This window comes from Rhodanobacter sp. K2T2 (assembly GCF_013408815.1).
Lineage (GTDB): Bacteria > Pseudomonadota > Gammaproteobacteria > Xanthomonadales > Rhodanobacteraceae > Rhodanobacter.
Genome location: NZ_JACCCA010000001.1, coordinates 115,343 through 786,849, shown reverse-complemented (window position 1 = coordinate 786,849; position 671,507 = coordinate 115,343). Strand labels below are relative to the sequence as shown.

Genomic DNA, 671,507 nt, shown 5'->3' with positions numbered 1-671,507 from the left:
TTGCAGGGACACAAAAAAATCCGGCCTTCAACAGGTGAAGGCCGGATTCTTGGGACGCCTTGGCTACGATGCAATGCTTAAGTGAACAGCATTACCGGCATGCCGGGGCTTTTTTGTGGTTTCTACTCGGCGATGTTAGCCGCCGCGATACGGATCGGGATCCGGCGGCGGCAGTTTCTTCATGTCTTCGCCGTCTTTCGGACCGCTCTTGCCGGACTCGTGCTTGCCGTCCTTGCCGTCGCCATCGAGCTTTTCGCCCAGCAGACGACGCACGCTGACGTAGAACACCGGAATCAGCAGCAGGCCGAGGATGGTGGCGAACAGCATGCCGCCGATCACGCCGGTACCGATGGCGTGACGCGAATTGGCGCCCGCACCGGTGGAGATGAACAGCGGGAACACGCCCAGGATGAAGGCCAGCGAGGTCATCAGGATGGGGCGCAGACGCAGCTGGGCCGCTTCGATGACGCCCTCGCGCAGTGTCTTGCCTTCGGCCTGCTTCTCCACCGCGAACTCGATGATCAGAATGGCGTTCTTGGCTGCCAGACCCATCACCGTGATCAGACCGATCTTGAAGTAGATGTCGTTGGGCAGGCCGCGCAGCATTTCGAACACCACCACGCCGAGCATGCCCAGCGGCACCACCAGCAACACGGCCACCGGAATCGACCAGCTTTCATACAGCGCCGAAAGGCAGAGGAACACGATCACAACCGACAGCACCATCAGCAAGGTGGCGGAGTTGCCCGAGAGCAGCTCCTGATACGACTGACCTGTCCAGTCGTAGCCGTAATCCTTCGACAAGTGCTGGTCGACGATCTGCTCCATCGTGGTGATGGCCTGGCCGGTCGAATAGCCCGGCGCGGCGTCGCCCACGATTTCCACCGCGGAGTAGCCGTTGTAGCGGGTCAGTGCGGGCGATGCCATGCCCCACGTCGCCTTCACCACGCTGGCCAGCGGAATCATGTTGTACGGATTCGTGCTGCTGGTCGATGTGCTGCCGGAGCTGGTCGAACTCGAACTGGTCGAGCTCGACGTCGCCGACGTGCTGCTGGTGCTGCTCAGCGTGCTCGGGGTGAAAATGTGCTGAAACGCGTTCGGGTCCATGCGGTACTGCTGATCCGCTTCGACGTAGACGCGCTTGACGCGGCCGCCATAGGCAAAGTCGTTGATGTACACCGGCGCCAGAGTGAGCTGGATGGCGGTGTAGATATCGCTGACCGACAGACCCATCGACTGCGCCTGCACACGATCCACGGTGAGGTTCAGCTGCGGCGCATCCTCCAGCGTGTTGGGACGGATCCTGGTCAGCGTCTTGTCTTTGGAGGCCATGCCAAGCACGGTGTTGCGTGCCTTGGTCAGCTCGTCGCGCGACTGCCCTGCACGCGCCTGCAGGTACATGTCGATACCGCCGAACTGGCTCAGGCCTCGTATCGTCGGCAGGTTGACCACGAAGACCTGCGCATCGCGAATGCCGTGCAGCTTGCCGTTGGCCTGCTGGATGAATTCATCGGCGGTAGTACTTCGATCGGCCCAGTCGGTGAGCTTGATGAAGGCCATGCCGGTGTTTTCGCCGGAGCCCACGAAGCTGAAGCCGGAGATCTGGAACACGCCGGCCACGTTGGTCTTGTCCTTCAGCAGGGTGTCGCGAATCTGCTTCATCACACCCTCGGTGCGCTGCAGCGAGGCATTCGGCGGCAGCGATACGATCGCCAGTGCGAAGCCCTGGTCCTCGCTGGGTACGAAGCTGGTAGGCAGGCGTGAAAACAGCACGCCGGCCAGCACGCAGATGACCACGAACACGATCATCCAGCGCGGCGCATGTTTCACCGCGCTGCCGATGTGGCCGGTATAGGTCTTGTTGACGCGATCGAAACCCTTGTTGAATCCGCGGTAGATGAAGTTCTTCTTTTCCTCGTGCGTGGGCTTGAGGAACCTCGCGCACAGCGCTGGCGTAAACGACAGCGCCAGGAAGGCCGAGAAGCCCATCGACACGGCGATGGTCAGCGCGAACTGCTTGTAGATCACGCCCGAGGCGCCGGGCTGGAACGCCGACGGCACGAACACCGCCGCCAGCACCACGGTGATGGCCACGATAGCGCCGGTGATCTGGCCCATCGCCTTGCGCGTCGCGTCCTTCGGCGAAAGGCCTTCCTCGGTCATGATGCGTTCGACGTTCTCGATCACCACGATCGCGTCATCCACCACGATACCGATCGCGAGCACCATGCCGAACAAGGTCAATTGGTTGATCGTGAAGCCCAGCGGCAGCAGGCCGATGAAGGTGCCCAGCAGGGCGACCGGAATGACCAGGGTGGGGATGATCGTCGCGCGAAAATTCTGCAGGAAGATCAGCATCACCAGGAAGACCAGGATGATGGCCTCGACCAGCGTCTCGACCACTTCCTTGATCGAGATCTTGACGAACGGCGTGCTGTCGTACGGGATGATGTAGTGCACGCCCGGCGGGAACGACTTGGCCAGTTCGTCCATCTTCGAGCGCACGGCCGTCGCCACGTCCAGCGCGTTGCCGCCCGGCAGCAGCTGCACGCCGAAGGCGCCCGAGGGCTTGCCGTTATAGGTGGCGGCCAGACCGTAAGTCTGCGGGCCAAAGGTGATGCGCGCTACGTCGCTGAGCTTCACCACGGTGCCGTTGTTGTTGGCGCGCAAGATGATGTTGCCGAATTCCTCCGGCGAGGAGAAACGACCCTCGGCCGACACGGTGGCGCTGAAGCCCTGGCCGTTGGCGGCCGGATCGGAACCAAGCGAGCCGGCGGCGAACTGCACGTTCTGCGCGGAGATGGCACTCTGCACCGCCGATGCCGACAGGCCGTAACCCTGCAGCTTGTCCGGGTTCAGCCAGATGCGCATGGCGTACTCGGAACCGATCTGGCGGGTGTTGCCCACGCCGGAAATACGGCCGATCTGGTCGAGCACCTGCGACGACACGATATCGTTGAGGCGATCGCCGTCGATCGACGGGTTGTCCGAGATCAGCGCCAGGAACATCAGGAAGTCGGGATTGCTCTTCGCGACGATGACGCCCTGCTGGGTGACTTCCGTCGGCAGTCGCGGCGTGGCCAGCGAGACCTTGTTCTGGGCCTGCACCTGGGCGATGTCGGGATCGGTGCCGGTCTCGAACGTCAGCGTCACCGTGGCGGAGCCGTTGGAGCTGGAGGACGAGCTGAAGTACAGCAGGTGATCGATACCGGTCAGCTGCTGTTCGATCACTTGGGTCACGGTCTTCTCGACCGTGTCCGCGCTGGCGCCGGGGTAGGTGGCGGTGACAGTGACCTGAGGCGGCGCGATATTCGGGTACGACTCCACACCCATGTTCAGCACCGAGAGGGTGCCGACGAGGGTGATGAGGATCGCTACCACCCACGCAAAAATCGGGCGGTCAATGAAAAAACTCGGCATGATCGGGCTCCGTTACTGCTTGCTGGACGGGGCTTTGCCGCCCTGTGCTGCGGCTGGCTGGTTGCCGGGCTGACCCGGCGGATTTGCACCAGCATCCTGGCCCGGCTGCCACGGCTGCGCCTTGGCCGGTGCGCCTTCCTTCACGGTCTGCAGGCCGGAAACAATGACCTGATCGCCGGTCTTCAGGCCGCTGGTCACCACCCAGTTGCTGCCGGCGGCCTGGTCGGCCGAAACGTTCTTGCGAACGACCTTGCCGTCGTCGCCCACCACCATCACGTAAGCGCCGGTGGTGTCGCGCTGCAGTGCGGGCTGCGGCACCAGGAAAATATTGTGCTGCTCGCCGAGATCGGCCTTGATCGTCACGTACAGACCCGGCAGCAGGCTGTGCTGCGGATTGGGCACCTTCGCACGCAGGTTGATCGAGCCGGTGGTCGGATCGACCGTGGCCGAGGAGAAGTCCAGCGTACCCTGTTGCGCGTAGCGGCTGCCATCGGGCATCACGATCTGGACCGCGGCAGTGTTCGGATCGGCCAGAGTCACGCCGCCGCTGGTTTGGGCGGCGCGCATCTTCTCCAGTTCGCTAGCACTGAGGGTGAAGTTGACGTACAGCGGGTCGATCTGGTCGACCGTGGTCAGCAGCGTGGCGTCGCTCTGACCGACCAGCGCGCCCTCGGTGACCTGCTGCTGCTCGGCGCGACCGTCGATCGGCGAACGCACGCTGGCGTAGCCCAGGTTGATCCGTGCGGTCTGCACGTTGGCGCGTGCCTGCTGCACGGCAGCGGCAGCCGTACGCTCGTTCGCATCGGCGGTGTCCAGGTCCGATTTCGAGATGTAACCGCTGGGCGCCAGCGAATGAGCGCGCTCGGCGGCGACTTTGTTGTTGGTGTAGGTAGCCTGGGCCTGCGCCAGCGCGGCGAGGCTGGAATCGAGCGCGGCCTTCAGCGGTGCCGGATCGATCAGAAACAGTACCTGGCCTTGCTTGACGTCGGTGCCCTCATCGTAAACCCGGCGTAGCAGCACGCCGGCCACGCGAGCGCGCACGTCGGCCGAACGGTACGGCGACAGGCGACCTACGAGGTCGCGCGTCAGCGGCGAATTGGTGGGCTCTGCCTTCACGACACCCACTTCCGGCGGTGGCTGCTGTTGTTGCTGTTGCTGCTGCTGATCATTGCCTTTGCCGCAGGCGGCGATCGCCAGCAGGGCCAGGCACAACGCCGGTGTGCGCAGTAACGAGGACTTCATGTGAGCTCCAGAACTTGCTTGATCGAAATGGGAGGTTTAGGGAGATTTATTGCGGCGCAGCAGAGGAGGCGAAGGGTCGATTCATTGCGATTCTGCTGATTCAAATGTCGTGAAAGGCAAGGTCTGACGCCGTTGGAGACTCATCGCTCGCGGCAGCCTCACCGGCAACTACCCCGGCTCACTGAAGCGAATCCGAGGTACCCGAAACACTACTATACCGAACAGTTTACTTTTAACTGCCGTTCAACACCAGTCATTGAAAGAGATGGCCGGGAACTGAGCAATCTTGCGCACAGCCGCATGATCTGCGGCGTCGAGGCGACCCTGCTGAAGCTTCCGGCTTGGGATGGCCGGATCCATGGCGATTCCACCAACGTCGCATGGCGCTTTCGCTTTCCTCGGCATGCGCGAGCTAACGTGCATGTGCTCGGCAAGCTCGGCCAACCGCAGCGTGCCGGTGTTGCATGGGCCAAGGCAACAGCCAGCATGCCTGCACGATCGGGTATGAATCCATGCGCAATCGCATGGTGCAAACGTTGCAGTGCAGATGGATTCGGTCACATGCGGGGCGTATCCTTCCGAGGCTTTTTACCCCCTTTTCCTGTTTCCACTCATTAGTAGATGCCATGAATGCGATTCACGCGGTTAACGATCACTCCCTGTCGTCCGTGGTTTTTGAGGAACTGAAAAACGCCGGTCTGCCGCCGGAGCGTCTCGCGGAGGCGAAGGTGTTCTGTCAGGCCTTTTTTGCCCGCCTTGCCGGCAGCGACGCCGACATGCATACACAAGCCCAGTGGGCCGAGCTGGTTGCCAGCTTGCTGGTGTTCGCGCAGCAGCGGCCGCCCGGGCATGCCATCGTTCGCGTCGTGAACCCGGAGCAAGGTTCGGCGGGTCGCAGCCTGCTGCAGGTCGTCACCGACGACATGCCTTTTTTGATCGACACCACCAGCATGGTGCTTTCCGAGACGGTGCAGATCCACGCGGTCATCCATCCGGTGATGACGGTGGAGCGCGACGCATCGGGCAAGTTGCTGCAGCTTTGCGACGAATCGGACACCGCGCCGACGCGCCGGCCCGAGTCTGTGATGCATTTCGAGATCGACCGTGTGGCCGATGAGGCTGCCCAGGCGCAGCTGAAGGCTGCCGTCGAAGCGGCGCTGGACGACGTGCGTTCGGTCGTGGCCGACTGGGCCGCCATGCGCGATATGGCGCTGGCCATTGCTCACGACCTGCCGCAGCGCAACCTGCCGCTGGATGCGGCGTCGGTGCACGAGGCCAGCGAGTTTCTGCGCTGGATTGCCGATGACAACTTCACCTTTTTCGGCTATCGCGAATACGAGGTGGCCGAGGCTGACGGCGAGCAAGAGCTGCGCGCCATCGATGCCTCGGGTCTGGGCCTGCTGCACAAGCAGGAGCGCTCGATCGCGCCGCGCTCGCTGCGTTCGCTGACCGGCAGCGAGCTGCCGCAGTCCGGTGCCACCGACGCGATCATTCTGACCAAGACCAACGCACGTTCGCCGGTGCATCGCGCCGGCCACATGGATTACATCGGCGTGCTGAAGTTCGATGCCGACGGTCGCCCGGTCGCCGAGCAGCGCTTCCTGGGCTTGTTTTCAACCAACGCTTATATGGCGCGACCGCAGGACGTGCCGCTGGTGCGCCAGAACGTCGAAGCGGTGCTGGTGCGTTCGGGGCTGAAGCGCGATTCGTATTCGGGCAAGTCGCTGCGGCATGTGCTCGAGGCGCTGCCGCGTGAGGAACTGTTCCAGAGTACCGAAGACGAGCTGTTCGAAACCGCCATGGGCATTCTCGAACTGCGCCAGCGCGCGCGTACGCGGCTGTTCGTGCGCCGCGATCGTTACGGCCGTTTCTTTACCTGCCTGGTGTTCGTGCCGCGCGACCGTTTCAACACCACGGTGCGCGAGCGTATCGCGGCGCTGCTGGGTGCGGCCCTGCACGGCGAGCAGAGCGAGTCGGCCGTGCTGCTCGGTGAAGCGGCGCTGGCGCAGCTCACGATCGTGGTGCGGCCGAAGATCGGCGATGAGTTCTCCTACGATCTGGTCGAGCTAGAACAAAAGGTCGCTGCCATCGTGCGCAACTGGCACGACGAGGTGCGCGACGCGCTGGTGCGCGAGCGCGGCGATCATCAGGGCGTGGTGCTGGCCAATCGCTACACGCGGCTGCTGCCGGCCGGCTATGTCGAGGACGTGGCGCCCAAGGTCGCCGCGGAAGACATTCATCAGCTCTCGCTGCTGCAGGGCGACAACGTACTGCGCATGTCGTTCTATCACCCGCCGCAGGCGCCGGAAACGCTGCGTTTCAAGGTCTATCGCAGCGGTGGCGACATCGCGTTGTCCGAAGTGCTGCCGCAGCTGGAGAACCTCGGCCTGCGCGTGCTGACCGAGCATGTCTATGAAATTCCCAGCGATCCGACGCCGTTGTCGATCCAGGATTTCGAAGTGCAGCCGGCAGGCAAGCTGACCTTTACGGTCGAGCAGGTTGGCGCGCTGTTCGAGGATGCGTTCGAGCAAATCTGGCGCGGCAACGCCGAGAATGACGGCTTTAATCGTCTGGTGCTCGGCGCCAAGCTGAGCTGTCGGCAGATCGCCATGCTGCGCGGCTACTGCAAATACCTGCTGCAGGCCGGCGCGACCTTCTCGCAGACATACATGGAGGACACGCTCAACCAGTATCCGGCGATTGCCGGCCTGCTGGTCGAACTGTTTCTGGCCAAGTTCGATCCGCAGCGCGAGAGCCTGTCGGCCGATGCCTTGAAGGCGTCCAGCGACACGCTAGTGGTCGAGATGGCGGCGCTGATTCCGGCGTCCGTGCAGGACGCGCATCCGCATCTGATCACCGACCTGGCCAGCGCGCTGTCGCTGCCGCGCGCCGAGCAGGTGACGGTGCTCGAGGACGCCATCGGCGTGCTGCTGGAAAACGTCGCCAGCCTCGACGAAGACCGCATTCTGCGCAGCTTCGTGGCGGTGATCCGCGCGACCTTGCGCACCAGTTTCTTCCAGCGCTGGGACGGCGAGCATCGCGGCTACATCAGCTACAAGCTCGACTCGCACAAGGTGCCCGAGCTGCCCAAGCCGGTGCCGTATCGCGAGATCTGGGTCTGCGCACCGCGCGTCGAAGGCATTCATCTGCGCTTTGGCGCCGTCGCGCGCGGCGGCCTGCGCTGGTCCGATCGGCGCGAGGATTTCCGCACCGAGGTGCTGGGTCTGGTCAAGGCGCAGATGGTCAAGAATACGGTCATCGTGCCGGTCGGTTCCAAAGGCGGTTTCTTCGTCAAGAAGGCGCCGGTCGGCGGCGATCGCGATGCGCAGCTGGCCGAGGGCATTGCCTGCTATCGGTTGTTCATCAACGGCCTGCTCGACATTACCGATAACCTGATCGAAGGCAAGGTGGTGAACCCGCACGACGTGGTGCGCCACGACGCGGACGATCCGTACCTCGTCGTCGCCGCCGACAAGGGCACCGCGACGTTCTCCGACATCGCCAACGCGATTTCGATCGAACACAACTACTGGCTGGGCGATGCGTTTGCGTCGGGCGGCTCCAACGGCTACGACCACAAGGGCATGGGCATCACCGCCAAGGGCGCTTGGGAGTCGGTCAAGCGCCACTTCCGTTCGTTGGGGCGCGATTGCCAGACGCAGGACTTCACCTGTGTCGGCATCGGCGATATGTCGGGCGATGTGTTCGGCAACGGCATGCTGCTGTCGCGGCATATCAAGCTGGTGGTGGCGTTCGATCACCGCCATATCTTCTTCGACCCGAATCCGAACGTCGAAGCGTCCTTCGTCGAGCGCGAGCGCATGTTCAAGCTGCCGCGTTCGAGCTGGGACGACTACGACCGCTCGCTGATCTCCGCCGGCGGCGGCATCTATCCGCGCAGCGCCAAGTCGATTCCGCTGACGCCCGAAGTGCGCGCCGTGCTCGGCATCAAGGCGGACGTAGCGCAGATGGCGCCGACCGATCTGCTCAGCGCGATCCTCAAGGCGCCGGTCGACCTGCTGTGGAACGGCGGCATCGGCACCTACGTCAAGGCCAGCAGCGAGACGCACGCGGACGTCGGCGATCGCGCCAACAACGCGCTGCGCGTCAACGGCGCCGAACTGCGCTGCAAGGTGGTGGGTGAGGGCGGCAATCTGGGCATGACCCAGAAGGGTCGCATCGAAGCGGCGCAGCACGGCGTGCTGCTCAATACGGACTTCATCGACAACTCCGCCGGTGTGGACACCTCCGATCACGAGGTCAACATCAAGATCCTGCTCAACGACGCAGTCCAGCGCGGCGAGCTGAGCGAGGATGCGCGCAACAAGCAGCTCGCCGCGATGACCGACGAGGTCGGTCAGCTGGTGCTGTTCGACAACTACCGACAGAACCAGGCGATCACCTTGATGGAGCACCAGTCGGTACGCCGCATCGGCTCGCTGGCGCATTTCATTCGCACGCTGGAAGCCGAAGGCTTGCTCGATCGCCAGGTGGAAAACCTGCCCAGCGAGGCCGAGCTGACCGAGCGCAAGACGCGCGGCGTCGGCATGACCCGGCCCGAGCTGTCGGTGCTGCTGTCGTACGACAAGATCAAGCTGTATCAGCAGCTGCTCGATTCGGACGTCCCGGAAGATCCGTATCTGTCGAAGGAGCTGGTGCGCTACTTCCCCGAGCCGCTGCACCAGAAATACGCCGAGCACATGCAGCGCCATCGCCTGAAGCGCGAGATCATCGCCACGGCGGTAACGAACTCGACGATCAACCGCATGGGCGCCACCTTCATGATGCGCATGCAGGAGGACACCGGCCAGCGCCCGGCTGCGATTGCCAAGGCGTATACGGCGGCGCGCGAAATCCTCGACGCGCGTGAACTGTGGGCGCAGATCGAAGCGCTCGACAGCCAGGTCGCCGAGGACACGCAGATCGATGCGGTGATGCAGATCTGGTCGCTGCTGCGTCACCTCACACGCTGGCTGCTCAACCGCCCCGGCGGCACGCTGGATATCGCCGACAACGTCGAGCGTTATCAGGCCGGCGTGTCCGAGTTGCGTCAGGCGCTGCCCGACGTGCTGACGCCGACCGGCAAGGGCGACTTCTCTGGCAATCAGGAGAAGTGGGAAGGCTTGGGCCTGCCGGCCGAATTGGCGCTGCGTTTGGCGCGCATGCCGGTGCTGCGTGCGGCGCTGGATATGGTCGAAGTGGCTCAGCTCAGCGGTCGTCCGATCGCCAAGGTCGCGCAGGTTTTCTACGAGCTGGGTGAGGCGCTGGATCTGGAATGGCTGCGCGACCAGATCGAGGCCCTGCCGGTGGAGGGTCACTGGCATGCGCAGGCGCGCGGCTCGCTGCTAGACGAGCTGAACCACCAGCATCGCGCGCTGGCCTCGCAGGTGCTCGCCCTGGCCAGCGACCGCACGGACGTTTCGCCCGTGCAGGCGTGGCTGCAGCGCGACAACGCCACGTTGCAGTACACCCGCAGCATGCTGGCGGAGATCCTGACCCAGAACGCGGATTATCCGATCGCCTCGGTCGCGGTGCGTCGTCTGGCACAGCTGGCGCAGGTGCCGATCGGCTAACGGATCGTCAGCCATCGAACTGTCACCTCGGTGCAGCTCGGTCATGAAGGCGCAGGAGCCGGCATGGTCTTGCGCCTTCATGCTGTGTACTCTCCTCTCACTTGATTGCCGGGTAGATCCGCATGCGCTTTGCCTTCGTCGCCAGCGATACCAGCATCGCCCAGCAGGCGCGACGCAAACTGGTGGAGCGCTATGGCGACGTGCCGCCGGAACAGGCCGAGCTGATCGTGGCGCTCGGCGGCGACGGTTTCATGCTGCGTACGTTGCACGACTGGCACGCGCTTGATGTGCCGGTGTACGGCATGAAGCTGGGCCGCGTCGGGTTTTTGATGAACAAGCATGTGCTCGATGGGCTGCCCGAGCGGGTGGCGCGCGCGCACACCGCGTCGCTGTTTCCGCTGCAGATGGAAGTTACCGACGTCAGCGGCAAGGAGCATTCGGCACTGGCGTTCAACGAGGTGTCGCTGCTGCGCCAGACCAACCAGGCCACGCATCTGGAGGTCAAGCTCAACGGCATCGTGAAGCTCGATACGCTGGTCTGCGACGGCATTCTGGTGTCCACCCCGGCCGGCTCCACCGCCTACAACCTCTCCGCGCACGGGCCGATCCTGCCGCTGGATGCGAACGTGCTGGCGCTGACGCCGATCAGCCCGTTCCGCCCGCGCCGCTGGCGCGGCGCGATCCTGCCGCATCGCACCGAAGTGATCTTGCGTGTGCTCGATCCGGGCAAGCGACCGGTCAGCGCCACCGCCGACTTTCACGAGGTGCGCGACGTACTGACGGTGGCCATTCGCCAGTCGGGCGGCGAAGGCGTGCGCCTGCTGTTCGATCCCGAGCACAACCTCGAACAGCGCATTCTCGACGAGCAGTTTGCATCGGCGGAATAATCGTCAGCGCGAGGCTGGCCATCGTTGAATGCGAGAGGCTAAATCAACGGCGCTTACGAAATAACCCAGGCTGCATGCTAGATTGAAATCAACGATCCGCTACGGATCAAGCGATGCTGCCATCCGTGAACGAATCCATTGCACCAGACGATATGCCCGAGGCCGATCCTGCCATGGCGGGCGCACACGATGCGCGTGCGGCAAGCGACAAACGCCTGGTGGTGGCGATCTCTTCTCGCGCGCTGTTCGACCTCGGCGACAGTCACGCGCTGTTCGAGCGCGACGGGCTCGACGCGTATCGCAACTTCCAGATCGACCACGAGAACGAGATTCTTCAGCCCGGCGTAGCGTTTCCGCTAGTGCAGAAATTGCTCGGCCTCAACAAGCTGGCCGGCAACGTGCCGCCGGTGGAAGTGATCCTGCTGTCGCGCAATTCCGGCGATACCGGGCTGCGCATTTTCAATGCGATCCAGCATTACGGGCTGGAGATCAGCCGCGCCGCGTTCACCAGTGGCGCGCCGACGTCCGACTACATCGCGCCGTTCAAGGCCGATCTTTTCCTGTCCGCCAATGCCGAAGACGTCGGTCGCGCGCTCGCGGCCGGTGTGGCCGCGGCCACGATCCTGCCCAGCACTGCGCCGCCGCGTGCGTCGGAGCAGCTGCGCATAGCCTTCGACGGCGATGCGGTGATCTTTGGCGACGAGGGCGAGCGGGTATCGCGCGAAGAGGGGCTCGAAGCCTTCCATCGCAGCGAAACCGAGCACGCGGCCGAGCCGCTGTCGGTAGGGCCGTTCCAGGGCTTTCTCACCGCGCTGCATCGATTGCAGACCGCGTTTCCCGCCGAAGATTCGCCGATTCGCACGGCACTGGTCACAGCGCGTTCCGCTCCAGCGCACAAACGCGTGATTCTCACCCTGCGCAAGTGGGGCGTGCGCATCGACGAGGCGCTTTTCCTCGGTGGTCGAGACAAGGGGCCGTTTCTGGACGCCTTTGGCGCCGATATCTTTTTCGACGACTCGCCGGCCAATGTGGAGTCGGCACGCATGCATGTGGCTACCGGGCATGTGCCGCACGGGGTCAGCAACCGCGGCTGATCGTCGATCGTGGTTACCGCTGTTTTGCCACATCCGTTTGTTGTTTCGGCATAAATGAAACCGACACCGGATCGTCACGGCGGCGCGCCCACGATGAAAGTCCACTTCAACGCGGGAGCTCGCTCATGCAGATCACACGGAAACATGTCGGAACGCTCACGATGCTCGGCGCGCTGGTACTCAGCCCGCTGGCCATGGCCCAGGCCGCTGCCGACACTGCGCCCGCTGTATCGAAACAGGACACCGCCTTTGTCGCAAAAGCCTCGGCGGCCGGAATGACCGAAGTTCAGGCAAGCAAGCTGGCGGATTCCCGTGCGCAGTCGGCGGCGGTGAAAAGCTTTGCGGCGAGGATGGTGACCGATCACACCAAGGCAGGCGATGAGCTTTCCGCGGTGGCGCAGAAAGATGGATTTGCGCCGTCCACATCGCCGATGCCTGCGCAGCAAAAAGCGCTGGCCAAGCTTGAAACCCTCAATGGCGCAGCGTTCGACAAGGCCTATTCGTCGATGATGTTGAAAGATCACATTGAGGCCGTCGCGCTGTTCAAGAAAGAGTCGACGAGTGGAAAAAACGACGATCTCAAGTCGTTTGCCGCGCAGACGCTGCCCACGCTCGACGAGCATTTGGCGATGGCCAAAAAGCTCTGAGTCGGCAAGCCTTTAATCAGGCATCGGGCTGAAAAGCCTGGTGCTTGTGTATGTGCAGGATTCCGGAACTCGTTCGCCGGTATTGCCATGGAGGCAACGGCAATCGACGTTATCTGGACCCATACTTATACGGGGTTGGTGCAAGAGCGGCGGTCAAACGACCTTGGTACGTCGCCACCAGCGCGTGACCTTGTACTCCCGCACGAAGGTGAACAGTCCCGAGCCCAGAATGATCACGATGCCGATCAGCATTGGCCAGTCCAGCGGATCGTTGAATAGCAGGTAGCCGAACGCGACGGCCCACAGCATCTGGCTGTACTGGGTCGGTGCCACGTGGTTGGCCGGCGACTTCTGCGTGGCGAGCATCAGAAGTACCGCGCCCAGGGCGGCAAGCAGTCCATAGCCGAGCAGCAGCATCCACTGCCGCCATTGCGGCCAGCGAAAATCCCATAGCATCAGTATGCCGGTAAGTAGCAGCGGTCCGATTACGCCGGCACCGTAGAGCGTGACGCGCTTTTCCTGTGATCCGGTCATGCGCAACGCAATCATCGAGATGGCGCCGGAAAGACCGCAGATCAGCGCGGCAAGGTGGCCGACGCCCAGTGCGCGAAATCCAGGCCGAAGTACCACAAGTACGCCGACAAACCCTGCGATCACCGCCGACCAGCGGCGCCAGCCGACATGTTCCTTCAGAAAGATCACCGACAGTACGGTGACGAAGATCGGCATCAAAAAGATCAGCGCGAAGGCCTCGGCCATCGGCAGCGCGGTAAAGGCCATGACGGCGGACGTGCTGCCGATCGCGCCGAACACCGCGCGCACCAGCCAAAGGCTTGGCCGCTTGGCGATAATGACTTCGCGCCAGCGATCGCTCTTGCGCTTGATGAAAGGCAGGGCGGTCAGGCCCAGCAGCGCGCCGAAGAATACCGCCTCATACGACGGCAGCGAGCCGTGCAGCAGCTTCACGAACGCATCGCTCATGGCATAGGCCGCGAACGCCATGAAGCCGAGCAGCACACCTTTGTACATTTTTGCGGCTTTTCGAAACGGGGATGTTCACAGTATCCCCGTTTCCGGTGACCGCCGCATGCAGGTTGGGCCGATTTCGAATCGATTCGATACCGGCACGTCGGCAGCTGCCGACGTGCCGAACTGCCTCAGAGACAGTCGACCAGCCCGTCATAGATCGACTGGCTGCTGCCGGGAAGAATCGCGCGTATCGGGTTGCTTACATTCAACGCGGCGATCAGGTCCGCCACGTGGGTCTTTGGCGCCAGCGGGCTGCGGCAGCGCCAGTGCTGGTTGTCGACGGTGAAATTGCCGGTTTTCGCGTTCACTTCTTCATTGCTGGCGGCGAAAACCCAAACGCATCGCCCGATCACGCCGGTAGTGGTGTCGACCGAGCAGCGGTAGTCGAGCGACTGGATGTTGCTGTAATCGCCTTCACAGAAGGTATCGCCGCAGACGTCGTCGAAGTTTTTCCTGAGTTGGCTGGTGATGGTGTACCAGGCGTTGATGTCGGCATCGCTGGTCAGGTAGCTGTCGAGATCGACATATTGGGCGCTGCTTGCGGCCGCTGGGGCGGCCGGCGGCGCCGCAACGGCACCACGCGAGGTCAGGGCAAGTACGGCGAGCATCAGTCCGTAGAGGATGGGGCGCATGGAAAACTCCTTTTTCGATGATGGATGGAAGCTTTGTTTGCGCCGGCCGTGGCGTTTGGCGCCCGAGCGACCGGCCAGCTATTTTCAAAAGCTTCCAGTCCCTGATACAGCAGGCTTTCCCGACACCTGTCGTCAGTGTCGCTGCCGGTGACCCTCATCCCGGTCCCCGCTACACTAGGGGACTTGCCTGATCACTTTGGACCTTTGCCATGGCCACGCGCCTCGATCCGCTCGATCTTTACGACGTCCGTTCGCTGCTCACCGACGAGGAGCGCATGGTGCAGGACTCCGTCGGCCGCTTCGTCGACGAACGGGTGCTGCCGATCATCGGCGACTGCTTCGATCAGGCGCGGTTTCCGAAGGAGCTGATTCCCGAAATCGCCGGCCTGGGCCTGCTGGGCGCCACCATTCCCGAGGAATACGGCGGCGGCGGTATGAACAGCGTCAGCTACGGTCTGATCTGTCAGGAACTCGAGCGCGGCGATTCCGGCCTGCGCAGCTTTGCCTCGGTGCAGAGTTCGCTGTGCATGTATCCGATCTTCGCCTACGGCAGTGAGGCGCAGAAGCGCCAGTATCTGCCCGGTATGGCCGCCGGCGAGATCATCGGCTGCTTCGGCCTGACCGAACCGCACGGCGGCTCCGATCCGGCCAATATGAAGACGAATGCCAAAAGGGACGGCGGCGACTGGGTCATCAATGGCGCCAAGATGTGGATCACCAACGGTAACCTCGCGCATATCGCCATCGTCTGGGCGATGACCGAGGACGGCATCCAGGGCTTCGTGGTGCCGACCGACACGGCCGGCTTCAAGGCGCAGGAAATTCACAAAAAGATGAGCCTGCGCGCGTCGGTGACCTCGGCGCTGTTCTTCGACGGCGTGCGCGTGCCCGACAGCGCGCGCCTGCCCAACGTCAAAGGCCTGAAGGGGCCGCTGGGCTGCCTCACCCAGGCGCGCTTCGGCATCACCTGGGGGCCGATCGGCGCCGCCCAGGCCTGCCTGAAGGAAGTGCTCGACTACACCGCGGAACGCAAGCTGTTCGACCGACCGCTGTCGTCCAATCAGGCCGTGCAGCTGAAGCTGGCCGACATGGCCCGCCGCATCACTACGGCGCAGCTGCTGTCGCTGCAGCTCGGTCGTTTAAAGGATGCCGGCAAGATGCAGCCGACCCAGGTGTCGCTGGCGAAGTGGAACAACTGCCGCATGGCGATCGACATCGCGCGCCAGTGCCGCGACCTGCTCGGCGGCGCCGGCATCACCACCGAGCACGGCGCCATCCGCCACGCGCTGAACCTGGAGTCGGTGATCACCTATGAAGGTACGGAAACCGTGCACGAGCTAGTGGTGGGTCGGGAGCTGACCGGCATCAACGCGTTCTGAAGCGGAGCGCGTCGCTCATGCGTCGTGAAGCGGGATATGAAGCCATGGGTGCGAACAGTGGCAGCAGCGTCCTGCCCACGGCTGAGTGCAACAGGGGCAACTCGACGATGGAGTCCTTGCACGCAGCACTGGCGGCTGTGCTTCCGGACCTGCGCAGCCGCTGTCGCGATCCCTGGGGCGTGATCGGCAGCGCGGCCGCCTGCTTGGTCGGCGCCGACGTCAGCGTGGCGGATCTGGACCTGCTGACCAGCGTCCGGGATGCGGACGCGTTGCGCGACCGTTGGCAACGGCAGCACGATGCGGTGCACCGGCCGGATGGCGCGGAGCGCTTTCGATCGCGCTTCGCACGCTACCGTTTTGTGGGTCTGCCGGTGGAAGTGATGGGCGGCCTCGAGGTTTTTGGACCCGATGGCTGGATGCCGCTGCGGATAGACCGGATCGTGCACGTGAGCATCGCCGGACTGTCCGTTCCGGTGCCGGCGATCGCGGAGCAGATTCGTGTACTCGACGGCTTCGGGCGTCCCAAGGATCGTGCGCGCATGGCTGTGCTAAAAACTCTATGCGAGGTTGGCGAATGATTACGATTTACGGCAAGCGCTCGTCCGGCAACTGCTACAAGCTGCAATTGCTGCTCGATCAGCTAGGTCGAGACTATCGCTGGGTCGAGGTCGACAGTACACAAGGCGAAACCCGCACCGCGGAATATCTGGCCAAGAATCCCAACGGCAAGGTGCCGTTGCTGGAGCTCGACGACGGTCGCCGACTGGCCGAGTCCAATGCGATTCTGTGCTATCTCGCCGAGGGCACGCCCTTGTTGCCGAGCGACGCGTGGCTGCGTGCGCAGACGCTGCAGTGGCTTTTCTTCGAGCAGTACAGCCACGAGCCGTATATCGCGGTGGCGCGTTTTATCTCGCTTTATCTGCCGGCGGATCATTCCCGTCAGGTCGAACTGCCGAAGCTGCATGCGCAAGGCGCAAAAGCGTTGGCCGTGATGGAGGCTCATCTCGTATCGCACGCGTGGTTGGCGGGCGATCGTTACAGCATCGCCGACATCGCGCTCTACGCTTACACCCATTGTGCGGCCGACGGTGGTTTCGATCTGGCCGTCTATCCATCCGTATCGGCGTGGCTCGCGCATGTGAAAGCGCAGCCCGGGCATTCGCCGCTGCAACACTGATCCAACCGTCGTACCCCTTCTTTTTTCCGATATCGAGACCATGTCCATTCCGTTTGCCATTGCCGCGCGCCACAAGGGCTTCAACCGAGCCGAGATCGTCGACCAGAACTTTATCGAGTTCGTGCAGCTATGGCAGGGCGACGCGGGCAGGGCGCCAGAGGCCGATCAGCCGGTGCTGGCGGGCAGCGCGCTCGACGCGCGCGGCTTTCGCGAGCTGCTCGAATCGCAGCTGATCAGTCGGCATCTGGATCTGATGGCACGCGTGCTGCGCGTGCAGAACAAGGTGTTTTACACGATCGGATCGAGCGGCCACGAGGGCAATGCCATGGTGGCGCGGTTGACCCGGCATACCGACCCGGCGTTTCTGCACTATCGCTCCGGCGGGTTCATGGCCGAGCGCTTTCGCAAGCTGCCGGGCATGGATCCGGTGATGGATTCGGCGCTGAGCTTTGCCGCCAGCAAGGACGATCCGGCCTCCGGTGGTCGGCACAAAGTGTGGGGCAGCAAGCCGCTGTGGGTGCTGCCGCAGACCTCGACCATCGCCTCGCACCTGCCCAAGGCGCTGGGCACGGCCGTGGCGATCGAGCAGGCGCGGCGTATCGGCCACGCGCTGCCGATTCCCGACGACAGCATCGCCGTCTGCTCGTTCGGCGATGCGTCGAGCAATCACGCCACCGCGCAAACCGCGTTCAACGCTGCGGCATGGACGGCCTACCAGAAGCTCCCCGCGCCGGTGCTGTTCGTGTGCGAGGACAACGGCATCGGCATCTCGGTGAAGACGCCGACCGGATGGGTCGCCAGCAATTTCCAGCATCGTTCCAACCTCGACTATTTCTTTGCCGACGGGCTGGATCTGGCCGAAGGCTATGCGCAGGTACAGCGCGCCGTAGAACACTGCCGCCACACGCGCCGCCCGACCTTCCTGCACCTGAAGACCACGCGCGTGATGGGCCATGCGGGTACCGATTTCGAGATCGAGTGGCGCAGTATCGAGGAACTGGTCAGCGTCGAGTCGACCGATCCGCTGCTGCGGTCGGCCGCCATCGCGCTGGAATCCGGGCTATACAGCAAGGACGAATTGCTCAATCTCTACGAAGCCGCCCGCAAGCGCTGCTTTGCCGCCGCCGCCGATGCCGATGCGCGACCCCGTCTGACCTCGCTGGCGGACGTGATGAAACCGCTGGCGCCGTATACGCCGGAGGCTGTCGCCGCGGAAGCCACGCGTGCCGACTACGCCGACAAGCGCCTTGCGGTCTTCGGCAGCGAAGCGAAGCTGCCGGAGAACCAGCCGCCACGGCATCTGGCCATCCAGATCAATCAGGCATTGCACGACCTGCTGGCCAAATACCCGCAGGCGCTGCTGTTCGGCGAGGACGTGGCGCAGAAGGGCGGTGTCTACACGGTCACCAAGGGGCTCAACAAGGCGTTCAAGGGCAGCCGCGTGTTCAATACGCTGCTGGACGAAACGATGATCCTGGGCCTGGCGCAGGGCTACGCCAATATGGGCATGCTGCCGATGCCGGAGATTCAGTATCTGGCGTACTTCCACAACGCCTGCGACCAGATTCGCGGCGAGGCGGCCTCGCTGCAGTTTTTCTCCAACGACCAGTACCGCAATCCGATGGTGATGCGCGTGGCATCGCTCGGTTACCAGAAAGGTTTCGGCGGCCATTTCCACAACGACAACTCGATCACCGCGCTGCGCGATATTCCCGGGCTCGTGGTCGGCTGCTCCAGCCGCGGCGACGACGCGGCGATGATGCTGCGTACGATGATGGCGCTGGCCAAGGTCGATGGCCGGGTTTGTGCCTTCCTCGAACCCATTGCGCTGTACATGACCAAGGACTTGTACGAGGCCGGCGACGGCCAGTGGCAGTTTGCCTATCCTTCGCTGGATCAGGCCATGACGCTGGGCGAGGGGCGCGTGTACAACGAGCCGGCCGATGATCTGGTGATCTTCACCTTCGGCAACGGCGTACCGATGGCGCTGCGCGCGGCGAAGACGATCGAGGCAAACCACGGGTGGCAGATTCGCGTGGTCGATCTGCGCTGGCTGGCGCCGCTCAACAACGCGTTTATCGCCGAACAGGCGCGGACGGCCAAACGGATTCTCGTGCTGGACGAGGGGCGCCGCAGCGCGGGCGTGGGCGAAGGCGTGATCGCGGCCATCGTCGAAGGCGGCTGTGGCGCCACGCCGATGCATCGCGTCGTCGGCGCCGATACGTTTACGCCGCTGGCGGGTGCCGCGTTGCTGGTATTGCCGGGCGAGGACGAGGTAGTGGCAGCGGCAACGTTGCTGGCTACGCGGTAGCGAGTATCGCTGCGAAAAAACTCAGATATCTTTGCGGCGTTTTTCCACCACGTGCAGGTTCGAGTGTGTCGATGCCTTCGCGGGTTTGATGTGGCCGTAAAAGCAGACCTGGTTTCGTCCGCTGAGTTTGGCGCTGTACATGGCCTGGTCGGCGCGTTCGGCGAGCGATTCCACGTCGTCGCCTTCGCGCCGCATGGCCACGCCGATACTGGCGCTGAGCATGAACGTGTCGTTGACCGGAATTTCCAGCCGATGCACGCGCCGGCACAGGCGAGTGGCGACCAGCATCGCGTTTTCTTCGGTGGTGTCGTCGATCAATGCGACGAATTCTTCGCCGCCGTAGCGGCCCAGAATATCGGTGGGGCGCAGCTCCGCGCTCAGCGCGCGGGATACGGCGACCAGCGCGCGATCGCCGGCGTTGTGGCCCTGGCAGTCGTTGAGCAGCTTGAAATTATCCAGATCGAGAAACAGCAGCGCGATCGGACGCGGTTCGCCTGAATTTAGCATCGCATTGGCGCGTTCGCTCCAGGCCCGACGATTGAAGGTATTGGTCAGCGCATCGTGATCGGCGAGCACGCGCACCTTGTCGCGATCGTGGCGCAGCCGCAGCGCGCGATCGGCCAGGCCGAGCGACAGCACGATAGCCTCGAACGCTCCCCCGGCGAGGCTGGCGTCGTTGAGCCAGTCCAGGCTGGGCAGTGCGCCGTTGGCCTGGGCACTGGTCATCGCGGTAAGCAGCAGCAGCGGCGTCCATCCGATCAGAAAAAACCATGCCTGGCGCGAGCCGTGAAAGCCCGCGACAAGGGCGGAAATCAGCAGCAGCGCTGCGCCGAGCATCAGCATCGGGTTGAGCAGAATCTGTGCCGTTTCCATCAGCAGCGTCAGATGGCTCAAGCGCATCACCACCAGCAGACCCATGCCGACGGCGAGCGCAATCACCGGCACGCGCAGCAGCGGCGCGCGCTTGCGCAGCGCGCAGAAACGCATCATGAACAGCGAGGCGAAGGCAACGGATAGCGCAACCGCCACTGCGCCGCTTGTCATGCCCATGCCGGCCAACCACTGCCACTCCAGCGGGTGAAAAAGAAAGCCCGTCTGGATGCCCTGGATAAACGTGTAGCAGAGGATAAAACCGGCGTACCAGGCGAAGGTGATATCGCGCAGCATCAGCGCGAAGCACAGCGCCATCAGTACCATCGACAGCATCACCGCAAAGCTGGCGCTGGCGAACACCAGCCACTGCGCGTCCTGCCGCAGATAATCGTTCCACGGTTGTATCTCGAAACGCACCGGCGCACTGGCGATCGCGGACGGTTCGAACTTAAGCAGGATAGGGGCCGACGCTGCCTGGGTCAGTGGCACGCGCCAGGCCAGCCGACCATGGCCGTGGGTCGACGCTGAAAAATCGTCCAGCGCCAGCGCCGTGACCTGATCCTGCCCATACACCGTCACTTTACCCAGCGGCGGCGGGTAGATGCTCAGCATGCGTTCGCTGTTGTCCCAGGGAGGCTCGGCCGCGATCACCACCCAGCTGCCGAGCGCGTTCACCTGAAATCGCTGAAGAATGGACGGCTCAAAGCTTTTGAACTGGCCACCGCGATATTCCTGCATCACGCTTTGCGGCGTGTCGCCGAGCATGACGGGACGCCAGGCGCCGTTCAGCGGTGCGGACGCGAAGGCATGCGCCGATCCGATCAACGTCAGACAAATCCACAGTACAGCCAGCGCTCGCCGCAAGCGAGCCGGTGCCGTTAATGTGATCTGCCTCTCCATTTATATCGTTTTCCTTTGCAATAATTTCTGCGAAGCAGCAACAAAGCTTTGGACGGTCGAAATTCGCGTATCAGCACCGTTTGCGGCGCCCGCCGCAATTTTCACCGGTGCACAGATCCCTCCCGCCGATGCGCCACTGTATTTAGTGGTGACGCGCGCGCATTGACCAATCGTCCAGTCTAGGCGCTGGGCGCCAAGGCTCGGTGAAGGTCGGAGTTCGCTGGGTTCGGGCCGGTAAGCATAGGGACGCTACCCAATCCGATAATAGCCAAATGAGCTTGTGCAGCGCATGGCAGCACGATTTGTGCCAGCGCAGAGTGTCCGAGTACAAACGCGCATTGGCCGATCAAGCAGCAGCTAGGGCAGCGCTACGCTGCGCATCGGGTCTTAGAGCCTGTTCCTCATCTCCCCGTACCTCGCGTGTCATCGAGCGGTGGTCGGGTATAGGGCCCAGCGCCGGCTTGCCTGGCTGGCAAGCCAAGCACCGAAAAGGTGTAAATCGCGCGCTGCCGCCTGGCGGCCGCTCGGTGGCAACCCTGCGGGCCCGGGCTGTTTGCCCGCATCCCGGCGCCATCACTCGGTCGTGGACCCACGTCACTCCTCGCTCCTCAAAGCCGGCGCCATCCACGGCGCCTCCCCGCGTACCCTCGTTCTGCGCGCAAACCGCTCCCGGCGCGGGGAGGTCGTGAACAGGCTCTTAGAGGCGGGCCCGGAAAATCGCAAGTCGACGTGCAGTGTCACTAAATGCGCAAGATGACGCTTGCCGCACAGGCTCCTACAAATGCGCCGTCATCCACCCCACCCAGCGCTTGTAGACGTCCGTCGTTCGCACGATGTCGCTGGGAAAATGCGTGTCCGCCGGGTAGGCGTAAAACTCGACCGATACGCCGTTGTCGCGCAGCGCGTGATACCACTCGTAGCTGTTCAACAGGGGCACATTGGGATCACCGACGTCGCCCATGATGAGCGTGGGTGCAGTCACGTTCTGGGCATACGCGATCGGGGACTGATCGCGCCAGATATCGTGATATTTCGCCAGCCAGGGCGAGCCGCCGAAGACATAGGTGTCGCCCTGCTGGTAGTAGGCCAGGGTGTAGTCCATTACCCAGTCGGTCAGCGCGGCGCCTGAAACGGCTGCTTTCCATATGCCGTAATGACCGGTGAGCCAAGTCGTCATGTAGCCGCCGTAGGACCAGCCGCTGACGCCGATCCGGCTTTGATCGACGCTGCCGAGTTTTTCGACGGCCGCGAGCCCGGCCATCACGTCGTTGCCGGGACCCCTGCCGGTGTCGCGAAAAATGGCGTGCTGATAGGCGTCGCCCAGATTGGTGCTGCCGCGGTAGTTGGGCTGGAACACCAGAAAGCCGGCAGCCGACAGCAGCTGCGGCAGCGGCGAAAAATGCAGCGTGCTGGCGGACGCCGGGCCGCCGTGGATCACCAGCACCAGCGGATACTTCTGACCTTTGCGGTATCCGGTCGGGTAGGTCAGCACACCGTCTTCCTTGAAGCCGTCCGGCCCGGTCCATTCGATGGATTCACTGTGCCCCAGCATGAGACTGTCGGCGAAGGCGTTGAGGTTGGTCAGCCGCTTCGGCTTGCTGTGCGTGGAGGACATTGCGTAAAGCTCGCCCGGATGTGCCGGCGTGCTGCCGATGAAGGCGATCGCGCCCGCGTTCGACACGCTCAGCTCGGGGTTGGCCTGCACGTCGCCGAGGTCGAGCTTTTTCGCGGTGCCGGTCAGCGGCTGTTCCCATAGCGCCGCCTGCGTGCCGTCCTCGCCGGCGAGCAAGAGCGCGTTGCCTCGTGGCAGCCACGCGTAGTTGGAAAAGTTGCGCGCGGCGGCCTGCGTCACGTCGCGTCCATCGGCACCGTTGTCGACATAAACCGCGTTGCCGTTGTTCTGATCGCCGTTGCGCGGGCGCAGATAGGCGGCGGTGTCGCTGTCGAGCGCGTAGGTGAAGTCGCCCGCACCTTCGCCCGACACCACGGTGCGCGGCTCACCACCATTCGCATCCACGCTGGCGATCACCGATCGGAACGACGGCCCCCAGTACGGTCCGGGGAATCGGGTAAAGGCGATGCGCCGACCGTCGCGGCTCCATGCCGGCACCGGCGCCGAGTCCTGCTGATCGGTCTGCAGGCTGAAATTGCCCTGCGTGAGTCGCTTGGCCGAACCGCCCGCGCTCGGTATTACCCATAGGTGCCAGGGCGTCAGCGCGGCGCGCGCCAGGAAGTTGTTGTCGGTGACCTGGAAGGCATCGTCATGCGCCTTGATCGCTTTTTCGTTGGCGGGTTCATCGGCGGTCACAAAGGCGAGCTGTTTGCCGTCCGGGCTCCAGCTGAAGGATTCCACGCCGTACTTCGTTTCGGTGATGCGCGTTGCGTCGCCGCCGCGCATCGACAGCACGAAGATCTGCGCCTGCTTGGTTTCCTCGTCATGCGCGATAAAGGCCAGCCGGCCGCTGTCGGGCGACCAGCGCGGCGCGGCGATATCCGTGCGCTTCCAGGTGATGGCGCGTGTATCTCCGCTGGCGACGTCGACCAGATCGATGTCCTGCAGGTTTTTGTCGGTCGTCCAGTCCGGTCGGGAAACGATCACGGCGATCTGCTTGCCGTCGGGAGCGATCTGCGGATCGCTGAGGTTCACGAGCTTTTGCAGGTCATTCAGCTGGAAAACGGGCGTGCCTGCAGCGGCAGACAACGGACATGCCAAAGTGCAGCTGACGGCCAGGACGACCGGCCCAACGAATTTCATCAAGATATTCCCCTTTGCCGCTATTGAGGGCGGAGCCGCTGGTTTGCCGCGGCCTGTCGGTCAGCGCGTCGGCTGCCCGATTCTCGGCACAAACAGTGGCACGTTCGCCCCTTTTCCGAAAGAACCGGCCGCGGCGTTTCGTCAAAGGGAGGGGCGCGAGGAACATCACCGAATGGGCTCCTGCATTTCCGGCGTGTCGGCCATCCATGGCCATAAAAAAGCCCTGGAAACGGTGGGTTTCCAGGGCGGTGTTGCAAGAAATTGGTGGAGCCTGGGGGGATCGAACCCCCGACCTCGTCATTGCGAACGACGCGCTCTCCCAGCTGAGCTAAGGCCCCACGTGACCAGCAGATGTTAGCAGCGCAGGTCGTGGTTCGCCAAGGGTCGGCAAATGCAGCTGCACGTTGGTGTCGAAAGCTTCACGGCGGCGACCAGCCAGAAAGATCTAGCCGGGCAAAAGCGCGGTCAGACGATCGTGCAGCAACTCGTGACGCCAGCCGTCGAGAAATTCCGGCCATTCGGCGGTGACCACGTATTCCTCCAGCGCCTTGCGCGGGCACAGCAGGCCGGAGGGCAGATCGAGCTCGGTGGCGAGCGCGTCTACGCTTTCCTTCATGGCGCCGAGCGCCTTTTTGGCTTCGCCTTGCGGATGCCCGGGTATGCGCAGCGTGGCGTCGATTTCTTCCGCGCTCACGGCAGTTGCGAGCAGTGCGAACAGCTCGCTGCGCTGGGCCGAGCGCAGCGCACGCTGGCCGCGGCTGCGCTGATCGAGTTCGCCGAGGCTGCCCGGCGGCTGCTGTGCCAGGGTCAGCGCCAGGGTATCGTCCAGCAACCATGGCCGCGGTACGTCGAGCGTGCGTGCGCTGCGGTCGCGCCATAGCAGCAGCCGGCGCAGCATGGCCTGCTGCGGTATCGTCCAGTCGGCGGCACCGCGCATCGCGCGCTGCGGCTGCGGATCGCCGGCGCGCTGGCTGGCGCGACGCTTGAGTCGTTCACAGTCCTCCGCGTGCCAGGCGCTGCGGTCGCGCTGCTGCAGGCGTTCACCGAGCTGTTCATGGATGGTTTTCAGATACACCACGTCCAGCGCGGCGTAGCTGATCTGCGAGGCAGTCAGCGGTCGCTGCATCCAGTCCGAACGCGTCTCGCCCTTGTCCAGTTCCACCCCGGCGAGTTCGGCGACCAGGGCGCGATAGCTGATGCCCAGGCCCATGCCGACAAATGCGGCGGCGATCTGCGTATCGAACAGGGTCTTCGGGCCGCCCGGCAGCATCGGCGACAGCGTTTCCAGATCTTCGCTGGCGCTATGCATGATGGTCACCGCCGGGCCAGCGCCGAGCAGCGGCACCAGCGCATCGCCGATCGCGAAGGCCAGCGGATCGATCAGCGCGTAGCGACCTTGCCAGCCCAGCTGCAGCAGCGCCAGCTGCGGATAGAAGGTATTGCGGCGCATGAACTCGGTGTCGAGCCCGACCGCGGCGTCATCGGGCACGTCGGCCAGCCACGACTGCAGCGCATCGCGATTATCGATCCAGTCGGCGCTGGCGGACTCGGGCAGGGACATCGAACTTCCTTTGAAAGCGCCGGGCATGCATTGCCCTGTCGGCGGTTTGTACTTATGGTGGGCAGCGCACGATAACAGGCCACTCCCGGGACGCCCATCCATGCCGAGCAATGCAATTCTGCGCAATCAGCGCGCGCTCGGTGGAGCGGCGGGCATCATTGTGCTGGGGTTTGCGCTCACGTATCACTTTTTTCCGCGCCTGCTGCACGTCGATCCTACGCAGGCGCCGCGCCGATCCATGTCGATGGGCGAAGCCGTGCCGGGCCGGGATGTGCCGCAGGCAAGCACACCGGCCATGGCCGAGGTCAACGCCGGGCCGCCGTTGACGCTGGCATCCATCAGCGTGATTGTCGCGCACAGCAAGAAAAAGGCCGATCTGCCTGAGCAGCTCAGCGCCGATCCGCCGGCCGTGCAGGCGCTTTTGGCACGTGCTTCCAAAGCGCTGCAGGCCGGCCAGGTGGCAGGCGACAGGAACAGCGCGGGCGCGCTGTTCGCGCAGGCGCTGAAAGCCAAGCCGGACAGCCGCCGCGCTGCGCAGGGCCTGTTCGATGTGAAAGCGCGTCTGGTCGCGGACATCGAACAGGACATTGCGGTCGGCGACGCCGACGCGGCGAAAGACCAGCTCGATGCGCTGCGCACCTTGCCCAACGCGGCCGAGGATATCGCCCTGCTGTCCGCCAATCTGAAAACCCTGACCAGCGTGCGGCCGATGCTGGCCAAGGCCGCCTCGCTGCTGGCGCAGGGCAAGGCCGATCAGCCGGTCGACGGCAGCGCACTGGACATGTATCGCCAGGTGCAGCGGCTCGACCCGCAGAACGCGGTGGCCGAGCAGGGCATCATGCAGGTGCAGCGGGCGGTGCTCGATCGCGCGCTGGCCGCCCTGGCCCAGAGCAATTTCGCCGGAGCCGACGCCGCGCTCGCCGAGGCACAGGCCATTCGTCCCGGCTCTCAGCAAATGCAGGACGTCAGCAAGCGCCTTGATGACATGCGCCAGCAGCGCGCCACCGGTGTGCTCGCCCAGGCGCATTCGGCGCTGGACAGCGGCGATCTTGCACTGGCACGCAAGCTGGCCAGCCAAGCGCAGCAGATCGAGCCCAATCTCGCCGGGCTTTCCGAGTTGGAAACCCAGCTCACCAACGCCCGACTTTACGCCGGCCACAAGCCCGGCCAGATTTTCAGCGATGGCTATGTCGACATCCCCGGCAGGTCGCCGATGATGGTAGTCGTGCCGATCGGCAGCTTTCAGATGGGCGCACCGGACAATCAGGACGGCTACGCCAGCTATGAAAAGCCGCAGCATCCGGTGACCCTCGGCAAGGGTTTCGCGATGGCGCGCAGTGCCATTACGGTGGGGCAGTTCCGCGAGTTCGTGCGCAACAGCGGTTACGTGCCGGACTCGATACGGCTGGGCGGCGCCAGCGTCTACGACGAGCGCAGCGGCGCACTGCGCGACGACGCCAATGCGAACTGGCAGGACGATTACGCCGGCAGCAAGGCGGCCGACGATCTGCCCGTAGTCAACATCTCGTGGAACGATGCCAAGGCCTATGCGGACTGGCTCACCCAGCGCACGGGCAAGATCTATCGATTGCCGAACGAAGCCGAGTTCGAATACTCGCTGCGCGGCGGTACGAGCACACGTTACTGGTGGGGCGACGGCACACCGACCAAGCCGGTGGAAAACCTTACCGGCTCCGGCGACCGTTCGCGCAACGGCCGCCGCTGGAGCAACGCGTTCCGCGGTTATCGCGACGGCTACTGGGGCCCGGCGCCGGTGATGAGCTTTGCCGCCAATCCGTTCGGACTCTACGACATCGATGGCAACGTCTCGGAGTGGGTGCAGGACTGCTGGCACGAAAGCTACGTGCGCTCGCCCGGCGACGGCAGCGCATGGCTCAACCCCGGCTGCAGCACCCACGTGGTGCGCGGCGGCTCGTGGGGCAGCTCCCCCGACCAGGTCAACTCGGCCTATCGTCAGGGCACCGACGGCAGCGCGCGCAGCGGCCGCGTCGGGTTCCGCGTGGTGCGCGAGCTCTGAAGCGGAGCTTTCCGCGCCCATGAAAAACCCCGCGCATGGCGAAGCGGGTCGCGGTGGCTTTGTTAACTCGGGAATTTTCGGAGTTGAGAATTAATCGGTGGAAAAGAGCTGTGAAACCTCGTGGCGATCCGCTGTGAGAAGCGTCGTCGTCGCGAACAACCGTCAACTCGATAGCTTTTATTTCCTCGTTTTCGGGAGTCAAAAGTCTCGGCACTCCATTCTTCCAGCGTCTCGTTGCGCAGTAAGTTCGAGAGCTAATACGCCTCTTCTGCTCAACAATAGAGCCATGGCGATCATTCGGGCGACATCGTCCGTACGCGTCGCGACGTGCAACTATAAATGTTTACAGGTGACAGCCGTATTCGATGGCTGAAATAGTCTGTCCACGCCAAGCTGCGAGAGCAGCCAATGGGGAGCGCATCACACTTTCGTGCGAATCAGCTTTTTCCTACAGTACGGGAGCTACATGCCTACCACGTGTCTTGCTATATAGGCATGGTCTAAGGGGTGCTAGCGATATCCGCAAGCACATACGGCGATACATCGCACGACAACCGCCGCAAGGGCAATCAGAGAGATTCGTATGTCAGGGATGAGTATGGGAATGTGGCGCCGTATTGGTTTGTTTTTCTTGATGGCGTTCATGGTTGCGCCAGCCATGGCAGATGCACCGCCTTCCTGGACAATCTCGAATGGCAAATATCTCGGATTGACTGGTACCTATCCCAGCGCAGGGGCGGCGTGCACAGCTTGGTATCAATATTTTCTAGCTGCTTCTGCAACTGGGGGAGGAACCGTCACTTATGAGGCGCCTTTTGTAACTACTGATCCCAATGATCCGTATGCTACCGTCGAAGATTGCAGAACAGGTGTGACCGAATACGGTTCATCATATACGCAAGCAACCTATTTATTCCGCAATCCAAGCTGCCAAAGCAATGAGACATTTGACCCCGATAAGGATCAGTGCGTGGCCAGCGATACTGACACCGGCAAGAATGCCGGTGACGCGGGGGATTGCAACGGTGGTGTCGGCAGTGCCGTAGACAATGTGGTCACTTGTCCCGGCACCACGATGAAAGCCGATCCCATCAATACCGCTACGGGCAACAAATACCAGCAAGACACCGACTTTCATGGTTCCTCATGGCTGACGTTCCGGCGCTTTTACAACAGCTTGCCAACGACGTTGCTGGCTACCCTGGGACCTCAATGGCGCCACTCGTTCGATCGTTCCTTGTCCATCAAGTTGGCTGTTGCGGGCAGCGAAAATCCTTCCACTATTCGACTCTATCGGCCCGATGGCAGCAGCGAGCAGTTTCAGAAGAACAACGGCCTGTGGACCGCTGACGCCGATGTGGCCGATACCCTGACCGAACAGGACGATACGTCAGGCAATCCCACGGGCTACGCCGTCTTCATCGCGCCACTGCGACAGACCGAACAGTACTCGACCGCGGGCTTGCTGCAATCCATTACCGACGCCTCCGGTCAAGCCGTCATACTCACCTACAGCACGGCGAACACACCCAGCTCTATCGCACCTGCCGCCAACTTGCTGTTGACGGTCACCGATCCGACTGGCCGTCAGTTAGGTTTTACCTATAACACCAACCGGACCATTGCCACCGTTACGCAACCTGACGGCGGCACGCTCACCTATAGCTACGATCCGAGCACGCGCAACCTGACCTCCGTGCAATACCCGGATGGCAAAACGCTTCAATACGCCTACAACGAGTCATCGCTGAACTCCGGAACCAGCCAGCCCAGCGTACTCACAGGCGTCATCGACGAAGCCAATGCGCGGTACGCCAGCACCGGCTACAGCAGCACGGGCCAGGCGGTTTCCTCCACCTTTGCATTGGGCGCCAATGCCACCACATTAAGCTACAACAGCAATGGCTCAACCACGCTGACGCTGGCGTTGGGCAATTCCTACACTTTGACCCCCCAGAGCGATGGCTTCGGCACGCTCAAGGTGACGAGCGTTTCCGCTGCCTGCGGCACGCAGTGCGGTCAGCCGTGGCAAACGCAAACCTACGACGCCAACGGTTATCCGTCCTCACGTACCGACTTCAACAACAACGTCACGGCGACCACATACAACAGCGCTGGTTTGCTGACTCAGCAGATCGAGGCTCAGGGCACATCCAACCAGCGCACGACCACCACCACCTGGAACACCGCGTTACGCGTGCCGTTGACTCAGACCGTGCTCAACGCGTCCGGCACCGCCGTTGCCTCAACCGCCTGGGTCTACAACAGTACCGGCCAGACCCTGGCTCGTTGCGACATCGATCCGACCGTCTCTGCTGCCGCGTCCTACACCTGCGCCACTACCGGTACCGTCCCGGCGAGCGTACGCCGCACCACCTATACCTACTGCACTGCCGTGGATACCACCCAGTGCCCCCTTGTGGGCTTGCTGCTCACCGCCACCGGTCCGCGCACCGATCTGACCCAGGCCACCACCTACACTTACTACCTCACCGACAGCAGCACGTCGAAGCATGGCGACCTTCAGTCCGTCACCGATGCGCTGGGCCACACCACCACGTACCTGAGCTATGACGGTGCCGGTCGCGTGCTGAGTCAGCAGGATGCCAATGGTGTCGTTACAAGCTTCACCTACTATCCGCGTGGCTGGTTGAAAACCCGCAGCCTCGGCGGGTCAACCACCACGATCACCTACACGGCCTATGGTGCCGTGCAGACCATTACCGATCCCGACAACGTCACGGTGACCTATGGCTACGACACGGCACATCGGCTCACGACGATCACCGATGCTCAAGGCAACTACGTCCAGTACACCCTGGATGCTTCGGGTAACCGTACAGCGGAAAACACCTACACGGCCGGCAGCAGCACGGCGAGCCATACATTGACGCGCCAGTTCAACGCCCTCGGCCAGCTCACCGAGATTATCGACGGGTTGAACCACACGGTCTTCAACGCCAGTGTCAGCGGCAATTACGACGCCAACGGGAATCTGCTGCAGTCCGTCGATGCATTGAACATCCAGCGTAAGCTCGGTTATGACGCACTTAATCGTCTTACCAGTACCGTCGATGACTACAACGGCACCGATACCCTTGCGCCGAACACCACGATCAGCAAGGCCTATGACAGTCTGGATCGGCTGACGCAGGTGACTGATCCCAACAGCCTGAACACCATCTACGGTTACGACGGGTTGAGTAACAACACGTCGCTGCAAAGTCCGGACACGGGCACCAGCACGGATACCTACGATGCCGCGGGCAACCGGCTGGTGCACACCGATGCCAAAGGCGTGGTCAGCACGACCAGTTATGACGCGCTGAACCGCCCGATCAGCACCACCTTTGCCAATGCCACGCTCAACATCACCTACGCCTACGACGAGGCCAACAGCGTCACCGGTTGCACCCGTTCGGCCCCGATCGGTCGTCTGACCCGGATCGTCGAGAACGCCGTCACCACGGTCTATTGCTATGACCCACGTGGCAACGTGCTGCAGAAGCGGCAGATTACCGCCAGTACCACCGACACCACCAGCTACGCCTACACGGCCGGTGACCGGCTGAGCCAGTTGACCGCCCCCGACGGTACGGTGATCAGCGACAGCTACAACGCCCTTGGCCAACTCAGTGGCGTGCAGGTGACCCCGGTGGGCGGCAGCGCCAGCGCGGTGGTCAGCGGCATCACCTACCTGCCGTTCGGCCCGATCAGCGGCTACACCCTGGGCAACGGCCAGACGGTCACTCGCACCTTTGATGCGACCTACGCGCTGACCGATATCACCAGCCCGGCGCTGAACCTGCACTTCGCGCGCGATGCGCTGGGGCGCATCACCGCCGAGGGCAACACGCCCGGCGCCAGTCCGGCCAGCGAAACCTACCGCTACGATCCGCTGTCCCGGCTTGTCGAGGTGGACGACGCCAACGGCAACGCGCTCCAGTCCTACACCTACAACCCGACCGGCGACCGCCTGAGCAAGACCGGCAATGGCCTGGCGACTGGCAGCTACAGCTACACCACGGGCACGCATCAGCTCAGCGGCATCGGCAACGGTGCACGCACCAGCGATGCCAACGGCAACATGACCGGCAACAGCAGTGCCGGACAGACGTGGGGCTACGGCTACAACGGCCGCAACCGCCTGACTGTCGTACAAGCCAACGGCAACACGGTCGGTACCTACGGCTACAACGCACTGGGCCAGCGCATCAGCAAGGTGGCCACGCTGCCGACGGCGGTCAGCCAACGATTCGCATACGACGAGCAGGGCAACCTGATCGGCGAATACGGCACCACGAACCGCGATTACGTCTGGATGGGCGGTATCCCGGTCGCGATCATCGACACGGTCGGCAGTACCAGCATGGTCAACTACGTCACCGCCGACGCGTTGGGCACGCCGCGTGCGGTGAGCGACAGTACCGGCACCACGCTCTGGTCGTGGGCCTGGCTCAACAATCCGTTCGGCGAACAGGCGCCGACCTCCACCAACGGCTACACGCTCAATCTACGCTTTCCGGGGCAGTACTTCGATGCGGAAACCGGACTGATGTACAACGGCCATCGTTACTACGACCCGACTATGGGGCGCTTCCCTCAGCCTGATCCTGTCGGCTTCAATGGTGGTATCGGCCTGTATGTCTACGGACTGAACAATCCGATGATTTATATCGATCCCACAGGGCTATCGCCTCCCGGTGCGCCGCCGCCGATAGGGCCATTTACCCCTATAGATCAATGGGGATCAGACTTTACCAGAGTAGGCCCGCCCGTACCTTCTTCTATGACTATTCTAAATAGCTGGGATGATATTTCAGGCTTCAAAAACCCAGGCACGAATATCGTTGTTTATCAGCTAATGGATCAATGTCATTCGCCCATAAGAAACCCTGGCTATAAGTGGCAGGAGCATATGGATCGGCATGCCAAATATAGCGATGAGCAAGGTTGGGAGAATATGACTAGCGGCACGATTGTTGATACCCATGAACCACCAGACAATCCTCCACTGAATGGAACGATCACTACGAATCAAACATTTTCCATACAAGATGCTAATGGGAATATCTATAATTTGAGCACTGTAGCGCGTACCACGGCAACGTTCGCCAATGGGCAGGCGACTACCATCACGACCATAGTCAAGCCTTGAACGGGATGGAAACAGATATGAGGCGGATTGTTCTACTGATTGTTTTTACGGTGGGGAGCTTGGGACTGCAGAGCTTGAAAGCGGCGCCATTAGCTCAGGGGATGTCAGAGACGGAAAAAAAAATAAATGAGAATACTAGATTTGCCAATGAGGAAGCAGTTTTTAAATATCTCAAACCCATCCTCAAATCCACGAATAGCGCGGCCCGCATCTACTATCTTGGATCATGTGAAAAGGAAGGCGACTACTACACGGTTTCTTTTCCGCGTGTTCGCGTGCAATCGCCGCTTGGGAACGACACGGGACTTGCGGCGATCCGAGACGTTTTTCGGAATGACGCGAATGTCAAAGTTTCGAAAGGAACGGACGGGATTGTCCGCATTGTGATAGGGCAATTGCCTGCCAAAGTTGCCAATGTTCTTGATACAAGAATTTCTGTAGTTACCTTCGACCAAGATCAGCAGTACACCGAAAAACAGGCACTAACGCGTATTCAGAGCAGCAAAGAAGTAAGAGACGCTAGGCGAGTACTGGGGATTCAGCCAGACGGCATTCCTCTCTACATGTCAGCGGTAAAGCAACCTGTCGAAGGCGCGCCTCATCTCCCCGCTTCAATGGTCAATCTGACTTGGGATCAAGCACTCGATTACGTAGCGAAAATTTTTGGGGGAGTTGTTCTTTACGGGATATGCCCTAATAAATACCTTTACACAATTGACTACGTGCCAATCAGATCATGAGTAGAAGGGGTTTTCGCAAAATTTCTTTCTGAGGAAATTGAGCTTTGTCCGAGGGCAACGCTATCAACGCTCGCAAGGAAGGCGGCCTATCTCTCGATAAAATGGTATGCCTTAAAAACGGTGTATCTTTTCCCGAAGAATCCGAAAAGGCTCAAACGGAAGATGCAGTCTTTGATGGTGTTCTCCATCCTCGATAATGCATGAACGGCGCACCGAAAGAGGCCGGTGGTAGCTCTAGCGGTGCTGAGTTAGGAGAGTGGTGCATCGGAGACAGCCGACCGGGCGGCGAAAACAACAGATCAGGGCAGACGGGCAGCAAGCAGCGTGGCGAGGTCGCGACGCTGCTAATTCTCGGAATCCCGAGAATTAAATACCGGGAAGCCGGTACTAAATCCTGGGATTCCAGGATTTAGAACTCACGCGCTGCGCCACAGTGTGACCAAGTTGCTGCGGGCGCGTATACCATCTAAATAGTCCGCCCACGCCTGCATCATGCGGGTGCGTTCTTCCAGAAATTGTGCGGCATGGGTGTGCGCGGCTCGCACCTTGTTGGACTCTGCATGCGCCAGTTGTTGCTCGATGGCATCAGCGTTCCAGCCCATCTCATTCAATCGCGACGCGGGCATGCTGCGGAAGCCGTGGCCGGTCATTTCATCCTTGCCATAGCCAAGACGGCGCCGGGCCGCATTAATGGTGTTCTCACTCATGGGGCGGCTAGCAGTGCGAACGCTGGGGAACACATAAAGACCTCTGCTGGTCAGCGGGAACAGCTCACGCAACACGGCCACTGCCTGCGTGGATAGAGGCACGATGTGCGGGGCCTTCATCTTCATTCGTTCACCGGGGATGCGCCAGATAGCGCTATCCAAATCAAACTCCCGCCATTCCGTCTTGCGTAGCTCTCCGGGCCGCACAAAGACCAACGGGGCTAGCTTGAGCGCGCAGCAGGTGGAGAGCTGGCCTGTGAACGTATCGAAGGAGCGGAGCAGTTCGCCAATCTGCGCCGGCTCTGTCAGAGCAGCGCGGTGCGTGGGGGTCGGTGTCGTGAACAGGCCGCGCAGACTCCCGGTGATGTCGGTGTGCGTCTTTCCCTCCAGCACGGCCCATCGAAACACTTGGCCTGCGGTGATCTTCACCCGGCTGGCTGTCTCGTGTTTGCCGTCGTCTTTCGCCCTTTTCAAAACGTCCCGAAGCTCCAGCGGGGTTATCGCTGTGATGGGCCGCTGGCCGATGTGTGGGAATAGGTAGGACTCCAGCCGCCAGCCATCCTTATTCGCAGTGGTCTCTGCTGTCTCCCCCCTTGGCCGCGCGCCACGCCATCCACTCCCGCGCGATCTTCTCGAACGTGTCGGCGCAGGCGGTGGCCTCGGCGCTTAGCCTCCTTAGCCTCCTTCCGGATCGCGCTGGGATCGATACCGTTAGCCAGCAGCTTCCGGGCGTCCTCCCGACGCTGGCGGGCATCGGCAAGGGTCACGAGGGGATACACACCAAGCGCGAGCGTCTTCTGCTTGCCGCCGTGCCTGTAATTCATCCGCCAGTACTTACCGCCGTCCGGCTTCAGCAACAAGTACATGCCGCCCCCATCGGTCAGTTTAAGCGGGGAGGCCACGGGCTTGGCTTTGCGTATCGCGGTATCGGTCAGCATTGTCGGTACCTGTAAGTTCTTGCGACGGCATCCTGGCCGGATACCAACACAAATACCAACAGGTACCGTCAGATTCCCTACAATCTCTTGAGACCGCCCTAGACCCTTCAGACATGAAAAAGCCCGCTGTTATGCGGGCTTAGGGATGTTTCATGGGTCTCGCTGGTACTGCTTGAAACCCTGATCTGGTACCGGTGATAGGACTCGAACCTACACGACATCGCTGCCAGCGGATTTTGAGTCCGCCGCGTCTACCATTCCGCCACACCGGCAGATCAGCGTTGCATTATGCCGGGATCAGTGGACTTGGTCGAGCCCCAGCTGGCGTTCGTCGCGGTGGTACCAGCCGTCGTCGGGCAACGGCTGAAACACGGCGCAGCGCGTCATGCGGCCGGAGTAGATGTGCAGGCTCACCGCAATGTCGGCGTCGCTGGGATTGCGAATGGTGTGGTATTCGTGCGGCGGAATCAGGCTGCCGGCCGAACCCGGGCCGGCCTGGATCGAGCCGACCGGACGGAAGTGATAACGCGCTTCCTCGTTTTCCATGCGCTCGTACTGCACCACTTCGAGTGCGCCGTTCCACACGCCTTCGACGCACCACATGCCGTCGTGATCGTGGATCAGGGTGCCCTGGCCGGGACCCCACGTCATCGCCACCACGCAGTAGCCGTGGTCTTCGCTGCAGTAGAGTTCGCGTCGCGCGTAGTGCCCTTCGTTGGCCTCGAACACGCAGGCCGGAAGCTTGACCTCGTTGCTGCGGATCAGCTTGCACAGGCCGTTGCGCAGGCTGTCGGTAATGGCCGGCGTGGAATCCTTGCTCATCGCCTCATCAATGGTATCGATCAGCGTGCGGCTACCGGGGAAGTCGAGGGTGAGCATGGCGGGCTCCGTAAATCGGGTGATACGCAAGACGTAGCGTTGTTCCAATTATAAGTGATGAAGTCGTCAAAGGCCTGATCGACGTCAATATTCTGCATGGCCTTTGTGCGCGGCTTCAGCATGCGACGAGATTCGACTCAGAAATCCGCCGATCGCCCTGCTGTAGTTTTCGATATCGACCAGAAACGCATCGTGGCCCTGCGGCGAGTTCAGCGCCACAAATTCCACGTCGGCGCCGGCCGCCTCAAGACCTTCGGCGATCTGCTCCTGCTGCTGCAGCGGGAACAGGATGTCGGTGCTGACGCCGATCACCATCGCACGCTCGATCTGGATGCGCTTGAGCCCTTCGTGCACGCTGCCGTGGCCGTATTCGGCCATGTCGAACCAGTCGCTGGCGCGCGAGAGATAAAGATAACTGTTGGGGTCGAAAGTGCGCACGAAGCGCTGCGCATGGCCTTCGAGGTACGACTCGACCTGGAATTCGCGGCCGAAGGGATCGTCGTCGCGCTGTTCGGGGTCGAGCCGGATGCGCGCGAAGCGGCCGTTCCATTCCATCGCGGACCGATAGGTGATCACGCCAAGCTTGCGCGCGATGCTCATGCCGATGTCGGGATAGGTGCCGCCTTCCGCCACGTGAATATCGGCCGCTCCTGCGCATCCTGCGCCGGCTTTTTGGGTGCCCCCTTTTGGGGCGCTCGCGGCACTCATCCTTCCCTGGATATCGTAGTTGCCTTCCTTCCAGTTCGGATCGAGGCGGATCGCCTCGCGCTGCAGCGAGCGTATGGCTATCGCGAACGGCTGCGCTTGGGGGGCGGTGTCGACGCTGATATGGCTTCTGGCGCTGCCGGGATGCAGCAGCATGTACGCCAGTGCGCTCATGCCGCCCATCGAGCAGCCGATCAGGCAGGCCAGCTGCGCGATGCCGAGGCTGCTGACGGCGGCATGCGCCGCGTTGGCCACGTCTTCCAGCGAGAGGTCGGGAAACCTCAATCGATAGGCTTCGCCGGTGGCGGGATCGATCGATGCGGGGCAGGTGGAGCCCTTGTCGCTACCGAGCGAGTTCACGCAGATGACGAACCAGCGCGAGGTGTCGATGGCCTTGCCGTCGCCCAGCATCGCCTCCCACCAGCCGGGTGAATCGTCGTGGGCATTGGAGGCGGCGTGCGCGCTTGGCGACAGGCCGGTGAGAATCAGCACGGCGTTGTCGCGCGCTGCGTTGAGCGTCCCCCAGGTTTCAAAGGCGACGTGGGCGCCGTGCAGCTCGCCGCCGCGCTTCATGGCGAACGGCGAAGGCAGTGCGAAGTACTGGCGGGCGTCGCCCATCAGTGCACCTTGTCGATGGTGATATGTATCGGCCCCGTGGCATCGACCGCGACCACGCCGGCATCGCCTTCGAGATCGCCGGGATGGGCGAGTGCCTGACCGCTGTGGCTGATGCGCGCCCCGACAAAAACCTTGGATACCGACGAAAGCGAACGCTCCGGCGTCATCGCCATCGCGTCGGTCAGCGTGACGCTGACCGGCAGCGTGTCGGCATCCATCCGTGTAACGGCCAGCGGCATCGGCGGCCCATTGGGCGCGCGCGCGTAGATGAAGAGCGTGTCGCCACGGCCGACGCGCGCGCTCAGCGCCGGCGCTAGCTGGACTTTGACCCGCAACGCCGGACCGTGGGGCTTGTCAGTACTTGTCACTTGTGCGGCGGCATTCGGCGCCTGGGCCGACATGTCGCCACTGCGCGCATCGGCGGCTTTGATCTGATCGGCAACGGCGTTGGCCACCGCGCTGCCCGGCTGCAGCAGGGGCTGCAGTTGGCGCCAGGTGGCAGCGGCGTCGGCGAACTGGTTTTGTTGGAACTGGCCGATGCCCAGCAGCCACAGGCCGCGCTGATTGTCCGGCTGCTTGTCGACCGCCTGTTTCAGCAGCTGGCGCGCCCGCTCGTCGATCATGTGCGTCGGTTGCAGCATCGCATCGGCTTCGGCCCAGCCGACCATCGCGTCCGTATTTCCCGCATCGAGCTTCAGCACATGGTCGTAGGCGTCGCGACTGGCGGACGGCTGATGCATGGCCGTAGTGGTTTGCGCCAGCAGCAGCCAGCCTTGCAGATCGTCCGGCTGCTGCGCCAGATGCGCACGCAGATCGGCCAGCGCCTGGTCGATATTTATCGCCGGCGGCTGCTTGGCGACGCCATCGAGCGTGGCCGGTGTGCCGATTTTCAGGTACAGGCCGAGCGTGATCAGCGGTACCGCGACGATCACCAGCAAAGCCACCACAAACACGCTGCGCGGGCGCCCTTGCTGGCGGCCGCGGCGAAGCAGGGGTACCACCACCACGCCGATGGCGACGAGAACCATCAGCACAACGGTAACGACAAAAGCCAGTTTCACCAGTCGTCCCCTTCATCGAGCGCGGTATGGGTTGCCGTGGAAGTGGTCGGCGTCAGCGCGCGGCTGCGTTTGCGAATGGTGGCGATCACGGCGGCGGCACCGACCAGCAGAATCAGCAGCGGCCCGAACCACAGCAGCCAGGTATTGCGCGCGACCGGCGGGTCGTACAGCACGAACTCCGAATAGCGATCGACCAGGTACTGCTTGATCTGCGCATCGGTCTGGCCATGCTGCATCAGCTGGAAAATCTGGTTGCGCAGATCGCGCGCGATCGGGGCGTTGGAGTCGGCCAGCGTTTCGTTCTGGCACATCGGGCAGCGCAGCTGCGCAGTGAGATGCTGATAGCGCACTTCCTCGGCGTGATCCTTGAACGGCAGCGGTTCGATCGCCTGGGCGAGGGCGGCACCAGCGCACAGCAGCAGCGTCGCCAGAAGTAGGGGGCGTAGCGCACGCATCAGCGCGGCTCCTGCGGCAGCGCGGCGATCGCCGGCTTCAGCTCATTGTCCAGCACCTCAGGCGTGATCGGGCCGATATGCTTGTAGCGGATTACACCATGCGCATCGACCAGAAAACTCTCCGGCGCCGCGTAAACGCCGAAGTCGATCGCGGTCTGGCCGCTGGTGTCGGCCATCAGCAGCGAGTACGGATTGCCGTGCGTGGCCAGCCATGCCTTCGCATCGTCCGGCGCGTCCTTGTAGTTGTAGCCGACCAGTGCCACGCCCAGCGTCGGCGCCGCCGCCTGCAGCACCGGATGCTCGACGCCGCATTCGATACACCAGCTGGCGAACACGTTGAGCAGGTAGGGCTTGCCCAGCAGTGATTCCCGCGTCGCGGTCTGCGTCGGCTCGTACAGCAGCGGCAGCTTGAAATCGGGCGCCGGCTTGTTGATCAGCGGTGAGGGGATGGCGGTCTGGTCGTGCCCGGTATTCCACCAGATGCCGAAACCCAGCAGGCCAGCCAGCAGCAGAAAGCCGATAAAAGGAATCAGGCGACTCATGTGCGGTTTTCCGCCAGCACCGAGGCGTGCATCGGCTCGGCTACGTCGACGATGGCAGTACGTCGCACGCGGAAGCGCCGATCGCAGGCGCTGACGAAGCCGCCCAGCATCATCATCAGGCCGCCGAACCACAGCCAGCGGATGAACGGCTTGTAGTACAGGCGCAGCGCCCAGGCGCCGTCGATATGCTGTTTGTCCATCGGCTCGCCCAGCGCGACGTAAAGATCGCGGGTAACGCCGGGATCGATCGCCGATTCGGTCTGGATCTGCTCGCGCGTATAGGTGCGCTTCTGCGGCTGCATCACGGCTACAGGTTTGCCATTGCGGGTGACAGTGACCGTGCCCTGGTCGGCGCGCCAGTTCGGCCCCTGCGTTTCGCGCACGCCGTCAAAGCGGAAGTCATAGCCGCCGATCGTTTTGGTTTCGCCCGGCGCCATGCGCACGTCGCTGGTCGCGCTGAGCGATTCGGACAGCAGCACGCCGATCAGGAAAATCGCCACGCCCGCATGGGCGAACAGCATGCCGGCCATTTCAGCGGGATAACGCCGGCCGCGCGGCATCTCGCGCCAGCGCTTGACGATGTAAAGCAGTACGCCGACCGCAACCCACGCTGCCGCAGCGACGCCGGCGATCGCCTTGAGTTTGCCGTCGACAAAAAACGCCGCCACGATGGCGCAAGCCATAGCGGCAAGCAGCGCGCGCAGCATCACCCGTTTCAGAATCTGCGGTTCGCCTTTGCCCCAGCGCAGGTACGGACCGAACGGCAACAGCAGCACGATAGGCAGCATCAGCAGCGGAAACAGCAGGCCGAAGTAGGGCGGTCCTACCGAGATCTTGCCCAGGTTCAGCGCGTCGCCGATCAGCGGAAACAGCGTGCCCAGCAGCACCATGGCCGCCGCCACGGTAAACATGAGATTACCGACCAGGATCGCGCTTTCGCGCGACACCACGGCGAAGGGTTTGCCGCCGGCGACCTTGGGCGCGCGCAGCGCATACAGCAGCAGCGAGCCACCGACGACGAAGATCAGAAAGCACAGGATGAACAGGCCGCGGCGCGGATCGGACGCAAACGAATGCACCGAAGTCAGCACGCCCGAACGCACCAGAAACGTTCCCAGCAGCGACAGCGAAAACGCGAAGATCGATAGCAGGATGGTCCACGCACGCAGCGAGCCGCGCTTCTCGGTCACCGCCTGGGCGTGAATCAGTGCGGTGCCGACGAGCCATGGCATAAAGCTGGCGTTTTCCACCGGATCCCAGAACCACCAGCCGCCCCAGCCCAGTTCCGCATACGCCCACCAGCTGCCGGCAACGATGCCGCAGGTGAGAAACGCCCAGGCGATATTCGTCCACGGCCGCGCCCAGCGCACCCAGGCCTGTTCCAGCTCGCCACCCAGCAGCGCGGCGATGGAGAACGCGAAGGCGACCGAGAAACCCACATAGCCCATGTAAATCACGGGCGGATGAAATGTCATGCCCGGATCCTGCAGCACCGGATTCAGATCGCCGCCGTCGGGCGGCATCGGGATCAGCCGTCCAAACGGATCGGAGGTGAACAGGATAAAGGCGAGAAACCCGACCGAGATGATGCCGAGCACGCCGAGCACGCGCGCCGCAAAGGCCTCCGGCAGCTGACGGCTGAAGAACGCCAGCGCCAGCGTCCACACATTGAGGATGAAGATCCACAGCAGCATCGAACCCTCGTGCGCACCCCACACCGCGGTGATGCGGTAATACCAGGGCAGCGCCAGGTTGGAATTGTCGGCGACGTACTGCACCGAAAAATCGAAATGCAGAAACGCCCAGACCAGCAGCACAAACGCCATCACCACGAAAAAGCCCTGGCCGAAGGCGGCCGGACGCGCGACTGCCATCATCGCGCCGTTGTTTTTCCAGGCGCCGACGATCGGCAGAATGCTCTGCGCCAGCGCCAGCAGCAGCGCGAGGATCAGCGCGATCTGGCCCAGTTCCGGCGTCATGGTGAGCCGCCCGCGTCACTGCCTTCCTGCATCGGTTTGTCCTTGTGCGCCTTCGCCATGGCGTCTTTCAGCTCTTTCGGCATATAGGTTTCGTCGTGCTTGGCCAGCACTTCGGTCGCCACGAAGTGAGCGTTGTCCATGTGCCCGGTCGCAATCACCGACTGGTTGTCGCGGAAGAGGTCGGGCAGGATGCCGGTGTATTCCACCGGCATGGCGCCGTCGGCGTCGACCACGGTGAAGGTGGCTAGCAGCGAGGTCTTGCTGCGCTGAATCGAGCCGGCCTTGACCATGCCGCCGAGGCGGAACGTTTTATGGTTCGATGCGGCGCCGGACTGAACCTGGCTCGGGGTAAACAGGTAATTCATATTTTGCTGCAGGGCGAACACGCCCAGACCGACCGCGACGGTGGCTGCGGCAACGACGAGTAAAACCACGATAAGTCGGCGTTTGCGTGTGGGGTTCATGAAAACTCTTACAGCGTTCGTTGACGGGCCAGCATCACGCCGGTTCCGTCGGAGTGGGTGCCTGACGCGACTGACGTGCGGCCTTGCGTCCCAGCCGCGCGCGCAGTTCGCGCAGCAGCCGGCGGCGGCGCAGAAGCGGTGCGAAAAAGTCGGCTAACAGCACGATGAAAAACACCGCGTACGCCGGCCACAGATAGCCGGCGTAGCCGCCCATGGCGAAAAAATGCTGCAGCGAACCGCCATTCACTGGAGCGTGCTCCCGGTGGCAATGGTGCGCACCCAGTCCTTGCCGCTTTCCAGGTCGAGCAGGTCGGTGCGCACGCGGCCAAACAGGCTGGCGAGGTAATAGAATTTCGTCGCTAGCATCATCGTCAGCAGCGGCCACAGCATGCCCGGCGCGATGGTCGACGGGCCGAGCAGGCGGATCGTCGAACCCTGATGCAAGGTATTCCACCAGTTCACCGAGAAATGCACGATCGGCACGTTGATAATGCCGATCAGCGCGAGAAACGCCGCGGCGCGTGCGCCCTGCCGGCGATCCTCGAACGCGTGATACAGCCCGATCACGCCCAGATACAGAAACAGCAGCACCAGCTCCGACGTCAGCCGCGCATCCCAGGTCCACCACGTGCCCCACATCGGCTTGCCCCAGAGCGAGCCGGTGACCAGGGTGATGAAGGTAAAGGCCGCGCCGATCGGTGCCGATGTCATCGCTACCACTTCGGCCAGCTTGATCCGCCAGACTAGGGCGAGAAAGGCGGCAAAGCCCATCACGCCGTAGATGAACAGGCTCATCCAGGCGCTGGGAACGTGGATGAAGATGATCCGATACGCATCGCCCTGCTGGTAATCCGCCGGTGCCAGCACCAGGCCACCGTAAAGCGCGATCGCGCCGGTCAGTAACGCCAGCGCAAGCAGCCACGGCCGCAGTGCGCCCGCGAAGCGGTAGAACGTCGGCGGCGAACTCAGTTTATGCAGCCACAGTGGAATCCACTTGGACATCGTTTCAAGCGTCCAGAGCAATACGAAGAGCGGCCGCACAGGCGAGCGGCGCCAGCACCAGCAACAGCACCAGTGCCGCGCCCAGCCAGGCGATGGGTGCCAGCCATGGCAACCCTTGCTGGGATGCCGCCACGGCACCCGCGGCGAAGATCACGACCGGTACGCACAGCGGCAGCAACATAAGGGCCAGCAGCATACCAGACCGCCGCGTGCCGGCCGTCAGCGCGACCAGAATCGCGCCGAGCAGGCTCAGCATCGGCGTCGACAGCAGCAAGGCCAGCATCAGCACCGGCATCACCGACGTGGGCAGGTGCAGCATGCCGGCGAGCAGCGGCGAAATAACGATGAGCGGCAGCGCCGTCGTCAGCCAATGGGCAAGAATCTTCATCGCCAGCATGAGTGCCAGCGGCTGCGGCGCCAGCACCAGCTGTTCCAGCGAACCGTCCTCGATATCGCTGGAAAACATCGTGTCCAGCGCCAGCAGCATTGCCAGCAGGATGGTGACCAGCACGACGCCGCCGGCGATTCGTTCCAGCAGCGTGTCTTCCGGCCCCAGTGCAAACGGAAATAGCATCGTAACGATCAGCGCATACAGCACCGGCATCGCGATATCGCCGCGTCGGCGCCAGGCCAGCGTGAGGTCGCGCCGCAGCATGGCCGCGCAGGCGGTGGTCAGTCCCGGCCGGCTCATGTCCGGGTGCTCACGCGTGCATCCGGATGCGCTGCGGTTCGCCGCCGTGAAAACTCACCGTGCCGTGGCTGGTGACCAGCGCCGCGCCGTCGCGCGCGAGGTGCTCTTCCAGCAGCCGATTGACCAGCGCGATGCCGGTGCGATCGAGGTTGGCGTAGGGTTCATCCAGCAGCCACAGCTTCGCGGGAAGCAGCACCAGTCGCGCCAGAGCAGCGCGCTTTTTCTGGCCGGCGGAGAGCCGTCGTACCGGCTCGTCCTCGTAGCCGCTCAGGCCAACCTCGGCGAGCGCCGCGGAAAGGGTTGTCTGCGCCCGGTAGCCATGCAGGCCCACCGCCACCTGCAGATTTTCCGACGGGCTGAGGTCGGCCTTCAGCCCAAGCTGGTGGCCGAGAAAAAGCACCTCGCCCAGGCAGTGCTCGCGCTGCAGCGGCTGGCCACGCCAGTAGAGCTCGCCTTCATCGACGTGCAGCAAGCCGGCGAGGATACGCATCAGCGTGGTTTTGCCGCTGCCGTTATCGCCTTCGATCAGGCCGAGTTCGCCCGCGCGCAGCCGGAAATTCAACGAGGCGAATACCGGTTCGTCCTGCCGATAAAAGCCCAGCGCCCGCGTTTCGAGCAGGATCACGTGGTCGGGTACGGCAGTAAGGGCGGCGCTCATCCGCTCGATTGTGCGCAATGCGCGAGGCGCTTGTCCATGCGGTGCGCTGTCAGTTCGACAGGATGCGCAAACGGGCCGGTTCCGCACCCGTACCGTGAACATAGGCGTGCTGGCGGTAGCGGCGACCCAGTACGTCGAGGCTCGGTTGATCCGCTCCGATCACGAACAGGCTTGGCTCGTGCCAGCCGCCGCGGCCGATCCCGATGGCGGCAAACATCGATGCGTCAGGGATGATTTGAAGATCGGCGCGTAGCGCGCGCTGGGCGGCGAGGTTGTCCGCCAGCGCGCGCGCTTCGGAGAGCGGATTCCATGCCGTGATAAATCCCCACGCGCTGACGTCCACCATCCGTCGCAACGACGCAGGCAGAGCCTGGTCGACCCTGATGCACGCCCATTCGACGGTATCCAGGCACACCAGATATTCGGTGTCGCGGTAGGCTTGCAGCAACGTTTCATCCATGGCGCAGCGGCGGCAGCGGCGGCAGTCTGGCTTTCAGCAGGGCGACCGCCGCGTCGAGGTCGACGCTGGCGACATCGTTGGATTCGTGCAACAGGTCATCCAGCAGCGCGTCCTGCGCGCGCCCGCGTTCGAGCGCATAGGCGTAGGGCAGGTGGGTGAAGGTGACCATGCGATAGCGGGCCATGTAGTGCCCGGGCGCGCGCTCGGCCAGCAGCACGCCGAGTTCGCGCTTGGCCAGGTAGTGCGCATCGGCGACCGAGTCGCGCATCTCGACGTAATTTTCCAGCGCCATGGTGGCAATGGCGTTGGCATCGGGCTGGCGGATGCGCTGGAATTCGGCGAACACGTCGGCGCTGTCGTTCGGTGCTTCGGCCAGCAGATCGGTCAGCACCACGGTGTCCTCGAAACCGCAGTTCATGCCCTGGCCGTGAAACGGCACGATGGCATGGGCTGCGTCGCCGATCAGCAGGGCGCGGCCGTCGAGGTGCCAGCGATCCAGATAAAGCGTCGACAGCGTGCCGACCGGGTGGCCGTCGTAGTCTTCGACAAATTGGGGGATCAGCGGCAGCAGGCCGGGGAAATCTTCGCGGAAAAAGGCCGCGGCGGTGGCCGCGTCTGGCAATCCGGCAAAGCTGGGCGAGCTGCCGTCGTTGGGCAGGAACAGCGTCACGGTGAAGCTGCCTTCGGTATTCGGCAGCGCAATGCACATATAGCCCCCGCGCGGCCAGATATGCAGCGCATGCGGCTCGATCGCAAACTGACCGTAGGCGCCGCTGCCGCGTACGAGAGAGGCGGGCAGTTCGTCGACTGGCGGAATCTCCAGCTCCTTGTAGCCGTGCCCCAGCGATTCCACGCGTTCGCCCAGCGGCGCGTAGGCGTTCATCGCGGCGCGCACGCCCGAGCCGGCGCCATCGGCGCCGATCAGCATGCCGAACGGCACGCGGCGAGTGGTTCCGGCCGCATCGGTAACCAGCATCTGCTGCCGATCGAAGTCGATACCGTGCGGCGACTGGCCGAAATGAATGCGCGCGCCGGCGGCTTCGGCCGCATCCAGCAGCAGAGTGTTCAAGGTGCCGCGCGATACCGACCAGATCACTTCGCTGTCGTCGACGCCGTAGCGCTGCAAGCTGGTGCTGCCGTCGCGGCCGTGCACCATGCGCCCACGCATCATCACCGCATGACGCAATACATCGTCGGCAAGCCCCGCTGTGCGCAGCGCCTGCAGGCCGCGTTCTGCCAGGGCCAGGTTGATCGAGCGACCGCCGGAAAAACCGATAAGGCGCGGATCGGGATATTTCTCGTACACCTCGACCGCAAAGCCGCGCTGGGCGAGCTGCTGCGCCAGCAGCGCGCCGACCAGGCCGCCGCCAATGAGGGTGATGGGTTGCTTCGCCATGCGGCTTCCAGAGAGAGTAAAGCGACCCGTCGCGCTTGTCGGCGGACGGCCGAGCCGTGCGCTAAAGCATAGTCACGTCGGCCGATCGTGGCGCGGGCTGCGACACTAGAAGCTCATGAAATAGCCACCGTTGACCGGCAGGTTGGCGCCGGTGATATAGCCGTTGTCGTCGCTGTTGAAAAAGCTCACGGCGCGGGCGATGTCGCCGGGCGTGCCCAGTCGTCCCACCGGAATCCCGGCAATGATCTGCTCGCGAACCTCGGGGGCCACGGCAGCGACCATTCGTGTGTCGCAGTAGCCCGGCGACACGGTGTTCACCGTGATGCCCTTGCTCGCCGTCTCGCGCGCCAGCGCCATGCTGAAGCCGTGCACGCCGGCCTTGGCCGCGGAGTAGTTGGTCTGCCCGAATTGCCCGGTCTGGCCGTTCACCGAGCTGATATTGATGATGCGGCCGAACTCGCGCTCGATCATGCCTTCGATCACGTTGCGGCACATGTTGAATACGCCGTCGAGGTTCACCTGCATCAGCTGATGCCACTGCTCGGGCGTCATCTTGCGCAGGCTGGCGTCGCGCGTGATGCCGGCCGCGTTGACCAGCACGTCGACACCGCCGGTTTGCGATTCAATGCGCGAAATAAGCTGCTTACAGCTATCGAACTCGGTGACGTCGACCGACTCGAAACGGACGGCGTCACGGAAGTCGCCGACCTCTTGTTCAAATTGGCTCAGACGTTCTGCGGAGGCGGTGAGGTCAACCGCAATTACCTGACGCCCGGCCTGCGCCAGATGGCGGCAGATTTCCGTTCCCAGACCACCGATGCCACCAGTAACCACTGCTGTGCGCTTGCGAGCCGCCGATGCACCCATGCACTTCACCAACATAGTCAGGCTCATGCCGCTTAGCAGCACATGTTGTGCTGCAGCGGATGAAGAAAAAGGAAAAGGTCAAATGCAGCGTTAGGACGCCATTCGCCCGAGGCCGATGCCGATGCCTGGCTCAGCCCGTTTTTTTGCCACCGCGTCCGGCGGGTGGCTGAACAACCTGCGCGGCCGTATCCATAAAGCCTCGCTGCATCGCTTTCCACGCATCCATGTTGCGTTCGGTCAGGTCGTTCAGCATGGTCCAGGGCGTCTGACCCATAAGGCTGTTGAGCTGGCTGCGGAACTGGGTCTGCTGATCGAGAAACACCTGCAGGCTGCGCTCCAGATAAGGCCCCATAAAGCCCTGCAGTGAATCGCCATAAAAACGGATGATCTGGCTGAGCAGCTGCGGAGACAGCATCGGCTGGCCATCGCCCTCGTTCTCGGAGATGATCTGCAGCAGCACCGAGCGCGTGAGATCCTCACCGGACTTGGCGTCGCGTACTTCGAAGTCCTCGTTATCCAATACCAGCTGACGGACCTCTTCCAGCGTGATGTAGCTGGAGATCTCCGTGTCGTAAAGACGTCGGTTCGGATACTTCTTGATGATGCGTTTGGTTTGTGCCATGCCGCACAAGCTAGCAGAAGGTATTGCGCCGCACCAGTGATCGAATAGAAAAATTGCTGCAGGCGCTTCGTTGCAGCAATTGTAGGCGGCAAGCTCAATGCACTCCCTTGGCCGCGGCATTGCCGAACGGCGGCCGGGCCAGCCACAGCAACGGAATCAGCAGCACGAAGGTGATGCTGCAACCCCAGAAAACGTCGTTGACCGCCAGGGTCGCTGCTTCCTTGCTGAGCAGCTGTTCCACCACGCTCAGTCCCTGCTTGCCGGCCAGTCCCACACCTTGAAGCTGTTGCAGAAAGGCGCTGGCCGCCGGCGTTCCGGCGGTAACGTTTTCGGTCAGCGAGGCGTGGTGGAACTCGGTGCGGTGCTGCCACAGCGTGACGGTAATGGCGGTGGAGACGCTGGCGCCCAGCGTACGGAAAAAGTTGGCCAGACCCGAGGCGCTGGCCACCTGTTCCGGTGGCAGGCCGGAGAGATAGATCTGGTTCAGCGGAATGAAGAACAACGGAATGCCGATGCCCATGACCAGACGTGGCCACACCATGTTGATGTAGGACACGCTGCTGTCGAAAGTCGACAGCCAGTAAGAACAGCCGGCCAGAATCACAAAGGCTGTGGAGATCATCGCGCGCAGATCGAACTTGCCCAGCAGACTGCCTACCAGTGGGGAAAAAAGGAATGCCAGCACGCCGACCCAGGCGCTGGTCAGGCCCGACCAGCTGGCGGTATATCCCAGCGTGGTCTGCAGCCACAGCGGCGACACCACGTTGATGGCAAAGAACGCCAGCATGCCCAGCGACATCGCGATGACGCCGATGGTGAAATTGCGCTGCTTGAACAGCGACAGGTCGATCACCGGGTACTTGGCGTTGAGCTCCCACACGACCAGAAAAACCAGGCTCACCAGCGCGACCAGACCAAGCACCAGAATCAGCGGCGAGGAGAACCAGTCCTTGTCGTTGCCGTTGTCCAGCATGAACTGCAGGCAGCCGATGCCCAGCACCAGCAACACCAGCCCGATCATGTCGATCGGCGCGTAGACCATTTTCGATTCGCGCTTGCGCAGCAGGAACCAGGTCGACACGGCCGCCATGATGCCGACCGGTACATTGATGTAGAAAATCCACGGCCACGAATAATTGTCGGTGAGCCAGCCGCCGAGAATCGGCCCCAGCACCGGCGCGATCACCACGGTCATCGCCCACAGCGCCAGCGCCATGCCCTGCTTGCTCTTAGGGTAGTTGGCCAGCAGCAGCGACAGCGCCAGCGCCACCATCGGACCGGAACCGGCGCCCTGCAGCAGGCGGGCGACGACCAGCATCGGCATGCTGGTGACCAGGCCGCACATCATCGAAAACAGCACGAACAGGCCGACCGACACGACAAAGGTACGTACCTCGCCAAAGCGCTTGGCGATCCAGCCGGTCAGCGGCTGCATGATCGCGCTGGCCATCGAATACGAGCTGATCGCCCAGGTGCCCTCGTTCGGGCTCACGCCCAGGCTGCCGGCGATATGCGGTACGGCGACGTTGACGATCGTCGTATCCAGCACCTCCATAAAGGTGCTGAACGCAACGGCCACCGTCATCAGCGCCAGCATCGCGCCCTGCAAGGGCTTCAGCGGCGTGGCATCCGCGGGTGTCGCTTCGGAGGAAATGGCGGCCATGTGCTGGACTCGACGTCAGTTCGGGCGGTCGCTGCCGGCGTTGTCCGATGAACCGAGGTTGGCCTGGATCACCTTGTCGGCCGCGGCATCGGCCTTGCTGGCCATCTGTTCGTAGACGGTGGTTTCCGCCACCGGCTCGCGCTCGCCCTGCGGCGCCAGCACCGGACCCTTGTCGTCGGTGATATCGACGGTGACATCGCTGGACAGGCCGATGCGCAGCGGATGCTTGTCGAGTTCGTTATTGTCCAGCGCGATGCGTACCGGCACGCGTTGCACCACCTTGATCCAGTTGCCGGTGGCGTTCTGCGCCGGCAGCAGGGAGAACACGCTGCCCGTGCCGGCGCCCAGGCCGATCACCTTGCCGTGATACTCGACGCTGCTGCCGTAGATATCGGCCTCGACCTTGGCGGGCTGGCCGATGCGGATGTGGCGCAGCTGGCTTTCCTTGAAGTTGGCTTCGATCCACAGGTTGTGCAGCGGCAGCACGGTCATCAGCTGCTGGCCGGCCTGCACGCTGTTGCCCACTTGCACGCTGCGCTGGGCGACGTAGCCGGATACCGGCGCATAGATGGCGTTGCGCTGCGCAGCCACCCACGCCGCGCGGAAGTTGGCGCGCGCCTGCAGCACGGCCGGGTTGTTGGCGATATCGGTGCCGGAAATCGACGCGTGCTGCGCCGACGCCTGCGCCTGGGCGGTATTCAGCGCGGCACGGGCTTGGGCGATCGCATCGCGCAGATGCTGGATGGTCTCCGGCGCTTCGGCCTGCTGCGCGACCAGCGGCAGGCGGCGCTTGAGATCCGCCTCGGCTTTTTTCAGCTCCACCAGGCGTTCGGCCACCGCGGCGTCGCTGCCGTTGGCCGAATCGGTTTGCTGTCGCACCTGCCGCACCGCCGCCGCCAGCGACGCCTCGGCCTGAGCCAGGCGCACGCTGGCGTCCGTGTTGTCCAGCTTGACCAGAATCTGGCCGGCTTCGACGTGCTGGGTATCGTCGGCAAGAATCGCTACGACCGTACCGGGCACCTGCGCGGAAATGGCCACCTGATTGCCGCCGACGTAGGCATCGTCGGTGGTTTCGCGGGTGGAGAACACCAGCAGCCACAGCAGCAGCCAGATCACGCCGGCGGCGATAAAGATCAGCAGCACGATCAACAGCGTCTTGCGCCGCTTGGCCGGATTCTTGGCCGTCATGCCGCTGTCCTTGCTGTCGGCAGGCGCGGCGTTCTGGGGCTGGTCGGACTCAGTGGCGCTCATGGGCGTCGTCTCCGGACGAGGTCGAATGGGATGTCGTGGATGTTGTGGATGTTGTGGCAGAGGAGGTCGGATCGCCGGACGCGCGATAACCGCCGCCGAGCGACTTGATCAGGGCCAGGTCGGTGGATACGGCCTGCGCCTGCAGGCTGACTGCATCATCGCGTTGCTGCAGCAGCTGCGCGGCGGCACCGATGCTCTCGCGAGCATCGCGCACGCCCTGGTTCTGGCGCGCCTGGGCGGTAGCGACAAGGCGTTCGTTGGCGGCGATCTGGCCGGATTGCTCCTTGCGTCGCGCAGCGATCTGCTGTGCGGCAAGTGCCTGGTTGGCCACGTCACGCGCGGCGTCGATCACGGTGCTGTTGTACCCGGCCACCGCGCCGGCCAGCTGCGCCTTGCTGATGCCGTAGTTGGCCTGCAGCTGACCGCCTTCGAAGATCGGCAGGTGCAGCGCCGGCGTCAGCGAAAACGCGCGGCTGTCGGCACTCAGCAGCTTGCCCAGATCGAGGCTGGACAGGCCTGCCATGGCGCTGATGCTGAGGTCGGGAAAGAACTGCGCGCGCGCCACGTCGGTCTGCTTCAGGGCGGCCTCGACCTGCCAGCGACTCGCGGCGATATCCGGGCGCCGGGCGATCAGGTCGAGCCTTGCATCGGCGGGAACACGGCTGTCCACTTCCGGCAGCGGTTTGACCTGCAAGGGCGGCAGATCGGCCGGCGCGATGCCGAGCAGGGCGGCCAGCGCCACCTTGCGGATAGCGGCCGAACCGGCCAGCGCGACGTTCATTTCTCGTGCGGCGGCAAGGTCGGCCTTGGCCTGCTGTACGGTGTCTTCCAGATCGACGCCGCGCGCGACGCGCAGTTCGGCGATATGCAGGAACCGGTTCTGTGCGGCGACCAGCTGATTGGACAAATCCAGCCGCGCTTCGTCGCCTTGCCAGCCGAAATAGGTGTCGGCCACCGCGTTCTGGATGGTCAGTGCGGCGGCGCTGCGCTGGGCTTCGGCGGCGTGCGCCTGATCCAGCGCGGCCTCGATGCTGGCGCGCTTCTTGCCCCACCAGTCGAAGGTGTACTGCGCCTGCAGGCCGAGGTCGGCCTGGTTGTACCAGGGGTCGATGGTGAAGTTCGCCGGCAACAGGCTGACGATGCCGTTCTTGCTGATGCGCTGGCGCTCGAACTGTGCGCTGCCGTTGATATTGAGGCCGGCCTGCGCTGCGGCCAGTCGCACCGACTGCTGGGCGTTGAGCAGGCGACTGCGCGCCTGCTCGAGATCGGGTGAATTCTTTATGGCCAGGGCGATCAGCCGATCCAGCTGCGGATCGCCGTAGACGTGCCACCACTGCGCATCGGGCCAGCCGTCCTTCGTGGGCGCCTGCAGGCCGGCCAGCGGCACGTCGTCGCGCAGTACGGGATGGCTGAGCTTGGCCGGTGCGGCGCAGGCACCCAGCAGCAGCGCCAGCGACATCGCTGCCGCGCCATGGATAAGAGAGCGTTTCATCGTCGCAAGCCTTGCCAGAGCAGTGTTCATTTCGTCGCCTTCATGGTCCCGATATGCGTGTCGGAATCCCCGGTTGCCTGATCGAGGTTGTGTGCCAGCTTGCGCAGTAGTCGGCTGAGGTTTTTCTTGTCGGTGTCGCTGAAGCCCTGGAACATCGCATCGAGGCGAGGGAACAGCGGCGGCACGATTTTCAGCACCAGCCGTTTGCCGGTCGCCGTGATGCGAATGACCACCCGGCGCCGGTCGTCGTCGCTGCCGCCGCGGGTGACCAGGCCGCGCTTGACCAGCGTATTGCCGATGCGCGTCATGTTGGTCGCGCCCTGTTTGGTGAACTCGCACAGCTCGCCGGGGGTCGAGCTGCTGTCGGGGCGGCTATAGAGAAACATCAGTGTCAGAAACTCGCTGTGGTTGAGCTTGTACGGCTTGAGCTCGAATTCCAGCTCCTCGTTCAAACTGCCGCTGACCATCAGCATCAGTCGACTGAGTTTGGCTTCGACCGCCGGTAGCTGCGGAATGAGCCGAATCGTTCGCTCGATGCCTTCATCCATCATGCCGATACATTTGCTCAGGGATGCCATTTCACCAGCTTATATTTCATCGGTGAAGTAAAAGGTAACAATCCGGCGGCCGCTGCGCAAGCGTCTGGCCGCCGGTCGGTCGAGAATCTTCTGGAGCCTGTTCAACGTCTCCGCTTGGCCCGCGCCGGGGGCGGTTGGCGCGCGGGCCAAGGAAAAACGAGAGAATGGACGTCATTCCACGACCGGGTGATGGCGCCGAAAGAGGGGCAAACAGACCCGGCCCCGCGGGTTGCCTCGCCGTGGCCGCCAGACGGCAGCGCGCGGTTCAACTTGCCGGCCAGGCAAGCGCAATGCCACGCACGATCACTTGGCTGCCATGGACTTGGCTGCCATGGAGAGACAGCGCGAGCTAGGGGCTTTGAACAGGCTCTTAGCGCTTTGCGCGATCGAGGTCGAAAAGGCGGCGCGTGTTGTCGCAGGTGGCTGCGGCGATCACCGACTCGGCTTCGGTGCGCAGGGCGGCAACGCTTCGCAGTACCTCGACGATGCGCGCGGGTTCGTTGCGCTGGCCGCGGTGCGCGGCGTCCGGTTGATCGGGCGCATCGCTTTCCAGCAACAGGAATTCAAGCGGCATGGACGCCACGATACGGCGCAGGCGCTGCGCGCGGTCGTAAGTTATCGGCCCACCGATGCCGAGGTGAAAACCCATCTGCCACAGCTGTTGCGCCTGTTGCTCGCTGCCGGAAAAGCTGTGCACGACGCCGCGCAGTCCGGCACAGCGGCGCAGAGTCTGGATGATTTCCTCCAGCGCGGCGCGGGCATGCACGATCACGGGCAGGTCGAACTGCTGGGCCAGCTTCAGCTGGCGGGAAAAATAGTCGCGCTGCAGCTGGGGGTCGAGACCTTCCACATGAAAATCCAGTCCGATTTCTCCCACCGCCACCGTCTCGTCGTGGGCTAGCCAGTCGGCGAGCGCATCGAGGTGGGCAGGTCTGTGATTCGCCAGATACATCGGATGCAGGCCATAGGCCGGATAGATGTGATGGCTGGCCGCCGCCAAGGTTCTTATGCCGGGCCAACTGGCGGCATCGACGGCAGGCAGCACCATCGTGGCGACGCCTGCATCCAGGGCGCGAGCGACCACCGCATCGCGGTCATCGGCAAAGGCGTCGGCATCGAGGTGGACATGGCTGTCGGCAAGTTCGAGCATGATTTTTCGGCGACCTGAAAGGCAATGCAAAAAGCTACGCTTGCGTGAAAATTATGTAGTTAAACCGGTCTAGCCCCGATTCAGTTGTATAACCGTTCAATAGTGGCGCAAGTAATTGCTTCGGCGTTACCTGACTTCAGACCATTTACTCAAACAAACATGGGAGATAGCAATGAACAGGCTGATGATCAACACACTCAATATCGCCATCACCGCCGCGCTTGCGTTGGGGCTGTCGGCCTGCAATCGCAATGCGGCGGCCGATACCTCCAGTGATGCGGCGGCGATGTCCAACGGCAGCAACGTGGCCGCCGCGCCGGCACCCGACAACGGCCCGCAGTATGCGCAGGTGGTGAGTGTGGAGCCGGTGCGTCAGTCCATCAACGATCCGCAGCGCGTCTGCCATGACCGTGTGGTGACGCACACCGCACCGCCGCGCGACGAGCACCGCATCGCCGGTACCGCCATCGGTGCCGTGGCCGGTGGCCTGCTCGGTCACATGGTCGGTGGCGGTCGTGGCAACACGCTTGCCACGGTGGCCGGCGCAGTCGGCGGTGGCTATGCGGGCAACCGCATAGAGGCGGCCCATCAGCAGGGTCAGGTGACGCAGACCGTGCAGCGCCAGTGCGACACCGTCGATAACGCCAGCAGCAAGGTGGTGGCTTACGATGTTCACTATGTCTACAACGGTGTCACCCGCACCGTTCGCATGGATCACGATCCGGGCGATCGCGTCATGGTTCAGCAGGGCATTACCGCTGTTTCCGACGCTCGCTAATCCGACTCAACAACCGTGAAGACAACCATGAAAACGACTCCCACGAAATCACGCTCCTTCCAGCTTCCTCTGGCCCTGGTCATGGCGGCAGGTGCCGCGCTGGCCGGTTGCGCGACGCCCCAGTACGGCGGCTACCAGCAGCGTCCCGGATACACCACATACACCACGCGCTGCCAGAACTGCGGCGTCGTCCAGCAGGTGGATCAGGTTTACGTGCAGGGCGGTGGCAACAGCAACGGTGGCACGCTGGGCGCAGTGATCGGTGCGGTGGCCGGCGGCGTGCTGGGCAGTACGATCGGCAAGGGTGACGGCCGCACGGCGGCTACCGTCGTGGGCGCGGTCGGTGGCGGCGTTGTCGGCAACCAGATCGGCAAGAACAGCGATGGCGGCGGTGGCGGCACGGCCTGGCGCATCGTGGTACGCATGGATAACGGTCAGTACGCGACCGTGACCCAGCGCGAAGATCCGCGTGTTCCTACCGGTGCGTATGTTTCGATTCGCGACGGTCACGTCTATCCGCAATAAACATATTGATTGAATGGACGTCTAGACGTCCAAATAAAAAGCCCTCATTCGAGGGCTTTTTTATGGGTTGAATTTTGTCGATCAGTTCACGGCGTAAAAAGCGTGTTCGCCGATGGTGATCGTGTGACGATTGCGCGACCAGGCTGGATTGACTGCCACGGTGGCAAAGTGATCGGCTCGCGGTACCAGCATCTTTCGCTGCGCAACCGGCAGCTGCCAGTTCTGCATGGATTTTCCTGCGACCTGCCAGGCCTTGTGAAAAGCGTCGAGATTGGAAACGTCGAAAGAGCCGGGCGTCGTGGTGATGGCGAATTGGTGCGGTGCGCTGACAACCTGGCAAATAGTGCCGCCCCAACTGCCTCGATCGCGTCGTCGCATGGCGACTTCGGCAACGGCCAATTGTCCATTGACGGGTTCACTGCGCGCTTCCAAATACACGGTCGTGGCCAGGCAAGCCTGATCCGCAACCGGCTGTGGCATGAGAGATGTCAGCCACAACAGCATTGATAACTTCATGGGTCGTTCTGCCTCCAACGTGCTGTACGCGTCGAAGCGGACTGTCTGCTTCAACGCGCCATTGCGATGGACGGGCTGGCGGGCCGTTCCATCTGGATCAATCGCTTCAACCTGAACAAGCGGTTGAGCGCTTTGCCACGGGATTGTGGCGTCCGTTCGGCGTTTCGATGCCGACGGGGTGAATGTTGCCAACGGTGCGCCTGCGTTCTTCGCTGCGCTTCCTGCAACTTCTCTGCAATCGCTGATGCGATGCGTTATGCCATCCGACGGTTCAGTGTCGGGTCGCGCCGATTCGGATTCTTCCGGTTCGTCGCGTGATTTCGATGCCGCTATTTCTTGGCGTCGCTTTTCAAGAGTTGGCGGAGCGTAGTGGCGGATTTCTCCGATGGCAAGTGCCGGCAAAGGTGAAATCGATTTTCACGCGTTTTCGTTCACCTTGAATTTTGGATGTTCGCAAGACATCGCGGCATCGAAAAATGTTCAAGCGCTCCACGTTTCGAGAACACGAACGCGGGTTCGATCGTCAGAACACTCGATGGTTCCATCGACAGCTGCGGGAAGGACACCGTCGTTCATCACCGCGAGTGCTTCTACGCCTGCGTCGTGGTGAATCACATCGAGCAGCCAGATTTTTTCATTCGCACCGACAAGCAATATGTCGCCGGCGATGCATGCTGCAGAATGTTCCGGCGACGTGATCTCGATGCGATGAAGATGCTTTTTGTTGCCGCCGCGATAGTGCAGGCGAGCGACGATTTCCTGACCCGGGTAACAGCCCTTGTCGATTTCGACGGCATGCAGCCGATGCAGAGACAGCGCAGGCCCCACCAGTTCATTCAATAGCGACGGCGGCAACCACGGCCAACCGTTTCGCAGTTGTGCAAGACGCCATGCGTTGTCGCCGATGCTCTCGGTAGAGATTCGCAAACTGTGCGTATCGCAACCCAGCAGAAGATTTTCCCGATCGCTTTGCAAAGCCTCGTGCAGCGGCAGTGCGGAACCTGCCGAAAGACTTCGAGGCGCTAGCGCGGTCAGCGTGAGTTTCGAACGAAAGATGAAACGCTTCAGCGCCTCGACGAGTTCGGCGGCGTAACCGCCGCGCAACAGCAGCAGCAGCCCATCGTCGGATAGGCGAGCGAGATGGAAAAATGCCTTGACCCGTCCTTTTGGGTCGAGCCATGCGCTGAACTGCCAGCGCCCGACGGCGAGCGCGGTGACGTTGCTGCTGAACTGGGCTTGCGCAAACGCGATCGCGTCGGGGCCTTCGATCAGTACGATTTCTGCGAGGTAAAGTTTCGTCATGGTTGTACTCTGGATTGGGGCAGGCGCTCTTGCCTACAAGGGAGTGGCGCCAGGACGTAGCAATTGACGCAGGATGCGGCCCGTAGTTGTGCGGCAGTGCGGCAAGCATTAAGATTTGCGAGGTAACCCAATCATGTCCGACACCTTTACGCCAGCTGAGTCAAAGCCTGCCTCCGTCCCAGCGGAACAGCCTATCGTGACCAAAACACCGGTACCGGACGAAGCGCCGGTGACACGGCCAGCTCTTGACCCCACGCGCTACGGCGACTGGGAAAAGAACGGACGCTGCATCGACTTCTGATTGAACGTGAGGGCGCTGTTCTTGCGTAATCACGTAATCAGCAGTGACAAGGTCGGCATGGATCAGCGATTCCATTTTTAGGATAGCCGCCATGGCAGATACGCGACGCCCGCTCTCTCCGCATCTTCAGATCTACAAGTGGCAAGTGCAGATGGTCAGTTCCATCCTGCATCGCGCGACAGGCATCGCGCTGGCGGTGGGCACCGTGCTGGTGGTCGCAGGCCTGCTTCATCTGGCCGCCGGTCGCGAGAGCTTCGATCAATTCAAGAACATTATCGGCAATCCGGTCGGCGAGATCCTGCTGGTCGGCTGGACCTGGGCGCTTTTCTATCATCTGTGCAACGGCATCCGTCATCTGGTGCAGGACACCGGCGCGGGTTATGCGATTGCGCAGTTCGTTCGCTCGAGCTGGCTGTCGGTAGTGCTGAGCCTCGTACTTACGGCTGCGGTTTGGGCTTATGTGCTGACGGCAGGAGGTGCGGTATGACCGCCAAGGATTTACGCAATCCGTTGAAGGTCGCTCGCGGCCTCGGTTCGTCCCAGTCGGGCGTCGGTCACTGGTGGACGCAGCGCGTGACGGCGGCAGCGCTGGTCGTGCTGCTGATCTGGTTTGTCATCACGGTGCTCGGTCTGCTGCATGCGGACTACGCCACGGCGTTGGCCACGGTCGCCAAGCCGTGGAATGCGCTGCTGCTGATCTTGCTGCTGGTGACCATGTTCTGGCACGCCGTGTTGGGCCTGCAGGTCGTCATTGAAGATTATGTGCACACGCGCTGGAAGGAAGTTCTTTCGCTGGTGCTGATCAAGTTTCTCGCGGTCCTGGGCGCGCTTGCGAGCGTGCTGGCCGTGCTGCGCATTGCGCTGACCCACTGAGACGCGGGAGCCACGATTCGATGGAAAGCTACAAGATCCAGCAGCATGAGTATGACGTGATCGTCGTCGGCGCCGGCGGCGCCGGCCTGCGCGCCACGTTCGGCCTGGCCGAGAAAGGCCTGAAAGCGGCCTGCATCTCCAAGGTGTTTCCGACACGCTCGCACACGGTCGCGGCGCAGGGTGGCATCTCGGCCGCGCTCGGCAATATGGGTGAGGACGACTGGCGCTTCCACTTCTACGACACGATCAAGGGCTCCGACTGGCTCGGCGACCAGGACTCGATCGAGTACATGTGCCGCGAGGCGATTCCCGCGATCATCGAGCTGGAACACTACGGCGTTCCGTTCTCGCGTACCGAGGAGGGCAAGATCTACCAGCGCCCCTTCGGCGGCATGACCACGCATTACGGCAAGGGCACCGCGCAGCGCACCTGTGCCGCGGCCGACCGTACCGGTCACGCGATTCTGCACACGCTGTATCAGCAGGCGCTGGCGCACGACGCCACCTTTTTTATCGAATACTTCGCCATCGATCTCATTTTCGACGACGAGGGCGTCTGCCGCGGTGTGCTGGCACTCGACATGAATGAGGGCACGCTGCACTTCTTCCGCGGCCAGGCCGTGGTGATGGCGACCGGCGGCTACGGTCGCGCCTACTTCAGCGCCACCTCGGCGCATACCTGCACCGGTGACGGTGGCGGCATGGTGCTGCGCGCGGGTCTGCCGCTGCAGGACATGGAGTTCGTGCAGTTCCATCCCACCGGCATCTACGGCGCGGGCTGCCTGATTACCGAGGGCGTGCGCGGTGAGGGCGGTTATCTCACCAACTCCGAAGGCGAGCGCTTCATGGAGCGCTATGCGCCCAACGCCAAGGACCTGGCCTCGCGCGACGTGGTCAGCCGCGCCATGACGATCGAAATCCGCGAAGGCCGCGGCGTCGGCAAGGACAAGGATCATATCCATCTGAACCTGATGCATCTCGGACCGGAAGTGATCAACGAGCGTCTGCCGGGCATTTCGGAAAGCGCGCGCATCTTTGCCGGTGTCGACGTCACCAAGGAGCCGATCCCGGTGCTGCCGACCGTGCACTACAACATGGGCGGCATCCCGACCAACTATCACGGCGAAGTCGTGACCAAGAAGGGCGACGACAACGACGCCGTGGTGCCGGGCCTTTTCGCCATCGGCGAGGCGGCCTGCGTGTCGGTGCACGGCGCCAACCGTCTGGGCTCCAACTCGCTGCTCGATCTGGTCGTGTTCGGCCGCGCGGTCGCGCACAAGTGCGCCGAGATCATCAAGCCGGGCGCTGCCCACAAGGATCTGCCGGCCAGCGTGCTGGACAAGGCGCTCACCCGCTTCGACAACCTGCGCCATGCCAAGGGCAGCACGCCGACGGCAAAGATCCGCGCGGCCATGCAGGCGACCATGCAGAAAGACGCGGCGGTGTTCCGCACCGGCGAGACGCTCAGCGAAGGCAGCCAGAAGATCTCCGAAGTCTACGACTCTTTCAGCGATGTCGGCGTCAGCGACCGCTCGATGGTCTTCAACTCCGACCTGATCGAGACGCTGGAGCTGTCCAACCTGCTGGCGCAGTCGGTGGCCACCATGCATTCGGCCCTGCAGCGACCGGAAAGTCGCGGCGCGCATGCGCGCGAGGATTTCCCCGACCGCGACGATCACGAGTGGCAGAAGCACACGCTGGTCTGGGTGGACGACGCGGGCAAGACCCGCTTCGACTATCGCCCGGTGCACATGTACACAATGACCGACGAGGTCGAGGTCGTGCCACCGAAGAAGCGCGTGTATTGAAGCATTGAAGAGTGCGGCCAAGGATGGCCGCTTTTTGCTATTCGCGTTCAAGGACGAATGCAAAAATCATTGAACAGTGCGGCCAAGGACAGCCGCTTTTTGCTCTTCGCGTTCAAGGACGAACGCAAAAACCAAGTGAGGCAATCGTGGCCGAGTTCACGCTACCCAAAAATTCCAAGATCAAGCCCGGCAAGCATTTTCCGGCGAAGAACGCGAAAAAGCCGCGCACGTTCCGCGTCTATCGCTGGTCGCCGGACGACGGCGAAAATCCGCGCATCGACAGTTACGAAGTCGACATGGAATCGTGCGGCCCGATGGTTCTGGACGCGCTGCTGAAGATCAAGAACGAGATCGATCCCACGCTGACCCTGCGCCGTTCCTGCCGCGAAGGTATCTGCGGCTCGTGCGCGATGAACATCGACGGCACCAACACGCTGGCCTGCACCATGGCCTCGGCCGACTGCGCCGCCGGCGACGTCAAGATCTATCCGCTGCCGCATATGCCGGTGGTGAAGGATCTCGTGCCCGATCTGTCGCACTTCTACGCGCAGTTCGCCTCGATCAAGCCGTGGCTGCGCACGCAGAGCCCGGCGCCCGATCGCGAGCGGCTGCAGTCGCCGGAAGAGCGCAAGAAGATCGACGGCCTGTACGAGTGCATCCTGTGCGCCTGCTGCTCGACCAGCTGTCCGAGCTACTGGTGGAACGGCGACAAATACCTCGGCCCGGCGATCCTGCTGCAGGCCTACCGCTGGATCGTCGACAGCCGCGACGAAGTCACCGGCGAGCGTCTGGACGATCTGGAAGACCCGTTCAAGCTCTACCGCTGCCACACCATCATGAACTGCACGCGCACCTGCCCGAAGGGCCTGAACCCGGCCAAGGCGATCGCGGAAATCAAGAAGCTGATGGTCGAACGTCGCTCGGCCTGACGGCCAATCGCCTCACACGTTGTCGGAACAGGCCGCCTCGTGCGGCCTGTGCTGTTTGGCGAGGGCGGCGGCCGCTACACTGCCGCGATGGACGAAACCACCGCAATACCGCAGCAGGCCCGACTCAACCGGCTGCGCTGGCGCACCCGACGCGGCACGCGTGAACTCGATGCGCTGTTCGGCGGCTGGCTGGACGAGCGTTTCGCCACGGCCGACGCCGCCCAGCAGCAGGCCTTCGACGAACTGCTCGATGCGCAGGATCCCGATCTGTGGGACTGGGTGATGGGCCACGCGCGGCCGGAGCGCCAGGACTGGCAGGTCATCATCGATGACATCCGCACCCGCCATCGGCTTTGAATACCGGCCTTCGCCCGGGTATTGCGTCGTTCTGACCGGCGTTGCCGCGCTGGCCGTGCTCGCGCTGCTGCTCAGTGCGCTGACATGGTGGATGAAAATTCTTCTGTCGCCGGTGGTGCTGGTGGCCGCTGTGCGAACGATTCGACGGATTACGCAGTCGTCCGTATCGGCCGCTGGCTGGGGTGCCGACGACAGCTGGACGCTGCATATGACCTCGCATGACGATCTTCCGGCCACGCTGGGGTCTTTCCGCGTGCTTGGGGCGCTGGTGCTGCTGCGGCTGAAAACGGCGCAGCACGGTACGCATAGCCTGCTGCTGGCGCCGGACAATAGCGACCCCGACATTCGTCGCCGGTTGCGCATGCGGCTGGCGACCCTGCAGCCGGAGGCATCGTCGGCGCGCGCTTGACGTTCATGCCGGTGACCGACCGACTTGCCGGCCCCGACCGCTTCGGGCACTCTGCCGCGTCGGCGCGGTCTATGGGTTACCGTGATGCTGCTTCGATGGCCGGTTGATCGGCTTTACCCTCTCGGCTCCACAGATCAGGTTGCCATGTTCCGACCGCTCGAACTCTTTATCGGCCTGCGCTACACCCGCGCCAAGCGGCGCAACCAGTTCATTTCGTTTATCTCGACGGTGTCGATCGTCTGCATTGCGATCAGCGTGATTGCGCTGATTACCGTGATGTCGGTGATGAACGGCTTCGATTTCCAGATGCGCGACCGCATCCTGGGCGCGGTATCGCACGCGACCATTTCCGGCATCAACGAAAGCGTGCAGGACTGGCCGCGCGCGCTTAAAACGGCCGAGGCCAATCCGCACGTGCTGGGCGCGGCGCCGTATGTGGAAACCGAGGCCTATCTGAGCGCGCAGCATTCGAGCGGCGCCATTCTGCGCGGCATCGATCCGGCGCAGGAGTCCAAGGTGGTTGATATTGGCCAGCACATGGTGGAAGGCTCGCTTGCCGATCTGACCCCGGACAGCTGGAACATTGTCCTTGGCAAGGAATTGGCGCTATCGCTTGGGGTTACCGTGGGCGATCGCGTGACCGTCGTTGTGCAGGAGTTGCGGGCCACGCCAATGGGCGGCGTGCCGCGCATGCGCAGCTTCCACGTGGTCGGCGTGTTCGAGATGGGTATGGAGCAGTTCGACTCGGGCCTCGCGCTGGTCAATATCGGCGACGCCGAAAAATTGAACAGCCTCGACGGCCCCAGCGGCATTCGCCTCAAGCTCGACGACCTGTTCAACGCCGGCCCTGTCGCTCGCGAACTGGCCGACACCTTGGGACAGGTCTATCGCGTGCAGACCTGGAAAGACACCAACGCCAACCTTTTCGCCGCGCTGTCGATGGAAAAGATGGTGATGTTCGTGATCCTCTCGCTGATCATCCTGGTGGCGGTGATCAACCTGATCTCGATGCTGATGATGCTGGTCACCGACAAGCAGGCCGACATCGCGATCCTGCGCACGCTGGGCGCCACGCCGCGCAGCATCATGGGCATGTTCATGGTGCAGGGCGTGCTGGTCGGTGTGGTCGGTATCGCTTTCGGGGTGGGCCTGGGGTCGCTGCTGTCGTGGAAGCTGCCCGGCATCATCAAGTGGATCGAGCACACCTTCAACGTGACGTTTCTCTCGCCCGACGTTTACTACATCAGCGAGGTGCCCAGCCGGCTGGACTGGCACGATGTGATGTGGGTCACCTTGCTGACGTTTGCCTTTTCGCTGCTGGCCACGCTGTATCCGGCCTGGCGCGCCTCCCGCACGCAGCCGGCCCAGGCGCTGCGCTATGAATAAGACCGCCATGAACGCTTCATCGACCACCACGAACAGCGACTTTGTGCTGCGCGCCAGCCACGTCGCCAAGACCTATGACGAAGGCGGCCTGCGCACCGACGTGCTGAGCGACGTCAGCTTTACCCTGAAGCGTGGCGAGACGATGTCGATCGTCGGCGCCTCCGGGTCGGGCAAGAGCACCTTGCTGCACATCATCGGCGGCCTCGACACGCTGACCGCGGGCGAAGTGGAGGTGGACGGCCGCGTGCTGTCGAAACTCTCCGACGCCGAGCGCGGCCGGGTGCGCAATCGCTCGCTCGGTTTCATCTATCAGTTCCACCATCTGCTGCCGGAGTTCACTGCGCTGGAAAACGTCTGCATGCCGCTGCTGATTCGCGGCACGGCGATCGGCGAAGCGCAGAAACAGGCCTCCGCGCTGCTGGAGCGCGTCGGTCTGGGCGCACGCGCGCATCACAAACCGTCGGAGATGTCCGGCGGCGAGCGGCAGCGTTGTGCGGTCGCGCGCGCGCTGGTCACCCGCCCGGCGTGCGTGCTGGGCGACGAGCCGACCGGCAATCTCGACGAGACCAATGCCGCCCAGGTCTATGCGCTGATGCTCGAGCTCAATCGCGAGATCGGCACCAGCTTCGTGCTGGTCACGCACGACAGCCGCTTGGCCGCGCGGATGGACCGCACGCTGACCCTGCACAACGGCGTGCTGCAGGAAAACGTTCGCGCCTGACGCCATCGAGCCGAGCGAGTCGTCGTGAGCCCGCGCGGCCATCGCCTACACGCATTTCGTCCTCCGGCCGCGGCTTGCCGCGTTAGGCTCGTCGCCATCACGGACGATGCGGAGCAAGCCGCGTGGCGCGAAGCACGACAATGCCGACGGCGGTTATCGCAGCGTTGATGCTGCTAGGTGGCGTGCTGTTCGTTCAGTGGCTGCCGCGTCTGCCACCGAATGGATGGCTTGTGGCGCTGGTGTTCGCTGCCCTGCTGCTCGGTGGGCGATATCCACGCTGGCGCTGGCTGTCCTGTGTGCTGCTGGGTGTCGTCTGGGCCGCTTGGCGTGGTGCGGCCGGTATGGACGCGCGCTTGCCGCGCACGCTGGAGGGTCAGGACTTCTCTGTCGTCGGCCGCATCGCCGAGTTGCCGCAGGCACGCAGCGATGCGACGTCATTCGTTTTGCACGTCGAGCGCGCGACGCTGGATGGCAAGCCCATCGCATTGCATGGGCACCTCAACGTCTCCTGGTACAACGGCGCGCCGTCGATCGAGCCGTGTTCGCGCTGGCATCTGTTGCTACGGCTCAAGCGCCCGCGAGGTCTGCTCAATCCCGGCGGCGCCGATAGCGAACGCTCGTCGCTGGAGCGCGGCGTAGTGGCCACCGGCTATGTGCGGGACGATCCGCAGAACGCGCCGGTGGGCGACCCGTCGCTCTGCATCGACGGCGTGCGCAATGCGATTTCGCGCGGCATCGCCCAACGCGTCGGCGATCCGCACGACGCGGCCCTCCTACAGGCGTTTTCGGTCGGCGACACGCGCGGGCTGGCGCAACGCGACTGGGACGTCGCGCGTGCCAACGGCGTGTCGCATCTCATCGCCATTTCCGGTTTCCACGTCGGCGTGGCCGCGGTGTTTGGCGTGTGGCTGGCACTGCTGGCGTATGCGATCTGGCCGCGCCTCGGCTGCCTGTTGCCGGGACCGCAGGCGCAAGCCGGCGCGGCGCTGCTGGTGGCCGGCGTTTACAGCGCGCTGGCGGGTTTTGGTTTGCCTACGGTGCGCACCCTGCTGATGATTGCCGTCGTGGCACTGGCGCGCTGCAGCCGTCGCGGCGGCAGCGGTGCGCAGTCGCTGGCGCTGGCAATGATCGCGATGCTGCTGGTCGATCCGCTCTGCGTGCTGGCACCGGGATTCTGGCTGTCCTTCGTCGGCGTGTCGTTTCTGATGCTGTGCCTGCAGGCGCGCGGCCGGGGTCTGCATGCGTTTGCGCACGAGCTGTCGGCCGGGCAGATGGTGATGACGGTGTCGTTGCTGCCGCTCAGCCTGTGGTTTTTCGGCGAGGCGTCGCTGGTGGGCGCGTTGTCCAACCTGCTGGCGGTGCCGGTGATCAGCTTCGTCATCGTGCCGTGCGCACTGGTCGGCGTACTGGCGATGGCGATTTGTCCGCCGCTGGCCGCGCCCGTGCTGTGGCTTGCCGCGAAGCTGGCGCACGCACAGTGGTGGCTATTGGAAACGATGGCGAACTGGCCGGGCGCGCACTGGTATCTGCCGACCGTTCAACCGTGGGCGATGCTGCTGGCCTTGGTGGGCGCGCTGTGGCTGTTCCTGCCGCGTGGCGTGCCGATGCGCTGGCTTGGCGCGCTGCTGTTTCTGCCGCTCCTGCTGCCGCCACGTGAACTGCCGCGCGAAGGCGCGTTCCAGGCCTGGGTGCTCGACGTGGGGCAGGGCCTGTCGGTGGTGCTGCGCACGCGCGGGCACGTGCTGGTGTACGACACCGGCGCACGTTATCCGTCGGGGTTCGATCTGGGCGAGTCGACGGTGCTGCCATCGATGCACGCGCTGGGCATGAACCGGCTGGACATGCTGATGATCAGCCATGGCGACAACGATCACGCCGGCGGTGCGCAGTCCGTCGCCGACGCCTTTCCCGACGCGCCACGCTACGCCGGCGAGCCAGAGCGCATGACGCTGCCGATGCAGCAGTGTGTGGCCGGGCAGTCGTGGCAATGGGACGACGTGCGTTTTCGCGTGTTGAATCCAGCCTTCGACCAAGCTGGCACCAGCGCGGGCAACGCTAAAAAGTCGGCGAAGAACAACGATCGATCCTGCGTGCTGCTGGTCGAAGGCCGCGGCGGGCGGCTGCTGCTGACCGGCGACATCAGCGTCAAGGAAGAACCGCAGGTGCTTGCCGCGATGGATCCGGGCGTGCCGCCGGTGATGCTGGTGCCCCATCACGGCAGCAGCGGTTCGTCCAGCGAACGTTTCATCGCTGGCATGCAGCCGACCTTGGCGGTTGTTTCGGCGGGCTGGCGCAATCGCTTCGGCCATCCCCGGCCGAACACGCTGGCGCGCTATGCGGCGGCGAGCATACCGGTCTTCAATACGGCCGAGCAGGGTGCGATACCGCTGGATTTTCCGGCGAACGGCCCGGCGCAGCGGCGGCAGGGCTGGCGATTTCGCGAAAGGCGCTATTGGCGCGAATAGGCAGTGAGCCAAAGCCTGTCGAAACGTGCGGTCGAGCAGGGCGCGGTTCGCAGGATGCCGAGCACGCCGCAGTCGCTACGGGCGACACTGCTATCATGCGCGCTCATCAAATCGTTGCTGCGACGGGGTCGAGACGTGCTGGAAATCCTGATGGCTGGCGGCTGGGCGATGGTGCCCATCCTGATCTGTTCGGCGATTGCCCTGGCGATCGTGCTGGAGCGCTGCTGGACCCTGCGCCGCAGCGCGGTGCTGCCGGTCGGCCTCGGCGACGAGGTGCGCGAATGGGCGCGTTCGGGTCAGCTCGATCCGGCGCATATCGACGCGCTGGCCGCCGGTTCGCCGCTGGGCGAGCTGCTGGCCGGCGCCTTGGCGGTGCGCAATCGCCCGCGCGAACTGATCAAGGAGCGCATCGAGGACACCGGCCGGCACGTGGTGCATCGGATGGAGCGCTACCTCAACACGCTGGGCACCATCGCGCTGATCGGTCCGCTGCTGGGCCTGTTCGGCACGGTGATCGGCCTGATCCGCATGTTCATGGAAGTGATGGCCGGCGGCATCGGCGATCCGGCCAAGATGGCTGGTGGCATCGGCGAAGCGCTGATCTGCACGGCGTCGGGCCTCACCGTGGCGATTCCCGCCTATGTGTTGCATCGTTACTTCCGTTCGCGCGTGGCGGGTTACTGCGTGCAGATGGAAAAACAGGCCACCGCGCTGCTCGACGATCTGACGCTTACGGCCGCGCCAGCCCCTGCGCCGCGCGCGCGCCGCAGCCCGGCGCCCGCCGCGCCGAGCGCCGGCTGAGCGCGCACGCATGCGTATCGGTAACGACCGCCGCCAGGACGATTTCGAGATCAACGTGATTCCGTTGATCGACGTGCTGCTGACCCTGCTGATGTTCTTTGTGCTCACCAGCACCTTCGTGCAGCACACGCATCTGCAGGTGACGCTGCCCAAGGCCAGCTCGCAGGATCACGACACCAGCGCGCCCGCGCTCACCATCGTGGTCGATCGCGACGGCAAGTTCTATGTCGGCAGCGACGAAGTGATGGGCGAAGGCATCGAACCGCTGAAGCAGGCCATCGCGCGCATCGCCGGCACCGACCGCGATCGCCAGGTCACCATTCGCGCCGATGGCATGACGGCACATCAGAACGTGGTCACCGCGATGGATGCGCTGGGCCAGCTGGGTTTTACCCGACTGTCGATCGCTACGACGCCGACGCAACTGGACAACGCGCAGTGAGCCAACGCAAGGGCGGCATCTGGAACGCCCATAGTCGGCAGGTCTATCGACGACTGCTCGGATACTCCGCGCGCTACTGGCCCATCGCATTGGTGGCTATCGTCGGCATGCTGCTGGACGGCGGCGGGCTGGCGCTGTTCAACCAGTTGCTGAAAAACATGATCGACAAGCTGTTCGCGCAGAAAGATGCCTACTGGATCTTCTGGATGCCGATCTGGATCATCGCGATTTTTTACGTGCGCGCGCTCGGTACGTTCGCCAGCGACTATGGCGTGTCGTATATCGGCCGGCACGTGGTGCAGGCCATGCAGCGGGACGTATTTGCAGCTTATCTCCGACTGCCTGCGCCGTATTTCGGCAACGAACCCTCGGGCCAGCAGGTATCGCGCGTCACCTACACCAGCGAGCAGGTGGCGTCGGCATCCACCGATGCCGCCAAGGTGGCCATCACCGACGGTTTCACCGTCGCCGCGATGCTCTCCGTGATGCTTTACAACAGCGCGTATCTGACGCTGTCTCTGCTGATCATGGTGCCGGCGATCGCGCTCGTCGCCACGGTGGTCAGTCGCCGCTATCGACAGATCAGCCGCCGCATCCAGGGCAGCATGGGCTCGGTGACCGGTACGGTGGAGGAATCGGTTGGCGCGCATCGGGAAGTGCGCATCTACGGAGGTCAGGCGCGTGAGGCCAGCCGTTTCGAACAGGTCACCAGAAACACCCGACGGCTCAATCTGAAAATCACCGCGACGAATGCGGCATCCAGCTCGACCGTGCAGATCGTCGCGTCGACGGCGCTGGCGGTGCTGGTATTTCTCGGTACGCGTCCGCAGGTGATCAACCAGATCTCACCGGGTACGTTCTTTACCGTACTCACCGCCATGGGCGCCATGCTGGCATCCCTCAAGCGTCTGACCTCGGTGCAGTCGAATATTCAACGCGGTATTTCGGCCGCCGAAGATATTTTCGAAGTGATCGACCTGCCGCCGGAAATCGATCGTGGCACGATCGAACTTCAGCGGACGCGTGGCGATCTTCGTTTCGACAACGTGGGGCTGGTGTATCCGCGCAATGGCTGGCACGCGCTGCGCGGCGTTGATCTGCACTGTGCGGCAGGCACCGTAACGGCCCTGGTCGGCCGTTCGGGCAGCGGCAAGAGTAGCTTGGTCAGTCTGCTGCCGCGGTTCTATGAGCCGACGACGGGACGTATCGTGCTGGACGACGCGAATTACGAGAACTACACGCTCACATCGTTGCGTAAACAAATTGCATGGGTGGGTCAGAGCGTGATGCTGTTCGATGACACGATCGCGAACAACATCGCCTACGGCGAACTGGCCGGCGCCAGCGAGTTCGATATCGTTGCCGCGGCCGAGGCGGCCAACGCGATGGAATTCATTTCGCGCCTGCCGCAGGGCCTGCAGACGCAGATCGGGCAGAGCGGCAACATGCTCTCCGGCGGCCAGCGTCAGCGCATCGCGATCGCGCGCGCCATTCTCAAGAACGCGCCGATCCTGGTGCTGGACGAAGCGACCAGTGCGCTCGATACCGAATCCGAGCGGCTGATCCAGCAGGCGCTGCAGCGGCTGATGAAGGACCGCACCACCGTCGTGATCGCCCATCGCCTGTCGACCATCGAGCACGCCGATCAGATCGCGGTGATGGATCAGGGCCGCATCGTCGAGCGCGGTACCCACGCGGAGCTGATCGCCCTGGGTGGCCATTACGCGGCGTTGCATCGCATGCAGTTCCACGACCAGGCGACCGATTCGGCCGGTGAACCGGTCGGCCAGCCCTTGGGCATCTGAGGCTCGTTATGGCGCTGATCGATACGCTCGAATCAGCCTGGTACGGCAGCGGTCGCGCACCGTGGTGGACGGGCCCGCTGTCGATTTTCTATGGTGCCGTCATGCGCCTGCGCCATGCGCTCTATCGAGCCGGCGTGCTGCGCAGCATCGCCTTGCCGGTGCCGGTTATCGTGATCGGCAACCTCAGCATCGGCGGCACCGGCAAGACGCCGTTGACTATCGCCGTGGTGGACGAGCTGCGCAAGCAGGGCTTTCGGCCGGGCGTGGTCAGCCGCGGCTACGGCGGAACGCAGCGTGAGCCGATGTTGCTCGGCGAAGCGCCTGATCCGTCCTTGGTGGGCGACGAACCTTGCCTGATCCATGCCAGCGACGTACCGGTAGCGGTGGGCCGCGACCGCCCCGCAGCGGCGCAGCGGCTGCTCGATGCGGGGTGCGATCTCGTCGTCGCCGATGACGGCCTGCAGCACTATCGCCTGGCGCGCGACGTGGAAATCTGCGTCATCGACGGCGTGCGTCGTTTCGGCAATCGACGGCTGTTGCCGGCCGGTCCCTTGCGCGAACCGATGAGTCGACTGCAGCGCGTGGATCTTCGTGTCTGCAACGGCGGCAGCGCGGCCGACGGCGAATACCCGATGCGGCTCGAGGGTGGGCAGGTCGTGTCGCTGGCCGGCGATCGACGTGAATCGCTTCAAGCCTTCGCAGGGCAGCGCGTGCACGCGGTGGCCGCGATCGGCAACCCGCGGCGATTCTTCGACAGCTTGCTCAGCGCCGGCATCGACGTGATCGAGCATGCGTTTGCCGACCACCACCGTTTTGTCCCGGCGGATATGAACTTTGCGGACGATCTGCCGGTGCTGATGACCGACAAAGACGCCGTCAAATGCCGCGGCTTCGCCCAGCCGCACTGGTGGCGCGTGCCGGTGCGTGCCGACCTGCCGGAGACATTTTATGCGGCGCTGGTCGAGCGCATCGTTCGCGTACAGGGCGGTCGCCGCCGCTTGTCGTAGATTGAAGGGCGCGATGCTTATGCAAGCTTGCGCGGTAGTCAGTCGGCGGTAGACACGGCCTCACCGGCGAGCCATACCTGTCGTACCAGATCGCCGCCGATCCAGTAGCAGAGTTCGGCCGGCTGGCGAGCGTTCCACACGACGAGGTCGGCGCGCTGACCGACGGCCAGCGTGCCGCGATCGGCAAGGCCCAACGCGCGCGCCGCGTTGACGGTGACGCCGCGGAGCGCTTCTTCCGGCGTGAGGCGGAACAGCGTGCAGCCCATGCCGGCAGCCAGGCGCAGCGACAGCAGGGGCGAGGTGCCGGGGTTGCAGTCCGTGGCGATCGCCATCGGCACGCTGTGTTTACGCAGCAGCTCGATCGGCGGCAGCTTGGTTTCGCGCAGCGCATAGAACGCGCCGGGCAATAGCACGGCGACCGTGCCGGCCGCCGCCATCGCGCGGATGCCGGACTCGCTGAGATGTTCCAGATGATCGGCCGATAGGCCGCCGTATTCGGCGACCAGCGCGGCGCCATCCATATCGGACAGCTGTTCGGCATGCAGTTTCACCGGCAGGCCCAGTGCCTTGGCGCGCTCGAACAGCCGGCGCGTTTCCGCGTGGCTGAAGCCGATGGTCTCGCAGAAGGCGTCGACCGCATCGACCAGTTTTTCCGCCGCCAGCGCCGGCAGGATCTCCTCGCAGACGAGGGTGACATAGTCGTCGCGACGATGCGTGTACTCGGGCGGCAACGCATGCAGGCCGAGGAAACTGGTGCGCACGGTGATGCCGAGTTCGCGGCCGAGTCGGCGCGCCACGCGCAGCATGCGGCGCTCGCTTTCCAGATTCAGGCCGTAGCCCGATTTGATTTCCAGCGTGGTCACGCCGTCGGCGAGCAGCGCCTGTGCGCGCGGCAGCGATTGCGCATACAGCTGGTCTTCGGACGCGCTGCGCGTGGCGCCGACGCTGGAGACGATGCCGCCGCCGGCGCGGGCGATCTCCTCGTAGCTGGCGCCATTGAGGCGCAGGTCGAATTCATGGGCGCGGTCGCCGGCAAACACCAGATGCGTGTGGCAGTCGATCAACCCCGGCGTGATCAGGGCGCCATCGACCGATTCCACAATGGAGGCCAGCGCGTTCGGCGCATCCGGCAGTGCGTCGACGCGCCCGATCCAGGCGATGCGGCCGTGGTGGAGGGCGATAGCGCCGCGCTCGATCAGGCCATAGGGAACGTCGCCGGCAAAGCTTGCCAGCGAGGCATTCATCAGCAATCGATCCCAGCGCGGCGTGCTCATGCTTCGATGAATTCCATCATGACGTTAGTGGTTTTGGGGCGGTGAGCTTGACGGTTTTTCATCGAGGCCATGCTTTTCGGTCGGTGCCTCCGCATCGAGCTCGTCGAGTTCATCCGAATGGCCTTCATCCGCGTCGGTTTCAGCGACGACGGGTCCGGCCGGTTCGTCGAACGCCGTAGTGTTGCCGACATGCTGCATTGCCTCGGCCTCGAGACGGGCTTTTTCCGTGGTCTCGGCTTGAGCGGCCTGCTGCTTCTCGAAATCCTGCACCATGCGCTCGGCAAAATCCTTGTACACCGGCGTGGGGCAGAACAGCGAGGCGGCGGCGCGGGCGAGCAGGCACGAGGCCATGATTGGAATGACCATGTCCTGGTTGTCGGTCAGCTCCATCGCAATCACCGCCGAGGTCAGCGGTGCGCCGGTGACGCCGGACAGATACGCGCTCATGCCCAGCAACACGACCGACGCGGCGGGCACGCTAGGCAGGAATGTCGCAATGTTGTGGCCGATGCCGGCGCCCACGGCCAGCGCCGGTGAGAAGATGCCGCCGGGAATGCCGGCCCAGTACGACACCACGTTGGCCAGCAGCTTGGCGATGCCGAACGACTGGCCCGGCGTGACCGCGGCCTCCTGCACGAAGGCGCGCGCCTGGTCGTAGCCCGTGCCGTACACCGAGCTGTGCGTGAGCACGCCAAGCACGGCCAGCGCCAGCCCGCAGCCGCCGGCAAACAGCACCGGCCCGCGGGCGCGCAGCCGGCCGATATAAGCCAGTGGACCGTTGCGGCTGAGCAGAATCAGGCGGGCGAACAGGCCGCCGAGCAGGCCGCAGATCACGCCGCACCAGAGCACGGCCAGCCACGCGTGGCCTAGCGGCAGCAGCGTTTCCACCCGGCCGAAGTAGGCGTAGTTGCCCATGATGCCCAAGGACACGACGCCGCCGACGATCACGGCGGTCAGCAGCAGGCCGCTGAAACGATGCTCGAACGTGCCGGCCAGTTCCTCGATCGCAAACACCACGCCGGCCAGCGGCGTGTTGAAGGCGGCCGCAATGCCCGCCGCACCGCCGGCGAGAATGAAGCGCGAGGCGGCCTTGGGATCGTCGAAGCCGAAGCGCTTGCCCAGCGAATAGAAAATGCCCGCGCCCACATGCACCGTCGGGCCTTCGCGGCCGATCGACGCGCCGACAGCCAGGGCAAGCAGGGTGAGGATCATCTTGCCCGCCGCAATCGGCAGAGCAAGCATGCGCTGGCGAAAACCCTCGTCCTCGATATGCAGCGTGGCGATCACCTGCGGAATGCCGCTGCCGCGCGTGGCGCGCAGCTTGCCCTCGGTGACCCAGGCCAGCAGCGCGAAGACCGCCGGCGTGATGATCAGCGGAATCCAGATGCCGTGCGTGAGAATGCGCTGAAACAGGTGATACGACCAGTCGCTCGCCTTGGCGAACACGATCGCCGCCAACGCCACCAGCAGCGCGCCGGCCCACAGGGCGATGCGGCGTTTCCACTGCTGGGGCGCGAAAAACTCGTGTCCCAGCACGGCCTGCAGGCGCGGATTGGATGAGCGAGTGACCGGAGGCACCTGACCGGCTCCGTCCCGGTCAGCTGGATTGGAGCGGGGAGGGGTAGCGTCGGTCATCCGTTGATTATCGCAGACCTGGCGAGGGTAGGCCTGCGGTAGTCACACAAAAGCGGTATGGGTTCGTCATGCCGATGAGTTCGTCATCCCGGCGAAGGCCGGGATGACGGGTCCAGTCAGCAACGGGGGTCTGCCGCAAGGCGCGCGTCGCTTCAGCTTAGCGGTTTGGTGTGCCAGCGCATCTCATACAGATCGAAACGACGATCTTTCAGGTTCTGCACCGCACCGGCGTTGCGCGCGCGCGCCAGGCTTTCCAGCCGCAGGTCCGCGAACAGCACCGTCTCGATGTTCGGCGTGGAGTCGGCGGCGATGCCGTCGCGCGCGAACGGAAAATCGCTGGGTGTGAGGATGCAGCTCTGGCCGTACTGAATATCGAAGTTGTTCACGCCGGGCAGGTTGCCGACGTTGCCCGACAGCACCACGTAGCACTGGTTTTCGATCGCCCGCGCCTGCGAGCAGTAGCGCACGCGCAGGTAGCCCTCGCGCACGTCGGTGCAGAACGGCACGAACAGGATCAGCGCGCCCTGGTCGGTGAGGTGGCGCGCCACTTCCGGGAACTCCGAGTCGTAGCAGATCATCACGCCGATCGGGCCGCAGTCCGTCTGCACCGTCGCCGCCGTGTCGCCGCCGGTGATGCTCCAGACGGTGCGCTCGCTTGGGGTCGGATGCAGCTTCTCGCGCTCGTGGATCGAACCGTCGCGCAGGCAGACGTAGCAGACGTTGTGGATGTCGCCGTTGGCCTGTTCGGTGGGATGCGTGCCGGCGATGATGTTGATGTTGTAGTGGACGGCCAGACGGCCGAACAGCTCCTTGACCTGTGGCGTGTACTGGCTGAGCTTGCGGATCGATTCCACCGGCGACAGCTCGGTGTTTTCGATCGACAGCAGCTGCAGCGTGATCAGCTCGGGGAAGGTCACGAAATCGGCGTTGTAGTCCGCCGCGATGTCGGTGAAATATTCCACCTGGGTGGCGAACTCCTCGAACGAGGCGATCTTGCGCTGCTGGTACTGCACAGACGCCACGCGTACCGAGTCGGGCATGTGCTGGGTCGAGGGGATCGACGGCATGTCCGGATGATCGAGCAGCTGCGGATTGCGCCAGACCATGTGCACGGCGTAGCCGAGTGAGTCGTAGTCCGACGGCGCGTACGCGCGCAGCACGCCGATCGCCTCAAAGTCGTTGGACAGCTGAAAGCTCAGCGTCAGATCACGCCGCTTGCCTTCCACTACGGCCTGCACGTAGGCCTCGGCGCTGCCGTAGCGCGGCATGGCCTTGGCAAGGCCTGGGATGCGGCCGCCGAACACGATGCCGCGCAGTTTCAGATCCATGCACAGACGCTTGCGCGCCTGGTACAGCCGCTGGCCGATGCGCATGCCGCGAAAATCCGGATGCACCACCACTTCCATGCCGTACAGCCAGTTGCCGTCGGGCTTGTGGCGCGAGCCCATGCCGCCGCCGGTGATCTGCATCCAGGTATGCGGTGCCAGCGCGGTCGCTTCGTCGATACGAAACGTGGCGCAATAGCCGACCACGTTGCCCTCGTATTCCACGACGAACTGGCCTTCGGCAAAGTGGGTCTGCTGTGAGCGCAGCATTTCGGCCGAGTGGCCCCACTCGGCGGTGTAGATGCGCGCGGTGAGGTCAACGAGCTGTGGAACGTCTTGCGGCGTTGCCAGACGAAGCAGGAGTTTGGGGTTGAGTTCGCTAGTTTTCTTGGCCATTTGGCGATTATGCCGCAGCGAAAGTGAAGTGAAGGCGACCGCGCCGGTTACACTTTTGCCTCAACGGCTTGCATCGTCCGCATGGCCGATCGGCTTCGGCTCGGTTTTACATCGGGTTCTATCTATGGAGTAAACGCGGTGAGCGATCACGCACTTATGGGCAATGACAGCGCCGGCCACATCTGGGGCGTCGAGGGTTGGCAGAGCGATGCCAGCCTCGGCGTCGATGCCGACGGGTTGATCGCGGCTGCCGGCAGCACCAACGTGCAGCCGCTGGGTAAATGGGTGCTGCCCGGCATGCCCAACCTGCATTCGCACGCGTTTCAGCGCGCCATGGCCGGCCTGGCCGAGCGCCGCAGCCGCATCGACGACAGTTTCTGGTCGTGGCGCGAGGTGATGTACGGCTTCGCGGCGGCGATCAGCCCCGAATCGCTGCAGGCGATTGCCGCCCAGCTCTACGTGGAAATGCTCAAGGCCGGCTACACGCAGGTTTGCGAATTCCATTACCTGCATCATCAGAGCGACGGCACGCCCTACGCGCAGCCCGAGGCGATGTCGCTGGCGCTGATCGAGGCGGCACGCGACGCGGGCATCGCATTGACCTTGCTGCCGGTGCTGTACATGAGTGGCGGCTTTGACGGCCGCGCGCTGGCACCGCGGCAATGCCGCTTCGGCAACAGCGTCGACAGCTATCTGCGCCTGCTGCAATCGCTGCAGCCCTATGAAAACGAACGGCTGCGTGTCGGTATCGCGCTGCACTCGCTGCGCGCCGTGCCGGCCGAGGCGATGCATGAGGTGTTGGCGAATAAATTAGCTCGGCAGTGTCCGATCCATATTCATGTCGCCGAACAGATCGGCGAAGTGCAGGACTGCCTGGCCCTGCGCGGCGCGCGTCCGGTCGAGTGGCTGCTGGACAATGCGGCCGTCGACGAGCGCTGGTGCCTGGTCCACGCCACCCATCTGACCGACGCCGAAACGACGCGGCTGGCGGGCAGCGGCGCGGTGGCCGGCCTGTGTCCGACCACCGAGGCCAACCTCGGCGATGGCCTGTTTCCGCTGGCGGATTATCTCGACGCGGGCGGCCGGCTCGGTATCGGCTCGGATTCGCATATCTCGATCTCGCCGGTCGAAGAGCTGCGCTGGCTCGAATACGGCCAGCGGCTGGCCTCGCGCCATCGCAATATCGGCGCCCGCCGCCCAGGCGCCAGCGTGGGCGAAACGCTGTGGCGCGCGGCGCTGAGCGGCGGCGCGCAGGCGGCGGGGCTCCCCATCGGCGAACTGCGCGAAGGCGCGCGTGCCGATCTGCTGGTGCTGGACGAAAACTCGCCGCTGCTGGCGGCACGCGATACGCAGTCGGTGATCGACAGTTTCCTGTTCGCGGGCAATACGCCGCTGGTGCGCCATGTCATGTGTGGCGGCACATGGGTGGTGCGCGATTTCCGTCATCGCGACGAGGAGCGCATTGCGGCGCGCTACCGCGAAACCGTGGCGGGGCTGGCATCGAACGCGGCGTAGGTACGTGAGTTGTGCAGATGAACGGCAGATAGCGCGGCGTTCGCTGTCTTGTCATCGGTAAATCCGGCGCATGCGTTGGAGGCCTCACATCCTGCTACCGGAGTGCTGCCATGCGTCGATTCATGTCTACCGTACTGTTAGGTGCGGCGCTGCTGGGCGGCGCCATGTCGCTGGCGGGCTGCATCGTGGTGCCGCCGCCTCGCCCATATCATCAGCGCGTGTGGATCGGCGGTTACTGGGCGCCGCAGCATGTCTGGGTCGCCGGCCACTGGGGTTATCGCTGAGCTGTCGTTCGACGGTTGGCGGCGCCGGCTACATCGCTGGCGCCGCCGTGTTGCCCGCTAGCTTGAGCTTACTGCGCCGACGAGGTCGGGGCCGTGTTCGAGACCGGGTTGGCAGCCTTGAACTGCTCCCACTGCGCCTTGCGAGCCTGTTGCTGAGCCTTCAGGGTGGCGTACTGTGCCTTCTGCGCGCTGGTCAGAACGGCATAGACCTGGGCACGGATGGTGGCCTGCTGCTGCACACGCTGCTGAGTGGCGGCCGCTTCGGCGGTGGCGAGGCTGGCGGCGGCGGCCTGGTAGCCGACCTGATCCGGCGTCATCGCCTCAAAGGCTTCGCGCTGCTGATGCAGGGCCTGACGCTGCGTTTTGTTCTGCGCAAAGCTGGTCTGCATGATCTGCTTGATGCTGGCGCGCTGCGCGTCGGTGAGGTTGAGCTTGCTCAAGGCCATGAACTGGCTGTGGCCGTGACCGCCGTGCCAGCCGCCCTGCGGACCACCGGCCTGTGCGGAAACCGCAAGCGTGGTGCAGGACACGGCCGCCGTGAGAGCCAGGAGGAGTGAAGTGCTCTTGCGCATAGGTAATTCCTTCGAGTTGTGGGGGTGGTTTGTTGCGTATATTGGACGGCACCCCCGCGTATATGTTCTTTGCCGCGTGGTAAAGATGGGTAAAGCACGTGGTGCTGCGCACGCGCTGCCGCTTAGCTGTTGCCCTATCTTGTCGGCATTTCACACCACTAACCGTCACATCTTCGCTGCCATAAGCATCCGAGCACCATGTCCCGAATCCTGATTGTCGACGACGACCGCGCCCTCTGCAGCCTGCTGGCCGACTACCTGCAGCGCGAAGGTTTCGAGGTGGATGTCGCGCACGACGGCACCACCGCGCTGACGCATCTGCACAGCGGCGCGCAGCGCCCGGATCTGCTGATTCTCGACGTGATGATGCCGGGCCGCGACGGGCTGGAAACGCTGCGCGAATTGCGCCTGCAGTACCGCCTGCCGGTGATCATGCTGTCCGCGCGCGGCGAGCCGGTCGATCGCATCGTCGGTCTGGAGCTGGGCGCCGACGATTACCTGTCCAAGCCGTGCCTGCCGCGCGAACTGCTCGCCCGTGTGCGCGCGCAGCTGCGGCGCAATACGCCGGTCATGGCGGGCGTATTGCAGGTAGGCGTGCTGCGCCTGCTGCCGGGCGAGCGCCGCGCCTTTGCCGACGACAACGAAATCTCGCTCACCGGCGCCGAATACATGCTGCTGCAGGCGCTGGCGCAGCGCGCCGGCGAGCTGGTCGAAAAAGCGGTGCTGACGCGCTTCGCCCTGGGCCGCGAGCTGGAGCGCTTCGATCGCAGCGTCGATGTGCATGTGAGCCGTCTGCGCCACAAACTGGCCGAAGCCTCGCCGAAAGCGCCGCATATCGACTCCGTGCGCGGCGCCGGCTACGTGCTCGTGGTCAGCACGCCGTGAGCCCGTTCAAGAGCTCGCTCTATCGGCGGCTGCTGCTGTGGTTCGGCATCGGCAACCTGCTGGTGCTTTTTCTGGGCAGCCTGCTGACGCGCGGTTTCATCGACTACACCACGGCCAAGGAAATCGACTGGGTCGCGCTGGCTCAAAGCGCCGACGTGGCTTACGAAAGCGGCGGCGTCAACGCGCTGGCCGACTGGTCGATGCAGCAGCGAAACGATGGCATCGAGGCCACGCTGTACGAAAAAGGCCAGCCGTTGTCGCCGATCCGCCTGCATCCTTCGATCGAACGCTCGCTGTCGGGCTGGCTCGATGCCGACAAGGACGTGGTGCTGCACCCGTATCCGGGGCTTTACGTCGCCGTGCAGCAGGTTACCGGGGACGATGGCCGCGCGCGCCAGCTGGTGGCACTGAGCCGCTCGCATGCGCGTATCGCGCCGCAGACGCGGCAGCTGATTCTGTGGGGCGTGCAGCTGACCCTGCTGCTGGTTCTCATCGGCCTGCTGAGCTGGTGGGTCGCACGCAGCGTGGCGCGGCCGGTCGAGGCGTTGCGCGATGCCACCCGACGCATGGCTGCCGGGGAACTCTCGACGCGGGTAGGGCGCCGTCGTGGCGACAAGCACGACGAACTGGCGCAGCTGGCCTACGATTTCGACACGATGGCCGAACGCATCGAGGCGCTGGTCGCGCACGATCGCGGGGTATTGCAGGATCTGTCGCACGAGCTGCGCTCGCCGCTGGCTCGGCTGCACCTGATTCTGAATTTCGCTCAGCGCAGCCAAAGTCCGGACGAAGCCGAGCCGTATTTTCTGCAGGCCGAACAGGAGATCGACCGGCTCGATCGCATGACCGGCGAGATGCTGGCGTTGTCGCGTCTGGAAGGCGGCATCCCCGGCATGAACCGCGAGCGCCTGGATCTGGACGAACTGGTCCGCACCTGCGTGGCGCAGGCCGAGCTGGAAGCGGGCGTGCGCCAGGTGCTGCTGCAAATGCACGCCAGTGCGCCGTTGCTCATGACCGGCAGCCCTCTGCTGCTGGAGCGCGCCGTGGGCAACCTGATCGCCAATGCGATCAAGTTCAGCCCGGTAGGCGGCGTGGTGGAGCTGAGCGTGCAGGCGGTGCAGGGCAACGCCGAATTATCGATACGCGATCATGGCCCCGGCGTACCGGAGGCCGAGCTGGCCTCGCTGTTTCGGCCGTTCTATCGCGGCAGCAACGCCGTGCGCGCCGATGGCCACGGCGTGGGCCTGGCGATCGTGCAGCGTGTGGTGCAGGTGCACGGGGGCGAGATTCGCGCCGAGAACGTGCCCGGCGGTGGCCTGCGTGTGACTCTGCGGCTGCCGATGCTTGCTGCGGCAGAAAACGGCGGGCCGCTGCTCTAGGTTCCAATCTGCAGCCTTTCCCGGGGTCGATGGATTTTCAGAAAAATCATCTTTCGATGAAATGAATGGACGTTTAGACGTCTGTGATTTACCCCGTATAAACCGGCAATACGGCTGCCCAGGCTGATGCCGCATCGGTAAAGCGGACAGCGACTGGCCGACGCCTGCTATGGCACACTGATGCCTCGATCCGTTTCGGTCATGTCATGCGCTCGTCCTCGCTCAAAGCCGTCGGTCTGGCGCTATGTTCCGCGCTGTTCTTCACGCTCACCTATGTACTCAACCGCAGCTTGGTGGCAGGCGGTGGGCATTGGCAGTGGGCGGTGATTCTGCGTTATCTGTTCACGCTGCCGCTGTTGGCACTGGTGATTCCGTGGCAGGGCGGTTTGGGCGCGTTGCCGCAGGAGCTTCGGCGCTATCCGCGATCGTGGCTGCTGTGGAGCAGCGTGGGCTTTGTGTTGTTCGGCATTCCTTTGACCTGGGCGGCGAGCAGCGGGCCGTCCTGGCTGATTGCCGGCAGCTTCCAGATCACCGTGTTGGCCGGGCCGCTGCTGGCCCCGCTGCTGTACCGCGACGAGCGCCGCCGGCTGGCGTGGCGCAGCCTGGGCATCGGCGTACTCATTGTCGCCGGCGTATTCACCCTGCAATGGGGCCATGCGCAGGGCCGGCTGTCGGCGGGCGACTGGCTGGCCATCGCGGCGGTGGCGCTGGCGGCCTTCGCGTACCCATTGGGCAATCGCGGCCTTCTGCTGCACCTTGAGAAAACCAGCCCGAAGCAGGGGGCCAGCCATATCTCCGCCGTGCAGCGGGTATTCGGCATGACGCTGTGCAGCTGGCCGCTGTGGCTGCTGTTTGCGGCGATCGCCTGGTGCACGATCGGCCCGCCGAGCCCACGCGAAATGCTGCTGGCCGCCGGCGTGGCGCTGTCGTCGGGCACGATCGCCACCGTGCTGTTTTTTCGCGCGACGGATCTGGTCCGCAGCGAGCCGACCGCGCTGGCCGCAGTAGAGGCGATGCAGGCGGCCGAGCTGCTGTTCGCCACCTTGCTCGGCGTGCTGTTTCTCGGCGAGGCGTGGCCGCATGGCTTCGCCGCTTTCGGTGCGCTGGCGATCGTGATCGGCATCGGTCTTTTCAGCTGGGTCAGCGGCAAGGATTCGGCGGGAGACGATGACGCGCTGCGCGTCTTACGCAGCGATCGCGGCGCCTGATTCGCCGAAGGCATGTGGCGTCGGTTGGCTTGCGCGATCCAAAGGCAGCCGTTACACCTGTGCGCTGATCCGGGGCGGCGTCTGGAGACACGATGAGCAAGCGGCATGTGACGTGGTTGATGGCGTGTGCGATGCTCGGCGTGTCGGCCACGGCGGCTTGCGATGCCCAGACGCCTGCATCCATGCCGGCGCTGCGCTGGAACGCCTCGACCTTCGGCAATCATCGCTATCTGGTGCAGGTGGCCAAAGCGGCCGACGCAGTGCATGTGGTCATTCCATGGCGACGCCGCGATAAGTATCCAGATCGGGTAGCCATCATCGTTACCGCGCCGGACGGTAGCGTTGTCGACAACGTGCTGCGTGGCGCCATCGACCAGGCCTCCGGCGAGCTGGTGTTTACGGCGAAGCAGCCCGGCGTCTACGCCATCTACTACCAGCCCTATCTCAGCAACGGGCGCAGCAACTACCCGACGGTGACCTACGCAACGCCGAAAGACGGCGCGGATCCCAGGTGGGCAAAAAAGGTCGGCGGCGATGCGGCGGCCTGGAAGCATCTGTCGCAGGCGCAGGTGCTGCGCGACGAAGCGGTCGACGATTTCGACGGCTATACCGACATGGAGCGCACGGCCACGCCACAGGCGCTGCAGCGTCTGCTGGCGGCCAACACCGGGCTATCGCTGCTGCTGTTTCCCGAAACACGCGCGCATCCGGTACGCATGTTCGATCAGCTGCCCGAGCGCTGGGCCGTCCGCGGTGCGGGCGGGTCATTGACCGATACGGCGCAGCGCGGCGAATACCTGAGTTTTCAGGTCGGCTTGTGGGCGCCGCACGAGGCGGTCGGCGACGTGAAAGTAACGCTGGCCGATCTGCACGGCCCGGACGGCGCGATCCTTCCCGCCGCCGCGCTGACTTGTTTCAACCTGGGCGGTGTCGACTACGCCGGCCAACCGTTCACGGCGCGCGTGGATGTCGGCAAAGAACGGGTGCAGCCGCTGTGGATGGGGCTGGATATTCCCGCCGATGCCAAGCCGGGCGTGTATCGCGGCGAGCTGACCGTACGCGCCGACGGCGTGCCGCCGCAAACCGTGCCGCTGGCGATCACCGTAACGGCCGACAACGCGGCCGCGCACGGCGACGACGATCCCTCGAAGCTGACACGGCTGCGCTGGCTCGATTCGCGCACCGCGCAGGACGACTCGCTGGTCGAGCCGTTCACGGCGATTACCGTCAACGGTGGGCGGCTGGGGATACTTGGGCGTGAGATCCGATTGGCCGATAGCGGTTTGCCTGGGCAGATCACCAGCCACTTCAGTGAGCGCATGACGGGTTTGACGCAGAAGCCGAAGCCTTTTTTTGTTGCGCCCATCACTCTGACGCTGAAAGACGCGACAGGCGAGCATGATCTGTCTCCTGCAGAGATGGTCCATAGGCCGGCGTCGAAAAAGATGGCTCGCCAAGCTCTCGATGCACTGTTTGATCGGCTGTCGAACCCAGATGCGTTGATAGAAGATGCCTCCAAGTCCCCGCCATCCGTCGTGCGCGACGGCCCCGGCAAGGTTCACTGGACGGTTTCGGAAAAGCTTGGCTTACTGAAGGCTGATCTGCGCGGCACGCTGGAAGCGGACGGCACCTTGAGTTACGACATCGCCGTCACGGCCGTCGATGCGACGGCGATCCAAAACATCGCTCTGGAAATTCCGCTGCATCATGAGGTTGCGCAGTACGAACTTGGTCTGGGCCGGCAGGGTAGCGAAGCGCCGAGAGAGTTCGACTGGAAGTGGAACGTCCAAAACAATCAGGACGGCGCGTGGATCGGTGCCGTGAACGCCGGGCTGGAATTTCATCTGCGCGATGAAAATTACCGGCGGCCGCTCAATACCAACTTCTATCACCAACAGCCGCTGCAGATGCCGACCTCGTGGGGTAACGAGGGTCACGGAGGCATCCGGCTCGTGCGCTACCAAGAAAACTATCAAGTTTCGGCATTCAGCGGCCCCCGCAGCATGACCGCCGGCCAGACGCTGCACTTCAACCTCGTCATGCGCGTGACGCCATTCAAGACGATCGACCCCGCCGAGCATTTCGCCGAGCGCTATTTCCACAAGTACGACGACCTGGCTACGATCCAGGCCGACGGCGCGAACGTGGTGAATATCCATCACGCCACGCCGATCAATCCGTGGATCAACTATCCGTTTCTCGAAGCCGGCGCGATGCGTGCGTATGTCGACGCGGCGCATCGCCGCGGCATGGAAGTGAAGATCTACGACACCATCCGCGAGCTGTCCGATCGGGCGCCCGAGCTGCCGATGCTGCAGTCGCTCGGCCACGAAATCATCAGCGGATGATCGGCTGGTGGGTCCACGATGCGCCCGTAAAAACCGGCCGCGACGACGTGCTGGCGACCAGCTACGTGCGTCACGGTAAAACGCTGATCGCGATCGCCTCGTGGGCGCCGCAGAAAACCGACGTCACGCTGGCGATCGACTGGAAGGCGCTGGGTATCGATCCGCACAAGGCTACGTTGGCGGCGCCAGCGGTCGATGGCTTTCAGACGGCGGCGCAATTCAAGCCTGGCGATGCGATTCCGGTCGAACCGGGCAAGGGGTGGTTGCTGATACTGGAGTAGTTTTTTGAGTTACGGATGCCGCGAATAGAAAGAATTTCGTCGGCATGCTGTTGGGCATCGCTACGCTCTCCCCAACCGACCAAAGCCGCTCCGCTGCCTTTCAACGTGTCGGCGAGACTGTCTTGCGCGGCGCCGATCGACCGATCGTGATCGCTGCTGCGTTCAAGCGATCGAGATGCTAAAACGTCTGCACCGACCCACGCAAGGATTGCATCCATGCTCAGCACGCTGGCCATAGCCAACTATCGTTCGCTGCGATCGCTGACGCTGCCGCTCGGACGGCTGAACCTCGTCACCGGCGCCAACGGCAGCGGCAAGTCGAATCTGTATCGTGCCTTGCGCCTGCTGGCGGAGACCGCCAATGGCGGCGTGGTGAATGCGCTGGCCCGCGAAGGCGGTCTTTCCTCGACGCTGTGGGCAGGCCCGGAAAAGATCACGCGTCGCATGCAGACGGGCGAGGTGCCGATTCAAGGTACTAAGCGCACGGAGCCGATCGCGCTCAAGCTGGGCTTCGCTGGCGAAGACTTTGGCTATGCGATCGATCTCGGCATGCCGCCACCTATTCCGCCATCGGCGTTTTCGCTCGACCCCGAAATCAAGCGCGAAGCGATCTGGGCGGGTCCGTTTCTGCGTTCGTCGAACGTGCTGGTCGACCGCCGTGGGCCAATGGTGCGCGTGCGCGATGGCCGCAGCTGGCGTGTCGTCGCCGAGCATCTGAGTGCCTATGAAAGCATGTTTACCCAGATCGCCGACCCCGAGCGCGCGCCGGAGGTGATGGCGCTGCGCGAATCGATACGCGGCTGGAGGTTTTACGATCATTTTCGGTCCGACATGGACGCTCCGGCACGCTGGTCGCAACTGGGTACGCGTACGCCGGTGCTGAGTCACGATGGCCGCGATCTTGCCGCTGCCTGGCAGACCATTCGCGAAATCGGCGATGTGCAGGCGCTCGATGAAGCGGTCGACGATGCGTTTCCCGGCGCCTGCGTCAGCGTGACGACCAGCGACGACCGCTTCGGCCTGATGTTTCGTCAGCATGGTCTGCTGCGGCCGCTGTCCTCGGCCGAACTGTCCGATGGCACGCTGCGCTACCTGTTGTGGATTGCGGCCTTGCATACCCCTAGGCCACCGCCGTTGATGGTGTTGAACGAGCCGGAAACCAGCCTTCATCCCGATCTGCTGCCAGCGCTGGCGCGGCTGATCGTGAAGGCGTCGAAGCGCAGCCAGCTCTGGGTGGTCTCCCACGCGCCTCGCCTTATCGCGGCGCTTGAAAGCGTGCCTGACTGCAACACGGTGGCGCTTGAAAAAGACCTCAGCCAGACCCGCATCATCGGCCAAGGTCAGCTCGACGAGCCCGCGTGGTACTGGCCCGAGCGCTGAGGTGAAAGGCGGCACTTCGCGGGTGATGCCATGGTCTGTATCGATACGCCAAACCTCTCAAAGCGGACGTTTTGCCTGATCGATCGTCTGGATGCGATGGACTAATCTTGCGCCATCCCGGCCTATCGTCGCCGGATCGGAGCATCGCCATGGAACGTCTGCGGGAGATCGAAGCCACGATCGAGTCGGCGATCGAGCCGGACTGGATTCGGCACGGAACGCCGGCGTTTCGGCGCACCAACCTGGCGCTGTTCGCTGCCGGCTTCGCCACGTTCGGGCTGCTGTACTGCGTGCAGCCGCTGATGCCGGAATTCACTCGCGACTACCACGTGAACGCCGCCACCAGCGCCTTGTCGCTGTCGCTGACCACCGGCGTGCTGGCGGTGATGATGCTGTTTGCCGGCGCGGTGTCCGATGCCGTGGGCCGCAAATCGGTGATGGTGGTGTCGCTGCTGGTGTCGGCGGTGCTGGTGCTGATTTCGGCGTGGATGCCGAGCTGGACGGCGCTGCTGCTGGTTCGCACCTTGCTCGGCGTCACGCTCAGCGGGCTGCCCGCGGTGGCGATGACGTATCTCAGTGAAGAGATGCATCCCGAATCGATCGGCCTGGGCATGGGGCTGTATATCAGCGGCAGCGCGGTCGGCGGCATGGGCGGGCGGCTGATCACCGGCGTGCTGTCGGATTTCTTCGGCTGGCATATCGGCGTCAGCGTGGTCGGGGTGATCGGCCTGGTCTGCGGGCTGATCTTTTGGCGCGCGCTGCCGGCCACGCGCCACTTCGTGCCGCAGCCGCTGCGCGCACGCGCCTTGCTCGATCGGTTCGCGCGGATGTTTCGCGATCCCGGCCTGCCGTGGCTTTTTTTGGAAGGCTTTCTGCTGCTCGGCGCGTTTGTCACGGTCTACAACTACCTCGGCTATCGCCTGCTGGCGCCGCCGTTCAACCTCAGCCAGGCGGTGGTCGGGCTGATCTTCGGCATTTATCTGATCGGCACCTTCAGCTCGGCCTGGATGGGCAGCCTCGCCGGCCGACTGGGGCGGCGCAAAGTGCTGTGGACGGCCTTCGCCCTGATGCTGTCAGGTATCGGCCTGACTTTGCTGTCGTCGCTGTGGCTGATCATGCTCGGTATCGTGGCGATCACCTTCGGCTTTTTCGGCGGGCATTCCATCGTCAGCAGCTGGGTCGGGCGCCGCGCCGGCAACGCCAAGGCGCAGGCGTCGTCGATGTATCTCTTCAGTTATTACATGGGGTCGAGCATCGCCGGTGCCAGCGGCGGCCTGTTCTATGCCGCCGGCGGCTGGCCCAGCGTGGCGGCGTTCGTCGGTGCGCTGGTGCTGGCCGGCCTGCTGATCGCGTGGAAGCTGTATGGCCTGCCGCCGCTCGTCAACGTGGCCACGCCGCCCACACCCATGACCAAAGGAGCCATGCCATGAAGATCGACGCACTCGATCACCTCGTGCTTACCGTCGCCGATATCGATGCGACCTGCGCCTTTTACGAACGCGTGCTCGGCATGCGGACGATCACCTTCGGCGAAGGCCGCAAGGCGCTGGCCTTCGGGGTGCAGAAGCTCAACCTGCATCAGCGCGGGCACGAGTTCGAGCCCAAGGCGGAAACGCCCACGCCCGGTGCGATCGACGTGTGCTTTATCACGCAGGTGCCGGTGGCCGAGGTCATCGCGCATCTGCAACGTTGCCATGTGGCCGTGCTGGAAGGCCCGGTGCAGCGCACCGGCGCGCAGGGGCCGATTCTGTCGGTGTATTTCCGCGACCCCGATCGCAACCTGATCGAAGTCAGCAACTATCCGAGCTAACTCTCGCGCACGTGCGTCAGCAGCAGGCGTACGAAGCGTGCGACCAGCGGCGAGCGCTCGTCGCGCTGATGCACCACGTGAATCTCCGACATCGCCGCCGGATCGGCCAGCGGCACGTACGCCACGCCGGCCACGCCGATGTGTTCGCACGACGCCGGCAGAATCGATACGCCGAGCCCCGCGGACACCAGGCCGACGATCGTCGACGCTTCGTACGCGTCCTGCACCACGCGCGGGGTAAAGCCCGCGCTGCGGCACAGCGCGATCACGTGGTCGTGAATGCCGGCACCGGCGGATCGGGCGAACAGCACGAACGATTCCTGCGCCAGCCATTCGATACGCAGCCGGCGGCTTTTGCCGAGTCGGGCCATCGCCGGATGATCTTCGCGCAGCACGGCCACCAGCGGATCGCGAAACAGCCGCTTCGACACCAGCGTGTCCGGCAGCACGTTGCCGCGCACGATGCCGACCTGCAGCCGGCGGTCGAGCAGGGCGTCGATCTGGGTCAGCGAATTCATTTCCTGCAATTGCAGTTGTACCGACGGCGCGGCCTGGCGGAACGCGAAGATCGCGCGCGGGATATGCCCGGACAGCGGCGTGGAGCGGGTAAAGCCGATGCGCAGCTCGCCGACTTCACCGCGCTGCGCGCGCTGTGCCAGCGCGATCGCGTGATCGACGCGGGCCAGAATGTCCTGCGCCTCGACCAGAAAAAGCGTGCCGGCATCGGTCAGCGTGACGCGGCGGTTGGTGCGCGTGAACAGTCGCGCGCCAACCCGCTCCTCGAGCTGGCGTATCTGCTGGCTGAGCGGCGGCTGCGACATGCCCAATCGTTCCGCCGCGCGACCAAAGTGCAGCTCGTCGGCCACGGCGAGAAAATAGCGCAGATGGCGCAGCTCGATGCTCATGCCCGCTTCAACGGGCGTCCGGTTTCAGCATGCCTTTCACCGCATCGTAGTCACCGTCGTTCGGCGCGGCCGGAATTTGCAGCAGATGCGTCATCAGCGGATAGACGTCCACATTCGGGAACGCGGGCACTTTCACGCCACTGAGAAAGCCCGGGCCGTGCGCCACAAACACTGCCTGCATCCGCGGGTCGGCATTGTCGTAACCGTGTTCGCCGATGCTGATATGGCCGGCATGGCTGGCGGCGTAGTCGGTGGTGGTGATGCGCCAGCCGACGTCGGCCAGGCACAGCAGCTTCGGCACGCGCGGATTGCTGCCGTAGTCCAGCCGCTTCGGCACGCGCGTCTTGTCCCAGCAGCGCATGTGCTGCTGCGGCTGTTCCAGCGTGTGTTCGACCACGCCAAAATCGCGGCGCGCATCGGGCGTGGTCGATGTCGGATTGAAGCCGGCCAGAACGCCCATGCTCACCGTCTGCACCGTGTCGATCGGAATCAGCTTGTCGATCATCACGCTGTTCGCCAGCGGCACGCTGGCCATGCCGTGATCGGCCACGATGATGATATTCATCGTGTCGAACAGGCCATCCTGCTTCAGTCCTTGCACCAGCCGCGCGAGCGCCGCGTCGGTGGTACGCAGCGCATCGTCGACCTGCGGCGAGTCCGGGCCATAGGTGTGGCCGGCGTGATCCACCGCATCGAAATACAGCGTGACAAAGGTCGGCCGCCGGTCCGCCGGTTCGTTCAGCCAGGCCAGTACCTGATCGACGCGGGCATTCGCCGTCACGGCGCCATCGAACGGCTTCCACTCATCCGGATGACGGCCGTGGATAGTGGCTTCGGAGCCGGGCCAGAACATCGTGGCGGTGCGCAGGCCGTGCGCCTCGGCGGTTTCCCAGATCGGCGTGGCTTCGTTCCACCAGCGGCCGTCGCTCACCGCGTGGCGGTTGCTCAGCGAAAACTTGCCCAGCGTGGGATCGACCATCGTGTTGTTGACGATGCCGTGGTGATCCGGGCGCAGGCCGGTGACGAGGGTGTAGTGGTTGGGAAAGGTCAGCGACGGGAACGAGGGCTGCATCGCGTCGGCATGCACGCCGTCCTTGGCCAGCATCGCCAGCGTCGGGCTCAGCCCGCGGTCGATGTAATCGGCGCGATAGGCATCGATGGAAATGAGCAGCAGCGGCGCCGGCGAGTGAGCGGTGGCATCGGTGCGCGGCGGCGTGGCGCAACCGGTGCTGAATGCCACCAGTAAAATTAACAAAGGGCGCAACAGGATCTTCATGCAGAGGCTCTCAAGATGTTCTCACCATCCCCCATGATCGCGCACCGCCATGACGAATACATCTCAGATTCCCGCCGACGTGGTTGTCCACTCACCACACGCCTGCGCCGTTGCGCCTGCCGCAAGAAAACGCGCCGCGCGCTTGCGTGTTTTATCGGCGGCCTTATGGCTGGCGGTGACCACTGGTGCGGCCGCTGCGACCACGCCTGCGCCAGCAACGCCGCTGCCGGTGAAGCCTGCACCCGTGGCGGCACCTCGCGCGGTGATTGTGCAGCCGTCGGCCAACGCGCAGCTTCAGCAGAAAATGCAGCAGGCCCAGGTGCGCAGCCAACTGCAGCAGGCGCAGGTCGAGCAGCAGAATCATCAGGCGCTGGGCCAGAACGTGATGCGCCCGTACGCCAATAACCCGCAGACGCAGCAGCCGATGCAGCAGCAGATGAATCAGGCCAACGCTGCTCAGCAGCGCATCGATCGCGCGCGCCAGCAGAGCATTATCGACCGTTACAACGCTACGCCGCCGCCGTCGGGCCAAGTGGTTGTACCGGTGACGCCATCGCCCGCCAAGCCCGCCGGCGGCGGTCGATAGCTGTAGCTGTGTACAAGATGGCGTGGCGGCGACGAGCCGTCGCGCTACTTGGCAGAGGCGCTCGCGGTAAACAGATCGCGCCCGGCGATCCGCTGTTCCAATGCCAGTAGAAACTGCTTGGTCGGCAGGCCGCCACCGAAGCCGGTGAGGCTGCCGTTGCTGCCGATCACGCGATGGCAGGGCACGATGATCGGAATGGGGTTCTGCCCGTTCGCAGAGCCCACCGCGCGAACAGCGGCCGGATTGTCGATGCGTTTGGCGATATCGCCATAGCTGGCGGTGGCGGCATAGGGAATACGCGCCAGCTCGCGCCACACGCTCAGCTGAAACGGCGTGCCCAGCGGATGCAATGGCAGATCGAAGGCCACGCGTTCGCCGGCAAAATATTCCTCCAGCTGCACACGCGCAAACGCCAGCGGCTCGCTCGCCCGAACCCAATCGGCCGGCGTGGGACGCGGATGGCGCGGTTCGGCAAAACGCACCTCACGCAGGCCGTGCCTATCCGCCACCAGGCGCAGCACGCCGATCGGGCTTGGCATATCGTCGTAGTAAATCGTTTCGCTCGGCTTGCTCATCGCGTCGCCCTCGTCGGCTTGTCGGTGGTCTGTTTGGCAGACGTCTGTTTGAGATTGGGTACGTTGTCCGATGCGCCGCGCCACAGATGCATCACGGCATAGGCGCGCCACGGTCGCCACGCCTCGGCGCGTGCGTTCAACGCTTTCGTGGTCAACGGCACGTCGTCCATGGCCGCCTCGCGTCGCAAAATAAGATCCGCCGCGGGAAACGCATCCGGTTCGCTCAGTGCACGCATGGCGATGTAATGCGCCGTCCATTCGCCGATGCCGGGCAGCGCGATCCAGCGTTCGACAAAGGTCTCCAGCGTCTGCTCCGCACGAAAATCCACGCGGCCATCCAGCAACGCCTGCGCCACACCGCGAATCGTCGCCGCGCGCGCGGTGGTCACGCCGATCTCGCGCAGATCGGCCTCGGCGAGAGCGGCGGCGGTGGGAAACAAACGCTCGAGCCCCGGCACGCTGACGACCGGCAGCGGCTCGCCGTAGCGCTGCACGATGCGCGTGGCCAGCGTTCGCGCCGCGGCCACGCTGATCTGCTGGCCGAGAATCGCGCGCACCGCAATTTCGAAGCCGTCCCAGCCGCCGGGCAGGCGCAAGCCCGGTCGTTTGGCGATCAGCGGACCCAGCACCGCGTCATGATGAAACGTATCGGCGATCGCCTGCGGGTTCGCATCCAGGTCGAACATGCGCCGCAGCGTCGTCACCACGCCGAGCAGCTGCGATGGCTGCGGGCAGTGCAACTGCAGCCGCAGCGCGTGCTCGCCGTCCGGCCACGCGCTCAGCCGCAGCCAGCCCGGCGCGTCGCTGGGGCCGAACACGCGCGCATAGCTGTGCTCGTCGACCCGCTCCACGCCGGGCAGTGCGCGGCCGCGCAGAAACGCCAGCAAGGCTTCGAAGTCGTACGGCGGCCGATAGCCCAGCCGCAGTGCCAGCGCCGCGTCGCCGGTGGCGCGCGGATGACGCCGCAGCTCGCGCGGCGCGATCCGGTTCGCCTGGGCAAACGCGTCGTTGAACCGGCGCAGGCTGCGAAAGCCCGAAGCCAGCGCCACTTCCGTCACCGGCAGCGCCGTTTCGGTCAGCAGCTGCTTGGCGAACAGCAGGCGACGCGTCGTATGCACGCTGATCGGCGGCGCGCCCACGCGTTCGACAAACAGCCGCCGCAGCTGCCGTGCACCGATCGCCAGTCGCGCGGCGAGCTGCTCCAGCGACTGATCCTCCAGCGCGCCGCCCTCGATCAGCTTCAGCGCGCGCGCCACCACATGATCGCCGCGCTGCCAGAGCGCGTTGCCCGGCGCCAGCTCCGGCCGGCAGCGCAGGCACGGTCGATAGCCGGCCGCTTCCGCGCTGGCGGCGTTGGCGAAATAGCGGACGTTCTCGCGCTTCGGCACCGGCGCCGGGCATACCGGGCGGCAGTAAATACCGGTGCTGCTGACCGCAGTAAAAAACAGCCCGTCGAAGCGCGCGTCGCGGCTGAGCCGCGCGTTTTCGCAGATCTGGGTGTCGGGCACGGTGGCGGCGGGTTCGGACATGCGTGCAGGCTAGCACCGGCACAGCGGCCGAACTCGCCGTTTTCGGACATGGGTGTTCATGTGCCTTGGTTGCAGCTCACACTTCAATAGTTGAAATGCCGAGCCACGCCGCGGCCCGCACCCGTCATCCCGGCGAACGCCAGCACTCAGCGACCGTCATGTCGCCAAGTCACTGGGTTCCAGCTTGCGCTGGAATGACGAGCCGAAACAATAATCGTTGGATCGACGCCCCACGGGCAGCGTACCGATCACTACGGAGCGCGTTGCCCCGCCATGCTCAACAGCACGCCGTCGCGGCGAATCAACCCGTGATACAGCGCGGCGCCCACAGGCGCCGGAAACGTCAGCAGCGCAAAAAAGCCGTGCGCATGCCGCCGCAGTGCGAACGCATCCGCGCTTACCGGAAAAATCGGCGGCAGCCGCAGCGATTCGCTCAGCATCATCGGATACCCGCCGGCCCACAGCATCGCTCAGCCGCCTGTTGGCGGTGCGGAAGGTTCGTGCATGATCGGCTCCTGGCCCATGGCCTCGCGCGCAGGTTTATCATGCCGGCGGTTCCAGAAAATCCGATGTGCGGAACGGCAAAACCATCGCCCTCATTGAATAGCAAAGGAATGTCATGCGCAGGTGTTTATTGATCGTTGGCCTTTTCGCACTGGGCGCGGCAGCCGCTTTTGCACAACAGCAAGACAGGACATGGACGCCGATGGACCGCAGCCCGCTGTCGGCCTACCACGCCACAGGGCAGGGCGATCCGCTGAGTGCCGCCGGCGCCACGCTGCAGATCACCGCGGCGCGGGTCGATGATCATCCCTTCGGCAGTGTCTCGCAGAACATCGATGCCGCCGCGTTTCGAGGGCATCGAATCACCCTTTCCGCCACGTTGAGTGTGCGTGATGCCGTGCAGGGTGCGCAGCTCTGGTTGCGCGCCGACGGACCTGACCACACACGTGCCTCGCTCGCCTTCGGCAACTCGCTTCTCTTCACCAGTACGGTCAATGGGCAGGTCGGCCGTTCGTTTCGTCAGGCCACCATCGACGTGCCGAAAGAAGCCTCGCGCCTGGTGTTCGGCCTTATTCTCAAAGGCAAAGGCGATGTCACCGCCTCACAGGTACGACTGGTCACCGGCGAGCCCGTGGTCGAGGTGCCGCCGCAGAAGGTGCTCGATCAGGCGATCGCGCTGGTGCGTGCGCATGCCTTGCACAGCGCGGAACTGGACTGGACCGTGGTCGAGCCGCAGATTCGCGCTATGGCGTCGGATGCGGTAGTGGCACGCGACGTGTATCCGGCCATCCGCGAGCTGCTCAAGCGCTTGAACGATCACCACAGCTTTCTGATGGAGCCCGCACACGCGGCGAACGAAGCCAGCAGCGTGACATTGTCGACCGAGCCCGTCGTGGCACTTCACAGTGGCGGTATCGGCTATATCGACGTGCCGGGATACACGGGTTTCGACCCTCACGCGCACGATGCCTTCGTGACACGCATGGTCGACGCGATTACGGGTATCGCGCCCGAGGCGCGCTGCGGTTGGATCGTCGACCTGCGCCAGAACACCGGCGGCAGCATGGTGCCGATGCTGGGTGGCCTGCGTCCCTTGCTGGGCAACACGCTGGGTATCGGCTTTCGTGATGCTCACGGCAAAGTACAGCGGCCGTCGGTCGGCCAGGGCCTGGACGCGTCCGATCCGCACGGTCCCGATCTTTCACAAAAAGCGGTGGCCGTACTTACCGGCCCCAAAACGGCCAGCTCCGGCGAGGTCGTCGCGATCGCCTTTCGCGGGCGGCCGGCCACGCGCTCCTTCGGCAGTGCCACGTACGGCCTCAGTACCGGCAACGTCGTTTATCCGTTGGCTGATGGCAGCCTCTTGGTGCTGACACGGTCGGTTGATCTCGATCGCAACGGCAAAGCCTACGGCGGCAAACTCGAGCCCGATCAGGCGGTGGCGACGCTCCCCGATGCCGGCACCGACAGCGTGATGGATGCGGCCACGGCATGGCTGACCGGGTTGCCGAGCTGTCGTCACTAAGCGCCGTGGGCACTTTTCCGAAGAATCAGACTCACCCCGCCGCCAGCGGCAGCGCCATCACCACGCGCAGGCCGCCGTCCTTGCGGTTGCGCAGTTCCACCGTGCCGCCGTGATCGAAGACGATCGCGCGCACCGTGGCCAGGCCCAGGCCGATGCCACCGGTGCCGCGGTTGCGTGAGGCTTCCATGCGGAAAAACGGTTCGAACACCTGCCGCTGCAACGCATCGGGAATGCCCGGGCCATCGTCGTCGATCTCCAGCACGCATTCGTGCTCGACCGTGCGCGGATACATGCGCACGCGCTCGCCGTACTTCAGTCCATTCTCGACCAGGTTCACCACCGCGCGGCGCAGCGCCACCGGGTCGCCTTCCAGCGTAATCGCCGGCCCGGGCTGCACGATCACGTCGTGGCCGACATCGACCAGGTCGTCGGCTACGCTCTCCACCAGCAGGCGAAAATCCAGCCGCTGCTTGTGCAGGCCCAGCGAGCGATCGTGGATGAAATCCAGCGCTGCCGAGATCATGGTTTTCATTTCCTGGATATCGGCTTCGACCTTTTCACCGAGCGGGCTGGGCAGGCCGTCCAGCCGAAACGACAGTCGCGCCAGCGGCGTGCGCAGGTCGTGCGCGATCGCGCCGATCATGTGCGTGCGTTCCTGCATCATGCGATTGATGCGCGCCTGCATCGCGTTGAACGAGTCGACCGCGCGCAGCATTTCGCGCGGGCCGTTGCGCGGCACCGGCGGCGCATTGGTATCGCTGCCCAGCCGCTCGGCGGCGTCGGCGAATTGGCGGATCGGCGCGGCCAGCGTTCGCGCAAACAGCCATGCGATCGGCAGCAGCACCAGCAGCCCGAGGCCGAACAGCCACAGCAGCTCCTGTTGAAACACGCTGGGAAACGTTTCCGGCGCCTTGGACGCGATGCGCCACAGGCCGTCGGTTTGCCGTATGCCGATGACAAAGCCGCCCTTGATCGCCGCGTCCAGCGGGCTGCTGCCGGCCATCGTATCCATCGTCGTATCGACGATATAGACGCGCAGCGCATCGCTGGAGACATTCATCATCGACGACAGTCGCTTTGTCATCTTTGACGATGCCCGCGCGTCGTAGCCGCTGAATCCCTTCGGCGCCTGTGCGGAAACGCTGATATCCACATCGACGGGAGGCGGCATGAAACGCGGCATGCCCGGTTCGGGCCCCGAGTGGGGTTCCGGCCCCGAGCCCGGCGTGGGGCCGTTGCTTGGTGCCGGTCCCGTTCCCGGCGGGCCAAACGGCCCGATCGGCTGCTGGTCCAAGCGCAATGCCGACACCAGTTCGATCACGCGCACACCGCTATTTTGTCCCGGCGGCTGCAGCACCAGCACGGCAAAACCGATCGCCGCGGAAATCACCAAGGCGCAAAGCATCAAAAGAAACGTGCGCGCGAAGATGGAAAGCCGCGGCAGGCGGGTCACAGTCGAAAGACCTTGGGAACCAGCATGTAACCCTCGTTGCGAACGGTGCGAATCAGTTCGACCTGCGAGCGGTCATTTAGTTTGCGGCGCAGCCGACTTATCTGCGTATCGATGGCGCGATCGAATACCTCGGCGCGCCGTCCATGCACCAGATCGAGCAGCTGGTCGCGGCTGAGAATGCGCTGCGGATGCTCGACAAAGCTGCGCAGCAGCGCGAATTCGCCGTCGGACAGATTGATGAAGATGCCGGTCGGATCGCGCAGGTCGCGCCGCATCACGTCCAGCCGCCAGCCGTCGAACTGGTAGGGGCGGGCGTCTTCCGTCACCACCGGTTCGCTGCTGTGGGTTCGCCGCAGTACCGCGCGCACGCGCGCCAGCAGTTCGCGCGGGTTGCACGGTTTGGCCAGGTAATCGTCGGCGCCCATCTCCAGACCGATGATGCGGTCGGTATCGCCGCTGAGCGCGCTGAGCATGATCACCGGCGGGCCCTGTTCATGCGCGAGGCGCCGCGCGGCGCTCAGGCCGTCCTCGCCGGGCATCATCACGTCCAGCACCACCAGGTCCGGCCGTTCGCGTGCGATCGCCGCGTACATCTGCGTCGTATTGCCGGCACCCTCCGCGCGATAGCCGTGCTCGCGCAGAAAGCCGGTCATCAGGCCGCACAGTTCGGGGTCGTCGTCGACGACAAGAATCAGGGAAGGTTGGTCCATTACCAGGCAGTCGGCGTGTCGGCGCAGTGGGTCTTGAATACCAGATCAGTGTACGGGGCATATGTCGACCCGGCAAAACGCCGACACAAACCTGACACACGCGGACAACCGCACGGCAACTGCGCGTCGTAAGTTCACGCCAGAGGCCCTCGCCGCCAACCGGCGAGCGCGCCTCTGCCATTCCTGGCCTGGACGCCTCGACCCGCCGGATTGCTCACGCCGGTCCATCCACTGCCATGCAGGTTCTCCCATGAAAATACCCACGCTTATGCCGTCGATGTTTTTTGTCGCCATTCTGGGACTGGCGGCCGTCGTCTGCGCGCAAACGCCACCGCTGCCCGATGCGTGTCCGTGCGGGCGCAGCCGCAACCCCCTGTTCGATGCCGCGCTCAAGGCCTGCGAAAGCCAGCTCGGCGGCTCGCCGCAGCATCCGGTCGCTTTTGCGTTGATGGCCAAGTGCATGGACGCGAAAGGCTTCAAACGTCCACCCGGCCTGCCGCCGGGGCCGCCGCCGGGTCTCGACAATCCTCCGCCACCACCGCCGGCGTCCGGCTCGTGAGCGCGGCGATGAGTGCCGTGCTTCTGAATCACCACACGAACGCGAACGCCAATCGGCGCGCGGCCGAACATTTCTGGATGCAGCTGCGGCAGACGCGGCCGGCGGAAGGCAGCGCCAGCACGGTGCTCGACGGCTACGCCGGCGAGCGGCTGCGCATGGCCACCTTTCGGCACGCACCGCACGTGCTCACCGGCGACAGCATCGCGCTGCCGCACCGTCGTTCGACCCTGCTCAGCCTGCAGTTGGAAGGCCAGTCGTCGATCGAGCAGCTGGGGCGCCGCCATACCATCACCGCCGGCGATTTCTGCCTGCTGGACCTGTCGCGCTCGTTTCGACTGGAAACGGGCCGGTCCACGGTGCAGACCATCTATCTGCCGATCGCCGTGCTGCACGAGGTGCTGCCGCAGGTCGAGCGCAGCCCGGTCATCGTGCTGCAGGGCCGGGACAGTGCCGTGGGCTATTTGCGCGCGCTGTACGAAGAGATTTTTGCGCGCGCGGCGCAGCTCACCGAGCCGGTGGCCGGCTGCCTGCTCGATGCGATACCGCACATGCTGGCCGCGGCATTGCAAAGCAGTCAGTCGTGCGACAACGCCTCGCCCACGCAGTTGCGCAGCTACCACAAGCAGCTGGTGCGGCGCTTCGTGCTGGACAACCTGGGCGACCCCGCGCTGTGTGCCGATCACATCGGGCGGGGCGTGGGCCTTTCCACCGCGTATCTGTTCGAGCTGTTTGCCGAAGAGCAGGTCACCCTGATGCGCTGGGTGCGTAGCGAACGGCTGCTGCGCTGCGCACGCGAGCTCGAAGATCCCACATTGCGCCGCAAGAGCATCGCCCGCATCGCCTACGGCTGGGGCTTCAGCGACATGGCGCACTTCAGCCGCTGTTTTCGTCGGGCATTCGGCGCCTCGCCGCGCGAATATCGCCAAAGCGCGATATTCGGTCCGCCGCGGCACGAGGCCACGGACGTCTAGACGTCCAAGAAACGATCAAGTGTCGGCCTAGTTTTGGCCACTCTTTCACACCGATGTAACGTTAAATTGAAGTTGCGTCGATACCGCTAGCAGGCCGGGGAAGTGTCGCTTCTCCTTTGATAGATCGTCGCTGGGACACCTTTTTTCTCTTTTTCCCTCACTGCCCCAGGCAGGTCGCGGGAGCGCCGCATCGTCCGCGGCGCGGCGATGTACTGCTGCCCACCCACTATCGAGGAGTTCTTCGCTGTGCTTAAACATAGATTGCAAACGATGCATCTGAGCCGACTCAGTCTGGCGCTGGCCCTGGCCGTCGGCAGCACCGGCGCGCTGGCACAGTCCACCACCGGCAGCATTTTCGGCCAGGCCCCGGTCGCCGCGGGCGAGTCGGTGCAGGTCAAAGGCTCCACCGGTATCAGCCGCGACGTGCCGGTCGATGCGAACGGCCGTTACGCCATCGGTTCGCTGCCCCTGGGCAGCTATACGGTGTCACTGGTGAAAGACGGCGCCGTGATCGACTCGCGCACCGACGTGAGCCTGCAGGTCGGTGCGGGTACCGAAGTGTCGTTCGCCACCGTGGCGGCCAAGAGCCTGGGCACCGTCAGCGTGTCGGCCAATGCGCTGCCACCCATCGACGTCACCAGCGTGGACGCGCGCACCGTGATCACCGCGCAGGAGCTCGCCAAGCTGCCGCTGGCGCGCAGCGCCGAAGCCATCGCCTTGCTCGCGCCCGGCGTGGTGCCCGGCTACAGCGGTTTCACCGGCGCCACCACGGGCGGTTCGCTGGTCTCCTTCGCCGGCTCGTCGGTTACCGAGAACGCGTATTACCTCAACGGGTTCAACACCACCGATCCGCTCAGCGGCTTTTCCGGCATCAGCCTGCCGTACGGCGCCATCGATCAGGAAGAAATTCTCAGCGGCGGCTACGGCGCCGCGTTCGGTCGCTCCGACGGCGGCGTGATCAGCCAGAACGGCAAGCGCGGCACCAACGACTGGCACTTCGGTGCCCAGGTGCAGTGGACGCCGGCCTTCGCCAACGAAACCACGCCCGACACCTACTACGTCACCGGCTCCAAAGACGGCCAGATCTACCGCCGCAATTCGGACGACAAGTCGTGGCTGGCCACCGAGAGCGCGTACATCGGCGGCCCGCTGATCAAGGACAAGCTGTTCTTCTTCGCCGCGGTCGAAGGGCAGAAACAGTCGGGCAACAGCATCGGCAGCACCACCGCGTCGTACAACACGAATTACGAATACCACAACCCGAAGTGGTACACGAAAATCGACTGGAACATCAACGACAGCAATATCCTCGAGCTCACCGGCGCGTCGACCACGCACTCGTACCAGGGCAACGAGTACACCTACGACTACGCCACCGGCAAAACCGGTGCGCTGAACAGCTACGACACCTCGATCAAGAACAACGCCCAGGTCTACATCGCCAAGTACACCAGCTACATCACCGACGATCTGACGCTGACCGCGCTCTACGGCAAGCAGAAGATGACGTACTACAACGAAACGCCCGGGTCATCCAGCGACCTCACCTATATCGGCAGCTCGGAAAACGAAAACCCGGATATCACCGGCGGCAGCGCCATCACCAACGCGCAGACCGTCTCCTCGCAGGACAACCCCAACCACACCGCCACCACCAACAACCTGCGCCTCGATCTGGCGTACAAGTTGGGCAACCACACCATCACCGCGGGTATCGACAACCTCAACTCGCACGACATCGACGACGGCACCACCTCGACCCAGTGGATCTACGGCTACGGCGACCCCAACACCGCCATCAGCGAGAGCCCTTACGTTGCGGCACCGTCGACCGGCGCCGGTGGCGAGACGGGTTACTACGTGTCCAAGTACATCTACAACACGTCCGCCTCGGTGCGCGTCAAGCAGCGCGCGCAGTATGTGGAAGACAGCTGGCAGGTCGACGATCGCTGGCTGCTCAAGCTCGGCCTGCGCAACGACCAGTTCACCAACTACAACCCGAACGGCGAAGCGTTTCTGCGCGTGACCAAGCCACAGTGGGCGCCACGCCTGGGCTTCGCCTGGGACGTCAACGGCGACTCCTCGCTCAAGGTCTACGGCAACGCGGGCCGCTACTACCTGGCCATGCCGGCCTCGGTGGCGCTGCGCGCGGCGGCCGGTTCGCTGTACACCAACGAGTACTACACCTACACCGGCATCGACGCCAACGGCTACCCGACCGGCCTGACCCAGCTGGCCTCGTCCACCGGCGGCGCGGTATCGGCCAATAACGAATACGGCCAGTCGCCGGACGCCAAGACCGTGGCCTCGGCCAACATCAAGTCCGAGTATCAGGACGAATTTCTGCTCGGCTTTGCGCAGCAGATCGATCCGAACTACGTCTGGGGCATGAAGGCGCAGGTGCGCAAGTTGCGCAATATCCTCGACGACATCTGCGATACCGACACCATCCTCGCCAAGGCCGAGTCGCTGGGCTACAGCATCGACACCAGCGCCATGAACGGCTGCTATTTGTCCAACCCGGGCCGCAGCAATACCTACGTGCTGAAAAACACCGCCGGCGGCTACAACGACGTAACCGTGTCCGCCGCCGAGTTCGGCGATCCGCAGGCCAAGCGCAGCTACTACGGTCTGGAAACCTTCCTCGAGCATCCGTTCGACGGCAAGTGGCAGGCCAAGATCGACTACGTCTTTTCGCGCAGCTATGGCGACACCGAAGGCCAGGTGCGTTCGGATATCGGCCAGTCCGACGTGTCCGCCACGGTCGACTGGGATTACGGCCAGGTGATGGAAAACTCCAACGGCACGCTGTCCAACGATCGCAAGCACCAGCTGAAGCTCTACGGCTCCTACCAGATCGCGCCGGAGTGGATGATCTCGGGCAACGTCTTCATCGCCTCCGGCACGCCCAAGAGCTGCTTGGGCTATTACGGTGCGGATCAAACCAATCCCATCGGCTACGGCAGCTACTACCACTACTGCGCCGGCGTCGCGTCGCCGCCGGGCGCGGCAGGCCGGCAGCCGTGGCAGCACATCTACTCGCTGTCCGCCGAATACCGCCCGATGTGGGCTGGCCAAAAGCTCGGCTTCAACGTGATGGTCTACAACCTGCTCAACGAGTCCGTGCCCACCTCCACCTACGCCATCTACGGCAGCTCGACCGCCCTCAACACCAACTACGACCGGGTCCTGTACTGGAGCACGCCGCGCTACGTGCGCTTCGGGGTGAACTACGACTTCTGATCGCGGTGTGGTTGAAAGCGTCGCCTACTAACAATAAGCGCCTGAGCGTTCCCCTCCGCTCGTTTCAAGGTGCAACGTGTCGACCCGATGAGGTCACGGTTCCCCAAGCCGTGGCCTCTTTTTTTGCGCGCGCCGGGGCAGGGCGCGCGCCCATGCGCCGCCCCGGCCACCCGCCGCCACGCCCTCGCGGCTGACCTATACTCCGGTGATTCCTCCACCTGAGCCCGTGGCCATGACCGCACCGACCCGTATCGACACCACCCGCACCGTTCGCGCGCCGCGCGGCACCGAGCTGAGCTGCAAGAGCTGGCTCAGCGAGGCGCCGTTTCGCATGCTGCAGAACAACCTCGATCCCGAGGTGGCCGAGAACCCGGCCGAGCTGGTGGTGTACGGCGGCATCGGCCGGGCGGCGCGCAACTGGGAGTGCTTCGACGCCATCCTCAAAGCGCTGCGCGAGTTGAACGACGACGAGACCCTGCTGGTGCAGTCCGGCAAGCCGGTCGGCGTGTTTCGCACGCATAGCGATGCGCCGCGCGTGCTGATCGCCAACTCCAACCTGGTGCCGGCGTGGGCCAACTGGGAGCACTTCAACGAGCTCGATCGCAAAGGCCTGATGATGTACGGCCAGATGACCGCCGGCAGCTGGATCTACATCGGCTCGCAAGGCATCATCCAGGGCACCTACGAAACCTTCGTCGAAATGGGCCGCCAGCATTACGGCGGCAATTTGAAAGGGCGCTGGATACTCACCGCCGGCCTCGGCGGCATGGGCGCGGCGCAGCCGCTGGCCGCCTCGCTCGCCGGTGCGTGCAGCCTCAATATCGAATGCCAGCAGAGCCGCATCGATTTCCGCCTCAAGACGCGCTACGTCGACGAGCAGGCCAGCGATCTGGACGACGCGCTGGCGCGCATCAAAAAATATACCGAGGCGGGCGAAGCCAAATCCATCGCGCTGCTCGGCAACGCGGCCGACATCCTGCCCGAGCTGATCCGGCGCGGCGTGCGCCCCGATGCCGTCACCGACCAGACCAGCGCGCACGATCCGGTCAACGGCTACCTGCCGCAGGGCTGGACGGTGGGGCAGTGGCTGGAGCGCCGCAAGGCCGACCCCGAAGGCACGCGCGACGCGGCCAAGCAGTCCATGCGCACCCACGTCGAGGCCATGCTCGCCTTCCACGCGCAGGGCATCCCCACCTTCGACTACGGCAACAACATCCGCCAGATGGCCAAGGACGTCGGCTGCGACAACGCCTTCGCCTTCCCCGGTTTCGTGCCGGCCTACGTGCGCCCGCTGTTCTGCCGCGGCATCGGCCCGTTCCGCTGGGTCGCGCTCAGCGGCGACCCGGAAGACATCTACAAGACCGACGCCAAGGTCAAGGAACTCATCCCCGACGACAAGGCCCTGCACAACTGGCTGGACATGGCCAAGGAGCGCATCAGCTTCCAGGGACTGCCCGCACGCATCTGCTGGGTCGGCCTGGGCCTGCGCGACAAGCTCGGCCTCGCCTTCAACGAAATGGTGCGCAACGGCGAGCTGAAAGCGCCGGTGGTCATAGGCCGCGATCACCTCGACAGCGGCAGCGTTGCTTCACCGAATCGCGAGACGGAGGCGATGAAAGACGGCAGCGACGCCGTCAGCGACTGGCCATTGCTCAATGCCATGCTCAACGTCGCTGGTGGGGCGACGTGGGTGTCGTTGCATCATGGTGGTGGTGTGGGGATGGGGTATTCGCAGCATTCCGGCATCGTGATCGTGTGCGACGGCACCGAGGCAGCAGATAAGCGGATTGCGCGGGTGTTGTGGAACGATCCGGGGACTGGCGTGATGCGGCATGCGGATGCGGGGTATGAGGAGGCGATTGAGTGCGCGAAGGAGCAGGGGTTGAAGTTGCCGATGGTATGAGTTGAGTAGATTGTCGTTGGTAGTCATCCTGCTATCACAGTAATTGTTCATCGGCTCGGTCGGATTCGGGTTTTCGCCATAGCTACGGCAAATGTTCAGAGATCAAACAATGTCGTCTGATGATCGAAAGTATCAAGTCTTTGTTAGCTCGACTTATCAAGACTTGCAGCAAGAACGTCAGGAAATTATGCACGCGCTGTTAGAGCTCGACTGCATCCCGTCGGGCATGGAGCTGTTTCCAGCCGCAAATGAAGATCAGTGGTCACTTATAAAAGGAGTTATCGACGATTGTGACTATTACATCGTCGTCGTTGGCGGGCGGTACGGAAGTATTGGTCCAGATGGTCACAGCTTCACTGAAATGGAGTACCGGTACGCAATAAAGGTCGGAAAGCCGGTAATTGCCTTTCTGCACGGGGACCCCACAAAAATCCCTGTTTGCCTCTGTGAGGCAACAGATGAGGGCAAGGAGAAGCTCGCTGTTTTTCGCGAATTGGTACAAAAGAGGATGTGTAAGTCGTGGACGACTGCACATGAACTCGGTTCGGTTGTCAGCAGAAGTCTCGTCGCGCTAAAGAAGCAGCATCCTGGCGTCGGCTGGGTGCGTGGCGACAAAGTACCAACAACCGACGCAACAACGGAGATGTTGAAGCTACGCAGGCGTATTGAGGAGCTAGAGAGCGAGTTAAACAGGTCTCGGACAGAGCCTCCAAAAGGCGCGACCGGCTTAGCTCAGAATGATGAGGTATTTGGTGTAAATGTTGACTTTGAAACCCGAAAGTGGGACGGCGTACGCCACATCGAGTACTTATGGAGCGAAGCTGTCCATGTATCGTGGAACCATTTGTTCTTCACAGTAAGTCCTCTGCTACTCCACGAGGCGACCACCGACCAGATTCATGCTCGACTTGCAAGCGAAATAAAAGATCGGGTGCTGACAGCCTTCGACGATAGCGATGAATCCGCTCCATTGGATGAAGAACACGCTGGGCAAAAGATATCGAGTAGGAACGATATAAAAGTTTCGCGCACTGACCTAGAAACAATCGTTGTTCAGTTTTTAGCTTTGGGCTACATCACCCACAGCACGAAGAGCCGGAGTGTGAAGGATCGAGGGAGTTACTGGACGCTCACGCCATTCGGCACAACGGTTATGAATCAGCTTCGCGCCATACCTGCGCGTCCCGAGTAATTGGAAAGGAAAATCGTCCAGAACGGGAAAAAGGGGGAAAAAGGGGACGGAGGCAATTAATTTGGGTTAATTCCCTCCGTTTCTTTTTCTCATGCGGATGCAGCCAGGCGATCGAGTGTGCGAAAGAGCAGGGGTTGAAGTTGCCGATGGTCTGAGCCACGCTCGGCCATCGAAAGGACACGCGGTTGCGCTCCGGGGTGGAGCGTAACCACGGTGATATCGGAGTATCAAACACAGGGGAGAGCACATGAAAACGGTGGCGTGGCTTGCAGCGGGCATGCTGTGCATAGGGTCGTTGACGGTGGGTGGTTGGGTATCGGCGCAGTCATCGCCGTGGCGGCCCGCGTCGTCGGATCAACTGAATAAGTACGCTCAAACCCACGGTTCGCTGAAACAGATCGCGCCAATCTTCAGCCAGCTGGTGCTTATCAGCCCGCCGAGCAATTTTCGGCCGGTATTCGAACACCTCGACAACGGCGGCACGTCCTACATCCATGAGTCAGTGCCCGAGGGCGAAAGCACGGCGCAGTGGACGCAGATGATCACCGTCACCGGTGCCAAGGGTCTGGCCTCCCGGCTCAACATCACGCCGCAGTTTCTGGCGGCCGATCTGGCCAAGCGCTTCCACTCAGCCTGCCCTACATCCTTTAGCGACCTCAATCTAGGCGAGGTCCAGCTTGGCGGCGCCTACGGTTACGCCATGGTAGCCAGCTGCGGCGCCGTCACGGCCGATGGTTCCACCCACAGCGAGTCCACGCTGATTCTGGAAATCAGAGGCAGCAACGACGATTACAGCATTCAGTGGGCGGTACGCGGCCCGGCGTCGGCGCAGCCTATCGCGTTGGACGAGGCGACATGGCGAGCCCGATTCCAACACCTGCAGCCTATCAAGCTGTGTCCTGTGGTTCCTGGGGAGCAGATGCCTTATGCAAGTTGTGCTGACTAGGCGGGTGAGGCGGCCGGGGGTAGGCTGCATCACGGCGTTGTCGGTATGACGACGGACTGACAGAGTATTTTTTTGCGGAACAGGTTTTGGTATGGCCGAACTTGTGGGTAATTAAAATTTATCCGTTCGCCAGCTCTCGAGAACTCAATGTAAGTACCGTCGGGTGGAAAAGTGTGAAAAAGAATGATGAACTGATCAAGGCATACCAGCGATATGGATTTACCCTCCAACGTAGGACTGCCAACGACGAAGCTTTGGTCTTTACTCTGAAGACGGGCTATTTCGATAACGCAGAGATAATTAAGCTTAATCCAAATTTTCAGGCGGACGATCTTTTTGCGGAATTTTCTGCCAGCGGCTACGCGTGCACGATAAGGAATGCCACAACTCCAAAACAGGCAGAGGAAGAGCTCTTCAATGGCTTCTTCTCGGTCGAGTCCACGCGCGCACGGCTTATCGACGAATATACAAGGTTCACGGCGACGTTAGTTAAGCCATATGGCGATAAGGCTACGTACGAATATATCAAAGCACCTTACCAAATCGACGGACTGGCCGGGGAGAAGACGGCTCCTGAGGAGGTGTTATCCCGAATGGATACGGATCACCCCGTCCTATTTCTTATAGAAGCGGCTGCAGGCTTCGGAAAAACCTGCACTGCTCAAGAGATTTCTCAGCTTCTCACTTGTACTGCTAAACGCCTTCCCTTATACGCGGAACTTTCAAGAAATCGTCAAGCCCGAATTTTTCGCTATATTTTACTTGACGAAATCGATAGAACGTTTCCGCTTCTAAGCTCGAAATTGGTACAAACGGAAATAAAGAACGGAAGGATATCAGTAATCTTAGATGGCTTTGACGAGTTGCTCAGAAAAGGAGAGGATAGCGAAGATTTTGATAATAAAGAACCTATGCTAGAGACTGTAAGTGAGCTTCTTACAGGTAAGGCAAAAATAATCATAACAACACGTAGAACAGTCTTATTTGATGGTGACGAATTTCACCAGTGGCTCGAGCGCCACATAAATGACTTCTCGGTCGTAAGAATTAGGATTCAAGAGCCAAAGATAAATGATTGGCTTCCGTACGAAAGGGTAGAGTCGCTGAGGCAAGCTGGACTAGATATCGAGGCCATGGCAAACCCCGTACTACTTTCATATCTAAGATGCATCGATGAGGAATCATTTGCACAGGCTTCGAGTAATCCCGAGCGTATAGTTCAGAGTTATTTTGAATATATGCTCGATCGGGAGAGGGAGCGCCAAGATCTTAGAATGACGGTCGAAATGCAGGGGGGCGTTCTGCGTAGAATTTCTGAGGATATGGTCCGAAACGGCTACACTGCCGAAGAGCGTGATTACATTATTAAAGTAGTTCTCGAAAATTGCTCAAAGGAAATAGAGGCGTCGAGAAATCAATACTCAATTAGCGATAAGCCAACGAGGGAGGAAGTCGCCAATAAACTTGCGAGTCATGCGCTTCTGGATAGAAGTGTTGCGGATTCTACTAAAATTGGCTTTGTAAACGAGTTTGCTCTAGGCAACTATGTGGCTGAGAGCATTTTGGCCGATCCCGAGTGGCTAGGAGATGACCCGCGATTCATCGAGCCGGCGGTTAAGTCTTATGCCCCACGAGCCAATGCATCTAGGAAGTGCCTCTACGATGGACTACGGGCCTCCCTGCCGTTTCTGGATACTCTCGCAAAAATCGAGATTTCGACCGATTTGATCGGTCAAATGCCAAGCGACCTAATCAACGATTCCGTAGAAGGCTTGGAGCTGTTTTCCATTTCTATTGGCTCCGTAGGTCTCAAATCTTTTCAGTTTAGCGATTCGATATTTAAGAACTGCAATTTTATAGCCTCCGGTCTTGATCAGGTTACGTTCCTTAACTGTAAATTCTTTGACTGTGAAGTTGTCGGGAAAAGTTTTGGCGGGCCGGTTTATATTCTAGGGGGCGGAAGTTGGCCCGATATTAATTCTCGATTGGATAACTCGATCGTGCGGGATGAGGAGGTCATTGCACCTGATCGACATAAGGTTGCAGAAATTTCTATTCTTAAGAGATTCTGGCCAGCGGGTGATCCCATTGACCAGAAACCAACTAGACCAATTTACAAGCCCATGAAATATTTGTGCCAAAACTCTGATGAGTTTACATCTGTTGAGCTTTTCAGTGCTGTGGAAAGGTTGACTAAGGCAGGTATTCTGGCGGAGATGAGTAGGTCTCATTTATTTGCAGTCAATCTAGAGAACATTGACAAGGCGTATGAACTATTCCGGGAGTTGGCATGAATGAGGTTTCAGCATTCATACGTGTTGCTGACTACATCCGGAAAGAGATTGATCAAGAGCTCACGTCTATTGGTTTGCTTTGTCGCGTATTTGGTAGGGGAAAGTCGGCTGCCTCGCTAAGGTCGAAATTGGGTTCACTAGACAAATATTCTCCAACAGGAAAGCTTATTCAGGATGCAATAGGCATCAGGGTTGTTCTCTACTTTCAAGAGGATGTGGAGGTTGCGGACGCGGTGTTACGTCGTCGTTATCAATGCGATGATGCTTCGTCAACCATCGATAAGCCGGTTGACACCGTGTTTTCTGTTTCGCGGTACAACCTCGTCTTCCGGCTGGCAGAGGAATATTACCGAGATATTGGCTCACCGACGGTTGAATTTCCCATAGATCGAGCCTTTGAGGTGCAAATTCGCACCATTCTCTCCGAGGGTTGGCACGAGGTGGAGCATGATCTTCGCTACAAGCGCAAGGCCGATTGGATTAATTCGGATGACTTAAGTAGGGGTCTAAATGGAGTTCTGGCCACGCTCGAAACAGCTGAATGGAGCATGCGGAAGATATTTGACGATCTTGCTTATAAGCACTACAAATCAAGGAAGTGGGATGCGCTGATTCATTCCGTCCTTCGTATGAGAATAACAACTCCGTTAAGTAATAGTATTTGCGTTTTCTTGGAGTCAAACACAGACGCGGCTCGTAAGTTGATCAGGATCAATAGGTTTGATTTATTAAGCGCTCTTGCGAAAATGGCTCCGCGGATTCCGCTAACCGCTGACAATATGATATTTGTCTGGAACAGAGTTTCTTTGCGAAATACTGATTTAACGAATCTAACTCCTAGGATAATTGCGGAAACAATGGATAACTCAGAAATTTAAAGGCACGCCAGAATCAGGGTAGACTCACTTAACGGCTAGGGGCAAGGAAGATGACTATCGAGTCGATCGCCATAGAGAACGTACGGGGAATCAAGAGTCAGACCTTCTCGCGGAAACCTCAGGGTCAGAGTGTACTTTTAAGCGGGTGGAGGATTTGCGGGGTCGTCCGATCTTGATAAAAAGTCAGATTCGTTTTCTTTCTGGCGTGGTCGAGTGAAACAAGGGGTAAGAAGGGACATGTACTCTCAGGGAAAAGCGCAGATGGGCGATCATCTTCAAATCATGAGGCGCGTGGGCAAGGTCCTGATCGTTGTCGGCCTTATCGACATCTGCTTCATGGTGTACTGCATTGCCAACGGAAAGGGCTACTCGTCGAGTCTGAATATTTTTGCCTTGGCTGATGGAATTTTCCTATGGCGAGGCAGCATGTGAGCAGTCCGACTCGTAACGCGGTACTCGGCATTCGTTCTCGCCGCCGGCTTGGGGCTATGCGTGTTTCTGCTTCCTTTCATGCGCCCGCCGGCGTTGTGGTTAGCGCAAATGAGGCTGAGTCCCGTGGCCACTTTGGCGTCCGCAGTCATGATGGTAGTGATGTTGGGATTGCTGTTCTGGACTTATCGCCAGATGCGCTCGCCGGCAGTCGTTTCCGCGCTCGTTGCGGCAGGCGAAGATTCGGCCGTGCCTAAGAGTTACTTCGCCATCGGAGCGGCGATCCCTCTGCTCATCGCCGTAATTTTTCATTTTACGCTGCATGGCGATATCGGTGCGAATGCCATCGAATTAGCCAAGGCAAAGTACGGAGACAGCTACCAATACAACCCCACTTCATTCAGCGAGGCGGGTAGCCACGCTTCGGTGACGCTCGATGCCTACAACAACCACGAAATTAAATCAGTGACTGTCGGTTGGTAGCGACAAAGGCTCCGAGGTAGGTGGCATTTTTGGGGCGACTTCGGGTGTCGATTTTGACTGCAGTCTTGATACAAATTCGGCATGCCAGAGAGGATGGCGTATGAAAATTCTGTTGTATTTGGCGTTGTCCCTTGCGGCTCCAAACATTGCCGTGGCCGATCCCTGCCTCGACAACATTCCATCGAAGCTTCAGGCAGCGTTGCGCCAGCGCTTTGCCGATGAGCGCTTACCCGTCGCTACCGATTCAACCGAAGACAATCAGGTAGAAGCCAAGAAAGAAGGGAAATGCCGTCTAGAAGCCAGCATAGATTTGGATGGCGACGGACGAAAAGATTTTGTGCTGCTGATGCCCTCGGTGAAACAGCCCAAAGAGTATCGGCTTGTCGCAGCGCTTCCGCGGTCTAATGGCTGGCATTTGATGACAATAGAAAAAGATTCGAGCTACGAGTTCGCCACTCTTGCGATAGACCGAGCACCTCCCGGTCTCTATGTGCACACGGACGCATTCGATTTCGTTCCTGCGCCCGGCGAAGTCGAACGATTCCGTGCAAAACACAGTGGTTTTTATCTAGGCGCTGTAGAAGGTGCGGCGGACGCGTATTTTCTGAGCAATGGCCATTGGCTGCACGTCCATTCAATTGATTGATGGCGCTAGTTCGATTTCGAGAGCAAAACGTTTGTGCTCCTACTTCTCACGCTCTCACTCGCGCACGTCTTGACTCTCCCTCACCGCAGTAGCAGACTCGTTTGCAAGGAGCCTAGAAACTCCCCACACAGCGGTACCCACCTCCGACAAACCGGTGGGTTTTTTGTGCCTACGCTTTTTTGTGGGTGCAACCGACGCGATGCCTGCGTCGGGAGGGCGGCGAATACAACACCCGCAAGGGAAATAAGCCCGCCGGCTGTGTGCGGTTTCTAGCCTCCCGACTTCCCGTCCGTCGTTATGCCGTGGACGGGCACTTCGATGGAATCAGGAGGCGGCCATGTCAACGTTCGATACGGATGATCGGGACACGAGGGGTTATTTTCTGCCGGCGAACAGCCAGCGCCGGCTGCAGAAACTGCGCGACTACGCCGAGTTTCTCACGCATATCGCGCAGCCGCGCACGCCGGACGCCGAGCAGGAAGGGGCTCCCGCGATCAATGCGGAGCAGGTAGCCATCTGCCTGGAATTTCTGGTGGAGCAGATGGGCCTGGTGCTGAGCGACCTCTCGTTTCCGGCCCCCCGTGCCGAAAACGACGCGATACCTGCCGCCGACGAAACGCCTTATGCCACCGAGGCGGTGCCCGACGACGTCAGCGAGCGCTACCCCTTCGGCATCACCCTCGACCAGATCGACACCCTCAACCGGCTGATCGACATGATCACCGCCCACGGCGACGTCATCACCACCACCCCCGCCACCGAACTCGCCGACCACACGCTATCTTTGCTAGGCCACGCCATCTTCACCGACGCCAGCGCCGTACGCGACCTCATCGACCAGATCGAATCCCAACACCTCAACCCACCGCACCATCCGCCCACCGGCGTAGGCGAAGCGCAGGCCGTCTACCGTATCGAGCGAGAAAGCTCTCGGGTTCACTGAGTAAATAACGCAAGCACAATCCGCTTTCACTGGAGTAGCGAGAGACTGGGCATACGTCTTCAGAGACATTTTCCAGCGTTGAAAATGTCTCTGGGCTCGTTACTCGTGCAGAGCCCGTTTCCGCTTGGCCGCGAATAGTATCCGAGCACCGGAATAATGCGATGCGGTATGTGGATGCGGAGAATAAGTGGCTGTGGACTGTGCGACGGAGCAGGGGTTCAAGTGACCGCTGGCCTGATCGATCATCTTGCCAGGCATACGGCATTGCCGTATGGTTAGCTGGCGCAGAAAGGAGTCTGCCGTGTACGAATTCATCGAATCATCTGTGTTTGCAAAGTATGTGTACGACTACCTCACTGAGGAGGAGTACACCGCCATGCAGTGGTACCTGACGCAACATGTTGACGCGGGTGATCTGATTCCCGGCTCCGGCGGTTGTCGCAAGATGCGCTGGGGTGCAGCAGATAAGGGTAAGCGTGGCGGTGTGCGGGTGATCTACTACGAGGTCACTCAGGCTGGGCAGATATGGTTGCTGGCAATTTATGCCAAGAACAAACAGGACAACTTATCGGCGCGGGTCATACGGCTGATCAAGGACCACATGGTGAAGTCATGAAAAAGTTGAGCAAAGAAATTCTCGCCCGCGATGCCAAGCGCGATATCGGCGCCGAAGTGCTCGAAGCGATCGGCGAGATCAAGGCAGGTGGCGGGCGCAAGTTCGCCGTGCAGGTGAGTCAGGCGACACAAGCCCGGATCAAGCTCGGTCAGTCACAGGCTGATTTCGCCGAGATGCTTGGCGTGTCCGTTCGTACACTGCAGGACTGGGAGCAGGGGCGGCGCGAGCCGAGCGGTGCTGCCAAGGCGTTGCTGAAGGTTGCTGTCGCCGCGCCGAACACGGTGCGTAAAGTACTGGCGGCGGCTTGAGGCTGTACTCAAGGGGATGACGTCATAAAGAAAATGGTCATCGGCATCGCATCTCAGCAAGCCATTCGTGCCCGCGCGTTGGCCATTACGCGCGGTGACCATCAGCCGCGCCTCAACGAATCCAAGATATGGTTCACCTCCAGGCGCTAGCTGGCCGAAGCACTGTCCGACGACAACCGGCGCTGATTCGGTTGAATTGGGCTCATTAATGTTGTTCGACTGGAGTTTGACTAATGCAGGGACACAAGGCGGGTGTAGCGCGTGGAGTTTTTGCAGCGACGGTGGCGATCCTCGCGGCCTGTTCGAACAGGTCGGCGCCGAATCAGGCTCGCGTAGATCCGAATCCATCCGCGATCCAGGAGGCGGCGACTGACAGGCAGATACCTGCGGTGTGCTTAAAAGTCGTTGAAACGAAATTGGCGTGTCTTGAGAACAAGCAAGCCGTCGATCGCGTTGCTGGTAATACCGCCAATCTCCTTTCCGACCGTGCCAAAATCATGCAAGCGGAGCAGGAGCGCACCGTGACACTCCACAACGCGATTCTTCTGCGAGGGCCTTCCGCGACAGCGGTCGAATGCAAACGCCGGGCATCGTCAGAAATCACGGACCTCACCGGAACCCAGGTTCGCCAGATTCGTGCTGCAGGTGGTGACGCCACGCCTTGCGAGCGTGCTGTGGATATGCTTCGTGACAACGTGTTTCCAACTGTACGCCGGGCCGAGCCGGCGCCTATCGCTGCGGTGTCCGATAGGCTATCCCCAGCAGAATGCGACCGACTTGTGAGACGTTCGCTTTTCAATATGACGTTTCCGCCAAACGACCCGATGGAAGCGAATTTCGTGGCGACTTGCGTGGCTGGACGGGACCACTACACGCGGAGTCTCTTCAACTGCGTATTCGCTTCGAAATACACCGATGCAATGGACTGTGCGTATGTGGCCAGGGGAATCGATCGGTCAAAGAGCTCTCCCGAATTGGCCGCCCGCCAGATTGGCGACGACGGTTCGTTCCAATCTTCCGTTCCGATGATGGTCGCGGCCGTCTATAAAGACAAAGACCCGCATAGGGTGGTCGATCAAATAACGCGTGACCAATACCTGTCCAAGCGCGACAACATTTTGAAAAGTCTCGGCGAATCGCCGCCGTCCGACCGTCATCTGCCGTTTCATTCTTCCTACTCAACCGACGTAGCGAACGGACTGAACTACTGGATTGTTCGCGAAGACTTTATTGATCTGCAACTGGTGAAGGTTATCTCCGAAGACGCCAAGGGCTCAGACTCCGTGATCTGTGCACGCTACGGATCTACCGAAAAAATTGCCGTCAACACCGGGTTCTGTGCCGCCCTTATTAAGAAATATCTCCACACTGAACTTGCTGATAAGTAGTTCGGGAAAAGGCAACGAAGTGGGCCAAGGTTGGCCCGAATTCTGCGATTTCAGGGATTACGCGTTAGAACAGCGATGCGCCATGGATTCGCCATAAATGTCTGCCAGATTGCGTGTGGCTCCCAGACAATGGTCATTGCGCCATAGCTTTGAGAGCGACGCCTTGAAGAATCGACTTTGACCAAGGTTTCTGGGCGCTGGTTTTCACTTACATACGTTGAGGCCTGTACATGGAAGTAGCCGCATCATCGCTTTCCCCGCGCGGAATCGCGCGCATGCTCGCTGTGCTGGCGTTGTCTACGCTGTGGCTAGCCGCTTGTGCAGGCATGTCTACGGCAGCTTCTGGCTGTGGCACCGGGCAGGCGAAATGTGCCGCTCAGCTTACGGTCGTCGTCCATGCGGACGAGTGGAAGAACGCAGGCGATCCCCGTGGGCTGATGGTGCTGATCCAGTCGAACCTCGATCGCGTGTCGGCGGGCCAACCCGTTTGGCCGGCGCCGAAAGGCGTCTTGCCCGATGGCCGCCTGCAAATCGTCGATGCTTACGCCGATTTTCTGCACGGTGACTTCGACGGCATGGATGCCGCGATGGCGAAAGCTGAGCAAGCCGCCGACGTATTTCGCCCGCAGTTTCCAGGGCAGCAAGCTTTTGACTGGAAGGCCAAGAACGCCGAATTCCATGCAAGTTTCATGGCTGCCACGCATAGCTCGTCGCCACTGGTCCGTCTCTACGCCGCGCTGCGCGACGTGGATGGAAGCTTGTTCAGTGCGCTGGGCGATCCGCTCGATCGCACCGGCCCACAAAGGTACGTAACGGCCTCTCCATTGAACGGAACGTGGGTGCGCCTACCTTGCCGCACGGTGATCGGGCACGTGCCGCAATTCGTCAATGCGGCCGGTGAGCTCAAGTCGCTGGGCGGCCCTGTGGTCGACTGCCCCGTCGATGGTGCGGTCGATTACGCAAAAGACGAATCGGTCGCCCTTCATCCCGAACGTTTGAGCCCGCATGTCGCGCCGCCGCCAGCCGCTAGCGAAGTTGCGAGCTTGCCTGGCGCATCCACACCGCCTCCACCCGGCAGCCGCGATGCGGCACTTGCCGAAATGGATACGCATCCGCAACAAGCAGCCTCCATCCTCGAACACGGTTCCCACGTAGACGCCCGGGGTGAACTCGACTACGCACTGTTCCTGCATACTTTCGAGCCGCAGACGCCCACGCGCGATGCAACCATCCGCGCCCTGCAAAGTGACTTGTACACAAAGGCGATGGCATCGCCAGGCAAGGTTAACGACTTCCCCCTCACGCCTTACGATGGATCTGACGATTCGCTGTTGAACATTATTAAGTTGGCCTCTGAAGCCGGCATAACGAGTGGCTCGGATTACGATATTCCTTGTCCGTTCCTCATCGCACATCCCGCGCTTATCGCTGCAGCGCAGCCGTACTACGGCAGCACTCGCGACAATTTTATGCCGCGTTCTGACTGCAGCGATCGCTATTTCGTTCACTTGGGCTTCCCCGCGGAAGCCGTGTATGCCTTTGAGGCGGCTTCCACTCAGGCCGACGGAAACTTTATCGACACGTTCCAAGGCACGATGGTGTACGGATTTGAGGCTGGACAAAACGCCGTCAACACCCAAATGAGGCTCAATCCGCGGGGCTTTCTGTCTCCGACAAAGGAATACCCGTCCCTTAAGTTCGACTACCCGTATCAGGTCTGGGGTTACACCAGCCTCAACAATTACGTCGTCAGTCTGCGCATGCGCAAGCTTTACCTTGCCGCTCGTGATCCGCTCGCTACGTATTATCGGAAGCGCATGCAGCTCAATCTGGCTGACAGCGAGCAGGCGGCGAAGGTTGCCCTGTTTCAGGCGACGTTTGGAGGCGAGTGCGGTGGCGATGCTCCTGCGACATCGCTGCGAAGGATGTTGCTGGAGCATGCGCCGCTGCAGGACATCACGCAGCAGCTTGCAGCTGGTGACGACGCAGATACAGCGCAGTTAGCTGCCTGCTCCCGATACGCGGGGCTTGACCCGTTGCTGCTGGTTGCGGTTGGCGACCCTCCGGCATTTTCGCTGGTCATGCAGCACGAGCCAGACATCAACAAACGCAACGCCATCGGCAAGACGGCGCTGATGGAAGCCGCCCAGTTCGATCAGCCCGGCATTGTGGGTTTGCTGCTCGAGCACCATGCCTCGTTGAACGCAACGACTTGGGGTAACCAAGACGGGCCCGAGCCACCACTTGGCAATGACGCACGCACCGCCCTGATGTACGCGGCGGCCAACGGCTCGCTGAAACTGATCAAAGCATTGCTAGCTGCCGGCGCCGACCCGTACCAGGCCGACACCAAAGGCTACCGCGCCATCGATTACCTGCTTGGCTACGGCCCCACGCCGCCAAACCCGCATTTAAGCGAGCGCCAACGCAAACAAGCCGCGCAATGGCTTTTCTGATGCGCGCGCAAACAGGCGCACGATCAGCTGCTGTTTGAAGTTGCCGAGACTAGCGCCTGTGAGTGGTTCGCACGCCGAGAGAACAGGGCAGAGTGGGGTTCTTTGAGGGCGATAGGTGGGCGGTGCCGGATGGGCTACGGCGGGACGTGCGCGATCCTTTAGCGATGGATGTCCCAACGGAAATTCGTTAAACATTTTGCCCAGCCTTACGGGTAGTCGACTTGGTGCGCCGGAGGCGTGCTAGTTTTAAATTCGACACCCAAACAAGGAGTATTTTCGTGGTGAAATCGATATTCGCGCTCGCGCTTGCACTGACATTAGTGGTCGCATCCTTGACTAGCTTTGCAAGCGGAAGCGCAGTGGGCGTCACTGTTATCAGTAAGCAGTGCGGCGATGCGCAGATGAGCCTGAATTGTCCAGCGGCCGGACACGGCACAGCGAACTGCCTGCATCCTGCTCTTTACTTCAAATCAAAGAATGGTCAACAAAATAGGCTGGGTAATCCTAAGGGGCTTGAAAAACAACAGCCCATAGGACTCGCATATACTGCGTCAAAAAACGATAAGTCCCATTACTTTTACGTACTCTACGGATCGTTGCCAACAGGTTGCGACGTTTGCGAATGGCATCACTTGTATGACGCCAACGGAAAACTACTGACATCGAGTTTCCCCGCAACGGTTGATGTCCCCAATGCCCCGCCGGCTCAATCTATCGCTCCAAACAATCAATCGTTCGACGATCTAAGCAAAAAGCTCAACCTCGATGAATACAAGGCAGACAGCATCGTGTGCACAGGACCGCATGTCGATGCGAAGGGGAATTTACTTTGTCCTGTATCGGCGTTTGAAAGTCCATAATGCCGCGACGAGTGAACCGACCAGAGTTCGCTGTCCAAGTCAGCCTGTCTTTCATCGTCAGCCATGGCTTGGGGCTTGTTGGAGACTCCCTCCAGTTGCTGAAAGGCCACGCCTGACAGCACCTTCCTGCGCAAAAAAAGAGACTGCACAAGAGGGGGCGGAGGCAAACCATTTGAGTTAATTCCCTCCATCCCTTTTTGTACTGGCAGGTGGGCGATGCGGGATGGGCTGCGGCGGGATGCGTGCAATCCTTGAGCGATGGATGCCCAACGGAAATTCGTTAAACATTTTGCCCAGCCATACGGCTAGTTGACTTGGTGCGCCGGAAGCGTGCTAGCTTTAAATTCGACACCCAAACAAGGAGTATTTTCGTGGTGAAATCGATACTCGTGCTCGTACTCGCGCTTATGTTGGCCGCCCCCTTGACTAGCTTTGCAAGCGGGGAGCGCCCCGAAGTTGCCGTTATGACCAAACAATGCGGCGAAGTGGTGATGAGCATCACTTGCCCCTCAGATCGCCACGGCAAACTGAACTGCCTTAAGACATCCTTGACGCTCAAAACGAAGGATGGTCAAACCAAGCGCCTGACGAATCCAAAAGGCATGGAAGATTACACGGCGACGGGCTTAACCTGCTCAGCGTCAAAGGTCAACAAGGCAAGCTATTTTGTCGTCGGCTACGGCGAGCTCCCTAGGGGCTGTGAGTTTTGCGAGTGGTATCACCTTTATGACGCGAAGGGCAATTCACTGACCTCCAGCAATCCACCGTTACTCGAAAATCCTAACGCGCCGCCAGCACAAAATATGGCACCGAATAACAAGGAGTTTGATGAGCTAAATGGAAAACTTGGACTTGAAAAGTTCACCGTGAAGTACCTTACATGCGACGGTACAACATCGGATAGCAAGGGCAATGCGATCTGCTTCAAGGAGAGATAAACATGGCGCAGGATGAAATTTACGATGAAATGATACAAAAGAAGGGGCTCGCCTATTTAGATAACGAAGTAAAGCCGGATGGGCAGACCCATTACCGCGAGCCTATCGATCGTTCCCCAGGCAGGCTGGCGGGCAATTCCCACATCGCTGGGGACGCTAGTTCGGAAGTTCAGTCACGTTCGATTGACGCATTGATTCAAGCTGCGCAAAAGGGCGGCCTCAATCAGCATGAGACCGGATATGTTTTGGCGATCGCACGTCTAGAGTCCGGCTTCAATCTTGATGCTGCTGCGGGCACAACAACGGCATACGGGCTTGGGCAATTCACGGACGGAACCGGGCAGGGCGTCGGGATCAATAGCTCGAATCGCGGCGATGTTACAAAACAAGCAGAGTCACTTGTTGAGCTTTATAAGCAAAACGCACAAATCGCGAAAGATCGCGGTCAGGGTGAGGAGTACATCTATAAATATCACCATGACGGCCCTAGTAAAGATTACGGTGGCCTAGCGACGTCAAAAGAATATGTGATGCCGTATGTCGGGAAATACGAGGATTTCGTAAAGAAATATGAAACATCGCATGTTGTCTCGCCTCCCGATCCTGGCTTCGACGCACGCAACAAGTCTGACAATTCTCAGCCGACCAGAAGCCATCATCACACGCACCACGCTGAAGGCGTGCTCCAACACGGTGATCGTGGTGATGCCGTCGGTGTGCTACAGAGCCAACTTAGAGACCTTGGCTACAAAGACAGTAAGGGCAACCCGATAAACCCGGATAAATCGTTCGGTAATGACACAAAGGCAGCTCTACAAAAATTCCAGGCGAACAATGGCCTTGAGCCAGACGGCATCGCAGGCACCAAAACGCTGAAAGCGCTCAGAGACCAAGATCAAGCTTTGCTGAAGAATCCAGGGCCGTATGCTGATGCATTCAAGCAGCCCCGCTTAAACGACCCAGCGCATCCCGATCACCAGCTGTTTCAACAGGCATACGACGGCGTTAAGAAGATCGATGCGGAGCGTGGCCGCGTGTCGGATCACCATAGCGTGAACCTGGCCGGCGCCTTGGCGGTGGAGGGCAAAGCGCGGGGGTTGAAGCAGATCGACGTGGTGGCTCTGAGCGAAGACGGCTCCAACGCATTTGCCGCCCAGAAAGACGGCAGGATCGGCTTTCCGAGTGTGGCTCGTGTGGATACCGCTCAGGCTGTCAACACGCCTATCGAACACAGCACGCAGCAGATGGCCCAGGTCAATCAACAGCAGGCGCAAGTACAAGCCCAGGTTCAGGCTCAAATGCAGGTACAGAACCAAGCCTCGCAGGCGGCCCCGGGACCGCAGATGGGCGGTCCAGGCCGCTGATAGGGTTCATCGCCGAAAGACGGGAAAACGAAGTTAGGTTCGCGTTCTTCTGGTGAAAGCGGGGTAAGAGTGCACTTTTTCAGTCGGCCGGGGCTTCGCAGGGCCTCCCGATCTTGGACTATCGGCGTGGCCATCTGCTGAAACTAGCTGATATTTGGGACACAGCTACTCGATAACTTTGACAATCCATACCTAAGGATCAGGTCATGAATGGCACTCCAACATCGGATATGAGCCCCGCGTTTCGTCGCAGTAGAACCCGCATTCTTATGCCCCGATTGGTTGGCACCCACCCCATGGACGTTGTGCCTCGGTTTCTCCACTTCTCTTTGGTGCCTTTCTCGGTCAGCTTGGTATTGAGTCTGATCAGCGAATTCGTTCCAAAGTACTGGCAAGGAATTGCTGTAGCCGCTGTGTCAGGCCAGTTGGCGATGACGCTAATGAAGCTGTTTTGGTATGTTGCCATTTTCCTTCTTAGCCTTGCAGCAGCCATAAAAAGTATCCCGCGCGTTGGCAACATCGCTGCGTGTCCTTTCCGGTGGATGGGAAGTAAGGTGGCGGAAGTTGCTTTTGACTATACGAGCGGCGCATTGGGTGTGATCGCAGGCATCGGGCCGGCTGTTTTTCTAGAGCACCATCCTCTCGGACTTGGTCAGGTTGGTTTTATGCTCCTGACTATGTTGCTTGTTCTATTCTTGATGTGGTTTCTAACCAACCTGGCGGCATCACATTTCGATCAGTACGTCCCGAAGCAAATCGTCATCTGGCTTGTCGCGCTCGTGTTCTCTTGCATCGTCGCGTACTGCTTTTGCTACAAGGAGCCATGGACGGAAACATTAAATAAATGCGGGACTATCGCCGCTACGCCTGCAAGCGCTGTCCACAACCCTGGGCGCTAGATACTCTTTGGGTTAGGAAACACGGGTCAGTAGCTAAGTGGGGTAGAGACACTTACTCGACTTCTGCAAGAATCCTCTGAGACGTGCGAACGTGCTATGACCTAGTTGATTAAGCCTGCGCAAGCCATCCGCGCCCGCGCGCTGGCTATCGCGCTCGGCGACCATCAGCCGTGCCCCAACGAACCCAAGATCTGGTTCACCTCCATACGCTCGCTGGTCGACGTACTGTCCACGACAACCGAGCGCCCAAACCTTCGGTGATGGCGGGCTAGAGTTGTCCGACACTATAAAAAAACATAGAAGTGAGTTCTTCGTCATCACGTTATCTTCCAAAAAGGTGATGCGATGATCGTAAGCACTGAAGGCTCAGGCGATGTTGGCGGCTGACGCCTATAACACCCACACACTTGGTGCGGAGGTAACACTGGCCGGGATTCGCTACAAGTTGATAAACGAAGTCTACGATCGAGTGACTGGGTATCGAGGCACGACTGCAAAAGGAGGCGACTGCAAAAAAGCGACGGAGGCAATTCATTTGGGTTAATTTCCTCCGTTCCTTTGTCTTTTGGACATTGTCACCATCGGCCACGCCACCGAACTGGCCGGCCACACGCTGTCGCTGCTGGGCCACGCCATCTTCACCGACGCCCGAGCCGTAGGTGAAATCATCGACCCATTTGTAAATAAACCCGGTCCTCGGGAAAGGCAGTTTGCTGTATTTGGCGCTACACTCAAACCGAACGGAGCATGGAGCACCGCCGATGCATGACCGAAGCATGGCTAACACGTCGCAGAGCTGTGAACTATCCAGCTGTTTCCGGGCGCCCGCTGGTCGCACCCTTCACCAAGACTCTCCATCGAGGCAGGAATTCCATGCTTAGCCGCGTGACCGCCGTGCTGCTTTTTTCTCTGACCCTGATCACTTCCGGATGTGGCGCTTCGACCATGAAGACTCTCGATATCAAGCCCAACCCCAACGCCAAACAGCGCTACGAGATCACCATCACGGTTCATGGCGCGCCCAGGGGGTTCGATACAGCCGAGGGAACGATGATCTACGAGGTGCAAAACAGCAGCACCTGTGTGCGCCCCGATGCTTTCAGCGGGCATCAAAGCAACCTGGCGCAGTTCATCCCGTTCGAGCTCAAAAAGGTGGACGACCACACTTACAAGGGAACGGTGGTCACGGATTATTTTCTGGATGCCGATTATGACGGCATGGGCGTGTGCCACTGGATCATGTCGTCGGCTATGGCCTCTTTCAAGATCAAGGGCAACGGCACAACGTTTACTCCGAGTTACCGTCTGAGTGATTTGCAGAGTCAAAAGTCGGTGGATCTTTATTTGCCGATTAAAGCTCTTTCGAACGGCAGCGACCAAACTTACGGCGATGGCGGGCAGGAGTTGTCCGAGACAGTCAAAAAGTATCGAAGTGACTTCTTCGTCATCACACTTTCTGCCAAGGAAGTCAGTCAATGACCCTAAGCACTGAAGACCATGCGATGTTGGCGGCCGACGCCTACAACACTCACTCACTGGGTCAGGAGGTTACCCTGGCCGGGATTCGCTACAAGGTTTTAGACGAAGCTCACGATCGATTGACCGGGTATCAGGGCACGGCCTATGTCCGTGAGGACACCGGCGATGTCGTTATTGCGCACTGTGGAACCGATGCGGCCAGGATGAAGTACCAGGACATCGCGACCGATATCGGCATGGTCACTGCGGGTGTCAATGTGCAGACGGCCGACGCGATGGCGTTTACAAAAAAAGCTCTGGAACAAGGAAAGAACTACGACGAGCAGAATCACTTGCCCTTCCATGCCACCGTCACCGGTCACTCTCTCGGCGGCACGCTGGCCGAAATCACGGCATACAAATACAACCTGCATGGAGAAACCTTTAACGCGTATGGGGCGGCCGGTCTTTTCCAGGGCGTTCCCGAGGGCGGTCACCAAGTCATCAACTATGTGCGCGCTACCGACGTGGTCAGCGCCGCGAGCCAGCACTTTGGCGAGACGCGCATCTATGCGTCGCCGCAGGACATCGACCGGCTGCAAAAGGCCGGCTACCACGACACCAACGGCCCGCTGAGCCCGCGCCTTCCGATCGAGGGCGTGGACTTGGACGCGCACAGCGTGACCAATTTTCTTCCGGATAATCCTCGCCTCGGTCATTCGATCATTTCTAAGGAAAACGAGGCGCTATACGCATCCCATAAAGGGATGATCGACCAATACCGTCACGACGTTCTCGCCGCGCGGACGGTCGTGTCTCTTCCCTGGGAGGAGCAAAAGGCGGGCGTTGAGCTGGGAGCGGCTACAGCGCGTTTTGTCGGTGATAAGGCGACCGAAGGCCTGCATGCCACGGAACGAGCAGCGCAATATGTCGAACATGAAGCGGCCAAGGGTTACCACGCGACCGTCGATGCTGCGTCACGAGGCATCGACGCCACGGTGCATGCGGCGGACGAGGTTGCGAAGGAAGTCTCTCGCGGCACGCACGCCATAGGTGCAGCAGCCGGTGAAGCGTATTCTCAGAGACACCCCGCTGGCTGGTCGTCGCCACGGCTCAACGATCCCGCGCACCCCGATCACCGACTGTTTCAGCAAGCCTACGACGGCGTAAAGAAGATCGATGCCGAGCACGGCCGCGCGTCGGACCACCGTAGCGTGAACCTGGCCGGTGTCTTGGCGGTCGAGGGTAAGGCAGCTGGCCTGAAGCAGATCGATGTCGTGGCTTTGAGCCATGATGGCTCGAATGCATTTGCCGCTCAAAAAGAAGCCAGGCTTGGCTTTCCCAACGTGGTTCACGTCAATACAACACAGGCCGTCAACACGCCTATCGAACACAGCACGCAGCAGATGGCTCAGGTCAATCAGCAACAGGCACAAGTACACGCGCAGGTCCAAGCTCAAATGCAGGTACAGAACCAAGCCGCGCAAGCGGCCCCGGGACCGCAGATGGGCGGTCCCGGCCGCTGATGGTTCATCGCCGAAAAGACGCGAAACAAGAAAACAGGGGAGGCATGGGTCAGAGTTCACGTCTTTGATGCCGCCGCCTCAGAAGGCCGAGCCCGGCTTTCCACTTTGCCGACGGAGTTGAAACCATGTGGACAAGGATTGTGCGGATAAGCCTGCTGGTGCTGAGCATCGTAGCGATGGGGCAGGCTGCGCTTTTCGGGCTAGGCTTGTTCGTGATTGCCAATGTGTTTTGCGACAGCGGTCCGTTGCAGAAGTGCTTTCAGACAAGTCTGCTCTTCCTGGGTGCTGGCATGTTGATGGCCGCATGCGTGCTTCCTGCCATCATCGCCCTGATCTCGGTGCGCGGGCGGCTTTTCTGGTACTTGAACATCTACCCCATCTTGCTGATGGTCGCCGGTGGTCTGGCGATGTACTGGCATCAGGCGTTTTCCGTGCTGGGCACACGTGCAGCGCTCATGTGCGTGGTGATGGCGCTGCTGACATGCGCCCATCTGTTCCTTTCGAAACGTTCGGAAGGTCAGGGCTGACATGGGGAAGCCATGAGCAGAGTGGACGAAAAGGGGACGGAGGCCATGCATTTGGGTTCATTCCCTCCGTCCCTTTTTCGGCTTCAGGATGGTCAGCTATAAGCGCCATCGCGCGTGGAAGCTGTCCGGATGCTTGCCGGTCACTGCGATCCCTTCACCACGAAATGCGCATCCGGCTGCTGGCGAAGCGCCGCCAACTCGAAATGCTCTTTGATCGCATCGGCCCAGATCTGAGCGATCACTTTGTAGACCTCTTCCGTTGGATGCGCGCCGTCGCTGGTCGTGGTGCAGAACGCGGCCAATTGGTTCTTCGGCGGCGCGCCGTACCGGACTTCGATGCCTGTCGGTTGTTTTCCCTGGGTGAAGCCATAGGAATTCAGGTTGCGGCAGACGTGGTCCATCGGTGTGTACACGTCGACGATGGCGGCAGGGTTGTGCGTGAAGTGCGCGTTGATCTCCTTGGCCAGTTCATGGCCGAAATTGAGGGCGCCTTCCGAAAAACCTAGCACTTTATCCGTCGCTTCTTGGCCCATGTAGCGCACGGCCGTCTGCGGATTGGGCAGGTTGCCGAACAGGAAGGACGCGTTGGGATCGAGCGCGATGATCTGCTGGCAGATATTGCTCATCTGCAGTGCGACCGCTTGCATGTCCGTCGGATCGCGACCGTTCGTGACCAGGTCGTTCAAGCCAAACCAGATCAAATAAAGCCCGACGCCCGGCGCGGGGCCGTATGCCTTGAGATCCTCGCGATAGCGTGCGAATTGTTCCTGGAAGGTCCCCAGGCCAGCGCCCCAGCGATCGGATCCACCCATCGCGCCACCTTCGGCGTAATTGGCGTAATAGAGCGGGTCGGTAGGCAACGAGCCGTTGTTGCTGGCCTGGCTCCACTTCAAATGGAAAGCCGTGGCGGCTTCAGACGTCGATTTGTCGATGCGGATCAGCGGCTGGCCACCGGCCCATTCCCAGATAAAGTCGGTCCAGTTGCGGTTGTCGCTGAATCGATTGACCTGATTGGTGCGCATCAATCCGAACAGCGCGGCGAATTGCCCCGCAACGGTTTTGCGCTTGACGCCGACATCGGAAAGACTGTCTCCGAAAATGATGAGCCTTTTCACCCTGGTGGTCATGGCAGCGTATCCTTTGATTGATTCGTCGTAAGAGGCAAGGCGACGTAAGGCGCCTCGTAGGGGTGTCGATAGCGGCCCGCGTCCTTGGGCGATGGGTCTGTTCCTTGGCACGCACTATGTCCATCACGTGGCAACACGCCCATCGGGAAATATCTGATTCCCCTGCTGGCTTTTTCCTATCGGGCTGTTGCAAAACCGCTGTGCGAAAAAGTGGACGCAGGCAATTCATTGGGGTTGATTCCCTCCGTCCCTTTTTTCGTGCCCGCCCGAGCGAGCACTGGTCGCCACCCGCCATCCGCCACTGCTTTGGCTTGTTGAGTACGTCACCCTTCCGTGGCCGAAAGGCAACGCCTGACAACACCTTCTGCGCGAGTTGGTCATTGTCTTCGGCACATCGGGCGATGCGGCGCTGTTTGACATCGATGGCGGCAAAACAGTGACTGTGCTTGGCGGTGCGGTACCCACGCGAAGACGATTACTATGGACTCTGGAACGAGCAAGGTCAGCCCAGTTACGTTCCCTTTGTTCTTGTTCGACCGTTGTGTTCTAACGACATTCCAGGATTTTTATGGCCGCGATCATCGTGTTGGCGCTCCACCTCGCCATCATCGCGTTCAACCTCGCGGGTTGCGTGTTGATTCCGATGGGCGCATGGCGCGGCTGGCGTTGGGTGCGCGGGTTTGGGTGGCGGCTGGCGCACCTGCTCAGCCTCGCTGTCGTCGCGGTTCAAGCCATGCTGGGGCGCGCCTGTTTTCTGACCATCTGGCAGGACGAGCTTTCCGGTACCACGCATGTGCAGCCGTTGATCGAGCAATGGATGAACGGACTGATCTACTGGCCATTGCCGCTGTGGGTATTTGCCGCCGCGTACGTCGCGGTGTTTGTGTATGTGATCGCGTTGTGGCTATGGGTTCGGCCAAGAATCCAACCCCGTGCCGGAAAGGGTAAGCCAACGCGATGAGCGCGCCATCTTCCATCAGAACCATCGGTCTCTTCGCCTACGACGATATGCAGATACTGGACCTCGCCGGCCCGCTGGACGTGTTCGGCGGCGCGAACTCGTTGGCGCACGGCGCGCCGCCCTATGAGCTTTGCGTCATCGGCCTGCAGGCTGGTGCCGTGCGTACGGAGAACGGGTTGTCCGTCGTGCCTGCGCGCACGCTGACCGATGCGCCGCCGCTGGACACGTTGTTGATACCGGGCGGCGTCGCGGCGCGCCTGGTTCTCCCTGGCGATGCGCGCCTGCTCGACTGGTTGCGCGAACGCGCAAAGGGCACGCGGCGCATCGTTTCGGTATGCACCGGTGCGTACGTGCTGGCGGCAGCCGGCTTGCTCGATGGGCGCCGCGTTACGACGCACTGGCGTTTTGCCGACGACCTCGCGTGCCGCTACCCCGCCTTGCGTGTCGAGACGGATCGGCTGTTTCTGCGCGATGGTCGCTTCGCCACGTCCGGCGGGCTGACCGCGGGGATGGACCTGGCGCTGGCGCTGGTGGAGCAAGACCTCGGCGCGTCGGTTGCCCTCGACGTCGCGCGGCAGATGGTGATGTACATGAAGCGGCCCGGCAACCAGACGCAGTTTTCCATGCCGCTCGCCGCGCAGGTGCAGGGTAGCGGCCGCATGGGTGCCCTGGTGGAGTGGTTGCTGGCGCATCTGGACGAAAACATCGGCGTGGAGCGCATGGCCGAACAGGTGGCGATGAGTGCTCGGCATTTCCGCCGCGTGTTCGCCGAGACGTTTGGCATGACGCCCGCGCGTTTCGTCGAGAAGCTGCGGCTGGAGCAGGCGTGCCTACGATTGACGCAGGGCAGGGCACCGATCGGGCGCATCGCAGCGGGCGTGGGTTTCAACAGCGCGGATGCGTTTCGCCGTGCGTTCCGTGCCCGCTACGGCGTGACGCCGAACGAGTACCGTGAACGTTTTTCCGCCTGACGTGTGGCCGGATTCGTCGGCTTTCTGTCCGTCGCGGCGCGTATCGAAACCAGAGAATTCGCCATTCCCTTCCGCTTGAGAATACGCATGTTGTCGAAGTCGCTTTGCCTGGTGTTGCTGGTTTTTTCGTTCTCCGCCAGTGCGGTCGTCATTCGTGACGATGTGGATGATGCGAGGTATCGGGTACCGGATGCCGAACTGCTTGCGCTGGTCGATTTACCGATGGAAGGCCACGGCGTATTGATCGATCCCCGATGGGTCATCACTGCCGCCCATGCGGTGACCTGGCAATCCGGTGGCGTCAATGAGGTGACGATCAATCATGTTCCCCGGCATGTGGAACGTCTTGTGCTGTATCCGGGGTACCGGAAACTGCCACAGCCGCTTATCGACGAGGCACTGAAAACTCATGACGCCACGCAGATCATCGCGTTTCTCTCGGCATCGAACGACGTCGCTTTGTTGAAGTTGAGCGAGCCGGTCACCGATGTGGCCCCCATCGCCATCTACAGAAGCAACGACGAACTGGGAAAGATCGTCGAGATCGTGGGCAAGGGGGCGACCGGCACGGGCGTGCGCGGGCAGGATGCCAACGGTGCCCACCGCACGGTTCTGCGCCGCGCGTTCAACACGATCACCCGTGTTCAAGGTCCATGGCTCTGCTACACCTTCCATAAGCCACCGTCCGCGTTGCCGCTGGAAGGCATATCGGGCGATGGCGACAGCGGCGGCCCCGTGCTCATCCAGGTCAACGGCCAATGGCAAGTGGCGGGATTGGTTTCTTGGAAACGCGGGACAGACAACGCCATTCTTCTGCACCCGGGTTTTTACGGTCAAACCAACTACAACGTCCGCCTGAGCCACTACGCGCATTGGATCGATAACGTCATGCTTGCCGACAAAGCACGCCATGGTGTTGGCGCCGTGGATGGTAAGAGCTGACAAGGCAGGGCCGAAAAGAGCGAAAGGTGTCGAGGTGAGCTGGCCTTGCCGACACCTATCGCCAGCTCGACGAACGGTACGGCAGTGATCCCCCGGCTCGCAGAGACGGTGTCCACGATCCGTGCCGCGCTCTCGGGACAGAAACCCATGAGTGATGCGAAAACGGGTCAGGCTCACTTGCAGAAAGTTGGCAAGTGAACCCGACTCCGTTCGAGCTATGCCGCTCTAAAGCACCAACCCATACTCTCGAAATTCCATATCGCGCTGCCAGCCCAGCGACTCGTACAAGGCCTGCGCTGGCAGGTTGTCGTGGGCGGTGCTGAGCGAGAGGCTGGCGGCACCGAGGTGGCGAGCGTGATCGGCGGCGGCGATCAGCAGCGCCTGTCCTACGCCCTGGCGGCGTGCGCTGTTGGCGACGAACAGGTCATTGAGCAGGTAGATGCGTACGGCGCGTGCCGACGAGAACAATGGGTAAAGCTGGGTGAAGCCGAGGCTGCTGCCGGTGTCGTCGAGGGCGAGCAGGATTTCCGATTCGTGCCGGGCCATACGTTCGCTCAGGAAGTCGCGGGCAAGCGCTGGGTTGCTCGGCTGGCGGTAGAACTGACGATAGCCGTCGAACAGCGGCACCAGTAGATCGAGGTCGGCGAGCTGGGCAAGGCGAATCTGCAGCGACATGGCAATTGCGGTGGTCAATGGCAGCACGGGTGCGCGCCGATAGTGGGCACCATTTTGCCATCAGGCGCGGTGATACGGTTGCCCTGCCATGAGGTGGTGGCGCGATATAGAGCAAGAACGGGAGGGATTCACTTATTGAGGCTCCAAAGCGGCCCCCATTCGAGCGAGCTCAAGCGCAATCCCAGGAGCCGTGATCGACGCGACCGAGGACGAGTCGGTCGCTGTGCCGGTGCACAACCAACGATCGCCTATCGGGTGCCTGAGGGAAACGCATCAAAGCCATTTCGCCACACCACCATGATGCGAACATGTCCCTCGGTGGTTCTGGCTGAAGCTATAGCTGGCATCACGGCATTGGGCGGTAGCACCCGCCGGCACGGCTCCCGACACCGTGTGCGCTGGGCGATGCACCGCATGGCCCTCGCGATTGATATAGCTGCCTTGCTCGACGAGCGTGGTTGAGCCATGTGTGACGTTCTGCGCGCTCTGCTGCGGTTGCTGCTGCGCGTCGCTGGGTGTGATGAGCGCGCTGTTGAGCCCTAGAGCCAGCAGGCAAAAGGAGAGCGAGAGGTAGATGTGCTTCAGCATGACGATCCCCTTGATGTTTCAGTCTGAGGGGAGTGAAGCAAGAGATCGGCCAACACAGTCAATGCGTGCTTGCGGTTCCGGGTAGGGCTGTTAGTTTTAGGCATTCCCCCGAGATCCGCAGCGCCATGGCAACATGCGACCTCAGGGGCTAGGGCAAACGAATGGCAGGCCGCTCGATGATCGATTCGGGTTGATCGCTGCGCCTAGGGTTGTTCGCGGTCGATGACCACGAATGGATTAGGTGCACTAACGCATCAATGATGCGGTATGTCACGGAATTGAACGCGTTGGGGACTGTTCTTTGGGTTGTTTCTTTGTGCGGCGATGCACGCCACGTAGGGGATGGCGGATACTAGAAACAGCCGTACGAAAAATATCGCTGTCTGGCGCAGAGCGAGCCTGCGTCGTTTCAGGAGACGTCATGGCTGCCGTTTCTGGCCAGGCATGCTGTCAACATCCGGGATGTCGTTTGCGCTCTTCGTGACGCCTCCTATACCGCCGGTTGTGCGTTAATCCGGGGCCGGGGGCTGAGAGACACCCTCAGGGGATCGCTCGGCGGCGTTTGGGGCAGGCAACGCTGTTTGCTCGGAAAGAACCCACCGTAAGCAAGGTGGGCTTATTCTGCGTGCTTCTCGCTGGACTCCTGCGCGTCATTCATTGGAATAAGGCACCTACGCACATGCTCAGTTCACTTCGCCATCAGTTGCTGCTGGTGTGGATGTTGATGGTGGTGATCTGCTGTTCGTTGAGCGTGCTGCTCTATGAGCTGTACGGACAGACCGAGGGCGTGAAACGCGCGCAGTTTCAGCAGCAGGTTGAAAGCGCCTGCAGCCGGATTGCCCAGCGTTACCAGGGCGCCAGTGAAGCGGCACGTTCGTCGGGCAATGCCAGTGGACTGCGCGACGTGGTATTGCAGCTCGTCCTGGCGGATTTCAACGGCATCGAGGGCGGTATCTGGAGCCGCCAGCAGGGGCCGGTGGGCTACGCCTATCCCACCTATCAGGGCAGCGGCATCAAGTCGGATCTTCCGGCGGCGGAGCGCGGCAATATCGAGGTCACGGCACTTCGCGCGCTCGCCGAAGGCCGGGCCACGCTGTATATGCGATCGAGCAATCGAGAAGTGTTGTTTCTGGCGGCGTGTCCCCTGGATGCCGGCACGAGTGCGTGGACGATGACGCGCATGCCCACGGTCGGCGCCAGCTTTTACCATAGCCTGTTGGTGGGCATGACACTGTTGTTGGTCCTGGTGGTCATCTCGGCGGTGGGCGCGGGTTGGGCATTCCGACACTGGGATCGCAAGCTTTCTCAGGTGGAGGACGCGCTTGCCGCGGCCGACACTTCGACAATTCCCACGATTGTGCCGACCGGATCGAAGGAACTGGATCGCCTCGGTGCGGCCGTGACACGCTACGCGACGCGTCTGGCGGAATCCCGGCAGGCACAGGCACGGCTGACGACGGAACTGACTCGGCATGAGCGCCTGGTCACGCTGGGGCGCATGGTGGCGACCGTGGCACACGAAATCCGCAATCCGATTGCCACCATGCGACTGGCGGCAGAGAACGCGTTGGCCGAGGGCAGGGTAGACGATTCGGACCATTTGCAGCTTTTTCTCACCCAAGTCCAGCGGTTGGAGGGCGTGGTCGAAAGTTTGTTGACCATGGTGCAACCGATCCATCTCAAGACCCGAGCGGTCGCCATCGGGCCATGGTTACAAGAACTCATCGACACCATGAGCTATCGCGACATTGAGCTGCGTCCGCTGCACGATGCGAACGTGTCCTGGCGGCTGGATCCGGATCAGCTCGGGCGCGCGGTCGAAAACCTGCTTCGCAACGCGATACAGCACCGCACGCCCGATACGACCGTTTACCTGGAAGTAAATGTGTCGTCAGGCGTGATGACGATCGATGTCGTCAATCAGGGGGCGGACATTCCGCCGGCACTGAGCGGGCAGCTGTTCGAGCCTTTCGTCAGCGGACGCGTGGATGGCAACGGCCTCGGGCTGGCCCTGGTTCGTGAGATCGCTCACGCCCACCATGGCGTGGCGCGCTACAGCCACACGGACGGCATGACGCACTTCACGCTGGAGTTGCCATGGCGCGCATCCTGATTGTCGATGACGATATGGCGTTTCGCCAGACGCTGGCCAAGACCGTCGAAGGGCTGGGGCATGAGGTGCTGCTTGCCGCCACCGGTAGGGAAGGCCTGCAGGTGATGATCGGCGCGTCGCCGGACATGGCCATCGTCGATTACCGCATGCCCGACATGGATGGCTTGGCGCTCTTGCGCTCGCGCCATGACGATGCGAAGGCGATGAACGTACCGGTCGTGATGCTTACCGCGTATGCGTCCAGCCACAACACGATCGAAGCGATGAAGCTCGGTGCGTTCGACCACCTGACCAAGCCCATCGGTCGCCAGGACGTGGCGGATGTGATCGAGCGCGTGCTGGCCGCACACGACGAACCGCCGGCGCCAAGAAACGAGGATGCCGGCGATCGTCATGAGTCGCTCGTGGGTCAAAGCCAGGCGATGCGCGCGATGCAGAAGCGCATCGGTATGGCCGCCGCCAGCGATGTCCCTGTGCTGATCACCGGCGAAACGGGCACGGGTAAAGAGCTGGTGGCGCGCGCCCTGCATCAGGCGAGTGCGCGGGGCAGGCATTCGTTTATCGCCGTCAATTGCGCCGCGCTCCCGGCGGAGCTGATGGAGAGCGAGCTGTTCGGTCATCGCAAGGGCGCGTTCTCCGGCGCCACGTCCGATCGCAAGGGGCATATACGGGAAGCCGATGGCGGGTCGCTGTTTCTCGACGAAATCGGCGATATGCCGTTATCGATGCAGGCAAAACTGTTGCGCGTGCTGCAGGAGGGCGAGGTCACGCCGCTGGGCGCCAGCATCCCCGAGAAAGTGGATGTGCGCCTGATCGCGGCGACCCACCGCGATCTCGAGCGCATGGTCGAAGAGGGCGCCTTTCGGCGCGACCTGCTTTATCGCCTGAATGTGGTGCCGATTGCCCTGCTGCCGCTGCGCGAGCGTACGGCAGACATCATCCTTCTGGCGGAACATTTTCTGGCGGCGGCCAAGGGGCCGATCAAGCAGCTGTCGCCGGGAGCGGTGCGTCGGTTGCTGGCTTATGCCTGGCCGGGAAACGTCCGCGAGCTGAAGAATGCGATGGATCGCTGCCGTGTCCTTGTGCGCGGCGAAACGATTCAGGCGTCGGATCTCGACGGCCTGGTCGATGCCTCCGGTGCCGATGCCGGATCGGTCAACGACTGGCTCGACGGCGAACTGCCTGAGGCCATTGCACGCCTGGAAAAAGCCATGATCGAACGCGCGCTCCTTGCCGCGAACGGTAACCGCGCGGAGGCCGCACGTCGATTGGGTATCCACCGTCAGCTGCTCTATCGCAAGCTCGACGAGTTCGGTCTGAGCTAGGCCGGAGCGGTATCGGTGTCCTGATCGAAGACACCACACTGTCGGGAATGCGGACAGGTGCGGCGATTCGCGTGCGTTCGTTCCCATGTGCAACAACGACTTAGGCGTTGGCACGCCGCTTGCGATGTCTGTGTGGCGGTACTTCCACCGCGCACGGTCGGTCACGCATGATTCGTCGAACCTTACTCACGCTGCTGCTTACGGTGACGGCGCCTGCCTTTCCGCAGGCCACCGACGCGCCGCCGGCGCCGCTCGCCCCGGTCGTGATGGCGGATCAGACGGATGCCACGCAGATATCGGGCGTCATTGCGCATTTTCTGCTGAATCCTAACGGTGACGTCGACGGCCTGCTTCTGGCCGACCGAACCCAGGTGAACGTTCCGCCGACGGTGTCGCGGGCGTTGACGGCATCGTTCCATATCGGCGACATCATCCATGTCACGGGTGATCGGGTCGGCGCCACCGAGCTTCTGAATGCACAAAGGATCACGGACGCGTCGGGACGCACGTCGATATCCGAGGACACGCCGGCCAATCGCTTTGCGACCGCGCCACCGGCTCTTCAACCCATGCAGGCGATCGGACAGGTGAGCTGCGTGATCTTAGGACCGCGCGCAGACGTCGTCGGCGTCCTCCTCGACGACGGAACGTCGTTGCGCCTGCCGCCGCTCGCCGCCGGTCGAATCCCCCATTTGCTGGTCGACGGGCAACGCGTCAGCGCACAGGGCTTCGGTGTCGTCACACCGTGGGGCCGCGCGATTCAGGTGACGGCGATCGGGCCGGATCGCGCGTCCGAACAAACCCTTCTTTCTCCACCCGAACCTCGCGCGTCATCACCCGCCGACCCTCCGGATTGACCCAGACGCGTATGTCCTGGGCATCCGATTTTTCATCTTCCCTATGTTTCTGGAGCACATCTTATGCATTGGCTTGACCCCGATTTCCTGCCTGCGACCGAAGGCACGCTGGACCGCTTCCTCTTCAATACCCATGCCGATATCGACGGACTGCTGTTGACCGACGGCACGGAGATCCACACTCCGCCGCATTTGTCGGCTCAGTTGCTGGATGCGCTGGCCCCGGGCGAAAAGCTTTCCGTGCGCGGCGTGAAAACACGGCACGGCGGGGTGATCGTGGCTGTCGCCATCGATACCCGCAAAGGCGGACGTATTGCGGACGAAGGTCCAAAGCATAAAAAGCACCCCAAGCCGCATCCGCATGAAAAGCCCGGCGGTGCGGGCAAATATCACGGTCTCATCCACCAAGGCATTATCGAACGTCTTCTGCATGGTCCGAAGGGCGACGCCCACGGCGCGCTGTTGGATGACGGCACGATCGTGCGCTTTCCGCCACACGGTGCGACGACCTTCGCGGATGTGCTGAAAGTCGGCGCGTCGTTGAGCAGCCGCGGCGCCAGCATAACCACGCCCAGCGGCGCGGTCGTGGACGCCACTGCCTTGGGTGTCGACGCTTCGTCGCTGCTGGATGTGCCGAAAGACCTCAAGCACGGTCCGAAAAAGCCGCCGAAGAAGCCCGGCCCCAAAGAGCACGCCCATCACGCCTGAGCGCGTCATGCGTCGGCGCAGTGACATCGCACGGTGGCGGTCGGCCGCTGTGCGATGTCACCTCGATCCAACGCTTTGCCGCGTCTCGATGAAAACGACTGTTACGAAAGACAAAGGAGTTCACCATGTTGACCTGGCTGCATGTCGGCGATCTGCATGTATCGCACGAAGACCATTACCAGGGTATCGAACGTCTGCGCGAGATCGTCGCCGAGGCCAATCGGTTCTTTGCCGATACCGTCGATTTTGTTTTTCTGCCGGGCGACAACGCCAATAACGGAACGCCGCTGCAATACGACAAGATCAACGACACGCTGTCGGGCCTGACGTTGCCCGTCTTTGCGATTCCGGGCGATCACGATTTCGAGCCGGGATCCTTGGTCGACTTTTATACGATGCATGGCGCAACGCCGCTGCCGATGGCCATGATGATCGACGGGCGCCGGTGCCTGTTTCTGGATATCGTATCGGCCGGATCGGGCGGTCCCGATTTTCGGCTCGGCGCGGCGCAAAACCGATGGCTCGTCGATCAGCTGAAGGCAGCTCAGCAGGACGCGCAAAAGCCGGTCGTGTTTATGCACGGCTATCCGGGCGACCTGCGTCAGGATAGTCATGCCGTCGGGCGTCTCTTCGCCGATGCCGGTGTGGCCATGGTGGACACCGGTCACACGCATTACAACGAGCTGCTGAACGACGGTGCCGTGATCTATGCCTCCACGCGATCGACGGCCCAGGTCGAGGAAGACGCCGGTCAGGCCGGATATTCCATCGCCTGCCTGGATGGCGATGCCGTCAGCTGGCACTTCAAACCGCTCGGTTCGGCATGGCCGTTCGTGATGATCACCAGCCCGGCCGATCATCGGCTGGCGACGGAGAAGGGCTCTGCACGCCACACACCGGCGGAGCCGTTGCGGGTTCGCGCCAAGGTGTTCGGAGAGCATGTGCAGCGGGTCACGGCACGGATCGACGACGACCTGCCGGTAGCCATGTCGCCCGTCCACGGCGAACCGGGTGTCTGGTCGGCCATTCTGGTCGCCCCGGAAACGACGACGCCTTTTCGTATCCATGTGGATGCGCGAGATGCCGACGGAAACGCTGCGAAGGATCAGGTGACGGTCGATCCTCGGATGGCCGATCCGGATGGCAAAGACCGCTCCGACGCACAGCCGGGTACCGATGCGCATGCGGTCAGGCCGTGGCCCGAGCACGGCGTACTGGGCACGCAGCTGGGTCCGAACAAATACGGTAAAAAGTGGTGAACGCGCGCTCGACATCGACCAGGCCCGGGCTGCGCGCGCTGGAGGCCCTGAATTTTTTCATGGCCGACGTGCAGGCCGGGATCGGACCGTTTCTTGGCGTGTTTCTGCAAGCCAAGGGATGGGGTGCCGGTTCTATCGGGTCGGTCATGACCATCGGCGGCCTGGCGGGCATGGTGGTGACCGGACCGGCCGGCGCGCTGATCGACGCGTCGCGCAACAAGCGTGCGCTGGTCGTCATCGCCAGCATCTTTACGCTGCTGGCCTCGGCGCTGCTATGGGTGTCGCCATCGTTTGCCATGGTGGCGACATCGCAGATCGCCACGGCCATTGCCGGTGCCGCCTTGGGTCCGGCGCTGGCGGGCATCACGCTAGGCATGGTGCGCCAGGCGGGTTTCGATCGTCAGTTCGGTCGCAACCAGGTGGCGAACCACGCGGGCAACGTCATCGGCGCGGCGCTGTCGGGCGTGCTGGGCTGGAAATTCGGTTTTGCCGCCGTCTTCGTGCTTGCCGTGGTTTTTGGGGTGTTGTCGATCGTCAGCGTGCTGCTGATTCCTAAACAGGCGATCGACGATCGTGCCGCCCGTGGACTGGAGAGCGACGACGATGGTAAGGATGAAAAGACATCCGCCTTCCGGGTGTTGTTCACTTGCCGTCCGCTGCTGATCCTCGCCGGTGCGCTTGCGCTGTTCCATCTGGGCAACGCCGCCATGCTGCCGCTCTACGGACTCGCCGTCGTCGCGGCGCATCAGGGCAATCCGGCACTGTTTACGGCAACGACCATCGTGGTCGCGCAACTCGTCATGGTCGGCGCATCGCTGGTGGCGATGCGCTTGCTGCGCACACGCGGACACTGGTGGGTCATTCTGTTGACCTTTCTGGCGCTGCCGCTGCGCGGCCTGATCGCGGCGTTTGTGATCAAGCAATGGGGGGTGTGGCCCGTGCAAGCGCTCGATGGCGTTGGTGCGGGTCTGCAAAGCGTCGCCGTGCCCGCGCTGGTCGCACGACTGCTCAAGGGCACCGGTCACGTCAACGTAGGGCAGGGCGCCGTGATGACGGTACAAGGTCTCGGCGCGTCGCTCAGTCCCGCGCTCGGCGGCATGATCGCGCAGGCACTGGGTTACCGCACCGCGTTTCTGATGCTGGGCAGCATCGCCTTGGGCTCGCTCGTGCTCTGGCTCGGTTTTGCCAATCAATTGAAGCCGGCCTGCGGTAGCGCGAGCGATGCGCGCGCCGAGAGCCCCATGGCTTAGAGCGTGTTCACCATCTCTCCGTACCTCGCAACCCTCCGGGCCGGGGTTTGCCCGCATCCCGGCGTCATCACTGCGTCGTGGACCGACGTCCACTTTTTTGCTCTTCCTTGGTCTGCGCGCAAACCGCTCCCGGCGCGCGGCACGGGGAGAGCATAAACAAGCTCTCAGAAACAAGGATCACAACTTTTGGCAAGTCATAACCTCCTTGCATGGATCATCTGTGCCGTCACCACCGCCGCCGTCATCACTCGTCCTTTCAAGTGGCCCGAAGCGATTTGGGCGGTGAGTGGCGCCGTGCTGATCGTCGCGCTCGGCCTGTTGCCCGTCGGCGATGCGTTGCGGGCCATAGGCAAAGGCGCGGACGTCTATCTGTTTCTCATCGGCATGATGCTGCTGTCGGAAGTCGCTCGGCGTGAGGGGCTGTTCGATTGGGTGGCCGCCATGGCCGTCAATCACGCGCAGGCTTCGCCGAAGCGGCTGTTCCTGCTGATCTATGGGGCCGGCACGGTGGTGACGATTTTCTTGTCGAATGATGCGACGGCCGTCGTCCTCACGCCGGCGGTTTTTGCAGCGGCCCGAAAGGCCAAGGCGAATCCGCTGCCGTTCCTTTTTGTCTGCGCTTTCATCGCCAATGCGGCGAGCTTCGTCTTGCCGATTTCCAACCCGGCAAACCTGGTGCTGTACGGTAACCACATGCCTTCGCTCGGCGCCTGGCTGCAACGATTCCTGCTGCCATCGGCGCTATCGATTGTCGCTACCTATCTGGTATTGCGATGGACGCAGCGCCGTCCGCTGGAGGGCACGATCGCGGCGGATCTGGCGGTAGAGCCGTTGAGCATCAACGGCCGCGTGGCCATGGCCGGAATCGGACTCACGGCAGTGACACTGCTGGTGGTGTCGGCGTTAGATCAACCGCTGGGTTTGCCCACGGCTGTGCTCGGCGTGCTCACGGCGACCGTGCTTCAGCTTCGACGGCGTGCGTGGCCATGGCCGCTGCTGAAAGACATTTCCTGGGGCGTGCTGCCGCTGGTCGCCGGACTGTTTATTTTGGTGGAAACGCTGAATCGAACGGGCGTCATTCGCGCACTCGCGACGCTGCTCGAGCAGGGGGCGAGGAGCGCACCGGCGAGCACGGCCGGTGCGTCGGGCCTCACGATCGCTTTCGCCAGCAACCTCATCAACAACCTGCCCGCCGGATTGATCGCGAGTTCCACCGCCGCGGTTGCTCATGCGCCGCAAAGCGTCGTCGATGCGCTGCTTATCGGTGTCGACCTGGGGCCCAATTTGTCGATCACCGGTTCGCTCGCGACGATCCTCTGGCTCACGGCTATCCGGCGCGAGGGGGAAGAGGTGACTTTCATGGCTTTTTTCAAGGTGGGATGCGTCGTGATGCTGCCCGCGCTGCTTCTGGCGATCGGGGCAAGAATGTTGGCTGGCTGAAAAGCGCTGTTTGAAAACCTAGCTACCGGACCGACGTCCCCCGCATCGTTCGGCGGGGGAGCGTTCGGGATGACTTCAACGGTTTCGCATCGGCGGCGGGTGTCGATCCCACCCAGCGCTCACTTGGCCGTGGCGGGCAAAGGAAGGCTGATGGGGTTCGCTTTTAAAGTGCTGCTCAGCGCCGGAAAAGGATCGATACCCGATAAAGTCGTGATCGCATCGATCGAAACGACCATGCAGGTTTCGTTGTCGTCGTTAGTGCAGACATAGGCGGCTGCACCGATGCCCGGTTCGTACACGGCTTTCCATGTGTAGTCTGGCACCGCCACACCATCTTTTCCGATCGTCGGAATCGAGCTGTCGCTGAATGCCGGTCCGGTCACCACGTAGACCGAGCCGAGATTCGTTGCCAGTTGTCGAACCTGTTGTTCGATTTTTTCCCATTCACCCGTATTGAGCTTGTGTTCTTGCGGAACGACGTTGCCCATCGAGAACGATTCTTTCTCGCTGGCGATCGTCGATTCGTCGCCAGCCGGCGTCATGTGGCCGCGGTCATAGCCGCTGTTGGTGTAGTCGGAATCCTGGGAGCGATCGGCGGCAGGAATGCCCGTCTCCTGGTGGAACGATCCCGTACGGCTGATGGTTTCCGATCCGGCCACCTGAGCTGCGGTCAGATCTTGTGCCGAGTACAGCGGCCCCTTGGTCACACCGGAGTCCAAGATGACGTATTCGGTGTGGCACACCTCGGTTGTGCGGCTGGTCATCGATGCCTCGACAGTGGGAGGTGTGCCGGCCAGAAAGAAGTTGGAGCACGCCGTAGAGGCAAAGGACGATCCTGAAAGTAAAAACAGGCCCAGGATCAGGCCGCGTTGAATGAAAGACATACCGGTTCACCGCGAAAAGGAAGGTCCTTCGACCATAAGCATGCGGCATGTCAGTTCGATTAAATCTTGCGCTATTAAAGCGACGCAGGCGTAGGAATATTTCCAGGTTCGTATCTGCGCTCGCATGTCGCGGTAGCACGAGGTCTGCTGGGCAACGAACGAATTTAGGGGGATCATGCGCAACATCGCGTATCGCTGGATACGGCGAAAGCCGCATACGCCTTTTTTGCATACATCCCGACCGGTTTCGTGCCTAAAAATGGGATGGTTCACCCAGCACCGACAAGCAGAGGGAGCAGAAACATCGATCGAGCAGCGCCGCTTTAAACCATGCCGACGGCAATGTCATGGGAAACCATCACGGATAAAAGGGAACGACATGCAAAACAAAGCGGACAGCGGACAAGGGCGAAGCGGCCAGACGGGCGGCCAGAGTGGTGGCCATGGCGGTAAACCGGACAGTGAAAAACCGGTCGTGGCGGCCGCCCCCGTTGTGACAGTCAACGGTGTCGATCGCAAGCTCGCCCCGTCGGCGCGAGGGGCCAAGCGGCTCTCTCGTCCGGTGCTCGAAATCGTACCGCCTGGCAAAGCGCTGCCCCAGCCACCGTCGTCGGCGAGCTTGCGATCGAAGTGTCCACCGGTACTCGACCAGGATCCGATCCAGTCGTGTGCGGCCTTTGCGTTTACCGGCGCGCTGCGTTTTCTTCATCTGGCCGAGGGGCTGGATGAACCGTTGTCGCCGCTGTTCTGTTACTACGCGACGCGTGTCTTGGTCGAAGCCGAGCAAACCAGCGACGACTCGGGATGCAAGGCCGACGCGGTGGTCGAGGCACTGGAAAACTACGGCGTGTGCATCGAGAGCGCGTGGCCCTACGACCCCCAGAAATTTTCGATCGCGCCACCGACTACCGCTTTCGACGATGCGGCCAAGCGCAAGTTGACCAAGGCTTACCGGGTAACGACGCTGCGTGCGATCAAGCTATCGATAGCCGGTGGCTACCCGGTGCCGGTGGCCTTTCCCGTGGCGCAGTCCGTGGGCTACGGCAGCGATGCGGTGCCTTCCCCGACATGGCGCACGGGAATTTTTCCGGTACCGACGTCTGCCCCTGGTGACGTGCCAGCCGGTCGCGAAGGCAGCACAGCGGGTTCCACCGGCGGCTCCGCCGGTGCCTCGGGTGGCGCGGCCGGCTCCTCTGGCGGTACGGGCGGCTCTTCCGGTGGTACTGGCGGTTCCTCGGGTGGATCCGCCGGCTCGGGTGGTGGAGCGGTGGGCTCATCGGGTACTGGGGCCGGTTCCAGTGGCGGTTCAGCGGGCTCATCCGGTGCCGCGGCAGGCTTCGCAGGCGGCCCGGTGAACGACGCCAATCTCTTTCATCCACCTGCCGCGGACCCCGCCGACGGCTATCACTTTGTCCTGGCCGTGGGTTACGACGACGTAACCGGTCTGCTTGAAATCCAGAACTCCTGGGGACCCCACTTCGGCGATGGCGGATACGGCTATCTGCCCTATGCACTCTTCGGGCCCACGCAAGACACGCTCATTGCCGACCCGAGCGTTCTCGCCGAAGATCCGTGGACGCTACGACACCAATCCGACGATGCGCCTGTGGCGGTAAAGGCCGGATAACGCTCGACGTCGAAATCGATCGACTTGAGCGAAAAGGTGTCGGAGACATTTCTGGGACAGCCTCTGGAGTGTTCAAATAAGCCCTGACACCCGTCTTTTGACCACGCTAGCTACGCAAGGGGAAATTCATGAGCAAACAGTTGTTCATCAACCTTCCAGTCGCCGACCTGCCGAGGTCCATCGCGTTCTTCACGGCACTCGGCTTCACGCTCAATCCAGAGTTCACCAGCGATGCCGGCGCGGGCTTCGTCATCAGCGACGCGATCAGTCTCATGCTGACGACGCACGCCAAGTTTCGGGAGTTCACGCCCAAAGATATCTGCGACACCAGCAAGGCCGTCGAGGTATTGCTTTCCATCGGTTGCGAAAGCCGTGAAGAGGTCGACAGCCTTGTCGGCAAAGCCCTCGCTGCCGGTGGCACCACCTACGACGAGCCGGAAGATTTCGGCTTCATGTATACGCACAGCTTTGTCGACCCGGACGGGCACGGTTGGGGCGTGCTGCATATAAGTGCCACGCCGGCACAGTAGCAAGCCGTCGAACCGAAAGGTCCGTGTGCACATTTCTTGAGGCAGTTGCTTTCCATGGGCTGCTCTCACAAGACAGGGGCATATTCATTAGTCCTGTGGGCTCAAGGCTCAGTCGCGCGTACCCTGCGTCGCATCTTGCTGCCATACGCGCCTTATCCGCTCCGCCTCTGCTTGACCTTGCGTCAAACCGATTTCATACGCTGCCGGCACCAGGCTGTTGTCGAGCATGTCCTGGCCGCCGCGCGTGAGCGTCTGGAGTTCGATGCCCGGTTCGATCAGCGCGAGCGTGCCGCCTTTGTCGCGGATGCTCTGCAGCTCGGCGTGGAGCGCGGCGTTGAGCGTTTGCGCAACATCGCGCGGCCCGTCCTGCACTGTCGCCATGGTGAAACAGGAAACCACGACGACGCGGCTGTACCCCACGGCAAGGTCCGCGTTGAGCATACTTTTGACACCGCCGTCGATATAGCGCGCCGTACCGATGGTGATCGGCGGCCATACGCCGGGCAGTGCGCAACTGGAAGCGACGGCCAAATGCAGCGGCGCGCCGGATGCCGCGCTCCACACGTGGAATGCCCCGGTCGCTGCGTCCAGCGCCGTGGTGAAAAAGTTCGCAGGCCATGTCCTGTCGACAAGGCCAGTAAACGGCTCGCGGCTCAGCGACCGCGCTTCGCTCACCGTATCGGCCGCCAGCGCCATGGCACCGGCCTTGGCCCACTCGTGCTCGGGTGTCGTGGATGTCGACGCCCGAGCGACGGCTGCCATGAGTTCGGCCATTCCGTCCATGGTCGGTGGCGCCTGGGTCGGCTCGGGGCCGGGCATGACAGACGATGGTGCCGTCGAAAGATCCATGCCCAGGGCGATGCGCGCGCCCACGCTGGCACCCGCGGACGTACCGATGATTGCGTCGGCTGCGCGCAGGTCAATGCCCGCGCGGATCAACGATGCCGCCAGACCGGTCTGCCAGGCGCGCCCGACGGCGCCACCGCCGCCAAGAACGAGCGCTCTCGACATCGCCGCGTCCGGTGAATTCGGGGTCGTGTTCATCGAGCATTTCCTTGGACTAGAATGGATCAGTGGTAATTAGATTAGTGCTAATCTATTCATGGAGGCAAGATGTCCCTGCGCGATGTGTTCAGCGATCTGGTCCGTCTGGAAACGGACATGTGGAACGCGATCGATGCTCGACTGCGTAAGGAGGCCGGTGTGCCGCTGGGTACCTTCAGCGTGCTGCTGATCATCGACGCCGTTACCGATTGCTACGTCAAGGACATCGCCGAGAAGCTCCCCATGACCGTCGGCGGCGCCAGCCAGGCAGTCGACCGTATCATGGCCAAGGGCCTGTGCTCTCGAAAGGCCGAAGCTACCGACCGGCGCGTGTCCATTGTCGAGTTGACCGCGCTCGGAAAAAAAACCATCGCCATGGGTGGCCCCGTGTTCGACGACGAACTGCAGCGCTGGCTCGGCAACACCGACAGCAAACGCATCACCGAATTCGGCAAGACGCTGGCCAGGCTGCGCGCCTCGGCAGGCGGGCGCGACCCAGGCTAGGGCGGCGGCTCAGAGCGTGTGGGCTTGAAGGCTCGGCGCTGCAACGTCGCTCTTGGAATGGACGTGCCAGGTTCTCCTAAAGTCTTTTGCATGACGCAAGGCAGGGTAGAGCTTCACTTGTCCTATCGACCGCCGCTTGCCCAACTCGGCTATCGTGCCGATCTGATCACGAAGACATGCCATGACGAAAAACTACGAGCCGCCCCTGACCACCCATCCGCATGCGCCGTTGTATCGCGTCGATAAAGCGATCCGCGCGGCGCAACAGCGGCTGGATGCCGCCATCGATGCGAAGCGGCATCACACCAGCCAGAACCTGGCCTTCGAGGTGATCAAGGAAGCGCGAGAGGGTCTGAAAAAGTGCGAACAGCTGCGTGCGACCAAGATCAGGGAACTCGTGCGGCAGGCGGAGAAAAACGTATAGGTTTTGAAGGCGAACGATTCTGCTGTCATCGACGCAAGCGGAGTGTTGGGGGTCATCGAGATGACCGCATCAGGCACGTTTACGTTTTAGGCAAAACTCCTTCGCCCTATGAAACCCGGTAAAGAGGGTTCATGTGCCTTTCCGGTTTTGCCAAAGGCAGCGAGCGACGTGCTGCCAAGGCCTGGCGGGACGTCGGTGGAAGGCACCATCAACGGCCGTCCATGTTGAGCGACGCTCGAAACGGACGGAAAATTTAGGCGGCCGGCGCAACTATTGGCGATGTCGTGACAGTTGCCCTGTCGCCCATCGATCCCGAGCCGGAACCGTATTGCCCCATGATTTGCGGGACGCTTTCGCGGCTTCTCCAGCACGAGCACACCTGCCTGCATCCATCCGGTATCGACTGACGTCGGACGGTGGGCGCGGTTTTTCGCTTATCGATATGGCGGGTCAGCGAATTTACGAGTGCGCCTATCGGTATAGCGAGGCGTTTTCTATCGCAGCAAGACGTCGACCGTCACGATGTCACGGGTAATGCGAACTGACTGATCTCATCGTTCAACAGTGCGCCGGCATTTCTGCCGCGTGTTGTCGCGTGAGCAGTGTGTCCGCGGCGTCCGATGTCCGCGTGAAGTGTCCGCGGACGAATTTTCTCCTTCGATAAGCAACGAAAAACGGCATTGGAGCACGGTTTTCAGCGCGCCGAGGCATTGGCATGGTGCTTGCCATATACCTCTCGAAAGCTTCGTTTCCTCACTCTATGGAGAGCCACCATGAAATTCGAAATCGAAACCCTGCTGTTGCGCAGCCTGTTCGGCGCCTGCGTGCTGATCAGCGCGATGACCGTCGGCAACATGCTGCTGGTGTAGGCGGCAGCGCGCGAAGTCATGCTGGCGATACCGATGTTGACGGCGTCGTCCACTTGGTTTTACGCGCAGCAGCTAGCCGTTGGTGTGCCTGTTTTTCCTCACCCCACAAACTAAGGAAGTGACTTATGAACCCTGTTTTTTCGCCTCGTTTCACCGTGCGTCGCATCGCTCGTCGTCTGGCTCTAGCCGGTGTCATCGGCGCGTGCACCGTGGCCAGTATCTCCACGGCCAGTGCGCAGGACACGGCGGGTGCAGTGTTCGGCAAAGCGCCCCTGGGTTACAGCGTCGCTGTGCGCAGCGATGCGACCGGGGCGGGCCGAACGGTGAAGGTGGATGCCAGCGGTCGTTACTCGGCACACGCACTACCGACGGGTACCTACACGGTCACGCTGAAGCAGAGCGGCCAGGATGTCGCCAAGCATCTCAATGTGCCGGTGATCGCCGGTCGCGGCGTGGAAGTGGATTTCAATTGCAGCGAGATCAAGTGCGACGAGGTTGCAAAAATGCCGTGAGCCTTGGCGCACTGGTGTCCGCTTGGTGAAGACGGTGCGGCGCGGAGCCCGCCGCGTTTTTTACGGTCGGTGTGAGCGCAGTACATGCGGCTGTTTGCTTAAGACGCGCTGTTCTCGGCGAGCGCGAGCTTATGAGTAGTACGCCGCGAGGGAAGGGCTCTGTTGCGCTTGCACCGCCGTGCGCCGCCGCGCACCATGGCAGCTGTTTCGTCCACGGTAGGGAGTACCGATGAAACCCGCACGCATCCTGTGGCTTACCAGTCTGGCTCTGGTGAGCCTCGTCGCCTCGGCGCAAACGAATCTGCCGGCCATAAAGGTCACTTCGCCGGCGTACTCTTCGCAACACGGCGGCTATCTGATCTCCGGCGACTTCAGGGTCGACCCGCGCATGCCGTCGGTAGTATTCCCGGCGCAGGCGCTGATGAAGGACGACATTCTCAGCATCGAGCCGATCCATCTGCAGGACAACGAATATCTGGTGCTGCAGGAATGCGCATCCACCGACTGCCACGAGGCCTCCCTGGTGCGCTTCTGGAAATCGGACGATATCGGCGGTGACGATGCTCGACGCAATCGCGTCTGGATCACGCACGAGAACAAGTATTTCATCTGGCTCAAGCGCCTGCCCGAAGTCTCCGGTGCGAGCTGCGGCCAGGGCTGGCTGATGTTCGAGCCCAGAACGACCAAGTGCGGCAGCCATTTCACCAGCTTTCAGCAGATCAGCCCACCGCTGATGCTGATTCCCGACGGCGATCTGGCGGCATTTCACCAGGATGCCGTGCTGAAATCGATTCAGGCCGACCCGGTGCGCGTCGCGCAGCAGACGCATGAGGGCTCGACGTATGTCGTGACTTACGAGGGCGGCAGCACGGTACGCATTCGGCGCATGCATGCGGAGCATGAAAACTAGCAATGCTTGCCCGGATAGGGTTGGCTCTGCGCCGCTTGAAAGGCGAACCCGGCTCCGTTGGCCTCGCTAACGTCGCATACGGCAGAACACCGGTTCGTCACCGCGTTCGCCGGCTTCCAGCCATGCGATCTTGGCGCGCAGGTATTTCCTCATCGCGCGAATGCGTTCCGCCTTCAGGTCGACCGCTTCCAGCTGGTCACGCATGATGGCGAGTTTGCGCTCGCGATCCATAGCTCCAGCCTCGTACTCGCGATTGAACGTGACGATTTGTTTGAGAGTGAAACCCAGCTGCTGTGCGGTGCGAATCACGGCGGCGCGGTCCAGATCGGCCTCGTTGAACTGCTGGTAGCGATTGCTGGCGCTGTGCCCCACATGGGGAGCGAACAGGCCAAGCTTTACATACAGGCGCACGGCGTCACGCGTCAGCTCGGCGCGACGGCAGAATTCGGCGATCAGCATGCGGCGCCTCTTGACTTGGGTGTATAGCCCCTAGTTTAGACTGCCGGCTACCGAATCCCAAGGACATACGTCATGACGATAAACACTGCCCACGCCACGAAGAAAGTCGCGCTGATTACCGGTGCGTCCTCCGGTATCGGCGAAGCGACAGCGCAGCGCCTGCTGGCCGACGGCTACGTGGTTTATGCCGCTGCGCGACGGCTTGAACGTATGCAGCCACTGGGCGCGGCGGGTGCCCATCTGCTGTCGCTGGATCTGACCGACGATGCGTCGATCGTGGCTGCGGTGGATGCCATCAAGCGGTCGGAGGGACGTCTCGATGTGCTGGTCAACAACGCCGGCTACGGTTCCTACGGTGCCCTTGAGGACGTGCCGCTGGATGAGGGTCGTCGACAGTTCGAGGTCAACGTGTTCGGGCTGGCTCGGCTGATCCAGCTCAGTACGCCGATGATGCGCGCCCAAGGCGGTGGGCGCATCGTCAACATCACCTCGATCGGCGGCAAGATGCACGAACCGCTGGGTACCTGGTATCACGCGACCAAATTCGCGGTCGAAGGGCTGAGCGATTGTCTGCGGATGGAGCTGGCACCGTTCGGCATCGATGTGGTGATTATCGAGCCTGGCGCGATCCGCACCGAGTGGACGGGCATCGCGAGGGAAAGCCTGCTGCAGCGCTCGGGCCATACGGCCTACGCCGAGCAGGCCAGGGCACACGCGCGCCTGTTCGACTCCAGCGAAAAATCAACGATGGTTTCGGAACCGGATGTGGTCGCCGCCACGATTGCGCGTGCGCTGCGCACGCACCGTCCCCGCACGCGCTACGCCACCGGCGGCGGTGCGCGCGTCATCCTGTTTCTACGGCGAATACTCAGCGACCGCGCATTCGATTCGCTGATGCGGATGGCGGAGAAGGGCGCCGCGTGAGCGCGACAGCGAAATCGGCTGAGACGGTCGTGTTGAGGGCATGCGGCCTATCAATCGGGATGAAGCTGACGAGCCGCTGCGTCGGCCGTATCTTCGGGACGCGTATTGAAAGCGATGGCCGCACCGGGCGCCCCTTTGTGCACGATATTGACCACCGTCTCGAACATGGCGAGGCTTTTCGGTGGAATGCGCAGGCCGCCACCGATCACCACGCAGTCGTAGGTTGCGCTTTTCAGCTGTTTCTCGAGCATGGCGCTGCCGGCCGCATCGGGCGTGATCATGCAGGTATCCCCCTGCCAGCCGCGTTCCTCGATCTTGCTGACGGCGACGGCGATACCGGCATTGATCTTGGCGGCATCGAATCCCGGAGGAAGCGAAGGGTCGGAAAAATCGACGGTTTCCGGCTTCTGGCCGATAAACAGGATGCGTGTCATTCGGTTTTCTCCGTACAGAGACTCTTACCCTACACGGGAAACATCTCGGTGACGATGTGGAATGGCTAGCAGACGCTTTTGTCACCCTCCCTGGCCGACACTCACGCTCGGCGGAAGTGAAGCGAAAGACTTAGCCGCCAGAGCGATTGAGACTTCCATTTTCGTCACGAGCCGGGGAATACGCCACATGTCAGAAACCATTTTCGAAGCCTTGCGAGAGAGCCATAAGATCCAGCGCTCACTGATGCGCAGCCTGATGCTTTCCGATCCGGGCGAGCATCGCGTGCACATGTTTACCGAACTGCGCATCGAGCTGGCCGCGCATGAAGCGGCGGAAGAGCGGTATCTGTACGTGGATATTCTGATGGACGATCGCGGCCTCCATTCGGCACGTGACGCGCTGAGCGATCACCACAAAATGGATAAGCTGGTCGAGAAGCTGCAGACGACGGATCACAAGGGTAGAGGCTGGACAAGCACGTTGCAGAAGCTTTCCAAGGCTCTGCACGATCATTTGCGTGAAGAGGAAAAAATCTTCTTTCAGGTATCCGGCAAGATCCTCAGCGAGACGCAAAAGACCTCGCTGGCAAAAAAGTACCGGAAAAACTATCGGGAGATGCGTGCAAAGCTGATGGCTGCCTGAGAGCACGTTCAAAGTCTCCTCGTGGAAGAGAACGCGCTATCGCCTCATCACCGGCACGTACTGCCGATGATCGCCGTAATGCTTGCCCTTGGTGTCCACATTCGCACAGAGCTGGCCTTTTTCGCACAGGACCAGATCCGCGTTGTTGTAGGTTTTCATCAGATCGGCGTTGAGCTGGTTTTCCTCGATGACCTTGGTGTAATGCATCGATAGCCAGATGCCGCCGGCAAGCAACAGCAAAAAACATACTGCCGTGACGCCGATGACTTTCCAGATCAGCAGCCGCTGCAGGTTTTCGATGTGCTTGATCTGCTGCGCAAGTGCGTGAGAGGCCTGTCCGACGTCGTTGCCAGCCTTGTCTAGCCGCTGCTGGAAGTCGGTGACCGGGCGAGACAGGCCTAGTTGCACCTGGCTCGACACCTGACCGGGCACCGCTTGCATCGAGTCATTGGCCGATTGCTTCACGACGGCCGGCAGCTGTTGCGTCAGTTTTTGCAGCTCTTCCGACGATGTGAGCAGGCGATGGTCGATTTCATCGCAGCGCCGTTCGAATTGTTCCATCAAAGCGGCGGTCTTGCTGATCAGTACGCTCAATTCGTCTTCTTGCATTGCGCTGCGGTCCTTGCTCGATCACGGTTTGCCACAGGATATTCAGCGCTGCGGTCCACTGCCGACAGCGGGCGGCTGTTGCTGCGTCGGCTGCTGGGAAGGTTGCGATGGAGCCTGCTGTTGCGTCTGCGCCTGTCGGTTGATCGTCGCTGCCGCCTCGGTCTGCATGGCGCGTGCCGCGTCGGAATTGGCGAGCGCCTGGGTACCGGTACGAAACGCCGCGCGGTCGCCCGATTGCCCAGCCGCCAGCATGTTGTCGAGCCGCGAGGAGAGATCGTTCGCCGCAGCGGCCGGTGCCTGCTGCGGTGCCGGCAACGCACCGATTTTCACCTTCTGTCGTTCGAACTGATTGCTGAGCGCCTCGTTGCGCGGCTCTGCGTGATAGGCGTCGCCGACGCGCCCGATCTGGTTCTTGGGTACCAATAGATCGTTGTAGCCACCGGGGCCGGTTCGATCGATCTTCGGATAAAACTTGTAGAGCAGCATGCTCTGTTCGGAGCGATGTACCACGTTCAACCGGGGATCGGTCGGTTCGGCCTGCTTTTGCAGATACGGTTTGTCGCTCAAGCCGTTCAAGTAGTCGGTCATCAGGTTGTTGCTGCGGATGGCCAGACCGTCACGCAGATAGCTGCCGCCAACATCGGAATGCGCACCGGCTACGTTCACCGCTAGAAAACGACCGTCGGCCGTTTCACCGGGTTTGATAATTCGGTCGGATTTGAACAGTCCACGGCGCTCATCGTCGGCGTTGATTTGAAAGCCTGAAATCACCGAGGGTGGTAGACGACGGTCCTGATGCTTCATCGGGTTGCCAGTGCCTACCGGGTCGAATAGGCCCACGGCTTGGACAACTTCACCGGGTGGAACCATCGGCTTTTTGGTGTATTCGACATGGGTAATCATCCCGTCGGAGTCACGGGTATATTTGGCACCGGTCGGATCCTGGATTCCTCGCTCCTGTACGAGGCGGGAAAAACCAGCGGCCTGTTCGGCACCGCGACTGAAACCTATGTCGGCCACTCGAATTTGAGCTTGTGGATCATCCCTTTTCCATTTCCAGGATTGATCGATAAATTGTTTGTACATCTCTTCAGTGCGCTTGCTATAAGTAGCGCCACTCATTCCATCCAGAGTCTTTGCGATGGTGCCGCTCTGCGTACCGGGCCCTGCGACGTAACCGTTGTGAATCTGCTCGTTGCCCCCCATGCGCAGCGCGGTAACTTGGTCACTTATCTTCGCAACATTGGTTTTGTGCAGCGGATCCGCCACTGCATCGTTGCCTGTGCCATCCATGCAGGCAATGAAAAGTCGTTCGTGCGGATTGTTTGCATGGATAAGCACGGGCGCCTTAAATTCTGAAAGCGCCGTACTGGCATCTTTGTAGGTCTGCAATTTTTGTGCATCGGCAGGATAGAATGAGCCATCCTGCGGCGCGCCGTCCTTTCCTGGTTTGTGAGATTCTCCACCCATGGCGTCGCTCCTTGCTTAGTAGGTATGGCTCCACGCCAGGAAAATATCATCACGACCGTAGCTGTTCTTGTTCCCCGGAATTTGCTCGGTCTTCGTGGGAATCAAAGTTGTCATGTAAACGTTGATGGTCCGATCATTCACTTCAAGAAAGATGTCGGGCTCACCAGCCACTGGCCCGCTATGAAAATCGGCCATATCTGCTTTGGGCACGTCGTGCCAGATCAGCTCGTCTTTAAAAATATCGCCGATATCGATTGTGGCTTCGTGAGCAATGCCATCCTTGGATTTCCAGCGAACCTCGGCAGGCGGCGGGAAATTTTTTATGCTCACGTATGAAGCTGTTCCCCATGACTTTTTATAATCGGGAGAGCTTGGTGGTGGCGAGGGCTTGTCTTCGAAAAGTTTAGTGAAATCGTTGTTGGCGTAAATGACGCTGCAAGTAATCGTGTTGTAGCAAACAGCCTCAAAATTATGCTGTTTGAATTTAAGCGGCACGGCGTGCGTCTGCGTAGGGGGAGCGATTCTTGCGTTGGTCTGGGCTGACATGGCTGGATGGCATCCTGTCATCAATAAAACGGAAATAGCGATCGAGAACGTGACGCGGCGAACGTTGAACGGGCTGAGCATCTGGCTCTCCTGCCTTAAGCTACAACAAACCGAATGTACTTTGCTCGCGCACGATCGGCAATATGCGTGCGTCATGTGTTGACCATTTCATCGGCTATCAAATCAGCCGCGGCTGCGTACACCCGATAAACGGCCAAGCAGGATCGCATGATCAGAGGTACAAAGCGTGAGACCGCGTAAAAATCTCGAAAGTACAGTTGCGGACGCCATTGGAGGTTTCAACTTCTGTGCATCGGCGATGTGGAAAGATCGATCCTGCCGTACGCTGTCCTTCCCGGTTTCTGAGATCATCCATTCATGAGGTCGGTCCTTCGTTAGTAAGTGTGGCTCCAACTCAAAATGATATCTTTACGAAAATCACTGTCTTTGTTTCCGGGGATCTGTTCATTCTTGGTGGGAATGAACATGGCCATATACACATTGAGTGTGTGGTCATTCACTTCCAGAAAGATATCCGGGTCGTCAGCGACGGGGCCTTTATAGAAATCCGTCATTTCGGACTTGGGCACGTTGTGCCAGATCAACTCGTCTTTGAAGATGGCGCCGATGTCCACGGTGGCTTCATGCGACTGCCCGTCCCTCGACTTCCAACGTATTTCCGCGGGTGGTGGGAAATTCTTGATACCGAGATAGGATGCCGTTCCCCAATGCTTCTGATAGTCGTCCGCGCTTGGCGCTGGCGTAGGAGTGTTTAGATAGGGCCGGGCAAAATCGTTGTTGTCGTAGACAACGGTGCAACTCAACGTGTTGTAGCAATGAACTTCAAAGTTGTGTCGCTTGAACTTCAAAGGAACGGCACGCGTTTGCGCAGGAGGAGAGATTGTTGCGTAGGTTTGGGCCGAGATAGCTGTTTGACATCCTGTCATCAATAAAACGGAACCAGCGATCGAGAACGTGGCGCGGCGAACGTTGAAGGGGCTGAGCATCTGGCTCTCCTGCCGTGAGCTGCAACGCACCGAATGTACTTCGCCCATGCACGATCGGCAATATGCGTGCGTGACATCTCGACCATTTCATCGAACCCTCAAATAAGCCGCGTCTGCGTATACGCAATGAACGGTTAACTGCCATGGCGACGAAGTAGCCGACCAACCGCAGGGCGTACTCGCGATAAGTCCGATGTCGGTCCGCCAGTGTCCGACTGAGAACCGATCACCTGCTTCATCCCGGGCGAATGCTTCCTGATGCCGACGAACGAGTCCGCGTTGCTCAAGCGCGGCTGCGTCACGGTCGAACACAGTCCCATCGTCTGGCTGCCCGACACGGCATCGCGGTTAGAGGCGGTGCGACTCGCCGACGGTCGCATGCTTCCGCTGCATGCGCTGTTCACTGTTTCTGGCAAACACTCACTCGTTCTCTCGCTGTGCCACTCGGCGTCAGGGTGCAAGGCCCATCGGGTACTTACTTGTATGCAACTTTTGCTGTTCAGTACCGAAGTCGGTCGTCGCCAGCGCCTCGACGTTCTGTATTTGATCAAGTCATCGCCATTCCTCGATAGCCATGATGCGGCATGCGATGGAGGCCAAGGGTAGGCATTTTTCTGAGTGGGAATCAGGGTTTCACCGATGGGGCTTATGCATCGAATGGTCAAAAGTGGCGCTGCCTGGTTGTTCCTTGTGACGGGAACCGGCATCCATCCCTATCTCTTCAGAGGAAAAGCAAATGCATTCATTCATCCGATCCGCCGCGATCGTCGCCTTCACGCTCTCGGCAGCTCAGGCCATGGCGAAAGATCCTGGTGCGTGCGGCACGCTCCCCGACTATGTGCGCGAAGCGGCGCGTGATATGGCCTATTGCATCACCATGCCGAATCCCATTGTGGCATGCGGCCCTACGGCGGTTGATGTGCAGGTATTCGGCAACGCCGAGGGTCGACTGCCGCGGGCAGGTCGCGGTCAAACCTATTACGAGGGCAAAGCCCGACGCAATCCGGGCGGCCCGGCAGGCACGTATCGGCTTGTATACCTCGTCACCGACGGCACGACCAAGTCCGTCATCGAGAACCGTTATTACTCTGCGGATCACTACGAGTCGTTCTGCAGCATTCGCTGAAAACCGCAGGAAACAAACGGGGCCGTCTTGACTTGGCCCCGTTTTGTTCCTTGTGATTCGCGCAAACCGGTCCGCCAACTTTCGATGCCAGGTGTTCCTGGCGAACACCACGCCGAATCGTTCAATTGAGGATAGGCAAAGGCTCCGCATTCATGCATGCGGAGCCTTTACTTTCATTAGTTCCGGTGCTGCGTGTGCGCGGGAGTCGCGACGAATCCTGCCGAATGTCAGCCGCGTCGAAGTATTCGCCGGCGACCAAACGTCGTTCATCGTGACCGCAGCCAACGTGCGTGACATCACCATGCTCAGCGCGGTGTTGGAAGCCATCGCCGTGACCCGGCCGCAACCGCCGCATCGGCGCAGCAAGCACCTGTGCGCTGGCGCGGGATGCCGAAGCCGCATAGGGCAGGGGTCATCAAAGAACACGGCTACATCCCTCACGTCGTCGATTGCCGACAGGAGGCGAATCGCAGGCGTCGCGATCCAAAGAAGAAGCCTCGACGTTGTGTACATCGCTCGCGCACGATCGGCAATACGAAAACGTCACGTCCTGACGATTCCGTGCCAGGCGCCAGCCACGCCGCTTGCGCATAAGCGGCAGACAAGCGCGTGAGCTAGCTCGCTGAGCTGAAGCGCAAAGATGAGAAGTTGTGCGTCTTTCCGGCGATGTTGCCTGTGCGGGCGTCAACCTTCATACCGCGTGATTTAATGCGGTTCGCCACCATTCACGGATACGTCCCCAATCTTGCGGCATCTGCAGGGCGAGGCCCGGTAGTTTTCTTGGTCGTCATCGTGGAGCGTTGTATGCGCTGTAAGGCTTTCGTGGTTGTCACACTTCTACTGATATCGGTGGTTGCAGGCACCGCGTCGGCAAGGCATGGCGACCGAGCGGCGGCTGACGGACAGAGCGACGGCTCCGGAAACTGTTTCGATGCGTCGGACGCTACGGAAATTCGGCTCTGGCCGGGGGCTGCGCCCGGTGCAGCGGGTGACGACCCATGCCGCGACATTCCTTACCTGAAAATGTATGCACCCAACGGCGTACGCGACAAAAGCCGCCCGGCGATAGTGATCATTCCCGGCGGCGGCTACGACCGTCTCTCGGATGCGAAAGAGCAGGCACCGGTGGCGGAGTATTTTGCGAGCCATCTGCACGTCGTCGCGTTCGTGCTGTATTACCGCCTCGTGCAGCACGATGGGCTTTATCGTTATCCCGTGCCGATGTGGGATGGACGGCGCGCGCTGAATCTGATCGGCCGCAATGCGCGCGCACTCGGCGTGGATGGCAATCGTATCGGCCTGTTCGGTTTCTCCGCGGGCGGCCATCTGGCTAGCACGCTTGCGCTGCATCCGGACAGTGATTTCGATCTGCCCATCCACGATGCCGTCGACGCCGCACACGCGACGCCAGCGTTCCTTGGCCTGGGCTATCCGGTAATTTCGATGTTGCCTTCCGAATACGCCTCACCCAGTTCGCTGAAGCACCTGTTGTACGGCTACGACGGGGGCACCTTGCAACAGCTCGAATACAACCTGTCCGGCCAGCACCATGTCACTCGACATATGCCCCCGGTATTCCTCTTCGAGAGCGAGGACGATCAGCGCATCAGCCCCGAGAACAGCATCGTGTTCGCCACGGCGTTGGATGCGAACCGCGTGCCGGCCGAGGTGCACCTTTTCAAGCATGGTGTGCACGGTTCCGGCCTGTCCGAGGGGGTCCCCGACGAGGATCAGTGGCCGCGCCTGTTTCAGGCATGGCTCGAACGTATGGGCTTCATCGGTCAAGTTCCCGTGCGCGGATGACTGCTTATGGAAACGTGCCCTGAGGCCAAGGCGCGTGCGATGCGCATCGAAGCATTGCAACGCGTCGCTCCACTATCGGACCACACGTTCCACGTAGTTTTGACGACGCCCACGCCCGCATAGGAGCACGTCCGGTTTATCGGGCGTTCCCGGGTTATATTGGCGGGGTGTTTGTCGCCATGGCCGGCTTTGTACCATCAAGTCCGCCTGCCTTTCGGCTCTGCAAACCGGGGAAATCGCGATGAAGTTCATGGCTCGGCCGGCACGATGGTTGTCGCTCGTCATTCTCGTCGCGGGCGCGGCCGTGATGGCCGGCTGGGCGACACACACGGCATGGCTCACGACGATCATTCCCGGCCGGGTTCCGATGGTCTTCAATACCGGGCTGTGCTTTTTTCTTTTGGGGCTGGCTTTGATTCTGCTGTCTCTGGGTAGCGCGAACGCCCGGCGTTCGGTGGCTAGACTGTGCGCGCTCATGGTGCTGGTGCTGAGCGTGATCAACCTGTTGCAGGTTTTTGGCGACATGTCGCTGGGCATCAATCTGCCGACGTTACACGCATGGAACCCGATCAATAGCGTCAGGCCGGGGCAGATGTCGCTGGCCGCGACGCTGTGTTTTCTGTTCGCGGCGCTGGCGCTGCTGTTGCCGGTCGGGCGCCACCCTGGTCTGGCCGTGGTCGCCATGAGCTTCGGTGCGGTGCCCTTCGGCATCGGACTGACCGTGATCCTTGGTTACATGATGCATCTGGAGTCGCTGTACACGTGGTATCCGCTGAATCAGATGGCGCTTCCCACCGGCGTGGGCATGCTGATTTTGAGCGTGGCGCTCTGGCCCGTCTTGCTGCATATCAGCGCGCTGCACGTCTATTCGGAAGACCGCCAGATCATTGCAGTGGGTACGACCGCGCTGCTGGTGGTGGCGCTGGTGGCGGTATTCAGCGGCGTTTGGCTGCTGCGCACGCAAGGTGTGCCCGCCTTGCAGGCGAATCTTCAGCTAGCCCGCGAAGCCCGCGCGGATCTGCTGATGCTGGACCTGGAGAGCGCGACTGCGCATGCCATCGACGCCGCCGAGCAGGCGCCGCTTGCGCAGGCAATGATATCGGCCTTGCGCGCACCGGATAGCGGGGATGCACGACAGTCTCTGCAGGCTGCGGCCAGTGCCTTGCTGGCACGCGGCATGCGCGGCGTACAGGTGAATGGGGCTGGCGGGATCGTACTGGCAAAGGTTGGTGCGGCGATCGAACCGTCGATCGGTGCACTGCCGATCGGGGCAACAGCGGGCGCCAACCATGCGCTTGTCTGGCGCGATGGGCTGGTGCTGCGCACTCGAGTGAAGCTGGGTCATGCGGGCGCAGGCCAGGGTGAGCTGTTGATGGACCAGCCGTTGAATCTGATGCAGTCGAGGCTGCAGTCCGGTACCTACTTGAACGCAACGGTCACGACGCTGCTCTGCGACCGCATGAACGCGGCGAACATGTCGTGCATGCGCATCGGCAGCGGCGATACCGCACCGATAAGCGATCGACTCGGCGATCATTTTGCGGCGTTGGCGAACAGTGCGATCGCGGGTTCCAGCGGTGTCGCCCGCGCGCAGGCCAGCGAGGGCGTGCCCACCGACGTCGTTGCCTATGGTCCGGTAGGGTCGACCGGGCTTGCGCTGCTGGTGCAGCTCGATGCCACCAGTATCTATGCGCCGATTCGGCGCGGCATGCTGTGGGGAATGGGCATCGTCTTGATTGTGGTGGTGGTGTCGGCGACATGGTTGCGTGCGCGGATACGCGCGCTGGTCACGCGCCTGGTCACCACCGAAAGCCGCTATAAGGCCGTAGTCGAGTCCCTGCACGACGGCCTGCTGCTGCAGGATGCCGATACCAAAATCCTGGCGTCCAATTCCGCCGCAAGACGAATTCTGGGGCTGGAAGAAAGCGAATTGCGAGGCCGAAGCTCGCTCGATTCGGCGTGGAAAACCGTGCGCGAGGATGGCTCCGACTGGTCTGGCGTAGACCATCCCGCGCCACGCACGTTGCGCACCGGCCAGCCGGAGATGGGCGTGATCATGGGCGTGCAAAGGCCGAGGGGTGAGCTGCTTTGGGTCAGCATCAACACGGTATTGATCAGTGGCGACGGCGTGAACGATGCCCGTACCGTCGTCACCTCTTTTTCCGATATCACCGCGCGACGTTCTGCCGAACAGCAACTGGCGCAGTCCAATCAGCTGCGCCAGGCGATTCTGGATGCGGCGCCTTTTTCGATCATCGCCACGGATGAGCACGGACTGATCAAGGCAGTCAATCCAGGCACCGAGCGCATGCTCTGGTACAAAGCGGACGAGCTGATCGACAAGGTGACGCCGCTGGTCATTCACGATCCGCTGGAAGTGGGCGCGCGAGCGGAAGAGCTGTCCAGCATGCTAGACAAGCGCGTCGAAGCGGGTTTCGAGGTGTTCATGCACAAATCGCGATTCGGCGTAACCGACGAACGCGAATGGACTTACGTGCGCAAGGACGGCTCGCGTTTTCCGGTCAACCTGACGACCACCGCTCTGCGCGATGAGCGCCAGCAGATCACCGGTTTTCTCTGCATTGCCTACGACATCACCGAGCGCAAGCATCAGGAGGAATACGCGCGCCATGTGGCGCACCACGATTTTCTCACCGGCCTGCCGAATCGCATGCTGCTCAACGACCGGTTGTACATCGCGATCGAGCGCGCACGGCGCGACGGCTGTAAGGTGGCCGCGATGATGATCGATCTGGATCATTTCAAGCGCGTCAACGATTCGCTCGGCCACCATATCGGCGATGAACTTCTGAAGATCGTCGCCGCTCGGATCCTGGCTTGCGTGCGCCGATCGGATACGGTGGCGCGCATGGGTGGCGACGAGTTCGCCGTGCTGCTCAGCGATATCAAGAACGACCAGGATATCGAACTGATCGCCGAAAAGATCATCGACAGCGTTTCCCAGCCCGTGCAGGTGGGTGGGCATGAACTGCACGTCTCTCCCAGTATCGGCGTCAGTCAATACCCGGTTGATGGAGAGGATCTGCATGCCCTGCTGGTCGATGCCGATACCGCCATGTACGAGGCGAAGCTGGCGGGGCGGAAAACCTATCGGCTGTTCAGCCGCGAAATGGAGCTGGCGGCCAAGGCCAAGCTTGAATTGGAAAGCGAGCTTCAGCTTGCCCTCGCGCAAGGCGAATTCCAGCTGCACTATCAGCCGCAGGTCAGTCTGAAGAATGATCAGGTGCAGGCCATGGAAGCGCTGCTGCGCTGGTACAGCCCAAAGCGCGGGCTGGTCTCACCCAACGATTTCATTCTCATCGCCGAACAGAGTTCGCTCATCTTGGAGATCGGCGACTGGGTATTGCTCAACGCGTGTCGCGACATGGCGGCGCTCAACCAGCGCACGGGGCAGCGCCTGCGCGTGGCGGTGAACCTCTCGTCGCGGCAGTTTCTGAAAAACGATCTGGTGGAGCAGGTGCAGCGTGTGGTCGAGGAAACCGGCCTGATGCCGGGCTGTCTCGAGCTAGAGATCACCGAGGGCGTGCTGATGGATCACTCGGCCGAGACGATCGGCCGGCTTCAAAAACTCCGCGAGCTGGGCGTACTGATTGCCGTGGATGATTTCGGCGTCGGTTTTTCAAGCCTGTCGTACATCACCCAGTTTCCGATCAGCACGCTGAAGATCGATCGGGTCTTTGTCAACCGGTTGCCTGACAGTTCCAGCGATGCCGCGGTGGCGCTGGCGATCATCGCGTTGGCGCACAGCCTGGATATGACGGTGGTCGCCGAAGGCGTCGAAACGATCGAGCAGCTGGACTATCTGCGTCTGCACGGCTGCGATTTTGTGCAGGGTTATTTTCTGGGCAGGCCGCAGCCGATGGATGCTGTTCGAGTGGATGGCATCCGATGGTCTGTGTCTTTGCCTCCCGCGCCGTAGACGGAGCGCGCCCGGATTATTTGGCCAAGTCGTAAGCCGGGAAAGCTTCTGCTTTACTTCCACAGCGCCATAAAAAAAGCCGGTCGCAATGACCGGCCTCTAGCGCTCTCTCGACTTAGCGGTAACTACGCCACGCGACGCACCGGGTATTTGCGCAGGTGGTAAACGCGGTGGATGTGGCCGGCGCCGAGCCAGCCGCCAACGGCAGAGGCGAGCAGGGCGAGGAAGCCGCTGATAAACGCGATCCATAGCGTCAGCGACAGATAGTGCGCCGCCTTGTCCGCGGCCATCTTGGACTCCGAGCGAGCGGCATCGATTTGCGGCGTCAGCTTCTGCAGCGAGGCGGCAGCGGAATCCTGACTGGTACCGGTGTCGGCGGCCAGGAGTGCAGTGGCGATATCGTCCTGACCGGCGAGAATGGCGCCGACGATCGGTGCCGAACCGCCGCGCTCCCGCCCGGTCAAGGCATACGCAATATTGGCATCGAGCACCGACACGGCCGGCGTCATGGCGGATGCGCCACCGTGCATATCCGACCCGGGACCGCCCATGTGCTCGTTATGTCCCGACATCGCGTGACCGAGTCCCAGAGCCAACCAGAGTGCGGTGGTCGTCAATGAAAGACCCCACACGGTAACGCCGTGCAGCGCGCCGCTGGTGTCGTCGTTTCGTCCGTCGAACCAGGCGGCAAACATGCCGCCGATGAACAGCGCGGCGACCCAGGTGATAATCATCCAGACCGCGGTACCGATACCGACACCCTTGGCACTGCCTGCGGCATTCCATGCGTCGAAGCCGGCAAAACCCAAAGCCAGACCCGCGCAGTAGAGCAGGCCGGCCGTCGCGGTCGCGACCAGCCATCCGGCAATGATCGCACTGAAGCGCATGGTCGGATGGGCGAGGGCGAGTTCGTCCTGGATCAGGCCGTCGTTAGCAACATAAGACATGAGTTTCTCCTGCGAATAAGTAGGCGAGGGTTGAGTGCGATGTGGTCATTACGCACAACCTCGCAACAGCGCGAAGAGAAGCAGCAGGGGAATAGGCACACCCATCAGCCAGAGTAGGACGTAACCAATGCCGCCTTTTTCTTTGGAGGATGGCGGCGGTGACAATGGATTTGTTTCGTTCATGACTTCTCCCTCTCGTGTGGTTGGACCGCAGCGAGCCTTGCGGCCCCACCTTCGTTGCGGTGAGGCAGGGTGGCGTTTGGGAAGTCGAAAGAGCGTGATGTCGACAAGTCGATGGGTTCGGCGAAATAAGCCTGTGAAAAATGTCTAGGCCATTTTCACAAAAGCAGTCGCCCGAGTCCGGCCGTTGGATCGATCGGTGAAGCGCACAACCTCGTCACGTCCCTTGGCTAACTTGCCAACCGGTCGTAGCTGCGGCGTGCCGACTTGATTTCGGCGTGGGTGCTCTCGGCCCACAACACAAGGTGGGCGAGCGGGTCGAGCAGGGATTGCCCCAACGCTGTCAGGCGATATTGAACGCTGGGCGGTTTGGTGGGAAACACCTTGCGCGTCAGCATGCCGTCGCGCTCGAGGTCGCGCAGCGTTTGCGTCAGCATGCGTTTGGAAATGTCTGGGATGGCGCGCTGGATTTCGCTGAAGCGCTGCGGTTCGGCCGCCAGCACCATCACGATAAGCGTGGTCCATTTGTCGCCGATGGCGTTGAGCACATCCCGTACCGGGCAGTGTTCTGCATCAAGCGTTTGCACGCGCCATGCCTCGAACCGTCGACTCAATATCGATCGAGCCGCGGGCAGCGGGTTACTTTTGCGTAACCTGGTCACAGGAAACTGCCTCCTTTCGCTTTGTTAACCAGGTCTCTAATGTAGACCTACTTACCCCGGTCAACAAGGCAACTACCATGTCCCTATCGCAACCCCGCATTCTGGTTACCGGCGCCAACGGCCAATTGGGCCGGCTGGTCGTCGAGCGTTTGATCAAACGCATTCCTGCCTCGCAAGTGATCGCCGGCGTGCGCGACGTCGACACCGCCCGAGATCTAGCTGCTCTTGGCGTGGAGGTTCGCACCGCCGATTACGACGCTCCGGCATCGCTGAAAGCGGCGTTTGCGGGAGTCGATCGTCTCTTGTTGATTTCGTCGAACGCCATGGGCCGGCGCGTTTCGCAGCACGGCCATGTCATCGACGCCGCCAGGCAGGCGGGCGTATCGTTGATCGCCTATACCAGCGTGTTGCATGCGGATACCTCATCACTCGGTCTGGCCGCCGAGCATCTGGCCACCGAAAAATTGCTGCAGGCCTCCGGCGTGCCTTTCGCGCTGCTGCGCAACGGCTGGTATACCGAAAACTACACCGGCAGCGCGCATGCCGCGGTGGAGCATGGGGTGATTCTGGGCAGCGCCGGAGACGGCCGCATTGCCGCGGCCGCCCGTGCCGATTACGCCGATGCGGCCGTCGCGGTGCTGCTCTCGAACGATACCCCGGGCGACAACATCTACGAGCTGGCGGGCGATACGTCGTTTACGTTGGCCGAGCTGGCCGATGAGATCGCCAAACAGTCGCGCCGGCCGGTGACCTACAAGGACCTGCCCGAAGAGGGGTTCAAGGCCGCGCTGATCGGCATGGGTCTACCCGAAGGGCTGGCGAGCCTATTGGCCGATTCGTCGGTGCAGGCATCGCGCGGCGCGCTGTTCGATGACGGCCGTGCCTTGAGTGCGTTGATCGGTCGACCAACGACAACCCTGTCCGACGCCGTGGCAGCGGCTCTGGCGACGAAGGGATGAGTTGAAAACGCGCCGATCGCGATGCTGTTTTCCGCGGCGAACCGTCGTTCGATCGCATGGGCAGAAGATCAGAGGACGGTTGGAATCGGTGTGATCGGCGTCGGCGCAGCGAGTGGGGGTGTCGTGCCGCCGATATGGATGCGGTGGCGGCCGGCCTGTTTCGCTTCGTAGAGCGCTGCATCCGCCGCGTCGAGCGCGTTGGCCAGATCGGCGTGTGGATCGCACAACGCCACACCGGCGGAAAAGGTTTCTCCGCGAGGCGTGGCTGTCTGCATGCGTTCCAGCAAATGCAGCGCCTGCTGCGTAGTGGCACTGCTTGTCGAGCTGCGCGGCCTGTCGGCGCAGCTGCTGCAATAGGCCGTCCATGCGCACCAGCACCAGCACCGGCAGCAGCAGGCCGCCGCCGACCACGGCAATCCAGTACGGATAATTGGACGGAGCGAGCTGGGCCAGCAGCAGGGTCAGGGCAGGCATCAGCGAGCCCAGCGTCAGCGCGACCAGATGCAGGCGCGGCAGCGGCGTATCTGCCGTGCTGGTCTCGTATTCCCACAGTCGCCACACCGAGGGTGCACGATCACCGTGTTGCCCGACTACGAATGCGCCAACTCGTTGAAGTCACCCAGACCACGCTCTTGTCTCCGACCAACAGCGTGGGTGTTGTGAACGTCATGTTCGGATTCTACGAGCCACCGACCGGAAACGCCGGGGGGAAGCACCAGAAGATCGTAAAGACCCCACGCATAGGGCCCGTACAATTTTTCGGCCGTGGCAATCAGCTTTTCGGTGTCTTCGAATTCATGTGCTGCCTTAGGTAGCCAAATACGGCTCTTTCGATACGCGCACGCAGCACTAGCATGTCTGTCTCACCCCGATCGCCCGCCGCATCCGCCATGCCACGAATCATGGCGACGACATCTGCTGCCGCAAGATCGGCTCCGTAATCTTCGGATGCAGGAAAGCCAGCCGCACTCTCGACGCATGCCTGCCGGAGCCGATCGATCACATTGCGATTCTGTCCCTGGATAGGTAGGCGAGCTTCCTCCAAATCGAGGAGTCGGGCCAAAGCAGGTCGACGCATCTGATGGTGTACGCATGCATTGACTAAGCCGGACACCGCGGCGTACTTATCGTCCAGTGCCGACGCGGCTTCCACATCTTTCAGGAGAAGGCTAGTCTCCCTCTCGATGAGAACGATAGTGAGGGCGTCCTTGTTAGGGAAATACTGGTAGACCGAGCCCACACTCACACCGGCCCTATCGGCAACCGCGTTGGTGTTGTAACCCGCGAAGCCGTCCGACTCGAGAACCTCGGCGGCGGCTTCGAGAATCACTTCAAACGTATCTTTCGAACGACTCTGACGGGGCCGCTTTCGAACGACCTTGATTTTTTGCTTAGACATGACGGCTCCGATGGATACGCCGGAAGATGGGTCAAGAATCAATGCTAAGAGGTGTCAAACGGATAAGACCGATCACGCCGGCACGGACCGAGAGCACCTCAAGGTGGAAGCGACCAGCGTCGACACAATCGCCTGCCACCGGCAGACGCCTTAGCTGGTCAATGACAAGGCCACCCAACGTCTGGTAGTCAGACCTCGTTTCAGTGATGCCCATGAATTCGCGCAGGTCGTCGACGGGCTGACGCGCCTCGACCAGGAACGATCCGTCGCTCTGGGCAACCAGGTCGTCCGATTCGTTCTTCGATGGATGACCGCCGGCTCCCTGAATATCACCCGCCACCGCCGAGAGAATGTCGGCAAGGGTCGCTAAGCCCACGACAGATCCGAATTCATCGACGACGATGGCCACATGCAGCCTGACGCTTTTGAGGGTATCAAGAAGCTCCAACACGCTGGCATTGTCGGAGACGTAGACTGGGGCAGCCCACGTCCGTTCTGTCAGAACGGCATCGCGCGACTGCGATGCAAGAAGAATGTCGACGCGGGGAGCGATACCACGGACTTCATCCAGACCCATTGCACCGGTTACCACCATTCGCGACGACGTTGACGACTCGACGCGAGCATAAATCGTAGCGGTATCCCAAGTGATATCGACGAACTCGATTTCTCGCCGTGGCGTCATCACGGTACGCACCTGTCGTTTCGCCAGGTCCAGGATGCGATCCATCATGGAATGCTCTGCGGACGCGATGGCGCCGGTGCTCATGCCTTGCACAAGGATGAGACGAATCTCTTCCTGCGTCACATGCCGGCGAGCCTCGCTCTTCACGCCGAACGCCTTGAGAATCAGCTGGCTGGCACCTTCGAGAAGGTAGAGAAACGGGTGTGTCAGGAATATAAGAACGCTCAGCGGTCGCGCGGTTGCCATGGCGGCGCGTTCGGGCTGATTCAGCGCGATGCTTTTGGGGACCAGATCCGAAAACACGAGCGCGACAAACGATACGCCCGCAAAGACAACAATCGATGCAACAGTCTTAGCGTAGGAGCCCGCGATAGGCGTCATGGCCAAGGCATCGCTCACCAACTTGGTGAGCCAGGTAATGACGAAAGCGCCCATCAGCATGTCGGTGACAAGGTCGCCGGCGCGAATCGCGGCCAGGAACAAGCCTGGCCGCGCTTTGAGCCGGAGTACGCGCTCCATGGGCCCCTGACTGCCCATCGTCTGGAGCGTGGTATCGCGCGATGCGATGAAGGCCATCTCGGTGTAGTTAAAGAATGCCGTGAGGACTAGAAGCACGAAAAAAAACGAGATGTTACTGAACGCGTCCATCGTCCCTCCGCGTTGCGAGTGAAGTGCTATGGCCTCGAGAGGCTAGGCGTGGGAATAAGGATATGAGCAATCCCTCACGTCTTCTACTCGCGTCCGACTGGCTCATATCAAGACGAAACTATCTTTATTTTTCATAGTTTTAGCCTATTTCATCACGGAACAAAGGACGCCGTGCTCACCTTTGGGCGGTATTGTCCTCGGTCGCTGGGGCAGATGACCGGGCCTCAGACTGCTTCGGCGGAGCATCCATGCCGCCGGCAAAGGCGGTATACATATCGACGATCCGTAGCTCCAGGTCCGTCCTGGCGCCGACCGCCGATGAGCGGGCGATCCGGTCATCCTGCCCTGCTGACAGCAACGACCGGCGAGACGCTCGTCCAGCCTCGAACTCGGCTTTCCGCACCGCATAAACGTTACTCACTTCCTGCGACGACTGGCTGATGAGCTTGTCCCTGTGCGCGGCGGTCACATACTCGTTGATCGCGACATCAGCCTCCTCAAGCGCCACGGCCATGGTCTTGTCGTAATCGGCAAGCGCGGCGTCGGCGGCAGCGCCTGCGGCACGAATGCGCGCCCGCGTTGCGCCCCCGTTAAAAGGGGTCCACGACACGTCCACCCCTCCGCTCCACAGTCGCGACGCGTCGCTCCCAAGCCTGCGAGGCGCCAACGCGCCGAAGCCGAGCACGCCACCGATAGATAGATCCGGATAGAGATCGGCCGTCTGGATACCGATCCTTGCTGTTGCTGCGGCCACCTTTCGCTCGGCTGCGCGGACGTCAGGTCGGCGCTTGAGGAGATCCGATGGCGTGTCCACGGTGACGAACACCGGTACGCTCAGGGATTGCGGACGCGCCAGCTCCGCCATCAGGGGATCGTCGAGCTTTACGGCAACCAACGATGCCAGATGATCCAGCGCCGAACGCACACGCGCCTCCAGCGAGGGAATGTCCGCCTGTATCGACGCGACATTTGCACGAGCCAGCGCCACATCCTGTGCGCTCGCACGGCCAGCTGCGCCGTCCACCTCGGTTATGGTGCACAAGACCTGAGCGTCGCTAGCGCGCTCTCGCGCGAGTTGCAGTTCCTCCTGGTTCCCACGTAGTTCGGCGTAGGTGCGGACCACCTGGCCGACGATCAGGCGGCGCATGTCATCACGCGCCCGTTCCTGTGCAGACGCATCGGCATTGGCAAGCTCGACGCTGCGACGAATGCGCCCGAAAAGGTCGAGCTGCCAACTCAGACCCAATGATGCGGTCGTCGGCGTTGCCGTATCGGGAGTTCCCGTGGTGCTAGTCAGTTCCGACTGCCGAGACCTGCCAATGCTTTCGTCCGCCGATAGCGATGGAAAAAACTCGCCCTTGGTTGCGCGCACCTCGGCCAGGGCACTCTCCAAGTGTGCGCTGGCAGATCGCACGTCGAAGTTTGCACTCCATGCCCTGTCGACAAGATCGTTGAGGATCGCGTCGTTAAATCCTTCCCACCATCGTGATGGCTGCGAACTGACTCGAAGGTCCGCACTTGCTATCGACGGAAACGCCGTCGGCAAGGCTAGGCTGCTGTCTTTAGCCACATAATCAGGACCGACCGCGCACCCCGCCAAGGAAACGGACGTCAACATAGCGAGCGTCAACCACGCTTTACGCGTTGTGTTCATGAGAGTCACCCTCAATCATCTTAGGCGGCATCGCGCCTGCGCGCTTACCGAATACGAAGAAAAAGACCGGCGTGAAAATTAGTCCGAAGACCGTCACGCCAATCATTCCGAAGAAGACTGCCGTACCCATCGCCTGCCGCATTTCGGCACCCGCTCCCTTGGCCAGGACGAGCGGGATCACACCCAGGATGAAGGCGATGGAGGTCATCATGATCGGACGAAAGCGCACGTGCGCCGCGTGGATGGCGGCATCGACCGTGGACATGCCCTGACGCTTTGCCTGCATCGCAAACTCGATGATCAAGATCGCGTTCTTGGCGGCCAAACCGATCAGCACCACGAAAGCGACCTGAGTCAGCACGTTGACGTCGGAGCCACGGGCAGACACGCCGACCAGCGCGGCCAGCAGGCACATCGGCACAATAAGAATCACGCTCAAGGGCAGGAGCCAGCTCTCGTAAAGAGCCGCAAGCACCAGGAAGACGAACAGCACAGCCAGAACGCCAGAGACCCAACTCGACCCACCCGCGCTCTTCTCCTGCAGAGCCAGCTCGGTCCATTCAAAGTCGTAGCCCGGCTCCAGATCGCGGCCAAGAATGCTTTCCATCGCGGCGATGGCCTGGCCCGTCGAATACCCCGGCGCGGCCGCACCTTGAACTTCCGCGCCATTGAACAGGTTGTAGCGGGCGACGCGGAAGGGGCCCGTCGTCTGCTTCACTGTGGCGACACTACCCAAAGGAATCATGACACCGGCATTGGAGCGCACCCGGATCGACGTAATGTCCGAGGGGTCGCGCCGGAACGCCTGGTCGGCTTGGACATCGACTTGAAAAATGCGACCAAACAGGTTGAAGTCGTTGACGTAATACGACCCCAGGTAGGCGGTCAGCGCACTGTTGATGCGATCCAACGGCAGTCCGAGCATCTCCGCCTTTGCCGGGTCGATATCAGCAAAGACGCTGGGCGAATTGGCATTGAACGGTGAGAACACGTTGGCGACCGCCGGCTCATGCGCCGCATCCATGCCAATCTTCTGCACCATCCGCTGGAGAGCTGCCGCGCCGTGGCCTGCGCGGTCGCGGACAAACAGTTTGAAGCCACCGCCAGTGCCGATTCCTGCTACCGCAGGCGGCGGAATCACGAGAATCCGTGCACCAGCGATCGGAGCCAGCGCCTTCCTGAGATCGCCAAGCATCTGATCGCCATCGAGGCCTTTTTTAACCCGTTCTGAGAAGTCGTCGAATACGGCAAACACTACCGCGGCGTTTGGCGCATTGGTGAACGTCGCTCCATCCACTCCCGAGATCGACGAGGTGTGCGCTACACCCGCCAATTTGTTCAGGCGATGGGAAGCTTCCAAAGCGACGGCGGAGGTTCGCGCAAGGGTGGAACCCGGTGGCAACTGAATAGAGACAATGGCGTAACCGCGGTCCATCTGCGGCACGAATCCATGCGGTGTCACCACCACACGCCACACCGTAAGTCCTATGAGTACGACATACGCCAGAAGCACGAGGGTGCGGCGACCGATGAAAAACGCGGTGAAGCGACCGTATTGTGCAGACAGGCGGGCAAACTGATGGTCGAACGCCTCAAGCGCACGCCCGACGGGGCCGGTGCTCTTCCCGTGATCAGCCGAGAACAGTTTCGCGGCGAGCGCCGGAGAGAGCGTTAGCGATACAAAGGCCGAAATCGCCGTGGCTAGCGCAATAGTGACGGCGAATTGTTTGAAGAACATGCCCACAATGCCCTGCACCAGCGCCGCGGGAATGAATACCGCAATGAGCACGAGCGCGATGGCGATCACCGCGATGCCCACCTCGGCCATGCTCCTATGCGAGGCCTCAAGTGGTGACAGTCCTTCTGCAATGTGTCGTTCGACGTTCTCCACGACCACGATCGCATCATCGACCACAATGCCGATGGCGAGCACCATGCCGAAGAGCGAGAGGTTGTTCAGGGACACACCGAAGATTGGCATCAGTGCCATCGTGCCAAGCAACGAAATGGGAATGGCCAGAATCGGGATGATCGCCGCGCGCCAGGTTTTGAGGAACAGCATCACTGCCAGAGCCACCAGCACCGTCGCCTCAAGGAGCGTGTGAAACACGTTCTCAATCGATGTGCGCACGAACTCGGTGGGATTGTAGTAAGCGTGGTAGTCGAAGTCGGCAGGGAAATCTTTCTTCAGTTCCTTGAGCTTCCCAAGCACCCGATCGGCCGTCTCCAGGGCGTTGGACCCAGGTTTCTGGTTGATGCCGATATCAACCGTGGACGAACCATCGAGGAGGGTGTCGCTGTTGTAGTCCTGTGCAGCCAACTCGACACGCGCGATGTCACGCAAGCGAATGGTCGCACCCGTGGCGGCATTGCTGGACACGGCGATATTGGCGAAGTCTTTTACGTCCGTGAGACGGCCGCGTGTGAGCACCTGCAGCTGCCAAGCGCCATTGGCGCCCTTCCCGGGTGGCGAATTAAGGACGCCCGGCGAGACTTGGGCATTGGCGCGTTTGATAGCGTCGATCACCGCATCGGGAGATAGGGAAAGCTCGGATAGCTTTCCCGGATCCAGCCATACGCGCAGCGCATAGTCTCGCTGTCCGCGCAGGTAGATGTCGCCGACGCCTTCCAAGCGAGACAGCGCATCCTTGATGTTCAGCGTGGCGTAATTGGAGAGGTATTGCTGGTTCAGCGTTCCGTGAGGAGAGACCAAATACACCACCATCATGAGATCGGGCGAGGTCTTCCTGACCTTCAGGCCGGCCTGGCGAACCTGGTCAGGTAGTTTGGCCTCGGCCACAGAGACTCGACTCTGGACCAGGGGCGTCACTTCGTCGATGTCCGTACCCGTACGGAACACGACACTGATGGTTACATTGCCGTCGCCGGTCGACTGTGACGTCATGTAAAGCATGCCATCGACGCCGTTGATCTCCTGCTCAAGAGGCGTGGCGACCGTCTCCGCGATCACTTCCGCCGAGGCGCCGGGATAGGAGGCCTGCACAGTGACCGTCGGTGGAACGATCTCGGGGAATTCCGAGATGGGCAACCGCATGCCCAGGACGCCGCCAACCAGCAGCAGGATAAGCGAGCAGACCGACGCGAAAACCGGTCGCTCAATGAAGAAGCTAGCAAAACGCATGGTCAATCTCCGGTTTGTGCGGGCACGACTTCCACGCGGTCGCCCGGGCGAACACGAGCGAGCCCGTCCGCGATGACGCGGTCACCGGGAATCAGTCCGCTGAGGATGAATCGCCTGGCGCCATCACGGTCGCCAATCACGACCGGTCGGGGGCTTACCTTCGAGTCCTTGTCCACGACCATCAATAGGCGTCGATCCTGGTCGCTGAGAACCAGTGCGTCAGGTACGGTCAAGGCTTGGATGGGGCCAGCCAATGGCAGCTGGACGCGGGCGAAGAAGCCAGGCAAGAGCGCACCGTCGGCGTTGGGGAGGATGGCGCGCAGGCGAACGGTGCCAGAGGCACGGTCCTCTTCGACGCCAGCATAGTCGACCCGGGCCTGACGAGGTTGCTGGCTGTCGCCGACATATATCGAAAGGGTCCGTTGGGTATCGGAGCCGACCGCCGCGGCCGCGAACCGCTGATAATCCGGTTCGGATACGTCGAAGGACACGCGCACTGGATCGATCGACGTCACGGTCGCCAGGACAGTCCCATTGGATACTCCGCCGGTGACGAAGTTACCCGCATCGATCTTCTTCTCCGATATCCGACCATCTGCCGGTGCAACCACCGTCGCGTAGGAAAGATCAAGTGCGGATACACGCTCCTGCGCCATCGCGGAACCCAGCGCGCCATCCGCCGCCGCTTTTTCTGCGGTGCTCTTTTCGAGGTCTTCGTCGCTCACCGAGCCACTGGACTTCAGCTTCATATCGCGTTCAAACATTTTAGAGGCCAGTGCCTGCCGCGCTTTAGCCTCATTGACCTTCGCCACATCGCGATCATGCAATGCCTGGAACGGCGCCGGATCAATTTCCACGAGGCGCTGGCCAGCCTTCACGCGGTCGCCGTCACGAAAGTCGATCGACTTGAGCACACCGGATACCCGAGCCCGCAAGGCGACATACTGCATCGCCTCAAGGCGACCGGTATAAGGGACAGAAGTTGTCATTGCTGTCGCCACGGGGGTGACAATTGAGACTTTGGATGGCGGCATCTGTGCGTTCTGAGCACTGTTGCCGCAGCCGGCGGCGAGAATGCAGACTGCGAGAATGAGCGGGCTCCTCGCGGCGATGCGCCACGAAACGTGCGTTGTCATTTGCATGGGAAAAGAGTCCAGTGAGCGGTTTCAGGTGCGCGAGCTATTGCTCAGCATCAGACGAAGCGCGACGAAGAACGACAGAGCCACAGCCACGGCACTCATGAGGTAGACCGACGCGGCGCCAAAGCTGGCCGCTAAGGCGCCCATGGCGGGGCTGGTGATGCCAAGGGAAAGGTCGAGGAATGCGACATAGGCACCCATCGCAACGCCACGGTTATGGGGCGGAACATGGCGCACTGCCTCGACACCAAAGCTCGGGAATGCGAGTGAGTAGCCGAGGCCCGTAAGTACCGCGCCCGCATAGGCCATGATCGGTGTGCCGGAGCCCCAGATGAGGAGCTGACCCAACGCTTCGATGACGACGCAAACCAGTGCGACACGGGCGCCTCCGATCTTGTCCGGCAGATGGCCGAAGGAAAGGCGCGCGACGATAAAGGCGAGGCCGAAGGCCGTGATGGCGAGCCACGCGTTGTCCCAATGCCGAGCCGCGAACAGAATTGCGACGAAGCCGGTAATGCCGCCGAACCCGACACTGGACAAGGCAAGACCGAAACCCGGCATGAGTACGGTACGGATCACGCGGTAGAAGGGAATGCGGGGCGCGACAGGTGGTGCGACATGCGGCACCGCAATCATCACCAGCAGTGCGATGAGCGGAATGAGAACCATAGCCGCGGCGACGCCAACGAATCCAGCTTGAGAACTGATGGCAATCCCTGCGGGAGCACCGGCGGCATACGCCGCGTAGATGGCAATGCCGACCCAGACCATCGCCTTACCTGCATTCTTCGGTCCGACCAGTGCGACGCTCAGGGTGAGTGCCCCACTGACCACAAGGCTCTCGGCCGTGCCAAGCAACAAGCGACCTACAAGAAGAAGACCGACAGCGACATTCGGCATGCCCGAAAACGCGATCGAGATGCCATAGGTCAAACCGGACACGGATGCCACTGTAAGACCCAGGAGCATTGCCTTCTTCGCGCCACGCGTATCGGCAAGACCGCCAGCCCATGCGCGCGTCAGTACACCCGCGACAAACTGCACACCAATCACGATACCGACGACAAATGTGCTCATACCGAGCACTTCGTGGATGCGAACGGGTAATACTGGTAGCGGTAGTCCCATCGTCAGGAAGCCGACAAAGACGGCTACTACGATGGGAAATATTTTTGAGACAGCAACAACGTTCTGCCCCGGAGCCGAGCCCTGGGTGTTCGGATGGTTTTGCATGGCGGTTCTCTTTCTGAAGGAAAGGCGCTACGTCCTTTTTTCCAGAATATGAGCAATCCCTTACATGCGAAACTCGCGTTGCCGCGACGACCCCAAACCGTAAAAAATACATCTAAATCATAGGTTCTTCGTACTCCTAAGTGTTGCCTTGAGGGGGGACTACTTACGTTTTTGGGCCGGGCAAACAGCTCCTGATACGATCACGCCGCGAAAGTGACCAACAAGCTCGAAAAAGTATTTCAGCAGGGTTATCCGGCAATGCGGGCGCGGCGAGCCTGCGGAGGTTCCGAGACACGACAGCTTGGCCAGTCGTATGTGTGGCGACTTGGGGCACCCTGTCTAGAAGTCACTGCCGCGGGCTTGACCCGTTCGTTATACGCCGGGGTTAGCTGCCTTGGCTTGCTTAAGCCCAGCTCACGGAGAACTTCGTGTGTGTAGGCTTCCCATCGGAATCTTTGTGCTGACGGCGCGCGTAGGTCCGAATCTCGAGGCGCTCGAAAGGTTCGATCATCGATCGCCGCGACCTTCGTGCGCTTCGCGGCGATATGCCAGACGCGATCACGCTTCGTTCGTGCGTGTCGGAAGCGGCAGGCATGGAATCATCGGGGATAAACTATGTCTGACGGGCGTGGCCAAACCTTGACGGATGTCCATCAAGTTTGTCCCCGCTGGCACGCTTGGAAATCAGGCCTGCGCGTAGCCTGCAGCAGTTTCGAATCCCGCTCCGTCCGCCAGTTCTGCATATACTTCCTCTGAAGTATGAGGCTCTTTTGTTGCCTGCAATTTTTCGTCATTACGCGGTATTTCGCTTGCGAGCAGACGGCTACTGGTTACGACCAGCTTTCGGCGAGTGCGAAGCGCCGCCGGTTGCTCCGGGCAACCAAGTTCGCAGAGCTGCATGGAATCGTCAGGGACAAACTATGTCAGACCAGCGTGGCCAAACTATGGTGGATCGCGCATATACCGTCTCCCGGTAATAAAGCAGGTCGGCGATGGCGTTGCAGGTAAATCCGGCGAGCAGCCAGTACCAGGTAGCGGGAGGGCGATAGCGCAGGGTAAATACCCAGGTCAGCGCGATCGCCACGGCCGCAAGCACACAATAGAGTCCCCAGCGCTGGTTTCCGTTCAGAGGCCACCAGGCGTACGGCAGGGCGAAAGCCAGAATCAGGCCCACAAACAACCACGCCAGCCGACGGCTGCCGCCACGGCGGGGTGCGGTTGTGGAGCCACTGGGCGGACGTCCATCCATGGCTGCACTGTAGCCCAGCAGCGACGCCTCGGCGCCATCTTTACTTAGTCATGCGCTGCGCAACGGGCGGCGTTCGGGCCGCTGCCACGCCGCGTTCTACCGAACCCGCTTGTCGATGTTCGACAATGGCGTAACCCCGAACAGGCATGCAATCCAATTGACTGGCGCTTGGATAGCTTGCTTCAAAATCAAAGGTGATCGCGCACGACGCTGCCGAGCTCGGCCTCTACTCCAATGTGGCGCTGAATCAGTATGGCTTCGCGGTGAATGTGGCGTGCTCGCTCAACCGAGCATGCAGCAACGGCTAGGGTGTACCGGCACTGCGTAATGCCGCCCTTGCGCGGCAAATAACACCGATGCATTCGCCCGTATTGAAGTCATAGATAGTCGAGTGGCCGGGGTCGCCACTGGGGCGCGGTACACCCTTGGGAACAAAAAAGGTCGCTGCATGCGTGCCATAAAGTCCTTTTGGCAGGGTATAGGCTTTGAGGACCACGTAGCCGTTCATCACAAACAGACGGCGTTTTGGGCTGCCGTTGGCGTTGGGCGGCAAATCGTCGTCGTCCGAGGACGGATGTTTTGCGGCCAGCCACGCGTCGGCGTCGGCGTCGGAGGCTGGACGCAGATAGCCCGCCTGTGTCGCTTCGGCGAGAGCCGGTGGTCCGGCCCAATCCGACTTGGGGATCTGGAACGATGCCGGCTGTCTCGCCGAATCGTCGGTGACCAGCGACACATGGGCCGGCAGCGGTTCGCCAGCCACGACCTTGCCGTCTTTCACCGGGTAAAGCATGTCGACCGGCTGGCCGAACACCTGACGTGAAACCGGGTTGACGCCGTTTTCCCTGTCCAGCGGTGACAGGAAGCTGCTGCATGCGTCTTTGCCGGTCCCGCTGATGCTGCGTACGGCGACGTCTGGCGATAGACCGTTGAGAATCTGTTGGCCGTACCCGCCAGCGATCACGGCAATGACATGTGTTCCCCGCGTCCAGCCGATATTCCAGATGGTGGGCGCATGGTTGCCCAGTATCAGCACGACGGGAGTCGATGGTTCGTTGACCGCGACATCTGCCTGCGTCGCCATTTCGCCGCTTTGATCAATTTGGAAATCCTGTTTGATACCGCTTCCCTGCAGCGCAAAGATCTTTATACGTTTTGGAAGGTGCAGATTTATAAATCCACAACTTGCCGAAATGGAGGGCATCAGATCCGGCCGGCGGATGTCGCTACCAAAAGCAAACGGTTTGGTCGATCCGCCGTGCGACGCATGAGAAAAAAACGGCGGTGGCTGTGGCGGCGGCAAGGGTGGTGGCTGTGGCGGCGGAGCAGGTAGGGCTGTCGAGCCTGATGCTGGTGCCACTTGTGGAGAAGCTGTTTCCCCCGCCGCGTCATGGGCGCTCGACACATAGGTGGCGCCGATTGCGGCAAGCATCGCCCACTGGGCAGCACTGAAGAATGACTTTTTCATGTGCGGATTTCCTTGTCCCATGACCATTGAAAGCTGATGTTGCGCTGACAGTCTAACCAGCGCGGAACGATGGCGCATCGGAAAAATCGGTCAGGGCGCACGTTTTGCCTAAGAGCCGAATAGAGAATAATCTCGCGACAATGGCCTAAAGCCCCAAGGGCTTTGGACGGCTTGAGAAGGGGAAGTCATGCGCAAAGTAATGATCGCCGTCGTCTTGCTGGTGGCGGCGATGGCTGCCGGTTGCAATCAGTCGGACATGATGAAGGCGATGGTGCCGCCGGCCGATCAACAGACGGCTACGCACTATATCGATCTGTTGCGGCAGCATCAGTTTGATCCGATCGAGAAGGATATTGATCCATCGATCCGGCCGCCCAACATGCATGATGTACTGGTGCACATGGCCGCTGAAATGCCGCCGCAGAATCCGGTATCAGTGAAGGTCATCGGTTTCAACCGATCCATCGTCAATGGTGTCGGCAGCACCAACGTCACGTTCGAATATCAGTATCCGGATCGCTGGCTGATGGCCAATGTCGCGATCAAGAAAGCGAATGGCGTCAGCACGATTATCGGTTTGAACGTCAATCCGCTGCCACAGTCGCTGGAGGCATCCCATCAGTTCACGCTCGGCGGGAAAACGGCTGTCTATTACGGCGTGCTGGCGCTGGCTGCGCTGGCCGTTATCGTTACATTTTTTGCCCTGGTGCTTTGCGTACGAACACGCATCGCCAAGCGGAAGTGGCTGTGGATCATTTTTATCCTTGTCGGCTTCGGCAAGTTTTCGTTGAACTGGACCACCGGTCACTGGGTTTTCATGCTGCTATCGATACAGCTGTTCAGCGCTTCGGCGTTTTCCCAGATGTATGGGCCATGGATAGTCTCGGTGTCTTTTCCGCTGGGTGCGGTCTGTTTTTTGGTGCGTCGGAAACATCTCATCGCTCATTCAATTCCGCCGGCGTTGCAACAAGCCCGCCGATAGTTGTCGGGTGGAGTGGGCTAGGTAGACGTTGCGGGTGATTTTATTTAGATAGCCGGAGAACAGGATGGCAGCAGCGAGATTTCTAATCAGGGTCGTTTTTATATCGTTCGCAGCAGTGGTTTCCCTGCCGGTTTTTGCTGGCGAGGCGACGAGCGTGCAGACGGCCATGGGCTCTGATACCACCGCCATCAAGCAAGTGATGGCACAGCAGCAGGCAGCCTGGAATCGCGGCGACGTCGACGATTTCATGCAGGGTTACAAGGATGCCTCCGATACCACCTTTGTCGGTTCCAGCGTCCGCAAGGGCTATCGCGACATTCTCGCCAGCTACCGCCAGCACTATGCGACCAGGGCGCAGATGGGGCGCCTTACGTTTTCGGCTATCGACGTGCGGCTGTTGCCCGGCGCCGACGGCGTGGTGCGCTACGCCGCCGTCACCGGCCGTTTCCACCTCGATCGCAGCGCCCACGGCGAAGTGACCAAGGACGACGGCGTGTTCTCGCTGCTGTGGGAAAGGACGCCAGGCGGCTGGAAGATCATCCTCGATCACAGCAGTTGACTTGCAGTGAGCGGCTGTTCGCTGAGTTGCACGATGCCGGTCGTCAGATGGTCGATGAAAAATTTACCCGCGATGAGTTTTGTGGATACGGGCCGAGAATCGGAAAAAGCGCCAACGCTGCAATCGGCATTCAGCTTTGACGATCAGACAACCTACCGCCAAAGCTATTGGCTAGGCACGGCATCCTCGATCGTCCGCGATAGCGCCGTCAGTGCGATGAAACATAGGCCGATGGCGCGGCGGGGGGCGGCAGCGCGAAACGGCGTTTCATTCGCTCGACCTCATCCACCGGCGTGCGGCCGAAAAGGCGTTTGAATTCACGACTGAACTGCGAGCTGCTTTCGTAGCCGACCTTGGCACACGCGGCAGCCGCGGTCAGTCCGTTGCGCATCATCAGCAGGCGCGCCTGATGCAGGCGCGTGGATTTCAGGTACTGCATCGGCGAGGTGTTGGTAACGGCACGAAAGTGCGCGTGAAAGCTGGGCACGCTCATCGACGCCTCGCTGGCGAGATCTTCCACCGCCAGCCGTTTCGCATAGCTGCGGTGGATTTTCCGTATGGCTTTGGCGACCTTGCCGAACGGCCCCTGCATGGCGAGCGCGGCGCGCAGCGTTCCACCCTGTATGTGTCATATAACCGCGCACTCGATTTGCAAACCGCGACGACCGGTTACAGCTGCGGGTCCGTTAACGACGGTACCGATTGGAACAGTTGGTTGCACGGCGAGTGCGTGTGGCTGAAGGTGTGGGTCGAATTGGCTGGGCCAAAACAAGTGGCTGACTATCGCCAGTTTCTCACCGCATACGCTGCTCTGCAGCAGCACGAAGGGCGCTTTCAATGGACACCGAACGTGCGCTTGTACGATGTGAACGCATACCTCGATGTCAACCAGGTGGTGCCCCCGGAGGCCAGCGTCTCATTGCTGGTGGCAGTCAGCTTTTTCGTTATCTGCATCGTCAATACGATTGGCCTGCTTTTGGCAAAATTCATGCGACGTTCGGCTGAAATCGCGGTACGTCGTGCGCTAGGCGCCTCGCGTATCGCCATCTATTGTCAGTATCTGGTTGAAGCTGGCACGGTAGGTTTGGCGGGTGGCTTGCTGGGTCTGATCCTTACTTACGCAGGCATGTTCGGCCTCGGGCTGTTGTTCAAACCAGAGATTGCTCGGTTGGCGCACGTGGATTTCGCGCTGATCGGGTTAACCCTTGGGACCGCTGTCTTGGCAACTGTAGTGGCGGCCTTTTATCCAACCTGGCGGGCGTCCCGCGTGCAGCCGGCATGGCAGCTGAAGTCGAACTAAGCAGGGAATCGACGCGTGCAAATCAAACCCATACTTGTTGCACTCCGCAGGCATAAGGCCGGAACCGTGCTGATTGCCATGCAGATCGCGCTGACGCTGGCCATCGTATGCAATGGCCTTTTCATCATTCAGCAAAGGCTACAGCGCGTGCATCGCCCAAGTGGGATAGAAGAGACCAACCTTTTTGCAATTGAAAACCAATGGGTGGACAAATCGTCGACGCAGCGTACCGATGCGCAAATTCAGGCGGACCTGATCGCTTTGCGGCACTTACCGAGTGTGCAGGACGCGTCGCAGGTCAATAGCTACCCGCTCAGCGGAGAGGGCTGGACGAGTTCTTTTTCGCTGACGGCAGAACAGAGCCAGGGCAACGCCGATATCGCTCGCTACTTTGCGGATGACCACACGCTGGCAGCCCTTGGCGTCAAGCTGATCGCGGGACGGAACTTCCATCCTGACGAGATCACCGACATGACCAACAACGGAGCGATCGCGCCGGCTGAAGTCATCCTTTCCAGGGCGCTGGCAGAACAAGTTTTCCGGAATCAGTCTGCATTGGGCAAAAAGGTCTATGTGACGATGCATGGCGAGCCTGGTGTGGTTATTGGAGTAACCGATACGCTGCAAGGCCCTTTCGCGCAGAGCCCGGACAGCAGGGCATACAACGCGGTGCTGCTGCCTGCCAGACTGATTCAGGATCGCAGCATCTACCTGGTGCGCGCCAGGCCACGCGAGTTGGCCGACGCCATGCGTGAGGCACCCAAGGCGTTGTTCGCGCAAAGCCGATTGCGAATCATCGACCCCGAGCGCGGTGTGCGGAGCTTTGCGCAGGTTCGCGCAAAATCATATGAAGCAGATCGTGGCATGGCGGCTCTGATGGGCATCATTTGCGCCGTGTTGCTGGTCATTACTGCCGCCGGCATAGTCGGGTTGACGAGCTTCTGGGTCGCTCAACGGCGTAAGCAAATCGGCGTGCGCCGCGCGCTTGGAGCGAGAAAAGGCGACATTCTCTCGTATTTCCTTACTGAGAATTTCCTGATCAGCGCAGCCGGCGTGATGGTCGGTTCGGTGTTGGCCATGGGCATGAGTTGGTGGCTGGTGCGGCACTTCGAAATGAGACTGCTGCCCATCGATTTCGTGTTGGCTGGCGTGCTGATGCTTCTGCTGCTCGGCCAAGCAGCGACCCTGGCTCCGGCGCTGCGTGCTTCGCGTGTGCCTCCGGTAGAAGCGACGCGTTCGATATGACACTCAATCCGGCGACACGTGGCTATCGAGGCGATTTAAGCGTCAAGACATCCGGTTAATCTCTGCATGCGGCTTTGGCTCAATTCATGAGGGAAATATGGAACGGAGAAAGAGGCTGACTTTCTGGAGCGCGCATGAGGACGACGACAGTCTTCCCGTCAGCGTGATGGAAGGTCGCAAGACCGTGACTTCGGAAACGGTCGAAGAATATTACAAGCCTTACGGTGAACATGGCGACGGCAGCTACGAGCCCGGCGATCTCATTGAGGTCTACGATCCGAAGCGGGTCCTGCGCTGCATCATCCGGGCGACCAAGGTCTATCGGATAGAGTTCGGCAACGTTCCGGAAGAAGTGTGGCGTGGCGAGACGTTCTCGAGTGCCGAAGAGTTTCGGCAATGCCATATTCGTTGTATGCCCCATGTGGATTTGCACGATTGCTTCGAGTTGGTCACCTTGCATTTTGAGTTGGTCGAAATCATCGCCAGACACGCTTCTAGCTGACGACGTTTCATACCCTGACCGCGGCCGTTCGCCCCGCTCAGGTCCCGCTTGCCACATGGGCGACGTCGGTCGCCGCAGGTGCGGCTAAACTCGATCGCCATGAACGTGTCATCCCGCCAGCAGCCGGTAAGCGCCCACGCCGATGACGGCGCGGCGTTTCCGCTCAAGACCGTGTCCACGTTTTGGGCATTGTGGGCAGCGTTCTGGCTGCTCATGATCGGTGTCGCCATCGAGGATCAGCTCCGTAATCCGCTCACGCAGTGGTGGGAGCCGATCCTGACGGAAGGGAGTTCGGCGCTGGTCTCGACCGGATGGATGTGGCTTGCCGTCCGGTTTCGTGGGCGCCGTGCGCCGCCTCTGGACAAGCCCTTGATCTGGTTTGCCAGGTATCTGCGATGGTTGCCGCTGGTCTGCATCACCTGGATTATGGCGGTTTACGCGATACGGTATGGCGTCTACGCCGCCGTGGGTCGTACCTACGAACCCTCGGGCCGGTGGGGATTCATTGTCGTGTATGAGAGCCTCAAAGTGACGTACAACTCGGGCCTGTGGCTCGGGGTGCTGTTCGGTATCGATTCCTATGGACAGTGGCAATTTCAATGGCAACGTTTGCTACAAACGCAGAAAGCGCTGGCCGAGGCGCAGCTTGCACGGCTCCAGGGCCAGCTGCGGCCACATTTCCTGTTCAACGCGCTCAACACCGTCTCGGCGCTGATGCATACGGACGTGGCGCGAGCCGACCGTTTGGTGGCCGCTCTGGGAGATCTGCTGCGTATCAGTCTTCGGTCCAATGAGCATGAGATGACACCACTCGCCGAAGAACTGCGCACGCTCGAGCTGTATGCCGACATCATGCTCGAACGGTTCCGGGATCGCGTCACGGTGGACTGGCAGATCGATCAGGCTCTGCTTGACACACCCATTCCGGCACTGGTGTTGCAGCCCTTGCTTGAGAACGTATTTAAGCACGGCGTCGAGCCCACGGTGGCGCACGTGTCCATCATTGTCAGTGTCCGGCGCGAAAGCGACGCACTGGAAATCGTCATTAGCAACTCGGGCTCCATGCTGGTGCCGGAGCAACGTGACGGAGTGGGATTTCGCAACGGCCGGGAGCGACTCGGCATCATTTATGGCAGTAAGGCATCCCTGCTGGTCCGCAACGAGGGCGACGGCGTTGCCGCGCGCGTATTGATACCGCTGATGGACACCATTCAATGATCCGCGCCGTGATCGCCGATGACGAGGCGCCAGCCCGCGAGAAGCTCGAACGCTGGGTGGCCGAACAGCCGGGTATGACCGTGGCCGGATCGGCCGAAGACGGATTGTCCGCGGCGCAGTGCATCGAACAGCTCCGCCCGGACGTGGCCTTTCTCGATGTCCAGATGCCGACCTTGTCGGGACTCCAGGTCGCAGCGCAGCTTGAGCCGTCGAGTGCACCGCTCATCGTGTTCGTGACTGCATTCGACCAGCATGCGGTGAAGGCGTTCGAGCTCAATGCTGTCGACTATCTGCTCAAGCCTTATGACATGGATCGTTTTGCGCAAACCGTGCAGCGCGTCAGGGATCGGCTGAACGCCCATGAATCCGGCGCTCCAGCGGTAGCGATTGGGCGAGCACGGGCGCCTTCTTGCGAGCGCTTGCTCGTACCGGACGGCGAGCGCTTACAGCTGATCGATGCAGCATCCATCGAATGGCTTGAAGCCGACGACAACTACGTCCACGTGCACACGGCTGCGCGCAACTACCTGCTGCGCAGGACGCTGCAGGATCTGCTGTCCCAACTGGGGGAACAGCGCTTCGTACGGATCCACAAGTCGACAGCTGTGAACCTCGGTTCTGTCGCATCGCTCACCCCCCTCTTTAAGGGTGACTACGAAATGCACCTGCACAGTGGCCGCGTACTCCGACTCAGCCGACGGTATCGCGTAGCGATATTCGCCCGCATGGGGCAATAGTTCCCCCTCGCCACGCCGACGTCTCCATTCACCCCAAATCTGCTGCCAGCTGATTGGCGGCGGATCAAGCTCCTGCTTGTAAAAGCGGAAGTGAATGGAGGAGAGGAATGCTCGGCTATTACTTTGATCTCGCCTTGCGCAGTCTCAGACGCAACAAAGTTCTTACCGCGCTGATGGTGTTGGCGATTGCGCTGGGCATCGGCGCCAGCATGACTACGCTGACCGTACTGCATGTGCTGTCCGGTGATCCGTTGCCAGGTCGCAGCAGCACGTTGTATTACGCGCAGGTCGATCCGCGCGACATGAACGGCTATCTGCCTGGCAAGTCGCAACCGATGTATCAGGTGAGCTGGATCGACGGCATGAACCTGCTGCGTGCGAAACGCGCGGATCGTCAGGCGCTGATGACCGGCGGCCTGGTGGTTGTGCAGCGGCACAACACGATGCTCGATCCGTTCTACGAAGCGGCGCGTTACACCACCGGCGATTTCTTTCCGATGTTCGGCGTGCCGTTGGAATACGGACACGCATGGAGCGCGTCGGACGACGAAGCGCATGCACGCGTGGCGGTGATCAGCGCCACGCTCAACGGCAAGCTGTTCGGTGGCACGGACAGCACGGGCCAGACGCTGCGCCTGTCCGGTGCCGAGTTTCGCATCGTCGGCGTGCTCGGCAACTGGCATCCCAATCCACAGTTCTACGACCTCCTTCGCAAGAGTTATGACGAAAACGAAGGGGTCTACGTGCCGCTGTCCAGCTCGCAGGATGTGGGCATGCATCACGACGGCAGCGTCGACTGCTGGGGCAAGGGGGGTACCGGCATCAATCCGGATCATGCTTCGCGCTGCGCCTGGCTGCAGTTCTGGGTGCAACTGGATAAGCCAGCTGAGGCGGCCGCATACAAGACGTTCCTCATCCATTACTCGGAGCAGCAAAAAGCGCTCGGCCGTTTCCAGCGGCCGCCTAATGTCCAGCTGCGCGATGTCATGCAGTGGCTGGACTACAACCAGGTGGTACCGGATGACGTGCGCCTGCAGACCTGGCTGGCATTCGGCTTTTTGCTGGTGTGTCTGGTCAATACCGTGGGCTTGATGCTGGCCAAGTTCATGCGCCGTGCCGGCGAGCTGGGCGTGCGCCGCGCGCTGGGCGCATCGAAACGCTCGCTGTTCGCGCAGCTGCTGGTGGAGTCGGGTGTGGTTGGTCTTGCCGGAGGCATCGGTGGGCTGCTGCTGGCCTTGCTCGGACTGTGGCTGGTGCGTCGACAGCCAGCGGAGTACGCGCCGTTGGCGCATCTGGATCCGGCGATGCTGCTGGCCACCTTCCTGCTGGCGCTGGGCGCAAGCCTGTTGGCCGGTCTGCTGCCGGCCTGGCGTGCCTGCCAGATCGCGCCCGCCCTGCAACTGAAGAGTAATTGACATGGACATCCTGCCGATTCTTTCCACCCTGCGCCGGCACAAGCTCACCGCATGGCTGCTGGCTCTGGAGATCGCGCTGACCTGTGCCATCGTCTGCAACGCGGTATTCCTGATCGGCCAGCGGCTGCAGCGTATGGACGTGCCCAGCGGCATTGCCGAGCACGAGCTGGTGCAGATCCAGTTGGGATACATCGGCGATACCCCCGATGCCAAGGCGCAGACGCAGAACGACGTGGCGGCGCTGCAACAGATGCCTGGCGTCAAGCAGGTGGGGCTGGATCGCTACCTGCCGTTCTCACTCGATGGCTCGTCCAATACCGGCATCAAGCTAGATCCTCAGCAGCAACAGAACACGCTTGATGCAGGTCAGTATTTAGGCCAGAACCTGCTGCCTACACTGGGCGTGCGCTTGGTGGCCGGACGCAATTTCGAGCCCGGCGAATACGTCGATTTCGATACGGCGGTAGCCGCCTTGAACAATGGCGACATGAAGGGTCTGCCACAGACCATGATCATCACGCAGGCTATTGCCGAGCGGTTGTGGCCCGGACAGGAAGCGTTGGGCAAGACGCTCTACACGGAAAGCGGCATTCCATTTCGCGTGATCGGCGTCATAGCCGTTCTGGCGCGCCAGAACAACCTGCAGCAGGGTGCGCAGTACAGCACGTATTGGCCGATTCGCATGACCTCGGCCGATGGTGCGAGCTACTTCATCCGCTGCGCGCCGCAGCATAGAGAATCAGTGCTGAAAGCGGCGGTGGCCAAGCTCAAACAGCTCAATCCCAATCGTGTCGTATTGAAGGCGCGTACATACGATCATGCGCGCCGTGCGTTTTTCGCCAACGACCGCGCCATGGCCGGCATGCTGGTGGGTGTCATCGTGGCACTGCTCATCGTCACTGCGCTCGGCATCGTCGGCCTGGCGAGTTTCTGGGTGGCACAGCGGCGCCGCATGATCGGCGTGCGCCGCGCGCTGGGCGCCACCCGCGGCGACATCCTGCACTATTTCCAGACTGAGAACTTCCTCCTGGCCACGATCGGTATCGCGCTCGGCATGGTGCTGGCCTACGGCGTCAACCTTTTCCTGATGATGCACTACGAATTGCCGCGGCTGCCTGCGATCTATTTCCCGGTCGGCGCGATCGCGCTGTGGTCGATCGGCCAGCTCGCCGTGCTGGGACCGGCGCTGCGCGCCGCCGCCGTGCCGCCGGTTGTGGCGACGAGGAGCGTTTGACCTTCGTCCGCTATCTAGTTGGCAGTCGAGACGGCGACCGATCGCGCCTGGCGGATGTCTGCTTTTTGCGCTGGCAGTGTGCTTATCGGGAACAGGCTCTAAGCCAGCGCTTATGACCCCGGGTGATACACCCGCTCGATATGACCCTGCAGTTCTTCCGGCCAGAAATAGACGGTGCGCAGGTTGCCGGTGCTGTAGCGTTCGGCTTCGTCGTTGAAGTGCGGTGAGTCCGGGTGGCCGCTTTCGCCGCCGGCGGTGATGGCGCGGGCGTGCACCTTGGGGCCGAACTCCACCACGGCGACGAAGCTGTTTCCGCTGGTGCCGTAATAGCGCTTTGTGCCCGGCCAGAGGTGCGCGCCAAACGAGGCGAGGGAGCCCCAGCGCGAGGAGACGAACGGTACTGGAATACTCGGCTTGTTGTCATTGAATGGCTGCTCGATATCGCCGGTGAGGCGCTGGAAGCGGTTGATCTCGCCCCACGGCGTGCCCCAGCTGCCGAAATCTTTTTCCAGCCGGTCGGAGGCTTCGACCAGCGCCTGCAGGCGCGCTGCGGGTCCGGCTTTCTCGGCCATATAGTCGTAGATCGACAAGCCCTCGGCGGTATCGGCCTTGCTGACCGAATCCCACAGGGTGTCGCCCCAGAACACCGCCAGCGAGGTCGGTATCGAGGTGATGCCCCAGCGATAGTCCCAGTGGCGCAGCAGGGCGATCTGGCTGGCGAGTTTTGTTTTCAGCGGATCGCTGGCGGGCAGCGCGTCGTAGTCGGCCACGAGGATCGGTATCTGCCGAGCGAATGCCGGCAGGTACGAATCGAAGGCAGTGCCGATCAGCGACGCCAGGGTGAAGTCGCGCTGGCCGGTGAGCAGGGTGGTGGCGTGGATGCCTCGCGGGTTTTCGCCGACGCTGTCCATGTAGCGCGGGTAGTCGGCCTGCTTCGGGCTGTAAGGCCCCGCGGCGGAGTAGGGCCAGTCGTTGGTGTTGAAGATCCAGCCGTTCGGCGGATTGAGCAGGTGCGGCGCGGCGTCGAGTGGCAGCAGGCCTTTCCAGTCGGTATCGGGATCGCTGCCGTCGACCGGCTTGGTGTAATCGAAGCGGTTATCGCGCCGTGGGATGAACTGCGGATGCAGGTACGCGATCTCGCCCTTGTCGTCGGCGAAGATGGTGTTGTTGGACGAGTTGGCCTTCAGCTCCGCAACCTTCATATAGCTCACGTAATCGCTGGCCTTGGTACGCAACCAGCTTTGTTCGAGCGCCTCGATCGGCTTGTTCATCAGCGCGATGGCGATCCACTTGCCGTCGGCGGCCCGCACGATCGGGCCGTGATGCGTGGCGTAGACGGTGAAGCGGCGTTCGGCCATCGAGCCGTTCTTCGCCCGATACGGCACGGTGATGGTTTTGCTGGTCACTGGCCGCAGCTCGCTGCCGTAGCGATAGAACAGCTTGCCGTCCTCGTGCACGACGGTCTCGGCAAATTCGTCGACCACGTCGGCGCCAGTCGAGGTGTGCATCCAGCCGATGTGCGGATTGAAGCCCTGGTAGATGAAGAACTGGCCCCAGGTCACGGCGCCGTAGGCATCGAGCCCGGCATCGCTGCTCATCTGCAGTTCGGAGCGGAAGAAGAACGACGTGTGCGGGTTGATCAGCAGCAGCGCGTGCCCGTCGACGGTGAGCTTGGGCGCAATCGCAATGCCATTGGATCCGGTCGGTTCGCTCCAGCTCGAGGGCGGATCGACGCGCGCCAGCGCGGCCGGATTCCGGCCGTAAAACGCTTCCAGCGGGTTCAGCGCCGCGCGCTCGATATCGCCGCCGATGCTGCCTTCGCTGAAGCTCAGCGCCATCCACGGCTCGAAGTGTCGGATGACGCGCGGATGCACATCGGGATGCTCGGCCAGGTAATCGTTGAGGCCGTCCGCCCAACTGTTCATCAGCGCCTGCAGCCAGCGCGGGCTTTTTGCGTACATCGCCTTCAGCGCGACCGGGTCGATAAACAGCTTCATCCGCAGGTCCTGCCAGATCGCCGACTCGCCTTCGGCCTCGGCGAGCCGGCCCATCGCGTTGAGATAGTTGGTTTCGACGCGGTTGAAATCGTCCTCGGCCTGCGCATAGGCCATGCCGAAGACGGCGTCGGCATCGGTTTTGCCGTGCACGTGGGCAATGCCCCAGTCGTCGCGGGTGATGGTGACGTCGCGCGCCTCGCGCTGCCATCGCGCCGTCTCGTAAGTAACGTCGGTAGCGAATGCCTGCAATGACAGCGCTAAGGTCAACGCGGCAGCAAAAGGCAGCAGTCGCTGCCGATAGCGAACGTATTTCGATGGACTCACAGGCATCAGCTTTTCCGTCCCCTAAACCGGATCACAGCCTGCACTTTACCGAGGTTGCGCTGCCGTGGGGCAAAGCATCACGCGATGCCGGCCGGCTTGCCGCGTAACGAGATGGTGTGTGACCGAGGCGAAGTCGATCGCGAGACGTTGCCCACTAAATATCGATGCGAGTCGCGCGCTGATCACTCAAGCGAGGACGGATTATCCAGGCGTTGACGGAACACGACATGACGCAGGCGTTATTGACCTTATCTCTTCGTTCGCTGAATCGCCGACCCCGCTGCGACGGGCCATGATGAAACTATTGCCCGTGTTCCGCGTTCCATCACGGAGTCGTTCATCAGCGAAGAAGCCCCATGAGTTTTCTGGTCAACACGCCCCGCAAGTCCCAGCGTATCCGTCTGGATGAAAACATCTGTGTCCATATCTTCACCGCCTCCGCCGCCATGGTGGGCGTGTGTTTGACGGTGGTGGGCATCATTCGTGTAGTGATCTCCACGCACAAGTCCGACATGGTGGCCGAAGACCTGCTGGCAGTGAACGCGATGCTTTATCTAGCGTCCTGCTTGCTGTCCTACTGGGCCTTGCGCACCCGAAGCCTGACCCGCAACTATCGGCTCGAACGAATGGCCGACGTTATTTTTCTGATAGCTCTGACGCTTACTGCCGTCAATGCGGCTTACATCACCTGGGCGATGTCGCTGCATTGATTGAGCGAGCCGCCGCGTGCGCGAGTGACGTCGTGCACGCGGGTCGGTCTGCTTACCGTCAGGCGCGGCGCGGCAGCTTCCACTGCGGCCGGATGAAGTGGCAGGTGTAGCCGGTGGGATAGTGCTGCAGATAGTCCTGGTGCTCGGGCTCGGCTTCCCAGAAATCGCCGACCGGCGCCAGCTCGGTCACCGCCTTGCCCGGCCACAGGCCGGAAGCGTCGACGTCGGCGATGGTGTCCTCGGCGATGTCCTTCTGTTCCTCGTTGGCATAGAAGATCGCCGAGCGATAGCTCACGCCGCGATCGTTGCCCTGGCGGTTCGGCGTGCTGGGGTCGTGGATCTGGAAAAAGAATTCCAGCAGGGTGCGGTAGCTGATCACCTGCGGGTTGAAGATGATCTCGATCGCCTCGGCGTGCGTGCCGTGATTGCGATAGGTGGCGTTGGGCACATCGCCGCCGGAGTAGCCGACGCGGGTGGAGATCACGCCCGGCTGGCTGCGGATCAGCTCCTGCATGCCCCAGAAGCAGCCGCCGGCGAGAACGGCGCGTTCGGTTGTAGCGGTCATCGGTTGGCTCCTGTTTATGGTCGACATACGTTATGGCACAGATATGGGGGTGGGGTTCGATAGCCCAAGGGAGCGCGCACGCGTGGCTCCGTGATGGTGATGCGTTTTGCCCAATGGTGATCGCCTCAATCGAGGCTGCTATCGGAAATCGTTAGTCGCTGTTTCTGCGGGTCGTTGCTCCGAGCCTTTCATTTATGGCTCGACGGGCGAAAACTTGCGAGTCGATAACCTGGCGGCAAACACTCGCCAAACCCAAGTCCCATCGAAGCGGCAGTCGCAGCGCGCCCGGTGGCGCGGCAAGCTATTGCGGTGATCGGTGGGCTTTTGGCATGTATCGTTTTTAAACGTATAAACCTGCGTCGACGAACGGAAAGCCTAGCGTCACAAAAGAGGTCTTCAATAGCAGGCGGCTGTGGCGTCAGGCGTCTGCTGCAGGGGGAGCACTGGATTGTCCGGGCACCCGGGGTTCGCAGCGTGGGTAGTCAAGACCCATTACGCGGATCTCTTTCAACTTGCCAACCAAAAGGACTGACTTATGAAGAACCGTTGCGGATCGAACACCTCCATGAAAACCACCATTTGCGCCGCGCTCTTTTGTGCGGGCACCCTCGGCATGGCGAGCCAAAGCTTGGCCAGCACCACGGTGACGCAGACCTTGGTCACCGAGCCCGATCAGGGCCTCACGCCGATCTACAACCTGATCCAGTCGGCCAAGTCGAGCATCGACATGACCATGTACGAGCTGGTCGACACGCAGGCGCAAACGCTGCTCGATCAGGCCGCCGAGAACGGCATCAAGGTTCGCGTGATCCTCGATCAGAACCTGGAGAAGAGCAACAACACGGCGGCATATAACGACCTGACGTCGCACGGCGTGCAGGTGGTCTGGGCCTGGACCAAGTACGCCGCGACGCATCAGAAAACCATCACGGTCGATAACACGATCAGCGCGGTGATGACGCTCAACCTCACCAGCCGCTACTACAGCACCACGCGCGACTTCGCGGTGATCGAAAACGATCCGGCCGACGTCGCGGCGATCGAAAGCACGTTCAACGCCGACTTCGCTGCCCAGAGCATCACGCCACCCTTGGGCGACGACTTGGTGTGGAGCCCGACGGTATCGGCGACCGATCTGGTCAACATCATCAACGGCGCCAAGACCAGCCTGCTGGTCGAAAACGAAGAGATGAGCTACAGCGGCGTGGTGACCGCGCTGGAAAATGCGGCCAAGCGCGGCGTCGCGGTGACCGTCTGCATGACCAACGACGACAACGACTACGAGACGGAATTCGACGCCTTGACCAAGGCCGGGGTGAAAGTCAGCACCTATCCCGACAACGACACGGCGCTGTACATCCATGCCAAGGTCATCCTGGCCGACTACAACACCGCGAGCGCGAAGGCCTTCGTCGGTTCGGAGAATTTCTCGAGCGCGTCGTTGACCGAAAATCGCGAGCTGGGTTTGGTGACCACCAACGCAGCCATTCTGACCAAGCTCAACAGCACCATCACCAGCGATTATGCCGGCGGCACGCCCTGGACCAAGTCGTAAGCGATCGTCATGGCGTAGAGCACGGTGTACGAATACCGTGCTCTACGCGTTCGGCTAGGCTGAAAGTCCAGTCTTGGTCCGCATGACCGGTTGTTCAGTGCGCGTGCGATTTCCGATACTGCGCCGGGGAGATGCCGAACACTCGGCTGAAGGCTCGGCGAAAACTGTCCACGTCGGCAAAGCCGCATTGCGCGGCGACCTGCTTCGGCGCGCCGTGCTCACCTTCGAGCATTTCACGGGCGGCAGCCAGTCGTATGGTTTCCACCCAGACGCCGGGCGTCGTGCCCATTTCGTTGCGGAAAATGCGGGCGAAATGCCGCGGACTCATACGCAGCCGTGCAGCCAGAGCCGTCACGCAGTGGTCCTTCTCGGGGTTGGCGATGACCCATCGCTGCAGCTCTTGCAGTGAGGAACGGCCGGCCACTTCCAACTCGCCGCCGCGGCTGAATTGCGTTTGTCCACCCGGCCGGCGGAAAAACATCACCAGCTGCGAGGCGACCTGTTTCGCGACGGTGTGGCCCAGGTCTTCTTCCACCAGCGCCAATGCCAGGTCCATGCCGGCGGTGACGCCGGCGGAGGTGCGCAGGCGTCCGTCGCGCACGTGAATCGCATCGGCATCGACGATGACGTCCGGATAGGCGTGCGCCAGTTTCTCTGCCACCGCCCAATGCGTGGTGACCCGCTTGCGGTCGATCAGTCCGGCCGCCGCCAGCAGGAAGGCGCCGGTGCACACCGAGCCGAATCGCCGGGCATGCGGCGCATGGGCCTTGAGCCATCGCAGCGCAGCGTCGCCGAACGGCTTGTTGGCGGCGTGTGGCGACCCGGCGACAAGCAGCGTATGGATGGGCATTTTTTCTTTCCCACGGGCCACGCCGTCGGGAATCAGCCGCACGCCGGATGAACTGCGGATTTCACCGGGCTCGCTGGCGATGATGCGCAAGTCGTAAACCGGCCAGCCGGCCTGGACATTGGCTTCGGCAAAGACGTCCATCGGCCCGGACACATCCAGCAGCTGCACGCCGGGCATGGCCAGCAGAACGACTCGCTTTGGTTTCATCATCAGTGCCTCGCCGCCTGCGTGGCCGCCTCGAACCGATGATGGCAGAAATTGACGGCTTTGGTCGATTGAAGACAGATTGCTCCAAGCCTAGCCTGAAGCCTGGCCATCAAGGACAACGATCATGCAAACCACGATCAGCGGTATCCAGGTGCCGGACAGCGTTCTGGCGAGAGAAGTGACGGAGGTGGTTCGCGATACCGCTTCGGAGCTTATTTTCAATCATTCCAGCCGCGTTTATTATTTCGGGGCCATCGCGGCTCGACAGCGCGGCCTGTACGTCGATCCCGATCTGCTTTACGCGGGCGCCATGTTTCACGACATGGGCCTGACAGAAAAACACAGCAGCGTCCACGAGCGCTTCGAAGTGGACGGCGCCAACGCGGCGCGCGATTTTCTCCGGCGCCACGGTATCGCCGAGTCAGAGCTGGATATCGTCTGGACGGCTATCGCACTGCACACGACGCCAGGCATTGCGCAGCATATGCACCCGGTCGTGGCGCTGGTTACGGCGGGCGTCGAAATGGATGTGCTGGGACTGACTCACGCGCTTTATGCAGAAGAAGAGCGCCAAGCCGTGGTGGAGGCCTTTCCACGCAGCGAGCACTTCAAGGAGGACATCATTCAGGCGTTTTACGACGGCATCAAGCACAAGCCGGAAACAACCTTCGGCAACGTGAAAGCCGACGTGCTGGCCGATAAGGATCCGCACTTTGTGCGCGGAAATTTCTGCGACGTGATCCGCCAATCGCGCTGGGCGTCGTAGGCAACGTCTTGCGCTGAATCGGTATGCGCAGCGCAAGCATTACGGTGGCCCTTCAGTGATGGGCTCGTGCCGCCAACCAGCGCGATACTTCGTCGATCAGCGTAGCGATGGTCGCTTCCCCCGATACGGTCAACGCGTCTTCGTCGGGCGCCGGCTCCTCCAGCGTCTGCAGCTGGCTGTCGAGCAGGGAGGTGGGCATGAAATGATGGCGCTGGCGGGTGCGCCGCTCCAGTTCGCTGCGCGATACCTGGATATAGACAAAGCCCACGTCGGCGTCGGCCAGGCGCAGCCGATCGCGATAGCGGCGCTTGAGCGCAGAGCAGCTCACCACGCCCTGGCGATGATGTGCATGCTCGTCGCGTATCCATGCGGCGATACGATCCAGCCACGGCCAGCGGTCGTCGTCGTCCAAGGGGATGCCGGCGCTCATCTTGTCGATATTCGCCTGCGGATGCAGCACGTCGCCTTCCTGAAAATCCCAGCCGAACGCGTCGGCCAGCGATTGCCCAATGGTGGTCTTGCCGCAACCCGATACGCCCATGACGATGATGACCATGCCGCTCCTTTCGTTGATGACGCCGTGCTTGCAGCACGCCGACGCAAGTTTATCGCCTCGTTCGAGTCGATGACCTCAGCGCCTCTTCATGATCCTCTGACGCGAGGTATTGGGAGGTGGTGAACAGGCTCTTACGGCCGCGCGACGGGTAATGTTCGTGGCGTACAGTCGATCCGCCGTCGAGGTCGATGATATTGCCGTGCATGTCCGTCAGGCCTCGGCCATCTTCTGCAGCACCACGCCGATGGCCTCCGGGTTTTCGAGGCTGGTCAGATCGCCGGACGCCTCGCCGTCGACGACGAGATCGCGCAGCACGCGCCGCATGATTTTTCCACTGCGTGTGCGCGGCACGCTGGAGACCACGATGACACGCGCGGGACGGGCGATGGCGCCGACTGCATCGACGATGGACTGGCACAGTGCCGACTGCAGTTCGGCGCTGTCGACATAGCCTGCTCGCGGCACGACAAAAGCCACCGGCACCATGCCCTTGATCGCATCGGGCTGGGTGACCACGGCGGCCTCCGAGACGGCCGCGTGCTTGAGCAAGGCTGCCTCCATCTCCATCGTGCCGAGGCGATGGCCGGCGACATTGATCACGTCGTCCATCCTGCCGGTGACCCACAGCTGGCCATCGGCGTCGAACAGTGCAGCGTCGGAGGACAGGTAGTGGCCGGGGAAGGTGGTGAGATAGGTTTTGACGTAACGCGCGTGATCGCCCCAGACGGTGCGGGCCACGCAGGGAAACGGTGCGCTCAGCGTCAGCGCACCGACTTCGCCGGGCGCGGCTTGTGTGCCATCTTCGCGCAGCACGTGGGGCGCATAGCCCGGCAGCGCATGCCCGCAGCTGCCTGGACGCGTGGGCGTGAGGCCGACCATGCTGCTCGACCAGGCGGTGCCGGTTTCGGTTTGCCCGTAGGTGTTGTTGACGAAGATCGCGCCGCGGCCGAGCTTGTCCCGTGTCCAGAACCACGTATCGGGATCGAGCGGCTCGCCGACCAGGGACACCAGCGCCAGTTTGCTGGTGTCGTGCTGCTGCAGCAGCGCATCACCGGCGCGACGAAGCATGCGCAGCGCGGTCGGCGCGGTGAACAGTTTGTTGACCCCGTAATCCGCCATCACTTGGTAAGCGCGTCCGGGCGTCGGCGTATCGAGGCTGCCTTCGTAGATCACGTGCGTGGCGCCGTGGGCGAGGCCGCCCACCAGGGCGAAGATCGGAAACGTCAGCCAGCCGACATCGGCCGTGCACCAGTAGATATCGTCGGCGCCGAGGTTGAGCGACCACTTGACGTTGGCATAGGTGCCCACCAGAAAGCCGATGCCCGCGTGTACCAGGCCCTTCGGCTTCGACGTGGTGCCCGAGGTGTAGATGATGAAGCCGGGATCGTTGGCCTCGAGCGACATCGGCACCGCCCGCCGCGCGGTGCGTGCGAGCAGCTCGGCGAAATCGTGTTCGCCGTCGTGCAGCGGATAGGCGCGATCGACGCGGCGTGCGACGATGATCTGGGGCACCGGCAAGCCTTGCATCGCTTCGTCGAGGGTCGCCTTGATCGGTATTACGCGGCCGCGCCGCAGCGTGGCGTCGGTGCACACGATGACCTTGGGCTGCGCATCCACGATGCGATCGCGCACCGCCGATGCACTGAAGCCGGCGAAGATCACCGAATAGATCGCGCCGATGCGGTAACAGGCGTGGATGGCGATAAACGACTCGGGCACGTTGCTGGCGTAGACCGCCACGCGATCGCCCTTGCGAACGCCGAGGTCTTCGAGTGCGGCGGCAAAGCGAGCGACGGCGTCGGTGAGTTCGCCGAAGGTCCAGGTTTCCTTCAAGCCATCTTCGCGCTCGTAGTGCAGCGCGACGCGTTCGGCCGGCCAGCGATCGAGGCAGTTGACGCTGACGTTGCCCATCGCACCGGGGAAATAGCGAAAGTCGCCCAGCGTGCCGTCGAGCGCTTTTTCAGGCGGCTTGTCCCAGACAAAGGCCTGCGCGATCTCCAGCCAGTAGGCTTCGGGAGGAAGCGCGCGCCACCGTGCGGCCTCCTGTAGCGTAGTGGCCGGTTTCACCCGATCGGGCGCCATGATCAGCGGTTGTTCGAGCAGCGTTTTTTCCATCGGCGAACGATAACGGAGAACCGTCGCCGAGGGATCGTTGGTCAGTCGATCGTCTGCCGGAACGTGCGGCATGGCGAAGCATGGTTCGGCCGCTGCCATCGCATTGCCCTATTTTTTCCAGCCTGCAGTCGCGATCGGCGATCATCCTGGATGGATGTTTTGTCAGCGCCGCCGCCAGGGAGAATCATGAATCGTCGAAGCCTGCTCAAAAGCGCCTTGCTCGGTGTGTCCGCTTTGGTACTGCGTCCGTCATGGGCCATCGCCAGCGGTTCGGATGACGCAAATGAACGCCTTGCCGAGCTCGAGCGCCGGCACGGTGGGCGATTGGGCGTCGCCATTCTCGATACCGGCAACGGGCATCGCGCGACGCATCGGGGCGATGAGCGCTTTCTGATGTGCAGCACGTTCAAACTGCTGGCGGTCGCCGCGGTGTTGGCGCGTGTGGACAGAGGGGACGAACACCTCGATCGGCGCATCGTGTTCGGTCGGGAGGTCTTGCTGAGCTACGCGCCGATGACCAGCCAGCACGTGGGTTCACCGGGCATGAGCATCGCCGAGCTGTGCGCGGCGGCGATGACCGTCAGCGACAACACGGCGGCCAACCTGCTGCTGGCGAGCATGGGCGGGCCGGGCGCCGTGACGAGGTTCGCCAGAAGCCTAGGCGATACGGTGACGCGGCTCGATCGCATCGAGCCGGATCTCAATATCGCCAGTCCCGGCGATATCCGCGACACGACCACGCCGAACGCCGCGCTCGCTACGCTGCAAAACCTGTTGTTGGGCAACGCGCTTGCCGCGGCCCCGCGCGCACAATTGATCGAATGGCTGCGCGGCTGCACGACCGGTGCGGAAAAACTGCGTGCCGGCCTGCCGCCGGGCTGGACGATCGGCGACAAGACCGGCAGCGGCGCGCAGAACGAAACCAACGACGTCGGCATTCTCTACCCGCCGCAGCGCCAGCCGCTGCTGGTGACGGCGTACTACGCCGGTTCTGCAGCCGACGCGGCCACAAGAAATGCGGTGCTGGCCGATGTAGGGCGTATTGCCGCACAGCTGTAGTTTCGGCGCGATCTCCTCGCGTCTGGGGAGCCGGACGCCTGCGGGTCACGGCACGCATACGGCGCGTCCGCCATAGTGGGAAGTGAAGTATCGCCACCGGATCGTTTGGCTTAAGTGCATCGGTTTCTGCGGTCACAAACGAATCCGACCATTGATGGAGGAATGAAGCCATGAAACTCAGAGATCTCAAAGACAGCGTCGCCGTGATCACCGGCGCATCCAGCGGTATCGGCCAAGCGACCGCGAAGGCGCTGGTGGACGAAGGCGTCAAGGTCGTGCTGGTCGCACGCAGCAAGGACAAGCTGGATGCATTGGCCAAGGAGCTGGGTGACAGCGCCGTGGTGAAAGCCGCCGATGTGGCGGATGAAGCGGCGATCGCGAAAGTTTTTGCCGAGGTAAAAAAGGAATTTGGCGGCATCGATCTGCTTTTCAATAACGCCGGGGTGGGCTACAACAACCCATTCGAGAAGAGCACGCGGGAAGAATGGAAGTCGACGATCGACGCCAATCTCTACGGCGTACTCAACTGTACCCAGCTGGCGATTCCGCTGATGCGCGGCCGCAAGGGCGCGATGATCAGCACGGTTTCCAGCGTCGGCGGCCGTTACGGTATTGCCGGCTGGTCGGTTTACAACGCGACCAAGTTTGCGGTCGTCGGCTTTCACGACGCGCTGCGTAAGGAGCTCGGTGAGGAGGGCATTCGTGTCTCGCTGATCGAGCCGGGCGCCGTGCATACCAACTGGGGCTTCAATGTGCCGGCGGATAAAATGAAGGAGCGCCGCGACTCGATCGACGCGCTGCATGCCGAAGACATCGCCAACGCGCTGGTATTCGCCTTCGCCCAGCCGGCGCACGTCAATATGCAGGAGTCGCTGATCATGCCGACTCGTCAGATTTCTCCGTAATTTTTCGACGCTGAGAACGGCCGCTTTTCGAAAGTGGCCGCGCTGCTACGCGTTGCCCACACAGGAAAGCATGTCATGCGTTACAACAAACTCGGCCATACCGGCGTCTTCGTTTCCGAGCTTTGCCTCGGCACCATGACCTTCGGCGGCGAAGGTGAGATGTGGAGCAAGATCGGCGACCTGAAACAGGCCGATGCCGACAAACTGATCGGTCGCGCGCTCGAGGCCGGCATCAATTTCATCGATACCGCCGACGTCTATTCGCTCGGCCAGTCGGAGATCATGACCGGGCAGGCGCTGAAGAATCTGAAGGTGCCACGCGAAGATGTGATCGTGGCAACCAAGGTCTTCGGCGAGACCGGCACCAGGGGCGTCAACTCGCGCGGGCTCACGCGCCACCATATCCAGGATGGGCTCAAAGCCAGCCTGAAGCGACTGCAGCTCGATCACATCGATCTCTATCAGGTGCACGGTTTCGATGCCGCCACGCCGATCGAGGAGACCGTGCGCGCGCTGGACAACCTCGTGCAGCACGGTCACGTGCGGTACGTCGGTGTATCGAACTGGGCGGCCTGGCAGATCGTCAAGGCGCTGGGTATCTCAGAAAAACATGGGCTGTCGCGATTTCAGTCGCTGCAGGCGTATTACACGGTCGCCGGACGCGACCTCGAACGCGAGATCATTCCCGCGCTGACCAGCGAGCAGATGGGCTTGATGGTATGGAGCCCGCTGGCCGGCGGCCTGCTCAGCGGCAAGTACGGCCGCGACAAGGAGGGCGAGCAGGGCAGCCGTCGGGCCAGCTTCGACTTTCCGCCGGTGAACAAGGAGCGTGGTTACGACTGCATCGACGTGATGCGCGGCATCGCCGACAAGCGCAAGGTCTCGGTGGCGCAGATCGCCCTGGCGTGGTTGCTGCATCAGAAGCCCGTGACCAGCGTGATCATCGGCGCCAAGAAAATCGAGCAGCTCGATGACAATATCGGCGCCACCGAAGTGAAGCTCGACGCCGACGAACTGGCCGCGCTGGACAAGGTCAGCATGCTGCCGCCCGAATATCCCGGCTGGATGTTCGACATGCAGGGCCAGTACCGAAAGAAGCAGATCGCGGCTGCCGACGAGCGTTGATCCGCGGCCGAGACAGCGGGGTATGGAGTCTTTGATCGATGCTCCGCTGTTTTAGTGCTTGAGCAGGTTTCAATCCGGTGCAAGCGCACTATTGCAGTGCGTGAGACGCGGGCGCAAAGTGCGCGGGTTGGACTGGCGCTGGGCCAGTTCGTCCAGGGGAGTAAGTGTCATGCTAAGGCGACTCGTTGCGGAGTTTCTGGGCACGTTCTGGCTGGTACTGGGTGGATGCGGCAGTGCGGTTCTCGCGGCCAAGTTCGGCGGGCCGGGCAATCCGTTGGGCATCGGTCTGCTCGGCGTGTCGCTGGCCTTCGGCTTGACGGTGGTCAGCGGCGCGTACGCGTTCGGCCACATCTCCGGCGCGCATTTCAATCCGGCGGTGACGATCGGGCTCTGGGCCGGCGGCCGTTTTCCGATTCGGGATGTGGTGCCATACGTGGTGGTGCAGGTGATCGGTGGCGTTGTCGCCGGTGCGATACTCCTGCACATCGCCAGCGGTGCGCCCGGCTTCGCGATCGATCCCAACGCGGCGGGTACCTTCGCCAGCAACGGTTACGGCGCGATGTCGCCGGGTGGTTACGCACTGACCGCTGCGGCGCTTTGCGAGGTGGTGATGACGGCGATGTTTCTGATCGTGATCATGGGCGCCACGCACGGCCGCGCACCGGCGGGTTTTGCCCCATTGGCCATCGGTCTGGCACTGACCCTGATCCACCTGATCAGCATTCCGGTCACCAACACGTCGGTGAACCCGGCGCGCTCTACCGGTGTGGCGCTGTTCGCCGGTGCCACGGCAATCGGCCAGCTATGGCTGTTCTGGGTGGCGCCCATCGTAGGCGGCGTGATCGGCGGCGCCGTCTACCGCTGGCTCGGCGCTGACCGGCCCAACATCGTGGGTGACGTGCCGATCACCTGATGGGCAAGCCATCGAGCCTTGCCCATCGCCATCGCCATCGGGACAGGGGGTGATCACGCTTGCAATCGCAAGCGTGGTGAAGACATCCTGCATGCTCCAGCTGACGGGGAAGTCACCGATGAAAAGACGCTACGAGACGTTGGCGCTTGTCGCGTCGTTGTTTTGGGGTTCTACCGTCGTTGCACAGCAGCCGCTGGCGCCAGTCGAAGCACGCGTGCCGTTTGCACCGACCGCATTCACGGGCACGGACGGCCTGAATCATCTGGCCTACGAGCTGGATATCACCAATATCTACGGCGATACCGGCGCGCTGAAACCGCAGGGCCTCGACGTATACGGCGATGATGCCAGCGTGCCGCTGGCCAGCTTCAGCGCCGGCAAACTGGCCGGCATGACGCGCCCCGCGCCGGCAGAGCACGCGCCGGTGTCGATCGAGTCCGGTAAGCGTGCAGTGATCTACGTATGGATCACGCTGCCGAAAGGCAGTTTATCGCCGCATATGCTTCGGCACCGTATGGCGTTCGCCGCCGAAAAAGGTAAACCGGAGCTGCTCGATGGCGTGTCGGTGCCCGTGAATACGACAGCGCCTTTGACCCTCGGTGCGCCGCTGCGCGGTGGCCTGTGGCTGGCGCACGAGGGACCAGGCAATGCGCATTCGCATCACTGGGGCAGCCTTGTGGCGGTGAACGGCATGGTGACGATTCCGCAGCGCTACGCCTTCGATCTGGTGGGAATTGATCGCCAGGGTCATGCCATGCACGCTGGCGTGAAGGACATCGGCCACTCGCGCTATGTCGACTGGATCGGTTACGGCGCCGATGTGATCGCTGTCGCCGATGGCGTGATCAGCGATGCGCACGACGGCGAACAAGAGCATGCGCCGCTCAGTCCGCAGGGCGAACCCGATTCGCTGACGACGCGCGCGGTCTTCGGCAACTACGTGGTGCTGCAGGTGGCACCGAGCGTGTTTGCCAGCTATGCGCACTTGCAGCGCGGCAGCGTCAAAGTGCATGCCGGCGATCACGTGACGCGCGGTCAACTGCTTGGGCATCTCGGTCAGTCCGGCGGATCCAGCGCGCCGCATCTACATTTCCAACTGTCCAATGCAGCGACCTTCGAAGGCTCGGAAGGCCTGCCGTTCGTGTTCGATCGCTTCGATTTTTTCGGGCCGGAATCCGAAGCCCAGCTGTTCGGCCAGGGTGGCCCATGGACCGCACCACCGGCGCAGCATCGTCAGGCTCAGCTGCCGTTGAACGATGTGGTGATCGGATTTCCCTGAGTTCAAGTCGCGTCGATCGCCCAATTCGTCAGTTGTCATTCGGGCGTGACAAAATGCAGTGACGCGCTGCGGGCTGCTTGTCTAGACTGCGCGACTGCCTATCGCACTACATCCAGTACCAGGACACGGAAGAGTCCTGCGACGATCAGCACGGCGAGAAAACCCACGGCGTACAGCAGAAAAAACCATCCGAGCCGCTTGTGCAGTGGCGCCTGTTCGGGTTGGTCCATATCAGTGGTAGCCCGCATCGCCGTGGCGCACCTTGCCGCGGAACACCCAGTACGCCAGCCCCGTATACGCCAGGATGATCGGCAGAACGATCAGTACGCCGACCAGCGTGAACTTCTGGCTGGAGGGCGGCGAGGAGGCCGCCCAAATCGTCAGCGACGGCGGCACGATGTAGGGGAAAATGCTGATCAGCAGCCCGCTGTAGCCCAGAAACAAGATCGCCTGGGTCAGCACGAACGGCAGCTTGTCGTGCCCGCGCGTATTGAACCTGACGATGCCGGCGACGCAGGCCAGCACCAGGATCGGCACCGGTGCAAAAAAGACGAAGTTGTATCGGGCGAACCAGCGATCGGCAACGGCCTGCTGGCCCAGCACCGTCCACAGGCTGACTACGCCGATCACCAGCAGCAGGGTCAGCACCAGCGGCTTTACCATCACGCGCATGCGCCGCTGCAGCTCGCCGTCGGTTTTCATCACCAGCCAAGTGCAGCCCAGCGTCGCATAGGTGGTCAGCAGGCCCAGACCGCAGAACAGGCTGAAAGGCGACAGCCAGTCGAACGCCGTGCCGGCGAATCGTCCATCGACGATGGTGACGCCTTGCAGCAGGGTGCCCAAGATCACACCCTGGCAAAACGTGGCCATCGCCGAGCCCAGCATGAAGGCCAACTCCCAGAGATGCTGGGTGCGCCTGGCCTTGGCGCGTATCTCGAAGGCCACGCCGCGAAAGATCAGGCCGCACAGCATGGCGATCAGCGGCATATACACCGCCGGCAGCAGCGTGCCGTAAGCGACCGGGAACGCCGCGAACAGACAGGCGCCGCCGAGCACCATCCACGTCTCGTTGCCGTCCCAGACCGGGGCGACCGTGTTGAGCATCACCTCGCGGTCGCCTTCGCCATGGAAGAACGGAAAGAGCAGGCCGATGCCGAGGTCGAATCCGTCGAGCAGCACGTACAGAAAAACGCCCAGACCGATGATGGCAGCCCAAATCATGGGGAGATCGATGTGCATGGCGGCGCCTATTCGTCGATCGGATCGGTGGGACGGGACAGCGGGCGATGATCGAATCGTGGTGCGCCCCTGCCGGTGTCGTCGCCGTGCGTATCGGTGGCATCGCCGAGCGACGGGCCTTTGCCCATGAGCTTGAGCATGTAATAGATACCGGTGCCGAACACCAAGAAATACACGATGACGAAAATCATCAGCGACGTGCCCACCTGCTGGGCAGAAAGCGCCGACGATGCATCGGCCGTGCGCAGCACGCCGTAGACCACCCATGGCTGTCGCCCGGCTTCGGTGGTGACCCAGCCGGCCAGCAGCGCGATCAGACCGGATGGTCCCATCAGCACGGCAAACCGCTGCAGAAAGCGCGACTCGTAGAGCCGGCCGCCGCGCCGTAGCGCCAGGCTCAGCAGACCGAGAAAGAGCATCAGAAAGCCCATGCCGACCATGATCCGAAAGCTCCAGAACACGATGGTGGAATTGGGCCGATCGCGCGGTGCAAAGTCCTTCAAGCCCTGAATCTCGCCGTCCCAGCTGTGCGTGAGGATCAGGCTGCCGAGGTGCGGAATCTTCAGCGCGTAGCGGGTGACCTCGTCCTGCATGTCCGGCCAGCCCACCAGGTTGAGCGAGGTGCCGCCTTTCTCGGTTTCCCATAGGCCTTCGATCGCGGCGATCTTGGCTGGCTGATATTTGCGCGTATTGATGCCGTGCGCGTCGCCGACGGCAATCTGGATAGGCACGATGCACACGATCATCCACATCGCCATCGAGAACGATGTCTTGATCGCCTCGTCGCGACGCCCGCGCAGCAGATGCCACGCACCGCACGCGCCGACCAGCATGGCGGCCACGATGAAGGCGGCGATCGCCATATGCATCAGGCGGTAGGGAAACGACGGATTGAAAATAATCTCGAACCAATCCATCGGCACGATTTTGCCGTCGATCAGGGCGAAGCCCTGCGGCGTCTGCATCCAGCTGTTGGAGGCCAGAATCCAGAAGGTGGAGATCAATGTGCCGACGGCGACCATCACGGTGGCCAGGTAATGCAACCGCGGCCCGACGCGCGTCCAGCCGAACAGCATGATGCCGAGAAAACCCGCTTCGAGAAAAAATGCGGTCAGCACTTCATAGGCGAGCAGCGGCCCGGTTACCGCGCCGGCCACCTGCGAAAAGCCGGCCCAGTTGGCGCCGAACTCGTAGCTCATCACCACGCCCGAGACCACGCCCATGCCGAAGCCGACAGCGAAAATTTTCGACCAGAAGAAAAACAGCTCGCGATAAACAACTTTTCCGGTGCGCAGCCAAAGACCTTCGAGTACGGCCAGATAACTGGCCAGGCCGATGCTGATGGCGGGGAAAATAATGTGGAACGACACGGTAAACGCGAACTGGATTCGCGCCAAAAGCAGGGCGTCGCCGATGTGGTTCAAGACAGTCGCTCCATCAAAATAATCCGCTGCGTCGCCCGCGTTCCGGCTGACGAATCACACGCGTGAAGATTACGCCGATAGAGCAATAGATAGAGCAATATGATGCTGCGGTGCGACAATCTGGCGGCGGCGATGCGCGTATTGGAAGTTGAGGCCGGTGCGGGCTCGGCCGGTCATCGCGTATATCGGATGGATCGCGCAGGGTCGGCCGATGAGAGTTTCTTGCAACGATGTCAGCGCGATGGATGCGGCAGCAGCCGTCGAAAAAAATCCAGCGCTCGACTCGCCATGCGCGCGGTACGGCTTTTTTTGTCAGACCGCATGCGCTCTTGCCCCTTGCCGTGACGGCTGCAGTTGTTTCAAGCTCCGTGCGCGCGGTTTTAGCTTCCAGGCACCTTAACTTCCACGCTCCATCAAAAACTACGGAATCACTATGGACGCCGAGCGTGCGATTGCCAGACGCCTTACCTATGCGTATATCGCTGGACTGGCGCTGATCGCCATTCTGTCCGGCGCGGTGCATGTGCTGCTGAACAACGTGATCGTGGCGCAAGGCGATTCGGCCACGGTGATCAATGTGGCGGGGCGTCAGCGCATGCTTTCGCAGCGCATCGGATTGCTGGCGACGGATCTGCATGCCGGCGATGCGACCGCGCGGCAGCCGCTGCTCGATGCCGTCACCTTGATGGAGCGTTCGGAAAAAGCACTGATGCAGGGCGGTGATCTCGGTATCCGCCATGAGCTTTCTCCGTCAGCGCATCGTTTTTATCTGGAGGGCGCGACGCCGCTGGATTTCGCGGTGCGTCAATTTGTCCTCGACGCGCGTCGCTTTGCCCAACCCTTGCCCGGTGGCGACGTCGAGGCGGCCTATCGACGGCTGCAGGCAGCGGCTCGCACAACGTTGCTGCCGAACTTGAATCAGGCCGTGTCGATTTTCGAAGACGAAGCCAGTCGGCGCATCGAATGGCTGCGTACAGCGCAAAAGGTGGTGTTGATCACGCTGCTGATTACGCTGTCGCTGGAGGCGATTTTCATTTTTCGCCCGCTGGTTGATCGAGTGAGACGTTATGCGGCGAGTCTGTATGAGCTGGCCACGCGCGACAGCCTGACCGGGCTAGCCAATCGCCGGCATTTCATGGACGTGGGCAATCGCGAGCTGCTGCTGGCGAGCCGTTCGGGCCGGCCGTTGTCCGTTGCGATGCTCGATCTCGACCACTTCAAGAGCGTCAACGACACTTACGGACATGCCGTGGGCGATCTCGTGCTGAAGCGATTTGCCAGCCTTGCGCTGGCTACGCTGCGAAGTAGCGACATCGTCGGCCGGATCGGCGGCGAGGAGTTTGCGCTGATCCTGCGTGAAATGTCGCCGTTCGATGCCAGCGCCGTGGCGGAGAAACTGCGCGTCGCCGCCGCTGCCGATCGCAGCGAAGGCCTCCCCGTGTTTACGGTGAGCATCGGCATCAGCGTGGCCAATGCCAATGACAGGAGCCTGGACGATGTGCTGCGGCGTGCCGACAAGGCGCTTTATGCGGCCAAGGTGGAAGGGCGCAATCGCGTTGCCGTCGCGCTGGACGACTGATACGAACTTTGTGTTTGCTGCCTCAGCGGTGCTTACCGAATGCTGACCAATGCGCCATGCGCGTCGACCATAAAAAGCGGCGGAGTGGTCAGGTCAATGATAGATACGAGGCGCCTTGTGCCAACGCCGACCGGAAAATGACAGGGCTTCAAAAGCGATGAAAGGCTCGAAAGTGTCCGGCGGGCTCGTCATGCCGCGCCAAAGCTGATGGGTTTGCAAGCGCGACGCCAAGGAAATACAGCGTGTAATCGTCCCTTGCCAAGTTATCTTGCATAAGTCGAAAAGCGGCTCGCGGGCGAATATCGTAGGGCATGCGGGTTGATACGGCGGCAGACCAATCAAACGAGTCGGCTGTAAACGAGAAAGCCCGAGCGCTTGGCGACCTGGTCGTAGAGCCGCATCGCGGTGACGTTGGTTTCGTGGGTTTGCCAATAGACGCGCGGTGAACCGGCTTCTTTCGCGCGGTCATAGACGGCTTCGATCAACGCTCGGCCCACGCCTTTCCCGCGTGCCGCTTCGATGGTGAAAAGGTCCTGCAGATAGCAGTTCAGTCCAAGCTGGGTGGTGCTGCGATGGAACAGGTAGTGGGTAAGTCCAAGCAACCGACCGTCCTGTTCGGCAACGAGCGCATGTACCGGTTCCAGCGGATCGAAGAAGCGTTTCCAGGTGGTCTGGGTAATCTCATCGGCCAGTGCTGTTTCGTCCTTGCGACCGTAAAAGGCGTTGTAGCCGGACCACAGCGTGCGCCATCCAGGCAGGTCCGAGGTTGTTACGGAGCGAATGATGAGGGACGGTTTCATGGACACGACTATCGCGCTGATTCGTCGCATCGCGCAAGCGCGTGACGTGTCACTCGGTGGGGCCGGTTGCCGTGTCGTTGGCGCAGCTATTGAATGCGCCGACGGAAGGGCCTACTTTGCAGCGAGTCGTTTACCCAGGACCCGTTATGTCGAAGCTCTCCGACTTTCCCATTGCTACGCGCTGGCCCGCGCAGCATCCCGAGCGCATTCAGCTGTATTCGCTCAACACGCCCAACGGCGTCAAAGTCTCGATCATGCTGGAAGAAACCGGATTGGCGTACGAGCCGCATCTGGTCGACATCACCAAGAACGAGAGCCACACGCCGGAGTTTCTCTCGCTCAATCCCAACGGCAAGATTCCCGCGATCATCGATCCGGATGGTCCGGGCGGCAAGCCGATCGGCCTGTTCGAGTCGGGTGCGATTCTTCTGTATCTGGCCGACAAGTCGGGGCAGTTTATTTCGGCCGACGCGACGCAGCGCTGGGACACGATCCAGTGGCTGTTCTTTCAGATGGCGGCGATCGGTCCGATGTTCGGGCAGCTGGGCTTTTTCCACAAATTTGCCGGCAGGGAGATCGCCGACAAGCGCCCGCTGGAGCGTTACGCGACGGAATCCAAGCGACTGTTGAGCGTGCTCGATACGCGCCTGGCGGATCGCCCATGGATCATGGGCGAGGAGTACAGCATCGCCGATATCGCGACGATCGGCTGGGTGCGAAATATGATCACGTTCTACGAGGCGCGCGAGATCGTCGAGTACGACACGCTGAGCCACGTTCCCGGCTGGCTCGATCGCGCGCTGGCGAGGCCGGCGGTGCAGCGTGGCCTGAACATTCCGCGCCGCGGCTGAAGACGGTTGTTGGTCGATCAGTGACAGCTCGCCGTTGAGGAACGGTGTCCTGCCGTGGCCGACGCTGCCGTCTTCGGCAGATGGGTGGATGCAGCGCGATCGGACAGTGCGTTACATCTTTAACGGTTACATCTGGCCGGGTGGGAGGCCTGTCGGTCGCATCGGGTGTTTTGCATAAAGTGATGAGAGGAGGGGATATGCAGACGTACATTGCTCTGCTGCGCGCCGTGAACGTCGGTGGCACCGGCAAACTGCCGATGGCCGAACTGAAAGCGATGGGCGAGCAGGCCGGGTTTGCGAACGTTCGCACGTTTATAGCCAGCGGTAACCTGATGTTTGAAAGCAAGCAGACCGAAAAGCAGGTGACGGCGGCGCTGGCGTCACGACTGGCGGCATACGCGGGAAAGCAGGTGGGTGTGCTGGTGCGGACAGGAACGGAAATGGCTGCCGTGCTGGCGGCGAATCCTTTCGCTGGCGAGCCGCCCGATCGCGTGATGGCCATTTTTCTGGAAGGCGCGCCGCCAGCCGATACGCTCGATCACGTCACCGGCCGCAAGGACGAACGCATCGCCCTGGGCCGACGCGAGATCTACGTGCACTATGTCGACGGCATGGCCGATTCGCGGTTGAAGATAGCCGCGGCCTCTGCCGGCACCGCGCGCAATATGAATACCGTCGCCAAGCTGACCGCCATGGCGACGTCATCGTGAGGCGGTTAATAGAATTCAGTCGTCGCTCTTGGGTACGTTGACGCTGCCCTTGATATTGCTGTGCCGGATATCGCCGCTGCCGGTGGAGTGAACGGTGAAGTTTCCGCCGACGCCGTCGGCCGTCACATCGCCCGATCCAGTGCTGCCTACCTCGACATTGCGGCCAATGCCATCGAGCCGGATATCGCCGGAGCCGGTTCCCCCGATGCTGACATTGCCGGTGACGCGGTCAAAGCCGAGGTCGCCGGAGCCGGAATGGCCTGCATGGACGTCGCCCTGCACATCGCTGACGTGCACATCGCCCGATCCGCTGCCTCGCAGATCGACGCTGCCGACGTGTTGGGCCTTGACGTCGGCCGAGCCGACTTTCAGCGTCAGTGGGCCGGCGATACGGTCGGCGATAAGGTCGCCGGAGCCCGAATCGAAATTCAGCGAGGCAAGATCGGCGGCATTGACGTCGCCCGAGCCGCTGTCGACGGCAATGGCCAATGTCGCCGGCACGCGCACCACCAGCTTCATATACGCGTAGCTGGAACCGAACACGTTCATGTTGATATAGCCACGGTTGCTGCTGGTATCCACCGTGGCATGATCGCCACTGCGTCGGGCGTTGACCTGCAGGTCCTGCAGCTTCGAGGCGTCCGAGGCGCAGGCGGTGCCGCGCACTTCGACCTTGGTCAGGCCGGGAGCGCTTCGAATATCCAGGTCGGTCGACCCGAGTGTCAGCATCAGGTCTTTCAGGCCGGCCGCGTCGAGGTCGGCATTGCGCGCGGCGGTGAATTTGCATTCGTTGGCGCTCGCCGCCAGCGGCAGCGCGAGAAGCAGTAGGGCAGAAATAAGTGTGCGCATGTGTTCACTCCCGGTGGGTAACGGATCATGAGATGCGGCGCAGCGGCCAAAGGTTTACTGCCGCGATTTCCGCGAGCGGCGCGGGTTGACGCATGCCGCCTTCCAGGTGTCGGTAAACGCTCGCTGGAAATTGAGGCCGAGCACCTTGTCGACGATGCGCGGCGTGTAACCACGCTTGGTCAGACCTTGGGCAATGATGCGGTATCGATCGGGGCGATTGAGCCCGACCACGAAAGGCGGTGGCCCTTCGCCCGGGGCACCCACGCCACTGGCCTTGCGCGCGACGATGATCTTGTTCCACTCCACCATATTGGCCGGCGAGGTATCGAACGGCATCAGCATGGCGTCGCTGCCGATGCCGACGTGATCTTCTCCGCAGACGTTCAAGGCGTGGGTTATGTGGCGAAGATAGTCGTCCAGCGTCGGCTGCTTCGGCGCCCGCGCCAGAAACGACAGGTCGTAGATGCCGACCACGCCACCTTTGGCCGCCATCGCGCGCAATACGGCATCGCTTTTATTGCGCGGGTTGGCAAAGACAGCGGAGCAGCCGGCGTGGGTGATGAGTGCGGGCGTTTCCGATGCGGCCAGTGCGGCCAGCGTGGATAACTCGTCACAGTGGCTGAGGTCCAGCGATACGCCCAGCGCGTTCATTCGCTGCACGGCTTCGCGTCCGAGCGGCGTCAGTCCCTCCGATGGCTGCGGGCTCAATACGCCGGACGCGAACGGCGAGGGCTTGTTGTAGGAAAGCTGCATCACGCGCACGCCGCGCGCGCGAAAAAGGTCGATGCGCTCGATCTTGCCTTCCAGCATCTCCACGCCTTCGAACGAATAGATGATGCCGACCTTGCCGCTGCGCTTGGCCTGGAGAAAATCGGCCGGCTCGCTGACCCTCATATAGATATGCGGGTTGGCGCGAATGCCTTTGTCGTAGTCGTCCATTTCCGAACTGGTCTGGACAAAGTCGTTGCCGCTGCCGCCGATCGTCGCCTTCAGTGCGGTCAGGCCGGATGACAGCACCGCCTTGGCGGTGGCTTCGTCCAGCGCGCCACCCGCGTCATTGAACGGCGGGACCAGGTTGCCGTCGATGAGGGTGGCACTTCCGGGAAAAGCACCGACGGTCGATACCTTCGTCGAGGCCCGTGCTGTTCGCGCCAGAACCATGCCGGCCGCCAAGGCCGATGACAGTTTCAGGAATTCGCGCCGATCTATCGTCATGGTTGGGGTCTCGAGAAGTCAGTGTGGAGCGCCGGATTGCATGACGCATTGAGCTCCTGGCAGCTATCGTGCCAGCCGCGGCGTGGCGCGGGCACTCAATCCGGATCTCAGCATGGTGTCCGCGGACTATCGCAGGTGTCCGAGCGGACAGCGGTGTCGTCCTTCGAAAAGGCGCGGTCCGCTGGTTCACTGCCGATACCGCCGCTACGCCAGAGGCTGAACAAAGCCCGCATCTTCAGCTAGCGAAACAGGCACTTGCGCCACGATGTCTTGAAACCTGGCGCCGATGCGCCTAGCTTTGCCCCGAGATACCAATACGTGGAAGTGTCATGAGCCACTCGCCGACCATTGTCCGCCGCGATCTGCATTTCGATATGGCTGCCGATATCCCGCGTTTCTGGGTCGAAGGGGATGCGCACAAGACGCGCTTTTTCGACGCGATGTCGCTGATGTTTCCCGACGGCGAGCGTTTTTTCATCGACAGCGTGCGCGCGTTCCGTGCTCAGATCGCCGATGACCCGGTGCTCGACGCCGAAGTGAGCGGCTTTATCGGACAGGAGGCGATGCACAGTCGCGAGCATCTCGAATACAACGATCGTCTGGAGAAGCAGGGCATCGGCGCCAAAGAGCTGGTACAGGTGCTGAAGACGTTCCAGGAAAATCGCGCGAAGAAGCTTCCGCCGCTAGGTCAGCTTGCGGTGACGATCTGCCTGGAGCATTTCACCGCAATGCTGGCCGATCAGATACTGCGTCATCCCGGAACCATGCACAGATCGGATCCACGTATGGCGGCGATCTGGCAATGGCATGCGTTGGAGGAAACCGAACATAAGGGCGTGGCGTTCGACGTGTTTCGACGCGTCGGCGGTTCGCCGCTGAAACAGTACCTGCGCCGCACTCGCGCCATGCTGTTCGTCACCGGGCTGTTCACTTTTAGGGTGTGGCAGTTCATGTGGCGTATTTCAAAGGCCGAGGGCACGCAGAAAGACTGGCGCGGCTGGCTGCGCCTGCTGGGCTTTCTATTCGTGTCGCCCGGTCCGATCACCCGCATCGGCAGCCAGTGGCTGTCGTGGTTCGTGCCGGGGTATCACCCGTGGAAGCACGACAACCGCAAGCTCGTTGAAGCCACGCGCCGGCACTATGACGAGCTGGCGAAAGCGAAGCCTTTGCCGCAGGCGAAGGCATGGGCGGCTGCCGCCGGCTGATCCGGGTTCGCAAGTCTTAGGTAGCTGAGCTGGCGCCATATCGCCGAAGATGATTCGATCGGGGCATCCCTCAACCACCATGCCGCGGAGCCGTACGATGACCATCGAGATAAAAATGCTGGCCTGGTCCATCGCGCTGGGCCTGGCCTACGTGCTTGTCGCGGCCTGTCTGGCTACCGCGCAGCGCGGGATCCGATGGAACGCCGGCAACCGCGAGGGCGACGCCAAACCGCTGGTCGGCGTGGCCGCACGCGCCGAGCGCGCCAGCCGGAATTTTCTGGAAACCTTTCCGTTTTTCGCCGCCGCGGTGCTGGCCGTGGTGCTGACCCATCGCAACACAGATCACACGGCGCTTGGCGCGCAGGTTTATTTCTGGGCGCGCGCGGCGTACTGGCCGGTTTACGCAGCTGGCATTCCCTATGTGCGTACCGCAGTGTGGATCGTGGCGTTCTGGGGTTTTCTGCAGGTGATCGAAGCGCTGTATTAAGGGCTATGTCATCGCAGCGTAGTTTGGCGTCTGGTCGCTTAGAGCCTGTTTATGATCTCCACGTAGCCCGCGCCGGGAGATCGTAAACAGCCGCTTAGACCGGAATCCGTGCGGCGTGCAGCACCAGCACCACGACGCTGATGCCCGGCAGCGGCGCGGCAAAACCGATCAGGCTGGGCCGCACAGGGGTCGACATAGCGCGGTAGGGCCAAACGTCGGCGGTGCTGGCTGCAACTTCCACCTGGGCGTGCGGCACATGCGGCTTTCGGTTTGCATCCGGCAGTGGACTGAGAGAGGATCGAGCCATGTCGATGACGCCTCTGGGGCGATTTCGTCGATAGCGCTGTGAGCCCCGAGATTGGCTCCGTCTCGCCGTGCGCTGGCTGGCAGGGTTGGCACCGTGGGATTAGAAGCCAGCCGCTTGTGGTCAGGGCTGCTCTCGTGGATTGGAATTTATCGTGCGTGGTTAGCCGCAGTAAATCATGCGTATCGATGGTCCGTCAGCGCCCTGCGAAGCGCGCGTCGCGTCGATCAACGTGATGATTCGGCTCGCGTATGGCGCACGCGCGGCCGCATCGTGCGCCGCGTTCTTGCGACTGCATGCCTGGACGGCAGGTCCTGTACATGCTTGCCGAAAAAGCGCGCTGGCGCGCACGAACGGCTATCGCCATCTTCAAAACCACGTGCTTTTCTCATACCGCCGATTCGGCGGGGCCTTTCAAGGTTTCCGGTGATCTGTTCCGTCCGATGACCGGAGTCACAGCGGCGTGGACTGTCCCACGCCGTATTCACGCAGTCGTCGAGCAACGACGGCCGCTATTGCAAAGGAGTTTTACATGAACACGCATTTCGAACGTACCGGCCCCCTCACCGAAATCAGCAGTTATCCGCAGTGGGCACAGGACATGATCGCCGACTGCGCCAAGACCAAGGCACGCGTCATCGACCACGAAATCTGGAAGATGATGATGAATCTGGAGCTCGATCGCGAGTCGACCGCCAACTTCATGAAAGGCCTGTGGCCCTTCATCGAGCGCTTTCCCAGCTTTATGGCGCTCAACCTGCTGAAGACCCGTTATGGACGCAGCGCCGGTGACGACATGGCACGACGCTGGCTGGTGCGTAATATCCGCGTCGAGCAGAACCATGCCGAGTACTGGATCAACTGGGCCGAGGGGGCGGGTGTCTCGCGTGACGACCTTCTTCATACCGACGCGCCGCACGGCACGGATGGCCTGTTGCGCTGGTGCGAAGAAGTCAGCTCGCGCGGGACGCTGGCGGCAGGCATGATTGCCACCAACTATGCCATCGAGGGTGTCACTGGCGAGTGGTCAGCCATGATTTATCAGAGTACAAAGTACCGGGAGAGCTTCGATCCATCGATTCGTGCGGGCAGCTTGCGCTGGCTTCACCTGCACGCTGATTACGATGACACGCATCCGTGGGAGGCGTTGGAAATTGTCTGTACCATCATGGGTACGAACCCTTCGCCTGTTGAAGTCGCCCATCTGGCCGAGTGCATCAAACGTAGCTATGTGAGCATGATTCTTCTTGGGGATCGCTGTATCCAGCGTCAGTGGAGCTTCGGTAAGGTGAACGAGGCCGCAGCTTGATGTAGCTACTGGATGCATACTGCGAGAAGGATCGCCGAGGCTTAATCAAACCAAAAGGCAATCGATGCGTTTCATCGGTGCGAGTCTCAAGAGGCCTCTTTCAAAGCGGTTAATGCCGTTGGCCTACGCGCTTGCGGTTGTCATCGTGCTGATCATGGCGTTGACCTGGATTGTGTTGCAGGTCCAGATAACTCTCGCTGGTTTTCTCAACAGCGAGAGTCTTTGGTCCAAGGCGCAGAAGCAGGCCGTGATCGACCTGAGCAACTACGCTGTCAAAGGCGATGCGACGTCGCTTGCCAGTTTCAAGCACAACTTCGGGGTGCTTGAATCCGATCGTTTCGGTCGGGATGCCATCGCTTCGGGTCATTTCGACAAGGCGGTGATCGAGGACGTATTTCGCCGCGGCAGCATCATGCCGGCGGCGAGGCCGGGCATGACCTTTATGCTGGAGCACTTTTCCTCGGCGCCGCATATCAACGAGGCGTTGAATGCCTGGCGCTCCACCGACGATAAGATCGCCGAACTCAACGTGGTAGCCGGAGAGCTCGAACGCGGCTACGGCGCGGGGACCATGTCACAGACCGAGATCGAGCGTCAGCGCGAGCGTATCAATACGCTCAATACGTTCATCGAGCCGCGCACCCAGCTTTTCTCTGTCGAAGTGGTCAACGGTGCGATCTGGCTGGGCCGCGTGCTGTTCTGGGGCGTGCTCAGCGCGTTCCTGCTCGCGGCCGTCTTGTGGGTACGCATGGCGCGACGCATTCTGGACAGCATTCGTGGCAGCGAGGAGCGCTATCGCCTGGTATTCGACAGTGCGGCCGATGCCATCGTGATGGTGGACGAAGAAAGCGGCCGGATACTGGACGCCAACCAGGCGGCCAGCGCATGGACCGGGCGCCGCTGGGATGAACTGGTCGGCGACCGCTTCGTGCACCTGTTCACCCAGCAGATTTCTCGCAAGGAAGGTCGCCCGACCGTCAACGCGCTGCTCAATGCCGATGGCAGCAAGCGTCCGGTCGAAACGCAGAGCAGCCTGGTCGACTGGAGCGGGACGTCCGTGCGCCAGGCGATCATCCGTGACATCTCCGAGCGGGTGGCGATGGAGCAAGAGCGCCGCGTGGCGGCCGAGGCGCTGGCCAGCATCGTCGAGGGCGTGATCATCGCCGACGCCGACCGGCGGGTGGTGTCGACCAATATGGCGCACACCGGCATCACCGGTTTCACCACGCGCGAGCTGTTGGGCAAGCCCTTCGAAGATACCCGCACGCTGCCGGACGGCTCCCCGCTGCCGTTGTCGATCTGGAAAAACATCGCCGCGGGACACAATTGGCTCGGTGAAGTGCAGAGCACGCGGCGCGATGGCAGCACGTACCCCGAGCAGCTGAGTATCAGCGCCATCCGCGATGCGGAAAACAATGTGCAGTATTACGTGGCGGTGTTCACCAACATTTTTTCCAGCAAGGCCAACCAGCGTCGGCTGGAGCATCTGGCGCGGCACGACCCGCTCACCGGCATGGTCAACCGCTCGGAGTTCGAGCGCCACTGCAGCGAGGCGATTGCCGTGGCCGCGCGTGAGCGCATGGCCATCGCCGTGCTGTTCATCGACCTGGATGCGTTCAAGATCGTCAACGACTCCTACAGCCACGCGATCGGCGATCGCTTGCTGGTGAAGGTGGCCGAGCGGATCAGCCAGCAACTGGCCGAGGGCGATATGGCCGGGCGCATCGGCGGCGACGAATTTACCGTGCTGCTGCATCGACTGAGCCTGCGCGAGGACGCCCGGCCGATCGTCAACCGGCTGCTGGCGAGCCTGTCCGAACCGTTTGTGGTGGACGAGTACGAAATTTTTCTGAGCGCCAGCATCGGCGTGGCGGGTTTTCCGCTGGATGGCACCGACGCGTCGTCGCTGATCGCCAATGCCGACGCGGCGATGTACGCGGCGAAAACCCAGGAGCGCAATGCCTACCGCTTCTACTCGCCGATGATGCACGCCAATACGCGCAAGCGCCTGCAGCTGGCCAGCGAGCTGCGTCAGGCGCTGGCTCGCGACGAGTTCTATCTGGTGTACCAGCCCAGCGTGGAAATGCGCACCGGGCGCATCGTGGCAGTGGAGGCGCTGCTGCGCTGGCAGCATCCCGAGCGCGGCGAGATATTGCCCGGCGAGTTCATCCCCATGGCCGAAAGCCTGGGCATGATCCGACGCATCGACGAGTGGGTGCTGCAGGCGGCCTGCGCACAGATTCAGGCGTGGGATCTCGCTGGCGTGCCGGCAATCCGGGTGGCGGTGAATATTTCCGCGCGCTGGTTCGGTCAGCCGGCCTTTGTCGAAGGCATCCATCGCACGCTGCTGGCGCGCCACGTTCCGGCGCAGCGGCTGCTGTTGGAGATCACCGAGAGCGCCATGCTGCGCCTCGGTGAAGATACCGAGCGCACGATGCACATGCTGCACACGCTGGGCATCGACGTGGCGATCGATGATTTTGGCACCGGCTATTCCTCGATGTCCTATCTCAAGCTGCCGGCCGTGGCGTTTTTGAAGATCGATCGCTCCTTCGTCACCGGCTTACCGGATAACGCCGGTGACGTGGCGATTGCCGAGGCGATGCTGGCGATGTCGAAGGCTCTGGGCCTCACGACGATTGCCGAAGGCATCGAAACCGAGGCGCAGCACGAATTTCTGCTGCGCGCCGGCTGCATGGAAGGGCAGGGTTATCTGTATTCCTACCCCGTGAGCCCGAGCAAGATCGAACGGCTGCTGCGCCCAAGCGCCACGCCGGGGGTCACCAAGCTCAGGCTCGTACCGCCCAAGCGTACCTAGCCAGGCTTTACGCGGCGACCGCGGCGTCCCTGGATGCGACCTGCAGCGGCGCGCAGTGCCGATGGAGCCACTCCAGGTCTGCCTCTTCCAGCAGCGGGCTCAGTGCGGCACGCACCTTGGCGTGATAGTCGTCGAGCCAGGCGCGTTCCTCCGGATTGAGCAGTGAGATTTCCAGCGCGTTGCGATCGAACGGGCACAGTGTCAGCGTTTCGAACGCGTAGAACTCGCCGAATTCGGTCGTATCCGCTTCGATCACCACGGCCAGGTTTTCGTGGCGAATGCCGTGGCGGCCCGGTTTGTACAGGCCCGGTTCGATCGAGCTGATCATGCCCGGCTCCAGCGCCACCAGCGCGCTGCCGGACACCGGCGGACGGATGCCGTGCGGGCCTTCGTGCACGTTGAGGAAATAACCCACGCCGTGGCCGGTGCCGTGGCCATAATCCATGCCCGAGGCCCACAGCGGCGCCCGCGCCAGCGCATCGAGCTGCGGGCCGCTGGCACCCTTGGGAAAACGGGCGCGGCTCAGCGCGATCATGCCCTTCATCACCAGGGTGGCATCGCGGCGCTGCTCGTCGGTGGTCGGGCCCAGCGCCAGCACGCGGGTGATGTCGGTGGTGCCGCCGTGGTACTGGCCGCCGGAGTCGATCAGCAGCAGGCCTTTGGCCTGCAGGTGGCTGTGCTGCTCGGGCGTGGCGCGATAGTGCGGCAGGGCGCCGTTGGCCTGGTAACCGGCGATGGTGTCGAAACTCTTGCCGACGTAGCCGGGCTGGATCGAGCGCTCCTCATATAAAAGCGTGTCGACATCCAGCTCGGTCAGCGCCATGCCGGCGGCGAGACGCTGTTCCAGCCGGCGGAAGGCGCAAACCAGTGCGGCGCCGTCGCGGCGCATCACTTCGCGCACATGGTCGAGTTCGGCGGCGCTTTTGCGCGCTTTCATCGCGGTGCTGGGGTTGGCAGCCTCGATGCGCTTGACCGCCGCAGGAATGGCGGCGTCGATGGTGCTGACGATGCGGCCGCTGTCCAGCAAAAGACTATCTTGCGCGCCCAGATCGGCGAGCGCGGAGGTGATCGTGGCGTAATCGGCGACCGCGATGCCGTCGGCGGCCAGCGCGCCGACCAGCGCATCGCTGAGTTTGCTGCGCGCGACAAATAACGTGCCGTGGCCGCCGGCTTCGATCAGCAGGTGTGCCAGAAAGACCGGGTTGCATTCCACGTCGCTGCCGCGCAGGTTGGTCAGCCAGGCGATATCGTCGAGGCTGGAAATAAGGTGATGCGTGGCGCCGAGCTTGCGCATGCTGTCGCGCACGCGGGCGAGCTTTTCTGCGCGGGGAATCACCGCAAAGGCCGCATCGTGCGCCACCACCGGAGCGGTGGGCAGCGCCGGGCGATCGCTCCAGATGGCACCTGGCAGATCGAGGTCCGTGCGCAGGGTGGCGCCGCGGTCGCTCAACTTTTTCTCGATCTGTCGCTGCGTATTCACCGCCACGCTGTCGCCCGCGATTGCCAGCACGTCGCCCTCATGCAAATGCTTTTGCAGCCACGCCAGGTGTTCGGCCGCGTGCGGCACCTGCAGCTTCATCAGCGAAATGCCGGTACCGGCCAGCTGCTGCTCGGCCTGCGAAAAATAGCGCGAGTCGGTCCACAGCCCGGCATGGTCGGCCGTAACGATCAGCGTGCCCGCGGAACCGGTGAAACCGGACAGCCATGCGCGTGCCTGCCAGTGGTCGGGGAGGTACTCTGAAAGATGCGGGTCGGCGCTGGGCACAAGTACGGCGGCGACACGATGCTGCTGCATGGCGGCGCGCAAGGCGGCCAGACGGCCGGGAATCGGGGAGATGGCGGAAGAGGTCATGCGTTCATGCTAGCAGGCGATCCGGCGCCTTTTCACGCGCTGCGACAGCGCCGTGGATGAATTAAATCGGTCGAATATTAAATGCTCTCTCGCAGCGGGACGGTTCTGCCGCTAAAATGCCTATTTCCAGCACGGCTACTTTCCATGACCCCCCTGATTTTTGTCACCGGCGGTGTGGTGTCCTCGCTTGGCAAGGGCATTGCTGCGGCTTCACTGGCCTCGATTCTGGAAGCCCGCGGGCTTTCGGTCACCATGATGAAGCTCGACCCGTACATCAACGTGGACCCCGGCACCATGAGCCCGTTCCAGCACGGCGAGGTCTACGTGACCGACGACGGCGCGGAAACCGATCTCGATCTCGGCCACTACGAGCGTTTCGTCAACACCCGCCTTGCCGGCAAGAACTCCATCACCACCGGCAAGATTTATGAAAGCGTGATCCGCAAGGAGCGCCGCGGCGACTATCTCGGCGCCACCGTGCAGGTCATCCCGCATATCACCGACGAGATCAAGCACTGCATCCACGAGGCCACGCGCGGCTTCGATGTGGCGCTGGTCGAGATCGGCGGTACGGTCGGCGATATCGAGTCGCTGCCGTTCCTCGAAGCCATTCGTCAGCTGCGCATCGAACACGGCCCCGAAAAAGTGGTGTTCATGCACCTGACCCTGGTGCCGTATATCAAGGCCGCCGGCGAGATCAAGACCAAGCCGACCCAGCATTCGGTGAAGGAGCTGCGCTCGATCGGTATTCAGCCCGACATTCTGCTGTGCCGAAGCGAGCAGGCGCTGCCCGAGGGCGAGCGTCGCAAGATCGCCCTGTTCACCAACGTGCCGGAGCAGGCGGTGATCAGCGCGGTCGACGTCGACGTGATCTACAAGACGCCGCTGTGGCTGCACAGCCAGGGCCTGGACGACATCGTGGTGAAGCGCCTCGGCCTGGATGCCAAGCCGGCTGATCTTTCCGCCTGGCAGCGCACGGTCGACGCAGTGGTGAATCCGAAAGACGAGATCACCGTCGCCATCTGCGGCAAGTATGTCGAGCACAAGGATGCCTACAAGTCGCTTGGCGAAGCCCTGCGCCACGGCGGCATCAAGCAGCAGACGCGAGTCAATCTGAAATGGATCGATTCGGAGCAGATCGAGGCCGACGGTGCCGCGGCGGTGCTTTCCGATGTCGATGCCATTCTGGTGCCGGGCGGCTTCGGCAAGCGCGGCTTCGAGGGCAAGATTCTGGCCGCCCGCTATGCGCGTGAGCACGGCGTGCCGTACTTCGGCATCTGCTACGGCATGCACGCGGCGGTGATCGACTTTGCCCGCCATGTGGCGAATCTGCCTGAGGCCGATTCCAGTGAGAACGATCGCAATACGCCCGATCCGGTGATCGCGTTGATCACCGAATGGACCACCGCCACGGGCGAAGTCGAACAGCGCAGCGATCGCTCCGACCTCGGCGGCACCATGCGCCTGGGTTCGCAGGAGTGCCGCCTCAAGGCCGGCACGCTGGCACGCGAGCTTTACGGCCAGGATGTGATCGCCGAGCGCCATCGCCATCGCTACGAATTCAACAATCGCTACCGCCAGGCGTTCGAGGATCTAGGGCTGGTGATTTCCGGCAAGTCCATGGACGACCTGCTGGTGGAAATCGTCGAGCTGTCGCCGCAGGCGCACCCGTGGTTCCTCGGCTGCCAGGCGCATCCGGAATTCACCTCCACGCCGCGCGACGGCCACCCGCTGTTTATCGGGTTTGTCCACGCCGCGCGTGAGTACAAGGCCGTGCGCGACGGCCATCGTCTGGCCCAGCAGGAGTCCATGGCATGAAATTATGCGGTTTCGAAATCGGGCTGAACCAGCCGCTGTTCCTGATCGCCGGCCCGTGCGTGGTCGAGTCCGAGCAGCTGCAACTGGACGTCGCGGGCAAGCTGAAGGAGATCACCGGCAAGCTCGGTGTCAACTTCATCTTCAAGTCGAGTTTCGACAAGGCGAACCGTTCGTCCGGCGAAAGCTTTCGCGGCCCGGGGCTGGAAGAGGGCCTGCGCATTCTCGGCGAAGTGCGCCGCCAGATCGGTGTGCCGGTACTTACCGATGTGCACGAGTACACGCCGATGGACGAGGTCGCCTCGGTGGTCGACGTGCTGCAGACGCCGGCCTTTCTGTGCCGACAGACCGACTTCATCCAGAAGGTCGCGCGCGCCGGCAAGCCGGTGAATATCAAGAAGGGCCAGTTCCTTGCGCCCTGGGACATGAAGCACGTGGTGGCCAAGGCCAAGGCCGCGGGCAACGACGACATCATGGTGTGCGAGCGCGGCGCGAGCTTCGGCTACAACAACCTGGTGTCGGACATGCGTTCGCTCAGCGTGATGCGCGAAACCCAGTGCCCGGTGGTCTTCGACGCGACCCATTCGGTGCAGCTGCCGGGCGGCCAGGGCACCAGCTCCGGGGGTCAGCGCGAGTTCGTGCCGGTACTGGCGCGCGCCGCCGTGGCGGTCGGGATTGCCGGGCTGTTCGCGGAAACGCATCCCGATCCGAGCAAAGCACTTTCCGACGGCCCGAACGCGTGGCCGCTGGGCAAGATGGAAGCGCTGCTGGAAACGCTGATGGCGCTCGATGCGGTCACCAAGCGGCACGCCTTTCTCGAAGATTCGCTTTAAGCGCAGGCGCCGCTTTGGCGCGCGTAACTCCTTTCGTTAGCACCGTCCAGACAGGAACTCCATGACTACCGATATCACTCACATTCACGCCCGCGAAATCCTCGATTCACGCGGTAATCCCACGCTGGAAGCCGAAGTCACCCTGAGCGACGGCAGCTTTGGCCGCGCCGCGGTGCCGAGCGGCGCATCGACCGGATCGCGCGAGGCGGTCGAGCTGCGCGACGGCGACAAAGCCCGCTACGGCGGCAAGGGTGTGAAGAACGCGGTGGCCAACGTCAACACGACGATTGCCGATGCGCTGAAGGGTTTCGATGCGGTCGACCAGAAAGGTCTCGACGCCAAGCTGATCGCGCTCGACGGCACGCCGAACAAGGGCAAGCTCGGCGCCAACGCACTGCTCGGTGTGTCGATGGCAGCCGCGCACGCGGTGGCCGCGTCGCGCAAAGAGCCGCTGTGGAAGTATCTTTCAAACGGCAAGCCGGGTGCGCTGCCGGTGCCGATGATGAACATCATCAACGGCGGCGAGCATGCCGACAACAATATCGACGTGCAGGAGTTCATGGTGCTGCCGGTCGGCCTGCCGAACTTCGCCGAGGCACTGCGCGCCGGCGCGGAGATTTTCCATGCGCTGAAGAGCGTGCTGCACGGTCGCGGCCTGAGCACGGCGGTGGGTGACGAAGGCGGCTTCGCGCCGAACCTGCGTTCCAATATCGAGGCGCTCGACACCATCCTCGAAGCGATCGGTAAAACCGGGTACAAGGTCGGCAGCGAGATTCTGCTCGGGCTCGATGCCGCCAGCTCGGAGTTCTACAAGAACGGCAAATACGATCTGGCCGGCGAAGGCAAGCAGTACACCTCCGAACAGTTCGTCGACCTGCTGGCCGGCTGGGCCAAGCAGTACCCGATCGTCACCATCGAAGACGGCATGGCCGAAGGCGACTGGGATGGCTGGAAGCTGCTGACCGACGCCATCGGCGATCGCATCCAGGTGGTCGGCGACGATCTGTTCGTGACCAACCCGGCGATCTTCCGCGAAGGCATCGAAAAGCACATCGCCAATTCGATCCTGATCAAGGTCAACCAGATCGGTACGCTGTCCGAAACGCTGGAAGCCATCGAGATGGCTGACGCGGCCAGGTATTCGGCGGTGATCTCGCACCGCTCCGGCGAAACCGAAGACACCACGATCGCCGACATCGCCGTGGCCACCACGGCGACCCAGATCAAGACCGGTTCGCTCTGCCGCAGCGATCGCGTGGCGAAGTACAACCAGCTGCTGCGCATCGAAGAGCAGCTTGGCACCGCCGCGCGTTATGCCGGTCGCGGTGCGTTCCCCAATCTCAGCAAGCTGCCCGGCTGAGCGGGGCGTTTGACTGCCGATGCTGCGCTGGGTCGCCCTGGTTTTGCTCCTCATCCTGGTCGGACTGCAGCTGAAGCTGTGGTCCGGCGCGGGCAGCATGCGCGACGTCGACAGTCTGCGCGTCGCGGTGAAGAAACAGGGCGATGAAAACGATCGTCTGACTCAGCGCAATCAGGCGCTGGGCGCCGACGTGCAGGATCTCAAGCACGGCGACCAGGCCGTCGAAGCTCGCGCGCGTACCGAGCTGGGCCTGATCAAGCCGGGCGAAACCTTTTATCAGGTGGTCGAGGCGCCGGCTGCGGCTTCGTCAGTGCAGCCAGCAGCGGCATCGACGGCGGCGCAAGCCGGCCAGCCGTGAGTGTGCCGACACTTACAAGCGGCTCTTTCTGGTGCGTGGTGCCGGCGGCCGGACGCGGCACGCGGGTCGGCGGCGACTGCCCCAAGCAATATCTGCCGCTGGCCGGGCGCCCGCTGATTCTGCACACGCTCGAGCGCCTCGCGGCGCATCCGCGCATCGCCGGGCTGCTGGTGACGCTTGGTTCGTCGGATGTGCATTGGCCCGCAATCGACTCGCTGCACGGCAAGCCGGTGTTCACCGCCATCGGCGGTGCCGAGCGGAGCGATTCGGTGCTGGCCGGACTCGAGGCCTTACCCGCCAATGTGGGCGCCGATGATTTCATTCTGGTACACGACGCGGCAAGGCCCTGCGTGCGGCAGGCCGATATCAGCCGGTTGATCGATCTTTGCACGGTGGTGGACGGCGGCCTGCTCGGCGCGCCGCTGCGCGATACGCTCAAGCGCGCCAACGACGCCTCGCGCAGTATGGCCACCGAGCCGCGCGACGAGCGCTGGCGTGCGTTTACGCCACAGATGTTTCGTCGTGGCCAGTTGAGTGCAGCCTTGCACGATGTCGCCGCACGCGGCGTCAAGGTCAGCGACGAGGCGATGGCGATGGAGCAGGCCGGCTTCGCGCCGCTGCTGGTCGAAGGCGCCGAGGACAATATCAAGATCACGACGGCGGCGGATTTTGCGCTAGCCGAGTTTCTGCTCGCGAGGACGGGATGATGCGCATTGGTAACGGCTTTGACGTGCATGCGTTCGGCGAAGGCGATCACGTCACCCTTGGCGGTGTGCGCGTGCCGCACAGTCATGGCGTGATCGCGCATTCGGACGGCGACGTGGTCATCCACGCACTGTGCGACGCGATTTTCGGCGCGTTGGCGCTGGGCGATATCGGCGTGCATTTTCCGCCGAGCGACGAGCGCTGGCGCAACGCGGACAGTCGCCAGTTTCTTCGTCATGCGGCCATGCTGATGGCGCAACACGGCTATGCGCTGGGCAATGCCGATATCACGGTGATCGGCGAACGACCCAAAGTTTCCCCGCACGCGCAGGCGATGCGCGAATGCCTGGCGGCGGATCTCGATAGCGAAGTCAGCCGCATCAGCGTCAAGGCCACCACGACCGAGAAGCTCGGCTTCACCGGCCGCCGCGAAGGCATCGCCGCGCAGGCCACCGTTCTGCTCGAGCGCCGTTGAGCGCTCGTTGAATCATCAAAATGCCGGCGTTGCCGGTGGAGCGTCATGTCCGAATCCGAAGAGACTCCCGTTCAAGCGAGGTCACGCGAGCCCGCCGAGAGCACGTCGATCAACACGCCACTGCCGTGGGCTTATGGCGTGCCGCCGCTCAAAGCACAGTTGCGCAGCACGCCCGACGATTTCCGGGTCGAAGAAGTGCTCGGTTACGACGCCGACGGCCAGGGCGAACATGCGCTGCTGTGGGTGGAAAAACGCGGTGCCAACACCGACTGGGTAGCCAGAGAGCTGGCGAAATTCGCCGGCGTAGCGCAGGTAGCCGTCGGCTATGCCGGCATGAAGGATCGGCACGCGGTAACGCGGCAGACCTTTTCCGTTCAACTGGCGGGTAAGCCTGACCCGGACTGGTCGACTTTTCCGCATGCCGACGTGAAAGTGCTGGCGGCCACGCGGCATTCGCGCAAGCTCAAGCGCGGCGCGCTGCGTGGCAATCGTTTCGTGCTGGTGCTGAGGCAAGTGCAGGGCGACCGCGATGCTGCCGAGCACGTATTGCAGCAGATCGCCAGGCGCGGTGTGCCGAACTACTACGGTGAGCAGCGCTTCGGTCGCGAAGGCGGCAACGTGGCGCAGGCGCGCGCCATGTTCGCTGGGCGCCGCGTCGAGCGCGACAAGCGCTCGTTTCTGCTTTCGGCGGCGCGGTCGCAGATATTCAACAGCGTGCTGGCCGCGCGTGTCGAGAGGGACGCGTGGGACAGCCCGCTCGACGGCGACATCTGGGCCCTGGCCGGCTCGCGCTCGTGGTTCGGGCCGGAGCCTTTCAGCGAGGTGCTGGCCGAGCGGCTGGCGCGTTTGGACATTCATCCGTCCGGTCCGCTGTGGGGCCAGGGCGAGCTGCCCAGCAAGGGAATGGCTTGTGCGCTGGAGCAATCCATTGCTGAAAGTTACAGTGATCTGGCGGCGGGTCTGGTCGCCGCCCGCATGGACCAGGAGCGCCGGCCGCTGCGATTGGTGCCGACCGATCTGACATGGCGCTGGCTGGAGGAGGATGCGCTGGAACTGTCTTTCGAACTGCCGGCCGGCGCGTACGCTACGGTCGTGGTGCGCGAACTGGCGCAGAGCTGATCGGCGCAGGCGCTCAGCCTTTCAGCAATACGACGACAGCGCCGGTGCCGCCTTGCGCCGGACGCGCCGAGGCAAAGGCGATCACGTCGTCGCGCCGGCGCAGCATGCGATCGGTCAGACCTTTCAATACCGGCCCGGCGGCGCGCGAGCGCAGGCCCTTGCCGTGCACGATGCGCACGCAGCGCAATCCGTTTTGTTTGGCTTCGGCGAGAAACATGATGATGGTGGACTGCGCCGCCGCGGCGTTCATCTGGTGCAGGTCGATATCGTCCTGCACGCTGAACTGACCGCGCTTGAGCTGGCGCAGCAGTTTGGGCGAATAGCCGTCGCGCAGATAGCTCAGTTCCTCGCCCACTTCGAGCACGGCCGGATCGAACGCCATGTCGAGTAGCTCGCCGGGCACCGCGGCCTCGTCCGCTTCGAACATGTGCGGACGTGGTTCCGGTTTGGCCGCTGCAGGTGGCGGGACGACGGAATCGAGCTTGCGCACCTCGCCGATCGACTCGCGAAACAGCCGGCTGTCGTCGTCATTGATCGGTGCGGATGCGCGGCGCTTCATGGCCCCATGCTAACCAAAGCGTGCGTGATGGTGCGAATGCGCATGGCCGCAGTCGACGCGCGCAGTCTACGGCGTGTGAAACCGGGCACTCGCTCCGGTAGACTTCAACAGTTAAGACGTGTCGCGAAATCACCGCTGCGCGCAACCGTCAGCTTTCAACGGAGCAACATGCGAGTTCTGGTCAGTAACGATGATGGTGTGGATGCCCCCGGCATCCACGTGCTTGCCGAGCGCCTGCGCGAAGTCGGCGAAGTAACCGTGGTGGCGCCCGATCGCGATCGCTCCGGCGCCAGCAACTCGCTGACGCTGGATTCGCCGCTGCGCGTGCTGCCGATGGGCAACGGCTACTTCCGTGTGGCCGGCACGCCGACCGACTGCGTGCATCTGGCACTGGCCGGCCTGCTCGATGAAGAGCCCGATATCGTCGTGTCCGGCATCAACAATTCGGCCAACCTCGGTGACGACGTGATCTATTCCGGCACGGTGTCGGCGGCGATGGAAGGGCGCTTCCTCGGACTGCCGGCGATCGCGGTGTCGCTGGTGACCAAGGATCACAACGGCCAGCATTACGACTGCGCAGCGCAGGCCGTGCTGCTGTTGATGCAGCGCCTGCTGGTCGATCCGCTGCCGGCCGACACGATACTCAACGTCAACGTGCCCGATCGGCCCTGGTCGGAAATTAAGGGTTTCGAAGTGACCCGCCTTGGCCGTCGGCATCGTGCGGCGCCTTCGGTGGCGCAGATCGATCCTCGCGGTCGACCGATCTGGTGGATCGGCCCGGCGGGCGAGGTCGACGACGACAGTCCCGGTACCGATTTCAACGCGGTGCAGCGTGGCTTTATTTCCATCACACCGATTCACGTCGATCTCACTCGCTTTCAGGCGCTGGAAAAAGTCAGCAGCTGGATCGAGGAATTGAGCGACAGCGTGAAGCATGACCGCACCAACGCGCACGAGGTGGTCTGAGCGATGACCGTCTATCGATTGCCGGCGGCTGAGCTGAAAGGCGAGGGCATGACCTCGCAGCGCGCACGTGATCGCCTGGCCGTGAGCCTGAAAGAGAGCGGCATTCGCGACCCGCGGGTGATCGAGGTGATTCGCGACCTGCCACGTCATCACTTCATCGATCAGGCGCTGCATTCGCGCGCCTACGAAAACACCGCGTTGCCGATCGGCCACGGCCAGACCATTTCGCAGCCATGGGTGGTGGCGCGCATGACCGAAGTGCTGCTGGAGCACTTCGATGCCAAACAGGGCATGCCGAAGAAGGTACTGGAGATCGGCACCGGCTCGGGCTATCAGGCGGCCGTGCTCGCGGCCCTGGTGCCGGAGCTTTTCACGGTCGAGCGTATCGAGGAGCTGCTGCGACAGGCGCGGCGGCGCTTTCGCCAGCTCGGCATTACCAATCTGCGTTCGAAGCACGACGACGGCAAGCTCGGCTGGCCGGGCGAGGCGCCGTTCGACGCGATCATCCTCACCGCGGCGGGCGATACGATTCCTACCCGCATTCTGGACCAGCTCACGCCCACCGGCGTGCTGGTCGCACCCGTCGGTTCGGCCAGCAGCCAGACCCTGATCCGCATGCGCGGCGATGGCGAAGGCGATTTCATCCAGGAAGAGCTGGGCCCGGTGAGCTTCGTACCCTTGCTTGGCGGGATCGGCTGATGCGGCTGTTTGGAAAACTCTATGCCCAGGCGCTGTTCTGGGCGCGCAGCCCGAAAGCGATTTACTACCTTGCCGGATTGAGCTTCGTCGAAGCCTTCATCTTTCCGATTCCGCCGGAGGTGATGCTGGCGCCGATGATGTTGGGCAAACGGCACAAAGCCTTCCACTTCGCGAACCTGAGCCTGCTGTTTTCGCTGCTTGGTGCGCTGGTCGGATATGCGCTGGGGCATTGGGCGTTTCAGGCGTTGCGGCCGGCACTCGATTCGCTGCACCTGCTGGCGCCGATCGAGCAGGGTGTAACCGTGCTGCGGCAGCAGATGGCGCAGCATCGGTGGGGGCTGTTCGGCGTGCTGATCCTGGCAGCGCTGCAGCCGGTGGTACCGATGAAGTTCGTGACCTGGGCCTGCGGCATCATCGGCGTGCCGGTGCTGCCGTTCCTCGCCTGCATCGGGATCGGGCGTGGCAAGCGGGTATGGCTGCTTGCGCTGCTGATTCGCCTGTTCGGCGAGCGTGCCGAACGCATTCTGCATAAATATATCGAGTGGATCGGCTGGGCCGCGCTGGTGCTGCTCGGGCTGCTGCTGGTCTGGTGGGTTTGGCTGCGTTGAGCGCCGCTCGTGCAGTGGAGCGGTCTGGTATGAAAAAAGGATGGCGCCTCGGTATGCTGCCCCCCATGAATGGAACGACCTTGAATCGACTGGTTACACGCCGACCTTTGCCGTTGCTGGCGCTTGCGATCGCATCGACGATGCTGGCTGCGTGCGGCACCATGCACAGTTCGGTGGTCGTCGAACCGGCGGCTGGCGGCAACTACAGCAGCGGAAATGTCGTAACGCCGGCTGCGCAGACCTCGATTCCCGGCGGCAGCTATCAGGTGGTGAAGGGCGATACGCTGTATTCGATTGCCTTTCGCAACAAGGTGGACTTTCGCGATCTGGCGCAGTGGAACGGCGTTGCCGCGCCTTACACGATTCATCCTGGCCAGCGGCTGAAGCTGTCTCCGGCCACGACGCCAGCGGCCGTTGCCGGCACTCGCCCGACCGCTCCGATTGCGCCGCCATATTCGACAATCGCCCAGACTTCGGTGCCGGTGCATGCGGCGTCGGCTCCGCCGGCCGCATCGACGCCCATGTTCGAGCCGGTCACCGCGCCAGCGGCCGCATCGTCCGGTGCAAAACCGCCAAGCTCGGCAACCGTTGCGGCTGCGCCCGCCGTCGCGGCGCCGCCCAAACCGGCGATGCCGGCAACCGCCGCTACAACCAGCGTCGTTCCGGTGGCGGGCGTAAAGACGCCTTCGCCTGCCGTGCTGCCACCGCCAGCGCCCGCGCAGGCGGTTTCCACCGGCCCCGCGCGCGCGGTGAGCGGCGTCACCTGGCGCTGGCCGGCACAGGGCACCTTGATCAAGCGCTTCCAGCCTGGCGATGCGATCCCCGGTATCGAGATCGGCGGCAATGCCGGCGACGCGGTACGCGCGGCGGCCGATGGCGTGGTGGTTTACAGCGGCAACGGGCTAGTGGGTTATGGCGAGCTGGTCATCATCAAGCACAGCGACAGCTTCCTGTCGGCTTACGGCCACAACAGCAAGCGCCTGGTGAAGGAAGGTCAGCGCGTGACGGCCGGCCAGCAGATCGCCGAAATGGGCTCTACCGGTGCCACGCGCAATGAACTGGAATTCCAGATTCGCAAGGATGGCAACCCGGTCGATCCTCTCGGCTACCTGCCGCCGCATTGAAAACCGGAAAGTTAGCTCGACGGCAGTGACGGGGTCGGCAGGATGAATCCGGCAATCACCCGTCGCCCCTCGCCGGCGAGCAAGTTGTAGGTGCGTGCCGCGGCGGCGTTATCCATCACTTCGATGCCGATGTTCCGGCGCAGGAATCCGGCCATAAAGGCCGCCGAAGGGAATGTCTGCCGAAGGCCGGTGCCCAGAATCACCAGCTCCGGCTGCAATGCCAGCAAGGCCTCGACATGGTCGGCACCCAGCTGGCTGGCGGCATCCACCGTCCAGTTTTCGATCGCCTGATCCGGCGCCAGCAGGAAGCTGCAACTCAGTTCACGATCAAGCAACGTGATGCTCTGTGCGCCCACGCGGCGCACCAGCAGATAGCCATCGGTTTGATCGAGTGACAGATCCATCAGCGCGGCAGGGCGATCTTCGGTTCGTCGATATTGCGCCGGAAAAGCACCACGACGTGGCCGATCTGGTGGATGATTTCGGCCTCGGTACCCACACTCAGGGTCTCGATCTGGGCCTCGCGCTCTTCCTTGTCGCCGCCGGACAGCTTGACCTTGACCAGTTCGTGCTGATTCAGTGCCAGGCCGAGCTCTTTGACGACCGCGTCGCTGGCGCCCTTGTTGCCGAGCAGGATCACCGGGCTCAAATCGTGGGCGAGGCTGCGCAGGTAACGTACCTGCGAGGAGGAAAGGGCCATGTCGTACGTACTCAATTCGCTGTCATTCGACATCTAAGGGTATCATGCGTCTACAAGCCGCACGTCGAAAAACATTCGGCCGTCACAGGCGATGGACGATCTTCAGTACTGTTCCTGCCGTCAGCGCGTGTTTTCTCGGCGTTTCAGCAATTCCTCTTTTTTTGGCTGTCTCCGACCATGACCCGCAGCAAAAGCAGTGCCGTATGGCTGCGCGAACACTTCAACGACGTCTACGTCAAAAAGGCTCAGGCCGAGGGCCTGCGTTCGCGCGCGGTCTACAAGCTCGAGGAGCTGATCGAACGCGATCGTCTGCTCAAGCCCGGTATTCACGTGGTCGATCTGGGCGCGGCGCCGGGCAGTTGGTCCCAACTGGTGCGCCAGCGGATGGGCGATACTGGCACCGTGGTGGCGCTGGATATCTTGCCGATGCAAAGCATCGCCGGCGTGGATTTCCTGCAGGGCGATTTCCGCGAGGAGTCGGTCTTGCGTGAGCTGGAGGGCCGACTGAACGGTCAGAAGCTGGATCTTGTGCTGTCCGATATGGCCCCCAATATGAGTGGTGTGGCGCTCGCCGACCAGATCCGTGCCATGGATCTGGCCGAGCTGGCGCTGGACTTCAGTCGACAGTGGCTCAAGCCCGGCGGTTCGTTCCTGATCAAGTTGTTTCAGGGGGCCGGTTTTGACAATTACTTGCGCAGCTTGCGCGCGGACTTCACCCGCGTGACTATGCGTAAACCAAAGGCCTCACGCGCCCGTTCGCGTGAGGTGTACGCACTGGCAACAGGCAGAAAGCCTTCTTCGGTGCAACCGGGCGAGAAACGCGCATGAATGAGACAGCTAAAAACGTATTGCTCTGGGTCATCATCGCGGCGGTTCTGTTCGCCGTGTTCCAGAGCTTCAATCCGCACGGATCCTCCTCTTCCGATCTGCCTTACAGCGCCTTCGTGCAGAGCGTCGACAACGGCAACGTGTCGACGGCCGTCATCAGCGCCGACCAACCGGCCACCATCAGCGGCAAGCTGAAAGACGGCAGCACTTTTCATACGGTCGCCCCCGTGCTCGGCATCTCCACCAACGAGGTGGTGAAGCAGATGCAGGACAAGGGCGTGGAAGTTCGCCAGGATCCGTCGGAAGGCTTCTCGCTGATCGGACTGCTGATCAGCTGGCTGCCCGTGCTGCTTATCGTCGGCGTGTTCATCTGGTTCATGCGCCAGATGCAGTCAGGCGGCGGCGGTCGGGGCGCCATGAGCTTCGGCCGCTCGCGCGCCAAGCTGCAAGGCGAGGATCAGATCAAGGTCAATTTCAGCGACGTCGCCGGTTGCGACGAAGCCAAGGAAGAAGTGGGCGAGCTGGTCGAGTTCTTGCGCGACCCGGGTCGCTTCCAGAAGCTGGGCGGCAAGATTCCCCGCGGCGTGCTGATGGTGGGCCCGCCCGGCACCGGCAAGACCCTGCTGGCCAAGGCGATCGCCGGCGAAGCCAAGGTGCCGTTTTTCGCGATCTCCGGTTCCGACTTCGTCGAAATGTTCGTCGGCGTCGGCGCCAGCCGCGTGCGCGACATGTTCGAGCAGGCCAAGAAGCACGCGCCCTGCATCATCTTCATCGACGAAATCGACGCGGTCGGCCGCCATCGCGGCGCTGGGCTCGGCGGCGGTCACGATGAGCGTGAGCAGACATTGAACCAGCTGCTGGTCGAGATGGATGGTTTCGAAGGCACCGAAGGCATCATCGTCATTGCCGCAACGAATCGGCCCGATGTGCTCGATCCGGCATTGCTTCGTCCGGGCCGTTTCGATCGTCAGGTCGTCGTGGGTCTGCCGGACGTGCGTGGCCGCGAGCAGATTCTGAAAGTGCATATGCGCAAGGTGCCGACAGCGAGCGACGTCAATGCCATGACAATCGCGCGCGGCACGCCGGGTTTCTCCGGCGCCGACCTGGCCAACCTGGTCAACGAGGCGGCGCTGTTTGCGGCGCGCGAGAACGCCCGCGAAGTGCGCATGGTTCATCTGGACAAGGCGCGCGACAAAATCCTGATGGGCTCCGAGCGCCGCTCGATGGCAATGAGCGAGGACGAGCGCAAGCTCACGGCATATCACGAGTCGGGCCACGCCATCATCGGCCGTCTGGTGCCGGAGCACGACCCGGTTTACAAGGTGACCATCATCCCGCGCGGCCGTGCGCTGGGTGTCACCATGTACTTGCCGGAGGGTGACAAGTACAGCATCAATCGCGTCGCCATTCAGTCGCAGCTTTGCTCGCTCTACGGCGGTCGTGTGGCTGAGGAGCTGATCTTCGGTGCCGACAAGGTGACCACGGGTGCGTCCAACGACATCGAGCGGGCGACCAAGATGGCGCGCAACATGGCGACCAAGTGGGGCCTGTCCGACGAGCTGGGTCCGGTCACCTACGGCGAAGACGAGGACGAGGTGTTTCTCGGTCGCTCGGTGACGCAGCACAAGAGCATCTCCAACGAGACGGCAAGCAAGATCGACGAAGTGGTGCGCGGCATCCTCGATCGCGCTTACGCGCGCACCAAGGAGCTGTTGACCGCCAATATGGACAAGCTGCATATCATGGCCGAGCTGTTGCTGCAGTACGAAACCATCGACGCGCATCAGATCAACGACATCATGGCAGGGCGTGAGCCCGGTCCGCCGGCCGACTGGACCAAGAATCCGCCGACCAGCAGCACACCACCGCCACCGCCGCCGAAAAGCGACGCGGGGCAGCCCATCGGCAAGGTGGGCGATCCGGCCGCGCAAAATCGTTCTGGCTTCTAAGGCTGGGCGAGGCCGAAGCTTTCTTGCTGGGTACGAAAGCGCTTCGCGCATATTCGAAAGCGGTTGATAGAAAGGCGGCCATCGTGTCGCCTTTCTGTTTTTCGCCGTTCCACACGCTGACCCTAGCCATCCATGAAGCAGCATGCTGCGCAAAACGCCATCGCAGCGTAACGTCGGCCTTTGATGATGTCGCCTAAATGAAATTTTTTGACGAAAAGTGTTGACGCATGGGTGCGGAGTCTGAATAATTCCGCTTCTTGGTTCGCCGCATCGATGCCCAAACATTGTTGCAGCGGTCAGACGTTTTCAGTGCGCCCGTAGCTCAGTTGGATAGAGTACCTGGCTACGAACTAGGTGGTCGGGAGTTCGAATCTCTCCGGGCGCACCATTTACACGGCGAGGCGGGGTGCTTGCACCCCGTTTTGTTTTTACGGGAAGCGGTTTTCTCGTAGAGATATTAGGTATAGATACAAGGTGCGTGCTTCGATACGGATTGACGGATCGCGGTGTCACCCGTAACATTTCAAGGCTTCGATGAGTTGAAATCTTCGATCGATCGTTGCGGGGTATAGCTCAGTCTGGTAGAGCGTTGCGTTTGGGACGCAAAAGTCGGGGGTTCGAATCCCTCTGCCCCGACCAGCAACGCGTTCTTCTGGTAGTGACTGCGCCTGTAGCTCAACCGGATAGAGCATCGGCCTTCTAAGCCGACGGTTGCAGGTTCGAGTCCTGTCGGGCGCACCAGTTTCAAGATTTATGGTGGGTGTAGCTCAGCTGGTTAGAGTCCCGGATTGTGATTCCGGTTGTCGTGGGTTCGAATCCCATCATCCACCCCAGTTTCAAAGCCCAGTTTCATCGGGCCGTTAGCTCAGTTGGTAGAGCAGTTGACTCTTAATCAATTGGTCGAAGGTTCGAATCCTTCACGGCCCACCAATTCGAAAGGGACTTGCGCTTGCGCAGGTCCCTTTTTTCTTGGAGAGAAGTAAAGCGCCGGTGTCGCGCCATCGGCTTGAATAGGCGGCTTGTGCTGCGGTGTCGTGGAACCGTAAAATGGAGCGCTTTCGTATAAGGGAATCATCGACTTAGACGAGCGCGGCAAAGGCGGGGTGGGGCTAATTCTCAGCGGCGATTGGCGGAGAAATAGGCTTGGCATTCCTGTGGTTGCGCGAGTTTTCCGTGGTTGGCGCGCGAGAGTGGCGGAATTGGTAGACGCACCAGATTTAGGTTCTGGCGACTAATCATCGTGGGGGTTCGAGTCCCCCCTTTCGCACCAAACCGGGTGATTTTTCTTTTTTTTGTCGGCGGCGGTTGCTGCCAGGGTGCCTATTGCAGGCCCATAACATCAGGTTGTACCAGGAGACGTCATGCAGGTTTCGGTTGAAAACATCGGCACGCTCGAGCGCAAGCTCACGGTGAAGTTTCCCGCGGAGCGGTTCGAGACGCAGGTGACTGCACGTATTGCGGAAATGGGCCGTACGGTGCGTCTGAAGGGCTTTCGTCCGGGCAAGGTGCCTACCACGGTCATCAAGCAGCGCTTCGGCGCGCAGGTGCGTGGCGAGGTGCTTTCCGACCTGATCGGCAGCACGCTGCGTGAAGCGGTGGAGCAGGAAAAGCTGCAGCCCATCGCCAATCCCTCGATCAACACGACCGGCCAGCCGGAAGATGGCGAAATTGCCTACACCGCTACCTTCGAAATCCTGCCGGAGTTCCCGGTCATCGACGTATCGGGTCTGGAAATCACCCGCCCGGTCGCCGTGGTGACCGATGCCGACATCGACAAGATGCTCGAAACCCTGCGCCAGCAGCGCCGCAGCTTCGATGAAGTGGAGCGGGCGTCGGTGGAAGGCGATTTTGTGATGTTCGAATATTCCGCCGAGGCCGGCGAGTATCGTTTCCCAGCCGAAGGCATGGAGCGCGCGGGCAGCGTGCTGGGTTCGGGCAACCTGTTCAAGGCGCTGGACGATGCGCTGGTCGGTCACAAGGCCGACGACAGCTTCGACACCGATATCGCCTTTCCGGCCGACTTCCGCAATGAGGAGCTGGCCGGCAAGACCGCCAAGGTCAGCTTCAAGATCATCAAGGTGCAGGAGCCCAAGCTGCCCGAGATCGACGGCGAATTCGCCAAGCTTTTCGGTATCGAAGACGGCGATCTGGAAGTGTTCCGCAAGGAAGTGCGCGCCAATCTCGAGCGCGAGCTGAAGGCGGCGCTGATGGCCCGTCTGAAGTCCGAAGTGGCGGAAAAGCTCGCCAATCTGCACGGCGAGCTGGAAGTGCCCAAGCTGATGGTGCAGTCCGAGGCGCAGAACATGGCCGCGGGCAACGTGCCGCGCGGCCAGCAGCCGCCGCCGCAGTTGATCGAAGCGGCGCTGCCGATCGCGCAAAAGCGTGTGATTGCCGGGTTGTTGATGGGCGAAATCGCCCGTAAGCAGTCGCTGGTGATCGATCGCAAGCGCGTCGCCGAGCAGCTGGCAGCTATCGCGTCCACCTACGAAGAGCCCGAGAAAGTCATTGAACTCTACAACGGCGACCCCCAATTGATGTCTGGGCTGCAGAATCGTGTGATGGAAGACCAAGTCGCGGAGTGGGTGGCAGAACATGCTAAAACTACGCAGCAAGATCTGAGTTTCGATGACGTGATGCGTCCGGCTAACGCCTGAGCCTTACCAGGTCCATTCAACGGAGAGCTGCAACCATGGCTATGGACCAAATCCAGAATCTCAATTTGATACCGATGGTCGTCGAGCAGACGGCCCGCGGCGAGCGCTCCTACGACATCTATTCGCGGCTGTTGAAGGAGCGCGTGATCTTTCTGGTCGGTGAAGTCAACGACCAGGTCGCCAATCTGTTGGTCGCCCAGATGCTGTTTCTGGAATCGGAAAATCCAGACAAGGATATCCAGTTCTATATCAACAGCCCGGGCGGCGCGGTCACGGCCGGTTTGGCGATCTACGACACCATGCAATTCATCAAGCCGAACGTCAGCACGATGTGCATCGGTCAGGCGTGCAGCATGGGTTCGTTCCTGCTGATGGCGGGTGCCAAGGGCAAGCGCTATGCGTTGCCGAATTCACGCATCATGATCCACCAGCCCTCCGGCGGCGCGCAGGGGCAGGCGACCGACATCGAGATTCAGGCACGCGAGATTCTCTACATCCGCGAGCGCCTGAACCGGCTCTACGTCGAGCACACCGGCCAGCCGATCGAGAAGATCGAGCTGGACATGGAGCGCGATCGCTTCATGAACGCCGTCGACGCCAAGGCTTACGGCCTGATCGACGAAGTGCTCGGCAAACGCGCGGGCGACACGGTCAAATCGGCCTGATCCCCTCGCTGCACACGCGTGTCCCGACCAGCGTTTCGCTCCTGCATGCAGAGGCGGAACGCTGTGTTATTCTCGGGACGCACCCAGATTTACCAGCGGGATCGAAAGTATGAGTGACGATCGGCAGGGCCGTTCTAGCGATAGTGGCAAGATTCTCTATTGCTCCTTTTGTGGCAAAAGTCAGCACGAAGTACGCAAGCTGATCGCGGGTCCCTCCGTGTTCATCTGCGACGAGTGCGTGGAGCTTTGCAACGACATCATCCGCGAGGAGCTGGAGGAGAAGGCCGCATCCGGCCGCACCCAGCTGCCCAAGCCGCGTGAAATTCGAGAATCGCTCGATCAGTACGTGGTCGGCCAGACGCGCGCCAAGAAAGCGCTCGCCGTTGCCGTCTACAACCACTACAAGCGTATCGAATCGCGTCAGAAAAGCGACGACATCGAGCTTGGCAAGTCCAACATCCTGCTGATCGGTCCGACCGGCTCGGGCAAGACGCTGCTGGCGGAAACGCTGGCTCGGCTGCTCAATGTGCCGTTCACGATCGCCGACGCCACCACGCTGACCGAAGCGGGCTATGTCGGTGAGGATGTCGAGAACATCATCCAGAAGCTTCTTCAGAAGTGCGACTACGACGTCGAAAAGGCGCAGTCGGGCATCGTCTATATCGACGAAATCGACAAGATTTCGCGCAAGAGCGAAAACCCGTCGATCACCCGCGATGTGTCCGGCGAAGGCGTGCAACAGGCGCTGTTGAAGCTGATCGAGGGCACGCTGGCTTCGGTGCCGCCGCAGGGTGGCCGCAAGCATCCGCAGCAGGAATTTCTGCAGGTCGACACGAAGAACATCCTGTTTATCTGCGGCGGCGCGTTCGCCGGGCTGGAAAAAGTCATCCAGCAGCGTTCCGAGAACACCGGCATCGGCTTCTCGGCCGAAGTGCGCAGCAAGGAGCGCACCGAAAACCTCGGCAAGACGTTGTCCGATGTGGAGCCCGCGGATCTCGTTCGCTTTGGCCTGATTCCCGAATTCGTCGGTCGTCTGCCCGTGGTGGCCACGCTCGACGAACTGGATGAGCCGGCGCTGGTCAAGATTCTCACCGAGCCCAAGAACGCCGTCACCAAGCAGTTCAAGAAGCTGTTCGAGATGGAAGAAGTGGAGTTGGAATTTCGTCCGGAGGCGCTGCAGGCGATTGCCCGCAAAGCGTTGAAGCGTAAGACCGGTGCGCGCGGTCTGCGCACCATTCTCGAGCAGGTTCTGTTGGATACGATGTACGAACTGCCGTCGCTGGAGCACGTCAGCAAGGTCGTTGTGGATGACGCGGTGATCAATGGTCAGGCCGAACCCTACTTGATCTATCGCGGCAACCTGCAGCAGCGTGTGGCAGGAGAGGGCGGCGACGCTGCCTGATTCGATCGCAACATGCTGCGTAAGTCGGCATCAACAGCGGCTCCGGTGAATTCCGGAGCCGTTTTTGCTTTACGCAACGGTGATACCTTGAGTGGGCGCTGGTTGGCCTCCACATGAGTAACAGATGCACCCGACGCCGTGTCGGGGCTAACTTATATTCGATTTCCGAGGGAACCCTCTTCGATGGCCAAGAACATCTCACCTCCCGTGCTGATTGACGCGCTGCCGGTATTGCCATTGCGAGATGTGGTGGTTTACCCGCACATGGTCATTCCGCTGTTTGTCGGACGCGACAAATCGATGCGCGCGCTCGAGCGGGCGATGGAGGGCGAGCGGCAGATTTTGCTGGTCGCTCAGAAATCCCCGGATATCGACGATCCGGAGATTTCCGACCTGCATCAGATCGGCACGCTCGCCGGCGTATTGCAGCTGTTGAAACTTCCCGACGGTACGGTCAAGGTGCTGGTCGAGGGCCAGTCGCGCGTGGCAGTCGAGGATTTTCGCGAAGAGGGCGGCATGCTGACCGCGCGTTCGCGCGTGATCGAGCCGGTCTACAACGCCAAGGAGCGCGAGCTCGACGTGGTGTCTCGTACCCTGATTTCGCTGTTCGAGCAGTTGGTCAAACAAAGCCGCAAGCTGCCGCCTGAAGTGTTGGCCAGCCTTTCCGGTATCGATGATCCGTCGCGCGTTGCCGACTCTATCGCAGCGCATCTTTCGGTGCGTATGGCCGACAAGCAGAAGGTGCTTGAAACCACCGACGTGGGCGAGCGCCTGGAGCTGCTGATCGGGCTGGTCGACGGCGAGATGGATTTGCAGCAGGTCGAAAAGCGCATCCGCGGCCGGGTCAAGTCGCAGATGGAAAAGAGCCAGCGCGAGTACTACCTCAACGAGCAGATGAAGGCGATCCAGAAGGAGCTCGGCGACAGCGAAGACGGTACCAACGAAGTCGAAGATCTGCAGAAAAAGATCGAAGCCGCCGGCATGCCGAAGGCGGTGCTGACGAAGGCCCGGCAGGAGTTCAACAAGCTCAAGCAGATGTCGCCGATGTCGGCGGAAGCTACAGTCGTGCGCAACTATCTGGACTGGCTGGTCGGCGTGCCGTGGAAAAAGCGCAGCAAGGTTCGCAAGGATCTGCAGATGGCACAGGAAGTGCTCGACGCCGATCACTTCGGTCTGGAAAAGGTCAAGGATCGCATCCTCGAATACCTCGCCGTGCAGCAGCGGGTCAGCGTGATGAAAGGCCCGATTCTCTGTCTGGTCGGCCCGCCCGGCGTGGGCAAGACCTCGCTGGGACAGTCGATCGCCAAGGCGACCAATCGCAAATTTGTGCGCATGAGCCTGGGTGGCGTGCGTGACGAAGCGGAAATTCGCGGTCATCGCCGTACCTATATCGGTTCGATGCCGGGGCGTATCGTGCAGAACCTCAACAAGGTAGGCGCAAAAAATCCGCTGTTCGTGCTGGACGAGATCGACAAGATGTCGATGGACTTCCGCGGCGATCCCTCATCGGCGCTGCTCGAAGTGCTGGATCCGGAGCAGAACCACGCGTTCAACGATCATTACCTGGAGGTCGATCTCGATCTTTCCGAAGTGATGTGGATCGCGACGGCCAACTCGCTGAACATTCCCGGTCCGTTGCTGGACCGCATGGAAGTCATCCGCATTCCTGGCTACACCGAGGATGAAAAGATCGGCATCGCGCAGAAATATCTGTTGCCCAAGCAGCTCAAGGCCAACGGGTTGAAGCTTGAAGAACTGAGCGTCAACGAGGAAGCGGTGCGCGACATCGTGCGTTATTACACGCGCGAATCGGGCGTGCGCAATCTTGAGCGCGAGATCTCCAAGATATGCCGCAAGGTTGTCAAGGAACTGACTCTTGGCGAAGTGAATAAGGCTAAGGCCGGCGTCGCTGCATCGACGAAGTCGACCAAGGCCAAAGCCAAGGCCAACGTCGGCAAGGTGAAGGTGACCTCCGACAATCTCGAGCATTATCTTGGCGTGCGCCGCTTCGACTTCGGGCGCAAGGAACTGCAGAACGAAGTGGGTCTGGTTACCGGTCTCGCATGGACTCAGGTCGGTGGCGAGTTGCTGAGCATCGAGGCATCGGTCGTTCCCGGCAAGGGTCGGCTGGTGCATACCGGCCAGCTGGGCGATGTCATGAAAGAGTCGATTCAGGCGGCGCTTTCGGTGGTGCGCGCGCGCGCCGATCAGCTCGGCATCGACCCGGATTTCCATCAGAAACTGGATATCCATATCCATGTTCCGGAAGGCGCCACGCCGAAGGACGGTCCGAGTGCGGGCATCGCGATGTGCACCGCGCTGGTGTCGGTATTGACCAAGGTGCCGGTGCGTTCTGAAGTGGCGATGACGGGTGAGATCACCCTGCGTGGTCGCGTGCTCCCGATCGGTGGCCTCAAGGAAAAGCTGCTGGCGGCGCATCGCGGCGGTATCACCACGGTGATCATTCCTGAAGACAACAAGAAGGATCTGGCGGACATGCCGGCGAACATCACCTCGTCGCTGGAGATTCATCCGGTGCGTTGGATTGACGAGGTGCTGGACATCGCGCTGGAGCGTCCGCTGCAGCCGAATCAGGCCAAGGAAGAGACGCCTACGGCCGCGGTCGGCGAGCCGCCGGAAGTGCACTCGCGCACGCACTGATCGGCGGCGTGTCGCACGTCATGGATAGGGTTGTGGCGATTTGAAGAAATGCTTCGCTGCGGCGGAGCATTTTTTTTGTGGATGACGATCATTGCAACACGATGTTCCGTCGTGACGGTTCCGCTTTTGTTTCGCAACCGATTTTGTCAAGTGTGTACAGGCCAAAAACGTTGGTGCAGCTTGTGTTGCGGAGTCTGGCAACGCACTGGTATAAAGACGTTATCGCAATCCAGGCGCTACGTGTGAGCGCAGTCATGCGGGTTGCGTAACGGCGCTTAGCAAGAGTAAGAGCAAAGATTTAACCATCCGTGTCGGCGCCTTTTCCTCCATTTCCGATAAACGCCGGCCGTAAACCGAATCAAGGGAGTTTCTCAATGAATAAAACTGATCTGATCAATGCCATCGCCGAATCCGCCGAACTGACCAAGGCCGACGCCGGCCGCGCCCTGGAGGCTTTCTTCGCCACCGTGCAGAAGTCGCTGAAAGCGGGCGAAGACGTTTCGGTGGTCGGTTTCGGCACTTTCACCGTGCGCAAGCGCGCAGCACGTACCGGCCGCAACCCGCGCACGAACGAAGCGATCAAGATCAAGGCTTCGAAAGTACCCGCTTTCAAGGCTGGCAAGACTCTCAAGGATGCCTTAAACTAAGCGGCTGCTTGGTTTCGGGTGCTTAGCTCAGCGGTAGAGCGTCGCCCTTACAAGGCGGTGGTCGTAGGTTCGATCCCTACAGCACCCACCAGAAAAATGTGGAGCGGTAGTTCAGTTGGTTAGAATGCTGGCCTGTCACGCCGGAGGTCGCGGGTTCGAGTCCCGTCCGCTCCGCCACAGTTCGCAAGGGCGCCCCTGTGGCGCCTTTGTTATTTCGGCAGTGCGCGTTTGTTGGGGTGCAGTAAACAGGTAGCGGCCGCTCGCGGCTATGTCTGTGCTACTGGTGGGTACCCGTTTGACGCGCCATCAATCACGTTGCGGGAAGATTTCAATGCTGCAGGCAATACGTAACAAGATGCATGGATGGCCATCGGTCATTCTTCTGGGTATTTGCGTTTTGGCGATGTCGCTGTTCGGTATGGAAAGCTATTTCACCTCGCACAACGATACGTTCGTGGCCAAGGTCGGCAAGCACGAAATCACCCAGAATGATTTCCAGACGCGCGTGAACCAGCGGCGCCAGCAACTCAGCGAGCAGGAGGGCGACCAGTTCGACTCCACCGCGTTCGAAAAGCCCGAGGTCAAACAGCAGATTCTCGATGCGATGGTCGATCAGCAGCTCCTGCTGCAGGCCAACGACGACTGGGGTATGCGCGTATCTGATCAGGCGGTTCGCGATTACATCGCGACGATCCCGGCGTTTCAGCTCAACAACCAGTTCGATCCGACCACGTACCGTACCTATCTCGAAAGTCAGCGGCAGACGCCCGACAGCTTCGAAAACGAAATTCGCGCATCGTTGGCGACTCAGCTGATTCCCGACGCGGTCAACGACAGCACCATCATCACCGATGCCACCACGGATCGTTTTCTCAGTCTGATTAGCCAGCGCCGCGATCTGCGTTACTTCGTGCTGCCGCGGCCGAAGCTTGCCGATGCTCAAGTCACTGACGCCCAGATCGACGCCTACTACAAGGCGCATCAGGCCGATTACATGAATCCCGAGCAGGTTTCGGTGAAGTATCTCGAAGTCAACGGCGCCGATCTGAAGCCCGATGCGGCGCCCAGCGACGACGAACTCAAAAAGCGCTACGAGGACGAAAAGCAGCGCTTCGTGCAGCCCGAGCAGCGTCTGGTGTCGCACATCCTGATCAACGTGCCGACCAACGCCACGCCGGATCAGCAGAAGGCTGCACTGGTCAAGGCCGAGAAAATTGCGGCGCAGGCCACGCCCGGCAATTTCGCCAGCCTGGCGAAGCAGGATTCCGAGGATCTGGGTTCGAAATTGCAGGGCGGCGATCTGGGCTGGCTGCAGAAGGGCGTGACCAATGCGCCGTTCGAAGCGGCGATGTTCGCTTTGCAGAAGAATCAGATTTCCAAGCCGGTGCTTTCGCCCGACGGCTACCACATCATCTTTTTGCGCGACCTGCGCAGCGGCGAGTCCAAGCCGTTCAACGAAGTGCGCGATCAGCTGGTCAAGGAGCTTTCCACCGGCGGCAAGGATCGCAAGTACAACGAGGTGGCCGGTAAGCTTTCCGACAATACCTATCAGAACCCGTCGTCGCTTGAGCCGGCTGCCGCGGCGCTCGGCCTGCCGATCAAGACTACGGCCCTGTTTTCGCGCAAGGGCGGCAGCGATGCGCTGTCGTCCAACCCCAAGTTTGTCGCGGCCGCTTTTGGCGACGACGTGCTGGTCCAGGGCAATAACTCGGCGCTGATCGACCTGGGCAACGACCATTCGGTCGTGCTGCATATCGACAAGCACGTGCCGGCCGCGCTGCGTCCGCTGGCCGAGGTCAAGGCCGACGTGCAGAAAAAGATTCTCGACGAGCGCACGCTGGCCGCTGAAAAGAAGCAGGCGCAGGACATGGTCGCTGCCTTGAACAACGGTGAAGCCATGCAGTCGGTTGCCGCGTCGGTCAACGCACCGCTGAAGACAGTGGCCGAGGCCGTTCGCAGTCAGGCGCCTCAGGCTTCTGCAACGACCACGCCCACGCCGGCGCCGCTGCTCAAGCAGGCGTTTTTGATGCCGCACCCGGCAGCCGGCAAGTCGCAGTTCGCCGCGGTGGACATGGGCGACGGCACGTTCGCACTGCTGGCGGTGGACAAGGTACAGGACGGCGATCTGTCCAAGGTTCCGACCGAAGAGCGCGATGCCTTGCGCCAGCAGATGGCCCAGGCCTACGGTGCCGAAGCGACCAGCGAATTGATCGATCAGCTGAGAGCGAAAACCAAGATCCAGATCAACAAGGCGCAAATGTAGCCAAAGCCACGCGGAAAACCTCAGCGTAGAGCGGCCAACCGCATGCGGAACTCGTGGCGAGCATCGAACGAATCGTTTGCGGGTGTCACGTCGATACCACACCACGCAACGCATGACATATCGATGCCGCCAGTTCCTCTTGCTCCCGTATACCGAACTGCACGGAGCGATCAAAATTCTGCGCCCATGTGATACGCCGAAGCGAGTAATCGACCAGTCGTATGGAGGTACGTATCCGCTCCGCGTCCACCCTCATGCTGCCCTCGATAAGCCGGCGCGGCGTGCCGGGGCCTGCGGCGTCCGATGCCGCCTCCTGGCGCACGAAAACATCACCGAATGATGAGAACAGCTGGTTGATCAGCTCTTCGTATAGTCCGTTTGCGAACGCTCTGCCTTCCGTGCGGTCCGCCAGATATCTGATCGGCTGAACCAGAAGGCGGTCGTCCTGCGCCACCGACTGCTCCGGCCGCACGATACGGCGGAACACCGGCGTCAGACGTCCCAACGGGATACTGATCTCGACATCGCCCGATATCGCGTGTTCGGTGTAGTAGCCGGCCAGGCGGTGACGGAGTCGGCCCACCTGCACCCTGATGGCTGGATCCTCTGAGATGAAATCTTCCGGCCGCCGATCGAATACCTCGATGCCGATGGTGTACTCGCTGACATTGCCCGAACAACCTTCCAGCGCCTGATCCACGAGGTATCGGAAAAGGCGACGCATGCGATGTGCCTTCAGGAAGGTTTCACTGGCCAGCACCGACTCGTAAGCGACTCGTATCTCTCCCTTGGCTACATCCTCACTGACTTCGTTGTCATTCTTCACCACATTCCCCCCTCCTTGAAATCCCACTCCGTCCTAGATGGCGCGCGCCCGGCCCAGTGGCGTGCTGTGGGGGCGTACGGGTCAGATGGAAGGATGTCCGATACGCGTCGACCTGCCCCTTGGACCTCCGCCCTCTCGTCCGGGCGCGAATGCCGGCGTCAAGAAAACGGCATCAGCCGAATTGCCGACGGCTAGGAGTGTATGGCGCATGGATGGAGTCGACTGGGTCTGCGTCTCCGACGATAACTCCAGAGCCGCTGCAGTCAGGCATTGTTACCGCAACACGGCATCCGCGGTTACGGTAACGATACTTGTATCCGGTACCTGCGCTCATAAGATCACTCCATCGAAACGGGCGAACGACAACACGTCGCCCTTTAATCCATGGGGGACACATGGCTGGCCAACTTCCGGATGACATAGTCCAGGCAATCGCGATATCCAACGCGAAATCGATCGGCGAGCAACCAGCCATCCTGGCGAACCTGGCACTCGCCCAGCAGATCTTCAACCAGAACATGCAGCAGCAGATCAGTCTGAGCCAGCAGCAGGCGATGAACCAAGTGCAGATGGCCGCCACGGCCAAATGCGTGGCGATAATCGACAACGCCGGCTGTAAGAACCAGTCCTCCATCGACCAGATGGGCAAGGACATAGAGAAGATTGTCAAGGACATGGAGCGGCTCATCAAGAACAAGGAGCAGGGGCGCCAGTCCCAGGACGACACATGAGGAGTGTTCGTGGATCGCGCCACCCGCATAGCGAATTCATGCGCATTCATCGCAAGTGAATGCGGTGGATGCCTCCGTCAGGAGGCTCTCATCAGGCAAGTCGGATACATCAACCATCACCTTCTAACAGGAGAATTCGTATGGCAACCCTTCCCGAAGACGTCGTGAGCGCAGTTGCAATCGGCAATCTGAAGTCCATCTCCGAACAGCCCGCGATGCTGTCCAACCTGGCCTACTCCAATACCGTGGCCAGCACCAACCTGTCGCAGCAGAACGCCGTGGCCAACCAGCAGGCCATGAATGAGCTCGGTATCTCCATCGTGGCCAAGGCCTCCAACACGATCAGCAACCTCGGCCCCCTGGAAGCCCGTTCGGCCGTCGACATCCTGACCAACAACGAGCTGGCACAGACCATCGCCGACTTGAAGGCAACGCTGCAGGCGTTCCCCAAGTAAGTCGATAGCACTGCCGTTAATCAGGAGGACGGATCATGTTACATGAACAGATAGTCAGTGCGGTGGCGACGGGCAACCTCAAGGCGATCTCGGAGCAGCCGGCCTTGTTGTCCAACCTGGCCTACTCGAACGTGGTATCCACCACCAACCTGGGCCAGCAGAACGCTGTGGCCAACCAGCAGGCCGGTAACCAGATCAGCACACCGATCGTGGCGAAAGCGGTCAACACGGTGTCCGATCTCGGCCCGATGGACAGTCGTTCCGCGGTGGATGTGCTCACCAACAACGAGCTTGCCCAGACGATCGCCGATCTCAAGGCCTCTGTCGAAGCCTTCGCCGCTCCGCATAAGGGCGCAAAGCACCTGCGGCTTCGTGATCTCGATCTGGCGATCAACGATCAGGGACAGCTGGTGGTTGTCGTGCCCGATGGCCGGGCACTTGAGGTCTTCATCCCAGGGAAGTTCACCAAGGATGATGTGGAAGTGGCCGTCGATACTGGTCGCGGCATCGTCCTCAGGGTGAAGCGTTCGCGGTGATCGCCTTGCGGCAATGACGCCGGGATGGCCGTGCGGCCATCCCGGCTTTCCAGAGGGTCGTAAACATGGAAACGATAGACGTAAGCATATCCATCGAAGAGGCCGACGGCGGCGCCGGCCCCAAGGGGGCGGTTTCCGTGGCCGGCGCGACCATTGCCGAACTTCCTGGCGCCCTGAGCGACCTGGCCTTTTCCAACCAGGTCGGCAGCACTGGCATGGCGGCGCGGTCGCAGGTCGCCAACCAGGATGCTATGTACCGGTTGAGGCAGATGATTCTCGCCGACGCGGTAAACGCCGTACAGACAACGTCACCCACGACGGCACGATCCGCCGTCACCGTGTTCACGTCCAATGAACTGGCACGCGAGATCGCCGGGCTCAAGGCATCCATCGAGGCGTTCGCATCGCCATGACGAACGAAACGTCCATGGAGGATTACAACCGGATGCTCATCGAGCAGATCACCTCGCGCGCGCAACAGGGCTTCAAGGCAAACCTCGTCGTGCCGCACTACGCGGTGGTGCACACCGGCGAGGACAGGATTCTCACCATCGTGCCCGCCAGTTCGCTATCGGAAGACCAGCCCCCGGCCTTCGGTCCCCGCCCATTCGCGGATTGCATCCAGTACGTCAACCGGCAGCTCGTCGTCGATCCCGGAAAGCCGAGGCATCCACTCCTGGAGTCGAATGACGACACCACCCATTCTGCGAGGACAAGGCGATGAACGAGAAGGAATCGATCTCGCAACTCAGCGAGGCCGTGGAACGAATCGCCGAGTCGATGACCAAGGTTGCGACGAACATCGCATTGCTCGGCGTCGAAGGCGACGCAGATGAGCAGATGCGCATCATCACGGAAGAGAACAACAAGGTGCTCGATCGCATCCGCAAGCTCTACAACCTTCCACCCGCACCGGGCCGCTGAGCCATGGCGGCGACCGGAAGCATCGTCACGGCACCGCTCGCCGCCGCCGACGCGCTCAACGCGACGGCGATACCGAGCGCAGAAGCCGGTTACACCTTCATGATGCAAATTCTGGGCAACGAGGCCACGCCGCTCATCTTCGCCTCGCTGGCCTTGAGCGGCACGGCTATCGTAGAAGGCCTTTTCGCCTATGAAGCCGTGACGGCGCTGGCACGAAAGGACTGAACCCATGACCAGGCAGCGCTACGAACCTCGGCCACTTCCCGAACAGGTGATCGTCGTTGCGTTTCCCGACGCCTGGAGCCAGTCCTCGTGGCCGTCCGGTGCGCCACAACCCGATGGCGATTTCTTCGTGGTGCAGGCGAATAGCCAGGAAGTTGTGCTGCCCCGGCATGTCATCGACTGGCTGACGCTTCACGCGCCCACTCCGCTGGGAACGGACATAAGTCGCGTCGATTACCTTGCGCAAACCAATGTCCAGGGCAAGCGAAGCCTCGTCGCTCCCGTGATCGTCAAGGGAAAATCCTATGAGGTGACCTTCATCCAGCAACCCGGCGATCTAGTGCAGGACGAACTCGCCCGGACGCTGAATTGCCCGTTGAACCTCGATTGCCAAATCGCCGTCGGCTTCGTCGCGAACCTTATCCAGAAGATTCCCGTTCCTCCCATAAAGTACATCGTGCTGCTGATCGCCATGCTCGCCATCCTCGTACTGGCGGGCATCGTCATGGCGCTGCGCCAGGCGTTCGCCGGCGTGCCCGAACCGCGGCCGCTGTCCACGGATATCCATGGCGTCCCGATCGTCATTGTCCCCGGCATACCGGTGCCTTTCGCCTTGCCCACGAAGGCGATCGCCGCGGAAGACCAGACCATCGGGCTGCAAGCAGCGCGGGCCATCTACTGGCTGGCAAAGCTGGCGCTTTGAAAGCCGGTCGACGATCGGGTTCCGGTGCGCCCCGGACCCGGGTCATAGCTTGAACCAGGGCGTACCCATACTCAGCCACTGCAGGAGTACAGCATCATGCCGACACCTCGATATCGCTCCATACTGCCGCTCAGCCTCATGGCGCCCACGTTCTATCCCGCGGACCATGGCATCGTACAGCCCAAAGGCCAGGCGCCGCTGATCCAGCTTCAGGATCCGGACCTCCAGGCTCGCGCCCAGCGCCTAGTCAACGTCCTGTACTGGACTGCAAACACCTACAAAGATCACGATGGCATGGCCGACAGCGACACGCTGAAGGTGTTCATCGTTCCGGAGTTCTATTTCCGCAAGGCTTCCGCGGAAGAAGTGCGCCGTGGCGGCTTCGTGCCGGGAACCAGTTTCGGCTCGTATCCGGAGGAATCTCGCTACGCCCTCGCCGAAGCGCTCTACGACGCTATCCATCAGTCCGCCCTGTTCAATGACTGGACGATCGTCGCTGGCACCATCTGCTCGGCCCTGACTCCTCGCCCCGATGGGCGGCTGAACCTGCTCAACACGGCCATTATGCTGCGTGGCAGGCGGCCGGTGATGGATGACAGTGTTCCCTATGTCCTGATGGAAAAGCACTACATTTCCAATATCGACGGCCCCGACCCACACTCGCATGCCAACCTGGACCCCACCACCACCTACAGTTTCCGTCTCAATCCCGACCAGCATCTCGACAACCTGATCTACTGGGACGGCATGAGCCTCGGCCTCGAGGTGTGCCTTGATCACTGCATGCAGGTGGTGAAGAACGCGGTCAGCGTCATCCGGCAATCGCTGGGCCCGGACTCGATCAATCTCGACCTACAGCTGGTGACCTCCTGCGGCATGTCCATCGTCGACCAGGCCGTGGCCGTACGCGATGGTGCGCTGGTGATGTTGACCGACGGCATGTCTTACGCGGGTAACCATTTTCCCGAGCCGATCTTCCAGGTAGGTCGTTACAACGCCCGCACCGGACGCGTCGACGTCAACGATCCCGACAATTTCCTTTTCACCGAATTGCCTGGCGAGTCCAGCTACCAGATCTTGCAGTACGCGCAGGGCAGATATGTCGAACTGGGCCGCCGGCAGGGCGTATGGGTGAGCAACGATCGCCTGCCGATGTTCATCGTCTGACGAATGCCGAAGCGGTGGGGGCACTCTCTGCCATCGCTTCGCATTTCCGGCAGGTCCACCATGGAATCCTGTGAGCCTGCACTTATGGCGCTGACAGCATTGCCTCGAACAGGCTCTTAGGCGAGGTCGACATAGGCATCGATGATGCACCATCGCGCCAGTCTTGCCGGCCGTGCCTGGAACGCGGTCGAGCGCCCCTGGATGCCTTGGTGGGCCTGGGTATCGGGCCAGGGACTGCCTGTAGATCAGCTCGTCTTTTCCACTTGCTCGATCACCGACAGCTTAAAAGTCAGCGTGTAGCCCCGTTATGTGCGTTTGATCCTTGAATTCATGAGATCGCCTTTTTTTCAGGAAAAAGGCGTCAACTCAATTCAGGACGGATCAGCCGCGTCGGCAAGTTCATTCGTCGCCGCTCACCTTAAGCACCTGTCCAGGCTTCAGCGCAGGGCCACGCAGATGATTCCACTGCTGCAGTTTCTTGGTGCTGACAGAATATCGGTGCGCGATCTGCCACAGGCTTTCGCCGCTTTTTACTGTATGGGTTTTTCCGCTCGGTGCCGGTTTTCTCGTGGCTGCTTTTGAAGGGTTTGTTTCAGCCGTTGCGTCGGCGTCCTGCTGGACGTCATCCGCAGACGGCACGGCATTGGTATCAGTCGCGCTCGGCGTCTGCAGTAGCGAGTCACGAAACTGCTGTGCATGATTGGCAGGCAACAGCACATACGACACGGCGCCGGCATCCATCGTGTTGCCGCGAAACGCCGCGTTGAGATCTTTCATCTTGCTCACCGGTATGCCGGCCTGATCCGCAGCTTTGGCCATTGGCATGGATTGCGAGATGCCCACCTGCACCAGATGCTGTTCGTCGGAAATGGTCGGCAAGCTGACGCCGAAGCGCTCTGGTTCGCGCACTACGCAGGCCATCGCCAGCAGTCGCGTCAGGTGCTCTTTCGTGCCGCTTTTGACCGGCAGATGCGGGATTACCGGTTCCGCCGGTGGCGTACCGAATTTGTCGACCAGCTTGGCGACGTTGAATTCGCCGGTGTTGTACGCGTAATCGACGACGCGCCAGTCGTCGAATTTATCGTGGTAGTGGCTGAGCAATTTCATGACCGCGTTGGCGGAAGCATCCACGTCAAGCCGTGCGTCGAAGCGGCCGTCCACCCGCAGCCCCATCTTGTTGGCTGTCATCGGCATGATCTGCCACATGCCGGCGGGTCGGTTGCGGCGTCCCGGCAGCGATTGAAAACCGCTTTCGATCCACGGCAGCAGCGCGAATTCGCCGGCAACGCCGTAGCGGGTGGCCACCTCGTGCACATAGATCAACTGCGGCATCGCCTGGCGCAGCTGATCCTCGAAGTGGTCGGGGTTTTTGGTATAGCGCTGCGCCCACGCCAGGACGGCAGGGTCCGCATCGCAATCGCTCATCGCAAAACTGCTGCGCATCTGCGGCCAGAAGTCGGGCACCGCGGGTACGTTTACCGAGGGTGGAGTGACCGCCGGCGGAGTGACGTGATTGATAACGACGACGGGCTTCTTGATAACCGCTCGACGAGGACTTTGCGAGGGCGTGCCGACGCAGGCGGCCAGGAGTATCGACAGGGCCGGCAGCAGCGACCGCCATCGCCGGGCGTTCAACGGAAAGCGTCCTTGGCGCTGCGCAGCGCCGCGAAACGGGCGATGCGATCGTCGCCAGTGGCGCCTTGCTGACTGCACCATTGCGCGATCGCGTCGCTGTCCACGCGAAGAAACGGATTGGTCGCGCGTTCGACGGCTATCGTTACGGGTAGCGTCGGCTTTTCCTGCGCGCGCAGTATGGCTACTTCTTTCATGCGCTCGTGCAGATGGGGATTGTGCGGCTCGATGGTGCAGGCAAACCGCCCATTGGCTTGGGTGTACTCGTGGCCGCCGCAGACTTCGGTGGTATCGGGCAGTGCGCACAGCCGATCCAGCGAGCTAAGCATCTGCTGCGGCGTACCTTCAAAGAGTCGGCCGCAGCCCATGCTGAAAAGAGTATCGCCGCAGAACAGCAGGCCGTCGCCGACGTAGGCCACGTGGCTGAGGGTATGCCCAGGAACCGCGATCACCTCGAACTCGACGCACGGCGAGGCCAGCGCGATGCGTTCGCCGTCGTGCACATGCACCGTGGCTTCGCCGATGCGATCGTCGGTCGGCGCATACACGGGCACGTCGTGATGACGGCGCAGTTCGGCCACGCCGCCGATATGATCGGGGTGGTGGTGCGTCAGCAGGATCGCCCGCAGAGTGAGATGTCGCGTCGTCAAAGCGTGCTGCACCACCGCGGCGTCGCCCGGATCGACCACGATCGCCATACCTTCGTCGTCATGGAGGAGCCAGATGTAGTTATCGGCGAGCGCCGGCAAGGGTATGAGGTGCACGAGGATCTCCGAACTCTCTGGATCGACAATCTGAGAATGGGCTGCCGAAAAGCTGCAGCGGTCACCGGCCTTTTCTCAACTTATGGCGCAACTCGCGCACGGCCGGCGGTATGTCTGGTGTTCGATCATCCCCTTGCGCAAATAAGTCGGGCAGGCGTAAGCCGAGCGACTATAAACAGCTCCGCCCGGCGGGTCGTTATCAAGGCGTTAACCGCCGGATGAATGGTTCAGCTCGCCGGCCGAGTTCCTACGGCGATCGATGGGCGAGCGGCACCGCCTTGCCGTGAGCCGTTACACTCGCACGGTAGTTCCAACCGGAAAGACCGCATGTCCCGACGCGACGAAAATATCTACGCCAGTGCGCCGGTACGCCGTTTGCAGGATGAGCAGACGCGGGCGATGACTCCCGCCTTGCAGCGCTGCGTAGGCGATTACGCGCTGCTGATCGGAACCTCGCCCGACGAGGCTGCGCCACCGGCACTGCCCATGCTTGGATGCTGGATCCGCATGCAGCTGCAGGGTGGCCGCTATCGCGGCGATCTGCTGGCGGCGGGCGACGAGTCGCTGCCGTTTGTCGATGACGCCTTTGAACTGGTGCTGTTGCAGCATGCTCTGGAAGCCAGTACCGTGCCCGGCCCCTTGCTGGACGAAGCGGTTCGCGTGCTGGCGCCGGGTGGAGTGCTCGCAATCACCGGCGTGCATCCGATGAGCGCGTGGGCGCCCTGGGTCCGCTGGCGTTCGCGCGGCGCGGGCCTCAAGTTCAGCATGCCGCTGCGCCTGATGACCGATCTGCAGCGCGAGGGTTTCGACATCGAGCAAGCCCAGCGGGTGGGCGGCGTACTGCCGGGCAATGCAACCGCGCACGCAAGCAGCGCCAAACTGCTTGGCGGTGGCTTCGTGCTTATCGCGCGCAAGCGCCGGCGCGCGGTGACGCCGCTGCGGATTCAAACCAACCCGGTCGCGGTGCCGGCAACCGGCCGGCTGTCGCCGAGTACGCGGCGCAGCGCCAGCCTTTAGTTTTGACCAGAAAGACGAGTACCGATGAGCGAAGTGGAAGCATTCACCGATGGCGCCTGCCTCGGCAACCCGGGGCCCGGCGGCTGGGCCGCGCTGCTGCGCGCCAAGGGCGGCGAGCGTGTGGTCGCCGGCGGCGATCCGGATACCACCAACAACCGCATGGAGCTGATGGCGGCGATCGGCGCGCTGGAGGCGCTTACGCGCCCTTGCAAGGTCAAGCTGACCACCGACTCGCGCTACGTGATGCAGGGCATCGAACAGTGGGTGCCGAAATGGCGCGCCAACGGCTGGCGCACCGCCGACAAAAAGCCGGTGAAAAATCAGGATCTCTGGCAGCGGCTGTCCGAGGCGGTGAGCACGCATCAGGTTCGCTGGGAGTGGGTGAAAGGACATAACGGCCATGCCGAGAACGAGCGCGTCGATCAGGCGGCGCGCGAGCAGGCCGAACGGATGAAATCTGCTCCGTCGACGTCGGCGCAAACGCCGACTGCCCAAACCCGGAGCCCGGCATGAGGCAGATCGTCCTTGATACCGAAACCACCGGCCTCGAGGTGCGTCAGGGCCATCGCCTGGTCGAGATCGCCTGCGTCGAACTGGTCGAGCGCCGCCTCACCGGCCGCTACTACCAGACCTATCTCAACCCGGGCCGCCCCATGGACGAAGGCGCTCGGCAGGTCACCGGCATCGAGGACGAGTTTCTGCTCGACAAGCCGCTGTTCGCCGACGTGGTGCAGGAGTTTCTGACCTTTGTCGATGGCGCCGAGCTGATCATCCACAACGCCAGCTTCGACGTGGGCTTTCTGGACGCCGAACTCGCTGCGCTGGAGCAGGGCCTGGGTTGCATCACCGACCGCTGCAGCGTGCTGGATACGTTGAAGATGGCGCGCGATCGCTACCCCGGCCAGCGCAACAGCCTGGATGCGCTGTGCAAACGACTGGGCGTGGACAACTCGCGTCGCGATCTGCACGGTGGCCTCATCGATGCGCAGCTGCTGGCCGATGTCTATCTGGCCATGACATCGGGGCAGGTCGCCTTCGACCTCGGCTTTGAAAGCGCTGGCGAAGAGAACCACGCGGTTACCCTGGCGCCGATCACGCTGCGCGCGCGCCCGCGAATTCTCCGTGCCGATGCCGACGAGCTGGCGCTGCACGAACAGCGGCTGGATGCGCTGGATAAAAGCGCCGGCGGTAAAAGTCTTTGGCGCCAGCTCAACTGAGCGAATCCGGTCGTCAGGTGTAGCGCACCATGACGACCGTGATGTTGTCATCGCCGCCGCCGTCAAGCGCACCGAGCAAGAGCTGATCGACGCATTCCTGCGAGGCCAGATCCGTGCGCGTAACAGTGTGGGCAATCGCAGCGTCGCTGATGCTCTCGGTCAGGCCGTCGGTGCACAGCACGAACGCCATGCCGGCTTCCAGCCGACCGCGCGCCATGCCGATATGCAGCTGCTCCGTCGCCGTGACGCCCAACGCCTGTGTCAGCACGTTGCGCTGCGGATGTTTCGACGCTTGCGCGGCGTCCAACTGGCCGGACTCCACCAACGCCTGCACCAGCGAGTGATCGTGGCTGATCTGCTGCAGCCCGGCCTTCCAGCGATAGATGCGGCTGTCGCCGACCCAGGCTACCTCGTAACCGTCGGCAACCACGCGCAGCGCCGCGATGGTGGTGCCCATCGGCAGCATTTCGCGGCCTCCGCGCGCATGCGCCAGCAACCGCTCGCCCGCACCCTGCACGGCCTCCACCAAGCTGTGGCCGCGCGTGACCAGATCCACCACGGTGTCGCGCACCATCGCCGAGGCCACCTCGCCGTGCTGGTGACCGCCCATGCCGTCGGCGACCAGAAACAGGCCCAGCGATGCGTCGGCGTAATAGGTGTCTTCGTTGCGCAGGCGGCGCAGGCCAACGTGCGTTCCGTGTCCGAATTCGATCATGACTTGTCTGGTGCGGCGAGTGGGTGGAGCATGCCGGATGTCATGGTTGTTGTCACGAAAGCCCTCTGCGCGTATCATCTCCGGCTCGCATGAACCACCATGCAAAGCCTTTGGAGAGGTGGCAGAGTGGTCGAATGTACCTGACTCGAAATCAGGCGTGCGTGTAAGCGCACCGAGGGTTCGAATCCCTCCCTCTCCGCCAGAAAAGCAAAGCGCCCCGTAAGGGGCGTTTTGCTTTTCTGGCGGACGACGACAGGGTGAGAACCTCAGGGGTTCGCCGAATGCGTCCGGAACGCATTCGAACAGCCGCAGGCTTGCCCCTTAGCGCGGCGCGCGAAACTTCCATTTTTGATACGTAACCGATTCAACCGCCTTGGAGGCAGGCACTTGCAGGCCTTCCTTATTACCTAAGTCTGTGCGCGACCCCGTCGACGCAGCGCCTGTGGCGACTGGCCGTAGATGCGAAGACACACGCGGCGCATACGCTCCATCGCGCCGAATCCTACTTTGATCGCGATCTGGTCGAGCGGTTCTCGTGTGCCCTCGATGCGCGGAAGCGCCGCTTCGCAGCGCAGGCGTTCGATGGCATGTGCCGGCGTTTCGCCGGTTTCCGCGACGAACTGGCGCGCAAACTGGCGCGCGCTGATGTTGGCCACGTCGGCCAGTTGCTCGACGGAGAGGCGTTCGTCCAGGTGCGTGCGGGCGTAGGCGAGGGCGTCACGGATACGCCCGGGCCGCGGCTCGAGCTCAAGCATGGTGGAGAACTGCGACTGGCCGCCACTGCGTCGGTGATACACGACAAGATCTCGGGCGATCGCTTTGGACGTCTCGATGCCGCAGTCCTCTTCAATCATCGCCAGGGCGAGGTCGATGCCGGCGGTGATGCCGGCCGACGTCCAGAGATCGTCCTCACGAACGAAGATGCGATCCGCCTCGACCTTGATCGACGGATGGCGCTGTTGCAGTTTGGCGGCGTAGCGCCAGTGCGTGGTCGCGCGGCGACCGTCGAGCAATCCTGCTGCGGCCAGCAAAAACGCGCCGGTGCAGACGCTCGCCGAGCGCCTTGCGCGCGGGGCGAGCGCGCGCACGAGAGCGGCGGTCTCCGTTTGCTCGTCAAGGATATCCACGGTGGGCGCCCCGACCACCATCAGCGTATCCAAGTGGTTCGGCGACGGCGGCGGCACGCTGTCGATCGCTACGCCGGAGGACCCGCGCACCAGTCCGCCGGAGGTTGAAACGATGCGGATGTCGTAGCGCGCCTGATGGAAGTCCACGGCAAGGTTGAACGCGCAAAGCGGTCCCCCAAGGTCGAGTAATTCGAAGCCGGGAAACACCACGAACCAGAGGGTTCTCGATACACCGAGACGCTGCATGGCGCTTTCCTTGATTGGCAGAATAAGAGGGAAATATGTCATTTCCGCCAGCTGCTGCCAAGCCTAGACTTTCTCCTGTCGATTCAACCGCCGCCGACGGCCAACCACTCACGGAGAAAGATGATGACGACCGTATCAAACGTAATTCTGGTTCATGGCGCCTGGGGCGATGGTTCGAACTGGGCCAAGGTGATTCCGCTGCTTGCCGAAAAAGGGATGGCCGTCACGGCCGTGCAGCTGCCGCTCACGGGCTTCGAGGCGGATGTCGCGGCGGTGCGCCGCGCGATAACGCTGGCCGAGGGCGATGCGGTACTGGTCGGCCACAGCTATGCCGGCGCGGTGATCGGTGAGGCCGGCAACGATCCCAAGGTCGTGCGCCTGGTCTATGTGGACGCGTTCGCGCCGGACGCCGGTGAGTCGGCGGGCACGCTGTTCGCCCAGTTCCAGTCGGCCCCGCTGAATGCCGAGATTCGGCCCGACGCCGAAGGCTTTCTCAAGCTCACCCGCACGGGCATCTTCGAGCTGTTCGCGCAGGATCTGAGCGACGACGAAAAAACCGTGGCGTTTGCTACTCAGGGTCCGATCAACGGTGCCGCGCTGGGTGGTGTGTTGAGACAGGCCGCGTGGCGCAGCCGGCCGACGTACTACCTCATCGGCGACCAGGATCATGCGATCCCGCGGGTCGAGCAAGAGCGCATGGCGGCCCGGATGAACGCAACGGTAGTGCATGTGGACAGCAGCCATGTGCCGATGCTTTCCCAGCCGAAGGCGGTGGCGGCCATCATTCTCGACGCCGCCGCCTGACCAAAGCTCGCCATCTTTCCCGCTAGGACCACAGTCATGATGATCGTATCCAATGGCATCGAGCTGCACGTTGAGCAGCGCGGCGCCGGCTCTCCCGCCGTCGTTTTTCTGCACTACTGGGGCGGCTCCTCGCGCACGTGGCAGCACGTCGTTGACCCGCTGGCGCCGGATCTGCGCACCATCGCGATCGATCAGCGCGGCTGGGGAAGGTCGGCGGCGCCAGCGAGCGGCTACGCTTTGGCGGACATGGCCAACGATGCGCTGGCCGTGGTCGAAGCGCTCGACCTGGAGCGTTACATCCTGGTCGGGCATTCGATGGGCGGCAAGGTGGCGCAGCTAATCGCGTCGCGTCGCCCGCGCGGATTGGTTGGCCTTGCGCTGGTGGCGCCAGCGCCGCCGACGCCGCTCAATCTTCCACTTGAGATTCGCGAAGGGATGGTGCGGGCCTACGATTCACGCGAGAGCATCATCGCCACGCTCGATCAGGTGCTCGCGCCGGACGGACTCGACGCGGAGGACCGGGAAACCGTCATTGCCGACAGTCTTGCAGGTGCTGCTGCAGCGAAAGAGGCGTGGCCATTGGCCAGCAGTCAGGAAGACATCGCCACAGCGGTGGCGGCGATCGATGTGCCGGTCATCGTCATCTCGGGCGAACACGATCGGGTAGATCCACCGGAAGGACTGCGGCGTGAGCTTCTCCCGCGCATACCGCAGGCGGAGCTTTACGTCTTGCCTAAGGTCGGCCACCTCTCACCGCTGGAAGCGCCCGACCTCGTCGCCGATCTGATCAGAACGTTCGCGTTATCTATCGTGCAGGAAGGATTCCCCTCAAGGTCCCAGCATGCACAGACCGCCTTATTGAGGTGTCCAGAATGTTGGGCGGCCCGCCCGGCGACCGGCAGAAACTGACTTCGCTCGGGAACGTTGTGAGAAGTGACGGCCCTAGCACCACATGGCTGGAGTCACTCACACGGTGGCCCAACGCATCCGCTCCATGAAGATTGACCCCACAGTTTTGCATTTAACCCCATGCACCTCAGAGGAAAAGCTCATGTCTAATCCAGAGATCATTCGGATCCCCATCTTGCCCTTCGGCATGGTGAACGCGCACCTGATCAAAAGCGAGGCAGGCTGCATACTCGTCGATACAGGGATACCCGGTTCAGAGCGAAAAATCGCGCGGGTACTCGATCAGCACGGCCTGTCCTTCAAGGACATCAAGTTGATTGTCGTGACGCATGCACACACCGACCACGCGGGCAGCGCTGCAGGTGTACGGAAACTGTCAGGTGCACCCATCTTGGCGCACGAGGCCGACGCCGATTTTTATAATCGTAAAGTGCCGATGACTTACTGTCCGACCGGTTGGTTCGGCAAACTTTTTCTGAAAACGCCAGCTCCGCACGAGCCTTATGAAGGCTTCGAGCCCTATATTCTGATGGATAAAGTGAAGGCCGTGAGCCTGCTTGATTTTGGCATAGACGGAATTGTCCGCCACACGGCAGGGCACACCCCCGGCTCGATCGCGATTGAACTATCGACGCAAGATGCCCTGGTTGGTGACTTGATTGCATCGGGAATTCTGATCGGTGGTATCGCGTTCAAAGGCCATGCTATTCGCCCTCCGTTCGAAGATGACCCGCAACGGGTTGCGCGTGAACTCGAACGCCTCGTCCAGGGCGGCGCGAAGCGCTTTCATATGGGCCATGGCGGACCGCTTGAGGCAGCTGAGGTTTTGCGGCATGCGAGGTTCTTGTCGGAGCTAGAGCCAACTCCTTCCGCTCATCCGTATTGCAATCATCCATCCCACTGATGGGATTTGAGGCAATACGGTGAAGTAGCGGCAAGGCCATCGGGCTCGCCATCTCAGCGGAATCCTTAATGCAGTCGGCCTATCTACAGATAACTGAGAGCGTCAATGCGATTCTCTGAGCAAAGAGCCTTAACGGCGCTCCGTCACGTTGATATCCACTTCGTCCGGAGGATCGAGCAAGTCCCAAACCTCATCCTCATTGCCCTCGGCAAGCAGCTCCCAGGGAGTGCGGTGATTGGCAGATCGGTGTGAGCGGGCCATCCATCGCGCAGCGCGCTGGGGTGTGCTCATCCGCTCAATCAGCATATCGGCAAGAGATGGGCGCAGTGCTTGCAGATCATCGAACGCCGATGCGACCAGGGCTTCGCGTTCCGCGCGAAGGCGGGCCAAGTCGTCGGCGACACGGGTAAAGTTCAGAGTGGGCATCAGCAGTCTCCGCAGAATGTGGTCCGCTGGCATGGGTACCAGCAAGGACGGTCAAGCAAACCCGGAACTAGCCAGCCGAATTCTTTATTTGCCGTTTAGGCGTCGGTTTTACTGGCAGAAGCATCGCAGAGCTCCGGGAAATGCTGATGCTCATCTCTTGCATGTTGTCTATAGATCGTGCCGAAAGAATCAACAGAGCTTGGCCGTGTGAACAGCCTTTGCTGCCGGGCCCGCTGCACTTCTCCGGCTCGATAGCATTCCTTGCCGTTGGAAAGCTTGCGAGACGGCAAACCTCACTCAATCGCTCATCGGCCGACCGGGAGTCGAGCTTCGTCTGAGCCCGCAACGGTGACTTGTTCATTCTTAGCAGACTTGGTGATATTTGATCAAAATCGATTTCAAGCGCACTGCCGCACCCTAGAGCGCCCGAGATATTCCGCTTCACCACATCGTTCGGCGGCTGGGAGCAGTCACGAAACATCGGCTCTTGGTCATCAATCTAATGCGCGGACTGCAAGTGCCTGGTAGCGACCTCCCCATTTAGCTTGGGCGTAATCCGAAGACACCAAACAATTTGTGGGTCGCACTCAGTTCTTGCTGCGAATCTTTGGATGCTCGGTCCCTTGCGTTATTCGTTGCCAATCGGAAAAGTCAAAAACCCGCGTAAAGAGCCAAGACGTCTGGTGGCTCGCTGTTTAGATTAGGAGGGCAATCGACATCGGCAACGACTTCTTTCGATACGGCTTGCTTCTTGCACCTCACGCTCAAGCCGTCGCCCGGAAATGCAATCGACGCTGATGGAACAAATTTTCCTTAGGCAACACATGACTACGCCGCATATGAAATATTCGATCCGACCCTTCCACGCGATTGTGGTTTTCTGCCTTTTTTGCTCCAGCTTGTCCGCCAGCGCCAACACGCTGGAAGTCGAGGCGGGACGAAGTTATTCCGACAGCCGGGGTACGAATACGCTGTTCCTGGAGAATGTGTTCGAACCAACGCCTATTGGCATCAGCCGTTTCAGCTGGGCTGCCGATGTCTCTTTTGGTTGGATAGATGGGCGCAATGAATTCAATTATCGACCTGGCCGCTATGACGTTCGCGATCACGCATTCGTTGCGGCGGCTGGAGCCCGATTCCAATACGGCAATAAGGCCGACTGGTACAGGCACCTATTTTTCAGTTTCCAGCCGACCTTCAACACGGGGCGGACGCTCGCGCTGAGCAGCCCTTATGAATTCACCAGTTCACTTGGTTGGCAGACCAAGCATTTCAGCGTCGCCGTGCGTCATATCTCCAACGGCGGCATCCATGATCCTAATCGCGGCGAGACCATGGCTTTGTTGGGACTGGTTTTTTAGCGCGGCCCACATATTCACCAACCTCGTGATTGGCGGCGGCACCGATGGTGCCGGTGGCCGGGCTTAGCCGTAAGTCGTATAGCTATTGCTGAAAACACCGAGCCTTGTGCGGAACCTCGGTGTTGGACAAATCAAGGATATTGCATGACCTCTCCGATCAAACGTGTGGCCATTGTTGGCACAGGCGTCATAGGCGCAAGTTGGGCAGCTGCTTTTCTGGCAAGCGGCCTTGATGTTTCAGCAAACGACGTCGCGCCTGGTGCCGAGGTGCGTTTGCGCAAATACATCAGCGAGGCGTGGCCAGCTTTAGAGCAGCTGGGGCTAGCCAAAGACGCGTCACGCGAGCGCCTGACGTTTTCAGGAGATCTTGAAACGGCCGTGAAGTCGGCGGATCTTGTTCAGGAGAACGGGCCGGAGAAAATCGAATTCAAGCGTGGTCTTTACGAGCATCTGGATGCATTGCTTGATGCCAACGTCATCATTGCGTCGAGCTCGTCGGGCCTCACTATGGGTTCCATTCAGTCGGCTTGTACGAAACACCCCGAGCGATGCGTCATCGGCCACCCCTTCAATCCACCGCATCTGATTCCCTTGGTAGAGATCGTCGGTGGCGCATTGACCTCGGAGGATACGATTGAGCGCGCAACCCGGTTCTACAGGTCGCTTGGGAAAAAGACGATTCGTCTTCGCAAGGAGGTTCCCGGCCACGTTGCCAACCGGCTGCAGGCAGCGCTTTTTCGTGAGGTAGTTCATCTGATTGCAGAAGGCGTTGTCAGTGTCGAAGACGCCGATGCCGCCGTGTCTTGGGGTCCGGGCCTTCGATGGGGTGTGATGGGGCCGACGATGCTATTCAATCTAGGAGGTGGGGAAGGCGGCATCGCGCATTTTCTTGAACAGTTCACCGGTCCGATGAATGCTTTATGGAGTGCGCTCGGTTCCCCCGTTCTTACACCTGAGCTTTGCGCGATGATTGCCCAGGGTGCAACAGAAGAACTCCATAACCGTCCATTTGCCCAGCTTGTTTCGGAACGTGATGAGGTGTTGCTTGGTTTGCTGGCGTTACGCAACCAAGAGTTTGTCGCGCCATGAATGGTTTTTTCACTCGTGGGCGTCAGCGAGCTTTCGATCCGAAATCGCGTCCAGTCTCCCCCTTAGCGGCAATCGACGATTGCCATGCAACCAATACGGCTTCCCAATGCCTTCAGCTTAGGTCCTCGAATCGAGTTGGGCCGACTTGGCTCGGCTTAAATTCCTTGGGTATGGGAAAGGCAGTCCACATTCCAATGGATGGAGAGACTGTTTGCTCGACATGGACAAAGTTCTTCGTCTCTTTGACATATGGCCAGCAGGCGCCTGAGGTTAGCGCCAAGCTTCCATCAAAGTGAGCCTCTCAGTGCGACTCCATCGTAACGACGGAAAGATGTGCAGGCTTTGGTAAGGCATTTCGATCAGGGGCGCTCGCGACCGAACTTTTGCGTCATTAATGAGCGCATGCCCAGTCCGTTGAATCGGTCCCTGTTTGAAGTTTGCTCGAGACGGAAGCCGCCAGGACTCAGATTCGTATTACAAAAGCCTGCGTTACCCAAAAAGGTTTTGGCGCGCACGCGACCCGAGATGAAAAGCGCTTGGCCGGGGCTTGCGTTCGAACGTGTCAAAGTCGACTTCGACCAAGCCGAATCGCTGACCGTAACCGGCAGTCCATTCATAGTTATCCAGTAGTGACCACTGGATAAAGCTGCGGACATCAATGCCTTCATCGATGCATGCCTTTACTTCAGCCAGTGCCGCGTCGATGTAGGCAATGCGACGCGAATCATCGTCGGTGGCGACGCCGCTCTCGGTCACGTAGACCGGCTTCCCGGTGCGAGCGGCAGCCAATCGTATTGTGGCGCCCAGCGCTTGCGGATAAAACTCGTAGCCGGCAGTCGTCATCTCGGCATCCGCTGGTGGGTCGATGCGTCCACGTAGCCCTATCTGTACGCGCGTGTAGGTCTGTACACCGATGAAGTCGGCGCCTTTGGCCTCATCCAGCCACGGGCCGTAAAGTCGGTCGGTGACGACCTTTGCCAAGTTGATCCAGCCAACACCCTGAACGTCCTGCATGGTCAGCGAGATGCCGACGGGAAAACGGCCTGGTCCGGCCTTGATCGCGGCCATCGCCTTGCGGTGCGCGTCCAGCAGCACCGGCTCGGTCTTTTTGAAATCGGTAAATACTAGCGATGAAAAACGCGCTGAGCCGCATCGCCTGGCACATGCTTCCAACATCGCGTCAATCCCAGGTTGCGCATCGGACGTGCGGATCAGGGCAAGTAGCCGCTGCACATTCGCTTCGTTGAACGTGGTAGCCGCAGCCATGCGATCACCCAACCGCTCGGTGGCTTTCTCGGCAAACCGAGCGAACAGATCGGCACCGTCGGCTACCTCGAAACCGCCGCGCGCCGCAAACCAGAGTGGTACGGAGAAATGGCTGAAAGTCACCATGGGTGCGAGCCCGCGCTGCGCGCATAAATCAAGCATGCGTGAATAGCGGTCGAGTTCGGCCATCGAAAACTTTCCAGGCTCTGGCTCGATGCGCGCCCACTCGATGCCAAATCGATAGCAGTTGAATCCGAGGTCGGCAGCAATCGCAATGTCTTCGGCAAAACGGTGGTAGCTGTCGCAGGCTTTTCCGGAAGGATCAACGAAGAGTGTCGGCGTGACATTCTCGGCGAGCCAGATGTCGGAATTGGTATTGTTGCCTTCGCTCTGGTGCGCGGAGATAGCTACACCCCAAAGGAAATTTTTAGGAGCGGGACGAGGTGCCTCGTTCAATGTGCTTTGCCTTTTGATGGTGCTTTGCGTTTTGATGATTTAGTGTCTCTGGCGGGATAGAGCAGGCCGAGAATTTCACCGAGCACCGCCAGAGAGTTTTCACTATCGGCCTTATCACGACGGAACAAGGCTTCCATCGATAGGCCGCGGATAGCTGCAACGAATAGCCGGTGGACGGCTTCTCCATTCGGCCGATCGTGTAGGCCCGCAGCGGCGAGTCGCTCAATAATCCAGTCGTGCGATCGGGCATCGATGGCCTGTTGCTTTGCGCGCAGCTTGTCTGCCAGTTCGCTGTCGGAACGCGATGCGAGCATGATTTCCATGACTGCGGTGCCCGATGGACGGCTGACCGCCTCCCAGACCGTTGCCGGAAGATCGAGAACCCACTGCTTGGGTGACTTTGCCATGACGGTTGACTGGTAATACTTCGCGTCCGCTTCGAACACTGCCTCGACGACCGCCAGCATCAGGTCGGTTTTTGCAGGGAACTGATGGGACATGGCGCCGCGACTAACCTTGGCCTCCTCTGCCACCATGGTGACCGTCGTAGCGCTATAGCCGACGCGATGAAGGCAAGCAATTGCCGCGTCGATCAGTTTCGCTTGTGTATCGGCGCTGCGTTGTGCCTGCGGCCGCCGCAAAGGCGTCGACGAAGAACCCGTATTTGCATGGGCTGGCGAGACCGGGGCACTCCGTTTGGCTTGAGTTTTCTTCGTCAAGAGAATCTCTCTATTGGTCAACATCTGCTCAATACAGCGGCGTGTTTTGCCAGAAGGCGCGCTGTTTAGAAAGATCGTTACCTATTAAAATTTTGCGTCGAACGAAACGCCGATCGTACGGAATGCATCGGCACCGAAAGTCTGGCTGTAAGTATTCGTGTCGCCCAGCGTCGTGCCTATGGGTGTCACAAAACGAAATTGTGGCACGCGCTCATCGGTCAGATTGCGACCATAGACATAGATACCCCATCGGCCATCGTGTGAGCGGACACCTATTTTTGCTCCGAACAACACGTGGCTACCCGTAGTGTCGGTGGGATCATAGGCCTGATCGAAATAAATGCGCGACGTGTACACGCCGTCGGCCGAAACGAAACCGTCCAGCGTTGCATTCAGGGCGCGGCTGTAAGTTCCGTTGAGGGTGACTTTCCATTTGGGCGAAGCGACCAACTGATTGCCTCCGGCATCGGACTCTCTCGTCGTCTTGCCGGGCACCGCGTGGCACCCGTCGGCGTCGGTCTGAAAGTTGGGCGCACAGCCGACGAAGTAACCGTTGCCGTACTTGCCGTTGTTATACAGCGTGCCGAAGTTGAGCGTGAAGTTGTCATTGAGATGTCCAAAGGCGCTCAGTTCGACGCCCTTGATCGTGACCGTCGGTGCATTGCCGTAGACAAAGGTTGCCGATGTGGGATCGAAGTAGAGCGCCTGGAAGTTTTCAATATGCGTGTGATAGATCGACCCATTCACGCCGACGCGGCCATCGAGCCACGTCGTCTTGAGACCAGCTTCCCAAGCGATGGGAATTTCTGGCTTAACCAAGAGTGGAACGTCGGTGCTGGTGGCCTGGTCATTGACCGCAGGACCTTTGTAGCCCTTGGTAAACGTGATGTATCCCATGGCATTGGAGGTCAGATCGTTCTGTATGCCCAAGCGGAAGGAGTTGTATTTGTTTTCCGTACGACCGTGGATGTCCGCGGTGCTTGTGATGGGGAAAATCGCCCCTGGCGCGAGCTGACGCAGCGTAGTGGCTGAGACATCGTCGTCGCCGTAGCGTAGGCCAATAATGCCGCGGAACGTCGGCGTGAATTTCAACGTCGCTTCACCGTAAGCCGCGTAACTGCGTTCACGCGACTGCGTGAGCGACGATTGACCGAGCAGGAACGGCAGGCCGTCCTCCAGCAGCGGCATACCTTCCTCTACGGTGCTGGTGACATTCGTGCTGTGGTAGTAGTAGAGGCCGCCGACATAATCCAGGAAATCGTTGTTAGATGACGTCAGTCGAAATTCTTGGCTCTGCGTGCGCAGATTGATGTCTTTGGTGTTGGTATTGACCAGATCCACCGGAGCGCTGTCGGCATCGCCACCGTCAGCGGCTCGAAGGTGGCGTACGGCGGTAATCGACGACAAGGTGGTTGCGCCGAAGTCATAGTCGACTTGGCTGGATAATCCATCTGACTTTGCCGTGCTGCGGTTCGGGCCATCCGAGCAGGTGCGATTGTTGTCTTGATTTGGCACGATCCCGCACGTGGCAAGCAAATTGCTCAGAACGCCGCCGGGTGTTGCCTGGAATACCGGGAAGTCGGTATCGCTGACCTTTGAGGTGACGCGACTGTAGTCGGCGATGATGTTGAAGGTGAGTTTGTCCGTGGGCTGCCACAGGTAACGAATACGTGCACTGCGTGCCTTGTTGTCGTCCCAGATGTGCTGGTATGCGTTGTAAATCGTGTCTGGTTGTCGCGTATCCGCCACCGACAGGCGCAGCGCAGAGTAGGTTGACACAGGCAGATTAAGCACTGCTTGGTCGGTGTAGCTGTCCCGACTTCCCTGGTCCGAGTGGAGAGTCAACTCAGTCTTGCTGGGATCCGGTGCGTTGGTGGTGATATTGAGCACGCCAGCAGAGGTGCTGCGCCCGAACAGGGTGTCCTGAGGTCCCTCAAGCACCTCTACCCGCGACACATCGAACAATTGCGGGGATGCCGCGGTAGCATTACCCAGCGATACACCATCCACCACGACGCCTACACTAGGCTCTGCGGTTTGAGCATTTTGCGGTACGCCGATGCCGCGAATCTGCAGCGTCGTAGGTTGGCTTTTTTGAGCCGTCAATGCAGGGACAGCATGGGTGAGATCCTGCACTTCGTTCAAGCCTTGATTCTGCAATTGCGCAGCATTGATCACCGTCACGGTCACCGGCACCGACTGAATCGACTCCGCGCGTTTTGTTGCAGTCACCATGACTTGCGAGAGATTGGCCGCCTTTTGGGGCGACGCGTTATCGGTTTCCTGTGTCTTCTCGATCCCTCTAGCTGCTTTTGTGCCAGCAGTGGACTGAGCGTTCGATGCCTGTGCCGAATCCAAACCGAAAGATGTCTCCAGCGCGTACACCGGCGCGGTGACCGATATCAAAGCGCTGCTGCAGGCGAGCATGATGAGATAAGAAGTGCGCACAAGGTACCCCTCCAACGATTCTAGTGGTGGCGCTCTTCATCAACGCTGCTGTCGGGCGGCAATTACAAAGCGTGGCCGAAAGATAGGGACATATTTACAAACAGGCAAGTCTGTTTGTTGGTGCGATGCAACGAACTAGATGCTGAGGCCTAGCGCGGAATGCCATGCGATATGCGAAGCCAAATAGGCTTGGCGGCGAGCGATTGTTCAATCGTACGCTGCGAGTGATAGCTCTTCTTCAAGCCGTTTCGCTGATCAAGTCGACATTGACTATCTTTAATGGCCAGGGCGTTTCAGTACGTCATCGATGCTTTGCGCGGCTGAGGAAAGCGCAGATAGACAAGGGGGAAATCAGCGTGTGCAGCGCAACATCGATTATTTTCCCGAACCAAATTTTCGTCAGAGGGCAGCTCTTTCCGAGACAATCTGCGTAGTACAAAAGTGGTTTGATTTGTTTTCGTAATACGTTGTTGAACTGCCGTTCTCGCGGTGGGGAGCGTCGGCTGCCATCGCGCTAAAGGACATACTGTGCTGGATGTCGGCATTGGATTTCATGCTTGCCGTGCTCGAGACCCATACGCGCGGCATGAGAGGGTTGCAGTAGAAATATGTGGTCGCGCGCGTTGGTTCGTCAGAACGCGCATGTCTCAGGAAGGCAATGTCATCCGTGCTCACGCTATTCTATTTGGCTAGTCACGGTATCGAGACTTATGCTCGGCTCAACTTGCCCTGCGCTAGGGCTTTCTGTGCAACCGGGCTGCTTTCGTACCGTTCCATTGGGCACGTCGGGACTGATCGACGCGCTAGAGTCGTCCCCAAATGGAGGAAAGGTAAACATCATGAACAAGCCTGCTGCAGCCAATCCACGTAAGGCAATGACGAAATCGAGACTGTCCGCCGCCGAACGACGCAGCAAGTTTCTTGAGGCGGCAGCTGCCATCGTCGTGGAGCAGGGGCTCCCGGCAGTTACGATGGAGGAGGTAGCTGCCCGCACGGGGGTCAACAAGCGCCTGGGCTATCGTTACTTCACCAACCGTGAAGAGTTGCTTCGAGCCCTGCTAAATCAAGAGATGAGAGAGGCTGGTAGCCGAGCTCGCGCGATCCTGCCTGCCAAACCGGATTTACGCCAACTCGTCAGCGCCAATATCCAGGTGTGGCTAGAACTTGCGCGCGAGCGTGGGCCTTTGTTGTCAAAAATGTTTTCCGACGATGCGGTGTTTCCAGACATCGCCAAAGAAGTTCATGACCTTGCAGTCAAGGACTGGGCTGCAGTACTGCGTAACTCGCACGCTATTCCAAAGGCAAGAGCGGACGTGGTGGCGAGAATGTATCTGGCGGCGCTGCGTGGCGCGGTGGACGCGCTGGGGCTCAAAGTCGCAACGCTGGATGAAATTGTCTCGATTTACACCACCGTCGCTGTGGCAGGTGCCGACGCTGTGGCAAAACTCAAACGCGCTCGTTGACGCTTGCACTGCGCCTTAAGTCACGTTAACGTGACAACTCATGAGGGGCTGATTTTGTCGGCCGTCTTGTTGGTTGGCGTGTGTGAGAATCGACATGTTCAGTACTTGGTGGGGGAGTGATTTCGATGTTGGCGCGGCTGCTTCGGGTCAGGTAGGACGGGTCGGTGCAGAAGCACATGGCTGGGTCGAAGTTTCCCTGCGTGGCCATTTTTATCCCGCGCTGCACACGGCAAGACGCTTACTCGATTCGTGCGACGACTACGCCGAGAATGAGTGCGCATCGAGCAAGAATCACGAATGGTGGTGGTATGCGGATGTCGATGCACCATCTCTGGCGTGAAGACAGCAGCTGTTCCTCGACTTTGAAGCCCTCGTCCCAATTGCCACGGTTTGTTTGAGTGGCGAGGTGCGCGGTTCGATCGACAGCATATTTTGCGCCGATGAACGTTGAAAAATCGTGGCGCGCAATGATGATTTGGCCAATTCGCCTTAGAAGATCCAGATCGTCAGCGGCCGAACGGTTTGACTCGGACGAGCTACCCGTTTGCTTTTATCCGCGACGAGCTTTCATCAACTTCCACTGAAGGATGTGACCAATGACCCAGGCGCAAACACCCGTCGGCATGGTGGATCGGCTTGATCCGACGCCGCGTAGACATTCGCCATTCGAGCAGGCATTACTTAAGTTCCTGCTTGGTTCGGGTCCAGCGGGGCCGGAGCTGATAGCTCTTGTTACTGACCCAGAGGCTCGCGCCGCTTACACCGCCGCAGAAGTAGGACAGCGCTCGCGCGACTGGCCCTTTCTCGGCCTGTATCGCGGAGAGAACGAGACTGTACGAAAAGAGGGTTGTCCGAAAGTGGTTTTCATTGGCGACTCCATCACTGAGATATGGCGTTACGCCGATCCAGGCTTTTTTACGAACGGTATCATCGGCCGAGGTATCAGTGGCCAGACGACGCCGCAGACGTTGATCCGCTTTTATCCCGACGTGGTGGCGTTGAGGCCACAGGCGGTGCACATCCTTTGCGGCAGCAACGACATTGCCGGCAACACCGGCGCAACGACGCCGCAAGACTACAAGAACAATATTCTGGCCATGCTCGACATCGCGCAAGTCAACGGTATCAATGTCCTGCTGGGCAGCATCACACCTGCCGCGGGGTTTACGCATAGCCCTCAGGTTAGGCCGATCGCGCGTATTGCCGAGTTGAACGACTGGTTGCGCCATACCGCAAACGAGCGCGGTGCGGTTTTTATTGATTACTTCAGCGCACTGGCTGCCGAAGACCGTTCGCTCCCTCCGCGATATACGAATGATGGGCTTCACCCTAATCGGGCGGGGTACGACGTTATGCGCCCACTTGTGGTCGAAGCCATGAGGGTCTAGCCCAATCTTGAACGGCATAGCTTGGATCAACCGGAGCGCGTCGTTCTTCAGGCGTATGGCACAACCGGTTTGGTCATAGCTAGTTTTATAATTTTCCGTGCAGAAATCGCCAAAATGATGTTGCTTTCGCAAAAAACTTCGGCATCAATCGTCGCGATTTCGTTCAAGATTCAGTACGCGCCGGCCATAGATCAGGGCATCGAGCGAGTAAGCCCCAGGGCCCAGTAGAAACAGGGCCACGCCCAGCGTTATGGTGATAGCCGAAACGCTCTGACCCAAGCCGCTCAAGCGTAATATCCCGGCTATACCCGAGAGCACAACCAAGCAGGAAAAAACGGGCGTTAAAAATCCGATGACTAACGCGATGCAGACAAGCACCAGTCCAATCAGTAAAACCGTACCAGCGTGACTGGCTGGCGCGCAGTAACCCAGCAGAAGGCCTAGAGCCAGCGCAATACGTAACAGCAGTAGGCCAATGCCGGGGCCACCGTGTGGAAACATGGAATATAGTCGTTGCACGGCAGAAGCCTGGTGGCTTTATACGCGATCAGAATCTTCTTTAAGAGATGTGCATGCGACACCCTTTCGGGTGATTGACCGGGAACTTTATGGTTATTGAACACTTGCTGGCCGTGGAGGCCTGAGCCATTGCGGCATTTAGGTAGACATGAGTTGCTCAACAGAGGTATGTCCTGCCTGCTGGCGGGATGTCTTTTTTTTATTCTGACAGGGATGGCTAGATCCTTCGACATTACCGCCTCCCCGATGGATCAGTTCCATCACTCGGCTTGGAGTGCAGCAACGGGAGCGCCGCGTGATGTCTGGTCGATCGCGCAGGGAGTCGATGGTTCTCTATGGCTGGGTACGGGCGCTGGGCTGTATCAGTTCGACGGAGTCAAATTCAGATCTGCCATACAGTTTGATAAATCATTTTCATCGTCCAACATCACGTCACTGAGCGTTCTGCCGACCGGGGAAATTTTGGCCGGCTTTTATCTGGGTGGCATGACGCTTATCAAACAGGGCCATGCCACGACCTATGGAAAAGACGACGGTTTTCCCAGCGGGTGGGTTTTGGCATTTGCGCAAACCCAGGATGGTGTCATCTGGGCAGCTGCGAGGCATGGATTGGCCCGGTACGAGAATGGGCGGTGGACCACGATAGGCAATGATTGGGGCTTTCCTCCGAACAGTGCTGGATGGGTGCTGGTCGATAAGGAGGGAACCTTGTGGGCGTCGGGCCCCTCGTCGCTTCTTTTTCTCGCCAAAGGCTCTCATCGATTCCAGGACACTCATATTGCGCTGGGCTCTGGCGCGGTGCTGGCATTGGATCGTGATGATGGTCTATGGGTGTCCGACAAGGTTCATGGTACGCGTTCGCTCCCCGGCGTGACGGTTCTTCATCCGAGCCTTTCGATCGCGCCCAAGTTACTTTCACAGAACTTCATAACGTCCAACCGAATGCTTTTTGACCGTAACGGGCACATGTGGGGCACCGATTCTCAATCGGGTGGCGTCTATATCGTGCTTGACCCCAAGACTGTTGCGGATGGCCGTTCTTTACAGAGCAGCGATCTCTCATACGTGGTGAATCGGAAAAATGGTCTGACTTCAGATTTGACAGACCCTCTGTTGAACGATCGCGAAGGCAACGTCTGGGTTGGCACAAATTTTGGACTTGATAGCTTCAGAAGCAGCAACGTTTCCGTCGTTCCCGGGTTGGAGGTGATTCCAGGCGTAGACTTCAACGGGACTGTCGACAGCGCGGGGAATGTCTGGATACTGAACGGAAGATCGATATATCGGGTTGAGAACGCCGTACTTCATTCTGTCATCAAGATGCCGGAAACCGTCCACGATCTGGCCGGCACCGAAGATGGTTCGCTTTGGTTTGAATCAGAAACTGGGATATATCGTTATAAGGACGGCGTTACGCAGTCCATTCCCTTGCCGGCGGGAGTCACCAACGCCTCGTTGGCGGCTTTTACTTCGGACCATGCGGGCGGAATATGGGCGTCTTTCGTCAACGGTCGATTGTTTCATTGGTCATCGGGACGATGGAGCGTTAGCAGCGATTCCTTGATTCGAGATACGCCGACGGCTTTAGCTCTGGCCAACGAAGGCCTGTGGGTTGGTTTTACCAATAACCGGGTTGTGGTGGAGGACGCACACAGCGCACGGTTATTCTCTTCGAAAGATGGTGTCGGCATCGGCGCGGTGAGCTCCTTCAATGTGGCGACATCACTGAAGCTCGTGGGAGGCGAACTGGGGCTGGCCCGTTTCGAGAACGGCAAGTTCCAAACGCTTTCGTCGATTGGTGCCAGCCCGATCAGCGGTATTTCCGGCATCGTGCAGTCGGAGGGAATGTTTTGGCTTAATACGGGCCAAGGAGTGCTTAGAATCAGTGCTCTGGAATTAAAAAAAGCGTTTGACGATAGCAATTACAGTCCCACCTATAAATTGTTTCAGTATCGCGATGGATTGCCCGGTTTCGCACTGCAATCGAAGTCGCTGCCAACGGCATGGGTGGATAGGGATGGCCAGATATGGGTCGCTACGAATCTTGGTATTGCCTGGATCGACCCGCGGCATACTCATCTGAATCGCGTACCACCAACCGTGGAAATTGTGGACGTGTCGAGCAATGGCCGGCACTACCTGCCAGAGCCGCACGCCGATGGTGAGACTAGGAATGATCTTTCGGTGATGCAGTTACCGAAAAGAACGTCCAATTTAGCGATTGAATACTCTGCTACAAGTCTGTCTGTTCCGGAGGGTACGCGCTTTCGATGCAGGCTCGATGGTGTGGACGAGGTTTGGCAAGATGTGGGTACACGCAGGGAAGCTTTTTACGCCAACCTTTCGCCGGGTACCTATACATTTCAAGTCGAAGCTGAAAATGAAGACGGTGTGTGGAGCACTTATCCAGCGTCGGTGGGGGTGACCATACCGCGCATGTTCTATCAGACAAACCTGTTTATCATTGCTTGTGTGGCAGCTGTCTTGATCATCACAGCCTTGTTATTCGGAATGAGGCTTCGTCAGGTCGCCGACAACGTACGCAGTCGGCTGAATGAGCGCTACGCCGAACGGGAACGGATCGCTCGAGAGCTGCACGATACGCTGTTGCAATCGGTGCAAGGACTGATATTGAGCGTTCAAGCGGCCGCCCAGCGAGTCCCCATGGGCGAACCGGCAAGAGCAATGATTGATAAAGCCCTTGATAGGGCCGACGACGTACTGGTTGAAGGGCGCGACCGTCTGCTTGACCTAAGGACAACCGCCGAACAGGCCCGTAATCTACCCCGCGCTTTTGCACTAATCGGCGAAGAGTTGGGTAAGGACGCTAATGTATCTTTTCAGATCCTGGTTGAGGGACTGGAACATCCGGTCGATCCGATGGTTCGAGAGGAAATTTATCGTATTGGTCGGGAGGCAATTCTTAATTCCTACCGGCATTCGGATGCCGACGCGATTGAGATCGAGATCAGTCACGATAGCGATGAGCTCAGAGTGCGGTTTCGGGATAACGGTCGCGGGATAGGCGAGGGCGTCACCCTTAGTGGGGGCCGGCCTGGGCATTGGGGACTGGTGGGAATGCGCGAGCGCGCTGTTCAAATGGGCGGCAGTCTCGTCGTTTGGGGCGGGCCCGATCTGGGTACAGAAATTGAGCTGAAAATTCCTGCTGCGGTTGCGTATGGAGATACCCGCCCATCGTTTCGTCATATTCTGCGGCGTCTGGTCAAGGGTGGAAGATAACCTATGCAATCCGAAGATAACCTTATCCGAATTCTCACCGTCGACGATCACCCCATGCTGCGCGATGGCATCGCAGCGGTTATCGAAACGCAGCCCGATATGGTTCTGGTAGCTGAGGCAAGCGATGGCTATGAAGCCGTTGAAAAGTTTCGGCAGTACCGGCCCGATGTGACTCTTATGGATATCCAGATGCCGGGTATGACGGGAGTTGAGGCGATCAACCAGATATGCCGGGAGTTTCCTGCCGCGGTTATTCTTGTCTTGACGACTTATAAAGGAGACGTCCAGGCAGTCAATGCCCTGAAAGCGGGCGCGAGGGGGTTTCTACTCAAGAGTGTATTGCGTAAGGAGATGGTCGATACCATCCGCAAACTCCATGCAGGCAAGCGATGCATCGTTCCTGAAATAGCGGCCCAGATCGCCGATCACGCCATCGACGACGAACTAACCATGCGTGAGACGCAGGTGCTCAAGCAGGTCGCAGCGGGCAACTCCAACAAGAACGTGGCAAACATGTTGGGCATCAGCGAAGAAACGGTCAAGGCGCATATGAAGGGCATTCTGTCCAAGCTCGGTGCCAAAGACCGGACCCATGCGGTCATGATTGCGGTCAATCGCGGAATTATCCAGGGCTGAATCCGATCATAGTTGCTTACGTCGTTTATGAGGCCAACGCAGCAACAACCCAGGGCTCCCACGTTCAATAAGATACGCCAGAACCCAGCGAGGCATCTATCGCGAGTGCGACTGCCCGCATTCCCTCAACGTTAGGATGAAATGGCGCTGTCCAACGAGCGCTTGGAAAGCGGCCGTTAACCCAGGCTTGGGCTGAGCATGCGCTATGGTCGGTCGTCTGATCGTTGGGATCGACGTATGCTGCACTGCTCGCGATCGCTGCAGCACGTGTGGCTTCCTTGAGGCGCTTGGCGATTCCACGCATCTGCACGATGTCTTTGTCGCTTAGACCGAGTGACTCGCAGCTCCCTTCGGCGGGTAAGACATCTAGATAACCGACAAAAACGATGTGCGCTCTCTGAGAACGCGCTCGAATTTCCTTAGCGATGTCTCGAAGATGAGCCCCGAGTTCGCCAAAATGTTTGTCGACTAGGCGTGTCGGTGTAATGACACACGCCCTCAAAACAAAACTGACAATCGAATGGTCGCTTGAACAGCTTTTAGCAACGAGATTGGAGAGATACTGCACATCGTTGCCGCCGATCGTTATCGTCACCAGAGTCGTCGAAGGACCAATCGCATCCACTTGAGGGCTTTGAAAATACTGCCCGCCTTTCAAAATATCGTTAGTAGTAGCGCCGGCACAAGACACGTCGACCAGCGTAAGGCCTCGCTTGCGAGCAAGCATGTGCGCGTAATTGTGATCGGACCGCGCGCACAGCAAAGGGCTACCTGCGCTTTGATGAGGAATGCCGGGTCCGGAGGAAAATGAGCTGCCGAGCGCTACATACTGGGCGCCGTGCTGGACGCGAGCTTTGCCTTGCATGTAGACAATGAGTACGGCTGCGATAGCAGCGGCCAAGCACGGAACAACAAGTGCCAATCCCACACGTCGGCCCAATGTTCTCAACGATCTTGCTCGATGGACTGACGCCACTTTTAGCTCTTTTTTGGAATGATTCCGCTAACCGACGATATCGTAGCGACGTCGTATCGAATATTGCCATCTACTCGCTTGCAACACGCGAGGTCTCGACCAACGAAGGCCTATGTCCAATGGTAAATCAGCCAGTAGCCGCAGCAAACATGATCAGCAGGCGCGACTCGTCGGCGACGATCTGAGCGGCTTCTTGCAGGCCTGGATCCTTGAGCATCTTGGAGGAGGAGGGCGTCTTCTCCGGTGACAACGCTCGCTCAGACGGGTCGAGTCCGTCATCGGCAATTGCCGCATCATCGGAGTCAGCTGGAACCCCAGCTGCTTTATCTATATTTCGACGACGGTCTTGGAAGGCCTTGGTAACCGCAATATCGGCATCACGGTCAGCCTTTCTCACAGCAAGGTTGAGCGAAACCGATGTGCGCGATGACGCTCTTTGGAAAGCGTTGATCTCATCCAGCATGAGCTGCCAGGCGGGCGAGTCTGCCACGCGTTTCTCGTGTGTCTCTTCTAGCACGCTGACGAAGCGCGCTTGTGCTGCGCCGGCCTTGCGCGGAAGTGCGGAAATGCTAGAGGCAGGCAGGGCGTTCTTATAAATCGATTCGCCGAACAATTTTTCCTGGCCGGTGGAAGGGAAGGAAATATCCGGCCGTACACCGACCAGTTGGGTGCTCACGCCATTGACGCGGTAAAACTGGGCGATGGTCATTTTAAGTTCGCCCAGCTTGTTGCTCCCATCGCGTCCAACTACTGAGTCAAGGTCTACAAGATTTTGAACCGTGCCCTTGCCGAACGTGGTCTCGCCGATGATGAGGCCGCGCTTTTTGTCCTGGATGGCGGCCGCAAAGATTTCAGAAGCGGAAGCCGATCCATGATTGACCAATACGCCGAGTGGTCCTGTCCAGACCGCCTGGTCGTTAGGCGCGCCGTCGACTTCAACGTTCCCCCGGGCGTCTCGAACCTGCACAACAGGACCTGATCCGGAAAAAAGGCCGGCTAGCGCCGTCGCTTCGGTCAGAGACCCGCCGCCGTTGTTACGAAGATCGATGAGAACACCATCGACATGTTTCTCGTTGAATTCGGTGAGCATGCGTTTGACGTCGCGACTGACGCTGCTGTAACCGGGGTCACCGTCACGCCTTCCTTCGAAGTCCTCATAGAACGACGGTACGCTGATGACGCCGATCCTCTGTCGATGCCCCTGATCGGCAGTTTCGATGACGGATGAACGTGCTGCCTCATCCGCGATCGACACCTTTCGCCGTTGAAGGACGACCGTACGCGTGACGGAATCGCCTTTGCGCTCATCAGACAAAAGCTCGATGCGAACAGACGTCCCTACCGCGCCGCGAATCAGCCCCACCACATCATCGGCGCGCCAACCCACCACGTCGACCAAACCCGCCTTGTCGCCTTGACCCACCGCAACGATACGATCGCCCACGTGGACTTTGCCCGATGTTCCCGCAGGGCCTCCTGGTACGAGCTCGCTGATCTGCACGTATTCGTTGTGTTCGCGCAGGTACGCGCCTATACCGACGAGAGACAGCGACATCTGCGTATTGAATTCGAGCGCAGTTTTGGGGACGAAATAATCCGTGTGGGGATCCATGGATTCGCTGAAGGCTGTCATATAAATCTGAAAAGCGTCTTCAGGCGTTGTCTTTTTGAGCCTCTCCGTGACACGTTGGTAACGATGCGTCAGCGTCTGGCGGATTGCTTCATCATTCTGTCCGGCGAGCTTCAATCGCAGCCAATCGTCTTCTGCATGCTTGCGCCACAGGTCGTGCAGCTCATCGGTCAAGCTGGGCCACGGCGCGTCTTTGCGCTCGATCTGGACGGATTCTTTCGAGGTAAAGTCGAAGCCATGGGGGAGCAGGGTCTGAGCGTATTGATATTGCTCGAGCGCACGGTTGAGGTAGCGATTCACAATGAAGAACGCTGGCGAGAGCTCGCCGTTTAACGTCGACGGAGCCAGCGCGTTTGCTTCGGGGGCGAAGCTGTCGATGTCAGCGCGCGTGAATGACGAACGCTCCGGATCGAGATTCTCGAGCAGATGATCAAAAACGACTTTCGAAAACGACTGATCGAGCGGTTGGGGCCGATAATGAAAACGTGTGAAGAGCAAGCTAACGACTTTCGCGGCTTCTGGCTCGACCGGGCTTGGAGACAGATGAATGGGGGCCTGTGCCTGGCCGGTGCCGTCGGCCAAAGCGGGCCGAAAGCACAGCGCTGTCAGTGATAACAGAACGCAAAGCGAAATCGAACGGTAGGGACGGTTCATGAGCTCAACTTGGAAAGTGTTCGATAAGGCTGCTTTCGCTAGGCAAAGCGCAAGCAGCAAAAGTTCATGCACGAGAACGGGGAATGAGAGGGGGTTAAGCAGTCTGATCAACCGTCTTTGTATTACTGCTAGCGTCTGGTTTCATGCCCCAGTTGGGGTATTGCTTTGCGAGGCCATGACATTGGCATGCCGATACCTGGCCCGGCAACGACGCTCGCGCCGGGTCCATCGGAAGTGTGTCGCCAGAACTGATTTGTGCCATACAAAAGCAGGGTAGCGTCAGCTCACAGAGCCTTAGTTCGGGACGCATGTCTGACTTTGCGCCGTTGCTTCATGCAGGCCAGGGCGGCGTATCGCCAAAACTGGCTACCAGATGATCGATAAACCGGCGCAGCTTCAACGTCACATGACGGGCGGACGGATACACCGCGTGGATGGCCAGCGAGACGGTTTGAAACTTGGGTAGCAGGGTGACAAGGTCGCCGCGCGCCAAATGCTCGCCGAATACAAAACTCGGGCCGTAAGTGATGCCCGCACCTTCGAGTGCGGCGGCGAGCAACATTTGGGTATTGTCACTGGAGAGCCGGATTGGTCCATCGAAAGTATGCGTCTCTCCCTTCGCATCGGTTGCCGTCCAGTCGCCTTGCGATACCGCGTTACTGAACACCAGGCGTGGCGCTTGGCGTATGTCATCCAGCGTATGTTTCAACCGATGACGAGTGAGAAATTCCGGCGCGGCGCAGAAAACCATGCGGCAAGGCGCCAGGCGTCTTGCAACCAGATCGGAGTCCAATAGTTTGCCGATGCGGATGGCCACATCGATACCACCGGCCAGCAGGTCCACATACTGATCGTCGAGTCTTACATCGATCGTGACTTCCGGATGCTGATCCAGATAGCGGGCAACGACGCCGCCTAGATGCATCGCGCCAAAGGTCACCGGCGCCGCCACTCGCAGCGGTCCGCGAACGACAATCTGGGCGTCGCTGGCTTCACGGTTCGCCTCGTCGACTTCCTCGAGAATTCGCTGGCAGCGCAGGTAATAAGCGCGCCCTGCATCAGTCAATGTGAGCTTTCGCGTCGAGCGCTGCATAAGCCGCACACCGAGTTCGGCCTCAAGCGCACTCACGTGCTTGCTCGCCATTGAGGGCGACAAGCCAAACTTGCGCGCTGCTGCCGCCAGGCTGCCCTCGGCGGCAGCAGCGACAAAAACACCAAAGCTTATAAAACGGTCCATGGCCCGGCCTGATTATCTCGATTTTTTATCGAGTGATGATAGTAAATCACTCATTGTCGACTGTGCGAGCGAGATCTATTTTGGTTGTCGAGCCGCAGTCATTCGCCGATTGCGGCATCCACAAACGAGGACAGATCATGAAAATTGCAGCCAACGGTATTCAAATCTTTGTTGAAGAGCAGGGTGAGGGCGACCTTCCGCTGGTCTTTCTTCACTACTGGGGCGGTTCGCATAAAACCTGGCGCCACGTCGTAGATAAGCTTTCCGGCAGCTACCGGACGATTACGACCGATCACCGCGGATGGGGAGTTTCTGACGCTCCGGTGAGCGGATACGGCTTCGCCGATCTGGCGGCTGATGCGGAGAGCGTCATCAATGCGCTCAACCTCAAGAAGTACGTGTTGGTCGGCCACTCGATGGGCGGCAAGGTGGCGCAGCTCATCGCATCGCGCCGACCCGCTGGCCTGGCGGGCCTGGTCCTTGTCGCACCCTCGCCACCGCCTGCGGTCGTGCTGCCGCAGGAGATGGCGGAGGCAATGGCCGGTGCCTATCTCACGGCTGAGTCGGTAGGTGCAACGATCGATCACGTGCTGACGGGACGGGTACTTTCTGTGGAGGATCGCGCGCAGGTGATTGAAGACAGTCTGCGCGGCGCGCCGCAGGCCAAGGTGGCGTGGCCTCGTGCCACCATCCTTGAGGACATTTCTGCCCAGGTGCATGCCATCAATGTTCCGACGCTGGTTATCGCCGGCGAACTCGATAAGGTCGACAGCGTAGAGATGCTCAAATCGCATCTGCTGCCGCATATTGCTCATGCTCAAATGGAGGTGCTGGCCGGCACGGGCCACTTGTCACCGCTGGAATCGCCCGCCGAAGTCGCCAACCTTATCACTGAGTTTGTCCGCGACCGCGTGGTTCACTGAAAACTTTTAGCTTTTTGTTTTGCTGGAGCGACGAAGAGGCCATGGATGGCCTTTGGCGTACTCGCTGCGTTTCGCAGACGCCGCGATATCTGCGCCAAGCCAACGATGATGAGCGCGAGAATCACTTAGCCTCAGAGAGCCGAGAATGGGCGGCACGATCCTGGACGTGCACACTGCTTAAACCTAGCTGTTAGAACGCCGATCCGCCAAACGGCATTCTTCTGCCGGAGCAGCCGTTAACTCATGCCACCACTGTTTCCTCGCAAAGACAACTGCGCCTGAAAAGTGATCACGCAAGGTCGGCGAATTTTCCCGCTCCGTTGGCGCAAGAGCGATCGCGCACACAGCGGTTGCTAGGTCATTGTCCGAATTCAAGCCGGCCGTCCCAAATAAGCAAGAACCGCACATCGCCTTCGACAAGACTTGTGCTTGTAGGAGTTCGACTATTGGCTCTGAAGCGGGCCAGGCGTAATAGGACGAAATTTCCGAGGACCAACAGGCACCTTTCATGGGCCACATGTGGGCAGCGATACAGCGCCGCTGACCGTATGTATTCACGCGCTGCAGGAGCTTCACGTATGAATCTGAGTAAATTTCTCGCCGCCACCATGGTGGGTGGCGCGGTCATCGCAGGCGGCGCAGCTCAAGCTGCCGATACCCGTCCTTCGGTGGTTCTGGTTCACGGCGCATTCGTTGATGGCTCGGGCTGGAAGAGTGTCTACGACATTCTCACCCACGACGGCTACAAGGTCAGCATCGTACAAATCCCCACCAGCTCGCTGTCGGACGACGTTGCGTACACCAAACGAGTTCTCGATAAGCAGACCGGACCGGTCGTGCTCGTCGGTCATTCTTACGGCGGTGCGGTGATTACTGAAGCCGGCACCGCTGATAATGTTAAGGCGCTTGTCTACATTACGGCCTTTGCTCCCAACGCTGGTGAGTCCGTCCAGACGCTGATCTCCCATCCCGTTCCGGGCGCGGCGCCGCCGCCGATCCTCCCGCCGGACAATGGCTGGTTGTTGCTGGATAATGCAAAATTCGCCGCGGCTTTTGCTGCTGATCTGCCGCCAAAGACCGCGCAATTCATGGCTGATTCTCAGGTGCCTTGGAATGTTGCGGCGATCGGTGGCGTCATCTCTACGCCTGCATGGAAATCCAAACCGGACTTTTATCTTGTCGTCGATGGTGATCACATGATCCCGGTTGAGGCGCAGCGCGCCATGGCCAAGCAGATGAATGCGACGGTGACGAACGTCAAGGGAAACCACGCCATCTATATGTCGAACCCCAAGGTTGTTGCCGGGATCATCGAACAGGCGGCAAAGCATGTAGAAGCAGGCGCGAAGTAAGTTTTCGGGTGGTGCAGAAGGCTCCGAAAGGAGCCTTCTTTTTTTGCGTTGGAAACCGTAGCGTTTTAGGCAGGCTCGATGTTCGATCGGTCTGTCGTTAGAGAATGGGGTGGCCACATTTGGCGATCATTGGCAAAAGGTCAACGAAATATTTCGATTCTAATCTCTCGGGTCTCATGCAACGAATGCGCTGCTTCTCGATAGTCTGCGTAAAGCAAATAGTAGCGAGTGACGTGTGATCTTTTGTACCGCCACCTCCTATTCGAGAATCCCGGTTTGATCCGCGTCAGATAAAATCAGGCAACCAAAGGCGAATATTGCAGCATAAAGGCGGCAGGGCTAAAGCCTTCTCCATGCAAGTAGGATTCTGACTGGGTCCGGCAACTGCACGCGCGCAGGACAGCAGTGACTATAGCCCGATAGTTTTATGGTATCGCGATTGCGGATTCGGTCAGCATTCTACGTCCATATTCATCCTGCTGGTGTATCCAAAAATGGCAATCAGACCAAAAATTAGTATGTCCGCTTGACTATCGCCCACTTGCTCGGCACCTCCTTACCGTAAGCCTGCTTGCACGGAACCACTAATTTCATTTCTGCGCCCCCTTGTGGGCGATTGTGAAGTGAGAGTTTGGCCTCTAGAGCCTTCGCTCGTTCTTTCATGCCGACAAGACCCCAGTGTCCTGGCAATATTCCTGCCGCCAATACGTAGGCCGGTAGTCCTTCGCCATCGTCACTTACCGTGAGTGTCAATGCGTGTGATGCATATTCAAGAGCGACTAATATATGGCAGGCCTTGGAGTGTATCGCTGCGTTACGTATAGCTTCTCGCGCGATCTCCACAATCTCTTCGAAAGCTTTCGTTTGAAGTTCCCGGAACTCGCCCTTCACCCGTATGTCGAACACGGAGGTCACCCTGAGTGCCCAGTACTCGCCCGCTTTCCGCAACTCACTCAAAAGGTTGGGCTTGTCAGAACTCGTAAGGCGAAGCGCGAGAATACGCTCACGGCCCTCACGCAGGGCAGTCGTTGCGGAGTTTGCCGCACGCTCCATTTCCAGATGGCGTCGATCCAGACCGTCCTGCGACCACGCCTGGATTTGCAGTATAAGGCCCTGCATGGATTGCATTAGCGTGTCGTGCAACTCGCGCGCTATCCGATCCCGCTCATCGTGAACGGCCTCCAGCCGCGAGTGGACACGTGCACGAAGTCGCTTAGAGCGCCACGCGAATAAACCCCATAGCGCGAGCAACAGGGATGCCATACAGAGTGTCTTGAACCATCCTGTCTGGTAGAACGCCGGCGCGATAGTAAAGCTTGCCACTGACGGACGAACGCTCCAGACGCCATCTTCGTTTTCCGCCTCGACTTCAAACTGGTAAGTGCCAGGGCGAAGGTCGGTATACGTCGTCGCGCGCCGGTCGCCCACGGTGATCCAGTCGGGGTCGGAACCTTCAAGCCGATAGCGGAAATTCACTTTATCCGGTCTTGTCAGCGACGCTGCCGTATACATGAAGCGCACCGCATGAACCAGCGCAGGGAATCGGGGCGCTGGCGAAATGCCGTGCAGTATGCCGTCCGAAGCGATCGAAACCACTACCGCGACCGGGGCTATCTCGTTGCGAATCATTTTCCCGGGGTCGACCCACGATACACCTTGGGCACGCGCAGCCCAGATGCGCCCTCCACTTTGAACAAGCGATGGACCCGAACGGAAGCCTATCGTACCGCCTAGCAATCCGTCGTTCTGGTCAAATAGCTCAACGCTTACCTTGTGCGTTGGGTCTTTTTCGGTGAACTTCAGTTCACTGTGTTTTATCAGAAACAGCCCTGACGAAGCATTGATCCATAAATCTCCCTGCGCTGTTTGAGCGATCCCGTCGGCGCTTGCGAAGGTTGTTGGATCTGCTGAGCGTAGAGGCACGAATTGTTGGCTAAGCAGATGTTCCACCCCTTTCGTGCCGGCAGCCCAGACATCTCCGTGCTGCACGCTAAGCGCCAGGATGGCGCCAATGGAAAGGCCATTTGCCGCCGTGTAATTCCTGACGCCTGATTTAGTGATAACGGCAATATGATTATCGGGATAGGTGAACCATATATCGCCATTCTCCCCAGAGAACATCCTTAAAGGGGGGGCTTGAGCCAGTCCAGGAAGCCCAGTACCCGGCAACCAGGCGTTACCCATGAATCGATAAATGCCTTGTATAGACAAAAAAATATAACCACCGCGTGGGTCTGGCAGCATACTCACTGCCGACCTGGGGTCGACATCATCAGGATAGGCGATGCAATCGATCTTTCCTTCTTTCAGCCGGTGGATACAGCCAGCCGATTTATAAGGTGTATTGAACGCGACTCGGGATAGAAACCAGGTGGTTTCGTCATTTCCGCTTGCTATAAACGATGTCGCCCCGTGAAGAGACGGCCATGGCGTTTCGACATCGCCGTTGACACTCATTACGCCGTCATTTTTTGACGAACCAATCCATACGCCACCGTGTAAATCCGGTGCAATAGTCGGGGCCAGGATTTTACCGTAGCTTTCAACCGTGCGTAGTTTGCTAGGTCGAAACTGTAAAAGTCCGCCAATCTCACCCGCCCAGATATTTCCCTCTCGATCCTCGAATAATGCGTTAATAGCCTCGCCGTACGGTGTGCCCTGACGTGCTAATGAATCGGATGACAATGATTTTTCGTTGGATGCTTGAGTTGTCCATCGGAAATGATCGAGGGCATCACTTGTCAACGACCAGATGGATCCTGATGAGTCTTCTATAACCTTGCCATTTACAAACCGTGGATGTATTTCGAAGTAGTTGGACAGTTCTTCAATAAGATCGTGAGCTTTACCTGACTTATTCGTGTCATCGATGTTGTAGATTGATGCTACCAATTTTTTTGGTTCTATAGGCACGAAGCCGGGTTTGCCCGGTTTCTTCATCCATGCGTGTGGCCCGCCATCTATCCAGAGCGAGCCATCGCGCAGCAATCCCATCGACAAGAAATAGCTATTCCCTTCATATCCCTGTTGTGGCCCTATTTGTTCCCACTTTGCGCCGGAGAGATAATAGACGCCTTTCGGTGTGGTTGCCCAAAGAGTCTTATCAGCGTCTCTTACAATCGAGTAAACGGTATTATCTGGCAAGCCATTCGACAAATCAGATATCTGACTCTCGTGTAATCGGCTTATCCCACCAAACGTGTATCCCACCCAGAGGCTGCCGTCGGGATCGACCCAGAGAGCGCTGATGTTTTGCTGAGGTAAGGTTGTGTTGAAAGGTCGATCAAATGTCACGCCATCGAACCTAACCAAACCGTCCGGACAACCCAGCCAGAGCAGTCCATCGGAGGTTTGTGCGATGACATTCACTTGGCCTGGCGCCCCCTCTCTAGGCCCGTACTCGGTAACCGTGAAATCTTTCAGGGGTCGGTTCAGGTGCTCTACGAGTGATCGTTGCAAATCCACCGGCGCGGCGATCGATAGCTGGAGCGATGGGTCTGCACGGACACAAAGAGGCGCAGCAGTGACGAAGCACGCCAGCAACCATGCCGTTGATGCGTGTCGTACAAGACCCAGAACCCTAGCAAACCCCATCCTTTTGCCCCCGACATACCAAAAGCTCCAACGGGAGCTGACGTGGTTGAATGATCGGATAAGGACATCAGTTATTTCAGGCGCAGAAAAAGCCCAACTCGCTGTAGAACGACCGATTTTACTGGCAACTGACTAAATACCCGATGACGAAAACGCGGGAAACTTGTCTACGTTTTTGCGCAGTGCTCCAGCTCCGAAGTTATGTCGTTAAACGCCGGCACTGTGACGTGAGATAGCGAGTTGGCGCATCCCCCACTCGGGGTACTCCAGATCGACTATCCACGTCATCCCTCGGATATTCGCGGCGCAGAAAAGCTCTCATTTGATGGCTGGAGAAGGCCCGATCCGATGGACGAATGGGAAACTGGGTCATGGCGTACCCGGACGGTGGCCACGAGGCGTTTTCGTTATGCGTAGTGCGTGGCGTCCGCCGTTGACGAAGACATATGGGTGTCCCGTCCGGCTCATTTTGGCGCATTTCGGCATGTAAGCGCAGCCAGATGCTGCAACGCAAGTATCTCGTCACTTGATGGTGACGCGCCATATTCACGGCAAATGTGCGATTCAATCCTTCAGCGCCATATGTCCTCTATGGTGGAGTGATGAGGAGATTTTGTACGTCGAAGGCGGTGCTAAATGTCTTTTAGCGTCGTCGGTAAAATAAGCATCCGAAGACTGGAGAAAGAAATCAGAAGATCGGTGGATAGTTATCGTGAGATGAACGTCGATATTTGGCACGAAGATTTCTGTGATATGGCAGTCCTAAAATGAGTATTTTAATCATCCTGCGCGATGTCGCCTGAGTAAAATGTTGACTGGGGCATCTTGTATTTCTTGCATCAAGGCAGCGTCAGCATTGCTGCGACGGCCAGAGAGCCTAGAAGGCCAGCCCGGTGACAATTCCCGGACATCGGTAAATTTCTTTCAGAGAGCCTCCGTTAAAAGGCACCCTGTATATTCGTCCGCTCAGGTCACCCACGTAGACTTTTCGTTCCGCCTTGTTGATGGCCAAGCCAATGCCTTCCTGAAGACCGATTGCCAGGACCACGTGATCCATCAAACCGTCAGGGGTAATAGCTGCTCGGTTCACGCTATTACCTCCTTCGAGGTTGCCTCTGTCTGTCCAGTAAAGATGATGACGTTCGTGATCGATTTCGAGGTCAATGGGCTCAGGAAGTCTGTCGATTAGCAGTTCGACATCTTGACGTGTTTCGGCGGTCGCATTGTGCGGCATGTCTAGCTGCATGCGAAAAATGCGTCCCAGCCCGGCATCTGGCGATCCCTTCTGCGTCCAATATACGTAGCCGTTGAGGCGATCCAACGCGATGCCGACACAGTGACGCAGATCGTCTGCGCTCTCATTGGGCCATCGCCCTGTGTGCAGGAGTACCGTTAGCTCGCTGCCGTCGGTCCGGCATCGCATGACCGCCATCCCTTCGCGATCACAGAAGTAAAGCAGCCCATTGTCGGCATCAAGCTGCAACTGCTTTGGCGTAACGATTTGTCCTTTTTTAACCAGGACCGCGTGATTTGAACCATCGAGGTCACAGCGTTCAATCGTGCCGTCTCGATCAAAGAATTTCTCGCCGGTATTTGGACGAGATCCCATATTCGTCCAGTAGATGGAATTGCCAGGTTGGTCTATTTGCACGCCATCCAGGACTCCGTCCAGGTTCGAAGCAATGATTCTGGCGGATTTCTCATCGGTATCTATAGCCAGAATTTGAGGCGGATAGCCTTGCAGGGCAAAAAGGCTATTTACGTTGGCGTTGGATGGCGCGTTGGTCATCGAATGTTTCCTTTTCCCTCGTTTTGGGATTGATGATTTTGATTGATTCGGCCGCGGTCTTATATGTCACGTGCCCGCTCGCTGACGCCGTGCTACGGTTTTAGCTCGACCGGGTTCAGTTCCGGGCGCAACTTGCTTGAGGATGCGAAAAACCATTCCTCGTTGGACCGTTATGTCTTCGAGCGGAGTTCCTTCGACGGGGATACTCTGCGACTGTCCTGTTCCGATAAACGTGGTCGCTCCAATCGCCTCATGCATTGTGACTAAGGGGCTACGGGATTCTTGTTCGTTTTGTCGATACGTGGCGAAAATGATCACGATCAATCTTCGCTGCGTCGGTATACCCAAACGAGGGATTGAAGGCGCAATCGTGGCGAGTGATAGTCGGATCCCGACCGCGCTTGGGAGCGATGAGCAACGAGATGGCCAGTGTTGATTAGCGTGACGGTTTCGCCAAAAACGTATTTGGTGTTGACAGTAGCTGCAGCCAAAAGCCAACTGTCGTTTCCGCTTTATTGAGCCGACCAAGGCGTACCGGATTGCCTACCGTTAACGCTAGACAAAAGTGCTCAGCGATTCTTCGACCGAGCGAAAAGGGTTGGTTGGCCATGAAAAAGTCAGCGCAGTGATAAGCAACGTCCTATCAGAACGGTTTGTGCGCCCATTTCAATAATGGCGCCAAGAAAATCGGTCAGAACTGACATTCGAAGGGAGGTGTCATGCGCACGCGAACCGGTAAAAATGGGTTGATACTCATCGTGGAGGATCACCAACTTGTCGCACGTGTCATCGGCGAAACGTTTGAACAGAGGAATTATTCGGTCGACTACGCTTCAGATGGAACGACTGGGCTTCATTTGGCCGTCTGCGGTCTCTACGAAGCAATAATACTTGACCTGACTTTGCCGGGAATCAACGGATTGGAGTTATGTCAAAAGCTGCGACAGGTTCATAAAAAATCCACTCCCATACTGATGCTGAGCGGCCGCGATACGCTTGACGACAAGATCGCCGGATTGGAGGCTGGGGCGGATGACTATCTGGTCAAGCCTTTTGATCTGGCTGAGTTGGAAGGCCGTGTTCGAGCTCTGATTCGGCGCTACCGTGGACAGGTGGTCACCGGCGTATTTACCGTGGCTGATATGACGCTCGATAGTTCAACCGGAGTCGTAACGCGTGCAGGTAAATTCCTCACTCTGTCGCCCATGGGTTTAAGGCTGCTTAAAATCTTGATGCGTAAGTCACCTAACTATGTGACACGGGAAGAGATCGAGCGTGAAATTTGGGGTGACACCCCGCCAGACACCGATACGCTTCGTTCCCACATTTACACGCTCCGCAGCGCCGTTGACAAACCGTTTTCTCAGCCACTGCTTCAAACGATTCCTTACAAGGGCTGTTTTGGATTGGTCCCTCCGGAGTACGTCCCTGCATTGCGCTCCTCACTGGGTCGTATGAGTACAAATAAACCGAAAGCGTCTTTGATGCTAAGAGCTGGTCAGAAGTAGAGTTTCTATCGAAGAAGCGCTGCATGAGTGTATCGAGGTTCAATGAAAAGCAGATCGTCTATGTCCTCAATGACGTCGAGCTTTGTCAGACGTGTACGCGAGTGCCTCAGGCACGATTTCAGCCAGCTGATACATGACTCATGGGAGAACAACCCGTTTCTGGCATATTTGCAACGTTGTTTGAGTGGTGATGGCATGTTGTGCGGCCAAAGAACTCATCATCTATCGGCGATGTCTCCCTCAAACGAGTAACGCTCCAATCTTTTTTTGGAGGCAGAATAGATGTGTTGGCAACCTGCGTTTCTGAAAGCAAATTTGAGGAAAACCAATGATCGCACCGGACTTTTGGCGATGGTTGTCACGGTCCATTTCGGAAACGGGTAGGGAACACATCGAAAGATCGGGCAGGTTTTGTCATGAGCGAGATAGACCACTGCATCTATGTCATTGATAGCGACCCGCGCATGCGTGGGCACTTGCTCAGGCTGTTGGCAGCTTATGCCATGAGCGCAGTTGCCTTCGACGAAGTCGACACGTTCTTTGCCGAGGCGCGACCGGATCTGCCCGGTTGTCTGATCCTTGGTTCTTGTTCACCTACGCCGAGTGAGCTCAACGCCCGCTGTCAAGAAGCTAATCTTAGGTGTCCGCCGATCGTCTACATCACGCGTGGCGCGGACGTTCTGTCGGCCGTGCGGGTAATGCGGGCAGGAGCTATCGATGTTCTCACTCGTCCGGTGTCGAAGGATGCGTTGCTGGCGGCAGTCCACGAAGGTTTATCGCGTGATCGTGAGGAACGGTTCCTTCAGCAAGAGTTGCGGGTGCTGCGACAACGCCAAATGCGACTGACGTCGCGCGAAGTTCAAGTATTTAAGCTCGTGGTAGAAGGAAAGCTCAACAAACAGTCGGCCTGGGAACTTGGCATCAGCCAGTCCACCCTTCAGGCGCACCGCGGTCGGCTGATGCACAAGATGAAGGCGCAATCGCTGGCTGACCTCGTCCGCATGGCTTCCATGCTTGGACTGACGCAATGGGGCGTAGAGGTAAGATCGATGATGGCCCGTTCGGCCCAGTAAGACTTACCGAAGGTCAGGCGGGCGGATTTGCTTGGATACAGTCTTCATCGCGCTTTCCTGGATTCTAGATGGGCGAACGCGTGCGGGAATGGCGCGTGTCGAAGATAGAATTCGATGAAGGTGATTCACGCTGGGACACCGAACGCGCCCGTGTTGGCGCAGCCCTTCAATAAATCGGTGCGCGCTGACGGTCGCAGTAAATGATGCGGTGGAGAAATTGCTTGACCTGTTCGCCCTGGCCGAGAGCGACCAGCTCAGCAGCGGTGAGTCCACCTAGAGAATCGATACGGTCGTCGGTAAACCACTGGCTACGAAGCTCGAGGCTTTCCTCGACGCGCGCCGCCAGTTGCAGGATGGTGACGCGTTCCCGCGAGTGCGATGGCTGAATATCTTCCTTGAGCTGCAAATCTTGGAATAGACGGTGGAGACCGTCTAGGCGACGGACAGAAGTGGTCATCGGTCGTCCCCAATGATTGACTGTGATCTTATTTTGCGTAGCGCGTTCCTGATGGGCTTGTGCAATTTGAATCCAGCGCGCCTATTCGATCGGAATCGGAGAGGTGAGCTCAGAAAGTCGTCGGCACGAACGCCTCATCGATCGATGCTCGCTCACCCTCATAACGAAATTGGTAACCGTTCGTTATGATTTTTTGCGCACCTGTACACGAAAGATCTCGGAAATTCGTAGAACCTCATTTGAGGGATGCAAACAATCCCCAGGAGGGGATGGCGGCAAAGGCCCCCAGATTTTATTGTTTTTTTACAGACGAATAGCTTCTGGAGGCTTTCTGTGCGCCTTATTGCAAATATGCCGCCAACTCGCCCGGCGAGAGTAAATGGATCCAACGCGGTGGCCTACCTGACGAAGACTGACGCAGGCTGCCTTATGAGCCTGGTCCTTTATGTCAGTGATCAGCGGATTGTCGGGGGGCGCCTTATGAAAAGTGATCTGGAGCCGACGTGTGAGGCGATGGTTAGCGCGCGACTTCAAACGCTTGCCGCTCGGCTTTCGCTTGAATCATCGCCTTCTTCGGCTATAGGCGATCACGTCCAAAAGGCTGCCCGCGTGCTCGAGTTTGCCTTGCGAAAAAAACGCCCTGCCGAAGAGTGCGTACTCTCGGCAAAGATCTTGCGCATAGCCAAAGAAATATTGTCTTCGGAGCTGAGTCGGCCCATCCATATGCCGGAGGTGGCCAATGCGTGCGGTATCTCTGAAGGTCATCTGCGTCGGGCATTCCGAACCTGTACTGGCGTATCGCCGCGGCAGTGGCGACAGGAAAGGCGGCTGCAGTTTTGCCGCAAAGAATTGGTTGAGACCAACAGGCCTCTGGCACATATTTCGCGAGAGGCAGGCTTTGTTGTGCAGAGCCATTTCAGTCGTGTTTTTATCCAGTCCACCGGTATGAGCCCGAGCGAATGGAGGCGTGTGTTCCAGAGCGCGTCAAAAGCCGGCAATGCAGCTTTTGTCAAATAAGGCCTACAAAAACCACGAGCTGAGGAGTTTTCGATGAGCACGACGGATCACCAGCCGGTCTATCTTCCTCGTCAAGACGAAGCCATCGATCCCGTTCTTGAGGAATTGGGTAGCATTCTGCTCGATTGTCTACGGCTGAATCGTTCCAGCGCCAAGGCCACTAACCACATTTTGGATGCGATCAACGCCCGTGTGCGGGAAACACATATATCCGAACGATTACCTTCTCGAACTGACCAGTCGCTTCAGCCTTGGCAAGAAATCATGGCCACCGGGCTGTTGCTCGCCCCATCTAGCGATCGAACTACGATTCAGACCATTGCTGTCGCCTGCGGTGTCACAACAACGCAATTTTCTCGAGCGTTCAAAGCTCAATTTGGTCAGTCGCCGCAACAATGGCGGCTTGATGCGCGCATCGAACGTGCCAAGAAACTCATGCATGAAACAACACTGTCCCTTACCACTATTGCGATCGAATGCGGGTTTGCAGAACAAAGCCACTTCAATCACACTTTTCTCAAGCGGGTCGGAATCAGCCCGAGCGCATGGCGAAAACAGCGCGCACAGATCGAAGCTTCAACGCATATTCTGGACGGTGAGATGGCGTGACATCCATCAATGATCCCATTCGCATCCTTATCGTCGATGATCATCCTCTTATGCGTGAGGGGGTCCGATCGGTGCTGTCGTCCTGTCCCGACATGATTGTTGTGGGTGAAGCAGGGGATGGTGAAACGGCGATCAGCCAATTCCGCGACCTGCGCCCCGATGTCACGCTGATGGATCTGCAATTACCGGTCAAGACTGGCGTCGAAGCTATCGAGGCCATTCGGCAAGAGTTTCCCGGCGCGGTAGTGGTGGTGCTCTCGACGTTCAAGACAGACGTCCAGGCGATCCGCGCGCTTCGTGCAGGAGCTCGCGGCTACCTCCTCAAAGACACGCTTTCTTCGGACCTGACCAAGACCGTGCGCGCAGTGCATGCTGGACGCCGGTATGTGTCGGAGGTGATCGCGGAAGCCATTGCGACTCACGTCAATGATGACGCCTTGACTGGGCGCGAAATTGCAGTGCTAAAGGTGGTGGCCGAGGGTAATTCCAACTCCGACGCTGCCCAGCTACTTTCCGTCAGCCTCGAAACCGTCAAACAGCATATGAAGAACATAGCTGCCAAGCTCGGGACGTACGATCGTGCACATGCTGTGGCCATCGCGATCAAGCGCGGAATCATTGATCCCTGATCGCGCTGATTGACTCAAAGTTGCCCGGTTTGGATCAACGCAGCTTTTCCAGTCAAGAAGAAAGACGGAGACGGAGCCATCTTGAGTCTGGCTCGGTTCGTCGATGAGCGACGGCCGCTTTACTTGAGGAGAACCCCGTGGACAAGCTCACGACTGCTTTCGGCGCACCGGTACCCGACGATGACAATACCATGACCGCGGGATCGCGCGGTCCGGTGCTTCTTCAAGATGTCTGGTTTCTCGAAAAGATGGCCCACTTCGATCGGGAAGTCATTCCTGAACGACGCATGCACGCCAAGGGGGCTGGAGCCTTCGGTACTTTTACCGTCACGCACGACATTACGCGTTATACCCGTGCGAAGCTGTTTTCCGAAGTGGGCAAGAAGACCGATGTGGTTGCACGTTTTTCCACAGTGGCTGGAGAGCGCGGTGCAGCGGATGCCGAGCGCGATATTCGCGGATTTGCGCTGAAGTTCTACACGGAAGAGGGTAACTGGGATCTGGTCGGTAACAACACGCCGGTGTTTTTTATTCGTGATCCCCTGAAGTTTCCCGACCTCAACCATGCGATCAAGCGCGACCCGCGCACCGGCCTGCGCAGCGCGGACAACAACTGGGACTACTGGACGCTGCTCCCCGAGGCGATCCATCAGATCACCGTGGTGATGAGCGACCGCGGCATACCGCGGTCGTTTAGGCATATGCATGGGTTTGGAAGTCACACTTTCAGCTTTATCAATGCCGCCAATGAACGCTTCTGGGTGAAATTTACCTTGAAGACTCAGCAGGGCATCGAGAATCTCACTGATGACGAAGCAGCCCAAGTCATCAGCGGCGATCGCGAAAGCAATCAGCGGGATCTTTACGAAGCCATCGAGAAAAAGGATTTTCCTCGCTGGACGATGTATGTCCAGATCATGCCCGAAGGTGACGCGGAGAGGGTTTCCTATAACCCGTTCGATCTGACAAAGGTGTGGCCACACGCGGATTACCCGCTGATCGAAGTGGGTTTTTTTGAGTTGAATCGGAATGCGGAGAACTACTTTCAAGATATTGAACAAGTTGCTTTTGCGCCGGCCGTTGTTGTGCCGGGCATTGGCTTCTCTCCGGACAAGATGCTGCAAGGCCGGCTGTTCTCGTACGGCGACGCGCAACGCTACAGGCTAGGTGTCAACTACGCTCAGATACCTGTCAACGCGGCGCGTTGCCCAGTCCACTCCTATCATCGCGACGGCGCCATGCGAGTTGATGGCAACGGCGGTGGGACTACGCATTATTCACCTAACAGCCGAGGCGCGCTGCAGCCGCAGCCGGCATTTGCGGAGCCTGCGTTCGCTGCAGGCCAGGTTGCTACCCGCTGGAACCATCGCGAAGATACCGACTACTACTCGCAGCCCAGGCGTCTGTTCGAGTTGCTGAGTCAGAGCGAACGGGAACGTCTCTTCGAGAACACTGCGCGTGCGATGCAGGGAGCAAGCGCACCCGTCAAGCAACGTCATGTGGACAACTGCACTCGTGTCCACGCTGATTACGGGACGGGTGTGGCGAATGCGTTGGCCAGGATTGTCTAGCTGCAGAACGAAAAAACGAAAGAAGCTCGCCTTGCCTGCGGCCTTCTTTCGTTTTGCAACATGCTTAAAGCATTGATGTTCAATATAGACAGTGCTTATAGGAGATAAGTGGTTCGTGCCAACAGACCACTCAGGACTAATAAGACTGTGCCAGAAACAACGTATTGAGCCGATCGACAAAACCATGCTCATCAGGGCCGGCATTGTTGCGGCAAGCTGCTGCTTCTTTCACCAGCACTTCAGCCGCGTCCGTGGCAAGCATTTGCATGGTCTGCGCGATAAACGAGTCTAGCGGCATTGCCAAAGGATGATCGGGAGATCCGGCGAGGCCGTTTCCCACCCAGGGCGGGATGATCTCCTGGACCGTGACTGAGCTTTCCTTGAGCAAAAAACGCTGCGAGAGGATATATGAATGCAGCGCCGCCTTTGTGGCCGAGTAGATGGCAAACAGCGCAATTGGCGCAAAGCCCAGGGTAGAGCTTGTATAGACGATGTGTGCTCTGGGCTGGCGCCGCAGGTGCGGCATTAGCGCCGATGTGAGACGGACGGGCCCGAGCAGATTAACCGCAACTTGCGTGGTGGTGTCAGCCTCATCCATGCGATGTCCGGGGTCATCACCAAGCATGGTCGCGGAGCTATTGATGAGTACATTGAGCTTGGGGTGATCTCGCAAAAGCGCGGCACTTGCTTCAGTCACCGATGATGGATCGGTGATATCGAGTTCGAGTGTCGCCATGCCTGGATGGGCATGCGCGACCGCATCGAGCTGATCGCGTCGGCGTCCCGCCACGACCACCTGATTGCCAAGCTCGTGAAATGCCTTGGCCAATCCCGCACCGATGCCCGAGCGGCCGCCGGTGATAAGGACCGTGTTCCCGGTCAATTCCATGACAAAAGCTTCCGGTGATATTAGGCGGGCCAGCCAGACTGGCGAATGACTTGGCAGAAATTGCCGCGGACGAAGTTGGGATCCTTATCGGCCAATACATCGGCCTTTACGTTGCCAAACGTTGTCTCAGGCTTGTGCTTGATGCCATCATAAAACGCCTGGATGATGTCTTCCTTGAACTTCAGCGTTCGTGGGTACGCCCGAACGACCTGGTCACGCTCTTCGGGGGCGAACTCGGCGTAAGTCAGGCCAAGCACGTCCATTTCGACGCCGGCGGTGACCAGAGCGATGACCGGATGCATGTGGCAGGGAACGCCCGGCGTAGTGTGGAGGGCGATGCCCGTCCACACCAGATCGATATCCGATTTGTCGATGCCATGACGGGTCAGGAAGTCACGCGCGGCGTTGGCGCCGTCAACTTCGAAACGTTCGGTGTCCGAACTATAAGACCTAAGCAGGCCCATATCGTGAAACATGGCGCCCGCGTAGAGAAGTTCAGGATCGAACTTCAGTCCCTGGCGGTTCCCCTGAAGTGCGCCGAAATAGTAGACGCGTGACGAATGATTGAACAAAAGCTCCGTACTCGCGTCGCGCACCAGCTCGGTGATCTCTCGGGCGAGCTGACTGTCGGGAACGTGGATGCCGTTGATAAGGGGGGCCATGGCGCACTCCATTGAGGGGACAGATGGCGCACGAGGCCGGCGTGACAAAACATCAACGCATTTCTGGAAGAGAAAATTTTCTCTGTCCAGTCCGTGAGGCACTCGGCGGCGATGTTTTCTAGGCTCCGCTCCCTCTTGCATCAAGACTTGTCTCTAATCGATCTTCTTATCTGGATTGATTGCAGGTTTTTGCGTTAACCCCAAAAGACCATCTTGCACTCGTTACCCGGATCTCCAGGCACAGCAGCGAGGCATTTTGGTTGCATGAGCCCAATCGCCACGAATTCATGTTGGTTTTGTATTCTTGCTGGGTAAAACGATCAATCGGCCGCGCGAGTCTCTCGTCAAATTATCCCCGAGGTGCGTTTGCTATCACGTCCAGCTAATGGACGCCAGACTGCAGCCGCTCGTCAAGCAAGCCGCGTTATCGCAATTTGTTTTCGCTTTTGGCTAGAACGCTGGAGCGCTGCGGCCACCGGCTGGCAAGTTATCCATGTCCGTATTACTCAACCGAAGAAGGCCAGACCGCTATGCTTGAATCCACCGAAATCGATCAGTTAGCTCCGATGGAAACGACCGGCATTGCGTGTCCAGAAATTAAAGCGCGCGTCGAAATTTCGACACTGTTGAATGCGTTGTTGGCCGACTTTTTTGCGTTGTACGTCAAGACAAAAAATTTTCATTGGCATGTCTCGGGGCCACATTTTCGCGAATACCATCTTTTACTGGATGAGCAGGCCGATCAGATTTTTGCAACGATTGATCCCATCGCCGAGCGCGTCCGCAAGCTGGGTAGTTCAACCATTCGATCGATTGGTCACGTAGGCCGCCTTCAGCGACTCCGGGACAACGACAGCCATGCCACGACGTCCGTAGGCATGCTCGTCGAGCTGCGCAATGACAACGCCAAGATGATCTCCTTCATGCAGGAAGCCCACACCGTGAGCGACCGTTATGGCGATGTCGCAACGACCAGCCTGTTGGAAAACTGGATCGACGAAGCCGAACGTCGCGTCTGGTTTCTGTTTGAATCATGCCAGGAAGCCTAGCGTGAAGCGACGCTCTCCATTTGCATTGAATCATCATGTCCGAGTGTAGTTTTCGCTAAACGGTGACCGTTGGGTTTCGCCGCCGCTCGGTGGGAATTGACGATTGCAGGGGAAAAAGGTGACGCTGGTGCCCGCGTCGATCGTAATGTTTCGACCGGCTGTGTTTTGGGACGCCAACATGAATTTTTTTGATAAAGGCATTGCGCTTGGGGTAGGCGTTTTGCTGCTTTATATTTTTGCGTGGCGCTTCTACAGGGCTGACGATTCTCGGCTTCGTCTTGGCGTTCGGATCGCTCTTTTCCTGGCTCTCAGCTACGTGCTTTGGGCAACGGGAATGATTCCATTCCATGTTGCGCCTTGGACAGATGATCCCTCCTTGCATCTTCTGGCTCAGGTGCTTGAGTTGCTGTGGTGGCTACAGGCGGCGCAGGTGACCACGGCGCTTGCAGGCGGTGCTTTTTTGCCGTCTAGGATGAATCGAGCGCGATTGTTTCAGGATGTGTTTCGTGCGCTGATATTTTTGGCCGCCTTTGTAGCAGCGATTGGCTATGTGCTCGATCTACCCGTCAAGGGGTTGCTGGCAACCTCAGGTGTGTTAGCTCTTATCATCGGCCTGGCGGTTCAAAGCACGTTGAGCGACGTCTTCTCCGGCGTGGTGCTCAACGCTACTCAGCCCTTTCGCATCGGTGACTCAGTCGCCATCGGCGATATTCAAGGTGAGGTGATCGAGAGCAACTGGAGGGCTACAACGCTACTCAATGGCCAAGGCAACTTTGTCGTCGTACCCAACAGTCTTGCCGCCAAAGCCAGTATCGTCAATCAGAGCCTGCCGCCGAGAATGCATGGTTTGGAGGTGGCGATACGCCTCTCGCCAAGGTTTAGGCCCGCCGCCGTGATTGCTTCTTTGAACGACGCGGTGATCAGTACCGCCGGCATACTGGCATCGCCTAAGGCTTCGGTCAGTGCCACTACGGTGCGGCGAAAGTACATTGAGTACACCATACTCGTGTATGTCGCATCGTCAGCCGAAAAAACACAGGCGCGCAACGAAATCATCGATCAAGCGTATCGCCATCTCAAGACGCATGGCATCGGCCTGCGCAGGGGCGCAAAAGGTGCCAGTGGCATGTCGTCCCAGGAGAGGCTGCTTCGCGATGTCGAGATGTTTCATGCCCTGACGGATGAACAATTTTCGCTGTTGGCAGAAGCCCTGGTCAGCCAGCATTTTTCGCCCGGCCAGCTTATTTATCAGGTCGATGTTTTTTGTCCTGACGAGCGGCGTGCGCTGTATATCGTGGCTTCCGGCGTGGCGGCGCTAGAGAGCCCGCATGATGGAAAAAACGTGGAGCTGCGTCGGTTGTCGCCCGGCGATTCCATCGGCCGCGCCGGTATTCTGACCGGTATCAGCAGGCCTATCATTCTGCGCGCTGTCAGCAAGGTTTCCATTGTCTTATTGCATAAGGACGCGTTAACGCCGATCCTCCAGCAAAATCCAGAGGTCGCGAAAAGCATGCTCGAATCGCTGATGACCTATGAGGCCAAGGCCGCTCAATTGCTGAGCGAGGTTCCTGTCAGCGAGCGGGGACCCGAAGACGTACTTCACCGATTGCTGTCGGGCATGCGGCGTCTACACGGTATTAAACACTAATCTGTAAGAGCTTTGTCGTCGGCTTGGCCTGTGAGACATTCCGGCAGGGGCGGTACAGCGCGTTTATCAGGAGGCGTTCGCCCAGAGCCGCGGCCTCGATGGCTTTAAGCAAGCTTCTTGTCAGAGATGCCGGTATCGCTAGCAAGACGGAGCTGACATCTTATCCGTGAGTCGGAGTCTTTGTTGTCGCGGCCCACAGCATTGATGTCTGGATTGGGGCTCTCGGCCAAAGAAAAGACCCAAGGTTCACCGGCGATCCGGCGAACTTTGGGTCTTTTTAACACCTCAGCTCAGTGCTTAATTCGACAACTTATAAGCAATCACATAGTCGCCAATCTTCGTGCCGAACGATCCATGCCCACCGGCCGCGGTAATCACATACTGCTGTCCATCGATGGCGTAGGTCATCGGCGTGGACTGGCCACCGGCCGGCAGGCGGTCCTGCCAGAGCTGCTCGCCCGTCGTGACGTCGTAGGCGCGGATGTAATAGTCCAGCGTCGAGGTGAGGAAGGTGACGCCACCGGCAGTGGTCATCGGGCCGCCGAGCGTGGGCACGCCGAGCTTGAACGGTAGCGGGATCGGCGAGCTGTCGCGGATCGTCCCGTTCTTGTGCATCCAGACGATCTTCTTGGTCGTCAGATCGATGCCGGCCATGTAACCCCACGGCGGGCGCATGCACGGAATGCCGACTGGCGAGAGCAGCGCGTGCAGGTCGACGCCGTACGGCGTGCCGTACATCGGCTGCACGCCGTTTTCGGTGCCCGACGGATGCGCGTCGTTCGGCGCGGACGGGTTGTTCGGCCCGCGCGGGATCAGCGTCGACACGAACGGGATCGCCATCGGATTGGCGATGGCGATGTTGCGTGTCGGGTCCACCGCGATGCCGCCCCACTCGAACATGCCCAGGTTGCCGGGGAACACCAGCGTGCCCTGCAAGGACGGCGGGGTGAACGTGCCCTCATAGCGCAGCCGATGAAAGGTGATGCGGCAGGCCAGCTGGTCGAAGATTGTGGCGCCCCACATGTCGGCGCCGGTGAGCTTGGCCTCGGGGCGGAAAGTCAGTTCGGAGAACGGCTGGGTCGGCGAGGTGCGATCGCCGGGGGCCGCGCCCTGCGGTACCGGACGCTCCGGTGCCGGCACGATCGGTACACCGGTGCGCCGATCGAGCACGAACAGGTTGCCGGTCTTGGCCGGCTGCAAGATCGCCGGCACCACGCCGTTGGCGGTGGGCAGATCGGCCAGCGTCGGCTGCGACGGCAGGTCCATGTCCCACAGGTCGTGGTGCACGGTCTGGTACGACCACACGCGCTTGCCTGTGTTGATGTCGAGCGCGACCAAGGCGCTGGAATAGCGCTCGGCCAGCGGCGTGCGGTTGCCGGCCCAGATGTCCGGCGTCTGCACGCCCATCGGCATATAGACCAGGCCGAGCTTGGGATCGTACGACGCTGTCATCCAGGAGTTGGGCGAATTGTTGGTATAGGTGTGCGTGGCCGAGGGCAGGGCGTTTTCGTCCTGCGCGCCCGAATCCCAGGCCCAGACCAACTTGCCGGTGTGAATGTCGAAACCGCGGATCACGCCGGACGGCTCGCGCGTGGAGTAGTTGTCGATCACGGCGCCGGCGACGACGAGAATCTTGTCGCTGACGATCGGCGGCGAGGTCGGCTCGTAGAAGCCTGGCGTGTGCTCGCCCATGCCGACCTGCAGGTTGAGCGTGCCGTGCTCGCCGAAGCTCTCGCACGGTTTGCCGCTGTCGGCATCGAGCGCGATCATGCGGCCGTCGTTGACCGGCAGAAAGATCGTGCGCGGGCAGTCGGTCGGCGCCGGTGTACCGTCGGCATTGAGCGCGCCGGCGATGGTCTCGTGATACGACACGCCGCGACAGGTGAGGTGCTGAAACGTCGGGTTGTCCTGCACCTTGGGATCGTACGACCAGCGCAGCTTGCCGGTCCTGGCGTCGAGCGCGAACAGGCGCTGATGCTGCGAGCACAGGTACAGCGTGTCGTTCACCTTGATCGGGGTGACTTCAAAGGTAGTTTCCACCGGATCGTTCTTGCCCGGCAGGTCGCCGGTGCGAAAGGTCCAGGCGACCTTCAGGTTTTTGACGTTGGCCGGGGTGATCTGCTTCAGCGGCGAATAGCGCTGGCCGAACTGAGTACGGCCGTAGTCGCGCCAGTCTTCGTCCGGCTGCTTGTCGTCGTTGGACGGCAACGATGCAGCGGCGGCCACAGCGGCCGGCAGGCTGCCGTCGATGTCGTGGTAATCGGAGCATAGACCGATGCCTAGCACCACGATGCTCAGCAGCGAGGCGCCCCACAGGGGCAGGGTCGAAGCTCGCGAAGGAGAGCGATTACCGTTATCCAGACCTCGCGTGACCCACGGCGTCAGCAGCCACAGTCCCAGCGGAAAGATCACATCCAGGCGCGCAGCCAGCGGCCACCAGTCGAAGCGGATGTCGCTGATCGACCACAGCACGGAGCCGGCGACGACGAGGGCATACAGCCACAGCGCCGAACGGCGCCGCGCGATGAGCAACGCGCCCGTAAGCACGATACCGAGGCCTGCGATGGCATAGAACAGCGAGCCACCGAGGGCGATGAGCCAGGCGCCACCGCCGGTCAGTGCCATTCCGATGAGGATAAAGACGATGCCGGTGACGGTGGGAGTTTTTCGCGTTCGTTGTAAGCCGTGCATGTCGATTCCTTGCCTGGGCATCATGTGATGTCACTGGGTGCGATACAGGCTGAACCTGTGAGAGTCGCGAGTGGGTGAGGGTGGGCCAAAGGGTAACGAGTGCCTGCGGTAGGATCGTTGGCGACATCCCTCCTGGTGACTATGGGAAAGTCGCCATCCACCGCGCGGCCGCGCCCGCACGCAAGCCGAGCCCTCGTAGTGACCACGGGTTGCGAGTGAAGGTCAGCCGTGGACAAATTTCGGGAAATGATAGCGTGGCATGCAGTTTAAATGCAGGGCTCGCTGCGCGCGATCAGGCGCTGGCGTTTGCCAGCCAGCTCAACCAGTACGACATCTATGCCTACATACAGTTGTTCGGCGGGCCGCGGATTTTCGAGCGCAAGCTGGACGAGCTTTTCACTACCAGTTCGGTAGTGCCCCGCGGATGCGCCGCCGGACATTGCCGGCATGGTCGGTCAGTACGCGCACGGCAACGAGCCCAGCCATTACCTGTATGCCTACATCGGCACGCATCACAAGACCCAGGCTCGCGTCAGGTCGTTGATGGCCGCGGATGGCCTTGCCGGCAACCAGGACTGTGGCCGGATGAGCGCATGGAGTCTGTATGCGGTCGATCGGCGGCACGCCGGAGTTTTACAGGCGGGGGCTTTGCCCAATTGTCGCCGGCATCGATCCCGCGGATCGTCCGCCTGCTTTCGGCCAGTCGGCGGTCGCAGGGCATTCCATGGAAGGCATGAACTTGGTTCCTGCGCGCAGCCATCCCATCAACGGCAATGCTGTGACGAACGCTATGGCTCTGCGGCAGAGTGCAGGTTCTTTCGGCCGAGCTGGACTCTGACCGGTCGGGAGGCACTGCTGTTGCGACAGCGCATCCCGACCCTGCATTTCCCTGGTTCTGCGCGGATCGATAGCTCTGCTGCGGTGGGGCTTGCCACGATCCAAACGAAAGCTTTATGCTCATCATCAGCAAATATGAATTCTGTATTTATATTTAAATGACGTGTGCGGGGGACACACGTGCCGCTCGGCCGGATGCTGGCGTCTGCATGACGCGTGGCGCTCGTCATGTGCGGCTGCCATAGCCATCGCATAAAAAACGAAAAAGTTTGCAGGGCGCCGCAAGGCATTCAAGGGCCGGCTTCGATTCGGGATCGAGGCCGGCAAACACCATAAAACACAATAGATTTTCACGGGGAGGTGTCAATCATGAAACGCTTTTGCTGCACCCGCAGGGTTCTTGCCAGTTCGTTGGCGTTGGTGCTGGCGACACCGCTGGCCTTTGCGCAGACGTCAGCTTCACCGTCCGGCGATCAGCCGGCCACGCAACAAGATGCTTCGGCGAAAAAGTCCAAGCCCACCACGCTGGACAAGGTGATTGTCACCGGATCGATGATTCCGCGTGTGGATATCGAGGGCAATGCGCCCGTGGTTACTTACACCGGCGCGCAGATCAAGCAGCAGGGCTTCACGACGCTGTGGGAGTTCCTGGATTCGTTGCCGCAGATGGGGCCTCAGGTGCAGGACGCGTCTTCATATGGCGCCACGGCAGTCAATGCGCGCCCGCTCAACTTGCGTGGCCTGGGCCCGCAGTTTAGCTTGCTGCTGATCGATGGCCATCGTGTGGTGGATTACCCGCAGCCGTTTTACGCACACAGCAACTTCCAGAACTACAGCAACATTCCCACCGGCATGGTTGAACGTGTCGAGATCCTCGCTTCCGGCGCTTCATCGATTTACGGTTCGGACGCGGTGGCGGGCGTAGTCAACGTGATCCTGAAGAAGAACTATCAGGGTAGCGACCTGCAGGTGACCGGTGGTGGCGCGCAGCGCGGTGGTCGTGCCTACGGCGACGTCAACTTCTTCGGCGGTCAGTCCGGCGACAACTGGAAAATCCTCTACAACGTGGAAAAGTCCAACCGTACGCCGTTGTGGGGCAGGGATCGTTCCTACCAGGATTCAGTGGCCGATGCCGGCTACGGTTCATGGAGCCCGGCTTCGCGCATGTTCGGCTATCAGTACGATGCGGCCAGCGCCGTTGCCCTTTCCGTGAAGGACGGCAACGGCCAGTACATCACGCCGCCCACGGGCACCTGTGGCAAGTTCACCAACTCGCAGCTGAGCCAGTCGCATTCGGTGTCCACCAATGGGACACAGATCACCGGCGTGACCAATAATGGCTATTACTGTTCGCAGCCCACATTGTGGCAGGACTGGGTTTTGACGCCGGGTAGCCGCAGCAACAATGGTTACCTATCAGGCGAATATGATTTCGCCAATGGTCTGCAGCTTTACGGCTCGGCGGCTCTGTACGACACGGTGGGTATTTCCAATACCCAGTTGTGGGGCGAGAGTACGGGCCAATTCTACGATCAGACCACGGGGCAGGTGATCAACGGTGCCGTCCGCCAGTTTACCGCGCAGGAGATCGGCACGTCGGGTAACACGCATGATCGTGAGGAGAACTGGAACATCACGACCGGCCTGCGCGGCACCGTGTTCGACGGCAATTTCAACTGGGACTTGAGCCTCAATACCCAAAAGTACACCGTGCGCGAGGATTACACGGCCTTCAACCAGACGGCCACGAACAATTTCTTCCTCGGCAAGCAACTGGGCACCACCGCTGCCGGTCTGCCCATTTATGCCTTTAACTGGCAGCAGTGGTGGAACCCCATCACGCCGCAGCAGTACAGCCAGTTCGCGGTCAATGGCGAGGACACTGCCTCGTCGTGGCTGGACCAGGTGCAGCTTCGCGTCAACGGCGACCTGTTCAAGCTGCCGTGGGTGGACCAGTCGGTGGGCTGGGCCGCGGTGCTGGAAGCCGCGCACAACGGGTATCTGCTTTCGCCTGATGCGCGGGCGGCGAATCCGGCGACTTTCGTGAACCCGTTCTTTTCAGACAATACCGGTGGGGGCACCCGCCAGCGCTATTCGCTGGGTACGGAGTTCCGCGTGCCGGTGCTGGATTCGCTGACCTGGACCATCTCCGGTCGATTGGACAAGTACAACGACGCCAGCCGTGCCGACGTGGCGCGCACCTGGGGTACGGGTCTCGAGTGGCGTCCGTATAATGGCTTGCTGCTCCGCGGCAGCTACGGCACCAACTTCAAGGCGCCGGATATGCAAGCTGTTTACGCGACCGGTTCGACGTCCCCTGTGGGCGACTATACCGATCCGTTGCGATGCATCAATGACATCAAGGCGGGCATAAACAACAGTACGTGGTGCAGCACCGTGCAGCGCCCGTCATCGCAGTACTACACCTTGTCCACGCAAGGCAGCCGTCTGCTGGAGCCGGAGACAGGGCATTCCTGGACGTATGGTTTCGTATGGCAGGTGCCGGGCGTGGAAGGCCTGTCTGCATCCGCCGACTACTGGCATATGGGCGTGGACAACGCCATCGAGTACCTCGACAAGGCTACCGTGCTGAACGACGAGGCGGGTTGCCTTACCGGCTTGCAGCCGAACGGTTCGTCCGGTTTGTCGCCGTACACCGCGCACGTGCAGGGTTCGGCGTACTGCTCGATGGTGACCCAGATGGTTCAGCGCAATGCGGCCGGCCAGATCATCTCGGAACAATCCGGTCCGATCAATGAGGCTTCGCTGTACGTGAGCGGCATAGACGCCTCGCTGGACTACAAGTGGCACAGCGACGATTATGGCGACTTCACCACCGGCATCAACTACACCGACAATCTCGCGTTCAAGCAGCGCGTGCTGGCCTCCGATCCGCTGTTGAACACGCGTTATCAGAATCCGGCGAGCCGGGTTTCGTGGATCGGCAATTGGCACAAGGGTGACTGGAACTTCTCGCTCTCTGGCGTGCGAGTGGGCAGCGTGCGTGCTCCCAACTACGGCGGTTGCGACACGTTGCCCAACGGTATCCAGCCGGGCGCGGTCACAGCCACGGCGGCTAACGGCACGGTCTACAGCACCGGTGTTTGCACGGTGCAGCAGGATGGCAACACCGTGCCTGTTGCGGACACCACGTACACGGGCCGCATCCCGCCGTGGATCACCTGGAATACCGCGATCAGCTGGCAAATCAACCCCGGGACCAAGGTCAGCTTCACGGTGTCCAACGTCTTCAACAAGGTTGCGTCGATCCCGTATTACGCCGGCGGCTTCGAGTACGTCCCGACGAACCAGTCCGCGGATGAATACACCGGTCGCGAAATGTTCCTGACGTTCGATTACAAGTTCAACTGATCCTTGCTGGTTGGATATCCTCCCGCGCCCCGGCTCTGCCGGGGCGTTTTTTATGTCGATTGATGACAGCCGCGGTCTTTCATACGGCGTCTGCCGACCGAACGCGCACGCGGCAGCGCGGCTATTTCTTCCGTGCTGCCGTCCGCCGTGCCAATCGATTCGTGGTCGCCGCTACGGTTGCGGTTCGAGCAGTCGATACTGTTTCTCGACGCCGACCCACGATGCCTCGTCGTCGGTGCGCGCCCACAATCCACTCTCGCCGCAAGGCAGCACACCGGATTGATTGATCGAATACGTCAGCCTGCTGTTCGGCGGCAACCGCAAGACTCTGGTGTTGGATGGCCGGACAGTAAAAAAGGCCAGCAGACAAACGAAGGATCCCGGCAGTCGCCGGGATCCTTCGTGCTTTATGAGCTTTGCGCGCTGGTGGGCGCCTGCGCTCGTTAGATGACGTACATATCCATGTAGGCGTTGACCGGAAGTGCCTCGAGTTTCTTCTGGTCGAGCGACACGTCGAGGATGGCCTGCTGCTGTTTGGCGGGAAAGCGTCGCGCCAGATTGATGCGGAATTTTTTCTCCAGCAGCGGAATGCCGTCGGCGCGGCGGCGGCGGTGCCCGATCGGATACTCCACCACGATTTCGTCCAGTCGGCTGCCGTCGTTGAATTCCACGGTCAGTGCGTTGGCGATGCTGCGCTTGTCCGGGTCGTGGTAGTCCTTCGTGAACTGCACGTCTTCCACGCAGTCGATCTTGTCGCGCAGCACGTCGATGCGAGGATCAGCCGCCACTCCGTCTTCGTAGTCGCTGGCGGTGAGGTTGCCGAAGATCAGCGGCACGGCCACCATGTACTGGATGCAGTGATCGCGATCGGCTGGATTGTTGAGTGGGCCTTTCTTGTCGATGATGCGGATGCACGCTTCGTGCGTGCGGATGGTGATCTTCTTGATGTCGTCGACGGTCTTGCCGGCTTTGGCAAGTTGCCCATGCAGGGTGACGGCGGCCTCCACCGCGGTCTGGCTGTGGAACTCGGCCGGAAAGCTGATCTTGAACAGCACGTTTTCCGACACGTAGCTGCCGTATGTGCGCTGGAAAGCGAAGGGCTTGCCCTTGAACAGCACATCGTAAAAGCCCCAGGTCGGCGCGGTCAGCACCGAGGGGTAGCCCATCTCACCGGTCTTGGCGATCAGCGCCAGTCGCACGGCGCGGCTGGTGGCATCGCCGGCCGCCCAGCTCTTGCGGCTGCCAGCGTTCGGTGCGTGGCGATAGGTGCGCAGGCTCTGCCCATCGACCCAGGCCAGCGACACGGCCGCCAGTGTTTCCTCGCGCGTTAGACCAAGCAGGCTCGACACCACGGCGGTGGAGGCAACCTTGACCAGCACCACGTGATCGAGTCCCACGCGGTTGAACGAGTTTTCCAGCGCGATCACGCCCTGGATTTCGTGCGCCTTGATGATGCCGGTGAGCACGTCGCGCATGACCAGCGGCGGCTTGCCCGCGGCGATATTGTTGCGACTGATCCAGTCGGCCACAGCCAGAATGCCGCCGAGATTGTCCGAGGGGTGGCCCCATTCGGCAGCCAGCCAGGTGTCGTTGAAATCGAGCCAGCGGATCATCGCACCAATATTGAAGGCGGCCTGGATGGGATCGAGCTGGAACTGCGTACCCGGCACCTTGGCGCCGTTTGGCACCGTGGTGCCCGGTACAACCGGTCCGAGCAACTTGGTGCAGGCCGGATATTCAAGCGCTTCCAGGCCGCAACCGAGCGTGTCGATGAGAATATTGCGCGCAGTGTCATAGGCCAGCGTGGAGTTGACGCTGTAGTCGAGCGCGTAGTCGACGATGTCGACCAGGACTTGGTCCCAGTCGGGTCTGACGTTGCTGATGTGGCTGGTCATGGGTGTCCTTCGGATACGGAAACAGTGGATGCAGCTGGCACAGGCGTGGGAAGAGCTAGCCAAGGCGCCGCGCCACCGGATACGCAATTTTGCCATCGATGTGCGATTCAATACAGTGCGGCGCCGGATTCGACCTGGCGAGCTACGGACTCTGCGAGCACGATGATCGACTGCACACTGGGCATTCCAAAACGGGAGCCAAGCGCGATGTACGGATAGCTGCGCATCCACTCGCTTCTTGGCGGCTCACTCGCTAATCTTGCGGTTCCGAGCGAAAAACCGGGCGTTGAGCCCTTCATGGCGTTTTATCCGTTTGGAAAACAACCCAAGTTGTCCTACATTGCGCTAGCCGCAAAAGTGGCTCATTGAACCTATAAATCCCGGGGAATCACATGGCAAAAGCTAAGAAAGCTGCACCTGCAAAAGCCGCGACCAAGAGCGCGTCGCCGGCTGCTCACAAACCCATCAAGGAAGTCTTGAACAAGACTGGCCTGGTTGCCCATATTTCCGAAACGAGCGGCGTGGTGCCTAAAGACGTTCGCGCCGTGTTGGCGGCACTTGAAGGTGCGGTCGCGGGCTCGGTGCACAAGAAAGGCGCCGGTTCGTTCACCCTGCCGGGCCTGCTGAAGATCTCCGCCGTGCACGTGCCAGCCAAGGCCAAGCGCAAGGGCATCAACCCCTTCACCAAGGAAGAGCAGTGGTTCGCGGCCAAGCCGGCATCGATCAAGATCAAGGTGCGTCCGCTGAAGAAGCTGAAGGACGCCGCTGCCTGAGAAATCCGTCTGCGCCGCTGATCTGTCAATGCGATAGAGGCTGGCAGATGGGCAGGTCGCGAGGCTGGGTCGTCAGGCCCATAAAAAGAAGGGCCGCTTTCGCGGCCCTTCTTTTTTGCGACGAGTAGCGGCTTACTTGAACGCGTACGTACCGGTCAGGCTGACCACGTCGCCGTGATCCTTGAAATAGCCCACGGCCGTACCGGCACCCAGGGCGATCGGGTTGGTGAGGTTGATCGGCGTGTTGCTGACGAACTGGTGCTGATAGCCAAGATCGAACGACACACGTTGCGTGGCCTGATAGCCGACACCCAGGCCGACGATGCGGCGCGAACCGTCAGGGATGCGTGGGTCGCGGCTGATGATATTGGTCGGCGATTCGTCGTAGCCGACGCCGGCACGCAGCGTCCACTGATCGTTGAGTTTATAGTCGCCGCCGATGGAGTAGCTGAACGTGTCTTTGTATTTTTCCGGCAGGGATACGAGGGTCTGACCTTCCGAAATCAGATTCAGCTGCGCGAAGTTGGACCAGTCTGTCCAGTTCACCGATGCGGCGAGGCTGAACTGGTCGTTGAACTTGTGCAGCCAGTCGACGCCGGCGAAGGCTGGCGTATCCAGCGGTGCGCTGGCCGATGCGCCGGCCGGATTCAGCGTCGGCAAACCGGCGTTCGGAAACACGACGGGAGCAAGCGTGAGCAACTGCAGGCTGGCGGCGGGACCGTACAGTTTGTAATTGCCGCTGAGCGTCTGCTGCACGCGCGAGTGATAATTGACGTCGATGCTGTCCTGCTGGGTCGGCTTCCACTCGAAGCCGCCGAAGTAGCCGAAAGCGAAGCGCTTTTTCACATCGACGTTCAGCTGCACGTCGCCGCTCTGCGGGGCGCCGAGAATCGGGGCGCCGAACAGGGCTGCGGCCGAACCGTAAGGGTCGAGCTGGGTGTTGAGCTGCGCCTTGGTTCGCTGTCCTTCGATGCCCGCACCGATTGAAAACTCGTCATTGACCTTGAAACCGGCCGATAGGCTCACGGCAATGGACTGGAGACTGGTATAGGTGCCGAAGTAGCGGCCCTGCCAAGTCGGGTTGTACTTGCTGACCAGACCGTAGGGGACGGTAACACTGCCGCCAATGGTCAGTCGGTCATTGACCGGAAGCGCCCAGGCGATATCCGGGAACGGAATGAAACGGCCAAAGCCGTTCGGATTGTTGCCCGTGGTCGGATTGCCCTGCTGATCCTTGAACTGACCCTGGAATTCCGCGCTCGGACGAATGCCGGTGCCGGTGACCTGAATCATGGGCGCATCGAAGAACGCCATGGCGGCAGGGTTGTTGTAGGCGGCGGTGACGTCATCGGGGAACAGCGAGCCACCGGCGCCGGCGCGGCCCCAGCCGGCTGCGTTGGTGGTCGGCAGCTGGAAGGAGCCGGCCTGCGCGCAGAGCGGCAGCGACAGCGCGGAAACGACGGCGAGGGCGAGACTGGCCTTTGCGCCGAAGCGGATGAAGCTTTGCGAGGTTTGACGATTCACGGTGGTTCTCCTGTGACGACAATCTGAAGTGATGCTCCAGAACAAAAGTCGTGTGGTGGGACTGAAACGATTGGGGAGCAGGCGACGGGGTCAGCGGTAGCATCGTCGCTTACAAGCGTTTGAACTATTGTTTTTATTTAGAGGGCCAGCCTCCCTTCCTTGAGCCATTCCAGAACGCCCGGCGTCGGCTGCGTGTCGCTGCCGGGTTCCGCGATTGCCTTGCGAGCGGCTTCGGCGGTCGCGTCATCGAGTTGCAGCACCTGTTCGATGACCCGGATCTGGGCCGGGCTGCCGAACGGTGCGGTGAGTATGGGTGAGATGAGCGAGATCAAACGGGCGAGCAGTTCGCCATCATTGATCGTCTCGCCCATGCTGAGGTCGTCGATCAGCTTCTGCATGTCTTCGCCGGCAAGAATGCCCGACAGCGCCTTCAGGCCAAAATGCAGCCGTAGGCCGAGTTCACTGCGCGGCAGGTCGGGCAGGGTGCGCGAAAAGGCTTCGAAAAAACGCCCGAAAATTGGCCGATAATGCTCCTGTAAATAGGCGCGGATAAACGGTGAGCGATCGCTGTAGACGCGACCGAGCAGGCGCATGAACGATTTGCCGCCGACGCTCTCATGGCTGATCCGAAACGCCGGAATGAACAGCATGGCGAATACGGCGGTGGCATCCGTGTCCTGCGGCCACTGTTTTTCGCAACTGCTCAGTAGATTCAGCCGTTCGAGATTCAGGCGGTCGAGCCGCTGCGAAAGCAGCTCGTGCATCAAGGCTTCCTTGCTGCCGAAGTGGTAGTTCACCGCGGCGAGATTGGCGTGCGCCTTGGCCGTGACCTGGCGCAGCGACATCGCCTCGTACCCGCATTCGATAAACAGTGCCTCGGCCGCTTCGAGCAAGCGCCTGCGCGTATCGCTCGCACTGGAGCGCAGCGGCGCGCTCACGCGGCCGCTGTCCCTGAGTGCTGGCGTACACGTATCGGCATGGCATTCAAATCTCGGATTCAAACATGTGTGTGAACGTTAAATGGCGCATCCTTTGGCAGCAAGCTGCAGCGCACTAAAGTCTTTCAAAGCGGCTCGCAAGGCCTTGCCCGCGTTGCCGATTCCTGAAAATGCCGCTGTGCAAGCGATGCCGGGGCGAGATGGGCTCCAGCGCGTTCAGTCGGGCAGAAAAAAGGGATGAGCCCAAGCTCATCCCTTGTTGCGGTGCAGCGATAAGTCGGTTCAGTTACAGCCGGTTTTCGCTCAGCCAGCCTTCTTTTTGGCCAGCCGCAGCCACGTGTCGACCACGGTATCGGGATTCAGCGACACCGATTCGATGCCCTGATCCATCAGCCATTCGGCTAGATCCGGGTGATCGGACGGGCCCTGGCCGCAGATGCCGATGTACTTGCCCTTCGCTCGGGCCGTCTTGATCGCCATGGCGAGCAGCTTCTTGACCGCCGGATCGCGCTCGTCGAACAGGCCGGCGACGATGCTGGAGTCGCGATCGAGGCCGAGCGTGAGCTGGGTCAGGTCATTGGAGCCGATCGAGAAGCCGTCGAAGATGTCGAGGAACTCATCAGCCAACAGTGCGTTGGATGGGACCTCGCACATCATGATCACCTTGAGGCCGTGCTCGCCCTGGACGAGTCCGTTCTTCTTCAGAACCTCGATGACCTTCTTGCCTTCGTCCAGCGTGCGCACGAACGGAATCATCACCCAGACGTTGTCCAGGCCCATCACTTCGCGCACGTGCTTGACCGCCTTGCACTCGAGGCCAAAGGCATCGGCAAAGCTTGGGTCGACGTAACGACTGGCGCCGCGGAAGCCGATCATCGGGTTCTCTTCGTGCGGTTCGTAACGCGAGCCACCGAGAAGGTTGGCGTATTCGTTCGACTTGAAGTCCGACATGCGGACGATCACCGTTTTCGGATAAACCGAGGCGGCGATGGTGGAGATGCCTTCGGCCAGACGATCGACGTAGAAGCTCACGGGATCCGCATAACCGGCGATACGCTCGTCGATCTTGGCCTTAGTCGCGGCATCCTGTTTGGCATATTCGAGTAGCGCCTTGGGATGTACGCCGATATGGCTGGCGATGATCATCTCCAGCCGCGCCAGGCCGATGCCGGCGTTCGGCAGCATGCCGAAGTCGAACGCGCGATCGGGGTTGGCCACATTCATCATGATCTTCAGCGGCGCCTCGGGCATGTCGCCCAGATCGGCGGTGATCCGCTCGAACTTCAGAATGCCCTCGTAGATCGTGCCGGTATCGCCCTCGGCACAGGAGACAGTGACGTCGGCGCCGTCGGGAATCTTCTCCAGCGCGTTGCCGGTGCCTACCACGGCCGGCACGCCCAGTTCGCGCGCGATGATCGCGGCGTGGCAGGTGCGACCGCCGCGATTGGTGACGATCGCCGCAGCACGCTTCATCACCGGTTCCCAGTCGGGATCGGTCATGTCGGCGATCAGCACGTCGCCCGGCTGCACCTTGTTCATGTCGGCCAGGGTGCGGATGACGCGTGCCTTGCCGGCGCCGATCTTCTGGCCGATCGAACGACCTTCGGCCAGCACCTTGCCCTTTTCGCCGAGGTGGAAACGCTCCAGCTGGGTAGCATGCGCGCGCGACTTCACCGTTTCCGGGCGTGCCTGCACGATGTACAGCTTGCCGGTGTTGCCGTCCTTCGCCCACTCGATATCCATCGGGCGACCGTAGTGCTTTTCGATGATCAGCGACTGCCGCGCGAGCTCCTCGACGTCGCTGTCGGCGATGCAGAACTTGTTGCGCAGTTCGGCCGGCGTGTCTTCGGTGCGCACGCGTTCGCCGGCTGCGCTGGAATAGACCATGCGCAGCTGCTTGGAGCCGAGGTTGCGACGCAGCACCGCCGGCTTGCCCGCGTTCAACGTCGGCTTGAATACATAAAATTCGTCGGGATTGACCGCACCCTGCACGACCATTTCGCCCAGGCCATACGAGCCGGTGATGAACACCACATCACGGAAACCCGACTCGGTGTCCAGCGTAAACAGCACGCCCGACGCGCCCACGTCCGAGCGCACCATCAGCTGCACGCCGGCCGACAGAAACACGTCGTCGTGCTTGAAGCCCTGGTGTACGCGATAGGAAATCGCGCGGTCGTTGTAGAGCGAGGCGAAGACTTCCTTCACCTTGTGCAGCACGTCGTCGATGCCGACCACGTTGAGAAAGGTTTCCTGCTGACCGGCGAACGAGGCGTCCGGAAGATCTTCCGCGGTGGCGGAGGAGCGCACGGCGACGGCGATGTCGTCGCTGCCGGCATCCTTGCACAGCTTGAGGTAGGCATCGCGAATCGCCTGCTCCAGTTCGGCGGGCAGGGCGGTGTCGACGATCCAGCTGCGGATTTCCTTGCCGGCGGCCACCAGGGTATCTACATGGTCGACGTCCAGACCGTCCAGACGCTGCTGGATGCGTTTGGCCAGCCCACTCTTTTCCAGATACTGCTGAAAGGCATCCGCCGTCGTGGCGAAACCACCCGGGACCGAAACGCCGAGCTTGGCGAGGTTGCCGATCATTTCGCCGAGGGACGCGTTCTTGCCGCCGACCTTGCCGAGGTCGGTCATACGCAGTTGGTCAAGCCATAGCACCAGATCGTTCAAGGGTGTCTCCTCAAGAGCGCGATAAAAAGTGGGATTGGTGCAGGATGCAGTGCCAAAGCGGGCTGCAAAGGACTGGTATTGTCCGCTGCCGATGATGCGCAGCACAAGAAGACCATTCCGTTGCCCGGCCACTCCACCTGCATACCAGTCAGCAAACAGTCAATCGGCGACAGCCTTTGGTGCTTGCGCTAAGGTGCGAACAGGCTCATCGAAACGATCAGGCGCGGCCATGCAGCGAACGGTTTTCTTCATCTCCGACTCCACTGGTATCACGGCAGAGACCATCGGCAACAGTATCCTTGCGCAATTCGAGGGTGTGCAGTTCGACAAGCATCGGCTCGCCTTCATCGATGATGCGCGCAAGGCCGAGGCGGCGTCGGTGCGTATCAAGACCCACTATGCACAGACGGGCGAGCGGCCGATCGTGGTCAATACCATGGCCGATCGCGCGCTGTGCGATCTGGTCGCCGAGAGCGGTGCGCTGATGCTCGATGTCTTTGCGCCCTTCATCGGACCGCTGGAAGATGAGCTGGGCGCGAAGCGGTCCGGTGCCGTGAATCGCTCGCACGGCATGGTCGATTTCGAGAAGTACGAGGCGCGCATCAACGCGACCAACTACGCCCTGACCCACGATGACGGCAGGGATTTCGACTACAGCAAGGCGGATTTGATTTTGGTGGGCGTGTCGCGCTCGGGCAAAACGCCGACCTGTCTCTACATGGCCTTGCATTACGGTGTCAGCGCCGCCAACTATCCGCTCACTGATGACGATCTGGACAAACTCGAGCTGCCGCGTCGGCTCGTGCCGCACAAAGACAAACTGTTCGGCCTCACCATCGATCCACAGCGACTGGCGCAGATTCGCGAGCAGCGCCTCGCGGGTAGCCAGTACGCCACGCTCAAACAGTGTCGTTGGGAGCTGGAGCAGGCCGACAAGCTGATGCGCCACGCGGGCATCTCCAGCCTCAATACGACGCACGTGTCGATCGAGGAAATCGCCAGCAAGATCTTCTCCCGCTTCGGCATCGAGCGGACCATGTTCTGATCAGGCCGCATGGATCTGCAGCCGCCAAGGAGTTTCCGATACCGATGATTGCCTCACCCCGCCGACCCCATCTGCTGCCCGGGCGCTTCGAGTTCCTGATGGGGCTGTATGCGGAAAATTATCATCGGCTGGCGCGGCTGTTCGGGCCGCAGGATCTGAGCCCCGGGCACTACATCTCGAATGTGGACGACCACTTGGATGTGCATCTGCATCTTCAGGAGGTGCACCCGTATACGATGGAGCTTGAGCTCACCTACGACTTTGTCGACGCGCACACGGGTCAGCGTTCGCCGTCGGCGCAGCTGCGCATGTATACCGACGCACACGTGGCCGAAGCGCTGCATTGCCATCCGGGGCGGCATCTATGGCAAGTGCTCGGTCCATTTCCGGCGGCCACGACCGTTTTTCAGCATCGCCTGCGGATGAACAGTTTTCTGTCGCGCTGGCTGGAGTATCTGAGCGAGCAGGGGCATTCGATCGGGACGCTGGTTCGCCAGGAGTCGGACATCTGAGGGGACGTGACGTCGAGTTGCCCCGCAGGAGCCCAAATGGCGCGCAACAAAAAACCCGCGCTAGGCGGGCTTTCCATTGGTGGCGGAGCGGACGGGACTCGAACCCGCGACCTCCGGCGTGACAGGCCAGCATTCTAACCAACTGAACTACCGCTCCCCAGTTTCCAACAGCTACTTTCCAGCAACAGCATTTACAACATCTTCCAGCACTTGCGAGTCAACTTGGCGTCCCCACGGGGATTCGAACCCCGGTCGCCACCGTGAAAGGGTGATGTCCTAGGCCTCTAGACGATGGGGACAATTCAAGTTGGTGGAGCCAGGCGGGATCGAACCGCCGACCTCCTGCATGCCATGCAGGCGCTCTCCCAGCTGAGCTATGGCCCCGCTGCTGGAAGCCCGGAAGAATAGGTCCGAGTCACATATCCGTCAAGACTTTTTTACGTTCGGCGATGAAGAAACGAAATCGGCCCTGCGGCGCGTCGATCCATCGGAGTCGCTGACGATGCTCACGACCAAAGACCAAAACGCAGGACTTCGTTTAAGCTGCCAGTGACTTTGGATGTTGCGGACAAGGCATGCACGAAATCGGTTTTATTCGCGACCTTGCCATGGTGATGCTCGTGGCCGGCGCCACGACAATTCTTTTTCAGCGCCTGCGGCAACCCGTCCTGCTGGGATACATCCTGGCCGGCGTGCTGATCGGTCCGCATACACCCGGCATGCTGGTGGCCGATCCGCAGGCGATCGACGATATTTCCAATCTCGGTGTCGTGCTGCTGATGTTTACGCTGGGTCTGGAGTTCAGCGTGCGCAAGCTGCGCGAGGTCGGCGTCAGCGTGCTCGCGGTCGCGGTCGCGGAAGTCGGCCTGATGATGTGGATCGGCGTCGGCCTCGGTGGCCTGTTCGGCTGGAAGGGGATGGACGCGCTGTTTCTCGGCGCGGTCATCGCGCTGTCCTCGACCATGGTGGCGACGCGCACCTTGTCCGAGAGCGGCCAGCGGCACAAGCCGTTTGCCAGGCTGGTAGTGGGGCTGCTGGTGGCCGAGGACATGCTCACCATCGTGATGCTGACCCTGCTCACCGCCGTCGCGATCGGCGGCTCGGTCAAGGCGGAAACCGCATTCACGCTGATCGGCCATCTGGGGCTTTTCGTCGTGGTCGGTATGATTCTCGGTCTGCTGCTGCTGCCGCGGCTGGTGGACTATGTCGCAGGTTTCGGCCGCGACGAAACGTTGCTGGTCAGCGTGCTCGGCATCTGTTTCGGCGCTAGCCTGCTTGCGGTGTGGATGGGCTTCAGCGTGGCGCTGGGTGCCTTTCTGGCCGGCGCGGTGGTAGCGGAGTCGCAGAGCGTCAATCGGGTGATGCGGCTGATCGAGCCCTTGCGCGACATGTTCGCTGCGCTATTTTTCGTGGCGATCGGCCTGAAGATCGATCCGGTGATGCTGGTGCAGTACGCGCTGCCCGCGCTGCTGATTGCCGTAGTCGTCATCGTCGGCAAAACGCTGGCCTGCAGCCTCGGCATCTTTATCGTTGGCCATGATGCACGCACCTCACTGCGTTCGGGTTTGGGCATGGCGCAGATCGGCGAATTTTCCTTTGTGATTGCCACGTTGGGGCTGTCGCTGCACGTCATCAGTGACTTTATCTATCCGATCGCAGTTGCCGTATCGGTGGTCTGTATGGCGGCTTCGCCGTACCTGTCGCGTTCGGCCGATGCGCTGGCCAATGGCCTTCGCGCGGTCACTCCGCGATCGGTGCGGCTGCTGGCCACGAGTTACAGCGGTTGGCTGGAAAACCTGAAACCCGTCAATGAAAACGCCGCCATTGCGGCGATCTTTCAGCGATTGCTCTGGCATATCGCGGTGAATGTGCTGCTGGTCGTGGCGCTTTTCATCGGCGGTGCCTACATCAACGCGCACAACTGGGACTGGTTCTCGCTGTTCGGCATCGGACGCGATCTGCGGCATACGGTGATCTGGGCCTGCGCGCTTTTTCTGTCGCTGCCGATGCTGATAGCTGTGTATCGCAAGGCCGAAGCGTTGGGCATGCTGCTGGCCGAGCTCGGCATACGCGAGCGCTTTACCGGCTCCTATACCCAGGCGATTCGCAGCGTGCTGGCGCGAATCATTCCACTGGCAACCCTGTTCGCGCTGGCGCTGCTGGTCGGAGCGTTAGGTTCGGCGATTCTGCCGCCTCGCGGCGTGGCGCTCTCGCTGGTGCTGGTCGGGCTGGTGTTGGCGATCGTGCTGTGGCGAGGCATGGTGAAGATGCACGCGCGATTGCAGGCGGCGCTGAAAGAGACGTTGGAGAAGCCGGCGCCGCCGTGAAGTTAAGTCGTGGTGACGACTGCCCCATGCAGGCCGGGGGATGCACCGTGAACCTTTATGCCGACTGACGGTCACTGCATGGCGACGTTGCCAAGATTGGACTAGCCCCTCACAATGTGGGGCCTGCCTCCACTGGGGGGGCCCGGTTGGCAATGCCGGCAAAACCAAACACGAGGGAGTTACGAATGAAGCAATTTCTGCGTCCCACGCTGACAGCGGCCGCGATGGCCGTTGCGCTGGGCATGACTGCGAGCGTGTACGCCCAGGCTGCCAAACCCGGCGCCGCCGCCACGGGCACGGTCGACAAGGCAAAGGCCAGCTACGTTGTGGGTTGGGAGATCGCTTCCCAGGTTCCACCGATCATGCGCGATGAGCTGGATGCAGCGGCCGTCGGTCGTGCCGTGCAGTCTGCGCTGTCCGGTCAGAAGCCGACCATGAGCGATGCCGAGGCCAAGCAGGTGCACGATGCCTTCATGGCCAAGATCCAGGCCAAGTATCAGGCCGAGATGGTTCGTGTCGGTGCCAAGAACAAGGCCGAAGGCGATGCTTTCCTTGCTAAGAACAAGAGCGCGCCGGGTGTAAAGACCACGGCGTCGGGCCTGCAGTATCAGGTGATCAGCCAGGGTACGGGCGCTCGCCCGGGTCCGAATGACACCGTGCAGATCGAGTACACCGGCACGTTCGTCAACGGTCAGGTCTTCGATGCCTCGGCTAAGCACAACCCGCCGGGCCCGGCTTCGATTCCGCTCGCTGGCGTGATCCCCGGCTTCCGCGAAGGTCTGCAGCTGATGCAGGTTGGCGGTCATTACAAGCTTTTCATCCCGTCCACGCTGGCCTACGGCGCCGAGCCGCAGCCGCCGATGCCGCCGAACGCCACGCTGATCTTCGACGTGACCCTGGTCAAGACGGGCCCGACGCCGGCTGGTGCCGCACCGGGTGCCGCACCTCCGGCTCCAGGCGGTCAGTAAGTAACAGATCCGAGTTTGACCAAACTCGAAACGGCAAGGGCGCGAAGCGATTCGCGCCCTTTGCTTTTTGGCCGGCAATCATTCGATGCGTTAACCGCAGCTGGGTAGAATGTCGGGCTGAAACTTTAGAGAAGTCGCCCCACTCATGATGAAGATCACCATTTTCGGTACCGGCTATGTGGGACTCGTCACCGGCGCCTGCCTGGCCGAAATGGGCAATCAGGTTGTTTGCGTCGACATCGATAGGGCAAAGGTCGAACGCTTGAAGCACGGTGAAATTCCGATCTACGAGCCAGGCCTGGAAGCCATCGTCAGGCGCAACCACGCCAGCGGCCAGCTGGATTTCACTACCGAAGCGGCGTCGGCCATTGCCCATGGCGACATCATTTTTATCGCGGTGGGTACGCCGCCGGATGAGGATGGCAGCGCCGATCTGAGCTATGTGCTGGAGGTAGCTCGTTCGATCGGCAGCCATCTGAATCGCTACGCGGTTGTGGTCAACAAGTCGACGGTGCCGGTTGGCACCGCCGATCGCGTGCGTATCGCCGTCCGTGCCGAGCTAGCCACGCGCGACGCCAATGTCGAGTTCGACGTGGTATCCAACCCGGAATTCCTGAAAGAAGGCGCGGCGGTGGAGGACTGCCTGCGCCCTGACCGCATCATCGTGGGCGCGTCCAGCGAGCGCGCCGTGGCGGTGCTGCGCAAACTGTATGCGCCGTTCAATCGCAATCACGACCGCATGGTGGTGATGGATGAGCGTTCGGCCGAGCTGACCAAGTACGCCGCCAACGCGATGCTGGCAACCAAGATCAGTTTCATGAACGAGATCGCCAACATCGCCGAGCGCGTCGGTGCCGACGTGGAGCTGGTGCGTCAGGGCATCGGTTCGGATCCACGTATCGGCTACCACTTCATTTACCCCGGCGCGGGCTACGGCGGCTCGTGTTTTCCCAAGGACGTGCAGGCGCTCGAGCGCACCGCCCGCAGCTACGGTTACGACGCGCAGCTGCTGACGGCCGTGGAAGCGGTCAATCGGCAGCAGAAGGACAAATTGTTTGAGCTGATCGCGCGCCATTTCAATGGCGCGTTGAACGGACGCACCATTGCCTTGTGGGGGCTGGCGTTCAAGCCCAATACCGACGACATGCGTGAAGCCTCCAGCCGCTTTCTGATGGAGGCCCTGTGGACGGCGGGCGCTAAGGTTCGCGCGTTCGATCCGCAGGCTAGCGAGGAAACGCAGCGGCTGTATGGCGATCGTGCCGATCTGGTGCTTTGCCCAAACGCGTACGAGGCGCTGCAAGGTGCCGACGTACTGGCCGTGGTCACCGAATGGAAAGCGTTTCGCAGCCCGGATTTTCAGCGCATCGGCAGCCTGCTCGCCGAGCGGGCGATTTTCGATGGACGCAATCTCTACGACCCGGCCGCAGTGGAAGATGCCGGCTTAGCGTATTACGGCATCGGTCGCGGCCGCAGTCTGCAATCGAACGCGCAGGTATGAACTCATGAATGCATCTAACGATACGCTCGAACAGCGGCTGACCGACATGGAGGTCAAGCTCACCTTTATCGATGACACGGTGCAGGCGCTGGCATCGGCCGACGCCGATCAGTCCGTGCGCATCGCTTCGCTGGAACGCGCGCTGCGCGATTTGCGCGGCGAGCTTTCATCGATGCGCATCGGCAACGCGGACGACCCGCACAGCGAGCCGCCACCGCCGCATTATTGATTTCAGACAACGCCCAGACCCTCGACTTCGATCACGGATAGCCAGCATGGCCGATTCTCTCCGCGACCTGCTGCTGAAAAGCGGCATCGTCAAACAGCTGCACGACAGCAAGCCCAAGCCGCCGCCGCAAAGCGGCCGGCCTGCACACAAGGGTGCCAAGCCGGCGAACGCCGGGGGAAAGTCGCATTCGTCGCAGAATAAAAACACGTCGCGACCGCCGAGCAAGGATCAAAGCGACATCGATCTGGCCAAGGCTTACGCAATCCGCGCGCAAACCGAAGCCAGCGAGCGCAAGCGCATCGAGCAGGCGGCCGCCGAGCAGGCTCGGCTGAAGCGCGAGCGCAAGCTGAAGATTCAGCAGTTGCTCGAAGGCAAGACGCTCAACAAGCCCGATGCCGATCAGCCGCGCAATTTCGAGTACGGCGGCAAGATCCGTCGCGTGCACGTGGATGACGCTCAGCTGGTGGCGCTCAATGCCGGCGAGCTCGGCGTGGTGCAGCAGGCGGGTCGCTATTTTCTGGTTACGCGCGATATTGCCGAACAGGTGCGTGCGATCGATCCGCAGCAGCTGGCACTGCTGGTCGAACCGGGCAGCACGGGCGGCATTGCCGAAGACGGCGTGCCCGACGACCTGATGTGGTGAGCGGCGCCAATCGCTCTCAATAAACCGCCCGGCGCATGGCCGGGCTCTTTATTGGATGATCGATGCCAATCAGGCCGCTGCCGTAGCCAACGATGCGGCCTGCTGATCGAGCGTCTGTGGGGCGAGCGCGGGATGATCCCAGCCCTGCTTGGGAAGAAAGCGATCGCCGTAGCGTTTGGCCAGTTGTTCCAGCCGCTGCTTGAGCTTGTCGGCGCCTTCGGTGCGAACGTACTGGATCGGGCCGCCTCGGAACGGCGCAAAGCCGGTGCCGAAGATCACGCCGGCGTCGAGCAGGTCGGCGTCGTCGACCACGCCATCGGCGAGACAGGCGATCGCTTCGTTGACCATCGGCAGAATCATGCGCTCCTGCAGGTCGGGCGGCATGATGTACTCCTTGTCGACCTCGGGCTTCTGCGGCTTGCCTTCGCTCCAGGTATACAGGCCCTGGCCGTCCTTCTTGCCGCGCTTGCCGACTTCCATCTTGTCTTCCAGACCCGGCGGGACTTCCAGCTTAAGGAAGGGCGCCAGCTCCTTGCCGACCGATGCGCAGACGTCCAGACCGACGGTATCAGCCAGTTCGATCGGACCCATCGGCATGCCGAATTTCTTCGCTTCGCGATCCAGCACGGGGCCGGGCACACCTTCGCTGTAGAGCCGCATCGCTTCGAGCAGGTAGGGCATCAGAATGCGGTTGACCAGAAAACCCGGCGTGCCTTTTACGGCAACGGGCAGCTTGCCGATCGCCTTGCAGAACGCCAGTGCGCGTTTCTCGACGGTCGGATCCAGCTGGTCGTGCCGCACGACTTCGACCAGCGGCATTTGCGCCACCGGATTGAAAAAGTGCAGACCGAGGAAACGCTGCGGTGCAGCCAGCCCCGTGCGCAGTTCGTCGAGCGGAATACTGGAGGTGTTGGTCGCAAGTATCTGGCTGCCTTGGAACTGCGGCTCGATTTTGCCGTAGAGCTCGCGTTTGGCATCGGCGTTTTCAAAAATCGCTTCGATGGCCAGATCGGCGCTGGCCACGCCTGTGCCTTCGACATCGGCGCGCAGGCGACGCGTGGTCTGCTCTATTTTTTCCGGCGTCTTGAGCTTCTTCTCGTACAGTTGGCGCGCACGATCCAGCGCGGGCTGGATGAACTTCATCTCGCGATCCTGCAAGGTCACTTCGAATCCGCGGAAGGCTGCCCAGGCGGCGATGTCGCCACCCATCACGCCGGCACCGACCACATGCACGTGCTTGATCGCGGCATCCACGCCGGCGCCCTGGCTCTTGAGTCGCTCCTGCAAAAAGAAGATGCGGATCAGATTCTGCGCCGTCGATGTTTTCGACAGTTTGGCAACCGAACGCGCCTCAAGCTTCAGCCGCTGGGTGATGCCGGGGCCACCGCGCTTCCACACGTCGATCATGGCGAAGGGCGCGGGGTAATGCTCTTTGCGCACTTTGGCGGCGGTCTGCTTGATCATCACCGGTGCAAGAATCTGACGGGCGAGCCAGGTGTTGGTTGCCCACGCCTTCGCGCGCAGCGCAAACGGGCGTTGTTGCGGTCGACGCAGCAAGTGCTTGGCCTCGGCCAGCAACTCCTCGGGCCGGCACAGGCGATCGACGACGCCCATGCTGAAGGCGCGCTTGGCCGACAGCGCGCGGCCGGTCAGCATGATCGGCATCGCTTCGGTCGCGCCGATCAGTCGGGGCAGTCGTGCGGTGCCACCCCAGCCGGGGTGGATGCCGAGCATCACTTCGGGCAAACCGATCTTGGTCTTTTCATCGTCGGCCGCAATGCGCTGACGGCAGGCGAGAATCAGCTCCGTGCCGCCGCCCATGCATGCCCCGTGGATCGCCGCCACCGTGGGGCAGGGAAGTTTTGCCAGCGCCTCGTAGACGCGCTGGCCGTGCTCGATGTTTTCCAGCACGGTATCGTTCTTGGCATATTCCAGAAATGCCTTGATGTCCGCGCCGACGGCGAACCCTGCGGGCTTGGCCGAATGGATGATCACGCCGGCCGGCTTCTCGATCGCCAGACGCTCGACGATCTGCTCCAGTTCGTTGAGCACCGCGCGCGAAATCGCGTTAACGCTGCTGCCTTCGCGGTCCATGCTCAGGGTGACAATGCCGTCGTCGCTCTGGCTGGTCTTCCAATGGTTGAAACGCAGTCCTTCGAACATAAGCATGCAAACGTCAGTGGGAGAGGTAGGAACCATACCGTTCCGCCGCCTTGATTGCGAGATGTGACCGGTGCACTTGACCGTAAAGTAAAGGCAGTGTGAAATCGCTCTCGTCATTCCTGTGGGTTGTATCGCTGAACGGCACGCCAGAGCTGTTCTGCGCGGGTATGGGCGCAGCCTGCGCCCCGATCGGCTACTGAAAAAGAAGAAAACATCGATGTGCCGTGCTTCTACAGCGCAAGCGCGATACCCGGTCAAGTTTTCGGCCAGTCCACGATTGAACGCGGCATATGCCACCGCCGTTCGAAGGATGGGCAACTCATGTCGTCCGCTATGACCGCCTCGACGCCGCAGGCGGCTGCGGAAATTCTCGACCGCATTATCGATGCGTCCAGCGGACTCGTGCTGCTGGATGGCGCCGACCCGCTGAGCCTGATCGCGCAGTTCCGCGCGGTGTCGCGCAGTACCGGTCAGGCCATGTACCTGTGGCAGCCCGACACCGGTCTGGGAAGCCTGCGCGACGTGCATGTGCGTGTGCCCGACTGCCAACGCCTGGGCAATGCGCTGCGGTACATGCAGCAGAGCATCCATTTCGGCATCTACTTTCTGGTGGGCCTGGAGTTGCCGCTGTCGGCGATGGATGCCACTTTATTGCGCCAGCTGGCGCGCATGCCGAGGGAGCATCTGCGGCGGGTTGTGCTTATCGATGCGCCGGCGGCTCTGGCCGACCACCTGGGCGAATTGGCCGTACGCCTGAACAGTGCCGACAACTCTCCCAGACACTTGCGTCTGCGTGACGGCCGCTGGCTGGCATGAGGCCGCACGCATGAATTTGCATTCCGGCATTCTGGTGGTCGCGGCCGAGCGCAATCTGCGCCGCCAGTTGTTCGATGCGTTGGATCAGGCGGGCTATCCCTGCATCCACAGCGCCCGCGATGTGACGCACGCAGCGATCCTGCTGGAAGGTCGGCCGGCGCTGCAGCTGATTATCGCGGTACTAGATGGTGACGAGCAGCAGGCGCAGCTGACCTGCGAGCAGATGCAAACTTTGCCCGGTGGTTTGGATACGCCGTTGCTCGCCGTGCTGGGCGAGAGCGCATCCTTCGATCCCAGCGAGCTGCCGTCCTGCGTTTGCGACTGGCTTCACGTGACGCAAATCGCCAGTGAGCTGGCGACGCGCTGGCGGCGTCTGCAAACCCGGCTGCCTGCGGGCGCAAACAACCGATCGCCTAGCACCGACGGGCAGGGCGATTATCGTTACCTGTTCGACGAGAGCGATAGCGAGTGGCTGATCGTCGACCCGACGTCGCAATGCGTGCTTGAAGTCAGTTCCACCGTGGTGCGGCACAGCCGCCTGCACGCCAGCCAGTGGGAGGGCATGCCGCTGGCCGAGATGCTGCGTTTTGAAGGCGTCGGCATCGAGCAGGTATTGCTCGATGCCGACCGGCGCTGGTATCCGTGCCAGCGAAAGTCCGCGCAGGGCGACGATACCGGCCAGGCCAACGTACGTCGCATTCCTCACGCGGGGAGCGCGGCGCTGGCACTGATGTTTCGCAGCGACCGCGCCGACCTGCGCGCGGAAGCCGCGCTGGCGCTGCTGTCACGCATGTTTATTTCGACCAGCGGCGTGGACACGCAGATCGCGGCGGCCCGCCTGCTGTTCGATGAGCTGGGGCTGGATTACCTGACCGTGTGGTCGGTGCGCACCGGCGCCATCGACGCCCCGAATCAGCTGCTGCAGCTGTGGAGCGGCGATGACCTCGAATGGCCTGCGGCGCAGTGGCAGACGTCGCTGCAGTCGGTGCTGGCCGGCAAAGCGTTTCTCTACCGTAGCGATGCGCTTGCCCTGGCATCGCCGGACCCGCTGTTGCTGCAGCTAGGGTTGACCGGGTTTGCCGGCCTGCCGTTGTACGACGAGCGCCACACCGTGCTCGGTGCGATGCTGGCCGGCAGCCGCAAAGCCTTTGGCGAAATGGCAATCATCGAACCGGTGTTGCGCTGTGCGGCGGCACGTTTCGCACAGGTCATCGAGTTGAACCGCACGCGCGCACAGGCGCGCGCCGAGGGTCTCGTCGACGCGCTCACCGGCTTGCCCAACCGCCTGCTGTTCAACGACCGGCTCGACACGATCCTCAGCGAGGCGACGCGCAGCGGCGAATGCTTCGCCGTGCTCTTTGTCGATCTCGATCAGTTCAAGGCGATCAACGACAGCCACGGCCATGCGGCGGGCGATCAGGTGCTGCGCGTGGTCGCCCAGCGGCTGATCGCCAGCGTGCGTGCGTCCGATACGGTAGCGCGCTATGCCGGTGACGAGTTCATCATCGTGCTGCGGCATATCGTCAAGAACGACGACGTGCAGCGTGTGGCCGAAAAGATCGTGCAGGCGATGAGCACGCCGCTGAATCTGGATACGGGCGTTACGCTGAATGTCACAGTGTCGATGGGGCTGAGCTTTTTCCCCGACGATGCCGGTGACACCGAAATCCTGCTCCGGCACGCGGACGAGGCGATGTATGCGGCCAAGAAGCAGGGTCGAAATACCTTCAAGATCTACGAGATGAGCCCGGAATACGCGAAGCAGCATGGCACCGTGCTGCGTTCGCGTCTGCGTCACGCCGAGGGCAACGGCGAGCTGCGCGTGGTCTACCAGCCGCAGGTGGATACAGGCAGCGAAGACATCGTCGGCATGGAGGCGCTGGTGCGCTGGGAGCATCCGGAGCTCGGCATGATCAGTCCCGCGGTTTTCATTCCGCTGGCCGAGGAAACCGGCTTGATCGTCTCGATCGGCGAATGGGTCATGCGCACCGCCTGCCGGCAGGCGCAGGAATGGGAGCGACAGTACGGGCTGCGCCTGCGCCTGGGCGTGAATCTGTCCGCCGTGCAGCTGATGGAGCCGCATCTTCTGGATACCGTGGCGAGGGTGCTGACCGACACCGGGCTCGATCCAGATCTCCTGGAGCTGGAGATTACCGAAAGCATCAGCATCAAGGCGGCGCCAAACCTGATCGAGAATCTCAACGCGCTGCACCGGCTCGGCTGTCACATCGCGATCGACGATTTCGGTACCGGAGCGGCTTCGCTGGATTACCTGCGGCGGCTGCCGACCGATCGCATCAAGATCGACCAGAGTTTCGTCCGCAATATCGGCGTCGATCCGGACGACGAGGCGATCGTGCGCGCGACCATCGACATGGCGCATCGGCTCAATCGCGCCGTAGTGGCCGAGGGCGTCGAGACCGAGCAGCATTTCGAATTTCTGCGTGAGCATCGGTGCGATGAGCTGCAGGGCTATCTTTTCTGCCGGCCCCAGCCGCCGCTCCATTTCGGCAGCCTGCTGGCCGAACGTCAGCGACTGCTGGATGAGCGCACGACGGTGGCGGCTTGAGCCCGGCTCGGCTGTCCCCATAACCCTGCCAAGCGGATATGCGTGCAGGCCGGGTCTGGTCTGACAATCTTCCAACGGGCGTTGCGCTATGTTTGACGGAATAATCACGCACACGCTGAACTTGACCGGCAGGTTGCTGTCTGACCCGCGTGTCCAGTTTTAACCCAGTTCCCGCAGCGGATGACGGCATTGACGATGGATACAGCCCGAATGGGCGAAAACGAACTGGATCGCGCGCTGGTCGAGCGTGTTCAGAACGGGGACAAGCGAGCTTTCGACCTCTTGGTGCGCAAGTACCAGCATAAGGTCATCGCCCTGGTATCCCGCTACGTGCGCAGCCACGCCGAGTGCGAGGATATTGCGCAGGAGTCGTTTATTCGCGCGTGGCGGGCCCTCGGTTCGTTCCGCGGCGACAGCGCGTTTTATACGTGGCTGTACAAGATTGCGGTAAATACGGCCAAAAACCATCTGGTGGCGATGGGCCGCCGTCCGCCGACCGACGATGTGGACGCCGAGGATGCGGTTTTCATGGCAGGCGCCGAGCGCATGCATGACAGCGCCACGCCCGAACGCGAAATGATGCGCCAGGAAATTGAACAATCCGTATTTTCCACTGTCCAAGCCTTGCCCGAAGAACTGCGTACCGCCATCACGCTTCGCGAAGTGGACGGTCTGAGTTATGACGAAATCGCAGAGGCGATGGGTTGCCCGATCGGTACGGTGCGTTCGCGCATCTTCCGGGCACGTGAAGCGATCGATGAAAAGCTGCGGCCGCTATTGTCGGACCGCGAGGACAAGACATGAACAAGCCAGACATGACCCCGAACGCCAACGAAGACCTTTCCGCCGGCCTCGACGGCGAGCTGTCGAAAGAGGCCATGCGCTTTTTATTGCGCCGGCTCGATCACGACGTCTCGCTGCAGCAGACGTGGACGCGTTACAACCTGGCTCGCGATGGGCTGCGTCGGCAGTTGCCGGCGCTGGCGTCGTCGAGTTTCGCCTCTCGGGTGATGCTGGCGATCGATCAGGAGGCTGCGCCTGTCGGCACAAAGCGCAATCACTGGCTGCGCTGGTCCGCCGGCGGCGCCATCGCTGCCAGCGTGGCCGCGGCCGCGCTGATGATCGGCCAGCCTGTGGCGGATGTGGATCGCACCGCGGCGGCACCCAGCGGTCAGCGGGCGGCCGGCAGCAGTGCCGTTGCCGACATCACGCCAGCGCGCAAATCGTCGATTCCGGCCACGGTGCCGTCCTGGCTGAGCGGCAATTCGGCGGGCACGTTGAGCCAGCAGGCGTCCGCCACCAGCGAGATTTTTCCGGGCGGCAATCAGCCGGTGTACGGCAGCAAGCGTCTCTCGGCGTATCCGCTGATGCACCGCTACCGCACTTTGAACAATAACGACGGTAGCTACTTATTGCTGCTCGATCCACAGCAGCAGCCGGTTTCGCAGAATCCGCCGCGACAGGCTGCGGCCGCGGTGCACTGAATTTGCCGTTACGCCAGTGACGGGTGCCGCCGCCCATCGTGTTTGTCTCCGAACCGTCGGCCCACCCGGGCCGACGGTTTTTTTATGGGCGGATGCCGCTGCCTGGTTACCGGGCATCCCGCCTGCGGCGGCGAGGTTCGCAAGTCGAGCGATCGGGCGGCGCCCATGTTTTTCATCAAGCCAACCCTACTAGGAGGAGTCATGAAATTTCCCGTCTTGCGCACTCTGGCGTGCGGCGTGTCGCTGAGTCTTGCTGTCGCCACCGGCAGCGCATGGGCGCAGACCACCACGATGGCTACTGGCGGCCTGCCGGATTTCACCGGCATCGTCGAGAGAAACGCGCCTGCCGTGGTGCACGTTGAAGCCAAATACAACGGCAAGAGCCGAAAGCCGTCGCGCGCGTCGACCGATCCCGATCAGGACGGCAGCCCGGACGATCCGCAGGCGGAAATGTTTCGACGCTTTTTCGGCATGCCGATGATGCCCTCGCCGGAAGACCAGAAGCACACCTCGCTGGGTTCGGGTTTCATCATTTCGCGCGATGGCTACGTGTTGACCAACAACCACGTTGTCGACGGCGCCGACGAGGTGACCGTGCGCTTGCAGGATCGGCGCACGTTCACTGCCAAGGTCGTCGGTACCGATCCGAAATACGACATCGCCGTGCTGAAGATCAACGACGGCGACAACTTACCGGCAGTCAGCGTCGGCGATTCGCGCACGCTCAAGGCCGGCCAGTGGGTGCTGGCCATCGGCTCGCCGTTCGGTTTCGATTACACCGTGACGCAGGGCATCGTCAGTGCCGTCGGACGCAATCTGGGCAGTGCCGACCAACCGTACACCTCGTTTATCCAGACCGACGTGCCGATCAACCGCGGCAACTCCGGCGGTCCGCTGTTCAACCTGCAGGGCCAGGTGGTCGGCGTCAATTCGCAGATCTATTCCAGCACCGGAGGCTACCAGGGCGTGGCGTTCTCGATCCCGATCGACGTGGCGATGAGCGCGGTCGAGCAGATCAAGGCACATGGCTTCGTCACTCGCGGTCAGCTCGGCGTGCACGTGGGGCCACTCAGCGACGATGTGGTCAAGGCGCTGAAGCTGCCCAATGCGAATGGCGCCATCGTTTCCGACGTCGACGCCGGCAGTGCTGCCGGCAAGGCCGGGATACAGCAGGGCGACATCATCGTCGGATACAACGGCCAGCCCATCAGCCAAGCGCCCGATCTGCCGCCGCTGGTCGGCTTGACCAAGCCGGGCACCAAGGCAACGCTGGACATCATTCGTGACGGCAAGAAAATAACCATCCCGGTCGTCGTGGGCGCCGCTCCGCGTGATGACAAGACGTTGTCGAGCGCGTCCGACGGCGGCTCTGCGTCCGCGCCATCGGGTTCGACCGCGCTGGGCCTTTCGGTGCAGAACATCGATGCGGCAACCCGTCAGCAGCTGGGCCTGAAATCCGGCGAAGGTGTCCAGATCGGCGGCATCACCGGGCGCGCGGCGGCCAGCGCCGGCCTGCAGCAAGGCGACATCATTTTGATGGTGAACCAGCAGCGGGTCGGCAACGTCACCGCCTTCCAGGCCGCCACCAAGGGCCTGAAAGCAGGCGATACCGTGCTGCTGCTGGTGCGTCGCGGCGACCAGAGCCAATTCATCGGCTTGACGGTGCCGGACGGCAAATAAGCGCGGTGCTTGTGCTGCCGCCACGTTTCGGCCTGATGCCGGGTGTGGCGACAGCTCGTATCGCTCAAGCGGCACCTCTCGATCTCCGCCGTGGCCATGCGGCCGGGGCGGTGCGTTCCATGCGATAATGCCGGGTTAGCATCACCCGTCGGTGGTGCGCTGCCTGCGCGCCGCGTGTGGCGGCAGACCCACGTTCGACAGGCCGCCAGCGCTCCATGGAATTGATCCGCAACTTCTCCATCATTGCCCATATCGACCACGGCAAGTCGACGCTCGCCGATCGCATCATCCAGCTGTGCGGCGGTCTGGCCGATCGCGAGATGGAAGCGCAGGTGTTGGACAACAACCCGATCGAGCGCGAGCGCGGCATCACCATCAAGGCGCAGTCGGTGTCGCTGCCGTACACCGCGCGTGACGGCAAGACCTATCAGCTGAATTTCATCGACACGCCCGGGCATGTGGATTTCTCCTACGAGGTCAGCCGCTCGTTGGCCGCATGCGAAGGCGCGCTGCTGGTGGTCGATGCGGCGCAGGGTGTCGAGGCACAGTCGGTCGCCAACTGCTACACCGCGGTGGAGCAGGGGCTCGAAGTGATTCCCGTGCTCAACAAGATCGATCTGCCGACGGCCGATATCGAAAAGGTAAAGCTCGAGATCGAGGCCGTGATCGGCATCGATGCCACCGACGCGGTGGCGATCAGCGCCAAGACCGGCCTCAACGTGATCGAGGTGCTGGAGGCGATCATCGCCCGCATTCCGCCGCCTAAGCCGCGCGATACCGATCGGCTGCAGGCGCTGATCATCGACTCGTGGTTCGACAATTACCTGGGCGTCGTGTCGCTCGTGCGCGTGATGCAGGGCGAGATCCGTCCCGGCGACAAGCTGCTGGTGATGTCGACCGGCCGCACCCACGAAGTCGGCGACGTCGGCGTGTTCACGCCCAAGCGCAAGAAGCTCGACCATCTGGGCGCGGGCGAAGTCGGCTGGATCAACGCCTCGATCAAGGACGTGCACGGCGCGCCGGTCGGCGACACGCTGACCCATGCAGGCAAGCCGGCGGAGAAGGCGCTGCCGGGTTTTCAGCACATGCAGCCGCGCGTGTTCGCCGGCCTGTTTCCGGTGTCCTCCGACGATTACCCGGCGATGCGCGAGGCGCTGGACAAGCTGCGCCTGAACGACGCCGCGCTGTTTTTCGAGCCGGAGTCGTCCGAGGCGATGGGCTTCGGTTTTCGCTGCGGGTTTCTCGGCATGCTGCACATGGAAATCGTGCAGGAGCGGCTGGAGCGCGAATACGATCTCGATCTGATCACCACCGCGCCCACCGTGATCTACGAGATCCTGAAAACCGACGGCAGCATCATGATGCTGGACAACCCTTCCAAGCTGCCGTCGTCGCCGCAAGTGCAGGAAATCCGCGAGCCGATCATCGTGGCCAGCATCCTCACCCCTGAGGCCTACATCGGCAACATCGTCACGCTGTGCCAGGACAAGCGCGGCGTGCAGCGCTCGATCCAGTACTTGGCCACGCAGGTGCAGATCGTTTACGAAATGCCGCTGGCCGAAGTCGTGATGGATTTCTTCGACCGGTTGAAATCCGTGTCGCGCGGCTATGCCTCGATGGACTATCACTTCGAGCGCTTCGAGGCCGGCCCATTCGTGCGCACCGATGTGCTGATCAACGGTGACCGCGTCGACGCGCTGAGCCTGATCCTGCACCGCAGCCATGCCGACCGCAAAGGCCGCGAGCTGGTGGAACGCATGAAAGACCTTATCCCGCGCCAGCAATTCGACGTGGCGATCCAGGCTGCCGTGGGCGCGCAGATCATCGCTCGCTCCACCGTGAAAGCGCTGCGCAAGAACGTTCTGGCCAAGTGCTACGGCGGCGACGTGAGCCGCAAAAAGAAACTTCTGGAAAAGCAGAAGGAAGGCAAGAAGCGCATGAAGCAGGTCGGGCGGGTGGAAATTCCGCAGGAAGCGTTTCTTGCGGTGTTGCGGGTAGATAAATAAGCGCTGGGTCATCGATTTAGGCGATGATCTGACCGATATCGAATTGAAACCGGTCTGGATCGATAACGACGGAGCACTCCATGGATTTTGATTTTTCGGCGATTCTGCTTGGCCTCACTGTGCTGTTCGGCGTGGTGTGGGGCCTGGATCGCCTGTTTCTGTACAAAAAGCGCAAGGCACGTCTCGATGCCGCCGGCACCGAGTACACCGATCCGGTGGCGGTAGACTGGGCGCGCTCGCTGTTTCCGGTGGTGTTGGTGGTGCTGCTGCTGCGTTCGTTCGTGGCCGAGCCTTTTCGCATTCCCTCCGGCTCGATGATGCCGACACTCGATGTCGGCGACTTTATTCTGGTCAACAAGTTTGCCTACGGCCTGCGCATGCCGGCCTTCAACACCAAGTTCCTCAGCATTGGCGAACCCAAGCGCGGCGACGTGGTGGTATTCCGCTTTCCTGGATATCTCTGCAAAGATGAAAGCGGTCAGATGATTCGCGTCGGCGGCGGCGAAGACGGCGAGCCCGCCCTCGGCCCGGATGACACCTGCCCGACGCCGCATCTGCCGGTGCAGAGCCAGAACTGGATTAAGCGGATCATCGGCCTGCCGGGCGACACCGTTGAGGTGCACGATAGCCAGATCATCATCAACGGCAAGCCGGTGGTCGACGAGGAAATCGGTCCGTTCAAGGGCAACCCGCAGCGCGAAGAAGACGCCCAACTGCTGAATTTCGAGGCCACCGTGTGGAACGAACACCTCGGCACGCGCGATCATCTGATCGCGCGCATGCCGCTTCGCGGCCCTACGCGTTCGATCCCGAATTCCAAAGTGCCCTCGCTGGTGCCGCAAGGCTGCTATCTGGTGATGGGCGACGATCGCGAAAACAGCCTGGACAGCCGCTGGTGGGGCTGCATGCCGGAGCAGAACCTGGCCGGCAAGGCGTTTCTGATCTGGATGAGTTGGAAGGGCCTGCACACCGGTGGCGTGGATTTCTCGCGCATCGGCACGCTGATTCACTAGGCGAGATTGCGTCATCCGATTCTGCCGGACTGCTACTCCGGCAATCGAATTGAACACAAGCGCGCCGGCCGTGCGAGAATCCGCTGGCGCGAGCGGTGCGTCGGCAATGCCGGTGGCAGCCAGAGGTATCGAAGGGACGAGTGAATCCGCGCGGGTCATTTTTCAGGCAGGTTATCTTTTAGGCATGGCCGCGATGTTTTATCGCGCCGTATTCTTCGATATGCAATACGCAGACCATAAGCACGCCACCTGGCGGCATAGTGAGGGGACTATGAAATCGAAACAGTCGGGCGTCACTCTGATCGGGTTTTTGTTTCTCATCATCATCGTCGGCTTTTTTGCCTATATGGCGATGAAGTTGTTCCCGTCCTATTCTGAATCGATGGGTGTCAGCAAGGCGATGAACCAGATCGCCACCGCAGGCACCAACGGCAAGACGCTCGACGATATCCGTCGCGACCTGTTCTTCAAGCTGGGCTTCCAGTACGTCGACGACGCCACCATCAAGCCGAGCGATATCACGATCAAGCGCGATGCGGGCGGTGGCAACACGCTCAATGTCGATTACGACAAGCAAATCCCGTTCATGTACAACATCGATTTTCTGCTGCACTTCCACAAGAGTGTGCCGCTGCAGGGCAATGTAGGCCAGTAAATGGTGCAACTGTCCTATCGTTTTCGCGACCCGGCGCTGGCGCAGCTGGCGCTCACCCACCGCAGCGTCGGCAAGCCGAACAACGAGCGACTGGAGTTTCTTGGCGATGCGTTGCTGGGTGCCGTCATCGCCGAACTGCTGTTCGAGGTTCATCCCAAGGCCAGTGAAGGCGAGCTTTCACGGCTGCGCGCGCAGCTGGTCAACGGCCAGGCTCTCGCCGCGGTGGCGCGCGAACTGGCGCTGGGTGACGAGCTCAAGCTCGGGCCCGGGGAGCTAAAGAGCGGCGGTTTTCGTCGCGATTCGATTCTGGCCGATGCCTTTGAGGCACTGATCGCCGCGGTGTATCTCGATGGCGGCTTCGACGCCTGTCGCGAAGTGCTGCGCGGCCTGTTTGGCGAGCGGGTCATCGCGTTGCGTCGATCCTCCAAGGATGCCAAGACCCGATTGCAGGAGTATCTGCAGGCCGGCGGCTGGCCGCTGCCGCAATACGATCTGCTCGCCAGCCACGGCGAGGATCACGCCAAGACGTTCGATGTCCGTTGCGCCATCGATCAGCCGCTGCCGCTGAGCGCACAGACGCGCGGCGACAGCCGCCGCGCCGCCGAGCAGGACGCGGCCGACATCGTGCTGAGCGAGCTGCTGGAAAAGCAGCGCAAAAAATCCTGATTTCTCTCGCCATGGCCGCCCTTTGGCGGTTCGGCGGGCCTCTCCCAACCCGCCGGGGACTTCGTGCGCACCGGTCACCTTTCCATGCTGTTTGCGGCGAAGCACTACACTTGCCGTCCGACTTGTCGAGCAATTCACCTCATGAACCACGAACTGGACCACCCCCAAGACACCGGCCCCGAGCTGCCGCACGAGGATTTTCGCTGCGGTACGGTGGCGCTGGCCGGCCGTCCGAACGTGGGCAAATCCACGCTGCTGAACGCGCTGATCGGCTTTCGCCTGTCGATCGTCAGCCCGCGGCCGCAGACCACGCGCCACCGCATTCTCGGTATCGCCACCAGCGAAGCGGGGCAGATTCTGTACGTCGATACGCCCGGTCTGCATCGCGGTGCCAAGCGCGCCATGAACCGCAGCCTGAATCGCGCCGCGCGTTCGGCGATCAGCGACGTCGATCTGGTGGTGCAGGTGATCGAGGCCGGTCGTTTCACCGATGAGGACGAGGCGCTATATGCGGCATTGGTCGAGCAGTCGTCGCCACGCATTCTGGTGATCAACAAGGTCGACCTCAACAAGGACAAGACGGTGATGCTGCCGTTCGTCACCGAGTTGGTGACCAAGCATAGTTACGATGAAATCCACTACGTCAGCGCGCTGAAAAAGCAGGGTTTGAGCGAGCTCGAACAGGCGATCCTGAAGCGCCTGCCGGTGCAGCCGCCGCAGTATGCCGATGACGAGGTCACCGACCGCAGCGAGCGCTTTCTGGCCGCCGAAATGGTGCGCGAACAGCTGATGCTGCGGCTCGATCAGGAGCTGCCGTATGCCACCACGGTAGAAATCGAGCAGTTCAGCGACCGGCCCGACGGCATCGCCGAAATCCACGCCATCATCTGGGTCGAGCGCGACGGCCAGAAAGCCATCGTCATCGGCAACGGTGGCGCCCAGCTCAAGGCGATCGGCAGCGGCGCCCGCCGCAATATGGAGCGCATGTTCGAGCGCAAGGTCTTCCTCAAGCTGTGGGTCAAGGTGCGCGAAGGCTGGGTGGACGACGAGAACATGCTGAAGAAGTTCGGGTATACGGATTAGGAGCGAGGGACGAGAGGCGAGTAGCGAGGGCGCCCTCAGGAAGGCTCTTCGAAACATAACGCCGAAGAAGGCGATTCGGATTTACGCCCTCGCGACTCGTCCCTCTCCCCTAGACAGCCGCCATGCGCATCGAACAGCAACCCGCCTACGTGCTGCACGCGCGGCCTTACCGCGAGACGTCGCTGTTGCTGGAGTGTCTGACGCGCGAGCACGGCCGCATCGGTGTGATCGCGCGCGGCGTGCGCGGCGAAAAGGCCCGCCTGAAGCGGGCGCAGCTGGAGCCGTTCCAGCCGATCGCGATGGATCTGCTGCTGCGCGGCGAGCTGGCCACGTTGACCGCGGTCGAACCGGTCGGCGTGCCGCTGCGGATGGTCGGCGACGCGGCGCTGGCCAGCCTCTATCTCAACGAGCTGGTGGTGCGGCTGACCGAGCGGCAGGATCCGTTTCCCAGCCTGTTCGATGCCTATGCGACCACGCTGGCACGGCTGGCCGGCGGCGAGCCGCTGGCGTGGACGCTGCGTCGGTTCGAGCGCGATCTGCTGGAAGCGATCGGCTATGGCCTGCAGCTGGAGCTCGACGCTGAAAACGGCGAGCCGCTGGAAGCCGACGAGCACTACCGCTATCGGGCCGATCAGGGTGCCGTGCGCAGCGTAGCCAGCCATGCGCGGGCCATCCGAGGCAGCGATCTGCTCGCGCTTCAGCAGGATCGGATGCCGGACAATGCCGGCTTGCGTACGCTGCGCGACCTGATGCGCGAGATCATCCGCTTTCATCTCGGCGGCGGCGAGCTGCGCGCCTGGCGCGTGCTGGCCATGGCCAGCTCGCGCCGCTGATCAGCGATCCAGCGCCTGGATCGTCGCCAGCAGCGCGCGGCGGAAACGCACCAGCGAGACCGGCGCGGCATCGGCTCGGGCCAGCTGTCTTTGCAGCAAGGCCGTCTGCGTCGAGAGCGTGGCGGCGCCGCAAAATCCGCATGACGACCGCAGCCGATGCAGGCGCTCGCCGAAGTCGACGCGATCCAGGCTGACCTGGTCCAGCTCGCGCTCGAGCACCGCCAGCTCTTCGCGCAGCAGCAGGCGCAGCGCGCGCATCGTGGTGGTATCGCCGGTGGTCATCAGCGCGGCGCCGTCGTCGAGTATGGCGATGCCGCTGCGATCCGACAGCGTCAGCAGGCGCTGCAGATCGCTCAGCCCGCAGGGCTTGAGCAAAATCTCGCTGAAGCCGGCGCCGAGCAGCGCCTTGCGATCGGCCGGCGCCAGTTCGGCGGTCGTCGCCACGGCCGTGCTGTCGGCGGACAGTGCTTCGGCGTCTTCGCGCAGCAGAGTCAGTATTTCCAGCGCACCGGCGCCAGGCATCCGGCAGTCCAGTAGCAGCAGATCGAACGTTTCCAGCCGCGCTCGCTCCAGCGCCGACAGGCCATTGCCGCAGGCCTCGGCGCGCGCGCCCATCGAGCGCAATCCATCGCACAGGAAGCGGCAGCTGCCGGGATCGTCGTCGGCGACGAGTACGCGTAAATGAGTGGCTTGCAAGGGTTTGACGGAACCAGCGGCTGGGCTGTCGATGGACGCGGCCGCCTTCGAAGATGAGTCGGAAAACCATCGATGCATAACGAAATCCATATCGTTCATCTGAGTTTGGCAGAATGGCGCGACATGCGTTCGACATCAAGCCATCTTTTGCTGTGCTGCCTGCTCCTGCTGGGCAGCCTGTGGGTAGCGCCCGCGCGGGCGGATATCGTGCTGAGCGCCAGGGCCGTCAGCGTGCCGGGCGTTCGACTGCAGTCGGTGAACGTGCGCATCGGTGAGGACGGCAAGGGCGGCCTGCGCCTGCAGCTGCATGCCGCACAGGCGGATATTGCGGCCATGGGCTGGCATCGGCTCGGCCTGACGCTGGATGGCAGCCTGCAGCGCGACTCGCAGCTGCGCTGGATTGTCGACAGCGGCGTGCAGCTGGCGAATGCGCCAGGCGGTGCGTTGAGCAACGCGCATGCGGTCATGCAGCTCAGCGAAGCGGCCAATACCCTGCAGATCGACATCGCCCAGGGCAAGGCGCAGGTCAGCACCGCCATGCCGCTGGATCAGCTGAGCCACCTGCAGATCGACCTGAAAAACCTGCCCGCCGGCTGGTTGCAGGGCCTGCTCGGCACGGTGTGGTCGGGCCACGCGACCGGCGGCAAACTCGACGCCAAGCTGGCGCTGGACGTGCGCGATGTCGGATTGCAGTCGTCCGGTCAGTTCACTCTCAGCGACGCGGGCTTCGATACGCCGTCCGGCACGCTGGCGGCGCAGCGGCTCAGCGGTGGGGGCCAGTTCGATCTGGACACTACCGACGGGCCGGCACAGATCGATCTGGAAACCAGCCTGCGTGGCGGCGAGATCCTGCTCGGGCCGATCTACGCCAAGCTGCCGAACCATGCCGTGCCGCTGAGCTTGCAGGCTACCGCGCAGAACGGTGCCTTCGCCTTGAATCGCCTGCAGATCAACGACGCCGACGCGCTGCAGCTCGAGGGCGCGCTGGCATTCGATGCCAAAGGCATGCTGAAAACCCTGAGCTTGGATCGCTTCCACGCCAGTTTTCCGGCCGCGTATCAGCGCTACGGCGAGGCGTGGCTGGCCACGATGGGTCTGCGCAACCTCACCAGTGCGGGGCAGCTCAGCGGCACCGTGGATATGCGCGCCGATGGGCTGCATGCGTTCGCCTTCAACACAGATAATCTCGATCTGGCCGACGCAGACGGTAGTGTGGCGATCAGGAATCTGCGCGGCGGCATGGACTGGGCGGTGCAGGGCGATCGGCCGGCCACCACGCTGGGCTGGAGCGGCCTGCAATTTTATCGCCTGACCAACGGTGCCGCCCAGGCGCACTGGCAAAGTCGCGATGGCCTGCTGAGCCTGCAAAAACCACTCGACGTGCCGTTGCTGAACGGTCATCTACGCGTAGGGCAGCTGGACTGGCGCCCGGCTGCGGCGAAGGGGCAGCGGCTCACCACCTCCCTGGTTCTGCTCGGCATCGACATGAGCGCGTTCAGCCGTGCCATGGGCTGGCCCGCGTTTCCCGGCACCCTGGCCGGCGCGATTCCCTCGCTGCGCTGGATCGACGATCGCATCGAGTTGCAGGGCGGACTGTCGGCCAGCCTGTTTGGCGGCTTTGTCGACATCACTCGGCTGTCCGTGCAGCAGCCGTTCGGCCCGAGTCCCGCGCTGAGCGGTGACATGAGCCTGCGCCAGCTCGATCTGGGCGCGATGACCAGCGTATTCGACTTCGGCAGCATCACCGGCCGCATGGACGGCTCGATCGACAAGCTGCAACTGGTCGACTGGAAGCCTGTGGCGTTCGACGCACGCCTGCTGGCCGGCAGCGGCGGGCGGATCAGCCAGCGCGCGGTCAACAATCTCACCACGGTCGGCGGTGGCGGCATCGCGGCCGGCCTGCAGGGCGTGGTGCTCAAGCTGTTCAAGACCTTCGGCTACAAGCGCATCGGCCTCAACTGCACGCTGCAGGCATCGGTCTGCCGGATGAGCGGGCTGGACTCCGGCGGCGACAGCTACACTATTCTCGAAGGCAGCGGCCTGCCGCGTTTGCAGGTCGTCGGCCATCAGGCACAGGTCGACTGGCCGACCCTGGTGGAGCGTCTGCAGGGGGCCATCAACGGCGCCGCGCCGCAGGTGCGTTGAGGCGTTTCTTTCACCCCTTGTCGTTATTCAACGTTGGAAGGCTCATGCGCAAACTCGTCGTCGGACTCCTCGCCACTCTGGCCATCGCCCTGGTCGGCTGCGTCACCATCAACGTGTATTTCCCCGAGGCCGCCGCACAAAAGGCCGCCGATCAGTTCATCGGCAACGTGATCGACAGCGCCAGCCCGGCCAAGCCCGCGCCCAAGGATCCGCCGCCGGCAGCGGATAGCGGCCAGCACCCGTCGGCGATGCTGCTGGACGTGCTGATTCCCACCGCCGCCGCGGCCGATGTGCCGAACATCCGTGTGCAGACCGCCGCTACCGAAGCCATCAGCGCCCGCATGAGTGGACGCTTTCAAGGGCCGCTAGGAGCGCTGCTGGACAGCGGCGCGGTGGGCTTCACCCGCGATGGCATGGTCGCCATGCGTGACGCGTCCAAGGTGCCGCTGAGTGAGCGTGCCCAGGCGTCCGCCACGGTGGCCGACGAAAACCGCGATCGCGCCGCGCTGTATCGCGAAGTGGCCAGTGCCAACGGCCATCCCGAGTGGCAGGCGCAGATCCAGGCGACGTTTGCCAAGGGCTGGATCGATCGAGCCAAGGCCGGCTGGTATGTGCAGAACGCTTCAGGCGCCTGGCAGCAGAAATAGGCGCGTTGTCCTTGCCGCAAGGCGGCGTGGCAATCGATCTGTGATAATCGGCGGCTAATGTGTTTCGCATCCGTCGATGCGCCGATTTTCTGGCTTGCTGATTACCTATGTCCCGATCCAATTCCGTATCCACCACACCGTTCGAAGCGGTGATCACCGACCTCAGCCACGACGGTCGCGGCGTCACCCGCGTCGACGGCAAGGCGGTGTTCGTCAGCGGCGCGCTGCTGGACGAACACGTGCTGCTGCGCTTGCGCAAACGCCATCGGCATTTCGACGAGGCCGAGGTGGTCGAGCTGATCACCCGCTCGCCGCACCGGGTCGAGCCGCGCTGCCGGCATTTCGGCGAATGCAGCGGCTGTTCGTTGCAGCATTTGGACGCGGACTCGCAGATCGCCACCAAGCAGCGCGTGCTGACCGAAAACTTCGAGCGCATCGGCAAGGTGACGCCGCAGCAGTGGCTGCCGCCGCTGACCGATCAGTCGTGGGGCTATCGGCGCAAGGGCAGGCTTTCCGTTCGCAACGTGGTGAAGAAGGGCCGCGTGCTGGTCGGCTTCCGCGAAGAGAGTAACCACGCCTTTGTTGCCGACGTCCAGCAGTGCGAGGTGATGCATCCGGCGCTCGGTCCGAAGATCGGCCTGCTGGCCGATCTGATCAACGGCATGGATGCGGCCAGCGATATTCCGCAGATCGAGTTCGCTGCGGGCGACGACACTATGGGACTGGTTTTCCGGCACATGCAGCCATTGAGTGAGTCCGATCTGGCCAAGCTCACCGCGTTCGGTCAGCAGCACGATCTGGCTATCTTTTTGCAGCCCGGCGGCAACAGCAGTGTGCATCCGCTGTGGCCGGAGAACCCGCGTCTGGCCTTCCGCATTCCCAGCGCAGACACGGCCATCGACGACGTCGAGCTGGAATTTCAGCCGCTGGATTTCGTCCAGGTCAATGCCGGCATGAATGTGCGGATGATGGCGCGCACGATGGAGCTGCTCGATCCGCAGCCGACCGATCGCGTGCTCGACCTGTTCTGCGGCTTGGGCAATTTCACGTTGCCGATCGCCCGGCGCGTCGCTGAAGTCGTCGGCGTGGAAGGCGAGCACGGTCTGGTCGAACGCGCGGCGCAGAACGCCGCGCGCAACGGCATCGCCAACGCGCGCTTTCAGGTGGCCAACCTGTTCGAGGATCAGCGCAGCGCCGACTGGGCGCGCCAACCATGGGACAAGATGCTGCTCGATCCACCGCGCGCCGGCGCCGACAAGGTGCTGGAATACCTGCCGCACAAGCAGACGCGCCGCATCGTCTACGTGTCGTGCCATCCGGCGTCGCTGGCGCGCGATGCCGGCATCCTGGTCGATCGGCACGGGTTTACCCTGAAGTCCGCCGGCGTGATGGATATGTTTCCGCACACTTCGCACGTCGAATCCATTGCTGTATTTATGCGTTAGTCCTTTAACGCGAAGATCAAAAAGCGGCCATCCATGGCCGCACTTTTCAACTAAAAGCCATGGCCATCGAAATCGAACGAAAATTTCTTCTGCGCGACGACAGCTGGCGCGCCGGCGTTTCGCACAGCAAGACCATCGCGCAAGGTTATCTGGTCGGTGCGCAGGCGCTGCGCAATGGCGACGCACGCGCGTCCGTGCGCGCGCGCATCGCCGGCGACCAGGCCTGGTTGAACATCAAGGCGGCGGTGGCGGGTATCGAGCGGGCCGAGTTCGAGTACGCCATTGCGCTGGCCGACGCGCAGGCGCTGCTGGCCACGTTGTGCGACGGCGTGCTGGAAAAGATTCGTCACCACGTACACGTCGGCGAGGCACTGTTCGAGATCGATGAATTTCTGGGCGAGAACCAAGGTCTGATCGTGGCGGAGATCGAACTGTCGGCAGTGGACGCCGCGTTTCCGAAACCCGCCTGGCTGGGCGCAGAAGTGAGCGCGCTGACGCGTTACTACAACGTCAACCTGATCGCCCATCCGTTCACGCAGTGGTCGCCGGCAGAGCGCGCCGCGGAGGACGCGGCATGCTGATGATCGGTATCGCCGGCCTCGAACTGGCCGATCACGAAAAGCCCTGGCTCGCGGCGCCGGGCGTCGTCGGCGTGCTGCTGTTTTCGCGCAACTACGCCAGCCGCGAACAGCTGGTGGCGCTGTGCGATGCCATCCGCGAGGTCGGCGGCGACGAGCTGCTGATCGCGGTCGATCAGGAAGGCGGCCCGGTACAGCGCTTCCGCGACGGCTTCACCCGGCTGCCGGCGCTGGCACGCATCGGCGAGGTATACGATCGCGATCCGCTGGAAGCGGTGCGGCTGGCCGAGGAGCACGCCTGGGTCATGGCCAGCGAGCTGCGCGCCAGCGGCGTGGATTTCAGCTTTGCGCCGGTGGTCGATCTGGCGCGTGGCAACGCGGCCATCGGCCTGCGCGCGTTCCATGCCGATCCGGCGATCACCGCCGAGCTGGCGCAGGCCTATGTGCGCGGCATGCATCTGGGCGGTATGGCAGCGGTACTCAAGCATTTCCCCGGCCACGGCTCGGTCGCTGCCGATACGCACAAGGCGCAGGCGATCGACCCGCGCGATCTGGACACCATCCGCCGTGACGATCTGCTGCCGTTTGCCGAATGCATCGAGGCCAAGGTCGAGGCGGTGATGATGGCGCACGTCACCTATCCGGCGATCGACGGCGAGCCTGCCGGCTATTCGCGCGTATGGATCGAGCAGATCCTGCGCGGCGAGCTGGGTTTTGCCGGCGCGGTGATCAGCGACGACATCAGCATGGCCGCCGCCGGTGCCGCCGGCAGCGTGGAAGAGCGCGTGTGCGCCCACCTCGACGCGGGCTGCGATCTGGTACTGGCCTGTTTCCCCGACGTGGTGGCGCAGGCGATCGCCGCCGTGCAGGATCGCGCCTCCGACCGCGCGAGCCTGAGCGCCCTATCGCCCGAACTTGCCGCGCTTCGCGGCGCCATCGGCGCCAGCTGGGCCGGTCTTCTCAACAATCCACAGCGCGATCGTTTCGTCGCGCGCATCACGGCGTTGAACGCCGATCGGGAAAACGCATGAACACGCTCACACCTTCGCTCGCCGATGCGCTCGTTACTGCCGACCTGCTGCATGAGCGCCAAGAGATCGACAGCGTCATCGCCGAGATGGCGCACAAGATCGATGCGGCGCTCGACGGCGAGCGTCCGGTGTTTCTCACCGTGATGAACGGCGCGCTGATCTTCGCCGGTCAGCTGGCTCTGGCCATCCGCACCGATCTCGAATTCGACTACGTCCACGCCACGCGCTATCGCGGCGAAACCACCGGCAGCGAACTGCACTGGCTGCGCGAGCCTCAGGTGTCGCTGGTCGATCGGGTGGTGCTGCTGGTCGACGACATCCTCGACGAAGGCCACACGCTGAAAGCCGTGCGCGACGACTGCTACCAACGCGGCGCAAAAAGGGTGCTGATCGTCAGCCTGTGCACCAAGCGCCACGATCGCCTGGTCGAAGGCATCAGCGCCGACTTTCACGGCATCGAACTCCCCGACCGCTACGTGTTCGGCTTCGGCATGGACTTTCACGAGCAGGGCCGCAATCTGCCGGCCATTTATGCGTTGAAGGAGGGCTGAGCTATGAGCAACATCGACCTCGCCGTGATCGGTGGCAGCGGCCTGTACAAGTTTCCCGGGCTGGAAAATACCGTGCGGCATGCAGTGGATACGCCGTACGGCCCGGCCGCCGGTGACGTGGTGATCGGCGATTTTGCCGGCAAGCGGGTGGCCTTTCTGGCCCGTCACGGCGAAAGCCACAGCCTGCCGCCGCATCGAGTGAATTACCGTGCCAACCTGTGGGCGTTGCACAGTCTGGGCGCGCGCAAAGTCATCGGCGTCAACGCCGTCGGCGGCATTCGTGCCGATATGGGGCCACGTGTGATCGTGGTGCCCGATCAGGTCATCGATTACACCCACGGCCGCTATACCAGCTTCTGCGACGCCGACGGTGCCGAGGTAAAGCACATCGATTTCAGCGAGCCGTATACCGAGTCGCTGCGGCAGACGGTGCTGGCCGCCGCGGCCAAGGCCGGCATCGCGGTGATCGCCGGTGGTTGCTATGGCGCCACCCAGGGACCGCGACTGGAAACCCGCGCCGAGATCGCGCGCATGAAGCGCGACGGCTGCGATCTGGTCGGCATGACCGGCATGCCCGAGGCCTCGCTGGCGCGCGAGCTGGAGCTGCAATACGCCTGCCTCGCGCTGGTCGCCAACTTTGCCGCCGGCTGCGGCGACGAGTCGGAAATCAGCATCGAGGAAATCTTTGCGCACCTGGCGGCGGCCACGGCCGAGGTGCCGCGCATTCTCGCGGCACTGCTCGAGAGCTGAGGATGCCGTCGCGGTCTACGGTAATTTCCTAGGTCGCGGATATTGCGCTGAGACCGGACATGTTGATATTTTTCGGCAGGTCGGGGGCGGCGAACCAGGGGAACGAGGGTGGTTCTGCGCGCGCCTGGCGCACCCAATCCATGTTCAGAGGTTCACGCAATGCGTTTCGGTACGGTCAAGTGGTTCAACGATGCCAAGGGTTTCGGTTTCATCGCGCCCGAGGACGGTGGGGATGACGTTTTCGTCCATTTTTCGGCCATCAACACCAAGGGCTTTCGCAGCCTGCAGGAAGGCCAGCGCGTGCAGTTCGAAGTGACCCAGGGGCCGAAGGGGGCCCAGGCCTCGGCGGTCGAGGCAGCGGCCTGATCGACGGGCCTGCGTTGTGAGGCACAAAGGAACCCCGCACACTGTGCGGGGTTTTTTATTTTCCGCAATGGAGCACCGCATGACCGATCGCAGAAATTTCCTGAAGGCCTCGCTGCTGGGCGCGTCCGCCTCGGCGCTGGCATGGGCCGGCAAGCTGGCGGCGAAGCAGGCATCGACGAGCCAGGCTTTCTCCGGCGCGCGTGTCGTCTCGACCTGGGATTTCGGCGTGGCCGCCAACAAGGCGGCGTGGACGGTGCTGAGCCAGGGCGGCCACGCGCTCGATGCGGTGGAAACCGGCGTGCAGGTGCCCGAGTCCGATCTGAAAAACCATAGCGTCGGCAAGGCCGGTTATCCGGATCGCGATGGTCACGTCACGCTCGACGCCAGCATCATGGACGCCGACGGCAACTGCGGCGCGGTCGCCGCGCTCGAACATATCGAGCATCCCATTTGCGTGGCGCGCCTGGTGATGGACCGTACGCCGCACGTGCTTCTGGTCGGCGAGGGCGCGCTGCAGTTTGCGCTGGCGCAGGGCTTCAAAAAGCAGGAACTGCTGACGCCCGAATCGGACAAGGCCTGGCACGAGTGGCTGAAGACCGCGCGCTACCAGCCGTCGATCAACAGCGAAGTGCACGACTACGGCCATGGCGGCAGCCCCGGTATGCCCGGCGGCGCCGGCAATCATGACACCATCGGCATGCTCGCCATCGATGCGCAGGGCCGCCTCGCCGGCGCCTGCACCACCAGCGGCATGGCCTGGAAAATGCGCGGCCGGGTCGGCGACAGCCCGATCATCGGCGCCGGCCTGTACGTGGATGGCGAAGTCGGCGCGGCCACCTCCACCGGCGTCGGCGAAGAGGTGATCCGCAACGCGGGCAGCTTCCTCGTGGTCGAGTTGATGCGCCAGGGGCGCTCCCCGCAGGAGGCCTGCAAAGAGGCCGTGATGCGCATCATCCGCCGTCGGCCCACCCAGACGAAAGAGCTGCAGGTCGGCTTTCTCGCCATGAACAAACACGGCGACGTCGGCGCCTGGGCGATCCAGCACGGCTTCTCCTATGCCGTGTGCGATGCCAAAAAACAGGATGGCCTGATCCCCTCATCAAGCGTCTACAGCACGAGCTTTTCGTGATGTTGGAAATCGCCGCCAACTCCGTCGCCTCAGCGCTGGCCGCACAGGCAGGCGGTGCAGGGCGCGTCGAACTGTGCACCGCGCTGGAGCTGGGCGGCCTCACGCCCTCGTATGCGCAGATCGCGCTGGCGCGCGAAAAGCTCACCATTCCGCTGTACGTGCTCATTCGTCCCCGCGCCGGCGACTTTCTCTACAGCGACCTCGAATGCGAGACCATGCTGCGCGATATCGAAGCCTGCGCAAAGGCTGGTTGCGATGGTGTAGTCCTCGGCGCGCTCGATGCCGACGGCCACATCGACCTGCTGCGCTGCCGTTCGCTGATGGCCGCCACGGGCAATATGGGAGTGACCTTCCACCGCGCCTTTGATCTCACTCGCGATCCGCTTTCGGCACTCGAAGACGTGATCGCATTGGGTTGCGAGCGCGTGCTGACCTCAGGTGCGCAGTTGACGGCGATCGAGGGAGCCAAGTTGATTCGTCAGCTGGTCGAGCTGGCTGGGGGACGTATCGCCATGATGCCGGGGGCAGGGGTGAGTGTCGGAAACATCGGCGAGTTGATCGCGCTGACGGGAGCGAGCGAGTTTCATGCGTCGGCGAAGCGGCTGCTTGCGTCGCAGATGAAATGGCATCCATCGTTGCTGAAAGATATGCAGGGCGGCGAGTGGCAGAGCGATGTCGAACAAGTACGAAGCATCAGCACGGCATTGAACGAAGCGCGACATGCTAAAAATCAATTGGCCTTGGGCGGCTGACCCATGCCAGCTCATCGCGCCATCACCGTTCGAACATTCAAAGCAACAGAATTTCGGACTTATCGGAACCTGCGTTTGTCGGCGCTTGAAGAGTCGCCCAATGCTTTTTCAAGCACTCTCGCTTTAGAGCAATCGCACACCGATGATGAGTGGGATTCGCGGCTTCGTGTGGCGAGCAACTCGGGCTTCGACCTGCCATTGATCGGTTACGTCGGCGCGAAGACAGCCGGTTTGGCCTGGGGTAAAGTCGATCGCTCTGACAGCACCATCGTCAACGTTTACCAAATGTGGGTAGCGCCGGAGTGTCGAGGCCACGGTTTGGCGCGTCTTCTGTTGCGAACGATCGTTGATTGGGCGGTATCAATGCGGGCTCGCTCAGTGCAGCTTGAAGTGGTCTGTTGTGACTCATCGGCCATGCGCTTGTATGTCAGCGAGGGTTTCGTTCCGATGGAAAAAGTTGCGCCATTACGCTTTGCCCCCGTGCTGATGACCCAACGTATGCGGAGGCACATTCCTTAGGTCGGTGTCTGAATGCGGTCCGCTGAAATCGCCGCAGGAGCGCGGCAATACACGCCTTATCGATCCGAACAAAGGCGTCATCAGTATGGCTCAGGCGCGCGTGTGTTTTTAATGCAGAAGATTCGTATGGCGAGAAACGAATTGAAAGCCGGGATAAACAAGAATTTTTCAAGCGCTCCATTTATCCCACGCCAGCTACGCATACAAACATGGCAGCCGGACAGCCAAAACGCGCTTATGTGCCTGTGGCCGATTTCGCTGTTACGCTGGCAAAAGACCAGCTGCGCGATAACTATCAATCAGTGAGTCGTACAGCGCGATATCCGAACGGCTTCTTGCCATCAATTGGGCACCGGCGACGGCCGCAAAAATGGCGCGCGCGCGTGGTTCGCTCTTTTCAGGACTGACCACGCTTGCAGCGATAAGAACCTTGGCCAGCCACGCGACATTCACGTCGGCAAAGGTCTGCACTTCTTTCTTTACCGCTTCGGGCAGGTCGTCGTACTCGGCAGCCATGAAGCTGCACATGCACATGCGGTTGCCGCTCTCCAGCGGCTTGCGGAACGTGTCTGGATAATCGCGCAGGCTTTGGATCGGATCCGAGGAATCGGCCAGCAAAGCATCCAGACGATTCGCTGAGTCCTCCCAATAACGTTTCGCTACGGCAGCGCCGAGATCGGCCTTGCTGGGGAAGTGGTGATACATGCTGGCGGCCCGGATGCCGACATCTTCGGCGAGCTCGCGAAAATTCAATCCGCCGTAGCCGCGCGCCTGCGCGGCGCTTCGTGCTGCTGCCAGGATGTTTTCCCTGGAATTTGAGCTCACATCATTTTTCACGGCTGCAGCCCTCGAGCGAAAACAGAACACGGTTGTTGACGGCGGAGATTATATCCTGCAAAGTATACCTACCAAGTGATCGGTAGGTACATTCTTCCACACGTAAATCCGCGCCGCCGTCGTCTTCCGGCATCTTCAACGCCATGCGCACCAACATTGAGGAAACAGCACCATGACAAACAAACTCCGCCTCTTCACATCCCCTTCGGCCTTCCCCAACCCCCAGCGCCTTCGCCTTTTCCTGCATGAAAAGGGTATTGCCGATCAGTTTGATGAGCGCATTTACGATATGTCGCCGGTCGGCGAGCAGCGGCAATGGCCGCATCTGAAAATGAACCCGTGGGGCGAAACGCCCACCTTGCAGCTGGCTGACGGCAGTTTTATTTCCGAGACGGCTGCCGTCGTGCGGTATCTCGATCAGTCTTTCCCCGGGCGCAAGATCATGGGCGAGAGCGCGCTGGAGCAAGGCCTCGACAACATGTGGGATAACCGCATCTGGGTGCACATCCTCTATCGCATCGTGACCGCTTTCCACGTTCTGCATCAGGGTCTTGGACCCAAGCTTGAACTCACTACCAATCACGCCTGGGGCGAGCATTGCCGCAAGGAAGCCTTGGCGCATGCGGGTCTAGTCAATCAGCATTTGTCGGATGGACGCGAGTGGCTGCTCGGCGGCGATACACCGACCTTCTCGGACATCACGCTGGCCACCGCCATCGCTTTTTCCAAGTTCCCAGTCAACGCGACCCCGTTGGATGAGCGCTTCGAACATCTGGATGCGTTCTGGAAGCGCTGGCAGCGTCGGCCGAGCTTTCAGGCGGCCTATGCCGACCGCAGCAGCGGCGTGCCGGAGTTGGATAATCCCAAGTAAAAATAATCCGAACGGACGGCGAAGGATCTGCGTGCGCTTGTCTCGAGCTTAAGTCGCAACCGGCACCAACCCCGCCGGTGTAACGGCAACAATGCGTTCGCCGGGTGTAGGCGGTGTTTCATGCAACCCCGTCAACGTACCGAACGCGGGCAGCAGTCCGCTGTGCTCGCCAAAACGAAAGGCCGGCAGGCGATGCTTTCGCCAGCCGTCGTGCAGCATGATGCCGGGGTGGACGTGCCCTGCGAGAACGTAGCGGCCCTCGATGGTGGCGGGTTCGTGGCGCAGCAGGATGTTGTCGATGCGCAGCGATTCGGGGATGACTTCGAAGCTGAGGTCGCGCGCGTCGAAATGGCGGTCGTGGTTGCCGGCGATCAGGGTCATGGTGATGGCGGCGTGTCGCTGTCGCCACGCGTTGACCTGCTGGATCCAGGGAGCATCGAGCGGCGCGGCGCCGTGAACCAGGTCACCGAGTACGAAGACGCGCGTAGGCCGGTAATGGGCGATCAATACATCGAGTCGGGCGAGATCGTGAGCCGTCTGGCCTGTCGGGACCGCCACGCCGGAACGCCGCAGAACGGAGCCTTTGCCGAAGTGCACATCGGTGACCAGTAGCGCCTTGTGCCGCGGCCAGTACATGGCCCGGTCGGCGTGCAAGGTCCAGCTATCGCCGGCGAGGCGGATACGCGATTCGATCATCGGTCGGCGGCTTTTTCGAGGGTGGCCAGCATACGCTCGACGCGGCTTTTCCAATCGTCCGCGTGCACCCCGCCGCGCAGGCGCTCCACCCACAGCGGAAACGACAGCGGCGTGAGGCGCGGCGGTTCGACGTAGAGGATTTTGCCGCGCGCGATACGGATCAGGCAGTCGCGCAGGCGCGGATAGTCGAGCTGCTGGTCGAGCACTTCGCGCTCGGCCTGCCACAGCAGCGGATGCTCGGGATCGTGCTGGCGCAGCACGTCGAACAGCAGGCCGCTGGACACCTGCAGCTGGCGCAGCGTCTTGTCCTGGCCTGGGTAGCCGTTGAACACGAGGCCGGCTACGCGCGCCACTTCGCGAAACTGCCGCCGCGCCAGTTCGGTGAGGTTGATGCTGGTGCGGATATCGCGGCGCAGGCCCCACGGATGCAGCAGCTGGCGCATGGTCTCGGCATCCAGTGCGGGCAGCCTGCGTGCGGTGATGGCGAGGCCGTAGTCGTTGACTGCGTAGCCGTAGTCCGCCTTGGCGATCTGCGCCAGCCGATAGCCGAGCACGGCGGCCAGGCCTTCGTGCGCGAGCCGGCCGGCGAACGGATAGACGAATAGATGTTCGCCGTCGCGCGTATGCGTGCGTTCGATCAGCACCTCGTCGACATTGGGCAAACGCGACTGCGCGCGCTGGATCGCCAGCAGCGGATGCAGAGCGCGCATCTCGGCTTCGGGCGCATCGGTGTCGGCCAAGGTGCGGCGCAATTCGGTCGACAGCTCGTTGGACAAAGGCATGCGCCCACCCATCCAGCGCGGCACGCCACCCTGGCGATTCGGCGCCGGCCGCACGTAGGCATTCATGTCGCGCACGCGCACCAGCTCCAGATGTTTGCCGGCAAATAGGAAACGGTCGCCCGGTCGCAGCCGCGAAACAAAACTTTCTTCCACGGCACCGAGCCGCGCGCCTTTCATATACCGCACCTGCAGGCTGCCGTCGGCCGTGATGGTGCCGATGGAAAGGCGATGCAATCGCGCGACGCGCTTGCTTTCGACGTGGAAATGGCCGTCCAAATCGCACTGCAGCTTCTGGTATTCCGGATAGCCGACCAATGCCGTGCCGCCGTTTTGCAGATAGGCCAGCACGGCATCGAACTGCGCGCGCGGCAGCTGCGCATAGGCACGCGTGGAGCGCACTTCGGCATAGGCCTGGTCCGCTTTGAAACCGCCGCCGAGCGCGCGTGTCAGCAGATGCTGGGCCAGCACATCGAGACAGCCGCGCAGCGGATGCCGCGGCTCCAGATGGTGGGCGGCCAGCGCGCGCCGCGCGGCCGCGATCTCGGCCAGCTCCAGCAGGTGCGTGGGCACGCACAGAATTTTCGACGGCAGGCCCGGCGAATGGCCGCTGCGGCCGGCGCGCTGCAGCAGCCGCGCCACGCCCTTGGGGCTGCCGATCTGGATCACCCGGTCGACGCTGGAAAAATCCACGCCGAGGTCGAGGCTCGACGTGGCGACCACGCAGCGCAGCGTGCCCTGGCGCAAACCTTCTTCCACCGCGAAGCGCAGCTTGGGATCGATCGAGCCGTGGTGCACGGCCAGCGTTTCCGGCGCTTCGGGCCACACGGCGGCGAGCGCCTCGTGCCACAGCTCGGCCTGCGATCGCGTGTTGGCGAACACCAGCGCCGAGCGTACGTCGAGTACGGCGCGTAGCACTCGCGCCAATTGCTTCAGTCCGAGATGGCCGGCCCAGGGAAAGCGTTCGCCAGCATCGGGCAGGGCGGTCTGAATCTGGATTTTCTTGTTGCCGCTGCCGCCGATCAGCACGCCGTCGCCAGCGAGCGTCTGCATCGCTTCATCGAGATTACCCAGCGTCGCCGACAGTCCCCACACGCGCACTTCGGGCTTCAGAGTGCGTAACCGCGACAGACCCAGCTGCAGCAGCGTGCCGCGCTTGTTGCCGATGAGTTCGTGCCACTCGTCCACCACCACGCCGCGCAGATGGCGAAAGCGCTCGGCGACGTCGGGATAGCTCAGCAGCAGGGCCAGACTCTCCGGCGTGGTGACCAGCAGTTCGCAGTCGCCGCGGCGCAGTCGCGCGCGCTCGGCGCTGCTGCTGTCGCCGGTGCGGCGAAGCACGCGCCACGGCAGCTCCATTGCTTCGACCGCCGTGGTCAGATGCTGCGCCGTGTCCGTGGCCAGCGAACGCAGCGGCGTGATCCACAAAAGCTGCAGGCCGCGCGCGGGATTGAGCACCGCGTCGATCAGCGGGCCGCCCACCGCCGCCAGCGTTTTGCCGGTGCCGGTGGGCGCATGGATCAAACCGTTGTGGCCTTCCGCCCATGCTTTCCATGCCGCGCGCTGAAAAGCAGCGGGCTTGCGATCGAGCGTGGCGAACCACGCGCGCAGGCGGGCTTCAGCCCGACGCCAGGCGGCGGAGGTCGTCGAGCTTGTCGGCATCAGCGATGCTCTTGTCGGTGCGCCAGCGCAGGATGCGCGGAAAGCGCGTGGCCACGCCGGATTTGTGCCGTGCGGAAAGCTGCACCGCTTCGAACGCGAGCTCGAACACGTGCGTGGCTTCTACCGCGCGCACCGGACCAAAACGGTCAGTAGTGTGCGCGCGAATCCAGCGGTCGAGCTGGCCGATCTCCTTGTCGTCGAGGCCCGAATAGGCCTTGGCCACCGGCACCAGCGTATCGCCGTCCCAGACGCCGAAGGTGTAGTCGGTGAACAGGCCGGAGCGGCGTCCGTGGCCCGGCTGCGCGTACAGCAGCACGGCGTCGAGCGTGTACGGATCGACCTTCCACTTCCACCAGTCACCGCGCTTGCGGCCCACGCGATACGGCGAGTCGAGCCGCTTCAGCATGAGGCCTTCGGTCTGGCGCTGGCGCGACTGCTGGCGCTCGACGGTCAGCGCGGTCCATGAGTCGGCGACCACGGGAGGCGACAGCATCAGCGCCGGATCGACACCGTCGATCAGTGCGGCGAGCATGTCGCGGCGTTCGCGCAGCGGCTGTTCGCGCAGATCGCTGCCGTTGTGCTCGAGCAGGTCATACGCCATGAAACACACGGGTGCGCTGGTTAGAAGCTTGGCGCCAGGCTTCAGTTTGCCGATGCGCTTCTGCAGCGCGGTGAACGGGCGCGGCAATTTTTCCTGCGCATCCCAGGCGAGGATTTCGCCGTCGATGACGCCGTCGGATTTCAGCGCGGCGGCGGCCTCTTCGATTTCGGGGAAGCGGCCGTCGAGACGCTCCTCGCCGCGCGACCACAGGCCGACGTGGCCATCGCGGCGCATCAGCTGCGCGCGGATGCCGTCCCACTTCCATTCGGCCATCCATTCGTCCATGTCGCCGAGCATTTCCGCCTCGTGCTCCAGCGGCGAGGCGAGAAAAAAAGGGTAGGGGCGATCGGCCAGATGTTCGTCGTCGCCGGCGGCGTGCGTCAACGCGGTCAGCGCATCGGCGGCGGGTTTCCACTGGCCGCTCATGCGATGCGCGATAAGGTCAGTCGGCTGGCCCGACCACTGCGCGATCGCCTGCACTACGAGGCGATGCGATACGCCGACGCGCAGCGAGCCGGTGATCAGCTTGTTGAGCAGAAACACCTGCGCCGGCCTTAGCGCGCGCCACCAGGCCTGCAGCTGCGCGACGCGATCGGCGCTTTCCAGCTTCGCCAGCGCGGGCAGCTTTTGTTCCATCCATGTCTGCAAGGGCTCATCGGCCAGCGAGCCGTCGCCTTCGGGCAGCATCAGCGCAATGGTTTCGGCCAGGTCGCCGACCTGCTCGTAGCTCTCGTCGATCAGCCAGTCGGCGTAGCCGGTGCTGGCGGCCAGCGCCTGACGCAGTTCGGTCGAGGTGGCCAGCCGGCGCAGCTTGCCACCGCCGAGCACGTATGCCGCCCAGGCGGCGTCGCCCGCGGGGGCGTCGCGCAGATAGCTGGCGATGGCCCCGCGTTTGGCCAGGGTCGAGGCGGTGCGATCGAGTTCGGTATACAGCGTGGCGAAGCGGTGCATCAGCCGCCGCTCTCGTTGTCGGTGCCGCGCAATACGTGCAACGACTGCGCGTCGTGGCCGAGATCGCGCAGGTGACGAATCAGCGTATCGCCATCGCCGTGTGTGACGTAGATGCGGCTGGCCTGGCTGTCTTCGACGCTGCGGATCAGGCCGGGCCAGTCGGCGTGATCGGACACCACGAAACCGCGGTCGTAACCGCGGCGGCGACGGTTGCCGCGTATCTGCATCCAGCCCGAGGCGAAGCCGGTCGAGGCTTTGCTGAAGCGCTTCATCCACGGCGAGCCGGCGGCCGAGGGCGGCGCAAGGATCAGTTCACCGGCAAAGTTGCGGCCGCGCGCGGACTCGCTCACCGGCTCGGTCGGCACCATCCGCACGCCGGCCTCGCGATAGCTCTCGACCAGCCGCAGCATTGCGCCGTGCAGATGCACCATGCGCTCGGTGCGCGGTGCGAGCTCGGCAAGGATGCGCTGCGCCTTGCCCAGCGCGTAGCAGAACAGCACGGCCGGAATTTGTTTCTGCGCGCAGTCGTCCCACCACGCCAGCAGGTCGTCGATCACCTGCGTCATCGGCGGCCAGCGGTACACCGGCAGACCAAACGTGGACTCGGTGACGAACACATCGCAAGACACCGGCTCGAACGGCACGCAGGTGGGATCGGGATCGCGCTTGTAATCGCCCGACACCACGACCACGCGCCCGCCGTAGGCCATGCGGACCTGCGCCGAACCCAGCACGTGCCCGGCCGGATGCAGCGAGACCTCGACCTCGCCCATGCGAAAGGTTTCGCCGTAATCGTGCGCGTCGATCAGCGCATCCTGGCCCAGCCGCTCGCGCATCAGCCCGATACCCGCCGCCGCGACCTGATACCGCCCGCTGCCCGAGCGCGCGTGGTCGCCATGCGCATGCGTTACCACCGCCCGCGCCACCGGCAGCATCGGGTCGATAAAGAAATCGCCGGCCGGACAATAAAGGCCTTCGGGGCGCGGCTGGAGCAGGGGATCGGACATGCGTTGAAGTTAGGCGGTGAAGCGTCAATGCTGCGGCAATGCCCGTGACTCCGCGACGCGTCGCATTGTCACGCGTGCTTCAGGCTAGAACCTCCCGCAACGCCGCGTCTTGCGTGCGCGGAGGGTCGCTGAAAAGCACGGTCACACCCTCGGCAGTGTCGAAGAGAAAATGACATGAAGGCCCTGGCGCTCCATGTTCTGTGCTCGCACCACCCGGTCGCTAAAAGCAGGGGGAAGTTTTCCTGCGGGTTACGCGGCACCGCAACAGCGCAGCGCATTGAGCAACACGGTGAATGCCTGAGTCGGCTGGCGTCGGTTCGGGTAGTACAAGTGATAGCCGGTGAAGGGCGGCGTCCAGTCGGTGAGCAGTTGGACGAGTGCGCCGCTGTCGAGGTGCGGTTGCACCTGCGTCTGGGAAAGATAGGCGATGCCGAACCCGTCCAGCGCCGCCTCGAGCATCGGCAGGATGCTGTTGAAAATCAGCTGCCCTTCGACGCGCACGCGCAGCTCCTTGCCGTTCTTTTCGAACTCCCAGGCATAGAGGCCGCCGTAGGTCGGCAGGCGCAGATTGATGCACGCGTGATGGGTGAGATCCTGCGGCGTTTTCAGTTTGGCTCGGCCCTTCAGATACGCCGGCGCGGCGACCACCAGCATGCGCATGGCGGGGCCGATCGGCACCGCGATCATGTCCTTGGCGACCATGCCGCCCAGGCGGATGCCGGCATCGAAGCCCTCCGCGGCGATGTCGGTCAGGCCGTAATCGGTGACGACTTCGATCTTGATGTCCGGGTAGTCCGGCAGAAATCGGCGCAGCGCTGGCCAGAGCACCGAGGTCAGCGCGTTTTCATCGGCGTTGATGCGGATGGTGCCGGCGGGCTTGTCGCGCAGGTCGCCGAGCGCGTCGAGTTCTGCCTCGATTTCGTCGAGCCGGGGGCCGACCGAGCGCAGCAGGCGCTCGCCGGCCTCGGTCGGCGTCACGCTGCGCGTGGTGCGGGTGAGCAGGCGAATGCCCAGGCGTTCCTCGAGCCCGCGCATGGTGTGACTGAGCGCCGATGGCGACACGCCCAGCTTGGCGGCGGCACGGGTAAAGCTGCGTTCGCGCGCCACGCTGAGAAAGGCGACCAGATCGTTGGTGTTGACGCGTGCCATTGCTGAGATTTTCTCACAACTTCATACGCATATTGGCGTCTAGTCGCATATGTCCTCGGAGACTACCTTGAACGCCGGACCTCGACGCTGGCGACGAGGTTCACTCTTTCCACGCCAGCGACGAGGAGCATCACCATGGAACTGAAGCGCGCGGGGTCGCAGCCTTCCCAGAAAGGCCCGGACGACTATTTCACCGGCACGGTACGCATCGATCCCTTGAACCATCCGCCGGCGCCGGCGCGTGTTTCCTGTGCGGCGGTGACGTTCGAACCGGGTGCCCGCTCGGCATGGCATACCCACCCGCTGGGCCAGACGCTGATCGTCACGGCAGGCTGCGGCTGGACGCAGTGCGAGGGCGAAGCGATTGTCGAAATCCGTGCCGGCGACGTGATCTGGTGCCCGCCGGGCCACAAGCACTGGCATGGCGCCACCTCGACCACGGCGATGACGCATATCGCGGTGCAGGAAGCGCTGGACGGAAAGAACGTCATCTGGCTCGAGAAAGTCACCGACGAGGAATATTTGGCTGGCCCGGCGCAGGGCTAAGTTGCTCCCGCGCCCTGACACGGCCGTTCGTCAATCGCTGAAGCAACAGCAACGCGCGCCGAGCCGTGCCACGACAAATCAAATCACACACTTCGAATCCGAGGAACCAACCATGAATCCGATCTATGACTTCAAGGGCCTGGTCGCCCTCGTCACCGGCGCCAGCTCCGGCCTGGGACTGGCCACGGCGAACGCATTTGCCCAGGCAGGTGCAGCAGTCGTGCTCGCCGACCGCAACGAGGTGGCATTGAAGGCTGCCACCGACGCGCTGACGGCGGCCGGTCATCATGCCATCAGCGTCGTCTGCGACGTCACCGACGAAGCGCAGGCCGCTGCGATGGTCGAGCGCACCGTCGCCACGTTCGGCCGGCTGGACATGGCATACAACAACGCCGGCATTCTCGGCCCGATGGGCGACGTCACCGACGAAACCTCGGAGGCGTTCGACGAAGTGAATGCCGTCAATCTGCGTGGCATCTGGACCTGCATGAAGCACGAGCTGCTGCAGATGCGCCAACAGGGCAGCGGGGCGATCGTCAACTGCTCCTCGCTGGGCGGGCTCGTCGGACTGGCCGGTCGCTCGGCATACCACGCCAGCAAGCACGGCGTGATCGGCCTGACCAAGAGTGCCGCGCTGGACTACGCGACGCGCGGCATTCGCATCAATGCCGTGTGCCCCGGCTGCATCGAGACGCCAATGGGCGACGGTATCGACCCTGCGGCGATGAAGGAATTTCTGCGCGATCAGCCAATCGGCCGCATGGGCCGTCCGGAAGAAATCGCCGCTGCGGTGCTGTGGTTGTGCAGCCCGGGCGCGAGTTTTGTGCTCGGTGTTGCTTTGCCGGTCGACGGCGGTTTCGTCGCTCACTGATCGTCGATCGGTGATGCTTGATTAACTCATCCGCCGATCGAACGCGCTTGGCACCTACCGGAGAAATGTATGGCTGACGAACCGACCAACGCACGCCAATCCTTTGGCGATATCGCACCGCATCTGGCCGAGATTACCGACAAAGTCCTGTTCGGCGATGTCTGGGAGAATCAGGCGCTGTCGGCGCGCGATCGCAGCCTGGTGACGATCACCAGCCTGATCTCGCTCTATCGCACCAACGAGCTGCCGTTCCATTTGAAAAAGGCCTTGGACAACGGCATCACGAAAGACGAAATCATTGCCACGATTACCCATTTGGCCTTCTATTCCAGCTGGCCAACGGCGATGTCTGCGCTGCAGATCGCGCGGAAGGTATTCGAAGACAACAAAGGTTAGGAAGCACGGTTCGCCCAGGCGTCGTGGCACCGATGCGTCAGTGTTCCCAAGGCGCAGCCGGATGATGCGAATCAACGGAGCATAAAAAAGAGGCTCCGCACAACGGGGCCTCTTTCATTTTCAGCGGCAGAACGATCAGCCGCCGTTTTTCTTCAGCCACGCATCGATGGCCGGCAGGCGCTTTTCGCGAATCATCATGCGATAGCGGATGCCTGCGATGGCGGTGTCGGCTGCGCGCCTCGAGCTTACGGCGATATGGGCCTTGGAATAGGCCTCGATCTTGCCGATCATCGCCGGATCCACCGACGCCGCACCCAGCATCGGGTAATAGCGGCTGCTCGAGGTAGAGTCGACCAGCTTGTCGACCTGATCGCGGTGGGCCACGGCGAAGTCGAACGCCAGGTCCGGATGACGGCGTGAGACGTCGGAAAGCATGCCCGCGCTGGTCGTGGCGCCGGGCTCGGGCGTAAGAGCGAGATCCAGCGCCCGCTTGGCCAGCGTTTCATCCTCGCTGGTGGACAGCAGGCCATAGAGTTCGTCCTTGATCAGTGGCGTGGTCTCGGCCTTGGCCTGGGCATGCAGCTTGTCCCAGGTGGCGGAGTCGGCGTGGCTGGCCGCCACGTAGAGGATGGATTTGCGCAGTTCCGACGGCATGCTGTCCGGATGCGCATAGTAGTCGCGCGCCTTGACGATGAGATCCTGGTCGCCCAGCTGCGAGAGCGTAGCGATGAGCTCGGTGCGCAGGATCTTGGTCGGGCCGCTTTCACCGGTCTGTGGCGTCCAGCCGATGCGAGCAAACTCCGGTGCAAGGCGTGCAATGGCGAATTTGCGCAGCACGGCCTGGCGTGCGGTATCGCCCTTGTAGTAGTTGTCCAGACCGGACAGTACGCCGGCAACTTCTTCCCATATTTCCGGGCTGGCGTCGGCCTGCACGCGCTGGACCAGATTCAGCACGTCCGACGCTGGTTGCAGGCCGGCCATGCCGAGCGACCAGGTATCGCCCATCAGGCCGAGCTGGTCGATCTCGGGCAGCTTGGTGAAGGATTCACTCAGCGCCTTGAATGCCGTCGGCGTGTACAGCGTGCGGTAGTAACCGCTCTGGCCGGCATTCACCACGATCGGGCCGCAACCCGGCACATTGAGCGTTCCGTGACCGTCGACCAGGGTGCTTACCGGGGCACCGCCGAGCGACTGCGCGATTACCGGCACATGCCAGCGCAACGGCGTCTTGTCGGGGCGATCGCGGGTGAATTCGCCCTGCGTGAGGTTGACCGTAGTCGTGCCCGACTGGCAGCTGGCCGCTTCCACTTTGATCAGCGGAATGCCGGGCTGCAGGGTGAAGTCGTGCGCGATCGCGGTGATCGGCTTGTTGCCTTGCGCGTCCATCGCCTTCCACAAATCGTCGGACACCGTGTTGCCGTAAGCGTGCGCCTTGATATAGCGCTGAACGCCGGCACGCCAGGCGTCCTCGCCCACGTAGCCTTCGAGCATGCCGATGACGGCCTCACCCTTGGAATAGGTGATGGTGTCGAAAGCCTGGCTGGCCTGCTCGACGGTGGCGATGTTTTGCACGATGGGATGCGTGGTGGCGACCGCGTCGACGCTCATGGCGCCTTCGCGCACACCTACGGCGTAAAGGTGGGTGTGCCACTCCGGATGCAGCTTCTCGGTGGTACGGCTGGCCATCCACGAGGCAAAGCCCTCGTTGAGCCACAGGTTGTCCCACCAGCGCATGGTGACCAGATCGCCGAACCACTGGTGCGCCATTTCGTGGGCGGCGGTATTGAACACTTCCTGCTTGTCGCTCTGCGTGGCGATGGCTGGATTCAGCAGCAGGCTGTATTCGAAGGTAAAGATCGCGCCCCAGTTTTCCATCGCGCTGAAGAACTGGCTCTGCCCAGGTGCCGCGATATTGTCCAGCTTGGGCAGCGGGTAGGGCACGCCGAAATACTGGTTGTATTCGTGCAGCACGTCCTTCGCCGACTTCAGCGCAAAATCGGCCTGACCGACCGAGCCCTTCTGCGCGATCACGCCGATCTCGGTGCCATCGGACGTGGTGGTGGCACGATCGAACTGGCCGGTGCCGAAAAACAGCAGATAGGTCGACATCTTCGGCGACGGCTGGAACGTCACGCGGCTCAGGCCGTTGGCCAGCTTGGTGGTCGAGGCCGCCGGCATGTTGCTTACCGCCATCTGGTCCGATGGCACGGTGACGTCGAGGTTGAAGGTGGCCTTGTAGGCGGGCTCGTCCCACGAGGGAATGAAGCGGCGCGCGTCGGAGTTCTCGAACTGCGTGTAGAGCGCGCGCTGCTTGCCGGCCTTGCTGTCATAGTCCAGCGCAAAGAGGCCATTGGCCTGGGTGCCGATCTTGCCGGTGTAGGTCATCGCCAGCTTGTAGCTGCCGGCGGCCAGCGGCTTGGCGAAGGTGAAGGTCGCCGTCTGCGCGTCGGCATCGATGCTAACCTTCGGGGTCGCCACCGGCTTGCCGTTGACCGAGGTCAGGGCCACTTTCGAGAACACCATGTCCTCGGCATTGAGAGTGATGCTGGCGGTCGGCTGCTGCACGTCGACGGTGATGGTGACCTGACCATCGAAATTCATCGCCGCCGCGTGCGGCACGATGGAGACATCGTAATGGCTCGGCACCACGCCGCGCGGCAGTTGGGTCGGCGCCAGTGCCGATGCTTCGGCTGGCGACGTGGTCGGCGCTGCGATGCCGACGAGGCTGGCACCGCTCAGGGCCAGGGCGATACCCGATACCAGCAACCGGCGCATGTAGAGTCTCCGCATGACGATCTGCTCCCCAAAACCGTCGATGCTGGAGGGGATGCGTTCCGGCGGACACTGCCGAAAGTCATGCCTGCTACGCTAGGGGCCTCAGGCGACGAACTGAAGCTTCGCGAGTTCCGAATACAGCCCACCCTCAGCCAGCAGGTCGTCGTGCGTGCCTTGCGCCACAATACGACCGCCGTCCATCACCACGATCCGGTCGGCGCGTTTGACGGTGGCCAGGCGATGGGCGATGACTAGGGTCGTGCGGCCTTTTTCCAGCCGCTCTAGCGCTTGCTGGATGGCGGCTTCGGACTGCGCGTCGAGCGCGGAGGTGGCTTCGTCGAGCAGCAGCAGCGGCGCATCGCGCAGGATCGCGCGGGCAATCGCTATGCGCTGGCGCTGGCCGCCGGACAGGCGCACGCCACGCTCGCCCATTTCGGCCGCGTAGCCGTCGTTGAGTGCGCTGATGAAACCATCTGCTTCCGCGGAGCGCGCAGCCTCGCGTACTTCCTCGTCACTGGCCTCCTGTCGGCCGAAGCGGATATTGTCCGCCGCGCTGCCGCTGAAGATGATGGTTTCCTGCGGCACCAGGGCAATCGTTTTGCGTAGGTCGTCCAGCGCCAGCGCGCGCAGGTCGACGCCGTCGATGCATATCCGTCCGGCCTGCGGGTCGTAGAAACGCAGCAGCATCGACAGCACCGTGCTCTTGCCGGCACCGGATGGGCCGACCAGCGCGACCGTCTCTCCCGGGTTGATGACGAGGGTGAAGTCATGCAGTGCCGCAGCGTCCGGGCGGGTGGGATAGTTGAACGTCACGCCCTCGAAACGAATCTCACCGCGCACGGGCTGGGCGAGCCGCGTCGGGTTGGCCGGTGCGGTGATGCTGGCGCGCTCGGCCAGCAGTTCGCCGATGCGTTCCATCGCGCCGGCCGCACGCAGCACGTCGCCCCAGACTTCGGACAGTCCGGCGACCGAGCCGGCAGCGAAAATGGCGTACAGCACGAACTGGCCCAGCACGCCGGCATCCATCGTGCCCTGCAGCACATGACGTGCGCCGACCCACAGCACCAGCGTGATGGCGCCGAAGACCAGCACGATGACCGCCGTGGTCAGCAGCGAGCGCATGCCGATGCGGCGACGGGCGGTGGCCAGCGCGCGGTAGATGGCCGAACCGTAGCGGCTGCTTTCGATGTCCTCGCGGGCATAGGCCTTGACCGCCGTGGAGGCGTTCAAGGTTTCGTTGGCGATGGCCGCGGCGTCAGCCAGCCGGTCCTGGCTGGCGCGCGACAGCTTCTGCACGCGCTGGCCGAAGATCAAGATCGGCAGCATGACGCCGGGAATCACCAGCGCGGTGAGGCCAGCCAGCGAGGGCGCCGTCCAGACCATCGCCACGGCCGCGCCCAGCAGCATGACCGCACTGCGCAGCGCAATCGATACACCCGATCCGATCAAGGCCTGCACCACTTCGGTATCGGCGCTCAGGCGCGAGGTCAGTTCACCCACGCGGCTCTTTTCGAAAAAACCGACGTCGAGGCGAATCAGATGCGAATAGAGCTTGTCGCGCAGCGACGCCAGCGCCCGCTCGCTCAGCAGGGTGATGCAGAAGTAGCGTGCGGCAGTGGCAAAGGCCAGCACCAGCGCCACGCCGAACAGTGCGATAAAGGTGGCGTTGATAACGCCCAGACTGGAGTGACCAAAACCCTGGTCGATGATGTGCCGAAAAGCCATCGGCAGCACCAGCGACGCGCCCGATGAAAGCGCCAGAAAGAACAGCCACCCAATGGCCAGCGCGCGATGCGGTTTGATGAAAGGCCAGAGCTGGCGCAATGCGCCTACGCGGCGAACAGAGCGGGGTTTGTCAGTCGAGGAGTCGCTCATGAGTTCTCGCAAGATGGGTCGATAAATTTTTGGCTGTCCGAAGCGCGCAGATCAGGTCGGCAAGCCACCCTCACCGTTCACCCTCGGCGCGCCGACACGAAGTCGAAGGGCCGCGGGCTGGAACTTTCAGCGATTGCGCGCCCGCTGTCGAACGCAGACGTTGCCATTGAAGTGGGGCGCATGATCGCCGATTCAATCCAGCCATACGGCCATGCCGCGCCCGCGGCTGATGTCCATGATGCGCGCCTGCGCCTCGGCGACGCGACTTTCCGGTAACTGCAATTGCAGCTCTACGCCGTCGGCGTCGAAGGTTTCGCTGTGAATATCGGCCTGCCAGTCCTTCAGTCGCCCCTTCAGCAAACTCAGTTCGGCGAAATCGCAGTGCAGACCGAGGCGTGCCATCGATACGATCGGCAGCCGCTCGGCGCGTCGCAGGCATTCCGCCGCGGTGCCGCCATACGCGCGCACCAAGCCACCCGCGCCGAGCTTGATCCCGCCGTACCAGCGCGTGACCACGACCACGACGCGATCCATGCCCTGACCTTCGATCGCCTGCAGGATCGGTCGTCCGGCGGTGCCGCCGGGTTCGCCGTCGTCGTTGAAGCGATAGTCCTGGCCGGTGCGATAAGCCCAACAGTTGTGTGTGGCCGTGGCATCGGCCACCTCCTGCACAAACGCCAGCGCTGCCGCCGTCGATTCCACGGGCGCAGCCTGCGCCAGAAAACGGCTTTTCTTGATGTCGTCCTGATGCCGGCATGGGCCGGCCAACGTATGCGGCAATTCGCTCATGGTGGGGCAAGTTTCGCATGCGGCAAGAGGATCGGGCGGCCTATGGCCGCAGTCACTTTACCGTCGCGGTAGCATGGCGGTCTTTTCCACGCTTTTGTCGGACCCTCGATGATCAACAACGACGTCATACGCAGCATCCGCTACATGCTCGATCTCAGCGACGGCAAGGTGGTGGAGATCACCAAGCTGGCAGATGCGAATTTTCCGATCGAGAAAGAGAATGTGCAGGCCTTTCTGAAAAAGGACGGCGAGGAGGGCTACGTCGAGTGCAGCAATACCGTCCTGGCACATTTTCTCGACGGCCTGGTGGTGCAGCGCCGCGGCCGCGACGAGAGCCAGCCGCCGCGACCGATCGAAAAGCGCGTCACCAATAACGTGGTGTTGAAAAAGCTGCGCGTCGCGTTCGAGCTTAAGGACGTCGACATGCACCAGATTCTGGCCGACGCCGGTTTCCCGATTTCCAAGCCCGAACTCAGCGCGCTGTTCCGCCAGCCCGATCACAAGAATTTTCGCCTCTGCGGCGACCAGCTGCTGCGGAATTTTCTGAAGGGACTGATGCTGCGCCTACGCGGCGCTTGAAAGTACACGCCTTGCTTGGAGCAACGCGGCACGACGTTAGAGCCGGTTCAATATCTCCGCGTTGCCCGCGCCGAAGCCGTCTTTGGCACGGTGTACGTGGCCAGCGCGCTAGCGGTGGTGCCGGCCCTGGCGAGAAAACGTCGACGGCCGGCGTGCTGGTTCGCCAGCGCATCGGAAGACTCGGATTCGGTATCTCCGACTGACCTCTTATTTGGCGAGGGCGCCGATCTGCTGCAGGAAGGTCAGGTTGTCTTCCAGATGCCAGTTCTCAGCGATGCGGCCTTCGGCAATCCGGTATATGTCGGTAGCGATAAAGTCGATCGCCTGACCTTTGCCGTGCATGCCCTTGAACTGGCCGGTGAAGTGACCCGTGAAATGCAGGTGCGCGACGACGCGGTCACCCGCGACGATCATCTGCTCGACCGTGCAGTGCAAGTCGGGAACGGCCGCGTGGAACGCTTTTGACGCGGCGAGTGGACCGGCAACGCCCTGCGGACGTCCCGATGGCAGGGTGCGGTCGATGAAACCGGGAGCCAGCGCTGCGCGCGCCAGCGCTTCGTCACCGCTGGTCCAGAACGTGTCATAACGACGCGCGGCCAATAGCTGGGAGTCGAGCCGATCTTTCGGCAGACTCCTGTCGACCACTACCGTCTCCGGCTCGACCAGTGTGTCCGTGGCCGACAAGGCCGGCGCGGCCAAGACGACGCCCCACGACGCAAGCAGCAGAAAACGAGTGGATCGGCGGCGTTTGATCGGTGCTGGTGACATGAGATGGCTCCATTGCTAAAGAGGCAGCGCGACAGGGCGCCCGGTCGGTAGTTTTGCCGGCCGAAGCAGAGCATCACTCTTTGTTTGCAGCCGAAATACTGGCGTGGAAAGGATGAATCCTTTCCATTTTGTAGATAATCATCGCCATGATCGATAGCCTCCCGAACCTCGCCGCGTTTGCCCGCATCGTTTCTGCCGGGAGCCTGTCGGCCGCCGCACGTGAGCTTGATATCTCACTGGCGGTCGTCAGCAAACGGCTGGCGCAGCTGGAAAAGAGTCTGGGTGTGCGCCTGATCCAGCGCACCACGCGACGCCAGACGCTGACCGAGGAGGGCGTACTGTTTTACGCGCAGGTCGTGCGGATTCTGGCCGAGGTGGAAGAGGCCGAAGCCTTGATTTCACGCCGTCGGGGAACCGTCGGCGGATTGCTTCGCCTGAGCGCGCCGAGGGCGTTCGGCCGGCAGTGGATCGCGCCGATCGTCAGCGATTTTCAGCGGCTGCATCCGCGGCTGAGCGTGCAGCTCGAATTGACCGATACCGTTATCGATCTGCTGGAGAACGGTGCGGATATGGCCATCCGTTTCGGCAGCCTCGCCGATTCGTCACTGATCGCACGGCAGCTGGCGCCGAATTATCGCGTGCTGTGCGCGGCGCCTGCCTATCTGAAAAAGTACGGCGTCCCTAAGCATCCCGACGAGCTGGTCGGGCACCGCTGCATCATCATGCGTGACCAGCCCTGGACCGACTGGCGCTTCGAAAACGGTGACTCCATGACTGTGCGCGTCACCGGTCCGTTGCTCAGCAACGACGGTAGCGCAGCGCACACCTGGGCACTGGAAGGCGCAGGCATTGTGCTGAAGTCGATCTGGGACGTCGGTGACGATATCGCCGCCGGCCGCCTGCGCCGCGTGTTGCCGAAGTACCGCATATCTTCCGCACCGCTGCACGCCATCTATCCACACAGCCGCCATCTCGCACCGCGCGTGCGTGCGTTCATCGAATATCTCGGTGAGCGGTTGCGTGAGGCTTGGCGCTGGGATGAAGGTTGACGGATTTTTCGACTTTTGCCGTCGTGCAAGAGTCTCTTGATCCCTGAAGAGGTTGGCACGGCTATGTCGATGGCGATGGCGAGATTCCCTTCGGCAGGCTCGTATCGATCCATTTGTCGATGAAAACCTCAATCGCCACGCGCTGAGGCACATCGATACCGGCCTCCCGCACAAAGGCCGCCGCTGACTTGACGAGCGACTGCCTCGCCACGTTGCCGGCTTGTCGCGTGGCGGCCTGCTTCTGCCGAAGCCCGACGACGTGCGGCGAGGGCTGCCCGGGTTTGGAGAATTTCTGGTATCGGCGAAGTTCGTCGGCGACCAGCGCGGTGTCGAACGTTGTCTGGAGTAAAGCTTTGCGGGCTTTCAGCAGCGCGATCAGCTCGTGGGCCGCCCGGGTCAGCGTGCCGCTTCCATCGGCGTTCAAAACTAGCGCCGTCAGCTGCGAAGGCAGTTGCGCCTCGGCAGCGGGTGTCGGGGCATCGGCGAGACGCTCCAGATGGGCGAGAAATCCGCTTTGCGCAAAGGGCTGCAGTGTCGTCATGGGCGTATTTCATCAGGCTCGCATCGGAGGCATGGACGATACGCGTTAAACAGGCGCTAAGGGCATACGACATCGAGCGTCCGAACATGGCGCTGGGCGCCATCGCACCCACGCGGAGTAGCCTTGACCTCCTAGTTCCACTTTTGGCGAGCGCTAGAAGCGGGGTGATCACCATGCCTACTTCCCCACATCCCCTCCCTTCAAATCGATCATCGGGATCGAGCCGGCGCCGACGACCTGGGGCAGGATGCCGTTCCAGCGCTGCATACCGTAGAAGTGGACGTAGTCGGGGTTGGTTTTCAGCGCGTTGCCGACGGTGGCGATGGCCTTGGCCTGAGCGTCGGCCTGCAGCACGGTGGCCTGGGCTTCGCCGTTGGCGCTTTCGACCGCGGCCTGTGCTTCGGCGGAAGCGGTGACGGTTTTCTGCTGGCCTTCGAACTTTTTCTGCGCGACGGTGTTTTCCGCCTGCACCGCGAGGTTCTTGGCGCGCACGGCTTCCTCGATGGACTGGTCGAACACGGGCGAGTAGTGGATGCCGGTGAGCTGCACGTCGATGGTCTCCACGCCGAACAGTCGCAGCAGCGCTTCGCTGACGTCCTTGCGCATCTGCAGGGTGATCTGCGAGCGCTGGTCGGAAATGGTCAGCGTGTTGTAGCGTGCGAAGGCGGCCAGCGCGCGGTCGCGCACCACCGGCAGGATGGTGCCGTCGATATCGAAGGCGCCGGCGCGGCCGACGTGGTAAAGCAGGTTCATCACTGCGGCGCTGGGGATCTGATAAATGATGCTGACGTCGATGGTGACTTTCTGATTGTCGTTGGTATAGACGTCCAGCGCGTTGAGCGTGTAGACCGAGCGGCTGGTCTGAATGCGGTCGACGTTTTCGAAGAACGGCACCTTGAAGTGCATGCCGGTGGTCAGCGGCGCGGTCGTCATCGGTGTACCACCGAGCCAACGCGTGCCGGCCTCCTCGCTGGGCGAGATGACGAAGACGCTGTTCAACAGAAGAACAATGACGATAACGACGATCAGAATCGCACCGACCGAAAATTTTCCGGCGGCGCCTGTGCCGCTATTCAACAGCAGATTTTTCATGTGCTTTCCCTTTCCCCTGGCTATCGCTCGCGCAGATCGCGGCGAGGGTGGGGAGCGTACACCGGTGCCGATACGGGTAGCTAGCGAGGGCTGGCTGGTAGTCGCCAAGGGTTACTGACGGCATTACGGCGTCGCTTCAGCGTCGGCGCTGAGCGTTCCGCAAGAAAGCGCGTTCGTACGGGTTCGACTGCGGCAGCGAGATGCCTGCGCTGGCAAATTTTGTGAACGGCATGCGGGCCTTTCACCGCCGCGACACAGCGTCATCACCTAGGCGCGGCCATCTTATCGTCAAAGATGCTGTATTTTTTTGCGCCGCAGGAAATCGCGGACCGACGAGGAGGCTATCCATGACTTACAAACCGCGCGTACTGATGGTCGAAGATGAGGTGTTCATCGCGATGGTGCTGGACGACCTGCTTTCCGATGCGGGCTACGAAGTCCACGGCGTGACCAGCCTCGCCGAAGGGCTTCGGGTATCGAAGATCGACGGTTTCGACGCCGCCATTCTCGATGTAAACCTTGGTCGCGATCTGGTATTTCCCCTGGCGGAACAGTTGCGCGAGCAAGGCGTGCCGTTCGTATTTGCATCCGGGTACGGCAAGGAAGAGATACCGCAGGATTTTCACAACTACGAAACCCTGCTCAAGCCGTACGACTCGAAAACGATGTTGAAAGCTATCGCCACGTTGCTGTGCGACCGCGAGAAGGTCTGAGCCATTCCATAGACCGACATTGGCCCGATACCAGTGACCAACGGATACGAAAAAGGCGCCTGCTTGGCGCCTTTTTCGTATCCGTAACGCTAACGGCAGCTAGGCACCGAGAAACGCCAGCAGATCGTGGTTGAGCTGATCCTTGTGCGTGATGTACAGCCCGTGTGGAGCGCCGTCATAGGCTTTGAATGTGGCAGAAGGAAGCAGTTTGGCGGTGCGTTCACCGCTGGTCTCGAACGGTACGGTCTTGTCGCTCTTGCCGTGGACGATCAAGGTAGGAACGTCGATCTTTTTCAGGTCGTCGCGGAAATCGGTCTCGCTGAACGAGCGCACGCAGTCGAGCGTGGCTTTCAACGACGCGCGCAGCGCCAGCGACTGGTTCCAGTCCAGCACGGCCGAACTCACGGCGTGGTGCAGGGCACTGACGCCGAAAAAGCCCTTGGCGAAGCTTTCCAAAAAATCCGGACGATCCTTGGTGATGCCTTCGACCATGCCGTCGAATACGCTTTTGTCCACGCCATCCGGGTTGTTGTCGGTCTTCAGCATGAACGGCGTTACTGCGCTGATGAAGGCCACCTTGCTGACACGCTCGCCGCCATGCCGGCTCATATAGCGAGCGATTTCGCCGCCGCCCATCGAAAAGCCCACGAGCGTGACGCCGGTGAGGTCGAGCCCCACCAGCAAGCCTTTCAGATCGTCAGCCAGCGTGTCGTAGTCGTAGCCGTCCCACGGTTTGGACGACTCGCCGAAACCGCGGCGGTCGTAGCTGATGACGCGAAAACCCTTGCCGGCCAGAGCCAGGATCTGGTTTTCCCACATCTGCTGGCTGACCGGCCAGCCGTGGATCAACACCACCGGCGCGCCGCTGCCGACGTCTTCGTAGAAAAGCTCGACCGGCTTGCCGCTTCGGTCCTGATTGACTTGGATGGTGGTCATCGAATGCTGCCTATATCGGGGAGGGGACACTCTTGATATCAGCGCATCGATGAAAAACGTGGCAATGAAAACCGCGTGAGTCAACGCTCAAGAGCGACGCCGCTCTTGAGCGCTACATGGCGTGCCTATGACCGACTGCTGCCTATTGCACGGCTACGCGGGACGTCGGCGCGGATTCCAGCAGATCGTCGTCCTTGATCCGGCTGACCAGACGCAGCGGCTGGCCCCATGGCGTAAGAAAAGTCACGGCAAGCTTGCCCGCGTCCTGGCCGGTGGTCAGACGGATCGGCGATCCCACCAGATGGACGTGATTGGCGCGCAGCCAGCTGGCGACGGCAGGCGCATCGTCGGCGTCGAGCGTGAGCGTCGGTGAAGCCCCGATCGCACGCGGCGCGGGATGTGCGGATACCTGAGTGATTTCGACCGTGGTGTCGCGTCCGCAGGCCATCAGCGAAGCGGCGGCGGATGCCGTATCGCCACCGTCGCTGATGACGCTGCAGTTCATCACGTCGCGGAAAAACGTGACAGCCTGGGGCAGGTTGGGAGCCTGCACGGCGACATAGTCGCCCGAGTCATGAGTCGCATGGACCAGCGCGGGTAGCGTAGCAACGGTCAGCAATAGCGCGGCAAAGAGGTGCAGCAGTGGCTTGTTCACGACAGGCGTCCGGTGGAGTGACAGCAACGTGGTCACGGCAGGTCGGTCGTTCAATAGGCCGATCGTCACCAGTGTGTTTCCTGCAAGGAACGATCCGGCGCGGCGTCCCGTGCCGACAGACGACCGGCTGCGCTACTCTGCAGGCGCCCGCTCCGGACTACCTCATGTCGCTCTCCCTGCTTGGATTGCTTGTGCTTTTTTCGTTCGCCGCCGGTCGCGCGGGATGGCGCTGGTTGGCCCGTAGCATCGGCGTGATCGCCCTGGCGTTGTTTCTGGCCGTGGCCTGCGGGCCGGTGCCGGCATGGCTGCTGGATCATTTGCAACGGGAGTATTCCGCCACGCCTTTCGTGCACTGGTCACCGCGCAATGTGATCGTGCTGCTCGGCGCGGGCACGGCACGTATCGACGATGACGGCCCATTGCGTCCGACGTTGTTCGCCAACGGCCGCATCCTCGAAGCCGTCACGCTTTATCGCAGCTGCAAGCTTTCGGGCGGCCAGTGCCTGATTTTCGTCAGCGGCGGCGATGCGCAGCACCACGGCACCGCGGAGTCCACCGTCTACGCCGGTATATTGGCCAAGCTGGGTGTGGCGCCACAGGACATCCAGACCGAAACGCAGAGCACCAACACGTTCGACAACGCGCGCTACAGCCGCGGCTTGATGCTGGTCTTCGATCCGCAGACGCTGGTGCTGGTGACCTCGGGCGCGCATCTGCGTCGCAGCCTGCTGTATTTCCAGCATTTCGGCATGAGGCCCATCCCTGCCAGTGGCGATGTCGTATCGGCGACGCTGGGTTTCTGGCCGCAGGCGGCGAATCTCGAACTCTGCGACCTGGCTCTGCACGAATACATCGGCGTGGCGCAGTTTCATGTCTACGAGGCGCTGGGATGGAACACCATGCCGGTACGCGGGCCGATGAAACCCAGCGGCCGGGCATGACTTTAGCTGACGGCCAGTCGGCGCCGCAGGCTCAACGCTCGCGCATCACCATCAACCGCATTTCGGTCATGTCCTCGATCGCATAGCGCACGCCTTCGCGGCCCAGGCCGGAAAGCTTCACGCCGCCGTAGGGCATGTTGTCCACGCGAAAGCTGGGAATATCGTTGACCACCACGCCGCCCTGTTCCAGCTCGTTCCAGGCGCGCATGGCGTGCGCCAGGCTATCGGTGAAGATGCCGGCCTGCAGGCCGAAGTCGGAGTCGTTGACCATCGCGATGGCGTCATCGAATTGGCTGAAGCGGGTGAGCAGGGCGAACGGGCCGAACGCTTCCATCCGGTTGGCCTTGGCGTCGTGCGGCACGTTTTCCATCAGCGTGGCGTCGAGCATGTTGCCGTTGCGCTTGCCGCCGCACAGCAGCTTGCCGCCGGCCTTGCGGGCCTCCTCGATCCAGCCGTACAGGCGCTCGGCCGCTGCCACGTCGATCATCGGGCCGAGAAAGGTGTCCTTGCGTTTCGGATCGCCGGCCTTGAGCTTTTTCACGGCAGCGACCAGCTTCTTTTTCAGCGCGTCGTAGATGTCGTCGTGCGCGATGATGCGCTGCACGCCGATGCAGCTCTGGCCCGACTGATAAAACGCGCCGAACACCAGCCGCTCGACCACGTAGTCCAGTTTCGGCCCCTGGTCCGCGTCGACGATGCACGCTGCGTTGCCGCCGAGTTCCAGCGTCACTTTTTTGTGGCCGGCGCGCGCCTTGATGTCCCAGCCGATCTGGCCGCCGGTGAAGGACAGCAGCTTGAAGCGCTCGTCCTCGACCAGCGCATTGGCGTGCTTACCGTCGAGCGTGAGAATCGAGAACGCCCCTTTGGGCAGATCGGTTTCGGCCAGCACTTCCCCGATGATCAGCGCGCCGATCGGCGTTTTCTCCGAGGGCTTCAGGACGAACGGGCAGCCGGCCGCAATTGCCGGCGCCACCTTGTGCGCGACCAGATTCAGCGGAAAATTGAACGGACTGATCAGCGAGACCGGCCCCAGCGGTACGCGCCGCGTATAGCCGTGGTAACCGTCCAGTCGACTGGCCAGCTCGAGGTTCAAGGTTTCGCCATTGGTACGCACGGATTCCTCCGCGGCGATCTGGAACGTTTCGATCAGGCGAGTGACTTCGCCGGCGGCATCCTTGATCGGCTTGCCGGCCTCGATGCACAGCGCTTCGGCCAACTCGTCGCGGCGCTCGGCAAAGCGCTTCGCGCAATGCTGCAAGACCGCTTGACGCGCCCACGGCTTGAAATCGCGCATCGGTCTGGTGGCCTTCACCGCGGCCACGATCGCCTTTTCGGTCGCCTTGGCGTTCGGTACCGCCACGCGGGTGGCGACCTCACCCGTGTACTTGTCCAGCACCTCGAGATCGGTGTTCGGCTGCTGCGGCTGGTTGGCAAGGTAGTAGGGATAGGTTTTTTTGAGCATGGCGGGAGTCCTGCGACCGATAGTTCGCAAAGGATAGAAGAGCGGCATGTTCAGCGATCGTGAGATGCGATAAGCCCGCCAGTGGCCGTCATCGGTCGAAGGCGTTGTCGGCATAGGGCAGGCGTACAATGGCGGTCTGCAACTTCCTCATGTCGTGGGTGCAACGTCCATGTCTCTGCTGATACCGATCGTCTTTATCGCTTTTCTATTTATTTCCGGCCTGCGGGTTCTGCAGCAGTATCAGCGCGGCTTGGTGTTTCGGCTCGGCAAGTATCAGACCACCAAGGGGCCGGGTCTGACCTGGATCATTCCGGTAGTGGACCGCATGCAGATGATCGATATGCGCGTGGTCACGCAGGACATCGAGCCGCAGGAAACCATGACCAACGACAACGTGCCGGTGAAGGTGCGCGCGGTCGTCTGGTACAAGGTGATCAACCCCGAGCGCGCGATCATCGAGGTGGCCAACTTCGAGGACGCTGTGCGCCAGACGGCGCTCACCAGCCTGCGCAGCGTGATGGGTCAGCACTCGCTGGACGAGTTGCTGAAGGAGCAGGAAAAGCTTTCCAGCATGCTGGGCGACATCATCGACAAGGTCACCGAGCCGTGGGGCGTGATGGTCGATCGCGTGCAGATCAAGGACGTGGAAATTCCTCAGTCGATGCAGCGCGCGATGGCGCAGGAAGCGGAGGCTCATCGCGAAAAGCGCGCTCGCATCATCAAGGCCGAAGCCGAGCACGATGCTGCGCTTATGCTCACCGAAGCGGCCACCAAGATGGGCCAGACGCCGATGGCGATGGAGCTGCGCCGCATGCAGATGCTCACCGAGGTTGGCGCCGAACAGAACACTATGACCATCGTGATGATGCCGTCGGAGTTTGTCAGCGCGGCCAGTGCGCTGGTGCGGCTGGCGGACAAGGCCACGGACGCCCCGGGCTAGTCAAAGCTCGGGCTAGCCGAGACGCTTATGCGCAGGCAGTGTCAGGTCTGATCAGTCGTCGGTGACCTTGACGCGCAGCTCGCCATCGGCAAGCCGCGCGGTCAGTCGATCGCCCGGTTGGGTGGCGGCGACCGAGCGAAGCACATGCCCGGTGTCGTCGAACACGATCGCGTAGCCGCGCTCAAGCGTGGCCAGTGGACTGATCGCGTGCAGCGCGCGAGCGATATGGCGGATGGACGTCTGTTTGCGCTCCAGCGTGAGCGCCATGGCGCGACGCAAACGCTGATCCTGTTCGGCCAACCGGCGCGCCAGCAGCGGCAGCCTTGTGCGCGGATGCTGCGCTAGCAAGCGGTTGTGCAGTCGTTCGAGTCGCGTATGGCGCTGCTGGCTCTGTTCGCGCAGCACCGCGGTGAGCCGGCTCTGCAAATGGATCAGCCGCTCGCGATCGCGGGCCAGGCGCGCCTGCGGACGCTGTGCCTGCAGTCGAGCCAGCAAATGATCGACACGCTGCGAATGCGCCTGCAGTTTGCGCTGTTGCAGCGTCAGCAGGCGCTGCTGCAGCTGCTGCAGATGCCGGGCAACCGCCACGGCATCGGGCACCAGCAGCTCGGCCGCGGCCGAGGGCGTGGGTGCGCGCAGGTCGGCAACGAAGTCGGCGATGCTGAAGTCGATTTCATGGCCGACGGCCGACACGACGGGCACGGCGCTGGCATGGATGGCGCGCGCGACGGCTTCGTCGTTGAACGCCCAGAGGTCTTCCAGCGAACCGCCGCCACGGGTCAGCAGCAGCACGTCGTAGCGCTGGCTGGCGGAGGCTTTCTTCAGCATTTTCACGATGGCCGGGGGGGCGTCGCGGCCCTGCACAGGCACGGGCAACACCTCGACGTCAGCGAGCGGCCAGCGCCGGGCCAGCACGCTGAGCACATCGCGCACCGCCGCGCCGGTGGCCGAGGTGATCACGCCGATGCGCCGGGCGTAGCGCGGCAGCGGACGCTTGCGCGCAGGCGCGAACAGGCCTTCGGCATCGAGCCGCGCCTTGAGCTGCTCGAATTCGCGCTGCAGCGCGCCTTCGCCCGCTGGCTCCATCGACTCGGCAACCAGCTGAAACTCGCCGCGGGGCTCGTACAGGCCGACCTTTGCGCGCAGCAGCACCTGCATGCCGTCGACCGGACGAAAGCGCAGCGACGCACTTTTCGGTTTGAACATCGCGCAGCGCACCTGCGCGCCGCTGTCCTTCAGGGTGAAGTACAGATGCCCCGATGCCGGCCTGGCGACGTTCGACAGCTCGCCCTCGATCCATACGAACGGAAACACGTCGCCCAGTAAGTCACGCACCAGCCGGTTCAGCGTGCTGGGTGTGAGAATCGATTTGGCGCTTTTTTCTTCAGGTACAAACATGGGAGAGCGAGCCTACCATGCGTGCGCTTGAAGAAATGAACGATTGCGGGCGGTCGCGTTAAGTTGGCGAGAGGTGCGATATTGCCGTGCCGGTGTCGATGGGATCGTCCGGCACGGCCGATATGGGCAGGCCCGTTGCGCATTGGGCCGTCGAAAGAGCTCTTGCCCGTCTTGCTCTACTCAGGATTTGCCGAGCTCTGCCTTGAGCTTTTCCAATTCGGCATCCACGGCATTGTTGCTGCGCAGGGTCTGAAGCTCTTTTTCCACATTGCTTCGATGATCCAGCGGATCGTTGAGCACCCCCGACTGCAGCAGTCCGTCCATAGCTTCCGCCTTGGCCTGCATGCCGTTGACCTTGTCTTCGGCACGGCGCATCGCGTCGGTCACATTACCCAGGCGATTGTCGATGCCGGTGAGCGACTCGGTGACCTTGACCTGCGCCTGCGCGGCGGCGTAGCTGCTTTTCATCACGTCTTTCTGGGTGCGGAACTGCTCGATGCGATTTTCCAGCGTGCTTTGGTAGTCGATCAGCTTCTTCGCCTGCGCGGAGATGTTTTCATGCGCCTTGTTCAGTGTCACTTGTTTCTCCAGCGCCGCCTGCCGCTGCGCCAGGGCGGCCTTGGCAAGGTCTTCGCGAGATGACTGTAGCGCCAGTCGCGCATTGTCCTGCGCGGTGTCGGCTTCCTGCTGGATCTGGGCGATCTGTCGTTCGAGCAGCTTTTGCTCGGTCACCACGTCAGCCAGGTGATGCTTGGTTTCCTGCAGGCCAGTGATCATTTTTTCATAGGACAGATCGAGGGTCTCGTTGGGATCCTCCATCTTGTCCAGCAGCTTGTTGGTCTTGGCATGCAGCAAATCAGCCATGCGTTCGAAGATGCTCATCGGTGTTCTCCGGATGTGACGGGCGTTAATTGTTGACGGACAGAACCAGTTGCGGGTCCGGGATGGTCGATGCATCCAGCTCTTTCGAAATGGGCACGACGGCGGTACCAACGGCAAAAAATTCGATGATGTGCGGCTGCCAGTTGTGCGAGCCCTCGTGCAGGTCGACTCCCACCACGCCTTCAGCTTCCGCCTCAATGGCTTCGTGCTGCATGCGCTCCATGGCGATCTCCCTCGCGTCGTACAGCGCTTGCGAAAAATTGATCAGCTCCACGTTGTTGCCGGCGTTGCCGAGCGTCTTGAACATGCCCTGGTGGGCTACGTGATACACGCACGATCCCATCACCATTTCCAGCGGGCGATAGCCTGCCTGCAGCAAGGTCCAGAAATCCTGGCCGGAAAGATCCGAGGTGAACGGCTGGCCCTTGGGTCCCTTGAATCCGCCATGGCCCTTCGCGTGCACCACACCGGTGCCGATGGCCATGAACTCCAGCACATCACTGTCCCACTCTAGCCGCTTCACCGTGAGATCGACGCCGACAATGCCGTCGGCGCCCATGCTCTTGGCTTCCTCGCGCATGCGCGTCATGGCGAGTTCGCGCGCCTCATACATCGCTTGCGATAGCACATCCATTTCCTGATTCTTGCTCCAGCGTCCGTACTGTACGCCCAGGTGGTAGATGCAGGTGCCAACGCAAAGTCCGACTGGCTCGAAGCCCGCCTTGCGCACCAGCAGGAACTCATTGACCGAGAAATCGGAGGTGAAGATGCCGCCCGAATGCCCCTCGCTGCGCAACCCCTTGAGTCGCTCCAGCGCGTGCTGCGGAATGGTGTTGGTATCGGTCATATCGAGCCTTCTTCCTCATTGGTGGCGTATACGTTGTGTCCGTTCGGTGCTGCATTGAGCAGCGGCGATTCGCCGTCGCACATGTCGACCACAGGTCGGATCGCGTGATGGAAGGAATCCATGCTTTTACAGTCGACGACGGTGCCGACCACGATATGGCGCCCGAGATAGCTGCGGTTCCGTTCATCGCCTGCTTCGACCAGTTGCCCGAAATGCGTGTGCGCAAGAATGCCGTTGCCCATCGATCGGGCGCTATTGCGCAGATCCTGCATCGCTCGGCGTCGCACGCTTTCCCAAAAGTGCCCCAGTTGCGTCAGCGGCTGGTTATACCAACTCGCCTGGCCGGCTAGGCTGCGGTTCCACGAGTTCAACCACTCGTAGTGCGCGCCGATGGCGATGCCGGCAGGAACGATGTCGGCCTCCAGCAGACGCACGAATTCAAGCGCGTCGACGGTAGCCACGATGGGATTGGGACTGGGCGGCAGATCCTTGACACGCACCGCGGTGCCGATGACGGTGAAATCCATGCTCGCTTCGAACTCCATGCTGATCTTTCGCATGCGTACGTCGACGATGGCATTTGCTCCGGCCGCGGCGGCTTCCATCTGCATGCGCTTGATCGCCGTCTGCCATCCGGCGGCGTGTCCCTTGGTCCAGGAAAAACCGTAGTGATACCAACACGTGCCCGAAACCAACGCAATGGGTTGCATGCCATGGCTGCGAGCTGTCAGGAGCTCGACCGGCGTCATGGTGGCAAGCCATGGCGTTTTGCCAGTGGCGGCGGCGGTTAGGCGATCCTTGACGAATGGCGGCAACTGCTTTTTCTGCAGCGCTTCTTCCCATTGCACCAGGCGCTCCGCATCGCTGAGTCCAGCGTCGTGCTGTGTCCTTCCATCACTTCCGGAAAGCGCAGGATCGTGGCGGTTATCGCGCGGACTTTTGAACCGATCAAACCAGGACATCCAGATCTCCGGTGAGGCCTATTGTGAATTTTTCTGAGCTTTGCTGCCGAAATCAGGACATCAGAAAGTCATGCAGCACGTTTTGTGCGGAGCCGCTGTGAGTGGCGAGTGCTTCTACGTCCATGCCAAGTGACTCAAGCCAAGCCGGTACTTCCATCGGCTCGTTCTTTAACGTCACGCCGCGCACGACCTTGCTTCGTTCGGCCGAAAGACGGCCGGCCTGAAAGCTCAGTGCATAACGATGATTCACTGTTTCGATGGAAACGTTCACGACATGGCTCTGTTTCGAAAACAGGCCATCTTTTTTTCGTTGCACAACGGTCTGCGAGGGGAGGGCGCTTTCCATGCGCACGGCGAAGGCTTCTATGAAGGCGCGAAGGTCGCTTTCTGACCGGCGAAAACCTGCTGCGCTCAAATCAAAATCGTTGGGGCCGCTCAAAGCGATATCTTCCTTGGACCACGGTTGCGAAAACCGGCTCATAACTTCGGCCGTGCAAAGCCCGGAAACGTTCCAGTCTCGTTGGAGGGCTTGGCGAATGTGGGGAATCCTAAACCAGCCGGCGACCGTTTCGCACGCTAAAAATTTAAGCGAAAGAAATTGCGTCATTTATGGTTCGGGCGATCATTCAAGTTGCTGTATTTGCTATGACTTATCCGAAGATGTCCGAGTTTGAGTGCGCCGAGGCGGAATTTATCGCGATAAAGCTCGTTGGCGAATGAGCTATCTGCTTACGCTTGCTTTGGACCGATTGGAGTCAATCGATCTGCGGTCGGCGACGCGCACGAATACGCCAGCCGCGAACCCCCAGATTGAGAGCGAACCAGGCGGCCAATACAGCGAATGGCCACGCTATACAGGCTGGCCACAAGATGGCAATCACCATCAACATCGCCAGCCCCAATGTCCCCAGGAGCATCGGCCCGATCGAGGCATCGCCGAGCACGCGGCGATTGGTCAGCACGGCGCCGACGCTGTTGGCGATGCGCAGTGCGCCAACCGCGGCGCGGCTGGAGCTGCCGCCGCCGTGGCGTACGCGCGGCGGCCGCGTTTCGCTGCTGCGTACTTTTTCGGTGGTGTGGCGACGGTGCTGGCGGGGCACCAGCACGATCTCGGTGGCGTTATCCAGATCGCGCTCGTATTGCGCGGCGAGCTGGCCGGCGAAGGTTTCGTCCTCTACCGCCACGTCGATTTCGTGATTGCTCAGCCAGCTGGCGATATTGAGATTGGACGACCCCACGCGCGCCCACTGGCCGTCGGCGACGGCGGTTTTGGCGTGCAGCATCGAGCCGTTCCATTCGAAGACGCGGATGCCGGCCTTCAGCAGCGGCCGGTAGCCGGCGCGCGACATGCCGGCTACGATCGGGATATCGCTGCTGCCAGGCACAAGCAGGCGCACGTCGACGCCGTCGCGCGCAGCCGAAACCAGCGCCTGCACATAGGGCGACACGCCGACAAAGTACGCATCGGTGAGCCACAGCGTTTTGGTCGCCATGGCGGCGATCAGCTGATCGAGCCGATACATGCTGGCGCTGGCTGGTTGCGTGGCGATGATGCGCACGTCCGTGGAGCCGACCGGATCGATCGGATCAGCCACGGCGGAAAACGCCGGTAGTGCAGGGCTGACCACGCCGCTCCAGCTCTGTTGAAACGCGGCCTCGATTTCCGCCACGGCGGGGCCGCGTATGGCCACGCCGGTATCGCGCCACGGCGGCACGTTGCGCGAAGCGTCGCCCAGCCACTTCGCGCTGATGCACACGCCGGAGAGAAAGCCCTGCACGCCGTCCACCACCAGCAGCTTGCGGTGATCGCGGCTGAGCCAGCCGAACGATTCGCCCAGCTGCGGCGGGTTGAACAAGTGCACATGCCCGCCGGCCGCGCGCAGCGGATTCCAGAACGAGGAGCGCGACTGGCCCAGGCAGCCGGCCCAGTCGGTGATCACGGCGACCATCACGCCGGCTTTCGCTCGCTCGGTCAGCGCGTCGCGAAATTCGCGGCCGACCGCGTCGTCGCGGATGATGTAGTTCTCCAGCAGCACGCGCCGGGTGGCGCCGCGGATCGCCTCGAGCCAGGCCTCGTAGTGCGCGGCGGCGTCGATCAGCAGTTCGACCGCGTTGCCGGTGATCAGTGGCGCGCCGGCCGCGCGGCTGAGCGCCTGCTGCGCCAGCAGGCGGTGCGTTGGTGAGGCGATGAGTGGCTTGACGGTCATGCCGCGAGTCTAGGCCATGCTTCGTCAATGTCGTGCGTCCGAAGCCGGCGGCGTTTGGTCAGGCCGCGTTTGCTGGCGTGGCTTAATCATCGACGCGTCTGGCATGATTTGGCCCATGCCGATTGAGCACTGTTATACCGACACCGAGGCGTGCGCCAAGCACGTTAGCGATCGTGTCGGCGTCGATCTTCGCGTGGCGGCGCCGCTTGGTCTGGGCAAACCGCATGGTTTGCTCAACGCGTTATACAAGCACACCGCCAACGACAGGTCGCGTTCGATGCGGCTGTTTACCGCGCTGTCGCTGACGCGGCCGCAGCCCAAGCCGGGGCTGGAGGCGCGTTTTCTGAAGCCGTTTCTCGAGCGGCATTTCGGCGCCGATCAGGTCGACCCGCAGTACGCGCTGGATCAGGCGCGCGACGCGGTGCCGTCGAATATCGAGGTGCACGAGTTCTACATGCAGTCCGGCGCGCTGCTGCACTCGGGTTCGGCGCAGCGGCAGTACATCAGTCAGAACTATACACACGTGGCGCGCGACCTCGCGTTGCAGGACATCAACGTGATCGTGCAGCTGGTGGCGCGGCGCGAGGGGCCGGACGGCGTGCACTACAGCCTGTCGTGCAATCCCGATCTCACGCTCGACCTTCTGCAACAGATCGAGGCCGCCGGCAAGCCGCGACCGTTGTGTGTGGCCGTGGTGCATCCCGACTTGCCGTACATGAGCGGCATGGCGCAGGTGGCGGACGATTTTTTCGACGTCGAGCTGCGGCCGGCATGCTCGCCCAGGCTGTTCGCGCTGCCGCGCCTGCCGGTCGATACGGCCGAATACGCGCTCGGCCTGCACGCCAGCGCGATGGTGAAGGACGGCGGCTGCCTGCAGATCGGTATCGGCGCACTGTCCGATGCGCTGGTCAAAGGCCTGCTGCTGCGCCAGCAGGAAAACGAGCAGTGGCAGCGCGCGCTGGCAGCATTGGATACCACCGGCAGTACGCGGGCGATGGCGGAACGCATCGGTGGCCTGGCGCCGTTCGCGCAAGGCCTTTATGGCGCCAGCGAAATGGTGCTCGACGGTTTCATGCATCTGCAGCGTGCCGGTGTGCTCAAGCGCCGCAGCTGGGACAATCTCGCACTGGAGCGCGCGTCGGCCCAGGGGCGGCTCAACCCGGCAACGCCGGGCGGTCACTATCTGCGCGGGGCGTTTTTTCTGGGCACGCGCGAGCTGTACGAATGGCTCGCCGAAACCGAACGCGTCGATCCCGATGCGATCGACATGTGCCCGGTGTCCAACGTCAATCATCTGTACGGCGATCATCAGGCGCTGGCGAGCTTGCAGCGGCGCGGCGCGCGTTTCTTCAACACCTGCATGATGGCGACACTGCTCGGCGCCGCGGTTTCGGAGACGCTCGACAACGGCAGCGTGGTCAGCGGCGTCGGGGGGCAGTACAACTTTGTGGCCATGGCGCACGAACTGCCGGACGGCCGTTCGGCGCTGCTGCTGCGTGCCACGCGTCAAAGCGGCGCGGGCGTGGAAAGCAATATCCGCTGGAACTACGCGCAGGCGACGATTCCGCGGCATCTGCGCGATCTGTACATCACCGAATACGGCGTCGCCGACCTGCGCGGCAAGACCGACAGCGAATGCATCGCGGCGATGCTGTCGATCAGCGACGCGCGCTTTCTGGACGCGCTGTGCGCGCAGGCCAAAGCGCAGCGCAAGCTGCCGCTCGACTTTGCGATACCCGACGCGTGGCGGCGCAATACGCCGGAGCATCTGCACGAAGCGCTGGCGCCGTTTCAACGCAACGGCCTGCTGCCGCCGTTCCCGTTCGGCAGCGACTTCACCGATATCGAACTGCGCCTGCTCGACGGCCTGAACTGGCTGAAATCATCGCAGGCGAGCTGGCGCGGTCGTTTACAGCTGCTGCGCGCGGCGTTGAATCCGGGCGAGGCCGTGCCCGAGGAGCCGGCTGCGCTGGCGCGGATGCAGCTGGAACATCCGCAGACCTTGGCCGAACGCGTGGAGCGACGGCTGCTACTGGCGGCAATGCGGCGGAAATCGTCGCCTGGCTGATGGACCCCGAATCAAGCCCGCGGCATTTCCACCGAAAACCGGCTGCCGCGGCCGGGCGCCGACGCCACGCGCACTTGATGACCGAGCGATTCGGCGGTGCTGCGCACGATCCACAGGCCCAGGCCGAGGCCTTCGCTGTGCGGATCGACCTGGTGAAACGCGCCGAACATGTCGCCGGTTTGCCGCTCGTCCATGCCCAGGCCGGTGTCGATGATCTCCACCACCGCGCGATCGCCGCGACGGCGGCAGCCGACCAGCACCGAGCCTTTCTCGGTGTACTTCACCGCGTTGGCCAGCAGGTTGCCGAGCAGGGTGGACAGCAAGGCCGGGTGGCTGCACACGCGCAGCCGCGTCGGCACGTAGCGCAGGCGCAGGCCCTTGGCTGACGCCGCCTCTCGCCAGAGTTCCAGCAGCGGTGCCAGCACGTCGGCCAGCGCTACGTCGGTCTGATCCGGGGCGACCAGTGCGCCTTCGGTACCGGCCATCGCCGCCAGCTGGGAGAATTCGCGATCGATGCGCGCCAGCGCTTCGGTCGCCACATTCAGCGGCGCGCCCTGCTCGGGCGTCAGCGTGCGCTGCACCTTGCGGATGGCGTACGAAGCGGTGCGCACCGGCGTTTTCAGATCGTGGCCTGCGATCGCCATCAGCTGGCGCCGGTAGTGGTTCGACTCCTGCGATTGGGCCAGCAGCTGGCGCAGTTCGATCTGTGCCATGGTTTGTCGCGCCAGCGCCTGCAGTGCGTCGGCCTGTGCCGCCGTGAGTTTGCGCGGTTGGCTGTCCAGCACACAGACCGTGCCCAGCGGGACACCGTCGGCGGTGTGTAGCGGTGCGCCTGCATAGAAACGCAGGTTGGGCTCGCCGGTGACCAGCGGGTTGTGGACGAAGCGGGCGTCGGCCAGGGTGTCCGGCACCACGAACAGGCCGTCTTGTTGAATGGCGTGCGCGCAGATCGAGCTGCCGATGGGTGTTTCGCTGACGCCCAGGCCCACCTCGCTCTTGAACCACTGACGGTTCTGCTCGACCAAGCTGATCAGCGCCATGGGCGTGCCGCAGATCAGCGCCGCCAGCCGGGTAATGTCGTCGAAGGCCGCCTCGCGCGCCGTATCCAGAATCTGATAACGGCGCAAAGTGGCCAGCCGATGGAGTTCGGCGGACCGGGCGGGCGGCGCTGGCTGCACCGTCGAGTCCGACATGGCGGACGGTTCAAGTGGGGTCATGGGCAACGGTGGCAGATAGGGAAAGGTATCGGCTCACGAGCCGCATCATTTTGCGCAGCTTAAGCGACTGTCTTGCTGCTGTCTTGGTGCATACGGAGCATCGGGTATTCTTAAGGCTTATCGCGCGATGTTGCGCCTGTGCTTGCCGGTTACCTTTATGAGCCCCGAATCCCCCTACCAGCCGCGCCCGGCCGAATCCGCGCCCCGCCGCCCCAGCGTCAGCGTCCAGATCGGCAAGATCATCGTTGGCGGCGGCGCGCCGATCGTCGTGCAGTCGATGACCAATACCGACACCGAGGACCCGATCAGCACGGCCAAGCAGATCGCCGAGCTGGCCCGCGCCGGCTCCGAGCTGGTGCGCATCACGGTCAATACGCCTGCCGCCGCCGCCGCGGTGCCGCGCATTGCCGACCGTCTGGCGATGATGGGCGTGGACGTGCCGATCATCGGCGACTTCCACTACAACGGTCACCAGCTGCTGGAGAGCGAACCGGCCTGCGCCGAGGTGCTGGCCAAGTACCGCATCAACCCTGGCAACGTCGGTTTCGGCAAGAAGAAGGACAACCAGTTCGCCGCGATCATCGAAAAGGCGATCGAGTACAAAAAGCCCGTGCGCATCGGCGCCAACTGGGGCTCGCTCGACCAGAGCATGGTCGCCACCCTGATGGACGAAAACGCCAAACGCGCCGAACCGTGGGATGCCTCGCACGTGGCGCGCGAGGCGTTGATCCGTTCGGCGCTGGACTCCGCCGCGCGGGCCGAGGAACTCGGCCTGGCACGCGATCGCATCATCCTGTCGTGCAAGGTTTCCGGCGTGCAGGAGCTGATCGCGGTGTATCGCGATCTGGCCGCACGCTGCAATTACGCCCTGCATCTGGGTCTGACCGAGGCCGGCATGGGCTCCAAGGGCATTACCGCATCCAGCGCGGCGCTGGCCGTACTGCTGCAGGAAGGTATCGGCGACACCATCCGCATCTCGCTCACGCCCGAGCCGGGCGGTGCGCGCACCGGTGAAGTGATCGTGGCGCAGGAACTGCTGCAGACCATGGGCTTGCGCTCGTTCACGCCGCTCGTTACCGCATGCCCGGGCTGCGGCCGCACGACGAGCGAGTTTTTCCAGGAGCTGGCCAAGACCGTGCAGGAGCACGTGCGCGAGCAGATGCCGCTGTGGCGCATCAAATACGACGGCGTGGAAAACCTCACGCTGGCGGTGATGGGCTGCATCGTCAACGGCCCGGGCGAATCCAAGCACGCGAACATCGGCATCTCGCTGCCCGGCAACGGCGAATCGCCGGCCGCGCCGGTGTTTATCGACGGCGAAAAGGCGATGACCCTGCGCGGCGACAATATCGCCAGCGAGTTTGTCGGCATTCTGGACGATTACGTGGCACGTAAATACGCGGTGCGCGATACGCATTCGTCTTGATCCATCAGCGGGATGTTTTTTCTTTCGTCGAAACTTCATCTCTCAACAACCTCGTATCCTCGATTCGCTCGCTTTTGCCTTTGGTGAGACTCATTCGGTTTCTAATTTCAGTCTCAAGAGAATTAAGGCAAAAGCGAAACTTCTTAGCGCAAAAACGTGCTTGTTGACCGCGCGTATTCGTCTGGCTAATGATCCGCGCCGGGGACCTCACGGACTGATGGCATGGCGCAGGGAATCGCTCATGGTTTGAGCTTTCTGAAAAAAGCTCACGCAGGTGAATAGTCATATTCACGCTGATACGGGAAACGACAGTTTTGCTGAGGCGAGTGTCGCTGAGATAGACAGCGGGCTTGCGTGCCTTGCCCTGATTGCGCGATTCCACGGTATTGCGTTTAATCCCGCGCAGATAGCCCACGAGTTTCAGGAGCCTGGTCGTTCCTTTGGGCGTGATCTCATTCTTTTGGCCGCTAGAAAAATCGGCCTCAAAGCCAAAGCTGTGCGATCGTCACCGACGCGTATCGCCCATTTGGCTCTACCTGCCGTTGTTATCGATCACGCCGGCCATGCGTATGTGATCGCACGTGCCAACGATCAGAAAGTCTTGATCCAAGATCCGCGTCATGCGGCGCCACAGCTGCTTTCTCCGGCTGAAGTCGAAGAGCGCTGGTCCGGCGAAGTGCTGCTTTTTACTTCGCGCGCGTCGCTGGCGGGTGAGTTGTCACGCTTTGATTTCAGCTGGTTCATTCCGGCGGTGGTCAAGTATCGCAAGCTGCTTGGCGAGATCTTGGTGATCTCGTTTTTCCTGCAGATGCTTGGGCTTGTTACCCCTCTCTTTTTTCAAGTCGTGATGGATAAGGTGCTGGTCCATCATGGGCTAACCACGCTGGATGTCATTGCCGTCGGTTTGCTGATCTGCATGACTTTTGAATCGATACTTAGTGGTTTGCGCACCTACGTATTTGCGCACACTACAAGCCGTATCGATGTAGAACTTGGTGCGCGCTTGTTTCGCCATCTTTTAGCACTGCCGCTGGCCTACTTTCAGGCGCGCCGTGTCGGTGATTCCGTAGCGCGAGTCCGCGAGCTGGAAAATATCCGAAGCTTTTTGACTGGCAATGCCATTACGCTAGTGATGGACGTGCTGTTTTCGTTTGTATTTATCGCGGTGATGTGTTGCTACAGCGGTTGGCTCACGTTGGCAGTGGTTGCTTCGTTACCGCTTTACGCGTTCTTGTCCGTGGTTTTAACCCCCGCTCTACGTGCGAAGCTTCGTGACAAGTTCAATCGTGGCGCCGAGAACCAGGCCTTTCTGGTCGAGACCATCAGCGGCATCGATACCGTCAAGGCGATGGCGGTAGAACCGCAAACCACGCGGCGTTGGGACAACCAGCTGGCAGGCTATGTGGAATCCGGCTTTCGCACCACGGCGCTCGGTACGGTTGCGCGGGAAGGCGTCAATTACGTCGGCAAATTGGTCACCGTAGTCACTATCTGGGTGGGGGCGCGTTTAGTCATCGATGGCAGCATGACGGTGGGCCAGCTGATCGCCTTCAATATGCTCGCCAGTCGCGTGGCGCAACCGATCATGCGCATAGCCCAGTTATGGACGGATTTCCAGCAAACCGGTATCTCCATGCAGCGGCTGGGTGACATTTTGAACGCGCCCACTGAGTCGGCCAACAGCAATCGAAGCGCGTTGCCAAGGCTAAAAGGCAGCGTCGAACTCGATAACGTCAGCTTCCGGTATCGCCCGGGTATGCCCGAAGTGCTGAGCGGCGTGAGTCTCGTCGTACAGCCAGGTGAGGTGATCGGCATTGTCGGCCGCTCCGGTTCTGGCAAAAGCACGCTGACGAAACTTATCCAACGCCTGTACGTTCCCGAACGCGGCCGCGTACTGGTGGATGGCGTGGACCTGGCGATGGTCGACGTGTCATCGCTACGTCGGCAGATCGGCGTGGTGTTGCAGGACAACATTCTCTTCAACCGGACGCTTCGCGAAAATATCGCGCTGGTAGACTCCGGTGCGCCGCTGGAAGCCGTCATCGCGGCCGCCAAACTTGCCGGCGCGCACGATTTTATTCTCGATCTTCCCGAAGCCTACGACACCATGGTGGGCGAGCATGGCTCGACGCTATCAGGCGGGCAGCGGCAGCGGGTAGCCATCGCGCGTGCGCTGATGAACAACCCGCGCATCCTGATTTTCGATGAAGCCACCAGTGCGTTGGATTATGAATCCGAACGTATTATCCAGGCCAATATGCGTTCCATCTGTCAGGGGCGAACGGTAATCATCATCGCGCACCGCCTCTCTGCGGTGCGCGATGCGAACCGCATCATCGTGATGGATCGCGGCTGCATTGTGGAGCAGGGGTCGCATACCGAGTTACTCGTTCATCAGTTGGGCCATTACGCCCGATTGCATCAACTTCAGCACGGGTGAAGCCATGAGCCTGCGTCAGCAAGCTTTAAGCGATTTGCGGGAACGTTACACGCAGGTATTCAAGGCCTCGTGGCGCCTACGCACCGAACTCGATACGGTGCCGCGTATGCGGCATGAAAACGAGTTTCAGCCGGCCGCACTGGCCTTGCGCGATACGCCGATGCATCCGGCGCCGCGCGTTGCAATGTTTGTCATTGCGGCACTATTGACCGTGGCTCTTGCCTGGGCCTGCTTCGGCAGCCTCGATATCGTGGCCACCGCCAAAGGCAAAATCGTACCTACGGGCGAAGTGAAGACGATCCAGTCGCAGGATACCGCGGTAGTGACGGCCATCCATGTCGTCGACGGACAACAGGTCAAGCGTGGTCAGCCCCTGCTTGACCTGGATGCCACCGATGCGCAGACCAACGCCGTCCATGCGCAATCCGACCTCAGCGCGACCCGTATCGAAGCGTTACGCGGTCGCGCGATGCTCGATGCAATCGACAAGGGTCACGAGCCGGTGTTGGGCCAAGATAACGACTTGGATCGAGCTACGGCGGAGGCAGAGCGCCATGTATTGGAAGGCGAGTATGCCGATTACCTCAGTACCGTGCAGGAAATGGGCGCCGATATCGCACAGAACGCAGCCACCTTGCATGAAATCGATGCGCAGATTCGAAAGCTCGCCGACACCTTGCCCATCGAACAAAAAAAGGAAAAGGACTTTGCCGGCCTGATCGTCAACGGCGACGTCGGCCTGCACGACTATTACAACGAACAGCAGGCTGTCATCCAGATACAGCAAGATCTCTCGGCCGAACGCGCCAAACTGGCGGAAGCCGAGGCAACGCTCGATGCATCCCAGCGCAAACGCGAGGCTTATATAGCGCAGACGCGTCGTACCTGGCTGGAAAAAATCCACGATGACGATGCTAAGGCGGCCGGTCTTGTCCAAGACCTGACCAAGGCGCAGCAGCGTGGCCGGCTTATGCGCCTACTAGCGCCGGTGGATGGCACCGTGCAGCAACTCGCCGTCCATACCGTGGGCGGCGTCGTGACTCCTGCGCAGGTGATCATGACGCTGGTGCCCGATCAAGGTCCGCTGATGGTGGAAGTCACCATAGACAACCAGGACATCGGTTTCATCAAGAATGGCCAGATCGCTGAGGTAAAAGTGGAAACCTTCCCGTTCACCCGCTACGGCACGCTGCACGGCACCGTCGTGCAGGTATCCAACGACGCCAAGCAGGACGACACCGACAAGAAGAACTGGGTATTCACCGCCCAACTGGCGCTATCGCAGAGCACCATGCAGATCGAGGACCGGGAGATTCGTCTGACGCCAGGCATGACTGTGACCGCGGAAATCAAAACGGGGCGCAGGCGGATTATTGGTTATCTGCTTAGTCCGTTGATGCAGCATGCGCGGGAGAGTTTGCATGAGCGTTGAGTGAGGTCTAGCAGAGACAGTTATTCAACCTCAGAGAGCGGAGACCGAAATGATTTTGGAAAGAAGAAGATCGACGCGAAGGAATCGCCGGAAAGCGTTCGTCTCCATGTTTCTGGCAAGCTCCATCTGCCTCGTATGTGATTCTGCTGGATATGCGCAAGTGCAGAACGCCCCCCGCTTAGTACCTTCTTCTGCAAGCACGCCGAATTCAAATTCTAGCGTGAATTTTCAGCCACTCACGGACGATTTTTTAAATACCTTAATTAACTTGCCAAAAAATCATCAAGGTAAAATCGCTTATGACGACATTAAGGCAGTAATTTTGCGCGAAACAAATTGCGTAAACGACAAATACTCTGAGTCAAACGGAGTAACGAGTGGCACCAAGAATATTAAATTCATCTGGGTCAAATCGCATTGTCTCGACGGGATGAAAGTGGAATATGTTGGAGAAACCAGGCCGCGAGAAGGTAGCAATTTTAAGTACAAACTCGCGTTAAATTGGTATCCATCCTCGAAGGCAGAGTGCATATCCGCAGGGCATGTCATGGCGTTGGTCAAAGAGGATGGCTGGAACTTCCCGCCTGTAAATCCACGCCCGGGAAGGGAATCTCAGGAGACGGATGAGGGACTCTCAAACTACCAATCTTTTCAGTCCAGTGCCGCGGGCGGCGCAGCGCTGGTTTTTCTGTGGACTCTTCCTGTGGGGAGTCACTCGATAACGGCAGTGCCAATAGAACAGAGCTGTCTTGCGAGTCTTGTGTTTTCTGAGCATCAATAACGAAATTGGCAAAAGACCACTTCTAAGGTCGTCGTGAAAATGTTTCAAAAAATTCAACGAAAGGGATAGTAGTTATGTCAATGAATCTTCAAGCCCACGGCACGATGTCTGATAATGGCTTTAATAATGCGGAGGCTGCTGCGACGACGCCCGCACCATCCGGTAATACAATGTTCTACCCTAACGTTTATATATTCGGTGCAGTGAATGGAAAAAAAATAAATCGTATAAAAAGAAATTTTTTTCTTAACCTGGTTTGTGTTTTTGCTTTTTCTTTTGCTTCTTCAAATTCGATTGCAGGGAATTTTAGTAGATCTTCAACAAATAAAGACGCTAAAGACCCCACTTTTTTTTCTCCAACAACAGTGAATGGCATGCGTTTTAGCGGTATGGCAGATATTTGGAATAATATTTTGCCCTACGTAATTAATGATGGAGGATTCATAGATACCGAGAATTTCGAGAAAATTTTCGGAGTCAAGTACCAGGTATTAACAAATATGCCAGATGGCAATACCTTAGCGACTTTTGATAACAAAAATTATAATGGGTTATCCGTGCGGTTAGAAAATAGTAAAAATGAAGGTTACAAAAAAGCCAGATATCGTTGGATGGAAGCTCAGATACCGCCAAGTGTCGGTCCATCTGAGATTTCGTTGCTTAATTTTTCTTGTATAGGTGGATCGCAATTAAGTTTGGCGCATGTTCATGCCGACTTGCTTACTCATGGTTTTACCTATCAAGGAAACATAAATTTTTCATCTCTCTCGCCGCGAGTTGAGATTTTTTCAAAATTTGATGGCCTTGAAAGACTTTTTATTTATTATGAAAAATCCATAAATTCGGCAGCTGAGGTTAGCTCAATTAATATTGTTGGTTTTAGATTGACTGTAAAATCGCATTAGCTCGCTATATTTATTTAATTTTAAATTAAAAGGATTTGTAATGACGAACCCTACAATCAATGAATCCGCTTTTTCGGCATCAACTAACAATAGTTCTGCGTTTACTAACCTATTAAGTACGTTTAATTATTCGCCGGTGCTGGTTAACTATATTAATTCTTTTACTAGTTATGCTGGGAATACTATTGTTATTGGTGCTGCCGGAAGCGGTAGCAGTACGGCTGGTACGACAAACGGTAATTTGACTATAACCTTAGATCCTAGTTATTTCTCTGGACCAAATCAGCTTACTCCTGAACAAATTGGCATCGTATTTGCTCACGAATTGGGACACGCAGAAGATAGCAATGGACTTTATTCTGACTATTCACCGACTAGTCCCGCTTCAGCCGCCAATGATGATGCTCAGGCGGAAGGTGTTGCGTCAGTTGCATCTTATAATGTAGCTAATGACTTCAATAATTATAATGTTCTTAATAACGTAAACAGCCCAACGCTATATGCAAATAATATCCAGGCTTTTTCATCAGCAATTTCAAGCGCTTCGGCAAATGGATTGAGTGCTGAAATTTCTGCTGCGGGCGCTGTAATATCGAGCGAAAACCCTTCAACTGCAACAAATATCACCTATTTCCAGTTTTGGGAAGACGGGTACGCGATTAGTGCCTGCGACAGCTCATCTACGATTAATAATGCAAACTTGAATAATGCCACAATAAACTGGAGTGCCGTTACACCGTCTAATTTAAATGTTCAGACAAACTCAGACGGCTCATGGAGTGTTTCTTCGTCTAATATTTTCGATAAAAGCGGAGATAGTCTAACTATAAATGGATCGGAAAATGCGTCCGGTAATTTAACCTGTATTATTGATAAGACATCTTCAATGAATAGTCTTTCTTCTTATTTGACAGGAGAAGATATTACAGACGCCATAAGTAATGCCACTGTCCAAGCTGCGCCAGATTCTCAATCGATTATTGCAGGCTCAAACAACAGCATCAATAGTGGCTTTGGTGCCGTCACAACGCTGCAAGGCAACAACAACAATATAGCTTTGACAGGCGGCACTGTAGACACAGCCGATAATGATACAAGCGAGGTGTTCAATGGTTCGAATTTCACGCTGAATGCTTCGGGTTTGCTTTCTGGCACCGCCACCGGCATGAACGACATCTTCAACTTGGCTGCGAGCAGCGGGTCGACGTTAGGCATCTCGGGCACGGCCGATGTCGCCAACTCGGTCGGCAATACGATTCAGCTGGACGGGGCGGGCAGTGCAGCCACCGTGGCCGGTGCAGACACAGTAGACCTGAACGCCGCCAATCAGAAGCTGACCTTGAGCACGACGGGTGATACGGTGGATACGATCGCCAGTGATACGGGCGAAGCGATCACCGGCTCGGGTCTAACGCTGGATGGGACGGGCCTTTTTTCTGGTGTGGTCACCGGAACGAACGACACGTTCAATCTGGCTGCGAGCAGCGGGTCGACCTTGGGCATCTCTGGCACGGGCGACGTCGCCAACTCGGTTGGCAATACGATTCAGCTGGACGGGGCGAGCAGTGCAGCCACGGTGGCCGGTGCGGATACGGTGGACCTTGAGGCAGCCAATCAGGCACTGACGCTGAGCAAGACAGGCGACACCGTGGATACGATTGCCAGCGATACGGGCGAAGCGATCACGGGTTCGGGTCTAACGCTGGATGGGACGGGCCTGTTTTCTGGCGTGGTCACCGGTTCGAACGACGTGTTCAACCTGGCTGCGAGCAGCGGATCGACCTTGGGTATCTCGGGCACGGCCGATGTCGCCAACTCGGTCGGCAATACGATTCAGCTGGACGGGGCGAGCAGTACCGCCACGGTGGCCGGTGCGGATACGGTGGACCTGCAAGCTGCAAACCAGACGCTAACTCTGAACAGCACGTCGGGCGATACCGTCGACGCTGTCAAAAACGACACCGACGAAACCATCGACGGCAGTGGATTTACGCTTAACGGTGCCAGTGGTCTCACCGGCTATATTGGTGGATCGAACGACACGCTTAATCTGGTCAGCAACAGCGGTACGTCACTGGGGCTGATCGGGGGTGGCGACACGGTGAACTCAATCGGTAACGCGATCAACTTGGGCGCGGCTGGCTCGTCTGCAGATGTCGTGGGATCGGGCAACACGCTGGGTCTGGAATCGACAGGGCAATCGTTAACAGCCAGTTCTGGCAACACCATCGACACATCGGCCAATTCGACAGGTGACCTGCTTTCGTGCACCAGCGATACGATTGATGGCGGGAGCGGCTTTAGCGCGCTGATCTCCGGTACCAACAACACAATTAATTTGACGTCTAACAGTGGCTCGGGTGTGGAGTTGTACGGTAGTGGGGATACTACCAATGCCGTCGACGATGCGGTGTATCTGAATGCCGCGAACCTCTCCGACACCGTCGTGGGTACTGGCGATAAAGTGGGTCTCAATGCATCGGGCGATATCTTGTCGATGAGTTCGGCGGGCGATACGGTGGATGCGGCAGCCAATTCCACTGGAGACCTCATCACCGGTACCAGTGAGACGATTGATGGCGGCAGCGGGTTCACGGGCCTCATCTCCGGTACGAACAACACGATCAACCTGACCGCCAACAGTGGGTCGGGCGTGTCGCTGTACAGCAGCGGTGACACTACCAATGCCGTCGGCGATGCGGTGTTCTTGAATGCGGCGAGTATTGACGAGACGGTAACAGGGGCGGGCGACAAGGTATATCTGAACACGGCTGGCGATCAGCTGACTCTGAGTACGTCAGGCGACACGGTGGATACCGCAGCCAATGCTACCGGTGAGATCGTAGCCGGCTCAGGTGAGACGATTGACGGCGCCAGCGACTACACCGGCTTCATCGTGGGATCCAATGATACGGCGAATCTGACTTCTAACAGTAGCTCGTCGATTGCGTTTTTCGGTCAGAACGACGTCGCTAACTCGGTGGGTAACAATCTGTACCTCGCACAAGCCGGTGATAGTGGCACGGTGATAGGTAGTGACAACACGATCAGCCTTAACGCGAGTACCCAGGTGCTGACAGTGGATACCGCGGGGGATACGGTGAGCACCGCAGTCAACGACACTGGCGAGACGATCACTGCGACGGGAGATACGATTGATGGCAACACGGGCTTTAACGGCAACGTGCTTGGCAGCAACGACACCGTGTCGCTAGACGCCAACAGCGGTAGCTACGTGGGGGTTTATGGCAGCAATCAGACGGTGGATTCCACGGGCAACTCGATAAATCTGGCGGCGAGTGCCAGTGCCACGATCAACGGCGTCGACACGATCGGACTGTGCGGCGTCAACGATTCGTTGACGCTGGATTCTCAGGGTGACACGGTCAACACGTTGGCCAGCGATACCGGCGAGACCATCACTGCCACAGATGCCACTGTCAATGGAAGCACGGGTAGCTTCAGCCTTAACGGCAACAGCAACACCTTCAACGATGGATCCGATGCGAGCCTCAATATCTCTGGCACGGGCGACAATGTTTCGATGGGCTCGGGTGGCTACGTAGGTCTGGTTTCCGGCACCAGCGACACGATCAGCTTGAACAGTGGAACAATCGTTACGCTCAACAACGTGGGCGGCACGTTTGATGGCTCAGGCAACACGATCAGCGCTGGCAGCGGCACGTTTGCAATCGATGGAAATAGCAACAAGTTTGGCGATGGTGCGGATACCAGCATCAATATCTCCGGTACCGGCGATACCGTGTCAGTGGGTAACGGCAGCTACGTCGGTCTGGTTTCAGGCACCAGTGACACGATCGATCTAACAGACGGCACAATCGATACGTTGAATAACGTGGGAGGCACGGTGGATGGTTCCGGCGACACCATCAATGCAGGTACCGGAAACTTCGTGCTCGACGGCAATAGCGATGTGTTTCATGGTGCCGCGGATGACCCGCTATCGATATCGGGCCAGAACGACACGATCTATCAAAGTAACGCCACGATCGACATCACGGGCAATGACACGACGACGATCGACGGTTCCAACGATAAGATCGTGGGTGGATCGGGCGACAAGTTCACGATTACGGGCACGGATGACGACGTGTCGGCTACGGATAGCTCGGTGGCATTCGATGGAACCAACACGGGCGACGACGTGGTGGGAGCGAGCGATACCGGTTCGAACTGGGCCGCGCCCGATCCGGACGATGGCAGCGGTGATGGTGGATACGGTGGTTATAGCGGTGGTGGGGATGGTGGCGGTGACGGCGGCTACGGCTATGGTTTTGTAAAATGGAAGGGCCGTAGTCCCGATGCGGCGAAGGTGGCCAAATACGCCGGTGCCTCACAGGGCAGCGTCTATGAGCAGGCGTCCTGGGCGGATAAAACGGTGACGTGGAGCTTTGCGCAGGGCAACCAGGCCGCGCAAAGCAGCGATCCGTTCAGTAGTTACATCAACGCCCCTAAAGAAGAGGCCGCGGTGGAAGAGGCTTTCCAGGCGTGGGCGAAAGCGTCGGGCCTGAACTTTGTCGAAGTGCCGGACTCGGCGGCATCGGATATTCGGGTGGGCTTTGGCGACCTCAATACGTCCACGAGTAACGTGATCGGCTTGACCAATTACACCAGTACAAACGGTCAGCTGAATGCCGGTGCGGTAGTGCGACTGGAGGATCCCTCGCAGACAGCTCTGGTCGCCGGGTCGAATGGGCAGCTGGTGTATGGCTCAACGGACGCCAGCCTGGAACAGGTGGCGCTGCACGAGATCGGCCATGCGCTGGGTCTGGCCGACAACGGCAATGCCGACTCGGTGATGGACTATCTATTGAGTTCCTCGAATCAGTCGTTGAGCGCAACGGATGTGGCCGGTATCCAGTCGCTCTACGGCAGCGGGTCGTCGTCCAGCCCCCCATCCTCTTCGATGCTAGGTGTGAATAACCAGCTGCATCAGCTGGTCCAGGCGATGGCGTCATTCGATGCGGGTGACGGCGCTTGGGAGAGTAGTGACCCGTTGGTACCAGCGATGCACCACACAGCATCGCTGGCGGCAACGAGTGCGATGTCCTCGCACCTGGCGCGGGTGGCGTAATTCCCTTGCCGCTATCACCGGTTCATTTGATCTCGGGGTTGCCGCGGTCGGGGTCGACGCTACTGTCGGCCCTACTGCGGCAGAACCCGCGTTTTAACGCGGCGATCACCAGCCCGGTGTGCTCGTTGTTTTCAGCCGTATTGCCAAGGATGAGCGGCAGCGCCGAGTTTGCGTCATTCTTTTCTGACGAGCGGCGCTATCGCGTCCTTCAAGCGCTTTTTTGGTCCTACCATCATCCCGAGCCTGCGCGCCAGGCTCAGGTCGTGTTCGATACCAATCGATCGTGGACGGCGAGGCTGGCCTTGGTCGATAAGCTGTTCCCTAGCGCTCGAGTGATCTGCTGCGTGCGAGATGTGCCTTGGGTGATCGACAGTGTTGAAAAAATGGTGCGGCGTAACCCCGCGCACGTGTCCAATCTGTTCAACAACAAGTCCGTGCGCAATGTGTACGGACGCGTCGACAACTTGATGGATTCGGACAATGGTCTGATCGGTCTTGCGTGGAGCTCATTGCGAGAGGCCTGGTTTGGGGAGCATGCAAACAAGCTCATAGTGCTGCGTTACGAGTCATTGGCACGGGAACCGGCACAGACGATGGAGCGTTTATATCGTGCCTTGGGCGAACAGCCATTTCCCCACGATTTCGAGAATGTGGCCTACGAGGAGGATGAGTTTGATCATCGATTCGGCATGCCTGGCTTGCATACAGTGAAGCGACGAGTGGATTTTGTTGAGCGCGCAACCGTGTTACCGCCCGATATTTTCTGCAAATACGTAGACTCGAACTTTTGGATGAATGAGAAATTGAATACCAAGGGTGCGCTTGTTCTTTAGGCGCACACGGGAATGGGCGGCATCCCGCTGACCTTCACTGACGATGGCCTTTTTTTACTGTTTGAATACAAGCCGCGACCCATTACGCCTCGCGAACGGATTGATCACGCCGCTTTCAGGGGCGGATAGTGCAAGGTGGGCCCCTTGTTTTTTCGAACACGATGGGAGCAACACCGCATGACCGATAAGCAACCCCTGTTGAAGCTCAACGACGGCATTTACGCGCCGCAGCTCGGCTTCGGCGTTTACCAAATTGATGATGCAAAAGCGACGGAGGCCGTTGGTACGGCCCTGAAAACGGGCTACCGCTCAATCGACACCGCCGCGTTCTACAAGAATGAGAAAGGCGTGGGCGAGGCGGTGCGCAACTCTGGCCTGTCGCGCAGCGATATTTTTGTCACCACCAAGCTGTGGAACGGCGACCAGGGCTTCGATATGGCGCTAAAAGCGTTCGATGCCAGCATGGACAAGCTCAAGCTCGATTACGTGGACCTGTATCTGATCCACTGGCCGTGCCCGGCCAAGGATCTATACGTCGATACGTTCAAGGCTTTTATCCGCCTGCGCGACGAGGACCGGATCAAGTCGATCGGCGTCTCCAACTTTCAGCCGAAGCATCTGGACAAGTTGATCGAGGAAACCGGCGTGGTGCCCGCCGTCAACCAGATCGAGCTGCACCCGGATTTCGCCCAGGTGGACGTAGCCGGTTTCAACAAATCCAAAGGCATCGTCACTGAATCCTGGAGCCCGCTTGGCCAGGGCGGCGATCTGCTGAAAAATAAAATCATCAAGGACGTGGCCGACGCCCACGGCAAGACGGCGGCGCAGGTCATCATTCGCTGGCATCTGCAGCTGGGCCATATGGTGATACCGAAGTCGGAAACGCCCTCGCGCATCGAGGAGAATTTCGACGTGTTCGACTTCGAGCTGAGCAGCGATCAGCTGAAGAAGATCAACGGTCTCGATGGCGGCAACCGGCTGGGTCCCGATCCCGACGAACTGAACTGAGCTGCGCTTACGTCAGGAACGATGGCTTGGCGTCGCGCCAAGCTCCCGACGGTACGTCGATCGCGGACAGCGCTTCGACTCGTGCGAGAAATGCCTCGCGCGGCATGTCGATGGCGCCCATGCTGACCAAATGCGGATTGGTCACCTGCGCATCGAGCAGCGGATAGCCGCGTTCCGCCAGCAGGGCGCATAGCGCGATCAGCGCGGCTTTCGAGCCGCCGCTGACCGCGCTGAACATCGACTCGCCGCAGAACAGCTTGCCGACGGCGACGCCGTAGATGCCGCCGACCAGATGCACGTCATCCCAGATTTCCACGCTGTGCGCGTCGCCACGATCATGCAGCGTTTGATAGGCCTGCATCATGTCGGGGCTTATCCAGGTACCGCGCTCGTTGGCGCGCGCGCCGGCGCAGCCGTGAATGACCCGATCGAAGGCGTGATCGACGGTCACCGTCCAACCACAGCTTGCCAGAGCGCGCCGCGTGCGTCGGCTGACGTGCACGGCATCGGTGCGAAACACGCAGCGCGGATCGGGCGACCACCACAGAATCGGTTCGCCCTCGTTGAACCAGGGAAAGATGCCGTGGCGATAGGCATCGAGCAAGCGTTCCGCGGATAGATCGCCGCCGAAGGCCAGCAGTCCGTTGGGTTCATGCAGCGCATGCCGCGGGTGGGGAAACGGTTCGTCGATGCCGGCATGCAGCCGTGGCAGAACGATCATGGTTGAGCCGGAGTCGCAGCGTACGGCGAATGCTCCATCAGCTCATCGTAGTAAGCCTCGCGCGAGCGTGCCTCGTGCACCAGCGCGTTGCGTACCGCGGTATCGAAGCTCTCGTTCATCAGGTAGTGGCGCGAGTGCGTGCGGGTGGGCAGAAAGCCGCGGGCCATTTTGTGCTCTCCCTGTGCGCCGGGCTCGAAGGTCTGCAGTCGATTGGCGATGCAGAACTCGATGCCGAGGTAATAGCACAGCTCGAAGTGCAGCCCCTGCACCTCGACCAGGCTGCCCCAGTAGCGGCCGTACAGCGTGCTGTTGCCGACCATGAACAGCGCCATCGCCACGATGCGGCCCTCCATGCGCGCGGTGGCGACCTGCACGCGGTCACCCAGAGTGCGACCGAGATGCCGGAAAAACGGCAGCGTCATCGCCGCGTGGTTGCCCTTCATGTCGAAGGTGGTTTCGTACAGCGCATGCAGCTCGCGCCAGTCGCCTTCGCCGATCGTGCTGCCGGCTTCCATCGCGATCTGCAGGCCGGATTCGCTGGCCTGACGGCGCTCCTGCCGGATGTTTTTCCGCTTCTTGCCGGTGAGGCCGGTGAGAAACGCCTCGAAATGCCGGTAGCCGCGGTTGTGCCAGTGAAACTGCCAGTCGAAGCGCTGCAGCCAGCGTTCGTCGAACGCGGGCAGGTCGGTCTCCAGCAGAAAATTGACGTGCACCGACGACAGCCCGAGCCGTTCGGTTTCGGCGACCAGCGCGGCGACCAGCAGCTTTTTGGTTTCCTCGCTGCGCGCGAGCAGCCGCGGTCCGGGCACGGGCGAGTAGGGCGCGGCGCACAACAGCTTGGGGTAGTAGTCGCCACCGGCGCGCTCGAAGGCGTTGGCCCAGGCGAAGTCGAATACGAATTCGCCGTGCGAGTTGCCTTTCAGATACGCGGGCGCGGCAGCGATCAATTGATCGCCCTCGACGATGACCAGATGATGCGCCTGCCAGCCGTAGTCTCGCCGCAGGCAGCCGTGCTGCTCCATCCCACGTAAAAAGGAGTAGCTCACGAACGGGTTGCCGTCGTCGATCAGCGCATCCCACTGCGCGGCGTCGACGCTAGCCAGATTGTCGAGCACGCGAAGTTCGCTCATCGATCTACTCTACGACAGCGTTGATCAATGAACCGTCCAGCGCGACTCCGGTACGCACGGGCGAACTCAGCCGATCAGGTTCTGCTGATCCAGCCAGCGCTCGGCGTCGAGTGCCGCCATGCAGCCGAAGCCGGCCGAGGTGATGGCCTGGCGATAGACGTGGTCGGCGACGTCGCCGGCGGCGAACACGCCGGGCACCGAGGTCGATGTAGCCATGCCGTTCAGGCCGCTGTGAATCTTGATGTAGCCGTCGTGCATCTCGAGCTGGCCGTCGAAGATGCCGGTGTTCGGCGTATGGCCGATCGCGACGAAGAAGCCGGTGGCCTCGATCTCGCGGGTGGCGCCAGTGTCGATGTCCTTCACGCGCACGCCGGTGACGCCGGAGTCATCGCCCAGCACTTCATCGATGCCCGAATTCCAGACCAGCTCGATCTTGCCGGCGGCGGCTTTCTCGAACAGCTTGTCCTGCATGATCTTCTCCGCGCGCAGCTTGTCGCGGCGATGGATCAGATAAACCTTTTTCGCGATATTGGACAGGTACAGCGCCTCTTCGACAGCGGTGTTGCCGCCGCCGATCACCACCACGTCCTGCTCGCGGAAAAAGAAGCCGTCGCAGGTGGCGCAGGCGGACACACCGCGGCCCTTGAACTTCTCTTCCGAGGCAATACCGAGATATTTGGCCGTAGCGCCGGTGGTCACGATCAGCGCGTCGGCGGTGTAGGTGCCCGAATCGCCCTTCAGCACGAACGGTCGCTGCTGCAGATCCACCGAGTGGATGTGGTCGAAGATCATTTCGGTGTGGAAACGCTCGGCGTGTTCGGCCATGCGCTTCATCAGATCCGGCCCCTGCAAACCCTCCACGTCGCCGGGCCAGTTGTCCACCTCGGTCGTGGTCATCAGCTGGCCGCCCTGCTGCAGGCCGGTGATCATGGTCGGCTTGAGGTTGGCGCGCGCGGCGTACACCGCAGCGGTATAGCCGGCGGGGCCGGAACCGAGGATCAGCAGACGGCTGTGTTTGGTGGCGGTGCTCATGGGTATAATCCTTCGGTTTGCTGGACGCTTTGATCGCAGCTTGATAGTCGTTCGCGTCATTCCGGTTGCCGTCCTTCGAACGGTCTGGAATGACTGCTTTCCGTCCGCAAGGATGGGGAACGCCGGCCCACGATTCAAGCACTGCGGCAACGGAACACGCTTAACCCAAAGATCCACACCGAATTCAACCCCATCCGGCGCCCATCCCCAGCGCCTGCCATGACAACCACAGGACTGCCTCCCATGCGTATCGGTATCCCCTCCGAAACCAAGACCCTCGAAGGTCGTGTCGCCCTGGTGCCCGCCGCCGCCGCCGATCTCGTGCGCCGCGGCCACGAGGTATTCATCCAGGCCGGTGCCGGCCTGAAAAGCGGCTTTTCCGACGAGGCCTACAGCAGCGCCGGCATCAAGATCGTGGCCGACGCCGCGGCGCTGTACGAAGCCGGCGAGCTGATCGTCAAGGTGAAGGAGCCGGTGGCCGGCGATCTCGCTCTGCTGAAGAAGCACCACCTGCTGTTCTGCTACCTGCATCTGGCGGCCGAGCCGGCGCTGACCAAGAGCCTGCTGGATATCGGCCTGACCGGCGTGGCGTTCGAGTCCGTGGAAGAAAACGGCGCGCTGCCGCTGCTGCTGCCGATGTCGGTGATCGCCGGCCGCATCGCCACCCAGATCGGTACCACGCTGCTGCATCGTCCGCAGGGCGGCAAGGGCAAACTGCTCGGCGGCATGGCCTCCACCCCGCGCGGCAAGGTCGTTGTGCTGGGCGCCGGTGCGGCCGGTGGCAACGCCGCCGCGCTCGCTGCTGCGGCCGGTGCCAACGTGGTGGTGTTCGACAAGCGCCAGGATCGCCTCGCCGAAATGATGGCGATGGGCCCGAACGTCACCGCGCTGTATGCCTACGAGTCGTCCGTGGCCGAAGAAGTGCGCGATGCCGACATCGTCGTCGGTGCCGTGCTGATCCCCAGCGCCAAGGCGCCGCGCGTGGTCACCGAAGCGATGGTCAAGACCATGGAGCCGGGCAGCGTGCTGGTGGATATTTCGATCGACCAGGGCGGCTGCTTCGAAACCTCCAAGCCCACGACCTGGAAAGAGCCGACCTATGACGTGCACGGCGTGACGCACTTCTGCGTCACCAATATGCCGGGCGCCGTGCCGCAGACCTCGTCGGTGGCCATCTCGGCGGCGATCCTGCCGTACGTTCAGCGTCTGGCGGCCGGCAACGAGTGGCGCGAGTTTGCGCCGCTGAGCGGTGGCATCAATATCGACGGCGGCAAGCTGGTGCATCCGGCATTGCAGGGTATGCTCTGAGCAAGTCCGCGAAAGGGAAGCCTTCCAAGGTGGCGCGCATTGCAACCGCAAAACAGCAACCCAAGGAAGGCCTCAGCGAGGAGCTGAAGCGCCGGCTGCGTGAAGCAGGCGCTCTGCTGCTGATGCCGCTGGCGCTGTATCTGCTGGTCTGCCTGCTCAGCTACGACGCTCGCGATCCGAGCTGGACCAACGCCAGCCAGATCAACATCGTGCAGAACTTCGGCGGCACCTTCGGCGCGCATATCGCCGACCTGCTGCGCTGGATCTTCGGCTACGTCGCCTACTGCTTTCCGCTGCTGCTGCTGTTGCTGGGCGTGCAGGTGCTGCGTCAGCGCGGCGAGCGGCGCGTGCACGCGTGGGAGCCGTCGCTGCGGCTGATCGGCTCGGTGTTTTTCTTCATCACCGGCCCCGCACTGCTGTATCTCAACTTTGGCGACGATCCCGTGCCGCCGCAGGGCGCCGGCGGCATCATCGGCCTTTGGGTGGGGCGTCCTCTTTCGCAAGCTTTGGACAAGGGTGCGCCGCTGCTGCTGCTGGCGCTGTTTCTGGTGGCCGTGACGCTGGCCACGGGGCTGTCGTGGTTCAAGCTGATGGATTGGACCGGTCAGGCCGTGCTGCGTCTGGCCGGCTGGTTCAAGGGCAAGATGCGCGAAGCGCCGCAGGCCATGGCGGCACGCCAGGCCCGCACCGAGCGCGACGTGGTGAAGAAGGCCGACGCGGTCAAGCAGGCCAATCGCGAGCCCGTGCGCATCGAGTCGCCGCCAGCGCCGGTAGCGAAGAGCGAGCGAGCCAAACTGGAAACGCAGATTCCGCTGTTTGCGGGAGCGGCCACGCCGGGCGAGCTGCCGCCGCTGTCGCTGCTGGACGAGGCGCCGCCGCAGGGGCCGGGCTATTCAGAAGAGACGCTCGAAGTGCTTTCGCGCCAGGTCGAGTTCAAGCTCAAGGACTTCAAGATCGAGGCGAAGGTCGTCGGCGCCTATCCGGGCCCGGTGATCACCCGCTTCGAGATGGAGCCGGCCGCCGGCGTGCGCGGTTCGCAGGTGTCGAGCCTGGACAAGGACATCGCCCGCGGCCTGTCCGTGGTCAGCGTGCGAGTGGTCGACGTGATTCCGGGCAAAAACGTCATTGGCCTGGAAATCCCCAATACCAACAAGCAGATCGTCTATCTGTCGGAGATTCTGCGCTCGGACAAGTACGACCAGCTGAAGTCGCCGCTGGCGCTGGCGCTGGGCAAGGACATCGGCGGCAAGCCCGTGGTGGTGGATCTGGCCAAGATGCCGCATCTGCTCGTGGCGGGCACCACCGGCTCGGGCAAATCGGTGGCGGTCAATGCGATGGTGCTGAGCCTGTTGTACAAGGCCAGCTCGAAAGACGTGCGCATGATCATGATCGACCCGAAGATGCTGGAGCTCTCGGTGTACGAGGGCATCCCGCATCTGCTGGCGCCGGTGGTCACCGACATGAAGGAGGCGGCCAACGCGCTGCGCTGGTGCGTTGCCGAAATGGAGCGCCGCTACAAGCTGATGGCGGCGGTGGGCGTGCGCAACCTCGGCGGTTTCAACAAAAAGGTAAAGGACGCCGAGAACGCCGGCCAGCCGCTGCTCGATCCGCTGTTCCGGCCCAACCCAGAAATGCCCAACCTCGCCGCCGAGCAGCTGGAGCCGCTGCCGTACATCGTCATCATCATCGACGAGTTCGCCGACATGATGATGATCGTCGGCAAGAAGGTCGAAGAGCTGATCGCGCGACTGGCGCAGAAGGCGCGTGCCGCCGGCGTGCATCTGATACTCGCCACGCAGCGTCCGTCGGTCGACGTGATTACCGGCCTGATCAAGGCGAATATCCCCACGCGCATCGCCTTCCAGGTTTCCAGCAAGATCGACTCGCGCACCATTCTCGACCAGTCCGGCGCCGAGGCGCTGCTGGGTCACGGCGACATGCTTTACCTGCCGCCGGGCACGGCCACGCCCGAGCGCGTGCACGGTGCTTTCGTGGACGACCACGAGGTGCATCAGGTCGTCGCGTGGCTGAAATCGCAGGGCGCGCCGCAGTACATCGAAGGCGTGTTGGAAGAAGTACAAGCCACCAGCGACGGCAAGTTCATCAACGACTCCGGCCTGCCGCAGGACGGCGAAGAAGGCGGCGGCGACGCCGAAACCGTGCTGTACGACAAGGCGGTCGCCATCGTCACGCAGACCCGCCGCGCGTCGATCTCCGGCGTGCAGCGCCATCTGCGCATCGGCTACAACCGTGCCGCCCGACTGGTCGAACAGATGGAGGCCGACGGCGTCGTCAGCGCACCCCAGCACAACGGCAACCGCGAAGTGCTGGCGCCGCCGCCGCCGAAGAACTGATCGTGTGGATTCGTGCATGGACGCTATCCAAAGCGTCCATGCGCGGCCATTTCGTTTAGATGAGGGCAGGCCGACTGGCTTGTAGCGTTCGCGCGATTTACGGCAAAGCGATCGTTCGGCCTTCGCTGGCACTGCGCTGCGTCAGCTCGATGATGCGCATGGCGTCGAGTGCTTGGCGCGGCGACACCGGCACGTCGCCTTCGTCGGCGATGGCGGCGGCCATGCCGCGGTAGAAGCAGGGGTAGTTGCCTGCAGCGACCTCGATGTTTTCTTTTTCATCTTTATCAGCGCGCGTGAGCACGGCTGTCGAGGTGTATGTGCTGCTGCCCCAGTTGCTGCCGCTCGGCGTCTTGCCTGCCTTGAGGGCGGCTTCCTGTCCGTCGAGGCCGGTGATGATCAGACTGCCCAGCGAACCGTGCACCGTGAAGCGCGGGCCGGGTGCCGCGGCCAGCATCGAGGCGTGCAGCACCACCCGGCGCCGGCCGTAGCGAAGCACGACATGAAAATAATCGTCGATCTGAGCCTGCTCGCGCTGGATCGCGATGTCCGCGGTGACTGCCTCCGGCATTCCGAACAGCTGCAGCGCCTGATCGATCAGATGCGCGCCCAGGTCGACGAAGACGCCGGAGCCGGGCTTGGCCTGTTCACGCCAGCCTTGCTTGATGGCGGGACGAAAGCGGTCGAAATGCGATTCGACATAATTGATCGAACCGAGCACGTCGCGATGGATCAGATCGGCAACGGTGAGGAAGTCGCCGTCCCAGCGCCGGTTCTGAAATACGCTCAGCCTCAGGCCGCGCTTTTCCGATTCCGCAACCAGCGTTTCCGCTTGCGCCACCGTCACCGCAAATGGCTTGTCGATCACCACATGCTTGCCGGCCCGCAACGCAGCCAGCGCGAGCGGGTAGTGGGTTTCGTTGGGTGTGGCGATAACGACGAGATCGACCTCGGCGCTTTCGATCAGCGCTTCGGGCGAGTCATCGATGTGCACCTCGGGAAAAGCACGGGCGATTGCGTCGCGCCGGCTGCTCGCGATACGCGCCAGCTGCAGGCGCGGCTCCACCGCGATCAGCGGCGCATGGAACGTGGCGCCGGCGGCGCCGTAGCCGATCAGGCCGGTACGGATAGGTTGCATGGGCATGTCTTGCGATGAGGGCAGGGTGTTTGGCGATCAGTGGTGCAGCGCGTTCCACTGCGTGATCGCGCGTTCGTCGCGTTCGAAGCCGAGCTTGCTGATCGATGCGGTGCCGAGCACCAGATGCGCACCCAGGCGGGCATCGTCGGCCATCCAGCAGCCGGCCAGCACGCGCAGGATATGCGCATGGGCAAACAGGGCGATACGCCCGTCCAGCGTCAGCAGGTGGCCGATCAGGGACTCGGCGCGCCGCTGGATCGCCGCCACGTCCTCGCCTTCGGGCATCGGCGAATCCCACACCGACCAGCCCGGCGTTTCCTGGCGGATGTCCTGCGTCTTGCGGCCTTCGTAGATGCCGTAATTCCACTCCAGCAGGCGCGGTTCCAGTTCCATCTGAGCACCGAGGCCCGCCAGGCGGCAGGTGTCCTGGGCGCGGGTCAGCGGGCTGCACAGCACCCGGTCGAACGGCTGCTGCGCCAGCACCGGCCGCAGCGCTTCGGCCTGGCGCCGGCCGTTCTCGGTCAGCGGAATATCGGTGCGGCCGGTGTGCTGTCCGGACAGGCTCCACTCGGTTTCGCCGTGGCGGATCAGCCAGATTTCAGGGTGTTTCGTGGTTTGGTCATTCATGGGGAAAGCTTGCGCAAGCGGTGGGAAAGTTACTGTGAACGGTCCGGCTGACAACGAGGTGACGCGTCATGAGTTCAATGCCTCGGCAGGTCGAGCGTGTATCGGCACCGGGTCTGCGGTCTTAGACTAGCTGCCATTAAGTCGCCGCTGCGCAAACTGCGCGTCGACGCATCCACCTATCGTTGCAGGAAATTCCATGAAGCGCCTGACCCTTCTTCTATCCACCGCCGCTCTCGCTTTGGGCGTGTGTGCGGCCCACGCGGAACCGGCTGGTGCGGCGCGCGCGCGGCTGGACGCGTTTGCGCAGAACCTGCATTCGCTGACCGGGCAGTTCAACCAGTCGCTGACCGATATCAACGGCAAGTCCACCAAGACCAGCGCCGGCACCCTCGCGCTGGAAGCGCCGCGCGAATTTCGCTGGGACACGCTGACGCCGTACAAGCAGACCATCGTCGCCGACGGCAGCCGGGTGTGGATCTACGATCCCGAGCTCGAGCAGGTCACCGTGCGCGTGCAGAGCAGCGAAGAGGCGCACAGCCCGCTGACCGTGCTCACCGACGTCAAGCAGATCGACAAGAACTTCAAGGTGAGCGAGCAGGGCGAACGCGACGGCCTGCAGTGGCTGCGGCTCACCTCCACCAGCAAGGACCCGCAGTTCGACTATGCCGACCTCGGCTTCGACGCCAACGGCCTGGCGCGCATGACGTTTCGCGATCAGCTCGGCGCCACCACCGATATCCGCTTCTCCGGCTGGCAGCGTAACGCGGCAGTGCCTGCGACCACCTTCAACTTCGTGCCGCCGAAGGGCACCGACGTGATCGGCGATGCGCCGGTAATCACCACCCAGCCGCTGAAAGACTGAGCCCGATCGTGCCTGTGCTGCGTCAGTTGCAGACCTGGGCGTGGATCGGCGGTGGCGTGCTCGCTTTCATCGCCGGGGTGATCAACGCCGCCGGCTACATGGGCTTTCGGCACCAGTCGATCAGCAATCTGACCGGTTCCACCAGCCTGCTCGGCATCGCCGTGGCCACCGGCGACGGCGGCGAGGCGCTGCATTGGGTGCTGTCGATCGCGGCGTTTGTCATTGGTGCCACGCTCAGCGGCCTGATCGTGCAGCAGAGCACGCTCAAGCTGGGCCGGCGCTACGGCGTGGCGCTGGTGTTCGAATCGATGCTGTTGTTTGCCGCGGTGCCGCTGCTGGTGGCGCAGCATCCGCTGGGCCTGTACTTCGCATCGATGGCGTGCGGGCTGCAGAACGGCATGGCCAGCACGTACAGCGGCATGGTGTTTCGTACCACTCACGTGTCCGGCATTTTCACCGATCTGGGCATCTACCTCGGCCAACGCCTGCGCGGGCTGGAGGTGGACACGCTGCGGATCCGCGTCTGCCTGCTGGTGGCGGGTTGTTTTTTGTTTGGCGGCATTGTCGGCGCACTGCTGTTTCGCGTCATGCAAGAGCGCACGCTGCTGATACCGGCCACACTCACCGGCCTGTGCGGGCTCGGTTACGGCATCTATCGGCAGTCCACCATGCGGCGCGAGGCCCACACCGGCGCCTGACGGGGCATGTCGTATCATCGGCCGATGCCTCGCTCCAACACCACGCCCACCGCCGGCCTGTTTCCTGAATCCGATGCGCTCAAGCCGCTGGCCGAGCGCATGCGTCCGCGCAGTCTCGACGAGATCGTCGGCCAGCAGCGCCTCGTCGCAGCGGACAAAGCGCTGCGCCGCGCGCTGGAAGCCGGCAAGGTCCACTCGATGGTGCTCTGGGGGCCGCCCGGCTGCGGCAAGACCACGCTGGCGCTGCTGGTGGCGCGCTATGCCGACGCGGATTTCCGCGCGATTTCCGCCGTGCTTTCCGGCCTGCCGGACGTGCGCAAGGCGCTGGCCGAAGCCGAGGTGAATTTCGCCCAGGGGCGGCAGACCGTGCTCTTTGTCGACGAGGTGCATCGCTTCAACAAGACCCAGCAGGACGCCTTTCTGCCGCACATCGAAAAAGGCGTGATCATCTTTATCGGTGCCACTACCGAAAACCCCTCGTTCGAGCTGAACTCCGCGCTGCTGTCGCGCTGCCGCGTGCACGTGCTGGAGCCGATTTCGAAAGACGACATTGTCGCTGCTCTCAAGCGCGCGCTGCGAGATACCGAGCGCGGCCTCGGCGATCAGCACCTGCAGGTGGCCGATAGCTCGCTCGATTCCATCGCACAGGCTGCCGACGGCGACGTGCGCCGCGCGCTGACCCTGCTGGAAATCGCGGCTGAGCTCGCCGAAAAAGGCAGAATCGACGACGCCACCCTGAGCCAGGTGCTGGCCGACCGCACGCGCCGCTTCGACAAGCAGGGCGAGCAGTTCTACGACCAGATCTCGGCGCTGCACAAATCCGTACGCTCGTCCGACCCCGACGCGGCGGTGTACTGGCTGTGCCGCATGCTCGACGGCGGCGTCGATCCGCTGTACCTGGCCCGTCGCATGACGCGCATGGCGGTCGAGGACGTGGGCCTGGCCGAGCCACGCGCCTGGCGCATGGCGCTGGACGCGTGGGACACCTACGAGCGCCTGGGCAGCCCCGAGGGCGAGCTGGGGCTGGCGCAGCTGGCGATCTGGCTGGCCATCGCACCCAAGAGCAACGCGGCCTATATGGCCTACAACAAGGCGCGGGCCGCGATCAAAGAGCAGGGCACGCTCGAAGTACCGATGCACCTGCGCAACGCGCCGACCAAGCTGATGAAAGGCCTGGGCTACGGCAAGGGCTACCAATACGACCACGACGCCGAAGGCGGCATCGCGCTCGATCAGCAGTGCCTGCCCGACGAGCTGGCCGGCAGCGTGTTCTACGAGCCAGTCGAGCGCGGGCTGGAGCTGCAGCTGCGCGAAAAGCTGCTGGCTCTGCGCGCCGCAAGGGCGCAGGCGCGCGGCAAGTAGCCACGCGGCTTGAGCGATCGTCATTGCGGGTATTGCCACCCGGCGGCGATAATTCACTGCTCAAGCCTCATTCTGGACTCGATCATGCTGGATCCCGCACTGCTGCGTTCGCGCCTCGCCGAAACCGCCGCACGCCTGAAGGAAACGCGCGGCTACGCGCTCGACGTATCCGAAATCGAGGCGCTGGAAAACACCCGCAAGCAGCTGTCCACCGAAACGCAGGATCTGCAGAACCTGCGCAACACGCGTTCCAAGGCGATCGGCCAGGCGAAGGGCAAGGGCGAAGACGTGGCGCCGCTGATGGCCGAGGTCGCCGGCATCGGCGACAAGCTCAAGGCCAACGAGCAGGCGCTGGCCGACGTGCAGGCCAAGCTGTCCGGCATCTCGCTGGTCATCCCCAATATTCCGCATGCGTCCGTACCGATCGGCAAGGACGAGAGCGACAACCTCGAAGTCTGCCGCTGGGGCACGCCGGCGACGTTCGATTTCGCGGTGAAGGATCACGTCGAACTCGGCGAAAAGCACGGCTGGCTCGATGGCGATGCCGGCGCCAAACTGTCCGGCGCGCGCTTCACCGTACTGCGCGGCCAGCTGGCGCGCCTGCACCGCGCGCTCGGCCAGTTCATGCTCGACCTGCACACCGGCGAGCACGGCTATCTCGAATGCAACGTGCCGGTGATCGTCAATGCCGAAAGCATGCTGGCCACCACCCAGCTGCCGAAGTTCAAGGACGACCTGTTCGCCACCGAGATCGGTGAGACCACGCGTTACCTGATCCCCACGGCCGAAGTGTCGCTGACCAACCTGGTGCGCGACACCATCCAGGATGCCGACGCGCTGCCGCTGCGTTTCACCGCGCACTCGCTGTGCTTTCGCGCGGAGGCCGGCAGCTATGGCCGCGACACGCGCGGCATGATCCGCCAGCACCAGTTCGAGAAAGTCGAGATGGTGCAGGTGGCGCGCGCCGCCGACTCCTACGACCAGCTCGAGGAAATGGTCGGGCATGCCGAAACCGTGCTGCAGAAGCTCGGCCTGCCGTATCGCAAGCTGCTGCTGTGCACCGGCGACATGGGTTTTCAGTCGACCAAAACCTACGACCTCGAAGTGTGGCTGCCGAGCCAGCAGACCTACCGCGAAATCTCCAGCTGCTCCAACTGCGAGGATTTCCAGGCGCGCCGGCTGCAGGCACGCGTGCGCAACGCCGACACCGGCAAGCCCGAGCTCGTGCACACCTTGAACGGCTCCGGCCTCGCCATCGGCCGCACCCTCATCGCCGTGATGGAAAACTTCCAGCAGGCCGATGGCTCGATCGTCGTGCCCGAGGTGCTGCGCCCGTACATGGCCGGGCTGGATCGCATTGCATGAACGCACCGGTGCAAAGTGGCCCGACGCCGAGCAGCCAGCCGCAGGGACGCTGGAGCAAGGTGGAAAAGGTCACCAGCATCTGCCTGCTCGTCGTGCTCGCGTCGTTCATCGGCACGCGCCTCGCCTTCGCCACGGTATGGCAACTGCCCACGCTCGACCTGACCCTCTCCGTCGCCGCCCTGATACTGGTGCTGGCTGGCTTTTGGTTCGGTCGCCACAGCCGCCGCTGGCGCCTGTGGACCGTGGCGCTGGCCAGCGCCACACAGATCGTGCCCATGGTCTGCCGCGAACCGGTGCTGCTGTTTCCGCTGCTCGCCGCCGCCATTCCCATCGCCATCGTCGTCGGCTGCCTGATCGCCCTCTCGAAAAAAGACACCCCGGTTCGTCCCGCACCAGGTTCCTGATAAACTGCGGCACTTAGCCAGCGCTAAAGATATAAACCGATGGAGTGCGCAAGGCGACCATCGAGCAAAAGTTCATGGAGAGATGGCCGAGTGGTTTAAGGCAGCAGTCTTGAAAACTGCCGTAGGTGTGAGCCTACCGTGGGTTCGAATCCCACTCTCTCCGCCAGCAAATACACTAAAGCCACTGTTTTCAGTGGCTTTTTTGTTTCTGGTAAAAATACAGCCCCACTTTTAGCCCCACATTGATGGGCGGCTGATTGCCCCTTCTTCATAGAGCTGGTGCTCTTTGCGAGGAAACTTGGCATCAATCCGTCGAGATACTTCAATCTTCTTGACTTTTCGACCCTGGACTAGGACTTGGCATGAGCACGAGCACGAGCAAAGAAGAGCCCAAACGGCTTACACCTACGAAGGCGACGATTCGTCAGCTCTTTGCATTGTCCGGAAATCTGTGCGCCTTCCCTGATTGCGTCCATCTTCTCATTGATGCGGATGGTGAGTTCATCGCCCAGGTGGCGCATATCGAAGGGGCAGAGGAGGGTGGGGAGCGCTTCAATCCGAAGATGACGAACGAACAGCGGCGCCATCCAGAAAATTTGGTCCTGCTTTGCTACAAGCACCACAAAAAGACCAATGACGTAGAGGCCTGGACCGTCGAGAGGATGCGGAAGATGAAGGCGGACCACGAGCAGCGCTTTCAAAATCCGGAAAAGGCCATTCTGGAAGGGCTCAAGGACTGGACTCAGTCCGACGAGCTCATACCGCCTAAGAACTTGGACGCGATGCACAAGCAGTCAGACTCCCCCTACCTTAATTCAGACAACCAGGATGAGAAGAAGGTGTATCTGAGTGAGGTGCAGAAATACCTTGAGACCTATAAAAACGTGCCTCACGACACCCGCATCTTTCTGGGTGCTGTAGTGGAGCGAATGCTGACTGTCGAGGACAATGGGCTGATGAAAATCGGAATCCATAAGACGACAATTCCAGCAGAGGACCTGAGGACTGCTCTCAACATGTCGCGTGCGAAGCTTAGGCGAAGCTATGAAGCACTGGAGCGTTACGGTCTTGGAGGTTTAGATGAGGGCTTCGATGGAGAGCACTTCATCTCAATCCGCCACGTGTACGTCGCACCCTTCTGGATTGAGGTTGCGCAGTACTGCAAGGCGGTAGGGCAGCACTTCCGGACCTACTATATGGACCTGAACTTCAGCGGTCTGGATGCCTGACCGTTAAGGGGCAGGCTGGAAAACCTGGCATACGTATACCATCTGGTGGTTTCCTGAAGCAGCGAGCTCGAAATCCCTCATTCGATAGCATTTCGTAGAACGGTGAATCAGGCATCAGAAGCTGATACTTCTTCGCTGTCTCTGCAAAAAGCTCAGGTGGGCAGGCCTGAAGAAGCGACTTATCGACGATGACTCCCTGATATTTGGGCATGTTCGTCCTTAGGTGTTGGTCATCTGTTGGCTGCTCTCTATGCCAGTTTGAAGTGAAGCGAAAGCAAGCGCGTTGGCTTTCGCATATTCCTCTCGGTCATGGTCAATCTTTGCAAGCCGTGACCGCATGTACTCAACTGGATTCCAATCGCCATCTGTTGGTCTGGATGGGAGGTGTGCATGAGAGCGAAGGCTTGCAGACAACTTAGAAGCACGTATGCCTAGAAGGGCATATTGATACTGGCGTTCTTGAAAAAATTCCTCAAAGTCTGGCGGGTCGCTAACAAACTCGCCAACGTTATGAATTTTTGCCTTTGCGGATTCAATTTCAAGCGGAAAGCTCAACAAGTCGTTCATCAGCTTTGCTGGCAAAGCCTTCCATTCAACCTCAGCGGATAAGGGCTCAAAGGTAGGTGGGACGGTTTGGGTCCTCCTATTCCCATCGCTATCGGGCTGGCCGTGGAACAAGCCATCATCGCCAACGACTTCAGCGCATCCGGCTAAAAAGCGCTCTAGCATCGAGGCGATAAGAATTGCTAGATATTGCGTATCTTTCCGCTTGTCTCTTGCCTTGAACCACCATTCTTTGAAGATGGTTAGGAGTGCACCGACTACAACACCAATCAGGCCGAAGATTGCGGTTTCCATGGTTCCCCTTTGCATGATTTTTGAGCGTGCGACGCATTACCGAAGCTGGATATCGTCTACTTCGTAACGTACGTGTGACCCAATCCTTGGGTGCGTGTTCTTTGGTAGTCGATGACGGTACATCGCTCCTCTCTTGTGGAGAGGAATGGAGCTGTATTCGCGGCGTATTTTAATGAGATTCGGGCTGAGACGAATTGGCAGAAGCGCTTCGAAGCTGTGCACGATTTGTTCCATCGAGCCATCCGCGTTCTTTGCCATCTTTGTGGTTACGAAAGTGGTGCGACCCTGGGGGCGACGTGCCTTGCTATCACGGCAGAACGCCTCGAATTCTGGATTCACGTCGTCCATAAAATACAGATTCTCGTGCGCATTAAGCGCTTGAAAGGTGTTGAAGCAACGCACGTCCCGTATGTCCTTCAAGGTGGTTACGTGTCTTGCCCCTGGGTCACCAGTCACTCTGTAGGTGTCTGCGTCGTACAGCATCAAAAGATGCCTTGGGGATAGGGGAAGGAATGCTTGCAAGCCCCGGCAATCCCATCCAAGAACGCCTCTGTACGTGATGCCCTCGCAGTACAAGTTGTGGGAGACCACTGGGTCGTCGCCGGTAATGAACTGTTCGGAGGTTTCGTTGACAAGGAGGTGCATCTGGAGGTCGGCGGCCACAAACATCATTTGCGGTAGCGAGCTAAAGATGATTTTAAGTGGAGGCGTTTGGTCCTCCATCATCTCTTTGATGAAGGCCTCTGGAGCTTCTTCCGGGCCCTTGTTTACCTGCTCTCGCAGAAATTGATTCATGGTGTCTGCGGACTGGATGGAGCGGGTTGTTCGTGCTTTTTGGAACACCAAGAATATGAGAAGGTCCAGCCATTCTTTCGTGCCACGGGGAGGAAGTGCCTTTCCATCTATCACAGAGCGGATGACGATGGAGGCTGCCGCTTCCATTACTCCTAGCCTCTTCTCAAGGCCTGGCTCAAAGGCGTGCAATTTCCGCTTATAACACTGACCATCAACACCGGCCTCTGTAATGAACCGGTCGCCAGCAAAGTTGTAGAGATTGATTTGCTTTCTGTTGGTCGAGAAATTTTTGAGGTAGAACCTCGGGACATAGTGATGCTTCTTAGGTTCACTCATGTTCTACCTGCCAGGCCGCGCGAAAGTCATTTTTCAAGCCGTGAGCTATGGTCAGAAGGGTACGTCATCATTCCATGTTGGCCGCGTTGGAGGCGATATTTCGGTGGCTTTTTCTTGAGGTTTTGGAAGTGTTTTGGATTCCACGCGCTTCAGATGCTGGCGGCTGACAAAGGTGTTAACGGCTGCTGCGAGATTGATGGCTAGCTCGCCATACTCTACGGGAATTTCCAGAGTGTCCGAGCCGTGCCCGTGGCCCGCAAGCTCATTTCGAAGAGTTGCTGTGGGCATTAGTGCCTTCTGCAAAGATTGAGCTTTCGACTTTGGCAAGCCCTCCAGGAGATTCGCGTTGGCATAAGCTTGGGTCAGGTCAATCCCCGTCTTGGGAGAGTTTCCCAAAGCAGCCTTGAAGGCGCTTTCTACACTCGCGCCTGCATAGAAGATGGCGTCGCGGATGTTGCCTTCCGTGAGTTCGTTTCGTGCGCGCTGAAACTCATCTTTTGCTCCGCTAAACGACGCTAACGCTAGGATTGGTGGCGTATCGGCCAAGACGATGTCCTCCATGAAGTCATCATCAACGATAAGACCTTGGCCGTCGCTCATCCGCCATCGGCATGTGTAGTCACGGAAGACATCATTGATAGCTGTTTGTGCTTCATCGCGTCGCTCAGCATCAAGCCACGCCAAGAAACATTCGAGCACATCGAGTGCAGACTCGACCTTTCCTGTTTGGATTATCTCTTCGATGACTTCTCCGACATAGCGAGCCGATTCTGGCTTGGGCGTGCCCAATAGCCTGGCATAAAGGTGCTCGACTTCTTGGATGTCTGACGATTGCTCGTTCCACCCGGGATTGTCGGGCGGGCTGTAGTAGAAGGGCTCGTCAATCTCTCTAAGCGTAATCCAAAGACGGCGCCGCGCTTGTGCCGATAGGTCTGGAAGCGAACCCTTCTCTACGAGTCGCCGATGTCTAAGCGAGAATGGTTTAAGTCTTATGTGGACCTGTTTTTGCATCGAGCTTCACCTCACAACTTTCTTGGATGTTGCGATTTTGGGATGGCTATAGTGGTGAAGCGTATTGTCACGACTTCATGGCCCACCTCTGCAAGTAGGGCGGCGGGTTACAGCCTGCTGTATGAACTGCCGGGGGTGTGGCCCTGGGGATGATATGGGTGGCGACACCGACGCAGCAGGGTTGGCTGTACCTGGCCGCCGTGCTGGATATGTACAGCCGGCGCATTATCGGCTGGGCCATGAGCGAACGTCCTGACCAGGCACTCGCCAGCGATGCCTTGACGATGGCGCTCGCACGCCGACATCCACCCAAAGAGACCATCCACCACAGCGATCAGGGCTCGCAGTACACCAGCAAGGCCTATCAGCAGCAGCTTCAAGCGGCTGGCCTGATCGCCAGTATGAGCCGCAAGGGTATGCCTTACGACAACGCCGTGATGGAAAGCTTCTTCGCCTCGCTCAAACAGGAGCTGACGCACCACGAGCGGTTCGTCGATCGCGATACGGCCAGGAGCCAAGTCTTCGACTACATCGAGAGCTTCTACAACCGCCAGCGGCTACACAGCAGCTTGGACTATCGCTCGCCCGAAGTGTTTGAGAGCATGGCGCGGGTGACTAATTAATCCGTCCGAGAAATCGGGGGTAGTCCACTTCGTCCCGGTTTCACAGGTTTCCGAGGCTTCGGCCTCACGTAGGAAGCCAATAATCTGTTCATCGGAAAAGCGCTTTTTCACCTCCAATCTCCGTCAGTGGGGGGATTGGACTCCAAACCGCTGTGCTACTCAAAACTGAGGGGACGTCGTCGCTTCAGTAATAAGGAGCCGGTAGTCTGCTGAACTTTGCCCAAGAAAAAGCCCCGCAAGATTGCTCATGCAGGGTTTAGAGTTTTAGGACTGAAGGTAGAACTTACGCTTTTGCCGTCTTCTTGGCTGCGGACTTCTTGACTGCTTTCTTGGTGGCCTTCTTTGCCGTTTTGGCAGGAGCTTTGGGGGTGGTTCCACCAATCAAAAGACTCTCAGCAGTTACGCCGCGTCTCTTGATGGCTTGAGTAAACCATAAAGGCTGACGGCCGCGCCCGGACCAGGTCTTCGTCGGATCAACAAGGTCACGGTACTTTGGGGCAACCGAACTTTTCGTGCCCGGCGCTTTCTTGCCTCCACGGGTTGGGTAGACCTCAGCCAAGGTCAAGCCACTGATGTTCAACAAGGCATCAATCTTTTTGCGTACATCTTCAACGAGGTTCGAGTGGGCCGATTTCATCTTGGATTCCGCTTCAGCAATGATGGCTTGCAGTTCTTTGGGGGAAAGGTTTTCGAGGTTAACGGCCATGGTTATTCCAGTTAGGTAAAGAATGAAGGTGCGTTTGAGGCGGGTAGCTTCTGAAACTTCCATGTGTAAGTACATAGGATAGTGCTAATCACTGCATGTGCGTTGAAATATGACCCATTACTGGAATATTTTGAGCTCGTCTTCAGATGCCTCAGAAAAGAAATCGCCATCGGTAACGATGGTGAAAGTGGGATGCCCGTTCTTTAAGACGATCTGATCAACGCCGAGTCCAACCCAGAACTGCGCAAGGCCAATGTCTCCGGTCAACACAGCGGTAGGCTTGTCCGGGAACAGCGCGATAGCGTAGGTGAGCAATTTTAGAAGTCGTACGTCTGAAAGGGCGTTGTAGGCTTTCACCGATGCGTTTCGATGCTCATGAGGCTTCAGGATACGAAATGCAGGGTTTTTGTCTTGGGGCAGAACCAAGGTCAGCCACGCTAGTAGAAAAGCAAACGATTTGACTGACACCTCGTTTTTCTCGGCTATCGACCGCAGCTCCGCGATCACTGGTTTACGTTTACCGGCAGAGAGAATCGGCCGAAGCAATGGGAAGGCCTCCATCAAAAAGTGCTGTTCTCGTTCGAGGGATGAACGCTCGTCGGCCAATAGATTCATCATGCCTTTGGTAGCACTGACGAGATCCGGTAACACCTTTGCGTTTGGCATCGCGCGTCTAATTTCACTGTGCGCTTTTTCCAACAAGCGGCCGACCTCGTTTTCGTCGGGTTGGTGGCCCTGCGCGCCTTCCATGGCGTACGCCATAGGGTTAACGGTGACAGCGATATCGAGGAGGAGATCCAGGAGGTCTTCGGGTTTCCCTGAATCCAATGCTCGGCGTCTTGCGCCCAATCGACCAACGACGTTGCGATCAGGCAACAGCATGTAGTGCGCCCCTGATAGTTGAGAGGGGAGCCAGCCGCCTTGGACGAGCGCAAAAAAGTCGTTCGAGTAATCCGACTGGGCTTCGAATTTAATTTCATATCCGCGACAGTCGTATTCAGTTCCATTGGCGTTGCGTGCGATCACGTCGGTGAACTGTGTCGTCAATTGCGCAGGCGTGCGACCTTTTGCAGACTTCAGTTGGTCATACAACAGAGGCACCGGTGTCCATGACTCGAGAACAAGCGGACCGTGATGGTCTGAGAGGATGTGTATTAGATAGAGGATCATGCGTCCATCAATAACGCGTGCTGATCCCCCGAGCAACTTGACACTTCGGTTCTGATAGAGATTGGTTTGACAAGTATTTTCGGTGGTTCCAAGATCACTCCACACATCACACCACGGTATGTGGGCGGTCAGGCAAGGCGATGGCTTGGGGAGATCACCTCCCACTCTCTCCGCCAGGTACGTCAAAGCCATGATTTTTCAGGGCTTTTATGTGCTTGAGAACGGCGCTTTTTCAAGTCGGTTGGTCAACACGACATGCGTCTAGCTCATCATCTCCTTCGTCATCCCACCGGCTTGTGGCACTTCCGACTGACGGTTCCGCGCGATCTGCATGCGGCATTGGGTTTGCAGGTCATTAAGAAATCCTTGGGCACCTTCGTGGAGTTTGCCCGGCGTTTTGAAGAACGTGTCGAGGCCAAAGAGTCCAGGCGGCGGCAACCTCGCCGGCCGAGAGCGAGTTAGTCCGTCGCACCACGATTTGCGCATCGTGACGTCAGGAGTAACATCCTGTCGTCTTGATTCGCCATCGCTGGATATCGCCACGTCCTTCCAAAATCGTTTAGCTCGCGCGCCTCGTTATGTCAGCGCTGGACGTTATCAGCGTAGACAACGTCAAAAATAGACTTCGCAAGGCGGCATTGCTCAAAAGATGATGACAAAGGCCCGACTCGGCAATGGTGCCGAGCGCTTCATGCTTTGCGTGTAGGGCTTTCTGAATGTACATCGGTTGGTTTTTGCCGGTTCGAGTAAGCGTTACACTCGGACCACCGACGCACGGAGCCGCGTGATGGTGTTGAACGTCACTACGAGCGCAGCCGCAGCGCTGCGCGTGGAAACACCCGATGTCAGAGCACCCGATGCTCGACGTCAGGCCACAGCTTACCTACCTGAATTTGCCGGCCCAACGATCGCGGACGCCATTGGTGTGCCTGCGACTGAGAACCATCCATGACGAAACAGCTTTTCCTTGGCCTGCTTTTATCGGCAACCCTTGTCACCACTGCTTGCGGCTCATCGACCATGACGACACCTGACATCAAATTCAATCCGCACCCGACCAAGCGCTACGAGCTGACCGTCACGATCAAAGATGCCCCCGGACCGTTTGATTCGATGCAGACCTATGTTCTCTACGATGTCACCGATCCGTTTTGCGTGCCGACACTCCCGGGAAGTGGGGCGACAAACGAACCCAGGAAAAGCGTTCCGCTAACACTGACGAAAGTTGGTGAAAACACCTACACGGGGACGTTTTACAGCGACCTAATCAAGGATGAGGACTATTCCGGCAAGGGTGTGTGCCATTGGAAGCTCAGTGCGGTTTCCATGTATTTGCGGCACGAGAAGCTGACATTACCGCCCTCAATCACTTGGGAAAATATCCTCGCCGGTAAGCCACAGACCACTTATTTTTCGGGACTTTCTTATGCCGATGCGAGCGCCGAGCGCGTGGACGCGGGCATTGAAGAAGGTGGCAAGCTGCGACCTTCTGATCATCCCTTCACCGTCACATTTGAAACGAAGGCGCATGTGCAATGACGCTTCGAACGGCGGACTACGCCGCGATCAGCAATGACGTCTACAAAGATCCCGTGGTCGATCAGAGAGCGCCGGATGGTCAGGTGCTGACTTATCGACGCGTCGAACTCAATGGAGTTTGGTATCAGCCCATCGCACACGCCGACAATCCGAAAACGGGGTTTCAAGCCACTGCTTATGAGCGATTGGATGGCACGCATGCAACAGTGATTGCTTATCGCGGGACAGAGATGGACCGCGAGTTCAAACAGGACCTGCTGACCACCGATGTGTCCATGGCCATCAAAGGGGTCAATACTCAGGGCCCTGACGCCGATGCGTTCACTAAAAAAGTGATCGCCCAAGCCACCCAAAAAGCAGAGCAATACGGCTATCCGCCGTCGATCTCGGTCACCGGCCATTCTTTGGGTGGCACCGAAGCGGAAATGAACGCGTTCAAATATGGTTTGAAGGGCGAAACCTTCAACGCCTACGGCGCGGCGGGTCTGAGCGGCCTGGGCATCCCCGAAGGCGGTACTCAGGTCATTGACCACGTCCGCGCGACAGACGTGGTGAGCGCGGCCAGCCCGCACTTCGGCCAGGTTCGGATCTATGCTGTGCCACAGGACATCCAGGCTCTGCAGGGCGCCGGCTATCACGACAGCCGACTGCTCAACGCCATCACGCCTGACGAGCCCATTCTGGGGAAGATCCAGGGTGAGGCACACAAAATGGGGAACTTCTTGCCCAACAACAGCGTGACCGGGCAATCGCTCCTTACGCCGCAAAACGAGGCACTGGCAGCCGAGCACAGCGTGATGATCGGGCACTACCGTGGCCAGATCGAGCGCGCCCGAGAAATGGCGCACATCGAGTATGAAATTCAAAAACCGGTGATCGATGCGACGGGGGCAGTCGTGCATCAAGTCGAAAACAACGTCAAGAAAACGGGTGAATTTCTTGGCGCGGTCAAAGACAAAGCCGTGGAGGACTACCACGGCACGGTCAACGCAGCCTCGCGCCGCATCGAAGGCGCGGCGCATTCCATCAACGCGCACCCCGTGCTGCTTAATCATCCGGCGCACCCGGACTACATGTTGTTTCAACAATCGCTGGGTGCCGTGCATCGCCTGGATGCCGAACATGGCCGCACGCCCGACCAGTACAGCACCAACCTCGCTGCTGGTGTCGCGGTTGGTGCCAAGGCGCACGGGTTGAGCGGGGTGGACCACGTCGTGCTGAGCATCGACGGCGCAAACGCGTTCGCCGTTCAAGGCGACCCGGCGTCGCCATCGAGGGAAATAGCGCGCCCCATCGCCACAGCGCAAGCGGTCCACACGCCGGTTGAGCAACACACCCAAGCGATGCAGCAAGTCAATCAGCAGCAACAGCAGGTCCAGCAGCAAGTGCAGCAGGCGATGCAGGTTCAACAGCCGCAGCAGCAAGGGCCAGCGATGGGGCGCTAGGACGCTGAAGCGCGGAAAAGTTGCGAGCGGCTGAAAGTGACTCCCAAGCGGACGTTGCATGACAGTTAAGCCGCAGCACCTTAAAGGGGACAGCACCTTAAAAGGGACGGAGGAAGTTAAAACGCGCAGTCAACCGCGTCCGACCGCCATCGCATCCAGTGCCAGCCTGCGGCACTCAAAACCGACACAAGCTTACGCCAGGCAGCGCTCCCCACGCCTCGCGTTCCTCGGATTCCCACGCTATGTAACACAGAGGGCGTGAATCGCTGTGGGATCTTGCGATGCATTCGCTCCGTCCACTTTTACGAGCCGTAATAAATGCGTCGGTTGAGATCATGGCTCGATTTCAACTATGAACGGCTCTGCATCAGGCATGATGATCTACGTTTTCGTTTAACTTCCTCCGTCCCGGTTTCCCATTTCGAGCGGAATGATCTGGACAGCAAGTTCCGGCGATTTACCAAGTCAACCAGACGGAGGCGGTTATCAAGATGGTTATCAAAGTGATCCAGACCCGATACAAGGGCTATCATTTTCGCAGTCGCTTGGAAGCGCGGTGGGCCGTTTTCTTCGACGTTGCAAAAATCAGGTGGGAATACGAGCCCGAGGGATACGTGGTGGACGGAACTCCGTATTTACCGGATTTCTATTTGCCTGATCTCGACTGCTACTTTGAAGTTAAGGGCCGGCCGGAATACGATCTCAATTTCTTTCGTCGGTTTGCTGATGAAATGGGTTGCCGGGTCGTTATTGCAGAAGGCCCAACGCCCGACCCGGACGAATGGTCCTGCCTGGACACCATCGGCCTGCAAGTTCTTCGTCCGCGCCACGCTGAGGCGTCAGACGATTACACGGACGATGTGGCGTGGGGCTACAAGGACATGTTCTTGCGTTGCGACAGCTGTGGGCGGATCAGTCTGATGAACGAGGTCTATTCCACCATGAAGGACAATTGCTCATGCAACGACAAGGGTTCACGGTTGATGCCGCTGGACGATGCACTGAAAGCCGCGCGGTCCGCTCGATTCGAGCACGGCGCTTCAGGTCGCTGAGCCTCCATGCTGAATTCTGACGCGCTCGGGAAAAAAGGGGAAAGCCGGTTCCGAGAGATGTGTTCGGACGTCGACTTGCCTTTCAACGCCTCGTTGGATTGGGATAAGGCCGGCTGGGACTTCATCATTGACTTTCCGATGCCGGTCAACGAGAGACGGAGTCTTGACCATCGCGGGAGCCCCCAGGCATGTCGGGTGCAGCAGAAGACGGTGATGGACTCCACACCGTCGGTGACGCTTTCGCTGAAAATGGCCGAGCGTCTAGCAAAAGACCTCATGCCCTCGTTCATCTCGATGTTCAAGGTCTCCGAAGCGCTGGAATTCACCGGTGGCTATCTCATGCACATCGCGGGCGACCGCTTATCAGCCATCTTGAAACGGCTGCGCGAGTTGGGGCCCGATGCGTCCGACGAGGACATGAAGGGGAAGAAGATTTCCTTCTCGCCGACGGAACAGGAGCGCATCGCAATGACAGGGGTGGCGCTCGTGGAGCGTCTTCGCACACACATTGGCGATGACATCCATGGCTACACGGCGAAGAAAAAGAAGGAACTGGACGAGCTGGGGTATGGGGAGGATGCATATGCCAGTCGTTTTGAGGTCAATGCAGAGGACCTGCAAGCGTTTTCAAACATGTTTCTGGGGCTGGTCAGCCAAGTCGAAGTCAGGAACATCGTGGTGACGGAGAATCGATTCGGAATTCCCATCGTCGATACGACCAGCGAGATGGCGGTGATGTCCGTGGAGCATGCTTCAACGCGCCAATGCACAGCCGTATTCGCAGATGAGGAGATCGGAGAACGCGGGGTGTTCCGTGGCACGGCGCGCATCACGCCGCCCGGGCTGGCCAGAAAGATGCGCCTGCAATTCCAGTGGTTTTCGGTGTTCATGGACATCGACTCGGCCGAGAACAACCTGTCTTTCACATTCACGCCCGGCGAGGCCGACGGGATCGTCGATCAATGGTTAGAATATTGGCGAGCAATGAAGCTGGTTAAGGCGAGACGGGGAACGGTGCGCTTGGGCATCGACGGTAACCCCAACATCGGTGAATTGCCGATGCTTCCTCGCGAACGCGGTTCGCCCTATGAAGACTTTGACGATCTATTTGACGCCTTTGAGACGCTCAGCCTGATTGCCAGGCGCGGCGGTCTGGCACACGAGGCGAGCTTTCGTTTCCAAGAGGTGGCCGAAGCAGAGCATGACCTGGCGCGCGTGCGGGCACTGCTCGATGGCGGCATCAAGAGCATCAAGAACCAAGCTCTTGGCGATTTGAACGCGTTGCCCCAGTTGCCGGAAAAGATGTTGTATGCGAACGGGGTCAAGGTGGGCGAGCACGTCATCGCCTATTGCGTGGTCGGAAAGCCCGTCTGCACGCCGAAGGGCAATGCCGTTGTGATAGAACTCATCGAGCTGTCGTCGCCGTGGTTCGGCGTGGTCGATTCGGCCGCGAGCTATCAAGCATTCATTGATTCCAACATGGCGAAGGCCAACGTCACTGCCGTGATGGCGGCGAAACCGTCGGAATAGGCGTGTCGACAGGCTACCGCCACGGGGACACCAAAACCGAGTGGGGGCTGTGGTAGTTATATGTGCCCATGAATGTGCCCATGAGCGGGTCGCATTCGAAGGAAGAGTCATGGAATCAGGCTCGACATCAACAACAGAGATGCCTCACGGAGAGCAGACTTTCGGTGTCCGCACGTGCCGAGATATGTTTCGGAAGATGTATTTCGAAGTGGCCGAATTCACCGCCACGCGATCGTCGGACCGAGACATGGCTGTGCGTGGATTCCGCGCTCTCAACGCGGCATGGACCATCTGGCATCTGCACGACTGGGTCTTCGAGGAGCATATGGATGCGGGCGATGAGTTCTTGGCCCTCATCGCTTCCGCATTTCCCGGCGTGGACTTTTCGCAGAAGGCGAACCAGCGGCAGCGCTTGACCTTATTCGCAGATGAGCTTTCCAAAAAGTTTGATGCTCTCGACATTTGTCGAACGTTGGCGACAGCTGGAAAACACGCGAAGGCGACGTCACGGCCGAGGCCGGATCTGCGCGCGATAGAGGTGCAGCCCATCGAATGGATGCCCCCAGGAACTCAGGGACCAATATGCTTCGACGTCAGGGTCCTCGTGGGCAACCAGCCATGGGATGCGCGAGACCTCTTCGTTCAAGCCATTGCCGACTGGCGACAGTTCTTCGCTCTGATTGGCCAGGATGTTCCCGATATTCGCTTTGAGATTTAGCACAAGAAGTCGCGGTCGGCCAGGTTGACACGCGCACTCGTGACCTGAGTGTTCTGCGGGAGTGTGTGCCTTGAAGGCTGCGTGTTGGGCAGGTTGCTGGAGGATGGGCCAAGGCGATAGCCTTCCCGGACCGTGGTCAACCAGTGAGGTCAGCGCCTCTCAGAAACACGGTGTTGCAAGGGCCTGTGTGACGTGTGTGGAGCTGAATCTCTGGGGATACGATTGGATGAGAACCCACGGCTTCGACAAAATTGTCTGGAACAACAAGGACAGCCGCAGGCTGGCCTCGTAGCGCACAGCGCGAAGGGTTGAGGCTCAGGATGAGCCGAGCAATCCCATCCGTCACGTTGGCAAGACAATTAAGTGGCTCTACCCCGCTTTGCCGGCCCCCCTTAGCTGTAGCTGTAGACTGGAGCAGACCTACCCATCGGAGACATGTATTGCCTCCGTTGCGGCACGAATGATGCTTCTTATGGTTGGCGGGAGAGGGGGATAGAGATGGAATTTGGAGAGACTGGGGCGGCTGCGATCCAAGAAGGCGCCATTTTTCAAAGTAACTTGCCGTTAGGCGAGAAGTTGGATCGAGCCCGTCGGGAACTGCTGGACTTGTCAGCACGCAACCGGCTCTTGAATATGCCGCGAGGAGCGAATAAAGGTCGTTCCATCGAGATAGTCGACGAGAAAACCAGCGAAGTGTTCCGATTGCTGGTCCGCGAAGGCAAGGCGTTTACCTTCGTCGCAGGCCGAGCCGCGGAAGGCGATGGGATTGAGCCTGCGACCTCTGAGAGCGCAGATGCATCAGAAAACGTCAAGGATGCGGACGAAATCACCGAGCTGGCCCAGCCAGAAGACGTGTCGCTCGATGAGCGCGGCATTTTTCGACGCCACGCGGACACTCGGCTTCAAACGCGGTTAACCGGCAAGGGACTTCAGAAGCGCCTGCTAGAGCTTTATCTGGATGCGAAAACTCTAGAGGAGGAGCAGGGCGTCAATGTCCTGTTCTTGAGCCTGGGCGCATTGAAGTGGGTTGATCCGAACAATGCCGCCAATATCCGATACGCGCCGCTACTGCTTGTGCCGGTAACACTGGATCGCGGCAACGCAGGTGAGCGCTTCAACCTGCGCGCAAGGCATGAAGACTTTGCCTCCAACCTATCGCTTGAGGCATATCTGGACCGCGTCCACCAGCTTCGCCTCCCAGCCTTCGAGGCGAGCGACACATTCGATCCGCTGCCCTATATGGAACAGGTCAAGGCAAGCGTTGTATCCAAACCGGATTGGGATGTGCTGGTCGACGACCTGTCTGTGGGCTTCTTTTCGTTTGCAAAGTTCCTCATGTATCGAGATCTTGATCCTGCCATCTGGCCTCAGAACGCGAAGATCAGTGATCAGCGATTGGTTCGAGGGCTGCTTTCCGACGGGTTCACTGGCGGAGAAGGTATGGCGGACGAAGACGCCAATATTGATCCGTTCATTCCTCCCCCGGACATGCTCCATATCTTGGACTGCGATAGCTCGCAGGCATTGGCGATCTTCGAAGTGCGGCGCGGCCGCGACTTAGTCATCCAAGGACCACCGGGAACCGGCAAAAGTCAGACCATCGCTAACATCATTGCCTCGGCCATTAAGGATGGAAAGAGCGTCCTTTTCGTGGCTGAAAAAATGGCCGCATTGGAGGTTGTTAAACGACGTCTCGACGAGAAGGGCGTCGGTGATGCGTGCCTTGAGCTCCACAGCAACAAAACCAACAAACGTGCAGTCCTGGAAGAGTTGCGCCGAACTTGGGAATTGGGCGCACCACGCGGTGAAGATCCTGGCACTTTGTTTGCGCGATTGACGGAGGCGCGTGATGCGCTCAACGCACATGTCAGCCGGTTACACCAACAAGAGAACGCATCCGGCCTGTCTGCCCATCAGGTGATGGGGCATCTGACGCGGCTGCGAGCGGAAGGTGAGAAAGCCAACGATCTGGTGTTGGTATCACCTGAGCAATGGGGCCGTGATGGCTTCGCAATGCGTGGAGATTTACTGGCAGATCTTGCGTCGCGTGTCGAAGAAATCGGCAAGCCTGCTGATCACGCATGGGTCGGTGTGGAGCTCGACGCGATCACCCCTTCAGATGTCGAGCGCTTGGTCGCACGGATTCAATCTCTAAGGTCACACTTAGCCAACGCATCCACGCATATTGAGCAGAGCGCGATGCTCGTGGAGTTGGATCCGCCAAAACGTTTTGCCGATATCGCCCCACTGGCCGAACTGTGCCAGCGCATCGCTGAAGCGCCGTCCCTTTCCATGGAGGCTATGTCGAACGACGCGTGGCTCAACGGTGACGGCATCAGTGAGCTGCTTGGCGAGGGCCGAGCTTACGAACAAGCGCATCAAGCGCTCGACGGCAAGGTGGACAGCGCTGCCTGGGATATGGATTTAGCGGAGATGCGCCAGGCGCTGTCCGAGCTCCCTAATAGTTTCGGTCAGGCGCAATTCCAATGCTTGGAAGAGGCTGCGATCGCGCTGCCGCGTCTACTGTCTGAGGCCGATGCGCTTTCCCGTGCGCTTGGGCGGGAAACCGGTTCGACGTTGGTGGATCTGGAGTTGCTCACGCGTATCGGGGAGCGTGTCGCATCGGCGCCGCCAGCAAGCCCAGAGACGTTTGCGTCCGATTTGTGGGATGGTGGCGTCGAGCGTGCAGGCGACTTAGCAGCCGAGGTTTCAGCGCTTGAAACCGCACGCAAAACCATTGGCACTCAACTTTCGGACATGGCTTGGGATATCGACCTCACTTCGACGCGCACGTCACTGGCCGCAGGGGGAACGAGCATCTTTCGTTTCTTAAGCGGGGATTGGCGCCGCGCCAATCGACTGGTTCAGTCGGTAGTGGCCGTTCCCAATCAACCATTGCCAATTACCTTGGCACTCTTGGACACACTGGCCCGAGGTCAGTTGGCAAAGCGCAGCATTCAAGCGGAAGATGCGTTCGGTCGTAGTGCCTTCGGAACGGACTGGCGTGGCGAACGTTCAACGTCGGCATCCATGATTTCGCTGGTCGAATGGATGCGCTCGCTTAAGGGATTGGGTGCGGAGCCGCGCATCATCGCGTCCAGAAGCCCAGAAAAAAGTGACATCGCGTTGCGCTCAAAGCATCTGGCGCAACTACGGTCGTCGGCAGGATCCCCGCTTCAAGAAGCGTGGACCTGTGTTGCTAACCTTCCGGCTAGCAACGTGGGGGAAGTGCCAGGTGTTGAAAAAGCAGACCTGCCATCACTGCTTCAATTGGCGGTGCGATACACGCAAGCGCGTGCGTCAGTTCGGAACGTTGCGACAGATCTGCCGGAGAATGTTGGGCAGATGGTAGGTCTTCTAAATCAGCTTGCTGCGGGGCAGGTGGCGCGGGCAGCTATCCGAACCAAGTCGGTCTTGGGGCAAGACGCTTTTGGTGAAGCTTGGAAGGGTGAAGTTTCCGACTGGGCGGGTTTGACCGCGGCTGCTCAATGGATGGATGGCAATCCAGACATTCGCGCGTTGGCCGGCCGGGTCGGCGAGCGAGGCAGCCTGCTTCCGCGTGTGAAGTTCTTGACGGCGGCTAAGGCAACTGCGCTCACGAGCTTTAATGCCATTGCCGCTGATTTAAAGCTGGAACTCATGGCTTCCATCGGCGTCTCCGAGGCAGAGGAAGCCGCCATCGCGACCGTCACCTGGCGTCTCGACCGATGGGACAACGAGCATGAGCAGCTCTTTCGTTGGGTGGCCTATCGAGATCGTGCCGCAGAAGCGACCAAGTTGGGTTGCGGTGATTTGGTTTCCCGATTGGGCGATGGTCGATTGGCACCAGCCAAAATGATCAAGAGCTTCGAAATGGCTTATTTCGAAGCCACCTATACGCGCATGGTTCGTGCCTGGCCCGACCTTGGCCGATTTGATGGTGCCACGCACGGTCGACTGGTTCGGGAATTTGCCGCGTTGGATCGCGAACGCATCAGCGCGGCGAGAGTGGAAGTGGTCAAAGCGCACTACCGCGCTGTGCCGCCCAGGGATGGAGGTGCGGTAGGTCCCCTTGGCGTATTGCGGGGAGAAATTCAGAAGAAGAAAGGTCACATGCCAGTGCGCAAGCTCATTGAGCGCGCGGGGCCGGCATTGCGAGCCTTGAAGCCAGTTTTCATGATGAGTCCGCTTTCGGTGGCTCAGTTCCTGCCGCCCGGCGCCATGACGTTTGACCTCTTGGTCATGGACGAGGCCAGTCAAATCCAGCCGGTCGACGCGCTGGGCGCTGTCGCGCGCGCCAATCAAGTGGTTGTCGTGGGTGATCCAAAGCAGTTACCGCCAACCGCCTTCTTTGCGAAGATGACAGCGACCACCGACGACGATGACGACGACGATGTCGGCGCGCCGGTTGCCGATATCGAAAGCATCCTCGGGTTGTTTACGGCGAGAGGTCTGCCGATGCGCATGCTTCGGTGGCACTACCGCAGTCGCCATCAGTCTTTGATCGCCGTCAGCAATCAGCAGTTCTACGAGAACAAACTGTTCATTGTGCCTAGCCCGTATACGGCCGACAGTGGTGGTGGCCTTCAGTTCCACTATGTGCCGGATGGTCTGTTCGACACTGGGAACAAGCGGAACAACTTGATTGAAGCCAAGGTCGTCGCCCAGGCGATTATCGCTCACGCACGGAACTTCCCGAAGCTTTCACTGGGTGTGGCTGCGTTTTCCGCTGCCCAGCGTCGCGCCATTATTGATGAGCTAGAAATTCTTCGCCGTGGATTGCCCGCTGACGTGGAGGATTTCTTCAGAGCCCATCGCGCGGAACCTTTCTTCGTCAAGAACTTGGAGAACGTCCAAGGTGACGAACGCGATGTCATCTTCATCTCGGTCGGATATGGTCGTTCGATCACGGGCGGGCACGTACCCATGCGGTTTGGCCCTCTAGGGTCGGAGGGCGGTGAGCGACGTTTGAACGTATTGATCAGTCGTGCGAAACGGCGCTGCGATGTGTTCGCCTCGATGACAGACGAAGATATCGACCCAAGCTTTGCTGCGGGGAAAAAGGGAGTCTCGGCGTTTCGCCTTTTTCTCCAATATGCCCGCACAGGCAAGCTATTTACCGCTGAACATACCGGCAAAGATTTTGACAGCGTGTTTGAAGAGCAGGTCGCGCACGCGTTGCGCGCGCGTGGCTATGAGGTTCAAGCTCAAGTCGGTATCGCTGGGTTCTTCATTGATCTGGCCATCATCGACAACGACCGACCCGGACGGTATCTACTGGGCATCGAGTGCGATGGTGCCGCTTACTACAGCGCAAAGTCCGCCCGAGATCGTGATCGCCTGCGTCAGGCCGTGTTGGAAGATCATGGCTGGACCATTCATCGGATCTGGAGCACCGACTGGTTTCAACGACCGTCCGAACAATTGGAGCTGGTCATCCGGCGTATCGAGGCGGCGAAAGCGGAGTTCGATGAGCACAAAGATGACGTCGTGCTCACCGAGCAATTGGATGAGGAGGCTCCTTATGTCGAGCGTGAGGAGAGCCCCGAAGTCAGTGGGGCGGACACCGCATTTTCTCCCTATGAAGAGGTCATCCTCAAAAGGCCGACGCACCGAACAGAGGATCTCCACGAAACACCGCCCGGTATCTTGACGGACCTGGTAGTTCAGGCCGTCACCGTGGAAGGCCCAATTCATATGGAACAGGTCACCACTCGCATTCGAGATGCTTGGGGCTTGAAGCGAACCGGTGGGCGCATCGAGGAAGCTGTGCGCAACTCGGTGGACATTGCTGTGCGGCTGGGGCGCATTACCCGCCGGGGACAGTTCCTGTCGTTGCCAGATTTCGTGCCGGTGCCTCGCGATCGTTCAGAAGTGACTGTCATCGCATTGCGAAAAGCGGAGATGCTGCCGCCCAGCGAAATCGAAGCCGCTATCTTCCTCGTGGTGCGTCAAAATTTCGGGGCGACCCGTGAGCAAGTCATCCAAGCTGTGGCGCGTGGCCTGGGGATCCGCAACACAAGCGCTCAGGTCCGCTCCACTATTGATGATGTAGTTAGTTCGGTTTTGAGCGCTCGGAAGCTGGTCGAAGTAGGTGGCATGTTGACCACTGCGACAACGTGATCCGTCCTCGGTCGTTATCCGATCCACAAAAGCAGACGCTGGTCAAAGTGACCGTGCAACCAAGTTTTGGAATGATCACCACTGAACAACGAAGTGGCCAGAGTTTCACTCGTTTGGACTCTCTGCGCATAGCGATTGACACCACCCACCGCGATAGCAGACTTCTACCCCAAGGAGCCTAGGAACTCCTCTACAAGCGGTACCCACCTCCGTCAAACCGGTGGGTTTTTTGTGCCTGCATCCGTGGGTACAACCGACGTGATGCCTGCGTCGGGAGGGCGGCTAATACAACACCCGCAAGGGGAATACGCCCGCCGGCTTGTAGCGGTTTCTAGCCTCCCGACTTCCCGTCCGTCGTCATGCCGTGGACGGGCACTTCGATGGGTGGAATCAGGAGGCGGCCATGTCAACGTTCGATGCGGATGATCGGGACACGATGGGTTATTTTCTGCCGGAGAACAGCCAGCGCCGGCTGCAGAAGCTGCGCGACTACGCGGAGTTTCTCTCGCATATCGCGCAGCCGCGCATGCCAGATGCCGAGCAGGAAGGGCTCCCCAAGATCAATGCGGAGCAGGTCGCGATCTGCCTGGAATTTCTGGTGGAGCAGATGGGTCTGGTGCTGAGCGATCTCTCCTTTCCGGCCTATCGCGCCGAAAGCGACGCGGCGCCTGCCGCCGATGAAACGCCTTATGCCGCCGAGTCGATGCCATACGACACGGGCGAGCACCACCGCTTCGGTATCACCCTCGACCAGGTCGACACGCTCAACCGGCTGATCGACATGATCACCGCCCACGGCGACGTCATCACCACCAGCCACGCCACCGAACTGGCCGATCACACGCTGTCCCTATTGGGCCACGCCATCTTCACCGACGCCCGCGCGTTGCGCGACATCATCGACCAGATCGAAGCCCAGCGCCTCAACCCCTCACGCCATCCGCCCACCGGTGTCGGCGAAGCGCAGGCCGTCTACTGTATTGGGCGAGAAAGCTCTTGGGAAACTCCGATTTTGTCCCGACGTTGGCCGGGCGAATCGCATGGCATGAGAACCGGCGAATGTTTCAACTCGGACCTTACGAATACTCGTCCAAGGAAGCACTGAAAGCCAGGCTGAAGTCGTACCTCGATAGCGCATCCGATGGACCGATCACGAACTTGGTGGCGATCGAAAAGTTGCAGTATTTGCTGCTGTTTCATCCGCGCGCCAGCGAGAAAATCGGGGCAGGCGTGGCATCGTTCGTGATCGCGAGAAACGAGCGGGGTTTGGGCAAGGGATTCAAACTAATCCGCGTCGATGGTACCGAGGAACGGTTCTCCTATAAGGTGTGTCTGGATGGTCAGACACCGACGAACCGCTCACGGGCCACTGAGGCATTACGGTTCGCCGTGCGTCCCCAACTCATGGCGTTCCGGCGGTCGCTCACGCTTCCTGTCGCCTGTGCCTTGACGGGCGAGGTCATTGCCAAACATGCAGATCTGCACATCGATCACGCCATACCATTCTGGCGATTGGTACAGACGTTTTGCTTAGGCGAAGGTGTCAACCTCGCGGCATTGAAAACGGTGGGGAGCGGCGAGCATTTAACGCTGCAGGACGAAGCGATAGTGCTTCGATTTCAACGGTTCCATCAGGAGCATGCTCACCTTCAGCCGACAGGGAAGCGTGCGAACCTCGAAAAGGGAGGCGGCTATGAAGGTCGTTTCTCTTTGAGCTTACGTCCGCCACCGGCTTGACGCACATAGTCCTTGCCAGCCTCGCGTTGACGCACGGGAATCAACGGTTCAACGCGCTTTACCATTAATCCTGTGAGCAGATTCAGCCTGGCATGCTGCAACCAACAACGATCAACATGCAGGAAGAATGATTGCAGCACTGGCGTGCCTGGTGCTACGGTATTCTTTCGTCAACCGCACGGAATGCCGGTTTATGAGCTTTCCTCTTGGTGATTGCAGTCACTCCACGCCGGATGCCGTCAGTGTTATCACCGGCCAACGCAAGGTCGCGCCGTGGCCAGTGAACGCGGTATCCGTGTTGCCAGCAGCAATCAATGTCTGCCCCGAACGTATTAGCATTCTTCCCTTCCTCTGTTGAGCAAGAAGCGCTGTGATGTCGAAGCTTCCGCCCCCGCCCGTCCCGGAAAAACTGCGGGAGATGTTGAAGGACTATCCCGAATTAATCCAAGAGCTTCAGGATGCCCTGAACAGTTTTACTAAGAACCCGAAGCCATTGCAGCCGTTTGACGAGGCCATTTGGCTTCTTAAAGACATGCTTGGGGCTTTTTACTCCGAAGCCGGTGTCAAACTCAGATCCGCTGAAAACAGCGGCAATGAGCAGGCGATTCAGAAGGCAAAAGAAAAAGAATTTGCCATTGGATATGCCCGAGGCAACATGGGGGCGATGAACGATCTTTGGGCCTACTTTGAAGCCCATGGAGGCGTTTGAATGAATGCCTCTGCCGATCAGCTCGACTCGGAAACCCATGCACGTATCTTCGAGGAAAAAATCGCTCCCCAAAGCTTGCTGCAAAAGACATCCTACGAACATCCCAAAGCCATCATCCTGGGAGGGCAGCCGGGTTCTGGTAAAGGTGGATTGGCACGCGCTGCCGACAACGAGCTTGCGAATACTGCCGTCACGATCGACCCCGATGCGCTCCGCGAATATCACCCCAACCTCAAAGAGTTCCAATCTACCAACCCCTACACTTGGTCTGGCCGTACCCATGCCGACGCCAGCCAATGGGCCGACGAACTGCGCAATGCGGCCGTCGCCGGTAAGAAAAACATCATCTTCGATACCACGCTGAGCAATGGACAGTGGACATCGGAGCTGATCAAGGATCTTCAAGCGAAGGGTTATGACGTCGAAGTGCGCGCCGTGGCGGCACACAAGCTGGAAAGCGAGCACGGTGTCGATAGCCGGTTTTCCAGAGCGCTCGATCAGAGTGGCTCTGGTCGTTATGTGCCGGCCGGCGCACGCGATGCCATCTACGACAAGGTGCCGGCCAGCCTGGACACGATCCGCGCGCAGACAGATGCACCGATCCGCCTCTTCACCCGTGAAGGCAAAGAGCTCTACGACAGCCGCACCGATGCCCGGTTGCCGGGACAGGTGATGAATGAGGCCCGCGAGGCACGGCTGAGCGATCCCCAGATCACCCGTGACCTCAATCAGCGATGGAAAGAACAAGCCCAATGGCACGAGAAGCTGCCCGATACACTCGCTCATAACCCCAAGGTGGCCCCGGGCACGGCGCAGCGGCTGTTGACCGAACGCAGTGCGTTGAACGTCGTCGAAGGCGTGGAGCGTAATGCCGCCCAAGCGGCAAGCCTCGACTATGCGGTGCGCATCCACCCCAATGTGGTCAAGGGTGTGGGCATCGTCGGTGGTGCGGCGATGGCCTACGACGCCTACCAGACCGCGCAGCAATATCAGGCCCTGAGCGCCAAGGGCAACCAGTTCGGCGCTGATGCCTTGCTGCACCAGTACGAGGGGCGCACGGCCGGTGGGCTCATCGGTGGCTTTGCAGCCGGTGCAGCCTATGGTGCCGTGGCCGGTTCGGAGTCGGGGCCCGGTGCGCTGGTCACGGGTGCGGTCGGAGGCGTGGTCGGCGCGTTCGCAGGCGACAAGATCGCCACCGCCTACAACGAGCATCAGGTCAATCACCAGACTGGCACGAATGGGGTGACCTACGCCTACGACAAAGGCCAGTGGACTCAGACCGAGCACCATCTTGGTTTAAGCAGCTATGACCTGCCGACGATCAAAAGCACCACGATCCACGCCCCTGCGGATCAGATCTCCACCCTGGATTACCAGCGCACCACGGCGGTGACGGCGTTGGCGCTGGCCAACCCCGTCACGCAGGACACCAAAAACATCACGCTCGACGGCACTGAATGGCACGCTTCTCGTGGGGGTTGGACGAAAGAGGTGCAACAGACGACGCCGGGGCTGCCTCAGGCCGACGATTTTGGGCGGCCCATCACCATCAGCGAACCGGCCGACGCCAAAACCGCCAAACAGTTGGATCAGCTTGCCGCCAACCGCCAATACAACAACGCGCATTACGCCGAGAGTGTGTCGCAAGCCTATGTGATTGATTACTACGGCAAGGGCTGGAACAAAAATGGGCCCTTGCCCGAAGTTGTCACCCAGGAACTCAAACGGCCCAGCGAAACCCAGATCACAGATCCTGCGACTGGCCATACCTGGACCGCCGATGGCAAAGGTCATTTCAGCCGCGAAGAAACCACCGTGGGTTTCGACATGCCGGTGACGATGACGGTCAAAGCCGACGGTGCGGAACTGGCGCGCGTGGGCAAACTGCAGCAGGAAGCGATGCAATCCAACGCGGCCTATGGCAGTCAACTGATCGCGGATAAATACGCGCAGTTGCAGCAAACCTCCATGCATCAACAAGCGCCAGTCCAGCCTGCACCGGCGGCGACACCCGATCATGCTGCAGTCAACCCGGCGGCCTCGCACACGCCGCCGCATGTTGCCGAGGCACCCTCGGCGTTCTTCCACGAGATGTCCGCCAAGATTGATCGCTTCGACAAGGCCATGCAGGCAGGGGACCGGACGGCGGTGATGAAGGAAGTGGCGCATGTCTACGAGACCCCTGAATGGCAGGCGAGTTATGGGCGTGCCAGGGAGACGGCGGCGAAGGAACAGCAGCAGCGGGAACACGAGCGTGCCCAGAACCCCCGCGATCCACGCGATGCGGGGCACCCGGACCACGCCATGAATCAGAGTATTCGCAAGCAAGTGGAGACACTGCACGAACGGGCTGGAACCTATATCGGTAACCAGGAACTCGATCGCCTTACCGCGAGCGTGGCCAACGATGCGCGCAAGCAGGGTATGACCCGAGTCGATCAGGTGCAGTTCGGCGGCGATAAGAACCAGGTCATAGCTACTCAGGGCGGCCCCCACGACATGCTGTCCAAACACAGCGTTACCAACGTTCAGCAGGCCATGCAGACGCCGCCGGAACACGCCTATCAGCAGATGGGGCAGGAGACGCAACGCCAGGCCCAAGTGCAGCAGAACGTTCAACAACAAATCGCCCAGTCCCAGCAGCAGGGACAGTCCCTCGGGCGCTGACATTGCTTATAGGTTGCACGCATGAACGACGACGAATTCAAGCGATTGACGGAGCAGTTGCTGGCGGTAGTCGCTCGCATGGACCAGCGCGATGACCGGCTGGAACAACGCTTGCCTACGATCATGGAAGAGCAGACCACCCGTTGGTTACGAACAGTCAGCGGTCAGGTCGAGAGCGCGGCGCGGGCGGGTCTGGAACCCTCCTTGGCCGAAGGCCGGCAAAAAGTCCAAGGCATCGCCACGGAAGCCGACCAAACCGTGCGGACCTTGCAGACCAACCGTCGCGACTTCGCTTCGATCCTGCGTTGGGTTTGGATTGGGGCGTGTGTTTCGTTGCTGCTTTCCGTGGTTGCCCTGGTCGGGACGTATGAAATGCTTTATGGCCACTACGCCACCCGTTACGACGAATTGAAATCGCAGGTGACCTACCTGGATGCGCTCAATCACTCTGATGTCATGCCGTGCGGTGAGGACCGGTTGTGCGCCCGCATTGACGATAAGGCTCCGCGCTTGGGCGACAAGAAGCAGTATCGGTTGATCGAGCTGCGGCAGTAGCGCGCGCTGTCGGCTGCCGGACGGCCTGTTGAATGATTCGGTCACGTTGTTGGAGATCTGTGGTCAGTAAGTGTGAACACATACAGGCTGAGGTCACCGTCATTGCGTTCGCGGTCTTCGTTCAAGGCCAACGTTTGAGCGTGTGTAATGGCCAAGCACTTCCTGTGCTGGTCAGGCCGCTAAAGCATATGCCTCGGCGGGGGTCTTCATGTCCAGCGCCTGATGGGGGCGACGGTGGTTCAAGAACTGGAGCCATCCGCCAATCATGCGCGTCGCGTGCGGCTGTGTTTTGAAGCGATGCCGATACGCGCACTGCGCCTTCAACGTGCGAATGACATGCTTCACCATGCCGTTGTGCTGCGGGCAGTGCGGTGTGATGTATGCCTATAGCTGCGTACCTGTCGCGTGTAGTGTTGGCCGGTAAAGGCCAAGCCATTGTGCCCCGAGGGCAGGTTTCGCGCTCGGAGCGCAGCAGAAAGGAACGCCACGGGTCGCTGGCGATAGGCGCGCCGGCTCCGCACTCCAAGTCGAGCAACGAGCTGTTCGGTGGAATGAGCCCATAAACGATCCAACCACTCGCGCTCGTAGAGGTTTCCCTCCCGCAGTCGCGCACTCGCCCACGCAGCTGCGCGTCGCTGCACGTATTCATGAAGGAATCTTACGGCTTCCAATAAGGCGCCTCGATCACTGCAATGCTTGGGCCGTAGCCGATAAGCTTCGGCGTCCTTGCCGAGAACGCGATCCACTTGCCGTCGGATGACCAGACTGGATGTTGAGTATTCCTATCGAATGGCGTCAATTGCTCGACATGCTGGCCATCGATGGTCGACACGAATGCGGCATAGAACGGTGGCCGCGGACTGCCTTGATTGCTTTCAAAGACAATCCTTGAGCCATCTGGCGACCACTCGGGTGCGCGTCCTTGCATCGTGTGTTGAATGAGCGGGTGAGCCTTGCCGGTGTCGACGGAAACGATCCAAATTTGGTTCAACGTCTGATCGTAGATTTGGGTCTTTTTGGGCTGGGCGGCAACGGCAATCCATTTTCCATCCGGTGAGACTGAAGCCATGCCCGTCATCAGGGCGGGAGTGGTATTTATTCGACTTATGGTGCCGTTACGAATGTCCACCGTGCGCAAGGTGTTGTCGTCGGCGACCATCTCCAAGATTCTCTCGTTGTCTGGAAACCAACTTGGATAGAAGGTGCTTTCACTTTGGGAAGATATCGCGCGTCGGATATGGGTTCCGTCTTTGTCCATCAGCCAAGTCGCGCCCTTGCTGCTCGATTCAGTGCCCGTAAAAGCGATCATGTCACCTCGTGGCGACCAACGCGTGCGCGTCTGTTCAACTGGAATGTCGCCAGGCCCCAGGGGCTTCGGCGTGCCTCCCTGGAGGGGCACGCTATTTGTCTTCGATATTCCGCCCGTGAGTGGTTGCCGATCGAAAATCAGGAATTTTCCGTCTGGCGAAAACTGCGGACCGTAATCCGTTCCGATCGGATCATCGGTGACATTTCTGATGGTCTTATCGGCCGCCTGTGAATCTGACGGATACAACGATGCCAGTAGAAGTGCCGCGGAGATAAATACCCAGAGGGAAACTTTCATCGGTTCATTCCGCCGCACCGAATGGAATTAGTTCGCCGCAAAAATTCTTTTGAGCATGATGGACGTATCGAAGCCGGCCGCACTGCAAACGCGTTGCGCACCTTTGAGCTGCTGTTGATCAACGTGAGCGTTGGTCATCTGCTGGCACTCATTCGAAGTGCGGTGGAGAAGCCAAACGAAGTGCAGTGAGTAAACGCTGTACGCGATGAGCAAACCCAAGCCAATTCTTGCCGTATTTCCCACGTCGCTACCTCGTGAAACGTTTTGGGATCGTGGGAACGCTACTAAATTTTAGGCACAAAAACGCCAACCAGAAGGAGCGGCGCAGAGGGGGGGAGCACCACCGGTCTTGATTAGAACGTCCGCATCTAAACATGGCGGCCACAGACCACGTTGTATTTACCGCTCGTCCGTCGAAACCGAATCAAGGAACCTCATGAGCTGCCGCATCCCTGGAGAAGCGGCAGAGTGATCTTCGGCCCGGGGTGTCTCACGTGTCCACTGTTCCTGGCTCAGCTGTTGGATGACGCTGCGTGGCGCGTCTCGAAACCCCATGAACCAGTGGCGAAAGAGCCGCTGGGGGATTCGTCGCTGTTCCAGCTCAACCAAGTCGCTGTGAAGCGCCGAGCGACGAATGCGGCCATAGACGTGCTCAATGTCTGCCGGAAGACCTTCAATGTACTGGATAAACTGGTTGCCGCCGAACAGCAGCACGCCAGTCACCCCTCTCTGCGAATTGAAACTGCGAGAGTCCATCAATAGTCGGTCGAGATCGAGCGGCACCGTGGGGTGGGTCGATCGGCTCATGTATACAACGCCAACCAAATCCATACGATCGCTCAACTCGTGGGTAACTTGCAGTTGCCTATAGTGACCCGTGCTCATAAAGCTGGCAATGCCGGCAAACCGCGATGTTTCAACGAGTGACCCGTGACCGTTACATCGAGCGGCTCATTCTTGAGCTCGGCTCGTTGCTTCGCCGCATCAATGACTTTTTGTGTGAACGCTATCGACTCTCCCACCTGGCCGTTGGTGCCCTTGAAAGTCATGGCCGCATCCGCCAACTCGTCTTGCTTTGGCTCGCGATCAAACTTCGTCCCGCGATAGGCGATGATCACCTCTTTGGTGTCTTTGTTTTGACATGCCGTCGCCTGAAAGCCCGTCTCAAGGTCGTCAAAATGATCGAGCGGCCGTTAGGTCACGCCATCAAGTTTGACTTCTCTATACGTCAGGCCCTCCGGCCCACGGCTCTCGACCATGGGATCCTTGTAGGCGTCTTGGCTCAACAACGCATAGTCTGTTGAGCGCGTGGTCATTGGAAATTCTCTCTGGCCGTAAACGTGACGGAGAACGTGTTGGCGGGGTCCTTAATGCGGAACGATCAGCTTCGTCATAGGTGCTTCTCAGACGCGAACGCGCTGAAGGCGCACACGGTTGATCGGCGTCAAAGTCGAAGGGGTAGCCGTTGCCAGACGCCGAGTACCTCGTTCCTGGAAGGCTTGCTTATCTGCGATTCGCCCATGGGATGGTATCGACGTGATGCATGTCACCATCACCGTGCTCCGTGCTCCGTGCTCGGTGTTTCGAGTGTGCCCCTATAGCGGCACGGTAAAAAACCAAGGGCTGCACATTCAGAAATATCCGCAAGCGAAGCGTGATGAAAGCTGCCGTCCATGGCTGAGGCCAGGTGACCACGGCCATGGTGCTTCTTACCAACAGGCGATGGAGATAGGCCGCGCGTCGGGTATCGGTAGAAGCGTGGCTCGTACACGCTTGTGCTCAAGGCGCGTAACGCGATGCCGGGCATGGTCCGTGCGACGCGTAGTCCTAGGCCTACAAGCGACAACTGCGCTCCCTGATACTCGACGCTCTTGCTGCGGCGCAAACTTAAACTGCTGCGCGCATTCGGCCGGGTATGACAGCGTTTGGTAGTAGCCGATGCGGCAACGTCAAATAGAGCTGACAACCGGCTAATTCTTTCCGATGCGGGATGCCTCATGCTTGAAATCCGACCAGCACGTAAAGGCTTCATCGTGTTCGATACCGATGAACAGGAACCCATCATGCGATTCGACAATCGGGCCGACGCCACCGACCTGGTGGCGGAGCTGGTGATGGCCGAATCACGGGAGCAGCTGCAGGCGTGGCAGTCGCCTCAGGCACGAAAAAAGTTTTATCTCGTGCGCTAGGCGATTGATTGGTCAGCTTTCCAGCCGCCCGTCGACTGGCCTAGCATCGTCGATCGCCAGGAATGAGGCATCGTAAAATTGGCTGGGCCAGATCGGTTTTCGAATGCATGCCCAGTGACTACCAGCTCAAGTGTGACGCCCTACTGTCGTTGTCTGGTTGAAAGTCGTCGACGGAGGATTCATCCCAAACTCCACGCGACGCTGCTGGGGATCGGCGCCATCAGTGGGCTTCTTTCTTTCTTGCATCATCTGCACTTTTTCCATCCTTGGCGATATCCACTTGTTCGCCTTCATACAGCGAATCCGGCGGGCTCAACACAATGCGTGATTGGGCATCGATGCCTTCGGTGATTTCCACCGTGCTGCCGAAGTCTCTTCCGATGGTGACGGGCTGCAGATGGATGTGGTTCTGCGCGTCGACCAGGGCCACGCGCAGGCCTTCGCTGCGGAAGAGCAGGGTATTGGCCGGGATGATCACGTTATGTGTGGCGCTTGCGACGCCGAGTTTGACGTTGGCGTAGACGCCAGCGACGAGCGACTGGTCGGCGTTGTCCAGGTCGATTTCGGTGCGTAGCGTTCGGCTGTTCGCATCCAGTGCGTCGGCGGTGCGCGCTACCGTGCCGGTGACCGGCTTGTCGCCAAAGCTGCTGACCGACACTTGCACGGGCATCCCTACGTGCACGCTGCCGGCGTAGATTTCCGGCACGTTGACGAAGACGCGCAGCTTCGACGTGTCGGCAATCACGAACAGGTTGCTACCGCTGGAGCCGGCGTCGACCAGTGCGCCGACGTCGAGGTTGCGCTGGGTGATGACCCCGTCGAACGGCGCGTTGATGTATTTGAACTGTTCCATGTTTTCCAGTCGGGCGACGTTCGAACGATCCGCCTCGACGGTGGCGAGGCTAGCGCGTGCCTGCGAGTCGTACTGATCGCCGGTCTGCTTGGCGACCAGTCCGGTCGCGACCAGCTGGTCGTAGCGCGTGGCGGTCACCTGCGCAAACTTGGCGTTTGCTTCATCGCTGCGCATCTGCGCCTGACCTTGGCTGAGCTGATTGTCGACGTCGGGCGTATCGAGGTCGGCCAGCCGCTGACCTTTCTTCACCTTGGTACCGATGTCGACGTACCACTTGGCGACGTAGCCGGTGGTGCGTGCGTAGATCTGCGCGTCCTGCCAGGACGATACCGTGCCGGGCAGGCTCACCGATTGATCGCCCGGTGCCGCCTTCGGTGTGAGTACAGCCACTGTCGGCGTGGCGTCGCGGTTGGTTTCGTCGGCGAGTTGGTGATGCGCGTGCAGCCGCTCGACGATGCCGTAGACGGCGAGCGCGACGAGTATCAGCGCCAGAATGATGAGCACCAGCCGTGCGCGGTGCGTCGAACCCGGCGGCTGGCGAAGTGGTGAGCTGGAATGATCGGGCATGGGTCGGTATCTCAGTCGGCAGCCGCATGCTGGCGCGCCTGATGGCGCCGATGCAGCAGGCTGAAGAACGTGGGGACAAAGAAGAGTGTGGCTGCGGTAGCCAGCAGCAGGCCGCCGATCACGGCGCGGCCTAGCGGAGCATTCTGTTCGCCGCCTTCGCCAAGGCCAAGCGCCATCGGCACCATGCCAATGATCATGGCGAAGGCCGTCATCAGCACGGGGCGGAAGCGACCGTAACCCGCTTCGATCGCGGCTTTTACCGGGTCATCGTGATGCGCCAGCCGCTCGCGCGCAAAGCTGATCACCAGGATCGAGTTGGCGGTCGCCACGCCCATGCACATGATCGCGCCCATCAGCGCGGGCACGGACAGCGGCGTGTGCGTGAGGAAGAGCATCCAGACCACGCCCGCCAGCGCGGCGGGCAAGGCCGCAATCACGATCAGCGGATCGATCCAGGTTTGAAAGTTCACCACGATCAGCAGATAAACCAGCCCGATCGCAAACAGCAGTCCACCGATCAAACCGCGATACGACTCGCCCATGGTTTCCACCTGGCCACGCACGGTGATGTCCGAGTCGCGCGGCAAGTGTTTTGATGCTTCGTCGACGATCTTCTGTACGGCGCTGCCCACGCTGCCCAGATCGGTCTGGTCCACCGACCCAAACAAATCCAGCGCCGGTCGGGTGCTGTAGTGCGATACCACGGCGGGACCGGCGCTGCGCGAGAAGGTGGCCACGTTCTCGAGTATCTGACCTGCCGTGCCGCCGGCTGGAGCGCTCGTACTGCTGGCGCCGTTCACCGTAGCGCCTGTGGCGCCGCTGGCGCTAGTAATCGACAGGGTTTTCAGATCCTGCAGGGTATCGAGCCGGTACTGCGGCGTCTGCGTGGCGATGGTGTAGCTGACGCCGGATTTGGGATCGACCCAATAGGTGGGACTGACCTGCGACGAACCGGCCAGCGCAGTGAGCAGATTGCTGGCGACGTCCTGCTGGGTCAGACCGACCAGGTTGGCGCGAGTGCGATCGACGTTGACGTTGATCTGCGGCAAATTCTGCGCCTGTTGGATATGCAGGTCGACCAGGCCTGGCACATGCGCCAGCTTGCCCAGCAGATCGTTGGCGATCTTGGACGCCGTCTCGGGGTTGTGTCCGGTAACCTGCACGTCGATGGGCGCGGGCGAACCGAAGTTGAGGATCTGTCCGATGATGTCTGCTGCGAGAAACGAGAACGTCACGCTGGGATATTTCTGACGCAGCTCCTGCCGCAGCGAGCGCACGTAGTTGGCCGTCGGATGATGATCGTCGTTCAAGGTGACGAAGATGTCGCCATCGGAGGTGCCGATAACGCCGGTGTTGCTGTACGAAAGGTTGATGCCGCTATAAGGCAGGCCCAGCGTATCGACCACGCTGCTGAGCTCTGCTTTGGGCACCGTCTGACGGATGACATTCTCGATGCCATCGGCCAGCCGCGCCGTCTCTTCGATGCGCAAGCCCGTCGGCGCATGGAAGTGCAGCTTGATCTGACCACCGTCCACGTAGGGAAAGAAGTCGCGGCCCAGCCAGGGCACCAGCAGCGCGACCGACAGCGCGCAGGACGCAAAGAACAGAACGGCAAACAGTCCGCGATGCGACTCGGCCGTTTCCAGCGCGCGACGATAGCCCCCGCGCGTGCTTTCGAAGCGACGTTCGAAGCCCGCCTGGAAACGGCTGAGGCGACCGCTGGGCTGCGCGTGGTGGTCGTGTTTTTTCAGCCAGTAGAGCGACAGCGTCGGTACCAGGGTTCGCGACAGCACATACGAGGCCAGCATCGCAAAGACCACCGCTTCGGCCAGCGGCGCGAAAAGGTATTTGGCGACGCCGCCGAGAAAGAAGATCGGCACAAAGACGATACAGATCGACAGCGTCGAAACCAGCGCCGGCACGGCGATCTGATGCGCGCCTTCCAGGATCGCGTCGTAGACCTCCTTGCCTTCCTCCAGATGCGAGTTGATGTTTTCGATGGTCACGGTCGCATCGTCGACGAGGATGCCGACCGCCAGCGCCAGACCACCGAGCGTCATGATGTTGATGGTTTCGCCCAACGCAGAGAGCGTGATGATCGAGGCGAGAATCGACAGCGGAATCGAGATGGCGATGATCAGGGTGGAGCGCCAGGAGCCGAGAAACAGCAGAATCATCAGGCCCGTTAGCGCCGCGGCGATGACGCCTTCGCGGATCACGCCGGATATTGCCGCACGCACGAACAGCGACTGGTCGGCGATCGGCTTGATCTGCAGGTTTTCAGGAATGGCGGCGCGAATGCGCGGCAGCATGTTGCGCAGCGAGTCGACGATATCGAGGGTGGAGGCATTGCCGATTTTCAGGATGGACATCAGCACCGCACGCTGCCCGTCCACCCGCACGATATTGGTTTGCGGCGGCGAGCCGTCGTGCACGTGTGCCACGTCGCGGATATAGGTGGTGATGCCGTTGACGGTATGGATAGGCGCGTTGTTGAGATCGCTGATCTGCTGCGGACTTCCGTTGAGCCGCACGCTGTATTCGATATCGCCGACTTTTTCGGTGCCGGCCGGCAGGATCAGATTCTGCGCGCCAATGGCCGTCACCACATCACTGGGCGCCAGCCCGTGCGACAGCAATGCCTGCGGGTTTAGATCCACCTGGATCTGCCGCTGCTTGCCGCCATAAGGGTAGGGCGTGGCTGCGCCGCGTACCGACGTGACAAAGGTACGCACGATCTGGTTGGCGTCATCGAAGATGGTGGATTCGGAAAGCTCTTTCGACGACAGCGCAAACTGCAAAATGGGCACGGTGGAAGCGTTGTAGACGATGATCAGCGGCGGCGTGGTGCCCTGCGGCATGGATTTGACCGCCGACTGCGCCACGGCGGTGATCTGCGCAATGGCCATGTCCACGTTGACGTTCGGCTGAAAAAACACCTTCACCAGACCGACCCCGTTGAGCGACTGGGTCTCGGTGTGTTCGACGTCGTTCACGGTAGTCGTGAGCGAACGCTCGAAACCGGTGACGATGCGGTTGTTCATGTCGTCGGCGGGCAGGCCGGTGTACTGCCACACGACCGACACCACCGGGATATTGATGTTCGGGAAAATATCGGTCGGGGTACGCAGGATTGCCAGGGGCCCGAGAATCAGTAGCAGCAACGCCAGAACGATGAACGTGAGCGGGCGCTCGAGCGCAATTTTGACAATCCACATAGGCGTCTTGGTCCGTCGATCACTCGCGCGGCGTATAGCCTGTGCGCAGCGTATGGTTCACTGAAGACCGGAATAGTAGCGTGGGCCGTTTCTTTAATTTCTTAGTGCAACAAGCGCGCGCGGCCTATCCGCAGGAAACCTCGAAATACGACAGGTGTATCGGCAGTTATTACGACGCGTATTCAAATTTACCTTTTGTGTATCAGTCACTTGTCGTGTTTGGTCCGATACGCAGCGGCACACAACGCGTTTGATGAAACATTTTTTACCCAGTGGTCAGCGCGCTGCGCGATCGATGCGCTCCAGGATACGGCGCAGATGGGCAAGATCGGTTTTGGACAGATCGTGCACGCCCGGCGGGGCATCGTCGCGCACGGTGCGTCGGACCAAGTCGATCATCTGCTTGCCTGCGCTGGTGAGTGATACCAGCTTGGCGCGCTTGTTTTCCGGATGCGGGTAGCGTTCGACCAGGCCGCGCGCTTCCAGATCGTTGACCGCGACGGTGGTGGCGGGCGCATCGCTACCGGTCGCCTCGGCCAGCTGGGTCAGTGTCATCGGTGCATCGAACAGCCGCCGTAGCACGCGCGTGCGGCTGAAGGGCAGGCCGGTGACTTCGCTGACTTTTCGGCGCCATTCGCCGCGGGTTTCCCAGACCAAGCCGACCATCATCTGCCAGAGTTGGTCCGCTTCGTTGCTGCGTTGGGCCGGCGCGGTCATGCTGCCGCTCCGGTTGGCGCCTCTTCCAGCAGATGCGCGGCGTGGCGGGTGGTGTCTTTTGCCCAGGGCGTATTGGACAGCCACGCGAGAAAGAGCACAGTTACCCCGCCGCCGGTGATCATCCACCAGAACGGATGCGACGCTTCGGCAAAACCGTTATGCACGTGTCCGGCGAGGATGGTACCGGCCAACGCAACGCCGAGGGAGGCACCGATCTGCCGGCTGGTGGATGCGACCGCGGCGGCCAGTCCGGCTTGTGCCTTGGGCATGCCGGATACGGCGGTATTGGTGATCGGCGCATTCACCATGCCGAAGCCGATGCCGAAGATCACGTACGTCAGCAGCAGAAAGGGCAGCGGCGTGGTCGCCGTCAGCTGCGTCATCATCAGTGCGCTGATGACCGTGGCGGTACCCGAGGCCAGTAGCGAAGGCCGCGTGCCGTAGGTGCCCACCAGTCGCCCGGAAAGCGGCGAGCAGAGAATCGTCGCCAGTGCCAGCGGCAAGGTGCACAAGCCGGTATGGAAGGCCGACAGGCCACGTACTTCCTGCAGGTACAGCGCATTGAGAAAGAGGAAGCCGGAGAAGGCCGAGAAACTGCAAATCGCGATCAGGGTGGCGCTGCTGAAGGGCGCGCTGCGGAAGAACCGCACGTCGATCAGCGGCTCGTGGCGACGCGGTTCGTAAACCAGCAGTGCGATCAGCGAAAGCGCGGCGGCGGCGAACAGGCCGATGATCGTGGTCGAGCCCCAGCCGTCGTGCGGGCCCTCGATCACCGCGTACGTCACCGAGGCCAGAATGACGAGCACCAACAACTGTCCCACCGGATCGACGCGCCGCGCCCGCGGCGCCTTGGACTCGGGAATATAGCGAGCGGCCAGCAGCATCGCTGCGGCGCCGATAGGCAGGTTCACCCAGAAGATCGAGCGCCAGCCGACGCTTTCGGTGAGCGCGCCGCCGATCACCGGACCCAGCGCCATCGACACACCGGCGACGGCACCCCACACGCCGATGGCTCGTGCGCGCTGTTTCGGTTCGGTAAAGGTGTTGGCGATGATCGACATGGCGACCGGATTGAGCATCGTGGCGCCGAGCGCCTGCACGATGCGAAACGCGACCAAGCCGTGGATGTTCGGTGCCACGCTGCACAGCAGCGAGCCCAGCATGAACAGCGCCATGCCCAGCTGGAACACGCGGCGGCGCCCGAAGCGGTCGGCCATCGAGCCGGCCAGCATCAGCAGGCTGGCGACCACCATGGTGTAAGCGTCGATAACCCACTGCAGCCCCGATACCGACGCGGCGAGATCGTGCCGGATCGACGGCAGCGCCACGTTGACGATGGTGGCGTCCATGGCGACCATCAGCAGGCTCAGGCAGCAGATACCGAGAATGAGATTGGGGTGGCTGTTGGCCCGTCGGGCGTCGCCAATAGTTGTATTCATACAACTATTGTTGATTAACAACTATCGCCTGTCAACGTTCGAGCTTTACCGAGAAGGCGCGCCTATTGCGCCTGCCACGACGCGCGCGCATCGGATCGCCTGCAATGGTGGTTCGAGCTTGTCGCGACCGCCAAGGCAGATAACCGCCATCTGGCGCTCAACCGAGGACAGTTATCGGAAGACAGCGCGCGAAAGCTCAGTCTCATTCGCCAACGTGCGTTGCCAGCAGGGTGTCAATGCGTAGCCTTTTGTTCTTCGGCCGGAGAGCCGCCGTCCGACGCCTGCGCGAGAATCGCCTCGAGCAGGCCTGGAAAACGCGCATTGAGTTCGCTGGCGCGCAGCGTGTTCTGGTGCACGGTGCCGGCGGCGCGCGTGTGCACCAGACCGGCATCGCGCAGGATACGGAAATGGTGCGACATGCTCGACTTGGGCCGGCCGCCGTCGAGTTCGCCACAGGTGGCGGCTTCCACGCGCGCGAGGTGGCGAACGATCTCCAGCCGCGCGGGATCGCTGAGCGCATGAAAAATGCGCTCCAGCGTTAATTCATCGGCATTGGGATGTTTGTACGGGCGCATGCGGCAAATGGTACGTCTTTTGACGATCGCTCGATAGTTCGACTATTATCGAACATTGGTAACTGAATCGGAAACTCCCATGCCTTCACTGTTCGAACCGTTCAAATTGAAAGATGTCACCTTGCGCAATCGCATCGCCGTGCCGCCCATGTGCCAGTACTCGGCCGAGGACGGGTTGATCAACGATTGGCACCATGTGCATCTGGCCGGCCTGGCGCGCGGCGGCGCCGGCCTGTTGATCGTCGAGGCCACGGCGGTCTCGCCCGAGGGGCGTATCACTCCGGGATGCACCGGGATCTGGAACGACGCGCAGGCGCAGGCATTCGTGCCCGTCGTGCAGGCGATCAAGGCAGCCGGCGCCGTGCCCGGCATCCAGATTGCCCATGCCGGTCGCAAGGCCAGCGCCAACCGGCCCTGGGAAGGCGACGATCACATCGTGGCCGACGACGCGCGTGGCTGGGACACGATCGCCCCGTCGGCGATCGCCTTCGGCGCCAACCTGCCGAAGGTTCCCAAGGCGATGACGCTGGATGATATTGCGCGCGTGCGCGCCGATTTCGTGGCGGCGGCCAAGCGCGCGCGCGACGCCGGCTTTGAATGGTTGGAACTGCATTTCGCCCATGGTTATCTGGGCCAGAGCTTCTTCTCGACGCACTCCAATCAGCGCGACGATATCTACGGCGGCAGCCTGGAAAACCGCAGCCGCTTTCTGCTGGAAACCCTGGCCGCCGTGCGGGAAGTGTGGCCCGAACATCTGCCGTTGACGGCGCGCTTCGGCGTGATCGAGTACGACGGGCGCGACGAAGAGACCCTGGCCGAGTCGATCGAGCTGACCAAGGGTCTGAAGCAGCGCGGATTGGACATGCTCAGCGTCAGCATCGGCTTCTCCACGCCGTCGGCCAAAATTCCGTGGGCGCCGGCCCTACTGGCGCCAATCGCCGAGCGAGTGCGTCGCGAAGCCGGCCTGCCGGTGTCGTCGGCGTGGGGCTTCGGCACGCCGGAGCTGGCGCAGGCCGCGGTGCAGAACAACCAGCTCGATCTGGTGATGATCGGCCGCGCGCATCTGGCCGATCCGCACTGGCCGTACAAGGCTGCGCTCGCGCTGGGCATCGAACGCCCGTCATGGACGTTGCCAGCGCCCTACGCGCACTGGCTGGAGCGCTACTCGGCCTGAACCTTCGGTTCGCCTCACTCCCGGCTACTGGCCGCTTCGACGAGTAGCCGGGAGCGTGGCATGCGCATGTCACAGCCGGTTCACGCGCTTGTCCTTTAACTCGTCGGACATCTTGCGGAGATCGGCCATGGCGCGTCCTATCTGGACTGGAACCTTGTCGTTTGGACTGTTGAATGTGCCGGTCTCGCTGATGACCGGCTCGCGTTCGGTCGACCTGCATTTTCGAATGCTCGACAGCCGCAGCAAAACCCCGATTCGCTACGAGCGGGTCAACGCGGAAACCGGCGACGAAGTGCCGTGGAAAGACATCGTCAAAGCCTTCGAATACAAGAAGGGCAGCTACGTGGTGCTGGAAAAGGACGATCTGAAATCCGCCGCCTCCGAAGGGCGCGAAGCGGTGGAAGTGGAGGCCTTCGTGGACGCCGCTTCCATCGGCCCGGAGTACTACGAAAAACCGTATATCCTCGTGCCGGGCAAGAAAGCCGAGAAGGGCTATGTGCTGCTGCGCGAGACGCTGAAGCGCACCGGTAAGATCGGCATCGCACGCGTGGTCATACGCACGCGTGAATACCTGTCGGCCGTCATGCCGAAAGACCACGCGCTGGTGCTGATGATTCTGCGTTTTCCGCAAGAGCTGGTCGATGTGTCGGAATACACGATTCCGGAAGGCAACGTATCGAAGTATCGAATCGCGCCGAAGGAGCTCGACATGGCAGAGAAGCTGATCGAGTCGATGTCGGGCGAATGGAAGCCGGGTGATTTTCGCGACGAATTTCGCGAGCGGCTGCAGAAGGTGATCGCCAAACGGATGAAGTCCAAAGGCCTGGTGACGCCGGCCAGTGACGATGCCGAGGCCGACGACGCGTCGGAGAATACGTCCACCAATGTAGTGGACTTCATGGCGCTGCTGGAAAAAAGCCTGGCCTCCAACAAGCGTACGCCGGCCAAAAAGCATGGCACGAGCGCCGCCAAACCCGCTGCAAAAAAGGCCACGAAGAAAGCTTCGCCTGCGAAGAAGGCTGCCAAAAAAATCACCAAGAAGGTCGTGCGAAAGGCCGGCTGACGACCAGCTATTTTTTTCGCGACTTCGCCAAATGTTTCAGGACTGCGGGCAGGTCCTGCTTGATCGTCGTCAGCGCCTTCCACGGATCGCTGCGCAATTTGGCCAGCCGTATCGGGATGGTCTTGATCGTAAACGCCGCGCCGCTTTCGATCTTGCCCAGTTCTTCCCAGCGCAGAGGCGTGGCTACCGGCGCACCGGTCCGGGCGCGCAGCGAGTAGGACGCCACGCTGGTGGCGCCGCGACCGTTGCGCAGGTAATCGACGTAGATTTTCCCACCGCGTTGGGTCTTGGTCGCGGTGGCGACGAACTCCAGCGGATGCGCCCCGGCCAGGCTGTTGGCGAATGCCTCGGCAAATGCCCGCACCGTCGCCCATGCGCAGCTCGGTTTCAGCGGCACCAGCACATGCAGTCCCTTGCCGCCGGTGGTGCGTACCAACGACTCGAGCCCCATCTGAGCAAGCAGCTTTCGCACCAGGCGCGCCGCGGCAACCACGCGATCCCAGGATACGTTCGGCCCGGGATCGAGATCGAACACGATGCGATCGGCACGATCCGCATCGGCTACGGTGGTTCCCCACGGGTGAAACTCCAGCGCGCCGAACTGCACCAGTTCGATGATCGACGTGGCGTTTTCCGGATAGATGTAAATCGCTTGGGCGCCGGACTCCTCTTTCAGCTTGGCCGTGCCCACGCGGTGCAGGCCCTGAATCAGGTGCTTCTGAAAAAAGCAGGCTTTGGCCGTGCCTTCGGGGCAGCGGATTACCGAGGTCGGTCGGTTAAGCACGCCGGGAAGAAACCAGTCCATCACCTTGGCGTAGTAGTCGGCGACGTCCTGCTTGGTGATCGCTTCGTCCGCATAAACGATGCGGTCGGGATGCGTGATGGTGATGGCGTCGGTCGAATTGCGGGCCGCCTTCTTCTTACCTTTTTTTCTCGCTGTGGCTGTCGCCGAAGCGTCGCGATCGGCGTCGCGGAGATCGGTCGGCGTCTTGTCTGGGCGCAATGTTTTCAGGCTGGGCTGGCGCAGCAGATCGTGATTGCCGATGCCGCGATAAAACACTTCGGCCACGACGCGAGGTTTGATCCACAGCGCGCCCCGCAGCTGCGGATCGATGGCGGCCAGCGGCATCGGCGGTTTTTTTGCGCCTCCGGTCGCCAGCGATCGCGTCAGATCGTCTAGCTGTGTGTCGGTAAAGCCCGTGCCGACGCGACCCACGTAGATCCAGCCGCGTGCTGCCTCGGGGTCGGGCTTCGCCAGCAAGAGCGAACCGAAACCGGTGCGGCTGCCCTTGGGCGCGGTGTAGCCCACGACGGCGAATTCATCGCTTTCCAGCCGCTTGATTTTCAGCCAGTCGTCGCCGCGGCCGGCGCGGTAGCCACCGTCCGCGCGCTTGGAGACGATTCCCTCAAGCTTTTGCTGATTGGCCATTTCCAGTGCCGCCTCGCCGTTGCCGACGCTGTGGCTGCTGAAGGCTAAGGGATGCGAAGCGTGGGCAAGGACACGCTTGAGCAGCGCCTTGCGATCGCTCAGCGTAGCGCGTGTCAGGTCCGTGCCTTCGAAGTAGGGCAGATCGAACAGCATGTACGCGAGCGGCTTCTGCGCATCGCCGGACAAGGTTTTCTGCAGCCCGTTGAAATCGCTGTGGCCTTTTTCATCGAGTGCGATCAGCTCGCCATCGAAGTGCGCGGAGGATAGCCCCAGCGCTTCGATCGCTTGGACGATTTCCGGCAGCCGGTCATTCCACGGCAGGCCGTTGCGCGACCACAGGTGCACTTTGCCATCGGCGATGGTGGTGAGAATCCGGTAGCCGTCCCATTTGACCTCGTGAATCCATTCGCTGCCCGTGGGCGGATGCTCACGCAGCTTGGTCAGCTGCGGCTTGAAGAAGTCGGCGTTCGGTGGCGACCTGATGGCGCCGGGGAGGGCGGCAGCGAACTTGGCCAGCGTTGATCGTGCCGCGGCTTTCGGCTTGGGCACGGCCTTTTTTTTTGCCACTGATTTTTTCGCAGCTGCTTTGGACATCGTCGTTTTCGCTGCCTTCAGCGTGCTTGCCTTCATGGTCGCGTCGAGTAGATCGTCGGCGTCGATATCCGCAGCGAAAGCGTCCTTGGCCTTGACGAGAAACCACGACGGCTGGCGCTCCTTGCGACCGCTGCGAATCAGGTGCCAGCGGCCCTTGAGTCGCTGGCCGAACAGCTCGAACTCGAGATGGCCTTTTTGCAGCTGGGCTTCGGGGTCGCCCTGGGTCGACCACACGCCCTTGTCGAACTGATCGACATGACCTTTGCCGTAACCTTCGGCGATGTCGCCCTGAAAATCGGCGTAGGCGATGGGGTGATCCTCGACTTCGACAGCGAGCCGTTTGACCGAGGGATCGAAGCTCGGGCCTTTCGGCACCGCCCAGCTTTTCAACGTATCGCCCACCTGCAGCCGGAAATCGAAGTGGCGGCTGCTGGCGTGATGAAGCTGCACCACAAAGATCGCGCGACTTGCGTTGTTCTTCGCTGCGTCGGCACGGGGCTCGGATGTCTTGGTGAAGTCGCGTTTGCGCTGGTAGTCGCGAAGACTCATGCAGGCTCCGTCGAGGATACGATGTGGAGTGTTGCAATCCATACGGCGGCGGCTCGACCGAAGACGCTTTCTCTTGGCCACCGCTTACCCGCAACGTGCGCCTGCTGCCGTCAAACGCGGGTGAGCGGGCGCCAGGATGCATGAAACGGTCGCGCGCCGACGCGCGCGATCAACTCTTCAGCGCAGATGATCCAGTCGCAGGCGCTGGCGATGGTCGGTCAGCCGCCACGCGGCGGCATAGGCCACCGCCACGGCGACCAGGCCGCTGGCGCCGGACAGCAGAAACATCAGCAGGATCTGGTACTTCACCGCCTCGATCGGATCGAGCCCTGCCAGGATCTGGCCGGTCATGATGCCGGGCAGGGTAATGATGCCGGCGGCCGACATCTGGTTGATGATCGGCAGCATGCCGCGGCGAATCGAGCCGCGAATCAGCGAAGCCATCGCCGCCCAGTACGAGTGGCCGAGCATCAGCCGCGCCTCGATGCCGGGCTGTGCGGCTTCCATGCCGCCGAGCACGCCGTCGAGCGCGATGCTTCCCGCGTTCAACACGCTGCCCAAAATGATGCCGACCAGCGGGATGGCGTAGTGCGGATCGAACCAGGGATCGGGCCGTATCGCGGTGATCAGTGCGAACACGCTGGCCAAGGTCGCGGCGCCCGCCACGCTGACCAGGCCGATCAAATAATTCTGTCCGTGGATGAGCGACCGATCGGGCCGCGCAGCGACTTCGCGCGCGGCGACCAGCACCATCAGCATCACTATGACGGCGGTCGCGATCGGACTGTCGAGTGCGAACACGAATTTCAGCACGTAGCCGATCATGACCAACTGCACGACCATGCGCGCCGCGGCGAGGGCGATCTGCCGATGCAGGCGCAGGCGCAGAGCGATCGACAGCCCGATATCGACGATCACCAGCGAGGCGGCGATGCTGAGATCGAGCGGCTGCAGCAAGATGGTTTTCATGCCGCCACCGTCTTTCCGCCGGCGATATGCAGTGTCTGCTGACCCATGCGCGCGGCCTGCGCGGCATCGTGCGTTACCAGTACCAGGATCAGCCCACGCGCAAGCTCCTCGGCAAGCAGCGACTCCACCGCGGCCACGCTGTCCTGATCCAGCGAAGCGGTCGGTTCGTCCAGCAGCAGCGCGGTCGGCCTTGTCACCAGCGCCCTAATCAGCGCGAGCCGCTGTCGTTCGCCGGACGAAAGGCGCAGCACCTGACGTTCGAAAATATCGCTTGGAAGCCGCAGTCGGTCGGCGAGCGGTCGAGCGTTGGTCATCGTCGCTTCGGCAAAGTGCTCTTGCACCGTGGGCGCCCACCAGCCGGCCTGCGCCGGCACCAGCATCACGCGCTGTCGCCATGACGACGCCGACATCGCGCGGCGATCGATGCCAGCCAGCGACAGCTCGCCTTCCGCCGGGTCCATGTCGGCCAGCATGCGCAGCAGCACGCTCTTCCCCGAGCCGGACGCACCGGTAACACAGAGGCATTGGGCAGCCTCGATCGACGCATTGAACGGCCCGGCCCAGGTGTTGCGCAGCATGTGCATGCGTAGAGTCATGGTTCGATCGGCCTGTTCGGTGGGCATGGCGCACGTGCGGCGGCCAGTGTCGATGAACCGCCGTGATCGTTTGTTGCAGAACAGGAATACACGCTCAGGCTTACGAAAAGCTTCGCCGGACGGCACGAGCTTTCGTGCCCCCTTGCCGTGCGGATATGAGGCGCGCTGCGTATCAGGAAAGATCGAAGTATTTCGAAGTTCAACGTGCTTCTACCTCACTCATGTGGGCGCACACAAAAACCTAAATAAATCCTGAAGCGGGGGTCTTGAAAACATGCCGTGGGGAAATTATTTTTCTGTGCGCCGGCCATCCAGGCGGCGCTGCCACCTCATGGTGAGGTGACGGATTCCATATTGCTCCCAGGAGGATATGTCATGCGTACCAACCTCGATTTTGCTCCCCTGTACCGTTCCAGCGTGGGTTTCGACCGCGTGTTTGCCCTGCTCGAAAACGCCTCGCGCGCGCAGGTCGTGGATAACTGGCCGCCGTTCGATACGGTCAAGCTCAGCGACGATGCCTATCAAATCACCATGGCCGTCGCCGGCTTTGCCGAAAACGAATTGGACATTTCGATGCAGCCCAACTTGCTGATCGTCAGCGGCGAGCGCAAGGCGAACGACGAGAACGTCGAGTACCTGCATCGTGGCATTGCCAATCGTGCGTTCACCCGGCGCTTCGAGCTGGCCGATCACGTGCATGTCACTCAAGCGCAGCTGGTCAACGGCCTGCTTACCATCGAGCTGAAGCGCGAAGTGCCGGAGGCGATGAAGCCCCGCAAGATCGCCATCGGTGCGAGCCACGAGGCAACCCAGCCGAAGCTGGTGGAAAATCGCGCCGCATAAGACCGCGACGCATCGAGTCGACCGGGCCTTGCCCCAGCCGCCGCTGCCATAGAGTGGAGGCAACGGATCGGCAACGATCTCGACTATGGAATGGGCGGCTCGCCTCGATGCGAGCCGCCTTTTTATGCGTTCGGTTCAAGCATGAGCGGAGGCTGCGATCGGTCGGGACAGTCGCGACCGAGCGCGATAGGTTGTTGTGGTCGATCGGCGCGATCAGCGCTCTGCGCCGATCGCCGATTTCACGGCCAGCGATAGATCCACGCGGTTATAAGGTTTGCGCAGTATCTGCAGGCCTTCGTCCATATCGTCGGTTTGAAAGCGCTGGGCGGTGTAGCCGGAAGTCAGCAGCACGGGTATGTGCTTGTAATTGGCCTTGATCTCGCGTGCGAGCTCGATGCCGCCCACTTCGCCCGGCATGATCACGTCAGTGAAGACCAGATCGATCGGTGCGCCCGAGTCGATCAGGGTCAACGCCTTGTTGCCGCGGTCGGCTTCGAAAACCATATAGCCGAGTTCGCGCAGCATGCTGCTGGCGATTTCGCGCACGTCGTCGTCGTCTTCCACCACCAGAATTGTGCCGTGGCCCTTTACCTCGCGGGTCGGTGCACGGTCGTCGGCGCAGACACTGGGTGCCTCGGCGTGGGGCAGGTGGATGGATACCGACGTGCCTTCGCCGACTACGCTTTCGATGGTGACGAAACCGCCGGACTGCTTGGCGAACCCGTAGACTTGGCTGAGGCCAAGACCTGTGCCCTTGCCGACTTCCTTGGTCGTGAAGAAGGGCTCGAAGACTTTCGACACCACCTCGGCGCTCATACCCGTACCGGTATCGGCCACAGTAACGACCACGTAGTCGCCGGCGACGGTATTGTTCAGTGCAGCGGTTTTCGATCGTATCGTGCGCATGCTGGTAGAGACGGTGAGTTTGCCGCCCTGGGGCATGGCGTCGCGTGCGTTGATCGCCAGATTAAGAATTGCCGTTTCCAGCTGGTGCGGGTCGGTGCGTGCGTGCAGAAGGGCGGGCGGATCCTTGATCGTGACTGCGATCGTCTCGCCGATGGCTCGATCGAGCAGGTTCTCAAACGAGCTCAGCAGGGCTCCTATGTCGACCGACTCGGTGCGCAAATCCTGCCGGCGCGCGAACGCCAGCAGCTGCTGGTTGAGCTTGGCGCCGCGCTCCACGCCGTGCCTTGCCGTGCTGAGATAGCGGATGGTTTTGGCGTCGCCGCCCACGCGGCTTTCCAGCAGATCGAGGCTGCCGGCGATCACCATCAGCAGATTGTTGAAGTCGTGCGCCACACCACCGGTGAGCTGACCGATGGCCTCCATCTTCTGCGCCTGGCGCAGCTGCTCGTCGATCAGGCGACGGTCGGTAACGTCGGACACCACGCCGGCGATGCGTACGGGTCGGCCCTCGTCATAAAACGTCAGGCCCTTGATCTGAACCCAGCGCAGCGACCCGTCGTTGCGCCGGCGAATGCGCTTTTCCAGGTCGATAAAGCCGCTGCCCATCGCCATGGCAAACGCATCGGCGACGGCGCGTCGGTCTTCGTCGACGAACAGCTGCGCTGCTGCCTGCGGCGTCCATTGGGCCACGCCGATATCGCCGATGATCTGATCGAAACGGGCCGACCGCGTGGTTTTTCCGGTGAGCAGATCCATGTCCCAGTTGCCCATGTCGGCTGCATCCAGCGCCAGCCGCAGCTTGTCCTCGGTGCGGCGGCGCTCGTCAATTTCGTTCGCGAGCTGCTGGTTGGCGGCGGCCAGTTCATCGGTGCGCTTGCGGCTGCGGGTGAGGTCGGTGATCACGCCGCAGAGCAAATCCGGCATGCCCGCTTCGATTGGCATGTCCGCGACTGACATGTTCACCGGCACACCGCCCTGTGCGTCCGTAGTAATGAGATTGAACTCGGCGGAGCGTCCTATGACCGAGCCACGCGCCAGCAGTTGATCGAACACCGGGCGATCTGCTGTCGCGACGAAATCCTGCAAATGCCGCCCAACGAGCGCCTCGCGGCGCACGCCGGTCAGCGTGGACAGGCGCTGGTTGCAATAGAGAATGGTGCCGTCCAGGCCCAGCGTGAAAGCGCATTCCTGCATTTGCTCGATCAGCAGACGATAGGGGCGGTCGGCGTTTTCCAGCGTGTATATCAGCTGGCCTTCGGGGCCACCGATGACTACCGCGTCTACCTCGCCGGTGCGGATCGCTTCGAGGGTTTCGTCGGCCTCGGTCAGCCGCGCCTCCAGGTCGGCGATGCGCAGCAGCGCTGCGACCAACTCTGCATTGCTCTCCGTGCCGCTCATTTCGATCGGTTATGCGCCGCGCCCACGGGCGCAAGGTTGAGGCCGGCCAGCACGCGCTCTTTATCCGACAGGTCGCCGATGATGCGCCGCAGCGGCTCAGGGAGAATTTTCACCAGCGTTGGCGTGGCGATGATCTGCAGATCGCGCGTGGCTTCGGGGTTTTCGTAGACGTCGATGATTTCCAGGTCATAACGTCCATGCAGATTTTCGTCACAGATCTTTTGCATGTTTTCGATAGCACGTGCCGATCGTGGTGTGGAGCCGGTGACAAACAGGCAAAGCTTGTAGCGTCCGGGGTCAGGGATGGGCACGGCGGCGTCCGAGGTCATGACGTGCTGGCCAGACGCGGTCGAATGTCCAGACCCACCAGCACCTTTTCCGTATTCGACAAATCGCCGATCACGCGTTTCAGCGGCGGCGGCAGCGTGCGCACGAGGGTAGGCAAGGCCACGATCTGGTCGCCGGCAGCAAGTTGTGGCGTCACAGTCAAATCGATGACCTCGATGGAGTAGCGACCGGAAAGATGGTCTTCGCAAATCGCTTTAAGGTTGGCGATCGCAGCCAGCGACTTTGGCGTCTGCCCGGCCACATAAAGCCGCAAGTTGTACGCGCCCGCCTCGGGGCTTTCTATTTCGATGGAATGTTGGTCTGCGTCACTGGCCATGCTGCTGCCCTCGCGCTGTCGCCATCGTTGAGCGATCGCTGCCGAGCGTTGCCTCTCTGGCTTCTTCCTGCTCGATGATCCTCCGCACTTCGTCTTCTTCGCGTGCAAGATCGGCGTGCAGTTCGGCAATGCGACGTTCTGCCGCCTCGCGCTTGCGTGTGAGTTCGCGATGCATTTTCTGGATATTTTGCTGACGCGCCTTGCTGGCCTCGCGCTCGCGCGCTTCCTGCGCCAGCCGCGCCGTGCCGGTAAGCACACCCTCCGGACCGGCGTAGACGTCGACGAAGTGGATGCCCTTGTCGGACAACTGGTATTCGCGCAGCTGCTTGGAATGGCTCATGCCGCGTGACTTGAGGATATACAGCACGCGATTGCGCTCGCCGTTGGCCTCCATGTCGGTCAGCGAAATCCAGGTGTCCATCAGCGAGGACACGCTGCGCTCGCTCTCGTTCATCTGATCGCCGACGGTCGACAGGCTGGTGAAGACCGCCGTGATACCGCGCGATTTGCAGATATCCGCAATGCGCACCAGCGTGGCGTGAATTTCCATCGACGGGCCACGGAAGGCGGATATCGGATCGACCACGATCGCCTGTGGATCGAAACGCTCGATGTCGCGATACATCCGCGCCAGATGCATCTCGAAACCGTAGATACTCGGTCGCGCCGCCTCGAAGCGCAGCAGGCCACTGTCTGCATGCTGCTGCAGATCGAAACCGACCGAGCGCATATTGCGTGCGATCTGCTCGGGCGATTCTTCAAAAGCAAAATACAGGCAGCGCGAGCCACGCCGGCACGCCGCATCGACGAACGCCGCGCCGTAGGTCGACTTGCCGGTGCCGGCCAGGCCGGAAATCAGCACGCTAGAGCCGCGAAAATAGCCGCCTGCGCCAAGCATCGCGTCCAGATCGTCGACGCCGGTCGAAACGGGCTCCAACGAAATCTTGTGCTTCAGGCCGGCCGAGGTGATCGGTAAAACGGTGATACCTTCGGCGTCGATCAGGAACGGATATTCGTTGGTGCCGTGCGCGGAACCGCGGTATTTGACGACACGCAGGCGGCGCGTGGTGATCTGGTCCTCGACGCGGTTGTCCAGCAGGATCACGCAGTCGGACACGTACTCCTCGATGCCGAACCGGGTCAGCTGACCCTCGCCACGCTCGGCGGTGATGATCGCTGTGACGCCCTTGTCCTTCAACCAACCGAACAGCCGGCGCAACTCGGCGCGCAGCAACGCAGTGTCCGAGAGACCCGAGAACAGCGCCTCGATGGTATCGAGCACGACGCGCTTGGCGCCGATGGAGTCGATCGCGAAGCCCAGCCGCACGAACAGCCCTTCCAGATCGTAGTCGCCGCTTTCCTCGATTTCGGAGTGCTCGATGTGGATATGGTCGACCACCAGCTTCTTGTCCGCGACCAGATCGGCCAAGTGATAACCCAGCGAGGCGACGTTTTCCTCCAGATCCCGCGCGCGCTCCTCGAAGCTCATGAACACGCCCGGCTCGTCGTAAGCGGTTGCGCCGTTGACCAGAAAGGTCATCGAGAACAGCGTTTTTCCGCAGCCCGCCGCGCCGCACAGCAGCGCAGGGCGACCTTTGGGCAGGCCACCCAGGGTGATATCGTCCAGGCCCCGAATGCCTGTCGGCGTCTTGGCGAGACCGGCCGCAGCGGCCGAAGCGTGATGATCTTGCTGATGCTGCACGTAACACTCCCGTGGAAGAGCGCGCGCAGGTATTTGGCGGCGCTGTGTGGCGGCGGGCAAAGGCCCATCCTCGACCCACGAGCGGATTATCGCAGGTGGGCCAGTAAAAAAAGCCCCGTCAGACTCGTGGAAGGCGGGTGAAACCCGCGTCGAGGGTGACATCACGCCGTACCGCATTCGGCGCAGCAGCCCTGCGCCTGACAGGGCGGAAGGCCTGCGGTCAGACTTCCAGCCGATCGTCTTTGCGGGCCACCAGAGCGTACAGCGCTGGCATCAGAAAGATGCTGATCAGCAGTCGAGTAAACAGCCCACTGACGATCACCAGCGCGAACGGCCGCTGCGTATCCGTGCCCACGCCGGTGGCCAGCGCCGCCGGCAGCAGGCCCAACGCCGCGACCAGGGCGGTCATCATGATCGGGCGCAGGCGCAGGATGGCGCCCTGGCGAATCGCCTCGGTCACGTCGATGCCGCCACGCCGCAGTTCGTTGACGTAGGAAATGTAGACCACCGCTGTTTGCACCGACACACCGAACAGCGCCAGGAAGCCGATGCCGGAGGACACCGAAAACGGCGTGCCGGTAAGCCATAGCGCCACGATGCCTCCGACCGGCGCCGACAGCAGCACGCCGGCCACCGTGATGAAAGGGAACTTGAAGTTGCTATACAGGGTGAACAGCAGCAGGAAGATCAAGCCCAGCGTCAGCGGCAGGATGATGTTGAGCTGCGCGCGCGACGCGGTGTATTCGGAGTATTCGCCGCCCCAGTCCAGGCGATAACCCTGCGGCAGCGTGATCTTCTGGTGGACCTGCCCGATGGCGTCCTCCACGGCACCGGCCAGATCGCGGCCCTCGACCGAAAACTGCACGCCGATATAACGCGAGTTGTCCTGTCGATAGATGAACGATGCGCCGTTGGTCACCTGGATGTCCGCGAATTCCCGCAGCGGAATATTCTGGCCACCAGGCGTGGCGACCAGGATGTTGCCGATTTCCTCAGGGTTGTCGCGATACTTCTGCTCCAGCCGCACCACGAGATCGAACTGCTTCTCCTGCTGCACCACCTGGGTCGCGACGTCGCCGCCGATCGCCGTGGTGATCAGGCCATTGATATCCGAAACGTTGAGGCCGTAGCGCGCGATGGCAGCACGATTGATCTTGATGCTCAGGCTGGGCTGCCCCAGCTCCTGCACCAGGGTCACGTCGCGGATGCCGCGCACTTTCTCCAGCACCTGCTTGATCGCTTTGCCCTTCTGCTGCAGGGTGTTGAGATCGGCGCCGAAGACTTTGACCGCGAGCGCGCTCTTCAATCCGGTCTCGGCTTCGTCCACCGCATCCTCGGCCGGCTGGGTGAAGTTGAAATTGATGCCGGGGAAGGCAGACAGCTTGCGGTTGATCGCGGCGATCAGTTCGGGCTTGGTGCGATAGCTGCCGCTCCACTGCGAATAGGGTTTCAGGCCGACATAGAACTCGACGTTGAAGAAGCCGGTCGAGTCCGTACCGTCATCCGGTCGGCCTAGCTCCGAGGCCACGGTCGTGACCTCGGGGAAGGTGCGCAGGATGTCGCGAATCTTTGGCGTGATGCGGGCTGATTCGTCGAACGAGATGGTGTACGGCATGGTCGCACGCACCCACAGCGCACCTTCGTCGAGCTGCGGCATGAACTCGGCGCCGATGCGGGGGATCAGCAGCAGCGAACCGAGCAGGACCACCGTCGCTGCCAGCGTCGTCACCCAGGGAAAGGCCAGGCACACGTCCAGCCCGCGGATATAGACCGATTTGATCGCCTCGAACACCACGTTGCGTCGCTCGCGCACGCCGCGGCGCATGAACCACGCGCACAGCACCGGCAGCAGGGTGAGCGTGACGATCAGCGAGCCGACCAGGGCGAAGATCATCGTATCGGCCATCGGCTTGAACAAGGTGCCCGACGGACCGGACAGCACGTAGATCGGCAGAAAGCTGACCACGATCACGGCCACGGCATAGAACAGCGGCCGATCCACTTCGGCCGCCGCATCGCGGATGATCGCGCGGATGCTCAGCGGCGAACCCTCGGTCTTGCGTTCGGCAATCTGGCGGAAGATGTTCTCCACCATCACGACCGCGCCGTCGACCAGGATGCCGAAGTCGATCGCGCCGATCGACAGCAGATTCGCCGACGCGCCTTGGACGTCCAGACAGATAAACGCAAACAGCAGCGCCAGCGGAATCGTGGTGGCGACGATCAGGCCGGCCCGAAAGTCGTACAGGAAAAAAATCAGCACCACGATCACCAGCAGCATGCCGCGCAGCAGATTGTCCTCGACGATCTTGGTGGTCAGCGTGATCAGGTCGGTGCGGTCGTAATAGGGCACGACCTTGACGTCTATGGGCAGCACGCCGTTATTGAGTTCGTTGGTCTTGGCCTCGACACGCTTGAGCACGTCCTGGGTTTTTTCGCCGGTGCGCAGAAGAATCACGCCCTCGACCGCGTCGTCCTGTTTCTCGTATCCGAATTCGCCCAGGCGCGGTGCGATGCCGATCACCACGCGGCCCACGTCCTTGAGCAAAATCGGGGTGCCGTCATGTACGGCCAGCACGACGTTACTGATGTCTTCCAGGGTGTCCATACGGCCGAGGCCGCGCACGTAATAGAACTGCCCGCCCTGCGAATAGAAGCCGCCGCCGGCGTTGCTGTTGTTGGCGGCCAGCGCCGCTTCGATCTGCACAGCCGACAGGCCGACCGAGGCGATCTTGGCCTGGTCCAGCAGCACCTGATACTGCATTGTGCCACCACCAAAGCCCGAGTCGTCGGCTACGCCGGGCACGGACCGGTACTGCGGTTCCACCGTCCACGCTTCCAGCGTTTTCAGCTCCATCGGCGATCGATCGGGGCTTTGCAGCACGTAGCGATAGATCAGGCCCGAGGGGGCGGACAGCGGCGATACCGACGGCGTCACGCCGCTGGGCAGGCTGGGATCACCGAGTCGGTTGAATACTTCCTGGCGGGCGAAATTATTGTCGGTGCCATCGTTGAAGGTGATGATTACATCGGACAGGCCATACAGCGAAATCGAACGCGCGTTGGCGACTTTCGGAATGCCGTTCATGGCCAGCTCGACCGGTACGGTGATGAGTCGCTCCACTTCCTCTGCGGCGTGACCGGGCCACTGCGTCACGATCTCGACGATCGGCGGCGAGAGGTCGGGATACGCATCCACCGGCAGGCGCTGCAGCGAGCGTGCGCCGGCGCCGGTCAGCAGCAGGGTCAACAGAATGATCAGCAGCGGCTGCGCCAGCGAGGAGCCGACCAGCCGGTTCATGATCGACGCCGTGCGCGAGGGCGTCTCGTCCGCAGGTAGTTGGTCGCTCATTGGTTTTGCATGAACTGGACGAAGATGCCGCCATCGACCACAACCTGGTCGCCCGCGTGCAGGCCGTCGGGAATATTGAACTGATCGCCGGTGCGCTCTCCCAGCGTGATGGCGCGCCGCGCGAAGCTGCCGTCCGGCTGCGCGATATAGACAAAGGGCAGGTTTTCGTCGTCGCGCAGAATTGCCGACACCGGCACCAACGTGCCCTGGCTTTCCCGCCGCGATTGAATGCGTGCAGTGACGTACATCTGCTTTTTGAGGAAATTACCGGGGTTGTCCACGACCACGCGGGCGATCACCGAGCGCGTATCCGGATTCACCAGGGCGGCGATGTTGTCCACGCGCCCGACAAAATTTTTGTTGTCGATGCCGGTCACCACTTCTGCCGGATCGCCGACGCTGATGGCGCCGAGGTCGGCACTGGAAACCTGCGCCATGACCCATACCCGCGACAGATCGGCAACCGTAAAGCATGCCGTCGTGCCGGCCTGCAAAAGCAGTCCGGGTGTGATCAGTTTTTCCGCTACGGTGCCGGCGATCGGGGAGCGGATAACGCCCTCGATGTGCGACAGCGTGTGGCCTTGCTGAATCCCCTTGATCGCCGCCGGATCGACGCCGAGGCCCAGCAGCGCCTGCAGGTCGGCATCGCGATCGGCTTCGGCGTTGACGGCGTCGGTTTGCGCCTGGTCGTTCTCGCGCTGTGCAACGCCCTCATGCTGGCCGAGATCCTTGTCGGCATCGGCCAGGCGTCGATCAGTTTTTGCCGTGGCGAGCGCCTTGGCGTAGGCGCTGACCGCGGCGGCAAAGTCCGGTGAATCGACCATGGCCAGCGGCTGGCCCTTGCTGACGTGGTCGCCCGGCGACACCAGCAGCCTCGTCACTGGACCGGAGAACGGTGCGATGACGCTAGTGGCCTGGTCGTTGTCGAAATCGACGGCGCCGGAGGCCTCGACCGTCTTGTGGAAAGTCGATTGTTTCACGGTGTAAAGCTTGATGTGCTGGCGCTGCTCGGTCGTCATTGTGACGTTGTGCGGCGTGGTGGACGCCGGCGCCGGATTGGCGTCATCGTCGGTTTTCGACGCGCAGCCGGTCATCAGCACGGCGAACACCATCAATGCTGTGAGCAGCGCAAAGGTCGGGCGCGCCGCGTGCTTTTTATTTGCCATGTCGCATGCGCTGCGAGGCGAATTACTTGTCATTTTTTGTCCGCATGGCATGGGTGCTGCTCGCAGAAGGTGGTTGGGCGCTAGTGTCAGCGTCGCTTGGCATCGATGGCGTGCCGGTGAGGTCGGCCCGGTTCCACCAGCCGCCGCCCAGCGCCTGAAACAGCCCGGCGGTGTCGGCAAAACGATTGGCCTGCGCCTGCACCAGATTGATGCGCGCCTGCTGGTAGCCCTGTTCGGCCGTCAGCAGCGAAAGGTAGTTCGCGTAACCGGCTTTCCACTGGCGCTGCGAGAGATCCAGCGTGACCTTGGCGGCATCGGCTGCGTGGGCCGATGCTTTCAGCGCGTCGGCATCCTGCTCCAGCGCGGTGAGGGTGTCGGCGACGTTCTGGAACGCGCTCAGCACGGTGCCGCGATACTGCTCGGCCGCTTCGACATACGCAGCTTTGGCGGCGCGTTCCTGATGCAGCAGCGTGCCGCCCTGAAAAATCGGCGCGGTGATGGTCGAGCCGATGTTCCAGAAACCGGTGCCCGACTGGAACACCTGATTGAGCGCGAGACCGGTGCTGCCGACGTTGGCGGTCAGCGCGATATTCGGCAGGCGGTTGGCGATGGCCACGCCGATCTGTGCGCTGGCGGCGTGCATATTCGCCTCGGCTTGCCGCACGTCGGGACGCTGCGACACCAGGGTCGAGGGCAGGCTTACGGGTAAATCCTGCGGGAGCTGCAGATTCGCCAGATCGAAGTTCTTATTCGGCAGCTGGTTCGGGAACTGGCCAACCAGCACGTCCAGCGCGTCTTTTTGTTGCGCCAGCTGTTTCATCAGCGGCGGCAGCGTGGCGACCACCTGCGCCAGCTGCGACTCCTGCGCGGCGACATCGAGCCGTCCGACGTAGCCCTTGCTCAGCTGGTACTGCAGGATCTTCAGCATGTGCGTGTTGATGTCGACCAGCTGGCGCGTCGCATCGACCTGCGCCTGCAGCGCCGCTTCCTGCACGACGGCCGCGACCACGTTGGTGCTCAGCGTGATCTGCGTGGCGATCGTCTGAAAGCGGACAGCCTGCTCCTGCGCTTTCAACGACTCCAGCGTGCGGCGGTTCAAGCCGAAGATGTCTGGTGCATACGAGATGCTCAGCTGCGGGGTGAACAGGTCGTAGCGATACGCGTTGTTGCTAGGCACGGGGGCGAGCGAGCCGGGCGGGTCTTTTTCGCGCGAGGCCGAGAAGCTGCCCGAGACGCTGGGATAGAACACGCCGCGTCCGGCCTTGGTCGTTTCATTGGCGACCAGCAGCGCAGCCTGCGCGGCCTTGAGATCGGCGTTGTGCTCGAGCGACTGTTCGATCAGCGCATTCAGCGGTGCGGAATGAAACAGCGTCCACCAGTCGCCGGGGATATCGGCGCCGCTGGTGAATTGCTGCGCTTGGCCGCCGCTGAGGTTCTCTGTTGTGGCTGTGGTTGTCAGCGGATGATCAGTGTAAGCGGCAATCGTGGGCGCAGCGGGTCGTTTGAAGTTGGGGCCCACTGCACAGCCGGCCACCAGCACGCTGCAAAGCATGGTGACGCCGGCCTTACTGATCGGGCCCGACGTCTTATCTGATTTTTTTGAGATGCCCATAAACTTGCCGCCGGAGGTACGCGCCAATCGCCCGAATATCGAACAGCGCAGGCGGGCTAGATTTGAAAGCTCGCGACAGCGTCGATTCGATACATAGTAACAATGATGGCAAGGCCGCGAGGATAGGGCTTTCGCAGCGTTTGGAGAAGCTCTCAAATGGCGTCAAATGTACGCTTGGCGTCGCAATAGAGGGCGGTTCTGCCGCAATTACTTGCATGTCGCTCGCCAGCTTTTCGGCGCGGCTCTCAACCACATGGGCCGCGCCGAAAAACGCGCGCTCTCGTCTCTGGGAAACGACGGCGAAAAGGTATTAAACGTCACCGCTCGCCATCACGAACTCTTGTCTTATCTCCTGACACATTCGCACTGCAAGCTAAGGCGACCTCACGAGATATCACAATGAATACCACGACGTTTGTAGTGTGCGGCTTCCATCAGGGGCGCAAATTGAAGCCGCAGCATTTCAGTACCGAAGCGCAGGCGCGGGAGCACGCGCTCTACATGGGCAACACGATCGATTGCGTGGTACTGACCACCAGCACGGAGCGTTCGTCGACTCAGCGCGACTATCAGCCGCGCTCACTGACGCGAGCCGCGTGGGCGCCGGAGTTGGCTGAAGCCTGAGTTTTCAACGGGGCTTGGGCCGATTTCTGTCGGTCATGTGGCGTAGAGCTGACGAAGGCACCGGCTTAATTCAGTGCGGTGAGCCCATGCCCGGCTTCCAGCCACGTTGCTTGGCGAGATCCGTCGACGCGGACGTACGGCAGGCATAAAGAGTTGACCATTCCACCTGATTCTTCGCGGTACCGGCGTGGCAGGCGATCAGCGTGTTGGCGCGCAGCCGGTCATTGTCGAAGTATTGCGCCGGGTCGTAATGCGCCGCGCGCAGGGTCGCCGGATCGGGCGACTGCTGGCATGCCATGACCGAAAGGATCATGGCGGTGAAAAGGATGATTTTTTCGACGGCGGTCAAGACAGTGGGTTCCCGGGCTGTGTGAGCGCCGCCATTGAGCCACTGCCGGCGCCGGATGGCAATGGGAAAATACGCCGTTCGTAGCGATAGTCGGCCGATGCGGGTGGGTCCGTCGTCGGCAACGTGAACCGTGGCATGCCATTCGGCCGGCCGCTGACGTGCCGCTACCGAGTTGTCAAGGCAGGTGGGTTAATCTAGCGGCGAACAGCTTACTGACACTTGAGCCTGATCGCGATGCAGACAGCCGAAACCACGAGTGCGGGGCCGATGCGGGACGTTGGTGAGCAATCCCGCATCGCACGCCTGCGATCACTGAATATCCTGGATACGCAGGCCGAGCCGCTTTTTGACGCCATCACCAGGGCGGCGGCGCTGGTCACCGGCATGCCGATCGCGCTGATTACCCTGGTCGACGAGAGGCGCCAGTGGTTCAAGTCCAACGTCGGACTTGCCGGCACCGCCGAAACGCCACGCGATATCGCGTTCTGCTCCTATACGATCCAGGGCGATGACGTGATGGAAGTTCCGAACGCGCTCGGCGATGCGCGCTTTGCCGATAATCCGCTGGTGACCGGCAGCCCGGACATGCGCTTCTACGCTGGCGCACCGATCACTCTGCAAGACGGCCTGCGCATGGGCGCGCTCTGCGTCATTGACCGCCAGGTCAACGCACTGACGGACGATCAGCGGCAGGCGCTGCGGGAGCTGGCGAGGGCCGCGTCGGAGGCGCTGGAACAGCGCGCCGTGCTGCTGGAAAAAAATGCGGCACTCGAGCACGAGGCAGAGATCGCCGACCGGTTGGAAAAAAAATTGCGCGCCAGCGAGGCTTTTCTGGACCGGACCGGGCGTGCGGCCGGCGTTGGCGGTTGGCAGGTGGACCTGACCACCGACGAAATCACCTGGTCCGACGAAACATGCCGCATCCACGATGTGCCGCCGGGCTATGCGCCTACGCTGAAAGAGGCGCTGGATTTTTATGCGCCGCAGGCGCGCGAGGTCGTGCAGGCGGCCGTGCAAAAAGGTCTGGAAGAGGGGCGGGCATGGGATCTCGAACTGCCGTTTATTACCGCCACAGGCCGCCATATCTGGGTCCGTGCCGTCGGCAACGTCGAGCTTGAGAACGGTGTGCCGCAACGGCTGGTGGGTGCGTTTCAGGACGTGACCTTGCGCAAGCGCGCGGTGAAGGCGCTGGAAGACAGCGATCGGCGCTTCCGCAAACTGTTCGAATACAGCCTGGGCCTGATCTGCACGCATGATGCCGACGGCATTCTGCTTTCGGTCAATCCGGCGGCGGCGCGCTCGCTGGATTACTCCATCGCCGAGCTGCTGGGTCGTTCGCTGGCGGACATCATGCCGCCGGGGCGTCGCGCCGGCTTTCAGAGTTATCTCGACCGAATCTTCGCCAGCGGCTCCGATTCGGGCGTGCTGGAGCTGATCGGCGGCGACGGCAGTTTACGCATCTGGGAATACCACAACGTCCTCGATGAGGATGATGACGAGCCTTACGTATTGGGTCACGCACAGGACGTCACCGAACGCCAGCAGCACCAGCGCAAGCTGGAGGAGTGGTCGATACGCGACCCGCTGACGGGCTGCTTCAACCGCCGATTCGTCACCGAGCTGGCCGCTTCCATCGGCGAGCTGGACCGCTGGGGCTGCATCACGTTCGATCTGAATCGCTTCAAGCAGATCAACGATCAGTTCGGCCATCAGCGTGGCGATGAGGTGCTGGTGGGCATGGCCAAATTCCTGTCGAACCATCTCCGGCCGGAGGACGCCGTGGTGCGGCTGGGCGGCGACGAGTTCGCGGTGCTGCTGCGGCACGCCGACGGTGAACTCACCCAGAGTGTTGCCAAGCGGATCGATGACGATCGGCAAACCGCGCCGATCGGTTTCACTATGGGAGCCGCTTATCGACATCCCGGCGAGCCGCTGGAGCACATGCTGGCCGAGGCCGACAAGCGTCTTTATGAAGTTCGCGCGGCGACGCGTTCGCCGGCTGGCGCGGAGCGCGGGCAGCAGCGCTAGCGATTCGGCGCGTCTGTCCGCGTCGTACGCTCATACATCCCGATCCGGCAAGCCGTCGCGAGAACCTTTGCCGAGTGGTAGGTTTGGTTTGCATGAATCGTGTCTGGCGCGCGCCTCGCGGTCGAGTAGAATCTAGGGCAGGGGAACTCGAATAACCCGCAAGACTCGAGGGAAGGCCATCATGGACACCGACAAGGTCGTCCTCATCGTTGACGATGATCACGCTGTGCTGGAGACGATGCGCATCCTGCTCGAAGGCCGGGGTGGTTTTCGTGTCAAGTGCGTTGTGGGATCCAGCGGCGCCTCCCATTTTTTGTCGACCCAGGACCGGGTAGACGTGCTTATCGCGGATGTGCTGCTGGCGGGCGAGATCAACGGCATCGACGTGTGCAATCTCGCCAGGCTTCAGCATCCTGATGTCGGTCTGGTGGTGATCTCGGCCGATCCCAATACCGATGAGCGCCAATTGCCCGAACGCATCGTCTATCTGCGCAAGCCGTTCGGCGGCAAGGAACTCGTCGAGGCGATCGAGCGGGTTCAGGCCTTTGCCACCTTGGGTCTGACCGAGATACGGCCCAAAGCCGACAGCGATTCGACAATAGAGCCGGATTCAACGACGTCCCTCTAGCCCAGAAAGACGCCCATGTCGGGCGTCTTTCTGGGTGCCGCGGCAAGCGTTTCGGCGCCGGATATCAGTTACCTTGTGTCGTAGGCGGTGGCGGCGTCGGGTCCGCTGGACTACGCCCCAGTCCGCGGCCTGGTCCGAACTGGCCCGGGCCGCCGGGTGGCGGTGGGGGCGGCGTTGCCGCCGACCAGCGCGCGATGGCCTGATCGCCGAGAATGCCGCGCAGATCCTTGCAGGTCTGCGCGTCCAGATCCCGGTGCTGCTGATCCATACGCTGGGCCTGTGCCTCCTGTCGTTCGAAAACCTTCTGAACCTTGGACGCCTGTGCGCTGCTGATGCCCAGCCCTTTGACCAGATCATCGTCGTTGGCAGGAGCCGGCGGACGAGGCGGTGGCGGCGGCAGGGCTGCATGGCCGGCGCAGCCGGGAGGGAGCGGCGGCAGGCTGCCGGCGATCGGCGCGGGCGGTGTGCCGGCGGCGGGGGATGGCGGTTGAATGGCTTGTGCCGCTGCCGTACCGGCCACCGCCATCGCGATCAGTGCGCAGAGAATTCGGGTTTGCATGGGGATGCTCCTTAGTATTGCCGGCCAACCCGGCAGACTCCACGATGCCCTCCCACTTCGCAGGAATTATGCAGGGATTGCGGACGCACGCTTTCGGGCAGCGGGTTATCCTGCGTCGCTCATGGATACCCCTATGCCTGCCTTGCCTCGTTCGCCGCCGCGCACTCGTCTACGCCTGCGCGTGGTGCACAAGCTGTTTCTGCTACTGGTGCTGGCTGTTGCGCTGGCGCTCGGCGCGCTGGGCAGCATTACCATCCTCAATCTGCGCAGTGGCTTTGTCGCCTACGTCAACACGCTCGACCTGGCGCGGCTGGCCCCGCTGGCGCAGGAACTCGATCAGCGTGCCGATGCGGCGCGGGGCTTCGATGGCCTGCGCAACAGCACGACCTGGGACGCGCTGCTGCATCGACTGCTCGACCCGAAGCCGCCTCGCGGCGAGCCCGATCCGGGCGCAGACCGTCCCCCACCGCCGCCTATGCTAGAGCCCTCGCTGCGCGCGCCGGGTCGCGGCGACGATGCGCCACCACCGCCGGCGTTGTCGCCGCGAGTTTCGCTGCTGGACGCGCAGCACCGCTGGATCGTCGGCGCGCCGTTGCGTGCGGATGCTTTGGAGCGGCCGCTGCAGCAAAACGGCGTGCTGGTCGGCTGGCTGGCGCTACAGCCGCTTACGCATCCGGTGGAAAGCCGCGACACCGATTTTCTGTCGGCCCAGATCCGCGACATGTCGCTGCTGGCCGGCGTGCTCGTGCTGCTGGCACTGGGCGTGGCCTGGATCTTTGCGCGCCACTTGCTGGCACCGCTGCGCGATGTCGAGCAGTCGGCCGACCGGCTGGCCAATGGTACATACGGACAGCATCTGGAAACGTCGCGGCGCGACGAGCTGGGCGATCTGGTCCGGCACATCAACCGCTTGAGCAGCGCGTTACAGGCCAACGAGAGTGCGCGCCGGCGCTGGATTGCCGACATCTCGCACGAGTTGCGCACGCCGCTGTCGATCGTGCGCGGCGAGATCGAGGCCATGCAGGATGGCGTGCGCGTCGCCGACGCCGGTGGCTTGCGTTCGCTGCACGAGGAGGTGATGCGGCTCGATCGTCTGGTCGACGATCTGCATCAGCTGTCGATGGCCGACCTGGGCACGCTGAGCTATCGACCGCAGCTGATCGATATCGCCCAGCTGATAGACAGCGCTTGCACGAGTCTCGAGCCGATCGCGCGCGAAGCCCAGCTGACGATCGAGCGCGATCTTTCATCGGCGCTGGTGCGAGTCGATCCCGACCGCATGCGCCAGTTGATCGACAACGTGATGGGCAACAGCCTGCGCTACAGCGATGGCGGTGGGCGGGTGCACATCAGCATGGAAAAGCAGGCACAGTCGGTGGCTGTTTTTTTCGACGACACGCCGCCGGGCGTGGATGACGATTCGCTCGCACGCCTGTTCGAGCCGCTTTATCGCGGAGAGGCATCGCGCGACCGAAAGCGCGGCGGCAGCGGCCTGGGTCTGGCCATTGCCCAGCGGATTGCGGCGGCACACGACGGAACGCTGCATGCGCTGGCGTCGCCGCTCGGGGGCCTGCGCATCGTTTTGACTCTGCCCCTGGTACAACGCTGACATGGCGCACGCCCATCACATCCTGATTGCCGAAGACGAGCCCAAGATCGCCGCCTTGCTCAGCGAATATCTGCAGGGTGCCGGTTATCTCGCGTCGATCGTCGAGGAGGGCGATCGCGTTCTGTCGGCCATCGGCGACACGCGCCCGGACCTGCTGCTGCTCGACGTGATGCTGCCGGGCATGGACGGTCTGCAAATACTGCGCGAGCTGCGCAAGAGCAGCCAGTTGCCGGTGATCATGCTCACCGCACGGGTTGAGGAAATCGATCGCTTGCTGGGCCTGGAATTCGGCGCCGACGACTACGTCTGCAAGCCGTTCAGCCCGCGCGAGGTGGTGGCGCGCGTGCGTGCGCTGCTGCGCCGTAGCCGCGGGCCGGCATCTCCCAATCCGTTTGTGGTCGACGAGTCGACGCAGCGCATCCTTGTCGGAGGCAAGGCGTTGCCGCTGACCACCACCGAGTATCGGCTGCTGCAGACGCTGTTAGCCCATCCAGGGCGCGTATATTCCCGCGACCGGTTGCTCGATCTGATGCACGATGATTTGCGCGATGTCACCGATCGCGTGGTGGATAGCCATATTCGGAATCTGCGACGCAAGCTGGATGATCTCGTGCCGGGCGGCCCGTATGTCCATTCGGTCTACGGCGCCGGCTATCGTTTCGAGCTGCCTGAATCCGCGCCGAGTTGAGCGGTGGCTTTAAGAGCCCCGATCTAATCACCCCAGGTAACGAACATCACGATCGCTGCAGCGGCCATGGTCGCGGTGGCCAGCCAGCCGAATATCTTCAGCGGCAGCGGCATGGTGAAATCCCCCATGACCTTCGCCTGCGATCCCATCAGCATCATCACGACCATCAGCGGTACGGCCACCACGCCGTTGATCACCGCACTCCAGTACAGCGCCTTGATCGGATCGAGCGGCGTCAGGTTCAACGCGATGCCGACGATACTGGCCACGATAAGCACGCCGTAAAAAAATTTCGCTTCGTGCAGCTTGTGCTGCAGGCCGCTGAGCTGACCGAAGGCACCGGCCGCCGCATAAGCCGTCGCGCCGGCGAGCACCGGAACCGCGAGCAGTCCGGTGCCGATGATGCCGGCTGCGAACAGCGCGAAAGCCAAGTTGCCGGCCAGCGGCCGCAGCGCTTCGGCCGCGTCGGACGACGACTGGATATCGATCTTGCCGTGCGCATGCAGAACCACGGCGGCGGTGAGAATGATGAAGAAGGCGATGAGGTTGGAAAAAATCATCCCCACCGTCGTGTCGATCCCGACCCGGCGAAGCGTATCCGGTGCCTGCAAAGGGGCCAGCAGCAGCGGGCTGCGATCGGCATGCGCTTCAATCTCTTCGACCTCCTGCGCCGCCTGCCAGCAAAACAGGTAGGGGCTGATGGTGGTGCCCAGCAGGGCGACCAGGCCTACGGCGTATTTGGCATTCCACGTCACTGGAGGGATAACGATGCTTTTGAGCACGGGCAGCCAGTGCACGTGTATCACCATCACCGTTCCCACGTAGGCGAAGAGGCTGAGCGTCAGCAGCTTCAGGATCGGCGAGTAGCGCGAGAAAGGGATGAACACCTGCAGCACCAGCGACAACACGGCGAAGCCGCCGGCATAAAGCAGTGCCGGGCCGCCAATCAGCAGCTTCAGCGCCGCGCCCATCGCGCCGATGTCGGCCGCCAGGTTGATCACGTTGGCTACGAAAATCGATACCACCAGTGCATAGACCAGCTTGCGCGGATAGTAGGCGCGGATGCCGTCCATCAAACCGTGTCCGGTCACGCAGCCGATGCCGGCGCTGATCGCCTGAATCGCGATCATCAGCGGCATGGTGAACAAAATGCACCACAGCATGCCGTAGCCGAACGCGGCGCCGACCTGGGAGTAAGTGGCAATACCGCTGGGATCGTCGTCCGCCGCGCCGGTGATCAGACCTGCGCTTAAATTGCGCCACACCGGTATGCCCGGTTTGTCCTTGTTGGGTGGCGCGTGAGAGTCCATGAGGCGAATTTCCTGCGCGAAGGTGCGGTGTGTGCGGTGGGGAGCATCGCACATACGCCTAACCGCTCAGCAACTAATTCATGCCATTCAGACTCAACCTCCCGACCGATGACGTTTGCCGCTTACGTAACGAGCCGACCACAGGCATTTCATTTCCTAGAAGGCAAGGTGTTCGAGTATTTTTAAACAGGTGTAGCCGATGACAGAACACATCCAGTTGCGTAATCGACCCAGCCGAGCCTCGTGGTGCCGGCGGTTTCGATGCACCGACAGCGAGCTGCTTGAGGCGGTACGCGCGATCCATAGCACCGACTCGACAGCTGTCGGTATCTATCTTTTTACGCGACGTGCATTAGAGGCTTTCCGACTTCCCAAGGTGGCTTGAGTTACGTTTCTTTAGGTGGGCAATGTGCACTCGACTTGCGCAAGAAAAACGCCCCTAACTGGGGCGTTTTTTATGAGGCTGATTCAAGGAAGTCGCCGTACGGCTGTTTCAGCGGATGCGCGTGATGTTGCCGTTCTGATCGAGCTGCACGATATCGCCGGCGCGGATGCCGCTGGCGTCCTTCACCTGCACATTGTTGTAGCTGCCGTCGCCCATGCGCATGCGCACGAGATAGCTTTCGCTGCTGCCGCCCTTGCCAATGGCGTTACCGGCAAAGCCGCCACCGACCGCGCCGCCGACGGTGGCGATCTTGCGACCATTGCCTTTGCCGATCTGGTTGCCCAGTACGCCACCGGCTACCGCGCCGATAATGGCGCCGGCCACGCCGTGGTTGCTGCCCTGGGTGATGTTGCGCTCCACGCTCTGCACCGTGCCGCACTGGTCGCAGCGCAGATAGATGCCGTCCTGGCGTACCAGTACGCCGCTGGCATCCGGGCTGGCGCTTGCCGCGCCGATGCCGCCGAAGCTCAAAGCCATAGCGAGGGAGAGGGAAAACAGCGGCTTGATGTTCATGAGTAGTCCCGAAGTGGAGAAGACACGGTTGTGTTGCAGCACCATCAGTCTAATCAGCTCAGCTGAATCGCCCCCGTCAATCCGCCGAATTTTCCTTGAACCGTCTTTCGTCATGTCATGTCATGTCATGGAGCGGCGTTGGCATTTGTCTGCGGCAAGTCGTCGCCGCTGTTGCCGGTGCGCCTCAGCAGCCACGCCAGCACCGGCGGCGTCACCATCGCAGTGAGCAGCGACATCGCCACGATGATGGCGTACATGCGATTGTTGAAGATGCCCGCCGCCAGGCCAAGGCTGGCAATCACTACGCCGACCTCGCCACGCGGCACCATGCCGAACCCGATAATCGTGGCGCTGCGCCGGCCCAGCGACAGCGAGCCTAGCCAGCCGCCAATCAGCTTGGAGACGATGGCGATGACGGTGGCGATTGCCAGCATGATCAACGCGTCGGCGCTGGCCAGTTCATGCAGGTCGATCTTGCTGCCGGTCACGACAAAAAAGAACGGTGTGAGCAGGGCGAGCAACGGCATCATTTGTTTTTCCAGCGTATGCCGCTGCTGGGTTTCCGACGCGATCATGCCGGCCAGGAAGGCGCCGATGATCGCGGCCAGCCCGAACAGCGTGGAGAGATAGGCCAGGCCCAGGCACATCGCCAGCACGATCATCAGCGGCGAATGCGGATCGCGCGGCTTTTCCAGCCAGTCGGAATTCCAGCGCATGACGCGCGTGCCGCCCCAGCCGATTACCGCTATAAATCCGACGGCGCCCACCAGCACCGCCAGCAGATGGCTGGGGTCGAAACCGCCGCCGCCCTGCAGCGAGACGACCACTCCCAGAAGCAGCATCGCGAGGATGTCGTCGATCACGGCGGCGCCGAGAATCACCTTGCTCTCGATTCGCTGCAGCGCATGTAATTCCTGCAGTACGCGCGCGGTGATGCCGGCCGAGGTCGCCACAAAAGCGGCTGCCACGAACAGCGACTTGTCCCAGCCGAAGCCGCTGCCGTGTGCCCACAGGCTGCCCATGGCGAACGGTACGGCAACGCCCAGCACGCCGACGAGAAACGCCACCTTGCCGACCTTTTTCAAATCCTCCAGTCGCGTTTCCAGGCCGACGGAAAACAGCAGCAGCACCACGCCGATCTCGGCCAGCACGTCCAGCGGCGTGCCGATGGCGATCTGGTCCGGGGCGATAAGGCCGAGCAGGGAAGGGCCTATCACGCAGCCGGCGGCGATCTCGCCGACGACGCCGGGAAGCTTCAGCCGCTGCGCGATTTCACCACCCAGCTGGGCGGCGATAAACACCACAAACAGCGTAAACAGGATGTCGCTGGCGTGCTGCATTCGGTGCGCTCAAGCGGTCTTTGAAAGCGCCATGCTACATCGACAGTCGCGCGACGGTTGCCGCAGTGCGTGCCCCGATCGATCGGCGCGCAGATCAGCGCGCCGCGGCGGCGCTGGCCAGTGGTCTATCCTTCGGCAGCCGGCTGAAGATACGGCTGGCGATCGCGGTGATGCCACCGAGCAAGACCACCGTCCAGCGGAAGGCGACGATGTATTGCTCATGCGCATGGCCTTGCAGCAGCGCTTCCATCAGCAGCGTGGCCAGGGCGATGCCGAAACTCATTGCCAGGTACTGCGCGGTCGAGGCCATCGACGACGCCATCGAGGCATATTTGATATCGAGATCGTTGTAGATCAGTGTGTTCATCGCTGTGTACTGCATGCCGGTGCAGGCGCCGTAGACGAAGACCAGCAGCGCCGTGGCCCACATCGGCGTGGTCGGCCCGAGCAGCGCGAACATCGCCATCAGCACCGAGGCGATCAGCGTGTTGCCGAACAGCAGGCGGCGATAGCCCAGATAGATCAGGGTGCGGTTGATGGCCCACTTAGCACTGATCGAACCGAGCGCCTGTGGCACCATCATCAGGCCGGCCATCAGCGGCGACCAGCCGCAGCCGACTTGCAGAAACAGCACCAGCAGCAGAAACATGCCGGAGATGCCGAGCCGGGTAAACAGGCCGCCCGCGAGCGCCACCCAGACACTGCGCACGCGCAGCAGGGTGAGGTCGGCGACCGGAAATTCGGTGCGTCGGCTGTGCCACACGTAAACCGCACCCAGCAGCAGCGCGAGCAGCGTGCACAGGCCGATAGAACTCCACGGCACCGGCGTGCTGCCGGCCAGTTCCGAGGCGGTGAGCAGCAGGGCTGAGGCGGCGGCAAACATCAGAAAGCCGGTGAGGTCGAAGCGATTGGCGTGATCGAGTCGGTAGTCCGGCATGTCGCGCCGATTCATCCACACCCCGGCAATCGCTACCGGCACGTTGATCAGAAAGATCAGCCGCCATGAAGTGAACTCCACCAGCGCCCCACCGAGCAGCGGGCCGAGCACCGAGCCGAGCAGGCCGAAGGTCGCCACCGTACTCATGGCGCGGACGAACTCGCGCTTCTCGATGCTGCGCACCAGAACATAGCGGCCCACCGGCATCAGCGAGGCGCCGCCGATACCTTGCAGTACGCGCGCGGCGACCAGCTCGGGCAGCGTCTGCGCCAGACCGCACAGCAGCGAGCCGGTGCCGAACACGATGATGGCCAGACCGAACACCCTGCGCGTGCCCAACCGGTCGCAAAGCCAGGGACTGGCCGGAATCAGAATGGCGAGCGTCAGCACGTAGCTGGTCAGCGCGGTGCGCATGCCCAGCGGCGTGACGCTCAGCGCGTTCGCCATCGCCGGCACCGCGGTGTTGACCACGGTGGAATCCAGCGACTGCATGAAAAACGCGGCGGCCACCAGCCACAGCAGCCCACGATAGCGCTCGCGCGTGGATATCTCCTGCACCACCTGCGAAACCGAGGCGGGCTCGGCGACCGTGGCGACGGCAGCACGTGTCTCTGCAGTGGCGGCATCGAGGGACATAACCCTTGCATGATAGCTGCTATGGCAGCTTGTTCCTCGTGAAAGATCGTTTAGAAGTTAGGCAGGCATTGAAGACCATGATTTTCCACGGACCTTGGCTGTGTTCATCCGCGTGCGACTCGCTAAACTTCACGGCATGAGGAGCTATCCATAATGTCATCCAATAAAGCTGCGGCTAGGGTCAGCGAGCTTCGCTCGCAGATTGAGCATGCTAACTACATGTATCACGTGCTAGACGACCCACACATTTCAGACGCAGACTACGATCGTCTTCTTCGTGAGCTAGCTGAACTAGAACGCAAGAATCCTGAATTGAGCGATTTATATTCGCCAACAAATTTAGTCGGCGCTCGAGCCGCAGCAGGTTTCGCCAAGGTACCTCATGCATTGCCCATGCTTTCCTTATCAAATGCATTTGAGCAGGACGGTGTCGATGATCGCAGTCGTTTCCGTGATGTATCTGAGTTCGAGCGCCGCATTGAGCAAAAGCTACACAGATCTTCACCGATATTTTCCGTTGAGCCGAAACTGGATGGGCTGGCGATTAGCCTTCGTTATGAAAACGGCAACTTTGTCCAAGGTGCTACTCGAGGCAACGGCGTTACCGGCGAAGATGTTACTGCCAATCTGCGAACCATTCGTGCGATCCCGCTGAAGCTTCGCGGCAAAGGCTGGCCGACGGTGCTGGAAGTGCGCGGTGAGGTCATCATGCTGCGCAAAGATTTCGAGAATTTCAACGAACGCGCCCGCGCCAACGATGAAAAGCCGCTGGCCAATCCGCGCAACGGCGCGGCCGGCTCGCTGCGCCAGCTCGACCCGGCCATCACGGCGAAGCGGCGGCTGAGTTTTTTTGCGTATGCCATCGGCGTGGTGGAAGGCGGTGAACTGCCGCCGACGCATTCGCAGACGCTGCAGCAGCTGCGCGAATGGGGCTTTCCGGTATCGCCCGAGGTGGATATAGCCAAAGGTTTCGATGGACTAATCGCGTACTTTCATCGTATCGGTGCCAAGCGCGATGCACTGCCGTACGACATCGACGGCGTGGTCTACAAGCTCGACGACTACGCCGGCCAGCGCGAGATGGGCTTCGTCTCGCGCGCGCCGCGCTGGGCGATCGCGCACAAGTTCCCCGCGCAGGAACAGCTGACGACGGTGGAGGCGATCGAGATCCAGATCGGCCGCACCGGTGCGGCCACGCCGGTAGCGCGTCTGGCGCCGGTACAGGTGGCCGGCGTGATCGTCACCAACGCCACGCTGCACAACGCCGACCAGATCGCGCGGCTGGATGTGCGCGTGGGCGATACGGTCATCGTGCGCCGCGCGGGCGACGTGATTCCCGAAGTCGTGCGCGTGATGGACGAGCAGCGGCCGGCGCACACGGTACCGTGGTCGATGCCGACGCATTGTCCGGTCTGCGGCTCGCAGCTGCTGCGCGAGGAGGGCGCCGCCGCGTTTCGCTGCTCCGGCGGCTTGATCTGCGCCGCGCAGCGTAAAGAGGCGCTGATCCATTTCGCCTCGCGCCGGGCGATGGATATCGAGGGCCTGGGCGAACGCTTCGTCGATGCGCTGGTGGAGCTCGACATCGTCAAGACGCCGGCCGACCTTTACGGACTCACCGTCGAACGCTTTATTGCCATGAAGCAAGCTATCGACGAACGCGATGGCACTACGCCGGAGACGGTGAAGGCCGGTAAGGTCGCAACGAAATGGGCAGAAAATCTGGTCGAGGCGATTCAGGCGAGCAAGCAGTCGACGCTTCCGCGCTTTCTGTTTGCGCTGGGCATCATGCATATCGGCGAGAGCACAGCCAAGACGCTGGCCGCCTGGTTTGGCCGTCTGGATCTCGTGCGCGCGATGCCGGCGCCGATACTGCGCGTGTTGCCGGATATCGGCGACGAGGTGGCCAACTCGATTGCCGGCTTTTTCGCGCAGCCGGGCAATGAAACCGTCGTCGACGCGCTGCTCGCGACCGGCATAAGCTTCAGCGACGAGGCGGCGCCCTCGCCAAGGCTGCGCGAGCGGCTGGGGCTGGGCGTGCTGCTGGATGTCGCCGCTATTCCCAAGCTTGGCAGCAAGACCAAGAGCGGCGAATTGCTCGGCAAGCATTACGCGACTCTGGCTGACTTGAAGAAAGCGGGTTCGGCACATTGGGTGGTCGCCGGGTTGCCGTCCGCAGTGGCCACCAACTTGCAAAATTTTCTCGACGACGATGAAGCGTTGGCGCAACTGCGTGACGTCGATGCGGCGATGCAGTCGCTGCTCGATGCCATTCCCCAAAGCGCCAATGTGCAAAAAGCGCCGCTCGAAGGACAAACCGCGGTGCTGACCGGCACGCTGCCGACGCTGAGCCGCGAGGAGGCCAAAGAGCGGCTGGAGGCGCTCGGAGCGAAGGTGTCCGGATCGGTCTCGAAGAAGACGGATTTTGTCGTGGCCGGCGAAGCGGCCGGCTCCAAACTCGACAAGGCGCAGGAGCTCGGCGTGGCCGTGTGGGACGAAGCGCAGCTGCTGGCGCTGCTGGCCAAGCACGAGGCTACCGCGTGAGGTCCCGGAAGCTGACGCTAGCCGGGGCGCTGCAGCTGCGCGCGAGCATCTATGCGCTGATCCGCAGCTTTTTCGCCACGCGCAACGTGCTCGAAGTGGAAACGCCGATCCTCTCGGCGGCCGGCAACAGCGAGCCGAATATCCAGAGTTTCACCACGCGCTTCAGCGGACACGTCGACGCGGGCGAGGCGCAGCGCTGGCTGCGCACCTCGCCGGAATATCCGCTCAAGCGACTGCTCGCGGCAGGCATCGGCGACTGCTACGAGCTGGGCCGGGTCTTTCGCAACGGCGAGGCCGGCGGCCGGCACAATCCCGAGTTCACCATGCTGGAGTGGTACCGGGTCGGCTGGGACCATCGCCGTCTGATGGAAGAAACCATCACCCTGGTCGAGGCCGCGCTCGCCATGGTCGGTCGCCGGGCCGAGGTGCATATCGTCAGCTATCGCCAGCTGTTTCTCGACGAGCTGGGCATCGATCCACTGCATGCGCCGATCGACGAGCTGCGCGCGCCGCTGGCCGAATACTCGATCGATCCGGCCGGCCTCACGCGCGACGACTGGCTCGATCTGCTGATCACCCATCGGCTGCAGCCCGCGTTTTCGCGCGACTGCATCACGGTGATCCACGATTACCCGGCCACACAGTGCGCGCTGGCAAAAATCCGCGCCGGCGATCCGCCGCTGGCCGAGCGGTTCGAGCTGTATCTGGGCCAGCATGAGGTAGCCAACGGCTATCACGAACTCAACGACGCCGACGAGCAGCGCATCCGTTTCGAACGCGACCAGACCATACGCCGCGAACGCGGTTTGTCCGAGTCGCCGCTAGATCATCGGCTACTGGCCACACTGGATGAAATGCCCGACGCGGCCGGCGTCGCCATGGGCATCGAGCGCCTGCTGATGTGTCTGGCCGACACGAATGCCATTGCCGACGTGCTGGCGATTCCATTTCACGAGGCCTGAGCGGCGATGACGTCCAAGTCCAACGCTGTGTCACTACTGACCTCGATTCACCATGTCGCCATCATCTGTTCGAACTATCAGCGATCGCGCGCGTTCTATAGCGAGACGCTGGGGCTTTCGATCGTGCGCGAGGTGTATCGCGAGGCGCGGCAGTCTTGGAAGTGCGATCTCGCGCTGAGCGACGGCGTGCAGATCGAGCTGTTTTCTTTCCCCGAACCGCCGCCGCGGCCATCGCGGCCGGAGGCTCAAGGCCTGCGGCACCTGGCCTTCGTCGTCGACGATATCGATGCATCGATCGCCACGCTGTTGCAGCGTGGCGTGACCTGCGAGCCGGTTCGCCTCGATGAATACACGGGCCGGCGTTTTACCTTCTTCGCCGACCCGGACGATTTGCCGATTGAGCTCTACGAAGCGGGCTGAATCGCCGGGCTAGAAATTCGCGCCGATGGCGAAGCTGAGAAAGTCGTGATCCTTCAGCAGATCGTAGGGCGCATTGTCGACCCAGTTGGTATAGCTCAGCGTGGCGAAGTAGCGCTTGGCGTATTGCGCAGCCAGGCTGATGGTGTACGGCTTGCGGCCCTGCACCAGCTGGTTGTCGACCGAGAAACCGTGCACGTCCTGACCCCACGATAGCGAGGGCGACAGTGTCCAGCGGCCGGGCAGCGAATAGTTGAGCTGGCCTTTCAGCCGATAACCCCAGGCCTGGCGCGTGTAGTAACCCTGGCTCACGCAGCCCTGCGGGTTCTGCACCGGCGAGCAGCTGCCGTCGCTGTACTGTGGCGAGAATCCCCAGGCAAAGCCGCGGCCGTAGCGCGCTTGCGACAGCGGCGGCAGATTCACGTGACTCCAGACCGCTTCGCCGCCGATCGTGGCGGTGTCGGCGCCCCAGACGTCGTTGAACAATCGCGTCGCGTTGATCTGCCCCTGCGTCTTGTCGAAGCGGTCGTAGCCCTGCAAGGTGTCGCCGGGCAGCAGCAGCGCCATGCGGTTGCCGATCGGGCCACCGTCGCGGGTCAGTGCCGCGAACATGTCGGCGGTGTTGATCTGTACCGGTTGATCGGAGGTGTAGGAAACCTCTGCCGCGATTTTCCAACCGGCGAGATGCGTCGATGCCGAGAGGCCGGCGATATGGATCCCATTCGGAAACGCCCAGTAGTCGGTGATGCCGGACAGGCGCTGCGACAGCGCGGCATCGGCGGCCGGTACGCCGGCGGCTTCGAGCGTGGGAATCAGGCTTTTGTTCTCGATCGCCGGATTGATCGTGGTGGCGTCCAGATACGGCGCACGCGAGTTCAGGCGCATGTAGTAAAGGCCGAAATCGGTACCGATGCTTTCGGCCTTGTAGTGCAGCAATAGGCCGAACTGCCCGCTGTTGCTGCCATGCAGATCGTTGCCGCGCGGAAGAATGCCGCCCACCGCATTCTGGTAGCCGTCGCTCAGCCACTGACCGGCGCCTTTCGAGTACGCATTGAGCGGATAGTAGGCATTGCTTTCGATGCCGGCACAACCGCGGTCGATGCCAAGATCGCTGCCGGAGAAAAACGTACCGCAAGGGTCGTACTCGTTCGGCCGCCACTTCCACTGGTAAAACCCTTCCACACTCAGCGGGCCGTCGAACGTCAGCTTGCCCCACAGCATCTCCACCGGCAGCTGCGCCTCGGTGGACGGATCGGTACCGGGGCGGTGCAGGGTGGTGTAGTCGGTGGGATTGATCTGGTTGATGTTCTGGACGAACAGATCCTCGCCCCACTTGATGCTCTGCTTGCCTGCGCGCACGTCGAGGCTCGTGCTGTCGCCCATGTCGAAGTGATCGTAGACATAGGCGTTGAGAAACATGAAGCCGGAAAACTGGTTGCTGTGATCGAAGCCGCGATCGCTGAGCGGGCGGTTCGGCGTAAAGCCATTGGGCGTATTGCCCTGCGGCACGTCGCGGTTTTCCAGCGCGGCGTCGTACCAGGCGCGTGCGCTCACGTCGATGCCGAGATTGCCGTATTTCAGATCGACGCCGCTGACGATCTTGTAGAGGTTGGAGTAGACGTCGCCCTTGCCGTAATTGAGGTTGCCGTCGTCGGCGGTGTCCGCGCCGTCGCCCCCCTTGGGCCTGCCATTGGATTCGAAGCCCTTGCCGACCAGATGCCTGGACGGATTGCTGGTGCGCATGGCCGCCCCGGCCACCAGCCGGGTTTTCCATTCGCCGATGATGTCGCCATTGGCGAGCGTGAAATCTTCGGCGTGCAGCGGAACTACGCAGGCGAGCAAAACAACGGATGACAGGGCGGTACGGCGTATGAAATTCTTCCGTGAGTGGTGCATGACATGGGCTCGTTGCTCAAGTAAGTGCGGTTTATAGCACTTTGTTGTCATGGCATCTATTGGGTTTTCGGGTGGCTGCAAGAACTCGCCGATAGGAGCGTGAAACCGCTTTCAAGGCTGAAATATTGGTGTATGTTCGCCGTCCGACGCCCACGTAAACAACCAGTCGAGTCCTCGATGCCATTCCAAACCCAGTCCTCGCGATCGACAGCCCGCCCGCTCGATCGCAACGACGCACGAACGCTGACGCTTTCCGCATTGGGCGGCGCGCTGGAGTTCTACGACTTCGTGGTGTTCGTGTTTTTTGCGAAGGTGCTGGGCCAGCTTTTCTTCCCGGCCAGCGTCGAGCCCTGGCTGGCGCAGCTGCAGGTGTACGGCATCTTTGCCGCGGGGTATCTCGCGCGCCCGCTGGGCGGCATTGTGATGGCGCATTTCGGCGACAAGGCCGGGCGCAAAAAGATGTTCACGCTCAGCGTCTTCCTGATGGCGCTGCCGACGCTGGCGATCGGCCTGCTGCCGACCTATGCGCAGCTCGGTCTGCTGGCACCGCTGCTCTTGCTGCTGCTGCGCATCGTGCAGGGCATCGCCATCGGCGGCGAGATTCCGGGTGCCTGGGTGTTTGTCGCCGAGCACGCGCCGGTCGGCCGGGTCGGTTTTGCCTGCGCGGCGCTGACCTGCGGACTCACGGCCGGCATCCTGATCGGCTCGCTGCTGGCCGCGGCGATCAGCAAGCACTATGCGCCGGATCAGGTGCTGGCCTTTGCATGGCGTATCCCGTTCGTGCTCGGCGGTGTGTTCGGTTTCATTGCCGTATGGCTGCGCCGCTGGCTCAGCGAAACGCCGGTGTTTTCGGCATTGCGCGAGCGCAAGCAGCTGGCGCAGGAGCTGCCGCTGAAAACGGTGGTACGCAATCACCTGGCCGGCGTGTGGCTGTCGGTGCTGGTGACCTGGATGCTGACAGCCGGCATCGTCGTGGTGATTCTGATGACACCGACTCTGGTGCAGGTGAAGTTTCATCTGGCGCCGGCGCTGGCCTTCGAAGGCAGCAGCATCGCCGCGCTGTGCCTGTGCTTCGGTTGCCTCGGCGGCGGCCTGCTGGTCGACCGCATCGGCCGCGGCTGGGCGCTGCTGCTGGGGTCACTGGCGCTGCTGGTGGCCACGTATGCGCTGTATCTGGATCTGGCCGCAGGCGGCGCGCATTTTTTGTTGCTGTACGCGATCGCCGGCCTCAGCGTGGGCGTGGTCGGCGTGGTGCCGTCGGTGATGGTGGCCGCCTTTCCGCCGGCAATCCGCTTCACCGGCATTTCGTTTTCCTACAACATCGCCTACGCGATTTTCGGTGCGATCACGCCGCCGCTGATCGGCGTGCTGGCGGAGAAACTCGGCCCGCTGGCGCCGGCACATTACGTGGCGATCACGGCTGCGGTCGGCATCGCGGTGGCGGTTTATCTGTTGAGCACGCGCTGCGCGTTCTACGAACGCTGAAACACATCAGAACTCCAGCTCCTGCGCGGCGCAGAGATAGTCGACCAACGGCGATACTTTCTTGTACGTCGATACGAGCCACGGCAGCAGCTCGTCGGAGCAGGCCAGCGCTTCGTCGAAGTGTGCCGAGGCGACGAAGTCCTTGCGCTTGAGGTCGTCGATCAGTTCGTGGGTGGGATCGTAGCCGCGCGGCGGCCGGCTCAGCGACTCGCCGCCCAGCGTCAGATGTTCGCGAAATGCCTTGCTCTGTGTGGCACGCTTCCACGTCGCCGGGTTGTCCGCGATGAATTCGCGGATGTGTTTCAGCGCATCCGACTCCGGATGCCACATGCCGCCGCCCGCAAAGCAGTCGCCGGGCTGAATATGCATGTAGAACGAGGGCGCGGGAATCTCGTGGCGGCGCTCGTGGAAAAACCGCGCACCCTGCCACGATTTGTAAGGCAGTTTGTTGTTGGAAAAACGCGTATCGCGAAAGATGCGGAACAGCGAGCCGCCGTTCTTACGGGGATCGGCGCGGTAGTGCGTGCTGATCTTCGCCAGCGGCGCCTGCAGGTCGGTAATCAGCTGCAGATACGGTTCGCGCACGTGGCGCTCGTAGTCGTCCTTGTGCGCATGAAACCACTCGCGGCTGTTGTGATGGTCCAGCGCGGCGAGAAAGCGAAAGGTGGCGGGCGTGAAATAGGCTTTGGGCATGCGCGATCGTCAGGCGATAGTGAGATGAAAATAGTCCGACAGTTTGCCGTATGCGGTGTACTTATGGCGCGATAGCGCTCGTTGAACGGCCCGGGCAATAGGTCGCGCTAGACGCTTGCAGCAAGCTCCTCTCCCCACGCCTGCAGCTGGTCGAGCAGGCCGAGCTTGCCCTGCGCCTGCGGATCGGCGCGCAGTTCGGCGATACGGGCGAAGTATTCGTCCAGCGTCAGGCCGGTCAGCGGGGTATGCCGCGTCAATCGTGCTTTGCGGAACGCATCCCAGCGCTGACGCTCGTCATCGTCCAGAGTCTGCGGCCAGTTGCGCGCGCGATAGCGAAAAAGCAGTTCGGCATAGCGCGCGTCGCGAAAGGGAAAGTGGCGTTCGCCCAGTTGTTCGGGCGGCGTCGCGCGCACCTGGGCCAGCAGCTTCTTGTCGGCATCGGGCAGAAAGCCGCCGCCGTAAAGCGCCAGCTCGGGATCGTCCGGCGGCGGCAGCTCGGCCGCGCGCTGGAACACGCGGCGCAGCTTTTCGGTCAGTCCTTCGGCGGCATGCAGCATACTGCGGTGGGCGAGGCAGGCATCCATATTCAGCTGCAGGCGATTGGTATCGATGCCCTGCAGTACGGACAGCGGCGCCAGCGCGGGCGCGTGATTGGCGCGCACGGTGCGCAGTGGAATGCGCTCGATGCCCTCCGGCAAGTCGGCACGTGAAGTGAAGATGCGATCGGCGATCTCTTCTTCATCGAGCGCCAGCCACGTCGTCGGATCGGTGGCGAGATCGTAGACAATCACTTCGCCCGCGCGGCTGGGATGCGGCGCCAGCGGCGCAATCACCGTGAGGCAATGGCGGCTGGCCGGATAGCGCGAGGACACATGCACCACCGGTGTCATGCCGATCACGTCGAGCATCTCGAACACTTTCTGCTTGCGCCGCAGACCGTAGTACCAGTCCCACAGCCGCGGCTGGCGTACGCGGATCAGCCGAGCCAGGTCGATCAGCGCGTAGACGTCGGACAGCGCGTCGTGCGCGCGCTCCTGCGTGAGCTGGTTGGCCGTGGCCAGATGCTCGAGCTTGAAGCTGGGCGAGCCGTCCTCCCGCGTCGGCCACACGATGCCTTCCGGGCGCAGCGCCTGACACATGCGTACCAGATCGATCAGGTCCCAGCGCGAGTTGCCGTTTTCCCACTCGCGTCCGTACGGCTCGTAGAAATTGCGGTACAGCATTTGCCGTGTGAACTCGTCATCGAAGCGCAGCGAGTTGTAGCCCACGCCGCAGGTGCCCGGGGCCGACAGCTGCTCGTGTACGCGGGCGGCAAACTCGCTTTCCAGCAGGCCCTCGCGTTCGGCCAACTGCGGCGTGATGCCGGTAATCATGCAGGCGTCGGGATGCGGCGGCATTTCGCGCGACGGCCTTCCGTAAAACATCACGGGCTCGCCGATAATCTCCAATTCCAGCGTAGTGCGGATACCGGCGAACTGCAGCGGTCGGTCGCGCCGCGCGTCGGCGCCGGAGGTTTCGTAGTCGTGCCAGAAGAAAGTCTGCATGGCGTGAATCATCGCACGCGCCACGGCGGCCGAAGCTCAAGGGCGCGCGTGTACGTATGTGAATAGGCAGGTCGGCACACGCATTTGCTGGGCAGATCGAGCAAGACTGATAAACTGGCTTTCCCAAGGAGCATGCATGAGCCTCGTGAACGAAGAAAACCTGATCTGGATCGATCTGGAAATGACCGGACTCGACACCGACAACGACTCGATCCTCGAGATTGCCACGGTGGTGACGGACAAGGATCTCAACGTGCTGGCCGAAGGTCCGGTGTTTGCCATTCGCCACGAGATCGACCGCCTGGAGTCGATGGACAGCTGGAACAGCAACCAGCATCACAAGTCCGGTCTGTGGCGGCAGGTGCTGAACTCCGAAACCGATCATGCGATGGCCGAGCAGGCGACGGTAGAGTTTCTGCGTGCCTGGGTGCCACCGGGCAAGTCGCCGATGTGCGGCAACTCCATTTGCCAGGACCGACGCTTCATGCACCGGCAGATGCCGCGGCTGGAGCGCTATTTTCATTATCGGAATCTGGATGTGTCCACGCTGAAGGAACTGGCCCGGCGCTGGGCGCCGAATGTGGCCAAGAGTTTCGGCAAGGAATCGGCGCATACCGCGCTGTCCGATATCCGCGATTCGATCGACGAGCTGCGCCATTATCGTCGGTTCATGGGCGAGCTTGGCGGCTTGTCCGTCGCGTGAGCCACGCCAGCGCTTTGGCATCCATCGAACGTCGAGGAAACGAACATGTCGGTTGATGCATTTTCTGCTGATACATTTTCTTTGGACGCATTCGCCACGGTGCTCGATTGCGCGGGTCGTCCGCTGTGGCTGGATCGTCCGCGCGTAGCGGGTATCATCAACGTCACGCCGGATTCGTTTTCCGCCGACGGTCTGCACCATCAAGTCGATGCCGCCGTGGCGCAGGGTCTGCGCATGGCGGACGAAGGTGCCGACATGCTCGACGTCGGCGGTGAATCCACTCGACCAGGTGCCGCCGAGGTTTCTGTCGAGGAAGAACTTCGTCGCGTGCTGCCGGTGATAGAGCAGCTGATCGCGCGCACTGCCTTGCCGATTGCCATCGACACCTCCAAGCCTGAGGTGATGCATGCCGCCGTGGCCGCAGGTGCGGGCATGATCAACGACGTTTACGCGCTGCGCCGCGACGGCGCGCGCAGCGCCGCGGCCGAACTGGGCGTGCCGGTGTGCCTGATGCACATGCAGGGCGAGCCGGGCAACATGCAGGACGCCCCCCATTACGACGACGTTGTCGCCGAGGTGCATCGCTTCCTCACCGATCAGCTGTTTTCCTGCGAGTTGGCCGGTATCGACCGAAAAAAAATCCTGGTCGATCCGGGCTTCGGCTTCGGCAAGACGCTGGAGCACAATCTGGCTCTGCTCAGCGCGCTCGAACGTTTCGGCAATCTGGGAAGCGGTGTGTATGTCGGCCTGTCGCGCAAGGGCATGATCGGCACGCTCACCGGCAAGACCACGCCAGCCGAACGTGCGGCGGGTTCGGCCGCGGCCGCGCTGATTGCGGCGCAGCGCGGCGCGCGCCTAGTGCGCGTGCACGACGTGGCGGCGACCGTCGATGCGCTTGCGGTGTGGCGCGGAGTGCATGCGATCGATGCCGTGCCCAAGCGCCAAGAAAAGACCGCCACGCGCTGGCCCGACGATGACTGAGCGGCGAAACCGGCGCGGCGCTATGCTCCCGCGTCTTGGAATGCCGTTGAAAAGGGCGACACAATGAATCAGCGTAAGTATTTCGGCACGGATGGTATCCGCGGTCCGGTCGGTCACTGGCCGATCAGCGCGGACTTCATGCTGCGGCTCGGCCGCGCGATGGGCGCGGTACTCGTGCGCGAGGGAAGGGATCGACCACGGGTGCTGATCGGAAAAGACACGCGCGTGTCCGGCTACATGTTCGAATCCGCGCTGGAGGCCGGTCTGGTGGCCGCCGGTGCCGACGTGGGCTTGCTCGGCCCGATGCCCACGCCTGCCGTCGCGTTTCTTACCCGCTCGCTGCGTGCCAGCGCAGGCATCGTGATCAGCGCCTCGCACAACGCGCACCACGACAACGGCATCAAGTTTTTCTCGGCCAACGGCGAGAAGCTATCCGACGCGGTGGAGCTGGCGATCGAGCAGGAGGTCGATGCGGACTTCGTCACGGTCGACTCCGAACGTCTGGGCAAGGCCCGGCGCATCGATGATGCGGTGGCGCGCTACGCCGAATTCTGCAAGGCCACGGTGCCGGAGGATTTCAGCCTGCGTGGCTTCAAACTGGTCATCGATTGTGCGCACGGCGCCACCTACCAGGTGGCGCCGAAGGTTTTCAGCGAAATGGGCGCCGAGGTCATCGTCATCGGTGACAAGCCCGACGGTTTCAACATCAACCGACAGTTCGGCTCGACCCATCCGCAGGCGGTGCAGCAGGCGGTGCTGGCGCACGCTGCGGATATGGGCATGGCCTTCGATGGCGACGGCGACCGGCTGGTGCTGGTCGATCGCCACGGCGCACTGGCCGATGGCGACGACATTCTCTACGTGCTGGCCAACAGCCTGCATGCGCGCGGCCTGCTGAAAGGCCCCGTCGTGGGTACCTTGATGAGCAATTTCGGCTTGGAGCAGGCGTTGGCCCGGATCGACGTGCCGCTGGTCCGCGCCAACGTGGGCGATCGCTACGTGATGCAGCTGCTGCGCGAACGCGGCGGCATGCTCGGCGGTGAAACCTCCGGCCATATCCTGTGCCTCGATCGCGCGACCACTGGCGATGGCATTGTCGCTGCGCTGGCGGTGCTTGAAGCATTGGCGTTGTCTGGCGAGGATCTGGCATCGGCACGTCAAGGCCTGCATAAAATGCCGCAAGTGATGCTCAACGTGCGCACGCAGGGCGCACGCGAAGCCATGGCGGGAGCGGCGGTGCAGCAGGCGTTGGCGGAAGTGGAACAAACGCTCAGCGGCCGCGGCCGCGTGGTACTGCGCGCTTCCGGCACCGAGCCCCTGGTGCGCGTGACGGTGGAAGCGGAGGATGCCCTCGAAGTGCGGGCGTTGGCCGAACAGCTGGCCGACGTCGTAAAATCAGCGGCCCAAACCTATCTCGCCGACGTCTCATGAAACAGGTTCCCACGCTCGATATCCGCCGTTACGACACCGACCGCGATGCCTTCGTTGCCGAGCTCGGCGCAGCCTATCGCGAGTTCGGTTTTTGCTGCATCAGCGGACACGGGATCGAGCGCGAGCTGATCGACAACGCCTACGACGCGTTCAAGCGCTTCTTCGCGCTGCCTGCCGATACCAAGATGAAGTATCACGTGCCCGGCAGCGGCGGTGCGCGTGGCTATACGCCGTACAAAGTCGAAACGGCAAAGGACAGCACGCATGCCGACCTGAAAGAGTTCTGGCACGTCGGCCGCGAGATAGCGCGCGATTCGATATTCGCCGACGTCATGCCGCCGAACCTTTGGCCGGTCGAGGTGCCGGATTTCAAGCCGTACGGCTATGCGCTGTATCAGGCGCTGGATCAGCTCGGCGCGCGCGTACTCCACGCGCTGGCCCTGCATATCGGGCTGCCTGAGCGCTACTTCGACGAAAAGATCGATCAGGGCAATTCGATTCTTCGTCCGATCCACTATCCGCCGATTACCCAGGACAACATCCCGAACGAGCGCGCCGGCGCGCACGAGGACATCAACTTCATCACCCTGCTCGTCGGCGCCAGCGCCGAAGGGCTTGAGGTCTTGAGCGAGGGCAAGTGGCTGCCGGTCACTACCGAGGGCGATGCGATCGTGGTGAATATCGGCGACATGCTGCAGCGGCTGACCAATCACGTGTATCCATCGACCTCGCATCGCGTGATCAATCCGGCGAATGCCAACGCGCGCAAGCCGCGTTATTCGGTGCCGTTTTTTCTGCATCCCAACCCGGACGTCGTGCTTGACCCGGTGCCCGAGTGCATCACGCCGGACAATCCCAGCCGCTACAGCGAATCGATCACGTCGCACGCGTATCTGATGCAGCGACTGCGCGAGATCAAGCTGATCTAAGAGCCTGTTCAACGTCTACACGTAGCTCGCGTTGTCTCGCCGTGGCCGCCAGGTGGTGGTGCGGGCGCAGCGCTTGCCTGACTGGCAAGTCAAGCCTTGCGCTGCCGCCTGGCGGCCACGGCGAGACAACCCGCAGGGCGGGGTCTGTTTGCCCCCATTCCTGCGTCATCACTCGGTCGTGGACGGACGCCCACTACTCGCTCCTCAAAGCCGGTGCCATCCATGGCGCCTCCCCGTATACCCTGTTCCTCCTTGGCCTGCGTTCAAACAGCTCCCAGCGCGGGCCACGCGGAGACGTTGAACAGGCTCTGATACCCGTTCGCGGCATCGGTCTGACGACGTGAGGTCAGTCGTGTCCGTTGCGATAGCGCTTGGACTGCTTGGCCGACAGCGCCAGTGCGAGCCGGTCCGGCACCAGTTCGAACACGGCCTTGATGAAGCGATTGAGCTTGCCGGTCACGTGCACCGCATCGCCACGCTCCACGGCATCGATGCCTTGCCGCACCACTTCTTCCGCGCTGAGCCACATGAAACCGGGCAGCTTGTTCATCTTCTCGCGCGTGCCGGTGACGTCGTGGAATTCCGAAAGGGTGAAGCCTGGGCATAGCGCGCAGACGTTGACCCCGGCGGATTTGTTCTCCAGCGCCAGGGATTGCGAAAATTTGATCAGATAGGACTTGGTCGCGGCGTAAAGCGTGTGGCCGGAGGTACCTGGGAGAAAGCCGGCCAGCGAGGCCACGTTGATGATGCGGCCGTAGCCGCGATGGCGCATTCCCGGCAACAGGCGTCGCGCCAATTCGGTCGGCGCCGTGAGCAGCACCTGCAACGAATCGGCATGCGTGCTCCACGGGCTGTCTACCAACGCACCCGGCACACCGTAGCCGGCATTGTTGATCAACCAGTCGACCATTATGCCGCGCTCGTCCAGCGTAGCCATCAGTTTTTGCGGCGTCGCCGGGTCGGCAAGATCGCAGGGCAGCACGGTGACGGTAGAGCGGTATTTATCTCGAAGTTCAGCCGCGAGCGCTTCGAGGCGATCGCTGCGGCGCGCCGTAAGCACCAGATCGTGCCCGCGTGAGGCGAGCTCGCGTGCGAAGGCGGCGCCAATGCCGGCCGAGGCGCCGGTGATCAGACTGACGGGGCGTGAGGGTTTCATCGGTTATTCCTGCGAAAGTTGCCCATTCTTGACCGTATCCGTCGCCGGGCGCCACCGACGAGCGGGTTTGCCGATGTTTCATCCCGGGGTAAGCTTGCGGTTTGACCGAAGCGGAAGCGAACCCATGCGCACGAAACTCGTCGCCGGCAACTGGAAGATGCACGGCAGTCGCTCGATGGCGACCGCTCTGGTCGACGAGATCGTGGCGGCAAAACCCGCGTCGATCGACGTAGCGATTTTCCCGCCGTTCCCTTACATCGCCGCTTTGGCCGAACAACAGGGCGACGCCGGGCTGGCTCTGGGCGCGCAGGATGTCAGCGAACACGAGGGGCAGGGCGCGTATACGGGTGAGGTCTCGGCGGCCATGTTGCGCGACATCGGCGCGCAGTGGGTACTGGTCGGTCATTCCGAGCGTCGTCATTACCATGGCGAAAGCGACGAGCTGGTCGCGCGCAAGTTCGCCGCCGCCCGCGCTGGCGGGCTGACGCCGATTCTCTGCGTCGGCGAAACCCTGGAGCAGCATGAGGCAGGGCAAGCGCAGGCCGTGATCGGCCGCCAGCTGCAGGCCGTGCTCAAGCTCAACGGTATCGCCAGCTTCGATACTGCCGTGGTTGCCTACGAGCCGGTCTGGGCCATCGGCACGGGCCGCACCGCCTCGCCGGAGCTGGCCCAGCAGGTACATGCCTTCATTCGTAGCCAATTGGAAAAAGAAGATGTTATAATTTCGCGGCTAACACGACTGCTTTACGGCGGTAGCGTTAAAGCGGCCAACGCCGCTGAACTATTCGCGCAAGCGGACGTGGATGGCGGGTTGATCGGGGGCGCCTCACTGGCTGCAGCTGATTTTCTCGGTATCTGCCACGCGGCGCATCAAGCGCAACAGGCCTAAAAGAAACCATGTTCGTCATTTTCAGCGTGTTCTACATCCTGATCGCTGCTGCCATGATCGTTCTGATCCTGCTGCAGAACGGCGCGGGTGCCGATGCCGGCTCCGGCTCCGGCTTCGGCAGCGGTGCGTCGGCGACGGTATTCGGCGCACGCGGGTCGGCCACGTTTCTGACGCGGGCTACCGGCGTTCTGGCGACGCTGTTTTTCCTGCTGAGCCTCGGCATGGGTATCTACCTGCACGCCAACGGCCAGTCGCGCGCTGCCGCTGCCGACCTGGGCGTGATGTCGGGCGTCACCGGTGCTGCCAAGTCGTCATCGGCAGCCGCCGTGCCGGTCGCACCGGTCAATTCCGAGGTTCCCTCGGCCACTCCGGCGACCCAGCCTGCGGCTCCGGCGAAGGCGGACAATCAGGGTGAAGTACCGGCGGCACCTGCAAAAGATTCAACGAAAAAGCACTGAGTAATACGTAATACACCTGCCCAGGTGGCGGAACTGGTAGACGCACTACCTTGAGGTGGTAGCGACGCAAGTCGTAGGGGTTCGAGTCCCCTCTTGGGCACCAATAAACGTTTCAGGGATTCTCCTCAAGTCTCTGAAACACAGAAACCCCGCATTGCTGCGGGGTTTTTTGTTTCCGATGGTCCTGGGTCATCAGGACAGCCAGAATTTTTGCGTAGGCGTAACTGCTGGCTCCGTCATCGTCGGCGATGACCGGAGCCAGCTCTCCCTCAGATCGGTGACGCGGGTCGGTCAGTAAGAGATACTGGACCAGGCACGCTTCATGGCGAGAACCCAGCCGATCACGCTCCAACCCAAAAGCAGGTTGAGCGTAAAGATGGCTGAAGTATTGGGATCTCTGCGGCTTGCGGCGATAAGCGCCGGCGCAAAGTACCAGGACAGACCAATCGCAAAAGCGACCAGAAACATAGTGGTTTGCACGATTCCCCCCGGAATCCGCCAGAGAAGTGTTTTGGCGGCAGCGCGAATATACCGCATCTTTTTGCAGCAAGTTACAGCCAGGCCAGATCCAGGCTTTGTGTCGAGTCCTGCCGCCGCGTTCCACGGGCAACCCTGCGCGGGCAGGCGGTTTGTCCGCATCTCGGCGTCATCACTTCGTCATGGGCCGGCGCCCACTCCTCGCGCCTCAAAGCCGACGCCATCCATGCGTACCCTCGTTCTTCCTTGGCCTGCGCGCAAAGCGCTCCCGGCGCGGCGCCAGGCACGGGTAGATCTCGAACAGGCTCTACTAAGAGCTAACGGCAGCCTGCCGCGCTATCCACCGCCGTCAAAGTGCCACAGTCGTATCCTGCCAACTCAGTGCAGGCGGTTCCAGGAGCGAATCGAAGCCTGATGGCGAGCTTGATCCACTGCAGATTTCAGCTGGTTGAGGCCAAACGGTTTCTGTAGATAGGGAGCGTGCCCAGGGAGCGGATTGCATCCATGCGACGAGGCGACGACGTGCGCGACATCTTTTGCGTCCAGCGCGTTCAGCACAGGCTCGGTCGAATGGCCTCTGACGTCGGTCTCGATCACAGCGAGGTCGATGTTTTCACTGTTCACCGCGTCCAGCGCGGCTTTTATCGAACCCACTGTCTCAACTGACGTATAGCCGATCGCGGTGAGGCCATCAGCGATCGTCTCAGCGACGAGTGAATTGTCTTCCACGACTAACGCCGATGGCGATACATCTTCCTGCTGGCCGAAAGGCTTGTTTGCCATCATCACCGGATTTCCTATCTACTCAGCGTTGCAACAGCCAATCATCACCATACGCGCTCGATCATCCCGGGATGTTACGGTCCCACGCCGGCCGGGCCGTTGTCTGACGGGCGTGCTTCCTGGTGCGTTATGCCGAGATAGAAACCCGTAACCAAGATCGCGATCGTTGCCGCGATGAGAACCAGGAACGCCCAGCTGCGCTTGCGCTTCATGAGCTCAGTCTACGCGCCATCGCGACGATCATGTGGCGAGCCATATCGAGCAAGCCCAGAAAGCCCCACAGGAAACAGACAAAGGGTGCAATCGTGAGTGACTTTTGGTGTAACTTTCAGCTCGAAACTCCGCGGGCATTGCTTGAGCTAGCCTTTCGTGGCCTCTCTTGGCACCAGGTAAATGTTTCAGGCCAATCAATCGTGACAGAAAAAAGAATCGCCATTCGGCGATTTTGTGCTGAATTTGCTTCGGATAGCTTGGTGCTGAATAGTTTGAGCTTTGAGCAGGGTAAGTGGCAAACGGCGCCCGAACCTCGTCGTATTCTGACGCGACGCGTCCAAGGCACAGGCCGTTGCGCCTCATGGTTTAGCCGCTATTACCGCACGAAGTATGTGGGCCTCTGCCGACAGATCGTGGGCGGACAACGTGGCACATTAAGTGCTTGAGTGACGGAGGCCAACGGCTTTGCGCCGTTTCTTAAATGAGCTTGTCATGGACGGGTTGACGCAATGGTGATCATTTCCCTGAAGCAGGGGCGTAACGGCAATTGGAACGTCACCCGCGCGCATATCACGTTATTCAGTGACCTGCAGCTGGAAGCGGGTATCGCGCTGGCAAAAGAAGTCGCGTACGACGAACATGTGCGCAGCGGTCGCCCTCTGCGTGTCGAGATGCCTGGGCCGGCATCGACGCTGGTACTGGCTCGCTATCTGAACGCGTCGGAAGCGTCTTCCAAAGATGTCATGGCCGCTTGATTCTTCACCGGCACGGTTTGCGGGCGAGTCGTCCCGTGCGATAAAAAATAAAACATTGAGTGCCTCACGCTGGCCGCCGTACCCGCGTCGAGCTTTTTCAACACGGCTGAGCTCGCGCTTGCCAGGCATGGTTGGAAGGGACTTGGTCGAACTATTCAAGGAGCGATGACATGATAAATATTGTTCTGGTGGACGATCACGAGTTGGTTCGCACCGGCTTTCGCATGATTCTTCAGCAGCATGCGGATATCAGCATTGTTGGCGAGGCAAAAAATGCGGAAGAGGGGCTGCGGCTGATTCGAACGCTGGCACCGGATATTGCCTTGGTCGACGTTCATATGCCGGGCATGAGCGGCGTGGAGCTGACCGAACGCGTGTGTCGCGGCAAGATGTCTACCCATGTGGTAATCGTTACTGTCGTGGATGACGCGCGTTTCCCCAAGCGGCTTCTCGATGCTGGCGCGCTGGGTTATCTGACCAAGGGCTGCACGTCCGAGGAGCTTGTCGCCGCTGTGCGCCAAGTGGCTTCCGGTCGGCGCTATCTGGCACCTTCCGTCGCCCAGCAGCTCGCGCTGGCTACGCTGGACGGAAACACCTCGCCGTTCGATGTTTTGTCCAGCCGCGAACTGGAAGTGGCGATGATGCTGGTCCGTGGCAAGCCGCTGACGACGATCGGTGAACAGCTCAATCTCAGTCCAAAAACCGTATCTACCTACAAGCAGCGCCTGATGGAAAAGCTGCGCGTCGATCATGTGCTGAGTCTGGCTCATCTGATGACTGTGCATGGTTTGCTCGATACGTCCGGTCAGCAGGTCGGCGGCTGAAGCCTCTTTCTATCAGCCAAGAATCAGGCAAAAAAAACCGGGCGAACGCCCGGTTTTTTTATCCGAAGAAGCTTCCCATCACTCCTTCAAATCGTCCTTGCGCTCGTGCTCTTGCTCGGTCGTATCCTTGGCATGCGCTATTTCGGGCTTGCCGAAGCTTGCCTCAACGGCATGAGACGTCGCTTGCGCGAGCAGATCGCCCTGCTTGGGCAGCGGCGCCACGGGTACGTCGACCTTGATCTCGTTGGAAGTGTCGGTATGCACGTCGTCAGCCACGACGGATGTAGCGACGGGTTCGATCGCCTGCACCGGGGGAAGCGCTGATTCGGAGGCATTCACCAGGCTGACCGTCGAGGCCTGATCGGTGCTTTCACTGAGGTCGGCGAATGCTGCGATCGACTGCCGGTCGAGCACGGCGTCGGCAGGTGACGTTGAAAGCGTCTTCGGCTCTTCCGCCGCTGCACTAAAGGGCAGCGTATGCGAGGAGTCTGCCTGGGTAGACGCTGGCGGCGCCTTGACCGTCAGCTCGTCGGCATGATTCACCGGTTCGGAAGGCGCTGGAGCGCCGGCTTGGTCGGGAATCGGCGGAAGCGTCGGCAGGTTGAAACTGGTCGCCGCGGGCAGGGTCGTTGTGGCGACGTCGTCCGTCACGACATCGCTTTTCGGCGTCGCAGGCGCCAACGCATCAGCCGGAGCCGGCGAAATCAGCGCCGGCGTTTCATCGGCGGAAGCACGGGCATCATGGCTCCGATCTCGTTTCGGTCCTGCGGAGGGACGGACAGAATCGGAGTCGTCAGCAGCTACAGGCACAACGCGCGTAGGCCGGGTATCGCGCGCAGCGGCCGGCTTTGGCAGCTCAGCTTTTTCCGTCGGGTCATTGCGGTCTTCGTCGTCCAGCCCGGCTGCCTCTGCCGTGTCCAGCGCTGTTCCCGTCGATGCGGTTTCGTCATGCCGGCGCCGGCGACGACCACCGCGACGGCCGCGGCGGCGACGTGACTGACTGCCGTCGGCATCGAGCTCTTGCGCGCCAGATTCGGGCGCTACCGACTGAACCGGCGTCGCGGTCAGCTGGGCTTCTTTCGCGATGGTTTCCGGTGCCTCAGCCGGCGTCGTAGAAGCATCGTTCAACGGCTGCTCGGTCACGGCTGGGCGAGGCTGGCGCTCGGCCTTGGGCTGCTGCGGTGGATTGGGCTTGCGCTCGGCGCGCGGCTGATTGCCGTCGACGTTGGCAGGCTTCGGCTGCCGCTCCGCCTTGGCCGTTTGCGACGACTGCTGCGGCTGGCGCGACTGTTGGCCGTCATTGTTGCGCTGACGGTTGTTCTTCGGCTGCTGCTGGGATCCGGGCTTCGGTCCGTTTTGTGCCGACGAATCGCGGCGCGGCTGCTGCTGACGCGAACCGTTGCTCTGGCCACTGTTGCTGCGACCAGAACGCTCGTCGCGACGGCTGTCGCGCGAAGCGTCGCTGTATTCCGTGCGCGGTTTGGGGGCGGGAGCCGGAGCCGGCGTTTCAGCGCCACGGAACCAGCCCAGCACGCGCGACATCAGGCCGCCCGAAGAGGGAGCCGCCGCAGCGGCGGTGGGCGCCTGACGGACGGCAACGGGTGCTTTTGCGACGGCGGCTTCGGCGACTTCCTCGCGCACCGGCGCGGGGCTGGCGGGCATGATGCCGCTCACCGCGGGCTGTTCGCTGCTGCCGAGCGTCTGGCCCATCTTGGGCAGTCCGGTGGGCTCGACGGCGGTCAGGCGCTCATAGCTGGGCTTGCTGTGCTCGCCCATGTCCGCTTCGCGGATGCGCTGGATTTCGATGTGCGGCGTCTGCAGCTTCTCGTCGGCGATGATCATCACATGCACCTTGTGGCGCATTTCGATCTCGACCACGCTGGCGCGCTTTTCATTGAGCAGAAAGTTGACCACGCTGGACGGCGCCTGCACCAGCACCTGGCCGGTGTTCTCCTTCATGGCGTGCTCTTCGATCAGGCGCAGGGTCGACAGCGCCAGCGATTCCACGCCACGGATGTGGCCGTGGCCTTCGCAGCGTGGGCAGACGATCTGCGACGCCTCGCCCAGGCTGGGGCGCAGGCGCTGGCGCGACATCTCGAGCAGACCGAAGCGCGAGATACGACCGACCTGGACGCGGGCGCGATCGTGCTTCAGCGCGTCCTTGAGTTTATCTTCTACGTCGCGCTGATGCTTCGGGCTGTCCATGTCGATCAGATCGAGCACGATCAGGCCGCCGGCATCGCGAATACGCAGCTGGCGGGCGATTTCCACCACGGCCTCGCAGTTCGTATTGAACGCGGTTTCCTCGATATCGCTGCCCTTGGTGGCCTTCGAGGAGTTGACGTCGACCGCGGTGAGCGCCTCGGTCTGATCGATGACGATCGAGCCGCCGGACGGCAGGCGCACCTGACGATCGAAGGCATTCTCGATCTGCGTCTCGATCTGGTAACGGGTGAACAGCGGGGTGTCGTCTTTGTAAAGCTTGAGCTTGCGCAGGGCGTTCGGCATCACCTGCTGCATGAAGTCGCGGGCGTCGTTGTAGAGCGACTCTTCGTCGACGAGAATTTCGCCGATGTCCGTGCGCAGGTAATCGCGCAGGGCGCGAATGAACAGCTTGGACTCCTGATAAATCAGGAAGGGCGCCTTTTGCGACATGGCCGCCGCGGAAATCGATTTCCACAGCTGCAGCAGATAATCAAGGTCCCACTGCAGCTCTTCGGCATCGCGACCCAGACCGGCGGTGCGGACGATCAGGCCGACGTCATCGGGTACGGTGACGTGGTCGAGCGCTTCTTTCAGTGCCTGCCGGTCTTCGCCCTCGATCCGCCGCGAGACGCCGCCGGCTTTGGGGTTGTTCGGCATCAGCACCATGTAGCGGCCGGCCAGGCTGATGAAGGTGGTCAGCGCTGCGCCCTTGTTGCCGCGCTCCTCCTTTTCGACCTGGACGACGACTTCCTGGCCTTCCTTGATCAGCTCACGGATGCTCGCCTTATGCGGGTCGAGCCCGGTGGTGAAGTAGTCGCGGGAGATTTCCTTGATCGGCAGAAAGCCGTGACGTTCGGCGCCGTATTCGACAAAGCAGGCTTCAAGTGATGCTTCAACGCGGGTGATGCGGCCTTTATAAATATTGGATTTTTTCTGTTCCCGCGAAGGGATTTCGATATCAAGGTCGTACAGGTTCTGGCCATCGACAATGGCCACGCGCAACTCTTCACGCTGAGTCGCGTTGATCAACATACGTTTCATGGTGGTTTCCTCAGCTTTGCCGCGCGTCGCGCGCCTCGGTGGCGCCTGCGAATGGCGGCCTGCCGGGGATCGCGCCGCAGCGGTTAAGCGGCAAAATGACCAACGCCGATACCGGCGCCGGGATGATTCGGTCAACTACGCCTGCCGCCTCAATGCCCGATGGCACCGGACAACGGCAGCCCGAACCGTTACGATGAAAGGGAGTCGAGGCTGGATGCCAATCGGGCAACCGCCGCAATCCTCGCCGACGTGACGGGCCGTCATTCGACCCGATCCAGACATCGGTGGGCAAAATGTGGCGCCCGCCGAGTATCCTATTTCACCAGGTTTTTTTCAATGCAGACGGTAACTTCCCCCGACGCACCTCAAGGTGTACGTCAAGTAGCGATCGGCCCCGAGCGCGATGGTCAGCGGATCGACAACGCCCTGGTCACCCTGCTCAAGGGCGTGCCCAAGAGCATGATTTACCGGCTGCTCCGTACTGGCCAGGTGCGCGTGAACGGCAAGCGGGCCAAGCCCGATACCCGTCTCACCGATGGCGATATGCTGCGCATTCCGCCGGTTCGCGTGGCCGAGCGACCCGAGGGCAAGGGGCCTGCGACCGGCATGGTGGCGCAAGTGGCCGACGCCATCATTTTCGAGGATAAACACTTTCTGGTGATCGACAAGCCAGCCGGCATTGCCAGCCATGGCGGCAGCGGCGTGAGTCATGGCGCCATCGAGCTGCTTCGCGCCGCGCGGCCGCAGGAACACCTTGAGCTGGTGCATCGGCTCGATCGCGATACCAGCGGGGTGCTGGTTTTCGCCAAGACTCGGTCGGGGCTGACCGGACTGCAGGCGCTGATCCGGGGCGGCGAGGTCACCAAGCAGTACCTCTGTTTGATGCTCGGCCACCCGTCGAAGGCCAAGTTTGACGTCAACGCGCCGTTGCTCAAGTCAGTCATGCAGGGCGGCGAGCGGATGGTGCGGGTGGCCGACAACGGCAAGCCCTCGCTAACGTTTTTTCGTGAAATGGAGCAATACCCCGCCGCGCGTCTGATGCAGGCACAGCTGGGTACGGGGCGCACTCATCAGATCCGCGTCCACGCCGCCCATATCGGGCACCCGCTTGCGGGTGATCCCAAGTACGGCGATAAAGAGATGAACAAGCGGTTCAAGGACATGGGACTGAACCGGATGTTCCTGCATGCGGCGCACCTGAGCTTTGAGCTGGAAGATCGCTCATACAGCTTTTCCGCCCCGTTGCCGGATGACCTGAAGGACTTTCTCGACGTGCTTTCGGTCAAAGGTAAGCGGCTGATCTATACCCTGCCCAAGTCCCGCACCGACTTTTGACTAGCGCGCCAGCAACTGTTCGACCCGCGCCGCGCAGATAAAGTCGTTCATCGACAGACCACCGACATCGTGCGTCGACCACAGCACCTGGCAGTGGCCGTAACCAGCCTCGATATCGGGATGGTGATCTTCATGGTTGGCCATGAAGCCCACCGCATTGATAAAGCCCAGCGTGTGGTGGAAGTCGTCGAATTTGAAGTCTTTTATGATGGCCGCCTCATCATCGCTGAGCTTCCAACCCGGCAGCTGCTTGAGCAGCGTGGCCACTTTTGCGGCGTCCAGTGCGTGTTCCTTGCCCTTCAGAGGCCGGCAATGGTGTGTGGCTAGATCGTTGGTGGTCATGGGTATCTCCGGTGACTAAAAGAGCTGCCAAGCGTCGAGTGTGAATGCCGGAAAGTCAAAGGCGCGCATCGGCGCGCGAAACAGGACTAAAATGGTGCTGTTTCGCCTGCGTATGACGGCAGGCGTTGATCAGATTTTCGCGGAGTAGACATGATCGAGATTTCAGAGCGCGCCCAACAGCATTTTCTGCGGCTGCTTTCGCAGCAGGGCAGTGACGGCATGAGCATCCGGCTGCGGGTGACCCAGCCGGGTACGGCAGCGGCGAACTGCGAGCTGGAATTTTGTGAGCCGGCGGATCTACAGGGTGGTGAGTGGACCATCGAGTGCAAAGGCTTCGATTTTCATATCGATGGCGACAGCGCGCGTTGGCTGGAGGGCGCCACGATCGATTTCGAAACCAATGCCACCGGCGGCCAGCTCAATATTCGTGCGCCGAAGATCAAGGGCGAGGTGCCGTCGGCCGAGGCTGGCCTGATCGAGCGTGTGCGCTACGTGCTCGATGCCGAGATCAATCCCCAGCTGGCTTCGCACGGTGGTCGAGTCACGCTGCTCGAAATCGATGCAGAGGGCGCTGTGCTGCTGCAGTTCGGAGGAGGCTGCCATGGTTGCGGCATGGTTGACGTCACTCTCAAGCAGGGCGTCGAAAAGACCTTGCGCGCTCGCGTGCCTGAGATAACGGCGGTTCGAGATGCCACCGATCACTCGGGTGGAGAAAAACCTTATTACAGCAAGACCGAAGGGCGTTCCGCGCTCGGTTGAGTCATTCCTGCGGGCCCGCGGTCGCACGAACTCCAATATAAAAAGGCGCGCAATTGCGGGCCTTTTCGATGTCGTCGCCGATCGACCGGCGCAGTTATTTGTCGCCGCTGACGTGTCCTTCCAGGGTATCGAGCTTGGTGGGCAGGCCAGAGAAATAGGCCGCGATGTCTTCGATATCCTGGTCTGACAGAGTTGCGTCCATACCTTTCATGATGGCGTTGTTGCGCCGTCCGTCTTTGTATTCGTGCAACGCCTGTTGGATGTACTCATCGTACTGGCCGGCCAGGCGCGGATATTGGGGGTCGACCGCATTGCCGTCGGTGCCGTGGCAGGCGAAGCAGGTGCCCGCCTTCTTTTTGCCGTTCTCGGCATTGCCGTTGGCCAGCAGCTGCGTGGACGCAAACGCCAGGATGGCACCTAAGGAGAGCAGGGTGAGCGCACGGGTCATGCGAAGAGTCCTTAACGACTACTGAGCGAGGCTGGAAAGGTAGGCGGCGACGTTCTGGATGTCCGTATCGGACAGGCTTTGCGCCTGCGCCCCCATGGTCGGATGCGTGCGGTCACCGCTCTGATAGCCATGCAGGGCGTTGATGATGTACTGCTCGTTCTGCCCGGCAATCTTCGGCACCGGATACTGCGGGTATGCATTGCTGTAGCCGGGCACGCCGTGGCAGCCGGCGCAGGTGTAAACCAGCTTTTTGCCGGCTGCCTTGTCGCCCGCGGCATGCGCGCCCGCGGTGGCCAGAAGGGCAGTGGCCGCGGCCAAGCTGAGTAGTTGCAGTCGGGTCATCGAGATCAGTCTCACGATTGCGGCGAATTCGCGGTCATGTAAGCGACCGAGTATAGAGGTTGCGTCGCGGCCCGAACAACAGTCCGGAGGCTTTCGCCGCATGACCGATGCCGCTGCGCGCGCCCGCTGTACTCTGGAACGTGTCGTGCCTATAGAAACACGCCTACGGCCGCTGCGATTCCGCCTTTTTCGCAGCGACTTATCCATCTGCGGCCCACAATGACACGGATTCGATTGATGATCGTGCCGTCGTCCCCATATACTCGGCAGGTTAAATCGTTTTCCCCGGGGGTGTTCTGGCTTCGACGGGGGTAGTGAGATGACTTGGTGCATGCCGAGGGGGCAGCTTTCCTCGTAAATCCAGCAGCAAACTTCTAGTTGCCAACGACGACAACTACGCTCTCGCCGCTTAAGGCGTAAGCCCCGAACCCACTTGTGCTCGTGCTTGTCGGTGTAGGGTCATTATCACGAGATCGCCGAAGACTGCCGCCTGGCGGTACTAGGTCAAATCAATCAGGCTGGTTCCGCGGTGCGCTTTGCCCATCGTGCTTGTCGCGGAACGAGATCGAACGTTGAGCTAAGCATGTAGATCCGGGCGTTGAACGCTCTCGGACGCGGGTTCGACTCCCGCCACCTCCACCAATTTAGTGTGCGACGCAGTCCAACGAAGGCCGGTAACCCAAGCGAAAGCAAAGGTTCCGGCCTTTTTTGTGGCCGATAGTGTCCAACGATGGTTGTTGCAATCCGGGGGCAGCTGGGGGCAAGATCGGGGGCAATGGGCCATTTGGCTCCGAGGGTTGCCCCCATGACGCTGACGGACGTTGCCATACGCAGGGCTAAGGCCACCGACAAGACCCAGCGTCTTTTCGACGGTGGAGGCATGTATCTCGAGCTCTCGCCCGCTGGGGGCAAGTGGTGGCGTCTGAAGTACCGGTTTGGGGGCAAGGAGAAGCGGCTTTCCCTCGGCACGTACCCCGATACGGGTCTCGCTGATGCGCGTGAGAAGCGCGACGCTGCCCGCAAGCTCTTGGCCGGTGGCGTTGACCCGAGCGAACAGAGAAAGGCGACAAAGGCTGCCGGCAATGAGCGCGCCGCCAACAGCTTCGAGGTGATCGCGCGGGAGTGGCACGCCAAGCAGTCGGCGAAATGGGTCGATCTGCACGCCAGTCGAATCATGCTGCGGCTGGAAAACGATATCTTCCCCTGGCTCGGGAGCCGGCCGATCGCCGAAATTTCCGCGAAGGACTTTCTGTCCACGGTCAACCGCATCGTCGACCGCGGCGCAACCGAGTCCGCCCATCGCGTGCTGCAGAACTGCGGGCAGGTCATGCGCTATGCCATCGCAACCGGCCGCGCCGAACGCAATCCTGTCGCCGATCTCAAGGGCGCGTTGCCGGCAGTAAAACAGACTCACCACGCTGCCATCGTGGAGCCTGGCGCAATAGGGGCGCTGCTCAGGTCGATCGATGGTTACCAGGGTTCGTTCGTCACGAAGTGTGCACTGCGATTGGCGCCGTTGCTCTTTGTTCGACCGGGCGAACTGCGCCAAGCCGAGTGGGCGGAGTTCGACCTAGACGCTGGGCTATGGAATCTCCCGGCCGAGAAAATGAAGATGCGCGAGCCGCACATCGTGCCGCTCGCGCCGCAGGCAGTCGCGGTATTAGTTGAGCTGAAAAAGCTGACCGGAAAGGGCCGCTACGTCTTTCCCAGCGGACGTGGGCCGCAGCGACCCATGAGCAACAACGCGGTGTTGTCGGCACTGCGCCGCATGGGCTACGCCACCGAGGAAATGAGCGGCCACGGCTTCCGAGCGATGGCGCGTACTGTGCTCGATGAAGTGCTGCACTTTCGGCCTGACTATATTGAGCATCAGCTAGCGCATGCCGTGAAAGATCCGAACGGGCGCGCCTACAACCGCACGGCTCACCTAGCCGAACGCTGCAAGATGATGGTGGGGTGGGCGGACTATCTGGACGGCCTGCAAGCGGGCGGGACGGTGCTGCCCTTCAAGAACAAAGCTGGCTGAGTCGCAATCGTTGCGACGCAAGCATGAAGAATCGGGCATTGCCCGGTAAGCGGCGGAACCGGGTGTTACGAGCACCCGGCCCGCCTTCCACAAACGTTCGATAGGAGAACGATCATGGCAGCTGAAAGAGTACAAGACAGCCAACGTGAAGCGATAACAAAATGCTGCAGTGATATGCAGTGGAAAGAGCTGGAAAGCGTTATAGGTATTGGCGTTCAGCGCCGCCTTGCGACTGTTGACCGCTCGCTATTTGCCAGCAACCAGATCATGCAGATGTTGAATCAGGATAGGCTGGGTAAGAACGATGCTCGCGATGAGGATGGTGTTATCTATCAAGGCTTCAGCGCGGTTGAAGAGGAAGCATTGACCATGGCGATGATTGAGCTCGGTAGCTGCGCGCAAGAGGCTCTTGCTCAGGTTCGCGATAATGATTCGGGATGCTGGGGCAGACTCTTGAAGATTAGAGACGGAGCGCAGTCATGAGCGAGCTCGGAGAGATCGAAACAGCCAAGAAAGAGTTTTGCGAAGTCTCGCGCGTTGACAAGAACTTGCTGATGGTCAACGAAGGGCTGCCCGGGATCTACGCGCTGCAGCAAGCCATCTGCTTACTCGAAGCCATCAAAGACATCGCGCACGAAGGCGTCCAACAAGAAATGTCATGCAGCACTGCGTGGCTAGTGGGCTTTGCCACTGATACAGCGCAGGCGCTATTGCACAGCATTGAGCCAGGCGTTGAGCATGGCATTAGATCCGCACTAGCAGCAGACAAGCCGTTTACATCAAAGGTTGCGGGAGCGTCGCCATGAGCGCGCAGATCATTCCCTTCCCAAAGCGGAAAAAGTGTCACGCCACGGTCAAACGCGAACCGGTTTTCGACATCATCTCGATGGCACCGCCCAAGCGAAAAAGCGATTTTTATGATGAGATGTTTCAAAACCTTCTTATCGCGTCCCAAGTTATCAAAAAAGAGGATGCGCCTTAGTTCCAAACCCGTTAACCACTTCATGCTGCGCCTAGGCTGATCCCCGAAAACCTGACACCTTCTCAGGCTGGCGCGGCGCCCATTGAAGGGCGCCGAAGGTGCGCGCATGTCTGTCTCACTTCCGAATTTCACTGATGCGCAACTCTCACAATTGAAAGATCTGGGAGTGATTCCCGAGCAGGTAGAGAATCTACGTTTTGCTGTGGCTCTGACTAGAGCTGAGCTGAAAGATTCGGCGGCCAGAAATGATGTTGCTGAATTATTGAGGGAAGTTGGTGAGCTGGCTGAAAAGCTCGCGCTACGCTTACGTGCTTTAGTTTCCCAGCGCGATGTGGCTCACTCCGCCGCCCACTCGTATATCGAAGTTGCCTATTGGGCTAAGCGCGGAAACGACGATGGCCCAACGTCTTCTCACCATCTTTGCCCAAGCCTAGACGCGCTAGGGGAATCTGCGCGCGAGTCACTAGCCCTGCTGCCTTCAGGTGCAACAAGACACAGAACTGCCAGTCATAGGCCTATCGAGCATATTGATCGGGCTCTGCGAGACGGATGGAGGCGCGCTCACGGATCAGGCGTTTCAGCCTACGGAACTCCGACAAATGTTCCGCCTCCTTACCCTGGCAAGCTGAAACCTTCAGTTGGCACCTCGGAAAGTAGGGTATTTCGTCAAATTTGCGGCATCTGTTATGAAGCCGCTGGATATGGAATAGACCATGATCCGTTACGCGCCATCAAAACTTACATGAGGATTTGCGGGGTAGAGCGACAGGCGCGAATTGTCGAATTGCATAACGCAATAGAAAGTAGTCGAATCGCAACACCTAGGATAAGGAAGAACAGAACGTCTAAAAAAACTTGACGTTCTGTCCTATATCCCACTCAGGACGGCGCATAACGTCCGTAACCGTCCGGCCAATAACGGCTAACGAGGGACGGCGCGATGCAAGAACGTTCAACACTCCCCGATACTGGCTTTCTTCGACTTGCAGAAATAGTTGGAAAAGCAGCCACCAAGACCGCGCCGGCTATCCCGGCCATCATCCCAGTAAGCAAATCCACATGGTGGGCTGGTGTTCGCAGCGGGCGCTATCCACAACCGACCCGCGCACTTGGTGCTCGGATAACCGCTTGGAAGGTTGAAAGCATCCGAGCGCTAATCGAGCAGGCGTCCACATGAGCGCCCCCCAGATACGACGAAGCCCCGCGGGCAAGGCAGGGCTCCGAGATCGCAATCAGAACAATTCTGTTTCGGATCATATCACCGATACCAGCACTGCTGGACAGCGCCATCGGCTGCTGGCGACGCTGCGCCACCAGTCGATTACGACAATCGACGCACGGCGCGATCTCAATGTGATGCATCCGGCTATGAGGGTACGGGAGCTGCGTGAGCGTGGGCACAACATTGTTACCCGGTTAATCGACATCCATGATGACCAGGGCCGTCCTCATAGTCGCGTAGCCATGTATTCGCTGATTAGCGGAGCCGCGACATGATCAGGACGACTTCGCATATTCCTGCCAACTGGCGTGATCGTCTGCCTGACGCGGCGACGTATTACGGTCAGCATGTTGCAAAACTTGGCAAGCCTAACGGAACCGGATGGGCGCAAGGTGTCTGTCCCTTCCACGACGACCACAACAAGAGTCTAAGCGTCTGCATCACCGGTGATCGCGGCGGCTGGCGTTGCTTCGCAGGTTGCGGTGGTGGTGATCTGCTTGGCTTCCATTCCCGCCTTCGTGGTCTGGAGTTTAAAGCGGCGGTGCGCGAGCTTCTGAGCGGTGCCGCATGAATGCCTTGTTGAAGGTCGAGCACCCCAAAGAGGCGGCAGCTCGGCTAGCTGCGGGCGCAGTCCGTGATGGCTATAAGCCCCAGGCTTTGCACGTCTACGCCGACGCAGATGGAAGGCCGTCTTACTGGCGCATTCGATGTAAGCACCCCGAAACAGGCGAGAAATGGACAAGGCCAATGCGCTGGAATGGCGCAACGTACGTCGTCGGCGAACCGCCTGCGTCTGCTAATGGAAAGCTCCTATATCGTTTGCCTGAGCTACTAGCCAATGCTGCCGCGCCGGTACTCATCGTTGAGGGTGAATGGTGCGCCGATCATCTGCACAAACTGGGTCTGACGGTCACAACGTCAGGCAGCGCAGCAAGTGCAGCCGGTGCCGACTGGTCGCCACTGGAAGGTCGCCGCTGCATCATATGGCCAGACAACGACAAGGCAGGCAGCACCTATGCCGATGACGTCACAGCCCAGCTGCGTGCTATGGGCTGTTCGGTCGAGCGCATCGATGTGGAAACACTCGGACTGCCCGACAAAGGCGATGCGGTGGATTGGCTGGCGATCCACCCAGATGCCAGCGCAGTGGAAGTACTTGCATTGGCAGGCCCTGCAGTGGACGCGGCAGCCTCTAAGCCTGATCTGATTGGCGAAGCTTTGGCCAAAATGCCGAACGATGCCGGGGCGCTGTTCGAACCATCGGTACTTCTGGCCATCATGGAAGTTCGACAGACAGATGCGGCCAGTTACGCACGCATACGTGCCGAGGCAAAAGCCGCAAAGGTCAGCGTCGGTGAACTCGACCGACTGACGGCACCGGTACGCGAATCAACAACCGACAAAGTGTTTAGCGATGTTGACCCTTGGTTCGAACCTGTCGATGGTTCGGCGTTGCTTGCTGATATCTGCAAGACGTTGCACGAACACGTCATTGCGGACGGCCCAACGATAACCGCCGCGGCCTTGTGGTCTATGCATACCTGGTGCATGGACGCGCTTACGGTGTCGCCGCTGGCCCACATCACGGCACCCGAAAAGCGATGCGGTAAGACGGTCTTACTCACTGCGCTTTCCCGACTGGCCTATCGTCCATTGCCGGTCAGCAATATTTCGCCGGCTGCACTCTTTCGGAGCATGGAGCTGTGGCAGCCTACTTTGCTGATCGATGAGGCTGACACCTTCTTACGGGATAACGAAGAGGCACGCGGGCTGATCAACTCGGGCCTGTATCGAGAAACCGCCTTCGTTCTTCGCACGGCCGGCGACGAACACACACCGACCGCGTTTCGTACTTGGGGTGCAAAGGTGGTGTGTGGCATCGGCAAACTGGCCGACACCATTGAGGATCGGTCTATACCTTTACGCATGCGTCGCAAAGTACCCGGTGAGAGCGTCCACAATATCCGTCTGTCAGATCGCCAAATCTGGATGAGCCTGCAGTCACGTATGGCCCGATGGGCAGATGACAACCGCGACTGTATCAGCTGCGCCCGCCCACTCTTCGCTCATGGCCTCAATGACCGCGCCCAAGACTGCTGGGAGCCGCTCCTAGCGATTGCGGATATATGCGCAGGGGAATGGCCAGGCAAGGCTCGGGCGGCAGCCCTTGCGCTTCACGGCGTGGAAGAAGAGACGCCAAGCATCGGTGCGGAATTGCTACGTGACGTAACCGCCGTATTTGATCGTCGCATGACCACTCGGCTTGCTACCGCGATTGTGATTGAGGAACTGACCAAAGACGATGAACTGCCTTGGTCGACGTGGAATCGCGGCCGTCCAATATCGCCTCGGCAGCTATCAGCACGTCTGGGCGAGTTCGGTATCAAGTCGAAGAATTTAAAGATGTCCAACGGATCGGTTCCCAAGGGTTATGACTTGAACGACTTCCGAGATGCGATCCATCGTTATCTTTCCCCTGGCACCCCCGTTTTATCCGCTACTCCGCTACAACCGCATAGCAGCGCGGTTTGCGAGACATTTGCATCCGCTACCGCACCAGCACAGGTAGCGCCAACGAATGCCCCACGAACCGCATTGCAGAGCCAAAGTAGCGTGGTAGCGGATAAAAACACCCCTTCGGCAGAAAGGAACGTTGAGCGCTCAAACGCAACCCTTGAGGTCTTGGATATATGAGCGTCATCGCTCTGATTCGCGAGTGCAAAGCGGCCGGCATTCGTTTGCAAGCAAGAGGCGACCGTCTGCATGTTGAAGCACCTGCAGGCAGTCTTACACCTGAGTTACGGCAGGCCTTAAACGACCACAAGGCCGGCGTACTTGCATTGCACGCGATCCGCGCTCGACTGCGCACCATTGCGTCAAGCCTAGGAATACCGCGCACCTTGGTGGATGAACTGCCAATCGAAGAGTTAGACACGGCTGCAGAACAGGCCGCGCTATGTGATGGAAAACAAGACGATGAAGGTAATCCGCTGACGCATTCACTGCTTGTTTTTTACCTGCGCGAACTAGCTAGAAAAGTGCAATAAACGATCTCTCGGTGGTTTGATAGTTGAGCCATCTGAGAACACACTTAATTTGAATTTGGAGCCGACATGACCAACATATTTGACCAATTCGATGGGTTTCCGCCTGCTTCACCAAGCCAGGCGTGGGGAGCGAATGATGCGGTAATTACTCCGGCGCCAGCTTCTTCATCGCCTAAGGCGACAGGAGCCTCATCGTCTACGGCAATCGCGGCTCCAGCTTGGGGCGCGAATGACGTCGTTATTTCGCCAGCGCCAACAGCACAAAACACCACAGCGCCGGCTAATCCATTTGATCAGTTTGATGGTCATCCGCAGACGGTTTCCGTGCCTGTGACAACAGCACAAAGCAATCCATCATCGGCATCAAATTCACCTACGGAATCTCCTTCTATCGGTGATCAGTTGGCTCGATCCTTCACACTTGCCGGTCGAGGCTTAGCCCATGGCGCGATGGGCGTGGTCGGATTGTTCAACGACCCTATTGTGGCGACCGTCAACGCAGCGGAAAGCGGACTTGGTGTTGATCCAAAATATCGGCTTGGCAACACGTCGCAAGCCACTGACATGGCTCTTAACGCTGCCGGTGTCCCCAACGTTCAGCCACAGAATGGCGAGGAGAGGCTAGCTAGTGATCTTTCATCGGCGCTTGGTGGCGTCGCCAGCGGTATCGGCTTAGGCGGTGTTTTAGGCGCATCTGCCAATCCAGCAGTAGCAGCAATAGGCAACACACTAGCGGCCAATCCAGGTACACAAGCTGTCTCAGCTGCTTCAGGTGTTACAGCATCAGATACAGCCAAGGAAGCAGGCGCCAATCCACTGTGGCAATTGGGCGCGGGTATAGCCGGTGGCATGGCACCGAATGGACTGAGTGCAGGAACGGGGGCGGTTACAAGGTATTTGGCTGGTGATATTCCCGCTGTCCGGCAGGCACTAGCTCAGCGCGCCAATGATTTGGGTATCGACATCACGGCTCCCCAGCTTTCGCAGTCCGTGCCGATGAAAGTTGCTGATTCGGTAACCTCGCAGTTCCCATTTAGTGGCGCGCGTTCCTTTGCAGCAAAGCAGCAAGGCCAGTTCAACAACGCCATTGCAAAGACAATTGGTTTACCAGGTGCGAAAGCGATCACACCGGATGTATTCGACGCGGCTAAGAGTCAGGCATCTAACGGTTTCAATGCACTCTGGAACAGAAACAGTCTGAGCATGTCTCCGAACGATTGGAGCAACCTTTCATCGCTTGCAAATGAAGCTCATATTTATGGTGGGCCTGATGCAGGTACGATGCTTGGCGGTGCAATTGATCAACTCGCCAATGTGCAGAGCAAGCTAGGAAATATCCCTGGCGCGGCTTTTCAATCGATTGATTCCGCACTAGGTAGGGCTTCGGCCGCAGATGGACAGACTGGCCACTACGCCGGGCAATTTCAGGATGCGTTGCGCGACATTATGCAGCGAGGCATGAGCCCATCAGATGCCGCACAACTGCAAGACCTTCGCGGTACATGGCAAAACATCAAACAGCTGACACCGATTGTCGCTAGCGCCACGGACGGGAATATCCCTCCGGGTCGGCTTATGGGCGCTGTCACCAGCTCGGGAGCTGGCAAGAACGCCATGGCCACGGGAAGACGAGGTGATCTTGGCGACTTGGCGATGATTGGTCAGCACTTCCTGAAGCAGGCCATTCCTGATTCGGGTACAGCGCTGCGTAGTAATGCAACAGATGCAGTGAAGGGTTTGGCAGCCCTCGCTGCGGGTGTGCCTACCGTAGGCATTCCTACCGTAGCCGCAACGCTTGGAGGCGCTCGTATGGCGTCCCAGGCAATGCGAAGCCGGACATTTTATAACGCGCTCATGCCACAGCAGCAGACTCCAGCGGTAACCAACGCCTTGTCATCCTATCTCGGCACGATTCCTGTTCAGCAAAATGCGATTAGCAATCCAAGCCATTAATGTCTCTCTCGCGAATGTTTAGTTACAAAGCGCGCGCATGAATAACTTTGGATCGGATGACCAATGCGCGCGAGCGTGAATGACTTTCGCCAGTAGTACGCGCGATCCCGAATAACTCTGGAGGTTCTATGGCATCCAAACCTGTTAACAGCATTCTCCACGCGGGCGCGATCGAGTTAGCCGGCTTGCCTAAGTGGGCTGTCGACTATTTGGCAAAGCATCGGAAGCTGGCCGCGCATATGCGAGTCCCCTGTGGGGGACGCCGTCGCTGTGATGGCAAACCCTGCGAGGCACCCAGCGTTCCCGGCAAGCGCCGCTGCAAATGGCATGGTGGTTATTCAACGGGACCACGTACTGCCGAGGGGAAAGCCAAGGTTGCGGGGAATCTTCCAAGGCGTTCAAAGCAGGCGGTCTGCCACTGAGCGAGTTTCCCATCTCTTCGCCCGCGTGCGTGCGCGCGAATGACTTTAATGCACTAGGGGATAGTTTGAGATCTAGCGACGGTTAGGACGTTTCAAGATTCGCCCCTGGCGTACGCTTCTTCTCAAAATCCAGTTCAGCGTTAAGCATTGTGGACAGCAAAAGGATTGCCAGCACAATGAGTGAAACGATCAACGGGCCCCCATCGAGTTTGAAGCGTACCAAGACGATGAAATAGAACGTGCCGATGAGAAAGCAGCAAGCAACAGTCCGCGCCAGAAGGCTTGCTACGTACAGCCACGTCCACCGCCACGGCCATATCTTGTCTTTGGACAATGACTCGAAACCCAGATAGACCGCACCCACGAAGAGTGCCCCAGAAAGGATTGCATCGACTAGCTTTGCCATGGTGAGCTGCGCAAACGGGATATTTGAGATATCGCCCGGATAGACATACATTCCCCATAAAACTAGCAACACCGTGCCTAGTAGGTACATGGCTCCTCCCGCCTGTTCCTTTCACTCCATGGAGTATCGCTCACATCGGGCGCTGACACATCTTGTGCGCGCTACCCCAGTAGGGGCGACGTCATCAGCATCTAAGCGGCGCGTCAACGGCCGACCAGTCGGCCAGCAGGTCCGAAGCAAAGGGATTTGGCGCGTTTTGGCTGTCGGGGCATGGCCGCAGGGTAGGCGGATGCAGTCTCAAGGGATGCGTTCGCTTTCACCGTCCGCCAGAAGCCATATTGCTGGTAGGAAAATGCTTACGACCAAAGCAGACAAAAAAACCCGCCGAAGCGGGCTTTTCAACGCAAATCGGTGAGGGCTATGCGGACTTTCGCAGATCTCCTGCCAAAGATGGCAGCTTCTCAACCTCTTCTTCACGCTTCTGAGCCTCGATCAATCGCTCATTGAGGATGGTCTTAATCTCACCAACCGCCCAACGCTGCAGCAGATCACGAACCATCGGCTGATAACCGATTCCTCGGTACTTTGCGATTTCTTTCAGTACGTTGATCAAATCCTGCGGCAGCCTCATCGAGATCGGCTGCATGTTTGTCCCGGTTGCGCGCTCAATTGCAGCAGTTTCTTCTGCATCAGCACGTTCAGCGGTGCTCTCATTGAGTCCGAGCACACCTTCTTCCCAGTTCGCATCTGATCCAGGGATTTTGTTGCCCATATGTATTACTCCTCCAAAGGCCAGCATGACGGAAGGTTCGCAAGCCGGCGGTATAGTTCAAGATGTTTGTCGTTCTTTGGTTCGAAAGCGGTTTTTATCTGTAAGTCGCCATTCCGGCGCACAAAACACACTTTCAGCATGCGGTTATGGTTTGTCGGGGCCATAAACCAGTGTGTTGGAGGATCGGTCTGGTGCTCTTCCGAAGTGTCCACGAAATATGCAGCCTCGCCGTTCGCGAAACATTCCAGCACTTCCTTCTGCGATACCTGATGCTTGTCGCGCAGCTTCACGATGACATCTTGGTGAAAGTTGATCATCTTCGCTTCTGGTTTCCATTACCCGGCCGATGATTGTATATACGTTTTCGTATAGCGGCAACATGCACCACTGGCTATGTATATACAAGCACTTTCTATAGATATGTGTCGGAAGTCATGTTCTCAAGATAGTATGGACAGTCGCTTTAGCGTCGTTCAGTCTTTCCAACCATCAGACAATCAAGCGCTGGCATAGGTTGATTTGCTTCCGTTCGCCAATATAAATCCCGAGTTAAAAGGCAGTTGTGTAAGTTACAACCGTCAAGCTGTGGGGGCATATTTGGGGGCATGTTGGAATGGTAAAGCCGAGAAACCATTGCTTGATAAGGTTTTCGGGCGATCGTTCAATAGACGCCACCCCAATTTAGTGCGCGACGCTGTACAACGAAGGCCGGCAACCCTAGCGAAAGCAAAGGTTCCGGCCTTTTTTGTGCGCGTATTGTCGGCTTAAGAGCTTGCTGCAATCCGGGCTGGAAATCGCGAGAGCGTCTCTGCCCTCTGGTCTCTTTCAAGCGGCCCTAGGTGCAGCTCCTTCAACGATGTGCCGCCGCGAGCAGCGCATCGCAGGCAAGAGCCGGGCTGCCGGTGCGCTCGTAGGTATCCACCCAGCTGCGGTAGTTATGGATCACCGGTTGATCGTTGGGATGAAAGCCGGGCTTGAAGTAGGCCAGCAGTTTGGGAGTCAACGATCCGAAGACGCCTTTTCTGGGGCCATGAATCCACAGAAGATTCTTGATGTGCAGCCACAGCCGCTCCGGCCCGGAATAGCCATCGGCCTTGAGCATGCGATTGGTGATGGAATACGAGATACCCAGGATGTCTTTGGTGAACACCACCATCGCGGCAACGCGCTTCCAGTAGCCCACTTTGGCGATCTTGCGCATGACATCGAAGGCTACCGACTTGTGCTCCATTTCCTCGATGGCATGCCAGGCCAGCATGGCACGCATGCGTGGATTCATTCCTTCGGTAGTCGACACCTTGGCGAAAAACGCCTCGGCCAGCATCGCGGTGAAGTGCTCGGCTGCTGCCGTCAGCGCCAGATTGAACTTCGGCGAGTAGATGCGCATGCGCCGGGCGATCAAGGCCTTGATCTGATCCAGCAACGCCTCGACCGGCAGGCCCTGCGCTTCAAGCAACTGGTTGTAGCGCGTGTGGGCCATGCCGTGCTGACCCTCCTGGCGCGTAAAATCGCGGACGGCGACTTGCAGCTCGGGGTCCGTGATCTGATCGCGAAATGCCCGTACGCAGGTGATGAAGTAGCGCTCCCCGTCGGGGAAACTGAGCTGTACGGCATCTACGTAGCGCGATTTGTAGGCATCGCCGCGATACCAATATTTGGGAATGCTCGCATCCAGGCCGAAGTCTAGATTTTCGCGGGGAACGATGGTTTCGCTGTAGCTGATAGCGGCAGGCATGAGGTATTCCTCTGCTATTTCATTGTGGCTAGGCTAGGCGGTCGCCTACGGGTAGGCTATGCCGCGTGACGCCAAAATATGTCTTTTGGCGACAGCTGCGTTAAAGTCGTCGCCCAGAGACTCATGCGAGGCGTAGCGGCCGATGACGGCGGACAATGGCGATTCCGTTGAGAAAGGCGACGGCCACGGGGGGCGTTCCATTTCCTTTCGCGACGTTTCTCTTCTCGCGCGAGTCGCAGCGCTTTGCGGCTTCGATATCGAGTCGGTGCTGTCGGACGTCGGCATCCGGGTGTCGGACATGCAGGACGACGGCGACCCGGGCGATGTGCACCTGATAACCACCATGATGGATTTCGGCGTGCGACGCTCCACCCGGGCCTACTTTCCCTTTGCCCTCGGCGAACATTACGCCTTCGAGCACACGCCGGAAGTACAGACCTTTCTGGCCACCTGCAGCTCGTTGAGGGAGGCGCTGTGGCTGCTGGATTTTCTGCCGCATTTCGTCCACCCGAGCATGACGGCGAGGTATGACATCGCCGGCGATCGCTTCACGATCTATTTCGAGCTTCATGACGCTTCAGGCGCTCTTGTCAGCTCGCCGGGCCTGACCGAGACCGTGCTTGTCGTTCTGAATCGCGTGCTGAACCAGCTGTTGGGCCAGCATTCCTGTCCCGACATCACGTTCCGACATCGGCCGATGACGAACCTGGCTGCCTATGAAAAGCAGTTTGGCTCGCTTCCTCGCTTCGGCGGCAGCTTTGACGGAGCCAGCCATCCGCTGGGGTTGCTCGATCACCCGATACCCGGCAGCTCGCCGGCGCTGCACGCCAAGATGCGACTGTTGCTGGAGCAGCGGCTGAAGCAGCTGCAGGAGGTGGATGGTCTCGAAAAAGCGCTTTCCGGCTTGCTGCGGCACTCGCCCGCGATGACGGTCGGCCAAGCGTCGAAGCGACTGGGTATCGAGACGCGCACACTGCAGCGCAGGCTGAAGAAAACCGGCAGCTCGTTTGCCGCCATCCAGGCGCAGGCCCGGTTTCAAGCGGCCAAAAATATGCTGGCCGATCATGATTTGGACATCGATACGATCGCGCTGAAGCTGGGTTTTGCCGATCGCACAACCTTCAGCAAGTCGTTTTCAAAGTGGTCGGGGCTTCCGCCGGCGACCTATCGTCGGGTGCGAGCGAGCCAGGGCGCTGACCGCCGGTGATAACTTGCGCCCTTGATGAGCGAAACCGTCCGGAGCCTTTGCCGGTCAGCCTGACGAGTTGGGCGTAGGCGCGGCCCAACATCGGCTGGGAGTTTTTCGATCAGGCGCCGCGATTGTGCGAGCGCATGGTGCGCTGCTTTTCGATCTGCCAGTCGCGCTGCTTTTCGGTGTCGCGCTTGTCGTGTTCCTGCTTGCCGCGTGCCAGGCCGATTTCGACCTTGACCTTGTTGCCCTTCCAGTACATGGCGGTAGGGACCAGGGTGTAGCCCTTGCGCTCGACGGCGCCGACCAGCTGATCGATTTCCTTGCGATGGAGCAGCAGCTTGCGCGTGCGCCGGTCTTCGGCAATCACGTGGGTGGAGGCACTGATCAGCGGCGGGATCGACGCGCCGACAAGAAAGACTTCGGCATTCTTGGCGACAGCGTAGCTCTCGCCGAAGTTGATGCGGCCGGCTCGTAGCGCTTTCAGCTCCCAGCCCTGCAGGGCGATACCCGCTTCGTAGCGTTGATCGATGTGATATTCGAAACGCGAGCGTTTGTTGAGCGCGATAGTGCCGCCGCCCTTGTTGTCTTTGTCCTTTGCTTTAGCCATGTCCGTTAAACTCGGGCTTAGTTGCCCTGATGCCGGATCGACCGCATGTCGGGTCGAATCCTGCGTGATATGAAGAGGCTGCCATGATCGAAATTCGCCGCAGCGCCCTGGTGAATTACTCGCCGGCGCAGATGTTCGACCTGGTCAATGACGTCGAAGCATACCCAAAGCGGTTCGCTTGGTGTGCGGGTGCCGAAGTTCTGGAGCGCGGTAATGATGTGCTGGTGGCCAGACTCGATCTCAAGTTTGCCGGGTTTCGCCAGAGCTTCACCACGCGCAATACGGTAAATCCGCCGGCGCGCCTGCACATGAGTCTGGTCGACGGTCCGTTTCGCAGCCTGGACGGGTTATGGGAGTTCATTGCCCTCGGCGACGTGGGCTGCAAGATCAGTTTCGCGCTGGATTTCGATTACGCGGGCCGACTTGGCGGTGGCGCCATCAAACTGGGATTTCAGGGACTGGCCAACCGGATGGTCGACGATTTTTGCCGCGAGGCCGAGCGGGTTTATGGTTGAGCGCGTCATCACCGTGGAAGTCGTTTATGCCGGCGCCGATCGCCATCATCTGCGACGTGTCGACGTGGCTGAAGGCTGCACCGCGCTTGAAGCGATCGAAGCGTCCGGTATCGCCGACGCCATGCCTGCCGGAGTCATGCAGGGCGACCGGCTGGGAATTTTTTCCAAGCGTGTGCCCTCTGATCACGTCGTAGAACAAGGCGACCGGATAGAAATCTACCGGCCGCTCGTGCTCGATCCGATGGAGGCGCGCCGAAAGCGCGCCCGCTGATCCGGGCGCGCGAATCTCGCCATCAGTGACCGTCGTTGCCGCCGCTGGTGGGCGAGGGCTGTGTGCCGTTGCCGGTATCCGTGCCAGAACCGAAGGTGCCGTCGTCTTTCTTGTCGTCGGCTGACGTGTTCTTGTCGCCCTTGGTTTCGTTGACGGGATAGCTGGCGTGATACTTCTTGCTGTCCTTCACGAGCTGCTGCGCATCCTGCGCGAAAAAGTCGCCCTGGGTCCGTACCAGCGTGTCGTTGTTGAAGGTCAGCGTAAAGGTGCGCAGCTTGATCGGGCCGCCGCGATGCTGCTGCGTCGACACGTAGTCCCAGCGGCTGCTGTCGAAGGGCGTGCTGACCGATGGCGTGCCCATCAGTACCAGAACCTGACGCTTGGTCATGCCGGGCTTCAGCTGACCGACCATGTCCTTATCGAGCAGATTGCCTTGCTGCACGTCCGGGGTATAGACGAGGTGGCAGCCGGCCATCGAGAGCGCCAGCACGGCGAAAACCAGCAGGGTGATCAGCTTTTGCATGCGTCTTGCGTCCAGATCGTAAAGGTGTCGGATGATACACTACGGGCTCGATGGCGCCGCGTGCGATAGGGTCGGTTATGGAACAGGAAACCAGAGAACTGCGTCGGGTCGGCCTCAAGGTCACCCATCCGCGGATGCGAATTCTGCAAATTTTCGACGAGGAGGGCGTGCAGCACCTCACCGCCGAAGACGTCTACAAGAAACTGCTCGCCCACCAGGAAGACATTGGCCTCGCCACCGTTTACCGGGTGCTGACCCAGTTCGAAGCGGCCGGCATCATCGTCAAACACAACTTCGAGGGTGGTCAGGCTGTCTACGAGCTGGATCGCGGCAAGCATCACGATCACATGATCGACGTAGACAGCGGAACCGTGATCGAGTTCGTCAGCGAGGAAATCGAGCGGCTGCAGCGCGAGATTGCCGACAAGCATGGCTACGTGATCGAGGATCACAGCCTGGTGATTTACGTGCGTCCGAAGAACCGTCCCAGGAAAGGTTGAGCGAAGCCGGGGCTTCTGCCGGGCAAATAGCGCGCATAAAAAAGCCGTGAAGAGGACTCCTGTCCACTCACGGCTGCTCCACTATCCTGACTCACGACCGGCGAGGGCATTGCGTGCCGTTTGCCGAGGCTCGTCGCCGGATAGCGGCGAAACAGCATCCTGCCGTTTTTCAGAACCACCGTCCCCACGGTGACCCTGATCCACCATCTTGCAATGGTGGCTCCCCCACATCGATGACCTGATCGTAACGAAGTCTTTACGTTCCAGGTATAAGAAAAATTCTTACTCCAGCCGAGTGAGATCGGGCAAGTTATTGTTGCTTCGCAACAAAATGCGCAAGTGCACGCCGGCGTGATCCGCACGTAGCCGAAACTGGCCGCCGAGTGAAGTCACCCGATCGCGCATGCCTTGCAGACCGCGGCCGCCGCGGGGCATGCGATTGGGCAGTCCGGTGCCGTTGTCACGCAAATCGAGCAACGCAAGCACCATGCCCTGGCGTTCGCCGATACGCAGGCGCACCCTGAACTCGCTGGCCTGCGCATGTTTGACGGTATTGGTCGCGCTTTCCTGGGTCAGTCGATAGATCGCCGTTCGCGTGTCGTCATCCAGAAGGCGCGGATCGCCGTGGAGTTCGGTGAAATAGGCAATATTGGCCGCCTGCAATAGATCGCGGATCGGACCCTCGTCCAGCGCGCGAATCAGCCCGAACTCGTCCAGTACGGCGGGGCGCAGATCGTCAAGCAACCGATGCAGCGCGCGGCGCATGTGTCCCAGGATGGTATTGATCGAGGCGCTGATGTCCTGCATGCCGGCGTCACGCAGGCGGCTCTGTGCCAGCTTCACATGGGTCTGGATCGCGGTGATGTTCTGCCCCAGCTCGTCGTGCAGCTCGGCCGCAAGATAGCGGCGCTGGTTTTCATCGGCCTGCAGATTGCCGCGTGCGGCGCTGCGCAGCTGCTGTGCCAGCTGATCCAATCGTCGATTCACCGCGCCCAGATAGACGTTCTGCTCGGCCACCCGCGCGCTGCTGCGGCGCAGGGCGTCGGTCGCCGAACCGAGCATGATTGCGCCGGTGCCGGCCACCGCCAGAAACAGATAGGCCGCCGCGGTGGACGGCGCATGCCCGAGATGCTGTTCGACCAGATTCATGCCGAAACTCGAAATGATCATCGCCATGCTGGCTCCGCGCCAGCCGTGGCGAAAGGCGAAAAACAGCACCGGCGCCAGCGACAGCACGCGGGCGAATTGCGGCTGCGGCGCGGCCTGCTCGGACAGCACCAGCAGTATCATCATCGAGGGGAACATCACCAGCAGCCCGTCCATCGCCAGGCTGGCCAGCGAGCGATGGTCGAAGCGCGTGCGCAGCAGCAGAATCATCAGTGGCACGATCAGCAGAATGCCCAGATAGTGGCTGAGCAGTTCCTCCCCGAGGATGCTGATGATCAGCTCGGGCGAGCCCGGTTCATGGATCAGGTCGAGCAGGGCCGCGTCGACAGCGGTGGTTGCCGCGACGACGAACACGACCGACAGCAGCAGCCGGGTCACCTCCTGTGGGCTGTTCAAACTGGCATGCAGGTTGAAGCGCCGCAGCAGCCATAGCGCCAATGCCATCACCAGCGGCTCCGGCAGCTCGGTAATCAGGAATCCGTTCCAGCCCAGCGGCATGCCGTGTGCCATGGCGATGCCGGCGGTGACCGCAAGCTCCGCTCCCAGCAGCCAGCCCCAGTGGCGCAGTGGCGTAAGCAGCAGCGCGCCGAACCGTAGACCGTATGGCAGCATCCAGTATGGCTGCACGGTCAGCCACAGCAGTAGCCACAGCAAGACATAGCCGATAGCCAGCAGCGGGCCGGAATCCGGCAGGTGGAGTGATTTCAGGCGCATGCGCGGATGGTACATGCGACGTCCGGCGCTCGGCGGACAAGCCTGCCATCGGCGATCACGGTCACTGCATCTGCCTAAGTCGCCATGCACTGTGTAAAGTAATGCGATGCATACCATTGTCCTGGTCGATGACCACGCTATCGTTCGTGAGGGATTCAAACGGCTGATCGAGCTCGAGCCCGATCTGGACGTGGTGGCCGAGTGCCGCAATGCCGATGACGCGGTGGAGGCAGTCAGCCGGTGGCGGCCCCATCTGGTGGCGCTGGATCTATCCCTGCCCGACGGCAGTGGGCTGCCATTGATCGAGCATCTGCTGAGCGTTTCCAGCGAAACGCGCATCGTGGTACTCAGCATGCACGACGGCGATCCGTATGTGTCCGAAGCGCTTCGTCGCGGTGCCAGCGGTTATGTCACCAAGGGCGTGGCGCCGGAGGAACTGGTCGCCGGGCTACGCGCGGTGATGAATGGCGAGACCTTTCTAAGCTCCGATCTGCAAGAGCGCCGCGCCGGCCGTTCAAACGCCGGGCTTGATCCGATCAGCCGACTGACGGCGCGCGAGCGCGAAGTGTTTCTGCTGCTGGCCGGCGGCCTGACGCCGAAACAGGTGGCGGCGGAACTGGGTATCGGCCAGAAAACCGTTTACATCCACCGCGCCAGCCTCATGGGAAAACTGGGCGCGGGTTCGGAGCTCGACCTTTACCGCATGGCTACGGATCGCGGGCTGCTGCCGCTCAATACTTGAGGTTCGATTGGTTGACCGACCTGCGACGACTGACAAGGGCGTCAGCCGCTCTGCGCTCGTTCCAGCATCTGCTTCGCGTGCGCGCGCGTTTCGCGGGTGATCTCCACGCCGCCCAACATGCGCGCCAGTTCATCGCGTCGACCGGCGGCATCGAGCGTCTCGATGTGCGTGCGGGTCGCGTCGCCGTCGGTCTGCTTGCTCACTCTGAGATGCGCGTGGCCCTGGGCCGCGACCTGCGGTAGATGGGTGACGCACAGCACCTGCCGCTGAGAACCCAGCGCACGCAGCTTCTGGCCGACCACCTCGGCGACGGCGCCACCGATGCCGGTATCGACCTCGTCGAAGACCATGCTGCCGACCGTGTCCTTGCCCAGCGTCGCCACTTCGATGGCCAGGCTGATGCGCGCCAGTTCGCCGCCGGAGGCTACCTTGCGCAGCGGTCGCGGTGGTTGGCCGGGGTTGGCGCTGACCAGCAGTTCGCAGCGTTCCTTGCCTTGGGGATCGGGTTCATCGCCATCGATCGATTCGAGCTCGATGCGCAGGACGCCGCCGGCCATGCCGAGCTCGCTCATCAGGGCGCTTACCTCGGTGGCGAGTCTGGCGGCGGCCGCGGTGCGTGCTTTGCTGAGGTCAGCAGCAGCGACGTCGTAATCCTTCTGCAGGCGCTCGCGCTGCGCGGCCAGCTTTTCGAGCGCTTCGCCCGCGCCTTCGAGTTCGGCCAGCTCGATGCGCACGGCGTCGAGCTTCTCGTGCAGCTCGACGACGGGTAGCCGATGGCGTCGTGACAATTCGTGTAGGCGTGCCAGATGCGTGTCGACTTCCTCGAAGCGCTCAGGGTCGAGATCGACATCCTGCGCATAGCGGCTCAGACCGTCGACCGCCTCGCCCAGCTGGATCTCGGCGTTGTCGAGCAGCTCCAGCAGCGGTGCCAGCCGGTCGTCGATCGCGGTGAGCTTGCCGAGCTCGGCATGGGCGCGACCGAGTGCGCGTCGCAGGGCGAACTCGCCGTCGCCGTCGAGCAGTTCGACCACGCCCGAGGCGCCTTCGGCCAGACGCCCGGCGTTGGCCAGCCGCTTGTGGCTGGATTCCAGTTCGGCGAGCTCGGCTGGCGCAAGCGCCCATTTTTCCAGCTCGCCCAGTTCATGACTCAGCAGCTCGATGCGCCGGTCGCGATCGTCGCCGCCGCTGAGTTTGCGCACGCGGGCGCCGAGCTCGCGCCACTGCAGCGCGCTGTCGCGCACCTTGGTCAGCAGCGCATCGTGGCCGGCGTAAGCGTCCAGCAACGCCATTTGATGGGAGCGCGACAGCAGCGCCTGATGTTCGTGCTGGCCGTGGATTTCCACCAGCAGCGAGGCCAGTTCGCCGAGCTGGCGCGCATTGGCCGGGCGTCCGTTGATCCAGGCCTTCGAGCTGCCCTCGACGCGGATCACGCGGCGCAGCTGGCATTGACCGTCTTCGTCCAGCTCCTCGCGCCGCAGCCACTCGCGCGCTTCGGGCAGATCGCTCAGATCGAACTCGGCAGTCAGGTCGGCCCGATCGCTGCCAGCGCGTACCATGCCGCTGTCGGCGCGGGCGCCGGCCAGCAGCATCAGCGCATCGACCAGCAGCGATTTGCCCGCACCGGTCTCGCCGCTGACCACGGTCAGGCCTGGGCCGAAGGCGATCTCGGCGCCTTCGACTACCGCAAAATGACGAACATAAAGCGAAGTAAGCATGGGGGAGACAATGATGAGGTCGGTGGATTGTAGCGGCACGCTGCCGGTGCGAAATAAGCCTTGTACTTGCAAGCGACGCGCGCAGACCTTATTTCTGTGCAGTCTCAAGGACTGCTACAGCCCATGATCAATCCGCACGGCCCCGATCTCGACGCCCGCACGCGACGCCTGTTGCGTACGCTGATCGCCCAGTATCTGGTCAACGGCGAGCCGGTAGGTTCGCGCACGCTGTCTCGCTCGTCGGGGCTGGACGTGAGCCCGGCGACCATTCGCAACATCATGGCCGACCTCGAAGACGCCGGGTTGGTGTCCTCGCCGCATACCTCGGCCGGGCGCGTACCCACGCCGCGCGGGCTGCGTCTGTTTGTCGACAGCCTGATCGAACTGCAGCCGCTGCCGCAGGAAGAGATGGCACGCCTGCAGCGAGAGCTGCCGCCGGGGCCGACCAACACGCTCGACCTGCTCGGCAACGCATCGACACTGCTGTCGGCGATGACGCACTTTGCCGGCGTGGTCACCGTGCCACGACAGGCCGACTTTCCGCTGCGCCATATCGATTTCGTGCCGTTGCCGGACGCGCGCGTGCTGGTGATTCTGGTGTTTTCCGACAACCAGGTGCAGAACCGCATCGTGCAGCTGGCCAAGCCGCTGGACAGCCGCGAGCTGGAAGAGGCGGCGAATTATCTCAACGCGCAGTTCGTCGGTTTTCGGGTGGATGACATCCGCGCGCACCTGCTGGCCGAGCTGCGCGAGGCCGGCAGCGAGCTCAATCGCCTGTTGTCCAGCACGATGGAACTGGCCACTGCGTCGTTTGCGCCGCAGGCCGGCGGCAGCGACGTGCTGGTCAGTGGCCAAACCAATCTGATGGCGTACTCGGAGTTGTCGGATCTGCAGCGACTGCGCGAACTGTTCGAGGCATTCCAGCAGAAAAACGAATTGCTGCAGCTGATGGAAGTGTGCGCCCGCGCGCCGGGCGTACGGCTTTTTATCGGCGAGGAATCGGGTTTCACCGCGCTGGACGGTTGCAGCGTGGTCACCGCCAGCTACGGCGCGCAGGGGCGCGTATTGGGTGCAGTGGGGGTCATTGGCCCCACGCGCATGGCCTACGATCGGGTCATTCCGGTCGTGCAGGCGACTGCCACATTGCTCAGTGACGCCTTGAATCGCGCCACGACGGCCTTATAACCGCAGCGGGAGATACGGGTTTCCCGCCAATTGTCGAAGGTCGGCCATCCGCAGCGGTGCCGGCCATGGAAAAGTCTGGGAGTGTTTTCAATGCATAACAATGATCCGCACGCGTCCAACGACGCGCAGGATGGCCATGATGATCTTGCGGCCGAGTCGGCATCGGAAAATGCCGAGCTGGAGGCATTGCAAAGCCAGCTGAAAACGTTGGAAGCCAGCCACGCCGAGCTGCGCGAAACCGTATTGCGCGAGCGGGCCGAGCTGGAAAACCAGCGTCGCCGCATGCAGCGCGATCTGGAGCAGGCGCGCCGCTTCGCCAATGAAAAGCTACTCAACGAGCTGCTGCCGGTGTATGACGGTCTCGAGGGCGGCTTGGCGGTGGAAGGCGGCGATCTGGCCTCGATGCGCGAAGGCATCAGCCTGACCTTGAAGGCGCTGCTGAAAGTCGGCGAGAACAACGGCATGGTCCAGATCGATCCGCTCGGTCAGCCGCTCGATCCCGAGCGCCACCACGCGGTGAGCATGGTCGAGGCGCCGGACAAGGCACCGGGCACGGTCGTGACCGTGCTGCAGAAGGGTTACGTATTGAACGACCGCTTGCTGCGTCCGGCGCTGGTCGCCGTGGCGAAGGATTAGGACTTTTCCGGCTGGCGCCTGGCTGAATGAGGCGCCGGCAAATGGATCGAAATCGCATTTAGGGCGTTGCTGGCATTGAATCGCCGGGCCACACCCCCACCTGATAACCAGTCGCGGCCGCGGGGGCCGCTAGTAAAAATATCGGAGTAGTAGACATGGGCAAGATCATTGGTATCGACTTGGGCACCACCAACTCGTGCGTCTCCGTCATGGAAGGCGGCACGGCCAAGGTCATCGAGAATTCGGAAGGCGATCGCACCACGCCCTCCATCGTCGCCTTCAACAAGGACGGCGAAGTGCTGGTGGGCGCCTCGGCCAAGCGCCAGAGCGTCACCAACCCCAAGAACACTTTCTACGCGGTGAAGCGCCTGATCGGCCGCAAGTTCGCCGACGCGGAAGTCCAGAAAGATCTGAACATCGTGCCTTATGCCATCGTCGCGCACGACAACGGCGACGCGTGGGTGCAGACCTCTGACGGCAAGAAGATGGCGCCGCAGGAGATCGCGGCGAAAGTGCTGATGAAGATGAAGAAGACCGCCGAGGATTATCTGGGCGAGTCCGTCACCGAAGCCGTGATCACCGTGCCGGCCTACTTCAACGACAGCCAGCGCCAGGCGACCAAGGACGCCGGCAAGATCGCCGGCCTCGACGTCAAGCGCATCATCAACGAGCCGACCGCGGCCGCGCTGGCCTATGGCATGGACAAGAAGGGCGGTGACCGCAAGATTGTGGTCTACGACCTCGGCGGCGGCACGTTCGACGTGTCGATCATCGAGATCGCCGAAGTCGACGGGGAGAAGCAGTTCGAAGTGCTGGCCACCAACGGCGACACCTTCCTCGGCGGCGAAGATTTCGATATGCGCGTCATCGATTACCTCGTCGACGAGTTCAACAAGGAGCAGGGCATCGACCTGCGCAAGGATCCGCTCGCCCTGCAGCGTCTGAAGGATGCCGCCGAGCGCGCCAAGATCGAGCTGTCGTCCAACCATCAGACCGACGTCAATCTGCCGTACGTCACGGCCGATGCGTCCGGTCCGAAGCATCTCAACATCAAGCTGACCCGCGCCAAGCTGGAGTCGCTGGTCGAAGAACTGATCAAGCGCACCATCGATCCGTGCCGCACCGCTCTGAATGACGCCGGTCTGCGCGTGTCCGACATCAATGAGGTCATCCTCGTCGGTGGTCAGACCCGCATGCCGAAAGTGCAAGAGTCGGTGAAGGAGTTCTTCGGCAAGGACCCGCGCAAGGACGTCAACCCGGACGAGGCCGTCGCTGTCGGCGCCGCGATCCAGGGCGGCGTGCTGGGCGGTACGGTCAAAGACGTGCTGCTGCTGGACGTGACCCCGCTGTCGCTCGGCATCGAGACGATGGGTGGCGTGATGACCAAGCTGATCGAGAAGAACACCACGGTGCCGACCAAGGCCGCGCAGACGTTCTCCACGGCCGACGACAACCAGACCGCCGTGACCGTGCACGTACTGCAGGGCGAGCGTGAGCGCGCCAGCGCCAACAAGTCGCTGGGCAAGTTCGACCTGTCCGGTATCGAAGCAGCGCCACGCGGCATGCCGCAGATCGAGGTCACCTTCGATATCGACGCCAACGGCATCCTGCACGTGTCGGCCAAGGACAAGAAGACCGGCAAAGAACAGAAGATCGAAATCAAGGCCGGCTCGGGTCTGTCCGAGGACGAGATCCAGCGCATGGTGGCCGACGCCGAGGCGAACAAAGAAGAGGACAAGCGCTTCCACGAGCTGGTTGCTACCCGCAACAAGGCCGATCAGCTGGTCCACTCGACCCGCACCGCGCTGAAAGAGCACGGCGGCAAGATTCCGGCCGATCAGCTCAGCACGATCGAAGGCGCATTGTCCGATCTGGAAAAGGTCAAGGATGGCGAGGACAAGGCTGCGATCGACGCCAAGGTCGAGAAGTTGGAGCAGGCGGCGCAGGCGCTGCAGGCCGCAGCTCAGGCCGGCGGTAACGCCGATGCCGGTTCACAGTCGGCGCCGGGCGGCTCGGCTCAGCCGGACGACGTGGTCGATGCCGAGTTCACCGAAGTGAAAGACGAGAAGAAATAAGAAATAATCGGCAGCCGTCCATCTCCAAAAGATGCGGCAGGGTCGTCAACACCAGCCCGTGCCGGGATCATCCCGTCGCGGGCTTCGTGTTGAGGGGCAAGGCGTTGATGACACGAGGATCTGGAGCAGTATCGCTCGATCTTTAACCGGCAAGCGGCAAGCAGTGTGGATGCATGAATGAGCAAGCGTGATTACTACGAAGTGCTGAGCGTCGAGCGCAGCGTCACCGACGTCGAGCTGAAGAAGTCCTTCCGCCGGCTGGCGATGAAATATCATCCGGACCGCAATCCGGATGACCCGGGCGCGCAGGAAAAATTCAAGGAGGCCAAGGAGGCCTACGAAGTGCTGTGCGACCCACAGAAACGCGCGATCTACGACCAGTACGGCCACGCCGGACTTGAGCAAGGTGCCGGCGGGCGCGGCGGGGCCGGCTTCGGCGACGTGGGCGATATCTTCGGTGACATTTTTGGCGACATTTTCGGTCGCAACAGCGGTGGTCGTCAGCGTCGCGGTGCGGATCTTCGCTACATCATCGAGCTCGACCTGGAGGAAGCCGTTTTCGGCGTCAGCCGGCAAATCGAAGTGCCGACACAGGTCAACTGCCACCACTGCAACGGCAGCGGCTCGGAAGACGGCAAAGTGGTGCAATGCAAAACCTGCCGCGGTCATGGCCAGGTGCGCATGCAGAACGGCATTTTTTCGGTACAACAGGCTTGCCCGCACTGCGGCGGAACTGGCAAGGCCATCGAGAGGCCGTGCAAGAAATGCCATGGCGAAGGTCGTATCGAAGAGTCGCGCACGCTTTCCGTGCAGATTCCGGCGGGCGTGGACAACGGCGACCGCATCCGTTTAAGCGGGCAAGGTGAAGCGGGCCCGGGCGGCACGCCGGCGGGTGACCTTTACGTAGAGGTGCGGGTGCGCGAGCACGCGATCTTCCAGCGCGAAGGCAACGATTTGTATTGCGAGCTGCCGATCCGATTCACGCAGGCGGCCTTGGGCGTGGAGCTGCCGGTGCCGACGCTGGAAGGCGAGGTGCCGATCAGCATTCCGGCCGAGACGCAGACCGGTACGCAGTTCCGCCTGCGTGGGCGCGGCGTCAAGTCGGTGCGCAGCACGCGACATGGCGACCTCATCTGTCGTGTGGTGGTTGAAACGCCGGTGCGCTTGACCAAGGCGCAGCGTGAGCTGTTCGAGGCGCTTGAGGCCACCTTCGAAGAAAGCGACGGCGATCGGCATACGCCGCGCGCCAAGGGCTGGATCGACGGCGTCAAAGAATTCTGGTCGCGGGTCACCGCTTAACCGCTGCTCTCCATCGAGCCGTTGCGAACGGCGGCCTGGCGATTGCTGCCGGCTGTGCCGCTCGCGCTACGATGGATCGTTCAACACACAAATAGGGAGCGCGCCGGTGACTCAATCTCTCCGCCTCGGCATCAGTGGTGCGTCCGGTCGCATGGGCGCCGCCTTGCGTGACCTGCTCGATGGCGACGAGCGGTTCGAGCTGGTCCATGCGGTGGTGTCATCCGCATCGGCCCACGCGGGCCAGCCGGTTTTCCCTGATGGAACGCATCCCCTCCGTTACGCGCAGGATTGGTCGAATGCTCCGGCTCTCGATGTGGTGATCGATTTCAGCGGTCCGCACGGTTTGAGCGCGACGCTCGACTATTGCCTCGCCAACGGCACGCCGCTGGTCACCGGCACCACCGGTATGGACTCGATGCTGGAAGCCCGTCTGCAGAAAGCCACGGAAACCATCGCCCTGCTGCGCGCGGCCAATTTCAGCCTCGGCGTGGCTGTACTGACGCATCTGCTGCGCGACGCGGCGGCGAGTCTGCCCGAGTGGGATATCGAGATTGTGGAGGCGCATCACAGCCGCAAGCAGGATGCGCCTTCTGGTACGGCACTCGCGCTGGGACATGCCGCCGCCGCGGCACGAGAGACGACGCTGGATGCGGCAGCCGTCTATACACGCGAAGGTCGGACGGGCGAACGGGTTGAAGGCTCGATCGGCTTTGCCGTGGTGCGCGGCGGTGACATCGTCGGCGAGCACACGGCGATGGTGATCGGGCAGGGCGAGCGGCTGGAGCTGTCGCATCGGGCCACGGATCGTTCGATTTTTGCGCGGGGCGCGTTGCAGGCGGCGCTGTGGTTGCGCGGTCGTGCCACTGGTCTGTGGCGGCTTGAGGACGTCATCGCGACGCCGCGGTGAGCGCTTAGCGCGCTGCATCCCGCCACCGGATCGCTGAGTAATTCCTTGCGATTTGCGCCCGCTGTCGTTAGCATCACGGCCTTGTCATTGGGGAGTAGCCAGCCTCGTACCCAGAGGCGTTCGCATCAACACAATTGGGGCCGGACTTTCCGGAACCATGGTGCGATCAGCAAGCCGTCGCTTCGCGCGACGGCTGCGCCCGGCGAGACCTTTGGCCATCGACATGCTCACCCGGCCGGGCGAGCGGTGTCGATGCGCCATCGGTTTCCGCTCGCCCGGCCCTCGTGCATTTCATGCTGCTTACTTTCGCGTTATTCATTGGCTCGGCGGTCGCGATTTATCTCGCCTGCGAGTATTTCGTCAACGGCGTCGAGTGGTTCGGGCGCAAACTCAAGCTGAGTTCCACGGCTACCGGCACGGTGCTGGCCGCGTTCGGTACGGCCTTGCCCGAGAGTGCGGTCACCTTTGTCGCGGTGATTTTCGGCAAGACGCCCGAGGCACGAGATATTGGCGTGGGCGCTGCGCTCGGCGGTCCGCTGGTACTGGCCACGATCGCCTACGCTGTGGTCGGGGGTGCGCTGTGGCTGCACCTGCGCCGGCTCAAGCGGTCCGACCGGCTGATTCGCGTCGACAGCAAGCGACTGGCGCGCGATCAATCCTGGTTCCTCGCGATCTTCGTGGTGAAGTTCGGGTTGGGCCTGGTTGCCTTTGCCATCAAGCCCTGGCTTGGCCTTCTGTTTCTCGCCGCCTACGGCACGTACGTCTGGCGCGAGATGCGCAGCGGCGACCACGCGCCGGAGGACGAGGAACTCGAGCCGCTGAAGTTTCGTCCGGCCCAGCTTGATCCGGCCATGCGCTGGGTGGTCGCACAAACCTTTATCGCCCTGGCAGTGATCGCCGCCGCGTCGCGACTGTTTGTCGGCCAGCTCGAAGCCATCGGTGCGCTGTTTTCGCTGCCGGCGCATCTGGTGGCCCTGGTGCTGAGCCCGGTCGCCACGGAATTGCCCGAAACCGTGAACGCACTGATCTGGGTGCGCCAGGGCAAAGAGCGGCTAGCGCTGGCCAATATTTCCGGCTCGATGATGATCCAGGCCACCATTCCCAGTTCGCTGGCTCTGTTCGCCACGCCGTGGCTGTTCGACACCCCGCTTGTGGCAGCCGGCGTGCTCACCATGATAGCGATAGGTTATCTGTGGTGGCTGTTCCAGCGAGGCCGGGTCGACGCGCGCTGGCTGCTGCCGGTGGGCGCGTTGTATGGCGTGTTCGCTGCGTTCGTGGGCTGGTATTTCAATCGATGACCAGCATCGCAAATACCGGGGAGACTTGCGCGAGCTTGCCTAGTCCGGATGAGAAGCGTTGCGATCGCGGCCGGCGCCGAGCTTGGTATCCAGGCTGCCGAAAAGCTTCTTGAACACGCGCGAGAATTTGCCGCGCTTGGTCTTGCGCAGTTTCTCTTCTTCGCTGGTCAGCCACGCCACCTGGATGACGCGCCGCTCACCCTCGAACGGCAGGTGGCCGTGAAAAGAGTTGTCGCAACGCTTGAATACCGCAAATTCGCCATACAGCGGCGTCAGCTCCGGCACCACGATACTGTCGATGTCGTCGATCTTGTGCAGAAAGCGCAGGCAGCCGTCGCTGGTGTCCGGCCACTGCGTGTTGAGGTAGATCAGCGCGGTGGCGACCTTGGACTTGCTGTCGGTGTGGATGGTGCCATGGCGCTTGTTGAGCAGCCGGCACAGCGTGACCAGGGTCGGGTACTGGCCGAGATCGTCGATGCCCAGCCGCTCGCCGACCGCCCGGGCGAACGCCGGAGAGGTCATGTTGTCGATCAGCGCATTGACGCTGGGGCCGCAGTCGCTGGGGTCGTAAGGGAAAAATCCCGCGCTGGGATAGCGCGGGAAGTCCTTGTCCAGCTCGTTGCGGGCCTCGTCCGGCAGCTGACCGTGCGCAACCATGAAGGGAAACGGGTGCTGCGTAACCGTAGTATCCGGACGATCGAGTCGTGCGGGATCGAGCAGAACGGCGGCGCTCATGACGGCTGGCTCCCTGAAAATATCGGTTAGTTTAGCGCCCGCCGGTCCGGAAATAACGTGAGTTCCCTGTGCGGTTCATGCTTTGTAAGGTGGACAGAAAGGACGCTGCGTCTTATCATTTCAACCCGCCCAGATACTTTCCCTCCCGAGCTCCACAAGCCAGCCATGGCGCGGCTTGCGGGTCTTGCTGCATCAAAAAGGCGGACACCTCATGCATATTTCCGCTCTGCTCGCCCTCGAAGACGGCAGCGTGTTTCACGGCTACGCCGTGGGCGCCACTGGCGACACTGTCGGCGAAGTGGTTTTCAACACGGCGATGACCGGCTATCAGGAGATCCTCACCGATCCCTCCTACGCGCGCCAGATCGTCACGCTGACCTATCCCCATATCGGCAATACCGGCGTCAATGCCGAGGATGCCGAGTCCAACGCGGTGCACGCGGCAGGCCTGATCGTTCGCGACGTGCCTCGCCGTGCCAGCAACTGGCGCAGCAGCGAAAGCTTGCCCGATTACCTCAAGCGCAATGGCACCGTGGCGATAGCGGGTATCGACACGCGTCGGCTCACGCGCATCCTGCGCGACAAGGGCGCACTGTCCGGCTGCATCATGGCCGGCGAGCATGTCGACGCGGAAGCGGCCTTGGCCAAGGCGCGCGCGTTTCCCGGGCTGAACGGCATGGACCTGGCCAAGGCGGTCAGCGTCACCAAGCCGTACGTCTGGAACGAGGGCGTTTACGACCTCGACAACACCCGCTTCAACCAGCCGGCCAAGCGCTTCAAGGTCGTCGCTTACGACTTCGGCACCAAGCTCAACATCCTGCGTCTGCTGGCCGAGCAGGGCTGCGAGGTTACCGTGGTGCCGGCGCAAACCTCTGCTGCCGACGTATTGGCGATGAAGCCCGACGGCGTGTTTTTGTCCAACGGCCCGGGCGACCCGGCGGCGTGCGATTACGCCATTGCGGCAACGCGCGAATTCCTGGAGGCGAAGATTCCGCTCTTCGGTATCTGCCTCGGACACCAGATCATGGGCCTGGCGGTCGGTGCTTCCACGCTGAAGATGAAGTTCGGTCATCACGGGGCCAACCATCCGGTGAAAGACCACGACGACGGTCGCGTGCTGATCACCTCGCAGAACCATGGCTTCGCGGTCGATCCGGCCACGCTGCCAGCCAACGTGCGCGTCACCCATACCTCGCTGTTCGACGGCTCGCTGCAGGGTTTCGCGCTGACCGATCGCCCCGCGTTCTGCTTCCAGGGTCACCCGGAGGCCAGCCCCGGGCCGCTCGATATCGGCTACCTGTTCGATCGTTTTGCGGCACTTATGCAGGAGGCCCGCTGAGATGGCCAAGCGTACCGACATAAAAAGCATCCTCATCATCGGCGCCGGTCCGATCGTCATCGGCCAGGCCTGCGAGTTCGATTACTCCGGTGCCCAGGCCTGCAAGGCGCTGAAGGAAGAAGGCTACCGGGTGATCCTGGTGAACTCCAATCCCGCCACCATCATGACCGACCCGGAAACCGCCGACGCGGTCTACATCGAGCCGATCAACTGGCAGACGGTCGAGCGCATCATCGCCAAAGAACGACCGGACGCGGTGCTGCCGACGATGGGTGGCCAGACCGGCCTCAACTGCGCGCTGGATCTGGCCGATCATGGCGTGTTGGAAAAATACAACGTCGAGCTTATCGGCGCCTCGCGCGAAGCGATCCGCATGGCCGAAGACCGCGAGCTGTTCCGCGTCGCGATGGCGGAAATCGGGTTGGATTGCCCCAAAGCCGAGGTCGTGCGCACCTTCGAACAAGCGCTGCTGACACAGGCCAAGGTCGGCTATCCGACCATCATCCGGCCCAGCTTCACGCTCGGCGGCTCGGGGGGCGGTATTGCCTACAACCGCGAAGAGTTCGAGGAAATCGTCAAGCGCGGCCTGGATCTCTCGCCGGTGGGTGAAGTGCTGGTCGAGGAGTCGGTGCTGGGCTGGAAGGAGTTCGAGATGGAAGTTGTCCGCGATACCGCGGACAACTGCATCATTGTGTGCTCGATCGAGAACCTCGATCCGATGGGCGTGCACACCGGCGACTCGATCACCGTGGCGCCAGCGCAGACGCTGACCGATAAGGAGTACCAGCGCCTGCGCGACGCCTCGATCGCCGTGCTGCGCAAGATCGGCGTAGATACCGGCGGCTCCAACGTGCAGTTCGGTATCAATGCCGAGAATGGCCGCGTGGTGGTCATCGAAATGAACCCGCGCGTCTCGCGCTCCTCGGCGCTGGCGTCGAAGGCGACCGGTTTTCCGATCGCCAAGATCGCGGCCAAGCTCGCCGTGGGCTACACGCTGGACGAGCTGAAGAACGACATCACCGGTGGCCTTACGCCGGCGTCGTTCGAGCCCTCGATCGATTACGTGGTAACCAAAATTCCGCGCTTTGCGTTCGAGAAATTCCCCTCCGCCGATGCGCGTCTGACGACGCAGATGAAGTCGGTCGGCGAGGTGATGGCGATCGGCCGCACGTTCCACGAGTCGCTGCAGAAGGCGCTGCGCGGTCTGGAGATCGGCAAGACCGGCCTCAATCCGACCGGTCTGGATATCAGCACCGACGACGGTCTCGCCGTGCTCAAACGCGAGCTGCGTGAGCCGCGGCCGGACCGTGTCTTCCATCTGGCCGATGCGTTCCGTGCCGGCCTGTCGCTGGAAGAAGTGCACAACCTCAGTCGCGTCGATCCATGGTTCCTCGCCGCGTTCGAGGACATCGTGCTGACCGAGACGGAGATTGCCGAGCAGGGGCTCACCGCGATCGACGAGCCGCGCATGCGCGAGCTGAAGCGTCTCGGCTTCTCCGATGCGCGCGTGGCAGAACTGCTCCATACCGACGAAGCGGCGGTGCGCCATCTGCGCCATACGCTGGGCGTGCGGCCGGTCTACAAGCGCGTGGATTCCTGCGCGGCCGAGTTCGCCACCAGCACGGCCTACATGTATTCGACCTACGAGGAAGAGTGCGAGGCCGCGCCGACCAGCCGCGACAAGATCATTGTGCTCGGCGGCGGCCCGAACCGGATCGGTCAGGGCATCGAGTTCGACTATTGCTGCGTACATGCGTCGCTGGCCCTGCGCGAGGACGGCTACGAGACCATCATGGTCAACTGCAATCCGGAAACCGTCTCGACCGACTACGACACCTCCGATCGCCTGTACTTCGAGCCGCTCACGCTGGAAGACGTGCTGGAAATCGTGCACATCGAAAAGCCCAAGGGCGTGATCGTGCAGTACGGTGGCCAGACGCCGCTGAAGCTGGCGCGTGCGCTGGAAGCGGCCGGCGTGCCGATCATCGGCACCAGCCCGGACAGTATCGATCTGGCCGAGGATCGCGAGCGCTTCCAGCACATGATCGAAAAGATCGGCCTGAAGCAGCCGCCGAACCGCACGGCGCGCAACGCCGACGAGGCGCTGGCTCTGGCGCGCGAAATCGGCTATCCGCTGGTGGTGCGTCCGAGCTATGTGCTGGGTGGCCGCGCGATGGAAGTGGTGCATGACGATGCCGACCTCTCGCGCTACATCCGTGACGCGGTACAGGTGTCGAACGATTCGCCGGTGCTGCTCGATCGCTTCCTCGACCACGCGGTCGAGGTGGATGTGGACGTGATCGCCGATGCCGAAGGCAACGTGCTGATCGGCGGCATCATGGAGCACATCGAGGAGGCGGGCGTGCATTCGGGCGATTCGTCCTGCTCGCTGCCGCCGTATTCGCTGAGCGCGGAGATTCAGGACGAGATGCGGCGTCAGGTGACCATGATGGCGCGCGAGCTCAAGGTGATCGGCCTGATGAATACGCAGTTCGCCATTCAGGGCGAGACGGTATTCATTCTGGAAGTGAACCCGCGCGCGTCGCGCACCGTGCCGTTCGTTTCCAAGGCGATCGGCGTGCCGCTGGCCAAGATCGCCGCGCGCGTGATGGCGGGCCGCACGCTGGCCAGCCTGGGTGCCACGAAAGAAGTCATCCCTGCGTACTACTCGGTCAAGGAGGCGATCTTTCCGTTCCTGAAATTCCAGAACGTCGATCCGATCCTCGGTCCCGAGATGCGTTCGACCGGCGAAGTCATGGGCGTGGGTCGCAGCTTTGGTGCCGCGTTCGCGCGCGGTCACGAAGCGGCCGGCATCAAACCGCCGAAGGTCGGCAAGGTGTTCCTGTCGGTGCGCGACAGCGACAAGGAGCGCCTGCTGCACGTGGCCAAGGAGGTCGTGGCGCGCGGCTTCAACCTGGTGGCGACGTCGGGCACAGCAAGCTATCTGGCCGAACACGGCGTGATCTGCGAGCGCATCAACAAGGTGCTCGAAGGCCGACCGCATATTGTCGACTTGATCAAGAACGGCGAGATCGTCTATATCGTCAACACGACCGAGGGCAAACAGGCGATCGCCGACTCGTTCTCGATTCGGCGCGAAGCGTTGCAGCATCGCGTGACGTATTCCACCACCGTGGCAGGCGCGCGCGCGCTGGTCCATTCGCTGGATTTCCGCAGCGATGGCGACGTGCACAGCCTGCAGGAACTGCACAAGGAGCTCAGCGCATGAGCCGTCCACCGATTACCAAGGCAGGCGCCGAGCGCCTGCGCGGCGAGCTGGAGAAGCTGAAGTTCGTCGATCGGCCGCGAATCATCGCGGCCATTGCCGAGGCGCGCGCACACGGTGACTTGAAGGAAAATGCCGAGTACCACGCGGCGCGCGAGCAGCAGAGTTTTGCCGAAGGGCGCATCGCTCAACTGGAATCCCTGCTGTCGAATGCCGAGGTGATCGACGTGACCCAGCTCAATCCGGGCAGCCGCGTGGTGTTCGGTGCCATCGTCGATCTGGAGGACGAAGACACGGGAGCGGCGGTGACCTATCAGATCGTCGGCGATCTGGAGGCGGACATCAAGCTGCACATGATTGCGGTATCGTCACCGATCGCGCGCGCGCTGATCGGCAAGAACGAGGGCGACAGCTTTGAATTCACTGCGCCCAATGGCGTCAAACACTACGAAATCACCGGCGTTCGCTACAGCTGATACTTACATGGCGAGATGCAACCGCGTCTCGCCATGCGAAAGCCATTTCGATGGGCATAAAAAAAGGCCGCTTGCGCGGCCTTTTTCATTGCATCGCTAACGTGTGGGTCCGACTGGACTCAGCGCTGGCGAGCCTTGAAACGCGGATTGCTCTTACAGATCACGAACACCTTGCCGCGACGGCGAACGACCTTGCAGTCACGGTGCCGCGCCTTGGCGGACTTCAAAGAGTTAAGCACCTTCACGGCCAGCTCCTGACACTATTCAAAAGTTAAGTCAGCAAGTGTAACGGGGCTACGTGGTTATCACAAGCCTTGCACGGCGGTCACCGCATCGGCCACGGTGGCCATAAATTGCCTAAGGGCAGGGGAGTCGTCGTCGACGCGGCAAGCCACAGCCAGTAGAAGATAGGCGTCGGAATCCTCCAGCGCTAAATAGCTGACTCCCGCCAGACGCACCGCGCGCATGCTCGCAGGCACCAGCGCCATGCCAAGTCCTGCCGCGACCAGTGCCAGCAGGCCATTGATCTGCTGGGCCTGTTGAATGATCAGTGGCTCGAAGCTCGCCTTCGTCGCCAGTTTGACCAAACTGTCGTAGAGCGTGGCGGCAAGCTCGCGCGGCTGGGAAATAAACGCGTCACCGGCGACTTCGATCAGGCGCAGGCTTTTTCGGCCGGCCAGCCGGTGGCCGATCGGCACGGCAAGCACCAGGGGTTCGCGATCGATTACGCGCAGCCGTAAATTGCGCGCATCCTGGGCGTGCAGCGGTTCATCGCGCACAAAACCGACGTCGATGTGACCGGCCAGCAGCGCGGCGAATTGAGGTTCGGTGTACATCTCGCTCAGCTGCAGGCGCACGTTCGGCGCAATTTGCCCGTAACGCAGTAGCGTCTGCGGCAGCGCAGGATGGAAAGAGACGGACGTCGTGTAAGCCAGGCGTAGCTGTCCGCTATGGCCTTCCGCCGCCGCGACGACGTGGCTGCGCGCCTCATCGGCCTTGGCTAGAATCTGCCGTGCCTCTTCCAAAAAAATCTTGCCGGGCTCGGTCAGGGCGACGTTGCGCTTGTTGCGCTCGAGCAGTCGCACGCCCAGATCCTGTTCCAGCGATTGGATCTGCTGCGATAACGGCGGTTGCGACAGGTGCAGCCGGATCGCCGCGCGAGTGAAGCTGAGCTCCTCGGCGACGGCCACGAAATAACGCAGCTGGCGAAAATCAAACATATCGACACATTGCTGATTTATAGCGTTATCAAATAAGTAAGGGCCTAAATATATATTGGATACTTAGATGCGTCGATCACATACTTCCGCTCGTCCCGCCGCTTCCCCTCCCCCTAGCGGCGGTGGCCCTCGCCCCGCGGTAACGCTAAATACGACATCTGGTCATCTCCCCCCTGACCCATGTTGATGCGTTACAAACGCGGGGCGTTCTTTTTTTTGGCAGCCCACCGGCAGCTCTCGCGCCGAGGCGGCTACATCCGGCTGGCGACCTGCGTACCCTGCGCGATAGCGCGTTTTGCATCGAGTTCGGCCGCCACGTCGGCACCGCCGATGACGTGAACCCGGATGCCGGCGGCGATCAAGTCATCGGCCAGCCGGCGGTTCGGCTCCTGACCCGCGCAAATTACGATGTTGTCGACCGGCAAAATCTGCGACTGGCCGCCGACAGTGATATGCAGGCCCTGGTCGTCGAAGCGCTCGTAGCTGACGCCACCGAGCATCTGGACCTGCTTGGCCTTGAGGGTGGCGCGGTGGACCCAGCCGCTGGTCTTGTTGAGCCGTCCGCCGGGTCGGCCCTCGCTGCGCTGAAGCAGCCAGATCTGCCGAGCCGGTGCTTCGGGCTGCGGTTTCTGCAGGCCGCCGCGGTGCGCCAGCTGCATGTCCACGCCCCATTCGTGGGTCCAGCGCGCCACGTCGGTGGCGGCCGAGGGAGCGTTTTCCACGAGAAACTCGGCCACGTCAAATCCGATGCCGCCGGCACCGATCACGGCGACCTTTGCGCCGACCGGCGCGTGGCGTGCCAAAACATCCAGGTAGCTCAGAACGCGAGCATCATTACTGCCGGGAAAGCTCACCGCGCGCGGCGTGATGCCTGTGGCGATGACCACCTCGTCGTAGCCGCCGGCGACCAGCGAGACCGCGTCCGCGGTCTGGCCCAGTTGCACGTCGACGCCGTGGTCGGTCAGCTGATGACCGAAGTAGCGCAGGGTTTCATAAAACTCTTCCTTACCTGGGATCTGCTTGGCGTAATTGAACTGGCCACCGATTTCCTGCGCCTTGTCGATCAGCGTCACGGCATGGCCGCGCTGGCCCAGCGTGCTGGCGCAGGCCAGGCCGGCAGGGCCTGCGCCGATCACGGCAATGCGCTTGCGCTTCGAGGCGGGTGCAATGACCAGCTCGGTCTCGTGGCAGGCGCGCGGGTTGACCAGGCAGCTGGCGCGTTTGCTCTGAAAGACGTGATCGAGACAGGCCTGATTGCAGGCGATGCAGGTATTGATGCGGTCGCCACGTCCGGCCTTGGCCTTTACCGCCCACTCGGGGTCGGCCAGCAGCGGCCGAGCCATTGAGACCATATCGGCGGCGCCGTCGGCAAGAATGCCTTCCGCCACGTCGGGCATGTTGATGCGGTTGGTGGTGATCAGCGGAATCGCGACCTCGCCCTTGAGCTTCTTGGTGACCCAGGCGAAGCCGGCGCGCGGCACGCTGGTGACGATGGTCGGCACGCGCGCTTCGTGCCAGCCGATGCCGGTATTGATGATGCTGGCACCGGCCGCTTCGATGCCCTTGGCCAGCGTGACGATTTCGTCCCAGTCCTGGCCGCCTTCGACCAGGTCGAGCATCGACAGGCGATAGATGATGATGAAATTCTTGCCCACCGCTTCGCGCGTGCGACGAACGATTTCAATCGGCAGGCGCATGCGCCGTGCGGCGTCGCCACCCCAGGCATCGCTGCGTTGATTGGTGCGGGCGGCGATGAACTGGTTGATCAGATAGCCTTCCGAACCCATGACTTCGACGCCGTCGTAGCCGGCCTCCTGCGCCAGCTTGGCGCAGCGCACAAAGTCCCTGACGGTCTGCTCAACCCCGCGCGAGCTGAGCGCGCTCGGTGTGAACGGCGTGATCGGCGATTTGATCTTCGAGGGTGCCACCGACAGAGGGTGGTAGCCGTAGCGGCCGGCGTGCAGTATCTGCATGCAGATCAGCCCGCCCTCGGCGTGCACGGCATCGGTCAGCTTGCGGTGGCGCGGCTTGTGCCAAGGCATCGACAGGCGACCGCCGAAGGGTTTCAGCCAGCCGCGAATGTTCGGGGCGATGCCGCCGGTCACCATCAGGCCCACGCCGCCGCGGGCGCGTTCGGCGAAATAGGCGGCCAACTTATCGTAATCGCTGGCTTTGTCCTCGAGCCCAGTGTGCATCGATCCCATCAGGATGCGGTTGGGCAGGGTGACGTGGCCAAGGTTCAAGGGGGCAAACAGGTGCGGATAGTTCATGCGATCACGGCCGGTTCAAACAATCGTATGAATGTGCCGGTGTTCGAGGGTTGAAAGCAAGTGTTGTATGGAGCGTATTGCCGTTTCAGGCCAGCAATTGGTGCACGAGGGCGATGTAGCGGCGCATCGCTTCTTCCTCCGATACACCTTGCAGCTTGGCCCACGCCTCGTGTTTGGCCGTGCCTATGAAATCGAAAAAACCGGGTGGCGCGCTGTTCAGATCACCCTCCGATCCTTGCTTGTAAAGAGCGTAGAGCTTGAGCAGGGTGTCGTTGTCAGGGCGCTTGCCGTGTCGCTGAATATCCTCAGCGGCCTGTTCGAACTCGCGGCGAAGATCGGTCATGGTGGGGGTCGGAAAAGCTTGCGAACCAAGCGCATTGGTGTGATATCACGCGACTCAGTCGGGGTCAACGAGGCGGTGCACGCGCTAAACTGGCGGCCTGCTTTTCCTCGAACCAGGATTCTTCATGAGCCATGCCACGCCCGCGCCCGTTCTGACTATCGATGGACCATCGGGATCAGGCAAAGGCACGATCAGCGCGCTGGTGGCCCGGCATCTGGGCTGGCGTCTGCTCGATTCGGGTGCGCTTTATCGCGCGGTGGGCTATGCCGCCGGTATGGAGGGGCTGGATCTGTCCGACGTGGACGCGGTAACCCGCTGCGCGCATAGCACCCGCATCAAATTCAGCGCGGCGGCCGATGGCGGCGAGACTCGCGTCCTCGTCAACGGGCATGACGCGACGGACGAACTGCGCACGGAGACGGCTGGCGCGGCCGCCTCGGCGATTGCCTCGATGCCATCGGTGCGTGAAGCCTTGGTAGCGCTGCAGCTCGGCTTTCGCAAAGCGCCCGGGCTGGTGGCCGACGGGCGCGATATGGGTACGGTGATCTTTCCGGATGCCGCGTTCAAGGTGTTTCTTACCGCCAGTGCCGCCGAAAGAGCGAAAAGACGCTATAAGCAGTTGAAGGAAAAGGGACTTAGCGTTACACTTTCCGGCCTTCAACGCGAAATTGAGGCGCGTGACAGCCGCGATGCTTCGCGTGCGGTCGCGCCGCTCAAGCCTGCCGAAGATGCCTTGCTGATCGACACCACCGGCATGGGCATCGAGGAGGTCGTCGCGAAAGTACTCGCCGTGGTGCAGCCGTAAACAGCGGCACCGCGGTTTTCTCGTCCCGGTCGAAGCTTCCCTTTGGAGGCGAGGTCGGGATTTTGGCCAACGGTGACAAGGGTTGTCGTTCCTGCGGGAACCACCCGGACTTGCCCTCAACCGGTGGACCGGCCGGTACGTGCGCAATCTTAAGTAAAGCGCAGCGAGCCGCGGTCTTTTCCCACTATGGAATCAACATGACTGAAAGTTTTGCCGAACTGTTTGAACAGAGCCAGCAGGCCATCTCCAAGCTGAAGCCTGGCGCCATCGTCACCGGTATCGTTGTGGAAATCCGTAACGACGTCGTCGTGATCAACGCCGGCCTGAAGAGCGAAGGCATTGTCCCCATCGAGCAGTTCCGCGATGAGCAGGGCGTGCTTGAGGTGCAGGTAGGCGACGAGGTGAAGGTTGCCCTCGAAGCTTTGGAAGACGGTTTCGGCGAAACCAAGCTGTCGCGCGAGAAAGCCAAGCGTTCGATGGTGTGGGACGATCTGGAGCACGCGTTCGACAAGGAGGAGACCATCGTTGGTCTCATCTCCGGCAAGGTCAAGGGCGGCTTCACCGTCGATATCAAGGACGTTCGCGCGTTCCTGCCGGGCTCCCTGGTCGATGTGCGTCCGGTGCGCGACCCGGTTTTCCTCGAGGGCAAGGAACTCGAGTTCAAGATCATCAAGCTCGACCGCAAGCGCAACAACGTCGTGGTCAGCCGCCGTGCCGTGGTCGAGACCGAGTTCTCGGCCGAGCGCGAGCAGCTGCTTGAGCGCCTGACCGAGGGCGCGGTGGTCAAGGGTACGGTCAAGAACCTCACCGACTACGGCGCGTTCGTGGATCTGGGCGGTATCGACGGCCTGCTGCACATCACCGATATGGCGTGGAAGCGCGTTCGCCATCCGTCCGAAGTGGTCAACGTCGGCGACGAGCTGGATGTGCGCGTGCTGAAGTACGACAAGGAGCGCAACCGCGTTTCGCTCGGCCTGAAGCAGCTCGGCGACGACCCGTGGGTCGCCATCGCCCGCCGCTACCCGGTCGGCAGCCGCCTGTTCGGCAAGGTCTCCAACGTCACCGATTACGGCTGCTTCGTCGAGATCGAGCCGGGCGTGGAAGGCCTGGTGCATGTCTCCGAAATGGACTGGACCAACAAGAACGTCAACCCGGCCAAGGTGGTTCAGGTCGGCGACGAAACCGAAGTCACCGTGCTGGACGTGGATGAGGAGCGTCGCCGCATCTCGCTGGGTATCAAGCAGACCCGCTCGAACCCGTGGGAAGCCTTCGCCGCCATGCACAAGAAGGGCGACAAGGTCTCCGGCCAGATCAAGTCGATCACCGACTTTGGCGTGTTCATCGGCCTGGACGGCGGCATCGACGGCCTGGTCCATCTGTCCGACATCTCCTGGCAGGTGACCGGCGAAGAGCTGGTGCGCAACTTCAAGAAGGGCGACGAGATCGAGGCCGTGGTGCTGGCCGTTGATCCGGAGCGTGAGCGCATTTCGCTGGGCATCAAGCAGATGGAGCAGGATCCGTTTGGTCAGTTCATGGCAGCCAATCCGCGCGGGACGATCGTCAATGGCGTAGTGAAGGAAGTCGATGCCAAGGGTGCGCTGATCGACCTGGGTGAGGGCGTCGAGGGTTACCTGCGCGCCAGCGACATCGCCAAGGAGCGCGTCGACGATGCCACCGAGCATCTGAAGGTTGGCGACAAGGTCGAAGCCAAGTTCACCGGCATGGATCGCAAGGGTCGCCAGCTGGCGCTCTCGATTCGCGCCAAGGACGAGGCCGATCTGCCGGAAGAACCGGCCGCTCCGGACTATGCCTCCGCCTCCACCGGCACGACCAAGCTGGGCGCGCTGCTGAAGGAACAGTTCGACAAGGCCGACTGATCGCTGCAAGAGCACGACACGGGGCGGCACGAGCCGCCCCGTTGTTTAACGTCACGGACATTGGGGCCCCATGACCAAATCTGAATTGATCGAGGCGCTGGCAAGGCGTCAAACTCATCTTGCGTTTGCAGACGTCGAATTGGCCGTCAAAAGCGTGATCGAACAGATGAGTCATGCTCTGGCTCACGGTGAGCGTATTGAAGTGCGTGGCTTCGGAAGCTTTGCACTGCATTATCGGCCACCACGGATGGGGCGCAACCCGAAGTCGGGCGACGCCGTTGCGCTACCCGGCAAGCACGTACCGCATTTCAAACCCGGTAAAGAGCTACGGGAACGGGTGAATCAGCATCTGGAAGAAACCAGTAGTTGATTGCGTGAGCAAAACACGTTTATCGAGGCAGGCGACCGCAAGTCGATCCTGCCTTTTTTATGTATGTCATTGTCGGAACCGCGCAAGCATCGCAAGCCGTTGGCCCGCGGTCGGCGCTCGCGTCGGTATCTGTGCCAGTCACGGTCAATCGGGTAAAGTCGACGCATGCGATTACTAGTCATCCTTATTCTTTTGGTTTTTGCGGCGGCGGGCATCGTGGTCGGTGCGCTGAATGCCGACATGGTCAACTACGACCTCGTACTTGCCCGGGTGCATGTGCCAAAGGGCGCGGCGTTGCTGTGTGCGCTAGTGATCGGCTGGCTGCTCGGCGGGCTGACAGCGTGGCTGGGCGTGATCACGCGCCAACGCCGTGAACGTCGTCGGCAGCTGCGCGACAACGAAAAGAAGCTGTCGGCCGCTGCATGAATTATCCCTACGCGCTGGTTCTGCTGGTGCCGGTGGCTTTCGTACTCGGCTGGCTGGCCTCTCGTCGACTGGGCGCGAAACGCTCCGGCGCTGAAGTCAGCGAGCTGTCCTCGGATTATTTCCGCGGCCTGAATTATCTGCTCAACGAAGAGCAGGACAAGGCGATCGAGGTGTTCCTCAAGCTCGCCGAGTACAACCGCGATACCGTCGAAACGCATCTGGCGCTCGGCAATCTGTTTCGCCGCCGCGGCGAGGTGGATCGCGCGATTCGCCTGCATCAGCATCTGGTGTCGCGCCCGGGCTTGTCCGACGCGATGAAAACGGTGGCCCTGCTCGAGCTGGGCGAAGACTATATGCGGGCCGGTCTGCTCGATCGCGCGGAGGCGCTTTTTTCGGATCTGGTGGCGATGGACGCGCATGCGCCTTCGGCGCTGCGGCATCTCATTGCGATCTATCAGCACGAGCGCGATTGGCACAAGGCGATCGAGCACACGCGCCGGCTCGAGGCCATGACCGGCGAAGACGAAGCGGCGATGAAGGCGCAGTTTTTCTGCGAACTGGCCGACCGCGCGCGCCAGCACGGCGCGCGCGCCGAGGCGCGCGACTACCTGCGTCAGGCCTTCGAATGCCAGCCCGACTGCGTGCGCGCCTTCATGCTGACCGGTCGGCTGCAGTCCGAGGACGATCATCACGCGGAAGCGGTGCTGGCCTATGAGTCCGCCATCGATGCCGATATCGCGTTTGCGCCGGAGATTCTGCCGCCGCTGCTCAACAGCTATGCGCGCTCGCAGCAGATGGATCGTGCCGAATCGTTTTTGCGCGACATGCTCAGCCGCTACCACGGCATCTCCCCGGTGCTGGCGCTGGCGCATATCTATCGCCAGCGCGACGGCGAACGTGCGGCGATCGACTTTCTCACCTCGCAGCTGCGTCAGCGCCCGTCGGTGCGCGGCCTGATGGCGCTGATCGATGCCACGATGGATAGAATCGAAGGCGAAGCGCGCGAGAATTTCCTGATCCTGCGCGATCTCACCAAGAAGCTGCTGGAGGGGCAGGCGATGTATCGCTGCAGCCGCTGCGGCTTCGGTGCCAAGGCGCATCACTGGCAGTGCCCCAGCTGCAAGAGCTGGGGCACGGTACGACCGATTCATGGCGTGGCCAGCGAATGACGACAGGTATCGTTTCTGTCGCTGCCTGGCCATTCGTCGCTCTGATCATCACATTTTTCCTCGTCCGTGGTGCCATTGCTTACGCACATTGGCGCGGCATGCTGGATCAACCTGGGCAGCGTCGGTCGCACCGCATTCCCACGCCGCGTGGCGGCGGTATCGGCTTGGTTCTCGCGCTCCTGGTTTGCATGCCAGGAGCCTTGCTCAGCACACAGAAAGCATGGACAGCTCCCATCGTCGTCAGCCTGGAGATCGGTTTCGCACTCGTCGCTCTGGTCGGCTGGTGGGACGACCATCGTCCGCTGCCGGTATTGCCCCGATTCGGTGCGCAGCTGCTTGCCGTGCTGTTGTTTTCCAGCGCCTTGCTCGCTACCGGTTTGTCGTGGTGGTGGCTGCCGCTCTTGCTGGGCGCGGGTGCATGGAGCATCAATCTGCATAATTTCATGGACGGCATCGACGGGCTGCTGGCGCAGCAGATCATTTTTGTCGGGGCTGGATTGGCCTGGATGAGCTGGTCGATCGGGCAGTTGGCGCTGGCCATCGGCGCAACGGCGATGGCCGCCTCGGCGTTGGGATTCTGGCTATTTAACCGCCCGACAGCACGTATTTTTATGGGCGATGTCGGCAGCGGCAGTACGGGCTTTCTGATATTCGGCCTTGGCGCCATGCTCTGGGGGCTCGATCACGCGCTGCTCTGGCCGGTGCTGATTCTCTCGTCGGCATTTGTGCTTGATGCCACGTTGACATTGGTGATGCGAATGTTACGAGGCAAGCGCTGGTACAAGCCGCATCGAGAGCACCTGTATCAGTGGATGACCCGACGCGGTGGCACGCACGGGGGAACGGATGTTCGCTATATGGCCTGGAATCTCCTGGTGGCTGGCCCGTTTGCATGGTTGGCGTTCAGTCATCTGAACATCGCCCTGCCGATTACTATGGCGTTCTACCTAAGCGCATCGGCCATGTGGCTTTTGCTCAAACGTCGCTGCATGCGACGCAACCTGTCGAAGGATCGTCATGTCGCTGCGTAAATTGGTTGGTTTTATCCACCCGCGCGTCGCCGTCGTGATCCACGATCTGGCGATGACCGCGCTGGCCTGGTGGATCGCCAAGATGTTGCGCTACACGTTCAACCCCGGCGACGTCGTCAGTTTCCAATTGCTCGAATTTCCCATCGTTCTGGTTATCCAAGGGCTGATTCTGCGATGGACCGGTCTGTATCGAAGCGTATGGCGTTTTGCCAGCCTGCCGGATTTGTGGAATATCGCCCGCGCCTCGCTGATAGGTGCAGTAACGATAGGCTTGGCACTGTTTTTGTACGACAGACTGGACGGCGTTCCCCGCACCACCTTTCTGCTTTACCCGCTGGTGCTCGGCGCGCTGCTGGGGCTTCCGCGGCTGGCCTACCGTTTCTGGAAAGACAGCCGCCGCGAGCTGCTTAAGAACAGCGATGACGTGAAGCGCGTTCTCATCGTTGGCGCGGACCGCGCTGGCGAGGTGCTATCACGCGATCTCCGTCGCGACAGCCGCTATGCCGTAGTTGGTTTCGTCGATGACAAGCCCAGCCTGCGCGGCGCCAGCATTAATGGCCATCCCGTATTGGGTCGCTTCGACCAGTTGTCGGACGTGGTGCGCGAGGCGGCGGTGCAGATGCTGCTGATTGCGCTGCCTGGGGCCTCGACCAGCGAAATGCGGCGCGTCGTAGAGCTTTGTGACCATACCGGACTGCCGTATCGCACGATTCCCCGGCTGGAGGACGTCGTTGCCGGGCGCGCGCAGTTCAACCAGATCAAGGAGGTGGCGATCGAGGATCTGCTCGGCCGCGATGCCGTCGAACTCGATTGGACGTCCATCCGCGAAACGCTCACCGCCCGCCGCGTACTGGTAACCGGCGGCGGCGGCTCGATCGGCTCGGAGCTTTGTCGGCAGATTGCGCGACTCGGTGCGCAGTCGCTGATCGTGGTGGAGCAGAGCGAATACAACCTTTATCGCATCATGCAGGAACTGCGTGCCGATTTTCCGGAGCTGATCTTCGAGGGCATACTGGCCAATTGCGGCGATCAGGTCGCCATGCAGAAAGCCTTCGCCGAAACCAAGCCGCAGGTGATTTTCCATGCCGCGGCGTACAAGCACGTGCCGATGCTGCAGGCGCAGTTGCGATCGGCCTTCCGCAACAATGTGCTCGGCACGCGCACAGTGGCCGATCTGGCGCGCGAGGTAGGGGTCGAGTGTTTCGTTCTGATCTCCACCGACAAGGCGGTCAACCCGACCAGCGTGATGGGTGCCTGCAAGCGCGTGGCCGAGATCTACTGCCAGAACCTCAACGCTCACGCCGATACCCGTTTCATGACCGTACGCTTCGGCAACGTGCTGGATTCGGCGGGCTCGGTCGTTCCCCTTTTTCGCCAGCAGATTCTGGACGGTGGCCCGGTCACGGTGACCCACCCGGAAATCTCGCGCTATTTCATGACGATTCCCGAAGCCTGTCAGCTGATTCTGCAGGCGGCGAGCATCGGCAAGGGTGGGGAAATTTTCGCGCTCGACATGGGCGAACCAGTGAAAATTCGCGATCTGGCCGAGCAGATGATTCGCCTTACCGGCAAAAAGCCCGGTACGGAGATTCCCATCGTTTATACGGGTCTGCGCGCTGGCGAAAAGCTTTTCGAAGAATTGTTCCATCCGCTGGAAAATTACAGCGGCACAGGCCATTCGAAAATTTTTCTGGCGCAGCACCGCGAAGTTTCGTGGGAGCTGTTGCAGGCCCTGTTGAACAAGGCCGCCGAAGCCAGCGATGTGTTCGACGAAGAAGAGCTGCGGCGCTGCGTGTCGAGCCTTCTGCCGTCCTTCCGCTGGACCGAGGTGGCGCAGCCCGATAACGTGGTGTCGATACGCCGCATCAACCCGGAGAAGAGTGAGTGAGTAAACCCCTGCGCAAGGTCGTGTTCCCCGTTGCCGGACTCGGCACGCGTTTTCTCCCGGCGACCAAGGTCGTAGCGAAGGAAATGCTGCCGGTGCTGGACAAGCCGTTGATTCAGTACGCGGTCGACGAAGCCGTGGATGCCGGTGCCGATACGCTGATCTTTGTCACCAATCGCTACAAGCACGCGATCGCCGATTATTTCGACAAGGCCTATGAGCTGGAAGCGAAACTGGAAGAAAAGGGCAAGGACGAACTGCTGGCACTCGTGCAGGGCACGCTGCCCTCGCATGTGCGCGCGATCTTTGTGACTCAGCCCGAAGCGTTCGGCCTCGGTCACGCGGTGCTTTGCGCTAAGCCGGTGGTCGGCGACGAACCGTTTGGCGTGGTCTTGCCCGACGACCTGATCTGGAACGGTAAGATCGGTACCGGCAAGGGCGCGCTGCGGCAGATGGCCGAGCTGGCGAACGCGCAGGATGCGGGTGTCATTGCCGTGGAAGAAGTGCCGCACAGCGACACCGATAAATACGGCATCGTCGATGCAACGCCGGTCGATGAACGCAGCGCCTGGATTCACCACATGGTGGAGAAGCCCAAGCCGGCCGACGCCCCGTCCAACCTGGCCGTTGTCGGGCGCTATGTGTTGCCCGGACGCATCTTTCAGCTGCTGGAGCAAACGACGCCAGGAGCCGGCGGCGAGATCCAGCTGACCGACGCGATCGAGGCGCTGCTGAAAGAGCAGGGCAGGGTTCTCGCCTATCGTTTCGAAGGCACGCGCTTCGACTGCGGCAACAAGGCCGGCCTGGTACGCGCCACTATGCATATGGCCATGCAGGACCCCGCCCTGGCTGCCGTGGTTCGCGATTTCGTCGGCAAGATTTAATCGTCCGACTCATAGGTCGAAGCCCGATCCACTGTGCGGGCGATAAAGGCCGACATCCGATGGATGTCGGCCTTTTGCTTTGAGGGAGCGTGCCGAACGAGGCCTGCGCCGACTGCCAAGCTCGTCCGCGACATGTCAGAATCGGCGCCGCAGTCTGCCATTTTCGACGCGCAGAATGCCTGGGGAAATAAGGAACAATTGCCGTCGCTACGCCCGTAGGCGCATCAATGCGGGCGATTTGAATGCACTGTTGTCGCAATCATCGGATGAAGGAAAGGGGACGTCATGGATCTGCTGCGGTTTCTGCTCATGTTGCCGGTGCGTCTTGCGCGTGGTTTGTTTCGTGGACTGGGCTGGATCCTGCGGCCCATTTTTGGTCATGTGTCCTGGTCCGCGCCCACCTGGGCGCCCGCGACCGGCGCGGCGATCAAGCGCAAGCCGCGGCAGTTTGCCGGCGGCTTTTTCATCGCGTTGCTGGTGATCGCCGCCGCCTGGCTTGGCTGGCAGTGGTACCAGCATCGCCCCAGGCCGATCGAGCCCGAACGCATTAGCTTCGAGGCGAAAACGCCTGCAGTGACCGACTATCTCGCGCAGCCGGACGGCACGCCGAAAATCACCATCCATCCGCTCGATATCGCTTTTTCGGGATCGGCAGCGCCGATCGAGCTGGTCGGCAAACCGGTTACCAAAGGCATCAACATGCGCCCTGCGCTCAAAGGCGCATGGACCTGGACCGACGATCACACATTGCGCTTTGTCCCTGCCGAGGATTGGCCTGTCGGTGCGCATATCGAGGTGCGATTTGATGTTACCGATGCCTTTGCGCCCCACGTGCTGATGGCGGACGATCGTCTTGCGGTCGATCTGCCCGCTTTCAGCGCAAAATTGGGCAACGGCGAGTTCTATCAGGATCCGCAGGACCCCACGGCCAAGACCACCATAGTGCCGGTCAATTTCAACTATCCGGTGGATACCGCGCAGTTCGAGAAACGTATCGCGATCGCGCTGGCCGACAAGGACGGCAAGCCCGGCACGCCGATGAAATTTACCGTCACCTACGACGCGTTCAAGCTCAACGCGTGGGTGCATTCGCAACCGTTGGATCTGCCGCGCGATGACAGTGCCGTACTGTTGAAGCTGGACAGTGGGGTACGCAGTTCGCACGGTGGTGACGGTACGCCCGATGCCTTGCAGGCGCGTATCCGCGTGCCCGGCCTGTATAGCCTGACATTGCAGGACATCAGCCCGACCCTGGTCGACAACGACAAATACGAGCCGGAACAGGTGCTGGTGATCAACGCCAGCGGCAAGGTACGCGGCAGCGATCTTGCCGGCCTGACCAAGGCCTGGGTGTTGCCGCGCAAGAAGGATGGTGTAGACCAGGCCGATGATGACGTACCTTACGGCTGGGACGTGTCCGAGGTCAGCGACGCGGTCCTGCGCAAATCTCAGCCGTTGCCGATCGCGCTGGTGCCGACCGAAGACGATTTCGCCACGCTGCAGAGCTTCAAATATCACGCCGAACCCGGTCAGCGCATCTACGTGCATGTCGGCACGGGGCTTAAATCCTTCGGCGGTTATGTGCTCGGCAAGCCGACGGCTCAAGCCTTTACGGTGCCCGACTATCCCAAGCTGCTTCGCTTCATGGCCGACGGCTCGCTGCTCTCGCTCAGCGGGAGCAAGCGCGTCTCGGTCGTGTCGCGCAATCTGTCCGGGATGCAGTTGGAGATCGGTCGCGTGCTGCCAGACCAGCTGCAGCATCTGGTCAGTCTCAACCAGGGCACTTATAGCCATCCGGAACTGATGTATGGCTTCAGCGAAGACCATATCGTCGAACGCTTCGAACAGAAGCAGGCGTTTCCCAAGACCGACCCCGGCAAGGCGCATTACGAGGGCGTCGACCTTGGCCAGTATCTGAAAGACGGCAAGCGCGGCGTCTTTCTGCTGCATTTGTCCGGCTACGACCCGGTGGCCGAGAAGAAAAAGGCCGCGGCGGCGGCTAAGGCAAAAGCGCGCGCGCTGGAGGGCACTGCGCAGGCGCCCGGCGGCGCGCCAGCGAGCGACACCAGCGCAGCTGGGGACGACAGCAGCGATACGGCCGACAGCGCCGATCAAGGAAGCAGTGAGGCCGACGAGGGTGACGAGTCAGCCGACGGTGCTGCCGACAACGCTGCGATGCCGACCGACACGCGTCTGATCGTGGTGACCGATCTGGGCATGCTGGTGAAGCGTTCGCTCGACGGCAGCCAGGACGTTTTCGTGCAGTCCATCCGCACCGGCCAACCGGTGGGTCAGGCCAGCGTCTCGGTGCTCGCCGTCAACGGACAGACGCTCTACACGCAGGCTACAAGCGGCGATGGCACGGTGCACTTCCCGACGTTCAAGGGACTGGACCGCGAAAAGAAGCCGGTCATGTACGTGGTCAGGAAAGGCGACGATCTGTCCTTCCTGCCGATCGGCGGCGCCGATCGCCAGCTCGATTACTCGCGCTTCGATATCGGCGGCGAACAGAATGCGGTGAACCAGGGCCAGCTTTCGGGCTATCTGTTTTCCGATCGCGGCATCTATCGTCCGGGCGACCTGTTCCATATCGGCCTGATCGTGCGCGCGGCCAGTTGGACGCGTAGCGTGGCCGGCATCCCGCTGCAGGCCGAGGTGGTCGATCCGCGCGGCGTCACCGTCAAGCAGATGCCGCTGACGATGGACGCATCCGGCTTCGGCGAGCTTGATTACACGCCCGCCGAAACCGCGCCGACCGGGACCTGGACGGTCAATCTTTATATCGTCAAGGACGGCAAGGCCGACGCGCAGATCGGCACGACGACTGTGCAGGTGAAGGAATTCCTGCCCGATCGCATGAAGGTCAGCGCCAAGCTCTCCGAGCAGGTGCCGGAGGGGTGGGTCAAGCCCGATCAGCTCAAGGGCATCGTCGATGTGCAGAACCTGTTCGGCACGCCGGCGGCCGACCGCCGGGTGGAAGCCTCGCTGACGCTGCGTCCGGCGTGGCCGGCGTTCCACAGCTGGCCCGACTACCACTTCTACGATGTGCGCCGCGCCAAGGAGGGTTACGAGGAAAATCTGCAGGACGGCAAGACCGACGACAAAGGCCACGCCGAGTTCAATCTCGACCTGAAGAAATATGCCGATGCCACCTACCAGCTGTATTTCCTCAGCAAGGCCTACGAGGCCGAGGGCGGTCGCAGCGTGGCGGCTGCCGCGCAGACGCTGGTCTCGCGCAACGACTGGCTGGTCGGTTACAAGGCCGTGGACAACCTCGACTACGTCAAGCGGGACAGCCCGCGGACGGTGCATCTGGTGGCGATCAATCCACAGGCAAAAGCCTTTGCACTCAGCGACCTGAAGGCACAGCTGATCGAGCGGCGGTTTGTCTCCGTGCTGACCAAGCAGGATTCGGGCGTCTACAAATACGACTCCAAGCTGAAGGAAATCGCGATCAGCGAGCAGCCGCTGGCGATTCCCGCGGGCGGTCTCGACTACGCGCTGCCCACCGACAAGCCCGGCAATTACGCCTTGGTGATCCGTCGCGCCGCCGATCGCACGGAAGTGAATCGCGTGGAGTATTCAGTGGCCGGGGACGCCAACATCTCGCGCTCGCTCGATCGCAACGCCGAACTGCAGCTCAATCTCAGCAAGCAGGATTACGCCCAGGGCGAGCCGGTGGAAATCGCCATCCGCGCGCCGTATGCGGGCAGCGGCCTGATCACCATCGAGCGCGACAAGGTCTACGCCCACGCGTGGTTCCATGCCGATACGACCAGCTCGGTGCAGCACATCACGGTGCCGGCGGATTTCGAGGGCAACGGCTATATCAACGTGCAGTACATCCGCGATCCGTCATCGGAAGAGGTGTTCATGAGTCCGCTGAGCTACGGCGTGGTGCCGTTCTCGGTAAACCTGGACGCGCGGCGCAATCCGATCACGGTGGACTCGCCGGCGCTGGTCAAGCCCGGCCAGATGCTGACGCTCAAGCTGCATTCGACCCAGCCGACCAAGGCCGTGGTGTTTGCGGTGGACGAGGGCATTCTTCAGGTCGCGCGTTACAAGCTCGGCGATCCGCTGAAGTTCTTCTTCCGCAAGCGCATGCTGCAGGTCGGTACATCACAGATTCTTGACCTGATCCTGCCGGACTTCGAGAAACTGATGGCGATGGCCGCACCGGGCGGCGATGCCGACGGTGCCATCGGCCGTCAGCTCAACCCGTTCAAGCGCAAGCGCGACAAACCGGTGGTGTACTGGTCCGGCATTGTCGACGTCGACGGCGAAAAGGATTTCAGCTACACCGTGCCCGATTACTTCAACGGCAAGCTGCGCGTGATGGCGGTGTCCGTGTCGCCCGATCGCATCGGCACGTTCGAAGGCTCGACCACGGTGCGCGGTGATTTCGTGCTGTCGCCCAACGTGCCCACCACGCTGGCGCCCGGCGACGAGGCCGAGGTCAGCGTCGGCGTGGCCAACAACCTCACTGGCCTCAACGGCAAACAGGTGCCTGTCGCGGTGACGCTGAAGACCGGCCCGCAGCTGCAGGTGATCGGCAATGCCACGCAGAGCCTGACGTTGGGCGAGATGCGCGAAGGCGTGGCGATCTTCCACATCAAGGCCACCCGCACGCTGGGCTCGGGCAATCTCGCCTTCAGCGCCGGCTACGGCGACAAGTCGGCCAGGCAGAGCGTGGACCTTTCGGTGCGGCCCGCCTCGGCGTATCGCACCCAGGTCGACGTGGGCCTGGTCGAGGCGCACAGCAAGGTCGAGCTGCCCGATCTGCGCAAACTCTACGATGCCTACGCCTCGCGCGACGCGGCGATCTCGACCCTGCCGGTCGTGCTGGCCGAGGGCCTGACCAGCTATCTGGTGAACTACCAGAACTACTGCAGCGAGCAGCTGATCAGCGCAGCGATGCCGCGTCTGGTGGTGGCGAAATGGCCGGTGGTACCGGTTTTCGCCCACGTACTGCAGCCGGCGTTCAGCGAGAAAAAGATCAGCAACGACGAGGCGCTGGCTCAGTTCCTCGACGCGCTGCATTCGCGCCAGAACGGGCAGGGCGGCTTCGGCGTGTGGTCGGCCACGCCGGACTCCGAGCCGTTCGTGTCTGCTTATGCGATGCATTTCCTGCTCGAGGCGCGCGACCGCGGCGTGACCGTGCCGGCTGATATGCTCGATGCCGGCAACAAGTACCTGCATCAGCTGGCGGCGGATGAGAGCCTCGATTCACTCGATGCCCTGCGTCAGCGCGCTTATGCGGTGTATCTGCTGACCCGGCAGGGCAATGTCACCACCAACGATTTGGCGGCCGTGCAGAAGCGTCTGCAGGAAGCGTTTCCGAATGACTGGAAGAGCGATCTGGCGGCGGCCTGGCTGGCCGCCTCGTATGAGATGCTCAAGCAGGACAAGGAGGCCAATCAGCTGATCGCCGGTCCGCAGAAAGCGCTGGAGCGTAAGCTGGACAAGGACACTTACGTCTACCAGTACTACTACGATCCGCTCACCCGCGACGCCAGCGTGCTGTATCTGCTGTCGAAGTATTTCCCCGATCGGGCCAAGGCGCTGTCGCCGCAGGTGATGGAAAACATTACCTGGCCACTGGCGAACAACCGCTTCAATACGCTGTCGTCGGCGATGACGATCCTGGCCATGGATGCGTATGCCACGCAGAGCGCGGGCGAGCTCGACAAGCTGGCCATCGACGAGGTGCACGGGGACGGTACGGTCAAGTCGATCGCGGCCATTCAGGGCAATCTGCTGCAGGCCGGAAGCTGGAGTGCAACAGCTGCAAAGCTGCGTTTCTCCAACGGCAGCAGCCTGCCGGCGTGGCACGTGGCCAGCCAGGGCGGCTACGACACGGACGCGCCAAGCAAGGCGATCAAGGACGGCATGGAAATCGTGCGTGACTACACGGACAGCAAGGGCAAGCCGCTCGATCAGATCAGCGTAGGCGAGGAGATAGACGTCCATATCAAAATCCGAGCGACCGGCAGCGATGGCATAGGCAATGTCGCCATCGTGGATCTGCTGCCGGGCGGCTTCGAGCCGGTGATCGATCCGCCGCCGCCGGTCACCGATCAGCAGCAGTCCGATGCCAACGGCGAAGCCGATCAGGGCGGCGACAGCGAGGTGAAGCCGACCGCGTTTCGTTCACCGGTCGGGCTGTCCAGCTCGACCTGGCGGCCGGAGTACGCGGATATACGCGAGGATCGAGTGGTGATCTACGGCACGGCCACGCCGGATGTACGCGAGTTCGTCTATCGCATCAAGGCCAGCAATGCAGGCAAGTTCATCGTGCCGCCGGCCTACGGGGAGTCGATGTACGACCGCAGCGTGCAGGCGCGTTCGCCCGGTGGCGGCGTGCTGACCGTGGTCAGCAAGTCGCCGTGAGTTTGAACGTTTCGCCCGGTTCCTGACGCTGAGCGTCTTTGGAATCGGGCGAAACGCCTACGCCATTTATGAAAAAAGGGTTTTCAATCCATGTCGTCAGCCAGCTCGTTCGCTGGCTGATTGGCTGGCAAAACTGGCTGGTCGGCTTCGCGCTGATCGCCCTCGTGCTGATCGGCTGCCGGCTCTGGCCGCATCCGCGTCTGCGCGACTGGCTGCCGTCCTCCACGGCGGTCTACGACGATCACGATCGGTTGATGCGGCTGACCCTGGCCAGCGATGACCGCTATCGGCTATGGGTGCCGCTGCAGGAGATTTCGCCGCAGCTGAAAGACGCCGTGCTGCTGCACGAGGATCGCTGGTTCTACTGGCATGCCGGTTTCAATCCCTACGGACTGGCGCGCGGCGCATGGATCACCTACGTGCGTCATGGCAATCCGCAGGGCGGATCGACGGTCACCATGCAACTGGCCCGGTTGCTGTGGAAACTCAATACGCGTTCGCCGCTGGGCAAGCTCAAGCAGGTCGCACGCGCCGTGCAACTGGAGCTGTTCTATTCGAAGCGGCAGATTCTCGAGGCTTATCTCAATGACGCGCCCTACGGCCGCAACGTCGAAGGCGTCGGCGCGGCGAGTCTGGCCTATTTCAATAAATCGGCGGCCGCGCTGAGCTTGCCGGAGGCGCTGACGCTGGCCGTCATTCCGCAGGATCCGACGCGGCGATTGCAGGGAACGCCGCCCGCGGTGGACGCGAACGGCAACGACAACGTCATCAACTCCCAGCTGGCCGCGTCGCGCAATCGCCTGTATGCCCGCTGGTTGCATGACCATCCCAATGACGCCTCGCTGAAACCGCTGTTCGCGCTGCCGCTGAATCTGCGTCCTCTCTCGCAGCTGCCGTTCGAAGCGCCACAGGCGGTCGAGCAGGTGCTGGTAACGCGTCAGATTGCCGGCGGTAGCGATAGCTCCCACGTCGGCACCACGATCGACCTGGATATCCAGCACAGTCTTGAGCGGCAGATCACCCAATACGTGGCGCACAACCAGTCGCGCGGCATCCGCAACGCGGCGGCGCTGCTTATCGATACGCGCGACATGGGCATCAAGGCGATGGTGGGCTCGGCCAATTATTTCGATCGCTCGATCCAGGGTCAGGTCAACGGCACGCTGGCCAAGCGTTCACCGGGCTCGACGCTCAAGCCTTTCATCTATGCGCTGGGTTTCGATCAGGGCGTACTGCATCCGCAGACCGTGCTGCGCGACGTGCCCAGCTCGTTCGGACCGTATACGCCGGAAAACTTCGACGGCCATTTTCTCGGTCCGATCACGGCCACCGACGCCTTGATTCGCAGTCGAAATATTCCCGCCGTGTGGGTCGCCGCGCAGCTGAAGCAGCCGACCCTGTACTCGTTTCTGCACGATGCCGGCATCAGCCGCATGGCCAGCGAAAAGCACTACGGCCTGGCCCTGGTGCTGGGCGGCGGTGAGGTGACGATGCAGGAACTGGGCGGCCTTTACGCGATGCTGGCCAATCGCGGCGAGCTGAGACCGCTGCGCTTGAACAGTAGCGATCCGCAGGTGGACGGCACGCGCCTGCTCAGCGACGAGGCAAGCTTCATAGTGATGGACATGTTGCGGCAAAATCCACGGCCCGATGAAACCAGCGGTGCGCAACCGTCGTCCCTGCCGGTGTACTGGAAGACCGGTACCTCCTGGGCGTTCCGCGACGCCTGGACAGCCGGCAGCTTCGGACCCTACGTGCTGGTCGTATGGATAGGCAATTTCGACAGCACGGGCAATCCGGCGTTTGTCGGCGCGGAGGCGGCGGCGCCGCTGTTTTTTCAAATCATCGACGCGCTGCGCGCCGAGCGCCAGCAAATGGTGGAACCGATTAGGCACATGCCGGCCCATCTAAAGCGCGTGCAGATATGCCTAGCCAGCGGCGATCTGCCGAATCAGTGGTGCCCGCAGAAAGGCATGACCTGGTTTATTCCCGGCAAGTCGCCGATCCGCGTAAGCAACGTGCATCGGCCAGTGGTCATCGACGACGCGACGGGCCAGCCCGCCTGTCCGCCTTACGACGGCAAGCGCACGCATGTCGAGGTTTACGAATTCTGGCCGTCCGACCTGCAGCAGGTGTTCGCCCAGGCCGGTATCCCTCGCCGCAAGCCGCCGCAAAACCCGGAGTGCACGAACGCCGGCGCCACCGCTGGCGACCCAACGCAGATCACGTCGCCTTTGCGTGGCAGCACTTACGCGATGCGCCTCAACGGTCGGGGACAGGAGCGTATCGCCTTTACCGCCACGACCGATGCGGACGTCCATGCCTTGTACTGGTTCGTCAACGACGCTTTCGTCGGTCGCAGTGGGCCGGGCGAATCGTTGCTATGGCAGCCGCAGACCGCGGGCAGCTTCAACGTGCGCGTGGTCGATGATCACGGTCGCAGCGATCAGCGGGCACTCGGTGTGAGCCTAGTCGACTAGGCAAGCTGTAGCCTACGCTATGCTCAGGCTTTACGTTGGCCCATTCGATCCTGACGCAAGCGCCTGCCTCTTCGTATTACCGTGCCACGGCGACGCCTTACGACGCGTATGCACCGTTGGAAGGCACGACGCATGCGCGCGTCGCGATTGTCGGCGGCGGTTACGCTGGCTTGAATACGGCACTGGGTTTGGTCGAGCGCGGTGTGCGCGACGTGGTGCTGATGGAGCGCGAGCAAATCGGTTTCGGCGCGTCCGGTCGCAACGGTGGTTTCGTGTTCGGTGGGTACTCGCTCGGTGAGCAGGCGCTGCTCGATCAGCTGGGCGCGTCGCGTGCGCGCACCTTGTTCGATCTCACGACGGAAGCGGTTCAACGGATACGTCGACGCGTCGTCGATTACAGCATTGCCTGCGACATGGTCGACGAGGGCGTGATCTGGGCCAACTGGTTTCGCGATCCCACGGTGTTGCGCCAGCGGCAGCAGCTGCTGGCCGAGCATTACGATTCATCGTGGCAATGGCTGCCGCAGGAGCAGCTGCGCGAGCGCGTACGCAGCGACCGTTACCACGACGGCCTGTACGAACGTGACGCGCTGCATCTGCACCCGCTCAACTACGCGATCGGTCTGGCGGCTGCCGCGAGCGGGCAGGGTGTGCGTATCCATGAAGACAGCGGCGTGATCGGTCTTGCCCGCGAAGGTGCGCAATGGCGTCTGCGTACCAAGCAGGGCGATGTGCTGGCCGATCAGGTGGTACTGGCCTGTGGCGGCTATCTCGCCGGGCTGCGGCCGATGATCGACGACGCGATTCTGCCGATCGCTACCTACGTGATGGTGACCGAGCCGCTGGGCCCGCGCATGGACGACTGCCTGCGCACGCGTGCCGCCGTTTACGACACGCGTTTTGCATTCGATTACTACCGGGTGCTGCCCGATGCACGGCTGCTGTGGGGCGGCCGGATCTCGGTACGCAATCGCTCGCCGAACGCAGTGAAGCGGCTGCTGACGCAGGATATGCTGCGCGTTTTTCCGCAGTTGCAAGGCATGAAGATCGATTATGCGTGGTCGGGGTTGATGAGCTATGCACGGCATCAGATGCCGCAGATCGGCGGCAGTGGCGATGGCTTGTGGTGGGCGCAGGCGTTCGGTGGCCATGGTCTGGCGCCCACGTGTGCCGCCGGCGAACTGCTCGCCGCGGCGATTGCCGCAGGCGACAATCGCTGGACGGCGTTTGCGGATTACGGTTTGCAGCGCACGTATCGGCCGTTCGGTTATCTTGGCGCGCAGGCAAGCTACTGGTGGCAGCAAAGCAAGGATCGGTGGAAGGCGGCACGAGAAAGCTAAGGAAAGAACATGAGCGAAGAAAATCACGCGGCGCTGGAAGAAATTAGCTGGGCCGATTTCGAAAAAGTGCGGATCGTCGCCGGCACCGTCGTGCGCGTGGAACCGTTTCCCGAGGCGCGCAAACCGGCGTGGAAGGTATGGGCGGACTTCGGCCCCTACGGTGAAAAGAAAACCAGCGCCCAGATCGTCGCGCTGTACAAGGCCGAGGATCTGGTCGGCCGTCAGATCGTGGGCGTGATCAATTTTCCCGAAAAACAGATCGGCCCCTTCCGCTCGCAGTTTTTGCTCACGGGGTTCCATACCGATGAAGGCGTGGTGCTGACATCGGTCGAGCGTCAGGTACCCAACGGAACGCGGCTGGCCTGAGCCGCCATCAGGCCGCCTTTTTTTGGTTGTCCAGCCAGACTTCGAGACCCTGCGCGTTCAGTTCGATATCCATGCCGATGATGTCGACCAGCGCCGGCTTGTCGCGCGACCAACCGTGTGCGTTAGCGCGTCCGAGATAGAGGTCGGCCAGCAGATCCTTCAATATGTCATGTCGCTGGGAGGTTTTGTCTGCCGCGTGCGCCAGTTCGACCATCGCATCGATTTGAGCGTGCAGGTCGGCGGCCAGGCGATCGATGTCCTCGACGCGACCGTAGTGGGTCAGGTACATCGCGGCCGGCTTGAGGGCCACCAGGCGATCAATGGAGGCATGCAGCTCTTTTTGATCGAACTGCACGGGGGAGGTGGTCGGTACGATGAACGGACGTCCGTCCTGGTCGAATTCGCGATACGACAAACCGAACACGTCGCCGGTGAAACACACGTTGGCGCGCGAATCGTAAACGGTGTTGTGGTGCTTGGCATGTCCTGGCGTATCCAGGCAGAGCAGCGGTCGCCCGGCAAGATCGACGAGGTACTCGTCGGTGGCCTCGATCACGCGCTCGGCGGGTATCGGACGCAGGTGGCCATACGTTTCTACCATCACCGCCTCGCCATAGACGGCGCTGGCACCGGCCCATAACTTGGATGGGTCGATCATGTGGCGGGCCCCACGCGGATGCACCACAAGTTTGGCGTTGGGCAACTGCGCGATCAGCTCGCCCGCGCCGCCGGCGTGGTCCAGATGCACGTGCGTGAGGATCAGCCAGTCGACATCGGCCGGCGTGAGCCCGGCCTGATCCAACGCGGTAAGCATGCGCGGTACGGCGTAGTTGGTGCCGCAGTCGACGAAGGCGCCACGACCGTTTTCCACGATGAGATAGGCCGCATCAAATTGCGGTCTGACGAAGCCGGTGTCGATGGTGTGAATGCCGTGGCTGGTTGTCATGCTTACTCTCGCGCACGTTGACTATGAAATAGCGGTGCACAAGCGTAGCAAAACCCTCAGCAACGAAATGTTGACACGCTTAGGTGGCGATGGAACTAGAACGCTGGGGGCTGAACCCCCAGCGTTGGTGGCCACCTAACATAGCGTTTCTCGATCAGGCCGAGGCATCAACTAGGACAAGGTCGGTATCTTCCAGCGCCTTGATCCGCAGCACGGGCTCCTGATGAATGGCCGCGCCATCGCGCGTGTGCAGCGTGACGCCGTTGATCTCCACCGAGCCGCGCGACGGCACCAGATAGCCATAGCGATGGTCGCCCAGCGCATAGTCCGTCGACTCGCCGGCCTTCAGCGTGGCCCCGAGCACGCGCGCCTTGGTGCGCAGGGGCAGAGCATCGGCGTCCTGCGCAAAGCCGCTGGCCAGCGCGACGAATTTGCCGGAGCGATCGCCGGCGGGGAACGGTTTGGCGCCCCACGAAGGCGGCTGCCCGCGCTCGTCGGGAATGATCCAGATCTGGAAGATCCGCGTGGTTTCGGACTCCAGGTTGTATTCGCTGTGCGTGATGCCGGTACCTGCGCTCATCACCTGCACGTCGCCGGCTTCGGTGCGACCGCTATTTCCCAGATTGTCGCGATGCGTAATGGCGCCTTCGCGCACGTAGGTGATGATTTCCATATCGCCATGCGAATGCGGTGGAAAGCCGGTCTGCGCGGCAATCGTGTCGTCGTTCCATACGCGCAGAGCGCCCCAGCCCATGCGCCTGGCGTCGTTGTAACCGGCGAACGAAAAATGATGCTTGGCGTCGAGCCAGCCATGGTTGGCTCCGCCCAAGCTGTCAAACGGTCTGCGTTCAATCACGACATCTCTCCGATAGGTGTTGCGCGCCGGTATCGGCGCCTGCGGCAAAGGTAGGGGTTCCAGCCTTGCGCTTAAATACGCAGCCGGGAAACGGACTGTCACCCAATTGGCCGTTTTTGACGAGGATTGCCGGCCAATGGCCATGAGTCGCTATGGCGAACGGTCAAGCAGCGGCGTAACGATCTGCTCCAGCCGTTCGGGCGTCCATACCGGGTTCTTGTCCTTCCAGCCGTTGTCGACGAGATCGCCGTTGCGATCGATGGTAAAACTGACCGGCAAATGCCAGATGCGGCCATAGCCGGGCACATGAGGATCGCCCAAGAGCCCCACCGGAAAACTCACGTTCCGTGAAATCGCGCGCACCTGGTCCAGCTCATCTGGGGTGTCGAGACTGAAGCCGAGAACGACCAGCCCATCGCCGGCATGCCGCTGCGCGTAGCGGGAAAGCAGCGGCAGCTCTTCGCGGCATGGACCACACCAGGTGGCCCAGAAAGTCACGATGACGACCTTTCCCTTCAGGTCCTGCGTGGCGATCGACTTGCCGTTGAGCGTGGTCAACCGGATCGGCGGAGCGGGCTGACCCACGACAAGGCTGTTGGCGCTCGCTGCCGTCGACAAGAGCAAGGCGGACACCATCGCGATCAGGCAGCGCGAGATGACGGTTCTCACGCAGCTTGTTGGTCGGGCGGATGGGGTGCTGTTGCTGCGCATGACGTCTCGGGATGATAGCCGCCTGAAAATACAGGCGGCGGCTTTGGATAAACGATCTTCACAACGCCATACTGATTCCAACGGTTCCAGTCCAGCCAGGAAACAGTTGATAGCCCGCCAGATGGCTGTACACCGGCACCTGCACGAAAGCGTACAGCTGCAGCTTTTGGGTGATGCTGGCGCTGATGCCGGGGCTCAGGTAGGCCACCGTGCCCTCGGTATCGGGCTGATCGGCGAACGCGCCCTGGTCGGCGCTCTTGTGCAGCAGGTTGAGCTGCAGCTGCGGCACCCAGTCCGCGTGCGCTTCGTAGCGTACGCCGATGCTCATCGTGGCCAGATTGCCTGGCCGGTAATTGGCGCCTGCCGCACTCATCCGCTCCGAAACCGCCGCCTGGAACTGGCCGTTGACGAAGCCGTCGAAGTTCTGGCTGATTGGCTGGAAGTAGTAGGCGCCGACGATCAGGTCGGTACTACCGGTACCCGCCTGCAGACTCGAATCCAGCGCCTGACCGGCACCCGGGCCGTTCTTGAATAGCACCGGCGTGCCGACGAAGGTGCCGTCGTCCGTTTCTCCGCCGTAGTTGCCGGTAGGCAATTTGACGCCGAACTGCACGCCGAGATTGTGCGTCGGCAGAAAGCCCTGATAGCTGGCCAGCAGCTTGATGTCGCCAAGGCTGGACACGCTGGCGTTGCTGAGCTGGTCCGGCGCGCTTTCGGCCGGCGTGTACGGCTGCAGCTGGGTGCCGTAGGTATCGTGATCGCGCATCACGTAGGGAACCAGCAGGCTGATGCCCCAGTCTGCATTGAAGCGGTAGGCGGCGGTGAAATTGAGATATTCGTTTTTGGTGTTGTGTTCGATTTCGCCGCCGCCCAGCGACGGGTCGGATGGCCGATTGACGACTTGCTCGGGGCTGGCGTGGCTGTCGCCGCTGCGCAGTTCGTTCTGATCGATATAGGTGTAATCCAGATTGAAACGCCAGCCCGATTCGGCCGAGTACCCGGTGGCGGCATCGGTACTGAGCGTACAGCCGCAGGTGGCACAGGCCTTGGCTGCCATCGGCAGCAGCGACAACAGCAGCGCCGCGGGAAGCGACAGCGTCGTCTTGGAACACGATGAGAAATGCATGGGGGAAATCCTTGCCGGCGCGGCCTTGAGGCCGCGCATGAATGAGGGTTTCGGCATCTCGCAGGACATCGGCAGACGGCCGTCGGCGCAATCGCGACAGCGGCTCCGCAGCCTGGATGGGAGGCATGCCGAACGTGATGAGAGCGACGCTCTTGTTGTCGAGCGTCGAAGTCAGCGACCGTCAAACGAGCGACGGCGGCCCTCGGGGAGCGGCGCTCAGGATCTGCGGAAGCGGACCGGCAGGAATGGCCTGTTCGAACAGCATCTGGGCCGGAAGCAGTAGCGGCGGCAGCGCGAGGTTGACGTCACCCAGCGCCAGCGGACTGTGGCAGAACAGACTGCAATAGCCGCATTTATCCAGCGGCGAGGCGGGTTCGGACGGGCTGTTCGGATGATGGTCGCTGAGTCCGTGCGGCGTGCACCAGCCGCCCATGTCCATGTCCATCGAGATGGCATGGCTCGGCAGCATCTGCGAAACCACAGGCATGCCGACCGTGAGCCACATGGCGAACAGAGCCAGCCATGCCACCCACGTCTGCCGCCTTGTTTTTCGCAATCCCACCATCCCGATCCCGCAAGCCGGTCAATCAAGCGGGCGTAGGATCGCATATTTCTTCCAGCCTCCGGCCTCGGCGATACGCGACATAGCGCCCCATGGCCGCGCTCGGCTCGTCTTATCTCAACGCCTCTCGAGTGTTACCACTCCAGCATGATCTTGCCGATATGCGAGCTGCTCTCCATCAGCCGATGCGCTTTGGCGGCATCGGCGGCGGGAAAGACCTGGTGGATGATCGGCTGCACCTGGCGCGATTCCAGCAGCGGCCAGACAAGGTCATGCAGCGCTTTGGCGATGGCGGCCTTGAAAGCGACGGAACGCATGCGCAACGTGGAGCCGGTGACGGTGAGGCGGCGGCGCATGATCAGGCCGGCATCGATGGTGGCCTTGGCACCACCCAGCGTGGCGATGACTATCAGTCGGCCGTCTTCGGCCAGCAGCTGGATTTCGCGCGGCAGATAGTCGCCGGCGACCATATCGAGAATCACGTCGACGCCCGCACCGTCGGTATGGCGTTTTACCTCTTCGACGAAATCCTGCTCGCGGTAGTTAATGGCGATGGCGCCCAGCTTTTCGCAGGCGGCGCATTTGTCGGCGCTGCCGGCGGTAGCGAAGACGCGATAGCCGAAGGCATGCGCGAGCTGGATGGCCGTGACGCCGATGCCGCTGGAGCCGCCTTGCACCAGCAGCGACTCGTCCTTGCCGCGACTGCCCTGGCCGAGCCGGCCGCGATCGAAGACGTTGCTCCAGACGGTGAAGAAATTTTCCGGCAGCGCCGCCGCCTCGACCATCGAGAAACCTTTCGGTACGGGCAGGCACTGCAGTAGCGGCGCCACCGCATACTCGGCGTAACCGCCGCCGCCGATCAGCGCGCACACCGCGTCGCCACGCTTCAGGCCGAACGGATTGTCGCCGTCTAGATCGCCCTCGACCAGTTCGCCCGCCACTTCCATCCCGGGAATGTCGGAGACGCCCGGCGGCGGCGGGTAATGACCCTGGCGTTGAAACACGTCGGGCCGATTGACGCCCGACGCGGCGACCTTGATCAATGCCTCCCCCTTGCCGGGCTTGGGAATGTCGCGCGATCCGAGCTTGAGAACGTCCGGCTCACCCGGGTGCGTGATGTCGATGACTTGCATGGTGGACATAGAGTTTCTCTGATAACGAATGAAATCGAGCGGCGACGCCCTGCGTTCGCCGCTGAAAGACACAACTCAGGCAGAGGCTTTTTTACCGGCCTCGTCGAGCGACTTGAACTCCTCGTCCGACAGCTTGATGCCGACCGCTGCCACGTTTTCTTCCAGATGCGACACCTTCGACGTCCCGGGGATCGGCAGCATCACGGGGCTGCGCTGCAGCACCCAGGCCAGCGCGATCTGGCTCGGCGCGGCGTTGTGCTTCTTGGCAATGGCGTCGAGGACGGAGCCTGGCTTGGCCAAATCACCGGCGGCCAGCGGAAACCACGGGATAAACCCGATGTTGTGCTCGGCACAGTAGTCCAGCACCTTTTCGCTGGCGCGGTCGACCAAGTTGTACTTGTTCTGGACGGTGACGACCTTGAAATGCTTGGCCGCGGCTTCGATGTCGTCGATCGACACCTCGCTGAGGCCGGCGTGCGCGATGATGCCATCGTCGATCAGCGATTTGATTGCGGAAAACTGCTCGTCGCGCGGCACCTTGGAATCGACGCGGTGCAGCTGCCACAGATCGATGCGTTCCACGCCGAGATTCCGCAGGCTTTTGTGCGCCTGCTGGATCAGATATTCCGGGCGGCCCACCGGTATCCATTTATCCGGCCCCGTGCGCGTCAGGCCACCCTTGGTCGCGATAACCAAACCCTTATAGGGATGCAGCGCTTCGCGGATCAGCGGTTCGGATACGTCCGGCCCATACGAATCGGCGGTATCGATGAAATTGACGCCCAACTCGGGCAGGCGTTTGAGCGTACTCAGGCATTCGGCACGATCGGCCGGATCGCCCCACACACCCTTGCCGGTGATGCGCATCGCGCCGTAGCCGAGGCGATGAACCTCGAGCTCGCCCCCGATCTTGAATGAACCCGATTGGGATGCGTTGATAGTCGACATGGAAAAGTCCTCACATGGGGAGTAAAGCGGGATGTATCTGCCAGCAGGCGTCGCACATACGACTGTCTATCTGTGGGCGTATCGACGTTCGACAACCGTCATGGCGAAAGCGACACATGCGGTGACGGCCGCCCAGCTTGCCGTCAGGGCGATGCGGTAGCGGCTGCCGCCGTTTTGCCGGGCTCACCCGTAGCCGGCGCCACGCGCCACACGATATTTCCCACGTCGTCGGCGACCAGCAGCGCGCCCCTGCCATCGGTGATCACGCCGACCGGTCGGCCCTGCGCCTGACCCTTGGCGTTGAGGAAGCCGGTCAGCACGTCTTCGGGCGGCCCGGACGGTTGGCCGTTTTGAAACGGCACGAAAACGACCTTGTAGCCGCTGCGCGGATTGCGGTTCCACGAGCCGTGCTGGCCGACGAAGGCGCCGTTGTCGTAATGCACGGGCAACAAATGCGCGGTGTAAAAGGTGAGACCCAGCGATGCCGTGTGCGGGCCCAGCGCATAGTCGGGCACGATGGCTTTGGCGACCAGGGCGGGATTCTGCGGCTGCGCGCGCTCGTCCACGTGCTGGCCGTAATAGCTGAAGGGCCAGCCGTAGAAGCCGCCTTCCTTCACCGATGTCATGTAGTCGGGGACCAGATCGCTGCCGATCTCGTCGCGCTCGTTGACGGCCGTCCACAGCGCGCCGCTTTGCGGTTGCCACGCCATGCCGTTCGGGTTACGCAGGCCGGTGGCGAACACACGCGAGGTGCCGCTGGCGATGTCGAATTCGAGAATGCGCGCGCGATCGTGTTCCACCGCCAGACCGTTCTCGCCCACGTTGCTGTTGGAGCCGACAGTGATGTAAAGCTTGCTGCCATCGGGGCTGGCGATGACGTTCTTGGTCCAGTGGTGATTGATCGTGCCGGCCGGCAGATCCATGACCTTGGTCGGCGCCGCCGTAATGGTCGTTTCGCCCGGCACATACGGAAAGCTCAGCAGCGCATCGCTGTCGGCGACGTAAAACGTATGACCGACCAGCGCCATGCCGAACGGCGAGCTGAGGTTTTTCAGGAATACCGTCTGCGTATCGGCGATGCCGCTGCCGTGCGTGTCGCGCAGCAAGGTGATGCGATTGGCACTGGGCACACCGGCGCCTGCGCCGGCCATCACCTTTTTTGCCACCCAGCCCTTGATGCCGCGGCTGTCGTCAGGTTTGGGTGGTGCGTTGGTTTCGGCGACCAGCACATCGCCGTTGGGCAAGGTGTAAAGCCAGCGCGGATGATCCAGGCCTTTGGCGAACGCGTTCACCGAAAGACCCGGTGCCGCAACAGGCAACGTGCTTTCGGGCCAGCCCACCGCTTTGGCAGTCTTCATCGTGGGAAGCAGCGTCTTGTGCGGCGCGGGCAGCTCCGGATGACTGCCCGTGCCATCGCGCACCTGCAGCGTGGCCGTATCGCCGCAGCCGACCAGCATCAGCGCCGTCGACAAGGCCATGGCCGAGGAAACCGCGGTTCGAAAGAAAACACGCATGACCGTACTCCGTTGAGCAAGACGCTAGTGCATACCTTTACCGGGGAATGCTGTGTGAAAACTTAGCGCGGCATGGACACACGCATCACGCGCGACGTGGAGAAATGCCGAACGGCGAGCGCCACCGGCGCCGCCTGATTCTCATTTTCATCGCCCGCGTTGGAGCAACTCATGGCTGATCAGAAAAAACTGTTTCTCACCGAACTTCGTCTGTGCGGTGAGTCCAATCACTGGCGCGTTGATGCGCGCTACACCGGCGCAGTAGAACAGGAGGACGGCGGCGACGACTCCGCCAATCAGCAGGGCGACGGAGAGAAAAAGAAGTCGTCCCAGCCGGAGGAAATCCAGCTGTCGATTCTGGTGCCGGCGGGCGACCGCTCGGTGGTCGATCTGCAGATCGACGCGATGGATCGAGCCATCGCCTTTCTGCAAACCACAGTGAACGCGGCGCGCCAGGAGCAGCTCAACCGATCGGACGCTGCCGTCCGCGAATAGTTCTGCAGGCCGACGCCGCTGGATCAGCCCGCAACGTATTGCCGCGCGTACGCTTTGCGGGCATGGTTGATCGCCTTACAGGTGACCAACGGACCCATCCTTGAACGGTAACGAAAACCTGCTGGCGATCGATCGTGCCAGCGTGATGCAAGGCGATCGCCTCGTACTCGACCGCTTGAGCCTGAGCATTGCCGACGGGCAGCACACGGCGATTCTCGGCCCTAACGGATCGGGCAAATCCACGCTGGTGAAGGTGATTGCGCGCCAGCTCTATCCGCTGGCGCAGCGCGATGGCAGCGGCACGGTACGCATCTTTGGGCGCGACCGCTGGAACGTGGCCGAGCTGCGCAGCCTGCTGGGCATCGTTTCCCCGGCGGTGCAGCTGGATTACACCAGCGATACGCCAGTGGAGGTGTTCGATGCGGTGGTGTCCGGTTTCTTTGCGGCCCGCGGGGTCAGCTTTCATCATCAGGTAACTGACGACATGCGTAGCCGTGCGGCAGAGGCGTTGTCGCAAGCCGGCGCGGCGGATTTGATAGGCCGCGACATGGCTAGCCTGTCCACCGGCGAGGCCCGACGCGTGCTGATTGCCCGCGCGCTTGTCCATCAACCGCGTGCGCTGCTGCTGGACGAACCGTGCGCCGGTCTGGATATGGCCAGCCGCCGGCGCTTTCTGGAAAGCCTGCGCGAACTGGCGCGCGCAGGCACCACACTATTGCTGGTGACGCATCATGTCGAGGAAATCCTGCCGGAAATCGACCACGTGGTATTGCTGCGCAATGGGCAGGTGTTTCGACAGGGTTCGAAGGCGGATACCCTGACCGACGACGCCCTGTCCGACACGTTCGGCATGCCGGTGCAGGCGACGCGGCACGGCGACTACTACGCTGCGGCGCTGGACTGAATCGGCGTCTCGATCGATCCGCGTGCTATGCGTGCTTACCAGTCCGTCGGCTTGTAGTCCTTCAGAAACTGTCCCCACACGTGCTCTCCCGTGCGCATGCCGTGGACGATCGGATCGACGATGCGCGCCGCGCCGTCGATGATGTCCAGCGGCGGATGAAAGCGCTCCTCGATGACTTTCTTTGCCGCCAGCCCGGCCGGATCTTCATCGGTGACCCAGCCGGTGTCCACGCTGTTCATGTGGATGCCGTCGTTGTGATAGTCGGCCGCGGCGGTGCGCGTCATCATATTGAGCGCGGCCTTGGCCATATTGGTGTGCGGGTGGCGCGTGGTCTTGAAGCTGCGATAGAACTGACCCTCCATCGCGGAGACGTTGACGATGTGCTTGTCCCGCTCCGGCGTGCGCAGCATCAGCGGCTTCAGCCGCGCATTGATGATGAAGGGTGCGATCGCGTTGACCAGCTGCACCTCGAGCAGTTCGACCGACGGCACTTCCGCCATCAGCAGACGCCAGGAGTTGCGCTCGCGCAGGTCGATCTGCTGCAGGTCCTGATCGAGTCTGCCGTCGGGAAACAGATGCTGCTGCGCCAGCAGCTCTTCCGGCAGCAGCGGCAGCTGCGAGAGTTCGGCCGCACGGGTGAGGCCGGCCATGCTCGATGCGCCGCCCCTCGCTGCGACGTCGCTCGCTCCGGCCTCGGGCAACAGATGTGCGCCACGCAGCCCTTCGTAATGGCCGACCAGCTGGCGCACATGCGCCGGCAGATCGTGCAGTGCGGCCGTTTCGCCGTCCATCATGTGGGCGTAGAAATCGGGCGGACGACGTACCGTCTGGCAGGCGTTGTTGATGATGAAATCCAGCCGCGGCCGCGTCGTCAGCAACTCGTGGCAGAACGCCTCCACGCTGGGCGTGTGGCGCAGGTCGAGGCCGTAAATCTGCAGCCGGTCGCTCCACTGCGCGAAGTCGGGCTCTTCCGCATAGCGCGCCGCGGAGTCGCGCGGAAAGCGTGTGGTGACGATCAGCTCGGCGCCGGCGCGCAGCAGTTTCAATCCGGCCTGATAGCCGATCTTGACCCGGCCGCCGGTCAGCAGCGCCACGCGTCCGCGCAGGTCGGCCAGCTCGGTGCGCTTGGCGTAGTTGAACGTCGCACAATCCGGGCACAGCTGGTCGTAGAAGAAGTGAATGGCCGAATACTTTTTCTTGCAGACGTAGCAATGCTGCGGCTCGATCGCCTCACGCGGTTGCGCGGCATCCGCATCGGGCGGCACGTCATGGGGTTCGAAGCCTTCCGGCGCAAACGCGCTGGGCGCGCTGAACACCGGCTTGCGCCGCAGCGCGCGAATGCCGGTCTGGTTGAGCATTTCGTCGTCGGCGCGAATCTTTGACGCGTAATGCGCTTTTTGCCTAGCCTTGAGCTTGATCCGTCGCACCGCCGGATCGGGGTGGTACACGTTGGCTACGGCCTGCTGCAGTCGTGCGCGCTCCTGTGCCGGCAACGCGGCCAGCAGCAGCGGATCGGCCACCAGCGATTCGAGCAGCGCGGTGGCTTCGCGCAGGCGATCGAGCAATGCCGATTCCGTCTCGTCGGAATCGGGTGAGTTGGGCGGGAGGCTGGTCAAGACGTTTTCCGTATTCGTGAGAGGCGCAAGTCATGCCGAACAACGGCGCATTGGTCGACGCCTTGCTGCAGCAGCCGGTTATTTTGCCTGCATTCTCCTGCCAGCGCGCGTGCCCGATCGCGTGCTCCTGCGAGCTGTCGTATCGTTATCGGTGAACGAGCCGCACACTTCAGCTCTGCTAAAAGGTGCATGAAACACGAATGTCGGCTTGCGTGCTTTTACGTCGAGCTTCATCAACGCGAGGTAATCATGAGCAGCACGACAGCATTGCCCCACGTGATCATCATCGGTGGCGGGTTCGGTGGACTGAGCGCGGCGCGTGCGCTGCGTAAGGCGCCGCTGCGTATCACGCTGATCGACCGTACCAACCACCACCTGTTTCAGCCGCTGTTGTATGAGGTGGCGACAGCCGGCCTGTCCGGGCCGGATATCGCGGCGCCGCTGCGGCATATTTTGCGCAGGCAGGCCAACATCACTGTGCGCATGGAAACCGTCACGTCCATCGACGTAGGACAGAAGCGCGTCTCGATGGGCGAAGACGTGATGGCGTACGACTATCTCATCGTGGCTACGGGCTCCAGCCACGCTTATTTCGGCCACGACGACTGGGCCACCGATGCGCCGGGCATGAAGACGATGAACGACGCGCTGGCCATCCGTCGGCATATCCTCAACGCGTTCGAGGCGGCCGAGCGCGAGTCAGACCCGGAGAAGCGTGCGGCGTGGCTCAGTTTTGTGGTGATCGGCGCCGGGCCCACCGGCGTCGAACTGGCCGGTACGCTGGCGGAGATCGCGCATCACACCTTGGCCAACGAATTTCGGGTCGCCGATCCGCATCAGGCGCAGATTCATCTGGTCGAAGCGGGCCCGCGCGTGCTGGCCTCGATGCCGGCCGATCTGTCGGCCAAGGCGCAGCGGCAGCTGGAGCAGATGCAGGTGCGCGTGCACCTGAATTCGGCCGTCACCGGCGTCGGCGAGGACCATGTGCAAATCGGTGAGCAGCGCATCGAGGCGCGCACCCTGGTCTGGGCGGCGGGCGTCGCCGCGTCGTCTCTGGGCCGTCAGCTGGATACGCCCTGCGATCGCGCCGGTCGCGTGCAGGTATCGCCCGATCTGTCGCTGCCGCAGCACCCGGAAGTCTTTGTGATCGGCGACTTGGCGCATCTGCAGCAGGATGGCAAACCGGTGCCGGCGCTGTCGCCTGCCGCCAAGCAGATGGGCGCGCATGCGGCTCAGATGATTTGCGAGCGCATGGCCGGCCGCGCCACGCGTGCATTCCGCTACAAGGATTACGGCAGCTTTGCCACCATCGGTCGCGGCAAGGCCGTCGCCGATCTGCGCGGCCTCCATCTGTCCGGGCTCGTTGCGTGGTGGCTGTGGCTTGTCGTGCACATTTTCTTTCTGATCGGCTTCGGCAATCGCATGCTCATCACCACCGGCTGGGCCTGGTCGTATCTCACCTGGCAACGCAATGCGCGGATCATCGTCGGCGGCGAATCGCGAAAGTAGCGTACCTGGTTAATCGCCGCCGCTGCGCACCTGCGCATGGCTGATCAGCGCAAAGATGAAACTGCCGCCGACGATATTGCCGGCCAGCGTGGGCAGCGCAAAGCGCAGCGCGTAGTCGGCGAAGCGAATATCGCCCGCGAATACGAGGTAAAGCGACTCCACCGTGCCCACGATGATGTGAGTAAAGCCGCCGATGGCTATCAGGTAGGTCACAATCACGATGATAGCGATCTTGGCTTTCTCGGCCGATGGTAGCAGCCACACTAGGGTGGCGATCAGCCAGCCGGCGAGGATGCCCTTGGTGAACATCTGCAGCGGCGAGTTCTTCATCAGCTCCTTGCCGATATCGGTGAAGGCCGATTGCGTATCGCCGTCGAACTGCTGCAGATGCAGAATGCCATAGGCAAACAGCGCGGCGCCGATCAGGTTGCCGATCAGCACGATGCCCCACATCCGCAACAGGGAAGCGAATTTGCGCAGGCTGGGTTCGGTCATCAGCGGCAGCACGGCCGTCATGGTGTTCTCGGTAAACAGCTGCTGCCGGGCCAGGATGACCACGAGATAGCCGAAGCAGTAGCCGAAATTTTCGAGCAGAAACCGCCCGGGGAAATCGCCCAGATGCGTGTGGAGAAGACCTCGCGCCAGCAGCGAAAAACCCATCGACAGGCCGGCCGCCAGCGACGACCAGCCCAGCGCCGCGACGCCGCGCTTGAGCTCGTGCTCGCCTTCGCGGCGGATGATTTCATGCAGCACTGCCGCCCGTGGCGGGCGCTTTTCCTCGACGTCGCCCTGCTCATTGCCGGACAGTGCGAAGCCGTCGCTGGGACCGGCGTCCTCGTTATCGGCTTTGCCGTGTTGAGGGGATGGCTGATCTTTCACGCGCGGGCTCCATTGATGGGCTTCGTCCATCGAGCCGTAGGGCGCTCATGATGAATGGCGCGATGTATCGGCAGCGTCCACGCGCGGGAGGGCAGGGATCTATCTCGGCGCTAGCCGCTGTTTCGGCCGATAACCGCTCAATTCATCACCGGCGTCGTGCGCAAAGCCGGCGTGCCAGCGCATCGAACTAAGCGAGATCAGCGTCACCACGACGAAGGCGATGGAGAAGTCCATCAGATGCGGTTCGGCGTGGTCGCCCACGGCCATGGTCAGTTTCAGGATAAGCGCGCCGCTGCACACGCCCACGGAAAGCATCAGCTGCTGCAGCGTGGTGTACAGGCTGCTGGCCGCGCTGGTGCGCGAGTTGGGTACCGCCTCATAGGCGACGGTGTTGTAGGCGGCAAACTGAAACGACATGAACGCGCCGCAGCAGAACAGTAGGGTGAACATCAGCCAGTCGGGCCAGCCCGGGCGGAAAAACGCGCAGACCGCGTAGCCCAGGCTGGAAAGCATGCCGTTGACCATCATGCCGCGGCGAAAACCTGTCATTCGCAGCAGGCGCGGCGTGACGCTGCGCATCACCAGCGCACCGAGCGAGGTGGCCAGAATCAGCTTGCCGCTTCTTACCGCCGACAGGCCGAAGCCGATCTGGAACATCAGCGGCAGCAGAAACGGCTGCGCGCCCTGGGTCACGCGCATCAGCGAACCGGAGATCACCGACAGACGGAAGGAGTCGATCTTCAGCAGCGACAGATCCATCAGCGGATCGGGCCGCCGTTTCGCATGCCAGACATAAGCCGCGCAGGCGGCCGTGCCGATGGCGAGCAGGAGCAGGGCGCGCAGCAGGTCGGCGTTCTGCCCGATCGTTTCGAAGCCGAACAACAGGCAGCCCAGGCCCACACCGCACAGGACAAAACCGAGAAAATCGAAGCGCGACGGCGTCGATTCGCTGGGAATCTCCGGCACAAACCGGCGCACGAGCCAGAAGCCGAGCAGGCCGATCGGCACGTTGATGTAAAAGATCCAGCGCCAGCTGAGGTAACTGACGATGAAGCCACCCAGCGGCGGCCCAATCAGCGGCCCGAGAAACGCCGGCACCAGCGTCCACGACATGGCCGAGACGAGATTGCGCCGCTCCACCGTGCGCAGCAGGATCAGCCGCCCGATCGGCGCCATCATCGCGCCCCCGGCGCCCTGCAGCAGTCGCGCAGCCACCATCGCGGGCAGGCTGGTCGTCAATGAGCAGACGATTGAACCGGCGACGAATACGCCGATCGCCACGCTGAAAACGCGCCGCGCGCCGAAACGGTCGGCCATCGCACCGCTGGCCGGAATGAAGATCGCCAGCATCAGCAGGTACGAGGTAATCGCGATGCTCATCGCCGGCGCGGTCACGGCAAAATCGTGCGCCATCGTCGGCAGCGCGGTGGCCAGCACGGTGGCGTCCATCTGCTCCATGAAGATGGCGCAGGCGACAATCAGCGAGGTCACGCGGTAATCGGGAAACACCGGCGCCGAGGGAGCAGGCACCACGGTTTCCTCAAGGGAGGGGCTTGCCACTGAAAATCCTTTGGGCGAGCAGTCAGGCCAGTACGGCGAGCCAGGGGAAGCCAGCCAGACCACTCAAGAAAGCGACGCCCGGTTCGCGCGTCGCAACGCGCCAATTATTCGCCTGCGGGCGAGCCAGGACAAGCGCGGCGCTTGCTCTGCCGGCGAATAGCCTTGAGTGGCGTTGACGCTATCGTCGCGCGAGCGCATCGGCCTGGGGCGAAGTAACGCAGCCGGCACGAGCGCGGCGGGCCAGTAACGTAAGATGCCGAAGGTAAGACAAGATCGCCGATCGTCGGGTTGACGACGTGTCCAAAAAACTTTCTTCGTGTGCCGGTAACAGAGCCAGCGCATTCCTTTCGCCTCCAACCATCGCCTTCCACGCCGAGTTACCTATTCCATGCTGACGGTGACATCGCTACGCAAGGCCGTGCCGGGCGGTAGGGTTCTTTTCCAGGACTTGAATCTGACGGTCCGCAACGGACAGTTTGTCGCCATTACGGGCGAGTCGGGCGTAGGCAAATCGACCCTGCTCAACCTGCTGGCCGGGCTGGACCGAGCAGATGCCGGATCGGTGGTGATCGACGGCACCGCGCTGGAGCTGCTGCAGGACGATGAGCTGACCCGGCTTCGACGCGATCGAATCGGTTTCGTCTTTCAGGCCTTTCACGTGCTGCCGCATTTGGACCTGGCGCACAACGTGGCGCTGCCGCTGGTGCTGCAAAAGGTCGACGCCCACGAGGCGCTGGCGAGAGCGACTGGCATGCTCGAGGCGATCGGCCTGGGCGGAAGGGGCGCGGACTATCCGCGACAACTTTCCGGCGGCGAGTTGCAGCGCATCGCTATCGCTCGCGCCTTGATCCATCGTCCAGGCCTGATTCTCGCCGACGAGCCGACCGGCAATCTGGATCCGGAAACGGCGGCGAAAGTCATGGCGCTGTTTGTCGATCAGGTGCGCGAGGCTGGCGCCTCCGTGGTGCTGGTCACCCACTCGCCGGCCTCGGCAGCGGTGGCTGATCGTGTACTGCACCTCACGCGCGACGGGCTGGTCGAGCATGGGTGAGCGCGGGTCGCTGCCGCTGGTCGCGATGCGCTGGATGATCGTCAGCGAGTGGCGAACGTATCCCTCGCGAATCGCGATCGCGGTGTTGGCCATCGCGCTGGGTGTCGCGCTTGGCTTTGCCGTACATCTGATCAACGGTTCGGCGCTGAGCGAATTCGATCATGCCATTCAGACCGTCAGCGGCGATGCGGATTTGCAGGTCCATGCCACCAGCGCGGCCGGGTTTTCCGAGGCGCTCTATCCGCAGATGGCGCACGTGTCGGGCATCGCCAAGGTCAGCCCGGTGGTCGAACTGCATGCTCAGGCGCAGGGTCATGCCGCGCTGACGATCCTGGGCCTGGACGTTCTCAGTGCGGCGGTGGTCACACCGCGATTGCTGGGACGCCGCAGCGACGGCCAGCATGATCCGAGCGACTTTTTCAGCGACAGCGCGATTTTTCTATCAGCGGCCGCCATGCAGGCCAGCGGCCGGCGCGTGGGGCAGTCGATCGACATCACGTCGATGGGGCACAGCGCCAGTTTTCGCATCATCGGCGACCTGCCGGGTATCCCGGCGGGTCAGGCCATCGGGGTGATGGATATTGCCGCGGCGCAGTGGCGTTTCGGTCAGCTCGGCAAGCTGCAGCGGCTGGACTTTCGCCTCGCGCCTGATGCGGATCGGGCGCAGCTTTCATCGGCACTGGCATCGCGCTTGCCACTTGGCGCGGAGATCGTGACCCGGCATAACGAGGAGACGCGCAGCGATAGCTTATCGCGCGCGTATCGCGTCAACCTGGACATGCTGGCGCTGATGGCGCTGCTGACCGGCGGATTTCTCGTGTACTCGGCGCAATCGCTTTCGGTGGCACGCCGACGCCCGCAGTTCGCGTTGATCCGGGTGCTGGGGCTGGAGCGCCGTAGCCTGGTGGCGCAGATTTTTCTGGAGGCGCTGGTGGTTGGTGCTGTGGGGGCACTTGGCGGGCTGCTCCTAGGCCTCGGATTGGCCGCGGCGGCGCTGCATCTGTTGGGGAGCGATCTCGGCGGCGGCTACTTCAGCGGCGGCGTGCCGCATCTGAGTTTTGCGCCGGGCGCTGCCATTGCTTTCGGCGCGCTTGGTGTGGCCGCTTCGCTGGTGGGCGGCCTGCTGCCGGCGCGCGACGCAGCGCGCAGCCAACCGGCGCTGGCGCTGAAAAATCTCGGCGATGCAATCGATCCCCGCGTCCATCCACGCATCCGGCTCGCCTTGCTGTTGGTGGTTCTGGGCGCGGCGGGAAGCCTGGCGCCGGCGGTGAACGGGCTGCCGATCTTTGGCTATGCGTCGATGGCGCTGCTGCTAGCTGGCGGCATCGCCATGATGCCGTGGTTGGCAAGAACGCTGCTGTGGATTTTTCTACGGCGACCGATAAGCAACGTATCACTGTCGTTGGCGATACAGCGACTGTGGGGCGCGCCGTCGCAGGCGGCGCTGGCGCTGAGCGGTATCGTTGCTTCCACCAGCCTGATGATTGCCATGGCCGTCATGGTGGTGAGCTTTCGCGGTTCCGTGGAGGCCTGGCTGTATCAGGTGCTGCCGGCCGATCTCTACCTGGCGCTAGACGACAGCGGCGTCGGCGGCGGGTTCGATGCGGTGACGCAAAACAACATGCGTCACGTGGAGGGCGTGGCCTGGATGGGTTTTATGAAAGAGACGCCGCTGCGGCTCGCGCCGGACAAACCCGACGTATGGCTTATTGCGCGCACCGTCGACGGCCCCGCCGGCGGTCTGCCGCTGCTGAGCCCTGGCCTCGCCGTGCCGCCCAACGACATTCCGGTATGGGTTTCGGAACCGGCCGCGGGCATTTACGGCATCCATCCGGGCGACCATTTGGTGCTGCCCATCGCCGGGGTCACGCCGCGCGTTTTTGTCGCGGGAATCTGGCGCGACTACGGGCGTCAGCAGGGTTCCATCGTGATCGATAGCGATACCTACACGCGCCTGACCGGTGATGCTCGTCGCAGCATCGCGTCGGTTGCCTTGAAGAAAGGCGCGTTGGCCGATGCGGTGATCGCCCGTCTGCGCGCGGTGCTGCCCGCCGGGGTGGCAGATCATCTGAGCGTGAGCCGATCGCAGGAGATTCGCAGCAAGGGCATTGCCGCGTTCGATCGCAGCTTCGCCATCACCTATCTGCTCGAAGCGATTCCGATTCTGGTCGGTCTTATCGGCGTGGCCGCGACCGTCTCCGCGCAGACGCTGGCCCGAATCAAGGAGTTCGGCATGCTGCGGCACATCGGCGTGTTGCGTCTTCAGATCGTGGCGATGCTGATCGCCGAGGGCGCGCTGCTGGGAGCGATCGGCGGGATCGCCGGCATCGGCCTTGGGCTGGCCATGAGCCAGATCCTGATCCGCGTGGTCAATCCGCAGTCGTTTCACTGGACCATGGATACACGCATTCCCTGGCTGCTTTTTATCATCGTGATCGTTGCGCTGATCGTTGCCGCCGGCGGCACGGCGCTGTTCGCCGGACGGCGTGCGCTGTCGACCGCGGCGGTGACTGCGGTGCGGGAGGACTGGTGATGATCCGGCGGCGCATGACGCGATGGATCCTGCTGGTAATCTGGCTAGTTTCGTGCGGCTTCGCACAGGCACCGGCGCGCGCAGAAGGTCCGGTCTATGCCGATGTGTTGCCGGGTCATTCGCTGACCTTTCCCGCCGACTACGGCGCCCATCCGGACTTTCGGACCGAGTGGTGGTACGTCACCGGCTGGCTGCACACGCCCGACGGTCCAAGAGGCTTTCAAATCACGTTCTTTCGCTCGCGACCGGATGTCGATCAGAACAATCCCAGCGCGTTTTCGCCCAAACAAATCATCCTTGCTCACGTTGCCCTGTCGGATCCGAAGCTGGGCAAACTGATCGATGACCAGCGTATTGCCCGCCAGGGATTTGGTCTGGCAAACGCCGCCACGGGCGATACGGCGGTGGTGCTCGACGACTGGAGCCTGGTGCGCGGTGCCGACGATGTCTACACCGCCAGGGCCGGCACCGAAGCGTTCGGCCTAAACCTGCATTTGCGGCCGACGCAGGCGTTGCTGATTCAGGGCGACCGCGGATACAGCAGCAAAGGCGCGTCGGCCGGCGAGGCAAGCTACTACTACAGTGCGCCGCATCTTTCGGTTGCCGGTACGCTTCGTCAGGGTGGCCGCACGTTCGAGGTGAGCGGCGATGCGTGGCTGGATCATGAGTGGTCGTCCAGTTTTCTGGCAGCGCGTTCGGCCGGCTGGGACTGGACCGGATTGAACCTTGATGACGGCGGCTCGCTGACCGCATTCCAGGTTCGTGATGCCGCCGGTCAGCCGGTCTGGGCTGGCGGAAGCTTCCGTGATGCGAGCGGCGCTACCGTCGTGCTTCGACGCGACGACGTGCAGTTTTCCACGAAGCGCAGCTGGCTATCGCCGCGCACCGGCATCCATTATCCGGTGGTGCAGACGCTTACGATCAAACTGCCATCGGGGTCAAGGCAGTTCATCCTCACGCCGCTGTTCGACGATCAGGAGCTCGATAGCCGCGCGACCGGCGGCCCGGTGTACTGGGAAGGCGCGGTGAAGACCGACGGTGGAAAGGGCTATCTCGAATTGGTCGGGTACGCCACGGCGGTGAAAATTTAGCGGCGCGGTAGAATCTTAAGTATCGCTTCGCTATCGAGACGCCTCGGCGGCTCTTCACGGTAGTTCGCGTGGCAAAACATCATTCTTACATTTCGCTTGGCTTAGCCAGGCCTGCTTCGCTTTCAAGGAAACCCCATGCGTTTGGCTGTTGGTACGGAACTGGTTGCCCGGGCTTTGTTGTTTGATATGGACGGTACGCTGATCGATTCTCGCGTCATGGTCGAGACCTTGTGGAAGGACTGGTGCGACGCGCACGGCGTGGATTTCGACTGGGTGCTGCCGCAGTTGCACGGCGTTCGTCTCGCCGATTCCGTCCGTCATTTCACGCCCGCCGGTTATGACGTGGAGCTGGAAATCCGCACGATGTACGACATCGAGCTGCGCAGTACCGATGGCATCGTGCCGATCAAGGGCGCGCTCGAACTGCTGGCCACCCTGCCCGAGGATCGCTGGACCATCGTGACTTCGGCCGATCAGGAACTGGCGCGCGCGCGGCTGGCGGTTACCGGCATCGTGCCGCCGCCGAAGATGGTTGGCGGCGACGATGTGAAAGAGGGCAAGCCGCATCCGGCGGGTTATCTGGAAGGCGCGCGACGGCTGGGATGCGCGCCGGAAAAGACCCTGGTATTCGAGGATGCCGTCGCCGGCATCCGCGCCGGTCAGGCCGCGGGCGCGCGCGTGATTGCGCTGGCGACCGGCCATCCCGGTGAGATCCCTGAGGGAGTGGAGTGGATTCCCGATATGTCGGCACTGCGTTTTGTCGGTGTCGATGCCGACGGCGTGCACCTGCGCGTCGTGGCCTGAGTCGAGGACAAATTCTTATGCGCATTCTGGTTCTCGGGGCAGGCGGTACCGGCGGCTATTTCGGCGGCCGGCTGGCGCAGGCTGGCGTCGATGTGACTTTTTTGGTGCGGCCAGCGCGCGCCGCGCAACTCGATGCCAACGGTTTGATCATCCGCAGTCCGCTGGGCGATGCACAGCTGACGGTGCGCCATCTGACGGCCGAACAGCTGGCGGCCGCGGCGCCATTCGACGTGATTCTGCTCAGCTGCAAGGCGTACGACCTGGAAAGTTCGCTCGACGCGGTGGCGCCAGCGATGGGCGAGCACACTACCTTGTTGCCGATTCTCAATGGATTGCGTCACTACGAGACGCTGGATCGACGCTTCGGTACGGCGCGCGTGCTCGGCGGGCTGTGCTTTATCAGCGTGACCAAGCCGGCCAGCGGCGAGGTGCTTCATCTCGGTAAGCCCGCCTCGGTGACCTTTGGCGAGCGCACTGGCCAGCCGTACAGCGAGCGCTGCGCCGCCATCGCCGCCGCGTTTTCGCAGGCGAAGGTTGAACACAAGCATTCGCTGACGATCGTTCAGGACATCTGGATCAAGTACAGCTTTCTGACCGCGCTGGCTGCCGCCACCTGCCTGATGCGCGCGAGCGTCGGCGTGATCGTTGCCACCGACGATGGTCGTGACTTCATGCAGCGGCTTTATGCCGAATGTATCGAAGTGGCAGCTGCCAGCGGCTTGCCGATACCGGCTACCGCGCAGGAGCTGGCGATCAGGAATCTGACGCAGGATGGCTCGCCCGTCACCGCCTCGATGCTGCGCGATCTGGAGTTCGGCCAGCCGATCGAGGGCGGGCATATCGTGGGCGACATGCTGGCGCGCGCACGCGCCTTCGGTATCGACGTGCCGCTGCTCAGCGTGGCCTGGAGCCACCTGCAGGCGTATACGGCGCAGCGCAATAGCTGAGCGCACGGCAGCGCGTATAAGCACTGACATTGGGCAATAAAAAAGCGCCGTAGTTGTACGGCGCCTTTTTGGTTTGCGGCCAGCAGTAATCGATCAGAGCGCTTCGAAAATACCCGCCGCGCCCATGCCGGTGCCGATGCACATGGTGACCATGCCGTATTTCTGCTTGCGCCTGCGCATGCCGTGCACCAGCGTGGCGATGCGGATCGCGCCGGTGGCGCCGAGCGGATGACCCAAGGCGATGGCGCCGCCCAGCGGGTTGACCTTGCTCGGGTCGAGGCCGAGGTCGCCGATGACGGCAAGTGCCTGCGCGGCGAAGGCTTCGTTGAGTTCGATCCAGTCCATCTGATCGAGAGTGAGGCCGGTCTGCTTGAGCACCTTGGGAATGGCTTCCTTCGGGCCGATACCCATGATTTCCGGCGGCACGCCGGCGACCGAAAAGCCGACGAAGCGCGCCAGCGGCTTGAGGTTGTAATCCTTGACCGCCTGTTCGCTGGCCAGCATCACGGCGCCGGCACCATCGGACATCTGCGAGGACGTGCCGGCGGTCACCGTGCCGCCGTACTGCGCGTTGCGAAACACCGTGCGCAGCTTGCCCAGCACTTCCATGGTGGTGCCGGCGCGCGGGCCTTCATCGGCGTCGATCAGACGGCTGTCTGTGGTGATGTCGCGGGTGATCAGATCGGGGTAATGATCGTCCAACTGGAACGGCGTGATCTCGTCCTTGAATTCACCGGCGGCCTGAGCGGCGAGCGCACGGCGGTGGCTTTCCACGCCGAAGGCGTCCTGCTGTTCGCGCGTGACCTTCCACTTTTCGGCGACCTTTTCGGCGGTGATGCCCATGCCGAAAGCGATGGCGTAATCCTCGCTCTTAGCGAAGATGGCCGGGTTCATCGCAATCTTGTGGCCCATCATTGGGATCATAGTCATGCTTTCGGTGCCGCCGCCGATCATCAGGTCGGCATCGCCGAGCCGGATGCGGTCGGCTGCCTGGGCCACGGCCTGCAGGCCGGACGCGCAGAAGCGGTTGACAGTCACGCCGGGCACGGTATTTGGCAGGCCGGCCAGCAGCACGCCGATGCGCGCCACGTTCATGCCTTGCTCGGCTTCGGGCATGGCACAGCCGATGATGGTGTCGGCAATGCGATGCGGATCGATGCCCGGGCTCTGCGCCACGACGGCGCGGATGACGTGTGCCAGCAAATCGTCGGGACGGGTGTTGCGGAATACGCCGCGCGGCGCCTTGCCCACCGGGGTGCGGGTGGCGGCGACGATATAGGCGTCTTGCACTTGCTTGCTCATGAGTTTTGCTCCGTTACGTCGCGCGGTTCGCGGCGACGTGCGTTGATTTTTTGATCGTCATCCCGGCAGTCGACGGGACGACGGTTTCCTTTGCGGCGGAGAGTCAGTTCCGCAGCGGCTTGCCGGTGGTCATGGTGTGGGCGATGCGCGCCTGGGTCTTTTCGGTCTTCGCCAGTTCGACGAAGTGCTTGCGCTCCAGCGTCAGCAGCCACTCTTCGTCGACCAGCGAGCCGCGCTCGATCTTGCCGCCGCACAGGGTGTCTGCAATGCGCGTGGCGATATCGATATCGTGCGGCGAGGCGAAGTAGCCTTCCTTCAGATTGGCCAGCGAGGCCTGGAAGGTGGCGGTGCCCGTATCGCCGGCGACAGGAATGGCGCGCGCCGGCATCGGCGGACGGTAGCCGCTCTCGGCCAGCGACAGCGCCACTTTCTTGGCCACGTAAAGCAATTCGTAGGCGTTGAAGATGATGATGTCGCTGTCGCGCAGCAGGCCGAGCTGCTTGGCCTCGAACGCGCTGGCCGAGACCTTGGCCATGGCGATGGTTTCGAAAACCTTTTTCAGCGATTCGAACGGGTCGTCCGGATTGGCCTTGGCCGCGCGCACGGCCAGCTCATGTAAACCACCGCCGGCCGGAAGCAGGCCGACGCCGGCCTCGACCAGACCGATATAGCTTTCCAGCGCGGCCACGGTACGGGCCGAATGCATCTGGAATTCGCAGCCGCCGCCGAAGGCCATGCCACGCACGGCCGAGACGACCGGCACCAGTGATTCTTTGATGGTCATGCTGGTGCGCTGGAAGTTGGCGACCATGGCGTCGAAGTCGTCGAACTTGCCTTCCTTCAGCAGGCCGAGCGCGCCCTTCAGATCGGCGCCGGCCGAGAACGGCTCGCCGGTCTGCCAGATGACGACGGCCTTGAGCTTTTCTTCGGCCAGCTTGATCGCATGCTGCACGCCGTCGAGCACCTGGTCGTTGACGGTATTCATCTTGGTCTTGAACGAGAGGATGCCGACCTGATCGTCGCCCAGCGTCCACAGACGCACGCCGTCGTTCTCCCACACGGTGACGCCCTGGTCGAACTTCTCGCCGAGGATCGGATCGGGGAACAGCTGACGCGCGTACACCGGATGCTGCGAGCGCGGCTTGTAGGTGCTGTCGCCAGCCGACCACGAGCCTTCTTTCGAATGGACGCCTTTACGGCCGTCCGTGACCCAAGCCGGCAGCGGCGCATCGCTCATCGCCTTGCCGGCCTTGATGTCCTCGTCGATCCACTCGGCGACCTGCTGCCAGCCGGCGGCCTGCCAGGTTTCGAACGGACCGAGCTTCCAGCCGTAGCCCCAGCGGATCGCGAAGTCGACGTCGCGCGCGGTGTCGGCGATATCGGCCAGATGGAAGGCGGAATAATGAAACAGGTCGCGGAAGCTGGCCCAGAGGAACTGCGCCTGCGGATCGCTGGAAGCGCGCAGCTTGCCGAACTTCTCCGATGGATCCTTGATCGCGAGGATGGCCGCAACTTCGTCCGACGGCTTTTGCTCGGACGGCACGTAATCCTGCTTGGCAACGTCGATCACCACGATGTCCTTGCCAGCCTTCTTGTAGAAGCCGGCGCCGGTCTTCGAGCCCAGCGCGCCCTTGTCGATCAGGCCCTGCAGCACGGCGGGTGCCTTGAAGTATTTCAGCCACGGATCGTCGGGCAGGGTGTCGGCCATGGTCTTGATGACATGGGCCATGGTGTCCAGGCCGACGACGTCGGCGGTGCGATACGTCGCGCTCTTCGGACGACCGAGCGCCGGACCGGTGAGGGCGTCAACAGTATCGAAACCCAGCTTGAACTGCTCGGTGTGGTGCATCGCGGCCAGCATCGAGAACACGCCGATGCGGTTGCCGATGAAGTTCGGGGTGTCCTTGGCGATGACCACGCCCTTGCCCAGGGTGGTGGTCAGGAAGGCTTCGAGACCATCGACGATGGCCGGGTCGGTCAGGCGGGTCGGAATCACCTCGACCAGATGCATATAGCGCGGCGGATTGAAGAAATGCACGCCGGTAAAGCGGTGGCGCAGCTGCTCCGGCAGCGCTTCGGCCAGGCCGTTGATCGACAGGCCCGAGGTGTTGCTGGCGAGCACCGCCGTGGCGGAAACGTGCGGCGCGATCTTCTTGTACAGATCGAGCTTCCAGTCCATGCGCTCGGCAATGGCTTCGATCACCAGGTCGACATCCTTCAAATGATCCAGATGTTCGTCGTAGTTGGCCGGGATGATGGCGGCCGCAAAGTTTTTGTCGGCCAGCGGTGCCGGCGACAGCTTGGCCAGGTTGGCGATGGCTTTCAGCGCGATGCCGCTCTTCGGACCTTCTTTGGCGGGTAGGTCGAACAGCACGGTTTCGACGCCCGCGTTGGTCAGGTGCGCGGCGATCTGCGCGCCCATGACGCCGGCGCCCAGCACGGCGGCCTTCCGGATGCGCAGGGGTGGATGTGACTCGGATGCAGCGGTCATTGGCTTCTCCAGTAGAACGAACGCAAAGCTTGGGTGGGAAAGTGCGGCCGTTGCCGGCCGTTGTACGAAACGATGTCGGTGTGAGGACGGACTTGGCTGAGGTCTAGGGGTGACTGAGTCCGGCCACGGCGAAACGGATGAGGTGCTGCGCGGTCTCTTCGCGGTGCTCGATCTCGCTGACCCCGCTTTTGCGCTGGATCATGCCGAAGCCCGACATGGCGTGCGTCAGCGCGCCGCTGACCAGGTCGATGCGCCAATACAGCTCCTGCTTCGTCAGCTGCGGCAGCAGGCGGGCAAATTCCGCAGTGAACTGGCGCATCACGTGGCCGTAGTTGTCGGAAAGGAACTGCCGCAGCGTGTCGTCGTGCTCGGCGAAGGCGCGAGCCAGCACGCGCATGAACAACGAACCCGACTCGTCGTGCGACAGGTCCAGCGCGGGTCGGATAAAGGCGGACAGCACATCTTCCAGTGTGGTCGTTTCGGCCCCCTCGACCAGCGACAAGGCCTGCAGGCGGCTGTTGTTCAAGGCATCGAGCCGGCGTCGGAAAATCTGTTCGACCAGTTTTTCCTTCGAGCCGAAGTGATAATTGACCGCGGCCAGATTCACGCCGGCGGCCGATGTCAGCTGCCTCAGCGAGGCGCCATCGAAGCCGCGCTGCGCAAAAAGGGACTCGGCCGCGCCCAATATGCGTTCCTTGGTGGAGCCGGACGGGTTCACTTGCACAATCATCCTGCGGCAGAGGGTCGGTTCAAACGATCGTTTGAGGATACGCGGAGCGGTTTGTCATCGTCAAACATCCCTCTGGATTCGTGATCCTTGTTAAGGACAGGTGATTTGCGTATCCGGTAGAATCTGTCAAACTTTCCTGTACTAAACCCATATTCCACGTAAGGTTTAGCCTTTTTTGTCGGCCCTTGTTGGCCATGACAGCCTTTTTGAAATCCTTTCGGAGCAGATCCCATGGCGCTCGAGCGCACTCTTTCCATCATCAAGCCCGACGCCGTCGCCAAGAACGTCATCGGTGAAATCTATGCGCGTTTCGAGAAGGCCGGTCTCAAGATCGTTGCCGCCAAGATGGAGCAGCTGTCGCGTCAGGAGGCCGAGGGTTTCTACGCCGTGCATCGCGAGCGTCCGTTCTTCAAGGCACTGGTGGATTTCATGATTTCCGGTCCGGTGATGATCCAGGCGCTGGAAGGCGAGAATGCCGTGCTCAAGCATCGCGATCTGATGGGCGCCACCAATCCCAAGGAAGCCGCCGCAGGCACCATTCGCGCCGATTTCGCCGACTCCATCGATGCCAATGCCGTGCATGGTTCGGATGCCGTCGATACCGCCAAGGTCGAAATCGCCTATTTCTTCGCTTCGACCGACGTGCTGTCCAGGTAATTCGTCGTTCCATCATTGGATTTCAGGGAAACGAAAGCGGCCTTCACTGGCCGCGCTCTCGAAGAAACATGAACCAGGTAGCCACCACTTCATCTGACGCAAAGATCGCGAAGGTCAATCTGCTCGATTTCGATCGGCAGGGTCTGCGCGACTTTTTTACGCAGATCGGCGAGAAGCCTTACCGCGCCGAGCAGGTGATGAAGTGGATCTATCACGACCTGGAAGATAACTTCGAGAACATGACCGACGTGGGCAAGGCGCTTCGCGCCAAGCTCAACGACTCGTGCTACATCGGTCCACCCAAGACCATGCTCGACAAGGCCGCCACCGACGGCACGCACAAGTGGTTACTGGGCATGGACAAGGGCAACGCGGTAGAGACCGTGTACATACCCGAGCCCACGCGCGGAACGCTGTGTGTTTCTTCGCAGATCGGCTGTGCGCTCAACTGCCAGTTCTGCTCGACCGGCGCGCAGGGTTTCAACCGTAACCTGTCGACCGCCGAAATCATCGGGCAGGTGTGGGTGGCGGCGAAATATCTGGGCAATATCACCCATCAGAATCGCCGCATCACCAATGTAGTGATGATGGGCATGGGCGAGCCGCTGGCCAATTTCGACGCGGTGGTCAAAGCCATGAGCCTGATGCGCGACGATCTGGGCTTTGGCCTCGCTGCCAAGCGCGTGACGCTGTCGACCGCCGGCATGGTGCCGCAGATCGACCAACTTTCCGACGCCATCGACGTCTCGCTGGCGGTTTCACTCCATGCGGCCAACGACGAGCTGCGCACCGAACTGGTGCCGCTCAACAAACGCTATCCGATTGCGGATCTGATCGCCGCCTGCCAGCGCTGGGTCGCGCGTAAGCCGCGCACTTCGATCACCTTCGAATACACCTTAATGAAGGGCGTCAACGATCAGCCCGAGCATGCCCGACAGCTGATCAAGCTGATGCGCAAGCTGCCGACCTGCAAAGTCAACCTGATTCCGTTCAACCCGTTCCCGGGCACCCGGTTCGAGCGCTCAGGCGCCACCGATATCCGGGATTTCCAGACGCTGCTGCTCAATGCGGGCGTGCTGACCATGTTGCGTCGCACTCGCGGCGACGATATCGACGCCGCCTGCGGCCAGCTGGCGGGGCAGGTCACCGACCGCACGCGACGCAGCGCCGATATCCGCAAGAAACAGGACGAGGAAAGCGTACATGCGCATTAATCGCGCGCTGATGCTTAGCCTGCTGCTGCCGCTGGCCGGTTGCGTGACCACGCATACCGACAGCAACCCCATCGGCAAGAACATGCCGCAAACGAGCAAGGCGGACCAGGCGGTGGAAGCCGCCCGCGTGCATACCGAGCTGGGGCAGCGCTATCTGGCCAGCGGTGATCTGCAGAAAGCCTTGGCCAAATTGACGACAGCCCTGCAGTTCGATCCGAACTACGCCCCCGCGCATACGGTGATTGCTGTTGTCTATGAACGCATCAATCAGCCGGCCCAGGCCGAGATCCACTATCGCAAGGCCGTCGCACTGGAGCCAACCAAGGGCGATGCGAACAACAACCTGGGCTTATTTCTTTGCTCGACCGGTCGCTATGCCGAGTCCTACGGTTATTTTCAGAAGGCGATCGCCGATCCGTTTTACCAGACGCCTGATATTGCTTTGACCAACGAAGGCATCTGCCAACTGCGCAACCACGAAGTGGCAGCCGCGGAATCGAGCTTTCGCGATGCCATTGCGCGCAACGCCAATAACGGCGAAGCACTATTTCAGCTTGCCAAAGCGCTCTATCTGAATAACGATGCGTTCCGGGCGCGGGCTTTCATTCAGCGCTTCGATGCGCTGGGGACGCCAACGGCGGCGGCATTGAAGCTCGGTTACGATATCGAATCTCATCTGGGCAACCAGGATGGCGCCCTTACTTATCGCACTCGGCTGCAAACCCAGTTCCCGGATTCGGAACAGGCGCGCGCCCTCAATACCACTGTCAGCCAATGACTTCCATGCAGCCTGATCCGACCGAACCCGGCAAGAGCACGCCCGATCTTTTCGGGGTCAACCTGCTCGATATGGACGCGACTTCAGCAGCGACGCAGGCCATCAGTTTTGGCAGCCGACTGAAGGCGGCACGCGAGGCGCGAGGCTTGAGTATCGAGACGTGCGCCAGTTCGCTGCGACTGCCTGTGCGCGTGCTGCGCGAGCTTGAACAGGATATGCACGAGGGTATCGACTCGAAGATTTATCTGGGCAGCTACATCACCAAATATGGCCAGTTTCTGGGCATCAACGACGCCTCGATCCAGGTCGAGCTCGATCGCATCAAGCAGGTCGAGCCGCCGCTGGTGGCTACCGGCGGCATCTCGCACTCGCGCTTTTTGCTGGATCGCTACGCCACGGCAGCGACCTACGTGGTGCTGACCGCTGTGATCGTGGTGCCCATGATCTGGCTGGGCGTGCGCGGCACGATGGATCGCAGCCTGACCCACTTGGCGCCGCTCGATGCGGCCCCGGTGGCGCAGCAGGACGCTCCTGCTGCAGTCAGCAGTACTGCAAACGCGGCGAATGCGTCCGCCGGCAGCAGCGCTGTGGCGCAGATTCCGGCACCGCCGCCGAGTGTTGTGGCAGCGGCTCCCCAGGATCAGCCGCTGATGGCGTCGATGGCGCCTTTTCCCAGCATGGACAGCGGTAACCTGCAGCCGGCCAAGTCGGCTGCTCCGGTCGCCGTGGATACGGGCACCGGCAGTCACAGCCTCGGCGTCACGGTTGACGCCGCCAGCTGGGTCGAAGTGATCGGCAAGGACGGCAAGCGGCTCGAATACGGCCTGCTGCCGGCCGGAAGCAGCAAGACGTATCACAGCGATCAGCCGCTGGATGTGCGCATCGGCAATGCCAATGGCGCGCAGATCAGCATCGATGGCCAGCCTGTCGGGCTGGATGATTTCCGGCATGCCAACGTAGCGCATTTTCGCGTACAGGTGCAGGACGGCAAGGCCTCCGCGGCCAGCCTCTGATCCATACCGGGGCCGCTTCGAGCGGCCCTTTTCGGTTATGCTTGCGCACCGTGTGTTCGCCTCACGGCGGAGACGAGCGGCTTTTACTTCCATCCCTCGCGCGGCCTGAGCACGGGCCGGTGATCGAGTGACTTTGAAGGATGATTCATGGCATTTGACGAATACGACAAATACGAACAAAGCGAACTCGTTCAAAAGTGGCTGCGCGAGAACGGGCTGTCGATTGTCGTGGGCATCGCCATCGGCCTGGTTGGCATTTTTGGCTGGCAGCAGTGGCGTAACCATCAGGCGCGCAACGAGGCCAATGCGGCCCAGTTGTATAAGCTCGCCCAGGTATCGGTAGCTGCCAACAAGCCGGAGGCCGCCAACGCCATCGTCGATCAGCTGATGAAAGACTACGAAAAATCGCCGTACGCGGTTTTTGCCGTCAGCGATCGGGCCAAGCAGCAGGTGCAGGCCAAACAGCTGGACAAGGCCGAGGCGTCATTGGATTGGGCAGTCGCCCATGCCACGGACCCGGTACTGAAGTCGCTGACCCAGCTGCGCAAGGCGCAGGTTGAGCTGGCGCGCAATGACGGCACGGCCGCGCTGGCGACGCTCGATGCGATACCGGCCAATAGCTATCAGGGCCTGGCCCAGGAACTCCGTGGTGATGTGCTGGTCAAGCTTGGGCGCGCAGACGATGCGCGCAAGGCTTATCAGGCCGCGCTGTCGGCGCTGAAAGAGCAGGCGCCGCAACGCGGTGCGCTGCAGATGAAACTCGATGATTTGGCCGTGGCCGGGAAGCAGGGTGCATGAAAGCTGAAATAATGAAACGCGTCTTGCTGATTTCGCTGGTGGGACTTGCCGGTTGCCATTCGTTCAAGAAGGAAAACGTCCAGCCGCCGACGCCGCTGGCCAAGGATTTCAAGCCCACCGTGCAGGTTACCCGGGTTTGGGAAACGCGCGTCGGCAGTGGTGCCGGCGAGACCGGCGCGCGCCTGCGTCCGTCGGTCGTCGATGGCGTGCTTTACGCCGACAGCACCGACGGCAAGCTGGCCGCTATCGATGCGGCCACCGGTAAGACGATCTGGACCAAGAGCACGCGCACCAAGGGCTGGTTCGGCTGGGGTGACAAGAAGCGCAAAGATGCGCTTTACGCTGGTGGCCCGGCCGTTGTCGGCGACCTGCTCGCCGTCGGCACGCTCGATGGTCACGTCTACACAGTAAACGCCAAAGACGGCAGCCCGCGCTGGGAAGCCGAGTTGTCCTCCGAAGTGCTGGCTTCGCCGGTGATCGTGGGCGATCTGGTGATCGCACGTACGCAGGACGGCCGCATCTACGGGCTGGAATCGGCCACCGGCAAGCGCCGCTGGGTTTACGACCAGGACACCGTCCCGCTGCTCAGCCTGCGCGGCAACGGCTCGCTGCTGGCGGCCAACGGCGTGATCTTCTATGGCAGCGACGACGGTCGCCTGGTCGCCCTGCGTCTGGACAACGGCTCCAAGCTGTGGGAGCAGAGGCTCGCCAGCGGCGAGGGACGTACCGAAATCGACCGCCTCGACGATGCCGACGGCTCGATCCTGCTCGACGGCGCGGTGCTCTATGGTGCCGCTTATCACGGCAACCTGCTGGCCGTGGATGGCCCCAGCGGCCGTCCAATCTGGACCCATCCGTTCTCCACCTTCGTCTCGCTGGCGCTGGGCGGCAATTCGCTTTATGGCGTCAACGAGGATTCCCAGGTCTGGGCTTTCGACAAGACCGGCGGTGCGGATATCTGGAAGAGCGACGCGCTGAAGTATCGCTGGCTGACCGGTCCTGCCGTGCAGGGCAACTATGTCGTGGTCGGCGATATGGAAGGCTACATCCATTGGCTGCAGATCGGCGACGGCGCCCTGGCGGCGCGCGAGCGTCTGTCCAAGAAAAAGGCCATCCGCGCCCAGCCGCTGGTGGTTGGCGATACTGTTTACGTTGAAGATGTAAAGGGCCATATCGGCGCTTATCGTCTATCCGCGCATTGATCGCGGAGACCATGTACACACCATGCTGCCCGTCGTCGCTCTAGTTGGTCGCCCCAATGTCGGTAAATCGACCCTCTTCAATGTATTGACGCGCAGCCGTGACGCCCTGGTGGCCGATATGCCGGGCGTCACCCGCGATCGCCACTACGGCGTTTGCCGTACCGGGGAAAGGCCGTTCGTGGTGGTGGACACCGGCGGTCTGTCCGGCGTCGATGAAGCCATGGATGTGTTGACTGCCAAGCAGGTGCGTCTGGCGATCGAAGAAGCCAATGTGTTGGTGTTCGTGGTCGATGCGCGAGACGGCCTGCTGCCGCAGGATCATGTGATCCTCAACGAGCTGCGCCGCACCGGCAAAAAGATCATCGCCGCGGTCAACAAGACCGACGGCCTGGACGAGCAGAACGCCCTGGCCGAGTTCGCCGGGTTCGGCATCAACTTCACCGTGCCGCTGTCGGCGGCGCACAACCGCGGCACCGAAGATCTCATCGATCTGATCCTGCCGCTGCTGCCGGTCGACGAAGAAAGTGCGGTCGAAGGCGACGGCGAGAGCGGCAGTATCCGCGTGGCCATCGTGGGTCGCCCCAACGCCGGTAAATCCACGCTGATCAACCGCCTGCTCGGCGAAGAACGGCTGATCGTTTCCGACGTGGCAGGCACCACGCGCGATCCGATCCGCGTGCCGCTGGAGCGCGACGGCAAGCGCTATACGCTGATCGACACCGCCGGCATACGCCGCAAGGCGCGGGTCGAAGAAGCGCTGGAGAAATTCAGCGTGATCAAGACGCTGCAGTCGATCGCTGCGGCGCAGGTGGTCGTGGTGATGATCGACGCGCGCGAGAATCTCGCCGATCAGGATCTCACCCTGATCGGCTATGCGATGGACGAGGGCAGGGCGATCGTCATCGCGGTGAACAAGTGGGACGACATGGACAAGTACCAGCGCGACGAGTGCATCCGTGCGCTCGATCGTCGGCTGGTGTTCGTCGACTGGGCCAAGCAGGTGCATATCTCGGCGCTGCACGGCTCCGGTCTACGCGAGCTGATGCGCGCCGTGGTACGCGCTCATTTCTCGGCGACCAAGGAGATGGGTTCGTCCGAGCTGACCAAGACGCTGGAAAAAGCCTACGAGAGCTACCAGCCGCCGCTGGTCAACGGTCATGCGCCCAAGCTGCGCTTTGCGCATCCGGGCGGCACCAATCCGCCGACCATCGTGATCCACGGCACCCGCACGAAGCACATCGCGCCGGCCTATCAACGCTATCTGGAAAACTTCTTCCGCAAGCGCTTCAAGCTGGAAGGCACGCCGGTGCGCATCGCCTTCCGCGAAGGCGAGAACCCGTATGCCGGCCGCAAGAAAGTGCTGACCAAAGAGCAGCAGCAGAAGGCTCGCCGCCGGGTCAGCGACTTGATCAAGCGCACGCGCTGAGCGGTCTTCATCACGCGCCGGTCGGCATCTCGTAGACTGGCGGCATGAACGGACCACTGAATCGCGACGGCTGGCTAGACGCGTTGCGCAACATCATTCCCGAAATCACGCCCATTCAGGCGTTGGCCGCGCAGGCGCACGGTGGCCTGCTCGTCGACGTGCGCGAGGATGCGGAGCGTGCCTCGGGCATGCCCGCCAACGCGCTGGGCCTGTCGCGCGGGTTTCTCGAGCTGCGCATCGAACAGGCCGAGCCCGATCGCGATCGGGCGATCGCCTTGATCTGCGGCAGCGGGCAGCGCTCGCTGTTGGCCGCCGAATCGCTGCGGCGCATGGGCTATCGGCGAGTGAGCTCGGTGGCCGGCGGCTTTGGCCGCTGGAAAAGCGAGGGCTTGCCGATTTTCCGCAGTGGTCTCGACGCGGATGCGAGCGAACGGTATGCCCGCCAGCTGCGTCTGGCCCAAGTCAGCGAGGCCGGACAGGCGAAGCTGCAAAACGCCAAAGTGGTGCTGCTGGGCGCAGGCGGCCTGGGTTCGCCGGCAGCGCTGTACCTGGCCGCGGCCGGCGTCGGTCAGCTGACTCTGATCGACGACGACGTGGTCGAACGGTCCAACCTGCATCGCCAGATCATCCATGCCGATGCGCGCGTCGGCATGAAAAAAACCGAGTCGGCGCGCATGGCGCTGCAGGCGCTCAATCCGCGCGTGCGTATCGTGACGCATGAGGAGCGCCTGCAGGCGGACAACGTCGAGCGTCTGCTGGCCGGCCACGATGTGCTGATCGACGGCGCGGACAATTTCGCTGCGCGCTATCTGCTGACCGCCGCGTCCTTGCGGGTCAAGTTGCCGATGGTCTATGGCGCCGTGGAGCGTTTCAGCGGGCAGGTGAGCGTGTTCGATCCGCGTCGAGACGATTCTCCCTGCTACCGCTGCCTGTTCCCCGAACCGCTGTCCGTTGCCGACGCACCCAATTGCAGCGAGGCCGGGGTACTCGGCGTGCTGCCGGGAATGATCGGGCTGCTGCAGGCGACCGAGGCGCTGAAGCTGATCCTCGGTATCGGCGACTCACTGGTCGGACGTCTGCTCTGCTTCGATGCGCTGGATATGCGCTTCAGCGAGCTGCAGCTGGCGCGCGATCCACGTTGTCCCGGCTGCGGCGCCGATGCCACGTTCGGCGGCTACGAAAATATTGCACGCCAGTGTGCCGCCGTCGGAGGCTGAGCGCGGCATCTACCCCGAGCGCATGTCGATACGACTGCTGCGCAGAGTCAGTTCGAGGTAGTCGGTTGGCATTGTCAGGCTCCGGCTAGCATGAAGGGAAAGGGGCGAGGGACGAGTAGCGAGGGCGCATGCTCACGAGACAGACCCGCACCGCCAACCTACGTACTGCCGTTGGAGTCGCTACAGACCACGGCCGGTTTGTAAGCGCGTCGTCCAGCCGGGATAATGGCGGACTTTACGCCCGGGCATATCCATGAGCGCACGCATCCTCGACGGCAAACGCATCGCGCAGGAACTGCTGGAGCGCGTGGGGCGTCGCGTCACCGAACGCCTGGCGCAGGGGCTTCCCGCGCCCGGTCTGGCGGTCATTCTGATCGGCGACAACGCCGCGTCGTCGGTCTACGTACGTAACAAGCGCAAGGCCTGTCATCAGGTCGGCTTTCGGTCGTTCGATCACGACCTGCCGGCGGATACCAGTCAGGAAGAGGTCTTCGCGCTGATCGACAACCTCAATGCCGATCCGGACGTGCACGGCATCCTGGTGCAGTCGCCGCTGCCGGAGCATATCGACGAGGACGCGCTGGTCGACCGCATCGACCCGGCCAAGGACGTGGACGGTTTTCAAGCCATCAACGTAGGTCGATTGGCGCTGCGCCGCTTCGGCTTGCGGCCGTGCACGCCGCGCGGTGTGATGACCCTGCTTGGCCATACCGATCGCCCTGTTCGCGGACAGCACGCGGTGGTCGTGGGGGTATCCAACCATGTCGGTCGCCCGCTGGTGCTGGAGCTCATGATCGCCGGCTGCACCACGACGTCCTGTCATCGCTTCACCCGCGATCTGGAAAGTTTCGTACGCCAGGCCGATATTCTGATCGTGGCGGTCGGCAAGCCGGGGCTGGTCAAAGGCGAATGGATCAAGCCCGGCGCGGTGGTGATCGATGTCGGCATCAACCGACTGGAGGACGGCCGGCTGGTCGGCGACGTGGATTTTCAGGCGGCCTCGGAAAACGCCAGCTGGATCACCCCGGTGCCCGGTGGCGTGGGTCCGATGACCGTCGCCACGCTGATCCAGAACACGCTGGAAGCCGCCGAGGCGTGCTCTTCGCACTAAGTCGATTTCGACTAAGAGCCTGTTCAAAGGCTCCACGTAGCTCGCGTTGCCTCGCCAGCGCGCGGCTTGACTTGCCGAGCGCCACGCCACGCACCACCACCTGGCGGCGACGGCGAGGCAACCCGGAGGTCCGGGTCTGTTTGCCCGCCATTCGGCGTCATCACACGGTCGTGGACGGACGTCCACTCCTCGCTCCTCAAAGCCGGCGCCATCCATGGCGCCTCCCCGCGTACCCTCGTTCTTCCTTGGCCTGCGCGCAAACAGCTCCCGGCGCGGGCCGCGCGGAGACTTTGAACAGGCTCTAAGTGCGGAGATATTCAGTCGCTGATCTGGCGAGCATCACGGCGGGGCGCGTATAATTCCCTCTTTGCAGCAGGACAACTCATGCGCATCCTCGCCGAGGCCCTGACCTACGACGACGTTTACCTGGTTCCCGGCCACTCCATTGTGCTGCCGCGTGACGTAGACACCTCCGCCCGTTTCACCCGCAACCTGCGCCTCAACATTCCTATCGTCTCCGCCGCGATGGATACGGTGACCGAAGCGGGACTCGCCATCACGATGGCGCAGTGCGGCGGCATTGGCATCATCCACAAGAATCTGACGCCGGAACAGCAGGCGGCGGAAGTGCGGCTGGTGAAAAAGTTCGAGGCCGGCGTGATCCGCCGCCCGATCACCGTAACGCCCGATACGTCGATCAGCGAAGTGCTGCGACTGACCCGCGCGCACAACATCTCCGGCGTGCCGGTGGTGGAGGGTTCGAAGCTGGTCGGTATCGTCACCAGCCGCGATCTGCGCTTCGAGCGCAAGCACGACGATCCGGTACGCAACATCATGACCCGCCAGGAAAAGCTGGTCACCGTGCGCGAAGGCGCCAGCCAGGACGACGTGTTGCTGCTGCTGCACAAGCACCGCATCGAGAAAGTGCTGGTGGTCAACGACGACTTCCAGCTGCGCGGTCTGATCACCGTGAAGGACATCCAGAAGGCGCGTGACAATCCGCATGCCGCCAAGGATCAGCAGGAAGCCTTGCTGGTCGGTGCCGCCGTCGGCGTCGGTGGCGATACCGAGCGGCGCGTAGCTGCGCTTGTGGAAGCCGGTGTGGATGTGCTCGTGGTCGACACCGCGCACGGGCATTCGCAGGGCGTGATCGAACGCGCCGGTTGGGTCAAGAAGCACTATCCGCAGGTGCAGGTGGTGGCCGGCAATATCGTGACCGGCGACGCGGCCCGTGCGCTGCTCGACGTCGGCGTGGATGCGGTGAAGGTCGGCGTGGGTCCGGGTTCGATCTGCACCACACGTGTGGTGGCCGGCGTCGGCGTGCCGCAGATCACCGCGATCGACATGGTGGCCAACGCGCTGAAAGACGAGATTCCGCTGATTGCCGATGGCGGCATCCGCTATTCCGGCGATATCCCCAAGGCGCTCGCTGCCGGCGCGTCGACCGTGATGCTGGGCTCGATGTTCGCCGGCACCGAGGAATCGCCCGGCGAAGTCGAGCTGTTCCAGGGCCGTTCGTACAAGAGCTATCGCGGCATGGGCTCGATCGGCGCGATGCAGCTCGGCTCGAAGGATCGCTATTTCCAGGACGAAGCGGACGCCGACAAGCTGGTGCCCGAGGGCATCGAAGGTCGCGTGCCGTACCGCGGGCCGCTGCGCAACATCATCCACCAGCTGATCGGTGGACTGCGCGCATCGATGGGCTACCTCGGCGCGGCCAATATCGAGGACGTGCGCCACAAGGCGCAGTTCGTCAAAGTCACCTCGGCCGGCGTCACTGAAGCGCACCCGCACGATATCCAGATCACCAAGGAAGCGCCGAATTACCGGCTGAATTCTTGATGGGGCAGGGATGAGGGGCGAGTAGCGAGGGCGCGATAAGCGGCGTCCTTCGCTACTTGTTTGAACTGTTAGTCAGTGGGCGCATGTTGACGTGCTCTTTATCGACGTTCCTTAGGGATCGGTTGCCGAGCCCTCGCTACTCACCCCTCATCCCTTGCTTACTGCAAATCCAGCCAAGCGCACTGAACCGCAATCTCCATTCGCCCGTATCCCCAAGCCGCCAACCCATGACCAACATCCATAGCGACAAGATCCTCATTCTCGATTTTGGCGCGCAGTACACGCAGCTGATCGCCCGGCGCATCCGCGAGATCGGCGTGTATTGCGAAATCTGGGCCTGGGATCACGACCCGGCAGAGATTGCTGCTTTCGGGGCGAAGGGCATCATTTTTTCGGGGGGGCCCGAGTCCACCACCTTGGCCGATGCGCCGAAGGCGCCGCAGCAGGCGTTCGATGCGGGTTTGCCGATTCTCGGCATCTGCTACGGCATGCAGACGATGGCCGCGCAACTGGGCGGTGTCACCGAAGCAGCCGACGCCCGGGAATTCGGCAGCGCCGAAGTCGATATCGTTGCAGATAGCCGTCTATTCAAAAACCTCACCGATCACGCCAGCAGCCATCGCCTCGACGTATGGATGAGCCATGGCGATCATGTGGCCAAGGCGCCGCCGGGCTTCGTCATCACCGGCACCACAGATCGCATTCCGGTTGCGGTGATGGAGAACGAGGAAAACCACTGGTACGGCGTGCAGTTCCATCCTGAAGTCACGCATACCAAGCAGGGCGGCGCGCTGCTGAAGCGCTTCATCACCGAGATCTGCGGCTGCCAAACGCTGTGGACGGCAGCCAACATCATCGACGATCAGATTGCCCGCGTGCGCGAGCAGGTCGGCGATGACCACGTGCTGCTCGGGCTTTCTGGTGGTGTGGATTCATCCGTGGTCGCGGCGCTGTTGCATCGGGCCATCGGCGACAAACTCACCTGCGTGTTCGTCGACACCGGCCTGCTGCGTTGGAAGGAAGGCGATCAGGTGATGGCCACCATGGCCGAGCACATGGGCGTCAAGGTGATCCGCGTCGATGCGCAGAACCGCTACTTCGATGCGCTCGCTGGCGTCAGTGACCCGGAAGCCAAGCGCAAGATCATCGGCGGTTTGTTCATCGAGATTTTCGACGAGGAATCGTCCAAGCTCACCGCCGACGGCGCGGGCGCGGTGAAATGGCTGGCGCAGGGCACGATCTACCCCGACGTGATCGAGTCCGCCGGCAGCAAGACCGGCAAGGCGCACGTGATCAAGAGCCACCACAACGTCGGCGGCTTGCCGGCGCACATGAAGCTCAAGCTGGTCGAGCCACTGCGCGAGCTGTTCAAGGACGAGGTGCGCCGCATCGGCGTGGAGCTGGGGCTGCCGCGTGAGATGGTGTATCGCCATCCGTTCCCGGGTCCCGGCCTGGGCGTGCGCATTCTGGGCGAGGTAAAGCGCGAGTACGCCGATCTGCTGGCGCAGGCCGACGCGATCTTTATCGACGAACTGCGCAAGGCCGACCTGTACGACAAGACCAGCCAGGCGTTTGCCGTGTTTCTGCCGGTGAAGTCGGTCGGCGTGGTCGGCGATGCGCGCGCCTACGAATGGGTCATCGCGCTGCGCGCGGTGGAAACCATCGACTTCATGACCGCGCACTGGGCGCACCTGCCGTACGAGTTTCTGGGCCGGGTATCGAATCGCATCATCAACGAACTGCGCGGCGTTTCACGCGTGGTCTACGACATCAGCGGCAAGCCGCCTGCCACGATCGAGTGGGAGTGAATTGACGTCCTTCGGGGAGTTACGTCACGACAGCTATCGGTGGCTATCCTCGGCCAGCAAACGGGTTGACGGTAGAGCTGACGGTAAGATCGGAGGTCGGATCAAAACGCTCCGTTTACCATTGAGACCAAATCGGTGCTCGGCTCAGTTTTTACTTGAAAAAGGATCGCTATGAGTGATCTTTTTCAGACATTGTCAAACGCCACATGCGTGACGATGGTTTATAAATCGGGTGTTTTGAGCACTATAGGTGCTCAAAATTCAGGAAAACTGAACCGTTTGCTGGCCGAACTGCGCGATACCCGCCTGGTGTCCCAGTCGCTGGCTACGAGCGCACGGCTACGCCAACAGCCTTGTGGCGCGCTACGTGAGCAGCGGCTGGCTGGTGTCCCCGGCGCGTGTCGTCTACATGCGCACGGGCGGGCGTCTGCAATGATGGGGTGGTCCGCAGCCTGCAGGTAGGCGAGGGCATGCCGCTGCACGTCGGAGGGCGTTTCGCATTGATCCTGCAAGGGCACGAGCACTACTTGCGCCAGGGCGATGCCCGGACGATCGCGCTGTATGGGCCACAGCCGCCGCCGGGCTAGGTGGACAAGCTCTCACTGGAATAGCGCTTCGAGTACCGAGGCCAGGGTCCGCTCGATCTCCCGGCCGTGCCCGTCACTGCGTAAGTCTCAGAAAAGGCGTTGTCGGAAGCTGGCCTGGCTTGGTATACCGCCGCGCCTGGGACCGATGCGCTGGTTTGCTCGCCGCCTGAGCGGGTCATGCTGGAACTCTGCGACAGCGTATCGGATGCGGCTGGGGTCTACGAGGCCGATGCACTGATGCAGGCAATGACCTTGCTGCCTTGACCTTGATGCTGTGGTAGTGGCGCAGCATCAAGGTCAAGCGGCTGTTTCCGGCGCTTGCCGATTGCCATCGGCATGCGTGGCTGGCGCATGTGCCGCTGAAGAATGTCGATCTGGGCCGGGCAAGCACGCGCTGGTTCCTAGCGGTCGCCTGCCTCCGGCCTGCCAGATCACCTCGCCAGGAGACCTCGATGAGCACCTGGCTTGACCCAGACGGGGCGGTCACCACGCCGCCATACTGCGCCTGCAGCCTCAGGCACTTGGCGCTGTGCCCGCCCAACGGGCGAGGAAACGAGCGATCTTTTCTTCAATGCCGCTTTCGATGGTGCGCAGGCGCAAAATGGCCAGATCGCTTTTCGCCAGGATACTGTTCTTCAAGGCGTCCCGCGCCGCCTGATCGGGCCGGTCGTGGGAGCCACCATCGACTTCGATCACCCCCAGCGGGGTCTTGCCCACCTTGAAATAGATCACGAAGTCGCAACTGGCACGCGCCATGAAGGTCCGCTCGCGTTGGGTCAAATTCGGGTTGCTCGGTGATGCGACCTGATCCAGCTTGACCTGGTCGTGACACCGCAAAGCTTGGCACGACGGATCGGACAGCGCCTCGCGCAGCAATTGCGCTGCGATCTGCTCGGATTTATAGCGTGAGTCCGCAGACCGCAAGCGGGCGTTCAAGCGCGCCAGGGACTGGTCGTACTCGCGGTACAGCAGGTCGAAGGCCGACACCACCGGTGCACGCACGATCTGCTCGTCCTGCGCGTAATAAGCGACGTAGCGCATCAAGGCCGCGATGTGACCGTTGTTGCTGGTGAACACCTCGTCGCCCGTCACCAGGGTGAAGCGGTGCTTGGCCCGCGACACCGCCACGTTGATCATGCGCGGGTCGTCGACGAAATCCAGCCGTTTGCGCTCCTGGTTGTAGCGTTTCTTGTCCAGCACGGTGGAGAAGACGATCTCGTCGCACTCCCGGCCCTGGAACTTGTGCACGGTGTCCTTGACGAAATCCGCCGGCAAGCGCGTGCCGGAGAGGTTGACCTGCGCCCGGAACGGGGCGATGAAACCACGACCGTCGCCGTCCAGCCCCACGGGCTCGCCCTCGTCCTCGAGTACCTTGAGCAGGGAGTCCAGCTCCCGCAGGTTGGTGTTCTGTCGGGTATGGTTGCCCTTGGCGGTCACTACCAGGCGCAGCGGCGCTTCGCCGTTGTCCTGGGTCATCGGCACCAGCGCGTTATCGTAGAACTGCTGGTTGCAGAACTGAATGATCCTGGGATGGCAGCGGTAGTGTTCCTTCAGCAGGGTTCTGGGCAACGCTTCCTTGAACACGCCGATGCACGAATCGAGCAGGCTGTAGCGCTCGCAATCGTAGGCATCGATGGGCGCCAGCAGGCCCAGAATCACCGGAATGTGCGCCAACTGACGATTGTCGCCGACGACGATCAGGTTCTTCGCGCAGCCCAGCGCCAGGATACCCGGCACGATGTCCTGCAACGAGGCTTCGTCGATGATCACGTAGTCGAGGATCGCCCCTTTCGCGATCGAATTGACGATGGAGTGCGTGCCGCTTCCCATGATCGGGAAGCGCTGCATGAAGGCATCGAACTGTTGCTTGTACGTCTCGGCACTGAAGCTGTCCGACGGCTGCGCCTGGCGTTGAAGATGCTGCTTCAGGTGGCGCATTGACGCCGCCTTCAATGCCTCCAGCGATGCCTCGAAATCTCCTCGCGCCAGCGATTCCCGGCACGCCTGCAGCTCCGCTTCCTTGTCGCGCAGCGCTTTGTCGTAGTAGTGCATCTGCAGGGCATGGAAAACCGACAGGCGCGTATCGCCCTGGGCGAATGGCTTGGCGCGGAAAATCCTGAAGTTGAACAGTAGCTCGATGCGGTCCTTGAGGTGGATGCGCTGCTCACCGAGATGGGCCAGGTAAGCCATCAGGTCCGCCGTCTTGCGCGGCGACAGTCCGTACTTGTCCAGCGAGGCGGCGACCTGCACGCCGCTGTCTGCCTGCCACTGCTGCAGATAGCGTTGTTCAACGGTCAGTTCGTCGAGCTCGACCTGCAATTGCGCCGCCCGATTGTGATCGTGCAATTGATGCTTCAAGCGACCCAGCAGGGTTTGGATCTCATCCAGGGACGGTGCGGGCTCGGGCTCGCTGGATGGCCACGGCGGTAGGTCTGCGAAGAAGTTGTTGCGGTTGTCCTTGTTGCCGAGTTTGGCGACCAGGTGGCCCAGACCACATTTCTCCAGCTTCTCGTAGACGTTTTCCACCGCCGCATTGTTGTTGGACAGCACCGCCACCGTCTGTCCACGCAGCAGGATATTGGCGAGGATGTTGAGGATAGTCTGGGTCTTGCCGGTTCCCGGGGGCCCTTCGATCACGCTGACCTGCGCGCGGAAGGCCTGCTCGACCGCCGCAAGCTGGCTCTCGTTCAGCCCGAAGGGATAGATCAGCCCCTGGCCCGGCGCCAGCGTGCCGTTGCGCCCCGTGCAGTAGGCCTGCAAAGCGGTGTCTGCACTGGCAGGCAGTTCTTCCAGTTGGCGCACGACATTGGTAGCGATTTTACGGTCACTCTCCGACGCCGCGCGATCCTGCCGAGCATTCGCCACGTCGCAGAAATAGCGGAAGACTGGCGCGTCCTTCATTGCCGTGGGCGCGGCAAAGCCGATGCCGTCCATCGTGTAGACGCAGGGCTTGCCGGCGTCCCGATAGTGCACGACGGCATACCGCTCGCCGTAGATTGTCGCCTTGACGATGGGCGTGACGATCGTGCTGCCGGGCTTGGTCAGCAACATCTCGCCCAGCTCGCGGGTCGGAGAAACACGGCAGTCGCCGAGCGGGCGCGTGTAAGTTTTCCTGGAGGGGTAATGACAGGTCAGTTGCAGGGCTTTGTACTTGTCGCTCCAGTGAATCGCCCAGTCGCTGATCTTCGCGGTCTTGTCCTCGCCACCCACCTGAATCGAGACCATACATCTCCTATTCGTATGCGTACGGCATCTGTCTGCGCCTCACGCCGAATATCGAATGCCGTTATTTCTCCAATGAGGATAATCTTGCCATCATTGCGTGCAGGGCCGATAGCCGGCTCATGCATTTGGCCATCTGCCCGTTCTTCAGCGATTGCTTGACGACGGAATGCTGTTCAACTTTGGCCCGCGCGGGAGATGCAACATTTCGCCTGAAGCTCGGGTGCCGGCTATCCGATGGCAAGCCCACGCTGTCGCCCAATGTTCCACAATACCCAGCCGCCGCGCACCGTCGCGGCGAGCTGCTGTCCCAGCCGTTGCTCGATCACGGGCCGCCACGGTACGAGAAAGAAGCCCATGTCGTCATCGAGCATCGCATAACGTCCGTTGGCAAGCATGATGTCGCGCTGGTAGATGCCGGCCACGCGCTGGCCGTCTGCCACGGACCTATGCTCCAGGCCGGTTGCCGCAGCGTAAATCGCTCGATCTACCGCGCCGGCAACAGATCTGCGCTTCTGACGGTAGAAATGACAGTACAAACCCATGACGAGCATAGCCAAGTCCTTTAACCATGCGGGTTTGGACGACCTGGGTTCAGTCTGGTGCCCTGGATGCCGGTCATCGAGTCACGGCTTGGCCAATGGATGAGGGCGGCCGTGCGAGGCCGCGGGGTGTCATGGGATATCGGCCGACACCAGGCCCCGGACATCGGCTGATGCGCCGTGTGCCTGAGGCTGGTGCCCGGAGGCCGACTGTCGGTGAGTGCAGCTTCGTAGATCCGCTGTCGTGAGTGTTGACCACGTGGCGAGCCCATCATGATGTGCTACCTCGGATGGCGTCAGAGCGACGCGATTGGTCTGGGGGAACTGCGGCCCGACATGCACCGTTGCAGCGCATGCCGGACAGCCGGCGCGGGCTTCGGAAACCTCAGGGGCAGGTTCACTTAAAAACCTACTAAGTGAACCTGAGCCCTTGTTAGGGCGACGTGGTAGACGGCCTGCTCTTCGCTTACGTCGGTGAGCGGATGGCGCGGTGGGTTGAGGCGCTGGGATTCCACTTGGTCGATGAGGTCGCGCAGGGCGCGGGCGTCGGTGAAGATGGCGTGGCCCAGCAGGGATAGGGTGTGGTCGGCCAGTTCGGTGGCGTGGCTGGCTGTGACCACGTCGCCGTGGGCGGCGATCATGTCGATGAGCCGGTTGAGCGTATCGACCTGTTCCAGGGTGAGGCCGAAGCGGTAGCGCTCGCCCGCGTCGTACGGCATCGACTCGGCGACATAAGGCGTTTCGTCGGCGGCAGGCGCCGCGTCGCTGTCGGCGCGGTAGGCCGGAAAGGAGAGATCGCTCAGCACCAGGCCCACCTGCTCTGCAAGCAATTCCAGGCAGATCGCTACCTGCTCCACATTGATCTCGGGGATCCACTCCTGCTGCACGTCCGGCGTGCGCGGTTGCGTGATATGCGAGAGAAACTCCGCATAGTCGCGCAGCTTCTGCAGCCGGAGCTGGCTGTTCTCCGGCAGAAAATAACCCATCGTGTCCCGATCATCCGCATCGAACGTCGACATGGCCGCCTCCTTATTCCATCGAAGTGCCCGTCCACGGCATGACGATGGACGGGAAGTCGGGAGGTTAGAAACCGCGTACAGACGGCGGGCGTATTCCCCTTGCGGGTGTTGTATTAGCCGCCCTCCCGACGCAGGCATCGCGTCGGTTGTACCCACAAAAAGCATAGGCACAAAAAAACCACCGGTTTGACGGAGGTGGGTACCGCTGTACGAGGAGTTTCTACGCTCCTTGATATCGAGTCTGCTACGGCAAGGGAGGGAGTCAAGACAGGCGCGGACTAAGTGAACCTGGGCCCGATAGTTGCGGATCGAGGATGGTCATTTGGAGTCTCCAGCGCGTCGGAAGGCGTGGGCCGCGGTCAGCTCCGCGCCGTATGAAAGGTGATCTCGTAGCCATCGGGGTCACCAGCGACGAAGAAGCGACCGAAGGGGCCGTCGGCCAGCTGGCTGAGGATCGCGCCGCCCCGTTGGACGATGCGGTCGTGCAGGGCGTCGGCATCGTCGCATGCGATCCAGAGCACCATGCCCACACCCAGCGGCCCGACTTCAGGAAGCGGACGAAGAGGCTCGCGCAGCGCCAGCGGGATCGGCGCGGTCTTGAGAACGACGGCGCCGGGCGGACTCTGCGCCGCGGCCTTGAACCCGAAGACCTCTTCATAGAACTTGCTGGATGCAGCAAGGTCGCGCACTTGCAAGGCGATAAAGTCTGGTCCGGCTGGCGTTGTCATGTGGATTTCTGCTGAGTAATATAAGTGCACTGATATTTATATAAGGGCACTGATATGTCAACAACTAAGTTGAAGCCTCGCAGCGGAACCGACTGGATCGGCTACAACCTCAAGATCACGCAACACCGTTTGCGGCAGCGCCTGGATGCCGAACTCGCGCGACTAGGCATCACTGCACCGCAGAACGCCGTACTGCTCGCGGTCGCCGGCAACCCGCGCATCTCGAATGCCGAGCTGGCTCGAGCGGCGTTCGTGACGCCGCAGACCATGCAGGCAATCCTCGTCAACCTCGAGCGCGGGGGGCTGATCGCGCGCAGTCCGCATCCGGAGCATGGCCGCGTCATCATGACCGAGCTGACGAAGGCGGGCCAAAAGGCCGTCGCCGAGGGCGCAAAGGCGGCCGACGTGGTCGAGCGACAAATGCTTTCCACGCTGTCGGCAGAAGAGGCCAGACTTCTTTGCGAGCTGCTCAAGCGTTGTGCTGCCGCCCTGGGCGTTGAGCCGTCTGATAGCTAGCGGAATGTTTACCGCGACAAATTTACCGTCAGCTTTGTCCCTTTGAGCAGACGTTCGATGGGCCACGCGACTTGATCTGCGCTGTGGCCCGTCCCGGGCCAGTCATTCTGACTGTCGGGCAAGGTTGTTGAAGCCTCGACCGACTCTCTGGGTCGGATAGCGACACGAGGCACAGTCAATGTCCGGCCAGAAGCGGACGTATTACCTTGAGCTGACCCCGGCTCCCGCCAGCCTCGCTACGACGTCTGGTTGTCGGTTTCATAGTTGGACTTGTGCAACGCGTTTCCCACGCCCGGATGGAGAAGCACTGGCGTCTACGGGAGAACGCCGGCTCGACACCAGCCCAAAACCGGGGTTCGCTCCAGAGCGACGAGGCGCTGCTGAAATTGTTCTGCTTGGCGCTGCGCAACATCAGCAAGAAATGGACGATGCCGATCCATGACTGGAAGGCCGCCTTGAACCGTTTTACGATCTAGTTCGATGGATGACTTCCTCAGCGCTAATTCAAATCCCGGTTGCCCAAATTCTGCACACCTTCATCGCCGCCGTTGGCGATCCCCATGGTTTTTGCAGCCTGCCTGAACATGGTGGGTAAAATCATGGCATATCAATTACGCAGGAACGCGCGATATCTGCACTCAACATCGAGGAGAAACCGACCTTTAGGAGCCGTTGGCCGGATCACGCAGTCTCATGCATGCCAAGCGATGTCGCGTCAGAAGGGAAGAACGGGATTCGTATAGCCCAGGAATTGCTCAGGTTTTGCTCGAAAATGTTGAATTTTTCGGCCTTGTAAAAATTGCCCACGGGTGTTTTTGCAACGTCGGCTCCATTCGCGACGGCCTGCGCACTTTGCATGAAGCTCAGAAAACCCACGGCATTGCCTGGATCCTGCGTTAGATCGATCTTCGCCCCGTTGAGGGCATAAATGTCTTTATCGTCCGCGTTGGGTACCTTGCTGCTGGCTCCCATTTGCCTGAACAGGCTCATGAAGCTGACGAGGCCGTCTGCCTGCTTGCTGATCGCGTTGGACTGAGCGTCGGTCAGCGGATTGCCGTCGGCATTTGCCCAGGCCGAATATCCCCCCACGAGGTCGTTGTGAAATGACTGGACGGCGTGAACGAGGGAGCCGTTACTGTTCAGCAGGTTCTGCAGCCACGCTCGGTCACTATCGCTAAGCGTGCCGGACGTTACCTTAATCGCGCCGTTGTCCGACTGGAAGTCAAACTTCGCATTGGCGAGATCGGGCCGCTGGAGAATGAGTTGTTGCATCGACGAAACGAGTGCCGTTGCCACCGCTTGGGCATCCTGACCCGTACGGGCATTGCTGTCGAGTGCCTGTTGGTACTTCGCAAGTGTCGTTGCAGCGGCGCTCAGCGAGGTCTGATTCTGCAGTGCGGCGGGCTCGAGACCGTTGGCCGCCATCACAGCATCGACGCCGCTCCACTTGTTCATGAACGCTTCGTTGGCCGCTGTGTCGACGGGCGTCACAGCGGTCGCCGCCGCAGTCGAAGGGTTCGTGGCGCCGCCCTCGAATGGAGCAAGCGCTACGTAGCTGAGTCCTGGCGTTGCGGCTAAAGCCGTCGCGTTTGTCGGATTGATGCTGATGCCCATCTTTCTCTTCCCACTATCTGGCAACTGTTATGACGGCGCGGTGTAGCAAAAACTTAAGCTCCCGGTGATCGTCTGATTAGACGCCGGACCAAGTGAGATTGTCAGCAATCCGAGTGGTTAAGTTGCAATCATGTCTTTTCAATAGGACTTTTAGCGGCCGTTGAGGTGATTCCGACCTGCTGAACAAAGTCGACCTCATCGCCAAGAATCACTACCTCACAGAAACCTTCGCCACACGTTGGCGGTTCGAAGATTCTGAAGACGTTTTCGACGGCCTCATCGGGAACTGTTTCGTCGGCCGCTCGGCTCTTGTTGCGGCGGAGCGCGGTCTCCAAGTCAACCTTCACCCATACCGCACGGATCGGGACTCCAGCGGCTTTGGCAATTTCGATTACCCGTGCACGGCGATTCGCGGTGGCGAACGTTGAATCGACGTAAATGGCGTCGTTCGACTGCGCTGCCCATTTCCTCGTCCAGGTAGATTTGCCCGCGCCTTGCACACCGATGACCATGATTATCCGTCGTGGGCGCGCCAGGAGCGCCGCAGATAAGTCCGTATACAACCGTTCCCATGCGGCGGCATGGCGGTCTGCCGTAAAGACTCGACCGGCGGCAGTCTGCAAATAATGGTCTGGGTTGAGATGCATCAGATCTGTCTTTCCGATGTCGATCTGCAGTCGGTGATTGTCGCCAATCTGGAATGTCTCAGAGTGGTCGATGGTTACATACGTTGCTTGCCAGAAACCGATTCGCGTCAGACCGCAGTCGATCCGAAACCGCCTGTTGCGGACGGCCGTTTTCGGGAAGGACAGCGACGCAAATCAACATCAGTTTTCGCCCTGACAAAGCCGAACTCTATCAGCAGCCCCTGAAGACTAACCTTCAAGGCGGGGCTCGCCGGAAGGTAGGGCCGTGGCTGGTGTAGATGGCGGTGGAGGGCGATCACTAACGCATAAATGAGTGTCCGCCAAGCTTCCAATAGTGTCCGCGGACAACGCCTGCAGGCTGCGGTGAGCGGTAATGCATTGAAACGTCATTGGAATTCATATTCGTGCGATTGGCACGGTATTCGCTCCGAACAGTCGATTTCCAAGTCTTACGTCGCTGCCCACGAGTGTTAATCAGGAGTCCATCCGATGCTGAGGTCTATCGCCACACTGCCTTTACTTTGCCTGTCGTTGACCGCTGCCGCCGCGGCCCCCGTTCCGGTCAAAGCACGGCCATTCGACGCACAACTGGCTAATCGCATCGATGCCGACGTGCAAAGCATCATGCAGCGTACGGGTACGCCCGGTGTGACGATCCTTGTCGCCGAGCGCGGCCACGTTGTCTATCGCCACGCATACGGCTTGACCGATCGCGAGAACCATAAACCAGCCACGGTGCTTACCGAATACGAGATCGGCTCGATTACCAAGCAGCTCACCGCTGCGGCGATCCTGCAATTGCAAGAGGCCGGCAAGCTGCATCTCGACGACAAACTCTCCGTCTACCTGCCAAACGCCCCGCACGCCGACGAAGTCACATTGCGACAACTGCTCTCGCACACCAGCGGCTTGCCGGAATACATCGATGCGGTCGATACAGCCAAGGCGATAGATAAGCCGGCGACCTTCAACGAACTGATGAAGTACGTCGCCGACAAACCACTGGACTTCCCGCCCGGCACCCATTGGTCGTACTCCAACACGGGCTACATCCTGGCCGGTCGAGTCATTGAGGTGGTGTCGCACGAGACATATGGGCACTACCTCCAGACTCATCTGCTCGATCGCGCGGGCATGACGCACACCTTCACCGTGGCGGAAGAGGGCAAGTTGCCCGGTATGGCGATCGGTTACGACCGCGAGAAGGGACAGATCACGCGTGCGCGTACCATCGCCGCCTCGGTGGGTTGGGCCGCGGGGTTCCTGGTCTCGACCGTCGATGATCTCCAGAAATGGAACCTCGCTCTGCGCGGTGGAAGGATCGTGACGCCGGTCGATTTCACACTGATGTGCAACTCGGTCAAGACGAAACAAGGTGACGCTGGCTACGGCCTAGGTCTGTTTGTCGACAACATCGACGGCCAGCCTCGCGTGGGTCACACAGGCGGCTCGCTGGGGTTCACCACTGCGAACGAGTACTTCCCGCGGCAGGACGTGCAGGCAATCGCCTTCACCAACTTCGTGGACCACCCGGAACCCGGCGAAATGATTACGACGGCGATCTTCGAGGATATGAATCCCACTATCGCCGCAGATGCGATGCGACCGGCTCAGGGCGAGAATCCGTTGGTCACGGCAAAGGTCAATGCTTACTTCGTGCAATTGCAGGCCGGTGATGCGGACTCTCTCTATCTCGCAGACAAACTCGCGAAAAAAATGAGGACGGGCTTGGCCAAGCGTCTAGGTGATGAGTTCAATGGCTACGGAAAGCCCACAGCCTTGGTGTTCAAGGGCACGCACACCGATGCCGGCGTGACGTTTCAAGATTACGTGATCCATTTCGGCCCGGGCAGCCAGCTCAAGTTCGGTATCGCACTGGATAAGGCGGGAAAGATCGGAGCGCTTTCGTTTGGATGAATCACGCACGGCGGTCGCTGCTGATCGGCTTCGCCGAAGCCAACTAACCTCAAGCAAACGCGAACTGGGGCTGTTTTACGGGCCATGAAGGGGACGCGTGGTGTTCACGAAGTTGGCGTATCGAAGCCAGTGCGCTTTCGAACCGGAGGCGGCGTCCGTGACCGATCGCTTTGCTGCGATCCAGCTGAAAGGGCGATTGTCCGCAGATGGCCGAACAGCGACACAGAGCGATCGGCCCATCGCCCCTGAGTCGACCCTTCCCGGGCGAGGCGGTGAACGTCTCCAGCCGGCCAGAAAAATGGGCCGTGCAAACTTCGATTTCCTCTGGCCATGGCCTCTTGAGCGGACAGCAGCTTTTTTGGCGTGAATGCGTGCTCTACAACGCGTCGAGTGGGATTTTCAAATAACGCGTGCCGTTGTGTTCCGGCTCAGGCAATGAGCCGGCACGAATGTTGATCTGGACGGCCGGAAGAATAAGCGCAGGCATATCAAGCGTCTGATCGCGGGCCATGCGCATCGCGACGAACGTATCTTCCGAGCTACCGTCATGCAGATGAATATTGCTCTTGCGCTGCTCTGCCACTGTGGTTTGCCATTGCGGTTGACGCGACTGCGGCGGGTAGTCGTGACATGTATAAAGCCGGGTCTCGTCAGGCAGCGACAGCAGTTTGCGTGCTGAGCGATAAAGCGCATGCGCGTCGCCGCCAGGAAAATCGCAGCGTGCGCTACCTACGTCCGGCATGAACATCGTGTCGCCGACAAACACGGCATCGCCGATCTGGTACGCCACGTCAGCCGGCGTATGTCCGGGCACGTGCATGGCGTGTGCACTCAGCTCGCCGATCTGGAACGTCTCGCCGGCAGCGAACAAATGATCGAACGGCTGACCGTCGGCCGGCACGTCCGCCCCCAGGTTAAAGACACGCTTGAATACATCCTGCACTGTGCGAATGCCATCGCCGATGGCGATCCTTCCTCCCAGTCGTGCCTTCAGATATTGCGCGGCCGACAGATGGTCCGCGTGGGCGTGCGTTTCCAGCAGCCATTCAACTTTCAGCCGGTGTGCTTGCACAAATGCCACGACTTTGTCGGCCGATTGCGTCGAAGTACGGCCGGACTTCGGATCGTAGTCAAGCACCGAATCGATCACGGCGCACGCAGAGCCATCGCCAGCGTGGACGACATAGGTAACGGTGCAGGTGGTCCGATCAAAGAACGCTTCTACCAGTGGCTTCATCGCATGCTCCAATCAATACATTGAAAAACAATATATATTTTCATATATTGTAGGTCAAGATGATTGTCAGGTAGAGAGACGCCGATTCATGAGCACACCGTTATCGCCCGCCGCGCTCGACGTGCTGCGGCAATCCGCGACGAAATGCTGCGCCCTTCTCAAAGCCATGGCGCAGGAGGACCGTCTCCTACTGCTGTGCCAGTTGATCGAAGGCGAACACAACGTTGGAGAGCTGGAAGCGGCGGTCGGACTTCATCAACCGAGCCTTTCGCAGCATCTTGGCGTGTTGCGCGAGGAGGGACTCGTCAGTGCGCGGCGCGAGGGAAAGTACATGTACTACAACCTCGCGAGCGTCGAAGTCTTGAGCATCATGCAGACGCTGTCGAAGCTCTATTGCGGCAAGATCAAAGGGCGCCTGAAATGAGTGTCGACCTGGTCCACTTCTCGCCGTTTTCCGCGCTCGTCGGCGGCTTATTGATCGGCTTCGCGGCAGCGCTGCTCGTGCTCGGGAACGGCCGCATCGCCGGCATCAGTGGGATTATCGGTAGCCTGCTCGACACGACATCCAGCGATCGTGCCTGGCGCGCCGCATTCGTGCTCGGACTTTTCGCCGCGCCCTGGCTATTCAAGGTGTTCACGGCATTGCCGCCAGTCACGATTGCGTCATCGCCCACTGTGCTTGTGGTGGCCGGGCTGCTCGTCGGCATCGGCACCCGTTATGCGTCTGGTTGCACCAGCGGTCACGGTGTGTGCGGCCTATCACGAGGTTCGGCCCGGTCTCTTGCCGCCACCGTGACGTTCATGGCAATGGGCTTTTTCGCCGTTTTCGTTACCCGCCATCTGTTGGGGTTTTGACATGCCGATTCTCAATGCGCTGTTGGCCGGGCTGATATTCGGCGCAGGACTGCTCGTTTCCGGCATGGCCAACCCGGCGAAAGTGCTGGGCTTTCTCGATATCGCCGGCAACTGGGATCCGTCACTGGCGTTTGTCATGGCCGGCGCCATCGCCATCGGCAGCGTCGGCTTCGCGATGGCGCGCAGGCGCAAACACAGTCTGTATGACGCCCCCATGTTGCTGCCGACCGCAACCCGCATTGACCGCCGCTTGCTTGCTGGCAGCGCCATGTTCGGTGCCGGCTGGGGTCTGGCAGGTTTCTGCCCTGGACCTGCGCTCGTGTGCGCCGGCAGCGGTGAGTTTGGAGCGATGCTGTTCGTCGTCGCCATGCTCGTTGGTATGAAGATTTTTGCTCTGGCCGAACAACGTCCTAGCCAAACCAACGGATCGTAATCTCGCATACATTCGCGTGCATGCCCGGCGTCAGCGGACCGTGTTGGTCTGTTTTCCGCATTCCGCGGAGCGGGATGTGTCGGCGAGATTGAGCCGGCGGCAGAAGAGCTCGTGCCCCTGCAAATGCTCTGCCGGAATCCCGTTTTTTTTGGATCGACCGTGACCGACGTGTGGTCGCGCGAGGCGGGCAGGACGGTACATACCTGGGCGGAACGCGCATGCCTGGGTCGCGCACACGATGGAGTCGCGGCGCTTTGACAGCGCTCGATCAACGAGCTTGACGTGTTGGCCGCAGGGCGTGAGCGGGCCGACGGCAGCACCGTGCATCCGCGGTCGAACAGCGAAGCGCTAACCGTTCGAGCCAGCGGGACTTTGCAAGACAGAGGCCGGGTGCCTCGACCGTTGACGCCGTCGATTGGCAAGACCCGGCGGGGGGCCACCGCCATGCCGCGAGCCTAGTCGCTCTTCATGCAGCCCTAAGAGCCTGTTCCCGATTTCCGCGTACCTCGCGTTGTCATCGAGCGGTCGTCAGGTGTAGGGCGCGGCGGCCGCTCGGTGGCAACTCTGTGGGCCGGGGCTGTTTGCCCGCATCCCGGCGTCATCACTCGGTCGTGGACCGACGTCCACTCCCTCGTTCTTCCTTGGCCTGCGGCGAGGCACGGGAAGATCGTGAACAGGCTCTAAGACATGGCCCAGCTTCTTTGCGAGGCGATGCGAAACATGCTGCTCGGTAACGAGCGCTACCGCTCAATCCGGGCTAAGGGGAGATCGTAAACAGCCTCTTAAGACTATTTCGCATTGACACGATGAAAGGCGGCAGGCTAATAGAAGCCCCAAGGGAATGACGATATTTACCGACTTTCAGAGTCCGGTGATAAAGCGGCAACCCGTTCATTTCGCAGAGGGAAACCGGCATGCTTAAGGGGTTGAGGACGCGATGGCAGCAGCACTTGCTCGTCGCCGCGCTGTTCTGCGGGACGTACCTGCTGGTGCGCGGCCTGTCCATGGCCTATTTTGCTTACTGGATGCCTCAGAACGGCATCTGGCTAGCGGGTGTGCTGCTCTTGCCGCGCCGTTTCTGGCCGACCTTGTTGATGGCGAACGTGGTGGCATACGCACCCGTCGCTTATGCGTGCTTCGATCAATACGGTTGGGGTGGGTCGTTATTGCATCTGGTTCCGATATCGGCTTTTGCCATGGGTGTCGCATGGCCGCTGCGGGCGCATCTCCCGGGCACCGTGTCCGGCAAGCGGATACTCGAATCGGTCACGGCCAAGCAGATGGTGGCGCTGGTCGGCTGCACGTTTGCCTTCGCTCTGCTTTGCGCCGCGGATAGCATCTTGCAGCTTGTTCTGCAGTTTCAGCCGGGGGATAACGGTCCCGCTTGGGTCCGGCTGTGGGCGCCGCGCTACCTGTTGGGAACCTATTTCGGTTCTCTCACGGCGGTGCCGCTGGCGTTGGCCATCGTCGGAGCCGTTCGCCGGGCAGACTCATGGAGTGGCTTGCTTCGGCAGATGGGTCGCAGCCGTTTGCTGCTCGAGGGTGTGGTGCTCGGCCTGGCTTGCGTCGGCGTACTGACCGCGATGGGGGCGGGTGTCGCCGGGGACCTCTGGCGCCAAGCCGCACGCATGGCCCTGTTTTTGCCGGTGGCGTGGATGGCCGTGCGCTACGGCTGGCAAGGTGCGGCCGTCGGCGGTACCGCGGCCAGCATAGGCATCATGCTCAGCATGCCTGCCCAGTACGATCCCGGGGTCATCAACGCCCAGAATTTCATGGCCATTTTTCTCACGGTGTTGCTGCCGCTCGGTGCGAGACTGAACTGGCTCAATGAACAAGAGCGGCAGCTGGCGACCGACCAAGTGCAAGTTCGGCAGGCGGCGCAGCGCGAAATCCACCAGGGCGAACTGCGCTTGCGCCGCGGTATGGAAATGCAGGGGCAGGCCCACGAGTATATGCAGGAGGGTTACGGCCGGCTGCTGGAGCGTGTCGGCGACATGCTGCCCGAAAAAGAGCTGCATTACTTTCGCACGCTGCTGGTTCTGGTCCGGCGCTTCACGTCCTCGGTGCAAGGCAGTTTTCTTCCTGCGCCATGGAAGTGGCCGCGCCTAGGCCTGCTGACGGCGCTTCGGGGCGGCGCGATTGCCGACACCCTCGAAGAATGCGGCATCACCTTCGATGACCATGTTTCGGAACGGGTTGCCCTGCTGGCGCCGGGGGCGCAGTGGACACTCTATCGGCTGGCCTGCGAGGCAGTGGCCTATACCCTGATGCAATCGCCCGCTACACCATGTATCCGTCTCTACGTTCGGGTGGCCCTGGTGGGGCCGATGCGCGATATACCTTGGGCCGTGCTGGTCGTGGTCGGCGAACCGGAGCCGCCCACGGCGCCGCCCCTGCTGATCGCGTTACCCCAAAGCAGCCATCTGCTGTTATCCCGACTCGGCGCCCTGGGCCTGGACCTCGCCGGCATGCGGGATCGTGCCAGCCTTCACCAGGGCAGGTTGCGCTCCAACAAGCGGTGGCAGCGCCTTAGCGTGTCGTTGCTGGATGCGCCGGACGTCAAGCTCGATGCCGGCTACGCCGCGCATAAAGGCCGACGCGCTGTTTGTGCGGCGTAAGAGCTTGTTTATGATCTCCCCCGTATCTCGCGTTGTCATCGAGCGGTCGTCAGGCGTTGGGCGTGGCGGTTGGCTCGCGTCCCGGCGCGCGTCCCGGTGAGATCGTGACCAGCTTCCAAAACGGAAAAAGACACGGCACGCTTTACGGCAGCTGGTTAGAATTCCTCGATACCTAAACGCTTGTATGCGAATGACCCGATAGAGGTGACACCATGATTCGACACAATGCACGGCGTGCATCATTGCTGGTGGGTTTGATCGCCAGCATCGCGGCGCTGCCTTCCATAGCACAGCGGCAGGATGGAGCCAGTCAGCCACAGCCAAGCCTGGGCCAGTCATGGCCGCAGATGACGAATGTCAGTGCTGCGCCCGGCTGGCGCGTCTACGTGTTCGTACAGGACAAGGTCAAATACATCCAGGTCAACGATCTGGTCGGCACCGTACGCGCAACGGTCGCCACGGCAAATGGTCATTTTCTGGTGCTACCGCTGGGTGCCGATGCGCGACGCGTGTCGACCCCGACACAGCCGCTCGCGGCGGCTCTTGATAGTACCTCCCCAGCCATCACCGTCTACCAGGACAATGAGGTGCAGCTGACGGCCCGATACCAGAGCGACGGCAGTACCGTATGGACGGCTACCGCCAAGAAAGCGCCGGCGACAACAACGCCCTCCAGCGCGGCAACGCCAGCAAAACCGGCAATGTCCGTGGTTTGTCCGCCCTGCGCCGGTGGTCAGTCCGATTGACCCATCCGTGAGCGCCGGTGAGGCTCGTGGATGTGAAAAGCTCATGCCGCGTCGGAAAACGCGGTGCTGCCAAAGTCAGCCATTGAGTGGGCTGTTATTCCATGGAGCTTCCTGCCGCGGCAGGTGTCATCCAGCCTCAGCGGCCAGGCAAAACGGCTGACCCGTCGGCTAGCAACATGGCAAAGAATTTAGCGCGCTTGGGCTGCCGTCATATGGCGGCGGCATAAGCCGATGCAGCCTCAGAGCCTGTTGACGATCTCCCCGTGCCCCACGCCGGGAGCGATTTGCGCGCACGAGGGTACTCGGGGAAGTGCCATGGCTGGCGCCGGCTTTGAGGAGCGAGGAGTGGACGTCGGTCCACGACCGAGCGATGATGCGGGGATGTGGGCAAAAACGCCCTGCGAATAGCGTCGTTGTACCATCCCGTTCAAGCCAATCCGAAGATCGACATACGGAAAATCACGACATGCGCCAAGAACATTTCCCGGCCATCCCGCCCACGGATTGGTTGGGCAAGTGGGCGGCATCGATCACCGACTATTCGATCAGCGCCATCTCGTTGGAGGGCCGGGTGCTTACGTGGAATCCGGGGGGAGAAGTTATCCACGGTTACCGACCCGACGAAGTCATCGGACAACCGATAGGGGACTTCTACACGCAAGGGGACCGACACAGAGGCTTACCCGCGACAGGACTGGAGCGGGCTAGGCAGGTCGGCCGCCACGATACGGAAGGGTGGCGGGTGCGCAAGGACGGCACGGTGTTTTGGGCCAGCGAACTTCTTACCGCTTTGTATGCGCAAGACGGCCAGATCGACGGCTTCGCGAGGATTGTGCGGGACATGACCGACAGCAAGCGCGCGCACGATGCGGTGCTTGAAAGCGAGCGCAGATTCCGCGTGCTGGTCGATGGCGTGACCGACTATGCGATTTTCATGCTCTCGCCGGACGGTGCGGTCACGAACTGGAATTCGGGTGCCCAGCGGATCAAGGGCTACGCGGCGCAGGAAATCATCGGCTCGCATTTTTCGCGCTTTTACACGCCCGAGGATGCCGCTGCCGGGTTGCCTCAGCGCGCTTTGGAAGCGGCGGCGCGCGATGGGCGCTTCGACGCCGAGGGATGGCGCGTCAGAAAAGACGGTACGCACTTCTGAGCGCAGGTCGTCATCAATGCGGTACGTGGCGACGACGGTGCGATTGTGGGCTTTGCCAAGATCACTCGGGACATCACCGAGCGCAGGGAGTCGAACCGCCTTCTGGAAGAAGCGAGAACGGTCTTGGTTCAGTCGCAAAAGATGGAGGCCATCGGCAAACTGACCGGCGGTGTCGCCCACGACTTCAACAATCTTCTACAGGTGTTGCGCGGAAACCTGGAGCTGCTCGAAAACCGTCACTCTGGCGACGTTTGGACCCGTGAGCGGCTCGGTAGAGCCATGGATGCGCTGGAGCGTGGGGCAAAGCTCGCTGCGCAGCTCCTCGCGTTTGGGCGCCGACAGCCGTTGCGACCGGTCGTGATCGATCTGGTCCCCGCTATTGCAGGCATGGAAGATATTCTTCGGCGCGCGCTGGGGGAAACCGTCGAGATACAAACCGTCGTGGTGGAAAAGCTGTGGAGCACATGCGTCGATGTCGACCAATTCGCGAACGTCGTCCTGAATCCGGCGATCAACGCGCGCGACGCGATGCCGTTCGGCGGAAGGCTGACCCTGGAGCTGGCGAACACCGTGCTCGATGATCGCCATGTGACCGGTATGCCCGACGTACCCGCAGGGCAATACGTCATGCTGGCCGTGACCGACACGGGCACCGGCATGCCACCCGAAGTGGCCGAGCGCGTATTCGAACCGTTTTTCACGACGAAGCCGGAAGGCGCGGGCACGGGCTTGGGTTTGAGCATGGCGTACGGTTTCGTGAAGCAGAGCGGGGGACACATCCGTGTCTCCAGCGAGCCGGGTGACGGCACGACCGTCAGGATCTATCTCCCGCGCTCCACTGAACCCGTCGTCGCCATGCCTCCGGATGCAGTGGAAGCCAGTGTCAGATCGCTCGGCGGGACGGAAACCGTTCTCGTCGTGGAAGACGACCTGAAGGTGCAGTCGACCGTCGTCGATACCTTGTCGAGCCTTGGCTACAAGGTATTGAAGGCAGATAGCGCCGCACAGGCACTGGAGCTCGTTCGAAGCGGTATCCACGTCGATCTTCTACTGACTGATGTCGTCATGCCGGGCCCACTTCGCAGTCCCGATACGGTCGCGCAGTCGGTCACTATCCTGCCGCGCCTGAAGGTGCTCTTTACGTCCGGCTACACGCGCGACGTGATCGCTCACGGCGGCCGTCTGGATCCGGGCGTGGAACTGCTGAGCAAGCCTTACAGCAGAGAACAGCTTGCCGACAAGATCCGGCAGATGTTGAGGTCTGCCGATGCTGAAAACGTCAACCGCGTGCTCGGATATGACAAATGAACCGCCGGATTTGCCCATATTCCGGGGTGCCCGTGCGGCTGTTCGAGTAGGACTGAAACATCGTGCGGCAGCCAGGATAGGTCGGCATGGCGAACTGCATGACGCTGAAATCGATCAATGCGCGGGATTTCGAAACAAACGAAGTCCGATACATGCAGTCGTCTTGCCGACGATAAGAAGCCGTAATGTCGGCATCGCTGGATCGTTGCCGCACGCGTTTGTGAGCTGGACATCTAGCGTTATGCAGAGGCTTGATGTCCAGCTCTCCCGCACTCGACGGGCAGGCAGCCCTGCTGCCCGCATTTTCCGTGCGCAGTGTGGTGGCCTGATGATTCTGCATACCCTCGCGGGCGAGGATGGTCATCAAGCGATGTCCGATAAGCATGTCGCGTCGATCGGCATTTATACTGCGTCAGTAACGATCTGAACCATCTCTTGCGGGTGCCCGCCGTCTGCCGTCGAAGATGGCGTGGAAGGTAACTTCCCCTGCTTTTTATCGGCCGCCTATATGGCTTGCGGCGCCTCCAGGCAATAGCCACAGTTGACGAAACGTTTGGAAGGCTTTATGGCCGATAGGCACGATCGGTTTTTCGATTCCTTGTCGCGCAGGCTAAAGGGAGTCGCAGTGACCTGGCGCGCTGAGACATTGTTCCGGCGTGAACCGGAAGATGTCTACAAGACACTGGTTGCCGATTTATCGCAGACTCTTGTCCCGACCACCATCATGGGAGTGACCACGATCGGTGTGGATTTGTTCGCATGGCTATCGAGCAAAAGTTCCATGCTCCTGCTTGCAGCTAGCATCGGCGGATTGGCCTCGGTCGCCAAGATTCTGTTGATACTCGTGCAATTGCGGCGTGGCGTTCGTGATGACATGTGTATTCGCGAAGCCCGGCGTTGGGAAGCCTCGCATTACGCAGCGACCACCTTGGTCGCGTTATCGGTCGGCATGGCTACGTTTGTGATTTTTCGCCGGTCTGACGTCCAGCTGCACTTGTTGGCGACGGGACTACTTTTCGGTTATTGCGCGGGCATCGTCGCACGAATAGCCATCCGTCCTCGGATGGCTATCCTCGCATTGATTCTCGCGGCGGGTCCGGGCATTGTCGCTTCCGCATCGTGGAACGATTTGCCGCACAAAATTATCGCGGTGATATTCACTATCTTCTTGCTCGGCGGCTTTGAAACCGTAAGGCATGTCCATCGCACTGCCGTGCGGCATATCACTACCCGGCTGGACATGGCCGCGCTCGCTCATAATGACCCGTTGACTGGCTTGGCCAATCGACTCGGCTTGCGGGAGGCGTTTCGTGACGCCGCTTTTCATCGAGGAAACGTTGCCGTTCATTGCCTGGATCTGGACGGCTTCAAGGCCGTCAACGATCGCTACGGGCATGCCGGGGGCGACGGTATCTTGATTTGCGTCGCTCAACGCCTTCTTGCGATCGCTCCGGAAAACGCCACGGTGGCCAGAGTGGGCGGCGATGAGTTTGTCGTGCTCCAATGCGGTGTGCGTCATGAAAGCGAAGCAAACGCCCTGGCGCGCCGGATCATATCGACTCTCTCCGAACCCTTCGCGCTCTCGGAACAAATCGTGGAAATCGGTGCCAGTCTTGGCTACAGCCTGCCGACAGCTGGAAAGAATCTCGACGACTTACTGCGTTCAGCAGACGAAGCTTCTTATCGTATCAAGCGAAGTGGAGGGGGAATGGCCAGCGCGATCGGTTGAATGGCATCGGCGTTGGATGCGTCATTGAATTTCGCGGCGGCCGCAGCCAAACGCGCCGAGAGCACGATGCATGCGAGTAGCGACACCGGGTTCCCCGAGGATTAATGTCGATCGATGCGGTGCATCGTCGTTCTTCCTTGGCCTGCGCGCCAACAGCTCCCGGCGCGGCGCGAGGCACGAGGAGATCGTGAACAGGCTTTTAGTTCTTCGGTATGCCGGCCGCTGTTCGGCAGTCAATTGCCGCCATGCGCAGGTGCCCGCTCAAAACAGTGTTCGACGACCCAGCTTGCCGGTTTTATCTCGCCGTCGGGGCCGAACGTGAGCGGTCGTTCCGCGAGAGGGCCGCTGGTGGCCGTGGCACCGGTGCGGTGTGGCGTATCCAAAACCCCCCAGGTGATAATCGTCGACACGGAACGCGTGGCAAGAATTAGGTCGAGGTAACGTTTGTAGGTCTCGGCGACGATCGCATCGCGAGCGGCCGTCGAGCCGGAGAGGCGACTGTCGTCAACGTCCAACTCCGTCACATAAACGGACAGCCCGAGATCCCGTATGGCCCAGATGAAGCGCGAAAGCCCGGGTCCGAAGCTGTGTGTCTCGCCAGCGCGCAGATGGGACTGGATACCTAGCGCGTGCACGGGCACACCGCGTTTCTTGAATCTCGCCAACATCGCGAGTACGGCAGCACGCTTGCTTTCCCCGTCGGGCGTGTCGTTTTCCAGGCCGTAATCGTTATAGCAAAGCATCGCGTCGGGATCGGCCTGGTGCGCGGCTCGGAATGCCGTGTCGAGATAGCGTGGTCCGAGCATCTGATACCAGAACGCATTACGCAGGCCATCGGGTTGACCGTCCTTCAGCTGAATGGCTTCGTTGACGACATCCCATGAGCTGACCCGGCCTCGGTAACGACCGGCGACTGTGCGAATGTGGGCGGTCAGCACCGCTTCGGCATTGGCCGGCGTGACAGTCCGGTAAACCCAGTCGGGCAACGCCCGATGCCAGCAAAACGTATGTCCACGCATGCGCTGACCGTGGGCCTGCGCAAAGTCGGCAATGGCATCGGCCGGCGCAAAGTCGTAGCGTTCCGGCTCGGGATGGACCGACTGCCACTTCAGCGCGTTCTCGGGCACCACGATACCTGCCTGACGAGCGACGACATCGCGATAGGTCGCGTCGGTATTCAGCTTTGCCGGGTCGAGCGCAAAGCCGAACTGGATGCCTTTTTTGGCGGCCAGCTGGCGCAGCGGCACGAAGGGCGCGCCAGCAACCGACAGGCGAATGCCTGCGACTGGGATGCACGCTAGCGCACGAAGGGTTGTCGCCATGAAACGGCGACGACTTGCTGAGTCCATAAGTTGAGCCCTCATCGCAGAACGAAGCGGATAAGCCTCTCGCCAGCGCTGGTTGAAGCGCTTGAGTTTAAGTGGAGGCGATGGTTCGTTCGATAGGAACGAATGGCGATGATAGGCCGCAAGCTTGCGCTGCCATTCGGGCGGCCGGTGCAGAGGCTGCGGGGTCGCTGAGGCCTCTTTGGGTAAGTATGCTTCTCGTCGTGTGGGAGCATTGGCCGGCGATCCGATAACAGCTCACCCGATGGGCTTTTTAGAACTATACGAGCGAAAGGCGTCGCGAGTTGTCGAATATGCGTATCCGCTTTCAGGCGATAGCGCGGCTGGATCGTGCCGCGGAACATATTGGGATGATCAAGTCATGTAGTTTGAGCTGGCACGAATAGCGTGGATATGGACCCTGAACAAATAAGATTTTTCGGCGCGTTATCCATCGGATGGATGGCTCTGGTCAGCTTAGGCGATGGGTAGCATTTTTTTCGATATTTGTGTCGTTATGATTGGTATGCGTATTGGTCGATCTTTTCCGATGCGAGTCTGGCAAGTGCGACGAGCTTGTCTTGCTGCTCGGAGGCTATCGAACGCGGATGTCGGTCGAGAACGCAAAGCGCCCCTAGTGGATATCCATCGGCGTCGCGTATGGCAATCCCCGCATAAAAACGTATCGAAGGTTCTTCCGTGACCAGCGGATTGCTGCTGAAGCGTTGATCCAAGAGGGCATCTTCGACAACGAAGATGCCCTCTTGCATGATCGTGTAATTGCAAAATGCCCAAGCTCTCGGTGTGTCAGTGACAGTCAGGCCGTGACGTGCTTTGAACCACTGCCGATCGGATGAGAGAATGGTGACAAGAGCGATCGGCATCTGAAGTAATTCGGCGGCGGCAATGACAATGTCATTGAGTTCATGCTGCTCACCGCGGGTCAAGACGTGAGACTTTTCCAATGCGCGCAGACGGCTCTCCTCATTAGTAGGAACAGGGTACGTGAGCAATCCTGTTTCTTGTCGTTGCGGCGGCAACGATATCGCCTCCAGTAGTTGTTCCTGACTGTGAGTAGGGGGGAGGACTTGCATTCGAGGATGGTCTCCCACGTCGATCTTGATTTGTTCCAGGTGCATAGTCGTTATAAGGACGATCCGCGCATGCGCGAGTGGGCGCGATTGGAGTATCCGCCTGAGCATGGCCAGGCGACCCCAATCAGAGTGCGCGATTTCAATGATGAGAACGTCCGGCTTTTGATGACCCGCTTCGATAAGAAACGACAGCGCATCGCCGCATGTCGTAATACGGGCATTTGGAACAAGCCTCAATAATTCCATGGGCTGCAATCCCGATTCTCCATCCGTCAGGACGAGTAGCGGGATGACGGCTTCGTCGTTGCGTGCGATCAATCGCTCGCGCAAGGCAAGCACCGCACTTCGCCTCACTCGTCGGTGTCCGCCTGGTGTCTTCCACGAGTCGATAACGTCCTGCTCGATCCAGGTTTGGACTGTACGAATCGAAACGCCCAGTAAAAGCGCCGCTTCACCGGTGGTGAGGATGGGATCGTCCATAAGGCATCTCGGTTGGCGGAGGTCGGCAGATCGTACGTCTGAATTCGGTAAATATGTAGAATTTTCAGATAAAGATGGAAAATTCGAAATTCGAGAGAGGCAGTCTGTCGTCATGTAAATGAATAACCTATTGTATTTCATAGGCATATATTTCATTGGCGCGCTGGTGTCGACTTGGCTAGATCGTGCCAGGGTTTCTATCTGGCAAAAATTAAAGTTCGTGCTTGCTCTGCCGACATAGGCATCAGCGCGGCAATTGAAGATGTCCAGAGCCCATGCACCATGCACCGGCATGCGAGAAGAAACATGCAGATAGAAAAGTCAGGCTGTCCCGAGCAGTACGTCGGTAGACAGCCGATTCTGGATGCCGGTGGTCGGCTGGTGGCCTATGAGCTTCTTTTTCGTAACAGCTCTCAGAACGATGCTCGTATCACGGACGGTGTCATAAGCACGATGGCCGTCATTGGGGCGTCGCTCGGCGAGTTGGGTCTTGGCGATGTGCTAAACGGGAAAGATTGTTTTCTCAATTGCCCGGATGAATTTTTTTACTCGCCAGCTTTGAAATTACTTCCGCCGGAGCGCTTTGTGCTTGAGGTGATGGAAACAAGTGCGCTTGGCCCCGAACTCCATTGCGTATGCAATCGTCTGCGTGAGGAGGGTTTCAGGATCGCGTTGGACGACGTAACCGCCTATACCCCGGACGTGGAGCGAATGCTTTCGGCTGTCGACATTGTCAAAGTCGACTGGAAGTACACGGTTCCGAGCGAGCGGGCCGCATTGTGTCGCGTGTTCAAACAAGCTGGGGTGCTCGTTCTCGCTGAAAAGGTGGAGGTTTGGCAGGACTTCCATCTTGCCTTGGATGCCGGGGCTTCGCTGTTCCAAGGTTATTACTTCAGTCGTCCGGAGGTGCTTAGTTCGAAAGCGATCCCTCCTACCGTGGGCGCCGTACTCGAGATTATGCAGATGCTGTTGGAGGATGCGCCATACCGGCATGTCGCCGCTGCGCTGCTGCGCATCCCGGCGTTATTGGCGCAACTGCTGCGGCTCGCTGCCAGCGGGGCCACTCCGTCAAGGCGGACTTCGCGATTCGAATCGGTCGACGATGCATTGCTGCTCGTGGGAAACGATCGACTGATGCAGTGGTGTGCTCTTCTGCTTTATTTGAGCCATCTTCCCGATGGCGATGATCCGTTGGCCCACATGGCGACTCAGCGCGCCATCATCATGGAGAGGTACATCGTTTTTCATCATCCAAAAAATCCACGTCTTCAACGTAGAGCCCACTTGGCGGGAGCCCTCTCATTGCTGCATGTGGCGTATCAATGCGAGGCGGAAATGTTTTGGCGGGGGCTGTGGCTCGACCAGGAAATCCGTGACGCCGTCCTTGCGGAGCGCGGCCCTATTGGGGACGCGCTCATGTTCGTTCGCCGCTGCGAACATGGCGATTTGTCCCACTATGCCAGCCCGGTTCAAGCTGAACTATGAATGCCGCAGCATTCGTTGAATGAGTCAGAAGGCTGCGAATGAGATTGTTTCCTCTCGCTTAAAAGCGCTTTTCACGACGAGTTTTATCGGACTTACGCTTTTGGGTTCGATGAATAATCACATTTCTCGATAGGCGAAGGCGATCGAGCTGATTTGCACGCGCACGCACAAGGGCGCCATGTAGCAGCGAAAGTCGTGGGCCGTTTACGGGCTCGGCACTCGCCTGCGACCAGGCATCGCGTATCCATCGGTTGCTTGAGGGTAGCGGGGAAATACTCGCTCAAGTTTTGAACGAGCCTGCCGAAAGCATGGTTGAGCGCGCCACGGATAGGCGGTCTACAGAGAGCTAGACTCGAGCTCACCTGGCGCTGTGGTCGTCGATAGGTTGGAGCGGTTCTTTGCGTGAAACAGGTACTTCAACCGATATTTCCCTAGCAGGCGATGATCTCGGGATTCACTGGGAAAGTGGCGCACACGCGTCTTTCGCTCAGCCCAAAGCAACGATGGAGGCAGCATGAACGGACGCGTTCAATCAGGCCGATCGAAGCCTCGTTGTCGATTCGATACCTGTTGATGCAGATGGTCGCCGGCGGGGGCGATATCGCGTCTCAGACAAGTTACCTATACAGGGGAAATTGATGAAATCCGCAAAATTCACGGTAGCCCAGCGGCTTGCTGGAGCCTTCGGCATGGTGGTTATCGTGGCCTTGGTGGGAGGCTGGATATCGGTAGTCAACTTTGCCAAGTTGAACCAGGCCAACGACTGGAATGTACACAGCTACAAGGTACTCAGGCACAGCGACGACATGCTGACCCAGATGGTCAACATGGAGACGGGCATTCGCGGCTATGTCGCCTCGGGCGAAGAGCGTTTTCTCGAACCCTACAATGCCGGCAAACGCCAGTTCGATATTTCCTTCGACGACGTCAAGGCGCTTACCGCCGACAATGTGGCGCAACAGCAACGTCTTGCGAAACTCAGGGAGTTTCACACTGCAATCGAGCAAGTGGATCAGAAGCTGATCGACATGCGCAAAGGTGTGTCGGCGGGCTCAACGACTACTCAAAGCCTGATCGATTATTTCAAGGAAGGTCACGACAAGCAGGCCATGGATGCCTACCGGGCGCTGGCGACGGAGTTCAACAACGCAGAAGAAACCCTGTTGGCAAGTCGCTCGGATCTGGTCGTAGAGTTAAGCACTTCGACCAAGTGGTGCCTGTCGTTGGCTGCGTTGATGACCGTCCTTTTGTCGGCAGGACTGGGCACCTGGATCACCCGCTCGATTGTGCGCGCGCTCGGCGGTGAACCGGATGTGGCCGCTGCGGCGGCAAGCGAAATTGCCAGTGGCAACCTGGTCGCCGCCATACCGCTGACGCGCGGCAACGCCACCAGCCTGATGGCATCGCTCGAGGCAATGCGTATTCAACTGAACACGATCGTGCGTGAAATCCAGTTTTCCAGCGAAGCGATCACCGTGACGGCGGGACAGATTGCCCAGGGAAACACCGATCTCTCGCAACGCACCGAAGAGCAGGCGGCATCGCTGGAGGAAACGGCGGCCAGCATGGAGGAACTGAGCGCAACCGTGCGGCAGAATACGGGAAATGCGAGCCAGGCCAATTCGCTGGCGGTCAGCGCCTGCGATGTGGCAGCCCGCGGCGGTCAGGTCATGGGTCAGGTCACGGCCACCATGCAGGAGATCTCGCAGAGCTCGGACAAGGTCGCCGAAATCATCGGTGAGATCGAAGGCATTTCATTCCAGACCAACATTCTTGCGTTGAACGCCGCGGTGGAGGCCGCCCGGGCGGGTGAACAGGGGCGCGGATTTGCGGTCGTGGCCACTGAAGTCCGTTCGCTCGCGCAGCGCAGCGCGACCGCCGCCCGAGAAATCAAAGAGCTGGTGAGCCAATCCGTCGAACGCGTGGCGCACGGTTCGGAGCAAGTCTCCCTGCCCGGCGCGACCATGGATGAGATCGTCGGGGCCGTCAAGCATCTAACGAGCCTCATCGGCGAAGTCGCAGCGGCATCCAGAGAACAAGGCGCCGGCATCGAACAGGTCAACGTGGCGGTGAGTCAGATGGATGCGGTCACCCAGCGGAACGCGGCGCTTGTCGAAGAGAGCGCCGCCGCGGCGCAGTCGATGGCCGGGCAGGCGAGGAGTCTGAGGGACGCCATTGGAATCTTTCAGGTCGAGGTCGGTCAGGTCGAGGGCACTCGCGTTCGCGAAAAGATCGCCACTGGCAGGCCCAGCGTCAGCCCTGTTGCATTGCCGGCGTGAGGTGACCTGTTCGAGGCGGTCGCTCGCCGCCTCGGTCAGGAAGGGCACCATCGAGGACATTGCGGACGCCGTCCGAAACGGCGGTTATCCTAGCGGTATACGCGGGATTGCAATCGACGTCGTATGGGCGTGCTTTCACCGCTTCGGGCCGCCCATACAAACACCGGCAGGCTGACATTCGTCGATGCCGATGGAAATCCGATCGCCATCGTCGCGCCGCGTGGACTGGCCGGCGGAGGAGGCTCCTTTACGAGTGAGAGTCACGGTAAACTGTTGGCTAACGATCTTGGACAACGGGTACGGACGGGGACTTCGCCTTTCCGGCGGCGGTTGGCGAAAATCGTCAAGGCGTCTGGAGATATCCCGCACTTCAACGTGTCAGTGTAAGTACTGCCTCGCTCCAGGTGCGTCATCCATCAGCGATTGCCCACTCTCATGAATGAAGATGTCATTGCCGTCGACCCGATTGCCGCGTTCAGCGTCGACGACATGCTCCACATGCGTCGTGCGTTGCAGCTGGCCGAGCACGCGCGCGATGCCGAAAACGAGGTGCCGGTAGGTGCCGTACTGGTGCTTGACGGCGATATCGTGGGACTGGGCTGGAATCGCAATATCACCTTGCACGATCCCACGGCGCATGCGGAAATTCAGGCGCTGCGCGCTGCCGGCGAAAAGCTCGCCAATCACCGACTGTCTGGCGCCACGCTTTACGTAACCTTGGAGCCTTGCTCGATGTGCGCCATGGCGATGATTCATGCGCGGGTAGGGCGAGTGGTCTACGGCGCGGCCGATCCCAAGACGGGTGCCGCCGGCAGCGTGTTCGATACGCTGGTGTCGGAGAAGCACAATCATCGCGTCGATGTCGGCGGTGGTCTGTTGGCGGAGGAATCGGCCACGCTGCTGCGCCAGTTTTTCAGGGCCCGTCGCTAGGCTCGACTAAAGAAACGACAGCGCCTGCGCGCAGGATGCATCGACCTTCAGGGTGAGCAAGGAATCGGCCCGCGTGCGGCCCTGATTGACGGCAGCGATGGGCTTGCCAGCCTTCGCCGCAGCATGCGCGAAACGATAGCCCGAATACACCATCAGCGACGAGCCGACGATCAGCATGGCGTCCGCCCTATCCAAGGCTTGCATGGCCAAGTCGACGCGATCGCGCGGTACGTTTTCGCCGAAGAACACCACATCAGGCTTCAACATGCCGCCGCAGTGAGGGCAATCGGGCACGTTGAAACCGGAAAAATCCTGCATCGGCACGTCCGCGTCGCCGTCGGGCGCATCCAACGCATCGATATGGGCCCAGTCGGGATTGAGCCGCAGCAGTTCGGTCTGGAATTCGCCACCGCGGGGCTCGCGTCGTTCGCAGCGGAGGCAACGGATCACGTCCATGCGTCCGTGCAGGTCGATCACCTCGCGGCTGCCGGCGGCCTGGTGCAGCCGGTCCACGTTCTGGGTCAATAGCAAAACCAGCTTGCCTTGCTGCTCGAGCGTGGCGAGCGCGCGATGCGTATCGTTCGGATTCGCCCTGCCGAAGCGTCGCCAGCCGACCAGGTTGCGCGCCCAGTAGCGTTGCCGCGTTGCGTAGCTGCCGACGAACGCTTGATACGTTACCGGTGGCGTGCGTTTCCATTCGCCGTTGGCGTCTCGATAGTCGGGGATGCCCGAGTCCGTGCTGCAGCCGGCGCCGGTCAGCACAAACAACCGTTCATGCGTGCCGATAAAGTCGGCCAGTGGCGTGTTGACTGCCGGATGGTTATGTAATGAAGCCGTGCCGAGCAATGCGCGTACTCCGGTGATATGGATGGCCGACTCGTTGCGATATTAAGACGAACGCAGCGAGGATTCAGTGACCTCCGGCGTCGCTGCCGACCACTTCGGGCCACTCCTGCGGCACCTTGCGGATATCGGAAACCTTGTAACCCATCGCGGTCACGCGGGCCACCATCGCATCGTAGTCCGCCTGCGGGATGGTCGGCGTGCGCGCCATGATCCACACATAGTCGCGCTTGTCGCGCGCGATGATAGTCTCGCTGTAATTGTCGTCGAGGTACGCAATGACGTACTGCGCCTTGATCGGCCAGACGATCTGCACGCCCCATACGGCGTTGTGGGTGTTGGGCGTCACGAAACCGGTGGACTTGATCGTCTTGATCGGGTTGGTAAACGCGCTGTTGCGATAGCGAAACACGGTGTCGATATGGCCGTTCGGCGCCAGCGTGTAGGTTTCGACGGCGTTGAAAGCCTTTTTCTCCAGCGCCGAAGGAATCGACGCGATCACGTACCACGGCCCCATGAAGCGCTGCAGGTCGACCTTGTCGACCGGTTTGATCGGCGCCATGTCGGCGGCCATAGCGGTGACGGACGTCAGCGCAAGCACGCAGCTGAACAAAAGTGTGCTGGAAAAACGCATGTAGTACTCCGCAGTGGGTTTGGCAGCGGCGATCCAGCGCGGATCGCACGCGTATCAGGGACGGACGAACCGATAGTGGGCAACCAGCCATTCCTGGCCGTTGTCGTAGCCGAAGAGTTCGGCGCACGACATCCAGAACATCCGCCAGCGCTGAAACCACAGTGCAGCCGCCTTGGCGCCGTACGCTTCGGTCAGCGTCGCCATCACCGACTCCTTGCGCGCATCCTGGTTGGCCAGCCAGTGATTGGCCGTGCGCTGGTAGTGCGTACCGTCGACGTGCCAGCGCTGCTCGATCTTCAGATCGCGCTGGAACCACAGCAAGGTATCCGAGGCGGGCATCAGGCCGCCGGTGAAGAAGTGCCGGCCCATCCAGTTGTCGTCACCTTCGGTCTCGAACGGATACATCAGCGTCTTGTGCGCAAAGATATGCACGAACAGCTTGCCGCCGGGTTTGAGCCAGCTGGATACGCGGCCGAGCAGGGTTTCGTAGTTGCGCATGTGCTCGAACATCTCGATCGATACGCAGCGGTCGAACTGCGCGGCTTCCAGCTCGAGCTGATTCACGTCCTGCGTGATCACCCGCACGTTGGACAAGCCCCGCTTCGCACACTGCGCTTCGATGTGCTTGCGCTGCGGACTGGAGTTGGAGACGGCGGTGATCCGTGCGTTCGGATATTTTTCTGCCATCCACAGCGTGAGCGATCCCCAGCCGCAGCCGAGCTCGAGAATCGTCTGGCCATCGGCCAGCTCGGCACGCTGACCGTACAGCGTCAGCATGGCGTCCTCGGCCTGCTCCAGCGTTTCATCGCCACGCGGGTAATAGCAGCCCGAGTACTTCAGGCGCTTGCCCAGGCACTGCTCGAAGAACGCGGGCGGCAGTTCGTAGTGCTGTGCGTTGGCGGCATCGGTGTGGATGGCCACCGGGCTCTGACGCAGCATGTCGATGCGCTCGGCGTAGCGAGCAGCCTGCGCATCGAGTCCACCGGCCAGCTCCTCGCGCAACCGCTGCGCGCACATGCGGCGGATACCCTGGCGCAACAGCGCATCGGGAAGATGGCCGCGTTCGGCCAGGCCCAACAATCCGGGGGCAGGCTTTTCCTGCGGCAGTTCGGCGGCGGCGGATTGACTCATCGTTCGGTCCTCTTGGGAAACCAGGGAAACAGCATGGGGGTGGTGCGCTGGTAGTCGCGGTAATCCTCGCCGCGACTGCGCAAGGCGTGCGTCTCGGTGTAAGGAATGCCGCTGATCCAGCGCAGAAAGATGTACATCACCAGCGGCCCGGACCACGCCAGCCAGAAGCGTGTCGAACCCACCGCCAGGCAGACGTAGGCGAACCAGTGGATCCATTCGAAGAAATAATTCGGGTGGCGCGAATAGCGCCAGAGTCCGGCACGGCAAGTGCGGCCGCGGTTCGCCTCATCGCTGCGAAACCTGGCCAGCTGCGCGTCGGCGATCGCTTCGCCGATCACGCTGATCAGCCACACGATAAGACCGGCCGCGATCCAGCCGCCGAACGTTTCCGGATTGTGCGCCACCGACAGAAACGGCAGCGAAAACAGCACGATCAGGAACGCCTGAAACTGAAAGAACAGGAAAAAGTACAGCTGGTTGCCGTTCCAGTGTTCGCGCAGATGGCGATAGCGGCCGTCTTCCGGCTCGCCGCTGACGCGCTTCCACAAATGGGCTGCCAAACGCATGCCCCACAAGCCGCCGAGCACGGCCATGACGACCCGCGGCCACGCGGCGCCGTCGCCCAACATCGCGAACAGCACGGCGCTGCCGCCCACGCCGCACGACCACAGCACATCGACAATGCCGGCGTTCGAACGGGGACGCTGCCACATCCAACCCAGCGTCATCATCAGTGCGGCCAGTACCCACAGGCACAGCAGCTGGATCCAGGGATTCATGACGCATGTCCCTGCAGCCGCGCGGTCGACGTCGGTGCAGCGGCGGGCGTACGACCGGACAGCCATGCCAGAATCGGCGTGGCGATCGCCCAGCCGGCCCCCAGAAAGAACAGCCCGCGCCAGCTGGGATCGGTAAACGTCACTACGTGAAAACCGCGGCTGGCGCTCATATAGGCCACCGGGCCACCGATGGCGCCGAACAGCACGGCAACCCACAGACGCTTCTGCAGATAAGCCAGGGAGATGGTGAAAGTGAGCGAAAACGTAGCCCACAGTGAAACGATCCACAGCGGCGCGAAGGATGGTGAGGGCCACGGTGCGCCGTAGTGCGCCAGACCGCTGTAGGCCAGGCCACCGTCGACCATGCAGCCCATCACGATGGCTGCGGCCATCAGGGAAAGATGGGTTTTTACGTGGCCGGTGAGGCTCAGCTGGATCGATGCGTAGATCAGCATGCCGACCAGTCCGGGCCACGGCAGCCCGTGCTCCGCGCCTATGACCGCGGCGAACCAGACCATCTGGTAACCGATCAAACAGGCCCAGAATTTCATGCGTTTGCCTTGGGAGCCGTATCCAGCGGCGGCAACAGGGACGGGCGCCGATTGTCCGGTTTAGCCAGCAGCAGATGCGAGACGCCGATCGAGCGTTCGCGGAAACCGCCTTCGCAGTAGGCGAGGTAAAACTCCCACATGCGAATAAAACGATCGTCGAAGCCCTGCGCGCGAACCTGGGCGAGTTGCGCCATGAAGCGGTGGCGCCAGGCCTCCAGCGTGCGTGCGTAGGAAAGTCCGAAATCTTCCATCTGTACCAGCGCCAGATCGGTGGTGCGCGTCTTGGCATCGAGCATGGCGCTGATCGACGGAATGAAGCTGCCGGGGAACACGTGGCGCTTGATGAAGTCCACTTCGTTGACCGCCTTGGCGTACCGGTGGTCTTCGATGGTGATGGCCTGCAGCAGCGCCAGGCCGTCGGGTTTCAGCAGCGAGCCGAGCTTGGCGAAATAGGTGTCGATGTACGGTGCGCCGATCGCTTCGACCATCTCGATTGAGACGAGCTTGTCGTAGGTGCCGATAAGGTCGCGGTAGTCCTCCAGCAGCAGCGTGACGTGCGCATTCAGGCCGGCAGCTTCGATACGCGCTTTGGCCAGGTCGTGCTGCTCTTTAGAGATCGTCGTGGTGGTGACGTGGCAGCCGTAATGCCGCGCGGCGTAGAGCGCAAAGCCGCCCCAGCCGGTGCCGATCTCGATCACGCGATCGGTCGGCTGAAGATCGAGCTTGCGGCAGATCCGTTCCAGCTTGCGCTGCGACGCCGCCTCCAGCGTATCGTCCGCACCGTCCCAGATCGCCGAGGAGTACATCAGGTCCGGCGACAGAAACAGCTCGAAGAAATCGTTGCCCAGGTCGTAATGCGCCGCGATATTGCGGCGGCTGCCGCTGCGCGTATTGCGCTGCAGTGCATGCCACGCGCGCATGGCCATGCCGCCCAGGCGCGCCATGCCGGTTTCCATGCCGTCGAGCAGATCGCGGTTGCGTACCAGCAGCTGGATCAGCCCGACGAGGTTGTCACAGCGCCACATACCGTCCATGTACGCTTCGCCGGCGCCGACGCTGCCGTTGGCTGCTACCGCGCGATAAAAGCCGGTATCGAGTACGTCCAGATGCACGACCAGATCGGTCGGCTCGTGTGCCGGCGTACCCAGTTCCACCTTGCCCAAGGCATCGGTAAGAACCAGGCGTCCGCGTCGGAGTCCGGCCATCTGTGCAAGCAGACGCTGGCGCAGAAAGCGTGCACCGGCAGACACGGTCGATGCATCGGAGCCCGGGGTGACAGTGGATTTGGCGACAGCGTTCATGCGGACCTCAAAGCGATTTCGGATGGTCGTAGACGGGATTGCGTTTCAGCCACAAACGAAGGGCCTGCCAGTGGATCGCGCTGACGACTCGTGCGGTCATCAGCGGATAGCGCCAGAGCACGCGCGCCAGCGACGCACCGGTCAAGGGGCGCCGGTGCAGGGTCAAGGTGGCGTCGAACTCGCGCACACCGTCGCGCAGTACGTCCATGTGCACGCGCAGATCGTCGCCCGGCGTGGTGAAGCGCCAGGCGTAGTCGCGCGCCATCGGCATAAAGGGTGAAACGTGAAAAACCTTGGGGAACATCCAGCCCAGCGCGCGCCCGTGCGCTTGCGCGCTATCGATCGACAGCACATACGCGTGCCGCTCGCGCCAGGGCATATTGGTGATCTCGGCGACGATGCACACCAGGGTCACACCGTCCTCGGCAAAGCAGTAGTAAAAGCTCACCGGGTTGAACGTGTAGCCGAAGTAGCGCAGATGCGTCAGCAGGCGAATCGGACCGGTCGGACGTTCGCCGGTGGCATGTTCCACGCGCTGGCGCACGGCGTCGGATAGCGACAGCTCGGTGGGGCCGAGATAATCCTGGCGGCGAAACTGCGCCACGTTGGATTTTTCGTTCGACCACAGCCAGCGCTGCTCGAAAACGCGATCGACCTCATCCAGATCCAGATACAGCTGCGCCATCCTGTAGTCGAAGCTGTGCGGGTGCGGTGCCATCCGACGATGACGCACCGTGCCCTCGTAGATGGCGCTCGCGAACGGCGCCGTCTCCTGCAAGCGCATGCTGGCGGGCTTGGCTGTCACGCGGGCAGGGCCTCTTCATTTCGTTCGATAGCATGCGAATGGACATTCGTATCGGACCAGCGCACGCCAAGGGATTCGGCCACTTCCACCGCACTACGCATGCCGTCTTCATGAAAGCCCCAGCCCCAGTACGCGCCGGCGAACCAGGTACGCCGCTTGCCCTGGATCTCGGGCTTGCGTGCTTGCGCAGCGACCGACGCCGTGCTGTAAACCGGATGGTCGTAGCTCATGCGACGCAGCACCTTGTCGGGGTTGATCGCATGCGTGCGGTTCAAGGTTACGACGAACGGTTCGGGTGAGTCGATGCCCTGCAGCAGGTTCATGCAATAGCTCACCGTGCATGCTTCGGACGGGTCGCGCGGCAGCCATGCGTTCCACGCCGCCCATGCCTTGCGCCGTACCGGCAGAATGCTGGCGTCGGTGTGCAGCACGGTGTCGTTTGTCTGGTAAGGCATGGCGCCGAGAACCGAGCGTTCGCGTTCGTCGGCGTCGGCCAGCATCGCCAAGGCCTGGTCGCTGTGGCAGGCCAGCACCACCTGATCGAAATGTTCGACGCCCGCGGTGCTTTCCACGTCGACGCCATCGGCACGGCGCGCGATCGAATGCACCGGACAGTTCAGCCGCTCATGCACGGACCACATGGCACGCAGCGCCTGGACGTAGGTAGACGAGCCGCCTTTGACCACGCGCCACTGCGGGCGATCGCTGACCTGCAGCATCTGGTGATTGGCCATGAACTGCACAAGATAGCGGGCGGGGAAACCCAGGATCTGCGTCGGCGGCGAGGACCACAGTGCAGACGCCATCGGCACCAGATGTTCGTCGCGGAAGGCATCGCCGTAGCGGTTCTGCTCGAGATAGTCGCCGAGCGTCATGGTGTTGTCCTGCTGCAAGAGCAGGGCAGGCGCCTCGCGATAAAAACGCATCAGGTCGCGCACCATGCCGATAAAGCGCGGCGACACGATATTTTTGCGCTGGCAGAACAGCGTATCCAGCGTGGCGGCGTTGTACTCCAGCCCGCTCGACTCGTTGTGCAGCGAAAAGCTCATCGTCGTGGGCTGCGAGGCCACGCCCAATTCGTCAAACAATCGCGTCAGCAACGGATAGTGCAGCGGGTTATGCACGATGAAGCCGGTATCGACCCGGTAATTGCGCCCGTGCAGGGTGATGTCGTGCGTATGCGTATGGCCGCCCAGATAGTCGCTGGCCTCAAACAGGGTGACGTCATGCTTGCGCGACAACAGCCACGCCGAGGCCAGCCCGGCAATGCCCGATCCCACCACGGCGATACGCATGGTCTAGCCCCGCGCCTTGGCATGAACCCACGCCGGCACCGGCTTCAGCCCATGCACCAGTCCGATTGCCGACATCAGCTTCAGGCCGTACCAGGTGATATCGATTTCCCACCAGCGAAAGCCCTGGCGGCTGGAGCCGGGAAAGTAGTGGTGGTTGTTATGCCAGCCTTCGCCGAAGGTGATCAGCGCCAGCCAGAGATTGTTGCGGCTGCTGTCCTTGGTTTCGAAGCGACGCGAACCGAAGCGGTGCGCCAGCGAGTTGATGGTGACGGTGGCATGGAACAGCACCACGGTGGAAACGAAGAAGCCCCAGATCAGCATCTGCCCGCCGCTGGTGCCCAGCTGCGGCGCCACGTGATGCAACAGCACGCCGAGGAAATACATCGACACCGCCAGCAGCACCGGCACCAGCGTGTCGTAGCGGTCGAGCACGCGCAGCTCGGGAAACTTCGCCAGGTCCGGCACGCGCGAGATATCGGTCTGGAAGTTGCGTGGGGTCAGAAACCAGCCCACGTGGCTCCAGATAAAGCCGTAGACGTTCGGCGAGTGCGGATCGAGCTCGGTATCGGCATGGCGATGATGATGGCGATGATGCGCCGCCCACCACAGCGGCCCGCGCTGCACGCAGGAGGCGCCGATCAGCGCAAAAATGAACTGGACTGCTCGTGACGTGCGGAACGTGCGGTGGGAAAAATAGCGATGGTAGAAGCCGGTGATCGCGAACATACGTACGGCGTAGAGCGCTGCCGCCACGATCAATGCTACCGGCGAAACGCCGACCCAGATCACTGCGATGCAGGCCAGATGCATCGCGATGAACGGCGTGGCGCGCAGCCAGTCGATGCGGTCGGCCCGCTCGTCGTCCACGCTCACGATAGCCGAGGTATCGAACCACGCACGCAGCTGCCGGACGACCCAGGAGCGTTTTTCCGTTGGCATCGGCCTACCCAGCGGCTTGGAGTCCACGCCGTCGGGGCAGGGCATCGAAACGGATTTGGAAAATGCCATGAAATTCTGCCTGTCTTACCTGTGGCTATACGTACGAACCGGCATGCCACTCGGATGCATGGCAAATCTGCGCAATCGCTGTCGTGTTGCCCCCGACGACCGGCCTTGTCCACGCCGCGGTGCGGGTGGAGATGCGGGATGCTGTCGTCCCGACCGAGACTACATCGTCGCAGGATGCGCGCGAACTATCAGTGATCTTTCCCGGACTGATAGGCTGCCAAAGCGTTCTCGCGGGATTCCGCCAGATCCACGATCGGCGACGGATAGCCGCTGCGCCTCAAGCGGTCGGGATCTTTCCAGGGCTCATGCAAGAGATCGCGAGGAAAATCCGCCAGTTCCGGCAGCCAGCGTTTCAGATAGACGCCTTCAGGATCGAATTTTTTCGACTGTGTCACCGGATTGAACACGCGGAAATACGGTGCGGCGTCGGCGCCGCAGCCGGCCACCCACTGCCAGCCGAGCGTGTTGCTGGCCAGGTCGGCATCGACCAGGGTGTCCCAGAACCAGCGCTCGCCCTCGTGCCAGTGCTGGCGCAGGTTCTTGGTCAGAAAACTCGCCACGACCATGCGCACGCGGTTGTGCATCCAGCCGGTATGCCACAGTTCGCGCATGCCTGCGTCGACCAGCGGAATGCCGGTACGCCCCTGCCGCCAGCGTTTGAGCAGGGCTTTATCCGGCGGGTTCCAGCGAAAGTCCCTGAAGCGCGGATTGAAGTTTTCGGTGGGCGTCTTGGGAAAGTGATAAAGCAGATGGTAGGCAAACTCGCGCCAGCCCAGCTCGCGCAGGTAAGGCTCGATATCCGACCGCTTCTTGGTATCCGTGCGCTTGACGTGGTTGGCCAGCGCGAAGTGGATCTGCCGTGGAGAGATTTCGCCGAAGTGCAGATGCGGCGAAAGCCGTGAGGTGCCGTGGCGGGCGGGCAGGTCGCGCGCATGCGCGTAATCGGTGACCGCATCGTCGCAAAACAGATCCAGCATCTGCGCCGCGCCATACTCACCGGGCTGCCAGTGTTCGGCAAATCCGGCATCCCAGGAAAGGGTCGGCAGTAGCCTCAGCGCTTCCAGATCCAGGTTGCCGGATAGCGCCTTCCAGCCTCGTATGGCCGGTTCGGGCAACGGTTCGGCCGGGCTGATCTGCGTGCGTAGATTGCGCCAGTACGGCGTGAATACCCGATACGGATCGCCTTGCTGCGTGGCGATCTGCCACGGTTCCAGCCAGAGCGAGGCATTGTGGCTGTGCACGGCGACGCCCTGTTCCCGCAGCGCCGCCTTGACGCGGGTATCGCGCTCAATGGCGGCCGGTTCGTACAGTCGATTCCAGTACACCGCCTCGGCGCCGCTTTGCTTGATCAGTGCCCGCAGGCAAGCCAGGCTGTCGCCTTGCGCGATATGTAGCCCCGCATGGTGACTGTGCAGCCGCTTCTGCAAGGAGGCCAGCGAATGGTGCAGCCACCACTGGCTGGCGGCACCGATGGCCCATGCGCCTTCTTCAGCCGGCGCATGGATATACACCGGCAGCACGTGCTCATGCGATGCGCATGCCGCGGCCAACGCGGGATTGTCGTTCAGGCGCAGATCGCGCCGGAACAGAACCAGGGCCGTGCTCATACGCCGCTCATACGCAACAGGGGACCTGCAAAGTCAGACGGACTTGCGCGCGGCGGCCGCGTTGATCGCTGCCACGCGCACCACGTGATCATGCGTTTCCGGCGAACCGCTGATGGCGCCCTTGGCGATCACCGCACCGGTCGGCTGACCGGTCGGCGAGCCGCCTACCGGTTCCACCGATACCGCCAGTGCGGCGGTCGGGCCCAGCTTTGCCAGCAACGACGGTTCCAGCGCGATGGTGGTCGGCGCATCGCGCTTGATCATGGCGACGGAAATCGGCTTGCCACCTGCGGGAATCAGCCACAGCTCGGGCGCCTTGCCGCTGGGCAAGGCCGACGGCGCGGCCGGTACGACGATCATGCGCGCACGATCCAGATCCATGGTGGCCGTCCAGCCGGTGACGCCGCTGTCCTGCTGGATGGTGGATACCATATAACCGGCCGGCGCTTTCGGCGACGAGGTTTCGGCCGTTGCCGGCGTGTTTTCGCGAGGCAGCGTGACGACAACCGCGAGCAGAGCCACCGCCACGGCGGTGGCTCCGATACCGAGCCAGTGCCATAGCGGCAGATTGTTCCAGAGTCCCTCGCTTTCGCGGCGCGGCGCGGCGGCCGTTGGCGCGTCCAGCCGCAGGTCGTCGCGAATTCTGGCCCAGACATAGGGCGCCGGCGTTACGCTGGCGATCTGCTCGCTGAGCGGCATCAGGCGCCGCTGCCACAGGGCGACCGCGGAGGCAGCCTCGTCCGTCGTCTGGACTTCCTGGGCGACCGCAGCGCGCGCGTCGGCGTCGAGTACGCCAAGCACGTACTCGGCATAGCGCAAGTTGTCGTTACCCTCGTCGGCTGGCGTATTCATTTTTCCAGGCATACCCGTAGTTGCATCAAGCTGCGACGGATCCAGCTTTTCATGGTTCCGAGCGGCACCTTGGAGCGCGTCGCCAGTTCGTTATACGTAGCGCCGGTGAAAAAAGCTTCACGGACCGAGTCGCGCTGTTGCGGTTCGAGTGCGTCCAGACACTTCTGCAGCCGGCCGTACTCCTGGCTCGTCTCCGCGTCGACCGCTGGCGTGGGCTGATCGTCCACTGCCTGCTCCAGCCGCGAGGGGTCGTCCACCAGCTCTTCGCGATGCTGGCGCAGCCGATCGATGGCCTTGTTGCGCGACAGCGTGATAAGCCAGGTGATGGCGCTGGCCTTGGCCGCGTCGAAGCCGGCGGCGCGGCGCCACACCGTGGTGTAGGTTTCCTGCAGCACTTCCTCGGCCGCGCTGCGGTCGCGCAGCATGCGCAGACACACGCCGAAAAGCTTGGACGACGTGCGCTTGTATAACTCGGCAAAAGCTTTCTGGTCGTTGCGTCCGGTTTGTATCAGCAGTCGATTTAGCTCTTCACGTTCAGCGGGGCTGGTGACGCTCATGGTTAAACGATCCTGTGTTCATGAAGAATCCGGCGCTCCGACAGGCAAATTCCGGCGGCCGAAGGCGATGCCCGCAGCATTTCCCTAGCATGAAGCGGCCACGCCGGGCTTGCAAGCCTGGGCAGCGTCACAGGCTTGCGAACACGCCAGCGCGAGCAGCTCTGTGGACTCGGCCGGCGGCCTTTTGCGATGGCTTCTCGCTAGACTGGCGGTCTGACCGGCTATCGAGCCGCCCGGGGATACGCCATGACCGACCGCCATGTTTGAACTCAAAGGCATGCTGTCGCTGCACGCCGGCGATCGGACGCTGGGCGGACTCAACCGTATCGAACTGCTGGAGAAAATCGGCGAAACCGGTTCGATCACCTCGGCGGCCCGCGCGGTCGGCATGAGCTATAAAGGCGCCTGGGACGCGATCGACGCGATGAACAATCTGTCCGACGAGCCGCTCGTGGTGCGGGTGGTCGGCGGCAAGCGTGGCGGTGGCTCGGAGCTGACTGCGCGTGCACAGCGGCTGATCGACGTATTTCGAGCCATGGAGCGGGAGCATCATCGCTTCATGCGAGAGCTCGGCGCTCTTAGCGATGTGTCGATCCGCGATATCGAATTGATGAGGCGATTCATGATCAAGACCAGCGCACGCAATCAGCTGTCCGGCACCGTGGTATCGGTGCAGAAGGGGGCCGTCAACGACGCCATCGAGCTGGAGATTCAGGGCGGACAGCGCATCGTTGCGACGGTGACGAGCGACAGCACCGACAATCTGGGGCTCGTGCCGGGCAAAGCCGCGGTGGCGCTGATCAAGGCATCGTCGGTCCTGCTGGGCATTCCCAGCGCGTCGATGAAGCTGTCGGCGCGCAACCAGCTGGCCGGCACGGTGAGTCGGATCACGCGCGGTGCAGTCAATGCCGAGGTGACGATTCAGCTCGACGGTGGCGGCGTGGTGGTGGCGATCGTCACCAACGACAGCGTCGACTCGCTCGGACTGATCGACGGGCTGGCGGCGATCGCCATCATCAAGGCGTCCAGCGTGATTCTCGGCACAACGGACTAGCTATTCCTTGCGGCGTCAACTGCCGGCAGCCATAGAGTCGCTGAAAATACGGCCGTCGCGAATCTCCAGCACGTGCTCGCCCAGCGCATCGACGTCGGCCGGATCGTGCGTGATGATCAACATCTGCAGATCGAGTCGCGATTGCAGCGCCGCCAGCTCGCTGCGCATGCGCACACGCAGCGGCGGATCCAGTGCGGAGAACGGCTCGTCGAGCAGCAAAATGTCGGGCTCGGCGGCTAGCGCGCGGGCCAGCGCCACGCGCTGTTTCTGGCCACCGGAAACCTGCGACGGGTAATGCGTCGCCACGGCGCCCAGCTCGAAGGCATCGATCCAGCGCGCTGCCGCTTCCGGCATCGACGACCGGCGCGGGTTGAGGATGCCGGTGCGCATGCCGAAGGCCACGTTTTGCGCCACGGTCAACTGAGGGAACAGCGCATAGTCCTGGAACAGATAGCCGACCTTGCGCACCTGCGGCGTCAGGTTGACTCCCTTCGCCGAATCGAACAGCACGTGCTGGTTGACCACGATACGGCCGTCGTCGGGCGTCAGCAGGCCGGCTATAGCACGCAGCGTCATGCTCTTGCCCGAGCCGGACGGCCCGTACAGAACAACGCGCCGACTGGTCGAGTGGAACGCCACATCCAGCTCGAAACGTCGATCGGTATCGGCCAGCAGGCGGCGGAAAGAAATGTCTACGGTCATGCGTCAATACACCCGCAGGCGCGAGCGATCGGGCATCAGCCGGCCGGCAATCAGCAGCACGACCACACAGGTGATCGATGCGACGACGACGAGAATATTGGCACCGCGGTCGTCGCCCGCCTGCACGGCGGCGTAAATCGCCACCGAGAGTGTCTGCGTGCGGCCGGGTAGGTTGCCGGCAATCATCAAGGTGGCACCGAACTCGCCCAGCGCGCGGGCAAAAGCGAGCAGTGCGCCAGCGGTGATTCCCTTCGACGCCAGCGGCAGCGAGACGCGAAAAAATACCGCACGCTCGGGCAGGCCCAATACGCGTGCGGCGCTCTCCAGCTGCGGGTCGACGTTTTCGAAGGCGGCGCGCGCGGCTTTCTGGATCAATGGAAAGGCCACCAGGGTCGAGGCGATCACCGCGCCCTCCCAGGTGAATACCGGATTGATGCCCCAGCGCTCCAGCCACGCGCCGAACACGCCGCGTCTCCCGAGCAGCACCAGCAGGTAGTAGCCCAGCACGGTCGGTGGCAGGACCAGCGGCAAGGTGAGCAGCGAGTCGACCAGATCGCGCAGCGGCGAGCGCCAGCGCGACAGTCCGAAGGCTACCGCGACCCCGAGCAGCAAATTCAACGCGGTCGCGCAGATCGCCACTTTCAGCGACAGCAGCAGTGGAAACCAGATGCCCATGGACCGCTGTCAGGGTTTGAGAAATCCGGATTTGGCCAACAGCTGCTGGCCCTCCGGCGACAGCACGAAATTCTCGAAGGCCTGCGCGTCGGCGACATGTTTCGACTGCGACACCACGGCGATCGGATAGCTGATCGGCGTCGGCGAGTTCAACCGCAGCGCGACCTTGACCTTGTCCTTCGCAATGGCCGCATCGGTGGCAAATACAAAGCCGGCATCGACCTCGTCGCGGGCCACGTAATCCAGGCTCTGCCGCACGTTGGCCGCCAGCACCGCCTTGGCCGAGACCGCCTGCCATGAACCATCCGCCTGCAGCGCGGCCTGGGTATAACGTCCTACCGGCACCGACGCGGGATCACCATAGGCAATCCGCTTGATCGATGGCTGCCCGAGGTCCTTCAGGCGAGTGATGGTCAACTGGCTGGCCGTCGGCACGATCAGTACCAGTTGGTTGGTAGCAAAATTTTTCCGCGAACCGTTCAGCAGCACGCCCTGCGACTGTGCCTTGTCCATCGCTTTCTGATCGGCCGAGGCGAACACGTCGGCCGGTGCGCCGTTGGCGATCTGCTGCAGCAGGACATCCGACGCCGCGAAGTTGAGCACTACCTTGGTGCCCGGGTGCTTCGTTTCATAAGCGGTGGCGATCGTCTTGAACGCATCGGTGAGGCTGGACGCTGCCGAGACAATCACGTCGCTGGCACTGGCACTGTTCGCCCAGCAAGCAGCGATGAGAGAGAGAGAGGCGAGCAGACGGCGAGGGCGCGGCGTAGGCATGTTTGTCCGAGGGGCGGGGATCGATCGATATATAGTTGACTACATAACGTCAGTTAAAAGTAGAGGGCGGGCGCAGATCCTGCCGCTATGTCTCGCTCTGGAAGAGCCAGCCGATATCAGCTGACGACAGCGGGGACGTTCATTCCCCTCACCGCCTCGCTCGCCAGCGGCAGCAGGCCCTGGCCGCCGTCGGTGACGAAGACTTTGAGTTGCCTGCGCATCACCGGGTCCCAGAAGCGGGTGAGGTGATCGCGCACGCCGGTCACGGCGGTGGCGTGGTCGGGCTCTGATGTGAAGTAGGTGGCGATGTCGTTGGCCATGGTGACCAGTCGTTCGATGTGCATCACGGTTCCTGCAAACGTTCGGACAGCTGATCGTCCAGCAGTCGATGGGGATGGGTATAGACGTTATGGCTGCCGGGACGGGCGAAGCCGATCAGGGTGATGCCGGCGCTGCGCGCCAGCTCGATCGCCAGCGCGGTGGGCGCTGAAATGGCCGCGAGCAGGGCGATGCCGGCGCTGGATGCCTTGGTGACCATTTCATAGCTGGCGCGACTGGTGACCAGCGCCATGCCGTTTTGTGGATCGATGCCGGCGTGGTGCATTGCACCGATCAATTTATCCAGCGCGTTGTGGCGGCCGACGTCTTCGCGCACCAGCACAATGCTGCCGTTGCGATTGGCCCATGCGGCTGCGTGCACGGCGCCAGTGGCCGCGTTGATCGGCTGCTGCGACTGCAGCTGGCTCAGGGCACGTTCCAGTGCGTTGCGCGTCACGGTGATGCCTGCGCTGACCGGCGGGCTGTGCCGTATCGCCTGTTCCAGCTCGCGCGTGCCGCAAATACCGCAGCCGCTGCGGCCGGGCAGCAGGCGCTCATGCTGATGGGCGAGATGTGCGCCGTGCGCTTGGGCATCGACCTTCATCGACAGCTGCATGCCTTCAAGCAAGGTCTGGACGTCCACCTGCAGGAGCTGCGTCGGTGCGGTGACCAGACCTTCGCTGAGCGAAAAGCCCAGCGCAAAGTCTTCCAGATCGTGCGGCGTCGCCATCATCACGGCAAAGCTCACACCGTTGTAGAGCATCGCGATCGGCATTTCCTCGGCGACGCAGTCATCCTCGTGGGTCGACTCGCCGTGCCGCCATCGATCGACCGCACGATGGACGAAGCCGGACGCTTTTTCCTGGCCATCCGGCATTGCTGGCTTACGCAGGCCCAAGCGTGCTGGCCGGTTGCGGCGCTGCCGACTGTTCCAGCAGCGACTGTTGCTCGTTGGAGAACGCGCGGAAGCGCTTCTGCCATTCGGACGGCTGCGACACGCGGGTCACCTGCACAGCGGTGACCTTGTACTCCGGACAGTTGGTCGCCCAGTCCGAGTTGTCGGTGGTGATGACGTTGGCGCCGGATTCGGGGAAGTGGAAGGTGGTGTAGACCACGCCCGGCTGCATGCGCTCGGAGACGAGGGCGCGCAGCACGGTTTCGCCCGAGCGGCTGGCGATACCGACCCAGTCGTCGCTGGCGATGCCGCGTTCTTCGGCGTCGTGCGGGTGGATTTCCAGACGATCTTCGTCATGCCACATCACGTTGGCCGTGCGCCGCGTCTGCGCGCCGACGTTGTACTGGCTGAGGATGCGGCCGGTGGTGAGGATCAGCGGGCGTTCGAGATTCACCTTTTCGCGCGTGGGCACGTACTCGGTCAGCATGAAGCGGCCCTTGCCACGCACGAACTCGTCGACGTGCATTACCGGCGTGCCGTCGGGATGCTCTTCGTTGCACGGCCACTGGATCGAGCCGAGCTCGTCGATGCGATCAAAGCTCACACCGTGGAAAGTCGGCGTCAGCGCCGCGATCTCGTCCATGATCTCCGAGGGATGCTCGTAGTTCATCGGGTAGCCCATGGCTTGCGCCAGCTTCTGGGTGATTTCCCAGTCGGCGTAACCGGCCTTGGGCGCCATCACCTTGCGCACGCGTGAGATGCGGCGCTCGGCGTTGGTAAACGTGCCGTCTTTCTCCAGGAACGAGCTGCCGGGCAGGAACACGTGAGCATATTTCGCCGTCTCGTTGAGGAACAGATCCTGCACCACCACGCACTCCATCGCGCTGAGCGCGGCGGTGACGTGCTGGGTATCCGGATCGGACTGGGCGATATCCTCGCCTTCGACGTACAAGCCCTTGAAGCTGCCGTCCATCGCGGCCTCGAACATGTTCGGAATGCGCAGGCCGGGCTCGTTGTAGAGCGGCACGCCCCAGGCTTTTTCGAACAGCTCGCGCGTGGCCACGTCGCTGACGTGACGATAGCCGGGGAACTCGTGCGGGAACGAGCCCATGTCGCAGGCGCCCTGCACGTTGTTCTGGCCGCGCAGCGGGTTCACGCCCACGCCTTCGCGACCGATATTGCCGGTGGCCATCGCCAGGTTGGCGATCGCCATCACCGTGGTGGAACCCTGCGCGTGCTCGGTGACGCCGAGCCCGTAATAGATCGCGCCATTGCCGCCGGTGGCATACAGGCGCGCGGCACCGCGCACGGCGTCGGCCGGCACGCCGGTCTGCACTTCCATCGCTTCGGGGCTGTATTTTTCCTGCGCGACGAAGTCACACCATTTGGCGAAAGCGTCGTCCTCGCAGCGCTGCGCGACGAATGCCTTGTCGACCAGGCCTTCGGTCACGATGACGTGGGCCAGCGTATTGAGCACGGCCACGTTGGTACCCGGCTTCAGCTTGAGGTGATAGTCCGCCTTGATATGCGGCGTGCGCACCAAATCGATGCGGCGTGGGTCGATCACGATGAGCTTGGCGCCAGCGCGCAGCCGCTGCTTCATCTGCGAGCCGAACACCGGATGCGCGTCGGTCGGATTGGCGCCGATGACCAGTACCACATCGGTCTTTTCGATGGAGTCGAAATCCTGCGTGCCGGCCGATTCGCCCAGCGTGGCCTTGAGGCCGTAGCCGGTCGGCGAATGGCAGACGCGCGCGCAGGTGTCGACGTTGTTGTTGCCGAAGCCGGCACGGACCAGCTTCTGCACCAGATAGGTTTCTTCATTGGTACAACGAGAAGAGGTAATGCCGCCGATGGAGTGGGTACCGTACTTGGCCTGCAGCCGCTTGAACTCGCTGCCGACGTGGGCGAACGCCTCGTCCCAGCTGACGATCCGCCACGGATCGGCGATATTGGCGCGGATCATCGGCGTGGTGATGCGGTCCGGATGGCTGGCGTAGCCGATCGCGAAGCGGCCCTTGACGCAGGAGTGGCCATGGTTCGCATGGCCGTCCTTGTTCGGCACCATGCGCACGATCTCTTCGCCCTTCATCTCGGCGCGGAAGCTGCAGCCCACGCCGCAGTAGGCGCAGGTGGTGGTGACGCTGTGCTCGGCCTGGCCCTTGTCGATCAACGACTTCTCCGACAGCGTCGCCGTCGGACAGGCCTGCACGCAGGCGCCGCACGAGACGCATTCGGAATCGAGAAAGCGGTTGTCCTGGCTGGCCGCAACCTTGGATTCGAAACCGCGGCCCTGGATGGTCAGCGCGAACGTACCCTGCACCTCGTCGCAGGCGCGCACGCAGCGCGAGCAGGCGATGCACTTGGACGGATCGAAGGTGAAGTAGGGGTTGGATTCGTCCTTCGGCGCGAACAGCGGGTTCGCTACCGGTGCGGCAGCACGGCCGTCGAGCGCGATCTGGCTGTCCTTGCTCGCCGGCATCTTGGCAAACACGTGATTCGCGCCTTCGTAACCGTAGCGCACTTCGCGCAGGCCGACCACGCCGGCCATATCCTGCAGTTCGCAGTGGCCGTTGGCCGGGCAGGTGAGGCAGTCCAGCGGATGGTCGGAGATGTACAGCTCCATCACGCCGCGGCGGATTTGTGCGAGTTTCGGCGTCTGCGTGCTGATCTTCATGCCGTCCGCCACCGGCGTGGTGCACGAGGCCGGATAGCCTTTGCGCCCTTCGATCTCGACCAGGCACAGGCGGCACGAACCGAATGCGTCGAGCATCTCGGTGGCGCAAAGCTTTGGAATATTGATTCCTGCCTGCGCCGCGGCGCGCATCACCGACGTGCCTTCCGGCACGTGGATGCTCTTGCCATCGATCTGCAGCGCAACGGTTTTCTCGGATACGGCTTTAGGTGTGCCGTAATCGATCTCGACGATGGACAACATGACGCGTTACCTCTTCAGATGGCCGCTTCGGCGGCGCCTGCGAAATCTTCGGGGAAATGATCCAGTGCGCTGAGCACGGGAAACGGTGCCATGCCGCCCAGCGCGCAGAGCGAACCACCGAGCATGGTCTGGCACAGATCGCGCAGCAGCACTTCGTTGCGGTCGCGTTCGGCGGTGTCGCCGGCCTTGAGCCGGTCGATCACCTCCATGCCGCGGGTCGAGCCGATGCGGCAGGGCGTGCACTTGCCGCAGGATTCGATCGCGCAGAACTCCATCGCATAGCGCGCCTGCGCGGCCATGTCGACGCTGTCGTCGAACACCACGATGCCGCCGTGACCGAGCATGCCGCCGATCGCGATAAAGGCTTCGTAATCGATCGGCGTATCCAGCTGCGAGACCGGAATATACGCGCCGAGCGGACCGCCGACTTGTATCGCACGCACCGGTCGGCCGCTGACCGTGCCGCCGCCGTAGTCTTCGATCAGCTCACGCAGGGTCAGACCGAAGGCACGCTCGACCAGACCCGCGCGCTTCAGGTTGCCGGCCAGCTGAAGAGGCAGGGTGCCGCGCGAGCGCCCCATGCCGTAATCGCGGTAGAACGCCGCGCCCTTGTCCAGAATCGTCGGCACCGAGGCCAGCGTCACCACGTTGTTGATCACGGTGGGCTTGCCGAACAGGCCTTCGATGGCCGGCAGCGGCGGCTTGAAGCGAACCATGCCACGCTTGCCTTCGAGGCTTTCCAGCAGCGAGGTTTCCTCGCCGCAGATGTAAGCGCCGGCGGCCATGCGCACGTCGAGATGAAACGCCTTGCCGCTGCCGTGGATGTCGCTGCCGAGATAACCCCCGGCAGCCGCCGTCTGAATGGCCGAGTCCAGCGCGCGCTGCGCGTGCGGGTATTCCACCCGCAGATAGATATAGCCCTGCGTCGCGCCCACAGCCAGTCCGGCGATGGTCATGCCCTCGATCAGCACGAAGGGATCACCCTCCATGATCATGCGGTCGGCGTAGGTGCCCGAATCGCCCTCGTCGGCGTTGCAGACGATGTACTTCTGCGACGCCTGCGCATCCATGCAGGTTTTCCACTTGATGCCGGCCGGAAAGGCTGCGCCGCCGCGGCCGCGCAGCCCCGAGTCGGTCACCGCCTGAACCACCTCGGGACCGCTCATGCCGAGCGCATTTTCCAGGCCGCGATAGCCGCCGTGCGCGCGGTAGTCGACGAGGCTGCGCGGATCGACGATGCCGACGCGGGCAAAGGTCAGGCGCTGCTGGCTTTTCAGATAGCCGATCTCTTCGGTCGGCCCCAGGCTCAGGGCGTGATGGCCGGTGTGCAGAAAATCCGCGTCGAACAGTCCGGCGACATCGTCCGCCTGCACCGGGCCAAAGGCGACGCGGCCCTCAGGCGTTGCGACTTCGACCATCGGTTCCAGCCAGTACAGGCCGCGCGATCCGTTGCGGACGATCCGGATCTCGAGGCCGCGCCGCTTGGCTTCCGTTGCGATAGCGCTGGCCACGGCTTCAGCGCCGAGCGATAGCGAGCCGGCATCCCGCGGCACGTAAACCGTGATGCTCATATTGCCTCCGCGGCGAGCCACGCGTCGAACTGTTTCGGCGTCACTCGGCCCTTGAGTTCATCATCCACCATGATCGCCGGCGAGCAGGCGCAGTTGCCGAGGCAGTAAACCGGCTCCAGCGTGTACGCACCATTGGCGGTGGTTTCATGGAAGTCTACGCCGAGGCGCTGCTTGATGTGCTGTTCCAGCGCCACCGCCCCCATGGCCTGGCAGGATTCCGCCCGGCAGACGTAGATGACGCGCCTGCCGGACGGTTGTCGGCGAAAGAAGTGATAAAACGTGATGACGCCATGCACGTCGGCACGAGAGAGGTTGAGCTCCCGCGCGATCAACGGCACAGACGCCTCCGGCACATGGCCCAGCGCCTGCTGCACGCCGTGCAGCACCGGCAGCAGGGCGCCCGGAACATCCTTCAGCCGGGTCGTCACCTCAAGCACCGCGGTGCGAATATCGTCGGGGATATTCGCTAGACCGCTGCGATCGGGTCCGTTGGGGTTGGCTGCACGTTTCATTACATCACCTTTCAGGGGCTTCTCAGAACAGTGCGACGGCCTTGGCCAGCGCAATGTACAAACCAATCAGAAACGGCACGCCGACCGCCAGCCACGCCAGCACGCCAACCGCACCGAAGCCGCCGCGCGCCGAGGTCTCGGCGGTGGATGTGACGCGATCCTCGTGCTGCAGCGCGCGTTCACGCGCCAATTCCGCATCGGTCATGAACACCGAGGCCTTCACCGGGCGCACCAGCGCGTTGCAGATCAAACCGAGCAGCAGCAGGCCCGCCATGATGTACAGCGTGTTGTCGTAGACGAGGTTCTTCGCCACGCCAGCGTCGAGCTGGGTCTGGCGTATCGCGGCAATAAGAAACGGACCGATGACACCGGCCGCCGACCACGCCGTGAGCAGTCGGCCGTGAATGGCGCCGACCATCTGCGTGCCGAACAGATCGGCCAGATACGCCGGGATCGTGGCAAAGCCGCCGCCGTACATGCTGAGGATCACGCAGACGGTAGCCACAAACAGACCGGCCAGGCCCAAATGACCCCAGGTCGGCAGCAGGCAGTACAGAATGATGCCGAGAACGAAGAACGCGAAATACGTGTTCTTGCGGCCGATCTTGTCCGACAGCGATGCCCAGAACAGGCGACCTAGGCTATTGAACAGGCTGATCAGTCCGACCAGTCCTGCCGCGGCGGCCACGACGGCGGCCTTCTGCGCAGCGCTGAGTGTGGCTGCTGCATCGGCAAGACCGGCGAGCTTGCCGCCGAACACGTCCTGCAGCATCGGGCTGGCCACCGCGATCACCGAAATGCCGGCGGTCACGTTGAGAAACAGCACGGCCCACAGCAGCCAGAATTGCGGCGTCTTCCACGCGCGGCTGAGATGGACATGGTTATGAGTGACCATGGTCTTGCCGGCATCCTTGGCGGCCGGCGTCCAGCCACGCGGATACCAGCCGTTGGGTGCCACGCGAAAGCCGAGTGCACCGGCTGCCATCACGATGAAATAGATCGCGCCCATCACGATAAGCGTGGTGGCGACGCCTTGCGCGCTGGTATCGGCGAAGTGCTTCATCAGCGCGGCGGCCAGCGGCGCACCGATCATCGCGCCACCGCCGAAACCCATGATGGCAAAACCGGTCGCCATGCCGCGACGATCGGGAAACCACTTGATCAGCGAAGACACCGGCGTGATGTAACCGAGCCCGAGACCGACGCCGCCGAGCACGCCGCAGCCGAGAAAGACCAGCCACAGCTGATGGCTCGACACACCGAGGCCGCCGATGATCAGGCCGCCGCCCCAGCACAGCGCCGCGACGAAACCGGCCTTGCGCGGGCCGGCGTGCTCCAGCCAGCCGCCCCACAGCGCTGCCGAAATGCCGAGCACCGCGATAAACGTTTCGAAGATGTGTGTGACCTGCGCCACGGTCCAGTTGCAATTGGTACTGGTCAACGCGGCGAAAAAGCCGAGGTTCGCGCAGGTGGCAGCGTCGGTGGTACTGAGCAGTTTGGACATCGGCAGCCAGAACACCGAGAAGCCGTAAGCCATGCCGATGCACAGATGGATGGCCAACGCGGCCGGCGGAACCAGCCAGCGATTGAACTTTGGTCCTGCGATAGTGCGTTCCCGCGCGAAAAAACCCGGAGAGGCCCCTGTCCCCGCGGATGAAACAACTGCTTCTGGTACCCCTGCCATGAGCGTTCTCTCACTAATGAGTGTATGAATGTCAAATATCCGGCGATGCCGAACGTACCAGGCGAGCGCGTCTTGCGATCACTGCTTTTGAACGTGTCACTGGCGACCAAGTGAAACTTTCACGCTGGATATTTCAATGCGTTACTCCGCGATCAAGTGCGTTGGACACCGCTGCCCATGGATGCCAGTGTCATTCGGACAGCGACTGACACTACCGGCAGCTTGCTTTCGCTTCACCGCTTCCGCTATCCGTACCATGCACGGTTGCCGTACCAAGTATCACGCTGCAACGCAGTAAAAATTTTGGTGCGAGGAAAGGTCGCTGATACCAACCTTCGCCGGCGATTTTTGCGGCGAAACGTGCGGCTCGACCGCCAATCCGTGGTTCGCCGCGACAATGTGTCAGCGTCAGGGCTTGGCGGCGCCGCCGTACGTGAGAAACTTGCCGCTTGACTCTAAGAGCCCGTCTCGGCACCCGATGATCAACTACACCCAGGCACTCGAACGACTTCTGGCGCAGATCGGCCCGCTGCCGAGGGAAAACTGCGTGCTCGGCGATGCCGTGGGGCGGGTGCTGGCGAAGGCCGTTACCAGTTCGATCGCGCTGCCTTCGTTCGATCACGCGGCGATGGATGGCTACGCTTTGAACGCCGCGACGCCGTGGGCGGCCGGATCGGAACACGCCATATACGGCTCGCACGCCGCAGGCGATGCCTTGCACGAGGCCAGTCAACACGAGGTCGGGCATGGCGCCTGCGAGATCATGACCGGCGCGTCGCTGCCCGAAGGCCTCGATGCGGTGATCGCCGTCGAGCGCACCGAATGCCTCGCCACCGGCCCCACCGGTATGCCGACGCGAATCCGCCTGCGCGACGCGTTGCGTGCCGGCGACAACGTGCGCTACGCCGGCTCCGACGTGGCGCCGGGTGCGCAGGTGTTGTCGGCGGGAACACGTATCGGGTCGGCCCAGATCATGCTGCTGGCCGCCCTGGGTGTTGCGACGGTGCCCGTCGTGACGCGACCGCGTGTGGCGATCATTTGCACGGGCAAGGAGCTGCAGTCCGATCCGACCCATCCACTGGGCGCCGAGCGCATTCACAACTCCAACGGGCCTTATCTTGTCGCGGCGCTGGGCGCGGCCAACGCGCGGGTGCTTGCGTGCGAGGCGGTGGACGATACGGCAGTGACTTATGCCGGCGCCCTGCAGCGCGCCATCGAGGCCGGCGCCGACCTGGTGGTCAGCACCGGCGCCGTCTCGATGGGCCGCTACGACTTCGTGCCGGACACGCTGCGCCGTTTTCATGCGCAGCTACTGTTCCACAAGGTGGCTATTCGTCCCGGCAAGCCCCTGCTGGCCGCCAGGCTCGCGAATGGCCCGCTGGTTATCGCGCTGCCGGGCACGCCGATGGCGGTCGCGGCCGGTTTGCGCTTTATCGTGATGCCGGCCTTGCGCGAGATGAGCGGGCAGGGCGGCGAACCGGCCATGCATGCCCTGCTCGACACACCTCAGCAGCCCAAAGCCGGCCTGCGGCACTTTCTGCGAGCCAGCCTCTATCAGCATTCGGACGGCCAAATGCACGTCACCGTTACCGAACAGCAGCAGCCCTTCCGCATTCGCCCGTTCGCCGACGCCGATGTCTGGGTCGTGCTTCCCGAAGACGCCGGCGACTGTCCTGCCGGAACCCGAGTGCAGGTGGTCGGCGTTGAACCCGGCGAGTCGCCACGTTTGCGTGTCGCGCACTGACGGCCGGTTTATCGAGTGCTCTTATGAAACTGCAGATTGAAGGCCAGCACCTGCGCGTGCGCATCGACGAAGACGAACTCGCGCGCCTGCTAGCCGGTGAGGCGATCCATGCGCGCACCCGTTTCGCCAACGCGTTTTCCGTCGGCTTCGAGTTGTGCCTGGTGGAAACCGAAGCGGCAAACCTGACAGGGAAGGCCGAGGCCTGGAAAATCGCGCTGCCGGAGGCCGCCGTGCGCGAACACGCGAGCCGTCTGCCGACGCGCGAAGGCTTGCGGTTTTCTCTCTCGGGCGCCGGCGTCGAGGACGTGCTGACCCTGCTTTTTGACGTCGACGTGCGTGATAGCGTGAGGCGTCGCCGATCGTCCTAGCGGCGATCGGCCATCCGAGCGATCACCAGATCAGATCGTCCGGCACTTCGAACTGCTTGTAGAACGCGTCCTCGTCGCTTTCCGACTGGCTCGCATCGGCGCGACCGTGATCCAGCACGATCATCGCCGGATCACGCGCATAGACCTTGTCCACCGCGACGCGCGGCAGCAGTTCGTAACCCTGATCGTGGCGCACGATCGCCAGCGTACCGCTGGCCAGCTGTGCCCGCAGCGCTTCGTTGACCAGCACGCTCTTGATCGCCGCGGCGTCGGTGAAGCGATAGGCGATCTCGCCCTCGCGCTTCACCTTGTGTGCCTCGACGATCTGGCGCACCTGCGCGCGCTGCTCGGCGGCGCGTGCCGCCGCATTGCGATCGGCTGCCAGCGCGCGATCGCGCTCGGCGCGTTCGGCCTGCAGGCGCTGCGCGTCGACCTGTTCGGTCAGCGCTGGCGTCGGGGTTTTGCCGTGGCGTTGCTTGGTCTGCTCGCGCACGACTTGAGCGGCCTTGGTCTTGTTGACCAGGCCGGCTTTGAGCAGCTGTTCCTGCAGAGGATTGCGCATGGGGATCGATGGGGTGGTAGGTGATATCCGAGCGTTCTATTGTAGCGCCGCTGCCTGGTGGTATCGGTCCACTGGCCACGACAAGTACACGTCGGACCTTCGATATTCGCGTTTGAAAGCCTCATTCCCGCGCGGCATTTTTCATGCTGCAACGAAGCGTGGAATCGCCGAAAGCCTGTGCTAGCGTGCCGTTCGGCAGGCGCGCAAGCCCATCCGACGCCGTGCCGCGCGGCCATCGGCCGCGGCACCTATCAGAGGCTCCAGCCATGTCATCGATTACTGCCACGTTTGACTATATCGTCGTCGGCGCGGGGCCGGCCGGTTGCGCTACCGCCACGCGGCTGGCGAAAGCGCGGCCAGGCGGCACCGTGCTGCTGCTGGAAACCGGGCCGGCCAAGAGCGGCGTGCTGTCGGATGTACCCGTGGGCGTAGCGGGCCTCGTGCCGTTTCAAAACGCACGCAACTATTCCTATCTCACCGTGCCGCAGCCGGGCCTCGGCGGACGGCGCGGCGTGCAGCCGCGCGGGCGCGGCGTGGGTGGCTCCAGCCTGATCAACGCGATGATCTATATGCGTGGCCAGCACGAGGACTACGACGATTGGTCGAACGCCGGCGCCGTCGGCTGGTCGTGGCGTGAGGTGATGCCGTATTTCCTGCGCGCGGAGAACAACGAACGCGGCGCCAGCGAATGGCACGGCACCGGCGGGCCATTGAATGTGGCCGACCTGGCCAGCCCCACCGATTGCGCCAAAAATTTCATCGAGGCCGCCCAGCAGTGCGGCCACCCGCTGAATCCAGACTTCAACGGCGCCACGCAGGAGGGCATAGGGCAGTATCAGGTCTTCCAGAAGAACGGCAGCCGCTACAACGCCGCCCGCGCCTATATCGGTGGCCTGGCGCCCAAGAATCTCACCGTCATCGCCACGACGCAGGTCGAGCGCGTGCTGATCGAGCAGGGCCGTGCGACCGGCATCCGCTGTGTCGACGGCAAGGTATTTGCCGCGCGTGCCGAAGTGGTGCTCTCCGCCGGCGCCTTCGGCACGCCGCAGCTGCTGATGATGTCGGGCATCGGTCCAGCCGATCACCTTCGCTCCATGGGCATCGACGTGCTGCACAACAGCCCCGAGGTCGGCGGCAATCTGCAGGACCATCTGGACTTCACTATCTGCCGCGCCACCAACGACCGCGAGCTGCTCGGCATCGTGCCGTCGGTGTTTCCGCAAATCCTGCGGGCGATCAAGCCGTACAGGCAGGGTACCGGCATGCTGACCAGCAACGTGGCCGAGGCGGGTGGTTTCCTGAAAACGCGCAAGGAGTTGGATCGCCCGGATATCCAGTTGCATCTGTGCATCGGCATCGTCGACAACCACAACCGCAAGACGCATCTCACGCGCGGACTCAGCCTGCACGTATGCAACCTGCGGCCGCAGAGCCGCGGTGTGGTGCGGCTGGCGTCGAACGATATCCGCAAGGCGCCGATGATCGATCCGGGTTACCTGTCGCATCCCGGCGATCTGGACACGCTGGTGGCGGGCACGCGCATCGCGCAGAGCATTCTGGCGGCGCCGGCGTTTGCGCGTTACGCCGGCAAGACTTATTACAACGCCGACAGCGCGGACGAGAACGTGCTGCGCCAGAGCATTCGCGATCATGCCGACACCATCTACCACCCTGTCGGTACCTGCCGCATGGGTAGCGATGCGCAGGCGCCGGTCGATCCGCAATTGCGCGTACGCGGCGTGAGTCATCTGCGTGTTGCCGATGCCTCGATCATGCCCACGTTGATTTCGGGCAACACCCAGGCGCCCAGCGCGATGATCGGCGAGCGCGCCGCGGACTTTATCTTGGGCGTGCGCGAGGTTTCTGCTGCGGCGGTGACCGAGATGATGTCGTAGGCTTCCTCGCCGATGCGTTTCCCGTAAATTTTTGTGCCGATCAATCCACCGTGGGATTTCAGCGCGTAGTCCGGCATCACGCCACTGCGCTTGCATCCCGGTGCCCCACCATGAAAGGGCACGGCCTTAAGCCGAAGCGCGGCTGGCGGTTCACAAGGCCTTACGACTCTAGGTTCACGATGGGCAAACTTTCCCTGAACAGTGGCCAGAGAAGTCATCTTTCAACGCAGTGGCGGCATCGGAGGACGTAACCTTTCGTTGCTCCAGGGCGAATGGCACAGGTCGGGCACTTATCCACGAACGCATTACTCAACCAAGGACAGACACATGAACACGATCGCACTCCAGCGCAAGGCCATCCTCACCGCCATGGCAGCAGGGCTCGCCCTTACTGCATGCACGACTGTCGTTGCCGCCGATCAGCCGGCGACACCGGTGCATATCCGCGGCACCGTGCTTGCGGTAACCGACGCAGGCTTCACCGTGCAGACGCCTGCCGGCACGCAGACGATTGCCGTGGCTCCCGATACCAAGATCACCGGCGTGGTGCCAAGCACCCTCGACGCGATCAAGGCCGGCACGTTTATCGGTACTGCCAATGTGCCCGGTACCTCCGGTGCCCGCGCACTCGAAGTCGTGGTGTTCCCCGATGCGATGAAGGGCTCCGGGTTGGGCGATTACGCCTGGGATCTGCCGGCCAAGAGCGGTGCTGCCTCAGCCATGACCAATGGCAGCGTCATGGCTTCGGCGATGACCAGCGGCACCGTCAAGACGATGAAGCATCCGGCCATGTCGGCGATGACCAACGGTACGGTCAAGACTTCCACTGGCAGCGGCGCACGCACGCTCGTGGTCGACTACGGCAAGGGCGAAAAGACCATCAATGTGCCGGCCAACGTACCGGTAGTGACCTTCCAGGCGGCCGACAAGACGGCCATCGTCAAGGGCGCGCACGTGTTCGTGGTCGGCAAACCGGGTAATCCGGTCGGTGCTGGTCTGGTGGCTGTCGGCCTCAACGGTACGGTGCCGCCGATGTAATGGTGCGTTTCGCACTTGCGAGAAATCGCAGGTGCGATGCTTGAAAACGGGATGGCCTTGCTCGCGTCGCGAACAAGGCCTTTTCGATGACGCAATGTTTCAAGCCGTCTGGCGGGCCGACACGATCTTTACCGGCACCGACTTGTACGCCGGCGTGCCCGAACGTTCGTCGTAATTTTCCAGGGCGACCAGCGAGTTGCCTTCCGGGTAGTACATCGCCACCGAGCCCCGGGCGATCTCGTAAGCCACCGCCGTGTATCCGCGCACGGCGCGCGGGTCGCTGCCGTTGGTCTGGCTGGACACGGTTTCCACGTCGATGCGGTCGCCGTGCTGCAGGCCGCGCGCTGCCAGATCGCCGGGATGGATGAAGATCACGTCGCGCCGACCGGTGATGCCGCGATAGCGATCGTCCATGCCGTAGATCGTGGTGTTGTACTGATCGTGCGAGCGGATGGTGGTGAGCGTAAGCGCGTCCTTGATTTCCGGACCGTCCTCGTCCAGCCCTTTGCCGACGAGAAAGTGCGCGCGCTTGTCGGGCGTCGCCCAGATCCGTTCGCAGGCGGCGATATACAGGCGGAAGCCGCCGGGGTTGCGCACGCGTTCGTTGAAATTCTTGAAAATCGGAAACACCGCTTCGATGCTGTCGCGGATCAGGTCGTAATCGTCGATCATCGCCTGCCAGTCGACCTTGGTATTCGGCAGCGTCGCCATCGCCATCATCGCGACGATAGCCGGCTCGGAGCGCAGCGTCTGCGCCGCCGGCTTCAGCCGACCTTGCGAGGCATGCACCATCGACATCGAATCTTCCACTGTCACCGACTGGAAACCGCCGGCCTGCAGGTCCAGCTCGGTACGACCCAGGCAGGGCAGGATGATCGACTCGCGCGCCAGAATCAGGTGCGAGCGATTGAGTTTGGTCGCGATATGTACGGCCATATCGAGTTTGGCCATCGCTGCAAACGTGGCTTCCGGGTCGGACATCGCCACGGCCAGATTGCCGCCGAGGCAGATCAACACCTTGGATCGGCCGTCGCGTATCGCCTTGACCGCCTCTACCGCATCGTGCCCGTGCGCGCTCGGCGGCTCGAAGCCGAAGCGCTTGCGGATGCCATGGAGCAGCTCGTCATTGGGTTTTTCGGTGATGCCGACCGTGCGATCGCCCTGCACGTTGGAGTGTCCGCGCAGCGGACAGATGCCTGCGCCCTCACGGCCGATATTGCCGCGCATGAGCAGCAGGTTGGCGATGTGATGCACATTCTCGGTGCCGTGCCTGTGCTGGGTGATGCCCATGCCGTAGCAGACGATGACGCGTTCGGCGTTGACGTAGACCGACGCTGCCGCCTCGATATCGGCGCGCGACAGGTCGGATTTGCGCTCGATCGTCTCCCAGGTCGTGACGTTGAGATCGTCTACCAGCGCGTCTAGGCCGACCGTATGCTGGGCGATAAACGCGTCGTCCAGCTTGCCCGGTCCACCGGCCGCGCGATCGGCGGCATCGGCGGCCAGCACGTACTTCATCATGCCCTTGAGCACGGCCACGTCGCCGCCGACCTTGACCTTGTAATAGGTAGTGGCGAGCTGGGTGGCGTTGCCGGTCAGCATTTCCGCCGGGCTCTGCGGGGAGACAAAACGCTCCAGCCCGCGCTCGGGCAACGGGTTGAACACGATGATCAGCGCGCCGCGCTGCGCTACTTCGCGCAGGGTGCCGAGCATGCGCGGGTGGTTGGTACCGGGGTTGTGGCCGATCGAGAAGATCGCATCGCAGTGGTCGAAGTCTTCCAGCGATACCGTGCCCTTGCCGACGCCGATCGACTGCGGCAGGCCGACGCTGGTGGCTTCGTGACACATGTTGGAACAGTCGGGGAAATTATTGGTACCGTACTCGCGCGCAAACAGCTGATAGAGGAATGCGGCTTCGTTCGACGCGCGGCCGGAGGTATAGAACTCGGCCATATTCGGATCGGGCAGGGCGCGCAGGCCGGCCGCGATGCGCTGCATCGCTTCCTCCCACGACACTTCCCTATAGGTATCGCTCGCCTTGTCGTAGGCCAGCGGATGCGTGAGTCGGCCTTCGTCCTCCAGCTGATGATCGTGCCAGCCCCACAGCTCGCTCACCCTGTGCTTTGCAAAAAAATCCGGCGTGGCGCGCTTCGACGTCGCTTCCCAACTGACTGCCTTGGCGCCGTTCTCGCAGAACTCGAACGACGAGGTGTGCTTCGGATCGGGCCACGCGCAGCCGGGGCAGTCGAAGCCGTTCGGCTGATTCATCCGCCGCATCGCAGAGGTTTCGCGCACCACCGCCATCTGCTTGCTGATGGCGCCGGCCACCGCTCGCAATGCGCCCCAGCCACCGGCGGGGCCGTCGTATTCGCCAACGCCGGGAACCTTTTTCTCACTCATGGACTATCACCTTGCTCGATGCCGGAGGCTCAGTAGCGAATGCTGCGCTGGCAAATGATGTTACGGCATGCGTGGGAATGGTGTGACCGTTTGCCGCCTAATCGAGGCGATTGGCCGCTAACTGCGATCGCGCCAGCTTCAAGTCATCGGGGCTGTCGACGTCGATGATGCCTTGCCATGTGAACGACTCCACGCGGTCGTTCTCCCGCCGGAGCAAGGCCCGAGCGCCTCGGTCGCCGGACCAGTGCATCAATTCGGTCAGGCAGTCCTGCGGAAAAAGGGTCGGTGGCCCGGCTACGCCATGTTGCTCCGTCGCCAGAATTCGGTCGGGCTTTTGCCGATGCCGCGCCAGCATTCGGGTGTAGCAAGCTGTTCTCAGCAGCGGCTGATCGGCGAGGCACAGCAGGGCGCCGGTGGCTTGGGGATAGCGATCGACCACGTAGCGGATGCCGGCAGCGAGCGAGCTGCCCATACCGTCGGCCCAGCCGGCGTGGTGGACGATATGAAGCGGCAAGTCGGACAGCGCGGCGCCGACTTGCCCGGCGTTGGCGCCGGTCACGACGATGAGTGCTACACCGGTGGCGAGCGCCGTGCGGGCAGCGCGATGAACCATCGTTTCGCCATCGATATCGGCCAGCTGCTTGATGCCGCCGAAGCGCCGGCTTTCACCGGCGGCCAGCAGCACGATCACCGGCGCACTGTCGCGGCGTTCGGCCATCAGTGGATCGCGCCTTCGTTGTCGCGCAGCGGGCCCCCGCTGCGGCCGTTGATCACGGCCATGATTTCGGCGGCGACGGCGAGGGCGATTTCCTCGGGTGTTTCCGAACCGATATCCAGGCCTGCCGGCGCATGCAGCCGAATGCCCTTGAGCTGTACATCGCCACGCATGCGGCCCACGCGCTCACGCGAACCCAGGGTGCCGAGATAGGCGACCGGCGCATCGCGCAGCGCGGCGAGGTAAGCCATGTCGCGTTCTATATTGTGGGTCATCACTACGACCGAGCTGTGCGCATCCAGCGGCAGCGCGTCGCGAACCTTGTCCGGTGCCGCGCAGACGGCGCGCAGTCCAGCGGGCAGGTCGATGGCCGCAAGGCGCTCGGGATCGTGATCGACCAGGGTCGTCTGCCAGCCCAGCGCGCTTGCCACGGGCAGCAGCGCGCGCGCGGCGGCGCTGTCGCCGATCACGATCAACGCGTGCGGCGGTGCGACCGGTTCCACCAGTACGTCGACCTTGCCTTGCATGCAGCTCAGGTGCAGGGCAACCGGGCGTGCCGCGTCGTTCGAGGCGATGGCGTCGAAGATCGCCTGCATCACGGCGGCATCGCCGATGCTGTCGTAAAGCACCTCGTCGCCGCACCACAGCAGACGCTGCGGCGGCACCACCGCGCTGTCGACGGCGAACACCGTGGCCATGCGGGCGCTGCGCCGCTGCGCCATGCAGTCGGCCAACGCGTCGACGAAGTCCATCGCCTTGGGCGCCAGCAGCGGTTCGAGTAGCACCTCAAGCTCGCCGCCGCAGCCCATTTCCATCAGCACATCGAGGCCGGATTCGGCGTTGTAGCTGACCAACCGCGGCGCGCCGTTTGTCATCACCTCCAGCGCGCGCTGCACGATGTCGCGCTGCGGGCAGCCGCCGGAGAGTTCGCACACCACGCTGCCGTCAGCCAGCACGAGCATGCGCGTGCCGGCGCGACGAAAGGTCGAGCCGCGCGTGCGCACCAGGGTGGCCAGGGCGGCTCGGGGCTGCGCATCGTGCGACAGCGTGCGCAGCGCGGCGATCAGCGTGGCGAGTTCTTGCGCCGAATTCATGCCTACCTCGAAGTGGAATCGGAAAAATCAGGGTGCGCCCCAGGACACAGCATAGGCTGCGCGCGGCGCCAACGCAGCGGGCCGATCATGCGACTGACCGGCCCGCTGCGTTGCGCCCGACATGCGGTGGTACTCAGGCGACTTTCGACACCAGCAGATCCTCGACGTGCACCGGCAGGTCGCGTACGCGTATGCCGGTGGCGTGATGTACGGCCGCGGTGACCGCCGCCGCCAGCCCGGCGATACCGATTTCGCCAATGCCGCGCGCACCCATCTCGTTGAGCTTGGTGTCGGGGTAGTCGAGGAACACCACGTCGATATCGGGCGCGTCGGCGTGGGTCACCATGACGTAGTCGGCGAGGTTGCTGTTGATCGCCATGCCGTTGCGCGCGTCGTAGCGGGTTTCCTCGAACAGCGCCATGCCGATGCCCATGGTCACCGCACCCTCGATCTGGTTGCGGCCGGTCATCGGGTTGATGATCTTGCCGGCGTCGATCACGCTGACCACGCGCCTGACGCGCAGCTGGGCGATCGCCGGCTCCCAGCTCACCTCGACGAAATGCGCGCCGTAGGAGTGCGACGAATATTTCGGGTGCTTGTCGTTCATCGTGCCCTTGGCCTTGCCGCTGCCCTCGACGTGGCCGAGGCGTGCGGCGGCCAGAACGTCCTCGAAGCGACGGCCCCGATCGGCCGATTCGTTTTTGCGATGCACGCGGCCGTCGGTGAAAGCCAGCTCGTCCGCATCGATCTTGGCGAACGCTGCATCGCTTTCGCTGGCGCTTTTCAGAAGTTGCTCGATAGCCTCGCGTGAGGCCTCGGCCACCGCGGGGATCAGCGACGCCGTGGCCATGGACCCGCCTGAGAAGGGACCGGCCGGCAGGCTACTGTCACCGATCACCACCTTGACCTTGTCCATGTCGACGCCGATCAATTCGGAGACCATCTGCGCCAGCATCGTATAGGTGCCGGTGCCGATGTCCTGCGTGCCGCTGGCCACGCGCACGCTGCCGTCGGCGTTGATCATCACGCTGGCGGTGGCGTCGGCGCGCGAGGCAATCCAGCTGCATGCGGCCATGCCCCAGCCCAGGATCACGCCCTTGTCGCGCATCGAGCCCACCGCAGGGTTGCGCTTCGACCAGCCGAATGTTTCCGCACCGGTGGTCAGGCATTCCTTCAGATGTCGCGACGAGAACGGTATGTTCTTGCTTTCGTCGATTTCTGGCTCGTTGATCAGGCGCAGTTCGACCGGGTCCATCTTCAGGGCGATGGCCAGCTCATCCATGGCCGATTCCACCGCGTACAAACCGGGCACTGCGCCGGGACCGCGCATAGAGGTGTTCGGCGCGATATCGCGACGGGCGAAGGCCGAGGTCACGCGCAGGTTCGGCGTGCTGTACAGAAAACCGGTCGCCTCGCCGCAGTCTTCCTTGGTGTCGTCCAGGCGCGAGCTGTGCTGGATGAAATCCTGCTGCAGCGAGACCAGCTTGCCGTCCTTGCCGGCGCCGAGTCGCACGCGCTGCTGCGTGTTGGTGCGGTGGCCGACGTTGTGAAACATCATCTGCCGCGTCACCACCAGCTTGATCGGGCGATGCAGGTCGCGCGCGGCTGCGGCCGCCAGCAGCGCGTGCGGCCACGGCCACAGCTTGCCGCCAAAGCCAGAGCCGAGATATTCGGTGATCACGCGCAGATTCTCCTGCGGCACGCCGAGCATCTTCGCCATCACCGCGCGGTGATTCATGATCGCCTGCGAAGTTTCGTACAAGGTGAAGCGCTCGCCGTCCCACAGCGCCACGCTGGCATGCAGCTCGATCGGATTGTGCGTTTCCGGCGGGGTGGTGTAGACGTGGTCGACGGTGACGGCCGCTTTGCTGAAGGCCTTGTCCGGATCGCCGCGCTCGGTGTCGGTTTCCGGCTTCTCGTCCGGGCTGAGTTTCATGCGGACATCGGGAGCTTTCGTGCCGGCGTAGGTCGCCACCACCTTGTCGGCCGCCGCGGTGGCCTGCTCGAAGGTGTCGGCAACGACCATGGCCACATACTGGCCGTAGTAGCGCACCTCGTCGTCTTCCAGCGGCGGGCGGCGTTCGTCGATCTGCGCCTTGCTCGATTTGGGGACGCGATAGAACGTGCCGATGTTTTCGCGCGTGTAGATTTTCTGCACGCCGGGCATGGCCGCCGCTGCCGCGGTATCGATCGACTGGATCGTGCCGCTGGCGATGCGCGCGCACACGGGCACGGCGTAGAGCATGCCGGGAAAGTGGAAGTCGGAGCTGTAGCGCGCTACGCCGCTCACCTTGAGCGGCCCGTCGATGCGCGTGGCCGAGCGGCCGATGACGGGCAGGGACGTGGTGGCCGTTTTATCGCTGGATGGGGTGTCGGTAGACATGGGCGGTTCCTCGAAACATCGATCTCGAATTGTCGGTACGCGCGAAGCAGGCGATCGTGGCGACGCGGTCAGACGTTCGCTACGGTGGCGAGCGCATGCGTGAGACAGCGCTGCGCCAGATCTACCTTGAAGGCGTTCTCGCTCTGCGGCTGCGCGTCGCGCAGGGCGACGGCCGCCGCGGCGGCGAAATTTTCCGGCGTGGACGCCTGCCCATGCAGGGCTTTCTCCGCCTCCGGCGAACGCCACGGCTTGGTGCCGACGCCGCCGAGCGCAATGCGCACGTGGCTGATCTTGCCGGCGTCCGTGGCGAACACCACGGCGGCCGACGCCAGGGCGAACTCGTACGAGGCGCGATCGCGCAGTTTCAGGTAGTGCGAGCGCGCACCCTTGACCGGCGCAGGCAGCAGCACATGGGTGATCAGATCGCCCGGCTGCAGCAGCGTTTCGCGCTCCGGCGTGGTGCCCGGTAGCAGGAAAAACGCGTCGATCGGCACCTGCCGCTCGCCCTGCGTGCCTTGCACCACGATCACCGCCTCCAGCGCCGCCAGCGCCACATTCATGTCCGACGGATTGGTGGCGATGCAGTGATCGCTGGTGCCGAGAATGGCCAGATTGCGGTTGGCGCCCTTGATCGCCGAGCAACCGCTGCCCGGCTCGCGCTTGTTGCACGGCATGTCGGCATCGCGGAAGTAATTGCAGCGCGTGCGCTGCAACAGGTTGCCGCCGGTACTGGCCATATTGCGCAGCTGCGCGGACGCACCGGCCAGCAGTGCCTCGGACAGCACCGCGTAATCGCGCTGCACGACCGGGTGGTGGGCAAGGTCGCTGTTGCGCACGAGCGAGCCGATCTTCAGCCGTCCATCGGCCAGCGTCTCCACCTCGCTCAACGGCAGATGATTGATATCGACCACCTGCTGCGGTCGCTCCACGTTGAGCTTCATCAGGTCGATCAGGGTAGTGCCACCGGCGACGAAACGTACTTCGGCACCCTGTTGGGCGGTACTGGCACTGGCCGCCGCCGCGATCGCATCGCGCGTCTGACTGGCACGCGAATAGGTAAAAGGTTCCATGTCTCGCTCCTCAGGCTTTGCGGACCTGCTGAATCGCCGCAACGATGTTGGAATACGCGCCGCAGCGGCAGATGTTGCCGCTCATGGCTTCCTTGACGTCGGCATTGGCCGAGCCACAGGGTTCATGCAATAGCGCGGTGGCCGACATGATCTGGCCCGACGTGCAGTAGCCGCATTGGTAGCCGTCGTGCTGCAGAAACGCCTGCTGCATCGGATGCAGGCTGCCGGGTTTACCGAGGCCTTCGATGGTGGTGATCTCGTCGCCTTCGTGCATGGCGGCAAGACTCAGGCAGGCGTTCACCCGTCGACCATTTACATGAACCGTGCAGGCACCGCATTGCCCGTGATCGCAGCCTTTTTTGCTGCCGGTGAGCTGCAGGTGATCGCGCAACGCGTCGAGCAGCGTCGTGCGCGGGTCGACGCGCAAGGTCTGGTTGCTGCCGTTGACTTTCAGCTTCAAGGAAAGCTTTCCGGGGTCGGCATCCTTGATTTCCGCGGTGGCAGCGAGCGGCACCGCATGGCCGGCCTTTGGCAAACCCAGACCGGTGGCCGCACCGGTCACGCCGACCATCTGCAGGAAATTTCTGCGGCTCAGCGTGGCACTATCGATCGGTGCGTGGGTGGCGGGAACGTCGGCTCCCGATTTCTTCTCGGACATGGCTGGCTCCTGAGGCTGGCTTGGTCGCGTTGAATGGCGTTACGCAGAACCTTCCATGGGCTGCGTTAAAAGAGGGGTCGAGCGGGGGCGGGCAGGGGACAAGGCAGCAGGGTCATGCTGCGATGGTGCGTTCTGGACCAGGTGGCGCGTTTCGGACAATCCAGTCATGGACGACAGACGCAGGCTATCGAGCGCCAAGTCAACTTTCGGTGAGCTTGGTTTGCGTCGTCTGTGGCAGGCATTTGCAGGTGCAGGCGCCTATATATTTACAAACATATATTACATATATAAACTATAATCACACGAGCCAAACGGTATGCGCCAGTGAACAACAGCTTTGCTCCCACCGAACAGCGTCTGGCAGTCACCTGCAAAAAGTACCCTTCTTTTCCCATGGGTCCGGGCAAGCTGGCACGCCTGATCAAGCACATTCACAAGGCGATGCACGATGACGCCAACGCCATCCTCAAGCCTTACGGGATCAATCATCCCGAATACAACCTGATGATGATGATTTACGGCACGGAAAGCGGCACGATGCTGCCATCGGAGTTGGCCGAGGCAGCTGGCGAGAAATCGGCCAATATCACCCGCCTGACCAACGAGCTGTGCGAAAAGGGGCTGGTCGTGCGCGCCAGCAGCGCCGAAGATCGACGCAAGGTGGAGCTGAGCCTCACCCCAGCCGGTCTGGCTCTGATCAACCGTTTTCTGCCCGACATCTGCGGGCTGCTGGAGCGTCAGGGCCGCGACCTGAGTTCGGCCGAGCAAAAACAGCTGGAGAAGCTGCTGAAAAAAATGTTGAACGGACTATCCGCCTAAGGCGCATCGCATGTCAGTCGACGCTACCGCTATCGTCTCGCCGCCAACGCGTACTGTCGTTGTCGACACGCTACGCGACGAAGCGGGCGTGTGGCTGTTCGTATTCAAAACCCTGCTGGCGTTTTACCTGACCGGCTGGCTGGCCATGCGCTTTTCGCTGGCGCAGCCGTCGACGGCCATGCTTACGGTCATCATTGTGGCCAACCGCCAGTCCGGCATGGTGCTGGCCAAAAGCTTTTACCGGGCGATCGGCACGCTGGCCGGCGCGGTCGCCGCGTTCGTTATCGTGGGATTGTTTCCACAACAGCGTGAACTGTTTCTGCTGGCCTTGTCGCTGTGGATCGGGCTGTGCGCCGGTGGCGCCACGCTGTATCGCAATTTCAAATCGTATGCCTTCGTGCTGGGCGGCTATACCGCCGCGATTATCGCGGTGCCGGTGATCAATCATCCGCCGGCGGTGTTCGATTCCGCCGTGGCACGCATCAGCGAGGTGCTGCTGGCGCTGATGGTGAGCGGCGCGGTGAACGACGTCGTGTTGCCCAGCCGCATGCGTGACGTGCTGCGTCGTACGGCAAGGGCGCAGTTCGCGCATTTCATCGGCTTCGTCCAGGGCAGTACCGGCGGCACCATTCCACGCGACGCGATGGAAAATGCCCACCTGCGTTTCGTGCGCGATGCGGTGACGCTGGAAGACCTGCGCAGCTCGGTGATCTTCGAAGACGCCGAAGCGCGTGCACGCAGCGGCCATCTGAAATTGTTCAACCAGCGCTTCATGGCGGCCTCGACCAGCTTCCAGTCGCTGCACCACCTGATCAACCGCCTGCAGCGCAATGGGCAAACGGCGTCGGCGAAAGCGATCATCGAACTGTACGCCCCGATCGGCGCTGCGCTCGATACCCCGATCGAGGCCGGTGCCGCCGCGGCCATCCTGCTGCCGCGACTCGTTGCTGCACGCAAGACCATGGCCGCGCGCGCGCCTCTCCTGCGTCATAGCCTGATCGGGCCAAACGCCGTGCGCGATTTCGATACCGGTGCCAGCCTGCTGTTGCGCTTTGTCGAAGAACTGCACGACTACGTCGAATCGGCCGCCTCGCTGCAGGCGCCCAGGCTGGTCCTGCGCACGCCCGAGCGCGTGAACTTCGAGCGCGGCAATGACTTCGCCAGTGCGGGTCTGGCCGTGTTTCGCACCACGCTGACCATGCTGGTGCTGGGCATGTTCTGGATCGACTCGGCGTGGCCGATGGGTGGCAGCGCCATGCTTATCGCCACTATCTTCGCGGGGCTGTTTGCGACGGCCGCCGATCCGGTGCGCGCCACCCGGTCGATACTGGCCGGCTACGCCACTGGCATGACCGCCGGATTTTTATGCGTGTTTTTCGTGCTCACCCGAATGGATGGCTACGGTCTGCTGGTCGCCGGCACCGCGCCTTTTCTGATGGTGGGATTGATGTTGCTGATGCGGCCTTCGGTCGCCAGCTATGGGCTGGGTGGCTGCATGGGCTTTGCCTATATTCTGGCGGTGAAGAACCCGATGGTCTTCGACCCGTCCAGCTTCCTCAACGACGTGATCGCCCAGCTGATCGGCCTGAGTGCCGCAGCGATCGCGTTTATCGTGGTGCCGCCGGCGATCGGCAGCCATTGGCTGCGGCGACGCCAGCTGGAGCGGCTGCGCCGCCAAGTGACGCTGGCCGCGGAAGCACCGTTGGCCGGATTGCGCCAACGCTTTGAAAGCGTCAACCACGATCTCTTCAGCCAGATCGTGGCGCAGACCGCGCCCGGCAGCGCCGATTCCCGCGCGCTGATCGCCTGGGCGCTGGCCGTGCATGAAACCGGGGGCGCGCTGATCGCTCTGCGTCAGGATCGGTTGACCCACCGCATGCCGGAAGAGGTCGATCGATGCATCGCTGTAGCGATCGACGCGTTGGCTCGCTTCTACGAGCGGCCCGATAGCGCAGGTTATGCGCGCACGCGCGACGCCGTCGCCAACGCCATCGACCGAGCCTCCGCCGAGCCCAGCGCACGACCGCTGCTCGACCATCTGCATCTGATCCGGCTGGCGCTGCTCGATGGCGAGTCGGCCATCGCCGATTACATGTCGCCGACGCCGGCGGCCCAGGAGTCGACCCATGCCTCGTGAAATTGCTCTGGGTGATGCGCTGGTGCCCGGGCTACTGCTGCTGTTCGTTTTTTCGCTGGCGCTGCTGTGGTTGATCGACTGGCTCGCCGGTCGCTTCGGACTTTATCGACTGGTCTGGCACCCGCCGGTGTTCCGACTCGCGCTTTTCGTTTGTGTCTTCGGTGGCCTTGCGCTACTCCTGTTTTGAGAATGACCATGAAAACTGCCACGCTGATTCGTTTCGTTGTGACTTTCATCGTTGTGCTGGCGGCGGTTATCGTCGGGCATACGCTGTGGAAGCACTATATGTATTCGCCCTGGACGCGCGACGGACGCGTGCGTGCCGAGATCGTGCGCATGGCGCCCGACGTGTCGGGTCTGGTGACCAAGGTCGATGTGGTCGACAACCAGACGGTGAAGAAAGGCGATCGGCTGTTCGAGATCGACCCGTCGCGATACCAGAATGCGCTCGATCTGGCCAAGGCCAACGTGGCCGCGGCGCAGGCGGCCGCCCGCGCGGCCAGGGCGAACGTGGAAGCGGCGGCGGCCGCTGCCGTGCAGAGCAAATCGTCGTACGGCATGGCGGCCGAGCAGTCGAGCCGCCGGCAGCGACTCAGCGACGTGGTGTCGGAGGAAGCGCGCGCCGATGCACGCTCGGCTGCCGATGCCGCGCGTGCCGGTTTGAACAAGGCGCAGGCGGGCCTGGATCAGGCGATGGCGGCCGAACAGCAGGCGCAGGCGGCGGTTACCCAGGCGCAAGTTTCCGTCGCGGCCGCCCAGCTCAATCTGGATCGCACCGACGTCCGCGCACCCACCGATGGCTATGTCACCAATCTGCTGGTGCGCGTCGGCGACTATGCCAGTGCGGGCGCGCCGCGGCTGGCGTTGATCGACAGCCATTCCTATTGGGTCTACGGCTATTTCGAGGAAACCAAGCTGCCGCAGGTGCGCATCGGCGATACGGTTGATATCCGCCTGATGAGCGGCGGCGTGCATCTGCATGGCACCGTGCAGAGCATTGCCCGCGGCATCACCGATGCCGGCAATCCGACCGGATCGGATCTGCTGTCCGACGTGAACCCGACCTTCAACTGGGTGCGGCTGGCTCAGCGCGTGCCGGTGCGCGTGGCGATCGATACCGATCACCTGCCGGCCGGCACCGTGCTGGCCGCCGGCATGACGGCCACGTTGATCGTGCATCCGCACAAGGCCGACGATGCCGATACCAAGGCGGCCGCGACGCCATGAACCGTTCTCTGAACCCATGGATTCGCGCCGTCGCACTGGCGCTGAGTATCGCGCTGACCGGCTGCGTCAGCACGGGCGGCCTGCACACCACCGGCCAGCTGACCGACACGGCCAGTCTCAAATCCGAACGCAGCCTCGCCGACGTATCGCTCAGCCCGACGGCATGGCCCGCGCAGGATTGGTGGGTGAGCTTCGGCGATCCGCAGCTGAGCGCGTTGATCGACGAGGCGCTGAAGAACAATCCGTCGCTGGCCGAAGTGGAGGCGCGCGCGCATCGGGCGCAGGCCGCCGCCGATGGGCTCGATGCGGCGCGCGATCCGCAGGTGGGGCTGGACGCCAGCGCCATCGGCGCCAGGCTTTCGAGCAAGGATCCGGTCTATCCCGAATACGCCCTCGGCAGCTTTGCCTGGGCCAAGTCGGTGACCGCCGGATTTTCGTGGGATCTGGATGTATGGGGCGGCAAGCGCGCCGCGTGGGAGGCGGCGCTGGGGCGCAGTCGCGCGGCGCAGATCGATGCGCATGCCGCACGTATCCAGCTGTCGGTGAATGTGGCGCGCGCGTATGTCAGGCTGGGTTACGCGTTCGCGCAACAGGACGTGGCCGAGGCCGAACAGCAGCGCGCCAGCAAGTCGCTGACGATTACGCGTCGACTGGTGGAGGGCGGGCTGGGCACGACGCAGGAGGCATACCTGGCCGACTCGCAGGTCGCCAGTGCCCAACAGCAGGAAGTGCAGGCGGATCGCGCCATCGATGCCGCGCGCAGCAGCCTCGCTGTGCTGCTGGGGCAGGGCCCCGATCGCGGGCTCGCCATCACTCGCCCCCATCTGCTCGATCAGGGCAAGATCGCGCTGCCGGAGCAACTGTCGGTCGGCTTGCTGGGACGCCGCGCCGATCTGGTCGCCGCACGCTGGCAGGTCGAAGCGGCCGCCAAGGACATCAAGGCCACGAAGACCGAGTTTCTGCCCAATATCAGCCTCAGCGCGATGGCCGGCGTGGTGGCCGTCGGCGACAGCACCAACGTGTTTCAGCTGCCGGCGCGCACGTTCAGCGTCGGCCCGGCGCTGAGCTTGCCGATCTTCGACGGCGGCCGCCTGCGCGCCAAGCTGGCCGCCAGCGACTCGGTCTACGACGCATCGGTGGCGCGCTACAACAGCCTGCTGGTGGCGGCCATCAACGAAGTATCCGATCAGGTCTCGGCGCTGACCTCGGTGCGCCAACAGATCGAACTGGAAAAACGTGCGCAGGACGACGCACGCAAAAGTTGGGAGCAAGCGCTTGCCGGATACAAAGGTGGCGTGAGCGGGCCGCTGGCTCCGCTGATCAGCCGCCAGCAATTGCTGCTGGCCGATCAGCGCATCGCGGCGCTGGAAAGCCAGCAGGCCGATATTTCGATCCGTTTGATCGAGGCGCTGGGCGGCGGCTACGGCGTGGAGGCATCCTCCGCGGCGAATCAGGCAAGAGCAGGGCAGACATCCCGGTAGCTCGATGCGGTGATTTTTCGGCGATTCGCTCGGGCCATGGTTTCACTGTTTTGATGGCTATGAAAAGCTTTCACGCCACCCCCGATACGGTTCGTTGAAATAAAATTCGCGACCTACTCAAGGACCACACCATGATCGAAGTGCATCACCTCAACGAGTCGCGCTCGCGCCGCATTACCTGGCTGCTGGAAGAACTCGGTCTGGAATACAAGATCGTCAAATACCAGCGCGATCCGAAAACCCGTTTGGCGCCGCCGGCGCTTTTGAAGATCCATCCGCTGGGCAAGGCGCCGGTGATCCGTGATGGCGACGAGGTGATTTTCGAGTCCGGCGCCATCGTGGAGTATCTGATCCGCCGCTACGGCAACGGTCGCCTGGCGCCGACGCCGGATACGTCCGACTACAACCGTTACATCGAGTTTCTGCATTACGCCGAAGGTTCGGCCATGCTGCCGCTGCTGCTGAAGTTCTATACCAGCTGTCTCGGCGAGGTGGCCGCGCCGCTGTGGCCGCGCATCGACGGCGAAATGCAGAATCATCTGGGCTTTCTCAACGACCAGCTCGCCTCGCGCGATTTCTTCGTGGGCAACGAACTGACCGGCGCGGACATCCAGCTGATCTTCGTCACGCAGTTCGCCGAACGGTTGGCCGGCGAGAAGGCGTTTCTGCACCTGACTGCTTTCAACCGGCGCATGGCGGCCCGGCCCGCCTATCGACGTGCGATGGAGAAGGGCGGCGAATAATCGCCGGCATCGAAGGCGAAGGCTTGTTCCAGGGATTCGCGGTTTCCCGGCCCTGTGTCTTGCTAAGGTAGCGACCTGATCAGCCACGTTTGAACCTCCACGATCAGGAGCCTGCCTATGCCGACCGCATCTGATCCGCTGCCCGCCGCTCCCGCGCATTCGCGCGCGATAGCCATTATCACCAGCGCCACGGTGCTGGCCCTGCTGTATCTGGGCAGGGAAGTGCTGGTGCCGATCACGCTGGCGCTGATTCTGAGTCTGCTGATCGCGCCACCGGTACATTGGCTGCGCAAGATCGGCCTTGGCCATGCGCTTTCCGTGCTGATCGCCGTGCTGGTGCTGGTGATGTTTCTGGCGGGGCTCGCCACCATCATCGGCTCACAGGTTGCGCATATGGCCAGCAGCCTGCCGCAGTACGAGCAAACGGTGCACACCAAGATCCAGGCGCTGAGCAAACTCACGGCGGGCCGCCTCGAAGCCGTGCAGGACGAGATCGGTCGGGTGGCAAGCCAGTTCGGCGATCACACGAGCGAACAGCCCGAACAAGTGGCCGATGCACAGCAGAGCCTGAAGGCATCGACCAGCATCGTGCCGGTGGAAATCCGCACCCCGCCGCCCAGTCCGATGGGCGTGGTCACGCGCATTTTTTCGTCGATCTGGCCGCCGCTGCAGACAGCCGGCATCGTGCTGGTCGTACTGATTTTCGTGCTGCTGGAACACGAGTCCTTGCGTGACCGTTTCATCCGACTGGCGGGCGGCGCCGATTTGCGCACGACCACGGAAGCCATCAACGACGCCGGCGAGCGGCTTTCGCGCTTTTTCGTCTCGCAGTTCGCGGTGAACTTCGGCGTGGGTCTGGTGATTTGGCTGGGGTTGGTCATCATCGGCGTGCCCAATGCACCGCTGTGGGCCACCCTCACGGCCATCCTGCGTTTCGTGCCGTATGTCGGCGTGTGGCTGGCGGCGATTCTTGCCACCTTGCTGGCGGCGGCGGTCGATCCGGGCTGGTCGCTGATGCTGATGACGATCGGCCTTTATATGGTGGTCGAAACGGTTGTCGGGCAATTGGTCGAGCCGCAGCTGTACGGTCATACCACCGGGCTGTCACCGCTGGCGGTGGTGGTCGCCGCGATTTTCTGGAGCTGGCTGTGGGGGCCCGTCGGACTGATCATGTCGACGCCGCTGACGCTGTGTCTGGTCGTGGCAGGCCGCCATGTCAAAGCGCTGAATTTGCTGGATATCCTGCTCGGCGATCTGCCGGCGCTCACCATGCCGCAGCGCTTTTATCAGCGTGCGATTTCGGGCGACTCCGACGAGATCATCGCCAGCGCGCGCATCTTTCTAAAGCGCAAATCCTTCGCCGCCTACTGCGACGCCGTATTGCTGCCGGCGCTGCAGCTCACCCGCATCGATTTGATGAACGGGCTGATCGATCCGGGCCAGCAGGTGGTGGTCCGCAGCGCGATCGTGCGAGTCATCGAATCGCTCGGCAGTCAGGGGCGCAAGCATTCCCGCTGGCGTCGCTCGGCGTCGGTGCTCGAAGGCTCCAGCATCGGTCAGGTGCTGCGTCAGCGGCGCGAAAGCGTGAGCGGGCGCTGGCAGGGGCCGCTGGTTGTGGCGCCACGCTCGGTGGTGCTGTGCACGGGCCTGGGCACGATCGGCGACGATCTGGCCACCGAAATTCTCGCGCGCATCCTGCGCGATCTGAATATCGACGCGCGCCATCTGTCGATCCAGGATATCGAAACGCTGGAAGCCGATCCGCCGCCGGAAGTGACGCGCGACGGCGTCTCGATGGTCTACATCGTCAGCGCGTCGCCGACCAAGGAACGAGAGGGCAGTGCCGTGGTGGCCAGTGAAATGCGCCGCCGGTTTCCCGACGCCTGCATTCTCGCCGTATTTCTTCCCGCGCTGCTGACCCTGCCGGAAAATACACCGCCCGATCCCGGCGTCAACCAAGTAGTCACCTCACTGGAAGAAGCCGCGCAGCAGGCCATCGCCCGCTTTCCGCGTGACGGTCAAAACGTCAAACCTTAGTTTTACGTTGGCAAGGGCGAGGGATTTAGCCAACGCGCCCTTTGCCCCACGCCTCAACGTCAAAGTTCGCCCGCCGCATCGGTAAGCACCATTTCCAGCGCCAGCGCGGCTTGCGATACCGACGGCTGTCGATCGATGACGTAATCGAGAGAACCCAGTTCCGGCAGACCGAGATCGAGACGCACCAGACCGTCGGGAATCACATAGCCGGCAAACGCACTGATGCCCAGCCCAGCCATGACCGCGGCCTGGATCACCATGATGTTGCTGCTGACGATGGCCAGCCGGTACGGACGGCCGGCGGCTTTCAACGCCTCGAACATCCGTCGACGTGTGACGCTCGGCTCGGGATGTACCGCCAACGGCAGCACGGATTCGCCATGGGTCAACGGCGACGTAGGGCTACCGCACCAGTGCAGCGGTTCCGTGCGCACGATCGTACCGCGCCGGCTGCCGCTGAGCCGTTTGGCAAACACCAGATCGTATCGACCTTCGTCCAGTTCGCGAAAAAGATCGCCGCTGAGGCCGGTGCCGATCACCAGTTCGACCTCCGGATTGCGCTGCGCGAAGCTGGCCAGCGCGGTGGTCAGCCGCGTGGAGGCAAAGTCCTCCGGCAGGCCGACGCGCACGGTGCCATTCAACGGCGGCCCGCACAGGCTCGCCATCGCCTCGTCCATCAAGGCCAGAATTTTTTCGGCGTAGCGTTGCAGCGTTTCGCCGTGCGGCGACAGCCTGACATTGCGCGTGTCCCGTTCGAACAGCGGCTGGCCCACCACATCCTCGAGCCGGCGAATGTGCTGGCTGACGGTGGACTGCGACAAGCTCACGTGGTCGGCGGCCGCGGTGAAGCTACCGGTCTGTGCGACAACGACAAAGGTGCGCAGAAGATCGGAGGGCAGCGGGCGCATCGGATATCCCTCTAAATGGCGTCTGATAACTTCATAAATCGGCAGCGCCGAAGGGATTACGATCGATTTGCCTGATGAACAAGCACGGCCGGCAGTCTAAACGATAGCTTTCCCCCATCCCCAAGGACACGACGATGAAAATCAACACCAGCAAGAGCCTTTTTCTAGCCACGGCGCTGGCGCTGGCCCTGGGCACGTTATCCAGCACGGCCATGGCGGCAACCCCGGTGCACAACATCGTTCTCGTGCACGGCGCATGGGTCAACGGCAGCGGCTGGAAACCCGTGTACGACATTCTGGTCAAGGATGGCTACCACGTCTCCGTGGCCGAGCATCCGCTGACCTCGTTCGAGGACGATGTCACCGCGGTGAAGCGCACTGTCGATAGGCAGGATGGCCCGACCATTCTCGTCGGCCACAGCTACGGCGGCGCCATCATCACCGACGTAGGCAATGATCCCAAGGTGGTCGGGCTTGTCTATATCGCGGCGCATGCGCTCGATCAGGGCGAGACCGAAGTCTCCAACGGCAAGCTTTATCCGAACGCCACCAGCAAGACCAACGACGTCAAGAAGACCGCCGATGGTTTTCTGTATCTGGACCCGGCGCACTACCCAGCTGATTTCGCCGCCGATCTGCCGCTGAAGCAGGCGCAGTTCGAAGCGAACGCGCAGGAGCTCACCGCCGCATCGGTATTCACCGTGCCCGCCGGTCAACCGGCCTGGAAGACCAAGCCGAGCTGGTACGCCGTGGCCACAGCCGACCGCATCATCAATCCCGATCTCGAGCGGATGTACGCCAAGCGCGCCCACAGTCACACGATAGAAGTGAAGGGCGCCAGTCACTCGGTTTACGAATCGCACCCGAAAGAAGTGGCCGCTTTGATCGAGCAGGCAGCGACTCATGCCGCACCATAGATAGATGACCAGCCATCTTTTCTAAAGCGGATAGACTGTCGTACGGCGGCAAGGGCAGCGCCCTTCGAACCTGCCGCGGTGCATGTGTATCGCAAGGTGGCAGGCAGAAACGTTGGCCCGGCGCCGCTATGTTGCCAGCGTCGGGCCTATGCGGGTCAAGGCGGCAAACCAATCATCGGCGCCGGAAGCCGGCACGCGCCGCGCTGGTGTCGCAGGCCGTCGTACCGATGGCGGGGAAGGGCTCCGACGTAAGCTATGTACAGCCAAAGCAATCGCAACGAATGCTAAATACCCGATCGCCGGGTCGGTCATACCCTGTCAACGTCGCGAGCGACACCGTCGTTAATTTGTCAGCGTAAACGCCATTCGCGTCGGGCCGGTTCCGTCGTATACGGCGGTATATGCAACATTTTAAATTTCGCGAGCCATCGATATGAAACGAAAACTCATGACGTTCGTCGCCCAGCTGGCCAGCGCAACGGGTTTGCTGGTTCCGATCATGGCCAGTGCACAGATCGTGGTCGTACCGCCGCCCGTGTATCACTACGAAAGGCTTCCGCCTCCGCGCAGGGGAATGGTGTGGCATTCGGGCTATTGGCGCTGGGCGCATGGCGCTTACGTATGGACACCGGGTGTATGGGCGCCTGTCGTGGTTGAACCAGCCCCCTATCGGGTCGTCGTTGTCCCTCCGCCTCCGCCGCCTGCACCGCCGCCGCCGCGGGTGGAGCGTCTATCGGCAGACGCGCTTTTTCCCTTCGACAAGGGCAGCGTCAACGACATTCGGCCGCAAGGCCTTGCCGATATCGCGCAGATCGCGGCGCGCCTGCGGGCCAATCCGTTTGGGCACGTCGAAGTGCGCGGATATACCGATCGGCTCGGTACCGACGCTTATAACTTAGACCTGTCACAACGGCGCGCCGAGGCAGTAAAAGCGGAACTGATCGCCCAAGGACTACCGGCAGAAAAGATCCACGCCGAAGGGCTCGGCAGCCAGGACCCGATCGTTCAGTGCTCGAACGGGAGCCGCAATACGCTGATCCAGTGCTTGCAACCGAATCGACGCGTCGAAATTGTCACCTATGTGAGCGATCAGCCGCGGTGGTAGCGCATACGGCGCTCCCCGGGTTTGGCGCAGCGCCCTGATCCGAAGGTTCAATCCATGGCGTGAAGCGATGGGACGTAAAGAAGCGTCCTGTCGAAGAACCAATCGGGCGCTTCCAGCCCGAATCGGGAGTCCATGTGCGTGACGAAAAGTGGCGGGCGCGCCGCCCTGGCGCGAGCCGATTCGCTATCCGGTTGACCGCGAACTGAGCGAGCGCCAACCGCTGGCGATGGGAATAGCATGAGGAACGAACGGAAGAAGCCGATGGGTGCGGCCCGGCAACAACGACCTGCAAGCGGGAGCGAGCAATATGTTGCGCCATCGTTTAGAAACGCAGAACCTGCGCTTGCCAGCTGACGCCACGCCGAAAGTCAGCTAGTTCCCCACCGATGATTCGCCATGGCGTAGCGCGTGGCCCCAAAATCCGTTGCCCATTCCTGAGACTGCTGATATACGGTGGATTACGAAAGGAGGGGTCATGGAATCCATTGCACGATTGGCTCATGCCGGCACCCTTTTGATCGTCAATGCCATGCTTGCAGCCTTTTCGTCCGCGTTTTTCTTTTCTCTGTACTTTACCTATCCGAGAGTCAAAAAACTCTTGTCAGTGCGCCTGTGGGGATTCAGCTACGCTGCGTTTGCGGTCGGTTTCGGTATCTTGATTCTCCCTGCGTTCCATGTTTCTTTTCCGACTCTCGGGATCGTCGGCAATTTGTCGATCGATACTGGCGTAGCCATCGGCTTGGTGGCCGTTGTTACCTATTTGAATCTGGGCAAGCGCTACTTGTGGGTTTTGTTCCCTGCACTGGTCTTGGCTGCGATAGAAACGGGGATTGTGCTGCGCGAGGGCGAAAATTTCCGGTGGATGGTCATCATCGGAGGCGTGTTGACCGGGATGGTTACGGTCGTCACCGGTATCGCGTTTTGGCGTTGCACCGACGAAGCCAAACGTTCCGTGGCGCGGTTGATCGCTGCCTTCCATTTTCTTTGGGCACTGATGTTGCTGGTCCGCGCGACCTGGTGGGCCTTCCATCCACTGGCAAGCCCGAATCAGGATCCGACATCGACGTTCGGGTTGTTGTCGCGCATGCTTTTGACCTGGGTGATCGCCCCCGGCGTTCTCTGGATACTGACGCGACGACTCGATGCGGAGATGATTCGCTATGCCAGCCATGATCCCTTGACTGGGGTTTTCAACCGACGAGTGATATGGGAGCAGGGCGAGCGACGCGTCGCGCAGTTGGGCGAGGGCGAAGGCGATCTGGCCGTGATCATGATCGACGTGGACAACTTCAAGTCGATCAATGACCGATGGGGACACGATGGTGGCGATCATGTCTTGGTCGCCATCGCGGATACGCTCAGGAAACATGTTCGCCACAATGACATCCTCGCGCGCGTCGGTGGCGAAGAATTCATGGTGCTCATTCATCACGCGGCAGCTGTGCAAGATATCGCCGAACGGATGAGGCGCGCCGTGGAACAAGAATCGATCGTTATGCCATCAGGCGATAGATCATCCTGCACAGTGAGCATTGGTATTTTCGTGGCATCCACATCCAGCGCGAACAAGAGCTGGAAAGGCATCGTGGTCGCCGCGGACGAGGCCCTTTATGCGGCAAAACGAGGTGGGCGCAATCGTGTCGTGCTCAGTTCCAACACCACGTCGTTTATGTCCGTAACGGTAAATGACTGACGACAGTAGCTCTCACGGCTATATTCTGGGAAGGTCAGCTTCTGGCCCGAAGCAGATATATTCAGGGCATCGTTCGGGCCGTATTGAAGAACACCATTCGTGAGTCGATCCAGATGTAGGCAAGGGAAATCATGCGCAGTGTTGCCTTGGGCGTGGCCATACTTTGGGTCGTAGTCGCGTTAGCGGTGATGGCACGCGTTTCGTTCGTGTCGGCCGCGGCCAACGTGCTGATCGTCTTCATTGCCCTCAGTGGCGCGGCTTTCCTGGCGCTCGCGCGGGTTCGACAGACTCGTTATCGGATATTCACTGTACTGGCGACGATTGCCATATCGGCAGCGTATCTGGGGACATTGTTGGTACTCTCCTGGGGTCTAGCGCTCGATCCATGGATCAAGGCGGACCTGGAGCTGCGACAGGGGGCTTTAACATGTCGTGCGGTTTATTTCGGAGAGCGGACCGAGCTCAAGGTTTTCGAGACGTTTCCTTTGGGCATCGAGCAGCGGCTATCCGACGACCTATTGGATGATTCGTCAGAACCAATCACCTGCATGCGCGCACACGTGTGATGCAACCAAGGTCCGCAGACGAACACCGCCAGGGCAATCCCAGGCAGCAGTTGGGTCGAAATAGCTCGCTAAGCATAAAAATGTGATTTGACATAATATACATTATGCGAAATTAAGTCGGCAGCGAAACTGTCTGCGTCACGTCGACCTCGCAGGCTGGCTTCGACCGCTGTTCTGCGCACATCGAGTTCTACTCCCACGGCAGAAACCATAAGCAAATGGCCCAGACAAAGTTCTACAGCGCGGAATGTCTGCAGAGAGACTCCCTCACCTGAGAATGTGCCGCAGTAAAACTTAGGCAGCGGATAACGAACTGGAGTGCCAGACTGCTCGAGTTGTTCGCGCCATACAATGATTTAATTCAGAAATCAGCGCGCCCGCTTCCGGTCTTGCAGGAAATCGTGATAAGGAAACATTGTGCGGCTCTGCGGGTTATAGCGGCCATCCTTCTATGATGACTTGATTCAAGCAGAGTAGGATCACCATACCGCCTGTTCCCAGTTGACGGAGTCCTGACATGCGTGAGTTCCTACTAGGCATGCGCGATGGCTTTCGCAAAGGCAAGGCGTCGCCGTGGAGTGTAATCGTTGCCGGCTATTTCGCGCCGTTTACGGGTCTGGCGCGCACGATTCATTTCTGGATTGAACAGGCCACGGATGAGGCACAACGCAAGCATGATCAAAAGATCACCGATCAGTACAGGGACTCTTGAATGGGCTCAACTAAGGCCCTTTTAGCCCGTTTTCGGCAACAACACGGCGGTCGGTCGTCGATCCCACCAAAGCGCATCCCCCACGTCCCACTTCTGCAAAGCGGTGTGCACAGAATCTTCGTGCCGGTGGGAATCGGCACTCTTCATTGCGCAACAGCGGTAGAAACGGTGTGTAACTGAGGCGCTTAGCACTATGCAACTTCCTAGGAAGGCAGTTAAAGCTGGAACTATCTTCGGAAATGCGCTGAACATTGTGCAAAAGTCTCCGGCGAACTGCAGGCTCCTTCGACGCTCAAAGGTCTTCGTGGTCGGCAAAACGGTGCGGCTGATGAAACCTAGCTCGCTGCTGAGGCAACTCGCGCTTTTCGTTTTCCGGTTGTTGGCTTTTTAGCTGCCAAGGTTAGATCATCCAATTTGCCTCGTAGCGCAGTTTCCCGCTGAGTAGCGGCGTGTAAAGACTTTTGAGCGGCAAGCAAAGCGGCGGAAAGGCCATCCATTCGTCCTAATTGCTGCTCCAACGCTTTTGCGCGAGCTCCATACTCGGAGGCCAGATTCTCTGCAGCACGAGTCGAAACTACCACCGATTCTAGCCGTGCGGCTAAAGTCAATGCGTCCCGTTCCTTCTGGCGTAATGCTGCCTGCAGGGACTTCGTTTCTTCGCGGGCGCGATCAATTTCAGCATGGGCACGATCCTCGATGGCGCGAATGTGCGCCACCTGGGCCTCGCGTTCGGTCGCTGCGACGCTTTTGTGTTTTTCTAACGAATCGGCAAGCTGATCCGCCCGTTGTTGCAAACCATCGCGTTGCTGCAGGAGTTCAGTCAGTTGGCCCGCTTGTTGCTCCACGAGACGTTGGACGTCGACCAGCCGCGTTTCGGCGATCTCGCGGGCCTGGTCCGCGCCCTGGGCCAATTCCTGGGCGGCGGCAACCGCGTTCTCATAGACCTTTCGTTCTTGCATCAGTGAGGTCTGGGTCGCGAGAAGGGCGTTTCGCTCTTGTGCCAGGGAGGCTTGCGCCGCGGAATTGGCATGAGCTATGGCCAAGCGCCAACACTCCGTAAACGCCTGCCCTACTTCCGCCGGCACATCCGGTAACGAGAGTACCTGATGGAGGCGTTCGGCCAGCGCGCCGCGCCACGTTTCCAGCATCCGGAGCACCGTGTTGGGCGAGCCGGTGCCCAGCTGCGCTCGAATTTTCTCGACCGTCGGCCGCTCGCCGGCGGTGACCAGCGCATCCGCAGCAGCGTTTACCTGTTCTTGGGTGATGCCTTTGCCCATACCGCATGTCTCCCTTATCGGCGCCCTGCCCTGATCTTGACGTACTGGTGATAAGTGATGATTATCGTGGCTAGGCGGTCTAAGTCGTAGTATACATTACATAATATGAAAGATAATTGCACCATTCCGGCCCTGGCCCAACCGGCCTCCAGTCTGCTGCTGCCGATCCATCTGGCGCAGCAGGCCGCCGACGCCGTGCGCGAACTGCTCGCCGAGGCGGCCGCGGCGAACACCACTCGCAGCTACGCCAGCGCCCTGCGTTACTGGGCCGGCTGGCACGCGGCGCGCACTGGCGTCGAGCTCACGTTGCCGGTGCCCGAAGCCACCGTGCTGCAGTTTGTGGTCGACCATGTGGTGCGCCGCTCGTCCGAGGGCGAACTGGCCTGGGAACTGCCACCAGTTGTGGATCAAGCGCTCGTGGCCGCCGGCCTCAAGGCCAAGCCCGGCCCGTGGACGCTGGCCACCGTCCGCCATCGGGTCGCCGTGCTATCAACCGCACATCGGCTTAAACAGGTGCCGAACCCGTGCGAGCAACCGGCGATCCGCACCGTGCTCAGCCGCGCCGCCCGGGCGGCCGTGAAGCGCGGCGTGCGGCCGCGCAAGAAGACCGCGATCACCCTGGCGGAACTCGAGGCGATGCTGGCCACCTGTGATGCCAGCCTGGATGGCCTACGCGATCGCGCCCTGCTCTGCTTCGGCTTCGCCAGCGGTGGGCGCCGCCGCAGCGAGATCGCCTCGGCGGATCTGCGCGATCTGCGTCGGATCGGCCCGCAGGGCTTCATCTACCGGCTGGAGCACAGCAAGACGCAACAGGCCGGTGTCACCACATCATCTACCCCGGACAAGCCGATTCTGGATCGGGCGGCCCAGGCGCTGGCGGCCTGGCTGTCGGCCTCCGGGATCACCGAGGGAGCAATTTTTCGACGGCTGTGGAAGCACCGCATTGGTGCCGCCCTCTCCCCGGCGGCGGTGGGCGAGATCGTGCAGCGGCGCGCTAGGTTAGCCGGGCTGGAGGGGGACTTTGGTGGGCACAGCCTGCGTTCGGGTTTCGTCACCGAAGCGAGCCGCCAGGGCGTCGCGCTGCCGGCGATCATGGCGATGACCGAGCACCGGGCGGTGTCCAGCGTGGTGGGGTATTTCCAGACAGGAAGTGTCGCGACCAATCCGGCGGCGCGCCTGCTAGAGGATGGGTATAAATCAGGTTGAGAAAGTGACTTTGCGAAGTTGCTCTCTCCGTCATTCCACCGAAGTTACCAACTGACTTCACGACGTGCGATTCGTCCCACTTGCAAGGAGCTATCTTGCAAACCATGAAGATAGAAAATCTATCCAAGAAGGCTCGGAGAGCCGATGACTAACGAAGATCTTGCAAACGCTGCCAGCCCGGAACTCACGGGTGGCACCGGATTCACGTTTGAAGATGGCGTGGCAGCCGTGTATGCCGTGGCACTTCTTTCCGAGACAACCGCACCAGGTCTCCCCAACCGGATAGTCAAGCACTTTTCTGTACAGCAGGGCGCGCTGGGGCAACCTCTGGACGACGTGATCGTCGTTGGGCAGGGTCCTGATGAGGTTCGAATGCGTCTCAGCCTCCAGGTAAAGCGAAAACTTGTCATCAGCAACGCGACGACTAACTCCGATTTTAGGGAAACAGTCTTGCGCGCTCACGCGACAGTAAAGGCAGAGGGTTTCAAGCTTGAACTGGACAGGGTCGGCGCCGTAGTAGGCGAGATCGCTGACAGCAGCAAACGTACATTCGAAACACTGTGTGAGTGGGCACGAGCTGATAGTGACGTCATTAGCTTTGTCGCCAAGCTGCATACTGACGGCGTCGCCGGTGAAAAGCGGCACTATTTTCAAGACGTCAGAGGCATTCTCGCCGACATCGTTCCTGAGCAAGAACTGGATGCTGCTACTCATCGCCTGCTTGCACATTTTGTGCTGATGCGCTTTGAGATGTTGCATGAGGGCTCTACGACAGAGGCCCAAGCCGTTGCAAGTCTTTCGAACTGTCTTAGTCCGTCAGACCATCCCCGCGCGGATGACCTGTGGCGACGAATTCTGGCTTTGGTACGCGTCGCTGAGGGACACGCGGCTTCATTTGACAGACGAACGCTCGTCGCGAGACTAAATGGCGCATTCAAACTTAGTGGAGCGCCGTCGCTTCAGGGCGCGCTTGCTCGGGTGACGGCCGAGTCGCAGTTTGCCGTTACGGAAATCGTCAACACCATAGCCGGCGTAAGCATTCCGCGAGGGCGGTTCGTCCAAGCTTCCCGCGCTGCGCTGGCTCGCGGATCATTTGTCCAAATTGGCGGCCTGCCGGGAACAGGCAAGTCTGTCGTTCTCAGGTCACTCGTTGAGGAGGCGCTTGCGAGCGGACCGACACTGTTTCTCAAGGCCGACCGGTTGAGCGGCGTATCGTGGGCAAGTTACGCCACCAGCAATGGCATCGGAAGTTGTCCCCTTGAGGATCTTCTTGTCGAATTGGCTGCTGCTGGCTCATCCATTCTTTTCATCGATGGCATCGACAGGGTTGAAGTACGCAACCGAGGCGTTCTGTTGGACGTCTTCAACACAATCCTTAACTCGTCCCTACTCGAGCACTGGCGGATCATTGTTACCGTCAGAGATACAGGCATCGAACCCGTACGGACATGGTTGCCTGCCAGACTGTTCGACCGAGGTGCCGAAGTAATCGACGTTGATAGGTTTGACGATGGGGAGGCCAAGGCGCTCGCCAAGGAGAAGCCAGCGCTGCAGCCTCTACTGTTTGGCTCAGAGCAGGTTCGGGCAATCGTGCGGCGCCCGTTCTTTGCAGGCGTCCTCATCCGGTGTTATGCCACCGATGCCAACGTTCCAAGTTCAGAGGTAGAGCTCGCCACCGCATGGTGGGCTGGAGGTGGATATGGCGCGGAGGGGGCTCATGCCGGATATCGCCGTAATGCGCTTCTACAGCTTGCACAAGCGGGCGCCACACAGCTTGGGCGGCGGATCCCTGTGTTTGGTATAGATCCACAAGCGTTGGCCGAACTTGAAGCTGATGGGATCGTCCGTTCGGTTCGAACTGGCCAGACGGTTTGCTTTGTACACGATATCTATTTCGAGTGGGCCTTCCTTCAATTACTCGTATCTAAGAACGAACAGTGGATCGACGTTATCCGTGAAGTGGGTGAACCGCCAGTTCTTGGTCGCGTCGTTGAGCTGCTTTCTCAAGCAGAGCTCAACGATGGCGAGGATTGGCTAAAGCGCCTCGATCAGCTCGAAGCCACGTCCGACATACGTTCGCAGTGGTTGCGTGCGTGGATATTGGGGCCGTTCGGCCTGCCCGCATTTGGTGCGCGTGAGTCGACTTACAATTTGGCTATGCTCGCAGATGACGCCAAACGCGTTGCCAAGCTCGCCGTATGGTTCCAAGCGGAGAAGACAAAAGCCAACCCGGCTGCGTTGGACAATGCACTCTTCCCGAATCTCAGCCTGTCTCAGCGTCTCATCTATGCCGACGTCCTCGCATTTCCGTCTGATTTCGACGCGTGGCGTCGCTTTTGCGATTGGCTAGTTCAACACATTGAAAACATACCCGTGTCCACCCGACCTGAGGTGGTGGCTGTCTTTGAAGTGTGGCAAAACGCGGTTGCAGATATTCCCAACCGGGTATCTGCCGTGATCATTGATCTTGTAAAGGCGTGGCTTGTAGATATCAATGCACGGGTGCATGCAGCTGACTTCCCATACGATTACGGTATATGGGAGAAGCTGAAGCGAGGGCAAGTTGAGGAGCTTGAGTCGCGGTTGAGAGCGGTACTTTTCCGAGCAGGCCGAGCCTATCCGGCGCAAGTGTGCGAGTACCTTTCCACCTTACAAGCGATGAAGCGTGTTCCTCGATCGGCGATGGAGCAGGTCTTACTCTATTCGCCAATACTCAGCGAGGTTTGCCCGGCTCAGCTTGTTGACTTGGCTTTGCATGTCATGCTCCGTCCGTTGCCTGAGGAAGTCGCCCGCAGGGCAACTGGGTCAATGTTTGGAAACGGCATTGGCAGCCATGATTGGCAGTCCCTTTCGATCGATGATCAGCACTCGTTCTTCCCGAGCGCTCCCACCCGCGAGCCTTTCCAATCCCTGTTCTCCAATTCCCCTGATGAAGCTCGCCGTCTCGTCCGCTTGTTAGCCAACCACGCGATTGAGGCATGGCGGCAGCTACACCGTTTCGACTACGAACGCCTTGGCACACCGATCTCCATGGCACTCAACTTTCCTTGGGGTTCACAAACGTTCTGGGGTGCTGCACAGCAGTACGTCTGGTCGCGAGGTACGTGGGGCTCTCACGCCGTAGGATCGGCCTTGATGGCTCTTGAAACTTGGGCATTCAATGAAGTGGAGAAAGGTCGCGCGGTGGATGATGTTTTGCACGACGTGCTTGATGGACATCAGGGAGTTGGCGCGCTTGGGGTCGCCGTCGCCGTGGTGATCGAGACACAACACTTCTCTGAAACTACGCTTCCCATGCTAACGAATCAGCGCTTGTGGGCATGGGACATCCAGCGCAAGGTGTCTGATCTTGGCGGAGCGAGCAACCTCATCGGTTTTCTGACGCCAGATG

The 671,507-nt window shown here is 61.5% G+C and carries 583 protein-coding genes, 16 tRNA genes, 1 other RNA gene, 9 pseudogenes and 1 riboswitch (1 of these 610 cut by a window edge); of the genes and pseudogenes, 360 read left to right on the top strand and 249 right to left on the bottom strand.

What is annotated here, in order from left to right; genetic code table 11:
• Positions 1 to 135: 135 nt before the first annotated feature.
• Positions 136 to 3,420, bottom strand: a complete 3,285-nt coding sequence (locus HDE78_RS03440) for an efflux RND transporter permease subunit (RefSeq protein WP_179477081.1) — start codon at positions 3,418 to 3,420, stop codon at positions 136 to 138.
• A 12-nt stretch (positions 3,421 to 3,432) separates the two neighbouring features.
• Positions 3,433 to 4,662, bottom strand: a complete 1,230-nt coding sequence (locus HDE78_RS03435) for an efflux RND transporter periplasmic adaptor subunit (RefSeq protein WP_179477080.1) — start codon at positions 4,660 to 4,662, stop codon at positions 3,433 to 3,435.
• Between the two features lie 626 nt (positions 4,663 to 5,288).
• On the opposite strand from HDE78_RS03435, the gene HDE78_RS03430 reads away from it, so the two are divergent.
• From HDE78_RS03430 to HDE78_RS03415, 4 genes are all read left to right on the top strand, one after another.
• The gene (locus HDE78_RS03430) at positions 5,289 to 10,235 is read left to right on the top strand and encodes an NAD-glutamate dehydrogenase domain-containing protein (protein ID WP_179477079.1); all 4,947 of its coding nucleotides are present in this window, start codon (positions 5,289 to 5,291) and stop codon (positions 10,233 to 10,235) included.
• A gap of 122 nt (positions 10,236 to 10,357) precedes the next feature.
• Entirely contained in the window at positions 10,358 to 11,122 is a 765-nt protein-coding gene (locus tag HDE78_RS03425) for an NAD kinase (RefSeq protein ID WP_179477078.1), read from the top strand.
• A gap of 173 nt (positions 11,123 to 11,295) precedes the next feature.
• On the top strand, positions 11,296 to 12,216 hold the full coding sequence (locus HDE78_RS03420; protein WP_179477139.1) for a 5'-nucleotidase: 921 nt from the start codon (positions 11,296 to 11,298) through the stop codon (positions 12,214 to 12,216).
• 125 nt (positions 12,217 to 12,341) lie between these two features.
• Positions 12,342 to 12,863, top strand: a complete 522-nt coding sequence (locus HDE78_RS03415; RefSeq protein WP_179477077.1) for a DUF4142 domain-containing protein — start codon at positions 12,342 to 12,344, stop codon at positions 12,861 to 12,863.
• 153 nt (positions 12,864 to 13,016) lie between these two features.
• On the opposite strand, the gene HDE78_RS03410 is transcribed toward HDE78_RS03415, so the two are convergent.
• Both HDE78_RS03410 and HDE78_RS03405 read right to left on the bottom strand, forming a co-directional pair.
• On the bottom strand, positions 13,017 to 13,892 hold the full coding sequence (locus HDE78_RS03410) for a DMT family transporter (protein ID WP_179477076.1): 876 nt from the start codon (positions 13,890 to 13,892) through the stop codon (positions 13,017 to 13,019).
• A 128-nt stretch (positions 13,893 to 14,020) separates the two neighbouring features.
• Complete coding sequence (locus HDE78_RS03405; protein ID WP_179477075.1) at positions 14,021 to 14,524, bottom strand: hypothetical protein; 504 nt, start codon at positions 14,522 to 14,524, stop codon at positions 14,021 to 14,023.
• A 209-nt stretch (positions 14,525 to 14,733) separates the two neighbouring features.
• On the opposite strand from HDE78_RS03405, the gene HDE78_RS03400 reads away from it, so the two are divergent.
• The 4 genes from HDE78_RS03400 to HDE78_RS03385 are packed head-to-tail and all read left to right on the top strand — an operon-like array spanning position 14,734 to position 19,391.
• Entirely contained in the window at positions 14,734 to 15,903 is a 1,170-nt protein-coding gene (locus HDE78_RS03400; RefSeq protein ID WP_179477074.1) for an acyl-CoA dehydrogenase family protein, read from the top strand.
• 17 nt (positions 15,904 to 15,920) lie between these two features.
• On the top strand, positions 15,921 to 16,481 hold the full coding sequence (locus HDE78_RS03395; RefSeq protein WP_255457578.1) for a hypothetical protein: 561 nt from the start codon (positions 15,921 to 15,923) through the stop codon (positions 16,479 to 16,481).
• Positions 16,478 to 17,080 (top strand): glutathione S-transferase family protein, encoded by a 603-nt coding sequence (locus tag HDE78_RS03390; RefSeq protein ID WP_179477073.1) that lies wholly within the window; start codon positions 16,478 to 16,480, stop codon positions 17,078 to 17,080. Before HDE78_RS03395 ends, HDE78_RS03390 begins: the two co-directional genes overlap by 4 nt.
• A 40-nt stretch (positions 17,081 to 17,120) precedes the next feature.
• Positions 17,121 to 19,391, top strand: a complete 2,271-nt coding sequence (locus tag HDE78_RS03385; protein WP_179477072.1) for a thiamine pyrophosphate-dependent enzyme — start codon at positions 17,121 to 17,123, stop codon at positions 19,389 to 19,391.
• A 21-nt stretch (positions 19,392 to 19,412) separates the two neighbouring features.
• Here HDE78_RS03385 and HDE78_RS03380 read toward each other — a convergent pair whose 3' ends face one another.
• Positions 19,413 to 21,029 carry a diguanylate cyclase gene (locus HDE78_RS03380; RefSeq protein WP_255457577.1) on the bottom strand — a complete coding sequence of 539 codons (1,617 nt, stop codon included), beginning with the start codon at positions 21,027 to 21,029 and terminating at the stop codon, positions 19,413 to 19,415.
• On the opposite strand from HDE78_RS03380, the gene HDE78_RS20980 reads away from it, so the two are divergent.
• Positions 21,028 to 21,330, top strand: coding sequence for a hypothetical protein (locus tag HDE78_RS20980; protein ID WP_255457576.1), 303 nt, complete (start codon positions 21,028 to 21,030; stop codon positions 21,328 to 21,330). The two genes, HDE78_RS03380 and HDE78_RS20980, sit on opposite strands and share 2 nt — an antisense overlap.
• Positions 21,331 to 21,939: 609 nt before the next feature.
• On the opposite strand, the gene HDE78_RS03375 is transcribed toward HDE78_RS20980, so the two are convergent.
• The 3 genes from HDE78_RS03375 to rnd form a co-directional block, all read right to left on the bottom strand.
• Positions 21,940 to 23,919: a S9 family peptidase gene (locus HDE78_RS03375; RefSeq protein ID WP_179477070.1), complete on the bottom strand. Its 1,980-nt coding sequence runs from the start codon at positions 23,917 to 23,919 to the stop codon at positions 21,940 to 21,942.
• A gap of 262 nt (positions 23,920 to 24,181) precedes the next feature.
• Positions 24,182 to 24,257: transfer RNA gene (locus HDE78_RS03370), tRNA-Ala, on the bottom strand.
• Between the two features lie 107 nt (positions 24,258 to 24,364).
• On the bottom strand, positions 24,365 to 25,480 hold the full coding sequence (rnd, locus tag HDE78_RS03365) for a ribonuclease D (RefSeq protein ID WP_179477069.1): 1,116 nt from the start codon (positions 25,478 to 25,480) through the stop codon (positions 24,365 to 24,367).
• A gap of 100 nt (positions 25,481 to 25,580) precedes the next feature.
• Between rnd and HDE78_RS03360 the strand changes: the two genes are divergently transcribed.
• The 3 genes from HDE78_RS03360 to HDE78_RS03350 all read left to right on the top strand — a co-directional run bounded on the left by HDE78_RS03360 (position 25,581) and on the right by HDE78_RS03350 (position 33,416).
• Complete coding sequence (locus tag HDE78_RS03360) at positions 25,581 to 27,518, top strand: formylglycine-generating enzyme family protein (protein ID WP_179477068.1); 1,938 nt, start codon at positions 25,581 to 25,583, stop codon at positions 27,516 to 27,518.
• Between the two features lie 970 nt (positions 27,519 to 28,488).
• Positions 28,489 to 32,676, top strand: a complete 4,188-nt coding sequence (locus HDE78_RS03355) for an RHS repeat-associated core domain-containing protein (RefSeq protein ID WP_179477067.1) — start codon at positions 28,489 to 28,491, stop codon at positions 32,674 to 32,676.
• A gap of 17 nt (positions 32,677 to 32,693) precedes the next feature.
• Positions 32,694 to 33,416: a hypothetical protein gene (locus HDE78_RS03350; RefSeq protein ID WP_179477066.1), complete on the top strand. Its 723-nt coding sequence runs from the start codon at positions 32,694 to 32,696 to the stop codon at positions 33,414 to 33,416.
• 416 nt (positions 33,417 to 33,832) lie between these two features.
• On the opposite strand, the gene HDE78_RS03345 is transcribed toward HDE78_RS03350, so the two are convergent.
• From HDE78_RS03345 to HDE78_RS03235, 23 genes are all read right to left on the bottom strand, one after another.
• Positions 33,833 to 34,597 (bottom strand): site-specific integrase, encoded by a 765-nt coding sequence (locus HDE78_RS03345; protein ID WP_179477065.1) that lies wholly within the window; start codon positions 34,595 to 34,597, stop codon positions 33,833 to 33,835.
• A gap of 23 nt (positions 34,598 to 34,620) precedes the next feature.
• Positions 34,621 to 35,061: an Arm DNA-binding domain-containing protein gene (locus HDE78_RS03340; protein WP_218861941.1), complete on the bottom strand. Its 441-nt coding sequence runs from the start codon at positions 35,059 to 35,061 to the stop codon at positions 34,621 to 34,623.
• A 186-nt stretch (positions 35,062 to 35,247) separates the two neighbouring features.
• Positions 35,248 to 35,333 (bottom strand) — tRNA-Leu (locus tag HDE78_RS03335).
• Positions 35,334 to 35,358: 25 nt separating this feature from the next.
• The gene (locus HDE78_RS03330) at positions 35,359 to 35,940 is read right to left on the bottom strand and encodes a cysteine dioxygenase family protein (RefSeq protein WP_179477064.1); all 582 of its coding nucleotides are present in this window, start codon (positions 35,938 to 35,940) and stop codon (positions 35,359 to 35,361) included.
• A gap of 84 nt (positions 35,941 to 36,024) precedes the next feature.
• Complete coding sequence (locus HDE78_RS03325) at positions 36,025 to 37,263, bottom strand: alpha/beta fold hydrolase (protein WP_179477063.1); 1,239 nt, start codon at positions 37,261 to 37,263, stop codon at positions 36,025 to 36,027.
• Positions 37,263 to 38,324 carry a hypothetical protein gene (locus HDE78_RS03320; protein WP_179477062.1) on the bottom strand — a complete coding sequence of 354 codons (1,062 nt, stop codon included), beginning with the start codon at positions 38,322 to 38,324 and terminating at the stop codon, positions 37,263 to 37,265. Before HDE78_RS03320 ends, HDE78_RS03325 begins: the two co-directional genes overlap by 1 nt.
• Positions 38,321 to 38,779, bottom strand: a complete 459-nt coding sequence (locus HDE78_RS03315) for a cytochrome c-type biogenesis protein (RefSeq protein ID WP_179477061.1) — start codon at positions 38,777 to 38,779, stop codon at positions 38,321 to 38,323. Before HDE78_RS03315 ends, HDE78_RS03320 begins: the two co-directional genes overlap by 4 nt.
• Complete coding sequence (locus HDE78_RS03310; protein WP_179477060.1) at positions 38,779 to 39,321, bottom strand: DsbE family thiol:disulfide interchange protein; 543 nt, start codon at positions 39,319 to 39,321, stop codon at positions 38,779 to 38,781. Before HDE78_RS03310 ends, HDE78_RS03315 begins: the two co-directional genes overlap by 1 nt.
• A complete protein-coding gene (locus HDE78_RS03305) occupies positions 39,318 to 41,300 on the bottom strand; it encodes a heme lyase CcmF/NrfE family subunit (protein WP_179477059.1) in 1,983 nt (660 codons plus the stop codon). Before HDE78_RS03305 ends, HDE78_RS03310 begins: the two co-directional genes overlap by 4 nt.
• Positions 41,297 to 41,764 (bottom strand): cytochrome c maturation protein CcmE, encoded by a 468-nt coding sequence (gene ccmE / locus HDE78_RS03300; protein ID WP_179477058.1) that lies wholly within the window; start codon positions 41,762 to 41,764, stop codon positions 41,297 to 41,299. Before ccmE ends, HDE78_RS03305 begins: the two co-directional genes overlap by 4 nt.
• A gap of 34 nt (positions 41,765 to 41,798) precedes the next feature.
• The gene (ccmD, locus tag HDE78_RS03295; RefSeq protein WP_179477137.1) at positions 41,799 to 41,996 is read right to left on the bottom strand and encodes a heme exporter protein CcmD; all 198 of its coding nucleotides are present in this window, start codon (positions 41,994 to 41,996) and stop codon (positions 41,799 to 41,801) included.
• Positions 41,997 to 42,007: 11 nt separating this feature from the next.
• Positions 42,008 to 42,766, bottom strand: coding sequence for a heme ABC transporter permease (locus HDE78_RS03290; protein ID WP_179477057.1), 759 nt, complete (start codon positions 42,764 to 42,766; stop codon positions 42,008 to 42,010).
• A gap of 4 nt (positions 42,767 to 42,770) precedes the next feature.
• Complete coding sequence (gene ccmB, locus HDE78_RS03285) at positions 42,771 to 43,457, bottom strand: heme exporter protein CcmB (RefSeq protein WP_179477056.1); 687 nt, start codon at positions 43,455 to 43,457, stop codon at positions 42,771 to 42,773.
• Between the two features lie 10 nt (positions 43,458 to 43,467).
• Positions 43,468 to 44,115 (bottom strand): cytochrome c biogenesis heme-transporting ATPase CcmA, encoded by a 648-nt coding sequence (gene ccmA, locus HDE78_RS03280; RefSeq protein ID WP_179477055.1) that lies wholly within the window; start codon positions 44,113 to 44,115, stop codon positions 43,468 to 43,470.
• A gap of 49 nt (positions 44,116 to 44,164) precedes the next feature.
• On the bottom strand, positions 44,165 to 44,575 hold the full coding sequence (locus tag HDE78_RS03275; RefSeq protein ID WP_179477054.1) for a DUF3293 domain-containing protein: 411 nt from the start codon (positions 44,573 to 44,575) through the stop codon (positions 44,165 to 44,167).
• Positions 44,568 to 45,971 (bottom strand): NAD(P)/FAD-dependent oxidoreductase, encoded by a 1,404-nt coding sequence (locus tag HDE78_RS03270; protein ID WP_179477053.1) that lies wholly within the window; start codon positions 45,969 to 45,971, stop codon positions 44,568 to 44,570. The genes HDE78_RS03275 and HDE78_RS03270 overlap by 8 nt, the downstream gene beginning before the upstream one ends.
• A gap of 105 nt (positions 45,972 to 46,076) precedes the next feature.
• A complete protein-coding gene (phbB, locus tag HDE78_RS03265; RefSeq protein WP_179477136.1) occupies positions 46,077 to 46,838 on the bottom strand; it encodes an acetoacetyl-CoA reductase in 762 nt (253 codons plus the stop codon).
• Between the two features lie 130 nt (positions 46,839 to 46,968).
• Positions 46,969 to 47,460 carry a polyhydroxyalkanoate synthesis repressor PhaR gene (phaR, locus tag HDE78_RS03260; protein ID WP_179477052.1) on the bottom strand — a complete coding sequence of 164 codons (492 nt, stop codon included), beginning with the start codon at positions 47,458 to 47,460 and terminating at the stop codon, positions 46,969 to 46,971.
• 94 nt (positions 47,461 to 47,554) lie between these two features.
• Positions 47,555 to 49,123 (bottom strand): DHA2 family efflux MFS transporter permease subunit, encoded by a 1,569-nt coding sequence (locus tag HDE78_RS03255; RefSeq protein ID WP_179477051.1) that lies wholly within the window; start codon positions 49,121 to 49,123, stop codon positions 47,555 to 47,557.
• Between the two features lie 15 nt (positions 49,124 to 49,138).
• Positions 49,139 to 50,374 carry an HlyD family efflux transporter periplasmic adaptor subunit gene (locus HDE78_RS03250; protein ID WP_179477050.1) on the bottom strand — a complete coding sequence of 412 codons (1,236 nt, stop codon included), beginning with the start codon at positions 50,372 to 50,374 and terminating at the stop codon, positions 49,139 to 49,141.
• Positions 50,361 to 51,866, bottom strand: a complete 1,506-nt coding sequence (locus HDE78_RS03245; RefSeq protein ID WP_179477049.1) for an efflux transporter outer membrane subunit — start codon at positions 51,864 to 51,866, stop codon at positions 50,361 to 50,363. Before HDE78_RS03245 ends, HDE78_RS03250 begins: the two co-directional genes overlap by 14 nt.
• 26 nt (positions 51,867 to 51,892) lie before the next feature.
• Positions 51,893 to 52,444: a MarR family transcriptional regulator gene (locus HDE78_RS03240; protein ID WP_179477048.1), complete on the bottom strand. Its 552-nt coding sequence runs from the start codon at positions 52,442 to 52,444 to the stop codon at positions 51,893 to 51,895.
• Positions 52,445 to 52,814: 370 nt separating this feature from the next.
• Positions 52,815 to 53,594, bottom strand: coding sequence for a TatD family hydrolase (locus tag HDE78_RS03235; protein WP_179477047.1), 780 nt, complete (start codon positions 53,592 to 53,594; stop codon positions 52,815 to 52,817).
• Positions 53,595 to 53,766: 172 nt separating this feature from the next.
• Between HDE78_RS03235 and HDE78_RS03230 the strand changes: the two genes are divergently transcribed.
• Positions 53,767 to 54,372 carry a glycine zipper 2TM domain-containing protein gene (locus tag HDE78_RS03230; RefSeq protein ID WP_179477046.1) on the top strand — a complete coding sequence of 202 codons (606 nt, stop codon included), beginning with the start codon at positions 53,767 to 53,769 and terminating at the stop codon, positions 54,370 to 54,372.
• A gap of 27 nt (positions 54,373 to 54,399) precedes the next feature.
• Positions 54,400 to 54,897, top strand: coding sequence for a glycine zipper 2TM domain-containing protein (locus HDE78_RS03225; protein ID WP_255457572.1), 498 nt, complete (start codon positions 54,400 to 54,402; stop codon positions 54,895 to 54,897).
• A gap of 81 nt (positions 54,898 to 54,978) precedes the next feature.
• Here the strand turns inward: HDE78_RS03225 and HDE78_RS03220 are convergent, their stop codons facing one another.
• Positions 54,979 to 55,401 (bottom strand): cell wall hydrolase, encoded by a 423-nt coding sequence (locus HDE78_RS03220; RefSeq protein ID WP_179477134.1) that lies wholly within the window; start codon positions 55,399 to 55,401, stop codon positions 54,979 to 54,981.
• Between the two features lie 492 nt (positions 55,402 to 55,893).
• Complete coding sequence (locus HDE78_RS03215; RefSeq protein WP_179477045.1) at positions 55,894 to 56,715, bottom strand: folate-binding protein; 822 nt, start codon at positions 56,713 to 56,715, stop codon at positions 55,894 to 55,896.
• Positions 56,716 to 56,911: 196 nt separating this feature from the next.
• Between HDE78_RS03215 and HDE78_RS21215 the strand changes: the two genes are divergently transcribed.
• The 14 genes from HDE78_RS21215 (at position 56,912) to lpxK (ending at position 70,019) form a co-directional block, all read left to right on the top strand.
• Positions 56,912 to 57,016, top strand: a complete 105-nt coding sequence (locus HDE78_RS21215) for a DUF1674 domain-containing protein (protein ID WP_343205645.1) — start codon at positions 56,912 to 56,914, stop codon at positions 57,014 to 57,016.
• 91 nt (positions 57,017 to 57,107) lie between these two features.
• Positions 57,108 to 57,503 (top strand): succinate dehydrogenase, cytochrome b556 subunit, encoded by a 396-nt coding sequence (gene sdhC, locus HDE78_RS03205; protein ID WP_179477043.1) that lies wholly within the window; start codon positions 57,108 to 57,110, stop codon positions 57,501 to 57,503.
• The gene (sdhD, locus tag HDE78_RS03200) at positions 57,500 to 57,889 is read left to right on the top strand and encodes a succinate dehydrogenase, hydrophobic membrane anchor protein (protein ID WP_179477042.1); all 390 of its coding nucleotides are present in this window, start codon (positions 57,500 to 57,502) and stop codon (positions 57,887 to 57,889) included. The genes sdhC and sdhD overlap by 4 nt, the downstream gene beginning before the upstream one ends.
• 20 nt (positions 57,890 to 57,909) lie before the next feature.
• A complete protein-coding gene (sdhA, locus tag HDE78_RS03195) occupies positions 57,910 to 59,697 on the top strand; it encodes a succinate dehydrogenase flavoprotein subunit (protein WP_179477041.1) in 1,788 nt (595 codons plus the stop codon).
• A gap of 146 nt (positions 59,698 to 59,843) precedes the next feature.
• A complete protein-coding gene (locus tag HDE78_RS03190) occupies positions 59,844 to 60,626 on the top strand; it encodes a succinate dehydrogenase iron-sulfur subunit (protein ID WP_179477040.1) in 783 nt (260 codons plus the stop codon).
• Between the two features lie 87 nt (positions 60,627 to 60,713).
• Positions 60,714 to 60,983, top strand: a complete 270-nt coding sequence (locus HDE78_RS03185; RefSeq protein WP_179477133.1) for a succinate dehydrogenase assembly factor 2 — start codon at positions 60,714 to 60,716, stop codon at positions 60,981 to 60,983.
• On the top strand, positions 60,955 to 61,392 hold the full coding sequence (locus HDE78_RS03180; RefSeq protein WP_179477039.1) for a protein YgfX: 438 nt from the start codon (positions 60,955 to 60,957) through the stop codon (positions 61,390 to 61,392). The genes HDE78_RS03185 and HDE78_RS03180 overlap by 29 nt, the downstream gene beginning before the upstream one ends.
• A gap of 144 nt (positions 61,393 to 61,536) precedes the next feature.
• Entirely contained in the window at positions 61,537 to 62,778 is a 1,242-nt protein-coding gene (locus HDE78_RS03175) for a lipoprotein-releasing ABC transporter permease subunit (protein WP_179477038.1), read from the top strand.
• Entirely contained in the window at positions 62,771 to 63,499 is a 729-nt protein-coding gene (lolD, locus tag HDE78_RS03170) for a lipoprotein-releasing ABC transporter ATP-binding protein LolD (RefSeq protein ID WP_179477037.1), read from the top strand. The genes HDE78_RS03175 and lolD overlap by 8 nt, the downstream gene beginning before the upstream one ends.
• 140 nt (positions 63,500 to 63,639) lie before the next feature.
• Complete coding sequence (locus HDE78_RS03165) at positions 63,640 to 65,964, top strand: DNA internalization-related competence protein ComEC/Rec2 (RefSeq protein ID WP_179477036.1); 2,325 nt, start codon at positions 63,640 to 63,642, stop codon at positions 65,962 to 65,964.
• Between the two features lie 135 nt (positions 65,965 to 66,099).
• Positions 66,100 to 66,765 (top strand): MotA/TolQ/ExbB proton channel family protein, encoded by a 666-nt coding sequence (locus HDE78_RS03160; protein ID WP_345776021.1) that lies wholly within the window; start codon positions 66,100 to 66,102, stop codon positions 66,763 to 66,765.
• A gap of 10 nt (positions 66,766 to 66,775) precedes the next feature.
• Entirely contained in the window at positions 66,776 to 67,207 is a 432-nt protein-coding gene (locus HDE78_RS03155) for a biopolymer transporter ExbD (RefSeq protein ID WP_179477035.1), read from the top strand.
• Positions 67,204 to 69,012 carry a lipid A export permease/ATP-binding protein MsbA gene (msbA, locus tag HDE78_RS03150; protein WP_179477034.1) on the top strand — a complete coding sequence of 603 codons (1,809 nt, stop codon included), beginning with the start codon at positions 67,204 to 67,206 and terminating at the stop codon, positions 69,010 to 69,012. The genes HDE78_RS03155 and msbA overlap by 4 nt, the downstream gene beginning before the upstream one ends.
• A gap of 8 nt (positions 69,013 to 69,020) precedes the next feature.
• Positions 69,021 to 70,019: a tetraacyldisaccharide 4'-kinase gene (gene lpxK / locus HDE78_RS03145; protein WP_179477033.1), complete on the top strand. Its 999-nt coding sequence runs from the start codon at positions 69,021 to 69,023 to the stop codon at positions 70,017 to 70,019.
• A gap of 38 nt (positions 70,020 to 70,057) precedes the next feature.
• Here the strand turns inward: lpxK and hutI are convergent, their stop codons facing one another.
• The 3 genes from hutI to HDE78_RS03130 form a co-directional block, all read right to left on the bottom strand.
• Positions 70,058 to 71,293: an imidazolonepropionase gene (hutI, locus tag HDE78_RS03140; protein WP_179477032.1), complete on the bottom strand. Its 1,236-nt coding sequence runs from the start codon at positions 71,291 to 71,293 to the stop codon at positions 70,058 to 70,060.
• Positions 71,294 to 71,317: 24 nt separating this feature from the next.
• Positions 71,318 to 72,829, bottom strand: a complete 1,512-nt coding sequence (locus tag HDE78_RS03135; protein WP_345776023.1) for a chloride channel protein — start codon at positions 72,827 to 72,829, stop codon at positions 71,318 to 71,320.
• Positions 72,830 to 73,080: 251 nt separating this feature from the next.
• Entirely contained in the window at positions 73,081 to 74,649 is a 1,569-nt protein-coding gene (locus HDE78_RS03130; protein WP_179477030.1) for a bifunctional GNAT family N-acetyltransferase/carbon-nitrogen hydrolase family protein, read from the bottom strand.
• A gap of 156 nt (positions 74,650 to 74,805) precedes the next feature.
• Between HDE78_RS03130 and HDE78_RS03125 the strand changes: the two genes are divergently transcribed.
• The gene (locus tag HDE78_RS03125) at positions 74,806 to 76,164 is read left to right on the top strand and encodes a formimidoylglutamate deiminase (RefSeq protein WP_179477131.1); all 1,359 of its coding nucleotides are present in this window, start codon (positions 74,806 to 74,808) and stop codon (positions 76,162 to 76,164) included.
• Positions 76,165 to 76,274: 110 nt separating this feature from the next.
• Positions 76,275 to 76,448: a YXWGXW repeat-containing protein gene (locus tag HDE78_RS03120; RefSeq protein ID WP_179477029.1), complete on the top strand. Its 174-nt coding sequence runs from the start codon at positions 76,275 to 76,277 to the stop codon at positions 76,446 to 76,448.
• Positions 76,449 to 76,516: 68 nt separating this feature from the next.
• Here the strand turns inward: HDE78_RS03120 and HDE78_RS03115 are convergent, their stop codons facing one another.
• Entirely contained in the window at positions 76,517 to 77,020 is a 504-nt protein-coding gene (locus HDE78_RS03115) for a Spy/CpxP family protein refolding chaperone (RefSeq protein WP_179477028.1), read from the bottom strand.
• 198 nt (positions 77,021 to 77,218) lie between these two features.
• On the opposite strand from HDE78_RS03115, the gene HDE78_RS03110 reads away from it, so the two are divergent.
• The 8 genes from HDE78_RS03110 to HDE78_RS03075 all read left to right on the top strand — a co-directional run bounded on the left by HDE78_RS03110 (position 77,219) and on the right by HDE78_RS03075 (position 86,311).
• The gene (locus HDE78_RS03110; protein ID WP_179477027.1) at positions 77,219 to 77,905 is read left to right on the top strand and encodes a response regulator transcription factor; all 687 of its coding nucleotides are present in this window, start codon (positions 77,219 to 77,221) and stop codon (positions 77,903 to 77,905) included.
• The gene (locus tag HDE78_RS03105) at positions 77,902 to 79,284 is read left to right on the top strand and encodes a HAMP domain-containing sensor histidine kinase (protein WP_179477026.1); all 1,383 of its coding nucleotides are present in this window, start codon (positions 77,902 to 77,904) and stop codon (positions 79,282 to 79,284) included. The genes HDE78_RS03110 and HDE78_RS03105 overlap by 4 nt, the downstream gene beginning before the upstream one ends.
• A gap of 206 nt (positions 79,285 to 79,490) precedes the next feature.
• The gene (locus HDE78_RS03100) at positions 79,491 to 80,492 is read left to right on the top strand and encodes a multidrug resistance efflux transporter family protein (protein ID WP_179477025.1); all 1,002 of its coding nucleotides are present in this window, start codon (positions 79,491 to 79,493) and stop codon (positions 80,490 to 80,492) included.
• Positions 80,493 to 80,584: 92 nt separating this feature from the next.
• Positions 80,585 to 82,840 (top strand): glycoside hydrolase domain-containing protein, encoded by a 2,256-nt coding sequence (locus HDE78_RS03095; protein WP_179477024.1) that lies wholly within the window; start codon positions 80,585 to 80,587, stop codon positions 82,838 to 82,840.
• Positions 82,837 to 83,121 carry a glycoside hydrolase domain-containing protein gene (locus HDE78_RS03090; RefSeq protein WP_179477023.1) on the top strand — a complete coding sequence of 95 codons (285 nt, stop codon included), beginning with the start codon at positions 82,837 to 82,839 and terminating at the stop codon, positions 83,119 to 83,121. Before HDE78_RS03095 ends, HDE78_RS03090 begins: the two co-directional genes overlap by 4 nt.
• A 216-nt stretch (positions 83,122 to 83,337) precedes the next feature.
• Positions 83,338 to 84,501: an AAA family ATPase gene (locus HDE78_RS03085; protein ID WP_179477022.1), complete on the top strand. Its 1,164-nt coding sequence runs from the start codon at positions 83,338 to 83,340 to the stop codon at positions 84,499 to 84,501.
• A gap of 149 nt (positions 84,502 to 84,650) precedes the next feature.
• The gene (locus tag HDE78_RS03080) at positions 84,651 to 85,931 is read left to right on the top strand and encodes an MFS transporter (RefSeq protein ID WP_179477021.1); all 1,281 of its coding nucleotides are present in this window, start codon (positions 84,651 to 84,653) and stop codon (positions 85,929 to 85,931) included.
• Positions 85,928 to 86,311 carry a VOC family protein gene (locus HDE78_RS03075; protein ID WP_179477020.1) on the top strand — a complete coding sequence of 128 codons (384 nt, stop codon included), beginning with the start codon at positions 85,928 to 85,930 and terminating at the stop codon, positions 86,309 to 86,311. The genes HDE78_RS03080 and HDE78_RS03075 overlap by 4 nt, the downstream gene beginning before the upstream one ends.
• On the opposite strand, the gene HDE78_RS03070 is transcribed toward HDE78_RS03075, so the two are convergent.
• Positions 86,308 to 87,216, bottom strand: coding sequence for a LysR family transcriptional regulator (locus HDE78_RS03070; RefSeq protein WP_179477019.1), 909 nt, complete (start codon positions 87,214 to 87,216; stop codon positions 86,308 to 86,310). The genes HDE78_RS03075 and HDE78_RS03070 overlap by 4 nt on opposite strands.
• Positions 87,217 to 87,223: 7 nt before the next feature.
• Positions 87,224 to 88,492: an ectonucleotide pyrophosphatase/phosphodiesterase gene (locus tag HDE78_RS03065; protein ID WP_179477018.1), complete on the bottom strand. Its 1,269-nt coding sequence runs from the start codon at positions 88,490 to 88,492 to the stop codon at positions 87,224 to 87,226.
• 49 nt (positions 88,493 to 88,541) lie between these two features.
• Here HDE78_RS03065 and HDE78_RS03060 point away from each other — a divergent pair, with 49 nt between their 5' ends.
• Positions 88,542 to 89,078, top strand: a complete 537-nt coding sequence (locus HDE78_RS03060; RefSeq protein WP_179477017.1) for a hypothetical protein — start codon at positions 88,542 to 88,544, stop codon at positions 89,076 to 89,078.
• Between the two features lie 44 nt (positions 89,079 to 89,122).
• Here the strand turns inward: HDE78_RS03060 and HDE78_RS03055 are convergent, their stop codons facing one another.
• The 3 genes from HDE78_RS03055 to HDE78_RS03045 all read right to left on the bottom strand — a co-directional run bounded on the left by HDE78_RS03055 (position 89,123) and on the right by HDE78_RS03045 (position 91,649).
• Complete coding sequence (locus tag HDE78_RS03055) at positions 89,123 to 89,653, bottom strand: methylated-DNA--[protein]-cysteine S-methyltransferase (RefSeq protein WP_179477016.1); 531 nt, start codon at positions 89,651 to 89,653, stop codon at positions 89,123 to 89,125.
• Positions 89,650 to 91,182, bottom strand: a complete 1,533-nt coding sequence (locus HDE78_RS03050; protein ID WP_179477015.1) for a DNA-3-methyladenine glycosylase 2 — start codon at positions 91,180 to 91,182, stop codon at positions 89,650 to 89,652. The genes HDE78_RS03055 and HDE78_RS03050 overlap by 4 nt, the downstream gene beginning before the upstream one ends.
• Positions 91,183 to 91,433: 251 nt before the next feature.
• Positions 91,434 to 91,649, bottom strand: a complete 216-nt coding sequence (locus HDE78_RS03045) for a hypothetical protein (RefSeq protein ID WP_179477014.1) — start codon at positions 91,647 to 91,649, stop codon at positions 91,434 to 91,436.
• 239 nt (positions 91,650 to 91,888) lie between these two features.
• Here HDE78_RS03045 and HDE78_RS20975 point away from each other — a divergent pair, with 239 nt between their 5' ends.
• The gene (locus tag HDE78_RS20975) at positions 91,889 to 93,211 is read left to right on the top strand and encodes a S41 family peptidase (protein ID WP_179477013.1); all 1,323 of its coding nucleotides are present in this window, start codon (positions 91,889 to 91,891) and stop codon (positions 93,209 to 93,211) included.
• A gap of 31 nt (positions 93,212 to 93,242) precedes the next feature.
• On the opposite strand, the gene HDE78_RS03035 is transcribed toward HDE78_RS20975, so the two are convergent.
• Positions 93,243 to 94,664: an ATP-binding protein gene (locus HDE78_RS03035; RefSeq protein WP_343205643.1), complete on the bottom strand. Its 1,422-nt coding sequence runs from the start codon at positions 94,662 to 94,664 to the stop codon at positions 93,243 to 93,245.
• Positions 94,661 to 95,374 carry a response regulator gene (locus tag HDE78_RS03030; RefSeq protein WP_179477012.1) on the bottom strand — a complete coding sequence of 238 codons (714 nt, stop codon included), beginning with the start codon at positions 95,372 to 95,374 and terminating at the stop codon, positions 94,661 to 94,663. Before HDE78_RS03030 ends, HDE78_RS03035 begins: the two co-directional genes overlap by 4 nt.
• A gap of 250 nt (positions 95,375 to 95,624) precedes the next feature.
• On the opposite strand from HDE78_RS03030, the gene HDE78_RS03025 reads away from it, so the two are divergent.
• The 24 genes from HDE78_RS03025 (at position 95,625) to HDE78_RS02910 (ending at position 122,201) form a co-directional block, all read left to right on the top strand.
• Positions 95,625 to 95,933: a hypothetical protein gene (locus HDE78_RS03025; RefSeq protein ID WP_179477011.1), complete on the top strand. Its 309-nt coding sequence runs from the start codon at positions 95,625 to 95,627 to the stop codon at positions 95,931 to 95,933.
• 8 nt (positions 95,934 to 95,941) lie between these two features.
• Positions 95,942 to 96,904 (top strand): helix-turn-helix domain-containing protein, encoded by a 963-nt coding sequence (locus tag HDE78_RS03020; RefSeq protein WP_179477010.1) that lies wholly within the window; start codon positions 95,942 to 95,944, stop codon positions 96,902 to 96,904.
• 270 nt (positions 96,905 to 97,174) lie between these two features.
• A complete protein-coding gene (locus tag HDE78_RS03015; RefSeq protein ID WP_179477009.1) occupies positions 97,175 to 100,147 on the top strand; it encodes a TonB-dependent receptor in 2,973 nt (990 codons plus the stop codon).
• Positions 100,148 to 100,379: 232 nt separating this feature from the next.
• On the top strand, positions 100,380 to 102,050 hold the full coding sequence (gene hutU / locus HDE78_RS03010; protein WP_179477008.1) for a urocanate hydratase: 1,671 nt from the start codon (positions 100,380 to 100,382) through the stop codon (positions 102,048 to 102,050).
• 109 nt (positions 102,051 to 102,159) lie between these two features.
• Complete coding sequence (locus HDE78_RS03005) at positions 102,160 to 103,242, top strand: DUF4062 domain-containing protein (RefSeq protein ID WP_179477007.1); 1,083 nt, start codon at positions 102,160 to 102,162, stop codon at positions 103,240 to 103,242.
• Positions 103,243 to 103,489: 247 nt separating this feature from the next.
• On the top strand, positions 103,490 to 104,188 hold the full coding sequence (locus HDE78_RS03000) for a hypothetical protein (RefSeq protein ID WP_179477006.1): 699 nt from the start codon (positions 103,490 to 103,492) through the stop codon (positions 104,186 to 104,188).
• 173 nt (positions 104,189 to 104,361) lie between these two features.
• Positions 104,362 to 106,482 (top strand): hypothetical protein, encoded by a 2,121-nt coding sequence (locus HDE78_RS02995; RefSeq protein WP_179477005.1) that lies wholly within the window; start codon positions 104,362 to 104,364, stop codon positions 106,480 to 106,482.
• Complete coding sequence (locus tag HDE78_RS02990) at positions 106,479 to 107,360, top strand: RelA/SpoT protein (protein WP_179477004.1); 882 nt, start codon at positions 106,479 to 106,481, stop codon at positions 107,358 to 107,360. Before HDE78_RS02995 ends, HDE78_RS02990 begins: the two co-directional genes overlap by 4 nt.
• Positions 107,361 to 107,621: 261 nt before the next feature.
• The gene (locus tag HDE78_RS02985) at positions 107,622 to 107,792 is read left to right on the top strand and encodes a hypothetical protein (RefSeq protein WP_179477003.1); all 171 of its coding nucleotides are present in this window, start codon (positions 107,622 to 107,624) and stop codon (positions 107,790 to 107,792) included.
• Positions 107,793 to 107,939: 147 nt separating this feature from the next.
• Positions 107,940 to 108,272 carry a hypothetical protein gene (locus HDE78_RS02980; RefSeq protein ID WP_218861939.1) on the top strand — a complete coding sequence of 111 codons (333 nt, stop codon included), beginning with the start codon at positions 107,940 to 107,942 and terminating at the stop codon, positions 108,270 to 108,272.
• Positions 108,273 to 108,372: 100 nt separating this feature from the next.
• Positions 108,373 to 108,918 (top strand): hypothetical protein, encoded by a 546-nt coding sequence (locus tag HDE78_RS02975; protein WP_179477001.1) that lies wholly within the window; start codon positions 108,373 to 108,375, stop codon positions 108,916 to 108,918.
• Positions 108,919 to 109,255: 337 nt separating this feature from the next.
• A complete protein-coding gene (locus tag HDE78_RS02970; RefSeq protein WP_179477000.1) occupies positions 109,256 to 109,861 on the top strand; it encodes a hypothetical protein in 606 nt (201 codons plus the stop codon).
• A 301-nt stretch (positions 109,862 to 110,162) separates the two neighbouring features.
• The gene (locus HDE78_RS02965; RefSeq protein WP_179476999.1) at positions 110,163 to 110,477 is read left to right on the top strand and encodes a transcriptional regulator; all 315 of its coding nucleotides are present in this window, start codon (positions 110,163 to 110,165) and stop codon (positions 110,475 to 110,477) included.
• A 5-nt stretch (positions 110,478 to 110,482) separates the two neighbouring features.
• Complete coding sequence (locus HDE78_RS02960; protein WP_255457568.1) at positions 110,483 to 110,785, top strand: helix-turn-helix domain-containing protein; 303 nt, start codon at positions 110,483 to 110,485, stop codon at positions 110,783 to 110,785.
• A 233-nt stretch (positions 110,786 to 111,018) separates the two neighbouring features.
• Positions 111,019 to 112,173 carry a hypothetical protein gene (locus tag HDE78_RS02955; protein WP_179476997.1) on the top strand — a complete coding sequence of 385 codons (1,155 nt, stop codon included), beginning with the start codon at positions 111,019 to 111,021 and terminating at the stop codon, positions 112,171 to 112,173.
• 275 nt (positions 112,174 to 112,448) lie between these two features.
• Positions 112,449 to 114,629 carry an ankyrin repeat domain-containing protein gene (locus HDE78_RS02950; RefSeq protein ID WP_179476996.1) on the top strand — a complete coding sequence of 727 codons (2,181 nt, stop codon included), beginning with the start codon at positions 112,449 to 112,451 and terminating at the stop codon, positions 114,627 to 114,629.
• Between the two features lie 278 nt (positions 114,630 to 114,907).
• The gene (locus tag HDE78_RS02945) at positions 114,908 to 115,489 is read left to right on the top strand and encodes a hypothetical protein (protein WP_179476995.1); all 582 of its coding nucleotides are present in this window, start codon (positions 114,908 to 114,910) and stop codon (positions 115,487 to 115,489) included.
• A 374-nt stretch (positions 115,490 to 115,863) separates the two neighbouring features.
• The gene (locus HDE78_RS02940; RefSeq protein WP_179476994.1) at positions 115,864 to 116,427 is read left to right on the top strand and encodes a hypothetical protein; all 564 of its coding nucleotides are present in this window, start codon (positions 115,864 to 115,866) and stop codon (positions 116,425 to 116,427) included.
• Between the two features lie 2 nt (positions 116,428 to 116,429).
• Positions 116,430 to 117,791 (top strand): XVIPCD domain-containing protein, encoded by a 1,362-nt coding sequence (locus tag HDE78_RS02935; protein ID WP_179476993.1) that lies wholly within the window; start codon positions 116,430 to 116,432, stop codon positions 117,789 to 117,791.
• Positions 117,792 to 117,997: 206 nt separating this feature from the next.
• On the top strand, positions 117,998 to 118,690 hold the full coding sequence (locus tag HDE78_RS02930; RefSeq protein ID WP_179476992.1) for a hypothetical protein: 693 nt from the start codon (positions 117,998 to 118,000) through the stop codon (positions 118,688 to 118,690).
• Positions 118,691 to 119,255: 565 nt separating this feature from the next.
• Positions 119,256 to 119,459 (top strand): hypothetical protein, encoded by a 204-nt coding sequence (locus HDE78_RS02925; protein ID WP_179476991.1) that lies wholly within the window; start codon positions 119,256 to 119,258, stop codon positions 119,457 to 119,459.
• On the top strand, positions 119,456 to 120,169 hold the full coding sequence (locus HDE78_RS02920) for a hypothetical protein (RefSeq protein WP_179476990.1): 714 nt from the start codon (positions 119,456 to 119,458) through the stop codon (positions 120,167 to 120,169). Before HDE78_RS02925 ends, HDE78_RS02920 begins: the two co-directional genes overlap by 4 nt.
• A complete protein-coding gene (locus tag HDE78_RS02915; RefSeq protein ID WP_179476989.1) occupies positions 120,166 to 121,674 on the top strand; it encodes an XVIPCD domain-containing protein in 1,509 nt (502 codons plus the stop codon). Before HDE78_RS02920 ends, HDE78_RS02915 begins: the two co-directional genes overlap by 4 nt.
• 158 nt (positions 121,675 to 121,832) lie before the next feature.
• Complete coding sequence (locus HDE78_RS02910) at positions 121,833 to 122,201, top strand: hypothetical protein (protein ID WP_179476988.1); 369 nt, start codon at positions 121,833 to 121,835, stop codon at positions 122,199 to 122,201.
• Positions 122,202 to 122,341: 140 nt separating this feature from the next.
• On the opposite strand, the gene HDE78_RS02905 is transcribed toward HDE78_RS02910, so the two are convergent.
• Entirely contained in the window at positions 122,342 to 123,328 is a 987-nt protein-coding gene (locus HDE78_RS02905; RefSeq protein ID WP_184505552.1) for an SGNH/GDSL hydrolase family protein, read from the bottom strand.
• A 568-nt stretch (positions 123,329 to 123,896) separates the two neighbouring features.
• On the opposite strand from HDE78_RS02905, the gene HDE78_RS02900 reads away from it, so the two are divergent.
• The 3 genes from HDE78_RS02900 to HDE78_RS02890 are packed head-to-tail and all read left to right on the top strand — an operon-like array spanning position 123,897 to position 126,202.
• Positions 123,897 to 124,289, top strand: a complete 393-nt coding sequence (locus HDE78_RS02900; protein ID WP_179476986.1) for a DUF2784 domain-containing protein — start codon at positions 123,897 to 123,899, stop codon at positions 124,287 to 124,289.
• Positions 124,286 to 125,260, top strand: coding sequence for a GlxA family transcriptional regulator (locus HDE78_RS02895; protein WP_179476985.1), 975 nt, complete (start codon positions 124,286 to 124,288; stop codon positions 125,258 to 125,260). Before HDE78_RS02900 ends, HDE78_RS02895 begins: the two co-directional genes overlap by 4 nt.
• 3 nt (positions 125,261 to 125,263) lie before the next feature.
• The gene (locus HDE78_RS02890; protein WP_345776020.1) at positions 125,264 to 126,202 is read left to right on the top strand and encodes a trypsin-like serine protease; all 939 of its coding nucleotides are present in this window, start codon (positions 125,264 to 125,266) and stop codon (positions 126,200 to 126,202) included.
• 225 nt (positions 126,203 to 126,427) lie between these two features.
• Here HDE78_RS02890 and HDE78_RS02885 read toward each other — a convergent pair whose 3' ends face one another.
• Both HDE78_RS02885 and HDE78_RS02880 read right to left on the bottom strand, forming a co-directional pair.
• Positions 126,428 to 126,877 carry a GNAT family N-acetyltransferase gene (locus tag HDE78_RS02885; RefSeq protein WP_179476984.1) on the bottom strand — a complete coding sequence of 150 codons (450 nt, stop codon included), beginning with the start codon at positions 126,875 to 126,877 and terminating at the stop codon, positions 126,428 to 126,430.
• A 273-nt stretch (positions 126,878 to 127,150) separates the two neighbouring features.
• Positions 127,151 to 127,465, bottom strand: coding sequence for a DUF3761 domain-containing protein (locus tag HDE78_RS02880; RefSeq protein ID WP_179476983.1), 315 nt, complete (start codon positions 127,463 to 127,465; stop codon positions 127,151 to 127,153).
• 679 nt (positions 127,466 to 128,144) lie between these two features.
• Between HDE78_RS02880 and HDE78_RS02875 the strand changes: the two genes are divergently transcribed.
• The 7 genes from HDE78_RS02875 to HDE78_RS02845 all read left to right on the top strand — a co-directional run bounded on the left by HDE78_RS02875 (position 128,145) and on the right by HDE78_RS02845 (position 136,417).
• Positions 128,145 to 129,578, top strand: coding sequence for a HAMP domain-containing sensor histidine kinase (locus HDE78_RS02875; protein ID WP_179476982.1), 1,434 nt, complete (start codon positions 128,145 to 128,147; stop codon positions 129,576 to 129,578).
• Positions 129,563 to 130,903 carry a sigma-54 dependent transcriptional regulator gene (locus HDE78_RS02870; RefSeq protein ID WP_179476981.1) on the top strand — a complete coding sequence of 447 codons (1,341 nt, stop codon included), beginning with the start codon at positions 129,563 to 129,565 and terminating at the stop codon, positions 130,901 to 130,903. Before HDE78_RS02875 ends, HDE78_RS02870 begins: the two co-directional genes overlap by 16 nt.
• Positions 130,904 to 131,070: 167 nt before the next feature.
• On the top strand, positions 131,071 to 131,760 hold the full coding sequence (locus tag HDE78_RS02865; RefSeq protein WP_179476980.1) for a hypothetical protein: 690 nt from the start codon (positions 131,071 to 131,073) through the stop codon (positions 131,758 to 131,760).
• A 63-nt stretch (positions 131,761 to 131,823) separates the two neighbouring features.
• Positions 131,824 to 132,468 (top strand): hypothetical protein, encoded by a 645-nt coding sequence (locus HDE78_RS02860; RefSeq protein WP_179476979.1) that lies wholly within the window; start codon positions 131,824 to 131,826, stop codon positions 132,466 to 132,468.
• Between the two features lie 125 nt (positions 132,469 to 132,593).
• Positions 132,594 to 133,727 carry a metallophosphoesterase gene (locus HDE78_RS02855; protein WP_179476978.1) on the top strand — a complete coding sequence of 378 codons (1,134 nt, stop codon included), beginning with the start codon at positions 132,594 to 132,596 and terminating at the stop codon, positions 133,725 to 133,727.
• The gene (locus HDE78_RS02850; protein ID WP_345776019.1) at positions 133,724 to 134,977 is read left to right on the top strand and encodes an MFS transporter; all 1,254 of its coding nucleotides are present in this window, start codon (positions 133,724 to 133,726) and stop codon (positions 134,975 to 134,977) included. Before HDE78_RS02855 ends, HDE78_RS02850 begins: the two co-directional genes overlap by 4 nt.
• Before the next feature lie 186 nt (positions 134,978 to 135,163).
• Entirely contained in the window at positions 135,164 to 136,417 is a 1,254-nt protein-coding gene (locus tag HDE78_RS02845) for an arsenic transporter (protein ID WP_179476977.1), read from the top strand.
• 119 nt (positions 136,418 to 136,536) lie between these two features.
• Here HDE78_RS02845 and HDE78_RS02840 read toward each other — a convergent pair whose 3' ends face one another.
• Positions 136,537 to 137,301 carry a DNA/RNA non-specific endonuclease gene (locus HDE78_RS02840; RefSeq protein ID WP_179476976.1) on the bottom strand — a complete coding sequence of 255 codons (765 nt, stop codon included), beginning with the start codon at positions 137,299 to 137,301 and terminating at the stop codon, positions 136,537 to 136,539.
• Between the two features lie 379 nt (positions 137,302 to 137,680).
• On the opposite strand from HDE78_RS02840, the gene HDE78_RS02835 reads away from it, so the two are divergent.
• Together HDE78_RS02835 and HDE78_RS02830 are read left to right on the top strand one after the other, a co-directional pair.
• Positions 137,681 to 138,928, top strand: coding sequence for a C1 family peptidase (locus tag HDE78_RS02835; protein WP_179476975.1), 1,248 nt, complete (start codon positions 137,681 to 137,683; stop codon positions 138,926 to 138,928).
• Between the two features lie 128 nt (positions 138,929 to 139,056).
• Complete coding sequence (locus tag HDE78_RS02830) at positions 139,057 to 139,458, top strand: VOC family protein (protein ID WP_179476974.1); 402 nt, start codon at positions 139,057 to 139,059, stop codon at positions 139,456 to 139,458.
• Positions 139,459 to 139,566: 108 nt separating this feature from the next.
• Here HDE78_RS02830 and HDE78_RS02825 read toward each other — a convergent pair whose 3' ends face one another.
• Positions 139,567 to 140,502: a patatin-like phospholipase family protein gene (locus HDE78_RS02825; RefSeq protein ID WP_179476973.1), complete on the bottom strand. Its 936-nt coding sequence runs from the start codon at positions 140,500 to 140,502 to the stop codon at positions 139,567 to 139,569.
• A gap of 69 nt (positions 140,503 to 140,571) precedes the next feature.
• Here HDE78_RS02825 and HDE78_RS02820 point away from each other — a divergent pair, with 69 nt between their 5' ends.
• The 4 genes from HDE78_RS02820 (at position 140,572) to HDE78_RS02805 (ending at position 143,721) form a co-directional block, all read left to right on the top strand.
• The gene (locus tag HDE78_RS02820) at positions 140,572 to 141,006 is read left to right on the top strand and encodes a MarR family winged helix-turn-helix transcriptional regulator (protein WP_179476972.1); all 435 of its coding nucleotides are present in this window, start codon (positions 140,572 to 140,574) and stop codon (positions 141,004 to 141,006) included.
• A gap of 181 nt (positions 141,007 to 141,187) precedes the next feature.
• On the top strand, positions 141,188 to 141,430 hold the full coding sequence (locus HDE78_RS02815) for a hypothetical protein (RefSeq protein ID WP_179476971.1): 243 nt from the start codon (positions 141,188 to 141,190) through the stop codon (positions 141,428 to 141,430).
• 994 nt (positions 141,431 to 142,424) lie between these two features.
• Complete coding sequence (locus HDE78_RS02810) at positions 142,425 to 142,811, top strand: carboxypeptidase-like regulatory domain-containing protein (RefSeq protein WP_179476970.1); 387 nt, start codon at positions 142,425 to 142,427, stop codon at positions 142,809 to 142,811.
• A gap of 229 nt (positions 142,812 to 143,040) precedes the next feature.
• On the top strand, positions 143,041 to 143,721 hold the full coding sequence (locus HDE78_RS02805) for a hypothetical protein (RefSeq protein ID WP_179476969.1): 681 nt from the start codon (positions 143,041 to 143,043) through the stop codon (positions 143,719 to 143,721).
• A gap of 66 nt (positions 143,722 to 143,787) precedes the next feature.
• Here the strand turns inward: HDE78_RS02805 and HDE78_RS02800 are convergent, their stop codons facing one another.
• The gene (locus tag HDE78_RS02800) at positions 143,788 to 144,180 is read right to left on the bottom strand and encodes a MerR family transcriptional regulator (RefSeq protein ID WP_179476968.1); all 393 of its coding nucleotides are present in this window, start codon (positions 144,178 to 144,180) and stop codon (positions 143,788 to 143,790) included.
• A 72-nt stretch (positions 144,181 to 144,252) separates the two neighbouring features.
• Between HDE78_RS02800 and HDE78_RS02795 the strand changes: the two genes are divergently transcribed.
• Positions 144,253 to 145,104, top strand: a complete 852-nt coding sequence (locus HDE78_RS02795; protein WP_179476967.1) for an oxidoreductase — start codon at positions 144,253 to 144,255, stop codon at positions 145,102 to 145,104.
• A 50-nt stretch (positions 145,105 to 145,154) separates the two neighbouring features.
• Here HDE78_RS02795 and HDE78_RS02790 read toward each other — a convergent pair whose 3' ends face one another.
• Positions 145,155 to 145,538, bottom strand: a complete 384-nt coding sequence (locus HDE78_RS02790; protein WP_179476966.1) for a hypothetical protein — start codon at positions 145,536 to 145,538, stop codon at positions 145,155 to 145,157.
• 61 nt (positions 145,539 to 145,599) lie between these two features.
• On the opposite strand from HDE78_RS02790, the gene HDE78_RS02785 reads away from it, so the two are divergent.
• Positions 145,600 to 146,181, top strand: a complete 582-nt coding sequence (locus HDE78_RS02785; protein ID WP_218861936.1) for a hemerythrin domain-containing protein — start codon at positions 145,600 to 145,602, stop codon at positions 146,179 to 146,181.
• A gap of 36 nt (positions 146,182 to 146,217) precedes the next feature.
• Here the strand turns inward: HDE78_RS02785 and HDE78_RS02780 are convergent, their stop codons facing one another.
• The 4 genes from HDE78_RS02780 to HDE78_RS02765 all read right to left on the bottom strand — a co-directional run bounded on the left by HDE78_RS02780 (position 146,218) and on the right by HDE78_RS02765 (position 149,813).
• Entirely contained in the window at positions 146,218 to 146,790 is a 573-nt protein-coding gene (locus HDE78_RS02780) for a relaxation protein (protein WP_179476965.1), read from the bottom strand.
• Positions 146,791 to 146,832: 42 nt separating this feature from the next.
• Positions 146,833 to 148,260, bottom strand: coding sequence for a DUF2235 domain-containing protein (locus HDE78_RS02775; RefSeq protein WP_179476964.1), 1,428 nt, complete (start codon positions 148,258 to 148,260; stop codon positions 146,833 to 146,835).
• 15 nt (positions 148,261 to 148,275) lie between these two features.
• On the bottom strand, positions 148,276 to 148,887 hold the full coding sequence (locus HDE78_RS02770) for a hypothetical protein (protein ID WP_255457567.1): 612 nt from the start codon (positions 148,885 to 148,887) through the stop codon (positions 148,276 to 148,278).
• A 314-nt stretch (positions 148,888 to 149,201) separates the two neighbouring features.
• Positions 149,202 to 149,813, bottom strand: coding sequence for a hypothetical protein (locus HDE78_RS02765; RefSeq protein WP_255457566.1), 612 nt, complete (start codon positions 149,811 to 149,813; stop codon positions 149,202 to 149,204).
• A 736-nt stretch (positions 149,814 to 150,549) separates the two neighbouring features.
• Here HDE78_RS02765 and HDE78_RS02760 point away from each other — a divergent pair.
• The 4 genes and pseudogenes from HDE78_RS02760 to HDE78_RS02750 all read left to right on the top strand — a co-directional run bounded on the left by HDE78_RS02760 (position 150,550) and on the right by HDE78_RS02750 (position 156,682).
• Positions 150,550 to 150,939, top strand: coding sequence for a ribonuclease domain-containing protein (locus HDE78_RS02760; protein ID WP_179476963.1), 390 nt, complete (start codon positions 150,550 to 150,552; stop codon positions 150,937 to 150,939).
• Between the two features lie 262 nt (positions 150,940 to 151,201).
• A pseudogene (locus tag HDE78_RS20970) lies at positions 151,202 to 151,449 on the top strand (IS5/IS1182 family transposase); the annotation flags it as partial.
• A gap of 294 nt (positions 151,450 to 151,743) precedes the next feature.
• Positions 151,744 to 152,742: an alpha/beta hydrolase gene (locus tag HDE78_RS02755; RefSeq protein ID WP_179476962.1), complete on the top strand. Its 999-nt coding sequence runs from the start codon at positions 151,744 to 151,746 to the stop codon at positions 152,740 to 152,742.
• Positions 152,743 to 152,983: 241 nt separating this feature from the next.
• The gene (locus tag HDE78_RS02750) at positions 152,984 to 156,682 is read left to right on the top strand and encodes a bifunctional diguanylate cyclase/phosphodiesterase (RefSeq protein ID WP_179476961.1); all 3,699 of its coding nucleotides are present in this window, start codon (positions 152,984 to 152,986) and stop codon (positions 156,680 to 156,682) included.
• A gap of 125 nt (positions 156,683 to 156,807) precedes the next feature.
• Here HDE78_RS02750 and HDE78_RS02745 read toward each other — a convergent pair whose 3' ends face one another.
• The 3 genes from HDE78_RS02745 to HDE78_RS02740 all read right to left on the bottom strand — a co-directional run bounded on the left by HDE78_RS02745 (position 156,808) and on the right by HDE78_RS02740 (position 158,426).
• Positions 156,808 to 157,629: a hypothetical protein gene (locus tag HDE78_RS02745; protein WP_179476960.1), complete on the bottom strand. Its 822-nt coding sequence runs from the start codon at positions 157,627 to 157,629 to the stop codon at positions 156,808 to 156,810.
• A gap of 48 nt (positions 157,630 to 157,677) precedes the next feature.
• Positions 157,678 to 157,812, bottom strand: a complete 135-nt coding sequence (locus tag HDE78_RS20965) for a hypothetical protein (RefSeq protein WP_255457565.1) — start codon at positions 157,810 to 157,812, stop codon at positions 157,678 to 157,680.
• A 227-nt stretch (positions 157,813 to 158,039) separates the two neighbouring features.
• On the bottom strand, positions 158,040 to 158,426 hold the full coding sequence (locus HDE78_RS02740) for a helix-turn-helix domain-containing protein (protein ID WP_343205654.1): 387 nt from the start codon (positions 158,424 to 158,426) through the stop codon (positions 158,040 to 158,042).
• 122 nt (positions 158,427 to 158,548) lie between these two features.
• Between HDE78_RS02740 and HDE78_RS02735 the strand changes: the two genes are divergently transcribed.
• A complete protein-coding gene (locus tag HDE78_RS02735; protein ID WP_179476959.1) occupies positions 158,549 to 159,430 on the top strand; it encodes an SDR family oxidoreductase in 882 nt (293 codons plus the stop codon).
• A gap of 68 nt (positions 159,431 to 159,498) precedes the next feature.
• Here the strand turns inward: HDE78_RS02735 and HDE78_RS20960 are convergent, their stop codons facing one another.
• The 9 genes from HDE78_RS20960 to HDE78_RS02690 form a co-directional block, all read right to left on the bottom strand.
• Entirely contained in the window at positions 159,499 to 159,846 is a 348-nt protein-coding gene (locus tag HDE78_RS20960) for a diguanylate cyclase (protein WP_255457563.1), read from the bottom strand.
• 356 nt (positions 159,847 to 160,202) lie between these two features.
• Complete coding sequence (locus tag HDE78_RS02725; RefSeq protein ID WP_179476957.1) at positions 160,203 to 160,829, bottom strand: TetR/AcrR family transcriptional regulator; 627 nt, start codon at positions 160,827 to 160,829, stop codon at positions 160,203 to 160,205.
• Positions 160,830 to 160,860: 31 nt separating this feature from the next.
• Positions 160,861 to 162,162: a hemolysin family protein gene (locus HDE78_RS02720; protein ID WP_179476956.1), complete on the bottom strand. Its 1,302-nt coding sequence runs from the start codon at positions 162,160 to 162,162 to the stop codon at positions 160,861 to 160,863.
• 175 nt (positions 162,163 to 162,337) lie between these two features.
• Positions 162,338 to 163,816, bottom strand: a complete 1,479-nt coding sequence (locus HDE78_RS02715; protein ID WP_179476955.1) for a TolC family protein — start codon at positions 163,814 to 163,816, stop codon at positions 162,338 to 162,340.
• Complete coding sequence (locus HDE78_RS02710; RefSeq protein WP_179476954.1) at positions 163,800 to 166,958, bottom strand: efflux RND transporter permease subunit; 3,159 nt, start codon at positions 166,956 to 166,958, stop codon at positions 163,800 to 163,802. Before HDE78_RS02710 ends, HDE78_RS02715 begins: the two co-directional genes overlap by 17 nt.
• 2 nt (positions 166,959 to 166,960) lie before the next feature.
• Entirely contained in the window at positions 166,961 to 168,100 is a 1,140-nt protein-coding gene (locus HDE78_RS02705) for an efflux RND transporter periplasmic adaptor subunit (RefSeq protein ID WP_179476953.1), read from the bottom strand.
• A gap of 24 nt (positions 168,101 to 168,124) precedes the next feature.
• A complete protein-coding gene (locus tag HDE78_RS02700) occupies positions 168,125 to 169,330 on the bottom strand; it encodes an arabinose transporter (RefSeq protein WP_179476952.1) in 1,206 nt (401 codons plus the stop codon).
• Positions 169,331 to 170,237: 907 nt separating this feature from the next.
• Positions 170,238 to 170,579: a hypothetical protein gene (locus HDE78_RS02695; protein WP_179476951.1), complete on the bottom strand. Its 342-nt coding sequence runs from the start codon at positions 170,577 to 170,579 to the stop codon at positions 170,238 to 170,240.
• 304 nt (positions 170,580 to 170,883) lie between these two features.
• The gene (locus tag HDE78_RS02690) at positions 170,884 to 172,044 is read right to left on the bottom strand and encodes a hypothetical protein (RefSeq protein ID WP_179476950.1); all 1,161 of its coding nucleotides are present in this window, start codon (positions 172,042 to 172,044) and stop codon (positions 170,884 to 170,886) included.
• A 268-nt stretch (positions 172,045 to 172,312) separates the two neighbouring features.
• On the opposite strand from HDE78_RS02690, the gene HDE78_RS02685 reads away from it, so the two are divergent.
• Both HDE78_RS02685 and HDE78_RS02680 read left to right on the top strand, forming a co-directional pair.
• Entirely contained in the window at positions 172,313 to 173,026 is a 714-nt protein-coding gene (locus HDE78_RS02685) for a hypothetical protein (RefSeq protein WP_179476949.1), read from the top strand.
• Between the two features lie 166 nt (positions 173,027 to 173,192).
• On the top strand, positions 173,193 to 173,585 hold the full coding sequence (locus HDE78_RS02680) for an SgcJ/EcaC family oxidoreductase (protein WP_179476948.1): 393 nt from the start codon (positions 173,193 to 173,195) through the stop codon (positions 173,583 to 173,585).
• 208 nt (positions 173,586 to 173,793) lie between these two features.
• Here HDE78_RS02680 and HDE78_RS02675 read toward each other — a convergent pair whose 3' ends face one another.
• The gene (locus HDE78_RS02675; RefSeq protein ID WP_255457562.1) at positions 173,794 to 174,078 is read right to left on the bottom strand and encodes an AraC family transcriptional regulator; all 285 of its coding nucleotides are present in this window, start codon (positions 174,076 to 174,078) and stop codon (positions 173,794 to 173,796) included.
• On the opposite strand from HDE78_RS02675, the gene HDE78_RS21210 reads away from it, so the two are divergent.
• From HDE78_RS21210 to HDE78_RS02640, 7 genes are all read left to right on the top strand, one after another.
• Positions 174,058 to 174,885, top strand: coding sequence for an FtsX-like permease family protein (locus HDE78_RS21210; RefSeq protein ID WP_179476946.1), 828 nt, complete (start codon positions 174,058 to 174,060; stop codon positions 174,883 to 174,885). The genes HDE78_RS02675 and HDE78_RS21210 overlap by 21 nt on opposite strands.
• A 15-nt stretch (positions 174,886 to 174,900) precedes the next feature.
• On the top strand, positions 174,901 to 176,130 hold the full coding sequence (locus tag HDE78_RS02665; protein WP_345776018.1) for an FtsX-like permease family protein: 1,230 nt from the start codon (positions 174,901 to 174,903) through the stop codon (positions 176,128 to 176,130).
• Positions 176,131 to 176,227: 97 nt separating this feature from the next.
• The gene (locus tag HDE78_RS02660; RefSeq protein WP_218861931.1) at positions 176,228 to 176,632 is read left to right on the top strand and encodes an ASCH domain-containing protein; all 405 of its coding nucleotides are present in this window, start codon (positions 176,228 to 176,230) and stop codon (positions 176,630 to 176,632) included.
• Positions 176,633 to 176,731: 99 nt separating this feature from the next.
• The gene (locus HDE78_RS02655; protein ID WP_179476945.1) at positions 176,732 to 177,850 is read left to right on the top strand and encodes a histidine kinase; all 1,119 of its coding nucleotides are present in this window, start codon (positions 176,732 to 176,734) and stop codon (positions 177,848 to 177,850) included.
• On the top strand, positions 177,847 to 178,587 hold the full coding sequence (locus HDE78_RS02650; protein ID WP_179476944.1) for a LytTR family DNA-binding domain-containing protein: 741 nt from the start codon (positions 177,847 to 177,849) through the stop codon (positions 178,585 to 178,587). Before HDE78_RS02655 ends, HDE78_RS02650 begins: the two co-directional genes overlap by 4 nt.
• 107 nt (positions 178,588 to 178,694) lie before the next feature.
• On the top strand, positions 178,695 to 180,002 hold the full coding sequence (locus HDE78_RS02645) for an ABC transporter permease (protein WP_179476943.1): 1,308 nt from the start codon (positions 178,695 to 178,697) through the stop codon (positions 180,000 to 180,002).
• Between the two features lies 1 nt (position 180,003).
• Complete coding sequence (locus HDE78_RS02640) at positions 180,004 to 181,236, top strand: FtsX-like permease family protein (protein WP_179476942.1); 1,233 nt, start codon at positions 180,004 to 180,006, stop codon at positions 181,234 to 181,236.
• Between the two features lie 110 nt (positions 181,237 to 181,346).
• Here HDE78_RS02640 and HDE78_RS02635 read toward each other — a convergent pair whose 3' ends face one another.
• Positions 181,347 to 183,563 (bottom strand): penicillin acylase family protein, encoded by a 2,217-nt coding sequence (locus tag HDE78_RS02635; RefSeq protein ID WP_179476941.1) that lies wholly within the window; start codon positions 183,561 to 183,563, stop codon positions 181,347 to 181,349.
• Between the two features lie 350 nt (positions 183,564 to 183,913).
• Between HDE78_RS02635 and HDE78_RS02630 the strand changes: the two genes are divergently transcribed.
• A complete protein-coding gene (locus HDE78_RS02630; RefSeq protein WP_179476940.1) occupies positions 183,914 to 184,267 on the top strand; it encodes a hypothetical protein in 354 nt (117 codons plus the stop codon).
• Positions 184,268 to 184,325: 58 nt separating this feature from the next.
• Here HDE78_RS02630 and msrA read toward each other — a convergent pair whose 3' ends face one another.
• Positions 184,326 to 184,832, bottom strand: coding sequence for a peptide-methionine (S)-S-oxide reductase MsrA (gene msrA / locus HDE78_RS02625; protein ID WP_179476939.1), 507 nt, complete (start codon positions 184,830 to 184,832; stop codon positions 184,326 to 184,328).
• A gap of 565 nt (positions 184,833 to 185,397) precedes the next feature.
• Between msrA and HDE78_RS02620 the strand changes: the two genes are divergently transcribed.
• Positions 185,398 to 186,387 (top strand): phospholipase D-like domain-containing protein, encoded by a 990-nt coding sequence (locus HDE78_RS02620; protein ID WP_179476938.1) that lies wholly within the window; start codon positions 185,398 to 185,400, stop codon positions 186,385 to 186,387.
• A 94-nt stretch (positions 186,388 to 186,481) separates the two neighbouring features.
• On the opposite strand, the gene HDE78_RS02615 is transcribed toward HDE78_RS02620, so the two are convergent.
• Positions 186,482 to 187,444 carry a GlxA family transcriptional regulator gene (locus HDE78_RS02615; RefSeq protein WP_184505492.1) on the bottom strand — a complete coding sequence of 321 codons (963 nt, stop codon included), beginning with the start codon at positions 187,442 to 187,444 and terminating at the stop codon, positions 186,482 to 186,484.
• Positions 187,445 to 187,568: 124 nt separating this feature from the next.
• On the opposite strand from HDE78_RS02615, the gene HDE78_RS02610 reads away from it, so the two are divergent.
• Positions 187,569 to 188,210: an HD domain-containing protein gene (locus HDE78_RS02610; protein ID WP_179476936.1), complete on the top strand. Its 642-nt coding sequence runs from the start codon at positions 187,569 to 187,571 to the stop codon at positions 188,208 to 188,210.
• Between the two features lie 52 nt (positions 188,211 to 188,262).
• On the opposite strand, the gene HDE78_RS02605 is transcribed toward HDE78_RS02610, so the two are convergent.
• Together HDE78_RS02605 and HDE78_RS02600 are read right to left on the bottom strand one after the other, a co-directional pair.
• Complete coding sequence (locus HDE78_RS02605; protein ID WP_255457561.1) at positions 188,263 to 188,766, bottom strand: gluconokinase; 504 nt, start codon at positions 188,764 to 188,766, stop codon at positions 188,263 to 188,265.
• A 210-nt stretch (positions 188,767 to 188,976) separates the two neighbouring features.
• Positions 188,977 to 190,953 (bottom strand): AMP-binding protein, encoded by a 1,977-nt coding sequence (locus tag HDE78_RS02600; RefSeq protein WP_218861930.1) that lies wholly within the window; start codon positions 190,951 to 190,953, stop codon positions 188,977 to 188,979.
• A 114-nt stretch (positions 190,954 to 191,067) separates the two neighbouring features.
• Here HDE78_RS02600 and bla point away from each other — a divergent pair, with 114 nt between their 5' ends.
• The 5 genes from bla to HDE78_RS02575 all read left to right on the top strand — a co-directional run bounded on the left by bla (position 191,068) and on the right by HDE78_RS02575 (position 196,162).
• Complete coding sequence (gene bla / locus HDE78_RS02595; RefSeq protein ID WP_179476935.1) at positions 191,068 to 191,940, top strand: class A beta-lactamase; 873 nt, start codon at positions 191,068 to 191,070, stop codon at positions 191,938 to 191,940.
• 170 nt (positions 191,941 to 192,110) lie between these two features.
• Entirely contained in the window at positions 192,111 to 192,845 is a 735-nt protein-coding gene (locus HDE78_RS02590) for an SDR family oxidoreductase (protein ID WP_179476934.1), read from the top strand.
• A gap of 75 nt (positions 192,846 to 192,920) precedes the next feature.
• Entirely contained in the window at positions 192,921 to 193,970 is a 1,050-nt protein-coding gene (locus tag HDE78_RS02585) for an aldo/keto reductase (RefSeq protein ID WP_179476933.1), read from the top strand.
• 169 nt (positions 193,971 to 194,139) lie between these two features.
• On the top strand, positions 194,140 to 194,883 hold the full coding sequence (gene aqpZ, locus HDE78_RS02580; RefSeq protein ID WP_179476932.1) for an aquaporin Z: 744 nt from the start codon (positions 194,140 to 194,142) through the stop codon (positions 194,881 to 194,883).
• 118 nt (positions 194,884 to 195,001) lie between these two features.
• The gene (locus tag HDE78_RS02575) at positions 195,002 to 196,162 is read left to right on the top strand and encodes a M23 family metallopeptidase (RefSeq protein WP_179476931.1); all 1,161 of its coding nucleotides are present in this window, start codon (positions 195,002 to 195,004) and stop codon (positions 196,160 to 196,162) included.
• Positions 196,163 to 196,260: 98 nt separating this feature from the next.
• Here HDE78_RS02575 and HDE78_RS02570 read toward each other — a convergent pair whose 3' ends face one another.
• Genes HDE78_RS02570 through HDE78_RS02560 form a run of 3 tightly spaced genes read right to left on the bottom strand, consistent with a single transcriptional unit; the run spans position 196,261 to position 198,825 of the window.
• Complete coding sequence (locus HDE78_RS02570) at positions 196,261 to 196,392, bottom strand: DUF2474 family protein (protein ID WP_179476930.1); 132 nt, start codon at positions 196,390 to 196,392, stop codon at positions 196,261 to 196,263.
• A gap of 1 nt (position 196,393) precedes the next feature.
• The gene (cydB, locus tag HDE78_RS02565) at positions 196,394 to 197,401 is read right to left on the bottom strand and encodes a cytochrome d ubiquinol oxidase subunit II (protein ID WP_179476929.1); all 1,008 of its coding nucleotides are present in this window, start codon (positions 197,399 to 197,401) and stop codon (positions 196,394 to 196,396) included.
• A gap of 8 nt (positions 197,402 to 197,409) precedes the next feature.
• On the bottom strand, positions 197,410 to 198,825 hold the full coding sequence (locus tag HDE78_RS02560; protein WP_179476928.1) for a cytochrome ubiquinol oxidase subunit I: 1,416 nt from the start codon (positions 198,823 to 198,825) through the stop codon (positions 197,410 to 197,412).
• Positions 198,826 to 199,258: 433 nt separating this feature from the next.
• Between HDE78_RS02560 and HDE78_RS02555 the strand changes: the two genes are divergently transcribed.
• On the top strand, positions 199,259 to 200,404 hold the full coding sequence (locus HDE78_RS02555) for a diguanylate cyclase (protein WP_179476927.1): 1,146 nt from the start codon (positions 199,259 to 199,261) through the stop codon (positions 200,402 to 200,404).
• 338 nt (positions 200,405 to 200,742) lie between these two features.
• Here the strand turns inward: HDE78_RS02555 and HDE78_RS02550 are convergent, their stop codons facing one another.
• Complete coding sequence (locus tag HDE78_RS02550; RefSeq protein ID WP_179476926.1) at positions 200,743 to 201,204, bottom strand: GNAT family N-acetyltransferase; 462 nt, start codon at positions 201,202 to 201,204, stop codon at positions 200,743 to 200,745.
• A gap of 146 nt (positions 201,205 to 201,350) precedes the next feature.
• On the opposite strand from HDE78_RS02550, the gene HDE78_RS02545 reads away from it, so the two are divergent.
• Both HDE78_RS02545 and HDE78_RS02540 read left to right on the top strand, forming a co-directional pair.
• Positions 201,351 to 202,055: a glutathione S-transferase N-terminal domain-containing protein gene (locus tag HDE78_RS02545; RefSeq protein ID WP_179476925.1), complete on the top strand. Its 705-nt coding sequence runs from the start codon at positions 201,351 to 201,353 to the stop codon at positions 202,053 to 202,055.
• A gap of 197 nt (positions 202,056 to 202,252) precedes the next feature.
• Positions 202,253 to 202,765 carry a DUF1697 domain-containing protein gene (locus HDE78_RS02540; RefSeq protein ID WP_179476924.1) on the top strand — a complete coding sequence of 171 codons (513 nt, stop codon included), beginning with the start codon at positions 202,253 to 202,255 and terminating at the stop codon, positions 202,763 to 202,765.
• Between the two features lie 15 nt (positions 202,766 to 202,780).
• On the opposite strand, the gene HDE78_RS02535 is transcribed toward HDE78_RS02540, so the two are convergent.
• Positions 202,781 to 203,614: a DUF4097 family beta strand repeat-containing protein gene (locus tag HDE78_RS02535; protein WP_179476923.1), complete on the bottom strand. Its 834-nt coding sequence runs from the start codon at positions 203,612 to 203,614 to the stop codon at positions 202,781 to 202,783.
• 54 nt (positions 203,615 to 203,668) lie between these two features.
• Positions 203,669 to 204,829 carry a membrane dipeptidase gene (locus tag HDE78_RS02530; RefSeq protein ID WP_179476922.1) on the bottom strand — a complete coding sequence of 387 codons (1,161 nt, stop codon included), beginning with the start codon at positions 204,827 to 204,829 and terminating at the stop codon, positions 203,669 to 203,671.
• Between the two features lie 329 nt (positions 204,830 to 205,158).
• Between HDE78_RS02530 and HDE78_RS02525 the strand changes: the two genes are divergently transcribed.
• Both HDE78_RS02525 and HDE78_RS02520 read left to right on the top strand, forming a co-directional pair.
• Complete coding sequence (locus HDE78_RS02525) at positions 205,159 to 206,034, top strand: metal-dependent hydrolase (protein WP_179476921.1); 876 nt, start codon at positions 205,159 to 205,161, stop codon at positions 206,032 to 206,034.
• Positions 206,035 to 206,131: 97 nt separating this feature from the next.
• Positions 206,132 to 206,521 carry an MAPEG family protein gene (locus HDE78_RS02520; protein WP_179476920.1) on the top strand — a complete coding sequence of 130 codons (390 nt, stop codon included), beginning with the start codon at positions 206,132 to 206,134 and terminating at the stop codon, positions 206,519 to 206,521.
• Between the two features lie 94 nt (positions 206,522 to 206,615).
• Here the strand turns inward: HDE78_RS02520 and HDE78_RS02515 are convergent, their stop codons facing one another.
• Complete coding sequence (locus HDE78_RS02515) at positions 206,616 to 206,828, bottom strand: hypothetical protein (RefSeq protein WP_179476919.1); 213 nt, start codon at positions 206,826 to 206,828, stop codon at positions 206,616 to 206,618.
• A 529-nt stretch (positions 206,829 to 207,357) separates the two neighbouring features.
• Between HDE78_RS02515 and HDE78_RS02510 the strand changes: the two genes are divergently transcribed.
• Together HDE78_RS02510 and HDE78_RS02505 are read left to right on the top strand one after the other, a co-directional pair.
• Positions 207,358 to 208,134: an iron-containing redox enzyme family protein gene (locus tag HDE78_RS02510; protein ID WP_179476918.1), complete on the top strand. Its 777-nt coding sequence runs from the start codon at positions 207,358 to 207,360 to the stop codon at positions 208,132 to 208,134.
• A gap of 112 nt (positions 208,135 to 208,246) precedes the next feature.
• Positions 208,247 to 210,952, top strand: coding sequence for an EAL domain-containing protein (locus HDE78_RS02505; RefSeq protein WP_179476917.1), 2,706 nt, complete (start codon positions 208,247 to 208,249; stop codon positions 210,950 to 210,952).
• Positions 210,953 to 210,959: 7 nt separating this feature from the next.
• Here HDE78_RS02505 and HDE78_RS02500 read toward each other — a convergent pair whose 3' ends face one another.
• Entirely contained in the window at positions 210,960 to 212,804 is a 1,845-nt protein-coding gene (locus HDE78_RS02500) for an aminopeptidase P family protein (protein ID WP_179476916.1), read from the bottom strand.
• 144 nt (positions 212,805 to 212,948) lie between these two features.
• On the opposite strand from HDE78_RS02500, the gene HDE78_RS02495 reads away from it, so the two are divergent.
• From HDE78_RS02495 to truD, 7 genes are all read left to right on the top strand, one after another.
• Complete coding sequence (locus tag HDE78_RS02495; protein ID WP_179476915.1) at positions 212,949 to 214,622, top strand: CTP synthase; 1,674 nt, start codon at positions 212,949 to 212,951, stop codon at positions 214,620 to 214,622.
• On the top strand, positions 214,619 to 215,452 hold the full coding sequence (gene kdsA, locus HDE78_RS02490; RefSeq protein WP_179476914.1) for a 3-deoxy-8-phosphooctulonate synthase: 834 nt from the start codon (positions 214,619 to 214,621) through the stop codon (positions 215,450 to 215,452). Before HDE78_RS02495 ends, kdsA begins: the two co-directional genes overlap by 4 nt.
• A 61-nt stretch (positions 215,453 to 215,513) precedes the next feature.
• Positions 215,514 to 216,812 (top strand): phosphopyruvate hydratase, encoded by a 1,299-nt coding sequence (gene eno, locus HDE78_RS02485; protein WP_179476913.1) that lies wholly within the window; start codon positions 215,514 to 215,516, stop codon positions 216,810 to 216,812.
• Between the two features lie 19 nt (positions 216,813 to 216,831).
• Positions 216,832 to 217,170 carry a cell division protein FtsB gene (ftsB, locus tag HDE78_RS02480; protein ID WP_179476912.1) on the top strand — a complete coding sequence of 113 codons (339 nt, stop codon included), beginning with the start codon at positions 216,832 to 216,834 and terminating at the stop codon, positions 217,168 to 217,170.
• Positions 217,171 to 217,172: 2 nt separating this feature from the next.
• Entirely contained in the window at positions 217,173 to 217,877 is a 705-nt protein-coding gene (ispD, locus tag HDE78_RS02475) for a 2-C-methyl-D-erythritol 4-phosphate cytidylyltransferase (RefSeq protein WP_345776017.1), read from the top strand.
• Positions 217,877 to 218,350, top strand: coding sequence for a 2-C-methyl-D-erythritol 2,4-cyclodiphosphate synthase (ispF, locus tag HDE78_RS02470; RefSeq protein WP_304624545.1), 474 nt, complete (start codon positions 217,877 to 217,879; stop codon positions 218,348 to 218,350). The genes ispD and ispF overlap by 1 nt, the downstream gene beginning before the upstream one ends.
• Positions 218,351 to 218,395: 45 nt before the next feature.
• Positions 218,396 to 219,469: a tRNA pseudouridine(13) synthase TruD gene (gene truD / locus HDE78_RS02465; RefSeq protein WP_179476910.1), complete on the top strand. Its 1,074-nt coding sequence runs from the start codon at positions 218,396 to 218,398 to the stop codon at positions 219,467 to 219,469.
• A 13-nt stretch (positions 219,470 to 219,482) separates the two neighbouring features.
• Here the strand turns inward: truD and HDE78_RS02460 are convergent, their stop codons facing one another.
• Positions 219,483 to 220,028, bottom strand: a complete 546-nt coding sequence (locus HDE78_RS02460) for a Smr/MutS family protein (RefSeq protein ID WP_179476909.1) — start codon at positions 220,026 to 220,028, stop codon at positions 219,483 to 219,485.
• Positions 220,029 to 220,196: 168 nt separating this feature from the next.
• Between HDE78_RS02460 and surE the strand changes: the two genes are divergently transcribed.
• The 4 genes from surE to HDE78_RS02440 all read left to right on the top strand — a co-directional run bounded on the left by surE (position 220,197) and on the right by HDE78_RS02440 (position 223,425).
• Complete coding sequence (gene surE / locus HDE78_RS02455; RefSeq protein ID WP_179476908.1) at positions 220,197 to 220,994, top strand: 5'/3'-nucleotidase SurE; 798 nt, start codon at positions 220,197 to 220,199, stop codon at positions 220,992 to 220,994.
• Positions 220,995 to 220,997: 3 nt separating this feature from the next.
• Positions 220,998 to 221,693, top strand: a complete 696-nt coding sequence (locus HDE78_RS02450) for a protein-L-isoaspartate(D-aspartate) O-methyltransferase (protein WP_179476907.1) — start codon at positions 220,998 to 221,000, stop codon at positions 221,691 to 221,693.
• Positions 221,693 to 222,301, top strand: coding sequence for a VTT domain-containing protein (locus HDE78_RS02445; RefSeq protein ID WP_179476906.1), 609 nt, complete (start codon positions 221,693 to 221,695; stop codon positions 222,299 to 222,301). The genes HDE78_RS02450 and HDE78_RS02445 overlap by 1 nt, the downstream gene beginning before the upstream one ends.
• 140 nt (positions 222,302 to 222,441) lie before the next feature.
• The gene (locus HDE78_RS02440) at positions 222,442 to 223,425 is read left to right on the top strand and encodes a peptidoglycan DD-metalloendopeptidase family protein (protein ID WP_255457604.1); all 984 of its coding nucleotides are present in this window, start codon (positions 222,442 to 222,444) and stop codon (positions 223,423 to 223,425) included.
• Between the two features lie 11 nt (positions 223,426 to 223,436).
• Here HDE78_RS02440 and HDE78_RS02435 read toward each other — a convergent pair whose 3' ends face one another.
• On the bottom strand, positions 223,437 to 223,829 hold the full coding sequence (locus tag HDE78_RS02435) for an Mth938-like domain-containing protein (protein ID WP_179476904.1): 393 nt from the start codon (positions 223,827 to 223,829) through the stop codon (positions 223,437 to 223,439).
• On the bottom strand, positions 223,829 to 224,125 hold the full coding sequence (gene yhbY, locus HDE78_RS02430; RefSeq protein WP_179477118.1) for a ribosome assembly RNA-binding protein YhbY: 297 nt from the start codon (positions 224,123 to 224,125) through the stop codon (positions 223,829 to 223,831). Before yhbY ends, HDE78_RS02435 begins: the two co-directional genes overlap by 1 nt.
• Positions 224,126 to 224,302: 177 nt before the next feature.
• Here yhbY and rlmE point away from each other — a divergent pair, with 177 nt between their 5' ends.
• The 16 genes from rlmE to HDE78_RS02350 all read left to right on the top strand — a co-directional run bounded on the left by rlmE (position 224,303) and on the right by HDE78_RS02350 (position 237,194).
• Positions 224,303 to 224,953: a 23S rRNA (uridine(2552)-2'-O)-methyltransferase RlmE gene (rlmE, locus tag HDE78_RS02425; protein ID WP_179476903.1), complete on the top strand. Its 651-nt coding sequence runs from the start codon at positions 224,303 to 224,305 to the stop codon at positions 224,951 to 224,953.
• Positions 224,950 to 226,902, top strand: a complete 1,953-nt coding sequence (ftsH, locus tag HDE78_RS02420) for an ATP-dependent zinc metalloprotease FtsH (RefSeq protein ID WP_179476902.1) — start codon at positions 224,950 to 224,952, stop codon at positions 226,900 to 226,902. Before rlmE ends, ftsH begins: the two co-directional genes overlap by 4 nt.
• A 311-nt stretch (positions 226,903 to 227,213) precedes the next feature.
• Positions 227,214 to 227,290: transfer RNA gene (locus HDE78_RS02415), tRNA-Arg, on the top strand.
• A gap of 174 nt (positions 227,291 to 227,464) precedes the next feature.
• Positions 227,465 to 227,541 (top strand) — tRNA-Pro (locus HDE78_RS02410).
• A gap of 25 nt (positions 227,542 to 227,566) precedes the next feature.
• Positions 227,567 to 227,643, top strand: a tRNA-Arg gene (locus HDE78_RS02405).
• 15 nt (positions 227,644 to 227,658) lie between these two features.
• Positions 227,659 to 227,735 (top strand) — tRNA-His (locus HDE78_RS02400).
• A 21-nt stretch (positions 227,736 to 227,756) separates the two neighbouring features.
• Positions 227,757 to 227,832, top strand: a tRNA-Lys gene (locus HDE78_RS02395).
• Between the two features lie 254 nt (positions 227,833 to 228,086).
• Positions 228,087 to 228,172, top strand: a tRNA-Leu gene (locus HDE78_RS02390).
• 91 nt (positions 228,173 to 228,263) lie between these two features.
• Positions 228,264 to 229,556 (top strand): trigger factor, encoded by a 1,293-nt coding sequence (tig, locus tag HDE78_RS02385; RefSeq protein ID WP_179476901.1) that lies wholly within the window; start codon positions 228,264 to 228,266, stop codon positions 229,554 to 229,556.
• Between the two features lie 41 nt (positions 229,557 to 229,597).
• A complete protein-coding gene (gene clpP / locus HDE78_RS02380; RefSeq protein ID WP_304624554.1) occupies positions 229,598 to 230,221 on the top strand; it encodes an ATP-dependent Clp endopeptidase proteolytic subunit ClpP in 624 nt (207 codons plus the stop codon).
• A gap of 109 nt (positions 230,222 to 230,330) precedes the next feature.
• Entirely contained in the window at positions 230,331 to 231,623 is a 1,293-nt protein-coding gene (clpX, locus tag HDE78_RS02375; protein ID WP_179476899.1) for an ATP-dependent Clp protease ATP-binding subunit ClpX, read from the top strand.
• 183 nt (positions 231,624 to 231,806) lie between these two features.
• A complete protein-coding gene (gene lon / locus HDE78_RS02370; protein WP_179476898.1) occupies positions 231,807 to 234,284 on the top strand; it encodes an endopeptidase La in 2,478 nt (825 codons plus the stop codon).
• 374 nt (positions 234,285 to 234,658) lie between these two features.
• Complete coding sequence (locus HDE78_RS02365) at positions 234,659 to 234,931, top strand: HU family DNA-binding protein (protein WP_179476897.1); 273 nt, start codon at positions 234,659 to 234,661, stop codon at positions 234,929 to 234,931.
• Between the two features lie 16 nt (positions 234,932 to 234,947).
• A tRNA-Val gene (locus tag HDE78_RS02360) sits at positions 234,948 to 235,022 on the top strand.
• A gap of 9 nt (positions 235,023 to 235,031) precedes the next feature.
• Positions 235,032 to 235,108 (top strand) — tRNA-Asp (locus tag HDE78_RS02355).
• 154 nt (positions 235,109 to 235,262) lie between these two features.
• Complete coding sequence (locus tag HDE78_RS02350) at positions 235,263 to 237,194, top strand: SurA N-terminal domain-containing protein (protein ID WP_179476896.1); 1,932 nt, start codon at positions 235,263 to 235,265, stop codon at positions 237,192 to 237,194.
• An 85-nt stretch (positions 237,195 to 237,279) separates the two neighbouring features.
• Here the strand turns inward: HDE78_RS02350 and HDE78_RS02345 are convergent, their stop codons facing one another.
• Positions 237,280 to 237,894, bottom strand: coding sequence for a hypothetical protein (locus HDE78_RS02345; protein WP_345776016.1), 615 nt, complete (start codon positions 237,892 to 237,894; stop codon positions 237,280 to 237,282).
• Between the two features lie 521 nt (positions 237,895 to 238,415).
• On the opposite strand from HDE78_RS02345, the gene HDE78_RS02340 reads away from it, so the two are divergent.
• From HDE78_RS02340 to HDE78_RS02300, 9 genes are all read left to right on the top strand, one after another.
• Positions 238,416 to 238,751 (top strand): FAD-binding monooxygenase, encoded by a 336-nt coding sequence (locus tag HDE78_RS02340; RefSeq protein ID WP_179476895.1) that lies wholly within the window; start codon positions 238,416 to 238,418, stop codon positions 238,749 to 238,751.
• Between the two features lie 140 nt (positions 238,752 to 238,891).
• Entirely contained in the window at positions 238,892 to 239,206 is a 315-nt protein-coding gene (locus tag HDE78_RS02335; protein ID WP_166946612.1) for a RebB family R body protein, read from the top strand.
• Positions 239,207 to 239,268: 62 nt separating this feature from the next.
• Positions 239,269 to 239,742: a hypothetical protein gene (locus HDE78_RS02330; protein WP_345776015.1), complete on the top strand. Its 474-nt coding sequence runs from the start codon at positions 239,269 to 239,271 to the stop codon at positions 239,740 to 239,742.
• A gap of 65 nt (positions 239,743 to 239,807) precedes the next feature.
• Positions 239,808 to 240,155, top strand: coding sequence for a hypothetical protein (locus HDE78_RS02325; RefSeq protein ID WP_179476893.1), 348 nt, complete (start codon positions 239,808 to 239,810; stop codon positions 240,153 to 240,155).
• 14 nt (positions 240,156 to 240,169) lie between these two features.
• Entirely contained in the window at positions 240,170 to 240,466 is a 297-nt protein-coding gene (locus HDE78_RS02320; RefSeq protein ID WP_179476892.1) for a hypothetical protein, read from the top strand.
• Positions 240,463 to 240,666 carry a Ras family protein gene (locus tag HDE78_RS02315; protein ID WP_179476891.1) on the top strand — a complete coding sequence of 68 codons (204 nt, stop codon included), beginning with the start codon at positions 240,463 to 240,465 and terminating at the stop codon, positions 240,664 to 240,666. The genes HDE78_RS02320 and HDE78_RS02315 overlap by 4 nt, the downstream gene beginning before the upstream one ends.
• A gap of 3 nt (positions 240,667 to 240,669) precedes the next feature.
• A complete protein-coding gene (locus tag HDE78_RS02310; RefSeq protein ID WP_179476890.1) occupies positions 240,670 to 240,891 on the top strand; it encodes a hypothetical protein in 222 nt (73 codons plus the stop codon).
• 4 nt (positions 240,892 to 240,895) lie between these two features.
• On the top strand, positions 240,896 to 241,591 hold the full coding sequence (locus tag HDE78_RS02305; RefSeq protein WP_255457558.1) for a hypothetical protein: 696 nt from the start codon (positions 240,896 to 240,898) through the stop codon (positions 241,589 to 241,591).
• Between the two features lie 138 nt (positions 241,592 to 241,729).
• Entirely contained in the window at positions 241,730 to 242,758 is a 1,029-nt protein-coding gene (locus HDE78_RS02300) for a hypothetical protein (RefSeq protein ID WP_218861928.1), read from the top strand.
• Between the two features lie 399 nt (positions 242,759 to 243,157).
• On the opposite strand, the gene HDE78_RS02295 is transcribed toward HDE78_RS02300, so the two are convergent.
• Complete coding sequence (locus HDE78_RS02295) at positions 243,158 to 244,393, bottom strand: LysM peptidoglycan-binding domain-containing protein (protein WP_255457557.1); 1,236 nt, start codon at positions 244,391 to 244,393, stop codon at positions 243,158 to 243,160.
• Positions 244,390 to 245,154 (bottom strand): hydroxyacylglutathione hydrolase, encoded by a 765-nt coding sequence (gloB, locus tag HDE78_RS02290; RefSeq protein ID WP_179476888.1) that lies wholly within the window; start codon positions 245,152 to 245,154, stop codon positions 244,390 to 244,392. The genes HDE78_RS02295 and gloB overlap by 4 nt, the downstream gene beginning before the upstream one ends.
• Positions 245,155 to 245,481: 327 nt before the next feature.
• On the opposite strand from gloB, the gene HDE78_RS02285 reads away from it, so the two are divergent.
• The 3 genes from HDE78_RS02285 to dnaQ are packed head-to-tail and all read left to right on the top strand — an operon-like array spanning position 245,482 to position 247,388.
• Positions 245,482 to 246,171: a methyltransferase domain-containing protein gene (locus HDE78_RS02285; RefSeq protein WP_179476887.1), complete on the top strand. Its 690-nt coding sequence runs from the start codon at positions 245,482 to 245,484 to the stop codon at positions 246,169 to 246,171.
• Positions 246,172 to 246,195: 24 nt separating this feature from the next.
• The gene (gene rnhA / locus HDE78_RS02280; RefSeq protein ID WP_179476886.1) at positions 246,196 to 246,684 is read left to right on the top strand and encodes a ribonuclease HI; all 489 of its coding nucleotides are present in this window, start codon (positions 246,196 to 246,198) and stop codon (positions 246,682 to 246,684) included.
• Complete coding sequence (gene dnaQ / locus HDE78_RS02275) at positions 246,681 to 247,388, top strand: DNA polymerase III subunit epsilon (RefSeq protein ID WP_179476885.1); 708 nt, start codon at positions 246,681 to 246,683, stop codon at positions 247,386 to 247,388. The genes rnhA and dnaQ overlap by 4 nt, the downstream gene beginning before the upstream one ends.
• Before the next feature lie 13 nt (positions 247,389 to 247,401).
• Here the strand turns inward: dnaQ and HDE78_RS02270 are convergent, their stop codons facing one another.
• On the bottom strand, positions 247,402 to 248,103 hold the full coding sequence (locus HDE78_RS02270) for a protein phosphatase 2C domain-containing protein (RefSeq protein ID WP_179476884.1): 702 nt from the start codon (positions 248,101 to 248,103) through the stop codon (positions 247,402 to 247,404).
• 112 nt (positions 248,104 to 248,215) lie between these two features.
• On the opposite strand from HDE78_RS02270, the gene HDE78_RS02265 reads away from it, so the two are divergent.
• Positions 248,216 to 248,305: transfer RNA gene (locus HDE78_RS02265), tRNA-Ser, on the top strand.
• A gap of 205 nt (positions 248,306 to 248,510) precedes the next feature.
• On the opposite strand, the gene HDE78_RS02260 is transcribed toward HDE78_RS02265, so the two are convergent.
• On the bottom strand, positions 248,511 to 249,476 hold the full coding sequence (locus HDE78_RS02260) for a DJ-1/PfpI family protein (RefSeq protein ID WP_179476883.1): 966 nt from the start codon (positions 249,474 to 249,476) through the stop codon (positions 248,511 to 248,513).
• 123 nt (positions 249,477 to 249,599) lie between these two features.
• Between HDE78_RS02260 and HDE78_RS02255 the strand changes: the two genes are divergently transcribed.
• The 3 genes from HDE78_RS02255 (at position 249,600) to HDE78_RS02245 (ending at position 252,093) form a co-directional block, all read left to right on the top strand.
• Entirely contained in the window at positions 249,600 to 250,280 is a 681-nt protein-coding gene (locus HDE78_RS02255) for an alpha/beta hydrolase (protein WP_179476882.1), read from the top strand.
• A gap of 36 nt (positions 250,281 to 250,316) precedes the next feature.
• Entirely contained in the window at positions 250,317 to 251,189 is an 873-nt protein-coding gene (locus tag HDE78_RS02250) for an alpha/beta hydrolase (protein ID WP_179476881.1), read from the top strand.
• Between the two features lie 142 nt (positions 251,190 to 251,331).
• Positions 251,332 to 252,093 carry an MBL fold metallo-hydrolase gene (locus HDE78_RS02245; RefSeq protein WP_179476880.1) on the top strand — a complete coding sequence of 254 codons (762 nt, stop codon included), beginning with the start codon at positions 251,332 to 251,334 and terminating at the stop codon, positions 252,091 to 252,093.
• Positions 252,094 to 252,222: 129 nt separating this feature from the next.
• Here the strand turns inward: HDE78_RS02245 and HDE78_RS02240 are convergent, their stop codons facing one another.
• Entirely contained in the window at positions 252,223 to 252,519 is a 297-nt protein-coding gene (locus HDE78_RS02240; RefSeq protein ID WP_179476879.1) for a DUF2384 domain-containing protein, read from the bottom strand.
• Between the two features lie 824 nt (positions 252,520 to 253,343).
• Between HDE78_RS02240 and HDE78_RS02235 the strand changes: the two genes are divergently transcribed.
• Both HDE78_RS02235 and HDE78_RS02230 read left to right on the top strand, forming a co-directional pair.
• A complete protein-coding gene (locus HDE78_RS02235) occupies positions 253,344 to 253,880 on the top strand; it encodes an acyloxyacyl hydrolase (protein WP_255457556.1) in 537 nt (178 codons plus the stop codon).
• Positions 253,881 to 254,024: 144 nt separating this feature from the next.
• Complete coding sequence (locus tag HDE78_RS02230) at positions 254,025 to 254,969, top strand: 3-hydroxyacyl-CoA dehydrogenase NAD-binding domain-containing protein (protein WP_179476878.1); 945 nt, start codon at positions 254,025 to 254,027, stop codon at positions 254,967 to 254,969.
• A gap of 489 nt (positions 254,970 to 255,458) precedes the next feature.
• On the opposite strand, the gene HDE78_RS02225 is transcribed toward HDE78_RS02230, so the two are convergent.
• From HDE78_RS02225 to HDE78_RS02215, 3 genes are all read right to left on the bottom strand, one after another.
• On the bottom strand, positions 255,459 to 256,691 hold the full coding sequence (locus HDE78_RS02225; RefSeq protein ID WP_179476877.1) for a family 1 glycosylhydrolase: 1,233 nt from the start codon (positions 256,689 to 256,691) through the stop codon (positions 255,459 to 255,461).
• A complete protein-coding gene (locus HDE78_RS02220; RefSeq protein WP_218861926.1) occupies positions 256,688 to 257,410 on the bottom strand; it encodes a TetR/AcrR family transcriptional regulator in 723 nt (240 codons plus the stop codon). Before HDE78_RS02220 ends, HDE78_RS02225 begins: the two co-directional genes overlap by 4 nt.
• Positions 257,411 to 257,494: 84 nt before the next feature.
• Positions 257,495 to 259,858, bottom strand: coding sequence for a TonB-dependent receptor (locus tag HDE78_RS02215; RefSeq protein WP_179476875.1), 2,364 nt, complete (start codon positions 259,856 to 259,858; stop codon positions 257,495 to 257,497).
• Between the two features lie 839 nt (positions 259,859 to 260,697).
• Between HDE78_RS02215 and HDE78_RS02210 the strand changes: the two genes are divergently transcribed.
• From HDE78_RS02210 to HDE78_RS02200, 3 genes are all read left to right on the top strand, one after another.
• A complete protein-coding gene (locus HDE78_RS02210; RefSeq protein ID WP_179476874.1) occupies positions 260,698 to 261,321 on the top strand; it encodes a TetR/AcrR family transcriptional regulator in 624 nt (207 codons plus the stop codon).
• 94 nt (positions 261,322 to 261,415) lie between these two features.
• The gene (locus HDE78_RS02205) at positions 261,416 to 261,661 is read left to right on the top strand and encodes a hypothetical protein (protein ID WP_179476873.1); all 246 of its coding nucleotides are present in this window, start codon (positions 261,416 to 261,418) and stop codon (positions 261,659 to 261,661) included.
• 256 nt (positions 261,662 to 261,917) lie between these two features.
• Complete coding sequence (locus HDE78_RS02200; protein ID WP_179476872.1) at positions 261,918 to 262,709, top strand: GDSL-type esterase/lipase family protein; 792 nt, start codon at positions 261,918 to 261,920, stop codon at positions 262,707 to 262,709.
• A 144-nt stretch (positions 262,710 to 262,853) separates the two neighbouring features.
• Here HDE78_RS02200 and HDE78_RS02195 read toward each other — a convergent pair whose 3' ends face one another.
• Positions 262,854 to 263,210 (bottom strand): hypothetical protein, encoded by a 357-nt coding sequence (locus HDE78_RS02195; protein WP_218861922.1) that lies wholly within the window; start codon positions 263,208 to 263,210, stop codon positions 262,854 to 262,856.
• Between the two features lie 186 nt (positions 263,211 to 263,396).
• Between HDE78_RS02195 and HDE78_RS02190 the strand changes: the two genes are divergently transcribed.
• Both HDE78_RS02190 and HDE78_RS02185 read left to right on the top strand, forming a co-directional pair.
• Positions 263,397 to 266,468, top strand: a complete 3,072-nt coding sequence (locus HDE78_RS02190) for a sensor histidine kinase (protein ID WP_179476870.1) — start codon at positions 263,397 to 263,399, stop codon at positions 266,466 to 266,468.
• A gap of 3 nt (positions 266,469 to 266,471) precedes the next feature.
• Positions 266,472 to 267,104 (top strand): response regulator transcription factor, encoded by a 633-nt coding sequence (locus HDE78_RS02185; RefSeq protein WP_179476869.1) that lies wholly within the window; start codon positions 266,472 to 266,474, stop codon positions 267,102 to 267,104.
• 64 nt (positions 267,105 to 267,168) lie between these two features.
• On the opposite strand, the gene HDE78_RS02180 is transcribed toward HDE78_RS02185, so the two are convergent.
• From HDE78_RS02180 to HDE78_RS02170, 3 genes are all read right to left on the bottom strand, one after another.
• Positions 267,169 to 268,005 (bottom strand): SGNH/GDSL hydrolase family protein, encoded by an 837-nt coding sequence (locus HDE78_RS02180; RefSeq protein WP_179476868.1) that lies wholly within the window; start codon positions 268,003 to 268,005, stop codon positions 267,169 to 267,171.
• Positions 268,006 to 268,207: 202 nt separating this feature from the next.
• Complete coding sequence (locus HDE78_RS02175; protein ID WP_179476867.1) at positions 268,208 to 270,364, bottom strand: carboxy terminal-processing peptidase; 2,157 nt, start codon at positions 270,362 to 270,364, stop codon at positions 268,208 to 268,210.
• 331 nt (positions 270,365 to 270,695) lie between these two features.
• On the bottom strand, positions 270,696 to 271,601 hold the full coding sequence (locus HDE78_RS02170; protein WP_179476866.1) for a LysR family transcriptional regulator: 906 nt from the start codon (positions 271,599 to 271,601) through the stop codon (positions 270,696 to 270,698).
• Positions 271,602 to 271,738: 137 nt separating this feature from the next.
• On the opposite strand from HDE78_RS02170, the gene HDE78_RS02165 reads away from it, so the two are divergent.
• Together HDE78_RS02165 and HDE78_RS02160 are read left to right on the top strand one after the other, a co-directional pair.
• On the top strand, positions 271,739 to 272,524 hold the full coding sequence (locus tag HDE78_RS02165) for an alpha/beta hydrolase (protein ID WP_179476865.1): 786 nt from the start codon (positions 271,739 to 271,741) through the stop codon (positions 272,522 to 272,524).
• A gap of 578 nt (positions 272,525 to 273,102) precedes the next feature.
• Positions 273,103 to 273,876 (top strand): alpha/beta hydrolase, encoded by a 774-nt coding sequence (locus HDE78_RS02160; RefSeq protein WP_179476864.1) that lies wholly within the window; start codon positions 273,103 to 273,105, stop codon positions 273,874 to 273,876.
• Positions 273,877 to 274,389: 513 nt separating this feature from the next.
• Here HDE78_RS02160 and HDE78_RS02155 read toward each other — a convergent pair.
• Together HDE78_RS02155 and HDE78_RS02150 are read right to left on the bottom strand one after the other, a co-directional pair.
• On the bottom strand, positions 274,390 to 277,245 hold the full coding sequence (locus HDE78_RS02155; RefSeq protein ID WP_179476863.1) for a sensor histidine kinase: 2,856 nt from the start codon (positions 277,243 to 277,245) through the stop codon (positions 274,390 to 274,392).
• A gap of 1,102 nt (positions 277,246 to 278,347) precedes the next feature.
• On the bottom strand, positions 278,348 to 279,259 hold the full coding sequence (locus tag HDE78_RS02150) for a hypothetical protein (protein WP_179476862.1): 912 nt from the start codon (positions 279,257 to 279,259) through the stop codon (positions 278,348 to 278,350).
• A gap of 719 nt (positions 279,260 to 279,978) precedes the next feature.
• Here HDE78_RS02150 and HDE78_RS02145 point away from each other — a divergent pair.
• Both HDE78_RS02145 and HDE78_RS02140 read left to right on the top strand, forming a co-directional pair.
• Positions 279,979 to 280,767 carry a response regulator transcription factor gene (locus HDE78_RS02145; RefSeq protein ID WP_179476861.1) on the top strand — a complete coding sequence of 263 codons (789 nt, stop codon included), beginning with the start codon at positions 279,979 to 279,981 and terminating at the stop codon, positions 280,765 to 280,767.
• Positions 280,768 to 281,183: 416 nt separating this feature from the next.
• On the top strand, positions 281,184 to 281,840 hold the full coding sequence (locus tag HDE78_RS02140; protein WP_179476860.1) for a LuxR C-terminal-related transcriptional regulator: 657 nt from the start codon (positions 281,184 to 281,186) through the stop codon (positions 281,838 to 281,840).
• A gap of 166 nt (positions 281,841 to 282,006) precedes the next feature.
• Here the strand turns inward: HDE78_RS02140 and HDE78_RS02135 are convergent, their stop codons facing one another.
• Positions 282,007 to 282,297 carry a hypothetical protein gene (locus HDE78_RS02135; protein WP_179476859.1) on the bottom strand — a complete coding sequence of 97 codons (291 nt, stop codon included), beginning with the start codon at positions 282,295 to 282,297 and terminating at the stop codon, positions 282,007 to 282,009.
• Positions 282,298 to 282,726: 429 nt separating this feature from the next.
• Here HDE78_RS02135 and HDE78_RS02130 point away from each other — a divergent pair, with 429 nt between their 5' ends.
• The 4 genes from HDE78_RS02130 (at position 282,727) to HDE78_RS02115 (ending at position 286,123) form a co-directional block, all read left to right on the top strand.
• Complete coding sequence (locus tag HDE78_RS02130; protein ID WP_179476858.1) at positions 282,727 to 283,314, top strand: helix-turn-helix transcriptional regulator; 588 nt, start codon at positions 282,727 to 282,729, stop codon at positions 283,312 to 283,314.
• 33 nt (positions 283,315 to 283,347) lie between these two features.
• Positions 283,348 to 283,923 carry an AraC family transcriptional regulator gene (locus HDE78_RS02125; RefSeq protein WP_179476857.1) on the top strand — a complete coding sequence of 192 codons (576 nt, stop codon included), beginning with the start codon at positions 283,348 to 283,350 and terminating at the stop codon, positions 283,921 to 283,923.
• Between the two features lie 23 nt (positions 283,924 to 283,946).
• Positions 283,947 to 284,552 (top strand): response regulator transcription factor, encoded by a 606-nt coding sequence (locus tag HDE78_RS02120; protein WP_343205652.1) that lies wholly within the window; start codon positions 283,947 to 283,949, stop codon positions 284,550 to 284,552.
• A 137-nt stretch (positions 284,553 to 284,689) separates the two neighbouring features.
• The gene (locus tag HDE78_RS02115) at positions 284,690 to 286,123 is read left to right on the top strand and encodes a catalase (protein WP_179476855.1); all 1,434 of its coding nucleotides are present in this window, start codon (positions 284,690 to 284,692) and stop codon (positions 286,121 to 286,123) included.
• A gap of 136 nt (positions 286,124 to 286,259) precedes the next feature.
• Here the strand turns inward: HDE78_RS02115 and HDE78_RS02110 are convergent, their stop codons facing one another.
• Both HDE78_RS02110 and HDE78_RS02105 read right to left on the bottom strand, forming a co-directional pair.
• Entirely contained in the window at positions 286,260 to 287,012 is a 753-nt protein-coding gene (locus HDE78_RS02110) for an SDR family NAD(P)-dependent oxidoreductase (RefSeq protein ID WP_179476854.1), read from the bottom strand.
• A 20-nt stretch (positions 287,013 to 287,032) separates the two neighbouring features.
• On the bottom strand, positions 287,033 to 287,674 hold the full coding sequence (locus HDE78_RS02105) for an HD domain-containing protein (protein ID WP_179476853.1): 642 nt from the start codon (positions 287,672 to 287,674) through the stop codon (positions 287,033 to 287,035).
• A 530-nt stretch (positions 287,675 to 288,204) separates the two neighbouring features.
• On the opposite strand from HDE78_RS02105, the gene HDE78_RS02100 reads away from it, so the two are divergent.
• Positions 288,205 to 288,723: a DNA starvation/stationary phase protection protein gene (locus HDE78_RS02100; RefSeq protein ID WP_179476852.1), complete on the top strand. Its 519-nt coding sequence runs from the start codon at positions 288,205 to 288,207 to the stop codon at positions 288,721 to 288,723.
• A 178-nt stretch (positions 288,724 to 288,901) separates the two neighbouring features.
• A complete protein-coding gene (locus HDE78_RS02095; RefSeq protein WP_179476851.1) occupies positions 288,902 to 290,371 on the top strand; it encodes a mechanosensitive ion channel family protein in 1,470 nt (489 codons plus the stop codon).
• Positions 290,372 to 290,668: 297 nt separating this feature from the next.
• Here the strand turns inward: HDE78_RS02095 and HDE78_RS02090 are convergent, their stop codons facing one another.
• The gene (locus tag HDE78_RS02090; RefSeq protein WP_179476850.1) at positions 290,669 to 293,062 is read right to left on the bottom strand and encodes a glucose/quinate/shikimate family membrane-bound PQQ-dependent dehydrogenase; all 2,394 of its coding nucleotides are present in this window, start codon (positions 293,060 to 293,062) and stop codon (positions 290,669 to 290,671) included.
• Positions 293,063 to 293,355: 293 nt separating this feature from the next.
• Here HDE78_RS02090 and HDE78_RS20950 point away from each other — a divergent pair.
• Positions 293,356 to 293,659: pseudogene (locus tag HDE78_RS20950) on the top strand (glycoside hydrolase domain-containing protein); the annotation flags it as partial.
• A 609-nt stretch (positions 293,660 to 294,268) separates the two neighbouring features.
• Positions 294,269 to 297,271, top strand: coding sequence for a TonB-dependent receptor (locus HDE78_RS02080; protein WP_179476849.1), 3,003 nt, complete (start codon positions 294,269 to 294,271; stop codon positions 297,269 to 297,271).
• Between the two features lie 443 nt (positions 297,272 to 297,714).
• Here HDE78_RS02080 and HDE78_RS02075 read toward each other — a convergent pair whose 3' ends face one another.
• A complete protein-coding gene (locus HDE78_RS02075; RefSeq protein WP_179476848.1) occupies positions 297,715 to 299,166 on the bottom strand; it encodes a bifunctional 2-methylcitrate dehydratase/aconitate hydratase in 1,452 nt (483 codons plus the stop codon).
• A 392-nt stretch (positions 299,167 to 299,558) separates the two neighbouring features.
• Between HDE78_RS02075 and HDE78_RS02070 the strand changes: the two genes are divergently transcribed.
• The gene (locus tag HDE78_RS02070) at positions 299,559 to 299,939 is read left to right on the top strand and encodes an HU family DNA-binding protein (protein WP_179476847.1); all 381 of its coding nucleotides are present in this window, start codon (positions 299,559 to 299,561) and stop codon (positions 299,937 to 299,939) included.
• A 132-nt stretch (positions 299,940 to 300,071) separates the two neighbouring features.
• Here HDE78_RS02070 and HDE78_RS02065 read toward each other — a convergent pair whose 3' ends face one another.
• From HDE78_RS02065 to ppsA, 4 genes and pseudogenes are all read right to left on the bottom strand, one after another.
• Complete coding sequence (locus HDE78_RS02065; protein WP_179476846.1) at positions 300,072 to 301,463, bottom strand: outer membrane protein transport protein; 1,392 nt, start codon at positions 301,461 to 301,463, stop codon at positions 300,072 to 300,074.
• 137 nt (positions 301,464 to 301,600) lie between these two features.
• Complete coding sequence (locus HDE78_RS02060; protein ID WP_255457602.1) at positions 301,601 to 302,227, bottom strand: TetR/AcrR family transcriptional regulator; 627 nt, start codon at positions 302,225 to 302,227, stop codon at positions 301,601 to 301,603.
• A pseudogene (locus HDE78_RS20945) lies at positions 302,228 to 302,401 on the bottom strand (helix-turn-helix domain-containing protein); the annotation flags it as partial. It lies immediately after the preceding gene.
• 303 nt (positions 302,402 to 302,704) lie between these two features.
• Positions 302,705 to 305,077, bottom strand: coding sequence for a phosphoenolpyruvate synthase (ppsA, locus tag HDE78_RS02055; protein ID WP_179476844.1), 2,373 nt, complete (start codon positions 305,075 to 305,077; stop codon positions 302,705 to 302,707).
• A gap of 229 nt (positions 305,078 to 305,306) precedes the next feature.
• Between ppsA and HDE78_RS02050 the strand changes: the two genes are divergently transcribed.
• Both HDE78_RS02050 and HDE78_RS02045 read left to right on the top strand, forming a co-directional pair.
• Positions 305,307 to 306,122 (top strand): pyruvate, water dikinase regulatory protein, encoded by an 816-nt coding sequence (locus HDE78_RS02050; protein ID WP_179476843.1) that lies wholly within the window; start codon positions 305,307 to 305,309, stop codon positions 306,120 to 306,122.
• Between the two features lie 44 nt (positions 306,123 to 306,166).
• Entirely contained in the window at positions 306,167 to 306,634 is a 468-nt protein-coding gene (locus HDE78_RS02045; protein ID WP_179476842.1) for a DUF1249 domain-containing protein, read from the top strand.
• Positions 306,635 to 306,714: 80 nt separating this feature from the next.
• Here HDE78_RS02045 and HDE78_RS02040 read toward each other — a convergent pair.
• The 3 genes from HDE78_RS02040 to HDE78_RS02030 all read right to left on the bottom strand — a co-directional run bounded on the left by HDE78_RS02040 (position 306,715) and on the right by HDE78_RS02030 (position 307,018).
• A tRNA-Asp gene (locus HDE78_RS02040) sits at positions 306,715 to 306,791 on the bottom strand.
• Positions 306,792 to 306,857: 66 nt separating this feature from the next.
• Positions 306,858 to 306,933, bottom strand: a tRNA-Glu gene (locus tag HDE78_RS02035).
• Positions 306,934 to 306,942: 9 nt separating this feature from the next.
• Positions 306,943 to 307,018, bottom strand: a tRNA-Ala gene (locus HDE78_RS02030).
• 191 nt (positions 307,019 to 307,209) lie between these two features.
• Here HDE78_RS02030 and HDE78_RS02025 point away from each other — a divergent pair.
• The 5 genes from HDE78_RS02025 to HDE78_RS02005 all read left to right on the top strand — a co-directional run bounded on the left by HDE78_RS02025 (position 307,210) and on the right by HDE78_RS02005 (position 312,299).
• Positions 307,210 to 308,961 carry a cation:proton antiporter gene (locus tag HDE78_RS02025; protein ID WP_179476841.1) on the top strand — a complete coding sequence of 584 codons (1,752 nt, stop codon included), beginning with the start codon at positions 307,210 to 307,212 and terminating at the stop codon, positions 308,959 to 308,961.
• 185 nt (positions 308,962 to 309,146) lie between these two features.
• Entirely contained in the window at positions 309,147 to 309,929 is a 783-nt protein-coding gene (locus HDE78_RS02020) for an FKBP-type peptidyl-prolyl cis-trans isomerase (protein ID WP_179476840.1), read from the top strand.
• 148 nt (positions 309,930 to 310,077) lie between these two features.
• Complete coding sequence (locus HDE78_RS02015; protein ID WP_179477113.1) at positions 310,078 to 311,427, top strand: UDP-glucose/GDP-mannose dehydrogenase family protein; 1,350 nt, start codon at positions 310,078 to 310,080, stop codon at positions 311,425 to 311,427.
• A gap of 4 nt (positions 311,428 to 311,431) precedes the next feature.
• Positions 311,432 to 311,656, top strand: a complete 225-nt coding sequence (locus tag HDE78_RS02010; protein WP_179476839.1) for a SlyX family protein — start codon at positions 311,432 to 311,434, stop codon at positions 311,654 to 311,656.
• A gap of 46 nt (positions 311,657 to 311,702) precedes the next feature.
• Positions 311,703 to 312,299 carry a DUF2058 family protein gene (locus HDE78_RS02005; RefSeq protein ID WP_179476838.1) on the top strand — a complete coding sequence of 199 codons (597 nt, stop codon included), beginning with the start codon at positions 311,703 to 311,705 and terminating at the stop codon, positions 312,297 to 312,299.
• Between the two features lie 69 nt (positions 312,300 to 312,368).
• On the opposite strand, the gene HDE78_RS02000 is transcribed toward HDE78_RS02005, so the two are convergent.
• Positions 312,369 to 314,468 (bottom strand): 3-hydroxyacyl-CoA dehydrogenase NAD-binding domain-containing protein, encoded by a 2,100-nt coding sequence (locus HDE78_RS02000; RefSeq protein ID WP_179476837.1) that lies wholly within the window; start codon positions 314,466 to 314,468, stop codon positions 312,369 to 312,371.
• A gap of 315 nt (positions 314,469 to 314,783) precedes the next feature.
• Here HDE78_RS02000 and HDE78_RS01995 point away from each other — a divergent pair, with 315 nt between their 5' ends.
• From HDE78_RS01995 to recO, 11 genes are all read left to right on the top strand, one after another.
• The gene (locus tag HDE78_RS01995; protein ID WP_179476836.1) at positions 314,784 to 315,278 is read left to right on the top strand and encodes a hypothetical protein; all 495 of its coding nucleotides are present in this window, start codon (positions 314,784 to 314,786) and stop codon (positions 315,276 to 315,278) included.
• A gap of 16 nt (positions 315,279 to 315,294) precedes the next feature.
• Positions 315,295 to 317,847 carry a bifunctional diguanylate cyclase/phosphodiesterase gene (locus tag HDE78_RS01990; RefSeq protein WP_179477112.1) on the top strand — a complete coding sequence of 851 codons (2,553 nt, stop codon included), beginning with the start codon at positions 315,295 to 315,297 and terminating at the stop codon, positions 317,845 to 317,847.
• 210 nt (positions 317,848 to 318,057) lie between these two features.
• A complete protein-coding gene (rpoE, locus tag HDE78_RS01985) occupies positions 318,058 to 318,651 on the top strand; it encodes an RNA polymerase sigma factor RpoE (protein WP_179477111.1) in 594 nt (197 codons plus the stop codon).
• Positions 318,648 to 319,331, top strand: a complete 684-nt coding sequence (locus tag HDE78_RS01980) for a sigma-E factor negative regulatory protein (protein WP_255457554.1) — start codon at positions 318,648 to 318,650, stop codon at positions 319,329 to 319,331. Before rpoE ends, HDE78_RS01980 begins: the two co-directional genes overlap by 4 nt.
• A gap of 201 nt (positions 319,332 to 319,532) precedes the next feature.
• On the top strand, positions 319,533 to 321,011 hold the full coding sequence (locus HDE78_RS01975) for a DegQ family serine endoprotease (RefSeq protein WP_179476835.1): 1,479 nt from the start codon (positions 319,533 to 319,535) through the stop codon (positions 321,009 to 321,011).
• A gap of 215 nt (positions 321,012 to 321,226) precedes the next feature.
• Entirely contained in the window at positions 321,227 to 323,017 is a 1,791-nt protein-coding gene (gene lepA, locus HDE78_RS01970; RefSeq protein WP_179476834.1) for a translation elongation factor 4, read from the top strand.
• An 80-nt stretch (positions 323,018 to 323,097) separates the two neighbouring features.
• Entirely contained in the window at positions 323,098 to 324,030 is a 933-nt protein-coding gene (lepB, locus tag HDE78_RS01965; protein ID WP_179476833.1) for a signal peptidase I, read from the top strand.
• 49 nt (positions 324,031 to 324,079) lie between these two features.
• A complete protein-coding gene (locus tag HDE78_RS20940; protein ID WP_255457553.1) occupies positions 324,080 to 324,685 on the top strand; it encodes a DUF4845 domain-containing protein in 606 nt (201 codons plus the stop codon).
• A 3-nt stretch (positions 324,686 to 324,688) separates the two neighbouring features.
• Positions 324,689 to 325,351 carry a ribonuclease III gene (rnc, locus tag HDE78_RS01955; RefSeq protein ID WP_179477108.1) on the top strand — a complete coding sequence of 221 codons (663 nt, stop codon included), beginning with the start codon at positions 324,689 to 324,691 and terminating at the stop codon, positions 325,349 to 325,351.
• 141 nt (positions 325,352 to 325,492) lie between these two features.
• Positions 325,493 to 326,434 (top strand): GTPase Era, encoded by a 942-nt coding sequence (gene era / locus HDE78_RS01950; RefSeq protein ID WP_179476832.1) that lies wholly within the window; start codon positions 325,493 to 325,495, stop codon positions 326,432 to 326,434.
• Between the two features lie 122 nt (positions 326,435 to 326,556).
• Complete coding sequence (gene recO / locus HDE78_RS01945) at positions 326,557 to 327,267, top strand: DNA repair protein RecO (RefSeq protein ID WP_179476831.1); 711 nt, start codon at positions 326,557 to 326,559, stop codon at positions 327,265 to 327,267.
• Here the strand turns inward: recO and HDE78_RS01940 are convergent, their stop codons facing one another.
• A complete protein-coding gene (locus HDE78_RS01940) occupies positions 327,268 to 327,963 on the bottom strand; it encodes a response regulator (protein ID WP_255457552.1) in 696 nt (231 codons plus the stop codon).
• A gap of 123 nt (positions 327,964 to 328,086) precedes the next feature.
• Between HDE78_RS01940 and HDE78_RS01935 the strand changes: the two genes are divergently transcribed.
• From HDE78_RS01935 to HDE78_RS01885, 11 genes are all read left to right on the top strand, one after another.
• Positions 328,087 to 330,108, top strand: coding sequence for a hypothetical protein (locus HDE78_RS01935; protein ID WP_179476829.1), 2,022 nt, complete (start codon positions 328,087 to 328,089; stop codon positions 330,106 to 330,108).
• 44 nt (positions 330,109 to 330,152) lie between these two features.
• A complete protein-coding gene (locus HDE78_RS01930; RefSeq protein ID WP_179476828.1) occupies positions 330,153 to 330,755 on the top strand; it encodes a YdbL family protein in 603 nt (200 codons plus the stop codon).
• Positions 330,756 to 330,862: 107 nt separating this feature from the next.
• Positions 330,863 to 332,200, top strand: coding sequence for a 23S rRNA (uracil(1939)-C(5))-methyltransferase RlmD (rlmD, locus tag HDE78_RS01925; RefSeq protein ID WP_179476827.1), 1,338 nt, complete (start codon positions 330,863 to 330,865; stop codon positions 332,198 to 332,200).
• 59 nt (positions 332,201 to 332,259) lie between these two features.
• On the top strand, positions 332,260 to 332,781 hold the full coding sequence (locus tag HDE78_RS01920; protein ID WP_179476826.1) for a CYTH domain-containing protein: 522 nt from the start codon (positions 332,260 to 332,262) through the stop codon (positions 332,779 to 332,781).
• Complete coding sequence (nagZ, locus tag HDE78_RS01915) at positions 332,775 to 333,809, top strand: beta-N-acetylhexosaminidase (RefSeq protein WP_179476825.1); 1,035 nt, start codon at positions 332,775 to 332,777, stop codon at positions 333,807 to 333,809. Before HDE78_RS01920 ends, nagZ begins: the two co-directional genes overlap by 7 nt.
• The gene (locus tag HDE78_RS01910) at positions 333,806 to 334,360 is read left to right on the top strand and encodes a hypoxanthine-guanine phosphoribosyltransferase (protein WP_179476824.1); all 555 of its coding nucleotides are present in this window, start codon (positions 333,806 to 333,808) and stop codon (positions 334,358 to 334,360) included. Before nagZ ends, HDE78_RS01910 begins: the two co-directional genes overlap by 4 nt.
• Positions 334,361 to 334,363: 3 nt before the next feature.
• Positions 334,364 to 335,110 carry an S-methyl-5'-thioinosine phosphorylase gene (locus tag HDE78_RS01905; RefSeq protein WP_179476823.1) on the top strand — a complete coding sequence of 249 codons (747 nt, stop codon included), beginning with the start codon at positions 334,364 to 334,366 and terminating at the stop codon, positions 335,108 to 335,110.
• Between the two features lie 159 nt (positions 335,111 to 335,269).
• Positions 335,270 to 335,476, top strand: coding sequence for a cold-shock protein (locus tag HDE78_RS01900; protein WP_179476822.1), 207 nt, complete (start codon positions 335,270 to 335,272; stop codon positions 335,474 to 335,476).
• 79 nt (positions 335,477 to 335,555) lie between these two features.
• A complete protein-coding gene (locus tag HDE78_RS01895) occupies positions 335,556 to 336,605 on the top strand; it encodes a N(4)-(beta-N-acetylglucosaminyl)-L-asparaginase (RefSeq protein WP_179476821.1) in 1,050 nt (349 codons plus the stop codon).
• Positions 336,602 to 337,357 (top strand): copper homeostasis protein CutC, encoded by a 756-nt coding sequence (locus HDE78_RS01890; RefSeq protein ID WP_179476820.1) that lies wholly within the window; start codon positions 336,602 to 336,604, stop codon positions 337,355 to 337,357. The genes HDE78_RS01895 and HDE78_RS01890 overlap by 4 nt, the downstream gene beginning before the upstream one ends.
• A gap of 3 nt (positions 337,358 to 337,360) precedes the next feature.
• Complete coding sequence (locus tag HDE78_RS01885) at positions 337,361 to 337,876, top strand: GNAT family N-acetyltransferase (RefSeq protein ID WP_179476819.1); 516 nt, start codon at positions 337,361 to 337,363, stop codon at positions 337,874 to 337,876.
• A gap of 261 nt (positions 337,877 to 338,137) precedes the next feature.
• Here HDE78_RS01885 and HDE78_RS01880 read toward each other — a convergent pair whose 3' ends face one another.
• Both HDE78_RS01880 and HDE78_RS20935 read right to left on the bottom strand, forming a co-directional pair.
• Complete coding sequence (locus HDE78_RS01880) at positions 338,138 to 338,701, bottom strand: TetR/AcrR family transcriptional regulator (RefSeq protein WP_218861913.1); 564 nt, start codon at positions 338,699 to 338,701, stop codon at positions 338,138 to 338,140.
• Between the two features lies 1 nt (position 338,702).
• Positions 338,703 to 339,029 carry a hypothetical protein gene (locus tag HDE78_RS20935; protein WP_255457609.1) on the bottom strand — a complete coding sequence of 109 codons (327 nt, stop codon included), beginning with the start codon at positions 339,027 to 339,029 and terminating at the stop codon, positions 338,703 to 338,705.
• Here HDE78_RS20935 and HDE78_RS01875 point away from each other — a divergent pair.
• Positions 338,955 to 339,584, top strand: coding sequence for a glutathione S-transferase family protein (locus HDE78_RS01875; RefSeq protein ID WP_255457600.1), 630 nt, complete (start codon positions 338,955 to 338,957; stop codon positions 339,582 to 339,584). The two genes, HDE78_RS20935 and HDE78_RS01875, sit on opposite strands and share 75 nt — an antisense overlap.
• Positions 339,585 to 339,632: 48 nt before the next feature.
• On the opposite strand, the gene pdeM is transcribed toward HDE78_RS01875, so the two are convergent.
• The 5 genes from pdeM to HDE78_RS01850 form a co-directional block, all read right to left on the bottom strand.
• Positions 339,633 to 340,280: a ligase-associated DNA damage response endonuclease PdeM gene (gene pdeM, locus HDE78_RS01870; protein WP_179476816.1), complete on the bottom strand. Its 648-nt coding sequence runs from the start codon at positions 340,278 to 340,280 to the stop codon at positions 339,633 to 339,635.
• Entirely contained in the window at positions 340,277 to 342,721 is a 2,445-nt protein-coding gene (locus tag HDE78_RS01865) for a ligase-associated DNA damage response DEXH box helicase (protein WP_179476815.1), read from the bottom strand. Before HDE78_RS01865 ends, pdeM begins: the two co-directional genes overlap by 4 nt.
• Positions 342,678 to 344,273 (bottom strand): ATP-dependent DNA ligase, encoded by a 1,596-nt coding sequence (locus HDE78_RS01860; RefSeq protein ID WP_179476814.1) that lies wholly within the window; start codon positions 344,271 to 344,273, stop codon positions 342,678 to 342,680. Before HDE78_RS01860 ends, HDE78_RS01865 begins: the two co-directional genes overlap by 44 nt.
• Positions 344,273 to 345,280, bottom strand: a complete 1,008-nt coding sequence (locus HDE78_RS01855; RefSeq protein WP_179476813.1) for a ligase-associated DNA damage response exonuclease — start codon at positions 345,278 to 345,280, stop codon at positions 344,273 to 344,275. The genes HDE78_RS01860 and HDE78_RS01855 overlap by 1 nt, the downstream gene beginning before the upstream one ends.
• Positions 345,281 to 345,529: 249 nt before the next feature.
• Complete coding sequence (locus tag HDE78_RS01850) at positions 345,530 to 346,429, bottom strand: LysR family transcriptional regulator (protein WP_179476812.1); 900 nt, start codon at positions 346,427 to 346,429, stop codon at positions 345,530 to 345,532.
• A 135-nt stretch (positions 346,430 to 346,564) separates the two neighbouring features.
• Between HDE78_RS01850 and HDE78_RS01845 the strand changes: the two genes are divergently transcribed.
• The 3 genes from HDE78_RS01845 to HDE78_RS01835 all read left to right on the top strand — a co-directional run bounded on the left by HDE78_RS01845 (position 346,565) and on the right by HDE78_RS01835 (position 348,242).
• The gene (locus HDE78_RS01845; protein WP_179476811.1) at positions 346,565 to 346,975 is read left to right on the top strand and encodes a cupin domain-containing protein; all 411 of its coding nucleotides are present in this window, start codon (positions 346,565 to 346,567) and stop codon (positions 346,973 to 346,975) included.
• A 112-nt stretch (positions 346,976 to 347,087) separates the two neighbouring features.
• On the top strand, positions 347,088 to 347,846 hold the full coding sequence (locus HDE78_RS01840; protein ID WP_179476810.1) for an SDR family oxidoreductase: 759 nt from the start codon (positions 347,088 to 347,090) through the stop codon (positions 347,844 to 347,846).
• Positions 347,847 to 347,915: 69 nt separating this feature from the next.
• Positions 347,916 to 348,242, top strand: a complete 327-nt coding sequence (locus HDE78_RS01835) for a carboxymuconolactone decarboxylase family protein (RefSeq protein WP_179476809.1) — start codon at positions 347,916 to 347,918, stop codon at positions 348,240 to 348,242.
• A gap of 135 nt (positions 348,243 to 348,377) precedes the next feature.
• Here the strand turns inward: HDE78_RS01835 and HDE78_RS01830 are convergent, their stop codons facing one another.
• The 3 genes from HDE78_RS01830 to HDE78_RS01820 all read right to left on the bottom strand — a co-directional run bounded on the left by HDE78_RS01830 (position 348,378) and on the right by HDE78_RS01820 (position 353,681).
• Positions 348,378 to 351,017: a M1 family metallopeptidase gene (locus HDE78_RS01830; protein ID WP_179476808.1), complete on the bottom strand. Its 2,640-nt coding sequence runs from the start codon at positions 351,015 to 351,017 to the stop codon at positions 348,378 to 348,380.
• Between the two features lie 102 nt (positions 351,018 to 351,119).
• Positions 351,120 to 352,892: an ABC transporter transmembrane domain-containing protein gene (locus HDE78_RS01825; protein WP_179476807.1), complete on the bottom strand. Its 1,773-nt coding sequence runs from the start codon at positions 352,890 to 352,892 to the stop codon at positions 351,120 to 351,122.
• 192 nt (positions 352,893 to 353,084) lie between these two features.
• Entirely contained in the window at positions 353,085 to 353,681 is a 597-nt protein-coding gene (locus HDE78_RS01820) for a YigZ family protein (RefSeq protein WP_179476806.1), read from the bottom strand.
• A gap of 108 nt (positions 353,682 to 353,789) precedes the next feature.
• Between HDE78_RS01820 and HDE78_RS01815 the strand changes: the two genes are divergently transcribed.
• The gene (locus tag HDE78_RS01815; RefSeq protein ID WP_179476805.1) at positions 353,790 to 354,260 is read left to right on the top strand and encodes a DUF1456 family protein; all 471 of its coding nucleotides are present in this window, start codon (positions 353,790 to 353,792) and stop codon (positions 354,258 to 354,260) included.
• 207 nt (positions 354,261 to 354,467) lie between these two features.
• Here HDE78_RS01815 and HDE78_RS01810 read toward each other — a convergent pair whose 3' ends face one another.
• Entirely contained in the window at positions 354,468 to 355,028 is a 561-nt protein-coding gene (locus HDE78_RS01810; protein WP_179476804.1) for an ester cyclase, read from the bottom strand.
• A gap of 146 nt (positions 355,029 to 355,174) precedes the next feature.
• On the opposite strand from HDE78_RS01810, the gene HDE78_RS01805 reads away from it, so the two are divergent.
• Complete coding sequence (locus HDE78_RS01805; protein ID WP_179476803.1) at positions 355,175 to 356,077, top strand: LysR family transcriptional regulator; 903 nt, start codon at positions 355,175 to 355,177, stop codon at positions 356,075 to 356,077.
• 61 nt (positions 356,078 to 356,138) lie between these two features.
• Here HDE78_RS01805 and HDE78_RS01800 read toward each other — a convergent pair whose 3' ends face one another.
• Complete coding sequence (locus HDE78_RS01800; RefSeq protein WP_179476802.1) at positions 356,139 to 356,618, bottom strand: hypothetical protein; 480 nt, start codon at positions 356,616 to 356,618, stop codon at positions 356,139 to 356,141.
• A 177-nt stretch (positions 356,619 to 356,795) separates the two neighbouring features.
• Positions 356,796 to 357,710, bottom strand: coding sequence for an SPFH domain-containing protein (locus HDE78_RS01795; protein WP_179476801.1), 915 nt, complete (start codon positions 357,708 to 357,710; stop codon positions 356,796 to 356,798).
• A 347-nt stretch (positions 357,711 to 358,057) separates the two neighbouring features.
• Here HDE78_RS01795 and HDE78_RS01790 point away from each other — a divergent pair, with 347 nt between their 5' ends.
• On the top strand, positions 358,058 to 358,423 hold the full coding sequence (locus tag HDE78_RS01790) for a response regulator (protein WP_179476800.1): 366 nt from the start codon (positions 358,058 to 358,060) through the stop codon (positions 358,421 to 358,423).
• A 99-nt stretch (positions 358,424 to 358,522) separates the two neighbouring features.
• Here the strand turns inward: HDE78_RS01790 and HDE78_RS01785 are convergent, their stop codons facing one another.
• Complete coding sequence (locus tag HDE78_RS01785) at positions 358,523 to 359,359, bottom strand: alpha/beta hydrolase (RefSeq protein ID WP_179476799.1); 837 nt, start codon at positions 359,357 to 359,359, stop codon at positions 358,523 to 358,525.
• 142 nt (positions 359,360 to 359,501) lie between these two features.
• Positions 359,502 to 360,014 carry a VOC family protein gene (locus HDE78_RS01780; protein WP_179476798.1) on the bottom strand — a complete coding sequence of 171 codons (513 nt, stop codon included), beginning with the start codon at positions 360,012 to 360,014 and terminating at the stop codon, positions 359,502 to 359,504.
• A gap of 164 nt (positions 360,015 to 360,178) precedes the next feature.
• Here HDE78_RS01780 and HDE78_RS01775 point away from each other — a divergent pair, with 164 nt between their 5' ends.
• Positions 360,179 to 360,955 (top strand): YdcF family protein, encoded by a 777-nt coding sequence (locus tag HDE78_RS01775; RefSeq protein WP_179476797.1) that lies wholly within the window; start codon positions 360,179 to 360,181, stop codon positions 360,953 to 360,955.
• Positions 360,956 to 360,986: 31 nt separating this feature from the next.
• Here HDE78_RS01775 and HDE78_RS01770 read toward each other — a convergent pair whose 3' ends face one another.
• Positions 360,987 to 362,417 carry an aldehyde dehydrogenase family protein gene (locus tag HDE78_RS01770; RefSeq protein WP_179476796.1) on the bottom strand — a complete coding sequence of 477 codons (1,431 nt, stop codon included), beginning with the start codon at positions 362,415 to 362,417 and terminating at the stop codon, positions 360,987 to 360,989.
• Positions 362,418 to 362,586: 169 nt separating this feature from the next.
• On the opposite strand from HDE78_RS01770, the gene HDE78_RS01765 reads away from it, so the two are divergent.
• Positions 362,587 to 363,357, top strand: a complete 771-nt coding sequence (locus HDE78_RS01765; RefSeq protein WP_179476795.1) for a slipin family protein — start codon at positions 362,587 to 362,589, stop codon at positions 363,355 to 363,357.
• Between the two features lie 51 nt (positions 363,358 to 363,408).
• Here the strand turns inward: HDE78_RS01765 and xseA are convergent, their stop codons facing one another.
• From xseA to HDE78_RS01735, 6 genes are all read right to left on the bottom strand, one after another.
• On the bottom strand, positions 363,409 to 364,755 hold the full coding sequence (xseA, locus tag HDE78_RS01760) for an exodeoxyribonuclease VII large subunit (RefSeq protein ID WP_179476794.1): 1,347 nt from the start codon (positions 364,753 to 364,755) through the stop codon (positions 363,409 to 363,411).
• 180 nt (positions 364,756 to 364,935) lie between these two features.
• A complete protein-coding gene (locus tag HDE78_RS01755) occupies positions 364,936 to 365,637 on the bottom strand; it encodes a PspA/IM30 family protein (RefSeq protein ID WP_179476793.1) in 702 nt (233 codons plus the stop codon).
• A 25-nt stretch (positions 365,638 to 365,662) separates the two neighbouring features.
• On the bottom strand, positions 365,663 to 366,484 hold the full coding sequence (locus HDE78_RS01750) for a heavy metal-binding domain-containing protein (protein WP_179476792.1): 822 nt from the start codon (positions 366,482 to 366,484) through the stop codon (positions 365,663 to 365,665).
• Positions 366,481 to 367,446, bottom strand: coding sequence for a heavy metal-binding domain-containing protein (locus HDE78_RS01745; RefSeq protein WP_179476791.1), 966 nt, complete (start codon positions 367,444 to 367,446; stop codon positions 366,481 to 366,483). The genes HDE78_RS01750 and HDE78_RS01745 overlap by 4 nt, the downstream gene beginning before the upstream one ends.
• 52 nt (positions 367,447 to 367,498) lie before the next feature.
• Complete coding sequence (locus tag HDE78_RS01740; RefSeq protein ID WP_179476790.1) at positions 367,499 to 368,053, bottom strand: hypothetical protein; 555 nt, start codon at positions 368,051 to 368,053, stop codon at positions 367,499 to 367,501.
• 148 nt (positions 368,054 to 368,201) lie between these two features.
• Entirely contained in the window at positions 368,202 to 369,653 is a 1,452-nt protein-coding gene (locus tag HDE78_RS01735; RefSeq protein WP_179476789.1) for a phospholipase D-like domain-containing protein, read from the bottom strand.
• Positions 369,654 to 369,768: 115 nt separating this feature from the next.
• On the opposite strand from HDE78_RS01735, the gene HDE78_RS01730 reads away from it, so the two are divergent.
• Entirely contained in the window at positions 369,769 to 371,721 is a 1,953-nt protein-coding gene (locus HDE78_RS01730; protein WP_255457551.1) for an acetyl-CoA hydrolase/transferase C-terminal domain-containing protein, read from the top strand.
• An 11-nt stretch (positions 371,722 to 371,732) separates the two neighbouring features.
• On the opposite strand, the gene HDE78_RS01725 is transcribed toward HDE78_RS01730, so the two are convergent.
• The gene (locus tag HDE78_RS01725; protein WP_255457549.1) at positions 371,733 to 372,914 is read right to left on the bottom strand and encodes a GAF domain-containing sensor histidine kinase; all 1,182 of its coding nucleotides are present in this window, start codon (positions 372,912 to 372,914) and stop codon (positions 371,733 to 371,735) included.
• 181 nt (positions 372,915 to 373,095) lie between these two features.
• Between HDE78_RS01725 and ispG the strand changes: the two genes are divergently transcribed.
• The 8 genes from ispG (at position 373,096) to HDE78_RS01685 (ending at position 386,858) form a co-directional block, all read left to right on the top strand.
• A complete protein-coding gene (gene ispG / locus HDE78_RS01720; protein ID WP_179476786.1) occupies positions 373,096 to 374,364 on the top strand; it encodes a flavodoxin-dependent (E)-4-hydroxy-3-methylbut-2-enyl-diphosphate synthase in 1,269 nt (422 codons plus the stop codon).
• A gap of 337 nt (positions 374,365 to 374,701) precedes the next feature.
• Complete coding sequence (locus HDE78_RS01715) at positions 374,702 to 376,804, top strand: type I secretion system permease/ATPase (protein ID WP_343205651.1); 2,103 nt, start codon at positions 374,702 to 374,704, stop codon at positions 376,802 to 376,804.
• A 4-nt stretch (positions 376,805 to 376,808) separates the two neighbouring features.
• Positions 376,809 to 378,236, top strand: coding sequence for an HlyD family type I secretion periplasmic adaptor subunit (locus tag HDE78_RS01710; protein WP_179476785.1), 1,428 nt, complete (start codon positions 376,809 to 376,811; stop codon positions 378,234 to 378,236).
• 49 nt (positions 378,237 to 378,285) lie between these two features.
• On the top strand, positions 378,286 to 379,017 hold the full coding sequence (locus HDE78_RS01705; RefSeq protein WP_218861911.1) for a hypothetical protein: 732 nt from the start codon (positions 378,286 to 378,288) through the stop codon (positions 379,015 to 379,017).
• Between the two features lie 74 nt (positions 379,018 to 379,091).
• Positions 379,092 to 379,922, top strand: a complete 831-nt coding sequence (locus HDE78_RS01700; protein WP_179476783.1) for a hypothetical protein — start codon at positions 379,092 to 379,094, stop codon at positions 379,920 to 379,922.
• A 40-nt stretch (positions 379,923 to 379,962) separates the two neighbouring features.
• On the top strand, positions 379,963 to 385,017 hold the full coding sequence (locus tag HDE78_RS01695) for a matrixin family metalloprotease (protein WP_179476782.1): 5,055 nt from the start codon (positions 379,963 to 379,965) through the stop codon (positions 385,015 to 385,017).
• Between the two features lie 5 nt (positions 385,018 to 385,022).
• A complete protein-coding gene (locus HDE78_RS01690; protein ID WP_179476781.1) occupies positions 385,023 to 385,850 on the top strand; it encodes a sulfotransferase in 828 nt (275 codons plus the stop codon).
• A 177-nt stretch (positions 385,851 to 386,027) separates the two neighbouring features.
• Positions 386,028 to 386,858, top strand: a complete 831-nt coding sequence (locus HDE78_RS01685) for an aldo/keto reductase (RefSeq protein WP_179476780.1) — start codon at positions 386,028 to 386,030, stop codon at positions 386,856 to 386,858.
• Positions 386,859 to 386,865: 7 nt separating this feature from the next.
• Here HDE78_RS01685 and aat read toward each other — a convergent pair whose 3' ends face one another.
• From aat to trxB, 3 genes are all read right to left on the bottom strand, one after another.
• Positions 386,866 to 387,579 (bottom strand): leucyl/phenylalanyl-tRNA--protein transferase, encoded by a 714-nt coding sequence (aat, locus tag HDE78_RS01680; RefSeq protein ID WP_179476779.1) that lies wholly within the window; start codon positions 387,577 to 387,579, stop codon positions 386,866 to 386,868.
• On the bottom strand, positions 387,576 to 388,709 hold the full coding sequence (locus HDE78_RS01675) for a GNAT family N-acetyltransferase (RefSeq protein WP_179476778.1): 1,134 nt from the start codon (positions 388,707 to 388,709) through the stop codon (positions 387,576 to 387,578). Before HDE78_RS01675 ends, aat begins: the two co-directional genes overlap by 4 nt.
• 66 nt (positions 388,710 to 388,775) lie before the next feature.
• Positions 388,776 to 389,747: a thioredoxin-disulfide reductase gene (gene trxB / locus HDE78_RS01670; RefSeq protein WP_179477106.1), complete on the bottom strand. Its 972-nt coding sequence runs from the start codon at positions 389,745 to 389,747 to the stop codon at positions 388,776 to 388,778.
• 237 nt (positions 389,748 to 389,984) lie between these two features.
• Between trxB and ald the strand changes: the two genes are divergently transcribed.
• Together ald and HDE78_RS01660 are read left to right on the top strand one after the other, a co-directional pair.
• On the top strand, positions 389,985 to 391,049 hold the full coding sequence (gene ald / locus HDE78_RS01665; RefSeq protein WP_179476777.1) for an alanine dehydrogenase: 1,065 nt from the start codon (positions 389,985 to 389,987) through the stop codon (positions 391,047 to 391,049).
• Positions 391,050 to 391,171: 122 nt separating this feature from the next.
• Positions 391,172 to 393,403 (top strand): DNA translocase FtsK, encoded by a 2,232-nt coding sequence (locus HDE78_RS01660; protein WP_255457599.1) that lies wholly within the window; start codon positions 391,172 to 391,174, stop codon positions 393,401 to 393,403.
• A gap of 97 nt (positions 393,404 to 393,500) precedes the next feature.
• On the opposite strand, the gene HDE78_RS01655 is transcribed toward HDE78_RS01660, so the two are convergent.
• Entirely contained in the window at positions 393,501 to 394,538 is a 1,038-nt protein-coding gene (locus HDE78_RS01655; RefSeq protein ID WP_179476775.1) for an oxidoreductase, read from the bottom strand.
• A 36-nt stretch (positions 394,539 to 394,574) separates the two neighbouring features.
• Complete coding sequence (locus HDE78_RS01650; RefSeq protein WP_179476774.1) at positions 394,575 to 395,165, bottom strand: histidine phosphatase family protein; 591 nt, start codon at positions 395,163 to 395,165, stop codon at positions 394,575 to 394,577.
• 196 nt (positions 395,166 to 395,361) lie between these two features.
• Between HDE78_RS01650 and lolA the strand changes: the two genes are divergently transcribed.
• From lolA to HDE78_RS01615, 7 genes are all read left to right on the top strand, one after another.
• Positions 395,362 to 396,027, top strand: coding sequence for an outer membrane lipoprotein chaperone LolA (gene lolA, locus HDE78_RS01645; protein ID WP_179476773.1), 666 nt, complete (start codon positions 395,362 to 395,364; stop codon positions 396,025 to 396,027).
• A 14-nt stretch (positions 396,028 to 396,041) separates the two neighbouring features.
• Entirely contained in the window at positions 396,042 to 396,725 is a 684-nt protein-coding gene (locus HDE78_RS01640) for a YoaK family protein (RefSeq protein ID WP_343205650.1), read from the top strand.
• Positions 396,726 to 396,731: 6 nt separating this feature from the next.
• The gene (locus HDE78_RS01635; protein WP_304624544.1) at positions 396,732 to 398,087 is read left to right on the top strand and encodes a replication-associated recombination protein A; all 1,356 of its coding nucleotides are present in this window, start codon (positions 396,732 to 396,734) and stop codon (positions 398,085 to 398,087) included.
• Between the two features lie 84 nt (positions 398,088 to 398,171).
• On the top strand, positions 398,172 to 399,452 hold the full coding sequence (gene serS / locus HDE78_RS01630; RefSeq protein ID WP_179476771.1) for a serine--tRNA ligase: 1,281 nt from the start codon (positions 398,172 to 398,174) through the stop codon (positions 399,450 to 399,452).
• Entirely contained in the window at positions 399,449 to 399,856 is a 408-nt protein-coding gene (locus tag HDE78_RS01625; protein ID WP_179476770.1) for an LrgA, read from the top strand. The genes serS and HDE78_RS01625 overlap by 4 nt, the downstream gene beginning before the upstream one ends.
• Positions 399,857 to 399,932: 76 nt before the next feature.
• Positions 399,933 to 400,022, top strand: a tRNA-Ser gene (locus HDE78_RS01620).
• Between the two features lie 196 nt (positions 400,023 to 400,218).
• Complete coding sequence (locus HDE78_RS01615) at positions 400,219 to 401,085, top strand: hypothetical protein (protein WP_179476769.1); 867 nt, start codon at positions 400,219 to 400,221, stop codon at positions 401,083 to 401,085.
• A gap of 219 nt (positions 401,086 to 401,304) precedes the next feature.
• Here HDE78_RS01615 and HDE78_RS01610 read toward each other — a convergent pair whose 3' ends face one another.
• From HDE78_RS01610 to HDE78_RS01600, 3 genes are read right to left on the bottom strand one after another with little or no spacing between them, the layout of a single operon-like run.
• On the bottom strand, positions 401,305 to 401,943 hold the full coding sequence (locus HDE78_RS01610) for a hypothetical protein (protein WP_179476768.1): 639 nt from the start codon (positions 401,941 to 401,943) through the stop codon (positions 401,305 to 401,307).
• A gap of 36 nt (positions 401,944 to 401,979) precedes the next feature.
• The gene (locus HDE78_RS01605) at positions 401,980 to 403,074 is read right to left on the bottom strand and encodes a DUF4238 domain-containing protein (protein WP_179476767.1); all 1,095 of its coding nucleotides are present in this window, start codon (positions 403,072 to 403,074) and stop codon (positions 401,980 to 401,982) included.
• A gap of 51 nt (positions 403,075 to 403,125) precedes the next feature.
• On the bottom strand, positions 403,126 to 404,085 hold the full coding sequence (locus tag HDE78_RS01600; RefSeq protein ID WP_179476766.1) for a hypothetical protein: 960 nt from the start codon (positions 404,083 to 404,085) through the stop codon (positions 403,126 to 403,128).
• A gap of 158 nt (positions 404,086 to 404,243) precedes the next feature.
• On the opposite strand from HDE78_RS01600, the gene HDE78_RS01595 reads away from it, so the two are divergent.
• On the top strand, positions 404,244 to 404,708 hold the full coding sequence (locus HDE78_RS01595; RefSeq protein ID WP_179476765.1) for an IS3 family transposase: 465 nt from the start codon (positions 404,244 to 404,246) through the stop codon (positions 404,706 to 404,708).
• A 283-nt stretch (positions 404,709 to 404,991) separates the two neighbouring features.
• Here HDE78_RS01595 and HDE78_RS01590 read toward each other — a convergent pair whose 3' ends face one another.
• Positions 404,992 to 405,477, bottom strand: a complete 486-nt coding sequence (locus HDE78_RS01590; protein WP_255457547.1) for an H-NS histone family protein — start codon at positions 405,475 to 405,477, stop codon at positions 404,992 to 404,994.
• 54 nt (positions 405,478 to 405,531) lie between these two features.
• Positions 405,532 to 406,584 (bottom strand): hypothetical protein, encoded by a 1,053-nt coding sequence (locus HDE78_RS01585; RefSeq protein ID WP_179476764.1) that lies wholly within the window; start codon positions 406,582 to 406,584, stop codon positions 405,532 to 405,534.
• A gap of 948 nt (positions 406,585 to 407,532) precedes the next feature.
• On the opposite strand from HDE78_RS01585, the gene HDE78_RS01580 reads away from it, so the two are divergent.
• The 11 genes from HDE78_RS01580 (at position 407,533) to HDE78_RS20930 (ending at position 424,638) form a co-directional block, all read left to right on the top strand.
• Positions 407,533 to 408,123, top strand: a complete 591-nt coding sequence (locus tag HDE78_RS01580; RefSeq protein WP_179476763.1) for a hypothetical protein — start codon at positions 407,533 to 407,535, stop codon at positions 408,121 to 408,123.
• On the top strand, positions 408,120 to 409,568 hold the full coding sequence (locus HDE78_RS01575) for an XVIPCD domain-containing protein (RefSeq protein ID WP_179476762.1): 1,449 nt from the start codon (positions 408,120 to 408,122) through the stop codon (positions 409,566 to 409,568). Before HDE78_RS01580 ends, HDE78_RS01575 begins: the two co-directional genes overlap by 4 nt.
• Before the next feature lie 491 nt (positions 409,569 to 410,059).
• Entirely contained in the window at positions 410,060 to 410,620 is a 561-nt protein-coding gene (locus tag HDE78_RS01570; protein WP_179476481.1) for a hypothetical protein, read from the top strand.
• A gap of 6 nt (positions 410,621 to 410,626) precedes the next feature.
• Positions 410,627 to 412,150, top strand: coding sequence for a hypothetical protein (locus HDE78_RS01565; protein WP_179476761.1), 1,524 nt, complete (start codon positions 410,627 to 410,629; stop codon positions 412,148 to 412,150).
• Between the two features lie 109 nt (positions 412,151 to 412,259).
• Positions 412,260 to 412,868 (top strand): hypothetical protein, encoded by a 609-nt coding sequence (locus HDE78_RS01560; protein ID WP_179476760.1) that lies wholly within the window; start codon positions 412,260 to 412,262, stop codon positions 412,866 to 412,868.
• 498 nt (positions 412,869 to 413,366) lie between these two features.
• The gene (locus HDE78_RS01555) at positions 413,367 to 418,970 is read left to right on the top strand and encodes a DUF3320 domain-containing protein (protein WP_179476759.1); all 5,604 of its coding nucleotides are present in this window, start codon (positions 413,367 to 413,369) and stop codon (positions 418,968 to 418,970) included.
• Positions 418,971 to 419,373: 403 nt separating this feature from the next.
• A complete protein-coding gene (locus tag HDE78_RS01550) occupies positions 419,374 to 420,075 on the top strand; it encodes a hypothetical protein (RefSeq protein ID WP_179476758.1) in 702 nt (233 codons plus the stop codon).
• Complete coding sequence (locus HDE78_RS01545; RefSeq protein ID WP_179476757.1) at positions 420,030 to 420,707, top strand: DCL family protein; 678 nt, start codon at positions 420,030 to 420,032, stop codon at positions 420,705 to 420,707. Before HDE78_RS01550 ends, HDE78_RS01545 begins: the two co-directional genes overlap by 46 nt.
• A gap of 373 nt (positions 420,708 to 421,080) precedes the next feature.
• Positions 421,081 to 421,416 (top strand): hypothetical protein, encoded by a 336-nt coding sequence (locus HDE78_RS01535; RefSeq protein WP_255457546.1) that lies wholly within the window; start codon positions 421,081 to 421,083, stop codon positions 421,414 to 421,416.
• Entirely contained in the window at positions 421,417 to 424,083 is a 2,667-nt protein-coding gene (locus HDE78_RS01530; RefSeq protein WP_179476755.1) for a zeta toxin family protein, read from the top strand.
• A 21-nt stretch (positions 424,084 to 424,104) separates the two neighbouring features.
• Complete coding sequence (locus tag HDE78_RS20930; RefSeq protein ID WP_255457545.1) at positions 424,105 to 424,638, top strand: hypothetical protein; 534 nt, start codon at positions 424,105 to 424,107, stop codon at positions 424,636 to 424,638.
• A gap of 171 nt (positions 424,639 to 424,809) precedes the next feature.
• Here the strand turns inward: HDE78_RS20930 and HDE78_RS01520 are convergent, their stop codons facing one another.
• Complete coding sequence (locus HDE78_RS01520; RefSeq protein ID WP_255457544.1) at positions 424,810 to 424,986, bottom strand: integrase core domain-containing protein; 177 nt, start codon at positions 424,984 to 424,986, stop codon at positions 424,810 to 424,812.
• A gap of 310 nt (positions 424,987 to 425,296) precedes the next feature.
• Positions 425,297 to 426,244, bottom strand: a complete 948-nt coding sequence (locus HDE78_RS01515) for a PD40 domain-containing protein (RefSeq protein ID WP_179476754.1) — start codon at positions 426,242 to 426,244, stop codon at positions 425,297 to 425,299.
• A 21-nt stretch (positions 426,245 to 426,265) separates the two neighbouring features.
• Between HDE78_RS01515 and HDE78_RS01510 the strand changes: the two genes are divergently transcribed.
• Entirely contained in the window at positions 426,266 to 426,433 is a 168-nt protein-coding gene (locus tag HDE78_RS01510) for a hypothetical protein (protein ID WP_179476753.1), read from the top strand.
• Positions 426,434 to 426,643: 210 nt separating this feature from the next.
• On the opposite strand, the gene HDE78_RS01505 is transcribed toward HDE78_RS01510, so the two are convergent.
• Both HDE78_RS01505 and HDE78_RS01500 read right to left on the bottom strand, forming a co-directional pair.
• Positions 426,644 to 427,075, bottom strand: a complete 432-nt coding sequence (locus HDE78_RS01505) for a BLUF domain-containing protein (RefSeq protein WP_255457543.1) — start codon at positions 427,073 to 427,075, stop codon at positions 426,644 to 426,646.
• A gap of 50 nt (positions 427,076 to 427,125) precedes the next feature.
• Entirely contained in the window at positions 427,126 to 427,362 is a 237-nt protein-coding gene (locus tag HDE78_RS01500) for a hypothetical protein (RefSeq protein ID WP_179476751.1), read from the bottom strand.
• Positions 427,363 to 428,307: 945 nt separating this feature from the next.
• Here HDE78_RS01500 and HDE78_RS20925 point away from each other — a divergent pair.
• Entirely contained in the window at positions 428,308 to 428,433 is a 126-nt protein-coding gene (locus HDE78_RS20925; protein ID WP_255457542.1) for a hypothetical protein, read from the top strand.
• Positions 428,434 to 428,653: 220 nt separating this feature from the next.
• Here the strand turns inward: HDE78_RS20925 and HDE78_RS01495 are convergent, their stop codons facing one another.
• The 5 genes from HDE78_RS01495 to HDE78_RS01475 all read right to left on the bottom strand — a co-directional run bounded on the left by HDE78_RS01495 (position 428,654) and on the right by HDE78_RS01475 (position 435,802).
• Positions 428,654 to 429,853 (bottom strand): efflux RND transporter periplasmic adaptor subunit, encoded by a 1,200-nt coding sequence (locus HDE78_RS01495; RefSeq protein ID WP_179476750.1) that lies wholly within the window; start codon positions 429,851 to 429,853, stop codon positions 428,654 to 428,656.
• Between the two features lie 11 nt (positions 429,854 to 429,864).
• Positions 429,865 to 433,071: an efflux RND transporter permease subunit gene (locus tag HDE78_RS01490; protein ID WP_179476749.1), complete on the bottom strand. Its 3,207-nt coding sequence runs from the start codon at positions 433,069 to 433,071 to the stop codon at positions 429,865 to 429,867.
• Between the two features lie 276 nt (positions 433,072 to 433,347).
• Complete coding sequence (locus tag HDE78_RS01485; RefSeq protein WP_179476748.1) at positions 433,348 to 433,788, bottom strand: MarR family transcriptional regulator; 441 nt, start codon at positions 433,786 to 433,788, stop codon at positions 433,348 to 433,350.
• Positions 433,785 to 435,227: an MFS transporter gene (locus HDE78_RS01480; RefSeq protein ID WP_179476747.1), complete on the bottom strand. Its 1,443-nt coding sequence runs from the start codon at positions 435,225 to 435,227 to the stop codon at positions 433,785 to 433,787. The genes HDE78_RS01485 and HDE78_RS01480 overlap by 4 nt, the downstream gene beginning before the upstream one ends.
• A 233-nt stretch (positions 435,228 to 435,460) precedes the next feature.
• Positions 435,461 to 435,802, bottom strand: a complete 342-nt coding sequence (locus HDE78_RS01475; protein WP_179476745.1) for a helix-turn-helix transcriptional regulator — start codon at positions 435,800 to 435,802, stop codon at positions 435,461 to 435,463.
• Between the two features lie 79 nt (positions 435,803 to 435,881).
• Here HDE78_RS01475 and HDE78_RS01470 point away from each other — a divergent pair, with 79 nt between their 5' ends.
• Together HDE78_RS01470 and HDE78_RS01465 are read left to right on the top strand one after the other, a co-directional pair.
• Positions 435,882 to 436,976 carry an NADH:flavin oxidoreductase/NADH oxidase gene (locus HDE78_RS01470; protein WP_179476744.1) on the top strand — a complete coding sequence of 365 codons (1,095 nt, stop codon included), beginning with the start codon at positions 435,882 to 435,884 and terminating at the stop codon, positions 436,974 to 436,976.
• 127 nt (positions 436,977 to 437,103) lie between these two features.
• Positions 437,104 to 438,039, top strand: coding sequence for a Ku protein (locus HDE78_RS01465; RefSeq protein ID WP_179476743.1), 936 nt, complete (start codon positions 437,104 to 437,106; stop codon positions 438,037 to 438,039).
• Between the two features lie 7 nt (positions 438,040 to 438,046).
• Here the strand turns inward: HDE78_RS01465 and ligD are convergent, their stop codons facing one another.
• The 3 genes from ligD to HDE78_RS01450 all read right to left on the bottom strand — a co-directional run bounded on the left by ligD (position 438,047) and on the right by HDE78_RS01450 (position 442,176).
• A complete protein-coding gene (gene ligD, locus HDE78_RS01460; protein WP_179476742.1) occupies positions 438,047 to 440,611 on the bottom strand; it encodes a DNA ligase D in 2,565 nt (854 codons plus the stop codon).
• Positions 440,612 to 440,788: 177 nt separating this feature from the next.
• On the bottom strand, positions 440,789 to 441,580 hold the full coding sequence (locus tag HDE78_RS01455) for an ABC transporter permease (RefSeq protein ID WP_179476741.1): 792 nt from the start codon (positions 441,578 to 441,580) through the stop codon (positions 440,789 to 440,791).
• Positions 441,577 to 442,176: an ABC transporter ATP-binding protein gene (locus HDE78_RS01450; protein WP_179476740.1), complete on the bottom strand. Its 600-nt coding sequence runs from the start codon at positions 442,174 to 442,176 to the stop codon at positions 441,577 to 441,579. The genes HDE78_RS01455 and HDE78_RS01450 overlap by 4 nt, the downstream gene beginning before the upstream one ends.
• Positions 442,177 to 442,551: 375 nt before the next feature.
• Between HDE78_RS01450 and HDE78_RS01445 the strand changes: the two genes are divergently transcribed.
• Complete coding sequence (locus tag HDE78_RS01445) at positions 442,552 to 443,019, top strand: Hsp20 family protein (protein WP_179476739.1); 468 nt, start codon at positions 442,552 to 442,554, stop codon at positions 443,017 to 443,019.
• Positions 443,020 to 443,232: 213 nt separating this feature from the next.
• Here the strand turns inward: HDE78_RS01445 and HDE78_RS01440 are convergent, their stop codons facing one another.
• From HDE78_RS01440 to HDE78_RS01410, 7 genes are all read right to left on the bottom strand, one after another.
• The gene (locus HDE78_RS01440) at positions 443,233 to 445,323 is read right to left on the bottom strand and encodes an ATP-binding protein (protein ID WP_179476738.1); all 2,091 of its coding nucleotides are present in this window, start codon (positions 445,321 to 445,323) and stop codon (positions 443,233 to 443,235) included.
• Entirely contained in the window at positions 445,320 to 445,652 is a 333-nt protein-coding gene (locus HDE78_RS01435) for a circadian clock KaiB family protein (RefSeq protein WP_179476737.1), read from the bottom strand. The genes HDE78_RS01440 and HDE78_RS01435 overlap by 4 nt, the downstream gene beginning before the upstream one ends.
• Positions 445,649 to 445,987 carry a circadian clock KaiB family protein gene (locus HDE78_RS01430; RefSeq protein ID WP_179476736.1) on the bottom strand — a complete coding sequence of 113 codons (339 nt, stop codon included), beginning with the start codon at positions 445,985 to 445,987 and terminating at the stop codon, positions 445,649 to 445,651. Before HDE78_RS01430 ends, HDE78_RS01435 begins: the two co-directional genes overlap by 4 nt.
• Positions 445,977 to 447,689, bottom strand: a complete 1,713-nt coding sequence (gene kaiC / locus HDE78_RS01425; protein WP_218861904.1) for a circadian clock protein KaiC — start codon at positions 447,687 to 447,689, stop codon at positions 445,977 to 445,979. Before kaiC ends, HDE78_RS01430 begins: the two co-directional genes overlap by 11 nt.
• Before the next feature lie 220 nt (positions 447,690 to 447,909).
• Positions 447,910 to 451,041: a CusA/CzcA family heavy metal efflux RND transporter gene (locus HDE78_RS01420; protein WP_255457541.1), complete on the bottom strand. Its 3,132-nt coding sequence runs from the start codon at positions 451,039 to 451,041 to the stop codon at positions 447,910 to 447,912.
• Positions 451,038 to 452,207: an efflux RND transporter periplasmic adaptor subunit gene (locus HDE78_RS01415; protein WP_179476734.1), complete on the bottom strand. Its 1,170-nt coding sequence runs from the start codon at positions 452,205 to 452,207 to the stop codon at positions 451,038 to 451,040. Before HDE78_RS01415 ends, HDE78_RS01420 begins: the two co-directional genes overlap by 4 nt.
• A gap of 22 nt (positions 452,208 to 452,229) precedes the next feature.
• On the bottom strand, positions 452,230 to 453,819 hold the full coding sequence (locus tag HDE78_RS01410; RefSeq protein WP_179476733.1) for an efflux transporter outer membrane subunit: 1,590 nt from the start codon (positions 453,817 to 453,819) through the stop codon (positions 452,230 to 452,232).
• A gap of 399 nt (positions 453,820 to 454,218) precedes the next feature.
• On the opposite strand from HDE78_RS01410, the gene HDE78_RS01405 reads away from it, so the two are divergent.
• On the top strand, positions 454,219 to 454,443 hold the full coding sequence (locus HDE78_RS01405) for a hypothetical protein (RefSeq protein WP_179476732.1): 225 nt from the start codon (positions 454,219 to 454,221) through the stop codon (positions 454,441 to 454,443).
• Positions 454,444 to 454,513: 70 nt separating this feature from the next.
• Here the strand turns inward: HDE78_RS01405 and HDE78_RS01400 are convergent, their stop codons facing one another.
• Positions 454,514 to 454,792, bottom strand: coding sequence for a hypothetical protein (locus tag HDE78_RS01400; RefSeq protein WP_179476731.1), 279 nt, complete (start codon positions 454,790 to 454,792; stop codon positions 454,514 to 454,516).
• Between the two features lie 234 nt (positions 454,793 to 455,026).
• Here HDE78_RS01400 and HDE78_RS01395 point away from each other — a divergent pair, with 234 nt between their 5' ends.
• Positions 455,027 to 456,820 carry a diguanylate cyclase gene (locus tag HDE78_RS01395; RefSeq protein ID WP_255457540.1) on the top strand — a complete coding sequence of 598 codons (1,794 nt, stop codon included), beginning with the start codon at positions 455,027 to 455,029 and terminating at the stop codon, positions 456,818 to 456,820.
• Between the two features lie 181 nt (positions 456,821 to 457,001).
• Positions 457,002 to 457,448 (top strand): response regulator, encoded by a 447-nt coding sequence (locus tag HDE78_RS01390; protein WP_179476730.1) that lies wholly within the window; start codon positions 457,002 to 457,004, stop codon positions 457,446 to 457,448.
• A gap of 64 nt (positions 457,449 to 457,512) precedes the next feature.
• Here the strand turns inward: HDE78_RS01390 and HDE78_RS01385 are convergent, their stop codons facing one another.
• The gene (locus HDE78_RS01385) at positions 457,513 to 458,007 is read right to left on the bottom strand and encodes a hypothetical protein (RefSeq protein WP_179476729.1); all 495 of its coding nucleotides are present in this window, start codon (positions 458,005 to 458,007) and stop codon (positions 457,513 to 457,515) included.
• A 133-nt stretch (positions 458,008 to 458,140) separates the two neighbouring features.
• Here HDE78_RS01385 and HDE78_RS01380 point away from each other — a divergent pair, with 133 nt between their 5' ends.
• Together HDE78_RS01380 and HDE78_RS01375 are read left to right on the top strand one after the other, a co-directional pair.
• A complete protein-coding gene (locus tag HDE78_RS01380) occupies positions 458,141 to 459,616 on the top strand; it encodes an ATP-binding protein (RefSeq protein WP_179476728.1) in 1,476 nt (491 codons plus the stop codon).
• A gap of 1 nt (position 459,617) precedes the next feature.
• Positions 459,618 to 460,304, top strand: a complete 687-nt coding sequence (locus HDE78_RS01375; RefSeq protein WP_179476727.1) for a response regulator — start codon at positions 459,618 to 459,620, stop codon at positions 460,302 to 460,304.
• A 23-nt stretch (positions 460,305 to 460,327) separates the two neighbouring features.
• Here the strand turns inward: HDE78_RS01375 and HDE78_RS01370 are convergent, their stop codons facing one another.
• The 4 genes from HDE78_RS01370 to HDE78_RS01350 form a co-directional block, all read right to left on the bottom strand.
• On the bottom strand, positions 460,328 to 461,614 hold the full coding sequence (locus HDE78_RS01370) for a divalent metal cation transporter (protein WP_179476726.1): 1,287 nt from the start codon (positions 461,612 to 461,614) through the stop codon (positions 460,328 to 460,330).
• Positions 461,615 to 462,107: 493 nt separating this feature from the next.
• Entirely contained in the window at positions 462,108 to 462,572 is a 465-nt protein-coding gene (locus HDE78_RS01360; RefSeq protein WP_179476724.1) for a glycine zipper 2TM domain-containing protein, read from the bottom strand.
• A gap of 125 nt (positions 462,573 to 462,697) precedes the next feature.
• Complete coding sequence (locus HDE78_RS01355; RefSeq protein ID WP_179476723.1) at positions 462,698 to 463,912, bottom strand: cation:proton antiporter; 1,215 nt, start codon at positions 463,910 to 463,912, stop codon at positions 462,698 to 462,700.
• Positions 463,913 to 464,006: 94 nt separating this feature from the next.
• Complete coding sequence (locus tag HDE78_RS01350; RefSeq protein WP_179476722.1) at positions 464,007 to 465,485, bottom strand: MFS transporter; 1,479 nt, start codon at positions 465,483 to 465,485, stop codon at positions 464,007 to 464,009.
• Positions 465,486 to 465,638: 153 nt separating this feature from the next.
• On the opposite strand from HDE78_RS01350, the gene ligA reads away from it, so the two are divergent.
• Genes ligA through HDE78_RS01335 form a run of 3 tightly spaced genes read left to right on the top strand, consistent with a single transcriptional unit; the run spans position 465,639 to position 469,408 of the window.
• On the top strand, positions 465,639 to 468,026 hold the full coding sequence (ligA, locus tag HDE78_RS01345) for an NAD-dependent DNA ligase LigA (protein ID WP_179476721.1): 2,388 nt from the start codon (positions 465,639 to 465,641) through the stop codon (positions 468,024 to 468,026).
• Positions 468,023 to 468,988, top strand: a complete 966-nt coding sequence (epmA, locus tag HDE78_RS01340) for an EF-P lysine aminoacylase EpmA (protein WP_179476720.1) — start codon at positions 468,023 to 468,025, stop codon at positions 468,986 to 468,988. The genes ligA and epmA overlap by 4 nt, the downstream gene beginning before the upstream one ends.
• A gap of 6 nt (positions 468,989 to 468,994) precedes the next feature.
• Positions 468,995 to 469,408 carry a VOC family protein gene (locus HDE78_RS01335; RefSeq protein WP_179476719.1) on the top strand — a complete coding sequence of 138 codons (414 nt, stop codon included), beginning with the start codon at positions 468,995 to 468,997 and terminating at the stop codon, positions 469,406 to 469,408.
• Between the two features lie 9 nt (positions 469,409 to 469,417).
• On the opposite strand, the gene HDE78_RS01330 is transcribed toward HDE78_RS01335, so the two are convergent.
• A complete protein-coding gene (locus tag HDE78_RS01330) occupies positions 469,418 to 471,301 on the bottom strand; it encodes a DUF1302 domain-containing protein (protein ID WP_179476718.1) in 1,884 nt (627 codons plus the stop codon).
• A 177-nt stretch (positions 471,302 to 471,478) separates the two neighbouring features.
• Here HDE78_RS01330 and HDE78_RS01325 point away from each other — a divergent pair, with 177 nt between their 5' ends.
• Entirely contained in the window at positions 471,479 to 472,786 is a 1,308-nt protein-coding gene (locus HDE78_RS01325; RefSeq protein WP_218861902.1) for an MFS transporter, read from the top strand.
• Positions 472,787 to 472,792: 6 nt separating this feature from the next.
• Here HDE78_RS01325 and HDE78_RS01320 read toward each other — a convergent pair whose 3' ends face one another.
• On the bottom strand, positions 472,793 to 473,479 hold the full coding sequence (locus HDE78_RS01320) for a DUF2461 domain-containing protein (protein ID WP_179476716.1): 687 nt from the start codon (positions 473,477 to 473,479) through the stop codon (positions 472,793 to 472,795).
• Between the two features lie 107 nt (positions 473,480 to 473,586).
• Complete coding sequence (gene sbcB, locus HDE78_RS01315) at positions 473,587 to 475,023, bottom strand: exodeoxyribonuclease I (protein ID WP_179476715.1); 1,437 nt, start codon at positions 475,021 to 475,023, stop codon at positions 473,587 to 473,589.
• A 136-nt stretch (positions 475,024 to 475,159) separates the two neighbouring features.
• Here sbcB and orn point away from each other — a divergent pair, with 136 nt between their 5' ends.
• From orn to HDE78_RS01295, 4 genes are all read left to right on the top strand, one after another.
• Positions 475,160 to 475,726 (top strand): oligoribonuclease, encoded by a 567-nt coding sequence (gene orn, locus HDE78_RS01310; RefSeq protein ID WP_179476714.1) that lies wholly within the window; start codon positions 475,160 to 475,162, stop codon positions 475,724 to 475,726.
• A 45-nt stretch (positions 475,727 to 475,771) separates the two neighbouring features.
• Positions 475,772 to 476,707 (top strand): dihydropteroate synthase, encoded by a 936-nt coding sequence (gene folP, locus HDE78_RS01305; protein ID WP_179476713.1) that lies wholly within the window; start codon positions 475,772 to 475,774, stop codon positions 476,705 to 476,707.
• Positions 476,708 to 476,770: 63 nt separating this feature from the next.
• On the top strand, positions 476,771 to 478,138 hold the full coding sequence (gene glmM / locus HDE78_RS01300; protein ID WP_179476712.1) for a phosphoglucosamine mutase: 1,368 nt from the start codon (positions 476,771 to 476,773) through the stop codon (positions 478,136 to 478,138).
• Positions 478,135 to 479,067 (top strand): isopenicillin N synthase family oxygenase, encoded by a 933-nt coding sequence (locus HDE78_RS01295; RefSeq protein WP_179476711.1) that lies wholly within the window; start codon positions 478,135 to 478,137, stop codon positions 479,065 to 479,067. The genes glmM and HDE78_RS01295 overlap by 4 nt, the downstream gene beginning before the upstream one ends.
• A 346-nt stretch (positions 479,068 to 479,413) precedes the next feature.
• Here HDE78_RS01295 and HDE78_RS01290 read toward each other — a convergent pair whose 3' ends face one another.
• The gene (locus HDE78_RS01290) at positions 479,414 to 480,223 is read right to left on the bottom strand and encodes an SDR family oxidoreductase (RefSeq protein WP_179476710.1); all 810 of its coding nucleotides are present in this window, start codon (positions 480,221 to 480,223) and stop codon (positions 479,414 to 479,416) included.
• Between the two features lie 124 nt (positions 480,224 to 480,347).
• Between HDE78_RS01290 and tpiA the strand changes: the two genes are divergently transcribed.
• The 3 genes from tpiA to HDE78_RS01275 all read left to right on the top strand — a co-directional run bounded on the left by tpiA (position 480,348) and on the right by HDE78_RS01275 (position 481,673).
• Positions 480,348 to 481,112, top strand: a complete 765-nt coding sequence (gene tpiA, locus HDE78_RS01285) for a triose-phosphate isomerase (protein ID WP_179476709.1) — start codon at positions 480,348 to 480,350, stop codon at positions 481,110 to 481,112.
• An 8-nt stretch (positions 481,113 to 481,120) separates the two neighbouring features.
• Positions 481,121 to 481,570 carry a preprotein translocase subunit SecG gene (secG, locus tag HDE78_RS01280; RefSeq protein WP_179476708.1) on the top strand — a complete coding sequence of 150 codons (450 nt, stop codon included), beginning with the start codon at positions 481,121 to 481,123 and terminating at the stop codon, positions 481,568 to 481,570.
• Between the two features lie 18 nt (positions 481,571 to 481,588).
• Positions 481,589 to 481,673, top strand: a tRNA-Leu gene (locus HDE78_RS01275).
• A gap of 188 nt (positions 481,674 to 481,861) precedes the next feature.
• Here the strand turns inward: HDE78_RS01275 and HDE78_RS01270 are convergent.
• The 3 genes from HDE78_RS01270 to HDE78_RS01260 all read right to left on the bottom strand — a co-directional run bounded on the left by HDE78_RS01270 (position 481,862) and on the right by HDE78_RS01260 (position 483,042).
• The gene (locus HDE78_RS01270; protein WP_218861900.1) at positions 481,862 to 482,107 is read right to left on the bottom strand and encodes a superinfection immunity protein; all 246 of its coding nucleotides are present in this window, start codon (positions 482,105 to 482,107) and stop codon (positions 481,862 to 481,864) included.
• 318 nt (positions 482,108 to 482,425) lie between these two features.
• Positions 482,426 to 482,833 (bottom strand): hypothetical protein, encoded by a 408-nt coding sequence (locus HDE78_RS01265; protein ID WP_179476707.1) that lies wholly within the window; start codon positions 482,831 to 482,833, stop codon positions 482,426 to 482,428.
• A gap of 71 nt (positions 482,834 to 482,904) precedes the next feature.
• Positions 482,905 to 483,042, bottom strand: coding sequence for a hypothetical protein (locus tag HDE78_RS01260; RefSeq protein WP_179476706.1), 138 nt, complete (start codon positions 483,040 to 483,042; stop codon positions 482,905 to 482,907).
• A gap of 510 nt (positions 483,043 to 483,552) precedes the next feature.
• Between HDE78_RS01260 and HDE78_RS01255 the strand changes: the two genes are divergently transcribed.
• Together HDE78_RS01255 and HDE78_RS01250 are read left to right on the top strand one after the other, a co-directional pair.
• Complete coding sequence (locus HDE78_RS01255) at positions 483,553 to 483,798, top strand: hypothetical protein (protein ID WP_179476705.1); 246 nt, start codon at positions 483,553 to 483,555, stop codon at positions 483,796 to 483,798.
• A gap of 170 nt (positions 483,799 to 483,968) precedes the next feature.
• Positions 483,969 to 484,622 (top strand): response regulator, encoded by a 654-nt coding sequence (locus tag HDE78_RS01250; RefSeq protein WP_179476704.1) that lies wholly within the window; start codon positions 483,969 to 483,971, stop codon positions 484,620 to 484,622.
• 78 nt (positions 484,623 to 484,700) lie between these two features.
• On the opposite strand, the gene HDE78_RS01245 is transcribed toward HDE78_RS01250, so the two are convergent.
• Positions 484,701 to 487,868 carry an Rne/Rng family ribonuclease gene (locus tag HDE78_RS01245; protein ID WP_179476703.1) on the bottom strand — a complete coding sequence of 1,056 codons (3,168 nt, stop codon included), beginning with the start codon at positions 487,866 to 487,868 and terminating at the stop codon, positions 484,701 to 484,703.
• Between the two features lie 336 nt (positions 487,869 to 488,204).
• Here HDE78_RS01245 and HDE78_RS01240 point away from each other — a divergent pair, with 336 nt between their 5' ends.
• Positions 488,205 to 489,203, top strand: a complete 999-nt coding sequence (locus HDE78_RS01240) for an RluA family pseudouridine synthase (protein ID WP_179477098.1) — start codon at positions 488,205 to 488,207, stop codon at positions 489,201 to 489,203.
• On the opposite strand, the gene HDE78_RS01235 is transcribed toward HDE78_RS01240, so the two are convergent.
• Positions 489,204 to 489,545, bottom strand: a complete 342-nt coding sequence (locus HDE78_RS01235) for a 4a-hydroxytetrahydrobiopterin dehydratase (protein ID WP_179476702.1) — start codon at positions 489,543 to 489,545, stop codon at positions 489,204 to 489,206.
• A 150-nt stretch (positions 489,546 to 489,695) separates the two neighbouring features.
• Here HDE78_RS01235 and HDE78_RS01230 point away from each other — a divergent pair, with 150 nt between their 5' ends.
• On the top strand, positions 489,696 to 490,304 hold the full coding sequence (locus HDE78_RS01230; protein ID WP_179476701.1) for an NfuA family Fe-S biogenesis protein: 609 nt from the start codon (positions 489,696 to 489,698) through the stop codon (positions 490,302 to 490,304).
• Between the two features lie 94 nt (positions 490,305 to 490,398).
• On the opposite strand, the gene HDE78_RS01225 is transcribed toward HDE78_RS01230, so the two are convergent.
• A complete protein-coding gene (locus HDE78_RS01225; RefSeq protein ID WP_179476700.1) occupies positions 490,399 to 490,752 on the bottom strand; it encodes a cytochrome c in 354 nt (117 codons plus the stop codon).
• 18 nt (positions 490,753 to 490,770) lie between these two features.
• The gene (locus HDE78_RS01220) at positions 490,771 to 491,094 is read right to left on the bottom strand and encodes a cytochrome c (protein WP_179476699.1); all 324 of its coding nucleotides are present in this window, start codon (positions 491,092 to 491,094) and stop codon (positions 490,771 to 490,773) included.
• Positions 491,095 to 491,381: 287 nt separating this feature from the next.
• Here HDE78_RS01220 and ssrA point away from each other — a divergent pair.
• The 11 genes from ssrA (at position 491,382) to HDE78_RS01165 (ending at position 500,324) form a co-directional block, all read left to right on the top strand.
• Positions 491,382 to 491,736: a transfer-messenger RNA gene (gene ssrA, locus HDE78_RS01215) on the top strand.
• Between the two features lie 163 nt (positions 491,737 to 491,899).
• Entirely contained in the window at positions 491,900 to 493,120 is a 1,221-nt protein-coding gene (locus HDE78_RS01210) for an integrase arm-type DNA-binding domain-containing protein (protein ID WP_179476698.1), read from the top strand.
• Between the two features lie 114 nt (positions 493,121 to 493,234).
• Positions 493,235 to 493,603, top strand: coding sequence for a hypothetical protein (locus HDE78_RS01205; RefSeq protein ID WP_179476697.1), 369 nt, complete (start codon positions 493,235 to 493,237; stop codon positions 493,601 to 493,603).
• The gene (locus tag HDE78_RS01200) at positions 493,600 to 493,926 is read left to right on the top strand and encodes a hypothetical protein (RefSeq protein WP_179476696.1); all 327 of its coding nucleotides are present in this window, start codon (positions 493,600 to 493,602) and stop codon (positions 493,924 to 493,926) included. Before HDE78_RS01205 ends, HDE78_RS01200 begins: the two co-directional genes overlap by 4 nt.
• Positions 493,923 to 494,102, top strand: a complete 180-nt coding sequence (locus HDE78_RS01195; RefSeq protein WP_179476695.1) for a hypothetical protein — start codon at positions 493,923 to 493,925, stop codon at positions 494,100 to 494,102. Before HDE78_RS01200 ends, HDE78_RS01195 begins: the two co-directional genes overlap by 4 nt.
• 106 nt (positions 494,103 to 494,208) lie before the next feature.
• Positions 494,209 to 494,961, top strand: a complete 753-nt coding sequence (locus HDE78_RS01190; protein ID WP_179476694.1) for a hypothetical protein — start codon at positions 494,209 to 494,211, stop codon at positions 494,959 to 494,961.
• A gap of 314 nt (positions 494,962 to 495,275) precedes the next feature.
• A complete protein-coding gene (locus HDE78_RS20920) occupies positions 495,276 to 495,599 on the top strand; it encodes a helix-turn-helix domain-containing protein (protein WP_179476693.1) in 324 nt (107 codons plus the stop codon).
• Entirely contained in the window at positions 495,596 to 495,895 is a 300-nt protein-coding gene (locus HDE78_RS01180; protein WP_179476692.1) for a CHC2 zinc finger domain-containing protein, read from the top strand. Before HDE78_RS20920 ends, HDE78_RS01180 begins: the two co-directional genes overlap by 4 nt.
• A complete protein-coding gene (locus HDE78_RS01175; RefSeq protein ID WP_255457539.1) occupies positions 495,892 to 498,018 on the top strand; it encodes a DUF3631 domain-containing protein in 2,127 nt (708 codons plus the stop codon). Before HDE78_RS01180 ends, HDE78_RS01175 begins: the two co-directional genes overlap by 4 nt.
• Positions 498,015 to 498,371 (top strand): hypothetical protein, encoded by a 357-nt coding sequence (locus HDE78_RS01170; RefSeq protein ID WP_179476691.1) that lies wholly within the window; start codon positions 498,015 to 498,017, stop codon positions 498,369 to 498,371. The genes HDE78_RS01175 and HDE78_RS01170 overlap by 4 nt, the downstream gene beginning before the upstream one ends.
• 66 nt (positions 498,372 to 498,437) lie before the next feature.
• Positions 498,438 to 500,324, top strand: coding sequence for a hypothetical protein (locus HDE78_RS01165; protein ID WP_179476690.1), 1,887 nt, complete (start codon positions 498,438 to 498,440; stop codon positions 500,322 to 500,324).
• 504 nt (positions 500,325 to 500,828) lie between these two features.
• On the opposite strand, the gene HDE78_RS01160 is transcribed toward HDE78_RS01165, so the two are convergent.
• The 4 genes from HDE78_RS01160 to HDE78_RS01145 form a co-directional block, all read right to left on the bottom strand.
• Positions 500,829 to 501,242, bottom strand: coding sequence for a hypothetical protein (locus HDE78_RS01160; protein WP_179476689.1), 414 nt, complete (start codon positions 501,240 to 501,242; stop codon positions 500,829 to 500,831).
• 328 nt (positions 501,243 to 501,570) lie between these two features.
• A complete protein-coding gene (locus HDE78_RS01155) occupies positions 501,571 to 501,924 on the bottom strand; it encodes a CopG family antitoxin (protein WP_179476688.1) in 354 nt (117 codons plus the stop codon).
• Between the two features lie 5 nt (positions 501,925 to 501,929).
• A complete protein-coding gene (locus HDE78_RS01150) occupies positions 501,930 to 502,241 on the bottom strand; it encodes a DUF4258 domain-containing protein (RefSeq protein WP_179476687.1) in 312 nt (103 codons plus the stop codon).
• A gap of 533 nt (positions 502,242 to 502,774) precedes the next feature.
• Positions 502,775 to 503,659: a metal-dependent hydrolase gene (locus HDE78_RS01145; RefSeq protein ID WP_179476686.1), complete on the bottom strand. Its 885-nt coding sequence runs from the start codon at positions 503,657 to 503,659 to the stop codon at positions 502,775 to 502,777.
• Between the two features lie 142 nt (positions 503,660 to 503,801).
• On the opposite strand from HDE78_RS01145, the gene HDE78_RS01140 reads away from it, so the two are divergent.
• Entirely contained in the window at positions 503,802 to 504,866 is a 1,065-nt protein-coding gene (locus HDE78_RS01140) for an AraC family transcriptional regulator (RefSeq protein ID WP_179476685.1), read from the top strand.
• A 100-nt stretch (positions 504,867 to 504,966) separates the two neighbouring features.
• Here HDE78_RS01140 and smpB read toward each other — a convergent pair whose 3' ends face one another.
• The gene (smpB, locus tag HDE78_RS01135) at positions 504,967 to 505,458 is read right to left on the bottom strand and encodes an SsrA-binding protein SmpB (protein ID WP_179476684.1); all 492 of its coding nucleotides are present in this window, start codon (positions 505,456 to 505,458) and stop codon (positions 504,967 to 504,969) included.
• Between the two features lie 83 nt (positions 505,459 to 505,541).
• Between smpB and HDE78_RS01130 the strand changes: the two genes are divergently transcribed.
• The gene (locus HDE78_RS01130) at positions 505,542 to 505,973 is read left to right on the top strand and encodes a type II toxin-antitoxin system RatA family toxin (RefSeq protein WP_179476683.1); all 432 of its coding nucleotides are present in this window, start codon (positions 505,542 to 505,544) and stop codon (positions 505,971 to 505,973) included.
• Positions 505,966 to 506,244, top strand: a complete 279-nt coding sequence (locus HDE78_RS01125) for an RnfH family protein (protein WP_179476682.1) — start codon at positions 505,966 to 505,968, stop codon at positions 506,242 to 506,244. Before HDE78_RS01130 ends, HDE78_RS01125 begins: the two co-directional genes overlap by 8 nt.
• Positions 506,245 to 506,266: 22 nt before the next feature.
• Here HDE78_RS01125 and bamE read toward each other — a convergent pair whose 3' ends face one another.
• Positions 506,267 to 506,767 (bottom strand): outer membrane protein assembly factor BamE, encoded by a 501-nt coding sequence (gene bamE, locus HDE78_RS01120; protein ID WP_179476681.1) that lies wholly within the window; start codon positions 506,765 to 506,767, stop codon positions 506,267 to 506,269.
• A 77-nt stretch (positions 506,768 to 506,844) separates the two neighbouring features.
• On the opposite strand from bamE, the gene fur reads away from it, so the two are divergent.
• A complete protein-coding gene (gene fur, locus HDE78_RS01115) occupies positions 506,845 to 507,267 on the top strand; it encodes a ferric iron uptake transcriptional regulator (protein ID WP_179476680.1) in 423 nt (140 codons plus the stop codon).
• Between the two features lie 282 nt (positions 507,268 to 507,549).
• Here the strand turns inward: fur and HDE78_RS01110 are convergent, their stop codons facing one another.
• A complete protein-coding gene (locus HDE78_RS01110; protein ID WP_179477096.1) occupies positions 507,550 to 509,148 on the bottom strand; it encodes an MASE1 domain-containing protein in 1,599 nt (532 codons plus the stop codon).
• A gap of 106 nt (positions 509,149 to 509,254) precedes the next feature.
• Here HDE78_RS01110 and HDE78_RS01105 point away from each other — a divergent pair, with 106 nt between their 5' ends.
• Positions 509,255 to 509,890, top strand: coding sequence for a response regulator transcription factor (locus HDE78_RS01105; protein ID WP_179476679.1), 636 nt, complete (start codon positions 509,255 to 509,257; stop codon positions 509,888 to 509,890).
• A gap of 41 nt (positions 509,891 to 509,931) precedes the next feature.
• Here HDE78_RS01105 and recN read toward each other — a convergent pair whose 3' ends face one another.
• Positions 509,932 to 511,605 carry a DNA repair protein RecN gene (gene recN, locus HDE78_RS01100; protein WP_179476678.1) on the bottom strand — a complete coding sequence of 558 codons (1,674 nt, stop codon included), beginning with the start codon at positions 511,603 to 511,605 and terminating at the stop codon, positions 509,932 to 509,934.
• 123 nt (positions 511,606 to 511,728) lie between these two features.
• Between recN and hrcA the strand changes: the two genes are divergently transcribed.
• The 6 genes from hrcA to HDE78_RS01070 all read left to right on the top strand — a co-directional run bounded on the left by hrcA (position 511,729) and on the right by HDE78_RS01070 (position 519,005).
• The gene (gene hrcA, locus HDE78_RS01095) at positions 511,729 to 512,790 is read left to right on the top strand and encodes a heat-inducible transcriptional repressor HrcA (protein WP_179476677.1); all 1,062 of its coding nucleotides are present in this window, start codon (positions 511,729 to 511,731) and stop codon (positions 512,788 to 512,790) included.
• Between the two features lie 90 nt (positions 512,791 to 512,880).
• Positions 512,881 to 513,426, top strand: coding sequence for a nucleotide exchange factor GrpE (grpE, locus tag HDE78_RS01090; protein WP_179476676.1), 546 nt, complete (start codon positions 512,881 to 512,883; stop codon positions 513,424 to 513,426).
• A 155-nt stretch (positions 513,427 to 513,581) separates the two neighbouring features.
• Positions 513,582 to 515,501, top strand: a complete 1,920-nt coding sequence (gene dnaK, locus HDE78_RS01085) for a molecular chaperone DnaK (protein ID WP_179476675.1) — start codon at positions 513,582 to 513,584, stop codon at positions 515,499 to 515,501.
• A 177-nt stretch (positions 515,502 to 515,678) separates the two neighbouring features.
• Positions 515,679 to 516,800, top strand: coding sequence for a molecular chaperone DnaJ (dnaJ, locus tag HDE78_RS01080; RefSeq protein ID WP_179476674.1), 1,122 nt, complete (start codon positions 515,679 to 515,681; stop codon positions 516,798 to 516,800).
• 106 nt (positions 516,801 to 516,906) lie between these two features.
• Entirely contained in the window at positions 516,907 to 517,707 is an 801-nt protein-coding gene (gene dapB, locus HDE78_RS01075) for a 4-hydroxy-tetrahydrodipicolinate reductase (protein ID WP_179476673.1), read from the top strand.
• A 74-nt stretch (positions 517,708 to 517,781) separates the two neighbouring features.
• Positions 517,782 to 517,935: riboswitch (yybP-ykoY riboswitch) on the top strand.
• A 65-nt stretch (positions 517,936 to 518,000) separates the two neighbouring features.
• A complete protein-coding gene (locus tag HDE78_RS01070; RefSeq protein WP_179476672.1) occupies positions 518,001 to 519,005 on the top strand; it encodes a sodium:calcium antiporter in 1,005 nt (334 codons plus the stop codon).
• 39 nt (positions 519,006 to 519,044) lie between these two features.
• Here the strand turns inward: HDE78_RS01070 and HDE78_RS01065 are convergent, their stop codons facing one another.
• The gene (locus tag HDE78_RS01065; protein ID WP_179476671.1) at positions 519,045 to 519,740 is read right to left on the bottom strand and encodes a 2OG-Fe(II) oxygenase; all 696 of its coding nucleotides are present in this window, start codon (positions 519,738 to 519,740) and stop codon (positions 519,045 to 519,047) included.
• Positions 519,741 to 519,951: 211 nt separating this feature from the next.
• Here HDE78_RS01065 and carA point away from each other — a divergent pair, with 211 nt between their 5' ends.
• From carA to greA, 3 genes are read left to right on the top strand one after another with little or no spacing between them, the layout of a single operon-like run.
• Complete coding sequence (gene carA / locus HDE78_RS01060; protein WP_179476670.1) at positions 519,952 to 521,079, top strand: glutamine-hydrolyzing carbamoyl-phosphate synthase small subunit; 1,128 nt, start codon at positions 519,952 to 519,954, stop codon at positions 521,077 to 521,079.
• A 1-nt stretch (position 521,080) separates the two neighbouring features.
• On the top strand, positions 521,081 to 524,308 hold the full coding sequence (gene carB, locus HDE78_RS01055; RefSeq protein WP_179476669.1) for a carbamoyl-phosphate synthase large subunit: 3,228 nt from the start codon (positions 521,081 to 521,083) through the stop codon (positions 524,306 to 524,308).
• Entirely contained in the window at positions 524,305 to 524,781 is a 477-nt protein-coding gene (gene greA / locus HDE78_RS01050) for a transcription elongation factor GreA (protein WP_179476668.1), read from the top strand. The genes carB and greA overlap by 4 nt, the downstream gene beginning before the upstream one ends.
• A 119-nt stretch (positions 524,782 to 524,900) precedes the next feature.
• Here greA and ykgO read toward each other — a convergent pair whose 3' ends face one another.
• The 4 genes from ykgO to HDE78_RS01030 all read right to left on the bottom strand — a co-directional run bounded on the left by ykgO (position 524,901) and on the right by HDE78_RS01030 (position 528,614).
• A complete protein-coding gene (ykgO, locus tag HDE78_RS01045) occupies positions 524,901 to 525,026 on the bottom strand; it encodes a type B 50S ribosomal protein L36 (protein ID WP_007508267.1) in 126 nt (41 codons plus the stop codon).
• A gap of 60 nt (positions 525,027 to 525,086) precedes the next feature.
• Positions 525,087 to 526,001: a LysR substrate-binding domain-containing protein gene (locus HDE78_RS01040; protein WP_179476667.1), complete on the bottom strand. Its 915-nt coding sequence runs from the start codon at positions 525,999 to 526,001 to the stop codon at positions 525,087 to 525,089.
• A gap of 251 nt (positions 526,002 to 526,252) precedes the next feature.
• A complete protein-coding gene (locus HDE78_RS01035) occupies positions 526,253 to 528,271 on the bottom strand; it encodes an NADPH-dependent 2,4-dienoyl-CoA reductase (protein WP_179476666.1) in 2,019 nt (672 codons plus the stop codon).
• 85 nt (positions 528,272 to 528,356) lie between these two features.
• On the bottom strand, positions 528,357 to 528,614 hold the full coding sequence (locus HDE78_RS01030; RefSeq protein WP_179476665.1) for an acyl-CoA-binding protein: 258 nt from the start codon (positions 528,612 to 528,614) through the stop codon (positions 528,357 to 528,359).
• A 124-nt stretch (positions 528,615 to 528,738) separates the two neighbouring features.
• Here HDE78_RS01030 and cmk point away from each other — a divergent pair, with 124 nt between their 5' ends.
• The 12 genes from cmk to HDE78_RS00970 all read left to right on the top strand — a co-directional run bounded on the left by cmk (position 528,739) and on the right by HDE78_RS00970 (position 547,637).
• Positions 528,739 to 529,419: a (d)CMP kinase gene (gene cmk, locus HDE78_RS01025; protein ID WP_179476664.1), complete on the top strand. Its 681-nt coding sequence runs from the start codon at positions 528,739 to 528,741 to the stop codon at positions 529,417 to 529,419.
• Positions 529,420 to 529,616: 197 nt separating this feature from the next.
• Complete coding sequence (gene rpsA / locus HDE78_RS01020) at positions 529,617 to 531,296, top strand: 30S ribosomal protein S1 (protein ID WP_179476663.1); 1,680 nt, start codon at positions 529,617 to 529,619, stop codon at positions 531,294 to 531,296.
• A gap of 70 nt (positions 531,297 to 531,366) precedes the next feature.
• Entirely contained in the window at positions 531,367 to 531,666 is a 300-nt protein-coding gene (locus HDE78_RS01015) for an integration host factor subunit beta (protein WP_179476662.1), read from the top strand.
• A 165-nt stretch (positions 531,667 to 531,831) separates the two neighbouring features.
• Positions 531,832 to 532,092, top strand: coding sequence for a lipopolysaccharide assembly protein LapA domain-containing protein (locus tag HDE78_RS01010; RefSeq protein WP_179476661.1), 261 nt, complete (start codon positions 531,832 to 531,834; stop codon positions 532,090 to 532,092).
• A complete protein-coding gene (gene lapB, locus HDE78_RS01005; RefSeq protein ID WP_179476660.1) occupies positions 532,089 to 533,261 on the top strand; it encodes a lipopolysaccharide assembly protein LapB in 1,173 nt (390 codons plus the stop codon). Before HDE78_RS01010 ends, lapB begins: the two co-directional genes overlap by 4 nt.
• Positions 533,258 to 534,292, top strand: coding sequence for a glycosyltransferase family 4 protein (locus HDE78_RS01000; protein ID WP_179476659.1), 1,035 nt, complete (start codon positions 533,258 to 533,260; stop codon positions 534,290 to 534,292). Before lapB ends, HDE78_RS01000 begins: the two co-directional genes overlap by 4 nt.
• Positions 534,279 to 536,180, top strand: coding sequence for a nucleoside-diphosphate sugar epimerase/dehydratase (locus HDE78_RS00995; protein ID WP_179476658.1), 1,902 nt, complete (start codon positions 534,279 to 534,281; stop codon positions 536,178 to 536,180). The genes HDE78_RS01000 and HDE78_RS00995 overlap by 14 nt, the downstream gene beginning before the upstream one ends.
• Complete coding sequence (galU, locus tag HDE78_RS00990) at positions 536,177 to 537,061, top strand: UTP--glucose-1-phosphate uridylyltransferase GalU (RefSeq protein WP_179476657.1); 885 nt, start codon at positions 536,177 to 536,179, stop codon at positions 537,059 to 537,061. The genes HDE78_RS00995 and galU overlap by 4 nt, the downstream gene beginning before the upstream one ends.
• Before the next feature lie 285 nt (positions 537,062 to 537,346).
• Positions 537,347 to 543,451, top strand: a complete 6,105-nt coding sequence (locus HDE78_RS00985; protein WP_179476656.1) for an MG2 domain-containing protein — start codon at positions 537,347 to 537,349, stop codon at positions 543,449 to 543,451.
• A gap of 68 nt (positions 543,452 to 543,519) precedes the next feature.
• Positions 543,520 to 545,931, top strand: coding sequence for a penicillin-binding protein 1C (gene pbpC / locus HDE78_RS00980; RefSeq protein ID WP_179476655.1), 2,412 nt, complete (start codon positions 543,520 to 543,522; stop codon positions 545,929 to 545,931).
• 35 nt (positions 545,932 to 545,966) lie between these two features.
• A complete protein-coding gene (locus HDE78_RS00975) occupies positions 545,967 to 547,271 on the top strand; it encodes an FAD-binding oxidoreductase (RefSeq protein ID WP_255457538.1) in 1,305 nt (434 codons plus the stop codon).
• 9 nt (positions 547,272 to 547,280) lie between these two features.
• Positions 547,281 to 547,637, top strand: a complete 357-nt coding sequence (locus HDE78_RS00970; protein ID WP_179476654.1) for a tRNA-binding protein — start codon at positions 547,281 to 547,283, stop codon at positions 547,635 to 547,637.
• A gap of 7 nt (positions 547,638 to 547,644) precedes the next feature.
• Here HDE78_RS00970 and HDE78_RS00965 read toward each other — a convergent pair whose 3' ends face one another.
• The 8 genes from HDE78_RS00965 to HDE78_RS00930 all read right to left on the bottom strand — a co-directional run bounded on the left by HDE78_RS00965 (position 547,645) and on the right by HDE78_RS00930 (position 555,433).
• Positions 547,645 to 548,583, bottom strand: a complete 939-nt coding sequence (locus HDE78_RS00965) for an MBL fold metallo-hydrolase (RefSeq protein WP_179476653.1) — start codon at positions 548,581 to 548,583, stop codon at positions 547,645 to 547,647.
• Between the two features lie 154 nt (positions 548,584 to 548,737).
• Positions 548,738 to 549,439, bottom strand: coding sequence for a pirin family protein (locus HDE78_RS00960; RefSeq protein ID WP_179476652.1), 702 nt, complete (start codon positions 549,437 to 549,439; stop codon positions 548,738 to 548,740).
• A gap of 150 nt (positions 549,440 to 549,589) precedes the next feature.
• Positions 549,590 to 550,150: a TlpA disulfide reductase family protein gene (locus HDE78_RS00955; RefSeq protein WP_179476651.1), complete on the bottom strand. Its 561-nt coding sequence runs from the start codon at positions 550,148 to 550,150 to the stop codon at positions 549,590 to 549,592.
• Positions 550,151 to 550,208: 58 nt separating this feature from the next.
• Complete coding sequence (locus HDE78_RS00950) at positions 550,209 to 551,276, bottom strand: transporter (RefSeq protein WP_179476650.1); 1,068 nt, start codon at positions 551,274 to 551,276, stop codon at positions 550,209 to 550,211.
• Positions 551,277 to 551,457: 181 nt separating this feature from the next.
• A complete protein-coding gene (locus tag HDE78_RS00945; protein ID WP_179476649.1) occupies positions 551,458 to 551,805 on the bottom strand; it encodes a DUF2946 domain-containing protein in 348 nt (115 codons plus the stop codon).
• A gap of 167 nt (positions 551,806 to 551,972) precedes the next feature.
• The gene (locus HDE78_RS00940; protein ID WP_345776014.1) at positions 551,973 to 552,980 is read right to left on the bottom strand and encodes an NAD(P)H-quinone oxidoreductase; all 1,008 of its coding nucleotides are present in this window, start codon (positions 552,978 to 552,980) and stop codon (positions 551,973 to 551,975) included.
• A gap of 66 nt (positions 552,981 to 553,046) precedes the next feature.
• Positions 553,047 to 553,919 carry an aldo/keto reductase gene (locus HDE78_RS00935; RefSeq protein WP_179476648.1) on the bottom strand — a complete coding sequence of 291 codons (873 nt, stop codon included), beginning with the start codon at positions 553,917 to 553,919 and terminating at the stop codon, positions 553,047 to 553,049.
• Positions 553,920 to 554,062: 143 nt separating this feature from the next.
• Positions 554,063 to 555,433, bottom strand: a complete 1,371-nt coding sequence (locus HDE78_RS00930; protein WP_255457536.1) for a sorbosone dehydrogenase family protein — start codon at positions 555,431 to 555,433, stop codon at positions 554,063 to 554,065.
• Positions 555,434 to 555,604: 171 nt separating this feature from the next.
• Here HDE78_RS00930 and HDE78_RS00925 point away from each other — a divergent pair, with 171 nt between their 5' ends.
• Both HDE78_RS00925 and HDE78_RS00920 read left to right on the top strand, forming a co-directional pair.
• The gene (locus HDE78_RS00925) at positions 555,605 to 555,928 is read left to right on the top strand and encodes a hypothetical protein (protein WP_179476647.1); all 324 of its coding nucleotides are present in this window, start codon (positions 555,605 to 555,607) and stop codon (positions 555,926 to 555,928) included.
• A gap of 145 nt (positions 555,929 to 556,073) precedes the next feature.
• The gene (locus HDE78_RS00920; RefSeq protein ID WP_179477092.1) at positions 556,074 to 556,832 is read left to right on the top strand and encodes an ATP-binding cassette domain-containing protein; all 759 of its coding nucleotides are present in this window, start codon (positions 556,074 to 556,076) and stop codon (positions 556,830 to 556,832) included.
• Positions 556,833 to 556,867: 35 nt separating this feature from the next.
• Here the strand turns inward: HDE78_RS00920 and HDE78_RS00915 are convergent, their stop codons facing one another.
• Positions 556,868 to 558,448, bottom strand: coding sequence for an SDR family oxidoreductase (locus tag HDE78_RS00915; protein WP_179476646.1), 1,581 nt, complete (start codon positions 558,446 to 558,448; stop codon positions 556,868 to 556,870).
• Between the two features lie 32 nt (positions 558,449 to 558,480).
• Here HDE78_RS00915 and HDE78_RS20915 point away from each other — a divergent pair, with 32 nt between their 5' ends.
• Positions 558,481 to 558,603 carry a hypothetical protein gene (locus HDE78_RS20915; protein ID WP_255457535.1) on the top strand — a complete coding sequence of 41 codons (123 nt, stop codon included), beginning with the start codon at positions 558,481 to 558,483 and terminating at the stop codon, positions 558,601 to 558,603.
• Between the two features lie 94 nt (positions 558,604 to 558,697).
• Positions 558,698 to 559,957 carry an NAD(P)/FAD-dependent oxidoreductase gene (locus HDE78_RS00910; protein ID WP_179476645.1) on the top strand — a complete coding sequence of 420 codons (1,260 nt, stop codon included), beginning with the start codon at positions 558,698 to 558,700 and terminating at the stop codon, positions 559,955 to 559,957.
• Between the two features lie 9 nt (positions 559,958 to 559,966).
• Here the strand turns inward: HDE78_RS00910 and HDE78_RS00905 are convergent, their stop codons facing one another.
• The gene (locus HDE78_RS00905) at positions 559,967 to 560,836 is read right to left on the bottom strand and encodes a formate/nitrite transporter family protein (protein ID WP_345776013.1); all 870 of its coding nucleotides are present in this window, start codon (positions 560,834 to 560,836) and stop codon (positions 559,967 to 559,969) included.
• A 99-nt stretch (positions 560,837 to 560,935) separates the two neighbouring features.
• Positions 560,936 to 562,369: an MFS transporter gene (locus tag HDE78_RS00900; RefSeq protein ID WP_345776022.1), complete on the bottom strand. Its 1,434-nt coding sequence runs from the start codon at positions 562,367 to 562,369 to the stop codon at positions 560,936 to 560,938.
• Positions 562,370 to 562,784: 415 nt separating this feature from the next.
• On the opposite strand from HDE78_RS00900, the gene HDE78_RS00895 reads away from it, so the two are divergent.
• The 5 genes from HDE78_RS00895 to panE all read left to right on the top strand — a co-directional run bounded on the left by HDE78_RS00895 (position 562,785) and on the right by panE (position 568,822).
• Positions 562,785 to 563,447 (top strand): ABC transporter ATP-binding protein, encoded by a 663-nt coding sequence (locus tag HDE78_RS00895; protein ID WP_179476642.1) that lies wholly within the window; start codon positions 562,785 to 562,787, stop codon positions 563,445 to 563,447.
• Complete coding sequence (locus HDE78_RS00890; RefSeq protein ID WP_179476641.1) at positions 563,440 to 565,980, top strand: FtsX-like permease family protein; 2,541 nt, start codon at positions 563,440 to 563,442, stop codon at positions 565,978 to 565,980. The genes HDE78_RS00895 and HDE78_RS00890 overlap by 8 nt, the downstream gene beginning before the upstream one ends.
• A gap of 14 nt (positions 565,981 to 565,994) precedes the next feature.
• On the top strand, positions 565,995 to 567,071 hold the full coding sequence (locus HDE78_RS00885) for a lipocalin-like domain-containing protein (protein WP_179476640.1): 1,077 nt from the start codon (positions 565,995 to 565,997) through the stop codon (positions 567,069 to 567,071).
• Between the two features lie 135 nt (positions 567,072 to 567,206).
• Positions 567,207 to 567,875 (top strand): HAD-IA family hydrolase, encoded by a 669-nt coding sequence (locus HDE78_RS00880; RefSeq protein WP_179476639.1) that lies wholly within the window; start codon positions 567,207 to 567,209, stop codon positions 567,873 to 567,875.
• A 17-nt stretch (positions 567,876 to 567,892) separates the two neighbouring features.
• On the top strand, positions 567,893 to 568,822 hold the full coding sequence (gene panE, locus HDE78_RS00875; RefSeq protein WP_179476638.1) for a 2-dehydropantoate 2-reductase: 930 nt from the start codon (positions 567,893 to 567,895) through the stop codon (positions 568,820 to 568,822).
• Positions 568,823 to 568,915: 93 nt separating this feature from the next.
• Here the strand turns inward: panE and HDE78_RS00870 are convergent, their stop codons facing one another.
• The 3 genes from HDE78_RS00870 to HDE78_RS00860 all read right to left on the bottom strand — a co-directional run bounded on the left by HDE78_RS00870 (position 568,916) and on the right by HDE78_RS00860 (position 573,345).
• Entirely contained in the window at positions 568,916 to 570,124 is a 1,209-nt protein-coding gene (locus tag HDE78_RS00870; protein ID WP_179476637.1) for an acetyl-CoA C-acyltransferase, read from the bottom strand.
• A 103-nt stretch (positions 570,125 to 570,227) separates the two neighbouring features.
• Positions 570,228 to 572,615: a 3-hydroxyacyl-CoA dehydrogenase/enoyl-CoA hydratase family protein gene (locus tag HDE78_RS00865; RefSeq protein ID WP_179476636.1), complete on the bottom strand. Its 2,388-nt coding sequence runs from the start codon at positions 572,613 to 572,615 to the stop codon at positions 570,228 to 570,230.
• Positions 572,616 to 572,718: 103 nt separating this feature from the next.
• Positions 572,719 to 573,345 (bottom strand): TetR/AcrR family transcriptional regulator, encoded by a 627-nt coding sequence (locus tag HDE78_RS00860; RefSeq protein WP_179476635.1) that lies wholly within the window; start codon positions 573,343 to 573,345, stop codon positions 572,719 to 572,721.
• A 231-nt stretch (positions 573,346 to 573,576) separates the two neighbouring features.
• Here HDE78_RS00860 and ndk point away from each other — a divergent pair, with 231 nt between their 5' ends.
• The 12 genes and pseudogenes from ndk to HDE78_RS21205 all read left to right on the top strand — a co-directional run bounded on the left by ndk (position 573,577) and on the right by HDE78_RS21205 (position 587,467).
• Positions 573,577 to 574,002, top strand: a complete 426-nt coding sequence (gene ndk, locus HDE78_RS00855; protein ID WP_179476634.1) for a nucleoside-diphosphate kinase — start codon at positions 573,577 to 573,579, stop codon at positions 574,000 to 574,002.
• Between the two features lie 68 nt (positions 574,003 to 574,070).
• Positions 574,071 to 575,216 carry a 23S rRNA (adenine(2503)-C(2))-methyltransferase RlmN gene (gene rlmN, locus HDE78_RS00850; protein WP_179476633.1) on the top strand — a complete coding sequence of 382 codons (1,146 nt, stop codon included), beginning with the start codon at positions 574,071 to 574,073 and terminating at the stop codon, positions 575,214 to 575,216.
• Positions 575,206 to 575,994, top strand: coding sequence for a type IV pilus biogenesis/stability protein PilW (gene pilW / locus HDE78_RS00845; protein WP_179476632.1), 789 nt, complete (start codon positions 575,206 to 575,208; stop codon positions 575,992 to 575,994). The genes rlmN and pilW overlap by 11 nt, the downstream gene beginning before the upstream one ends.
• Before the next feature lie 5 nt (positions 575,995 to 575,999).
• Positions 576,000 to 577,007 (top strand): helix-turn-helix domain-containing protein, encoded by a 1,008-nt coding sequence (locus HDE78_RS00840; protein ID WP_343205633.1) that lies wholly within the window; start codon positions 576,000 to 576,002, stop codon positions 577,005 to 577,007.
• A 147-nt stretch (positions 577,008 to 577,154) separates the two neighbouring features.
• Entirely contained in the window at positions 577,155 to 577,805 is a 651-nt protein-coding gene (locus HDE78_RS00835) for a tetratricopeptide repeat protein (protein WP_179476630.1), read from the top strand.
• Complete coding sequence (gene bamB / locus HDE78_RS00830) at positions 577,802 to 579,007, top strand: outer membrane protein assembly factor BamB (protein WP_179476629.1); 1,206 nt, start codon at positions 577,802 to 577,804, stop codon at positions 579,005 to 579,007. Before HDE78_RS00835 ends, bamB begins: the two co-directional genes overlap by 4 nt.
• 22 nt (positions 579,008 to 579,029) lie before the next feature.
• Complete coding sequence (der, locus tag HDE78_RS00825; RefSeq protein ID WP_179476628.1) at positions 579,030 to 580,433, top strand: ribosome biogenesis GTPase Der; 1,404 nt, start codon at positions 579,030 to 579,032, stop codon at positions 580,431 to 580,433.
• Positions 580,434 to 580,477: 44 nt separating this feature from the next.
• Positions 580,478 to 581,650: a molybdopterin-synthase adenylyltransferase MoeB gene (moeB, locus tag HDE78_RS00820; protein WP_179476627.1), complete on the top strand. Its 1,173-nt coding sequence runs from the start codon at positions 580,478 to 580,480 to the stop codon at positions 581,648 to 581,650.
• Positions 581,651 to 581,903: 253 nt separating this feature from the next.
• Complete coding sequence (folD, locus tag HDE78_RS00815; protein WP_179476626.1) at positions 581,904 to 582,761, top strand: bifunctional methylenetetrahydrofolate dehydrogenase/methenyltetrahydrofolate cyclohydrolase FolD; 858 nt, start codon at positions 581,904 to 581,906, stop codon at positions 582,759 to 582,761.
• Between the two features lie 384 nt (positions 582,762 to 583,145).
• A complete protein-coding gene (guaB, locus tag HDE78_RS00810) occupies positions 583,146 to 584,603 on the top strand; it encodes an IMP dehydrogenase (RefSeq protein WP_179476625.1) in 1,458 nt (485 codons plus the stop codon).
• Positions 584,604 to 584,830: 227 nt separating this feature from the next.
• Positions 584,831 to 586,411 carry a glutamine-hydrolyzing GMP synthase gene (gene guaA / locus HDE78_RS00805; protein WP_179476624.1) on the top strand — a complete coding sequence of 527 codons (1,581 nt, stop codon included), beginning with the start codon at positions 584,831 to 584,833 and terminating at the stop codon, positions 586,409 to 586,411.
• A gap of 246 nt (positions 586,412 to 586,657) precedes the next feature.
• Positions 586,658 to 587,467 (top strand): annotated as a pseudogene (locus HDE78_RS21205) (AbiEi antitoxin N-terminal domain-containing protein).
• A gap of 44 nt (positions 587,468 to 587,511) precedes the next feature.
• On the opposite strand, the gene HDE78_RS00795 reads toward HDE78_RS21205, so the two are convergent.
• Both HDE78_RS00795 and HDE78_RS00790 read right to left on the bottom strand, forming a co-directional pair.
• Positions 587,512 to 589,932 carry an AAA domain-containing protein gene (locus tag HDE78_RS00795; protein ID WP_255457532.1) on the bottom strand — a complete coding sequence of 807 codons (2,421 nt, stop codon included), beginning with the start codon at positions 589,930 to 589,932 and terminating at the stop codon, positions 587,512 to 587,514.
• A 518-nt stretch (positions 589,933 to 590,450) separates the two neighbouring features.
• Positions 590,451 to 590,693, bottom strand: a pseudogene (locus HDE78_RS00790) (DUF3363 domain-containing protein); the annotation flags it as partial.
• 117 nt (positions 590,694 to 590,810) lie between these two features.
• Between HDE78_RS00790 and HDE78_RS00785 the strand changes: the two are divergent.
• Positions 590,811 to 590,936, top strand: a pseudogene (locus HDE78_RS00785) (DUF3363 domain-containing protein); the annotation flags it as partial.
• Between the two features lie 227 nt (positions 590,937 to 591,163).
• Here the strand turns inward: HDE78_RS00785 and HDE78_RS00780 are convergent.
• Both HDE78_RS00780 and HDE78_RS00775 read right to left on the bottom strand, forming a co-directional pair.
• Positions 591,164 to 591,781 (bottom strand): hypothetical protein, encoded by a 618-nt coding sequence (locus HDE78_RS00780; RefSeq protein ID WP_179476621.1) that lies wholly within the window; start codon positions 591,779 to 591,781, stop codon positions 591,164 to 591,166.
• A gap of 359 nt (positions 591,782 to 592,140) precedes the next feature.
• Complete coding sequence (locus HDE78_RS00775) at positions 592,141 to 592,509, bottom strand: VOC family protein (protein ID WP_179476620.1); 369 nt, start codon at positions 592,507 to 592,509, stop codon at positions 592,141 to 592,143.
• A 69-nt stretch (positions 592,510 to 592,578) separates the two neighbouring features.
• Here HDE78_RS00775 and HDE78_RS00770 point away from each other — a divergent pair, with 69 nt between their 5' ends.
• Together HDE78_RS00770 and HDE78_RS20795 are read left to right on the top strand one after the other, a co-directional pair.
• Positions 592,579 to 593,025, top strand: a complete 447-nt coding sequence (locus HDE78_RS00770) for a MarR family transcriptional regulator (RefSeq protein ID WP_255457531.1) — start codon at positions 592,579 to 592,581, stop codon at positions 593,023 to 593,025.
• 344 nt (positions 593,026 to 593,369) lie between these two features.
• A pseudogene (locus tag HDE78_RS20795) lies at positions 593,370 to 593,501 on the top strand (IS256 family transposase); the annotation flags it as partial.
• Between the two features lie 205 nt (positions 593,502 to 593,706).
• Here HDE78_RS20795 and HDE78_RS00760 read toward each other — a convergent pair.
• Positions 593,707 to 594,639 carry a hypothetical protein gene (locus HDE78_RS00760; protein ID WP_179476618.1) on the bottom strand — a complete coding sequence of 311 codons (933 nt, stop codon included), beginning with the start codon at positions 594,637 to 594,639 and terminating at the stop codon, positions 593,707 to 593,709.
• 128 nt (positions 594,640 to 594,767) lie between these two features.
• Positions 594,768 to 595,286 (bottom strand): ATP-binding protein, encoded by a 519-nt coding sequence (locus HDE78_RS00755; RefSeq protein ID WP_179476617.1) that lies wholly within the window; start codon positions 595,284 to 595,286, stop codon positions 594,768 to 594,770.
• Between the two features lie 489 nt (positions 595,287 to 595,775).
• Between HDE78_RS00755 and HDE78_RS00750 the strand changes: the two genes are divergently transcribed.
• A complete protein-coding gene (locus HDE78_RS00750; RefSeq protein ID WP_179476616.1) occupies positions 595,776 to 597,203 on the top strand; it encodes a serine hydrolase domain-containing protein in 1,428 nt (475 codons plus the stop codon).
• 376 nt (positions 597,204 to 597,579) lie between these two features.
• Here HDE78_RS00750 and HDE78_RS00745 read toward each other — a convergent pair whose 3' ends face one another.
• On the bottom strand, positions 597,580 to 598,440 hold the full coding sequence (locus HDE78_RS00745) for an MBL fold metallo-hydrolase (RefSeq protein ID WP_179477091.1): 861 nt from the start codon (positions 598,438 to 598,440) through the stop codon (positions 597,580 to 597,582).
• An 88-nt stretch (positions 598,441 to 598,528) separates the two neighbouring features.
• Here HDE78_RS00745 and HDE78_RS00740 point away from each other — a divergent pair, with 88 nt between their 5' ends.
• The 7 genes from HDE78_RS00740 (at position 598,529) to HDE78_RS20785 (ending at position 605,553) form a co-directional block, all read left to right on the top strand.
• Entirely contained in the window at positions 598,529 to 598,864 is a 336-nt protein-coding gene (locus HDE78_RS00740; protein WP_179476615.1) for a metalloregulator ArsR/SmtB family transcription factor, read from the top strand.
• The gene (locus tag HDE78_RS00735) at positions 598,861 to 599,295 is read left to right on the top strand and encodes a YeeE/YedE family protein (protein WP_179476614.1); all 435 of its coding nucleotides are present in this window, start codon (positions 598,861 to 598,863) and stop codon (positions 599,293 to 599,295) included. The genes HDE78_RS00740 and HDE78_RS00735 overlap by 4 nt, the downstream gene beginning before the upstream one ends.
• A gap of 1 nt (position 599,296) precedes the next feature.
• On the top strand, positions 599,297 to 599,728 hold the full coding sequence (locus HDE78_RS00730; protein ID WP_179476613.1) for a YeeE/YedE family protein: 432 nt from the start codon (positions 599,297 to 599,299) through the stop codon (positions 599,726 to 599,728).
• Positions 599,729 to 600,678: 950 nt separating this feature from the next.
• The gene (locus HDE78_RS00725; RefSeq protein ID WP_179476612.1) at positions 600,679 to 602,346 is read left to right on the top strand and encodes an MASE1 domain-containing protein; all 1,668 of its coding nucleotides are present in this window, start codon (positions 600,679 to 600,681) and stop codon (positions 602,344 to 602,346) included.
• Between the two features lie 212 nt (positions 602,347 to 602,558).
• Entirely contained in the window at positions 602,559 to 603,092 is a 534-nt protein-coding gene (locus HDE78_RS00720) for a hypothetical protein (protein ID WP_179476611.1), read from the top strand.
• Between the two features lie 466 nt (positions 603,093 to 603,558).
• Complete coding sequence (locus HDE78_RS20790; RefSeq protein ID WP_218861896.1) at positions 603,559 to 604,245, top strand: PAS domain-containing protein; 687 nt, start codon at positions 603,559 to 603,561, stop codon at positions 604,243 to 604,245.
• Positions 604,246 to 604,290: 45 nt separating this feature from the next.
• Positions 604,291 to 605,553 carry an ATP-binding protein gene (locus tag HDE78_RS20785; protein ID WP_218861894.1) on the top strand — a complete coding sequence of 421 codons (1,263 nt, stop codon included), beginning with the start codon at positions 604,291 to 604,293 and terminating at the stop codon, positions 605,551 to 605,553.
• On the opposite strand, the gene HDE78_RS00710 is transcribed toward HDE78_RS20785, so the two are convergent.
• The gene (locus tag HDE78_RS00710) at positions 605,525 to 605,917 is read right to left on the bottom strand and encodes a hypothetical protein (protein WP_179476610.1); all 393 of its coding nucleotides are present in this window, start codon (positions 605,915 to 605,917) and stop codon (positions 605,525 to 605,527) included. The two genes, HDE78_RS20785 and HDE78_RS00710, sit on opposite strands and share 29 nt — an antisense overlap.
• Positions 605,918 to 606,178: 261 nt before the next feature.
• Here HDE78_RS00710 and HDE78_RS21200 point away from each other — a divergent pair, with 261 nt between their 5' ends.
• Complete coding sequence (locus tag HDE78_RS21200) at positions 606,179 to 607,282, top strand: GGDEF domain-containing protein (RefSeq protein WP_179476609.1); 1,104 nt, start codon at positions 606,179 to 606,181, stop codon at positions 607,280 to 607,282.
• A gap of 233 nt (positions 607,283 to 607,515) precedes the next feature.
• Here the strand turns inward: HDE78_RS21200 and HDE78_RS00700 are convergent, their stop codons facing one another.
• Entirely contained in the window at positions 607,516 to 608,529 is a 1,014-nt protein-coding gene (locus HDE78_RS00700; RefSeq protein ID WP_218861891.1) for an endo-1,4-beta-xylanase, read from the bottom strand.
• 593 nt (positions 608,530 to 609,122) lie between these two features.
• Positions 609,123 to 610,181: a helix-turn-helix domain-containing protein gene (locus HDE78_RS00695; protein ID WP_179476607.1), complete on the bottom strand. Its 1,059-nt coding sequence runs from the start codon at positions 610,179 to 610,181 to the stop codon at positions 609,123 to 609,125.
• A 306-nt stretch (positions 610,182 to 610,487) separates the two neighbouring features.
• Between HDE78_RS00695 and HDE78_RS00690 the strand changes: the two genes are divergently transcribed.
• The 4 genes and pseudogenes from HDE78_RS00690 to tadA all read left to right on the top strand — a co-directional run bounded on the left by HDE78_RS00690 (position 610,488) and on the right by tadA (position 614,875).
• The gene (locus HDE78_RS00690) at positions 610,488 to 611,666 is read left to right on the top strand and encodes an EAL domain-containing protein (protein WP_179476606.1); all 1,179 of its coding nucleotides are present in this window, start codon (positions 610,488 to 610,490) and stop codon (positions 611,664 to 611,666) included.
• A gap of 638 nt (positions 611,667 to 612,304) precedes the next feature.
• A pseudogene (locus HDE78_RS20900) lies at positions 612,305 to 612,832 on the top strand (CHASE3 domain-containing protein); the annotation flags it as partial.
• A gap of 258 nt (positions 612,833 to 613,090) precedes the next feature.
• Positions 613,091 to 613,945, top strand: a pseudogene (locus HDE78_RS00685) (methyl-accepting chemotaxis protein); the annotation flags it as partial.
• Positions 613,946 to 614,434: 489 nt separating this feature from the next.
• A complete protein-coding gene (gene tadA, locus HDE78_RS00680; RefSeq protein WP_218861947.1) occupies positions 614,435 to 614,875 on the top strand; it encodes a tRNA adenosine(34) deaminase TadA in 441 nt (146 codons plus the stop codon).
• Positions 614,876 to 614,881: 6 nt separating this feature from the next.
• Here tadA and HDE78_RS00675 read toward each other — a convergent pair whose 3' ends face one another.
• The 12 genes from HDE78_RS00675 to HDE78_RS00620 form a co-directional block, all read right to left on the bottom strand.
• Positions 614,882 to 615,673 carry an NAD-dependent protein deacetylase gene (locus tag HDE78_RS00675; protein ID WP_255457590.1) on the bottom strand — a complete coding sequence of 264 codons (792 nt, stop codon included), beginning with the start codon at positions 615,671 to 615,673 and terminating at the stop codon, positions 614,882 to 614,884.
• Between the two features lie 112 nt (positions 615,674 to 615,785).
• Entirely contained in the window at positions 615,786 to 616,352 is a 567-nt protein-coding gene (locus HDE78_RS00670) for a lipocalin family protein (RefSeq protein WP_179476602.1), read from the bottom strand.
• Positions 616,353 to 616,406: 54 nt separating this feature from the next.
• Positions 616,407 to 617,483, bottom strand: coding sequence for a cyclopropane-fatty-acyl-phospholipid synthase family protein (locus HDE78_RS00665; protein ID WP_179476601.1), 1,077 nt, complete (start codon positions 617,481 to 617,483; stop codon positions 616,407 to 616,409).
• Entirely contained in the window at positions 617,480 to 618,262 is a 783-nt protein-coding gene (locus HDE78_RS00660; protein WP_179476600.1) for a DUF1295 domain-containing protein, read from the bottom strand. Before HDE78_RS00660 ends, HDE78_RS00665 begins: the two co-directional genes overlap by 4 nt.
• A complete protein-coding gene (locus tag HDE78_RS00655; protein WP_179476599.1) occupies positions 618,259 to 618,813 on the bottom strand; it encodes a DUF2878 domain-containing protein in 555 nt (184 codons plus the stop codon). The genes HDE78_RS00660 and HDE78_RS00655 overlap by 4 nt, the downstream gene beginning before the upstream one ends.
• Complete coding sequence (locus HDE78_RS00650; protein ID WP_179476598.1) at positions 618,810 to 620,114, bottom strand: cyclopropane-fatty-acyl-phospholipid synthase family protein; 1,305 nt, start codon at positions 620,112 to 620,114, stop codon at positions 618,810 to 618,812. The genes HDE78_RS00655 and HDE78_RS00650 overlap by 4 nt, the downstream gene beginning before the upstream one ends.
• A 7-nt stretch (positions 620,115 to 620,121) precedes the next feature.
• Positions 620,122 to 620,898, bottom strand: coding sequence for a DUF1365 domain-containing protein (locus HDE78_RS00645; protein WP_179477090.1), 777 nt, complete (start codon positions 620,896 to 620,898; stop codon positions 620,122 to 620,124).
• Between the two features lie 17 nt (positions 620,899 to 620,915).
• Positions 620,916 to 622,214 carry an FAD-dependent oxidoreductase gene (locus HDE78_RS00640; RefSeq protein ID WP_179476597.1) on the bottom strand — a complete coding sequence of 433 codons (1,299 nt, stop codon included), beginning with the start codon at positions 622,212 to 622,214 and terminating at the stop codon, positions 620,916 to 620,918.
• 3 nt (positions 622,215 to 622,217) lie between these two features.
• Positions 622,218 to 623,153, bottom strand: coding sequence for an acyl-CoA desaturase (locus tag HDE78_RS00635; protein WP_179477089.1), 936 nt, complete (start codon positions 623,151 to 623,153; stop codon positions 622,218 to 622,220).
• A gap of 257 nt (positions 623,154 to 623,410) precedes the next feature.
• The gene (locus HDE78_RS00630; protein WP_179476596.1) at positions 623,411 to 624,829 is read right to left on the bottom strand and encodes a deoxyribodipyrimidine photo-lyase; all 1,419 of its coding nucleotides are present in this window, start codon (positions 624,827 to 624,829) and stop codon (positions 623,411 to 623,413) included.
• Between the two features lie 33 nt (positions 624,830 to 624,862).
• Positions 624,863 to 625,681: an anti-sigma factor gene (locus HDE78_RS00625; RefSeq protein ID WP_179476595.1), complete on the bottom strand. Its 819-nt coding sequence runs from the start codon at positions 625,679 to 625,681 to the stop codon at positions 624,863 to 624,865.
• Positions 625,678 to 626,238: a sigma-70 family RNA polymerase sigma factor gene (locus HDE78_RS00620; RefSeq protein WP_179476594.1), complete on the bottom strand. Its 561-nt coding sequence runs from the start codon at positions 626,236 to 626,238 to the stop codon at positions 625,678 to 625,680. The genes HDE78_RS00625 and HDE78_RS00620 overlap by 4 nt, the downstream gene beginning before the upstream one ends.
• 259 nt (positions 626,239 to 626,497) lie before the next feature.
• Between HDE78_RS00620 and HDE78_RS00615 the strand changes: the two genes are divergently transcribed.
• Positions 626,498 to 627,292: a TOBE domain-containing protein gene (locus HDE78_RS00615; RefSeq protein ID WP_179476593.1), complete on the top strand. Its 795-nt coding sequence runs from the start codon at positions 626,498 to 626,500 to the stop codon at positions 627,290 to 627,292.
• Positions 627,293 to 627,307: 15 nt separating this feature from the next.
• Here HDE78_RS00615 and HDE78_RS00610 read toward each other — a convergent pair whose 3' ends face one another.
• The 9 genes from HDE78_RS00610 to HDE78_RS00570 form a co-directional block, all read right to left on the bottom strand.
• A complete protein-coding gene (locus HDE78_RS00610) occupies positions 627,308 to 627,994 on the bottom strand; it encodes an ATP-binding cassette domain-containing protein (RefSeq protein ID WP_179476592.1) in 687 nt (228 codons plus the stop codon).
• A 3-nt stretch (positions 627,995 to 627,997) separates the two neighbouring features.
• Positions 627,998 to 628,669, bottom strand: coding sequence for a molybdate ABC transporter permease subunit (gene modB, locus HDE78_RS00605; protein WP_179476591.1), 672 nt, complete (start codon positions 628,667 to 628,669; stop codon positions 627,998 to 628,000).
• Positions 628,670 to 628,678: 9 nt separating this feature from the next.
• Entirely contained in the window at positions 628,679 to 629,443 is a 765-nt protein-coding gene (modA, locus tag HDE78_RS00600; protein ID WP_179476590.1) for a molybdate ABC transporter substrate-binding protein, read from the bottom strand.
• Between the two features lie 116 nt (positions 629,444 to 629,559).
• The gene (locus HDE78_RS00595) at positions 629,560 to 629,787 is read right to left on the bottom strand and encodes a formate dehydrogenase subunit delta (RefSeq protein ID WP_179476589.1); all 228 of its coding nucleotides are present in this window, start codon (positions 629,785 to 629,787) and stop codon (positions 629,560 to 629,562) included.
• A complete protein-coding gene (gene fdhD / locus HDE78_RS00590; RefSeq protein ID WP_255457530.1) occupies positions 629,787 to 630,659 on the bottom strand; it encodes a formate dehydrogenase accessory sulfurtransferase FdhD in 873 nt (290 codons plus the stop codon). Before fdhD ends, HDE78_RS00595 begins: the two co-directional genes overlap by 1 nt.
• Positions 630,646 to 633,594, bottom strand: coding sequence for a formate dehydrogenase subunit alpha (fdhF, locus tag HDE78_RS00585; RefSeq protein WP_179476588.1), 2,949 nt, complete (start codon positions 633,592 to 633,594; stop codon positions 630,646 to 630,648). Before fdhF ends, fdhD begins: the two co-directional genes overlap by 14 nt.
• Before the next feature lie 14 nt (positions 633,595 to 633,608).
• Positions 633,609 to 635,165 carry an NADH-quinone oxidoreductase subunit NuoF gene (locus HDE78_RS00580; protein WP_179476587.1) on the bottom strand — a complete coding sequence of 519 codons (1,557 nt, stop codon included), beginning with the start codon at positions 635,163 to 635,165 and terminating at the stop codon, positions 633,609 to 633,611.
• Positions 635,162 to 635,677 (bottom strand): formate dehydrogenase subunit gamma, encoded by a 516-nt coding sequence (locus tag HDE78_RS00575; RefSeq protein ID WP_179476586.1) that lies wholly within the window; start codon positions 635,675 to 635,677, stop codon positions 635,162 to 635,164. Before HDE78_RS00575 ends, HDE78_RS00580 begins: the two co-directional genes overlap by 4 nt.
• 22 nt (positions 635,678 to 635,699) lie before the next feature.
• Positions 635,700 to 637,361 carry an OFA family MFS transporter gene (locus HDE78_RS00570; RefSeq protein WP_179476585.1) on the bottom strand — a complete coding sequence of 554 codons (1,662 nt, stop codon included), beginning with the start codon at positions 637,359 to 637,361 and terminating at the stop codon, positions 635,700 to 635,702.
• Between the two features lie 478 nt (positions 637,362 to 637,839).
• Here HDE78_RS00570 and HDE78_RS00565 point away from each other — a divergent pair, with 478 nt between their 5' ends.
• Positions 637,840 to 639,105, top strand: a complete 1,266-nt coding sequence (locus tag HDE78_RS00565; protein WP_179476584.1) for a molybdopterin molybdotransferase MoeA — start codon at positions 637,840 to 637,842, stop codon at positions 639,103 to 639,105.
• 23 nt (positions 639,106 to 639,128) lie between these two features.
• Entirely contained in the window at positions 639,129 to 639,473 is a 345-nt protein-coding gene (locus HDE78_RS00560) for a hypothetical protein (RefSeq protein ID WP_179476583.1), read from the top strand.
• A gap of 22 nt (positions 639,474 to 639,495) precedes the next feature.
• Here HDE78_RS00560 and HDE78_RS00555 read toward each other — a convergent pair whose 3' ends face one another.
• Complete coding sequence (locus HDE78_RS00555; protein ID WP_179476582.1) at positions 639,496 to 640,035, bottom strand: DUF2058 domain-containing protein; 540 nt, start codon at positions 640,033 to 640,035, stop codon at positions 639,496 to 639,498.
• Positions 640,036 to 640,301: 266 nt separating this feature from the next.
• On the opposite strand from HDE78_RS00555, the gene HDE78_RS00550 reads away from it, so the two are divergent.
• Both HDE78_RS00550 and HDE78_RS00545 read left to right on the top strand, forming a co-directional pair.
• On the top strand, positions 640,302 to 641,930 hold the full coding sequence (locus HDE78_RS00550; protein WP_179476581.1) for an FAD-dependent oxidoreductase: 1,629 nt from the start codon (positions 640,302 to 640,304) through the stop codon (positions 641,928 to 641,930).
• Positions 641,931 to 642,257: 327 nt separating this feature from the next.
• On the top strand, positions 642,258 to 642,968 hold the full coding sequence (locus HDE78_RS00545) for a metal ABC transporter permease (RefSeq protein WP_179476580.1): 711 nt from the start codon (positions 642,258 to 642,260) through the stop codon (positions 642,966 to 642,968).
• Positions 642,969 to 643,067: 99 nt separating this feature from the next.
• On the opposite strand, the gene HDE78_RS00540 is transcribed toward HDE78_RS00545, so the two are convergent.
• The 6 genes from HDE78_RS00540 to HDE78_RS00515 all read right to left on the bottom strand — a co-directional run bounded on the left by HDE78_RS00540 (position 643,068) and on the right by HDE78_RS00515 (position 651,288).
• Positions 643,068 to 645,368 carry an FdhF/YdeP family oxidoreductase gene (locus HDE78_RS00540; protein ID WP_179476579.1) on the bottom strand — a complete coding sequence of 767 codons (2,301 nt, stop codon included), beginning with the start codon at positions 645,366 to 645,368 and terminating at the stop codon, positions 643,068 to 643,070.
• Between the two features lie 97 nt (positions 645,369 to 645,465).
• Complete coding sequence (locus HDE78_RS00535; RefSeq protein ID WP_179476578.1) at positions 645,466 to 646,086, bottom strand: nucleotidyltransferase family protein; 621 nt, start codon at positions 646,084 to 646,086, stop codon at positions 645,466 to 645,468.
• Entirely contained in the window at positions 646,086 to 647,177 is a 1,092-nt protein-coding gene (locus HDE78_RS00530; protein WP_179476577.1) for an XdhC/CoxI family protein, read from the bottom strand. The genes HDE78_RS00535 and HDE78_RS00530 overlap by 1 nt, the downstream gene beginning before the upstream one ends.
• A gap of 133 nt (positions 647,178 to 647,310) precedes the next feature.
• Positions 647,311 to 649,560 carry a xanthine dehydrogenase family protein molybdopterin-binding subunit gene (locus HDE78_RS00525; protein ID WP_179476576.1) on the bottom strand — a complete coding sequence of 750 codons (2,250 nt, stop codon included), beginning with the start codon at positions 649,558 to 649,560 and terminating at the stop codon, positions 647,311 to 647,313.
• 68 nt (positions 649,561 to 649,628) lie between these two features.
• Positions 649,629 to 650,630, bottom strand: a complete 1,002-nt coding sequence (locus tag HDE78_RS00520) for a xanthine dehydrogenase family protein subunit M (protein WP_179476575.1) — start codon at positions 650,628 to 650,630, stop codon at positions 649,629 to 649,631.
• A gap of 10 nt (positions 650,631 to 650,640) precedes the next feature.
• Positions 650,641 to 651,288, bottom strand: a complete 648-nt coding sequence (locus HDE78_RS00515) for a 2Fe-2S iron-sulfur cluster-binding protein (protein WP_179476574.1) — start codon at positions 651,286 to 651,288, stop codon at positions 650,641 to 650,643.
• 324 nt (positions 651,289 to 651,612) lie between these two features.
• Here HDE78_RS00515 and HDE78_RS00510 point away from each other — a divergent pair, with 324 nt between their 5' ends.
• The 7 genes from HDE78_RS00510 (at position 651,613) to HDE78_RS00480 (ending at position 659,732) form a co-directional block, all read left to right on the top strand.
• Positions 651,613 to 652,107, top strand: coding sequence for a MarR family transcriptional regulator (locus HDE78_RS00510; protein ID WP_345776012.1), 495 nt, complete (start codon positions 651,613 to 651,615; stop codon positions 652,105 to 652,107).
• 10 nt (positions 652,108 to 652,117) lie between these two features.
• Entirely contained in the window at positions 652,118 to 654,244 is a 2,127-nt protein-coding gene (locus tag HDE78_RS00505) for an FUSC family protein (protein WP_179476573.1), read from the top strand.
• On the top strand, positions 654,234 to 654,431 hold the full coding sequence (locus HDE78_RS00500) for a DUF1656 domain-containing protein (RefSeq protein ID WP_179476572.1): 198 nt from the start codon (positions 654,234 to 654,236) through the stop codon (positions 654,429 to 654,431). The genes HDE78_RS00505 and HDE78_RS00500 overlap by 11 nt, the downstream gene beginning before the upstream one ends.
• An 8-nt stretch (positions 654,432 to 654,439) precedes the next feature.
• Positions 654,440 to 655,471 (top strand): HlyD family secretion protein, encoded by a 1,032-nt coding sequence (locus tag HDE78_RS00495; protein ID WP_179476571.1) that lies wholly within the window; start codon positions 654,440 to 654,442, stop codon positions 655,469 to 655,471.
• Complete coding sequence (locus HDE78_RS00490; RefSeq protein ID WP_179476570.1) at positions 655,468 to 656,952, top strand: efflux transporter outer membrane subunit; 1,485 nt, start codon at positions 655,468 to 655,470, stop codon at positions 656,950 to 656,952. Before HDE78_RS00495 ends, HDE78_RS00490 begins: the two co-directional genes overlap by 4 nt.
• Positions 656,953 to 657,083: 131 nt before the next feature.
• Positions 657,084 to 657,695 carry a glutathione S-transferase gene (locus HDE78_RS00485; RefSeq protein ID WP_179476569.1) on the top strand — a complete coding sequence of 204 codons (612 nt, stop codon included), beginning with the start codon at positions 657,084 to 657,086 and terminating at the stop codon, positions 657,693 to 657,695.
• Positions 657,696 to 657,812: 117 nt separating this feature from the next.
• Positions 657,813 to 659,732 carry an AI-2E family transporter gene (locus HDE78_RS00480; RefSeq protein WP_179476568.1) on the top strand — a complete coding sequence of 640 codons (1,920 nt, stop codon included), beginning with the start codon at positions 657,813 to 657,815 and terminating at the stop codon, positions 659,730 to 659,732.
• 59 nt (positions 659,733 to 659,791) lie between these two features.
• On the opposite strand, the gene HDE78_RS00475 is transcribed toward HDE78_RS00480, so the two are convergent.
• Positions 659,792 to 660,640, bottom strand: coding sequence for a LysR substrate-binding domain-containing protein (locus HDE78_RS00475; RefSeq protein WP_179476567.1), 849 nt, complete (start codon positions 660,638 to 660,640; stop codon positions 659,792 to 659,794).
• Between the two features lie 134 nt (positions 660,641 to 660,774).
• Between HDE78_RS00475 and HDE78_RS00470 the strand changes: the two genes are divergently transcribed.
• The 5 genes from HDE78_RS00470 (at position 660,775) to HDE78_RS00450 (ending at position 665,633) form a co-directional block, all read left to right on the top strand.
• Positions 660,775 to 661,557 (top strand): alpha/beta hydrolase, encoded by a 783-nt coding sequence (locus HDE78_RS00470; protein ID WP_179476566.1) that lies wholly within the window; start codon positions 660,775 to 660,777, stop codon positions 661,555 to 661,557.
• A gap of 448 nt (positions 661,558 to 662,005) precedes the next feature.
• Positions 662,006 to 662,662, top strand: coding sequence for an OmpA family protein (locus tag HDE78_RS00465; RefSeq protein ID WP_179476565.1), 657 nt, complete (start codon positions 662,006 to 662,008; stop codon positions 662,660 to 662,662).
• A 475-nt stretch (positions 662,663 to 663,137) separates the two neighbouring features.
• Positions 663,138 to 664,355 carry a GGDEF domain-containing protein gene (locus HDE78_RS00460; RefSeq protein ID WP_179476564.1) on the top strand — a complete coding sequence of 406 codons (1,218 nt, stop codon included), beginning with the start codon at positions 663,138 to 663,140 and terminating at the stop codon, positions 664,353 to 664,355.
• A 131-nt stretch (positions 664,356 to 664,486) separates the two neighbouring features.
• A complete protein-coding gene (locus HDE78_RS00455) occupies positions 664,487 to 664,921 on the top strand; it encodes a hypothetical protein (protein WP_179476563.1) in 435 nt (144 codons plus the stop codon).
• Positions 664,922 to 665,438: 517 nt separating this feature from the next.
• On the top strand, positions 665,439 to 665,633 hold the full coding sequence (locus HDE78_RS00450) for a hypothetical protein (RefSeq protein ID WP_179476562.1): 195 nt from the start codon (positions 665,439 to 665,441) through the stop codon (positions 665,631 to 665,633).
• Between the two features lie 335 nt (positions 665,634 to 665,968).
• On the opposite strand, the gene HDE78_RS00445 is transcribed toward HDE78_RS00450, so the two are convergent.
• Positions 665,969 to 666,910: a DNA-binding protein gene (locus tag HDE78_RS00445; RefSeq protein WP_179476561.1), complete on the bottom strand. Its 942-nt coding sequence runs from the start codon at positions 666,908 to 666,910 to the stop codon at positions 665,969 to 665,971.
• A 105-nt stretch (positions 666,911 to 667,015) separates the two neighbouring features.
• Here HDE78_RS00445 and HDE78_RS00440 point away from each other — a divergent pair, with 105 nt between their 5' ends.
• On the top strand, positions 667,016 to 668,116 hold the full coding sequence (locus HDE78_RS00440; RefSeq protein WP_179476560.1) for a site-specific integrase: 1,101 nt from the start codon (positions 667,016 to 667,018) through the stop codon (positions 668,114 to 668,116).
• Between the two features lie 144 nt (positions 668,117 to 668,260).
• On the top strand, positions 668,261 to 671,507 hold the 5' portion of the coding sequence (locus tag HDE78_RS00435) for an ATP-binding protein (RefSeq protein ID WP_179476559.1). 2,024 nt of this gene lie beyond the right edge of the window; the window shows 3,247 of its 5,271 coding nt (coding positions 1-3,247); the start codon lies at positions 668,261 to 668,263; the stop codon falls past the right edge of the window.

What these genes read in the sequence shown, in the direction of transcription:
- HDE78_RS03440 (WP_179477081.1), bottom strand. Translation starts at nt 3,420, where the DNA reads ATGCCGAGTTTTTTCATTGACCGCCCGATTTTTGCGTGGGTGGTAGCG.
- HDE78_RS03435 (WP_179477080.1), bottom strand. Translation starts at nt 4,662, where the DNA reads ATGAAGTCCTCGTTACTGCGCACACCGGCGTTGTGCCTGGCCCTGCTG.
- HDE78_RS03430 (WP_179477079.1), top strand. Translation starts at nt 5,289, where the DNA reads ATGAATGCGATTCACGCGGTTAACGATCACTCCCTGTCGTCCGTGGTT.
- HDE78_RS03425 (WP_179477078.1), top strand. Translation starts at nt 10,358, where the DNA reads ATGCGCTTTGCCTTCGTCGCCAGCGATACCAGCATCGCCCAGCAGGCG.
- HDE78_RS03420 (WP_179477139.1), top strand. Translation starts at nt 11,296, where the DNA reads ATGGCGGGCGCACACGATGCGCGTGCGGCAAGCGACAAACGCCTGGTG.
- HDE78_RS03415 (WP_179477077.1), top strand. Translation starts at nt 12,342, where the DNA reads ATGCAGATCACACGGAAACATGTCGGAACGCTCACGATGCTCGGCGCG.
- HDE78_RS03410 (WP_179477076.1), bottom strand. Translation starts at nt 13,892, where the DNA reads ATGTACAAAGGTGTGCTGCTCGGCTTCATGGCGTTCGCGGCCTATGCC.
- HDE78_RS03405 (WP_179477075.1), bottom strand. Translation starts at nt 14,524, where the DNA reads ATGCGCCCCATCCTCTACGGACTGATGCTCGCCGTACTTGCCCTGACC.
- HDE78_RS03400 (WP_179477074.1), top strand. Translation starts at nt 14,734, where the DNA reads ATGGCCACGCGCCTCGATCCGCTCGATCTTTACGACGTCCGTTCGCTG.
- HDE78_RS03395 (WP_255457578.1), top strand. Translation starts at nt 15,921, where the DNA reads ATGCGTCGTGAAGCGGGATATGAAGCCATGGGTGCGAACAGTGGCAGC.
- HDE78_RS03390 (WP_179477073.1), top strand. Translation starts at nt 16,478, where the DNA reads ATGATTACGATTTACGGCAAGCGCTCGTCCGGCAACTGCTACAAGCTG.
- HDE78_RS03385 (WP_179477072.1), top strand. Translation starts at nt 17,121, where the DNA reads ATGTCCATTCCGTTTGCCATTGCCGCGCGCCACAAGGGCTTCAACCGA.
- HDE78_RS20980 (WP_255457576.1), top strand. Translation starts at nt 21,028, where the DNA reads ATGACGGGACGCCAGGCGCCGTTCAGCGGTGCGGACGCGAAGGCATGC.
- HDE78_RS03380 (WP_255457577.1), bottom strand. Translation starts at nt 21,029, where the DNA reads ATGCTCGGCGACACGCCGCAAAGCGTGATGCAGGAATATCGCGGTGGC.
- HDE78_RS03375 (WP_179477070.1), bottom strand. Translation starts at nt 23,919, where the DNA reads ATGAAATTCGTTGGGCCGGTCGTCCTGGCCGTCAGCTGCACTTTGGCA.
- rnd (WP_179477069.1), bottom strand. Translation starts at nt 25,480, where the DNA reads ATGTCCCTGCCCGAGTCCGCCAGCGCCGACTGGATCGATAATCGCGAT.
- HDE78_RS03360 (WP_179477068.1), top strand. Translation starts at nt 25,581, where the DNA reads ATGCCGAGCAATGCAATTCTGCGCAATCAGCGCGCGCTCGGTGGAGCG.
- HDE78_RS03350 (WP_179477066.1), top strand. Translation starts at nt 32,694, where the DNA reads ATGAGGCGGATTGTTCTACTGATTGTTTTTACGGTGGGGAGCTTGGGA.
- HDE78_RS03340 (WP_218861941.1), bottom strand. Translation starts at nt 35,061, where the DNA reads ATGCTGACCGATACCGCGATACGCAAAGCCAAGCCCGTGGCCTCCCCG.
- HDE78_RS03330 (WP_179477064.1), bottom strand. Translation starts at nt 35,940, where the DNA reads ATGCTCACCCTCGACTTCCCCGGTAGCCGCACGCTGATCGATACCATT.
- HDE78_RS03325 (WP_179477063.1), bottom strand. Translation starts at nt 37,263, where the DNA reads ATGGGCGACGCCCGCCAGTACTTCGCACTGCCTTCGCCGTTCGCCATG.
- HDE78_RS03315 (WP_179477061.1), bottom strand. Translation starts at nt 38,779, where the DNA reads ATGCGTGCGCTACGCCCCCTACTTCTGGCGACGCTGCTGCTGTGCGCT.
- HDE78_RS03310 (WP_179477060.1), bottom strand. Translation starts at nt 39,321, where the DNA reads ATGAGTCGCCTGATTCCTTTTATCGGCTTTCTGCTGCTGGCTGGCCTG.
- HDE78_RS03305 (WP_179477059.1), bottom strand. Translation starts at nt 41,300, where the DNA reads ATGACGCCGGAACTGGGCCAGATCGCGCTGATCCTCGCGCTGCTGCTG.
- ccmE (WP_179477058.1), bottom strand. Translation starts at nt 41,764, where the DNA reads ATGAACCCCACACGCAAACGCCGACTTATCGTGGTTTTACTCGTCGTT.
- HDE78_RS03290 (WP_179477057.1), bottom strand. Translation starts at nt 42,766, where the DNA reads ATGTCCAAGTGGATTCCACTGTGGCTGCATAAACTGAGTTCGCCGCCG.
- ccmB (WP_179477056.1), bottom strand. Translation starts at nt 43,457, where the DNA reads ATGAGCCGGCCGGGACTGACCACCGCCTGCGCGGCCATGCTGCGGCGC.
- ccmA (WP_179477055.1), bottom strand. Translation starts at nt 44,115, where the DNA reads ATGAGCGCCGCCCTTACTGCCGTACCCGACCACGTGATCCTGCTCGAA.
- HDE78_RS03275 (WP_179477054.1), bottom strand. Translation starts at nt 44,575, where the DNA reads ATGGATGAAACGTTGCTGCAAGCCTACCGCGACACCGAATATCTGGTG.
- HDE78_RS03270 (WP_179477053.1), bottom strand. Translation starts at nt 45,971, where the DNA reads ATGGCGAAGCAACCCATCACCCTCATTGGCGGCGGCCTGGTCGGCGCG.
- phbB (WP_179477136.1), bottom strand. Translation starts at nt 46,838, where the DNA reads ATGGGTGCATCGGCGGCTCGCAAGCGCACAGCAGTGGTTACTGGTGGC.
- phaR (WP_179477052.1), bottom strand. Translation starts at nt 47,460, where the DNA reads ATGGCACAAACCAAACGCATCATCAAGAAGTATCCGAACCGACGTCTT.
- HDE78_RS03255 (WP_179477051.1), bottom strand. Translation starts at nt 49,123, where the DNA reads ATGGCCGCCATTTCCTCCGAAGCGACACCCGCGGATGCCACGCCGCTG.
- HDE78_RS03250 (WP_179477050.1), bottom strand. Translation starts at nt 50,374, where the DNA reads ATGAGCGCCACTGAGTCCGACCAGCCCCAGAACGCCGCGCCTGCCGAC.
- HDE78_RS03245 (WP_179477049.1), bottom strand. Translation starts at nt 51,866, where the DNA reads ATGAAACGCTCTCTTATCCATGGCGCGGCAGCGATGTCGCTGGCGCTG.
- HDE78_RS03240 (WP_179477048.1), bottom strand. Translation starts at nt 52,444, where the DNA reads ATGGCATCCCTGAGCAAATGTATCGGCATGATGGATGAAGGCATCGAG.
- HDE78_RS03235 (WP_179477047.1), bottom strand. Translation starts at nt 53,594, where the DNA reads ATGCTCGAACTTGCCGACAGCCATGTCCACCTCGATGCCGACGCCTTT.
- HDE78_RS03230 (WP_179477046.1), top strand. Translation starts at nt 53,767, where the DNA reads ATGAACAGGCTGATGATCAACACACTCAATATCGCCATCACCGCCGCG.
- HDE78_RS03225 (WP_255457572.1), top strand. Translation starts at nt 54,400, where the DNA reads ATGAAAACGACTCCCACGAAATCACGCTCCTTCCAGCTTCCTCTGGCC.
- HDE78_RS03220 (WP_179477134.1), bottom strand. Translation starts at nt 55,401, where the DNA reads ATGCTGTTGTGGCTGACATCTCTCATGCCACAGCCGGTTGCGGATCAG.
- HDE78_RS03215 (WP_179477045.1), bottom strand. Translation starts at nt 56,715, where the DNA reads ATGACGAAACTTTACCTCGCAGAAATCGTACTGATCGAAGGCCCCGAC.
- sdhC (WP_179477043.1), top strand. Translation starts at nt 57,108, where the DNA reads ATGGCAGATACGCGACGCCCGCTCTCTCCGCATCTTCAGATCTACAAG.
- sdhD (WP_179477042.1), top strand. Translation starts at nt 57,500, where the DNA reads ATGACCGCCAAGGATTTACGCAATCCGTTGAAGGTCGCTCGCGGCCTC.
- sdhA (WP_179477041.1), top strand. Translation starts at nt 57,910, where the DNA reads ATGGAAAGCTACAAGATCCAGCAGCATGAGTATGACGTGATCGTCGTC.
- HDE78_RS03185 (WP_179477133.1), top strand. Translation starts at nt 60,714, where the DNA reads ATGGACGAAACCACCGCAATACCGCAGCAGGCCCGACTCAACCGGCTG.
- HDE78_RS03180 (WP_179477039.1), top strand. Translation starts at nt 60,955, where the DNA reads ATGACATCCGCACCCGCCATCGGCTTTGAATACCGGCCTTCGCCCGGG.
- HDE78_RS03175 (WP_179477038.1), top strand. Translation starts at nt 61,537, where the DNA reads ATGTTCCGACCGCTCGAACTCTTTATCGGCCTGCGCTACACCCGCGCC.
- lolD (WP_179477037.1), top strand. Translation starts at nt 62,771, where the DNA reads ATGAATAAGACCGCCATGAACGCTTCATCGACCACCACGAACAGCGAC.
- HDE78_RS03165 (WP_179477036.1), top strand. Translation starts at nt 63,640, where the DNA reads ATGCCGACGGCGGTTATCGCAGCGTTGATGCTGCTAGGTGGCGTGCTG.
- HDE78_RS03155 (WP_179477035.1), top strand. Translation starts at nt 66,776, where the DNA reads ATGCGTATCGGTAACGACCGCCGCCAGGACGATTTCGAGATCAACGTG.
- lpxK (WP_179477033.1), top strand. Translation starts at nt 69,021, where the DNA reads ATGGCGCTGATCGATACGCTCGAATCAGCCTGGTACGGCAGCGGTCGC.
- hutI (WP_179477032.1), bottom strand. Translation starts at nt 71,293, where the DNA reads ATGAGCACGCCGCGCTGGGATCGATTGCTGATGAATGCCTCGCTGGCA.
- HDE78_RS03130 (WP_179477030.1), bottom strand. Translation starts at nt 74,649, where the DNA reads ATGGCCAAGAAAACTAGCGAACTCAACCCCAAACTCCTGCTTCGTCTG.
- HDE78_RS03125 (WP_179477131.1), top strand. Translation starts at nt 74,806, where the DNA reads ATGGGCAATGACAGCGCCGGCCACATCTGGGGCGTCGAGGGTTGGCAG.
- HDE78_RS03120 (WP_179477029.1), top strand. Translation starts at nt 76,275, where the DNA reads ATGCGTCGATTCATGTCTACCGTACTGTTAGGTGCGGCGCTGCTGGGC.
- HDE78_RS03115 (WP_179477028.1), bottom strand. Translation starts at nt 77,020, where the DNA reads ATGCGCAAGAGCACTTCACTCCTCCTGGCTCTCACGGCGGCCGTGTCC.
- HDE78_RS03110 (WP_179477027.1), top strand. Translation starts at nt 77,219, where the DNA reads ATGTCCCGAATCCTGATTGTCGACGACGACCGCGCCCTCTGCAGCCTG.
- HDE78_RS03100 (WP_179477025.1), top strand. Translation starts at nt 79,491, where the DNA reads ATGCGCTCGTCCTCGCTCAAAGCCGTCGGTCTGGCGCTATGTTCCGCG.
- HDE78_RS03095 (WP_179477024.1), top strand. Translation starts at nt 80,585, where the DNA reads ATGAGCAAGCGGCATGTGACGTGGTTGATGGCGTGTGCGATGCTCGGC.
- HDE78_RS03090 (WP_179477023.1), top strand. Translation starts at nt 82,837, where the DNA reads ATGATCGGCTGGTGGGTCCACGATGCGCCCGTAAAAACCGGCCGCGAC.
- HDE78_RS03085 (WP_179477022.1), top strand. Translation starts at nt 83,338, where the DNA reads ATGCTCAGCACGCTGGCCATAGCCAACTATCGTTCGCTGCGATCGCTG.
- HDE78_RS03080 (WP_179477021.1), top strand. Translation starts at nt 84,651, where the DNA reads ATGGAACGTCTGCGGGAGATCGAAGCCACGATCGAGTCGGCGATCGAG.
- HDE78_RS03075 (WP_179477020.1), top strand. Translation starts at nt 85,928, where the DNA reads ATGAAGATCGACGCACTCGATCACCTCGTGCTTACCGTCGCCGATATC.
- HDE78_RS03070 (WP_179477019.1), bottom strand. Translation starts at nt 87,216, where the DNA reads ATGAGCATCGAGCTGCGCCATCTGCGCTATTTTCTCGCCGTGGCCGAC.
- HDE78_RS03065 (WP_179477018.1), bottom strand. Translation starts at nt 88,492, where the DNA reads ATGAAGATCCTGTTGCGCCCTTTGTTAATTTTACTGGTGGCATTCAGC.
- HDE78_RS03060 (WP_179477017.1), top strand. Translation starts at nt 88,542, where the DNA reads ATGACGAATACATCTCAGATTCCCGCCGACGTGGTTGTCCACTCACCA.
- HDE78_RS03055 (WP_179477016.1), bottom strand. Translation starts at nt 89,653, where the DNA reads ATGAGCAAGCCGAGCGAAACGATTTACTACGACGATATGCCAAGCCCG.
- HDE78_RS03050 (WP_179477015.1), bottom strand. Translation starts at nt 91,182, where the DNA reads ATGTCCGAACCCGCCGCCACCGTGCCCGACACCCAGATCTGCGAAAAC.
- HDE78_RS03045 (WP_179477014.1), bottom strand. Translation starts at nt 91,649, where the DNA reads ATGCTGTGGGCCGGCGGGTATCCGATGATGCTGAGCGAATCGCTGCGG.
- HDE78_RS20975 (WP_179477013.1), top strand. Translation starts at nt 91,889, where the DNA reads ATGGACCGCAGCCCGCTGTCGGCCTACCACGCCACAGGGCAGGGCGAT.
- HDE78_RS03030 (WP_179477012.1), bottom strand. Translation starts at nt 95,374, where the DNA reads ATGGACCAACCTTCCCTGATTCTTGTCGTCGACGACGACCCCGAACTG.
- HDE78_RS03025 (WP_179477011.1), top strand. Translation starts at nt 95,625, where the DNA reads ATGAAAATACCCACGCTTATGCCGTCGATGTTTTTTGTCGCCATTCTG.
- HDE78_RS03020 (WP_179477010.1), top strand. Translation starts at nt 95,942, where the DNA reads ATGAGTGCCGTGCTTCTGAATCACCACACGAACGCGAACGCCAATCGG.
- HDE78_RS03015 (WP_179477009.1), top strand. Translation starts at nt 97,175, where the DNA reads ATGCATCTGAGCCGACTCAGTCTGGCGCTGGCCCTGGCCGTCGGCAGC.
- hutU (WP_179477008.1), top strand. Translation starts at nt 100,380, where the DNA reads ATGACCGCACCGACCCGTATCGACACCACCCGCACCGTTCGCGCGCCG.
- HDE78_RS03005 (WP_179477007.1), top strand. Translation starts at nt 102,160, where the DNA reads ATGTCGTCTGATGATCGAAAGTATCAAGTCTTTGTTAGCTCGACTTAT.
- HDE78_RS03000 (WP_179477006.1), top strand. Translation starts at nt 103,490, where the DNA reads ATGAAAACGGTGGCGTGGCTTGCAGCGGGCATGCTGTGCATAGGGTCG.
- HDE78_RS02990 (WP_179477004.1), top strand. Translation starts at nt 106,479, where the DNA reads ATGAATGAGGTTTCAGCATTCATACGTGTTGCTGACTACATCCGGAAA.
- HDE78_RS02985 (WP_179477003.1), top strand. Translation starts at nt 107,622, where the DNA reads ATGGGCGATCATCTTCAAATCATGAGGCGCGTGGGCAAGGTCCTGATC.
- HDE78_RS02980 (WP_218861939.1), top strand. Translation starts at nt 107,940, where the DNA reads ATGATGGTAGTGATGTTGGGATTGCTGTTCTGGACTTATCGCCAGATG.
- HDE78_RS02975 (WP_179477001.1), top strand. Translation starts at nt 108,373, where the DNA reads ATGAAAATTCTGTTGTATTTGGCGTTGTCCCTTGCGGCTCCAAACATT.
- HDE78_RS02970 (WP_179477000.1), top strand. Translation starts at nt 109,256, where the DNA reads ATGTCAACGTTCGATACGGATGATCGGGACACGAGGGGTTATTTTCTG.
- HDE78_RS02955 (WP_179476997.1), top strand. Translation starts at nt 111,019, where the DNA reads ATGCAGGGACACAAGGCGGGTGTAGCGCGTGGAGTTTTTGCAGCGACG.
- HDE78_RS02950 (WP_179476996.1), top strand. Translation starts at nt 112,449, where the DNA reads ATGCTCGCTGTGCTGGCGTTGTCTACGCTGTGGCTAGCCGCTTGTGCA.
- HDE78_RS02935 (WP_179476993.1), top strand. Translation starts at nt 116,430, where the DNA reads ATGGCGCAGGATGAAATTTACGATGAAATGATACAAAAGAAGGGGCTC.
- HDE78_RS02930 (WP_179476992.1), top strand. Translation starts at nt 117,998, where the DNA reads ATGAATGGCACTCCAACATCGGATATGAGCCCCGCGTTTCGTCGCAGT.
- HDE78_RS02920 (WP_179476990.1), top strand. Translation starts at nt 119,456, where the DNA reads ATGACCGAAGCATGGCTAACACGTCGCAGAGCTGTGAACTATCCAGCT.
- HDE78_RS02915 (WP_179476989.1), top strand. Translation starts at nt 120,166, where the DNA reads ATGACCCTAAGCACTGAAGACCATGCGATGTTGGCGGCCGACGCCTAC.
- HDE78_RS02905 (WP_184505552.1), bottom strand. Translation starts at nt 123,328, where the DNA reads ATGACCACCAGGGTGAAAAGGCTCATCATTTTCGGAGACAGTCTTTCC.
- HDE78_RS02900 (WP_179476986.1), top strand. Translation starts at nt 123,897, where the DNA reads ATGGCCGCGATCATCGTGTTGGCGCTCCACCTCGCCATCATCGCGTTC.
- HDE78_RS02895 (WP_179476985.1), top strand. Translation starts at nt 124,286, where the DNA reads ATGAGCGCGCCATCTTCCATCAGAACCATCGGTCTCTTCGCCTACGAC.
- HDE78_RS02885 (WP_179476984.1), bottom strand. Translation starts at nt 126,877, where the DNA reads ATGTCGCTGCAGATTCGCCTTGCCCAGCTCGCCGACCTCGATCTACTG.
- HDE78_RS02880 (WP_179476983.1), bottom strand. Translation starts at nt 127,465, where the DNA reads ATGCTGAAGCACATCTACCTCTCGCTCTCCTTTTGCCTGCTGGCTCTA.
- HDE78_RS02875 (WP_179476982.1), top strand. Translation starts at nt 128,145, where the DNA reads ATGCTCAGTTCACTTCGCCATCAGTTGCTGCTGGTGTGGATGTTGATG.
- HDE78_RS02870 (WP_179476981.1), top strand. Translation starts at nt 129,563, where the DNA reads ATGGCGCGCATCCTGATTGTCGATGACGATATGGCGTTTCGCCAGACG.
- HDE78_RS02865 (WP_179476980.1), top strand. Translation starts at nt 131,071, where the DNA reads ATGATTCGTCGAACCTTACTCACGCTGCTGCTTACGGTGACGGCGCCT.
- HDE78_RS02860 (WP_179476979.1), top strand. Translation starts at nt 131,824, where the DNA reads ATGCATTGGCTTGACCCCGATTTCCTGCCTGCGACCGAAGGCACGCTG.
- HDE78_RS02855 (WP_179476978.1), top strand. Translation starts at nt 132,594, where the DNA reads ATGTTGACCTGGCTGCATGTCGGCGATCTGCATGTATCGCACGAAGAC.
- HDE78_RS02840 (WP_179476976.1), bottom strand. Translation starts at nt 137,301, where the DNA reads ATGTCTTTCATTCAACGCGGCCTGATCCTGGGCCTGTTTTTACTTTCA.
- HDE78_RS02835 (WP_179476975.1), top strand. Translation starts at nt 137,681, where the DNA reads ATGCAAAACAAAGCGGACAGCGGACAAGGGCGAAGCGGCCAGACGGGC.
- HDE78_RS02830 (WP_179476974.1), top strand. Translation starts at nt 139,057, where the DNA reads ATGAGCAAACAGTTGTTCATCAACCTTCCAGTCGCCGACCTGCCGAGG.
- HDE78_RS02825 (WP_179476973.1), bottom strand. Translation starts at nt 140,502, where the DNA reads ATGAACACGACCCCGAATTCACCGGACGCGGCGATGTCGAGAGCGCTC.
- HDE78_RS02820 (WP_179476972.1), top strand. Translation starts at nt 140,572, where the DNA reads ATGTCCCTGCGCGATGTGTTCAGCGATCTGGTCCGTCTGGAAACGGAC.
- HDE78_RS02815 (WP_179476971.1), top strand. Translation starts at nt 141,188, where the DNA reads ATGACGAAAAACTACGAGCCGCCCCTGACCACCCATCCGCATGCGCCG.
- HDE78_RS02810 (WP_179476970.1), top strand. Translation starts at nt 142,425, where the DNA reads ATGAACCCTGTTTTTTCGCCTCGTTTCACCGTGCGTCGCATCGCTCGT.
- HDE78_RS02805 (WP_179476969.1), top strand. Translation starts at nt 143,041, where the DNA reads ATGAAACCCGCACGCATCCTGTGGCTTACCAGTCTGGCTCTGGTGAGC.
- HDE78_RS02800 (WP_179476968.1), bottom strand. Translation starts at nt 144,180, where the DNA reads ATGCTGATCGCCGAATTCTGCCGTCGCGCCGAGCTGACGCGTGACGCC.
- HDE78_RS02795 (WP_179476967.1), top strand. Translation starts at nt 144,253, where the DNA reads ATGACGATAAACACTGCCCACGCCACGAAGAAAGTCGCGCTGATTACC.
- HDE78_RS02790 (WP_179476966.1), bottom strand. Translation starts at nt 145,538, where the DNA reads ATGACACGCATCCTGTTTATCGGCCAGAAGCCGGAAACCGTCGATTTT.
- HDE78_RS02785 (WP_218861936.1), top strand. Translation starts at nt 145,600, where the DNA reads ATGGCTAGCAGACGCTTTTGTCACCCTCCCTGGCCGACACTCACGCTC.
- HDE78_RS02780 (WP_179476965.1), bottom strand. Translation starts at nt 146,790, where the DNA reads ATGCAAGAAGACGAATTGAGCGTACTGATCAGCAAGACCGCCGCTTTG.
- HDE78_RS02775 (WP_179476964.1), bottom strand. Translation starts at nt 148,260, where the DNA reads ATGGGTGGAGAATCTCACAAACCAGGAAAGGACGGCGCGCCGCAGGAT.
- HDE78_RS02770 (WP_255457567.1), bottom strand. Translation starts at nt 148,887, where the DNA reads ATGCTCAGCCCGTTCAACGTTCGCCGCGTCACGTTCTCGATCGCTATT.
- HDE78_RS02765 (WP_255457566.1), bottom strand. Translation starts at nt 149,813, where the DNA reads ATGCTCAGCCCCTTCAACGTTCGCCGCGCCACGTTCTCGATCGCTGGT.
- HDE78_RS02760 (WP_179476963.1), top strand. Translation starts at nt 150,550, where the DNA reads ATGCATTCATTCATCCGATCCGCCGCGATCGTCGCCTTCACGCTCTCG.
- HDE78_RS02755 (WP_179476962.1), top strand. Translation starts at nt 151,744, where the DNA reads ATGCGCTGTAAGGCTTTCGTGGTTGTCACACTTCTACTGATATCGGTG.
- HDE78_RS02750 (WP_179476961.1), top strand. Translation starts at nt 152,984, where the DNA reads ATGAAGTTCATGGCTCGGCCGGCACGATGGTTGTCGCTCGTCATTCTC.
- HDE78_RS02745 (WP_179476960.1), bottom strand. Translation starts at nt 157,629, where the DNA reads ATGTCTTATGTTGCTAACGACGGCCTGATCCAGGACGAACTCGCCCTC.
- HDE78_RS20965 (WP_255457565.1), bottom strand. Translation starts at nt 157,812, where the DNA reads ATGAACGAAACAAATCCATTGTCACCGCCGCCATCCTCCAAAGAAAAA.
- HDE78_RS02735 (WP_179476959.1), top strand. Translation starts at nt 158,549, where the DNA reads ATGTCCCTATCGCAACCCCGCATTCTGGTTACCGGCGCCAACGGCCAA.
- HDE78_RS02725 (WP_179476957.1), bottom strand. Translation starts at nt 160,829, where the DNA reads ATGTCTAAGCAAAAAATCAAGGTCGTTCGAAAGCGGCCCCGTCAGAGT.
- HDE78_RS02720 (WP_179476956.1), bottom strand. Translation starts at nt 162,162, where the DNA reads ATGGACGCGTTCAGTAACATCTCGTTTTTTTTCGTGCTTCTAGTCCTC.
- HDE78_RS02715 (WP_179476955.1), bottom strand. Translation starts at nt 163,816, where the DNA reads ATGAACACAACGCGTAAAGCGTGGTTGACGCTCGCTATGTTGACGTCC.
- HDE78_RS02710 (WP_179476954.1), bottom strand. Translation starts at nt 166,958, where the DNA reads ATGCGTTTTGCTAGCTTCTTCATTGAGCGACCGGTTTTCGCGTCGGTC.
- HDE78_RS02705 (WP_179476953.1), bottom strand. Translation starts at nt 168,100, where the DNA reads ATGCAAATGACAACGCACGTTTCGTGGCGCATCGCCGCGAGGAGCCCG.
- HDE78_RS02700 (WP_179476952.1), bottom strand. Translation starts at nt 169,330, where the DNA reads ATGCAAAACCATCCGAACACCCAGGGCTCGGCTCCGGGGCAGAACGTT.
- HDE78_RS02695 (WP_179476951.1), bottom strand. Translation starts at nt 170,579, where the DNA reads ATGGATGGACGTCCGCCCAGTGGCTCCACAACCGCACCCCGCCGTGGC.
- HDE78_RS02690 (WP_179476950.1), bottom strand. Translation starts at nt 172,044, where the DNA reads ATGAAAAAGTCATTCTTCAGTGCTGCCCAGTGGGCGATGCTTGCCGCA.
- HDE78_RS02685 (WP_179476949.1), top strand. Translation starts at nt 172,313, where the DNA reads ATGGTGCCGCCGGCCGATCAACAGACGGCTACGCACTATATCGATCTG.
- HDE78_RS02680 (WP_179476948.1), top strand. Translation starts at nt 173,193, where the DNA reads ATGGGCTCTGATACCACCGCCATCAAGCAAGTGATGGCACAGCAGCAG.
- HDE78_RS02675 (WP_255457562.1), bottom strand. Translation starts at nt 174,078, where the DNA reads ATGAGCGTGCCCAGCTTTCACGCGCACTTTCGTGCCGTTACCAACACC.
- HDE78_RS02660 (WP_218861931.1), top strand. Translation starts at nt 176,228, where the DNA reads ATGGAACGGAGAAAGAGGCTGACTTTCTGGAGCGCGCATGAGGACGAC.
- HDE78_RS02655 (WP_179476945.1), top strand. Translation starts at nt 176,732, where the DNA reads ATGAACGTGTCATCCCGCCAGCAGCCGGTAAGCGCCCACGCCGATGAC.
- HDE78_RS02650 (WP_179476944.1), top strand. Translation starts at nt 177,847, where the DNA reads ATGATCCGCGCCGTGATCGCCGATGACGAGGCGCCAGCCCGCGAGAAG.
- HDE78_RS02645 (WP_179476943.1), top strand. Translation starts at nt 178,695, where the DNA reads ATGCTCGGCTATTACTTTGATCTCGCCTTGCGCAGTCTCAGACGCAAC.
- HDE78_RS02640 (WP_179476942.1), top strand. Translation starts at nt 180,004, where the DNA reads ATGGACATCCTGCCGATTCTTTCCACCCTGCGCCGGCACAAGCTCACC.
- HDE78_RS02635 (WP_179476941.1), bottom strand. Translation starts at nt 183,563, where the DNA reads ATGCCTGTGAGTCCATCGAAATACGTTCGCTATCGGCAGCGACTGCTG.
- HDE78_RS02630 (WP_179476940.1), top strand. Translation starts at nt 183,914, where the DNA reads ATGAGTTTTCTGGTCAACACGCCCCGCAAGTCCCAGCGTATCCGTCTG.
- msrA (WP_179476939.1), bottom strand. Translation starts at nt 184,832, where the DNA reads ATGACCGCTACAACCGAACGCGCCGTTCTCGCCGGCGGCTGCTTCTGG.
- HDE78_RS02620 (WP_179476938.1), top strand. Translation starts at nt 185,398, where the DNA reads ATGAAAACCACCATTTGCGCCGCGCTCTTTTGTGCGGGCACCCTCGGC.
- HDE78_RS02615 (WP_184505492.1), bottom strand. Translation starts at nt 187,444, where the DNA reads ATGAAACCAAAGCGAGTCGTTCTGCTGGCCATGCCCGGCGTGCAGCTG.
- HDE78_RS02610 (WP_179476936.1), top strand. Translation starts at nt 187,569, where the DNA reads ATGCAAACCACGATCAGCGGTATCCAGGTGCCGGACAGCGTTCTGGCG.
- HDE78_RS02605 (WP_255457561.1), bottom strand. Translation starts at nt 188,766, where the DNA reads ATGGTCATCATCGTCATGGGCGTATCGGGTTGCGGCAAGACCACCATT.
- HDE78_RS02600 (WP_218861930.1), bottom strand. Translation starts at nt 190,953, where the DNA reads ATGCCGCACGTTCCGGCAGACGATCGACTGACCAACGATCCCTCGGCG.
- bla (WP_179476935.1), top strand. Translation starts at nt 191,068, where the DNA reads ATGAATCGTCGAAGCCTGCTCAAAAGCGCCTTGCTCGGTGTGTCCGCT.
- HDE78_RS02590 (WP_179476934.1), top strand. Translation starts at nt 192,111, where the DNA reads ATGAAACTCAGAGATCTCAAAGACAGCGTCGCCGTGATCACCGGCGCA.
- HDE78_RS02585 (WP_179476933.1), top strand. Translation starts at nt 192,921, where the DNA reads ATGCGTTACAACAAACTCGGCCATACCGGCGTCTTCGTTTCCGAGCTT.
- aqpZ (WP_179476932.1), top strand. Translation starts at nt 194,140, where the DNA reads ATGCTAAGGCGACTCGTTGCGGAGTTTCTGGGCACGTTCTGGCTGGTA.
- HDE78_RS02575 (WP_179476931.1), top strand. Translation starts at nt 195,002, where the DNA reads ATGAAAAGACGCTACGAGACGTTGGCGCTTGTCGCGTCGTTGTTTTGG.
- HDE78_RS02570 (WP_179476930.1), bottom strand. Translation starts at nt 196,392, where the DNA reads ATGGACCAACCCGAACAGGCGCCACTGCACAAGCGGCTCGGATGGTTT.
- cydB (WP_179476929.1), bottom strand. Translation starts at nt 197,401, where the DNA reads ATGCACATCGATCTCCCCATGATTTGGGCTGCCATCATCGGTCTGGGC.
- HDE78_RS02555 (WP_179476927.1), top strand. Translation starts at nt 199,259, where the DNA reads ATGGACGCCGAGCGTGCGATTGCCAGACGCCTTACCTATGCGTATATC.
- HDE78_RS02550 (WP_179476926.1), bottom strand. Translation starts at nt 201,204, where the DNA reads ATGAAACCGTCCCTCATCATTCGCTCCGTAACAACCTCGGACCTGCCT.
- HDE78_RS02545 (WP_179476925.1), top strand. Translation starts at nt 201,351, where the DNA reads ATGTCGAAGCTCTCCGACTTTCCCATTGCTACGCGCTGGCCCGCGCAG.
- HDE78_RS02540 (WP_179476924.1), top strand. Translation starts at nt 202,253, where the DNA reads ATGCAGACGTACATTGCTCTGCTGCGCGCCGTGAACGTCGGTGGCACC.
- HDE78_RS02535 (WP_179476923.1), bottom strand. Translation starts at nt 203,614, where the DNA reads ATGCGCACACTTATTTCTGCCCTACTGCTTCTCGCGCTGCCGCTGGCG.
- HDE78_RS02530 (WP_179476922.1), bottom strand. Translation starts at nt 204,829, where the DNA reads ATGACGATAGATCGGCGCGAATTCCTGAAACTGTCATCGGCCTTGGCG.
- HDE78_RS02525 (WP_179476921.1), top strand. Translation starts at nt 205,159, where the DNA reads ATGAGCCACTCGCCGACCATTGTCCGCCGCGATCTGCATTTCGATATG.
- HDE78_RS02520 (WP_179476920.1), top strand. Translation starts at nt 206,132, where the DNA reads ATGACCATCGAGATAAAAATGCTGGCCTGGTCCATCGCGCTGGGCCTG.
- HDE78_RS02515 (WP_179476919.1), bottom strand. Translation starts at nt 206,828, where the DNA reads ATGGCTCGATCCTCTCTCAGTCCACTGCCGGATGCAAACCGAAAGCCG.
- HDE78_RS02510 (WP_179476918.1), top strand. Translation starts at nt 207,358, where the DNA reads ATGAACACGCATTTCGAACGTACCGGCCCCCTCACCGAAATCAGCAGT.
- HDE78_RS02505 (WP_179476917.1), top strand. Translation starts at nt 208,247, where the DNA reads ATGCCGTTGGCCTACGCGCTTGCGGTTGTCATCGTGCTGATCATGGCG.
- HDE78_RS02500 (WP_179476916.1), bottom strand. Translation starts at nt 212,804, where the DNA reads ATGACCTCTTCCGCCATCTCCCCGATTCCCGGCCGTCTGGCCGCCTTG.
- HDE78_RS02495 (WP_179476915.1), top strand. Translation starts at nt 212,949, where the DNA reads ATGACCCCCCTGATTTTTGTCACCGGCGGTGTGGTGTCCTCGCTTGGC.
- kdsA (WP_179476914.1), top strand. Translation starts at nt 214,619, where the DNA reads ATGAAATTATGCGGTTTCGAAATCGGGCTGAACCAGCCGCTGTTCCTG.
- eno (WP_179476913.1), top strand. Translation starts at nt 215,514, where the DNA reads ATGACTACCGATATCACTCACATTCACGCCCGCGAAATCCTCGATTCA.
- ftsB (WP_179476912.1), top strand. Translation starts at nt 216,832, where the DNA reads ATGCTGCGCTGGGTCGCCCTGGTTTTGCTCCTCATCCTGGTCGGACTG.
- ispF (WP_304624545.1), top strand. Translation starts at nt 217,877, where the DNA reads ATGCGCATTGGTAACGGCTTTGACGTGCATGCGTTCGGCGAAGGCGAT.
- truD (WP_179476910.1), top strand. Translation starts at nt 218,396, where the DNA reads ATGTCCGAATCCGAAGAGACTCCCGTTCAAGCGAGGTCACGCGAGCCC.
- HDE78_RS02460 (WP_179476909.1), bottom strand. Translation starts at nt 220,028, where the DNA reads ATGAAGCGCCGCGCATCCGCACCGATCAATGACGACGACAGCCGGCTG.
- surE (WP_179476908.1), top strand. Translation starts at nt 220,197, where the DNA reads ATGCGAGTTCTGGTCAGTAACGATGATGGTGTGGATGCCCCCGGCATC.
- HDE78_RS02450 (WP_179476907.1), top strand. Translation starts at nt 220,998, where the DNA reads ATGACCGTCTATCGATTGCCGGCGGCTGAGCTGAAAGGCGAGGGCATG.
- HDE78_RS02445 (WP_179476906.1), top strand. Translation starts at nt 221,693, where the DNA reads ATGCGGCTGTTTGGAAAACTCTATGCCCAGGCGCTGTTCTGGGCGCGC.
- HDE78_RS02440 (WP_255457604.1), top strand. Translation starts at nt 222,442, where the DNA reads ATGCTGGCTGCGTGCGGCACCATGCACAGTTCGGTGGTCGTCGAACCG.
- HDE78_RS02435 (WP_179476904.1), bottom strand. Translation starts at nt 223,829, where the DNA reads ATGGATCTGTCACTCGATCAAACCGATGGCTATCTGCTGGTGCGCCGC.
- yhbY (WP_179477118.1), bottom strand. Translation starts at nt 224,125, where the DNA reads ATGGCCCTTTCCTCCTCGCAGGTACGTTACCTGCGCAGCCTCGCCCAC.
- rlmE (WP_179476903.1), top strand. Translation starts at nt 224,303, where the DNA reads ATGACCCGCAGCAAAAGCAGTGCCGTATGGCTGCGCGAACACTTCAAC.
- ftsH (WP_179476902.1), top strand. Translation starts at nt 224,950, where the DNA reads ATGAATGAGACAGCTAAAAACGTATTGCTCTGGGTCATCATCGCGGCG.
- tig (WP_179476901.1), top strand. Translation starts at nt 228,264, where the DNA reads ATGCAGGTTTCGGTTGAAAACATCGGCACGCTCGAGCGCAAGCTCACG.
- clpP (WP_304624554.1), top strand. Translation starts at nt 229,598, where the DNA reads ATGGACCAAATCCAGAATCTCAATTTGATACCGATGGTCGTCGAGCAG.
- clpX (WP_179476899.1), top strand. Translation starts at nt 230,331, where the DNA reads ATGAGTGACGATCGGCAGGGCCGTTCTAGCGATAGTGGCAAGATTCTC.
- lon (WP_179476898.1), top strand. Translation starts at nt 231,807, where the DNA reads ATGGCCAAGAACATCTCACCTCCCGTGCTGATTGACGCGCTGCCGGTA.
- HDE78_RS02365 (WP_179476897.1), top strand. Translation starts at nt 234,659, where the DNA reads ATGAATAAAACTGATCTGATCAATGCCATCGCCGAATCCGCCGAACTG.
- HDE78_RS02350 (WP_179476896.1), top strand. Translation starts at nt 235,263, where the DNA reads ATGCTGCAGGCAATACGTAACAAGATGCATGGATGGCCATCGGTCATT.
- HDE78_RS02340 (WP_179476895.1), top strand. Translation starts at nt 238,416, where the DNA reads ATGGCTGGCCAACTTCCGGATGACATAGTCCAGGCAATCGCGATATCC.
- HDE78_RS02335 (WP_166946612.1), top strand. Translation starts at nt 238,892, where the DNA reads ATGGCAACCCTTCCCGAAGACGTCGTGAGCGCAGTTGCAATCGGCAAT.
- HDE78_RS02325 (WP_179476893.1), top strand. Translation starts at nt 239,808, where the DNA reads ATGGAAACGATAGACGTAAGCATATCCATCGAAGAGGCCGACGGCGGC.
- HDE78_RS02320 (WP_179476892.1), top strand. Translation starts at nt 240,170, where the DNA reads ATGGAGGATTACAACCGGATGCTCATCGAGCAGATCACCTCGCGCGCG.
- HDE78_RS02315 (WP_179476891.1), top strand. Translation starts at nt 240,463, where the DNA reads ATGAACGAGAAGGAATCGATCTCGCAACTCAGCGAGGCCGTGGAACGA.
- HDE78_RS02310 (WP_179476890.1), top strand. Translation starts at nt 240,670, where the DNA reads ATGGCGGCGACCGGAAGCATCGTCACGGCACCGCTCGCCGCCGCCGAC.
- HDE78_RS02305 (WP_255457558.1), top strand. Translation starts at nt 240,896, where the DNA reads ATGACCAGGCAGCGCTACGAACCTCGGCCACTTCCCGAACAGGTGATC.
- HDE78_RS02300 (WP_218861928.1), top strand. Translation starts at nt 241,730, where the DNA reads ATGGCGCCCACGTTCTATCCCGCGGACCATGGCATCGTACAGCCCAAA.
- HDE78_RS02285 (WP_179476887.1), top strand. Translation starts at nt 245,482, where the DNA reads ATGTCCCGACGCGACGAAAATATCTACGCCAGTGCGCCGGTACGCCGT.
- rnhA (WP_179476886.1), top strand. Translation starts at nt 246,196, where the DNA reads ATGAGCGAAGTGGAAGCATTCACCGATGGCGCCTGCCTCGGCAACCCG.
- dnaQ (WP_179476885.1), top strand. Translation starts at nt 246,681, where the DNA reads ATGAGGCAGATCGTCCTTGATACCGAAACCACCGGCCTCGAGGTGCGT.
- HDE78_RS02270 (WP_179476884.1), bottom strand. Translation starts at nt 248,103, where the DNA reads ATGATCGAATTCGGACACGGAACGCACGTTGGCCTGCGCCGCCTGCGC.
- HDE78_RS02260 (WP_179476883.1), bottom strand. Translation starts at nt 249,476, where the DNA reads ATGCAGCGTCTCGGTGTATCGAGAACCCTCTGGTTCGTGGTGTTTCCC.
- HDE78_RS02255 (WP_179476882.1), top strand. Translation starts at nt 249,600, where the DNA reads ATGACGACCGTATCAAACGTAATTCTGGTTCATGGCGCCTGGGGCGAT.
- HDE78_RS02250 (WP_179476881.1), top strand. Translation starts at nt 250,317, where the DNA reads ATGATGATCGTATCCAATGGCATCGAGCTGCACGTTGAGCAGCGCGGC.
- HDE78_RS02245 (WP_179476880.1), top strand. Translation starts at nt 251,332, where the DNA reads ATGTCTAATCCAGAGATCATTCGGATCCCCATCTTGCCCTTCGGCATG.
- HDE78_RS02240 (WP_179476879.1), bottom strand. Translation starts at nt 252,519, where the DNA reads ATGCCCACTCTGAACTTTACCCGTGTCGCCGACGACTTGGCCCGCCTT.
- HDE78_RS02235 (WP_255457556.1), top strand. Translation starts at nt 253,344, where the DNA reads ATGACTACGCCGCATATGAAATATTCGATCCGACCCTTCCACGCGATT.
- HDE78_RS02230 (WP_179476878.1), top strand. Translation starts at nt 254,025, where the DNA reads ATGACCTCTCCGATCAAACGTGTGGCCATTGTTGGCACAGGCGTCATA.
- HDE78_RS02210 (WP_179476874.1), top strand. Translation starts at nt 260,698, where the DNA reads ATGAACAAGCCTGCTGCAGCCAATCCACGTAAGGCAATGACGAAATCG.
- HDE78_RS02205 (WP_179476873.1), top strand. Translation starts at nt 261,416, where the DNA reads ATGTTCAGTACTTGGTGGGGGAGTGATTTCGATGTTGGCGCGGCTGCT.
- HDE78_RS02200 (WP_179476872.1), top strand. Translation starts at nt 261,918, where the DNA reads ATGACCCAGGCGCAAACACCCGTCGGCATGGTGGATCGGCTTGATCCG.
- HDE78_RS02195 (WP_218861922.1), bottom strand. Translation starts at nt 263,210, where the DNA reads ATGTTTCCACACGGTGGCCCCGGCATTGGCCTACTGCTGTTACGTATT.
- HDE78_RS02190 (WP_179476870.1), top strand. Translation starts at nt 263,397, where the DNA reads ATGTCCTGCCTGCTGGCGGGATGTCTTTTTTTTATTCTGACAGGGATG.
- HDE78_RS02185 (WP_179476869.1), top strand. Translation starts at nt 266,472, where the DNA reads ATGCAATCCGAAGATAACCTTATCCGAATTCTCACCGTCGACGATCAC.
- HDE78_RS02175 (WP_179476867.1), bottom strand. Translation starts at nt 270,364, where the DNA reads ATGAACCGTCCCTACCGTTCGATTTCGCTTTGCGTTCTGTTATCACTG.
- HDE78_RS02170 (WP_179476866.1), bottom strand. Translation starts at nt 271,601, where the DNA reads ATGGACCGTTTTATAAGCTTTGGTGTTTTTGTCGCTGCTGCCGCCGAG.
- HDE78_RS02165 (WP_179476865.1), top strand. Translation starts at nt 271,739, where the DNA reads ATGAAAATTGCAGCCAACGGTATTCAAATCTTTGTTGAAGAGCAGGGT.
- HDE78_RS02160 (WP_179476864.1), top strand. Translation starts at nt 273,103, where the DNA reads ATGAATCTGAGTAAATTTCTCGCCGCCACCATGGTGGGTGGCGCGGTC.
- HDE78_RS02150 (WP_179476862.1), bottom strand. Translation starts at nt 279,259, where the DNA reads ATGACCAACGCGCCATCCAACGCCAACGTAAATAGCCTTTTTGCCCTG.
- HDE78_RS02145 (WP_179476861.1), top strand. Translation starts at nt 279,979, where the DNA reads ATGCGCACGCGAACCGGTAAAAATGGGTTGATACTCATCGTGGAGGAT.
- HDE78_RS02140 (WP_179476860.1), top strand. Translation starts at nt 281,184, where the DNA reads ATGAGCGAGATAGACCACTGCATCTATGTCATTGATAGCGACCCGCGC.
- HDE78_RS02135 (WP_179476859.1), bottom strand. Translation starts at nt 282,297, where the DNA reads ATGACCACTTCTGTCCGTCGCCTAGACGGTCTCCACCGTCTATTCCAA.
- HDE78_RS02130 (WP_179476858.1), top strand. Translation starts at nt 282,727, where the DNA reads ATGAGCCTGGTCCTTTATGTCAGTGATCAGCGGATTGTCGGGGGGCGC.
- HDE78_RS02125 (WP_179476857.1), top strand. Translation starts at nt 283,348, where the DNA reads ATGAGCACGACGGATCACCAGCCGGTCTATCTTCCTCGTCAAGACGAA.
- HDE78_RS02110 (WP_179476854.1), bottom strand. Translation starts at nt 287,012, where the DNA reads ATGGAATTGACCGGGAACACGGTCCTTATCACCGGCGGCCGCTCGGGC.
- HDE78_RS02105 (WP_179476853.1), bottom strand. Translation starts at nt 287,674, where the DNA reads ATGGCCCCCCTTATCAACGGCATCCACGTTCCCGACAGTCAGCTCGCC.
- HDE78_RS02100 (WP_179476852.1), top strand. Translation starts at nt 288,205, where the DNA reads ATGCTTGAATCCACCGAAATCGATCAGTTAGCTCCGATGGAAACGACC.
- HDE78_RS02095 (WP_179476851.1), top strand. Translation starts at nt 288,902, where the DNA reads ATGAATTTTTTTGATAAAGGCATTGCGCTTGGGGTAGGCGTTTTGCTG.
- HDE78_RS02090 (WP_179476850.1), bottom strand. Translation starts at nt 293,062, where the DNA reads ATGCACGGCTTACAACGAACGCGAAAAACTCCCACCGTCACCGGCATC.
- HDE78_RS02080 (WP_179476849.1), top strand. Translation starts at nt 294,269, where the DNA reads ATGAAACGCTTTTGCTGCACCCGCAGGGTTCTTGCCAGTTCGTTGGCG.
- HDE78_RS02075 (WP_179476848.1), bottom strand. Translation starts at nt 299,166, where the DNA reads ATGACCAGCCACATCAGCAACGTCAGACCCGACTGGGACCAAGTCCTG.
- HDE78_RS02070 (WP_179476847.1), top strand. Translation starts at nt 299,559, where the DNA reads ATGGCAAAAGCTAAGAAAGCTGCACCTGCAAAAGCCGCGACCAAGAGC.
- HDE78_RS02060 (WP_255457602.1), bottom strand. Translation starts at nt 302,227, where the DNA reads ATGCACGAGCTGCTTTCGCAGCGGCTCGACCGCCTGAATCTCGAACGG.
- HDE78_RS02050 (WP_179476843.1), top strand. Translation starts at nt 305,307, where the DNA reads ATGCAGCGAACGGTTTTCTTCATCTCCGACTCCACTGGTATCACGGCA.
- HDE78_RS02045 (WP_179476842.1), top strand. Translation starts at nt 306,167, where the DNA reads ATGATTGCCTCACCCCGCCGACCCCATCTGCTGCCCGGGCGCTTCGAG.
- HDE78_RS02025 (WP_179476841.1), top strand. Translation starts at nt 307,210, where the DNA reads ATGCACGAAATCGGTTTTATTCGCGACCTTGCCATGGTGATGCTCGTG.
- HDE78_RS02020 (WP_179476840.1), top strand. Translation starts at nt 309,147, where the DNA reads ATGAAGCAATTTCTGCGTCCCACGCTGACAGCGGCCGCGATGGCCGTT.
- HDE78_RS02015 (WP_179477113.1), top strand. Translation starts at nt 310,078, where the DNA reads ATGAAGATCACCATTTTCGGTACCGGCTATGTGGGACTCGTCACCGGC.
- HDE78_RS02010 (WP_179476839.1), top strand. Translation starts at nt 311,432, where the DNA reads ATGAATGCATCTAACGATACGCTCGAACAGCGGCTGACCGACATGGAG.
- HDE78_RS02005 (WP_179476838.1), top strand. Translation starts at nt 311,703, where the DNA reads ATGGCCGATTCTCTCCGCGACCTGCTGCTGAAAAGCGGCATCGTCAAA.
- HDE78_RS02000 (WP_179476837.1), bottom strand. Translation starts at nt 314,468, where the DNA reads ATGCTTATGTTCGAAGGACTGCGTTTCAACCATTGGAAGACCAGCCAG.
- HDE78_RS01995 (WP_179476836.1), top strand. Translation starts at nt 314,784, where the DNA reads ATGTCGTCCGCTATGACCGCCTCGACGCCGCAGGCGGCTGCGGAAATT.
- rpoE (WP_179477111.1), top strand. Translation starts at nt 318,058, where the DNA reads ATGGGCGAAAACGAACTGGATCGCGCGCTGGTCGAGCGTGTTCAGAAC.
- HDE78_RS01980 (WP_255457554.1), top strand. Translation starts at nt 318,648, where the DNA reads ATGAACAAGCCAGACATGACCCCGAACGCCAACGAAGACCTTTCCGCC.
- HDE78_RS01975 (WP_179476835.1), top strand. Translation starts at nt 319,533, where the DNA reads ATGAAATTTCCCGTCTTGCGCACTCTGGCGTGCGGCGTGTCGCTGAGT.
- lepA (WP_179476834.1), top strand. Translation starts at nt 321,227, where the DNA reads ATGGAATTGATCCGCAACTTCTCCATCATTGCCCATATCGACCACGGC.
- lepB (WP_179476833.1), top strand. Translation starts at nt 323,098, where the DNA reads ATGGATTTTGATTTTTCGGCGATTCTGCTTGGCCTCACTGTGCTGTTC.
- era (WP_179476832.1), top strand. Translation starts at nt 325,493, where the DNA reads ATGAACCACGAACTGGACCACCCCCAAGACACCGGCCCCGAGCTGCCG.
- recO (WP_179476831.1), top strand. Translation starts at nt 326,557, where the DNA reads ATGCGCATCGAACAGCAACCCGCCTACGTGCTGCACGCGCGGCCTTAC.
- HDE78_RS01935 (WP_179476829.1), top strand. Translation starts at nt 328,087, where the DNA reads ATGCGTTCGACATCAAGCCATCTTTTGCTGTGCTGCCTGCTCCTGCTG.
- HDE78_RS01930 (WP_179476828.1), top strand. Translation starts at nt 330,153, where the DNA reads ATGCGCAAACTCGTCGTCGGACTCCTCGCCACTCTGGCCATCGCCCTG.
- rlmD (WP_179476827.1), top strand. Translation starts at nt 330,863, where the DNA reads ATGTCCCGATCCAATTCCGTATCCACCACACCGTTCGAAGCGGTGATC.
- HDE78_RS01920 (WP_179476826.1), top strand. Translation starts at nt 332,260, where the DNA reads ATGGCCATCGAAATCGAACGAAAATTTCTTCTGCGCGACGACAGCTGG.
- nagZ (WP_179476825.1), top strand. Translation starts at nt 332,775, where the DNA reads ATGCTGATGATCGGTATCGCCGGCCTCGAACTGGCCGATCACGAAAAG.
- HDE78_RS01910 (WP_179476824.1), top strand. Translation starts at nt 333,806, where the DNA reads ATGAACACGCTCACACCTTCGCTCGCCGATGCGCTCGTTACTGCCGAC.
- HDE78_RS01905 (WP_179476823.1), top strand. Translation starts at nt 334,364, where the DNA reads ATGAGCAACATCGACCTCGCCGTGATCGGTGGCAGCGGCCTGTACAAG.
- HDE78_RS01900 (WP_179476822.1), top strand. Translation starts at nt 335,270, where the DNA reads ATGCGTTTCGGTACGGTCAAGTGGTTCAACGATGCCAAGGGTTTCGGT.
- HDE78_RS01895 (WP_179476821.1), top strand. Translation starts at nt 335,556, where the DNA reads ATGACCGATCGCAGAAATTTCCTGAAGGCCTCGCTGCTGGGCGCGTCC.
- HDE78_RS01885 (WP_179476819.1), top strand. Translation starts at nt 337,361, where the DNA reads ATGCCAGCTCATCGCGCCATCACCGTTCGAACATTCAAAGCAACAGAA.
- pdeM (WP_179476816.1), bottom strand. Translation starts at nt 340,280, where the DNA reads ATGATCGAATCGCGTATCCGCCTCGCCGGCGATAGCTGGACCTTGCAC.
- HDE78_RS01865 (WP_179476815.1), bottom strand. Translation starts at nt 342,721, where the DNA reads ATGCCGACAAGCTCGACGACCTCCGCCGCCTGGCGTCGGGCTGAAGCC.
- HDE78_RS01860 (WP_179476814.1), bottom strand. Translation starts at nt 344,273, where the DNA reads ATGCACCGCTTCGCCACGCTGTATACCGAACTCGATCGCACCGCCTCG.
- HDE78_RS01855 (WP_179476813.1), bottom strand. Translation starts at nt 345,280, where the DNA reads ATGTCCGATCCCCTGCTCCAGCCGCGCCCCGAAGGCCTTTATTGTCCG.
- HDE78_RS01850 (WP_179476812.1), bottom strand. Translation starts at nt 346,429, where the DNA reads ATGGCACGCGTCAACACCAACGATCTGGTCGCCTTTCTCAGCGTGGCG.
- HDE78_RS01845 (WP_179476811.1), top strand. Translation starts at nt 346,565, where the DNA reads ATGGAACTGAAGCGCGCGGGGTCGCAGCCTTCCCAGAAAGGCCCGGAC.
- HDE78_RS01840 (WP_179476810.1), top strand. Translation starts at nt 347,088, where the DNA reads ATGAATCCGATCTATGACTTCAAGGGCCTGGTCGCCCTCGTCACCGGC.
- HDE78_RS01835 (WP_179476809.1), top strand. Translation starts at nt 347,916, where the DNA reads ATGGCTGACGAACCGACCAACGCACGCCAATCCTTTGGCGATATCGCA.
- HDE78_RS01830 (WP_179476808.1), bottom strand. Translation starts at nt 351,017, where the DNA reads ATGCGCCGGTTGCTGGTATCGGGTATCGCCCTGGCCCTGAGCGGTGCC.
- HDE78_RS01825 (WP_179476807.1), bottom strand. Translation starts at nt 352,892, where the DNA reads ATGAGCGACTCCTCGACTGACAAACCCCGCTCTGTTCGCCGCGTAGGC.
- HDE78_RS01820 (WP_179476806.1), bottom strand. Translation starts at nt 353,681, where the DNA reads ATGAGCGAATTGCCGCATACGTTGGCCGGCCCATGCCGGCATCAGGAC.
- HDE78_RS01815 (WP_179476805.1), top strand. Translation starts at nt 353,790, where the DNA reads ATGATCAACAACGACGTCATACGCAGCATCCGCTACATGCTCGATCTC.
- HDE78_RS01810 (WP_179476804.1), bottom strand. Translation starts at nt 355,028, where the DNA reads ATGTCACCAGCACCGATCAAACGCCGCCGATCCACTCGTTTTCTGCTG.
- HDE78_RS01805 (WP_179476803.1), top strand. Translation starts at nt 355,175, where the DNA reads ATGATCGATAGCCTCCCGAACCTCGCCGCGTTTGCCCGCATCGTTTCT.
- HDE78_RS01800 (WP_179476802.1), bottom strand. Translation starts at nt 356,618, where the DNA reads ATGACGACACTGCAGCCCTTTGCGCAAAGCGGATTTCTCGCCCATCTG.
- HDE78_RS01795 (WP_179476801.1), bottom strand. Translation starts at nt 357,710, where the DNA reads ATGAAAAATCTGCTGTTGAATAGCGGCACAGGCGCCGCCGGAAAATTT.
- HDE78_RS01790 (WP_179476800.1), top strand. Translation starts at nt 358,058, where the DNA reads ATGACTTACAAACCGCGCGTACTGATGGTCGAAGATGAGGTGTTCATC.
- HDE78_RS01785 (WP_179476799.1), bottom strand. Translation starts at nt 359,359, where the DNA reads ATGACCACCATCCAAGTCAATCAGGACCGAAGCGGCAAGCCGGTCGAG.
- HDE78_RS01775 (WP_179476797.1), top strand. Translation starts at nt 360,179, where the DNA reads ATGTCGCTCTCCCTGCTTGGATTGCTTGTGCTTTTTTCGTTCGCCGCC.
- HDE78_RS01770 (WP_179476796.1), bottom strand. Translation starts at nt 362,417, where the DNA reads ATGCTCAAAAAAACCTATCCCTACTACCTTGCCAACCAGCCGCAGCAG.
- HDE78_RS01765 (WP_179476795.1), top strand. Translation starts at nt 362,587, where the DNA reads ATGTCTCTGCTGATACCGATCGTCTTTATCGCTTTTCTATTTATTTCC.
- xseA (WP_179476794.1), bottom strand. Translation starts at nt 364,755, where the DNA reads ATGTTTGTACCTGAAGAAAAAAGCGCCAAATCGATTCTCACACCCAGC.
- HDE78_RS01755 (WP_179476793.1), bottom strand. Translation starts at nt 365,637, where the DNA reads ATGAGCATCTTCGAACGCATGGCTGATTTGCTGCATGCCAAGACCAAC.
- HDE78_RS01750 (WP_179476792.1), bottom strand. Translation starts at nt 366,484, where the DNA reads ATGACCGATACCAACACCATTCCGCAGCACGCGCTGGAGCGACTCAAG.
- HDE78_RS01745 (WP_179476791.1), bottom strand. Translation starts at nt 367,446, where the DNA reads ATGTCCTGGTTTGATCGGTTCAAAAGTCCGCGCGATAACCGCCACGAT.
- HDE78_RS01740 (WP_179476790.1), bottom strand. Translation starts at nt 368,053, where the DNA reads ATGACGCAATTTCTTTCGCTTAAATTTTTAGCGTGCGAAACGGTCGCC.
- HDE78_RS01735 (WP_179476789.1), bottom strand. Translation starts at nt 369,653, where the DNA reads ATGACCGTCAAGCCACTCATCGCCTCACCAACGCACCGCCTGCTGGCG.
- HDE78_RS01730 (WP_255457551.1), top strand. Translation starts at nt 369,769, where the DNA reads ATGCCGATTGAGCACTGTTATACCGACACCGAGGCGTGCGCCAAGCAC.
- HDE78_RS01725 (WP_255457549.1), bottom strand. Translation starts at nt 372,914, where the DNA reads ATGTCGGACTCGACGGTGCAGCCAGCGCCGCCCGCCCGGTCCGCCGAA.
- ispG (WP_179476786.1), top strand. Translation starts at nt 373,096, where the DNA reads ATGAGCCCCGAATCCCCCTACCAGCCGCGCCCGGCCGAATCCGCGCCC.
- HDE78_RS01710 (WP_179476785.1), top strand. Translation starts at nt 376,809, where the DNA reads ATGAGCCTGCGTCAGCAAGCTTTAAGCGATTTGCGGGAACGTTACACG.
- HDE78_RS01705 (WP_218861911.1), top strand. Translation starts at nt 378,286, where the DNA reads ATGATTTTGGAAAGAAGAAGATCGACGCGAAGGAATCGCCGGAAAGCG.
- HDE78_RS01700 (WP_179476783.1), top strand. Translation starts at nt 379,092, where the DNA reads ATGTCAATGAATCTTCAAGCCCACGGCACGATGTCTGATAATGGCTTT.
- HDE78_RS01695 (WP_179476782.1), top strand. Translation starts at nt 379,963, where the DNA reads ATGACGAACCCTACAATCAATGAATCCGCTTTTTCGGCATCAACTAAC.
- HDE78_RS01685 (WP_179476780.1), top strand. Translation starts at nt 386,028, where the DNA reads ATGACCGATAAGCAACCCCTGTTGAAGCTCAACGACGGCATTTACGCG.
- aat (WP_179476779.1), bottom strand. Translation starts at nt 387,579, where the DNA reads ATGATCGTTCTGCCACGGCTGCATGCCGGCATCGACGAACCGTTTCCC.
- HDE78_RS01675 (WP_179476778.1), bottom strand. Translation starts at nt 388,709, where the DNA reads ATGAGCGAACTTCGCGTGCTCGACAATCTGGCTAGCGTCGACGCCGCG.
- ald (WP_179476777.1), top strand. Translation starts at nt 389,985, where the DNA reads ATGCGTATCGGTATCCCCTCCGAAACCAAGACCCTCGAAGGTCGTGTC.
- HDE78_RS01660 (WP_255457599.1), top strand. Translation starts at nt 391,172, where the DNA reads ATGCCGCTGGCGCTGTATCTGCTGGTCTGCCTGCTCAGCTACGACGCT.
- HDE78_RS01655 (WP_179476775.1), bottom strand. Translation starts at nt 394,538, where the DNA reads ATGCAACCTATCCGTACCGGCCTGATCGGCTACGGCGCCGCCGGCGCC.
- HDE78_RS01650 (WP_179476774.1), bottom strand. Translation starts at nt 395,165, where the DNA reads ATGAATGACCAAACCACGAAACACCCTGAAATCTGGCTGATCCGCCAC.
- lolA (WP_179476773.1), top strand. Translation starts at nt 395,362, where the DNA reads ATGAAGCGCCTGACCCTTCTTCTATCCACCGCCGCTCTCGCTTTGGGC.
- HDE78_RS01635 (WP_304624544.1), top strand. Translation starts at nt 396,732, where the DNA reads ATGTCGTATCATCGGCCGATGCCTCGCTCCAACACCACGCCCACCGCC.
- serS (WP_179476771.1), top strand. Translation starts at nt 398,172, where the DNA reads ATGCTGGATCCCGCACTGCTGCGTTCGCGCCTCGCCGAAACCGCCGCA.
- HDE78_RS01625 (WP_179476770.1), top strand. Translation starts at nt 399,449, where the DNA reads ATGAACGCACCGGTGCAAAGTGGCCCGACGCCGAGCAGCCAGCCGCAG.
- HDE78_RS01615 (WP_179476769.1), top strand. Translation starts at nt 400,219, where the DNA reads ATGAGCACGAGCACGAGCAAAGAAGAGCCCAAACGGCTTACACCTACG.
- HDE78_RS01610 (WP_179476768.1), bottom strand. Translation starts at nt 401,943, where the DNA reads ATGGAAACCGCAATCTTCGGCCTGATTGGTGTTGTAGTCGGTGCACTC.
- HDE78_RS01605 (WP_179476767.1), bottom strand. Translation starts at nt 403,074, where the DNA reads ATGAGTGAACCTAAGAAGCATCACTATGTCCCGAGGTTCTACCTCAAA.
- HDE78_RS01600 (WP_179476766.1), bottom strand. Translation starts at nt 404,085, where the DNA reads ATGCAAAAACAGGTCCACATAAGACTTAAACCATTCTCGCTTAGACAT.
- HDE78_RS01590 (WP_255457547.1), bottom strand. Translation starts at nt 405,477, where the DNA reads ATGGAAGTTTCAGAAGCTACCCGCCTCAAACGCACCTTCATTCTTTAC.
- HDE78_RS01585 (WP_179476764.1), bottom strand. Translation starts at nt 406,584, where the DNA reads ATGATCCTCTATCTAATACACATCCTCTCAGACCATCACGGTCCGCTT.
- HDE78_RS01580 (WP_179476763.1), top strand. Translation starts at nt 407,533, where the DNA reads ATGACGAAACAGCTTTTCCTTGGCCTGCTTTTATCGGCAACCCTTGTC.
- HDE78_RS01575 (WP_179476762.1), top strand. Translation starts at nt 408,120, where the DNA reads ATGACGCTTCGAACGGCGGACTACGCCGCGATCAGCAATGACGTCTAC.
- HDE78_RS01570 (WP_179476481.1), top strand. Translation starts at nt 410,060, where the DNA reads ATGGTTATCAAAGTGATCCAGACCCGATACAAGGGCTATCATTTTCGC.
- HDE78_RS01565 (WP_179476761.1), top strand. Translation starts at nt 410,627, where the DNA reads ATGCTGAATTCTGACGCGCTCGGGAAAAAAGGGGAAAGCCGGTTCCGA.
- HDE78_RS01560 (WP_179476760.1), top strand. Translation starts at nt 412,260, where the DNA reads ATGGAATCAGGCTCGACATCAACAACAGAGATGCCTCACGGAGAGCAG.
- HDE78_RS01555 (WP_179476759.1), top strand. Translation starts at nt 413,367, where the DNA reads ATGGAATTTGGAGAGACTGGGGCGGCTGCGATCCAAGAAGGCGCCATT.
- HDE78_RS01550 (WP_179476758.1), top strand. Translation starts at nt 419,374, where the DNA reads ATGTCAACGTTCGATGCGGATGATCGGGACACGATGGGTTATTTTCTG.
- HDE78_RS01545 (WP_179476757.1), top strand. Translation starts at nt 420,030, where the DNA reads ATGTTTCAACTCGGACCTTACGAATACTCGTCCAAGGAAGCACTGAAA.
- HDE78_RS01535 (WP_255457546.1), top strand. Translation starts at nt 421,081, where the DNA reads ATGTCGAAGCTTCCGCCCCCGCCCGTCCCGGAAAAACTGCGGGAGATG.
- HDE78_RS01530 (WP_179476755.1), top strand. Translation starts at nt 421,417, where the DNA reads ATGAATGCCTCTGCCGATCAGCTCGACTCGGAAACCCATGCACGTATC.
- HDE78_RS20930 (WP_255457545.1), top strand. Translation starts at nt 424,105, where the DNA reads ATGAACGACGACGAATTCAAGCGATTGACGGAGCAGTTGCTGGCGGTA.
- HDE78_RS01520 (WP_255457544.1), bottom strand. Translation starts at nt 424,986, where the DNA reads ATGGTGAAGCATGTCATTCGCACGTTGAAGGCGCAGTGCGCGTATCGG.
- HDE78_RS01515 (WP_179476754.1), bottom strand. Translation starts at nt 426,244, where the DNA reads ATGAAAGTTTCCCTCTGGGTATTTATCTCCGCGGCACTTCTACTGGCA.
- HDE78_RS01510 (WP_179476753.1), top strand. Translation starts at nt 426,266, where the DNA reads ATGGAATTAGTTCGCCGCAAAAATTCTTTTGAGCATGATGGACGTATC.
- HDE78_RS01505 (WP_255457543.1), bottom strand. Translation starts at nt 427,075, where the DNA reads ATGGATTTGGTTGGCGTTGTATACATGAGCCGATCGACCCACCCCACG.
- HDE78_RS20925 (WP_255457542.1), top strand. Translation starts at nt 428,308, where the DNA reads ATGCGATTCGACAATCGGGCCGACGCCACCGACCTGGTGGCGGAGCTG.
- HDE78_RS01495 (WP_179476750.1), bottom strand. Translation starts at nt 429,853, where the DNA reads ATGCCCGATCATTCCAGCTCACCACTTCGCCAGCCGCCGGGTTCGACG.
- HDE78_RS01490 (WP_179476749.1), bottom strand. Translation starts at nt 433,071, where the DNA reads ATGTGGATTGTCAAAATTGCGCTCGAGCGCCCGCTCACGTTCATCGTT.
- HDE78_RS01485 (WP_179476748.1), bottom strand. Translation starts at nt 433,788, where the DNA reads ATGACCGCGCCGGCCCAACGCAGCAACGAAGCGGACCAACTCTGGCAG.
- HDE78_RS01480 (WP_179476747.1), bottom strand. Translation starts at nt 435,227, where the DNA reads ATGAATACAACTATTGGCGACGCCCGACGGGCCAACAGCCACCCCAAT.
- HDE78_RS01475 (WP_179476745.1), bottom strand. Translation starts at nt 435,802, where the DNA reads ATGCGCCCGTACAAACATCCCAATGCCGATGAATTAACGCTGGAGCGC.
- HDE78_RS01470 (WP_179476744.1), top strand. Translation starts at nt 435,882, where the DNA reads ATGCCTTCACTGTTCGAACCGTTCAAATTGAAAGATGTCACCTTGCGC.
- HDE78_RS01465 (WP_179476743.1), top strand. Translation starts at nt 437,104, where the DNA reads ATGGCGCGTCCTATCTGGACTGGAACCTTGTCGTTTGGACTGTTGAAT.
- ligD (WP_179476742.1), bottom strand. Translation starts at nt 440,611, where the DNA reads ATGAGTCTTCGCGACTACCAGCGCAAACGCGACTTCACCAAGACATCC.
- HDE78_RS01455 (WP_179476741.1), bottom strand. Translation starts at nt 441,580, where the DNA reads ATGAAAACCATCTTGCTGCAGCCGCTCGATCTCAGCATCGCCGCCTCG.
- HDE78_RS01450 (WP_179476740.1), bottom strand. Translation starts at nt 442,176, where the DNA reads ATGACTCTACGCATGCACATGCTGCGCAACACCTGGGCCGGGCCGTTC.
- HDE78_RS01445 (WP_179476739.1), top strand. Translation starts at nt 442,552, where the DNA reads ATGCGTACCAACCTCGATTTTGCTCCCCTGTACCGTTCCAGCGTGGGT.
- HDE78_RS01440 (WP_179476738.1), bottom strand. Translation starts at nt 445,323, where the DNA reads ATGAGCGGCACGGAGAGCAATGCAGAGTTGGTCGCAGCGCTGCTGCGC.
- HDE78_RS01435 (WP_179476737.1), bottom strand. Translation starts at nt 445,652, where the DNA reads ATGACCTCGGACGCCGCCGTGCCCATCCCTGACCCCGGACGCTACAAG.
- HDE78_RS01430 (WP_179476736.1), bottom strand. Translation starts at nt 445,987, where the DNA reads ATGGCCAGTGACGCAGACCAACATTCCATCGAAATAGAAAGCCCCGAG.
- HDE78_RS01420 (WP_255457541.1), bottom strand. Translation starts at nt 451,041, where the DNA reads ATGAGCGACCAACTACCTGCGGACGAGACGCCCTCGCGCACGGCGTCG.
- HDE78_RS01415 (WP_179476734.1), bottom strand. Translation starts at nt 452,207, where the DNA reads ATGGCAAATAAAAAGCACGCGGCGCGCCCGACCTTTGCGCTGCTCACA.
- HDE78_RS01410 (WP_179476733.1), bottom strand. Translation starts at nt 453,819, where the DNA reads ATGGGCATCTCAAAAAAATCAGATAAGACGTCGGGCCCGATCAGTAAG.
- HDE78_RS01405 (WP_179476732.1), top strand. Translation starts at nt 454,219, where the DNA reads ATGAATACCACGACGTTTGTAGTGTGCGGCTTCCATCAGGGGCGCAAA.
- HDE78_RS01395 (WP_255457540.1), top strand. Translation starts at nt 455,027, where the DNA reads ATGCAGACAGCCGAAACCACGAGTGCGGGGCCGATGCGGGACGTTGGT.
- HDE78_RS01390 (WP_179476730.1), top strand. Translation starts at nt 457,002, where the DNA reads ATGGACACCGACAAGGTCGTCCTCATCGTTGACGATGATCACGCTGTG.
- HDE78_RS01385 (WP_179476729.1), bottom strand. Translation starts at nt 458,007, where the DNA reads ATGCAAACCCGAATTCTCTGCGCACTGATCGCGATGGCGGTGGCCGGT.
- HDE78_RS01380 (WP_179476728.1), top strand. Translation starts at nt 458,141, where the DNA reads ATGCCTGCCTTGCCTCGTTCGCCGCCGCGCACTCGTCTACGCCTGCGC.
- HDE78_RS01375 (WP_179476727.1), top strand. Translation starts at nt 459,618, where the DNA reads ATGGCGCACGCCCATCACATCCTGATTGCCGAAGACGAGCCCAAGATC.
- HDE78_RS01370 (WP_179476726.1), bottom strand. Translation starts at nt 461,614, where the DNA reads ATGGACTCTCACGCGCCACCCAACAAGGACAAACCGGGCATACCGGTG.
- HDE78_RS01360 (WP_179476724.1), bottom strand. Translation starts at nt 462,572, where the DNA reads ATGAACATCAAGCCGCTGTTTTCCCTCTCCCTCGCTATGGCTTTGAGC.
- HDE78_RS01355 (WP_179476723.1), bottom strand. Translation starts at nt 463,912, where the DNA reads ATGCAGCACGCCAGCGACATCCTGTTTACGCTGTTTGTGGTGTTTATC.
- HDE78_RS01350 (WP_179476722.1), bottom strand. Translation starts at nt 465,485, where the DNA reads ATGTCCCTCGATGCCGCCACTGCAGAGACACGTGCTGCCGTCGCCACG.
- ligA (WP_179476721.1), top strand. Translation starts at nt 465,639, where the DNA reads ATGTCATCCAATAAAGCTGCGGCTAGGGTCAGCGAGCTTCGCTCGCAG.
- HDE78_RS01335 (WP_179476719.1), top strand. Translation starts at nt 468,995, where the DNA reads ATGACGTCCAAGTCCAACGCTGTGTCACTACTGACCTCGATTCACCAT.
- HDE78_RS01330 (WP_179476718.1), bottom strand. Translation starts at nt 471,301, where the DNA reads ATGCACCACTCACGGAAGAATTTCATACGCCGTACCGCCCTGTCATCC.
- HDE78_RS01325 (WP_218861902.1), top strand. Translation starts at nt 471,479, where the DNA reads ATGCCATTCCAAACCCAGTCCTCGCGATCGACAGCCCGCCCGCTCGAT.
- HDE78_RS01320 (WP_179476716.1), bottom strand. Translation starts at nt 473,479, where the DNA reads ATGCCCAAAGCCTATTTCACGCCCGCCACCTTTCGCTTTCTCGCCGCG.
- sbcB (WP_179476715.1), bottom strand. Translation starts at nt 475,023, where the DNA reads ATGCAGACTTTCTTCTGGCACGACTACGAAACCTCCGGCGCCGACGCG.
- orn (WP_179476714.1), top strand. Translation starts at nt 475,160, where the DNA reads ATGAGCCTCGTGAACGAAGAAAACCTGATCTGGATCGATCTGGAAATG.
- folP (WP_179476713.1), top strand. Translation starts at nt 475,772, where the DNA reads ATGTCGGTTGATGCATTTTCTGCTGATACATTTTCTTTGGACGCATTC.
- glmM (WP_179476712.1), top strand. Translation starts at nt 476,771, where the DNA reads ATGAATCAGCGTAAGTATTTCGGCACGGATGGTATCCGCGGTCCGGTC.
- HDE78_RS01295 (WP_179476711.1), top strand. Translation starts at nt 478,135, where the DNA reads ATGAAACAGGTTCCCACGCTCGATATCCGCCGTTACGACACCGACCGC.
- HDE78_RS01290 (WP_179476710.1), bottom strand. Translation starts at nt 480,223, where the DNA reads ATGAAACCCTCACGCCCCGTCAGTCTGATCACCGGCGCCTCGGCCGGC.
- tpiA (WP_179476709.1), top strand. Translation starts at nt 480,348, where the DNA reads ATGCGCACGAAACTCGTCGCCGGCAACTGGAAGATGCACGGCAGTCGC.
- secG (WP_179476708.1), top strand. Translation starts at nt 481,121, where the DNA reads ATGTTCGTCATTTTCAGCGTGTTCTACATCCTGATCGCTGCTGCCATG.
- HDE78_RS01270 (WP_218861900.1), bottom strand. Translation starts at nt 482,107, where the DNA reads ATGCGGTATATTCGCGCTGCCGCCAAAACACTTCTCTGGCGGATTCCG.
- HDE78_RS01265 (WP_179476707.1), bottom strand. Translation starts at nt 482,833, where the DNA reads ATGATGGCAAACAAGCCTTTCGGCCAGCAGGAAGATGTATCGCCATCG.
- HDE78_RS01260 (WP_179476706.1), bottom strand. Translation starts at nt 483,042, where the DNA reads ATGAAGCGCAAGCGCAGCTGGGCGTTCCTGGTTCTCATCGCGGCAACG.
- HDE78_RS01255 (WP_179476705.1), top strand. Translation starts at nt 483,553, where the DNA reads ATGGTGATCATTTCCCTGAAGCAGGGGCGTAACGGCAATTGGAACGTC.
- HDE78_RS01250 (WP_179476704.1), top strand. Translation starts at nt 483,969, where the DNA reads ATGATAAATATTGTTCTGGTGGACGATCACGAGTTGGTTCGCACCGGC.
- HDE78_RS01245 (WP_179476703.1), bottom strand. Translation starts at nt 487,868, where the DNA reads ATGAAACGTATGTTGATCAACGCGACTCAGCGTGAAGAGTTGCGCGTG.
- HDE78_RS01240 (WP_179477098.1), top strand. Translation starts at nt 488,205, where the DNA reads ATGCAGACGGTAACTTCCCCCGACGCACCTCAAGGTGTACGTCAAGTA.
- HDE78_RS01235 (WP_179476702.1), bottom strand. Translation starts at nt 489,545, where the DNA reads ATGACCACCAACGATCTAGCCACACACCATTGCCGGCCTCTGAAGGGC.
- HDE78_RS01230 (WP_179476701.1), top strand. Translation starts at nt 489,696, where the DNA reads ATGATCGAGATTTCAGAGCGCGCCCAACAGCATTTTCTGCGGCTGCTT.
- HDE78_RS01225 (WP_179476700.1), bottom strand. Translation starts at nt 490,752, where the DNA reads ATGACCCGTGCGCTCACCCTGCTCTCCTTAGGTGCCATCCTGGCGTTT.
- HDE78_RS01220 (WP_179476699.1), bottom strand. Translation starts at nt 491,094, where the DNA reads ATGACCCGACTGCAACTACTCAGCTTGGCCGCGGCCACTGCCCTTCTG.
- HDE78_RS01210 (WP_179476698.1), top strand. Translation starts at nt 491,900, where the DNA reads ATGACGCTGACGGACGTTGCCATACGCAGGGCTAAGGCCACCGACAAG.
- HDE78_RS01205 (WP_179476697.1), top strand. Translation starts at nt 493,235, where the DNA reads ATGGCAGCTGAAAGAGTACAAGACAGCCAACGTGAAGCGATAACAAAA.
- HDE78_RS01200 (WP_179476696.1), top strand. Translation starts at nt 493,600, where the DNA reads ATGAGCGAGCTCGGAGAGATCGAAACAGCCAAGAAAGAGTTTTGCGAA.
- HDE78_RS01195 (WP_179476695.1), top strand. Translation starts at nt 493,923, where the DNA reads ATGAGCGCGCAGATCATTCCCTTCCCAAAGCGGAAAAAGTGTCACGCC.
- HDE78_RS01190 (WP_179476694.1), top strand. Translation starts at nt 494,209, where the DNA reads ATGTCTGTCTCACTTCCGAATTTCACTGATGCGCAACTCTCACAATTG.
- HDE78_RS20920 (WP_179476693.1), top strand. Translation starts at nt 495,276, where the DNA reads ATGAGCGCCCCCCAGATACGACGAAGCCCCGCGGGCAAGGCAGGGCTC.
- HDE78_RS01180 (WP_179476692.1), top strand. Translation starts at nt 495,596, where the DNA reads ATGATCAGGACGACTTCGCATATTCCTGCCAACTGGCGTGATCGTCTG.
- HDE78_RS01175 (WP_255457539.1), top strand. Translation starts at nt 495,892, where the DNA reads ATGAATGCCTTGTTGAAGGTCGAGCACCCCAAAGAGGCGGCAGCTCGG.
- HDE78_RS01170 (WP_179476691.1), top strand. Translation starts at nt 498,015, where the DNA reads ATGAGCGTCATCGCTCTGATTCGCGAGTGCAAAGCGGCCGGCATTCGT.
- HDE78_RS01165 (WP_179476690.1), top strand. Translation starts at nt 498,438, where the DNA reads ATGACCAACATATTTGACCAATTCGATGGGTTTCCGCCTGCTTCACCA.
- HDE78_RS01160 (WP_179476689.1), bottom strand. Translation starts at nt 501,242, where the DNA reads ATGTACCTACTAGGCACGGTGTTGCTAGTTTTATGGGGAATGTATGTC.
- HDE78_RS01155 (WP_179476688.1), bottom strand. Translation starts at nt 501,924, where the DNA reads ATGGGCAACAAAATCCCTGGATCAGATGCGAACTGGGAAGAAGGTGTG.
- HDE78_RS01150 (WP_179476687.1), bottom strand. Translation starts at nt 502,241, where the DNA reads ATGATCAACTTTCACCAAGATGTCATCGTGAAGCTGCGCGACAAGCAT.
- HDE78_RS01145 (WP_179476686.1), bottom strand. Translation starts at nt 503,659, where the DNA reads ATGCCTGCCGCTATCAGCTACAGCGAAACCATCGTTCCCCGCGAAAAT.
- HDE78_RS01140 (WP_179476685.1), top strand. Translation starts at nt 503,802, where the DNA reads ATGACGGCGGACAATGGCGATTCCGTTGAGAAAGGCGACGGCCACGGG.
- smpB (WP_179476684.1), bottom strand. Translation starts at nt 505,458, where the DNA reads ATGGCTAAAGCAAAGGACAAAGACAACAAGGGCGGCGGCACTATCGCG.
- HDE78_RS01130 (WP_179476683.1), top strand. Translation starts at nt 505,542, where the DNA reads ATGATCGAAATTCGCCGCAGCGCCCTGGTGAATTACTCGCCGGCGCAG.
- HDE78_RS01125 (WP_179476682.1), top strand. Translation starts at nt 505,966, where the DNA reads ATGGTTGAGCGCGTCATCACCGTGGAAGTCGTTTATGCCGGCGCCGAT.
- bamE (WP_179476681.1), bottom strand. Translation starts at nt 506,767, where the DNA reads ATGCAAAAGCTGATCACCCTGCTGGTTTTCGCCGTGCTGGCGCTCTCG.
- fur (WP_179476680.1), top strand. Translation starts at nt 506,845, where the DNA reads ATGGAACAGGAAACCAGAGAACTGCGTCGGGTCGGCCTCAAGGTCACC.
- HDE78_RS01110 (WP_179477096.1), bottom strand. Translation starts at nt 509,148, where the DNA reads ATGCGCCTGAAATCACTCCACCTGCCGGATTCCGGCCCGCTGCTGGCT.
- HDE78_RS01105 (WP_179476679.1), top strand. Translation starts at nt 509,255, where the DNA reads ATGCATACCATTGTCCTGGTCGATGACCACGCTATCGTTCGTGAGGGA.
- recN (WP_179476678.1), bottom strand. Translation starts at nt 511,605, where the DNA reads ATGCTTACTTCGCTTTATGTTCGTCATTTTGCGGTAGTCGAAGGCGCC.
- hrcA (WP_179476677.1), top strand. Translation starts at nt 511,729, where the DNA reads ATGATCAATCCGCACGGCCCCGATCTCGACGCCCGCACGCGACGCCTG.
- grpE (WP_179476676.1), top strand. Translation starts at nt 512,881, where the DNA reads ATGCATAACAATGATCCGCACGCGTCCAACGACGCGCAGGATGGCCAT.
- dnaK (WP_179476675.1), top strand. Translation starts at nt 513,582, where the DNA reads ATGGGCAAGATCATTGGTATCGACTTGGGCACCACCAACTCGTGCGTC.
- dnaJ (WP_179476674.1), top strand. Translation starts at nt 515,679, where the DNA reads ATGAGCAAGCGTGATTACTACGAAGTGCTGAGCGTCGAGCGCAGCGTC.
- HDE78_RS01070 (WP_179476672.1), top strand. Translation starts at nt 518,001, where the DNA reads ATGCTGCTTACTTTCGCGTTATTCATTGGCTCGGCGGTCGCGATTTAT.
- HDE78_RS01065 (WP_179476671.1), bottom strand. Translation starts at nt 519,740, where the DNA reads ATGAGCGCCGCCGTTCTGCTCGATCCCGCACGACTCGATCGTCCGGAT.
- carA (WP_179476670.1), top strand. Translation starts at nt 519,952, where the DNA reads ATGCATATTTCCGCTCTGCTCGCCCTCGAAGACGGCAGCGTGTTTCAC.
- carB (WP_179476669.1), top strand. Translation starts at nt 521,081, where the DNA reads ATGGCCAAGCGTACCGACATAAAAAGCATCCTCATCATCGGCGCCGGT.
- greA (WP_179476668.1), top strand. Translation starts at nt 524,305, where the DNA reads ATGAGCCGTCCACCGATTACCAAGGCAGGCGCCGAGCGCCTGCGCGGC.
- HDE78_RS01040 (WP_179476667.1), bottom strand. Translation starts at nt 526,001, where the DNA reads ATGTTTGATTTTCGCCAGCTGCGTTATTTCGTGGCCGTCGCCGAGGAG.
- HDE78_RS01035 (WP_179476666.1), bottom strand. Translation starts at nt 528,271, where the DNA reads ATGAACTATCCGCACCTGTTTGCCCCCTTGAACCTTGGCCACGTCACC.
- HDE78_RS01030 (WP_179476665.1), bottom strand. Translation starts at nt 528,614, where the DNA reads ATGACCGATCTTCGCCGCGAGTTCGAACAGGCCGCTGAGGATATTCAG.
- cmk (WP_179476664.1), top strand. Translation starts at nt 528,739, where the DNA reads ATGAGCCATGCCACGCCCGCGCCCGTTCTGACTATCGATGGACCATCG.
- rpsA (WP_179476663.1), top strand. Translation starts at nt 529,617, where the DNA reads ATGACTGAAAGTTTTGCCGAACTGTTTGAACAGAGCCAGCAGGCCATC.
- HDE78_RS01015 (WP_179476662.1), top strand. Translation starts at nt 531,367, where the DNA reads ATGACCAAATCTGAATTGATCGAGGCGCTGGCAAGGCGTCAAACTCAT.
- HDE78_RS01010 (WP_179476661.1), top strand. Translation starts at nt 531,832, where the DNA reads ATGCGATTACTAGTCATCCTTATTCTTTTGGTTTTTGCGGCGGCGGGC.
- lapB (WP_179476660.1), top strand. Translation starts at nt 532,089, where the DNA reads ATGAATTATCCCTACGCGCTGGTTCTGCTGGTGCCGGTGGCTTTCGTA.
- HDE78_RS01000 (WP_179476659.1), top strand. Translation starts at nt 533,258, where the DNA reads ATGACGACAGGTATCGTTTCTGTCGCTGCCTGGCCATTCGTCGCTCTG.
- HDE78_RS00995 (WP_179476658.1), top strand. Translation starts at nt 534,279, where the DNA reads ATGTCGCTGCGTAAATTGGTTGGTTTTATCCACCCGCGCGTCGCCGTC.
- HDE78_RS00985 (WP_179476656.1), top strand. Translation starts at nt 537,347, where the DNA reads ATGGATCTGCTGCGGTTTCTGCTCATGTTGCCGGTGCGTCTTGCGCGT.
- pbpC (WP_179476655.1), top strand. Translation starts at nt 543,520, where the DNA reads ATGAAAAAAGGGTTTTCAATCCATGTCGTCAGCCAGCTCGTTCGCTGG.
- HDE78_RS00970 (WP_179476654.1), top strand. Translation starts at nt 547,281, where the DNA reads ATGAGCGAAGAAAATCACGCGGCGCTGGAAGAAATTAGCTGGGCCGAT.
- HDE78_RS00965 (WP_179476653.1), bottom strand. Translation starts at nt 548,583, where the DNA reads ATGACAACCAGCCACGGCATTCACACCATCGACACCGGCTTCGTCAGA.
- HDE78_RS00955 (WP_179476651.1), bottom strand. Translation starts at nt 550,150, where the DNA reads ATGCGCAGCAACAGCACCCCATCCGCCCGACCAACAAGCTGCGTGAGA.
- HDE78_RS00950 (WP_179476650.1), bottom strand. Translation starts at nt 551,276, where the DNA reads ATGCATTTCTCATCGTGTTCCAAGACGACGCTGTCGCTTCCCGCGGCG.
- HDE78_RS00940 (WP_345776014.1), bottom strand. Translation starts at nt 552,980, where the DNA reads ATGTCCACCATGCAAGTCATCGACATCACGCACCCGGGTGAGCCGGAC.
- HDE78_RS00935 (WP_179476648.1), bottom strand. Translation starts at nt 553,919, where the DNA reads ATGTCGACTATCAACGCATCCCAATCGGGTTCATTCAAGATCGGGGGC.
- HDE78_RS00930 (WP_255457536.1), bottom strand. Translation starts at nt 555,433, where the DNA reads ATGCGTGTTTTCTTTCGAACCGCGGTTTCCTCGGCCATGGCCTTGTCG.
- HDE78_RS00925 (WP_179476647.1), top strand. Translation starts at nt 555,605, where the DNA reads ATGGCTGATCAGAAAAAACTGTTTCTCACCGAACTTCGTCTGTGCGGT.
- HDE78_RS00920 (WP_179477092.1), top strand. Translation starts at nt 556,074, where the DNA reads ATGCAAGGCGATCGCCTCGTACTCGACCGCTTGAGCCTGAGCATTGCC.
- HDE78_RS20915 (WP_255457535.1), top strand. Translation starts at nt 558,481, where the DNA reads ATGCCGAACAACGGCGCATTGGTCGACGCCTTGCTGCAGCAGCCGGTT.
- HDE78_RS00910 (WP_179476645.1), top strand. Translation starts at nt 558,698, where the DNA reads ATGAGCAGCACGACAGCATTGCCCCACGTGATCATCATCGGTGGCGGG.
- HDE78_RS00895 (WP_179476642.1), top strand. Translation starts at nt 562,785, where the DNA reads ATGCTGACGGTGACATCGCTACGCAAGGCCGTGCCGGGCGGTAGGGTT.
- HDE78_RS00890 (WP_179476641.1), top strand. Translation starts at nt 563,440, where the DNA reads ATGGGTGAGCGCGGGTCGCTGCCGCTGGTCGCGATGCGCTGGATGATC.
- HDE78_RS00885 (WP_179476640.1), top strand. Translation starts at nt 565,995, where the DNA reads ATGACGCGATGGATCCTGCTGGTAATCTGGCTAGTTTCGTGCGGCTTC.
- HDE78_RS00880 (WP_179476639.1), top strand. Translation starts at nt 567,207, where the DNA reads ATGCGTTTGGCTGTTGGTACGGAACTGGTTGCCCGGGCTTTGTTGTTT.
- panE (WP_179476638.1), top strand. Translation starts at nt 567,893, where the DNA reads ATGCGCATTCTGGTTCTCGGGGCAGGCGGTACCGGCGGCTATTTCGGC.
- HDE78_RS00870 (WP_179476637.1), bottom strand. Translation starts at nt 570,124, where the DNA reads ATGAGCAAGCAAGTGCAAGACGCCTATATCGTCGCCGCCACCCGCACC.
- HDE78_RS00865 (WP_179476636.1), bottom strand. Translation starts at nt 572,615, where the DNA reads ATGACCGCTGCATCCGAGTCACATCCACCCCTGCGCATCCGGAAGGCC.
- HDE78_RS00860 (WP_179476635.1), bottom strand. Translation starts at nt 573,345, where the DNA reads ATGATTGTGCAAGTGAACCCGTCCGGCTCCACCAAGGAACGCATATTG.
- ndk (WP_179476634.1), top strand. Translation starts at nt 573,577, where the DNA reads ATGGCGCTCGAGCGCACTCTTTCCATCATCAAGCCCGACGCCGTCGCC.
- rlmN (WP_179476633.1), top strand. Translation starts at nt 574,071, where the DNA reads ATGAACCAGGTAGCCACCACTTCATCTGACGCAAAGATCGCGAAGGTC.
- pilW (WP_179476632.1), top strand. Translation starts at nt 575,206, where the DNA reads ATGCGCATTAATCGCGCGCTGATGCTTAGCCTGCTGCTGCCGCTGGCC.
- HDE78_RS00840 (WP_343205633.1), top strand. Translation starts at nt 576,000, where the DNA reads ATGCAGCCTGATCCGACCGAACCCGGCAAGAGCACGCCCGATCTTTTC.
- HDE78_RS00835 (WP_179476630.1), top strand. Translation starts at nt 577,155, where the DNA reads ATGGCATTTGACGAATACGACAAATACGAACAAAGCGAACTCGTTCAA.
- bamB (WP_179476629.1), top strand. Translation starts at nt 577,802, where the DNA reads ATGAAAGCTGAAATAATGAAACGCGTCTTGCTGATTTCGCTGGTGGGA.
- der (WP_179476628.1), top strand. Translation starts at nt 579,030, where the DNA reads ATGCTGCCCGTCGTCGCTCTAGTTGGTCGCCCCAATGTCGGTAAATCG.
- moeB (WP_179476627.1), top strand. Translation starts at nt 580,478, where the DNA reads ATGAACGGACCACTGAATCGCGACGGCTGGCTAGACGCGTTGCGCAAC.
- folD (WP_179476626.1), top strand. Translation starts at nt 581,904, where the DNA reads ATGAGCGCACGCATCCTCGACGGCAAACGCATCGCGCAGGAACTGCTG.
- guaB (WP_179476625.1), top strand. Translation starts at nt 583,146, where the DNA reads ATGCGCATCCTCGCCGAGGCCCTGACCTACGACGACGTTTACCTGGTT.
- guaA (WP_179476624.1), top strand. Translation starts at nt 584,831, where the DNA reads ATGACCAACATCCATAGCGACAAGATCCTCATTCTCGATTTTGGCGCG.
- HDE78_RS00795 (WP_255457532.1), bottom strand. Translation starts at nt 589,932, where the DNA reads ATGGACGGCATCGGCTTTGCCGCGCCCACGGCAATGAAGGACGCGCCA.
- HDE78_RS00780 (WP_179476621.1), bottom strand. Translation starts at nt 591,781, where the DNA reads ATGTCGACGTTCGATGCGGATGATCGGGACACGATGGGTTATTTTCTG.
- HDE78_RS00775 (WP_179476620.1), bottom strand. Translation starts at nt 592,509, where the DNA reads ATGACAACGCCAGCCGGACCAGACTTTATCGCCTTGCAAGTGCGCGAC.
- HDE78_RS00760 (WP_179476618.1), bottom strand. Translation starts at nt 594,639, where the DNA reads ATGGGCATCAGCATCAATCCGACAAACGCGACGGCTTTAGCCGCAACG.
- HDE78_RS00755 (WP_179476617.1), bottom strand. Translation starts at nt 595,286, where the DNA reads ATGCATCTCAACCCAGACCATTATTTGCAGACTGCCGCCGGTCGAGTC.
- HDE78_RS00750 (WP_179476616.1), top strand. Translation starts at nt 595,776, where the DNA reads ATGCTGAGGTCTATCGCCACACTGCCTTTACTTTGCCTGTCGTTGACC.
- HDE78_RS00745 (WP_179477091.1), bottom strand. Translation starts at nt 598,440, where the DNA reads ATGAAGCCACTGGTAGAAGCGTTCTTTGATCGGACCACCTGCACCGTT.
- HDE78_RS00740 (WP_179476615.1), top strand. Translation starts at nt 598,529, where the DNA reads ATGAGCACACCGTTATCGCCCGCCGCGCTCGACGTGCTGCGGCAATCC.
- HDE78_RS00735 (WP_179476614.1), top strand. Translation starts at nt 598,861, where the DNA reads ATGAGTGTCGACCTGGTCCACTTCTCGCCGTTTTCCGCGCTCGTCGGC.
- HDE78_RS00730 (WP_179476613.1), top strand. Translation starts at nt 599,297, where the DNA reads ATGCCGATTCTCAATGCGCTGTTGGCCGGGCTGATATTCGGCGCAGGA.
- HDE78_RS00720 (WP_179476611.1), top strand. Translation starts at nt 602,559, where the DNA reads ATGATTCGACACAATGCACGGCGTGCATCATTGCTGGTGGGTTTGATC.
- HDE78_RS20790 (WP_218861896.1), top strand. Translation starts at nt 603,559, where the DNA reads ATGCGCCAAGAACATTTCCCGGCCATCCCGCCCACGGATTGGTTGGGC.
- HDE78_RS00710 (WP_179476610.1), bottom strand. Translation starts at nt 605,917, where the DNA reads ATGACCATCCTCGCCCGCGAGGGTATGCAGAATCATCAGGCCACCACA.
- HDE78_RS00695 (WP_179476607.1), bottom strand. Translation starts at nt 610,181, where the DNA reads ATGGACGATCCCATCCTCACCACCGGTGAAGCGGCGCTTTTACTGGGC.
- HDE78_RS00690 (WP_179476606.1), top strand. Translation starts at nt 610,488, where the DNA reads ATGCAGATAGAAAAGTCAGGCTGTCCCGAGCAGTACGTCGGTAGACAG.
- tadA (WP_218861947.1), top strand. Translation starts at nt 614,435, where the DNA reads ATGCTCCACATGCGTCGTGCGTTGCAGCTGGCCGAGCACGCGCGCGAT.
- HDE78_RS00670 (WP_179476602.1), bottom strand. Translation starts at nt 616,352, where the DNA reads ATGCGTTTTTCCAGCACACTTTTGTTCAGCTGCGTGCTTGCGCTGACG.
- HDE78_RS00665 (WP_179476601.1), bottom strand. Translation starts at nt 617,483, where the DNA reads ATGAGTCAATCCGCCGCCGCCGAACTGCCGCAGGAAAAGCCTGCCCCC.
- HDE78_RS00660 (WP_179476600.1), bottom strand. Translation starts at nt 618,262, where the DNA reads ATGAATCCCTGGATCCAGCTGCTGTGCCTGTGGGTACTGGCCGCACTG.
- HDE78_RS00655 (WP_179476599.1), bottom strand. Translation starts at nt 618,813, where the DNA reads ATGAAATTCTGGGCCTGTTTGATCGGTTACCAGATGGTCTGGTTCGCC.
- HDE78_RS00650 (WP_179476598.1), bottom strand. Translation starts at nt 620,114, where the DNA reads ATGAACGCTGTCGCCAAATCCACTGTCACCCCGGGCTCCGATGCATCG.
- HDE78_RS00645 (WP_179477090.1), bottom strand. Translation starts at nt 620,898, where the DNA reads ATGCGCTTGCAGGAGACGGCGCCGTTCGCGAGCGCCATCTACGAGGGC.
- HDE78_RS00640 (WP_179476597.1), bottom strand. Translation starts at nt 622,214, where the DNA reads ATGCGTATCGCCGTGGTGGGATCGGGCATTGCCGGGCTGGCCTCGGCG.
- HDE78_RS00635 (WP_179477089.1), bottom strand. Translation starts at nt 623,153, where the DNA reads ATGCCAACGGAAAAACGCTCCTGGGTCGTCCGGCAGCTGCGTGCGTGG.
- HDE78_RS00630 (WP_179476596.1), bottom strand. Translation starts at nt 624,829, where the DNA reads ATGAGCACGGCCCTGGTTCTGTTCCGGCGCGATCTGCGCCTGAACGAC.
- HDE78_RS00625 (WP_179476595.1), bottom strand. Translation starts at nt 625,681, where the DNA reads ATGAATACGCCAGCCGACGAGGGTAACGACAACTTGCGCTATGCCGAG.
- HDE78_RS00620 (WP_179476594.1), bottom strand. Translation starts at nt 626,238, where the DNA reads ATGAGCGTCACCAGCCCCGCTGAACGTGAAGAGCTAAATCGACTGCTG.
- HDE78_RS00615 (WP_179476593.1), top strand. Translation starts at nt 626,498, where the DNA reads ATGTTTGAACTCAAAGGCATGCTGTCGCTGCACGCCGGCGATCGGACG.
- HDE78_RS00610 (WP_179476592.1), bottom strand. Translation starts at nt 627,994, where the DNA reads ATGACCGTAGACATTTCTTTCCGCCGCCTGCTGGCCGATACCGATCGA.
- modB (WP_179476591.1), bottom strand. Translation starts at nt 628,669, where the DNA reads ATGGGCATCTGGTTTCCACTGCTGCTGTCGCTGAAAGTGGCGATCTGC.
- modA (WP_179476590.1), bottom strand. Translation starts at nt 629,443, where the DNA reads ATGCCTACGCCGCGCCCTCGCCGTCTGCTCGCCTCTCTCTCTCTCATC.
- HDE78_RS00595 (WP_179476589.1), bottom strand. Translation starts at nt 629,787, where the DNA reads ATGCACATCGAACGACTGGTCACCATGGCCAACGACATCGCCACCTAC.
- fdhF (WP_179476588.1), bottom strand. Translation starts at nt 633,594, where the DNA reads ATGTTGTCCATCGTCGAGATCGATTACGGCACACCTAAAGCCGTATCC.
- HDE78_RS00580 (WP_179476587.1), bottom strand. Translation starts at nt 635,165, where the DNA reads ATGAGCATCACGGTTTACGTGCCGCGGGATGCCGGCTCGCTATCGCTC.
- HDE78_RS00575 (WP_179476586.1), bottom strand. Translation starts at nt 635,677, where the DNA reads ATGAAACGTGCAGCCAACCCCAACGGACCCGATCGCAGCGGTCTAGCG.
- HDE78_RS00570 (WP_179476585.1), bottom strand. Translation starts at nt 637,361, where the DNA reads ATGGCAGGGGTACCAGAAGCAGTTGTTTCATCCGCGGGGACAGGGGCC.
- HDE78_RS00565 (WP_179476584.1), top strand. Translation starts at nt 637,840, where the DNA reads ATGATCAACTACACCCAGGCACTCGAACGACTTCTGGCGCAGATCGGC.
- HDE78_RS00560 (WP_179476583.1), top strand. Translation starts at nt 639,129, where the DNA reads ATGAAACTGCAGATTGAAGGCCAGCACCTGCGCGTGCGCATCGACGAA.
- HDE78_RS00555 (WP_179476582.1), bottom strand. Translation starts at nt 640,035, where the DNA reads ATGCGCAATCCTCTGCAGGAACAGCTGCTCAAAGCCGGCCTGGTCAAC.
- HDE78_RS00550 (WP_179476581.1), top strand. Translation starts at nt 640,302, where the DNA reads ATGTCATCGATTACTGCCACGTTTGACTATATCGTCGTCGGCGCGGGG.
- HDE78_RS00545 (WP_179476580.1), top strand. Translation starts at nt 642,258, where the DNA reads ATGAACACGATCGCACTCCAGCGCAAGGCCATCCTCACCGCCATGGCA.
- HDE78_RS00540 (WP_179476579.1), bottom strand. Translation starts at nt 645,368, where the DNA reads ATGAGTGAGAAAAAGGTTCCCGGCGTTGGCGAATACGACGGCCCCGCC.
- HDE78_RS00535 (WP_179476578.1), bottom strand. Translation starts at nt 646,086, where the DNA reads ATGGCCGAACGCCGCGACAGTGCGCCGGTGATCGTGCTGCTGGCCGCC.
- HDE78_RS00530 (WP_179476577.1), bottom strand. Translation starts at nt 647,177, where the DNA reads ATGAATTCGGCGCAAGAACTCGCCACGCTGATCGCCGCGCTGCGCACG.
- HDE78_RS00525 (WP_179476576.1), bottom strand. Translation starts at nt 649,560, where the DNA reads ATGTCTACCGACACCCCATCCAGCGATAAAACGGCCACCACGTCCCTG.
- HDE78_RS00520 (WP_179476575.1), bottom strand. Translation starts at nt 650,630, where the DNA reads ATGGAACCTTTTACCTATTCGCGTGCCAGTCAGACGCGCGATGCGATC.
- HDE78_RS00515 (WP_179476574.1), bottom strand. Translation starts at nt 651,288, where the DNA reads ATGTCCGAGAAGAAATCGGGAGCCGACGTTCCCGCCACCCACGCACCG.
- HDE78_RS00505 (WP_179476573.1), top strand. Translation starts at nt 652,118, where the DNA reads ATGTCAGTCGACGCTACCGCTATCGTCTCGCCGCCAACGCGTACTGTC.
- HDE78_RS00500 (WP_179476572.1), top strand. Translation starts at nt 654,234, where the DNA reads ATGCCTCGTGAAATTGCTCTGGGTGATGCGCTGGTGCCCGGGCTACTG.
- HDE78_RS00495 (WP_179476571.1), top strand. Translation starts at nt 654,440, where the DNA reads ATGAAAACTGCCACGCTGATTCGTTTCGTTGTGACTTTCATCGTTGTG.
- HDE78_RS00490 (WP_179476570.1), top strand. Translation starts at nt 655,468, where the DNA reads ATGAACCGTTCTCTGAACCCATGGATTCGCGCCGTCGCACTGGCGCTG.
- HDE78_RS00485 (WP_179476569.1), top strand. Translation starts at nt 657,084, where the DNA reads ATGATCGAAGTGCATCACCTCAACGAGTCGCGCTCGCGCCGCATTACC.
- HDE78_RS00480 (WP_179476568.1), top strand. Translation starts at nt 657,813, where the DNA reads ATGCCGACCGCATCTGATCCGCTGCCCGCCGCTCCCGCGCATTCGCGC.
- HDE78_RS00475 (WP_179476567.1), bottom strand. Translation starts at nt 660,640, where the DNA reads ATGCGCCCGCTGCCCTCCGATCTTCTGCGCACCTTTGTCGTTGTCGCA.
- HDE78_RS00470 (WP_179476566.1), top strand. Translation starts at nt 660,775, where the DNA reads ATGAAAATCAACACCAGCAAGAGCCTTTTTCTAGCCACGGCGCTGGCG.
- HDE78_RS00465 (WP_179476565.1), top strand. Translation starts at nt 662,006, where the DNA reads ATGACGTTCGTCGCCCAGCTGGCCAGCGCAACGGGTTTGCTGGTTCCG.
- HDE78_RS00460 (WP_179476564.1), top strand. Translation starts at nt 663,138, where the DNA reads ATGGAATCCATTGCACGATTGGCTCATGCCGGCACCCTTTTGATCGTC.
- HDE78_RS00455 (WP_179476563.1), top strand. Translation starts at nt 664,487, where the DNA reads ATGCGCAGTGTTGCCTTGGGCGTGGCCATACTTTGGGTCGTAGTCGCG.
- HDE78_RS00450 (WP_179476562.1), top strand. Translation starts at nt 665,439, where the DNA reads ATGCGTGAGTTCCTACTAGGCATGCGCGATGGCTTTCGCAAAGGCAAG.
- HDE78_RS00445 (WP_179476561.1), bottom strand. Translation starts at nt 666,910, where the DNA reads ATGGGCAAAGGCATCACCCAAGAACAGGTAAACGCTGCTGCGGATGCG.
- HDE78_RS00440 (WP_179476560.1), top strand. Translation starts at nt 667,016, where the DNA reads ATGAAAGATAATTGCACCATTCCGGCCCTGGCCCAACCGGCCTCCAGT.